This is a genomic window from Myroides sp. A21 (assembly GCF_000807225.1).
In the GTDB taxonomy this organism is placed as follows: domain Bacteria; phylum Bacteroidota; class Bacteroidia; order Flavobacteriales; family Flavobacteriaceae; genus Flavobacterium; species Flavobacterium odoratimimum.
Genome location: NZ_CP010327.1, coordinates 2,841,000 through 3,763,745 on the forward strand (window position 1 = coordinate 2,841,000; position 922,746 = coordinate 3,763,745).

Below are 922,746 nucleotides of genomic sequence, written 5' to 3' on the forward strand. Positions count from 1 at the left end.
TCAAAAAGATAGTTTGCTCTTCTTCTTTGATACAGGAGCAGGAGCTCTACTTTTAGATACACAGAAGGCAAAAGAATTTGGTCTAAAAGCAGATTACAAAAGAGATATAACTGGAGCAGGAGGTAAAAAAACCTATGAGTCAATCAGGAATTATAAGGTTTATTTAGATAAAAATAATTATGTGGACAGTACTTCAGTAGTGTTAGAAGATATGTCTAGGCTGTATGCTATGACTGAAAAGAAGTTTGACGGTATTATAGGAGCTACGATTTTAAAAAATTATATAACAAAGCTAGACTTTAATACACAAATGATGAGTCTATATAATTTTGGAACAAAGGTAGATTATAGTGGTTATGAGAAGATTCCTTTTAAATTCTATAATGGTGCTTTAATTCAATTGCCTATTACGATGACATTGAATAATAATGAGCAATTCTCAGGAGATATCTTGTTTGATAGTGGTGCTAGCGCTACTGTGATAATAAATACACCCTATAAAGAAAAGCATGATTTGTTAAGTAAAATAGATAAAAAGATAACCTATTCTAGTGATAATTTGAGTAATAGTACAAGTTATGAAAAAGGATTAATTAAGAGTTTGAGGTTAGGTAGTTATGAGATTCAGAGTAGTGAATTATCAATTTCGTTTTCTTCAGATACAGAAGGTGTAAGTGCTGTAAAAGGACTGATGGGAATTTTAGGAAGTGAGATTATACATCGTTTTGACTTGATATTAGATTACAGAGATCAGTTTGTATATATTAAACCTAATGATTTGTTTGAAAAGGTATTTCATCCTTTTGTAAAACCTTTGTCTCTAATGTATAATGATAAAAGAGATCAGATTTTAATCTCAAGTGTAATTCATAATACAGAAGCTGCGGTTAAAGGGTTGAAAAAGGGGCAAAGGATTATATCTGTCAATGGTATTAGTACTAATGATATAGATAAATATGAAAGGATACTGAAAGAAGAAAATAAAAAAGTCATCATAGAATATATGAATAAGGCAGGAGATATTAAGACTGTAGAAATTAATTTAGTAAGGTTATTATAGAAATCTATTCTGCTTTTCTTTTTAATAAGAAAACGTTCGGTATTACAAAGCGCTTTAAGGTTCATAATTTAATTTAATTATTATTTCTTAAATAAACAGTTATGTATAAAGACTAGAGTATCTAAAAAATATTAATGTTTATTTAAGAATAAAGTGTACTAAAATTAGTAATTTGGTTTCAATATAATTAAAACTCAATATTTATGAAAAAATCCGTTTTAGCTTTAGCTTTAATTGGAGCACTAGCAATCTCTTGTGGAGAGAAAAAAGATACAAATGCAGTAGAAGAAACTACTGAGACAACAACTGAACAAGTAGAGGCACCAGCGCAGAAGGAATTATCTTATTCTATGGAGTGGACTGCTTTTAAAACGCCTGAGAAAGTAGGAGTAAAAGGAACATTTTCTGATATTAAATTAAATGAAGTAAAAGCAGATGCTGCTACATTAGAAGAAGCATTAAAAGGTGCTAACTTCGTAGTAGTAACTTCTTCTGTAAGCACAAATGATGCTGGTAGAGATGAGAAATTAAAAGGTGAGTTCTTTGCTAAAATGGTAGGGAATATCAATGGATTCTTTGGAGAGTTTAAAGATGGTAAAGTAATCGTAAACTTAACAATGAATGGAATTTCTAAAGAGAAAGAGTTTACTTATACAGTAGAAGGGGATGCTCTTAAACTAAATGGTTCAATAGATATCATCGCTGATTTTACGGCTCAGTCTGCATTTGATAGCTTACATGCAGCTTGTAAAGATTTACACGAAGGGAAAACTTGGTCTGACGTAGAGATTTCTGCTGAGATTAAAAAATAATTAGTTACTTTTGTAACGTAATTGAAGAGGAGTATGCTAAAATATTCCTCTTTTTTTGTACCTTTGCAAACCAAATAAATTATCTATTTTAGGATATGTTAGATAGACTACAAATTATTAAGCAACGTTTTGACGAAGTTTCTGACTTAATTATTCAGCCAGATGTAATCGCTGATCAAAAACGTTACGTACAATTAAATAAAGAGTATAAAGATTTAAAACAGTTAGTCGAAAAACGAGCTGAGTATATAAATCTTAAAGGTAATATGGAAGAAGCTAATGAAATATTAGCTGATGGAAGTGATGCTGAAATGGTAGAAATGGCTAAGATGCAATTAGATGAGGCAAAAGGTCGTTTACCAGAATTAGAGGAAGAAATCAAATTCTTATTAATACCTAAGGATCCTGAGGATGCTAAGAACGTAATGGTAGAGGTACGTGCTGGTACAGGAGGTGATGAGGCGAGTATCTTTGCTGGGGATTTATTTAGAATGTACACTAAATACTGTGAATCTAAAGGATGGAGAACATCTGTAGTAGATGTGAATGAAGGAACTTCTGGAGGATATAAAGAGGTAATCTTTGAAGTAACAGGAGAAGATGTATATGGTACATTGAAATTTGAAGCTGGAGTACACCGTGTACAACGTGTTCCTCAAACGGAAACTCAAGGACGTGTACATACATCAGCTGCTACTGTAATGGTATTACCAGAAGCAGAAGAGTTTGATGTACATATCGATATGAATGATGTACGTATTGACTTATTCTGTTCGTCAGGACCTGGAGGGCAGTCTGTAAATACAACTAAATCAGCCGTACGTATGACTCACATTCCTACAGGCCTTGTGGCTCAATGTCAGGACGAGAAATCTCAACACAAGAATAAGGATAAAGCTTTATCTGTATTGCGTTCTCGTTTGTATGAAATGGAGTTAGCGAAGAAACAGGCAGAAGATGCTACTAAACGTTCATCTCAAGTAAGTAGTGGAGATAGATCTGCAAAGATTAGAACTTATAACTATCCACAAGGACGTGTTACTGATCACCGTATTGGACTTACTCTTTATGATTTGGATGGTGTTATGAATGGTAATATTCAGAAGATTATTGATGAGTTACAATTGGTAAGTAATACTGAGAAATTAAAAGAAGGAGACGTTTTTTAATCGTCTTTTATAAATATAATAAACCACACTTGCTTTTGTATAGTGTGGTTTTTTTTAAACTATAACTACGAAACATGACTACACAACAATTAATCGAACAAATCAAGCAAAAGAAATCATTTCTATGTGTTGGCTTAGATGTTGATTTAGATAAGATTCCAACTTTTTTATTAAAAGAAGAAGATCCTATTTTTAGTTTTAATAAAGCAATTATTGATGCAACTCACCAATATGCAGTAGCTTATAAACCGAATATTGCCTTTTATGAAGCTTATGGTATAAAAGGATGGATGTCTCTGAAGAAGACAATAGAATACTTAAATACTAACTATCCTGAGGTATATACCATAGCAGATGCTAAACGTGGAGATATAGGTAATACAGCATCTATGTATGCTAAAGCTTTCTTTGAAGATATGTCATTTGATAGTGTTACTGTTGCGCCTTATATGGGTAAAGATTCTGTAGAACCTTTTTTAGCTTTTGAAAATAAACATACTATTCTTTTAGCATTGACTTCAAATCAAGGAGCATTTGATTTCCAAACAAAAGAAGTGAATGGAAAGCCATTGTATCAAGAAGTATTAGAAACTTCTCAAACGTATAAAAATGCAGCAAATTTAATGTATGTAGTGGGAGCTACTAAGGCAGAGTATTTTGAAGAGATTAGAAAAATAGTTCCAGAAAGTTTTTTATTAGTTCCAGGAGTAGGAGCTCAAGGTGGTAATTTACAGGATGTATGTAAATATGGATTAAGTAAAAATGTAGGATTGCTAATCAATTCGTCAAGAGGTATTATCTTTGCATCTAAGGAAGAAGATTTCGCAGAGAAAGCGGGATTAGAAGCTAAAGCCATTCAACAAGAAATGGAGGAGATATTAAAAAAAATGGTATGATTGTATTAAAAGATCAAATAGGGCAAGAGCATCGCTTTGAACAAGCACCAAAGAGAATTATTTCTTTAGTTCCATCTCAAACAGAAACGTTATGTGATTTGGGACTTGAAGACGAGATTAAAGGAATAACTAAATTCTGTGTACATCCTTATCATTTAGGTGTTGTCAAAATAAAAGTAGGTGGAACTAAAAAGGTACACGTAGAAAAGATTAAAGCGCTTAACCCTGATATTATTATTGCTAATAAGGAAGAGAATACTCTAGAGATTGTAGAAAGTCTGAAAGATATTTGTCCTGTTTGGGTTACTGATGTTGTTACATTAGACGATAATAAACAAATGATAGAAGATTTCGGTGTGTTGTTTAACAAACGTACAGAAGCAAAGAAATGGAATGATAAGATTGATTTTGCTATCAAGGATTTTATGTCTTTTGTAAGTACTAGAGAAGCACAAAAAGCGGCTTATTTTATCTGGAGAGAACCTTATATGGCAGCAGGTAATAATACGTTTATCAATACCCTTTTGACTTTGAATAAATTTACAAATGTGTATGCTAATCGCGAAGAGCGTTACCCTGAAGTAGAGATAAGAAAGATTAGAATTCAAGGAGATCCAGAGTTGGTATTCTTATCATCAGAGCCATATCCATTTAAGGAAGAACATGCATTTGAATTAGGAAGACATACACATCATGGGAAAACTGTCTTTGTGGATGGAGAAATGTTCTCATGGCATGGAACACATTTGTTTAATGCTTTTGAGTATTTTAAGCAAATTCATAAGAGAATAGAATAATATATTGATTGTCAGGTGAAATTAGTCTGGAAGAGAGTATAAAAAGAAAAAGCCGAGTAAGAAATTACTCGGCTTTTTTTAACTAACCCTAACTATTATGAAATCAATCATTATTGATGATACAAATATCAAAAAAATATTTAGAAAGGTCAGTTAATCGAATGTTATAATAATGTTATATTTATTTTTTTGTTTAAAAATATAGATATTATTCAATATAATTGGCTAGTTACTTTTTATTTTTAAAAAGTTTCTCGATAGAATTACTTGATGTGTTTTTTTTAGTTGAGTTTGTTAGATTATCTTGAATTGCGAATACTTCTTTTAATAGTTTAGAATCTCTAGAACCTGTGATATTTTCTCTAATATTTCCTTCTTCAACTGCGATCATTTTGAATACACCGTCCATTGTTTGGTTAGTAATATAATCTGTTAAGTCTGTTGTAACAGGAGATACTAGAGGAAGTGCATTGTAAGTAGTAGTCATTTTTTCCCAGATTACATCAGCTCCTACTGATGCTATGGAAGAATTAATCACTGGACTGAATTTAGTATATAAACTTTTAGATGTGCTTTTCTTTAAGTAATCAGTTGCAGCTGATTTGCCTCCAACTAGAATATCTTTAGCGTCTGTGAATGTCATATTCTTAACTGCGTCTACAAAGATTGGTGTAGCTTCTTTCACAGCACTTTCTGCAGCTCTGTTTATTAGTGTTAATCCTTGATCCGCTAATTTGTCCATACCTATTCTTCTTAAAGCTCTATCTACTTTTTGAAATTCTTCAGGCATTACAATTTTAACTAATTCATTTTTTAAGAAACCATCTGGTTGTGATAGTTTACTTACTTGATCAGCAATTCCTTTATCAAGAGCTTCTTTTAATCCTTTGGCAACTTTATCTTGTGTAAGAGAATTGATAAGATTGTTTTTTTTAGTGGTTTGTGCATTGATGATTGGGGAATAGGCTAATGTACTCATGGTTAGTACAGCAGCAATCATTGTCTTTTTCATAGTGTTTTATTTATCTGTTATTGTATTTACTTCTAGTTTTATTGCTTTTCTAGCAATTTCTAACTTTTCTTTTATTATAATATTTTTTGCAATTAAAGCCTGTCTAAGGTGACTAGCATCGATAATGTTAGGGTTATTGCTTATTTGATGTATTAATTCTATAATACTATTCTTTGATTGGACTATAATTTGCCAAAGTTCTTCACTAATGTAGATTTGTTGGGCTACGTTATAATCAAATTCTTGTTCGATATGATTAATTAAATTGATTTGATATAGCACTTTATCATCTGTAGTAGGCGTTATTCTTAAAACTAATTTTTTTAAATCTATACGTTCAATTAGTATAATAAAACGTTCAAAAGCTTGTAGTTTTAAAGCTTGTAAGTCTATTGTATTTTGGGTTTTGAGTTTTTCTAATAGGACTAAATCTTTTTTTGTTTGATTTCTCAAAATACGGTTAAAGAATGTATATGCTAAAGCTGCTGAAATTAAGGCAGGTAGAGTATAGGCTAATAGCTGTAAAACAAATTCTGTGCTCATTGCGATCTTTTTAAGCAAAAATAGGGAATATTATGTTTGCTGTGATAATTTTTATGGTCGCAAAAAACTTGTTATAAAGGTATAGTAATTGTAATTTTGACATTTTCGAGTAAATTAGATATGCAAAATTATATAGATCAGTTAAATGAGGCTCAAAGAGCGCCTGTACTTCAGAAGGATGGACCAATGATAGTAATCGCAGGGGCTGGGTCGGGGAAGACGAGAGTGTTGACTTTACGTATTGCTTATTTAATGCATCAAGGGGTTGATGCTTTTAATATTCTAGCGTTAACGTTTACCAATAAGGCAGCTCGTGAAATGAAAGTAAGGATTGCTCAAATTGTTGGGAGTTCGGAAGCTAAAAATCTATGGATGGGAACATTCCACTCTGTATTTGCTAAGATACTTAGAGCGGAGGCAGATAAGTTGGGGTATCCGAGTAACTTTACTATCTATGATTCTCAAGATAGTCAACGTCTTATAGGGCAGATTATAAAAGAGATGCAATTAGATAAAGATATCTATAAACCAAAAGAGATATTAAGTAGAATATCATCCTATAAAAATAGCTTAGTAACTGTAAAAGCTTATTACAATAACCCTGAGTTACAAGAGGCTGATGCAATGAGTAAAAGACCTCGTATAGGGGAAATTTACAATAATTATGTAGAGCGTTGTTTTAAATCAGGAGCAATGGATTTCGATGATTTATTGTTAAAGACAAATGAGCTTTTGACTCGTTTTCCTGATGTGCTTTCTAAATATCAGAATAGATTCAAGTATATATTAGTGGATGAGTATCAGGATACTAACCATTCACAATATCTTATTGTTCGTGCATTATCAGATCGCTTTCAGAATATTTGTGTAGTTGGGGATGATGCTCAAAGTATCTACGCCTTTAGAGGAGCGAATATTAATAATATTTTGAACTTTCAGAAAGATTATGAAGGTGTGCAGACTTATCGATTAGAACAGAATTATCGTTCGTCACGAAATATTGTAGAAGCGGCTAACTCTGTTATTGATAATAATAAAGTTAAGCTAGAAAAGGTAGTATGGACGGCGAATGACTTTGGACCAAAGATAAAAGTACATAGATCATTAACAGATGGAGAGGAAGGACGTTTTGTAGCTTCTACTATTTTTGAAGAAAAGATGCAAAATCAAAAGAACAACAGTGATTTTGCTATTTTATATCGAACGAATGCACAGTCTCGTGCTATGGAGGATGCTTTGCGTAAAAAGGATATACCTTATCGTATTTATGGTGGTCTATCGTTTTATCAAAGGAAAGAGATTAAGGATGTATTGAGTTATCTAAGACTGGTAATTAACCCTAAAGATGAGGAAGCATTAGTACGTGTAATTAACTATCCAGCAAGAGGTATAGGAAATACTACTTTGGACAAATTAACAATTGCTGCTAATCACTATAAGCGTTCTATATTTGAAGTAGTTGAACATATTGATAAAATTGACTTAAAGATTACTGCTGGTACACGAAATAAATTGAGTGATTTTAGCAATATGATTAAGGCTTTTCAAGCCTTGGAAGAGACAATGGATGCTTATCAATTGACAGAGCATATTGTTAAGAAAACTGGGCTTGTTCAAGAGATGCGTAAGGATACTACTCCAGAGGGTATTACACGTATGGAGAATATTGAGGAATTACTTAATGGTATTAAAGATTTTATTGATGGGCAACGAGAGGTAGATGGAGCAAGAGGAGCTTTAAGTGAGTTTATGGAAGATGTAGCTTTAGCTACAGATTTAGATAAAGATACGGGTGATGATGATAGGGTGGCCTTGATGACAATCCACTTAGCAAAAGGACTGGAATTTCCTACTGTGTTCTGTGTAGGAATGGAAGAAGATCTGTTTCCAAGTGCAATGAGTATGAATACTAGAAGTGAGTTAGAGGAGGAAAGAAGATTGTTCTATGTTGCTTTAACACGTGCAGAGCATCAGGCTTATTTAACTTATGCTCAATCAAGATATAGATGGGGTAAATTAGTAGATAGTGATCCTTCTCGATTTATAGAGGAGATTAAGGATGAATATTTAGAGTATTTGACTCCAATAGAAACGAACTATAGATATAAGCCAACAATTAATGCTGATATTTTTGGTGATGTAGATAAGAGTAAGTTGAGATTGAAAAAACCTGTTGCGGGTACTCCTCCTGCTTATGTAACCGATAATGAAGAACCAAAAGAGAATAGGAATATAAGGAAATTAAAGCCTGTAGATGCTTCACCAACTAAGACTACTAGTCTTACAAATGGTAATCAACTGTTAGAAGTAGGCCAGGTAGTTATGCATGAACGTTTTGGTAAAGGGGTTATTATTAATCTTGAAGGTGTTGGTGCAGATAAGAAAGCAGAGATTCGATTTGATGTTGGAGGAATAAAAAAACTGCTGTTAAGATTTGCTAAGCTTCAAGTTTTATAGTAAATTGTATAGAGTATAAAAAATATAAGTATGTCACAGTTTATAAAGATTTATCCAGAGAATCCTAATGAAAAGGAAATTGATAAAGTGGTTAAGGTATTAAGAGAGGGAGGTCTAGTTATCTACCCTACTGATACTGTGTATGGGTTAGGATGTGATATATCAAATTCTAAGGCATTAGAAAGAATTGCTAAGATTAAAGGAATAAAACTAGATAAGGCTAACTTTTCTTTTGTTTGTTATGATCTAAGTAATATTTCTAACTATGTGAAGCAGATAGATACTTCTACATTTAAAATATTAAAGAAAGCATTACCTGGTCCTTATACTTTTATTCTTCCTGGAAATAATGAACTTCCTAAAGAGTTTAAGAAGAAAAAAACAGTAGGGATTCGTGTGCCTGATAATAATATTGCAAGAGAAATTGTTAGAAAACTTGGTAACCCAATAGTATCTACTTCTATTTATGATGAAGATGAGATATTAGAGTATACTACTGATCCAGAATTGATATTTGAAAAATGGCAAAATATAGTTGATATTGTTATTGATGGAGGGTATGGAAATAATGAAGCATCAACAGTAATTGACTTGTCAGGAGAAGAACCTGAAATTATAAGAGCAGGTAAGGGAGATACTGATATCTTCTAAAAGAATCAAATAAGTATAAAAACGAATTAATAAACAAGGTTAATTTACAGTTACAAGCTATATAAGCTTAATTAAATTAGGGTTTTTCAAACTGAATTGTTATTTTTGTAACTGTTTATATTAAAAGCTAAACGTATCACACTATGAATTTACATGAATTTCAAGGTAAAGAAATATTAGCTAGCTACGGTGTAAGAGTACAACGTGGATTAGTAGCTAACAACGCAGAAGAAGCAGTTGAAAAAGCAAAACAACTTACAGAAGAAACTGGTACAAGTTGGTATGTAATTAAAGCTCAGATCCATGCAGGAGGAAGAGGTAAAGGAGGAGGAGTTAAGTTGGCTAAAAACTTAGACGAAGTAAAAGAAATCGCTGGTAAGATTATCGGTATGGATTTAATTACTCCACAAACTCCACCAGAAGGAAAAAGAGTTAACCGTGTTTTAGTAGCAGAGGATGTTTACTATCCTGGAGAAAGCGAAACTAATGAGTTTTACATGTCTGTATTACTTGATAGAGCTAAAGGACGTAACATGATTATGTATTCTACTGAAGGAGGTATGGATATCGAAGAAGTTGCTGAGAAAACTCCACACTTAATCTTCAAAGAAGAAATCGATCCAGCAGTTGGATTACAAGGATTCCAAGCTAGAAGAATTGCTTTTAACTTAGGATTATCTGGAAATGCTTTCAAAGAAATGGTTAAGTTCGTAGATGCTTTATATAGAGCATACATTGGAAGTGATTCTTCAATGTTCGAGATTAACCCTGTATTAAAAACTTCTGATGATAAAATTTTAGCTGTTGATGCTAAAGTGACTTTAGATGATAATGCATTATACAGACAAAAAACTTATGCTGAGTACAGAGACGTTACTGAAGAAAGACCTATCGAAGTAGAAGCTAAAGAAGCAGGATTAAACTATGTGGATTTAGATGGTACTGTAGGATGTATGGTTAACGGTGCTGGATTAGCAATGGCTACTATGGACTTAATTAAGTATGCTGGTTTCGAACCTGCTAACTTCTTAGACGTAGGAGGAACTGCTGATGCTAAACGTGTTGAAATCGCTTTCCGTATTATCTTAAAAGATCCTAACGTAAAAGCTATTTTAATTAACATCTTTGGAGGTATCGTTCGTTGTGACCGTGTTGCTCAAGGTGTTGTTGATGCATACAAGAACATGGGTGACGATATTAAAGTGCCAATCATCGTTCGTTTACAAGGAACTAATGCTGAATTAGCAAAAGAAATTATCGATCAATCAGGTATGCCTATTTTATCTGCTATTGCTTTCCAGGAAGCTGCAGACCAAGTAAAAGTGGCTTTATCATAATTTAGATAAAAGAATATAAAAAAGGCTAGCTCATTTGAGCTGGCCTTTTTTATTATGTGTTTTTATAGGAGAGATAAAAAAATAAAGCTATTCTTTTAAAGAATAGCTTTATTTTTATTTTTTTCCATTTTTGAATTTGATTCCTGCTAATGGTGATTTAGGAGTAGTCTTTTTATTAGAAGTAGTCTTCTTTTTGAAATCTACGTTTTTACCTGAGTTTCCTTCTTTTTTAGGCGCTGGTTTAGTTTTCTTGTCCGTTGTCTGTTGTTTAAATGGTTTTATTTCAGACTTATTGGAAGCTAATACTTCTAATGGATTCTTAGGGGCTTCTTTTGTTCCTCTTAAGTGAATTACTAAACCATTTAGAAAGTTTCTTAGAATTTGATCTCCACATTCTATGTATTTAGGATGGTCAGCATTTCTAAAAAAGTTACCAATTTCACCTTTTGAAATTCTAAAATCAACTAATTCTAAAATTTCTACTATTTGATCGTCGCGTAATTGTAAAGCAACTCTCAGTTTCTTTAATATGTCGTTATTATTCATTCTATCTATTTTTGCAAAGGTAATTAAATTATCTACAGTTTATCTTTTAAAGCTTTTATTTCGTCTCTTAAACGAGCTGCATTGATAAAATCTAAGTCTTTAGCAGCTTTTTCCATTTCTTTTCTCTTCTCTCTTATTATTTTTTCTATATCAGCTTTGGATTTGTATTTAAGAGTTTCTTCTGCTGCTTGAAGAATAGTTTCTTTTTGGATGTCTTCATAAGAAGCTTTGACTAATTCACTAGATATTTTTTTGTTAATAGCAGTAGGAGTGATGTTGTGCTTCTTGTTGAAATTCATCTGCTTTTCTCGTCTATAGTTTGTTTCATCTATAGTTTTTTGCATGCTATCTGTAATTTTATCTGCATACATAATTGCTTTTCCATTTACGTTTCTAGCGGCTCTTCCAACAGTTTGTGTAAGTGATCTATGACTTCTAAGAAAACCTTCTTTATCAGCGTCTAAAATAGCTACTAGAGAAACTTCGGGTAAGTCTAGTCCTTCTCTTAATAAGTTTACTCCAATTAATACATCAAATAATCCTTTTCGTAAATCTTGCATAATTTCAACACGCTCTAACGTGTCAACATCTGAATGAATATATCTACATCTTATTCCTACACGAGTGAAATATTTAGCTAGTTCTTCAGCCATTCTTTTGGTTAGAGTAGTGACTAATACTCTTTCATCTTTTTCAACTCTTGAATGGATTTCTTCGATTAAATTATCTATTTGATTTTCTGTCGGTCTAATTTCGATTATGGGGTCAAGTAATCCAGTAGGACGGATTAATTGCTCTACATAAATACCTTCTGATTTTTGTAATTCATAATCAGCTGGGGTTGCAGAAACATATACTACTTGATTTTGCATTGCTTCAAATTCCTCGAATTTAAGAGGTCTGTTGTCTAGTGCGGCAGGTAGTCTGAATCCATATTCTACTAGATTTTCTTTACGAGATCTATCACCTCCATACATGGCATGTACTTGTGATACAGTAACGTGACTCTCATCGATAACCATTAGATAATCATCTGGGAAATAATCTAGTAAACAGAATGGGCGTGTTCCTTGTTCTCTGCCATCTAGGTATCTTGAATAGTTTTCAATACCAGAACAATAGCCGAGCTCTCTGATCATTTCTAAATCAAAGTTAGTACGTTCTTCTAGACGTTTAGCTTCTAAGTGTTTTCCTATTTCTTTGAAGTAATCAACTTGTTTAACAAGGTCTTGTTGTATTTCCCATATAGCTTTTTGTAGTACATCTGGCGATGTTACAAACATATTAGCTGGATAAATATTAAGGTTGGTGTATTTCTCTATTACAGCAGAAGTTGAGGGATTGAATACTTCAATATCTTCAATTTCATCTCCAAAAAAATGTATTCTAAATGGATTGTCTGCATAACTAGGGAATACTTCTACTGTATCTCCTTTTATTCTAAAAGTTCCTGGGGTGAATTCGGCTTCAGTTCTAGCATATAAACTTTGTACTAATCTATGCAATAGTTTTGTTCTGCTTATTTGTTGATCTAATTCAAGAGTGATTACGTTTTTTTGGAACTCAATAGGGTTACCTATACCGTATAAACAAGAAACAGATGCTACTACAATAATATCTCTTCTTCCTGAAAGTAGGGCAGAAGTAGTGCTTAATCGCATTTTTTCTAGTTCTTCATTGATAGATAGATCTTTTTCTATATAGGTACCTGTAACAGGTAAGAATGCTTCAGGTTGGTAGTAGTCATAGTATGAGACAAAATACTCTACTGAGTTATTAGGGAAAAAACTTTTGAATTCTGTGTATAGTTGTGCTGCTAATGTTTTGTTGTGAGCAAGTATTAGTGTAGGTCTGTTTACTTCGTTAATAACATTTGCAACAGTAAATGTTTTTCCAGAACCAGTAACTCCAACTAATGTTTGGTATTTTTCATCTGCATTGATTCCCTGAGCAAGTTTTTTTATTGCTTCAGGTTGATCCCCTGTTGGTTTATACTCTGAATTTAATTTGAATTTCATAGTTGATTTAATAAGTATACAAAGTTACTTATTAAAAATAAAAAAAGCGCAAGAATAATCTTGCGCTTTAATATGATTAGATTGAATTCTAAATTTAGTTAATTTTGAATACAACTTTTCTTGCAATTCTACGAGCTGCAGCTGAATCTTTAGACACTGCGTCATCGATTCCGTTTCCTTTAGCAGAAACTTTAGAAGCACTAACTCCAGATTTAACTAAGATATCTTTAACTGCGTTAGCACGTCTTTCAGATAACTTATTGTTGTAAGATTTGTTTCCTACTGCATCAGCATAACCCATAACTTCAACAGAAGCATTTGGATTAGCTTTTAAGTAGTTAACGATGAAATTGATTCCGTCAACGTTTGTTGGTTGAGTTTTATCAAAGTCAAAATAAGCAGCAACATATCCTTTGTTGATTAATTCTTTAATCATGTTAGAATCGTTACCTGCAACAGCTTGCTCTGGTTGGTTACCATATTTCTCAGCGATGAAAGCTTCGATGTTATCAGCGATACCGTTGTTGTTTTTATCGATATTTCTACCTCTAGAATCAACTAAAGCACCAGCTGGTGTATTAGGCTCTAGATCTAAGTAATCTGGCACACCGTCTCCATCAGAGTCAACTAACATGCTTTCTACTTTAGATACTCTTCCGTCTAATTCAGCTAATAAAGCATTTTCTTGTTCTGCTTCAGTATACCAATCAGCGTGTTGAGCATTTTTACCTAAATAGATAGAAACTCCAACAGAAGCGTTAAACATAGTTCCTTGAGCGATAGAACGGTTAGTTGTACCTACACCATTCCAGTTTTTGTTTTGCTCTAAGTTTTGAATAACTGTAAAGTCTGCGTTTAATGCAACACGTGGGTGAACTTTAATTTGACCAGTTAATCCAGCCATTAAGTGTCCCATATTGTCTGTTCCAGAGAATGCATCTCCGTTCATCCAAGAGTAACCTCCCCCAGCGTGAGCTTGTACGTTTAATACTTTAGTCCAAGTTTCGAAGTTTAAAAGTCTTCCAACGTTAACAACCCCTTCTAAGCTTGTTCTGTAGTGGTTAGTGTTTAAATCAGCATCATTAGTCCAGTTGTCTAATTTATCATAGCCAAAAGAAGCTTTAATACCAAATTTGTTGTTTAAGCTATAACGTACACCTCCATCTAAGTGTAAGTTTTTGAATGTTTCAGCAGATTGACCTGCTCTAGCTGGTTTAGCAAATCCTCCATTTAAGTCAATAGACCATTTGTTGTAAGGACTTTGAGCATGAACAGCACCAAAAGCTAATACAGAAGCCAATAACGGTAATGTTAATTTTTTCATAGTTGTCTTTTTAATTTCCATTAAACATGATTAAAATAATCAGTTTTTTTACTAATCGCTTATGGAGCAAATATAAGGCAAAGATTTGTAATAGAAAGATAAAATGTTGTTTTTTTGTAAAAAAGGATAGTTTTAGTACTTTTGTTTCATAAAAATTGTATAATATGGGATATGTTTCGAAGATATTCGTTACTGTAGATGTAGTATTGTTTAAAAAATATTTAAATATTTCACAGATATTATTAATAAAGCGCAAAAATGAACCGTTTCGTGATTATTGGGCTTTACCTGGTGGTTTTGTAGACGAAAATGAAGATTTAGAGATTGCAGCAAAGCGTGAATTACGTGAAGAAACGTCAATCGACCTGAATCAACTTACTCAAATTAAAGCATATGGGAAACCTTTTAGAGATCCAAGATCGCACATGGTGACTGTAGCTTTTTGGGCAGAAGTAGGAGAGGGGGTTATTGGTGAAGCTGCTGATGACGCTAAAGAATTGAAATGGTTTAATATAGATGATTTACCACAGTTAGCTTTTGATCATTTAGATATTATAACTGATGCGGTAGATATATATAAAAAAAAATAAGTCTGTACAGACTTATTTTTTTATGCTTTACTTTCAAGAAGTTTTTTTTCCATGATAAAAGTACCAAATGGAACAATTGAAGCTAGACAGATAAGGCCATACTTTTTCATACTCCATTTTTCATCACTTTTAAGTACTGTAGCCATTACTATATATAGTATAAACAATACTCCATGTGCCATTCCGACTTTACTTACCATTTCTGGTTTGTGTAGAAAGTATTTTAAGGGCATAGCGATAAACAAAAGTGCTAGTAGAGATAAACCTTCAAGCAGCGCAACAATTTTAAATGTCTTTAGCATCTTAATTAAATTAGAAGTTTTAAGTATGCTAATATAGTTTTAAAATAGAAACAAAAAAAGCCTAACAGGAGTTCTGATAGGCTTTTATATTTAGATTAACATTTTAATTAGAAATCTAATAAACGATTGTTGTAATCTTTTAAGTCTTCTAAGTTATGTTTGTTATTAATGTCTTTGTATAAAGATAATAAGTACTGTAAACTTTCTAAGTCATTCTTAGATTCTTTCTCAACTGCAGTTGCCCCTTCTTCTCCTTCTTCTTCGATCGGCTCATCAGATGGTATTGCAATTAAAAAAGCTTTGTTGTTTTGAATGTGCTCATAAGCTAAACGAATAGATTTAACTAACACTGGTTTTTCTTCAAGTAGAGCAAACTCTCTAAGTTTTTGTAAATCTGCTACAATGTTTTCTACAACAAGACCATCAGAAATTAAATCTGATTGAATCTTTTTAATCAATTTTAAAGCATTTGCGTTTTCCACAGTAAATATCTTTTAAGTATAAAAAAATTATGGTGCAAAAGTAAACTTTTTAGATGATTATAGTGAAACAAAAGATGAAATATTTTGAACAAATTTTTGCAAAGTGCTGATTTTTCGTTTTTTATTTATGAATTGTTTCTTTTTTAAGATGATAGAAAGGTTTCTTATTTGTGTTATAAAATAAAAAACCGCCCTTTTCATAAGAAAAGTAGCGGTTTTTTTCAAACAAACTAAACCAAATCGTTTGTATTCGTACTAGAATACATATTCGTTTGACTCTACCAATTTCGTTGCAATAGTTTCTCTAAGTGCATTTACATTTGGTAAGTTTACATATTTTGTAAATCTGCGTAGTCCCATTAGCATTACACGTTGTTCATCACCTTCAGCAAAAGAAGCGATACCTTCTTTTCCTTTTGCTCCGATGATATCTACAGCGTGGTATAAGTATAATTGAGCCATAGCGATTTGTTCTTTGATATTCTCTTCTCCTTTTAACTTCGCTAATTTCTCAGTTCTAAGGATAGCACTTTCTGCCATATAAATTTCAATCATCATATCAGAAGCAGCCATTAATAATGCTTGGTGTTTATCTAGGTCTGGACCATATTTTTGAACAGCACTACCAGCTACCATTAAGAAAGCTTGTTTCAGTTTGCTGATCATTTCTTTCTCTTCTGCAAATAATTCAGAATAATCAGGTACATCAAAGCTTGGTATACTCATTAATTCATCAGCTACTTTCATAGCAGGACCTAATAAATCTACATGTCCTTTCATTGCTTTTTTGATTAACATTCCAACTGCTAGCATACGGTTAATCTCGTTTGTTCCTTCATAGATACGAGATATACGAGCATCTCTCCATGCACTTTCCATAGGTGTGTCTTCTGAGAATCCCATTCCTCCGAAGATTTGGATTCCTTCATCAGCACATGATTGAACATCTTCTGACACTGCTACTTTAAGGATAGAACACTCAATAGCGAATTCTTCTACTCCTTTTAATTCAGCCTCTTGATGTGAATTTCCTTCAGCAACACGTTGGTTAATTCTTTCTTCAATAGAAGCAGCAGCTCTATATGAAGCAGCTTCACCTACATAAGCATTTGTAGCCATCTCTGCTAGTTTAGTGCGAATAGCACCAAAAGTAGAAATTGGTGTTTTAAATTGGATACGCTCATTAGCATATTTTACTGATTGCGTGATTAAACGGCGTTGAGAATCTAAACAAGCAGCAGCTAATTTAATACGTCCTACGTTTAATGCATTCATTGCAATCTTGAAACCGTTTCCTCTTTCTGAAAGCATATTTTCCACAGGAACTTTTGTTTCACTGAAGAATACCTGACGAGTAGAAGATGCTCTAATACCTAATTTGTGTTCTTCTTCTCCTAAAGTAATTCCATTGCTAGGATCGTTTTCTACGATAAATCCTGTGATATTTTTATCATCTTCTATACGTGCAAATACGATAAATACATTACAAAAACCAGCATTAGAGATCCACATTTTTTGTCCTGTGATAGAGTAGTGTTTCCCATCAGCTGATAAGACAGCTTTTGTTTTACCTGAGTTAGCATCAGATCCAGCATCTGGTTCTGTTAAACAGTAAGCACCAAACCATTCTCCTGAAGCTAATTTTGGAACGTATTTTTTCTTTTGTTCTTCGTTACCATATAATGTAATTGGCATTGTACCAATTCCTGTATGAGCACCAAAGGCAGTTGAGAAAGAACCTGTTGCTCCTGAAATATAATCACATACCAGCATTGTAGAAATGAACCCCATTTCTAATCCTCCATAAGCTTCTGGTACAGCAACACCTAATAATCCTAATTCTCCAGCTTTACGCATAGAAGCTTCTGTGAAAGCGTAATCTTTTTTCTCAAACTTTTCTTTGTTTGGCCATATTTCTTTATCAATGAATTCTTTTACAGAATCACGCATCATGATTTGTTCTTCTGTGAAGTCTTCAGGAGTAAATACGTCTTGGTATTTAGTTTCTTTAATTAAAAATTGTCCTCCTCTTGTGATATCTTTACTCATAATATATTTCGTTTATTGGGTTAATAGCTTTTATAATAGTTCATAGATTCCTGCAGCACCTTGTCCTGTACCGACACACATCGTTACCATTCCGTATTTAGATCCACGACGTTTCATTTCATCAAATAGTTGTACTGATAGTTTAGCACCTGTACATCCTAGAGGGTGTCCTAACGCAATAGCACCACCGTTTACATTGACGATATCAGGGTTGATACCTAGTTCTCTAATTACAGCTAATGACTGAGAGGCAAAAGCTTCATTTAATTCGAATAGGTCTATATCTTTTAGTTGTAACCCAGCTTGTTTTAAAGCTTTTGGAATAGCTTTTACTGGACCAATACCCATGATGCGTGGTTCTACACCAGCTGCAGCATAATTAACCATACGAGCGATAGGCTCAATGTTTAATTCTTTAACCATTTCTTCTGACATCACCATAACGAATGCAGCACCATCACTCATTTGAGAAGAGTTACCTGCTGTTACAGATCCATCAGCAGCAAATACAGGTCTTAGTTTTGCTAAAGCCTCAATAGAAGTTCCTGCTCTAGGGCCTTCATCTTTAGTGATTGTATATGATTTGCTATCTTTTTTACCTTTTTCGTTAATGAATACTTCATTAATGTTGATTGGAACAATTTGATCATCAAATTTTCCATCTGCTTGTGCTTTTAAAGCTTTCATATGAGAGTTAAAAGCAAACTCATCTTGATCTTCACGAGAAACTTTAAATTGATGGGCTACCGCTTCAGCTGTTAATCCCATTCCCCAGTAGTAATCTTCGTGTCCTTCTTTTGCTACACCATAATCAGGAGTTGGTTTGTATCCTCCCATAGGGATATAACTCATACTTTCTGCTCCACCAGCGATAATACAATCAGCCATACCAGCTTGGATTTTAGCAACAGCCATTCCAATAGTTTCTATACCAGATGCACAGTATCTATTTACTGTAACTCCAGGTACATCATCTATTTTTAATCCCATAAGAGAGATTAGACGTCCCATGTTTAATCCTTGTTCAGCCTCAGGCATAGCGTTACCTACCATAACATCATCAATACGTGATTTGTCAAATTCAGGTAGTTTACTCATTAAATATTCAATAGTTTCAGCAGCAAGTTCATCAGGTCTTTTAAATCTGAATACTCCTTTAGGAGCTTTACCTACAGCTGTTCTATATCCTTGTACTATATATGCAGTTTTCATATTCTTTGTCGTTTTTAATTGGTTAAAGATTAGTTTCTTAATGGTTTACCATTTTTCAACATATACTGGATTCTTTCTAGAGTTTTGCGCTCTCCACATAGTGATAAGAATGCTTCTCTTTCTAGATCTAGTAAGTATTGTTCAGTCACTAAAGTAGCTTCTGATAAATCTCCTCCAGCCATAACATATGCTAATTTGTTAGCTATTTTACGATCGTGTTCAGAGATGTATTTACCAGCCATCATACTGTCAGTTCCTACTAAGAACATACCTAAAGCCTGACGACCTAGTACTTTAATATCTTTGCGTTTAGCAGGCTGAGTGTACCCAGCTTGAGCTAATACTAAAGCCTCACGTTTCGCTTGTGCTAATTGTAAGTCTTTATTTACAACTACTACATCTTTACCTTTTTGTAATATATTTAAGTCAAAAGCTTCTTGAGCAGAGGTAGCTACTTTCGCCATACCGATTGTTAAGAAGTGCTCTTGTAGTGTATTTAATTCCACATCGTTTTTGCGGTATAGATCAGACGCTCTTACTGTCATCTCTTTAGAACCACCTCCACCAGGAATAAGTCCTACACCGAATTCAACCAGTCCGATATAGGTTTCAGCAGCAGCGACTACCTTATCAGCGTGTAAGCTTAACTCACATCCACCACCGAATGTCATACCATGAGGAGCAGCAACCACTGGAATACCAGAGTAACGCATTTTCATCATCGTATCTTGGAACGTTTTGATAGCGATATTTAATTCATCCCAATCTTGCTCTGCAGCCATCATGAAAATCATCATTAAGTTAGCACCTACTGAGAAGTTACTACCTTGGTTTCCTACTACTAGTCCTTGGAAGTCTTTTTCTGCAATTTCAATAGCTTTGTTTAATCCGGCTAAAACACCACCACCGATGGTATTCATTTTTGAGTGGAATTCTAAGTTCACGATACCATCACCTAAGTCAATAAGTGATGCTTCACTATTACCCCACACTTTATTAGCTGTTCTAATATTGTCTAAGATAATGAATGCATCTTGTCCAGGGATTGGTTCAAATGTTTTAGTGTTTTGATTGTAGAATAACTTTTTACCATTCTCTACTTTATAGAAACTCTTTGCTCCAGATGCAGCTAATTCTTTAACCCAATCAGCTACTGTATAGCCTTCTTTTTCAATTAAAGCAATACCTTTTTCAAGACCTACTAAGTCCCAAGTTTGGAACGGTCCATACTTCCATGCATATCCTGTACGCATCGCGTCATCGATAGGGAATAGGGTATCTGTAATTTCTGGAACACGTTGAGAAACGTAAGCGAATAATGAAGCAAAGTGTTTTCTGATTAATTCACCTGCTTTTGTCTGATCTGCTAATAGTAAAGCTAATTTAGCTTTAGTACCTCCAGCTTGTTTTGCTGTTTCTAGTACAGCAATCTTAGCACGTTCTAATGGACGATATTCTAATTTTTCTAGGTCAAGAGCGAAGCGATTTGTTTTTCCCTCTTTGTCTACTTCTTTATAATAGAATCCTTTTCTTGACTTATCACCTAAGAATTTGTTTTCTAATAGGAAGTTTAAAGGTTTACTGTCTTTCACCTCTTGGATCATAGCGTCATGAGGACAGTTTTGTTTTAAGCCATTTGTTACGTTAATAGCAGTATCAAGACCTACTAAATCACCTAGTTTAAATGTACCAGTCTTAGGACGACCTAGGATAGAACCTGTTAATGTATCAGCTTCTTCAATAGTCAACCCAATCTCTTGTGCCAACTGCATTACCATCGCCATAGAGTATACACCGATACGGTTACCGATAAAGCCAGGAGTATCTTTACATAATACAGGTGTTTTACCTAAGTATAAGCTACTATATTTTTGGAAGAATTCGATAACTTCTGGAGCTGTATGAGGACCAGGAATGATTTCGAATAATTGTAAATATCTAGGTGGGTTAAAGAAGTGTGTTCCACAGAAGTGTTTTTGGAAATCTTCTGAACGGCCTTCTACCATTAATTTCATTGGGATACCAGATGTATTAGATGTAATTAATGAACCTGGTTTTCTGTATTTCTCGATTTGCTCGAATACAGATTTCTTAATGTCTAATCTTTCGATTACCACTTCGATTACCCAGTCGCAATCTTTTATTTTTACTAAATCATCTTCTATATTTCCTGTAGCGATGCGTGAAGCAAAAGCTTGAGAATAAATAGGAGCAGGTTTAGATTTTAGTGCATTAGCTAAGTGAGTACTTGCTATTTTATTTCTAACAATCTTACTTTCTAGGGTAAGACCTTTCTTTTCCTCTTCAGGAGTTAATTCTCTAGGTACAATGTCAAGAAGCAATACTTCTAATCCGATATTTGCAAAATGACAAGCAATAGCTGATCCCATTACACCAGATCCTACTACGGCTACCTTTTTAATTATTCTTTTCATATTTATTGTTCTTTGGTTTTTAATACTATTATTTAACTCTCTTAAGGTACAAAAATTATTTGTCTTCAAATATACTTTTGTCGTTGATTAACTGATTGATAACTTCAGTTACTTCCATAAAGTGCTGAATTTTCTCCTCTGATATTTGAGTTCGAATTTTTTCGTTAAAGCGTTTCACTTTTGCTTTAGATAATTCTCTTTTCTCTAAGCCTAGAGGAGTTAATTTTATAATCACACCACGGCCATCATTAGGGTTCTTTTCACGTGTGATTAATTTATTTTCTTCTAATTTTTTTAGAGTACGAGTAAGACTCGTAGCTTCCATACCCATATTTGGTCCTAGTAGAGTAGAAGGAGTACCTTCTTTATCTATACTTAGTAGTGCAAATGCAAGTGACATTGTCGCATCGTATTTAGCAGCTTCTTCATTATACATTCTAGCCACTGCCTGCCATGTTGCTCTAAGTATATAATCGATTGTTGTGTTCTTCATACCATTTAGAATAATTCAAATATAAAAAAAAATAGTATGCACGCATACTATTTTTGAAATATTTCTTGATTAAGTGATTTTTTGTGTCATTAACTTCTGTAAATCTTGTCGTATAAGTCTTTATGTTTCTCAAGAATAATACGTCTACGAAGTTTTAGAGTAGGGGTTAAGTGCTCACTGTCAATGCTCCACACATCAGGAGTAAGTTCGAACTTCTTCACTTGTTCCCATTTACCGAATTTTTTATTTACAGCTTCTACTTCTTCTGCAACGCGGTCGATAACTTTTTGATTCGTTGCTATTTCTTCGTTAGTAGTACCGATATCATATCTTTTTCGACGTGCCCATTCTTTAACGAAGTCAAAATCTATCTGAATAAAAGCAGCAGGCATCTTTTCTCCTTCACCGATAACCATGATTTGTTCGATAAAGCGAGACTGTTTCATCATATTTTCAATCATCTGAGGAGCTACATATTTACCTCCAGATGTTTTGAACATTTCTTTTTTACGGTCAGTGATGTGTAAGAAACCATCTTCGTCTATTTTACCAATGTCCTCTGTATGGAAATACCCATCTTTAATAACACTATTTGTTTTCTCTTCGTCTTTAAAGTACCCCATCATCACGTTAGGAGCTTTACATAAGATCTCTCCGTCTTCTGCTATTTTTACCTCCACATTACTTAAAGGGCGACCTACTGTACCAAATCTCAATCCTCCATTACGAGCATCGTTTACTGATATAACAGGAGAAGTCTCAGTAAGACCATATCCTTCCATTACAGGAATACCAGCAGCATTGAATACTTTAGATAGGCGAGCCTGAAGTGGAGCACTACCAGAAACAATGATTTTCATTTGACCTCCTAGTCCTTCTTGCCATTTACTAAATACTAGTTTTCTAGCTATTTTTAGTTGGAAGTTATAGAAGGCGCTTCTATTATATGGTTTATATTGGAATCCTAGTTCAAGAGCCCAGAAGAAAATACGTTTTTTAATACCAGTAAGAGAAGATCCTTTAGCAAAGATTTTATCATATACTTTTTCTAATAAACGCGGTACTACTGTCATGACATTAGGACTAACTTCTTTTAAGTTATCTCCCATTTTATCAATAGATTCCGCATAGTAAATAGAAGTACCTGAGAATTGGTAAAGATAAATCAGCATTCTTTCGAATACGTGGCACAGTGGTAAGAAACTAAGTGCTTTATAGTGATCTTCACGTCCAAAAGGAACTCTATCCCAGCTACCTATTACATTAGATAAGATGTTATTATGAGACAGCATCACACCTTTAGGTCTACCCGTAGTACCAGAGGTGTAGATTAGCGTAGCTAAGTGATCTGGTGTGATAGAATCTTTAATGCGATCCACTTCTTCTTGATTAGAAGTATCTCTTCCTAATTCAAGAATCTCATCAAAAGTTTTGCATCCTTCTATATGTTCAAAAGAACAAATACCTTGTAGAAGTGGTAGTTGATCTTTAACACTTATTAATTTGTTATAAATTTCTTGATCTGATACTACACAGTATTTTGCTTCTGCATGACTAAGAATGTACTGATAGTCTTCAGCTGCAATGGTAGGATAGATAGGCACATTCTGAGCGCCAATTTGTAAAATACCAATATCTAAAAGATTCCATTTAGTTTGGTTATTAGTAGAGATGACAGCTATTTTATCATTTGCTTCTATGCCTAGACGTAGTAAGGCACGCGAAACCATATTAGCCTTATCTATATACTCCTGTGAGGATGTTTTTTCCCATACTCCGTTCACCTTAGTAACTAAAGCTGCAGCCAGAGGAAAGTGTTCATTCTGCAAATAAGGAATATCAAAAAGTCTTGTAGGATTTACCATATTATCATTAATTAGCTAACGCAAAGTACAAAAAAAATATAAGATTTCTCGTATTTAGTATGTACTTAGCAATTTTTATCTGGTTTATTTGCAATTCTCGTAGTTGATTTTCTACTAAACTACATTATTCATTTTCTATATTGTGCTTGATGATGATTGTACTTAGAGCTTAAGTCATTGTAAATCAACTTTTATAAATATAGTAAAAAAATAAGTAGACACTTCATTATATTTTGATATAATCACTGAAAACTATTATTGAATATTAGTGTCCTTAAGAGATTGGGTATGCTGTATCGCCCTATTATCACTATATAATTATAGTAGGTAAGTCCGTAGTGAGTCCGTTATGAGTCCGTAGTGAGTCCGTTATTTATTGAGATATATCGGAGTGATATCTTACTAATCGCGTTGTTAGTAGGGAGATGTATGTAGGAAGACAGAATGTTTTGTAAAAGAATGTTCTATCTTTAGATAAAGATTATAGAGGATTGTTGTTAGTACGAAAGGTATAATTTTTCTTAAATTTTCTTTAGTTTGGATATAAAATGCTTCTAAATGCTAATAGAAGTCCGAATAGAAATGATTAAGTTTGTGTTTTTAAAAAAATAACAATATGATTTCTAATCGATATCGATTGAATGAAGTATTAGTACTGGGGTATAGGTTATTCTTAGCTTTCTTCTTTTACTTTATTGCTCGTACACTATTTTACTTTTATAATAGTGATTTATTAAATGTAGACTCTTTTGGTCAGTTTTTAGAATTAGCGTATCACGGTATCACGTTTGATAGGATGGCTATTTTTTATGTAAATATATTATTTATATTATTATCTATTCTGCCTTTATTTATCAATACAAAAAAAGGGTATCAGAAGGTCGTGTTTTACGCCTATATCATTCCTAACTTGATAGCGTATTCTACTAATTTTATTGATTTTATTTACTATAGATTTATTTATGCTCGTACTACTATAGCTGTTTTCGACAGTTTAGAACACGAGTCAAATAAGGGACAATTGTTTTTTAACTTCTTGGTTAATTATTGGCATGTTTTTCTTATTTGTATTGTACTATGTGTGCTATGGGTGTACTTGTATACCAAGGTGAAGTTTACTCGATTTTTGAAAGTTGAGGATAAGAAGTCTTATTGGTTATCTACTGTCTTGATTATTATTGTGACAGGAGTGGGCTTTGTGGCAGGAGTAAGAGGGGATCTGAAGAAAGCAACTAGACCATTGAATATTATAGACGCAAATCGACATGTAGAGAAACCAGAACATGCAGATATTGTATTAAATACTCCATTCGCTATCTTGAGAACAATCGGTAAGACTAGTTTTAAGAAAGTAGAATATATGGATGAAGCTACACTTAACCAAAATATAAGTGGGGTGAAGCAGTATCATACTAATGAACCTAGCACTCCTAATATAGTATTGTTTATCACAGAAAGTTATGGACGTGAGTATATAGGAGCTTTTAATAAAGATATGAATATTAAAAACTATAAGAGTTATACTCCTTTTATAGATTCGCTTTCTCAGCATAGTTTAATATTCCCTAATGCATTCGCTAATGGCTATAAGTCTATTCACGGTGTGTCATCTGTCATCGCGGGTATTCCTTCGTTTAAAGATGCATTTACATCATCGCCTTATCCGAAGCAGAAGATCGAATCACTAGTGTCTACACTGAAGTCTAAAGGATATGATACATCTTTCTTCCATGGTGCTCCTAACGGGTCTATGGGGTTCTTAGGATTCGGTAATATCTTAGGGTATGATCACTACTATGGAAAGACAGAGTATAATAATGATGATGACTTCGATGGTACTTGGGGGATTTGGGACGAACCTTTCTTCCAATATATGCGCACTACATTAAATGAAAAGAAAGGACCTTTCTTTGCTACTATTTTTACCGTGTCTTCTCATGAGCCATTTAATATTCCTGCTCAGTATGAAGGGAAATTCCCTATAGGAGATGTGCCTATCCATAAGACAGTGGGATATACGGATTATGCTTTTAAGAAATTCTTTGAAGAGAGCAGTAAAGAACCATGGTTTAAGAATACAATTTTTATCATCACTGCGGATCATACTAATCAGATCGCCTATGATGAATATAAAGAGCTTGTTAATCGTACTGCAGTGCCTATACTTATCTATACACCAGATGAGAGATTAAAAGGAGTAGATAAGAGATTAGCTCAGCAGATAGATATTTATCCTACTGTACTAGATCTAATAGGGTATGATAAACCTTTTAGAAGCTGGGGAAGAAGTCTAGTTAATGATACAATAACGACTCCATATACGATTAATTATGGAGGTAATGAATACACTTACCAAGAAGGAAATTATATCGTAAGGTTTAATGGGAAAGAGGTGACAGGGTTCTTTGATATTAAAGATAAGGGATTAAAGAAAAATTTAATCGGTCAAAAGAATAAGGAAATGGAAAGACTCGAAATAAAGTGTAAAGCCTTTATTCAAGACTATTTTGAACGTATTATAGATAAGCGATTAGATAGATAAGTATTATAAATAGCACCTTAATCAAGGTGCTATTTTCTTTTTAAGAAACTTTTTTTATTAAAAGTTTTTAGGAGTAATTCTTTGTTTATGAAGTTATTTGATTGTTTTATCTAAAAATTTTGAAATTAAAAGAAGTATTAATCTTGTGTTAGTAATATTAATGTTGAGTTTAATACAAAACGTTATTGTAGCTAGTATTATTAAAAAATAATGCTGTTAGTCTATATGTGTTTATTTGGGTGAAATGATAGTGTTTAATTAGGTGTTTTTGTACAGGATGATGAATAAATTTATTAATTTAAATTAAAAGTGTAAGTTATTGGTATTGTGTGTTTATGTGAAAATTGTATTAAAAAAAAATGTAAATCTTAAACTTGCTTTAGATTAACTTTTTAGCGCTGAGTTTTGGTTAAATTTGCCCAACTTTTTTTAAATATAAACCTTACAATTCTATGACTTCTAATAAATTTAGAGCCTATGAAGTAAAAGTGATGTTGTATAGATTATTTCTTGCTTTTGTTTTTTACTTTATTGCTCGATTGTTATTTTATTTTTATAACGCAGATTTATTAAGCATTGATTCCGTTGGACAATTTTTATCACTATCTTTTTACGCCTTATCATTTGATAGTGCATCTATATTCTATATGAGTATTTTGTTCATCTTATTATCAATAGCTCCTGTTTTTATAAATACCAAACCTAATTATCAGAAAGTTGTTTTCTTTGCTTATTTCATTCCTAATTTACTAGCTTATGCTACTAACTTTGTAGACCTTATTTACTATAGATTTATCCAGTCTAGAACCACCGTAGCTGTGATGGATAGTTTAGAACATGAGTCTAATAAAGCAACGTTATTGTTTAACTTTCTATTTAGTTATTGGCATGCTTTAGTTTTGTTTCTTATATGTTCTGCTTTGTGGATTTATTTATATACTAGAGTTAAAATAAAACCTGTCAAAAGAGAAGAATCTACTAGTCGCTATTATATATCTACTGCTTTTATAGTAGTAATTTCAGTAGTTGGTGTAGTCTCTGGTATAAGAGGAGGTGTGACTAAGAAAACTAGACCAATAAATATAGTAGATGCCAATCGACATACTACTAAGCCAGAGCATGGGGATGTAGTCTTAAATACTCCGTTCACAATCTTAAGAACGATAGGGAAGAGTAGTTATAAGGAAGTGAACTATATGGATAAAAAGACATTAGAAAAATACATTAATGATGTAAAACAATATAATGTCAATGAACCAAGTACTCCTAATATCGTATTATTCATAACGGAGAGTTTTGGACGTGAGTATATTGGAGCCTTTAATGAAGGGACAGATATTCCAAACTATAAGAGCTACACTCCTTTTATAGATTCTTTGGCTAAGCATAGTTTGATATATCCTAATGCCTTTGCTAATGGGTATAAATCGATTCATGCTATTCCTTCTATTCTAGCAGGTATTCCTTCTTTTAAGGATGCTTTTACTTCTTCTCCATTCCCTAACCAGAAGATAGAATCTGTAGTGTCTATATTGAATAGTCAGGGGTATGATACTTCTTTCTTTCATGGTGCGGTGAATGGTTCAATGGGATTTTTAGGATTTGGAAATATATTAGGGTATGATCATTACTACGGAATGACTGAGTATGATAATGATGATGATTTTGATGGTACATGGGGGATCTGGGACGAACCTTTCTTTCAGTTTATGAGTAAAACATTAAACGAGAAGAAAGAACCTTTTTTCGCAACATTGTTTTCAGTATCTTCACATGAGCCTTTTAGAATACCAGAACAGCATATAGGGAAATTTCCCAAAGGTAATCTTGAGATACATGGACCTATAGGTTATACTGATTATGCGTTTAAGCGTTTTTTTGAAGAGAGTAGTAAAGAACCATGGTTTAAGAATACTATTTTTATTATCACAGCGGACCATACTAATCAGATTTATTATGATAAGTATAAGGAATTAGTAAATAGAACTGCTATTCCTATTATGATTTATACGCCTGATGAGAGGTTAAAAGGGGTAGATAATCGATTGGCACAACAAATGGATATATATCCTACTATTTTAGACTTAATCGGTTATGATCAACCTTTTAGAAGTTGGGGGAGTAGTTTACTTAACGATACTACAAGCGATCGTTTTACAGTAAGTTATGGAGCTAACGAAATAACTTATCAAACAGGTAATTATATTGTCCGATTTAATGGAATTAAAGTAACGGGCTTTTATGATATAAAAGATAAAGGGCTTACTAAAAACTTGATTAAGGAGAAGAATAAAGAAATGGAAGAGGCAGAAATGAAGTGTAAGGCTTTCGTCCAAGATTATTTTGATCATATTATCAATAGAAAGTTATCTGATATATAGAGGTGTTTTCTCTAAAGAGTAAAGGTTCACAGTTAAATCTGTGAACCTTTTTTATTTTACTCTGTAAAGTCGTTTTCGATTAATAACTTTTTAGCCTTATCTAAGTCTTCTTCATCGACTAAGATATGTACTGCTCTGTCAAGCGTTCCTGCTCCAATTCCGATAGCTGATTGTATATCATCTCTAATTATGTAGGGAATATTATTTTCATCTAAGAGATTTCTTACTGCGAGAACGATAATCTCACTGCCAGCAAATAATTTTTTGTGACTCATAACCTTCTGTATTTGTTCTTTTCTAAATTATGACTTTTTTAATTAAGAGAGTAAAAAAGATAAGTTAAAATCAAAATGAATTAGCCTATAAGTTTTTTTATTACTCTAAAAAGGAGTATCTTAATAAAAGAATTATAAAACAAAAAATATCTTATAAATGATAAATTATAAGTAAAAGAGAAGAGGTTTCATTAAACTGAATGATTATGAAAATAGAGGAGACAAAGGCATTTAGTCAATTGAGTAGTATAGCGCAATCAATTGTCAACAAGAGTACTTCCAAAAAACAGATTTCAGATGCTGTGATGATTGTGAAGAATATAGGTTTCGAAAAATGGAGTAGTATTACAGACCTACCTATTATGTGGCATCAGATAGTAAAGGAACTGGCTGTATAAATAATAGAATAGATGAAGTAGAAAAGATCTTATCCTATCAGGATGAAGATCTTTTTTCATTTATACAACAATAATAACTTCGAAATATAATTGTAATTTTATTTCAAATTTAAAATAGAGTATGAATATTGTTTATTTGGTTTTTGGTAATAAGATGAGTTATTATCAACAAGTTTTTTTCTCTATATATACCGTATTGGCTTATAAAGGAGCAAGTGATAATATTATTGTATTGACTGAAGAACCTTCTCTGTTTAATCAATTAAAGGGAAGAATAACGGTAGAATCTTTAGATAAGGATCTTGTTAAAGATTGGTTAGGGAAGTACCAATATATGTTTAGAGTAAAAATAAAGGCATTAGAGTATATCGCTCAGCAGTATCCAGAGAAAGATTTATTGTACCTAGATGTAGATACTTTTGTTTATAATTCATTAACACCTCTAAGAGATAAACTAGAACAAGGAACAAGTATTATGCATATAGATGAAGGGCAGCTCAATAAATTTACTACGAAAACAGGAAAGAGATTTTGGAAAGAATTGAAAGGTAATACTTATGGAGGAATTCTTATTACAGAAGATACCTGTATGTGGAATGCTGGTGTTCTAGGAGTGTCAAAAAGTAACTTTTCAAGTATTTCACTAGCTTTAGATATAACAGATCAGATGTGTCAAGCAGGTATTAAAGCATTTACAAAAGAGCAACTTGCTTTTTCTTTAGCTTTTAATTCTACTGGAGATATGACACCTGCAGATCATATTATTGGTCATTATTGGGGAAATAAAGAACAATGGGATGATTTTATATCTGATTGGTTAAAAAAAGCGTTTATGCATAATTATACAGTAGATGAAGTGATCGCTAATGTTAGAAGTATTCCTCTGGATCAAATACCTTACTACCTTAAACACTCTAATACTTTAAAGCGTCTATCTAGAAAGTTACAAAATATCTTTCAACCTAAAAATCCACAATTTATAAAGAAGTAAAATTTTTTATAATCACTTGATTTTGTAATAAAAGTATTTGTTTATTTAAACTTATATCGACTTGTTATTGTTAATAAATTGATTTGTTTAAATGAATAAGGTTAATTATTATAGAGTGTTAGGAGTTAATCCTACCGTATCAGAGGAAGAGCTTAAGCGTGCTTTTCAGTCTTTATATGAGCGTTATAGTCCAGATAAGAATCCGAGTAGTTTATTCTATAAGACGATGTTCGAACAACTGAATGAAGCTTATGCTACATTAGGAGATAGAGAAAAGAGAGAAAAGTATAATATAGCGAATGGCTATGAGGTACCTGTCTATTCTAGACCTGAGGATAAACAAGAAATCTCTAAAGAGAAAGAAAAGATGGTAGATACAGGAAGTAATAATGCCTATATTTTCTTATTTGTGGTTATTGGTATTATCGTTGTTTTAGGAGGGTATTTAGTTTACTATACATTTAATGAGAGTGAAGATACAGAGATTAAAGAAACAGTGATTGTTGAGCAAGAATTGCCAAAACCTAAAGCGACTATAAAGAAAGTAGAAGTGAAGCCTGTAGAGGTAAGAAGAGAGGTTTATACTGCCGAAAAAAAAGAAAAGGAGCATCAACATACAGAAAGTGTGAAAGAAATACCTGTAACTGATAAGGCAAAAGAAGTAAAAAAGGAAATCTCTGTAGAAAAGAAGGTAGAGGCAACTAAAGTAAGTAAAGAAGAAAAGCTTACTAAACCAAGTTCTAAAACAGATAATCTGAATGATGAGTTTCAAACAAAGAAAGCGTTTAAAATAGGAGCGAGTAAGAATGATGTATGGGCTGTACAAGGAGATCCTACAGATATAAAAGAACAAGGTGATATCGAGACATGGTATTACGGTAAGAGTAAGATTAGATTTAAAAATGGAAAGGTTATAGATAGTACAAGTTTTTAATTGGTACTTAAAACCCTATTTACTACCTTTTATTTTTAAACAAAAGGTACTCAATAAAGGTGTTTAGAATGTTTTTTTATATAAGTTGTTGTTTTTGTTGGTATTAGTAGATGTTATAAAGTATTGTTTTTCGTGTTAAAATTCAACGGTTTTAGTTTTTTAACTAGTAAGGTTTATAAATTTATGTAATTAAATTACAATCAAAATTTATAATTATGACAATAAAACAGACCTATTTTTATCACCCAACTAGTTATGAAACAAATGAGTGTGTAATAGCTTCTTTTGAACAAAGAAATATTCCAATGCAAAGAATTCAACAGAGTCTTGGAAGGAAAAAAAGATTTATTCTAGATCGAAATTCTACAGAAACAACACTTACTATGGCTACCAAAGCTGCAAAAGGAGCATTAAAAGAATGTGGTTTGCATATTGAAGATATTGATGTTATTGCTTTAGTTTCTGCTACACCAGAGCTTTTAGTACCATCAGCTTCTATCAAGTTGCATCAAATGTTGAATGCAAAGAAGAAAACTATGTGTTTTGATTTAAATGCCAATTGCATTGGAGCATTTATAGCGTTAGATCAGTTGACTAAATATTTGCAATGTACTCCTAACATGCAGAGAGCATTAATTGTATGTGCAGAGAATCTATGTCGTATAGTAGATAATAATAATCCAATTACAGCATTTTGTTTTTCTGATTCTGCTTTTGCTTTTATTCTTGATAAGGATGGAGAAAGTATAGGACTTAAGGATGTAATGTATCATACAGATAGTGATATTGCTGATACAGTGTCTTATCCGCCAGCTGGCTTTTCTCAGTTTAAGAATGAAGATGTATTAGTATGGGATCGCTCCTTTGACGGAATGGGAAGTGTGGACTTCATAAAGAAAGAACTATTATTATTTTTAGAGAGAAATAAAATGAGTGTAGAAGATATAGATTTGTTTATGTTTTCTCAGTTTTCTTATAAAAATGTACAATTAATCAAAGAGTATTTTAATTTAGGTGATGATAAAGTGCCTTTTTATTCTCATGAATTAGGATATACTGGTTCGTCAAGTCCTTTTTTAGCATTAGATCAATATCAGCGAAGAGTAAGGAAGATTAAACAAGGAGAGCAGATTTTGTTTTGGACACTAGGTGCTGGTTATGAAGCAGGATTAATGCTTTGGGAATACTAATTAAAAGTATACGCAATAAAAAACACCCTAAGTCATCTAGACTTAGGGTATTTTCATTTTATAACTATTCACTAACTAATCCGAAATGTTATTGTTGGTTTCTAAAAACCAGTTCGTTGTTAAACGAGTCTAATAAAATCATGCTGTCTGCTTTTACATTACCAGATAAGATCTCTTTAGACAAGCGGTTCAACACTTCTTTTTGTACAACACGTTTTACAGGACGTGCACCGAACTCAGGGTCAAAGCCTTTAGTAGCTAAGAACTCTTTAGCTTCCGCAGTAGCTTCCATATGTATGTTTTGTTGAGCAAGCATCTTGAATACACTTTGTAGTTGTATGTCTACAATCTGTAAGATATTGTTTTTGCTCAATGGAGTAAACATCACTACTTCATCTATACGGTTTAAGAACTCTGGTCGAACTTGTTGTTTTAACTCGTTTAATACTTCCACTTTAGCATCTTCAGAAGCCTGTTCTATATTTGTAGCATTCTCAAACTTCTCTTGGATAATATGACTACCCATATTAGAAGTCATGATGATGATTGTGTTTTTAAAGTCAGCCAAACGTCCTTTATTATCTGTTAGACGTCCTTCATCTAATACTTGCAACAAAATGTTGAATGTATCAGGGTGTGCTTTCTCAATTTCATCTAATAACACTACTGAGTAAGGTTTTCTACGTACAGCTTCTGTTAATTGACCACCTTCATCATATCCTACGTATCCTGGAGGCGCTCCTACTAATCTACTTACACTGTGTCTTTCACCATATTCACTCATATCAATACGAGTCATAGCATTTTCATCGTCAAATAGATATTCAGCTAACGCTTTTGCCAACTCTGTTTTACCAACCCCAGTAGTACCTAAGAATAGGAATGAACCAATTGGTTTTTTAGGGTCTTGTAATCCAGCACGACTTCTACGTACTGCATCACTAATTGCTTCAATTGCTTCTTCTTGACCTACCACGCGTTTGTGTAACTCATCTTCTAAGTGAAGTAGTTTCTCTCTTTCACTTTGAAGCATTTTAGTTACAGGTACACCAGTCCATTTTGCTACTACTTCAGCGATATCATCACTTGTTACTTCCTCTTTAATTAGCGATTGACCATTTTGGTTCTCGTCTAATTGTTTTTGTGCTTTCTCAAGTTCTTCTTGAGCGTCTTTTATTTTACCATATCTAAGCTCAGCTACCTTACCATAGTCACCATCGCGTTCTGCTTTTTCAGCTTCAAGCTTATAGGTTTCTATTTCTTGTTTGATAGCTTGTACCTTATCTACAACCTCTTTTTCAGATTGCCATTTAGTATAGATATCGTTTCTTTCTTCTTTTAAGTTAGCAACTTCTAAACCAAGAGATTTAAGTTTATCTTCATCATTCTCACGTTTAATTGCTTCAATCTCAATTTCTAACTGCATAATCTTACGATCTAATACGTCTAGTTCTTCTGGTTTAGAGTTGATCTCCATTCTCAGTTTAGCCGCAGCTTCATCCATAAGGTCAATTGCCTTGTCTGGTAAGAAACGGTTAGTGATATAACGCTCAGATAGATTAACAGCAGCTATAATAGCCTCGTCTTTTATACGTACTTTGTGGTGAGCTTCATACTTCTCTTTAATACCACGTAAGATAGAGATCGCACTTTCAGTATCAGGTTCATCTACCATTACTTTTTGAAAACGACGCTCTAAAGCTTTGTCTTTCTCAAAGTACTTTTGATACTCATCTAATGTTGTTGCCCCAATAGAACGCAATTCTCCACGTGCTAACGCAGGTTTTAAGATATTAGCTGCATCCATAGCTCCATCACCACCACCTGCACCTACAAGTGTGTGAATCTCATCAATGAATAAGATGATGTTTCCTTCAGCAGAAGTTACTTCTTTTACTACTGATTTTAGACGCTCTTCAAATTCACCTTTGTACTTTGCACCAGCAATTAATGCTCCCATATCTAAAGAGAAGATTTGCTTGTCTTTTAGATTTTCAGGTACATCTTGTTGTACGATACGGTGTGCTAATCCCTCTGCAATAGCTGTTTTACCAACCCCTGGTTCACCGATAAGCATTGGGTTGTTTTTGGTACGACGACTCAAAATCTGTAACACACGTCTGATCTCTTCGTCACGACCAATTACAGGATCCAGCTTACCTTCGTTAGCTAATTGCGTTAAGTTATTCGCATACTTATTTAAAGAGTTGTAAGTTTCTTCAGCAGAGGCAGAAGTTACTCTTGCTCCATTTCTGATTTCGTTAATTGCAGCTTCAAGTTGTTTTTCTGTAACCCCTTGATCTTTTAAGATTTGAGCTACTTTACTTTTCGACTTGAAAATCGCTAAGATTAAATGCTCAATAGATACATACTCATCTTTCATCTTTGTAGCGATAGCTTGAGCTTCAGTGATAGCAGTACCTGCCTCTCTAGATAAGCCTAATTGTCCTCCAGCTACTTTCGGAAAGTTAGCTATCGTAGCATCTAATACAGATTTAAAAGTATCTACATTGATGTTTAGTTTCTTTAAGATAAATGGTGTCACATTTTCATCTACTTCCATAATAGCTTTAAAGATGTGCTCATTTTCTATTTGTTGTTGCCCTAAGCCTTGCACGATTACCTGTGCTTGTTGTAAGGCTTCTTGAGATTTTATTGTAAAATTATTTAAGTTCATATACTAAATCGTTTATTTGTTTGGATATATCGTAATAGACAAAAGGTGTTCCAATATTAAAATTAAGACTTTTTGGCAATATTTGAATTATTCGTATTAGTAAAAGATGTCAAAAAGTCATAAATTCGCTTAAGTAATGTAAACCACACTAACATTTTGTCTTATGAAATGGATCAATATAACAGAAAGTAGTCAAGTAAAAGACCTGATTGCTAATTCAAATGATAAAGCAGTAATTATATTTAAACACAGCCCTCGATGCCATATTAGTAAATTTGCATTAAGAAATTTTGAAGCAAGCTTTACTAATCCTACAGATGCAGATTGTTATCTAGTAGATGTAGTTAATAATAGACTTCAGTCTATGGAGGTAAAAGAAGAGCTAGAAGTACATCACGAGTCTCCACAACTAATCATTGTTTCTAAGGGAAAAGCGGTCTTTAATACTTCACATGAGAGTATAGATGGTGTTGATACAGAGAAATTACTGTTGAGACTATAGGATGAGTAGAACATTAGTTTATAGAACTGCTACTCTACAAGGGGTAAAGACACCTGGGATTATCCATAATGGAGGCTACCATTTTACACATTTTGATGTCTATGAAGATGGAAGGATAGCGGATTGGAACTTTGAAGATTTCGAACATTTTATTAAAGATGTACAGAAAGGATGGGTTGTCACTAATATACCTGACGGAGAGGAAATCTCCTGTTTTAATCTAGGATCTTGGAAAATAGATAAAGGGCAGTGGTACTATACACCTAATACGTATCTTGAGTTTATAAAAAGTTTGGTATTAGAACTTAATCCTAATTGGACGAATATATATACTTATCAAGAGCGAAAAGTCAATGGCGTCACAGTAGGGGAGTCAGGAACAGGGACATTGTATAAAATAGATACTGTAAATGTGGATCACTTCTTTCCAACTAAAATAAAAGGAGAGAATCGCAGTCTATTTTATGTTTCAGAAGGGAAGTATTATTTAATACAATTATTACTTTTTAAAGATAAAACGATCTTAATTCACGGTTGTGGAGAAGAAAAGGTTTTAGACTTTGAACGTTTAAGGACTTTGATAGATGAAGGTATTGTTTGTAGTACCATTCCTAATGGAGCTAAAGTGATAATAGAAAACCTTGGAGAGTTTAGTGTAGTCGAAGAATTCTATAGCAATGATATCGAAGAGATATTCGTAGAATTAGAAGATGACTATCGACAGTTAAATGGAGAGAAATCTTTACTTCAGTTGTGTAGAGAGGCTTTAGAAGCTTATCAAGAGAATCCTAAAGATGAATTAAAAGAAGCATTAAAAATAGCTTATGAACGTATCCCTGAACATATGCAGATGTATTTGGGAGATATGGACAGTAAAGATGGAGAGTATATAGATATTATATATGGACCTGAATATTGGGATCAATGGAATACAGATGAGGTAAAATAAAAAAGAGGCTTTCGGCCTCTTTTGTCATAAATACAGGGGGGACTTTCTTAATTAAATAGAAAGTGTATTGTAGTTGTTTTCATTTAACTGAAACATGTATTTATGCGCATTAGGTGTTCCGATAAAGTACAAAGGCAAGTCTTTCAATGTTACACCGTAAACGTTTAATGCAAATTCACATACTACTAATTTAATACCTGCTTTATTTGCAGCATCTAACTCAGCACGTAGTTCTTTATTGTTTAACTCTTGTACCATTTGCCCCATGATTACGATTTGGAAATCAGCTTTAGGATTAGCTTGTTTGATTTCACTTCCTGTCATTATAGAAGAGCGTAGGTTTTTTATAGATTGTACTAGAATAGCATATTTATCTCCTTTAGTATCTTGTTCATAAGCAACAATAGATGTTTCATTGTTTACTGTATTGTAGGCTACTGCTTGAGCACTTACGATAGAACATAAAGCGATGGCTAAAACTAATTTTCTCATTGTTTACTATATTATGGTTTATATATCAGCGAAAGTAGCAGATAGTGTAGACAGATGAAGTAACAATTGTTACACAACGATTAAATAATGAAAAAGTTATTCTTTCTTCTTTGTCAATTCATGTAGTATTCATATTAATGAGGCTTTCCAGTAAGAGCTCCCCATATATTGGACACAAATTCCTGAAGAAGTTAGTGTCGTCATCTTAAAATAGAGAGTCTGTAACTTATGTAACAATAGGTAAGATTATCGTTACCTATCTTTGAAGTATTAAATGATATAAGATGATTATTGCATATTTTAAGAAATGGACAGTGATGAGGTGGATTCGTCTAGGTCTAGGAGTATTACTTTTATTTCAAGCTTTAGATGCAGAATTGTGGATTTTGATGATTCCAGTTTTGTATTTGTTTTTACAAGCTTTCTTTAATTTTGGATGTAAAAATGACTCTTGTACTTGGAGATAAATGTGATTTTAGATATAACTTTTTGATTTTTAATTATTTATTGTCTGTGAGTTAGGAGTTGTAGGAAGCAAGAATATTTTTATTTTAGCAAGGTTTTAAAACTCGCAAATTATGAAGAAAAGACTGATGTCTATATTCGTATTTACGGCTATAGTTAGTTTAACTACAGCTTGTAAAGACAAACAAGAAGAATTTTCTACAACAGAAACTCCTATAGAGGAAACAACAACTTCTGTTAATGAAGGAGAAGAGGAGCCTACAGCTATAGTAGATGAGGCTGTAGTAGAAGGAGAGGAAGATTATTATGACCCTACAGTTTATCCAACTTCTTTTAAGTTTAAGCATGATTTAATTATGACAGGTGATTATCATGAGGGAGAAATAGTAGATAATGTAAGTAGTAAGTCTTGGGTAGGATTAATAAAGGAAACAGATGGTACATATAGCGTACATAAAGTAAATCCTACTACTAAACTAATACATGATGTAGTATTAGATGAGGCAGGACAAATGACAGGGGTAAAAGTCTCTGCTAAGAGTGTGGGTGAAGTGGTGTTCATGACGAATGAAGGGGTATTAACTCAAGGTAGTAACCTAGAAACAGTCAATTTGCCTAAGACTATTTATCCAGGCGAGAGCAAAGATTTTATATTTAAGGGAAAAACCTATACTCTCTTCGCTAAAGGAGAAAAAGGAGCAGCCTATACTTACCAAAATGAAGAAGGAGAAGAGGTACAAGAGTATGAGATTAAAAAATACAGTTTATTCTTAAAAGTTAAGGGACAAGATAAGGTAATCACTTTATTAGATTTATTAAGTTTAGAAGAAGCTACTCCAACAATCGACTTTGTAGGAGATTTAAATGGAGATGGAAATATTGATTTTCTAATTAATACTACTTATAACTATAATATGAGTAGATATACGTTGTATCTATCAGAAGGTAAATCAGGAGCAGTAACAGTAAAACCTGTTGCGGCTTTAGTGAATTTAGGATGTTAGTAAACAACCAATACAAATAAAAGAGGCTGTCCATGGACAGCCTCTTTTATTTGTATTTAGAATATTCTCTTTTAGTATGTACAATAGCGAGAATGATAATTTTCATTTTATCTTCCTCTACAATATAATGTATGTGATAAGGGAATTGTTTTAACTTATGTAGACGTACATTATTATAGACTATATCATTACTGAAAGGGTATAATATTATGTTCTCTTTTGCTTTTTGTAATTGTTGTATAAATTCTTTTGCAAGTTTGTGTGATATACTTTTGTAGTAATCAAAGGCAAATCTAATATCTTGTTCAACTAAAGAATTGTTTACCAATATATACACTATAGCTCTTTTTCAAATTTATTTAATAATTCTCCAAAGTCCATTAAGTCATCTGGATTGTTATGATAGTGTTCTAATCTAGAATCTATAAAATTTTTATGTTCTTGTAATATAGTATTACTTATGATTTCTGTGCTAATACTTTTATTGCAGAGAGTAACACAAGATCCGTTTTTGTTTTGATTTTCTGTGTGTTTAGTTTTCATAAGTATTGTGATTTTAATATCTTTTACAAAGGTATAAATAAAATACAGGTTTAGATTTTTTTTATTTTAAAGTTTTCAGGAAAAAGATGTATCGGCTGAATACTAAGCTTTTATAAAGAATATCAAAAAAGTCAGGTTACGATTTGGTAACGGTGCTTATTGCTTTGCTTTTCAATACGTTTCCGTTCGCTCATAGCAAATATACGTCTTTAATTTATAACTTAATTAAAGAAATTAAAAACTAATCAGCGGTATGCTTTTTCTTGAACTCTTCAATTTTCTCTCTTGCTATTTTATTTTGAACATTTGCAATTTCGGTAAGTAATTCTTTATGTAAACCGTTCTCTATTTGTGTGCGTTCTTTGGTTTGCTCTTGTTCTGCTTCGTATTCAATATCTCGAAGTGTTTTTTGTTGTTTTAGATATTCAGATGTTCTTTCTTCCAATTCGAGTTCTAAGTCCTTCTCTTTTCTGTAAATAGCTCTGTCATAAGCACCAATAGGCGTGGCTATTTTAGCAATGGTTGGTAAAATCTCAATTGTAAAAAAGAGTATTCTAATTAACCATAACAACATAAAAATTGTAGCTCCTTCTGGAATTTCAGGATTATTTGGTGTTGCCAAATTTTCTAAAACCATAAAACGCAAGACAAATCCTTTTTTATCTTTGATTTTATTTTGAAATTCATTTTTTGCAGTGTCGGCTGTAGCAAGCCCTTTGTTTATAGAAGTGCTTGTTTGTACGATGTTCTCATTTAGTCTTCTTTGTTCTCCTTTGAGATTAGCAATCCAATTATCAATGTATTTTTGTCTTTGTTTTTTTAAATCATCTAATCCCTTTCTGTCAAATTTGTTTAGATTGTCTTGTGCTTGTCTTCTTTGTGCGAGTTTGTTCTCGTAAGTTCTCCATTGTTGCGAGTTTCTGTTTTTTACATAACTTTCACTACTATAATCATAATATGTTGGGACATTATTGTAAGCACTATTTGCTTCTGTTCGAGCTGTGTTTAATCTTCTGCTAAGAGCATCAAAATCATTTTGTTTAGTTTGAATTTCAGATTTCAGTCTGTCATATTCGGGGTCGCCTTTTGGTTCGCCTTGTGAAAGTTGCGTTTCAACTTTTCCCAATACAAGACTGTCATTACTCAAAATGCGTTGTTTGTCGGATATTGCTTCATTTCTTTTAGATGCTTGTTGAACAGAATAAACTTGGTCAAGTTTATATTTGTCCATATGCAAATCAATATTTTCCTTAAAAATCAACAACTCCAAAGGAATAGAGATAATAAACGCAATTAAAATTGCCAAAACACCTCTTGATAAAAAGGCTGTCCAAAAATTCTGTTTTTCTTTAGTTGGGTCTTTCTTTAATGTAACCACCATACTTCGGTCGATACTGAAAATTAAAGAAGCCCAAATAATCCCGAATATGACAGCGGATAAATAACTTTCTCCAAAATAATAACCTGCATAACTTCCCGAAAGGAAAGCTAATAAAGTGGTCATAAAAATGGTAAATCCTATTCCTGCTTGTCTGTTATAATCTGTCGGACAATCTTTTAAAATACTGATTTCTGCTCCTGATAATAGCCAAAAGAAATACTGAATCTTTGAATATTTATATTTTTTAGTAGAAGTTTTGCTCATAATTCTGTTTAACTAAAGTGTAATTAGATTTTCTGTTTTTAAAAATTAAAAAATAGGGTGTAATGAAAACAAATGCTATCATTATCAATATGGCTATGCAGATGAATAAAACTACTTTTCCTTCTGTTTCTACAAACCAACTTTTATATAATCCCAAAGGCATTAACCATAATTGTTCAAAATTCCCAAGTGTCATTTTTCCTGTTTTTAAATAAAGTTGAAATAGGATTTGATGTTCAAAAAGGAATAAGCAAAAAGGAATAGCAAGTATCAATGCAAAGATTAAATTGATAAATATTTGCGTTACGAATATTCCTATTTTTGGATTGGTATGATGAACTTCGTTCAAAAGCTTCATCCATTTATAAAAAATGAAAGTTACCAATGTAGTCACGAGATAACCCAAAATTAAATAGTTTGAAATAAATATTTTGTAACTCGTAATAACCGAAGCAAAAACAATCAGTATTTGAAACAAGAAAAATATTCCTATTCCTGCTATTTTATTGTGCAAGACAGGACAATATTCCATTAAAAAGCAATCATAATTTGCCAGTTTCCAAAGTTTTTGTTGAATTTTCGTACTCATCTATTTCAGTATTTTTTGCAATGAGTTTAGAATATTGAATCTTTTTGTCGGTTTCATTGCAGTTTGAAAACCGATTTGAGATTCATTTAGAATTGTTTCTGATAATTCTTTAAAATCCAATTCAAAACTTGGGATTAAATCCTTTCCAGAAGGTAATCTTGGGATAATACTCGGATTGAATGTCGGAATATTTTGTACCTCAATTTTTATTTGTGAACTGGTTACAGAAAACAGTTCGTTATTAGCTTTCAGATAAAAAACAGCTGTTCTTTTAGGTAAAATTTCAATTTCGCTTTTTCCTGTTACATCAATATCAGCCTGCATATTTGATGATAATATGATACTCGAAGCGTTATCAATTTCCCAGCTCAATTTTACGGGTAAAGTTTCAACCACAAATTCTAAATCTGAAACAAACGATTTGATTTCAACTCTTTTGACAACCTGAACCGTAATTTCTTTTTCTTCTTTTGTAATTCCGTCTAATGCTGTAACAATTACTTTGTAATTGGTGTGTTCCGTAGGCGAAATGGATTTCTCTCCTCTATTTGGAACAACCTCCATATTTCCTAACCAATGCAATTCAACTTTTTCCGCATTTTCAATATCCCAAACTAATTGTGTTTCTTTTCCGTGTTCTATTTTTTGTTGTTTGGAACGAAATTCTTTGATTTTTGGAAGAGGAAGAACCGTTATGGTCAGTTCATTTTCTGTTTTATCAAAGGCGTTTTCTGCAAGTAACTTGTATGTAGTCGTATTGGTTGGTGAAACAGAAATAGAATGTTTGCCTGTTACATTTCCGACACCATTGTTTATTGAAATTTTATCAAAATTCTCAATATTCCACGATAATTCAATGGCTTTTCCTTTTAGAATTTCCTTTTCATTCGTGCCAAAATTGATTATTTTCGGTGCTGTTAAATAATGTTCAAAAGATGTAAGGTTTAGATAATTCTTTTCCGATAAATAACTGTTCAAAATTCTCGTCAGACTTTTGATAGAATTAGACAGCTTTTGTAAATCCTTATAGATTTCAGAGTTTTCAAAATCTTCAAAGTCGGTTTCAGTAAACAATAAATACTGTGTGTCTTTTACTTGATATTTGTTCCATAAATTTGAGTTTTTAGAAAGGGAAAGTATTGAAAGATAGATTACTAATTCCGAAAAATAATCCGCTTTTAAAGATGCTTTTCCTCCTTTAAAACGTGATGGATGTTGATAACCTTTTAAACCTGTAACTAATTCTTTTTGTCCCTTAATTTCAGGAATACAAATAGAATCATAATCTACAAGTTTGATGCTTCCTTTTCTGTCAATCAAAATATTTCCTTCCTGTAAATCTCCGTGAGAAATTTTATTTTCTCGTAGCGTTTTGCACATTTCCAGAAAGTCATTAGCAAGTTTAGTTAATTTGCTTTTATTGTTTAAATTTTCTTCAAGATATTCTTTTAGCAATTTTCCTTCAAGCCATTCCATTCGGATGGTATCAATCAAAGTTCCATTAACTAAAATTCCTTTTTCATCATAGATGAAATCAGCAAAATAGGGTAGTTTTTTTTCAGAAAGATATTTTGATATTTTTCGGTAACGGTTTGTATGTTTTCCCATAGGAACGTGCCAAACTCGCAAAGCCCATTTCTTATTTTGATGTTCCAATTGAAACACCATATTGAAGCCACCAACAAAGGCAAAAGGGCTGCCATTCTTGTTTAGTCTTGGCTTTGCTCCTTGCAATTCAGGTACTTTTAAAAAAGTATCCGAATTTTTAATGGCTGTGATTATATCTTGTTTGCTTACCGACATTCTTAAAATTTATCGAAAATTGATTTTACGTTGTTTATTCTTGTTTGTGGCTTTATTTCTTTTGGTTTGTCCCATTTTGCCATTATTTTTTCAATCGGCAAAAGTTGTATTTCATTTCCTTTAATTGCAAAACCATATTGAGGTTTTATGCTTTCAAACTTGTCATTGAATTGAGAAATAACAGTTGGCTGATTTTTAATAACGATGATATTTTCATCATTTAATCTTGCTTTAAACGTCCAATTATATGAACCTGTTATTACTGCAAAATCATCAACGATGCAAAATTTATTGTGCATTAGTTTGTCTTTAGCACCATCATTGATATTTCCGATATATCCGACATATCCGTTATTTTGCAACAATTCTTTAAAATCAACTCGTGAATTTTTGTTGAACTCGTGATTTGCTACAATGATATAAACCTGAACACCTCTGTTTTGAGCCTGAATAATGCTTTGGTATATTTCAACATCTGTAAACCACGCAACACAAATTTTCAGACTTTTATTTGAAGCAGAAATTTGATTGATGATTTGATTGTGTATGTCTTCAAAGTAAACTTCCGTCATTATTTAAAACTTATTCGTTATGTCATTTACATTAGGAAGTTTTACTTCTTTTTTACTTGGTGGATTGGGTTGTTTATCAAATTTGTCAAAAATACTGTCTTTGATAACTTCCATTCTGTCAATGAGTAAATTTTCTAACGGCTCTAATTGTTGAATATCACTTTTCGCTAACTGTTCTATCATTTTATTGGTCAAATCAACAATTGTTTGATTATTGGATTGCAATAAACTATTGATTAAAGCCGAATGATTTGCATTAGCAAAATCATCTTTTGAAAAAAGCAAGTCTTCGGTTTCATAATATTTCTCCCATAAACTTGGTTGATTTTCAAATACAAGCAAGGATAAATAAATTGTTAATTCCGAAAAGTAATCCAATTTAGGATTTACAAACCTGTTTGCAGACCGCGACGGATGTTGATAGCCGGGTAAACCTTTAATTGAATCAGTCATTCCTTCAAGCGGTTTGATGTACATTGAATCGTAATCAATAATTGTTAAACTGCAATCGGGATTAACCAAAATATTTCCGTGTTGCAAATCTCCGTGAGCGATATTTTGCTGATGAAAATAAGCAACCATTTCTTTAAAATTCTCTCGTACTTTTGAAATTGAAGAAGGATTTGAATGTATATTATCGTTGATAAAATCTTTCAAAGTTTTTCCTTCAACCCAATCCATTAAAACGATAGGATAGATTTTACCATTGATAAGAAGTGCTTCTTCCAAATATTTAAAATCACAGAAATAAGAATTGTTCAGATTTGCTAAATAAGTTGATATTTCCTGACTTCTTCTCTTGGCATCTCCAATGTCGGCAATCCAACAACGTACAGCTACTTTTTGGGAATTGCTTGTATGAAACGGAAAAACTGTTGTATAACCACCTGAATATTGAATAACACGAGAACCTTTTTGGATAATTGAGCCACCAACCAATTCGCTTGCTTTAAAGCTAACTTGCGGATTTCGCATTGCTGTAACAATATCAGTTCTTGAAGGATAAATATTTGCCATACGTTAGAATTTATCAAAAATTGATTTAGCTTTTGGATTGTCGGAAACTATATTCTGAATTGGTTCAGATGATTTTTCTTCTTTCTGATTTTGTTCTGAAAGATTATTATTTTCGACAAGCGAATTATCCTCTGCTGTGTTGCCTTTTACATTTTCATCAAGCGGTTTTTTCTCCTCTATTTTCTTCTCCGAGTTTTCAATTTCCTCATCTTTAATCTCCGTTGATTGCTCAACTTGTTTAATTTCCTCTTTTTCAGAATTTTCTTCTTCATTTACACTTAAAGAATCTTGAGAAGAAACTTCTTTTTTTTTATCTTCTTCAAGTTTCTCCGCTTCTTCTCTAACAAACTTTGACAAAAAAGTTACTTCGATATTAGAATAGGAAAATTCTTTTATGCCATCGTCAAAAAGTTCAAGTATCAAAACTGCAGAATCATCGTCATTTAATCGGTTTGCATTTCTTTCATTTGCAATTGTTTCAAGATATTGTTCTTGGGTTTTGATGTTGTCAAGTGTCTGTTTGGCTTGTTCTGTATTTAATAAAAACCATTCAGCAAGGGCATCGGTCATTAAATAAAAAGTTCCTTCCTTTATTTTTTCTCCTTTAATTGGCTTTTTTTCTCCTTTATGAGAACCTCCAATACTTGATAAATAATCAGGGAAGTTGTCAAATACAATAGGTTCGGGTTTAGTGGATAATTTAATTTCAATCTCTGTTGAACCCTTTGGAATAAAAAACAAAAAACTATCTCCTAATGCTTGTGCAATCCATTTTTGGTCAGATTCTAAAAATTGAAGTCCGACAAATGTTGCCAATGCAGGATCTTTTCTATTGTATTGAGATTTTGTAAACCATTTGGTTTCTGGTTGATTTACAATTTCATCAATTTTGGATTGCCATTCTTTTTGACTTTCAACAATAAATTCATTGTTATCTTTCCAATCTTTTTGATTGACATATTTATTTACCAATATATCCGACCAAATTTTTGGGAAGAAAGACTTTGAAACCCCATCAGAAATAGAGAATTTATTATGCTCAATGTTTACAGCATAATTATCCGCACAATCTGAATATAATTCTGATTTCTTACTCGTTATAAATCCTTTTATATTGATTTTCATTTCTTAAATAATTCTGTCTGTTCCTCCAGATGAACCAAAATTGATAAACTTAATAAGAGTTTCGGGACCAGCATTTGAAACAAAACCTCTTGAATCTACGTTTGTTACAAATTCGTGTTTTCTTGCAGCTTCACGATATGTTTCAGGTACTTTACTTGAGATTTTGAAAAGTATTTTTCCTTCTTCGTCTGAAACTTCAGTTTCAGTTGAGGAAAACTTTGTTTCGTTGAATGGTGGTTGTCCTAAATGAACATTGAAAATTAGAGGATTTCCATCTCCAGTATTGATATTCATAATACTGTTTGCGGTTGATATTGTTTTTTCAATATCGTCTATTGGATTACTTCCTGTATATGGCATTCCGTCCGAAACATTTATAATTACAGGTGCAGGATTGTCAGGTTTTTTAGTTATCCAGCCTTCAATTAGTTGCTTTGCAAAATCAAGAGCTTCTGCCATTGGTGTCAATCCGTTTCGAGGGCAAGTAGGTTCTACATACATCGCCATTTCTTCCTCAATTTCCACTAAACCTCCAGCTCCGTCCGATACTTTCTTTTTTATTTTCTCAATTCTTAAAGGACTATCAGCAAAGGCACTTAAATAGTCGGAACGAATATCATCCACTGAATTTCCACCTTTTCCACCATAGCCAATAAGAGATAAAAACACTCTGTCTTTAATTTTGTCACCTGCACTATTTGTAAAAATTAAATCGTTAATTGTTCTGTTGATTACGAGAGAGGTAAACTCGGCTTTGTTTTTTCCTCCTGTATAATCTTCTCCCATAGAACCTGATTGGTCAATTAAGAAAATGATGTAACCAGGATTTGCTGAACTCCATTGTTTTGAATTGTTACTCATAATTTATTCTGTTTTATAGTTAAATTTCAAATTTATCAAAATATATTTTCTAATGATTACGGAAACCCATAATCAGGTAAAAAAATAACGTGAGCTAATTCCCCTTGCTCGTATCTGCGGTGGTCGAATACCGATAGCACAAAGCAAAAAGGAACGCCCACGCTTTACCGTAGGTGTTTCCACTCTTATTTTCCTGTGCTATTTGAAATTTTCGACCTTTCAGATACAGGAATTTATAAAGCGAAACGCTGTATTTATATATCTATTTTTCTTTTATCTAATTCATTAAAACTTTTTTTGTTCTTCTGCAAATATATGAAAAATACGTTACGGATTTTATCTGTAAGGTACTTCAAAGGTTATTCCTACAATCTCTTCCCTTTCTGCTTTTTCTTCTTCATCCGATTAGCAAACTGTTCTTCCTCATAATCCTCGCCCTGTGCTTGGGGCAACAGGCTGAACAATCCCAAATCGGAGCTGTGCGAATGTTCATGCGAGATAAACTCGAAAAGGTCTTTTGTCGGTTGGTGGTCTAATGTTTCCGTATTGGAAACAGGGCTTTCCTGTGTTTTCAGTTCGGGTTTGTTTCCATTGTTCCACCAATCATTGAATACGTTTGCCGAGAGATTTCTGTCCAATTGCGAACCGCTCCAAACGCTACGGCTTTCGTGGTCGATAAACGTGATACCGTAAATCCGCCCGCTGTTGTTCCTGCGGACAACCGTATTAATGCCTTGCTCGACAAGTTGCTTTCTAAAATCTGTTTCGTTGCTTGTGGTATGTATGGCAAGTTCAACCGTGTTTTTCAGAATAGACCATGCAGGATTGGTTTTCATTTTTTCTTTGGATTGTTCAAAATGTTTTTGAAGCTGTGTTACTCCTGCATCTTTTCCGAAAAGTGACGCTTTGAACGGATTACTTACCTTGTTTCCGTTCTTGTCTAATGCCACATATACCAATCCGTTTACAGGTTGTCCGTTCCGCTCTCCTTTGACTTCTTCTGCTGTGATGTTGAATAGAGAAAGCAAAGCATTGTAACTACCCATAGTAGAATAGCTATAATACTTTGGTAGATGCCGTACTACCGAAGCAATCTGACTTTTGATGTCTCCATTTTTATGATTTACAGGCTTAAAAACTTTGTTGACTTGTTTCTGCTCCTGCTCGATGGCTTTGTTCAGGTTATATTTAGTTTCTAAATCCCAACAAATAGCCATTGAGCAAGGATGGTCGTAATCATCGGGGATTTTCTTGCCGTCAATTCCCACGCAGGTCGAAACAATATGGATATGCGTGCGGTCAATGTCTGTATGTTTGAAAACGATATAGGGCTGATTGCCGTAGCCCATACGCTCCATATATTCCTGAGCCATATCCGCAAACTGTTCATCGCTGACCTTATCCGCAGGATCTGGGTTCAGCGATATATGCCGAACAGTCTTTTCTGTTTTGATATTGGCAGACAGATACGGTTCAAAACATTTATTGAAATATTGTGTAGAATACCTACCGTCTATTGTGTCGGGTATTTTATTGGTCGCAGACTGTAGTTAAAACAAAGGGGCTGTCTCATTGCAAAAAGAGACAGCCCTCTTTGTTCTGATATTTTAGATATTGTTTTAGGGGATTTTTTTTGAAATATTGCAACCTTAGAGGATTGAAAAAAACATTTCGGAAAAAAAAGGGTAAAAAGAGTCTTTTTAGGCAGCTCTCTTTCTGATATTTTGTGCAATTGCCAATAATCCCCATTCTATTGCGACTTTTTCCTTACCACGAAGCATAAATCGGCGGAACCCATGGTTCTGTTTAATATTTCCGAAAACTGTTTCTACATCGTGACACCTTTGTTTACGCTTGTCAATACCTTCTTTTGTAGTGAGTAATTTACTTGCTTGTTTTCGGTGTCGTTGTAATTCAAAGTTTATCTCTATAGTCCGATTGCCTTTTGCTTTATGACACACACCATTTAAAGGACAACCTTGACAATTTTTAGCTTGATATTGCCTTAATGTTTGGATAAAGCCTGTAGTTGTAGTTTTTGTTGTATCTCCAATATAGTGCATTTCTTGTCCCATAGGACATACAAAATAATCACCTTTGTGTTGGTAAAACAATTTATCTGTTGTAAAAGGCTTTGTACTTTGCTTAGCATTCTTTCTTGGTTTTTTTTCTACTTGTTCCTGCTCTTGATCAAAAGTGTTATACTTCACAAAAGCTTTAATTTCTTCCCCCTCTAAATAGGTGTAATTTTCTTGACTACCATACCCTGCATCTGCTATAACAGACTTTGGATATACTCCATAATTCTCTTTGAATTTTTCTAAGTGAGGTATTAATGTAGTTGTATCAGTTGGGTTTGAATGTATACTATAGGCTAGGATATATTGATTGTTGGTTGATATTTGAACATTGTAGCCTGCTTTTAGAAAACCACTATTCATATGATCTTCCTTCATACGCATAAAAGTAGCATCCTTATCTGTTTTAGAATAAGAATTACGATCTTCTAATATAGCTTCATGCTCTTGGTACTCTTGAATTTTTGTAGGATACTCTTTAGTAATATACTTCAGTTTATTCTTTACTTTCTGATCAACATCTGGATTGTCTTTTAGCGCTGCATTTAATGTATCAATGGCTTGAGTGATAGCTTCTGTATCTATTTTCTTAAAATCTGGAGGAGGTGGAAGTTCACTTTCTTGTCTAGCAATAGAGTCTGCATAACCCCATATCTCTAAGATTTGTTGAACCATCTTTTCTTTATAATTGGAAATAGCTTTCTTCCATACAAAGCTGAATTTATTAGCATTGGCTTCTATTTTAGTTCCATCGATATAAGCCTCTTCAATACTGATAAAACCTTCGGCTATAAATAATTCAACAATCTGAGTAAAGATCTGCTCTATATAACCCTTAAGTTTTGAAGAGCGAAAACGATTAATTGTATTGTGGTCTGGGTAAGACATACCACTCAGCCACATATAATGAACATTCTCTAAGCAAGCCTACTCAAGCTTGCGACTACTGTATACATTGTTTAGGTAACCATAGATTAAAACTTTTAGCAACATCTTAGGATGATAACTGATACCACCACATTTAGAGTAGCTATCATATAAGCTTTCTAAGTCTAACTTATCTATTACTGTATTAATAATACGTACAGGATGTAATTTAGGAATAAAATCATCTAAGGAATGAGGAATCAAGCTCATTTGATTCTGAGCGTAGTATTTAAATCTAGGGGATTGTTTTGCCATAAACACATTGATTTAAGATTTAAAAGTGCTGATAATCAACGAAATAAACAAATTTTAAAAGTATAGATATACCAAATATTGAATAAAAAAGAGGCTGTCTTTATGAGACAGTCCCATTTAGCTTTCAGCTTCTAAAAATGTTTACCTTTGATATATGGAATATCAACGAACCGGAGGACATAGTGTATCACGTTTAACCGCCCATATAGTATGAGTGACTAAATATCGTTATCCAGTATTGGAAGGAGATATTCAGATACGTTGTCGTAGTCTGATCATTCAGATTTGTGAAGCAGAAGATATTCAAATTTTAAAAGGTGTAGTATCAAAGGATCATGTTCATCTTCATATAGAATATCGACCATCTCAAAACATAAGCAATATTGTCAAACTCTTCAAGGGTAGTACCTCAAGGAAACTCCAAATAGAATTTCCTGAGTTGAAGCACAGATATTGGGGACGTCACTTTTGGGCAATAGGCTTTGGTTGTTGGAGTACAGGAAATATTACTGATGAAATGCTAAATCAATATCTTGAACACCATCGTAAACCAAATGATAACGGAGGTAACTTTATACTTGAGTAAGTAGCTCCATCCAGGCAGACTTTAGTCTGCTTTAACAAACTATGGACTTTCAGTCCATAGTGGTTTATTTACAATCGTTTTTCCTGTTATTAATCTTTGATGTATTTTTACTGAAAATTTATTTTATATTTTTAAGACATTCAGTGTGTTATGGCTTTGTTGATATTTGTTTTACTACATATTTATATCCTTCATCGCAGGCATATTGATTTCTTTTACACAAGATGCATTAGATGTTGAGATGATAAAGCGGATGGCCTGTAATACATCTTGTAATGGAATAAGTTCCCCATTAGATTTCTCGATAATAGACTCTACAGTTTCTTCACATCCATATTCTGTAGCTAGATATCCTAAGTTAAGAATAGATACTCCTATATTATCTTCTCTTAGGTTTTCTCTTAAAGAGTGAATAACTCCTCTTAATGCAAACTTGGTCGCTGAGAAGGCAACTTCTTTTCCATTGTGATTATCTAATCCCCAAGTAGATCCTATTAAGATAATCTTAGCATTCTCTGATAACTTTAGGTTTTCTATAAAGGCTTGAATCATTAGAATACAAGAAGAGATGTTGGTGTTAATCATATTGATGATTTCTTCTTGCGTATTATCATGGAAGCTATAAGTATCTGAGAAAGCATTGTGTTCCCATATCCCTACATTATAGATTAAATAATCTATTTTTTGGTTACCTATTGCTTGTTTTAAGTCATTAGTAGCTTGACTTGGATGAGATAAATCTCCTGCTATCCAATGCTTGTTCTGATCGTGTTTATCTAAATAATCAGGTTTAGTACGAGAGATACCGTAGACGATATCTTGTTCATTAGGAATATATTGCGTGATGGCTTTTCCTAAGCCTTTGCTTACTCCAAATATTAAGTATGTTTTTGCATTCATGATGTATTGCATTTATGTGGTGTAAAAGATGAAGATTATTTTTACTGTTCATCTTGTTTTTAAGAATCAGCAATTTACAAAAAGAAGAGGTATAGTAAACTTGTTGGGAAGCTTTTTAAGAGTTTTGACATTAAGTAGCAGTACGGTATTGTTTTTTAATGATGCAATTATCTGTTTATTAGTTTATTACGAGTAGTGTTAAAATGTGGTTTTTATAGTTGGGATATCAGAAGAACATATACTTTTGCACCACCTTAAAAATACGAAATAACGATGAAAAGAAAATCACTAATTGCAGTGATAGTTTTGACAATTGGACTAGCTATGAACAGTTGTAAAAACAAAGAAGTAGAAGAAGTATCTACTGAGGGTGATCGGAATATTGGTTACGCTAACCTAAAACCTGAAGAAATAGTCATCAGCAACTTAGGAACAGATGACGATGGTTTTGAACACTATAGTATAGTGTCTGGAACCGAAAATATTAAGGATTATCCAAAACATTTTTCATTTGACAATACGCTTCTTACACCTGGGGCATTTCATGCAGATGAAGTTCCTGAAAGAATAGAGTCAAAAGAATGGTTAGGATTAATATCTGATAGTACTAATACGTATAAGTTAGTGGCTATGGCGCCTCTGGTATCTAAGATTCTTGCAGATACTAGTGAAGAGGAAGACGAAGTGAGTGGAGTAGCTATTTCTAATAGTGGAAAACAAGCTTGTCTAATGTTTATAGAGAAGAAAAATAGTAGTCTGAAAGAGGCTGTTGTAGAGACGGCAAATATTCCTTCATATATCTATCCTGGCGAGAAAGTACAAATTTCATTTAAAGGTAGGGAGTATACTTTATATGCTACGGGTACAAGAAAACTTAATGGAGTAAGCGAAGAAGACTTCTTAAACTCTGTAGAGCAAGGCTATGATATGCCTAAGTATTATGTGAAGAATTATACTCTACGTATGGAGATAGAAGATGGAGAACAAGTCAGCGAAATGATGCTATTATCTCAGAAGTACTTTGAAGAAGGGCAGGTGCCTAAAGTGATTTTTAGTGGAGATCTTAATGGTGATAATATAATAGATATATTGATCAATACTTCTACGGAGTACAATATTTCTAGACCGACATTGTATCTGTCAGATACAACCAATAATAATGTTTCTATACAGCCCGTAGCGGCGCACGAAAGTATAGGATGTTAATTACGATTTACTTTCAGAGTAAATAATGTACTTTTTTTTAAGCCTCTTAGTGATCATACTAAGGGGCTTTTTTATTTAGGAACCTCAATTGGACTAAAGAGGTTTTATCCATTAGTGTATCATGGTATTAATATAGAATGACACTCATATTTAGGAATAGAACAAGAACACTTGGCTTGCACTTCTTAGGGGATTGCTAGGAGATTTCTAGGGGTTTTCTAGCCTAGAAGGTAGTTTTGTCGAAGAAAGGTGCAAGAAAGGTGCAAGAAAACCTCAAGCAATCTCCTAGTAGGTCAAAATAAAACTACCTTTAACTTGTAAATAAAGACTGATATAAAATCATGGTTGTCCGATAAAAAAATTAAAAAAGAAGTTAGCTTGCATGTTTATCAGGAAAATCATAGGATACCAATTAGATTATATTTCTCTTCCTGATTACATGGCAAAACTACAATCGAAAAAACAAGTTTTTAGAATAGCTTCCACTTTCTTCCATTCTCTTCCAAAAACTTCTCTTTATTTCCCAAAAGTTCCACTTTATTCCTATTTTGGTATTGTAATTGGTTGATTTACAGTAATAAGAAATGTTGTCGCTATGCGTTTCTTCGGAACCTCTTCGGAATAATTCAGTGTTTCTTCGGAAGGAAGACTAGTTTTCCGAAGAACTCCAAAAGACTCTCTAATCAACGCCCGAAGAAAACCTTGTTTAATGTTAGTGCTAATCAGTTTCTTTTGTACAGGTAGTTTTGCAATATACGCAAGAGTTTTGATAGTCCTTATGGGCTTTAACTACATTAAGCTATTGCATTTCTTAGAAAACCCTAAACAAGATTAAAAGATAAAATAAGTCTCTTTGTTTTGACAGCCTTTTTAAGCTTAGTATGAAATAAAAAAGTATAAAACTTATTATATAAAATAGATTTCACGCACTTATCTTTAAGTATGAAGATAAAATGCGTTGTTGACCAGTTATTTATAGTGTTGTTTTGTTTTTACGTTTTATGTAATTGTAAAAAACTAATAGTAATCGAACTCAGGTTAGGAAGGGAAAGATAGACGAGTGTATAATCTCTACTTTACGATAACTTAATTATTTCGTAATATTTATGATAGCCTATACCAACATTATTATAAGTAGTTTCGACTAAAATTTAATTATGAATACACATCGCGATTTAGAGGTTTGGAAGTACAGTGTAGAGTTTGTTTCTACTGTTTATGATATTACAAAAGACTTCCCAAAAGAGGAAATATATGGACTGAGCAGTCAGCTAAGACAGAGTGCTGTAGCTATTCCTTCTAATATAGCTGAGGGGAGTGCTAGAAAAGGGAATAAGGAGTATAAACAGTTTCTATACATAGCTCTAGGAAATTTAGCAGAGTTAGAAACTCAATTAGTGATAGCACATGATCTGAATTATTTAGAGAATATAGCTCAATACGATTCTACTATTACAGAGATTAGAAGTATGCTGTACACTTTAATTAAATCGTTGAAAAAGAAAAAGGAATAAGACGTTAACTTACCATGTACAGACTATGGCTAAAAAGACTATTAGCCTATTAAAAAAAGCGTGATACGCACGGGGCGTTTCACGCTTCTTTATTTCAATTATCTATACTGAGTTTTATTCAAATTCAGCAATAGTATTATCTAACCAAAGCTCATACCAGTCTAAAAAAGACAGACTAGCTTCGTTCTCTAGCTCAATACTTGGGTATAATCCGCCGTCATTAACTCTATCATCAGTCCACATAATTCCTTTTTGTTCTCCCGTAATTACTAAGAATAATGTGATACCACATCCATAGTCACATAAGTTAAGTCTTCCATAATCGTGCTCTTCGCCACCGATTATTTCTAATCTCTCTTCGTATAGTTCTTCTTCTAATTCTTCGTTTCCTTCTTCAGCAGCTTTTTCTATCTTATTATCTATTTCACCCAGTGCCTCAATAGGATTCCAAGGTTGCGTATGAGGGAAAGCTTTTTGTAAAAGAGAAGAAGTGTCTTCTCCTGTGATCATCATTAATTCTTCATTTACACTAGCTTCCATTAGTGTTTGTAATCCATAAAACGGCCCTACACCACCATTTCCTACTTGTGTAATAAAAGCTACGTAGTCTTTTGGTAAACTGATTTGATGCTCTTTTTCAAATTGTGTTACTTCGTTGTCGCTTAATACAGGGTTTAATATATATTCATGTGTATCAGCACCGAATACTTCCAAGTCTTGGTCTAATTTGTCAAGTTGACTTATTTTTTCTTTGATGCGTTTGATTTGTTCTGTGTACATAGTCATAGTATTGAAGGCTCAAATGTACTTAATAATTAGAAAAGAGTATAGGTTTACTCAAAAAGAAAGGGGCTGTCTCATTGCAAAAAGAGACAGCCCTCTTTGTTCTGATATTTTAGATATTGTTTTAGGGGATTTTTTTTGAAATATTGCAACCTTAGAGGATTGAAAAAAACATTTCGGAAAAAAAAGGGTAAAAAGAGTCTTTTTAGGCAGCTCTCTTTCTGATATTTTGTGCAATTGCCAATAATCCCCATTCTATTGCGACTTTTTCCTTACCACGAAGCATAAATCGGCGGAACCCATGGTTCTGTTTAATATTTCCGAAAACTGTTTCTACATCGTGACACCTTTGTTTACGCTTGTCAATACCTTCTTTTGTAGTGAGTAATTTACTTGCTTGTTTTCGGTGTCGTTGTAATTCAAAGTTTATCTCTATAGTCCGATTGCCTTTTGCTTTATGACACACACCATTTAAAGGACAACCTTGACAATTTTTAGCTTGATACTGCCTTAATGTTTGGATAAAGCCTGTAGTTGTAGTTTTTGTTGTATCTCCAATATAGTGCATTTTTTGTCCCATAGGACATACAAAATAATCACCTTTGTGTTGGTAAAACAATTTATCTGTTGTAAAAGGCTTTGTACTTTGCTTAGCATTCTTTCTTGGTTTTTTTTCTACTTGTTCCTGCTCTTGATCAAAAGTGTTATACTTCACAAAAGCTTTAATTTCTTCCCCCTCTAAATAGGTGTAATTTTCTTGACTACCATACCCTGCATCTGCTATAACAGACTTTGGATATACTCCATAATTCTCTTTGAATTTTTCTAAGTGAGGTATTAATGTAGTTGTATCAGTTGGGTTTGAATGTATACTATAGGCTAGGATATATTGATTGTTGGTTGATATTTGAACATTGTAGCCTGCTTTTAGAAAACCACTATTCATATGATCTTCCTTCATACGCATAAAAGTAGCATCCTTATCTGTTTTAGAATAAGAATTACGATCTTCTAATATAGCTTCATGCTCTTGGTACTCTTGAATTTTTGTAGGATACTCTTTAGTAATATACTTCAGTTTATTCTTTACTTTCTGATCAACATCTGGATTGTCTTTTAGCGCTGCATTTAATGTATCAATGGCTTGAGAGATAGCTTCTGTATCTATTTTCTTAAAATCTGGAGGAGGTGGAAGTTCACTTTCTTGTCTAGCAATAGAGTCTGCATACCCCCATATCTCTAGGATTTGTTGAACCATCTTTTCTTTATAATTTGAAATAGCTTTCTTCCAAACAAAGGTGAATTTATTAGCATTGGCTTCGATTTTAGTTCCATCAATATAAGCCTCTTCAATACTGATAAAACCTTCGGCTATAAATAATTCAACAATCTGAGTAAAGATCTGCTCTATATAACCCTTAAGTTTTGAAGAGCGAAAACGATTAATTGTATTGTGGTCTGGGTAAGACATACCACTCAGCCACATATAATGAACATTCTCTAAGCAAGCCTGCTCAAGCTTGCGACTACTGTATACATTGTTTAGGTAACCATAGATTAAAACTTTTAGCAACATCTTAGGATGATAACTGATACCACCACATTTAGAGTAGCTATCATATAAGCTTTCTAAGTCTAACTTATCTATTACTGTATTAATAATACGTACAGGATGTAATTTAGGAATAAAATCATCTAAGGAATGAGGAATCAAGCTCATTTGATTCTGAGCGTAGTATTTAAATCTAGGGGATTGTTTTGCCATAAACACATTGATTTAAGATTTAAAAATACTGATAATCAACGAAATAAACAAATTTTAAAAGTATAGATATACCAAATATTGAATAAAAAAGAGGCTGTCTTTATGAGACAGCCCCTTTTGTATGTCATTTATACTTGATCAGTATAGTGTTTTAAAACTTGATTGTAGCAGGAAGTAAAGTACTTCTTACTTCTCCAAAACCAATTCTTACTTCATCATTTTTACAGTATCCTTTCATGGTTACAGTATCATAGTCGTGTAAGAATGTTCTAGTACTACCATCAGGCATGGTGATAGGTTTACTACCAGCCCAAGTTAACTCTAACATAGAACCATAACTGTCAGGTGTAGGACCAGATATAGTACCAGAGCCCATTAAGTCTCCTGAGTTTACTTTACATCCATTTACAGTGTGATGAGCTAATTGCTGACTCATTGTCCAGTACATATATTTAAAGTTAGATTCAGCTACTAGTTTATCTTCACTATTCTCTGGTTGTATGTAAACTTCTAGCTTGATGTCAAAAGCTTTATCTCCAGTTTGTTGTAGATAAGGAAGAGGAGTAGGGTCTTGTTTTGGGCTTGCTACTCTAAAAGGCTCAAGAGCATCTAAAGTGATGATCCAAGGAGAAATAGAAGAAGCAAAGTTCTTAGCCAAGAATGGCCCTAGTGGTACATATTCCCAAGTCTGAACGTCTCGTGCACTCCAGTCATTTAGAAGCACCATACCGAAGATGTACTCTTCAGCATCATCTACAGGTACACTATCTCCTATTAGGTTAGCATCTGTAGTAATAAAAGCAGTTTCTAGCTCAAAGTCTACACGTTGTGACGCTCCGAAGATAGGCGTGGTAGCTCCTTTTGGAAGAGTCTGTCCTACAGGACGTTTTACATTTACTCCTGAAGGAACAATAGTAGAACTTCTACCATGGTACCCTATCGGGATATGAAGCCAGTTAGGGAATAAAGCATTATCAGGATCTCTAAACATGGTTCCAACATTGGTAGCGTGCTCTTTACTTGAGTAGAAGTCAGTATAGTCTCCTATATACACAGGTAATTGCATTTCTACATCTTCTATTTTGAAGATGACAACATCTCTATGTTTAGTATTGTTTTTTAATTCATCGTTGTTTTGGTCAAATATCTCAGCGATTCTATTTCTTACCGCTCGCCATGTTTTTTTGCCGTTAGAGATAAAGTCATTAAGTGTGTCTTGTAAAAAAACATCATCTGTCAGCTCTATACCTTTAAAATATCCAAGCATTTGTAAGGCACTCAAATCAATGGCATAATCTCCGATACGAGTTCCTATAGTTATAATATCATCTTTGGTGATAAAAACACCGAAAGGAATATTCTGAATTGGAAAGTCAGAATCACTCTCTACTGGTAACCATGTTTTCCTCATCGGATCATTTGCACTAATCATCATAATTGTTTTTTTGTTTAAGTTAATAGTATATTCAAATATATAATTAAGACTGAATATAACAAACGTTTTTTGTACATTTGGAAGCAAATTAACGAAACACACAAACTAAATGAGAAGAGATTCAGAAATTTTCGACCTGATCGTAGAAGAGCAAGATAGACAAATTCATGGTATTGAATTAATTGCTTCTGAAAACTTTGTAAGTGAAGAAACTATGGAAGCAGCAGGTTCTTGTTTGACTAACAAGTATGCTGAGGGATACCCTAATAAACGTTACTACGGAGGATGTGAAGTAGTAGACGTAGTAGAGCAAATCGCGATAGACCGTGCTAAAGCTTTATTCGGTGCTGAGTATGTTAACGTACAACCTCACTCTGGATCACAAGCTAATACAGCTGTATTCTTTGCATGTCTTAAACCAGGTGACAAAATCTTAGGTTTTGATTTATCTCATGGAGGACACTTAACTCATGGATCACCAGTTAACTTCTCAGGAAAGTTATACAATCCTGTATTCTACGGAGTAGATCAAGAGACAGGATTATTAAATTATGATAAAATACAAGAGGTGGCTACTAAAGAGCAACCAAAAATAATCATCGCTGGAGCGTCTGCATATTCTCGTGATATGGACTTTAAACGCTTTAGAGAGATTGCTGATAGTGTAGGAGCTTTATTAATGGCTGATATTGCACACCCAGCGGGATTAATCGCTAAGGGATTAATGAATGACCCTGTACCTCATTGTCATATTATCACTACGACTACTCACAAGACATTGAGAGGACCACGTGGAGGTATGATTATGATGGGGAAAGACTTCCCTAATCCATTCGGATTAACTACTCCTAAAGGTGAAGTACGTATGATGTCTGCTTTATTAGACAGTGCTGTATTCCCTGGAAACCAAGGAGGACCTTTAATGCACATTATCGCTGCTAAAGCTGTTGCTTTTGGTGAAGCATTAACTGATGAGTACTTCCAATATATGATGCAAGTGCAGAAGAATGCTAAAGCTATGGCTGCTGCTTTCGTGAAGAGAGGTTATAACATTATCTCTGGAGGAACTGATAACCACATGATGCTTATCGATCTTAGAAATAAGAATATCTCTGGTAAAGAAGCTGAACAAGCATTAGTGAAAGCTGAAATCACTGTGAACAAAAATATGGTTCCATTTGATGACAAATCTCCATTTGTAACTTCAGGTATCCGTATTGGTACTCCAGCTATTACTACAAGAGGTTTAGTAGAAGCTGATATGGAAACTATTGTAGACCTTATCGATAGAGTATTGATGAATCATACTGATGAGGCTGTTTTAGAGGAAGTAGCAGACGAAGTAAATGAAATGATGGAAGAAAGACCAATGTTCGTTTGGTAATCGACTAAAATATAAGATTTTAATAAGGAAGGGGCTCAGAGATGAGTCCCTTTTTTTTATCTGTAATATTGTGTGAAGGGACTTTGTTAAAACTCTTGCTATTGTTAATCAGTAATATTTGTTTTTGAAAATAATGACGGTGAAAAAAATATATACTTAGTTTAAAATAAAATCTATAACTTTATGATATGTAGGTAATTATTTTTTGAACGATTACTTTTGGTGGATTATATAGAGTTATAGAAACAGGAGTTTAGAAGGCAATTAGAACTGTTCCTTGCAGATGAGACTGTTCATGATTTGTATATAACACAAAGCAAGGTCTGTTAAATAAGAACTTTGAAAATATTGTTGTAGCGAAAGAGGGTAGTTTAATCATAGAAAGGCATCATCGATATATAGACTAGAAGGTAAGGATATTATTATCAAGGTAGGAGTGAAAAATCACTGTGATTAACCGCCTTTTAAGAAGTTAAGAGGTATTGGTGATAGATTATGATGGGTATTGGGATAGATGGTGCCTGATTAGGAGCGTATATTGTGTAATAGATTTTTAATATGAAAGTGTTTCTAGATATTGACGGTGTAATGGTTCACGGTAATCCTAATAAGAAAGTTGAGATTGCTGAGGATGGTTTTTATGTTTTTTTAGATCAAGCGATAGCTGTTTTTAATTCTATTCCTGTAGAAGAGATTATTCTTTCGACTTCTCATAAGAATAGGTTTACTTTGATCCAATGGGAGGAAATACTTCGAAATAGGGGATTAAGATTTGATAAATTGTCTAAGATAGAAAGTGAATCTCTTATGAGATCAAGAAGAGTTGAGATAGAATGGTGGTTAGCAGAAAAGAAATACGATATAAATGAGGTAATCATCCTAGATGATGATAAAACATTAAATGGCTTAGTGTCTAATCTTAAGGATAGAGTAGTTCTAACAAGCTCTTATATAGGGTTATGTGAGGATGATCTGTCAGTTATTCAGTCGATTCTTAACAAATCTAATACTTATCAGTTATTGAATGTTAGTAATAAGGTAGCTGAGGATACTGACTTTTATGAAAGTAATATATCCTAATTTGCCTTAGAGATTTGTTGATAATAAATTATTGAGATACAAAAAACGAGACTATAAGTCTCGTTTTTTGTATTATTCCATCATATCTGTAAAATGAATATCTTTGATAGGATAACTATTACGCTATGGACACTATACTCTCAATATTCAATGCTCAAAAGGACTTCTTTAATAGCAATCAAACGAAGGATATTAGCTTTCGTATTACACAATTAAAGAAACTAAAACAATTGCTTAAAGCCAATGAAGACAGATTGGCTGAAGCGATATATCTAGATTTTGGGAAGTCTTCTTTTGAGACCTATATGACAGAGTTGTCTATTGTTTATCTAGAGATTGATTACTTTATCAAGAATATTAAGAAACTTAGTAAGCCTAAACGAGTTTCTACAGGGATTATCAATTTTCCTGGGAGGGGGTATATAATGCCAGAACCATTAGGATTGTGTTTAGTCATTGGTGCGTGGAATTATCCTTATCAATTATCTCTTTTGCCTGCTTTGACAGCTATAGCAGCAGGAAATACAGTAATGATTAAGCCTAGTGAATTACCAATGAATACATCCAATGTATTAGCAGAGTTGCTCAATAGTATTTTTCCTAAAGAGCTTTTATATGTGGTAGAGGGGGGAGTAGAAGAAACTACACAGTTATTAAGCCTACAGTTTGACAAGATATTTTTCACAGGAAGTACTGTTGTTGGAAAGATAGTATATCAGGCAGCAGCGAAGAATTTAGTTCCTGTTACACTAGAATTGGGAGGAAAGAGTCCTGTGTTTATTTTAAAAGATTGTGACTTAGAGATAACGGCTAAACGTCTTGTTTGGGCGAAGTTATTGAATGCGGGACAGACTTGTGTAGCTCCTGATTATCTATTAGTAGAAAGAGAAATCAAAGAGAAGTTGATTAAACAACTTCAGAAAGAAATGAGTAATTACCCATTGGATAGTAAAGAATTACCTTCTCACTATTTACAGATTATTAATACACACCACTTTGATCGATTGGTTAGTTTAATTAATCTTGAGAAGGTATGTTTTGGTGGCTATATAGATAGAGAAAAACGATTTATAAGCCCTACAATCCTTGATAATGTGGTTTGGGAAGATAGTGTTATGCAAGAAGAGATATTTGGCCCTATATTGCCTATTATAGCTTTTGAGTCATTAGATGAGGTAATTGAGAAAGTAAAAGAAAAACCTAAACCTCTTTCATGTTATATTTATTCCAAGGATCAGAGCCTTATAAAGAAGATTTTAAGAGAAGTCTCTTTTGGAGGAGGTGCAGTCAATGATAGTTTAATGCATTTGACTACAAGTACCTTGCCTTTTGGAGGTGTTGGTGCTAGTGGGATGGGGAGTTATCATGGACGATATGGTTTCGAAGCGTTTACTCATTTTAAAAGTATACTACACAAGCCATTCTGGTTTGAGTCTAATATGAAATATCCTCCTTATACAAAAAGGAAGGAGAATTGGTTGAGAAGATTATTTAAGTAAAAGAATAAGAGGTAAGTATAATGCTTGCCTCTTTTGTTTTTAATGTAAAAATATTGATTAAAGATAATTGTTTTAACTCTTATTAACTATTTTTGAATTAAAAATAAGTAAAATGAAATGGATTAAACTAATGACAGCCCTTATAGGTTGTACTTTCTTAGTATCTTGTTCATCAGTTATTAAAAGTTCAAGAGTGACTGTTTTGCAAGAGAACTATTGTGCGCCTACCATTGTGTATACAGATGATACCACTGAAGAGCAAAGGGCGTTTGAAGATTTAGGAGTTAAACAGAAATTGTCTCCTCATGATTATAGACTAGCGTCTCATCTGGGATTAGTGCCTCAGTTGGCTAAGTTTTTAAATAGTACAGATCCTATAGAGAGATTAGAAGCGAAGCAACAGATTATTATTAGAGTCCAATTGTTTCAGATAGAGATAGATGCTTTGGCAGCAGAACTAGATTGTAATGGGGAGCGATATGATCAACTAGCAAGGGTATTGGATGCTAAAAACGGAACTACCAATACTCAACTAACAGTTGCTTCTATCGCGATCGGTGCAGCAGTTACATTATCTACAGCCTTGATTACAAATGATAATACGAATAAAGGATTAAATATCGCAGGTGGGGTAGTAGGTACAGGACTAGGATTTTTGTTATTAAATCCGAAAGGCAAAAAAGTAGAACTAAAAACGAATAGAAGTTTACTTAGTAATATTTGGTTTGAACAGAATGATAATCTTGCATTTCCTCCTGCAGTATGGAGAGTGATGAATGATAAATCTTTTAGTAATGAAGGTAAATTATCCCTAATACAGACATTAAAGAATAGATGGCTGTTTTTTGCTTTTAATGAGGAGATTAGTAAAAAGGATGAGGAACTCTATTTTGGCAAAGGTGGATTTTTTAAATCAGAGGGAATTCATTTAATGGCAGATATGAATAATGAGCTTCAAGCAACAGTAAAAACAATCCAACAAGATCTTAGAAGCTTAATTTACAATGTGAGTTTATTGAAATAAGAAATCTAACAGTTAAAAGCTTTTAATATTTGAATAGTTTAATTGTTAAAAAGTAATTACCTTGTGGTGATTTTAATTAAAAAAGATGAAAAAGATACTGTTTTTTATTTCTTGTGTAGCACTTTCTGCTCAGGTACAAGCACAAGAATCTGTTGTTTTATCACTTGACTTACAACCGGGTAGCTCTTATGAGATAATTTCGAATGATAAGTTTAGTACGATTACTAACCTTGTAGGAAATAAAGAAATCATTGAGATGATTAATAAAGAGGGGCAGAATTCTTATCCTACTTATGAGACCGAAGAATCTAATGCAAGTTATACACTACATTGGACAACTAAAAAGAAGAATTCTCTGAACTTTGATTTGGACCTAGAGAAGAGAGTTGCTAGAGTTTTTGAAGGAAAATCAGTTGTAAATACTGAGACTGAAGGGCCTATAAAAGGATATAGTAGAGGTAGTGTAGATGCCAAAAAAGGGTTAAAATTGTCTAAATCATTAGGTGAAAAACACAAGACTTTAGAAGGAGATTTGCTTGTGATGTTAGATGACTTATTTAATGGAAATGGACTTAGTAGTGATCCTATAAAAGTGAATCAAGAATTTGAGTCTACTAATACTCAAAAGATGAGATTATCTGATGAAAGTGAAGTGGAGGTAACAACCAAAGAAGTAAATAAAATAGCCAAAATAGCTAATAATAAAGCCTATTTAGTTATTGAGACAACGATCACCTCTAAGAGTACTTCTACTAAGTTTGCAGAGATGAAAGGAGGAGGTACTAAAGAAGTTATTTATGATATGGAGAAGAAATACTTTGAATCTATAGATGGTAAGTTAGATGTTACGGTTAATATAGAATCAGATGAAGGAGTTAATATCACGATGGTTAATACAACTTCTCAAAATGTAAAAGTGAAGAAAAAGTAATCATAATTGATACGATACATAAATAAGGGTTAGAAGCTAAAACTTCTAACCCTTATTTATTTACTATCGCATACAACACATGGTCAAGGTATTCACCATCCTTTAATGTATAGGCTTTCAATACCCCTTCTTGTTGCATTCCTATCTTTTGCATGATTTTTCCTGATGCTTCATTATGCGTAAAGTGAGAAGCAAATATTCTTTTTAGATGCAATGTCTCAAAGCCAAAATGAACTAGAGCTTGTGCTGCTTCAGTAATATATCCTTTATTCCAGTACTGATCATCTAACCAATAGCCCATCTCAGCTTTATTGTTTGCCTTGTCTATTCCTAAGCCGACTCCACCGATGATCGTAGAGCTACTTTTTAATCGAATAGCAAAGATGTATTTATCTCCAATCTCTAATCCTTCTAAAGCTAAGTTTACCCAAAAAGTAGCACTTGCCTCTGTATAAGGATAAGGGATATTGGTTGTGTTCTGACTGTATACAGGGTTTTTCATAATCTCTAATAGGCGAGGAATATCCTGTAGATTAGGTTGATTTAGAAGAAGGCGTTCTGTGGTTAATTCTATTGTTTTCATAAGAGTTGTTTTTATAAAAATAGTAAATACTTCCATGTATTCAGTGAATTTATTGTTTGAAATTAATAGTATTTTAGCCCAAAATAAAAAAGATGATAGACTTTGATTTTACATCAAAAGGATTTGAGATAAATGGGCAACTGTATAGCTTTCCGATAGCAAAAGAAGAACTGTTTACACTATTTGGAGAGCCAGAGGTATTCTCAGGAGAGCATAATGATGTTTATATTTGGCATACAGTAGGATTACGAGCTTTCGCTAAGGATAGGATAAATATTAATACCATAGAAGTAACTTATAGAGTAGAAGATTACGCTACAGCTGTGAAATCTGCATTTATAGGTCAATTAAAACTAAATGGGGAATCAGATGTAATGAAGTATTATAACGAACATAAGCAAGAGCGTATAAAACTTTGGGATACAGATGATACTGGTGCTTTTAGATTTAATGATGTGACGGTGTGGTATAATATCAGAAGGGAAGAGTTGTATTCTCTTTCTTTACAAGCTTATGAAGAGGTTGAAGAAGAAGAAGAAGCATTATTACCTATTGATGAAAACTTTGAATATTTAGAGGCGGTATGGTATGAATGGAAAAAAACAATAGAACATAGAGTTGGTGCTGATAATAAGTACTATAATCCGACACATGGTATTACTCAAGAACAATTAGATATTGTTGTAGAGCAATTAGACGAAGTAGAATTACCTGCCATTTTAGTTAATTTTTATAAGATAGCGAATGTGAAGTGGAATGCTGTTACTTCAGCACTAAGTTTGCATGCCAACGGATGGGATTATGACTTATTGCCTTTTGAGAAGATAGCAGATGAGTGGGAAGGTATCAATGAGTTGTTCGATGATGATGAGGTAGATGAAGATATAATAACTGATTATGATACCCGACTTAAGTGTACAGGATATGCTAACCCTAAGTGGATTCCTTTTGCAGAAGGGAAGAATGGAGATTATCTACTGATAGATACTGATCCAAGTGATATAGGGACGTATGGACAAATTATAGAACTACAAAATGAGTCTTGGAGTAGAACAGTAATTGCTTTCTGCCTAGAGGAGTTGATTTATAGAGAAATAGAATCTTTAGAAGGAGCAATAACAGAACATCAACAATTTATAATAGATAACGGAACATTCTAATGAAATATATATGTGCAGATTGTGGGCAAGAACACGAGGATTGGCCTGCATTAGTATTTAAAGCTCCTGATCCTTACTTAGCACTGTCTGAGGAAGAAAGAGAACACGCAGACTTAACGAGCGAAATATGTAGTATAGATGAAGAAGATGAGACACATTGGTATCTGAGAGGGGTGTTGACTCAGTATGTCTATGATGCCTGCCAATACTTGGATTACGGGGTTTGGGTTAGTCTTAGTGAGGCGAGTATGAAAGACTATTATGAGCACTATGAGGATAAAGAGTACAAGACTACTTACTTTGGTTGGTTAGTGACTAATTTACCTAATTATCCTCCTAATACTTCTTTTGCTTTACCTACCAATGTTGAGGTAGATAATAGTAAAGGGATTCCAACTATTTTACCTCATAAAAAAGGAGATTCAGTATTTATAAAGGACTTTTATGATGGAATTTCGACAGAAGAAGCTTTGAAGAGAATCGAGGCTTTAGTAAAATAGATGTGGGATTTAAGTATGTCATAATTCAAGATTAGTTTTGCTGTATGATGCTAGCAGATTCCTTGAGGTATTCTTGCACTATTCTTCGACAAAAAGGTGCTCTGGGCAAGGAAAGTCCTAGGAAAGTGCAAGCAATGTGCGCCAAAGTGCAAGGAATACAGCGATTAGACTTTGTACAAAAGGTATAAAGTACCTCTCAATAAGGCAAACTAGAATAAATAGGATAGAGATAGAAAAGAATGAGTAGTAAAGGACAACAATTAGCAATAGATTATAAACAGACAGAATGGAAGACACCTGATGTTTATAATCAATTAAGGGGATTAATGAAGGATGAAGCAGAAATATATGCTTTCTGCTTAGAGTTTCTGATGAATATAGAGAAGGATTCAACGCTTTTTCACAGTGCACTAAGTTATGTTAATGAGAAAGACTTTTGCCAATTAGTTAAAATAGCAATTGATATTTTAAAAGAAAAAGAGAGTGCCGTAGCAGAGAGTGTTATAGAGTATGCAAGTATTCAGTTACCGCATATATTACATCCTTATCTCGATGATTTATTAGTCTTAAATCCTAATGGGGATAGCTATTTTGCAGACTATCATTGGAGAAATTGTACTTCTGCTCAATTACAACCTTATTTAGCTCAATTCTTAGCATCAAGTACCGATTTAGAAACTAAGATTAAGTTGTTTAATTGTTTAGTCGAATCTAGAGATATCGTTACTATAGAAAGCCTTATTTCACATGCGTTAGAATTAGAATTGAGCACTTATGTGAGTTCAGCAGATTACATCGATGGGTATTTAGAGGGTGTGGGATTGTGTCGAGAATACGGAAAGGTAAAAAGATACTGTTCAGATCAAACGTATCATATTTTATTTGAACCAAAGTATTTAAACAAGCCAAGTGCAGTACATTTAAACCGTACAGATCATCCAACGTGGAATGGTGCACCATTAGCAGATAAGTATAAAGTAGGTGGGTATTTAGCGGAAGATGAGAATAACCCCTTTATGCATATCATTACATTAAATCCTATTCCTGAAGGATTGCCAATACGTTTATCTCAACTAGTGTTGGGATGTCATTTACGTGAATTAAATGAAAATGGTGTTGTCTTTTATCAACACGATGAACAAGGAAATCCTCATAAGATAGGAGAGCCCATGACAATAGAATGGGTAGAAGAGCATGCGATGGTTCCTACAGAAGTAAGCATCGTACTTACGGATTCTCGTTGGGCATTTCAGTCTTGGGCAAGCGCTAATAGTAGAGAGAATTTATTTAGAATAGGAGGAGAACCTTCTTGGATACAGAGTGGAGAGGTTTTGACGTGTCCTATTAGCGGAGAGAAGATGCAGTTTATTATGCAGTTAGACTCAGAAGTTCCCGATGTACAGGGAGGAGAAGTGTATTACGGTAGTGGTGGATTGTGTTATATCTTCTGGTGTGATAAGACTAGAGTAAGTGGATACATTATGCAACATACCTAAATATCAGTAACTCATATTGACGTTTCAGAAGCGAATTTGTATGTTTTGATTAACTATTATCCTTCTTGTGTCTTTTTTATAGGTAATCTTGTGTAAATATTTAAAAATACATGACATTATTATTAGTTTATTTGTTTCTGGCTTTAGCTGTATCTTTTATCTGTTCTATCGCAGAAGCAAGCTTACTTTCTTTATCCCCTTCTTTTTTAAAGTCAAAAGCAGAAGCAGGAGATAAGAAAGCCTTAAAAATGATAAACCTAAAAGAGGATATTGACAGGCCGTTATCGGCTATTTTATCCTTAAATACAGTTGCGCATACAGTAGGAGCTGCAGGAGTAGGAGCACAAGCAACAGTGGTTTTTGGAGAGGCATATTTCGGAGTAGTCTCTGCTGTGTTGACTTTGTTAATCTTAGTCTTAACAGAGATTATACCGAAGACTTTAGGAGCGAATTATGCTAAGGATATCTATGGATCTATGGCAAGTGTTATTTCTGCTATGGTTGTTGTAAGTTATCCATTAGTGATTATGTCATCTTTCTTGACAAAGAGGTTGAGCAAGAAGAATGCAGAGTCTTCTACCAGTAGAGAAGAGATTGCAACTCTAGCAAGTATTGGAGAGCAAGAAGGTATCTTAGGTGTTAAAGAGAACAAGATTATTCAAAACGTATTCAAGTTAAACGAAGTACGTATAGACGAAATTCACACACCGCGTATTATGTTGGTTAGTGCAGATGAAGAAATGACTTTAAGAGAGTTCCTGAAGAATAAAGAATTTCTACATTTCTCTAGAATCCCTGTGTATAGTGATACGAAAGACAATATTACAGGTTACGTGCTAAGAGAAGTTGCGTTCGAGTATTTAGCAGAAGATAGATTTGATATTCAATTAAAGGAAATAAAGAGAGATATTCTATTTGTGTCTGAAAAACTGAATGTAATTACGACTTGGAATAAGATGAAGGAGAAGCATGAGCATATCGCTATTGTAGTGAATGAGTATGGTGAAGTAGATGGTTTAGTCACTATGGAAGATATTATCGAGACCCTACTTGGTTTTGAGATTATTGATGAGAAAGATAAGATCGTGGACTTGAGACAATATGCAGAAGAAAGATGGCAAAATAGACAAAAGAAATATGCTTATTTGGCTGATGAAGATGTCATAAAATAAGTTTACAAAGTTTAAAAAACAAAGAACTCCATCGCTAAAAGCGATGGAGTTCTTTGTTTTTTGCGTAAACAGGAGTGTTTTTAAAAATATTTTTAATATTGACTATCTCTTGTATTTGTTGGGGTTAAGAGTGCTTTAATGAAGGCGTTTGAAATAAATATTTGAATTTCTTTAACTTTTTATTGGTTTGTTTTAAAATGGTTTTGGTATCTTAGCCGTATCAATGAACGCGAATTTTAGAACATATAATCCTGTTTTAAACACTACTATCTTAAGTGGTGCAACTTCTCGTGTTTCTAACGTTACTACTTCTACAGTAACTACTATTACGTTGACATCTTCGTCATCGTCATCTATCTCAACCCTGTAAAGGGGGAATTTATTACATATAACCATCGTCTGTGGTCGTTTATTTATTAACGGCTGTATTTTATATTATCCAAAGCGATTAATATCAATTAGTTACTTGCTTTGGGAGAAAACCAAATCAATGAAATTTTATGAAAGTAATAAAGTTTGGCGGGTCATCAGTGGCTAATGCCGTGAATATAAAGAGATGTATAGATATCATCAATAAGATAGAAGAGCCTGTTATCGTAGTGGTATCTGCGCTGAGTGGAGTGACTGATCTACTACAGCTTGCGGCAGTACAAGCGGCTGCACATAACGAAGAATATATAGATCAATTTAAAGATATTAGTCATTGTCATTTAGAAGTTGTCAGAGCATTAATACCTGTGAATGATCAAGCAGGAATATTGAGTAGTGTTATACGTGAACTAAATGAATTGGAAGTATTGTTACAAGGGTGCTTCTTACTAAGAGAGCTTTCTCCTCGTATAAAGGATTTAATTATGTCTTATGGTGAACGCCTTTCTTCTTATGTTATCGCTGAGGTTATGAAGGCACAGGGGCAAGATTGCCGTCATGGATATAGTGGTGATTTTATCAAGACAAATGACAAGTTTGGTAAAGCTGCTGTAAACTTTGAAGTAACTGATCAGTTGATCGTTGATTACTTTGAGAAACATAAATGTGCAGTAACTATCGTACCAGGATTTATAGCAGAGTCAGAAGCAAATGAAGTGACAACATTAGGACGCGGAGGATCTGACTATACTGCGGCTATTATCGCAGCTGCTCTTAACTTAAAAGAACTAGAGATCTGGACTGATGTAAGTGGTATATATACAGCTAACCCAAGAGTGGTAAAACAAGCAAAAATAGTAAAACACATCAACTTCCAAGAAGCGATGGAGCTTTCTCACTTCGGAGCGAAAGTATTGTATCCATCTGCTTTGGCGCCTATTTTACCTAAAGGAATCTCATTGATTGTCAAAAATACTTTTGAGCCAGATGCTGAGGGAAGTTTAGTCAGTGCTGTAGGAAGTACAGATCCTAATCCTGTACGTGGAATTACAAATATTGACAATCTAGCACTACTGACATTAGAAGGCCCTGGGATGGTAGGTGTAGCAGGAATTTCTAAACGACTGTTTGAAGTATTGTCTTTAGAGGATATCAATGTGATATTCATTACTCAAGCTTCTTCAGAGCACTCTATCTGTTTCGCAATTATTGCTTCAGATGCAGAAAGAGCAGAGCAAGTGATTAATAGTGCTTTTGAGTTTGAAATACAAAACAAAAAAGTAAAACCAGTTCGCGTAGAATTAGGGATGTCTATTATTGCAGCAGTAGGAGATTATATCAAAGGGCATCAAGGAGTCAGTGGTAAAATGTTTAGTGCGTTAGGTCGTAACAATATTAATATCTGTGCTATCGCTCAGGGTGCATCAGAGCGTAATATCTCTGCTGTTATTCTAGAAAAAGATGTCAAGAAAGCATTGAATGTACTACATGAAGCTTTCTTTGAAGAGGTGGTGGTTCAGTTGAACTTATTTGTTATGGGAATAGGAAATGTAGGAGGGAAGTTCTTAGAGCAAATCGTACAACAACACAATTATTTAAGAGAACATCTGAAAGTAAATGTTAGAGTGGTAGGGATAGCTAATTCTAAATTGATGTGTTTTAATGTAGAAGGTTTTGATTTGGTTGAGGTAAAAGATTTGTCTAATTGTGGAGTTCCTATGACTCAAAAAGGGTTTTTAGATAAGATCAAAGAACTGAATTTGCGCAACAGCATATTCGTAGATAATACCGCTACTGCTGATGTGGCCATGACTTATGCATCATATTTAAAGAATAGTATTGCTGTAGTGACTTGTAATAAGATAGCTTGTTCTTCTACAATGGAATATTATAAAGAGTTAAAAGGCCTATCTAAGAAGTACAATGCTCCTTTCTTATACGAAACAAACGTAGGTGCAGGTCTGCCTATTATTGATACAATTAAGAACCTTGTTGCCTCAGGAGATCAAGTAAAAGAGATACAAGCAGTATTAAGTGGTAGTTTGAACTTTATTTTTAATCAGTATAACGGAGATAAACCTTTTGCAGAGATAGTAGCTTTAGCTAAGAAAGAAGGGTATACAGAGCCTCATCCCTTGATAGATTTGAGCGGTGTAGATGTGAAGAGAAAACTGATGATTCTGATGAGAGAGTGTAATTATTGGGTAGAAGAGGAAGATGTACAGGTGGATAGTTTCTTACCGATGTCTTGTATGGAGGCAAAGGATGCCGATACTTTTATAGCTGTTTTAGCCAAAGAAGAAGCTCATTTTAAAGCTCTATATGAAGGGGCAAAAGCTAAAGGAGCTTGTCTAAAAGTAGTAGCAACGCTTAAAGATGGTAAGGCTAGTGTAGGTCTGCAAGAGATAATGTCTAATCACCCATTCTATCACTTAGAGGGGAAAGATAATATCGTAATGTTCTATACAAATCGCTATCAAGAACAACCGTTATTGATAAAAGGAGCGGGTGCAGGAGCAGAAGTGACAGCATCAGGAATATTTGCAGATGTAATAAGAATAGGAAGTAAATTGTTATAAAATGAAAGAAATAAAGATATTTTGCCCAGCTACAATCGCTAATCTATCATGTGGTTTTGATGTTTTGGGGGTGTGTTTAGATAATGTAGGTGATGAAATGATTATCACTAAAACAGCAGAAAAAGGAGTACGTATCAAAGAGATTATTGGAGCTGATTTACCACTTGAAGTGGAGAAGAATGTGGCAGGCGTTGCCGCTTTAGCTTTAATAGAAAAACTACAACCTGACTTTGGTTTTGAGATTGTGATTCACAAGAATATCAAGGCAGGTAGCGGTATTGGTAGTAGTGCTGCAAGTTCGGCAGGTGCTGTCTATGGTGTCAATGCGTTATGTGGATACCCACTGACAAATAAAGAGTTGATCTATTATGCTATGCAAGGAGAAGCTTTAGCGAGTGGGGCACCTCATGCGGATAATGTAGCTCCAGCGTTATTAGGAGGGTTTGCATTTATTCATAGTTATGAACCGCTTAATATAGTTCATATAGATTCTCCAAAAGAGCTATATGCTACTGTGATTCACCCTCAGATAGAGTTGAAAACAAAGGATGCTCGTTCGGTTTTAAAGCAAACAGTTACTTTAAAACAAGCGATTAAACAATGTGGTAATCTTGGCGGATTGATATGTGGACTTTATACTTCTGATTACGATTTGATTGGTAATTCATTACACGATGAATTTGTAGAGCCTAAACGTTCACTATTGATACCAAACTATGCAGAGTTAAAACAAGCAGCTTGTGAGCATGGAGCATTAGGAGGAGGAATATCAGGAGCAGGACCTTCTGTGTTTGCATTGAGCAAAGGCAAGGAGAATGCAGAGCGCGTAGCAGAAGCAATGCGTCAAGTAGTAAAGGATGCAGGGTATGAGTTTGATATTCATGTATCGCCTATTAATTCACAAGGTATAAAAGTATTGTAATGAAGTATTATAGTTTAAATAACCCTCAGCGTGTAGCCTCATTTAAAGAAGCTGCAATACAAGGTATTGCCGAGGATAAAGGATTGTATTTTCCACAAGAAATACCTCAGTTAGCTCTTTCGTTTTTTGAAGGTATTCAAGCGATGAGTAAGGAAGAGATAGCATACCAGGTTATCGCTCCTTTTGTAGGGAAAGAGATAGCAGAAGAAGAGCTAAGAACGATTGTAAGAGAAACGTTAGCATTTGATTTTCCTGTAGTGTCGATTGATCAAGATGTTTATACATTAGAGTTATTTCATGGACCTACATTAGCTTTTAAAGATGTAGGAGCGGGATTTATGTCTAGATGTTTGAGAAGCTTTGTCAAAGGGGAAAAAGAGAAAATTACTATTCTAGTGGCAACTTCAGGAGATACAGGAGGTGCTGTAGCTCACGGATTCTATGATGTGGAAGGAATAGAAGTTGTTATCTTATATCCCAAAGGGAAAGTGAGTAGCATCCAGGAGAAGCAATTAACTGCGCTAGGTAAGAATATTAGAGCAATAGAAGTAGAAGGAAGTTTTGATGATTGTCAGGCGATGGTAAAGAGGGCTTTTTTAGATGAAGAGTTGAAATCTTGTCGTTTGACATCAGCGAATTCAATTAATGTAGCTCGTTGGTTACCTCAGATGTTCTATTATTTCTTGATGTATAAAGAATTACAACATTTAAACAAACCATTGGTTGTATCTGTACCTAGTGGAAACTTTGGAAATATATGTGCAGGGATGCTAGCTCAAAAGATGGGATTGCCTATTGCTCATTTTATTGCAGCTACTAATGCAAATGATACAATACCAAGATTCTTTTCTTCTAAAGCCTATACGCCGAAACAAACAGTAGAGACAATTTCTAATGCGATGGATGTAAGTGACCCGAGCAATTTCGTGCGTATATTAGAATTGTTTGCTAAAGATGCGAAGGAGTTGAGCAAAGATCTGTCAGCCTATTCTTTTACAGATAAGGCTACATTAGCATTAATAGAAGAACAATATGAGAAGAGTGGCTATCTACTAGATCCTCACGCTTCAGTGGGATATCTAGGGATCAAGGAGTACGCTAAGGCACATCATGATTTTACAGGGGTATTCTTAGGAACAGCACATCCAGTTAAGTTTCCAGAGTGTATAGAACAATTATTAGAAATAGAGATTCCTATACCTGATAGATTGGAAGAGATTATGAAAGGAGAAAAGAAAAGTACTGTTCTCACTTCTTATGAGGATTTGAAAGAAGAACTTTTAAAATAATAGGAAGGATTGTTCTGATTGTGATTAGAACAATCCTTTTTCTTTATTTCTATTTATCTTTGTAATTCAAAACTCACAAAACAATGATTAAAGTAGTATCCTTAAAAGAAGGTGATTTTTATGAAGATGAGGTAAAGAACTTTTTACCTATAGGAGATAAGGTATTGACCACAGAAATACAATTAGCAGTACAACCTTTTTTGATCATAACAGATAATCATAAAACATTATTAGATGTAGGTTTAGGATATCAAGAGAATGGTGTTTACAAAATAGACGAATTATTAGCCAAAGAAGGCTTAACTCCTTTAGATATTGACAGGGTGTTGATGTCACATTTGCACAAAGATCATATCAACGGTTTGGTTGAAGAAACAGAAGAAGGATATATAGGACGCTATCCCAACGCTCAAATATACATTCAACGTAGAGAAGTTGCTTTTGCAGAGTTGTCTATGGATGATATTTCATTTGATTACGATATACTAGAAGAGGCCTTGGCATTACCTAATATCATATGGATGAATGATGATCAGGGTAGTATAGATGAACAGATTACTTATCAAGTGGTGGGAGGGCATACGCCGTATATGCAGGTATTTTGGATTAAAGACAAAGAACAAACCATCTTTTATGGTGCAGATAATCTACCAAAGCATAGTTACCTAGAATTTAATATGGCTTTTAAGAGTGATTATGACGGTAAGCTAGCGATGAAGTGGCGTACAGAATGGAAGATACAGGCTGAGGCAGAGCATTGGACAGTTCTGTTCTATCACGATATGGAACGAGCGGTGTATAGTTGTGAGTAAACAAAAAGATATACACTAATTAGTTGTATATTAGATACTCTCAATCTTTAATATGAGTGTCTATGAGTAAAAGAGATTTGTTTACAGCATTAGTGAAGTTATTAGGGTTTTACTTATTTCTTACCTATTTTTTGTCTCTATTAAGTAGTTTGTACTATTTGATTACTGTAAAGGAAAATACCTTTGGTGATTTACTGTCAGATATAAGTCAACATATCTTTTTGTTGGTAGTATTTACTCTGTTAATGTTATATGGAGATAAGATAGTTAGCCTTTTCCGCTTAAGTAAAGGTTATGAGACTGATAAAATAGTAGTCGATAATCTGACTGCTATTGATATTGTTAAGGTGGGAGTGTTTATTATTGGAGGAATACTCATTGTGAATAATCTACCTTATATGATTACATGGATTATACAACGATTTACTGTAGCTATCAGAAATGAAAATATGTCTATCTATGATGAATATGGGGCTTTTAGAACTTTTGCTAATTTAGTATTAGGATTCTTAATGATAACCAATTTTGGTAGAATAGCTAAGTGGTTTGTCAAATGGAATAAAGAGGAATAAATTATAATAAAAAACCTTCTGATCTTAATAAGATTAGAAGGTTTTTTTATGTAACCTAAAGTGAGTATTATAACTTTAACTATTCTATTTTTTATTTAGTATATCAAAGGATTTTTTGAATTATATAATTTCTTTATCCATAGATTTTATTTTTAATTATTCTTTATTGTGTGTTTTTTATATTTAGTTTAAGCTTATTTTAATCGGTTATTTAGAATTATTCTTGTTAGTGAGATAAATAAGTCTACATTTGCTATTATTTAAAATAATTATAAATAACAAGTGAGTAGGCTTAGTAAAGTAACCTTATTGATGGCTCTTGCCAGTACCTCATTAGCTTTGGGGCAAATAAAGAAGAGTATCGTTATTACCAATAACAATAATCAGTTGGTAAAGAATGCTGTCGTAATAGTAAATGATCAACAATTGATAACAGATGGGGAGGGTCAGGTTCAGTTTGACTTAAAACCAGCATCTTCTTATGTTATTCAGGTATTTGCTGAACGTTATCAAAGTGTGAGTCAGACATTCGATACTGTGGATTTGATACGCAATTCATTTGTTTTAGAAGAAGATCACACGATCTTATCGGATATTATTGTTCAAACTAAAGATGAACAGCAAAATAGTAATCGAGATATTATTAGAGCACTCACTATAGATACTAAAAGTGAGATTCTTCGGCCTACTTCTTTAAATGATTTGATGAACAAGACTACTGGAGTGCGTATTCGACAAGGAGGAGGCTTAGGTTCAGAGGCTAATATTAATCTGAATGGTTTTCAAGGTAATGCAATACGTTTTTTTAAGGATGGTATTCCTTTAAACTATTTGGGACAAGGATATAATATTTCTAATGTACCATTAGATGTGTTGGATAAAGTGGAGGTATATAAAGGAATTATCCCTGTGCACTTAGCAAGTGATGCTTTAGGAGGAGCAGTTAATTTAGTTTCTTCTTCTATACAAAGTAATCAATTAAGAGCTTCTGTAGAATATGGTTCATTTAATACAATTCGCTCTGCTGTAAGAGGGCATTATAACTTAAATGACAATCTATATGCAGGAGGAGAGGTGTTTTATAATTACTCTGATAATGATTATAAAATTAATACTCCTGATCTTGAATTAGCTCAAACTCATTCTAAGGTAAAGTTGTTTCACAATCGATATAAGCACTTCTTTGCTAATGCTTATTTAGGAGCTCATAATCTTTCTTGGGCAGATAAAATTGAACTAGGTATAAGTTATTATAATATCGATAAACAACTTCAAAATAGTCCTACTTCAATGGTTGTACCTTATGGAGGAATTGAAGATAAGCAACACAGTGTTATTCCAACATTAAGGTATAAAAAAGCCGTATTCAATGATAAATTATCTATAGATCAATTTCTATCTTATAATGTAGTGAAGTCACAAGCTATTGATACTTTAAAAGGAAGGTATAACTGGCTAGGAGAGTTCACCCCACGTGGGTATAGAGGGGAAGGAGATATGCCTATGGATGCTGATATAGATATGACATTCTTTACTTCAAGAACATTGATAGGCTATGCGATTAATCCTTCACAACAAATCTGGTTAAACAATACTTACAATTATACTAAAAGAGAGGGTAAAGATCCTTATGGAAGAGTAATTCAGGATTTGAACCAAACAGTGATAGAACTTCCTACTCGTTATAAAAAGAATGTGTTAGCTATAGGATTGACGAGTCAGTGGTGGGATAAGAAATTGGAGACAAATGCAATTTTGAAGTTGTATAATTATTCAAGCAGAGGGCTTAATACAGCTAGTAATGTAGACTTATCCGCTAGAGATATTCATGATGTATCAGATAATGCAGTTGGTTGGGCTTTAGGAGCTAAATATAGATTAACAGAACAAACTAATCTTCGCTTTTCTGTAGAAGATGCAAGAAGATTACCAGGATATACAGAGTTATTTGGTGACTATATTTTTATAGCATCGAACTTTAATTTAAAGCCAGAACAGAGTATCAATTTAAATTTAGGAATAGAGAAGGAGGTGGGTAACTTCCAATATAGTTTTAATAGTTTTTACAGACACACAAAAGATATCATTGTACTTGTGTCAGGTAATCCACCTCTCTCTGTTTTTATCAATAAAGAAAAGGCTAATGGGTATGGCTTTGAAGGAGATCTAAGCCTGAAAGTAAAAAAGAACTATAAGTTTTATGGGAACTTTACTTGGCAAAGTATTCGTTATGGAGAGTTTAAACAAGCCGCAGATAAATGGTTAAAAGGTAATAGAGTTCCAAATATTCCATTCTTTTTTGCCAACATTGGAGCAGAAGCTAAGTTTACTGATGTTTTCAAGAAGCAAGATCGATTAACAGCTTATGCTAATCTTAATTTCGTTCGTGAGTTTTACATTCAACCTATTGATAAATCTATGGAACCAAATGGATTCCTAGGATTGTTTGGAAAGAGTAAAGGAGATGTGAAAAACATTGTTCCAGATCAGACTTCTCTTACTCTAGGTACTTTATATGAATTAAATGATAAAGGAGTGTCTATCGGAGTTGAGGTACGCAATTTATTAAATCAAGATTTATACGATTATTTTAAAATACAAAAAGCAGGTAGAAGTATCTACTTAAAACTTAACTATAAACTTAATTAACATGAGACTTATAAAACCATTATTATCAATGTCATTTGCTTTTGCATTAACATTAGCATCATGCTCTTCTTCAGATGACAATAATCCTGTAACACCAGTAGACCCAGAAGTAAAACAGAGCCAATATTTTCTGATGACTTTATCAGAAGGAAAAGGACCTGTTAAAAACGGTTTCTTAAAAGCCTATTCTTCTTTACCAAAAGGAATGATAGACAATGCTACAGGTAATACAACAACCACAGGAGGAATGGGAGGGTATCGTCAATATGGTAATAGAGTGTATAGAATGTTTGATGACAATAATTCTCGTGCATTAGGTCAATTCATTTTTGATGATAAAGGCTTTTACACTACTAAAAGTATTGCTGTAGAACCAAAAATAGCAGGTTCAGGAAACTTTACATTAACGAATGATCATACAACAGGATATTATTTTGAAGGAGCTCAACCTACACAAATACAGATTTTTGATCCTATAGGAATGGCAAAAAAAGGAATGTTAGATGATTATGCAGAACAGATCAATGCGTTAGAGAAAAAGTTAAATCTACAAGGAGTAAACTTTAAAGCAATAGGTCAACATTTATTAGCAATTAATGGTAATAAACTATATGCTGATATCACTTTTGGAAAGAACCAAGGGGCACAGGGAGGTATGTTTGATGGTGTATCAACTGATGTACACCTTGCTGTTATTGATTTGACTAATGGAAAATGGATAGGAGATACTCAGGTAAAGAATACAGGTAATATTGCTTTCGTTGATGAGAACCCGTTGTATTATTTTGACGAGAATAAAGATTTGTATTTCGTGTGTCAAGGTATTAAAACAGGAGGTTTAGGAGATCAATCTAAAATAGCACGTATTAAGAATGGATCAAATGAAGTAGACCAATCATGGGAATTAGATTTCAATACGATGTTTAACAGTGTAACACCTGGTAAATTCTCAACAATCTATGTAGAGAAAGGAAAAATAGTAACGTTGGTAAATGATGTACCATTAGCAAATCCACAAACAATTAATTTAACTCCTATTTGGAAGTATGTAGTGATTGATATTAAGAGTAAGGCAGTAACACCTATTCAGATAGAGGGAGTAACATTAGTCGAAACACCAGCCGCTTCATTAGGAGTATCTAAAATAGAGAATAAGAAATTTATTCGTGTGGTAAATGATACAAAATTAGGATACTATGAATTATCAGAAGATATGCTAAAAGCAACTCCATCTATTGAGATTCAAAAAGGAGGAAAGCCTCAAGGATTGTTTAAAGTAAACAAGTTATAAAAAGTAATTAATGAAAAAGTATGTGTTTATTGTTTTAATGGTAGTTATGAATTTGCAAGCACAGAACAGTTTTAAAGTTAGAGTAGAAGTTACAGTGGAAGACTTTGCTCACACAGAAGAGCCTATTTATTTGACAGGTAATTTTAATCAATGGAATCCTAAAGATGAACGTTACCTAATGCGTAATATCTCAGGGACATCTAATCAATATTTAGTAGAAGTTAAAAATATTCCATCAGGAGTTTTAGAATATAAATTCACACGAGGTACTTGGCAGAGTTTAGAGTCATCTAAGAAAGGTAGATTGATTAATTTACACGATGTAGAAGTTAAAGAAGATATGGTATTAAAGAATACTATTGCTGCATGGAGAGATCAGTTTGAAGCGTCTACAGCTCCAGATCATCTAGTGATACTGAAGAACTTCTATATCCCTGAGTTAAATAGAGTAAGAGATATTAGAATTTATTTACCTAAAGATTATGACCATAGTCAAGAATCGTATCCTGTGTGGTATATGCACGATGGACAAGATTTGTTCGACGAGGCTACTTCAGAAGGTAGACTAGGCCCAGTAGAATGGGAAGTAGATGAGACTATAGCCAAATATGGAGATCAATATATTATCGTAGGGATAGATCATGATTATCAAAAGAATCTAAGAGAAAAAGAATATTCTTTTTTTCCTACACAGAAGAACCCTGTCGTAGAAGGACAAGCTTATATTTCTTTTATAGTTAAAACATTAAAGCCTTATATAGACTCGACTTATAGAACCCTGTCAGATGTTCATCATACTGGTATCGCTGGAGGTTCTTTAGGAGGATTGATTTCTTTATATGCAGGGTTGACTTATCCAGATACATTTGGAAAGATTGGCGTGTTTTCTCCTTCTATTTGGCAAGATGATCACAATCTAGATACTTATGTCAATGTCTTATCTACTAGTCAAATAGATAAAATAAGACAACAAACTTATTTTATCTATGGAGGAGGACGTGAGAATCGCAAGAAAGGAGATGGTAACGTGGTAAGAATGGATGAAGATATCCTTCGTTTTTTAGAAACAAATAAACAGGTATTAAACCTGAATTATGAGTTGAATATTAATCCCAAAGGAAAGCATGGTGCTTGGTATTGGCAACAAGCTTTTAATTGGATGATAGGTAGCTTATCTAAAGTAGAAAGTACTAATTTTTAATAATAACAATATGAAATACATTAAATCATTAACGTTTTTGAGTGCTACAGTATTAGCAGCAATGGGAACAACTGCTACAGCACAATCAATAGATCAAAATAAACAAGTAGGAAAAGGGTTATATGAAGTTGCTTACAATAGTGTAGACAATGGAGTATATGTTGCTTCTGTAATCGATTTTAAAACTAAAGAGGGAATCGTTTATAAATTAAATGGAAATGACTTATCTGTAGAAAAAGAGTATAGTGTGAATGGAAACCCTGTCTTTGGTATTGCAGTAAATGAAAAGACTCAAAAGATCTATGGAACGAATACAACTACTAATGCAGTGACTGTAATCGATCTAAAAACAGGAGCTACTAAAGTAATTCCGGGAACGAATGAGAGCGGTCACAATAGAGAAATTGCTATTGATGAGAAAACAAATACTATTTACGCATCAGACACACAACAAGATGGTAAAGTGTGGATCATTGATGGAGATAAAGATGTATTAAAAGGATATATAGACAATACAGGTATTTTTACAGCAGGACTTACTTTTGATACTAAAACGAAGAAGTTATACGCTGCTAATATGGGGACAAATGAAGTAGCTATTATTGATCCAACGACTAAGAAAGTGATTAAGAAGTTTGCTTCAGGTGGAGAAAGCCCAATAAATGTTTCTATTGATGAATCAGGAAGAAGATTGTTTGTGACAAATTCTTCTACTGGGTTAACAGTATTAAATGCTGACAGTGGAGAGTTACTAAAAGTAGTAAAGTTTAAAGGAGGATCTTTAGGAGTAAACTATTTACCAAAACAAGATAAAATTGTTTTAGCAAATAGAGAAAGTGGTAAAACTGTTATTGTTGATGGTAAAACCTATGAGGTAGTTACAGAATTAGAGACAGGAAGTCATCCTAATACTGTAGCAGTAAATAAAAATACAGGAGTAGCTTATATTACAAATAAAACAAAGAGAATGCCTAAAGTAGAAGGGCAAGAAGCTCAAGTAGACACGAATGGCGATACTGTGAGTAAAGTACAATTATAAAATCAAAGCTCATCTATTATAATTAGGAAGTGGCTACTCTGTAATGGAGTAGCCATTTTTTTTAGGTATATATTAATGTTGTTTGTTATGAATATTATTTAGTTGTGTGAAGTTTTATGAAAGTTGTTTGATTATGGGTGATATGTTGATTATAATCGTACTTTTAACATAAAATAGAGTGCAGTGAGAAACGAGGAACTTAGATTAAAGAAAGAAGATTTCTATCCACCATTATTGTTGGTAGGAGTGATGTGGTTTATATTTGGTCTACAACAATTGGGTATATTCCACGATTGTTATGGAGTAATTCCTTGGCGTATAGAAGGCATTAAAGGAATTTTCTTAAGTCCTCTGTTTCATGGTGGGATAGACCATATCATTAGTAATACTTTACCTTTATTTATACTTAGTGTAGTATTGTTTTTGTTTTATAAAAAGCAAGCCTATACAGTACTTATTATGGGGTGGATTACCTCAGGTTTAGCCTTGTGGCTATTACCTGATTTTGGTTACTTTCAGACAAGTATGATGAGTTGTCATATAGGAGCAAGTGGATTAATTTATATGCTCTTTTTCTTTCTATTTTTTAGTGGAATATTTATTCGCAAGTTAGTTTTAATCTTAGTATCTATTATCATTGGGATACTATATGGAGGGTTAGTTTATGGAGTACTACCTAGCTATGTCGCAGAAGGTGTTTCTTGGCAAGGGCATTTAGTAGGAGCGTTAGTGGGTTTAGTATTTGCATATCAGATGAATAGGAAGAAAAGCAAAAGAAAGTATAGAAGGAAATAAGCTACATTAAGTGTGGTTTTTACATTAAAACCTTGTTGAAATGTGATGTTGTTTAGTGGAAAAACTACTTTTTATAGTAAAATTAACAAGTCTAATATTGTTATATTTCAGAAAAAAAATATTTTTGTGATATGAAATATGTATCACTAATTGTATTATTATTCTTTGTAAACTTTATCGCTACGCCGACTATTGCGGTGCTAGCTGGCATTGAATTAGAGATACCTTCTGTGACCATTTCTGAAGAAAATAAAAAGCCAATCACTAATGCAGAAGAAGAGCACAAAGGACATTTGTGGGATTTATCTGCTTCTAATCATCTTAATCTAGTAGATGCAGGAGAAGGATTGGAATTAAACTTCTCTCATTTGAAACTTGTGTATGAATCACAAGAGTTCGATATCTTATTACCCCCTCCTGAACGTTTAGTTTAATATTACTTCTATTAGTAAACACTAGTAGAGGATTTAGCAAAAGACATTTTATAGGTTATTTGTCTATCTATTTTTATAGATATGGATGGTTATAGAGTTCATTCTAAAACTAACAATAGATAGATCAACGAACAGTAATTACGCAATGCAAATCGGAATTAGTACTATAATCGTACGATAGTATAATGATAGCGCTATAGAAAGAGCTATGACGTAGAATCACTTTGTAGTATTTAACTAATACTGTCTCTAGGTTTATGTAATGTAGAGCATGTATTATGTTTCATTTAACCCATATTCCACGATAGACATATAAACGAAAAGTAATTATACAAAATAACTCTGAATTAGTGATACAAGCATACTATAGTATGGTTTTAGAGCTAATGAAAGAACTATGAAGTAGAATTGCTTTGCAGTATTTGGCTAATGCGGAATGTGGGTTTAATTACCTATGATGTCTTTTGTTGTAACGAAAGTCTTCTTTTGCAAAACGGTTAATTGTTAGCAATGAAGAAGCTTTTAGTTCGTTAATCATTTCTTTTTTAGCTTTTAAGTATTGAATAAGTCAATATTTACCTTCTTGATTTTTTGGACAACAATGAATCGACAGATCTTCTATTGCCTTTATCTGTGGCTAAAAAAGAAAAACTAAACGTAAAATAACAATGACAAAAAATATGAGTATGGCAGCACTTAAGAAGAGTGTTGCTCCAGGCCTTGTGGTCTTTTTAGTCGCACTTCCACTGTGTTTAGGAATTGCGTTAGCTTCTGGTGCACCCCCTATTGCAGGTATTATTTCAGGTGTGGTAGGAGGAGTAATAGTTGGATTACTGAGTAATTCAAATATTAGTGTAAGTGGTCCAGCAGCAGGTTTAGCGGCTATTATATTAGGAGCTATAACGGAGCTAGGATCATTCGAATTATTACTTACAGCAGGTATTATTGCAGGAGTTTTGCAAGTGATATTAGGATTGTTAAGATCAGGTACTATTGCCAACTACTTTCCATCAAGTGTAATAGAGGGAATGTTAGCAGGTATTGGATTAGTGATTTTAATTAAGCAATTGCCATTGGTTTTTGGAGTAGATGCTTTAGGTGATATTACTTCTTTTGCATCTGTCCAATTAGGTACAGTAATTATTACTGCTATTTCATTAGCCATATTATTACTGTGGAATAAGATGAAGTGGACTAAGAAAGTTTCTTTTTTACCAGCAGCTTTAATTGTAGTGGTAGTCGGTATTCTAGTTAACCAGTTTTGGATTGCTACAGGTAGCTCTTTAGCTATCGAACCATCGAGATTAGTGTCGATCCCTATGTTTGATAGTTTATCAGATATCAGTTCCATATTTGTTTTTCCAGATTGGACAGGATTTGCTAATCCTGCTGTATGGATGATTGGAGGGACTATTGCTATTGTAGCTTCTATTGAAACTTTATTGTGTATTGAGGCGACAGATCGCTTAGATCCATTAAAGAGACATACAGATACTAATAGAGAATTAAAAGTACAAGGAATAGGGAATATTCTAAGCTCTTTGATAGGAGGACTTCCGATGACTTCTGTAGTAGTACGTTCTTCTGCTAATGTGAATGCAGGAGGATTGTATAAAGCATCTGCAGTCATTCATGGTATTTTCTTATTAATAGCTGTTATCTCCCTGCCTTTAGTATTAAATATGATTCCTTTAGCATCCTTAGCAGCAGTATTAATCTTAGTAGGGTATAACTTAGCTCGTCCAGCTATTCTTATGCACTTTTGGCATAAAGGATACACACAGTTTATTCCTTTTATCATCACATTTATTATGGTAGTAGTAACAGATTTACTCGTTGGTGTCCTTGTAGGTATGGGAGTGAGTGTATTATTCTTATTAATCGGAAATGTAAGAAAAGCATTCTCTATGCATCGTCAGATAAAGCAAGAGCAAGTAGTATATACCTTGACTTTAGCAGAGGAAGTATCGTTCTTGAACAAGACAGCGATTAAAAATAGACTTTATCAATTGCCAGATAATTGTCACTTGGCTATAGACGCAAAGCGTATGGGGTATATCCATGTGGATGTCTTAGAGCTTATAGAGACGTTTATAAATGAAAAGGCAAAAGAAAAAAACATACTGATTACTACAACAGGTTTTCACAAAGAAGTGAAAGTATCAGGAGACCAACAAAACATTATTTTATCACACAGAAAAACCATTTAATTATGAATTCATTTACAAAAGAAATATTAGCAAATACAACGCCAGCACAAAGCTTAGAATTATTATTAGAAGGAAATAACCGCTTTGTAAATAACTTGAAGTTTAACCGAAACTTCTTACACCAACTACAAGAGACTAAAGATGGTCAACATCCACATGCCGTTATTTTGAGTTGTATGGATAGTCGTGCTCCACTAGAGCATGTATTAGATCAAGGGATAGGAGATATCTTTAGTTTAAGAATAGCAGGTAATGTATTGACAGATGAAGTAATCGGAAGTATGGAATATGCCTGTAATGTGGTTGGTAGTAAATTAATCATGGTATTAGGACACAGTAGATGTGGTGCTGTGACAGGAGCATGTAATCATACGACTTTAGGTAAACTAGACACTATATTAGAACGCATCCATCCAGTAGTAGATAAAGTTCGCCAAAAACACAGTAATGAAGATTTGTCAGCATCAGAATTAGTAGAGTTAGTGACGATGGAGAATGTAAGAACGATAGTAGCACAGTTGCAAGAAGTGAGTCCTTCGTTGACTAAATTGATTGCTGAAGAAAAAATAGGTGTTGTAGGAGCTTATTACGATGTAGTAAGTGGGAAAGTTGAATTAATCTGTTAAGATTATTATTGATTAGAGGAGAAAGGGGTGTCATTCGTGATACCCTTTTTTTATACAGGATACTTATCACTGTTCTGAGAAGTATTAAAAACAGCTACAATATGTATCATTTGTTTATAAGGATCTACTCTAAAAAAAATGACATACGGAAATTTCTTAATAGAAATAGCTCGTATGTCATTGTATCTTATCTGAAAGAAAGGATTATTCTTTAATACTTTCAATGTTTTATCAAATTCTTTTTTAAAGGAATTTAGAATACGTTTAGATATCAAAAAATAATACTCAAATATAGCATCTAAGTCATGTATAGCACTTGGGAGTATAACTATATTATAAGTCATATTTTTTGTATAGTTCATTAAGTGCCTTATCAAGAGAAATATAACTCTCGCTAGGTTCTGCAAGCCTTTGTTCTAAGATGCCTTGTTGTTCTAGAGTTAGGTTAAGGTCATTAATCTGTTCACTATAATCAGCACCAATTATCTCAAGAAACTCTTGAAATACTGCTTTTTTATCATTTGGTATTATGACGTGATAGTTTATCATAGCGTATGTGTTAAGGTGTTGATAATTAATTGTGTACTCTCCTACAAAGGTATTTATTTTTATTTGATAATTATTTATAAATTCAAATATTTACTAATTTGTGTAATCTAGCTAAATAAGGTTGACTGTTTATGATAAGTGTACACTTATAGTAGTTTGAGACAGCTTTAGCTTTGAATGAGTCCGTAGTGAGTCCGTTATGAGTCCGTACTTACTCCGTTATTTGATAGAAAATAACGGAGTTATTACACTATCATAATAGAGATAGTAGAGAAAGATGGCAAATTTACTCAGAATGAAAGTAAAGGATAGCCCTTCTTTTGTCTTTTCAGTATATAAAAATGTTGATTCACACTTGTTTGTTTATCTTATATGCTGACTTTTTTTAATTTGCAGGAACCTAAATATACTCAATATTATATTTAGTTCACTTAGAATGACACAGAATGAGAGAATTTATATTTGACCATATTGAAACTTCCCGTTTTAAATTACGAATACTAGAAGCTGAAGCTTATCAAAACTTTTTAAGATTAGCTACTGCAGAAGAACTTTTGCATTATATAGGTATTCCTGAAGAGGAAGTAGAAAAAGAAAAAGTAAAAGCAGCCTATGGCTTCCGTACTTATAATAAATCATATTTGATGTTTTTAATCATTGATAAAGAAACAGAGGATATATTAGGGTACTGTGGATATCATACTTGGTATTTAGAACACGATAGAGCTGAGGTAGGATATGGACTGTATCATGATAACTCGAAAGGAAGAGGTGTGATGAGTGAAGTCTTAAATACGGTCTTACATTATGGATTTGAAACTATGCAATTGAGACGAGTAGAGGCCTTCATTAGCCCAGATAATATGGCTTCCTTAAATACAGTGAACAAGTTTGGATTTACTAGAGAAGGACAATTGAGAAGTCATTATGTAAAAGGAGAACAGATAGAAGACTCTGTTGTTTTTAGTTTGTTACGAGGTGAATATAATAAATTAAAGTAAAAAGGAGATATGAAAATTAGAAGTCTTAGAGAAGTAAGTGTACGCGAGCTTACAGAAGTATTTAATGATTCATTTTCAGATTATATACTTCCCTTTCATTTGACAGAAGATAGCTTGGCATTTAAACTAAATAGTGAATTGGTTGACTTAGATTATTCTATCGGAGCATTTGATAAGGGGGAGTTAGTTGCTTTTATGCTAACAGGAGTGAAGAAAGAAGGTGAGCAAGTCTATTATTATAATGCTGGTACGGGAGTGAGACCTGCATATAGGGGACAGCGTTTAGTCGCTCAGATGTATAGTTATGCTATTCCTGTTTGGAAAGAAACGGGGATTAGTGTAAATCTATCCCTTGAGGTAATAAAAGGAAACGATAAAGCTATTCGTGCTTATAAAGCTCAAGGATATAATATAAGTAGATATCTACTGTGCTTCAAAGGACAACCACGTGAGGTGCACTATAAGACAGCTAATGTTGTAATAGAAGATGTAGAGCAAGTATGTTGGAAAACAGTTCTTCCTTTTTGGGATATCCAACCAAGTTGGCAAAATTCAATAGCTGTATTAGAAAAAGCTAAGGAAGACATTCGGTATAAAGTAGCTAAAGTGAGAGGCAATATCGTAGGATATGTAGCCTATCATAAAAGCAGTGGTAAAATATATCAACTAGCGGTAGATAAAGCTTACCGAAATAAAGGAATAGCAAAAATTCTCGTGAATGATGTGGTTAATATTTTAGAAACTCCAATTCTGATTACCAATGTAGATGATAAAGGAGTGGACTTCATCTCGTTTTTAAAGAGAATAGGCTTAGAGCATTATATTACTCAACATGAGATGATCATGAAACTATAGGTAAGGAGATTATAAGTATATGAGGACAAGATTAATAAAACCAAAGAAATTAAAAGCAGGAGATACAGTTGCGACAATTTCTTTGTCATGGGGTGGGGCAGGTGAGTTACCACATCGTTATCAAGTAGGAAAAGCTCGACTGGAAAACATATTTGGACTTAAAGTTATAGAGACCCCTCATGCTTTAGAATCAGCGGAGTGGATTTATAATCATCCAGAGGCAAGAGCTAAGGATCTAATGGATGCATTTAAGAACCCGAAAGTAAAAGCTATTATTACCAATATAGGGGGAGACGAGAGTATTCGATTATTAAAGTATATTGACTATGATGTAATTAGAAATAATCCAAAGATATTTCTAGGATTTTCAGATAGTACAGTAACGCATTTTATGTGCCTAAAAGCAGGGTTGAGCTCTTTCTATGGTACTTCGTTATTAGTGGGATTTGCAGAGAATGGGGAAATGCATGATTATCAGATACAAGATATCAAACGAACATTGTTTGAGATAGAACCAGTAGAACCAGTGTCTCCAAATACAGAAGGTTGGACTACAGAGTATTTAGATTGGTTTGATGTGAGCATACAAAACACTAAACGCAAGCTGAATCCATGTGAAGGGTGGCGCTATGTGAGAGGAGAAAAAAGCGTACAGGGTACTTTAATTGGAGGATGCATGGAAGTATTAGAAATAATAAAAGGAACGGAGCTTTGGCCAGAATTAGATGTGTGGAAGGGAAGTATATTGTTTTTAGAAACTTCTGAAGAAAAGACAGCTCCTCTTTATATAGAGCGTTGGTTAAGAGGGTATGCAGCAATGGGTATTTTAGATGTAGTAAATGGAATTATATTAGGAAGACCTTATGACAATATGTACGCTGAAGAATATGAGCAAATATTGCTTAAAATACTTGATGAAGAAGGTCTAAGTACTCTCCCTGTGATAACACAGATGGACTTTGGTCATACGTGCCCAACGTTCACTTTGCCATATGGATGTGTAGCAGAGATAGATAGTATTAATAAGCGTTTCTCTATTCTAGAGAGTGCGGTAATAGATAGATAAAATATGTTTTATATCAGTGAAGTATCATTAGAACGGCCATCGCGATATCTTTCTAAATTACAAGAACAGACTTATGATATATTGTCTAAGCTTTCTATGGATTGGCAAAGAGTTGAAACAGAGGAGGCAATTACAATGGAAGATTGTTTGTTGATTAATGAGAGGCTAGATATGAATATGGTCAAAACACTTTTTTTGTGCAATAGACAGAGAACAGTGTTTTACCTATTCGTTACATTAGGAGACAAACCTTTTAGTAGTAAAGAGTTTAGTGAAGCTTTAAGCATCTCTAGGGTTTCGTTTGCACCAGCAGAGATGCTATACGAAAAGATGGAGACCAAGGTAGGAGCAGCATCTATATTTGGATTATTAAGAGAATCAGCTAGTGATATTCAATTAGTATTTGATCAAGATGTTTTGGATCAGCCTTTTTATGGTTGTAGTGATGGAACTACTACTCATTATTTGAAATTGTATACAACAGATATAATTAATAAGTTAGTTCCTTTTTTAAATAGAGATTTACTAACGATTAAACTATAATTATGGAAGATCAATTATATCAAAATGTAGATTTGGTTCAGTTTTACGACTATGATAACTTATGGGAGAATGAAGAGAGATATGTACAACTAGCAGAAAAAGTAAAGTCAGTTTTAGATTTAGGATGTGGAACAGGGCGGTTAGCTAGTGCTTTAGCTGAAAAAGGAAAAGATGTAGTAGGAGTGGAGTATGCTCAAGCGATGCTAGAAAGGGCAAAGAAAAGAAGTTCAGAAGTAAAATGGGTACAAGGAGATGCAAGAACTATTCGTTTAGAACAAAAGTTTGATTTGATTATTTTATCAGGACATGTCTTTCAGGTTTTCTTGACGAAAGAGGATCGTTTGGCCGTTCTAGAAACAATCAAAGTACACTTAAATGAAGGAGGTAGGTATATCTTTGATAGTCGGAATCCGTTAGTGAAAGATTGGTTAACGTGGACAAAAGAGGAGTCTATACGTCAATTTAAACATCCTTTGCATGGGCAAGTCACCGCATGGAATACGTATGAAGGAGATGCAAGAGCATTGACTTATACGACTTATTATAGTATTGATAATACACAAGAGAATTTTAGTTCACAATCTACTATTGCTTTTCCTAGTTTTAATGAGATAGGACTATTAGTAGCTGATGCTGGACTAGGAATAGCAGAAGTATTTGGTGATTGGGAATTGAATAGATATAATGAGTATAGTGAGGAAATAATATGGTATGGATATGCCTAACAAAATGAATTAAATGGAAGCAAAGGAATTAAAGCAAATAGCCCATAAATATGCAAAATCAGTTGAATTAAATGATTTTGTTGCGTATGGAAGTGTTGCCGCTGCTATTGAGACTATAGACGGAAATGTATATACAGGTATTAGTATTGATACTGCTTGTTCTATGGGGTTCTGTGCAGAGCATGGGGCTATAGCAGATATGCTAAAGCATGGAGAAAATAGAATAAGACGGGTAGTAGCTATAACTGAGAAGGGAGAAGCTGTGCCTCCTTGCGGAAGATGTAGAGAGTTTATGACTCAATTAGCACAAGAAAATGAAAACGCGATCGTAGAAGTAGAAGATGATCACTATGTAACTTTAGGTTCTCTTATGCCTTATGATTGGAAAAAAGGAATGAATAGAAAATGGTAAGTGGATAGCTTACTATTCGATTATAAAAGACTTTAGTATGTACTAGAGTCTTTTTTTATGTCTTACTAGTACTTTGTTTGCGTTGAGGTAAGTTGTGTTTATTTCTATATTGTCTGTTTTATTATACGAATTGTAGATTGAATGTTTTTATATTCTAATAATTCGATATTAAAGTAAGTTTATTTGGTGTAAAAATTACAATGTGTGATTTTTTAACAAATACACGAAATTGAAATTGTTAAATGTTAGTTATAAAACCTGTTTATTCACGTATTGTGAATTTATTTTGAGTTTTTATTTTGGATAATTCACAGATGTCGATATATATTTGTCAAAAATATAAATGTATTAATAGTCGAAATGAAAAAACAAACTCTATTTAGTCTCCTATTTTTAGGAATGTCTGCAGTTAGCCTTACTGCTTGTTCTTCTAGTGATGATATACAAATTACTGAAGAAGCACAAAATAATTCTAAAATGTTTGGTAAATGGGAACTTGTAGAAAAAGCAGAGTTAGATGTAGATGGTAGAATAGTAAAGGAGACTTTGGCAAGTGATTTAAATGTACCTGCTCAGACAGTAGATTATTATAAAGGAGGCATTACTATTCAAACAGATTATTCAAATCAAAAAGATAGTCAAGGGAATTATTACAATGAAAGGTCTCCTAGACAATGGATGTTAAGCGGAAACAAATTGTACTTAGGTATCAGTAAATCATTAGAGCAAAATGCTGAACAGATTTATGATATTCGAGTATTAAGTCAGGATCGATTAATTATTGAACGAAAGATAGATGTAAAAGATGGTAATCGTTATACTTCTAATGTAAGCAGTATTAAAATTATCTATAAAAAAGTAAACTAGTCTTTTATTACTCTTAAGCATTAGCACCTTACCGTAATTATTATAATGTGGGTAGTAAAAAGATTCTGTAAATAATAAGTAATATAACTTTAAAAAACAGTTGTCAAAACGAGAGTGGAGATAGCTGTTTTTTTTTGTTTTTTAGGTTATACAAGAAGAAGAAAGAAAAAAAGAACGTTTTGAGGCTATAGAATAAGTGATTTTTAAATACTGTATATATACTTTAAAGGTATATGTCTATTTTATTTATTACTGTTGATAGATGTGATATATCTAAACTAAATATGTTGTTTTATCTTAATTTAAGAAGTAAATAAATACTGTGTTTTTTAAAATAGAAATTTGTAATAACTATTTTTATTTTTTCTTTATTTAGTAAAATATTTGGTTTTTTGCGTAAATCTATGTTATTTTTTTAGCCTAAAGGAGGCTAAACCTTCTCAAGGTTTACTTTTTTTGGTTTATTATTTTTTATTCTTCTTAATAAATTGTTACAATTCATTGTTAATTATATATTCGATTTATTGTAGGGACTTTTGTCTTGCTTTTTGAATGTGTTGACCTTATAAATTTGCCAAAATTTACAAAGCAAACGATTATGCAACAAAAATTACTTTTATTATTTATTTCAATCACATTGTGTTTTAATTTTATTTCTTGTTCTAGTGATGATGTGCAGATTAGCCATCAAGGTAAAAATAAAGCACTATTAATAGGTAAGTGGAAATTAGAAAGTAAAAAATATTATGATAGATGGGGAGGCGCCATTGCAGGAGAAGTAGATAGTACTTGTTGTCCTCCACAGACACTAGAGTTTCATAGACATGAAATTATGATTCAAACTGATTTTTACAAAGAAAGTGAAGACACTGATATCATATGTGATGAGCGCTCTCCTTTTCAGTGGTTTATGATAGAGGATAAATTGTATTTAGGAGTAGGAAAAGAGGTGAATACAGATGATTATCAGGATTATGATATTCGTGTGTTGACAGATGAAATATTAGTATTGGAAAGAAGTATAAATGAATATGACAAAGAGCCATTCTACTCAAATGCTAAATTTGTTAGAATCACTTATAATAAAATACATAGCTATTAAGGTAGAATATTGACGTATATCTTTGGGGATTTTGTAGTATGGCATACTTTAGTAGTAAATTTAAGATTTGATAATTTATAATAAATGGATAGATTGATTGATGTACAGACTGTCTGTCATGGTCGGTATCAAATTTGGACTGCTTTAGTAGAAATGAGAATGTCACATTGGGTAAATACTTTTGTTATTAGAGATGCAATAACTCATGAAGCTGTATTAGATACTGGATCAAATACTTGGGATTTAGAAAACTATAGAGAAGAAAACAATCAGTTGATTTTGATTTTTAGGATATATCCAGAAGGAAATGTGTCCTACACCTTGACTGTTGATTTTGATCTCCAAAAAATTATTTATGAAGGACAATTATATGATTTTAATTCTTTAAATACTATTATAAGGAAAAGAAAGAATAAATAGTTTTTAAATAAAATGGAACTTATTATAATTAACAGCTGTTTCACAATTAGGCAAGTGTATTTAGATAAGAAAATAGTATCTTTCAAGCTGTAAATAGAGGGTTAAACAATATATGGGACTACAGATAGGAGGTATAGTAATAGATAAAAATTATCAATCTGATTTGGAAGGGTTAGAAGTAATACTAAAAAGTAAGTTAGTACATGAAGAAGAAGTTACTTTTAAGAAGGCTACTGTTAGTGATAAGGAATCAGATATATTAGATATTTGTTTTTTAGAGGATGCTACTTTAGTTTTGGTATCGATAGGTATGGCTTCGCTAGTGTATAAAGCTTCTAAGCAGAAGGTGATGTCTTTCGTTATAGATGAGGAGATGATGTCGTTTAACCTTCATTATACAGAGAATGGTTTTTTGATTAGAACAGTGCTAGAAGTAGAAGGAGAGGTTGTAGAAAGTCTAGGTGAACCATTGGAATATGAAGAGGTAGAAGAAAGTAAAATAGAACTAATATATCATCTAATAGAGGATATAATAGGTGAATATTTGTGGGATATAGAACCTCAGGAAAGATGTATGCGTTTTGGGTTAAAAGAAGATAAGGTAGAAGACGAAATATTTGTTACGAGCTCTTCTATACCTACTTTTGAATTCGAAGATCTAGGGGATGAAGAATATTCTTGTGATGAAAACAAAGTGGTCAATATGAATGAAGAAATCACTAAAGTTAAAAGGCAAAAGAAGTCGTCAATTATAAAGCAAGTTATAAAAGGATTAGGATTAAAGAATTAATCCTAATTTGATTTAAATATAAAAGGGAATCTACACGGTAGATTCCCTTTTATATTTATTCTTTTTTCTCAACTGGTTTGTTCTTGTTGATTTCATCTTGAAGTTGACGGCGTATTCTTTGTTCGCGTTCAAGAGAAGATTTTCTTAATTCTTCAAGTTCTTCTTCTGTCTCAGATAATTTTCTGTTTACTTCTCTGATTTCAGAAAAGCTTCTTTTAAAGCGATAGTATATTATTCCTAAAACAATAATTAGTATACCTATAATAGCCCATATAATCGTCAAGAAAGTTGATTTCTCTGAAGATATTCCTAAAACTTCAATATTCTTTGTAGTAGTTAATGAAGTTGAAAGAGAATCTCTAGTTATTTGTAACTGCGATGTTAAGCTTTCAACAGATTCTTTATGTTCTAAAGAAGCATCTTTATTATTAGCAATAGTTAGATGTAACTTAGTAAGAGAGTCATTTACATTTTTTTGTAATTGGTGCAATTTTTCTACCTCGACAATTTTAGACTTTTGCCAGTTTGTTGATTCGTTTAGTAAAGTATTAAATTGATTATCTATTGTATTTGTTCTTTCTTGTGCAAAGCTCGCCAAACTAATTGCAATTAAAGCAACAGTAAATGTGAATTTATTTCTCATCTATATTTTTTATTCTCGTATCTTCAGAGTGACACTTGTTAATATAATTTATTTAGCCCTTTCTTGTAAAATCTTCATTGTAGAAAATATCAAAACTAAAAAAGTGAATAGTACAATAACTTTTTACTCTTTGAATACTTTTAAAAATTATAGAAAGAATAAAGAACTATTATTTTATTTAAGACCTTTTTGGTTTTGTTTACATGTGCAATATATAAAATGTTTAGTATTATCTAAAATTGTTTTAAAATTCTAATAAAATTGAATGTAAATACTTCTAATGTTAGATATCAATATGCTTATTTGTATAAAAGTTGTGTTATATTGAATAAAATTGAAGATATTTAAAATATTTAAATTTTATTGTAGTAGCAATTTTTGAATTTTAGAGGGAATAAAAGTTAAAAAGTGCCATATAATTATGTAGTACAAAAATAAAAGTTAATCTTCTTTCTTTTTAAAGAAGCTTTAGAATCATTGTATTTGTTCCTATTTAGACTTTTAAATGGTTTTAATTTTAGCAATGCTATAGAGCTATTTAGTACCATTTTTTAGAACTTTGATGAATATTTATTTTTGTAATATTTATAAGAAAGGTTTAGTATTATTACTAATAATAAAAAAGTCGCTGTTAAAAACAGCGACTTTAAGTGTCCTAAATAGGATAGAATTATTTTTTATCTGTAACAATAGTTCCGAAAGGTAATGTCGGTTTTATGAATGTCCTATCTGTGTTACTTGCTTTTATGAATGTTAGGTTTCTTAGTGAGATCTCATGTAGTAATTTTGGTTCAGATCCATCTACAGGTTCAGTCCATCTAGATTTGATAACTATTTGCCCTTTAGGTGCAACCCAATATTCTTCTAATTTATTTGGGTTGTTAGTATTTGATCCAGGTATGTCTCCTTCGTACTCACATACTTGATTTAGATTAATACCTGTACGACTATATTGTTTTATACTAAGTAGTCTTTTATCGTTTAGTTCTATAATACTTTCAGCCGTAGCTTCTGTTGGAAGATCATCTTCAGTGATATTCAAGATAAGAGCTTCTTTGTCTTTTAAGTTATATAATGAGTTGTTACAATTAAAATTGTTTAGACCATTACCATTGTTATTATCAAACTTAAAAGCTAAAGTTCTATTTGCATAAGTTGTAGATCCAAAAGTCATCTGATCATATTTAATACTAGTGTCTCCTTGATTAAAATGTATATTTAATAAAGAAAACGTGTACTGATAAATTAGGTTGACGCTATTATCAGTTGCTGTTGTATTATTATTAACCTGTACTGTTCTATCTATGATGACTGTTCCACCTGGAGATGCAGGTATACTCTGAATGACAGAAGGAGTAGCTGGAGGAGGAAGGTTACATATAGATGTGCCTTCTACTTTATCAGTATACTTTCTATAATCTAAGCTAGTATCTGTTCCACTAATCTCTACTCTAGCTCTATTGATAGTTTCATCTCTCATGATGTTATCAGCATCAATAACAAGTATTAGTGCTTCATCATTCTGAAGTTTGTAGAAAATCTTATCAGCTCCTGGTGTAGTACATCTCTGTACAGCAGTTACGTTGTTAAAATCAATGTCTTTATAAACTAGATTACCATCATCACAAGAGGTAAGTAAAAACATAAAAGATATACCTGTAAGGGTAAAAAACTTTTTCATCAGTCGTGAATATATTATTGTATACAGCAAAAATAGTTTTTTTATTGCTATAAAATAGTTTGCATGGGTATATTATAATTTTTTATTATTATTTCTGGGTCATTTTTTACATTTTAGATGGTGTATTCAATGCTTATTAGGGATATAAAAGGAGTCAATAAAAAAAATGACTGTCTTTTTTATGCACAAATAGTATTTGTCTATATTTGAAAATGTTAATGTAATCGTAATAAACTCTTGTTATCACATGAATAATTCGACAGTAAAAACTAATTATCCTGCACTATATACTTTAGTTACGGTATTCTTCTTTTGGGGATTTTTTGGAGCAGGTAATAGTATTTTTATTCCATTTTGTAAAGCTTATTTCCACTTAGATCAATTTCAATCTCAATTAATTGATTTTGCTTTTTATACAGCATATTATTCAGGAGCTTTGATTTTGTTTATTTTAAGTACTATTAAGGGGAAGGATCTCGTAACAAGTTATGGTTATAAGAAATCAATTGTATTTGGTCTGCTGTTTTCAGCAATAGGGGCAGGATTAATGATTTGGGCAGTGAATGTAAATATTTACACTGCTTTGTTGATTGGGTTATTTGTAGTAGCTCTCGGTTTTTCGTTACAACAGATAGCGGCTAATCCTCTAGTGATTTCTGTAGGAGATCCTAAGACAGGGACGAGTAGAGTGAGCTTAGGGGGAGCGGTTAATTCACTGGGAGGAACTATAGGGCCATTGTTAATGGCGTTTGCTTTATTTGGAAGTACAGTCGCACTAACTGATGATCAAATACAACATCTGAGTCTGTCGAGTATGACAATGTTATATGCGGGAGTAGGAGCTCTTTTTGTAATTGCGGCAATGTTGTTTAGATTCTCAAAAAAAATACCTGATGGAGTGCGTATTGAGCCTATGGAACCAGCAAAGAAAGCAATAGGAACTTTAGTTACGATGACACTACTATTAATAATGATATATATTCCTGTATTTAATACCTATAGTCAATCAGCTAATGAACCAGTAGAATTATTGGTTAAAGAAAAGGAAGTTTTGAGCAATAAAGAAGTAGAGGCTTCTCAGTTAGTTGAAAAAGAGAAAGCAATCACTTTTTTAGATACTCAAATTGTTGAAATTAAAGAAGGGTTAGATAATAAACGAATTATGTTACTTTCGGCAGCTTTAGTGGTGATAGGAGGAAGTATTGGCTTTGCTTATCGAAGCAGTAGGAGAAATCAACAAGGTTGGGGAGCGATGCAATATCCACAGTTGCTTTTAGGGATGTTTGGTATTTTTGCATATGTTGGGGTAGAAGTAAGTATCGGAAGTAATTTAGGAGAGTTACTTAAGCTAGAAGAGTTTGGTAATCTCCAATCTTCTCAGATAACTCCTTATATATCGATGTATTGGGGAAGTTTGATGATTGGGAGATGGGCTGGTGCTGTGAGTGTATTTAATTTGTCTAAAGGGAAGCAATTATTAGCAATGATTGTTGTTCCATTTTTAGCTTATTTTGCTGTTCTTGGGGCTAATTATTTGGCAGGTAATGATGTAACACCTTTGTATTACTATTCTGTTTGTGTGGTTTTACAAATTGTATTAACGTATTGGGCAAAGAATAAATCAGCGAGAACATTAATGCTGTTTAGTCTTTTTGGATTATTAGCAATGTTAGTCGGGTTGTTCAGTACTGGTATGATTGCTATTTATGCTTTTTTAGCTGGAGGTTTGGCTTGTAGTGTATTATGGCCAGCTATCTTTAATATTGCTATTATTGGCTTAGGTAAATATACAGCTCAAGGGTCTTCTCTGTTAATCATGATGATATTGGGTGGGGGTATTATTCCTCCGATTCAAGGAAAAGTTGCTGATATACTAGGTATTCACCAATCATACATAGTTAGTTTATTGTGTTTTGCATATTTGTTAGCTTTTGGTATAGTGGCAAAAAAGGTGCTTTCTAAGCAAAATATACAGATAGATGATATTAATTAGATTGACTTTAGTAAGAGTTGTAATTACTAATACTTTTCACATATAGCGTGAAAAGATGTTAATTCTATTGTAGTAATAATATCAGTTTTTACTACATTTGCGATTACGTGACAATAAAAGACAAGACAAAACAACTCTTTTTTAGAAAGAGCATAACAATAACTTACCAACAAAAAGAAAATGAAACACGTTTATCTTGATAATGCTGCGACTACATCCGTACGTCCAGAAGTAATCGAAGAGATGGTTAATGTACTTAGAAATGATTATGGTAATCCATCTTCAACATATGCTATCGGTAGACACGCTAAAGCTTTAGTGGAGAATGCTAGAAAAGTAATTGCAAAGCAATTTAATGCAACTTCTTCTGAGATTATCTTTACATCTTGTGGAACTGAAGGTAATAACTGGATTTTGCGTTCTGCAATTCGTGATTTAGGAGTTAAAAGAATTATCACTTCTAAATTAGAGCACCACGCTGTATTAAATACTGTAAAACAATTAAGTGCTGAGTTCGGTACAGAATTAGTTTTCTTAGATATCCAACCTTCTAGTGAAATTGATTATAATCAATTAGAAGAATTATTAAAAGATGAATCTAAACTTACATTAGTAAGTTTAATGCACGTTAATAATGAAGTAGGGACAGAATTAGATTTAAAAAGAGTAGCTACGTTATGCGAAGCTCATCATGCATTATTTCACTGTGATACTGTGCAGTCTATTGGTAAAGCTAAAATTGATTTAGCAGAGACACCGATAGACTTTATTGTAGCTAGTGCTCATAAATTTCACGGACCAAAGGGGATTGGATTTGCTTTTATCCGCAAGAAGAATGTTTTAAAACCTGTGATGTTTGGTGGAGAACAAGAGAAAGGGTTAAGAGCAGGTACTGAAGGAGTACATCAAGTAGTAGGTATGGCTAAAGCTTTGGAAATGGCTTATGATTTATTAGAAGAAGAAAGAGCTCATATCACTAGTATCAAAGAATATTGTAAAGAAAGATTAGTAGAGGTATTTCCAGAAGTATGTTTTAATGGAAATAATGTAGGGTTTTACAATATCTTAAATGTATTATTACCTCTATCTGAGGAGAAAGCAGCTATGATGTTGTTCCAGTTAGACATGAAAGGAATTGCAGTATCTAGAGGAAGTGCATGTCAATCAGGAAGTCAAAAGCCTTCTCATGTATTGTCACAATTCTTATGTTCGGAAGACTTAAAGAAACCAAGTTTAAGACTTTCATTTGGGCATGAAAACACAAAAGAAGATATTGATGTTTTAATCGAAGTATTAAAAACAATCTAATCAGATTGTTGATCAAATAGAATTTAAATCCACTCTCAGAGAGTGGATTTTTTGTTTTAAAAACTCACAGGCAGTAATCTTAACTAAAAAAAGAGAAAAGTTCACCAAAAATAAGATTGCTTTACATTAACATTAGCGCTAAATTTGCAGAAACAACACAACATTTATGAGTTCAAATAATAGATACGCACTACGCGGAGTTTCTGCTGAGAAAGAAGACGTTCATAATGCAATTAAGAACATTGATAAAGGATTATTTCCAAAGGCATTTTGTAAGATTATCCCAGATCATTTAACTGGGGATGAGGATTACTGTTTAATTATGCATGCTGATGGAGCGGGTACGAAGTCTTCTTTAGCTTATATGTATTGGAAAGAAACTGGAGATATTTCTGTATGGAAAGGAATTGCTCAAGATGCATTAATCATGAATATTGATGATTTATTGTGCGTAGGAGCGACAGATAATATTATGCTTTCTAGCACTATAGGGCGTAATAAAAATCTAGTTCCGGGAGAAGTTATTTCTGCTATTATCAATGGAACAGAGGAATTAATTAATGAATTGAAATCTTTTGGAGTAACAATTCACTCTACAGGAGGAGAGACTGCAGATGTAGGAGATTTAGTTCGTACGATTATTGTAGATTCTACTGTGACTGCACGTATGAAGAGAAGTGATGTTATTGATAATGCTAATATTCAAGCAGGTGATGTTATCGTAGGTTTAGAATCATTTGGACAAGCTACCTATGAAAAAGGGTATAATGGAGGTATGGGAAGTAATGGATTAACATCAGCTAGACATGATGTTTTTGATCATTCTTTAGCAGCAAAATATCCAGAGAGTTATGATTCATCTGTGCCTGAAGAATTAGTCTATTCAGGAAAAGTACATCTTACTGATGTAGTAGAGGGATCTCCTATAGACGCTGGTAAATTAGTATTGTCACCTACTCGTACTTATGCACCTATTATTAAGTCAATATTAAATAAATATAAATCAGATGATATTCATGGGATGATTCACTGTAGTGGAGGAGCACAGACAAAGATTCTTCACTTCGTGGATAAATTACATATCATCAAAGATAATATGTTTCCTGTTCCACCATTATTTAAGCTAATTCAAGAGCAATCTAACACAGATTGGAGAGAGATGTATCAAGTGTTTAACTCAGGTCATCGTATGGAATTATACGTAAGACCAGAAGTGGCAGCTGATATTATTGCTATCTCAGAATCTTTTAATGTAAAAGCTCAGATAGTTGGTAGAGTGGAAGCTTCAGAAGAGAAGAAACTAACAATCACTTCTGAATACGGAACATTTAAATACTAAAAAAAACATACAATATAAAATGGCAAGATTGCTTTCTATCGATTTCGGTAAAAAACGTACAGGTATAGCTGTAAGTGATGAACTTCAAATTATAGCCTCTGGATTAACTACAGTTGATACAGAGCAACTATTGCCATTTCTAAAAGATTATTTTTCTAAAGAGAAAGTGGAGAAGGTGATTATTGGAGAACCAAAACGCCTAAATAATGAACCTTCTGAAGTAGTACCTTTGTTGAATAGTTTTATTGAAAAGTTTAAGACGTCTTTTCCTGATATGCCAGTTGAGAGAATAGACGAGAGATTTACTTCTAAGATGGCTTTTCAAACAATGATAGATAGTGGTCTTAAAAAGAAACAAAGACAGAATAAAGCGTTGATCGATGAGATAGCAGCGACTATAATTCTACAAGACTACATGAGAAGATAAATGTTTTTTAATTTTATGATTATTTAAGATTAGTTGTAGATAATTTCTCTTAAATAAAGATTAGTTTTGCATATAAATAAATCCGATATAATGTCAAGTATACAAAAATCAGAGGCTGATGTTGTTTTGGTAGGGGCAGGTATTATGAGTGCTACTCTTGGGGTCCTACTGAAAGAGCTGAAACCAAACTTAAAAATTGAGGTTATTGAGCGTCTCGACAGTGCGGCTGCCGAAAGTTCTGATGCAATGAATAATGCCGGAACTGGACACTCTGCGTTTTGTGAATTAAATTATACGCCTGAAAAAGCAGACGGTACAATAGATGCTTCTAAGGCAATCAATATTGTAGAGCAATTCGAAGTTTCTCGTCAATTTTGGTCTTATTTGGTAAATAAGGGTGTCCTTAAAAATCCAAGTAATTTTATCCATACTGTACCTCATATGAGCTTTGTGTGGGGAGAAGATAACGTAAACTATTTAAGAAAACGTTATAATGAACTTCAAAAATATCCATTATTCCAAGGAATGGAATTCTCTGATAATAAAGAGAAAATAAAAGAATGGGCTCCATTAATTATAGAGAACAGAAAAGAAAATGAAGTATGTGCTGCTACACATATGAATCTTGGAACAGATGTTAACTTTGGTGATCTTACTCGTCAGTTATTTGACCATCTAAAGAGTGAAGATGGAGTTAATATGACTTTTAATTGTGAGGTTAAAGATATCACAAAGACTGGTTCTGAATGGACTGTATCTGCAACAGATAGTAAAGGACAAAAAAAGGTAATCAAATCTAAATTTGTATTTGTTGGAGCAGGAGGTGGAGCGATTCTACTATTGCAAAAAGCAGATATTGCAGAAAGCAAAGGTTATGGAGGATTCCCTGTAGGAGGAGAATGGTTAGTATGTCGTAATCCTGAAGTTGTGAAAAAACACATGGCTAAGGTATATGGTAAAGCATCTGTAGGAGCGCCACCGATGTCTGTACCTCACTTAGATACTAGGTTTATTGATGGAAAGCATTCATTACTTTTTGGACCTTACGCTGGTTTCTCTACTAAATTCTTAAAAAGAGGATCATATTGGGACTTAATTAAATCACTTGAATTTAATAATATTGGTCCAATGTTAGGAGCAGGTCTTCGCAATATGGATTTGACCAAATATTTGATAGAACAAGTATTACAGTCTTCAAAATCTCGTTATGCAGCATTAAGAGAATATTATCCAGATGCTAAAGAGGAAGATTGGAAATTAGAAAAAGCAGGACAACGTGTACAAGTTATCAAAAAAGATAAAGATGGAAAGGGAATCTTGCAGTTTGGTACTGAAGTAGTAAGTGCTGCTGATGGATCAATAGCAGCTTTATTAGGAGCTTCGCCAGGAGCATCTACCGCAACTCCAATTATGTTAAAGCTTTTATCACAATGTTTTAAAGAAGAGTTTAAGTCTGCTGAATGGCAAGCTAAATTTAAGGAAATGATTCCTACTTTTGGATTAAAGCTAAATGAACATCCTGAACTAGTAGCAAGTACTAGGGATAATACAAGTAAGACTTTGAAAATATATCCATATAATTAATAAAAAAGCACTCTATATAGAGTGCTTTTTTATTAATTATATGTTAGTATTATTTGTTTAGAGAAATAATATTTTAGTTATAAAGGCAAAGAATGTATATAACTATTATATTTACATACTTTGTCCTTTTAGTTATATAATTATTATTATCTGAATAAATGTTTAATATGCAGATGCTTAAAAATGACTTCTAAATCTCTTTACCTAATTCTTCCTTTCTGGGTATTAGTATTTGCTATATATGGTTGTGATAATTCAAAAAGGAATGATATTATAAATCATTCTATAAAGGAGTTTCTAAAAAACTATAATACTGATGCGGTAAATGACTTAATGCTAAAACAAGCTGATTCTATAGGAAAACTTGTTTTGTTATTGCCTAATTCCCGTGGTAATAGAGAGATAATAAAGGATTATATAAACAAAACTAAAGCTGATAAAAAGTATTGTGATCGGTTATATGACTATGCAGTTGAAGATCGTGATAGTATAGATATAGCAAATGCTTATTTATTGACAGGTCAGTATTATTTGAGTAATCTTGTATTTGATAGTGCTTACTATTATTATAATCAAGCTGAAAAGCTATATCTCATAAAAAAGGACTCCTTAAATATTAGTTACACTTATTATATAAAGGCCTATGTACTTAATAAAAATGGTGTCTATTCAGAGGCAGAAAAACAAATTCTAAAATCTATTCGCTATAATACCAAAGAAATATCTATTCGAAGACGTCATCAACAGTATTTTACAATTGGAGATGTTTTTAGTGGATTAGGTATGTATGAGGATGCTTTACACTATTATAACCAAGCGTTCGAATTACTTTCAGATAAAACAATATTATCAGAGGAATCAGAAGCGTATATTAATCTTAGCAAAACTTATTTAGTTGATAATGTAGCAAAGGTGTATGTAAAACAAGAAAAGTACCTCAAGGCTAAAGAACTACTATTAGAAGGTATAGCTAAGTATATAAATTTTAATGATGTAACTAGTGAAAGATACTACGCATATTTAGCTATTAGTTTAGCTTCTGCTAAATTAAAAACAAATGATTACAAAGGGATACATGCTTTATTAAGCGAGATAATAGAAATAGGAAAAAGGAATAAGAACCGAATAATTATCCATAAAGCTGAATTAGTTTTGGCAGAATATTATTTTGTAACAGGGCAACTGAATTTAGGCTTCCCTTTAGTTGAAAGAATATTAGAAGAAGTCCGTAGTGTGGGAGATTTTGAAAATCAATTGAAAGCATTAGAATTATTAATATCCTATGATTCTGATAGATCAGACCAGTTTTTTATTGAATATGTTGAAATAAGTAAGAGATTTAAAGGAGAAGGAAATTTAATTCAAAATAGCTTTATAAGAATAAAACAAGAGGCAGACTCTTTGAATGAATTGAATAAAACATTACTAGAGCGAAATAGATTATTAAGTACAATTACTATTAGCTTATTTGTGATTGTTACTATTATTTTATTAGCTTATATATATCATTTAAAGATAAAAAAAATAGGGTTAATCAAGATGTTTCAACAAGATACTGAACAGTATTATAATTCAATTATAAACGTTCAGAAGTATTTGGCTGTAGCAAAAGATAGAGAACGTAAAATAATTGCGAAAGAATTAAACGATGGGGTAGTTAATAGGTTATTTGCAACTCGATTTACATTAATGCAATTAAAGAAAGAAGAAATTGATAATCATAAGGATGTTTTGGTAAATGAAGTTGTTGAAGTAGAGGATTATATAAGGAATATATCTCATAGTCTTGTTAATGAAGAAGGAGGGAAGGTACAGGGATTTCAACAGCTATTACAAGAACTTGTCTTGGTACAGAAAAGACAGTCAAATATTGATTTTAGTATACAAATAGATCCCAAATTGAATCTAGAATGTCTAGATCATAGAAAAAGAATAAATATTTATCGTTCGATACAAGAGGTTTTGTTAAATGTAGCTTTACATTCTAATGCGAGTAAGTGTGTCGTTGATATTAAGCTTAAAACTCCTGTAAGTTTTGAAATAGCGATTACGGATAATGGGACTGGTTTTGATACTAGGTCTATAAAAGGTGGATATGGACTACCGAATGTTAAGGAACGAATAGAGATTATAGAGGGGAAATTATTTGTGATTAGTAAGAAAGGTAGTGGAACGAAAATTCTCTTCATAATTTATTTCTAGAAATACAGAGAAATTAAATAAAGTATGTGTATTTCGTTGTAAATAGTATTATGTATTCGGTAATTAATAGTTAATTATATACTTTTTACTTTTACTAGATTACATATTAATAGTTCTCTATCTTTGTATGCTTTTTTTAATAAGTTATAGTGTCTTGTATTTAAAATGTTTAAACTAAGAGTCTTATATTTTGCAGTCTTGTGTATTTCTATGTCGATGATTCATTGTACACAGACTGAAACCAATAAAGAAGACTTAAAGTTAGAAGAAATAAACGCATTTATAAAGAGTTATAACAGATTTAATCCTACTGATAATGATAAGGCTGCTGCAGACTCTTTAGGTAATGTTATATTAAACCTAAGGAATACTGAGCAGAGCAGAAATGCTTTGCGAAAATATATATTACTAACTAATGCAGATAAGCAGTATATAGAAGAACTCTTTAAGAGGTCTAGAAAAGCAGATGACAAGAAAAATGAAGCGCAAGCTTATTTCTTACGTGGTAAACGTTATGCTCAGAATTTTCAAATAGATAGTACTTATTATAATTACACTAAAGCTGAGTTTTTGTTTAAGTCTATTCAGGATTCTGTAAACTTGCAAGAAGTGTATTCTCATAAAGCTATTATTCTTTTAAATAATAAAATCTTTACTGAAGGACAATCACAGATTCTTAAAGCGATGAATGTTAATAAAGAGCATAAAGATGCTCGTATTAAATATTCAGAATCTATTATAATGGCTAATGCTTTAGTAGGTTTAGAACAATTGCCAGAAGCTTTAAAGCAATTAGAATTATCTTTAAAACTTTTAGATAACCCTGAAATTGTAAAGTTTTTTTTACCTGATGCAATTAGGTTGAACAAAATTACGATTTACTATAATATAGCAGAGGTTTATATTAAGCAAGGCGAGTATAAAAAAGCCCAAAATTTAATACATAATGTTATTGATAAATATATCAATGAAAGTACTATATATGATGAGATGATGTTGGCACATTTGTTATATAACTTAACTCAAGCCGATATTAAGAGTAAACACTATGATGATGTAGAAAAGAATCTTGTTAGAGCAATCGATATACAATTGAAAAACAAGAATCTTCAGGATTATAATTCGTATAAAATTCTTTTAGCAGAGTATTTCTATCTAATTAAAAAAGAAGAACAAGGAAATCAACTTGTAAACGAGGTATTAGAATATGCTCATCAAAATAATAATCTAGGATTAGAAAAAGAAACTCTTACTGTTTTATTAAAATACAAAAAAGAGCAATATAATACCAATTTTGTGAGATACGAGGAGTTGAATAAACTTATACTCGATGAGAATAATGTGATCAAGAATACTTTTGCAAGACTTAGTTTTGAAGCGGATTCTCTAGAAAGAGCAAATGAGCAATTACAAAATCAGAAGAATGTTATTACGATGGTTTCTAGTGCTTTACTTGTACTTGCTATAACTATTTTCTTTGTTATTTTGTTTAGGCAAAAAGCAAAAGAAGTTTCTTTAGTCAAGTTGTTTCAGAAAGACACAGAGAAGTACTATGACTCGATTATCAATGTACAAAATGAATTAGCCGAAGCCCGTAATATAGAGCGTAAAGAAATAGCAAAAGAACTACATGACGGTGTTTTAAATAAGCTATTTGTTACTCGTTTTTTATTAATGCAGGTAAGTAAAGAGTCTGTAGAGACACATAAAGATTCCCTTATTAATGAAGTAAAAGAGGTAGAACAATATATAAGAGATGTTTCTCATGTATTAGGACATGAAGAGGATTTTAAAAATAAAGAGTTTAATGAACTAATTAGGGATCTAGTAGGGATTCAGAATAGAAATCAAGTAACTAAGTTTATATTATTTATGTCTAATGATATTCGCTTTAGTAGGTTAAGTATTAAGTTTAAAGTTCATATTTATAGAATTATACAAGAGTGTTTACAGAATGTACAGAAACATGCTAAGGCAACAGAATGTCAAGTATCTATACTGTTAAGAGAAGAAACGAGATTTGAGGTAATTATTAAAGATAATGGAGTAGGTTTTGATACAGATATAGTAAAGAGAGGGCTTGGATTTACTAATATAAAAGTAAGAACCCAATTGATGAATAGTAAGATTAATATTTCAAGTACAGAAGGTAAAGGAACTAGTATTTCTTTTACTATTGATTTAAACGAGTCAGTAGAGTGCTAGAATCTTGGTATTAGATAAATGAGAGAGGTCGCTATTAAGCGACCTCTCTCATTTATTATTCTTCACTAGTGAAGTTTATTCTTTTAGAAAAGTACATTAGTATGGCGATGATGGTGAATAATCCAATACTACCGACAATAAGTGCAGCTTCTTTTAATTGTAATAGGAAGAATAGAAATGCATATAACACAAATAATAATCCAAATATAGTTGCTGCAATACGCTTGTTTTTGCTCAATCCAAAGATAAATGATGTAATCAAAATTATAGTCGCTGATGCTGAAATAATATAAGCATAACTAAAGCCTATATATTCTGCAAAGGATAGGAGTAAGACGAAATTGATACATAAAGCTAACCCCACTAATGTGTAGTGTAAGATATTGATACTTAGGTTTTTTATATTCTCCATAAAAAAGAAGGTAGCGAAGGTTAAGCCTATAAATAGTAAAGCATATTTAGTAGCTCGGTTTACTTTGCTATAAAAGTCATTCATTTGTAGAAATTTCATTCCAAAACTATAATCTGTCAACTGGGTAATTGTATTTAGATCAGAGCTGATTGGTATAGATTGAAAAATTGTCCATTTTGAATGCTCGTTTACGCTTTGTTTTTCATCGTTATCAGGTAGATAGTTTCCAATATATTTGATATCCTTATAGTCAGAAGTGACATTGACATTAGTCTGTTTAGCAGTTGCTAGAAAGTTAATCTCTGTAGAACCCTTTAACTGAATAGGAAAATTAATATTACTCAAATCTATATCCTCTTTATTGATATCGTAACTTAAGAAAGCAATACTAGAATTGATCCTTAGAGATCTATCCTGCTCAAAGTATTGTTGAGGGTTTTTATTGATAAGAATCTCTTGAGTGAAACCTTTACTATCTGATACAGAGAAGACAATCTTCGCATTTGTAAATGCTTCCTTATCTGCTAGATTTAACGTAGAGGCTAATTCATCTAGCGTAGGGAAGCTAGCTTTTACATTTAAGTTAGTGTTATAAAGTGCTACTTCATATAAGCTTCTTTTTTTAATTTGTGTTTTTATATCACCTGTAAAATCTTGTTTGATAGGAGTTTGTAAATAACTGTTTAATTGTTTCATTACTTTTCCATCCTCAGTAAGATGATTAGTATAGTATTCTACAAGGACAAAAGGACCGTATATGGTTTGTTTTTGTCCCCATTTAGAGGTTACTTCAGTCGTTACTTCACTCTGAAAGCTTTCACGTTCGGAGATTAGACTACTGATAAAAGGTAGTGTGATAAGTAACATAAGAGATAATACACTGATTATAACTCCTTTGATCATTGGTTTGTAATTTTCTTTTTTCATTTTATTAGAATTAAAAGTACTTTGTTTTTCAAAGTTGATGGGTAAAAAAATTATTTAAGCTTTTTAATTAAATTTTCTAAATAGGCTAGGTGTTGTTTAAAGGCAAGCTTACCTTCTTCAGTCACTGTATAAGTAGTATTTGTTTTTCTTCCAACAAACCCTTTTGTAACCGTTATATAATTACTTTCTTCTAGGTTCTTTAAATGAGAGGCAAGGTTTCCATCTGTTAGGTCCAGATATTCTTTTAGATCTTTAAACGATAGGAAATCATTGACCATTAATCCACTCATAATACCTACGCGGATACGATTGTCAAAGACTTTGTTTAATTTTTCTAAATCGAATTTCATATTTGTGTTATAATTTATTTATCGTACTTATTCCATAAAATAATCCCGTAAAGCAAATGTACTAAACCGAACCCTATTGCCCATAGTAAAAGTGTGTAATCTAAGAAATAGAACGCTAGTAAACCTAAGACTATTTCTAGTGCAGCGATTGCTTTTACTTCTTTGACAGTGTCTTCTTGAACGCTAAATAGTGCTAACCCATAGAATAATAGTGTAGTAGGTAAAGCAAATTGTAGTAAATGATACTTATGTAATATTAAGCATAGAATTCCGGCTATTATTAGCGGAATAGAGAAGCGTACTAATAAACGCTTAGTGACTTGATTTAAAAATGATTTACCTTGTTTGCGTGTTTTGCGTATTGTGAAGTAAAATCCACCTACCACAGCAATGACAAAAGTAGTGATAGCTAGCACTAATAGCATTTCTGCAGTATAAGCAGTTTGGTATGAATCCTCTAGTGTTAGATTTTCATAAGAGTACGTAGAGCTTGTCTGCCAATAGTATAAAACAGTTGCAGCAATAAGCCCACATAGACCTACCCATATACCGCTCCAACCACTAAGGCTTAAAAACTTAGTAGAGCGTTCCATTATCGACTTGATTTGATTTAAATCTTCAATAGCTTTATTTGTCATAGTAAAAGTACTTTGAAATACAAAGTTAATAAAATAATGATATGTGAAACAAAAAAGTAAATATTTATTTTAAAGACTATAAATCTATACTAACGTTCTCCATTATAATCTTAAACGAGTACTTATAGCTAATTCAAAAATTATTTAAATACTATGTAAATTTGCTTGTTTTGATAAGTAAATTAGGTGTAATAAATAGCTTTAACTCAAAAAATCAAAGCAATGAAGATAAATCTAATTTTTAAAAAATAGGCAGTGTTCGCATAGTTATCGCATAGTGATGGCATACTGCTCGCATATTTTTGATGGTTTTTTATGCGACCGCTATGCGATAAAATTGTAATCCATATGCTATTACTGTACTAATGTTTCTAAAAGCAGTGGTATTGATGCTTTTTAGAAGTTGTTCTTTATCTAGGTAGGCGTTTGAGCTGTATTTTATGTCAGTTTACGTTTAAATGAAAGAATCATAAAGCGTAAATTTGTTACTTGCAGTCAATTAAATAATGAATTATGACACAGATTACTTCCTATACTTTCTCCACAGCTAAAGCTTTGACAGCAGAGCAGAGCATAGACTATAATCATCAAGTAGATCAGTTTAATGTTTGGCCTGCTTATGTATTAGCAGATACAGTGAATCTAACATATTGGGATAGTATATATGAGTTGTTCGCTGATTATCAGTTTTATCTTTTAGAAGGAAATGTAGTTGTTGGTAATGGAAATTGTATTCCACTTCATCTTACTGCAGAGGAGTTAGCTGACTTACCTGAGGGAGGATGGGATTGGGCTTTGGAAAAGGCTGTTAAAGATCATGAGAAAGGATTAATCCCAAATACACTTTGCGCATTGCAGATTGGGCTCAATAAGAATTATCAAGGTAAAGGCATTAGTCATCAGCTAATTCAATATATGAAAAGCATTGCTTTGTCTACAGAAATGAATGCTTTTATACTGCCTATTAGACCTAACTTAAAGACGAATTTTCCTTTGATTTCAATGGATGATTATATCCAATGGAAGAATAATGATGGTTTGCCTTATGATGCATGGATACGTACACATATAAAAGGAGGTGCTCATGTCGTAAAGATTTGTCAGCGTTCTATGGTTGTTGAAGGAAGTATCGCCGAGTGGGAGCAATGGGCTAATATGAAGTTCAGAAGCTCTGGTCAATACATCTTACCTGTATTGCTTAATCCTATTCAGATAGATTTAGAAATGGATAAAGGTGAATATATAGAAGCTAATGTATGGATGAGATATGAATTAGGTTAACGCTATAGGATTGTATAACGGGATATAGGGGAGAACTATGTGTTGTTGATTTAAGCATAAGTAACTCAAATCTTTTGAGGGGGGTAGTGAAATTAGCGAATATTTATTATATTGGCATTCTACAAAAACTAAAAAATTATGCAACAAAATACACCCTATACGCCTACTAACAAGGTGCGTATAGTTACTGCGGCGGCTTTATTTGATGGCCATGATGCGGCGATTAATATTATGCGTCGTATCATTCAATCGACGGGATGTGAGGTTATTCACTTAGGACATGATAAGAGCGTTGAAGAGGTAGTGAATACAGCTATCCAAGAAGATGCTAATGCGATTGCAATGACTTCATATCAAGGAGGTCATAACGAGTATTTTAAATATATGTACGACCTGCTACAAGAAAAAGGAGCAGGACATATCCGAATCGTTGGAGGAGGAGGAGGAGTAATTCTTCCTAGTGAGATAAAGGAGTTAATGGATTATGGTATCACACGCTTATATTCTCCAGATGATGGACGAGCGATGGGATTACAAGGGATGATTAACGATATGGTAGGGAAGGCTGACTATCCTACAATGGACTTGCAATTACCAGAGGGAAAAGATGTATATCAATCTTTGGCAGATAAAGATGTTACTACGATTGCTCGTTTAATTTCGTTAGCTGAAAATAGAGAAGAAGATTTCCTTAAAGTATTCCAATACGACGAAAAGAAACATAAGAATACACCTATATTAGGTATTACAGGAACGGGAGGAGCAGGTAAGTCATCTATGGTAGATGAGTTAGTTCGCCGTTTCTTGATTGACTTCCCTGAAAAAACAGTTGCACTAGTATCTGTTGACCCTTCTAAGCGTAAGACAGGAGGAGCTTTATTAGGAGATCGTATTCGTATGAACTCGATTAATAATCCTCGTGTGTTTATGCGTTCTCTGGCTACTCGTCAGTCTAACTTAGCGTTATCTCGTTATGTTGAAGAAACACTTCAAGTACTTCAGGTTGCCAATTATGATTTAATTATTCTTGAAACATCGGGAATTGGTCAGTCAGACACGGAGATTTTAGATCACTCAGATGCTTCTTTATACATTATGACTCCAGAGTTCGGAGCGGCTACGCAGTTAGAAAAGATTGATATGCTTGACTTCGCTGATATCGTTGCAATCAATAAGTTTGATAAGCGTGGGGCATTAGATGCTATTAGAGATGTAAAGAAACAATACCAACGCAACCATAACTTATGGGATGTAAACCCAGACGAAATGCCTGTATTTGGTACGATTGCTTCTCAGTTTAACGATCCTGGTACCAATGCTTTGTATAAAGCGATTATGGATAAAGTGGTAGAGAAGACAGGAGCAGACTTAAAGTCTAGTTTCGAAATCACTAAGGAGATGAGTGAGAAGGTATTTGTGATACCTCCTAACCGTACACGTTACTTATCTGAGATAGCGGAGAACAACCGTAAATATGATGAGACGGTATTAACTCAAAAAGAGGTAGCTCAGAAGCTATACGGTATTTTTAAAACAGTAGAAACAGTAGCTGGTAAATTGCCAGAAATAGACAAGTCAGGAATCGTAGAAGAAACAATAGTTTCTAAAGATGCTGATACACAATTGTTCATCAACCTTCTGTTAAAGGAGTTTGATAAGGTGAAGATGAACTTAGACCCTTATAACTGGGAAGTGATTTTGACATGGGATCAGAAGGTGAACAAGTATAAAAACCCTGTGTACTCATTCAAAGTACGTGATAAGGAAATCAAGATAGCTACGCATTCAGAAAGTTTATCACATTTACAGATTCCTAAGATTGCACTGCCTAAGTATGAAGCTTGGGGAGATATCTTGCGTTGGTCATTACAAGAGAATGTACCAGGAGAATTTCCGTTTACTTCAGGACTTTATCCGTTTAAGCGTGAAGGAGAAGATCCTACACGTATGTTTGCGGGAGAAGGAGGGCCAGAGCGTACCAATAGACGTTTTCACTATGTGTCATTAGGTATGCCTGCTAAACGTCTATCTACTGCATTTGACTCTGTGACTTTATATGGTAATGATCCAGGACATCGCCCTGATATTTATGGTAAGATTGGTAATGCTGGGGTTTCTATCTGTTGTTTGGATGATGCGAAGAAGTTGTATTCAGGGTTTAACCTAGCACATGCTTTGACATCAGTATCGATGACTATTAACGGGCCAGCACCAATGTTATTAGGATTCTTTATGAATGCTGCTATTGATCAACAGTGTGAAATCTATATCAAAGACAATGACTTAGTAGCGGAAGTTGAAGCAAAGATTGAAGCTATTTATAAAGTAAAAGGTGTAGAGAGACCTCGTTATAATGGTGAATTACCAGAAGGAAATGATGGTTTAGGACTGATGCTTTTAGGAGTAACAGGAGATCAAGTATTGCCAAAAGAGGTGTATGCTGAGATTAAAAAGAATACTTTATCACAAGTTCGTGGTACAGTACAAGCAGATATCTTAAAAGAAGATCAGGCTCAGAACACTTGTATCTTCTCTACGGAGTTTGCACTTCGTTTAATGGGAGATGTGCAAGAGTACTTCATTGAGAAAAACGTGCGTAACTTCTACTCTGTGTCTATCTCAGGATACCACATTGCAGAAGCTGGAGCTAACCCTATTACCCAGTTGGCATTTACATTAGCGAACGGATTTACTTATGTAGAATATTATTTAAGTAGAGGAATGGATATTAATGACTTCGGGCCAAACTTATCGTTCTTCTTCTCGAATGGTATTGATCCTGAGTATGCAGTAATTGGTCGTGTAGCGCGTCGTATTTGGGCAAAAGCACTGAAAAATAAGTATGGTGCTAATGAACGTGCACAGATGCTTAAATATCATATTCAGACTTCAGGGCGTTCATTACACGCACAAGAGATTGACTTTAATGATATCCGTACTACACTTCAAGCGTTGTATGCTATCTATGACAACTGTAATTCACTTCACACTAACGCGTATGACGAGGCTATTACGACTCCTACGGAAGAATCTGTGCGTAGAGCTATGGCAATACAGTTAATCATAAATAAAGAGCTAGGATTGGCTAAAAACGAGAATCCAATACAAGGGTCATTTATTATTGAAGAATTAACGGATTTAGTAGAAGCTGCTGTATTAGCAGAATTTGATAGAATTACAGAAAGAGGAGGAGTGTTAGGAGCAATGGAGACCATGTACCAACGTTCTAAGATTCAAGAAGAGTCATTGTACTATGAAACATTAAAACACAATGGGACTTTCCCTATTATTGGAGTGAATACTTTCTTGAGTTCAAAAGGATCTCCGACAGTGGTTCCTGCTGAAGTTATCCGTGCAACAGAGGAGGAGAAACTATTCCAAATCAAAACAAAAGAGAATTTGAATAAGGCTAATGAAGCTTTAGTAAAAGAAGAATTAGAGCGTATTCAAGAAGTAGCTATTCAAAATGGCAATATATTCGAAGCGCTAATGGATGCTTCTAAAGTCTGTTCGTTAGGTCAGATAACTTCAGCATTATTTGAAGTAGGAGGACAATATAGACGTAATATGTAAGATTAATTTCTCGCTTATTTATATAAAGCCTGTGGACTGAATGTTCACAGGCTTTTTTTTGGTTTTCGGTGACTAGTATAGACGCAGTACTTTGCGTGTCACACAAGTTAAGAACAAATCTAAAAGCTGTATTATGTGACACGGAAGATATTCCGTCTCTACCTTATGTAGATTGTATTTTGACCTAGTGCTAATGGAGTGATACGACATATATTATGTGACACGGAAGATATTCCGTCTCTACTTTATGTAGATTGTAGTTTGACCTAGTGCTATATTACTTACAATGGAGTGATACGACATATATTATGTGACACGGAAGATATTCCGTCTCTACTTTATGTAGATTGTATTTTGACCTAGTGCTAATGGAGTGATACGATATATATTATGTGATACGGAAGATATTCCGTCTCTACTTTATGTAGATTGTATTTTGACCTAGTGCTAATGGAGTGATACGACATATATTATGTGACACAGAAGATATTCCGTCTCTACTTTATGTAGATTGTATTTTGACCTAGTGCTAATGGAGTGATACGACATATATTATGTGACACAGAAGATATTCTGTCTCTACCTTATGTAGATTGTATTTTGACCTAGTGCTATATTACTTACAATGAAGTGATACGACATATATTATGTGACACGGAAGATATTCCGTCTCTACCTTATGTAGATTGTATTTTGACCTAGTGCTATATTACTTACAATGGAGTGATATGACATATATTATGTGACACGGAAGATATTCCGTCTCTACCTTATGTAGATTGTATTTTGACCTAGTGCTATATTGCTTACAATGGAATGATATGACATATATTATGCGACACAGAAGATATTCCGTCTCTACTTTATGTAGATTGTAGTTTGACCTAGTGCTATATTACTTACAATGGAGTGATATGACATATATTATGCGATACGGAAGATATTCCGTCTCTACTTTATGTAGATTGTATTTTGACCTAGTGCTATATTACTTACAATGAGGTGATACGGACATATATTATGTGACACGGAAGATATTCCGTCTCTACTTTATGTAGATTGTAATTTGACCTAGTGCTATATTACTTACAATGAAGTGATACGATATATATTATGTGACACGGAAGATATTCCATCTCTACCTTATGTAGATTGTATTTTGACCTAGTGCTATATTACTTACAATGAAGTGATACGATATATGTTATGTGACACGGAAGATATTCCGTCTCTACTTTATCCAGATTCTAGGTGTACATATTTGGATATCCTTTACAGAATAGGGTACACAAAAAAACGCCCTGCTAAAGATCTAGTAGGGCGTTTTTAAATATATACTATAAACGATTAGTATTATCTCAATTGAGCTTGTAAAACATTTTCTAATTGGTATTTTACTTTACCCATGATTTTGTCTACTTGACTATCAGTAAGTGTTTTTGTAACATCTTCCATGATAATAGAGATAGCGTATGATTTCTTACCATCTTCGATTTTCTCTCCTTGGTAAACGTCAAATAAAGTTACGTCTTTGATGACTGCTTTATCTACTTGTTTTACTAGGTTATAGATCTCTTCGAAAGTTACCGCTTCGTTGATTAATAAAGCATAATCACGTTTAACTGAAGGGAATTTATTGATTTCAGCAATTTTGATTTTAGCAGAAACTACTTTTAATACATTATCCCAGTTAAATTCAGCGTAACAAACTTCTTGTTTGATATCAAAGTGTTTGGTTACTGATTTCTTCAGAATACCGAACTCTACGATTAATTCTTTTCCTATATAGTAAGCAATACCTTCTGAGAATAAATCTGATTCTATAGGTTGAGTACTTATCTTAGCTAAGCCTAAACGAGTGATAATACCATTGATATACCCTTTGAAGTCAAAGAAGCTAATTGTTTTTTGTTCAGAGTTCCAGCTTGCTTTCGTGATATTACCTGTAGCAAATACTGAAAAACGTTTGTACTCTTCGAAGTTGTTAAGCATCTTGTGGTATGTTTTACCAAACTCGAAGAATTTTAAATCACCACGTTTTCTATTTACGTTGTAAGAGATAGACTCTAATCCACCGAATAATAACGACTGTCTCATTACTGATAAGTCATGACTTAGTGGGTTAAGGATATCTACTTGGTAATTAGATTTAATATTTTCGCTTAACTCTGTGTAATCAGGGGTAGTCAATGAGTTATTCATAATCTCATTAAACCCTTGTGCTACCAACTGCTGAGCCACAATATTTGTTACTCTATGATCTTCTGTTCTAGAACTATTAGCGATAGTTGCATTTAATTTAGAAGAGAAAGTAATATTGTTAAATCCATATACTCTCAAGATTTCTTCTATAACGTCGATCTCTCTAGTTACATCAGCACGATAAGCAGGAACAGTAATACCTATACCTACATCAGACATACTGTGAACTTTAATATCTAGTGATACTAAGATTTTCTTGATTGTTTCTTTAGAAATTTCTTCTCCTAATAATCTATTGATATTATTGAAGTTTAAGAATACAGAATGTTCTTCTACTTTCTTAGGGTATAAGTCGATAATATCAGAAGTGATTTCTCCTCCAGCTACTTGTTGGATTAATAAAGCGGCATGTTTAAGAGCATATTCAGTAATAGCAGGGTCAACACCTCTCTCAAAACGGAAAGATGAGTCTGTATTAAGACCATGTCTTTTTGCTGCTTTTCTTACCGTAACAGGATTAAAATAAGCACTTTCTAAGAAAATATTTGATGTGCTTTCAGAAACAGCAGATTTGCTACCTCCGAATACACCTGCCATACACATTGGTCCATTCTCATCACAGATCATTAAGTCATCTTCGTGAAGAGTTCTTTCTACTCCGTCTAGAGTTACGAACTTAGTGCCTGCAGCGACAGTTTTTACGATTACTTTACCACCTTTTATTTTAGCAGCATCAAAAGCATGTAATGGTTGTCCTAAATCATGTAAAACGTAATTGGTAACGTCTACGATATTGTTTTTAGGAGTAATACCGATTGCTTTCAATCTATTTTGTAACCAGTCTGGAGAAGGTTTTACTTCTATACCAGAGATTGTTACACCACAGTAACGAGGTGCCTTTTTATAGTCTTCAACACTAACATCAATCTTAAGTGTTCTTCTTTCAACTTTAAATTTGCTAACAGAAGGAGTGATTAATTCTTTGTGTTGAGTTTCTTCTTTAGAATTTTGTAGTAGACCAGCTCTTAAGTCACGTGCTACTCCCCAGTGGCTCATAGCATCAGAGCGGTTAGGAGTAAGACCGATTTCAAAAACTTCGTCTGTCGCGATATTAAATAAAGTAGCAGCTGGTGTTCCAGGCTCCCATTTATCTTCTAAAACTAAAATACCGCTTCCATCTGTACCTAAACCAAGTTCTACTTCAGAGCAAATCATACCAAAGCTTTCTTCTCCACGAATCTTGCCTTTTTTGATTTGGAATGCATTTCCTTCTGCATCGAACAATTCTGTACCAATAGTAGCAACCGGTACTTTTTGCCCTGCAGCAACGTTCGGCGCACCACATACGATTTGTACTGGCTCACCTGTTCCTAAATCAACTTTTGTTACGTTTAATTTGTCTGCATTTGGATGTTTTGTACAAGATAATACGTGTCCAACAACAACTCCTCTTAGACCACCTTTAAGACTCTCATATGTAGTGATTCCTTCTACCTCAAGACCTAAGTCTGTTAAGATTTCTGAAGTTTCTTCTGGTGTTATGTCTAATTTAATGAATTGTTTTAACCAATTGTATGAAATATGCATTCGAGAATATTTTTTTATAAGTACGCAAATATACGCATTGCCAAAGTTTAAGTAAAATTATTTGTGATGAAAAAATCACAAATTAGCGTTAAGTGAAGAAATTATAGAAATTTCTGTTTAATATCCTCACTTGGTATCATACAGCTTTCTTTTTTTCCATACCATTTGTATCTGTTTTTAGCGATATATTCATATAGAGCATCTGTGATACCTGTTGGTAAGAATGAGAATATGCCGATCAGGGAGTACTTGCCCCCTAGAGCAGAAGCAATTTCAAAGGCTGCTTTTGATTTGATAAAATAGGCTACACCTGGTTCATAAAGAACGATGCTGTCTATCTTATTGCGATCAATACCGATATAGTTTAGAATCTCTTTCCCTTTTTCTGAATCTAAGGCTACGAATCTAAATTGATCTTGGTGATCTGCTTTAATAACCTTATTGACGGTGCTGTCACATAAGTTGCAAACACCGTCAAATAAGATGATTTTTTTATTGCGAGGTATATCTAACATTATTTTTTGCGTTCTACCATTTCTAGTTGATCAAGGCTTACTTTAGAAGTAAAGATACCATAATTAACTGTTGCTTTATTTTTTTCGATTACATCGATTGTTCCCACTGAACGACCATCTATCATACGAACGCGGTCTCCCACTTTAAGAGGGAAGTTGGTTTTCTTCTGTGCATCTTGTAGTTGCTTTTTCGCCTTCTCTTCTTTCTTCTCTTTGCGAATCACTTCTACTTTTTGTTCCACTTCCTTAATTAGCTCTTTTTGTTGAGCTTCTTTTTCTTTTTTCTCTTTTATGGTAACCTTCTTACGTTTAGAATTTTCAATTTCTACTACTTTTAGAACTTCTCCAAAAAGAGTTTTCTTACTTTTATTATTAAAGTATTTTTCAGACAAATCATCTAAGCGTTGACCTAGTGCTACTAAACGTTGATTAGAATCAAATAATTCCTGATAACGCTCTAGTTTCTCTTGAATCTTAGCATTGATGGTCTCCATTTTCTTACTCTCATCTCTTGCCTTAGTCTCTTCCTCTTTTAAGTTCTGAGAAGTACGTTCTAGTTTATGTCTTTCTTTCTGTAGATTAGCGATAGTCTTGTCAAATCGAACTTTATCTCCTTCTACTTTTTTCTTGGCTCTATTAATTAAGCTAAACGGAATACCATTTTTCTGTGCAACTTCGAAGGTAAACGAGCTACCTGCTTGTCCAACGTTTAGTTTATACATTGGTTCTAATGATTTCTCATCAAATAGCATATTGGCATTCGTAGCATTCGGTAATTCATCTGCTAGTATTTTTAGATTGGTATAGTGAGTCGTAATAATACCATAAGCCTCTCTATCATAGAATTCTTCTAAGAACACTTCTGCTAATGCACCTCCTAGTTCTGGATCAGATCCTGTACCAAACTCATCAATTAAGAATAGCGTATTATCGTTACATTTCTTTAAGAAATAATTCATGTTCTTAAGTCTATAACTGTAAGTACTTAGGTGATTCTCTATAGATTGATTGTCTCCAATATCTGTTAGTATTCTATCGAATAAGAATGTTTTACTTCTTTCGTGTACCGGAATAAGTAATCCAGACTGTAACATTAGCTGTAATAACCCTACTGTTTTTAGCGTGATACTCTTACCACCAGCATTTGGTCCAGAGATAACGATTATTCTACTGTTTTGCTCTAGATTAATTGTTTGTGGATAGGTAGGTTTATTCTTCGCTCTATTGTTTAACAATAAAATAGGGTGATAAGCTTCTCTAAAGTACATTTCTCTTTCTTTGCTAATCTCAGGTAGTAGACCGTTGATTTTATTGGCATACTTCGCTTTTCCAGCAGTAACATCGATATAGGTTAAGAAGCTTTGATACTCTAAAAGTAGATCTCTAAAAGGGCGAATAGCATCTGTTAGGTTTTTTAGAATACGTACGATTTCTTCGCGTTCTTCATATTCTAGGTTGTTTAACTCTCTAGAGAATCTCAAAGTAGCTTCAGGTTCGATATAGACAATACTTCCCGTTTTAGACGTTCCTAATACACTTCCTTTTACTTTGCGTCTATGCATAGCGATTACCGCTAGTACACGTCTGTTTTCTACCACAGTTTCTCTGATATCATCTAGATATCCAGAACTGTTGTATTGTGTAAGTGCTGCGCCAAAACTTTGGTTTATTTTACCACGAACTATATTGATGTTTTTGCGGATATTCAATAAATCTAACGAAGCATTGTCTTTGATTTCACCATATTTATCCAGGACATTATCTATCTCTTTAAGAATAGATTTCTCTAAAGGCGTTTGTTCAGCCTCATGGTATAAATTAGGATAGTACTCCTCGAATTTTTTTAAATAAGAGATTAGGGTAATTGTGGTGTCTGTTAGGGTTTGTATCTTTTTAAAGCTACTTACTTCTAAGAAACTATTTTCAATTCCTAAAAACTTTAATTCGTAGTCTATACTGTCAAAGTAGTGATTCGGGATAATATTATTATTGGTAAATGAAGAAACGTATTCTGAAGTCTGCTTTAATGCTCTCATTGTTCCTGCTTCTGTTTTAAGCGGGCATATCTCCATAGCAGCTTCTTTACCAGCCTCTGTAGTACAAAGAGCTGATACTGTTTCTAATACCGTATTGAATTCTAAATCTTGTAATGTTTTTTTGTTTATTGATGTCATTTTATTAAAATGAGAATATGTACAAAAATAACATTATTTGAGTGAATTAAAGATTTTTAATTCATTACAGACACAATTTTATACGAATGGTGTAGTAATAGGTGCTAAAATAAATTATAATTCTGTAGGCTATCTTAGAACAGTCAAAATGACAATTTAAGTAAACGTCTTTGTTATGAGCCTGTTATTCGAGGTGATTTAATGGAGCCATTATGAAAAGGATTATTTGCTTATGAAGTATTCATTAGAAATAAGATAGAAGATAAAGGGGTAGAAGAGTAAAATGGTCGTTTTTAGGAGTTCAAAAACAGAATATACTTGTTTTGATTTATAGAAGGATATTTTACATTTGATAAGTCATTAATACACGTAGAAGAAAATGCAAAGTAACCATTTTGTCGATAGATTATTAGAGGATTTACAGGATAGCGTAATTTATAGAACGCTAACAAAAGGGGAAGAAATTCTTCAATTGGGGGAAATTTGTGATTATGTTGGAATTGTCCGCAAAGGAAGCTTGAGGATGTATTATATAAATGCAGAAGGGGATGATGTATCTTTTGCATTTTATCTGTCTAATCATATATTTACTAACTATGAAGGTGTGTTGACTAGTGTACCATCCCAATTAACCATTGTAGCTACAGAGGAGACAGATGTAGAGCTAATCCGTAAGTCAGATCTCTTTGCGTATTATGAAACATCTATAGAAGCACAATTACTAGGTAGAAGAATGGCAGAGTTGATTTTCTTAGAAGCAAAGAAAAGAATAGATTTTCTCTTGTTCTTAAACCCAGAACAACGCTATTTACAGTTGATAGAGAGTACTCCTGAGGTGTTTAAATGTATTCCACAAAAGTATATCGCAAGCTATATAGGAGTGAAGCCTCAGTCTCTATCTCGCATTCGAAAAAGAATAAACGAAAAGGGATATTAACTTAAGTGAATGTTTTAAAGAAAGGGAAGGATGAACTTTGCAATCATAATATTTAATAGATGATAATGAGTTTAGAAATAACGATTAAGATAGTGAATACCCTTATTTTTTCATTCCTATCAGGTATACATATTTATTGGGCGTTCGGTGGAAAATGGGGATCAGTGGGAGTACTTCCTACTAAAGATGGAGAGCGAAAACTTAATCCTTCACCTGTAGGTACTTTATTAGTGGCGAGTGGCTTAGCTGTGTTTGCAGGAGTTAGTCTAGGTGATGTATCAGCCTATAAATGGGTTTATTTGGTTATGGGAGTTCTATTTGGATTGAGAGTAATAGGAGATTTTAATTATGTAGGGGTATTTAAAAAAGTGAAAAACAGTGTATTTGCTAAAAAAGATACGACAATCTTCATTCCTCTTTGTTTTTATTTGTCACTTAGTAATATATTTTTATATATGTCCTAAAAATCAGTGAATACAAGTGTTAACTGATATAAATCAGTTGATTTCTGATTTAAAAATACGTATTTTGGAAATGTTTTCTAAATAGAAGAAACACCTTAGATGTTTAATTATTTTCAAGCATTTTTAATATGAAATATGTATCAGCTTCAGAAGCCGCTAAAGTCGTAAAATCAGGAGACCGAATTTATGTACATGCCGCTGCTGCAACTCCTAATATATTAACCAAAGCAATTAGTGATAGAGCAGAAGAACTGCGCAATGTAGAGTTCTGTCATATTCATACAGAAGGAGCAGCTCCTTATGCTGATCCTGCCTTGTCAGAGAGCTTTCACGTGAATTCTTTCTTTATTGGTAAGAACGTTCGTCATACTATTGCCGCTGGTAATGGTTCTTATACTCCTGTTTTTCTTAGTGAAGTACCTAATCTGTTTCGCAAAGGTGCTTTAAAAGTAGATGTAGTTCTTATTCAGGTATCACCACCAGACGAACACGGTTTTTGCTCATTGGGAACATCAGTAGAAGCTACTGTTGCCGCTATGGAGTGTGCAAAAGTAGTAATCGCTCAAGTGAATAAATATATGCCGCGTACTTTCGGGGATAGTGTATTGCACATATCTAAGATAGATATGGCGGTAGAACATCACACTGCTATCTATGCACAGAAACAGGCTGTTATTACGGATACGGAAGCGCTAATAGGAGATCATGTAGCTGCTCTGATAGAAGATGAGAGTACATTGCAGATGGGGATAGGTTCTATTCCTAATGCAGTGTTGTCTAGACTTACTAATCACAAGAATTTAGGATTGCACACAGAGATGTTTTCTGATGGTGTAATTGATTTAATAGAGAGTGGTGTAATTGACTGTTCTAAGAAAACAATAGCGAAAGGAAGAGCTCTAGCGACTTTTTTAATAGGATCAGAACGTTTATATAAATTTGTGGATAACAACCCGTTTATCGTAATGAAGGAGTCTAGTTATGTAAATGATACTGCTATTATTCGTCAGAATCCAAAAGTAGTTGCGATTAACTCCGCATTAGAGGTAGACTTAACAGGGCAGATTTGTGCTGATTCTCTAGGAGTACATATGTATTCTGGAGTAGGAGGACAGATGGACTTCGTGAGAGGAGCTTCTTTGAGTAAAGGTGGAAAGGCAATTATAGCCTTATCATCTACTAGTAATAAAGGGCATAATCGTATCGTACCTTTCTTAAAACAAGGAGCGGGCGTGGTGACTACTCGTGCCCATGCACAGTATATCGTTACAGAATATGGAGTAGCAGACTTATATGGTAAAACGTTGAAACAACGTGTTACTGCAATGGTGGAGATTGCTCACCCTGATTTTAGAGAAGAAATTCTCAAAACTTATCACGACAGTATCAAATAGTTTTTATAATTGATTACAAAAGAAAATCAGCGTCATAATTGGTTTTCTGACCTAGAGCGTTATCGCTATTAAGGGTATTTCCTATAGTTAACAATTATTTGATTTGTGAGAATAAATAGGAATGAAAAAGCCATTACAAGTGTAATGGCTTTTTTATATTTACTTTCTTTTATATCCGAATAATTCTTTTTCTTGGATGATTTTAGAAATACCTTCTGGTAATTTGTCTTCCCATCCATTTTGATTTTGTTGTAGCAACTTCAGAACATCTCTTGAGAAGATAGATAAGTGATCTTTTTCATAATCTTCGATATCGATGATTTGGTTGTTCTTTTTGAAGAATTTATACAACTCTTTAATATGTAAGTCTACTTTTAGATTAGTAGAGTCTACTATTTGTTCTTCGTTACCTATCATTGGGTATAGGTAGATCTTCATTGTATTTCTAAATAGCTTTCCTAGACCTTCTAATATACCTCCTGTAAGATGAGTGTAGTATTTCTCTTCAAAAATATTTAATAAGCTACTAACTCCCATTGCTAATGCAATCTTCTGATCAGTATATTTAGAGAAGTATTCTGTAAGTTTATAATATTCTTGGAAATTAGAGATCATTACAGTTTGTCCAAGAGAACATAATAAGTCTGCTCTATCTAAGAAGTCTATTTCGTCTAATGAACCTTCTGCTAAAAGGTTAGACAAGGTAATTTCAAAAACAACTTTAGTGTTTTCTTTAGCTAAGTTGTTTTGTGTCATGAATTTGTCTAAAGACTTCTGATACATATCCATATTAACGATAGTAACAGGTCTAAAACTACCTCTAAGTGCTAGTATGTTTTGTTTGTACAAAATGTTAGCTGCTAGTTCACTACGTCCACTAGGACTGAACATTACAGCGTCAGTCATTCCATTTTTAACTAACTGTAAGCTCATTAATCGATTATCTACTGTCTCAAAGATAGGACCAGAGAAGTTAATACTATCGATTTCGATTTGATCTTTATCTAAGTGGTCATAAAGACTGTGAATTAGTTTTTTAGCGTCATGGTGTTGGTAGAATGCACCATAAATTAGGTTCACACCTAAGATACCTAAAGTCTCTTGTTGTAGTTTAGAATCTGTCTCTTTGAACTGTATGTGTAGTACTATCTTGTTATACGCTTGGTTAGAAGCTGTTTGAAACATAATACCTACCCATCCATGCCCTTTGTTTTTCTTAGCGTAGTCAATTGTTGCTACTGTATTGGCATAACTAAAGAAAGTCTTGTTAGGATTCTCTTCGCGTATTAATCTTTCTTCAATTTTTCTTGTCTCATAATCAAGCATTTTGATTAGGCGACTTTCTGTAACATAACGTCCATCTTCTTCTACAGAATAGATAGCGTCACTAAATACTTTATCATAAGCGGACATCGCTTTGGCTACTGTTCTAGAAGAACCACCAGCTCTAAAGAAGTGACGGACTGTCTCTTGTCCTGCACCAATTTCTGCAAATGTTCCGTAAATATCGTTGTTAAGGTTGATTTTTAGTGCTTTATCTGAAATGGCAGGGTGATGTTCTATTACTCTATCCCCATTTAGTACTAAATCTTCAGCAAAGTTTTTCATGAATTAGCTATTTTAAACAAACCTAACAAATATCGTACAACAAAAAAAGATAAACCGTACTTTTGTGGAAAATTTATGTCATTTTGGAAGTATATTTTTTAGGTACGGGTACTTCACAGGGTATTCCGATAATAGGTATAGATCATCCAGTAGCTCACAGTATAGATCCGAGGGATAAAAGGTTGAGAACATCTGTATTGGTTAAGTGGGATGAACACACTATTTTGATTGACTGTGGGCCTGATTTTAGACAACAAATGTTGACTGCTGGGTGTAGTAAATTAGATGCAATATTCTTTACTCACGAACATGCTGATCACATCGCAGGATTAGACGAAATAAGACCATTAACTATCTTGCATGGCTCGTTGCCAATCTACGCTCAAGAAAGAGTAATAAAAGCCTTAGAGAGAAGATATGATTATATTTTTACCAAAGAAGATAGATATCCTGGGGCTCCTAGTGTAGAAGAGCATAGTATTACTTCACAAGATACCATTATGATAGGGAAGAAGACTATTATTCCTATTGATGTAATGCATGGGCCTTTGCCTATATTGGGGTATAGATTGGGAGATTTAGTCTATATCACAGATGCTAAGTACATCACAGACGAAGAGGTTGAAAAGATCAAAGGATGTAAGGTTTTAATTGTAAATGCTTTGCGTATTAAGGATCACCCTACTCATTTTAGTTTAGAGGAGTCGCTTGCTTTTATTGATAAAATAAAACCAGAGAAAGCTTATTTAACTCATATAGCACAAGACTTAGGTTTTCATAAAGATGTAGAAAATATACTTCCAAAAGATGTATATTTGGCGTACGACAATTTAAAAATCACTATATAATTTATTATCACATTATGAAACATAAAGCTTTCTTTTACCTATTCCTTTTTTCACTTGTAATTCTTGTTCTTCTATATGCCAATAATAAGAATATGTATAAGATGGAGGGGAAGAAGATAGAAATAGCTCATAAACGCATTGATATTGTTCGAGATTCATTAAAAGAAGTTACTAAGGATTTTAATGAGGCAAATTATTTTTCTATCGAATACAATGAAGATGCACAGGAGTATTTTAATTACAAAACAATAGATCAATCTCTAACTTCTATAAAAGAAGAGGTATTAGCTTTAAACCATCAAGATAATGGTAATCCATTAGTTCCTTATGGAGTGATTAATGGAGAGAAATGTGTGATTAATAAAGTTAAAGTTCTAAATCATAGATGGATAATTGCAGATTTTTATGCAGGAGCTGTTCATGGAGAAGTTTTAATTAAGTATTTTTACACAGAGGGTAAACCTACGGAGTTTAAGACCATAGATACTGTTATGTATGCTACTAAGTAGTGTCGTCTAATATAAAAATAGAGTAGTATGAAAAAGTCAATAAGTTTGTTTGTTATATTGTTGCTTACCATGACGTCCTGTGATTTCATCTTGAAAGATAATAAAGATGATAATGAAAAAGGAATGGTCATAACAGACGGAAGTACTGAGATCGTAACGCTGGATGAAGATGATGAAGTATTGGGGTGTGCTTATTCAGCTGGATATCGTTGGAGTGAGTTAGAGAATAACTGTATTCGTATATTCGAGATAGGTTTTAGACTTAATCCAATAGGGTTAGAAGAGGATACAACAGAGGATAATGCTTTAGAGGATAATAGCGTTAGCTGTTTTGTTACTTATGCTAAGGATAAGAAGAAAGCAGAAATATTCTTACCAAATCATAAAAAGGGGATTGTTCTAGAACTTACTAAAGATAAGAGTGCTTATATCAACGATGGTTGGGAATTATCTAATGAAGGGATGGTTTTAAAGCACAAAGGAGAGACTGCCTTTACAGCGGCAAAGACTATAGAATTAAAAATCATTAACTCTGACCAACCAGTAGAGGAAGATGTTCATGAAGAATAAAACATAATCAAGTTATGTATAAAAAAGTAAGGCTAGTGTATAACACTAGCCTTACTTTTTTTTATTGCTCTTCTAAAAGGAATTCTTTGAAATCTCTGAAGTTTAGTGGATGTACTCCATGTCCTACAGGGTATTCTTTATAAGTGTGCTTGACAGCTAAACTTGTAAGAATCGTAGGTGTTCTTCTTGCCCAATCAATAGGTATAACCTGGTCAACTGTTCCATGAGAGGCAAATAACCTCAATTTACTTAAGTTGTTTTCTTTATAGTTTTTTGCAATGATATTTTCATTGAAGTAACCACTTAAAGCAACTACTTTATTTACCTTTTCAGGATAAGATAAAGCGATAGCATAGCTAAGTATAGCTCCTTGGCTAAACCCGACTAAGTTAACATTGTTTGCATCGATAGGGTATTTTGCTACAAGCTCGTCAATAAAACGTACAATTAAATCTCTAGATTCAATCGCTTGGTTATCATCTGAGAATTTGTTAGCATCTGCATCAAAGGTAATAGCGTACCAAGCATATCCGTAAGGAGGTACTGTGTATGGTGCGCGTGCAGATATTACATAGTAGTCATCTGGTAATTCAGGAGCGAAAGAGAATAAGTCTTCTTCATTGCTACCATATCCATGTAATAAGATAATTACTGGGTTTTTGTCCTTTATTACTTTAGGCTCTTGAATTAAGTATGAAATTGAAAGTGATGTATCCATAATTAAGCTGATAATTTGTCAAACCATTTTTGGAAATATACGCCAATTTTTGGTAATGGCTTAATTTCACCTGTTACAGCACCAATAAAGCTATATGTCCAAAGAGAAATAAAACAAAAATAGAAAGGAGCAGAAATAAGCCAAGTATCAAAGTTACTTGCCATTGAACCTAGGGCAAGAAAGAATAAGGTTAGACCAAATGCTTGCTTAATATAAAAACCAGAGAATCTATTCTTTGGTTCAAGGTTCATAAATATTGCGATTAAAGTTCCTAAGATAAAAATATGGGCAATAGCTGCCATTGTTCTACCTGTTTCAATTTCCTTTTCGTTAAAAGTCTTCAGCATTATGTATATTGATTAATTTATTTTAGAGTTTTTTTGTCTCCGTTTACTACTCCGTATACTTCACCATTCATTGGATGGTTTAAGAAAGCAGAGTTTTTAGATTTTGACAAGATGTTTTCTTTTGTAAAACTGTATTCTTTTGAAGGATTAAATAAAGTGATATTTACTTTATTACCTTCTTTGATAGATGGTGTGTCTATTTTGAAGATAGTTCTAGCACTAGTCAGCTTATCTACTATAACTTCTAAAGGTAGTACTGTATTCAGTGCAGCAAATGCTGATTCTAAACCAATAGTTCCATTAGAAGCACTGTTGAATTCTAGTTTTTTGTGTTCAATGTCTAGCGGGTTGTGCTCTGAAGTGATACAGTCAATAGTTCCATCTAGTACTCCATTGATCAAAGCTTGTCTAGTAGCTTCGTCTCTTAGTGGAGGATATACTTTAAAACGAGTATCGAAGTCCGCTAGTTTTTCATCTGTCATAGTTAATAAATGAACAGCAGTACTACAAGTAACGTTTAACCCTTTTGATTTTGCTTCTTTGATTAACTCTACAGATTTTGCAGTTGATATTGTAGGGAAGTGTACTTTTCCTCCAGTATATTCTAATAAAAATAGATTACGTGCTATTTGTAACTCTTCTGCCAGTGTAGGGATTCCTTTTAAGCCTAGTTTAGTGCTTTCTACGCCTTCATTAGCTACTCCTTTACCTTTTATGCTATTATCTTGTGAAAAGGCGATAATTAGCCCGTCAAAGTCTTGCACATATTGCAGAGCAATTTTTAGTACATTGGCGTTTTGAATAGGTTTTTTGTAATCACCAAAAGCAATAGCTCCTGCATTTTTCATGTCAAATAACTCTGCTAGGTCTGTTCCTTCTGATTTTACTGTAAGTGCTCCAATAGGAAATACCTCTGTGGTCTGTCCAAAAGCTTTTTGTTTAATAAAACTTACTATACTTTGTGAATCAGTGATAGGGTGGGTGTTAGGTTCAACTGCAATCTGTGTAAATCCACTTTTAGCAGCTACTTCTAAACCGTGAGCGATATTCTCTCTTTCTTCGAATCCTGGCTCTCCTAAACAAACAGAACTGTCAAACCAACCTTGAGAAACGTGTAGGTTATCATACTTGATTTGTTCGAATTGGTCATTTTCTATTTGATTAGCGATTTTAGTAATAAGGCCATTTTCGACTTGAATGTCAACTGTCTGGTTGTGAAATGGGCTAGTAGGATCGATTACTTTTGCAGCTTTTAAAATGATATTCATTTTCTGTGAAGTAGTTTTTAATTAGTGATGTGTTGTTATTTGTACAAAAATAGGTTTTATTTCTATTTTATCATATTTACAATTCGTGAAAAAAGAGCAAAAAAAATACATCCCTTAATTGGATGCATTTTTCTTTTTTGAAGCTAATAGCTTAGAATTGTCATAGCAATCATTTAATGCTTGATAAATCTGGAAGTCTGTAGCGGTATAGATAAATTTATCAGTGTAATTACAGTTTTGAAGAGACTTTACGATATCCTCTCTTGTGATTTCTAATAAGCCACAAACAATCTCTCTGTCATATCTGGTCTGCATTAAAGCAATCATGTTCTGATCTTCTTTAATAGCTTCGATTTTCTTAAGTTTTTTATCTTTTCCTTTAAATAGGTTGTACACAGCATCAACAGGGCTAAAGAAAGTACCCATAGCCGTACCATAATAAGGAGTTTTATTTTGTCTATAGAAGTCAAACTGCATTTTTTCGTTTAATTCAATTAGTTTGGTATCCACTTCTAAGTACCCAGTTAAGTCAAATTTCTTAATAAGAATTTCGTCTAGTTCTATTGTGTTTTCTGTAAAGTAAATCTTTAGATTCTCGTTGTTTAACCAATCGTTGGTTACTTTAAGTTTAATAGGGATATAGCCAGGGTAGGATAGGTGTATAGAATCATTAAGATTGGCTTCTACTGTGAAAGAACCATCTCTCTTACTGATTGTACCTTTGACTTGGCTAATATTGATGACATTCACATCATCTACTGGCAAAAATGATTTGTCATTTAAAATAGTTCCTTTAACACTAGTGCGATCTTGAGCCGCTACAGTTAAAACAGAAAGTATTATAAATAAAAAAACTGTAAAATTTCTCATACTTTTTAAGATTGCCTAAAAGTAAAAGATATTTTACAGTTTTGTATGCTATTTTAAAAAAATTAACAAATTAGTTTCTTCTAGTTCTTCTAGATGAATCTCCTTCGCTACTTCTTCTAGATCCGCGTTCGTTACGAGGAGCTCTTTCTGATGATCTGTCTGATCTTCTTTCTCCACGTCCTTCAGATGATGATCTATCCGATCTTCTCTCTCCACCTCTGAATCCTCCTTCAGATGATCTATTAGATGATCTTCTTTCACCACCTCTAAATCCACCTTCAGATCTTCTTTCTCCACCTCTGAATCCACCTTTACGGTTGTTATGGTCACGGCGTCCACCGTTTCTACCACCATCATTGTTAGAGATTTCAACATTCACACGGCGTCCTTGGTATTCAAGACCGTTTAATGTTTCCATTACTTTTTCAGCGTGTTCAGCTTCAGTATTGAAGAATGAGAAACCATCTTTTACATCAACTTTGAATAAGTCATCACGACCTAACTCTAAAGTATCACGTAAGAAATCTTTTAACGTCATCCAGTCTAGGTTATCTTTAGCACCTAAGTTAACGAAGAAACGTACTGCTCCATCTGTAGGAACTTCTTTAGAATTGTTTCTTCCAGCAGATACACTAGATAAGCTGTTAGAAGCTTTTTGGTAGTATTCTAAGAATCTATTAAACTCAACAGAAACTACTTTTTTAATGATTTCTTCTTTGTCGAAGTCTTTTAATAACTCAGTAATTGCAGGTAAATAAGCTTCAATTTCTGTGTTAACTTCTACTTCTTTAATTCTATTGGCTAAGTGGAATAATTGAATTTCACAAATCTCAATTCCAGATGGAACTGGTTTCTCTTCAAATTTAGTTTTGATGATTCTTTCGATTTGTTGAATTTTTCTTAATTCACTTTTCGTTACGATAACCATAGAAGTACCAGATTTACCAGCACGTCCTGTACGTCCACTACGGTGAGTATACGTTTCGATTTCGTCAGGTAATTGGTAGTTTACTACGTGAGTAATGTCATCTACGTCGATACCACGAGCAGCAACGTCAGTAGCTACAAGCATTTGTATCTGTTTACCACGGAATGATTTCATTACTGCGTCACGTTGAGCTTGAGATAAGTCTCCGTGTAATGCAGCAGCGTTGTATCCATCCTCGATAAGTTTTTCAGCAATAGATTGCGTATCTCTCTTCGTTCTACAGAACACTACAGAGAAAATATCTGGATTGGCATCTGCTAAACGTTTAAGCGCTGGGTAGCGATCTCTAGCAGATACTAAATAAAATTCATGACTTACATTAGTGTTACCTTGGTTTTTATGACCTACAGTAATTTCTTCTGGAGTTTTCATGAATTCTCTTGCGATGCGCGCAACCTCTTGCGGCATAGTAGCAGAGAATAACCATGTGTTTTTTTCTTTTGGAGTATCCGCTAAAATAGACGTGATATCCTCATAGAATCCCATGTTAAGCATTTCATCTGCTTCATCTAGGATACAGTAATTAATGTTTTTAATGTTAACCATACCACGGTTAATCATGTCTTGCATTCTACCAGGAGTAGCGACGATAATTTGTGCTCCACGTTTTACGTCTTTAGCCTGTTCTGTAATGCTAGCCCCTCCATAAACAGCTACTGAATGAAGTCCTTTTACATACTTCGAGTATTGTTTGATTTCGTTTGCGATTTGCAAACATAACTCTCTAGTCGGCGATAAGATAAGACCTTGTGTATTCTTATTAGAAACGTCTATCTTCTGAATCAAAGGAAAACCAAAAGCTGCGGTTTTCCCAGTCCCCGTTTGGGCTAACGCAACAATGTCGGTATCTTTCTCTAATAGTAATGGAATCGCCTTTTGCTGGATCTCTGATGGATTTTCAAATCCCATATCCTTGATCGCAGATAAAAGAGATTCATTTAATCCTAATTGTTCGAAATTGTTCATATAAATATTAAAATAGCCGCAAATATACTACTATTCAAATTATAATTGTAGTTATTGCAGGTTTATTATTCGAAAATAATTTAAACGCTTGTTTTGAGCGTTTTTTTTAAAGATAATGTAATGAAGTATCTTCCTTATTATAGTTTTTATTTTGCTTAAAAGTGTCTATATCATGAGTGTTGTATCAAGATAGTTTCTTTTTACTCTCTTTGTATATCTTTCTTTTATTTAACAAATAGCAAGAGTGGACTTATTCTAGCTTTATGGTATTTAATTCACTTTATTCTTAATAAGTCATTCAGACATAGCGAAAAGTATGCCGAAAAGTTCAAGATATGCAAAAAAGTGGGGAGTAGTAGATAAGAAAAGTAAGTATTTATGTTTTGAGAAATAAGAGAAATATCAAAGATTCTAATGAAGGATAGGGGAGTAACTAAAAATATGCTCTGAAATGGTGTATAAACCATAAAGAGCATATTTAGATAAATTTTATTGGTCGCAGACGGTAGTTAAAACTATGCACTTTAGTGCATTTAGCTTTCAGCTTCTAAAAACCTTTCACAATATTGGTTGTTGTTATTTGTGAATTGGTTATCTAGTGCATTCTGAAATTACGATATTTTAAAAGTTAGTTTTAAGTAAAACTACTAAGTTCTGTATTTCCACACAGGCAGACTTTAGTCTGCTTTAACAAACTATGGACTTTCAGTCCATAGTGGTTTATTCTCCTGCTGCTATGATTTTTTTGATAAAAAGTCGACTAATTGGCGTACAGCTTTTCCTCTATGGCTAATAGCGTTTTTTGCATTGATATCGATTTCAGCAAAAGATTGGTTCATTCCATCTGCTACGAAGATTGGATCATAACCGAATCCTTCTGTACCTTGTCTCTCTCTTAATAGCTGACCATCTATAATACCAGTAAAGTAATACGTTTCTGTATGTAGGTTTAGGCAAATTACTGTTTTAAAGTTAGCTTTTCTGTTATCTTCTTTTTGAAGTACCTCAAGCAATTTATCTATATTGTCATTGTCATTTTTTTGTTCTCCTGCATAACGAGCTGAGTATACTCCTGGTGCACCGTTTAAAGCATCTACTTCTAATCCTGAATCATCAGCAAAACAGTCATATCCATAATGTCTTTTGACAAAATCAGCTTTTAGTTTAGCGTTGCCTTCTATAGTATCAGCTGTCTCAGGAATGTCGATATTACATCCAATATCTTCTAAACTTAAGATTTCAATTGTATCAGGTAATTGATTTCTAATTTCTTTAATCTTGTTTTTGTTGTTTGATGCGAAAACTAATTTCATAAGTGTTGTGTGTTTTAGCTTATATAGTTCCAGATAGTGGTTTTACTATTTAGAATGTTTAATTTATTTTTGATTCTTTGGTTTTCAGGTTCTTCTAGTGTAGGGTCTTCTTTTAACAGCTGTACAGCATGATGTCTTGCATAAAGCATAATCTCTTGATCCTTGACAATATCAGCTATTTTTAAAGGAAGGGTACCACTCTGTTGAGTTCCCATAATATCACCTGGGCCACGCAATTTTAAATCTACTTCTGAGATTTCGAAACCATCATTAGTACGACACATCGTTTCCATTCTGATCTTAGAGTCATTACTTAGCTTATCTCCTGTCATTAGGATACAATAACTCTGTTCTGCTCCACGACCTACACGTCCTCTAAGCTGATGTAGTTGTGATAATCCAAAGCGCTCTGCACTTTCGATAATCATAACGGATGCATTAGGCACATTCACTCCAACCTCAATCACAGTAGTGGCTACCATAATATTTGTCTCTCCTTTAATGAATCTGTCCATCTCTCTATCCTTTTCTGCAGGAGTCATCTGTCCATGAACAATGCTGACACTGTATTCTGGTAAAGGGAAGTCTCGTGATATGGCTTCATATCCTTCCATTAGGTTTTTATAGTCTAATGTTTCGCTTTCATCTATTAAGGGATAGACGATATAAACTTGCCTTCCTTTGGCAATTTCTGTTTTTAAGAAGTGCCATACAGCTAAGCGTTTACCTTCGAAGTAATGATTAGTTTGTATTGGTTTACGCCCTGGTGGAAGTTCATCAATAACAGAAATATCTAAGTCTCCATATAAACTCATAGCTAATGTACGAGGTATCGGTGTAGCAGTCATGACCAACACGTGGGGAGGTAATTCATTTTTGTGCCATAGTTTAGATCGCTGTTCTACTCCAAATCGGTGTTGTTCATCAATGATAGCTAAACCTAGATTTTTAAAGATAACTTTATCTTCAAATAAGGCGTGTGTACCGATAAGTATATGTAGCTCTCCAGAAGCTAATTCTTCGTGCAATACACGTCTCTCAGCCGTTTTAGTAGATCCTGTAAGTAATTTTATCTTTAGCCCTAAAGGTTCTCCTAGTTCTTTAATCCCGACATAATGTTGGGTTGCTAAAATTTCTGTAGGAGCTACGATACACGCTTGGAATCCGTTGTCTAATGCTAGAAGACAACTCATAAAAGCAACTATTGTTTTTCCAGATCCCACATCTCCTTGTAAGAGGCGATTCATTTGCGCTGGAGCACCTACATCATTCCTGATTTCTTTCAAAACTCGTTTTTGAGCTCCAGTAAGAGGGAAGGGGAGGTGTTCGCTATAAAAAGTATTAAAGTAATCGCCTACTTTCTCAAAAGGGTATCCTTTAATTTTGTCTTTTCGTGCTATGTTTTTAATCAATAACTGTAATTGAACATAGAATAATTCTTCAAACTTTAGTCTAAATTGAGCCTTATTCAACATATCCATATTTTTAGGAAAGTGGATATTAATTAAGGCTTCTTGCATCGAAATCAAGTTGAGCTTTCTCTTGAATTCATCAGATAAGGTATCTATAAAGAGAGGATGTGTCTCTTTGACAAGTTGCATCATCATCTTGATGATAGACTTATTAGATATTCTTGCTCCGAATTTTTCAGTAGAAGGATAGACAGCTTGCATTGCGTTAGCAATGTTTTTCTGATGTTCTTCTAATAAATCTAGTTCAGGGTGCGGCATAGAGAAGGTATTGTTAAAGCTATTAAGCTTTCCAAATGCCACATAAGGAGTATTTAGTTTTAAATTTTCTTGTATCCATTTGTATCCTTGAAACCAAACTAATTCTATTTGTCCTGTACCATCTGTAAAGGTTGCGACAAGGCGCTTTCCTCGTTTTTGTTCTACAGTTTTGATATGGATAATTTTACCGACTATCTGAACTTCACTATTGTTATTATAAAGTTCATTTATTTTATAATACTGTGTTCTGTCGATATATCTGTTTGGGTATAGGTGTAGTAAATCTCTATAGGTGAATATACCTAGTTCGCGTTTAAATAAGTCAGCGCGCTGTGGACCAACTCCTTTAAGGTATTCTATAGGTGTATCAAGTAGATTCTTAGACATATTATTCAAAATAAATACACGGCTAAGATACGAATTAGAAGCCCTTCGGACAATTAAGAGTAAATATTTAAGGGGAATTGCTATAGATTTTAGCGGAAGCTAAGATTGTACTTAGGTTAAAAGAATAAAAAAGCGAGCCTAAGCTCGCTAGATATTATTTTTTAGTTTTAGAAATTTCTTTTACTAGAATGTATTTGATAGAAGATGCATCAGCTGGTGGGTTTTCTACTTTTTCACGTTTTACTTCGATTACATATTCATATCCTTCTTCATAGTTAAATCCTTCGATTCCTCCATACATATTTAACCATTCGTCAGAACCTTCTTCTTTGTACTGCATACATTTCATTGGTGCTACACCTGTACAATCTACTAGTTTAGAAGCAATCGTATAAGTTACGTTACCTAATTCTTCTTTAGGTGTTGCTTCGGTAGACTCAATAGGAGTTGTAGTTTGTTCTGTTGGCTCTACTGCAGGAGCTGTAGTTCCTGATTCTCCATCTTTTTTGCAAGAGGTAAATGATAAACCTACAACAGCAGCTAATAATAAAATCTTTTTCATGATAAATGCTTTTTATTTATATCAAATGTACAAAAAATATTTTTTTTGAAGTAAAGTACTCAGAATAATTAAGTTTTAACGATAGTTCGATTAAAAGATTCTAAACATTATTGTGTGATGGAACTGTATTAGAGCAATATCAATATGTGCGAGTAGATTAAAGTAGCAACAGGAGTTAAAATTTTTAAATGAATGTATGAGTTTTGCTTTTGCCACTTATGAATAAAAGAAGAGCGCTTAGCTTGCAGTTCCTTGCGGATTCCTTGGAGATTCCTTGAGGTTTTCTTGCCTAGAGAGCCTTTTTGTCGAAGAAAGGTGCAAGAAACCCTCAAGCAATCCCCTAGAAGGTCAGAACAAAACGACTCTTGGTTTATGAATAGACGCTGTGGAGAAATAGATTTTTTGCGTACTTAGTTTAGAAAGATGTATCTTAGAATGTAATATAAAGAGTAGGAGATGGTATAAAAAAAGCCTCACTAAAAGTGAAGCTTATAAAGTGGGCGATGAGGGATTCGAACCCCCGACCCCCTCGGTGTAAACGAGGTGCTCTGAACCAACTGAGCTAATCGCCCGAAATAGGATTGCAAATATAAAGATGTTTTTAAATAATGCAATGCCTAATGTGAAATATTTTTACATTTTTTCAATATCGTAAAGTACAATCTTATCTGTGTAGTTTATGACTTTGATTAATATGTTTTCATTTTGTTCATTTCTGCCTATAATGACATAAAGTTTACCTTTCTCAAAGTCAATATTACTTTCTGAAAAGTTCACATCTCCATATTGTAGAGATTTACGGATGTCATCGTTAGATACCCAACCTTCTTTAAACTTAGCTTCTACTGTCTTTGAATAAGTAACTGGTTTACTTCTCAAATCTTTTAAAACCCTACAATTAGGTAAATAACAAAATTCTGTTTTCTTCTCACCGAAGAAATAAAATAAGAACATTCCTCCTATAAGTAACCCAAATAAATAGTATGCTAAACGCTGTGTAAACTTCATTTCTTAAAAAATTTACACAAAAGTAGCAATTCAATACAGTAAAACTAAAGATTTATAAAATATTTAAAAGGTGAAAAGGTGAATGTCTTTATAATCAAGGTTAAACCATTCCGCAACATTTCGATTGGTAACTAATCCTTTATAACTATATATACCAGATTTAATGACGCTTTCACAGTTCACAGTACCGTCTAAATCACCACAATCTGTGTATTCTAATAATAAAGGTGTGATAATATTGCTAAGAGCCATGGATGCTGTTCTACTATATCTAGAAGTGATATTTGGTACTCCATAGTGTATTACACCACTTTTTATAATGGTAGGATGATCATGGGTAGTTAATTCGGATGTCTCGAAACACCCTCCTGTATCAATAGATACATCTATAATTACAGCACCATTTTTCATATTATCTACCATAGACTCACTTACTACTATAGGTGCTCGATTTTTACCTCGTATTGCACCGATAGCAACATCACATCTCATAAGAGCTTTGTGTAATATTTTTTCTTGGATCGTAGAAGTAGAAATTCGTTGCGATAGGTTGTTCTGAAGCCTGCGCAGCTTCTGTATAGAATTGTCAAATACTCTTACATTTGCTCCCATTCCTATAGCAGTGCGAGCGGCGTTTTCGGCTACTAGTCCTGCTCCGAGTATAACTACCTCAGTGGGAACTACCCCAGCGATATTCCCAAATAATAATCCTTTACCATTATTAGTTGTGGTCATCAGTTCAGAAGCTATCAGGATAGATGCGGTACCAGCTATTTCACTTAAAGCACTAACAGCAGGATAGGTTCCATTCTCATCGTGAATAAAATCAAAGCCAATAGCAGATATCTTTTTTTTAGAAAGGGTCTCGAAATACTGTCTAGTTAGTGTTTTTAATTGGATAGTAGACCATACAACTGTGTATGGTGCCATTAGTTTTACTTCTTCTAGAGTAGGTGGAGCAACTTTAACAATGACAGGACAACTAAAAATTTTCTTTGTATCACTAGTAAGTTCGGCTCCTGCTTTGCTATAATCTAAATCAGAATAGTTAGCGGCTTCTCCTGCTCCCTTTTCAATAAGCACACGATGCCCATAGGTACTTAAAGTCTGTACTGCTTCTGGAGTGATACAGATTCTTTTCTCTATCAGGGTATTTTCTTTAGGAACTCCTATAAAAAGTTCACTTTTCTTGCGCTCTACCATCAGACATTCCTCTTGCGGAATTAAGTCTTTCATTGAAAAAGGAGTTAAGGTTGCCATTCTGTTTCTGTTTATTAATTATTATTCAAAATCAGTTTTCTATCACCATTTTCTAAAATAGAAATTTCTATTGTAGCATGTTCGTCAGGAATAATATGAGGAGTCTTTTCAGGCCATTCGATAAAGCACCAATGATTAGAATCTAAATATTCGTCCATTCCCATATCATAAGCTTCTTCTTCTGAGTTTAAACGATATAAGTCAAAGTGATATACTCTGTCTTTAGAAGTTGTAGAATGATACTCATTCACAATAGAAAAAGTAGGACTACTCGTCATGTCTTCTACACCTAGCTGTTTACTTATTTCTTTAATAAGTGTGGTTTTTCCTGCCCCCATTTGTGCATCAAATAATACGATGCGATGTTTTAACTTACTTAATATATCAGTAGCTACTTCTTGAATTTGATTTAAAGAAAAAACTATCTCAGTCATTGTTATACTTTTGGATTTAATACTATAAATGGAACGATCATTTCTTCTAAAGAAATACCTCCATGCTGGTAAGTGTTTCTAAAATAAGCTGCATAATAATTGAAATTATTCTGATATGCTAAGAAGAAATCATTCTTTGCAAAAATAAATGAACTACTTACATTAATGTTAGGTAATTGAACTTTTTTTGGATCTTTAACATGATAGACATCTTTAGCCTCAAAGGTCAAGCTCTTACCTGTTTTATATCTAAGGTTTAAACTAGTGTTTTTGTCTCCAATAACTTTAGAAGGATTTTTACAGTTAATTGTACCATGATCTGTTGTAATGATTAACTTATATCCAAGTGCCTGTGCTTGTTGAATTATTTCAAACAAAGGAGAGTTTCTGAACCAACTAACAGTAAGTGAACGGTATGCTTTATCGTTAGAAGCTAATTCTTTAATTACTTCCATTTCAGTTTTAGCATGAGATAGCATGTCCACAAAATTGTATACTATTGTGATTAGTTTATTGTCTTTTAAAGCCTTGAAATTATCAGCTAATTTTCTTCCTTCTTTTAGATTGGTGATTTTGTGGTATTCATTCTTAATATTTAATCTCAATCTTTGTAATTGATGTTGTAGGAATTCATTCTCAAACAAATTCTTTCCTCCTTCATCCGTATCATTCTTCCAATATTGTGGAAGTTGTTCAGACATTTCTAGAGGTGTCATTCCTGAAAATATAGCATTTCTAGCATACTGTGTAGCAGTAGGTAAAATAGAGAAGAAGCTGTTCTCGCTCTCTACTTTATAGTGATTTGTTACGATTGCTTCGAATGCTCTCCATTGATCATACCTTAAGTTGTCAATAACAATAAAAAGTAATTTAGAATCTTCTTTCTTTAATTCAGGAGCAACCCATTTTCTGAATATTTGATGAGAGAAAACAGGACTGTCTTCAGGATCATTAATCCAGCTCTCATAATTTTTTTCTACGAATTTGCCAAACAAACTATTAGCTTCAGTTTTCTGAGAGTCTAGTATATTGAATAGGTTTTGATCTTCAATGTTTTCTAACTTCTGTTCCCAATAAAGCAATTTTCTATAAATAGAGATCCAATCTTCATAATCTCTAGCTTGCATTAGATCCATTGATATGTTTCTAAATTCTTTTTGGTAACTAAGAGAAGATTTCTCGGAGATTAGACGAGAGTCATCTAGGTTTTTCTTTAGTGAAAGTAGGATTTGGTTAGGATTAACAGGTTTGATTAAGTAATCAGATATTTTAGCACCAATTGCTTCTTCCATGATATACTCTTCTTCACTTTTAGTAATCATGATAATCGGAGTATTGCTTTTGATGGTTTTAATTTCATTTAAAGTCTCAAGACCAGAAAGTCCAGGCATATTCTCATCTAAGAAAACAATGTCGTATTGGTTCTCTTTAAATAAATCTATAGCATCTTGTCCATTAGTACAAGTAGTTACGATATAGTCTTTTTTTTCTAAAAATAGGATATGAGGTTTTAATAAATCCACTTCATCATCCACCCATAATATATGAATTTTGTTCATTGTAGTTGTTTTAGTATCTCTAAAAATATTATTAATTATAATAAAAAGAGATTTTAGATTAAAATAGTATTGATAAATATAGGAATGAATTTCCGTATTACAATAGTTAACGATATTTTTGTGATTGTATTATAAAAAATTATAAATGTATTTTTCGTTCATTATTCCTGTTTACAATCGACCAGACGAGGTGGATGAGTTATTGGAGAGTTTGACAAAGCAAACATATAAGGAGGCTTTTGAAGTGGTAATTGTAGAGGATGGGTCTAAAGAAGATTCGCGTGCTGTTGTTAGTAAGTATGAGGATAGACTAGAGATATCTTATTATTATAAAGCGAATTCTGGGCCAGGGGCTTCGCGCAATTATGGCATGGAACGAGCAAAGGGAGAGTACTTTATTGTATTAGACTCCGATTGTATTATTCCACAAGAGTATTTAACTACAGTGGATCAGTATCTCAAGGAAGAGTATGTGGACTGTTTTGGAGGACCCGATGCGGCGTTAGCGAGTTTTAGCGATGTACAGAAAGCAATAAATTATTCTATGACCTCTGTTCTAACTACAGGTGGAATAAGAGGAGCTAGTGAACGTATAGGAAAGTTTCAGCCAAGAAGTTTTAATATGGGAATTTCAAAAAAAGCTTTTTTAGCTAGTGGTGGTTTTGGTAAAATACACCCTGGAGAAGACCCTGATTTGACAATTAGGTTATGGAAGTTAGGATTCGATACTCAGTTGTTTAGTAAGGCCTATGTTTATCACAAAAGGAGAATTGATTGGAATAAATTTTTTATTCAGGTCAATAAGTTTGGAAAGGCACGTCCGATATTAAATCAACGTTATCCTGAAACGTCAAAGATAACATATTGGTTTCCAGCTTTATTTATGGCAGGCTTATTGTTAAGTATTATAATGACATATTATACATTTGTTTTTATTTTATGTTATATCTTTTATTTTATGTTTGTTTTTTTAGGTTGTTTAATAAAAGAGAAGAATTTTAAGATAAGTTTATTAGCACTTGTGGCAATTTTTATACAATTTTACGGCTACGGTATAGGCTTTGTGAAATCTAGTTATATTTTATTTGTAAAAAGACAAGAAGCAGAAGTCGGAATGCCAGAAATGTTTTTTAAATAATATATAAGGTATGGCACTTATAGTTGGACTAACTGGAGGAATAGGCAGTGGAAAGACCACTGTAGCTAATATGTTTGCAGAAGAGGGGATTCCTATTTATATAGCAGATGAAAGAGCTAAACAGATTATGGATCGGGCTGATGTAGTGGAAGCAGTACAATCTATCTTTAAAGAAAACGTTAAGATAGGAGAGGTGTTAGATCGCAAAAAAATAAGAGAAATTGTTTTTGATAATAAAGAATTACTAAATCAATTAAATCAAATTGTACACCCAGAGGTTAAGAAGGATTTTGAGCGTTGGAAGGAGGAAAATGACGCTTTTCCGTTTGTAATTAAGGAGAGTGCAGTTCTTTTTGAAAATAATTTGAATAAACAATGTGATTTAGTTATCTTAGTTACAGCTCCTGAGGAAGTACGCTTAGCCCGTGTAATGGCAAGGGATGGAGTATCTTTAGATAACGTTGAAAGTATTATGAGGAACCAATTGAAAGATTCTGACAAAATACCCTTTAGTGATTATGTTATTACTAATATTAATAAAGATTTGGTAAAAAAAGAGGTGAAAATGATAATTAATGATATAATAATCAAAATTTAAACAATTACCATTGTTAATTTTATGTTAATCGCCGTGTAGAGTATTTTTTTTAATGTTAATTTTGAAAAAATAATGAGTAAGGTCAAATTTCGACTTTTAGTAGGGATAATGAGTTTTTCTCTTATAGGAATAATCATTGTTCAAATGTATTGGATAGTTAGCTCTTATAGAAATAATGAAGAGCAGTTTAAGTATCATGTACAACAAGTATTAGGAAATGTAGGTAGTGGACTACAACAAAATGAAGCTACGGAGTTTTATAGAATGTATAATCAACTTAAAGATAGTATAGGAACGCCACCTAAACAAAGTGAGTTGAAACAATATTACATAGTAGAACGAAATCCTACTACTAATGAACAAATAGTATACTCGAATATTTTAGTCTTAGAAGATTATAATATAAAGAGTTCGTTCTTTGATAAGAAAGCAGATAGTTTAAAAGTCAAGAATTTCGTTTCAAAACGAAAAACAGAGATTTATAAAGGAGATGATTTAGATAGGAGTAGTCTTAAGCAAAATTATCCTGACGAGGTTATAGAACAATCTGGTAATCTAGATATTTTAGATAAAGCACAATTTGATATTTACTTTAAGGATATTGTTGCTCTAAGAAGTATAGATGAAAGGATTTCTAAAGCTAAATTGAGAGAGCTCTTAGAGAAAGAGCTTAAACAATATGGGGTTAATGCTAAGTTTGAATTTGGTATTTATAACAAAGGGTTATCAACCAAGATTAAGTCAGAAGATTTTATTTATGAAGAAGGTTCTACTTATGGAGTGCCAATCTTCACAGATAATGAGAATAGAAGTAAATACCAACTGTATATTACTTTCCCAGAAAAGAGTAAGTATTTATTCTCTTCGTTAATAGGGATAACACTATTGTCAATTTTGTTTACGATGGTTATTATCGCAGCATATTTGAATGCGATTAATCAATTGATTAAACAAAAGCAAATATCTGAGATTAAGACAGATTTCATTAACAATATGACTCATGAGTTTAAAACGCCTATAGCTACAATTAATTTAGCTTTAGATGCAATTAAAAACCCAAAGGTTATAAATGATCCAGAAAAAGTTGATCGTTATTTGAAAATGATTCGAGACGAGAATAAAAGAATGCATGCGCAAGTTGAAAATGTTCTTCAAATCTCAAAATTAGAACGACGTGAGTTTAATGTAGACAAAGAAGCAATGGATGTCCATGAAGTGATAGAAAATGCTGTAGATCACGTAGGATTAATTATTCAGGATAGAGGAGGAGAAATAAACTTGAACTTAGATGCTCGTAGAAGTGATGTGTTAGGAAATGATTTTCACTTTACTAGTGTGATAGTAAATATTTTAGATAATGCTATCAAGTACTCTAAGGATGTGCCAATTATAGATGTGTATACTGAAAATGTAAAAGATTTTATCTTAATCAAAATTCAGGATCACGGTGTAGGAATGAGTAAACAGGCTCAGAAGAGAATCTTCGACAAGTTTTACAGAGAGCACACAGGTGATTTACACAACGTAAAAGGTCATGGTCTAGGACTAGCATATGTTCAACAAATTGTAGAGGTACACAATTCTCAAGTTTATGTTGAGAGTGAAAAAGGAAAAGGAAGTACCTTTATTATAAAAATGCCATTAATAAATTAAATATAACATGGAAACAACAAACAACAAAAAGATTTTATTAGTAGAAGATGATCCGAATTTCGGTGCAATCTTAAAAGATTATTTAGCCATCAATGATTTCGAAGTTACTTTAGCTAAGAATGGAATGGAAGGATTCGAAAAATTCAAAAGAGATACTTTTGATTTATGTATCCTAGATGTTATGATGCCTTATAAAGATGGATTTACTCTAGCCAAGGAGATCCTTGATAAAAATAAAGAGGTGCCTATCATTTTCCTTACAGCGAAGTCAATGAAAGAAGATGTATTGAAAGGTTATAAAGTAGGAGCTGATGACTACCTAAACAAGCCATTCGATTCTGAAGTATTATTAATGAAAATCAAAGCGATTATTCATAGAAAATCGTCTGAAGTTAAAACAGATAATACGAAGTTCGAATTCCAAATTGGTAAATTCCATTTAAATTCTAAGTTGAGATTCTTAACTTTTGAAAATGATGAGCCAATTAAATTATCTCCAAAAGAGAATGAATTGTTAAAGATGTTAGCAATTTATGAAAATGATTTAATGCCACGTGAAGTAGCGTTAACTAAGATTTGGAGAGATGACAACTATTTCACTTCTCGTAGTATGGACGTATACATCGCTAAATTAAGAAAGTATCTTAAATTAGACGAAACAGTAGAAATCTTAAACATTCACGGAGAAGGATTTAGACTTGTAGTGAAAGAAAAAGAAGAAAATAATTAATTAAGCCACAAAAAAGGGAAGCATTTGCTTCCCTTTTTTATTTTATATAAGTTAAAGTTATTGATTCTTTTTCAGACTAATAATTTTAACGTCTTGAAATGCTATTGCTCCTCTTATAATACTTAAAATAACCTCATATAAAGCATTAATAATTTGAAGCTTTAATTCGTTGTCTGTATAGATTAAACTAATCTCTCTAGCAGGCTTTGGATCAGCAAACTGTATTAAGTTATTTTTGTCATCTTGATTTAAAGAAAGTGTGTGTAGGTATGGTAATAGTGTGTAACCTAGACCTTCTTTAGATAGATTTATTAAAGTTTCAAAACTTCCGCTTTGTAATTTAAAGTTTTTGCTTTCTGCAGTAGATTTGCTGTTACAGATATTGATTATACCATCTCTAAAACAATGTCCATCTTGTAGTAAAAGTAACTTTCTTAGATCTAGGTCTCCTTGATGAAGTTCTGCTCCCATTTCTTGTCTAAAATTTGCAGGAACATATCCTACAAATGGTTCGTAGAATAGAACTCTTTCTTTAATGTCAGACTCTTCTAAGGGAGTAGCAACTATAGCAGCATCCAGATATCCATTGCGAAGTTTCTGAATAATCTCTTCAGTTGTATATTCTTCTATAATTAGGTTGACCTTATTGTACTTATTTAGAAATGTTTTTAGGAACATAGGAAGTAGAGTAGGGGCTATAGTAGGTATCATTCCTAGTTTAAACTCTCCCCCAATAAATCCTTTTTCTAGATCAATAAGATCTTTAATTCGATCTGATTCATTGACAATTTTCTTTGCCTGTTGAATAATAACTTGACCGATAGCCGTAGGCTGAATAGGTTTTGTACTTCGGTCAAATATTTGTACCTCGAGTTCTTCCTCTAACTTTTGGATTTGCATACTTAATGTAGGCTGTGTAACAAAAGTTTTTTCTGCAGCAAGCGTGAAGTTTTTATGTTCTGCTACTGCTAATACATATATTAATTGTGTTATCGTCATTCTTTAAAACCAATATTTTGTCTAAGTTATGCAAAATAAAGGAAAATGTTTTTATTCATAATCTATTTTCTCTAGTTCCGTATAGTTTTTCATTAATCGTTTGATTAATAAACCATAGATTAGACGGTAGTATAACCATAGTAATCCTAAAAATACACCACATATAATAATAACAATCACTGCGCTAATTAAAGCCGTAGGTAAGGTCAACTTATCATCATGTGTCAGTATATCAATCAATATAATAATGAAAGCTATAAAGAAGATAATTAGGTTAGTATAGATATAATAGTTAACTGTCTTTTTTGTCTTTAGAATAGATTCCATTAATAATTTAGTGGAATCAGCTACAGATATTTTTTTATAATTTAAATAGAAAATAGTAATAAATATCACTGATATTCCTAATGATAACCAATCTAAGTTATTGATCATAAAAGCATAGATAGGGCCAATATCATTTCTATTTACGTCTGATCCGAATAAATAACTAAAACCATTTAATACAATAAATTCGATTATACTAATGATAAATATCCACATGACGATAGAAGACGATTTCTTATGTATCATCTTTTGTATCTCTTCAGTAGAGATCTTAGGGAATTTTTGGTCGCTATTCCAGTGTTTTTTTAATAAATCTAACTCCTTCATATTCTATTGCCTCTAGGGATTTAATATCTTTTTAAGTTTGCTTTTTATTCTATTCATTTTTACCCTAGCATTGACTTCACTAATACCTAAAGTTTCTGCTATTTCTTCATAATTCTTATCTTCTAAATACATGAATACTAATGCTTTTTCGATATCATTTAGCTGTTGAAGAGCTTTATACATTAGTTTTAATTGCTCTTCTTCTTGATAATTGTATTCAGAATATTCAAATTTGCAAAATGTACTATCGTAAGGTATGGTGCTTAGTTCTCTTGTTTTTTTACGATATAACGAGATGGCTGTATTTAATGCTACTCTATAAGCCCATGTAGAGAACTTAGAATCTCCTCTAAACTTTGGGTAAGCGTGCCATAGTTGAATAGAAATTTCTTGGAACAAGTCTTTATGAGCTGCTTCATCGACTGTATATAGTCGACAGACTTTGTGGATAAGGTTTTGATTCTTATCCAAAAGAGCAACGAATTCTTGTTCCAAATGTTTGTTCATGCCTATAAGTAGTCTAATGTTACGATTTGTTACAATATTTTTAAAAAATATATTTTTAGTTATAGAGTAATCAGTTTAGGATAATTATTAGAACATGAGCGCAGATATTATTTTCCTAAATATTTAGTAAGTAATTGGTCAAAGTCTACTTCTAAGTGGTTAATATCTATTACAGTTCCATTCTCGTCTAAAACAAATACTGTTGGAATATTTTTAACTCCATATTGTAGTTGAATTTCATAAAGATTATAGATATGAAGCCAATTAAGACCTTCTTTTTGTATGCTTTCTATCCATTCCTCTTTATTATCATCTAAGGCAATACTAAAGATGTTCAAGCCTTTATCATGATACTTTTCATAAATAGATTTTATGGTAGGCAGTGTTTCGTGACATGCAGGACACCACGGAGCCCAGAAGTGAATAATGGTTACTTTACCAAGATTATCGTATAGTGAAATCACTTCTCCATTAGGATCTTTACCTGAGATGTCTAACGCTTTATCTCCAATTTTTACTAAAGTATTGGCAGCAGAATTGTCTAATAGGTTTTTAATAGCTATACCTATATTAGATTGCTTAATATTATCAGCTAGTTGATTATAATATAATTTAGCCTCATTAGTATCTATATTTTTATTGTCTATTCGCTGAAATAAAATTACAGAAGACGTGAATGAATTGCTATGTTGAGTTAGTTGATTTGTGATAATGTCATTAATGTCTTTTACATAGACTTTAAATTCATTTGATAACCTTTCAAGAACTTCTCTGTTATTATCTTTTATAGCTTGAGTTAAAAGGTCTTGATTAGCATCTCTATAAGCATTAGCTTTTTTCTGAACTCTCTTTATATTATTGTGAAAAGCATTTAATTCATTATTGTTTTTTGTACCAATAGCAGAGGTGCTTAGATCATCATTATAGTCATATTGAAAATTAATAATACCATTTTCTAAAACTACTAATTCCGTAACGTTTTCAGATAACTCTAATAGTGCATAAGTAGGGTAAGTTGTGTTACCTTTAAATTCGAATGAGTTGTTTTTTAAACGAACAGAATCTATTGCGTCAAAATTATTAGTTTCAGGATTTAAAACTTTTAAATAGATCATTTCTCCCTCAGGAATGTTTTTTGCTATTCCCTTTATTAGAAAACCTTTATCTTTTATAGTAAAACTCATTAATAGAAAGGCTATAATTACTAAAGGTAGTGTTCTCATTGGATGTATTTTTAATATAATTTGTAAAGATTAAATATAATAAAATATTACTGATTATAACGGAGATATTAGAGTATTAAAAAAGGGTTATAGAAACTTCTATAACCCTTTTATTTTCTATATCTTAAGTAGATATTTATTTGTCTAAGATTTCTTGAACTTTAGCTCTAAGTTTTTTACCTCTTAAGTTTTTAGCGATTACAACACCATTTTCATCAAGTAGATAAGTCGCTGGAATGGCACGTACCTCATAATTTTGAGCGATTGGCTCTTCCCAGAACTTTAAGTTAGAGATTTGATTCCAAGTTAATTTATCTTTAGCAATTGCTTCGATCCATTTTGCTTTATCCTTATCTAAAGAAACACCAATGATGTTTAATCCTTTAGGGTGGTATTCTTCATATAGAGCTACTACATTAGGATTCTCTGTTCTACAAGGACCACACCATGATGCCCAGAAATCAATAATAGTTAATTTACCTAAACTTTCTTTTAAAGAAATTTCTTTTCCTTCTGGAGATGGAGCACTGAAATCAGGAGCTTTGTCACCAATTTTTACTTTAGCATCAGGAATAGCGTCTAATGCTGTTTTAAAAGCTTTTGCTACAGTAGTGTTCTTTAATGTTTCATCAAATTTATTGAATTTTTCAACTAATTCTTCTTTGATGTATTGTCCTGAACCAACTGTTTTTGATAAATAGACTAAAGTAGTTAATGAATTAGCGTTATTATCAATGTAATCTTCTACATACTCATCATACTTTTCTGCTAATGCCATATAACCATTGATAATAGCATCTTTTTTAGCTTGGTCTTGAGCTTCGTTAGCTTGTTTAAAAGCCTCTTGGTTATCACCTTGGTATTGGACTATAGCTCGCTCTAATTCGTCAACTTTTTTAGTGAATGCTGTATATTCATCATTGTTTTTAGTACCTGTTACGCTACTGTTTTCTGCTTTTTCATTATCGTATTGAACAACGATTTTACCATTTTCTAAAACGAAAGGTAATTTTCCTGGTTCTTTACCAAATGAAAAGAAGTTTTGGTCTAGACTTTCAGCAGCTCCTTTGAAGGTGAATGCATTGTCTTTAATTTCAGTAGAGTCAATAGCTACTGTACTACCAGTTGCAATATCAATTTTCTCAATATATACTTTAGTTCCATCTGTTAGACCTTTAGTTTCACCATTGATTGTATAACCAGTAGCTTCTTTGTTACATGAAGCTAGTACAGCTACAGCTCCAAGTACTGTTAAAATTTTTTTCATCGATTTTGTTTTTTAGTATTAGAAATACAAGTTATAATTGCATTATATGAACAAATATACTTAAAAAACTAGATTAAGCTAAAATCAGCCTAAAAAAGTCTATAAAAGTTTTATGAATTGAATTAACAGCATTATCCAACCAATTACTAAACACACTCCTCCTAAAGGAGTTATAGGGCCAAGTATTTTTATTTTCTTCTTAAATGTAGCACTTAAGGTTAATCCATAAATACTGAAAGAGAACAAGAATACACCAATGATGATGATATTAACTGCTCTTGTAATATGAATATGTGCAGGCATTAATCCTAAGATTAGTAATAGGATAGCGTGGTACATTTGATATTTTACGCCTACTTCAAAGCTTTCTAAACGTTCAGCTGTCATGTGTTTTTTTAGAGCATGTGCTCCAAAGGCACCAAATATAATAGCTAGTGCGCCATATATTGAGCCTGCTATGAGGGGTGTTGTATTAACTAATTCCATATATTTATTTAATTAAAAGTGAGTTGTCCTAATATTTCTTCTGACATAAACGGTCCGCCAGGGTATCTAGCGGTGTAATCCATGTTTAACCATATTTGACCACGTTCGTCTATGTGATAATGTATCTCTTTACCTTTACTTTCTTCTTTAAAAAGAACTTCTTTAATAAGGTAGATTACCTGTTCTAGATCTCCTTTATTTGGGATTAGTAGTTCAGGATACATATGTTCTTTAGTATGTATCAATCTTGGGGTTGCGCCTATAGCTCTGAGAAGTCCTGCCATTAATACAGAATAGTCATCACAATCTCCTGAGAAATGCTGTAATGATTCTGATGCCGTAGCGATATATTCTCTACCCTTAGGGTCATTTACATAATTCCACTTCGTACGTACCTCTTTAAAAATGGCTAAAGATTGTACTATTTGTCTGTAATGTTGAGTATTTGGAATATTGCTAAAGTGTTTACGTGTAGTTGCTAAAGCATAATTCCTTACTATAGGTTTATCATATTCTATCGCTGGTATTATTTTACTCTTATTAGGAAAAGGGAGTAGCTTAGAAATGATAAGATCTTGCGGTTTAGGATCTTCTGCCATCGCATAGATCATAACTTTATAGTCTTCAAAAACAGCATTATAACCATAACCTCCAAAGAAAGAATTTACAATAAGAACAATCAAATAAATGATAATCAGCATATTCAAGACCAATTTCATCTTTTGAAGTAAGAACTGCAGTATACCTACAATAGATAAAAATAGAATGATACGATCTAGTTGGTATGGCCAGTTCGGGTCATCTATATTTTGATGAATAATAATAAAAATAGGAATAGTGATCAGTACGTTAAGTATAAGTATGATGATATTGTCCCAAGGTTTTGGGACTCTCAAGTACTTAAGCCAACTTTTTTCAGAAACTTTATCCGGTAATTCTGTATTATTACTCATCGTAGTCTATGGTCAAAACTATATTATAAAACGGTTTCGCTGTATTTAATAGTATTAGTGATTATATTTAAATCTACTAATTGTTCTTGTGTTTTATTAAAGTGTTTTTCTGACAGTTGTCTTTGAGACCATTTAGTCATACTTAGCCATTCTTTAACATCATCTATATTGATATTATATTTACTAGATAATGTACGGTCAATAGAAGGAATCATTTTGAACTCTTCTGTAGTAGCATTAATACATTCCAGTAGATTGTCAATTAATCCTTTGTTTTTATTTAGGAATTCATTGTTCGCAACTAATACAAAAGAAGGCCAAGGAGTAGGACAGTCGCCTAATCTTCTAAATATCCCTTGGTCAACTATTGGTTTAGTCATAAAATGCTCCCACATAAAATAGTCTGCTTCACCTTTAGTTAGAGCTTCTATAGCATTGTCTAAGGTATTAACAATTACGAACTCAAGATTAGCAATGTTCCAGTTCATTTTTTTTGCATGAACGATTGCCATAAGATGTGAGCCAGATCCATATCTACTGATGGCAATTCGTTTACCTTCTAGGTCTTCTATTTTTTGATATGGAGAATTATGAGCTACATGTATTCCCCATTGTAGAGGAGAGGCTACATATTCTTGTATGATAGTGGTTGGATTTCCTTCAGATATATCTTTGATAATTCCTTCAGTAAGTATAACGGCTAGGTCTGTTTCTTTATCTCTTAGCATCTGACACATTTTACCTGTGCCTTCAGGTACATCTGTCCATTTTAAATTAATGCCAAGTTCTTCGAATTCACCATTTTCTATACATAATTGCCACGGTAGGTTGAAGTGCTCAGGCACTCCGATAATATTTACATTTGCCATTTTAAATCGTACTACATTTTTATGCTAAGATAGTAAAATAGGGCATTTTTTAGATAATATTTTAAGAGTAAAACAAAAAAAACTCTACTAAAAAGAGAGTAGAGTTTTTATTTATTATTAAGGTTTCATTGAACCTTTTTCTTGGAAGCGAATGTGGAATTTGAAAGCTTCTTCTAATACATGTGGAGTATGTCCTCCTCTTTCTTTTGCTCTTTCAAAGTAATCTCTTAATTCTGCTTTGTATTCTGGATGTACACAGTTCTCTATGATGACTTCTGCACGCTCTCTAGGGGATAGACCTCTTAAGTCTGCTAGACCTTGGTCTGTAACTAGGATGTCTACATCATGCTCAGTATGGTCTACGTGAGATACCATAGGAAGTACGTGAGAAATATTGTTTTCTTTAGATGCTGCCTGTGTAACGAAAATACTTAAATAAGCATTTCTAGCGAAGTCTCCAGATCCACCGATACCATTCATCATTTTACTACCTCCGATATGAGTAGAGTTAACGTTTCCGTAGATGTCAAACTCGATAGCAGTATTGATAGCGATAATACCTAATCTACGAATAACCTCAGGAGCATTACTAATGTTCTGCGGGCGTAGTACTAGTTTATCTTTATATTGTCCGAAGTTGTTAATGATTTTTCCATAGCACTCTTCAGTTACAGTAATAGATGATCCTGATGCAAAAGTCATTTTTCCAGAGTCAATTAAATCAAAAGTACTGTCTTGTAATACCTCAGAATACATCGTTAAGTCGTGGAATGGGCCATCAATAAAACCAGTTAATACAGCATTAGCTACTTTTCCGATTCCTGCTTGTAATGGTAAAAGAGAGTGAGTTAATTTACCTTTTCTAACTTCTTCTTCGAAAAATTTAAGTAAGTGACCAGAGATAGCAGAAGTTTTAACGTCTGGTTCTGGTAATTGAGCAGGAGTGTCTTCTATACTAGAGTAAACAACTGCAATCACGTCATCTGGGTTTAGACGAATAAAGTTTTCTCCTATTCTATCTTTTACTGTATGAATAGGGATGATTTCTCTACGTGGTTGTTTGATAGGTACACTATTATCGTGTACTCCTTCTATTTCTAAAGGAATAGCTGTATTTACTTCAATGATTATTTTTCTAGCTACACTAGCGAAGTAAGCAGAGTTACCAATAGATGTGGTAGGAATGATAAATCCTTCTTCGTTAATATAAGTAGCCTCAATGATAGCGATATCTACTTGAGGAATATGTTTCTCTTGAAGTTGTTCGATCGTTTCACTTAAGTGTTGATCGATATATTTTACTTGCCCGCTGTTTATAGACTTTCTTAATACTGAATCTGCTTGGAAAGGCATTCTTCGGATTAAGGCATTGTTAGTTGCTAAGTCAGCGTCAGTAGTTTGTCCTAATGAGGCACCAGTTATTAAGGTAATTGCAACATTTTCTTGTGCTGCACGTAGTGCAAATGCAGGTAATACAGATTTACTATCTCCAGCTTTAGTGAAGCCACTAGCTCCTACTACAGCTTGGTCATGTATTAAGAGAGCAGCATCTTCTGCTGACACAATACGCTCTCTATACGGTGCGTATTTTATCCTCTCTAGTTTCGAGTCTTCTTTCGTCATTTCAAATAAAAATTTTAAGCACCTTAAATTAAGTGCATTTATTTGAAAGAGTCAAATAAAATAAACGTATATATTAATTATATTGATTAATATAATTTATTTATTAAAAAAATACGATAATGTTTAAAAATTTAAGATATAAAAATGATACTGTCATGTGAGGGCTTTTTTGTTAATTTTTTGCTATTATTTTATAAGTACTAAACTTGGTAATAAGGCTTTTTGTAACTTAGTTTATTGAATTAATCTTGAGAAAGACAATGAAAGAGGGTTTTTTAGTAGTAATACTTCTTTAGTTTTTGTGATTTATTGATCTTGTATTTTGAATTAGGAGAAGTTCTTTAGAAGAGTTTTTTTTGAACTATCGAGATTTGTTTTTCTAGAGGAAGGAATAGGATAATAAATATTCAATATTACGAAGAGAGGAATAGTTGTACAGCGATTGCAGGTCGAGACATATTTTGTTTTGAATGAGTCCGTAGTGAGTCCGATATGAGTCCGTAGTAAGTCCGTTATTTTACCTAAAATAACGGTGTCATAATACTAGCACATAGTACTTAAAGTTAAATCAACTGCAATATAAACGCTCTTAGCGTGCTATTCTAGTAGTATAAGAGGTAGTGAGTAGGGGGATTAGGTATAAAAAAAGCTACCTGATAGAGGTAGCTTTTTTAGAAAAAGTAATCTTATTATTATATTGCGCTAAGTTTGTCTAACGTATATACAATTAGTTTGTCAACAGCTGCATAAGGATCTTCTGAGAATGTTCCGTTAGCTCTATTTGCAATAATTGTATTAAGAGATACTGCATGATGTCCTAATAAGTTACATAAACCATAGATTGCAGACGTTTCCATTTCGAAGTTTGTAATACGGTATTCACCGAATTTAAAGTTGTCGATTTTATGGTTTAGTTCTGGATCTTGGATTTGTAGACGAAGTACACGTCCTTGTGGACCGTAGAATCCACCTGCTGTACCTGTAATCCCTTTGAATGTTAAGTCGCTTTCTAATTTAGCTTCTAACTCTGCACTGTTCTTAATGAAGTATGGGCGTCCTTTTTTAAGATCCCAATTTGTGTGTTGAATAAAAGCGTCTTCTAAAGCTACATCTGTAACTCCGTCAATAAGGTAAGAGCGCATCAAATTGTCTAGTCCTAAACCATATTGAGATAGTACAAAGCTATTCACCGGGATATCTGCTTGTAAAGAACCTGATGTACCTATTCTTACAATATTTACAGAAGTAAGTTCTTTTTTAATTTCTCTTGTTTCTAAATCGATATTAAATAGAGCATCGATTTCATTAACAGCAATATCGATGTTGTCAGGTCCGATACCTGTAGAGATTACAGTTAGACGTTTTCCTTTATACGTACCTGTAGTTGTTTTAAACTCTCTTTTTTGTGTTGAAAATTCAATAGCATCGAAGTGCTTAGTGATTCTGTCTACACGGTTTTGGTCACCTACGAATATGATGTCTTTAGCAACATGTTCAGGTCTTAAGTTTAGATGGTACACACTACCATCAGGGTTTAGAATTAATTCAGATGATTTAATCTTCATAATATTAAATTTTTAATTAGCCGCCTACACGTTTTACTTTGTAGCCTTCTTTTATTAAATAATCCATTATTTTATCGCGAAAATTACCTTGTATAATTATTTCGCCATCTTTTGTACTTCCGCCAACACCACATAGTGTTTTTAGTTTTTTAGCTAAATCTTTAAGGTCGTCTTCATTTCCTTCAAAACCTTTAATAAGGGTAGCTACTTTACCACCTCTATTCTTTTTGTCTATATGTGCTTCTAATCTTTGAAGATTAGGGGCAAGAGTTTCTGTGGATTCTTCTTGTTCGAATTCAAAATCTTTATTAGTAGAAAAAACAAAGCCTCCTAAGGCATCTAAGCTATTTAACTTTTTACTCATTTAGTTATGTAATATGGTGCTTATAAAAATGATTAATCTAAAAGCGTATTCTAGTCTTTCTACAGGAGAATGATTAGAATGCTATGTATATAAGTAAAGATACGAAATATGTTAAAATCAATCAATATAAATAGGATAAAAAAAATGACCTTTTACGAAGTATATCGCATGAAATAAAAAAGAGGGAGTAATGGGCTCCCTCTTTTAAGAATATGTTTTTATTAGGATAGATTATTTAATCAAGCCTAATTCAACTAGTCTTTGGTGTAAGAACTCTCCTGAAGTAATATCTTCGTATAATTTAGGATTATTCTCATCGATACAATTCTCTAAACAGTTTAGTGGCATTGTGCTCACTGGGTGCATAAAGAATGGAATAGAGTATCTAGAAGTTCCCCATAGTTCACGAGGAGGGTTAACTACTTGGTGGATAGTTGATTTTAATCTATTGTTAGAGTGACGAGATAACATGTCACCAACATTGATTACTAACTCATCATCAGCTGCGATAGCATCGATCCACTGTCCATCGTGGTTTTGTACTTGTAGTCCTTTACCTTGAGCTCCCATTAACAGAGTGATTAAGTTAATGTCACCATGTGCAGCTGCTCTCACAGCATTTTTAGGTTCGTTCTGGATAGGAGGGTAGTGGATAGGACGTAAGATACTGTTTCCGTTTTTAACGAATTTGTCAAAGTAGAACTCATCTAAACCTAAGAATAAAGCAAGCGCACGCAATACGTATACACCTGTTTTTTCTAACATTTGGTAAGTTTCTTTTCCAACAGCGTTAAATTGAGGTAATTCTTTTACTTCTACGTTAGCAGGATAAGATGCTTCTAAAGCAGGATCATTTTCAACGTATTGTCCAAAATGCCAGAACTCTTTTAAGTCACCTTCTGTTCTTCCTTTAGCATGCTCTTTACCAAAAGAAACATATCCTCTCTGACCACCAATACCTGGTACTTCATAAGAATTTTTAGTCTCTAATGGAAGATTAAAGAAATTACGAACTTCTTTATATAGATTATCAACTAATTGATCATCTAAAAAGTGTCCTTTTAATGCTACGAATCCAATTTCTTCGTAGGCTTGGCCGATTTCATTTACAAACTTTTGTTTACGTACCGGGTCATCCGATAGGAAATCACGTAAGTCAACACTAGGAATGTTTTGCATTTTCTAAGTTGTTATATATGCTTACTTGAGTTATTTGACACAAATGTATATTATTTTTCCACAAAATAGTGTTGATAACTACAATTTATATTTTTTTTAGGTCTGAATTATTCAAGATATGTGATTGTGTGTGTTGAGAATTTCGAAAGAATAATATGTTTATAGGATTGTGATTTTTTTAATGAATGTAAAAAATTAATGAATTTTTTTATAAATTGCCGTAATAACCATTAAAATAAAAAAACTATGAAATTACCTATTGAATTAAAATCGAATGAATTTGTTGTATTAGTAGCGGTGGACATTGATCCTAAATACAAGGTGTCTAACGCTGATGAGTTTTATAATACATTACCAAAGAGCTTTAAGCCAATTTTTAAGAAAGTAGTAGGGTCGAATATGAATATATATTGCGTATGTAATAATCAAGACGATTTTATGTTTTGTCTAAGACAAACAGGGTATAAGACGACTTTATTGTAAAAAATAGTAATTTTGCTCCTGATAAAATTAAGATAGTAGAATGAGTAAAAAGGTAGCAAAGACTAATGCTTTACGTATATTAGATAGTAAGAAGACAAGTTATGAGATGTATGAGTATGATATTTCTGACGAACTAATAGATGGTAAATCTGTCTGTGAAAAGTTAGGAATATCTGAACTAGAGTCGTTAAAGACTTTGGTGGCTCATGGTAAGGGGAATGCGATATATGTTTTTGTGGTTTCTATTAATAGTGAGTTAGATTTAAAAAAGGCAGCTAATATCTGTGGAGAGAAAAAGATAGAAATGTTAGCTGTAAAGGATTTGTTAGGAATAACAGGATATATTAGAGGAGGATGTTCTCCTATAGGGATGAAGAAGTTATATCCTACATTTATAGATATAGAAGTAAAAGATTTAGAGACTATCTATGTAAGTGGTGGACGTAAAGGACTGAGCATTGGTATTAGTCCTGGTGATTTAGCGAATATTGTGAATGGTAAGTTCGGTGATATTGTTAAAAAAGAGTAATCCTAAAATGAAATGTGTGTATAAATTGCGTGATTAGTACAAAACAAATGATTTAATATACATGTATTTATTAATGTTTTGTTATAATTATGACAATAGGTGTCAAATGGAAATGCAGTTTAATTATTGTTGTTGTATCTTTGCAAGGACAAATAAGATGAAAGTTTAAAGAATGTAGTCATTCAGAGTTAAATTAATACTAAAAGAGAGTGAATAATTCTTTTTAGAAGATAGTAGGATTTATCTTTGCATACTGTAAAATTGAAAATATGATATTGGCGTTAACTGTTTCGTTGTTTCCTTCTTGTGGGGTAGATCAATCTAAAGAAAAAAGCTTTAAAGAAGCTAGTAATAAACAAATTGACCTATTGAGCAAGAATGATTTAGATGGTACTTTTTTTAAAGCAGTAGCTCAAGATTTACCACAGGTTGTATCAATTGGGAAAAAAGGAATTGTTTATTCAAGTACAAAACCTAATCAGAAGATAATTTTTCCATTTGTAGAACCATTAGTGGATGGAGAATCTAGAATATATAAGTCTTATACGAAGCATGAGGAGATAGAGATCGTGATTTATGAAGATGAGACTGCGAAGGACTTTGCAGATGGTAGATTTGATCACTCTGTTGCAGTGCGTTTAATTAAGAAACACGATGGTGTGGAAGATGATGTAATTGATTTTGCTTGTTTTGGACACTATTTATATACAGATAAATTATCTGGTAACTGGATTTTTCAGTCTTATGAAGATAAGAGAGTAGAAGAATTAGGTATTAATCAGATTCCTATGATTTGTATTGATATTAATACACGTAGTTTCTCTGGAAGTGGAGGGAATCACATGATTTATGGAGATGTTAGATGTGAAGGGGATTCAATCTTCTTTAAAGTTGTACTTTCTCCAGAATATGTGACTGAGATGTATCAGAAAGAGAAGGAGCTATTAGCAGTATTAGATAGTTGTGATCGCTTTGAGCTTAAAGATGATTACTTGTATCTATATGAAGAAGGAAAGCAAAAGCTTATGTTCTTAAGAGATACATACAATATGTAGAATAATTGTATTGAAATAAATAATAAAAAATGGAAGGTTAACTAGTTAACCTTCCATTTTTTTTAGTTCTTCTATAGACATCTTATCAGGTCTTTCTTCAATAGTCTTATAAGCATCTACGATTTTCTTTACTAATCTGTGTCGTACGATATCTTTATCATCTAAATATAGCATTCCTATTCCATCTACGTCTCTTAGGATATAAAGAGCTTCTTTTAATCCAGAAGATACTTTACGAGGTAAGTCTATCTGACCAGGGTCTCCTGTGATGATGAATTTAGCATTTTTACCCATACGTGTCAGAAACATCTTCATTTGAGAATGGGTCGTATTCTGAGCTTCATCTAGGATAACAAAGGCATTATCTAATGTACGTCCACGCATAAAAGCTAATGGCGCTATCTGTATAACCCCTTTAAGGATATAGTCATCTAATGTCTGTGGAGGGAGCATATCTCTAAGTGCATCATATAATGGTTGCATATAAGGATCTAGCTTCTCCTTCATATCTCCAGGAAGGAAGCCAAGGTTCTCTCCAGCTTCAACAGCAGGTCTAGTAAGTATGATTCTCTTTACCTCCTTGTTCTTTAAAGCTCTTACAGCTAGTGCTACCCCTGTATAAGTTTTACCAGTACCAGCAGGTCCTATTGCAAAAACCATATCGTTCTTTTCAACGAACTTGACTAGTTTTTGTTGATTAGGGGTGATTGCTTTGATAAGTTTTCCAGATACTCCATGTACGAGAATGTCGTCTGTAGGAAGAGAAGGAGGTGCGCTATCAAGGACTAATCTTTCGATAATGTTTTCGTCGATGCGATTATATCTGATAAAATATTTGACTAGTCGGTCAAAACTCTTCTCAAATTCATCTAAAATTTCTGGATCTCCATAAATCTTTAGGACTGATCCTCTTGTCACAATTTTAACTTTTGGATATAATTTTTTAAGTATATCTAAATGAGTGTCTTGTGGGCCCCAAAAATCTTTAGGGCTAAAATCTGTTAATTCTATTATCCTTTCGTTCAATACCTGTAGAGTTAATTAAAAAAAATAATCTAATTTTGTATATTCAAATCTACTATAAAAAAATCATTTTTCTTAAAAATATATTGAAAAATAATAATGCAGAGAATAATTACACTAACAACAGATTTTGGATATCGGGACCACTATGTAGGAGCTTTGAAAGGGAAGATCTATTCGAATATCATTGGCTGTAATTTAGTTGATATCTCACACGAAATAAGTAAATATAATACCGAGGACGCTGGATTCGTTATCGGGGCAGCATATAGCCAATTTCCGAAAGGTACTATTCACATTATAGCAGTTGATGCTTCTGTGACCGACTATACAAAGGCAATTTGTGTAGAATTTGATGGACATTATTTTATTACAGCAGATAATGGAATAGTTAGTATTATTTTAGGAGATGAGGATTTCGATAAAGCAATAGAAATTAATCATGATGGTATGATGAAATCAAATGATATATTTGTCTATTGTGCATATCAACTAAATGAAGGTCGTCAATTAGAAGAAATAGGAGTGATGTTAGAATCTATCTATAGTCCTAGTAGACTGGCTACAAATGTCGTTTTAAATAGAAATAAAATAACAGGTAAGGTGATCTATGAGGATTCTTATGGTAACCTTGTGACTAATATCCATAGAAGTGACTACGAAGTAGTCTCAGAGGGGAGAGAATTCGCTATTAGAGTTAAGAATTATAGAATCAATCGAATAAATGACTATTTTGCAGACTTCAAGCTTAATGATAGAGCTACCTTAAAAGAAAGGGCAGGCGAACTAGTTGCTATATTTAATGATATAGACCTATTGACGATTGCATTGTTCTATTCTAAACCTGACACACCAGGAGGAACTCCGCGAAAATTAATGAATCTTCAGTTAAATGATACTATTGTCATTGAATTTGATTCTGAAACACAATATTAAAATAAAAAGTATGTTTATAAGAATTGTAAAGCTAACCTTGCTTGAAGATAAGGTACATGATTTTTTAGAGCATTTTGATACGATTAAGGATAAGGTTAGACATTATCCTGGTTGTCAATTCTTAGAAGTATATCGTGATAAGGATCAATCTAATATTTTCTTTACTTATAGTTATTGGGAAGATGAAAGTAATCTAGAATCATATAAAAAATCAGAACTTTTCGGGGAGATATGGCCTTACACAAAGACTTTATTCAAAGAGAAAGCGGAGGCGTGGAGTGTGGATAAAGTGGTTACTCTTAAATAGATATTTTTATGAAGGCAATTAGTCTTAGAGAAATTAGAGCTTTCTTTAGCTCATTGACAGGTTATCTTGTTATCGTCCTATTTTTAGTGATAAATGGAGCTCTGCTATGGTTTATAGATGGAGAATATAATGTGTTGCAAAGTGGTTTTGCTGATTTATCTCCATTCTTTTATTTAGCCCCTTGGGTATTGATATTTTTGATTCCCGCTGTTAGTATGAAGAGCTTTTCAGAAGAGATTAAAAATGGAACGATAGAGTTGCTGTTGACTAAGCCTTTATCTGTTTGGCAGATTGTACTAGGAAAATATCTAGGAGTATTCACATTGATATTTATGGCTATTGTGCCTACTGTAGTTTACGTTTTTGTGCTGAATAATATTGTATTAGAAGGACAGGTAATTGATTATAGCAGTATAATAGGTTCATTTATAGGATTGTTATTTTTAGTGAGCTGTTATGTTTCGATGGGGGTGTTAGCTTCTTCATTGACAGAAAGTCAAATAGTTGCGTTTATAGTAGGTGTTGTTTTGTGCCTGTTTTTTTCATTAGGAATAGATATGTTAGCAGGGCTATTTGGAGAGTGGTTTGAAAAAATAGGAATTCTATATCACTTTAGGAGTATTTCGAAAGGGGTATTAGACACTAGAGATTTGATTTATTTCGGATCTATGACTGTTTTATGTCTAGGGGTAACTGTCTTTAAAATTAAAACACTACGCAAATAATGAAAAAGTTTCAAAAAAGAGATGTAAAGCTACTGGTTCGATTATTAGTTGTTTTGGTTATTGTTAACGTTATCAGTGCTCTAACTTATACACGTTTTGACTTTACGCAAGATCAGAGATATACTTTGTCTAAAAGCACAGTTGGGATAGTAGATAATGTTCAGGATCTGTTAATCGTAGATGTGTTTTTAAAAGGGAACTTCCCATTAGAGTTTAGAAGGTTACAGAACGAGACAAAGCAATTACTAGAGGAAATACAATCTAGAAATGAAAATATTAAGTTTAGATTTATAGATCCAAATGAAGAAGGAGCTAATAAGGCAGAAACTTTAGAACAATTATACGAGTATGGATTAAAGCCTGTAACCATTACAGTAACGGATAAAGGGGCTCAAAGTCAACAATTAGTTTTTCCTTGGGCATTAGTTAGTCAAGGGGAGAAAGTTGCTAGAGTACAGTTATTAAAGAATATGATGGGGGCGAATACAGAAGAAAAAGTGATTTCGTCTGTACAACATTTAGAATATGCGCTAGCTGAGGCTATCAGTAAAGTAACAACAGATAAGAATAAGAAAATAGCTATTCTTAAAGGGAATGGAGAGTTAGATGATGCTTATATAGCAGACTTTCTGATGACTTTACGTGAGACTTATCACTTAGCACCATTTACATTAGAAAGTGTGTCTAATGAGCCTCAAAAAACCTTAGATCAGTTAAAAGAGTTCGACTTAGCAATCATTGCAAAACCAACAAAAGCTTTTTCTGAAGAGCAGGTAGGTGTGTTGGATCAGTTTGTTATGAATGGAGGTAAAACAATGTGGTTGTTAGATCAAGTTCAAGCAGATTTTGATAGCTTGCGCTCGAATGGGACTATGTTGGTGTATAATAAGGATCAAAGCTTAGGAGAATTGCTTTTTAGATATGGTATACGCATCAATCCTGTGCTTGTAAAGGATGAAATTAGTACAAAAATAAAATTAGCATCAGGTAGACAAGGGAGCGAAACTGTGTATACAGATTTCTTATGGAAGTTTGCACCATTTGTTTATCCTGATACAGACCATCCTATTGTAAAGAATATAGAAGGAGTGAAGTATGATTTTACTTCTCCTATCGACACTCTAAAAAATGGAGTTAAAAAGACTATTTTAGCTAAATCCTCAAAGTACTCTAGTTTAGTAGGAGTTCCAGGTGAAATTAGCTTTAATGTTTTAAAGGAAGAAGTTACTCCTGAGTTTTATGAAGGTAAAGGAAGTTATATTTTAGGCGTTCTATTAGAGGGGGAATTTCCTTCTGTTTTTAAGAATAGAGTATTGCCTTTTACAATAGATAAACCACTTTCAGAAAGTAAACAAACACAAATGATTGTAATTTCTGATGGAGATATTATTAGAAATCAGCTAGACGATAAAGGAATGCCATTAGAGTTAGGTTATGATAAATGGACTAATATGCTTTATGGAAATAAGGAGTTATTAGTAAATTCTGTAAATTATCTTTTAGACGATACGGGACTTATTAATTTGAGAACCAAAGAGGTTAAGATTCCGATGCTAGATAAAGTTAGTGTAGAACGTGAATATACTTCTATCCAAATGAAAGTATTAGTGATACCTATAGCGCTAGTTGTAGTTTTCGGAACTATATTTATTCTTATAAGAAAACGTAAATTCAATAAAAAGTAAAGCAATAATCCTTTTATTATTGGTAATAATCGGATATATTTGTAACTGTAAAAGTATTTTTACATATAAAACAATTATAGTATGAAGTTTATAGTATCGAGTTCCTACTTGTTAAAGCAATTACAAGTTCTAGGTAGTGTAATAAACAGTAGTAATACCTTACATATCTTAGATAACTTCTTATTTGAGTTAGATAATAATGTATTAAAGGTATCTGCTTCAGATTTAGAAACTACAATGTCTGCTACTTTAGAAATTGAATCTACAAGTCAAGGAAGTATAGCTGTTCCTGCAAAGTTATTGTTGGAGACATTAAAGACATTTCCTGAGCAGCCATTGACTTTTTCAGTTAAGGAAAACAATACAATTGAAATTAGTTCAGACGTAGGTAAATACGTTTTAGCATATGCGCAAGGAGATGAGTTTCCTAAAGCAGAATCATTAGAGGATCCTTCTAGAACAGAAGTTCCTGCAGGAGTTTTAGCAACAGCTATTAGCAAAACTATATTTGCTGCTGGAAATGATGATTTACGTCCTGTGATGTCAGGAGTATTTTTTCAATTCTCTCCTTCAGGATTAATCTTTGTGGCAACAGATGCACATAAGTTAGTAAAGTATTCTCGTACAGATATCGTTTCTTCGAACGAGGCTAGTTTTATTATGCCTAAAAAACCACTTAATATTCTTAAGAGTATTTTAATGGCTTTAGGAGCAGATGTCGTTATAGAGTTTAATGAATCTAATGCACAATTCTCTTTTGAGAACTATACTTTGACTTGTCGCTTGATTGATGGAAAATATCCAAATTATGAGGCAGTTATTCCTAAAGAGAATCCTAATAAGCTTTTAATCAATAGAACACAGTTTTTGAGTTCTGTAAGACGTGTTTCTATTTATGCTAATAAAACAACACATCAAATAAGATTAAAAGTTGCTGGTACAGAATTAAATATATCTGCTGAAGATATTGATTATTCTAATAAAGCAGATGAGCGTCTTACTTGTGATTATCAAGGAGATGATATGCAAATCGGGTTTAACTCTAGATTCTTATTAGAGATGTTAAATAACTTACAGTCTGATGATATTTTATTAGAGATGTCATTACCTAATAGAGCTGGAATCTTGACACCTGTAGATGGGTTAGAAGATGGTGAAACAGTTACGATGTTAGTAATGCCTGTAATGCTTAATAGTTAAGAAATAAACTATATAATATATAAGCCTCTCTTCAATTAGAAGGGAGGTTTTTTTGTTTCTACTAGTCAAAGATATCTGATAAGTGTATTTGAATACATAGCAATACGATAAGTTTTAAATTGCTTGAAAATGCACTAGGTAATTCGTTTAGTGATATGCTGTACTATACCCCAAATAAAGTAAGTGAATGTCAGTAATGTAATAATAGAAGAAATCACAGTGATACCAAGTGCTATACCAAAGATGTGATCTAGATCTGTATGTATATATTGAATCAAGTAATCTATTGCTAGACTATTAAAGTAGATGGAGACAGATAGAGTGATTATCTGAATGATAAAAATTGACGGTTTCATAATAATAGATGTTTATCTAGAAGACCGCTAAGACTATACCAAGATTAAGTGAATGTTTCAATAGAAACATTATAATGTTGTATACTTTGAATAGTATATTAAATAATCTGAATACAGTAAAAAGTATTTGTTGTTTTTGTTGTTGTTTGTGAGTTTGGCTATTACTGCTAGATTACTACTTCCGTCATTGAGTTAGTATATAGATTAGTATCTAAAGTCATATTTAGCTCTGGAGTAGGTATCCCTAATAATCTCTTTAGGCTATTTAGGTTCTTCATGATATCTAATCCGTTGTTTTTACATTTGTTTTCTAGAGTAGAAATCTGTTGTGTTATAATGTCTTGAATTTCATACGTTTTATAGCTTAGAAGCTCTTGTTCGTTGATTTGGAATAGGATTTTTAGTTTGTTTAGATCCTGTAAATGGTCTTCTGTTAAGTATCCTATAGCATCTAGTATTTCTAGTTTAATATCTACGAATAAGTTGATTAAAGTCTTTTTAATACTTAAGATATTTTCTATTTGGTTATTCTCCAGCATGCCATAAAAACCAATTGGCGTAATGGTGTTTTGTGTCAAATAAGAAAGTATGTAATTAGTGGTGTTTTTACTTTCCTTTTTAGCATTTAGATTTGACAAGTGATTTTGTAAATCAGATTTGAATACTATCATATTTATGGTGTTTTTATTTGATTTATTACATATGCTAAGGTAATTATTATTGTTAAAATAATGGTTTATTTTTATTATTTTCGTTTATTTTTGGAATTCAATAGTAGAATGCGTTTAAATTGATTAATAATAGTTTGATATGCGTGTTTTTTGTGTTTTTTAAATAAAAGTTTAGTTTTATGTAATAATTATATATTGCAACTTTTAGTCAGTATGCTGTTTTAGTGTTTCTTAAGTATTAAAAAAATGTTTATTTATCTGTATTAGTCTTGAAATAGCCAAATTGTATCTATAAATTATGATATTATGAAATCGATTTATTTCTTTAGTTTTGTTTTAAAATAAAGGTAGATGAAAGCTTTTTTAGTTATAGTAATTTTTTTATTGATAGTAGCTATTGTATGTTTAGTGTACTTAATTGTACAGAATAATAAAAAGCGTTTAGAATTAGAAAAGGAAAAATATCTCTTTGATTCTAAGATGCGTTATTTACAATTAGAAAATCTTGAGTCAAGATTAGATCCTCACTTGTTTAAGAATATTCTAAATTCTATTCAGTCTCATGCTTATCAGACCTACTATGCATTAGATAAAATGGCAGGTGTATTAGATTATATTTTATATGATAGCCAGAGAAAAATGGTCTCTCTAAAAGAAGAACACGAATTTGCTTTGCGACTTATCGATATCAATAAGATTAAGCTTAATCCTCTTTTTAGGCTTGATATACGATCTAATATAGGTGAAGGGGAGGTGTTTTATACAGAAGAGTTAATCGCTCCTCTTATATGTGTAGAATTGATTGAGAATGCTTTTAAGCATGCAGACCTGGCAAGTACAGATGCTTTTATCTCTATTTTGTTTAAACTGAAAAATGGGCATTTCGATTTGTTAGTTTCTAATAAAAAATCCCGTATGAAGACCCTACATAAAGAAAAAGGAGGTTATGGCCTTACAGCTTTGAATAAGCGACTCGAACTGATATATGGGAATGCTTATAAATTAGAAAAGAACGAGGATGATCATATTTACTCTACGCACTTAAAAATTAATTTACATGATTTCAAAACTAAAATGCATACTACTAGATGATGAACTTTTAGGGTTAAAGTATTTAAAAATGCTATGTGAGCAAATAGAGGAAATAGAAATCGTAAAAGCTTATAACGATCCGGCAGTTTTTTTAGAGGAAGCACCGCATCAAGACTTTGATGTGGTCATATTAGATATCAATATGCCTGGATTAGATGGTCTAAGTGTAGCGCAACTGCTCCCTAATAAAGGCGTTATCTTTGTGACAGCTTATAAAGAATATGCTTTAGAGGCTTTTGAAATAGAAGCAATAGACTATATAGCTAAACCAATTAAAAAAGAGAGACTTCACAAAGCAGTATTGAAAGCAATGCGACAGTATAAACCAGTCGATGAAGCTACTTTTATTACTATTAATTCTAACAAAGGAAAAGCATTGCTATACTTCTCTGATATTCTTTATATCACAACTAATGAAATGGATAGTAGAGATAAAGATGTGTATTTAGAAAATAACCAAGTAGTGATAGCGAAGAATATGTCACTAGATAAGTTTGTTTCAGCTTTGCCTAGTTCTAAGTTCTGTCGTATCAATAAAGGGGAATTAATTGCTCTAAGAATAGTTCGTTTTTTTAGTCATGATGAGATAACGACTACACTTAAAGGAGTAGACGGGAAACCCCTAGAATTAACACTTGGGATGACTTATAAAACTGACTTCTTAGAAAAGATATAAAATTCATTACAGAAAAACATACTTTCATTACAACTTGGTGGTCTTTGGATTCATTCTTGCTATTTACAAATATTATTATAGAGATGTTTGTATCGTTAAAAAGTAAGTAGTATGTCAAAGTTTAAAAATTCTCTTTTATATTTCTTTATTATAGGAGGGTGCTCCGCCTTAATGTATTGGGTAGTTTCTAAAGGAGTTAAATTAGAATCGAATGTCGTTAAAGTAGTGTCTGATAAAAGTATTTTTGAAAACTTCTTAGATACTATACAAGATAACCTAAATTTCCCATTGGCTTTATTATTAGCTCAGATTGTTACGATTGTTTTAGTGGCTAGAGTATTCGGATGGATTTGTAAGAAGATAGGACAGCCTTCTGTAATTGGAGAAATCATTGCAGGTATTGCCTTAGGTCCTTCTTTTGTTGGAGCTTATTTTCCAGAATTCTCAGAAGCGTTATTTCCTGTACATTCATTAGGAAACTTAAGCTTCTTAAGTCAGATAGGATTAATCCTATTCATGTTTGTCATCGGAATGGAACTAGATTTAAAAGTGTTGAAGAATAAAGCACATGATGCTGTTCTGATTAGCCACGCTAGTATTATCATTCCCTTTGCTTTAGGGATGACACTTGCTTATTATATATTTACATCTTTTGCACCTGAGGGAGTCGAGTTCTTATCTTTTGGGCTATTCTTAGGGATTTCTATGAGTATTACAGCCTTTCCTGTATTGGCACGTATTGTTCAGGAGAGAGGTTTACAAAAGACACGTTTAGGAACCATTGTGATTACCTGTGCAGCGGCAGATGATATCACGGCTTGGTGTCTATTAGCAGCTGTAATTGCGATCGTACAAGCAGGAAGTTTTGCTAGTTCACTTTACATCATGGCTCTAGCTATTATTTATGTAATCGTGATGCTAAAATTAGTCAAGCCATTCTTGGCGCGTATTGCTAAGTATCAGCCAACGAGTAATATGTTCTCTAAAGGAACAGTAGCTATATTTTTATTGACATTAATTATTTCTTCTTATTGTACAGAGGTAATTGGTATCCATGCTTTATTTGGAGCTTTTATGACAGGAGCTGTAATGCCTGATAATATGAAGATCAGAAATATCTTTATTGAGAAGGTGGAAGATGTAGCAGTAGTTTTATTCTTACCTCTATTCTTTGTTTATACAGGGTTACGTACAGAAATAGGTCTTTTAAATGAACCTTATCTATGGAAGGTGACAGGAGTAATTATCTTAGTAGCAACGATAGGAAAGTTTGTCGGTAGTGCTTTAACGGCCAAGATAGTTGGTATATCTTGGAAAGATAGCTTAACGATAGGAGCACTGATGAACACTAGAGGGCTAATGGAGCTGATTGTATTGAATATTGGTTTTGATCTAGGTGTGTTGACAGGAGAAGTGTTTGCTATGATGGTGATTATGGCCTTAGCAACGACCTTTATGACAGGCCCAGTATTAGATTTAATTGCAAAGATATTCGGCCCATTAGGAGATGATGAAGTAAAAACAGTAACTCCGAATTTAGGAAAATATCAAGTATCTCTTTTCTTTGAAGACAAAACAAGCTTGGCTCCTCTGATGAGACTGGCTAGTAGCTTTGTAGGTAAAAATAATGCAGATACAGGTATTACAGCGATGCACTTAGTGGATAGTATTGAAGTAAATGCTTTTACCTCTACAGAGTATGAGAATGAAATATTTGAAGCAGTACAAGAAGAGGCAACAGCCTTAGATCAAGAAGTACAAACCTATTATAAGGTATCCAATGATATCGAAAGTGATGTGGTCAATGTAGTTAATGAGCAAATCAGTGATTTATTGTTAATTGAGGTAGGATATTCTATCTATAGAGGGTCTTTATTAGGGAATATTTTAGGCTTTACCACTCGTATTATCAATCCAGATGTGCTGTTAAACAAGGTAACAGGAAAAGAAAAATTCTTTGAAAACTCGTGGTTTAATGCTAGAACTCAACAAATACTTAATAGATCTAAAGTACCTGTGGGAATTTTTATCAATAAAGACTTCGATAAGGTAGAACAAATCTTTTTACCTGTGTTCTCTAAACAAGATTTGAAGTTGTTAAGTTATGCACAGAAGTGGATTCGCAATAGTGAAGCACAGATTACGGTGTTAGACGCAACAGGGCAATTAGAAAGTTATCCCGAGTTTAAAGAACAGATTAGATTGATTGAACAATTTAAACCTAACCATATCCGCATTGTAAACGCAAAAGAAGTTAATAATGAGTTTATAAAGGATTTTAATCTAATGTTGGTCAGTTTAGAAAGTTGGAAAACATTAGTGGAAGAACGAAAAACATGGCTAAACAGTGCACCATCTATGTTGTTAATTCAACTTTAGTAATTGTTGTGTGTTTTATATTAATTTGTGGTACTGCTCTCCGTCCAGGGAGCAGTTTTTTGTTTAGAATACAGAGATTACTGGATAGTATTGTATTGTTGTTTGCTTTGAAATATGTGATTAACCTCAGAATTATTTAATATCTTCACATAGATATTCCAGGTTTAAAGTATGATAGACATAGAAACAAGTATTCATGATGCTTACTCGATAGAGGTAAAGGTTGGTTTTAAGACAAAAAAGATAGGTCAGACAGCTGAGTTTGATATTAATACCTGGTTTTTTATTCCTAATAGCCTAGACATTAATGCATCTACATATACTAAAGATCAGTTCTATTCAGATGTTAAGTCTAAAGTTAGATTTATTACTCCTATTTACCTTCTAAAAGAGATTGTTGATAACGGAGCAGTTCCATTGAATAATTTGCGTTCAGCCTTAAATGATGTGTTGCAATCAGAAGAAGATTCATCTGAGTTATTAATGGAGTATGAGTTTCAGCTGAAGATGTTCATGGCTATATTTAGAAGTGCCATCCGAAATCATTTGACAGAGATTAAAAAATGTTATCAGACTGATGATTTAGAAATAAGATGCCTTGAGTTTGCTTCTGCAGTAGAGAATATCTCTATTCAATTTAGAGGTTTGAGAGAATTGTTGGTAGGAGTAGAAGAGGGAAGTGAGACGAGAAACTATTATGATTTTGCAGATGAATATTTATCTTATGCTATAGTACATCAAGTTTTTGGTTTCTTAGAGCTATTAGAGGGAGAACAGTACAATTTGTCAGAGAAAGTGCGTCAACATCTAATCGGATTGATAACACGAGAAAAAGAGTATATGAAAATACACAACTATCTAGATATTAAGAAAGGGGATAGAGAGAATAACCAGAAGGTGGTGTATAGACATACGATGTTAGATAAGTATATAGAATCTGATTTAGCTCTAATTTCGAATAAACGAAAAGACGAAGATGGTGTGATTGCACAACAGATTTATTATAGTTTAGCAGCAGGTTTATCTATGATTTTTGCTACTATTATTGCTTTCTCTTTTCAACAGAAATATGGCAACTTTACGATGCCTTTATTTGTAGCATTAGTTATTAGTTATATGTTGAAAGATAGAATTAAGGAGCTAATGCGTTATTACTTTATTGGAAAGTTAGGAGGGAAGTATTTTGATAATAAAACGAATATTAGTGTAAAGGATCAGAAGATAGGATGGATAAAGGAATCTGTAGACTTTATAGCAGAAGAAAAAGTGCCTGAAGAAGTGCTTAATTTGCGTGATCGTTCAGCCTTATTAGAAATAGAGAATAAGATTCACAACGAGAAGATTATGTTGTACAGAAAGAAAGTACACTTAGATAATAAAAAAGTGATTAAAGAAAGTACATATGCTTTTGACGGAATTAACGACATCATTCATTTTAATCTAACTCGACTTACCCAAAGAATGAATAACCCTTATGTGACAGTGTATACTTTAGATCAAAATGATTTAATAGGGGAGCCAGAAAGAATATTAGCAGATAAGATCTATTATCTTAACTTCATAGCACAAATAAAGTATGAAAATATAGTAGATTATAAGCGATTTAGAATTGTATGTAAACGAACTGGTATTGAGACAATAGAAGAACTTTCTTTGAGTTAATTTTAGAACCCAAAGAAAGTCTTTATAAGATTAAGACTAGTGTACCTCCTACAATAAGACATCCACCAATAATAGTTTTTAGATCCATAGGCTCTTTTAAGAAGATAAAAGAGATAATCATCACAAATACAATACTCAGCTTATCTATTGGAGCTACTTTAGATACAGGACCTGACTCTAGAGCTTTGAAATAGAATATCCAAGATAGTCCGGTTGCAATCCCTGAAGCAATTAAGAAGATAAGATTAGATTTACTCAATTCTTTCATTCCTTTAAAATCGCTATTTGCAATCACTATTCCCCAAGCTAATACTAGGACTACACTGGTACGTATAGCTGTCGCTAGATTGCCATTAATTCCTTTTACCCCTACTTTAGACAATATTGCAGTTAAAGCTGCAAAGACAGCAGATAGTAAAGCATAGTATTTCCACATAATTCTTTATTATAAATAATCATCTAGAGGACACTGTATAGGTACAGGGATATCTCTTTTTATTTGTTCTTTAAATTTGCTCAAATCTACACTTTTAGAAGTAAAGATGTTTATAATTTCCATATTACTTCCATTTGGACGAATACTAAGTTTAGAATTTATAGATCCATCACTATGCTCTATGGTTTCTATACACATATATTTGACCTCTGCTAGAGGTATTATATGAGCATAGCGATCATCAGAGAAGCCTATTTCATCGTTATTATCATCTATCCAAATAAAGGGCTTATTTTGAGAGATTTCTTGTATAAATGTTGGTACTCTATAGATGTGTGCTGTTTCTTTATAGGTTTGTATATCCAGTGTTATATCGCCTGATAGTGTTGTACAATTAACTATAGATAGTTTAAGGATATACTCTGGGTAAATTACAGTATTTAAGTATTCTTTTAAATTAGTAATTAGGAAAAACACTTTGTTATTAGCGGCATCTAGCTCCACAGGATAAGCATTAGAGAAATAAAACTCTAGTTGCTCTGTTTTACTTTTGTGCTAAATATTACAGTTTTATCTTCTTCTGTATCAATAGAAGCATTAGTAAGACTTTTGTTTTCTAACAAAGCATTTTTTAAGAAAGCATAAGGCTTATTAATAGCCTGTTTGTACTCGCAGTAAGAAAAGTAGTTACTTACTGGAATATTTTTTCGATGACAATCATAGAAACTAAAATCGTTTAAAACAAGGTTGCCTATTCTTACAGGAACTTTAAATGTATATTTAATTAAATCATCTTCATTAGAAGGTTGGGTGACTAAAACTTCGTCTAAAGCAATTACATCTTCATAAGGAGTTTCCCATGACACAAAGGTTTTTGCTTGATTCTGTAATTCATATCCTTGTAGGATGGTATCAGCATATTTACCTTGTTCTAGTACTTTACAGTTACTAGGGTTCTTTCTTGCCCATACAAACATATTTCTGTCACAGCTAAAAGTTTCCTCAAATATTGTTAGTAGAACAGGGTTAAAACCTAGTTTTTCTGCAAGATGTAGAAAAGTAGGAAGAAAGTTTACTGATGATGTAGGGATATGACTATTGTGCTTTCCTGCTATAAACAGCAAAGGTTTATTGTTGATGCAAGTAAAATATAATACCTGTATGTCATCGATATTCTGGTTACAATTGTAATAAGATATTTTGTTTTTGCTTATTAAGTGATTATCAAGTATAAAAACAGCATTATCACAATTTTGTAAAGTCAAAAAATCTAATGACGTATTGTCTATTTCTTTGTTGTTTCTTCTTTTTAGAAAAAGTTTTAAATAGTTAATCATAGATTCGGAGAGAGAGAATTTGACGTTATTTTACAAAGACGAGTTGCTTAGAGTCCAACTTGTCTTCTCCACTATATCTGTAGCATACAAGTATTCCATCTCCTTTAGCAACGCTAAAATCAACACAACATACATTATCCTTAATTATACTAGGTCTAGTGCCTGTCTTGTGCTTCATCCAATAATGGCCAAAGAACACTGGTTTTTCTATAATTTGATAGAAGTTTTCACTCTCAAATTCGAATGGAGTATGAGGAAGTTCTTGTATAGGATGTACGCTGATAGAGTTATAAGTCATTTCTTTAGGGTCTTCCCACCATTTAGTTCTAAACTCAGTGCGTAGTATACGATCTTTATCAATAAAAGTTATGCCTTCAGGCATCTTCGCTTCTTTTCCTTTTAATGTTGTTTCTATAGCATTATATAATTCTGTTCCTTCTGTATTCGCTTCTTCTAACAGGTCATTCGTAATACAGTCGTTGACTAATCGGTTTCTTAAATAATTGATATGTTGATCATCCCAGCATGCGTGAACAGCTCTAAACGAATCATTCTCATAAAATAAAGGAAGTGATTTAAACCACTCTATATACATTTTGTACATATTAGGCACTTGCATAAACGCAGCCATGGTCACAGCATGTTGATTAAAGTTTTTAGGTGTATGCTCTCTAAGGTACTCTCCATTAGTAGAGAGTGTATTATAACAGATTGCATTGTACTCATGATTTCCCATCAACGCAATAGCTTCTCCATTGTCCACCATCTTTTTTACGATATCTAATACCTCTATGATATTAATACCTCTGTCTATATAATCTCCTACGAATAGTACTTTTCGCTCCGGATGTTGGTAGTAACCTTTTTTGTTAGAATAACCTAAAGCAGATAATAGTTGCTTTAAATCATTGCTATGTCCATGTATATCTCCTATTATATCAAAGTCTACAAAATTTTTGTCAATTGCTTTCATTATACAAGTTGTTGGTGTTATTAAATGTACGATAATTTGCGAATAAATTATCAAAAAAATAAAATTAAAATGAGAATATAGGATATATACAATAAAATTAGTTTATGATAAAAGTATTATATGAAATAAAAATGAAAAGAGCATGATGATGAGAATAGAGTAATGTTTTAGGAGTTAGTTTTGATATTTAGCAAAATACTGGATGAATGGATTGTAGCAGTTTACTGGAGTTTTTTTGGGAAATATTAACTGTTATTAGGATATGGCGATACCTTGTTGATTAAAAACATAGTATTGTTCATTTGTAGGTAATAGGAGTCTATTAAAAAAGTTTATGTTTTCTAAAAAAATAAGAGTCAAATTGCCAATATAATAATTCTTAGAGATGACCTATTCTTCTGTTTATAAGTCGGATATATTATAATGTTAGCGGTTTTTTAATAAATATTTAATAGCTAATCTAGTTTGTTTTCAGTAACTTTAACCTTTATAAACTAACAATTATGACAAAGTATAAAATTGCATCACTAAAAGAGTTACAAGACAAGGGTAACAATATCGAAAGATTGCCGTTTTCGATAAGAATTTTATTGGAGAATGTTTTGCGTAATCACGATGGTTATGTGATAACAGATGAGCATTTAGACACTCTAGTTAACTGGGACCCAAAGGGAACTGACAAAGATATCCCTTTTAAGCCAGCACGTGTTTTAATGCAAGACTTCACAGGGGTACCAGCCGTTGTAGATATTGCGTCTCTGAGAGATGAGTTCATCAGACAGGGAAAAGACGGGAATAAGATTAACCCAGCAATTCCTGTAGATTTGGTTATTGACCACTCTGTTCAGGTAGATTATTATGGAACAGATTACTCTTATAAGGGAAATGTAGAAAAAGAGTATGAGCGTAATTCTGAACGCTATGAGTTGTTAAAATGGGCTCAGCAGGAGCTAAATAACTTCACGGTAGTTCCTCCAGGAATGGGGATTTGTCACCAAGTAAATTTAGAGTATTTAGCTAAAGGTGTTATCGAAAGAGATGGCTGGGCTTTCCCAGATACTCTAGTAGGTACAGATTCACATACACCGATGGTGAATGGGATTGGAGTTATTGCATGGGGAGTAGGAGGTATTGAAGCTGAAGCGGCTATGCTTGGCCAACCAATTTACTTTACCTGCCCTGAGGTAATCGGATTAAAATTAACGGGTAAAATACCACAAGGTGCTACTGCTACTGATATGGTATTATCTATTACAAAGATATTGCGTCAAGTAGGAGTAGTAGGTAAATTCGTAGAAGTATTTGGCGATGGTTTAGATAATCTATCTGTTACAGATAGAGCGACTATATCTAATATGTCACCAGAGTTCGGATGTACAGTTACTTATTTCCCTATTGATAACCGTACCTTAGATTATATGCGTGCTACGAATAGAAGCGAAGAGCAGATAAAACTAGTAGAAGACTATTGTAAAAACAATATGCTATGGAGAACAGGGAAGGAGAGCATTGAGTATACTACAGTGATCGAGTTAGATCTAAATACATTAGAGCCTACAGTATCTGGACCTAAACGTCCACAAGACAAAATATTAGTAAAAGATTTAGCGACATCATTCTCTACTTTATTAGAACAAGAGTATAATCGTACCTATACAGATACTAAAGAGCGTAGAGAACACGCTTGGCTATCAGAAGGAGGTTCTGGAACTGAGTTTGCTTACGAAGAGAATAAAGCTGCTAATCCTACTACAGAAGTTGTTAAAGATAGCCTTCGTACAGTTCGTATTAAACAGAAGAACAAAGAGTATGTAATAGGAGATGGAAGTATCGTTATTGCGGCTATCACGAGTTGTACGAATACGTCTAATCCAGAAGTGATGATTGGAGCAGGACTAGTAGCTCGTAAAGCTATTGAGAAAGGTCTGAGAACGAAGTCATGGGTTAAAACAAGTTTAGCACCAGGGTCTAAGGTTGTGACTCAGTATTTACAGCGCTCAGGTTTATTAGAAGATCTAGAGGCACTTCGCTTCCATACAGTAGGATACGGATGTACTTCATGTATTGGTAACAGTGGACCTCTTCCATTACCTGTGGCAGAGGCAGTGACTAAAGGCGATTTAGTTGTAGCATCTGTATTGTCGGGGAATAGAAACTTCGAGGCTAGGGTACACCCACAAGTAAAAATGAACTTCCTAATGTCTCCGATGTTAGTTGTTGCTTATGCACTTGTAGGTAGAGTAGATATTGATTTAATTAATGATCCTTTAGACTATGATCCTAATGGACAGCCAGTGTATCTAAAAGATATATGGCCTACGCATGAAGAGATTAGAGCAGTAATTAATGAATCATTGAAACAAGAAGATTTTGAACAAGTATACAGTGTGATTTTTGAAGGTGAGCAAGACTGGAAGAACTTACAAGCGCCAACAGGTCAGAAGTTTGAATGGGATCAACCCTCTACTTATATCAGACAAGCGCCATTCTTCGAAAACTTACCAGCTCAACCTAAGCCAATTGCGGATGTACACAATGCAAGAGTATTGTTGTATTTAGGAGATTCAGTGACTACAGACCATATTTCGCCTGCAGGAGCGTTTAATGAGAGTTCAGCAGCAGGTAAATATTTGTTGTCACAAGGAGTAGAGCCAAAAGATTTTAACTCATATGGATCTAGACGTGGTAACCATGAAGTGATGATGAGAGGTACCTTTGCCAATGTGCGTATTAAGAATAAAGTAGCACAACGCGAAGGAGGATATAGTACTTATTTACCTACGAATGAATCTCTTTCTGTATTTGATACAGCGATGAAGTATCAAGAAGACAAGACTCCTTTAATAATCTTGGCTGGTAAAGAATACGGAAGTGGATCTTCTCGTGACTGGGCAGCAAAAGGAACTTATTTATTAGGAGTAAAAGCTGTTATTGCAGAAAGTTTTGAGCGTATTCATAGAAGTAACTTAATTGGTATGGGAATAGCTCCATTACAATTCTTAGAAGGCCAAACCGCTGAATCTTTAGGTTTAACTGGAAAAGAGACATTCACTATCACAGGAATCGAACAAGATTTAGTACCACACAAAATACTAGAGGTAAAGGCTGTAAAAGAGAATGGAGAAACTCTTTCTTTCCAGGCCAAAGCTCGTTTTGATTCTTTAATTGAAATAGAGTATTATAAAAATGATGGTATTCTACAATATGTATTGAGAGACTATCTTAAATAGGTTTTTTGTTTTTTGTGAAAGTGTGAAATCGTTTTAGATGATTATATCAATACATAGTGTATCATATCATCTAAGTACATTATGCCCGCAGGGCAATGTCGTAAACTGATTACTGTAAACCGAAAACCAATTTAAATTCGTAATTAAAAAAGGGCTGTCTTATTTAAAAGACAGCCCTTTTCTTTATTTTAATAACTAAAATTATTTAGTCATACTTTTCATTTCTTTCTCGATCATATCGTAGAATTGATCAATCTTAGGAAGTAAAACGATTCTAGTTCTTCTGTTTCTAGCTTTGTTCTCAGGAGTATCGTTTTCTACTAATGGCACATACTCTCCACGTCCTGAAGCAACTAATTGAGAAGGGTTTAATTGGAAGTCATTTTGTAAAACTTGAACGATAGATACCGCACGTTTAACACTTAGATCCCAGTTGTCTCTCATCATTGCGTTTTTGATAGATACGTTATCTGTATGTCCTTCTACCATTACTTCAAAGTCTGGTTTGCTCTTAGCGATAGCAGCTACTTTAGCTAATACACGTTTAGCCTCAGAACTTACTTCATAACCAGCTGTTTTGAATAATAATTTGTCAGCGATAGAGATGTATACTACACCTTTTTCTACGTTAACTTGGATATCTGGATCATCGAAACCAACTTCTTTCTTCACACTTCTTACTAAAGCTAAAGTAACAGAGTCTTTCTTCGTGATTGCATCTTGAAGACGAGTGATCTTAAGATCTTTCTCTTTCATGCTCTCCAAAGTTTTCTCTAAGTTTTCAGCACCTTTAGAAGTTAACATAGTCATGTTACCCATATTGCTTAATAAGTCAGAGTTGTTCTTTTTCAAATGCTCGATCTCGTTAGAGAAAGCATTTCTCTCAGCTAAAGCAGAGTTTAGTTTTATAGTACATGTATTTAATAAATCTTGTACTTCTTTGTTTTTAGCTTCTAAGTCTGCAATTTTCTGTTTTGTACCACAAGAACCTAATGTCAAGGCTAAAACAGATAATCCTAAAACTACTTTTTTCATAATTAAAAAATGATTGAATTGTTTTGTCAAATATAGCAAATAGATGGCAATATAGAAAGAAAAGCCTAAACTATTTTAATTAGAATATTCTAATATAAGTCTTACGTTTTTGAATATAATATAATTTAACAATTGATTTAGTTCGATAATACTCTTTTACAGGAGATTTTGATACCTTTTTTTTGAAGATAGGAATACGTTTGTAAAATGCAAAGTGAGAACGAACAATTGCAAAACAATGTTTAGGTTGTAACATAAGCATATACCTTACCCCTGCGATGCCATCTAAGCACAATCTCAAAAAGATAGTAGAAAACTTGCCTTTAGAAGGTAGATTTTTATACAAAGTAAGTAGAGAGTTCCTAAAGTTAAGATAAGTCTTCTTTGGACTCTGATACTTTAAAGTTGCTCCACCAACGTGATACACAGTAGAATACCCCGTGTATTTAATCTTATGTCCTAGATGATGTGCTCGCCAGCATAAGTCTATTTCTTCTTGATGAGCAAAGTAGTCTTCATCGAGCCCACCTAGTTTTTGGTAAACTTCATTACGGATAAAAAAGCAAGCACCAGATGCCCAGAATATATCTATAATATCGTTGTATTGTCCTTTATCTTCTTCTATGGTATCGAAGATGCGCCCTCTACAGAATGGGAATCCGTACGAATCTATAAAGCCACCTGCAGCACCTGCATACTCAAAGTGCGTTTTTCGTTTATAGTCAAGAATTTTAGGCTGTACAATAGCCACTCGAGGTTGTTTATCAAATATTTCTTCTACCGAGTCTAACCAATTTTCGGTTACTTCGATATCTGAATTCAACAGTACTAAGTAAGGCTCTTGTATATCTTTTAACCCTTCATTATATCCTTGAGCAAAACCATAGTTTTGCTTATTTTGAATAATATGAACAGAAGGAAACTCTTGTTCAAGAACAGTTATAGACTGATCAGTAGAAGCATTGTCGATAACGTATATATTAGCTTTGTCCGAATACTTCAGTACAGAAGGAAGAAACTGTCTTAACAGCTGTTCTCCATTCCAATTTAAAATAGCTACGGCAAACTTTTTATTCATTTTGTTTTTCTTTTGTGTGAAATCGTTTTTTTGTGATGTCGTTTAGTATATGTTATCTGTTAGCACGGATTTGATTAATCCGTGCTTGTTGCTCGCTGCGCAAAGTCTCCCGACTTTGAGCTATTATAGCTTTGTAAGACTGTTACCCGTTCACTGTCAAGTAATCAGTGAAATCGTGATGTTGTGTGGTATATGTTATCAATATATAGTGTATCACATCATCTAAGTACATTATGCCCGTAGGGCAATGCTGTAAACCGTTCACTGTCAACCGTTCACTGTCAACCGTTCACTGTAAACTAATTCTTCATTCCTAATTCCTCATTATAATTCGGCAATTCTCTTAAGAACACATATTTACTATTCTCATAATCCATTTGACAGTAGTAATGATTTAGTCCATTGGTGACATACAGATAGGTTGATCTTAATTGAAAATTATAACGAGCAATCTGATCAAATGTTGTTTGGGTAATTTTTATCTCAGGCGCTTTACACTCTATGAGTATAAAGATTTCACCATTAGGTCTAAAAATCACCACATCATATCGTTTGGTCATTCCATTAATTCTCACTACTTTCTCTACACTGATGAGAGAAAGAGGATAACCTTTAGTATAGATCAAATCATGTACTACATGCTGTCTTACCCATTCCTCAGGAGTAAGCTGAATAAACTTTTTACGGATAACATCAAAAATAGATAGCTTATTTTCACTATTTTTGAAACGAAAATCAAACGGTGGGAAATTCAGTCTTTGCATAAAGCAAAGATATTTTTTTTCTACTGGTATTGAGCAATATTTAAAACTAATATTTTGGATCAAGTAAAGGACATAATAAAGAATATAAAGGCAGGGAATGCTGCTCCTATATATTTTTTGATGGGGGAAGAACCGTATTATATTGATAAAATCTCTGAGTATATTGAAGATAATCTATTGACAGAAGAAGAGAAGGGGTTTAATCAAATGGTATTATATGGGCGAGATGTCACTGTTCAAGACATTGTTTCTAATGCAAAGCGATTCCCTTTAATGGCAGAAAAGCAAGTTGTCATTGTTAAAGAAGCTCAAGAGTTAGCACGTTCTATAGACCAATTAGAATCTTATGCTGCACAAGTACAACCTTCTACCGTATTAGTATTCTGCTATAAGTACAAAACATTAGACAAAAGAAAGAAGATTTACAAGGCGATAGAGAAGTCTGGTATCATATTTGAAAGTAAGAAGTTAAAAGAGTATCAGATAGAAGCTTGGCTTAAGAAATTACTTACTGCAAAAGGGTATAGTATAGATCCTAAAGCTTCTGCAATGCTAGTAGAGTTCTTAGGAACAGATTTGTCTAAAATAGCGAATGAGATAGATAAATTGGCTTTAATTGTACCAAAAGGAGTACAAATCACAGCAGAAGTAGTAGAAAAGAACATCGGAATAAGTAAAGATTTTAATAATTTTGAATTGATTAAAGCTATTGTAGACCGCAATCAACTCAAAGCGTATAAAATTGCAAATTACTTTGCACAGAATCCAAAGAATAACCCAATCGTATTGACAATGGGGCTTGTTTATTCTTATTTTTCTAAGCTTTTGTTATATCACGGGTTGAAAGATAAGTCACCATCTAATGTGATGAAACAATTAAAAGTGAGTCAATACGCAATAAAAGACTATGAAACGGGTTTTAGAATCTATAAGATGAAGCAAGTCAGTAGTATCATTGCACATCTAAAGGATGTAGACCTTAAAAGTAAGGGAGTAGGAGCTCAGGCGATGCCACAAGGAGAACTGCTTAAGGAGATGTTAATCAAAATATTTAATTAAAATAAATAAATAATGCCGAACAATTTAAACAAGAATAAGATTCTAGGATATGCTACGTTGATTATGATTATGATGGGTATCTTATTAATCTGTCTAGGAGCATTTAAATATTCCGAAATCGCAGGGTGGGGATTCACAGCTGTAGGAATCGGTTTCTTTGCAATAGCATGGGTTTTTAACGCCTTAAAAGGAAGAGTATAAGTTTAAAAAAGAAGAGGAGAGCATTGCTCTCCTCTTCTTTTTTAAACAATTAAGAATTAGGAATTAAAAATTAAGAATGTTTGGCTTCGCCATGAGGTATGTATATACGTCCTATCGGTATACATATCATGCAATCGCTACGTTCGTGTTATCGCGGATTTAAGGTTTTAATCCGTGAGATATAACGATTTAATATGTCTTCTTGAGTGTAACGAAAGATCCCATCTCCCTTAGGGAATTACGAATTTCCTTTAGATTTGCTAACTGAGAATATGATAATATTGTAGAGAATAAATAAAACAACCTAATCAACAAAGTGAACCAGACGAATTACAAGGATAACGCCCTAAAATTCGAGTAGGACTTTATTGATTTTACTAAAGAGTATCAGACTAGTAATTAAGACGTCGAGGTCTAGTATTAAGGTTTAGATGATATTTTAGTAACAGGTTGCCTTAAATAATTATCATATGGACAAATTTACACAATTTATCGGAATAGATATTTCCAAAGATTATTTTGATGTAGCTATTTATGTAGATGCTAATTCTTGTAAACACAATCAGTTTGAAAACACTAAAACGGGAGTTGATCAATTTATGAAGTGGATGAAAAGCGAAGGATGTTGTGTAGAGGAAACATTGATATGTATGGAGCATACAGGTATTTATAAAAATATTTTAGTAGATATTTTGCTTTCAAAGAATTGTAATCTATGGGTAGAAATGGCTTATAGAATTATAAGAAGTAGTGGAATACAAAGAGGAAAGAATGACAAGATAGATTCTAAAAGGATAGCATTGTATGCTAAGAAAAATCAAGAAGAAGCGAAGCTCTTTAAAGCATCAAAGGCTGTATTGAATAAGATTCAGGCTCTATTGGGACAGCGAGAGATGAGTATAGCTCATAAGACAGCTATAGAAGTAAGAACCAACGAATTTAAGGGGTTTAATGATGAACTGTACAAGGTTTTGTCTAAAAATGATAAGGCTATTATCAAGGCTTTAGAGAACGCTATAAAGGTGATTGAAGAACAGTTAAATACTCTTATTAGAGAAAATCAAGAGGTATCTGAGATATTTGATTGTGTGATTTCTGTAAGAGGTGTTGGAGATATTACAGCGATGTTTTTAATATGTTATACCAATGCGTTTACATCATTTGAAGACTCTCGACAATTAGCATCTTATTGTGGTGTTGTCCCTTTTGAATATACTTCAGGTAAAAGTGTAAGAGGCAAAGCTAAAGTACACTTTATGGCTAATAAAAAGCTTAAAAAACTTTTACATCTCTGTGCTTTATCAGCTGTTAGATGGGACCCAGAGATAAGGGCTTATTACGAGAGGAAAGTTGGAGAAGGTAAGCATAAGATGCTTGTTTTAAACAATGTTAGAAACAAGCTTGTACAGCGTATATGTTCTTGTGTTAGGAATAAAAAAGCTTATGAGGTACGACAAGTAGCATAAACATCATACATTGAATTAGAAACAAAAATAGAGGATAATACGGATATAATCCTCAGGTTAGATATGCCTTGTTTTATTGAGTTATTCTCAAAAATAAGGTGTAAAATATATTAATAATGATTTGCTTTTATCATAGTAATCAAATTAATAATTATGAATCTTAGCCCTTCGGGCTTTAGGTGCGTACATTACGTCTCGTTATCGCGGATTTTTAATCCGTGATATATAACCGTCCAGTATATCTATTCAACTTCAATTAAAAAATTGATCAACTTTTATCAAAAAAAACACTTTCTTTTTTTCAAAAAAGCACCTATTTATCATCAAAAAATCTTATTTCTCCCTTAAAATTCCCTTCTTTTTACCGCATTTTCTTCTTATTTCAGTGAAATAAGGCTTGAAAAGCAAAAAAATGTATACTTTTTTTTAGTTTATTTTTTATATAACTAACTAATATTCAGTTGTTTGTTATGAATTGGTCTATTGTAGTACTCAACGTTATATAGCTTTTAACCCTAGTAAAATCAGGGCTTCTTCTTGGATCCTTGGACAGTTGTAGGACAATGCTAGGACTTTAGTGGGCTAAATAAGGCTTTTGTCGAAGGATGTTCCTTTTATACTCTGGGTATTCTTCTTGTATGTAGTGTGAAGGTGTGTTGGTGGTGAATATAGCTATCAAAATAAGGATATAAGGGAGTAGCTTGTGATGAATTATTCTCCTTAAAAGGACATATTATAAGAGTTGTAAAAAATGTCTTTGTAATTAAGGATAAAATGCCAATGCTGCAGCAGATAATAAATACCCCAATTAAGATTAATAAATTAGTAACGAGTTTAGATATACACCCTTCAATATTATACAGAGTTCATTTATATTGTTATGTGAAGAGTCAATAGAGCTGATATTTGAATGAATAGATGTGATGCGTCATGTGTACTACGTTCGTCACATCAGTAGAGACGGAATACTTCCGTCTAACACACAGCTAGACCCCAATGGATAGAAAGTCCTTATTCAAGGAGTTAATGCTTAAACTTGCCATACAATGTATAATATGCTGTGTTCTGTGTTTAAAGCCGTCCACTGAATCCACAATACATATCATGCTGACGATAGGAGGTATCTCATTCCATTCTCACTCACGTCCTCTATGTCATCTCAATAAAGGAGGGATCTTATCCTATTGGTGTGTAGATATTTATGAGATACTGTTGTTTACTCAAATATTCTAGGTGTTTACGGAAAACCGTATAATATATTCTCATAAAGAGGGTAAGTTTACTATTTAAACATAAACAACAAACATAAATTATGAATTTTCAAGTTTATAGATATCATTTATCTCCATTATCTACAGAAGAAATTAGCATTACTATTGATGGAAAATCAAAAGTATTTACAGAAGAAGATTTAAAAAACAAGAAAAATTACTTCTTTGAAAAAGCTTTAGAAGCAGTAGATTACTATAAGAATAGTAGTAATATATTAAAGTTAGAGTTTCAAGATAGTGGAATTTTTGTAATGAAAATAGCAAATAGTAAGACTACGGAAATTGTTGAGGACTTTGAGAAAAGAATGGTAGAAACTTATCCATATGAGTATATATTGATAAATAATGATGATACTGTACAAAGAATAGCGATAAGTACTGATAATAAAGCCTTTTCTTCAGCAAATGTAGTTAAGAATATTATGCTTAAATTACTAGATAAAGAATTAAGTAAGTATGGATTAAGTGTTAAGATTGAAGCTGAATTTGATGAAGTTGCAATTTGGAAAACAATAACTATACATAGAGAAGAATTGAAATCAATTCAAATAAAGTATATTAAACCTAATTTGGCTAATATTTCGAAATCTCTTGACCAAGCGTTTAAAGATTTTTCTAATGGGTTGAATAGTCAAGAAAGTACGTTAGAGTTTAAAGCACCTTCAGAAGGAACGTTAGAAAATATTAATGAGAATAATACGACGTTGAAAGGAATGGTTCAATATGCTGCTCAAGGGGGAGGAAGTGTAAAAATTGCAATTAAAGGTTACACAAAAAAAATATCTTCTAAACAAAATCCAATAGAAATTGAAATAGATGAAGTAACTTTAGAAGGCCCTAATGGTAAAGAAGTAATAGACGCTGTCAAAAATATATTAAAGTAGTTTTTAAGATGAAAATTAAAGAGTTTTTTGGTTTTATTAAAGTATTTGCAATTTGCTTTGCTATCTCTATTTTTTTAGAGATAGTAGCAAATGCTATAGAATCAAATCTATTAATTGAATTTTTAAAAAGTAATATATTAACCCTACTTTTGGCGTTACTAGCTATAAATGCTGCTACGTTAGGAGTTACTGTATCTAAGATACAAGAGATTGTTGCAAAATATGAAGGGATTAATTTTAAAGAAAGTATTCAAGAAATGCTTTTTTCTTTAAAAGAACAAATAGCCCTTATTGTAATTACGACTATTATTCTTGTTATAGAAGGATCGAAGGTTTTAGTTTTTCAATATAAAGATTTAGTTTGCCATTCTATTATTTATGCTGTTTTCTTTCATTCTATCCATATTCTATGGGATACAGCTAAATCAGTGTTTGTCATTATAGAAATTAGTGATAAGCTAAAGAATTTAAAAAAATAGTCAAAGCTATCTCTTTATTATCTTCTCCTCTTTTACGGTTTTCCGTACAATATTATTATGAAGTCACCTTATCTTTAAACACTTGTAGCATTAGGCTAAAAGCAGTGTGATATGTATATTTACACTGAAAAAATATAAGAATCAAGATGGCAATAAAGAAGTCAGAGTTATATAGCTCATTATGGGCAAGTTGTGATGAATTAAGAGGAGGAATGGATGCATCTCAGTACAAGGATTATGTATTGACGATGTTATTCGTGAAGTATATATCAGATAAATATAAAGACAAACCATTCGGTGCAATTAAAGTACCTGTGGGTTCTACTTTTGAAGATATGGTAGGGCTTATCGGAAATACAGAAATAGGGGATAAGATGAATAAGCAAATCTTAGAACCTATTAGAGATGCGAATAAGTTAAATGAGTTCCCAAACTTTAATGATGAAAGCAAGTTAGGTAAGGGAAAAGACTTAGTAGATACAGTATCTAACTTAGTGCGTATCTTTAATGACCCGAGCCTTGACTTCTCAGGTAATACTGCTGAGGGAGATGATATCTTAGGAGATGCGTATGAATATCTAATGCGTCACTTCGCTACAGAATCAGGTAAGTCTAAAGGGCAGTTTTATACACCAGCAGAGGTATCTCGTATCTTAGCGAAGGTCATTGGTATCACACCTGAGAACTCCACTACACAGACTAAAGCGTATGACCCTACTTGTGGTTCGGGATCGTTATTATTAAAAGTAGCATTAGAAGCAGGTAAGCTGATTGAACTATATGGACAAGAAAAAGAAACAGCTACAGCCAATTTGGCGCGTATGAATATGATCTTGCACAACTGTCCGACTGCGGATATTGTGGCTGATAATACATTATCTCGTCCCGCGTTTATTACTCCAGGAGCAGAAAAGGATGAGCTGCAAACTTTTGATTATATCGTAGCTAATCCACCGTTCTCCTTAAAGAACTGGAGTAATGGAGTTCAAATAGGGAAAGATGATGAATACAATCGTTTTGAGTTAGGCACTCCACCTGAGAAGAATGGAGATTACGCCTTCTTATTACACATTATCAAATCTCTAAAAACGACAGGAAAGGCAGCAGTGGTATTGCCACATGGGGTACTATTTAGAGGTAATGCAGAAGGAGAGATACGCAAGAATATTCTAAAGAGAGGATTGATAAAGGGAATCATCGGATTGCCTGCTAATCTGTTTTACGGTACTGGTATTCCTGCGTGTATTATTATCTTAGATAAAGAAGGGGCTAAAGATCGCAAGGAAATCTTTATGATCGATGCAAGTAAAGGTTTTGAGAAAGATGGAAATAAGAATAGACTTCGCGAGCAAGATATCCGCAAGATAACGGATGTGTTTACAACAAAGCAAGAATTGCCTAAATATAGTAAGAGTATAAAAATAAGTGATATAGCAGATGCTAAGAACGACTATAATCTAAATATACCACGCTATATCGATACACAAGAGATAGAAGATATACAGAATATAGAGGCACACTTAGTAGGTGGTATTCCGTCTGTTGATATAGAGGCATTAAAGAAATACTGGGAAGCTTTTCCAAATTTAAAAGAGGATTTGTTCCATGCGTTGCGTCCAGGTTTTATGACTTTAAAGGTTGAAGATACTGTATTAAAATCAATGATATTAGAGCATAAAGAATTTGTAGGATTTAATCAGATTACCACAGATGCTTACTTGGCTCAATTGACAGCATTTGAGACATCGTGGAAACAGTTAGCCCAAGGTGATCATCCTTTAATGGTGATTCAAGAAGCGAGTAGAACGATATTGTCTTTATTTAGACAATACCCACTAATCGATGAATATGATATGTATCAACACCTAATGAGTTATTGGGGAGAGGTGATGCAAGATGATGTGTACTCTGTGGTGATGGATGGCTGGAAAGCAGGGAATGAGTATAAGCGTTTGATCATTAAAGGCAAAAAAGGCAAAGATGGCAAAACAGCAAAAGACAAAGAAGTAGCAGGATTAGCAGGTATCGAAGGACGAATGATTTCACCTGACTTATTAATTGAAATGTACTTTTCAGAGTTGCAAGATCAGATCATTGAGCAAGAAGGAATCGTTGAAACTGCTCAAGCTCGTATGACAGAGTTAGAGGAAGAGCACAGTGGAGAAGATGGGGTATTCGCTGACTTAGAGAAGGTAAATGCTACAGAGGTAAAGAAAGTGCTGAAAGAGCGAAAAGGTACTTTGACTAAAGAAGAAATAGCTGTGCTAAAAGACTATATCGCTCAGACAGATGCGGTGAAGAAAGCAAATGACTTAATCAAGGTATTAAAGATTGACTTAGAGAAAGAGGTAATCGGGAAGTACCCTATGCTTAGCGTAGAAGAAATCAAGACATTAGTAGTGAAAAATAAATGGATACTACACTTGACTAGTACATTAGTACAAGAACAAGAACGCATCAGCCAGAACCTTACGCAACGTATTAAAGAATTAGCTGATCGATATGCTACTCCATTGCCTACTTTAGAAACGGAAGTAGCAGATGCAGCAGCTAAGGTAAAAGCTCACTTACAAAAAATGGGATTACAATGGTAAGAGAAGGATATAAACAGACAGAGATAGGTGTGATCCCTGTGGAATGGGAGGTTAAGGAGTTTAAAGAAATAGTTCATAGAATAGGTGATGGTATTCATTCAACTCCTAATTATTCTGACAATGAAGAATATTATTTTATAAATGGAAATAATTTTAGTGATGGAGTAATTAAAATAAATACGGAGACTAAGACTGTCTCTAAAGATGAGTTTAAGTTGCATAAAAGAGATTTAGGAAATAATACAATTCTTTTATCTATTAATGGGACTATAGGAAATCTAGCTCTATACAAAAATGAAAAAGTAGTCTTAGGTAAAAGTGCGTGTTATATTAATGTGAAAAATGAAAACAGTAAGTATTATGTATATTATTGTTTACAATCTAATAACGTTAAGACGTATTTTGAAGATAATCTAACAGGAACAACTATAAAAAACTTAGGATTAAAGACTATTGGTAGTACAAGTATTTTGTTACCTCCCTTAAAAGAACAAGAAGCAATAGCAGAGGCATTAAGTGATACAGATGAATGGATAAACAGCTTAGAAGAGTTAATCGCTAAGAAACGATTAATTAAACAAGGGGCTATGCAGGAGCTACTGACACCTAAGGAAGGGTGGGAAGTGAAGAAATTGGGGGATGTCTGCGATGTTAGAGGTGGCGGAACTCCAAGTACATTTACTTCTGAATATTGGAATGGAAATATTATCTGGTTTACGCCAACTGAAGTTGGAATAGATAAGTATTTGTATAATAGTAATAGGAAAATTACAGAATTAGGATTAAAAAATTGTTCTGCAAATATATTGCCTGTGAATAGTATTTTGTTGACTACAAGGGCAGGTATTGGGGATGTGGGGATTTTAAAAATAGAAGCTTGTACAAATCAAGGTTTTCAATCTTTAGTTTGTAAGGAAAATGTTTATTACGAATTTGTTTATTATATGATGCAAACAAAGAAAAGTGAACTTTTGAATAATGCAAGTGGAAGTACTTTTTTAGAAATCAGCCCTAATAAGATTAAAGCAATATCATTTAATATTCCATCCCTTCCTGAACAAGAGCGTATAGCAACTATCTTATCAGATATGGATAGAGAGATAGCGCTGTTAGAAGAGCAGTTAGCGAAGGCAAAGCAGATTAAGCAAGGGATGATGCAGGAGCTACTGACAGGTAGGGTGAGGTTAGTCCCTACGAACTAATAAAGAATTAACAATCAAAAAACTATAATTATGGCAACAACGATTCATCAGGGGAATTCAACGAGTTCAACGAAAATAATCTACACTTTTGATGGCAAGCGTATCTACTCAGGTAATTCAACAAGTTCGACTAAGGTACTTTATACATTTGATGGTAAGCATATCTATTCAGGAGATTCAACAAGTTCGACCAAGGTACTTTATACTTTTGATGGTAAGCGTATCTATTCAGGAGATTCAACAAGTTCGACTAAGGTACTTTATACATTTGATGGTAAGCATATCTATTCAGGAGATTCTACAAGTTCAACTAAGATAATTTACACTTTCGATGGTAAGTATATCTATTCAGGTAATTCAACAAGTTCGACTAAAGTAATCAGTACAGTACAAGGAGCAATACCAGGAGCGTTGATTTTTTTGTTTGTGTAGGGGTATTAAAAATCTAAAGAAGGAAAATATGAAAATAGATAAGAATGAGGTCTTTATGTTTTGGCTTGTAGACAATAATATCACTTCGGTAGAAAGTGCAGAAAGTTATGACTCTTATGTTCGCAATGCATTTCTGTGTATGAATGTCAATGTGTCACGAGTTAAAGATATAAATATAGTTGCTGAGGTAATTGATGTGTTATCCGAAAAAGGCATTGGACAAAAAATGAATAAATCACCAAAAACTATACAAAACTATTTATCAGGATTACGTGCTTATGGGGAGTTTTTAAATGATACTAATGAATTAAATACAGATGTTGTTAATTTAGCAACTGAGAAAATATTAGAGCAAATTACCAATAGCCCACAACAAGTATATACCACTGATGAGTTGCATAAAAACTTCATGTTTCGATTGATAACACAAGATCGATTTTACGAGGATATTTATTTTCCGATCAGTTTAATAAAACAGTTTTTTGATAAAACTAATAATAAATCAACATTTGATGCTATTATAAAAGATATGATTGATGGAATAAAGATACACCATTCAGAAAAGGAGGTTATTTTATTTAAGGATATTAGCGAATTAAAAATCAAAAACGATAGCGTTTCAATAGTAAGCGGAAATAAAAATGTAGTTATATATACACCAACAAACTCTGAAGAATTTGAACCATTTTGCAGCGATAAATTAAGTGAGATTTCTATAGATCATATAGTTTCGCAACATACTATAATCCAGGAATTAAAACACAAAATACCAGAATTTATTAAGTTGACGGATATTTTGAAAAAAGCACCTAAAAAAGTTGTGAGTAGACCAACATTAGCAGCTTATAAAAAGGAATTTGGTTTAGAGCAATTACTTCAATCAGTAGATTTAGTTCAACTTGAAAAAGAATTTAGATTAATTGTAAGTAAAACAGAATTGCAACTTATGGATAGAAAATTAAATACAAGTAAAGGGAAGAAGTAGTATAGAGTGAGGAGTATTTGTATGATATTTATAGATAATGTATTACTTTGATATAGTGCTTAATTCATTGATATAAACTATAATATAGAGAGGGATTTAGAAGAAGTAAACAAGTTTAAATTATTAGTAAAAGGAAAATAACTCTATGGAAAAACCTAATTATTATAATGTTTTTGACATTCATGGAAATATCAAGGCCGTTAAATTACCTCCAATACAAAGAGGATTTGTTTGGAAAACAGATCAAATGTGTTATTTATGGGATTCTTTGCTAAGAGGATATCCAATAGGATCATTTTTAGCATCAAAAAATGGAGATATAGTAGAATTGTTAGATGGTCAGCAAAGAATGACAACAATACTTACTGGTTTTTATAATCCATTTACTGATGAAAATAGAAATGTTTTGTCATTAAATAAACTACCTGTTTTATGGATAGATCTACAACCTACAAGTAAGCCCAGTGATAATGTTTATTCTATTTTGATATGCAACACTTCTCATCCTTGGGGATATAAAGCGAATAATCCCAGAGAAAGAATATCAACAAGTAAGATAAGAGAATTTCTTATGCGATTTGAGATAGAATCAAATAATTACTATCAACTAAAAGAAACACAATATTTTCCTATAGAAGCAAATTTTCCTATTCCCTTGTCTTTTTTGTTAGAAAGCTATTCAAGTGAAGATACTAATGAACAAAGAATAGAATATTTAAAGCAACTATTGTTAAACTTAGAGTATACTAAAATAGACTATGAAGAGATAATAGATCTTGACTTAATCCTCGGTAAATTGATGGATGCCTGTAGTTTAGCAAATAATGTTTTTATACCAGAATTACATATAGATTTACAGAAAGTAAAGTTAACAGATGAGGAGATGATTGACGAAGATTCTAGGGATCCTACATTATTTGTTCGTTTAAATCAGAATGGAACAACAATAGATGGAGATGAATTAATATATTCGTACTATAAATCATTTTTTCCAAAGGCTAAGGTTTTAATAGAATCATTTAGTAATGGATTTATTTATCCTAAAATGGTATTAAATGTGTTTTCAAGATTAGCTTATTATTTATCAGATGTTGAAAATGCATCATATCGTAGCCCATTTACATTAGAAGGTTTTAAAAATGCTTTTACAAAGAATATTGATTTTAAATCTAAATTACTAGATCTGCTTCCAGAAGAAGAAAGTGATTATTCAGCAGCTAAAAGGCTGAATAAACTGATTAATATGTTCAAAGATTTTGAAGAAGATAATGAGAAAAGAATACCCAATTCACTAATTAAATCTTTTTTAAAAGATGCTAACCTAGTCTATATTTTCTTATGTTTTATAGATAAGGTACAAACGGTTTCAACAGATAATAGAGATGAATGTTTTAAAAAATCAGTAAGTCTTTTCATTTATGTTCACTTGTTTTCAATAAAAAAAGCAAAAATATATAAACCTTTATACGAACATTTAGTTACTAAATATAATGGAGAAGATGTTAATGGGCATATAGATCAAGTATTTAATGAACTTCAATATTGTTATGTTGATGAACATTCGGGCAGAAACTATGAAAGTAAATTGTTTAGAATAACAAATATTGAAGAGGTTTTTAATAAGATTATAAAAACAAAATTTTCAATTTATCATGTTGAGTTTTTTACTAAACTATGTGATGAAGATGATGAGTTTAGAAAGTGTTTTTATATTAATGGAGAACAAAATGATATTTTTATCAAATTTATTGACCGTTTAAAGGGGAATCGTGAAATTTTGCTTTTAGCTCAACGTCAATATATAAATAAGAAGTTTAAAGCATTTGAATCTATTGATGTTCTAGAAGATACTAATAGACCTTGGGATTATGATCATATCTATCCTAAAAATTGGGTTTATACAAATGATGGGGATGGGAGAGCCATAAATAACATTCATTGGCTTGTTAAGGAATGGATCAATAGTAACGGTAATTATAGGGCTTTAGATTTTTCTACTAACAGAAGTGATCGTGATATGGTATCTCCAAAGAAAAGACTTATGGCTGAAACTGATCAAATAGATAGTTTTGTAGTAAAAGATGATTACGATAACTATTGGTTAAATTTTGATAAGAAACATTTAATAAAAGATAAGGATGATCTTTATTTAGATTATTTTCTTAAGGCTATTTTATCAAGAACTGCTAAGATTTACAATGAACTTAATATTACCTATTTTAAACTAAAACACTATGATTAACCAAGCAGAACGCATCACGCAGAATCGTGTAATCAAGCTATTCACAGAACAATTAGGGTATGTGTATTATGGGAATTGGGAGAGTAGAGTCGGAAATAGCAATATAGAAGAAGATATATTACGTACTAATTTAAAGAAAAGAGGTATAGCAGATAGACTTATCAATTCGAGTATTAAAGAGTTATGTGATGTGGCGAGATCATCTACTGGGAGTTTATATGAACGCAATAAAGCGGTATATGTTAAGCTTCGTTATGGGGTAAAAGTACGCCCTGAAGTAGGTGAGCATCATGAAACAGTCTTTCCTATTGATTGGAAGAATATAGAGAATAATGAATTTGGGATAGCAGAAGAGGTTACTTTAGGTCAAGGCGAGCATACAAGACGCCCTGATCTGGTATTATACATTAATGGTATTGCCATAGGAGTGATAGAATTGAAGAGAGGGACAGTCGATATAAGTGAGAGTATTAGACAGTTGATATCTAATCAGAAGGGAGCATTTAATGAGTGGTTCTATTCTACTATACAGCTTTTATTGGCAGGGAATAATACACAAGGTCTTAAGTATGGAACGACGGATACAGATGAGAAGTTTTACTTACCTTGGAAGGAAGATGAGAACGACAATATAGAATATAAAATAGATAAGTATTTAAAGAAAATGTGTGATAAGGAGCGTCTTATCGACATGATTTACAATACGGTTATTTATGATGCAGGAGTGAAGAAATTACCTCGTCCTCATCAGTATTTTGGGTTAAAAGCAGCACAAGAGTTTGTTCAACGCAGAGAGGGTGGGATTATCTGGCATACACAAGGATCGGGTAAATCGTTAATGATGGTGATGCTGGCGAAGTGGATCTTCGAGAATATTGCTAACTCTCGTATTGTGGTATTAACAGATCGTACAGAGCTTGATGATCAGATCGAGCGCGTATTTATGGATGTTGGAGAGAGTGATATCGCTAAGACAACATCTGGTAAAGAGCTGATGAGTTATTTGACAGCTACTATGCCTCGCTTAATTAGTTCGTTAATACACAAGTTTGGGAATAACTCTGACAATGAGTATGAGGTGTTCTTAAAAGAGCTTCAGGACAATCCTGTAAAGACACAAGGTGAGATATTTGTATTTATAGATGAGTGTCACCGTACGCAAGGTGGGAAATTAAATGAAGTAATGAAAACGGTACTTAAAGGTGCTGTATTTATTGGATTTACAGGTACTCCATTGTTAAAGGTAGATAAGAAAACAACGATGGATGTGTTTGGTAGATATATTCACACGTATAAATTTAATGAAGCAGTAGAGGACGGTGTGATTAAAGATCTTATGTATGAGGGGCGTGATATAGAACAGTATATTACCTCACAAGCTAAGATAGATCAATGGTTCGAAGCGAAAACAAGAGGACTTAACGATTTTCAACGAAAAGAGTTGAAGAAGAAGTGGGGGACGATGCAGCATGTGTTGAGTTCTAAGAGTAGAATGGCTATGATAGTGGCAGATATTATTCATGATTTTAATACTAAGGCTAGACTAAATCAACAAAGGGGAAATGCAATATTGGTAGCTTCAAGTATCTATGAGGCATGTAAGTATTATACGTTATTTTTAGAGACGGAGCTAAAGAGTAAATGTGCTATAGTTACTTCTTATAATCCGAATGCAAAAGATGTCTCTAAGGAGGATACAGGAGCAGATAGTGAAACAGATAAACAGTTTATTTATAACACTTATAAAGAGTTATTAAAAGATGTAAGCGCTACAGGGAATCAGTCAAAAACAGAAGTGTATGAGGATCATGCGAAAACAATGTTTAGAAAACAACCAGCTAATATGAAGCTGTTAATCGTTGTTTCTAAGCTCTTGACAGGTTTTGATGCTCCACCTTGTTCTTATATTTATATTGATAAGAGAATGCAAGACCACACCTTGTTTCAGGCTATCTGTAGAGTAAATAGATTAGATGATGATACAAAGGATTATGGGTATATCGTGGATTATATGGAGCTTTTTGGCAAAGTGACAGATGCTATTAATGTTTATACTTCTGAGTTAGATAGTGAAGGATTTACAGTAGAAGAAGTGGGTATTCAGTTAAAGGATCGTTTAAAAATAGCGAAGGATCGTTTATTAACTGCTTATGAAACTGTAGAAGCAATCTGTGAAGCAGTAGAATATCCAAGAACAGACTTTAATTATATCCGTTACTTCTGTGGTAACACAGAAAATAAGGAAGAATTAAAAGGGAATGAATATAAGCGTATGGCATTGTATAAGGCTATCGTTGAATATATCCGTGCTTTTGCAAATATCAAAGCAGATCTTGAGCTTGCAGGTTTTACAGAAAACGAGATTAAGAAGTACTCAGATAAGTTAGATGATTATCTTGCTATAAGAGAATTAATACGTATTGCATCTGGAGAAACATTAGATTTAAAAGTATATGAAGCAGATATGCGTTTTTTAATTGACACGTATATTCGAGCAGAAGATTCGGAACGTATATCTCCATTTGATGATATTTCATTATTAGATTTGATGGGAGAAGATATAGGAAAAGCTATTGAGCAATTGCCTAAAGGAGTAAAATCTAATAAAGAAGCAATGGCTGAAGCAATGGAAAATAATGTAAGAAGTAAAATAGTAGAAGAGCATTTAAATGACCCTAAGTACTTTGAGCAGATGTCTGTTCTATTGCAAGAACTAATTGAAAGAAGAAAGGCTGAGACAATTGCATATCAGGAATATTTAGAAGAGATGGCTGCTTTAGCAAAAGATGTGAAAAGGGGTAAGGATAGCGAAACTCCAAGTACTTTAAATACCAAGGGAAAGTTAGCTATCTACCATATAGTTAATGATGAACATATAGCATTAGAATGTGATAGTGCTATACAATCTGCTAAACAAGAAGGATTTAGAGAAAATCCTCAAAAGCAGAATGTTGTAAAAGGGGCAATTTACAGTATAGTAAATAAAGTTAATGTGACAAGTACAAATGATGCTATTCAAACAGTGGAAGAGATTTATAAGGTAGTAGATGCTAATAAAGAGGATTATTAAGAATGGTAAAGGAAAGTTTAAAAGTAGGAGAAATAGACGTTGAGGTAACTTTCAAGGACATTAAGAATCTTCACTTAAGTGTGCACCCTCCATATGGAAAAGTTACTGTTTCTTCACCTTTATTCTATGATATGGATAAAGTGAAGATTTATGTGGCAACTAAGTTGAACTGGATAAAGAAAGAACAGAGTAAGTTTATAAATCAATTAAGAGAGCAACCTCGAGAGTTTATAAACCAAGAGACTCATTATTTTTTAGGAGCTAAATATCTGTTGTTAATTAAAGAAGGGAATAGGAATAAAGTAGTTACTGATGGTAATAAACTTGTTGTCCATACAAGAGATATTACGAATAAAGTTCAAAAAGAAAAACAGGTTTACCAGTTTTATAGAAAGGAATTGCGTTATCATTTACAGCGTTATATTTCTATTTATAGTCAAAGAATGGGAATTGAGTTGCCAGATTTTAAAATACGTGTGATGCGCACAAAGTGGGGATCATGTGCTACAACAACTAAGTGCCTATGGTTTAATATAGAGTTGGCAAAAAAACCTTTGGATTGTATAGAGTATATTGTTGTACATGAAATGGTTCATTTGTTTGAACGTCATCACAACAAACAGTTTGTATTGTTGATGGATGAATATTTACCTAATTGGCGTACCCAAAAGAAGATATTAAATGAGTTGGCGTTGCCGGTATATGATGTTAAGTAAAGGGTAAGTTATATGGTTTTGATTATTAAAGATTAATTAGTAATAATAAAATATTAGCTTACAAGATTAAAAATAATATAAGGTTAAATAATAAAAAATGATTGAATTAATTATTGCATTAATAGTATTTACTATCGCATATTCATTTGGATATGTGTTTTTTAGGAGATTTAGAAAGAATCAAATAAATGATCCTTCTAAGAAAGGTTTTTTTAATAATAAATATATTTTTGAAACGATTCCATCAACTTTTCCTACTCTTGGTATTTTTTGTACTGCATTAGGAATTACTATGGGGATATGGAACTTTAATACAGATGATATCCAAAATAGTATGCCTGAGTTGTTAAATGGTTTGAAACTTGCCTTTTTAGCGACTATGTTAGGTATAGTTGGAATGATTATTTTTCAGAAAGTAGCAGCTGTTATTCAGCGTGAAATAGATGATGTTAATCAGAATGTAGTAAATGAATCTAACGAATTAGGAGCTTTAAATGTTATTATTAAAAAACTAAATGAGTCAACTGAAAGAAATGATATTAATACCAAGCTTCTAGTTGATGCAATAAGAGGAATGAATGAAACGATAGGAAGTAACTCTAGTAATTTAGAAAATATACTAAAAAATGAATTGACCAAAGTTTGTGAAGTAGTAACTTCAATGTCAGTAGATATTAAAGATAGTATAGAACGAAACTATAATGTAGAATTACTATCTATAGGGAAAAGCGATGAGATAATAGCGTCTTTAAAAGACAATCAGACAGAAATGAGTAAGAAATTTGATACTTTTTCTGTATTGTTAGCTAAAAATAATACTGAGGCTCTAGTGGAAGTGATGAAAAATGTAACTGAAACGTTTAGTCAACAGATGAATCAAATTATCGAAAAGCTAGTCAAAGAAAATTTTGATGCATTAAATAATAGTGTTTTAAATATGGTTAGCTGGCAAGAGGAAAACAAAACTCAAATACAGACGTTAAGTGATGGGTACACCTCGTTGACTTCTAATTTTGAAAAGAATGCTGTGTTGCTAACAGATATTACAAATAGTGTCAACGGTTTAGTAGGGGATAGTTCCAAATTGAATGAGTTAGTTTTAATAATGAGTGAGGCGTTAATGGATGATAATAATTTTACCCAAACGACTAAAAAACTTGTGCATACAATAGAGATGATTGAGAAAAGTACTGAGGACTTCTCAAATACAACAGATAAACTTAATGAATGGGTTAATAAGGAAAAGAATTTTAATGATTCAGTGGAGTTATTAATTGATAAATTAGAAGAGTTTAGAGATTTAAATAGTGATGTGTGGAGTAGATATAGAAATGAAATGGATTCAGCTGTAGGTATTATAGAAAAGACATCTTTAACTATTAGTAAAGAGTTATCAGCTATTGACGATGAGTTTTATAATAGATTACACACAACACTCGAGAATTTAGATATGTGTATTCAACGTGCAATAGTAAAATACGAAAAATAATGAGTAAGAAAGAATCGTTTTGGTTACCATATGCTGATTTGATGACTGTGTTAATGATTGTCTTTTTATTTATTTCAGTTGGATATATGGCCATATTACAGAAAAAGGAAAAAGAACGGACTAATATTATTGATACCTATATTGTTTTAAAGGAAGATCTCTATAATGATCTTAAACATGAGTTTAAAGATGATTTTAAAAAATGGGATTTAGAATTAGATCGTGATTTATCTATCAAGTTTACAAATCCTGAAATCCTTTTTCAATCAGGGAAGGCAGAGTTAACTACTAAGTTTGAAGATATATTGAATGAGTTTGTACCTAATTATTTAAATATAGTTTTGGATAAAAAGTATAAAGGTAGAATTGCAGAAGTGAGAATAGAAGGACATACAGATGATGTTAAGTATTTGTATACAAAAGATAGTTATATTAGAAATGTAGAGCTGTCACAAGAAAGATCACGAAATGTATTAGCTTATATAAGATCTTTAGAATATTATAAAGAATTGTCAAGTGAGGAAGAATCTTTATTACAATTTTTATTGACAGCTAATGGGTTATCATATGGAAGAACTTTAGATAAAAATAAAGAACTTACTTTTACTACTAAAAAAGAGATAGATAGAGTTAATTCAAGACGGGTAGAGTTTAAGATTGTGATTGCATCAGATGATATTTTAAACGAAGTCATTAATAAAAAATAAATTGATGGAGAAAAATAGATTATATGATTTTTCTGAATTAATTAAATTTTTAGATAAAAAAGGCTTTCCTAATGTAGAGAAGCCTACTTTAGAAATTATTCGAGAAGATCTTACGCAAAAGCAAAAGGAAGGAAAGGTAGAGTTTAAAGAGGATGGTATATATTTATTACATAATAATATTTGGCATAAAGGGTATATGTACATTAAGAATGCAGATGTTAATCAATATGGTTTACCTAAGTATCATATATTAGAATGCAAAACTATTAAAGATCAAAAAAGTAGAGATAAGTTTGATAATCATTATTATTGGAGTAATGAATCCCATGTTGATGTAAGACAACGTAATTCTAATCAAGAATATAAAGAGGAGGTCTTGGATTTATGTAAAAATTGTGCAAAAGAAGCAAAAGAAATTTATTATAACACTACAGAGCTCTTTCATAACTCTTTAAATTTAGATGTTAATTATTCTAAAAAGGTCATTAAGATTGATATTAATGGTTATGATGTAGATTGGCATAATATAAAGAGAAAACATCAAGAAGAGAAGAATTTTTTATGTGAAGAATGTGGCATTGATTTGCAAAATGATAAAAGGTTTATAGAAGTTATTCATAAAGACGATGATAAAACAAATAATATGTTATCTAATTTAAGGTGTCTATGTTTAGGGTGTTTAGCAAATAGTGTTTCAAAAAGTAAATTAAGTAAAGCAAAATTGGAACAAGTAAAAGCTTTTAAGAACAAATATGATGGTTTTTATAAAAGTAAAAATATTTTTACTAGAACAAAAATGTAGGGGTATTTTAATTCTTTTTGTCTTCATTTTTTAAGTAGAAGTTTATCTAATGAAAGCTGTATTTTAGATCATAACATCCCCCATATATTTGTAATTCTCTTTAAATTTGTTATATTATAGTTTGAGGAGGAGTAATTTATAAGTTTATGTTATCACACAGAGGTAAGGAGAGAAGTTTTATGCAGAATCTGCGTTTAGCAGTGTTATTGTCATTTGTAGGAGGCGTGGTGAATGTAAGTGGTTTTTTGGCTTTAAAACTGATGACAACCAATGTGACTGGGTATTTATCTAATTTTGCTCAGGAGGTACTTACCTTTAATAAACAAGCTATTTTGAAGTCAGTGTTGTTATTGGTTTCGTTTTTCTTAGGATCTTTCACTTCTCACGTGATCTTACAGTTGCAAAAGTTGATTTGGAATAAGGTGTATTTTACAGTGCCCTTGATACTAGAGGCTATCTTATTAGGGGGAGTGGCTTATCTCGAGGGGGATATATTGTTTCAATATCCGATGAAGATAGCCTATGTACTGCTATTTGCGATGGGATTACAGAATTCTCTTGTTACTTTTATTTCTAAGGCGGTAGTGAGAACTACGCATATTACGGGGATAGTCACCGATCTGGGAATAGAGACAGCGAGGTTATTGTTTAATCTAACGAGAGCCAACCTTCGCAATCTTTTGCTTTCTCATATAGGACTTAAACTTGCCATTGTCTTTTCGTTTGGGATAGGAGGGATTACCGCAGCATTTTGCTTTGAGTACCTTCATTTGCGCACCTTATACATTGGTGTGGTGGTTATTCTATTTACTACCGTTTATGATTATTTAGTGGTTAAAATGATGAGGGTATTAGAGGAAGGAAAACAGATAGTGGACTGGAGTAAGAAAGTAGTGACTAAGGACTATAAAGTTTACCATATCTTAAGAAGGAAGAAGTAGGCTACGTGGTTTTAAATATAACAATCACTTTAAAATAGAGATAAAACATCTCGTCCTTCGGACACCACTCCAAAGTAAGGGAATAAAAAAAATCTTGTAATTAAATCTCTCACATTAGAGTTAATTACAAGATTCTGTTGACCTTAGATTCCGATATGCAGTTCGTATTCATCGTCTGTCTTCTCTTCGAAATCATAAATAGAATTTGCTGGTGAAATTGCGTTGCATGTTGAGCAAACGTAAGCATCTATTGATGGGTCATAGTAGTGATTTTCGTGATTGTTTTCACAAGTTTCACTTTTTGCAAAAAGTAAATTTTCTGTCATATATGTGAGTTTTTTAAAGTTGTCTCTAAGATAGTATTTAAAAGTATAGAAAACAAATAATTATTGGCTTAGGTGTGTGTTTTTGTTGTTAATATTTTCTAAACATTGTGTTTTTGTGTGTAGTTTAGGTTTAATCGATGTGAAATGATGAATTTTTTAGAGATAAGAGGTTTTATAGAAATATTCTTCTATAAGATTCTGTAGTGTAAAAAGGTCTTATGTGGTAAATAGAAATTCAGGTAGAGACCATAATGATATAAGATCAAATAGCCATCAAGACAAAATCAAAAAAATGTAGAACACATTTCCTAATCTCCTTAATTAATACTATTTTTGGCTAATATGCTATAGAACGCTTATAGCTTAGTAATCAATAAATTCAATATATTTTACTTTATGTCAGACGATAAAAAGGTAATTTTTTCGATGTCAAAAGTGAGTAAAACTTACTCATCGACAAATAAGACTGTATTAAAAGATATTTATTTAAGCTTTTTCTACGGGGCTAAAATTGGTATTTTAGGTCTAAATGGTTCTGGTAAATCTTCTTTATTAAAGATTATTGCTGGGGTTGATAAAAACTATCAAGGTGATGTGGTGTTTGCACCAGGATACACTGTAGGGTATTTAGAACAAGAACCTCAATTAGATGAAACAAAGACTGTTATCGAAATCGTTAAAGAAGGAGCTGCTGAAACGGTAGCAATCTTAGATGAATTCAATCAGATAAATGATATGTTTGGTTTGCCAGAAGTGTATGAAGATGCAGATAAAATGCAGAAACTGATGGATAGACAAGCTGAGCTACAAGATAAAATAGATGCTGTAGGAGGATGGGAGCTAGATACAAAACTAGCTATCGCTATGGATGCTTTGCGTACGCCAGAGCCTGATACTCCTATCAATATTCTTTCTGGAGGAGAGCGTCGTAGAGTTGCTTTATGTCGTCTATTATTACAAAACCCAGATGTATTATTATTAGATGAGCCTACTAACCACTTAGACGCGGAGTCTGTACACTGGTTAGAGCAACACTTACAACAATATTCAGGAACAGTAATTGCTGTAACGCACGACCGTTATTTCTTAGATAACGTAGCAGGATGGATTCTAGAATTAGATAGAGGAGAAGGTATTCCATGGAAAGGGAACTATTCTTCTTGGTTAGATCAAAAGTCTACAAGATTAGCTCAAGAGGAGAAGGTTGCTTCTAAACGTCGTAAGAACTTAGAGCGTGAGTTAGATTGGGTACGTCAAGGTGCTAAAGGTCGTCAAACAAAACAAAAAGCAAGGTTACAGAACTACGATAAGTTATTAAACGAGGATCAAAAAGTTCTAGAAGAGAAATTAGAGATTTATATCCCTAATGGACCACGTCTTGGAACAAATGTGATTGAAGCAAAAGGTGTAGCGAAGGCTTTCGGAGATAAATTGTTATATGATGATTTAAACTTTACTTTGCCACAAGCTGGGATTGTAGGTATTATCGGGCCTAATGGTGCTGGTAAGTCTACTATCTTCCGTATGATCATGGGAGAACAACAGCCTGATGCGGGTACATTCGCTATCGGAGATACGGTTAAGATCGCTTATGTGGATCAAGCGCACTCTAATATAGACCCAGAGAAATCAATTTGGGAGAACTTCTGTGATGGTCAAGAGTTGATCATGATGGGTGGTCGTCAAGTGAATTCTCGTGCTTATTTGAGTAGATTTAACTTCGGTGGTTCTGAGCAAAATAAAAAGGTATCAACGCTTTCTGGAGGAGAACGTAACCGTCTTCACCTAGCAATGACATTGAGAGAAGAAGGTAACGTATTGCTACTGGATGAGCCTACGAATGACTTGGACGTAAATACACTACGTGCATTAGAGGAAGGTCTTGAGAACTTCGCTGGATGTGCAGTGGTTATTTCCCATGACCGTTGGTTCTTAGACCGTATCTGTACGCATATTTTAGCTTTTGAAGGTGATTCTCAAGTGTATTTCTTTGAAGGATCATTCTCTGACTATGAAGAGAATCGTAAGAAACGTTTAGGGGATGTAGCTCCAACTCGTTTGAAATATAAAAAATTAGTTCGCTAATTAAAATAGTAAAGGCCTAATTAGTTTTCTAGTTAGGCTTTTTTTGTGATGTCGTGCGCTCCGTTTCACTTCGCTTACTAGGGAGGCGCTGCGCTAGGGAGGCGTGCACTCCGCTTCACTTCGTTTACTAGGGAGGCGCTGCGCTAGGAAATAGGGAACAGGGTTACTCAAAGTCGGGAGACTTTGCGCAGCGAGGTTTTCTAGTTAGGCTTTTTTTGTGATGTCGTGCGCTCCGTTTCACTTCGCTTACTAGGGAAGCGCTGCGCTAGGGAACAGGGAACAGGCGAGACATCACAGTTTCACGATTTCACAAACAAACAAAAAGACGATTTCACAAAAAAAAACAATGAATATAGAGATATTACATATAAATGCTCAATCTGCAGAGGGACAGCCAACTGTTTTTAATCCTGTAGTAGTTGGATTTGCAGACGGAACTTCTTATTTAATAGATTGTGGTTTTACTTATAATTTTCAAGAGTTTAAACAAGAGTTAATGCATCTAGGACTAATGGTAGCTGACTTGAAAGGAATTATTATTTCTCATGATGATATTGATCATTTAGAAGGATTGCATAAATTTAAAGAGGAATATGTTTCTTTAGAGGTTATCAGTTGTGCTATAGAGTCTGACTCTGTTTCTGGTCGAGTAGAGTCTGAACGTCTTATACAAGTTAAAGAGAGTCTTACTCATATCCCTGAGGAGATGAAAGGAGGGGTAAATGACTTCATTAAACAGCTTGAGGGTATCAAACGTTTTGAGGTTACTCAAACTTTAGAGGATGGACAGTTCTTTAAAGATACATTACAGGTTATAGCTACGCCAGGGCATACGAAAGGACATATTTCATTCTTTGATACAGAGAGTAAGACATTAATTGCGGCAGATGCGATAGTGGTAGAGGAGGGTGAGTTTAATATCGCTAATCCTCAGTTTACTCTGGATATGGAGGCTGCTTTAGCTTCTGTTGAGAAGATTAAGAACCTAAAACCTAATCGTGTAATTTGCTATCACGGTGGTGTGGTTGAAGAGGGGATAGAGGAAAAATTAGATCGATTAATCAAGAGGTATTGTTAGTTTACAGTTTATAAATCCGCGACAACTTTAGGGACGTATTACCATATGCCCACGATTACAAATTCGTGTGAAAGGTTTGATTACCAAATAATATCAACAGAAAAGGCTACTTAAATCTAGTTTAAGTAGCCTTTTTTTATATGTAATTTTGTGTCTCGTTTTCTATAAAAATGTAACAAATACATTTAAGATTAATGCATTCAGGATGTCTATGAAGAATGCTCCTACCATAGGAATAATAAGGAATGCTTTAGGTGATGGGCCAAAACGGCTTGTTACAGCTTGGATATTTGCTACAGCTGTTGCTGTTGCTCCTAATCCAAATCCACAGTGCCCTGCACTTAATACGATAGCATCGTAATCTTTGCCCATAGCTCTGTAGGTAATAAAGTAAGCAAATACGAGCATTAAACATACTTGTACTACTAAGATAAGTAAGATAGGCAAAGCAAGTTCTGTAATCGTCCACATCTTTAAAGACATTAGTGCACAAGCTAAGAAAATAGAAAGACCAGCATTACCTAGTATTTCAATAGATTCATCATGCATTTTTACTTTAAATAGGTGTGGTAGTACATTTCTGATGATTACTCCGATAAATAAACACCATACGAAAGTAGGTAGTTTAAATGTGTACTGTGCATTCCAATCTGATAAGTATTGTCCTAAAACTAAACAGATAGATAGAAGAGTGATTGTAAGCATAATACTCTTATAGTTTACTTTCTTATCCGTTACTACTGAAGGAACAGATATTTCGTGTGTTTCTTCGTGTTCTTGAATTTTTTCAGGGGGTAACTCTTTGTAATTATTCTTGCGCAATAGTTTGTAGGCTAGTGGACCTCCTATTGTTCCTCCAAGGATTAAGCCGAAAGTAGCACAAGCCATACCAATGTCTTTAGCTCCTATTAGAGGATTGTTGCTTGTCATAAAGGTGTCAGCCCATCCACCAGCTGTACCATGACCTCCCGTAAGTGTGATAGAACCGGCTATTAATCCAAATCTAGTGTCAAGATCTAATAAATATGCTAAAGATACTCCTAGAGAGTTCTGACATATAATGAATGTAGCTGCTATAAGTAAGAATATGATTAATCCTTTTCCTCCTTTTATAAGTGTTCTAAAATCTGCATTTAGTCCAATAGAAGAAAAGAAGATAAACATCATTCCTTGTTGAATACTTTCGTCAATAGTAAATTCCTTGCCAGTAACAGAATAGGCAATCCAAGAAAACATAGCAACAATAAAACCACCTACAACAGGTTCGGGGATATTAAATTTTTGAAAAAAGTTTACTTTTTGAACTACAAAGTGTCCTAGTAATAACACAAAGCAGGCAAGCATTAATGTTTCATAAATTCCAAAATCCATATAAGTTTGTTCTATTAAAGGTGAAAAAATAATGGTCTAAAGGCAGACCTTCGTTCGCAAATATAAATAAACTAGGGTGGAGTAACCTAAAAAACTTCTTTTTATTCTTGTTTAAATGATGTTTTTAATTGTTAACTAGTTTGTTTTGTACTGGTTACTGGGCTTGGGTGTAGAGGTAAATAAGAAATAGAAAGAAATTCTAAAAACTTTTTTGAGATACGTAGAATATAACTATTTTTGCGCATGCAACACAATGTACTTATTTTAGATTTTGGATCGCAATACACACAGTTGATTGCGAGAAGGGTTCGCGAGTTAAATATATTCTGCGAAATCTTACCTTATAATGATATGCCTAAGGATTTGACAGAATATAAAGCTGTTATTTTATCAGGTAGTCCTTATTCAGTTCGCTCAGAAGAAGCGTTACACCCAGATTTGTCGAATATCAAAGGAAAAATGCCTCTATTAGCAGTATGCTACGGTGCTCAGTACTTAGCTCATTTCTTCGGAGGAGAAGTAGCACCATCTGATACACGTGAGTATGGTAGAGCGAATTTAGACTTTATAGCAGAGGATGCTTTCTTTAAAGATATTCCTCATAATAGTCAAGTTTGGATGAGTCACAGTGATACTATTAAACAATTACCTACTAATGGGGTGTTGTTAGCTAGTACTAAAGATGTGAAAAACGCTGCTTATAAAGTAGAAGGAGAACAAACTTATGCTATCCAGTTTCACCCAGAGGTTTACCATTCTACAGATGGAGCACAGCTGTTGAAAAACTTCTTAGTAGATATCGCTGGTGTTAGTCAAGATTTTACTCCAAATGCTTTTGTTGAAGAGACAATAACAGATTTAAGAAATAAAATTGGATCAGAGAAAGTTGTTTTGGCTTTATCTGGAGGGGTAGATTCTACAGTAGCTGCTGTGTTATTACACAAAGCAATTGGAGAGAATTTACACTGTATCTTTGTAAATAATGGGTTATTACGTAAAAACGAATTCCAAAATGTATTAAACCAATACAATGGAATGGGGTTAAACGTAAAAGGAGTAGATGCTACTGATCGTTTTATGGAAGCTCTAGCAGGTCTAGAAGATCCAGAGCAAAAACGTAAAGCTATTGGTAAGTCTTTTATCGATGTATTTGATGATGAATCTAAATTAATCGAAGATGCTACTTTCTTAGGTCAAGGTACTATATATCCTGACGTAATCGAGTCTATCTCTGTAAAAGGGCCATCAGCTACTATTAAATCGCACCATAACGTAGGAGGTTTACCTGACTTTATGAAATTAAAAGTAGTAGAGCCTTTGCGTATGTTGTTTAAAGATGAGGTACGTAGAGTAGGAGCTTCTTTAGGTATAGACCCTGAGTTATTAGGAAGACACCCTTTCCCAGGACCAGGTCTTGCTATTAGAATCTTAGGAGATATCACTCAAGAGAAAGTAAGATTATTACAAGAAGTAGATGCTATCTTTATAGAAGGACTTAGAGAACATGGTCTTTATAACTCTGTATGGCAAGCAGGAGCAATCCTTCTTCCAGTAAACAGTGTAGGTGTAATGGGGGATGAGCGTACTTACGAAAAAGTAGTAGCACTAAGAGCAGTTGCTTCTACAGATGGTATGACTGCAGACTGGGTACACTTACCTTATGAGTTCTTAATGGAGATTTCAAATAAAATAATTAACCGCGTAAAAGGTGTAAACAGAGTGGTTTACGATATTAGTTCTAAACCGCCTGCAACAATTGAGTGGGAATAATTTAAATAATTCAATAAGTCGCTGTAACTTTGTTATAGCGACTTATCGTTTTTTATAAATTGTATTGCTAATGAAAAAGAAGATATTTATAGCCTTAACGGCATTTGTTTTTACATCGTCTGTTCTAGCTCAGTCGGGTTCGTTTATTCAGTATAGAGTGAATAAAGGAGATACTGTAAGTAAGATCTCTAGAGATTATGATATACCTGTGAGTGAAATACTGAAGTATAATCCTGATGCAAAGAATGGAATCAATGAGAATAGTTTTTTATTAATTCCTACGAAGGACTTTGTAGAGAAAGAAAAGAATAAAGGGGCTAATCCTTTATTGAAAAATGATGAGAAGACAAAGAATACTTCTACTTCTAAAGGAACGCATACTGTGCAACCTAAGGAGACAATGTATAGTATTAGTAAAAAATACAATGTATCTATCAATGATCTACATACATGGAATCCTTCTTTAAAAGAAACGGGGTTATTAGCAGATAGTGAGATTATTGTTGCTCCTAATACTAAGAAATCATCTTCAATGGATGTGACTCAGTATGAACAGGATAAGCCAAAGAAGATACCAGCTACATTACCATCGTCTACAGCAGATACAATTAAGGATATTAATAATATCTATTACAGAAATATAGATGTAGAACCTAAGGCAACGCTTTATAGTCTAGCTGTAACGTACAATACTTCGGTACAGAGATTACTAGAGCTGAATCCAGAACTAAAGAATGGTCTTAAAAGTGGGCAAACGATAAAAGTACCTGCTTATGGTTTTCAGGCAAAGGCAAAGGTAGTGGAGGTAACTCCAGAGACTCCTAAAGAGAATAAATTTATTCGCTTAATAGTAGAACCACAACAAACACTATATAGTATAAGTCGTAAGTATGATGTGCCTATTAAGGAGATTATTAAGCTTAACCCAGATCTTCAACAAGGATTAAAGAGCGGTATGGAGTTAATATTGCCTTATAAAGAAGGTCTAGATATTGCTGTAGAAGAAAATATGCCTAAAGAGGAGAATGAAGGTTATTTGACAGTTGATACAACAGGAGGTTATGTTGATTTGAGTAATTCTATTAGTCGATTAGATCATAAGGAGTTAGCGTTATTGTTGCCTTTTAATATCGATAAGTTAGGAGATAATGTAGATGCGAAATTGAGTTCTGATGGGTTCTTGAATATGACTTTAGACTTCTACTCAGGAGCTAAGATGGCTGTAGAGTATGCAGAGAGTCTTAACCTACCTTTAACCGTAAATGTCTATGATTCTAGTGAGAGCAAGAATAGTAGTGGTGTGAAGAGCTTATTTAACTCTAAAGACTTTAGTAATACAGATGTGATTATTGGGCCATTTTATCAGAGCAATGTAGATGCTGCTGTAAAGGCTTTGCCTAATGACAAAGTAATACTAGTGTCTCCATTGTCAAATGAGAAAGCTACTGCGTCTAATAGACTTGTACAGACTATGCCTTATAGTAATGTACTTAAAAATCAGCTACTAGAGTACTTTAAGAAGTCTGGAGCTAAGATTACCGTAATTGTAGATGATAAAAAACAATCGACAAAGCAGTTTATGAATCAGTACTTTCCAGATATTAAAATGATTAGTACTAGTCAAATAGGAGAGATAGATAAAACGCTAGTAAAAGATAAGAAAAATGTCTTTGTACTAGATTCTAATAGTATCGCATCGGCATTATTATTCACGGATAAGTTAAAGAATAAAACAAAGGATTATGATATTCAGATTGCTTCTTTTGACAAGTCAGATGTCTTTGATTACAGTGAGATTAGAATAGAGACTTTAGTTGATTTAAAATACACTTTCCCTTCAGTAACGAGAGATTCAAGAGAGTCTAGATCTGAATCTTTATTTGGACAAGAGTATAAAAACAGATATAATGTGTATCCTAATCGTTTTGCTACAAGAGGATTTGATGTGACATTAGATGTGATTTTCAGAATGTTCCAGAAAGAAGGGTTTATACCAACTATTGGTAAAAAATCTCAAGAAATAGAGAATAGATTTAGTTATAGTAGAAATCCAGAAGGAACACTTAGAAATAGTGGAGTATACTTACTACAGTATGATACAGACTTAAATGTAAAGGTGCTTAACTAATGATAGATAATGAAAAGTACTTAGTAGAACTCGCTCATACTAAAATGCCTTATGGCAAATATGAAGGAAGGTATTTGATTGATTTACCAGAACATTATATCGTTTGGTATCATAATAAAGGCTTCCCAAAGGGTAAACTAGGAGTACAATTAGGTCTAATCTATGAGTTAAAATTAAATGGATTAGAACCCTTAATACGAAATATTAGAAATAATTTTAAATAATCATTGATTATTACATAGAGAAAAGGCAAGTTGTGAATAACAGCTTGCCTTTTTTCATAATCGTATACTAAGTAAAATTATAAAGTTCAGGTATTTGTCAAAAACTTATGAAAATTATTAAAATAATGTAATTGTTAGTTTTTTAGCATTAGAAGTAAAAGTTCTATAATTAGCGTAACTCAAATTATCAAATCAATAAAAATAGGGCTTTAAATCTTCTTTTGTCTTAAATTAGAACATAGATTAAGCGAAATTTAGAAAACTGAAATTTTTATCAATGCGAATTAATTATTGTAAATTTGCATTGTAAAAATCGAGTGATTATGATGAATATTCCTACTTCAAAGCGCCCACGTGTTGTTATTATTGGTGGAGGTTTTGGGGGTTTAGCACTTGCTAAAAAACTAAAGAACAAAAATTTTCAAGTTGTGCTTTTAGATAAGCATAATTATCATACGTTTCAACCACTGTTGTATCAAGTAGCAACAGGAGGATTGGAGTCAGGATCTATTGCATATCCTATTCGTAAAGTTGTACAAAATTATGAAGAGATTTACTTTAGATTAGCTAATGTTCAACGTATAGATACTGAAAATAAGAAGGTAGTTGCTGATATTGGTACGATTTTTTATGACTATGTTGTAATTGCTACAGGATCTAAGACAAATTTCTTTGGTAATGAAAACATTACTAAGAATAGTATGGCAATGAAGACTATCCCTGAATCATTAGATATCCGTAGTTTAGTATTAGAGAACTTTGAAGAGGCTTTACAGACTACAGATGATCAAGAGCAGAAAGCATTAATGAACTTTGTGATCGTTGGAGCAGGACCTACTGGGGTTGAACTTGCAGGCGCTTTAGCAGAAATGAAGAAGCATGTATTGCCTAAGGATTATCCGGACTTAGACTTTAATAAGATGGAAATCAACGTGATTCAAGGAGCTAATAAAGTACTTGATGCAATGAGTGAGAAATCATCTAGAAAAGCACAGGAATTCTTAGAGAACCTAGGTGTGAAAGTATACTTAGGTGAAATAGTAACAGATTATAAAGGTAAGAAAGTATATACAAAATCAGGTAAAGAGTTCACAGCAGAAACGGTGATTTGGACAGCAGGAGTAATGGGAGCTACTGTAGATGGTTTTGATGCCACTGTTATTCAAAGAGGAAATAGAATAAAAGTAAATGAATACAATCAAGTGGAAGGCTTTACAGATATCTTTGCTATCGGTGATGTCGCTACTATGATGACAGATAAGACTCCTATGGGACACCCTATGATGGCTCAGCCTGCTATACAGCAAGGAGAATTATTAGCGAATAACTTGATTAGATTAAGAGATGGTCAACCTTTAAAATCATTCGTATATAATGATAAAGGATCTATGGCAACTATCGGACGTAATAAAGCAGTAGTGGACTTACCTAAGTTCCAATTTAGCGGTTTCTTTGCTTGGTTTGTATGGATGTTTGTTCACTTGATGTCTCTAATCGGATTTAGAAACAAATTAGTTGTATTCTGGAACTGGATGTATAACTATATGATGTTTGACAGACAAGCTCGTTTAATCATTCGACCATTTAAAAACAAAGTGGATGAAAGAGAATAAAGTCTTATAGAATAGGATTTTTTAAATCATAATTTATCAGAAGGTCTACAAACTTATTATAAGATTGTAGGCCTTCTTTTTGATTATTAAGTTTTAAGAAGCCATTATAAAATACCTTAAAGAAAGAATCCGTGATATTCTTATACTCACTCCAGAATATAATATTCTCGTTTAGGTTATCTTTCACTCCTGGGTGTATTGTTTCAAATAAAGCTTTAACTTCTACTGATTCTTTGTCATTGATATTGGATACACAGTATCTTAGGGCATAGATAATAGCTGCATATTGATAAGCAGTATCTTTTTGATTATATGCTGCCATAAAGCCTATAAAGTTAGCGTCACTTTCTTTTGCAAATCCTAACTGATGAGACATTTCATGAGATGCTGTGACAATCATGGTAAGGGTAGGTATTTTATTGTTTACCTGTGCTTCTAGTGTAAAAGGATTAATGTATCCAGAGAATCCCATATAAGTCAAAGGAAGGCTAAATAAAGACTCTTTGATAGTTAGTGATTGTGTATTATCTATCTGGTGTAAGAAAGTTATTTGTTCAATTCCTTTTTTAGCATCTACTAATATTGTATTGATATCTTGTTTTAGTTGTACAGCTGTTATACTATCATTAGTAATAGCTAGTTGTAATAAATTAGCTCTTTGTATTAATCTGGTCGTTAGATTTATTAATTTCTCCTGATCATAGCCACGTTCTATTCCTAATTGGCTTTCTAGAGTTGGTCTGAAGTTATTTAATCCCCAACCTATATTAAATAGAATATAAAAGATCACAACACATTTAAAAGTTAATGCCACACAAGCCATTGCGATTTTCTTCCATCCTTTGTATTTTTTAAAAACTAGGTAAAACTTATAGATAAGAAATAACCCTATAATCGTATATAATACATCTCCTACAGAAAAAGGGAATAGACTGGTTATCGTATTGAAAACATTACATAAATAGAAATAAAAACCATTTGTATAAAAGGTTTCAATAGCATCAGGAAAACGTGTAACAATATTAAAAGTAAGAATAGAACAAACAAATAATATCAACCAATATCTTAATTTCATAAAAGTGTGCTAAATTTTATTTAGTTAATTTAGAATAGATAAAAATAAATATATTTGTATCAAATTCTAAAACTATGAGTAAAGTTAAGAAAGGTGAGAGAACTATCTTCGTTTGTGATGGAAAAAAATGCTGTAGATATAATGAAGAGACTAAAAGCTGTTTTAAAGCTTTATTAGAAGAGAGTGGGCTTTCTAACGATTACTCTTTGTGTAAGATGAAATGTCAAGGAATGTGTAAGAGCGCCCCTGTAGTATATATCTCCTCTCATGACAAGTACAAAAAAGAAGTAGGAGTAAAGAAAGCAAAGAAGATTTTTCAAGAATATATAATCGCTTAGATCTAGACACTATTGCTATTTATTTTATTACCGTAATATAAAACGTGTCAGATCCAAACAAGAACAAGGCTATTTAGTATACTAAGTAGCCTTGTTTTTTTATATGCTTGATAGTAAATTGAATTTAAAATGTCTATGTTTGGAGCCAACTAATTAATTTATATTTATGAAGCGTGTTTTATTTACCCTTGTGATTTGTCTAATGACTATTACTTCTTTTGCACAGAAGACTATAGATAATCCTAAGAAATTCTTAGCGTCTCTCGCTGCTCACTGTGGAAAAGCATATGCAGGTCAAATCGTGTCTCCTAATGTACCTGCTGACTTTAAAGATAAAGAGTTATTGATGAAGGTAATTTCTTGTAAAGAGGAGGAGGTGAAGATCTCATTCTTTGTAGGTGAAGATTTATCTCGTACTTGGGTATTTACACTAGAGAATGGACTAGTAAAGCTAAAGCACGATCATAGACATCAAGATGGAACACCAGATGATATCACGATGTATGGAGGTACTGCTACCAATACAGGATTTGCTGATATGCAATTTTTTCCATCAGATCAAGAGACAGTAGATATGATGAGCACAATAGCAGGGAATGTATGGTGGGTGACAATTAAGGATAATACATATACTTATAATCTAAAGAGAGTAGATAGTACAGGCTATTTCAGTGCTTCTTTTGACCTGTCTAACGAGGTAAAAACAGATAAAATGCCATGGTAATACCACTGTGAATATCTTCTGTACTAATTGCTGATTTTCTTACTCGATTTTCTATCTTGCAGGCTCAATAAGGCTTTGAGGGAATCAAAGTAACAAGATAAGCATAGATGAAAATAAATAGAATAGCAAAAAGAGGATTATTTGAATATCAAAAAGACCGCAACGAAGAAGGGTTAATGTTATATGACTTTCTAGAAGAGCGAGTTATTCGCTTTGCAGATTATAAAGAATGGCGTATTAATGCCATTTCTCCAGACGGAAAGTATATCGCTATAAATAAAATATCAGAGACGACTAGAGCGTTTAAAACAGATTTTGCTATCCTACGTGTAGATACACAAGAACAAGTGTTTTTTACGAATACTTATTTTATATATGATGCAGAGTTCAGTTTAGACTCTGATAAAGTACTAATTGTTGCTCATAATAAAAAACCTTTTTGTTTAGACTTAGTAACCAAAGAGATTATAGCAGAAATGCCTAAAAATATCCGTACTTATCAAGGGAGTTTTAATAAAGAGAAGAATCAATTCATTGCTCCTTCAGAGACTTTTAAGGATACACTTTATCTATTTGACTTTGCCTCAGGCGAAACAGAGAAGATAAAAACTAGCCTAAAAGAAAAGATAGGTAAGGTAGAGTATACTAATGATAGTCAACATTTAATTGCGTTGACAGAAAGTAGTATTGTTTATTGCCTTGATTTATCATATAAGGTGATTTGGTCTGTTGATTTTAATACGTTACTAGAATCACCTGTACGTATTAATTCGTCAAGTATGTTACTGTCAGAAGATAATCAATATCTAATGTTAGAAGCATCCTCTACTGAGACCAATAATTGGGGAGCAGAGTTTGTTCTAGAAGTAAATACAGGAACATTAGTAAATACTATAGAGGGATATCAATATCGAGGTAGAATACAAGATGCACTCTTTGGTAATGAAGTACTATTATATACTTATCATACCTTAGATATGCTGACAGGAGAGGTAAAGGAACTAGAATTAAAGAGATAAAATAAAAAAAGCCTCATTAGACATTCGTCTTTTGAGGCTTTTTTCTCATAGCAATTTAATTTATTTTCAATTGTGGGGCAATATATATTCAATTTAGGATAGATCTTTATTACCAACTTGTGTTTCGAACAAAGAAAATAAAGCTTTTTTATCGTTAAAAGCAGTGCAAATGTATGTGTATCTCATAATATATGCAATCCAATAGGAGCGGTATTAACATAAAGTATACCTTTAGTATACTAGTGAAAGTCAGTATACTAACAATATTAAAGATGTAATATTGTATTTTAGAGGATATAAGTGTCTTGTATTTAATTAGATAGTTGTTTTAAAGAAATATTGCAAGCTTGTTGTTGTGTAAATCGTATATTTGATTGTGTTTTTTATAAATGTTAAAATTTATTATTATGTTAAGGGTTACTTGTGCCATCATTGAGTTTAATCAGAAGGTTTTGATAGCTCAGCGAAATCAGAATATGCTATTACCTTATAAATGGGAGTTTCCTGGAGGTAAGGTTGAAAGAGGGGAGCAAGATGAAGTATGTATTGTAAGGGAGGTAAAAGAAGAACTCAATCTAAATATCGAAGTACAATCAAGGCTAACACCTGTAACTCATCACTATGATACATTTTCTCTAGAATTGTTTCCTTTTATTTGTAGTACAACTTCAAGAGAGTTTGAATTAAAAGAACACGCTCAAGTTTTATGGGTTGATTCTCAGGATTTATTAAACTACGATTGGGCTGAAGCTGATATTCCTATTGTGAAAGAATATTTGGAATTAAAGTTAGAGGAATAGGAAGTATATAAACGATAAGAGGCTGCCTAATAAGACAGCCTCTCCGAGGTCAACTACGATATGCATTATATAAGAATAGTGAAGAAGTTGAAAATAATACATACCTCATTGACCTATTGAAACATAATTATTTGATGGTCTATTTAATAATCTTGACAGGAGAATGTCCTTTGTTTATCGTTGTTTCCTCTTGTGGAACATCTCCTTTTTTGTTCTTTCCACCGAAATTATAAGTTATTCCTAGTTTGAACACTCTCATATCATTCTTTACAGTGAAGTTGGTCAGTTGATCAGGATGTTCTAAAATTGTAGTTCTAATACCTCCTGTTTTGAACAGATCACTTACTGCAAGTGTAGTTGTAAATTTCTCATTTAAGAATTTCTTACTGACTCCCAAGTTTACTTCTCCTAATGAACGATATCTAAAGTTAGACTCTATTCCTCCGTTTTGGTACCAAGCAGTAAGCTCGATATTCATATTATAAGGCAACTTAAAGTTGTTATAGGTAAATACCCCAACACTATTTTTATTCTCATTGATTAAGTTATTGTCAAATCGAGTATTAAAAAAGTAAACCCCATGGTAGTTTTCCCACCAGTTGATACCTGGTATAGGAGCAGATAACGAAGCATACCATTCACTTCTACTTTTGCCATTAATACTTGTGAAATAGGACTTGTTTATTCCTTCGTTGAAATAGCTGTATAGCATAGGGTCTGTAATGCGACTATATCCGATAGATAAATCTATGAAACCTAAGAACTGCTGATCTAATTCTATATTATTAGAATATTCAGGCTGTAGATTAGGATTACCCATTGATGTTGTTGTACTATTTAGATAACGAATAGCAGGGTTTAATTTATCGAACTCAGGTCTTTCTATTCTTCTAGAATAAGAAGCCATTACAGAATAGTAATCACTAGCTGTATAAGTTAATTGCACAGTAGGGAATAATGAGAAATAATCTTGTTTTACTAACTTTTTATGAGCTAAGGTATCTCCATTGATATGTGTGTATTCTCCTCTTAAACCTGCTGTTATAGCCCATTTATTGAATGTCATATCTACTGATCCATAGAAAGCATGTACGCCTGTTTTATACTCAAATTGACTTTTGTGCAAAGCATTAATGTCGTTTCCATTGGAGATGAATGTATATAAACGTTCATCTGTTTTCAGAATAGAATAATTACTCTTTACGCCAAACTCTACTTTTGCAGTTGTATTTTCTTCATCCCACAGTTGTTTCTGATAATCAGATTTAAAATTGAACTCTTTTCTATCTGTAGGATATTTATTCTGCTGTTTGGTCAGTAAGGCGTGTGGTAGTAATAGTTGTCCATTATTACCATAGATTACATCATTGATATCTGATTTGACATACATGGTACCAATGGAAGTAGTCCAACTTTCCTTTTCTGCTATTTTCATTTTATAGATTACATCAGCTTTAAAACTAGTCAATTTACTCTTGCTTTCATTTTTCTGTACACTGTGAAAGAGATCGTTATTGTTTCCTAACGCTGTGTTGGTATGTACTGTACTAGGAGTATCGTTATAATCCATAGACGTTTTTAAGCTTAGTACATGACCATTCTGGAATGTTCTATCTATATCTAGTTTGATTAAGTGAGATTTACTATTAAGAACCGAGAACTGAGACTGATTTGACCATGTATGATCTAATGAAGCCAGATCTTTTTTATCATATCTCTCTCTTAATCTATCAGGAGAATAGCTAAATGAATACAAAAAGTTATAGTTCCAGTTATCATTGCCATACCCTAAGTTTAAGGAGTGATCTGTGCTTACTTTATTACTAATACCGACTGTTGAATTAACTGTTCCATAAAAGCTCTGAACTAGCTTTTTCTTAGAGATAATATTAATTACTCCACCTGTACCAGAAGCATCTATATTAGCAGGTGGTATATTCATAATTTCTATAGACTCTAAAGTAGAGCCAGGAGACCCTTTAAGTATGGTCTTTAATTGTTCTGCAGATAGCTGAGTAGGCTGTCCGTCCATTAATACCGTGACACCTGATTTGCCTTTTATTTTTAACTCTCCGTTTTGACTAATAGTAACCCCAGGGAGTGTCTTTAGTACATCGTAGGCAGACTGTGTTTGTGCTAAGTTACTCTGCTCTATATTTAATGTAGCTTTGCCAGGAGTTACTTTAAGAGCCTTTCTATGGCTGGTGATCATTACCTCATCTAAGATGTTTTCGTCACTTTGTATGATTAGATTGATCGGTGTTGTATGATCATTTATAGTGATAGTAGAGACTGTATCTTTATACCCTATAAAGCTAGCAGTTAGTTTAAAACTTCCTTTTGATTTTATATCTGTGAAAACAAAAGTTCCATCTTCCTCACTTGTGATAAAGTATTCCTCTTTTGGATTGTCCTTTGCTTGTAAGACTACAGTTGCCCATCCGATAGGATTGGCTTGTGTGTCTTTTATTACCCCTTTTAATTGAGATTGAGCCCATGATGGTAAACTAATTACCCCTAATAGAATTAATAATAGTTGCTTCATAATTAAAACGATCTTAGCATTTATTTCTGAGGCAAATGTATTAGGATGTTTTATGGCTTATTGGAACTTTTACATTAACTAACTCATTTCTATACTAAAGCCACCGAAACGATGATTATAGTGCAATTAAGCTTAAACCCACATTACGCATTAGCCAAATACTACAAAGCAATTCTACTTCATAGTTCTTTCATTAGCTCTAAAACCATACTATAGTATGCTTTTATCACTAATTCAGACCTATTTTGTATAATTACTTTTCGTTTATATGTCTATTGCATAATCTGGGTTAAATAGAAGTGAATAGGCTATTCAAGAGCAAAAAATGTCAATTGATGTATCTATACCCTATGGGAGCTGAATACCCCTGTATTTTTGTGTAAGAATAATTAGAGAAGATGAGAATAAATAGATATTTGGGCAGGGGATATCGCAGTACTGCGGCTCATGTTTTGCAACAGGCTTTTAATGAAAAACTAAAAGGAATACTAGGGACAGAGGAAGAAATACATCAAGTTATTTTAGCATCTCTAGATGCTAAGCATATTATCGTGGCACGTTCTAGTGAAGGAGAATTAATAGGTGTAGCAGCTTATCAACACAGTGGTCAATGTACTTTGAATATTTCTCTGAGTATTATGATTAAGGTGTATGGGCTGATAAGAGGACTTTATAAGATGCTACAGCTCATCATGTACTTTCCATCTAAGAGAGATAAGGATGTAGTGTATGTAGATGCTATCGCAGTAGATGAGAATTTTAGAGGATTAGGAGTCGGAAAAATGCTATTAGATGAAGTAGAAAAGTTAGCTTTAGAACATCATGCAAGATATGTAAGTTTAGATGTAATTAAAGAGAACCCTCGTGCAAAAAAGTTATATGAGCAAATAGGTTTTGTAGAAGTGAAATACAACGAATTAGACGAACGAACAAGTGATAAACTTGGCTTTTCAGGGTATTATTATATGATGAAAGTAATAGGTTAAATGCTATTCTGGTATTGTAATTGAGAGCTATTTCTTAACTTAAGACTAAGGAAGACAAGTTCAGTTATAAAAAATGTAAAACGAGCTTTGTTTTTTGTTACTTTAGGTATATAATCGAAAAAATCAGGAAAGAATAGCATAATTTTAATCTGTAATGAAAACACAAAAGCAAAAGAGGAGTAAGAAAGAATGGAGGTATAGAGTAGCTTTAACGCTCTTAGTAGCGTTGTTTTTTATTTTTTCGTTGTACATTATTAGTACTGCAGATCAGTATCAGATAGTTTCTTTTGAGAGTGGATATACCTTTACGGCAGATGTGATTTGGTTTATAGCTATCAGTTGGATTGTGACTACCCTAGGTATTTATCTGTCAGACCGATTGCCGATAAAGACGTATTCTATAAAAGAAGTAATTCGGTTTGGAGTATTGCATGTGATTATTTGTGTTGTAGTCTTCTTATTTTTAGTTATTGTGACAGATTATTATTTAATAGATCAAGATCATACAGCACGAGAAGACTGGTTAGGCGCTAGACAGATGTTTTTTATAGGCTTATGCCTTACTGTCTTTGTTATCGTTGTACACAATGGAAGAAAGCTAGTAAAGATGTGGAAAGAGTCTGTTTATGAAAATGCACAGATGAAAGAAATAGTATTACAGAGCCAACTAGCATCTTTAAAAGCTCAATTAGACCCACACTTTATGTTTAATAATTACAGTGTACTAAGAAGCCTAATCCAAGAAGATAAAGAGAAAGCAAGTGAATTCTTAGAGCGATTGTCTGATGTGCAACGCTATCTATTGGTAAACCTAGAGCATGACTTAGTCAGTCTAGCCAAGGAGATACAGTTCTTGATTGATTATTTATACTTGATTAAGATTCGCTTTGGCGAAAGTATACAAGTAGAGATCAATGTCAGACCAGAGCTGTTAGGAATGAAGATTCCACCCATGACTTTACAATTGTTATTAGAAAACGCAATAAAACACAATAAAGCAACCAAAAAAAGTCCCCTCTTTGTGAATATTTATGGGGAAGAAGAATATTTAATTATTGAGAATAACCTCCAATTATTGAACACTCTTCCTCATTCTTCTAAGTTAGGGCTGATGAATATAAAGAAGAGATACTTACTGATCGAAGACAGAGAGGTCGTAATAGAGCAGACCGTATCCGTTTTTAGAGTTAAAATCCCATTGTTATAAGCTATGATAAAAGTATTGATAGTAGAAGACGAACAGTATAATGCACAGCATCTGAATACCTTACTTCAGGATATAAAAGAAGATATTCAGATCGTGCAGGTTATAGAAGGTGTAGAGGACTGTATAGAATGGCTAGAGCAGCATGATGATATTGACCTAATCTTTATGGATATAAGATTAGGAGATGGAGTATGCTTCGAAATATTTGATGCTATAGAAGTAAATGTGCCGATTGTCTTTACGACGGCTTATGATCAGTATGCCTTACAAGTATTTCAGGTTAACAGTATAGATTATTTACTAAAACCAATCAAAAAATCAGCCTTAGAACAAAGCATAGCGAAGTATAAGAAACTACATCAATTACAGGTCTTAGATAAAGAAATCTTAAGTAATCTAACCGAGGTTATACACGGAAAGAAACAGAGTTATAGAACACGTTTTTTACTGAGTAATAACGATAGGTATAAAGTTGTACAGACAAGTGATATTGCCTATATCTATACGGAATTTCGTCTGTCTAAAGCGGTTATGTTTGATAAATCTGTTCACGTATTACCATTCACTATGGAAGAACTAGAATCAGAATTAGATCCTAATCGATTCTTTAGAATATCTAGACAATATCTAATAAGCTACGAGAGTATCAATGCTATTCAGAATAATCTAAACAGTAAGGTAAGTGTAGTATTACAGGGCGATGTAGAGGTGGATCTAAGTAGAGAAAGAACACGAGCGATAAAGCAATGGCTTGACACATAGTCCTTAGGAAGTTAACGGTTCACAGTAATTAGTTTACAGTCTTGCCCTAGGGGCTTAATACACTTTACTTTAATATTATAGACTAAATGATTTTACTAGTTGTTGATATAGTGTAAGTTAAAAAAAGGGAACCTTATATTGAGGTTCCCTTTTTTAACATATATGATTACTCTTTTAGCTATATTGCTAATAAGGCTTTACTACTTGTGCTGTCGCAGATATTTAATTCGTGGCGTGTATGAACTCCTATAATGTACTTAGAGGGTGTGATATACTATACATGGACAGCATAGACCAATCGATTTCACACCATCGCGATTTTATAAAAAAACGACATCACAAAAATACAAACCCTTACTCTTTTAATTGGATAGCTAAGATTTCACCCATAGCACAGATTACTCCATTAGCCTCTAGGGTTAGATCTACCCATACCTTTCTGCCCTCTATGCTTCTTAGTTTACCCTTTAGCACTAGTTCTTCTCCCATAGGAGTAGAGGCTTTAAAATCAACTTTAAGAGAAGCTGTTACACATCTTACAGGTATAGTGCCTTCTAGTGGGATATTATTGTGCTTACACAAAAATGCCGCTGCTGACCCTGTGCCATGACAGTCTAGTAGAGAAGCGATTAATCCACCATATACGCTTCCTGGTATAGCAGTGTATTTAGTATCTGGAGTAAAACGAGCGATTGTTTCTTCTCCGTCAAGATATGTTTTTAGTTGATGTCCATTAGGATTGTTTTTTCCACAGCCATAGCAGTGCGCTAAGCTCTCAGGATATAGATCTTGGATTGCTTGTGTCATAATATTTGTTTTGGTTGTTATTCGATAGAGGAATCCCTCTATTACAAATAAAGTTATTTTTATTGAAGTACAAAAATTTAACCTGATTAGAGTATGGATTATAACTGCTAAAAATGTAAAACATTTTTTATCATTTGATAAAAAAAACCTTTTTCTATATCCTAATCTTTGTATCCCAAAAATAGCGTGATAAGGCTATATCATTATTAAATAATAATTTAATCAATACAAGTAAAATGGAAAATAGAGGACCTATTTCTCAATTTATGGCGCATAATTATCGCCACTTTAACTCAGCAACTGTAGTAGATGCTGCTCAAGGGTATGAAAAGTTTTTAGATGAAGGAGGGAAGATGCTTATTTCTCTTGCTGGTGCGATGAGTACTGCTGAGCTAGGAATCTCATTAGCAGAGATGATTAGACAGGACAAAGTAGCTATTATCTCATGTACAGGGGCTAACTTAGAGGAGGATATTATGAACTTAGTAGCGCATTCTCATTATAAAAGAATTCCTAACTATAGAGACTTAACTCCTGAGGATGAGTTGGCTCTGTTAGAGAATAAATATAACCGTGTTACGGATACGTGTATCCCTGAAGAAGAAGCATTTAGAAGAATACAAGGGCATATCGAGAAAATATGGAAAGACAGTGAAGCAGCAGGTGAGAGTTATTTTCCACATGAGTATATGTATAAGTTACTATTAAGCGGTGTATTAGAAGAGCATTATGAGATAGATCCTAAAAACTCATGGATGCTAGCTGCTGCAGAAAAAAACTTACCAATCGTAGTACCAGGATGGGAAGACTCTACGATGGGGAATATCTTCGCTTCTTATGTAATCAAGGGGGAATTGAAGTCTAGAACAGTGAACAGTGGAATAGACTATATGGTGTGGTTAGCAGATTGGTATAAAAAGAATGCTGTAGATCAGGGAGTTGGTTTCTTCCAGATAGGAGGAGGTATTGCTGGAGATTTCGCTATGTGTGTAGCTCCTATGTGGGCACAGGATTTAGAGGATGATTCAGTATTGAGATGGAGATATTACTGTCAGATTACAGATTCTACTACTTCTTTTGGATCTTACTCAGGATGTATTCCAAACGAGAAGATTACTTGGGGTAAACTAGACGTAGATACACCGAGTTATGTAATCGAATCAGATGCTACTATTGTAGCCCCATTGATTTTCTCATGGGTATTGAAACAATAAATTAGAAAGAGCCTTCGGGCTCTTTTTTTTGTCTTAGAATAAAGGACTAAAAGTTGAGTTCCATTTCTTAGGAATGAAATGAAAGAATGGGATAATCAGAGTCTTACTATAAGCTTATTGACTGTTTTTTACTCTATTATAGAAATGCTAAAGCTTATAAAAGTTCTAAATATGAGAATATTTTAACCAATCTAAATTCAAAAAACAGGACAAATCACAGCTGTTAAAAATATTAACATTTAAGTGTTTTTTAGTGATTTACAGCACGCGATAAAGCCAGTGATATCAAGGCTTTTGGGAAGGTTGTTTGAGCGTTGTTCGGGAGTTCTTTGCAAAATGTTTGGAAAAAGGGGGTGTTTTCCGAACACCTTCCGAACAAATAGCAACTGAGACCGCATGAATACTCGATTTATGGCGAATTCATAATGTTAAAAAACTTGTTAAAATTTTAAAATTGAGATTTTGAAAGCTGTGGTTTGTGCTTTCTTTTTGGTGAGACGTACCAGACTTTGAATAGAAGAATATTCTCAATAATAACCATTGAGTCAAAGCCTTTACTGTAGGCAAAGGTAATAAAAAAATAGATAGGAGAAAAGAGGGTGTAGGAAGTAGGGTAGGAAAATTAATTGAGTATTGTAGAGAATTAAGCAATGGGAATTGTTTTATATAACTGTTTGAATTGTTGTATTTTGGTTTTATTATTTTGATTAATTTTATTCAAAGTGTGAGGAAATACTATTCATGTATTAATCCCCTTATAGTAGCGAATGATTTACCTAAATTTAAAAAAGTACTGCTTTATCCAGAACGATAATGTAGTTGTATAGTATAATGTAGATGTAATAATTAGATGAAACAATGAAGTTAGTGGACTTAGTGAAATATTTCAGAAAAGGAGGGACTTATCAGGACTTTTGTAAGTTGTATTCCCTAAATGTTGATTCAGAGGTTATCGAAATATACATGGAGACACCTTTTCAAATAGATAACGAACTTTTTTTTTTGAAATAGAACAGACAGAAGGAGTGTTAGAGTTTGAAGTTAATAATATAGTGTTGTCAAGTTTATTTGACTTCTATGTTTTTCTTGACATGATTGAAGACTCGAATCAAGAAAACTATGAGAATGTAAGCGATCTAGATATTGCTAAAAGGCTTTTTAGTTATGGTTTAAATAATGCTTGAGGAAAGCAATACTTAATAGATGTTATTTTTATGAGACAGGATATATGGGGAATATTTGTGATAAAAGGAAGATTAAGATGAATAAATAAAATGAGAGAAATTAGTGAAGAACAATTGTATAGCTATTTTTTAGAAACTCTTAATTGTTGTGGTACTTTTCTTCTAGATCGTAATGATGATGAAATAGAATATTTGATTTTTGAAGTATTCGATATTAATGTTCGTACATTTTTTTATTGTGATACGCTTATAAAGTTACTTACTAAAAAAAGAATATCAATAGAAATGTATGAAAAAGCAGAGAGGGTTAGATGCCTATATTTGAGTACTGAGGGGATGGACTTATGGAGTATTAAAGGTATAAGAGAAAGTGATATATGGAAAGAGATTTTTAATCTATGTGATGATATGAGAAGAAATGTAATTATAAAGGAATGAATAAGATACCGTTATTTGGGAATCCCAGTAAGGATATATTGTCAAGAGATGTGTTATCTGTATAGTATTAAAACATTTTTTCTAACATATAGGTAACTATAATTTAACTTGGGCTTATAGACTAAATATTTCAATACCTTTATTTTTACGCATTTTATAAGCTATAATAGTGCCGATGCGTTGGTTTTTTATATTTTTTCTGTTTTCTTGCCTTTCTTGGGGGCAAAGTGTCCACTTTAAAACAATCACTACAAAAGAAGGACTTTCTAATAATTCTATTAATTGTATAGCAAATCACCCTGATGGGGCAGTCTGGATAGGAACATGGGATGGGCTAAACCTATTCGATGGCAAACAAGTAAAGGTCTATAAACACGACCCTAAGAATCCTAATTCTATTGGAGGTAATGATATTTATGCATTACTAAGGGATAGAGAAGATCGCTTGTGGATCTTATCTGATGGGAAACAGATAAGTTTATGGATAAAGGATGATGTTTTTCAGAATTATAGTTTTTCTAGTGAACCTCGTGTACTGAGTTTAGATGAACAAGGCAATATTCTCGTACAGCTAGAATCAAAAAAGTGGTTCACTTTTAGAGGAGGTCAGTTTGTATCTGTAGATGCTCGTTATATTGGTGATATGGCAGACCACTTAGTAGAGGATGCTAGAAAGAAGTCTCCTCAGTATTATGTGCAAGCTAGTTTACTAGAGAATATACGAGAGCAATTTCCGGAGTTCATTATCAATGCTATTGCAACAGAGACTAATGGGAATACATGGATCGGTACTAAAAGCCAAGGTGTTTTTCTATTAAGAGCAATAGAGGGGGAATATAAGATTATCGAAAACCATAAAGTAGATCCACAGCATCCTTATAGCTTACTCAGTAATGAGGTGATGGTACTGCATATAGATAAGTTTGACAATATATGGGTAGGGACTAAAGATGGTGGAGTCTCTATTCTACCGACGAATAAGGCAAGTCTTGATTATGTGTTTTCTCATTCAGAGAGACAACCTCATCTACCACATGAGACCATTCGCGCTATTGCGGTAGATAAGCTAGGAGGTAGATGGATAGGATATTATACACAAGGGGTTTTTTATCAAAAGAAGCGTAATGAACCTTTTGTACCAGTTGTTATAGAAAAATACAAAGAGAATAAGGATTGGAACAGAATACGCAGTTTATACTCGGACTCTCATGGTAATATCTGGATAGGAACCTATGCAGGAGTAGTAAAGATAGAAGAGGGTAAACAAGAGTTTTTTCAAGAGGGAATTACCAAGCATTTTATCAGTAATAGAACGTATGCCTTTGCAGAAGATATCAATCATTATCTATGGATGGGTAGCTGGGGAGGTGTGAGCAAGTATAATGCACTGACTAAAAAGTTTGAACCTTTTATCAATCAAGATAAATTAAAGCAATACCATATTCGTCATATTTCTATTCAAGATAATTTATTGATTTTAGCTACTGAAGAACATGGGGTGGTATTCTACGATTGTCGATCTGGGGAGATTAATATCATTAATCAAGAAAAAGGATTGCTAGGCAATAGTGTATTCTCTACTTATGCAGATGCTTTTACAGGTGATCTATGGGTGGCTACTTTAGGAGGGATATCAGTATTTGATACTGACTATGAACTTAAGAAGCAAATTAGAGAAGAAGATGGTCTTCCTAGTCATTTGGTGTATAGTCTTACTCCTTCTCAGGATGATGTTTGGATTAGTACTACTAAAGGAATAGCTTCAATAGATAAACATACTTATAACGTCTTAAACTTTAGTAATTATATTGGTTGGCAAGGACTAGAATTTTCTGAAGGAGCATATAGTCAGAGTAAAAAAGGCTTTTTGCTTTATGGAGGAAATAAAGGCTTAAATATCATAGATCCAGGACATCTCAGAAATGATCAAAAAGCCCCAGAATTTAGAGTCTTACTCAATGAACGTATAGCAGAAGAGGGAAAGGTTAGTTTTTTTGAACCAGATGAGAATAAATTGCGTCTTACTTTATATCCTATAGGTTTTAATCAATATCCGATTAATCAATTTGAATATAGAATAGTAGGTCTTTTTGATGACTGGAGGGTTCTTCCTCAAAAAGAAGTTAATTTAGATGATTTAGACCATAAACGCTATCAGATAGAGATACGTGATACAGTACAAAAAGACAAGCGTATAGTATATATGATTGCTTTTGAAATCGAAAAGCCTTTTTTCTTACAGCCTTACTTTGTTATTTTATTTGTCATCGCTGGAGGGGTAATTGTTTTATGGCGTGTACGTATCAAGCAAAGAAAGATGAGAAAGAGAGAGATCGAGCTTAAAAAACAGGTAAGAGATCGAACAAAGGAAGTGGAAGCACAAAAGAGACATCTCGCTAATAAAAATGAACAACTTAGTATTTTAAATCAAGAAATAGAACAACAGAAAGGAGAATTACTGAATCTACATAGCAAATTAAAGAATGACGATATAGAGATGGAGAATTTCAGAATCTTCTTGTTATCTCGAATTAAGAAACCTATTGTTAATACATTGGGAATACTAGAAGAATTAAATGTTGAAGCAGCACAAAAAGAGGAACTAATTAAAGTTTATGATATGGTTCGGGAGTGGAACTATATAGAGCAAGTTAAGGATTTTGACACTATAGAATTAGTAAGTGTAGAGATGACTTCTTTTATAGAGCACCTAAAAGAGGAGTGGGGAGCGATAAAAGAGAAGTATGGCGTAGAGATAGTAGTGTGTAATGAAGTAGATGCTCAGTGGGTAGAAGTAGATTTATTGCGTTTTAAACTGTGTTTGCGTTATCTGCTATACGAATGTTATAAATACTTAGAAGATAATCAGCAGATAACGGTTCGCTTCTATATGAAGAACAATGTTTTACATATTGATTTAGACTCAGAGAGTCATACTTTATTTGCGTTTTGGAATGACAACAGAAATTTTAGTCCTTACTACAGAGCTTTTGAGACTTTATTACAGAATCTAAATGGTATACTGATCATTAATAGTGAGTCAGTGTTCTCTCTTGGCATATCTATTCCTCTAGTCCCATTAGAAGAAAATAGGAGAGTAGAGAAGGGGAATTGGGATGAATTCTTAGAAGAGCTACAAGTGCTCCCAAAGGATAAAACCAATATTCTAGTGTATGCTAAAGAAGAGGATAAAGCAATTGTCAAACAGTTATTAGCAGGACAAGAAGATACTAATTTGGTCTATAATCACAGTGTGAGTAGAGTGGTAGGGAATATAGAGCATTATAAGTATGATGCTTTAGTACTTTATAATATTGAGATGTCTGATCGCACCTTATCTCTATTTGCACAGATTAAAAAACTGGCTCAGAAACAAAGGTTACTTATCTTTTATATCGCAGAGACAGTAGATTATTTTGTACAAGAGCAATTGAGTCAATTGGGGGTTAGTGATTTTATTCACTTACCAGTTGGTAAAACTACATTAGATAATATGGTTTTTAAGCGTATTCGCTATGATAAAGAAAACAAGGAAAGCAATACACTCCTTTGGAAAACGAATCTAACAGAGGATGTTATAGTGAATCTCTCACCTAATGAGCGCTTGTTTAGAAAGGGAATGGAAATGATGAATGCAAGATTTAGTGATGCCTCTTTTGGTGTAGATCAATTGACAGTAGAATTAGGTATTTCTAAGATGAAGTGCTATCGTTTATTTAAAGAGTTTGTAGAGCAATCTCCTTTAGAAATATTAATTGAAATGCGCTTACAAAAAGCAAAAGTATTGATCGAGAAAGGTGACCTAACGATTTCAGAAGTCTGTTTTGAATGTGGTTTTAACGATCCAAAGTACTTCAGTAAATCTTTTAAAAAACGCTTTGAACACAGTCCTTCACACTTTAAAAATGACTAGAAGAACGTGTAGAATAGATTATCCTAGTGTTAACTAAAGGTTATTGTCCAAATAGTACACTACTCTGATATAGAATTAGCCTTTTACTGAAAGATTATTACACTTGACTGAAAGAAAATTACCCCTGTATTATACAAAGCAGAAGTACTTTCGAAAGTGAAATATCAATGTAATCAATCTTATGAAAAGACATTTCTTAGTATGGCTGTTATGTATAGGAGGTAGTACTTTCTTACATGCACAAGTGATAGTAAAAGGAAAGGTAGCAGGCAAAAGTGATGGCCTACCTGTTTCTTTTGCTACAGTAATCGCTAATAAGGATAATTCTACTTGGGTAACTACGGATGCCGATGGGAATTTTACGCTAGAATTAGCCAAAGAAGCGGGTACTCTTTCTGTGGAGTATTTAGGATACAAAACGAAAACGATCAACTATCAAGGCGCTCAATTAGTAAGTATCCTTTTAGAACAAGACAGCAATATCTTAGATGAGGTTGTTCTAATTGGATATGGAGCTTCAAAGAAAAAAGATATTACCACTTCGATTGCAACAGTGGACAATATTAAACAAGTTGCTTCTAGACCAGTGTCTAATTTAAGTGATTTCTTACAAGGACAAGTTGCTGGGGTAACTGTAACGCAGCAAGGAGGAGATCCTTCTGAGAGCAGTAAGATGGTTATTCGTGGTTCAGGTTCATTAGCTAATGAGGCTCCACTTACTGTAGTAGACGGTGTGCCTTATTACGGACCAGCAATTAGCCCAAATGATATTGAATCTGTATCTATCTTAAAAGATGCGGCTGCAGCTGCAATCTACGGAGCTCAAGCTGCTTCAGGAGTAATTGTAATTACAACTAAAAAAGGAGTAAAGGGAGATCCTAGTGTTTCTTTAAATGTGTATACAGGTTTTTCAAAAGCTACAAATCTACCAACACCATTAGATGCACAAGGGCAAGCTTCTGTATATAATATGGCAGCAGATAATGCAGGAGTTCCTAGACAGTCTGCGCATGATGCTCTACTTAATCCGTGGGGACAAGTGAATAGAACAAATTGGATGGATGAAATCTTTAGAACAGCAGCTATGCACAATGTAGATGCTAGTATCTCTGGAGCTTCTGACCATACGAATTATTTTGCTTCTCTTGGGTATAATAAAAAAGAAGGAACTTTAATAGGAACATTTTCTGAACGTTATAACTTTAGATTAAAGGCAGATACTAAGCTGACTGATAAAGTTACTATTGGAGAGAATGTATACTACTCAAATACAAATGCTATTGGTACTAATACTACAAGTTCTTATTCAGGAAGTGTTATCAGTGCTTTATATATGCCTTCTGCAGCGCCTGTATACGATGCTGATGGTAAATTTGGAGGAGTAGTCCCTCATGATTTAGCACAGTTTGCTGGAGCGTATGGAGATGTATATAACCCAGTAGCATTACTGCTAAGACCTACAACATCTAATCCAACGAATTTCTTAAATGCCAATGTGTATTTAAACTATGATATCGTTGATGGGTTATCCTTCAAGACTTCTTATAGTTATGATTATACAAGTAATAAGTATAAGAAATTTACGCCTAAGGCACCAGAGTTAGGAAGAACAAACTTAAATAACTACCTATTAGAAAATAACTACGAAAAAACCCATTGGATATGGGATAACCAGTTGACTTATCACAAGACATTTGGTAAGCATGATGTTAATTTAACAGCTATTCATTCAGCGCAAAAAACAAATTACGACTATATTTCTGTACAAGGAGAAGGTTTTGGAAGTGAAGAATCATTTAACCAATATATGGGTAATGCTTCTATCATCAGAAAGCCAGTTACAGAGGTGTATGAAGATGCCTTAACTTCTTTGATAGGACGTGTGATGTATAACTTCGATGATCGATATTTCGTATCGGGAAGTTTGCGTAAGGACACTACTTCACGTCTAGCTAAGAATAACCAATCAGAAGTATTCCCTTCTGCGTCTGTGGGATGGAGAATATCACAAGAGAACTTCTTTAATGTAAATGCAATAAGTGAATTAAAATTAAGAGCTTCTTGGGGGCAAATAGGAAACATTAATTCTGTAGGCTATTATTCTTTTGATGTACCACTTAGCAATAGTGATATTATTATGGGAGAGGATGGTATGCTTACAGGTAAAGGGACTTATGTAAACCGTCAGTCTAACCCTAACTTAAAATGGGAAACATCAGAATCTTTTGATATTGGGCTAGATGCTGCTTTCTTTAATGGACGTTTAAACGTAGTGGCTGATTACTTTAGTAAGCGTACTAAAGGGATGATCATTCCAGGATTAGAAGATGCTCACCATGGTACAGCAGCAGCAGATGTAAATGGTGGTGAAGTACTGAATAAAGGTATCGAATTGTCATTGAGTTACAATGATCATATAGGAGACTTAAACTATAAGATCTTTGGGAATGCAAGTTTCTTAGAAAATGAACTAGTAAACTTAAATGGATATAACCAAAGTGGAATAGATTATATCGCTCATGGAGATAATGTTCGTGGGGTGCTTTCTCCATATAGATCTGTAGTGGGTAGACCGCTTTATTCTACTTATTTAGTTCCTTATTTAGGAATCTTCCAGTCGCAATCAGAGATTGATGCGCACCGTTCTAATGAGGGTAAATTAATACAACCTAATGCTAAACCTGGTGACTTTAAGTTTGAAGATAGCAATGGAGATGGTAAGATAGATAATAATGATAAGCAGTTTATGAACGCTTACTTACCTAAGATTACTTATAGTTTTGGTTTAAACTTAGAATATAAAAACTTTGACCTAAGTATGTTCTTCCAAGGAGTAGGTGATGTGAAAGTATTCAACGGATATAAGTTCACAGCTTACAATGCTTCTTTACAAGGATATAATTTAGATAGTCGTGTGATGGGAGCATGGACTCCTGATAACCCGAATGCTAGTCTTCCTAGATTATCTACTAAGGATGATAATCAAAACTACGGAACGACTTCTAGTTGGTACTTAGAAGATGCTTCTTATTTACGATTAAAGAACTTAACAATCGGATATACTATGCCTAAGAGTGTAATGAATAGTCTATCCCCTAAATCTAGCTTAAGAATATTCATGTCTGGAGATAATTTATTTACGATTACTGGATATGATGGTATAGATCCAGAAGTAGGAGGTGTAGGAATGGACGTAGCAAGATATCCTGTGTCAAGAACAATATCAGGAGGTTTCTTATTTACTTTTTAATCACTTATAATTATGAAAAAATATAGTTTATCTAAATATAGCTTAGTATTAGGTTTATCAGCAATCTTATCACTAGGAGCTTGTAGTTCTGATTTTACAGAGTTAGATCCAAAAGGAAATACATCTTATGAGAACTTCTGGAAAACAGAACAGGATGCTACAGAGGCGGCTAATAGCTTGTATCAGATGATGATGGAAGATGAAATGTTCGGGAGAGGGTTCTTTTGGTATATTAATGCTTCTGACGATATGGTAACAGGACGTCTTAATGCAACAGCAGATAACATTAAAAACTTTAACCTAAATGGGGATGAGGGCTATATCAATGGTATTTATCAAAATGCTTATAAAGTAATCCGAAGAGCTAATGATATCATTGTTAATGTTCCTGGAATGAAAATCAGTGAATCATTAAAGAAGAGAGTACTAGGAGAGGCTTATTTTATGCGTGGTTTCTTCTATTTCTGGCTAGCGCATACGTATGGAGATAATGGAAATAATGGTGGTGTGCCTATTATTACAGAGGCTAATATGTCTCAACCAGCAGGAAGTTATACAAGACCAAAAAGCGTGATTGAGAACTATGACCATATCGTTCAGGATTTGACAAAAGCATCAGAGTTATTACCTCTTTTTACTTCTTATTCAGCTGATAATTATGGTAGAGCACATAAAGATGCTGCTTTAGCCTATATCGCAAAGACTTATTTATATTGGGCACAATATGACTCTTCTAAGTTTAATGAAGTAATTAAGTATGCAGACGCAGTTACAAATTCTGGATCAGGAAGAGCACTTGTCAATACAGGTAATCCTTCTAAAGATTACAGAGAATTACACAGTGCTTTAAACAACTGGAAGAGTGAGTATATCTGGTCTGTAAACTCTGGAATAGAAGGAGGAAGTATTCTTCCGGGCTGTATGTTAGAGAACAAAGGATGGGGAGCTTATAACGGATGGGGGTATTTTACACCTACTGAGGGGTTATACCAAGAGTTCGAAAAAGGGGATGCACGTAGAGCAGTAACGCTATTAGTCTTTGGAGATGAGTTCAGCTACTTTGGACAGACCAAAAGATACTCTTCAGAGAACTCGATGTCTGGACTTCAGTTTAACAAGTATATGTATGAGTATAGTACAGAAGATGCTTTAGGGAAGTTTATCAATATGAATGGAGATAAACCTACAACGAATTACAATGTTCCTCTAATGCGCTATGCTGAGATTTTACTAATGAAGGCAGAAGCTCAAATCATGCTTGGGCAGAATGGTGATCAGGCATTAAATCAGGTGCGTAAGCGCGCTGGATTAGCACCTAAGAATGGGGCGACAATGGCAGACTTAAAACATGAGAGAAGAGTAGAGTTAGCTGGAGAATTTGCCAATAGACATTTTGACTTAGTAAGATGGGGAGATGCAAAAGAGGCTTATGGAAAACCTCTTTATGGAAGAATTCATGAAGATCGTTCTAACCCTGATTCTCCTTATAAGGTATCAGAGGTATGGAAAGCTAGAAACTTTGATTCAAGTTATATGCATGTATGGCCAATACCAAATAGGGCTGTACAATCATCAGGAATACAACAAAACGTAGGATGGTAATTTAATTTCAAAACCAATTGAGGGCTACCTTTTTGGGGCTAGCCCTCTTTTTATGCAACACAATGAAACGACTTTTTTTATCTATAGCCTTTATTTCGAGTGTTTTAATGGCTAATGCTCAATCAAAAAATTATAAAATACACTCTCATAATGATTATCATCAATCTACTCCTTTCTGGACGGCTTACTCTAATGGAGCAGAGTCCATAGAGATAGATTTAGTCATAGAACAAGGCAAGTTATATGTAGCACACGAAGTAAGTTCTGTACAAGTAAATAGAACGATAGAAAGCTTGTATTTGGAATCATTAGAAAAAGCTATTCAATTAGGTATCGGTAAGGCAAAGGGACTTAGTTTTTTAATTGATTTAAAATCAAATGCAAATCAGTCTATGGAGCTATTATTACCAGTACTGAAGAAGTATGAACGATTAATTAAAGAACAAGATATCACTTTTGTTATTTCTGGGAATAAGCCAGATACAAAAGTTTTTGAACAATATCCAACCTATGTAAAATTAGATCACCAGAGTTTAACTCCTTTAAAAAATGCAACGCTATGGGAACGAGTAGCTATGGTAAGTCTTAATTTTAAAGATTACTCTGTCTGGAATGGTAAGGGGCGCATGGTAGAAGAAGAAAGACAAAAACTTCAAGAAGTAATAGACTTAGTTCACAAGCAAGGTAAACAAGTTCGCTTTTGGGGAACTCCTGATGGAAAAACAGCATTTAAGGCGTTTTATGATATGGGCATTGATGTTATCAATACTGATAATCCTTATCTAGCACAGACATACTTAAAAAACTTAGATCGTGCTGTATATCATAATAAAACAGTATCTGAGATCTATAAGCCAACATTTGCAAATGACGATAAGGATTTACCCATTAAGAATGTTATTCTCTTAATTGGGGATGGAAATGGCTTGACACAGATATCTTCTGCTGCTTTAGCCAACGGGGGTGACTTAAGTTTACTTCAGTTGAAGAGTGTAGGCTTGATCAAAACGCAAGCAGGAGATGATTTTACAACAGACTCTGCAGCAGCAGGAACTGCTTTAGCAACAGGTCAGAAAACCTATAATCGCTCTATTGGGATGGGAATGGATAGAATGCCTTTAAAGAATATGACAGAGTACTTAGCGCCGTTTAATTATAAAACAGGAGTAATTACCACAGATGAGTTAACAGGAGCTACGCCTTCTGCTTTTTATGCACATCAAAAAGATAGAGATGATAGCTCACTAATAGCTCAAGATTTATTAAAAAGTCAACTTTCTCTCTTTGTAGGTGGAGGAAAGAAGTCTTTTAACAATGTGAATCTAAAGCAAGAGTTTACTTTACTAGAGCAAGTAGAACAGCTTAGTACTAGTAAGGATGCTCGTGTTGGTTATTTCTTAGGAGAAGGAGGATTAAAAGGCGTAATAGAAGGAAGAACAGACGTTTTAGCCCAATCTACTAAACACAGTTTAGACTTTTTGTCAAAAGGAGATCAACCTTTCTTTTTAATGGTAGAAGGAGCTAAAATAGATTCTTATGGTCATTTTAATAATACAGGGGGGATTGTAACAGAGGGAATTGACTTCGATAAAGCGATAACAGAAGCTTTAAAATTTGCAGATAAAGACGGACAAACCTTAGTTATTATAACAGCAGATCACGAGACAGGTGGTTTTGCAATTCCACAAGGAGATGTAAAACAAGGCATTATTGAAGGAGATTTCATCTCGCATGATCATACAGGAACTATGGTACCTATTTTTGCTTACGGGCCTAAATCGGGTGAGTTTAGAGGTGCTTATGAGAATAATGAAGTGTACCATAAGATTATAAAACTCTTAAATCTAGATAACTAATGAAGCGCTTATTAGTAGGTATAAGTCTTATTATAACGAGTGGAGCTTGGGCACAACAGACACAAGTAAAAGGTAGAGTTTTTGAAGATAGCAATCAAAATAGGCAATACGATAAAGGAGAACCTCTGTTGAAAGATGTTTTGATCAGTAATGGCAAGGATTTAGTTGTGACTAATGCTAAAGGTGAATATAAGATCAACAGTTTAGAGCAAGGTCAAATCTTTTTAATCAAGCCTTCAGGATATCAGTCTCCTTTGTCAAAGTCTAATAAAGTTGAGTTCTATATTCCCTTTGGAGAAGAACATAAGAGCTATGATTTCCCTGTGTATAAGCAAGAGGAAGATAAACCTCTAAAAGCTGTTTTATTGGGAGATTTGCAGTCGGATGTAATGGATGATATTCATCACGTAGAAAAACTCGTGGTAAGCGAATTAGCTACCACACCTCCAGATTTAATCTTTCCGCTTGGAGATTTAGCTTTTGATCGTTTAGAAGTATTTGAACCTTTATCACAGGCATTAGGCGTAATCGGTAGTCCTATATATTATGTGGTTGGAAATCACGATTTAAACTTTGGATCAGGTCTAACACTTCAAGATAGAGATAGTAGTTATAAGAAAGCTTTTGGCCCTTCTTATTATGCATTAGAATATGGAGAGGAACTTATTTTAGTACTTAATAATATACTTCCTGTAAATGACAAAGAATATATAGGAACAATAGATGAGGTACAAAAAGCTTTTATACAAAATGTACTGGTGCGATATGCTCTAAAGTATGATAAAGTAAAAGTGATGATGCATATTCCTATTGAGTTTATGGAAGATAAGCAGGAGTTTCTAGACTTGTTTAAGGACTATAAAGAAGTCTTTGTAGCTGTAGGACATACACATACACAGTATCATCAGTACTTTGAAAGAGATAATAAAAAACCTGTACATCAATTAGTAGCTGGAGCTGTTTGTGGTGCGTGGTGGCAAGGGCCTCATGATATCGAAGGTATCCCTTTTGCTATGATGTATGATGGTACTTGGAAGGGATACTGGACACTAGAGACACAAAAAGGAGATTATAACTTATCCTATAAAGTATCTGGTAGAGCTGAGGATAAACAGATTCAGATTTGGACTCCAGAAGTACAAGAGTGGGATAAGAGTTTAGAACACTTAAACGATGGATATGTTTATGCAAATGTATTTGCGGCAGATCTAAATACAGATGTTGAAATAAGCTTCGATGGTGTAAGTTGGCAAAAGATGGAGTACTATGAAGGAGTAGACCCTCATTATACCCGTTTAATAGAGCTACAGAATCAAGGGCGATATAAAAATATGAAAACCTCTCCTTTAGTAGACGCTAAAAGGAAGAGTAAACATTTATGGCGTATGCCAATACCTATGGGCTTAAAAGAAGGACCTCAGTTAATTAAAGTAAAAGCTATTGATCCTAGATACGGTCTTAATCATGTGGAGAATCGTGTCTTGTGGACCCCAAAATAGTTTTGTTGTAAGAAGTTGTTGTTTCAACTTTTTAGATTAGTAGTGTTTGTATTGGAAGGTGGCCTGGCGAGGTCACCTTTCTTTTTTTGAACCCTATTTAAAAGCACAAAGTAGGTTGTTTTAAAAAAGATTGTTTTTTTAACTTTTATAAAATAATAAAATTGATAATTAGCTGTTATAATATACATACTAGTAAAAGTTGCGTAGGTATATGCTTAACTTTATCTTTGTATGCTTAGGAAATAAAGAGATTTGCATAAATTGCTTTTGGAATAATGTTTTAAAATGCTATAAATTCTTTATTTTAGATAATTTAATTGAGAACAGGAATGATAAAAAAAGGTTTATTATTAATTGCCTTATTATTGAGTAGTTCTTTTGTATTAGGACAGAAGAAATATTCGGAGTTGACGAAAGAAGATTATTTAAATGATTTTGATATACTTATTAATATTATAAAAAAGCAACATCCTAATCCATTTCGAACTATTAGTGAAAAGGACTTGGATGCAAAAGTTGCAGAAATAAGAAAAAAACTAGAAGAGAATCCTTCTTATGCTAATTTCTTGTTATCTAATCCGATTCCTCTAATTCACGATGCTCATTCCTCTTTGAGTACAGATAGTACCGTTTTTGAGGATTTTACAAAGGAAACTTCTTTTTTCCCAATTAATACCATTGTTTATGATGGAAAGGTGTTTGTGAATCAACACAACCCTACTATACCTGTAGGAAGTATTATTACAAAAGTAAATGATGTAAAATCAGAAGATTACTTAAAGCGTATTAATGTAACAACGGATGGAAGTATAGAGGCTGATGATGCTAAAGACTTTTCGTTCTATGTGTCTTTAATGAGTCCTGAGCAAGAGTATAAAATCACTTATCTTGATAGTCTAAATGCTGTAGAGAGTAAAGAAGCTACACTGAAGGCAGTTAACTATGCACGAAATTATTACAACGTACAGAAAGCAATATTGCCAGTAGATATCATTAGTTATTCTTATGGAATCTATGGACAGAAGGTCAATGACGATACATACTGCTTAACTATTAAGACTTTTGCTTTTTCAGAAGAGTTTGCCTACCAGAAATTAAGTTCTTTCTTTGAGAAGATTAATGAAGAAGGAGTGAAGAATTTAATTATTGATATCAGAGGTAATGGAGGAGGATATCTAAGTAATATTCCTTTATTTTACTCTTTTATATCACAAGAAAAAGTGTTTAAGAACAATTATCGATATGCAACTAAGGTAATAGACATCAATGTACGTGAGAACCTGATAGATGCTAGTGGTAGACAGTATTCTGATATGGATATTAAGAATATGAACAACTTTATGTTCCAGCGATATGATAAGAGTGAGGTAGAAGGAGATGAGTACTATTATGGTAATAATCGATTAGATGAGTCTTATGTAGAGAACTATCCTCGTGATCGTTATTTCTTTGAAGGGAATACGATGTTATTAATAGATAATAATACAGTGTCTGCAGCAGCGTATTTTGCTTCTTTATTTAAGGAGAATAAAAGAGGGATTATCATAGGACAAGAGACACGTACATGTAGTAACTTCACTACTGCATTATGGTTTATTAATTATAAACTGCCTAATACGCAGACAGTGGTAGATTTGCCTCGATCAGAAGTGTTCTTTAATAATTCTATCAGTACAGAGAAGGGGTGTAGAGGAGTACTACCAGACTATACTGTAGATGAAAAAGGTTTTTATAGAAGTATCTTAAACGAAGAAGACCCTGAACTTACATTTGCTTTAGATCTACTAAAGAGACAAGCTCAGAATGAAGAACAGTAATTAAGAATACTCTAAATAAATATAGATATAAGATGTAGAAGGATGACTCAAGCAGTCATCCTTTTTATTATATGTTTTTTGTAAGTTTGATTATTAATAATATAAATGGAGAACCATGTTAGATCTAGTGATCGGAATGTCTATTACACAACTAATCCTTTTTAGTATAGTATTGAATATACTGTTCTATGGTGTATCTATTGGTTTGTATTTGACTCTAAACAGATGTAAGAAGGGAGAGTATATCCAAGAAATAAAACAAGAGATTACTAGAAGAGATCTAATATTATCATTTGTTGTTTTGCTGTGTAATGCAGCCGTTTTTGTATTAGGAGTAGGGCTGCATAAATATGGATATATTCATGTTCTAGAAGGGAGCTCTATAGTTATTATAGCTCTACAAACACTTGGTTTAGTAATAGGTATGGACTTTCTGATGTATGTATTTCACAGATTAGCTCATATTCCTGTTTTTTATCCTTTAGCACATCTGAGACATCATGAGCACAACAGTGTTAATGCGATAAGTTTATTTGTATTACATCCACTAGAGGCTATTGGTTTTGGGCTATTGTTTATCTTGTTGTTGTGTCTATATCCTTTTGACACTTTTTCGATAGGACTTTATTTACTTATTAATCTTATTTGGGGAACTATAGGTCATATAGACAAGGATGTGTTTAAGAATACTTACTTTGAGCGTTGGACACGAGATATACTGTGTCTTACCTTGTTTCACAATATTCATCATCAAGATCCGAACTGTAATTATGGTTTTTACACATTATTATGGGACAAACTTTTTAAAACGTATCGAAAAGTATAGTATATGCCTTGTAAACGTTTGAATATTAGTAGGGTACTAATTTTTTTGCTATCATTATAATGATGTGATTTACTTGTTTCTATTTGTAAGGTGTTGATATATAATGGTGTCTATATCTATATAGTGGTTTATAACTATCTATTTAATTGTTTTTGGAAACGTAATTTTATTTTTTTGTCATTTGAAATTTGTAAATTTGATATTCATGGTTTTAGACAAGGAGTTTAGGATTATGCATACTATGTTATTTAAAAAGAAAAATATGAAAAAGGGTATTGTATTATTGGCACTAAGTATAGGAGGAGTACTATATGCGCAAGATCATACTACAGTGACAGATTCTATACATAGAGATACTCTTAAGCTAAAAGATATCAATTATCTAGTAGAAACTTCTACTGTTAATGATAGTTTGAAAGTTGTAGAGAAGACAGCATCATATCCGAATACATTATCTATGTTAACGGATCGATTAAAGTTTATTTCACTTTATGATCAGCAAGCTAAGGCATATATAGAGGTAGAGAATAAACAAGATACAATACAAGTAAACGCTATATATCAAGAAGGAAAGATATATAAAGGACTATTAGTAGAAGAAAATGTCTCTAATGATCTTGATATCGTTTATTATGAAGATGCTATTCCGAGATATCGTTATACTACAGATCATGATTATCATTACTACACACTATTATCTAGTGAGTTAGATAAGAACGATTCTATACGTGGGCAGTTCTATGATTTACATGAAGGGAGTCTATTACCTTTAAAGCAAGACTATGTAGATGGACAATGGATTACATCATGGGATAAAGACTTAAAAAAAGAAGAAGTAGCTTTAAATGGATTAGCTACTCCTGCTACCTTGTACTCTTCATTAGATGATAAAAAAGAGCGCATGGTATGGAAAATCGAAAATGAAAATAAGGAGTTACATTATATATTCTTACAAAGAGAGGGAAATATGATTCTAATCTATGAACAAGCTTGCCCTGTAGTAGAAGGAGAAGAGGTGTATCTAAATGTTGCCTCAATGATAAACGTTGGTTTTGACAAAAAAAGGGTAACTGCTAGGACCAATAATAAGGAATCTATCTCAGATGTTTACTTTGAAAACTTTGGTAAGCGCGATTGGAAAAAGCCTAATCAGTATGTTTTTGATTATTATAGGAGATCTGATAAGAAGCTTGTACGAGCACGTGCTGTACTAGATCCAACAGTTATGAGTAATAAGGTGTTTTCAGACTTTATAATCGCTTTAGTGAACAATCCAGAGTTGTTTAGAAGAGATGTTCATTTAAAAGACTTTACTTTTGAAGATGTATTAAGTAAACAAATACTAAGGTTAAATTCTACGATTAAGCCAACTCACATTTTAGACGAACAGAAATAAAATAAGAGAAGCCAACTAAATGTTGGCTTTTTTTGTGTTTAATAGTTTAAAAATTAAGCTACTATCTACAGAAGTAAAAACTATTCTAATTTAACAGATTTATCTTTTTGTAGTACTCGTCATTTTGTACCTTTAGCTTGAAAAATTTATTATCGTAATGACATATTTAGAAAAATTATCGAAGATACGTTCACTGATGAAGGAGAGAGGAATTGATGGATACATTATCCCTTCTTCAGATCCACATATCAGTGAATATTTACCAGATTATTATAAGTGTATAGTTTGGACATCTGGTTTTAGTGGTTCAGCAGGAACATTAGTGATTACACAAGATTTTGCTGGATTATGGACTGACTCTCGTTATTTTGTACAAGGACCAGCACAGTTAAAAGGATCTGGTTTTGAGTTAGTAAAATTAAAAGTTCAACATGCACCTGAGTATGTGTCATGGTTAGGAGATAAATTACAAGCCGGTAATACAGTTGCCTTTGATGGTAATTTAGCTTCATTAGCAGTAGCGAATGCTGTAAATACTATATTAGGACCTTTAAATATCAAGGTAGATGGTCATGTAGACTTATTAGATGTAATATGGAATGATAGACCAGCATTGCCAACAGAGCCAGCTTATACATTACCTATTTCTATTACAGGACAATCTACTCCAGATAAGATAGCAGCTGTACGCAAAGTCTTAAAACAAAAAAGAGCGACATGTCACCTAATTTCATCTTTAGATGATTTAGCTTGGGTATTGAATATAAGAGGTACAGATGTAAAATGTAATCCTGTTACACTAGGGTTTGTATTTATCAGTCAAGAAAAATCAATCTTATTCATTGATTCTAAGAAATTAGATAAAGGTACAGCTGAGGAGTTACAAGGGTATGGTATCTTAATCAAACCTTATGAGGAAGTAAGAAATTACTTAAAATCACTAGGAACAAGCGAAACTATCTTATTAGATCCTAAGCGTACTTGTTTTGCTACTTATGATTCTGTTCCTGAGGGAGTGACTATCTTAGAGGATATGAATCCGTCTACTATGCTAAAAGCAGTGAAGAATGAAGTAGAGTTAAATCATGAACGACATGCCATGATTAATGATGGTGTAGCACTGACGAAGTTCTTTAAATGGATAGAAGAAAATGTAGCTTCAGGCGAATTATCTGAGATGAGTATTGCAGATCATTTAAAAGGATTACGTGCAGAACAGCCAGGTTTTAAAGATATTAGTTTTGATACTATTGCTGGATATAAAGATCACGGAGCTTTACCACACTATAAGGCAGAAGTGGATAGCAACTATAAATTAGAGGCTAAAGGATTGCTTTTAGTAGATTCTGGTGGACAATACGAGACAGGAACTACAGATATCACCCGTGTAATATCTTTAGGGCAGTTGACTCAAGAAGAAAAAGAAGATTATACTATTGTTTTAAAAGGAACGATAGAAGGATCTATGGCTATCTTCACTAAAGGTACTAGAGGATATCAAATCGATGCTATAACACGTCGTCCTATCTGGGCTACTATGCGTAACTATGGACATGGTACAGGTCATGGAGTAGGATTCTTCTTGAACGTACATGAAGGACCTCATACGTTCAATGGTGCTGCAGTAGATATTGCGATAGAGCCAGGAATGATCAGCTCTATAGAACCAGGATTATACAGAGAAGGTAAGCACGGTATTCGTATCGAAAACTTAGTAGTATCTAAGGATTTAGCTTCTAATCAATTCGGTGATTTTATGGATTTCGAAACAATCACCATCTGTTATATCGCAACAGATTTAGTAGAGAAGTCACTATTAGATCAAGTACATATTGATTGGTTAAATAACTATAATCAATGGGTGTATGAATCTTTAGAATCAAAATTATCAGCAGAAGAAGCTGCTTGGTTAAAAGAAAAGACAAAAGCAATTTAAGTTACATATAAAAGGTTGATTCATTTGAATCAACCTTTTTTACTTTTATTACGCTTGTAATATGTTTGAGTAGCGAATAATAGGATTATATCCGTTACTTTCAAATTTTTTGTACTTTGTGATCAATGACTCAGTAGAGTTAAAACCACATACATCAGCAATCTCCTCGAATGAATTCTTTGTAAAGAATACAAGTTCTAAACTCTGTAAGTACTTTCTCTTATCATAAAAGGTAAGGTACCCTTCTCCAAAGAAATAGATAAAATCATTATTAAAGTCTACACTAGAGATATTCTTTTTATCTAGTACTTCTTTTAGAGCCTGTGGTGTGGTTACTTTACTTAATGCTAATTCTCTATACAGCTTTATATATTTAGCCTTGTCTTTCATATAGAAATCTACTTCTAATAAAGAATCAATACGTTCATTACGAATGTTTAAGTAGAATAAGTTTAGAATGAGTTCTCCTGTTTTAGAGTCTTTAAACAAAGTTCCTCCTAGGCCACATAATCTATTTTCTCTATTTAGACAGTTAAATCTAATGTAGTGATAAGTGTCTTCGCTTAACCCTTTATTTAAAAAAGGAAGATCACCTAGTACTACTTTTAAAATCTGCTGTTGAACTTTAGGTTCAAACTTGTCAAAGTTAATATCTCTTAGTGGTTTAAAATTTTTATCCAATACTAATGAGAAAGCTTCTGCATATTGAACATTGTCTTTCTCTTGTTGTATAGTCGCATAGTTTAAGTGAACTAATGACTTATACAGCGTAGTTGTCATTGAATCAAAATAGTTGTAGTGGAATCGTTGCCAAGCTAGAGAATGCTTGTTTGCTTTAATGTTGAGGTTAGTAAATTTCTCTACGAATACCCCCAGAACATCTGAGAGTTCTTCAAATAATTCAAGTGTCATAATAAGTTGTTTGATTAGTTAGGTTTTGTTAAGGACAATTTATATAATTTTTCTATAAAAACAAACAATAATATTTTAATTTAAGCGTTTATTCTTGTGTTAAAATTATAAATAGCTAAATGTTTATGGTATACTATTGCATTATAGTTAATAGTGTGATATCGCTTAATGTCTGTATAACCGTGGTGTTTAGAAGATTTTAGTATGGAAATATAAAGTAAGAAAAACAGGTTATGAGGAATCTATATAAATTGACTTTAAATACTTAAATGGCTTAAAAAGAACTGTTTTTTCTTCTTTGAAAACTATATTTATCTATAAAAGCAGTGTTTTGTACTGCTATGAATGTATTCATCTTGCTTAAAGATGTCTTTTAAGTTTAATAAAATGTGATTTCTGTACAGAAAATAACCTTTGTCTGCAGTAGTAAAGATGAAAATTAGAATCGAGCTGATCCCTGTTATCTATAAACTCAATTTTGACTGTAGGTAAGATTGCTTATAGGAGAGTAATTGTAAAAGAATAGAAGCAATATTATAAGACTGTACAGTACTAAGTAGGATTGTGAACTATAGTTGTACAGTTATAGAAGGACTAGACATTCGAGTCCTTAGTGAGTCCGTTAAAACAAATATTATAACGGAGTCACTAAGGAAATAATCTGTTGCAAATTTAGATCGACTAGCAACTTTGTCACTAGAAAATAGAAATATATATAATAGCTATCGTAAGTGGTTACTTTTTAGTATAGTCCATTTGTTTACTAAACCATTGTTCTCCATTTGGTAGATCAAAACTTCTCATAGGAACATCAGCAAAGGTAAAGCCTATTTTTTCATAACATTTAATAGCTCCAATATTCCAATCAAATACATTAAGGATAACAGAATCACTTTGGATATCATTTAGACAATAATCTACAAAGGCTTGCATCATCTTTTGTCCATAACCTTTTCCTCTATTATTTCGATCACCTACCACTATACGAGCTAGTTTAGTAGCATTATTCTCCATCAAAATAATTTCGCCAACTCCAATTACGGTGTCATTATCAGTGTCAATTGCTTTAAAGAATAAAGAGTTTTCTACTTTCATGAAAGCCAAGACTTGATCCTCTGTAAGAGGATGTGTAAATGCAGTTCCTCCAAACTGTAGTAGTTCTTCTTCTGTAAAATTCCAATCTATAATTATTGGGGCATCCGTTTTGGTAAATGGTTTTAGTATAATCATTTGTTTTATTTTGAATTACAAATATATCGATATCTGCTTAAAAAAGGAAGTGGTTAGGGAATATAGAAGGACTTTGGGAGTAAATAAGGTAAGGTCTAGAAAGTAACTTTGTCAAAAAATATCTAGAATAACAAGGTGCAAAACTTAGAAAAGTGGTAAACTTGTATAAAATACATGAATATGGCAGGTAATACTTATGGCAATAGATTTAGAGTAACTACTTTCGGTGAATCTCATGGAGTAGCGATCGGTGGTATTATAGATGGTTGTCCAGCAGGAATAGAGTTAGATTTAGAACAAATTCAGTTGGAATTAGACAGACGTAAACCAGGTCAATCTAAGATAGTTACACAGCGAAAAGAAGCGGATGAAGTAAAGTTTCTTTCAGGAATATTTGAAGGGAAGACAACAGGTACTCCTATAGGTTTTGTAATTGAAAATACAAATTCAAAATCAAAGGATTATGATCATATCAAAGATATTTATCGTCCAAGCCATGCAGATTATGTATACGATGAAAAATATGGACATCGTGACCACAGAGGAGGTGGGCGTAGTTCTGCTCGTGAGACTGCCAGTAGAGTAGTAGCAGGAGCAATAGCAAAGCAAGTATTAAAAGAAATAAAAATAACAGCTTATGTGTCTTCAGTAGGAGATATTGCTGTAGAGAAAAAATACAGTGAATTAGATTTTAACGAGATAGAGAACAATCCTGTTCGTTGTGCTGATCCTATTAAAGCAGTAGAAATGGAGACTTTAATTAAGGAAGTAAAAAAAGATGGGGATTCTATAGGAGGAACTATTATATGCGTAGTACAGAACGTGCCTGTAGGATTAGGTGAACCTGTATTTGACCGACTTGATGCTGATTTGGCTAAAGCTATGCTTGGGATCAATGCTGTTAAAGGAGTAGAGTTTGGTCGTGGTTTTGAAGGGACAAAGATGAGAGGTAGTCAGCATAATGATTCTATCCTTCCTGATGGCTCTACAACAACCAATAATGCAGGAGGAATAGTAGGCGGTATAAGTAATGGAATGGATATTTACTTTAAAGTTGCTTTTAAACCAACTGCTACCTTAATGAAAGACCAGCAGTCTATCAATACCGCACATGAGGTGGTGACTGTACAAGGGAAAGGTAGACACGATGCTTGTGTATTACCACGTGCAGTGCCTATTGTGGAAGCTATGACCGCAATCACGCTTCTAGATTTTTATATCGAACAGTTTGGTTTCAAAAGAAAATAAACTTTAAAATGTTAAAGTAATAATTGTCCCTTGTTCTAACTGAGAAATAATGTCGAATTTAATGTGATGTTGTTCAAAGATGATAGTAGCAAGGGACAGTCCTATACCACTTCCTTTAATATCTCCGACATTTTTACCTCTGTAGAATGTTTGTTTTATAAAAGTAAGTTCTTCTTCAGAGATACCTTTTCCATGGTCTTTTACCTCTAGTTGTAGCCTATTGTTATGTAGAGACAGCTCTACTGAAACAGGTTTGCTATTAGAGTATTTTACAGCATTTTCGACAATATTGTATAATGCTAGATGGATTAGCGTTTCATTACCTTTATACTCTAGTTTAGTGAAGTCATCTACATTGATATTTATCTCTAAGGTAGTCTGTAGCTCTGCTAATTTATCTTGTAATGCTTCATATATAGTCCAGATTATCTCGTCTATTCTAAATAGACTAGCGTCTTTCTCTGTGTTTTTTAATCCTGATAATAAAAGAAGGTTACTTAAGATGTTCTCTATTTTGTACACATTTTTTAAAGCTTCTTTGACTACTTGATTATATTCTTCTGGAGAACGTTCTTTCTGAGCAAAAACTTCTAGGTTACCACTGATAGCAGTAAGGGGAGTTTTAAATTCATGAGAGACATAGTTAATAAAGTTCTTTTGAATTAAGAATGTTTCTGATAGTCTGATTAGTAGGTTGTTATAAGTCGAGATTAATTCTTCTAATTCATCATTTGTTTTCGGTACTTCTATCCCGTTTTCTAGATTAGAGTAGTTTACCTCATTTACCTGCTGCACAATATTCTTAAGGGGCTTATAGGCGATATTAGAGATGTACTTACTTAAAAAATAAATAGCTAGTAAACCTCCTACAAGTACAATGCATAGGATAAGAATAAGGCTTTTCATCTGATTCATAAAGTCAGCTGTAGACTCTCTCGTATATACTACGAAGTCCCCTTGGTTATCAGGGTAGTATATTCCGTAATAAAAAAAGTCATTTGCTTTAAATCGATGTGATTTATCTGTTCTTGTTTTGTTTAAAATAGCATTTGTCAGTACAGGGTCATTAACTAGAGCTCCATAGGATAACTGATTACTAAAGTTATATACAGCTACATTTTTAGACTGAATAGTGGCTCTAAATTCTTCTTTTACAACAGAATGCTCTGTATGAGATAGCTCGTCTTGTTCTAAGTAATATATTGCAGATAGGAGGGTAGTATTCTTCAGATTGTTAAACACAGACTCTTGTGTCTTAGAGAAGTAAGCTAAGAATATAATAAGTGATGCAATAAAAAATACTATACCGAATACTATAGTACTGTAGGTGGTAAGACGAGTGCGTAAATTCATATCATTCTTGTAGCATATAGCCAGTTCCTTTTATGGTGTGTATTATTTTTCCTTTAGAATCATCTATTTTACTTCTTAGATAAGAAATATAGACATCTACTACATTGGTATTGGTATCAAATTGTATTCCCCATACTCGTTCTAGAATCTGCATCCTAGAGACTACGCGATCTTTATTTTCTAATAAGAAAAGTAATAATTTGTATTCTCTAGGTGACAGATCTATTGTTTTATCTCCTTGTGTGACTAGATGTTTTTCAGGGTCTAGTTTTAAATCACCACAGATATAGATATGGTCTTTTTTTTCGTAATTAAATTTAGTTCGTCTTGTTAAGGCATTAATTCTCGATAGTAATTCACTAAAGTGAAAAGGCTTTGTTAAGTAGTCATCAGCACCACTGTCTAGAGCAGATATCTTATCAGTGGTTTCGCTTAGAGCGCTTAACATCAGTATAGGGGTATAGTTCTTTTTAAAACGAATCATTTTGGTTAACTGAATACCATCTATACCTGGAAGCATTATATCCATTAAGATAAGATCCCAATCAGCACTGAGAATAAGATCTCTAGCTTCTTCTCCAGAAGCAGCAAGTTGTACTTGCATACCATTTTCCTTTAAACCTTTGACGATAAAGTCACTGATGCGAGAATCGTCTTCTACAAGTAATATATTCAAGACTAAATTTTTTCTGTATTTGATTTGATAAAATCTGTTACTAAATAAGTGATTAACTTTCCTACAAGATGACTGTTCTGTTCGAAATCTAAAGAAGGAGCCCCTTCACAGATGTGAATATATCCAACATTCTTAGATTTAGCAAAGTAGTGTATGAACTGTCTCAACCTCTCAGCAGAGAACCCTGTAGGTGTGATAGCACTACTAGCTACTAGTGGTACAGCATCTAAGTCTATTTCGATACCATAAGTATTGTTTTCAATATGTCGTTGAGCAGTTAGTAATTCGGTGTCAAAAGATTTCTCTTTGCGAATGCGTATTTGCTCATAAGTATTATACTTAACGCGGTCTGCATGAAGTTTTATATCCCCAAAAACAGTCTTAGAGGTATAGTTCTCATGAAGACCGAAGATAAAATAGTTCTTTAAAAAACCTTCTTCGAATGCATAAGAAAACCCGTTACCGCTATGTCTTCCTTCTAGTGGTCTAAAATCTGTATGCGCATCAAAGTTGATTACATTAATGGCTTTGCCCTTGGCTAAGGCAAGTCCTTTAATATTACCATAAGCATTATTATGTCCACCACCTATAACAATAGGTATTTTGCCTGCCTTTACAATTTTAGCGATGGTATGTGATACTTCTTTATCTATACGAGACACTAATTCGAAGAGTCTTTTGCGATCTTCTCTATTATTGGGGTCTAGTTGTTCTGCTTCTTTTTGTTCTTCACTGAAATCTAAATGGCCAATTAACGTAGTCCAGCTTCCTTTACAGAATCTGTTGTGTTGAATATTTAAAAGGCTGTTTAAGAAATTTTGCCAAGCAGAAGAAGTACCTGTACGGCCTAGATTAGCTTTTACACCTATATCTTCAGGAATACCAATAATAGCATATTTAGCGTCTGTAGCGGCTAATTCATTATGCCAATTCTCTTCTGATTCTAAAGTGTGAACTCTTTCACCAAATTTGATTTCCCCACTTCTGAATTTGGTCAAGGCAACCAAATCAGTTTTCTTAAATAACACTAGTTTTTGTTTGTTCATAGCGATGTTGTTGTGATGCAATTGATACTAGGGTATCTTTTATTTTTGTATTTGTCCATTTAGAATTACCTGATCTATAAGGTTAGAACCAAAAGCATAAGGTAATTCATAAAATGAATTTAGTGGTTTTGTGATAATTAAACTAGCTTTTTTACCTTTTGTTATACTACCGTACTCTTGTTGTAGTCCCATTGCATAAGCTCCATTTATTGTAGCTGCATTAATCGCTTCTTCAGGAGTCATTTTCATTTTGATACATGCTGTAGCTACGACAAAGTTCATATTCCCAGATGGTGTAGTACCAGGGTTAGAATCAGAAGCTAAAGCTAGTGGTAGACCTGCTTCTAACATCTTTCTAGCAGGAGTATAAGGAATAGAAATAAAGAAAGAACATGTAGGTAAGGCTACAGGCATCGTTTTACTTCCTTTTAGGATTTCGATATCTTCGTCTGTTACTATTTCTAGGTGATCTACTGATAGCGCACCATTTTTCACACAAGTTTCGATTCCTCCAATAGCAGTAAACTGGTTAACATGTACTTTAGCAATAAGCCCGTGTTCTTGTCCTGCTTTAATGATACGCTCTGTCTCTTCACAAGAGAAATAACCTGTCTCTAAGAAAGCATCTACATACTCAGCTAAGTTTTCTTTAGCAATAGCTGGAATCATTTCATTGACTATAAGGTCGATATATCCCTGGTGGTTATCTTTATATTCAGTAGGGAAGGCGTGAGCACCTAAGAAAGTAGCTTTAATAGCTATAGGGTAGTTTTCTTTTAGTTTTTTAATCACGCGTAGCATCTTAAGCTCAGCTTCTACTGTTAATCCGTATCCTGATTTTATTTCGACTGCTCCAGTACCTTGACTGATTACTTCTTCTAAACGTTTGCGAGACTGTTCATATAAATCTTCTTCTGAAGTTTCTTGTAGTTTTTTTGCAGAGTTTAGGATTCCACCTCCTCTGTTGAAAATTTCTTCATAACTAAGCCCATTGATGCGGTCTACAAACTCTAATTCTCTATTACCAGCATAGACTAAGTGTGTATGACTATCTACCCATGTAGGTAAGATGGTTTTCCCAGTAGCATCTATTACTTGACCCATTTCACTTTCATTAGGACAAGTGTCCATCGTACCATAATCCGCTATCAAGTCGTGTTCTATAATTAGATATGCATTGTCTAGCTTAGGTAAAGTTGCCATATCAGCTCCAGATACTTTCTCTATAGCTTCATTTCTAACTTGTAGTATTTCTTTTATATTCTTAATTAGTGTTTTCATATTTGTTTGAGTTGTTTTTTTAGGCTTATAAATGAGATAAAAGTCTAAAAACTTTTATCTTTAAGCAAATTTACAAAATGTGAGACGAGTTAAATATAAGAAAACTAGAAAACTTCAGCCAAATTCTCTAGAATACGCAGGTTCTTTTCCAGAGGTACCTATTTCTATGCAATTGTTTATCTACGATGAGAATACATTCGAGGAGTACAATGATTTAAGTTTGAAGGAAATAGAAGAGATATTATTAGCAGCATCTCCTCATGCTATAAAGTGGTTTAATCTACATGGACTACATGATATAGATTTATTAAAAGAAGTTGGAAGTTTTTTTCATATAGAATCTTATATCATGGCAGAGATTCTAAATTTCTCTAGAAGAACAAGAGTAGAGGAGTTAGATAATACACTGTTCTTTAGCGTTAAGGCCATTTTGCCGTCTTCTAATGAAGATATTCTAGTAGGGATAGAACAGATAAGCTTTATCCTCCAAGAGAATGTACTGTTGTCATTTCAAGAGAAAAGAGGAGCGTTCTTTAATTTGATCAGAGAGCGTATTAGAACCAAAACAGGACAAATAAGAAGAAAAGATTCAGGATATCTATTGTATGGCTTATTAGATTCTTTAATGGAGAGTTATTTTGTAACCTTAGACTTGATAGAAGATAATGTAGAACAGATTCTTTTAGAGGCTAGAACTAAATATCACAAGCAAATTCTGGTAAGTATAGAAGAATATACTCAACAACTACAAGAGGTAAAACGAGCTATTATACCGCTAAGAGAAGTGCTATACAACCTAAAAACACAGCATGATAAAAAGAATGTAGAGAGTCAAATCAGCAGAAATAGTATTGTTTTCTTTGACCGATTACAGTATAAAAGCTATGAAATGCTCGATCAGATAGATTATAATCTAAACAAACTAGATAGTGCTACCAACTATTATTTCTCTTCTCAGAGCAATCGAATGAATGAGATCATGAAGGTATTGACTATTGTCTCTGTAGTCTTTATTCCGCTAACATTTATTGTTGGAGTCTATGGAATGAACTTTGAGAATATGCCAGAATTAAAAACAGAGAATGGTTATTTCTATACTTTATGGGTAATGTTAGGACTGGTTGTTCTCATGATAAGTTATTTTAAATGGAGAAAATGGTTCTAATAAACTTCTTGTTATATTATATTGACTGTAAAAGTCGAGAAGGAAAGTTTAACCCAGATTAAGCATTAGCCAAAGACTGCAAAGCAATTCTACTTCATATCTTTTTCATTTCTTCTAAAACCATACTACAGTATGCTTTTTTCTTAAATTCAGAGCTATTTTGTATAATTACTTTTCGTTTCTATGTCTATCGCTTAATCTGGGTTTAAAAACAATATCTTTGTTTTATGATAGATAGCAAAGAAATATTAAACTAATCTTGATAGAGTATTTGGTAGAGCTTTCAATATTTTAAGAGTTGAAGAATGAAATAGTTGTTTAGCTATTTCTTTCGAAGAAAAAGTGCTTACTTCCACTTTTTTCCATTTTCTTCCATTCTTTTCCAAATATTTCTCAATATTTCCAAAAAAGTCTATTTATTTCCACTTTTTAAATCATAAGTGTTTTATTATCAGTATTTATGAGTTTTTGATACACCCATTTATTCGGAAGCTCTTCGGAAGAGTTCAGTATTTGTTCGGACTGAGGGGCAGTTTTCCGAAGAGCACCCAAAGACTGCCCAATAAACTCCCGAAGAACATGCACTTAGTTTTCTAATTTTTAATGATCTTTAAGGATATATTACTTATTGATAATCAAAGTAATTTTGCTGTTTTAGTAACGTTTAAAAATTACTATAGGATACAATAAAAAAAAGCTCTATCAACAACAATAGAGCTTTCATAATAGGAAACAACATTATAACTTAAATAGAACGTTATGTTCTATGATAGTTCTTTTTTAGCACTCAGTCTCTTTGTTAAGTATTAAAATACTGAATGATAGTGTCTTACTCAGATAAGACGTAAGATTTACTTGTAATAAGTAAGGAGTATTAAATAATCTAGTATTTATACTTCTATTCTTCTTTATTATTAATCTTGTAGGACAAAAGTATAAAAAAAGCACAGTATAATTTCCTAATTTGACGCTAAAACTTACTAAAAGTGTCCTTTTTGCGAATAAAACTTTTTGATTGTTAATCTATATCTCTTACAACTTCAAATTATACTAAAAGAGATTAAGTTCTTTAATTAAATATAGAAAACTGTAATACTTTTATGTTTGAACAAGCTGTTTTTTTAACTTAAAATGCCTTTTTGGTCATTTTCTTTGAATAATATTAAGCTTTTATACAGGGCTAGAGCATTATTGACAATATCTGGCTGTGCATATCTTAATATAGATTAAGTATAATCCATATTAATAGGAGTAATTTTATAGTATAATAAAAAATGATAAAGATGGAAATAGGAATTAGCATGTTTGGGGATTTAAAATTCGACAAACAAAACAATAGTTATCAGTCAAGTACACAACGTATAAATGAGATTATAGAGGAAGTTAAGTTAATGGATGAAGTAGGATTGGATGTTTTCGGTATAGGAGAACATCACCGTAAAGATTACGCAGTCTCTACTCCAGATATTATATTAGCTGGTGCAGCTACAGTAACTAAGAATATCAAGTTGACGAGTGCTGTTACTGTATTGAGCTCTAATGACCCTGTACGTGTATATCAATCATTCTCTACTATAGACGCTATGTCTAATGGTAGAGCAGAGATTACAGTAGGACGTGGAAGTTTTATAGAGTCATTCCCTTTGTTTGGATACGATCTTAATGATTACAATGAGTTGTTTACAGAAAAACTTAATTTATTGTTGAATATCAATGCAATAGATGGTCCATTGACTTGGACAGGAAAACACAGAGCTTCTCTAAAAGAACAGCAGGTTTTCCCAAGAAGTGAACAGCCAATGGATGTATGGATTGCAGCAGGAGGAACACCGGAGTCTGTATTAAGAGCAGCTAAATTAGGATTGCCACTTGTGTTCGCTATTATTGGTGGAATGCCAGAACAGTATAAACCATTCTTTGACTACTATAAACAAGAGTATATTAATGCAGGTCATGATATTAGTAAAATGCAGATCGCTACGCACTCACATGGATTAGTAGGAGTAGACGGAAATGCTTTAGCTAAAGATTATTTCCCTGTATATAAAGAACAGATGGATAGAATAGGGGCATCACGTGGATGGCAACCTTACACTTATGAGCAGTATGAAGGAGGAAGAAGTAGAGACGGTGCTTTATTCATAGGAGATGTGGATCAAGTAGTAGATAAGATTTTATATCATCAAGAGATGTTTGGGTTAACACGTTGGTTAATGCACAGTGATTTAGGAGCGCCTGATCACTTAACACAGATGAAAAACATAGAGCTATTAGGTACTAAAATTGCTCCTGCAGTTAAAAAAGCATTGCGTAAATAATACCAATGATTATAACAAAAATAAATTCCTTTAGTAAAGTCTTTACTAAAGGAATTTATTTTTGTTATAAATGTCTTTTTAAGCATAGTATAGCTTCTTCTATTTGTCGTTCTGACAATGATCCAAAACTAAACCGTATTCCTTGTAATTTATCACTATAGGAGAACCTTTCAGGCCCCATAAAAGCAATTTTATCTAGGTCTAGTTTCTTTTTGAGTTTGTCCCAATCTGTTTCTTTTTTAGGAACTAACCATATTGCTAACCCTCCATCAGCGATTGTATAATTTACTTGTTCTTTAAGGTTTTTATCTAGTAAATCGGCAGTTATATCTCTCTTGCTTTTATAGTAGTTATGTGCTTTTTTTAAATGTTTTCTTATGGTCCCGTCATCCATTAATTGTAAGATAGCTTGTTCCATGATATTGTCACCTTGTACATCGATGATACTTCTTAGTTCACCTATTTTTTGAATCAGATCATTGTTAGTCGCTATATAACCGATACGTAGAGAAGGAGCTACGACTTTACTTAATGTTCCTATATATACGTAGTTTAGTACATTCGGAAGACTACTAATCGGCATAACGGGTCTATGTCCGTAATGAAATTCATAGTCGTAATCATCTTCTATAATAGTAAAGTTATACAAGTTAGAGAGCTCTATCAGCTTATATCTCCTCTGTAAACTAAGGGTTGCTGTAGTTGGATATTGGTGATGAGGAGTAATATAAATAGCTTTAATTCTTTTGTTTTCTTTTAAAAGGCTTTCGACTTGATTGATATCAATTCCTTGATCATCTACATTAGCATATAACAATTTTGCTCCAGCATGCTCAAATGTGTGCCAGGCTTTTCTATATCCAGGATGTTCTACTATAACATAGTCATCTTTCTTTAGTAGTACTTGAGCGATAAGGTACATTGCCATTTGACTTCCTCTAGAAATACATATTTCTTCGGCAGTTACTTGCATACCTCGCCAATGATTTAGCATTTTACTAATATGTTCTCTAAATTCAAATAACCCTAGAGGAGATGAGTATCCCATCATCTGCCACTTTCCTTTTCGCTTAAATATTTGGCGATAAGCTCTTGCTAATTCTTCAACAGGAGCAATAGAAGTATCCGGGTTTCCATCATCAACAGTGATATTGTATTGAATAGTTGATTTACTTTCTTTTTTTATAGGAGTTTTATTGAGAGGAGTTATATTTATGTCAGCAAGTTTAGAGACGTAAGTTCCACTACGCGATTTGGACATAATCCAACCTTCACTTAATAAGACATCATAGGCTTCTATAACTGTATTTCTGTTTACTCCTAAGATTTCTGCTAACTTTCTACTTCCTGGTAGGGCTTCTTCCTCTTTTAGTTGACCTGTTTTTATAGCTTCTATAATAGCATCAGCTATTTGGAGATAGATAGCTTTTTTTTCAGTATTAATAATTTGAATTTGTAAGGGCCAAGGTCTAAGCATATTAATAAAGTGTGTGAAATAAGTAAATGAGTTTAAATCAATCTAAGGCTATTTAATACAAAATAGAGATTAGATATAAAATCAAATCAAAGGTACAATGAAAAAGAGAATTTTGTTTCTTTATTTATAAAAGTGAATGTAGTCCTTTAATGACTTTTAATTTTTCTTGTTTATTAATTTTATACAATAGGGTTGTTTTTCTACACAAGAGGTTCCGTCTGGAGAAGGATAGCAGTTAGGGGTATTATTAGGTATAATACAGTTATTACTACCGTATATAAGATACTCACCTTCTACACGGGGTATAGAAACGAAATGAGCAAGAGAAATAAGAGTATAATCTTTATTTTTGGAAATAAAATAGTATACATTATTAAACTTCGAGATTGTTAGTGTAGGAGAAGTAATTTTAGATACATGAGGGGAAAAGTACTCTTCTATCTCAGCTTTAAGAGCTTTAGGTTTGATTAAGAACTGATAAGATTCATTGCCTATGGAATCTCTTATAATTCGAACAATATTCTTTTCTTGTAGGGTTTTCTTTTGATAGGCAGTGATTGTAGTCTTTTTATTCTGACCCAAACAGTAAAAAGAATATAGAAAAAAAATAAGTAAAAGTCTCATTATTAAAAATTGTATGTGTTTAATAATGACTGCACAAACACTATTCCAGTTTTAAGATAAGGTATGTGTAAAAGGTTAGTAAGGTGTGAAAATCTGTGACCTATAAAACAAGTTAAAACTGGATTAAAAAATATTTTATTCTCCTCTTTTTAAAGAGGAAGTAATTGTACCTATATTTATATATAGGAATGATGACAAAGCCTTTTTCTTTTAGTTTTTTCGATATAGAAGTCGGTAAATTCTTTATAATACATGAGTTCTTTCCTTTTATAGCAGATTCTTTTAGTTGATTTATTATTTTTTTGTATTGATCATTAAGAGCATTTTCTGCAATAATATTTAGTTCTTCCGCTGTCATTAGATTCTTAATTAAATATATTGTATCGCTGTAAAATTATACAAATGATTAAAATAATTCGCAAAAGGTGTTTTTTTTATATTATTTTCATTGATTGTAAGGGATTTTTTATTGAATTCATTATTTAGAAGTATAACTACTAATAATGTTTCTTTTTTGAAAGCGAAATCGATAACAATGACTTTGTAAATTAACAATAAGTGACAACTATGGTGTAATATTTGAGTTTTTTAATTTAAATTAGAATAAATAATGAAATTGTGTTTCGTATATTTATTTATTGTTAGGTAAAAAGCAAAAACAAAACATATTACTCTAAATAAAACAACTATAATGTTAAAAATTATAAAATAAAGTGTAGTTTTGTGTAAGGAGAATAATAATGTTTATTAGTCTATACTAGAATGATATGAAAAAATTACAATTAATAACTTTAGGACTTTCTTTATTTAGTTTTATTTCTGTATCTGCTCAGAAAATAGAGGGTAAGGTATTTGATAAAAAAACAAATAACCCGATAGGAGAAGGAGAAGTAACATTCTTTAATTCATCAGGAGATAGAATAGCTACAGTATATACTTCTGCAGATGGAGCTTATGTTTTCGAACCTAAAAGGATGACAGATATTCATAAGGTATCTACAGCTGCAAAGAATTATAGTAAAGCAGAGGTTCTTTTGAATCAAATGGATAATGGTGTAGTTGCTAATTTTGGATTAACAAGTGTAGTAAGTGAATCTCAAAATAGAGGTAATACAATAGCAAGTGGCGATTATAATACAACTAAAACTTCTAACGTAAACTATGATAGCTCTACATTGCCATCCTTTTATTACGATTTTAATAGTTCTTATTTGAATACAGATAATAAAGCATCAGTGGATGAGATAGTAGCTTATATGTATAATAATCCAGAGGCTAGAGTGAGAGTTCACGTTTATTTCGATACGAGAGGTAATGCTAAATATGATGAGTGGTTAGCTGATAGACGAGCAGATAGAGTTATTAATTATATGGTCATGAAAGGAATTTCTCCTTCGAGATTATTAAAATTAGTTGAAACTGTGTATCAGAATGTGCCTCCAAAAGAAGGTAGTTATAGAAGTGGAGGATCAGAAAGTAGAAGATGTGATTTCGACCTTATTTAAGGGATAAGTATAAATATAAAAGCTGGAAGTAATGAATACTTCCAGCTTTTTTTATGCTGTTTAGTTTTAGACATAGCTGCTATAAATAAAGTTTCTGAAAAATCGTTGGAGTTGGGACATTTGTCTTATTTTTGAACTTTAATAACAACACTAACACACAATGACATTAAAGTATCAAGGAAAGACTAAAGATGTATATAGTCTATCAAACAATCAAGTTCTTTTAAAGTTTAAAGATGATGTAACAGGAGAAGATGGTGTATTCGATCCAGGTGCAAATACAGTAGGTTTAACTATTGATGGAGCAGGTAAGAGTGGATTAAAAATGACAAAACACTTCTTCGAAGTTTTAGCACAAAAGAACGTCCCTACACATTATGTTTCGGCTGATATAGAGGATGTATCGATGGTTGTAAAAGAAGCGATACCATTTGGTAAAGGATTAGAAGTAATCTGTCGTTACAGAGCAGTAGGAAGTTTCTTTAGAAGATATGGGGCTTATTGTACAGAAGGACAACAACTAGATAGCTTCGTAGAAGTAACCATTAAAGATGATGAAAGAGCTGATCCAACTATTTCTGACGATGCATTAGAAATGTTAGGTATATTGTCAAAAGAAGAATATGCAATTTTAAAATCTCGTACTAAAGAGATTTGTCAAATTATAAAGGATGAGTTGGCTACTAAGAATTTAGAGTTATATGATATCAAATTAGAGTTTGGAAGAGATAAAGCTACTAATGATATTATCTTAATAGACGAGATTTCTGGTGGTAATATGAGAGTGTATAAGGACAATGTCTACATCGCTCCATTAGATTTAGAAAAAGAGTTTTTAAAATAAGAGAAAATAAAAGAGGGATATTATTATAATATCCCTCTTTCTGCTTAAAACCTTTATTTAATAGGTTCATTTGTCGATTCAACATTGCTTTTTTGCTCTTGAATATTTTCATTTGCAATAGCATTAGTTGTATTTGTTTCTCTTGTAGCTTGTTTGAATTCTTTAATTCCTGTTCCAAGTCCCTTCATTAATTCTGGAATTTTCTTTCCACCAAAAAGTAATAAAGCTATTGCAACAACAACTATTAATTCAGAAGGAGCTACTCCGCCTAATGGGATAATTGTTGAAACCATATTGTAAATATGTTTTGATTGAGGAAAACAAATGTAATTAAGAGAAATCTTAATTAATTTTTTTTAACATGATTTTAATTTGCGAATAAAGGAATTACTCTCTACCAATTACTCTTTTATCAACATAATTAGAATTCATAATTCTAAGAATCCCCATATAGCTCATATGAAATGAGATCGTGTCACCCACTTTTAAGTTTTCTGGGTTATCTCCTAGATCCATAACCATCATATCAGAACTAGATCCAACGAATTGTTGTTTAGCATTGATAGGTGTAATGTGGTCTTCTTCTATATCTAATAACCCTAAGTCTATAATGGCTCTATAATTCACACTATTTTCCCATTCTGGTGCTAACTCTACTTTCTCTCCTGTCATTTTCAATCCAATCTCTCCCTCAGGCATCATCGGCTTTTCATATAGCTCAATAATTTCTGCATGAAGCATAAAGATATTCTGTTCGAAATCAGGATAAGCTACATTGTCATAGGCATTGGTTCCCATAAATAAGGTTTCTCCAATTCTAAAGTGATTAATAGCTGTAGGGATAGTGTCATTTAATATTAAAGGAAGCGTTACAGATGCACCACCAGATAGATAGGGGATTCTCTTTTTAAATTTGAGTTCCAGTAAGTCTCTAAATAGCGTTAATTGGATTAACTTATCATTATTAGGTAATACGCCATACATGCAGGTAAGATTAGTGCCTAGTCCAATAATATCAATGTTAGGTAGTTCAAAGACTTGGCTGTAGAAGTCTATCAGTTCTTCTCTTAGAACACCTTCTCTTAGTTCGCCAAGTTCTACCATAATAACAATTTTATGTACAATGTTTTGACGCTTCGCTTCTTCAGAAAGAAGTTTGATCGTCTCTAGTTCTGTATTAAAACTGATATCTGCGTACTCAATAATTTCTTCAATACTACCATTAGGGGCAGGTTTAATATAAATGGTTTCAACTGTAGGATCAATTTGTTTGATCATTCTTAAGTTAGAAACTCTAGAGTCACATATTTGTTGAGGGTTTAATGCTAAAACCTCTCTGAGGAAGGTCTCATCACCACAAAGTAATTTTCCTACAACAGCCCAGTGTATTCCTTTCTCCTGAAATAGAGCATCTAGCTTGTTGTAATTATGTTTTAATTTACTTTGATTTAATGTTATATAAGCCATCTTCCTATTTTGTTAATCTCATTTCTATGTATTTTTTCTCAAAGCCTTTTCGTTCATATAAGTTTTGAGCAGGATTATCTTTATCTACATGTAGTGCAATAGAACCGTGGGCCTCTTGTTTTAATCTATCTATTAATTGTCCTCCTAGACCTTGACCACGTACACTAGAGTCTATCGCGATATAAACAAGAATATGTTCAGGGATAAATCCTCCCATTAAGGTGTCTAGTAAGACTGTAATACCAACAATCTCTTGTTTTGGATTTTTGGCAACTAATACAAATCCACCTGGTTTGTTGTCATAAGAAAGAGCGTAGTGAATTGCTTTTTCTATATCTTGTTTCTCGTCTCCATATTGTTCTAAATGAAGGTATAGAAAATCAACATATTCTTTGATTTGTGATTCGTTTGTAGAGGTGTGTTTGTCTATTTTATGAATTGAAAGCATAAAAAAATGTTTATATGCTTATTTAGGCTTTACAGAAAAGATGAAGACAAAATAGAAAAGGTAAAAACCTTTGATTTGAAAGTAAAAAAATAGAAACGAATATTGTGTTTCTACGGAATATCTCTTTTAATAAAATAGCTAAATAAGCTTGATTAAATAAATTTGATTTTTGTAAAAATACAAAAAATATGATATTTTGACAAGTTTAAATGATATTTGATGAGAAAAAGTAATTTTTATTGATTGTGGTTGCGCTTTGTTTTTATAAATAAAAGTAGGGGCAATACCTTTATTATAAAGGGTTTAGTAATGGTGTAGTAAGAGAGATAAAAAGACAAAACTAAAGTATACTTACTATTAACCCAAATGCGATTAATAAGTAACTTTATCACAATTATCTAAGAAGTAAAACAAACAGCAATATAAATAATGGTATGATAAAATATTCAAATATCGGATTTAAAAATGCTGTTTTTTATTCGTATTTAGTGATAAACTAAAGGTGGTTTTGTTCTGACTTCTTAGAGGATTGCTTGCGGGTTTCTTGCACCTTTCTTCGAGAAAAACACCTTCTGGGCAAGGAAAGCCCAAGAAAACTCCTAGGAATCCCCTAAGAAGTGCAAGCAAAACGCTATTATCTTATTCATTAATACCGAAATTACAGCATTGTGTACTCATACTTCTATTTTTGATTTACCAAATAAGGATCATCTCAAAATAAAGTGTAAAGCCTTTTAATCCGGGTTTAACCCAAAATACGGATTAAAAAAAGGCTAATAGTGAGTTCTATTAACCTTGTATATTTATTGAATATCTAGTCGATATGTTTTGCGTTCTTTGTGAATCTCTGGATCTAGCTGTTTCCAGAGTTGTTGAATTTTATTGTTTTCAACCAATAGAGGATTAGTCTCGACAAATGTGATATTGTGTTTTGAAAAACACTTGTATATCTCTTCAAAAATTATTGCAGTTACTCCTTTATTTCTATATTCAGGATCTACACCAATTAAATAGAACTCTGCATGACTGTTTTTCTTAATTGCTTGTAGTAAATGCCAAAAACCAAAAGGGAAGAGTTTTCCATTAGCCTTTTGGAACGCTCTTGAGAATGAGGGCATTGTAATGGCAAAAGCAATCATTTTATTATTTTCATCCATAATACAAGAGATGTAGTCTGGATGAATAAACTGTAGGTATTTCTTTTTATAGTGCTCTACTTGAAAAGGCTCTATAGGAACAAAGCTTTGTAAGTCTGCATAAGTCTTGTTTAATAGAGCAAACATCTCATCAACATAAGGCATTAGTTCTTTAATCGTTTTGAACTCTAGTACTTTTACATTGTATCTCGTTTTTACAAGAGAAGACATTTTGTCTATTTTCGGTTTGTCAAATTTAGAGATATCGAGTTTGTATTCAATCCATTCAGCCTCAGGTTTAAAACCAAGTTGTTGCATATGTTGTGGATAATACTCGAAGTTGTATAATCCTATCATGGTTGCTATATAATCAAACCCTTTAGTAAGCATTCCTGCTTTATCCATATTAGAGAATCCCATAGGACCTTCTATATATTCCATCTTTTGGCTTTTACCGAATGCGATAACAGTGTTTATTAAAGCTTTTGTCACTTCAATATCATCAATCATTTCTAACCATCCGAAGCGCACTTTAGGCTTGTGTAAGTCTTTTACTTCTGTCCAATTGATACAGCAAGCAACTCTTCCTACAATTTCATTGTTTTTATAAGCTAGGTAAAAGTGAACATCTACAGTTTTGAAGATATCATTGTTTCTATCAAAACTTTTGATTTCTTCTTTAATCATAGAAGGAACCCAGTACTTATTGTCTTTATATAGTTTAAAAGGGAACTTAACGAATTCTTTAATTTCTTGATTCGTTTTAGCTTCTCTAATTTCAATCATTTTGTTTCGTTTTTTAAACTCAGGATTACAAAGATACTTATTTGTAATATTAGAAAAACAAGGTTTGTCTAATTAAAAGTACAGTTGTTATAGTAGTTTCTTGATAGTAAGGAGTTCGTTATACTTTTGTTGTTTAGGATAAGACCGAATAGAATAGTTTTCTTTAGGAAATAAAGTGTAAAAATGCTCATTACGAGTCTCATCTTCTTTTGTCAGTACTATGGTATTGAATAATATGAAACCTTTTGGGTTTAGTAATTCTTGTAGCCTCTCAACAAAATAACGTTCAAATAAGAAGTCGGGCATTCTTGCATCTTGGAAGATATCTATGATGATTAGATCATACTGTTCTTTAGAACGCAAGACAAATTCAAAAGCATCTATGTTGTGAATAACGTGGTTAGTGTTGTACTTTTCGATATCAAAGTACTTTTTACCAATAAATAGAATAGCTTCATCTAGCTCAACACTATCAATAGCACTCTGGTATTTTACTTCATCTCTTAATGTCTTTAGAACTCCACCTGCTCCAAGACCAAGGATAAGCACCTTGTTCATTTTTTTGATTTTCTCAAAACCTATAAAGCTTAGACCGTTCTTTAGTACTTTTTCTAGATTACCGTAAGAGTAGTTGGTGTGTTTAGTATCTACTACTAGATGTCCATCAATCCAAGTTACTTCTAATTGTTGACTAACTTTTGAGGGAATTTTCTTTTCTATAACTGGGGTAAAATAACTTAGGATTTTCTTTATCATTTTTTTCTAGCTCAACTTTCCTTCAAAGATAAATCAAATATTAGATACCTAAAACGGCAATTTTTACTAGGTGATATGGATTAGAATTATCGCGGTTTAAATTGACTAAATGTTCCATCTTTATAAAAAATAATCACCTGTTCAATCTCTCCTTTATTAGATCCTAAAGCAAAATGAGGGAGAATATTTTCAGTACTATTTTCTTCTTTTTGGTCGTGAATAGAGGTGGTTTTTTCCGTTGTTATTTCTTCTTTTTTCTCTACAAAACTTGGAGCTAATTCTTCTTCTTTTTCAGCCGAAAAAAGATCAGTTGAGTAAGGAGTGGTCATTGGAGTAGAAGGAGGAGTTTGGATAATTTTAGTGATAGTAGTGGTATTGTCTTTCTCTAAATAGTTACCCGTTCCTTTGATTAACCATTCCAAACTTAGCTCAGGAAAAGCTTCGTTTACTTTTAAAATAAAGTCTAAACTAGGTTTATTTCTACCTGACAAAAGGTGAGATAAACTAGACCTTTGAACACCAACTTTGTCTGCAAAAGAAGAGGCAGAGTAGTCATAGTTGTGAAGTATAAATTCAAGTCTGTTTACAAAGTTATCCATAGCATTTTGTTTATAGAAGTAAATAGTTATAGTGTTTACAAATGTAATATTGTTTATAATATTACAAATGTATACATATTTAGAATTGTAAACAACACTAAAGTTTATGTTTAAGTAATAATATATAAAGTACTGATAAATAATTAAGTAGCTAGCATTGTTTAATTTTGTAAACTTCTAAAGTGTTGCTGATGGTAGTTATGGTTTAAGTATGTTACTTTTGTAAACAAAGAGTTACTTTAAATTGTTTACAGATGTAAAAGATAAGTTATTTACATTTGTAACATCATATAATAATAGAGGGATGAACTATAACTTTTTAGTAGATAACTATACCAATAAATGTGTGTCAGGTAGATATGTGACAGCTGACATGATTGTTGATTTTTTAAATGACTTAAACCTAAACTTCAAGGTTGAGGAGAAAGGAAAATCAGTAGAAGGAAGATTGATAAAAACGATAACATGGGGTGTTGGTAGCACGCGTATTTTTATGTGGTCTCAGATGCACGGAAATGAATCTACAACAACAAAAGCAGTATTAGATTTTCTTCTTTTACTCCATCAAGAAAAAGAGAGTTTCATTAAAGAATGGTATGCTAAATTTACCTTTTATATAGTGCCTATTCTGAACCCTGATGGAGCACATTATTATACTCGAGTAAATGCAAATCAGGTAGACCTTAATAGAGACTCTATTGACCTTAGTCAACCAGAAAGTAAATTGCTTAGAACTTTATTAGAAGAGTATAAACCAGACTATGCATTTAACCTACATGATCAGCGAACAATATTTGGGGTAGGAGAGACTGGGAAACCTGCTACAGTTTCTTTTTTAGCTCCTTCTTATAATATGGAAAGAGAGATTAACGATAATCGCTTAAAAGCAATTAAATTAATCGTGTCAATGAACAAAGAACTTCAAAAGGTAATTCCAGGACAAGTAGGAAGGTTTGATGATGGGTTTAATATAAATTGTATTGGAGATTATTGTCAATCACTAGGTATACCAACCATATTATTTGAAGCAGGACATTATCCTGAGGATTATATAAGAGAAGAAAGCAGAAAGATTATATTTAGAAGCTTACTAGTGGTAGTTTCTGAGATATTTTCTTCAAATTATGAGAATAATACAGTAGATTCCTATTTTAGTATTCCAGAAAACAGTAAAAACTTCAATGATATAGCTATTGAATTTGTCAAACTTAAAGAAACTGACGAGGATTATATTGTGAAAATCCAATATTTAGAGCAATTAGAAGAAGATAATGTTAAACTTTATCCTATAATTGTTGATATTATTAAAAAAGAGAGTAAATTTGTCCATCATCGTATAAAAGAAAATCTCTTTTTTAAAGAAAGTATTGAAAATATTGATGAAGTACTAGATAAAAGATTAACTGAGGTTATTGATTTAAAGGCTGAAGAGGTTAATTATTTATTAAAAAAATAATAAAATTTATTTTTTTTTCAGAAAATCCAAATTTTATTTAGTATTATTGTACAGAATTATAGATTATAATAAGATAAATAATTGATTTATGAGTAAATTTCGTTTAGATGAAATCGATCACCAAATCCTAGATATGTTGATTGACAATACGAGAGTTCCTTTTACAGATATAGCAAAAAAACTATTAATCTCTGCAGGTACTGTTCACGTTCGTGTTAAGAAAATGGAAGATGCAGGAATTATCCAAGGTTCTTCTTTAACATTAGATTATGAAAAATTAGGATATGCTTTCATCGCATATATTGGAATCTTCTTACATAACACGTCACAAACTAAGTTTGTATTAGAGCGTATTAATGAAATTCCTTTCGTAACTGTAGCGCACGTAACTACAGGTAAGTTTAACGTGTTCTGCAAAATTAGAGCGAAAAACACACGTCATGCAAAAGAAGTTATTTACATGATTGATGATATCGAAGGAGTTTACAGAACTGAATCAATGATTTCTCTAGAAGAAAGCATCAATGATAAAAAACGTTTAATGCATACAATCTTTAAAGAACTTTAAGATTAGAATGTATATCACATATAAAAGAGAGTATCTACTAGATACTCTCTTTTTTTGTATTTATATGGGATAGAGAGTATAAAAATGTCAAGCTGTGATTAGGTTTATAGGGTATCTTTTCTTTTTATTTGTATTTTTGAAAAAAAACCATGGACTCATTAACACAAATCATACTAGGTGGTGCGGTTGGAAATGCTATTGTAGGTCGTAAGATAGGCAATAGGGCAATTCTTTATGGAGCAATAGCAGGTACTATACCTGATTTAGATATTTTGTCTGTTTTTTTTACTGATCCTATCACAGCTGTAGAAGTACATCGTGGGTTCACACATTCTATTCTATTTGCTTTTTTGGGAGCTATTTTGTTCGGTTATTTACTCTATTTTATAGAGAAAAAGAATAAAGTAACTTACGAAGAGGGGTTTTGGCTTTTCTTTTGGGGGTTCTTTACACATGCTCTCTTAGATATGTTTACCACATGGGGCACTAGGCTGTTTTGGCCTCTTGATTACTCTTTTGCATTCAAGTCTATCTTTGTGATAGATCCTTTATACACTTTACCGTTTGCATACTTTTTGGTGCGTTCAATGCGAGAGAAGTCAAATTTAGACAAAAGAATGTTTTATAATAGAATGGGGTTCTATGTAAGTTCATTCTATCTATTTATTACATTAATGCTTAAGGCATTCGCTTTTTACAGTTTTACCGACGCATTAGATCGCCAAGGAATTAAGTACACAGAAATGTCTGTAAAACCTACAGTGATGAATACTATCCTTTGGAATGCTATTGTAGAAACAAAAGATTCTTTTTTAATAGGAGAGTACTCTTTCTTTGATAAGTCTCCTATTACCTTTCAGGAGTTTCCTAAAAACCACACTCTTATAAAGTCTTTAGAGAGTCACCCACTAATTGTACGCTTAGTAAAGATTAGTGAAGGATATTATACTTTTTCTGAAAAGAAAGATGAAGTCTATTTCAATGATTTGCGCTTTGGTCTGTTGAAAAATGAAGGAGAAGAAGTGCAGTTTGCTTTTAGTTATAGATTCTACTTAGATGATAAAGGAGAGCTACAAGTAGAAGAAGTGAAAAAAGAGAGAAAAGATGGTTTTAAATTATTGAAAAAGCTATGGTTTAGACTCCAAGGAGTATAACTAAATGATAAAAACTTATTATTCTTTTACCTATGTCAGCTTATCAAAAACATTTTATTCATATTATTTCAGAACAACTGCCGGAGGGAATAAAGCTAGTTGATTTTATCTCTGAGCTAATTCATTTAGGTAAGGAAGCTTGTTATAGAAGAATCAGAGGAGAAGTGGAGTTTACCTTGACAGAGGTAGTTACGATAGCAAAAGCAATGAACATTAATCTTACTTCTTTAATTATTAGAGAAGGAGGAGATAAGATTACTTGTAACTTAAGAGTATTAAAGGAGGATACTTTAGAACAAGTTTACATCAGGATGATAGAGGCTGAATTAAACGTTTTAGAGGGGTTTGAACAAAAAAGTAGACATACACTTCACATGGTGTGTAAAGAGCTTCCAGAGCTTCTGTATTTAGCTTCAGATAACCTGATGAAGTTGCGTTTAATGAAAATAGAATTAAACCAAGGGGTTTTAATACCGACAGCGTTTAAAAAAATTGAGATAACCTCAGCTATCAAAAGAATTCAACAACGATATTGGCAAGCTTTACATGACTTTAAACTCACTGTGTACTTAGGTCCTGATATATTAAATACATTGGTATACGATATCTTGTATTTTTATAAGATCAATACACTAACAGAAGAGGATAAAACACTAATACAAAATGAACTTAATGAAGTAATAGATCTACTTAGCTTGATAGGAAGCACAGGGAAGTATAAGAATAAAGAGATAGAGCTTTATCTGTCTTATTTAGGATTAGATATTTCTCATAACTATTTAAAATCTGATGGATTAGAAGCAAGTGTAGTACATCTAAGTAGTCCAAATAGTATTTTATCATTTGATCCTGCATTTAATAACGCACAAGAACATCGCATTAACATGATAAAACGGACTTCTACTTTGATTAGTTTGTCAGGAGAACCCGAGAAAGTAGCTTATCTAAACAAGCAGAGAGAGGTTTTAAAAAATATAAAGAGCAAGTAATTGCTCTTTTTTTGTGGGAATAGACATAGATGTTATTCTTTGTTTCGCTATTAGACACAGATTGAAAAGTTCCTTTTCATTTATAGTTGTTATTTGCAGCTAATAAAAATGATGGATCAATGGCAAATAAAGATTTTAAACCAGGCATAGAACAAGCGAAAGCACTTGATAAGGCAGATGTATTATATAGATTTAGAGAAAGATTCTTCCCTTTAGCAGATAATAAGATCTATATGGATGGTAATTCTCTAGGGTTAGCGTCTAAGGATGCAGAGCAAGCTTTGTTACAAGTGATGGAGGTATGGAAAAGTGAAGGTATTCTAATTTGGAATGTAGAGAGTGGACATTACTTTAACTATGGTAAGAATCTAGGAAATAGAGTAGGTCGTTTGATTAATGCACAGGAGAATGAGGTAATGATTACAGCTAATACAACGCTTAATATACACCAGGTTATAGCGACATTCTGGAAACCTACTAAGCAGCGTTATAAGATACTTGTAGATGATTTAAACTTCCCGACAGATAGATATGCTGTAGATAGTCAGATAGCATTAAAGGGGATGAAGGTAGAAGAAGTTTTAAAAGTAGTAGAGAGTAGTGATGGAGTGTTCATTGATGAGGATGCGGTGATAGAGGCGATGACCCCAGATGTAGCAGTGATTTTATTGCCTTCTGTATTGTACAGAAGTGCTCAACTCCTAGATATGCAACGCCTAACGAATGAAGCGCATAAACGCGGTATATACATTGGTTTTGACTTATGTCACTCTATTGGAGCAGTAGCACATGATTTTGACTTAATTAATCCAGATTTTGCTATCTGGTGCAATTATAAGTATCTATCAGCAGGTCCTGGTTCTACAGCAGGTCTTTATATCAATAAAAAACATTTTAATAAATCAGTGGGACTTGCAGGTTGGTTTGGAAATAAAGACGAAACACAGTTCCAACTAAAGCATGAGTTCGAACAAGCTTCTGATATAACAGCCTTTCAGACAGGTACACCGAATATCTTCTCGATGGCTCCTCTGGAAGGAGTATTAAATATATATGAAGAAGCGGGAATGGAGCATATTAGAGCAAAGTCATTAAACTTGACAGCTTATATGATGTATCTCATCGATACCCGACTAAGACTGTATGGATATTCGTATAACAATGAAACAGAGGATTATAAGCGTGGAGGACATGTGGCATTAGTCCATGATGAAGCTTATAGAATTTGTTTAGCCTTAAAACATCATAATATTATTCCTGATTATAGAGAGCCTAATGTTATTCGTCTTGCTCCTATAGCATTGTATAATTCTTATCAGGAAGTCTATAAGTTAATCGAAGTATTAGAAGTAATTGGTCAAGAACAGCAATGGAATAATTTTAGCAATCAAAGAGCAATAGTTATTTAATTTAATATAAAGAAAGACGTTTCAATAGTATTTGGAGCGTCTTTTCTTTTTACTTTTACAATAGAATTAGAAATTGTTTACTGAATGATTATTGATATTAATCAACATAAAATCTCTATTGGGAGTCATTATGACATATTTATTGATGGAGAAAAGATGTATTATGGAAAGCAAAAGCTTTTTAAGTTGTTTGCAGAAGTGAATTTGTTTGCAGAAACAACCAATGAACAAGCCTTTAAGGTCAAAAAGAAGTTCTTTCTGTTGTATCCTACCTATGTATTAACTGATAGTCAAGGAAAAGAAGCTACATTAGAGATGAAGTCCTATTGGAAGACTCATTATCAATGTACTTACCAACATAAAGTATATGATATCTATGCACATCGAGGGCGCAAGTGTTCTGTTTTTATAAATGGAAAGCAAGTAGCATGGTGGGATAAGCAGGCAGTGTCTTGGTTTGATGGAGATAATTATCAAATTATAGCGGATGATGATGTGAATGCAGAAGTGCTGATTGCTTGTTGTTTAGCTTATGATAACTATACTTATAAATCTCAAGATAAAGGTGTGTTTAATTATGATCTAGGTAACTTAATCTTTCAAAACAGAAGTTTTGATAAACAGTGGAAACCTAACAATAAAAATAAATAAAGCATTTTAGGATAAAAAGGCTCTTTAACACTAGTGTTGAGAGCCTTTTTATCTTTAGTTTTATAGAGTCAAACACAAAGATGAATAATGGTTATAGAAGTAGATCAATTGATAGATTACCATTTGATTAAGTACAAAGGGTTTATCAATAAAGAGAAAAGGTTTTATGCAGAACAGAATGCAGATAGCGATTTTGTAGATATTAATTTGTTTTCGACGAGTAGTGATATTCCTGTTTTTAATATTAGAAGAGGAGAAGGTACAGGTCTATTTAAGCCTGCAAAATATGTTTTAACAGATCAGTATGGGAATACAGCAAGGTTAGAAATGCTTTCTTTTTGGAAAACTCACTATCAATGTCATTATAACTATAAGGTATATGATATTTATGCTCATCGTGGACTAAAGTGCTCTATTTTTGAAAACAGGAAACAAATCGCTTGGTGGGATAAGGAAAGAATAAGTATTAGTTATGCTGATAATTATTTTATGATTGCCAATAATGATGTTAATCAAGAATTACTTATTGCTTTTTGTCTAGCGTATGATGATTATCATTTTGAACCAGCAGAATATAGAAGGCATTTCATAAGAGATAAAATAAAACTAAGTATAGGAAATATCTTTTTTGAGAAAAGAAAATTTGATAAAAACTGGAAGGCAAATAAATATTGAGTAAAATAAAATCCAATAGATAATATTATCTAAATTTATAAAGAGAACAAGAACCTTAAAAATATACAGAAATGAGTATTCTAAAAGCAACACAACAAGAACAAGATAACTTCTTTTGGAAGATTATAGATGAATCTAATGATGTAAAAGATTTTGATTGGGAGGAATATGATCAAGATCAACACATTGATCAAATGATTGATTTATTAAGTAAAACAGACAAAGATCATTTAATCGTTTTCGAGAAAGTAATGCAACAACAATTACATAGATTGTACACTGCGGAGATAGCAGAGCTGTACATCGTCTTGAATAATGATTTTGATGTAGAAGACGATGTGATAGACTTTGATGATACGATTTCTGATGATGCATTTATCTATTTCAGATGTTGGTTATTACTTAAAGGTAAAGATTTTGTAGAAGAAATTAGTAGTGATATTCAGAACTTTGTAAATGGAGAATATAGTTTTGATATCGGAGAGTGTGATGCAGAAGAGTTATTGTATGTAGCAGACTTAGCTAATGAAGAGATGACGGGTATCGAAGAGTCAGAAGAAATAAGAGATGCTATTTATGAGTCTTTTCCAGACGTAGTGAACTATGATGATGTAGATGTGAAGATGAATAGAGAGGTAAAAGGAGGAACAGCGCTACAAAAGGCTTACCCAGAATTGGTAGAAGAAATATGTGATGTACGCTCTGACGTAGAAGAATAAGATAAAAAGAAGTTTAAAGCATCTATGCTCTAAACTTCTTTTTTTAATCCAGATTACGATAGACATCTAAACGAAAAGTAATTATATAAAAATAGGCCTGAGTAAGTGAGTATAGCATACTATAGTATGGTTTTAGAGCTAATGAAAGAGCTACGAAGTAGAATTGCTTTGTAGTATTTGGCTAATGCGGAATCTGGGTTTAAATACTAAAAGGTAAATATGAAAGGAAAGACATTGTTTAGGAGTTTGTTGATAGCAGGTTTGTTATTTGTAGCTACAGAAGCACAAGCTCAAAAAATAGAGAAAAATTATAGAGAAGATTGGACTTACTCACATAATAGATATGATGCTCAGTTAGAAAAATCCTTCTTTGGAGGTTTAGATTTCTCAGATAATAATAGAAATAAATTAGAATTTTCAAAAGAGTACCTAAACTTAGAATATAGCGGGATTCTGGAGGATGACGAGTTGCAGCAGTTGTTCTTAATGGACTTAGTTAAGAAGTATAAGTATACTAATCGTTATACAGCAACTTATGAGGTGGATATGTTTGGAAAAGTGACGATAAAAGATAACCAAGGAAACAGGATTGAGTACGGTACAGATTTGTTTGGGAATAAAATTTATGAAGACAAGAAAAGAGGGATTAAGTATTCTATTGGAAAAGATTTAATGGGAGACTATAACTATAAGTCTGGTAGAGAAAGCGCTAGTTTAAAGAAAGATATCTTTGACAGATGGAAGTATACAGATAGTTTTGGTAATAAATTAGAGATAGGACAAGAGACTTGGGGACGCTGGATTACACAGTTTAGAGACGAAGAGGGAGTATTATTTTATTTGATAACCGTATTCTTTAGACCAAATGACAACATTATGTATAGATAAGAAGGAAGATATCATCATTCCTTTTATTAGAATAGGTGATCCTTTATGGGAAGATAAGACTAGGCTGATCATTGAGTCCTTAGCTGATAATTGGTCAAATGATTTAGCTGATCCCAAATCAGAAGAGGAAATACGACTATTAGAAGCAAGAATAGCAACAAGTTTACCAAATTCTTTAAAGGAATTCTATAAAGTGTTTGGGGTAGCTGATATAGGCGAACAGTTAATCAGCTTTGATGAAATAGATTATCTTGGTAAAATATGGGAACCTCACCCAGAATACGGTCCTAGCTTCACACAAGAGGACTTATCAGTGTTACCTTACTTAATTACTTTTAGTGATTATCTAGGTAATGGTAATATGTTCTGTTTTCATAAAGAGACTAAAGAAATCTATTATTTTGACCACGATAGTCAGCCTTATTTGACGAAGATGTTTAGTCATTTTGATGATTATTTAAAAGGGTGTTTGGTTTTTGCACAAGCAGATTTGTTTGGAGAGGTAGGCCAGGATCAAGTTGATCAATGGACAGAACAAATAGTTGATGAGCTGATAGGAGAAGACCTAGTTCGTAAATGGAGATATTAAAATAAAACAATTGGAATGATAGAAATAGCTAATTGGAAAACTTTCGAAAAACAGTATAACTTCGAAGAGTCTGTATATAATTATGTAAGAAAATCACTTGAACTAATCAGCCAATCTACTTTAAAAGAAGAAGTGTTTTGTTCTTTTGCTTTTAACTGTAGTGCATATAATGGATATGTATTATTGAGTTTAGACACCGATATGCTGAATAGAGAGAGAAAGTATTACCCACCAGATTGGACTTATGAAGTTGTAGAAGATTATGTTTTAGAACTTAGAAGCCTTGGTAGTCGCCTTTATGAACCTATAGAAGATGCATATCACAATATTGTAAAGGATTTAGAAGATCAGTATAAGTTCGATGATTTTACTAATGGCTTTTTGACTAGTTTGAGAAGAGTAATGGTAAGGATAGAAAGAGAGAATCTACTATCACAGTATTTAAAAGTAACACCTGAGCTATGGACATTGGTTACTGAAATAGATGCCGATGAAGAGGAAGAAGAAAGCTTGTTACAAGAAGAGCGTACTCGCAGTATGGAAGTATAAAACTAAACAAGGGAAGTAAGTTACTTCCCTTGTTTAGTTTTATAAAGTTCGTTTGCGTACTAACTTATTAACTCTACTCATTAAGATAATACTAATAGTAGATACAACAACAAGTACATAAGCTACGATATTGTAATTAACAAGTGGGCTGTTATCATGCTCTTGGTAGACAATTAGTCCCGCGATAGCAGCAGCAATACCTCCTGATATCTGTTGAAGTGAAGAAGTAATACTCATATAAGCTCCTCTGTCAGCTGTATCAGGCACAGCACTGTTTAAGGCTGATGAAGGAACCATACGACTCATGATACCGATCATCATTAAGATATTTGTTCCAACTACTAGAGCAAAAGGGATTTGAGAAAAATTAGTATAGACCACACTAACTATCATTAACCAAATAGATGCAATGGTAAATAATTTGTATTTACTCACTCTATCACTTAAACGACCTATAAAAGGCATTAATGTTAATGAGGTAACTCCAGATATCATAAATAGGATAGGTAACTGATCTGGATGAACACCTAAGTTATTCACAGCAAAGATAGTTCCGAATGGCATCATCATAAATCCTCCTACAGATAGCATGGTGATAGACATAAATCCTATTCTATAATCCTTGTTTTTCACAGTATTCCACAGATGCGTAAGTACCTTTTTTTGAGGTTGTAGACTTAAGTGATCTCTGACAGGTTTTAAATAGAACCCAATAGCAATAGCGATAAGTATTGACAATCCTACAATCATAAAGAAAGGAGCTTCCCAAAACCATTTGTTAGCAATATATAAGCCTATAGGAATACCAAGTACCTGGCTTGCTCCAAATCCCATTTGTATAAACCCCATTACTCTTCCTCGTTGTTTTAGTGAAAAGATATCTGTGATAATAGCCATAGAGATAGATCCTATAACCCCTCCAAATAGTCCTGTAAAGATGCGAGCAAATACGAGTGTCTCATAAGAGTTTGCTAAACCACAGAATAGGGTTCCAATGATAAAGCCAATGTAGAAGAACAATAATAGTTTCTTTCTATCAAACTTATCCGCAAAGCCTGCTGTGAGTAATCCTGCAGCTCCTGCGCTAAATGCATAAGCAGATACAGCTATGCCAAAATCCTGTGTAGACATAGACAAGCTTTTTAGTAAGAGATCTCCTAGTGGAGCCATAACCATAAAGTCTAAGATAACAGTGAATTGTGTGATGGCTAATATGAAAATAACGAATTTCTCGTATTTGGTAAACTTTTGATCTAGCGTCTGTGTCATAGTAATATATAGAGATATCTCTTTAATTTACATCTAAATAAATTGAAAAGAGTGAAATGCAAATATAAGTCATTATTCTTTTCTTTATCTTTAGCTAGTGAGTACTAAAATAATTAACTTTATTAGTTAGATATTTACTGTATATAGTATCTACTATATTACTTGTTTATAGTGTTTTTAATTCTCTACGATGAATAAGAATAGTTTTAGTATCTAAGTTTTATCAAGTAGTACAAATAGAGAACTTTAGTGACTTAATCGTGAAAGAGGTGTCCTAAGTGAATGTTCTTGTGGAGCATATATAAAAGTATATAATATATAAAAGAGGATAGACGTAATTAAAAAGGTGATGAGTATAAGTTTATATAAAAAAAAGTACAATGAACTTTCTAAAATGTTTAGAGAGAGTTATAGCATTAAGGACTTAGCGTCTGATTTATTTGATTTATTGTATGCATTGCAAGCAGATGAACAAACGAGTGAGAATTTATTGTTGCAGAGTCATATTTATGCATTATTAGAGTATTGGGAGACTGCATATAGATTGTTACTTGAAGTAGAAAGTAGTAAAACTCATAAAATCCAAGATAAGCTTTTTGTTTTTTCAGAGAAAGCAAAGACTCATAAAGATATTTTTGGTGTAAAAGATCTTCGAAAGTTAAGAGAAAGAAAGACAATAGACCTTCTGTTTCCAGAAGATATCACCCTCGTAGAGGGGACTAATAATCAATATGGTATAAAAGAGAAGAGAGTAGTTATTTTTAATAAGTACTGTCCACTTGATCGGTTTTTGATTATTAGCCATATTCCTTTTGATAGCAGAGCACAGTCTAAGGTGATAGATTATCTATATTGGCTTACAGACTTGCGTGAAGAGCTAATAGGATTCTATAATAGTGAGAATAACGCTTTCCTTCCTTTCTTAGACGGAAAAGCAGATGATGATTGGTATGATACCTTAGATGTATATAGTGTTACAATCTGTTTACATAATTTAGCACATATTACAGCGTCTATTGCAATAGGGGATGAGCTTATCGCTGATCATATTATAGATATAGAAATTTCTAATAAAGAATGTATCGAAATGAGTATAGATGGATAATAGAATATCTTGACTCTTTCTATGTATATGAAGCCTGTATGAGTTAGAAGTGTGTTCTAATAAATACAGGCTTCTTGTTTATAGATGATGAAGTGGTCTAACGTCAGATAGTTGTTTATATTCTTCTACTAACTTATCTAAGAATGTATATAAGGCTTGATTCATTGTAGTATAGTCGTATTTCATTAGTTGTTGAGCAGACTGTACAAAGCGATGATTAGCATATCTCACTAAGCTTTCTTGGTCATTAGCAATAATTAATTCTATTACTTCTGGTGTAAATTCCATATGACACTGCAATCCATACACTAGATTAGAATATTCTATTATTTGTCTAGGACATCCTTCGCTAGTAGCTAGTACTATAGCATCTGGTGTAAGTCCTGGCATATCATTGTGCCAGTGGCCTACTGGAAGTTCATTTTCTATATGTTTAAACTTTGGATGGGTCTTTCCTTCATCAGTAAGGTGAATAGGCCATACACCAAACTCTTTTTCTGGGCTGTGACTATAAGCGTTACACAGAGCTTCTCCTATTAGTTGTGCCCCTAGACAAACACCAATAACCGCTTTATGAGCAAGTATACACTTTAGTATCAATTCTTTTTCTTTTTGTGCATCAAAATAAGGGCATTCATCTGTTGTCGTAATAGGATCTTGAGGTCCTCCTAATACGATTAGTAAATCAATGTGTTCTGCTGAGGTAGGCAAAATATTGTTTTCATATAGTTTAGTCATACTTACACTATAATTATGATCTTTTACCCAATCTAAAAAGGCACCAGGCCCTTCATACTCCTCGTGAATTACAAAATGTATATGCATTATATCTATTGTTTGATTGGCAACAAAGGTAAATGCCTAGATAATGAAGGGTATAGTCCAGAATAAACAAAAGCTTCCTAGTCCAAGTAAATAAGGCGAAATTAGAAAGTATGGGGTATATGGTTGCTTATATTTTATTAAAATATACTAAATAGTTATAGTTTGTTTATTTTTGTTGTTTTTAAAATAATTTTTAATATATAAATAGTTGTAAAGTAGTTGTTATGTGGTATTATTGTAGGCGTAACCTCTGTTTTGTTGTGTTTTTGACAATACTTAATGTAGTTTTGTATTAGGTGATTAACCCCACATTCCCAATCTAACGTATGAGAAAACAATTACTAAAAACAGGTTTATTAAGTATTGCTTTATTTGCGCTAAGTACTAGTGTACAAGCTCAGCGTGTAGCTGAGAAGAAAGCTGATAAAGAGTATGAAAAACTAGCTTATATAGATGCTATAAAAATCTATGAACGCATGGCTAAAAAAGGATATATTAATGGAGATATATTAATGAAATTAGCTGATTCATATTATTTTAATGGGAAGCTACTTGATGCTAATAAATGGTATACAGAGCTGTTTAATGGAGAGTATGATGATAAGGATACAGTGAAGATTCCTTCAGAGTACTACTATCGCTATGCACAAACCTTAAAAGCTGCTGAACAATATGATGCTTCTAAGAAGGTAATGGAGCAGTTCGTTGTATTAGAAAAGGAAGACTCTAGGGCAAAATTATACCTAGCGAATAAGGACTATTTAAAAACAATAGAGGAAGGTACAGCTCGTTATGAATTGACACATACATCTATTAATACTCCTTATTCTGATTATGGAGCAGCAGTGATAGGAGATCAACTTATTTTTACTTCTGCACGTCCTTCTAGTGAATTATCAAGTAAGAAATTACACGAGTGGACGAATGAGAGTTTTACTACACTATACAGTAGTACGATCTTAGCAGATGGTAAGTTAGGAGAGCCTGTTGTTTACGCTCCTGAGTTGAGTTCTAAGGTTAATGATGCTACTGCTGTATTTACGAAGGATGGAAAGACCATGTTCTTTACTCGTAATAATTCTAATTTAAAAGGAAAGCGTAAAAACAATAAGAAAAACTCGTCTCTATTAAAGATATTTAGTGCTACTAAACAAGCTAATGGTACTTGGGGAGATATAAAAGAATTACCAATCAACTCAGATAACTTTAATACTGCGCACCCAGCGTTGACACCAGATAATGAATGGTTATATTTCTCTTCTGATAGAGAGGGAAGCGAAGGGCAGTCAGATATTTTTAGAGTAGCTTTATATCCTAATGATGTGTATGGAGGTGTAGAGAATATCGGGAAGAAAGTAAATACAGCAGGGCGTGAGACATTCCCATTTATTTCTTCTGATAATTATTTATTCTTTGCCTCTGATGGTCATCCAGGTTTAGGAGGATTAGATATCTTTTCGGCTAAGTTAGAGAAAAATGGGGTGATAGGAGAAGTAGTTAATTTAGGAGCGCCTATTAATAGTCCGTTTGATGATTTTTCTATTTATATCAATAGAGACACAAATGCAGGATATGTGAGTTCAAACCGACCAGAAGGGTTAGGAGGAGATGATATCTATTCTTTTATTCAGAAAGCATGTCTACAGCATATAATAGGTACTGTATATGATATTAAAACAAAGAAAGGTATTCCTAATGCAACTGTTGTGATATCAGATGGATTATATGAAAAGTCTAAAACCATTCAGACAGATGAGCAAGGTAAGTATAGTTCTGAGACATTAGATTGTAGTGAGAAGTATCGTATTAAGGCAGAAGCACCAGAGTATAGTACAGTAGAGTTAGTATTTGCTGCAGCTGATGTGGCAGGTGATAAAGAAGTGAATATCGGTTTAGATAAGGCATATGAGACAGTAGGTATAAACGATGATTTATTTAAGAAGCTAAAATTACAACCAATCTATTTTGACTTTGATCAATCATTTATCCGTAGAGATGCAGCGATAGAGCTGATGAAAGTAGTTGAGGTAATGAGAGAGTACCCAGCTATGATCATAGATGTGCGTTCACATACAGATAGTAGAGGAAATGACAATTATAATTTAGCCTTATCAGATAGACGTGTGAAAGCAACTATTAAATGGATGATTTCGCAAGGTATAGAACCAAGTCGTCTAACAGGTAGAGGATATGGAGAAAGTCAACTACAGAACAGATGTTCTAATGGAGTACCATGTAGTGAAGCTGATCATCAGCTAAACAGAAGAAGTGAATTTATCATTATAAAAATGTAACAAAAAAGAGGCGAGAGCCTCTTTTTTTAATTAGGAATTAGGAGTTAAGAATTAGGAATTAGGAATTATCTGCCTTGCGGGCAATATGCACACACAGAGTATCAATGTAGAGATGCAATATTTTGCGTGTCACACAATACATACATATACATACATACCATTTTCGTCTCCACACAGTAGTCATAAGTCATCTCCATAATCGTAGGGACTATTTCATACATCTGTACATCGTAACCACAAACTTTGTCTAGTTATAGAAATAGTCTTTTAATGTTTGAATACTATATATTTATCTAAATTATAAGTTTTAAAATTGTTATGCTGATTTTAAATATATTAAGATGAAAAAGATAGTACTTTTTATGAGTCTATTACTTATAATAGCTTGTAGTAGTGACGATGAATTTAGTCCAACAGTTGTTGATACTAATTATAGCATCATGTTAAAGGATATTAAAGGACATAATCTATTAGACCCTACGTATGAGGGATCCTTTTCTCATCAAAAAATAGTATTATATGAAGCAGATACAAATGGTCAAAACACATCTATTATTTATAGAAAAGGATCAGAAATAATAAAGTCTGTATCTATTGAAGGAAAGACGGAATATTATCTAGAAATACAAGGAGGTTCTTATATTGCACCTGATAGATATATTGTGTATTTATCTTTGCCAAATGGGGATTTAGATAAACTGGAAATGAAGTTTAAGAAGAAAGGTCATAGTACATTGAAATATGAAGTGTACTATAACTCTAAATTAATATGGCGTGAGGGAGATATTGATTTAGGGTTTGTTATCATTAAATAGATAAATATAAATAGTTGATAATTCTATCTTTTAGAATACCAACTATTTATATTATCGGTTTATAATTTCTCTATTTTCTGTGTTTTAAAGACGTATTTATCTCCCTACAGTAATCATAAGTATGTCATCATAAGATGAAATACTTCTCACACACTCTGCTTTTACTGACTTTCTTAGGAGGACATAGTATGAGTAAGTCCATTGTTTAATGTAGAGACGTCAATATTTTGCGTGTCACACCATACATACACAATATGTGTAGATGTGTAGTGTGGTTACGGTGTGTAGACAGAAGATGTTCCGTCTTTACCTTATATTCGTTGTGTTCTTATTGCAAAGACTTATCACATAATTATCCCCTAATGCCTGAAAGACAACAATTCTAAATTCCTAATTAAATTATAGTATTTCTCTTCTCAGATCTTCTGCAGACTTAGGAGATAGTGCACCTAGAGGAATATCATATACAGTCACAGCACCAGTTTCTCCCTTTTGAGCTAATTTATATACAGCACGCGAGAAGGCTACTAATACACTAGCAGTGAACTCAGGGTTACTCTCAAGTGTTAGTCCAAATTCTATATTTTGTTTAGTGTCTGTACCTGTGATACCAGATCTAAACACTTTACCACCGTGAGGCATAGCAGAGTGATTTGCTTTAAGTTCTTCCTCAGATATAAAGTGTACCGTAGTGTGATAATCAGCGAAGTAGTTAGGCATTGTTTTGATAGTGTGTTCTATGATAGAAGTATCAGCTCTATCTTCTGCTACTACATAGCAGATACGCTCATGCTTCTCAGCTGTAGTTAATACAGGGTTTTCTCCTTGACGTACTCTATCTAAAGCACTTTCTATAGGGATAGTATATTGTACTCCACCTTTAACCCCAGAGATACGTCTAATCGCATCAGAGTGTCCTTGGCTTAATCCTTTCCCCCAGAATGTATATGTTTCTCCTTGAGGTAAGATACTTTCCCCTAATAATCTAAGCATAGAGAACAGTCCTGGATCCCATCCCGTAGAGATAAGGCTCAACTTATTGTGATCTTTAGCTGCTTTGTTTACCGTATTGAAGAATTCAGGAATCTTAGCATGAGTGTCAAAGCTATCAACTGTATTAAACCACTGTGCGATATAAGGCACTTGCTCAGGCAGGTCAGTAGAAGACCCACCACAGATAATCATTACATCGATGATATCTCTATAATCTGTGATTTGATCGATGTGTATTGCTTGAGCCTGAGTAGGGATGCTTTGAGGATCTCTTCTTGTGAAGACAGCTACTAACTCTAAATCAGTATTTTGACGAATAGCAAGTTCTACACCTTTTCCTAAGTTTCCATAACCTACAATACCTATTTTGATAGGCTGATTAGAAGTATTCATATTTTTATTTTAAAAGTCTGTACAGTCCCTTTAGTTGTAGGGAGTTTCGTTTATAAGGGAGCTAATTTAGCTAAAACTTTAGACTTACTGTGCACTAAATAGATTATCATTAGTTGTCCCCACGCATCTTTCCTTGGTTCACTATGAATAAAATAAGCTCTTTAAGTCATTTCCTTATTAGCTAGAAGGGATTTGATATGTAATCTCAAAAGGAGTTAAAGTTTTTTTTGTATATTTGCAGAGTATTTTGCTTTAAATCAGAACCTTGTCTGAATACTTTTTAACTTGAAAGTATATAAATCAAAGCAAAAATACTTCTTCGTTTAGCTTTAAAAAGTACTATATTTTTTAAGGCTAAAAACTCTCATTTAGTACTATCGGTTTAAAATTACTAAAAAACACTTGTCCCTTTTTTCGAGTGTTTATGCGGTGTTCGTCGGTGCTTCTTCGGAAAAGGCCCCCATTTTGCAATACTTTTCCGAACAACTTCCAAACCACTCCCGAACAAAGTGCTTTTTTTAGCTATGAAACCCTTGGTGTTATTGGGATTGGACGTAGTTCGATAACTTCAGAACTAACATTTTGAGAATAAGTGTAGGTGCATTATGAGAACGGTAAAAAGTACTATTTGTGTTTTGATTGAGTATAATGCGTTAGGTTATTGTTATATAAATCAAATAATTTTTAAGAGAGGTCAATTACTTGTGTTCAACAACATGTTTTATAGACTCAATAAAATATAAATTTCCTAATTTTAGCCTTGAAAAATAAAAATAGTATGGAAGAGGCACAAGTGGTAATAGATCGTATATATAGTTATCTAGACAGGTATGGTTTAAAAACGAATACAGATACTGTAGAGGATTTGATTGCTTTTATAGAGGAGCAATGGAGCTTAGCTGATGAAAGTAAGTATTGTATATATGATGCCTCTATCATTATAGGACGTATGACTACTGAATATATAAGATTAAGAGAGTTTGAGAAGATGATGTTTTGGCTTGATGAAGGTGATAAGCATAGTAATAAAGATAGAAATCCTGAGTATGTACGCAATTATTATAAAGGAGAGTGTTGTTTAGAGTGTGGAAATGAAGAAGCTGCTCTGCATTATTTAAATTTGTGTTATGCTGTAGAGCCAGAGTATATCTTTACAAGAGCTCCTTTTTGCTATGAGTTTTTTAATCAACATTTAGAAAATCCTGTACAGTTGTCAGAGCCTATAGAAGAGGATGAGGTAGAAATAGAGATGGAGTTAGAACTACCTTTGTGGAAAGCCTTTTTTAAGATGGAAGAAGCTATCCGATGTGAAGTATTACTAGATTATATAGAAGATGAGGTAGATGAGAAGGAAGCAACAGAATTAATGAATCGAATAGTAAAGGACGTTCAAGAGAATGAACAGACTATTCTAGAAGAGTTATTGAGTAAGCTAGTTTCTAAATACGAGAAGTGGCAAGTGCAGTATGGATATGAAGCAGAGGATAAAGAAACTTTTATGCCTGATATTGTAGATAAGAATCAGTTCGGAATGTTGATTACACCGATGACTATCTATATTATACCAGAATCATGGACAGAACCTCCTCATATAGGATATCTCTTTGATTGTTCATGGGATAGAGAACATGCATTAGGATTCATGACTTATGACCATAAGGTAGAGCATATTGGTGGAGCAGATAGTGCTTTTTGTTTGTAGAGGAGTTGAATTATGTAAATTAATACACACCCTTCAAGGTATATACCTTGAAGGTTTTTTTGTTGTTAATCTATATTTATCCAAAAGGATTAGGTTCTATCATTGTGAAAAGTTAATAAACAAAACAGATTATTAGTCATAGCTTATTTTTTGTTTGATTTTTTAATTAATTATTAACATTTTGGTAATTGATGCGTAATGTTAAGGTTAACTAGTGAAGGTAGCTTTGCCTCAACAAAAAATGATAAACTAATGAAAATTAACTACAAATTACCAACTTGGATTTTAGGTCTAGTTATGACTGCGTCTGTAGTAGGGTGCCATGATGATAATAATTCAGGTAGTGGCGAAGGGGAAAACAATGGCGACAAAATTGTTTTAAAGAATCATTCAAAAACACCAGCTTTTGTTTACGCGATGCCTGGTTTTGAAAAGTTAGAGATTTTTTCTCTTATTTCGAGTGAAGATAAATTAAGTGAATCTCCTGATTTCGTGTTTGGAGGACAACCTGATGGGGCTGGTTTTATGAAAGATCCTAAAGGAGATGGATATTTGATGATTACAAATCATGAGATTATGAAATCTGTTTCTCGTGTTTATTTAGATAAAACATTTAAACCTGTTAAAGGAGAGTATATTGTAGATGGAATAGGAGGGATTACAAGGCTTTGTTCTGCTACTTTAGCAAAACCAGAGATACATGGTTTTGGACCTGTATTCTTGACAGCTGGAGAGTCGGGAGAAGAAAGTATGGTACACGCTATTGATCCTATGGGATCTACTGATCTTAAATCTAATCGAGATAGAGTATTGCCAGCGTTGGGTAAAGCAAGTATGGAGAATGCAGTTCCGCTTCCTTTGGATGTTTCTAATGGGAAAACGATTGTTTTAATTGGGGAAGATCAAGGGTATTCTTCTAATCATCAAAGTGCAGGGCAATTAATCATGTATGTTGGAAATAAAGGTGATCTTCAAGGAGGAAAATTATATGCATTAAAACGTAAGTCAGGAGGATATACTGAGATGGATATGAAAAAAGGAATGGAGTATGATGTAGAGTTTGTAGAGATACCAGGCGCTAAAGATATGACTGGAGCTCAGATTAATCAAAAGAATATGGAGCTAGGAGTTATTCGCTTTTCTCGAGTAGAAGATGTTGATTATAGAAAAGGTGCAGGAAAAGGAAATGAAATTTACTTTACTGCAACAGGGCAAGCAAGCGGAGGTAATCCTGTAAATGGTTTTACGATGTGGGGAAGAGTATATAAACTAGTATTAGATAAAAACGGTATGATGACAGGTAAATTATCTGTTGCTGCAGAGGGAGATAGTGATCCTGGTAAGAACCTAATCAATCCTGATAACCTATGTGTGACTGAGAATTATGTATATATTCAAGAAGATGGAGATTCTTATTATGCCGATGCAAAACATGATTCTTACATCTGGCAATATAAAATAGCTGATGGTTCTTATAAACCATGGTTGAATATGAAGCACAATAGAGAAGATGCGGAGTGGCAAAAGAATTATAATCAATCTGGAAATCTTCAGAAATTTGGTTCTTGGGAGTTTGGAGCAATGGAAGATATCTCTGAGTTGATAGGTGTTCCAAATACTTTTTCTGTTAATATTCACTCGCATACTTGGCAAAAAAATGAATTTGTTGATGCAGATAAAGCGGGTGTGAACAAGAATAAAGAAGGAGGTCAGGTAGTGATTATTCGCAACGTAGAAAAATAGTTTAAGTTCTAATGTTTTGTAACCTCTAGTAGTATCTTATTTACTACTAGAGGTCTTTTTTTAGATTTTATGAAAACAATTAAATACACTTTTTTGATTGTTTTGGTTTGTTGTTTATTTAGTTGTTCTAACAAAACCAAAATATATGAAAATATTACTTATAATAACTATTTATTGACTCAAGTAGATAGTTTAGAAACGACAATAAATAATTTAGTAGATGCAGTAGAACAAGGTAAAGATAGTACTGTTGTTAGAAATGCGTTCGTAGAGAGTAGAAAGGCTTATAAAAAAATAGAGTGGGCAGTTGCCTATTTTTTACCTCATACAAGTAAATCAATTAATGGACCTGCACTAGATCAACTAGATTTAGATGAGAATAAATATGTACCTGCAGAAGGGTATCAGGTTGTAGAAGAATATCTATATCCTGTCTATGATCTAGAAAATTATGGCGAACTACTTATTGATACAAAGAGGTTAAAAAACTTTGTACTGAGTATACGCAAGAATTTTGAAGTAATTACCATTTCGGAAGATGTAGTTTTAGAGGCATTAAAGATGGAGTTGTTTCAGATTACAGCTTTAGGGATTACAGGTTTTGATACTCCAGCAAGTAAATTGTTATTTGTGGAAGCTGCCGCTAGTCTATCAGGAGTTAAACAAGTATTGGAGTTATCGAAGAATTGGCAGAATACAGCTTCTTATCCAGAAGTGAAATTATTATTAGATAAAGCTATAACTATCTGTCAAAAAAATCCTAACAAGGACAGTTTTGATTATCTAGATTTTATTACTTCGTATTTAGATCCTATAGCAAAAGGAATTGTAGGGATACAAAGGGACTTAGAGATTCCTTTTAAGGATGGTAATCAAGTGGTAAAAGGTAGTGTGAACTCACTTTTTGATAAGGATTTGATTAATTTAAATGCTTTTTTACCAGATTCTACTTACTATTTAACGCCAGCAAAGGTTGCTCTAGGTAAAGAATTGTTTTTTGATAAAAAGCTTTCTAAAGATAGTTTTAGAAGTTGTGCTGATTGTCATCATCCAGATAAGGCGTTTAGTGAGCCTTTTAAAACAGCATTAGACCTAAAAGGTCAACCACTTCTGCGCAATACGCCTTCTCTGAATTACTCAGCATATTATCACGGGCAGTTTTGGGATATGCGAAGTGTTACTTTAGAGAGTCAGTCTTCTGATGTAATCACAAATAAAGATGAGATGCATGGAGATTTAAAACAAATAGTAGCTCATCTTAACGAAGAAGAAAAATACAAAAAACAGTTTAAAACAGTATACCAAACGGAAAAGGAAATAGAAGTATGGCAATTAGAAAATGTGTTAGCTTCTTATATTCGTTCTCTTTCTGTTTTTAACTCTCGTTTTGATCAGTATATGAGAGGTAATAAACAAGCTTTAACTTCTCGTGAAAAGAAAGGGTTCAATTTATTTGTAGGTAAAGCACAATGTGCAACTTGTCATTTTATGCCGGTGTTTAATGGGACAGTTCCTCCGTTTTTTGTGAATTCGGAACAAGAAGTATTAGGAGTACCAGCAGATAAACAAGGTAAGGTCTTAGATGGTGATTTAGGGAGATATGTATTTAATACAGATCTACCACAATTAAAACATTCGTTTAAGACACCTACTGTTAGGAATATAGGAGAAAGCGGTCCTTATATGCATAATGGTGTGTATGAGACTTTAGAAGAAGTAATGGATTTTTACAATAAAGGAGGAGGATTAGGTATGGGACTAGAAGTAGAAAGCCAAACCTTACCAGAAGACCCTTTACAGTTAACAGAGAGTGAAATTTCTGATATAGTATTATTTATGAAGGCATTAAGTGACCAATAATAAAAGTTAAATTCGTTTTAAAGCTCATGGTGTAGAACAATACATTGTGAGCTTTTTTAGTTATAGAAGTAGAGTAGAAGAGTTTCTTGTGATTTATTGAAAAAAGAGTACTTTTAGCACTCAAGTTTAAAAGAAATGTTATGGGGTTTTTTGATAAATTATTTGGGAAAGGCGTTAAGGAGGCAAATACTGTTGAATTAGAGACACAATATCAACAATTTTGGGATTGGTTTATTGCTAATGAGTCAAAATTCTATAAGACAATAGAAAATCATGAACGTGTAGTGGAGGATTTTATTGACATTGTCAGTCCTAAGTTAAAGGATATTAATCCAGACTTTAATATGCTAACAGGGATGGGAAAAGATGGGATAGGAGAACTAATTATTTCTCCTGATGGTAGACTAAAGTCATTGCCTTTTGTAGATGATTTTATTGAAGCAGCTCCAGAGCATGAAAGATGGCGTTTTATCAGTTGTAAACCGAGTGTAAAAGGGATAGGGTTAAATATGAATGGTTTTTTACTAGATGAAGAGACAGTTTCATTTGTACCTATTCATGATGATGAGTACCCTGATTATATCCATTTACGTTTTATAATTAAAGAATGTACTCCTGAGAATGAAGAAGAAATAGGGAATGCTCTTTATATGTTTTTAGACAATTACCTAGGTGAGATTAAGACAATGACTATGATAGATTACTTAGAGGTAAAAGGAGAGGAAGGTGTTGAGGGAGAGTTGATTCCAGTGTCTAAGTTAAGCGATTATTTAAGTTATAGGGAAACGGAGTTTGTGGAGAAGTATGATAGCGTGATTCGCAATAGTGAGGAGGATACTTATTCTATCTTAGAGAGTAATACTGATCATGAGCCCTTAATAGTGGTAGTGAATACTAGTTTTTTAAACTGGGACCAGAAGATGTCTTACCCATGGGTAGTGAAGGTTTCTATGGCTTATAATGGACGTGAGGATGGGTTACCTAATAAACAAGATGTCACGACTATGGATGAGATAGAAGATCTAATTCTCGAATCAGGAATCTTGCATAGCGTGGCCAGAGAGACAGGTTCTGGAGAACGCACTTTATTCTTTGCGACAAAAGATTATAAAAGCGCTTCTAGGGAAGTATTTAAGACAATAGGTTTATTTACAGATCGATTTGATATTGACTATACGATTTATAGAGATAAGTATTGGATGGGGGTAGAAGTGTATACTAGAGCGATTAATAATGGCTAGTGAATACAATATGATTTAGGTGATAGTTTTAATTTTTATTTAAAACATTTTAGTTATTATCTATTTAGTAATGAGAATAGTTAGTACGGATATTGAGATTTATGTAGTTGGTAAAGCTGTCAGAAAAAGTGTTAAAACAAGGATAAAACCTAAAAACACAAGGGTAGCAAATATGAAAATCTAAATAGTTATCCTATATTTGGGATGCTAAAAAAAAGAAATCATGAAAATTTTAATATCACCTGCTAAGAGTTTAGATTATACAACAGCGGTACCTGTAGAAAAAGCTACAAAAGCTTCATTCATCAAAGAATCAAAAGTAATCAATGAAGTTTTACAATCTAAAACTCCTATGGACTTAGAGGCTCTAATGAAGATATCTAACAATCTAGCAGAACTAAATTGGAAGAGAAATCAAGAGAGAGCTTTTGTGAAGAAAGCTGGAAGGGAAAAAGATTTTAGACAAGCAGTTTTTGCTTTTAATGGAGATGTATACGCTGGTTTAGACCCTTATAGTCTAACAGCAGAGAAAATAGAGATATTACAAGATAAATTAAGAATATTATCAGGTCTTTATGGCTTGTTAAAACCTTTAGATGAAATAGAACCGTATCGCTTAGAAATGGGAACTAAAATGGCTGTAGGAGCAAATGCAAACTTATATGAGTTTTGGAAACCAATTTTAGCAGAAGCTTTAAATAAAGAAATGAAACAAGGTGAGTTACTAATTAACTTAGCTAGTAATGAATATTTTAGTGCTATTGATAAAAAAGCGATTAAAGGAACTCTTGTTACTCCAGATTTTAAAGAATTGAGAGAGGGAAAACTGAAGACAATCAGTTTCTATGCTAAAAAAGCAAGAGGAATGATGGTGCGTTATATCATAGATAATAATGTCAATGATATAGAGGGTTTAAAAAAGTTTAATGTAGATGGGTATGCATGGAGTGAAGCTGATTCTAAGGGTAATAATTTAGTGTTTACAAGATAAAATTTTATATACCACCAATATACAAATATGGAATTAGTACATTATATTACTTCAGATGTATTTACAATCGAGAAGTTAAATGAGATTTTAACTCAAGGTCAAAAAATACAGCTTTCTGAAGAGGCAAGAGCGAATATTGTGAATTGTCGTATGTATTTAGACGATAAAATGGCTAAACAAGCAGATCCTATTTATGGGATTAATACAGGGTTTGGTTCATTGTGTAACGTCAAAATAGACAATGATAACTTATCTCAATTGCAAGAAAACTTAATGATGTCTCACGCTTGTGGAACAGGAGAGATTGTTCCTGAAGAGATCGTTAAGATTATGTTGTTGTTAAAAGTGAAGTCTCTTAGTTACGGTAACTCAGGGGTTCAGTTAGAAACAGTAGAGAGATTAATTGATTTCTTTAATAATGATATTCTTCCTGTAGTTTATAACCAAGGGTCTTTAGGGGCTTCAGGGGATTTATCTCCACTAGCGCACTTGACATTGCCATTAATCGGTGAAGGAGAAGTGTTCTGTGATGGATTTAGACAACCGGCCAATAAAGTGCTAGCTAATCACAATTGGCAGCCTATAAAATTAAAATCAAAAGAAGGATTAGCCTTGTTGAATGGAACTCAGTTTATGAGTGCTTATGGGTGCTATATTCTTTTGAAATCAAAGAAATTATCTTATTTAGCTGATGTTATAGGGGCTATTTCTTTAGAAGGATTTGATGGTAGAATAGAGCCGTTTAATGAGTTAATTCACTATGTAAGACCTCATAAAGGGCAGATAGAGACAGCACAGTTTTTTAATGAAATTTTAGAAGGGTCTGAATTGATTAGTCGTCCTAAAGAGCACGTTCAAGATCCATACTCATTCAGATGTATTCCACAGGTACATGGAGCATCAAAAGACGCTATCGATTATGTGAATCGCGTGTTTAAAACAGAGATTAACTCTGTGACAGATAACCCAAATGTGTTTTATAAAGACGATATTATTGTTTCTGGAGGTAATTTCCATGGACAGCCATTGGCATTAGCGTTAGATTTCTTAGGAATTGCTTTAGCTGAATTGGGAAGTATTTCTGAGCGTAGAACTTATCAATTGATTTCAGGGCTAAGAGGCTTACCAGCGTTCTTGGTTTCTAATCCAGGTTTAAACTCAGGGTTTATGATTCCTCAATATACAGCTGCGAGTATTGTAAGTCAGAACAAACAATTAGCAACTCCTGCGAGTGTGGATAGTATCGTGTCAAGTAATGGACAAGAGGATCACGTAAGTATGGGGGCTAATGGGGCTACGAAGACGCTACGCATAGTAGATAATTTAGAGCGCATTCTAGCTATAGAATTGATGAATGCAGCACAAGCATTAGAGTTCAGAAGACCTGCGAAATCAAGTGAGTTCATTGAATCTTTCTTGAAAATTTATAGAGAAGAGGTTTCTTTTGTAGATGTTGATCGCATTTTACATTATGATATAGAAAAGTCAATAGCATTCTTAAATTCATTTCAAATAGATTTAGAAGCTTAAGACTTATAAAATTATAGAAATATTAGGATTAACCGCATCTTTCTTTCTAAAAGGGGTGCGGTTTTTTTAATATATATGCTATATTTGTATACGTTTATAAAAATGATTCTCATTGGCCAACATTAATAAACTTAAAATCCTAAATGATCCTATTTATGGATTCATTTCTATACCAAACTCTTTGGTATATGACTTAATTGAACACCCTTATTTTCAACGATTGAGAAGAATCTCTCAAATGGGAGTATCTTATCTAGTATACCCTGGTGCTCATCACACTCGTTTTCATCATGCTTTAGGCTGTATGCATTTAATGCAAAAAGCGGTACAAGTTTTGCGTTTTAAGAATGTAGAGATTTCTGAAGAAGAAGAAAATGCTTTGTATGTAGCTATTTTACTTCATGATATAGGGCATGGACCTTTCTCTCATGCGATGGAAGAAAGTATTGTAGAGGGAGTTCATCACGAAGAGATTTCAATCTTGTTTATGAATCGTTTAAATAAAGAGTTTGAAGGGAAGTTAGACTTAGCAATCAAGATATTTAAAGGTGAATATCACCGTAAGTTTATGTTACAATTGATCTCAGGTCAGTTAGACATGGATCGTATGGATTATCTAAAGAGAGATAGTTTCTATAGTGGAGTAGCAGAAGGTAATATTAACTCAGAGCGATTAATTCAGATGTTGAATGTAGTGAATGATGAGTTAGTCGTGGAAAAGAAGGGGATTTACTCTGTAGAGATGTTTTTGATCGCACGTAGATTAATGTATTGGCAAGCATATCTACACAAGACAAGTGTATGTGCAGAATTAATTTTAGTGCGTGTATTAAAACGAGCAAAAGAATTAACTCATAAAGGAGTAGAGTTATGGTGTAGTGAGTCTTTACAATTCTTTCTAAAGAATCAGATAGAAGAAGGAGATTTCGATCAAGTAGGGTTAGAGAAGTTCGCTCTACTAGACGACTCAGATATTCTAGGAGCTCTTAAATCATGGCAATTCCACAATGACTTTATTTTGTCAGAATTGAGTAAAATGATTATTAATCGCGAGCTATTACGCATTGAATTTGTCTCAGATAAAGAGGAAACAAAGTTAAAGTTAAATAATATGCTTGATAAAGTATCTAAGAAATATTCTATTTCTAATGAGGCTTCAAAATACTTTGTATTTAAAGGTAAAATGGAGAATCAAGCGTATAGTAAAGATAAAGAGCCTATTATGATACTTAAAAAAGATGGGACAACAAAAGATGTGTTATCAGTATCAGATGAATTAAACCTTAAATCATTGACGAAAGTGGTGGCAAAGTATTTTGTTTGTTATCCAAAAAACGTTTTTGAAAGTTAAATTTCAATTATATTTTATATTTTTGCCTCGATGAAAATAGCAGCAGAACAAATAGCGTCAGTATTAGAAGGAGAAATTGTAGGGAATCCTATGATAGAAGTAAGTACATTGGCTAAGATAGAGGAAGGAACAGCAGGTTCGATTTCTTTTTTAGCGAATCCTAAATACGTACACCATATATATACAACAAATGCCTCTGTGGTTATCGTAAATAAAACTTTCGAACCAGAGCATCCAATAACAGCAACTTTAATTAAAGTAGATGATGCGTATAAAGCATTCTCTAAATTATTAGAGTATTACAATCAAGTGAAATTAATGAAGTCAGGAATCGAACAACCTTCAGTTATATCAGAAGGGGTAGAGTACGGCGATGACTTATATTTAGGTAGTTTTGCCTATATTGGTAAAAATGTTAAAATAGGAAATAACGTAAAAATATACCCTAATACATTCGTAGGAGACAATGTACGTATTGGGGATAATACAGTTTTATTTGCAGGAGTTCGTATTTACTCAGAATCTGTAATAGGAGCTAATTGTACTTTTCATGCAGGAGTAATTATTGGATCTGATGGATTTGGTTTTGCACCTAATCCTGATGGGACATTTAATAAAGTTCCTCAGATAGGTAATGTTATCATTGAGGATAATGTAGAAATAGGTGCAGCGTCTACTATAGATAGAGCTACCTTAGGATCTACAATTATTCGCAAAGGAGTAAAGTTAGATAATCAAATTCAGATAGCTCACAATGTGGAGATAGGAGAGAATACAGTAATCGCTTCTCAAACAGGAGTGGCGGGATCTACAAAGATTGGAAAAAACTGTATGATAGGAGGGCAAGTAGGTATAGTAGGACATTTGACAATAGGTGATAATGTTCGTATTCAGGCTCAGTCAGGAGTAACTAAGAATTTAGAGAATGGTGCGGCAGTACAAGGTAGTCCAGCATTACCTCATAGTGATTTTTTAAAGTCATATAGTTACTTTAAAAACTTTTCTAAGATTGTTAGTGACATAGAGTCAATTAAAAAGAATATAAAATAAGAGCCTTTCAAAATATTTAAAGAGATTTAATTATGGTTAAACAAAAAACCATCCAAAGCGAAGTAACACTTAGTGGTGTAGGTTTACATACAGGTCAATTGGTGACAATGACTTTAAAACCTGCTCCAATCAATAATGGTTTTACTTTTGTACGTATGGATTTAGAGGGACATCCAATTATAGAAGCGGATGCTAATTATGTTGTAAATACACAACGTGGTACAAACCTTGAAAAAAAGGGAGTAAAAATACAAACAACAGAGCATGTATTAGCAGCTTTTGTAGGATGTGATTTAGATAATGTTATCATTGAGTTAAACGCATCTGAGCCTCCTATTATGGATGGGTCTTCTAAATACTTTGTTGAAGCAGTTGAAAAAGCAGGTATCGTAGAACAAGACGCTGAACGTGAGGAGTACATCGTGAAAGAAGTTATTTCTTTTGTAGATGAACAAACGGGAAGTGAAATAATCGTTATGCCTTCTGATAGTTACCAAGTGACTGCAATGGTTGATTTTGGTACTAAAGTATTAGGTACGCAGAACGCTACATTGAAATCAATGTCTGACTTTAAAGAAGAGATATCTGAAGCACGTACTTTTAGTTTCTTACACGAGCTAGAAGCATTACTTGCGAATGGATTGATTAAAGGAGGAGATTTAAATAACGCTATTGTTTATGTAGATAAGGATATATCTCCAGAAACAATGGAACACCTTAAAAAAGCATTTGGCAAAGAAGAGATTGCTGTTAAGCCAAATGGAGTTTTAGATAACTTAACATTACATTATCCTAATGAAGCTGCACGTCACAAATTACTTGATGTGATCGGAGATTTAGCTTTAATAGGAACAAGAATAAGAGGTAAAGTTATTGCAAATAAACCAGGACATTCAGTGAATACTAATTTTGCTAAGAAAATGTCTAAGATTATTCGCAATGAAAAGCGTAACCAAGTTCCATCTTATGATTTACATGCAGAACCATTAATGGATGTAAATAAAATTATGGCTTTATTACCTCACAGACCTCCATTCTTATTAGTAGATAAGATTTTAGAGATGTCTGATAAGCACGTAGTAGGACTTAAGAATGTAACGATGAATGAACCATTCTTCGTTGGACACTTCCCTGGTGCACCAGTTATGCCAGGAGTTCTTATCTGTGAAGCAATGGCTCAATCAGGAGGAATTCTTATCTTGAGTACTGTACCAGATCCAGAAAACTATCTTACTTATTTTATGAAAATGGATAATGTGAAGTTTAAAAACAAAGTACACCCTGGTGATACTTTAGTTTTTAAATTAGAGCTTATTACACCAATAAGAAGAGGGATATGTCATATGCAGGGATATGCGTATGCCAATGGAAAATTAGTAGCTGAGGCTGAATTAATGGCTCAGATTTCAAAAATAACAAATAACTAAGAATATGAATCAGCCTTTAGCATATGTACATCCTGGAGCTAAAATAGCTAGAAATGTTGTCATAGAACCTTTTACAACCATTCATAATAATGTTGAAATAGGGGAAGGAACATGGATAGGATCAAATGTTACTATCATGGAAGGAGCTCGCATCGGAAAGAATTGTAAGATTTTTCCTGGAGCAGTTATTTCAGCAGAACCACAAGATTTAAAATTCGAAGGAGAAGTTACAACAGTAGAGATAGGGGATAATACAACTATTAGAGAATGTGTAACAATCAATAGAGGAACAAAAGATAGATATAAAACTGTTATCGGTGATAACTGTTTAATTCAGGCGTATAGTCATATTGCACACGATTGTATCGTTGGTAATAACTGTATTTTTTCTAACTCTAGTACTTTAGCTGGACACGTTACTATAGGAGATTATGTTGTATTAGCAGGATTAGTTGCTGTACATCAATTCTGTACTATCGGATCACATTCATTTGTGACTGGAGGTACATTAGTACGTAAAGACGTTCCTCCTTATATTAAGGCAGCACGTGAACCTATTTCTTATGCTGGTATTAACTCAGTAGGATTGAGAAGAAGAGGATATTCTCCAGAAAAAATCAGAGAGATTCAAGAGATCTATCGTATTTTATATCAAAAGAACTATAATACAAGTCAAGCACTTGAAATTATAGAGGCAGATATGGAAGCAACTCCAGAAAGAGATGAAGTTTTAATGTTTATCCGTAATTCATCAAGAGGAATTATGAGAGGATATTCAGGAATATATTAGTAATACTAAATAAAATAAAAGAATGGCAACAACAGCTGATATTAGAAATGGTTTATGTATCCAATACAACAATGATATTTATAAAATTGTTGAGTTTTTACACGTTAAACCTGGAAAAGGGCCTGCATTTGTTAGAACTAAAATGAGAAGCGTTACTAATGGAAGAGTATTAGAGAATACTTTTTCTGCTGGTCACAAAATCGATACTGTAAGAGTAGAAACACATAAATTCCAATATTTATACCCAGAGGGAGATCAGTTCCACTTTATGAATGTTGAGACTTATGAGCAAATTACGCTTTTAAAAGACGTATTAGATGCTCCAGGCTTATTAAAAGAAGGAGAAACTGTAATGGTTCAAATTAATTCAGAGACTGAATTACCGTTAGCAGTAGATATGCCTGCTTCTGTAATTCTAGAAGTAACTTATACTGAGCCAGGAGTAAAAGGAAATACAGCTACAAATGCTACAAAACCTGCTACTGTTGAAACAGGTGCTATTGTCAATGTACCTTTATTCATCAACGAAGGTGATAAAATCAAGATTGATACATCAAACAGCGCTTATATGGAGCGTATCAAGGAGTAATCACTTTTTAGAAGAAGAGAGATGCGTTTTGCAAAAGTTCAAGATTTACAGACTATAGCAGAGATTATTGGATGTAAGTTTGTAGGTGATGCTAATTTTCCAGTTTATGGAATGAACGAAATTCACGTTGTACAAGAAGGTGAAATCGTTTTTGTGGATCATCCTAAATATTATGATAAAGCGTTAAACTCTAATGCGACAATCATTTTAATTAATAAAGATGTAGAGTGCCCAGAGGGTAAGGCTTTATTAATATCTGATGATCCGTTTAGAGATTTTAATAAATTATCTAAGTTCTTTAACCCGTTTAAACCAGCAACTGAGGTACAAGCTAAAGATGCTATTATCGGGGAAGGAACAATCATTCAACCTAATGTATTCATTGGTCATAATGTAGTGATTGGTAAAAATTGTGTTATTCACCCTAATGTAGTTTTATATGATGGAACTATTATAGGGGATAATGTAGTTATTCATGCTGGAGCTATACTAGGTGCTGATGCGTTCTACTATAAAAAGAGACCAGAAGGATTTGATCCATTAGTATCTTGTGGTAGAGTAGTTATCGAAGATAACGTAGGTATCGGTGCTGCATGTACTATAGATAGAGGTGTGACAGGAGATACTACTATTAAAGAGGGAGCTAAAATAGATAATCAAGTTCATATCGGACATGATACTGTGGTAGGTGTACGTTCTTTAATTGCGGCTCAATGTGGTATAGCTGGTTGTGTGGTCATAGAAGATGAAGTAACGCTATGGGGACAAGTAGGTACTACAAGTGGTATTACTATTGGAACTAAAGCTGTTGTTTTAGCTCAATCTGGAGTATCTAAATCGTTAGTTGGAGGTAAAGTTTATTTTGGGTATCCTGCAGAGGAATCAAGAGATAAATTAAAGCAATTAGCTAGTATTAAGAGAATACCAGAATTAGTAGAGAAAACTAAGCATTTATAGTATTTGACATTCGTGTCTGACATAAATCAGGTTTCTTGAGATTGAAAACAAAGAATGTTATTAATTAATCAATTAATCTTACTTATAAGGGGGTAAAAAGTTTTAATAGTAATTAGAATTGTTTATTTTTGTGTAAGTAAGTTTAAATAAATAAAAACAAGATCATGAGTGTTTTAGTAAATAAAGATTCAAAAATAATCGTTCAGGGGTTTACTGGAAGTGAAGGTACATTCCACGCTTCACAAATGATTGAGTACGGAACAAACGTAGTAGGTGGTGTAACTCCAGGAAAAGGGGGAACTACTCACTTAGATCGTCCAGTATTCAACACAGTTTCAGAAGCTGTAGAAAAAGCAGGTGCTGATACATCTATTATTTTCGTACCACCAGCATTTGCTGCTGACGCTATAATGGAAGCTGCTGATGCAGGTATCAAAGTTATTATTTGTATTACAGAAGGTATTCCAGTAGCTGAAATGATCAAAGCTTACGACTACATCAAAGGTAGAGATTGTAGATTAGTTGGACCTAACTGTCCAGGAGTAATCACTCCAGGTGAAGCTAAAGTTGGTATTATGCCAGGTTTCGTTTTCAAAAAAGGAACAGTTGGAATCGTTTCTAAATCAGGAACTTTAACTTATGAGGCTGCTGATCAAGTTGTAAAACAAGGTTTAGGTATTACAACAGCTATCGGAATTGGTGGAGACCCAATCATTGGAACAACTACTAAAGAAGCTGTACAATTATTAATGGCTGATCCAGAAACTGAAGCAATCATTATGATTGGTGAGATTGGTGGTCAATTAGAAGCTGATGCTGCTCGTTGGATTAAAGAAAATGGTAATAAAAAACCTGTTATCGGATTCATCGCTGGAGAGACTGCTCCTAAAGGAAGAACAATGGGACACGCTGGTGCTATCGTAGGTGGAGCTGATGATACAGCTGCTGCTAAGAAACGTATCATGAGCGAATGTGGAATCCATGTTGTTGATTCTCCTGCTGAGATCGGTAAAAAAGTAAAAGAAGTTTTAGGATAATTCTATTCTAAAATAAAACAAATAAGGAAGGCCTATACATCATGTATAGGCCTTTTTGTTTAAAAATATTTTTGTTGTATTTTCAATATTCTTGATTACTCATCAGCTTTTTTTAAATATCGCTTTTATAAGAGATCTTCTGTTTAGTATATTTAGGTTTGATATCATAATTTATACTTAATTGAAGGTTAAAAATTAAGTATGTTCTTAATGAATAATTTATTAGCTTGTGTTTAATAATGGAAATTAACAGAATAAAAAAATAATCCATTTTAATGATAGGAGTATTTGTGCTAATAAAAATCTTATGTATATTGTAATGCACTTACAAAATAAGTAATAGTTATGTCTTTTTACTAGTAAGTATTGATTTAGAACCCTAACCAAACTATAACTATAGCAATTGAAAAATTGTTTTATTTCAAAAAGAGACTCTTTATTAAGAGTCTCTTTTTTTATTCTTTATCTAATAAGTATAAGTAAGCAGGAGGTAAGTGGTGTGACATTATATTTTCAGGTTTATGAAACTTGATTTGATATTCTGTATCCTTGAGTCCATCTAATATAATTGGGTTACTACATCTCGCATAGTTACTATTTAGAACATATTTAGGCTCTACTAATTCTGGTAATTGTTTTTGAATTAGGTTAAAGACAAAGGAACCTAGATATTTGTTATATTTCTTGACACTTTTTTCGGTAGGCTTTTTTATACCATTAAAAATACTAGTAGCAACCATTCTCTTAGGCCAAGTTACTTTTTTTAATGCTTTTTTTACCTCGTGATCTGCTAAAGGGCTAATTTCGTTAAAGTCTCTAAAAGTCTGTGTTGTTGGTGGAAGTTCAGGAACCCAGTCTTGGGTATTAATAACAGAGTAACTCCAACTTTTAGCTAGTTTCTCATATTGATAACTAAAGTAAAGATTTCCAGGTTTAGGAGGAGCAATTGCATAAGTCTTAAACTGTAAATCTTTAGGTAATTTTCCTTCTAGTTGTTGATTCATTAGATTAGCTGTTATTAGATAAGCTATAGCAGCACCTTGACTATGTCCAGAGATAATAAAATCTTTATGATTTTTCTGGACTAGACTATCCAACTTAGGTTTAATATCTTCCATTAAATATAGAGATGCTATAGTCCATCCTGCATGAACAGTTGCTCGTTCATCTTGAGATAGTTTGTAACTAACTTTTTTAGTATTATCTAATTGTATTTCTCCTGATGAAGGAATCATAGCTGCATAGTAATTAGCTAACCAACTAGCTCCCTTGTTTACAGATCCTCTAATAACTATTTCTACAGTATTTGTTTTATCATTGTGGTATAATGCCCACATATTGGTTAACCCCATTTCTGGTGATCTATACGTATTCTTATAACCAGTAAGATTATAAAGTGAATCTGTGGGGAAAGCTTTGTGTATATCAGTAGCTAGTTGTAAGCTATTGTATATTTCTTGTTTATCAGCTATAGGCTTTAAGTTTTGTGCAAAACTGATAGAAGTAGAACAAAGTAAAAGGAGATAAATTCTTTTTATCATAGAAAAGGACTTTACTAGTGTTATTTAGTTAAATATTTACACGATTCAAATCAAAGTTACACTTTTAAATTTTTGAATGCCGTTAAAAATGTATAAATTAGATGTAAACTTTAAAAAAAGAGATATGGCTAATTCATTTGTAAAAACTGTAAAAGATCGAATTAAGAACTGGTATATACCTGTAATCATTGGTATACTTTTTATAATAGGAGGAATATATATGTTTAGTACTCCTATTACAGCATATGCTTCACTAACTATTATCTTTAGTTGTATGTTTTTAATTGCTGGTATTTCAGAGATTATCTTTGCTTTTTCTAATCATGATCAACTTGATGGTTGGGGATGGTTGCTTTTTTCAGGAATTATAGATGTGGTATTAGGTGTTATTTTAATTGGAACGCCTACGTTATCGGCAGTAGTTCTTCCTATTTATGTTGGTTTTGGATTAATGTTTAGATCTATTAGAGGAATGGGAACAGCTTTTGACCTTAAAAACTACGGTGTAAAATCATGGACTAGCTTATTTGTTTTTGCTTTACTTGGGTTAGTATTTTCATTCTGTATGTTATGGAATCTTGAGTTTGGTGCATTTACCATTGTATATTGGACAGCATTCTCATTCATATTATTAGGAGTTTACAGTTTATTGTTTGGTTTCTTCTTGAGAAGGATAAAAAAATATTCAGGAAAGGTTGATCAAGAGCTGTTAGAGCAATATGAAAGGATTCAAGAAGAAGTTCGAAAGAGATTACACGATAAATAAGTATAATTATTTGATAAAGTTTATTGGGTGTTGTAAAAAATGCATATTTTGCAAGTAATAAATAAAAGAGATTATGAAAAAAATTGCAATGCTATTTGCCTTTGTAGCTACATCACTATTAGTTGGGTGTGAAGGGTCTACTGGACCACAAGGGCCTCCAGGACCAACTATGTATCCTTATGTAGAAGAAATTAAATTAAGTTTTACAAAAGACTTGACTAGTACTATTCAAGGACAACTTATTAAACATCCAAACGGATTTGTAGATGGTGACTTGGTGTTCGTGTTTATAGCTGATAAATTTAGTAATGATGGTAAGCCTCTTTTTTCACCTTTACCTACCAGATACTTTGTAGATGTAGATAAAGTAGAAAAAGAACTTGAATATAGTTATAATTATTCTCCATATGATACAGAAATCGTTGCAAGAGCTAATGCTCCTCTAGGTTTTTTTAATGGAGATGGAGATAAACATGAAGGCTTTATAAAGAATATGATTTTTAGAATAGTATACATTCCTGGAAGTACACCTGTAATAGGTACTAAGTCTGATAATAGTAAAGAAAGTGAGAAGACTAGTTTATCATACGAAGAAGTTGTACGCAAGTATAACTTAGAAGATGTAAAAGTAGTTAAGAAGTACTAGATAATAATATTTAAAAGGTAGAGGCGCTAAGTTTCTACCTTTTTTTGTTTCTATAGGTAAAAATATAAGGGGGGAGTGCTCTTGAATATACTTTTTTAAAAAATATTACAAAAATATAGGGGGTGTGTGTTGTTTTTAATGACTTTTATTTAAATTTGTACTCATAAAACAGGGGGTGTCCCTTCAAAAACTATTAATTATGTCAACATTTCGTTTTCGAGCAATTGAAAAAGCAGCATCTAGAGAAGCTGTAAAGGTAGAAGAACTGGGTAGAAAATCATTGATCTTTGGTGATCACGTATTTAATGACAAGTCAATGCGACAATTTTTAACTCCAGAAGCTTATCAGGCTGTTAAGAATGCACAACTAGGAATTAAAATAGATCGTCGATTAGCTGAGTACATTGCATTGGGAATGAAAGAATGGGCGCTATCGAAAGGAGTAAGTCACTATACGCACTGGTTTCAACCACTGACAGGAACGACAGCAGAGAAGCATGATGCTTTCTTTGAGACGTCTTTTGATGGTGATCCTGTTGAAAAATTTAATGGTAGTCAATTAGTACAACAAGAGTCAGATGCATCTAGTTTCCCTAACGGAGGAATTAGAAATACATTTGAAGCAAGAGGGTACACAGCTTGGGATCCTACATCTCCTGCCTTTATCTTTGGTTCTACATTATGTATTCCTACTGTATTTATCTCTTATACTGGTGAGGCTTTAGATAATAAAACTCCTTTATTAAAAGCGCTTAATGCAATAGATGATGCTGCAACTGAAGTAGCTAAATTCTTTGATAAAAATGTAAAGAAAGTAACGACTACTTTAGGGTGGGAGCAAGAGTACTTTTTAGTAGATAGTGCTTTAGCTGCTTCTAGACCTGATATTCTTACTACAGGAAGAACATTATTAGGGCATACAGCTGCTAAAGGACAACAATTAGATGACCACTATTTCGGTTCTATTCCAACTAGAGTACTGAATTATATGCATGATTTAGAGAATCACTGTATCTTATTAGGTATTCCTGTTAAGACTAGACATAATGAAGTAGCTCCTAATCAGTTTGAATTAGCACCTATATTTGAGGAAGCTAATTTAGCAGTGGATCACAACTCTTTATTAATGGATGTAATGAAAAAGGTAGCTGAGAAGCATCACTTTAAAGTATTATTCCATGAGAAACCATTTAAAGGAGTTAATGGTTCTGGTAAACACAATAACTGGTCATTGGCTACTGATACTGGTGTGAACTTGTTGAGTCCTAGTAAAACACCTAAGAGTAATTTACAGTTCTTAACTTTCTTTATCAATACGATTAAAGCTGTAAATGATAATGAAGAGCTTTTAAGATCAGCTATTGCTTCTGCAAGTAATGATCACCGTCTTGGAGCGAATGAAGCACCACCGGCAATTATGTCTGTATTTATTGGACAACAATTGACTAAGGTTCTTAATGAATTGAAAGAGGTAACAGATGGAAAGTTGTCACCAGAAGAAAAAACAGATCTTAAATTAAATGTAGTTGGAAAAATTCCAGATGTATTATTAGATAATACAGATAGAAATAGAACTTCTCCATTCGCTTTTACAGGTAATAAATGGGAATTTAGAGCAGTAGGATCTACAGCTAACTGTGCTGGACCGATGACTGTATTAAATACAATAGTAGCTAAACAGCTTAGAGACTTTAAAAATGAAGTGGATGCACTAGTAGAAAAAGACGGATTAAAAAGAGATGAGGCAATCTTCAATGTATTAAGAGAATATATTAAAGATAGCGAGAGAATTCTTTTTGAAGGTGATGGATACGGTGATGAATGGGAAAAAGAAGCAGTAAAAAGAGGATTGAGTAATAATAAGACAACTCCTTCTGCTTTAAGAATTAAGAAAGACCCTAAAGTGATTTCAATCTTTGAAGAGATGGGAGTGATGACTAGTATAGAGATGCATGCTAGATATGAGATCGAGCTAGAAGAATATGTAAAACGTATTCAGATAGAAGGACGTGTGTTAGGAGATATCGCAAGAAATCATGTAATACCAACGGCTATCAAGTATCAAAACTTAGTAATTGATAATGTGAAAGGTCTTAAAGAGATATTCGGTGCTGAAGATTTCGGAACGATTGCAGCAGAGCAATTACAAATGATTAAAAAGATATCTCATCATATAGAGCAAATTAATGCTAAGGTTACTGAGATGACAAATGAGCGTAAAAAAGCGAATCTAATAGAGGATGTTGAACAACAAGCTCATGCATACTGTGATGTTGTAAAACCTTATTTTGATATTATCCGTTACCACAGTGATAAATTAGAATTAATGGTAGATAATGAGCTTTGGACATTAACGAAGTACAGAGAATTGTTATTTACGAACTAAAAATAGTGATAAATTGAAAAAAAGACGACTTATGCTTCTTAGCTAAGTCGTCTTTTTGTTGGTATATATAAAGAGTTTTATGGTATTATGTATAGTATTACCGCTATTTGAGGATGGTGTTTATTGTATTTTTTGTGATTAAAGTATATTTTATTTATTTTGTTAATTAGTATGTAAAAATATATTACTTTAGAAAATTCTTAAGAATTACGAAATTGACAGTTGTTGTGAAAAAGTAGAGTAGGAATGCTCTATTTTGGAAGACATAATTGTGACACTATGGAACAAAATACATCAATAAAATTATCAGTACAGAAGTATAGTTACTTCAATTATACTTTTTGTATTCAGAAATATCACTTTATACAACGTATCCTAATAGATAATCTAGAAGAAAGTTATGAAGGGGTTAAAGTTCACATCTCATCGCAACTAGGTTTTTTTGAGGATAATGTTGTGCCTATTGAACGCTTAGAGTCTAATACGGCTTATACCATAACGAAGTTTGATTTTAAATATAATCTACATTTTATACGTAATGTAGTAGAGAAAGATATTGATACGGTTCAGATAGCTTTAAAGTTAGATGACGAAGTATTAGCAGAGACTTTCTTCCAAATAGAGGTGTTACCTATAGATTACTTTGGAGGAGTGGAGCTTTTTCCACAATTACTAGCGTCGTATATCTTACCTAATCATGATGCTATTTACCCTATTAAGTCTAATGCTGTTAGAATATTAGAGAAGAATAAACTAGTTCCTTCCTTCGAAGGATATCAGTCAGGTAGTCGTGAACGCGTATTACAGATGGTATCTGCTATTTATCGATCTATACAAAGTATGGATTTAGTATATAGTGCTTTGCCACCAAGTTATGAGCGAACAGGCCAGCGTATTCGATTATTAGATCAAGTGATAGAGACCAAGTTTGGTAACTGTATGGATATAACATTGCTCTTTGCAGCATGTTTAGAAGCAATAGATTTAAATCCTATTCTTATTCTGACACGAGGGCATATATTTGTCGGTGTTTGGTTAGTAGATGATAGATTTGATTCTATGGTTAATTATGACCAGACAGCGATTACTAAACGTGCAGCAACGAGTATCAGCGAACTTATCGTTATAGAATCTACCATGGTCTGTAAGGGGGCTACTTTTACACTTAAAGAAGCAATGGCATCTGCAGAAACTCAGCTGTTACAAGCTTCTGATTTTATCTTGTCTATTGACGTTAAGACTGCTCGTATCAATAATGTATTACCTTTACCAGTATATAGAAAGAGTAGTGGAGAGTTTATTGAGAACCACGATTTTGAAATTAGTAGAAAAAAAGATAGTATAGATAAGCGATTTGCTCAGTCTAATGCTTTTAGTGATTTAGAACTAGGAGAAGGAACTGTTTTATCTAAACAACGTATTTGGGAGAGGAAGCTATTAGATTTATCCCTTAGAAACAATCTTTTAAACACTCGATTTACTAAGAGTATTCTACAGTTAATCGATGTAAATGTAAGTGATTTAGAAGATTCTTTAGCGGAAGGTAAAGCGTATACTATACAAGGAAGTAGCCAGCAAGAGATATTAAATAAGTACAATCTATATTATCCACCATTACATTCATCAGAAGAGCTATTCGAAGTAGTAAATTCAGAGTTTAAGAATAATAGACTATATAGTTACTACAATGAGTATGACTTAGATAATATCTTAGTTAATCTATATCGAAATTCTAAACTAGCTGAAGAAGAAAATGGTAAGAGTACCCTATATCTAGGGATAGGATTGCTTAAGTGGTATGAACCCAAATCTGAGAAAACAGTAAGATATGCCCCTATATTATTAGTGCCTGTGGAGCTTAATAGGAGGTCTATTAACTCTAAGTTTGTACTAAGAGGGAGAGACGAGGAGACGATGATTAATATCACGTTGTTAGAGTATTTACGTCAAGAGTTTAAACTTGATATGACTGCCCTAGAAGATTTGCCGATGGATGATTTAGGTGTCGATGTACCTAAGGTTCTTGCCTTAGTTAGAAAGACGATAATAGATTTAAAAGGTTGGGATGTATTAGATCAGATTATCTTAGGGACTTTTTCGTTTAATAAATTGATTTTATGGCAAGATATTTCTAAGTATGCAGATGAGATTCAAAAGAGCTCTATTGTTAATAGTTTATTGAATGGTAGCTTGTCAGAATCAATAGAAGTACTCGATAGTAATGATGATGAGTTAGAACAATTGACATCATCAGAATTGACATTACCTATCTCTACTGATAATTCTCAATTAGAAGCAGTTAGAAATGCACATGCTAATAAAAGTTTTGTTTTACACGGGCCTCCAGGTACTGGTAAGTCTCAGACGATCACTAATATCATTGCAGATGCATTAGCAAATGGTAAAAAGGTCTTATTTGTAGCAGCTAAAAAAGCTGCACTAGATGTAGTACACCATCGATTAGAAAAGATAGGACTAGGACCATTCTGTTTGGAATTGCATTCTAATAAAACACGTAAATCTGATGTATTAGCGCAGTTCGAAGCTACATTAGAAGTGCCAAAATATAAGGGAAACTATGACTTCAAGGAAGCTTCGAATAGAATAGATCAACGCAAAGCAGAGTTGAGAAAGTATATAACTCAGCTACATCAACGTTTTAGTATTGGATGGAGTTTATATGATACCATAGCCTATTTAGAGCTTAACCATGTGGCTGTTAATAGCGATTTACTTGTAGATATTGATTTAAATGAGATTACACAGTCTACTTATACAAGTTGGAAGGATTGGATAGTACAATTTGCCTCTATATGTCAGCGCATAGAGAGCCCTTTGTCACATCCTTTGCGTTCTTTAACGATAAAAGAACATAAATACGATATCCAGAGTACGGTTAAGACCGTACTGTCTGATTATAAATATACAGCTCGTGAATATGAGCAAATCAGTGCAGAGTTTAACTTTAAACTTCTATCTGATAAAAGGATCGATGCTAATAGTTTACAGACGATGTTTGAATTATTAGCTAAGAGCAATTTGTCTTATGAATTAATCGATTTATACTTTGATGCTAATCAATTCTCTCTGTTACACAAGTGGATGGAGTTACATCAGAAATGCATACGTATAGAGGATTCAATTACTCAACAATTTAATAAGAAAATACTTGAAGTAGATCTATCACTTCAAGAACAAGAGTGGAATAAATCTAAACATCTTTGGTTCTTGCCTAAATGGCTTAAGCAGAGAAAAGTAAAGTCTTTCTTGAATGGATATTCTAAAGCAAAGATCAAATCAGAGCATGATGTTAATCTTCTGTTTAATCAATTAGATGACTTCAAGAGGTTAAAACTAAGCTGTGAGGACTCTAATTACAGGGATATTAATAGACTGTCTAAAATCTACTATACTAATGATAGATTAGACTTTGAAGCTATTTATACAGAAATAGAGAACCTAAGCGGACTTTCTAAACTGGCTCAACAGCATGGTTATTATGGAATAGATAAATGGTTATTAGATTTTTATAGAAACCAAAATGTAAGAAGAGGAATCTCCGAGATTACGACATTCTTAAAGACATTTATGGTAAAATACCACGATGTTCAGGCATTCTCTTCGACAACACCTTTAAGTGATGAAGTTGACGGTATCTTAGCTAACCTTGATAAGTTAAGTGATTGGATTAACTATAATGTCTATAGAGAAGAGGGAACTAAGCTTGAACTAGATTGGTTTATTGACTTATTAGAACAAGGTAGAATAGAAAAAGACAATCTAGAAGTAGAGCTAGAGCGAATATTGCACATCAATTTATTTATTAAAACAGTAAGTAACTCTTTTGCACTTAGTGGTTTTGATGCTAAGATATATGAGACTCTAATCAAACAGTATCACGATATTCACAATGAGTATACCGAATTAAATAAGAGTCAATTAGTATTAAAATTAAGTAGTCGTATTCCGAGATCATTCTTTGACTCTATTCAGAGTTCCGAATTAGGAATGCTAAAACGTGCTATTCGCAGTAGAGGACGAGGGTTGAGTTTGAGAAAACTATTCGATCAGATGCCTAATTTACTTTCTCGCTTAAAGCCGTGTATGCTGATGAGTCCTATTTCGGTAGCACAGTACTTTGATGTTAGTACAGAGCATTTCGACTTGGTTATTTTTGATGAGGCTTCTCAGTTACCTACAGCCGAGGCTATTAGTGCCTTAGCTAGAGCTAAGCAGGCTATTATCGTAGGAGATCCTAAGCAGATGCCTCCGACTAGTTTCTTTGCTTCTAATAAGGTAGATGAAGATAATTTAGAATTAGAAGATTTAGAAAGTATTCTAGATGATTGTTTGGCTCTGTCATTGCCGTCTAAGTATTTGTTAAGACACTATAGAAGTAAGCACGAGAGTTTGATATCGTTTAGTAATGCTAATTTCTATGACAATAAGTTATTGACTTTCCCGTCTAAGGATGACTTGGATAAGAAAGTAACTTTTGAATTTATAGAAGGGGGGATGTATGAGAAAGGAAAGTCTCGTACAAATAAAAAAGAAGCTATAGCTATCGTCGAATATATAAAACAGCACTATAGTCAAATAAAACCTAAGTCTCTAGGTGTAGTGACTTTTAGTCAAACTCAACAGACCTTGATAGAAGATATGTTGTCGGATATGCTGATAAAGAATCCTGCTGTAGAGGAGAAAATGCTAGGAGCTTCAGAATCGCTTTTTATCAAAAACTTAGAGAATGTACAAGGAGATGAGCGTGATATTATATTGTTTTCTATAGGGTATGGCCCTGATGAAGAAGGTAAGGTATCAATGAATTTCGGACCGTTAAATAGAGATGGAGGATGGAGACGTCTTAATGTAGCTGTGACTAGAGCGAGGTATGAGATGAAGATATTCTCTTCGCTTAGAGGGGATCAGATAGATCTTAGACGTACTAATGCAGAAGGAGTGAAGGGATTGAAGAATTTCTTAGACTTTGCAGAAAAAGGATATGTAAATATTGCTGAGAGTGAATCTGTTAAACAAAGTGATAAATTGATTCAATCCATTGCTACTTATCTTAAAGAGAATGGATTTGATGTTAAAACGAATATTGGTACTTCTAGTTATCGATTAGATATAGGTGTCGTTGATAAGAATAATCCGAATGAGTATGTAATGGGAATCCTAGTAGATGGATTAAATTACTACAACGCAAAAACAACCAATGATAGAGAATTATTAATTCCTGGTGTATTAAAAGGACTTGGATGGAATATATACCGCATATGGACGATTGATTGGTTTAAGAATAAGGAGTTAATTCTACAAGATTTACAAGCTAAGATAGATGAGACCTATCAGAAGGCTGAAGAAGTGGAGATGGAGACAGGATCAAGTGATTTTATTAGCAAACATTTAATCGAAGTGACTGATAAGGCGGCTGTATCTAGACAAAGGCCTTATGAATCTGCTAACTTTAATGCTATAGCGGATGGTAACTCTGAGACAATATACCTTCAAAACAATAGAAATCTAGTACAGAATCAATTGTATCAAATTATTCAGACGGAAGGACCTATTAGTCAGAACTACTTGTTAAAAAAAATGATGACTATATGGAATATTTCTCGTACTGGTACGAAGTTGCAGGCATATTTAGTCGAATTGATTAATGAGATTCCTAATTGTACTAGTGTGCTCTCTTATCAAGAGTTTTATTGGAATGAAGATCTTTATAAAAGAGGGTTGACTCATTATAGAGAAAATACTATAGAAAAGAGAAATATAGAAGACATCTGTCCTGAGGAGATAGAGGTAGCGATAATAGAGTTACTAGAAACTAACTTTAGTGTGCCACATGAAGATTTAACTAAAGCTATCGGAAGAGTTTTTGATTTTACTAAATTAGGAAGTCAGATGGATCAAGTGATTCAACATGTGATTCAGAAGATGATGGTAGAGGACAAAATTATTAATCAATTTGGCAAAATAATATTAAAAGAATAATCACATGATAGAGAGAGTTTATAGGATATGCCTTGATAGTTCTTATAAATTCTCCTATTTTTACGTAATCAATTAAATTAGGAAGAAGATGAAGACATTAGAAGTAGGGCAAAAAGCTCCAGTGTTTAAAGCATTAGACCAATCAGGAAAAGTACATCAGTTAAGTGATTATAAAGGAAAGAAATTAGTAGTATTCTTCTACCCAAAAGCAAGTACACCAGGATGTACTTGGGAAGCTTGTAACTTGCGTGACAATTACGCAGAGTTAAAAGCAAAGGGATTTGAATTACTAGGTGTTAGTGCTGACTCAGCTGCTAAACAACAGAAATTTATTGAGAAGAATAACTTGCCATTTCCATTACTGGCTGATGAAGAGAAAGAAGTATTAAATGCTTTCGGTGTATGGGGACCTAAGAAATTTATGGGACGCACGTATGACGGTATTCATAGAATGACGTTTGTGATTAATGAAGAGGGAGTTATATCTGATGTGATTAGTAAAGTGAAAACTAAAGATCACGCTGCTCAGATTCTAGAGACAGTATAAGTTTTTAAAAGAAATTATAAAAAAGACAGTATCTAATCGGTTAGATACTGTCTTTTTTTCGTTTTCGACTTAGAATACCATGTGATAGTATCTCCCTTTTTTCAGCTAATCTATGAGCAATCTAGGGTGTATTCTAAGGTGAAGTAATACAACTTTCAATAAATTGTATTACGTTTGAGAAAATAAAAAAGAAGCATGAAAGAAAAGATTGATAAGGGAGATTTATATCTTCTAAAAGAGCATAGCTCACTCTCAGATTCTCAGTTAGGAGAATTGTTAGAGCAGAAGAGTTATGCTAATATCACAGATTGGCAGAAGTTTGTCAAGTATTTGACACTAGCCTTAGGAGCAGGGTTTTTACTGTCAGGTATAGTATTTTTCTTTGCATACAATTGGGCAGATCTACATAAAAACATCAAGTTTTTACTTGTATTCATTCTTTTAACTATCAGTGTTATAGGAGCCGTGTACCCTAAATTGAATACTGTGGTAAGACAAGTTAGTTTGTTAAGTGCGAGTATATTAGTGGGGGTGTTATTCGCTGTATATGGTCAAGTGTATCAGACAGGAGCTAATGCTTACGATCTCTTCTTTATGTGGGTATTAGCTATTACACTATGGACAGTATTGAGCAGATTCTCTCCTCAGTGGTTATTTTATGCTGTACTAGCTAACACAACTTTGATTCTTTATTTCTTACAAGTAACGAGTGATGATCTATTGTTCTATAGTGGATTATTTCTTTTACTATTGAATGTAGTATTATATTTAACACCTATATATTTAGCCAAAAAAACGAATTATAAATTGGATAGATATTATACGGGACTACTTTCTTTAGCCTGTTTTTCAGTTGCAACTAGTGGTATTATTACTTTTATTTTTGTAAGTACAGACCGCTATATTAAAGCTGATTTAAGAGGGTTATATATGCTAGTAATAGCTTCTATCGCTTGGTTTATTGGAAGTTTCTTATGGAGTAGAAAAGCTAAGGATTTATTGTTGTATAGTTATTTTTTACTTTCTGTATTTGCTATTGTATTTGCTTTAATTATCAAGATTGCTGATATCAATGAGGCTTCGTTATTATTATATGCATTATACTGTATAGGAGGAACTTTTGGAATTGTGAAGTTGATTATAAACCAGAAAAAAGTGTGGAGCAATGAACAGTAATCAATTTAAAGATATAGTTACTTCTTTAATCCAAAAAGGAGTAGAAGTAGAGCAAGATGCCCTACAAGTGGCACAAAGCAAATTAGCGCTTAAGTCAATTATAATTAGAGTAATATCAGTAATAGGAAGTCTTATAGGTTTAGGACTATTTATGGGGTTTATTGCTTTGATATCGAGTGATTTGTTTTCTAATAATACCTTTTTAAGTATTATGGGATTACTGTTTTTAGTAGGCTCATTTGCATTGAATAGAAGTAAAGACAGCGCTGTAACAGATAGTATTGCTGTTTCTTTATTTATTATAGGATATGCTTTTTTAGTCTTTGGACTAGCAGAAGCTACAGATTTAGCAGGTCTGATTATGTTAATTACTGGCGGAATCACATTGCTACTTTATAATAATCAGATTATAGCATTTTTGAGTAGCTTATGTGTATTAGTCTCTATTCACGTAATATTATTTCAATTAGAAATAGAAACTTTCTATCATATTTATTTAGCTATTGTACTATTGTTCACTGTTTATTTATTTTGGCAAGAACAAGGATTAAGAACAATAAATAAACTGATAAGAGATAGATATTTAGCTGTTTTTACTGCTTCTTTTTGCTATACACTTGTAATGGGGATTATTGCTTCTACTATGAAGTATGGTTATTATTATTTTAGTGAATATAGAGGAGTTCACCTTTTTTTAGTTATTACCATATTAGCCCTAGTAGTAGCAACGGTTTATTTAGTACTAAATAAAATGAAAGTAACTCAAGTCAGCATTAAAGTGATGGCTTATGGCTTAGTCCTTATCTTTAATGTACTAGTAGCATTTAATTATCCAGCATTTGGTATTGCATTTTTATTGATGCTTTGGAGCTTTAAAAGGCAATATAAAGTAGGTTTTGCTTTAAGTATTGCAACTCTAATTTGGGCAATGGGCATGTTTTATTATGACTTAGGCATCTCTTTATTAGAGAAATCTCTATCTATGATGGGCATAGGAGTGTTATTCTTAGGTATCTATTATTTAATTCAAAAAGGTGAGGGACAGACAAATGAAAAATAAGAAGAACATAATTATCCTAGTTGTATTTGTACTTATTGGTATCTTCTTTGTAAAAGCAGTATTACAAAAGGAAAAGACAATAAAAGAGGGGCAATTCGTATTGCTAGAATTAGCTCCTGTAGATCCTAGATCCTTAATGCAAGGAGATTATATGAGTCTTAACTATGCGATATCAACTAGAACAAGTACTTTTGATCAAAGTATTCTAGATTCAATAACACCTGTTAGTGAGAATGAGATTCTTACAACTACAGAAGAAGAACTATCAGCTAGAGCTGTGAACGATATTGAGGAGGCTGTAGAAAAGAGCAAATTGAATAAGCGTGGATATGTCTTACTGTCTTTAGATAAGGATAATGTAGGGAGTCTGGTGAAGATGGTCAATGAATTGGGAGAGAAGAAAGCTAATCAAGTTTACATCAAATACTTTAACTATGAAGGCTGGAGATTTAATATTGGGGCAGAGAGTTTCTTCTTTCAAGAGGGGGATGCAGAGAAGTATGAACAAGCTAAATATGGTGGACTACGCGTAGATGAAGACGGGAATAGCGTTTTGGTAGGGATGTACGATAAAGACCGCAAATTAATTGGGAATTAGGAATTTAAAATTAAGAATTATTTGCCTACGGCATTTAGTATAAACAAACAGGGAGTTTATCCTGATGATAACCTCCCTGTTTGTTTTACCTATTTCGCTTCGAAAGTTAGCGTATGTGTTTCTTCTGAAATTTCTTCTAAATAATTGTAATTACTACTGATGGTAATCTCAGTAAAACCAACAGCTCTTAAGGCTAGTTTAAATTCTTTTACTCCCCAAAAGCGAAGGGAGAACAAATCTATTTCAGAGTTAACTAATCCTTTCTCATTATCCCAATGCTCATACCTCAATTGAGATATAGTAGTCTGCTTAAGATAAGATGTTTCTACTCTAGATTCTGTTAGTGTAAGCATTCCATTTTCTACATTCCACTGTCTAGCTAGCATAGGAGCTTCTGCTAATGCAGATAAAGGAGATAAGTCTATTATTAATCGGCCACCTTCTTTTAGAGCTGATTTAAAGCGTCTTAATACCTCAATAGCTTCATCAGTATCCGTTATAAGCTGAAATGACCCTGCAGGGATTATAATTGCTTCATAAGAGGTAGTAGAGGTGAAGGTATTAAACATTTCTTGTCTAAAGATACCATTGAGACCTCTTTGTTTACATTCTTGCTCACAGTAAGAAAGCATTGCTGCAGAAGCGTCAAACCCTTCTATTTTTAATCCTTTTTCTAATAGAGGGATTAGTATTCTTCCATTTCCAGATGCAGGTTCTAGGATTACTCCTTCTGTGTTTTTTAATCTTTCACTATAGTATTCTACATCTCCAAAGGATCTTCCAATAGGTTTATCGATATGATACACCCATGAAGCTAGTGATCCATATCTATTTGTTAATTCTTTATTACTCATATTTTTTGATTATAGGACTGTAAACATAGAATAAAAAAAACTTTTAATCTGATTTTGATTAAAGAAAAGACAGTTTTGTTCTGACCTGCTAGAGGATTGCTTGAGGGGTTTTTGCACCTTTCTTCGAGAAAACCACCTTCTAGGCAAGCAAAGTGCTAGAAAACTGCAAGGAATCCCCTAGAAAGTGCAAGCTACGTACAGGTACTTACATCATTCTAAAACAACATTATTATACAATTAGGTATAAGACCTTTTTAGTCAAACAGCCTTTTTTAATAAAAATATCGTTCAAATAATTGTTTAAAACTAAAAGTAGATATACATTTGCATCAGTATTAACGAATAATAGTCTAAATGTACACAACTAAGTAAAGATTGGTTATATATAACCAATAGATAAAAGGACAAACTTCAGTCCGACGAGTGGTTATCATCTTTATAAATTGACAACAGTCTTGTGTTGTCATAATACTTAGTATCGTGTAAATACATATTTTTTGACCGTGAGGAGTGGTGTACGGGCCACGTATGGATTATTCACAGCAGTAAACCAAGAATCAGCCTCAGCCAAATACTATAAAGCAGTTCTACTTCATAGCTCTTTCATTAGTTCTAAAACCATACTACAGTATGATTGTATCGCTAATTCAGACCTATTTTGTATACTTACTTTTCGTTTATTGGTCTATTACTTATTCTGGGTTAAATTTTAAAAGACTATGAGCATAGTTATATCAAATTTATCTTATTATCACGCAGATAAGACACCTTTATTTACAAATATTAGTTTATCTATTAATGCAGGAGAGAAGGTTAGTATCATCGGTCAAAATGGTACTGGCAAAACAACATTACTTAAACTAATCGCTAGAGAATTAGAGTTAGCGGAACCTGCTATTCATATTAATGGGACAGTATTCTACTTGCCACAAAATAAACAATTAGTTGAATCTCAAACTATTTATGAAGCAGTAGGGGTAGTTGATAAGGTTAGGGCACTCCGTGCTATACTAGCGGGTTCTGTAGAAGAACAGGACTACGAAGTACTTAATGATCAATGGGACATAGAAGAACAGATCGCTAAGGTATTAGCGTATTGGGGATTAGAGACGATATCACCAGATACTACGATGGATTGTCTGAGTGGAGGACAGCAGACGAAGGTTTTATTTGCGAAGATGATGCTAAGTCAGGCAGACACACTGTTATTAGACGAACCTACTAATCACTTAGACTTAGAAACCAAGGAATTATTCTATAAGTATATACAAGAGTTTAAAGGTACTATCGTTATTGTCAGCCATGATAGGGTATTACTTGAGTTAATGCCTATTACTTTTGAGCTAACACCTAATGGAGTGTTTAAGTATGGAGGGAATTACAGCCTATACAAAGAACAAAAAGAACTGCGTCTACAAGGTATCCAGAGTAAAGTAGATCATCTGTCTAAAGAAATGAAAGATGCTAAAAAAGCGGATATTAAACGTACAGAGCAAATAAGTAAAGATAAGGCTCAGAACAAAAAAGCAGAGAAAAAAGCAGGTCTTCCAAAGATTGTTATTAATGCGATGCGCAATAAAACAGAGAACAGCGTAGCTAAGCTACAGGATGTTCACCAACAAAAGAAAGAGGGAATACAATCTGAATTATTAGAATTAAGAACCCAATTAGAACGAGATAAACTGTTTGCTATTCGTTTTCCCCAATCTACTTTGCATAAAGGGAAGTTGTTATGGGAAGCTAAAGAAATGAACTATCGTTATTCTCCTGCATTTGCTCCAATATTTAAGACGAATCTTGACTTTAAAATCATGAGCGGAGATAGAATCTTGCTCAAAGGAAAGAATGGTTCTGGTAAGTCTACGCTGTTTAAATTGTTACAAGGAATTTATCTACCTACTACAGGAGAATTATACCGTGCAGATGCTAAGGTGGTCTATTTGGATCAATTTTACTCTTTACTAGATCATAGTTTAACGCCTATAGATCAGTTAGAACTGGCTAATAAAGGGAAACACTCTCTGGCGGATCTTCGCAATCTATTATTTCAGTACGGAATAGGGGTAGGCTTATGGACAAATAAGATAAGTACATTTAGTGGAGGAGAGAAACTGAAGCTCGTGTTGTGTTATCTGACTATTTTAGCTTCAGAGATAGATGTGTTACTATTAGATGAACCTACGAATAACTTAGATATTATTAGTATTGAGAGTTTAACTAAAGCTTTAAGTGAGTTTAATGGAACCTTAGTAGTTGTTAGCCATGATGAGAGTTTTATTAAGGAATTGGGAATAGTAGACGTGATAAATTTAAATTAAGTCAAAAGTAAAGCTTGTTTTTGACTTAATTCTAACAAATATTAATTTTAGATTTCACTAAAAAAGATTTAAATTGCGAGAACAAAAACAATACAAAAACAATTATAATGTCGAACAAAATGACTTCAGCTCATGCTATTGAGCTAGAAAATAAATACGGAGCACATAATTACCACCCACTACCAGTAGTATTATCTAAAGGAGAAGGAGTATATGTATGGGACGTAGAAGGTAAGAAATATTATGATTTTTTATCAGCATATTCTGCTGTAAACCAAGGACACTGCCACCCAGCTATCGTTAAAGCGATCGCTGATCAAGCGGGTACACTAGCATTGACTTCTAGAGCATTCTACAATGATAAATTAGGATTATACGAAGAGAAAATCACTAAGCTTTTTGGTTTTGATAAAGTTCTTCCGATGAACTCTGGGGCAGAAGCTGTAGAGACTGCTTTAAAAATCTGTAGAAAATGGGCTTATGAAGTAAAAGGTATTGCTGAGAATCAAGCGAAAATCATCGTATGTGAGAACAACTTCCACGGAAGAACGACTACGATTATTTCTTTCTCTAACGATCCTGATGCTCGTAAAAACTACGGACCTTATACAGACGGATTTATCCGTGTAGCTTATAATGATGTAGAAGCTTTAAAAGCAGCTTTAGAAGCTAACAAAGGAACTATTGCAGGTTTCTTAGTTGAGCCTATTCAAGGTGAGGCTGGAGTTTATGTACCAGACGCAGGTTATTTAACTGCTGCTAAAGCGTTATGTGAGGAGCACAATGCTTTATTCATTGCAGATGAAGTACAAACAGGTATCGCTCGTACAGGTAAAATGTTAGCTATCGACCACGAAAATATCAAAGCTGATATCATCGTATTAGGTAAAGCATTATCAGGAGGAGCATATCCTATCTCTGCTGTGTTAGCAAATGATGAGATTATGAATGTAATCAAACCTGGACAACACGGTTCTACTTTTGGAGGTAACCCTACTGCTGCTGCTGTAGCTATGGCTGCTCTAGATGTAGTATTAGACGAGAAATTAGCGGATAACGCTGAGAAACTTGGACAATTATTCAGAGCGGAGCTTAACAAGTATATTGCTACTAGTAATATCTGTACTTTAGTACGTGGTAAAGGTTTATTAAACGCTATTATCATCAACGATACTGAAGAAAGTGATACAGCTTGGAACATCTGTCTTAAATTAAGAGACAACGGATTATTAGCAAAACCAACGCATGGTAACATCATCCGTTTCGCTCCGCCATTAGTAATGAACGAAGAGCAGTTATTAGACTGTGTAAGTATTATTACTAAAACATTAAAAGAATTCGAGAAATAGTATATCTCTTTATAAATATAAAAGCTCACGTTAATTCGTGGGCTTTTTTTAGTTTAGGAAGGTTGTAAATAGATTGAGACAATTTGTGATTTATTTATAAGAATAAGGCTATTTTTGTTGTTGAGAACAATAGATTCTCCGATGTGATTTTTAAGAAAGTAAGTATGAAAAGAGTTTTGTGTATTTTATTTATTTCAGTTTTATTCATAAACTGTGCTAAAAAAGAAGTTCATATCAATGATCTTCAAGAGCGTAATGGCTTGATGTATGAAGTGAATTCAAAAGAGGTATTTACAGGAAGTGCAAAGAGCTATTATGCCAATGGAGAAGTAGATTTAGAAGAAAACTATACGCAAGGAAAGTTAGATGGGATAACTAAACGCTATTATGAGGATGGACGCGTAAAAGCGGAGGCAAACTATAAGAATGGAGTATTGGATGGCAGTTTTAAGGAATATTATAAAAGTGGAAAGCTAGAGCTAGAGAAAACGTATAAGGATGGAAAGCTAGAGGGAAGTAAGAGAAGCTATTTTGAGGATGGACAAGCTGCAATTGAAATGACGTATAAGCATGGGAAGCTGGAGGGAATGACTAAGAAGTATTATGAAGATGGGCAACTAGAGATAGAAATGACGTATAAGAATGGGGTAGAACACGGTATTACCAAAGGATACTATGAGCATGGTCAAGTAAAAGTAGAAGCGAGTTATAAGAATGGAGAATTGGATGGAGTGAGTAAGGAGTATTATAAAAACGGACAATTACAAGGCGAAACAAGCTATAAGGATGGTGTCTTAGACGGAGCGATGAAAGGATATTATGAGGATGGAAGATTAAAAGGAGAGGTAAATTATAAAAATGGAGTAATAGACGGAGAAATAAAGAGGTATTAATCAAGAGGGGTATCTTAAATCTTCTTTATTTGAAGTTATTTAATACTGAGACTATCTTCTAGATATTTATTCTATACTAGAAGAAGAGTTCATGACTTTTTAGAGTTAAGATATTATAAAAAATAAAACATGTTAAAAGACACTGCTACATTAGAAGCAAAGTATAAGAGATTTCTAAAGAGAATCTGTGAGACCGAAATAATCTATGCTTTAAAAGAACCTCGTGGTTTTGCTTTCTTATATTCTAATGATTTTGAAGACGAAGAGGGGGAAGAGGCTTTATTATTATGCTTTTGGTCGGCGAATGCTTATGCAAATGCATGTAGACAAGAAGGATGGGCTAATCATGAAATAGTCGAAATACCATTAGATTTATTCTTAAAGAATTGGGCGATAGGTATGAAAAGAGACTCTAATTATGCAGGAATAGAATGCGATAGTAACCTATTTTGTATTGAGAAAGATCCTATTCGGTTAGCCCTAGATATCTTAGATGAATTGGTTAACCAAGAGAAACTAGAAGGATTTGTTGAATATACCAAAATGTATAATGAATACTTATCTTAAAGATTAGGATAAAATAAAATGTCTGCCGATATCGGCAGACATTTTATTTTATTCAATACAGAGGTCAGACTCTTATTCTTAGTTCGATGAAGTTTCTTGACTTTGAGGTATTCGAAGTGCTTAATGAAAAAGCCCGTCTGTGAAGATGGGCTTTTTCTTGTTTTTGAGGGTAGTAAGAAAAGTGGTATATTTAAAATCAATGTATTAGGTGATTTAGGTAACAACTATGTGGCTATGAATAACTATAAGATGAATAACTATCAACAAAGGGGATCTATACGCTTAAAAGGGTATGATTATGCATCTGAGGGATTATACTTTATCACGCTATGTGTACAGGATAGGGAGAATATCTTCGGATCTATCCAAGACGGGGTGTTAACATTGAATGAGATAGGTGAGATTGCAAGGGATGAATGGCTGAATACAGCAAATGTGAGAGATAATGTGATTTTGCATGAGTTTATCATTATGCCTAATCATATGCATGCGATAATCGAGATTGCGAAGAATAAAACAAAGGCAGGTGATAATAAAGGGTTTAAATCTCCGTCTCAAACGATCGGGGCTATCGTCAGAGGTTATAAAATAGCCACAATAAAAAGAATAAAGGCAGCGACGAATTGTAATTCGTTTTGTGTGGGCGAATTGCAATTCGCCCCAACGCCCCCAACCGCCCGTACCATCTGGCAGAGAAATTACTATGAGCATATTATAAGAGACGAGAGAAGTTATCAGTATATATCGAATTATATCATTACCAATCCTGAACGATGGCACGATGATAAATTTCACAGGTAGGGGCGAATTGCAATTCGCCCGTTTATAATTGGAAAAATAATATACCATATAATGTTTGGGACAAACAATTCACGATGTGGGTATTCGTTGTGTGGGCGAATTGCAATTCGCCCCTACGACGCACAATTGGTAATACGTTGTGTCTGTAAATTACCTGATATTGGGGTGGGCATTCACGCTGTGGGCGAATTGCAATTCGTTTTGTGTGGTTTTTTCTGTTTTACTTAATTATTCGTAGCCTTTATGGTTTTCCTCTTGTATGGTCAAGGGGGAGGTGGTATATTTACAGTTACTTACCAAATTTAGTATGAATAAAAAAGCTTTATCAGAAAGAAAAGGAGATATTAGATGTTGTCTCTAAGAAAGAGAATAAAAACTTCGTTATGGCTATAAATAACTTGTTACAGATCTATAGTTTGCCTTTCATTAATAAGGAGACTGATAAAATAGAGTTGTTTAATACTGTATTGAAGATTTATGCAGACTTAAAAACAACTAATGTTGATTTTGTGTATCAAGCAATGAAAGATTGGAAGATTAAGCAAGCTGGTTTTAAGTCAAAAACAGAGAAGTTTAGCAAGGAAGATACAGAGAAGATGATAGAATTATTACTTAATAAAGGAGTGATAAAATAGATAATAGCAAAGCCCACTCATCGAGTGGGCTTTTTCATTTATAATTCTAGATATAGGAAATTTCTCATATCTGGTGAAATCTGCTAAGGAGCAGACATTTTTACCTCAACACAAAGATTAGAAAGAAGTTAATCACTAAACATTTTAAGGATAGGAAGGTAAAGGATTGTATTGAGAACTTTCTATTAATCATGGTTGCTACTACTAAGACTGGTAGGATAAATAAGGCATATAGCATCGGGGTATATGCTTCTTCATAGATCCATTGGAAGGTCTCAGAAGTATTCGTCCTGATAACGTATAAGCCACGCATGATCCATAGAATCAGATTAATGGTGCACAATAGAAATAAACTTATATCTATAGTTTTGATCCAAATCATTTTCATATCTAAAAGAGATTTAGCGTTATATTTAGTCTAAACGAGGTTTGTGCTCTGCATTTAGAATAGTCCACGCTGTAGCAAAAGCTAATTGTGTACGCTTTTTCATTAATTCAAACTCTATTTTGTCATAGGTATCCGTAGGTTGATGATAGTCAGCATGTGTTCCATTAAAGTAGAACATAGCAGGAATATTGTGCTTTGCGAAACTGTAATGGTCAGAACGATAGTAAATTTGTTCAGGATGATTGACATCATTATAAGTATAATCAAGATCGATATTGACTGAGTTTGCATTTGATTGCTCAGACATTTGATGTAATTCTTTACTTAACCTATCAGCGCCTACTACATAAATATAGTCCCCATCTTTCTTATATTTATCACTTGTACGCCCGATCATATCAATATTAATATTCGCTACGATATTTTCTAATGGTATAATAGGGTTTTGAACATAGTACTCAGATCCAAATAGTCCAAATTCTTCTCCTGTTACATGTAAGAAAAGAATAGATCTTTTAGGTTTTATTCCTTTGCTTTCAAGGTCTTTAAATACACGAGCTAACTCCATTACAGCTACTGTGCCAGAGCCATTGTCATCAGCACCATAGTAGATTTTGTCAAGCAATATTCCCATATGGTCAAAGTGAGCTGAGATGACTAGTACTTCTTCAGGTTTTTCACTTCCTTCTATAAAAGCCATAATATTCTCGCTATCCTTTAATCTCATCATGCTATTTCTCATAAAAGCACTAGGAACAGGTTGTAGGTAGCCATCTGCTTGTTTAGGATACGCTATATTTCTCTTCTTATAGAAGTTGGTAATATATTCAGTCGCTTTTTTTTGTCCAGGTTCTCCCGTTCTTCTTCCTTCAAATTCTTCTGAGGCTAATACTTTTAGGTTTATAGCCATAGAGTCAGCAGATATTTCTTGCCAATAAGTAGAAGAAACTGTATGGTTGTTAGAAATAGAACTAGTTGTTTTACAGCTAGTCATTGACATACTAAGTGCTAATAGGCTAGCAGCTAATATAATTTTATTCATGAGTGAGTCTTAATGTGTTTGGGGTAAAGATAAGAAGAATTAGTATGTTTTGCTTGGTTGACGGTTTATAGGGAACAGGGAACAGGGAACGGGGAACGGGGAACAGGGAACGGGGAACGGGGAACGGGGAACGGGGAACGGGGAACAGGAAACGGGGAACAGGAAACGGGGAACAGGAAACGGGGAACAGGGAACAGGGAACAGGAACAGGGAACAGGGAACAGGGAACAGGGAACAGGGAACAGGGAACAGGAGGTGTGGTGGTTCTTGGGAAAATAGAAAAAGAAAACAACAAAGTGACAGTAAGCATTCTTCATTGAATATTTTTATCTTTGTTCTAAATCAAGAAATACAATGAGTAAAATCGTTTTTATTACAGGAGGATCTTCTGGTATAGGTAGGAGTGTAGGAGAATATTTGACACAGCATGGGTGTAAAGTATATGGAACAAGTAGAAATCCTGAGAGAGTAGTAGATTCAACAATTCCTTTAGTACGCTTAGATGTACGCGATACGGCTAGTATTCAATCTGCTATAGAAGAAGTCATTGCGATAGAAGGAAAAATAGATGTATTAATCAATAATGCTGGTGTAGGAATCACGGGACCAATTGAAGAAATCCCTGCTGATCAAATCTTAAATAACTTCCAAACGAATGTATTCGGACCGATTGAAGTTATGAAGGCTGTATTACCTCATATGCGTGCTAGAAAAGAAGGTTTAATCATTAATGTTACTTCGATAGCAGGATATATGGGATTGCCCTTTAGAGGGATCTATTCTTCTTCTAAAGGTGCTCTTGAGTTAATTACAGAAGCTATGCGAATGGAGTTAAAGCCCTTTAATGTAGAAGTGACTAATGTAGCACCAGGTGATTTTGCAACCAATATTGCGGCAGGGCGCTATCATGCTCCTGTATTAGACCATTCGGCTTATAAAGAAGTTTACCAAATGTCATTAGACATGATGGATGAGCATGTAGACAGTGGTGGAGATCCAATAGAGATGGCTAAAGCTATTCACAAAGTGATCAATACATCTAAGCCAAAAGTGAGGTATAAAGTAGGGGAGCCTTTGCAGAAGTTCTCATTAATCCTCAAAAAAATACTACCTGGGAAGGTGTATGAGAAGATGCTGATGAATCACTACAAGATTAAAGGCTAATAAAGGGGAAAAATCATTACTATTTGGGACTCAGTGAATAGGGATTAGAGGTGTAAGTATTGTTATAAAAACTCTCTAAGAATCGCTCTAGTGATGAATATATATCGTACTTTTGGGTTACAACATAACATAATATAATAATATAGATTATGAAGTTTTTTATTGACACAGCTAATTTGGATCAAATTAGAGAAGCTGAGGCACTGGGGGTATTAGATGGTGTTACCACTAACCCTTCTTTAATGGCTAAAGAAGGAATCACAGGAGCTGAAAACATTTTAAATCACTACAAAGCTATCTGTGAGATAGTAGAAGGTGATGTAAGTGCAGAGGTTATTTCTGTAGATTACGAAGGGATGATTAAAGAAGGTGAGCAACTAGCTGCACTTAATCCTCAGATCGTAGTAAAATTACCAATGACTAAAGAAGGAGTAAAAGCATGTAAGTACTTTTCTTCTAAAGGAATCAAAACTAATGTAACATTAGTATTCTCTGCAGGGCAAGCTTTATTAGCGGCTAAAGCAGGTGCTACTTATGTATCTCCATTCATTGGAAGATTAGATGATATCTCTACTGATGGTCTAACATTAATCGAAGATATCCGTCTTATCTATGATAACTACGGATTTGAAACACAAATCTTAGCTGCGTCTGTACGCCATACTATGCACATCGTAAACTGTGCTAAGTTAGGTGCGGATGTAATGACAGGACCTTTAAGTGCTATCACAGGTCTTTTAAAACACCCATTAACTGATAATGGATTAGCTCAGTTCTTAGCTGACTACGCTAAAGGAAATAAATAAGAAGAAAATTCTTATACACATATTACAAACTACAAACAAAGAAAAAGGTTACCGTAAGGTAGCCTTTTTTGATTCAATCAAGTAAGTCTTCTTCTATTCTAGTAAATATAAAACAATAGTTATGCTATAGGAATTGAAAAACATCCCCACTAATAGGGATTGTCTCCTTTTGCTTATCTCTTTAATATTGTTGCTTATCCAATACAAAAATGAAAAGTATGAAAGTAGCTGTATTAAGTACCCTTTTGATATTGATATCTATCATAACTTATGCTCAATTGAGAAAAGACAAATCCTCTTTAAATATACCTCAAGTAGAACCTACTCAACTTATTCCGTTTTTAACTAAACAGAATGATTTTATCTATGTAAATAAGGATAATTTAAAGCCTTTTAACGGGATAAAGTATAACAGCGCATCTGCTTATACTTCGACAGGTTATGCGATGGTTATAAATAATAAAGGAGCTTCTGTTGTTATAGATACCACTGGAAAAGAAGTACTTGAAGTAGGAGAGAGTGAGATAGAGATAGAAGTGGTGAATGGACTGACATTCTATAAGAAACAGAGGGAATATGAGAGAAAGATGCCTATCTGGAATTGGGAGTGGAATATCTTAGGTGGAGCTATTAAAAAAGAACAAACCTATCATAGTATAGAGATTGGGGTAATTGAAACCAAACAGATCTTACTGCACAAAGAAGTCCCTTATTTAGAAGATAGTTACACTCTAAATCCTGAAGCAGTAGATGGTGAGCATATTTATTGGAATGAGACACTTTATGCAATTAAGAATCAATATTTAAAGAAAAAGGAGTCTGATATCATTACAACTTTAGTTGATAAGCGATTTATAAAAGGTTCTAATAACTCTTTTTCTATTTATGATGTACAGCAGAAGAAAGCAATACATCAAGGCTTAAAAGGTATTAATACGCTTACTATAAAGTGTGGTAATGAAGACCTTGTACTTGATCAATTGATGCAAGAACGATTTGAACCAATCGTTTCTAAGTTATTAAAAGATAGAAATACAGGAAGTGTCTACTCGTATCCGCAATATGATAAAGCCTTTCCAAAAGAAATTACAAAGGCTACAAAAAAACAAATAGCCTTTATAAAGAACGCCACCCTTGTATATTCTATTCATAATTCTCCTTATTTTTTAATAGGTGTTTTTAATTATGATCACGATATTTGGGCTTATGATTGGCTGTATCTAGATATAAACGGGCAAGTGCTAGAACAGCTTGATTTGGATAGTTTTAAGGTGTCAGATCAAATAGAGAGGCTTGTATGGCCTGCTAAAGAAATGGTTATACCTCATCAGAAGGTCGCTTCAGTAAAGTACTATACCGGTAGTGATGAACTATATCTTGTCAATATAGAAGACAAAGGAGGTGATAACATGTATGGGGTATGGGATAAAAACGCTCAACTATGGAGTATAGCACCCGAGTACACTTCTATACTTGCTTTGGATATTGCTAAAGGTATCTATGCCTTGCAGAAAGAGAAGGATGAGAATTATACACTTTACAATCAGATAAAGAAGGAGAATATAGGTGTGAAGGCTTATAAATACATCTATTCAGACGGTTTAGTTCAAGTAAAACTTGAAGGTGAAACAGTAAGTTATTATATAGATATTTATACGGGTAGAGCGTATTTAGAAGAATGAAGAAAATAGTCAGTTGGTTAGTGTCACTAACCAACTGAAATGAATGTTGCAGATGGTAAAAAGTATAAAACAGATATGTTTGCTTATCAAGGAATAATTGATTCAGATAAAACTTTTCCAGGGACTAAAGCTAATCGTTTTATATACATAAGACCTCTTTATCACGAATAAAGAGGTCTTGTTACTTAATACACATAGTAGTAAAATAAGAAAACCACTATTATCAGTGAGATTATTATAGGGTAAGAAGTATTACTTTTAACCAGTGAATATGTTTAAAAATGCAGTAATGAAATACCTTATGATTTTAGCATCTATATTTAGCTTATTTGGTTGTCAGACTAAGGCTCAAACATTGCAAGTCTCAACGATATATACTGCACCTAAACAAGTGACAAGAGAAGTGCCTGAAACAGGTAAACAACATACTTATACCACTTATCAGGAGGTTACAGAGAGATTTGTACCTGCTGTTTCTTTAGTCTCTAAAGAAGATAAAGTGTTGCGATTTAGGATACAAGGGAATATTAACTCTAGAGGATTACAGATTCGCAAAGTTTCTAAGATACGCTTTGAACAAGGAGAGCAGTTTGGCAATGGTATAACGCTTAAGTACTATGTAAATATTAAGCATATAGCTGGTAAAGAAGGAGCTTCTATAGCTGGGTATAACTACAGTCAAGAAAAGGAGTATAGGATACCTACTCATGTGAAAGTAGTCTATATAGAAGTATATGAAGAACATCCAAATCAAGAACCTAAGTTAATAGCAGAGAAAAAGTTTGACTTCTTTGCTAAAATATAAGCTTAAAAAACAATAAATGAACTTAGAACAATTAAAAGAGAAAGCTCAGACTTTGATTAGAGAATCACACCTTTTTGTAAAAGCAATACCAGGAGATGAGCAAGTCGCTTATGTCAATGAAGAAGAAAGTATCAGCTTTATAATCAAATACCTAAATCAATGGATGGCTTTAATAGAGAAGGATGAAATATTCTCGTTTGAACCCATTGATATCCAATCAATCGATTTAAAGAGATACACAGCTCTAACAACTAAAACTCAACAAGTATACCCAAACTTCGAGCATTTGATGCATTTTGGTGATGTTGAAGTTCAACAGTGGGTTAAAGATAATGACTGTAATAGTGATGATCTATCTGATTTACAATCTATTTATAATGATGATTATATAGACTTATGGATGCAGAGCCATCCGATGTATCATAATGAGGGAATATATGGATATGCAGGAGGCTGGGCTATGATTTGGCCAGAAGAAGATATTCCGATGCAATGGGATGAAAGCTTAGAGTTTAAATATCAAATAGGATTACAATATGAGCCTTTTACAGATATTTATTTCAATAAGAAACAGAATAAATATCTTTGTATTGAGCGTAATACCTAATATCTTGTATTTTTTGAAGAAATCTTTATATACCTTATCGCATTTAAAGTTGGGCATGAAGAGAGTTTCTCTTTTGACACTTGTGTTATTGGCTACTGCCATAGAGCCTGTGCTTGCTCAATCTTTAGAAAGTTGGGAACAAAAGTATAAAGCAGAAGTAAGTACTGGTACTGTTCAGAATACTGTGGTAGTGTCTTATATATCTGCTCTTTATGCGAATAAACAATATGATAAAGCTGAGCAGGTATTCACCCAGAACCTCAATACCGCCTTAAAAAAAGGAGATTATAATAGTGTAAGTATATTATATTGTATAGAGGCAGTCAATAGGCGTATTAGAGAGAATAATTCGGGTGCAATAAAAAGCCTTGAATTAGCCAAACAGTATAGCCTAAAGCTAAACGATACCGAGACTAAGGGGTATGTAGCTTATTGTGAGGGGTGGTTATACAGTAGAGATGGTAAGCAGGATAAGGCTGTACACAGCATTATATCTGCTATTAAGCTTTATGAAGCTGCCAGTAGTTCGCCTACATTGAATAAGAGAAAGGCATTTGCTAATAGTGAGTTAGGTGTTATTTATGGTCAGTTAGGAGAGAAGGAGCTACATGAAAAGTATACTAAAACGGCACTCAAATATGCCTTATCACAGTCAGATCCGCAAGTAAAGTTTACCACCTTTATGCAAATGGGGAATCTGTATAATCGTCTATATGAGAGTCATTCTTCAGATATTAATTATAGAGATTTAGCGGAGCGATATTTTGTGCAATCGATAGACATCTTTAATCAGAATAAGGACGTAATGTATAACTTATCCGATTTATCTTTTGCCAATAATAATTTAGCGAGTTTATACCTATATTCTTTCCCAGATAGTTATCGTACGAAAGCTTTAGAATATGCTAAAAAAGCTAATCAGATTGCTCTGAAAATAGACCAAGCAGATCACATAGCTTCCTCGTATGGTATTATTTCTACCATTCATTTAGCTAATGGTGATAGTGATGCGGCTATATTATACTTATTAGAAGCACAACAGGCTATCCAAAAGTCAAGTATTGTTGATCACAATATAGAATTGAATATTTACGAATCCTTAGTTGAGATTTATGTAGAACAAGGGAATTATAGAGAAGCTTTTTACTATCAACAAGAGTATTTGGCTTTGTTCAAAAAGCTTTACAACCAAGATAAACTACAAATTGTAAAGAAATTAGAAGCTGAGTTTGATAAAGAACGACAACAACAGAAGCTAATCAAACTTCAGTTTCAATCGGATCAAAATACACAAAAGATTCAACTGATGAGTGCTTTAGCTCAGCAAAGAGAACAACTGTTGAGTAATCTAAAATTGACAGAAGAGAATCAACGTAGCAGATTAAAGTTCTCCGAGCTTGAAGCACAGAAGAATGCACAGCAACTACGTCTATCACAGTTAGAAACAGAACAGAAGAATAAGGACTTATTGACTTATAAGAGTATTGTAGCTTATAAGGATAAGCTCAACACCTTCTACGTTGCTTCTATGATATTTTTCATCTTAGTCGTGTTTCTATTGTTATATGCCTATAGACAACGTCTAAAGACGATGAAGCAGAGAGATACGCTACATAATTTAGCTATCGAACAAGAAAAACAAAATTCTAAAATATCAACTTTAACAGCTCTATTAGAAGGACAAGAGCAGGAGAGAGGGCGTTTGGCTCGTGATTTACATGATGGTTTAGGTGGTCTGTTATCAGGTACCAAATTACACCTTACGCAGTTAAATGATAAAGTAGAAGGTCAGGCTAAGCAGGGATTAGATAAATCCATTAATCAGATAGATGCGGCAGTCACAGAACTTCGTAAGGTAGCACATAATTTAATGCCTGATTTATTGGTTAACTATGGTTTAAAAGAAGCTTTAGACGAGTTTGGAATTCGTATGTCTAATGATACTTTAGATATTCATATCGAATTTTTGAGCTATACGAATTCTCTATCTCAAGATCAACAATTGTTAGTCTATCGCATTATACAGGAGTTAGTAAACAACGCTATAAAGCACGCTGCTGCCTTTCAGATTATTATTCAGTTGGTAGAAGAAGAACACGAGATTATTGTCACAGTAGAAGATGATGGAAGAGGTTTTGATATTAATAAATTAGACTTAAAGAAGTCAGCAGGTTTTCACAACATACAATCGCGTATACAGTTTATGAAAGGTACATTAGCTGTACACTCAGAAGAAAATATAGGAACAAGTGTGGAATTTAAATTTCCTAAAAAGTAATTATGATAAAAGTTGCCATTACAGACGATCATCCTTTGTTATTAGAAGGATTAAAAAATATATTAGGGTATCAATCAGAAATAGAAGTAGTCGCTTGTTTTTCGGATAAAGAAAGCATGATGCAAGGGCTCTTAACTACAGACACGGATATTATACTATTAGATATCAATTTAGCAGATATCAATACATTGGAGTTAATTAAACCACTTAAACAGAAATTTCCTCAGTTAGAGATTATCATGTTGAGTGTGCACAATGAATATGCTGTTATTAATAGTAGCTTAGCAGAAGGAGCGAAGGGATATATTCAGAAGAATGCTTCGGTAGAAGAGATTATCTCAGGAATTAAAACTGTATTTGCAGGAGAAAAATACCTTTGTTCACAGTCTAAAATAGTCTTAGACAAAAAAGAAGAAGTAGGCTTAAAGCAAATCCCAAAGCTGACTCGCCGTGAGAAAGAAATCTTAATAGAAGCCGCGTCAGGTCTAACCACAAACCAGATAGCAGAGAAACTGTTTATCAGCCATCATACTGTAGAGAGTCACCGCAAAAACTTAATCGAGAAGTTCCAAACTTCTAATCTGAGTACTGCTATTAAAATGGCAATAGAGTATAATCTGATACAGAAATAGAGATTAATATATTCTAATCGATGTATGATTAATACAATTCCGCTCAGTAGTTAAGTTTGTTTTTGTTTAGTTATATTTATGCTGCATAGCTTATTCTTTACATACCTATTTATAATCGAGTTGTTTGTGATTCTTTTATATAAATCGTTAGAATATGCTTGGGGAGTGCTAGAGGTATGCTTGCACCTTTCTTCGACAAAACGGCCTTCTAGGCTAGAAAACCCCTAGCAAACTCCTAGAAACAGCAAGCGGAGCATGGAGTCAATATGAATTTATTATCAAGAGTGGGATACATTGAATAAATAAAGTATATTGTATTGGTTTACAAAGCAATGTATTATACTGTATTCATATCGCTATTTTTGGGAGTTATTTATTACTCTGTTATTCTTTAGTTAAGTATAAAAGGGGGGATTCACAGAAATAAAATGTTTTAATTTTTAGTTATGAGATTAACAATTCTTTCTTTTTTCTTCATTTTTTCTACGATGGCCTTTGGTCAGAATAAGATTGCTGAGTCCGTTCACAGAGAGTATGATGCAGGGCATTTTAATGGTTCTATACTCTATATTGATGAAAATGATTCTATTAAGATAAATAAAGGGTACGCGAATTTTCAGTTTCAGGTAAAAATAAATAATGATACACGATTTCCTATAGCTTCAATGACGAAGTTGTTTACTACTGTATGTATATTACAATTACAGGAAAAAGGATTAATTCATTTAGAAGATAAAGTAGGAAAGTATATACAAGAACTTCCTGTGGACTGTAAGGATATCTCAATTAAAGAATTGCTTCTTAACCAATCAGGTTTGGAAAATGAACCTATAAAAGCAGTAGTAAACCCTTATACGTTAGATGAATATATAAGTAACTTTGTGAAAATAGCAGATAAGGATAGGAGCGAATTTAATTATAATAATGTAGATTATGTACTCTTGTCTAAAGTTATCGAAAACAGTACAAAGAAACCTTTTTCAGTAGCTATAGAAGATTTGATTTTAAAACCCTTAAGTTTAGTAAATTCTGGATTTGTAAAAGAAGAAGAAGTGATATTAGACCTTGCTTATGGTTATCATAATTACTCATTTGGAGAAGGGAAGAAAGAAATGCCTTTGTACAATGATAGGAGATTTATCTCCAACTACTATGGTGCAGGAGGTATGTATTCTACTATAGATGATTTGTATAAGTTTGTTATTGCATTAAGAGATAATAAACTCATTAATCAAGCATCTACATCAAAGTATTTACTCACTGCTCAAACGAATAATAATATTGATTGGCTTCTAGGTAAACCTACCTATGGTTTCTTCTTTAATGAAGCCAAAGGGTTTTATAGAAGAGGAGGAAGTATTGATGGGTTTAACACAGAAATGATTATTGATAAAAACTTTAATAAGATCATGATCATTCTATGTAATACTGATACTGCAGATCTACCTCTATTAGCAACTAAGCTTTATCTTTTAACTACTAATAATGATAAGTAACATGAGGCATCTATTTAATAATAGCTACAGTACAATTATTAGAATAGCAGTCCTCATAATTGTTCTTTTTAATACGGTATTTATTTACGGTAAACAGATAAATGATGGAGATGGACCAAAATCAAAGTTAACTGTTACAAGTAAGATAGTTGTAGTAAATAAGGGAACTATTCGTTCAATACATAAAGGAACACATAGTTTAAGTGAAGTATGTATTAAAGAGAATCAAATCTTAGAAATAGGTGATGACATAGCAACAGTGATGGTTCTAAAATATGGTAGTGAAGAGGAGCGTGCTGTTTATTTAAATGAAAACAGACGTTTATTGTTACTGCTTGAAGATCAATTAGAAGCATTTAAAAATACTAATAGCTCATCTAATGAAGCTCAGATGAAACATATACATCAGAGCTTGGACTCCCTAAAGAATAAATATGAGAAACTACAAGAATATCTAATAAAACATAGAGGAAAGCCTGCAATAGTAACGAATATTCTTATGAAAAAGGGAGATAGAATTAAGCAAGGAGATATTATAGCTGAGATAATAGATATTGGAGTTATATTGCCTAAAGGAACTATAGATGAAGAGTATTATAGAAATAAGTTAGATGACTATGATGTGATAGCTTCAATCAGGGGAAATAATATAGTTGAACAAGAAATTAGTATTTCTGATTTATTGTACAAAAGAGATACTTCTAATGTATGGGCTTCTCATGGTAAGCCTTCAGTAGGGGAGTTTGTCATTAATTTAGATAAGGTAGATATTTCATTCTTAGATCAAATAGTAGAAATACAGCTATTGTTAAAAAAGAAATAGTTGTATTCTTTTATAAAGGACAAGATAGAAATCTGTATAAAAAATAAAGGGGCTGTCTCATTGCAAAAAGAGACAGCCCTCTTTGTTCTGATATTTTAGATATTGTTTTAGGGGATTTTTTTTGAAATATTGCAACCTTAGAGGATTGAAAAAAACATTTCGGAAAAAAAAGGGTAAAAAGAGTCTTTTTAGGCAGCTCTCTTTCTGATATTTTGTGCAATTGCCAATAATCCCCATTCTATTGCGACTTTTTCCTTACCACGAAGCATAAATCGGCGGAACCCATGGTTCTGTTTAATATTTCCGAAAACTGTTTCTACATCGTGACACCTTTGTTTACGCTTGTCAATACCTTCTTTTGTAGTGAGTAATTTACTTGCTTGTTTTCGGTGTCGTTGTAATTCAAAGTTTATCTCTATAGTCCGATTGCCTTTTGCTTTATGACACACACCATTTAAAGGACAACCTTGACAATTTTTAGCTTGATACTGCCTTAATGTTTGGATAAAGCCTGTAGTTGTAGTTTTTGTTGTATCTCCAATATAGTGCATTTTTTGTCCCATAGGACATACAAAATAATCACCTTTGTGTTGGTAAAACAATTTATCTGTTGTAAAAGGCTTTGTACTTTGCTTAGCATTCTTTCTTGGTTTTTTTTCTACTTGTTCCTGCTCTTGATCAAAAGTGTTATACTTCACAAAAGCTTTAATTTCTTCCCCCTCTAAATAGGTGTAATTTTCTTGACTACCATACCCTGCATCTGCTATAACAGACTTTGGATATACTCCATAATTCTCTTTGAATTTTTCTAAGTGAGGTATTAATGTAGTTGTATCAGTTGGGTTTGAATGTATACTATAGGCTAGGATATATTGATTGTTGGTTGATATTTGAACATTGTAGCCTGCTTTTAGAAAACCACTATTCATATGATCTTCCTTCATACGCATAAAAGTAGCATCCTTATCTGTTTTAGAATAAGAATTACGATCTTCTAATATAGCTTCATGCTCTTGGTACTCTTGAATTTTTGTAGGATACTCTTTAGTAATATACTTCAGTTTATTCTTTACTTTCTGATCAACATCTGGATTGTCTTTTAGCGCTGCATTTAATGTATCAATGGCTTGAGAGATAGCTTCTGTATCTATTTTCTTAAAATCTGGAGGAGGTGGAAGTTCACTTTCTTGTCTAGCAATAGAGTCTGCATACCCCCATATCTCTAGGATTTGTTGAACCATCTTTTCTTTATAATTTGAAATAGCTTTCTTCCAAACAAAGGTGAATTTATTAGCATTGGCTTCGATTTTAGTTCCATCAATATAAGCCTCTTCAATACTGATAAAACCTTCGGCTATAAATAATTCAACAATCTGAGTAAAGATCTGCTCTATATAACCCTTAAGTTTTGAAGAGCGAAAACGATTAATTGTATTGTGGTCTGGGTAAGACATACCACTCAGCCACATATAATGAACATTCTCTAAGCAAGCCTGCTCAAGCTTGCGACTACTGTATACATTGTTTAGGTAACCATAGATTAAAACTTTTAGCAACATCTTAGGATGATAACTGATACCACCACATTTAGAGTAGCTATCATATAAGCTTTCTAAGTCTAACTTATCTATTACTGTATTAATAATACGTACAGGATGTAATTTAGGAATAAAATCATCTAAGGAATGAGGAATCAAGCTCATTTGATTCTGAGCGTAGTATTTAAATCTAGGGGATTGTTTTGCCATAAACACATTGATTTAAGATTTAAAAATACTGATAATCAACGAAATAAACAAATTTTAAAAGTATAGATATACCAAATATTGAATCGAGTAGGAGGCTGTCTTTATGAGACAGCCCCTTTACTGTTTATGATAATACTATTTTGTATTTGGTTTCTCTAGGTAATCGAAGAAATACTGTGCTATCTTGTCATTTAAGTGAACTCTATCTACTCCCATAACATTGTGTTCATGAGAAGGGTATAAGAAGTAATCTACTTGTTTATTTGCTTTAATAGCAGCTTCTATAAACTCCATAGAATGCTGCTGAACCACTACAGGGTCTTGAGCTCCATGAATAATTAAAAGCTTGTTGTTTATTTTATCTGCTTTGTTAAGTAAGCTTGTTTTTTTGTATCCATCAGGGTTTTCGCTTGGCATATCCATATAGCGTTCTCCATACATGATTTCGTACATTTTCCAATCCATTACAGGGCCACCTGCTACACCTACTTTAAATACTTCTGGGTGGTTAACAGATAAAGTTGTAGTCATAAACCCTCCAAAACTCCATCCATATACACCTATTTTATCTTGGTTTACATAAGGAAGAGATTTTAAGTAATCTACCCCTTTCATTTGATCTGCCATCTCAGCTTGACCTAATTGTCTGTGGATTACTTGTTCGAAGTCACGTCCTCTATTAAAACTACCTCTACTATCTACCGTAAATACGATGTAGCCATGCTGTGCCATATAGTTAAAGAATAGGTTCGCTCCACCTAACCATGTGTTGGTTACTAACTGTGCATGAGGCCCTCCATATACGTATACCATTACAGGGTATTGTTTGTTCACGTCGAAGTTAGTAGGGTAGATGATACGTGCATTTAAAGGAGTTTTTCCATCTGCAGCTGTAATCGTCTTAATCTCTGTCTTAGGCATCGTCACAACCCCATCAAAAGGATTTTTAGACTCTAATACTTGTTGCTCTTTTTTAGAATCAGCATTGACAATAGTAACTTTGTTAGGGGTCTCTAAGTTGTTAAACTGATCTAAGAACAATGACTTACTCTTGTTTAAGACTACACTATGTGTTCCTGATAACGTAGTAATCTGTTCTGTTTTACCTTTTTTAAGGTTTGTTTTGAATAACTGTCTATCTAATCCTTGATTGGTAACTCCTATATAGTAAAGGTTTTTAGCGTCTTCGTCGAAACCTAAGAACTCGTTTACTATCACGTTTTCATGCCCTAATTTCTTGATTAGCTTGCCATTTGTGTCGTATAAGAATAGTTGTCTATATCCATCTACTTCAGAGAAGTATAAGAATTGATCAGGTGCACCAGGTACAAATACTAGACTATTAGAAGGCTCTGTATACGTTTTAGATTTCTCTTCGAATAACGTTTTTTCAAAGGCACCTGTAGCAGCGTTGTATTGATTTACTTTTAAATGATTTTGTTCTCTATTAAGAACTCCTACATAAACATAGTTTCCTGAAGGATCCCAAGTAACCATGGTTAGGAATTGGTCTGCTTCACCAGTTTGTAGAGTTACCTTTTTACCAGTATATACGTCATAGATTACTAATGATACTTGCTCATTAGCCATACCAGCCATTGGGTATTTGATGTTTTTTACTTCTGCCACGCGCTCACTCCATTGAATGATAGGGTATGAAGTCACCATACTTTGGTCTTTTCTATAGTATAGAAGTTGGTCTTGTTTTGGACTCCACCACATTCCTTTTTTTATACCAAACTCATTGCGGTGAGTATCACTACTTCCGTTGATGATATCTAGAGCAGGATCATCAGTTACTTTAATATCACCACCTTTATTAGTAGTCACTACGATATTATTATCTTGTAACCAAGCGATGTGATCTCCATTGCGAGAGATGATTTGTTGGTCACCATTAAGATCAAATTTAAATGAGTTGACTACCTTTTTATCAGTAAGGTTAACCTTGAAGTAATACTTTGATTTAAAAGTAGAATCAGGAGTATAAAACTCTATTTCATTGTCATTTAACCAAGTTAGGTTAGTCGGGATGATTCTAAGGTTAAATGTAGTCCCTTTAACTGTATTATTGATTACTTCTTCTAATTGTTTAGCAGTAAGAGCTGTTTGTGACTCCCATTTGTTAGCTTGACTTTTTATTAAAAGGCTATCTCTATTTTTAGTTACAAAACTCAGGGTATTGTCATTCTTCCAAGATGGTTGAAGTATTCTTTCTGTAGCAAACTGTCTACCTTGTCCTAGTGTAGCCTCTGTCATATCAAAGTTGCGTTGTGCAAACATGATGTTTCCAGCTAGCAAAAAGAATAATACTGATTTGTTCTTCATAATTACTATAGTTGTTTTTATCGTCGCTAATTTAAATCCAAATATGTCACTAGCCAAATTAGAGTATAAAAAAAAACAATGTATGAGCCTTTATGACAAGAGAGAATAGTTCTTTTTTTATATCTTTATTCTTTAAATAATCCATAAAGAATAGTATATGCAAAAAGTAGTGTACATCACAGGAGGTACTAAAGGTATAGGAAAGGGAATTGCTCAAGCTCTTTTAGAACAAGGATATAAAGTAGCAATATCAGGTAGGAATATAGATACAGTTAACGAAGCTATTGCTGAATTAAAGCATACAGATAATATATTAGCAATTCAATCTGATGTAAGGAAGTATGAAGATGAAGAGAAGGCAGTGGAACTAATCGTAGAGAAATTCGGAAAATTAGATATTGTGATTGCCAATGCGGGAGTGGGTATCTTCTCCTCTGTAGAAGAAATGAGTTTAGAGGATTGGAATACAATGATAGATACGAATCTAACTGGGGTATTTCACACTTTAAAGGCGTCTGTAAAGCAATTAAAGCAGCACAAAGGGTATTATATCAGTATTGCCAGTCTAGCAGGGATAAACTTTTTCGCTAATGGAAGTGGTTATAACGCTAGTAAGTTTGGTGTAGTAGGTTTTACTCAAGCAGCTATGTTAGACCTTAGAAATGCAGATGTAAAGGTGACAACAATATTGCCTGGTTCTGTGACTTCTAATTTTAATAACCACCAGCCTTCTGATGCTGACCACTGGAAAATACAACCAGAAGATATGGGACAGTTGGTAGTAGATATCTTAGCGATGAATCCTCGTGTGCTTCCTAGTAAAATAGAAATAAGACCAACTAAAACTAGCTAATATATCTCAAAGTCACAAGACTTTAAGGAGACTTAAGAAAGATCAATTAACACAAGGTATTATTTCGGTTTTTTGTATTACAAAATCACGAAATAACAGAATTACAAAAAAACAGTAGTATATGAATGCAGATTTTGGAAAATTCCTATTGAGATTAGGTGTTGGAGGGCTAATGATCTTCCACGGGATCCATAAATTAATACATGGACATGATTTTATTATTAACCAGTTAAAAGCACATAATCTACCAGAGTTGCTTTGGATAGGAGTGCCTATCGGTGAGATAGTAGCACCTATATTTTTACTAGTGGGGTTTGCTACACGTATTTCTGCTTCTATTATAGCATTTACGATGTTTATGTCTCTATTCTTAGTAAAGGGAATGGGAAGCTTTGGCTTAGATCCTAATACAGGAGGGGTAAATGCTGAGCTGAACTTATTATATCTATTAGCTGTCTTAGCTATAGCCTTTATAGGCCCTGGAACTATTCGTTTTTATAAAGGGAAAAAAGGGATGTGGGTCTAGTTATGTTTATGTGATGTTGTTTTCTTGTAAAACAAAATATCTCCTTAAAAGAGTAAAATCACAAAACAATATCACGACATCACAGCATCACAAAAAAACAATAAAATGAGAGTATCATTTGATTTTGATGGAACATTGACAGAAGCAGAAGTAGCTCAATATGCAAAAGAGTTAACTAATAAAGGAATAGACGTTTTTATCGTAACGGGGAGGTATAATGAATTGCTTTGTGCTATGAATGGAGGGGGAAGTAATGATGATTTATTCTTACTAGCAGATAAAATAGGTATCACGCATAAGCATATTATATTTACCAATAGAGCAGATAAAAGCTACACTATAGGTGGTAGTGGTCTTATTTGGCATTTAGACGACGATTTAAACGCTCTAAATGATATTAACAGATATTCTGATGTGAAAGGGATTTGGATAGGAGAGGACAACTGGAAAGAGCAATGTGATAAATTAATAAAAGAGGCTAGTATCTAATACATAGCCTCTTATTTTTTTCGTAAGACAACTAATCTCTCGGTAAGCGTCTCGATTTGATAATCAAAATGCTCTGCTATATATTCAATAGTTTTGAAGGTATAAATAAAAACATGGGTTTGATCTTTTCTATAATACCAGTTTTTGAAATCTACTTGATTTGTGTATAAATGTGTTTTAATAATCAGTAAACCATCTTGTTTTAGTATTCCAGATAATTTCTCTAATTCTTGTTTAGGATTGTAAAAATGCTCAAATACTTCACAACTAAAGATATAATCATATACCCTATCTAGATAAGCAAGGTCTGGAAGAAAGAAAGGATCATAAAGATCTACAGTATAGCCTTGTTCTACTAATTGTTTTGTAATTACAGGGCCTTTACCACATCCATAATCTAGACCTAGCATAGCTGGTGTACAGTGTGCTAATATAGTATTCGTTACAGGAGCTGTAAAATGTTGATAACCGATATCATTCACATCATTATTATGACATTCATAGTGGCTTTTTTCTTTGTCTTGATCAAAGTAATGTACCTCATCTTTTAGGTATGCATTACACTTAGAGCAGATATAATACTCGTCATCTACCTTAGTGCTTAAAGGTGTATTACATAGTGTACAGTTCATGTTTAGATTTTAATAAGACTACAAAAGTAAGTATTTTAAGTCCAATGCCTCTCTAAATGATTAAATGGATATTGAGACATCGTTTTTTGTAATTTCATTCTTAAAAAAAGTAAGCTGGTGTATTGTTTATGCTGTTTGGTGTTTTCTTATAACAACAGACTAAAAGAGAATACTCGTTTGTTATACATTTACTCCTTACTAATTATACTCTTAAATAAAGGAGTTATATAAATAATTATGGTTAAACCCAGAATCCGCATTCGCCCGATACTACGAATAAATTCTACTTTACATCTCTTTCATTTCTTCTAAAACCATACTATAGTATGCTTTTTTCATAAATTCAGAGCTGTTTTGTATAATTCATTCTCGTTAATAGGTCTATCGCGTATTCCGGGTTAAAAATAACAACACACAATGGATTCCATACCCAACAGTATTAGAAGGAACAACAGTGGATCTTATTCCTTTAGAAAAAGAACATTTGGAAGAATTATATCAAGCTAGTGCAGATAAAGAACTTTGGCGATTAGTACCTACAGATTGTTCTGATAGAGATACTTTTTATGACAACTATCAAAATGCGTTAATAGCTAGAGAAAAAGGATTACAGTATCCCTTTGTTATTATTGATAAAAGAACACAGAAGATCATTGGTTCTACGCGATTCTTTGAGATGTATGAAGCAGATAAGAAGTTAGAAATAGGATGGACGTGGATTACGCAAGAGTATTGGGGAAGTGTAGTAAATCTAGAATGTAAATTACTACTCTTGACTTATTGTTTTGAAGTACTGAAAATAAATCGAGTACAACTGAAAACGAAAGACACTAATATTCGTTCAAGGAAAGCTATTGAGAAGATAGGAGGAGTCTTTGAAGGTATTCTGAGAAAGGATAAAATACAGAATGATGGTACTACTCGTAATGCGGCTTATTATAGTATATTAGATGATGAATGGGGAATTTCTAAAGAAAAGATACAAGGGTTGATTAAAAATATAATTTAGGGTTATCGTGGCACTGTTAAGTTTGGTTTATTTTTAACATATAATTAATTTGTATGAGTTAATTATATGACAATAGTCATATACTATTGATTATTCTCCTTTTGAACTGTTTTATTAACAATTTAATCTCTTGTTTTGGCATATAATGTGCTATCTTTAATATAGACCAATAATTTATCATTATGATGAATATGAGATTGTTAAAAAAATATGGAGCTGAGACAGTTGTTTATGAAAAAGATGATTTCATTTTTGAAGAAGGCATGTGGCCAGAGTATTTTTACTATATCGTAAGTGGAGAAGTTAAATTAAACATTTATGATGAGGATGATAGTAGAGAGTTTATATTTAGCTTCTATTCTAGAGGACATAACTTCGGAGAAGGAACTATATTTTTAGAGACAACCTATATCTGTAATGCCATTGCTGTTGAACAAACAGAAGTATTAAAATTAGACAAAGCAAGTTTTCTAATCCTGATCAAGGAGAATCATGATTTCTCTTTACTGATAAACTATAACCTATCTAAAAAATTGTATTTTCAAGGTGTAATGGCACCTAAAATTTCTGCTCAGGATGCAGAATTGCGCGTACTAACGTTATTAAATTATTTAAAGACTAATTGGCAACATCCTTTGATTCAACAGGATTTGTATATTGTGGATTTAACTCGACAAGAAATAGCTGACATGACGGGGCTAAGAGTAGAAACGGTGATCAGGAGTATTAAAAGATTGAGAGAGGACAATAAGTTAAGAATTATAAAAGGAAGAATTGTATTATAGAAAAGCCTCTATTTTTTAGAGGCTTTTTATTTTAGTTCTTGTTCTAATCTTTTTGCTAACATATTTAAATGTTCTTTCCATTCTTCAAAACAGTTTGAGTCTCTCCATAACTCAACAGATTCTCTTTCTCCATCTTCATCAGGTATTTCATTTATCATATCTTGCATATATCGCAGTAAGAATCCTAGGGCTAATTTATCTCCTTTAAATTCGGTTAGACGTAGCTTAAGCCCTTCTTGAATCTCATTACCATTACCGTAATGAAGATATCCATCATCTTTAAAAATAAAGAATAGCTCTACTAAAGCCATAGCAGTATTGTCATAGTAAAAATCAATATCGTCAAAGCTCTTACCTAGAGCTCCTATGTCTTGTAGTCTTTGGATTAACTTCCCTAAATCTAATTGAAACTTATCAGATGAAGAATAATTATCCTCTATATAGTCTTCGATATAATTAATTGTGTCAAATCCATCATCGCTTTCTAATGCTTTATATCTCCATGCTCCCATAGTTGTTTAAGTTCGCAGTATTTTTTCCATTGTTTTTCCTTTTGCTAGCTCATCAATTAATTTGTCTAGGTAGCGTATTTTCTGCATAAGTGGATGTTTAATATCCTCTACGCGGTAACCACAGATAACTCCTTTTATAAGCTTAATATTAGGATTAATGAGAGGGGCATTAGCAAAGAAATCTTCAAAGTTTACTTTCGTTTCTATTATTTGTTTCAAATCATTCTGATTATACCCTGTAAGCCATCTGATGATAGTATCTACTTCTTCTTTTGTTCTACCTTTTTTCTCTGCTTTAGCAATATAATGTGGGTATACACTCGCAAATGAGGTACTGTATATTCTATGATTCTCCATGTTTTTACTTACCATATTTCAATTTCTTTCGTAAATGTCTGGTCACCGTCTACTTCTATAATAACCTTAGATGGGATAAAACTATTGCCTTTATACTCCGGAAAAGCTTTGTATTGTACTTTATAGCCTTGTTGAAGTAAATCTACGATATAATTATCTATCTCTCTTTTTTGGAGAGCAGCTTCAGGTGAAACATATAAAATATTAAAAGGTGAGTCATCTCCACCAAAAGCTAAACCAATAAGATGTAGCTTATCTAGATGTCCTGCATCATAATATTGTTCTGCGGTGTCATTACTACAGATATCCGCGTAGCTACAGGGTCTAGTAGGATCTATGGAGCTGCGCTTGCTCTTAAAAAAATTGAATAATTTCATAATGATAATTGTTTGGGTTAGTTAATGGTAGTGTAAATATAATTAAGCTTGATACAATTACAACAGTTTATGCTACTCAATTTCTTGTTATTCAAGTTAATATTGATTTATCATTCAAGGAATTAAAAGGATGAGGTTTTTTAGAATTGATAATATAGATAGCCTTGGACCTTAAAAAGGCAAGAGATATTATAGAAAACCTATGCCTCACAATGAATTATAGTTTTTTTAATTTTAAGGAATATCCCATTTTATTCAAAAGTGAAGCTAAAAAGAGACATAAAAAATAGAAGCTTAAATGCATATTGTTCGGGAATTTATTGGGCAGTCTTTGGATGTTCTTCGGTAAACTGCCCCTCAGTCCGAACAAATACTGAACTCTTCCGAAGAGCTTCCGAAGAAATAGGTATGTTTAAAAATAATAATTGCTGATATTCAGTGGTTTAAGGTTTTATAAATGGAAATAAATAGACTTTTTTGGAAATATTTGGAAGTATTCGGAAAAGAATGGAAAAAAGTGGAAAAAAGTGGAAGTAAGTAGGATTTGTACTTTTAAGTCTTTATAAATTTGTAATCTATGAAAGTAGGAGTAATGATTATATTAAAATAGCTCTCTAGGCTTAAAAGTTACATCTTTTAATTCTAGAGAGCTATAGGTTAGAATTAGTTATAGTAAACTAATAAAGTGGGGACTATAGTTTTCCTTTTTTAGATAGAAAGACAATACCTAGTGCTAAGAAACTCCACAACAGCATTTGGGTTAGAGAACCTAGCCATCCATTGATACTCCAGCTAATCAACCCAAAGAAAGTTCCTATACCAGCTCCTATGAAATAAGCTGTCATATAGACTGTGTTTAATCTACTGTGTGCTTCTTCACTAAGAGCGTAGATACGAGTAAAATTAGTGATTTGTGTTGCTTGAACTCCAATGTCTAATAAGAATATAGCAATAATCAAGATTATAATAGAGTTGGGGAAAATAAGCATTCCTACAAGACTAATAATTACTAACGAAATCGTAAGGAACAAGTTTTGAAAGACTTGTCCTTTATCTGCTAATTTGCCAAAATATGGGGCTACTAAGGCTCCTCCGATAGCGACTATCGCAAACATACCTATCATAGAAGGGGTATAGTTAAAGGGAGCTCCACTTAAGTGAAAAGTAAGTGTAGTCCAAAAAGAACAGAATATTCCGAAGGTTAAAGAGCCTAATAAGGCGGCTTGTCGCAGTGTTTTGTGTTCTTTGACTAAGCGTAGTGTAGATTGCAATAACTGAATATAACTACCCTTAAATTTAATAGGCGCATTAGGTAGAAATTGCCACATCAAAACGATGCTAATGGAAATCATAATGGCAGAAAAGGTAAAAACACTCTGCCATTCCCATAAATCTGTTAACCATCCACTAACTAGACGTGAGCCAAGAATACCACATAATATTCCACTAAAAACAATACCTACGCTTTTCCCTCTATTCTCTTTGTTTAGTAGAGCTGCCATAGGTAAGATAATTTGGGCTGGAGTAGAGCATACCCCAGCTAAAAAACTCAAGATTAGCAAGAAGTTTAAATGAGTGGTATTAGCAATACACATTAATACAAATATTTGTATAATAGATATCATAATGATTAATCGCTTTCTATTAATTTTATCTCCTAAAGGAAGTAGAAAGAACATACCTATACCATAACCTATCTGAGCTAGCATAGATACTTTGCCTACTGCAGCTTCAGGTTCTCCTAGTGTTTCAGCAATGTTTTTTAGAATGGGTTGGCTATAGTAGACATTAGCTACAATAGTCCCCGCAGTAAATGCCATAATAGGGATAGCATATTTTTCTTTGTTTTTGATTGACATATTGTTTAGTTCGTTAAGTTGGCAAATGTAGTAGAGTTATCAAATACACTTTTGTATATTCTGTTATATTAATAGTATATTTCGCTATGTTTGTAAGATGAAGTTAGTACAGTTCGAACCTTTGTTTTTAAGGCATTTTCGCACAGAAGAGTGGCCATTTACTTACCATAATCACAATCATTATGAATTAATGCTGATCAGTGAGGGGAGTGGTATACACGATTTAAATAAAGAACAATCTATCTATCGAGGAGATACTGTTTTCTTTCTCTCTCCAGAAGATAGTCATCATTTCTATATAGAAGAAAAAACAAGGTTTAGAGTCATTAAGTTTTTGCCTAGTGCACTTAAAGATGGAGTTAATTCTAGTATAACAGATTATTGGGATAACCTACTAATTAACTTAGGTAGGAGGTGGGAGGTTAGTAAAGAAAATGGTATTGATATAGAGTTGGTTAATAAGATTATTTCAATTGTTGATTTAATGATTATAGAATGGGAACAGAATGGTCATAAAACGACAGAGTTGCATATTAACTTATTGAGAAGTGTGCTAATCCTGATGGATCAATATACCTCTCAATCGACAGTATTAGCAGAACAATATAGTACTTCTAAGATAGAGCGAATACAGAATTATATTCATGCTTATATTCATTTACCAGATCGTTTAGGAGTAAAGCATTTAAGTCATGAATTTGGTCTTTCAGAATCAGGATTTAGAAACTATTTCTCAACCAATATGGGGATGAGTCTGACACAATATATAAATGGTTTAAAAATAGAAATGATCAAAAAGAGAATTAAGCATAGTGATCATAATTTATCAGCAATAGCATTAGAGTTTGGTTTTACTGATGCTAGTCATTTTACGAAGTATTTTATGAAGCACACTGCCCTAACTCCATTACAGTTTAAAAGAGATAATAAAGTATAAAAAAGGGACACTCCATCTTTAGGATAAAGTGTCCCCAAAAAAATATATATGAAAAAATCTACTTCTTATTTCTATAAGCCCAATAGAATACTTGTGGTAAGATAGTAAAGGATAAAATCATACAGATAATTAGTCCTCCTACGATCATAATTGCTAATGGTTTCTGTATTTCAGATCCCATTCCATTTGATAAGGCTGCTGGAAGTAATCCCATAGACCCCATCAATGCAATCATTACTACTGGTCTTATTCGGCTTTTTACTCCTTCTTTTATTGCTTCTTTTAATGGCATACGATGTTGTAAGTTTTCTCTCATAACTCCAATAAGTACAATACCATCAATAGTAGCTACTCCAAAAAGAATAATAAATCCTATCCCTGCTGATATACCAAATATCGTGCCAGTTGCCCAAAGTGATACAAAACCACCGATAAAAGCGAAAGGAATAGTTAAGGCTGCGATAGCAGTATCTTTTACATTACCAAAGTTGAAGTACAACAACACAAGTATTAGAATCAAAGAAACAGGAACAACAAGCATTAATTGATTTGCAGCACGTTCTTTACTTTCAAATTCTCCTGCCCATTCCATTTTATTGATAGCAGGCAGTTTTACTTCTTTCTCTACTTTAGCTCTTGCTTCAGTGATAGTACTTCCTAAATCTCTTCCTTCAATACTAAACCCTATACCGATATATCTACTACCACCTTCTCTATAGATAAAGGCAGGTCCTGTGTGATAATCTATCGTAGCAATCTCTTTTAGTGGGACTTGTTTACCATCTAATGAAGGAATTAAAATATCCCCGATTTTATCAGCAGAATCTCTATATTCTTTGTTGAAACGAAGTACAACGTCAAACATTCTTTCATTCTCATATAGTGTAGTAGCTGCCTGTCCACCAATAGTCATAGCTATAACAGCCTGAGCATCTGCTGTAGTTACAGCATATTTAGCCATTTTGTGATCATGCAGCTTAATTCTCAATTCTGGTTGCCCAATATTCTTAAATACATTTAAGTCTGTAATACCTTCAACATCTTTGATACTTTTTGCTACTTGATTTGCATACTTTTCTAACTCAAATAAATCATCTCCAAATATCTTAATTACAAGAGAACTCTTTACTCCAGCTACATATTCTTCTACGTTATCTTGTATGGGTTGACTGAATCCAAAATTAACACCAGGGTAGTTCTCTAATTTCAGACGAATCTCTTCTAGAAGTTTGTCTTTTGTAATCTTACGCGTCCATTCACTTTCTGGTTTTAGTTCAGTGTGAAATTCAATATTAAAGAATCCTGTAGGGTCAGTACCATCATTCGGTCTACCTGTCTGAGTAAGTACAAAATCTACTTCTTCAAATGCTCTAATCTTAGCTTTCATCTCTTTAGCTAAGCGAACGGATTCATCTAAGTTAATACTACTAGGTAATGTAGCTCTAATATATAATGCTCCCTCGTTTAACTTAGGTAAAAATTCTGATCCATAATAATGAAATCTAACTCCACAGATTAGTAATAATCCTATAAACATAGAAATAGTCAATTTCTTATGTGTAAAACTCCAGTTAAACATTTTATAGATATTGTTCTTAAAGAATCTAGAAATAACATTTTCACGTTCTTTGATATCTTTAGTCAATAAAAGTTTACACATGGCTGGTACATAAGTCAAACTCAATATTAGGGATCCTAATAAAGCATAACCTAATGTAAAGGCTAGGGGAGAGAACATCTTTCCTTCTACTTTTTGGAAAGAGAAAATAGGCATTAAGGCTACGATTAGAATTAATAGTGCAAAGAAAATATAGCTCGCTACACTACTTGCACTTTTCTTAATAGTCCCAAGTTTTGACATTCTATTAAACCTTGTCATTCCCACTTGTTCAGCTCGTTTTTCTAGACCTACAAAGACATGTTCTACAATAACTAAAGTTCCTTCTAGTAACAATCCAAAGTCTAATGCTCCCATTGAAATTAGGTTGGCAGGTAACCCTTGTATCTTCAGCATGATGATAGCAAATAAGAAAGCCAGTGGAATAACAGAAGCAACGATAAATGTAGTACGCCAATTATATAAGAAAATAAATACAATAATGGATACTAAAATAACTCCTTCTACTAAGTTCTTAGATACGGTGTGTACTGTTGTATTTACAAGGTTCGTTCTATCTACTACTGTTTCTATTTGAACATTTTTAGGTAAAATACGCTCGTTTAAGTCTGTTATTTTATCTTTTAGCCCTTCGATAACAGCACTTGGGTTTTCACCTCTAAGCATTACTACGATTCCTTGTACGACATCATCGTCATCTTGAAAAGCAACTTGTCCTAAGCGTGGTTTGGCTGATACCACGACATTAGCTACGTGTTTTACTAGAATGGGAGTACTTCCTTTTACCTCGATAAGGATATTCTCGATATCTTCAACATTGTCTAATAATCCTACACCTCTTACTACATAAGCTTGATCACCACGTTGGATAACATCACCACCAACATTAATATTACTCTTTTCTACAGCTTCGTATACATCTAAAGGAGATAAGTCGTAATTGATTAATTCAGTAGGATTTATCTGTATTTCAAATATCTTTTCTTCACCACCGAAGCTTACTACATCAGCCACTCCAGGTACAGATAGTAATTCTCGTTCTATTACCCAGTCTTGAATAGCAGTAACTTCTTTGATAGGAAGATCGCTCTTAATGATATATCTAAAGATTTCTCCTGTTGCTCCAGAAGGCGGCTCTATTTCAAAATCAGCTCCTTCAGGCAGATTTACATTTCCCATTCTGTTAGAAGCATATTGTTGAGCGAAGAAGTCATCTACTTCATCATTAAACAATACTGTTACAACAGATAGCCCAAATAGAGAGATAGATCTTACCTCTGCTTTATTAGGAATGGTGTTAACCTCCTTTGAAATAGGAAGGGTAATAAACTTTTCTACTTCTTCTGCACTACGACCAGGCCACTGTGTGATAATACGTGCACGAGTATTAGTCACATCAGGGAAAGCTTCAATAGGCGTGTGTATATAACTATAAATCCCTCCAAACAATAATAACAATACACCGAAGATGACGATGAATGTGTTTTTAAGTGAAAAGGATACTATGTTTTTGACGAATTTTTGCATAAATAAAGGCTTTTACGAATTACAATTTATTAGTTAGCTGCTCATAAATAAGTAATTCATTAGTAGTTACAACCATCTCATTCTCTTTTACGCCATCTGCTATATAGGTATAAATATTGTTTTTAGAGACAGGGGTGATCTTTCTAACTTCTTGTTCACAATCATTTTTATAGACTACCACATAATTTTGGTTGTTATCAAATATGATAGCGGTATTAGGGATGGCAAGAGATTTACCCTCGTTTGTTTCTAACTGAATAATAATATCAGCAGACATTCCCGGCTTTAATTTCATCTCTTTATTTTCCATTGAAATACGAGCTTTTAAGACTCTTTCTTCTGTATCGAATACTTGAGATACTTTAGTTACTTTTCCTGCAAAGTATTCATCAGGATAAGCTAGGGTAGATACTTTTACCTCTTGATTTGGTTGTACATGACGCATATTAGCGGCATATACATTAGCCATAATCCATACATCAGATAAATCAGCTACTGTAAATAGGGGTTCATCACCTGCATTTACAGTCATTCCTGTACTTACATTTTTTGTAACGATATAACCAGACTGAGGAGCTACTACATTTACTACTCCAGATTCGCCACGACTATTGAATATCGCTAGACTACTTCTTACTGCAGCTACTTTACTATTAAGTGTTTTGACTTCTTCTTGAGCTTCGATTAACTCTTTTTGAGAAGCAATCCCATCTTTATACATTGATTCTACTGATTCTAACTCGCGCTTAGCTACTTTTAATTCAGCTTCACTACTTTTTAACTCACTGTATATCTCATTGGTATCTGTACTTTTTATTTCAGCTAATAATTGTCCCTTATTTACATAGTCTCCTAACGAAAAGTAAGTATTCGTAACTAGTCCATCTACTAGACTATTATAAGGAACTGTCTTATCTTGGTTATAGTCAATATATCCATTTAGAGTTAGGCTTCGTTCTATAGGTCGAAGGGTTACCTTCTCCATATTGAGTGTACTTTTCATTACCTCAGATAAGCATTCTTGTTCTTTAGCTATCTCTTCATTATTTTGGTCTCCCTTATTACAGCTCATCAGAACCATATTTAGTAAGGCTAGTGTTAGTATAGAATATTTTGTCATTGTCTAATTAGTTTAGTTTTTATAAATCTTGTCCTACTGCATATTGTAGTTTTTCAAAGTGATCATTTAGATCTTTCTTAGTTTCTAATAGAATTGTTTTGTTCTCTATATAAGCTTCTACAAAGTCTAAATATTCTATAAGGCTTACATTTTTCTTTTTAAAATTCTTGTGATATGCATCTAGTAATTGATCTAGTTGGCTTTCGTATTCGCTATCTATATCTTTGTATAACTGTTCAGCATGATAATAATTTCTAAAAGCTTCCACTATATCATTAGCAATCTCATTTAGTTTGCTTTGTGTATCAAGTTTAGCTAATTCTATATCTATTTTAGCTTCTTTAATACCTCCTTTATTTCTATCAAAAATGGGTAAGTCAAACGAAATCCCAAAACCAACAAAATCACGCATAATATTACCACCTCTGTCATAATCTACTCCTAGTGTAATATCTGGAACTCGCTGTGCTTTCTCAATCTCTAATCGCTTTTCTGATTGCTTTTCTAGAGTTTTGCTTTTTAAGGCATCTGGACGTTGTTCCTGAGCAGTGATAATCCAATTTTCTAATTCTAATTCAGACACCTCTTTCTCAGGAGCTACTAGTTTATCAGTAATAACGACCAGGGTGCTATTCCCAATATTGATAAAGTTTTTAAAGTCTTTTATAGCTTCTTCAAGTTCTTTATTGATATTAACCAATTCTTTTTTAAACTGAAGTTCAGCTGCTTTTAAGCGGATGTATTGTGCTTGACTTATATTCCCTTGATCTAATTGGTTCTTGTATGCACTAATTAGGGACTTAGTACTTTCTATTTGTTTTTCGTATATCTTTTGTTGCTCTTGAAGTATTTGTAAGTTAGATAGATTACCTCTTAGTTCTAACTTAAGCTCACGAATAATACTTTCGAACTCCTGTTGTTTCTCTTCTATAGTTAATTTCTGAAGGTCAATTGTCTTTCTACGTTTACCGCCTGTTTGAATCAATTGTTCTACTCTAAAAGCATATTGTTGTGCTTCACCCCAGTTACCTATAAGTTTAGGTTGTTCTTCTATATCTGTAGTCTTCCAGAAGTTGATTTCAGAAACTTCGAAAGTAGGGTTAGGCCATAATTTTGCTTGTAACAATTGTGCTTCTGCTTGTGAGATTTCTAAATTCTTTGCAATAAGTTCTAAGTTCTGCTCTAAGAAAAGTGCTTCAGCTTCTTCTTTAGATAATGTCAGTGCTTTAACTGAGCTATCTTGTGCATAAGTACTTAGTACAAAGGTGCATAGAATGGTTAATAAAGTGTTTTTAAACATTGTTTTTTATTTTAAGGTCAAAATTATTGTTTAGGACTTATAGAGAACTTTGAGTTCCATTAGAGAGAGATTAAAACAACATTAGAAAATGATTAGAAAGCTAATTACTACTCCTCTTTATAGTCGCAATTTTCAATCTATTTAACTTGATTTTGTTTTCTACTTTTTCGTTGAGTTGTCATTATTCTATTTAATCTAAAAGTTTAACAAGAACTCTCTTTAATCCAAACCCCTTATTCTTTATAGAATGACTATTACAAAAAAGAAGCCAAAAAGGGTTTTGATCCTAAAAAATATACAATTGTTCAGTATTATTTTTTAAATGGCTTTACGTTTTGTGATGTTTAAATGTGTCAATCAGCTTTGTAATCAATGCTTTATTGTGAATAGTTGACAAAATGTAGTCTCTTAAAAATTAAGAAATGTTGGCAATATTATTGTAAAAGGTCTTTATAGGTAGATTATTGCGAATTATTACACATTTAATACTTTGTATTGTTTGAATATTATGATTTATTAGTATTTATATTTTGTAATTTGTACTATATAAGTAGTAATAAACTAAAGATTTAATTCTTTGTTTGAAAATCAATAATAGCCTTAGGTAAGCCTTATAACGAGGTTTTGGAGTAGATAAATAATAGGGCAGTTTATGCTACTATACTATAATTAGTGTACAAATAGTCACTCATTAAAATATTTGATTATTATCATTTATGGCTTATAAAGTGCCTTAATCACATGAGAAAAGTAAAAAAAATTAAAACAAACACTAAAAAATTAAAGCTATGCAAAATGCAACAGGAGTAATTAAGAAACTAAAGAGAATGCTAGGGATTAAAACAGATTTACAGTTAGCAGATATTCTTGATGTTAAACCTAATACTATCTCTTCATGGAAAAAGAGAGATAGCTTACAGTATGAAGGCTTAATAGCGTTGTGTAAAGAACACAAAATTGATTTAAATGAATTGTTCTTCTCAGATTCTACAGCTGTATACAACAGTAGTTATCACAAGAGAAAAGTAAAAATGATTTCTATTGATCACCACTTTGAATATTTTTTGGATCCAGAGAAGACATTAGCTACAGCTCCAAGTTATGTTTTTCCAACGGTAGAGGAAGTAGATACAGCTTTTCAAGTATCTGTAGATAATATGTATCCAACTATTAAAATGACTTCTTATGTGATTACTAAGCATATTAGTGTAGAGGACTTACAGTTATGGCATGTTTATCTATTTGTACTTAAAGGAAAAGGGATTGTTATTTACAGATTTAAAAGAAAAGTAGATGATAATACACTGTTATTGATCAGTGATAATCCTGCATTTGAAAATATCCAGGTAAAAATAGACGATATAAAAGAACTCTTCTGTATTCGAGGCGCTTTTTTACCACAGATGAAAGGTATATCTGAGATATAATCAATGAGAGATACTAAAAGAAAAGAGTAGACAAATAATAGTGATTAGCTACTCTTTTCTTTTAGTATTTCACTCTAAATCTTGTTTAATATTTTAGTTGAAAGCTTATATTTGAAGAAAAAAAGAATGAAACTAAAAGCAAAAGGTTGGAATAAGCATTTAGCAACTGAAATGGCATCTCCATATTTTAAAACACTAATAGAGAATATTAATTGTTTATATGAAACTACTATGGTCTATCCTCCTAAAGAGGAGGTTTATAAAGCATTTGAGCTAGTAGATTTTGACGATGTGAAGGTAGTCATCATTGGTCAAGACCCTTATCATGGGGCATTTCAGGCAAATGGTCTTTCTTTTAGCGTAAGTAAAGGTGTAAAGTTACCTCCGAGTTTACAAAATATCTATAAAGAACTAGAAGATGATTTAGACATTAAGAATATAAATGGAGATCTGACCAAATGGGCAGAACAAGGCGTATTCTTATTAAATGCAACATTAACTGTACAGGAGAAAAAAGCAGGTTCTCATCAGAAGTTAGGTTGGGAGAAGTTTACTGATGCAGTAATAAAACAATTAAGTGAACACAGAGAGAATATTGTATTTATTCTATGGGGGAGTTATGCTCAAAAGAAAGGAAAGAATATTGATCGTTCCAAACATCTCGTGATAGAGACAGTACATCCGTCTCCTTTATCTGTTTATAGAGGATTTTATGGGAGTAAGCCTTTTTCTCAAACAAATGCGTACTTGGAGTCTAAAGGAATTAAAACAATTGACTGGAAGATTTAATTAAGAATTAGGAATTAGGAATTAGGAATTTTTTAACCTATAGCACTCTTCTCTTATGTGGGACTGTATATAAGATAATATTGTTTAGTAACACGAAGTCGGGAGACTTCGCGTGGCAGTATATTCCATCTTTTAAGTAAAGAATGTAATTAACTTAGTTATTTTGATATGTTTAAAATAAAAGACCAAGAATTTGACGTAAAGTATGCTTACTTAGATGCTTTTATGGATAGTTCAATAAAACAGTTAGTCTTCGGATTACAAATAAAGGCTGAAGACACTAAGGGTAGATTAAATAGAAGGGGCCTGTATTTTAATTCAGAGCTATTATTATTTATCAATCCTAATGAACTGAATCAATGGCAAGATATTGCAGGATATGATATAGAATGGGAAGATTATCAAGAAGAGGAGGGGAAGCCTAGAGCTCTTTTTTATGTTTATGAACATACAGGAGTGTATAATGCAAAAATCAACTTTAGAAAAGTTGATAGCAAAATAATAGTGAAGGTGTCTGCTACTATTGACATTTATGCAGATGAAGATTTTGATGAACAATTATCCCTTGAAATAGAAACAGAGGTTCAATTTTTTGGTATACTCTGCGGAAAGAGAAGTGCAGAAGAATGCGCTGAATTAATTGGCAATTATTTAAATATTGACCATTTAAAGTATGTCCAGAACCAATACAACGTTTCACTACTAGTTCCTAAAGATACAGATATGGAAACAAACTTATTAGTACTAGGTGATTAATAGAGGGTATGTATGAATATTAACCCAGATACTACAAAAGCAATTCTACTTTATATATTAGTATTATAGCCACCTCTACTGTTATGTGTACTTAGTATCGTGAAGAGAGAAGAAATTAGAGTAAGCTTTTTGAAGAAGCAGGATTTTAATCAATATCATAAAAAAACGGAAGCTATATAGCTTCCGTTTTTTTATGATGAACTACCCTAGACGGGTAATTGTATTTCTAAATCCGTAATTAATTACAGTTTTCTTCTTTTCAGTTCAGTTTCGATAAGATCTAACTCTCTATTTGTTTGACCAGCAACAGAAGTATTTTCTTCTGCACGTCTGATTAAGTAAGGAATTACATCACGTACAGGTCCGAATGGTAAGTATTTAGCTACATTAAACTTCTCTTTCGCTAAGTTAAAGCTAATATTATCACTCATTCCGTACAGCTGTCCGAAGTATAATCTACGGTCTGTATGGGAGATATTGTGTTTCTCCATTAAGTCCATGATTAAGTAAGAACTTTTCTCGTTATGAGTACCAGCGAAGATAGCCATAGAGTCAATGTTCTCTAACATATAAGTAACTCCAGCATCATAGTTTACATCAGTAGCAGCTTTGTCTACACAGATAGGAGATTTATATCCTCTCTCTGTAGCTCTTTCGCGCTCTACCTCCATATAAGCACCACGTACTACCTTCATACCTACATGGAATCCTTCTGCTTTAGCGATAGCGTGTAGATCTTTTAAATACTGTAATCTATCCCAACGATACATCTGAGCAGTATTATAGATTAATGCTTTCTCTTTGTTATACTTTCTCATCATGTCTAATACGATATCATCAGCAGCATCTTGCATCCAGCTGTGTTCAGCATCGATTAATAAAAGTACATCATTGTCATAAGCAAACTTACAAGCCATGTTAAAACGGTAAACGATGCGTTCCCATTCTTTTTCTTCTTCAGCAGTGAAAGCTACTTTCTCGCCTTTTTTCACAAACATATCAAATCTACCAAATCCAGTAGGTTTAAATACAGCAAAAGGAATAGAGTCTGGACGTTGTTTAGCATACTCGATTGTCTTAATCGTCATGTTTAGAGCAGCGTCAAATTGCTTTTCAGTTTCTTTACCTTCTACAGAATAATCTAAAACTGATGCCACACCACCTTTAGCGTACATATTATCTACTACAGTTAAGCAGTCATCTTCACTAATACCACCACAGAAGTGATCGAATACAGTAGAACGGATTAAACCAGTAACAGGCAAATGAGTTTTAATTGCAAAATTTGCAAGGGAAGAACCAAGTTTTACTAAAGTTGGTTTGCTAATCATTTTAAATAAAAAATGTGCTCTTTTTAATTCTTTATTATTTTTAAGAGCAAAAGCTACTTCAGTATTATTAAATAAATTTTTCATTATAAAAAGTAAATTCGTTAGGCAAATATAATTACTCTTTTAGTAATAATTTAATAGTTTTTGGTATTTATCTTCTTATTTAAAATATGTGATATTTTTTAATCGCTTAGTGATTATAAAGTGTTAAATACTTTTAATCCTTATCGAACAAGAACTAAACTCTTAAATTCTTTGATATATCTAATTATAGCCTCTTTTAAAAGTTATAAAAAAATAGAGATACTCCATTGTTTAGTCTTGTTTAGAGGGTTAAGGACTATTTATATCATCAAAATTCTCAGAAAATATCATTGACTTTATAAAGAATGCTCTGATAAGAAGAAAAGACCTTTTTAAAACTAAAAAATAGTTGAATACAATTAGAGTATGACAGCTATTCTAGCTTATCCTTAAAAGCATAAATCTGTGCTCTAGAATTAATGTTTAGTTTAAAATAGATTTTACTAATGTGATATTTACAGGTATTAATAGAGATAAATAACTCATCAGCTATCTCTTTATTCGTAGCACCTTCCCAGAGTAGACTTAGAACCTCCAACTCACGTTCTGTAAGATTGTATTTATTTTTTAATTGATATAGAGGCTGATCTTGTATGGTTGTTTTTTCTTGCTCTACTTTTGTCGTTTTATCTGCATTAAGGCTTTTCTCATATTCTAACTGTTTATGGTAGTCTTTTACCATATACATATACTGGTATAAATATCGTTTATAGATAGAGTTTCGCTCGTGTATTTTCTTTACTTCTAATAGGGTAATACAACTAGAACAAATAAGAATAGGGATTCCTATTAAACGCAATGTAGGCCATACGATGAATAACTCGTAAAGCGTATCATTAATAGAAGGAGCGAGAATAATGGTACTAGCGGTAATACAGATAATTAAGAAAGAAATATAATTTTTATAATTATACGTATGATTCAGAATGAAGAATAAGTACAATGCTAGTATCGTTAGTATCGTCGTTATAGGGTGAATAAAGCTATTCCCATGACTAGGAACGATAAATAAATTAGATAATAACTCTATAGCAACTAAAGCAAACAGTACAACAATCCCTGTTTTATAGAATTGTTGTTTGTGTTTAAATCTTAAAAAAGGGTAGGGGAGTAGTATTAGTAGCACTAGTGATGTGCCGATATTCCAAGCTAATAAATAACCGATAGTAGCATGGTGGTCAGGCATATAAAAGTAAATAATGTCCTTGACTAAGAAACTAGAGAATATACTTAATTGTAAGAAAAAACTAAAGCTAAGTTTCTTATACTTGAAAATAATATAAAGTGCAAGAAGTATAACTAGAGAGAGAAATGATATCCCATAGTATAGCCCGATAATGATATATTTAGGTGTATCTGTTGCAAAAAAAGGAAATTGATTAAATAACGGTAATGAAATCATATAAGGTTTATAATGCTCTACATTATATGTTAATATAGAGTGATAATAAATGTTTAATTAGACCTATTTTTTAGAGAACCTCTCTGCTGATCAAGATGTAAAATTAACTAAAATATCAGTGCAGTACTTTCTTAAATCTGTGTAGTGAAATGTTAAAAAAGTATAGTGTTGTCTATTTGCCATATTCACAGTATTGATATACAGGGTGTTGGTTTGCTTGTAAGAAGGTTATTTTAATGGTGTATATTTTGAAAATAACCGTACTTTAGCGCTATAACTATTAAAAAGGATAGTTAATTTTCTAGTAAAAGATGCTATTTTTGATTTGTCTTTATTGCTAAAAAACTATCCTTTTTTAGTTTACTCTTTTTATGTATTGACAAAAAGAGTAAATATCCAAAGTCCCCACTAGTTATAAAGACCTTAGGCAAAACTAGCGTAAAAGATACATTTCGTTTGTCTATTTTGAGCACCTAATCATGTATTGATTGGGTGCTTTTTTTATTTAGTCTAAGTGATAAAAATTACAATTGTGGATATGAGTAAAAAAGAAAATCCAGCTTGTCTGCTGACAGCTGGATTTCTTCTTATTTAGTTTAGGAGCTCTTTTTCTACTTGAAGTAAATCTTTAAGTATATTTTCTCGCTCTTGTATAAAGTAAGTATTGTCTTCTTTAAAGAGGTTTTTATAGTACGTGATTCCCTCTAGTAAGTTCTCTTTTGTCTTCATTAGCTTTTTCAGTTTTGGCGCTGATTGTTCTAATTCTAAAGCTGACTTTTCTTGTCTATAATGATCCAGATACATTCTTAATTCTTTAATAAAGAAATGAGGACGCTCTTTAGTGTCGATTACATTATCTCGTCCATAGATATGATTGACCATTTTCTTAAGAGATACTTCCTTAGTGAAGTAAGCAATATTAGGCCCAGGGCAGATAGCTACCCCTTGTGCTTCCCCTTTGATAGGTAAATTAAGCTCCATATAAGACGCATTGGCTAAGCCTATACATAGACATGCTTTCTCTGTTATCTGTTGATACTTCTTATTGTATTCTTCTTGGCTAATATTATCTTTACCCTGTTCTAGCTTTTCTATTTCGATAGTTTGATACTTTCTAGAAGCAGTACACAGTCCTTCATTCGAATAATTCTTATTCAAGGCTAGGTATTTTCTAGGACAAGAACTACCTGCTTTGTTCTTATTGATTCTCTCTGACTTAAAGAAGTCGTTAGAAGTTCCTTTAATACTATTAAACGGCACACCTAAAGGAGAGATATTACTCAAGTATAGATCTTCTTCTTTTGCCTTAGCTAGTAATTCTCTAGTGGTCTGATCTACAGAAGTAGCCTCAGGTACTAATAAGAATGGTGAGCCCCAACCTACAGAGTCTACTTCGTAATGCTCTAGTAAGAACTGATGCTCGGCTGCTGTACCTACACCGCCCTGAGCTGTAACCTTTAAATCAAGAGGAGTAGAAGGAACAAATCTATTCTTCTGTTCTAGGGCTTTCACTAGTAAGTCATGGGTAGAACTTATTAATTCTGTTTTTCTAGCTTTAAACTCTTCTAAGATTACTCCCATTAGATAACCATCTGTAGCGAAGGCATGCCCACCACAGTTAAGTCCAGACTCTATGCGATACTCAGATACCCATAATCCCTTTTTGGCTAGGAAATTCCCTTGTATTAAGGCAGATCTAAAATCACTTACTTTTAAGATGATCTTCTTCTGTAAAGTATTGTCAGCAGTTGGATAAAAAGCGTCAAACTCCTCAAAATAGCTAAACAATCTTGGATTCATACCTGCAGATAGGACTACGGATGAGTTTAAAGTACTGTTCACAAAGCCTCTTAGGGCAGCATGTGCATCATTGTATTCTACAGGTAAGGCTTCTTTTTTATTGAAGTTTTCTCTATCTACCTTAGTCATGATATTGACATCTATATCACCAGGGGTAAGGTAGTGCTCTAGAACTCCCTTCAGGTGGTCTATAGATAGCTTATCATCTAAGTGCTGCTGTAGATTCTTTCTGATCTCTGATACAGATGGCAACATATCGATATAATCCTCAACCTCTTTTTTGCTTTCTAAGAAAGAAGCTTTTAGGTTTTCGAATTTCCCTTTTACGATGGTATCTAATGTATTTAGATAAGCTGTAATACGCTTGGCTCTAAAGTCCTCTATCTTCTTCGTTATCTCTTGATAAGGCAGTTCGAATTTCTCACAATAGAACTTGTTCATGCGTTCTATTAATTCATCATCCATCACAGAGATAGTAGAGGAGAAACCATACTGAGCCACTCTCACTGGACTATCAATCGTATAGGCCAATCCCATCACTGGAATGTGAAATGAATGTATTGGTTTTAATTTCATTTTGGTTTGTTTGTTATATTTTATAAGGGAGGGAAATTCTTCAAATATTCTGAGTAATTAAGTGACAAATATCATGTTAGGCGATTATCTCATATTAAATTTATGTAAAGACCTAGGGAAGAAGGGAGTGATAAGTAGGTATAAATAATAGGTTGTTTTATATGTAAGTGTCTAATTATAATATCTATACATTTAATTAAATCTCATCATTAAAGTGAAAATCTGTTGAGTAGTATAAAAAAAAACAGTAAAGGAATATTTCATCCTTTACTGCATACTTAGAAAAATAACACTTTATGATTTTTTTTAGTAATTATTTCTATTACCAAAACCATAGTGACGTCTAGATCTACGTTGTTGATTATGATTAGAATTGTTTCTAGAAGAATTCATTCCGTAGTAATCAGTATTGTTTAATCTATCTGAAGAGTGTTGTTCATCATTATCCATCCATATTTGCGGACGTCGATAATCTCTCTGTTGTCGATAATCTTGAGATTGTCTATTATTAAAAGAGCGCCCCATATTTCTATTTTGTGAATGATTTCTTGTATCAAAAGAATCTTCGTCATAGCCATAATGACTTTGTTCATTATAACCTGGGTAATGTTCATGATATCCATCTGAATCCATATTATAGTCATCTCTAGGGTATTCTAAATTTTGATCATAACTATCCATGTAATTATTATTATGGTTGTAGTTATCATTATAGTAATTGTCTCGATTAGTACCACTTTGATACTCATCATTATAATAATCTTGATTATTATTGTAGTTGTGTCCACTCATATCGTATTGAGAATCATCATAACGGTTATCGCCAAAATAATTGTTATCTCCATAACTATCAAAACGATTAGAGTATTGGTTTGATCGATCTTTTGATGAATTAAAATTATCTCTTGTTCTTGATCTATTGTAAGCTCTAGAGCTATTATTACGGTTATTCATAATATTGAAGTTTTTTAATTAATAAAAAATTAGTGACAGCTAGTATTTTATCATTTTATTCTTCAATAGTTAGAAAGCAAAAGCTATGCTTAAAATAAAACAATATTGCATTTTATGTATTATAACATAGCTTTTATTTTAATCTTAAAATAAAATATAACTACTACCGTAATAATAAAATCAACTATATAACATAATATTTAATTATTAAGTTACATAATAACAAATAGTTGTGTTTTATTTTTATGTAAATAATCTTTTTTAATATTCAGAAAAACTAAGCTTAATCAGAAGATGATTTTTTAATTAAAGAGAATTTTTGTGTAATTAATCTACAATGTGTGTGTTTTTTACTCATATTTACTTTCTATTGAATATTTATTTCTTGACATAAGTAAGTCTTGTAGCTTGTTGTTCTATCTGATTTGGTAACTAGCATAGATTTTGTCTTTTAATAGGTTGTATTAACCTTAAAAATTAAATTATGGAATATTCAGAAACCAAACAAATTCCTCCAGGAAATGAATTAGATATGAAAAACAGACCTAATCATGGAGAATTTTCTTATAAAGGGAAAGGATTGTTTAAAGATAAGACAGTACTTATTACAGGAGGAGATTCTGGTATAGGTAAAGCTACTGCCATAGCTTTTGCTAGAGAAGGAGCTAATGTTGCAATAGTGTATTTGTCCTCATTAGAAAGAGAAGATGCACAAGATACTTTAAATTGGATCAAACATGCAAAAGCAGAGGGAATAGCTTTTGAATTAGATCTTCAGAAAGCCGAAAATTGTAAAAAGATTGTTGAAGATACTGTCAAGAAATTTGGTAAAATAGATGTACTAATTAATAATGCCGCTTTTCAAAGGGAGCATAAAACTTTTGAAGAAATTACTATAGAGGATTGGAAGCAAACATATCAGACTAATTTAGATGCATTATTTTTTATGATAAAGTATAGTCTTAAATTTATTCCTAAAGGAGGTAGTATTATCAATACAACATCAGTCAATGTATATAATCCTAATCCCAGTCTTTTAGCCTATGCTTCTACCAAAACTGCTATTCAAAATATAACAGCTAGTATGAGTAAAATGTTTTTGGAACAAGGAAAGGAAATAAGAGTCAATGCTGTGGCCCCTGGACCTATATGGACTCCATTAATTCCAACAACTATTTCTGATGTTGATAATTTTGGAAAGAATACTCCTATGGGAAGACCTGGGCAACCTTGTGAAATCGCTCCTATATATGTTTTTTTAGCAAGTGATCAAGCCTCTTATATTTCAGGAGCTATTATTGCGGCTACTGGTGGTCGTATAACCTTATAGGTTAGAAACAAAAAAATGTAAAATTGTTTTAAATAAGTAACCCCTGCTTTTAAGTGGGGGTTAATTTTTTAGTATAAATTAGATTGATTTTAATGTATATTGTTGTAATGTCAAAAAATATAAATATACTTTGATACTATTTTAGTAATATTTAAATTTGAACAACAACCTTATAAACGATTGATTTTAATAAAGTACAAATAACCTTCTGTTGATGGTTAAATTATCGTTATTATCTCTTTTTTTAAAAGTAGTAAAAACATTTTATTAGAGCCTATGTCTTATTTAAAGTGTATTTAATTCTTGTAAGTATCTAAAATTAATTGTTGTTAGGTAAAGATAAATGCTGATGAGATTATTGTAACACTTACCTTAAATTAAAATTAGATGTCTATAAAAATCAATAAAGAAAGATTTCAAGCCTTTTTAGAAGCTCTAGATGATTTAGCTAAAGGGAATTATACTAAACGCCTTAGTTCTAATATTGAGAATGACTGTTTTTCAAATGCAGAAACAGTATTTAATATTTTAGCAGAAGAGTATGAAAATAAGTTTAAGTATTTCATTACTCTTCAGCCGACTCTTGGTTATGAGTATATCACATCTTGTATTATTAAAATTAGTCCTGAAGGTAGGATATTAGATATGTCCTTAATTAAAGCTAAAGACAATATCTTAGATAAAATAGATTTTATAGATAATTACCTTTTAGACTTAGTCTCTGAACAAGATCAGGAAAAATGGCTTAAGAATTTTCTGATTTTTCTTCAAACCCCAACCAAAAGAACTTCTTTTTCATTAGAACTATTAATTAAAGGAGAATCGATAAAAGGCTATTGTGGTTTCCATTATATGGGGCAGTCTAGAGAGATTTGGATGAGCTTTGCTATTGTTAATCCAATCTTTGAGACAGAAAAAATAGAAGAGAACACCCCTGATTACACTAAAATTCGAGAGATTAAATTCAGTGACAAACAAAAAATACAACAAATTCATGCTATTCTCTGTAATAAAGAATATGATCGTATTTATACTATTGATGAATTAATTGAGCAATTTCAGATTAATAAAAATGTATTTCAGAAAGGGTTTAAAGCAATGTATAATCAAACATTCTATTCTTTTTACTTAGAGCAACGCATTAAGTACGCTAAGCAATTATTGATTTATTCTAATTTATCAATTAATAATATAGCACATAAATGTGGATTTACAGATTATTCTAATTTTTTTAGAAATTTTCAAAAAGCTACAAACCATAACCCCGCTGAGTTTAGAAAAAAATATAGTAAAGGCTTAAATACAGAATAATGTTATTATAAAAACCGCCATAGAGTATATGGCGGTAAAAAAAAAAGTAAAAAAGCATAATATATGTATTACAGCTATTTATTTATAATATTATTTTTAATGTAGTTTGCAGATTCAAGATGAGATCTTACTTCTTGTAGCGTATTGTTCAGTTCGTTTTTAATATTGATATGATCTGTTTTATCAATTCCTTTAATTAAAATATCTACTGCCTTGTTATGAGCAGAAATCACTTCATCAATCCATTTTTTGTCAAATTTTTTACTATTTGTTGATTCTATATCTTGAATATCTTTCCATTGTGAATCGGATAAGTTTCTTGGAATAGCATAATTGAATTGCCCTGCTAAAGCATTTAATTGTTGCAATCTTTTAGTATGATGCTTCTCAAGCTCTGTTGCGAATTCACGTACTCTAAGACTATTTGCTCTAGTTTTTCCAGTTTTTGCTAACTCTATTTCATATAGTTGATCACTTATTACGTCAACTATTATATCAGCATATTTTTTATCATTGTGATTGTTTTGATTCATACCTTGTTTGGAATCCTCTCGATGGTAGTTACCTTGAGAATAATTAGTATGATCAAGATTAGCTTTATTTTGATCTTTAGCCATTTTTTCTGGGTCTTTAGCTGTAGGTCTTTCTTTACATGCGATAGCGGCGAGGGCTATTATTAATGCTAAAAAAATCATTTTTATGTATGTTTTCATAATTTAAATATTGGTTATACATTATCTAATAGATTGGTTGCTTCATCTATACGTATTTCAGTTTCTTGTATTAGTTTCTCATAGAATACTTGTAGGTCAGTATTAAGAGTATTATTTTTAATTTGCCATAAGACTTCTCTGATACTGAATTGTAGTTTGATAGTTTCTTCTAAGAAAAGGGACTCATAGTCCTTTGAATAGCTGTTTTCTAGTTTATGAAGAACAAGCCTCTTGTCACTCAGGTTGATAATACTATCTTGGGTTGTAGATTGAACAAGGATGCTCATTTCTTTTAAAATGTTTTGATATTCAATTATTATAGTATTAGCAAAGTCAACTATTCTTTTATCTCTGCTTTTCTCTTTTGCAGCTTCTGTATAATAAAACTGTGTTTTTACAAGCGTACTAAAGTGTTTTGCTAAAGAATCATTATAAGCTTTACTATTTTTATGATCTTGAATAGGAGAAGAGTTTGTATCTACAACTTCATTTGTTTTAGACCTATAAGTTGATCTGTAATGATTTGGATCTCTTCTACAAGAAGTAAAGAACACAGTAATTAAGATAATTATAGTGAATAGCAAAAGAAAGAATTTATAATTTAGAGTGATATACATGATTGTTTTTTTAATGAAAGTGGCTTACTTTCGGGTTATTATGAAAGATTTTATACTATGGAGATATGACCTAGGTAAGCCACTTCATTTTCTAGTTCTAGCAATTTTTAGAAAAGAATATTGAATTGAGTAAATCTATTTTACTTTATCCTTGGGCTGGCTACTCTTTTTGGTTTGATTCGCTGAACTAGATTTACTTGTAGATTCTTTTACATCTTCATCTTCTACATTCTGATCACTGGCTTCTATATTGATGTGGCATTCTCCTATATGAGTCAATTCACAATCAGCCTGCTCTTCCTCATCTAAAGTTTGTTCTAATAAATCAGCAATATCATATTCCTCAATAGCAAGGGCAAATTGGATTAGTCCGCCATAAGTTGCTATTTCATAATGTTCTATTTGTTGAGCAATAACAATGAGTCCAGCATCTCTTACCATACTTCCGTCTTTTGTTATTTTTACTATTTTCTGAGTTACTTCATCAAAGGTCTTCATCACTAGGCAAGATTCCTTTTCGCTTGTAATTCCAAGAGTTCTAAAAATTTTTTCTAATCGAATGATTTGTCTTTGTGTGACAATCTCATGATCTTTTAGTGTATCTTTTAACTCATGGGTTGTAGCCTTTTCTATCATAGTAGGTAAGGAATCTAAAATGCCATGTTCTGTATTATAGATACCTTTTAATAAGTGGATAAAAAGATCTTTAAACTCAGATGCTCCCTTCGAAATATTATTTGATTTTTTCATGTGTTTTAGGTTTTAAAGAAGAAGGAGAGAAACTCTCCTTCTATCTAAATTACTATCTAGAAGAATATGCTCCCCTTGAACTACTGTTAGAGCGTCCACCACCATGTGATGCACGTCCCCCCATTCTTGCAATTTCAGTTCTTTTTGCTTTGCTCATTGCTGCAAAACCGCGACGTGAACTTCCATTGTTAGTTCTTCTAGATGAATTTGAACCAGTTCTGTTATCTGCACTATTATAATAACTTCTTTGGTCGTTATGATTAGAGTTTGATCTCCTTGATGATTGACGTTGTCCTCTTGAATTTTGAGATCTGTTACCATATGATTGAGAATTAGAAGACCTGTTGCTATATGTTGAGTTATTTGATCTTCTTCTTTGTCCTTTTGGAATAAATCGCCCTTGTGAATCTCTCGGGTGATCATCTTCATTGAAGTTGTTGTCATAAGACGAGTCCTGATCGTAGAAATCATCTTCATCGAAGAATTGTTCAATTTCTTCTTGCTCAATATCATCATCATAAGTTTGATCATCAGCTCCATCGTCATAACCATGTTCATAACCTAATTGATAAATTTCTTCTGCCATTTGATAAAAATCAGATTGTCGACTACTTTGTGACCCTCTGTTTCTAGAATTGTGGTGGTTCATAATTTTTTGTTTAAAAGTTAATATTACTGTGATACTAGCTGTCATAAATGTCACAGTTACTTTTAGTTAGTTCAATATCCATGCTTGAAAAATAAAATAGAACAAAATAGAGTAGGAGGTGATATCAACTGTTAAAAAATCTTTGAACAACAGGAGCTACAAGGGATTAAGGTTGTTTGTTATTATTATATTTTTTTAAGAAATAAAAAAATATAATATAATAATATTGTTAATTTATATGAATGAATGTCTTGATGTATTGAAAAATATTCATTTATGTATCATATAATAAGTTAATTGTAAGTAATAGTATTACAATTAATAAAATAATTTATATAAATAACTATAAATGAGTTGTTTGTGTTTTTTTAAATTATTTCTTTTAACAAATATAGTAGGCAAGCATAATATAAAATATGTAGAATAAATGTTTACTTTTTATACATACCGTGTATTTAATACTCATTTTTCTACGTATTGTTTGGGATTTACAGGCTATTTTTTTTAAATCAACAATGTTTGTTTTTTGTATTTGCAATATTATCTGTTCTTCTTGTATAAGAAAGACATTTGAAAGTATGTTACTTATTTTTTTTGATTCTATAAGTAGAATAAATTAATTATTCTATATGTAACTTTCTATATTAATATTGATAGAAATTACTATAAAATATTTACTAGCTTTTATAATCACACAAATAGATAGTGATTACAGATCTCGATTTACCTTTTATTTTGGTTTTTTTTGAGTAGAAATTACTCAAATTGAGATTTTTTTACTCATTTATTCCTCGATATTTTAATTATTAAAGAGTTTTTATAAAACATTAGCAAGGTGCCTATGGTTTTTATGCTAGCTTTAGTACTGACACTATATACCGCGCTATTGAAAAGAAGATTATTCTCTTTATTATTGATAAAAATATTATAGTAGTACACTATTTGTATTTATTTAGTTATAAATAGCTTTTTTATATGTATAAAATATAAAAATACATAGGTATTACTTTAATATAGGGATTAAAGAATAAAACATTTAGATCAAGCGTCAAGACTACCAAAAGTAATACTAATCAACAAATCTATCAAGCAGTAAAAACTAATCTTAAAACTTAACATATGAGAAATGTATTTTGGTTAATTATCGTAATTCTTTTAATAGGATGGGCAGTAGGTTTTTTTGCTTTTGGACAAGTGCTCGGTTGGGCAGTACATATCTTGTTAATACTTGTCTTACTAATGCTTATATCACGAGTTATAAAGGGACCTAAAAGTGAGCTCTAGTTTAGATATCATAGAATAATAAACAAGAGACTAGAATATAATTTACTAATCTTAAAAACAAAATTATGGAAAAAGAAAAAATGTATCAATTAGGAAAAATCTTTTGCTGTGCGGCTATAGGAGTAGTTGTATTAGCAGTAGTAGTGAAGAAAAAATTCATGAAAGAGGTTAAGGATATCGAAGACTGTATATCAGATTAACTATTAGTATGAATTAAAAAGTAATTGTACTTAACAAAGTGTAGTTATTTGGTAAACAGAGTAAAACAGTTGAAAAAAAATAGAGTATTAATTTAATAAATCACTAATTATGAATAATTTAGAATTAGAAGGAAAATGGAAACGTATTAAAGGAGCTGTTAAACAAAAATATGGACAATGGTTCGATGATGATAAGGTTTTCGCTGAAGGAAAATTTGACGAAGTTGTTGGAAAGCTTCAAGAAAAAAGTGGAAAGACACGTGAAGAGATTGAAGAAGTTATCAAAAATTGGAAAGAAGAATAAATGATTTCAATCTTATTAAGTTTATTTATATTATCTAATATAATATGTAAAAAAGAGCATTTCTTTATATTTATAAAGAGATGCTCTTTTTTTAAGCAGATATCTCACAATGAGAATAGTTTAACCACTATTAAATCTAAAAACAGGACAAATCACAGCTGTTAAAAATATTAACATTTAGGTGTTTTTTAAGAATTTGAAGCATGCGATAAAGCCAGTGACAGCAAGGCTTTCGGGAAGGTTGTTTGGGCGTTGTTCGGAAGTTCTTTGCAAAGTGTTCGGAAAAAGGGGGTGTTTTCCGAACATCTTCCGAACAAACCACAACGGAGACCGCATGAATACTCGATTTATGGCGAATCTATAGTGTTAAAAAACTTGTTAAAATTTTGAAAATTTGAATTTTGAAAGCTGTGATTTGTGCTTTCTTTTTGGTGAGATGTACCAGACTTTGAATAGAAGAATATTCTCAATAATAGCCATTGAGTCAAAGCCTTTACTGTAGGCAAAGGTAGTGAAAAAATAGATAGGAGAAAAGAGGGTGTAGGAAGGAGATTTGTTTTATAGGTTTCTTCATATTAGGTAGTCTTTATTTATTTTTTAAAAAAATAGGAAGTGCCAATAGTAGAGTGAAAATTAAACTTTTAAATAGAAGTGTTTTTTTGAATTTTATAATTAACTAGTAATTTGCCTAGCTGAACAAACAAAGGGGATTTTAGTACCGCCTTTGTTTATTGATTTAGTATCTTGTAAAAAATTCAGTATAAGAGCGAAAAATGAAGACAAAACAAGTTTCATTAAAGAATATTGCAGGACAAGCACATGATGGAATTTTCTTTCAAGAAGTCACAGCTAAGTCACTGTCTGATATTATGGGGGCGCTTAAAGACTCTCATCGTCATGATTATCATGTTTTTTTGTTTTTAATGAAAGGGGAGTTGAAGGTAGAAATTGATTTTACTAATTATGAGCTAAGTGGTGTTAGTTTATTATACACTAGTCCTGGGCAAGTACATAAGAATATTGAATTTAAAGAGGTTCTGTATTATGTACTTGCGATTAAGTCAGAGTATATTGCACCTGAGTATAAGTCGTCGATTCAATCTATGTTTTTACAAACGCGTTTTGTGCAACTTTCTAAAGAAAATACTTCTCTATTAAAAAACACAGCTCAATTATGTATAGATATCTATAAAAAATCAGAACTAACTTTTTATACTGCAACTTTAAAAAATAGTGTGAATGTTTATATTTCGCTTTTTTTAGATCAATACTTAAATCAAGGTTTTTCGGCTATACCGTCTAATCGTTTTGAAAAGATTACTCTAAGCTTTATCAAGGAATTAGATATTTATTTCGTGCACCACAAACGCCCAAGTTATTATGCCGAACTACTTCATATCTCTACTACTTATCTTAATGAATGCATTACACATACATTAGGGATAGCTGTTTCTAAAGTGATTCAAGAGCGCGTAATTTTAGAGGCTAAAAGAATGTTGTTCTATACAGATTTATCTGTTAAAGAAATAGCTTCTGCTTTAGGATATGAAGATTATTCTTACTTCTCTCGTTTATTTATGAAAAATGAAGGATGTACTCCTATTGTTTTTAGAGGTAAAAACCGTGATTAGTCCTAGTTATACAGATATAACTCTCTTGTCTTTTTTTACAACCAGTCTTTACTTTGCCTTGACAATTTATACGGTTAAGATTCTATTTTTAAACACGATGTAATCAGAGATTATTACTGTTTATTATAGTTTTATGTAGCTGTGTAATTTGTTTTTAAAGGTATAATATAAGACGAATTACAAAATGAAAAGAATAAAATTAAAGTTGTTTTGTCTGATGTTTTTACAAGCAATGCTAAGTAAAACAATAGCACAAAATCAACCTCCTGTATCGTTGACTTTACAAGAAGTTATTCAAGCAACATTACAGCATCATCCTCAATTAAAACAAGGTGAAGAAGAAGTAAAACTTCGTTATAGTGAATTAGAAAGCAGTAAAATAGAGCGATTGCCACAAGCAAATATTCAAATGACAATGGGGTATCAAGGAAATACAACTCTTTTTGATAAAAAGTTGAACCAAGAAGGAACCCTAAAAAATCTTCATTTCAATCAAGGAATTCACCTTGAGATAAATCAAACTATTTTTAATGGACATCGCATTACTAAAACAATACAAGGGCATGAATTAGCCTTATTTTTATCCCAATTAGATTTGGCTCAACAGCGATTAGATTTAGAATTAATGGTGAGTAAATACTATTTAAATTTATATAGAGTAGAGTTGCTCCAGTCTATTTATATTAAGAATAAAGCATTAGCTCAGGACAGATTAACGCTTGTTCAGCAGTACCTAGAACAGGGAATGGTAACGAAAGAAGAAGTTTTATTAGCAGAACTACAGATATCTGATATTGAATTAAAACAAGAAAGTAATAGAACAGATTTAGGAATTTTGCAAAGTGAGCTTCAGTTAGCCATGGGGGCTGATAGTATTAAAATAAAGACAAATGCTTCTTCTATTCCCTTTCTACAAGATTTTCTTAAACAAGAGAACTATTATGTAGAAGAAGCGCATAAAAAGTCTTTGATTTTAAAAAAAGAAGAACAAGCAGTAGAACTTCAAAAACTACATTTAGAAAAAGAAAAGAGTAAGCGCTGGCCTGCATTGTATGGTTTTATGCAGTCTGCTACTGATCGACCTATAAGAAGTACTGCTCCTCAGCTGGACTTATATGCGAATACATGGCAAGTAGGTGTTGGGATAAAGTATGATTTAATGACTTTATATACGGCAAAAAAAAGAGAGAAAACCTATCAGATACAATTAAATATTGCAGAAGAGCAACAAAACTATGTAATAAAGAAACTGAATAAAGATATCTCACAAGGATACTTGCAAGTAAGATTACACTTAAGTCAGCAAAAACAACTACAAAAAGCTTTAGAACAAGCAAAAGAGAATTACCGTATTATACAAAATAAGTATAAAGCTCAATTAGCCTTATACTTAGATGTCTTTAATGCCAGTAATATTCTGTTAGAAACAGAGCTAAAGCTAGCCCATACTCAGGCAGAACTACTTTATTCAACACTCTATTTATCTTACTTGATAGGAGATTTAAATTTATTAAACTAAACAATTATGACATCTAGAAAACGCAATTATATTTTATTTAATACACTTACAGTAGTAGGTGTACTGGTTTTAGTATCTATAGCTATTATTGAATTCTTTCATTTAAATGATAATAGCTACACTAATTCAGCTCAGATTGAAGGCCATGTTATCCCTATTCATTCTAAAGTAAATGCTTATGTGGAGAAAGTAAACTTTAAAGAACATCAAGATGTAAAAAAAGGAGACACCTTGTTTATATTAAACGATTCAGAACTGAGAATTCAATACCAAAAAGCACAGTCAGACTTGGCTAATGCTCAAGCAGCATATAACCAGCGACTAGTAGCTATTAAAGGACTCGAAAACAATGTAGGGGTAGTAGGTTCTACGATTAAGGAATCAACTGTAAAAGTAAAATACCATCAAGGCAATTATACGCGCTATACCACATTATTAAAAGAGCAAGCTGTGACTCATCAACAGTATGAGCAGATTGAATCACAGTATTTAAGTGAGCGAGCTAATCTTGAAAAATTAATAAAACAAAAAAGAACTACTGAGCTTTTAGTACAAGAAAATAAAGAAGCACTTGCTCTAGACTTGGCGCAAATAGAAATGGCTAAATCGGCGATAGCTTTAGCTAAGCTTTACTTAAGTTATACAGTAATTATAGCTCCACATGATGGAGTGATAGGCAGGAGGTATTACAATGAAGGGCAATTGGCGCAAGTTAATCAACAACTTACGTCTTTAGTAGAGTCTAAAGGTAAATGGGTAACAGCAAATTATTTAGAGAAACAAGTAAAAAACTTATCGATAGGACAACGTGTCTCTATTTCTGTAGATGCATTAGGAGGAAGAGAGTTTATAGGAACTATTACGGCTATATCTGGTGCGACTGGCTCTAAGTACGCAGGTATTCCTATAGATAATGCTGTAGGAAATTTTGTTAAAATACAACAGCGCATACCTGTACGAATAGAATTTACAACGGATAATATAGATTTAGATCAGTTGATTGCAGGAATGAATGTTGTTGTACGCCTAAAAAAATAAGAACTATGTATAATAAAGGACTTTTTAAAGCTTATGTTTCTGAGCCATTACAGTTTATTATCATGTTTGTTTTTGGCTTTGTATTGGTTAATGTCTATGCTGTATATCCTGGTAACGCCGCCGAGATATACAGTACACAAGGTTGGTCTTCGGGAGTTATTAGTAGTGCAAATAACACGATGATAATTGGAATGGCATTGACCTTTCCAATTATTATACGTGTTAAGATGGTTTTAAAAGCACAAACTAAATTGTTTTGGGGATGTTTACTTTTAGCCGCATTATCATTTGTGTCAATTTATAATACGAGCTACTTGATGCTATTAGTTATTAGTTTTAGTATGGGAGTAATTAAAATGAATTGTCTTTCTGAATTTACTTTGCTCTTTATTACTGTAGTAACACAAAAAACGGGGGTAAAAGTGAAGTCCTATGCTTATTTTTACGCTATACTATACGCTATAGTAGCTATGGGAACCTTTCTAGCAATTTATTTAGCTTATGGGTATAGTTGGGAAAGAACCTCTGTTGTTTTTGCTATTTTACTTATATTTTGTGCTATCCTGAGTCTTTTTACAGTGCATACTGCTGCTTTTTCAAGATATTATCCTTTGTACTATATTGATTGGTTTAGTGTAGTTTGTTTAAGTGTCGGGTTTGCACTATGGAGTCATTTATTTGCTTTTTTACAAGAATACAATTGGTTTTATGGCGATTATAGAGGCTTTCTATATTTGAGTAGTGGATTGATACTGATTGTACTAGGGATTTTTAGGCAGCGTTATTTAAAGCGACAATTTTGGCAATTGTTTAGTTTTAGAAAAAAGAATGTCAAAATTGCAGCTGTTTTTATTTTTATATTAGGAATATATCAAGGTGCAAGTGGATTTGATACAACACTTATGTCAACAATTCTTCATTATGATAACCTGACGTTGGCAAAGGTAAATTTAGCTATGTTACCAGGTTCTTTACTTGCGGGGGCAATAGGGTTAATATTACTTAAAAACAATAATAAGGGATTGAAGACTTTTATCTTGTTAGGTTTTGGTATTTTTATTTTGCAGTATCTCGTTTCCTATTTTTATATAAATCCATATCTGACAATTACATATTTCTATTTCACCTATTTTATGCGTGCATTAGCTATTGGTATATTATATATAGGATTATGGCATTACCTAACTATGGGGTTAGCTTTAGATGATTCGTTATCTATCATGTCCTTAATGTTGATCGTAAGAACTTTTTTGGCTCTAGCTGTTTTTTCTGCGATCTATAGCTATTTAAGCTATTATTTACAAAAAGAAATTCTAGGAAATCACGCTTTATTTATTAATTATAGCTTTGTGGAAAACTCTTCTAACTTATCTATTTCTTTTGTGCAACAACAAGCGCTAATAGCATCTTTTAAAACTATTTATGGTATGATCTTATTGCTTTCTATACCTGTTGTTTTAGCTGTTAGTTTACATGGTTTTGGGTTATCTAAGAAGGTAAAGACTGTACAAATGCGTAGATTATGGATAAGGTTGAACGCTAAAAATTCGGTGTAGTTTGTAGAACTTATCTCTTACATAGAACTGAGTCTAGTAAAAACGCTGTAGGTCTTTAAAATAAAAAGCCAATAATAGTCTTCTATCATTGGCTTTTAAAGTAATAAGCGATTTTCTTTTTTAATTAAATCTTAATTCTGCTGTATATAGAATAATGACTTCTGTTAGATTATAGTCCTCATCATAAATAGGGGAGTAAAAATACACATATACAGAATCTTTAAATTTCGTTAAGGGAATTGTCTCATAGCTAGACAAATTATTAAGTACTTTTATTGTTCTATTTCCAACCCAGTGTTCTGCATTTCCTTTTGGATTTTTATCAAATCGATGGTCTTTAGCGTTCGTATAATACCAATAAGTAGGTACTTCATCCGAAATAATCAGTTCTTTATTAGGATTAAAAACTTCATCTGCGATAGCAGTGCTGTTAAACCATTCTACTTCTAAATCAGCTTCGCCTATAGCAGAGCGATAGATATCGTTATCAAAAGTAGCTCCTATTAGAAAACCATCTACATTATTTGAAGTAACTTCGAATACAAATTCATTGCTTTTAAGTGTGACAACTCCATCCTGCATAGCAACGATAGCACCATTTTGTTTCACTTCTACTTGTACAGTTCCTTCTTGTGCCCAGCTGCTTATTTGTACAGTTATGAATAGTAATAAGCTAAGACCGATTTTTTTCATCTTTAATTTCTATTTTTTGATCGTTTATGAAGCAAAGGTAAGCTATATATACTGTACTAATATTCGCTGTAAATGGGGATATTTACGAAATGAGAATAGTATGATCTTTGAAATAATATAAAAGAGTGTAATAAAGATGTATATAGGTACAACACCCCCTGGACGTAAAGAAAGATTCATTATAGTAGAAAAAGGAGATTCTGCTCAATCTCTCATAATCTTTAGTCAAGAAGAACGAATAACTAATTTAATTATATCAGGACAAGAAAGCGGCTTAGAAATATTATTAGACGAATCCTTTGCTCCTTTGTTTAAAACGATACAGATTCTTCACTTAAAAGATATCAATATTGATAAGAATTGGTTATATCAGTTTGTAAACTTAAAGCGCTTAGAGATTAAAGGTTGTCAGTATAAAGGGAAAGCCCCATTAGATTGGTTGAAGTTTACAGTTTTGGAAGAATTGTTTACTCCCTATTCTAAGCTATTTGAGAATTTGTTTGTACATCCTACTCTAAGAACAGTCTTTATAGAAAACTTTGATAAGGAAGGTTTTGTTTTTCCTTTAAACACTGTAATAGAATCTTTGTCAATAGAAAAGAGTAAAGAGTGTAAATGGGGTAGTTTAGTTAACTTAAGTGCCTTAAAAGCACTTTATTTGGTAAAAATACCTACGCTGATAGATGTTAATTGGTTAAGTACACTTACGCACTTAGAAGATATAGAGTTGAGTGCTTGCAAAAAGATAAATAATGTGATAACGTCTATTGCAGAAGTAAGTACTTTAAAGACTGTTTATTTATCAGCTATGGGAGATATTGAATCATTAAAACCATTTGAGAAGCTTCAAAATTTAAAAGAGTTAACCATCGAAGAAGGAGGAAGGCTTATCGATAAGAAAAGTAGTACCATTCTAAACAAACTAAATAATCTTGAATATAGTATAGAGATGAAAAATTATGTAGATAGTAGTGAAGAGTAGAACTAGATACTAATAAAGCAAAGGGGAATGTACATAACATCCCCCTTTGTTTTATGGTATAATCTTCTTTCTAAGTGAACTTAGCATAGATACTTCAGATTCTTCTTGTTTTTTTAATGCGGCAATGCTAGCTGTAATCTTGAATATCTTTTCTGAAAGTGAGGATAACCACATCAGTTGCTCAATAACCAATACAGACTCTTCCATCAGGCTCTGTATTTGTTTATCATCAGAGTAAGTTTTCTTTAATTCGTATTCACGGATACCTTTTAGATATGACATACTGAGATTAAAGTTCTCACTGCGTTCTATGATGGTTATCTCACCATTATTATAATCTTCTAATAGAGCGATAGTTTGTTTTAAATTACCTATTGTATAGTCCATAACTACATTAAATGCTTCAGAAGCTTTGGTAGTTGTATGTGACTGTACGTATATTCCTATAGAAGCAGCTGTCGAAAGGAAGGTATGATTAAGTACGGCTAATTCGTAGAGCTCTGTTCTATACTTCTGTTTAGACTTAGGCTCTTGGATCATACGTTGAAAAGAAGCCATAAGGTTACCTATCTCAATAAAAGCATATTTTCTAGCTAATTTATAAGGTAGGGTTACTTCTCCTTTTTCGTTGTAGTAAAGCGTAATTTCCTTTACGTACTCTTTATTCGCTTCTATCGATTTTTTTAGATGTGTATTTAGGTTTAAGAATTCCCATGAAGGCCATAGTAGATAGTTCGCTCCGAAGGCTAATAGTGCTCCTATGATAGTATCAATAACTCTATAGATCATAACATCCATAAAATCTGGTGTAAGTAATCCGTATATCAGTACTACATACATCGTGATAAAGGTAACTCCAACTTTATAGTCTGTATGAGAGAACCAATACCCTATAATCATGGTTAGTACTGTAATATAAGCAATGACTGTGGCACTAGGAATAATATATAACAATCCTATAGCTACTAAACCTCCAATAACAGTACCTATTACACGCTCAAAAGATCGCTGCTTAGTCAATCCAAAACCAGGACGCATAATAACAACGATAGTTAGTAATATCCAATACCCGTTTAATACACCTGATATTTTACTAACGATAAGTCCTGCTAATATGGTCAAGGTAAGTCTTAGAGCATGTCTAAATATGGTAGAGGTAAAGTTTAAGTTCTCTTTTAGAGTTTCTAAACGATAATGCACAGGAGTTAAGAATTTTTCTAAATCCTTAAAGCGCTCTTCTACATCTGCACTAAATGCTTTCTCTGTTAGAGCTTTTTCTAAATCATGAATTTTGTTTACCTGATTTTCCGCATAATGGATAACATTCGAGAACATGACTACAGCTTCTACCATATTAGTAGACTCTCCATTCTTAACAAAATCGTTAAGCATGGCCTGAATCTCTGCTAATTCTTTAGATAGGTCATATTTAGATCTATACTTAGTCCCTAAGTTTATAGAGTAGGCAATATCGTCAATTGTCTCCGCAAAGTGATAAGCTAATTTCTGATAACATTCTATAATTTCAGGTCTTTTGCTAAATAAATCATGTAATTTATTGTGTTCAAAAGAAGTAGACACAGCCACTTCTAGTATTTCTACTAGAGTAGAGAAGGCTACTAGCAATCTACGGTTATTAGAAGAGTTACCAGTATTAGCTTTATTTCGAACTAAATATTCTCTCAGGTTTTCATGTACCTCATTGAGGCTTACTTGTATATTTAATTGTTCTTCTGTGATCTTTTCTACATTCGCATTTTTATCCCACAGTTGTCCTCTGTGTTTTAGATAATCTGCTGTAAGCTCCATACACTCAGATGTCTGTAATACAGCATATCGCTTAGGTCTAAGGAGATTAAAAGTAACGGATACCAATAAGTAAAGTAATCCTCCTAATAGAAGCATTAAACAGTGCATGAATAGGGCATGACCTTCATAACTATGTGCTAATCCTAGACTGGCTGCTAATAATCCTGTAAACGACAGCATATTTGCACGATGTCCATATACAGATATCATGCTTAAAGAGAAAAATACAAAGACAAAAATCGGGTAGAAATACCAGTTGCCATCAGTAATGGATAGGGTGAAAGTAACAGCTGGTACAGTAAATGCGCCTACTAAAAGCCCTATTATTTTATCTTTTTTATTACTAGGAATATCAACAGGAGCTGTTAACATGGCACCAATAGCTGCAGCAAAAGCCCAATCAAAAGCTTCATAGGGCATTAGTATTAAAAAAGGGACAACAGCTGATATAGTAATTTTTAACGAATCTGCAAGATGCGTATTATCTGTGAATTTTCTAGCTTTTCCTAGCATAGGTTACTTAATCTTTGGCTTTAATTAGAGAATAGTACTTTTTATCAAGCAAGATAAAACAAATAAGACATCAAAAATAATTTGTAGTATTATTTATTCATTTATTTTTGAGTATTTTTGCACCTTTAGAATAAAATAAAAAGACATGATATTATCAATAGTTGGGTATGGTGACGCTGTTCTACGTAAAGTGGGAGAAGATATCACTAAAGACTATCCAAACTTACAAGAGCTAATAGCTAATATGTACGATACAATGTATGGAGCACATGGAGTAGGATTGGCGGCACCTCAGGTAGGATTACCTATTAGATTATTCGTTGTAGATACAGCCCCTTTTGCTGAAATGGATGGGAATACTGAAGAAGAGATTGCTTTTTTGACTACTTTTAAAAGAACGTTTATAAATGCTAAGATTTTAAAAGAAGAAGGAGAAGAGTGGTCTTTTAATGAAGGATGTTTGAGTATTCCAGATGTTCACGAACCAGTTAAAAGAAAATCTAAGATACAAATAGAATATTTTGACGAAAACTTCGTTAAACATGTAGAAGAATTTGATGGTCTTGCGGCACGAGTTATTCAACATGAGTACGATCACATTGAAGGTGTGCTGTTTACAGATAAAATATCTATCTTAAAAAAGAAGTTAATTTCTAAAAAGTTAAATAATATCCTTGAAGGAAAAATATTTACAGATTATAAAATGAAATTAACTAAGAAAAAAGGTAGATAAATAACTTGATTATTAATAACAATTTAAGATATTTGCGACTCTTAAAGTAAAATTTAGACAAAAATGAGTTTAGAAAAAGTTTTAGCTATTTCGGGAAAACCAGGTTTATATGAGTTACTAGTACAAACTCGTACAGGATTTATCGCTGAATCATTGGCTGATGGGAAAAAAAGTACAGTAGGATTAAGAAATAACGTTAGTTTACTATCAGAAATTTCTATCTATACTTACAATGAAGAAGTAAAGTTATTTGAAGTTTTCAGAAACATTGCTGCAAAAGAAAACAATGGTGAAGCTATTTCTCACAAAGAAGACAATCCTACATTAGTGGCTTACTTCAGAGAAGTATTACCAGAATTTGATGAAGAAAGAGTATATGTTTCTGATATCAAAAAAGTATTGAATTGGTATAATATCATTCAAAGAAGAGGATTAATTGCAGAAGCTTTTAGTGCAGCTGCAACAGAAACTGAAGCAAAATAATTTATAAGAATTATATGTAGAAAGCCCGTTTTGTAAAAAGCGGGCTTTTTTTTATTTTAGACCAAAAGAATCAAGATGCATACAAGACAAGAGCAATTAGAGGCTATAGATCGCTTACTAACTATACTAGACGAGCTTAGAGTAAAATGTCCATGGGATAAAAAACAAACATTCGATAGCTTAAAAAACCTTACTGTAGAAGAAATGTACGAATTAGTAGATGCTATTACAGAAGGGGATACGGATGAAATGAAAAAAGAACTGGGGGATTTATTAATGCATATTGTTTTTTATGCTAAGATAGGTAGTGAACAGTCTTTGTTTGATATTAAAGATGTTGCTGATAGTATCTCAGATAAACTTATTTTTAGACATCCTCATATTTATGGTGATGTAAAAGTAGATTCTGAAAAGGATGTATTGGCAAATTGGGAAAAACTAAAATTAAAAGAGGGAAACAGATCAGTCTTAGCGGGTGTGCCTAGAGGATTACCAGCATTAATAAAAGCTTATCGCATTCAAGAAAAAGCAAGTGGAGTAGGGTTTGATTGGGATGAAGCCAGTGATGTTTGGCAAAAAGTAGAGGAAGAGATAGAAGAGCTTAAGGTAGAAGTGAAGGCCGATAATCAAGACCTAATGGAAGAAGAATTTGGAGATATCTTGTTCACACTAGTTAATTATGCTCGTCATAAGGGGATTGACCCTGAAAAGGCATTGGCAAGATCTAACAGTAAGTTTATTTCTCGATTTAATATAGTAGAAGAATTAGTTAATAAAGAAAAAGGTGGTTTTGAAGATGTAACTCTTCAAGAATTAGATCAATATTGGAATAAAGCAAAAGAACAAAAAAGCCCCAATTAAGGTAGTAGTGGTCGGAAGAAATTCTGACCACTACTAGGAAGAATACTACTTTTTATCTACTGATAAACCACAAGAACTAACTACAGAAGATATTGTTATGAAATATAATGATAAAACAGTAGTATATACTCAAGAAATTTACATCTACAACCCTAATGAAAAAGATTTAAACACTAAAAAATCAATAAGGAATAATGATGAATTAGTAACAGGTAATATTAGAGAAGATCAAGGACCTAATTGGACTATAAAAGAAAATAACGGAAATTCTGGTGGTTCAGGTAGCTATTTAGACCTTGATGCAATGTACGAGTTAGATAGTTGGAGTAGACCTGGAGGAGGGAGTTCAAATGGAGGAGGGGGTACTGGTACGGCAGTAGTAACATCACCTGCTCCAGAATATAAAATAATCATTGATAAAACATTTGCTGACAACAACTGCATAATGGCTATTTATAACAAACTAGGAGGGGTCGATATGGCTAAAAGGTATCTTAAAGCTTTTGATAATCAATTCAAAGCCCCAGATTTAACATGGAAATTAGAATCTATTGATTCAAAAAGTAATACAATTGTACATGGTCAGACAGATCCATTAGGCTTTTATAATTATGAAAATACAATTAATAAAAATCATATAGATTATCCCCTTGAAGTAGCTGGTACAATGTTACATGAATTAATTCATGCTACACTAATGAGATGGATTGATTCTGTAGGAAGAGAATTAACAACCAAAAATTTCCCAGGGCTTTTCGATTATTATTCAAGATACAATAAAGAAGAAGCTCAACATAATTTAATGGCTAATTCATATGTTGATTTAATGGTAAAAACCCTTAAACAATATGATAGTTCATATGACAACAAATATTATGAAGCTATTGCTTGGGGTGGATTAGAAGGCACTACTGATTACAATAATCTATCTTCTAAAAAGAAAAAAGAATTAAAAGACAACTTAAAAGAATATAGAAATGATAAAAACAAAATCAATTGTAAATAAACACTACATAATATATATATTATTAATATTAAGTACTTTAAAACCTGTATATAGTCAAAAAACAACAGTAAAAGAGGTTATTATTTTAGATACAAATAAAGAATTACTAAACAATACTACTGAGTGGTTTTCTTTCAATAAATCTAAAAAAAAGTGGCAATATAAAAATAACTCCGATAATTTCTATTTTGACTTAATCAAAGAAGTTGTTATAGATGATATTCCAAAAAATCATAAAGTAATATCTTTAAATGAGTTTAATAACGATATTGAAGAAAAATATGCCAAAATATATGAAGAAAAATATAAAGAAAAGTATGGGGCACCTCCAAAAAAAGGAATTTTATATATTGATTTAATATATAAAAAAGAATTCAAATATGAAAATTTATATTTAATGCTTTATAAAGAAGATTCAGTAAAGTATTATAAAGTAAATTTTGATTATCACTGGACATCTCATTAGAAGACTATAATTAAGTATAAAAAGCCTGGCGAAATGCTCAGGCTTTTATATAACACACTAACATTAAAACAGAGATAACCTATTTTCAATAAATTCATTTTAATTATCAACAAAATAATGGTTCTACAGTCATCTCTATTCAAAATTTGTTTAGTATAATGAGTTAAACTAAAAATAGAAGTCCATATGCCGTAATGTGCATAAGGGCTTGAGGGTGTCCCGTGAACTGTGTCATTAAAATAATTGTATAATAAAATATGTACATTAGTAAAATGAGCACAGAAAAGAAAGAATTTGATTTCGAGAGTTTTAAAGAACAGGCAATGGCTGATATTTATCAAGGAAAGAAAATGGGAGGTCCAGATGGTGTTTTTGGTCCCCTTTTAAAACATTTCCTTGAGACTATGTTAGAAAGTGAACTAGAGAATCATTTGGAAGAAGAAAAGGCTAAAGGGATTGCAAATCGTCGCAACGGCAAGACAACTAAAACTGTTCGAAGTATGCAGTCGGGTTCTATTGAATTAGAATCTAATCGCGATCGCAATGGAACCTTTGAACCAAAGGTGTTACCTAAACGTCAACTTATTATCACAGATCAATTAGAGGATAATGTAATTAGCCTATATGCTAAAGGCAGTAGTACTCGTGATATTGCGGGTTATATCATGGAAATGTATGGTATGGATATTTCAGCCACAGAAATATCGCGTATAACTGATAAAGTCATACCTGCAATGAAAGAGTGGCGTGATCGCCCTTTAGAAGCTATATACCCCTTTGTTTTCTTAGATTGTATGTTTTATAAAGTAAAAGAACAAGGTAGTGTTACATCTAAAGCAGTGTATAATATATTAGGGGTTAATCAAGAAGGAAAGAAAGAATTAATAGGAGTTTATCTTGGAGATACTGAAGGATCTAAGTTTTGGCTTTCAGTATTAACTAATCTTAAGGCGCGTGGTGTCCAAGATATCATTGTAGCTTGTGTGGATGGTTTAAAAGGCTTTCCTGAAGCTATACAAGCTGTATTTCCTAAGACACAAGTACAACTTTGTATTGTTCATCAAATAAGAACCAGTCTGCGTTTTGTTCCTCATAAAGATAAGAAAGCAGTTGCTGCTGATCTTAAACCTATATATACTGCTGTAAGTGAAGAACAAGGCTATGAAAGGTTATTGCAGTTTGAAGAAAAATGGGCAAAGAATTATCCATTAGCCGCTAAAGGGTGGTTGGACAATTGGGAACATTTGTCAACTTATTTTGATTTTGACCCTCATATCAGAAAAGCAATATATACCACTAATGCTATTGAAGCTATGCATCGACAGGTAAGAAAAGTAACCAAGACTAAGGGAGCCTTTACTACTGAACAATCTCTTTTGAAATTAATGTTTTTAGCTATTACAGAGGTCTCTAAAAAATGGACTATGCCTATTCATAATTGGGGGTTGACAATGTCACAATTGTATATTAAATTTGGGGATAGATTACAACCGTAAAAAAAAACTCCATTTCCTAGCTTTTGGGCTTAAGCCCCAAAGCTAGGAAATGGAGACTGACACAGTTTGTGTTACACTCCCAAGGGCTTCTATTTTTATCAGCGTAAAGCTTCTTTATGGAAGCTGTAAGTTATTATTTGCTAATCTGTTCTTTGTTTGTTTCTTTAGAATCATCAGACTTCTCTTTTGTTTTTGCTTCTTCGTGCTCACGCAGTAAATTAATAAACATATCTTGCTGAGCTTTCATGTCCTCTTGCATACCTTTCATCAATTGCATAAAATCTTGAGCAAAGAACTCTTCAAACTCATCATTTGCTTGCTCAGAATATAAGGCTCTTCCTGCTTGTGGATCATTTGCAATATTTAATATAGGATTAGTTCGATTGCCTAACTCTAAATAACGTTCACCTGATTCGTTTTGATGTATTTTAACTGTGAAATCCGCTATCCCATTAGAGTTGTACTCCGACTTTTGTTGAGAAGATCCTCTTTGATCTTTAAAACTTGTTTTTAGAGAAATTAGTTCTCCTTTCTTATTTCTCTTTATATTAGAGAAAGTAAGATTGGCTATCTTTTCGTTATTAACTTCTTTTTTAATCTCATCTAATTCACTATCTTTAGTATTCTTATTAATATGATATTCTACTGTAGTACTCTTAATATTTAAACCCTCTTTGTCTTGTGCGTTTATTGTACTACTAGAAAAGAATAGAGCAGTGGCTAAAACAGGAACTAGTAAAGTTTTAGTCGAAATAATTAACTTTTTAAATACATTCATAATAATAGATTTTAAGTAATAAAATGTTTTAAGGTTAAAGACGAATTTAAGTCTTTAAGTTTTAAACTTTTTTTAAAGTTAATAGTATGAATGTTAAAAAACAAAAAATGATATGATTAAAGACTTAATAAAAGAAGAAGTATTGATAGAAGGAACTGTTCGTCCTTTCCTTTCTGACAGTAGTTATCTGAGAGGAGTAAGCTCTTTGCCTTTAGTAATATTCTGTCATGGATATAAAGGTTTTAAGGATTGGGGGGCTTGGGATAAAGTCATGGATTATATTGCGCATACAGGGTGTTATGTAGTTAAGTTTAACTTCTCTTTAAATGGTACAACAATAGATAATCCTAAAGAGTTTGGTGATTTAGAAGCTTTTGGGCAAAACACATACTCTCAAGAACAACGCGATCTTACAAGTGTCATTGATTATTATAAAGAAAGACCAGAAGTAGATAAAGAAAATATTTATCTAATAGGACATAGTAGAGGAGGAGGAACTGTAATCTTACAAGGGTATTACAACGCAGATGTAAAAGGTATTATTACCTGGGCAGGAGTGTCTGATTATAGAAAACGTTTTCCAAAAGGAGACCGATTTGAAGAGTGGAAAGCAAAAGGAGTATTCTATAGTGAAAATGGTAGGACAAAACAGCAGATGCCACACTACTTTACTTTTTGGGAAGATTATGAAGAGAATGAGACAATTTTAAACGTACAGAAAGCGGCTCAAAACTTAAAGAAACCAACTCTAATAGTACAAGGCACTAATGATCCAGCAGTACCACTAAAAGAAGCTCAATTATTACATCAATGGATATCTAATTCTCTTTTGGATGTAGTAGATGAGGCAGATCATGTGTTTGGTTCTAGACACCCGTATACAGAAGAAACACTGCCTAAACATTTAGAGCATGTCGCTAAAGTTACGAGTCAATTTATTCACTCAACGAAATAACAGTAATATTTTACAAAAAAAGGAGAGGTAATTGATTAATATCAATTACCTCTCCTTTTTTATTATTTACCTGTTTTTCTCTTAGTCTAGATTACTTTTACCACAGTGATAACATCTTCTTGCTTCTAGAATTAATTGGAATTGAACTCCAAAAAGGATAGAAGCTAATACTAGGTGAGCTGCTTGAGTTCCGAATGGAAAATGAACGTAATACATCATAATACCAGTGAATATCTCTAGAATTAATAATACCATTACCCACTTCATTTTATCAAAGCCTAAGTTAGATCTTCTATTGATGTAGAACAGATACATATTCAAAAACATAACTATGAAAGAGAAACTACGGTGGATATAGAATTCTACTGTAGGGTTATTTAACCATAAATACTCATTTCCTATACCTGCTTGCACTTGTTCGTCTATAAACTCACGTACTTGTGTTCCTAACACTACTTGTGCAAGAGTGAAGATAAGAGAGACTACTAATAGAATTCTAAAAGTACCATTGTACTTCTTAATCTCGGTTTCTTTTTTAGCGCTTTTAATGATTCCTATTATAATGGCAACAATAACTAAAGCCATGACCATGTGCACTGTAATCTTAATAGGATTTAATACTGAATATACTACAGTAGCTCCTAACCAAGCTTGGAATCCCATTAAGAAAACTACTAACCATGATGCTAATACTAATCCTTTGCGGTCTCTCCAGAAAGAAAACGAAGCTATCGCCATTGCTAAACAAGCTAATCCAGCTAATGCTCCACAAAGTCTATTTACATACTCTGTCCAAGTATGACTAGTGTTGAATTGAGCGTAGCTGTGTTTAGTGTATTTCTCCCAGTGACTCTCATTATAAGTGTCTGTAGTTGTAAAGGTTTCTTTTGCTTTCCACAGGCTTTGATCGTGTATGATCATTTGCCCTTTTTCGTATTCTCTATTCGGTTCCCACGTGATCGTTTGTTCATCCGTAGGAGGGATGTAATATCCAAAACACTTTGGCCAATCTGGACACCCCATTCCTGAGCCTGTCATTCTTACTGCTGCACCTGCAAAGATTACTAGATAAACTAGTATAAGAGATGCTTTAGCTAATGGCAAAAAATAGTTTCTCATTATTCTTGTTTTTTATTTACAATTTCAAGTCCCATCTTAGATGCTTTTGCTTTCATAAATTCAAAAGCCGCATCGTATTCATTAGGGATAATACCTTCTAGAATAGCTTCTTTAATAGCTTCTTTGATCATACCGATCTCTCGACAAGGATTAAGATCATAAAGCTCCATAATCTCTTCTCCTGTAATAGGAGGCTGAAAATTACGCACGTGATCGCGTTCTTCTACTTCGACTATTTTATCTCTAACTATTTTAAAGTTGTTGTGATATTTCTTAAACTTAGAAGGGTTTTTAGTCGTGATGTCAGCTTCACAAAGCGTCATTAAATCTTCTACATTTTCTCCTGCATCAAATACCAATCTTCTTACCGCTGAGTCAGTTACTTCTTTTTGAGCAAGAACAATAGGTCTTGAACTCATAATAACCATTTTTTGGACAAATTTCATCTTTTGATTTAATGGCATATGCAATCTCATAAAGATCTTCTTTACCATTTTTCCTCCAAGGAATTCGTGTCCATGAAATGTCCATCCTTGTTTTTTAGAAAAGCGTTTAGTAGGTGCCTTTCCAATATCGTGAAGTAAGGCAGACCATCTTAGCCATAAGTCATCTGTATTAGGACAGATATTATCTACCACTTCTAAAGAGTGATAAAAGTTGTTTTTATGGGTATGTCCTTCTATCTCTTCTACTTGATTAAGAGCTGTAAGCTCAGGTAAGATCAAATCAAGTAGCCCTGTTTTATATAGCAATAAGAACCCTTTAGAAGGCTTCTTAGACATTAATATCTTATTTAGCTCATCTACGATACGTTCTCCAGAGATAATCTCTAATCTCTGATGATTAGCAGTGATAGAATCAAGAGAGTTCTGCTCTATCATAAAGTCTAATTGAGTAGCGAAGCGAATTGCTCTCATCATACGCAATGGATCATCAGAATAGGTAATATCTGGATCGAGAGGAGTACGAATGATTTTATTAGCTAAATCAGCAACTCCATTAAAAGGATCTACTAACTCTCCATACGTTTCTTTCTTAAGAGATATCGCTAAGGCATTGATGGTAAAGTCACGTCTATTCTGATCATCTTCTAATGTGCCATCTTCTACAACAGGCTTTCTGCTGTCAAAGTGATAGGACTCTTTTCTCGCTCCAACAAACTCAATGTCAATGTCATCATAACGCAACATAGCTGTTCCGTAATTTTTAAACACTTGTACCTTAGGTTTGTTAGGAAGTAATTCAGATACTTTTAAAGCTAATTCGATACCACTACCTACAGCAACGATATCAATATCTTTTTTAGAATCTCTTTTTAATAAAAAATCTCTTACAAATCCGCCAATTACATAGCTATCTACATTTAGACTTTCTGCTGCTTTAGAGATATAGTCAAATATAGGATGTGTAATGGCTTCTTTATATATAGGGGTCTCATTCATAATATATTCAATAGGAGGTACTATTTTCTAATGATAGTAACTTGGCTATTATCTTTTAATTTAATAATTGTAGAAGGCTTTGCAGGCTTTGTGTCTTTTTGACGTAGGTTTACTACATAATCAACTCCTTCGATAATCTCTTTGCTAATTTCGCTAAAGTTAGCAGGAGAAGGTTCTCCACTAATATTGGCAGAAGTAGAAACCAAAGGTGATTTCATTTTTTCAATCAACCTAAAGCAAAAAGGTTCTTCTACAATACGAACACCTAAAGAGTTATCCGCTGATACTACTTCTTTAGCTACATACTTAGGGTTGTCTAAGATTAAGGTAGTAGGTTTTTCGCTACAGTCTAAGATATCCCATGTCACAGCTGGTGGAGCATTGAATACTCTGTGGAATATTCTCTCATTTACTAAGACAATCATACTTTTTGATTCTGCACGCTTTTTAAGTGCATATATTTTTTTGATAGCTTCAGGGTTATTGGCATCACATCCTATTCCCCATACAGTATCAGTAGGGTATAAGATAATCCCGCCATTTTTAATGACTTCGTATGCATTGAAAACTTCTTGTTGGATATCTTCCATTATTTTGTTGTAAATAGTATCGTTATAATCAAGGAGGTAAAATTACTAAAAAAATAGGATAGAACTAACTGATAGAAGTCATTAAAAATGCGGACTAAGCCAAATTCAAAACAATTATAATATTTTTAAGAATTCAAGAGTTATTTTCCTTTAATTTTAAAGCCTCTATAAGAGTCTAATCAGATATATAATAGGAGAGATAACTGTAATTTCAGTAGTTTTAGTTATTATTCTGTAAATATGATTAGTATATTTAAACAGCGATTTTTTTAGCTCAATTCTTCTAGTTAAACTATCGCTCAATCTATGTTTTAAAACTTCTAACAAACAATGAGCAAAAAGAATATGAAAGATTTTAATAAAGATGAATTATTAGCAATGTATGCCAAAGTGTGTAAGAATACACTTATGGAGACACTCGAAATAGAATATATAGACGCTGGACCTGACTTTTTAGTAGCTAAAATGCCTGTCAATCCAAGAGTACACCAACCTATGGGGCTCTTACATGGAGGAGCATCTGTGGCATTAGCAGAAAGTCTAGGAAGTGGAGCTTCTCTAATGCTAATAGATCCTGCTAAGCAGGAAATAAGAGGTATTGAGATTTCTGCTAATCACGTAAAGAGTAAGCGATCTGGTTATGTAATCGGAACAGCTAGATTGTTACACAGAGGACGCACACTGCACTTATGGGAAATAAGAATAACAGATGAGAATGATGTATTAGTATCTATTTGTAAAATTACAAATATCGTTATCGATAAATAATTAAAGTGATTTTGTTATTTTGGTCTTTTGTGATGAGGATGATGTAAATTTAAGAGTGTAATTCGTGGAGCAAAAACAAAGTAACAAAAGCACAGAAAAACAAATCAACATAAAAGATGTATTTATTTAAATGCTTAGCGAAGCAGTATGCTGATCAAAAGCCTTTTGCAGTCTATCGCAAACCAAATTCTAAAACAATAGTAGGGTTATTTCAAAAAACGTATGCTCTTCATAAGGTGGAGACATTTGAAGAACAGGGTTTTGTATTTGCACCTTTTGCAGAAGGGACACGTTTTTATATTCCATTAGCAGAGTCTGCTATTATCAAAGAAGCACAAGGAGATCTTGCTTTAGACCTTCATGAGGTTATCCTTAATTATGATGATAAGAAAGCTAAGGAAGACTTTGAAGACTTAGTAAGACGTTGTGTAAGTGCTATTAAAGATAAACAATTTGGAAAGGTAGTTCCTTCTAGAAAAGAAAATGTTCCTTATCAAGTAGAGGATTTAGGACAGTTATTTAATAAATTGTGTAATACTTATCCAACGGCATTTTGTTCTTTAGTATATCATCCAGAAATAGGACTGTGGATGGGAGCAACACCAGAAACATTATTATCTATAAAGAACAATACTTTAAAAACAATGGCACTTGCAGGTACACAAGTAAATCATGGACAAGAAGTAGTAGAGTGGGGGATTAAGGAACAAGAAGAACAATTATTTGTAACGGATTTTATTACAGAAACTTTAAAGCCTTTTGTCCAAGATATTACAACTTCAGAACCCTATTCTAAGCGTGCAGCTAAAGTGATGCATATTTGTACAGATATTACTGCTACATTAAGCAACAACAGCCTTAAACCAATAGTTGAAGCACTTCATCCTACTCCTGCTGTTTGTGGGATGCCAAAGGATGTAGCACGCGATTTTTTGGTTAGAGAAGAAGGATATTATAGAGGGTATTATGCTGGTTATTTAGGAGAATTAAATTGCAATGTAGAACAAGAAAATACAGATGAAACGAATCTATTTGTAAATTTGCGTTGTATGAATATAGAAGAGGATAGTGTTAACCTCTATATTGGCTGTGGGGTAACTATAGATAGTGATCCATCAAGCGAATTTATAGAAACAGTGAATAAGTCTTCTACCATGAAACAGGTATTCATTTAAGAATTGTGAATTACAGAATAATAAAAAACAACAAATGAAATTAGATATATTAGCGTTTGGAGCTCATCCAGACGATGTAGAATTAGGATGTGGAGCAACTATTGCGAAGGAAGTTTCTCTAGGGAAAAAGGTAGGGATTATTGATCTTACCCAAGGAGAATTAGGTACTAGAGGTTCTGCGGAGATTAGAAAAATAGAAGCAACTAACGCTGCTGCTATATTAGGAGTGTCTGCAAGAGAGAATTTAAAGTTTAGAGATGGATTCTTTATTAATGATGAAAAGCATCAGTTAGAAGTTATTAAAATGATTCGTAAGTATCGTCCAGAGATAGTATTGTGTAATGCTATTGACGATAGACATATCGATCATGGAAAAGGGAGTAAATTAGTGTCTGATGCTTGTTTCCTTTCAGGATTGAGAAAGATAGAAACTAGCTTAGATGGAGAAGAACAAGAAGCATGGAGACCTAAGGTAGTATATCATTATATACAATGGAAAAACATAGAGCCAGACTTCGTTGTAGATGTAACTGGCTTCATGGATCAGAAAGTTGATTCTGTTATGGCATATAGCACGCAATTCTTTGATCAAAATTCTAAAGAACCGAGTACTCCAATCACGTCAAAAAACTTCTTAGACAGCATAACTTATCGTGCGCAGGACCTAGGAAGACTAATAAATAAAGATTTTGCTGAAGGTTTTACAGTTGAAAGGTATTTAGCAGTCAATACATTAGAAGATTTGATATAAAATTAGTGTAAAAAATAAGCGAAAAAGCTTGCGAAGTATAGAATAATCGCTAAATTTGCACTCGTTAAACAGAAACATGGTAGCTATAGCTCAGCTGGTTAGAGCGTCGGATTGTGGTTCCGAAGGTCGTGGGTTCGAACCCCATTAGTTACCCTAGTATTTTAATACTGTTTAACATGGTAGCTATAGCTCAGCTGGTTAGAGCGCCGGATTGTGGTTCCGGAGGTCGTGGGTTCGAACCCCATTAGTTACCCTAAGTACTTATATATCATTAAATGGTGACTATAGCTCAGTTGGTTAGAGCGCCGGATTGTGGTTCCGGAGGTCGTGGGTTCGAGACCCATTAGTCACCCTAAGTACTTTACATTATTAAATGGTAGCTATAGCTCAGCTGGTTAGAGCGTCGGATTGTGGTTCCGAAGGTCGTGGGTTCGAAACCCATTAGTTACCCTAAAAAAAAGGCATTCAATTTATTGAATGCCTTTTTTAGTTTTTAAATACTCAAGATTGTTTCTTTATTTAATTCAATAAAATTACCTTTTGTATTCACTTCTATTTTTACTTTATCTGCCTTAAATGCATTGCGTTGTACTTCTTTAAGTTCCTCTTTAGACATAGCGCTTATCTCTCTATCATTTACTGATAATATTTTATCGTCTATTTTTAGGTTATTCTTTCTAATAGCTGGACTGTCCCAAACAAAAGAAATAACTAGTTCATTATTCTTTAGTTTAGTTTTAATCCCTATATGCTCATAAGTTAGAGAAAAGCTTTTATTGTAAGGTTTAAAGTAAAAGTGATTCTTATATAAGATGGTGCGATAATATTGGAGCCATTTAGATCCTAAGTTACTAGTATCATCTACATCTACAGCAGTGATAAATACAGGAATTTCATAATTACCTATTTTCATCTCTAAAGGAGCAATGTATGTTTTACCTATACTTGGACCAAAAGCACTATAACTAATCACCCCCTCACCAGTAAGTGCTTTAGAAAATACTTTTTTATCATTCAAAGTATTAAACATATCTTCACTTAGGTAAAAGAAATCATTATAACCTGTATCAAAGAAAATATTCTTTTCTTTTAGACCATTAAAATAAGACATTGTTAGGGTAGGAGTACCTGTATCCTCTTTTTTTACTTTAACTTTGTTAAATAAGCCTATTTCTTTTTTATCTAAAGTATTAGAGAGTGTTATCCTATTGTTTTCAAGGTCAAAATCCCAACAACTTTTACTTATCATATTGCCACCTATCAGACCATCTACACCTAATGATTTAAATGCATCCATATCACTTTGAACAGCAGTAAAGTTTTTATATTCTAAGTTTCCGATTTTAATGCTTGGAATACTTACATACTTAACTTTAGATACATTGTTAGAAGCATCATGTAGTTCGTCTTCATATATAAACTTAAAATCTCCTTTTACATTAAAAGTAATTGATGTCGGTGCACCAGTATCTACAATGAATTTATAGATCTTATTTTCAATAATTACATCCACATAGATATGGTCCTCTTTTAGTGTATAATTTAAAATTTCATTATAAATACTAGGGGTTATAATTCCTTTTTTAAAAATTCCTTTTTGTGCAAATAAGTTAAAAGAGAACAATAAGACTAATACAGTTGTTATGTTTGTTTTGTTGTTAAAAAACATATTTTATTATGTGTTGAGAGTTAATTTTATTTGATTACAAATATAAAGTTATTAAATAAAACAAATATATCTGTTTAGTATACTTTTTACTAATAGAAAGGAAGACTAAGTAATATGTATAATCACTATCTCTAATGCTACTCTTTTAGTATTTTTGTTCTAGAACACATATATTTATAAATCTCGATATGAAAGCATTATTAGTAGTAGACTTACAATATGATTTTTTGCCAGGGGGTAGCTTAGCTGTAGAAGATGGTGATAAGATTATCCCTGTTATTAATACAATCCAAAAGCAATTTGATTTAATCATAGCAACTCAAGATTGGCACCCAGATAATCACAAGAGCTTTGCTAGTCAACATCCTGGTCATAATCTATTTGATCTAATAAATCTCAATGGAATCCCACAAGTACTATGGCCAGAGCACTGTATACAAGGAACTAGAGGAGCGGAGTTTACCACTGAATGGGACACAACTAAAGTAGCCGCTATTTTTAGAAAAGGAATGAATGTAGAAGTTGACTCCTATAGTGGTTTTTACGACAATGATCACCAGCATAGCACGGGACTATTAGGTTTTTTAAAAGACAAAGAAGTAAAAGAACTATATGTATGTGGCTTAGCGGCAGAATTCTGTGTTTATTTTAGTGCAAAAGATGCCCAAGAAGCTGGAATCAAGACGTTCTTTTTGGATTTTGCTACTAAACCTATTACAGCAGAAGGTTTAGTGAACGCAAAAAAAGAAATGGAAACCTTAGGTATTACTATCCTAAAAAATCAAGAAGAGTTAGATTAAACAATGAAAAAATACAGTAGATTCAACTTTTTTAAACACACCTATTGCGAATGGCAAGAAATACCTATGTCATTTATCGAAGGGAGAAAACCTGATTACAAAAGCAAGACGGGGAGTATGTATTATTATGATGAGAAAGGGGTGGCGAGGTATGCAAACCACTGGGGTAGAGCAGCTAACTGTAGATGGAAGATCACATCTGATGAGTATAAGAATAGTGTATATACATTAGCCTATGCTACCTGGGATAGCTTCTTTCCTAACAATGAACAAGAACCTTTATACGCGATAATCATAGATGAAGAAAAAAAATATGTGACTTTTAAACATAAAGGTTGTCTTAATGATACAAACCATGTGTTGAGAAGTGCTTCTGAGACTGCAAAGAGGATTACGAAGATCAAAGAGATACTAGAAACAGATGGATGGTATAAGTATCTAGACTTTATTAATATTGAAGAAGCTAGAACATTCTTGATAAATGGTTTAGTGAATTCAAATATTGAATTCCTTAAACTAAAACAAGAATTATTGAAAAAACAGTAATAAATACGTTTAAATTTATTAATTTAGCTTTTATTAAAACAAATACTAATTAGTCTAGTAAAAGGATTACAAATTAAACAGTAAAAATTATGAAAAAGATTACTTTATTGGTAGCATTATTAGTAGCTGGAATTACAACTGCTAATGCTCAAATCAACGTAGAAACTCCAAAATTATCAGAAAAAGTAGGTACTACACCTATTAAAAAAGGAAACTGGATGGTAGGAGCTTCTGTAGGATCAACAGGCTATAGCTTTGAAGACAAAAGTTTTAATCTTAATATTAATCCAAGTGCAGGATATTTTATTTCTGATGGATTTGCAGTTGGTTTAGAAGTTGGAGCTGGTGTAACAACACATAAGAAACCAGTAAAAGATGACTGGAATTATAAAGTTATGCCATTTGCGCGTTACTACTTCCCAGAAGGAGCAAGCGCTACAGGTAGATTCTTTGGACAAGGAGCAATTGGTATATCAGGTACAGAAAATGCAACAAGTAAAACATCTTTTGCTTTTGATATAAAAGGAGGTTATTCTCACTTCGTATCTCGTAATGTCGCTTTAGAGGCTACTGTAGGATACAACTATAGTAAATCTAATGTTGCTGATTCAAAAGCACAAAATGGTATTGGTTTAGCAGTAGGATTCCAAATTTTCTTAGGAAAAAACTAATCATTTAAGGTGATTAAAATGAATAAAGAAAGCCTGAGCATTGCTCTGGCTTTTTTGTATATACTATTTCCATCGTTTATGAGACCACAGCCATAAAGTAGGGTTTTTCTGAATACTTCTCTCTAATTCTTTAGTAAAATGAGTTGAAATAAAACCTTGTTCTGTCTGTGTAGCTTCTTTGCAAATAGTACTTATAGATAATTGCCATTTCTTATTGCCAAAAGGTGTTATTTCTCCATATAATACATAGGCATTGAGCTTTCTAGCTATTTGTTCTGCACCTGTATAGATATTAGTCTGTTGGTTTAGGAATGAGAGTTTTATTCCCTTGTTTTTACCAGGAAACTGATCCGCAATAAATACAGTCATAGTATTAGTATCTTTCTCTTTAAGTAATATGCGTAGAGCATGTTGTGAAGGAATAAGACGGATACCATATTTTTGTCTACGATTTTTGATTCTATTATTCCAAAATTTGTTCTTTAAAGGCTTATATAGCGCTTGTACTTGTATGTTAGTAGAGAGTGGGAGTTGCTTTATTAATTCCCAATTTCCATAATGACCAAGTATTAATATTATATTTTTATTTTCTTTTTTAATCTCTTCTAAATTGTCTTTTGTTCCTTGTGTTAGATATAGTAATTGTCTCTTAAAAAATAGCGTTTCAACTAGTACACGACTAAGGTTTCTATAAAATTGTTTATGATAGTGTGCCACCTCTTGATAAGAAGCATTTGGGAAAGCCCTTGTTATATTTTGAAGGGATACGCTGACTCTGTAATGAAACACCTTGCTTAAGAAAAACCCAATAGAATTATAAATATACTGCATAACTTTTTTTTGAAGAGCAAATATAATTGCTCTCTTTTATGCCATTAAAAGTCTTTGACCATCGGTGATACTGATGTGATTAATGGTTATTATTCCATCGTACTTCTTTAAGTATAAAAGTAGTAAAGGTTAATTCTGATTGCTATATAAAGAAATTCAAATCCAAAGACCATCATATAAGTATACTATTTTATTGTTGTTGCCTAATGTAATTCACTTCGTAAAGTATCTATTGAAACACTTGGTTTATCAGGAAAAATCAAAGGATTCCAATTAAATCATATTTCTTTTACTGATTACATGGCAAAACTACGATCGAAAAGAACAAGTTTTTAGAATAGCTTCCACTTCTTTCCAAAAACTTCTCTTTATTTCCAAAAAGTTCGGCCAGTTTTCCGAAGAACTCCAAAAGACTCTCTAATCAACGCCCGAAGAAAACCCTGTTTAATGTTTAGTTTTAGTAGTGCTAATCAGTTTCTTTTGTACAAATATTAAAAGATAAAACAAGTCTCTCTGTTTTGACAGCCTTTTAGGTTTAGTATGAAATAAAAAAGTATTATCGGACACTAATGATATTTTTTATACTAACTCTAAATACAATACTACATTTTTTTTAACCAAAATATAATGTTAATTTCGGTATCCTTTATTAAAAATCCTTACTACACATTATTAGAATATTAATTAAAAATCAGATTAAAAATGAAAAAAATTAGTGTAATCATCATGATGATAGCATTATCTATTTCTTCTTGTAGTAGTGATAATGGAAGTGTAGAAGCAGATCCTGGAGAAACAGATACTATAGAAGAAGTCCCTAGTTCTAAAAACTCTTATGGTTCTTTCTCTGTAAATATGAGAATAGATAATAAGAACGTAACTTATAAATATTGGAATTACTTACCTCGTCATAGAGAAGGCAAGAGTTATAATGATACTTTTATAACAATGACTGATACTGACTTTTTTCCATCAAAAGATGATGCTAAGTATGGCGATTTTCCAGGAGGTCTTTTGACGATTAATATTAATAAACCTGAGCCAGGACTATATACAGTAGTAAGGTCTAGAACTTTTGTTTTAGCTAATGGTAAATTTCCTATTGGTCATGATAGATTAGCTACCGTAGCAATTAGAATAGGAGCTAATAAGAAAAACTATCAAGATGCTAAATATGAGTACATCGGTGATGATTATCTTGTAGACGCTGTAGAAGTAACCCAAGATGAAAAAGGAGTGTTACATTATACAATTAAAAAAGCTATTCCTGTTTCATTTATAGGAGGTGAGCACGGTGAAGGAAATATCGCTGCTCCAAAAGTAGTGACTATCACAGTTGATAATGGGCATTATAAAAAATAAATAGTTTAGTTATACAAAAGGATATTAGATAATATCCTTTTGTATTTTATATAAATATTTCTTAGCAAATCAGATAATTTGATATATTCGTTTCTAAACACCTTTAACTAGAAATATGAAACGAAAACTAATTGCGTTCTCTCTTTTTTTACTTAGCCAAAGTATCTTCAGTCAGAATGAACAGCGTATGTTAGAGCAAGCGAATGTTTGTTTTGATGAATTTAAGCATGCAGCAGAACAGCACAAATCTCTATGGAATATTGATTTATATGGACCCATACTATTAATAGATTCTGAGACAAGAACTATTTATGCTAATGAGGAGGATAAAGAAAATAAATTAAAACCTGAAGGAGGAGTATATATTGGTACCTTACCTAAAAATATTAATATAGCTAATACAGCTATTGAATGGGAAGGCAAGCGATGGGCTATGATTATGTTACCCCTATCTGATAATGTGCAAAATAGAATTAACCTATTGGGTCATGAGTCTTTTCATCGTGTTCAACCAACATTAGGTTTTAAATTAAATAACACAGATAACAACCATTTAGATCAAAAGGAGGGGAGAGTATATCTTCGTTTAGAATTAGAGGCTTTAAAACAAGCTATTCAGGCTAATTCAATAAAAGAAATAAACCAACATCTTACAGCTGCTCTTTCGTTTAGAAAATATAGACAGAACATTTATAGTGAAGCAAGTACTACAGAAAATAGTTTGGAGTTAAACGAAGGAATTGCAGAGTTTACAGGCTTAATAGTTAGTAATCGTACAAAAAAAGAAACAGTAGACTATGTCTCAAAAGGGATAGATGATTTCTTTAAAAATTCTACCTATATAAGATCATTCGCCTATCACACTATTCCTGTCTATGGCTATCTGCTTTCACAACAGGATAAAGAGTGGAATAAGAAGATTAATACAACTACTAATCTTACTGACTACTTTATCAAGGTTTGGAATATCCAAATTTCCAACAATCTAGAAAGCACTGTTAATCAATTAAAAAGTAAATATAATGGAACTCTCATTATAGAACAAGAAGTAGAAAGAGAGAATAAGGTTAAAAAGATAATAGCGGCGTATAAAGCTCAATTCGTCGAAAACCCACATTTTGAAATCAAATTTGAAAAGATGAATATTTCTTTTAATCCCTCTAATCTTGTAGCGTTAGAAGATAAGGGAACAGTGTATCCAACTATGAGAATAAGTGATAAATGGGGTATTCTTACTGTAGAAAAAGGAGCTCTGATGAGTCCTAATTGGGATCGACTATCTATCACTAACCCTACTAAGGTAGAAGAGAATAAAGTATTCGGAGATGGATGGATATTGGAATTAACTGAACACTATAAGGTAGAACAGAATAAAGATGATTTAAATTATAGATTAGTAAAAAAATAATACATAAAAAGCTCCTTTATAGGAGCTTTTAGTAAACCATATTATATAACTAGAGTGAATTTAAAAAGGCTAGTAAGTCCTCTCTATCTTTCTTATTTAACTGTTTAAATTTATCTTTAGAAGATTGTGCTTCACCACCATGCCAAAGTATTGCTTCTGTAAGGTTTTGAGCTCTGCCATCGTGTAGAAATTGGGTGTGGCCATTTACTAAATACTGAAAACCAATTCCCCATAAAGGTCTTGTTTTCCATTCTTGACCATTAGCTAAGAAGTCTGGACGTCCATCTGCTAGGCCTTCTCCCATATCGTGTAAAAGCATATCTGTGTAGGGATAAAAAGTTTGATTAGCTAATGCTTTAATAGGGCTATTACCAGTCTTTTGTTTTGGTTTATGGCATTTTGCACAGTCAATAGTTTCGAAAATTTGAGCTCCTTTTCGAACTTCTGGATTATCGTGAAAGCGAGAGGCAGGAACGGCTAAGGTTTGAGTATAAAAAGTAACTGCATCAGCCACATCATTAGATATCTCTAGACCGCTATTTAGGCCATCACTACCATTGCTTTGCCCGAAACCTGTTTCTTGTGGGAATATATAATTAGTTATTCCCATATCATTATTAAAAGCCGCTGTACATTGTTCTAGCAATGAAGCTGTATTCGCTTTCCATCCAAAGCGCCCAAGTTTTCGTTGTTTAGTTACTGCATCGAATACATAATTAGCTTTTCCAAATATCCCATCTTTATTACTATCATTGATATCTACATCCGCTAAAATATCTTGCTCAGGTATCGCTTCTAATAATCCCAATCCAAAAACAGGAGAACCAATACGAGGTGAGATCAATATATTACTAGGTACAGGAATGTAGGAATCTTTTAAGCTATAATGTGGTTTGCGCAGTATTACTTTGGTTCCATCAGCTAATACTTCAGTAATATCAGAATAAGTAACATTAAACTTAGCTTCTGGTTTTACGCCAAAGACTGCTTGATTTTGCACTTGCAAACCAAAACCAGGGACAGGGACAGGACCTCCATTCTCTGCTATGCCAGGCAAACTTATACGAAAAAAGAAACCACTTCGTTCATTTAAATCAGATGGAAAGGGAGCTCTTCCATCCTTAGGATGACAAGAGATACACGATGAGTTATTAAATATAGGACCTAAGCCTCCATTGATAGGATTAGGAGGAGTGACATATACAAATTCGAAAATCTGATCTCCTGTAAGATGTAGTGCTAGGTCTGGAGCAGATAAGTTAGGAGCAGGAGTACCATACGCATTACTTGTATTGATAAAAACGGTAGTTTCTCCACCTGCTAATCTTCGCTCATTTAATAGAGGAAGTTCTTCATAGTCCGAGGAATCATTACTAGAACAGGAGGTGAATAGTACTATGAGCAAAAGTGGGAGAGAAGAATATTTCATAACTAGATATTTTAATGAGGTAAGAGCCTATTTATATATAAAATAGACTCTTACCTTACGTTTTTTTGATATAATCTATAATGAATTTATAAAGGGTTTAAGTTTAGATTTTAATAACTTAGTAAGTTCATTAACACTGTTCTGAGCTTTGATTACCTGAGGTCTATTTTTATAAATAGCTTGTGTGAAGGTACCAGGTATAGCCTCTATATCTTTAATAGCTGTTGTAATTGCAGCTTTCACTTCATTATCTAAAGCTTTATTTTTTTCTGCTACTAGAGTTGATAATCCTTTTACTTGTTTATTATACTTTCCTAAGTAAACATTTTCAATTCCTTTAATATTATCAATAAAATCTTGTTTAGAATTATTACTGAAGCGAGATTCTTCTTTTTCAGGGAAAGGAGAACTTCCTTCAGGGTTTAAGGGGTCTTCTATTTTACCAGTTGCTACTTCATCTGATATAGTGATTAGTCCTTCTACTATTTCTTCTAATGCTGCTATTCTTGACGGGTATTTTTTAGATCCCATTCCTGCAGTATTAAAGACAGCGGCATAGTTTCCACCATCTGATTTCCATTCATTATATAGAAACTTAGTATTGTTCTGTAAATCTTCAGAGGCAGCTTTAAGATATTCTTTTTGTCTAGCTGTAATTTGTTCAGCTTTTTTAGCACCATCTTCTCCCCATAATAAAAACTCTATTAGGTGAAAACCTCTTGCTTCATTATTAGAACTAATCAAAGATGGAGTTATTTTTTGATTACTTTTTAGAATATTATTCATCGCTTCTACATCTACAGGCCAAGTATCCATAGCAGGATCAATACCATTAGTTTCAACAGGTCCATAAAGAAAACCTTCAGATAATTCCCATGGTATACGAGTGTCTACCCATGCTTTTTTTGCAAGTTCTAAGTTTTGTTGAGTTGATGTTGTGTTAAAGGTACTAATTGCTTTATCTAACGCTATAGCTTTATTATTTAACTCTTTATATGTCTCGATAATTATATTACCCGTAAGGTCAGTAATGACAGCTGTATGTAATTTATCTTTGCTATCATCTATAGTGGGACTATCATCATTGTTACTACAGTTAGTCATCATAAATGACATCGTGATAAGTCCTAATGTTAAAATTTTGTGTTTCATTTTCATTGTGTTATTTGAGTTAATTAAATTAAAAAGTAAATCCTATTCCAGCAGTAAAAGTGTTTTCTCGCTGTTTTTCACCTGTGTTTAATGAAGTAATAGGGTCAAAGTGATCAGAACCTAATCTTCTAGAAGAGTAATGCGCTTTTAGAACTACCTGAGGATGTACAAACCAGTTGATACCTCCAGTTATAACACTTCTTTCCCATCTAGGTTTACGTACTACTGCACCTTCTGTTTTATACATTGTATCGTAGTACTCATAGCGCATAAAAGGATATAATTGTTGCTTTGTTTTGAAGTTTAGGAAGTGTAAAACTTCATATCCAATATCACCAGAGAAACCAATCATTGACTTCCCGACAGGGGTTCTTTTAACACCTAGATTATTAGATAGATTAGCATTTTTTCTACTTACAATATTTGAGTTTTCAATATTTCCATATAAGAATACAGAACTAAACTTTAGGTAGTTTTCATCATAACTCACATGCCCTTCAAAGATGGTCACATAAGCAGAAACATCCATATCTTTTTTAGGTCTATTAGCCGCGGCATCATTGACATAAGCAGCAACTCCAGCAAAGGTATTTTTGTTTTTTCCAAATTTATAGTCTAGACGAGCTGTATAAGCTAAACTATTACCCACAGCCATTTCAAAACGAGTTTGATGTCCTCTTTTTACCCAGTTACGAGAACTAAATCCTGTAGCGTCTAGTCCATTTGTAATTGATACTTCATAACGAAGACGATCCTTGAGAAAAGTACCATAGAACTGAATACCATTTTCATACCAACCTAATGGCAGTATTTCGTTTTCCATTTCTTGGCGATGAGCTGTAAAGTAGTTAGTGGGTCTGTCTAGATTCTGAGCTAAGTTGAAGTGAAGTTTCATTCGACCTACACGAACATTAAAATAGGGACGAACTTTAAAGTCTATAAATATTTGTTCTAACTTAACTTCTCCACCTGACTCAATTTCTTTTTCATATTCTCCAAATTCTTCTTGAGTATCTAGTTCAATAGTAGAACCTGTACCACCATGTTCAAATTCAATTTCTGTCTTTAAGCTAATCCAATCATTAAAATGATAACCTAAATACAGATTTAATCTTTCAGCATCAAATTTGTTTTTAATTTGAGGATCTGTATCATATTTACCGTAGTTATAATAGTTAATAGCACCATAGCCACTAAGTGTAAAATTATCCCAACTTAGCAATCTTTTTTTATCTTCTTTTAATTCTTTAATAATCTCTTTTTTTAATTCATCCTTTAAGATTTGCCTCTGGATAGAATCATTTTCTTGAGCGTAGGTAAGGGAGCTAGTAAATAGCAGGCAAGCAAGTAGTTTTGTCTTCATTTTATATCTTATAAAGTGAATATTCGTGTTTATTTTTCTTCAAATATATACTTATTTAGATTTATTAAATATTATATATTAATATTTGTTAACGTAATTTTAAAAGTTTTTAGTAATAATTATCTATTTTATCCTATTAATGGTATTAATCAATTATTAAAGTAATAATGTCTTAAATAATTAACCACACTATTTTGAATTATTCTTTTTACTTCTAAAAAAAGAAAGGTACTTATGGAAGAGAATTGAATAAAAAAAGCCTCATAGTGAATAAACACTATGAGGCTTTTTCCTAATTAAGGTATTTAAGAAGGATTACTTTATCTTCTCTATAAATTGATTGACCATATTCTCATCTGTAGCCCATGAAGTGATTAGTCTAATAGCAGCATATTCTTGATCTATTGCTTTCCATATATAGAAATCATAATCTTTGTTCAACTCTTCTATCAGTGCTAAAGGAAGAATAGGGAATAACTGATTCGTAGTAGAATCTCCTAAGAAATGATATCCTTTTGCTTTAAATGCTTCTGTTAGTTTGGTAGCCATTCTATTAGCGTGGCTGGCTAAGTCAAAATATAGATTATCTGTAAATAAAGTTTCAAATTGTAACCCTAATAATCTTCCCTTCGCCAGTAAGGCTCCTTTTTGTTTTAGATTATAATCAAAATAAGTAGCTAATTCAGTATTATTAAACACAATAGCCTCACCTAATAATCCGCCATTTTTAGTTGCTCCTATATAGAATACATCAGTTAGATCAGCGATATCTTTTAAGGTAAGGTCGTTATTATCAGCTGTCAATGCGTGTCCTAATCTAGCTCCATCTATAAAAAGGTATAACCCTAATTGTTTACAAATAGAAGAGATGGCAGTTAGTTCTTCCTTAGTATAGATAGTCCCCAGCTCTGTAGAGTTAGAAATATACACCATTTTAGGTTCTACCACATGAGGTCTTAATCCATATTCTCCTGCTGTGCGTTCTATGTCTTGAGCAGTTAGTTTACCATTAGTAGTCGCTACAGGGATTACTTTATGTCCTGTCGCTTCTATGGCTCCTGTCTCATTTGCAAAGATATGTCCTGTCTGAGGCGCAATGACTGCTTGGTGTGTACGTAGGATAGAAGAAATAACTAATAAATTCGCTTGAGTTCCTCCAGATACGAAGTAGATCTGTGCTTGAGGATTCTCTATTTTAGCATGGATTAATTCTTTTGCTCTTAACGTATAGTCATCATCACCGTATCCAGCTTGTTGGATTAGATTAGTCTCTATTATTCTATTTAGTATATTAGGATGCATGCCTTCTGCATAATCATTTTTAAAACTGTACATAATCACTTCGTATTAATTGATACACAAAAATACAGTAGAAATAAATAAAATAATAGAATGTTCTAAACCTAATAGAATACACTTAACCTCTGTGTTGATTTTTAAACACAGCAGGAGTCACACCATATTTTAATTTAAAGATGCGTATAAAATGACTCTCATCAGAGAAGCCACATTGATAAGCTACTTCAGCTTGACTAATAGGGTGGTATAACAATAAATCAATTGCTTTCTTTAATTTTTGCTCTCTTACGTATTCTCCAAAACTCATTTTAAAATAAACAGGAAACTTCCTCGATAAATAAACAGGATGCAATTGTAATTCGGTAGCAAGGTAATTTAAGCTTAATACTTCCCAACGCTCTTCATTGACTAGTTCTATCAATTTATTAACCCATAGCGGTTTATGAATATCTAGGTCCTGAGCTTGAAGACGTGTAATCTGACCAAAAGTCTGTAATAATAAACCATCTATAGCAAGATTAGTAGCCTGATCAGCTAATTGAGATTCTATATGTATTTTATGAAATAGCGTTTGAAGACTAGGATCTTTTAAGAGTAAGTCTCCTTCTATAAGATTAGGAGACAAATCGTATTTTAAAAACCAAGCTGAAGGTAATTCTACATGTAAGAAATCAAACTCTTTCTGGATATCTTTATTGTAATGAGGTTCTTGACTATGGTGGTATAAGAGTGTATTAGGCTGTAATTCTAAAGTACCCTTTTTAGTTACCTCATTTAAATAGCCATTTATATTGTATAAGAAATAAGCATGCTTGTGATAATGCCATGGAATATGATCAGTAGGAGAAGCATTTGCCTTGCTTAGAATAACATCTTTCACAACAAGTTGTTGTTTCTTTTCTCCAAAGTGTTCTCCTTCTTTTAAATAGTCCATATTTATGTACTTAAGATCTTAAACAAAGATAATAATACTTCTTAAACCTAGATTATATCATAGGCATATAAACGAAAAGTAATTAAGTATCACTAATCATGACATTCCATCATCAAAAGATTCCCATTTAGATAATCGATTGTCACTAGTCCATCTTCAGCTACTGTATTGCTACTTCCTGTGCGCTCACCTAGTACGAGAGATTCGTTTTGAAGAGGGTAGAGGAGATTCGTTGTTGTAATATTACTTACTTCACCTACTGGGATAAGAGAAATAATTGTATCCTTTTCGTACCACTTTTTGAAGTGATTAGGTAGAGGGTATATACGTGAGTAGTCATCATACATCGTTATCTTCAGTCTATCTTTGTATTTACAGATATTCGTAATATTTGTGATGGTATGATCTGCTCGTTTACCAGTAGCCCAGATTACATTCGCAGCTGGTATACCACGATTTATAAGGTAGTCAAATGCCTTTTCTAAGTCAGTTGAGTTCTGATCAGCGATATGTACAATCTCTATAGGATACTGTTTTTCTCTATACGCATCTGCATCGAAGTCCCTATCAAAATCACCAAGTAACACATCTACTTTCACACCTAAATCAATTACTCTCTCAATAGCTGAGTCTAGTACAACAACTAGGGGAGACCATTCAAGTAATTGTCCCATAAGTTCTTGGCTACAGGCAGCACCATTAGCAATGATTAAAGCAGGCTCTTGGTCATCTCTGACGATATGATGTGAAGACATATTAGTGAGTTTTAATAAGGCAAATTAAGGTATAATGTAGGATATAGACTCAATTTATTTTAAATTTTTCAAGAAAAGATTGTAGATTTATTTTAACGAATTGTATTCAAAGGCATTCTAATTAAAATAAGTTCATTACTGAATACATAAAAGAGTATCGTTTTATCAAAGTAATAGGATAGGATAAAAATCAAAACTAGATCACAATTTTTTTGATTAACCTAGAGATAATTTTAAAGTTTAAAACCTTCTTTTCTCTTCTTCTATACCTGTATTTCTTATATCATTATCTACTTCTTTTCCCTTTGAGAAATTATAAGAAACGGATACAGAGAATGACCTTGAATTAAATTTATTATAATTGTAATTATATATACCGTTAAAATCATATTCAGTACTAGATCTAAGAGAATTAAATACATCATTAACTCCTGCATGTAAATTGAATGAACGAGATATAGGATAAGATATATTTAGATTTAAAGAATTAATATTCTTATTTTTAGTGTATAGCATTCTGTAAGCCGATGTATAAGAGTAATAAGCGTTTAATTCTATATCTAAAGGTAAATAAAAAGTATTGTTTATACTAAAATCAGCATATAGTGAACTAAACTTTTGAGTTGGTAGCTTGAGCTCTAAGTAAGCACCTGTCAATTTTGTATTGGTTTCCCACCAATCACTGATTTTATAAGGGAAAGAAACAAAGGCATATAGGTCATTTCTATACCCTATATTAGTAGGGCTAGTAATTAAGATTCCATTGGTATTTCGAGGAATTGTCAAAATATTATTTTCTAAATAACGATATCTTAAATCTAATCGTAAATTATTCTTTAAACTATATCCTGTTTGTAAACTGTATATATCTATGGGTTTTAAGTTCTCATTCCCCATATAGGCACTTAAGGGACTACTTTTAATATAAGTGGGATTAAATAGTGAGTAACTCGGTCTTGATACTCGTTGTGAAGCTGAAATATAAAGTTTATTATCCCATACTTTAGTAGAGTAGGAGATATTAGGCAATAGCCTTAAGTTATTATTATTTCCTTCTACAGAGCCATTTGTATAATCATTATAGTTATATTCAGCTCTTAGACCTAAAGATAGTTTAGATTTCTCTTTTATAGGCATAGAGAAAATAGAATAGACAGATAGAATGTACTCCTTTAGAAAAAAATCATTTGAAAAATCTGTATTGGTTATCCATTGTTCATTTTTTAAATCTAAAAAGTGAAAGCCATCCTTATTATCTACTAAAGAAGCTCTGGCTCCTAATGAAAATTCTTTATTATCTTGATACTTCTTTTTCCTTGAAATATTAAAAGCATATATGTCATTATTGGATTTAGAGTTTTGTTGATTTTCTTCTTTTATCAGATTATAATCATTTTGAAAAGAATTCAATTGATAAAAAGGGTTAGTATAATATTTTTTAGCAATATCAATACTTGTATTGAATTTAGAACCTAAACTATCTAAAACATTAGTAAATGATAATGAGAAAGAATGCATCTTATTTATTTGATTAAAATAGGCTTTGGACAGGACTAGAGAGTCAGACTCTATAAGATGTCCAGTAATTTGAGAAGATACTTCACGTTGGTGGTCATGGTCTTGGTCATCTTCAAAGAGATAGAGAAAACTTATACTGCTATTATCGTTGAAGTCATAGTCAGCCCCCAATGTAACATAGTCACTTTTTCTATTTAATTTACTATTTTCTGTATTTGTATAATAAAGTTGACTATTACTTCTTATCTGAGATTCATGTCCTTTTGAACTTGTTTTGTGTCTTGAGTGATAGTAATTTCCAAATACCCTAAGTTGTTCTCTTTTATAGAATAAACTTGCATCAGTAGAATAGCCACCTTTGTCATTATATAGAAGACCTTGTCTTATATTGCCGCTCCAGCCCTCTTTTTGGATAGTCGTAATCTTGATGAGGCTTGTTTTATTGCTTTGAACGCTTCCATCTACTCGATCTATAACTTCGATATTCTCTATTGTTTTAGGATTTATTGTTTCTAAAAAAGTGGAGATTCTACTTTTATCTATTTGAATATCTTTTCCATTTAATTGTATCAGAATATTATCATCTCCCAATACTTTAAGACCATTATTCGTTGATATAGTAGGAGCGTAATTTAAAATTGATATCAAATCAGGCTGATTTTGTAATCGTGTGCCTGACACATTAAGAATAACTCCTGTATCAGTTTGTTTAACAGGTTTTCTTTGACTTGTAATAATAAGTTCATCTAACTCTAGTATTTTTTCAGAAAGGGAAATAATACCTAACGAAATATCACTAGCTACATGGATAGATACTTTATAGTCATTGTAATGAATAGGGACTAGCTCTAGGCTATATAGTCCCTCTTGAATATTTTCAATTGCAAAGTTGCCACTTTCATCAGAAAGTACACTTCTGATTATTGTATCTTGTTTCTTTAGCTTAATAGCACAATTGAAGACAACTTCATTATTATTATTATTATCTTTTAATTGCCCTGTAATGCGATATTGTGCCTTACAAGTAAATGCAAAAAACAGAAAAAAGATAAATAAGTTATACTTCATACAAAAATATTTAATGATCAATTGTAATAGGCTAATTGTTATCTATAATACATTATATAATAGCAGATTTTTATATAAAATACTAAGTTTAAATTTAGGTAGTCTATTTTATTAATTTAACAAAAATAACATATATAATATTAAATATCAATAACTTAAACTTCTATAAATCCTCTTTCTAAAAGACAATATTTGATAATGGTAAGAAAAGATAGAAATAGACATTATTTAAATAAAATCTAGCCATGAAATATGTTCTTTCTGTTATTGTCTATATAAGATTAGTTGTATCAAGATTATTATTTATAAATCTTTTATTTCTTTTTACTCTTTGTCTTCTATCCAATGAATTTATTTTAAAAAAATTTCATTTGAAATAGAATAACTTTATATTTGACCCAATTACTAAAAGAACAAACAATGACAAATTTATCACAAGAACAATGGTGGGAAAAAGCGCAAGCTGATTCTAATGCTATTATACTAGACGTACGTACAGAAGAAGAAGTAGAAGAGAAGGCTATCCCAGGTTCTATCAATATAGATATCTATAAAGGACAAGGTTTTTTAGATGAAATAGCTAATCTAGACAAAACTAAAGCTTACTATATCTATTGTAAATCAGGTGGAAGAAGTAGCCAAGCATGTCATGTAATGGAGTCTTTAGGTTTCGAAGAGACACATAACCTTTTAGGAGGTATTACAGAATGGGAAGGTCCTATTAAATAAAGTATATTAAAGCCAATTCTTTAGAGTTGGCTTTTTTTGCATCTATACGGTTATTTTACCTTATCTCTAATCTATTTATAGATGAATATACTTGCACTATGCTAGGGGTATTTTTGCACATTCCTTCGCGAAAGAGGTGCTCTGGGCAAGGAAACTGCAAGAAAACCGCAAGCAATCCCCTAGAATCAGCAAGCGAGACGCTATATCTATGATGTACAGTATGCCTATAAAAAGATACGCTAACCTAAATTTTAAGGATATCATAAGTATTATGCGATATCATTATTAGAATAGCTTTGTATATTTGTATTCACATAGCGTACATACTGTACGAGCTATGATATATTCAAATCTTATTATGAAAAAAATCTTTTTTATCGTTAATCCAATTTCTGGAAAAGGAAAGCACAATATTACTGCAGATTATATTAAAACATTCTTTGATGAAAAAGCATTTGATATACATGTACTATATTCTACTTATAAAAGACATGCTATTGAATTAACACAGCAGGCACTATCAGCAGGTGCAGATGTTATCGTAGCTTGTGGAGGGGATGGAACCATTCATGAAGTAGCTACACAAGTAGTGGGTAAGGATGTTATATTTGGAGTAGTACCTGTAGGCTCAGGTAATGGATTAGCTTCTAATCTATCTATTCCTAAAGATATAGAGCAGGCGATAATACGTGTACGCGATGGAAAAGTAATGAATATGGATGTCGGTAGTATTAATGGAGAATATTTCTTTAGTAATATGGGATTCGGTATAGATGCTACTATTATAGATAACTATGAGAAATCAGGTAAGCGCAAATTAGGTGCTTATATCAAAGCGGCATTAAACTCTGCTCAACAGTATAAAGCGAAGCGAATGCTGGTTACGTATAAAGGGCAAACCAAAGAAGTAAATCCGCTACTATTATTTATCTCTAACTCTAATGAGATGGGATATAATATGTCTCTAACTCCAAAAGCAAGTCTGACAGATGGACTATTAGATTATCTAATGGTGCCAAAAATTAATTTATTGAAGCAATTGACTTTTGGACTCTATGTGATCTTAAAGAAAACAGAGAAATTCAGAAAGACAGATTATGTTCAGTCTGATCATATTACAGTAGAGATCATAGGACAAGAAAGAAATGGTTTTCAGATGGATGGAGAATATTATGAGTACGATACTAATCAGTTTGAGATCCGAGTTATTAAAGGAGGGCTAAGAGTATTGTGCTAGTAGTGATTATTATTGATAAAATTAAGAAACTTTAAAGTTCTCTTTTTAGACTAAATTATATAAAAAGTGTAACTTTGTAAGATATATAAAAACAACAAATAAGATAATATATTATGAATTCATTTGACGTAGTTGTAATTGGTTCAGGACCTGGAGGATATGTAGCAGCAATTCGTTGTGCTCAATTAGGATTTAAAACTGCTATAGTAGAGAAATACTCTAACTTAGGAGGAACTTGTCTTAATGTAGGGTGTATTCCTTCTAAGGCATTGTTAGCATCATCTCATCACATGGAAGAGATTGCTCATTTTGCTGATCACGGAATAGAAATCACTGGAGAAGTAAAGTTCGATTTATCAAAAATGATCGAAAGAAAACAAGCAGTAGTTGATCAAACATCTTCAGGTGTTAAATATCTAATGGACAAGAACAAGATTACTGTTTTTGAAGGAGTTGGATCATTTGAGAACGCAACTACTATCAATGTAACTAAAGCAGACGGAAGTGTAGAAACATTCGAAGCTAAACATAGTATTATTGCTACAGGATCTAAACCATCTACTTTACCATTTATTACTTTAGATAAAGAAAGAGTAATTACTTCAACAGAAGCTTTAAAACTTCCTGAAGTACCTAAACACTTAATCGTAATCGGTGGTGGTGTAATCGGTCTTGAGTTAGGTCAAGTATACATGAGATTAGGATCTAAAGTATCTGTAGTAGAGTATGCTGATAGAGTATTACCTACAATGGATAGTGCTGTATCTAAAGAATTAACTAAAGTGCTTAAAAAAGCAGGTATGAAGTTCTATACTTCTCACAAAGTACAAGGAGTAGTGCGTGAAGGAGATGTAGTAACAGTAACTGCAGAAGATAAAAAAGGAGAATTAGTAACTCTAGAAGGAGATTACACTTTAGTAGCTGTAGGTCGTCGTCCATATACTGATGGATTAAACGCTGACAAAGCTGGAGTTAAATTAACAGAAAGAGGACAAGTAGAGGTAAATGATCATTTACAAACTTCTGCTTCTAATATCTACGCTATCGGTGACGTAGTACGTGGTGCTATGTTAGCTCATAAAGCTGAAGAAGAAGGAGTAATGGTAGCTGAGTTCTTAGCAGGCCAAAGACCTCATATAGATTATAACTTAATCCCTGGTGTAGTTTACACTTGGCCAGAAGTTGCAGCTGTTGGAAAAACAGAAGAGCAATTAAAAGCAGAAGGAATTGAGTACAAAGCTGGTAGCTTCCCATTCAAAGCTTTAGGACGTGCAAGAGCAAGTGCTGAAACAGATGGATTAGTTAAAATATTAGCTGATAAAAATACTGACGAAGTATTAGGAATACACATGGTAGGAGCTCGTGCTGCAGACTTAATCGCTGAAGCAGTAGTAGCTATGGAGTACAGAGCATCTGCAGAGGATATCTCTAGAATGTCTCACGCTCACCCAACTTTTGCAGAAGCTATTAAAGAAGCTGCGTTAGCTGCAACTGATAACAGAGCATTACACGTATAAGCTGATTATACTGAAATACATAGAAAAGCCTAGATATATTCTAGGCTTTTTTTATTTATAATTACCAGCTTAAGACCATAGAATAATATTTGTTTCTATTGTTAATTTAATTATGTTTGCATTAACTATACGTTAACAATTAAACATGAAAAAATACTTAATTCTTTGTTTTGCTGCATTAGCTTTATCTTGTAGTAAAAGTGATGATAATACTCCTAAAGGAGATCCTATATTTGATGCCCCTTATAGTGGCTTAAAAAGTCTAGACGAATTGCCTGTAGGTACTTTAAAATATGCAGGTAATAAGATAGGAAGTCAACCAGTAGGATTAATAGGAAAAGATAATAAAACCTGTAAACAATCTGATTATCTGCTTCTAGACATGAAAAGAGAAGTATTGACGTATCACTTATTCGAAAAGAAAGTAGGAAATATTTGCGCTTTATTTTGGGATTTCCCAGAAGAGATTATTCTTAGTGAGTTAAAAGAAACAGGAAAATTACCCGTTCAGATTTATACCAAAATAAAAAGGGCTCCTACTAAAGAAGAATTAGAAATAAATCCAGATAAAACTTATTATATTGAAACAAAACTAAAATATAATGGTGAATTAGAAGTTGGTTTTCAAGCAGGATATTTAAGAATAGAAGATAAGCTATCTAATGTTTCTGAAGGGAGTCTAAATAAAGGAAAAAGCTATTTGTATTTCCATATTAAATAATAGTATAAGGGGGATTAAGTTCGTTTAATACCCCTTTATTATTATCTGTAATACTAACATTATATTAGCTTTTAGATTTATTTTTTATTAGTAGATTTGTTACTATAAATACTTGAAATAAATGATCAAATTCAATAAAGAAACTAAAAAGCTCGAAATAACAGATAATCAAAAAGGACGATTAACATCTTCTAGGATTATGTCTTCTGCTATCCTAATCTTAGGAGCGGCTAGGCTCTATACTGCTAACTGGCAACAACCTAAAGAGATGGACTATGTATTCTGTATTATTGTAGCTACCTTCTTATATATTACAGTAAAGAACTTCTTAATACAAACTGCTGTTGACTCTATAGACAAATATGATATTAAGTATGTGAAGATGCCAAAAGCATTAGGTACTAAAGCGGTGATAAAACTGAATAATAGAAAGACTAGAGATGTGTTTGGACTTAAAACTCCTGATGCTAAGAATGCATTCAGAAAGGTCTTAAACGATGCTAAAATAAAAGTGATTAATTAATGGCTGTTGTTAAAAAGCATTATTGTGATTTCTGTAATGAGCTACCTTTAGATTCTGACAATCCTAATAAGTACTATCACGATTATGAATATGGCTTCGAATTAACGGATGACAATGCGCTGTTTGAACGATTTGTTTTAGAAATAAACCAAGCAGGGCTGAGCTGGAATACTATTCTTCAAAAAAGGAAAAGCTTCCAAAAAGCTTATGTAGGGTTTGATATAGACAAGGTGGCTAATTTTACGCAGGTTGATATTGATCGATTATTACAAGATAGCGGGATTATTCGCAATAAACTAAAGGTTAATGCTGCCATCTATAATGCTAATCAAATCATCGTGTTACAAAAAGAATTCGGAAGCTTTAAGAATTGGTTAGACCTACATAAAGAGCATACACTAGAAGAATGGCTAAAGTTGTTTAAAAAACACTTTAAGTTCGTAGGAGGAGAGATCGTAAATGAGTTTTTAATGAGTACAGCTTATTTGCCAGGATCACATCGAGTAGACTGTCCTATCCATAAAAATACAAGATTTTACTTAGACAAGTAAAATAGAGATACAATCACTGGAATGCAGTAGTTTAAAATTTAACTCTCAAAGTAAGTTACTTTGGGGGTTTTTTGGTTAATATTGCATGATCATTTCATTATAAAATAGCCAAATGGAGAATCAATTGGGGTTAAGAACAGTTACTGTTACTAGGTATATTATGCCACTGCGAGAAGGAGGTTCACTTCCTGCACTTGCAGATGCTGATGACGACTTTAAATATGTATTAAAATTTAGAGGAGCTGGTCATGGTATCAAAGCATTAATTGCTGAATTATTAGGTGGTTTAATCGCTAAGAAATTAGGATTGAATGTACCTGAATTAGTCTTTGCTGAGCTAGATGAGGCTTTTGGTAGAACAGAAGCAGATGAAGAAATACAAGATCTACTACAGTTTAGTAAAGGTTTAAATCTAGGTCTTCACTTCTTATCTGGAGCTTTGACTTACGACCCTTCTGCTTTAGAGATAGAAAGTAAATTAGCTTCTCAAATCGTGTGGCTAGATGCTTTTATCACCAATGTAGACCGCACATTTAGAAATACGAATATGCTAATCTGGCATAAAGAGTTGTGGTTAATAGATCATGGCGCTTCTTTTTACTTCCATCATTCCTTTACGAATTGGGAAAAAAGTGCGTTGACTCCTTTCTCATTTATAAAGGATCACGTATTACTACCTGTGGCAAAAGAGCTAGATATAGTGGATAAAGAGTTTAAAGCATTACTTCAAGAAGAAGATCTTAAATGTATTACAGATCAGATACCTACTGATTGGTTAGAATGGGAAGAGAGCGATTTGACTCCTGAAGAGATAAGAAGTGTTTATTTCTCTTTTTTAAAGAACAGATTAGCGAATTCTGATCTATTTGTTAACGAAGCAAAAAAACATCAAGATGCAGGTATATGAGTATGCAATAATAAGGTACACTCCTAAAGTAGAACGAGAAGAGTTTATCAATATTGGGGTATTAGTATTCTGTAAGGCTAAGCGAATGTTGATCTCTTCATTTCATTTAGACAAGAAGAAGATTGAATGCTTCGAAAGCGAGTTAGACTTTGACACTTTAAAAGACCACGTAGATGCTTTTGAGCGCATTGCAAAGGGACAGTGTAAAATATCACCTATAGGAACTTTAGATGCGGCAGAACGCTTTAGATGGCTAACCGCTGTAAAGAGCTCTTGTATACAATCTTCTCGTCCACATCCTGGTATGTCTGAAGATATGGAGGAAGTGTTAACTAGACTTTTTAAAGAATTAGTATTATAAGATGCCACTGTACTACCTTAAAGATAAAATAATAAAGCAAACTACGTTCATCCTTAAAAGATTGCCTTTTTGGGTTAGTTTCATAGCGTTGTTTTTAATGATATACGATTTAGGTTTTAATACACTTAACGATTATCATTACCACTTAAATGTTTTTTACAATATTTGTTTGAGCATCGGGATGCTTGCTATCGTTAGACGTTATTTTAATAAAGATAACCACGAGACTTTAGGAGTGAAGATATTTGACTGTTTTAGTATTGTATTGTTTTTAATCTTGATTATAGCCAGATGGCAGCCTGAGCATACTATAAGGTTCTTTGACAGCAATGCTGTTATTTCGTTTGGTTTATTCCTAATGTTAGTAAGGGAGTTTTCTGTCTTACAGTTAAACTTAAAACAGACTAGAATGAACCCTGCTCAGCTATTTGTTGTCAGTTTTCTATTAATCATTTTTATAGGAGCATTCATGCTTTCTTTCCCTAAAGCTACGAATACACCAGGTAGTATGCGTTATATAGATGCTCTATTTACGGCTACGAGCGCTGTGTGTGTAACGGGTTTATCTACAGTAGATATCGGTGCGCAGTTCACTATATTTGGAAAGACTGTGATGATCTTTTTAATGGAATGTGGAGGACTTGGAATCATGACCTTAGCGAGCTACTTTAGTTTTTTCTTTAGAGGAAAAGCCTCTTATGGAAATCAATTAGTACTTAAGGATATGTCTTATATCGATAAACTAGGAGACGTATTCGCTACGCTGAAACGAATTATTATTATATCTGGTATTATACAGTTTATAGGGATGATCGCGATATTTATCAGTATACGTCATCAGCATTTTGAATCTTTGTTTGACAGAGTGTTTTTCTCTATTTTTCATGCTGTATCAGCCTTCTGTAATGCTGGATTCTCTACTTTACCTGAGAACCTATACACTTTTGAATACCGCTTTAATTACCCATTGCATTTAATTATAGCAGGGTTATTCATTATGGGAGGATTAGGGTTCCCGATTGTATTCAATGTATATAAGTATGTAAAGCACTTGATTATCAATAAGCTTCTTCCTTTTAGCATGAAGGAAGCGAAGATTCATATTCCTCGTGTTATTAATTTAAGTACTCGTATTATCTTAATCACTACAGCTGTATTAATCGTAGGAGGTACTGCAGTAGTCTATATCTCAGAATATAATAATACGCTAGCAGAGCACAGTGGCTTCGGAAAGTTAGTCACAGCATTCTTTACAGCTACTTCACCACGTACTGCGGGTTTTGCGACAGTAGATAATAATCTATTTACTACTTCTACATTCTTAGTCGTGATTCTCTTAATGTGGATCGGGGCATCACCAGTATCAACAGGAGGGGGTATTAAAACAAGTACTTTTGCTATTGCTGTCTTAAATATCTGGGCGTTAATGAAAGGTAGATCTAGAATAGAAGTATACAGAAGAGAGGTGGATCAACTGTCTGTACAACGTGCTTTTGCGATTATATTCTTATCTTTATTTGTGATAGGAATAGCTATTTTTGCGCTCTCGTTTTTTGAGCCCAAGACAGATTTATTAAGATTAGCATATGAGGCATTCTCTGCTTATAGTACATCAGGATTAAGTACAGGGATTACAGCTCAGCTGACAGACCCTAGTAAAGTAACTCTGATTATGCTTATGTTTATTGGACGAGTGAGTATGCTTACCATTCTAATAGCAATAAGCAAAAAAGAAAAATTAACGAATTATAGATATCCAACAGAAGAGATTCTGATTAACTAATATAGGACATGAAATATATTATTATTGGTTTAGGAAATTTTGGTGCATCATTAGCACAAAAACTTACAGAACAAGGAAATGAAGTAATAGGTGTAGACAAAAGTATGGCTAGGGTAGATGCTTATAAGGATATGATATCTCATACTATCTGTCTAGACTCTACTGATCAATATATGATGTCTGGACTACCTCTAGCGAATACAGATATCGTTATCGTAGCAATAGGTGAAGATCAAGGAGCTAATATTATGACTACTGCTGTTCTAAAAAACCTAAATGTAAAAAGGCTTATCAGTAGAGCTATTAGTCCTGTGCATGAGAATGTCTTACAAGCCATAGGAGTAGATGAAATCGTACATCCTGAAGAAGAAACAGCAGAGAGATGGGCGAAGAAATTATGTATAAAAGGGGTAGTAGATTCTTATGAGATTAACGGACGATACAGTATCGTAGAAATCACTGTGTCTGACCGTTTTGCAGGTAGAACATTAGGAGAGATCGGTTTTAGAACTAATTATAACTTAGTCGTTCTTACAACACTGAAGATAAAAGAAGAAAAGAGCTTTATCGGGATGCATAAGAAAATACACGAAGTACAAGGTATTGCCTCTTATGAAACAGTATTGAATAAAGGGGATATCATGGTTATCTATGGTGATAACAGAGATATTAAAAAAATATTAGCAGAATAATCTAAAACTATAAAGAAATGGGAGAGCAAGTTTTAAACGATCTGTTTTGGTTAAAAGATAGAGCAGAGGAGATGCCTGTACTATTTGTGGGGCATGGCTCTCCTATGAATGCTATAAAGGACAATGAGTTCTCTCAATATTGGAAGAACTTAGGGAGACAACTGCCTAAGCCAGAAGCCATCTTAGTAGTCTCTGCCCATTGGTTAACAAAGGGAACACTAGTTACTGCGAACTCTACCTTAGAAACAATTCACGATTTTAGAGGTTTTCCAAAAGTGTTATTTGATGTTGAATACAATGTAAAAGGAAATCCTATTCTGGCAAATGAGATAACTCTTCTAAGCGAACATCAAGATATACACGAAGATTTAACTTGGGGATTAGATCATGGGGCATGGTCTATACTGTGTCATTTATTTCCTGAGGCAAATATTCCTGTATTGCAATTAAGCATAGATTATTACAAAGGTCCTGAATATCATCTAGAAATAGGAAAACAATTAAAAGCCCTTAGAAAAAAAGGAGTATTAATAATAGGTAGTGGAAATATCGTACACAATCTATCTGCTCTAGACTGGCATAATATGAATAAAGACAATTATGCATTTGATTGGGCAATAGAGAGTAATGAATTAGTAAAACAGGCAATCCTCGATAGATCTTTTACAGACCTATTAGATTATAAAAATAAAGGTGTAAGTATGCAATATGCAGTACCTACACCTGATCATTATTATCCGTTATTATATATTCTAGGTCTGACAAATAGTAGTGATAACATCCACATCTTTAATGATAAATATGTAGGTGGATCCTTAAGTATGACTTCTTACTTGTTTGGGTAAGTTTAGTATAAGTACATTTCCATTTCTACCTGTTCTAGATAAGGTTCTCCACCTATAGATTTAAAGAAAGAATGAATACCAAAGTTTTGTCCATCTATATTTGTGATATAGAAGTTTCTATCATTGCCAATTAATTCTTTGATAAGATATGACGCGATTCCTTTACGTCTATATCCTTCTTTTACCCAAATTTGAAGGATTTTATTACTGCGTTGGTCATATATTAAATATCCTAATGTGGTAGTGCCATTAAGTGTTGCTTTGCGCATCGTGAGGCTAGTCTCAAAGTTATTCACACAGAACTCATTATTCTCCCATGTAGGGATAATATCTTTTTCTGCAAAATAGATAAGGTACTCATAATATGGCAAATTATTAATTTGCAAACCTTCTATTTCTTCAAACTTAGCACTTTTTACATTCGTTACCCCTTTAACTGAATTAACCACTCTCCACTTCTTAAAGCCTATTTTACGATAGGACTTACAAGCAGTTTCGTTAGAACTGATTACTTCTAAGTTAATTTTACGCATATTAAAACTCTTAAATAAAGGGATAGCATAATCATACATCTTAGTAGTAAGATTATTACCTCTAAAAGAAGGCAATACTCCTGTACCAGCATTATATAGATAGTCATTATTCTTACCGTGAAGAATAAATCCTACTAATTCTTTATTACAAAAAGCCCCTACAGAAATTGTTAAATCGATTCCCTCAGCTTTAATTTTGTCTTTTAATTGTTCCAATGTTAATCTCATAGGGACAGTATAATCTGAAAAAGACTTGTTAAAAACAGATAAAAGCTCCTCTAAGTTTATATTCTTTAAAAAACGATATTGAAAACTATAAGTCATACACTTCCTTAATCAATTTATTTATAATATTTGATGATGAGTCTCTTCTGGCATAATGGGAATTAGTTCCGCACCAAAGAGAATTAAAATTATGAAATTTTTTTTGTTTTGCAAAACTTCTTAATTTTTGTGTTAAAATATTTTGAATAGGATACAAAGGTATGTTTTTATTATTAAAATCTATCATTTTCACAAATTTATTAAGAATACCTCTAGCAAATTTACCAGAAAAAGACTTGGTTAAAACAGTTTCAACTGCCTCTCCTTTGTGTAAAAGATCTTTTTGATAATCCATAGCAGTGCTTTCATCCGCTGTAATAAATAAAGAACCGTAACATACCATAGCGGCACCTTTATCTAGATAATCACGGCCTATAGTACCATTGTATAAGCCGCCTGCCACAAACAAAGGTTTCTGTACGATAGGTAATACGCTATTAAACAATTCTTCTAATGGGAGGTTATCTTCTAAAGAATCTTTCAGAAAAGTACCTCTATGACCTCCTGCTTCGATACCTTGAAGAATAATAGCATCGATACCCTTGTTATCTAAATAAATAGCTTCTTCTACTGTAGTGGCTGTACCTATTAAATATATATCTAGGTCGTGTAGTTCTTTTATCTCTTGATCTGTAAAACAGCCAAAAGTAAAAGCAAGATAGGGAAGGCCTAGTTCTTTTACTACTTCTAGATTACCTTGATACGTCTCTTGATCAAAGTCGGTAATTGTAGTATGAGAATATCCTATTTCCTTGCCTATCTCACTTAATGTATGTTGCATATCATCAATCTCTCTTTGATCAATATCAACTATAGGATTAAGAAACATATTAACGATAAAAGGCTTGTCTGTTAAAGACTGCGTTTTTTTGATTAACTCTCTGCTTAAGCCAGGAGGGAAGCCACCTAATGGAAGTGTACCTATACAACCTGAGTTACTTACTGCTGCTACCATCTCTGGCGTAGCTACTCCTAACATAGGAGCTTGGCAAATAGCATAATCTGTACCGAAAATAATGTTCGCTTTTTTCATAATCTATATTTTTAGAGTTCCATATCTCCTACGGGGTAATCTCCAAAATGATGAGATAAATGAATAGTCTTATAGGTCAATGTAGAATATTTATTAGAGAACAAGATGATACATACATTATCTTTAGCTAGTCTTATATATGAAGAAGTATTTCCTCTCCACCAGCCATTGTGATACGTATACATATCGCCATTGTCCATCTCTAATAATCTTATTCCTAACCCATAATTTCTATTTCCTTTTTTCTCAAAGCTATATCCTTTAAACATTTCTTGTTTAAGATCAGCACTTAGGAAATTATCAGAATATAAAGCAGTATCAAACTTCAGAAAATCTCTAGGAGTGGTATAGATGTTTTTATCTCCATAAGTTCCATCCATATAGTCCCATCTCATTAGTTTTTTCCCTCCAGAGAAAGATTGTGTTACTTCATTTTTTCTCGTTAGATCATCAAATACAAAACTGTGGTTCATCTCTAACGGATCAAAGATTAACTCTCTTACAGCTTCTCTAAATGTCTTCTGAGTGATTCTCTCTACAATAGACGCTAATAATACATAGTTAGTATTACTATACGTAAATCGAGTATTAGGAGTGAAGTCTAGTGATACTCTCTTTTTATTAATTACTTTTATTACATCTTCATTTGTAACAGTGGTTTTATTATCCCAGATATTCTTATAATATCCATAATACCCCAAACCACTTCTGTGACTTAACAAGGTTCTTACCGTTATCTCAGGATAAGGAAATCCTTCTATAATCTCAGATACGCTCTGGTTAAGGTCTAATCTACCACTGTCTACTAATCTTAGAATAGTAACGGCTGTGATAACCTTACCAACAGAAGCAACATGCATAGAGGTCTCGCTTCCTATAGAGTCGTTACCACTTCTATCTGATACTCCAGAATAGTTCTCATAAATAACCTGACCATTCTTAGCCACTAGGAAACTACCTGTATATCCGTTTTTATTAATATTATCGTTATAAAAATTCTCTATAATATGAGCCTTCTCTAAAATATAATCTGTAGTAACTTCTGGAAACTCCACTTTATAAGGGTTATCCACACGTACATTATGTTCTTTTATGATAGGAATATTTGTAGCTAATTCTTTATTCTCTTGGCATGCATATAGAGATAATGCCGCCATTATTGTTATTGCAAAATATCTTTTATTAATCATTCGTTCTTCTAAGTAAAAGACCAGTTAGAGTGATTTTATAACTGGTCTTATTTTAATATCTTATAACTACTGTATTCTCAATTGTTCTTTCGTTTTTTTAAGTAATCCATCTTTGTGTAAAAGCACTGAAATAGACTTTAATTTCATGTATGGAATACTCATGTAAATATAACCATCATTTCCTACACGATCACTATTTGGCCCCCATGAATTTTTTACTTTATAGTAAATATTTCCTTTTTGATCCTTTACTTTACCTACGATGTGCATGAGGTGATCATCTTGGGTATTAAAGTTATAAAACTCTTGTAATCTGTAATCAGCAGTAATGTCTTTCTCTTTAATAATCTCCGTTAAACCTTTTTCTGTATCAGCATTGTCATTGGGAATAAAAGCAATTCCATATTTACCAGAAAAAGTCTTCTCAGATACATCACAATCTAAAGAAAGTGTATAACCATTATCTAAAGCGTAATCAATATTAGCAATATACTCATCTAGTGGAAGATTATACATACTACCATTAGAGAAATTATCTGGAATATTAAGAATAAACGAAGAATAATTCTTTTTATTTTGGAAAGAAGAAATTGTTACATAATCATCAGGATTAAGGGTAGTCATTTTCAAGAAACTCTCAGGAGTATATTTTTTGCCTTGATAAGTAAACTCTTTAATATTACTTCCCATATACATATCTAATACGTGCTCAGTTAGTTCTTTCCAATTACTAGAAATAGGAGCGTCACTCTTAGCAAAAGCATCTATTAGACTCTTTAATACCTTAAACAGTTCTTTATGATCATAGGTTTCTTGTCCTACTAGCCCAGAATACGCTTCTACAGGAACTAATCCATAATCTCTCATACTGTTAATCACATCGTGAGCTAAACCACCTTCACCGAATTGAGTTTTACCTTGTCTTAGAATGTAGTTTTCTATTTTTTTAGGGTATGTATTTCTAACGTTATACATCTCAGAAAGATCAATGTGTTTGTTCGTTTTTCTAATTATTTCAGATTCTAAGAATGAAGAAGTACTAAAGCTCCAGCAAGTTCCTGTTTTTCCTTGACTGATAACAGGTGTACCTTGAATATCTACAATGTTTTGAAAATCATACTTTTGGGCATGTACTCCTAATCCTAAAAATAGGACAGATAGGGATAATAGTGTTTTTTTCATGGATTATAATGTTTTGGAATGGCAATATAATGCAAAAAATAGGTTATTTTTACCCTAAATTAAAAAACATTATGAGTAAGATTCAATGGGAAACAGCTATCGAGTTTGAGGATATTACATACAAAAAGTGTGATGGAGTAGCTCGTATTGCTTTTAATAGACCGGAGGTTCGCAATGCTTTTAGACCAAAAACAACTAGTGAACTATATCGTGCATTCTATGATGCACAAGAAGATACATCTATCGGAGTAGTATTATTATCTGCAGAAGGGCCATCACTTAAAGATGGAGTTTATTCGTTCTGTAGTGGAGGAGATCAAAAGGCTAGAGGGCATCAAGGATATGTAGGAGATGATGGTATGCATCGTCTAAATATCTTAGAAGTACAACGTCTTATCAGATTTATGCCTAAGGTAGTAATCGCTGTAGTTCCAGGATGGGCTGTAGGAGGAGGGCATAGCTTACATGTAGTATGTGATATGACTCTAGCGAGTAAAGAACACGCTATCTTTAAACAAACTGATGCTGATGTAACAAGTTTTGATGGTGGATATGGTTCTGCATATTTAGCTAAAATGGTGGGTCAGAAAAAAGCAAGAGAGATCTTCTTCTTAGGTAGAAACTATTCTGCTCAAGAAGCTTTCGAAATGGGAATGGTAAATGCTGTCATTCCTCATGCAGAATTAGAAGATACTGCTTATGAATGGGCACAAGAGGTATTGGCTAAATCACCTACTTCTATCAAGATGCTTAAGTTCGCGATGAACTTAACAGACGATGGAATGGTAGGTCAACAGGTATTCGCAGGTGAGGCAACTCGTCTAGCTTATATGACTGATGAAGCTATAGAAGGAAGAAATGCATTCTTAGAAAAGAGAAAGCCTAACTTCCCTAAAAAATGGATTCCATAGTAGTTTATATCTAATAAACTCTAGAGATATAGAAGCCATCCAAATATTGGATGGCTTTTTTATACCATATAACTTAAGAGAAACGTATACTAAAATTTAAACAAGGATGAAGTCTAGATGGAATATTTTAGCATTTTTTTCCTAAAAAGTCCAAAAACTTCCACTTTTTTCCTAAAAAGGACATTTTAAAAAATACAACTAATTGATTTTTAGTAATATAATGTATTTCAATATCCTCTTTGTTCGGAAGGTATTCGGTAAAGTTCAGTGTTTGTTCGGAACAGAGGCCTTTTTTCCGAAGAACATCCAAAGAGTGCCCAATGACTCTCCGAAGAAACTGTTCTACACATATCATTAAATAGATGTCTATAAGTATTAATTTACTTATCAAAAACCTATTTCTTTTTTCTAAAGAACCTCATTCTTATTAAAAAAAAGAAGTGTTTATCAGCTAATTCTACTCTCTTATCTTATTCAAATCCTCTATATTAGCAATCCTATAAACTAGATTCAAGGCTTCATATTTACTTAAATTATTACTTTACATAATATGTAATATGTGCTGAAAATAAATAAGTTACAAATACTAATAAATACTTATAACTTATTGTTATAGGGTCAAATATAAGAATTTAAAAGAAAATAAATAGGGTAGAACACTACTCTAAAAAGTTTTTAAATAACTTCTGACTTTATACCCTTAATTCTTGAATAACTTTTTAACTTTACTACAAACCAGGAGACAGTAGAAAATGGCAAAATTAATATTAAGAAGAAAAAAAGCATTTGTAGAGCGATTTAGAAATTATACTATTTTCTTAGATGGAGAGAAAATAGGGTCTATAGCTAATGGAACAGAAATGACTTTTGATATCTCAGAAGGAAAACATATTCTTAGTACCAAAATAGACTGGAATACATCTAATGCTATTATTTTTGAAATAGCAGAAGATCAAACTTTGACTTTCTCTGTAAAAGGAGCTAATCCACTTTATGCTTTATATTATACCTTCGCCAAACCACATAAATATCTCAAGCTAAAACTTATTGGTTAAGCTATCGTATAAATATTAGTAGATAGACTCATAGAAACGTTATCGTATCTCATAAATTCTATTTAATTTTGGCTTCTAATACCTTTCTAAATGCAATAAGCTTTTAGTATTACTTAAATATATAGATGATAAAAATTAAAGCATGGGTAGGTGCTGCAAGATTGCGTACTTTACCTCTCTCTGTTTCTGGAATAATCGTTGGTAGTGCATGTGCATATCCTTATTTTTCTACAAATACTTCTTTTCTAAGTATCTTTTCTTTTGCAATATTGACTACTTTGTTACTTCAGATTCTTTCAAATTTTGCAAATGATTATGGAGATGGAGTAAAAGGGACAGATAATGAAACTCGTATAGGTCCACAGAGAGCTTTACAGAGTGGTTTAATTACTCCTAAGGAAATGAAGCAAGGAGTAATCATTACTTCGTTATTATCGCTCATTTCTGCTTTGGTTCTAATTTATATTTCCTTTGGTAAGGATAATTTTTTCACTTCTATATTCTTCTTTGTTTTAGGAGTAGCCTGTGTAGCAGCAGCTATTAAATATACAGTAGGATCAGGAGCATACGGATATAAAGGATTAGGAGATTTATTTGTGTTTATCTTCTTTGGTTTAGTGAGTGTGTTGGGATCTTTCTATCTATACGGCCAAGTATTTGATTATTGGGTAATCTTACCAGCTATAGCAGTAGGAAATCTAAGTATCGCGGTATTAAATATTAATAATATGCGAGATTTAGAGTCTGACAAATTAGTTGGTAAAAACACATTAGCTGTAAAACTTGGTAGAGAAGGCGCTAAACAGTATCATTATTTTATTGTTCTATTTGCTTTAATAGCTTTCATCGTTTATGGAATACATGCTAATTTTTCAATAGTAAAATATTTCTTTGTAATCGCTTATATTCCTTTATTAAAACACTTGATTTTTGTAAAGAAAAACAGAGAACCTAGAGAATTAGATTCACAAATGAAAATAGTAGCATTAAGTACTTTTTTACTTTCTGTATTATTTTCAATAGCTTTAATACTTTAAAAATTAGAATTATGGAAATTACGTATTATGGACATGCTTGTTTAGGTATTAAAATAGAAGATATTAATATCATAGTGGATCCTTTTATATCAGGAAACCCACTACCTGCCGCTAAAGGAATAGATGTAGATGCTATAAAAGTAGACTATATTCTTATCACTCATGCTCATGGAGATCATATAGCTGATGTAGAGCGTATAGCTAAGAATAATCCAGAGGCAGTTATAGTATCTAATGCAGAAATAGCAGGACATTATGAAGCAAAAGGTTTTCAGGCTCACCCTATGAACCATGGTGGGTCATGGATGTTTGACTTTGGAAAATTAAAATATACTCCAGCTATCCACTCAAGTTCTTTTCCTGATGGAAGTTATGGAGGACAACCTGGTGGGTTCGTAATAGAAAGTAAAAATAAGAATATCTATATAGCTGGTGATACATCTCTTACTATGGATATGAAGTTAATACCTATGTTTACGAATCTAGACTTGGCTATTTTGCCAATAGGAAGTAACTTCACTATGGATATAGATGAGGCTGTTATCGCTTCAGACTTTGTTAAATGTGATAAAGTCTTAGGATATCACTTTGATACATTTGGTTATATAGAGATAGATCATGAAGAAGCTAAACGTAAGTTCTTTGAGAAAGGAAAAGACCTAATGCTTTTAAATATTGGAGAAAGCTTGACTTTATAGTTATGATTGCTAGATATAAAAGACATAATTTAATATTCAAGAGACCTTCTGGTACCTCTAGAGGAATTCTTACAGAGAAAGAAACTTGGTATATTATATTAGAAGATAATAATAAGATAGGAATAGGAGAGTGCGGTATACTGCGCTCTCTTAGTTTTGATGATAGACCTGATTATGAAGAAAAGCTACAGTGGACAGTAAAAAACATTCACTTAGGTAAGGAGAAACTTTGGGAAGAACTAAGAGACTGGCCGTCTATACAGTTTGGTGTAGAACAAGCTTTTCTTTCTTTAGAAAGTAAGAATCCTTTTATCTTATTTCCTTCTGATTTTACAGAGCATAAAGATGCTATAGCCATTAATGGTTTAGTATGGATGGGAGAGGAGGCCTTCATGAAAGAACAGATAGATGAAAAACTAAAAGAAGGCTTTAATTGTGTTAAGTTAAAGATTGGCGCTATTGATTTTGATAAAGAGCTTGGTTTACTTCAGTATATAAGAAAACATTTCTCTGCAGAACAAATAGAGTTAAGAGTAGATGCTAATGGAGGCTTTCATCCTGAAGAGGCTCTATTTAAACTAGAACAGTTAAGTACATTAAATCTTCACAGTATAGAGCAACCTATAAAACAACATCAACAATATCAAATGGCTGAATTATGTAAAATAACACCTTTGCCAATTGCTTTAGATGAAGAATTAATAGGTGTTACTAACTATACTGATAAGGCAGCTCTTTTAGATAAAATTATACCTCAATATATTATCTTAAAGCCAAGTCTAGTAGGAGGATTTAAAGGCAGTCTTGAATGGATAAAATTAGCTAAAGAAAGAAATATTGGTTGGTGGATAACTTCTGCATTGGAAAGTAATATCGGTCTTAATGCTATAGCTCAATGGACTTATACACTTGAGTCAAATATGCCTCAAGGACTAGGAACAGGATCACTTTATATAAATAATATAAACGCTCCACTAGTAGTTAAAAATGGGGCATTATGGTATGATGATCAAATTCAATGGGATCATTCAATCTTAGATAATTAAAAAACAAAAAAATAGCAACAAATATATTTGTTGCTATTTTTTTGTTCATTTTTAAGCTATTATGATTTTCTATATTCATCAGGTGATACTCCTACATATTTTTTGAAAAATCTTGAGAAATAGGAATTGTCTTTAAAACTTAGTTTATATGCTATTTCTCCAGCAGATAGGTTAGTATTAACTAATAGTCTTTTACTTTCTATAAAATACGACTTCTTATAATTTCGCCTGCAGACTGCCCTTTAATCTTTTGACATATCGCATTTAGATAGTTAGGAGTAACGTATAATAGCTTAGCATATTCTTTAGGGAACCTGAGTTCATAGAAGTTTTTCTCAACTAAGTGTTCAAATTGTTTTATAAGGTTAGTAGGCTGTAACTGTGTATATGAAAAATTGTATTCTTCGTTTACTTGCTTCTTTATTAGAAGCAATAATTCAAGGATGTATATGCGAATTAGATTAAGATCTATACTTTCTTTTATTTGAAATTCAAAAGTTATTTTGTCAAATATGTTAACTATAGTTGAGTATTGTTTTAAGATATTAAGCTTAGTATGCTCAGAGTTATACTCAAAAAAAGGTAATAACTGAATAAAGTCTTTATTTAATAGAAAGGATGAAAAGAAGTCTGCTGTAAAATTAATAATAAACCCTTGAGTTGTTTCATTAAAATCCCATCTGTGAACTTGCCCTGGAGCCAAAAAGAAAATATCACCTTTAGTTACAGAATAAGTTCGATTATCTATATGATGAATTCCTGTACCATTGGTTATAAGTAGTATTTGATAAAAAGCATGTTGGTGTGCAATTGAAACAACATTATTCCTCATTTGAATAATTCGATGCAAGTCAAAAATCACACAATCTTTTAAAACATTATTTTGGTCTAATAGATCACAACTATTATATCTAGGTATCTTTTTCATATTACTTATAAAAGTTATCAAAACTTAAAATATTAAATATACTATAATATTTTGTACAAAATTAATAAATTTTAAACAATATAAGAACAATTAGATATACTTAGCTATTAGTTATATCTATATTAGATACTGTATTTGTATAATACATATTATGTAAAATAGATTATTTTAATGTTAATTCTACTTCCTATTCTAAGTTATTATAAAGTATATTTGTATCAATTATAAATTACATCTAATGCTCTATCTTATACTTAGTATTTTAAGTAGTATTTCTGTTGGAGTTCTGTTTAAGCTTTTAAAAAAAGAAAAAACTAATATATTTCAGATAATTATCTTAAACTATATTACTACAGTACTTCTATCATTCTTCATTTTTAAACCTTCAGCTGTATCTATTACAGATTTTCCATTATTTCTAATTATTGGTTTAGGTCTTTTATTACCTAGTATATTTTTAATTCAATACCTAAGTATTAAAAATACAGGAATTATAAAAACTGATATAGCTCAAAGAATGTCTTTGTTTATTCCAATATTAGCATCAGTCTTTATTTTTAAAGAAAATATTTCTAATTTAAAATATCTTGCCTTGTTAATAGGTTTTGTCTCTATAGGTTTGATCTTAAATAAAAACGATAATAATGAAGTAAAGAGCAAAAACAATTATTTGTATTTACTTTTTGTTTTTATTGGTTTTGGAGTAATTGACGTATGTTTTAAGCAAGTAGCGTTACATAGTTCAATCCCCTACACTTCTACTCTATTTTACATATTTTCTTGTTCTCTAATTCTTTCTTTAATTTCTTATAGTGCTTACTTACTTATTAAAAGAATTAATTTTAAAGTTAATACAAAGACTTTAGTCTTCGGAGGTTTAGTTGGTTTATTAAACTTTATGAATATCTACTTCTATTTAAATGCGCATAAAGCTTTTTCTGATAATCCTACAGTAGTTTTTGCAGGAATGAATTATGGAGTTATTCTTTTAGGTACGCTTATAGGATATTTTGCTTTTAAAGAAAAGTTATCTAAGCTTAATATTATTGGGCTATCATTAGCTGTTGTTTCAATAGCATTACTGATTTATAGTCAGCTCAACTAAAAAAGGAGGAAAACAGTTAACTGTTTTCCTCCTTTTTTATAACCATTCAATAAGGGAAATCCCTAATCCTATATTGGTTTGTTTCCAATTATAATCTATCATTGTTTCTCCATATCCTCTATTAACAACTAAAAAGGCTTTTAGATTATTCTTTATTGGATATGCCCAAGTAAACTCAGCAAAGCTCTTATAATGATTATTAAACTTTAAATTATTTCTAAGCATTAAAGTAAAAAGCTGTCCATTCTTTTCTCTATAACCTATAGTGAACTCAGCTCTTCCTATATAATCAGATATTCTTGGATTATCATCTGATTTTCTTTTTTCTGGTAATCTAATCCATGGTTTAGCAAGAAAGGTCCAATTCTTATATTCAGCAGCTACATGCATCGTGATTCTATTCCAACTTCTAGAATAAGGCAAACTCTTACCATTAGATTGATGATTAAACCCTACACCTACCATTTTAAACTTAAACTCGTTAATAGCGTAATTTAAAGGATAGTTAAATATAATCTCAGGTTCGTAATTTAACTCTCTAAAAGGTCTCGATTCTTTATCATTATAAGCTTGCCAATTAGCTGTTTGGGTAAAACCTAACCAAATATCTCCCTTTCCTAAAATTAAACCAGTAGCGATTTTGGTCTTAAAGCTGATCTGAAATCTTATCTCTGTTTTGTTATAATCTATTGGCTCTGTAGCTGAATTATTACTATTAAAACTAGTAGGCATTTCATTAGGACGACTAGACCATCTAGCAGGTAATAAATACATCTGCTTATAAGGAGTGATGGTAAATGTTTTATTTTTAGTCTCGGGGTCTAACTCCCATCTCTCACTAATCCCTTTAACTCTTCTATCTTTTTCAAATAAAAGATCATCTCCTTCTTGAGCAAACCCTATCTGTAAGAAGCATAAACTAGCAATAATAACTTTATAATTCATAAGAAAATTATTTAAAAAAGTAATGTTTGTTGTCCATCATCATCTACTTCAGTATTTGGACCTTCTCCCAAAATAATTTCCTCTTCCTCCTCCTCTTCTTCCTCCTCTTCAATATAAGGTAAAGACTCTAGAATATTAACTTGTTTTATTTTATCTATAGAAACTTGATTACCTAAAGCTTTAATTCCTTTAATAGTTATAAATTGCTCTACATCAATTGTTTGGTTTTCTTTTTGTATTCCTTTTATTTTAGAGAATACAACTTCAAACACAGGTCTAAAATCAGTTGATATTATTTCTAATCTTGAATTAGGGTGCTCTGTAATAAATAACTCTTCTCTATTTTCGTTTTCAATAATAAAGCGTTTTAAGTAGTAACGAGCTTTTTCCCCATCAAAATATAAAGCAGAAATAGGTTTGTTTTCTTTCCATTTTTCAAGAACTATCATATCTTCCTCAAAGTGAGTTGTTAGTTCAGGAACAATAGTTTTTACTTTACCACTCTGATTTATAATCAATAAACGGTCTTCAGGCTTAAATTCACCTAGTAACTCTCCTCTACCATCTACATTTAATCTTTTAACAGTTTCATCAAACCATATTTTGCGAGGACGTAACGTAGAAATACCTTTTTCTTTTAATTCTATCTTTTTAATTGCATATTTAGTAACCACGTTACCTTTTGCAGCTCTTCCTTTAATTAATAATTCTGCGAAGTCCAAGTCAAACTTCAGTTTCTTAACATTAGTCAACTGTCTTAATAAGATAGTAACTACTTCTGCTTCTCCATTGGGATTTGCAGAGAAATAAAGTACTTGTGAACCAGGTTTATCTTGTGTCAGAGGATACATCTTGTCACGAGTTACTCCTGTTACATTAAAACGTTTGATATAAGAAGATCCTGACTTACCATCTCTATAAATCAAATTATAGATAGTACGCTTATCGTTTTTATCCCAAACAGCAATGTGTATAATATCCTTTCCGACGAATTTCTTCTCGTCTACGCGAGATACCATCATAGATCCATCTCTTAAGAATACAATAACATCATCTATATCAGAACAGTCACATACATACTCATCTTTTCGAAGACCAGTACCAAAGAAACCTTCCTCTCTATTTACATAAAGTTTAGTATTTCTAAGAACTACCTTAGTTGCCTCAATGGTATCAAAGCTTCTTAATTCTGTAAGACGCTCTTTACCTTTACCATATTTCTCTTTAAGAGTAGTAAAGTATTTTATAGCGAAATCTATTAAGTGTTCTAAATTGTATTTTACAGCTTCTATTTCACCTTCAAGAGCTTCGATATTTTGATTTGCTTTATCAATATCAAAACGAGAAATACGCTTAATACGTATCTCTGTTAATCTAATGATATCTTCTTGAGTGATAGCACGTTTTAGGTTAACAACAAAAGGCTTTAATCCTTCATCAATAGCTGTTAATACTCCTTCCCAAGTTTCTTCTTCCTCAATCGCACGGTAAATACGATTCTCAATAAAGATTCTTTCAAGAGAAAGGAAGTGCCACTTCTCTTCTAATTCATTAAGCTCTATTTCTAATTCTCTTCTTAATAATTCTACTGTCTGGTGAGTAGAATTCTTAAGCATCTCCGAAACTCCTGTAAACAGAGGTTTATTATTCTGGATAACACAACCTAATGGTGCTATAGATGTCTCACATGCTGTAAAAGCATATAATGCATCTATTGTTTTATCTGGAGAAGTTCCTGCAGGTAAGTGAATTAATATTTCAACTTGTGCTGCAGTATTATCTTCTATTTTCTTAATCTTAATTTTACCCTTCTCATTCGCTTTTAAAATACTATCTATTAAGCTGGTAGTAGTAGTAGAAAAAGGAATCTCCGTAATAATTAAAGTATTCTTATCTAGTGGAGCAATTTTTGCACGTACACGAACACGCCCTCCACGAGCCCCATCATTATAATTAGACACATCAGCAATTCCTTCTGTTGGGAAGTCTGGGTAAATAGTAAAAGGTTTTCCTTTTAAGATTTTAATAGATGCATCTATTAACTCATTAAAGTTGTGTGGTAATATTTTTGTAGATAGACCTACTGCAATACCTTCACCTCCTTGAGCCAATAATAAAGGGAATTTTACAGGTAGATTAATAGGTTCATTCTTTCTACCATCATATGATGCCTGCCAGCTTGTTATTTTAGGAGAATATAATACTTCTAAAGCGAACTTGCTCAAACGTGCCTCAATATAACGAGAAGCTGCCGCACCATCCCCTGTTAGGATATTACCCCAGTTACCTTGCATATCAATAAGAAGATCCTTCTGTCCTATTTGAACCAAAGCATCACCAATACTTGCGTCACCGTGAGGGTGATACTGCATAGTATGTCCTACGATATTAGCAACCTTGTTATAACGACCATCATCCAACTCTTTCATAGAGTGCATAATACGTCGCTGAACAGGTTTAAAACCGTCTTCTATAGCAGGTACAGCACGTTCTAAGATAACATAAGAAGCATAGTCAAGGAACCAGTCCTTGTACATACCAGTTACCTTAGTGATAGTCTCCGTTACTTCTTCTTGAACATCAGAAAAATCTTCTATAGGATGTTCATTATTTATATTGTTTAACTCTTGATCTAAATTCTCTTCTTGGCTCATAATATTATTCTACAACATCAAGTTCTACTTTAAGATTATCTATGATAAATTCTTGTCTATCTGGAGTATTTTTACCCATATAGAACTCTAACATTTTATCTATAGACATTGACTTATCTAACATTACAGGATCTAATCGTATATCTTCCCCTATAAAATACTGGAATTCATCAGGAGAAATCTCTCCTAACCCTTTGAATCGAGTAATCTCTGGTTTAGGTTTTAATTTCTCAATAGCGTTTATACGTTCTTCTTCACTATAACAGTAAATAGTTTCTTTCTTATTTCTCACCCTAAATAAAGGTGTCTGCAAGATGTATAAATGCCCTTCTTTAATTAATTCTGGGAAGAACTGTAAAAAGAAAGTAATTAATAACAATCGAATATGCATACCATCCACATCGGCATCAGTAGCTATCACGATATTGTTATATCTTAAGTTCTCAAAGTCATCTTCTATATCTAATGCTGCCTGTAGTAAGTTAAACTCTTCATTCTCATACACGATTTTCTTCGTCATTCCATAAGAGTTCAGAGGCTTACCTCTTAAACTAAATACAGCCTGTGTATTAACATTTCTTGATTTGGTAATAGAACCAGAAGCAGAGTCTCCCTCTGTAATAAACAAAGTACTGTCTAAATACAATGGATTCTTTATATCTGTTAAGTGAACTCTACAGTCTCTTAGTTTTCTATTGTGTAAACTAGCTTTTTTAGCGCGCTCTTTAGCTATCTTTCTAATTCCAGATAACTCTTTGCGCTCTTTTTCTGCTTGTAGTATTTTCTTTAATAGTGCATCTGCTATCTCTGGATTTTTGTGTAAATAGTTGTCTAACTGTGTTTTTACAAAATCATTGACAAAAGTACGTACCGTAGGTAGATCTGGTCCCATATCAGTAGATCCTAGCTTTGTCTTCGTTTGAGATTCAAATACTGGCTCTTCTACTTTTACAGCTACTGCAGCTACGATAGACTTTCTAATATCAGAAGCATCGAAGTTTTTATTATAAAACTCTTTAAGTGTTCTTACTAACGCCTCTCTAAATGCAGCTAAGTGAGTACCTCCTTGAGTAGTATTCTGCCCGTTTACGAAAGAGTAATATTCCTCAGAATATTGACTTCTACTATGTGTTAATGCTACCTCGATATCATCACCTGATAAGTGAATAATCGGATATACTTGATCTTCTTCAGTAATATTTTCTAAAAGAAGGTCTTTAAGCCCATTTTCAGAAAAGAATTTTTCGCCATTAAACATTACTGTCAATCCTTTATTAAGATAACAGTAGTTCTTTAGCATACGCTCTATGTACTCTTTACGGTATTTATAGTTCTTAAAGATGGCTTCATCAGCTATGAAAGAAACTTTAGTTCCTTTACGTCTCGTAGTTTCTACTAATTCCTCTTCTGTTACTAAATCTCCAGCAGAGAATTCAGCCCCTTTTAATTGTCCATCACGTACAGACTCTACGCGGAAGTAGTTAGATAAAGCATTTACTGCTTTGGTACCCACCCCGTTTAGACCTACTGATTTCTTGAATGCCTTAGAATCGTATTTACCCCCAGTGTTCATTTTAGATACTACATCTACTACTTTACCTAAGGGAATACCACGTCCGTAATCACGTACAGTGACAAGCTTATCTTTGAGTGTAACCTCAATAGTCTTACCTGTCCCCATCACGAATTCATCTATACTGTTGTCTATAACCTCTTTAATTAGAATGTAGATACCATCGTCAGGAGAAGAACCATCTCCTAATTTTCCGATATACATACCAGGACGCATACGAATATGTTCCTTCCAGTCTAACGAACGAATATTATCTTCGGTATATTGATTTTGATCTTGCATAAAAACGTAGGAATTTGCGCTAATTTACTACTAATTAGCTTAAAATAAAAATTGTGAAATAACAGTTTTTTAGGATTTAATCCTCTGATGACTTTTTGATAACATTCTTCTCTATCTCAATGGAATAAGGCCCTGGTACTATTTTTCTGCCATATAAGATAGCATAATTTTTTGTAAACTCAGCACCGAAATAGAGGATCATCGCCGAATAGTATACCCATATCAACATAACTGTCACAGAACCAGCTGCTCCATAAAGTGATGATGAGGCCGTATTACCTAAATACCAACCTATTCCGAACTTCCCTATCATAAATAATACAGCTGTAAAACCTGCTCCTATAAAGGCATCTTTCCATCTCAACTTACCATTAGGTAAAGTCATGAAGATAAGCACAAATAGAATAGTTATTATTAAAAAGACCACCGCATTATTAAGTAATTTTACTAAACTAAGTGTCTCTTCGCCAAAGAAATTACCTAAATAACTATACAGAAGACTTACAATTGAATTGATCATTAGACTCACTAATAAGACAAATCCAACAGATCCTATCATAGCGAAAGAAAGCAACCTGTTTTTAACCAATCTAGCGATACTTTTGTCAGGTTTGGCTGCTAAGCCCCAGATATAGTTTATAGAGCTCTGTATCTCTGCAAAAACCCCTGAAGCACTAAATAATAAAATACCTACACCAATAATAGTAGTGATATAACCACTTTTTCTATTTAGCTGAACATTACTCATTGCATTCTGTATCTCAGTTGTTGTATTGGGACCTACTAGATCTCTTAATTGATCATAAAAGAAGTTAGCTACCTCTTGTTCCTCAAAAATAAATCCACTAGCAGATATAATCAATAACATTAAGGGAGGTAAAGCAAAAATGGTATAATAAGACAATGCTGCACTAAACTTCATAGCATTATCATCTAAGAAGTCAAATACGGATTGTTTAAACAATAAGATTACTTTTTTAAAACCACTATTCTGCATAGTTAGACTATTATTAATAGATTAAGATACTAATATTTTTTAAACTTAAAGACTATTTAACTTCTAAACCACTGATTTTAAAGTCAAATGTAACAATAAGACTAATTACCTTATTGCTACTACAAAATTCTATAAAATTTTAACAATTCCTAATTTACTTTTACTAAAAATAGTAGCAAAAAAAAGAGAAGCTAATTAGCTTCTCTTTTTTCTTTCCTATTTGATAGATTACACGTTAAAACGGAAGTGCATTACATCACCATCTTTTACGATATATTCTTTTCCTTCTACTCTTAGTTTTCCAGCTTCTTTTACTTTAGCCTCAGAACCATAAGTTACATAATCATCGTATCCTATTACTTCTGCACGGATAAATCCTTTTTCGAAGTCACTGTGGATTACTCCAGCTGCTTTAGGAGCAGTATCTCCAACTTTAATAGTCCAAGCTCTTACTTCTTTTACTCCAGCTGTGAAGTATGTTTGTAAGTTTAATAATTTATATGCTGAACGAATTAATTTAGATACACCTGGCTCGTCTAATCCTAAGTCTTCTAAGAACATTTGTCTTTCTTCGAAAGTCTCTAGTTCCATAATGTCAGCCTCAGTTCCTACAGCTAATACGATTACTTCAGCATTTTCGTCTTTTACTAGCTCTTTTACTTTTACCACATAATCATTTCCTGATACAGCAGCTCCCTCATCTACGTTACACACGTATAATACAGGTTTTGTAGTGATTAATTGGAAGTCTTCTAATAACTCTTCCTCATCTGCATTTTTAGGCTCTACTACACGAGCAGATTTACCTTCTAATAGCGTTACTCTAATTCTTTCTAATAAATCAGCTTCTACTTGAGCTTCTTTATTTCCAGTCTTAGCTGCTTTTTTTACTTTCTCTAATCTCTTCTCTACAGTCTCAAGGTCTTTTAACTGTAATTCGATATCGATAGTTTCTTTATCTCTGATAGGATTTACATTCCCATCTACGTGAATGATATTATCATTGTCAAAACAACGTAAAACGTGAATAATAGCATTACACTCTCTAATATTTCCTAAGAATTGGTTTCCTAAACCTTCTCCTTTACTTGCTCCTTTTACTAACCCAGCAATATCTACAATCTCAACAGTAGCAGGTAATACACGTTCTGGTACTACTAACTCTTCTAATTTAGACAACCTTGGATCTGGTACATTCACAACCCCAATATTCGGTTCTATTGTACAAAATGGGAAGTTAGCACTCTGCGCCTTTGCATTAGATAAACAATTGAATAATGTTGATTTACCTACATTTGGCAATCCTACTATACCTGCTTTCATATTTTAAAATATATTGTGAATTTTTAATCGTTTGCAAAGATATTGAAAATTATAGAAGTTCATAGTCTTTAGGGAAGTTTACATAAAATTAAAACCCAAATACAACATATTTAGAATAATAAAAGTTATAAGAATAGAAAGCTTTAGATAATCATAAACAAAAACATCTTTTAGATCATAGATTATTGATGTTTTTAAACTAAATTGAAAAGTGGATATAGTACAATAAAAAAGCCACTCGCTAGGAGTGGCTTTTCTATATTTAGATTATTTTGTTAATCTTCATCGTCAGCAATTTCTAAGTCTTTTAGTGCATCTAATGAATCTTCTGGAGCTTCTACGAAATCCTCTTCATCCTCATCGAAGTTTTCAATTCTATCTGCTAACTTAGTACTTACTTTTACCAGGTATATAGTATCCTCAGTTCTAACTTCCACTGCTTCTACAGTTTCGTTCTTTACGTTTTTAAAACGTATAATGTCTGCATCATCATACCCGTCAGGAAATTTTTCAACCAATAATGTCAAAATTTCGTTCGTTAACTTTGCGTAATCAACAATTACTCTTTTCATTCTTTGTTCTTGCTTTATTTCAGTTTCAAATGTAATAGCTAAATTGTAAACTACAAATAAAATATCACATTTATTTACTGCGAAAAATTAAAAATTAATTACCAAGAATATATGCAAAAATTAATGGCGCAACAATCGTAGCATCTGACTCAACAATGAACTTAGGTGTGTCGATATCTAATTTACCCCATGTAATTTTTTCGTTAGGAACTGCTCCTGAATATGATCCGTAAGATGTAGTAGAATCAGAGATTTGGCAGAAGTATGACCAGAAAGGTACATCTTCCCACTCTAAGTCTTGGTACATCATTGGAACTACACAGATAGGGAAATCTCCAGAGATACCTCCTCCGATTTGGAAGAATCCTACTCCGTGTCCTCCTGAGTTAGCTCTATACCACTCTGTTAAGTAGATCATGTACTCGATACCTGTTTTTACAGTGTGTACATTTAATTTTCCTTTGATTACGTTTGAAGTAAAGATGTTACCACAAGTTGAATCTTCCCATCCTGGACATACGATTGGAATATTCTTCTCTGCTGCTGCAACAATCCAAGAATCTTTAGGATCAATCTCGTAGTATTGCTCTAATACACCTGAGTTAACGATTTGGTATAAGAATTCGTGTGGGAAATAACGTTTTCCTTCAGCTTCAGCTGCATGCCATACGTCTTCTAAGTGTTTTTGTAGACGACGGAATGCTTCCTCTTCTGGAATACAAGTGTCAGTTACACGGTTATAGTGGTTATCTAATAACTCTCTCTCTTGCTCTGGAGTCAAATCTCTATAATTTGGTACTCTTTTGTAGTGAGAGTGAGCAACCAAGTTCATCACGTCCTCTTCTAAGTTAGCTCCTGTACAAGAAATGATTTGTACTTTATCTTGACGAATCATCTCTGCTAAAGAAATTCCTAACTCAGCAGTACTCATCGCACCACCCATAGAGATTAACATTTTTCCTCCAGCGTCTAAGTGTGCTTCATATCCTTTTGCAGCATCCACTAACGCAGCAGCGTTAAAGTGTCTATAGTTATGCTCAATAAACTGACTAATTGGTCCTTTACTCATTTTATTTTTACTTTTTATATTAATAATTTCTTTTAATTCTTATTTGTTATATCCTAAGATATCTAATACTTGCTCTGCAGTCTGTTGTTCAGAGAATAACTCTGTAGCAATAATTCCATTCTCATCCTTATCGATTAAGATATGTTTTGGTTGTGGAATTAAGCAGTGGTGAATACCTCCAAATCCTCCGATCTGATCTTGATAAGCACCTGTATTAAAGAACCCAATATACAAAGGTTTTTCTTTATTAAACTTAGGCAAATAGATTGCGTTTAAGTTTTGCTCTGAGTTATAGTAATCATCACTATCACAAGTCAATCCCCCTAACAATATACGCTCATAAGTATCATTCCATCTATTGATAGGCAACATGATAAAACGTTTATTGATAGCCCAAGAATCTGGTAGAGTAGTAATGAATGATGAGTCGATCATATTCCATTTCTCTCTATCATTTTGTTGCTTTTGGTATAAGATTTCATAGATAGCTCCTCCACTCTCACCTACAGTATATGAACCGAATTCTGTAAAGATATTAGGTACATCCACTTCAGCTTCCTCACATACTATCTTGATTTGATTGATGATTTCGTCTACCATATATTGGTAATCAAATTCAAAAGCTAATGAATCTTTAATAGGGAATCCTCCTCCGATATTTAAACTATCTAATGTAGGACATTCTTTCTTTAAAGTGATATAAACTTTCAAACATTTTACTAATTCATTCCAGTAATACGCAGTATCTCTAATACCTGTATTGATGAAAAAGTGAAGCATCTTAAGTTCTACCTTAGGATTTTCAGCAATTTGTTTTCTGTAGAATGGTAAGATACTCTTGTACCCTATTCCTAAACGTGAAGTATAGAATTCAAACTTTGGAGATTCTTCAGAAGCAATACGAATACCGATTTTAAACTTCTTGTTGATTTGTTCTTGTAATAGATCAAGCTCCTCATAGTTATCAATAATAGGAATAGTATTCTCGTGTTTATTATTGATTAGATTTGCGATATTATCAATGTATTGCGCACGTTTAAATCCGTTACATAATACGAATGTATCTTTGTTGATCTTACCTGTCTCTAATAAATTCTCTACAATGTTTACGTCAAAAGCAGAAGATGTCTCTACGTGGATATCATTCTTGAATGCTTCATTAAGTACATAAGAGAAGTGAGAACTTTTAGTACAGTAGCAGTAGTAATAGTTTGCTTTGTACTTATTCTTTTCCATCGCTTTTCTAAAGATAGTCTTTACATTGCTAATGTTCTCAGAGATTTTAGGTAAGTAAGTGAATTTTAATGGTGTTCCGTATTTTTCAACTAACCCCATTAAATCAATATTGTGAAATTGAAGATTATCTTTGTTTAATTTGAATTCTTCTTGAGGAAAATAAAAAGTTTGGTTGATTAAGTCAACATATTTTGTGTTCATGTCTTTTTCTTTTAATAATGGTTAAAAAAATTCTTTCTCAATTAACTTGATTGTCTTGCATCTAAATTAGTCAATTATTATCGGACTAGATAGTTATGCCTTCATAAAAACAATCAAAATTAAACTACATTGATTTTCAAACTCGAATATTGGCAAATACTATTGGCAACTTATCTCTGAATCTAAACGAATTAAGAGCCTCCTTAGAATACTTGATAATGCCATATACATAATTGGCCTTTTGTCTGATGACAAAACGCCTTACTTTGTGTCTTGCAGACACACAGAATCTAATATATAAAACATCTATTTTCACGACCGCAAATGTAACAAAATATTGGAATGAAAAAGGAAAAAGTAATTGTTTTTGAACCTTAATTCAAATAAGCCTCTAACCCCTTTACTACTAACTCTTTGCTCACTTCTATATCATAGATAGCAGAGCCTATTTTATCTAATAATACACAACGTATATTACCACCGTAGTTCTTTTTATCAAACTTCAACCATTCTAAGGAATTTTCGATGTCTTCACTTGACAGTTCTACAACGCCGTATATTGTGTGTATTGTTTCTTTTATATCTAAATACTCTACCTCTGTTAAATAGCCCAATTCTTTAGAAATATAAGCCTCCGCTACCATACCTAGTGCAACAGCTTCTCCATGAAGTAACGTCTCTTTCTCTTCATTCATTAAGTAATAACTCTCTACGGCATGACCTACCGTATGTCCAAAGTTTAAAATCTTGCGAAGACCATGTTCCTTTGGATCCTGTGTCACCACAGTATTCTTAATAGTTACTGAATGATGAATAAGCGTTTCTAAATCATTAAAATCAACATTCGCGATATCCTTAAGATACGCATAATATTTGGCATCAAATATCAAGCCGTGCTTTAACATTTCAGCATATCCAGCCTTAATTTGTCTAGCTTCTAAAGTTTCTAAGTAATTTACATCGATGATCAGCATCTTAGGCATAGCGAATGCACCTATACAGTTCTTGATACCATTTAAGTCCACTCCAGTCTTTCCTCCCACAGAAGCATCTACCATGGCTAATAATGAAGTAGGAATGTTGATAAAGTCTATTCCACGCATAAATATAGAAGCGATAAAACCTCCCATATCTGTAATCACCCCACCTCCTACAGTGATAATGATACTCTTGCGATCTCCTCCTAGTTCTAACATAGTCTGAATCACACCAGCACAAGTATCTAATACTTTATTCTCCTCACCTGCTTCTACTTCTATAATTTCGAAAGGCACATCTGTAGGCAAGTTACTTAAGAAATAAGGCAAACAGTGTTCATAACAATTAGAATCCGTCAAGATAAAAAGCTTACTATAGCCATTATTATTTAAATATGAACCTAAATGTTCGTATGCTTCTTGTCCGAATAAAATATCGTAATGCTCTGTTGTTATGTTTTCCATTTTATATTATTTATGCTATACAAAATAAAGTATAAATATTTGAAATATGCGTGCTAATATGTTTTTTTAACGATTTAATAGTAGAGCAAGAAAATGCTTGTGTTTTAAAGCTATTATAAATACTATTTTTTTTTAAATCACTTAAAATGTATAGTATTTATTTCTAGATATTAATAAGGATAGAGGCAAATGATAAATTAGTTTTTTTACAGCCAAATTTGTAATTTTGTCTGTATATTTAATATTATAAATTTGATTTTTCACTACAAAAATAGTTGAGCCAAAATTAAAGATCCGTTATTGACTTTTCTTCTTAAAAGAATTCACATAAATAACTAATAGTACAATTTTTAAAACATTAAGCCATGATAACTAATGATGTATATATCGTAGAGCCTTCTACACCTGAAGAAGCTAAAGCTCTTAAGGCTTTTGCTAAGGCTTTAAAAATAAAAATTACAAGACAAAATACTGAGGACACAGATTCAAAAGAAGATATTAAAACAAATTTAAAACAAGCTGTAACAGAACTTAATTTAATAAAAGAGGGAAAACTTAAAGGGATTTCTGCAAAAGATTTATTGGATGAGTTATAATATTATAGCAACTCCTAAGTTTCTAAAAGAAGCTAAAAAGCTTGGAAAGAAATACCATTCATTGAAAGAAGGTCTTTCTCTTTTAATTGAAGAATTACAACAAAATCCCATGCTCGGAACTGCAATAGCTAATAATTGTTATAAAGTACGCATAGCTATAAAATCTAAAGGTAAAGGTAAAAGTGGCGGAGCTAGAGTTATTACACATCTTGTAATCGAAAATGATAATATCTATTTGCTTTCTATTTATGACAAAAGTGAATACGACTCAATAAGTGATAGTGAGATTAAAGAGTTACTTAGACTAATAAAATAACAGCCCCCTTTCTTAAAGAGATGCTTCTATAATATCTCTTACATTCTCAATAAACTCTTTAGTATAAATACCTAAAGGATCCAAGTCTGGATCAAGTATCGCAATCTCCAATCCTACACATCTCTTATCTTTAACTAAAGGTATAAGTATTTCTTTTAACTCCCTATAGCTCAAGCCATCTTCTTGTCTACAGTCTACCGCAGGCATTATCTTATCGTTTAGGACATCTACATCTAAATGAATAAAGTATCCCTCTAAATCATACTCTTCAGCGCGCATCAAAAAATCTGATACAACTCTCTTTATTCCATAACTTCTTAATTTAGACAAAGGGTAGTAAACAGCCTTAGACTCTTTTATAGGCCTCTCATATTCTTCATCATACTCTCTATTCCCTACACAAAACACGTATTCTTCTTCAATATAAGGCTTGTTGTTTTGAATATTAGTAAGTCGTTCATGACCAGTATAATACCAATTCTACCTCCTACACCCTCTTTTGTCCTATCTGTTTTTTTACTACCTTTGCCTACAGTAAAGGCTTTGACTCAATGGCTATTATTGAGAATATTCTTCTATTCAAAGTCTGGTACATCTCACTAAAAAGAAAGCACAAATCACAGCTTTCAAAATCTCAACTTTAAAATTTTAACAAGTTTTTTAACATCGTAAATTCACTGCGAATCGAGTATTCATGCGGTCTCCGTTGTGGTTTGTTCGGAAGGTGTTCGGAAAACACCCCCTCTTTCCGAACACTTTGCAAAGAACTTCCGAACAACGTCCAAACAACCTTCCCGAAAGCCTTGCTGTCACTAGCTTTACCACGTGCTTAGATACGCTAAAAAAAGCTTAAATGTTAATATTTTTAACAACTGTGATTTGTCCTGTTTTTAGAATTTATAGTGGTTGCAATATTCTCACAATGAGATAATTATGGCCTATTAATTTTACTAGGCATACCTAATTAAAACTAATATGTAGGCTTCCTTGGATCTTTATTGATAAATATGTTTGATTTTTTAGAGATTCTCTTCACAGATATACTAACAAAAACATGTTCTATTTCATGTCCTAAAGTTTATTTCCTAATTCTTTAGATGTATATTATTTTTCCTTAATCATTATAACCATAATATACACTTGATGTATTTTAATTTTTTGATAATAGTTTATTAAATAAAAAAGCTCCCTTCACAGGGAGCTTCTTAGGCTAATACTGTTGTTTTAGATCCAACAGTGGGGATCGGTCGAAAAAAAAAATTGATTTGTTGTTTTATTAAACTACGTATTCAAAAATTGATATTTTAAAAAGTCTAGAGTTCGATAATTATAAACTCGCTACGTCTATTTAACTGATGTTCCTCTACAGAACATGGCACTCCATTGCTACACTTATTCTGTAGCTGTGTCTCTCCATATCCTTCTCCTGTAATTCTACTTCTCTCAATGCCTTGATTCACCATCCACTCTACTGTAGACTTAGCTCTGCGATCTGATAACTTAAGGTTGTAGTCATCATTTCCTCTACTGTCAGTATGTGAGCGAACATCTATCTTCATCGTTGGGTATTCTTTTAATACCTCTACTACTTTGATTAGCTCTGCCGCTGCATCTGGGCGAATATTAGATTTGTCAAAGTCGAAGTAAATAGGATTTAGCTTAAGCTTCTTAAATAAGTCATCGTTTACTGTCACTGGTTCTAAAGTCTTCTCTAGTCCGATATCTACTCGTTTTACTCCTTGTTGACGTTCTACGATAAATACAACTTCAACTGTATTATACTCCTCTTTCTCAGCTTTAATACGGTATTTCCCTCCACAATCTAATAAATTAGACAGATAATATCCTTTTGCATCTGTGATTATCGTATCTGTCTGCTGATAAAGAGCATCTGATAAAATCACTCTAGCATTAACTAATGGCTCTTTAGTCACCTTGTCATACACTATTCCTTCAAGGGCTTGCTTACAAGGTTTTTCTTTAAAGAAATAGATATCATCTCCTCCACTAGCCCCTGGTCTATTAGAACTTATAAATCCCTTGTGAGATTTGCTGTCTATATACAAACCGAAATCGTCAGATGGACTGTTAATTGGCGTTCCCATATTAGCAACTTGACCAATGCTTCCATCTACATTAATCTTAGCTACAAACATATCTAATCCTCCTAATCCAGGATGACCATCTGATGCAAAAAACAAGAAGTAGTCTTCTGATATAAATGGAAAAGTTTCTCTACCTGCTGTATTTACTTTAGCACCGATATTCTCTACATTGCCATACTCCCCTGTAGGATAAATAGCTACTCTAAAGATATCTGATTGCCCCAATGTTCCTTTTCTGTCTGAAGAAAAATAAAGCCACTTACCATCCGGTGTCAAACTAGGATGGGCTGTATTGAAATAATCCGAGTTAAACGGAAGTTCCAATACTTGTCCCCACAAGCCATCCGCGCCTTTAGTGGCTTTATATATTTTTAATAAAGATGATTTGTCCTTATTGTTTCTTCTCTTTCCCTTTTCACTAGAGTTATTTCTAGTAAAGTACATCGTATTACCATCCTTTGTAAAGACAGCTGTTGCATCATTTACTCTAGAACTTATCTCTTTAGCGAACTGCTTAGGCTCTGAGAAAGTCCCATCAACGTTAATCGTACTACTGTACAAGGCTGTAAAACTCTCATTAGTCCACTCATGAATAGCCTTATCTACTTCTTGATTACGAGCTGATGTAAAAATTAATTCATTGCCTAATATAGCAGCTCCATAATCCGAAAACTCTGTATTAATACTCAAAGCCTTTATATTATACAAATCTTGTTTGTCTTCTATCTTTTGCAAGTAATCCTTATTCTCTTGAAAAAGTTGTGCTCTAGAATCGTTTGCCTCTAATTTAGAGAATTCCTCCATTTTTTGCTTAGACTTGTCATAACTCTCAACAGATTTAAGCGTCTGTGCATAACGATAGTAATATTCTGATGGAATTGGCTCTTTTCCTTTATCGCCATACTCTCCATCAAATAGTGTTTCATACCACTTATTAGCCTCAGGTAACTTTCCATTAAAATAATAAGCATCGGCTAACTTCTTTAGCATATCTGCATTAGTATATCCCTTGTTTGCGATGCGCTCATAAATCTTAATTGCATCTACATAAGCCTGAGTTTGATATTCCTTATTCGCTTTCTTCTCTGCTACTTTCTGTCCATAAGTACTAATACCTACGAAAAGCAACATTGTCAATAAGCTTATTTTTAATAGCTGTTTTTTCATAGTTTCTCTTTCTTTATAGCTAATTTTCCTTAGAAGAATCGCGGTGCATTAATTGTACTACGACGATTAAATAGTTCAAATCTTAAGAAGATTTCGTGTGATCCTGAGTTATAACGTTGAAGAGCAGTAGTCTCAAAGTCATAAGAATATCCTACAAATAGATTTTCATTGACTTGGAATCCTGCCAAGGCGCTCACTGAAGCATCCCAACGATAAGCTCCTCCTAAAGTAAATTTATCATAGAATAAAAAGTTAGCTGTTAAATCAACCTGTAATGGTGCTCCACTTACTGCCTTAACTAAAGCTGCTGGCTTAATTAACAAGTTCTCACTCACATCGAATACATATCCTCCCATTAAGTAGAAGTGCATCTTCTGACGCATCGTCGTGATGTCGTTATCATCATAGCGATCCGTAGTTAAGAAGTTCGGAACTGATAACCCTACATAAGCTTTATCAGAGTATAAATAAACCCCTGCTCCAATATTAGGATTAAACTTATTATTAATATTCTCTTGACTTACAGGATCAGTAGGATTATGTATGTTAAGCTTTGTATAATCAACACTTAATAGATTAGCAGTCGCTTTTAACCCGAATGCTAATTTATAATCAGCGTTTAAGTCAATAGCATAAGCTAAATCTACAGAGATATTATTCTCATCCATCGCTCCTAGACGATCATTGGTAAAGTTCACTCCTAGTCCTAATCCACTTTCTCCAAGAGGTGTAGACACAGACACATTTGCTGTCTTAGGTGCTCCATCTAGCCCTACCCACTGTGTTCTATACATCCCAAACACGTTTAATGTCCCACGACTTCCTGCATAAGCTGGGTTGATCATATTAGTATTATACATATATTGGGTATACTGTGGATCTTGCTGAGCTTGCATAGTTTGGAAGCAGCCTATTAGCAATAGACTGATTCCAAATTTCTTTATATTTTGTTGAATACTCATAACTCTTTTTACTTATTACTTTCTAAATGTAGATAACCCGATTTCTTAATCATACGAGAGCCACTAGCGTCTTTATACTCATAACTTACGATGTAGAAATAAGTACCTGTAGGTAATTTCTCCCCTTTATTTACAGTAACACGTCCATCAGAGTATCCTCTAAACACATTACCTGCACTGTCATAACTCTTCGTATCATATACCTTAACTCCCCAACGGTTGTAAATCTCTACTGTATTATTAGGGAATCTGTTAATATTATCTATAATAAAGTAATCATTCTTACCGTCTCCATCAGGAGAAACAAGGTTATAAATAACGATATCTCCGTCTAAGATTAGATCTGTATTCACAGTAGCTAATGTAAAGAATCCGTACCCTTTAACACTAGTAGGTGTAGTGATCTCTTTTTTCTCTAGATCCACTACTCCTCCTTCGTCTACCCAAAGCTGTTGCTTAGCATCCCATCGTACGATGTGTAATTCTTTCTCTGGGTTCACTAATAACTCTTTTGGTGTAGTACGCTCATCCCAACTTAACGTCAGCATGATATCTCCTTTGCTGTTATCACTTCCTTTATCTACTGTCCAGTACTCGCGCTCATCTAATAAATTAATCACTCCTGACTTTGCACTACGCGCTCTAAAGAAGTTCTTATCGTCTAAATTATACTTCCCTTCATACGCATCCTTTACATGCTCAGGAGCAGTGATTCTAGCATAACGGTATAGTCCTTTATCTCCTTTAGGGTATTGGAATTCCTCATTACCTATCTTCTCTACATAGCCTTCTGCATGGCTTTTATCTGTTGGATGAAGTGCTTTTGCTCCTTGGTGGAAGGTTAGCATCCCTGCTAGTGAATCTACCTTAATAATACCATCTTTAAAGTCTACACTACCTCTTACGTTAGCCTCGTTCTTTAGGTCAAAGGCCATGTCTTTAGTTGAATTGTCTAGTACTACATTAAAGAAATTAGAAGGTTGGCTTCCTGTGATATGTTGAGCTCCTTTTGCTTCTTCAAAAGGAGTGAACACAGCTTTAGAACCTTTGGCGTTAGTGCTGTGATCATATATATTGTCATTGTTAAAGTTGCTGTAGTAATAAACCGTTCCATCATTCTTTACATACCCTTCTTTTGTATTGTCAAAATCATAGATAGTAGACATCACTCCTCCTTCGGCTATCGAAATCTTTCCTTGGTTTACCATTACTTGGTCTTTCTTAGCTTGCTGGGCTACTACTGTAGCTGGCAATGCTAAACCTAATAAAGCAACTGATTTATATAATTTTCTTGATTTCATAGTTTTTATTTTATAATTAATTAGCTACTGCTTGATTTAACAACATCGGATTAGTAACAGCAGAACAATCATTTACTTTGATCTCAAACTCATTTGATGTGTCTGAACATTGATTGTTAGTTACATTTAATCGAATGCGTAAACCATTTAATTCTTTACTAGCATGACTAACTTTAATTGTTTTTCCCTCAAGAATAATTCTATTTGAAAAAGTAGTATTATCTAATTCTTTCCAATTTGTTGTTCCAGTTGTAGTGTATTCCCATTTATAATTTGAAACATTTGTAGTTATAGATACTTTAGCAGAGTCAAAGTTTTCACAAATCACAATATTGTCAATATCCTTACTTACCTCTGGCAAGGCATTAATCACAATAGTAAATTCTTTTTTAGGACCTATACATCCATCTTTTCCCTCTGCTACAAAATATTTATAAGTACCTACAGCAGTTGGACTAGGAACATCTGATAATTCAACTTGATTACTATCAAAATAAACCAATTCATAACCTTTATCTTTTCCTGTAGCAGATAACTCATTTTCTAATACTAAAGGCTCTCCAAAACATAACTCTGTATTCTTAGCAATAGGTGAAGTAGTTACTTTTTCAATACTGATTTCTAACCTAGCATAACAACCATCCTCCATATCTGGTACCATCACATAATACATTTTTCTACTGCCATCACTGTTAACTGAAAAATCTCCAGTTACTAAACCATCATTAGATGTATAACTTGTCGGTACTTTACTATAAAACTTAGCTCCAGGAGGATATATATTTATAATTTCACTTCTATCAAATCCTGTTGTTGGTACAGAACAAAAAGCCTTAAATTGCATAATTCCATCTTCTACAGGAGGGTTACAGTTTTGCAAGAAGTCTGTTGTAACACTTATCTTAGAAATAAAATCATCATAAACAGGACCTGCACAAACTCCGTTTCCATAATCTCTCACTAAGTCTGAGTTTACCTTTGATTTTGATGTAGCTCCTTCTCCTGATATTTTACCATTGATCTTTACATCTAATCCACACACATTGGTAGATAACAATACACAATTATCAGATACTCTAAATCTATATTTTAATTGCGCTAACAGCTTTTCTTTTGTTGTATCTAAAGGTAAATTTCCAATATCCCAAACAATTTTACCCCCTGCTGTAACACTTGGATCATTTGTACCTCCAGTAGGGGGTACCCAAGTAACACTTCCTGATGCATCTAGATCTGGCACTATCTCCGCATCTAAGAAATGTAGATTAAAAGGTACAGGTATTTCAATTTTAGAATTATTAACTGCTTCTGTTCCTTTGTTATAAACATCTAGCTCAAATTCAAACTCTTGCCCAGGAGTGATTGTTCCATTATTTAATGGTTTTACACCTCCATAATTAGTTGCTTTATTCTCTCCTACTACATCAGGAACATAAGCATCTACAGCAAACACTATATTAAATATGATGTATGTATCTTGATTTGATCCATATGAAAATGAAGTTGATGACTGATTATTTCCTATGATTTGATTACTAGTATTATTTAACTCAAACATAGAAATATCCATTCCTGTATTATTGATTAAGTTTGGATTTCTTGGGTTTCCTCCTGTATGAATTGAAGAATTAAAAAAGTTATTAGTAGAGTTACCTCCATGGCTTAAGTCTTGATAGCTATTAGAATTTCTTTTTTGAATCTTAAAATAGTCCCCAGAGATATCCTCATCTCCTTCACCCGCCATCATTCCAATTTTTACATTTACATCTCCATTTTGGGTAGCTCTAAAACCACTCACTGGTAAAATAGCTGCACCTGTTCTTTTAACCATATAACCATAACCATCAAAAACAGTAATATCTCTCCACTTCATCGAAGTGTTTTTATAAATAACAACCATTCCCCATCCTCCATAGAATCCAGTTCCTCCTCCTTTCCCTTCTTTTAAGGCAATGTCAGCCACAAAATAATTTGAAGCCCCATGTTCACGAACATAATCAGTTACATCAGCATAAGCCGCATACATAGCTCCTTCTGATGTAGAGGGGTAATATATATCAGTATCTTTTGCTGTTATTTGTATATATGATTGGTTTTTAGCTTTTAACTTAACTTTACGTTTATCCAATCCGTCGAAAGTCAATGGACTATTTGTATTCCTAACATCTATATCATGAGCACGTCCCGTCCAATATAAGCCTGCATATACAATTTCAGTACATTCACCACCTGGTAGAATTAGTTCTGCAGAAGATGAATTTATCGTATTTCGATCATTGTCAATGTCTACATAGATCATCTCATTATTATTTCCCCCTTGCTTTCCACTATTTGCATAATTTTTTAAAGTAAGGTTAGTATTACCAATCATGGTAAAATCTCCTTGCAGATTATAATTCTTTACATTAGTATAAGGCATTGGAGCCTTCGGTGACTCACGTGGTTTAAAATCTTTTACAACTTGTGCATACCCCAAGTTACTTCCTAGTACTAAAAAACTTAATAATAAGAGAGTTGATAGATAAGCACTTATTTTTTTTGAATATTTTTTCATAGCTTTTCCATTAACTTGGTTGATCCATTGTTGAATACAGAATTTCAACATCTTGTTTTTCGTTTAACTTTTGTAATAAATCAATAAACTCTGTTTTAATTAACTCTTTATCTAATTCTCGATATGATCTAATGTAGATGTATTTAAGACTTTCTAATTGAATAATTAAATCTTTGGGAACAACAATTTGCTGCTTTCCATCCCATTTAATATTTATTAAAATAACCTCTTTTAATTTATCTTTATAAACATTGCTTAAACCAATAAAGTCACTAGTGTCTTCAATAGACATTTCAACTATCTCTTTAGAGTTTCCTTGGTGAATTTTAGCTTGCTTATCAAATGCTATAAACATAGAGGTTGGTGCACCATTAGCTAGGTAATTAAGATCATTAGCTTGTGAATCAGTTAATTTAATAAGTTTCTGATTGTATTCGAAAATAGCACTTTGTGCTTGTGCTTTGATTCCAAAGCACAAGCCAAAAGCTATTATTATATATAAAATATTATTTTTCATAATTAATTATCTTCATTAACAGAGAATACAATGTTTATAAAGCTTCCTATATTTACATTAGCGGTATCATTTACTTTATATGTCATTAATCCTTCTGCATTAATACTTACAATAGTAAATACTCCTTCTGTTGCATAAGTCACATGAAAACCTAGCTCTGATGCAGGTAAAACTGGTAAAGCTGATGCTCCAGTACTACTCATTACAGGGCTTCCAAATTGTTTCTTATAAATAGCATACATATCTATTGTACCTGTACGAGTTGTATTATTATATGTAACGCCTTCTTGTTGGGCTTGACTCTCTGCTGTAGGAACCATTACTGAAGGCATATAGAAGAACTTAGGCATCGCTGCTTTTAAAGCTTTTATAACGTCTCCGTTTTTATCTACTGCTAATAAATGCTGAGTAACCCCTTCACTTTCATTAACTGCTTGCGTTTTTTTCTTATCAAGCCCCGTTAAAGCAAGCGTATTATCAGTAGTAGTATTAATAGCTGTTTTTTTAGTTAATAAACCTCCTAATTGGATATTAGTATCTGCTTTAGTAAGTCCATTATTAGCTGTAACTATCTCCCCTACATCAGTCTGGTTTTTCCAAGTAGGAACTCCTGTATTATCTGTAACCAATACTTGATTATTACCTGCATTAGCTATGTCTTCTGGTTTTATCGTTCCGTTTTGGATATGATCTGTTGTAATTTTATTATTAGCAATATTTAGTTTGACATCAGTTAATAATGATTTAGTAGCTGTTGTTGCTATTGCATTACTATCAGTACCTATAACAATTACACCATCTGTTGTTAATGTTTTAGCATCAACTACCTTATCAACTGTTACATCTGGTGTGCCTGGAATCCAAGCTTGTGTTGTTTGGTCATAAATTAAGGTTTGTGCATTAGAAGGTTTAGTATCACTAACTGGCGTACCTTGGATAGCTTGTACTACTGTTTTACCTTCTTTTAGTACAGCATCTCCTTCTAAAATTAACTCTGCCTCTTCTCCATTAACAGAACTTACTATAGCTGTTTCCCTAGTTACAAGGGTATTAGAAGTAGCAGACTTTTTATTAACCCACTTAGTTGTAGCTGTATCTCCTGTTCCTTCTGTTACTAAAATTTGTCCATCTGTTCCTGGTTTAATTTTGTCAGTCGTAATTCCTTTATCTGCAATTTGGATACCGGCATCAGCTAATAACTTATCAGTTCCATTTGCTCCTGTTACAAACTCAAGTCCTCCTGCTAACGATAAATCACCTTTTGTATTATCTACTGTAGTTTTTAACTCTTCTAATGCCTCTTGTACATTTGTTGATGTAAAACCGTTATTACTGTTATCAAAGACAATAGCCTTAGCATTGGTATCAATACTTGTGATTGTATCTCCTTTAGCATTTTTAAAAGTATACACTCCGTCTAATACTTCTACTTTTGTTGTATTAGCATCAATGACAACAACATCTCCTGCTACTGTAGTATGCGTATAGGTACCGTCGTTATTGTTTACTAATGTATCACTTGTCCCGTCTAACTTAGTTTTTAACTCTTCTAATGCCTCTTGTACATTTGTTGATGTAAAACCATTAGTGCTGTTATCAAAGGCAATAGCCTTAGCATTGGTGTCAAACGTTACTGGTGTGCCATCGCCATTGTCATAAGTATAAGTACCATCGTTATTATTGGTTAAGCTTCCTTTAGAAACTGTTCCTAATACTGTATTGTCATCCGATTTTAAAGTAATAGTTCCATCATTATTATCAACTAATGTTACACCTGCACCTGATCCTACTTTACTTAATAACTTATCAATTGCATCTTGTACATTATCTGCTCCTAACTTAGATTTACTATCATCAAAGGCAATAGCTTTTGCATTGGTATCAATAGAAGTGATTGTATCTCCTTTTCCATCTTTGAAAGTATACACTCCGTCTAATACTTCTACTTTTGTTGTATTAGCATCAATGATAACAACATCTCCTGCTACTGTAGTATGCGTATAGGTACCGTCGTTATTGTTTACTAATGTATCACTTGTCCCGTCTAACTTAGTTTTTAACTCTTCTAATGCTTCTTGTACATTTGTTGATGTAAAACCGTTATTACTGTTATCAAAGACAATAGCCTTAGCATTGGTGTCAATACTTGTGATTGTATCTCCTTTAGCATTTTTAAAAGTATACACTCCGTCTAATACTTCTACTTTTGTTGTATTAGCATCAATGACAACAACATCTCCCGCTACTGTAGTATGCGTATAGGTACCATCGTTATTGTTTACTAATGTATCACTTGTCCCGTCTAACTTAGTTTTTAACTCTTCTAATGCCTCTTGTACATTTGTTGATGTAAAACCGTTATTACTGTTGTCAAAAGCAATAGCCTTAGCATTGGTGTCAAACGTTACTGGTGTACCATCGCCATTGTCATAAGTATAAGTACCATCGTTATTATTGGTTAAGCTTCCTTTAGAAACTGTTCCTAATACTGTATTGTCATCTGATTTTAAGGTAATAGTTCCATCATTATTATCAACTAATGTTACACCTGCACCTGATCCTACTTTACTTAATAGATTATCAATTGCATCTTGTACATTATCTGCTCCTAACTTAGATTTACTATCGTCAAAAGCAATTGCTTTTGCATTGGTATCAATACTTGTGATTGTATCTCCTTTAGCATTTTTAAAAGTATACACTCCGTCTAATACTTCTACTTTTGTTGTATTAGCATCAATGATAACAACATCTCCTGCTACTGTAGTATGCGTATAGGTACCGTCGTTATTGTTTACTAATGTATCACTTGTCCCGTCTAACTTAGTTTTTAACTCTTCTAATGCCTCTTGTACATTTGTTGATGTAAAACCATTAGTACTGTTATCAAAGGCAATAGCCTTAGCATTGGTGTCAAACGTTACTGGTGTACCATCGCCATTGTCATAAGTATAAGTACCATCGTTATTATTGGTCAAACTTCCTTTAGAAACAGTTCCTAATACTGTATTGTCATCTGATTTTAAGGTAATAGTTCCATCATTATTATCAACTAATGTTACACCTGCACCTGATCCTACTTTACTTAATAGATTATCAATTGCATCTTGTACATTATCTGCTCCTAACTTAGATTTACTATCGTCAAAAGCAATAGCTTTTGCATTGGTATCAATAGAAGTGATTGTATCTCCTTTTCCATTTTTAAAAGTATACACTCCGTCTAATACTTCTACTTTTGTTGTATTAGCATCAATGATAACAACATCTCCTGCTACTGTAGTATGGGTATAGGTACCGTCGTTATTGTTTACTAATGTATCACTTGTCCCGTCTAACTTAGTTTTTAACTCTTCTAATGCCTCTTGTACATTTGTTGATGTAAAACCATTAGTACTGTTATCAAAGGCAATAGCCTTAGCATTGGTGTCAAACGTTACTGGTGTACCATCGCCATTGTCATAAGTATAAGTACCATCGTTATTATTGGTCAAACTTCCTTTAGAAACAGTTCCTAATACTGTATTGTCATCTGATTTTAAGGTAATAGTTCCATCATTATTATCAACTAATGTTACACCTGCACCTGATCCTACTTTACTTAATAGATTATCAATTGCATCTTGTACATTATCTGCTCCTAACTTAGATTTACTATCGTCAAAAGCAATAGCTTTTGCATTGGTATCAATAGAAGTGATTGTATCTCCTTTTCCATTTTTAAAAGTATACACTCCGTCTAATACTTCTACTTTTGTTGTATTAGCATCAATGATAACAACATCTCCTGCTACTGTAGTATGGGTATAGGTACCGTCGTTATTGTTTACTAATGTATCACTTGTCCCGTCTAACTTAGTTTTTAACTCTTCTAATGCCTCTTGTACATTTGTTGATGTAAAACCATTAGTACTGTTATCAAAGGCAATAGCCTTAGCATTGGTGTCAAACGTTACTGGTGTACCATCGCCATTGTCATAAGTATAAGTACCATCGTTATTATTGGTCAAACTTCCTTTAGAAACAGTTCCTAATACTGTATTGTCATCTGATTTTAAGGTAATAGTTCCATCATTATTATCAACTAATGTTACACCTGCACCTGATCCTACTTTACTTAATAGATTATCAATTGCATCTTGTACATTATCTGCTCCTAACTTAGATTTACTATCGTCAAAAGCAATTGCTTTTGCATTGGTATCAATACTTGTGATTGTATCTCCTTTAGCATTTTTAAAAGTATACACTCCGTCTAATACTTCTACTTTTGTTGTATTAGCATCAATGACAACAACATCTCCCGCTACTGTAGTATGCGTATAGGTACCATCGTTATTGTTTACTAATGTATCACTTGTCCCGTCTAACTTAGTTTTTAACTCTTCTAATGCCTCTTGTACATTTGTTGATGTAAAACCGTTATTACTGTTGTCAAAAGCAATAGCCTTAGCATTGGTGTCAAACGTTACTGGTGTACCATCGCCATTGTCATAAGTATAAGTACCATCGTTATTATTGGTTAAGCTTCCTTTAGAAACTGTTCCTAATACTGTATTGTCATCTGATTTTAAGGTAATAGTTCCATCATTATTATCAACTAATGTTACACCTGCACCTGATCCTACTTTACTTAATAGATTATCAATTGCATCTTGTACATTATCTGCTCCTAACTTAGATTTACTATCGTCAAAAGCAATTGCTTTTGCATTGGTATCAATACTTGTGATTGTATCTCCTTTAGCATTTTTAAAAGTATACACTCCGTCTAATACTTCTACTTTTGTTGTATTAGCATCAATGACAACAACATCTCCTGCTACTGTAGTATGCGTATAGGTACCGTCGTTATTGTTTACTAATGTATCACTTGTCCCGTCTAACTTAGTTTTTAACTCTTCTAATGCCTCTTGTACATTTGTTGATGTAAAACCATTAGTGCTGTTATCAAAGGCAATAGCCTTAGCATTGGTGTCAATTTCTCCTATGACATCTCCTTGTGAGTTTTTAAACTCATATTTATTTGTAGTTGTATTTAAAGATACAGATACTTCTTTTGGATCAATTGTTACTCCTGTCTCTCCTAATTTTGGTTGACCATCAGCACCGATTTGACTCTCATTATAATAAGTAAAGGTCCCATTCGTATTTGGAATCAATAGAGTTACAGTCTCATTACCTTTTACTACTTCATCTAATGTTTTATAAATAACATTCCCTTGATCATCTGCTACACCTACACGATTATTTTCTCCTGTACCTGCATTTAATTTATCTGATGTAACTGCTTTATTACCTAATTTTTCATTAGTTATTCCTTCGTCTGCTACTTGAATAGTAACATCAGCTAATAATGCCTTAATCCCAGTGGTTTTAGCCAAAAATTCTAAACCACCAGACACTACCAAATCTCCTGTGGTACCAGCTACTTCTGTAATTTTATCTAATAATTTCTCTATAGCTTCTTGAACATTTGTTACTCCAAGATTTGTAGTATTATCATTATAAACAATTGCATTTGCATTTGCATCAATCTCTCCTATAACATCTCCTTGTGAGTTTTTAAACTCATATTTATTTGTAGTTGTATTTAAGGATACAGATACTTCTTTTGGATCAATTGTTACTCCTGTCTCTCCTAATTTTGGTTGACCATCAGCACCGATTTGACTCTCGTTATAATAAGTAAAGGTTCCATTGGTATTTGGAACTAATAAAGTTATAGTCTCATTCCCCTTAACAATAGTACTGAACTTTGAATTATCAACATTCTCAAACTTCTGAGTTACTTTATTCCACTCTTGGAAAATAACATCACCTGTTGTTTGGTCATAAACAATCTTAGTAAACCCTCCTTTACTCTCTGTGACATACTTGATATAATCATTGATTGTATTAAAGGTACGACCATCTACTTCTACTGGTTGTTTTACAATTGTTTCAAATTGATTTACAACACTTGATGGAATATCTACAAGTGTAGTGGTTCCGTCTTCACTTGTGTAGGTGTAAGTTCCATCTTGATTGTCCACTAAAGTAGTTATAGTCTCATTCCCCTTAACAATAGTACTGAACTTTGAATTATCAACATTCTCAAACTTCTGAGTTACTTCATTCCACTCTTGGAAAATAACATCACCTGTTGTTTGGTCATAAACAATCTTAGTAAACCCTCCTTTACTCTCTGTGACATACTTGATATAATCATTGATTGTATTAAAGGTACGACCATCTACTTCTACTGGTTGTTTTACAATTGTTTCAAATTGATTTACAACACTTGATGGAATATCTACAAGTGTAGTGGTTCCGTCTTCACTTGTGTAGGTGTAAGTTCCATCTTGATTGTCCACTAAAGTAGTTATAGTCTCATTTCCCTTAACAATAGTGCTGAACTTTGAATTATCAACATTCTCAAACTTCTGAGTTACTTCATTCCACTCTTGGAAAATAACATCACCTGTTGTTTGATCATAAACAATCTTAGTAAACCCTCCTTTACTCTCTGTGACATACTTGATATAATCATTGATTGTATTAAAGGTACGACCATCTACTTCTACTGGTTGTTTTACAATTGTTTCAAATTGATTTACAACACTTGATGGAATATCTACAAGTGTAGTGGTTCCGTCTTCACTTGTGTAGGTGTAAGTTCCATCTTGATTGTCCACTAAAGTAGTTATAGTCTCATTTCCCTTAACAATAGTGCTGAACTTTGAATTATCAACATTCTCAAACTTCTGAGTTACTTCATTCCACTCTTGGAAAATAACATCACCTGTTGTTTGATCATAAACAATCTTAGTAAACCCTCCTTTACTCTCTGTGATATACTTGATATAATCATTGATTGTATTAAAGGTACGACCATCTACTGTAATAGGTCCTTTAGTAATTATCTCTTCAAAATTATTAATTACGCCCCCAACAACATCAATAGCATAAATTCCTTTAGATAAATTTAAAGGATCAACATTAGAAGGAATAATATCATTATTAGCAATCAAGTATTCTTCTGAAACATAATACTGCTTATTAGCTACAGTAATAATCGCAGTTTTACTCTCATTTGCAGTAATTACTTCTTTAATAGAAACTTCTTTCCTTTCTCCTTCTTTAGTTATATATGTAAGTTTATCACCATCATAATAAACATTTCCTCCTACATACGTTCCATCTAAATAATTTGTGATATGTTCTTGAACAGTTTTATTATTAATAATATCACCAAACTTATTAATAACTGTTTCTTTTATTTTTATACGAACTCCTTCTCCAATAATATTTCCATTGCGATCTACTGAATTTTCATTATAATAAATATAGTCTCCAGTTTTTTCGTCATGTACTATTGTAGTTAATTTCTCTTTGATTTCTTGTTTGATAATTTTGTCTCCATCTTTTACATAGGTATAAAACTTATCTCCTTCATAAATAACATTACCTTCAGTGTTTTTTACAATATTTTTGATGATATTTTTTACCTTATCACCATCCATATTTACAATTTCTTCAAAATTGTTTACTACAATTTGTGGAATATCTTTATCAGCTGTTAAGCGTGACCATTTATCTATATCCCAATAGTAGTAACCTGGAGTAATATCGCCTTGTTTTTTTGTCGCATAGACTAATAAACTTTGTACATTGCCATTTCTAATTGTAACCTTATCCTTTGTGCTTTCCAATGCAACATTAGGAATTAATAAACCACGGTCTTTTGATTCAATTAATAATTCTGCAGATTTATTAGGAGTTGCTGTACCAATTCCTACTTGGGCATTAGTAGCAAAAGTTCCCAATAAAAGTGCAACAGGGAGTAATCTCTTTTTCATATATTTTAATATTGATTATAGATACTTTATGAAATATCCTTTTAAAAAAAACATAGTCAAAACTACTATTACTCAACGTTAAATACGGTATATAATAATCGCAATACGTGACTAACAAAGAGTTGTATCGCATATTTAACACACCTGTTTTTTTATGATACTTTATTAATATTATAAAATTAATTAGTTGAAATCAGATAAAATAGGGCTTAGAGTATATCAAGATATGTAAGTAAAACAAAATCGATAGCACAAAATACCTAAGTAAAAAAGGACATAATAGGTATTATTAAATCGATATAAAATAATTATTATTTAATAATATTTCATTTTGAAACAATTTTATTAGAATTTGAAACAAAATTCAAGTACTATTTTATCAAAAAAACAAAGATTAAACTTCAAACTATTCTAAATTGTAGTTTATTTCTTCAATAACTCTGAAGGAGGAAAACCATAAACATTTACAAAAGACCTATAAAATGTTACTCTTGAGTTAAAACCTGATAGCAAAGCCCATTTCTCTATACTCAATTCCTCATGATTATAATCATGTAAAGTAATAACAGCATATTCAATCCTAATACGATTTATATACTGATTAAAATTAGAGGCCTCACTACTTTTAAAAAAAGAAGATAGTCTAGTCTTAGGGATATTAGTGACCTTAGATAGCCTATTTAAACTTAAATTAGGATCTAAAAATAAACGATTTTCAATCAGTTTTTCATTTAATACTAAACTTATATATTGAAAATCATCTTCTTTATTCTCTTCAGTCACATCTTCCTCTTTTACAGTTTCTACAATTCCCTCTTTTTCCTCATCTATATCAACACATTCATATTCTACTTCCACTACACTAATCTTTAAGTCTATAGTAGAAGGCTGTAAGCTTAGTAGTTTATTAGTATTCTTTACTTTTATATTTAATAGTTTACCTATTAAATAGATACAACTAGAAATAATAAGAATTAAAGTACAACCTAGATAAATAAACAAAGGGTTTACATCAAAACCTCTTTCTTTAAAATCTGGTAACATCATAATAGATTCAAAAAAGAAAACTATGAGAAAAACAACTATAATACTCTCATTTCTTATAAGTACAGAAGTCTGCACAAGAAGATAGTAACATACTAAAACATATAAAACTCCAAGAATAACACTAACAATAGCACTGTAATAATTAAATATCTTTATCTGTTCTATCTCTTCACTTATATAATAGGAATAGCCAATAATATAGATAAATGATAATAAGCTGACAATGTATTGTAAATAAAACAAGTACTTTGATCGATCAAATAGTACATAGAAAAAAATAGGTCCATTAAATAAATTTAATAAAATGGATATACAAAAGAATTCAGCTGTAGAAAGATAATTGTAAAGTAGCCCAACCAAAAAGTTAATAGACAATAAAATGCTAACTTCTACTAATCTTTTTTCATATTGGACAAAGAGTTTAATTCTCTTTATCAAAACAATATAAACAACAGCTATAACAAGGAATATAAAATAAAACATATAATAAATTATTGTAACTAATCTTATTTTTTAATAGATAACCTACATTAAAATACTCTTGTTGAATTATTTTCTTTTTTATACGAAATAAAATAGATTAAAATGCTAATAATAAATACTGTAAAAGCTATAATCTCAATTAAAATTGATGATTTAGCAGCAAATACTTCTAAGTCTTCAATATAATATTTAAGTATAAAGACTTGAGAAACTAAAAAAATTACTTTAAGAGTAAACAAGAAGAAAACAACATTTAATAACTCTCTAAAACCAATAAAAAGATTGAGAATATTAGCTTTATTAATCAAAACAAATAAACTAAAGATTACTGTATAAAATATAAAAACAGTAAATTCTAACCATGGTTGAAAGTTTAAAAAAAAAGTAAAACAAACAAGTGCATTTAATATTAAGAGCATTTTAACTTCATGTCCAAACACATTCTTATTTTTCTTAGCATAAACATTTAGTATAATGAAAAGAGAAATAAAAGGTAAGAAACTAAACTTGCTGTCTTGTTTTATAAGTTTAAATAAACCAATAGATAAAGCAGCTAGTGAATAAACTAAATTTATAAAAATCAAACTAAATCTAGTCTTAAAAAATATAAGTTCGTTTTTCATAAAATCTCTTTTTAATAGCACTACAAAGTATGTGAATTTTACACAAAAAACATTAAGAATAATCGCATTTAATGAATTAAATATTTTATATACACATATTTTTCCTTATAAATATCTTAAAAAAGTAGATTAAAAAAAACATTATATATTTAATAGAATAAATCCTTAAAATAAAACCACATTGAAATAAGGAAAAAACTATAAAAGTGTAAATAATGTTAATTTAATTTTTTAACATATCTCTATCTACTTGTAACTACACAATCAGATGATCCTAATAAATTGAAACGTTATAGAATGTACTAAAAGTGACTATATACAACATCTATTAACTAAAAATAATCCATATCAGAAAAAGATCATGTATCAAGTATGATAGTTGTAAAAAATATAATTCATAATAATGATACAAACTTAACTTGAACATTAAATCATACATACTTTTTAATGAGCTTAAATTATACTAACTCTGTAAGAAAAAATAAGTTCAATCTAATTTCTGATCTTATAAAATAGTATTGTATAATCTTTAGGTACTAGTTTAAACAATTCATCATTCTATATCCGAAACTCTTTAAGTTTATAAGTAATTCAAATATGATATCTTTTAATAAAATTGGTTAAACATTTAAAATAAATCTAATATCTAAAATGGATCAACGTTAAAAGTTGGGGAGGAAAGTGTAAAATAATATCTTTGTGCTATGATGGATAGCCAAGAAATACTAAAACTAATCTTACCTACTTACTTAGTAGAACACTTCAATATTACTAAAGTAGAAGAATTAGAGACCAAACTACATATCTACTTTGAAGAGAAGAATGATTACGGAAATCAATGTGCTGAAAGACAGCTTATTTCTAAAGGTTTCCATAGTATGATTACTATTGAAGACTTCCCGTTACGAGGTAAATCAGTTAAACTACACGTACAACGTCGTCGTTGGACAGATAAACAAACAGGAGAAATTATATCACGTGATTGGAATATCATCGCAGAAGGAACACGAATGACTACAGAGTTTTCGGAGTTCTTAAAAAAAATTGGCCGATACTAAAGTACTTAGCTGTAAGGCTATTGGTGAATTATTTGGGGTTAAAGGAGAGAAGTTTCAACGCCAATACAAACATAAAACTAGTGGTTTCAAACAATGGGATCAACAAGAACATGCACAAGACTGGCTACTCTACCCAGAAAATATAACTAATCAGTTGTCCATAGACGAAGTATGTTTATCTATGGGAGAATTGTACACTATACTGACTTCTAAAGCAGGTAAAGGTCAGAAAAAGACCATTGTAGCGATAGTTAAAGGAACAAAATCAGATACTGTAATAAAGCATCTATCTAAACTACCTAAAAAACTTAGAGATAAAGTTACCGAGATTACTTTAGATATGGCAGGGGCTATGAAACAGATAGCTAAGAAGTGCTTCCCTAAAGCTGTGCAAGTAATTGATCGTTTTCATGTACAAAAGCTTGTAAGTGAAGCTGTACAAGATATTAGAATAAAATATAGATGGGCTGAGCTTGACGCTGAGAACACTGCTGTTTTAAAGGCTAAGGAAGAAGGCATTATATATAATCCTGAAATACTTAGTAATGGAGATACTAAGAAACAACTTTTAGTTCGCTCACGTTCTCTACTTTATAAAAACCAAATTAATTGGACATCTGACCAACAAGAAAGAGCTAAGGTACTATTTGAATTATACCCAGAGATCAAACAAGCCTATCTACTTGCTAATAACCTTAGACAGATATATAATCTACAAATAGATAAAGAAATAGCTATGACTAAGCTAGCTCATTGGTTTAATGATATTGAAAAAGCTTCACTCAAACACTTTAGTACTGTTTTAAAGACTTTTAATGTACACTATAACGAAATCATCAATTACTTTATTAATAGAAGTACAAATGCTTCTGCGGAATCATTTAATGCCAAAATTAAATACTTCCGTATGATGTATAGAGGTGTTAGGGATAAGAAGTTTTTCCTTTTTAGATTAACTAGACTTTTTGCCTAGTCCCCAACTTTTGTCACTGATCCTCTAAAATACAGTTTTTAGTATCTATTGAATACAAAAAAAGCCTAACTATTTAAAAGTAAATAGTTAGGCTTTTTTCTGTGGAGTCGCCGAGAATCGAACTCGGGTCCAAACAAGCAATCAGGAAGCTTTCTACACGCTTAGTTTTTTATTAGATTTTCGACCGTTGGCTTGGCAAAAAACAGCCACCAAAAGCTTAGTTCCTAAGATTTCGAAATGCTAGCGAAACAATAGACATCTCTAGGTTTACTTTACGGTTCCCCTTAACAAAGCGCCATAAACCAAGGCTCTTTAGGAGAATTCAGCTCTTCCACCTGGTGGAAACTAAAGGCAATCTTACTATAATTCAGATTAAGCAGCTAAAGCGTAGTTATTTTCGCCGTTTAAAAAGTTCGTTAGATGATATTTACGAGCAATCTAACAACGCTCGACGTGCTTACTAACTAATTCCACTCGCTGTCAATACCGATCGACCCCAATGATTGCCTTAGTTAGCAATGAAATGCAAAAGTACAATTTATTTTTAAAAAATCAAACAAATACTATTTCTTCCTCTTAGAATATTCACATACTGTATTTTATTCGTCAATACTTATTAAAAACTGTATATAATTCTAAAATTATGATTCAAAATAGTTGTGTGAGTCCGAAATAATTCTATATTTGAAAAACCAACCAAAAAACAAACAAACAAATTATGAAATTAGGAATTATTAAGGAGCGTAAATCGCCTCCTGATAGGAGAGTTGTGCTTTGTCCTAAGCAGGTAAAAAAAGCTTTAGACAAATATAACGAGCTGTCTATTAAGATAGAACATTCAGACATTAGAATTTTTAAAGATGAAAACTATGCTTCTGAAGGATTAGAACTATCAAGTGATATGACAGACTGTGATCTTCTCCTTGGGGTAAAAGAAATTCCTGTTGATTACCTTATACCAAATAAAACTTATGTCTTTTTTTCGCACACAATAAAAAAACAAGAACATAATCGCAAGCTCTTACAAGCTTGTTTAGAAAAGAACATTACATTAATGGATCACGAGACATTTGTAGACGGAAAAAACACTAGAATTATTGGCTTTGGTAGATATGCAGGTATAGTAGGTGCATACAATACGCTAAGAGGCTTTGGGTTAAAATATGAATTATTCGAATTAGCCAAGGCTGAAACCTTACTTCACAAAGAAGATTTAATCTATCGATTAAAAAAACAGTACTTCCCTCCTATTAAGATAGTTGTAACTGGAACTGGAAAGGTAGCACATGGTATTATGGAAATACTAGACGGGATGAAAATGAAGAAGGTTTCTAAAGAACACTTCTTAACCCAAAAGTATGATAGACCTGTATACACACAGATAGGTGTTGAAGACTATTACAAAAGAATAGATGGGACTGAAGGAAACAAACAAGATTTTTATGACCATCCTGAACTATACACTAGTGACTTCGATAGATTTACTCGTGTAGCAGATATCCTGATGACTGGGCACTTCTTTAAAAAAGGAGCTCCTGTTATCTTGACAAAAGAGATGCTAAATTCTCCTTTTAATCAAATTAAAGTAATTGGTGATATCTCATGCGATGTAGATCATGGCCCTATAGCCTCTACATTGAAAGCATCTACTATAGCAGAGCCATTCTATGGATATCATCCAGGGAAAGGTACAGAAGTAGAATTTGACCATCCTGCAGCAATAACAGTGATGGCTATTGATAATTTGCCTTGTGAATTACCAAAAGATGCTAGTGAAGGATTTGGTGAAGTATTTGTAGAACAAGTATTACCTGCCTTCTTTAATGGAGATAAAGATAAAATACTAGAAAGAGCTACTATTACTAAAGGTGGTAAACTAACAGATAGATTTAGTTATTTACAAGACTTCGTAGATAATAAAGAACTTAGATTCAACAAATAAATGCAACAGCATTTAAAAGAACAGCGGGGAACATTTGCCCCATGGGGCAAATGTTCCCCGCTGTTGGCGAAAAAAAACATCTACTTTTGAAGTTCCTACACAATCAAAAAGATGTCACATTTAACGTTAGAACAAAGATACAAAATAGAAGCATATAAAAATTTAGGTAGATCACTTAGTGAAATAGGTGATTATATAGGCAAAGACAGATCAGTTGTTAGCAGAGAGCTTAAACGTAATTCAGATGGTAGAAACGGTGTTTATAAAGCCGATCTTGCTCAAAAAAAGACAACACTTCGTCATAAAGAAAAACCTAAGCATAAACGCTTAAATAAAAGTGTCAAAGCAACCATTTTGTCGCTGCTCAATAAAGATTATAGCCCTGAACAAATAGTAGGAAGATGTAAAATAGAGAAGATAGAAATGGTTTCAGTAGAATGTATTTATCAGTTTATTTGGAAGGATAAAAAGCAAGGAGGAAAGCTTTATAAGCATCTACGAAATAAAGGGAAAAAATATCGTAAAAGAGGAAGCAATAAAGATAGTAGAGGGGTAATATCGAACAGATTAGATATAGATGAAAGACCTGGTATTGTTGACAAAAAAGAAAGAATAGGAGACTTAGAAATTGATTTGATAATAGGAAAAAATCATAATGGAGCCTTATTAACTATTAACGATAGAGCCACAGGGATTTTACTAATGGGGAAGGTTGAATCTAAACAAGCTCATGCGATAGAGGCTAAAACAATAGAGCTATTAAAGGATTACAAACCTCTTCTACATACAATCACTTCTGATAATGGAAAAGAGTTTGCAAACCATCAAAATATAGCTAATGCGTTACAGATTGCCTATTATTTTGCAAAACCTTATCACAGTTGGGAAAGAGGCGCTAATGAAAATTTAAATGGTTTAGTCAGACAATATTTCCCGAAAATGAGTAACTTCGATTTAATTACACAACAACAAATAGATAGAGTTGTAAATATTTTAAACAATAGACCAAGAAAGAGATTTGGTTTTAAATCGCCTAATGAAGTTTTTGCAGATAAATTAGACAAAATAGCAACTGTTGCATTTATAACTTGAATTCACGGAATAAATAGGAAAGGCTATCAGAATAATGATAGCCTTTTTTAGTAAAGAATACTTTTTATTTAAGTAATTGTATTTTAATTAGCATTTCTTGTGCATTCTTATTCTCAGCATCTAGCTCTAGTGATTTCTTATAACTTAATAAAGACATTTTATAATCCTTCATTAGAAAGTAAGCTTCTCCTAAGCTATCGTATAAATTAGCATTATTAGTATCATACTGAATCGCTAATTCAAATACCTTTATTGCCTTATCAATCTCTTTTCTCTTCAGAAAGTTATATCCTAAATTATTTAAATAGAATGACCCTGAGAGATAATGTTCTTTATCTGCTTTTAACGTTTTATACTTCTCTAAAGCTAAACTAAAGTTATTTTTAAACTCTTTTTCTAGCAGGGATACTAGGTTTATCTTAGGATAAGTAATTAATGCTGTTTCTATTTTATTATACAATTCTAACCAATCATCTTGTGCAGCATCCGAAGTATTATTCATCATTATTATCATTCCATAACGTGAATCTGGACAAACAAGAATACCACTTTGTACCCCTATTGACGTTCCTGTCTTTCCATAATAAGCACCTTCCTTCAGACCGTATCCCACATCCCAGAAATATCCTTTATCATCACCGTCTTCTTCTTCTTTAAATAATAATCGAGAGGCTTCCTTTATAAAAGGTTGATTGCTTTGTAACTGAAACTTCATAAACTTAGTTAAGTCAGGTAAACTACTTATCATACCATATGATCCACCTAATAGAGGATTTCTTAGTAAAGGAGCTACTTCCCCATTTTCGTTATAACTTATGGCTAATTGTTTCTTATACCTATCATACTCATTTAAAGAAGTCTGCTTCAAGTTAAGCTCATCCAGCAACTCCTGTAATAGCTCTTTATAAGGCTTGTGATATACCTGCTCTAAAATATAAGTAACTAATTCTGGTCCTACTGAGTTATAGTCGTAGAATGTACCTGGTTTCTTATCTAATTTGACTGTTTTTAATTCTTCTAATAGATCAGACATCGTATAACTAAATGGTCTATTTTCATAATATCCCTCTCTCGTCTTCTTATATATTTCATCTAACTCTTTAGGAGCTCTATCTTGAAGCCCCAAAGTATGTGTTACTAAATTCTGAATGGTAATAGGAGTTCCTTCAAACTGCAAATTTGGATAATCTCCTTTTAAATAAGTTCTGATATCATCATTTAGTGTAATCTTTTGCTCTAGAACCGCTTTAGCGACTAAAGAGCCTGCAAAAACTTTAGAAATAGAAGCAATCTCATAGAGTGTATTATCACTAGGTCGTTGTTTGGACTCTTTATCTAATTCTCCATAATACTGCTGATAAACCTCTCCATCTCTATAAATGGCAATCGCTAATGAGTTGACATTACCTTTCTGAAGAGTGCTCTCAGCATATTGATTTATGATCAGACATAGTTCTTTAAAAGATTTATCTACTCCCTTTTCTTGTGATAATTGTTGAATATTATAGTATTTCCCATTTCTATCTTTATATACATCATTTGCCATTCCTGTAAAAGAAATAAACAAAAACGATAATGGAATAATTAATTTATAGTTCATATTAAGAAGGATTAGGTACTTATATTTTAAAGCACTATAATACGATTTATTTTTTATTAACTAACAAATAATCACTCCTTTCCCCTTCATATAGAACGAACAAAGCCTATAAACACACTCTGTGCCTATAGGCTTTGTTTAACCCAGATTAAGCGATAGACATATAAACGAAAAGTAATTATACAAAATAGCTCTGAATTTAAGAAAAAAGCATACAGTAGTATGGTTTTAGAACAAATGAAAGAGATATGAAGTAGAATTGCTTTGCAGTATTTGGCTAATGCTTAATCTGGGTTTAAAATACTTGATTCGTTTTGATATTAAACTACATAGTCAGGCCATTCATTAGGCACTTCACCACTGAATCCCATTTTAGGTAAATTATTTATTTGATCCATATCTTGATCACTTAACTCAAAATCAAAAATATTCATATTATCAATAATTCTTTCTAGAGTATTAGACTTCGGTATTGCTATTGTATTATGTTGTAAACACCATCTTAAACATACCTGAGAGATTGACTTATTATGTTTCTTTGCAATACTGATTAACACCTCATTATTAAACACTTTACCTCTAGCTAATGGTGACCAGGCTTCTATGACAATATTTTTCTTTTCGCAATATGCTTTTAATTCTGGCTGCCAATACCCTGGATGAAATTCTAACTGATTAATAGCAGGGATAACTTTAGCCGTTTCTAATAAAGCCTCTAAGTGCTCTTCCCAAAAGTTACTTACTCCTATTGATTTTATTTTACCTGCAGCTTGTAATTCTTCCATAGCACGCCAAGTATCTGCATTCACTTTTTTCCAATCATCACCGAAGTTTTTATAATTAGCTGGCCAGTGAATTAAATAAAGATCGATATAATCAAGACCTAGTTTCTCTAACGAAATATCAAGTGCCTTTTTAGTCTCTTCATATCCCATATTCTCTCTCCATACTTTTGTAGTCACAAAGATATCTTCTCTAGGAACACCACTCTCTTTTATACCTTGCCCTACTTCTTCTTCATTCTGATATATAGCAGCTGTATCTAGTAAGCGATATCCTTTATCTAAAGCATTTTTTACTGCTAAAACCCCTTCTGTTTTAGTTGCTTTGTAAGTTCCAAATCCGATTGACGGAATTAGATTCCCATCATTAAGTTTTATTTTATTCATCATGTTTTCTTTTAAATAAATTATTCCAAGTGAACTCCTCTAAAGATAATATAAAAAGTCTTTTTTCGGAAAAACAGAAATTAACTTTAGAAGTAAGATAGGTATATCTTTATAGGTCAATTATAAGGTGCCATTCTTATAAATGACGCTGTGAATATTCACTATAAATTACTTCAATTTATATCTCTAGGTAGTTTTAAAAATTGGAATTATGTAAAAGTAAAGGACTGTATTTTTAACCAATTATAAAATGGATATTAAACAGAATTTAATGGATTATTATAAGATACTCCTCCATATCTAATACTTAGACGAATACAAGTTTATTCCTCTGATTTAAATAGAGGGAAGTTAATCAATTGTTCATCAGAGGATTTTATAAATTCCTTTGGGCTAACCCCTGTAAACTCTTTAAACTCCCTTATATAATGAGATTGATCATAATAATCACTCTGATAAGAAAGTGTCGTTAAGTTCTTAAACTTACTCTCTCTTAACAAATCAAGGCTAGACTGAAATCGCATAATTCTTGAAAACAACTTAGGAGACATTCCTATATATTGTTTTACAAGCCGTTCTAATGTTTTCTCAGAAATATTTATTTCATCTTGTATTTCTTTTAATGATTTTCCCTTTTGTAATAATAGAGAGATATAATCTATCTTTTTATTCTCAAATCTATTATACTGAATCTGCTCTAGAAGAAAAGAAGATAATAAACCTATTTTCTCCTCAATAGTATCCGTGTGTACTAGTTGTTCTAAAAGCGTATTAGGGACAATGTCTTCTAAGGCTATATTTTTATTACTAAATTCAATAGCATCATATTTAAATAACGCCTTTAAAGCTGTAGGTTCTAGATATGCTCCGATTATCCTAAAACTCCCCTCTACACTCTGATCTGTAAACTGACTAAACTGTCCATAGACATAGAGTTGTGGAGCTACTTGATGATATTGATCTAAAAATAAGTTAGGCCTATCTTGATAGATTAAAGTGGGTATACCATCAGGAAGTATCTTAAAAGTTTGTTTTTCTGCCTTATCATTTGAGTTTTCTAATACCCAAAAATAACGGACATAATCTCGTAAGGGCAATATTGGGAGGATCTCTCGATAATGCATAACTAAATCTTATTATTACATCAAAGATACTATATTTTTAGACCTTTAATTTCTTCTTTTATATCAAAGTAATTTATAAGAATTTTTCACTCTCCGTCAACTCAGGAATATAGATTAAAAAATCATTCCCTTTTACAATTCTTAGTAAAGTCTGATCTCCTATTTTTAGTTTGCCTTGAGAAATTGCTTTTTGCAAAGGCTTAAGATCAAAACAATACCAATCATTAGTAGTCACAACACCTAAGAAAGAACTGTATAATTTAAGATCATCCATAGTTTCAGCTGCAGTCTTTCCTATCAGTATTATGTGTAGAGATGTTCTAAAGTTAGCGTCTTCTATATTAAATACTAGATTACCTATATCATATATCTCCATTAAACTTTCTCCTTTAGGGGTATGAACTGCTCCAAACTTAAAAAGGTTTTTCTTACTTGACCAATGTGGAAGTTCTTCTAGTAATTGATGCTTCATTACTTGTATTCTTAAGTGATGTTTACCTCCTAAATAAATCTCTCTACTTAACTTTATTGCTTCTAGGTGCTCTTGCTCCTTTGAAGATAGTTTAGTATTAAGTAATAGATTACTCTTTTCTATAAAATCTTCTGAAAATAGATAGGTATCCTCTTCTAAAGCTAATTTATTTGATGTATCTAACATGTGAGAAAGAACTTTAGCAGTCTCTTTATTCTTTGTCTGCTCTTTTAAATAAGAGATAATCAACCTATCAGCATCTAAATAAACTTGTTCTAAACCATATGTTCTTATCCCTTTTTCAACAATTTTTTTATAGAGATAGAAGTCCTTTTTTCTCTCTAAAAATGAAAAAGTAGAACTGTACTCCTTAATAAATTGCTCAAGTTTCTTTTGAGATAATGTCTTAATCTTATTTTCGATAATACCATTTGAATAAGGATCTATCTCCTGAAAGTAGATATCAAATTTAACTGCATCAATTACAGCATTGACAAAATAAGGTACCTCATTTGTAAAGTGAGTTTCCCCAATCAATACAGAATTAGCTTTGCTCATTTCCGTTACTAAAGCATGCCAACCTTGTCCTTTAAAAGACTCTTTCTCAGCTTCTATATTAAAAGTTGAATAGTTCTTTAATATAATACTATCCATTAATTGTTCTTGGCTAAAAATAGCATTAGTCAAAAAAAAGCAGACTACTATAAATAAATACTTTTTCATTTATATTCTTATATACTCATAAAGAAAACGTTTTCCTCTTAAACTAACAATAAAAAAACAAAAATATTATTCTAAATTGCTTGGCTTAAATTGACAAGAATATGATAACGATACAACCTTATGATCCTAAATACTTTGATGAACTAACTTCTTATGAATTAGACGAGCAACAAGCTACGTTTGCTCTTGTGCCAAAGTATATGCTGACTAATCCTGATATTATGGAGAATACAATGCGTACTCAATATTGTATCTTATCTGATGATACCCCAGTAGGCCTATTCTCTTTAGACCTATCTGATGATCGTTTGATATATACAGAGAATAAAGATTCTATTTTACTACGCGCATTATCTATCATGCCTAATCAACAGGGCAAAGGAATAGCTAAAGTTACTATGCTTCTATTACCTGACTTAGTAAGAGAATATTATCCTACTGTAAATGAAATAGTCTTTGGGGTTAACTATGAGAACGCTCTCGCTTATAATCTATACTTAAAAACGGGTTATGAAGATTCTGGAAGAACGTATCAAGGCATTAAAGGCCCTCAACACTGTATGACTAAAAGTATATAGCCTTTTAAAAACTATACAGTTCTAGTAGGTCGAGACAACTTTTCATAGCAGTGAGTCCGTAGTGAGTCCGTTATGAGTCCGTACTCACTCCGTTAAATATGCTATTTTAACGGAGTCATTACAGACTTAATGCTGACAGAGTATAAACCTATTTACAATTAGATCCAATCAGAAGTACATAAGCTATAGGATAACTAAAAAAGAGCTAACTTGTTTAATTAATAAGCTAGCCATTATCCCTTTATTGAATACTAAAAAGTAAATTATTTCTTTTAAATTTAATTTAGAACACTAGTCGCCTTAAAAAGTAATTTATAGTTTATTTCTTTCTTTTAAAGGTGATTTTTATTGTCTATTTAGCTAAAAAAAGAAGAGCAATACTCTTCTTTTCTTCTTAATTTTGCTTTCAAACTAAAAGAGAACACATGAAAGTTAAAGACAAAGTAGTCGATATAGAAACCAATGAAGAGTACATTATCAAAGATATTATAGAGAAAAATAAGTTTATACCTGAGGACTTATACAAGCTTATTTCTGTAACTACGAAGAAAGAAATTCAAGTTTTTAAAAGTACTTTTGAAACTAGTTTTAAATAACCTTTTAAAGGTTATTGTCACTTTTATAAACCAAAAAATCCTACAAACGCTATTGTCTGTAGGATTTTTTATGGACTATAAAAACAACCTCAAGTGACTTATTAGATATTAAATCTAATGGTTACTTATTTACTATTAGTAATTTTTCATTTGCTAATACTAATGCCTCTTCTGCAGTAGAGACTACAAAAAGTTCATGCCCCCAATACTTAAAGAAAATCTCTTTAAAGTCTATTGCTACTTGGCGTTTTTCTTCATTAGGTTCTACTTGTATCATGGCTAATACATTATTGCGTAGTTGCTCTCTATTCTTTTTCATCCACAGGTTCATTTTCTTCATGTGATCCTTGTTACTCTTAGTATCCTTTACATCAGGTGCGCTCACCTCATTAATCATAACAAATTTTTTACCTGTTTTTAGTAATGCTTCATAGTCATTAAAATACTGATCTTGATCATGTCCTTCATTGACAGATTGAATAATTACTTTTACTATAGGGAATTGCTTTGCATCTAATTGACTCATAAATTTTATTGGTCGCAGACGGTAGTTAAAACTATGCACTTTAGTGCATTTAGCTTTCAGCTTCTAAAAACCTTTCACAATATTGGTTGTTGTTATTTGTGAATTGGTTATCTAGTGCATTCTGAAATTACGATATTTTAAAAGTTAGTTTTAAGTAAAACTACTAAGTTCTGTATTTCCACACAGGCAGACTTTAGTCTGCTTTAACAAACTATGGACTTTCAGTCCATAGTGGTTTATTTTTTGTAAAGGACTCCTTTTATGGTCAAATGAAAAATGGACATTCAAAAGAAATAGATGGATTATTCGAAGCACTTTATCTATTTCTTCTAATAGATTAGACCTTAGCTGCCCAAATCTCGATCTCCAAATCAATCTCAGGAAGTCCTAAAGCTGAGATATAAGCTACAGTCATAGAAGGATTTCCAGTTTTAAAGAACTCCCTCCATACGCTATCAAAATAATCCCAATCAATCTCTTTAGTTGCCCAAATATTAACTTTTATAATATCAACCTCTGTTAGGTTTTGGCTTTCTAACAAGGCAGCAATATTGCTAAACGTATTGTCTACTTGTTGATTAAAGTCAATTGGTATCACACCATTACCGTCAGTACCTATCTGTCCAGAGAAAGTATAAATAGTTGCATTTTTAGGCACAATAGTGATATGTGAATAATTCCCTACTGGTCTTGATAACGTTGTTGGAGTAGTTCTAACTACTTTTTGAATGTCTTGCATGGTTTTATTATTAAATATTCTAGTGCAAAACTAGACTAGGAGTTACAAGTAAAATTGTATAAAACCGACAAGTCTATTGTTCTTTCTTACTCATCCTATATAAACTTAATGACTATTCTTAAACTAGCTACAAAAACCAATAATCCTACACAGATATAAGAGATGCGTTTAGGCATTCTACCAGCTAGCCTTGCTGCTAAAGGAGCTGCAAATACCCCTCCTAAAGCTAAGCCTAAGAAGATATACCAATAACCGAATCCCAACTTCGAAAAGAAAACCATAGAAGCAGCAAAAGTTACAAAGAACTCCGCTAAGGATACTGTCCCTACGACATATCTAGTAGGTCTTCCTTTAGTTAGAAGCGTAGAAGTAACTATAGGCCCCCAGCCTCCTCCTCCAAAAGCATCAAAGAAACCTCCTGAAAAGCCTAGAAAACCAACGTATTTGACTTTCTTTCTGATTACTGAGTTTCTTAACGCTAAACTAATTAACCTAATAGCAATAATCATTAAGTATAATGCTACAAATGGATAAGCGATATACTCATACTCACTACCAATATAGATCACAAACAACGACCCTAAAATAGCCCCTACTACTCCAGGAATACTCAGCCAGAGCAGTAGTTTCTTATTTACATTTTTAAACTTGTAGTGTGTGTATCCAGATACTGCACTAGAAAACATCTCTGCAGTATGAATGCTCCCTGATATAGTGGGAAGACTTAGCCCCATAGCCATCATAGCTGAGGCTGAAGTCATTCCATATCCCAATCCTAATGCACCATCAACTATCTGTGCTAAAAATCCAATAATGAAAACATAGTAAAACTCTGAAGGCATACTCGCTAAGCCAGCTTGAATATCATGAAACGTAATAACATTAGATAAAGCATATCCCAATACAAAAACTAACACAAGAGTAGTGAGTCTAAAGATTTTAGAAAAAAGTTGTTTTCTCTCATAATTACGATTGGTCATAACGGATGTTACTCGATTTAAACTATTGAGCTTTTCTCTTAGATTTCCTTTGTGACGTGCTCTATACTGATTTAAATGTTCTATACTATCGCTTACATTATCAGGCACTTCTTCTTCTAAATACTCTCTCATTCTACGAGCCAATACAGGTGATTGACCATTAGTAGATATGGCTATCTTTAGTTGTCCTTTGGTTACGATAGACCCAAGATAAAAATCACATAAGTCTGGCTGATCAGCTGCATTGACTAATAATCCCTTACTATTGGCTAAAGCTTTTATTTCTTGATTTAAGCCAGTATTATTCGTCGCTATTACTACTAAGTCCATTTGATACAAATCTTCTATTAGAAAGCTTCTATGCTTCAATATTAGATTAGCATGGGTGGTTTTTAATTCAAAGAATTCAGGTTTAAAATCAATAGAAACAACCGTAATATGAGTTAGTTCATTTTGTTTTAGCAATGTTTTTGTTTTCTCTAAACCAACATTACCTCCTCCTACAATTAAAAAATTGGAATGAGTCGTTTTTAGAAATATTGGGAATAATGTGTTTTTCATAATCTATTATATTACAACCCTTTAACTATAAAATCATATACTTAAAGAATAAAAAAAGAGATATAAGTCCCTCAGGACCAATCTGGCAGATTGATCTACAATTTGTTTTACAATGTTTAATAGTGATTAAACTACTCTGAGATAAAGTAGCTCTTATAGTTCCTTAGAACAGGAAAGAAGTAATAAAAATGCAACAGACTTTCATTGAATAATTGTTTTGTGGTGGTAGTTTTAGTTTATTTTTTAAGCAAAGAATTTTCTATAGGTAAAGTCCCCAAAAGTTTCTTTAGCTAAAGCTTCTTCTTTGTATTGGCCAAATAAATTATCTAAATGCGATAAGATCTCTTCTTCTTTTATCTTTTTCTTATATAGTTGATTTAATCGAGTACCATATCGGTCTCCTCCTAGCATAAGATTATACTCTTGTGAACCAGTACCTACAAAGCCTATCTCAGCTAAATATGAACGACCACAACCATTAGGACATCCTGTCATTCGAATACTAATCTCTTCTTCACCTAGATTATGTTTAGCTAGTAATGGTTCAACTTTAGAAATTAGCTCTGGTAAATAACGCTGTGCCTCAGCTAAAGCTAATGGACAAGTTGGTAATGCCACACATGACATAGAACTCTCTCTTAGTTTTGAATTTCTCAATTCTATTGCGTGTTCTACCAATAACTTCTCTACTAACCATTTGTCTTCTTCTTCAATTTCTCCAAGTATTAAATTCTGATTACAAGTAAATTTAAAATCGGAAACGGCTAGTTTAGATAAATTATATAAGAACTCTTTTTGATAAGTTTGTACTACACCATTCTCAACAAATAAAGTATAATACCATTTACCATCATGAGCTTGCTGCCATCCATATCTATCATTACGCTCTGTAAATTCATACGCTCTAGCTGGTTGAAGCTGTACTCCTGCTCTATGTTCTAGTTCCTTGACAAAGTTCTCTACTCCTAATCTGTCAAGAGTATATTTTAGACGAGCAAGCTTTCTGTCTGAACGATTTCCATAATCTCGTTGTATAGTCAATACTTCATAAATCAACTTCATCGTATCTTCTTCATTGTCAGAAAAGCCTATAACAGTAGCTAATCTTGAATAGGTTTGCTCATTGCCATGTGTTGTAGATAATCCACCTCCTATAGCAATGTTAAACCCAATCAATCTATCGTCTTCAACGATAGCAATAAGCCCAATATCATTAGCAAATACATCTACATCATTCGTTGGTGGAATTGCAATGGCTATTTTAAATTTCCTTGGAAGGTACTTGTCCTGATATAAAGGATCAGCTTCAATAGATCGATCATAAATCTTTTCGTTATCTATCCATACTTCATAATAAGACTGTGTCTTAGGCAAGAGCATTTTAGATATCTTATCTGCATAATGATGAATTTGCTCAAAAACAGGTGAAACTTGTGGATGAGAACTACAGATTACATTTCTATTGACATCACCACATGCAGCAATAGCATCTAGTTTAGCAAGAAGAAAACCTTGTATTGTATCACTTAATTGGTGCTTTAATAATCCATGTAACTGTATAGTTTGTCTAGTTGTTATCTTTAATACACCTGTACCATATAGTTCTGATATTTCATGTATAGCCAGCCATTGCTTCGCAGAGATTACTCCTCCTGGTATGCGAAGTCTAATCATGAAAGAATACAGCTTATCTAGTTTCTTTTCTGCTCTCTCTTGTCGTCTATCTCTATCGTCTTGGACATACATTCCATGAAACTTAATTAAAGCTTCATCATCAGGCCTTACATTCCCTGTATAATTATCTTTTAAGCTCTGTGCTAACGTACCTCGTAAGCCGTCGCTTTTTTCTTTTATCCCTTCTATAGGAGATAGTTTATCTTGATTCATTTCGTCTTTTTTTAATACACATCTTTTCTATATTGTCCACTTAAAAACATTTCTTCTAAATACTCTTCAGCCGCTTTAAAAGAAGTGTTTTGTTGCTCCATAATGATTTCAACAAGTACACGTTCAACATCTTCACTCATAGGAGACTTCTGCCCACAAACATAAATTATAGCACCTGATTCTATCCAGTCCCACACTTCAATAGCTCTTTCTCTTAGCCTATCCTGAACATATATTTTATGCTTTTGATCTCTAGAGAAAGCAGTATCTAGGTTTGTTAAAACACCACTTTCTAACCATTGTTGTATTTCTGTCTGATAGTAAAAATCACATACAAAGTGCTGTTCTCCAAAGAATAACCAATTGCGTCCTTCTGCTCCACTTGTATCTCTATGTTCAATAAAACCTCTGAATGGTGCAATACCAGTTCCTGGTCCTATCATAATAATATCCTTATTAGAATCAGGTAAATAAAACTCACTATTTCTATGAATATAGAATGAGAGTTCTTGTCCAACCTCTAATTCAGAAAAATAAGAAGAACACAACCCTTGTTTCTTTTCTGCTCCTACCAAGAACTGATCTAAAGCTATAGTTAAGTGTACTTCATCCTCATGAGCTAAATTAGAAGACGAAATAGAATAAAGCCTTGGTACAATCGGCTGTAGAATCGCTTTTATCCCATCTAGTTCTATTGACTTTCTATTAGTATAGATTTCTAAAAGGTCCAATAAGTCAATCCTATCTTCAATAATATCTACTCCTAAATAAGTTGATAACTTATTTATTACCCCTTTTGTAAGCCCTGTAATGCTCACCCCCTCTAACTCTTCATATCTACTCTCTTCGCCCAATAACTTAGCTATACTTATCATTGTACCTAGCTTATTGGGAGGGTAAACCCCTATGGCATCTCCTGGCTGATAGTCTATAGTGATATCACTGCGAATTTCTAGGTGATAGGTTTGTTTATTAGACTCTCTATCGTTCAATAATACATTGTGACTAACTACCCCTTGATACTCCTTTTTTACATTAGGTTTTTCTACTGTAATCTGTGCATTAATGTCTTTATGATTTCCTTCTTTTACAATACTCCCTCTAGATTTCTCTATAGTATCTAAGACTGTTTTAAACCACGTAGCAGTATATTCTTTATAATCTACATCTAACTTTTTTAGAGGTAAAATAGATTGCGCTCCTTGTTGAAGTAATAATTTATCTAGATCTTCTCCTGCTTTACAGAAAAGAGGATAAGAAGAATCTCCTAACGCTAATAAACAATACCTTACGTTACTCAATTCAAGTTTTACTTTAGATAAGGAATCAAAGAATTTCTGAGCAGAAAGAGGTGGTTCTCCTTCCCCTTGTGTACTACAAATAAGAATGATAAAATCTTCTTTACTCAAATCTTCAACTTTATATGTAGCTAAGTCTAAACTCTTAGCTTGTAACTTATTCTGTTTGCAAAGCTTTAGAAGTTCTAGTGCTACTTTCTTACTATTTCCTGTTTCACTTCCATAAAGAATAAGAGGCTTCACTGATACTTTTGAACTTTGATTAACAGCAATTGGATTACTTGGCTGTATCTCATTTTGGGCTAACAAGCCTGAGAGGTAACCATTAAACCAGATTAGTTCTTCTCGCGAATAGTTTTCAACCTGCTTCTGTAAACTTGTTATTTTTTGATCAAATTGCATATTGAAACTCTTTTATATGATTATCAAAATAAGAATAGTATTCTCCTTCTTTTATTTCTTCTTTCCAAGCAAATTGCTCATGTAATTCAACTACTTTACCCACAATAAATAAAGTTGGTACATACTCAAAGGCAATCAGCTCTTTTTCCATAATATCTCTAAAAGAATATACAGTTGTCTTCTGATAGATAGTACTTGCCTGTTGAATAATAGCAATTCCTTTCTCTGACGCTATCCCTTGTGATAGCAAGGCTTGTACTAAATACTTCAGCTTTTGCCCACTCATATAGAATACTAGTGTATCCTCTGTCTTTGCCCAATCTCTCCAAGTATCTTGTTCTATACTAATCGTATCAAATAAAGTCAAGAAACGAACTGCACGACTATATCCTCTACTAGTCAAAGGAATAGCACTATAAGCTGCTGCACCTAATGCTGCAGAAATGCCTGGGATAATCTCATATTTTATTCTATTTTCTTTTAATACTCGCAATTCATCAAGAATATTAGAAAATATAGAAACATCTCCTCCCTTTAATCTAAGTACAGTCATTCCTAATTTAGCATACGAAACCATTAACTCATTAATCTCTTGCTGTGGTGTATGTATCCCTTTAGAACACTGTTTACCTACGTAAATAACCTTTGTCGTCTTATTGACATACAGTTCGATAAGCTCAGGCGAGACTAAACGATCTATCAGAATTATATCTGCCGTTTTTAAATACCGAAGTGCCTTCAGACTTATTAACTCAGGATCTCCTGGACCAGCACCTGCTAGTATAACTTTTCCACTATTCATCACAATCAAGAATTAAAATAGCCCCTCTACTGATAAGTAGCGTTCTCCATTATCATAGTTAAATGTCAATATCTTAGCACCATCTTCTATAGAAGGCAATAATTTTGTAATAGCTGCCAATGATGCTCCTGTAGAGATTCCTACTAGTAAACCTTCTTTTTTAGCAACTTCTTTTACTACTTCAAATGCTTCTTCTTTTGAAATCTTTACAACCTTATCTATTAAATTAAAATCTAATATTTCTGGAATAAAGCCTGCCCCAATCCCCTGTATAGTATGTGGTCCAGAAGGTTCTCCACTTAATACAGCAGAAGTATCAGGTTCTACAGCAATCACTTTCAGATTGGGATATTTCTCTTTTAATACTTTAGATACCCCCGTAATATGCCCTCCTGTTCCGACTCCTGTCACTAAATAATCTAATCCTTCAGGAAAATCTTGAATAATTTCTAATGCAGTTGTTCTACTGTGAATATCTACGTTCACAGGGTTATTAAATTGTCTTGGTGACCATGCATTAGGAATTTCTTGAACTAATTCGGTTGCTTTTTCAATAGCTCCTTTCATTCCTTTTTCTCGTGGAGTTAATTCAAATTTAGCTCCATATATCTCCATCAATTTTCTTCGCTCTACACTCATTGACTCGGGCATAACTAAAATAACATCATATCCCTTAACAGCTCCTACCAGAGCAAGTCCTATTCCTGTATTTCCAGATGTTGGTTCTATAATAACACTTCCTGGTTTTAACAAACCTTGCTTCTCAGCATCTTCTATCATTGCCAAGGCAATACGATCTTTAATACTTCCTCCTGGATTTGTTTTTTCAAGCTTTATCCAAGTTTGTTTTGATCCTGGAAAGAATCTATTTAATCCTATAATTGGAGTATTTCCAATTGTTCCTAAAATACTTTCTACTTTCATTTTATATTCTCTTTGGTTTTTAATTTGGTTACTTTATTATTATTTCATTTATTCTTATGCGATATTGACTATCTAATTCTACATTGGAATTAGCTTCAATAGAGCTTGGTATATGAAGATTTGGTCCTATCCTTGATCCTTTACCAATCGTTATGGCTTTTCCTGTAATAGAAACTCTTTCTCGTATTACAACATTATCTTCAATCACAATAGATTCCTTTAAACACAAATCTAATATCTGTCTATGTTCTCCTAAGATTACTCCTTGGTGTATTCTTACATTATTTCCTATAACTACTGTACTCCCTATCACAACTCCTAAACCATTGATAAGTATTAATTGTTTACCTATTTTTGCAAATGGACTAATATCTATTCCCGTAAGACGGTATCCATATCGATTAGCTATCTGAGGCAAAACAGTTATCCCTAGATCAATAAATACCTGTGAGACCCTATAGAGATACATCGCTAAAAAACCTGAGTTAAAAGCTATTATTTCTGATTTAGACTGAACAGACTTATCATAACTCATATATCCCTCTAAATCAGACTCTAATAATTTATACAACGTTTCTACTTGATTAAAAAACAGTTGTGCTTTAAGACCTGCTTTATCTTTAGTAATAACTCTTTGTAATACCACTTCCAGTTCAAGACACAAAGTCTGTTCTTCAGCTAAAAAACAAGCAAACGATTCATAGTTATAATTGGTAAACAACCAATTATAGAATCGATCTAACCAAGTTTCAAATAGCTCTTTATTAGGTACTCTATTCTTTATTGTCTTGTTATATATGTAGTCCCTCATACTTGTAAAAAGTAGTTTACAAGAACATTAAAGCCCCTACAGTATTATAAGAGGTCTCGTCTACTAGAATAGCATTCCCTGTTTTAGAATTTTCTACAAAAGGATCATAGTTTAATGCTTGATTGGTTTGTAGGCTAACTTGTGCGATATCGTTTAAGCTCACCTCTTCACCTATGTTAAACTCAAGAGTATTTATATCCCACTTTCTATCTATCGATTTGATTTTAACTCGAACACTGTGAAAACGATGTTGTAAAATATACGTTTTACCTAATTGCAGATCTTCTGTATCTAACCAACTTATCCAAGAAGTAAGCTTATTCGTTGCTAAAGGTGCTTTTTGTTCTTCTAAATAAATTGTATCTCCCCTGCTAATATCCAGATCTGCATCAAAATGCATTACAACATTATCACCTGCTATAACATTAGATACATCTCTAAGATTCTTCTCTAACTTTGTGATAGTTGTAGAAATATTACTTGGAAGTATTCTTACCCTATCTCCTACTTTATATTGACCACTTAATACTAAGCCTGCATACCCTCTATAATCTAAATACTCCTTCGTCTGAGGTCTAATAATAAATTGTACTTGAAAACGAGCTTCATTTCTCAATTGGCTTTCTATATGAATGGTCTCTAAGACCTCTAACAAGGTTTTACCCGTATACCAAGGAGTTAGTGATGAAGACTTTACAATATTATCTCCTTGTAGAGCACTAATAGGGATATAAACAACTTCTGTAAAGGTTAATTGACTTCTTAATACTTCAAAGTCTGACTTAATCTCCTCATAAATACCTTCGTTATAGTCTACTAAATCAATTTTATTGATTGCTACAACGACTTTTTTAATTCCCATCAGAGAAGCGATTGAAGCATGACGTTTGGTCTGTTCTGTAATTCCTTTTCTGATATCAATTAATAGGATAATCAAATCGGATACAGATGCCGCAGTAATCATATTTTTAGTATACTGCTGATGTCCAGGAGAATCTGCTATAATAAACTTTCTATTAACTGTAGAAAAGTATTTATATGCTACATCTATTGTAATACCTTGTTCACGTTCTGCTCTTAATCCATCAGTAATTAAAGCTAGGTCAATCGTTTCTTCTCCTATATCTGATTTACTTGCTAAAACGCCTAAATGATCTGTTGAGATACTATTAGAATCATACAGTAATCTACCAATTAAAGTACTTTTCCCATCATCTACATTCCCTGCTGTTATAAATTTTAATGTTTCCATTTTACTTTATTTACTACAATTAAAAATATCCTTTCTTCTTTCTGTCTTCCATAGCTGATTCAGATAATAAATCATCTAATCTAGTCTGTCCTCTCTCGCTTATTCTTGAGTTTTTTATATCCTCAATAATATCGTCTACTGTTATAGCATTAGAAGCTATTGCTGCTGTACAAGTCATATCTCCTACAGTGCGATAACGCACAGATGATTTGACTACTTTTTCTCCTTCAACAGCTGGAGTAAAACTAGAAAGAGCTATTAATTTATCATTGTACTCAATACATTCACGTTCATGAGCAAAGTACAATCCTGGCAATTCAATATCATTTGCTTTAATATAATTCCAGATATCTAGCTCTGTCCAATTACTAATAGGAAATACTCTGGTATTATGCCCTGTCTGCATATTCCCATTGACAATATCCCAAAGCTCAGGTCTTTGGAGCTTAGGATCCCATTGACCAAAATCGTCTCTTAGAGAAAATATCCTTTCTTTTGCCCTAGCTTTTTCCTCATCTCTTCTTGCCCCACCTATGCATGCATCAAATTCATGCTCTTGAATAGTATCTAATAAAGTATAAGCTTGTAGTGAGTTTCTAGAAGGAAAACGACCTTGTGTTTCCTTTAATTTGTACTTTCTAATACTATCTTCTACACTTCCTACTATTAGTTTTTCTCCTATTTGGTCCACTAACTTATCCCTAAATGCAATAGCCTCAGGAAAATTATGTCCTGTATCAATATGGACTAATGGAAAAGGAAATTTACCTGGTCTAAATGCTTTTAGTGCCAGGTGAACCAAGACAATAGAGTCTTTTCCTCCAGAGAACAACAAGGCTGGTTTCTCAAATTGAGCAGCTGTTTCTCTCAAAATATAAATTGCCTCTTGTTCTAAAGTTTCTAAATAATTGTTTTCTATCATATCTGTTAATACTATTTATTCTATTGTTTTAAGTGTAATCCACATTCTTTTTTTGAAGCATCTTCCCACCACCATCTTCCTGCCCTAAAATCTTCTCCTTCTCTTATCGCTCTTGTACATGGGCTACAACCAATACTGATATAACCTTGCTTATGTAGTGGATTATAGGGAATCTGATTTTGCTCTATAAACGCTGTTACTTCCTCTGTAGACCAAGATAGCAGAGGATGAAACTTGATAATTTGATTGTGTTCATCCCATTCAAAAGGAGTCAAGCTTTGTCTATTAGGAGAATGTTCTGCTCTTAAACCTGTAATCCATATTTCTTGATTCTTTAAGGCTTTCTGCAGAGGTAATACCTTTCGAATAGTACAACACTCTTTTCTCAATTCTACAGATTTGTAGAAACTATCTGGTCCATTCTTATTGACAAACTCTGCTATAAGACTACTCTCTGGAAAATAGGCTGTAATATTAATTTTATACTTTGCTAAAGTGAGACTCCATGTATCGTAAGTCTGATCGAAGAGTCTCCCTGTATCTAGTGTAAAAAAAGAAACCTCTTTTTCATCTTTTAAAAGATGGGTGATAACTTGGTCTTCATAACTGAAACTTGTTGAAAACGTTATTGATTCAAAATGTTCTTTTAAATACTTCATCTGTTCTTTAAAGGACAAGGCTTCTAACCCACCCTCAAGCAGTTTTTCATATTGATTTTTTAAACTCATATTATTCTTTTTTTCAATAAACTATAATCTCTATCATTTTAGTAGTCTTTAGGTGTAAATTTTTTTAATCTCCGTCTATAAAGCGTTGAAGCGTAGCTTCTGACATGCTCTTTCTTGTCTTATCTCTAATCTCCATAAACTGTTTTCTCAGATAACAACTTACTTCATCTTCACAGTCATCACATGGTTCATAGTAGTTTATAGATACACATGGTGTCAATGCAATAGGCCCATCAAATATTCTATACAAATCAGCTACTGATACCTCCTTAGGATCTTTAATTAAATAATACCCTCCAGCTAGTCCTTTTTTACTATTTACTAACTTTACTCTCTTAAGCTCTAGTAATATTTGCTCTAGAAACTTCTTCGGTATATTTTCTTTTTCTGCTATAGTAGCTATAGTTAAGTGCCCATTTTGATATACTCTTGCTAGACACACCATTGCTTTTAAGGCATACTTACATCGTTTTGATAACATAGTATAAATGCATAAAAAAAGCCCCTTATCGTTAAATAAGGAGCTTCTATATATTGATTTAATTTAAATACAACGTACGAATAGACTACTCCTCTTTTGAAAAGCATTTACACATACACATTACCATATTTAAATTATTTATTCTCATTTTTTGATTTTTTATTCTTGTACAAATGAAAGGATTATATTTTAATGCGCAAACATTTTTTTATAATTTTTTAAATAATAGCTGAATAATATCTCTCTTTGATTTGAATAAAAACTTCAAACATAAGACCTAACAGACTAAGTACCAACATTTATAACTTAAAATAATAAAATTGTAATAATTATAAATACTAATTATGATTATTGATGATAACCTTTAATTTTCTTGTTTAGAGCAATACTAAACAAGCTACAAAATGTGAATAAATAGAAATAATCATCAAATTTATAACTTGCACTCTTTTAAATTAGATAATAAATAAAGCAAAAATCCCAATTATTACAATTGGGATTTTCTAGAAGACTAATAACTGATATCACGAAGACATCTTACTTTAATCAGGAAAAGTTAGAATAATAACATTGTTACAAAGCCTCCAAAACTATTTTCATTTACTTTTAAAGGACCATAGAAATCTATATTAGCAGCAGCTCCAAAACTAAACTCTTTATAGCTCAGACCTACTCGCCCTTGGATATAACTTCGAGAATGTCCTTTCCACTCTGTTGCATATCCATATAATCCCTGTGCTCTTGTATAAAGTTTAAAAGTATCATTAAGCTTAGGAGTATATTCTACTAAGGCCATTCCTTCATAAGCAGGCTTTGACATAATATCTACTCTTCCATTAAGAACAATAGCCCAATCCTTTTTAACCCAACTATATAATAATCCAGCTGCAGGTTTAACTCCAAACTCTGGATCATAGTGAAACCCAGCAGTTATATCTAATCCTTTCATTACGGTATAGGTTAACTGTCCTTGAATCATCCTATCCTTTACATCTGGCTCTCCCCACTCTCCTACATAATTTACGACACTAAAGAAACCTACTTTAGGTAAACTCTGAAACTTCTTGTTAAGGAGCATATTAAAGGTAACTCCTCTACTTCCTATTAATGTCTCTACATTAATAGGCGGGTTAACTACTACACTGTCTTTATTAACCACTTCATCTTGTTGTTGAGCAACAATTGAAACACTGTAAAACAAACTACTTAAGATAAGCAACATCTTACAAATAGATCGGAATCTCATGTTTTTGATTTAAAATTTAGTTGTAAACCTAAGCTCAATACTTTACTTTTGCAAGTAGTAACACTTTTGTATAGTAATACCATAAATTACTGTATTACTCATAGCCAATCACTTATGACGAAAAATAAAATAGAAAAAGTTGAACACAAATGTACCCTACACGATGTTTTAGAAATAGTTGGGGGAAAATGGTCTATTCCTATCATATTTACACTCTTTGATGGGACTAAACGATTTAGTGAATTAGAAAGAGAAATTCCCAATATTAATACACGAATGTTAGTCAAGGAACTAAAAAAATTACAACAGACAAATATCATCACTAGAGATGCTCTCCCTACTGTTCCTCCTACGGTAAATTATACCTTGACACATAAGGGACAAATGCTAGAACCTATTCTACGAGCATTCTTAAAATGGGGAGAAGAGTTTATTGATAAATAAGCACAAAATAACCTCCTTAATAACATCAATATAGAATCAATTATCTTTGTTTAAAATATACGATATATGCAAGTATCAAAAGACCCATTACACGGAAAGAAACTAGTCGATATTCTAGAAGAATTAGTAGAATACTATAACGGATTCGAGGAATTAGGCAATCAGATTAATATCAGATGCTTCACTCATGACCCTAGCATTAACTCTTCTTTAAAATTCTTACGAAAAACACCTTGGGCAAGAGATAAAGTCGAAAGCCTTTACTTATATGTTCTACGTCAAAAAGCAAAACAACAAAAATCTGAAGAATAAATCCTATTTTATTTCTGTTTTTCAATATAGTTTAATTAAATACCAAAGGTTAGCTTGTAAGAGCTAACCTTTGATATTTAAAAGTATCTAAAAACTAATTACGTAGTATTTTTTTCTCTTTTTACGCAGAAGATAATCGTATTGATATTTAACATAAGGCTTTATTTTATAACCTTCTTCTATTAATCGACTCTGAACAGTATCAGAAAGATTATCTATCAGCAATGATTTCTGACCTTTACTAGCGCTATGGTGCAATTTCTCAATAATATCATTGTATTGTTCTAATGTAACATTAAAAGCAATTTCTTTTAGTGTTTCTGGGGTAATTGGTTTATTCATATTTTAAATTGTGAGGATAAGGTGAAATGAGATAAGAGATTTTTTTATAAATCTCTTATATTATAGACTAAATGAATATCTTAACTTAATACCGATATAATAGTCTTTTAAGTTTATGTCTTTATACTTTTCTTGTGTCCATATACTGTGATATTCTAGTGGATTATCATAATTGCTTACATGGCTAATTGGTGTATCTATTCTCTTATTATCTTTAACTAAATTAGTTAATCCTAAATCTAGAAAGACACCTACATATAAGTTTTGTTTATTTCCTAGTTCTTGCTTCACTCCTGTTTCTAACAGCCACGAATACCTTGTAGAAAGGTCTAAATTTCTCTTTTGAGTCTGATTCCCAAATGCTCCAAACCCCATATAATGTGGTCCGTGAAGTTCTGCATCCCAATCTTTATAATACCCTGATGTATGCAAATCATTCATTGTTATTTTACTCTTACTATCCCCTGTTATAATACCTATACTTACTCCAGAACGTATATACCACTTCACTATCCCTTTAGTTTCATATTGTATGGTTAATGGGATTTGAAAGGTATTAAAAGACACGCTTTCTTTTCTATATTTACTATTGTATCTAAATTCATAATCATGATTTTCTATATCTATAACAGACCAATTCTCTTTAACGTTTCGCTGTATAAAATCAAGTTTACTATACTTATAGTTTATTTCTGCTCCCAAGCTCCACTGTGAATTTAAATAATAGCGATACCCTACTCCTATTTGATACCCTAATGATGTATTTGTATCATAATCGTTGTCTGTTTTTAAACTATTTGTAAAGTATCCTCCTATAGAAAAGTCTACCTCTTGTGCAAAGCTTGTTGTACAACTTAGTACAACAAGCATAAATCCATATATATTTTTTCTTTTCACTTTACTTTTAATTAAGGTTTAACCATAAATCTGAATACTTTATTCTGTCCTTCTATCTTAATAATCATAAGATAAACACCTTCTACCAAAGTATTTGGTAATATCACTTCTGAAATCTTATTTTCAAGTGATACTTTGAATAAAAACTGTCCTGTCAAACTATATACAGAACCTATAATATTTTTCAAACTTGACTCTGGATAATCTAGTGCTATTTCCATTACCCCATTTTTCACTACAGGGTTTGGATAGAGTTTAATACTATTAGTATGTGTGTATTTTATCATAGCTGGACAGCTGTGTATTATCTCTCCCTTATCAGTAGTCAACTCTAGACTGTATAAAGCATCTATATCTAATAAATCATCTCTATGATTTCCTACTGAGTACACTTGTTCTGTACCTATCAACTTGCCATTTTTAAACCATTTATACCCCATAAAACGATACCCACCATTAGTCAATGGATTGTTGTTTACTAATAAAGTATTATCGAATTTCTGTATAACTATATCCTCAAAATTAAAAGGTCTTTCTATAGATAAAATGTATCTATTCGTTATTGTTCCACTATGAGACTTTACAACTATCTCTCTGTTATAAATACCTGCTTTAGGGGTATCAATAAAGAAATGATTTCCGATATTCACTGAAGCGCCCTCACTAGTAACCAACTCTACTTCTACTTGTTTATCTATCTCGTCACAATGAAGCATAAATAATTTATTAGAAGATAATTCACCTATTTCTCTACCGTTAATAATCAAGCTATTTATCTCAGCTTTATCACTTTTAATTATTAAGATTTGGCTCACACTCTGAGCAGGTTCATAATTATTATTCCCATCTTGATGAGCAGTTATAACAACGCTACCTGGATGCAATACTTTGACTAAACCAGTGGAAGTCACTGTCGCTACTACAGTAGTTCCAACATTCATATAGGTATAATTTATTGGCAAGTCTACACTACTGTTTGCTATCAATTGAAGCTGTAATAAATTATCATATAACACAGGTGATAAAGCATTAAACTCTATATGTTGGGGAGCCTTATTGATAATTAGTTTTGTTTTTAGAAGTAATGGTATATAATTATCACCTTCTATTAAAGCAGTTACTTCGTATTCACCTGCCTCTGTTTGCTTATTATTCTTATAGGTTACTTTCGTCCCAATAGGTAGCGTACTACTAAGTAAAACTGATTTCTCTTTAGTGTCATAAACATAAGTACCTCCTTTTAATACCATTCCTATGATAGGTGCTTTTTCAATAGTCAAATTAGCTCCTATAAAATCAACTGTATAATTACCATTCGCTTTTAAATCACCTTGAGCTATAGCATAAGTACCAACATCTTCTCCTACTGCACGAGATAAACTGCCTGATAATACAGCAGTCTCTTTATCATTATTTACTAATCCTGATACGGTATAACTTAGACTAGGATCAACTGCTCCATATACCTTAGACTGAGGATTAACTGTTACTGTCAAGACAACAGGAATAATATTCAAATCAGCCCCTGTAAAACTTAAAGCATAATTACCATTCGCTTTTAAATCACCTTGAGTAATAGCATAAGTACCAACATCTTCTCCTACTGCACGAGATAAACTGCCTGATAATACAGCAGTCTCTTTATCATTATTTACTAATCCTGATACGGTATAACTTAGACTAGGATCAACTGCTCCATATACCTTAGACTGAGGATTAACTGTTACTGTCAAGACAACAGGAATAATATTCAAATCAGCCCCTGTAAAACTTAAAGAGTAATTACTATTAGCTATTAGCGTTCCTTGAGTAATAGCATAAGTACCAACATCTTCTCCTACTGCGCGAGATATACTACCTGATAAGACATCAATCTCTTTATCGTTATTTACTAATCCTGATACTGTATAATCAAGCGCAGGATCAACATCTCCATATACTTTAGACTGAGCAGTAGCACTTACAGTTAATAGTGCTGGAGTAATAACCAAATCAGCCCCTGTAAAACTTAAAACATAATTACTATTAGCTATTAACGTTCCTTGAGTTATAGCATAAGTGCCAACATCCTCTCCTGCTATACGATTTAAGCTACCAGATAATACAGCAGTCTCTTTATCTATAAACTGTAATCCTGATACCGCATAATCAAGCGCAGGATCAGCTACTCCATATACTTTAGACTGAGCAGTAGCACTTACAGTTAATAGTGCTGGAGTAATAACCAAATCAGCCCCTGTAAAACTTAAAACATAATTACTATTAGCTATTAACGTTCCTTGAGTTATAGCATAAGTGCCAACATCCTCTCCTGCTATACGATTTAAGCTACCAGATAATACAGCAGTCTCTTTATCTATAAACTGTAATCCTGATACCGCATAATCAAGTTTAGGATCAACTGCTCCATATATCTTAGACTGAGCAGTAGCACTTACAATTAATACAGCTGGAGTAATAACCAAATCAGCTCCTGTAAAACTTAAAGCGTAATTACCATTCGCTTTTAAATCACCTTGAGCTATAGCATAAGTACCAACATCTTCTCCTACTGCACGAGATAAACTACCTGATAATACAGCAGTCTCTTTATCTATAAACTGTAATCCTGATACTGTATAATCAAACTTAGGATCAACTGAACCATATACTTTAGACTGAGGATTAGCTGTTACTGTTAATGGGGCTTTTCCAATTGTCAAATCAGCTCCTTTAAAGACTAATGTATAATTACCATTCGCTTTTAAGTCACCCTGAGTTATAGCATAATTACCAACGTTCTCTCCTACCTCACGAGATAAACTACCTGATAATACATCAGTCTCTTTATCATTATTTACTAATCCTGATATTGTGTAATCAAGCTTAGGATCAACTGCTCCATATACTTTAGACTGAGGAGTAGCTGTTACTGTTAAGACAGCAGGAGTAATTGTTAAAGTTGCAGTATGAAGTACACTTTGATCACATTCACTAATTGCACGTACTGTATAAATACCAGCATTGATAGCATCAGATACTACATTATTTGAAGAATCTACTATTTCATAAGTACCTCTAAAACTATGAGGTAACTCTAATTCTAGTTTATGTGCCTTCCCATCATACACTACACTTTTATCTTTTAAAATATATTCACTACCTAATTTAATATCTCCATTTATCTTCCATCCTTTTTCTTTTATTAACTTATCTCGTTCAGTATTCGCTGTACAGTATTTTAATCCAGTAGCTCCTAAAATCATATTACTATTTATTGTAGATAAATTAGCCCATCCTTTTAATGTAGCATCATAATTATATACAGACATGCCTGAATATTCCAACATACTCAACATACCATACGGACCTATAACCCTAGAAACGTTCCATTTACTCAAATCCCTATTAAAGGAACTCGCTCCTAAAAACATCGACTGCATATCTGTCACATTAGAGACATTCCATCTACTCAAATCTCTATTAAAACTCATTGCGTAAGCAAATACTTGAATCATATTAGTAGCACTAGATACATTCCACTGACTCAAATCACCATCAAAAGCAACTGCGGCATGAAACATACTCTGCATATTTTTTAAACTAGATACATTCCATTTGCTTAGATCACCATTAAAAGAACTTGCTCCGGAAAATATATACTGCATGTCAGTCACCTTCGATACATCCCATTTACTCAAATCTCCATTAAAAGAGATTGCAAAATCAAACATCCTTGACATATCTGTCACCTGAGTAAGATTAGGAATATCTTTACCTATATGAATAAGATTAGAAGCAGACTGAAAAGTTTTATGCATACTTTTCCAAAGTTGCGTCCCCCATTGCTCTACAGTAAGTAACTGCTTTGCATTTGGATCTTCGAAATCCTTAGCTACGTTAAAATATGGAAAATCACCTGTTATCATTACCCTATATTTCCCTTTAGGTAGATTAGATATGACACAATCACCTTTGAAGTTAGGTAGAGGTTTACTTTTCTTATCGGAGTCATCTATATTCTCCCAACTCACATTATAATTATACTTATACTTATTAGTATCTGTATAGAGTTTAATACTACCGTTATCATTAGGCACTTCCCAAGTAGTGATAAATGATTGAGAGTCTGTAGTAACTATATTAGAATCCTTCACCCACGTAAATGCATCAAGGCCTAGATAGTAATAATTACCTCCTAAAGTTAGTTGTAACTCATCAATGACTATATTACTATAGTTCTGACCATTCAGATTAGTCAAATCTATTAATGTATAGCCATTAGTACTTCCTAATGAAGTAACAAAATTATTGGTCTTAGTTTGAGTAAATTTAGTTGCACCACTTAACTTACCAGTGATAGTCAATGATCCTGTTGCATTTAGATTAGTAAACTTATCCGCTACATATACCCAAAAGCGATTTACTTTAAATAAATTAGATGTGGTCTTTATAGAAAAAGAAGGGCTACTAGGACCTACACTATTTGAATTGTCTATGTACTGATTATCATTAACTGTTCCACTCCAGCCTGTCGCCGGATAGTTAACTATATTAAAAGTACTAGTATGTGAAATAATATTAAAAGTTACCCCATTATCAGTAAAACTAGTGGAACCAGCTGACTCTGTTTCAAAAGCTTCGGTACTCGTCTGCGCGAAGAGCATCGGGCTAAAAATTAGAAAGAATAAGAGTAGAAATTTCTTCATAATGTGGTGTGTTAGAATTATACGATATTCCAACCACACTTAGCAATAACAAATTGAAGACAAATACAATTTATTAAGGCGACTAGAGAAATTAAAATCTCTACAATATGCTATTCGTTGAGTGTGGTGAAATTCAGAAATTAGCTTCAGTAGGTAAAAGTATTATAAGTAGGTAAATTCTAGTGTTTAAAGGGGGTGGACAATAGGGTGGACAAAAAATAACCATCCTTAAAATGAAGCCTTTAACACATAAAAAAAAAGCATTACCTATACAGATAATGCTTTTAAAAATTGTATTTTATTTACTTCGGTTAGACTACTCTTTACTAAATAAAGCAGAGTAATCATCTTCATATTTTTTCTTTAATCGCTGTTTTGCTTTTTTAACTGCATCAATAGTTACACCTAAAATATTTGCAGTTTCTTGATTAGTCAATTCCATTTTTTGCAACAACACAATGCGTAGATTAGACTCGGTCAAGTCAGGAAACTGAGTAATAATTTCATTAAAATAGACTGCTTGTTCTTCTCTAAAGGTTTCTTTAAATAAAACCCAATTCTCCTCTGTCATCAGATGAGAACGAAGTAATTCTTCTATAGCAGGACGCTTTTCCTTGAAGATCTCCTTAGAAGAGTGAGAAGCCTTATTTAACTCATGTTCTAATTTTGCTATTTGTGCGGTTTTTTCACTTAGATATACTTGATAAGATGCTAATGATGCTTTCGTCTCTTTTAACTTATTCTCTGAATTTATTTTAGATAACTGAAAATCCAATAGCTTCCCTTCATAAGCATATTTTTGAAGCTTTAGAATTCGTTTAGAAAAGAAGTACACCATACACAAGATAAGCGTCAGAAGAACAGTAGTACTCAGCAAGAGTAGTCGTTGATATCTCACTCTTTCTGAGAAGCTTTTTTCCGCCTCTAGCTCCCAGTTTACTCTCTCAAGATTAGTATTCCAATTAATTTTATTAATGACCTCTTCACCTTCCCTAGCTTCTATCACACTGTCTATTTGATCTAACTCCCTTCTATAAAAGAGCTCTTCTGTGTCTATCCTACGAGCCTTAGCGATATCGAGTAAATAAGATATAATTTCTCTTTCAAAGCCTGCTAAGTAGCTTTTAGTTTTAGTAATCTCATAAGAGTTTTTTAAAACTTCTTCTGCAAGATCATATTGCTTGCGATCTATGTATAATTTCCCCAATTGTATCTGACTATACATTAGATTCCTCTCCTCACCTAATTGTTGGCTAATTGCTATATCCTCTTTCAGGTATAACTCTGCTTTCTCTATATCTCCTTGTTTTTGATAAACTGATGCTATACCTCCTAAACTTTTGGCGTATCTAAGGGTGTCCTTATACGATAAGGACGTTTCTTTTGCCAATTCATAGTAATGCATGGATTGCTCTAGACTATCTACTTTAGCATATACTGCTCCTAAGCCCCATAAAATAGCACTGTTATTTAGCTGCTCCTTTTCCCCTTCTTCCAAAGCTTTTCTGTAATAAATGATAGCGCTCTCATTCATATTCATGGTCTCAAAGAAATAAGCTGTACGCAACAAAATATTTTTTGCTTGTACATCTAATACAACACCTTTATTCTCTAAAGTTTTAGCAATCTTGATAAAATAGGGAGAAGCTTCGTAATAATAGTTATAAGAATAATAATAGAACCCAACCTCACTATACACCCATTCCTTCAATGCTACATTAGAAGACTTTTCTACCATAGATACACTTTCTAAAAAAAGTGAAGTAGTAATATCATTAATACTATCAGTTACCTCTAAATGGGATAATCCCTTAAGAATATTTCCAATCACCTTGCGCTCTGCAATATTTCCAATATCGTCTACCTCAACAGTACCTGTCTTATAGTACTCATTGATTAAAATGTCGTATTGCTGATTATCTAAATGCTTAGTGTCTGTACAAGCAACTATAAATAGAAATAGAAAGAAAGTAAATAGTTTGGTGGTCATTACATCTCATTTTGTACAAAAATAATCCTATTTATCACAATACAAATCAATTCATTAAGATATAGTGCAAACAAATACTTTATTAATTCAAATATTTTCATTTCCTTTGTATCGTAAATTCTCGATATATAGAAATGACTGAACTATTTAAAGCTTTATCAAACGAACACAGAGTACAAATCCTAAAATGGCTTAAGACTCCACACGATTTCTTTGAACTAGAAGACATCGAACCTGAAGTACACGAGTTTGGGGTATGCATGAGTGTTATCCAAAAAAAAGCAGGTCTTTCTCAATCTACCACCTCAGCTTATTTAACGAATATGGTAAATATTGGACTACTTACTTCTACTAGAAATGGACAATGGACTTACTATAAACGCAATGAAGATAAAATTGCTGAGTTAGCCAATTATATTCAAAACACTCTATAACAATACTATACAATTCAATCATTAAAGTATTATATTACAACATATCTATAATTCTAGATATCTAAATACCTATAACAATGAATAATATTTTTAAAAACCACAAGACTTTCAATAAGGTCTTCACACCAGGAAAACTATCCTTGGGTATATTTTTACCTTTACAGGTATATAATAATAATATCGCCATTTTTAATCAACACCTAAAGTATATACAGCAGATAGACACTAGCGGTTTCGCAGCTTTATGGGTTAGAGACATACCTGTGTATGACCCCAGTTTTAGAGATGTAGGACAAGTATATGATCCTCTTTCTTATCTAGCATATATAGTAGGTCAGACTACAAATATTGCCCTTGGTACAGCGAGTATAGTATTGCCCTTACACCACCCTATTTCATTGGCAAAGACGACAGCATCTATAGATCAGTTTTCTAATGGTCGCTTATTGCTAGGTGTTGGATCTGGTGATCGCTATGCTGAGTTTCCTGCTTTTAATAAATCTTTTGAAAGAAGAGGAGAATTATTCCGAGAAGTTCTTCAGGATATGCAAACCTTACATACTACAGACTCTCCTAAAATAAACTCTAGTATTACGCAAATGCAAAACCTAGACTTAGTCCCTAAACCTCTGCATAAGCATATTCCTACATTAGTAACAGGTGCTAGTCAACAGTCATTAGATTGGATTGCTACTCATGCTGATGGTTGGATTACTTATCCAGGACCTACTACTACGAATGAGGATACCTTACACTTAGAACAAAAAATAAAAGCTTTTAGAGATTTAATTCCTAATGGAACATTTAAACCGCATATGACAAATGAATGGATAGAGTTAGATGAAGATCCTCACTATCCTAGAACCCCATTAAGAGGAGGTTTTGTTCTTAAAACAGGTAGATTAGGACTTATAGAGCTTTTACATAAATGGCAAGAAATAGGTGTAAATCATGCTGCTATAGGTATACAGTTTGGAAAACGAGATATAGGAGAAACTCTTGATGAATTGGCTAAGGAAGTACTACCTTATTTTAACTACTAGTATCGTAATTAACACCATTTACCTTTTATAATGTGTACTAAGCATAGAAATTATAAAGTAGCTACCTTCTCGTAACTACTTTATAATTCGATCTATTTCATAAATAATAAGATCGTTTTATATAAATTATTTATCTTCTTCTAGCCTATTTACTATAACCATTTCTTTCAATAAATTACTTTAACGAATCGGTTTGAGTCCGTAGTGAGTCCGTTATGAGTCCGTAGTGAGTCCGTTTTTTTGCACAAAATAACGGACTGATTATGAACTTACCCTTTAGTAAACAAACATTCATCTGCAATGAGTAGTAAAGTATTTTCAAAATTTGATAGATACTAACTAATATAGCATACAAGCTTTATAAGAAGCCACACCTATATCATCATAGCAAAAAAAGAAGTACCCTTACACTCTAAAAACACTTCACTTTTAACCCAAATTCCGCGATAGACATATAGACGAAAAGTAATTATACAAAATAGCTCTGAATTAGTGAGTAAAGCATACTACAGTATGGTTTTAGAACTAATGAAAGAGATGTGAAGTAGAATTGCTTTGTAGTATTTGGCTAATGCGGAATCTGGGTTTAACATATCAACTACTTTTTTTTATCAAATGATAAATTATTAAATTTATAGAGATGGTAATTTTGACCTGTTAAAAAACGAGATTGATTATGACACAAGACAATGTAAACAAAGGGTTATCCTTTGCGAGTATTTTTCCAACGAAAACAAGAATTCGATTAGCTGTGGTATGGTTGATTGTCATCTTATTTATGTTATTCGGAAGTTCTATTACTGGAGATAGTCTATCCCCTCTATTAGCTACTAGTATTTTCTTGATCTTACTATTTACGATAGTAGGAGCTGCTTTTGGTGTAGTAAAAGAAGCGGATGAACTCGCTCATAAATTAGGTGAACCTTTCGGAACATTGATTCTTACTCTTTCGATTGTATCAATAGAGGTAATTTTAATTTCTGCCGTAATGTTAGGCCCTGGAGAAAACCCAACTATTGGAAAGGATTCGATCTTCTCTGTAATGATGATCATTATGAATCTAGTAATAGGGCTGTGTATTCTATTAGGTGGACTAAAGTATGGTGAACAAGAATATAATGCACAGGGAACAATGTCTTACTTAGCAATGATCATTATGCTAGGAGGTATCGGGTTAATGTTACCTAACTTCATTCAAGGTGCTGGTGGAGGGATGTTTAGTGATACACAGGCTATTGTCTTGGCTGTATTTATTATTATTCTCTATGCTGTATTCTTGTTCTTTCAGATGAAAGGATATAGACATCTCTATGTACAACCTCAAAAAGGGTCAATGGAAATTCCATATAAAGATAGAGGCATTGCAGATATTCAATCTACAGATGAGCACCAAACTTCTGCAGGGAATAAAGGAGAGATATGGATACGTTCTATTATCCTAATCGGGATGATATTACCTATCGTGCTTCTTTCTCATAATATGGCTGTAGTAGTAGACTACGGGATTAAAGCCGCTAACCTCCCTACTCTATTAGGAGGTGTGTTAGTTGCCATCATCGTGTTCACCCCAGAGTCAATGACGGCAGTAAAAGCAGCATTAAACAATGAGTTTCAACGCGCTATCAACCTGTGCCATGGTGCCTTCGTTTCTACAGTAGGATTAACTGTGCCTTCTGTACTAATCATTGGGTTAATTACAGGCAAAACAGTATTGTTTGGGATGAATAGTACAGAAACTATTCTATTCGTGATCACCCTATTATTAAGCCTAATGACTTTCTTAGGCAAACGTACTACTCCTATCATGGGTATTATGCACTTAGTATTATTTGCTGTATTTACACTGCTTATTTTCTATCCATAATAACGTATTTCTTGTCAAAAATCATTGGTGGAAAGACTAATCTAGATCCTACAGTAGCTTACTCTACAAGGAGATTCTATATAATCACTTCTGCATTAGTTCACAGACAATACTCTAGTATGTTTTTATCACTAATTCAGACCTATTGTGTATACTTACTTTTTGCTGATAAGTTTACTTACAGATTCTGGACTAAATTAAGGAAGCTAAGCTAATTGGTTCGAGCAAAGTTATTACTTATTTAAGCAACCTTAATTTAATAAAAAAACACTCCTTATGCTTATAAGGAGTGTTTTTGTTTGTGACTATACTAAAGTACTTTATAAGGTAATATCACTAATCATTAAATTATGATCTGATAATGCATTCATCTGATAAGTATCTTGACGAATGATTTTTATTGTACTATTAATTGATCTAATCATAAAATCTATTTTCTTATCGCTTTTATAAGCTGGAATAGTCATCTGATTCATAAATCGGGTCTCTAAATCAAAAGTCGTTTTAAGTTGTTCTACTGATTTAGAATTTATTTCTGCATTAAGATCCCCTGTCAGAAAATCAAAAGCAGACTCTCTTTGTAATTCTGCTATGCGTTTCGTTTGTAATACACGACTTTGTTCATTAGAGCTAGACAGATGAGTTGTTCCTATATTTATCATTTGTGCCTCACCTACATCTATTTTACATACTAATAAACTTCGTTTTTCTTCCTTGTTATCCACAAAAGGTAACTTATAGAAATGTTGTTCTACAATAGGAAATTTAGACAGGATAGCAATGCCGTAATCGCCCCCTTCATAATCTATTGTCTTACCAAAAGCATAAAACATTCCTGTTTTTTCTGCTAAAACTTTTACTTGATTTAAATATTGACCTGAGCGCATAGTATGTACATCTACTTCTTGTAAAGTAACGATATCTACTTCGTCTCTTAAGATTACAGCAGCTAATGAATTAAGATCTATCTTATGATAGCTATCATAAGCTGCTGCAAAATGATGTACATTGTAATTAAGAACTCTTACTTCACTTTTTTTTTTGATGCTTTGGTAGTTGATTCTACCCATCTAAACTCTGTGAAGACTGGATAATGGTCAGAGGCAAATAAAGGTCCTCGCTGAATATCTAGCTCTCTATACTTAATAGGAGCTAAGTCAAACCCTCTCAAGAAAATATAATCAATTCTACTTGATTTAGGAGCTTCTATTTTCCAAGCATTATGCGTATAACCTAATTCTGAACGATACATTGCTGCATCTCTAGTATCGACAAACTTTGATTCTATTATCTTCTGATAAGGTAAGTCTGTTGGAGGTAAATTAAAATCACCTGTGAATACCACTGTTTCTCCTTTAGTGATTTTAGCTAATTCCTGATTAATAACTTCAACACTTCGTTGACGAGCCTCTTTACCCCTATGATCAAAATGGGTGTTTAGATGGATAAATGTTTTTCCTGACTTTTTATCTTCAAAACGAGCCCATGTAGCTATACGAGGTAAAGAAGAATCCCAAGACTTAACTCCCTTTTCATAAGGTGTTTCTGATAACCAAAATGTTCCACTTTCTAAAACTTTAAACCTATCCTTTAGGTAAAAGATAGGACTGTACTCTCCTTTCGTTTCCCCTTCTCTTCCTTCTCCTACATAGTCATATTGTGGAAGTAAATTTTCTAAATCGACTAACTGGTTATGAAGTACTTCTTGCATACCAACAATATCCACATCATTAAAAAAGACAACTTCTGCAACCCATTCTTTTCGATTGCTCCATTGATTTATACCATCATTAGGAGTATCCATCCTAATGTTAAAAGTCATTGCCTTTAAAGTCTGAGGCTCTTTCTCTTGAGCAAAAATACTAGTCCCTATAAATAGGACGCTTAGTAATATAGATCTTACCATCCTGGATTTTGTTTTAAATTCGTATTTAACTGAAGTTCTTGTATAGGTAGAGGGTATAAATAGTCTTTATTCTCATTCCATGTTCTATTCTTATTATTAGGAAATGGATCTATACTATTATTTTGATTTAAATGAATATCAGATCCTAGTTTAGCATAATAGACTCCTTGTACGTTTTCTGTTGGTCTAGAGCCTTCGTATAGGTAAATATCTGTCTTACCATTGTTGTCCAAATCATATTTACCTGGGCCATTAAAATACATTCCTTCAATATTCTGAACTAACTTTTGTCCTTCTTTCCAACGTACAATATCATCCCATCTATGATCTTCCATAAATAACTCTATACGTCTCTCTCGTCTTAATTCTAATAGTAATCCTTTATTAGCTCCGTTTACATTTACATATTGTTTAGCTAAATAAGCATCCGGTTTTGCATTTGCTTCTGCCATTACCATATCAGGCATTCCGACACGCTTTCTAAGCATATTTATAGATAGATCTAAATCACTCTGATCAATAATTCCTAATTCTGCTTTTGCTTCCGCATATACTAATAAAACCTCTGCAAATCTAAATAGTGGCAAATCAACAATAGATGCATTATTCGTATCGTACTGTGCTTCTGCGACATATTTAATTAACTGATAACCTGTAGTAGCTGCAGAAAAATCAGGTGTTAGCTGAATAGTGCTTCCAATTCTGGTATAACCAGGAGTACGTATAGTCTGACTCAATCTCAAGTCTCTATCTTTTACTTCTTCTTGGAATAACATCTTATTATAATCTGAACGATCTGTAAAACGGCTACCATCTTTCATTAAGTAACTATTAATCAAATCTTTTGGCATAGATGGTCTACCATACGAAGCTGCTACTGTATAGTAATTCACATTATGACGAACATTCAGTTCTGTAGAAAACTCTCTAGCAAGAATAATCTCATCACCAATAGCCTTATGAGAAGCAAATAAATTCTGATAATCTTTATCTGGATTTCCTGTAGAGAAAACTTTATAACCAGATTCTTTTATTGGTCGCAGACGGTAGTTAAAACTATGCACTTTAGTGCATTTAGCTTTCAGCTTCTAAAAACCTTTCACAATATTGGTTGTTGTTATTTGTGAATTGGTTATCTAGTGCATTCTGAAATTACGATATTTTAAAAGTTAGTTTTAAGTAAAACTACTAAGTTCTGTATTTCCACACAGGCAGACTTTAGTCTGCTTTAACAAACTATGGACTTTCAGTCCATAGTGGTTTATTAATACTTCTGCTGCTTGATAAGCTTGTTCTAAATAAGTCTCATATCCAGGTAAGCCTCTATACTTCATATAGGTTCCTTCATATAAGCCTATACGCGCTTTTAAGGCAAGAGCAGTCCATTTAGATACTCTATATACATCTTTAGTAGAACGCATATTCTCGATTGCGTAATCCAAATCTTTCAACATATTATCTACCACTAGCTTACGTGGATCACGTGGCTTTTGTAAAGCGGCCTCATCCTCTGCCGTTAATAAATAATCATACCATGGCACATCTCCAAAACGCGTCACTTTTTCGAAGTAAAAATAAGCTCTAAAGAATCTCGCTACTCCTCCATAATGTTTAATAAGAGCCTCGTCTCCTACCTTTTCAAAATTGACTAGGAAATAGTTAATATCTCTCAAATTATTCCATGACCATCCGCCTCCAGATGGAGGTACGACTCTCCCTCCTCTCATTTCATCAGATAAAATATTTTGAATAATATTATCGGTTCTATAATCACCATTATATATAGAGGTAGTTGGAAACATTCTGTAAAAAGAATTAGTAAAAAGAATTAAGTCACTTTCTTTTTTAAAGAAGTTCTCACTTGTCACAGACGATATCGGATCTCTCTCTAAGAAATCTTCACTACAAGAACCCAAAAATCCTGCTGCCAAGAGTATGGCAAGTATTTTATATCTTTTCATATTAATTGTTTAGAAATTAAGTTGTACCCCAAAAGAGATAATTTTGGAGAATGGAAAACTTTGTGCATTAGTGCGCTTACGAGCAGAGTTTGGACTATTAAAGTCAAAAGAATTACTAGCTGCTTCAGGATCGATATAATCCGTTAAATTAGTAAATGTAAACAGGTTCTCTCCACTCACATAAATTCTTACTTTATCCATCTTTACTCTCTTTACTAGATCCTGTGGAAGAGAATATCCTAATGTAATATTCTTTAGACGTAAATAAGAAATATCTTGTAAGTAACGATCATTCTGTACACCTAACTGTCTATTACTTCCTAATGATGTATATCCTACTAGACGTGGAAAATAGGCATCTGTATTCTCTGGAGTCCAAATATCATTCGCTAAATCTTGACGAATAAATGAATTATAAGGTCTGTTATAAGGTCCCCAGAACATTCTACTATCCGTATCAGGATACCAATCTTGTTTTCCTACTCCTTGGAAGAATGCAGAAAAATCAATTCCTTTCCAATCAAATGCTAAACGGAAATTATACTGATACCTAGGAGCTGTATTTCCGATCTTACGCATATCTCCATGATTTTCTAAAGTATTTGCTCCTTCACTTACTATACCATCTCCATTTAAATCCTTAAACATAACATCTCCAGGTTGTAGTCCTCCATTAGCTATGATATGAGCAGATACACGAGATTGATCTGCATGATTAGCGATTTGCTCTGGACTAGAGAACAATCCTTCTACTGAATATCCCCAAATCTCTCCTAATTCCATACCTACATAATAATCTGTCAGTAACCCTGTAGGGTTATCAAAGCGCGTAATCTTGGTCTTAGAATCAGATAAACCTGCTGATACAGAATAATTAAAATCACTACCTGCTAATTTAAACGAATCATTATATCCCAAAGAGACTTCAAATCCTTTAGTTCTTAGATCAGCGGCATTTTCGCGTGGAGATTCTGTTCCTAATACACCTGGTAGTGTTCTACCTTTGGTTAACATCCCATCTATGTCCTTTTGAAAATAATCAAAACTAACATTCAGTTTATTTTGGAAAAAACCTAGATCAAAACCGATATCTGAAGTAGCTACTGTCTCCCAAGTAATGTCTCTCGGGTTTAAAGAAGGTGCTTGCATATACTCTAACAATGCTCCATCTAATGCATACCCCTTATCAATAGCTTTATTCAATGTTGGAATATAAGCATAAGCACCTATAGCTTGGTTACCTAACTCTCCATAAGAAGCACGTATCTTAAATTGGTTCCAAAAACCGAATGTGCGTTTAAAGAAAGGTTCATTCGCAACATTCCATCCCAAAGAAACAGAGGGAAAGAATTGCCATCTCTGTTCACTAGGGAATTTAGACGTCGCATCATATCGACCATTAAGCTCTAAAAGATACTTCCCTGCATAATCATAAGAGAATCGATAAAAATACCCTCTTAAAGCCCATTCATAAGCACTACCAACTACAGTAGGATTAGAAGATCCTAAACCTAGATTATCTAAATCATCAGAGATTAGGTTCTGAATACTCATGATTCTATTATCATTTTTAAAATATTCTTGGTTATATCCTGCCATGAAATCAAAATTATGATCTCCAAAGTCTAAACGATATTGTCCATAAATATTTAGAGCATTGTAATCCTCTATGGTCTCATTTACATTCAATTTATTCTCTCCAAAGTATTGAATCTGATTCGGAAGAATAGAATATGGAATTAAAGTAGAACGTTCGTTAATATCTCTAGTATTTTTCTTGTAAGCATAACTAGCGTGAACGTCTAAGTTTTTGAGTGGTTTAAAATGAAATGCATTAATCGTCGAAAACTCATCTCTTACAGCAGTTCTATTTGATTTACCATGTAGTAAAGACGCAAAATATCCATCTCCGATAGTGTAATTATTTAACTCAGTACGCCATAGCGCTCCTCCATCAGGATTCACTGGAACATAAGAAGGTAAAGCGTGTACCAACATTTCACTTGTCCATGGATCTCTCCATCCATACTGTGTTCCACCATGTACTAAGTCAGAAGATTTAAAATACTGATTGTTCGTACTAAAACTAATCCAATCATTAATTTTAATATCAAATTTAGCTCTTAAGTTATTTTTCTTATACTTATCATCCTGTACTTTCAATAATCCATCCGCAGAATAGTTTCTATACGAAAAATAACCTTTGACCTTTTCGCTTCCTCCAGAAATACTGATATCATTGATATAAGAATATCTCGTATCCTTCCAGAAGTAATTCCACCAATCTGTACTACCATAATGTACATATTGATCACGGCCATTTCTATTTTGGATTTCAACACGAGCTAATGCAGGATTCTCTGAGACTGCTTTTAATTGTTCATAATCGTATTCGTTATACCCTGTATAACTTCGCCCACTACCTGTAATAAAAGCTTGGTCAACAATCTTAGCCGCTAAATAAGGATCAGTTACAAAGTCCGTATTTTGCGTTTGAGAAAGTATATTCATCGTAGAGTTAACACTTACCTTTATTTCTCCTACACCTGGGTTCTTTGTTTTAACAAGCACTACCCCAAAGGCACCTCTAGCACCATATACTGCAGCGGCACCAGCATCCTTTAATACACTTATGCTTTCGATATCATCTGGATTAATATTAGAAAGGCTTCCTTCTACTCCATCAATTAATACTAACGGTCCACCTCCATTAACAGAGTTAAATCCCCTAATATTAATATTCGCTTCAGCATCTTCTTTACCACTTGAATTGGTAATGTTTAAACCTGGAGTAGTTCCTTGTAAAGCAGACACAGCGTTAGAAAGAGGCCTGTTTTTTAAAGCTCTAGTATCTACTTCTGTTACAGAGGTAGTAATATTCTGCTTCTTTTTGTCTCCATAACCAATAGCCACAAGAGTGATGTCTTCTAAATGTGTGTTGAATTGGTCATTCTTTACTGTAATTACCCCATTGGCATAATTCACTGTATACCCCGTCTGCATAGCGATTACTTCTAGTATATCCTGAAGTCTAGCAGCCTTGCCTTCATAGGCGATTAAAGGAGTCTCTTTTAAAGTAGAATCCTCAATGTTCACCTTAGCAGCAACTTTGCTCGCTAATTCTGTTACTACTTTTCCTAAAGTCTCATCCTGTTCTATGACAATAGAAATAAGAGGAGAACTTACTGGTGGTTTACTTTCTTGAGCGACAAGAAAACCTGAATAAAATAGGAATGCTATGTAGCAACAGACCTTAAATTTCTTCATAATTACAAATGTTTAGTTTTTATGTTCTAAACGTACTGCCAATCATTCTTTAGCTTGCATTGTAAAGAATTAAATAAACCACTATGGACTGAAAGTCCATAGTTTGTTAAAGCAGACTAAAGTCTGCCTGTGTGGAAATACAGAACTTAGTAGTTTTACTTAAAACTAACTTTTAAAATATCGTAATTTCAGAATGCACTAGATAACCAATTCACAAATAACAACAACCAATATTGTGAAAGGTTTTTAGAAGCTGAAAGCTAAATGCACTAAAGTGCATAGTTTTAACTACCGTCTGCGACCAATAAACATTAAGTAATTACTACAAAACAACAATCCCTTAATCTATTTAAAACAATAAGATAACAATAGTAAAATGCCTATAAACTTAAATAAATCAAATATCACCTTAGGATTATTTCTTTTAAACTCTTTAAAAACATAACATTCAAATAGAGCATTATACTTTAACAAATAGTTGTATTTTCACTAATTAAATCAGTGTATTTATAAAGTAAATTATTGTGTTAAAGATGGTTCTCATTTTAAGTAAATAGATAAACCTTATGTCATGAAAGAGAATTAGAACTTTACTTCTATTTTATTGAAGATGCTTTCTTAAGTAATAGTGTAGGATTTGTAAAGGAATAAAGTGGGATTCTATTTACCTATGTTTAACCTTCCTTAAATATTAACCTTATAGTAACATTAAAAAGTTTAATCAATACTGCAATTTCATTGCGCAAAATGAGAAAGTCCCTAAAAAATTATTAACTTTCAATATTTACCCCTATCATTAATAAGAGATAACTGATTTTTTGTCACATCTGTTATATTATTAATAAATAACCCTCCTTAACCCTTTGATAACATACCAGTAACCTATAGGTCACAATCACAGAGGTACTTTGTCTCAATGAAAAAACACTATTTATCTATGAGAAAAAGTCTAGTTATTTTTTCTTCTTTATTATTACTTTCCTGTGGAGACAAGGATCATTCTATCAAGATGAAAGGTTCTGACACAGAGGTAAATTTAGCAGTAAACCTAGCAGAGAAATACACTCTAATAGATTCTGACTTTAGTATTGCTATTTCTGGTGGTGGTTCTGGTATTGGTATTACCTCTTTACTAAATGGTCAAGCTGACATCGCTAATTCTTCTCGCCCTTTATCAGACAAAGAGATTGCACAGTTCGAAAACAAGAATATAAAGCTTCGTACTGTCATATTTGCTGAAGATGCTACTGCCTTTGTAGTACATAAGGATCTACCTATAGAAGAAATAGATCTTGAAACTTTAGCTAAAATAATGAAAGGAGAAATCACCAATTGGAAAGAACTTACTTCTGTAGACTTACCTATTAATATCTATGGACGTCAGAGTAGCTCAGGTACACACTCCTTTATTAAGAAGAAGCTAAAGATAGAGTTTTCTAATGCAGCTAAAGAAATGACAGGAAATGCTCAAATCTTAGAAGGTATTAAAACGGACAAATCTGGGATAGGCTATGTAGGTGCAGGTTATATCTCTCACGAGACAGCTACTAATCCTACTGTAAAGATATTGAGTATTAAAGAAACTCCTACTTCACAAGCTTATTCTCCTATAGACTCCAATGCAATCAATAACAGTCTATACTTCTTCCAGAGACCACTGTATCAGTTCATCTTAGAAGATTCGTGGGAAAAGGTAAAACCATTCATTGACTTTGAAAACGGTGAGATCGGAAAACAACTGATCAAAGAACACGGTTATTATATAATAGAACGACCATAATATGAAATATAACGTTAGAATAGGATTAGATGTTACTTTTAAATACATCTTTAAAGCGACTGGTCTTTTAGTGCTTTGTTTATTAGGAGGAATATTAGCCATGTTAATATACAATTCTATTTCCTTCTTTATGGATGTAAAGCCCCTTGATTTTATCACAGGGATGGAATGGAATCCTACAGCAAAGAACCCTGTATATGGAATGCTCCCTCTTATACTAAGTACTACCATAGTAACCTTAGGAGCGATGCTTATCGCTATTCCTCTAGGAATTGGTACAGCTGCATTTATATCTGAATACGCTGGTACACGACTAAAGAATATTTTAAAACCAGCTATAGAAATGTTAGCTGCAGTTCCTTCAGTAGTTATTGGTTTCTTAGGAATTGTAGTGGTAAGCCCTGGCTTAGCTGATATGGCAGGTTTACCTAATGGTCTTAATGCCCTAAATGGAGCTATCTTACTAGCGATAATGGCACTACCTACTATTATTACGATTGCAGAAGATGCTATACATGCAGTACCAAAAACATATAAAGAAGCAAGCTATGGTGTAGGCGCTACTAAATGGCAGACTCTTCGCAAAGTAATCCTTCCCGCAGCAGCTCCAGGTATTATCTCGGCAGTCATGTTAGGAGTAGGTAGAGCCATCGGAGAGACCATGACTGTACTAATGGCAACAGGTAATGCGGCGTTAATACCTACTGGATTCTTTGATTCTGTAAAAACAATGACGGCGACTATCGCTATCGAAATGGGAGAAGTTCCTTATCAAACTACACACTACTATGGGTTATACGCTCTAGCGACAGTCTTGTTCTTCATGACACTTATCGCAAACCTAGTAGGAGAATATTTTATAAATAGATTAAGAAAATACCATGCAGCATAATAAACTAAAACTATCCTCTATCGTAGAATGGGGAACATTAGTAGGAACTACTCTTATCGTGTGCTTTTTCCTTGTTGTAATCATCCTAGAGATTGTGACAAAGGGAATAGGAAGTTTGTCTTGGGAGTTTATCTCTACTATTCCTAAAGAAGGAATGACTAAAGGAGGTATTCTTACACCGATTATAGGTACAGTGCTTATTACCCTTATCACGGCTTTATTCAGTATTCCATTCGGTGTATTCTGTGCGATCTACTTAAATGAATATGCAGAAAACAACTGGCTGACTAGAACGATTAGAGCAGCTATACGTAATTTATCAGGTGTTCCTTCTATTATCTATGGACTATTCGGATTAGCCTTATTTGTTCAAACATTATCTCTAGGAACTTCTTTACTAGCTGCTGGATTAACATTAGGACTATTATCACTTCCATATATTATCACAACTACAGAAGAGGCATTAATGCAAATACCAAATAGTACAAGAGAAGCAGCACTAGCAGTCGGAGCTACTAAATTTGAGACTATTAAAGATGTAGTGATTCCTTCTGCAGTACCAGGTATTCTAACAGGTGTAGTATTAACCCTATCAAGAGCAGCAGGAGAGACAGCTCCCATCTTATTCACAGGAGCTGCGTTTTATATCAGTGATACGAATGGATACCTAAACCAGGAGTTTATGGCTCTGCCTTATCACTTATATATGCTATCGACGCAACATCAGTCAATAGAAGAAGTAAGACCTATCGCTTATGGAACAGCATTAGTGTTGATTATCGTAGTGTTCCTATTAAACTTAAGCGCATTTTATATCCGTTATAAATTCAGAAAAAATGAAAACTAAATTATCTGCTGAGAACTTAAATATTAGCTTTGGAAGCAAACAAGTTTTAAAAAATGTAAGTGTAGAATTCGAAGAAAATAAAATAACTGCCCTTATCGGACCTTCTGGTTGTGGTAAGAGTACTTTACTAAGAAGCTTTAACCGTATGCACGACTTAGTTCCATATGCTAAAATAAATGGAACTATCAAGTTAGAAGATATGGATATCTATTCTAAGACTATACCTGTAACAGAGATTAGAAAGCGCATCGGGATGGTATTCCAAAAAGCGAATCCCTTTCCGAAAAGCATCTATGACAATATTGCTTATGGTCTAAAGATTAATAATCTACCTCATGATAAAAGTGTAATCGAAAAAGCATTAACGGAAGCCTTCTTATGGGATGAAGTAAAAGATGATTTAAAGATGCCAGCTCATCGCTTATCAGGAGGACAACAACAACGTCTGTGTATAGCAAGAGCTGTAGCACTTCGTCCGGAAGTAATCTTAATGGATGAACCGTGTTCTGCACTTGACCCTGTAAGTACAATTAAAATAGAGGAACTTATTCTTCATTTAAAAGAGAAATATACAATCGCTATTGTAACACATAATATGCAACAAGCACAGCGTATCGCTGATCAAACTTACTTTATGTATCTAGGTGAAGTAAAAGAAAGCGGTTTGACACAAGATATCTTTGAGAATCCTAAACACGAAATGACTAAGAATTATATCAACGGTGTTTTCGGATAAAAAATAAAAATGCCAAGTAGACCACTTACCTACTTCGTCATCAATAAGTCTGACTTATTAGAGTAAAAACGGATACCTTATAAGGGTATCCGTTTTTTTTATTTACAAGACTTCTGGATTAGCAATATAAAGTGGTGTACCCTTAATATAACTGACCACATTCTCGAAAGCTGTTCCGAAATATAATTCATAACTAGACTCTTCCACATACCCTATATGAGGTGTGCATACAACATTATCAAAATGTAGTAACTCATAATTAGTATCATAGATAGGCTCTTGCTCATAGACATCTACTCCGACTAATAGCTTCTGCCTACTCTGAAGCACATTAAACAATGCTCCGCGTTCGATTAATTTTGCTCCATTAGAATATCTTAACGTTGTGTCTTATTCTACTTATTCCTATATTGTCACCTCTATTCTAACTGACTTAAGTATGCTATTTACCCCTATAACGACTTCTTTAAAGAACAATAAACAAGTAACTATTCGCCTTGCAAGCTCAAATGATGCTAGTGCATTATTAGATCTTATCAAACAATACTTAGACACCTCAGAGTATATTCCTATTACTAGTAGTGATTTTAATAAGACTGTAGCAGAAATAGAAGCTTGGATTGAGAAACTAAATAGTACTGATAATTCTATAATGTTAGTGGCAGAACACAATGGGCAACTAATAGGAAATTTAGATCTTACAGGGCAGCATAGAAAGACACTACAGCATACGGCTGTATTAGGAATGGGAATATTACTAGAATGGAGAAACACAGGATTAGGAACAGCATTATTAAGTAGTGCTGTAGAATGGGCTAAAAGAAATAATACACTTGAGATACTCACATTAGAGGTATATACGGAGAATATGGCAGGAATAGCATTATACCGAAAACAAGGGTTTAAAGAATTAAGTATTATACCTAACTTTATTAAGGACAATGATAGGTACTATGATAATATGAGTATGTGGATAGCGTTGAGGTAGATACTATAGACCTCCATTTTCAATATACTTAAGGTTATACTCTTCTTTCATTGGAGTATTACCAAGCACGTCATATAAATCCGCTAACTCTTTATAAATATAGCAAGAGGACACTCCTATCTCCTCGCTAATCTTAAAAGCTTCTATAGCTTCATGAATACATTGTTCATCTCGATAAATATATCCTAAATCTTCAGCAATAGCTCCATAATTATCAGATTGCTTAAGACCTTCTTCTAATACCTCTATTCCTATTTTTGGATTTGATCTAACATAATACAACTCATAATCTCCATAGCACTCACTAGCTACCGAAGGAAGATACTGACTACTACTCGTCTCAATACATTCTAATACTGTCAATTGACCTAATACATTATTTTTAAGGGCTATTTCACTTATTCGTTCAGGAAGTATCATTCCTACATATACTTCAGCTATACCACTATTCGAAATCTCTAATCCTTTGACAAAAAAATTCCCTTCTTCATCTGGTAATACAGCATATTGAGTAGCTTCAACCTCCCACTCAAGCACATCTTCATTGTCTTTATTAACTACAACAAATACTTTTACTTCTGAATCAATATGTAACTCTCTTACTTTCATAATAAGTAGTTTTTATTCTATTATGGTCTATAAGGAATTTCATTAGGATTATCTTTAAAGTATTCCATAATAATTAGAAACTCTTTATCCGTCAGTAACAACGTTGATAAGTCGTGTCCTCCTGATATCAAGTAAAATCTCTCTTTTATAAAGTTAAACTTTAGTATAGCATTTACTTCCTTAAAGAAATTTCTTACTGAAGTATCCCAGATCAAGTCATTATCTAAATCATACTGTGTATATAAGTTAATTCTTTTATCGTTAATAATAATATCATGAGTATATTCATAATCATCTGCTACTTTTACCTCTAGTTCAAAAGCCCTTTTTCCAAGTATTGCATTTAATTGAGGAAGAAAGAAATCAAAGTTAAACTCTGCCATTTCCTCTGCATCAATATGAGCGAACTTATAGGTCTCATCATCGTGAATATAGAATGACTCGATAATATCTAACTCCAAGGAATTGATTAACTCAGGATTTGCATATTGAAGAAAACCATTCTCTATTAACTCGATTCCAAAGGGAGAAGGTTTAATGGATGGGGCTACTACCTTATTAGAGGTCCTACTTATCGTTCTAATCACGACACTTATAACCAACCATACTACTACACCATATAAAAGATAAGTATAATTCATTTTGAACCTATTTATTGTATAATATTTTATACGATTTGTCCATTCATCGTTAATTGATCATTAGTACTATATTGTCCAAAGCTATCTATACTACTAAATAATAGACAGAAAAATAAAAAACAAACTCTCATATTAAAAAACACTATACAATTCTTTCTTTTACATTACTTTACAGAAAAAACTATCTCTATCTTAGTAAAGATAATGAAAAACACTACTAACTAAACAATTATTATGAAGATACAGAATAAACTTATCTATCCGATTCTATTATATTTTTTATTATATACTGTTATTACAGCTACCTATTTGTCTTTAAGCTTTATTGACAATACAGAGTATCAATCAGTACTAGCCTCTGTTCCTTTAATTATTCTAAGTATCCTTTTTATCAAGAAACATACATTACCTATTCGCGTTTCTTTAAAACTAAACATAGACAGCAAGTCTAAGAAAAACCTAATCAAATACACTAGTCTGTTTGCTGTTATTTTTTTAGTAGTTAATAGTCTACAGATATTCTTATCAGATTCATCAGATATACATCATGAATACTTAGATCAGATTTGGTTCTTTATCCTGATATGTTTTCCAATAAAAGCTTTAGGAGAAGAGGTTTTATACAGAGGGCTAATCCAAAACTACATTGATAAATACATCAAACCTTCTACTAAAAGTATCAGTCCAGGTAACATCATCACGGCTGTACTAATGACTATTGCACACTTAGGCTTCTTTTATATTATGCTGTTACCTAATGCCATACTAGCTTTTGTACAAGTATTCGTTGTGTCCCTTTTCTTTGGGTATATCTCTAAGATTACTAATCGTAACATCTTATATTGTACTATAATCCATATATTCTTGAACTATATCCATGTAGCTGTACAGTGCTTTTATATCTCCTTTATTCTTTAACCTTACTACCCCACTTCTCAGATGCTGAAATAACACTAAACCTAAGAGTCGTAAACTCATAATGAAAGTCCTTTCGCTCTCTTTCTTTCATCGCATCTATATGACGGTTAGGTTCATCTACTTTGCCATGTCCCTTGACCATGTCTAACATATCTTTCTGTGTATTCCATAGAGAGAAAGTAGAGACTGTATGTGGAAAACCAATAGATGCTGTAGCAAATAGTACTCCTGGGTGATCCCGTACCAACATCTCTACTGGTCTTCCCCATTTAATAAACCTTGGTATTTGTAAGAACTTCATCCTAGCCACTGTAACTGCTACAACTGAAGCAGATTGGTCTTCACTAATACTCTCTAGCTCCTCTGGTACAAACCCTGAGACATTGCCCCATTGTCTAATTAATTTTAACTTGAAATACTCTCCTTTTGCAAGTGTTCTACCAACCTTATTATGGATTAAAAAATAATCTAATACACACTCATCTTCCCATTGGGCAAATATAACTACATGCCTAAATTTTAATCTGGATAGGGAAAAAATAGGAGAACCTAACACCATGCTAGACATTACTTCTATGTGTAATAAACCCTTTTGTCTCTTTAATCTATGTGAATTAAATAGCAATTTTAGTCTCATCCATAAAGATACTTTCACTAAGTGATAACTATATATAGTCATAGATTTAAACGTTTTATTACATTATCATTTGTACCCTACTTGTAATATAACGATATATATTTAAAAAAACATATCCTACAGTAAATAATGGTTAGATAATCACAACTGTGTTAATAATAAACGTAACTTACATATTCCTAAGCTATATCTATAAAGTCTCTTTAGAGAATACTCTTCTTATTATTTTAAATAGGGATTATTGTTCTTATCATGCTCTACCCATATAAGCTTGCTAGTATCATATCCAACTTCTTTAGCAATTTCTAAATACTTTACTTTCACATCTTCAGGCAAAGTTTTTTCTCTAGATAGAATCCATAAATAATCAAGATTCTTCCCTGCTATTAAAGCATATCGATAATCTTCATCTAAAGCAATGACATTATAACCAGAATAGAAAGGCCCAAAGAAACTAACTTTTAAAGCTGCTGTTCCTTTATCTTTTCTAAACTTTGCTACTCCTTTTGCTACAGACCACTCCTTCCCTACGTAATTATATCCACTATTAAGAACCTCTACATTCCCATCTTTATCTAGACTGTACTGAGCTGAAGTATTATTCAAATCTTTTTCAAATCGAAAGTCAAAACGCGCTATCTCATACCACGTTCCCAAATAACGGTCAACATCAAAATTAGTAACTGGCATAGCTTTCTCTGGAATATCACTATTATTACACGATATTAAGAAGGTTGCACAAAAGAATAATAAACTGAAACGGATAAAGTAATTCATAATTAGTACATTTTGAGTTTTATCAAAAATAAAAAAACTACTTTTAATACAACTATATTATTTAGAATTATTTTAAACAATATTTATTATTGAATAAAAAGGTCTATCTATATTAAGTTTTCATTCCTTTTTAAAATTTAATATCCTATCTATCATTTTTTTACCGATTTTTGAATTGTCAAAAAACAACAATAATCGAATCAAAAGCTCAGATCATGAAAAAAACCACACTTTTATTAGCAATGGCATTAATCGTTATGTCTTGTAACCAAAAGAACAAAGAAGAAAATAACCCCGAAATAACAACTGAACAAACCTCAACAAATGTTGAAGAAATAGACACACCTAAAGCTGGATTTAATATTGAAGATATAGCTTATAGCAAAGCAGATATAGGTACTTTCCCATTCTTTACCTTACCTAAAGGATTAAAAGAAATGAACAAACCATTTCAGAAAAACTTTGATGTATGTTACTTCCCTATTGATGGAGTAATGATTCCTATTGAAGGAAAACTGTATAAAACTAATGTAACTGCTGTAGCAGGGGAAGAGTTTTCTCAACGCTACTTTGAAAAAAGCTTAGAGGATTATTTAAATTCTATAGGAGCAGTAAAAGTTTTTGAAGGAGAAATCACAGGGGAAGAATATGAACGTTATAATAAACAAGATCCGAATAAAGGAGATGAAGGAGATATCGGATATACTGGAGAATTAATTAAACTTTATATTATCCGTACACATAATCAAGGAAACGTTTATATCCAATACACTGCTAATAATGCAGGTGGTAAGCTTAATATCTTACAAGAAGAAGCCCTACAGCAGACAATTACTAAAATTACAGCAGACGAAATAGTAAAAGACCTAACAGAGAAAGGTAAATCTATCTTATATATCAACTTTGATATCGATAAGTCTACACTTACTCAAGATGGAGAAAAAACAGTTGATGAAATAGCAGTTGCCTTAAAGAAAGATCCTTCTTTAAAGATTTCAATTGAAGGACATACAGACAATACAGGAGAAGCATCTCACAACAAAAAACTATCTACCGATAGAGCTAATGCAGTAATGAATGCTTTAATAAAACAAGGCATCGCTAAAGAGAAACTATCCGCTAAAGGTTTGGGTGCAGAGAATCCATTAGTTGCTAATGACTCGGACAGCAATAAGGCTAAGAACAGAAGAGTCGAATTAATTCGAGTAAAATAAGACTATATCAATAGTGCCCTCCTTTAAACATGCTCCAATAAGTTAGACACTTTTGGGGCATGTCTTAATGCATATGCTGCAGGTCGTTCTATCTGAATATCGTATTAAAATCATATTATATATTTGTATCATGTGTCCTAACAGAATATAATATGTAATTACCTATTTCTAATACATTAAAATATTCCCTTAAACGTAGGAGGACTAAACTTAATTCGCTTTCCTTCCCATTCTGTTATATTACCAGAACTATCCATAAAGGCAAACTCTATTTCATAATCATTATCTCTTTTAAAACTAAAAGCCCCTGAACACATACCATGCCCTACACTAATAGTATCTTTATAAGCAACTAAATAATAAGTAGTTTCTTCTTTTGTCTTTACATTTTTCATTGTAGTCTTTACTAAGAACTCTGAATCATCTTTGGCAGGATTAGAAAATATCACATTAGAAGAAGGACCACATCCATACATAACGTTTTCTTTCTTTTCTATCTTAGGCTTAGAAGCAACCACAGGTTTATCAGTATCTACAGTAGGCAATACCTTATACTTTATGGCTTCATATTCACCCGACTCTGTATTACGTCTTTCTAATTTGTCATGTTGAGGTAGATTATCAATTACTAAGGTATATTCAAGGCCTGCCTCTAACTCGTTCTCAGGCTTTAAGATAGCTTGTGTCAAATTAAAACTACCTACGTAAGTCTCTGTCACAATTAAAGGCACTATCTTATCCCCACTTTTAAGATATATGGGATATTCCTTATTAAGCGCTTTAATGATTGATTGACTGTCAGCATAGCCCTCTATCATAAAGATAGCGTTCTGATTAATGGTCGATCCATTAGGGAAAGTACTTAAGCCAAACGATCCATATTTTGCATAAACAGACATCATGCTAAACAAAGCGATAAGTAAGGTTAAAACTTGTTTCATATTATTACTCTTTATTAATACCTTATCTAAGATAATCTATTCTTATAAAAATTATAGCTAGTAAGCATAAAAAAGCCTATATCAATAGTAATCCCTTTGATATAGGCTTTATATTTTATGTCCAAAAACTACTTCTTATTAGCCATTTGGTTCACTATTTCTTTTAGAAGTGTTTTTCGCTTAACAGCTGCTTCCTGTTCTTTCTTCTTCTTTTTGTCTATTTTATCCTTGACAGCCTTTCTATTGGCAGGTGTATTTCTTCCCATTGTTATCTGTATTACTATATACTTTAGTGCAAAGTTATCATACTCCTATCAATCAGCATTACTTCCATCAGTAATAAATATGATTTAATTAAAAATCTTTTTCTATAGGATTACTACTTAAGATCAGTTTCTGTTTCATCCCTGCTGGATATTGATCTATATTTTTTGCATTTCCAGGATTTAACTCTATCAGTAAATCTACAGCTGTTTTATTATAAAAAACCTTATCTGCTTTCTTAGCTTGTTTTTTAGACACCTCTTCATAATTAGCTAATCCATCTAAAGCATCCTTAGCTAATTTTATATTTTGGCTGTTGGTAAATTCAAAAGCGTACTCTCCTGCCGCATCCCATGCCTTAACTACAAACCCCGGTAGATTATTAAACTTATAAGGGCCATTTAAGGCAGGAATGTCTGTTGTAAATAAAGCATACCACACACGTCCACCGTAGCTTGTTGTAGCCTCTTGTACCTTATATCCCTCCCATTGAGTTACTTCAGGAGCAATTGTCCATTTGATACTATTTTTATCCTCTTTATAATAATACTTTTGTCTATTTTGTTCAAGATAAAACTTATTTTCATCAGCATTACTATATATAGACCAAGCAAAACCAGATTTAAACTGCCTTAGTTTATTCATTATATCCATTCTAGACAATGATTTATCTGTCTTCGAGATTGTCATAAACTCACTTCGCTGTAGGCTTCCATAATCAGTAAAACGAGAGTTACTTTGATTAATATCTAGAATAGCTACCCCTTCCGTTATCTGATCTGTTTTTTGAGGATCCTTTAAGATTTTTGTGCTATAAAAGAATCTACTGACAGCAATAGAATCATTAGACTCTTGTGCAAAAGTGTTACCTACCAATGCTAAGGTTAAAATAAGACAAAGTTTTTTCATGATAAATATTTAGTTTTTTTAAGTGTTTGTTACTAGACTAGTAAACATATAAAAAAACTTCTAATTACCTCCTAAATATTTAATATTGATTTTATTGCCTTGATAACAATCTAGAACTAATCTCCATCTGTCATTAAGAAATAGACTGTTAATAATCAGTAAACTCCCCCTAAAATACAAAAGAGGATAAGCTTTACTTATCCTCTTTTGAGTTATATTATTCTATCCCAAACTGTCCCTTAGAATAAACTCTTGCTTTACCAGCTACGATTACCCTTTCGGCTTTATTTTCACAGTATAACTCACCACCTCTTTCTGATATTTGCTTTGCAAAAAGTATATGCTTGCCTAATCGTGATGACCAGAATGGAATAAGAGAACAATGTGCTGATCCAGTTACGGGATCCTCAAGAATAGTAGACTGAGGTGTGAAATATCTAGAAACAAAATCACTCTCTACCCCTGTTGATGTTACCACCACACCCCCTGGGTCTAGGTTGATTAAATCTAATACAGATTGATTCACTTTAATATTCTTTATCTCTTCCTCTGACTCATAGACTAAGATATAATCTCTAGATTTAAAAACTTCTTTAGGCTGTATATTAAGTGATTTAGCAATAACATCAGGTAATGATGAAGCCTCTGGCATTCTTGAAGGAAAATCCATATAGTACATTCCGTCCTTAACCTCTACGATTAGCTCACCACTTTTGGTGTCAAATACAATTCTGTCCTTTGGATAGTTTAATATACTAGATAGACAGTGTGCTGTAGCCAATGTAGCATGACCACATAAGTCCATTTCTATCTCAGGAGTAAACCATCTCAAATGAATACTATCTCCGTTATCAATAAAGAATGCTGTCTCTGCAACCGCATTCTCTCTTGTTATTTTAAATAATACCTCGTCAGGTAACCAACTTTTTAAGGGTACAACACAAGCTGGGTTTCCATGAAAAATATGTTCTGTAAAGGCATCTATTTGATATAATTCTAATGTCATTATCTACTTTTTAAAATATTATATTGTTTCTATAAATTGTACGTAAGGAATTACACTGTTTTTGATGGTTTCTACTGAGCTATCCTGCTCTATACCATAGTATGCATAGAATCCTTGATAGTCAGCCTTAATGTAATTAAAGGTTACTTCAAAAGGGGCTAACAGTTGTTCTAGAGTATATTTATACTTTCCATCTGCACTATATTCCTGCTCATCAATCCCAGCTGTTATAGCTAATCCTATTTTCTTATTACTCATCTTATAACCACTCTGACTACCATAAGCCCAACCATAAGTCAGTACTTCATCTAACCACGTTTTAAACAAAGGAGGACAATTAAACCAGTAAAAGGGAAATTGAAATACAATATGATCATAGGATTCTATCAATTCCTGTTCTTTTTGAATATCAAGTATTCCGTCAGGATATTCACTGTGTAAATTATGAATAAAGTATCGTTCAGGAGATTGTTCTAACTCCTTTAACCATAACTTATTTACAATAGATTCTCCAAAATTAGGATGGATTAAGATCACTAATGTACGCATCATTTCTTAGCATTAATCGTTATTACTACTGCAAAAATAGGGAGTTCAAACAGCTTTTTGTACCTTAGCGCCCAATTGTTAGATACTATCAAAAAAGTAAGTATGACCAAAATTAAGGAGACTTCTACTCACTTCGAAAACAAAAAAGCCCTTGAAAATGAATGTAATGAGGTATATGCCACAAGTATAATTGGAGGGCAATGGACGATGGCTATTTGTTGTTATTTACTTGAAGGGAAGATGCGTTTTGGAGAGATTAAAAAGGTATTACCAAATATTACAGAAAGAGTGCTTACTCTTCAACTACGCAAATTAGAAGAGAATAAGGTTATTATCCGCACTATATATCCAGAAGTTCCGCCACGAGTAGAATACGAACTTACACCTATAGGTCTAAAACTAGCTCCCATTATTAAAGCTCTAGGCAAATGGGGAGCTGAGCATAAAAACCTTGAAGAAGAAACTAAATAAACATAGCAAGTTATTTCTCTTGTCTAGATTCTATCTCTTTTCTAATATTTTTAGCAGTAGTGAATAAGTTTATCACAATTGGCAAAAGTGCAAAAGGAACAGCTATTAAAGCATTGAAGCCTTTTGTCAAAGCTCTATATCCCAAGAACACCAAGAGAACAAGAAGCATCCCTACCAATAAACCAGCTAATACTTTTGACTGTTTTTCTTTTTGTTTTAATTCTTCAGTAGTGTAATTTGTGTAATCTGCCTTATTCATCTTTTTTAGTATTTAATATCTTATCTAGCTAATAAGTAGTTCAATATAATAATTTGTTACACTCTTTTTAAAGTATTCAATTAAAATAACTATCTATAAAAGAATATCCTAACTACAAACAAACACTTTACATAACAACCAATAAAACACACTATATCAATAACTAACACATTACTTACCAATAAACTTAGAATCACTTAAAGTAGACATAAAAGCAATTAAAGCTTCTTTCTCTGCTTCACTAAGTGCGATACGATTGTTTGCCTCTTTGAAAATAGGGTCTAAGTTATCTGCATCTAATACTCCTCTATCAAAGTAATCCAACACCTCTTTTAAAGAGCTAAACTGCCCAAAGCTTCCATAAGGTGCAGTATATTCAATATTTCGAAGAGAAGGTACCCTAAAGCTCATATAGTCTTTTAAATCACCCGTTACCCTAGCTCTCCCTGCTTCATTACTATCGAGATTGATAGGAAAACCAATATTTCTAAAACTTTGATCTGTAAAAAGTGCTCCACTATGGCAGCTACTGCACTTCTGAGTAAACACCTTGTACCCATAAGCCTCTTGACTAGTAAATTTCTCTTGTCCTAACTGAACACGATCGTACTTACTATCAGCAGAGATCAGCGTATACTCATACTGAGCGATACTCTTATATATTCTCTCTGGAGTCATAGACTCATCTCCATAAGCTTTTTTAAACAGCTTTTTATACTCTATATCAGTTCCTATTTTATCTAGTACTTCTACGATAGAAGAGTTCATTTCTTCATGTGTAATAATAGGCACGATAGGTTGATTCTCTAATTGAAGTTTACTACCATCCCAATTGTAATATTTCATAAAGAGTAAGTTCTGAATAGGAGGCGCATTGCGAAGCCCTACCCTTCCTTCTATACCTATCGCTTGAGCGTGATGATCTGCATAAGCAGATTCTTGTATATGACAGCTAGAACAGGAGATTGTATTATCCTTGCTCAACCTTGGATCTGTAAACAGTTTTTCTCCTAATTCAACTCCATACTTTGTAGGTTTATTTTTTAAAGCAGCGGAGTTCCACTCTGGAAAACTAGTAGGAATTCCTAACTCTATCTCTGGATTGTCAATCACAATATCTTCATACTCATCCTTATTACAAGAGATTAAGCACAGTAGAAGTAATAGTACACTTATTTTTGTTGTTGTTTTCATTTGTAATAGCAATTATATAAAACCCTTTAGAAGACAAAGAGCTGTTATGTAGATAACAGCTCTTCTATACTTGTACTTCTTATTTTACACTGATAATAGAGAACATTCCAGTAACATCACTCGTTCCATTTCCTCCTAAATTATCTACAAACTTCACCATCTGTACTGCTGTATGAATATTAGGTGTAGCATTATCATTTGGCCCTTTACCTGTACTTAATTTAATTGTATTCGATTTCCCTGTTAATAGTTTATCAAAGTCAGCTTTAATCTTAATCGTTGGCGCAGAACTTCCCACCACTGCATGCGTTGGTAAGTTTAAGACTACCTCTCTATACGCATCTACACCTTGTATTAGTTCACCATTATCTCCATCATCTAGAGTACTTCCTGTGTGTATAGACATCTGCTTTTTATCAGCATCATAGAATCCTTCTATCTTAGTAAAACGATATCCTGTTCCCCATTCCCACATCATCTCAGTATCATTAGCTCCAGCGTTAGCATAAAAAACAGGAAACTTAATTTGATCAAGAACATTTAGATCACTGCGTACACCTAGACCAAATTTGATTTGTTTATACTCTCCTCTAGGGATATTAGTTAATAAGTAATTTAATGTCTCTGTCTTCGCTTGGTTAACAACAGTTGCTCCTTTATCTAAATCATTCACATGATAAGGAATCTCTTTTCCATCATTTTTAATTAGACGAATATTACTAATCACATATTTTAATTCAGAAAATTGATGTTCTTGCCCCTCTGCAGATTTATTAACAGTAGCAGAAGAAGAACTAGCATCACCTAGAACAATTACTTTATCCTTGAATGTATTTGTAAACTCTAAAGTCACATTATTAGCAACAGCGTTACTATCATCATTAGAACAAGAAACAACAGCTAATGAAGCTGCAAATAGTAAAAAGCTCTTTGTTAAATTTTTCATTTGTCTTATTTATTAGGTTTTATTTTTAAAAGTTTATTTTTAGAGACGTGAATACATTACGTCCCATCCTAGGGATATTACCCCAATCTGCATAAGTACTATAGTACTCATTAAGTAAATTCTCTGCTCCTACTTGAAACACTGTTTTAAAGTTTTTGATATAAAAAGTGTAATCAACTGAAGCATTCCAAATCGTGTATGATGGAGTCAAACTCTCTCCGTATTCTGGACTAAAATCTCGTTGTTTCGCATCACCATTGATAGAAGTCTGTATACTAAAATCTCTGAATAGATAGTGTAAAGACGTCTGATAACTAAATGGTCTAATGAAAGGCAAGTTTCCCTTCTCGTTATCTTGACCTCTAGCATACGTCACACCACCTTTCCAATGCAAATCATCCATGATGTGATAGTCTGCATTAAGAGCGAAGTTAAATAGCGTAGCGTAGTCTAAAGAGGTATATCCTTTTACACCAACTGACTGATAATTCATCGGACTACCTAAGCTCAATATTCTTCCGATAACATAATTCTTGATATAGAAGTAATTCACCTTAGCTTGTAGTGAAAATTTATCTCCTTTATACCCAACACTTGCATTTAACTCATTAGAAATCTCATTTTTTAAATTAGGATTTCCGATGTAGTCATAGCGATCATAACTATTGTAGATATAATATCCATAAGCTTCCGACACAGAAGGCGCTCTATGCCCATATCCTACACCAACAGAGAAATTAAATCGATTAATATCCATTTCATAGCTAGTGTGTAGACTTGGTAAGAACCTTGTCTTCTCTTGTGGGCTACCTGGATGAAAAATCCAGTTAAACTCTATATACTTTGAGTAATTATAGTTTATTCCTGCTGACCCTCCGAAATTCAGTCTATGATCATCAGAGAACTCTATCGTATTATTCAATGATACCCCTGCATAAGTCGTCGTTACCCATGGCCAACTATACGCAAACATTGTTTGTTTAGAGCGATCCTGTGGGTACATACGCATTTCTGCAATCGAGAGATTATTATAAGCGTTCAATTGTAATTCAGAAGAATACTTTCCACTTTTAAAGTTTGCTTTAGACAGTAACCCGTAAGTAGTACTCCAGCCTGGCATATCCATATGCACCAAATTCTCTGGACGTGTAGTATCATCCATATAATGCTCTATCGCATTAAAATAAGCCTTGGTATCCCAAACACGTATAAATTTGTCCTCAAATAGCTGTTTATAGGATACAGAAGTAATCAATGCACGAGAAAGCCATAAGTCCATTGGTAAAGCAGGGAAACCAACATCTTTAGCAACGTCAAAAATAACATCTGCTCGCAATGAAGATAAACCACCTGTCTTATAAGCCAATCCTAAAGCTGTATTAAATTTTTTGTACTGTGAGTGCTTTACCTCATCGTTATTTCCATCTTTATAATTACTAGCTTCCCGATAAGCAATACTAGCGTCACCAGCTAGTTTTTCACTTGAGAACGAAACATTACCAAGATTAAAGAACTGTTTATTATTAAACTCGAACCCACTTTGATAGGCTCCAGTCCATACCTGCCCTATCCCAAAGGCTGTAGTTTTTCGTTTAAGATCAATACTCCCAGCCACAGTAGCTCCATGCATTCCTCCTTCTTGCCCAGATTTAATATCTATAGTAGATAGATTATTACTCTCTACATAAGAAGTAACAGGGTCCATCTTATCTGTACATGCACCAAAAATATGCATCCCATCAATAGTCAAGGTAGAGCGTTCTGTACTCATATTATTCAGCATAGGCTCCCATGCATAAGCCCCTCTTTTGATAAAACTTATTTGTTCTGAAGAAGCCAAAAACTCATCGACAGACACAGCCATTTTCATCTCTGTCTCTATTCTCTTCTTCGCTTGAACTAGCATAGAGATTTCGTCTAATACAGTTGGTATACTATCTTGTAGGCCTTTATTATCTTGTGCTACACTCGCTGTTGTAACCCCTAAGATTAATATGGTAATAAAAGGTTTCATAATAATTAAAATAAAGTATCTATATGTAGTTCACTTTTCTTTCCTTCTACACCTGGTGTAAAGTCACTAGGTACAGTAGTTCCCTTTAGAATACGACCATGTTGGTTTAGCATAATAAAATTCAATGTCCAGTTACCTGTCATTGTATAGTTCACTACACCATAATAGAACTTATCCTCACGTTGTACTAGATCTTTATTATTAGGAGAAGAGTGATTCCCCATCGAAGGTTCAGGCATTCTAGGATCTAGTAATAAGGTATAATTATCAACTACCGTATAAGCATCTTTTAAACTACTGTTTCCAGCATTAAGTTTATATATTCCGGCTACAAGTTCGTTTTCTGCTACCTTTGGTTTTATAGGTGCTACTAATGCTATAATATAATCCTCCTTGTCAATCCCTCTAAAAGAAGTCATATTAAGATTCTTATTGTTTTGCTTTTCAACGAAAACAAGCTGACTCGCTTTTATACTTTGATTTTTGTCCTTAAATGCAATCTCCACTTTCCAGTCACCTTGAGTATTCTCTTGCGTAAAAACAGAAAAACCTTTATAGACTTTCTCTCCTTTATCATACACCAGATCATATAGATTAGGGCATGACTCTATCTTCCCTTCTGCAGTAGTATAGATAGGTAAGAATGTCACTTTTGCATTCTCTACGACTTGCTTTGTAGTTGCATCAGTGATTTTTAATCTTACTTCATTATACCCTTTGTACAGATGTCCATTAAGGGCTTCTAGGCTTATTGTATAGTTGTCTTTTTGGATTGAGACTACTTCCTTAAATTCATTATGCTCAGGATTCGTAATATTACTTTCTGATTCATAATCTGTTTTATCAATAGTACAAGCTGTAGTAAACAGAAACAGTACTACTATCCACGTTAAGATTCTCATTGTTACATAAAAGTGTGTACATGACTAGGCGAATCTGTATGATTCTTTTTTATAGATCAAATCATACACCTGATCTTTTAACCCAAAATCAGTGTACAGCATTAAGGACATCATCAAGTATATTGACAATATCATCGGTTAAACTATTTTACTTATTTTACCCCAAAAGCATACAGTAGATGCTTGCCATCATAGAGATATAGACATCGTATTTCTAAGTAGATATAGAAACTCTCCTATAAAATCACTTAGCACCATGCAGTACATACTACAAAAGATACAACTGATTATACTGGCGTATACAGATCAATGTACTATACCAATATATGATCCACTATACATGAAACGGGATATGATTACTTACTATCTAGACCAACAATCACGTTAGATATAGAAACAAATAATCTACTAAAAGTCAATAGTTTATTAGACAGGAGGTCTAAAAAGGAAATCGTTGAAAGTATAAGTATATACACTATCAAGGCTAAAGAACGCCTTAAACGTATAATTCTTAAATAAATGAATAGATGTGTTATTTACAATATCTTGAAAATAAACCAGCTGTATTTCTGCCGAAGCAAAATTGCTTTTACTTTTATCTTTACCTGTATCAGAAGCATTAGCCATCTCTTTAGATAGATGACACATTCCATTACATTCTAGCTCTGGCTTATCTCTGTTCACACAAAGTTCATCCTTGATATAATCATATAGCACCACATATTCAACAACCGGAAGTACTGGTTTGAATAACATGAATAGGGATAATATGACGATTGCAAATTTCACGAGTACAAAATTCTGACTATTTTTTCAATCTACAAAATCTAGGATTGTTTATATAAATCAATAGCCTAAAAATGTAAATAGAAGTCCCCTGTTTTCGGAGGAATAAGGTATGATCCTATTTCACCTACTCGATAGATATTCAAAATATAAATGAACTGAATACCACCTCTATTCTAATTAAAAAAGAATATAATTAGATATATTTGAAGTTAAATAGGTTCTTGTGATAATTTAGTCTACTATAGCTATAGGAGGTTAATAATCTATTTTCCTTGCACTTTCTAGGAGTTTGCTTGCAGTTTCCTTGGGGTTTCCTTGCCTAGAAGGCTGTTTTGTCGAAGAAACCTGCAAGAATACCCCTAGCAATCCTCAAGCAAAGCAATAGAAAACCTTTTAATATTAGTACTAACTTATCACTAAACTATATTACCTTATTTAATACATTATAAATATGATAGACACACCATTTAGCATAAAAGTCTCTAACCTTCATTGGTTAAACAATATAGATGATGAGTCTGATCTATGTGCACATGGAGATGTATTCCTTAAGATTGGAGATGAAGTAATATCTAACGACCTTACCCAAGGGGTTACTGTCTCTGCTACTGCTCTTTATCTATTAAGAAGTCTAACCGAAGACCTAAATGAGTCTAATCATGATAGCCAGCTGATACCATGCTGTGGTTTTTTAATGTATTTTGATGAACAGGAACGCCTTGTTATAGGGGGATGTCCTACTGGAATAGATTGGACTATAGAACATCTACCACATCATAAAGTAAGGCATATATCTGAAAATGGAACGGAAGCTATAATAGATAAAAATGAATACCAAAAGATAGTCTATACTTTCGTAGATGAAATCGAAAACTTCTATAAAAACAGTAGTCCTAAAAAGCTTCCAACTAATGATCTAGAAAAAGATACTTACTTAGCATTATGGAAAGAATGGCGAAAATTAAGAGATAATATATAAAACCACATTACACTAAACAGACACCCCTCCATTGATAGAAATCTATGGAGGGGTGTCTATAATAACTTATGGAGGTATATATTGTCCCTTATTTCTTTTCTTTCTCTCCTTTATGATTATAAGTACCGTCACTTAAGCCCATCGTTCTCTTTCCAAAATTACTTGATGAAGAGTAACTTCTATTCACAAACTTAGATACTTTCTCATTTTTTAAATTAATTAAACCTAAAGCATCATTTAAATATACAGGCGCTATCCCATAAGAAAAAGGTCCTTTAACGTCATCATACATAAATGGAATAACAGTCTTATTATGTATATCTACAAAGCCCCACTTCTCATTCTGCTTGACAGCAAATAATAAATCGCTTGGCAATAAATCAGTCATATCGTCAAAAGCCTTTACATCATCATACTGAATAGGTACAACAATCTTTCCTTCTGTATTCATAAAGCCAAATTTATTATTCTTCTCTACAACGAAATATCCTTTTTCAGCAGTTCGAACTTTATCTACATTAGCGATTTTCTGTGGTGCTAGGGTGTTCTTATTTAGTAGATAATATGAAGCATTCGATTCGATTAAAGTGAAATTATACTTATTATTCATCTCATAGTTATCTACCTTCATGATTTTTTTATTCGTTGGATCTACTAATTCCCATGGAGATTCATCATCCTCTTTTATGACTATAAAATTATTGACTAGATTATCCACTTTATAATAAGTAAGGGGTTGCATCTCTAATTTATCATTCAAATAAAAGTATTGTCTGTTTGTTCTAAAATAACAATCATTAATAAAAGTATAAGTGCCTGCAAACTCTTTTACTAATTTTAGATCTTTATTGTATATCAATGTTTTATCATCTTTATAGTCAATAAAGCGAGTACTAGGCATACTATTACTCAATGTCATGGTTATATCTCTTTGATAAGTTTCACTCCCCTTATAAAGAACTATTTTATCTATAGGCTCTCCAAACTCATAATATAGATAAGTAACCTGCTCCGATTTTTTATAATCAGTTGATAATTGCTTCTCTAATGCGTCCATTTTAGCTCCTATATCCTTTTTGAATTGAGAATGTTCCATATTGATATTCTCTTCAGAAAGTGCTAGAATCTCTCCAATTTTCTTTATACAAAGCTGTAAAAAAAGATCAAACTGATCTGGATGTATACCAGATCGTTGAAATCTATAGCTCTTTACACGTCTTTTATCTTTTAAGATTGCTTGAATATCATCAAACTCTAATTGATTAGAGGAAGTCTTAAGCAGTACACTTTTATCTGATACTTCCACTACCTCTATATCTACTCCATCATATTTCACTTTTTGATGAACTGTAGCAGGAAGTACGATACTATCTAGTTTTTTCATGGTAGAAAAAGGAATCCTAATATCTATCTTATCTACAGCCTTAGTAAGTCCTAGCTCAGTAGTGAAATGTGTATTCACATCCTTCTTCACCTCCATATTCTGTGTTGTACCATCGTAATAATACACCTTTTCTACATAGACAGGAGCCTTAATATCATCTAGAGACTTATAGATGGCAGGGTCTTTTATAAGTTGTATTGTCACAGCGTCTCCTGCTATAAAATCTATAAACTGAATATTAGCTTGGATTAATAGATCGATATTAGCATCATACTCCTGTTGATTAAAAGCTAGTTTTAAGGGAGCGACTACAGTAGGTTTACTTGGTTTATCATTGCTTTTGCTAAATAATCTTACAAACCGATTAAGGTCTTCTAAATCACTTTTAAGTAAATCAATATACTCTTGATTGGTAGCAGTAGCCTTATACTTTTTTATATCAACTTGTGCTGTTGCTACCTGCGTGATTAAAAAAAGTATACATATATTTAGGTATGTTTTCATCGGATAATTTTTAATTCGTCTGTATTCTGATCTATGTAAAACATAAAGGATATATTCTCTATATAACTTAGACCAACTGCTTTTAAATATGAAGTTTTATCTAGCGCTTCTAAGTAAGCTAATTTTCCATCATTACTGATATGCAGTTTGGTTTGTTGTGCGGTTACAACCTTCAAAGATTGTTCTAGCATATATTCCATATTGTCATAGTCATGATATGATTTTTGTTCAGTACTATTATAGTTATACGTATATTTTTCTAAGAACGAATCATATAGTAGTTGGGTAATCTGATTAAGATTTTTATCTAATATCAGGGCTGCGTACTCTGCATAGAACTGTTTGATTCGCTTTTCGAGATTCTTTTCTTTGCGAAGGTTTTTTCCCTTAGACCATCCTGTAACTTTATAATCTACTAAAGGTTTTAGTTGATGATTAAATCTAATATCTTTCTTTGTATAATCATTTGTACCATAATAATGATGGTATTGTATTTGGCGATTTTCTACAATGGTATCTATTAGATAAACTTGATTGTTAAACAGATCTATAGTTTCTATAATATCACCTTTTCTATTGACATATTCGATAGCTACACTAGCATTTGATTTTTTAGGAATATGCGTCATGATATTACCTTTATCATCAATACCAGGTGTGAAGGCAAAGGACAAGTCAATAGGTGTCTCTGGATTTAGGATATATGGGTTAAGTACAATAGTTTCATAACACGAATACTTATCTTTCTCGTTTTTTGACAATATAGGGATACCATTTACTAAAACACTAGGTACAACATTATTACAGTTTACATACAACTGACAAATAAGCCCCTCTTTATTTATCATTAATTCATCTGATAAATTAGCAATAGGGTTATCAACTACTCTTGAGAAAGTGATTTGCATTCTTCCCTTGGTATCCTCCGTTATTTCTTCTTTCGTTTTTGCTTTTACTGTAAGCTCAATAGTAAAGTTACGAGTAGCAACCTTATAAATAAGCTCATAATACATTTCCTCAACTGTTAAGTTATTTGGATATACTTTTTCTAAATAGTCAATTAATTTAGTAGTTGTATTTTTAACTGAAGTATCAATAGAACACATAAAGTAATCTTTATAAAAATATACCTCCTTAATAGGTATATTATTCCACTGCCCTTTATCATTAGACTTAAAGTAACTGTTATTATGATCAAAAGTATTCGTTTCATACAGTTTCTTATAACTATCCAATGTTGTAATCTTATCTAGTATAACGGGTGACTGAGCCATTATAGAAGAAGGAAGTAACAAGATGAATATTAAGACTATTGAATTAATAGTCTTAATAAATATATGAAAAATATTCATTTATAAAATATGTTAATAAAGATGCTAATTTAAGAATAAAATTAACATTACTACTATAATTATTAATACTTTCGCATCGATTATAGTACCTTATAATAGGTGCTTTATTAAATTAAAGACTTAATGAAACAATTTCTTCAAAGAAAAGATATACAGATTTCAAGCAAACGATACTTTATCGATGCTATGGGGGCTATGGCCTACGGGTTATTCGCTACTCTACTAGTAGGAACTATTCTAAAGACGATAGGAGAAGAATTTGGTATTTCGTTTTTAAAGGAGGTCGTTTGGCCATTTGCGAACCAGGCGACAGGCCCTGTAATCGCATTAGCCATTGCCTATAGCTTAAGAGCGCCACAACTAGTGTTATTCTCATCTGCAGTGGTAGGTGTAGCAGCGTATCAATTAGGTGGTCCATTAGGTGTGTTTATCGCAACTATTATTGCTGTAGAAATCGGGAAAGCCGTAGCAGGTGAAACAAGGATAGATATAGTGATAACTCCAATAGTCACGGTTTTAGTAGGAGTAGCTTTAGCACAATGGATTGGCCCTAGTGTTAATCAGTTGATGCAATGGATTGGACAGGTTATCATCTTTTCTACAGAGGCTAATCCTCTAATCATGGGTATGGTTATCGCTGTGGTAGTGGGTATGGTTCTAACCTTACCGATCTCTTCAGCAGCTTTATGCCTGATGTTACAACTAGATGGGCTGGCAGCAGGAGCAGCGACCATAGGTTGCTGTACTCAAATGATAGGTTTTGCGACTATCAGTTATAAAGATAATGGGCTAAAGGGAGTACTAGCACAGGGTATCGGTACTAGTATGTTACAAGTCCCTAATATTTATAAGAATTGGAAGATATGGATTCCACCAACCTTAGCCTCTGCTATTTTAGGTCCAATAGCTATTTTGTTCTTTGATATGCAAAATACGGCATTAGAATCAGGTATGGGAAGCTGTGGATTAGTCGGTCAGATAGGAACCTTTAATGCCATGAAAGAGGCCTACTCTACTTCCTACATTATATTGGCTATACTAGGTTTACAGATTATATTACCTATGATTTTGTCATACCTAATCTACTATATCATGAAAAAGAAACAGTGGATAAAAGATGGTGATATGAAAATATTTTAATCTAAGAATAATGTACTATACACAAGGAGAATACCATCTACCTCTACTCTATTTTGTGTAGGAAAGTAAATATATAAAGAAGCTGCTTCAATAGATCTATTGAAGCAGCTTCTTTCGTATAAATATCATATTATCTCAAGTCTCAATATAAATTAATCAATACCTAGACTATCTTCTATTATTAATTTAATCGTTCATTTTGTTCTTTTGAAATTACATTCTTTATTCTCTTATTTCCTAATGTATATCTCATACTTATAAAATAGCTCTTAAAATATTCTTGCTTTTTATTAAAGCTATAAGCAGAATTACTAAACCTCATATTAGTATCTGGCTTCAATAAGTCATACGCTCCGATACTTACGTAAAAATCATTAAACGATCTTCCTAAATCAAGGTTAAGAGAGTGTTGAGCATTCACTTTACCGAATATATCCTCGAAGCCATTGTCATAACCGTAAGTTAAGGTTAAAACAGTGTTCTTTTTCTTGTCAAAAAACAGGTTGTTTTTAATGTTGAAATAAAAGTTTGTATTGTCAATTTTTACTGGAATATTATTATACTCTCCTCTAACTTTATACATCTCTAAAGACATACTAAACGAAAAACTCCAATGGTTCTGTAGGCTTCCCCATTTTAGGACACCTCTAAATTCGATAAATAATTCTTATTATGTTCAGATTTGATGAAGAATTTAAATTCTTCATCAAATCTGGGCTTATATTCTTTAGGAGATTTATTTCCTAATGCTTTATGAGGATGGTTAAAATTGTAATCCTCTCTCCATTTATCAGCCAATCTTTGTAACTGGTAGATATCATTGAAGTAAAAAGCATCTAATATATCCTCTCTAAAAAATCGATTAAAACGTTCTATATATCCATTCTGCATTGGTTTGCCAGGCTGGGTATATTTAATTTCTATAAAATTCTTCTCACACCAATTTACAAAGGTTTTAGAGATAAATTCAGGACCGTTATCACATCTAATGTACTTTGGAGTACCTATTTCTTGTTTTAGGTTTTCTAATGTTTCTATTACTGCTCTTGCAGGATAGCTTAATCCAGCTTCAATAGCTATTGCTTCTCTATTACAGTCGTCTAATACATTAAAAACTCTTACTTTTCTGCCATCTGTAAGTAAGTCACTCATAAAGTCCATACTCCAACACTCATTGAGCACTTTTGGCGTTTCTAAAGGCTGTTTAACTCTTGTTATTAAACGTTTCTTATGTTTTCTTCTTAGACTTAGTTTCATTAAGCGATAAACGCGTAGAACTCTTTTTCTGTTCCATATAAGTCCTTCTCTGCGTATCTTATGATAGTACTCATCAAAGCCACGAGTAGGGTATTGTTCTGCTAATTCACTTAGTTTATCAATGACTTCTGTATCATCTTTTTTACTTTGGTAATACCACATTGATCGGCATAGTCCAACTAATGAACAAATACGAACAATGGATAACTTATATTGCTCTAACAGATACTTTACCCTTTCTATTTTATCTGCTGAGCTTAGAACTTTTTTGACAGAATATCTTTGAGCATTTTATTGTCTAAACTAACATCAGCATACATCTGTTTGAGCTTGCGATTCTCTTCTTCAAGTTCTTTTAAACGTTTCAGCTCTTGTTTTTCCATTCCACCATACTTCTTTCTCCAATAGTAAAACGTGCTCTTGTCAATTCCTAATTCTCGAGAAATTTCACTTACTGATCTTCCTTGTTCATTTTCTTTGAGAGCTTTAATTATTTGACTCTCACTAAAATTACTTGTTTTCATATTTGACAGTTTTGTTTAAAGTTAATAATTTCGAATTAACAACTGTCCGATTTTTAGGGAAGCCTACAGTTCTTAAAGAGATTCTTATTAAAATAGAAATTACCTCCATACCCGTCTCCGTTTCCAAAATTATCTATCGTATTCACAATGACATTATCAATTACAGCATCAAAATTATTAAATAGATTATGGGTCTTCGCATAACCTAATTCTAAATTATAATCATCAAAAAAGGTATAAGTCAAGCCTACAAATGATTTTTTAGTATTTTTAAGGTAAGGGTTATTCACCCTAATTGAATTCGGTGAGTTTATATATATAAACGGATTAAGATTGCTATAAGGAGTACGAGTTATAGAACTAGCAAAATTTAGAGTCAATTGGTGCTCGTCATTTATTCCATACAAAAGGGCTAAAGATGGAAACAAGTTTGAATTACTTATTTTTACAGTTTCAGAATCTGATTTTAAAGTACCTTTTGCTGATAAATATTCATAACGCAAACCAATAAGCAAACCAAAAGATTCTGAAAACAACTTACGGTAATTCGCGAATAAAGCAAAGTAGTCTTCTTTATATTTAAACACATTAGTTTGCCTATCATCAGATACATATTCAACACCATTGTAATTCCCAAAAAAATTGTCACTTTGAATATTACTCTTAGAATAATTAATCCCCGTAGTCAGCTTACTACTATCTTTGAAGTTTTTCTCATAATCTGTCTTAAACTCTATTAACTCAGTAGTATTGTCAGGATTTTGTAGAAACCTCTTTTCTATGTCATTCGCGTAAGAGAACGTATTAAACATATCTCTATTATTCCTAGAATTATAATAGTTAAAATCTGAACTTATATTACTATCTAAAGTATCTAATACAATCTTATGATTCAAATTATAATATACTACATGGTAATTACTTATTTTATCTTTATTTTTTGCAATATTCAAGGAATCTAATTGGTTGTTTGTTACATTGTAATAAGAACTAACAATGTCTCTATTGGTTTCGTTATTACTGAACCTAGAGCTAAAACTCATACCTATAGTCTGATTTTTGCTAAGAGTGTAATCAATATTTACATAAGGAGTATAATTTGTTCCTTTTGTAATAGCATTATTTTCTATTTGAGTTTCGTCATTACTTTTAAAGTCAATATAAGAATCATATCTATATGCTTTATTTTTAGAATTTTCTAATTTGACTCCAGAAGTGACTGCCCATTTATCTTTAGAGAAAGCAAGGTATGCTGAACCGTCTTGTGTATTATAGAATGATTGTGTAGACTTAGCATTTAAAACTACTTTAAAAGGCTGTTCCTTTGTTTTGTTTACAATCACATTGATGATTCCATTATCACCAGCCCTATAACTACTCCCAGGATTCTCTATCACTTCAATTTTCTTTATATCTACTGCAGGGATAGACTGTAACATACTCAATGCAACATCATTCCCTCCTACATTTCTACCATTGATCAGAATCGATACACTCTTGCTATTTTTAATCTTAACCGATTTACCATCTGGAGCAACATTTACAATAGGAACAGTATTTAGAAACTCTAGTGTTGATTTATTTTTGGCTAATATTGAATTGGAAATATTAGTCACTTCATATTTATCGAAGTTCTTTTTCATTTTAAGCTTCGACTCTATCATTATTTCTTTCAATTCAGTTCCATAGTCGATTCTAATCACTCCTAAATCAACATTCTCTTTTATGTTAATTTCTTTTTCAAAAAGTTCATTTCCTAAATAGGCTATTTTAAATAGGTATTCCCCTTGTTCTTCTTCTATTTGAAAGAATCCATTCTCATCAGAAATATCGGATTTTAATAGCTTCCCCTCTTTAGTTAGTAATAATACTGTTGCAAATTCAATAGAATTACTGTCTGTAGTAAGAACTTGTCCTTTTATTTTAGTTTGTGAAAACAAAAAGAAAGGTGATAAAAAAAGAAAGAACAATAATGTGCTTTTCAAAATCATTTTACGACCTCTCATATCAGAGTAGATTTTTTGAACCATATTTACTTCTTCAATCCTATACCTATAGGATTCTGAAAAGTTTCTTTCTTGTCTAATATTTCGTTTTTCTTCTAAACCTAGCTTATTCATTAGTTCTTTTTTTCTAATCACCCACTCTTTTTTATTGCACCTATTTTTAAATACAAAATTCTTATAAAATAAGAAATAAACACACTTATTTAATCAAATAAATATAAAACATTTAAACATCAAATATATACAACTTTTTTTATTAGCATAATTTTATCATTATTAAAATAACTATCCTCTCGTTATTATATTCTTGTATACAATCAAAAGAGATTTTATCTAACAAAAAGTAATTCTTCTCTCTTATATACTTAGGAATAGTTATCACTGAAATAATCCGAGGAATTTATCCAATAGTTATTACTACTGACCACTTAAATTATTCAACAAAAAACACTTCAAAAAGTCTCCTTTTATGCTTTTTTTGTATATTCGACGAATGCAAAAGAATTGTCAAAAAGATTTTTTACCACTATACTCTAAGGATAATGTACTACTTACTTGGATCTTCAATATTTCTGGAGGTGCGCTGCTAGTGAGCTTATTTATCTTACTGGCTTTGTTGCCCTTATTGGTATCAACGCAGATCAAGACATTGGTCATTATAGGTCTATTCTACTATCCTATATGGGCTATAGTATTATATCGCTTTTATCGTTATATAAAAAGTAAAATGGCTGTAGCCATAAGAAATATAAAAATAGATGATCAAGGTATCCACTTTTCTAAAAAAGATGGAAGTACTGCTGAAATTCTTTATGATCAATTAGGGCATTCTTACCGTTCAGAGTACTATGACGTATACTTAGTACCTGTAAATAAGACATGGAGGCTAGCTGTAGGAATAGACGGCGTTCAAACTGAAGTTGTATTTGACGGCGCAGATGTTGGGAGCGTATATCAAATCAAAAATGCAAGAGCGTTAAGAGCAAAGTTTATAGAAGGTATTGTTCGCTTTAGACCTGATTTAAAAATAGACCCTTCTATATTTAAAGAGTTTAGTATTCATCCTCAAGACTTCACCTTTGATGGAAAAAGATATATGAAGCATATAGGACAAGGAGTACTTATCATAAGTGGCATCCTCGTAGTCAGTGTATTGCTTGGGCTGCTTATTATTAAATTGTCTTAAAATCATGATTACTATCTAAAATATTTTTCACAATACCCCACGCTTATTTTTTAAAACTATAATAGATAAACACTGCACTGATAAACATCAATAGCGACGCTAATAAAAATGGAGCTCCTGAAAACTCAAAAGGTGCACTCTCGTGAGTGAAATAATAGAATAAGTTAGTCATAACAGGTGGACCTATTATAGAAGTAACACTCACTAAACTTGTTAAGGCTCCTTGTAACTCACCTTGTTGATCAGAAGGTACACTTTTACTAATTAAGGCTTGAAGAGAAGGGCCACAAATTCCCCCTAAAGAATACGGTATTAAAAAGACTAACATCATCCATCCTTGATTTGCAAAAGCAAACAATAATAGTCCTAATGCATAAAATAAAAGCCCTAAATAGATACTTTTTTGCTCTCCTAATTTAGGCGCACTCCATCTAATCAATACTCCTTGTACCAATCCAATTAACAATCCTAATATCCCTAATGAGATACCCACTAGCCTTTCTGTCCAACTAAACTTATACATCGTAAAGAAATGCCAATTACTCTGAACTGCATGTAGTCCAATATAGACGAACACTAAAGCAAATACTAGATTGGAGATTTTAGGATGTTTAAATAAAAACTGAAAAGAACCAATCGGATTAGCACGTTTCCACTCAAATGACCTTCTCTTACTCTTATCTAGACTCTCAGGAAGCATAAAATACCCGTAAAGGAAATTCAGAAGACATAATACAGCTGCTACATAAAAAGGCACTCGCGCTCCATAATGTCCTAATAAACCTCCTAAAACAGGCCCTATTATAAACCCTAAACCAAAAGCAGCTCCTATTACCCCGAAGTTCTTTGTTCTGTTCTCATCAGTAGATATATCAGCAATGTATGCACTTGCTGTAGAAATACTAGCTCCTGTCAGTCCTGCTATAATACGACCTACAAATAACCATCCTATAGAAGGTGCGAGAGCTAATAAGATATAATCTATCGAAAAGCCAAAAAGAGAAATCAGTAAAATAGGTCGTCTACCATACTTATCACTAAGATTACCTACTAAGGGAGAAAACACAAACTGTGTAAATGCATAGGCGAAACCAAGCCATCCACCGTACTTAGCGGCTTCACTAATATCACCTTGAATAAATTCACCAATCAGTTTCGGAACGACAGGAAGTATGATACCCCATCCTGTTATATCTAGCAATAGGGTAATAAATATAAACCCTACTGCTGCTTTTTTATCTGTTTTTTTCATGTGGTAAAAGTAAACAGAGTGACAAAACAGGGTATTGACGATTTAAGAGGTTTTAGGTACTATTTCTAAGCCTCTTGATATTACTCTTCCTCTCGATATAACTTAGGAGACATTCCTGTATTTCGTTTAAAGTATCTACAGAACACGCTAGTGTCTGTGAACTCTAATTCATTGCTAATCTCTTTTATTGATAAACTTGATGATTTAAGCAATGTTTTAGCATGCAATACTAATACATGATCAATCCATTTCAAAGTAGATTTACCCGTATTCTGTTTTAGAAACGACGAGAGGTACTGTGTACTTAAATGTAGTTTATCTGCATAAAACTGTACATTTCGTTGCTTGTGAGCATATGTAGATACCAAAGAGTAAAAGTTATCGATGATTTCGTGTGTTCGATTCTTCGTTTGGTTTTTAGTATTAGGCACATCTTGATATTTTTCGATAATCAAATTAATCAATGCCATAACAAGATGTTTGAGCATTTCTATTTTATTAGAACTTTGCTTCTTATTGTATACTTTTTCAATAAGCCTGATTAACTCCTGTTGTAAGAGAAGCTCTTCGGGATCTAATCTTATAATCGGTTGCCAACGAATCTGATCATTCATTACAAATTCTCTTAATATGGGAAAGGTTGAAATAAAATCCAATGAAAGACCAATAGTTACTATTTCTGCATCTTCACTTAAAGACTTTGTCTCTATCATAACCTGTGGAGGTATAACAGCGACATCTCCCTCTTTGACTTCATACTCAGAAAAGTGTATCTGAGCTTTCATTGATCCTTTTAATACAACACCTAACAACAGTCCTTCAAATAGACGACTATGTTTCTTATAGTTTTGATTTGTCTTACTGTATTGATGAAAAACAACAATACCATCTATCTTCCTTGCCGCATCAAGATCATATAGTTTATAAACATTATCAAGGGTTATAAATACAGCCATATTCACACATATTTTTAAATCTTCAAAAAAGAAGTACCTCCCTCCTTTTGATGACAAGTACCTTTATCCTTCACTATTTAATGTATCGTTAATCACATTACTTACACTATTTATCTTTAATTTTATCTCTATGCTTTTGGCCAAACTCTATTAAAGATTCTAAGACAGGATAACTCTCTAGAGCGTGCTCAGTAAGACTATAAGATACTGTGATTGGTTTGGTTGAGTTAACCGTTCTAGTAATTAGTAAATTATCCTCCAACTCCTGCAGTTCTTTAGACAATACCTTAGGAGAAATTCCCTTTGCGTGTTCTTGCAAGTCTTTAAATCGCATTACTCCATTAGTACGTAGATGATTAAGAATACAAAATTTCCACTTGCCACTAAGTAATTCAATAGCATCTCTTAGTGCTAAAATTGTTTGTTTAGATACTGTATCGTTTTTTCTTGTTGCCATTGTTTTAGTTACTATCCTTGAGGTAAGTCATAGCAAATATAAAGGAAGCACATCTTAGATTTGTTGAAATTCTAAAAAACAATCAAATGAAAGTATCCTTAATCGCAAATATTTCTATCAATGGAAGAATATTTCTATCAGACAACCCTGCTTACCAATTGACACCAGAGGCCTTAAGTTTCTACCTTGAACTTGCACATCAGATTGGGAACTTAGTTATTGGCATGAAGACTTTTCAAAACTTTCAAAAGTCACCTCAAAAGGTTAAAGATCTTTTTAAGGGGATAGAAATAATTGTACTCTCTAATAATACACATCCCCTTATAGAAGGTTACACCTTTATTAATAGCCCTGAAGAAGCGATAACCTATATGGCTACAAAAGGAATTACAGAACTAGCTATTGGTGGTGGAACGGGTACTTACAACGCCTTTATAGAGAAAGAACTCGTAACTGATATTTACTTTAATATCAACCCAATCATTATAGGGAATGGTGATCTTTTAGGATTGTATGATAAACTAAACACTAAATTTGATATTGTAACTCATAAAGTAAGAAGTGGTTTTCTTCAATTACATCTAACTAAGTCCAAAAGCTAAAATTACATTAGACACTAATTGATATAAAAATAATAAGTTGTCTTATTGGCCAACATTAGAGTTGAATAATCGGTAAGAAAAAGACATTTTTTCCCTTACCGATTATTCAACAAAAACAACAATTCTTTCTCGTTATTTACTCTATATTTATGTATCCGTTATAAATCAACTTATAGTTCATATGTACCCAATAGAACATATCATTCGTATCGATAAAAAAAGTAAAATGCCTATCTATAGACAAATTGCTATATCAATTATCAATGCAATAAAAAATGGATACCTAAAAGCAGGAGATCAACTCCCAGGAAGTAGAGATTTAGCAAATTCTTTAAACCTTCACAGAAAAACTATAATTGCAGCTTACGAAGAACTGTATACACAAGACTGGATTTCTATGTCACCTCGAAAAAGAGCAACTATATCAGAGTCCATTCCTAATCTCAAAGCATCAAAGTGGGAAGAATTCTCTAGTATAAACTCCTATGATATTGACTTTAATTTACCATTTAATCAATACCATGATGTAGATCACTCTGTAGAAGAAAACACAGTTATTCCAGATATTATTATCGATGACGGTTTTCCAGATATTAGGCTTTCACCAATAAGTGCATTATTAAAGACCTATCGCTCTTATGTTACAAGAACCTATTCAATTAAAAATGCTAATCTTGAAAACCCACAGGGAACCCTCGCCCTAAGAGAACAACTTGTCAATTACCTATCCGAAACTAGAGGGCTTATTTTCTCTAAAGAGAATATTCTTATTACTCATGGAGCCCAAATGAGTATTTATCTATCAGCACAATTATTACTCAATAAAAAGGCAAAAATTGTTGTAGCTAAACCTAATTACCCAAAAGCTAGTCAAACATTCAGCAATACTGGAGCGAAAGTGTTAGAAATAGGAATAGATGAAAAAGGACTAAAAACAGACGAACTGGAGTCACTTTGTAAAACAACAACAATAACAGCTGTTTATGTTATTTCTCATCATCACTACCCTACTACTGTCACTTTAAGTGTTGACAGACGTGTGCACCTCTTAGAACTTTCTAAGCAATATCACTTCGCTATCATAGAAGATGATTATGACTTTGATTATCACTATACAACTCCTCCATACCTTCCATTAGCTAGTGGCGGGCATAATGGTAATGTTATTTACATCGGTTCATTTTCTAAAATATTAGGACCATCCATTCGTATAGGTTTTATGGTCGCTCCAAAAAACTTCATTCAACAATGTGTTGAACTAAGAAAAACAATTGATGTAGGAAATGATGCCTATATGCAAAACTCTTTAGCTAGCTTGATTAAAGAAGGAGAATTTACAAGGTATTTTAAAAAAGCTAAAAAGTTTTATCAGGAAAGACTAGAGTTATTAGATCAACTATTAAAAAAGGAACTGAACAAGTATATTTCTTACACTTTGCCTACAGGAGGGATGGCAGTATGGATAAAAGTAGATAAACAATATCCAATATCAGCAATACAAAACCTATCCAAATTAAGGATTAAACATATTAGTAAAGAAGAGAATGCTTTTAGATTTGGATTTGCTTCTTTAAACGAGAAAGAAATCCTTCAAGCTATTCATATTCTGAAAGATCATTTTATCAAACATCAATAAATGCAATACCTCGTGAGAAGTTGCACACGAGGTATTCCATTTATAGCATAGTTAAAGTTAAATATAGAGACTACATTTTCTACTCACAACACACGGTCTCTAGAATTAGTGATTCTATATTTAGAAACAATTACTGCTATTATATCTAAGATTACCTAGAAAACATAGGATAATCTTTCATCATATTTTGAATTTCTTGCTTTATCTGTTTGTGTTTCGTAGCATTATCTTTATATATTAATACTTCATCAATAAAGTGCACTATTTTTTTCATATCTGCTTCTTTTAACCCTCTGGTTGTTACTGCCGCAGCTCCTACCCTAATACCAGAAGTAATGAAGTTCGATTTATCATCATAAGGAACCATATTCTTATTCACTGTAATCCCAGCGTGTTCTAAAATACTTTCAGCCTCCTTACCAGATATATCTTTATTTCTTAAATCAATTAATACTAAATGGTTATCCGTTCCTCCAGAGACAATATTATATCCGCGCAACAAAAAAGCATCTGCCATTACTTTCATGTTTTTTTGAATCTGATTAGCATATACCTTAAAATCATCTGTCAATACTTCATTAAAAGCCACCGCTTTGGCTGCAATAGTATGCATTAGTGGACCACCTTGATTACCAGGAAATACAGATGCATCTAGAAGACTAGACATCATTCTTAGCTCTCCTTTTAAGGTCTTATATCCAAAGGGATTTTCAAAATCTTTTCCCATTAAAATAACTCCTCCTCGTGGACCTCGCAATGTTTTATGTGTTGTTGTTGTAACAATGTGACAATGCGGTATAGGATTACTTAATAATCCTTTGGCTATTAACCCTGCAGGATGTGCCATATCTGCTAATAATATAGCTCCTACCTTATCTGCTATTTCCCTAAAACGACTATAATTAATATCTCTAGAATATGCACTTCCACCAGCTATAATCATCTTAGGCTTTTCTTTGATAGCTATCTCTTCAATTTTATCATAATTAAGTACCCCTGTTTCTTGATCTACTCCATAGAATGAAGGAACATATAATCTGCCTGAAAAATTCACAGAAGAACCATGAGTCAAGTGCCCTCCATGCGTTAGGTCAAATCCTAATATTTTATCTCCAGGTTTTAAGCAAACTGAAAAAACAGCAACATTAGCTTGTGATCCAGAATGTGGTTGAACATTAGCATATTCTGCACCATAAATCTCTTTTAAAGATGCAATAGCCATATTCTCTACAAAGTCAACATATTCACACCCTCCATAATATCGTTTATCAGGATATCCTTCTGCATACTTATTAGTTAATATAGATCCATTGGCTCTTAAAACATCCTCGCTAACAAAGTTCTCTGAAGCAATTAATTCTAAGCCCTCCCTTTGTCTTCTTTCTTCTCGTTTGATTAATTCAAATAAAATGTTGTTGTTGTTGTGCATAGTTGTATAAATTAGTTTAGCTATGATTACTAGTTTATAATCTAGATTAAAAAGCCTATAAACTAGTGTCTTATTATATATAAAAAGCAAAAGTAGCAGTTAGTAGCGTAGTAAGTTGGGGACAGATTTTTTATTCTTAGGCATCCAGATTGATCCTTTTAACAATTAAAGAGTTTAATATTTTTTATTCCTAAAAACAGTGCCATTACTTAGTTATGTTTTTTTATCTCAAATCATTTTAAGTACATTTAACCTTATTAAACTAAATAGACATGAAACAGTTTTCATATAAAAAAATAGGGATAATATTCTTATTACTATTTCAATTATCTTTAATTGAAGTATTTGCACAAACACCTTCAAAAATAGAACTAGAATATTTTACAATTGAAAATACCCCTCTTTATATTATCAATACTAATGATATTGATTTAGCTATACGCTATAAAAAAGGGCAAGGTATACCTATTGTATTTATACACGGTTCATGGGATGATCATAATTCTTGGTTACCAGTGGCAGAAGAGTTAATTAAAACTACTACTAATCCCATCATTTTATATGATAGAAGAGGACATAGTGCTTCTTCTCCAGATAAAGAACAAGGTACAATATCAATGGATGTCCAAGATGCCGTTTCCCTACTCGATGCTTTACAGATTAAGAAAGCTCATTTTATAGGACATTCTTATGGAGCAAATATCACAATTGAACTAGCCAATAATCACGCTGATAGAGTTGAGAGTATTGTTTTATATGAACCTCCTATTTTTGGGATGCTTAAAGGACAAACTGAATACAAACAAATTCTATCAGAGGTACAGAATGAAATGCAAAAAAGTAAAACTTTACTTGAACAAGGACACATTGAACAGGGAACCTTTAATTTTATTGAAAAAGTAGCCTTTGGAAAAGGTAGTTGGTATTCTGTTTTTGATCAAAGAGCCAGAAATACAATGACAGCTAGTTACACTACTTGGCTTGATCAAGCTAATGATCCTGAAAGGTTAAATATAAAACCAGAAAACCTTAATCAATTTAATGGTAAAATAACACTTATTACAGGATCAGATTCTATCTTAGTATATACAGCTGTTGCAAAAACAATAAAACAGAAAGTTAATTCAATAGAATTACAGACTATTCAAGGCGCAGGTCATGGAGGACTTATTTCTCACCCCAAACAAACTGCTCATATGATTACTACACACTTAAATCAATTGTAATAATATAATCAGAGTTCTCTAGCTTAAAGCTGTTTTTACAACTCTTTATAAAGTTTAATTTACTACATTTGGAGTATTGCATTTTATAAGAGTTAACTATATCAAGTAATCCAGATGAAGAGATTATGGAAATTAGAAATTAGATTAGAGAATACATCTAATAAGGCTTTGTATTTACAAATAGCTGACGCCATCATTGATGACATCAAGAAAGGAAGGCTAAAAAAAGGAGATTTACTACCTAGTACGCGTACACTCTCTACTCTACTAAATGTCAATAGAAACACCGTAGTACGCGCACTGACTATCTTAATTACCGAACAATGGCTGGTATCAGTAGAAAGAAAAGGAATTTTTGTAGCACATACTATTTCGCAAGATAGTCCTGTAAAAACATTGGAGCCTTTATTAGAAAGACAAGAAACAGACCTATTACTGAACAATAATATTGTCTTTGACAATGGCTATCCTGATAGTAAAATAGTTCCAATAGCAGAACTGGCACGCGCTTATAGACAAATTTTTAATAGAAGTGCTAAATGGCAAATGATGGGATATGGAAGCGAACTAGGCGATTCTAAATTCATTACTCATATTGCTAATATGCTCAATCATCAAAGAGGGATGAATGTAGCCGAAAAAAATATTTGTATTACACGTGGAGGGCAGATGGCTATCTTTATGATCGCTCATTCCCTATTAACTAAAGGAGACTATATACTAGTCGAAAACCCTGGGTACAATTCTGCTTGGGAAGCTTTTAAACATGCTGGGGCTAATCTTATTCCTATTCATGTAGATGACCAAGGAATAGTGACTAGTGAGATTATAGAACAGCTAAAAACGAATAAAAGAATTAAAGCAATTTACCTAACCCCTCATCATCAATTTCCAACAACAGTCACCCTTAGTCTTAAAAGAAGATTAGAAATAATCGAACTTTCTAACCAATACGGTTTTACTGTCATTGAAGATGACTATGATAATGAATTTCATTATAATACAAGACCCATTTTACCCCTTTGTAGCCATATTAACCTAGAAAATTATATATACATAGGAACTTTAAGTAAGGTAGTCGCTCCTTCTCTTAGAATAGGTTACTTAGTGACTAGTAAGACCTCTTTAATAAAGAAAGTAAGTAAACTAAGAAAGATAATTGATATTCAAGGTGATAGAATAATGGAGCTAGCTATACTAGAGTTAATCAAAGAAGGAATTATTAAAAAACATATCAAAAAAGCAACAATTCATTACAAAGAGAAAAGAGATTACACCTATAGCTTATTAAAGCATTATTTAGACCAATCCACCCATTTCACCTTGCCAGAAGGAGGTCTTGCTTTTTGGATTAAACTCAATAGGACTATAGATTTTAAGAATTTCTGTGCTCTATTAACCAGTAAAGGCGTTGATATAGTAAACCCTAATGAGTATTATCTAGACCACTCTAGTAACGGATTAAGAATTAGCTTCGGTAGATTAACTAAAGAAGATTTAGAAAAAGGAATAAAAATCATTGCAGAATGTTTAACCCAGATTAAGCATTAGCCAAATACTGCAAAGCAATTCTACTTCATATCTCTTTCATTTCTTCTAAAACCATACTACAGTATGCTTTTTTCTTGAATTCAGAGCTATTTTGTATAATTACTTTTCGTTTATATGTCTATCGCTTAATCTGGGTTAAAATCAAGAGCTACATTCCTAACTCTATTGTGTTTTTCTAATTCAGCATTTTTATTCCTTCTTTTAATATTGTCTCTACCTATGATAGGTGATCCAGTTCCTAATGACGCTTATTGTGGCTTACACTTTATAAATAACGCACAAGATAATACATCCCCCAAGCAAAAATCACAATAATAGTTGTCCATACCCAAAAGGGAATACTCTGAGGAGTTTCGCTACCTACAACTAAAAAAGTCTTTTGATCACCTTTTCCATAAGCATTAATGCGTATAGACAATAAACCATCTACCACAGCCTTTTCCTTTATTCCTTCTATATCTATAGCCGGGCCATTCTTTACTGTAAACGGAATAATTCTAATCCCCTCTTTTCCCGTATGATCTTTACTTACAATTTTTAAGGTATGATCCCCATCCACTAATTTATGCGTATCGAGTTCGAAATTTACAGGTGTTTCGAGCTCTGCAATAGGTTGATGTTCATCATCAATAAAAATGAATACTCTACTTCTTTGCTCCATCTAATAGGTCGTTTAATACAGTTCTTTTAATGTGTTCTCTAGATTCTTCTCCTGGTTTTACTAACCATTTAATAGAGAAGATTAACGTAGCTAAAACCAGAATAGCAATCACCACTATAATAGTGTAATCCCATTTACTATCAGGTCCTACACCATGTACAACTCCTTTTAGTAATTTAGGTTGATTGCGTTCACAAACAGGACAAGCATAAATTACATTGGCAAGTAATAGTCCTATTATAGTAAGAATCCTTTTACAATTTACTTTCATTATTTATCCTTTATTTGGTTGATATAATCCATGATCTGTTTTACTTCTTCTACTGTTACCAAGGGAGCTTTATTTCCCCAATTATTGCGCTCGTAGTTAACTATTGCAGTAACTTCTTCCTCCGTCCAATTCGCATTAGTACCTACCGCAGGCATTACCCCATACTCCTCTCTAGCATCATATCCATTCATTATAATATCGACAAATAGTTGGAGGTTATCTCCAGTAACAATAGCACTGTTTTTTAAAGGAGGAAACGCACCAGAGAGTCCTTCTCCATTGGCCTGATGACAGGCTGCACAATTATTCATATAAAGGTTTTTACCATCCAAAGCCGTTTTAGTCTGCCCTGTAGTTACTCCTTGTGTAACATCTTGTTCTTTAGGATATAAAAACTCAGGAGTCATAATCGTTCCAGGCAATGGAGTCTGCTTTAAAGCTTGCAGATATGCAACTAAATCTAAAGCATCTTGAGTAGCTACAATCTTTAATTCTTTATCCCTTAAGAATGTTTCAGGTACACTGACTACAACATCCTCTTTATCAGGAGACTCTTTAGATGTAAACAGAAAAGAATACGAAGGCATAATGGATTCTTTAACGACAATACGAGGATTATAAAGATGAACTAAATGCCAGTCTAAACTAGGTTGACGTGTACCTATATCTATAAGATCAGGACCTGTTCTTTCTGTTCCCATCAGCGTAGCAGTATTCGTCCAAAAATCAACTCTTTTATTACCCGCATAATCTGCAGATATAGAAGGTCTACTCCCCCATTTTCTATCCATTTCTACATTTCTAACTTGCTGACTATGACAAGCTACACATCCATTAGCTATAAATATATCTTTTCCTCTTTTCTCTGATTGTGTTAGAGGGATCGCATCAGGTAAAGGATGTATTTTAGACTGATTATCTAGGGCTGGCAGAATAGCTACAAATAATGTTAGAATCAAAAATAAAATAGTTGCTATTACATAAAGTTTTTTATGGTTGCTAAATATATCCATATCTACTAATTATTAAATATTTTGTCATTATCTACGCTATCTTCAGCTAGTTTCTCAAAGGTTAAGTCTACCCTATCTAAAGAAACGGATTCGTCTTTTTGAATCATCTTATAAAAATTATAGACAAAGAATAGATGAGATAACCACATTAGACTTCCTCCAATAGCTCTCCATAGCCAATAAGGCATCATAAACTTAACACTCTCTATAAAGGCAGAGTCTTCCATCCACATTAAGCCTCTTAATGTTCCTCCGTACATTAAAGGGATTGAATAAAACAACAATCCTATTAAGGCTAACCAAAAATGAGCTCCGATTGTAATCTGTGGGGCTTCTTTACCCGTTATTTGTGGTACTAATGCATATATAGAACCCCATAAAAGAAAAGTGATAATTCCATACATCGTCAAATGAGAGTGAGCCACTGTAAAGTCTGTAAAGTGCCAAAGCAGATTTGTAAATCGAAAGGATTCTGCTGTACCTTGCAAAGAACCCGTAAAATAGAACATAATACCTATTACAAAAAACGGAATGGTGTAACTATCCTTGATTTTATACCAGACTCCTTTAAAGGTTAAGAAAAAATTAGTTGTACCCGCTACTACAGGAATAACCATTCCAACACTAGCTACAATAGCAACAGTCTGTAACCACCATGGTATAGCACTAAAAACAAAGTGATGGGTTCCAATTAATGTATAAAACAATATCTGGCTCCAAAAAGCTAATATTCCTAAACTGTATGAATATATTGGTTTATTAAGTTGTTGTGGCAGAAAGTAATATACTATCCCTAGAGTAAAAAGCATAAACCACATCCCTACTGCTTGATGCATATAATACCCCTGCACGATTGTCTCTCCTAGACCATCTTGCCAAAAAGGTAAATATCCAACAACAGCTACTATAGTAATAAAGATAACGGCAGCAACGATATACCAATTAGAAATATAAATATCCTTATCCGTTCTATTGGCTATAGTCTTTAAATAGCATCTAAGCGTAAAGTACAACCCTAAAGCAAACAATAACATAATAGGCCATATATACTCTCTATACTCTCCTCCTCCATTGTTTACACCAGCCATTAAACTAATAGACCCGATAAAAACGGAAGCATTAATTAAAACAAGTGAATACCATCCCCATTTAATATTGACCAATTTTGTATTACTAACTCTAGGTACGATATAATACCCCAATCCAATCATCCCTAAAGAAGCCCACCCCCAGAATACAGCATTAGTATGCACCGGTCTTAGTCTTCCAAAGCTAAGCCAACTACTATGATCTATATCTGGTGCTATAAATTTAATCCCTAAATACTCCCCAATAGTGGTACCTACAATTAACCAAAAGCTAGCTGTTCCTAAAAACCATAAAATAAGTTTAGCCAACCCCGGATCTATATCTACCTTGACAGAGTTTCTTTTCTTATTAGCAACTACGGGTGCTAGTTCAGTCTTTGACAACGAAATCAATCCCTTTTGATCTTGAATTAAACTTTCTCCTGAGAGTTCTTTATTGGACAATGAAAACCCTAGGGCAATCTCTCGTTTTTTTAAAGAGTCTGACTCCTCTTCAGACAAATGCTCTAAATACTCTTTAAATTGTTTTGTATGCTGATCCTCTAGCTTATTTTTTTGCACACTAATAATATTGGAAATTTTAATAAGCATAATTACTACGCCCAATAGAATAGGAATTGCGATTAGAATCAAAATAATGATAATCCCTGGCTCTGTTAAAAGAGATGGTTCTGTTGTTTTGATATTACTCTGTGCAAAAAGACTTGATGCAGAAATAAAGAAAATAAACCCAATCAGGTATTTTAACTTTGTACTTTTTAATAAAACACGGATTTGACGTTTTGTAAGGCTTGTGATAGATATCTTTACTAAATTTGAATCTAATTCTTTGTTTAAATTGTACAACTTATCAAGATAAGATGCCTTTAAATATAATGATCTAAAAAAAGCACTCAATAGCACTATTAGAATCAAAACGATAACAACAAAGATATCTTGGTTATTAACCCTAAATTTTAAAGGCTCCATATTGTTAGCCCAAATCGCTGTTGGATGCATAAAAAGTAGAAAACTTATAAAAATAGACCACGGAGCAAAAGACAGTATTTTCATTATGAGTATTATTAAGTAAGTAAACCATACACCTTGTTTATAGATAATCGTGTTGGCAAACCATGTGTTTAGTATTTATTATCTAAAGCCAAAGGTATTGTGCTCCCTCATGAAAGAGATGGTACAGATTAGAGATAATAACATAGACCAAGTAAAGAGGTTGGGCATAAAAACAACTACTCTACTTGTGCTACAAATGAAATAATCCTTTATGCGTATTTTTAAAAGGATAAGGTTACACCAGCACATAAAAAAAGCCCGATAACGAATGTTATCGGGCTTTTCTGCGGAGAAAGAGGGTTAGCCTCTTTATACTAGTATGCTTTATAAATAAGGGTACTCACTTTTTTGAAATTGTTGTGAACACCTTATTACGAAAGTTTTTAAACTATGATTGGAATCGTTTGATTCTGATATAAAGATCAATAACTGATCAGTATTTTAATAATACTAAATTCATAGTCTACTATTTTTTATAACCTAGTGAGTAAATAACCTATTCTGTTTCAAAACCTAAGTCTTTTATTTTCGCTAAGTATTTATTATTAGTTTTCTTAGGAATTGCCCAGATAAGTAAGTGCTTAGGTCTAGAGCTAGCTACATATGCAAATCTTACAAATTCTTTCTCATTAGGATCTTCGCTTAACCAATGTTCATAATGTCCACCTTTACTTTTTTTATCTTTAGATGAGACAACTAAAACAGCATCAAGAGTTTCACCTTTAACATCATGGAAGGTTGTCATTCGTATTTTTTCTGAATATGTATTTTCTAATGCTTTTAAAGTTTCAGAAACAAGTTTGTCTGTCATTCCACTAGCAGATTTTATTTTTCCTTTTACAGAATCCCAGTCATTAATTGGGAAGCGAAGCTGATTCCAATAATTCTCTAAAAATTGTTTAAGTTTTTTTATCCATTCTTTCCATGTTACATTTGTAAAAGGGTAAATACTTGTAGAATTATTGGTCATTTGATTTATTAAATCACTAAGTTGATTTCTCCATTCAATTTGGTTGTAAACATCTGGGCAATATTGATGTTGATGATTTCCTTTGCCATTATAAGCAAGTATTGAAATAGCTTTACCAATTTGTTGTAAAGCATTTTGTATATCTTTACTTGTTCTTGGATTATTAGACCAGCAGTTTAAAGCATTTGCAATTAGCTCAATTTTGTTTAAATTAGATGATAGATGTGATCTAAAATTAGAAAGAGTATTATGTCCTCTTGCAAGTATACCACTTTTATTAATTAGAATATGTAAGTCAGGATGTTGTGATGTGGAGTTTATTAGGTTTATATAATCAATAAATTTTTGCGGAAGTTTACACAAATCTTCGTCAGTGTATTCCCAAACAATACAACTTTTAGAGACTCTTTCTATTTCACTGCCTATAATTTGATTTGGAGTGATACCAGTATTATATTTTTCAAGTCCGAGTGAGACATTGACTATTTTTTGATTACTTCTAAAATTTTTAGATAATGATTTTTCTTTAAATTTATGATATTTTATAAAACCATTGATTTTTTGAATATCAACTCTTCTAAATTCATATATAGATTGATTCATATCACCAATAAGAAGAATTGAAACACCTTTTTCAATTAAAAGATGAAATGTTCTTAGTTGATTCTGAGATAAATCTTGACATTCATCAATAATAATATAAGGAAACCTTTTTGCTAAACTTTCTAAAATATTTTGATTGTTTTTTAAAGTTAGATAACACAAATGTTCTGCATCTTGGTAGGTACAGAATCCATCTTTATTAAGATTATTTTTTATCCTTATTAAATCCGTTAGATCAATATTTTTGTGAAAAGATTTGTTTTCAGTATTTGGGATAGGAATTCCATTATGTCTGAGATGAAATTCTGTCGCATAAAATGGAACCAACTTTGTTTTAGGCTTACCATTTCCATCCCTTATTTCATATTCGTATTTAATATGATACTTATTATTAGCAAGAAAACCTAAGTCGGTAGAATTCTCTAACAAAGAGTAACTTTTATTTCCTTCTCTACCTTTAAATCCACTTATTTTATGGACATATGGATGTAAGATATAACCATGTAACCAAGAATCAATAGTGCCAATGAAATGAGGATGTTTTGTTGCATTATTCCCATTGTACTTATTTATTCTATCTGTAATTTCTTTTGCTGCATTTTTAGTAAAACTTAAAACAGCAAGGCCTGTAAATTTATCTTTCCAATCTGAAATTTCATATGCTGCTTTGATACCAACTACTTCAGTTTTACCACTTCCAGGACAAGCCTTTAAATAGCAAGCTTTATTAATTGGATGTAAAATGAAGTCAAGTTGTTCTTCACTTAAATTACGATCTAAAGTATTAAGCCTTTTTTTAACTTTATCTAATTTTTCATCTATTGATAAATTATACATCTACAGCTTTTTTTTCATTGTTAATAACCCATAAGATTGCATCTTCAATATATTTAGGAACTGAAAATTCAATATTAGTTTCTGAAGATAATTTATATGCTAATTTTTGAGCAAATTGACCTTTACCTAAAACTTGTTTATTTTTATTTTTAGTATTTTCAATATAATTAAGAAGTTTATATGCAATTTCTGCTTTTTCAATTTCAGTCTGTTTATCCCATTTTAAACTTTTCCATTCTGTTAGTTGTATCTTAGTTTCACCGTCTGTATCCAACCATTCATCAAATATTTGGATTAAAACTTTTAAATTATTATCAAGTAATCCTAAGTCATATTCAAATGTTTTAAGATTTGAATATAATCTACAATTTTTCGAATTCATTTCAAACTCCTCTTTTAAGTAATATTGAGGATTGTTACAATCACATTTTTTTGAATTTGTTGGTTTACTTATAGTCTTTGGATCACAATCTGTAATACCTGCACATCTAATAGGAATGGATACAATACCATCAATTAGATCACCATTTTTATCAAATTTATATCCTTGAAATAATTGCATAAAATGTCTAAAGTATATACCGTTTAAATTGATTATTGAAACTCCAAAATCATCTAGATTTTCAGGAAATCCTTTCTCTTTTTCAACATGTCTTTTGATCACTTTTTTAGCAAGTTCTTTTATAACTAATGCTTCTGCAATTCCTTCAACAAATAAAATTCCTTTCGCAAAAAACAAAGTAGATTTTGTTATATCTAACCAACGTTCAAGAAAATACAAATTTTCTTTTTCTAGATTGACATCAGCTATTAAGGTTGAAGTAGGATTATTATTTTCTATAATTGTTAAAACATTAAGAGATTCTAAACCACAAGAAGCTGTAATTGTTGAAGAATGTGTAGTAACAATAATCTGAATATTATTTTCTTCTGCTTGTTTTTGTAAATACTGTAAAAGTTTTATTTGTAATTGAGGATGTAAATGAGCTTCAGGTTCTTCTATTAATAGAATCTTATGTTTAGTTACATCTGTTTCTAGACCATCTAACTCTGCCAATACTGTAGCTAAATACAGAATATTATTATAGCCCAAGCTGTTTTCTGATATTTCTCTAAAAAATTCCGGTTTTGTAAAAGAGCTTATATTAGGATAAAATAATAATCTTAACCTCTCTATAATCCTATCGAAATTAACTTCAGCAAATTGTATTGAAGCATCTTGCCCTAAAATAGTTCCTAAACTCTCTTTTAAATATTTTCTTATCGATTCATTTACTTTTTTTATCGATTGATCTTTAAGTATTTCTGAATTTAGAGTTTCAAATTTCTCTTCAATACTATGTTTAGGTTCTCCTTTTTTAGGTTTCTCTTTTCTAAAAAGTCTTGAGAGTCTAGAACCGCGAAAAGCTTCTAATTTACTTTCCGCATCTCTTAATGGTGGTAAATAGATACAACTTATAGCATTAATAAGCTCCCATTCAAAGATACTTGATAGAGATTCACCACCCCAAGTTGTATAATCATATCTGCCTCTTGGATTGGGTTTATTATCAATTCTTTTATTTAAATATGCTTTACTGTTATCAGTTGCATCAAGCCATGGAAGATAGGCGATTTGTTCATCCCCATTAAGCCCAGAAAAACTCCCATTTACTTCAATGCTGTCTGAGCCAGCTTCTCTAGCCGGTTTATCAAGAGATTTATGGAAATGTGATTCTGTAATACCTGTAGGCTTCCCCATTTTAGGACACCTCTAAATTCGATAAATAATTCTTATTATGTTCAGATTTGATGAAGAATTTAAATTCTTCATCAAATCTGGGCTTATATTCTTTAGGAGATTTATTTCCTAATGCTTTATGAGGATGGTTAAAATTGTAATCCTCTCTCCATTTATCAGCCAATCTTTGTAACTGGTAGATATCATTGAAGTAAAAAGCATCTAATATATCCTCTCTAAAAAATCGATTAAAACGTTCTATATATCCATTCTGCATTGGTTTGCCAGGCTGGGTATATTTAATTTCTATAAAATTCTTCTCACACCAATTTACAAAGGTTTTAGAGATAAATTCAGGACCGTTATCACATCTAATGTACTTTGGAGTACCTATTTCTTGTTTTAGGTTTTCTAATGTTTCTATTACTGCTCTTGCAGGATAGCTTAATCCAGCTTCAATAGCTATTGCTTCTCTATTACAGTCGTCTAATACATTAAAAACTCTTACTTTTCTGCCATCTGTAAGTAAGTCACTCATAAAGTCCATACTCCAACACTCATTGAGCACTTTTGGCGTTTCTAAAGGCTGTTTAACTCTTGTTATTAAACGTTTCTTATGTTTTCTTCTTAGACTTAGTTTCATTAAGCGATAAACGCGTAGAACTCTTTTTCTGTTCCATATAAGTCCTTCTCTGCGTATCTTATGATAGTACTCATCAAAGCCACGAGTAGGGTATTGTTCTGCTAATTCACTTAGTTTATCAATGACTTCTGTATCATCTTTTTTACTTTGGTAATACCACATTGATCGGCATAGTCCAACTAATGAACAAATACGAACAATGGATAACTTATATTGCTCTAACAGATACTTTACCCTTTCTATTTTATCTGCTGAGCTTAGAACTTTTTTGACAGAATATCTTTGAGCATTTTATTGTCTAAACTAACATCAGCATACATCTGTTTGAGCTTGCGATTCTCTTCTTCAAGTTCTTTTAAACGTTTCAGCTCTTGTTTTTCCATTCCACCATACTTCTTTCTCCAATAGTAAAACGTGCTCTTGTCAATTCCTAATTCTCGAGAAATTTCACTTACTGATCTTCCTTGTTCATTTTCTTTGAGAGCTTTAATTATTTGACTCTCACTAAAATTACTTGTTTTCATATTTGACAGTTTTGTTTAAAGTTAATAATTTCGAATTAACAACTGTCCGATTTTTAGGGAAGCCTACATACCAATTCTACCAAATTCATCCTCATTTAAAAGAAGTCTAATAGCGTCAATTACGGTTGTTTTCCCACATCCATTTTCCCCTATTAAAACAGTTAAACCTTTATTGAATTTAATATTGAATTCAGAATTGAAAACCTTATATCCCTTTATTTTAAGTTGTGATAAATACATTATTTCAAATTTATAGCTCTTAGAAGAAGGATGTGGCTTTCATCACGACTGTTGGGTAATATGTAAAGTCACCTTTCTAAGGTCTTTCTCTAGTTAATTTATATGTTTCTTTTTTAAGCTTGCAGGTAACGTGCCTGAGTTTACCGCAGTAGCTAGGAATTAAAAGCAAAATTTTCAATCTTTTAAAAAAAATCAACTATTTTACAAAACGTATATTGTGTGCTTCTTTAGTCTATTGTTACTTCTTGAGCGTGAACTCTTATTCTGTCAATGTAACTTAAAATATCTTTCGAACTATAGAAATCTTCTAATTCTTTGAAATTTAACCAACGTGAACCTAACATATTTTCAACGTATAATTCATCAAATATTTTAAAACTTATTGCTTTTCCTTTTGAATTTTTTGCTGTTAAGGATTTTTCATTTTCCTTAATTTTTAATACTTGACATATCGGAACATGAATCCCAGTACTTACAAGTTTACTATCTTCTGACGCAATATATGAAGTCGGCCTTAAAAAAGCAGAGCAAAATGGAAGTCTATACCCCGAAGATTTTTCTTCTCCTTCATAATTTGAACAGAAGCCAGATTTACACAAGTTTTTGTCTAATTTTTCAAATTGATTTGCAATATTTCCACTCGAAAGATTTAAGTTATTCGAATTCCACGTTTTATATTGTAAAACTAAAAATCTAACTTGTTTAGTTTTTAAATTAAATTGTTCATAAATCAAATCAGCACCAATAATATGTTCTGGTTTATCTGGATGTAATAGTCTTAAACGCAAAACTTTGTTATCATCTAATTTATAATCTACAAATTCATCATCTTTATATAACGTTTCTGAAAATTTAAATGAAGGTCTTTCAGCCAAATAAAAATCTCTATTCAATATTTTATGTTCTGAAATTTTTCGAGGTTGAAAATATGTTAAAGCATTTTTTAAATCAAAAATTCGCTTATTTAAAAATCTTTTGGACTTATCTTTTTTAATAATTTCTTCAAGCTCTTCTAACTCTTCATTTATTAAGTCGATAGGATCAATTATAACTTTATCTGTTGATTTGTTTTCTGCTTTTTCTTTAAAAAATTTAACAACATCACTTTCATTTTTTCTTGCAAGTAAAGTTGTAACTTCATAATATAATTGAGGATTTAAATCTTCGATAATATCAAGTGTCTGTTCATAAGTTACAGGTTGGTTTGCTCTTTTAGCCAAACTCACTGCTTCACGAACTGCATTAACCGCTTGAAATGCATTATTTCTTCTGTCTTCTTCGTTATATTCCTTATCACTAAAGTAACTCATAGATTTTTAGATTAGTTTTTCTACAGATTTTTGGAAAAATAGCACCTTATATCTTTTTTAACGAACAATACAACTATACGTTTTGCGAAAAACGTTTGTAGTGACATTTCGTAAAATGACTATGCTAAACTATTTAATTTAAAATAAGCTACTTAAAAAGAATATTTCTGTTTATAACAAAGTAATCCAATCCTAGACTAATTTGTATAAAAAAGGTTTGCGATATAATTTCATAAATCCTAACTTGTTATAAGTACAACTTCACGTCATTCAAAATATTCAACTAGTATCTTATCAAAGTCAAACATATCAAAACTTTCTTTAATCTCATTACGGAAATCCGTAAACCCCTCAATATTTTGAGTCTATCTAATATTTCAACAAAAAACAATTACTTCGGAGTAGTTTTCCAGCCCTCTGCAAGAGCAAGTAATTTTGATGGCACGAATATAATTTCGAATGCCTAAAAACCCGTACATTTTTATCGCTATAAAGCATCACTTTAATCTATTGATTATCAAACCCTATCAGCACTGGTCGCATAATTATCGCATAGTGATCACATACTGGTCGCATAATTTTGCGTCTTTTTAATGCGAACAGTATGCTATCAAACTACTATCCTTGTTCCATCATTGCATTTCACTATATTGACAGGCTGCTTTTTGTCTGTCTTTATCACTCTTCCTTATGTTTATGAAGAAAATTGCCGATACTTTGGTAAATGTCTTTGGAAAATAGACTGAATGAGGGGTTGTAGAAGTTTGGAGTTGTAGATGGCTTTTATATAATAAACGAACTGACAAGAACGCGAGCCAGTAACAAGAGCTTTACAAAGTAGCGAGGGTTCTTCTAAATTCAAAGCTTATACTTCGTTTATCTATTTATAAAGTTGTAATGAGCTTGTTGTATCTAAAGCTATTTCAATGGTGTGCTGCATACAGCTTAGAAAGTGCTCTTCTAGTTTTCCTATACCTACGAAAAATAATAATATACTAAAAACCACTTCTGTATGGAGTATTATTCATTTCTTTTAAAAGAGAAGAAAAGCAGTAATAAAGATAATAAACTAACTACTAAACTAAGCATTTTCAGATTCCCTATATTATCTATTGTAAAGAAAGCAGGTGAATAAAATGATGTAATATTAAAAACTATGTGCCACAAAACACATAAACTTATGTTTTGAGTTTTATTATATATCCAGAATAAAAATATACTTGAGATAAATGGTATAATTAAAGGTATTTCACCAAAAATATGTGTTAAACTAAACACAAGAGAAATGAGAATAATAGAAACAACTCTCTTATGTTTCTCTGTCAAAAATCTAAACCAATATTTTCTATACAAAAGTTCTTCAATAACGGGGCTTAGTACAAATAAACCAAACAAACTAAATGGAGAATATTCATAACGTTGTTGCATTACATAATTAAATTCATCTCCTCTAGCATAAATAGCATTACCTAAAAAAGCCAAAGAGATTGCCGTTACTATAAGTAAAGTACAATTCAATAAAGAGCACCTTATTTTTAAAAAGCTATTATAATCCTTATACTTAAATATAAATAGAGTAAGAATACTAATTGTAAAAACATCTATAACTTTAAAAACAAAACCTGCCCCATAAATAGCTATAACAAAAAACAAAATAGTATAGATTATCAATAATAGTATACGGTTATACTTAGTTTCAAATTTCATATTCATATTTAAAGGTTTTTATAATGATATTTTATAAGTCCTACTACCACTTCTGCAGAATAACTATACTCAGATATAATCTGTCACGGTAAAGCTTTTCAGCACCATAAGAGAATGGAAATCTATTAATAGAATTCATAATTCCATTGATTACAACTCCAACACTTATACCAATTAAAACAGAAATAACCTCTCCATTTGGACCTGCATAAAGTAACGGATTATTTAATACATATCCATATCTATGTGTTAGTATTGTCTTGCACAAAGTTATCAGGTAACCTATTTATAAAAGGTGCACTTTCGGTGCACAAGGGCATAAAAAAAGCCCGATAACGAGTGTTATCGGGCTTTTCAGCGGAGAAAGAGGGATTCGAACCCCCGGACCTGTTACAGTCAACGGTTTTCAAGACCGCCGCATTCGACCACTCTGCCATTTCTCCAGTGGTCTACATTACTTCCGTATTGCGAGTGCAAATGTAGCACAAATATCCAAACCTCCAAACTTTCGAGATAAAATAATTGAAAGTTTTTTCAGTGAAGCTCCTACTTCATAGCATAGCTGTAGAATAAAAAACTAAATATCAGTCTTATACTCCCCTAACCGATTCGCTGTCTTCTAAAAACAAAAAAAACTCCTATTAAGGAGTTTTTAGTATTATTTATCTTCAAAAAGCTTAACGACTAATTTATAACTTAAAGAATCTAATCCATTAAGAGCTCCTTCAGAAGAGCTATTAGAAAGAACGATTAGACCTTTCTTTCTTACTGGGTCAAAAGCGACATAGTTAGAATATCCAGCGTCTATACCTCTTGTGAAGTAAAGAGGCTCTCCAGAACCAAAAGGATACCCTATCTTCCATCCTAAACTAACCCAGTAATTAGGACTTACTATAAGAGTAGGCTTCTGTGTTAGCTGTAGGACCTTGTCCTCACTATTAAATTGCGCTTGAATGAACTTCGTCAAATCTGCAGCTGTAGAGATCCCCCCACTAGATGGTAATAAAGCACCTACTTTGACTGGATATACTTCCTTTAGATTGACATTAATCCCTTTTACTACCTCACGCTTCTTTTTAGGCATGTATACGGTAGAGTTATGCATACCATATCTTGCGAATACTTTCTCTTCGATTAATTGATTAAAAGGCTTGTTATACACCTTACTCAAGGTATTACCAAGTATAGCATATCCTAAGAAAGAAAAACTCTGTCTCTTCTCTGGACTTATCGTATCTGTCTCTAGATTATGTTGCAAATAGTCTTCTAGCTGTGCACTAGTCAGATTAGTCAAATAATCATCTTCTACCTTTGGATCATTAGACTTTATCTCAGGTAGCATAGGTACTAACGAAGAATGATTAGCTAAAGCGATGAAGGGAAGCTTAATATTCTTATTAAAGCTAAAATCATAATACTTATTTACATCCGTAGTCATATCCAGACCTTGCTCTAGTACAGCATCCGCTAATACAGTAGAAGTAAATATCGTCATTACATTAGCCATAGAAAACTTACTATCTGTATTGTTCTCTACTTTCACTCCATCCCCTACTTTCTTAAAGCCGTGATATTCTACCTTATCATCATCAATGATAGCGATAGCATACTGTCCTTTATCAGGTAGGTTAACCGTTTCGTTTGCGATAATTTCTTCTACACTAAACTTCTTAAATGAATCATCTACAGGCTTAGGCATGTCTAATAATCTAAATCCTACTACCTCCCCAGTATCATTCATCGCTAGATTAAGTAAAGCAACTTCATTATTCTCAAACTCAGTTTTAAACAACGCTAATTGATTATTATCTAAGCCATAGAACTCCATACTCTTAATATTACCAAGTTTCTCTTTCATCTCTACAAAGAATAACTTAGCCTTAGCACTAGGCAACTCTTCTTTTAAAGATGGTGCGAAGTGACTGTAAATATCATCGTAATCATTGGTGTTGTAATCCTTTACAAAAGTATCTATTAAGGGTTTAAACTCTTTCTCTTGAGCGAAAGAACCAAAACTCATCAATAAACACATCGCTATGGAAATACTTAATCTCTTCATTTCTTAATTTTATTTTGCAAGGATAAATATATCAGTTATTATCCGATAAATATCTCCCTTTAACAAGAATAAAAGAAAAATAAAGAATTTCTTACTTCTTTTAAGTATAAGATAACAACCTCAATATAAAGCATCAAATCACAGCCCTCCTTCAAAAAATACAATACCCCTAATTACCTATTCTCAGATAAAGAAACTCTATCTGAATAGAAAATAGCCTATCTTTTTTTTAAGTATATTCGCCCTAAATAAAAACAGAAAGACTATGACCAAAAGTGAAAAAGTAAAATTCGCTATGGAGACCTTAGACGCTCTTTATCCAGAAGTTCCTATTCCATTAGATCATAAAGACCCATATACTCTACTGATCGCTGTACTTCTATCAGCACAGTGTACAGACGAACGCGTAAATAAGATTACTCCTCTACTATTTGCTAAGGCTGATAATCCGTATGATATGGTCAAAATGACAGTAGAAGAAATACAAGATATCATCAGGCCTTGTGGATTATCTCCTATGAAGTCTAAAGGTATTTATGGACTATCACATATCTTAATTGATAAGTATAATGGTAAAGTTCCTCAAGATATGGCTGCATTAGAAGAATTGCCTGCTGTCGGCCATAAGACGGCTAGTGTTGTCATGTCTCAGGCATTTGGAGTACCTGCTTTTCCAGTAGATACCCATATTCATAGATTAATGTATCGTTGGAATTTCTCTAATGGAAAAAGTGTAGAACAGACAGAAAGAGATGCTAAACGTTTATTTCCAGAGGACAAATGGAATCTACTTCATTTACAACTCGTATGGTATGGTAGACAGTACTCTCCTGCACGTGGCTGGAATCTAGAACTAGATATTATAACGAGTGTGATAGGTAGAAAAACGGTTATCAATGAATACTATAAAAAGAAAGAAAAAAAAGAAAAGAAATAACACTTCTAATCCTAGCACATCAGTGTAAGATAGTATAGAGAGGTATCAAAAAGCAAAAAAAGAGGTTAAGTATAATGACTTAACCTCTTTTTTTTAATTCTCTTTCGAGTAAAGCGATAGATTATTGATTAACCCGTTTAGCCTAACTAGGCTCAATCCTTTAGAGTAACTCAAAAGGAATTTAATGGTTTCTTCTTTGGGTAAACTAAATGAACTAGTTTTCGTTGTGTAATTTTTCTTCATATGTGGCGCGTTTTGTTGTTTATACAATAATAACGACAAAACGCTTTACATATTATATCTCTGTCAAAATAATATTTTTTTCGTCAATTAATTTTCTTAAATTAAGCAGTGCATATCGCATTCTTCCCAGAGCAGTATTAATACTTACATCTGTCAACTCTGCTATCTCCTTGAAGCTCAAGTCTTGATACATACGCATCGTGATCACTTGACGTTGATCTTCTGGTAATTCTTTTAACAATAAATGTAGATCTGACTCTATCTGTTGTTGGATGATATCTCCTTCTACTGTATTAGAATCATCTTTTAGAAATGAAAAGATAGGCAATTCCTCAGAATCATATTGAAACTGTACACGCTTCTCTCTTCGGTAATGATCCATTACTAAATTATGAGCAATACGGATAACCCAAGGTAGAAACTTACCTTCTTCATTATATCGACCCGATTTAAGGGTATTAATTACTTTTATGAATGTATCTTGGAAAATGTCATTTGCTAACTCAGCATCTGATACTTTAGAAAAGATAAAACCATAGATCTTAGACTGGTGTCTTTTGATCAAAACCTCTAACGCCTCTTCACCACCTGCAATATATAATGTTACAAGGGTTGCATCAGGCATATTTATATATACCATACCAAATTTCTTTTTTAAAACTGTAAATAGATTTTTATAAAGTAATTTTGTATTATAGGCTTTGATTTTTATCGTTTAACGAGACAAATATATAAAATTATATTTGTTAAAATAAATAAAAAATAAAAGTTTTTTTTAGAACCTCAATCAACAAACGTTATCATATCTCATCATTTAGCCGGAAAACAATAAAATTCACATCTCTTAAATTTATCTAAATGAAATAATCACAATATTAGGCTGGAATAGATGTAGAAAACACAATTATATTTATGTACCGAACCTTTACATTTTTATAATACGGCCTCCCTTTTGCTCCCATGTGGTAATTCATCCTTATTCCTGTCAGCTCTTAATCTCGTTTGTGTCGTGTTCCCAAGAGATACCCTAGAAGCGACTTTTTGGGAACAACTCGAAAACAAAATAGGATAACCACAGCGTCCAAACAAGAGGCACGTTAGATCAACACTAGCTTTCTCTTTAAAACAACTACTCCCTTCTACCCCCATTTACTCCTATTTACTCCACTTTTTGACTTTCTATTATATCCTCTTTCCTGTTCTTTCTATATTTAGACCTCTGATCGTTCTTCCATCCTACTCTTTATACAAGGTGATAATGCGAAATATTATAGCATATTCAGCATTTTGCACAAGATTATACCTTGCAGAGTTTTAGTGGAATTAAAGAAAGCATTATCTTTGTTTATTAAACCTTTATAGGCTACATGAAAAAAATAGATTTCTCCAATATAGATCCAAAAAAGAATATTATCATCAAGGGCGCTCAGCTACACAATCTAAAAGATTTAGACGTTGTCATCCCTCGTAATAATCTTGTTGTTATAACAGGATTGTCTGGTTCTGGTAAGTCCAGTTTAGCTTTTGACACCTTATATGCAGAAGGACAAAGACGTTATGTAGAGAGCTTATCTTCTTATGCTAGACAATTCTTAGGACGTATTAACAAACCTAAAGTAGAATACATAAAAGGGATTGCTCCTGCGATTGCGATTGAACAAAAAGTAAACACTAGCAATGCTCGTTCTACAGTAGGTACCTCTACTGAGATATATGACTACATCAAATTACTTTACGCACGTATCGGAAAGACTTTTTCCCCTATCTCAGGAGAAGAAGTAAAGAAGGATACTGTAAGTGATGTATTAGACTATGTTAAGAGCTTAGCTATTGGAGCCAAATTATTATTGCTAGCCCCTATTGATTTAGGAGAAGACAGAGAGCTTTATGAGCACCTTAATGTCCTTCTTCAGCAGGGATATGCTAGAATATTAGTGCATGGAGAGACTTTGCGTTTAGATCAATACATTAGTGATAATACAGAAGATATCGTTAATCAAGTAGATGCCACTCAGGTTTATCTAGTTGTAGACCGTATCGTAGTCAGTGATGATGAAGATTTCTTTAACCGCCTAGGAGACTCTGTAGAAACAGCTTTCTTCGAAGGAAAAGGATACTGCTATATAGAGGATCTTAAAGATAAAAAACGCAAAGAATTCAGCAACAACTTTGCCTTAGATGGGGAAGTTTTTCTTGAACCTAATGTACACTTATTTAGCTTTAACAATCCTTATGGAGCTTGTCCATCCTGTGATGGATATGGTAATATCATCGGTATTGACGAAGAACTAGTCATTCCTAATACAGGGCTTTCTATATATGAGAATGCGGTCTTCCCTTGGAGAGGAGAGTCGATGAGCTGGTATAGAGATCAACTGGTTAACAATGCTTATAAATTTGACTTCCCTATTCACAAACCTTACTTTGAGCTAACAGAAGAGCAAAAAGCATTGGTATGGGAAGGAAACTCGTTCTTTACAGGACTAAATGACTTCTTTAAAGAATTAGAAGAAAAAAACTATAAAATCCAGAATCGCGTCCTTTTATCTCGTTATAGAGGAAAAACAAAATGTCCTACATGTAAAGGAAAAAGACTGCGCAAAGAAGCGAGCTATGTAAAAGTAGGTAACAGAACAGTAAGCGAGCTGGTAGATCTACCGATCAAGCATTTGATTACCTTCTTTAAAGATTTAAAACTAAATGAATACGAAGCCAAAGTAGCACAACGCTTATTAATCGAAATCAACAACAGACTTGGCTTTCTAAGTAATGTAGGGCTTGACTACCTAACATTAAATAGAAACTCTGCTACGCTATCTGGTGGAGAATCTCAGCGTATTAACTTAGCTACTTCATTAGGAAGTAGCTTAGTAGGGTCTATGTATATCTTAGACGAACCTAGTATAGGATTACACCCTAAGGATACAGAAAAGTTAATCGATGTACTGAATAACCTTAAACAACTAGGGAATACAGTTATCGTGGTAGAACACGATGAAGACATCATGAAATCAGCTGATCAAATCATAGACATCGGTCCTGAAGCTGGTAGCTATGGAGGACAACTGGTAGCTCAAGGTGATTACGATACTATTTTAAAAGCAAACTCTCTAACAGGAAAATACCTTAGTGGTGCTCTTGAAATAGCTGTTCCTAAAAAACGCAGAGGGTACAAACACTTTATCGAAATAGTAGGCGCTAGAGAAAACAATCTAAAAAATATAGACGTTACATTCCCACTAGACTGTCTAACAGTAATCACAGGAGTATCTGGTAGTGGTAAGAGTACCTTAGTCAAAAAAATATTATTCCCTGCACTACAGAAAAAACTAACAGGACTTAGTGATAAACCTGGTCAGTTTACAGAGATGAAAGGGGAATTTGGTGGTATTAAATCAATAGAATATGTAGATCAGAATCCGATCGGAAGAAGTTCTAGATCTAACCCTGTGACCTATATCAAAGCCTACGATGATATTAGAGATTTATACTCCAAACAACAGTTATCAAAGCTAAGAGGTTATCAACCTAAGCATTTCTCGTTTAACGTAGATGGTGGGAGATGTGAAACTTGTAAAGGAGAAGGAACTGTAACAGTAGAAATGCAGTTTATGGCAGACGTTCACTTAGAATGCGAAACTTGTCATGGCAAGCGCTTTAAAAAAGAAATACTGGAAGTAAATTTTGAAGGAAAGAATATCGATGACTTACTGACCATGACGATAGATGATGCCTTAATGTTCTTCCAACAACATAAGCAAACTAAGATTGCACAAAAACTACAACCCCTACACGATGTAGGACTAGGCTATGTGCAGTTAGGGCAGTCTTCTTCTACTCTATCAGGTGGAGAAGCACAGCGAATCAAGCTTGCTTCTTTCTTATTAGCCGGTACAACTAGAGATAAGGTATTATTTGTTTTTGATGAACCTACAACAGGATTGCACTTCCACGATATTCAAAAGCTATTAAAGTCATTTGAAGCTTTAATTGAAAAAGGACATTCTATTATTGTGATTGAGCACAACCTTGATTTAATCAAATGTGCTGATTACATCATAGATATCGGACCTGAAGGAGGAGAAAATGGAGGACAATTAGTTGCTTTTGGAACACCTGAAGAAATTGTAAAAAACAAAGCTTCACTAACAGGAAAGTACCTAAAAGAAAAACTTAAGTAATCCATTGGATAATTACGAATTACGACTATATACCTCATAAGGAAAAGGCTGTATCATTATTTGATACAGCCTTTTTTAATTGTTTCAGCTCAGGTTTCGCTAACAAAGTGCAATAAAAAAGGTAATCTTGAGTTTCAAGATTACCTTTGTCATAATTATAATATCATGTGATATAAGCCCCTCATATTGAAGGTTAATCACTCCTATTTTTTAATTCTTAATTACTTTAACTAGTTTCTCAGTCAATCTTTTTCTACTGAAATACTGCAGTCCCATAGCGAATACTTTTAATTGATTCTGTTGATATTGTTCGAAGTATTCTAATAGAATATCTCTCACCTTATCTTTTTCAGAATACAACACTACTTTTCCAGTATTCGTTTCTTTGATAATATCGAAGAAATCAGAATCCTCAGGCCCTATCCCTAATATTGGGCGTTCTGACGCCATATACTCAAATAACTTACCAGGAATAATCGCTTTAGTATCTTCTGAATCTATTTCTACTAATAACAGTACTTGTGAAGCACGCATTTGTCTCAATGCCTCTACATTATCTACATAACCGTGATTAACAACACAATCCTCTAGTCTAAACTCTTTTATGGTATCTAATACTTCACTACTTACCTTTCCTACTAGTTTTAATTGAAATGCATCTTTAAATGCCTTGTTCTCTTTTCGCAATTCTGAAATAGCCTTCCATAAAATTCTAGGATTTCTATCAGATAAAAACGAGCCAATATGTGCTAAAGTAAATTTCTCATCTAGAGGTACTTTTCCTAGGTTCGTAATATCATAACCATTTGTAATCACTGTTATAGGTTTATCCGTTTTAGTCTGGAACTCCTTTTTAGTTGTTTTACTAGTGACGATAATTTGATCTGCTTTATTTAGAACTTCTTTCTCTAATTCTAAATGCTTAGCTGCACTAGACTGATTTAGTTTTAATTCTTTATGATACCCTATAGTCGTCCATGGATCTCTAAAATCAGCTATCCATTGGATGTTTAATTGCTCTTTAAGAGCCATTCCTATCAAATGCATACTATGAGGAGGCCCTGTCGTAATAATGGTCTCTATATCCTTGTTTTCCTTTAAATACTTAGACAAATAAGCCACAGAAGGTTTCACCCAGCTCACTCTAGCATCAGGAATAAAAAAGTTCCCTCTCACCCAAAGCAATAGTTTATCCGTGAACGATTGTTTCTTCTTATCTGGAATAATTCCCGCACTTAAAGTATCTGTATTCTTACCACTTACTAATTTAGCCTTGCTATAAGGTTCACTAATAGGCTGTCTAAGAATCGTTATTTCAGAGCTTACCTCCTGCTCATTACTAGAATCTAATAATGGATAACTTGGATTCTCAGGTATATATACTATAGGTTCAATATCAAAGCTTGGTAAATATTTGACAAACTTTAACCAACGTTGTACTCCTGGTCCTCCTGCTGGAGGCCAATAATAACTTATGATTAAAACTTTTTTCTTTGGCATATTCATACTACATTTTGTTTTTTTGAAATCGTTTTTCTGTGAAATCGTGAAGGTGTAAAGTCGTTTAGTCTACTTTATCTATTGTTAGTCTATCTCGTCTACTAAGTACATTATGACCATAGATCAAGGTTGTCAACTGTAAACCGTCAACTGTAAACCGTAAACTGTAAACCGTAAACCGTAAACTGTAAACCGTAAACTGTAAACCGTAAACTGTAAACCGTAAACTGTAAACTGTAAACCTACTCCTTCTTCTTAACTAAAAGATATACTCCTCCTACTGTAATCAAGAAAATAAGAATACTCGATCCTAGGGCTATTCTACTACCTGTTTTGATTACTTGTGGTTCAAAAGTAAATTCGATAGTGTGTTTCCCCTTTGATAACTCTATTCCTCTTAATACATAATCTACTGCAAAGATGGGCACCTCTACATTATCCACTTTGGCAATCCAACCTTGTGGGTAATAGATTTCAGAGAACACTGCTACACCATCAGCACTGTTAGTTGACTCGTAAACTATCTTATTCGGAGCATAACTTTTTAACTCAATACGAGCTAAAGAATCCACAGCATATGTATCTTTTAACTGTACATCTTTAAACATCGTTGTATTCAATACAGCCTGATTTTTTGTTTTCAACTTATCCAATGCTTTCATTTCTTCATTTGCATCTTGCACTTTTTGAATACTAGATACAAACCACGCATTCCCATTCGCATTATCATTTAATAGTGGAACATCACGACCCTCTTCATCCTTCTGAATGATATACTTCACATTCATCATATTCAATACTTCCATATTAGAATGTTGATTCAATTGATAATCTGCTAGCTCTTGCATTCTACGAGGTTTCGCTGCATGATATCCACCTAAAGAATGATGGAAGAATGAACTTCTCGCACTATTAAAGCCTCCATTTAACTCATATACTCTAAAATGCTCTGTATCATTCAGTATTACCTTATCAGCTGGTGTTGCCTGGAAAGGTTGAGACATTTGAGAAGCTAGTACAAAGTTTGAGTCATTTACATACTTACGATCCACTAATACTAAATCTCCTACCATCAATACACCAATAATAATTACCGCAACAAATGGCTTAATCTTTTCTTTAGTTGACAAGAACAAAGCTCCTGCAGCTAAAGCAATTAGAATAAAACTTCTAATAAGGTCTGCTGTATACATTGCTTTTCTATCTTCTATTAAAGCACTGATAAATCCTGGCCCTATCTCACCATACGCTCCTCTATAATAACCGTCATTTAAGCCTGTAAAACTTAAAGACCCTTTTACTAAAAACAACAATATTAGGATAGATCCAGCTACGATACCTGATTTCTTTAAAACAGACAACTGCTCTTCTTTTGCTAACTTACTATAAGCATATAGCCCAATAATAGCTAAGGCAGGTACACATAATTCAAGTATTACTTGAATAGAAGACACTGCTCTAAACTTATTATACAATGGGAAATAGTTAATAAAGAAGTCTGTCAGAATAGAGAAGTTCTTACCCCATGATAACAATAAAGAAAAGACTGCTCCTATTATGAAAACATACTTAATACTTCTCTTCTCTGCAAAAATTCCGATTAAGAACAAGAAGAATACAACAGCTCCTATATAAGCTGGTGCTGCAACAATAGGTTGATCTCCCCAATAAGTAGGTGAACTACTTGCCATTTCTTTTGCTTGTTGATCACTAGCACCTACTGACTTAAATAATTTATATACATTAGAATCTGTGTCTAAATGCTCATTATTCGCCCCCCCTGTCAAACGAGGTGCTATCAAGTTTAAACTTTCAAAAATACCATAGCTATACTCCGTGATATAATCATAGCTCATCGCATTAGACGATTCCTTTACAGAACCATCAGGTTGATACGTTAGCTCACTATTACTACGCGTACTAAACTTAGTATATTCTGAAGTAGCCATCAGATTAGTAGCATTCGCTCCTATACTTAGAATAGCGGCTCCTACTAATACAGCTATTGATGTACCTATCGCTTTATAATCTTTTTCTCTTATATATTTGACCATATAAAATACTCCCACTACGATAAGTAATAATAGTAAATAATAGGTCATCTGGAAGTGGTTTGCACTAATTTCTAAAGCGGCTGCAAATAGAGTTAGTAATCCCCCTTTTATATAATGTTTCCTAAACACTAAAAGCACTCCTGCCAATACCATCGGCATATAAGCAATAGCGTGAGCTTTAGCATTATGCCCTACTCCTAAAATAATAATCAGATAGGTAGAAAAACCAAAAGCTAGTGCTCCTATAAATGATCTCAAAGGCTTCATTCCTAGAGAAGCCAATAGAATATAGAATCCAATAAAATAGATAAATAGATAATCTGCAGGTCTAGGTAAAAAACGAATTATACTATCTAAATCTTTTACATAGTTGTGTGGAAACTTAGCTCCTAATTGATAGGTAGGCATTCCTCCAAAAGCGCTATTTGTCCAATAAGGCTCTTCTTTAACTTGTTCTCTAAAATCTATTTGCTCTTTTGCCATTCCAGTATATTGCACAATATCGGATTGGTAAATTACCTTATTAGATAAAACAGGTGAAAAATAAAGTAGTGCTACTACTATAAAACCTAAAACCACTAATAGATGTGGATAAATTCTTTTAAACGTATTCGTTGTTTCTGATGACATTTATACTACTATTTAAGTATGCTAAAATAAGTAAATTTCAAATGGCTTTAAAGGGAAGCCTATAGTTTTATTATATATATAAAAAAGCCCTCAAGAGGCACTGCTCTTGAGGGCTTTATACTATATCTATGAATTACTTCGAATCTACTTCTTCGAAGTCTACATACTCTCCAACAACTTTTGTCGAACGTGGCACTTTATTATGCTGGCTTGCAGTATTAGTATACGTTTCTGTTTCTTGATTGTTGTTATATGGATTGTACTGTTGTTGTCTTTGTTGAAAATTCTGTTCTGCTTTTTTTGCAGCCTTGTATATTAATACAGGAAACAAATAACGCATCGCTATTTTAAATGCGTAGTATATCAGAACAATAATAATAAGTGTTTTAATAAATCCCATAATTTCCTTCTTTTTACCAAAAATAGTAATTATAACCGCATAATAGCAATGATGATTCTTAAATTATTGATAAATATCCTTACTCCTTCCTTTATTTTATTTGTAACCCTACTTTATTGATTTCATTATAAACAAGTAAATCAAGGACTTCATCTGCTTATATTGATCTCCCTATTATAGAGGTAATCTGTATTATTTCTTTACTTCTTCCCACTTAGTATATCCTCCGTCTAACTCGTATACCGTTTTAAAACCTTGTTCTAAAAGAATATTTCTAGCCTTCTCACTTCTCTTTCCTGATTTACAGAAAATATATACTGGTTCTTCTTTAGATAGCGTTTTAGTTTTATCAATAAAGTCCTCCTCTAGCACATTGATATTTTTTGCATACTCTATAGTTCCTTCGCTGAACTCTTTATCCGTTCTAACGTCAAGTAACTGAACTTCTGTCGCTTCAATTGCTTTTTTAAAGTTCTCATTGTTCAATAAATGGGCTGCCTTTTCTTGGCTATAACCACTTACTGTAATTAAAATAGTAGCAATAAAAGAAAGCCAAAAAGCGTTATATTTTTTCATAATATAGGTTAGTTTATAGTTTAACAAAAATGACAAATATCATAGTATGCGATTTAACATTACTATACATTTGTTACAAATATAAAATAAATATGTCAGTTTCTCTTATACAAAAGTATAATGTACCTGGTCCTAGATACACTAGTTATCCCACTGTTCCTTACTGGGATGAGACCTCTTTTTCTGCAGATAAATGGATTGATTCTTTAAAGAGATCATTCATTGAGTCCAATCAAAAAGAAGGAATAAGTATCTATATCCATCTGCCATTTTGCGAAAGCTTATGTACGTTTTGTGGCTGCCACAAGAGAATTACAAAAAGACATGAAGTAGAAAGTCCATATATAGATGCTCTTCTTAAGGAATGGGATTTATATTGTGCATTATTTGATGAGAAACCAATCATCAAAGAAATCCACTTAGGGGGAGGTACTCCTACATTCTTTTCGCCACAACATTTGACTAAGCTAATTGAAGGTATTAAAGCGAAAGCTAATATTGCTAAAGAATATGAATTTAGTTTTGAAGGACATCCAAATAATACAACTAAAGAACACTTATCTACTCTATACAATCTAGGTTTTAGAAGAGTGAGTTTTGGTGTACAAGATTACAATCCTGAAGTTCAGAAAGCAATTCATAGAGAACAAAGCTTTCACAATGTTGCAAAAGTAACACTATGGGCTAAGGAGCTTGGTTATACTTCTATTTCACATGATATTATTTATGGACTTCCTTTCCAAAAATTAGAGCATGTGATCGACACTATTGAGAAGACAAAGTCTCTTTCTCCAGATCGTTTAGCATTTTATAGTTATGCACATGTGCCATGGATAAAAGGAAATGGTCAACGTGGATTTAATGATGAAGATGTGCCTAAGGATACTGAGAAGCGTCAACTGTATGAAAAAGGAAAAGAGCTTCTTCTTAAAAACGGGTATGTTGAAATAGGAATGGATCACTTTTCTTTAAAATCAGATTCTCTTTATAAATCTATGAATACAGGGCATATCCATAGAAACTTTATGGGGTACACCTCTTCTAAAACTCAAGTAATGATAGGCTTAGGTGTATCTTCTATCAGTGACAGCTGGTATGCTTTTGCTCAAAATGAAAAAGACATTAATACTTATTATCAACTATTAGATCAACATATTATTCCTGTTACAAAAGGGCATATATTAAACAAAGAAGATTTGATTATTAGAAAACATATCTTAAATTTAATGTGTTCTTTAAATACAGATCTAACTATGGATATTGATAGCATTGATTTCAATCCTATATTAGAAGAACTTAAGGAACTAGAAAGAGATGAATTAATTGAAATTAAAGGATATAACATTAAGATAACAACTAAAGGGCGTGCATTTGTTAGAAATGTATGTATGGCTTTTGATTTAAGATTACAAAAGAATAAACCTCAAAGGCAGTTGTTCTCAATGACTATCTAATAAAATAAGTAAAATGAATAAAAATATTGAGAAGATAATTACCTTCCTGGTATTACTAGGATTAGTTTCTGGAATATATAATCTAGATATGGATAACTTATGGTCTATCCAACACAACTGGCTGTCTTATATAGGTTTTATTATTTTTATAGCTTATTTAGTTTACTCTGTAAAAAAGGCAGCTAAAATACAGGATCAAAAGAACCTGTAACCATCATTCGAATTGTCATTTGTTTATTGTTTACTCTCAGGTAAACGATAGTATAAGAAAAGTCCTTAATCTTACGATTAAGGACTTTTTATTATTTATAGGCTTTGATTACTCAACTTTATTGTTCATAATCACTTCTATCACCTCTGGGTTAATAAGTGTTGATACATCACCGAACTCTTTGGTTTCACCATTAGAGATAGAACGAAGTATTCTTCTCATAATTTTACCAGATCTAGTCTTAGGAAGGCTATCCACAAACTGAATCTTATCCAACTTAGCGATTGGCCCAATATGACTTGATATATACTGGTTAATCTCGCGTTTAAGATTTTCTCTATCACGAGTCTCCCCTTCCACTTTCAAGGTAATAAATCCATATAAAGCGTTTCCTTTGATATCGTGCTTATATCCTACTACAGCACTTTCTGCTACAGCTGGATGCTCATTAATCGCATCTTCTATAGGAGCAGTTCCTAGATTATGTCCAGAGACAATAACAACATCATCTGCACGTCCTGTAATTCTATAATATCCTACTTCATCTCTTAAAGCTCCATCTCCTGTAAAGTATTTACCTGGAAACTGACCAAAGTAAGTCTCTTTATAACGCTCATGATCTCCCCAAATAGTACGAGCCATGGAAGGCCAAGGGAATTTAATACACAATGATCCGTCTACCTGATTATCTTCTATCTCATTTCTCTTCTCATCCATTAATACGGCTTGTATACCAGGTAATGGTAAAGTCGCATAAGTAGGCTTAGTAGGTGTAATAAATGGCAGTGGAGAAACTAAGATACTTCCTGTTTCTGTCTGCCACCAAGTATCCACTATAGGACATCTCTTCTTTCCTACATGGTCATTATACCAGTGCCAAGCTTCCTCATTAATAGGCTCTCCTACCGAACCAATAACTCTTAAACTAGACAAATCATGTGAATTCACATAACTGTAATCTTCTGTCATCAACGAACGAATAGCTGTAGGAGCTGTATAGAATTGAGTTACTTTATACTTATCAATGATATCCCAGAATCTACTAGGCGTTGGATAAGATGGTACTCCTTCAAACATCACTGTAGTCGCACCATTTAATAGAGGTCCATAAATAATATATGAATGCCCCGTAATCCAACCACAATCAGCAGTACACCAGAAGATATCCTCTTCTTTATAGTCAAAAATGTTTTTAAAAGAATAAGCCGTTTGCACCATATACCCTGCTGTAGTATGCACCATTCCTTTTGGAGCACCTGTAGAACCAGAAGTATACAAAATAAATAAAGGATCTTCTGCATCCATTACTTGAGCTACATGATTATTAGACGCTTCTTCTAATAAAGGTGCTAACCACATATCTCTTCCTTCTTTAAAAGCGACTTCAGCACCTGTTCTCTTCACTACAAGTACTTTCTCTACGCCAGGACAAGAGTCTAATGCTTCATCGATAATTGGTTTTAATGGAATAGTCTTATTTCCTCTAAAGCTCCCATCGGATGTTATAACAAATTTACATTCAGAATCATTAATACGCTTCGTCACAGCAGATGAAGAAAAACCAGCGAATATAACACTGTGTATCGCTCCTAATCTAGCACATGCCAACATACTAACCGCTAACTCAGGTATCATAGGGAGGTAGATACATACTCGATCTCCTTTTTTAACCCCTTGCTCTTTTAGCACATTAGCCATCTTACACACTCTATTGTATAAGTCATTATAGGTAATAGTTTCTGCTTGCTCTTCTGGATTATTAGGTTCAAATATAATAGCTGCTTTCTCTCCTCTTTTTGCAAGATGACGATCAATACAGTTCTTTACGATATTCAATTTAGCATTAACAAACCACTGGAATTTAGATTCCTCCATATCAAACTCGAATACTTTATCCCACACTTGATACCAAACGAAGTTTTCCTCTGCTATCTTTCCCCAGAACTTACGAGGCTCTCTAACGGATTTTTTATAGTGTTTAAAGTATTGTTCTAGATTTTCTATTTTATAATAACTCATATTTTAGTTGTGATTTTTTTTATGTAATATTTTTTTTAGCTCTTAAATATATGATTTTAGTAATAAATAGCAAAAAGTCATACAATATTTTTAAGATTAAAAAATATTGTATGACTTTCGTTATTTAAATAAATCCTATAACTGAGCTATATCTCTCTTTGCTTGATCAAACTCTGCAATGATATTTTTAATAATATCTCCTACTGGTTCTATTTTATGTATCAGACCTGATATTTGCCCTACTTCTAGTTCACCTTCTACTAAATCTCCTTCAAACATTCCTTTTTTAGCTCGAGCCCTACCCAAATATTCTTTTAATTCTTCTACTGATGGATTCTTAGCATACAAGGCTTGAAGTCCTGTGTAAAACTCATTCTTAATTAAACGTACGGGCGCAAGTTCTTTTAAAGTAAGAACAGTATCCCCTTCTTGTACATCTAATAGAAGATTCTTAAAGTTATCATGAGCAGAACTCTCTTTAGAAGCGATAAATCGCGTTCCCATTTGTACTCCATCTGCACCAAGTACCATAGCCGCAAGCATTCCTCTTCCTGTAGCGATACCTCCAGCCGCAATTAAAGGAACCGTGATCTTCTCACGAACCATAGGAATCAAAGTAAGCGTAGTAGTTTCTTCTCTTCCATTATGTCCTCCAGCTTCAAACCCTTCTGCTACTATCGCATCAACACCTGCTTCTTCGGCTTTTAATGCAAATTTAGAAGAACTAACTACATGCACTACTGTTATCCCATGTTGTTTTAAAAATGGAGTCCATGTTTTAGGATTACCTGCAGAAGTAAAGACAATTTTCACTCCTTCTTCTACAATGATATTCATGATCTCCTCTATATTAGGATATAACATAGGGACATTTACTCCAAATGGTTTGTCAGTTGCTTTCTTACACTTCTGGATATGTTCTCTTAGTACCTCAGGATACATTGAACCAGCCCCAATAAGCCCTAATCCACCAGCATTACTCACTGCACTAGCTAACTTATAACCACTGTTCCAAATCATTCCTCCTTGTACGATAGGATACTGAATTTTAAAAAGATCTACTAACTTATTTTTCATTGTATTTTGGTTGTTTATAGTTTCGAAATAACACCCGAACCAATTAGTTCGTCTTCGATATGCCAAGATACAAATTGTCCTTCTGTGATAGCGGATTGCGGTTCGTCAAAACGAACGTACATACCTTCTTTCATCTTGTGTAAAGTAGCTTTTTGCAAAGGTTGGCGATATCTTATACGTGCTAATATAGACATTGTTTCTCCTTCTTGCAATGCTAAATCTTCTCTAATCCAATGAATTTCTGATTCTTTTACAAATAATGCTTTGTGAAACAATCCTGGGTGATCACTTCCTTGACCTGTGTAAATAATATTCTCCTTTACATCAGTACCTATAATAAACAATGGCTCAGCAGTACCTCCCACATTTAGTCCCTTGCGTTGACCAATAGTAAAGAAGTGTGCTCCAAAGTGCTCACCTACCTTTTTACCCATTTCAGGTGTATATACAATTGATTTAGCTTCACTGTATAAAGCATCCTCTAATGTAGAGAATGTCTCTTCCTCTTTCGTATAGATAGACGAATCTTTTGGTATTTCGTAGATAAGCCCATCTTTTCTTTTCAACTGCTGTTGTAAGAATTCTGGCAATCTCACCTTACCAATAAAACACAATCCTTGAGAATCTTTTTTGTCTGCTGTGATTAAGTTCATCTTAGCTGCTATCTCACGTACTTGTGGTTTCAACAACTCTCCAACTGGAAATAGTGCCTTCGCTAATTGCTCTTGAGATAACTGACATAAGAAGTAAGACTGATCTTTATTAGGATCTACACCAGCCAACAGTCTATATACTGTCTCCTGTGTTCCATCTTCTTTGGTAATGACCTCTTCATCTTTGCGACAATAATGCCCTGTAGCGACATAATCTGCTCCTAAAGTCAATGCTATTTTCATAAATACATCAAACTTAATCTCGCGATTACACAATACGTCTGGATTAGGGGTACGACCATTCTCATACTCCTTAAACATATAGTCTACAATCTTCTCTTTATATTGTTCACTTAAGTCAACTGTTTGGAATGGAATCCCAAGCTTCTCAGCGACCATTAAAGCATCGTTGCTATCTTCTAGCCATGGACATTCATTAGAAATTGTCACAGAATCATCGTGCCAGTTTTTCATGAAGAGTCCAATAACTTCATACCCTTGTTCTTTCAGTAAATAAGCTGCGACACTTGAGTCTACACCTCCCGAAAGACCTACTACTACTCTTTTCTTCATAATAAAAAATATTGTGGCAAATTTACGAGAAATGCCGCAATACAAAAAGCTTTTGAATTTATCTTATCTTTTAATTATGACTTTAGCATAGATAAAAACTATACTATCTGAGGTAATGCTTTAGAATTTAATACTCTAATTCTTCTTAATACTATCCCTTTCTAAAGTACCTTCCTCTACACTAGATTAAACAAATAACACAAAAACACATTATATGTAAAAAAATTAAGTTAATTCATATTTAATAACACTACATTATTGGTATTTTTTATGTAATTTGAATCACATAAAATAAATTTATTATAAAGACACAGTAATATTCAATTATCATGCAAAACAAAACTTTAGCTAAATCACTTGTCTTAGGCTCTTCTCTATTATTGAGCTTTACTTTATTAGGCCTTTTTATTTTCAAAGGGTTAAAAACATTTAGTGATAAAGATCGTATAGTCACTGTAAAAGGATTAGCAGAAATGAATGTGATGGCAACCTCTGCTACCATTATTATTGATTTTTCTATTTCTGGTGATGATTTACAACAAATAATGAAACAAACAGAACAGAAAAAAGAGGCAATTATTACTCATCTAACTAATCTTGGTTATCAAAAAGAAAATATTAAAATCGATAATATAGAAGTAAATGATAAAGAAAAATATTACGAATTCCGTCGGGAAAATGGACGACAAGTGTCAGTAAAAATAGATAGATATTCTATTACGCAGCAACTAAACCTTGAAATGACTGATATAAAAGAGACAGAAAACAAAGCTTCACAAATTAAGTTAGATTTAATTAGTAAAGATTTGACTTCAAATATAAATTCTATTTATTCTTTCCCTGAATTAAATTCGATTAAACCACAACTAATAGCTGAAAGCACAAAGAATGCACGCATCGCTGGTGAGCAGTTTGCTAACGATTCACAAGCAAAATTAGGCAAAATAAAAACAGCCTCACAAGGACAAATCACTATTGCTGGAAGATATTATTTTGATGAAGAAGAAATGAATAATGCAAATAAAGAACCTTATACTCAAAAAGCGAGAGTAGTAAGCACTATTGTTTTCTTTCTAGAATAACAACTATTCTAAAAAGAACTTACTTTTTCCTTACCTAAAAAAGCCTCTATGTTTAAATATATTTAAACATAGAGGCTTTTTTTATTCAGAAACCAAAATATTATCTATAATCTAACTCAATAGCATCCTACCCTAATTTCTTACCCAGTAACTCAGATTGGGCTTTTGCTCTATGAATTCCTTCCACTAATTTTTGTAATACTTCTTCTTCATTGAAATACTTAATCGCTTGCTCAGTAGTACCACCCTTAGAAGAAACTTTCGCTATCCAATCTTGTGTAGATAACGAATTAGCTTCGTATAGGCCAAGAGCACCTGATATGGTTTGCTTCACTAACAATTCTGCTTGTGACGGTTCAAAGCCATAAGATATTGCTGCCTGTATCATGGCTTCCATAAAATAAAACACATAAGCAGGTCCACTACCTGATACCGCAGTAGCTGCATCTATTTTATTCTCTTCAGACACATATACAGACTTACCTGTGGTATTAATTAAGTTCTGAATAATGAACAACTCTTTTCGATCTAATTCTTCTGAAGCAGTAAAAACAGTCATACCTCTACCTATCTGAGTAGGCAGATTAGGCATGGAACGAACTATTTTTTCGATTCCTAAATCTTCTTTTAAACGATCTATAGAGATACCTGCCATCACAGAAACGACTATCTGATCTTTATTTACATATTTCTTTAGATCTGCAACTAGTATAGAAAAGTCCTGGGGTTTCACTGCAACGATAACAATGTCACATGATCCTATATCACCATCCAATTGATAGCGATAAGACAACTGATGAATATTACGACTATCTTCTGTAGCCTTCTGTGAACGCGTGTATATCAATACATCTGATGGGTTAATAAACCTAGAGTTAATAAACCCATTGGCAAACGTGCTCCCCATGTTTCCCATTCCTATAATTGCAATCTTCATAAAAAAAAAACACCTCTGAATTTGATCAGAGGTGTTAAATATAAAAGAATTATTTATTTTTCTTCTTTCTTTCTTCTTGTAATTTTTGTTGCTCTTGTGCTTGTTGCATCATTTCTTGCATTTTACGTTGGAACTTACCTTTAGGACGTTCTTTCGTTTTATTGTCTTCAATGATAGCTTTAATCTTATCTTCTTTTACAATATGGTTTTTAATAACATACATAATACCAATTGTAATCAAGTTAGAAATAAAGTAGTACAAACTCAATCCTGATGCGTAGTTATTAAAGAAAAATAACATCATCAATGGAGAGATATAGATCATCACCTTCATGATTTTACTCATATCAGGCATTCCTTCTTGAGCTGGTGCCGCCATTTGTTGGTCTCCTGTAGTCATCTTCATATATATAAAGATTGCAACAGAAGCTAAAATAGGGAATAAACTCACGTGGTTACCATAGAATGGAATACGGAAAGGCAATTCTAAAATCTGGTCATAAGATGATAAGTCATCTGCCCATAAGAATGATTTTTGTCTCAAATCAAATGCTGATGGGAAGAATTGGAACAATGAATAGAAGATAGGAATCTGTAACAATGCTGGAATACATCCTGCCATTGGGTTAACTCCTGCTTTAGAGTACAAATTCATTGTCTCTTGTTGCTTCTTCATTGGATCATTCTTATATTTTTCGTTCAACTCATTCACTTCTGGACGAATTGCTTTCATTTTTGCTTGAGAAACATAAGACTTATAAGTCAATGGAGAAATTAATAATCTCACAAGTACAGTTAATGCAATAATAGCAATACCATAAGGTAAGAATGAACTCAATACTCCGAATACTGGAATAAATAAGAAACGGTTTAACCATCCAAAGATCCCCCATCCTAAAGGAACAATCTTATCTAGTCCTTGATCATAAGACTTTAATAATTTATAATCAGCTGGTCCGAAGAACCACTTCATATCATAGTTTAACTCTCCACCTGTATAAGCTAAAGGCATTTTTGCATTAAACTGTTTAGTGTAAACAGTATCTACTGCCTCATCATGAACCAAGTTAGCTGATTTTAAACTAGCTGTATCAAAAGCTTTATCTGTAATTAAAACAGAAGCGAAGAAGTGTTGTTTAAATGCAACGAAACTTACATTTTTAGCTTCAGTACTGTCATCTTTACTTGTATTACTTAGACTGTTATCTTTTCCTCCTTCATACTCATAGTATACACGAGTATATTGGTTCTCATAAGTAATACTCTTCTCATTACTATATGCTTTTAAGCTCCAGTCTAATGCTGGTGTCTCTGCTGTATTAATAACTCTACTTAATCCTTGTGTACGAATAGTAAAGTCTAACATATAGTCATCTGGCTTTAATACATATCTATACTCTAAAAACTCAGTAGCTGATACTTTTAAACGCATAGATAACACTTGATTCTCCCCTTCTTTTGTTAATTCAGGTTCAAAGAACAAGTCTCTTGTATTAAACTTTTTGTTGTCCTTCGTATATAACTCTAAACTAAACTCAGCGTTATTATCTTTAATTAACTCTACTAGTTCTTTAGAGTTTTTATTAAAACGAGCATTGTTATTGATTACAACATTTGATAAACTACCTCCTTTATTTTCAACAACTAAAGTCAGTAATTCATTCTTAAGTTCTGTTTTACCTCCTTGAGCAGATGGTAATGTTGCACTATAAGCAAATGGGCCTAAAGCAGCTTGTAAAGCAGTATTCTGAACAGAATCCACCTCTACATGATTACTTATAGCACTTGAAATTTTCTCAGACTCAGCTTCTTTAACTATCTCTTTTTTGGCTACCTCTTTGTCCTGAGCGATAGCTTCTTTTTCTTTGTTGATATTATTCAACATCATCCAAATTAGCAACCCGGCTATAATAACAAAGCCGACAATACTGTTACGATCTAATTTTTTTCCTTCCATTACTTAATTTGTAGTTTATCAAATTTTTCGCTGTAATAATACTTGCTTATTACCTTTAGAACTTATTTTGTTCTATTATCAATTGCTGCCTTAACCAAGCTTACAAAAAGTGGATGTGGTTTTGCCACTGTACTTTTATATTCAGGGTGGAACTGCACAGCTACGAAGAATGGATGAGTATCTAACTCTACCACTTCTACTAGTCCTGTATCAGGATTCCATCCAGAAGCTATTAAACCAGCTTTTTCAAAATCTTCTAAATATTGATTATTAAATTCATATCTATGACGGTGACGCTCATTGATTAGACTTTCTCCATAAATTTCAAAAGCTTTAGAACCTTCTTTTAATTTACAATCCCATCCACCTAGACGCATTGTACCTCCTTTATCTGTAATATTCTTTTGATCTTCCATAAAAGTAATTACAGGATATTGAGTACTTTCATTCACCTCAGTAGTATTAGCAGAAGCATACCCCAATACATTTCTTGCGTATTCGATTACAGCCATCTGCATACCTAAACAAATACCTAAGAATGGTATCTTGTTCTCTCTTACATATTTTACAGTCTCTATTTTTCCTTCAATACCACGAGAGCCAAAACCTGGTGCTACTAACACAGCATCTAAGTTCTTTAATTTCTCTGCTACATTATTAGCATTGATATTATCAGATTGAATAGAAACGATATTTACTTTTATTTGATTTTCAGCACCACCGTGTACTAATGCTTCTAAAATAGATTTATAAGAATCTTGTAATTCTACATATTTACCTACTAGCCCTACATTTACTACATGCAATGGATTTTTAAGTTTATGGATAAACTCATTCCATTTCACTAAATCTGGAGATGTCTTCTCTGGTAAATCTAATTTCTTAAGAGCTACTCTATCTAAACCTTCTTGTAGCATTAAGTTTGGCACATCATAGATAGTATCAGCATCGATAGACTGAATAACAGCTTCTGGTTTTACATTACAGAACTGTGCTAACTTCTGACGTATCTCAGTACTTAAGTTATGCTCTGTACGACAAACCAAAATATCTGCCTTAATACCGCTCTCCATTAAAGTTTTCACAGAGTGTTGAGTTGGCTTAGTTTTAAGCTCTCCTGCTGCTGCTAGATAAGGTACTAAAGTCAAGTGGACTACGATAGCGTTATTATCTCCTAACTCCCATAATAACTGACGTACAGACTCAATATAAGGTAAAGACTCAATATCCCCTACTGTACCACCTATCTCAGTAATCACGATGTCATAGTCACCTGATTTACCTAGAAGCTGCATACGTTCTTTAATCTCATTCGTGATATGAGGAACTACCTGTACCGTCTTTCCTAAAAACTCTCCTCTTCTCTCTTTCTCTATTACAGAAAGATAAACGCGTCCTGTAGTAACATTATTCGCTTGAGAAGTAGGTACATTTAAGAATCTCTCATAGTGACCTAAATCAAGATCAGTCTCTGCGCCATCATTTGTTACAAAACACTCCCCGTGTTCATAAGGGTTAAGTGTTCCTGGATCCACATTAATATACGGATCAAATTTCTGGATAGTGGCTGAATATCCGCGCGCTTGTAATAGCTTAGCCAAAGAAGCTGCTATGATTCCTTTTCCTAAAGAAGATGTAACTCCTCCTGTAACGAAAATATACTTAGTTTGTTTCATTTAGTGTGTGTATTAGCTGTGTTGTTAACAATAAAACTTGGCAAAAATACAACATTCCGAGCTATTCTTCTAATTTTAGATTAGCTAAAAAAATATCAACAACTAACTTATCCTCTCCAAATCATCAATATTATACTTCTAACAAGATTATTCACAACTGCATAAAAAAATCATGCATTATATCTCATTAGTATATACTTTTGTATATTAATTGCTTATAAATACAACATTGCCTATTCTAATGACAGAAGACTCAATTGTTAAATTTTAAAACAGATTATTTCATCACCATTGTATTATAAGAATTTTAACACTTATGCATTCCTAAAAAGGAAGTAATACAACAAAAAACGATATAGTAAATATTTTTTTGAGATAAACTCAAAAACAATAGAAAACAATAAATCAAGCTAAATGATCATAGAACAAATTATCGATAATATATATCCTCTTTCAAAATCTGCTAAAGAGAAATTAACTGCTGTTTTTACAGAAATCTCTTTCCCTAAAAATTACCTATTATCTGAATATGAAAAACATGAAAACTATTTCTATTTTATCAAAAATGGATTAGTTAGAGCTTATGCTATTCAAGAAGATAGAGAATTGACCTTTTGGTTTGGAAAAGATGGAGATCCAGCCCTATCGATGTATAATTATATTCTAAACAAACCTAGTTATGAAACGATTGACTTAATAGAAGATAGTACATTCTATTTCACTAAAATAAGTCAATTAGAACAGCTCTACTCAACAGATATTGAGATTGCGAACTGGGGAAGAAAGTTTGCTGAGATAGAACTTCTAAAGACAGAAGAACGTTATATTCTGAGACAAATTAAATCAGCTAAAGAACGTTATATTGACCTTTTAGAACGAGATGCTTCACTCTTAAATAGAGTTCCGCTGAAGTATATTGCTTCATTTTTAGGAGTAACTCAAGTAAGTTTGAGTAGAATTCGCAGTGAATTCTTAAAAAAATAACCCTTTTTTATCAATCTAATAATATTCGAAGCAATCCCTTTTTCATAGAATAATATTTGCTCGCCTTTGTTTTGACATAAATTATATTCTGATTATTACATTTTATTTAGCTTAAAATTATATTTAAGACACAATATTTCGCTTATTTTATTATCTTTAATTCAAATTAATAAGCAATTTCATTAGAATTAACCTAATGTGTTTTATACTTTTGCAACAAATAGTAACAATGGAAAATCAAAATAAAAATCAAGAAGTAGTTCGTGGATTAAAGGCTAGACACCTTTCCATGATTGCAATTGGAGGATGTATCGGAACAGGTTTATTTATGGCAAGTGGAGAAGCCATACATCAGGCAGGTCCAGGTGGTGCTCTATTAGCCTATGCCATGATTGGTCTTATGGTGTATTTCTTAATGACCTCATTAGGAGAGATGGCTACTTACTTACCCGTATCAGGTTCGTTTAGTACTTATGCCGCTAGATTTGTTGATCCTTCACTAGGTTTTGCTTTAGGTTGGAACTATTGGTTTAATTGGGTTATTACAGTAGCAGTAGATGTCTCTATTGCAGCAGTGGTTATTTCGTATTGGGAGCCTCTAGGATTCTTACCTACTTGGGGTTGGAGCCTGCTCTTCTTCTTAGTCATCTTTGGATTAAATATGTTATCTGTTAAAGCTTATGGAGAATCAGAATATTGGTTTGCTATTATTAAAGTAGTGACTGTTGTTTTATTCTTAGGAATTGGATTATTGACTATTTTCGGAATACTAGGTGGTGAATACATCGGGTTCAAAAACTTTACGTTAGGTGATGCTCCTATTTTAGGAGGCGGATTCTCAGGTAAATTCTTAAGTGTATTAGGCGTATTCCTAATTGCAGGTTTCTCATTTCAAGGAACTGAGTTAATCGGTATTACTGCAGGTGAATCAGAAAACCCTGAAAAGAATATACCTAAAGCCATTAAACAAGTATTCTGGAGAATCTTAGTATTCTATATCTTAGCCATATTCGTTATTGGATTAATCATCCCTTATACAAGTCCTTCTCTATTAGGAGCAGATATTTCTGAGATTGCAAAATCACCTTTCACATTAGTATTCGAAAAAGCACATTTAGCCTTTGCAGCAGCTGTGATGAATGCTGTTATTCTTACTTCTATTCTATCAGCAGGTAATTCTGGCCTTTATGCCTCTACTCGTATGCTATATGCGATGGGGAAAGATGGAATGGCACACAAGGCTTTTGGTGGAACGAACAAACACGGTGTACCGATGATCGCCCTAATTGCTACTGGAGTTGTAGTACTATTAATATTCGCAGTACAATCTACACATCCTAATGCTGTAGACTTTATTCTAGCTGCATCAGGACTGACAGGTTTTATAGCTTGGTTAGGAATAGCGATTAGTCATTATAGATTTAGAAGAGCATTCCACGCTCAAAACAAAAGTCTAGACCAACTAGTCTATAAAGCAAAATGGTTCCCTTTTGGTCCATTATTTGCCTTATTCTTATGTATATTAGTAATCATAGGACAAGATTCTAAACTAATTATGGAGGGAATATTTGACTGGAGAGGAATGCTAATCACTTATATGGGGATTCCATTCTTCTTAGCCTTCTACTTATACCATAAGCTAAAATTCAAAACAAAGCTTATTCCTCTTAAAGAAGTGGATTTAGATAGATAATATTTACTGAAAACGAATAACAGGAAACAACAATCAAAATAAAAAAGCGTGAGTTATTATCTAACTCACGCTTTTTTTAGTAATTATAAAGTAATGCATTAACTCTTAATTTTAATACTTATTATTCCGAAGCTTGTAGCAAAAGTTCCATTGATAAAATCTTTCCCAGGAACCTTTTTGTATTCAAAACTCTCTATCTTATCTACAGCTATACCTTTAAAATCAGAAGATTTTTTTAGTTCATTATTCCCTTCAGAATCTACTAATACAACAGCATATTCACCTTTTTCTACTAATGGTAATGCCCCTTGATTAAAGAACTTTGTAGAGCTCAAATAAACACTTTCGATATACTCCTGTAAGTCAATTGCATTCTCTTTATTTAACATTGTCGCATCTTCCACGTCTAATTTTATAGATACTCTTTCTTTTCTTCCTTTTTCTTGTGCATAGATATTACTTGCTAAACACAAAATTAACAATACCCCAATTTTTCTCATACCCTCTCTTAATTTATAACCTAACTCTAGTACTTATTTTATCTTACTATTTAGTTTCCTATTCCTACATATTTCTCTCCAGAGTGCACTACTAGATAGTTACACATCTTCTTATACATTGGGGTCTCCACTCCCTGTGCAACACCTTGCTTCACCATATAACCTCCCATTATACCAAGTTCATTGTGCTCTTTAAAAGCAGCAAAATCACTGTGCATAGATGTTGTTGACTCATACGGAATTGCCTTTAAACGCTCTATAATAACCTCAACTACATCTTCACCAAGAGCAACTCCTTTCTTCTTACCGATAGCAGAAGCCTCTGTGATTAATTGTCTCATTTCTTCTGGATGATGCTCCATCACACCACCAAAACTACTATCATAATAAGCAGTAGCCATAGCAGAAGAAGAGACTAAAATATACTTCTCCCACACCTCCTTAGATATAGAAGAAGTCGCTTCAGCATGTACACCAGCAGTTTTTAGAATTGTTTCCAAGTCTTTCATCTCTTGAGATATTTGACCATCTAGGCCAAACAGAATGCGTTGTCTACCACTCGGATTATCAATTACCCCTGCTTCTTTTAGACGAGAAACCATATACGTACACCCTTGCCATACTCTAGAAGCGCCAAATACAGCTCTCAGTTGCTCATAAGCCTCTACTCCATTTAACAACGGAATAATCACAGTATGTTCACCTACTGCTGATTTCATATCCTCTATCGTTTGAGACAAATCATATCCCTTAGTCGCAAGGATAATATAATCTGTATGCTCAATATCACTCCACTGAGAAGTAGCGATACTAGGGTACCCCACCACTTCACTATCTTTTGACAAAATAGTTAATCCCTTTTCCTTTATTACTTCAAGGTGCTTCCCTCTTGCGATAAAGCATATCTCTACATCTGTACTATCTTGATATTGATGAGCTAATAATCCTCCATAAAACCCTCCTACACCACCAAGTCCTACTATTGTTATTCTCTTTTTATCTTTCATTATTTTGTTTTTTGTTTTTTTGTGAAATCGTTTTTTTGTGATGTCGTGAAATCGTGATCTAGTTAAGTTTATCATACCAACTATTAGCCTATTCTGTCATCTAAGTACATTATGCCCGTAGGGCAATACTGTAAACTGTTCACCGCAAACCGTAAACAGATATGTTATGCTGTAATTCTATTTACTTGTAAAAGATAGTTCTCTTAAACGAAAAAACAGAAAAACAACATCACAAAAAAACTTATTTTGTCACCACATCCAACACAATCTTTACTAAGAAAAGTATCGATAATACATAGACAGTTGGCGTAATATCCTTGTGCTCTTTTGCTCCTATTTTTAGTATGGTATAACTCAACATACCGAATACAATCCCTTCAGCAATACTGTAAGTAAAAGGCATAAAAACGATCGTTAAGAATGCAGGCAATCCGTCTGATAGTTTCTCAAAGTTGATTCTAGTCACAGACGAAATCATGAATAACCCCACTATGATTAAAGCCGGAGCTGTTGCAGCAGCTGGAATAATCAAAAAGATAGGCCCTAAGAATAAAGCTAACGCAAACATAACAGCCACACTTACTGCAGTTAATCCTGTACGCCCACCAGAAGCTACTCCTGATGCACTCTCTACATAAGAAGTAACAGAACTCGTTCCTAAGATAGATCCTACTGTAGTCCCCATCGCATCAGTAAATAAGGCTTTTTTCATCTGCGGAAAGTTACCATTCTTATCGGCCAAATTAGTCTTAGAAATAACTCCGATTAACGTCCCTACAGTATCGAATAGATTTACGAATAAGAATGTAAACACCACTACCACCATATCAATAGACAGTATCTGATTCCATCCCTCTGCTGTAAACATAGGTTTAATCGCCTCTCCAAAGATAGGCTCTATAGAAGGTGGCAACGCGACAATACTAGTCGGCAATGCTACATCCCCTAATATCAACCCAAAAACAGTAGCACTCAAAATACCAAATAGAATAGCTCCATTCACATTTCGGATTAATAAAATACTCGTCACGATAAGTCCAATGAAAGTCATCCATACAGTATGCTGACCAAAATCTCCTAATCTCACTAAGGTATTAGGATCAGATACAACTACACCTGCGCTCTTCAGTCCTATAAGAGTAATGAATAACCCAATACCTGCGGGTATTGCTTCTTTTAAAACTTTCGGTATACTTCTAACAATAAGTTCTCGTACATTAAAAAACGTCAATAACAAGAAAATAATTCCTTCTATAAATACAGCCGTTAAAGCGAACTGCCAAGTATATCCCAAGGTCAAAACTACTGAATAAGCAAAGAAACTATTCAGTCCCATTCCTGGTGCCTGCGCTATGGGTAACTTTGCATAAAAACCCATTAATAAGGTTGCTACGATTGTAGCTAAGGCAGTTGTGGTAAATAACGCTTCTCTATCCATCCCTGCATCTGCTAAGATATTTGGATTCACGACCAAGATATAAGACATGGTCAGAAACGTGATGATACCTGCTATAAACTCTCGTTTAATAGTAGTACCATTGCTACTCAACTGAAAGTAGCGCTCAAGAAAATTCTTCATTGTGTTGTGTTGTTGCTTTTTAAAGCATACAAAAATAAGAAGATTTAACCAATTCTAATTAAAATAAAGAATTATATCGGCCTTTATATCTAATAATCGCGTTCTATAGGATTTATATAATTTGCCTTCTTTACATTTAAACTCTCTTGCCCTTTTTCACCTATAGTTATACCAGTTCCCTCTAAATCACTTAAAAAGGTCTTATTAGCATTGATACTCATGGCCTTCTTTGTCTTCTCTTTAGAAGATTCTGTATAAGTCCCTATTTCATTTACATCCCAAATCACTTTAATCTTTTGACTATTTAAAAATTCAAAAGAATACTGTCCTTCGGTATCCCAAGCCTTTACTACGAATCCTGGTAAATTATTGAACTTATAAGGACCTACTTGCCCTGCAATACCTTGTGTAAACCATACTGTCCACTCCCTTCCTCCATACGTAGCAGTTGCCTCTTGCACGTCATAATCATACCACTTTAGTTTACTTGCTTTGATATCCCACTTGATTTCATTTCTATCTTCTTTATAGTAGTTATGTAATCGCCCTATCTTATCATAAAAGGTATTGGTATCCTTATCTGTCATTACAAACCAATTAAAAACAGGTACATAAGACACTACTTTTTGCATAATCTCTTCTTTAGAAGTATTCTCTGATTTGGTTAGTCGCCATCTCTCTCTCTCATAAGATGCATAATCCATAAATCGAGATTGATCCTCTAGCACATCAACAACAGCTGTCCCATCCTTAATTTTACCTACAGATTTATCAGTTAAGACCTTGCTTTCATAATAATATCTCATCACTTCTACTTCCTTAAACTCTTGAGCAGATAGAATACAACTAGAAAACAGTAATAAATACAAATACTTCATATCAATTATCATTAAAGATTATCTCTTATACTTCACTTCACCTAATTTTATTGGATTGCTATTCTTAAGTACCCAATTATTCGCCGATTCACATAGATAATTAAGCTCTCTCGTTTCACCATCACCACTTTTTCGAATTTCCTTTACTAACGCAGTGATGTCTTCTAGCTCCTTTTGAGACAATGCATTCGAAGAAGATACATACACTAAGAAAGCATCTAACATCTTTTTAAAATCAGCATCCCAATTGCCCCCTCCATTTCTATAAATTTCATCGCGAACCTTCCCTGCTATACGCACTACTTCTCCTTGCACAGTCTTGGCTTTACCCTTAGAAGGAATTAAGTAGTCCCAAAGTTCCTCAAACTGTTCTTCCCACGTAGTACCTGCTACTTCTATTTTAGATACTCCATCGTGCATAATACGTCTTTTAACAGGCGTGACATCGAATAGTTCATATAAAGCAGTCAAAGCTTTATCGCTATCTACTACAAACTCTTTATTAAAATTTTCTCTATGAAATTCAAAGCGTTCTCCTATACGAGTAACATCATCTTTTAATCCTAACGTAATCTCTTTTGTAAATGGTAAAAGTAACTTAGTGATTTCTACTAAAGCAGGTAAGTCAATATTACTAGCACGTCTCAATGCGCATTTTAAAGGTGTTTCTTTATAAGAGTCTAAAACATGAATATTAGCTCCTACTTCTATCAATCTCTTTACAGCGTCCTTATTAAGTCCATACCCTGCAGCAAAGTGTAATGGCGTAGTGCCATAGGTATCCACAGCATGTATATTAGCTCCTAATTCTAAGAAAACAGCTATACTTCCATTGCGTCTACTAGCGTGTTCATGTAGCGCTGTTCGCTTATATGTATCTACAGCTTCCAGATCAGCTCCATTCTCCACCATCCAACGGACAAACTCATCCTTGACATGATAAAAACTCAAGGCAGTATGCTTACTATAACCACCGCGTGCATCTATCTCACAAGTGTCAAATACTTTCTTTAACGCTTTCATATCCTTAGCATCTACTAATTCTTGAAAGTCCTTGGGTAGGGTTTTCTTCTTCTTTGCCATTTACAACTTTTCTTTTTCTTTTTTCAACCCGAATATACAAAGAATAATGCAATATAATTTAAACTATAAATAATATTTATTAAAACTAAGCACCAAAATCAAAACTATCTGCAATGCTTCTTCAAATCAAAAGGTATTGTATATAAACCATAAGAACTCTTTATCCTAAACATATCTAATAAAAAATAGCTTCTTTCTTTAACTAGTTTGCGATAAACATATCCCCTTTTTCCATCACCATTATCCTCTTCTTCTAATACCAATTCTTCTACATTATCTTCGCTAATTACTTCTTCCTCTTCAACTATAGCTTCTACTTTTTCGTAGCTAACTTTTTCGTAGCTAACTTCTTCTACATTTAGTGGCTCTCTCCCTCTATCAAAACCCCAAATAAACACAATAAAAAAATGGTTAAATATCAACCAGTTACAAATTAAAGCATACCAAGCTATAAGACATGAAGTCAAGATGGCTTCATTAAGAAAACATCTAAGATTTTACCTCCTAAAGACTAAAGTCACAAAAAAACCGAGACTCTACAGACTCGGTTTAGTTTTTATTTAGACGTTTCTCTATTAATATACAAAACAATTATATTAGTTAATAAGAAACCAATACTTACAAAATTGGTTCAGTCATAAAGGTGACCTTCATAGAAGAGTGAGCCATAATCGGAGCCCAATCAAAATCTCCTACCCTAGGTTCAAAGTAGAGCCATTTATCATCATTATTCAGAGTATAATGATATTGTTTACCAGGATAATTCGTCTCCGTAGCTTTCGTTCGAATCTTATATGTTTTGCCTTTTTTAACCTCTATACTAAAATTAGAAATACCTACACTAGAGTTAAATCCCGAATCTGTAACTAATAATGGTGAGTGCACAGTATTACCCGTAAAAACAACAGTTCCAGTATTATCAGTAACTTCAGTTGTACATATTATATTTGCAGCTGCTCTCTCACTACTACTCATATCACCATAAATAACGAACTCTAAAAATAACAATCCATCTCTATCTGCTACATAGTCATAATCAAATTCTGTCATATTCACTACTGTAGGAGTGGTAGTTTTACTTTGTAAATCATATTGCTTATTAGTCAGTTTAAAAGTTACAAATTGCATATCTCTACTAGGTGAGGTTTTTACATACATACGCATCCATCTATTCTCACTTGTCCAGTAGTGAAACCCCTCTCTTAAATCTCCTGTATCAACTGTATTATAAACTATCATCCCAGCCTCCATATGTGCAGGATCTAATGGTGCAGCAGAGGTCATACTTACTAGCTTCACTCTATTTATTAATAATCCTTTATTGTCAGACTCTAAGGTCAGATCCGCCTCTTTAATAGGTAGTACAGCATTACCCAACCCTACTTGTGCATTAGTCATACAAACATTGAATAATGTAATCATTACTGTTAGGACATGACAAATCCTTTTTACTATTTCCTTTTTCATAATTTTAATTCGTAAGTTCTGACAAAAACGTAACCTTTAAAGACGATTGATAATTACTATTTGGACCAACAAGGTTACCTACCATATTCTTAAATTTATTAGCATTTGGTCCAGCATAAACATTACTAGCAAAAGTATTAACCGTATATTTCTCCCCTCTCTTTACATTAACATAATATATACCTACGGCAGTCACAGCTTTGTTTCCATCACCAGGCACAACCATATAAGGAGAAATAGCACAATACTCTCTAGAAATCTCTTTTTTAGTAGAGTCAGTGATTATAGTCTCGAAGAGTGCATCTGTAGCCCCTTGTAAAGTAGCATTACCTGGTTGATAAGTAACATAGGCTACCATTAAATATTCTAAAAACAAAACTCCATCTTCTAAAGCAGTATATTCAAAATCTAGATCCTTCATTTGCACACTTTGCTGATATGGAACTTCTATACTTGATTTTGTCCTAAAGTATCCTACTAAGTTAGTAAGACGTGTAGGTGTCTTTTTAGAATAAATTTTAGTCCACTTTTTTTCACTAGACCAAAAATAAACCCCTTCTGTAAGATCACCTGTCACATTAGTATTATACACCGTTACACCTACATCTAGACTAGTATCTGATAACGGTTTAGGCGAATTCAAACTAACTAGTTTCACTCGATTAAACAACATCCCTTTATCTGTAGAGCCTAAAGTTAACTCCGCATTAGGGTTAGGTAAAGTAGTGTTTATCCCCTGCTGTGCAAAGAGAGAAACACTTATAAAACAATAAAACAATATATATTTATACAATCTCATATCAATTCTCTTTTTATATTATAAACTTAATTCTGATAAGAAAGTAACCTTCATAGATGAATATACTTTTTTACCTCCAATACTAAGTGTGCCTAACGTAGGTTTTGCAACATTGTAAAAATTCCCAGCCCAATACTCTTCGCCTATATGACTTATATTATATGTTTTTCCTTTCACTACAGGGATAGAAAAGTTAGAAATCCCTACAGTTATTTTGCCTGGTTCATTTACAGTAGCAACAAAAGGAGACATTGTAGTAACACCGTTAAAGACCTCAGCCCCTGTCTCATCTACTATATTAGTAAACAAATAGGTATTACCCGCAATAACTACAGATCCTCCTGCCATAGTACTATATATACTTAGATCTAAAAAAAGTGTACCATTCTCTTCAGCCTTATATACATAATTCAACTCGTCTATTGGTACCTTAATCTCGTAATCTGGTAAGAGATATTCCTTAGTTGTTTTCTTAAACGCAAGGAAGTTCATATCTCGCGTAGGAACATACTTAATGTATAAACGAGACCAGCCGTTACTAGAGTGCCAAAAATAGTATCCCTCTACTAGGTTTTTAGTTGGGTCTACAGTAGTGTTATACACTAATGTACCTGCAACCATGTTTTCCTTTTTTAGAGGAGCCGCAGATAATACATCTTGTAATTGCACCCTATTAGGAAGCATCCCCTTATTCTCTGACCCTAATGTTAAATCTGTATTTTTATTAGGTAATTTAACACCTATACTCGATTGACTGAATACAGATGTGCTGATTAATAAAAAAGTAATTAATAATATTCTCATAGCAGTACTTTGTAATTATGTTAAAAAACAAATATTAAATACAAATTTAACAAAAAAACAAACACAAAACACGTCAAATAAACATATAGAGAAATAAATTTTAAAAAACACAATATCTTAGACCAATCAACACTATTTTAACAAAAAAAAAGATTTTATATAAACATAATTGCTTCTAAACATCTTTTTAATCAAATACTAAATTAACTATTAATGAAAATTACATCAACTGATTTCCTAATTAAACTAAGTTCTACAGCACCTCTAAGTATTTTGCGATTAAAGCACAGCGATTATTCACTATATACTTAATTAGTCGTTATCACAATAAATGGACTAGGCAATATACTAGGAAAAAAGAGCATAAATAAGTAGTTAAAGGTACCTTTAATCTATTACTAGCATTCACTTTTTTAAAAAGCAAAAATTGTATACACTGAAATGATTTATTTTGGCAATTGCTCTAACTTCTGTAATAATGCTCTAGACAGTAAAATAAAACTGTATTACTCTTTCACCAAAGATAAAATCTCTTCTCTAAGCACATCACTATTAGGATATGCAGCTTTAGAATTCACTAATTTCCCTTCCTTATTATATAGGATATAACGTGGTATTTCTGTCAAATTTAATTCTTCATAGAAAGAATGTTCAGGGTAGTTCATAGCCAAAACATTATGCCTACCAATAGGTAATCCTATTTTATTATAAGCAGTAGTCCAAGCTCTCTTATCACTATCAATCGAAATGTAAACAAATACTACTGGTTCTTGTTCTAAAACCTCTTTTAAAGCTTTGGAATAGGGCATCATCTGAAGACAAGGACCACACCACGAAGCCCAAAAATCAATTACAATAACTTGACCCTTATTATCTTTTACTATGTCTGTTAATGAAATTGTATTGTTATTAGAATCCAGCAGCAGAACACTTTTATCGTCCGATACACTATTTAACCTACTTCCATACTTCTGCTGTATTACAGACAATGCTTTGTCATTTTTTACATTAACCTTCAGCTTCTCATATAGAAGTCCTAATTCTTTCTTTAAAATTCCATTATTTACTATTTGTTCGAAACAATACAGAAGTAGATACTCCTTGACCACTTCGCTAAACTCAGTACTTATTATTATTTTATTAAAAGCATCTTCGTAATCAATTACAAAAGGAACTTGAGGATCAGGAACTTTTATACCAAAATAATGCTGTACATAGTTCTCTAAGAAAAAGCGGTAAGCTCCTGACACTAATAAATCATCACGCCTCAAGTCCTCTGTACCTATGCTATTAAAATCATAGGTATCTTTATAAGTATTGATTCTATAATAGTAATTACTATAAAATAGTACATCATACATTCGTTGTGATAACTGATTTACTTGTTTAAGAGAATCTAGAGTTGAATATACATCATGATAATAGTTATCTTCTTCTACTAGATATCTCTTTTCTTCCTCAGTAGAGCGATTCCTGCCATATCTATTTCTAAACAAGATTTGTTCTAAAGGTTGTTTACTATATAAGTATTGCTGAATATTTATCTCCTCAAGATTTTCTTTTCTATGTCGAATATCAACTAAAGGTAGATTATCAACATATCTGACATCTATAGTATCCCCTCGTTGAAAATTATAAAATAAATTCTGTTTAATACCCTTACCATTAGATAGGTAATAGTTAAAATACACTTCTTGATCCTTAACAGTAATCACAATCGTATCTCCTTTTAAATAGTTGTTTACCGCATAGTTCTTTACTTGCAAGCTATCTTTATCAAAATATATAATTGCATTACTCTTTAAACGATTACTACTCCAGTCTATCTCTTGAGGCTCAAATACAAACACAATTTGTTTGGCTTCTGCAACAGAAGATTTAATATTCCTGTTCTTATCTAAACAGCCTGTCATAATCCCTCCAATAAGCACTAGGGTTACTAAAAATAAGTACTGCACAATGTTTGTCTTCATAATCAACTAAGTAAAAACTAAATTTAATAAAAAAAGCAGCATCCATCTCTGAATACTGCTTAATATAGAAAAGTCTAAACAATTTACTGAACTCTAATCGTAACAGGTAGTGTGAACTGAGAACGAACTGCCTTTCCTTTATTTAGGGCAGGTTTCCATTTTGGCATTCTCTTTAAGACCCTAATAGCCTCTTGCCCTACTCCATATCCAGGATCTCTCATCACCTTGATATCTGTTAGACTACCATCTTTCTCTACTATAAAAGACATAATAACTTTTACCTCCTTCACACTAGCATCTAAATCTGGTGTTCTAAATGAACCTACAAATCGGCTGCTAAATTTAGCCATTGTCTCATAAGGTTCTGCTTTAGTAGATACTCCTATATACACTGTCGTATCTTCTAGCGCTTCTCCTGTTGTAGCATCATTAGAATCCACCACTTCAGCTGGATTATCTGTTCTAGCTTCATCAATAGCAATTACGCCATCTGGATTAGCATCTAGATTATGTGCGCCCGGATTAGCATCTATAAACTCATCTACTTTAGGGGCTACTGTAGTAACCTCATTCGCATCTGCTGCCTCGAACTCGTGAAACTCTACTTCTTTAGTCTTGCTTAATACTGTTTCTACCTTGTTGGCAGGAAGTTCTACGATTGGCTCCTCCTTAGGCGTAAAGATTTCTTCTTCTACTGCTGTAGGTTTAATAACTTCATCAATAATCACTATAACCGAACCTGGATCATTACTTGCAAATAAATTAGAGATCACTGTAGGAACAATAAATACGGCACTAAAGAGAAACATTCCTGCTACTAAGGATAAAACGGTGGTACGCGAACTGTTTTTGCGCAAATTATACGCTCCATACGCCTTATTGCGGTGCTCAAAGACGATATCCAACCAATCTTTTCTAAACAAATCATTCTTTGCCATAATTATTTATTTTAAATGTTAAACAATAGGCTGTTGGATTATTCAAATACCAACAGCTAAATCAATCTACAGTTACTCTCATACTGTATTAAAAAATTAATATTAAACTAAAGTATATGACTAATATACAAATTATAAACGAAAATAATACACATTTATTATTTTAAGGATTTATTTTTCTTAAATAAATCCTAACACAAGTTATTTCTAGCCTAGTTCATAGTTCGTATTGCTATTCTTTCAGACAATACTTTTATACTTGAGAAGTAAGTCCCTACTCCCTCCGTTATTTTGTGCTAATTAACGGACTTACTACGGACTCATAACGGACTCACTACGGACTCATTCAAAAGAAAAAGTGTCTCGTCCTGCTATAACTGTACAATTATAACTAATCATACTAACGAGTGAAAACACAAAAAAAGAGCTACTTCGGATAAAGTAGCTCTTTAAATTTTCAGGTCTTATATATCAAATAGTAATCACCAATCTAGTACCCGAAGGGACTTGCTTATTCCATACATGCTCGATATCTTCTATCGCATGTGCTTCGGTCTGAATGTGCAGTTTATTATTCGATGCTAATAAGAACATCTCTGGTAGTATAACTTTATTAAATACAATGAGCTCTTCTGGTGAAAGACTTCCAAAGCCAGAACCTAAAATCTCAATAGCTGAGCTTCTAAGTATGGCTGATGATAACGTAATTTCTTTACCTGCCATATCACCTGCAGTAACAATCTTAGTAGTATGGGCAAGGTGAGTCACAGACTCTCCCTTTAATACCTCCATGATAAGCGAAATAGGTTTGCCCCATAAATAGTCAATTACAATATCGATAGGAGTCTCTTTGTGAATCGCACTTAATTGTTGCTTTATATTTTCGTCCGTATCTTTTAAATTGATGGTATGACTAGCTCCATAAGATTTTAATTCGTCTAGGAGTTTTTCATTTCTCCCTGTGACTATGATATGTTTAGCGCCATAGTGTTTTGCTATCTGTACCGCTACTTGTCCTGTGAATCCCGTAGCTCCATTAAACAAGACTGTCTGACCTGCTTCTAACTTCGCTCTAATCAGCAGTGGCATAGCTGATCCTAGTACGGCATTAGGTAATGCTGCAGCTGTCACATTATCTAATGTATGAGGAATAGGGGTATAATTATCTCCTATTATGGCTTGCTCCGCTAACATCCCTGTGATACCAAATCCATATACTCTAGTCCCATCTTCTAATTCTCCTACTCCATCTGTCCCCACTACAGTAGGGAACTCTTTATAACTTGCATAGTGTTTTCCACTTACTCTAGATTTATCTAGATTCTTTACCGCAGAAGCTTTGACCTTAATGATCCTATGCCCCTCTTCCACAGTGAGTGTGGAGTCTATCTCTCCACATTTGGGTGTGCTACCCGATTTATATAATATTGCCGCTTTCATTGTTGTGTGTTATAATTTAGCTCTAAAAGTACTTATTTTTTTTGTCTTTTTTTGTGAAGGTGTTTTTTTGTGAAGATGTGAAGGTGTTATTTGTGAAGGTGTGGAGGTGTTTTTTTGTGAAAGTGTTATTTTGTGGAGGTGCTTTTTTGTGAAGGTGAGAGAAAGCAAAATTACAAAACAACAAACTCACAAAATAACAAAATAATAAACTCACAAAACAACAAACTCACAGAATAACAAAATAATAAACTCGCAAAATCACAAACTCACAAAACAACAAACTCACAGAATAACAAAATAATAAACTCGCAAAATCACAAACTCACAAAATAACAAACTCGCAAAATCACAAACTCACAAAACAACAAACTCACAAAACAACGAAATAACAATTTCATAATAAACAATCCATGATCATGGAATATTTATTGATTAATCATTTATTGAACACAAAAAAGACATTCATGTTTATATACTACTTTGAACGCTTAGAAGTATGGAAGAACGCCAGAAGTTTAAGCAAGGACATACATATTCTTACTAATAGATTTCCAAAAGAAGAATTATTTGGTTTAGTATCTCAATTAAGACGTGCAACTTATAGTATACCAGCTAATATAGCAGAAGGAATGTCAAGAAACAGCAATAAAGAAAAGTTAAGGTTCTTAAATATAGCCTATTCTTCCGCTATGGAAGTTATTAATTTCTTAATACTTAGTTTAGATCTTGAGTTCTTAACTATAGAGGAATATAACTACACACGCGAGAAAATAGGACTTATTACTAATCAGATATATGCTTTAAGCAAAAAAATTGGTGAATCGTGAAGGTGCTATTTTGTGGAGGTGCTATTTTGTGGAGGTGCTATTTGTGAAGAGGTGAAGGTGTGAAGGTGTTTTTTTGTGAAGATGCTATTTGTGAAGAGGTAAGAAAGCAAAATTACAAAACAACAAAATCACAAACTTACAAACTCACAAAATAACAAACTCACAAAACAACGAAATAAAAAATTGCTAATCTCTATCGCAGAATGACAGATGTCCTTCTCATTGGTGAGATAAAATTGTATATTTGTTCCTTTGCCAAAAAATATGTCTAAAACAGAAGAAACAATAGAAGTACTAGGAGCTAGAGTTCACAATCTTAAAAATATAGATGTGTCTATCCCTCGCGAAAAACTGGTGGTTATCACAGGTTTATCCGGTTCGGGAAAATCATCTCTAGCCTTTGATACTATTTATGCAGAAGGCCAACGCCGATATATAGAGACTTTCTCTGCTTATGCTAGACAATTCTTAGGAGGACTAGAAAGACCTGATGTGGATAAGATAGACGGTCTGTCTCCTGTGATTGCTATCGAGCAGAAGACAACCAATAAAAGCCCAAGATCTACTGTAGGTACGATCACTGAGATATATGACTTTATGCGTTTGCTATACGCTAGAGCGGGTGAAGCGTATAGTTATAATACGGGCGAAAAAATGGTGAGTTACTCTGACGAGCAGATTCTAGACCTGATCATCAGTGAATATCAAGGTAAACGCATCAATATACTAGCCCCTGTAGTACGCGCTAGAAAGGGACATTATAGAGAGCTATTTGAACAGATAGCGAAACAAGGATTCTTAAAAGTGCGCATAGATGGAGAGATTAAAGACATCACTTCAGGTATGCGTGTGGATAGATATAAGACGCATGATATCGAAACAGTAATCGATAGAATAGCTATAGACGATACAGAACAGACTAAGCAACGCCTTACAGAAAGTATCAAAGTAGCCATGCACTATGGAGATGATATCATCATGGTATTAGAGCATGAAGGAGAGACAGCTCGTTTCTTTAGTCGTCACCTAATGTGTCCTACCACAGGTATCTCTTATTCTAAACCAGAACCTAATAATTTCTCTTTTAACTCTCCTAAGGGAGCGTGCCCATGCTGTAACGGGTTAGGTACGATCAACGAGATAAATCAACTCAAGATTATCCCAGACCCTAAGATTTCTATCAAAGGTGGAGGTCTTATTCCTCTAGGAACAGAGAAGAAATCTTGGATGTTCAAACAATTAGAGATTATCGCTGATAAATATAACTTCTCTCTGAATGATCCTATAGAAAAGATTCCAGCAGAAGCCATGGATATTATTCTAAATGGTGGACAAGAGAGTTTCGCTGTAGTATCTAAAGTAGCGGGTATCACAAAGAACTATAAGATAGACTTCGAAGGTATTGTCAATTTCATCAAAAACCAATTTGAAGAAAGTGATAGTGCAACTATTAAAAGATGGGCGAAAGAGTTTATGGATGAAATCGACTGTCCTGAATGTAATGGTACTCGTCTTAAAAAAGAAGCACTCTATTTCAAAATAGGCGATCAGAATATCGGTGAGCTTATACAGATGGATGTAGAGACACTAATCAATTGGTTTAAAGAATTACCAAGCAAATTATCAGAGAAACAAAAGAGTATTGGGTCTGAAGTATTAAAAGAAATCACTACTCGTCTATCTTTCTTGCAAGATGTTGGATTAACTTACTTATCTTTGAATAGAAGCTCTCGTACTTTATCAGGTGGGGAAGCTCAGCGAATCAGATTAGCGACTCAGATAGGTTCTCAGTTAGTAGGTGTATTATACATCTTAGATGAACCGAGTATCGGATTACATCAACGAGACAATGAAAGGTTAATCAAATCGCTAGAGTCACTAAGAGACATCGGTAACTCTGTCCTCGTAGTAGAACATGATAAGGATATGATCGAACGTGCAGATTACGTTATCGACATCGGTCCTAAAGCAGGTAAGAATGGAGGAAAGATAATAAGTGAAGGTACACCTGCTCAATTATTAAAAGAAGATACATTAACAGCGAATTACCTAAATGGTAAGCTTAAAATAGAAGTTCCTAAAAAACGCAGAAAAGGAAATGGTAAAACATTGAAGTTAGAAGGCGCAACAGGAAATAATTTAAAGGATGTGACCATAGAGATTCCTCTAGGGACACTTACTTGTGTGACAGGAGTGTCAGGGTCTGGTAAATCTACGTTAATCAACGGTACATTATACCCAATCTTAAACACGCACTTCTTCCACGCAGTAGCGAAGCCACAACCTTATAAAAAAATAGTAGGTCTAGAACATATTGACAAGGTGATTTCTATCGATCAAAGTCCGATAGGACGTACACCTAGATCTAACCCTGCTACTTATACAGATGTATTCTCTGATATAAGAAACTTATTTGCACAAGTACCAGAAGCGGCTATACGAGGGTATAAACCTGGTCGTTTTAGCTTTAATGTAAAAGGGGGACGATGTGATACCTGTGAAGGATCTGGAGTGCGTACCATAGAGATGGGGTTCTTACCTGATGTCTATGTAGAATGTGAAACATGTCAAGGAAAACGATTCAATAGAGAAACACTAGAGATTCGCTATAAAGGAAAGTCTATATCAGATATACTAGATATGACTGTAGCAGAAGCTGTAGGATTCTTTGAGAATATTCCGAAGATATATAGAAAGATTAAAACGATAAACGAAGTAGGACTTGGATATATCACCCTAGGTCAACAGAGTACTACTCTATCTGGAGGAGAGGCTCAACGTATCAAACTAGCGAGTGAGTTATCTAAGAAAGACACAGGTAATACGTTTTATATCTTAGACGAACCTACAACAGGTCTGCACTTCGAAGATATACGAGTGCTGATGGAGGTAATCAATAGATTAGTGGATAAAGGGAATTCTATCTTAATTATCGAACACAATCTAGATGTTATCAAAACAGCAGATTATATCATCGATGTGGGATATGAGGGAGGTAGTCAAGGTGGTCAGATAGTTGCTAAAGGAACACCTGAAGAAATATGTAAAAATGAGAAAAGCTATACAGCTAAGTTTTTAAAAATGGAATTAAAAAATTAAGAATATGAAAGAAGCATTTGAAAGCGAAGAGGCTAAGATCCAAGACAAGTTCAAACAAAGATCTTGGAATGAGATTAAGACTAATGATTCATGGGGAATCTTTAAAATCATGTCTGAATTCGTTAATGGGTATGAGAAAATAGGTCGTATCGGGCCATGTGTGTCTATCTTTGGTTCTGCTAGAACGAAGACAGATGATCCTTACTATAAATTAGCAGAAGAAATTGCTTTTAAAGTAAGTAAAGCAGGTTACGGTATTATTACTGGTGGTGGTCCTGGTATCATGGAAGCTGGTAATAAAGGAGCTCACTTAGGTAAGGGAGTATCTGTAGGTCTAAACATAGAGCTACCTTTCGAGCAACACTTCAACCCATATATTGATAGCGATAAGAACTTACAGTTCGATTATTTCTTCGTACGTAAGGTAATGTTCGTTAAATATTCTCAAGGGTTTGTAGTTATGCCTGGAGGATTCGGTACGCTAGATGAATTATTCGAAGCGATCACATTGATCCAAACAAAAAAGATTGCTAAATTCCCTATTGTATTAGTAGGTAGCGCTTTCTGGGGTGGATTAATTGATTGGGTAAAAGATGTTCTTTTAGATAAATACCACAATATCTCTCCTGAAGATATGAACTTAATCAAGATCGTTGATTCAGCTGACGAAGTTGTAGAAGTAATTGATGCTTTCTACAAAAAATACAATTTGAAACCAAATTTCTAAAAAGTGTTTTAGATCCTGATAGAAAAGACTGTTATAGTGATATAACGGTCTTTTTTTGTATGTAATATACGCACCTACTGCCGTAGGCAAACATTCGTAATTACTAAATTGAAATTCGTGATTAAACGAAGAAACCACCCCGCCCTGTGGGCACCCCTCCTAAGGAGGGGAATAGTAGTACCGCATAAACATACAGTATGTCATCCTGACGACAGGAAGGATCCCACACGTGACTCATAGGATGAGATCCTTCGTTACACTCAGGATGACATACTGAGCGTGATATACGTTATCAGGCGTATGTGATAACCGTACGGGTTGCCGCGCGAACTAGTTGGACGCGATATACGTACCTAATGCCTGAAGGGCAAACATTCCTAATTCGTAATTTTTAATTCGTAATTCCCCGAAGGAACCACCCCGCCCTACGGGCACCCCTCCTAAGGAGGGGAATAGTAGTACTGCATAAACATACAGTATGTCATCCTGACGACAGGAAGGATCCCACACGTGACTCATAGGATGAGACAAACACACTGCTTACCACGCATCGCATTCCCCTCCTGTGGAGGGGTGCCTGAAAGGCGGGCTGGTTATCCTACTGCCGTAGGCAAACATTCCTAATTCGATTACTATGATAAAAGCAAATCATTATTAATATATTTTACACCTTATTTTTGAGAATAACTCAATAAAACAAGGCATATCTAACCTGAGGATTATATCCGTATTATCCTCTATTTTTGTTTCTAATTCAATGTATGATGTTTATGCTACTTGTCGTACCTCATAAGCTTTTTTATTCCTAACACAAGAACATATACGCTGTACAAGCTTGTTTCTAACATTGTTTAAAACAAGCATCTTATGCTTACCTTCTCCAACTTTCCTCTCGTAATAAGCCCTTATCTCTGGGTCCCATCTAACAGCTGATAAAGCACAGAGATGTAAAAGTTTTTTAAGCTTTTTATTAGCCATAAAGTGTACTTTAGCTTTGCCTCTTACACTTTTACCTGAAGTATATTCAAAAGGGACAACACCACAATAAGATGCTAATTGTCGAGAGTCTTCAAATGATGTAAACGCATTGGTATAACATATTAAAAACATCGCTGTAATATCTCCAACACCTCTTACAGAAATCACACAATCAAATATCTCAGATACCTCTTGATTTTCTCTAATAAGAGTATTTAACTGTTCTTCAATCACCTTTATAGCGTTCTCTAAAGCCTTGATAATAGCCTTATCATTTTTAGACAAAACCTTGTACAGTTCATCATTAAACCCCTTAAATTCGTTGGTTCTTACTTCTATAGCTGTCTTATGAGCTATACTCATCTCTCGCTGTCCCAATAGAGCCTGAATCTTATTCAATACAGCCTTTGATGCTTTAAAGAGCTTCGCTTCTTCTTGATTTTTCTTAGCATACAATGCTATCCTTTTAGAATCTATCTTGTCATTCTTTCCTCTTTGTATTCCACTACTTCTTATAATTCTATAAGCCATTTCTACCCATAGATTACAATTCTTTGAAAGCAAAATATCTACTAAAATATTTTTATAAATACCTGTATGCTCCATACATATCAATGTTTCCTCTACACAACATCCTTCGCTTTTCATCCACTTCATAAATTGATCAACTCCCGTTTTAGTGTTTTCAAACTGATTGTGTTTACAAGAATTAGCATCTACATAAATAGCTACATCAAAATAATCTTTGGAAATATCTATTCCGATAAATTGTGTAAATTTGTCCATATGATAATTATTTAAGGCAACCTGTTACTAAAATATCATCTAAACCTTAATACTAGACCTCGACGTCTTAATTACTAGTCTGATACTCTTTAGTAAAATCAATAAAGTCCTACTCGAATTTTAGGGCGTTATCCTTGTAATTCGTCTGGTTCACTTTGTTGATTAGGTTGTTTTATTTATTCTCTACAATATTATCATATTCTCAGTTAGCAAATCTAAAGGTAATTTTTAATTCGTAATTCCCCGAAGGGCAGCAATTTTTAATTCACAAAAAGGGCTGTTACGACATTGTCATAACAGCCCTTTTTGTATATTGTAAATGAAGATTATTTAGCTAATAATTCTTCTACTTTTTTACTTAGCTCCTCACCTCTTAAGTTCATCGCAAGGATAGTTCCGTTACCATCTACAAGGTAGTTAGCAGGGATCCCTTCGATACCATAATCTGCAACGATAGGATCTTCCCAGAACTTTAAGTTAGACACTTGAGTCCAAGTTAATTTATCTGTTGCAATCGCTTTCTTCCATGCAGCGTCTTCTTTATCGATAGAGTATCCGATAATATCAAATCCTTTTGCATGGTAAGCTTCATAAGCTTTTACAACATTAGGATTCTCTTGACGGCAAGGACCACACCACGCTGCCCAAACATCTACTAACACTAACTTCTTTCCTTGTAAAAAAGAGGATAGAGTTAGTTCTTTTCCTTCTGGAGTAAGTGCTTTAAACTCTGGTAATTTTTCTCCTACTGATAATCCTTCTGCTTCTTCACCTTCGTCTACTAATTGACTTAAACGCTCAGCCACTCTCTTACCTATCTTAGATTCTTTTAATCCTTTAGAATATTTATCGTACTCTGCTTTAAATTCTGCTGGCGTTTTTTCTCCCGCAGGAATCATTTGATTTAGTAAAAACATTCCGAAAGCATTCCCCTCATTCTCTTTAGCGTATTTGTCTAAAATAGTTTTAGGAGCTACTAACAATTCTTCGTACTGAGCTTGTAATTTTTTAAACTCTTCAGAATCTGTTTGACCACTCTGAGCCATCATCATCATTTGCATTCCATTCTCATCAGAGAACTTCATAATCTTCTCTGCATAAGGATTGATTTCATTTTGAAACTTCTGAAGTTTCTCATTGTTCTCAGTTCCACCAACAACAGTCTTCTCTGGTGTTTCTTTATCAATCTTGATTGTAATCGTTCCTGGTTCACCTAAGAAAAAGGCATTAAACCCTTGCTCTCCTTCACTTTTAATACTTAAAAAAGCTTCGTCTAACTCTGTAAACTTATGTTCGATAGATACCTTCCCACCTACGATAGTTCCTTTAGCTACCTCTGTAGGCACATCTTTACCTACCTCTACAGCTAATATTTCTACTTCAGTATTATCAGGGAAGTTACTAGCAGTCACTTCAATAACACTTTTTTTCTCACACGATGCAAATACTAATGCGGCGATAAGAAAAACTCCTAATTTTTTCATTTAAATATGTTTTTTATTTTAATCCTTAAAAATAGACATTATTTTAAACGAACCCCCTTATTTTTACATACTTTTTAAAATGATTAACTAAATACTATTATGCTTACCCTATAAATGCCTTATACAGTTCTATAATTGTAATAAAAAAAGCTAGCATGAACATACTCATGATAGCTTTATATTTTTCTAATTACTTAGCTAAGATTTCTTCTATCTTCTTACTAAGTTCTTCTCCTCTAAAGTTCATTGCTAGAATAGTACCATTCCCATCTATTAAGTAACTTGCAGGAATTCCTTCTATACCATAAATCGGCACAATAGGATCATCCCAATACATCAAATTAGAAACCTGAGTCCAAGTTAACTTATCCACTTGAATTGCTTTTTTCCAAGCTACCTCTTCTTTATCTAATGAATATCCTATAATATCAAAACCTCTATCGTGATAAGCTTCATAAGCTTTCACTAAATTAGGATTTTCTTGACGACATGGCCCACACCACGAAGCCCATAGATCTACTAATACTAACTTTTTATCTTTTAAGAAATCAGTTAAGGTTAATTCTTCGCCTTCTGGTGTCAGTCCCTTAAAGTCAGGTAACTTACCCCCAATAGCTAAGTCCCCTTCTGCTCCTGTTAATAGCGACTGCACCTTCTTACCTAATTTTGTCTTTTTTAACTGTGCAGGGTATTTACTAAACTCTTCTTTTAATGCTTCTAACGATTTCTCTTTCGAACCTATCTTTTGAGAAATCATTAATAGCCCTAAAGCAGTTCTATTGTTCTCTATCTCAAATTTATCTACTAATCTAGAAGTCTCTTCTGTCAATACATTATATTGTTGTTTCAGTTTTTCTATGACTGCGGGATCGTTATCACCAGATGCATTATTAAGTACCGCCCCATTCTCAGTTAGAAACTGTGTCAGTTTATCAGAATAAGGCTTCATCTCATTTAAGAACTGTTGTAACTTTATATTATTCTCAGTTCCACCAATGATAGGGCGATCAGGGTGATGTTGGTCATATTCAATGGTAATTTTACCAGGTTCTCCCATAAAGAAAATGCTATGCCCTACCTGTCCCTCCTCTTGGATAGAAAGAAAAGCTTCATCTATTTCTGTAAACGGATTCTTAAGGCTCACCTTACCATCCACAATAACTCCTTCTGCTACCGCAAACGGCGTATCTTGACCAATCTCTTTAGACAGTATTTCTACTTTTGCATTATCTGGAATATTCTTCGTCGTAATTTCAATTACATTTTTATCTTGGCACGATACAAATACCAATGCGCCAAAAAGCAATATACTTAACTTCTTCATTTAGATATTTTTTATTTACAGGTTAAAAATAGATATTATAAAGGAGTAATCCCCATACTTTTGTTGACTTTTAATCACAATTAACCTTTCGCATCAGTATATTAACAAATTTGGCTAAAAACTTGTATTATTCTACTAAAAACTTGAATCACAACAAATCTATTCCACCTTCTACCTTAGCAATAAGTGTCTAAAACCCGAATTATGCAATAGACATATAAACGAAAAGTAATTAAACAAAATAGGTCTGAATTAGTGATTAAAGCATACTATAGTATGGTTTTAGAGCTAATGAAAGAACTATGAAGTAGAATTGCTTTGTAGTATTTGGCTAATGCGTAATTTGGGTTAAAGAGCATATTCTAGTTTCAAAAAAAACTGCTATAACCTAAAGTCATAGCAGTTCTAAAATATATTAATGTGTAAATTACTTTACTAATAATTCTTTTACTTTTTCTCCTAATTCATTTCCTCTCAAATCCATTGCTACAATAACACCATTACCATCAATTAAGTAATTCGCAGGAATCCCTTGTATACCATAATCTGCAACAATCGGGTCTTTCCAGAACTGTAGATTAGAAACTTGTGCCCAAGTTAGCTTATCTGCTGCAATAGCCTTAACCCAAGCTACCTTATCCTTATCTAAAGAATATCCTATAATGTCAAAACCAAGCTTATGATAGTCTTCATACGTTTTGACAACATTTGGGTTCTCTTGACGACAAGGACCACACCATGAAGCCCAGACATCTACCAGTACTAGTTTCTTCCCTTCTAAAAAAGAGGATAGCGTTAATTCTTTATCCTCAGGAGTAAATCCTTTAAACTCTGGTAATTTATCCCCTATTTTAAATGTAATAACCTCTTTCCCTTCATTTTCTACTAAATCATTGATACGTGCTTCTACTCGCTTACCGAATTTAGATGTTCTCAATGCTTCTGGATATTTGTCAAAATCAGCTTTATACTCCACTAATGATTTCTCTTGCATATTCATCACTTCTACAAACATGATCAATCCAAATACGTTATCTCTATTTGCTGCTTCATACTTCTTGATTGTTGAATCGAACTCATTTGCAAAACCGGAGTACTCTTCTTTTAACTTTTTAAGTTCTTCTTGACCATCATCACTTGTTGTTGAATCAGCTAATTCTTGCATTCTTGCCATATTCTTTTCGACGAAAACATTCAGCTTTTCTGATATAGGGCGCGTATCTTCCATAAACTGCTGTACTTTCTTATTATTAGCCGTTCCTTCAACAGTACTTTTATCAGGATTATCCTTATCGAATCGAATGGTAATTGCTCCTGGTTCACCAATAAAAAGAACGATATGATTCACATCTTCTGACTCTTTTATCGAAAGATAAGCCCATTCTCCCTCTGTAAATGGATTATCTAATACTACCTTACCTCCTACTATATCTCCAGTAGCTACAACTTCTGGTTCATTAAAATCTAAGCTTCTTATATAGACTTCTACTTTAGTGTTATCTGGTAGATTCTCTGTTATTATCTCGATTGTATTCTTCTTCTGGCAAGAGACCATCAATAAAACCAACGCGAACAAAACACTTAACTTCTTCATAATTAATTTTTTAATTAAAACTAAAGTAATAATTATTATATTATATCTACTAATTATAATTTGATTATTATTAGTCTTCTTTGTTTTTTAAAAGTTACTCTTACTTCTCAATCCATTTTTTGAAATCATTTACCTTCTCTCTACTCACGATTAACTCTTCTGATTCTAGATTAATAAGATTTAGCTTTAACCTAGAATTAGAATAGGCATAGATATCTTTAATACTGTTAATAGATACAATAAACTTCCTATTCATTCTAAAGAAATCTGTCGGGTCTACCATCTTTTCTAATTCCTCAAGGCTGTAATCGATAATATAATTACGTCCTTCTATAGTCTGTACATAAGAGGCTTTATTCTCACTATAGAAACAGACAACCTCAGAGCGCATCACTATTTTTATCTGTGTTCCAACTTTTACAACAAAGCGCTCTTTATACTCCACTGTATTACTAGAATTCATAAATTGCTTAAAGAGATCTAACTGTTGATTAAACCCAAAGAATACAGATCGATTATTCTCAAACTTCTCTATGGCTTGTTTTAATTCTTTCTCTTCAATAGGTTTAAGTAAATAATCTATACTATTCAACTTAAATGCCCTTAAAGCATACTCATCATAGGCTGTTGTAAAAATAATAGAACTATTAATCTTTACTTGTTCGAAGATCTCGAAAGACAGACCATCAGACAACTGAATATCTAAAAAGATGAGGTCTGGCTCTTTATTAGAACCAAACCACAATACTGCCTCCTCGACACTAGAAAGGTTTATCATAGAACTATAACCTAACTTATCTAACTTCCTCTCTAGCGAGCGCGCTGCAGGCTTTTCATCTTCAATAATAACTATACTAATCATGATGATTTAATCTTACTTGGTATTGATATGTTTTTTTTAATCTTTCGAATTCTCTCTTCTCCATTCTCTCTTGCAGCTTAGATAACACAGGTATCTTATCTAGGTATAGAATAATAACTCTGACCAATGCGCATAGAATTAATAGAGAAAAAAGTAAATATGCATTCATTGGGTTATCATTCCCTACTTGTATTCGTACACGTCTAAAATGATAATAATTAGCAAAGAATACAAAGGCAATAATTGCCATATAAACAATAATCTCTATTCCAATATAAACTAAACTGTTATAACGCTTTCTCTGAAGTCTTTGATAGCTCCTTAAAGCTTCTGGTGATATGGTTGACTCTTTCATATACTGTTAGTTCCATTTTTGTGTACCTCCATTATTATGCTTATCCATATACTCCCTAATCTTCTTATCCTCCCAATCTCTACCTAAAAACAGACTGTAATTAAATGTTCTCATCGCATCAGCAGCTAAGCCTATTCCCCATCCAAATAAAGGAATCAATGCCCATGGAAAAGTTGGATTGGTAATCATATTGATCACGATTAAAAAAACATTAACCATGATGAATGTAGTTAAATGAGCATAAAACTTCTTTATTTTTTCTACATTTTTCTTAGCTTCTACTAAGATTTCTTGTTCGTTCTCAGGTACATCTATGATTCTCATCTGTTCTATAATTTTAGTTAGTATTGGTATTCTTACTGTAAAATATTCTTCTGACTCTTCTATAAATACTGGTTTAGAAGTTAATAGCGCATATCGACTTGCTATATTCTCTAATCCGATTCCTTTTCTATTCTCTAAAGCCTGTTTTTTATTCAATGTATTCTGGATTATTAGATATCCGTCAGGACTTTCTTTGATTAGAATATGTATTGGCCTTTGTGAAGAAGATTTATTGTGTTTAATCACGTTTTCTAATAACAACTGTAAAGACAACGGAACTACCTTAGCTCCTTCTTGCTTTACCTTTTCTGGCAATTCAAATATTAGACTATCTTCAAATCGCATCTGTAACAGCTCGATATAAGTCTTCGCAAAGGCTAGCTCTTCTTCTAGAGGAACTAATTCTTTATTCTTCTGATCTAAGATATAGCGATAAGTCTTAGATAGGGAATGGTTAAACTCTACTGCTTTCTCCTGATCCTCTTCTATTAATGCCCCTAATACATTTAAACTATTAAACAAAAAGTGAGGGTCTAACTGGTTCTTAAGACTTTCAAATTGAGCAGATACATTACCCGTTATTACTTTCTGTTCTTCTATTTGTTGATCTTTAACTAAAGAAGAAAAAGTAATATGAAAATAGATCGCTAATAGAATAGAATAAAACACAGTGAAGTTTAAAACAGACCTAAAGCCCCCATGCATAAACACAGTAGCGATATGCCCTCCCTCTACAAAGAAACTATTAATCATCTTTAGAAGAATAGCAACACAGAGTATTACTACAAAGTTGATAGCCGTAGTGATCGCTGTAGCCCATCCGATGTTTCGTTCATTCTCTCTTAGATACATATTCAGTCTACCAAAATAGCTCTTCTTTAAATAATAATTAACTCCCAGTACCGCCGAAACAAGTATACTGAAGTAGAATATAAATAAATAGATATCCAAGTAATGGAGATTAAGTACCCTTCTAAACATTAAAAATGTTATCAGTAATACAGCTCCTATCTTTACAATATTATTTTTTTGTCTCATCCTTTAAAACAAGATTAGTCTTTACATTTATTAACTGTTGTTTTTCTTGAAAAACAGTTCGTGAATTTTCTCCTTTGTTTATTCCAAACATAGATAAGAAGAATGTTATCAAAAATAAGGTAATGGCAATAATAATTTTCATATCTCTGGTGTTTTTTGTTGAAGCAAAGATGTAATAGAACTGTCAACGAAAAAAAAGAAGACTACCGAATTGTCAAGTTTAAGGGATGAACTGTAAAAAGCCTGGTTTTACAGTAAAAAACTGGCTCTCAACTAGGTGTAGCTATTTCGTTAAAATGTAGGTAAAAAGACTGGGTTTTATTCCTCAATAATGAATAATAAGTTTAAATTTGCGTTTCTAATCCACAAAAAAGTTATGGTTTATAAGTTCAGAGTAATCCTTGATACTGAGGAAGATATATTTAGAGACATTGCTATTTTAGAAGATGACTCATTAGAAGATTTACACAATGCTATCGTTAATGCTTTTGGTTTTGATGGAATGGAGGCAGCTTCTTTTTATGCGTGTGATGATCAATGGACTCAACTAGAAGAGGAAATTTCGTTGTTCGATATGGGAGACACTCCTGGAGAACACAAAACAATGAGCTCTACTACTATCGGTTCTATCTTAGATGAAGAAAACACAAAAATCATATATGTATATGACTTTTTAAATATGTGGACTTTCTTCGTTGAATTAGGAGCTATCGAAGAAGAAGAACCTGGTGCAGCTTACCCAGAATTACTTTTCTCTCATGGTATCTTACCAGATAGTATGCCGGGCAAATCATTCACAGCTAACCCTGTATCGAATGAAGATATTTATGGAGAATTTGACGATGACTTCGATGACGAAGACTATGATATGTTCGACGGAGATGATAGTTTTGAAGACTTCGGATACGAAGACACTTGGAACTAATAACTATTAATTTCATTTTTTAATTTATAATTTAAGTGGTATACTACTGCTTAATATATTATTGCCATTATGATCAACTTATTTAATACGCACATTGAAACTCTATCTATCCATAGAGTTGGGAATAAGAGTAGAAATGAAGCTATCTTCTTATCTGCAGAACCTTATAATTTAAACGATGAAATAGCTCCTTTATTAAAAGAGTATTTCTTTAAACCGTTCCGCGAAAAAGAAGAAAGTTATTACCAATTCGCTCATGATGTTGATTTAGAATTCAACGAAATGTACAACTTTGCCAATGAGATTTTCAATGCTCCTTCAGCAGATAATGTACAAGAAGTTTCTAAAAAAATCACACGTCACTTATATGAGCAATCTAACCATCCACACATTAAGAATGGTGAGGTTTATGTTACTTACTTAACGAACTTATCTATTGATAACAATGTTGTAGATGCTATCGGTATCTTTAAAAGTGAGCTTAAAACTGATTTCTTACAATTACAAGAAAAAGATTCTAATCTAGAAATGCTTCTTCTACAAGGAATCAACTTAAACAAATTAGATAAAGGATGTATTATCTTCAACTATAAAAAAGAAGAAGGATATAAAATCTTAACAATAGACAGTAACAAGTATGATGCACGCTATTGGTTAGAACATTTCTTAAATGTAGATATCTTTCAAGATGAAGCATTTATGACGAAGAAATACCTTAAGTTCTGTCAAGACTTCGCTAAGGATGTAGTTCTTCCTGCTGAGGATAAAAAAGAAGAGGTGATGTTCATGAACCGCTCTGTGAATTACTTTGCTAAAAATGACGAATTTGAAGAAACGAATTTCTTAAACGAAGTAATAGACAATCCTGATTTAGCTGCTGAGTTTAAAAACTACAAAGTGGACAAAGGAGAAAAATACAGTATAGAGGATACGACATCTTTCCCTATTGCAAATAATGCAGTGTCTGATGCTAGAAAGAAACTGAAGAATGTAATCAACCTTGATACTAACATCCAGATTAAACTTGATTTTATCAACCCTGATAGCGCTGATAAATTCGTAGAAAAAGGATGGGACGAGGAGAAACAAATGTATTACTACCTAGTTTACTTTAACAAAGAACAAAAATCTTAATTAAAGACATATCAAGCGATTCCACACTGATTTGGAATCGCTTTTTTTATACCTAATACCTTATAATATGAGAGAATTCAACTATATCTTAATATCAGAGAACACATTTAGCAGTGAGAATCCGTTAGATATTATCAACTCTAATATCTCTGTAGTAAATTATCTACGTAACTCCGAAGTAGGTGATGATGAATTACATCCTGATGCTTTCGCTAGTTACTGTGTAGATTATTATCTAAACATATTAGAGACAGAAGGACTAGCTGCTTTTATTTGGAAAAGTAAATGGGATCTAGACCTAGTAGAGATTATCCATGCTGGACTTACAGCTATGGAAGCAAAAGAACACTTAGATTACTTCGAAAAACAAATGCGTAGAGTAAAAGCATTTAGTAATATCAAACTAAAGAAATTCTTCGAACTAGATTTAGGCAAAGAAAAAGAAACGACTTCTCTACTAGAAGACAACTCGTTTAAAGAAATTACAGAAGATTTAAGAGCACTTAACTCTTCGTGGCTAAAAACACACCCTGATCTAAAAGTTGTAAGCTTAGAAGAAATGCAAAGCATTATTACAGACTTTCTAGACTCAGATTCAGAATAGTACGCATAAAAAAAGCTCCTCAATGTAAGGAGCTTTCTTTTTGTATTATTTACTGAATTCGAACTTTGAAATCTTAAGATCATTACCTTCTTGACTTAGGTAAATCTTCTCTGTAATTGTTTCTGGTTCATTTTCATATTTTACTTTGTACTCAAAATAGAAATCTTTAGTCTTCGCTTTTTTATCTCTATCAGTCATCTCCCATTTATCCATTGTAAAGCTATCTAACTTTCCAAATTTCTCTTTTTTAGCTTTTAAGTCTTCTACAAGTTTTGCTTTTTGGTCGCTATTGAAGAAGTCATCATCTACTAAGTTGGGGATAGAATCGTATAACCCTTGTTTAACGTTGTAATAATACCATCCTATAATCTTCTCACCAGCTTGTTGATCCCCCAATTCTCTACTTTTTTTTGCATTGGTACAAGACATAAAAACTAACGCTGCGAATAATAGTGTAAAAACTTTTCTCATAAGAAATACTTTTAATTAATTGTTAAATTCTAAAACTCTCCTGATCTTTTTATTTTACATAAATTTAATAAATAATAATGATTTACACAAATTACCTGCAAAGAATTAACTATTCTTGTTTTTTACCAAAATATGTATAAAACCAAGTTATAGTATATGTGGGTATAAAATCAAGTCCAGGAGACAGCTCTTCGATGAAGTTAACCACAGCTGCTACCTTACCTACTTTACCAGGATACATCTTAGCTAGAATGTAGGCTGACACTGGTGCCCACACCACATCAGCTATCTCTCCTATTCCAGGTATAGCATAGGATAAGTACCCTATAAGGTCCATAAATATCCCTATAAAAAGCTGTCTATATTTAATTTTATTATTCGTAATCATTTATATTATTTAAGCTTCGTATTGTACTTTGCTTTAAACTTGTCTAATTTAGGCTTTACCACTAACTGACAATAAGGGTTCTTATCTCCACTCTTCTCAAAATAATTCTTGTGATAATCTTCTGCCACATAGAATTTCGTCGCTTCTGATATTTTAGTTACGATAGGATCATCATATACTTTTTCACTACTCAAGATATCTAAATACTCTTTAGCGGCAGCTTTCTGAGCTTCTGTCGTGTAGAATATCTCACTTCTATACTGTGTCCCTACATCTTCTCCTTGTCTATTTAAAGTAGTTGGATTATGACTCGTAAAGAACACCTCTAATAATTCGTTATAATTAATCGCTGCGGGATTATACACTAGCTTTACTACCTCTGCATGGCCAGTTTCTCCTGTACACACTTCTTCATAGGTAGGGTTTTCTTTTTTTCCTCCGATATATCCTGGAAGCACCTCTTCTACCCCTTTTAAGCTTTTATAGATAGCTTCAATACACCAAAAACATCCTGCTCCGAATATTGCCGTTTCTAATTTATTATTTTCCATTGTCTTACTTTCTATTTTCTATTCGTTAATTGTTTTATCTAGCTAGTCATAAGTCATATTAGACTTATATACATCGTCTGTATAAAGATACTTTTTTATTTTAAAAATATATTACTCGTCTTTTAATCATTTTTAGGTTTTTAAAATAGGTAAAAAGCGTTACTTTGTATTTCTAAAATTAAGTAAATGATCAGAGCGACTAATATTCATAAATACTACGATAAACTTGAGGTTTTAAAAGGAGTAGATCTACATATAAAAAAAGGAGAGATTGTTTCTATTGTAGGAGCATCTGGAGCTGGTAAGACAACCTTACTTCAGATACTAGGAACATTAGACAAGCCCTCTATAGAAAGTCAAACCACTCTTTCTATAAACGGTCAAGATATTCTAGGTCTTAAAGACAAAGAAATATCTAAATTTAGAAACTTACACCTTGGCTTTATCTTTCAGTTTCACCAGTTACTACCTGAGTTTACGGCTTTAGAGAATGTGTGTATCCCAGCTTTTATTGCTAATAAAAACAAACAGGAGACAGAGAAGGAAGCTATTCGTTTATTAGAATACTTAGGACTATCTCACCGTATACATCACTTCCCATCTGAACTATCAGGAGGAGAACAGCAACGTGTAGCTGTAGCTAGAGCGCTAATCAATAAACCTCTTGTTATCTTTGCTGATGAGCCATCAGGTAACCTAGACACACACTCGGCAGAAAACTTACATAAGTTATTCTTTAAACTAAGAGATGAATTAGGACAGACATTCGTCATTGTTACGCATAATGAAGAACTAGCGAATATGGCTGATCGCAAATTAACCATGGTAGATGGTCAAATTAAACAAAAACAAAACTTACATGACTAAAGCAGAACTTAAGGAGTTCCTTGATGAAAAGGTGATTCTTTATAACAACCCTACTTTTATTCAGGACGATCCTATACAAATCCCTCATCTATATACACTAAAAGAAGATATAGAAATAGCAGGGTTCTTAAGTGCTACTATTGCATGGGGAAATAGAAAAATGATTATTAAGAATGCACATCGCATGATGGAGCTCATGGGAAATTCTCCTTATGACTTCGTGATGGAGCATCATGATGACCACTTAGAGAGTTTAGACAGCTTTGTGCACAGAACTTTCAATGGTGTAGATTTTGCAACTTTTATAAAAGGGCTTAAACATATTTATACCAACCACAATGGACTAGAAAATGTCTTTGCAAATCAACAAATGAATATGCAAGAGAGAATTTCTAACTTCAAAAAATTATTCTTCGAGATAGAACATCAGTCGCGTACACAGAAGCATATCTCTGACCCGCTCAAAGGATCTGCTGCGAAACGAATCAATATGTACCTGCGCTGGATGGTCAGGGATGATCATAAAGGAGTAGATCTAGGAATATGGAAACAAATCAGTACAGCTGATTTATCTTGTCCATTAGACGTACACTCTGGTAATATGGCTAGAAAGCTAGGTATCCTAAAGCGAAAACAAAATGACGCAAAGGCACTAGCTGAACTAGATGCGGCTTTGCGTCGTTTCGATCCTATAGACCCTGTCAAATATGACTTTGCCCTATTTGGTCTAGGAGCTATTGAGAAATTTTAATACTCTATGACTTGATAATCAAGTTTTACTTTATTGTAATAAAGTGCTTTTACGATACCATCTGACACCCCTATTTTAGGAACATATATGTATTTAGCACCACTCCATTTCATGGCGTTATTATAGATGTTTATAGCAGGTATAATAACGTCAGCACGATCTGGGTTCAATCCTAACAAAGAGATTCTATCGTCATAAGACATCTTACTTAGTCGTAGTAATTGCTTGTGTAGATAGAAATAAGTAAGGGGCTTATCTTGTGTCTTACCAGACATTTTAAAGATCTTATTGATATTCCCACCACTACCGATGACGATTAAGTCTTTTAACTCCTTAGTCTCTTCCTTGATCCACTGCTCTATATCTGTCCATACCTGAGGCTCTACCATATTATTTAATAGACGTACAGTACCGTTTTTAAACGATCTAGAGTTCAATTGTTTACCATTAGAGAACAGCGTAAACTCTGTACTTCCACCTCCCACATCTATATACAGAATACTATTGCTACTATTGATAAAGTGCTTTAAATCTGAAGAAGCAATGATCATAGCCTCTTTTTTACCATCTATGATACTGATCTTTATTCCAGATTCTTTATACACTCTATCTACGATAGTCTTGGCATTAGTAGCTTCTCGCATGGCACTAGTAGCACATGCCATAAATCGATCTACCTTATTTACCTTCATTAATAAAAAGAAAGCCTTCATAGCATCCACCATACGATCTTCCGCCTCAGGAGATACCTTTCCAGTAGTGAAAACATCTTGTCCTAATCGAATAGGTACACGTATTAATGAACTCTTACTAAATATAGTCTCTCTTCCTTCCTCTTCGATGATATTCATAATCAACAGTCTCATGGCATTCGAACCTATATCTATAGCGGCATACTTCTTTATTTTTAGCATATATAATTTCTTCTTTTACTTTAGTTTATTTTGATAATACTTATACATTTCTTGCTGAGCATGAAACATATTTTCAGCTGTATACCCTCTATACTTATTAGACAAGTCTGCTGTCTGATATCTCGTCTTATAATTTCCTTTCCACCCGATATCGAATGTATCGATCAACTCTTGTTTTACTAAATCATCATAGATAGGACAAGTCACCTCTACCCTTTCGTCTAAATTTCGAGTCATAAAGTCCGCTGAAGAGATGAACACTTCAGGATTGTCATTATTCCCAAAAATATAAACTCTAGAATGCTCTAAGAAACGGTCTACAATACTGATTGCTTCTATATTCTCACTCATACCAGGTACTCCAGGTATTAGCGAACAGATTCCTCTAATGATCAACTGTATCTTAACTCCTGCATTACTCGCTTCATATAGTTTATCAATCATCTTCAGATCTGATAAGCTATTCATCTTTAATCGAATATAAGCAGGCAATCCATTCTTAGCATTCTTAATCTCTCTTTCTATCAGCTTATAAAACCCTTTACGCGTATAATGTGGAGATACTAATAAATGTTTATAACGATGTACGCGATAGTTCACTTGAAGGAACTCAAATACCTTAGACACATCCTTCATTAGTGAATTATGACTAGTAAACACCGTTACATCGGTATATACTTTAGCTGTACTCTCATTAAAGTTACCTGTTGAGACAAATCCGTAGCGCTTTACTTTTTTATTTTCCAGACGTTCTACTACACAGATTTTACTGTGTACTTTCAATCCTTTCACTCCGAAGATTAGCTGAACTCCTTCTGCCTGCATTAATTCAGAGTAATAAATATTACTAGCTTCATCGAAACGCGCTTGCAATTCCACTTGAGCGATCACCTTCTTACCATTCTTTACAGCATTGATAAGTGAGCTAATAATCTGCGAATTTTTAGCTAGTCGATACAGTGTTATCTTAATAGACAATACTTGTGGATCTAAAGCCGCTTCACGCAAGAACTTTACTAGATATGAATAAGACTGATAAGGAGTATAGATCATATAATCACGCTTCTGTATCTGCTGAATAATACTATCCTCAAGGCTCAGCCCCTTCACAGCTACTGGTATCTGTTTTGGATAGGTAAGATCCACTCTCCCCGTAGTTGGGAATCCCATATAATCACGTCTATTATGGTATCTTCCAGAAGGAATAATACTGTCGTTAAGCTCGATCTCTACGTTCTCTAATAAGAAATCTAACAGCTCATCATCCATCTCCTGATCGTAAACGAAACGCACAATAGCCCCTTGTTTTCTATCGCGTACTCCACTAGAAATCTTCTCAACAAAAGATTTGTGTAAATCTGTATCGAAGTCTAGCTCAGCATCACGTGTTACTTTAATCATATAAGCAGATTCTGCTTTTAGATCAAAGATATTAAAGATAGAATCTAGGTTATATCTAATGATATCGTCTAACATCATGATATACTTCTTCCCTGGATCCTCAGAAGGAACTTCTACGAATCGATTAATAATATTCGGAATCTCGATAATAGCATAGCGAACAGAGCTATTATCACGTCTTTGTTTATTAGTACAGTGCTTCTCTACCAGCTTTTCGTCTACTTCTAACTTCACAACTAAATACCCATGCGTATCCCTTAGAAGAGGGAACTCAGCCAAATCACTTAGGATAATAGTCACTAAGTCAGGAGATACTTGATGTAAGAAAAAGTCTTTGACAAAGGCTTGTTGTTTCTCACTGATCTCTTTCTCATTGACCATAAAGATTCCTTCATCTTCTAGTTTGCGCTCTACCTCATGTAAGATACGTACACTTTCTTTTTGAAGTTGAATAACTCTCTCTGTAATTTGAGCCAATAGATCTTTGACGATAACTCCACTTCCCAGTCTTCGATTACTCTCCCCTGTCAGTGTCATTCTACGTATAGTAGCATAACGAACTCTGAAAAACTCATCCAAATTATTTGAGAATATACCGATGAATCTCAGCCTTTCTAACAAAGGGACTGTTTCATCACCTGCTTCTTGAAGTACTCTCTCATTAAATGACAACCAGCTTTTCTCGCGGTCGATATACTTGTATTTTGTTGTGTTATTATTATTCATTATTTCTTTAAGTCTCTTGGGAAAATAGTTAATTCAGTCGTCCCCTTTTCTATATCCCCCCAATCATTCGTATCAAAGTTAATGATTACAACGCCTGATGTTGGCACATTCTCATAGGTTTCGCTACCAAATTTATTAACAAATTTTGTTATTGCCTCATTATGCCCAAAAAGAATTAGAGTGTCATGCTCATTTTTACACTTTTTTATCGCTTTTGTTAATCCTGACCGTTCAAAAGTGTATACTTCTGGATTTAGAATGATACAATCTAAGTTAATCTCCATATTCTGACAGAATATTTTAGCGGTCTCACTAGCTCTTTTTGCAGGGCTACTCCATACAATAACTTTAGCAGGTAAATGTCCCATTAAAGTATGCGAAACTAAGTGAGCGTCATTAACTCCTCTGGTCGATATTGGGCGTGACAAATCATCGGTTATAGCATTCCAGCATGATTTTGCATGTCTAATAAGGATTAGTTTTTTCATAATAGTTTTATTTACGGGTGGTTTATTGTATTTTTTTAATTTATGCATCACAATCCTTGCCAAGAATTATATAAACATATCTAAATCTAATAAAAAATATCAATATAAAATATATTTTAAGCTATAAAATAAAAACTTTACTTTTGAGCTATTAATTATAAAATAGAATAATGAGAAATTTCTCTATAGAATTTAAATGGGCTTCTTATGCTACTTTAGCAGCTTTAGTTTGGATGTTTATTGTCAAATCTCTTGGATTTCACGACTTAGAAAAGATTAGATATGAGGTCGGCTTTGAACTACTTTTTAATCTAGTATTGATTATCTTTTATTGGTTGGGGATGAGACAGAAGAAACGCGAATTCTATAACGGTGTTGTTTCTTGGCAACGTGCTTTCTTATCAGGATTAGTAATCTGTATTATGATTACATTCTTCTTCCCGATTATACAGTACATTACGTTTAACCAAGTTAGTCCTAACTTTATGGCTACCTTACAGGAGGCACTAGCGACACAGACTAGTATGTCTTTAGAAGAAGCAACTAAGAATGCTACTTTCGATATTTTCTTAAGAAATGGTGTAACAAATAATCTGTCTTTTGGAGTTGTATTTATCGCGATTATTTCGTACTTTATACAGTCTAAAAACATAGCAGAACCTGTGGTAACAGAGAATAGAAATAATAAACAAAAGAAGAACAACAAACGAAAAAATAATAAATAATCGAATTTTATGAATTTAAATAATATCCCCCTAATTAAGAACCTTGAGGCTGATAACTTCTTTTTATTAGCTGGGCCTTGTGCTATCGAAGGTGAAGAAATGGCTATGCGTATCGCAGAGCATATCGTAACAGTAACTGACAAACTAAAGATTCCTTATGTATTTAAAGGTTCTTTTAAGAAGGCAAACAGATCACGTATAGATAGCTTCACAGGTATCGGTGATGAGAAAGCACTTAAAATCTTACAAAAAGTAGGAAAAGAGTTTGGCGTACCTACTGTAACAGATATTCATGAGAACTCTGACGCTGCTATGGCTGCTGAGTACGTAGACATCTTACAAATCCCAGCTTTCTTAGTAAGACAGACAGACCTAGTAGTAGCTGCAGCGAATACAGGTAAGGTAGTAAATCTAAAGAAAGGACAGTTTATGAGTCCTGAGAGTATGAAGCACGCTGTACAGAAAGTATTAGACTGTAATAACGAAAGCGTAATGGTGACAGATAGAGGTACGATGTTCGGGTACCAGGATATGATCGTAGATTATAGAGGAATCCCTACTATGCAACAGTATGCTACTACAGTATTAGACATCACACACTCGCTACAAAAGCCAAACCAATCGTCTGGAGTGACAGGAGGACGTCCTGATCTAATCGGAACTATTGCTAAAGCAGGTATCGCTGTAGGTGTAGATGGACTATTCTTAGAGACACACTTCGATCCAGCAAATGCAAAAAGTGATGGAGCGAACATGCTACACTTAGACTACTTTGAAGATTTAATGAAAAAATTAGTTGATATTAGACAAACAATCAATAAATTTTAAAAAATATTTTTAACACTACTTTTTTTATAACCAATCAGTTAGATAATTTCGGTAAAAAAAAGAAGAAAAAAAAGCCTTGCAAGTCTTGCAGATTAAGAAAACAGCCCTATATTTGCACCGTTCTAAACAAACAAGATAAGCAACAGCTTAGGGGAGATACTCAAGCGGCCAACGAGGACGGACTGTAAATCCGTTGGGAAACCTTCGCAGGTTCGAATCCTGCTCTCCCCACCAAACGTTCATTAACAAGAAAATATTACCTAGATAAACAAACCTTTTAGGAGGGGAGATACTCAAGCGGCCAACGAGGACGGACTGTAAATCCGTTGGGAAACCTTCGCAGGTTCGAATCCTGCTCTCCCCACAAAAAGTCTTATCTATTGTATAAAAATATAGTCTAACAAACCTTTTAGGAGGGGAGATACTCAAGCGGCCAACGAGGACGGACTGTAAATCCGTTGGGAAACCTTCGCAGGTTCGAATCCTGCTCTCCCCACGAAGACTTTTTATACAATACATTATCTAGGTTACCTCTTAGGAGGGGAGATACTCAAGCGGCCAACGAGGACGGACTGTAAATCCGTTGGGAAACCTTCGCAGGTTCGAATCCTGCTCTCCCCACTAGTTAAAAAAGCGACCAATAGGTCGCTTTTTTTGTTTATATACCTTCCCTACTCTATTTATCCCTTTATCGTGTACCTTGCTGATTCTTGCAGATTACTTGCACTTTGCTTGGAGTTTCCTAGCCTAGAAAGGTGTTTTCTCGAAGGAATGTGCTAGAACACCCCTAGCATTCCTCTAGCATCTTACTTATACACTCCATAATTAAATAGGAGACACCCATTACACTTTCTATATTCTCTAATCTATAGGCATAAAAAAAGCGATAATAGAGACATAACCTATTATCGCTTTTGTTTATACTATAATTACCTATAAAGTAATCTTCTTACCTTCTCTCATTACTTCTAACTTCGGTTGCCCTTTGTGCTGTTGAAGATACTTTCTATAGTGACATAACTTCTCCATAGGAATACCATCTATCGATAGCACTACGTCTCCTAATCGCACTACATTCTCACGCTCATGAATAGCAGCCACCATATATTGCCCATCTATATAAGCAATACCGTATCCTATCTTCTCTAAATTAGAGACTACATTACTTTCCTTTACCTTTTTAAGATAAACTAGATTTAAAGAAGGTAAATAGTACAGGTGAAACTGTTTTATAAACTCCACTCCCATCTGATAGGTATTGTCATTCATATTAAATGTAACCTCTTCATTATTTAAGACTATTTTTCCCAATTTAATCTTAGCTTCTTGCGTGATCAGTGTACGATTCACCATTTCATTCATACCGAAGGCTCCTATACTCCCTACACTGATGTACGAATTAAACTTTAAGGTTCTCAAGTAAGCGATCACACCTCTATCTGCTGTCATAGTTAGGTATCCATTATCTCCTGTATCCAATAAGAACAGTCTTTTCACACCACCACCCATTTCTACAGGAACCATAATTCTACTTTTTTGCTCCGTAGGATAAGTATCGACAGGGGTAAAATTATTAGTCAATATAGTATTCACTAGCTCTGGTGAAAAATCGTGTAATACAATTTCCTTTTTAACAGGATCTATCTCTAATATCTTATCCTTATAGATAACATTCCCTAGGATACCATCGATTTTATAACAACTAAAGATAGGATCATTAATCATCGGAAAGCTCTCAAAGTCTGTAAATGGCAAATGGCGAAAAGTATGATTTCCTACCTTTAGACTATCTACATATATGGTCTGAACTGCTTGTACAACATTATTAGCATCGACTGCTGCTACATGTTCTCCATGATAGAATTCTGAAAGCAAACTGCTTCTAATAGACAATCCATCCCACCCTGTGTCAAATAAGAACTTCATCGGCTTATCATTAACCTTTAAATCTACGAGCATCCATCCAGACTCATCGTCATAAGGCAAACGAATAGTCTGTGCATAGCCCACTATAGACACTAAAAAGAAGAAGAAAATCAGTTTTAAAGCTTTCATATAATATAAATTGATTAATACTCTAAGTTAGATATTTTATCTATCTCTTTTCTATAATTATGATTAACATACCTACTTTTTAACAAACAGAGCAAGGTAGAGATAGCCACAGATCACAAAAACTTTCTATTTGTCAAGACTACTCTTTACTTATATGTATGAGTGTCTTTAATATCACAATTTTTAGAGCACACACATCCAACTACTAATCAAACACTTAAATAACAAAAACGCCTTATATAAACTCATTATGAATAAGCATTAAGTATACTTATCAAATGAAATTAAACTTATTTTTGCGGCATGAGTAGAAAAAGAACAGAAAGAATCGTATTCGAAAACGTAGAAGTCCTTGATGCAGGTGCAAAAGGCGTTTCGGTAGCTAAAGCTCCAGATGGGAAAGTAATCTTTATTCCTAACGTAGTTCCGGGAGATGTGGTAGATGTGCAGACTTTCAAAAAACGCAAAGCGTATTATGAAGGGAAAGCTGTGAAATTCCACAAATTTTCTGAACATAGAATAGAGCCAGTATGTGAACACTTCGGAGCTTGTGGTGGATGTAAATGGCAAAACATGAACTATGCACAACAGTTATTCTACAAGAACCAAGAGGTTTTTAATAACTTAAAGCGCATAGGTAAAATTGAATTACCTGAATTCGAACCTATCTTAGGGTCTGAAGAAACATTGTTCTACAGAAACAAGATGGAGTTCTCTTTCTCTAATGCTCGCTGGTTAACACCAGAAGAAGTAGCAAGTGGAGAAGAAATGGGTAAAGAAAATGCATTAGGATTCCACATCCCTAAAATGTGGGACAAGATCTTAGACATCAAAAAATGTCACTTACAACAAGATCCTTCTAATGAAATCAGAAATGAAATCAGAAGATTCGCTAACGAGCATAATTTAGCTTTCTTTAATCCACGTGAGCAAGAAGGTTTATTGCGTACCTTGATGATCAGAACTGCTTCTACAGGTGAAGTAATGGTGATGATTCAATTCTTCTATGACAACAAAGAAGAACGCGAGCTATTATTAGACTTCTTAGCAGAGCGCTTCCCTATGATTACATCATTACAGTATGTAGTCAATGGTAAAGCGAATGATACTATCTATGATCAAGATGTAGTGCTTTATAAAGGACGTGATTATATCTTAGAAGAAATGGAAGGACTTAAATTTAGCATCAATGCTAAGTCGTTCTACCAAACTAATTCTGAGCAAGCATACGAACTATACAAAATCACAAGAGACTATGCTGGTCTTACAGGTAACGAATTAGTATATGACTTATACACAGGTACAGGTACTATCGCTCAGTTCGTTTCTAAAAAGGCAGGTAAAGTAGTCGGTGTTGAAGCTGTACCAGAGGCAATAGAAGATGCTAAACTGAATGCTGAACGCAATAATATTACGAACTGTGACTTCTTTGTAGGAGATATGAAGAATGTATTTAACGATGAGTTCATAGCGACACATGGACATCCAGACGTTATCATTACTGACCCTCCTCGTGATGGAATGCATAAAGATGTAGTAGAAATGCTATTAAAAGTAGGTGCAAAACGCATCGTATACGTAAGCTGTAACTCTGCTACACAAGCACGTGACTTAGCTCTTATGGATCACAAATATAAAGTGATCAAAGTACGTCCTGTGGATATGTTCCCTCAGACGCATCACGTAGAAAACGTAGTTCTATTAGAACTGAGATAACAAATAATAAACTAACAACAAAAGGCAATCATCTTGGTTGCCTTTTATCTTATAAAATAATAACGATGAACCAAGATAATAATATTCCTGCTGAAGCTTTAAAGAATCTTGTAGGAGATATCGGCTTCTGCCTAGTGTCAGCTAAAATCATGATCGAAGGCGAGAAAGTAGACTATATGTACAGAGAAGAACCAAACTCTGATACTGATAGTGGATGGAGATTCTTAAGTAATACAGAAGACGAAGCATACTTAGATAATCCTGACAACACAGATATCTATAGTGTGAATGCCGTAGCTCATAATGACAAGGCTATTATTCCTTACCTAAATGCTCCTGTAGGAAGTGAACTAGGTCGTGTGGAAGGAACGGATGAGTTCGAAATGTTAGATTAATTAATTCGATAAATGATATATGAAGCTCTCTTTTGAAGAGCTTTTTATATTTTAACTATAGATTATATCTTAATCCAACTCTAATCAATGCTAAGAATAAAGATAAATTAATTATACTGAATTGATCTTACTAGATTACTAATATGTAATACTTACTTCACTTTAAACACGAACCAAATACTCGCTAAATTAAATAAATGCAAGGTTAAAAGTTAACATTGTCGAAATTTGTCTTAATTTTTTATTAATTATAAGTTACTTTTACTTCAATATAAAAACAACCAAAAGATGAAAAAAATTCTAACTGCACTTTTACTACCTATGCTAACCTTAATTTCGTGTAGTAGTGATGATAATGATTATAAACCAGCAGATGTTCTAACATTACACATAGAAGCACAAGAGACAGAAGGATTTGTAAACAAACCTATTTATTTTTCACTAAAAGATAATAAAGACAGATATGGTATTACAGATGCAAACATATTTAACCTTGCAAATAAAGAAATTCTAGTTCGTAATACATTTATACCAACTGTAGCAGGGACATATCAATTTCAAGCTAAGGGTAATAATTCAGGTATTTTATATAAAGAAAGTGAAATAGTCACTATTACTATAACTGAACCTACTAAAAAAGAAATCACTGTAAAGAACATTTCTTATCAAGCAAATAGTGCAACTTTAGAGATTAATAGAACTAATAGTAAAGATGTAAATGACAATACTATTATAATTGACAAATTAGTAAAACTTAATAATACATATTACAATGAGTATACCTTAAAGGTAAATAATATGGGACAATATTTTATAGATAATAGTATTGAAATAACATTCTTAGTAGCTAATAAATCTGTTGAGCATAATAATGGAGTGATTACAAATTATGGACAACGTGCTTATCCAACTGCACTTACCCAATTTATTCTTACAGAGGTCATCTCATATAGTACCCCTAGTTTTCGTATAACAAACTTCGACCAGGTTAGAGAGTCTAATTTATTAATGTTTTACAAAATAGGCACGCCTAAAGACAATTCAACTTCACAAGTAATATCTAATAGTTATTTTGAATTCAGTCTTAATGATATGGGTATAGACTATGCGGGAGATTTAGAATTTATAGAATAATAAGACAAAAAAAAGAGAAGCAAAGCTTCTCTTTTTTTGAATATTTTCTTATTTCTAACTTCCTAAATACACGATTACTCCTGCAATAAGGATATATAGCAATGCAAAACCAACAGCTTTTTTAAGGATAATACCTTCTTTACCTTGTTCTCCACAAGCTGTTGTAGCTACAGCAATACTCTGTGGAGAAATAATCTTTCCTCCTGTAGCACCTGTTGTATTCGCTGCAGCTAACCAACCTTTATCTGCCCCAATCTTATCTGCAACTGTAGCTTGTAACTTCCCAAATAAAATATTAGAGGATGTATCACTACCTGTTAAGAATGTTCCTAAGGCTCCTATCGCTGGAGCAAAGAAAGGATAGAACGTCCCTGTAGTCGTCGCTAAGGCTAATCCTAGAACTGTAATCATACCTGAGAAGTCCATTAACGTAGACAAAGCAATTAAGCAACATACTGTAATAACCGTCTTTTTTAATTGTACTGCAGTTTTACCTAATAAAGCAAACAATCCACTTAAAGAAACTCCTTGAATCAATCCTCCTACCAATGAACTTATAAAAATTAACACGCCTGTATCTGTCAACCAATATATTCCTACACTGCGGATACCTCCTGCGATAGAAAAGGTAAAATTCGTTTGAAATATCTCCCAATTAGACTTCATCATACTAGCAAAAGGAAATAAAGGACTCGTTAATAAAACAAGCAATAGTATTAAGCCATACACGCTCCAGGCTTGAAAAATTTGTTTACGACTAAAGTTCAATTGTTCTTGTTTATCTTCTTTTCTTGCAGTAACCTTTCCGAATATGATAATTGTAATCACTGATGCTATACTTCCTAATATAGCAGGTGTTTCTGCTCCTATATATACCGCAGCGTAATACTGAACAGCTAAGGTCACTCCTCCTACTAATAAGCTCAGTATAATATTTTTAGGGATTGCTTTTACAGATCGATCTGTTAACATGACAATTAGAAATGGCACTAAGAACATCAACAAGGCTAATTGCCATACTGTATAAGCACTAATAGTCGTAATCTGCTCAGCCATCTCTACTTCTCTAGCTAAGACAATTACAGGGATACCAACAGCCCCAAAAGCAGTAGGAACACTATTAGCAATCAAGCTTACCACAGCCGAAAACATGGGCTTAAAACCTAAACTAATCAAAATAGCTGCAGGAATAGCGACTGCTGTACCAAAACCTGCCATTCCTTCTAACAATCCCCCAAATCCCCAAGTCAGTAGTAATACTTGAATAGATTTATCTGTTGAAATAGCCGAGAACTGCTGTTTGATGATTTCTATTTTTTGGGATTCTACTTGTACATTATAACTATAGATGGCCATCAGAATAATTATCAAAATGGGAAACACAGCCTTAAGCACACCAAAAATCAGAGATAGCCCCACATCTTCAGCTTTTAAAGAAAATCCGAAATAAGCAATTACTAATGTGACTAGAAGAGTGATTAGAGCACTTTTTTCTCCTGCCAGTTTTAAAAATCCCAACAAGACTATTAATAATACTACTGGTGTTGCAGCTAATAAAATCTGCAAAGTAGAGATTGATTCTAACATTTTATTATTTTTTCTATACTTTCTCCCTTAAAGATAAGAGGTATATTTTTTTAATCATACTAATTTGCGTTATAATTCCTATTTTATGTTAGCTATTTATAATTTTTAAAAAGAACTAAAGCTATTTAGTCGACTATCTTCTAAAATAAGTATTCTATATTATACTCTTCTAGTGTACAACTTTTTTAAAGAGTTCTGAATTACTTTTAGTATTTTTGACAACTTATATACAGAGATAAAAAATCTATATGAAAAAACTAATATTGGCAGCAGTATTTCTAAGCTTAGGAAGTTTTATTTTTAGCGCTTGTGAGAAAGATGATATTTGTGGTGCGGATGAACCTACTACGCCTAACTTTCTAATTGAATTCTACAATTTTGAGGATCAAGGAATCGCTAAGAATGACTTAGTTGAAGCTTTTGTTGCGGGTAGAGAAAAAGATGTTATCAAAAGCAAAGCAAACAAATTACTAATACCGCTTCGCTTAGATAATCAAGAATCTGAATGGATACTTAAATCAATAAGAAGAACTCAGAATCAGACAGACACACTTTATGATACATTGACTTTTAAATATAAAATCAATACCAAGTATCTTAATAAAGCCTGCGGATATGTATCTACATTTTCCTTAAATCAAGATGGTACTTCTCCTATGTTAAACGGAGAATCTAAACAAACGAGTGGTAACTGGATTAAATATTATACAACAGAAACAAATGAAATTCAAGATAGCAAACAAGCACACTTCAAGATTTATTATTAATTGTGGTTTACTACTATTAGCTTTCTCTTCATTTGCACAAGAGAATAATCCTACAGAACTAAAGGCTCCTGCTCCACTTACTGATGCTACAGAAGAATCACCTCATTACTACCCACAGAGATATGGGCTACGTGTAGGGGTTGATTTATTTAGAATCACGCGTTCATTCTATGACAATACTTATCAAGGTTTTGAAGTAGTTGGGGATTATCGCCTTACTAAAAATTGGTATGCAGCAGCAGAGATAGGTCATGATAAAATGGATAGAGACGAAAGTAGTTATGGCTTTACAACCAATGGTAACTACATTCGCATAGGAGGTAACTATAACCTATACGAAAACTGGCTAGATAGAGAAGATATGATTTATGTAGGTTTTAGATATGGTTTTGCGACCTTCTCTCAAACTCTTAATTGGTACCAATCTTATACTACAGATCCATATTTCCCTAAAGAAAGAATAGAGATAGATAAAAAACAGAGTGGTCTAAGTGCTCATTGGGTAGAATTTGTAGCAGGTATTAAGACTCGTGTATTCAGTAATGTCTTTATGGGATTCACCATGAGACTAAACGGACTTGTATCACAGACACAACCTGATGATTTTGAGAACCTATATATTCCTGGATATAACAAAAAACACAGTGGTAGTATCGGTGTAGGATTTAATTATACCATCTCTTATTTATTCCCACTGTATAAATCTAAAAAGGATAAGTTTGTTGTCCCTACTGAAGAGGAAGCTAAGTTTGACTTAGAAGGGAATGCAATAGAACAAGCTGAAGACTTAAAAATGATTGAAAACAATAAAAAGAAGAAGAAATAAGCTTCTTTTGAAACGTATATAAAAAAAGCCCCGATCTTCGTCGGGGCTTTGTATTTTTTATAGTCTGTTGAATAACTTTGGATAATTAGTCACTAAGCCATCTGCACCTACTTCTATCGTAGACTCGAAATCACTCCACAAATTTTTATAGTGATAAGTGGTCTCAGATAGTCTCTCATAGCGCTGTACTACTCTAGTAAAACGCTCCTCTATAGGGTTAATATACAGCACTGCAATCTCCTTAGACTCTCCTATCGCTAAGTTAAGTCTATTAATAGGCAATGCATTAGTAAAAGGTGTCACAGAAATATCTATATCTAAACAATCGTGTAACTCTGGATGCTCTTGTTCATCTATAATCCACTGATTATTTAACTTATATCCATGTATAGTATAGTGCTTATGCCCTACCTTACAAGTGATATCAAAGAATCTAGTCTCCCATCTCTGATCTACTACTACTTGATATTCGGCACCATACACCTGATTATTCTTATTCCCTACTAACTCACCTTTACTGTGAATGGTCTCTCCTTTATCAATCAGGACACATTTTTCAATCGATAAATTATCGATACCTGTCCAGACTATATTTCTCTCCATACTATTGAAGTTTAATTGCTACTGTACCTATAAAAGTTGGTAAATAATGATCTACTACAAAGCGAGGATGTGGCTGAAATGCCTCTTCATATTCTTTAATTAAAAAACCTGCTTGTAGCTGTCCTCCTATCAAATCTTGAAGACTATGTCCAAAGACGAAAGCCTCCTCTTTATTTCTTTTTTCTTCTACCTGATCCGGAGTCATATCTGTCAAGTCTGCATAAGGAATCTTATACATAGGCTTCACAACTCCTTCTGCTGCATACTTAGGATCTCTATCGTGTATAAATATCACTGGATTATAGAAGCTACTTATTAGTCTTCCTCCCTTGTCCAACACGCGATAACACTCTCTCCAGATCTTCGTCACATCACTTACATAATGATTCGATATCGGATGTACAATAATGTCAAAACTATTGTCTGCGAACATCTCTAGATTCGTCATATCCCCTTCTACAGTAGTTAGGTCAAGACCGTCTCTTAGCGCCACTTGCTTATCTTTATTAAGTTGCTCAGTAGATAGGTCTAACACAGTCACCTTACCTCCTATAGCCGCTAAAATAGGTGCTTGTTGCCCTCCAGCAGATGCTAGACATAACACACGTTTTCCTTTTACCTCTCCTAACCAATTCTTATCTATTGGAGTTGGTAATACATATAGTTCCCACTCTCCTTCTTTAGCTTTTGCTACTGTCTCTGCACTTACAGGCATAGACCATTGCTGATTAGCTAAAGCCTGTTTATCCCAAGACTTTTTATTGTGTTCTAAATACTCTTTACTCTTCGTCATAATTTGCTATTATTAAATTAGACCTCCTTGCTTTAAATATTGATCAAACAATATTCCGCATACTTTAGCATCACTAAGAGCATCGTGGTGATTTAATGCAAGATTATACTTCTCAGCCAAAGAAGCCAACCCTTTTTTATACAATCTATAAGTACAATGCTTCTCGTATTCAGGCACAGCCAAGTTATAATACTCTAATGTCTTCTCTAAGACTGGGAAGTCAAAGCCAAAGCCATTATGTGCTACTACATTCTGAAATTGTATAAAGGGTAATATCTTATGCCAAACTTCTTCGAATGTAGGCGCATACTGTGTATCTTCTGGTGTGATACCGTGTACGTCAATAAATTTGCTCCAATAGACATTCTGAGGAGGTTGTACAAGAATGTTTAAGGAATCTACTATTAGTCCGTTCTCAAACACAACTAAACCAACTTGGCAAATACTATTGCGTTGTGGTTGAGCTGTTTCGAAATCTATAGCTGTAAATTTATTCATCGAAGTATTGTAATCATAATAGCTAAGGTAGTCTTTTTTGATGATAAACCATTAGTATACTTACAAAAAACATCACTTTGCTAATTTTTTTAGCTAATCTTTTGGAGTTAATCTATTCAATTATAGTTCACATATAGGCATAAAAAACGACTATAATGCATATAGTCGTTCTCTATCAAAATATTTATTGTATCTTACTCTTATTAAATCACTTACTATCATGAATAAACACTTTATTACCTATGCAATTCTATTTAGTATCATTGGTCTAAGTATTTTTTCTATTTACAAAAAGACTCAGAATCAAACATTTATTAATCAGTTTATTTCCACACATAGTGCGTCTATAAAAGAGATTAATTATTTTGACTTAGGGCTATACACCTCTCTTAAACTAAGAGATCATCATGGCAACCAAGTAGACTTCTCTTGCTGTTTTGCTGATTTTGAAAAGCTTACACATGCAGCAACAGCACATTTACTTAAAGAATAACTTGAATCACTTTATCTTTTTCTGAATAACCTCTAACCACGTTTTTCTATCATTGACCACAAACACACATCGGTCTGTGGCAGTCTGTACTTCTATTCCATTATTAAGCAACCACATCACTCTACAAGGCTTGATCGTCTTAATATCTTCAAAGGGAATACGCACCGTACTCTTCTGTATATTAAACTTATGAGAGTGAAACACCAAAGTGTCTTCTGTCAAGCCTAACTTACCTCCTAAGGCTTCTTTAACTAAAAACATATTAGCTACTCCGTATACTTCTAGCTCTTCTCCTTCTGCTAATGGTATTTGTAGCTTTAGTTCCACTCTTTTGGTCAAGGTCTTAATAGCGTAATACATCAATACAGAAAGTACAATACTATACACCAACCCTTTTAAAAGATAGTTTTCCCAACTTTTAATAGCTCCATCGAATAACCAATCGAAAAGAAGCATAATCAACACATATACTGTAAAGAAAAAAACTAGTATTGTTATCTTATCACTGTTACTTATACCTATTGTATCATTTCCTATTTTCATAACTTATTTATTGTACTATAAAGATACTGAATATCCCTTTACCAACGTTCAATACCTAAAAATCGTCGTGGTATAACACCTAACTTCTTAAGTATACTGCGGGTATTTTTATGTTGCTTACCTATACTAAACAGTAACTCTCTATTCTCATTATAACCATAATACACATAGATAGATAAGATTGTATTTAGATTTACTGGTTCTTCTAAATAAGGTTCTAATAGATTTAACTGATCAGGAGAGATTATCTGAGTGATAAGTCTTAATATATCATTCTTTTCCTCTACATCAATACTAGACTCTAGTCTTTTCAGTAAGTTTAATGTACATTTCTTGTCTTCTTGTATTTCTATTTCAGTCCTTACTCTAGAAGGATAATCATACAGCCTTTGCATACTATTCATAAAAGCTGTCTGTGGGGCAAATAAATCAGTCAATTCGCCATTCTTAACAGCTTCATAAAAACTAGCTATACTTCTATGAGTAGGTGTTAATGTTAGGTCATCATGTGATAATACAAATACTTTTTCCTTTAATATCCCTGTAACATAAACTCCAGCAAAGTTACTCTCCTCATCCATCCATACCACATAAGCTTCATCTAATAATCTAGGGTAATGAACTTCGTACTCCTTTATTATCTCCTGTCCTTCAGTATCAATTATCTTAATATTCTTTTCCCCTACTATCGTACCCCAATCATCTATAAACCATCTATCCTCTATACTTAAAGGACCTTTTGAGAAATAATCATCCATAAGTCTTTAATATCTATAGTAAATATACAATATAAACAAGATTTGTATCCCTACTAAGGCATAAAACATCCATAGTCCAGGAAGTAACGCTAAAGGATTAAAACGAAGTGTTGTCAATTGTTGTAACAAGGTAGAAGGCCCATTACCTAATTTAGCATTTGAAAGGACGTAGTTTGTCGTTTTTCGTTGTACCATACCCGCTACATGATTATCTTCATTAAGCGCTATTAGCTCTCTCTGTATCGCTTCTTTATCAGGTTGGCTTCCAAACAGTGTAGGTTTTTTCTGATGTAGATATTCCATCAACTGAGCCACATAATTGGTAATAAATACACTTCCTTGCTTCTCCCATAATAAGGATATCGCTTTCTGAATAGCATATTTATTAGCTACATAGAAATAGGCGATAATCATCACGACTTGTAAGAGAAAGATGACAATCACAGAATAGTTTATATCACTAAAAAAAGCTGTGAAGTTATCCCAAAAACCTTGTGCCTCACTTCCTTTTCTCAACTGATAAATCTTGCTCATTGAATAGAAAAAAATCCAAAGAGACAAAAATACACCTACCGCCATCATGCCTAGCCATCGAATCAAACATATAAACACGATTCTAAATGACTTAAGGCCTTGTTTTCCTACTGCTACTCCTTTATCTAATACCTTCTTCATTTTTTTATTTAAAAGTACTGAGTATTCCCTAAAAGACAAAAAATAATTAGTGCCGAAACTAAAAAGACTATCTGATTACACAGATAGCCTTTATATATAATGTTATTTGAATAACTCGGCATGAGAACCTATCCGAACTAATATAATTTCTTTATTTAGTTCATCTTGTTGCCAAATTAAAAGTAAGTCAGGTAATATATGACATTCCCAGTGATCTTTATAATTACCTATCAGAAGATGAGGTCTCATCTTCTTTGGTACTAAAGAAACACCTCCTTCTAAAAGGTATTTAAATACCATTGTCGTTTTTTCAAGTGCTTTAGCATTGTTTTGAATCTTCTTAAAGTCTTTTTTAAACTTACTGGAATATGTCAATTGATAAGCACTCATTACTAACTAAATTAATCTCTCATTAAATCATTTAACAAATCATGAGTATTGTCAAAACGTTTTGATGACATTTTTTCTTTCTGTGCATCCTCTATAGCTTGAATCGTTTCTTCATTAAGTTCATGAAAATGTGTAGCTTCGGCTAATGTTTTCTCTATAAAGTTATTAATGCTTCTATTTTCTTTTTTAGCTAACATTTCAATATAATTGTATAAATCATTATCAAGGCGTAAAGAAGTTGCTTTTTTAAAATTCAATGTATTCATACTACTATCTATTTACATACAAAAGTAATCATTAATACTTTATAAACAGCAGTATTTTAACACATTAACCATTCCTGCTAAAAAATAACAGAACTCCGATAGCCTATACTCTTAACTAAAAAAGGCTACCTGATTACTCAGATAGCCCTTATATATTGTTTATTTTATTTAGTTGGTTGTTACGTTACAAGTATTAGAATGTTGCTGCACCCTTTGTATAGTTTTGTATACTTCGATCTACCTTAGTCTGTTTTCCCAGTGAGAAATCATAGCTTATCCCTGCAATAAACATATTTTTATTATTCCAAATCTGCGTATGGCTTCTTTTTTGTATTAGGCTCTCTGGGAGTGATTTACTCTTATACTCTGAAGGCATCCCTATAAACAATAGCCCCGCAGTGAAAGACCAATTACTTAATTTATAACGTGCAAATAAATTACTCGCATTCTCATTCTTGCTAAGCCATTCACCCGATAGAGAATAAACAGGCAGATTAAATGAGTAAGACAAAAACAAGTTCTTATACGAAGAAGAGATTGTAAAACTATTTCCTATATAGTTATTCGTCAACTTCTCTCCTTCTATAGTCTTAATACTCTCCCATGTCGGATATAGATTAACTTTAAACACTAGTACTTGTGACCCAAAAGGCTTAATAGAACCATACACCCTTAATGCATACTCCTGCATATTTGCCTCGTTTACATAAGTAAGAGCGTACCTATTCTCTTGTAATAGATAACGGCTATTTACAAAATCATTTAAGTAATCATAAGAAAATGAAGCATTCAAATCAACATACTTGGAGTTAAACGAATAGTTCAATGAGTTAATAAATGAACGCTGAACCTTTAGATATGGATTTCCTGTCTGTACAATATTGGGTTGCAATTGAATCACATTCGTACTAATCTGATCACTTGTCAGTGCCCTAGGTCTATATGTGCTCGATAGTCGAATGCTCTGATTGTTATTAATCTCGTATCCCACCACTACCCTGGGAGTGAACACCCAAGTGTCTTGAGTGTGCTCTGGATTAGAGTTGCGCAAATTGTTTAAACTCGCTCCTAGACGATACATCCAACTGTTCTTCTTACCGACTAACTCTGTATAGAAATACTGTTGAGTAAACGTTGTAGTATAATTAGAATACCCTTCTAGATTAGTCAAATCATATTCAACTTGATCAAAACTAAAACGATACCCAGAGTTTAATTTAGAAGCTCCAAAATTGTGACTATGCCCTATCTCACCTACAAAGCCACTTTGTTTATTATCTAAAACAGTCTCGTTATTATATACATCCTGTGTTGTATTAGTTATCCACTCTTTATCTAACTTAAAGGATTCTGTTGTATAGTAGGTTCCTACTGCATTAAATATTAGTTCATCCTTCTCTGTTATTTTCTGAGAATAATATAAATCCAAAGAAGGCATAGTGTATTTTGCATTACTATGTCTATAGATCTTATGATTTTCTTTATCTTGATTCTTAGAAAACACACTCTTTCCATCTGTATAGTTAAACTGATCCATTAAGGCAATATCTACTTTAGCTTGAAAGGTATATTTATCAGTATCTACATTAGTGTATCGAAGGGCAATGTTCTGATCTGTATATCCAAACTTATCCTTGCGCAATTCTTCTGAACGATAATCTATTCCATTAAGGGTATAAGCAGTAGAGTTCGTATTCTCTCGGTTATTATAATCGCGCAAACTAATCGAGTAATCTACTGCAAAGTTATTCTTACCTCTAGTAATACTAGAATAAGCTGATCCATTAATAAACCCCGTATCTACTGCAGTAAGTGCTTCTGCTCCATATACATATCCATTATCAGGATTACGAGTAATGATATTCACTACTTGATTAGCTCTATTCGCCCATCTAGTAGGGGGCATATCATAGTATTCTACACGGACTACGCTCTTAGGTTCGATAGTACGCATCTGATTATCACTAACCTCTATTCCGTTAATTAAAAACAATGTTTTTCCACCTTTTATACTTTGAACAGTATTCGTGACTGGATCTAAAGTCAATGTAGGAAGTGTCGTTAAAAGATCTTTAGCATATCTAGCTTTGTCTAAAGCATCTTGATCAAATGTATAAACTGATTTGTCTACATACTGTTTCTTGTGTAGACTCTGGATAAGTACTTCTTGTAATTCTATATTTGCATCTAAAGTATCTTGAACTACTTCTTGTATCTGAGCTTGAGCAATTAAACAACTGAAGTACATCACCAATAAACTAATGTATTTCTTATTCATATCTTTATAATGTAATTTTATTTGCAAGTATCTAAACACTCTAATACTAATTACATACCAAATAACCTATTATTCATAAACACCAGTATCACAACTATTTACAAAAAAAGTTATATTACATATGTTCATTATCGGACAGTTATTTTATGAAAACGAACAGTCACCCTCCCTTTATGCAAACATGTAAATGCTTAGTTTATAATTCATTTGGTATAATAAATAAGTAATTGAGACATCAATCCATATTCACTCCGTTATTTTATACCATTTAACGGACTCAAAACGGACTCATATCGGACTCAAAACGGACTCATTCAAAAGCAAGCTCCTAAAACACTGCTGTAAAACTCTTCACAAACTAAAAAAGGCTACCTGATTACTCAGATAGCCTTTATATATGGTTATGTGTTCACTCTTAAGTAAGCATTCCACCATCTACATTAATCACTTGACCAGTGATATAAGCAGACATATCAGAACCTAAGAATACACAAGTATTTGCGATATCTTCTGGAGTACCTCCACGCTTTAATGGAATAGCATCTCTCCATCCTTTTACTACATCTTCAGGAAGTTTACCAGTCATCTCTGTTTCGATAAATCCAGGAGCAACAACGTTACAACGGATATTACGAGAACCTAACTCTAATGCGATAGATTTAGAGAATCCGATAACTCCAGCTTTAGAAGCAGCATAGTTCGCTTGTCCAGCGTTTCCTTTTACTCCTACTACAGAACTCATATTGATAATAGACCCTTTTCTGTTTTTAAGCATTGTGCGTTGAACAGCTTTCGTCATATTAAATACAGACTTCAAGTTCACTTCAATTACAGCATCAAAATCTGCTTCAGACATTCTCATTAATAAGTTATCTTTAGTAATACCAGCATTATTAACTAAAATATCAATGTTTCCGAATTCTTTTAAAATCTCTTCTACCAATTGTTCTGCTGCTGTATATTCAGCTGCATTTGATTGATATCCTTTTGCTTTAACACCTAAAGCTGTTAATTCTTGCTCTAATTCTACAGCTGCCTGAGCAGAAGAACTATATGTGAATGCAACACTTGCTCCTTGTTGAGCATATGCTAAAGCTACTCCTCTACCGATTCCTCTTGTAGCACCAGTGATAATAGCGATTTTACCTTCTAATAATTTCATGTGTAAATCCAATTTTTGTATTTGAACCGAGGACAAATATAAACAATTTGTATTTTCTCACGCCCCTTTTATGCTGTTTGTGTACTTTTTCTCAAAAAAATCATATAAGTTAGCGTGATAATCAACAGAGCAACAAAGTAATACGAATATTTCATCAAATCTAGATAATCTATCTGCCCATTAGTAAAACTTAGTAAGATCAATATCTGTGCTCCATAAGGTAAGATTCCTTGAATAATACAAGCAAAAATATCTAATATAGAAGCAACACGTGGTCTGTCTAATTCATACTCTGTAGCAATATCCCTAGCTAGATTACCTGCTACCAAGATAGAAACTGTATTATTAGCTAAACACACTCCTATCGATGACACTAATCCTGCGATACCGAACTCAGCTCCTTTAGGAGATTTCATCAGCTTCTTCATTTGCTTTAACAGCCATTGAATCCCACCCTGATCTTCTACCATCTTCGCCAATCCTCCTGTCAACATAGACAATAAGAATATCTCATTCATAGAAACAAAGCCTTCATACGTCAAATTAGCAAAGCCTAATACATCAAAATCTGCTTGAACAAGTCCAATAATTCCTGCTACCAAAATACTGATAAACAAAGCTACGAATACTTGTACCCCTACTAAGGCTAATACAATAATCAAGATATAAGGAATAATCACCCAGAAATTACTTGTATCACCTAGCTCTAAAGCTACATCTGTAGCCCCTCCACTCATAAAGAATAAGCCTACTATCGTAATTAAAGCCGCAGGTAATGCTAATTTAAAGTTAGCTCTAAACTTATCTTTCATTTCACACCCCACCGTTTGTGTAGCTGTAATCGTTGTATCTGATATAATAGAAAGGTTATCCCCAAACATCGCCCCTCCTAATAGAGTACCACATAACAGCCCCATAGAAGTCCCTGATTTCTCAGCTAATCCTACTACAATAGGTCCTAAGGCTACAATAGTTCCAACAGAGGTACCAATCGCTAAAGAAAGGAAACAAGCAATTACAAAGATTCCAATGGCTAGATATTCTATTGGCACTACACTAAGTCCCATATTCACCATCGTATCTACTCCTCCTATTGCTTTAGTCACTGTAGCAAAGGCTCCTGCTAATAAATAGATGATACACATCGTGATAATCTTACTATCTCCACATCCATGGATAAGAGAAATAACCTTCTCTTGCATTGGTGTTTTATAAAATAGTAAAAATGCAGATACCACTCCGACAGATATTGCTATAGGAGATGGCATTTTATAAAAATCACCTAATAGTATACCTGAGCCTAAAAAGATGGCAATAAAAATAAAAAAAGGAATAAAAGTGTAAAACTTGTTATCTGACATAGCTTTCATTTAATAATAATGTTATTACAAATAATTTGCCAGATTGGTAGAAATAAAACTTACTAAGGAAGTAAACAACATTTTTTCCATTTCTGGCTTATCGATTGCAGCACCTTGCTTGTTGTTGCAGGTTGCTATTTTTCAAAAAGGATACTCTCGAAAAATTCTTGATAATTAAGGCACAAAGATAATCGTTTTTTGAAGAATTGCAAATTAGATAAGTATACTCGACTCTAAAAGCAGCTATTACAGACTCAATCATCTTATCAATTATAATAATATTCATTTAAAATTACAGCCTTTAAAAATTAAATATTTGATTCATATAAACTGAGTCTATTAAATATTTTGCACTACAAATGGATAAAAAAAATACATCCATAAAAAAACAAAAAGATTATTCGCAAATATCACACATAAACCTCTTAGCTATTCAATATTTTACAAAAAACTATTTATATTAATTCTAAACAACACTATATATATACCTTTACATTCTAATTAATACATAAAAAAATGAATGTAAAAAAAATTACACTACTCACTCTACTTCTAACCGGTTCTACAATACTAGCGCAAGAACAAGAAACAAAAAAAAGCGATGAGCAGCTAGAAGAAATTATCGTATCTACAACAAGATTACCAGAGATAAAACGCAATAGCTCAAGTTCTGTTATTGTCATTACTCAAAAAGAAATAGAAAGTTATGCTCAATTAAATCCTGATATGTCAGTTATACTAGGTCTTGCCGTGCCTTCTATAGGATTGAGCTCTAATACTACTAGTAATAGAAGTCAAACTATCCGTGGTAGACAGATACTAGTCTTAATAGATGGTGTACCACAGAGTACTCCACTGCGCAACACAGACAGAGATCTTCGTACTATAAGCCCTTATGCGATCGAACGCATTGAGGTAATAGAAGGAGCCACTTCTCTTTATGGCAATGGAGGTGCTGGAGGTATTGTGAACTTCATCACAAAAAAAGCGAATCAAAACAAAACTTTTAGCGGAAGCACTTCTATAGCCTTATCTGATGCTACTTCTACTAAAAACAACAATACACATGGGTATCAATTAAACCAACAGTTCTCTGGTAGACTAAAACAAATCGATTACTTAGTCAATGGTAACATCATTAAATCTGGACGAGCGATAGATGGTGAAGGAGATTATATCTCTCCTCGCTATGGATTAGGAGAAGTAACAACACAAAATCTATTAGCTAAGATAGGTTATGACTTTAATGATAACAATCGATTAGAAGCAATGTATAACTACTACAGTGCATTACAGAACACAGATCTAATCGCAAAGGGAGGAAAATATCTCGTATCTCCACAACAAGGGGTTATCGGTACTAAAAACCCATTAGCAGAAAATGAAGGTACTAAGTACAATCACAATGGATATCTAAAGTTCTCAAGCAAAAATATCTTGGAGAATGTTGATTTAGAGGCTTCGGTATTTGGGCAAAAACTATATACTTTATTTGACTACAGAGAACATAATCCTAAATCTCCACGATGGGAAGAAACAGGTGGGCAAGCAACTATTAAAGCAGAGAAAATAGGGGCTAGATTAAGTATTGTCTCTAAACTAAACTTCACTGATAATATCAGAACAAACTATATTATAGGGGGAGATTTCTTAATTGACAAAACTAGCCAGCCCCTTGTCGATGGGAGATTATGGGTTCCTGAATTAAAGGCATATAACAGTGCCGGATATTTACAAACTCGTACTGTATTTTATGAAAACCTAACTCTTAAAGCTGGGGTGAGATATGATAATATTCACGTAAAGGTACCTGACTATAAAACAATTCCTTTAAGAAAAGGGCAACAGTGGCTAGCGATAAAAGGAGGAAACTTAGATTATGATAAAGCACTATTTAATGCTGCATTACAATACAAAGTAATAGAAGAATTCACTCCTTATGTTTCATTTTCTCAAGGATTATCAATTTATGATTTAGGTCGTATACTTAGAGATGCTAAAAGTGATGTTGTCTCTAAAATAGAAACAGATCCTGTAGTAACGAATAACTATGAAGTAGGATTCACTTCACAGATAGCAAATAATTGGAACTTTAGAATAGCTTATTTCTGGTCTATCGCTAAACTAGGTAGTGATCTTCAGGCAGGTGAAGGAGGATTCTGGGAAGTAGTAAGAAGTCCACAAAGAATCAATGGTATTGAGATTGCTCTAGATGGTAAACCTATCAGCTGGGCAACTATAGGAGGAAGTTTTTCGAGTTATGAAGGAAAAATGAAATCTAACAACAGTAGTAGTTATGATACTTATATGAGTGGTCTAAATATTGCTGCGCCTAAACTGAGCTTATTTACAACAGTCACTCCTATTGATCATTTATGGTTAAACTTATACTATACACATACCTCTAAACGAGATAGATTCGAACCTCAACCTAATAAGTTAGGAGTATTAGTTTATAATGAAGGAAAAGGTAAAGTATCTCCTATTGACCTTTTTAACTTCAATGCTACCTATCAATACAACAAATCTATACAGTTAACATTAGGAGTAGAAAACCTATTTGACAAATCGTATTATACATCCTCTTCTATGATAGTAGCTAGAGATGCAGAATATGCAAGAGGGAATGGTAGATACTACACACTAGGATTATCATTTAGATACTAAATTCTAAAAAGGCCATACAACTATATACTTAGTACAATAAGAACAGCTCCTAAAAGGAGCTGTTCTTATTGTATATTCATCAAATGATATGGTCTTAAAACTTAATATTCTTCTGAATATCAGCATTCTTATTCAGTGCATTTTTATATTCTGCTTTTAACTGACTAACAAGGTCTTTAACGCTGAGTACTCTATCAATACCCGCTGTACCATGCCCAGCAGACCAAATATCTTTCCATGCCTTCGCGTGCTCTCCTGTTAATTTAGAAAAATCCTCTTCTTTCTTCTCAGATAGATCTATTCCAGCCTTTTCTATACTAGGTTTTAAAAAGTTAGCATTCACACCAGATACTCCATCTGTATACATAATATCATCTATTCCAGAGTCAACGATCATCTGTTTATATTCGTCTACAGCTAAACATTCATTAGTTGCTATAAAACGAGTTCCCATATAGGCCATATCAGCTCCCATAGTTTGCGCTGCTAATACATCACTTCCTGTGTCTATACTTCCTGCTAATAATACAGCTCCTTTAAAGAAGCTCTTTACCTCAGCTAATAAGGCAAAAGGGCTCGCAGTACCCGCATGACCTCCAGCTCCAGCGGCAACACATATTAATCCATCTACACCCGCTTCTGCTGCTTTCTCAGCATGTCTTTTCTTCACAATATCATGGAATACTAATCCCCCATAACTATGTACTGCATCTACAAGATCCTTCACTGCACCCAGTGATGTAATCACTAAAGGCACTTTATACTTAACACACAATTGTAAATCAGGCATCACTCTTGGGTTGGTCTTATTCACGATTAAGTTCACCCCAAATGGAGCAGGTTTAATACCTGTTTCTTTCTCAAAGGCTGCTAATTCTGTTGTTACCTCAACTAACATCTTTTCAAAATCCTCTGAACTCCTTCCATTCAAAGCAGGGAATGTACCTACAATACCATTTTTACAACATTCAATTACTAGTTTCGTTCCAGAAACGATAAACATAGGAGATACTACAATCGGTAATGTTAGGCTATTTTTAAATTCTTGTATAGTCATATAATAATATATTTAGTTAGATAATAGACACTATAAAGTACTAACGTAAGATAAGTCAAATAATTGATTGTAGAAAAGTAATTTTGCTCTCCCTATAGAATAGCAGCAATTTTAAAACTTGTCACATTTTTTTACAATATTTTACAAATTAGGACTTAATCCTCTCATAATTCTACTACAATCTGTTAAGTCTACATTTTTTTATTTCTTTTTTAAAAACAACTAACTTATTCTTATTAAACATTTAAGCCTTCCGAACAGCTGTCTTTAGTGTCATAACAAGGCACTCCTGCTTATTTAGTTTGAATTCACACACATTTTGTACTACTTTTGAAATGCAAAAAAACAAAACATTACAATGAAAAAATTATTGCTTTCAGCTGCTCTTGTTGTAGCGGTAGCTTTTACTGCTCAAGCACAAAAAGGACCAAAAAACGCATTAGGTTTGCGTTTTGGAGGAAACCACGGTTTAGGTACAGAGATCTCTTACCAGAGAGACCTATCTAAAAACAACCGTTTAGAATTAGATCTTGGTTGGAGAAACAACAACGATTTTGATGCTGTAAAACTTACAGGTATTTACCAATGGGTTTGGAATATTGAAGGAAACTTTGATTGGTATGCTGGTGTAGGTGCTGCAGTAGGTACATGGAACTCTAGCTACTACGAAGGAAAAAGAAAACACTCTGACAGTGGAGCATTCGGACTAATCACAGGTACTGTAGGGGTAGAATACACTTTCCCTGAATTTCCAATACAAGTAGCTTTAGACTTACGCCCAGAAATCTACTTAAATGACAGTTACCGCGATGGTATCTATGCAGACTTCGGTATTGCAGTACGTTACAAATTCTAATTACTTTTTTTGCACCTGAAAACGATTTAAAATACAAAGCCACCCATGAGGTGGCTTTACTTTTCTTATTGAATAGCTTGGAGAGCTTTAATCATTTGCTCTAACTTCACTATCTTTTTTGAATTCATCTTTTTATTCCAATACATATTCACTCCAGCCCAAATCCCTAATACAGCATAATATCCTGCTAATACAATATAATATCCTGTCGATATTGCAGTATCTACCATGTCTATAAATGGATAAGAATATATCGCTATCCCAACTATAAAAAGTAAAATATATACATTCATCCATACTTTAGACAATTGTAATTGTTGTTTCTTTTCTTTTGCCAACAACACAATATAATCACTTGTTGTCTGTGTCAATATAGAGCTTGGTATTAAACCATTTAAGCGATAATAACTCGTCATAAACATTGTGATTGCTATAACACAAATTACACTTCCTAATACCACCCAAATAGATCCATAGAACACTGTTCCTTTTAATAGTACATTAATCCCGATAATCCATCCTATAGTAAACACTCCTATTATAGCCAGAGCCCAATTCATCTTTACTTTCTTTAAACGATAGACATCTATAGACTGATAAACTTCCTTAATATCGCTTTGTTCTACTCTTGGAATAGCCCAAAGCTGTTCTAAATTTACTTGATTACTTTCCATAGTTATTGAGTTTTTGATATAATTCTTCTTTAATACGATGTACTCTAGTACGCACATTAGCATGTGTAAGTCCTGTCACATCCGCAATCTGTTTTTGATCCACCCCCTCTAGAGTCAGCGAAATAATAATCCTGTTAATTTCTGTGAGTTCACTAATCGCTTGATAGAGTTTTTGAGTATTGGTTTCTTTGTACTCCTCCTCTACACTTTTGCTCTGCCTTATCTTGTTTTCATCAGGCATGACTTTTTTACTCCGTTCTATTTGCCTTAAACAGATATTTACAGCGATCCGGTATATCCACGTACCATAGCCTGAATCAGCTCTAAACTTGGGCAACTGATTCCACACATTAACGAAAGTCTCTTGTGCTATATCTTTAGCCCAATCCACATCGTTAACATACCCTAGAGCCAATCGATAAATTCGTTGCCAATATTGTTCATAGAGCGACTCAAATATTTCTTTATACTTACTCATGTGTTTTGATTGGTTTTATAGTTTAGATACGTTACATGGGAATATGTTACAAGAGGATTAAGTATTAATCATTTTATAATTGGTTCTTAACAAAGAAATCTTCTATTGTATAAATTTAATTCAGATATACAACGGTAACAAAAAAAGTGTAAATTTGAAGTACCACACTAATTAACAACAAGTTAACCAAATACAAACTGACAAAATGGGCAATAATAACAAATCAGAAAGGCTAAAGAGAGTTAACTATAAACTTGAGAATTTACCTGAGAACTTACTTAGAGAAGTTGACTTGTTTATTGATTATCTAACAGAAGAAGAATCATCTAACATCCCTCAATGGCGACAAAGCATTGTACTTGATCGCATAGAGAATTCAACAGAATTCGTAGATGCCTTCGAAATGTTAGCTCAGTTAAACCCAGATTCCGCATTCGCCCAATACTACGAATAAATTCTACTTTACATCTCTTTCATTTCTTCTAAAACCATACTATAGTATGCTTTTTTCATAAATTCAGAGCTGTTTTGTATAATTTACTCTCGTTAATAGGTCTATCGCGTATTCTGGGTTAAAGAATGAATAAAAAAGCATAGATTACTTACAACCTATGCTTAAAATATTTTAAATCTGATTTCTTCACTTCTAATGAATATACTTTATCTCTAAGTATATTTAATTGTCTCAAATATTCTGATTCGCTAGTTTGTTCTATATATCGAATCAAGTGATCAATTAGGGTTAGCGCTTTACTTCGCCATTTTACTACTTCTCCTACAGGATGATATACCTGACTCTTTAAATATAGCTCTAGATTAAACTTGACCATTTCCTCCTTGGTAATATTAGGAAAGTCTTCTTCTGCCCTTATTAGCGTACTCAATACATCCTTCACTCTGAAACGAATACCCCGCTCACATAATACCTTAAGCGCTAAAAGTTCTTCTTGCTGTACAAAGTATAATGCTAGAGGTTCATTAAACTCCTCATAACTATACCAGCCTCCATGAGCACAAGAGATAAGCTCCTTATATCGCTTAGCCTCTTTCCACTGCGCGATTATAGTATCACGCACCTCATTATACCTCGTTAATCTTTTATGCTCTTCTTCTAGCGTAATCTCTAAAGCATTATAATGATATTGGAGACCAAGTTGTTTATAATGCCTCTCTATCTCTTTAGTTAATTTTGTGTAACTCATTATTAATAAAATAGACTATCCTGTAATTCTATACACAAAAATAAGTTTTAGAATTTATAATTCTAGTTTTATGATATATTTTATCTCTATACAAACTACTCCTCTCTCCTCAGCTCTCCTATTTCTTTCACTAATGCAGGATAGTGTGTTTGTAACGCTGTACCTGTATAAGGTGGTCGAGTCCATTGTGTGTCTATAACATCATAATGTTCTATATCCTGATACAATTCATTTACAGCATCTGTTACAAAACTAGAATCCTCTGTCCCATACTTAGCATCATAGGCTAAATCACTCACATACAATAAGCCTTCGCCCCATGTATCTCCTATATCAAAAGAATACTTGCCGCTAATAAAAGCATTAATATCCTTTATGATATCGTAGAAAAACTCTTTTCCTCGTAAAATAAGCCAACACCTAAAGTAGATAAATCCGTCTGTAGAGATATGATCATCAAAGTTATAAATCCCATCTTCTTCTTGAAAACTGTTTTCTAAAATAATGCCTAACTCTCCTATCTCTACCTTATCTAGTTCATTGATTTTTTTCTCAATGTCATTTCAAAGAGAATCATCTCATCTGAAGACAACTCTGTTAAGAGAGCAGTTAGTTCATCTATATGTTCATCTATATCATAAGTCTGCCAACTATCACTAGTATTAGACTGTTCTATTAACTCCCAAAAGAACTGTTCGTTTAAATCTATATTCATTGCTTTATATGCTTATGTCAGTATTACTAAGATACAGCTTATTCATCTTATATTGCTTAAATCAATGAAATAAAAAACCCTCTCAACAGCACACACTGTCAAGAGGGTTAAAAGCCAAAATATTCGTTAGCCACATACTACAAAGTAATTCTACTTTATATCTCTTTCATTAGCTCTAAAACCACACTACAGTATACTTGTATCGCTAATTCAGACCTATTTTGTATAATTACTTTTCGTTTATATGTCTATCACCTATTTTGGGTTAAAATAAATAATCCGACTTATTTAGATTTTATTCTACTCAGCGTTTCCTGAGATATATTTAAGTAAGAAGCAACTATCTTATTGGGTAGTCGCTGTACGATAAGGGGATTTAATTTGAGTAGCTCATTATATCGCTCTGCCGCATCCATGGTGACCATAGCGTGTAATCTATTGGTATTATTGATATAAGCGAATTCTAAATACTGCCTGTAGAACTTCTCCCACTTCGGGACTAACTCTAATAAATTGTAAAAATCAGCGTGCGTAATAGAATATACTTCGCTTATCTCTAGTGCTTGTAAATATTCGGATGATGTAGAACTATTGATAAAGCTCACTAAGGCTGTAGCAAACTGATTTTCAAAAGCAAAGAATCTCGTAGCATCTTGCCCTGCCTCATTGATATAAAATATACGCAAACACCCTTTACACACAAAATAAAGCTTCTGCGCACTCGCCCCTGCTGATGTAAGCTGTTCTCCCTTTTTTAGTTTCTCATAGTGAAAGAAAGAAAGTATCACATCTAGCTCCTGATCATTTAAGTCAACTCTATCTTGTATATAATCTATTAGTTGCTTCATTACTTATTATTTTTCTGTGACAAAAGTACGGTAATATACTAAGTCTGCTATACTTAACACCATCATTTTGTGCTCTTTTGCAAACTCCACTACCTCTGGTAATCTTGCCATTGTACCATCGTCATTCATTAATTCACATAATACTGCTTGAGGAGGTAGACCAGCTAACTTCATTAAGTCAATCGCTCCTTCAGTATGTCCATTACGCTCTAATACTCCTCCATTTTTTGCTCTTAATGGAAATATATGTCCTGGACGTGCTAGATCAGCTGGTTTAGCATTCTTATCACTTGCTGCTCTTACGGTAGTTAATCGGTCTGCAGCAGATAATCCTGTAGTTACCCCTTCTGCAGCTTCTATAGTTACCGTGAAAGGGGTTTGAAATCTGGAACTATTCTCTGTCACCATATAAGGAAGCTCTAATTCGTCTGCTTTATCATTTGTTAGACATAAACACACCACCCCACTACAGTAACGAATCATCATCGCCATATCCTGTTCTGACATTAAATGTGCTGAGAAGATGATATCTCCTTCATTCTCTCTATCTTGATCGTCTAATAAAAGAACACCTTTACCGCTCTTTAAAAAACTCAACGCTTGATTAACTCTTTCTTGACTATCCCAACCAAATTGGTTAAGGGCATTTTCTAATGTATTCATATTTTACTCTTTTATTAGTCTCTCTGCATATTTGCGCGCTCGAGGAATAATTAGAAAGGCTGAGGCATAAGCCACTGGCAACATTACACTCCATGCTTTTAAAAACATAAAGAACCACCCATCTCCAAAACCATAATTTCTAATCAACCCTACAAAGGCCATAATAAGGGTCATCGGAATAACCACAAATAGCGTATTTACATACTTATAATACTTCGTTTTCATTCTTTTATTTTTTATTTATTGATGAGACAAAGTTCTTCTTCCTAACCTCGAAAAACATTGACGTAAGTCAAAAAACCTTAGTACACACTCAAAAAACCTTAGTGCACACTCAAAAAATAAAGCCACCGCCTAAGCAGTGGCTTTATTACACAACCTATACTTGTGAGAGTCTAAATCACATAATATGTATAATCTTATATCAGGTTGGCGGTATCTTTTTTGAACTATAATTATTAGCTTTTCCGACTTTATCTCTTGAGAGACACTAATAATTTTTGATCTTTTGGTTCAGCAAATATCAACTGTCTACAACCCTAAAACATTGACATAAGTCAATAAAATCATTAAAAACAAACAACCCCACTCGTTATGAATGGGGTTGAAATATTTCAATATTACTAACTAATTGAAATATTATGGACTAATTTTTAAAATACAACTTTTATAAAGTTGTATTTACCAACTAATCAATGTTTATCTATAAGCTTGATTCTGTTCTATTTTACTCACATTAATTTCTGATAGAGGAATTGGAAAGGCTGTTAATGCATTACCATATTTTAATACTCCTCCAGTTAAATTAGTATTAGATGTAGTTCTAGGATTTCTAACTTCACCTTCCCATCTCATTAAATCCTCATAACCTAATCCTTCAAACATAAGTTCTCTAGTACGCTCTTTTTTAACTGATTCAAAATCTAATGCAGTATATTTTTTAGGTGTTCCAGGGTCATTCTCTATAGTAGGGTCTATTAATAAAACACGGTTTTCTACTATTTCATTCAAATATCCTAATGCAGTAGCAGTATTTGCTTTAGAAGCCCCCTTAACAGCTGATTCAATGTAATTAAACATCATCTCTTCTATTCTCATCATTTTAATATTTGATTCATTCTTCGTATACTTTCCTGTATTACGCATTACACCTCCTACTTCATCTATTATATTACGACGAATATCACTTACGTTAAATGTAGACTCTGTTTCTGGAAAGAATGAAGCAATAGGAGATAAGGCATTCCATCTTACATCTCCATAACCAACCCCATTAGCTGTATTATAAATATATCTCAAACTATTCGTTCCTCTATTATCTGTACCTGACTGTGCCAATTCGAAGATAGAGTTACTTCCGATTCCTTCTGTTGTATAAGCATCTAAAAAACCTGTTCTTGAAGCCACCACAACATTCATTTTTTCAGCTTCTTTTATAGCTAACTCTGCATTCTCAGCTACATCATCGTATAAAGAAGAATTGTAATGTGCAAAGAAAAGAGCTACCCTAGATTTATAACCATAGGCTGCTGCTAAGTTGATTTTAACTTTAGAAACCTTAGCACTTGCGTTACTCTGAGCTTTTTTCATTAAATCAATTCCTTTGTCTAAATCATCAAAAATAGATTTCATATTTATAGCTACTGTTGGTCTTTCAACATTAGCTGATGTTTTTCCAAATTCTGTTATATAAGGAATTCCCAAAGCTGTTAATCCACTATTATCCACATATTGCTCTCCGAAAAGACGTAAAAGATCATAGTGAGCTAATGCTCTTATTATATACCCTTGTCCTTTAAAATAATCTATTACTCCTTCGTCACCCCCTATTTCTGCCTCTAATACTCTATTCGTATTGGAAATCACTCTATAAATTTGTCTCCATGTATCTGCGGGATAAGCGTGATTTACCTGTAAGGCAAATCCTGATACATTATGAAACCTTCCTGAGTTTCCTTCTGAGTAACAATAAGGAGTTCTACTTTCAGAAAAAATAATAATATCACGACCATAATATGTTTCACTAGTCATTCTAGTATAAGAACCTATAATACCTGCCTCTAATTCTTCAAAAGTACGTATTGGATTCTTTTCATTATCTACTCGACTACTTTGTTCTGTATCTAAAGAGCAAGACGTAATGCCTAATCCTACTATTAATATTGATACTGATAACAATATTTTTCTAATATTTCTTTTCATCTTCTACTTAAAATTTAACGTTTAACGAAAACACTACAGACTTAATAGGAGGTGATGCCATCTCTATATAACCTGTTGCATCTACTTCAGGATCTCCCTTTAATCTACTATCTTTCACCCAAGTGAATGGATTAATTGCTGATACTGATAAATTCACGCCATCTAATTTCATTGCTTGTGCAAAGCGCTTATCTAAATTATATCCCAATGTGATTTGTCTTAAACGAATATGATCCCCATCATATAAAAACCTTGTACTTGGAGAAGTATAAGTATCACCTCCAGAAGTAGTCAGTTTAGGTACATCTGTTATGTCACCAGGATTTTGCCATCTTTCTAATAGCTCAGTGGTTCCATTATACGTATTTAAAGATGTTCCATTAACCGTGTTCGTATATCCAGCCCAACTATCATAAACTTTATATCCTGTAGCAAAAGTGAATAAAGCATCTAGATAAAATCCTTTATAATCAAGATGAGTATTAATACCTCCAGTAACTTTCGGCAAAGCATTAGCATTTTGAAATCTTTGTTCTGCCTCATTAATCTATCTGCCCATTAGTAAAACTTAGTAAGATCAATATCTGTGCTCCATAAGGTAAGATTCCTTGAATAATACAAGCAAAAATATCTAATATAGAAGCAACACGTGGTCTGTCTAATTCATACTCTGTAGCAATATCCCTAGCTAGATTACCTGCTACCAAGATAGAAACTGTATTATTAGCTAAACACACTCCTATCGATGACACTAATCCTGCGATACCGAACTCAGCTCCTTTAGGAGATTTCATCAGCTTCTTCATTTGCTTTAACAGCCATTGAATCCCACCCTGATCTTCTACCATCTTCGCCAATCCTCCTGTCAACATAGACAATAAGAATATCTCATTCATAGAAACAAAGCCTTCATACGTCAAATTAGCAAAGCCTAATACATCAAAATCTGCTTGAACAAGTCCAATAATTCCTGCTACCAAAATACTGATAAACAAAGCTACGAATACTTGTACCCCTACTAAGGCTAATACAATAATCAAGATATAAGGAATAATCACCCAGAAATTACTTGTATCACCTAGCTCTAAAGCTACATCTGTAGCCCCTCCACTCATAAAGAATAAGCCTACTATCGTAATTAAAGCCGCAGGTAATGCTAATTTAAAGTTAGCTCTAAACTTATCTTTCATTTCACACCCCACCGTTTGTGTAGCTGTAATCGTTGTATCTGATATAATAGAAAGGTTATCCCCAAACATCGCCCCTCCTAATAGAGTACCACATAACAGCCCCATAGAAGTCCCTGATTTCTCAGCTAATCCTACTACAATAGGTCCTAAGGCTACAATAGTTCCAACAGAGGTACCAATCGCTAAAGAAAGGAAACAAGCAATTACAAAGATTCCAATGGCTAGATATTCTATTGGCACTACACTAAGTCCCATATTCACCATCGTATCTACTCCTCCTATTGCTTTAGTCACTGTAGCAAAGGCTCCTGCTAATAAATAGATGATACACATCGTGATAATCTTACTATCTCCACATCCATGGATAAGAGAAATAACCTTCTCTTGCATTGGTGTTTTATAAAATAGTAAAAATGCAGATACCACTCCGACAGATATTGCTATAGGAGATGGCATTTTATAAAAATCACCTAATAGTATACCTGAGCCTAAAAAGATGGCAATAAAAATAAAAAAAGGAATAAAAGTGTAAAACTTGTTATCTGACATAGCTTTCATTTAATAATAATGTTATTACAAATAATTTGCCAGATTGGTAGAAATAAAACTTACTAAGGAAGTAAACAACATTTTTTCCATTTCTGGCTTATCGATTGCAGCACCTTGCTTGTTGTTGCAGGTTGCTATTTTTCAAAAAGGATACTCTCGAAAAATTCTTGATAATTAAGGCACAAAGATAATCGTTTTTTGAAGAATTGCAAATTAGATAAGTATACTCGACTCTAAAAGCAGCTATTACAGACTCAATCATCTTATCAATTATAATAATATTCATTTAAAATTACAGCCTTTAAAAATTAAATATTTGATTCATATAAACTGAGTCTATTAAATATTTTGCACTACAAATGGATAAAAAAAATACATCCATAAAAAAACAAAAAGATTATTCGCAAATATCACACATAAACCTCTTAGCTATTCAATATTTTACAAAAAACTATTTATATTAATTCTAAACAACACTATATATATACCTTTACATTCTAATTAATACATAAAAAAATGAATGTAAAAAAAATTACACTACTCACTCTACTTCTAACCGGTTCTACAATACTAGCGCAAGAACAAGAAACAAAAAAAAGCGATGAGCAGCTAGAAGAAATTATCGTATCTACAACAAGATTACCAGAGATAAAACGCAATAGCTCAAGTTCTGTTATTGTCATTACTCAAAAAGAAATAGAAAGTTATGCTCAATTAAATCCTGATATGTCAGTTATACTAGGTCTTGCCGTGCCTTCTATAGGATTGAGCTCTAATACTACTAGTAATAGAAGTCAAACTATCCGTGGTAGACAGATACTAGTCTTAATAGATGGTGTACCACAGAGTACTCCACTGCGCAACACAGACAGAGATCTTCGTACTATAAGCCCTTATGCGATCGAACGCATTGAGGTAATAGAAGGAGCCACTTCTCTTTATGGCAATGGAGGTGCTGGAGGTATTGTGAACTTCATCACAAAAAAAGCGAATCAAAACAAAACTTTTAGCGGAAGCACTTCTATAGCCTTATCTGATGCTACTTCTACTAAAAACAACAATACACATGGGTATCAATTAAACCAACAGTTCTCTGGTAGACTAAAACAAATCGATTACTTAGTCAATGGTAACATCATTAAATCTGGACGAGCGATAGATGGTGAAGGAGATTATATCTCTCCTCGCTATGGATTAGGAGAAGTAACAACACAAAATCTATTAGCTAAGATAGGTTATGACTTTAATGATAACAATCGATTAGAAGCAATGTATAACTACTACAGTGCATTACAGAACACAGATCTAATCGCAAAGGGAGGAAAATATCTCGTATCTCCACAACAAGGGGTTATCGGTACTAAAAACCCATTAGCAGAAAATGAAGGTACTAAGTACAATCACAATGGATATCTAAAGTTCTCAAGCAAAAATATCTTGGAGAATGTTGATTTAGAGGCTTCGGTATTTGGGCAAAAACTATATACTTTATTTGACTACAGAGAACATAATCCTAAATCTCCACGATGGGAAGAAACAGGTGGGCAAGCAACTATTAAAGCAGAGAAAATAGGGGCTAGATTAAGTATTGTCTCTAAACTAAACTTCACTGATAATATCAGAACAAACTATATTATAGGGGGAGATTTCTTAATTGACAAAACTAGCCAGCCCCTTGTCGATGGGAGATTATGGGTTCCTGAATTAAAGGCATATAACAGTGCCGGATATTTACAAACTCGTACTGTATTTTATGAAAACCTAACTCTTAAAGCTGGGGTGAGATATGATAATATTCACGTAAAGGTACCTGACTATAAAACAATTCCTTTAAGAAAAGGGCAACAGTGGCTAGCGATAAAAGGAGGAAACTTAGATTATGATAAAGCACTATTTAATGCTGCATTACAATACAAAGTAATAGAAGAATTCACTCCTTATGTTTCATTTTCTCAAGGATTATCAATTTATGATTTAGGTCGTATACTTAGAGATGCTAAAAGTGATGTTGTCTCTAAAATAGAAACAGATCCTGTAGTAACGAATAACTATGAAGTAGGATTCACTTCACAGATAGCAAATAATTGGAACTTTAGAATAGCTTATTTCTGGTCTATCGCTAAACTAGGTAGTGATCTTCAGGCAGGTGAAGGAGGATTCTGGGAAGTAGTAAGAAGTCCACAAAGAATCAATGGTATTGAGATTGCTCTAGATGGTAAACCTATCAGCTGGGCAACTATAGGAGGAAGTTTTTCGAGTTATGAAGGAAAAATGAAATCTAACAACAGTAGTAGTTATGATACTTATATGAGTGGTCTAAATATTGCTGCGCCTAAACTGAGCTTATTTACAACAGTCACTCCTATTGATCATTTATGGTTAAACTTATACTATACACATACCTCTAAACGAGATAGATTCGAACCTCAACCTAATAAGTTAGGAGTATTAGTTTATAATGAAGGAAAAGGTAAAGTATCTCCTATTGACCTTTTTAACTTCAATGCTACCTATCAATACAACAAATCTATACAGTTAACATTAGGAGTAGAAAACCTATTTGACAAATCGTATTATACATCCTCTTCTATGATAGTAGCTAGAGATGCAGAATATGCAAGAGGGAATGGTAGATACTACACACTAGGATTATCATTTAGATACTAAATTCTAAAAAGGCCATACAACTATATACTTAGTACAATAAGAACAGCTCCTAAAAGGAGCTGTTCTTATTGTATATTCATCAAATGATATGGTCTTAAAACTTAATATTCTTCTGAATATCAGCATTCTTATTCAGTGCATTTTTATATTCTGCTTTTAACTGACTAACAAGGTCTTTAACGCTGAGTACTCTATCAATACCCGCTGTACCATGCCCAGCAGACCAAATATCTTTCCATGCCTTCGCGTGCTCTCCTGTTAATTTAGAAAAATCCTCTTCTTTCTTCTCAGATAGATCTATTCCAGCCTTTTCTATACTAGGTTTTAAAAAGTTAGCATTCACACCAGATACTCCATCTGTATACATAATATCATCTATTCCAGAGTCAACGATCATCTGTTTATATTCGTCTACAGCTAAACATTCATTAGTTGCTATAAAACGAGTTCCCATATAGGCCATATCAGCTCCCATAGTTTGCGCTGCTAATACATCACTTCCTGTGTCTATACTTCCTGCTAATAATACAGCTCCTTTAAAGAAGCTCTTTACCTCAGCTAATAAGGCAAAAGGGCTCGCAGTACCCGCATGACCTCCAGCTCCAGCGGCAACACATATTAATCCATCTACACCCGCTTCTGCTGCTTTCTCAGCATGTCTTTTCTTCACAATATCATGGAATACTAATCCCCCATAACTATGTACTGCATCTACAAGATCCTTCACTGCACCCAGTGATGTAATCACTAAAGGCACTTTATACTTAACACACAATTGTAAATCAGGCATCACTCTTGGGTTGGTCTTATTCACGATTAAGTTCACCCCAAATGGAGCAGGTTTAATACCTGTTTCTTTCTCAAAGGCTGCTAATTCTGTTGTTACCTCAACTAACATCTTTTCAAAATCCTCTGAACTCCTTCCATTCAAAGCAGGGAATGTACCTACAATACCATTTTTACAACATTCAATTACTAGTTTCGTTCCAGAAACGATAAACATAGGAGATACTACAATCGGTAATGTTAGGCTATTTTTAAATTCTTGTATAGTCATATAATAATATATTTAGTTAGATAATAGACACTATAAAGTACTAACGTAAGATAAGTCAAATAATTGATTGTAGAAAAGTAATTTTGCTCTCCCTATAGAATAGCAGCAATTTTAAAACTTGTCACATTTTTTTACAATATTTTACAAATTAGGACTTAATCCTCTCATAATTCTACTACAATCTGTTAAGTCTACATTTTTTTATTTCTTTTTTAAAAACAACTAACTTATTCTTATTAAACATTTAAGCCTTCCGAACAGCTGTCTTTAGTGTCATAACAAGGCACTCCTGCTTATTTAGTTTGAATTCACACACATTTTGTACTACTTTTGAAATGCAAAAAAACAAAACATTACAATGAAAAAATTATTGCTTTCAGCTGCTCTTGTTGTAGCGGTAGCTTTTACTGCTCAAGCACAAAAAGGACCAAAAAACGCATTAGGTTTGCGTTTTGGAGGAAACCACGGTTTAGGTACAGAGATCTCTTACCAGAGAGACCTATCTAAAAACAACCGTTTAGAATTAGATCTTGGTTGGAGAAACAACAACGATTTTGATGCTGTAAAACTTACAGGTATTTACCAATGGGTTTGGAATATTGAAGGAAACTTTGATTGGTATGCTGGTGTAGGTGCTGCAGTAGGTACATGGAACTCTAGCTACTACGAAGGAAAAAGAAAACACTCTGACAGTGGAGCATTCGGACTAATCACAGGTACTGTAGGGGTAGAATACACTTTCCCTGAATTTCCAATACAAGTAGCTTTAGACTTACGCCCAGAAATCTACTTAAATGACAGTTACCGCGATGGTATCTATGCAGACTTCGGTATTGCAGTACGTTACAAATTCTAATTACTTTTTTTGCACCTGAAAACGATTTAAAATACAAAGCCACCCATGAGGTGGCTTTACTTTTCTTATTGAATAGCTTGGAGAGCTTTAATCATTTGCTCTAACTTCACTATCTTTTTTGAATTCATCTTTTTATTCCAATACATATTCACTCCAGCCCAAATCCCTAATACAGCATAATATCCTGCTAATACAATATAATATCCTGTCGATATTGCAGTATCTACCATGTCTATAAATGGATAAGAATATATCGCTATCCCAACTATAAAAAGTAAAATATATACATTCATCCATACTTTAGACAATTGTAATTGTTGTTTCTTTTCTTTTGCCAACAACACAATATAATCACTTGTTGTCTGTGTCAATATAGAGCTTGGTATTAAACCATTTAAGCGATAATAACTCGTCATAAACATTGTGATTGCTATAACACAAATTACACTTCCTAATACCACCCAAATAGATCCATAGAACACTGTTCCTTTTAATAGTACATTAATCCCGATAATCCATCCTATAGTAAACACTCCTATTATAGCCAGAGCCCAATTCATCTTTACTTTCTTTAAACGATAGACATCTATAGACTGATAAACTTCCTTAATATCGCTTTGTTCTACTCTTGGAATAGCCCAAAGCTGTTCTAAATTTACTTGATTACTTTCCATAGTTATTGAGTTTTTGATATAATTCTTCTTTAATACGATGTACTCTAGTACGCACATTAGCATGTGTAAGTCCTGTCACATCCGCAATCTGTTTTTGATCCACCCCCTCTAGAGTCAGCGAAATAATAATCCTGTTAATTTCTGTGAGTTCACTAATCGCTTGATAGAGTTTTTGAGTATTGGTTTCTTTGTACTCCTCCTCTACACTTTTGCTCTGCCTTATCTTGTTTTCATCAGGCATGACTTTTTTACTCCGTTCTATTTGCCTTAAACAGATATTTACAGCGATCCGGTATATCCACGTACCATAGCCTGAATCAGCTCTAAACTTGGGCAACTGATTCCACACATTAACGAAAGTCTCTTGTGCTATATCTTTAGCCCAATCCACATCGTTAACATACCCTAGAGCCAATCGATAAATTCGTTGCCAATATTGTTCATAGAGCGACTCAAATATTTCTTTATACTTACTCATGTGTTTTGATTGGTTTTATAGTTTAGATACGTTACATGGGAATATGTTACAAGAGGATTAAGTATTAATCATTTTATAATTGGTTCTTAACAAAGAAATCTTCTATTGTATAAATTTAATTCAGATATACAACGGTAACAAAAAAAGTGTAAATTTGAAGTACCACACTAATTAACAACAAGTTAACCAAATACAAACTGACAAAATGGGCAATAATAACAAATCAGAAAGGCTAAAGAGAGTTAACTATAAACTTGAGAATTTACCTGAGAACTTACTTAGAGAAGTTGACTTGTTTATTGATTATCTAACAGAAGAAGAATCATCTAACATCCCTCAATGGCGACAAAGCATTGTACTTGATCGCATAGAGAATTCAACAGAATTCGTAGATGCCTTCGAAATGTTAGCTCAGTTAAACCCAGATTCCGCATTCGCCCAATACTACGAATAAATTCTACTTTACATCTCTTTCATTTCTTCTAAAACCATACTATAGTATGCTTTTTTCATAAATTCAGAGCTGTTTTGTATAATTTACTCTCGTTAATAGGTCTATCGCGTATTCTGGGTTAAAGAATGAATAAAAAAGCATAGATTACTTACAACCTATGCTTAAAATATTTTAAATCTGATTTCTTCACTTCTAATGAATATACTTTATCTCTAAGTATATTTAATTGTCTCAAATATTCTGATTCGCTAGTTTGTTCTATATATCGAATCAAGTGATCAATTAGGGTTAGCGCTTTACTTCGCCATTTTACTACTTCTCCTACAGGATGATATACCTGACTCTTTAAATATAGCTCTAGATTAAACTTGACCATTTCCTCCTTGGTAATATTAGGAAAGTCTTCTTCTGCCCTTATTAGCGTACTCAATACATCCTTCACTCTGAAACGAATACCCCGCTCACATAATACCTTAAGCGCTAAAAGTTCTTCTTGCTGTACAAAGTATAATGCTAGAGGTTCATTAAACTCCTCATAACTATACCAGCCTCCATGAGCACAAGAGATAAGCTCCTTATATCGCTTAGCCTCTTTCCACTGCGCGATTATAGTATCACGCACCTCATTATACCTCGTTAATCTTTTATGCTCTTCTTCTAGCGTAATCTCTAAAGCATTATAATGATATTGGAGACCAAGTTGTTTATAATGCCTCTCTATCTCTTTAGTTAATTTTGTGTAACTCATTATTAATAAAATAGACTATCCTGTAATTCTATACACAAAAATAAGTTTTAGAATTTATAATTCTAGTTTTATGATATATTTTATCTCTATACAAACTACTCCTCTCTCCTCAGCTCTCCTATTTCTTTCACTAATGCAGGATAGTGTGTTTGTAACGCTGTACCTGTATAAGGTGGTCGAGTCCATTGTGTGTCTATAACATCATAATGTTCTATATCCTGATACAATTCATTTACAGCATCTGTTACAAAACTAGAATCCTCTGTCCCATACTTAGCATCATAGGCTAAATCACTCACATACAATAAGCCTTCGCCCCATGTATCTCCTATATCAAAAGAATACTTGCCGCTAATAAAAGCATTAATATCCTTTATGATATCGTAGAAAAACTCTTTTCCTCGTAAAATAAGCCAACACCTAAAGTAGATAAATCCGTCTGTAGAGATATGATCATCAAAGTTATAAATCCCATCTTCTTCTTGAAAACTGTTTTCTAAAATAATGCCTAACTCTCCTATCTCTACCTTATCTAGTTCATTGATTTTTTTTCTCAATGTCATTTCAAAGAGAATCATCTCATCTGAAGACAACTCTGTTAAGAGAGCAGTTAGTTCATCTATATGTTCATCTATATCATAAGTCTGCCAACTATCACTAGTATTAGACTGTTCTATTAACTCCCAAAAGAACTGTTCGTTTAAATCTATATTCATTGCTTTATATGCTTATGTCAGTATTACTAAGATACAGCTTATTCATCTTATATTGCTTAAATCAATGAAATAAAAAACCCTCTCAACAGCACACACTGTCAAGAGGGTTAAAAGCCAAAATATTCGTTAGCCACATACTACAAAGTAATTCTACTTTATATCTCTTTCATTAGCTCTAAAACCACACTACAGTATACTTGTATCGCTAATTCAGACCTATTTTGTATAATTACTTTTCGTTTATATGTCTATCACCTATTTTGGGTTAAAATAAATAATCCGACTTATTTAGATTTTATTCTACTCAGCGTTTCCTGAGATATATTTAAGTAAGAAGCAACTATCTTATTGGGTAGTCGCTGTACGATAAGGGGATTTAATTTGAGTAGCTCATTATATCGCTCTGCCGCATCCATGGTGACCATAGCGTGTAATCTATTGGTATTATTGATATAAGCGAATTCTAAATACTGCCTGTAGAACTTCTCCCACTTCGGGACTAACTCTAATAAATTGTAAAAATCAGCGTGCGTAATAGAATATACTTCGCTTATCTCTAGTGCTTGTAAATATTCGGATGATGTAGAACTATTGATAAAGCTCACTAAGGCTGTAGCAAACTGATTTTCAAAAGCAAAGAATCTCGTAGCATCTTGCCCTGCCTCATTGATATAAAATATACGCAAACACCCTTTACACACAAAATAAAGCTTCTGCGCACTCGCCCCTGCTGATGTAAGCTGTTCTCCCTTTTTTAGTTTCTCATAGTGAAAGAAAGAAAGTATCACATCTAGCTCCTGATCATTTAAGTCAACTCTATCTTGTATATAATCTATTAGTTGCTTCATTACTTATTATTTTTCTGTGACAAAAGTACGGTAATATACTAAGTCTGCTATACTTAACACCATCATTTTGTGCTCTTTTGCAAACTCCACTACCTCTGGTAATCTTGCCATTGTACCATCGTCATTCATTAATTCACATAATACTGCTTGAGGAGGTAGACCAGCTAACTTCATTAAGTCAATCGCTCCTTCAGTATGTCCATTACGCTCTAATACTCCTCCATTTTTTGCTCTTAATGGAAATATATGTCCTGGACGTGCTAGATCAGCTGGTTTAGCATTCTTATCACTTGCTGCTCTTACGGTAGTTAATCGGTCTGCAGCAGATAATCCTGTAGTTACCCCTTCTGCAGCTTCTATAGTTACCGTGAAAGGGGTTTGAAATCTGGAACTATTCTCTGTCACCATATAAGGAAGCTCTAATTCGTCTGCTTTATCATTTGTTAGACATAAACACACCACCCCACTACAGTAACGAATCATCATCGCCATATCCTGTTCTGACATTAAATGTGCTGAGAAGATGATATCTCCTTCATTCTCTCTATCTTGATCGTCTAATAAAAGAACACCTTTACCGCTCTTTAAAAAACTCAACGCTTGATTAACTCTTTCTTGACTATCCCAACCAAATTGGTTAAGGGCATTTTCTAATGTATTCATATTTTACTCTTTTATTAGTCTCTCTGCATATTTGCGCGCTCGAGGAATAATTAGAAAGGCTGAGGCATAAGCCACTGGCAACATTACACTCCATGCTTTTAAAAACATAAAGAACCACCCATCTCCAAAACCATAATTTCTAATCAACCCTACAAAGGCCATAATAAGGGTCATCGGAATAACCACAAATAGCGTATTTACATACTTATAATACTTCGTTTTCATTCTTTTATTTTTTATTTATTGATGAGACAAAGTTCTTCTTCCTAACCTCGAAAAACATTGACGTAAGTCAAAAAACCTTAGTACACACTCAAAAAACCTTAGTGCACACTCAAAAAATAAAGCCACCGCCTAAGCAGTGGCTTTATTACACAACCTATACTTGTGAGAGTCTAAATCACATAATATGTATAATCTTATATCAGGTTGGCGGTATCTTTTTTGAACTATAATTATTAGCTTTTCCGACTTTATCTCTTGAGAGACACTAATAATTTTTGATCTTTTGGTTCAGCAAATATCAACTGTCTACAACCCTAAAACATTGACATAAGTCAATAAAATCATTAAAAACAAACAACCCCACTCGTTATGAATGGGGTTGAAATATTTCAATATTACTAACTAATTGAAATATTATGGACTAATTTTTAAAATACAACTTTTATAAAGTTGTATTTACCAACTAATCAATGTTTATCTATAAGCTTGATTCTGTTCTATTTTACTCACATTAATTTCTGATAGAGGAATTGGAAAGGCTGTTAATGCATTACCATATTTTAATACTCCTCCAGTTAAATTAGTATTAGATGTAGTTCTAGGATTTCTAACTTCACCTTCCCATCTCATTAAATCCTCATAACCTAATCCTTCAAACATAAGTTCTCTAGTACGCTCTTTTTTAACTGATTCAAAATCTAATGCAGTATATTTTTTAGGTGTTCCAGGGTCATTCTCTATAGTAGGGTCTATTAATAAAACACGGTTTTCTACTATTTCATTCAAATATCCTAATGCAGTAGCAGTATTTGCTTTAGAAGCCCCCTTAACAGCTGATTCAATGTAATTAAACATCATCTCTTCTATTCTCATCATTTTAATATTTGATTCATTCTTCGTATACTTTCCTGTATTACGCATTACACCTCCTACTTCATCTATTATATTACGACGAATATCACTTACGTTAAATGTAGACTCTGTTTCTGGAAAGAATGAAGCAATAGGAGATAAGGCATTCCATCTTACATCTCCATAACCAACCCCATTAGCTGTATTATAAATATATCTCAAACTATTCGTTCCTCTATTATCTGTACCTGACTGTGCCAATTCGAAGATAGAGTTACTTCCGATTCCTTCTGTTGTATAAGCATCTAAAAAACCTGTTCTTGAAGCCACCACAACATTCATTTTTTCAGCTTCTTTTATAGCTAACTCTGCATTCTCAGCTACATCATCGTATAAAGAAGAATTGTAATGTGCAAAGAAAAGAGCTACCCTAGATTTATAACCATAGGCTGCTGCTAAGTTGATTTTAACTTTAGAAACCTTAGCACTTGCGTTACTCTGAGCTTTTTTCATTAAATCAATTCCTTTGTCTAAATCATCAAAAATAGATTTCATATTTATAGCTACTGTTGGTCTTTCAACATTAGCTGATGTTTTTCCAAATTCTGTTATATAAGGAATTCCCAAAGCTGTTAATCCACTATTATCCACATATTGCTCTCCGAAAAGACGTAAAAGATCATAGTGAGCTAATGCTCTTATTATATACCCTTGTCCTTTAAAATAATCTATTACTCCTTCGTCACCCCCTATTTCTGCCTCTAATACTCTATTCGTATTGGAAATCACTCTATAAATTTGTCTCCATGTATCTGCGGGATAAGCGTGATTTACCTGTAAGGCAAATCCTGATACATTATGAAACCTTCCTGAGTTTCCTTCTGAGTAACAATAAGGAGTTCTACTTTCAGAAAAAATAATAATATCACGACCATAATATGTTTCACTAGTCATTCTAGTATAAGAACCTATAATACCTGCCTCTAATTCTTCAAAAGTACGTATTGGATTCTTTTCATTATCTACTCGACTACTTTGTTCTGTATCTAAAGAGCAAGACGTAATGCCTAATCCTACTATTAATATTGATACTGATAACAATATTTTTCTAATATTTCTTTTCATCTTCTACTTAAAATTTAACGTTTAACGAAAACACTACAGACTTAATAGGAGGTGATGCCATCTCTATATAACCTGTTGCATCTACTTCAGGATCTCCCTTTAATCTACTATCTTTCACCCAAGTGAATGGATTAATTGCTGATACTGATAAATTCACGCCATCTAATTTCATTGCTTGTGCAAAGCGCTTATCTAAATTATATCCCAATGTGATTTGTCTTAAACGAATATGATCCCCATCATATAAAAACCTTGTACTTGGAGAAGTATAAGTATCACCTCCAGAAGTAGTCAGTTTAGGTACATCTGTTATGTCACCAGGATTTTGCCATCTTTCTAATAGCTCAGTGGTTCCATTATACGTATTTAAAGATGTTCCATTAACCGTGTTCGTATATCCAGCCCAACTATCATAAACTTTATATCCTGTAGCAAAAGTGAATAAAGCATCTAGATAAAATCCTTTATAATCAAGATGAGTATTAATACCTCCAGTAACTTTCGGCAAAGCATTAGCATTTTGAAATCTTTGTTCTGCCTCATTATAATTTGTTGTTTTACTGCCATCAGCCATATACCATTGAGCTAATCCATTTTCTGGATTTACTCCTGCATATTCTTTTAATCGCCATGTATTTACTGCTTTCCCCTCTACTAAAGCGGTGTAGCTACCTAATACTTCTAATGGCTTACCATCTACAACAGGCATTTTAGTTACTTCGTTCTTAACGGTTCCTAGATTTCCTCCTATTGACCAATTTAAGTCCTGGCTTCTAATGATATCAAAATTTAACTCTACTTCAATACCTGTATTTTTTAAATCCCCTAGATTAGTCCATTGGCTTGAGAAACCAGTTGTTCCAGACAGTGGAAGAGAATACAGCAAATCTCTTGTGGTACTTTTAAAATAGGCTACTCCTCCTGATATTCTATCTTCAAATAATCCGAATTCAAGTCCAAAGTCTAACTTTCTTTGCTTTTCCCATCCTAATGGTCCCCCTATTTGACTAATGTATAATCCTGCCTCTCCATTATATGTCCCAGCACTGACCATTTGTTGATAACTATTCAGTGTCACACCAGCATTTCCAGTCGTTCCAAAAGAACCTCTAAGGCGCAACATACTCAGAACATCTATATCCTTCATAAAATCTTCTGAAGTGATATTCCACGCTGCCCCTATAGCATAAAATGTTCCCCATCTTTCATCTTTAGAGAATCGAGAAGATCCCTCTCTCCTAAGAGTAAAATCTAATAAATAACGATTGTCATAAGCATAATTCAACATTCCTAAATAGCTAATCTGTGACCACTCTTCGTGTAGTGAACTAGCACTAAAGTTAGCAGCAGTACTACCTACACTTGTTAATCCTGGAGGTAATACCTGTCCTCCTCCTGCTAAATAATCATATTTATTCTTCTGAAACTCCATTAAGGCTTTTGCATTAAATTTATGCAAGTCACCTAGATAGAAACTATAGTCTAAAGAATTTTGCCATACATAGTTAAATACTTTTCGGTCTGCTTCAGAAGCTCTTCCTCTTACGCCTCTACCATCCCCATGTATAGGATTATAATATTGAGAATAATTAGATAAAGTATAGTCTAAATTAATAGTAGACTCAAACTTAAGGTTATCTAATATCTTATATCCTAGCGAATTATTAGAGATTACTCTAGTTATATCATTTTGATATTTATTTTCGTCTATCACATATAAGATGTTTGGTAAGCCACTATAAGATTGTGATAAATTATAACTACCGTCCTTGTTATAAATGTCAAACCATGGACTCATAAAACTACGAGTCAAGTTAGGATTAGAAAAGAATGCCCCACCTTCTAGTACTCCGTTCTGTTTTATATTAGAAACCATAGCTCCGATATTAATATCAAATTTATCAGACAGTTTTCTTGTAAAGCGGAAGTTTCCATTTACCTTTCTAAAGTCGGTTCCAATTACTGTACCATCATATTTTTCGTGATTCACTGATCCGAAATATGTTCCTTTTTCATCTCCTCCACTAACAGAAAAATCAATAATAGACATATTAGCGTCTTTTATCCGAACCGCCTCTTTCCAATTATTATCTGCCGAACCACCATTAACCCAACCTACTAATTCTGGATTTACTCTTATGCTTCTATTATCTGGTCCTATATACCAGTCCCATGCCCCATCCTTAGTAAATCCATTGCTACTTCCATAAGTATTGAAAATAGCTTCCATCCATAAATCTTTCTTCTGTTCTCCAGATAGATATTTTGGACCTTTACGTGCTGGGTTTTGAATCCCTATACTTGTTTTAAAATTAAACTGAGGTTTTCCTTGTCTACCTTGTTTGGTAGTGATTAGAATAACACCATTTGACCCTCTTGCACCATAAGCAGAAGTTGCGGCAGCATCTTTTAAAACAGTCATTGATTCAATATCATTTGAACTGATAGATGATAAAGCAGACAAAGATGTTCCATCTGTATTACCAGAGATATTGGTATTTACCATAGGAATACCATCTATCACATACAGTGGTTCGTTTGATGCAGAAATAGAGTTTCGACCACGAATACGAATATTTTGCATAGATCCTGGAGAACCAGAGGTTGCAGCCATCTGTAGTCCTGCTACTCTACCTTGCAAGGCTTGATCTATTGAAACTACAGGCGTATTGGCTATTACATCTCCCTTTACTGCAACAACATTACCTGTGATCTCATTTCTCTTTTTTGCCTGACCATACGCTAGTACAATCAGGTTTTCTAATTCATGAGTTGTTTGGCTCATAGATAGATTATATACGATAGCTTCTCCTACTGTATACACCCTATCATCCATACCGATAAAACTAAAAACTAGTTTATCACCAGGTTGTACACTAATAGAATATTTCCCGTCTAAATCTGTCTGAGTTCCCTTTTGAGTTCCCTGTATGATTACAGAAACCCCTGGTAATGGTATTCCCTCCTCATTTACTACACCTGTTAATGTTTTACCTTGTGCAAAACCCATCTGTGCAGTCAATGCAAAGCAACCTACCATTAACCAATTAAGTTTTGATTTTTTCATAAAAAAAATTGATTAGTTAGTGATTCAAACATATAGATCTCTATAATCAATTCAAAATCAGAATAACTAATAAATCATAAAATCACCAAAAGTGATTAATTTTTAATCATAAAAAAAGTTAATTACATAAAATAATTTAACAAAAATACATTTATACAAACAATATAACACAACCTATTAACCTAATAGTAGAGCAGAGTCTTATAAAAATCAAATTATGTTAAATTTACCTAAAATCACATTGGGTGACTCTTAAAATTGTGTTTCAACAGAAAAAACACACATATTTACCAGAAAAAACATAGCCACTGCACATGTAGTGTACTCTATATATCATTCTATATATTAGAAAGATTCTGAATCAAATACAGAATATTAGTAACTAATTCCACGAACATAGTTTAATAAAAACGCTTTATAAAAAATAAAGCCACCGCATACGCAGTGGCTCTATTACACAACCTAATTTATAAATGTTTATTCTTAATCTTGATGTAACGTTTGTGATATTTTCTCTAGGTTCAAGCTATTTGCCATAGCAGAGAAGATCTCATAATAGGTATTCTTATTCTCATACAGCTCCTCATGCTTACCATTCTCCACTACTCTTCCTTTTTCCATCACTACGATATCATGAGCATCTATAATCTGAGAGATACTATGCGAAACAATAATAACTGTTCTATTCTCCTTAATCGCATCAAGACTCTTCTTGATCTGCTCCGTAGCGATAGCATCTAAACTAGCTGTAGGCTCATCTAAGAAAATAATAGCAGGATCTTTTAAGAACAACCTCGCTATAGCAATACGCTGTTGTTGTCCCCCTGATAGCAGGCGAGCATCAGACTCATAGCCTTGAGGAAGATCTATGATCTGCTCGTGTATGTATGCCTTTTTAGCTGCCAACTCTACTTCCTCTATAGTTGCATCAGGATTACCATAACGTATATTCTCTGCTATACTACCTTGGAATATGTGATTCTTCTGAAGTACAAGGCCTATGTGCTTACGAAGTTCTTTAGTATCGTATTCTCTTAGATCTACACCATCTAATAGTATTTGTCCAGAAGTAGGAGCATAGAACTTATCTAATAAATTAATCACTGTACTCTTACCTGCTCCACTCAGCCCTACAAGAGCAGTAGTTTGATTAGGTTCTATCGTCATAGACACTTCTTTTAAAGCGCTTGTCCCATTAGGATAATCAAAAGAAACATTCTTAATCTCTATCCTCCCTTTAATTTCGGTAGGAACATAAGTACCTGTTGTTTCTACTTCGTGATCAGCATTAATGATCTCAAAGAAAGTCTCTGAGTATATCATCGCATCATTTACATCATCATAGATACGGTGAAGCTGTCTAATAGGAGCCGTAACATTATTAAATAATAAGACGTGAAACATAATAGCTCCTACCGTCATCTCTCCTTTGAGAACAAAGTAAGCTGTCATCAGAATAATCACTACAAGCCCAAACTGCTCAATAAATCCTTTTACAGCATCAAAGACAAAACTCATACGTCTAGTTTGCAACTGATTCTCTGTCATATCATATTGAATCTCTTCATGCTTCTCCGCTTCTAAAGGCTCTCTCACAAAAGACTTAATCACAGTAATAGAATTAATCAGAGAGATAATACCATTGTTTTTATTCTCTCTATAGCTACGCATTTTTCTTCTAAAACCTTTTAATTTGCTAGCCTGAAGCTGACTCACATAGAAGTATAAAGGAATCATCGCTGTACTAACTATACCTACATACACATTAGCTGTATAAATAAACACTAAAGCTACTATAGCATTAGCAAACAAAGGCAAGATATCGATAAAAAAGTTCTGAATCAATCTAGTAATACTCCCTACTCCTTGATCTATACGAGTCTGTAGCTTACCACTATCATTCTCATCAGAGGTATAGAAAGCCATACGATAGGTTAATATCTTCGTAACCACTAACTGTGAAATATCTCTAGAAACATAAATACGCAGTTTCTCTCCAAAAAACTTCTGTCCAAACTGTATAAAGGCATTTAAAATTTCTTTTACAATAAGAACAACAGTACTAAAAACAAGCATCTTATACCCCCAAGCCAAATCCTTCACTCCACTTACCACATCATTTAACGTATCCACCATGGAGCGAATAATAAGTGCATTTACCTGCACTGCGAAGGACCCAACGGCTGTCAATACCAATGTCCCTATGATTAACCTTTTATAGGGCATTACAAAAGGCTTTATCTGTTTAAGTATTTTTATCAAACTCATGTTGCAAAGATAGAATTGTTCTAAATAAAAAGCTTTGATTTAAGTCAATAAATTCGCTCGTTTTCAATCTATTACACAATCACCTATTCTCATTTTGTCATATAACCACTTCACAACCCTTGTTTTTATGAAAAATTCGCACTAGTTTTACGTTAAATTTAACAATACATTAAAAATATGAGAAAAATTACTTTATCATTAATTGCAGCCCTAGCAATAGGTTTTTCTGCAAATGCACAGACTCCAGATGTAAAAATCGGAGCAAAAGGAGGTTTGAGTATTTCTAACATTAGTAATCTCGACGAATCTTCATCACGTCCAGCTTTTCACATTGGAGCCGTTGCAGAAATTTTTATCAATGAAAAGTTCTCTATTCAACCAGAATTACTATATTCAGCACAAGGAGCTAGATATGATTATACTGAAACTATAGAAGGTTATAACTTTTACTCTTCTAAAACTAAAACAGAAACATTAAAACTAGATTATATTACAATACCAATAATTGCCAAATACTATATCGTAAAAGGGCTTAATGTACAGGCAGGTCCTCAATTTGCATTCAATGTAACTGCAAAAAACCATATGGAAGATATTAAAGAGAATGTTAAGTCTTTTGAGTTTGGATTAGGGCTTGGAGCTGGATACGAATTATCTAACGGAATATTCTTTGATACTAGATATAATGTAGGTCTTAGTAAAGTTAACAAAGAAGGAGATGCTTCAAGAAATGGGGTACTTCAATTATCTGTAGGATATAAATTCTAATACAGATACATTATATAACTAGAGAGGCTCTTATTGGATGATAAGAGCCTCTTATTTTTTATAAGTCTTAACTATACTGCCTCTTGATCTTCCCCTCAGGATCAGTACAAAACAGGTATAAACATACCAAAAACAACCATTCTAAAGGCTTCATTAAGATATATATTGCATTAGCACGCCTAGCTGAAGTAATCTTCTTACATAGATCATATCCATACTTATCATAGTTCATACGGATGATGCGATGAAGTCTAGGAGAGATATCTTGGACAAGTTCTTCAAAGGCATTCGCTATTAAAAGTTGTCTATTGACCATGATTACATAACCATGTCTATTACCTTCTCTTAAAGGTTTAACGATACTTGGCGTTCCACTAGCTGCTACAGTACATAGATAATGTCCTTGATGGTCTTTAGGTGCTGGAGGTAGATGCTGTGAGAAAGTCCATGTAGCCGTTTCTGTAAATGCCTTGCTAAGCGAATCATAATCCTGCCCAAAAATCTTAAGTATAATCGTAATCAATACAATTAAGGGAGCACAAATCACGAGACTTTCTACGAAGACTAGGTTATTGCCTAACCAATTATTACAGATATTCAAAAACCTATGCTTAAACACTTTATCTTTAGCCTCTTTATGCTCTAGCTTCAGGATATTCACTAATATACTCGCACCTAATATCAATGCTAAAAAGGGGAAAAACATAAACAAGAAAGGTATCCTTGCTTTCAAATTACTATATGGAATAAGGCTGAGATCATGACCTACTAACTGGATTAGAATAAAAATATTTAAAACAATACCAATCAACAAAATAGACAGTCCAATGCTTAACTGTAAAGGAGGTAATTTGTTACTTTTTCTCCAAAACATTAATATGGCTATATGATATAATATGAAATAGACAAAATATGTAAATATGTGATTCTCTCCTAAGAACTCATAGTCACCACCATCTATCAAATCCAATTGCTCATTATACCTCGTATTATAACCAAACACCATTAACATGACAAACACAATAAAAGTAATAAAGTAAAAACTCGCAACAGTGTATTCCCACTTAGGTGCATTAGGCTTTATTGTTTTAAATGTATGATGAACAAAAAATATAAAACCTATAAAAAGTACGAGAGCAGCAAAGAAGTATAATATCATATCATCCTAATGATTAACTATGAATATATAACGTTTATACACTTTGAATATTTTATCATACACACGTTGCACAAAGTCTCCTGACTTTGAGCTTTACACACGATGTGCAAAGTCTTCCGACTTTGAGCTATACACACGCTGCGCAAAGTCTCCCGACTTTGAGCTTTACACACGCTACGCAAAGTCTCCTGACTTTGAGCTTTACACACACGTTGCACAAAGTCTCCCGGCTTTGAGTTTAATCATCATATGCATTATATTTCCAAAATTGATTTGGTTTGGTCACATCCACGATTGGATTATCAACTAATACTATATTTAATAAACCTCTATTTTCAACATAATTACTAGCTGAAGAATAAATATAATGATGACTTTTCTCTACTATACCTGCTCTAACAGGATTTAGATGAATATAATTCAATTTATCCCATAAAAATTCTAATGAGTTTACTTCCTCTGCATGATTACCATATTGCCATAACTGATAATTCTTATTTCGACAGTGACTTTCTATTGCTTCCTTAAACAATTTCAACATCCATTCTTTTCTACTTTCAGGTTCATTTAATATCGCTTCTAAAATATTTTTTGATGTAAACTTCTTGAAATCTCTTATCAAATCTGACAACTTACTATTACTAGATTGAATAATAAGGTGTATGTGATTACTCATAATTACATATCCATATAGGAGCATTCCTTTTTCCTTTATACAATACTCTAATGATGAAATTATTATATCCCTATATCTTTTTCTAGTAAAAACATCTATCCAGCCTACAATAGTACAAGTGATAAAATGAATTTTTTCCTGATCCCTTATGATATAACCTTCTTTCATTTTCTTAAAAAAATTGAGAATTTGACTAGCATAATTTATATATCTAAAATAAACATAATAACTAAAATATGGTTATTTGTAAAGTTTATTTCACTCAAAATTAAGAAACTCTACATAATGCATATAACTCAAAGTCAGGAGACTTTGCGTAGCGTGAGAACTACATAATACATACAACTCAAAGTCAGGAGACTTTGCGTAGCGTGTATAAATTCTAATACAGATACCTAATATAACTATGGAGGCTCTTATCTTCCAATAAGAACCTCTTATTTTTTATAGATAACTGAAGTTTCGCACCCAAAACTGGGGCTTATAGAAGTGAAAAAATAGCATGTAAACCAAGGTAATCCCTTGGTTTTATTGTATCTTTAAGTTACTACACACAAAGTACACAACATGCTACAATACGAAGATATTACTAAAGTTCAAGAAATAAAAGGAAAGTTCAAAAAGGTTTGGTTGAGTTCTGAATATTTAAATTCACATTTAAACATATTAGGCTTTAATAAGATAACAAAACAGTTTGATTGGTGTAAAAAATCGGGTTATACATTTAAGGACTTAATTTCCATACTTTTAATACTTCCCATTATCGGTATTAGTTCTGTGTTTTCTTTATCTAAGAATAAAGACGCTGATATAAATAATTGTGGTAAAGATTCTTACTACCGTCTATTGTCGAATCAAAACATTGACTGGAGATCATTCTTATTTCAGTTTGTCATGCAATATTTACTTAAAGAAGAACTTTTTACACCTGAAAAAGATGCTACAAAATGCTTGATTTTTGATGATTCTGACCTGGCTAAAACAGGTAAAACAATTGAAGGTGTTTCAAAAATATACAATCATGTATCAAAGAGTTTCTACTTGGGATACAAGATTTTAGTAGCAGGATATTGGAATGGTAGCGTATTTATTCCAGTAGATTTTAGTTTACACCGTGAAAGCAAAAAGTCAAAACTGAAATATGGTTTAACTGCAAAACAACGTCAAGCTCAAAAAAAGACTCCTCGATGCTCGAAAACCGTTGCTGCAAAAAGATATTTAGAACTCAACAAAAAGAAGACAGATGTATTAGTACAAATGTTTTCAAGAGTGATAAAGCGCAAAATAACAGTGGATTATATTTTGACAGACACTTGGTTTACAAGTATAAGTCTACTCAAAAAACTACGTAGTATCTGTGGGAAAACTCATATTATTGGTATGTATAAATACAATAGCAAGATTGAAGTTCAGTCGAGGATTAAAACGATTTCACAGCTTAAAAAACAAGACAAAAAACCAAAAAGATGCCGTAAATTTAACTATTACTATCACTCTTATGTAACTAATATTGAGGGACTTGGTGTTGAAGTATTTATTTCAAGACGTGGCATTAATGGCAAATGGCATACATTAATAACTACAGATACATCATTAAAATTCGTCAAAGTAATAGAAATATATAGTATCCGATGGTCGATAGAAGTATTCTTCAAAGAAGCTAAACAGCTCTTTGGACTTGGTAAAGCTCAATCGACAAACTTTGATATTCAGATAGCGCAAACAACTATTGTGTTTATACAGTATTTACTCATAAGTATCCGTTATAGAATGGAAGCTTATGAAACTATTGGAGGTCTATTTAAAGACCTCCAGCAAGATTATATTGAAAACAAATTGAACGTTAGATTATTAGCTGTAGTAGCCTTAATACTTGATGTTTTGGAAAAACTGGTAGAGTCTATTGATATTCATGATATTACAACTAAAATAATTGATAATATTGAATCTTTTGGACTTTTATCCAATAATTACCACTTTAAATATCAGGCTACTACGTGAAAGTAAATTGGTGCGAAACTTGAGTAGATAATAAAAAAAAAGACCTAAACAATGTTTAGGTCTTACTTATCTTATGATAGAATATTGAATACCATTAGTACCCCTGGTACTTGTACTTCTTCTTTCTTATATTCTTCTAAGCTGAAGTACTTCACTGCTCCTATTTCATTAGTAGCTTCTATAGTTTCTCCATTTAGACTATAACTATAACAGTCTTGTTGCATCATGATATTAAGCTTCTCTCCATAGGCAGGAGCAGTGATATGATGTAAGAAAGCCAACCTATCTACCTCTAATACTAGGTTTAGCTCCTCTTTTATCTCTCGAATCAGAGCAGTTCTACTCCCCTCTCCTTCGTCTATCTTTCCTCCAGGTAGATACCAAGCCTTCTTATTATTGCTATAGGCCAGCAGTAGTTTACCATCCTTTACTACAACTAGCCCTGCGGTATGTAGATCTATCCACTTTTCTTCTACGACAGGTAGGTGATAAATCTTCATCATACGACCAGGTACACTAGTCAAAACCTGACGCACGCACACACCTCCCATTTTTTCATAAAAGATATTTGCATTAGGCTCTGCATACACCTCTAGATACTTATAGCCTCTAGACTTAGCTATCGCTTTGATATGAGACATGATCATTCGTCCATATCCCTTATTAATATACTTAGGCAATAACCAGAAATGGTCTATACATAAGTAAGGGCCTTTATCTTCTAATTCAAAAAAGCCAATATATTCACCTGCATAAAAACATTTGGTAAGTTCTCCTTTTCTAAAATTAATATCTGTGATCGTTAGGTTATCTGTCCACATCGACATATACTCCTCTCTATACCCCCAATATTTTTTAGAAATTAATGCCGTCTCTGTTAGTAATTCACAATCTGCTACTGTAGCATTTTGGTATGAAATAGTCATTTTTATAGTAATTGTTACAATATAATCAAATGTAATATTTATGACTTAAAAATTCCGTTTATTCTGGTTTATTTACTATAAAAACCTTTATTGATCCAATACTATCAACTAGTAACCAAGTCCTTATCACAGGATAAAAAAAGAAGCTTTGATTTAAGAAATATCCATAAGACTAATCTTGTCGTCTAAGCTCTCTATTCAAGTTAACCAAAGATAAACGATACTTAAAAAACAGTAAATCAGCAAGTCTATTAATAACCCTAACCAAATACAATCTCATAATATTAGCTATAAACTGAAAATTTGATTTCTATACAAAAACAACACAACCGTTTATCATAAAAATACAGCCCTTTGTGTATATATTATGTAAATCCGTCAATATCTACAAAGAAAACATTTTAAATAATTAACTTTTTATTTAATTTTGTCTTTCAATATAAAAAAAATGACAATGAAAAAAATCATGCAATCACTTACTTGTGCTCTTATGTTAGTTGGAGCAACTGCATTTGCACAAACACCTTCTCCAATTCACTTTGGTATTAAAGCTGGTGCTAACTTCACAAATATTTCTACTGACTTAAAAGATTACAGTAGTAAAGCATCTACAGGATTTGGTATTGGAGCAATGACTAGAATCGATATCAAAAAAACATATATCCAAGCAGAATTATTATATGCTGAGAAAAAGTCTAAATTTGAAAATAACTTAGGAGAAAGTACTACTAGCACTTCTAAACAACTTGAAATACCAGTAGTTATCGGTCACAAATTCTTAAAACTACCAATGGTAAGCCTTAGAGGATTTGCAGGTGGTGTGTACACAAATACTATCGATGACAAATTATCTGGAAGCAAAATCAACGATGCAGTACAATTCAAAAACTTTGACAAAAACAATATCGGATACCGTTTAGGTGTTGGTGTTGATGTATTGACATTCACTGTTGACGTTTCTTATGACGGAAGCTTCAGCAAAACAAACAAAGAAATCGGAGCAAGACCTAATACTTGGATGGTATCATTAGGATACTTCTTCCTATAGTAGGTCTATAAAACATACTATTTAAGAGCTATCTCTAGAGGTAGCTCTTTTTTTATATCATAAAAGTAGAAACACTTTAAAAATTTGTTATTTTTGTCCCATGCAAAAGACAATAAACATTTTAAACAAAAGGGCTAAGTTCGAATACGAAATACTAGATAAGTATACAGCTGGTATTGTATTAACTGGAACTGAAATCAAGTCTATACGTTTAGGTAAAGCAAATATCGCTGAAAGCTTTTGTGAGTTTCAAGGACACGAATTATTCGTTATCAATAGTCAGATAGAAGAATACGCATATAGTAAGCACTTTAATCACAAAGCAAAAACAGAGAGAAAACTTCTTTTAAACAAAAAAGAATTAAAATCTCTACTAAAAGATGTTCAGAATAAAGGTCTGACTATCATCCCGCTTAGACTATTCTTAAACGATAAAGGTAGAGCCAAACTTGATATCGCTCTAGCTCGTGGTAAAAAGAACTATGACAAGAGAGAAACAATTAAAGATCGCGATAATAAGCGCGACCTAGATAGACTTAAAAAATCGTATTAAGACATACACTTATAAAAGCATCCTTTTATCGGATGCTTTTTTTATTTATATTCTTCTTTTTATCCTCCACAAAGTATCCCTACTTTTGATTACTTGATAAAGTTTAAGTGACATGCAAAATATTGCATCTCTACCTTAATAGATTATATATATGTTATGAGAATATGTCCTGACAAAACATCTCCACAATACCACGTCATTAATAATGTTTATCTAAAAACAACTTAAAGTTTTTTTTCTGTATATTTGCATATATCAATCATATAAGTTCTGTGAGTATCTTCTTAAAACACACAAATTGAACCAATATCCAATGTTGTACTCTTCAGCATTATTACAGTAAAAAAGTCAATCTGTAAAATTCTTATTTTAAATTTTAACATTAATCTTAACATATACTTTTTCATCTAAACCCTCTATTCATACGGTCTTAGACTAGATTTGTTCGGAACCTGTTCGGAAAAAAAACCATTTTTCCGAACAATCCCCGAACAAGGCTAACAAAAAAACTGTAAACACTTGAAAATACAGGGATTGGATATCATTTAGCACTGTAAAAAACATCATAAATGTTAAAAATTTAACTATGAGTAAATAATCCTAATCAACATTAGTTTTAAGTCTAAAATAATCTCTAATTGAGATTATTAAAAGAAAGTGTTTTTTGTCTTGGTTATATACAAACGATCTTTACATACATTAATTTCTATTAAAAAAAGCTGTTATCTAAAGACAACAGCTTTTATCTAATTTTAATTATAATTCCCCAGGTCCTGTAAGACACATCATTGCTTCATGCTCCTTCATATATTTTCCTCCTACAATTGTACCACCACGTTGTTGAGCAAATTCTACTGCACATTCATAACCTTGTACATATACTTCCCAACCATCAGCAAGTCTAACTAAATAAGCATAAACAAGCCCTGCATTAGGATCTTGATCTAACGATAAATGGGTACTAGACTTTATCGTAAATAAAGTATTAACATCTAAGGCTAATGCGCTTCCTGAAAATGTAGCAAAGGCAATTGCTACGAAAAATAGTTTCTTCATAATTTATTATGTTTTAATTGGTTATATAAACATAATAAAAAAATACGATAATTAAACTACCATAATAAAAGATATAGTTAGTATCCTAAAATCAATCTAAATTCCTAATTCTTATTCTCCAGCATGGGTACGAACTTAAAGTCTCCGTGTTCGTATTTTTCAAACTGTTTTTCGTTGATACGGATCAACTCTGTCATGATTTGTTTCTCCTCACCAATGGGAATGATAAGCCTACCTCCTACTTTTATTTGTCCTAATAAAGCTTGCGGGATAAAAGGAGCACCTGCTGTAACAATAATAGAATCAAAAGGAGCATAATTAGGTAATCCCTTATACCCATCACCAAAAGTAGTAAGCTTAGGTCTGATTCCTAACTTTGGCAATAAAGCTGAAGTCTTTTTATACAATTCGTTTTGTCTCTCGATACTGTACACTCTAGCTCCCATAGCTACTAGTACAGCAGTCTGATATCCACTACCCGTACCGATTTCTAAGATTTTATCTTCTTTTTTGACTTGAAGTAACTGAGATTGAAAAGCTACAGTATAAGGTTGCGAAATAGTCTGGCCTGCTCCGATAGGAAAAGCCTTATCTTGGTATGCAAAATCCTCGAAACTTGAATCTAAGAATAAATGACGTGGTACCCTCTTGATAGCATCTAAAACATTGGTATCAACAATTCCTTTTTGCTTAAGTACTTCAACCAACTGGTTTCTAAGACCTTGATGTTTTGCAGAATCTTTCACTATTAAATTATTATTTCCCACAAAATAACTAATATTTTCTAACAAAAGCAATCTGTATAAGCCCTGAGAATATAATTGAACAAAACTTTAAGCAGGTTTATTGAAAGTTTAGATAAATAAATTATATTTTTGTTTTCAAAATATAGTTTTATGCTTAAAGTTGGAGTATTGGGAGCAGGCCACCTAGGTAAAATTCACCTACGCTTGCTTAACCAATCTGAAAAATATGAACTAGTAGGATTTTATGATCCTTTTAAAGAGAATGCTGAAAAAGTAGCAGCAGAATTTGGCTATAGAAAATTCGACACTATAGAGGAATTAATTCAGGCAGTAGATGTAGTAGATATCGTTACTCCTACCCTTTCTCACTTTGACTGTGCTAAACAAGCTATCGAAGCTGGTAAGCATGTGTTCTTAGAAAAACCGATTACAACGACTATTGAAGAAGCTGAAGCAATCATCGCATTAGCTGCTAAATATAATGTACTAGGACAAGTAGGTCACGTAGAGCGTTTTAACCCAGCGTTTATCGCAGTACGTCCGAAAATAGAAAACCCTATGTTTATCGAGACTCACCGCCTAGCTGAGTTTAATCCTAGAGGAACAGATGTACCTGTAGTATTAGACTTAATGATCCACGATCTAGATGCTATCTTAAGTGTGGTTAAATCTCCTGTGAAGCATGTAAGTGCTAGTGGCGTAGCTGTACTAAGCGAATCTCCAGATATTTCTAACGCTCGTGTAGAGTTTGAAAACGGATGTGTGGCTAATATCACTGCTAGCCGTATCTCTATGAAGAATATGCGTAAGTCGCGCTTCTTCCAACGCGATGCTTATATCTCTGTGGATTACTTAGAGAAGACGTGTGAAGTAGTGAAGATGAAAGAAGCTCCTGAAGTACCAGGTGACTTTGACCTAATCCTTCAAAATGCTGAAGGAGTTAAAAAACAAATTTATTACGACAATCCTGAAGTATTAGCGAATAATGCTATCTTAGACGAGTTAGAGACATTCCATGACGCGATAGTGAATAAAACTACGCCTATCGTGACGCTAGATGATGGTACTAAAGCATTGCGCTTAGCTTACCAAATCATCGAGGCAATGGAGAAAAAATAAATTAACATCAAAAAATATAAATTAACCATTATGAAAAAAATTGCTGTTATCGGAGCTGGAACGATGGGAAATGGTATTGCACATACATTTGCTCAAAAAGGTTTTACAGTTCTTTTAATTGATATATCAGAAGCTGCTATCGAAAGAGGAATGACTACGATTATTAAGAATTTAGATCGTATGATCGCGAAAGGAAGCATCACTGAAGCGGACAAAAAAGCAACTATCGAAAACATCGTTACCTATACTGATATTAAAGATGGTGTAGCGAATGCTGATTTAGTAGTAGAAGCTGCTACTGAGAATGTAGAGTTAAAACTAAATATCTTTAAACAACTGAGCGAAGTATGTGATGAGAATGTAATCTTAGCATCGAATACTTCTTCTATCTCTATTACAAAAATCGCTTCTGTGGTGAAAAACCCTGAGCGCGTAATCGGTATGCACTTTATGAACCCTGTGCCTATCATGAAGTTAGTAGAAATCATCAGAGGATACAACACGAGTGATGAAGTGACTAAAGCAATCATGGATATGTCTAAAACATTAGATAAAGTTCCTACAGAGGTAAATGACTACCCTGGATTCGTAGCGAACCGTATCTTAATGCCGATGATTAATGAAGCTATCGAGACATTATACAACGGTGTAGCTGGTGTAGAAGAAATCGATACTGTGATGAAGTTAGGTATGGCTCACCCTATGGGACCATTACAACTAGCTGACTTTATCGGATTAGATGTATGTCTTTCTATCCTTAACGTAATGTATGACGGATTTAAAAACCCTAAATATGCTCCATGCCCACTATTAGTAAATATGGTAATGGCTGGTAAATTAGGAGTTAAATCTGGAGAAGGATTCTACGACTATAGCGAAAGCAAAAAAGCTGAGAAAGTAGCGAAAATGTTCGCTTAACCCTCCACTGTTATTGTAAACTAGTAAATACTAATAAAAGACAACCAAACTAAACTTTGGTTGTCTTTGATATTTTTGAAACCATACTTATAATGGCTAAAATAATTCCTTTTAAAGGCTTGCGCCCTACCCGAGATAAAGTAAGCTTAGTAAGCTGTAGATCATTCGAAGACTACAATGCTGTTGAGATTGCTTATCTTTTAGACTACAACCCCTTCTCTTTTTTGCACGTATTAAATCCTGCTTATGTAAACCCTTCAAAAGTAACGTATGATAAACGTTATAAGATGGTCGCAGCGAAGTTAAACGACTTTAAGAAAGAAGGTATTCTGATTACAGAAGATAAACCGATTTATTATCTGTATCAGATCAGTACAAAAAGTTGGAGTTTTACAGGGATAGTGGCAGGAACTTCTATAGATGACTACCAGAGTAATGTGATCAAAAAACATGAAGACACCTTAGAGTTTCGCGTAAGATTATTTAAGGAATACTTATATCACAGTAAGTTCAATACTGAACCTGTACTGATGATGTATCCTGATCAGGAGGATATAGAAAAGTGGATTATCACGAAGAAGCATGAGAAACCCCTGTATGACTTTAGTACTGTAACTAGAGAAAGACATACGATCTGGAAGATAGATGAGGATACCGATATCGAATGGTTAACAGAACAATTTGCAGATATTAAAGAACTGTATATCGCAGATGGACATCACCGTTTTGCTTCTGCAGAACTGTTACAAGCAGAACATTCTAACGGAACTCCTGCTCATAACAATACAGTGATGACGTATTTAATCGCTGAAAACAATATTAAAATCTATGAGTTTAATCGTATTATACACGATTTAAACAATCATACTAAAGAAGAGTTCCTAAACCTTCTAAAAGAGAAGTTTCACGTTGTCAATAAAGAACAACAACTTTGGAAACCTACTAAGAAGATGGAATTCGGAATGTACTTAGACGGTGACTTCTATGCCTTAACGCTAAAAGACATCAAACAAACAGACTGCATCTTACAACAGTTAGATGCGCAAATACTATACGATGAAGTACTACATCCTATATTAGGATTAGATGACTTGAGAAATGATGCTCGTATAGACTATGTTCCTGGTAATGAGTCTATCGTTACGATCAAAGAACTAGTAGATGATGGTGAATACGAAGTAGGATTTATGCTTTATCCTACAAATGTAAGTGAGATCAAACAAGTGGCAGATAACGACCTTATCATGCCTCCAAAAAGCACATATATAGAGCCTAAGTTTATGAATGGTCTCTTTATATACGAAATTTAAAAAAAGATAAAAATTATGTCTATTACAGAGAATTTAAAACACGTTAAGAACACATTACCTGCTCATGTTACCCTTGTTGCTGTTTCTAAAACGAAACCCAATGAGGATATTCTAGAAGCATATGAAGCAGGACAACGTGTATTCGGTGAGAATAAGATTCAGGAAATGACTGATAAATATGAAGCTCTTCCTAAAGATATTAAGTGGCACATGATTGGACATGTACAGCGCAATAAAGTGAAGTATATGGCTCCCTTTGTATCACTTATCCATGGAGTGGATAGCTTCAGACTCTTACAAGAGATCGATAAACAAGCGAAGCGTAATAACCGTGTTATAGAATGCTTATTGCAAATGTTCATCGCAGAAGAAGACACAAAGTTCGGCTTAGATGAGACAGAATTGTTAGAAATTCTTTCGAGTGAGGAATTTGCTGGACTTAAGAATATTAAAGTAGTTGGACTAATGGGTATGGCTACTTTTACAGATAATCAAACGCAAGTAAAGAAAGAATTTACACAACTAAGTAATATATTTGCAATGTGTAAAGAGAAATACGGCACGAAGGATAACCTTGACCTAAACATTGTCTCTATGGGGATGAGTAATGATTATCCACTAGCGATAGAATGTGGAAGTACGATGGTTAGAATAGGTAGTAATATCTTCGGTAGTCGTAATTATTAATTTATTAAAAGGACAAGTTGTACGCAGTTTTAGATATAGAAACAACTGGTGGGCAGTTTAATGAAGAAGGAATCACCGAAATTGCTATATATCGATTTGATGGTAATCAGATCGTAGATCAGTTTATTAGTTTAGTTAATCCAGAGATGGAGATACAACCTTTCGTAGTGAAACTTACGGGAATCAATAATGCTATGCTACGGCTAGCTCCGAAGTTCTACGAGATAGCTAAGCGCATCATAGAAATAACGGACAACTGTGTCATCGTAGCTCATAATGCTGAATTTGATTATCGAGTACTGCGCAATGAGTTTAAACGACTAGGTTATGAATACAGTCGCAATACACTGTGTACAGTAGAACTATCACAGAAGTTACTGCCTGATATGCCTTCTTATAGCTTAGGTAAACTAGTGCGATCACTTGGTATTCCTATCGCAGATAGACATCGCGCTAATGGAGATGCTATGGCTACAGAAAAGCTATTCGAATTACTTCTATCAAAAGATAAAGAGAAGACTATCTTAACCTCTATGATTAAGTCAGATATCAAGACTGGGATTAGCCCTAAGTTTTTGGATATCGTAGACACTTTGCCTTCTACTGTAGGTATTTATTATATCTTGGACAAAGAAGGTAATATTATCTTCATCGGTAAGAGTAAGAATATTAGAAAGAAAGTCTTACAGCACTTTACAAGTAATTCGCCTATATTCAAAAAAATACAACAAGAAACCTATACTGTCACTTTCGAAAAAACAGGTACTGAACTCATCGCGCTTCTAAAAGAGGCTGAAGAGATCAATACCAATAAACCAAAGTACAATAAGGTCAGTAAGAAAAGTGTATTCCCCTACTCTATTTATTTAAAAACTAATCTAGAGGGATACTTATACCTATCTATCGAAAAGACAGATGGTAGAAAGAGAAATCTAATGGCGTTTACATCGCCTAATGAAGCTAGAAAATTCTTACATAAGATATTCCAAGGTCAACAAGAGTTACCTTATGTAGAGTTTATATATGAGAAAAAATCAACTAAAATAACAGCTGATAACTTCTTCACCAACTTTACCTCGACAAGAGAAGAGTTCAATGCTAATATACTTGAACTATTTAAGCCTTATGATATAGACAAAGACCATGTTCTAATCTTAGACAAAGGCCGTAAAGTAGATGAGAAAAGTGCTGTCGCTTTAGAAAAAGGGAAGCTAAACGGATATTGCTTCTATAACTTAAACCACCAAATCAACGCCCCAGAACGAATAGCAGCCAATTTAACGCCAATTTTGTTTAATAGAAACAACAGAAATATCATTCTTAATTATCTAAATAAGAAGATCGGTTACAAATTAATTCACTACTAAAAACAGTTTTTGTGAGACGCAGATTAAAAAACAAATGGGATATCCTACAGCAGAAGATTTACATCATTATTTATGGTTCAAATACTTTTGCAGGTAAATTATTTGATATTGCACTACTAGCGGTTATTCTGATGAGTGTACTTCTAGTGATGCTTGAATCGATAGAGAGCTATGATATGAAGCACCACACAGGTCTAGTAGTCTGTGAGTGGATTATCACTGTTTTTTTTACCATAGAGTATATCCTTAGGATTCTTTGTAATAAAAAACCGCTTAAGTACATCTTTAGTTTTTATGGAATAGTAGATCTTATCTCTATCCTACCGATGTATTTATCGTTCTTTATTCCTGGTTCTAGAGCACTTACTGTTGTAAGAGCACTGCGTTTACTACGTTTATTTGGTATCTTAAACCTTGTTCCATACATTGGACAACAGTCACACTTAAAGCTAGCTCTTAAGTCTAGTAGAACGAAAATTATTGTATTCGTATACTTTGTGCTTGTGATGTCGATCTTATTAGGTGCGCTAATGTATGTAATCGAGAGTAAAGAAAGTGGCTTTACGAGTATACCTAGAAGTATCTATTGGTGTATCGTAACGCTTACTACAGTGGGATATGGAGATATCGCTCCACAGACCCCACTAGGTCAGATGATAGCATCTTTTATCATGATTATGGGTTACGGTATTATCGCCGTTCCTACAGGTATCGTGACAGCAGAGTTCTCTAATATTAAACGCAACAGATTAGATGCGAAGAGAAGAAGAAACTGCTCTACATGTACTACTACAATCTATGATGATGATGCAAATTACTGCTATAATTGCGGTCAAAAATTAGGAGATGTCTACGAAAAATAACAATTATCTTATTGTTGTCATTGGGCCTACAGCGATTGGAAAAACAGCTTTAGGAATCAAACTTGCACAACATTTTAATACCAATATAATATCATGTGATAGTCGCCAATTCTATAAGGAAATGGCGATAGGAACAGCTGTACCTTCTAAGGAAGAACTAGCTGCTGCTTCGCATCACTTTATTCAGAATATCAGCATTCACGATACTTACTCTGTAGGAGATTTTGAAAGAGAGGCACTGGCTAAGCTAGATAAGCTCTTTACAGATAACCCTGTACAAGTTATGGTAGGTGGATCGGGGCTCTTTGTCAATGCAATCCTAAACGGGCTTGATGATTTCCCTGATGTAGATCCAAGTGTCAGAGAACAATTAAATCAAGACTTAGCAGAAAAAGGCCTTCCTTATTTGCAAAATATGCTAAAGGAATTGGATCCTATTCACTATGAAAAAGTAGCGATAGACAATCCTCAAAGAGTAACTCGAGCATTAGAGATCTGTATAGGTACTGGTAAGCCCTACTCTAGTTTCTTAAATATAAAACAACACACTCGCAACTTCACTCCTATCGTAATAGGACTTGAAGCTGATAGAGAGAAGATGTATGAGCGCATTAATAAACGTGTGGATATCATGCTAGATAATGGTCTTCTAAAGGAAGCTCAAGAATTATATCCGTATCGCGATAACAATGCGTTACAAACCGTTGGCTATCGAGAATTATTTGCGTACTTTGACAACGAATTCACATTAGAGTTTGCTATTGAGGAAATCAAAAAGAATACACGCCGCTTTGCTAAGCGTCAGATTACTTGGTTTAAACGTACTCCTGATGTTATGTGGTTTGACTACCTTACGAATGCTGATAAGATTACTCAGGCTATAGAGAATGTTATAGCTGAATAAGAGACAGAAAACTGGAAACAGGGAACGGGGAACTGAAAACAGAGAACGGGGAACTGGAAACAGAGAACGGGGAACTGAAAATAGAGAACTGGAAACAGGAAACAGAGAACTGGAAACAGGAAACAGAGAACGAGGAACTGGAAACAGAGAACGGGGAACTGGAAACAGAGAACGGGGAACTGAAAACAGAGAACGGGGAACTGAAACAGAGAACGGGGAACTGGAAATAGAGAACTGGAAACAGGAAACAGAGAACGGGGAACTGAAAACAGAGAACGAGGAACTGGAAACAGAGAACGGGGAACTGGAAACAGAGAACGGGGAACTGAAAACAGAGAACAGGGAACGGGAAACTGAAAACAAGAAACAACGATTTCACGGTTTCACAAATTCACAGTTTCACAAAAAAACAACAGCACAAAAAACAAAAAAACCATGCCTATATCACCCAACTTTACATCTATATTTACACAGAGCTTCGATGTTGATTACTTTGACTGCGATATCAATGCACAGTTAAAAACAGTAGATCTATGTAAGATGATACAGATGGCTTCTTCTAATCATGCAGTCTTAGGAGGAATAAGCTTTTGGGATCTGCAAGAAGCAAATCAGTCATGGGTAGTTTATAAGTTTAGAGTTGAGATAGACAAAATGCCTAAGTGGCAAGACCGCATTGAGGTATCTACTTGGATAGAGACACTAGATGGTATTCGCTCTGTGCGCAACTTTGAGGTACACTGTAACGGAGAACTTGTCGCAAGTGCTAGCTCGATGTGGGTGATTATGAATACAGTAAGACGTCGTCCTGAGATGATGGCTATCCCTCATGACCACTTTACTAAACATGGAGACAAAAAAAGTATTAAAGGAGAGTTCACTACTTTTCAGAAGAAACCTGAAACGACTCATTTAATCACAGATAAGGTAAAATACTCTGATTTAGACATGGTAAATCATGTGACTAACATCAAATACCTAGAATGGGTTATTAATGCCTTAAAAGCATCTGAAACAGCCCCTAATGACATCTCAGTAGTTGATATGCACTTTAATAAAGAACTTCGTTTTAATCAGGAGTATTCTATAGAACAATGTGTTGCTAATAACAACCACTTTGTAATCAAATCTAATGAAGGAGACCTCAACTTCCAATGTGTACTAGAGTAGTTAGAAGGGAACAGACTTATTATCAAAAATAACAAAGGCTAATATATCGAGATGTATTAGCCTTTGTTTTATTATTTAGTTCTTAATAATATTATCGCAAAATCAGTTCAGAGAATTTAGATGCTCCTGTTCTAAGAATATCAGCAGTTACTTCTTCTAGTTGATTTGAATTAATCAATCGATATAGTTCATTTTCTTGGTTACTTAATGTATCATATAATTCTAGATACTTCTCATCAATACCTTTATACTGATCTATAACTAGATAATACTTATTCTGTTCAGGATATTCTACTAATTGCTTAGAAAAATCATTTAATCTAAAGTTTAAGCTTTCTAATTCAGATATATCTTTCTGAATAGTATCTATTGTTCTATTCGAATTAATATCAATACACTTTACACTATAAATAGATCCATTTCCTCCTATCCCATTTAATTTATAATCAAAAAACAAGGAAGGAATTACCTTCTTTTCAATCTTATAATCAATATCTATGATGTCTTCTAGAGGTTCTCTAAAGTGACTATTAATACGATTATAAAACACCTCATCTTTTTTGTTACTCTTAGTACTTGTCCTCAAGTCACCTATATATTTCTCATAGAATTTACTAAAGAAAGCTGCATCTATATTCATATTTAATTCAACTGGTTTGTCAAATTGAATTATTCCGTTATTATAAACTGCTAAACGATCTAAGTACTTCTTTAAAATATTAGTATTCTCTTCAATAAATAAATCTTCCTTAGCATTTAGTTCCAAAACTTCACTAATCTTCTTTATATTGAAATTTAATAATTTACTCTTATTGTCATAGAATCTAGTAATAAAACTAATCTTTGATTCAGAAAACTTATAAAACACATTATTGGTTGAAGAAACCGCTATTAGTCCAATAACAATATTCTCCCTAGACAAGGAGTTATTAAAGTATCTAATTAAACTGTAATACGATTTCATTTTAATAGTTTATTTAATATGTTGGAAATTCTAGTATTTCGTTCTTGATTACTAAGTATCTCTATTATTTTAAGCTTACCCGCCTTACTCAGTCCTACTTTTGACGGAAGGCTATCTAACACCTCTGGCAAGACCACTAGTGTTGTGTTAATTTTTTCAATAATTCTACTATTGAATTTTGAAAGTACTTCATTCTCAGCAAAATTACAAATCTTTTTGGTGAATTTTGAAGCAATTAACATATTTACAAGACTGACATCCATTACATTAATTTTCAACCCTTTATAGTTAGTTTGATTACCAAAAAGTTGTGTATGATCAATAGCAACAAAGTCTATTTTTCCTTGATCCTCAACTAACAAAAGGTTCGGATTATTGATTCTACGATCTCTATTAGCTAACCATACATCACAAAAGGCTATATCCAAAAATTTATAGGGATCTAAGTATTGATTAAAATCATTCTTATTAGATAGAACTAAGTTGTGGTAATCTAGTTCTGTCTGACTATTAATCTCTTTAGAACCTATAACAAACAACTCTTCGATATCAAACTGACTATATTTAGATATCATATTATTGGTGATCAAATATTCTTGAAGTAACCTATTCTCAATTTTTATTATCTTTATTTCTGGTACTTTTATACCCCAAATCTTATAAACCTGATTCCCTATCAATTCATTAATAATATCTTCTAATGGAGGATGAATCTTAAAAATAGTTTTTGCATAATAGATATCAGCATCAGTGCCTAATATTTTAATAGGAATACTATTCGTTTCTAATATCTCGAGAATCTGTATAGCGCCAATTACCTCCATATCAATTCAGTATTTATTTCGTTTTATTAGCCTTATTTATACCACTTAATACACCGCTTATATGTAAATTTAACCTATAAAACAGATACTTACCAAAAAAATAGATGTAATATATTATATTTTTAAAAGAATGCCTCTTTACAATCAACTGTTTATACAATATAAACACATTCTTAAAACACTTTTAAATTACAACTAGGCAAAATAAACTACCTTTACCCCCTAATTAATCTACAATGTCTAAACAGCAGATTGTAAAAGCACAGCAATTTGACCAGAATGTACCCATTGAGTTCTTTATGATCCAGGATAATATCGAGCTCTTTAACTTTGATTATCACTATCAATGTAACTTCTATCAAATCTATTGGTTTACACAAGCTGATAATGCTTCACAGCAAGTGGACTTTGAGTCTTATGACATTACTGCGGATCAGATATGGGTGATCTACCCTGGACAGATGCACAAAATCAATCCTAGTGGTATTAAGGGGTACTTCGTCTCTGTCAATAAAGATTATTTCAATAGAATAATCGCACAAGAGTTTAAAGAGCAAAAGTTCCGATTAACTCCTCCTTTGTGGTTTGAGCTTACGAAGGATAAGAAAGTCGTATTTACAGCTCTAATGACTTTATTTAAAGAAGAATGGAATACCCAAAAGCGCACACTAGTCTTAGAGAAGTACCTCAACCTATACATCACCCATGTTCAATGTTTAAAAGAACAATCTAGTGATAACCAGCTTATGGATACTCGTGTACTTAAAGTACTCGAACTAATAGAAGAGCATTACACACAGCACTACCCTAATTCGTTCTATGCAGATAAGATAGCACTATCTGTCAAACGCATGAATGAATTAGTAGTTAGATCTACAGAGCACACACTTAATCAGCACATTCACAACAGATTACTACTAGAAGCCAAAAGGTTAATTGGATATTCTGAGTTAAATATCCAACAAATAGCAGAGGAGCTTGGCTTCTCTGAAGTGAACTACTTCAACCGTTTCTTTAAAAAGAACAGTGGAGTAACTCCTCTTGAGTTTAGAAAAAAGGTGAAAAAAGTCCAATAATAAACGCTCTTTTGATAAGGTGTGATAGTAGAGACTAGACTACTTTTGCTTCATCAAAATATAAAAATGAACAAGTTAACAAAAGCGCAGTTTATCGTATTGATTATTTTATCATTACTATCTGCTATCGAACCTTTTAGTATAGATCTGTACTTACCTGGTTTTTTAAAAATCTCACAGACCTTTAATACAGATCTAAAAAATGTACAGTTGTCCCTTTCTTTCTTTTTAGGAGGATTTGCTGCAGGACAGCTATTTTGGGGAATTATCTCTGATCGCTATGGTCGTAAACTACCAACTATTGCCTCTTTAATCATCTTTATTCTAGCATCAGTAGCTTGTATCTATGCAGAGACCATAGAACAGTTCTGGGCAGCTCGATTCTTTCAAGCTTTTGCAGGATGTGCAGGAGTAGTTATCGCACGTGCTGTGGTGAACGAGTACTACTCTGCTGACCAAAGTATGAATGTGTTCTCACTATTAGCTATTATTGCTGGTGTGGCTCCTATTGTAGGCCCTATCGCTGGTAACTTTCTTATCAGTCACTTTGTATGGCAGTCTACTTTTGTAACACTAGTGGTACTAGGACTTATCTGCTTATTAGCTGTTATATTCTTCTTGCCTGAAACGCGTATTGTCACAGAGAAAAAAGATGTTAATCTAATGACTGACTTCAAAGAGATTGTCAAGAATAACGTCTTTGTCAAATATACACTAATTGGAAGTTTAACCTATAGTATCTTAATGATCTACCTAGCTAATGCTCCTTACCTTATTATGGAGTATGGAGGAATGTCTTCAGATATGTTTAGTGGTATATTTGCTTTTAATGCCATCGGTTTAATCCTTGGGGCATGGCTGGCAAACTCTGTATTGTCTCGCTGGTGGACTGTAGAACAAATCGTAAAATACACCGTGTATTTTGGTATTGCTTGGACAGTAGCCTTCTTAGTTATGTGTGTATTAAAAGAACCTATTGAGGCCTTATTAGTTCCGCTATTTTTCATTGTACTAACTCTTGGAGTACTATTCCCTACAACTACTAAATTAGCCTTAGCACCATTCACTACTAATAGTGGATCTGCATCAGCTCTATTAGGTACTTTACAGTTGTTGCTAACCTTTATTATATCAGCAGTAACGAATCTAATTCCTGCAGATATCATAACACTAACAGCCTATTCATTACTTGCCTGTCATGTATTGTATTTAGGGTGTTATCTGATTAAAGAGAAACAAGCTGAATAATATAATTTCAATCGAGTAGGAGGCTGAAGATTATTTCTTCAGCCAACCTCTCACACCACCTGGCATACGGATCCGTACCAAGGCGGTTCTTAATTTACGATACTTTTAGGAGTATGTCATATAGAAATGTATATCCTGCTTTCCTTAAATTTTGAATGTTTAAAGAAGCTTGTAGGATTGGGCTAAGTGCTGTGCGACAATAACTCTTGCGAGTGTTTGCCCATTGATATGCTTGATTATCTCTTACACCGATGCGCTTAAGATTAACATATCTCGTCTTATTCTGTTTCCAACTCTTCCAAATTAACATCCGTATCCTAAAGCGAAGCCACTCATCTATACACTTAATCTTGGATAACATATCAGATTGCTTGAAGTATGACACCCAGCCTTGGATATAATATCGCAAGGATTCTTTGAGTTTATCGTACCCTTTACCTCTACTACGTTTTGTAAGTTCCTTTAGCTTATCTTTGAGTGTACTGTAACTTTTCGGGTGTACGCAAAAACTCCATTTCCCTTTGCTTTTTACATAAAAACTGTGCCCTAGAAATTTCTTCCCTTTGGCATAACCAGTGGTAGTCTTCTCCTTGTTTACTCGTAAGTATAAGACTTCTTCAACGAACCTAGTGATACTTTCCTGCACACGAAGACACGCTCTTTTACTTTTGCAGAAGATTAGACAGTCATCTGCATAACGCACAAAACGAAGGCCTCGTCTTTCTAGTTCTTTATCTAACTCATTAAGCATTATGTTACTCAGAAGGGGACTTAAGGGGCCGCCTTGAGGTACTCCCAATCTACTCTCTTCAAATTTACCTCCAATAACAACACCTGCATTTAGATATTTATGGATTAAGGATATCACCCGAGGGTCTTCTACTCTCTTTGACAATATTTCAACCAATCTACTGTGGTTAACTGTGTCAAAGAATTTTTCTAAGTCTAAGTCCACTACATAATGATATCGGTCATTTAGATGGCTTACCACTTCTTTCAAGGCTGTATGACAACCTTTGTTGGATCTAAAGCCGTGACTACTTGGGTGAAATTCTTGTTCGTAGATAGGAGATAATACTTGGGCTATACTTTGTTGAACGAGACGGTCTACTACCGTAGGGATACCAAGTTGGCGTGTTTTACCTCCCTCTTTGGGGATTTCTACTCTTCGAACTGCTTGGGGGTTATACTTTCCGTTTTCTAGCGATGAAACCAATGAATCTCTATTATGTAAGAGCCATGGCAATAATTCTTCAGTGGACAACTTGTCTATTCCATAGCTCCCTTTATTTGCCTTAACCTTTTGATAGGCTAGGTTTAAATTATTAGGACTAAGGATTAGTTCTAGTAAACTCCCCTGTCCTAATCGTACTTCCATGAGGTTGTTTTCAGTTATCCCTATGTAAGTCTGCACTCCTTGGTAGCTGTCAGGTTCCGCCCTATCCTTTACAAGGTAGTTATCTCTGTTTATAGATATTTTCTGCATTCTTTCCTACATTAGGTAACATTCATTTACTACTCACTTAATTAAGTTCTGTCCTTCTGCATTTTGTAAGACTTCTTGGTATTGCCAAGCTTGTATCTGTGCATACTATGACTTCTGCTGACTTCTTATAGCAATTGTTATCCATAGTTCTGTAAAAAAAAACTCCCTATGTCTATAAGACCTCCCCAGGTAAGAACGATAACTTTCATCTCATATACCTGCTATATTTACTATGATGTCTCTGTACAGCTTAGGACTTCAGTTTGATATGCAACCTTATCCGACATTTCTAGCCTTATATATAGTTTCTGTTCGTCAGGTCAAGACTTTACCTAAAGCTTCCTTCAGATTCCAACTCACGATGGACCCCCTTGCTGTCGGTTAACACTTCCTGCTGTAATGGCGTGTTCGGGACTTACACCCTAGAGTTATCACCCATGCTGGGCACACATACAAAAAGCCTTGTAACTTAAAGTATACAAGGCTTTTAAAAAACAATAACTATATTAATTACTTTTTTTATAATTCACTGGGTTTATCCTAACCTGCTTATGATTGTCTGGTAACTCTACAAAGTATCCAGATTGGTAGGGATTGTAGTCTCTAGAGAAGAAGTCTGTTGATATAACTTGAGCACCACTAGAAAAAGCAGCTTTGGCACGAGTATGATCATTGACTTTCGCTTCATAGGTATCTATATCTGATCTAGTTCTCACAAGATAACCTTTAGTCACGTATTCTTTTATATCCTCTTGGCGTACAATAGCATTATCTAAGAGTAAAAACACACCATAAGTATCCGTTGGTTTAGACTGTACAAACATAACTCTCCCTTCTAAATTTGGACGATTGTGGACATAAGCTGATTCACCTTGATTTACCCCTCCTGTAGAAGGTAATAACATAAATAACAATTTCCCTTTAGACTGAGATACAAGTGGCCAGTTATGATTCGCCACAGCCTCTTTAAGCGTTTTATAATTTCCTCTTAAATCATCAGGTGTAATCAACTTCTCTCTACCTATAATATCAACAATCTCTTGATCTAATAGGTCAAATGCATACTCATCATATTTCAATACTTCTGTTGGATTCTTAAACAAAGGCCAATTTGAATCTTTTGCTTCAATCATGATAAATAAAGGGATATGATCTACATGCTGATCAGACCATTTTTTTATACTTTGTAATGCTAATTTTAACGTTGGGTATTTAGACCTAAAATCTACATCCGCCATATGTAAAACTTTAAATCCAGGCTTGTCTAAATCCGTAGTATTATGCTTTGCTAACTTTTTCGTTCCTATTGATTTTAGATATTCATAGCCTGCAGGCTTCGTATATCTATTGCCTGTTGAATCATAATACACATCTAGTTCCAAACTTCTCAATCCACTGTCTAACTGAATCTCAAAGCTTGGGTGCTCATAAAACAAACTCTCCTTAAAACTAATTTCATTAGGGTGATACTCTTTAAAAAAGTCTAACTGCTCTTTACTCATTCCCTCTAATAACTTCCCTTTTGACTGATCTACAATTTTAGATACATAATCAAGGAGATTAAGGTCTACTGGTTCTGCATAACTATTATGTGTACCTAGAACTTGAATCTGATTAATTCGTAAATCACTAGGTAAATTTATTTCTTGTTTTGTGTTTATTTGTCCATACATCACTATAGGTAATAGCATAATACCTAACAGAATACTACTTAACTTTATATTTCTATTCATCTTTTTTTATATTTGAAATCCACAATGGCTCTGACGGCCATTGTTTATTAGGTTCATCACTTGTTTTGAATATGATTTTTGATGCCTTCAAAAATTCTTTATAAGTAATATAGTTCCTTTGATAATCCTTATTATTATACGCTACCTCTTGTATATAAGAGCTTCTTTCTTTATTACTAATTACCAAATTATTGCGTATGATTGTTTTTTTAAAAATAGGAGCATTGAGATAAAAAGTATCCGACCCCACATTAGCAGCGCTGAATCCTAAACTCCTTAAAACAAACCATGCTGACATTGTCCCTAAATCATCATCCATAGTTCGTAAAAAAGCTTGAGGTGCATTCTTATAAATCCTTCCGATATAAGGATCAATTCCTTTACTGTTATCATTAAAGTAGAACTGAATACTCTCTCCTAATAGTAAATCATGGATCACTTTCTGACTCTTATAAGCACTTCTAGTAGCATTGTACAAACTAGACACCTGAAGATCTGGCTGATTGGCGTGATTATAATAATGACCTTCAAAAAAAGTATCTAATTGGTTTTCAAATTCTTTTTCAGAACCTATAAGACTAATTAAGCCTTTTATATCATAAGGTACTAACCATCTATATTGCCAGATAGTTCCTTGATATAATCCTCTTGCTTGCATTTTATCCACATCGTGAATCTGAATATCCTTAAAATCCTTTAGCCAATATTTCTTATACTCTTTTGCTTTTTCTAAATAATAGTTTGCAGATACAGTATCTTGAACACTGTTAAATATTTCACTCAATGCCCAATAATCATAAGATGATTCTAATGCCTTATCAGGAGAAGAAAAATCAAGTTGCTCAGCTTCCTTAACAAGGTACTCCTTAATGGAATCTATAGATAACTGATATCCTTTATTCACTGCATCAGCCAAAACAACTAAAGCGTGCTCTGTCCTCACTGTAGGACCAGGTTCATTGAGTGTAGAGAAGTCTTTTTTGCCGTATGGATACATATTAGCAATAGAGTGAACTACATCTTTATACACTTCAGGATATAATATAGAATACATAGGAATAACTTCTCTATAATTATCCCATAGCGCCCAACCATGATATACATTAAAATCAGCTTTTTTCACCTCACCACTAATGGTTCTATAAGTCCCATCTGCTTCAGATATCAGATAAGGCGCCTGAAGAGTCCTGTAAAGCAAAGAATAAAAAAGCTTTACCCTCTCATCATCCTTATCACGAACCTCAACAACAGATAATAATTCATTCCATCGCTCTGTAACTAGAGTTCTTGTTAAATCAAAACTTTGCCCCATTGCTATTCTGCTCTTTGCATAGTGTTCTGAAACAGATGAAAAACCAATCTGTAATTCGACTTTAGAAGAGGGAAAATCAACGATAAATTGATATTCTCCTACCTTTCTTAAGATGGCTCCATTTCCTAAATCTATACTAAAATAAAAATGATATATCCCAGCAGAGCATGTTGTTTTAGAACTAATCTTTCCCTGAATAACCTGATTAGATACTTCATATTCAGCACTGACAAAAGCACCACCTGTAGCACTAGATAAATCCACGAATAATTGCCCATTATTAGGGAAGGAATATCGGTGTATTCCATAATTATGTCCTACAGTAAAGTCAGCCTTAATGTTGTTTATAAATTCCACCTTGTAGTAACCAGGCATTCCCTTTTCTCTCTCTTTGATTAACTCCGTTCCAATATTACTTCCTATAATTGGTTTGATCAGAATATTACCTCCACTTCCCTTACATCCCACTCCCTGAAGTCTAGTATGAGTCACGCCTTTAAATTGTTTTGCTCTATTATCATATCCTGTATGATTATAAGGATATGTCTCGGGAGAAATACATAGCATACTAAATGGAAAAGAAGCTCCAGGAGATAACTGTCCATAATCCCCTGAAGTTCCTAAAAAAACATTCACTTTATCACTTAATTTACTTTTTTGTCCATAACCACATTGAGTTGCTATAAGCAATAAAATAAGAAACTTTCTCATCTTATGGATCTAACGGCTCTAAAGGATTTATTTGTAATAGTAATTCAGATGGATAAAAGTCTAATAACTCTCCTTTTTTCTGCTTAACTATTTTTCCTGGTAAATAACCTAATTCACGCATAAAACGTTCTAAAAACTTCTTATCTGCTATTGACTTTGTATGTAACTCATAAGAGACAATCATACTTTTTTGTTTAATATCAAAACCGTATTCAATCATTAAACGAGTAGCATTTCTAAGATTAGTAGTCGTATGTCTAGCATAAGGTTCTACAATAATTACCTCTTCCGGGATATTATATAACCCTATTAATTCTTTTTTCATTTCTATAGCTTCACAAGTCTCTGTACGATTTGGGTGTACGTGTCCACCTGAAACAATAATAAAAGGCGCCTTACCCTGTCTATACTGTTCTACTGCTAATTTTAGATTCAATTTTCCTAACGCCCCCAAAGGATCTCTATAATTCTCTGGTCCATCCCCTAAGACGATTAATGCATTGTATTCATACTTTTTAAAATCAATGCGTTTAACATATTCTATAGCGCTCTTATTATACAATGCAACTAGAGGCTCATATCTAATACCTTCATCCCTGTGGTTCATATACATCAAATACAGTCCATAATCCAACATTGGTTCAAAGAAGCTCGCCTTAGAATAATCTGATTCATTTGCTAAATGCTTTGCCCAAAATAAAATAGCACTTTTAAAATAGCGTGAATTCTTATCATAAGATACTGAATCAATGTTTGGATAAAAAGGCTTCTCTCCTAATCCATATACTTTTAAAGTATGATTTAATCCACTAAAGTTTAACTTCACTACATTAGAGATAAAATCTTTCTGATTCATCTCATTGTAATTAATGTATTTTTTAGACTGCTTTAATTCTTCAAAAAAAGTTTCTACTTTCTTCTCCTTATTATTTAAAGCAACTAACTCATCAGAGATACTTTTTATCTGATCGTCTGTAAAAATATAAGAATGAACCAATTCTTCGCTCTTAGGAAAAGTTTCACCATTTACTAACTTACTTATTAGATCTAATCTATTATGTTTTATTTCTGTAAAAGTCTTATTATCATTGAGCAACTTAACAAGACTAGGTTGTTTAGAAAGCTGATCTAAAAAATAAAAATTACTATTTCTTAACAATGTTACACTTTTATTATCACCACGTTGTCCGAAAGAAAAAGTACATACAGCGAGTAAAAAACCTACTACTATTTTTTTCATTTGTTTTATATTACTTAATATTAATAATTAGGATTTTGTTCAACTTTAGAAGTAGCCCCATCTACATATCTTTGTGGAATAGGAAAATATTCATTCTTTCCTTTAGTAAAATGAGCATTTGTCAAAAATGAACGTTTATGTTTCTCTGCTTCTAGATACTCTTGATTAATGACCTTATCTGCTATCCCCCAACGCACTAAATTAAAGAATCGTTCTCCTTCCATTGCTAGCTCTAATCTACTCTCTAATTGTACAGCCTCTCTAGCCTTATTTACATCACTCCAGCTATCATTATACAAGCCTATTTTATAATTAGCAGCATATGACTTACCATCTAAAGCCATCACATACTTTGACTCTTTTGCTCTATTTCTAATCGCATTTACGATACTTCGAGCTTCTTCTAATTTACCTAACTCTACAGCTGCTTCTGCCTTCCATAACATTACTTCTGCATAACGAATAATATAATAATTCAACGCAGAAACATAAGGCCAAGTTGCGCCATAATACGGTGATTTAGCAGAAACTATACGTTTCTTTGGTGCATATACTCCATAAGTAGCTACATCTCTTGCCCAAGATGCATCATATGTCACTCCTAAATCTTTATATGTTATACCTGGTCTACCTATGGTGTAATCTAATCTTGGATCTACGAAATCTTGACTGTTTACATCTACATTATCTTTTACAGGTAATCCGTTAGCATCTGTCTTAAAAGCATTAACTAGATTTTGAGAAGGTCTATGAAAACCATACTGAGGATAAAAAGGGCCTCCTGGAGCTGTAAGACGATCTCCTATACTTCCATTATAGTTATTAGGATCACCATCATTAATAGAATGTTGTACTGCAAATATTACTTCTAAGCTATTGTCATTTTCTGGTAAAAACACATCTTCAAAATTAGACAGAAGTTTATATTGACTAGACATCACCTCTTCTGAGATTGCATAAGCCTCTTGCCATTTCTTTTGATATATCATTGTCTTCATCAGATAAGCTTTAGCAGCAATGCTAGTAGGTCTTCCTATTTGTGCTTGCTTAGAAGACAATACTTTTGATGCATTATCAAAATCTGTTGCTATTTTTTGCCATAACTCCTCAGAAGTAAACTCTACATTTGATCGATTATAATCCTCTACGTTAACAACTTTTTCATCTATATAAGGAATTCTATTGTAAATCTTCTTTAATTCAAAGTAGTAATGTCCTCTAAGAAAGAATAATTCTCCCTGTCTCTGCTTCTTTAGTTCAGGGTCAAATGCTACTGATTGATTTAATAATCGTAGAGCGTCATTTACCCTTTTAATACCTTCATATAATGCACTCCATTTTCTTTCTATATCTATTACAGTAGGATCTGTCTGGTATAACTCCATTCTGTGAATTTGCCCTTGATCACCAGTACCTCCACCTCCTTTATATGCATCATCAGAAGTCACATCTCCAAAACTCCAATTAGACGCTGGAGAATTCATTGCATTTGAAGCATTATCCATCTGTCCATTCAGCATCTTATAAGCCCCTATAATTACTCTTTCCACATTCTTAGGATCTGTCATCTTATCTGGTGATACTTCTCCATAAGTAGTTTCGTCTAAAAAGTCTTTAGAACATGAACTCATTACACCTGCCATAATAGTTGTGACAAATAGTATCTTATATGTTTTATTTGAAATATATCTTTTCATTACTTGTATTTTAATAATTAATACTTAATCCCATAGAGAAAGTACGTGCAGGTGGATAAAGCCCACGATCAATACCTATATCTAAATTTTTATTACTCTTAGAATAACTTTGTAGTCCCACTTCTGGAGTTAATCCACTATAGTTAGTAATCGTAAATACATTTGTTGCTTGTAGATAAACTCTCATTTTTAGTTGCTTATGAAGTTTTTCTCCAAAAGAGTAACCTAGTTGTAAATTATTTAACTTGAAATATGAGCCATCCTCCACATAATAAGATGAAGGGCGTATATTGTTATTTGTATCATCTAAGGATAATCTTGGTATAGAAGCATTCGGATTGTCAGGTGTCCATGCCCCTAATACATCAGAAGACTTATTATAAGCTGATTGATTAAAGAAATGAGAGTTATATTTTGTTAAGTTATAAATCTTATTGCCAAAACTTCCATTAAAAAACATACTTAAATCAAACCCTTTATATTTTAAATCTACATTAAAGCCAAGAATAAAATCAGGGTGAGGAGAACCTATAAATGTTCTATCATTGTCATCTATTACACCATCATTATTTACATCTCTAAAGATTAAATCACCTGGTTTTGCATTAGGTTGTAATTTATACTGATCGATCTGCTGTTGACTTTTAAATATCCCATCATTAACATAACCAAAGAATGAGCCTATTGGTTGACCTATAGCAGATCTAGAGATTTCTTGCCCAAAATTTACACTGTGTAAAGATGAAGAAGGAATACCTAGATAATTAACAGAGTTTAATGCTGTCAACTGATTTTTATAAGTTGTAAAATTGAAATTAATATTATAGTGAAGATCCTTTATATTATCTTGATAAGATAGATTTAATTCTAAACCTCTATTTGTCATCTCTCCATCATTTACCCACTGTCCATCATTAGTACCTCCGTAGGTCAAAGGCAACGATTTATAGACCAAAATATCTTTTGTTTTCTTGTTATAGATATCTGCTGTTACACTTAGTTTATCGTTAAAAAAGCCTAAATCAACTCCTAAAGAACTCTGTGTAGTAGTTTCCCATTTTAATTCTGGATTAGGTACTCTAGATTGAATCAAACCTGTCTCAACAGATGACTGTCCTCCATTAATATCATAATTTGAATTGTAACTATTACTAGAATAACTTTTTATAGTAGAATAAGAGGGTACCTGCTGATTTCCTGTAACTCCCCAGCCACCACGAAGTAAAAATGAAGTAAAAGTATCTCCTAAATCAAAAAACTCTTCTTTATCTATCCTCCAACCAAGTGAAACAGCAGGAAAAGTATCCCATTTATGATTAGCTAATCGCGAAGTTCCATCTCTACGCATTGTAGCAGACACAATATACTTTCCATCATAATTATAATGAACTTTACCAAAGAAGGAATTTAATGACCACCCATTAGCGTTACCTCCATTTAGTTGATTGGCTGTACCATAATCTAAAAACCAATAATTAGGATCTTCGTACATAAAATTCTGCCTTGAAGCAGAGAACCCTTCATAGTAATACTCAACTGCTTCTTGTCCTAATAAGACATCAAAATTATGATTGCCTAATTGTTTTTTATAACTCAGTGTATTAGTAAAAGTAAATTGATAATTAAACGAATTTCTAGTAGATAGTGAATTAACTGGATTAATAACTAATATTTCATTAAACTTTGGTGAGAAGTTCCTTCCATTAATATTTACATAATCTAGCCCTATAGATGACCTAAAAGTAAAATCACTTAGCTTTAACTCTCCGAATAAATTACCTAGTAATCTCAGCTCTTTTGTCTTATTATTTTTATTTCGATCTAAACGCCCTCTAGGATTTTGAATATCATTTAATGGATTACCCGAAAACTCTCCTAACTCACTATAAACAGGCACTATAGAAGGATACATAAATGCATTATATACTATTGACCCTAATGCTGCATTAGTACCGATACCAACATTTTCTGTATATGAGGCATTAAGATTCTCCCCTATTGTCAAGATCCCATCAAAGAATCTATACTCTGAATTAAAACGTCCTGAAAATCTTTTAAAATAAGTATCTTTTATTATTCCTTGTTGATCAAAGTACCCTAACGAAAAAAGTTGACTAGAGTATTCCCCTCCTTTTGCTAATGATATATTGTGAGATTGAATCGTAGCAGGATTAAATATTTCTTTAACCCAATCTACATTACCACTTTTAATAGTTTTATCTTTATTTAAATAAAGAGGTATAGTCGCCCCAGTAGGATTATTTCCATAAATATCATGTTTAGGAGCAACACCATCATTTTTATAAGCTTGCCATAACATATCTCCGTACTGCTGAGCATCAAGCATCTTAGGTAGGTTAAAAGCACTTTGAACACCTGTAAAACTACTTACATCTATAGATATCTTTTCACTTCTACCTCCTGACTTTGTTGTAATTAAAATCACTCCATTAGCCGCTCTAGAACCATAGATAGAGGATGAAGCAGCATCTTTTAATACTTGCATTGAAGCTATATCATTACTATTAATCGAATTCAACCCATTAGCTACAGGTACTCCATCTACAATTACTAATGGCTCATTATTATTAATAGTACTGAATCCCCTTATTCGAATAGAGTTCCCCCCACCTGGACTATTATCACTCATAACTTGTACCCCTGAAGCTCTACCTTGTAACATCTCGGCTACATCTGCCTTAGGTACATCCTTAATACCATCTACATTAATAGTCGAAATAGCAGCTGTAATATTTCGCTTGCTCTCTGTTGTATAACCAGTGATTACAATTTCTTCTAAACTACGAGCATCTTCTTCTAAGATTATAGAAGTATATTCAAGATTGTCTACCTTAATTTCTTTAGTATCATATCCTATATACTCTATTACTAATACGATCGGTTTATTCTGGGCTACTTCTAACATAAAACTACCATCTAGATCAGTAGCTACAGCCTCTTTAGAATCTTTTATTTTTACAGTCGCTCCAGGAAGTGCTAGTCCATGAATGTCTTTAACTACCCCTTTTAAAACAGTCTTATTATTTTGCTGACCTGTATTAACCTTCTCTGCTTTAGGAATAACATATTGTGATTTAAAAGTGATGAATTTATCTGATATATTATATGTAGATCCTGTTCTTAAGGCAATATCTTCTAACAACTTCTCTAGTTCACGTTCTTTACTAGTAAATCTAAGAGCAATAGAGGTATCTAATCTAGAGGGAGAATAGACTACTTTATAAGTTGTTTGTAGTTCTATTTTTTCAAATAAACTCTTCACTGTTTCTGAAGAATTACTTACATAGACATGTACACTTGTCTTATCAGAAACTGTCTGATTAGTAGCATAAAGGCCTGTACTGAATAAAGAAAGACAAAAAAGATATGTCTCTACTCTTAACCGGCAATAGTAATTTAATCTCATTTCTTGGTGTTATTAATAATTATAGTTTTATTTTCGTATTTATAATCAAAGTCATACATATAACTGACACTCTGAACGATATCTGCTAGAGTAGAGTTTCTAAAGTCTGCTTGAATAAATTCTTTTGTTGAAATAATATCTTCTAGGAAGTGTATCTGGATATCAAACTCTTTTTCTATTATTTGTTTCCACTGTGTAAGAGTCATATTATTCATCATAAGATAAGATGAAGTGGAGGAAATACAAGAAAACACATCTAGCGTGTTTTTATATAATCTATGGTCTTTTAGCAAAACCTTTTGCTCAGCAGTTAAAATAACATAGTTTTCCCTATCTAACGAATTACTAACTTTTACTCGCCCTGTAGAGACTTCTACTATATTTCGTTTCACCCAAAAAGAAGTTCCTAAAACTTGTGTCTCAAAATTATCTGACGAAATAATAAAAGGTTTTGAGGCATCTTTAGCAACTTTAAAATAAGCCTCACCTAGTAATTTAATCTCTCTGTTTGATTGATTAAACTCATTTGACACGATTAATGTAGAGTTACTACTTAGCGTTACAGCAGTACCATCTGGTAGAATAATATGTTTAGCTAACTCATTAGAAGTAGAATATGTTAATTCTTGATTATTAACAGAAATATTCTTTTGATAAATTGTTAAACCTACCACTAATAAGAGTGAAAAACCTATTGATAATAATCTATAATTCTTTCTTCGCTTTCTTTCTCTAGTTTTATACTTTATACTATTGTATATAGAGCTTCTCAGTTTACTATTCTCTTGGATTGTCTTTAATTCTATTAATGGTCTTTTCTGTAAATTATCAGAAAAGTCTTCCACAACTTTTTTTTCTGTAGAGTTAGCTGTACCTAGTAAATATTTATTTAAAAAATGTTTAAACTTATTTTGCATAATTTAAGATTGTCTTACATAAGTAAGAGTCCTCTATTATTATAACTCCCTATGCAAAAACAAACGCTTAACTTATTCTTAATATCAGTAACACTTAGATAACATTGCTTTTCAACTCAGAACAAAGTATAAACTGATAAACGAAAACAATTATAAAAAACACACCTAAATAAATACCCCCTACATACTCTAGTATAGTTTTAGAACTAAGAGAAAAGCTATGAAGCAAAATAACTTTGCTATATTTAATTAGTACTAATTCTGGGTTACCCAATCAAATAACCTATCACAATAATATAGTCTACCAAATAAGGTAAAGAACTCTTAATACTTTTTAAAGCTTTACTAATTTGATTATCTACAGTACTTTCTGATATCCCAAGTTTTAATGCGATTTCTTTATAACTCAATTTATTACTATATCGAAGAACAAATATTTGATAACACTTCTCTGGTAGTACTTCTTGAGCCTTACTATATATCATATTAACTAATTGTTCCTTGAACATTATTTCTTCTTCTTTACTTAATATTTCATTATCTACTAATACATTATATACCTCTTCTAACTGAACAGTATTAAAATTAGTTGTACTAATAGCTTTTAAACTTCGTGAATTCAAGTTATAAATGCAACAGTTGCTATTTTGTCTAATTTATCTGCAAAAACTTCATTAGGCGATTTAAAACCAAATCTCTTTCTTGGTCTATTGTTTAAAATATTTACAACTCTATCTATTTGTTGTTGTGTAATTAAATCGAAGTTACTCATTTTCGGGAAATATTGTCTGACTAAACCATTTAAATTTTCATTAGCGCCTCTTTCCCAACTGTGATAAGGTTTTGCAAAATAATAGGCAATCTGTAACGCATTAGCTATATTTTGATGGTTTGCAAACTCTTTTCCATTATCAGAAGTGATTGTATGTAGAAGAGGTTTGTAATCCTTTAATAGCTCTATTGTTTTAGCCTCTATCGCATGAGCTTGTTTAGATTCAACCTTCCCCATTAGTAAAATCCCTGTGGCTCTATCGTTAATAGTTAATAAGGCTCCATTATGATTTTTTCCTATTATCAAATCAATTTCTAAGTCTCCTATTCTTTCTTTTTTGTCAACAATACCAGGTCTTTCATCTATATCTAATCTGTTCGATATTACCCCTCTACTATCTTTATTGCTTCCTCTTTTACGATATTTTTTCCCTTTATTTCGTAGATGCTTATAAAGCTTTCCTCCTTGCTTTTTATCCTTCCAAATAAACTGATAAATACATTCTACTGAAACCATTTCTATCTTCTCTATTTTACATCTTCCTACTATTTGTTCAGGGCTATAATCTTTATTGAGCAGCGACAAAATGGTTGCTTTGACACTTTTATTTAAGCGTTTATGCTTAGGTTTTTCTTTATGACGAAGTGTTGTCTTTTTTTGAGCAAGATCGGCTTTATAAACACCGTTTCTACCATCTGAATTACGTTTAAGCTCTCTGCTAACAACTGATCTGTCTTTGCCTATATAATCACCTATTTCACTAAGTGATCTACCTAAATTTTTATATGCTTCTATTTTGTATCTTTGTTCTAACGTTAAATGTGACATCTTTTTGATTGTGTAGGAACTTCAAAAGTAGATGTTTTTTTTCGCCAACAGCGGGGAACATTTGCCCCATGGGGCAAATGTTCCCCGCTGTTCTTTTAAATGCTGTTGCATTTATTTGTTGAATCTAAGCTTTTATTACGAACAGATTGTATTAAATAAGCTCTAGAATTATCAATTATCAAATTGCTGTAATTATTCCATATATTCACAAAAACATCTTGAACTATATCAGCTGATAGATCCTTATCTCTTGTAATATTACAAGAGAGATAATACAATATATCCCAATACTTATAGTAGTTAATATCAACCCATTGATCTCTTGATAGTGCCATCTTATGTCTGATTAATCGATGCTAAAGTATAGCTTGCACAACTAATAAGAATTAAATAATCATTAACAAAAAATTATATTATATAGATACTAAATTGAAAACTTCCCCCTACCTCTATAACTCCGTATCCCTAAAATATTTCTAATCAGATCGCTTCTTTCAGCGAGTATTCTACTTACATATAAAGAGCCTATACTCCCTATTTTTTCCCTACCTTGCACCTATAAAACCATCCTTATGCTTCAAGGAAATATACAGACAGCCAATTCTTCATTTATACATGTACAGATATACGATCAACAAAACATCTTTGATCATGCCAACTTTGGGCATCCCTATAGACCCACTCGTTCTTCCTTTCTATTTGTTAAAAAAGGAAGACTAAGAATAAGAGAACAGATTAATGAATTCGAAATCATAGAGAACTCTATCTTTTTGATTGATGTCAAATACGTATACGAAATCTTAGAGATAAGCCCAGATGCAGAACTGAGACTACTTAGCTATGATCGAAATTTCTTAGAAACTGCTTCTTTTAAGCTTCACCGATTAAAAGTATATAGAGATTTAAAAACACAGTTACAACGCAATTTTCACATCAGCAAACAAGAACTAGAGATGTTCTGGACCAATGTAGAGTCACTGGGTTATTACCTGGAGCACTTCAAGGAGATTGAGTATGGTCAATACATTATAGAAAATTATTTTAATATCATCCTCTACCACCTAGTAAGCGTAGCCACGCCTAGAAGTGAAGATTCTATTAATCAGATGACCTCACAGCAAAAGATCACGTATAAATTCGTGATGCTAGTCTCTGATTATTACCTAGAGACTAAGTCTGTTCAGTTCTATGCAGATAAACTACAACTCTCTATTAGACACCTAAGTACAGTCGTTAAAGAAACTTCTGGAAAAACACCTTTAGAAATCATTAATGAGTTTATATTTAACGAAGCTAAAGCACAGTTATCCACTACTACTTTGCCTATCAAACAATTAGCCACTAAACTTCAATTTAGTGATCAGTATGCTTTCGCTCACTTCTTTAAAAAACATCAAGGTACCAGCCCAACTCAGTATAGAAAGATGTTTAAGTTATAGAATAATACTTTTAAACATCTTTTTTGATATTCTCAATCATTTTATACCATGTACTACTGAGGTAACTTTGTCGGCATAAAGTACAAATAAAATGAAAAGAAATATTCACAAATACTTTTGTGGATTAGGCTTACTACTACTCTCATATACTTCAATATATAGCCAAGTAAGCGACCAAACACTTAGTATAGAACAAGCGGTGAACTTAGCGATGGAAAATCATCAACAACTTAAAGTCTCTGCTTTAAACAAAAACATTAGCGAACAACAAACTCAATTACTTAAACAACAGCGCTTACCTAATCTTGCATTCACTGCTAATGCCTCTTATATAGGAGATGCGCTTATATTAGACCGAGATTTCAGTAAGGTCATGACTAAAGATATGCCTCACTTTGGCAACAGCTATGCAATACAGGCATCTGAACTACTATTTAAAGGAGGAGCGATTAATAAGAATATAGAACTCGCTGAAATAGGTGAACAGCTTGCCTCTCTAGACCTTGTACAAGATCAACAAGCCATTAAGTTCTTAGTTATTTCTAACTACCTAGATGTATATAAGCTTATTCATCAAGAGCAAGTTTATCAAAACAATAAAAGATTAGCCCAAATCCGCCTTGAGAATGTCAATAGATATTATAAAGAAGGGATGATGACACGTAATGAAGTAATCAGAGGTGAATTAGTCCTTCAGAATATGGACCAAGCCCTGTTAAGTGTAGATAATACTCTATCGATTCTAAACTATAATTTGGCGATTGCACTAGGACTGCCGACCTCAAGTAAAATAACGCCTAATGAAGCTCTTGTACACAGACCACTAGAAGGGAATTATAACTATTATCTAGATCTAGCCTATGCGCAACATCCGATGATACAAAGAGTAGAAAAAGGAGTCGAAGCGGCACAAAAAAAGATAGAGATTGCCAATACAGATAAGTATCCTACTCTAGCTGCAGTAGGTGGGTATAATATGACTAGACCTATCACCACATCTAACCCTGTGATGGATATGTATTCTAACGCTTGGCAAGTAGGAGTATCTCTGAGTTATAATATTGACAATTTATATAAAACACCCAAAAAGGTCAAACTAGAGAAACTTCAAAAAGACAAAGCTGAAGAAACATTCACCCTTGTACAACAACAATTAGAAATGGGAGTCAATGCGGCTTATACCAAATACGATGAGGCTATACAAAACGCTAATCTATTAAAGAAAAGTCAACAACTCGCACAGGAGAATTACAAAATCATAGAGGCTAAATACCTAAACCAATTAGCTATTCAAGCAGAGATGACTGACGCAACTAATGCTAAACTAGAAGCCGAACTTCAGTACGCCAATGCGGAAATAAACGTATTATACCAATACTACAATTTATTAAAGTCAACAGGGACACTGTAACGCCCTGCGGGCAATTAAGAATTAGTGCCTACGCTGGTAAGGAATCAGGAAACGGAAAAAAAGGGAATAGAAAAACGATTTCACACCTTCGCGATTTCACAAAAAAACAAAATAAGCAATGGAAAATAAAGAAAATACAACTACTGAACAACCAGTTCAAGCTCCAGTAGAGCAAGTTGTAGAGGATAAAGCTAAAAAAGAAAAAAAGAAGAAAACAAAGATACTCTTAGTCAACACCCTAACATTTGCGGTAATAGGAATCGCATTTTTCTGGTTATTGACTAAATACTTTCACATCAACGATAGAGATTACACAGAATCAGCACAGGTAGAAGAGTTCATTAACCCTATCAATACCCGTGTATCTGCTTATATTAAAGAGATCAAATTCATCGAACATCAGCAAGTCAAAAAAGGAGATACACTAGTTATCCTTGACAATAGAGAAATCTTAACGCAAGTAGAACAAGCTGAAGCAGCTTATTTAAGCGCATTAGCTGCTAAGAAAGTAACTAACTCCTCTATTCATACAGCATCAAATAATATCGGGGTATTTAGCTCTAATATTGAAGGGGCAAAAGCAAGATTGTGGAACGCAGAACAAAACAACAAAAGATACGAGAATTTATTACAAGCTGAGGCTGTTACCCAACAACAATATGATCAAGTAAAAACGGAGTACCAAGCTGCTAAATCTGCTTATGAAAGTTTAATAAAACAACAAAACACAACCAAACTTTCAGTATCAGAGATAGAAACACGTCTTGCCCTGAATGAAGCAGATATCAAACGTACAAAAGCAATGTTAGATATGGCTAAACTAAACCTGTCATACACAGTGATTACAGCTCCTTATGATGGGGTGATGGGACGAAGACTAATCAGTGAAGGACAACTACTCTCGCCTAGCCAGCAAATTACTACTATCGTAAAAGATAATGAGAAATGGGTAACAGCCAACTTTTTAGAATCTCAAATGAACAATATCCAAATAGGTAGTATTATCGACATGACAGCTGATGCTGTAAAAGGAATACGCTTTCAAGGAAAAGTAACGGCTATCTCTGCTGCTACAGGTTCTAGATATTCTAGTATGCCTACGGATAACTCTACGGGGAACTTCGTCAAGGTACAACAGCGTATCCCAGTGCGTATCGAATTTACAGATACGAATGATATAGAAAACATCGCTAACCTTAAAGCGGGGATGAATATGAATATACAACTGGCTAATTAAGAGTTAACGGTGGACAGTTGACAGTTAACAGTCTTTACTCAACTTTAATAGTGAAATTGTCTTTCAAACAACATCACAAAAAAAACGATTTCACGATTTCACAAAAAACAAACATGTATAACAAAGGATTATTTCACTCTTGGGTACCAAAACCAGTCATGCTATTACTCATTGTAATCATAGCTGCTGTGTTCTGTAGTATTAGTGGAATATATACCACTAATATCACCAATATCGTGGGTAGTACAGGCTCGATGACAGAGTACTACCTATGGGCTAACTATGCCTATGCCATAGGTCTAGGTACAGTCATGCCTCTTATTGTTAGGATCAAAGCGCGATTCAGAACAAAAGAACTTCTTGTAACCTCACTAACCATGTGTGGTTTATTATATTTGGTACAATCCACTACACATCAACCCTATATTATTATAGCCTGTTCTTATCTAATAGGAGTATTTAAAATGATGGGAATGATGGAGGTAGTATTACCCCTTATGATGCTTTTAAGCGTAGGTGGTAACAGAGGAATATTCTACAGTATCTACTACTCTGCCCTACTAGTTATCACCCAATTATCAGGTTACTTTGTAGCGAAAGTAAGTTTTATATTCAGCTGGCAGATTAGCTATATGAACCTAGCTATTATGTGCTTTGGAGCTGCATTGATTTGTATTGTATTTCAGCACAATCAACGCTTTATGCGCAAGGTTCCTTTTATTTACATTGACTGGATTAGCATCCTTTTATTCAATGTAACCTTCATGACCTTAGCCTATATCCTAGCCTTTGGTAAACAACAAGCTTGGTTTGACTCAGAGATCATAAGATATGCCTTATTATTATTTGGTATCCTCTTATTTATTTTTGTCATTCGCCAGCAGTTAATTAGAAGACCATTCCTGCCCCTAAATGCCTTTAAGAAGAACAATGTAAGACACGGAACGATTATGTTATTGTGTTTAGGAATGTACCTTGCCACAGCTACGATACAAAATATCTTTGCCGTAGGTATATTAGGATATAATCCCATGACCAATGCCTCTCTAAATCTCTTATTAATTCCGGGGCTTATTACTGCGGCAGTTGTCTGTTATTATTGGTATAAAAACGAAATCCCTATACGCATGCTCGTCTTCTCAGGATTCTCAGCATTTCTTATGTACAGTATGGGGATGTACCTTGCTATGGCTACAGAATTCAGCTATTCGATGTGGTATCTACCCATGTTCTTTAAAGGATACGGAATGGGAGTTATCTTTGTTACCACTTGGTATTACACCTTAGATAAGTTAGACTTGGCTAGTATGTTAGGACTAATCGGGTTTGCTATTCTATGGCGTACATTTATCGCTGTAGGGATCTTTAGTGCATTATACAGCTGGACACAATACCAGTTCCAAATCCAAAGTCTAAACAACTTAGCCGTATACCTAGACGATGCCATGCTATTAAGATCAGGATCGGGTATTAATCTATCCCTTGTCCAACTAAACGGGGTACTCGCTGCCACCAAGACAGTATATGGATATATAAATATTGCTGGTATAGGTGTATTGTTATATGTATTATTCCACCACTACGGTAGAATACGCATACTGAAAACTCGTGTGTATATCAATAAACTAGGTAATCTTATGATGAGCAAAAAAGATAAAGAGAGTATCGAGAATCAACTCCCTAACAATATATAGATTTGTACTTTTGAATCTCTAGTACACTGCTTCTTTTAAAGAACAAAGAACTAGAGATTCTTTTAATTTAAACCAAGGGGCAAACAATTTCTAACTCCTAATTTTTAATTCTTTCTATGGGTTACACCTTCTTGATTAAAGAAATCTTTCAAACGATGCTCTCCATAACAAGGAGCAATATTATCCTCTTTCATAGTTGTTAGGAAGAATTCATAAGGTCCATAAGTCTTAGAAGAGGTAAATAGGCGCAATAGCTTAATAATACATACTCGTATACAATCAGGAATATAGATAATCTTTTCTTTCTTACCCCATGCATTTAAAGCTAGTAAGGCCAATTCTCTATGACTTACTATATCAGGACCTCCTACGCTAGACTCTCTTTGAGTCCCTTGCATCTTGTCAATGCAGACCTTAGCCAGATCACGTCCATCAATAGGGTTGAGCTTCTTATCCCCTTTACCAAATAAGTAAACTCTACCTGACTTAGCCATCTCTAAGAAATCGCGCATATCTGAAAAAAAACCATTAGGCCGAATTACTCTATAGTCTAGACCTGATTCTTTAAGTTTATCCACAAAACCTTCTTTTGCCTGGAATATCTTTAAATGACGTAGTTTATCTCCATTGATAGCAGACACGTATAAAAAGCGCTCTACATCAGTGATACACGCCTCGTGTAATAGATTTAAATTTCCTTGATAATCGACATCCATATATGTCATTCCCTCTTTCTGACGGGTGATTCCTAGGGTAGAAAACACATAGTCTATTGTATGTGTAGCTCCTTTTATGCTTTGAGGTATTGTTATTTCTCCGATAAATACCTCATCAGCTAGGGCGACTTTATCGCGTTGTGAAGAGTTGCGGATTAAAGCTCTTACCCAATATCCTCTTGCTTTTAGTTCCTTCACTAATTCACCGCCTAAATATCCTGTTGCTCCTGCTACTAAAGCTCTTTTGGTCATCTTACTTTGCTGTTTTTATTTCTCTACACAAAGTTGCATAACTAAACCCAAAAAAGCTCTTGACTATCGTCAAGAAAAGAAATTACTTTAACCCCAGATTAAGCATTAGCCAAATACTTCAAAACATTTTGCCTTCATATCTGTTTCATTAACTCTAAAAAACATACTACAGTATACTTATATCACTAATTCAAACCTATTTTGTATAATTACTTTTCGTTTATATCTCTATCACTTAATCTGGGTTAAAACTCTAGCTTTGATTCTACTCAACGTCTCTGGTGATACCCCTAAAAAGGTAGCGATATACTGCTGGGGTACACGTAAGAAAAGTTCTCCCTGATGAGCTAAGAGTTCTTTATAACGCTCTTCGGCAGATTGGGTAACAAAAGAGCGAATAATACGCTGTGCTGTTAATAATTCATTCTCTACTGCAATACGAGCGATAATCTCAAATACAGGAGCTAACTTCAATAGAGATTCTATATTATCTCTAGTTAATACACATAACTCTGTGTCTTCTAATACTTGATAATTCTCACTAGCCTCTACTTTATAGGTAAAACTCTCGCCAGCACAGATAAACTGTCCTTCGGTGTAGAAGAACCCCGTCTTATCTATTTCATCAACCTTATAATACAGCCTAACACAACCTTTAGTCACAAAATAGATTTCGTTAGATACATTTCCTTCTTGAAATAAGATCTCTTGCTTAGCATAACTTATATAAACAATATGGGATATCAGATATTCCTGTTCTTGAAAAGTAAGTGGTGTATAGGTCTTGATATAATCTATAAGTTTGTTTTGCATCTCTATATACTTCTAAAATACAAGCAAGGTACAGAACCTAATTTTATTTTTAGAGCAATAAATCACTTATCTACTCCATTAAGGATAATTTATTATCCCTTTTTCTTAAACAGAAAAGCTATCCTAATCTTTACGGTAGCTTTTACTAATATCGACGACTTGATTAAGACTGCGCCTCTATAAGTTGAAAAGAAAAAAATTAAAGTGCAAGAACTACGTTTTACTCACTGGCTAAAAAGAATAAAGCAAATATATTTTCTCTTAGTACACGACAAAATTATTAATTAGTTGATTTTAAGATAAATAAAGGACGGGATAATTTGTAAAAAAGACTGACATTCAGTATATTAAAGGTTTAATTCTGACATAATGCCTTTAAAAACGAACAACAGCCTAGAGTACAAAAATACAGAACTTCTAACAACTTTAAAAGCTAATTTTAAAGGGAAACTGGGGTTAGCTAGGATCCGACTTATTTGTTTGTTTATCATCTCTCTATGCAAAGTAAAGTCTGTGAATTTTTCAAAAGTATCAACTGGATTTGACAACTGTGCCGAAACTAGTAGTAACTATAGACGTATTTTAGCGCTTTATATCTTCAGCTGATTTGAAATTGGAATGGGTATCTCGACTAATATTTGCACTTATTTCTACTGAGGAATCTTATGTTCTTGTGATGGATCGCACCAATTGGAAGTTTGGAAAACAAGACATAAACATCTTAATGCTAGGTATTAGTTATAAGAATATGTGTTTTCCAATACTATTTAAAATGTTAGATAAGCGTGGTAACTCAAATACAAATGAGCGAAAAGAACTTATCAATACTTTTATTGATTGGTTTGGTAAAGATTGTATTAATTGTGTATTAGCAGATAGAGAGTTTGTTGGAGAGGATTGGATTAGCTATCTAAATGATAAGCAAATGAATATAGTTACACATTAAACGATGATATATTCTAAAAACAAATTCAGATATACCTACACTGTTCTAATAATACTTCTCAATTTGTTCTAAAACTCTTTATTTATACCTAAAATAAATAAGACCATTTTTACTCTATATTCACCAATTTTCACCCCTTATAGTAACGATTCGATCCTATTTTATCTATACTTAGAATTTGAGCTTCTAAAAAAAGATGTTTTTGTCCTTTTATTTCTCACTTTGTGATTCGAATCATAAATTATGATGCGAAAACCATATAATTTTGGTCACATAACATTTAAAAATTAATTGTAATGATTTCAAAATCCTTTTCATTATTCCTATTAGCTACTAGTTGTATTACAATAGTATCTTGTAATAATAAATCAACAAATAATACAGAAGAAAATATTATAACTAATGAAAGAAAGATAGAAACAACTGAAGAACAATCAACAAAGACAACTGCTTCAAATGATAGTAATTTACCAGCTTCAGAACGTGTTGAATTAAACAATAAAGGTGTTGGTCCAATCAAAGAAGTAAAATTAGGTGATATAGATCAAGCCATGGCAAGTAAAGGACAGGAAATCTACAAAAATATGTGTACTGCTTGCCACAAACTTGATAAGAAATTTATTGGTCCTGCACCAAAAGGAATTCTTGAAAGACGCTCTCCTGAATGGGTCATGAATATGATTCTTAAACCAGAAGAGATGTTAGAGAAGGATCCTTTAGCAAAAGACCTTTTAAAAGAATTTAACGGAGCTCCAATGGCAAATCAGAACCTGTCAGAAGAAGATGCACGAGCGGTTCTTGAATACTTCAGAACACTTTAGAAATATATAAAAAGTATCAATTATGAAAAAAAACCTTAATATATTATTAACGAGTTGTTTTCTTTCTTTATTTTTAATTGGTTGTAACAATTCAAAACAAAGTAACAAGGGAGCAATATCTTCTAATGCTGCTGAAAAAGTATATGTAGCACCCGGCGAATATGATGAATACTATGGTTTCTTTTCTGGTGGTTTTAGTGGACAATTATCTGTCTATGGCCTACCATCAGGAAGGCTTTTTAAAGTAATTCCTGTATTCTCACAAGATCCGGAAAAAGGATATGGATATAGTGAAGAGACTAAACCAATGTTAATGACTTCTCATGGCTTCGTACCTTGGGATGACTCTCACCATCCTGATATCTCTCAAACAAATGGAGAGCTTGACGGAAGATGGATATTTATCAATGGTAATAATACTCCGCGTATTGCTAGAATTGACTTAGAAGATTTCAGTACAGCAGAAATTATAGAAATTCCGAATAGTGCTGGTAACCACAGTTCTTCTTTTGTAACAGAAAACACAGAATACGTAGTAGCAGGTACTAGATTCTCTGTACCTATTCCACAAAGAGATATGCCTATTAAAGATTATAAAGGTAACTTTAAAGGGTCATTATCTTTTATCAAAGTTGATCAAGATTCAGGAGATATGGACTTAGCCTTCCAAATTCAAATGCCTGGTTTTAACTATGATTTAGCACACCCTGGTAGAGGTAAATCTCATGGATGGTTCTTCTTTACTACTTATAATACAGAAGAAGCGCATAGCTTACTAGAGGTCAATTCATCACAAAATGACAAAGACTTTATAGCTGCTGTAAACTGGAAAAAAGCAGAAGAATATATCAAAGCAGGGAAAGGTAAAAAAATGCCTGCAAAATATGCTCATAACAAGTTTGACAATAATACTCACACTGCTACAAGTACAATGAAAGAAGAAGTTCTTGTCTTAGATGCTAGTGAGCTCCCTGGATTAGTTTACCTACTTCCTACTCCTAAATCACCTCACGGTTGTGACGTTGATCCTTCAGGAGAATACATTATCGGAAATGGAAAATTATCTGCTAACCTAACCGTTCACTCTTTTACTAAAATGTTAGATGCAATCGAAAAGAAAAAGTTTGATGGTGAAGCTTATGGATTGCCTATTCTAAAATTTGACGATGTACTTGCAGGAGTAGTAGAACAACCTGGATTAGGACCTCTTCACACTGAATTTGATGGAAAAGGAAATGCTTATACTACTTTCTTTATTTCTTCAGAAGTAGTTAAATGGAAATTAGGAACTTGGGAGATTATTGATAGAAAACCTACTTATTACTCAGTAGGTCACTTAATGATCCCTGGTGGTAACTCTAGAAAACCTGATGGCAAATACATGGTAGCAATGAATAAGATAACTAAGGATAGATATTTACCTGTAGGACCTGATCTTAACCACTCAGCTCAATTGTATGATATCTCAGGGGATAAAATGGAGTTAATCCTCGATTTCCCAACTATTGGAGAACCACACTACGCTGCTGCTATTAAAGCAGATAAAATTAAAAACAAATCTAGACAAATCTACAAACTGGATGAAAATAAACACCCTGCAGTAGCTAAGTCACCTAAAGACACTAAAGTTATTAGAAAAGGGAATGAAGTACATGTATACATGACTATGATTAGAAGTCACTTTACTCCTGATAATATTGAAGGTGTTAAAGTTGGAGATAAAGTATTCTTCCATATTACAAACCTAGAACAAGATTTTGACGTTCCTCACGGTTTTGCAATGTTAGGAGCTAATACAACTGAGTTACTTATAACTCCTGGTAAAACAGAAACTATTGTATGGGAACCAAAACAAGTCGGAGTCTGGCCGTTCTACTGTACAGATTTCTGCTCTGCATTACACCAAGAAATGCAAGGTTATGTTAGAGTATCACCTGCCGATTCTAAAATTGAATTGTCATGGTCGTTAGATGATGAATAAGTAGCCATCCTCTAAATTATACGTATTATTTTATTTAATTCTTTAAAGGACAAAGCTTATAAGCTTTGTCCTTTATTAAAAAATGTAAAATGAGAAATTCATCCATATTAATGATAATAGGTTCATCTTTACTATTATCGTTATTCTACTTCCCCTTGTGGAATATAGAACTAGGAGCCCCTCAATATCCCATCCCTTTAGGTATGGACATATATATAGATGGGATTAAAGGTGTTCAAGAATTTGATCTTCAAAACATAGATGGTCTTAATCACTATATTGGAATGAAAACAATTCCTAAACCTGAACAAATGTGGGAATTCACAGTCTTTCCTATTGTAATCGCTTCAATGGCTGTCTTAGGTATTGCTATTGGTATAGCTGGATTATTTAATAAAGTAAAACCCAGTTTATTCTTAGGTTGGTTGATTTTAATGGCTGTATTAGGAATAGCAGGCATGTATGACTTCAATCTTTGGTTAATAGAATATGGAAGTGATTTAGATCCACATGCCATTATGAAAATGGTAGATTCAGCTGGTAATCCACTTACCTATGAACCTCCCCTATTTGGTCATCGAAAAATCTTAAACTTTGATGCATATTCTTATCCTCATACAGGGGCATATTTAATGGCATTCGGTATGTTATTAACTTTTATTGCTTACTTAATAGGCCGAAAAATAAAAAACAATTAATATGAAAACTTATTACTTAATTGGTATTATACTTCTTTTTTGTTCATGTACAGCTAAAATCTCTCCTATCGAATATGGAGTAGACAATTGTGATTTCTGTAAAATGGGGATAGTAGATAACAAGCATGCCTCACAGGTAGTCACAGATAAAGGAAAGAACTATAAGTTTGACGCAATTGAATGCATGATTTCTTATACAGCGGAAAACGAACAAAATCAAGGACCTTATTTACATATACTTGTTTCTGATCTTACAAATCCAGGTACTTTAATCCCTGCTAAAGAAGCTACTTTTATTATTTCTAAGAACATCCCAAGCCCAATGGGGGCATTCTTATCTGCAACCAAGACAAATCAAGAAGCACAAAAACTTATAGAACAAAACTCTGGCAAAATATACACCTATACAGATATTGTTAAACAAATAAAAAGACATTAAAAATCGTCACCTATTCAAACAAAATCTCACATACTTATGAATCTAATATTTAAAAATTTTCTGTTTTTATTGTTACTTACACAAGGGTTTTGTGGGGTTGCTAAGACTATCACTGTCAGTAGAAATTCAACTATTACATCCATTAAGAAAGCTATTGAACTTGCCGAAGACAACGATGTAATAAATGTTGAGTCAGACACATATAAGGAAACAGATATTTTAATAAATAAACCTCTAACCATAAAAGGAAACAACGCAACTATAGATGGTGATAACAAAGGAGAAATTTTTATAGTAAAGGCTAATGATGTGACAATACAAGACTTCAAAATCATTAATGTGGGTACTAGCTATATTAAAGATTATGCCGCAATTAGAGTACGAGAAAGTCAAAACTTTGTAATTAAAAATAACATCATTGAAGACTTATTCTTTGGTATTTACTTAGAAAAATCTAAAAATGGAAAAGTCTTAAATAACAAGATCTATGGAAAAGCTAAGAGCGAGTTTAATTCTGGAAATGGCATACAACTCTGGTATAGCAACTATATAGAAATAAAGAATAATTATGTAGAGAAAGTTAGGGACGGTATCTATCTAGAATTCTCAAGTTACTGTACAATAGATAATAACATTAGTAAACAAAATGTTAGATATGGACTCCACTTTATGTTTTCTAATAATGATACAGTCTCTAACTGCTCTTTTACAAAGAATGGTGCTGGCGTTGCTATTATGTTTTCTAAATTTATGAAGATGTATCATAATACCTTTAGTGATAATTGGGGATCTGCTGCATACGGAGTACTGTTAAAAGAAGTTAATGATACGAGTATTTCTTACAATCTATTTAAAAATAATACAACAGCAATAAATATTGAAGGATCTAATAGAGTGGAATATCTTCACAATGACTTTGTCAACAACGGATGGGCTATCAATTCTAAGGGAGCTAATTATCAAAATAAAGTCAACAACAACAACTTCCTAAATAACTCTTTTGATTTACTATATCAAGGTCAATTGAATCAGAATAGTTTTGAAGGAAACTACTGGAGTAACTATTCAGGTTATGATCTTGATAAAGATGGTATAGGCGATGTCCCGTATAGACCTATTCGACTATTTTCTTATGTGGTAAATAAAACACCTGAATCTATAATCTTTTTACGCAGTCTATTTGTAGATATTATTGATTTCTCTGAAAAAGTAGCACCTGTATTCACACCTGACAATCTAATTGATTCTAAACCTTTTATAAAACAAATTAAACATGATAGCAATAAATGATTTACATAAAAAATTTGGAGAAATACAAGTTTTAAAAGGTATTGACTTAAGCATAGAAGAAGGAGTCATAGCAATCTTGGGTCCTAATGGAAGTGGTAAAACAACTCTGAATAAATGCATACTGGGTATGGTGTTCCCTGATAAAGGGACAATATGTATCAATGACCAAGAAATATCAAAAAATTGGAACTATAGAAAAGATATTGACTACTTACCTCAGATAGCAAACTTTCCGAATAATATCACGGTATTAGAGTTAATCAAAATGATTAAAGATCTTAGAAATGAAAAATCTATTGACGAAAGCTATTACATTGATATTTTTAAGCTTTCTCCTTTCTTAAACAAAAAACTAAACAAACTCTCTGGTGGTACAAAACAAAAGGTAAACCTCCTACTTACATTCTTATTTGACAATCCTATACTAATACTTGATGAACCTACTACAGGTTTAGACCCAGCTGCATTAATTATCTTAAAAGAACTTATAATTAGAGAGAAGAAAAAAGGTAAAATAATACTTGTTACTTCACATATTATGAGCTTTGTAGAGGAGGTCTCTGATAAAATTGTTTTTATACTTGAAGGAAAGATTTACTTTAATGGTACTATTCAAGAACTCAAAAATTTAACTAAACAAGATAATTTTGAACATGCCATTGCTAATATTTTAACTGACAATTAATTATGCTTAAAATTCTTAAATATAGTTTCTACGATCTGATCAGAAGTAGATGGAGTTATATCTACTTACTATTCTATCTAGCATTAGGATTTGTTCTACTATTCCTAAATAATGACATAGGGAAAGCAATTATTACACTTATGAATATAATTATTGTGCTAGTCCCTCTGATAAGTACAATATTTGGAATTATGTACTATTATGATTCTAAGGAATTCACTGAGTTATTACTAGCATTACCCATTAAAAGATCATCTATTTTTATAGGCCAATATCTAGGAGTTGCTTTATCCTTATCTATGAGTTTACTTATTGGATTAGGTATTCCATTTATATGTTACGGATTATTCGCCTCAGATATCATTACTCATTTTATCCTACTGCTCACTACAGGTACCTTTCTGACATTTATCTTTAGTGCTTTAGCCTATAATATTGGATTAAAAAATGAGAATAAGATAAAAGGTTTTGGATTCTCTATTTTATTATGGCTTTTTTTAGCTGTTATATACGATGGTATATTTTTGAGTATATTAATGATCTTCGGAGATTACCCTTTAGAAAATATATCACTAATAGGTACTATTCTAAATCCTATAGATTTATCTCGTATTTTAATCATATTAAAACTTGATATATCAGCACTTCTAGGGTATACCGGTGCAGTTTTCAAGAAATTCTTTGGAGACAATTTGGGTAGTACTATATCGTTTTTTATTCTTTTATTATGGGCAGCTATTCCAGTTTTTTCTATTTATTTAACTTCTAAAAAGAAAAACTTTTAGTGTTATTTTTTTTATTTTTGAGTATGTTGGATCAACAGAGCCATAGGCTCTGTTGATCTTTTTTTAGATAAATAATTTACCTCTCTCTATACGAAGCAAGTGCTTTTTCTCAAGTTCTTTAATTGCTCGGATAACAGTTTCAACTCTTAATCCTGTCATATCAGCTATTTGTTGGCGTGTTAACTCTATACGTAATTCACCTTTTCCTCTTTGTCTATTTTTTACAAATCCAAGTAATGTTAATACCCTTTTTTCTGAATCATTACATGATATCTTAGGTGCCATAATAGACTTATAATACAACCTATAACATAAAAATTGCAATAACTCATAACAACATTCCTTCTCTTTCTTTAATAATCTAAAGAAATCTTCTTTTGCAATTAAAATTATACTACTATGAGTCAGAGCAATTGCACTAGTTGGGTAATTAATTCCTATAAACAAAGGCGGTTCACCAAAACTTTCTCCATCTGAAAATATTCCCTGAATAAATTCTTTACCTTCATCGTTTAAATTACTCATCTTTACTTTGCCCTCTACTATTTGGTGATAATACTTTGCTTCTTCACCTTGAACAACAATAACATCTGACTTATTAAATTCCCTAATAAATCCATTGTAACGTAGTAAAATTTCAGCATCAATCATAAAAATAAGTTTTAATATTATATGTCCTAAATTTACAACATATTCTCCCTAAAACATATTAATAATACGAATAAAACTCTTCAAAATATCAATAAATACATATAAATTATATCAAAAAAATATTTCTACAATAAAACAAATTTATCCGATTTTATTCTCAATTATAACTTATAATATTATAAATACAATAACCTTTGTTATTACTAAAATTTAGTTAGTTTTTGAACTCTACCCTTTATTTTAATCGTATAGTTAAAAAAGCTAAACTTAATATTATTGGAATTTTAATTCACTCTATTTTTTAGAAGATTAGAGAATAGAAACTTATTTAATAGATTTTGACTAAGTACAAATACCACAAAAAGGATTTGACATTAGAATAAACCAAAAAGAACTACTTTAACTAAAAAAACTTAATAACCTATTGGGGTAAAATTTTAGAAATTTCATTTAATGAAGAACTAATATCATTACATATTTGATCTAACAACAAATCACTTTTTCTATCTTTAAAAGGTTCAGCTATTTCAGCAACCACAGCATCTAAACTAATAAACGTATATGATATAAAAAAAACAAAAAAAGGCATAAACCAAGACATTGAGCCTAATAAGCCAAAAGGTAAGAGAAAGCAGAAAATATAAATAGTCCTATGCAATAATACAAAATATACGAAGGGAATTTTTGTATCTACAATACGTTCACATGCACCTAACACTTTTGATAATTCTTCAATATTATGATTCATTCTAGCACGTATAATAAAATCAATTCGCCCATTAATAAACTGTTCATTTGTCCAATTTGTTAATTCATTCAAAAGATAAGCTGACTTAAATTCTTTTTGACGCAAATTATTATATATATCTTCTGCGATCAACGGAGTTAAATCATTCCAATTATTCTTATTTTTTAACTCTATATTAAGTGTATAACAAAAAGCAACAATGATATTAACTCCATTTCTTTTATCTTGAATTGTAAAATTAGAATCTTCCTTTATTAAATTAAGAATTTGAAAAGTTAAAGATCTACTATGTGACATTAAATTAGCTAATTGTTTATTACCTTCTTTAAAACGATCATATGCAGCATTATTACAAAAACCTAAGAAAATAGCTAAAGATATACCTACAAAAGAAAAAATTTCAACATTCAATGGCAATACTACTTTAGGAAAAAAATATCCCATAAAATATACTAACCACGACAAACTAAAAATAATTAAAAGTATTGGAATCGTTTTTCTTAAAACCAAATCTTTTTTATCACATAATATCATAATTTTTTTTTTCTTTTTGATCCATAATAAATATATTGTACTAATCTAAATTTCACGATATAACTAACCTTCCCTATTATAAACTCTCTCAACTTTAATAAAGAACTTATAAAGAGAATAAACATAAAAATTAGCTCATTAAAACTAATAAAGTTACTACGTATTTTTCTTATTTTTGTAACCAAAACTACATACTTATGTAGTTGATATATTAACAAATTATAAACTACAACACTATATCAATCAATATTATACAATGTATAAAAGAAAAAAAATAACGAATCACAACCTTTTCAAATTAATCTTAGTTTCCGGTTTTATCAGTATATGTAGTTTAGTTTTAGTTTTTATGACTCAAAAATTAACAGAACATGTAGAGGAATTCCTTTTTGAGACTATATCAAACACACAAAAAGCATTATTTATAATATTCCCTTCGATAGGTATAACTTCAATTTACTTCTTACGTAAACTACTTTTCAAAGGTCGTAAAAATAAAGGAATTACAGAAATATATAAAACACTTGATCAACGAAAAAATCACTTACCTATATTTAAGATTCCCTCGCATTTAATCAATGGTTTTTTAACCGTATCTACTGGAGGTTCAACTGGTATAGAAGTATCATCAGTAGTAGCAACAGCTACAGTTGGCAACGTAATACACAACAGACACTTTTCTGCAAATATCTATAAAAAAGAACTAATTTGCTCAGGAGTAACTGCGGCAGTAGCTCTATTATTTGCAAGTCCATTAGCTGGATTTTTGTTTGCAATAGAAGTAATTGCACGAAAAAAAAGTAAAACCTTATTTTTAAGTTGCGGAACATCTGCAATATTATCTTGGATATTTTTACTATTATTTAATTATAAACCTTTAATCCCATTACACATAGAAAAGTGGAATGTTTATGCAATTCCATTATTTTTATTGTTAAGTTTAATAGCTGCACTTTTATCTATTTATTTTACATTACTTGTTACACGAATTAAAAAAATATTTGGTAATATTAATAATAATTTTGTACGAGTAAATCTTGGTGCTATTTCTGTTGGTTTATTTATTTTTATACTTCCAACATTATATGGAGATAGTTATCACGGATTAAAGAGTATATTAAATAACCTTGATTCAATACCAATATATACCTTAGCTATCTTAATATTAATAAAACCTTTGGCTGCATCCTTAACACTAGGAGCTGGTGGAGATGGTGGAGTATTTGCACCAAGTATAGTTGCTGGCGCATTTTTAGGTCTTTTGTTTGCTCAAATTTGTAACACCTACTTTGATTTACAGTTAATTTTATTAAATTTTGCATTAGTTGGAGCAGCTGCTACCTTATCTGCATCAATTTATGCTCCATTAACAGCTATAATTTTAGTATGTAATTTAGTACCTAATGGGTACTTATTATTTTTACCATTATTCTTGTGTAGTTTTACTGCAAATTATTTTTCAAAATTAATCTTACCCTATAATGTATATACCTACGATTTTTACTTAGAACACGCCCCAATAATTAAAAAAGATAGAGATTAATCGAGGGCACTGAAAAAGTGAGCTATTTCTGATTTTTTCGTTTTCAAAGGCACAAAAAAGACGCTTTAAAAGAGTTTTAATAGAACCTTTCTTTAAAGCGTTTTTTTATTTAATTAAATTGAGTTAAATATCTTGGAGCTTATTTAAGCATAAATAGGCTTTTTTATACATGATAATAGATCCTATAGAATCACCTTATAGTAATTTCAGTATTCTTTTTAGGTTTACAGTAAAAATAGCCAGGGCACCTTGCATTTGCATAGAGGTTAAGCCATAAGAAATCGCTGTATCATATCCATGTACATTCTTTAGTTCGGCATTTTTAGCTTCAATTTTGTAGCGATGTTTCGATTGTTCTTTAAACTCTTGTGTTTGTTCAAAAGCTATTTGATCTAAATGTGTTTGACTTGATATAGAAACAGAATATGATTTAGTTTTTGCCCCTGGTTTATAACACCCCTCTCTTAAAGGGCATTGTTTACATTTCTCTACATCAAAATAATATGTTTTGACTTGATTAACGTTATCTCTTTTTTGCCTTGAGTGGCCTTTCTAATAGCTAAATGACCAGCAGGACAGACAAACATATCAGCATCTTTGTTAAAATCAAATTGGTCTTCTTTTTTCTTGCTCCTTGACTAATAACTGGGTTTACTTTAGAAATGACCTTAATTTTATTCTCTTTTGCATATACTAAATTGTCTTTTCCAGAGTATGCCCGATCTCCTATGACAGATTTAACAGTCATTCCATTTTTAATAGACTCTTCTATTAATGTAGGTAATACTGGACCATCTCCTTTTTCACCCGAAGTTACTATTGCAGCAGTGATAATACGTTCTTTACTCATAGCTATATGAGTTTTGTATCCCAAGAAAGATTCTTCTTTAGATTTATAACCTATTCGATCGTCTTGATCTTTAGATAGATCGCGTTGCTCTTGCACATCTTGTCTTCTAAAGCTTCTTTTAAAACATTGATTTTCTCACTTACTTTCGGTAAACTACTAATAGTTTGTCTTTCCTCTAAGCAATCAAGTAGTTCTTTACAATAAGTCATTTCATTTTCCACAATGTCATCTGTATTTTTAGCGGGTAATTGATCTTTCAGATTAACATCTGTCTCATAAACAACTTTACGTAAGTTCTTTGATCGATATCTTAGGAACTCTATCGATGATGTTGAATTTGATCTACTCTGAGTATGAGTTGCATCAACTATTATAGAACCTGATTTGATTATTCCTTTTGCTACTGCTAAGGCTACAGATTTACTAATCAATAATTCTAAAAGGGCAGTATCTTCAAGGCGTAATTTTCTAAACTTAGTCAAGGTGCTTGCATCTATGACAGGTTCTTCAATTGTCATATCTAAGAAATATTTAAATGACAAGCCATAACGTGAGCGTTCTACTACATCTACATCGGATATATCAAATATGGTCTTTAATAATAGATATTTAAAAATGTTTTGACCCCTATAAACCTAGATATTTTTAAATTTTTAAAGTATAATGTTTTAGGCTACTTTTTCTCTGCTACAAATCAAGTGTTTGTCCTTTTCCCATTTCTCCATTGGAGTGATTTTTCCAAGCAAACCATGTAGTCTTTTGTTATTATAAAATACTACGTACTTCTTTAATATTTGTTCTATTTGTCCAAAAGTAAAGTATTCAAATTTAGTAAAAACCTCTCTTTTTAAAGTACCGTGATAGGCTTCTATGTGGGCATTTCCCTCTGGTGTTGCTACGTGTGTAAATTCTTGTGATACACCTACTAAGGAAAGGTATTCTCTTACATTCTTGGCAATAAATTGACTACCATTATCTGATCTAATAACCACATTTTCAGGGTAATCTAACTCTTCAAAAAGCCCTGACAATAATTCTATTACCTGCTTCTGCTTAATATTAAAGCTGAAGTAGTCTTTTAATATTCTACGGCTGTGTACATCAATTACAGAAAGTAAATAAGCATTTTTAACTTTTTGTGGTATCCATACCATCTTAATGTCCATTTCAATACACTCTAAGGGTCTTGTAGTCTTTACTTTACGATGCTTAACGTGCTTCTTATTCGAATGATCTCTAGTTATACGAGTTTGTAAAAGTTTGGCGCTTTTCATGATACGAAATACTTTTTTATGGTTAATGGTGTACCCTTCGCGTTTAAGATACTCGCTCATCATACGGTAACCACAATCCATAAAATCACCCTTTAAAAGCTCTTTAATTGACTCTACAACAGTTCGTTCGTTAACCCAACCTTGGGTTTTATGATAGGTTAATAAAGTAGCTTTATTACCTTTTGACTTGCCAGAACCCTTGAAGTAGTACGTGCTTTCACTTAAGCCAATCCAATGTATTAGTTTAGCTTTACTTTTTTGATATTTACTATAAAAGTAATCTACCAGATCTTTTTTGGATCGGATGTCCCAAACTTTTTTTTTAGCAGTTCACGTTGAACTTCTAATTCTATTTCTTTATCACTTAGCAGTTTACGAAGAATCTTATTCTCTTGCTCTGCTTTTTTAAGTTCTTTTGATTTGTCAGAAACAGCAGGTCTTAATCCTGATTCTCCTTGAGAATCGAATTTCTTCTTCCATGAGTAGAAAGTACCTGTACTTAAACTGTGTTTACGACAAGTTTCTATTACCCCATTTTCTTCTGCTTCTTGTAAAATTGATAGCTTCTCAGATAAGCTCCATTTCTTGTATTTCATAAGTCCAAAGTTATGTAATTAATTTACTAATTTCACTCCAGCTTATTTAGGGGCTAGGCTAATATAAAAAAGGCGTATAGGGGAATAAGCCATTCGGCCTTTAGTAGAGCTATATTTACTTGATAATTCCTCATAGATAAAACTGAAGTCAACTAAATCATTTATCTTTCGTAAAGTGTTGTTTTTAGGAACCAACATGTCATATAACTCTGAATATTTACTAAAAGATATTGTTTCTTGATGACCGATCATAATATTATATGTATCTCCGTTTTTAGTCATAAACAGTAATATTGGCAATAATAAGCCTATCAAAGAGCTTATCACCAAAGTACCTTCTATTAAGTTTATAAACGAATTCATCTAAGTACGCTTGAAGATATTTTCGTTTAATTTTATGGTAATTTCCTAGTAGATTTCTTTTGGCATTACTGATAGCTATATGTACCCATTTAAGAGTTTCTTTTGTTGTTTGTTCTGATGATTTTTCAGTGATATGTATCTGAACAAAATCTGAAATATCTACATAAGAAGTACTCTTGTCAGTTAAGACAATACTACTTTCTTGAATATTTTTCTTAATCATTTCATTAACACCTTCAGCTTTATGATCTTCTAAAACAACAGCTTTAAAAAAGCGTACATGATTTTGTTTTTCACCTGTTTTTATGTCCTTTAAAAACTGTACTCTCTGCCATAATTGCAACATTTTGGACACCTGTAGAGCCACGACCACTTTTTGTTTTAGACTTCTCTATTTCAGATGTTTCTACTTTAAAATACCCCTGATCCATCTCTAACATTCCTTCTAAAGTATATTTGCTATCTCTATTGCCCATTGCCTTGCGAAGTTTATGTACCATTGCCCATACTGGCTCATATCTTTTTAGTCCTAATTGCTTCTGAATTTCTAAAGTAGAAAAGCCTTTCTTGGTCGCTGTCATTAAGAACATTGTTTTATACCATATTAGAAAAGATAACTTAGAATATTCCATTATTGTTCCACTTTTTAAAGTCATACGAGAACGACATTTCTTACATTTATAACTCCATCTACTTTGAATCCAATAGTGGGCGTCATGACCACATCTTTGACAAGTGACTCCTAATTTGTCGCGTTGTTCTTTAAAGTGCAAACGGCATGCTTCTTCACTTGTAAATTCGGCTGAAAAGGTAAATAGATTGGCCATATGATTTCTCTCTTTTAGAATGCAAATATACCATTATGTCATTAAACGGAGATACATTTAATATTATCTATTTATGGGGCAAATCTAAAAAAACAAAGGGTTAAAATAAGAATCATTTAGATTCTTATTTTAACCCTCATACTATTTTAGGACTTTTTCAGTGCCCTCGATTAATCTTTATCTTTTTTAATTATTGGGATCAACATTCCATAAATAAAGTATGAAATTATACTAACTTCATTCGGTAAAGAATAAAACTAAAAACTTTTTCCTTGTTCTTTTTTACCGAATTTTTCTTCTCCTTACCTTATAAATTTTAATATAAGATTTTACAGGATATTGTCGTTTATGTGGAATATTATTAAAAATAATTGCCACTATAAACAAAATACTAACACCCGTAATTATGGGAGAAAATACATATTCATAACCTAAACTGGTTATACTATTCCCCCCTGTAACAGCAATTAAAGCTGTAGCTCCTCCTGGTGGATGAAGTGATTTAGCCATTTGCATACCTATAATAGATAGAGAAACTGCCAAAGGAGCTGCTACCCATACATATTGTCCAAATAACTTATATACAGTAACACCAATTATTGCAGAAATAATGTGACCAAAAAATAAATTTTTAGGTTGAGCAAGTGGACTACCTATAGCTCCATAAATTAACACACAGCTTGCTCCAAAAGATCCCACCAAGAATGTAAGGTCTTGCTTAGAAAACTCCTTAAAATGCAAAAAACTAATAATACCTAAACCTATAAATGAACCTATAAAGGCCCAAAAATGCTCACTAAAGTCTACCAGTGTTTCTTTATAAAGCAGATAACGAGTTCTGCGATACATTTTATTCTTTTTTATTGACATTTGCTCAAATTATACGTACTTACAAATATATTATATCGCAACATTAAAAAATTATTTTATATAATATAATTCTTAGTACACGACAAAAGTATTAAATAGTTGATTTTAAGATAAATAAAGGACGGGATAATTTGTAAAAAAGGCTAAAATTCAGTATATTAAAGGTTTACTTCTGACATAATGCCTTTAAAAACGAACAACAGCCTAGAGTACAAGGGTACAGAACTTCAAACAACTTTAAAAGCTAATTTTAAAGGTAAATTAGGGTTAGCTAGGATCCGACTTATTTGTTTGTTTATCGTCTCTCTATGCAAAGTAAAGTCTGTGAATTTTTCTAAAGTATCAACTGGATTTGACAACTGTGCCGAAACTAGTAGTAACTATAGACGTATTTTAGCGTTTTATATCTTCAGCTGATTTGAAATTGGAATGGATATCTCGACTAATATTTGCACTTATTTCTACTGAGGAATCTTATGTTCTTGTGATGGATCGCACCAATTGGAAGTTTGGCAAACAAGACATAAACATCTTAATGCTAGGTATTAGTTATAAGAACATGTGTTTTCCAATACTATTTAAAATGTTAGATAAACGCGGTAATTCAAATACAAATGAGCGAAAAGAACTTATCAATACTTTTATTGATTGGGTTTGGTAAAGATTGTATTAATTGTGTGTGAGTATTTAATTCACGCAATAATAAAAGTGAGTTCTTAATAATTATTTCTATTCTAAATTAATGAAACCAATAAGACACTAAACGAACTTATAAAATGAAAACACCATATTCTAGTAGATAGAATATATTAATTGAGAAGAGTTACACTAGAAAACCTCGTTATAAAACTTTTTTTTAAGGATACTACACCAGTAAGCCTCTCTTATTCATAAAAAAGCCCCAAAAAGTGTTTAACTTTTTGGAGCATATATTTATTTGAAAAAGGTTAACTATTTAGAATTTAAATAATTAATTGCTTCATTTAAAACTCTATCTACAAAGTTAGGCGAAGCCATTTGTTCTACTTCACTATCTGTTAGTGGAGATACTTGAATATTTGGTTTGATACCAACACCCTCTACTATCACTCCCTCAGCATCTTTCATAGCTAATAATGGCATATAGAATTTTAATTTACCTCCCGCAATCTCGTCTCTAGTACCTCCATTAAAATCATCTACAGCACCTAATCCTGCTGTTGCTCCAGCACTATAGTCACCTATACTTACTACATGATTTCCTTGTGACTTCAGCATTAATGTAGTGATTTCAGACATACTTGCACTACCTTTATCTGTTAAAACAGCAATAGGAATATTAGCTGGAATTCCAAAATTATGCGGTTTAGTCTTAGCCTCTACCCATGGAGTATAATTGAATCTACCATTTCCTTCTCTTGTTCTTTGGTAAGCAAATACAGCATTTTTAGTAATAAAACGATCTGAAATGAAACGTGCATCTACAACGGCTCCACCACCATTAGAACGTAGATCTATTATTATTTTCTTAATTTCCCCAGTATGTAATGGGTTTAAGAACTTCTGATAAAACTCTCCTCTAGTTAAAACTTGAGTTAAAGCACCTGTTAATTCTGGAAATCTATAACCAAAATTAACATGATTATCCATAAGACCTATAAACTCACCTACATAGAATTGTGTCGCTTCATTATATAAGCTTCCGTATGGTGCAATCGTATTATATTTAGGCAATGCATTATAGGCTATTAGAGCATTTTGGGCAGCAAGCATTAGTTCATTACTAACCACTTCAGTTTGGTTAAACTTCGCTGCTTCTTCTATAAATTCTTTATACGCTTTTGAATTAGAATATTCATTGTATTCTTCTAGTATATTAAAGGTTACCTCTTTAATAGCATTACGCATATTCACATCTTCAATAGCCTTTAATTTATCAGAGGTCTCTAAAATATTTTTAGTCAATAATAGTGCATTGCCTTTTCCTGGATTTAAATAATTATTCGCTAATGTTATTTTTAAATTATTAGTTACTGCAAATTGACTAAAAGAAAAATAATAGATATCTGGATTAGTATTTAGATTACCTGCAAGGATACCAAAACTACCTACAATAGATTTAAAAGCATCACTATTCACTCTATCTTTCATATAATTATACTTCTGAGCAAATGGATACACATAAGGTCTTACCGTATCAAGCACTCCTCCATAGAGTCTTTCAGTTCTAATAATATTCTTATTAGTTGCAGGAAACTGAATATCAACATAAAAATGGCGATCTACTATTGGATGTGTGATCTCTTTGAAGTAGCGAAAAGCAGTTAAATAATCTTCATGTATTTGACCATCGTCCTCATTAGGTCTACCATAAGTTTGTAGAGCGGCGAATTTAGGGTAATATGTCTTATATACATTATCCCAGTCTAAACCTTCTTGATCTTTCTGCTCATAAAAGTAATTATACTGCTGATCCATTGTCTTCCAAAAAGCTTCAAATAAATCGGCATAAGATTTTACATCCCCTGCAGTAAATCTTCTAGGATCAGTAATTGTGATATCATCAGCAGAACAAGAGTTCAAAACTGTTAGTGAAGATAGTGATAATATAGATAAACCAAATATTGTTATTTTATGTTTTACTCTTTTCATCTTGTGTAATTTTATTAAAATTTATAAGCAGCTCCTATAGAAATCATGTGTGAATCTCTAGTGTTCTTTTTATTTCCTGGACTATCGTATTTATAAGTCTCTGTAAGACCATAAAGATAATTATAGCCTAGGTAGACATCTATTTTATCTATAGCATAACCAACTTGAACCTGTCCTTGTAATCCCATAGATAATCTGCGTAACTGATTTTCATTCTTCTTAAAATCATAGTTTTCAGAAACTGTCGTATAATTAAACGAACCATCAGGCTGTAACTCAGAAAAAACAGGGTACTGTCCTTTAGTTTTCATTTTTGCCCAATATTCAGTGTAGATACCTCCTGCTGCTTTAACCCAAACTCCATTAGTATTATATGGATTGTTAATTAAGTATCCACCAACTAATAATGGTACAGATATAAAATCATTACTATACTTAGAATACCACCCCTCGCGAGACCCTGTTCTTTCAAATTCGTAATTTCTTTGTAAATATGAAACTCCTGTAGAAACGAATAAAGAATTCCAGACATTCATTTCTGCAGAAACATTAACCCCAAAACCTCCACGAGAATTATACTTAGAATCTACTAGATTCGAAATATTAGCATTTAATGAGGTATTAGTATACCCTAAATCAACCCCTACTTTGAATCGGTTTTCTTTTTGTTCAGTTTGCGCATGAAGACTCATGCTAAACATTGAGAGAAAGATAGCTGTTAAGCTACCAAATTTTGTTGAAATCATAATTTATTATTTATTTAGTCAATCTAAAGTAGTTAAAAATAAGTTATATTTAAAACAAAATTAACTAAAATTTTATACACACATAACTTAAAAATATTTTTTTTCTTTACAATCAACCGATTAACATGTATTTTAAATAATTTATTAAACATAACAATTAATTATAATAATTATAACTCAACATGTCATATTAATTATTTATTACATAATCAATAATTTGTAGGTTCTTTAAAAAACATACGTTTTGAGATAATTGACTTTATTAAAAATGAGAATACTACGAATTGGTAGAGTATTTTTAAAAGCAAACTAAAAAGAAACAAACAATTAAAAAATGCCCAATAAATATTAATCTCTTTAAGACATTTGTAATTGTCTAGACATTCAATCAATGACACCTTAAAATAAGACTACTTTAACTTTTTAGTATTCCAGAATTTCTTTAATCCTATGATAATAAAAGCATTATTTCTTTCAGTAGCATACCTTTCTTTGTATAGTTGTTCTTCAAAATAATCATCTTCATTATCTTGTCCATTTTCCATTTCGTTTTGGACAGATACTAGCTATTTAGATTTTACCTTTATCAGTCAATATTTTTCTAAGCTTCTGTGAATCAAAACCTGAATCGGCATTAATAAACAATTCTGATAGAGATATTTTTGCTTATACATAAGCCCTAAATAAAGCCTTAACAGGTAAATAACTCCACTTAAATACCTATTTTAGTTTAGATAGTAGAGCATTAACTATCTCATACAGTCGGTTTTTAATTTAAAGCCTCTTTCGGTTAGGGATAAGCATAGTACTATATCTAATTCTATATTATTTTTATGAAGTACTGGATACACAGGGTTGTAGTTTTTGTTTGTTTTGGTACTCAAATTTTTATACCTCTTCTTTATTTTTCAAAAGTCAAGACGACTTCGATATAAAAAAACATTAAATATAAAAAGCTACCTTAAAATAACTAAGGTAGCCTTTTACTAATACAGACGACTTGGTTAAGAGTGTGTCTCTTTAGGTTGAAAAGAAAAAAAATTGTGTATTATAGTTACATTTTACTAATTGGCTAAAAAAAATAAAAACCATCTTTTTCTCATACAACGCAAGCTTGTTGTTCTACTCTTTAAAAGTACATTTTTTTAAATAAAAAAAATATTTTTTTACACCTAAAATTACTTTTTAACATTATTAAGCAATTTTAATCAACAAAAGAATTAAAAACAAACAGCAACCTAATTAATTAACAAATATTCAAAATAAAAACAAATACAACTACATAGTACTAAAAAGAAACCAAGCTTACTAATGGTACTTTTTACTGCATATAATTAATTTAGATGCTTTAAAAGCCTAAAAGTTATATAACTAAGCTTGTTTTTTTTAAAATTTAACTCCGCAACTGTAAAACGTTTTCAAGTTGAATTATATTAAAATCAATACATTAAAAAATCCTTTGACTATAATTTATTATTGTGTTGAAATTAGCTCTTGATAACAATTAGGTATCAATTCCTTTTATCCTAAACTAGTTTAGATAGTATTTTAAATATTTGGTAAACACTCCACAAACAAATTGTTGTTAATTCATCTCTTTATTCCATTATGAATTGAGCAAACATATTGGACTATGATATATTTTGTTTTCTATACGTTGCTTAATAGACGACTTTTCAATGAATTATGTCATTAAACGGAGATACATTTAACTAAACATGAAATCCCAATATATAAACAGGATTTCTTAATTTCTTTCTTCTAAAAGATACTTATAAATCACCCCTCCTACGATAGCTCCTAATATAGGTGCTGTGATAAATAACCAAAGTTGAGGGATATACTCACCTCCTGCAAAAAGTGCTTGCGAAATAGAACGAGCAGGATTCACAGAAGTATTGGTAATAGGAATAGAGATTAAATGAATTAAAGTTAACGCTAGTCCAATGGCTATCCCAGCGAATTTACCACTTGCTTTCTTATCTGTAGCACCTAGAATAATTAGAATAAAGAAAGCTGTTAATACAAACTCTGTAACAAAAGCAGATAGTAGATTAAAACCACTAGGTGATAAATGCCCATATCCATTGGCAGCAAATGCTCCTGGTAACGTATTATCAATACAACAAACTGAACTCCCCATATAGATTAGGTATAATACAACTGCAGCACATATTGCCCCTGCTAGCTGGGAACCGATATAAGGTAGAATTTCTTTTCCTGAAAATCTTCCCCCTATATACATTCCTATAGATACAGCAGGATTAAAATGACCTCCTGAAATAGGCCCTACCGCATAAGCCATAGTCAAAACCGTCAGTCCAAAAGCCAAAGACACCCCTACAAATCCGATTCCTACATCAGGTACCCCTGCAGCAAATAAAGCACTACCACACCCTCCTAATACTAACCAAAAAGTTCCGAAGAACTCAGCAAAATAATTTTTCATAGCAATTTAAATTATGTTTACTATTAGGACTGTCTAAAATAATAATAGTCACATAGTGCGAATATGGTTTAACACTATAAATAAGAATAAATCAAATATATTAACACACCATTAAAAACAAAAAAAATAAGAGTAAAAAGCTTCAATAAAATAATCTAACTAAGTCTAGCATCAAAAACTCATTATTGAGTTTTTAAAATTTTAACCCTAATAGAGATACTATTGACAAGTGTCTAAAAGAAGTAAAACCAATAATAGACAAGAATTATACAACAAATAACAATAATTGTATAAGTGTAAAAATAAAAGTGCTTTTACGTCTGTAAAAATCATTCAAAACCTATCTATATATTTAAAAAACAAGTATCTTTGTCTCCTTGTTTTGAACTATTCAGACATTAAATGAAGAAATACTTATCCATATTATTCCTATTCTTATCCTTTTTAGTGACGGCTAGCCCTGTTATAGAGTGGTCTTGCACGGAAGAGGTAATGACTTGTGGTATGGAGATGAGTACTAAGGGTGGTATGTCTTGTTGTGGTGGAAATATGGAGCAAAGCTCTCACAGCATGGATATGAATATGCCATGTTGTACAGTTGCTTCACGAGTACTAGTTACCATAGCAGAGTTAAAAGTACAAACACCTAAAGTTGTTCAAGACACAAAGGTTAAAACAGCTAATATTAAATTGAAATGGTTTAACTCTAACTACTTAGAGGACTTAAAATCTATTGATTTAGTATCTGTTTCTCCCCTTTCTGTTTCTGTTTCTGGATTTAAGTATAAAGATATAGACCCTTTGTCTTATATCTGTATTTACCGTATATGATACTCTACACAAGGTAACTACCTTATGCCCTATACTCTGGGCAAACCCTTAGGATAGTTACTTCATCCACACCTTTAACTCTATTACTAGATAAAAAAGTATTATTTAAAGTACTTACCTTACTATGTACACATAGTAAGTATACAGCAACGTAAATACTTAGATATCCCTACTTAAGAAGTAATAGTACCTACTTGTGGATCAAATGATAATTATCTTTTAGTTATCATCGCTAATCTATTTTTATCGGCTTTTAAGTTTATAAGTAATGCCTAAGCATATGGCATACCCATTGCTACATAAAATATTGGATTAGCAGATGTCATTTTTTAATACAGAAATACATATCTTATGCTTAATAAAATCATTAAGTACTTCTTACACAATAGAGTAATTACTCTATTACTACTGGTAGTAGTTATTGTATGGGGATTAATAACAGCTCCATTTAACTGGCACCAAAATATGTTGCCAAGTGATCCTGTGCCAGTAGATGCTATCCCTGATATTGGTGAAAACCAACAGATTGTAGCAACAGAGTGGATGGGGCGCTCTCCTAAAGATATTCAGGAGCAAATCACTTATCCACTAACAACTTCTTTACTGGGTATTCCTGGTGTAAAAACAGTGCGTAGTAGCTCTATGTTTGGGATGTCGTTTATCTATATCATTTTTGAAGAAAATGTAGAATTCTATTGGAGCCGCTCGCGTATTTTAGAAAAATTAAACTCACTTCCTGCCGGTACATTACCTAAGGGAGTAATCCCTTCATTAGGCCCAGATGCTACTGCACTTGGACAAGTATATTGGTACACCCTAGAGGGACGTAATCCTCAGACAGGAGAACCTACAGGTGGATGGGATCCAGACGAGCTACGTACAGTACAAGATTTCTACACTAAATATAACTTATCTGCTGCAGAAGGAGTTTCTGAAGTTGCCTCTATCGGAGGATATGTAAAAGAGTATCAAGTAGAGGTAAATCCTGATGCGATGCGCGCTTATAACGTATCTGTAATGGATGTGATGTCTGCGATTCAGAAAAGTAACCTAGATATCGGAGCAGAGACCATCGAAATTAATAAAGCAGAGTACTTAGTACGCGGTCTTGGATACATTAAAAATGTCAAGGATCTAGAAGACGCTGTAGTGACAGTACGAAACAATGTTCCTGTAAAAATCAAAGATGTAGCCTTCGTTAACTTAGGACCAGCTACACGTCGTGGTGGTCTAGATAAAGAAGGTATTGAAGCTGTAGGAGGTGTTGTGGTAGCTCGTTATGGAGCTAACCCTATGCATGTAATTAACAATGTAAAAGCTAAAATAAAAGAGATGGAAGCTGGACTTCCTCAAAAGACACTGGCCGATGGTACCATATCTAAAGTAACTGTAGTTCCGTTCTATGACCGATCAGGGTTAATACAAGAAACAATAGGCACATTAGAAACAGCCTTAGCACACGAGATATTAATCTGTATCATCGTAGTTATTGTACTTGTTATAAACTTGCGCGCCTCGGTGATTATCTCTAGTATTCTACCCATAGGTGTACTAGCGACTTTCATCATTATGAAATATATGGGGATAGAAGCCAATATCGTTGCCCTATCGGGTATTGCTATTGCTATTGGAGTTATGGTGGATGTTGGCGTTGTATTTGTCGAGAGTATCATCAGGTACATGGAAGAAGAAAAAGCCCAAGGAATACAAAGTAAGGGAATGGCCTTTGTTAGTCTTATTACAAAAGCAGTATCAGAAGTATCAGGGGCATTGTCAACAGCTATGCTAACCACAATTATCAGCTTCTTACCAGTATTTGCAATGGAAGCCCAAGAAGGAAAGCTATTTAAACCCTTAGCTTATACCAAGACCTTCGCTCTATTATCAGCATTTATCTTAGGGATCATCGTGCTTCCTACGATAGCATACTATGTATATTCTATTAAAATAGACAAACAAAAACTGCGCAAAATAGCCAATTATATCTTAGCTATAACAGGTATAGGACTGTGGATCTACACAGGTGAGTTTATCGCTGTGACACTAACATTAGTGGCTATTAATAATCTGTTTACACCAGGCTGGAAAACAGATACAATAGCCAATTATATCAATGTAGCCCTTACCCTATTTGTGGCTTTATACTACCTTACAGTAGAATGGTTACCACTAGGCACGCAGCAGAGTACAGGGCTAAACTTTGTCTTTGTGTTTTTAGCTATCGGATCTATATTAGGTGTATTGTGGCTATTAGTGATCTACTATGAGAAAGTCTTAAGATGGGCACTTACCCACCGCTGGAAATTTATGAGTATTCCTATTCTAACATTAGTATTCGGAATGCTAGTATGGTTAGGTACAGACAAAAGCTTTGGTTTTCTAGCCAAAGGTTTTGAGACTGTAGGATGGAAATCATTTAGAGAAACTGCTTTTTGGCAAAAATCAACACAGACCTTCCCTGGTATTGGACAGGAGTTTATGCCTAGTCTTAATGAAGGTTCATTCTTGCTGATGCCAACAAGTATGCCTCATACAGGTATTGAACAGAATCTTCAGTTTATCGGTACATTAGATAGACGTATTTCCAATATTCCTGAAGTAGAATTAACAGTAGGTAAATGGGGACGTGTAAACTCTGCTCTAGACCCTGCTCCTACTCAGATGTTTGAAAATACGATTAACTATAGGTCAGAGTATATCCTAGATGACAATGGACATAGACAGCGATTTAAAGTTAATAAAAAAGGAGAGTTCGAGCTCATCAATGGAACGACTTATAATGTAGAAGATGGTTTTAGACTTATCCCTAGAGATAGTTTAATTATAGACAAAGATGGTAAGTTCTTGCGTCAATGGCGCCCTGAGATTAAAAAGGCAGATGATATCTGGCAAGAGATAGTAAATGTATCTCACTTGCCTGGGCTAACCTCTGCTCCTAAACTTCAGCCTATCGAGGCTAGACTTGTAATGCTATCAACAGGTATGCGTGCGCCAATGGGATTAAAAGTATCTGGACCTGATTTAGAATCTATAGAAGCTGGTGGAAAAGCATTAGAAGCGGCGCTTAAAGACATCCCTTCTATTATGCCTTCTACTGTATTTTATGACCGTGCGGTAGGTGCTCCTTATGTAGAGATCCACCTAAACAGACATAATATGGCTAGATACGGAATTACTGTATCTGACCTGCAAGATGTAATCGGTGCTGCTATCGGAGGAATGGCTCTAACCACTACTGTAGAAGGACGTGAGCGATTCCCTGTAAGACTTCGTTATCCTCGAGAATTAAGAGATAACCCAGAAGAGCTAGCCAAAATGCTAATCCCTACTGCCACAGGAGCTCAAGTTCCTTTAAGCGAGGTAGCCGATATAGAGTATGCTAAAGGCTCACAAATGATTCAAAGTGAGAATACCTTCTTACTTGGTTATGTCATCTTTGATAAAATAGAAACAAAAGCAGAAGTTGATGTAGTACACGAGGCAGATAAGCTATTACAGGCTAAGCTAGCCTCTGGTGAACTTACCCTGCCAAAGGGAGTAACCTATAAGTTCGCTGGTAATTATGAGCAACAAGAAAGAGCTTCTCAGCGATTACTATACATTGTACCACTTAGTTTATTAGCGATTCTTTTGATTCTGTACTTCCAGTTTAAAACCATTGCAGCATCGCTTATCCACTTCTCAGGAGTGTTTGTTGCCTTTGCAGGAGGTTTTATCTTACTTTGGTTATATGGACAACCTTGGTTTATGAACTTCTCTATCGGAGATATGAATATGAGAGACTTATTCCAAATGCACAATATCAATCTGAGTATAGCAGTCTGGGTAGGTTTTATCGCCTTATTCGGATTAGCTACCAATGATGGAGTACTAATGGGAACGTATATACATGATACCTTCGAGGCAAGAGATCCTAAGACTAAAGAAGAAATTCGAGAAGCGGTAGTATATGCAGGGCTAAAACGTGTAAGACCAGCAGCGATGACTACTGCTACTGCTCTAATCGCACTTCTTCCTGTGATGACCTCTACGGGTAAAGGAGCAGAGATTATGGTACCCATGGCTATTCCTACATTCGGAGGAATGTTAATACAGTCCATGACCATGTTTGTAGTACCCGTATTCCAATGTTGGTGGAGAGAATGGGCGGTGAAAAGAATTAAGAATTAGGAATTATAAATTAAGAATGGTTGCCCTACGGGCATTATATACACACTGTCGGCACACAATACACTAAGGTAGAGACGCATTTAGCCAACACGCCACCTGTCCCATTCACTAAAAATGTCTACTAGACATTTCTCGCTGCGCAAAGTCTCCCGACTTTGAGCAACTTAAACGAAATATGATGGTGTGGATTTCCAATCTGTGACTATACTCGCTGCGCAAAGTCTCCCGACTTTGGGCAACTTAAACGAAGTATGATGGTGTGGATTTCCAATCCGTGACGACATAAACTGTGAACTGTAAACCGTAAACTAAAAAAAAATGAACAAAAATAAAACGTATATATATTTAGCTTCGGCCTTCTTAGCAGTGACTAGCTTCACTGCTACGGCTGTAGCGCAGCAGCAGCCTAAAGACTCTCTATCGAGCTACCTCAATGTAGCCATAGAGAATAACCCAGGGATCAAAGCACAGAAATTTGCTCATGAAGCCTTTTTACAAAAGATTCCACAAGCAGGTGCTTTTCAGGATCCTGAGTTATCCATGGACTTCTACACAGAGCCTATGGATATTGTCGGTGGACGCTCTATTGGTAATGTAAGTATCATGCAGATGCTTCCTTGGTTTGGTACCCGTAAGAGTGCCCGCATAGAAGCTGGTCACATGGCTAATATGCAAAATGAGCAGTACAAAGAAGTAGTTGATAATATTACTTTACAAGTACATACCCAATGGTATGCCATGCAAAAGTTAAACGAGCAATTAAGAAATAATGAAGAGAATAAAAAACTCTTACAACAATTAGAACAATTAGCTCTTAGAAAGTTCTCTGCTCCTTCAAATACAGCAAAACCAAGTGCAACCCCACAAGTAAGCACTAAGACTGCTTCTACTCCATCTGCTTCTGCATCAGGAGGTATGGGAGGAATGAGTATGGGTGGTGGTCCTACTGCTAGTAGCACACCAGCAATGTCTTCTTCTATGGGATCTGGTGGAGGTATGAGCGAAATGGGCGGCAGTAGCGCTTCAGGGATGTCTGATGTATTGCGTATCGGATTAGAGCTTATAGAGATCGAGAATAATATCGAAAGCTTACACTCTCAATTAAAAGCAGAGAAAGCAAAATTCAATGCTCTTTTAAACAGAGAGGCAAACCATGAGGTAGTATTAGGTGAAATAGAAAAAACTTCTTTTATCTATGGAGAGCAAGATGCTCTTCTTGCCATAGAAGCTAATAATCCTATGCTTTCAATGATCACAGAAGAAGGTCTTGCCTATAAAGCAAAAGCAGAAATGGACAAGAAAATGAGCTACCCTATGATAGGGCTTGGATTGCAGTATATGGTTATCGGAAAGACTAATGATAAAATGCTGGCTATGGGAGATATGAATGGGAAAGATATGATTATGCCGATGGTAACTGTTAGCCTTCCTATCTTCCGCAAAAAGTATAAAGCTCAACAAGAAGAAGGTAAACTATGGTGGAAGTCTAGTGATCAAAAATTCGAAGACACTTATAATACTTTAAAAAGTGAGTATTATGGATACAAAAGTCAATTAGATGATGCCGAACGAATTGTCACCTTGTATGAGAAGCAAACTACATTAGCTGAGACGACCTATAACCTTATTATCAAAGAATTTGTAACAGGTAAGAGTGATTTAACCAATGTAATACAAGTACAACGTCAATTATTAGATTACCAATTAAAAAAAGCAGAAGCAATTGCTAACTACAATACCATGGTAGCTTCTATCAAAAAATTATTAGCAATACGTGACAACACACAAAATATTTAGGCAATGGACAAAATAAGAAATATATTCAAAAACAATATTGTGCGTTATAGTGCAATATTACTTGTAGGTTTATTATTAGGATGGATGGTCTTTGGTGGTGCAGGATCGCATGAACACAATGGAGAACCAGCTACTACAGAAGAGGGAAATACGGTATGGACTTGTTCTATGCACCCGCAAATCAAAATGGATAAACCAGGAAAATGTCCTTTATGTGCTATGGACTTAATTCCGCTTAAATCTTCTGATGGTGGTGATGATGCAATAGACGATCAGGCAATCCAGATGTCTAAAGAAGCAGTAGCACTAGCTAATATACAGACTACTGTGGTAGGACATCAAGATGCTGTAAAAGACATTCAACTCTATGGAACCATACAAGTAGATGAGCGATTACAACAATCTCAAACTTCACATGTCAATGGTCGTATTGAGAAGTTGTATGTTAACTTTACAGGAGAAGCTGTAAAACAAGGACAACTAATCGCTACTATCTATTCTCCTGATCTACTAACAGCTCAACAAGAGTTATTAGAAGCAGCTAAGTTAAAAGACTTACAACCCTTATTATTAGACGCAGCTAAAGAGAAATTGCGCATTTGGAAGATGTCTGAAGCTCAAATAAGCAAAGTCTTGAGCACAGGGAATGTTTCTCCTTATGTATCTGTACATGCGAATACAAGTGGTATTGTCGTGGCAAAAAATGTTAATCAAGGTGATTATATCAGTCAAGGAACTGTGCTGTATAATATTTCTAATTTATCTAAACTGTGGGCTGTATTTGATGCCTATGAGAATGATCTTCCATTTATCAAAGAAGGAGATGTATTAGAATATACATTGCAGAGTTTGCCAGGAGAAGTATTTAAAGGAAAAATTGCTTTTATCAACCCTATTATAGATGCTACTTCTAGAACAGCAAAAGTAAGAGTAGAAACAGATAATAGAAATAATAACCTTAAACCTGAGATGTACGCGAGTGCAAAAATATCAGCTCCTTTAAAACAGTACAATAAAGAAATGGTCATTCCTAAATCTTCTGTACTATGGACTGGTAAACGCTCTGTAATCTATGTAAAACAACCGAATACTGCTACTCCTGCCTTTAAGCTAAGAGAAATCGTATTAGGTCCTTCCCTAGGAGAAAACTACGTAGTGATGTCAGGATTAGAAAACGGAGAAGAAATCGTAACTAATGGAGTATTTACCGTTGATGCTAGTGCGCAGTTAGAAGGAAAACGCAGTATGATGAACAATGATAATGCTCCTGCTGCTACAGGACATGAAGGTCATGCTAATCACGGAACTACGGCAAGTGCTAATCTAGAACATGCTATGCTTAAAGTAAAAGGAAACTGTGACCTGTGTAAAGAGAGAATAGAAACCGCTGCGAAGAAAGTAAAAGGGGTATCTACTGCTTCTTGGGATGTAAAAGAAAAGGTACTACACCTTAACTTTGATAAAAAACTAACTTCTAAAGCAGCCATATCTAAGGCTGTAGCTAAGGTAGGACATGATACAGAACTAGACAAAGCAACAGATGCAGATTATAAAGCCTTACACAGCTGTTGTCAATTCGAAAGGTAGTTTCTTTTTTGTGAGACCGTGAATTTGTGAAATCGTTTTTTTGTGATGTTGCGATGGTGTGATGCTGTTTTTTCGTGAAACCGTTTAGGCTATAACATCAGAGTATAGTTAATTACATCATCTAAGTACATTATGCCCGTAGGGCAAGACTGTAAACCGTAAACTGTTAACTTTAAACCAAACTCTACCTTCTTTTTTCTAACTTTACTTTATTGAAAATGGTAACAGTTAACAGGGAACGGGTAACAGGGAACGGGTAACAGGTAACAGGTAACAGGTAACAGGTAACAGAGGGCCGAGCGTTAATAAAGTGTCCTGTGGACAGTTTTAGCGATGGAGCCAGGAGGCGCGAGGACAACAAAAGAACAAAAATACAAATAAGCGATTTCACGATTTCACACCTTCACGATTTCACAATTTAGACAAAAAACAAAAAAATAGTAATACAAATAACAATCAAATGAAAAAAGTAATCTTAAGTTTTGCAGTATTAGCTTTCACACTTACTGCATGTAATGACAAAAAACAAGAAACAACAGCTCCTACAACAGAAGAGCACACAGGGCATGATCACGATGATCACACTACAGCTAGCGCTGCAGAGAAAGTAACAACAGTAAACGAATCTAATGTATTACAATCTACTCTTGATGCTTATTTCTTAGTTAAAAAAGCACTTCAAGAAGACAATCAAGCAGAAGCTGCTACGGCTAGTAAAACATTAGTAACTAATCTTAATGCAGTAGTAACAGAAGATGCTACAGCAAAAGAACTAGTGAAAGAATTAGTAGAAACAGCTACTAAGATTGATGCAACAGACATCAAAGTACAAAGAGAAGAATTCGAAGACCTAACAGAAGACTTAGTAAAACTAATCAATACGGTAGGAACAGACAGAGTAGTATTTGAACAATACTGCCCAATGTACAACAACGGTGAAGGTGGTCAATGGCTAAGCGATGTAGAAGACCTGTCTAACCCATTATACGGCTCTTCAATGCTTAAATGTGGTGCTAATCAAAACAAAATCACATTTGAAACTAAATAGTTTATAACTAAAAAATTAAAGGCTGTCCGATTGGACAGCCTTTCTGTTTTTATTGGAATATTATTCATAGACTTTAAATAAGGTACCTTTTACATTTCCCATTGTATATCTAACCTCACTATTACTTTTTTCAGTAAATATAAATTCTGTTGTAGTATTATTAAGGTAAATAGATAGACGATAATACCCTTCCCTATACCCTTGTTGTAATCCTTCTTTATATTCTTGCTCTACTTTGACTGCATCAGGATTCGTTCGATAAGCCTGATTAATAATCTCTTGAAAACATTCTGTTGTTAGAGAAATGAAACATAACTCATTCGAAGAAATACTAAAACCAGGAACAAATGGTGAAGTACCTCCTCCGCTAATCCTCCAATTTCCTTGAAGCCATTTTGGTGTTTGAATCTTAGTTGAGGTAGAAATTCCATCAACTATTTCACTCTCATTTACCTCATTATTATCAGAAGAGCAAGAAAGAGATACAATCACAACCACAAATAACACCATTAATTTCCTCATAGCTACACTGTTAATAACCTTTAGACTAGAACAAATATAGCTTTATTCTACTCATTACACAAAATTGTCCCCTTATCTAAGAGATAAGATTACAATCAGCACTACACATTCACATTGCTGTAAACAAAATTTTATAACTACAACTCCGTCACAATAAACTCACTACGTCTATTTAACTGATGTTCTTCGTCTGAACAGTTCACTCCATTACTACAATGATTTAGTAATTGTGTCTCACCATATCCCTTGCCTGTTACTTGTTTTTGATCTACTCCTTGAGCTGTAATCCACTCTACAGTAGCTTTAGCACGTCTATCAGATAATTTTAGATTATACTCATCATTTCCTCTACTATCAGTATGCGAACGAACATCTATCTTCATGGTAGGATATAATTTTAGAACTTCAACAACTTTCATAATCTCAATTGCTGCATCAGGTCGAATAAATGCTTTATCGTAATCAAAATAGATTGGCTGTAGATTTAGTATCTTAAATAAGTCATCATCCTTACTAAGAGGTTTCTCTATCTTCTCTAATGCGATATCTGTGTCTACCACCAGATGAGGTATTTCTGTCAGATGTATAATCTTCTCCTCTGTATTATAGTCTAGTACTTCTGTTTTTAAGCGATATTTCTCACCACACAATAGATTATCTATTCTATAATTTCCCTTTTGATCTGTTATAACTTCTTGTATCTCTTTATAAGCATGATCATATAGCGTTATCTTAGCATGAGCTAATGCCTCATTTGTATCTATATCCAGTACTTTTCCTTTTACTACTTGATAGCACAGTTTTTCTGTAAAGAAATATACATCATCTCCTCCTACTCCCTTAGCTCTATTAGAACTTACATATCCTTGATTTTTCTCTGTATCGATATAAATACCAAAGTCATCTGCACTACTATTAATAGGAGCTCCCATATTCTTGATCTCTCCTAGACTACCATCAGCATCAATCTGAACAGCGAATACATCTAACCCTCCTAAACCAGGATGCCCATCAGAACTAAAGAACAAAACCCAATCTTTTGAGATAAACGGAAAAGTCTCTCGTCCTTCCGTATTTATTTTAGCCCCTAGATTCTCTACCTGCCCATAATGTCCATACTCATTTATAGCCACTCTGAAGATATCAGACTGTCCTACGGTTCCCTCTCGATCAGAGGAGAAATACAACCATTTTTCATCTGGAGAAAGAGCAGGGTTAGCAGTACTAAAATTATCTGAATTAAAAGGTAGGTCTACGATATTCTCCCATTGATTATCTTCAGAGAGTGTAGCCTTATAAATCTTTAAAAGTGCTGTTCTATTCTTATTAAGCTTTCTTTTTCCGTTTGCTGTTGTATTATTACGAGTAAAATACATTGTCTTACCATCTTCTGTAAATATTGCTGTAGCCTCATTTACTCTAGCATCCATACCTGGTAATAATCGATGTGATTCTTCATAAGTACCATCCGGATTCATTCTAGAGCGAAATAAAGCTGTGTAGCTTTCATTGGTCCACTCGTGTAGCTCTCTGCCTGTTTTGTACTCTGTTTCTCTAGCAGAAGTATACACAAACTGATTTCTCCAAATCGCAGCACCAAAATCAGAATAAGGTGAATTCACACTCAAGTTAGTTAGCTCAAAGCCGTTAGAATTCTTCTCTATATCTTCTAGATAACTGTCTTTTGTAGAAGTAAATAATCTCGCTCTAGAATCCTGTTTCTCTAAGACAGAGAACACCTCCATCATTTGATTAGACTTTTCATAGTCCTGTATAGATCTTAGCGTTTGTGCATAGCGATAATAGTACTCTGATGCGATGATCTCTTTTCCTTTATCCTCATATTCACCTTCAAAAAGTTCACCATACCAACGATTAGCCTCTACCAGCTTTCCATTAAAATAATATGAATTTCCTAGCTTGCGCAGCATATCAGCATTCATATATCCTTTACTAGCTAATTTTTCATATATTTTTATAGCATTGACATAAGCTTGTACCTCATATATCTTATCTGCCTTTTTTTCTATTACCTTCTGTCCATATACTCCCAGCCCCATTAAAAGGAATATACTCCATAATATCTCTTTTCTCATAATCACTTTTTTTTATCTCCTTACGATTAGAAGAATCTTGGAGCATTTAACTTACTATGTTTACTAAAAAGCTCAAATCTTAAAAAAATCTCATGCGATCCTGAACTATAATTATTCAGCTTACTTGTATCAGCATCATAACTATATCCCACGAAGAGCCCTTCATTAATCTGAAAACCAGCTAGTGCGCTCACAGAGGCATCCCATCGATACGCAGCCCCTATAGTAAATTTATCTACGATAAGGAAATTAGCTGTTAAATCTACTTGCAAAGGAGCTCCACTTACTGCTTTAATTAAAGTAGCTGGTTTAAACTTAAGACTTGGATTGAGTTCAAACACATACCTCCCATTAAATAAAAATGAGCTTTTTGACGCATTACTGTCACTTCATTATCATCATACCTGTCTGTAGTAAGAAAGTTAGGTACAGATACCCCAACATAAGCTTTATCAGAGAACAGATAAGCTCCCGCTCCAATATTGGGGTTAAACTTATTATTGATATTGGTTAGTGTAGTAGGATCCGTTGGATCAAATATTGTCAATTTAGTATAATCTACACTTAAGATATTAGCAGTTGTTTTTAGTCCGAATGCTAATTTATAGTCGTGATTTAAATCAATTGTATAAGATAAGTCAATCGAAATATTATTCTCATCCATAGCCCCTATACGATCATTAGCAAAGTTTACTCCCAGCCCTAAGCCATTATCTCCAAGAGGAGTTGAAGCAGACACAACCGCCGTTTTAGGAGCTCCATCCATTCCTACCCATTGTGTTCTATACATCCCGAAGATGCTAAGATTCTCCTTACTCCCTACATAAGCTGGGTTGATCATATTAGCATTGTACATGTACTGAGTATATTGTGGATCTTGCTGAGCTTGAGCGATAGAGAAACAACTCAAGGCGATGACGCTGAATCCTATCTTTTTGATGTTTTGTTGAATATTCATGTGATACCTTACTTGTTACAAGCAAATACAAAATAGAAGAACATCTCAGAGCTTATTTCTAGTATGACTACTAATAGATAACTAAAGGCAGAGCATGGCTAGCTTTTACTTATTAAACAATTGGCTCTAAAAAAAGCCCATAGACTTATTTCTTAGCAGTATACCCTCACTGAATTACTTCTAAATTATACTTGTTTTTTGTTCTACTTTTTACTTTTTCATTAACACAACAAAAGTACAAACAACAACACAATACTTAATAATAACAAATAATTATTAACAATAAATCAAAAAACAAACCATTTAAATAAACAATATAACTAATATTTAAAAATACTTAAAATATTTACAAAACAATAAAAAACATAATATTCACAATCAATCACACTATTACCTACTATATTCACATGCAAAAGAATATAAATATAGAACCCTCCTCAGCAAAGGCTCTTCTTCACACTATGAGTACAAATAAACAAATAGGCTATTTTGAGGTATTCACAACACCATTTTTCATTTTATTAGCCCAAGAATGTAAAAAAACATATAAAAAACTTTATAAAACGCCAATAATTACATTATAGCACCTATCATCAAACAGAAATAAGCGAATAATTTCATACCATAAAAAAAGTCCGCTCTAAACAAGCAGACTCTTTTATCTCTAATCACAATCATCATGTTTATGCTTGTGCTTATATTTTTTATTGTGTTTATTTTTATACTTATTACTCTTTTTATAGTGATGGTCTCTTTTGTGATCATAAGGGTGATAATGTCTATAATGATAATCACCTGTATTCCATTTCTCACGTTGTTCTACAGTTAAGATATCGCCTATTTCTATTCTGATTTCTTTATACAATTGTTCTCTTTTGCGGTCTAATTCATATTCCTTATAATGTTTAGAACTAGCCCAATGATTATATCTTCTCTCATAATCACTCTGATACTCCCTGATCTTTCTCCACTGACTATCTTTTAATCCCAGAGTAGACACATCATCATACACTAGAGATACTAATCCCCCCAGATCAATACCGATACTAGTACTGCTCACTTTAGTCTGAGCACTAGCGAAAGAGGCCATAAGTATAAAAGCCCCTAAAATTACTTTCTTTTTCATATTGCTAACTGTTTTACTTTCAAACTATTATTTTGTTAGTAAGGCAAAATACCACTTGAAAACAAGGCAATATTCAAACTATATCCTCTATTTATAAAAAGTACACAACAAATGAAACAAAATACCGCAATATTTCAAAAACTATTCACTAAATATTAACTATTCTATCATACTCTATTTTATTGTTTATAGAGCTGAATTATCTCTAAAAAATACTGCCTTTAAAAAAGAAAAGTTCCTTTAAAACACAATTCAATCTAAATAAAATACAAAAACTCACATTATTAACTATAAAACATTTAATTATAAATATTTTTTAACACAAATACACGCTAAAAAACTAAATTTACATCAAATGATATTCTAATCATTAAAACTAATTTTCATAATTGTTCTTACACTCTTTACTTTACCTATCATAAAGCGTTAGAATATTGAAATAAAGATGGAATGAATGCCTTTAATAATTTTGATAACACTCAACCTAATTGAGTTTCCATACGATTTTTCTAATCATAATTACCAAAAGGCAGGCATCCATTGCTTTTAAAAAAGTACTTCTTTAACCTACTACTAATACTTGTTTTTACGATAAGTGAAGTAAAAACAAAAAAGCACGAAGGTTCGCCTTCGTGCTTTTACTATATATTACTATCTTCTTATCTTTTAGCGATGCGAACAGTCTTAGAGAGATTGTCTGCTTTTACCTCTACCACATAGATATTAGAATTAAGACTTGCCATATTGATGCTCACTTTTTCTTGTTGTACAGTCTCAGAACTACTTAGTACTAAACGTCCATTCATATCGTACACCTTCATATCGACCACCTTGCCATTGTATGTTTCATCTAAAGACACATATAGATGATCCACCACAGGATTAGGCCATAACCTCACCACTTGCTTTGTCTCTACTTTACTTTCTTGTAAGTCGTCAAACTCCCCTACAGTACTGATTAGTGAATATTCTTGTTTACCTGCATCTAATTTTCCTTTATGAGTGACCTCGATTACATACGTTCCAGGCTCCACATCGTATAATTCTATCTTTTCAATATTATCTACATCATTGACTCCTTGGATTGCTCTAAGGTCATTAAAATCCTTATTTAGCTTCCACGGATAATAGGTATCCTTCCCTTTTCTAACCACTACATCTAGATCATTGACAAGGTCACCATTATTTCTTTTATAGTTCTCATCTGAGTTTTGATACGTTACAACACCAGGAGCATCTGTCCAAGCCAAGGTTACCACCAACTTACTCATCTTTTCACTTACTTGGATTTCGTGTGTATATTTTTGTTGCTCTCTAAGTTCATTCTCCAAGATATAAGTACTGCGCTTATCTTTTGCCCCTAGCATGACATCCACACCAGCCTTAGCATTAATCACTCCCCAACCAAACAAATGATCAGGTCCCGCAGCACGACCTGCCTCATCAGCCGTATGTGCCATTAAGGCGCGCAAAGTAGCCGATTTAAAAGGCATATTTGTACTAGAAGCGTGAATAGCCCATTCTTGCCATAGGGTAAACACTCCACTGACAGCAGGAGCAGCCATTGATGTACCATCACTATAAGCATATAGACTCGTCTCAGGCACCCCATATAAAGGACTTGGATTGCGATAAGCAGCTGATAATACATCTACCCCTTTAGCCGAGATATCAGGCTTTATCCTAAAGTCATTAGTAGGCCCTTGACTACTAAAGCTGGCTAGTATCACATCAGAAGGCCCAGTATATTGAGCGACCTCTTCTACAGCAGCTACTACCACAGCATTTTTAGATACAGAAGAATCATTTAGTAAATCACAATTACAGTTTTCCTTTTGACTCCCACCATAGACATTATAGTGAAACTCCCCATCATTCCCCGCTGCTATTACAGGTTGATAATAAGGAAATAAATAAGCCACTCGATCAAATTCTCTACTGTGCTCAGAATAAGCCCCAAAATTCTTCACCAAACTAGGCTCATTTAAATATCCATAATCATCGAAGTAGTTATACCCATAAGAATGATTAGTCACTAACATCCCTCCAGAGGCCATTTGCCCCATCTTGCGATAATCGTTATTCCATGAATAACTCACTAGTTTTGCCTTAGGAGCGATTCCTTGAGCTTTGTTATTATATCCTAGCCCCACCATCGTTCCTCCTACATGAGTAGCGTGAAAACGACTCTTTTGATGCCCTTTAGCATTATATGTAGTCAGAGTAGGTACAGACTCTCCTAAGGTTACTCTCGAGGTTGTATTAGAAGTAGTTGTATAAAACTCTTGATGCGTATCTAATAGAGGAAGTCCGTCGATGATCCCAACTGTCATTCCTTCTCCTTCTAGGTCTTGATTAACGCCAACCTCCTTTTGGATACCATTCACCCTAGCTGTTAGTCTAGAGCCATAATTCAGAGTGGACTTATAAAGTAGAATCCCATTAGCATCTATCCCACTTAGCTCAAAATAATTTCCTCTGGCATTCACCCCACTTGTTGGTACATTCCTTTTCTCAGCCTCCAGAAAAGCCTCCTGTTTATTTTTAGCTGCTTTGGTAGTATATGCATTGATTTCTCTAGTCGCTTTATCTAAATCATAAGTAGCCCTCACCGCATTACGCGTAGAGATTGCCTGCCCATAGTGATCATAAACCCCTAAACACAATAATGCAAAACCTGTTACTATTATTTTTCTCATAGTTTCTATACCTAATACGGGCTAAAATTAACAATTTATTCTTATCTAGCAGGCTGATTTATGTATTTTATTTATATTTATTCTAAACTAATAAAAGAATTCAAATATTTATCAAAGGACACCTCCTTAGTTATATTGTAAAAAATAAAAACCTCTCTTATAAAAGAAAGGTTTTTTATTACGGTAAGGTAAAAGGTTATTTATTTTTTGGGAAAAAATATAAATAAGAGTGATTAATAAAGATAGTTCCTCTATACCTTACTCTTGACAAAAGTAACAATAGAAAACATTCATCCTTTACGGAAAACCGTAAAAACCTATTTTTTATTATCGTGGGTTTATAATTTATACTTATATACTCCGCACGCATTGCAACCTTAAATCTGCGCGAACTCGTTCTATAAGAAATAAAAAAAACACTGATGTAAAAGAAAAAATCCTCTTTTAATCAGTGCTTCACTAGTATATTGCGCTATGTACTATGTCTATTTTACAATTTTGTTATCGTTATACTATAAGGTCTTGCTCCATAATTAACTCCTATCCCTATCTTAGTCACATCATCCCCTGCAGGAGTTAGCACTCCACCAGAAGAAATCATTGTTCTATTAAATGCTAATGAAAGCTTGTCCCCTTTGGTTAATTTTAAAGTAACTGTTGGCAAAGTAATAATATCAGATTGATTCACTAATATATTATTTAAAATAGGTCTTGCCCCAGCTATAGATGTTGAATTCCGTCTTAACTTGGCATAGATAAATATCATTCTATAAGCCTCGGGGATTTCTATAGTTTGAGTCGCTGGTGTAGGTTTACCCGTTGTTGTAGATACAGTGGGAAAGTTTACTGTTATCTTCTTATTCACATTTGCAGAACTAATAATCATATTCAGATACGCGTTAATCTGATAAGTACCATCCTCTTGTATTAATATAGCATGATCTTCTATTTTTAATCCCAAATTATTAGGTGCTAAATCAGCTGTTGTTATAGGAACAATAAGATCTGTATTTCCTTGATTAAAAATGGCCGCATTCGCTGCATTACTAGGCATTAACTCAGCATCAACACCTGTAAGTACAGAAATAGGCGCTGTAGGAGTAGATGGAGCAACAGTACCTACTAATCCCGTTTCTTTATCTATGTACAATGCCTTTATGTACCCATCATTTTCAATATTATCAGTATTTCTAATCGTCAACTTCCCGTTTATATCTAAAGTTGTACGAGGCAGATAAGTATTAATACCAACAGCCTGTCCAGCTGTATTACTTGGCAGCTCTTGCCCATAATTAAAAGTCGTTACAAAACAACTCATCCATAAAAGAAAATTAGAATACTTCATAGTGTGGTGATTACTTAAATTACCAAAATTAACAAAAATAAATCACAAAACACCACATTAATTAACATTATAAACATAATCACACTTCTATTTGAGACAAAATAAATATTTTAAGTCAAAAAACACTCATTTTTCAACTTAGTTATTTGACTTTACTATACTCCGCACGGATTACAACCTTAAATCCGTGCGAACTGGTACTGGTGAACGTGATATACACATCCTATGCCCACTGGGCTATCATTCGATTACTATGATAAAAGCAAATCATTATTAATATATTTTACACCTTATTTTTGAGAATAACTCAATAAAACAAGGCATATCTAACCTGAGGATTATATCCGTATTATCCTCTATTTTTGTTTCTAATTCAATGTATGATGTTTATGCTACTTGTCGTACCTCATAAGCTTTTTTATTCCTAACACAAGAACATATACGCTGTACAAGCTTGTTTCTAACATTGTTTAAAACAAGCATCTTATGCTTACCTTCTCCAACTTTCCTCTCGTAATAAGCCCTTATCTCTGGGTCCCATCTAACAGCTGATAAAGCACAGAGATGTAAAAGTTTTTTAAGCTTTTTATTAGCCATAAAGTGTACTTTAGCTTTGCCTCTTACACTTTTACCTGAAGTATATTCAAAAGGGACAACACCACAATAAGATGCTAATTGTCGAGAGTCTTCAAATGATGTAAACGCATTGGTATAACATATTAAAAACATCGCTGTAATATCTCCAACACCTCTTACAGAAATCACACAATCAAATATCTCAGATACCTCTTGATTTTCTCTAATAAGAGTATTTAACTGTTCTTCAATCACCTTTATAGCGTTCTCTAAAGCCTTGATAATAGCCTTATCATTTTTAGACAAAACCTTGTACAGTTCATCATTAAACCCCTTAAATTCGTTGGTTCTTACTTCTATAGCTGTCTTATGAGCTATACTCATCTCTCGCTGTCCCAATAGAGCCTGAATCTTATTCAATACAGCCTTTGATGCTTTAAAGAGCTTCGCTTCTTCTTGATTTTTCTTAGCATACAATGCTATCCTTTTAGAATCTATCTTGTCATTCTTTCCTCTTTGTATTCCACTACTTCTTATAATTCTATAAGCCATTTCTACCCATAGATTACAATTCTTTGAAAGCAAAATATCTACTAAAATATTTTTATAAATACCTGTATGCTCCATACATATCAATGTTTCCTCTACACAACATCCTTCGCTTTTCATCCACTTCATAAATTGATCAACTCCCGTTTTAGTGTTTTCAAACTGATTGTGTTTACAAGAATTAGCATCTACATAAATAGCTACATCAAAATAATCTTTGGAAATATCTATTCCGATAAATTGTGTAAATTTGTCCATATGATAATTATTTAAGGCAACCTGTTACTAAAATATCATCTAAACCTTAATACTAGACCTCGACGTCTTAATTACTAGTCTGATACTCTTTAGTAAAATCAATAAAGTCCTACTCGAATTTTAGGGCGTTATCCTTGTAATTCGTCTGGTTCACTTTGTTGATTAGGTTGTTTTATTTATTCTCTACAATATTATCATATTCTCAGTTAGCAAATCTAAAGGTAATTCGTAATTTTTAATTCGTAATTCCCCGAAGGGCAAACTCGTTAACGATTGCGCACCTTCTGTTCCCATTTCCAAGCACTGTCTAGCATATCATCTAGCCCTTTCGTTGGTTTCCATCCCAGAACTTCCCTCGCTTTGGTATTATTAGCCCAAGCCTTATCTACATCACCTGGTCGACGTTCTACTATTTTATAATTAAGCTTTATACCACTTACTCTTTCAAAAGAATGAACCAATTCCAATACAGAATATCCTTCTCCATTTCCGATATTAAAAGCTTCTACTTGCTCTTTGTTTTCTTTATTCAACAGACGTTTTAAAGCACGTACATGAGCATCTGCCAAATCCACTACATGGATATAGTCTCTTACACAAGTACCATCAGGCGTGTCATAATCATCTCCATAAATAGACAAATACTCTCGTACCCCTACCGCTGTCTGCGTAATATAAGGGATTAAATTATAAGGTACCCCTAGTGGTGATTCTCCTATCAATACTGATTCATGCGCCCCGATAGGGTTAAAATAACGCAATAGTATAGCATTTAGTGGATACACCTTAGCTAAATCTATAATGATCTCCTCTCCTACTTGTTTTGTATTTCCATAAGGCGATAAAGCCGACTTAATCGATTCGGTCTCCGTGATAGGCATTACCTCTCCTTGTCCATAAACGGTGCACGATGAACTAAAAATAATCTTATCTAATCCAAATGCTTCCATAGCAGACAACACATTGATTAAAGAAAAGAAATTGTTTTCATAATACATCATTGGTCGTTGCATACTTTCCCCCACTGCTTTAGAAGCCGCAAAGTGAATAATCCCTTCAATGTCCTTATGTTGTTCAAAAAAAGAAAAAACACCTCCCTTATCTCTCAAATCTAATTGAACAAACGCAGGACGTATTTGGGTAATCCCTTCGATACCATCTAGTACCTCGATAGAAGCATTAGACAAATCATCTATGATAACAACCTCATACCCTTGTTGCTGTAGCTCTACTACTGTATGAGATCCTATAAAACCCAATCCTCCAGTAACTAATATTTTCACTTTTTTTACAGTTTATTTCTTTCTTTAACCATCAAAGATAGTCTTTTTACCTTTTTTAACAATATCAAAATGTCGAAACTATCTTTTTTTTGAGTCAACACCTCTTTTGAGAGAAAAGAAATCTTTAATTAGGAATGCTTTCCCTTCGGGGAATTATTAAAAATTAAGAATTAAGAATTAGGAATTAAGAATGGTTGCCCAACGGGCATAAGGTACGTACATCACGTCCATTCGGCACACAATCCACCACACCGATTATCCACACAGTTGACACACAATCTTAGGGACGTATCACATACGTCCACCACATAGAAACAAAAAAGCCATTGTCCTAAGACAACAGCTTTTTTAAGGGAACTGGGAACAGAAAATCAGGAAACTGATATTGGCTCCACCATTCTTCTTTATTTATGCCCCATTCCATTATAATAAATTATACAGCTTATTCTTTTAGCTCCTTTTTAACTTCAAAAGATTCTCGATAACGGATAAGCCCATGTAGGATTCTATGTACTTCATCTATTTTTTGAATTAATTCTAATGCTTCTTTTTCTAAAACATAGCCAATTCGTTTACATAGTAGCATTTGTGTATCAATCTCAGAACAACTTCCCAAAGCAATATATAAAAAATGAATGTACTCTTTGTTTGAGCTTCTTGTCGCTCCTTCTGCAATATTAGAAGGAATAGAAACACTAGCTCTACGTAATTGACTTACAATTCCGAATCTTTCATCTCTTGGGAAACACTTAGTAATATCATAAATATCAATAACTAGATCCATTGCTTTCTTCCATGCATCCAATCTCTGATGAGCTTTAATAAATTCCATAAGACAATTATTTTGATTTACTAAAACAATAACGAATAACATACCAAAGGCTAAAACCCCATGTTATCAAAATGTTAACTTTCAAGAAACAAAAAGCCATTGTTATTTTGAGGGAACAGTTATGAGGGAACGGGGAACAGTTATGAGGAAACAGGGAACGGGGAACAGTTATGAGGAAACAAGAAACAGTTATGAGGGAACAGGGAACGGGGAACAGTTATGAGGGAACTGAGAACTAGAAACTAGGAATAAGGAAACCCAATATTGGCTTCGCCATAGAGAATGGAGAATCTCTAATTAAGAATTAAATATAGATGTTTACTACATAGAAATGAAAAAGCCATTGTCATTTTGAGGAAACAGGGAACGGGAAACAGTTATGAGGGAACTGAGAACTAGAAACTAGGAATAAGGAAACCCAATATTGGCTTCACTATGGCGAAGCCAAACCTGTTCCCCGTTTCCCATTATCTGTTCCCTCAAATCTTACTTTTCATTTCTAGACAACAGCGATGCTGCTTCATTATCCAAGATATACTCTACATGAGACAATCTTTGTAAAAAAGTAGCAGGTATATCAGCAGATATTTCTCCTTCTAATGCCTTTTTTATAATCTCCGCTTTGCGTTGGCTTAGTGCCATTAAGATCACCTCCTTCGCCTGCGTGATCGTCTGTACTCCCATTGTGATTGCTTGTGTAGGTACTTTATCCTTCCCTCCGAAGTCGTCCTTCGCATCCTCACGTGTGATGTCATTCAGTGTCACTAAACGTGTTCTAGACTCCAGTATAGCACCAGGTTCATTGAATCCGATATGACCTGTACGTCCGATACCTAACAACTGCAAGTCAAGCCCTCCAAAGTCCATAATCTTCTTTTCATATAGATCACAGTACGCCTGTATGCCCTCTAGTGATAAAGTCCCATCAGGGATATGTACATGCTTTGGGTCAATATCGATATGATTAAACAGATTGCTCTTCATAAACGACACATAACTCTGGTCATCTATCGGCAAGATTGGATAATACTCATCCAGGTTAAACGTAGTCACATTTCTAAAGCTCAATCCCTCATCCTTGTGTAAGCGTATTAACTCTTTATACACCCCTTTTGGAGTAGATCCCGTTGCCAATCCGATAATCGCACGGTCTCCTTTATTTTGTTTTTCTTTTATAATTCTCGCGATGCGTTCCGCTACATAAGCCGAAGCAATATCTTTATCCTCATATACTTTTATAGCCTCCCCTCTGCTATATGTAATTTCTTGCGTTTTAAATAATTCGCTCATCTATCTTTTTCCTTAACAACAATAAACAATTTTTTATTACCCTATTAGCTATATTTATTTTCCTAAACTATAGCAACAACAAAAACACCTATACTAAGGTGTTTCCGTCTTATTGGAGTAATTTGATTCTGTAAATATAATCATTTATCCCTTGCGATGTTCATCACAATGGGTGAATATCTTGCTTTTTTGAGTAAAACAACGATACACGAGGTATGTCCTAATAAATTGAAACAGGAAGTATCACTATCGGGAATTACGAATTAAAAATTAAGAATTAAGAATCTTTTGCCTTTAAAGAGAAATATAAGTAATTAAACAAAAGAACCACCCCACCCTACGGGCACCCCTCCTAAGGAGGGGAATACTAGTACCGCATAGACATACAGTATGTCCTCCTGACGACAGGAAGGATCCCACACGTAACGCAATGTAGAATATTGGTACATATGCCCATTGGGCAAACAGTTGTAATTCGTAATTTTTAATTCTTAATTCCCGTAGGGATGAGATCCTTCGTTTCACTCAGGATGACATACTGAGCGTGGTATGCGATGTGGATATACAGTATTAGACGTATGTGATAACCCGCACAGATTACCGCGCGAACTAGTGATTCGTAATTCCCGAAAAGCAACAATAATTTTGAATGTAGTATAGCGAAATGAAAAAAGCCATTATCCGAAGACAACAGCTTTACTTATATTTAAATTCTTCTAATATAAAGTGAACTCTATACTTATCTTTTGTTATAGTATATTTCAATTCCTTTTTCAATACAAAACCCCTTCGCAGTAAATTCCTTTCCTTTGTATTCCTCCCCTATAATACGTACATCTATCTTATATGAACGCATAATATCCTCTAGATCCTGTTCTGTAATATAAGGCACTATTTCATCTACATATTTGCACCCTTTTAGTTGTACATAACGCTCCACTAAAGTCTGAGGAGCTAATCCCTTGTAATTTTTATCTGTATGCGGATTAGTTTGAAGTCCTACGATTAAATAATCGCATTGATTTTTTGCCTCTTCTAACATCTTTACATATCCACTGTGTAAATGATCAAAAGGGCTAAAGGTAATTCCTACTTTCATTGTTTAATTTTTTTGCTGGCACAAAAGTAACTTTCTTTTACTCCTTTACAAACTATATTTAGTGAACAATAGATAATCTATAGGGAACACTTTTAAGAGAACTGAGAACAGGAAACCGAAAACAGGTATTCAGTAAAAACGTCAATACTTTGCGTCTACCACAACGAAACCAAAAAAGCTGTTATCTAAGACAACAGCTTTTATATATTTTATTACAGCTTCTACTCTTGTTACCGCAGATTTACAATCCGTGATATACATGTCATAGGCAAACGTAATTCCCCGAAGGGCGCGCATCTATGTCATCTTGACGTTAGGAAAGGTCTCACACGTAACTCTACAATGTGAATCACATAATCCTAATCATCCAATGCCGAAGGCAATAATTCTTAATTCCTAATTCTTAATTTGAGCCAAAGGCGAAGAACGCTTTCACAGCTACAGCGATACGCTCTCTTTCTTCCTCTGTTAGATTACTTCCAGAAGGTAAACACAATCCACAATCAAATAAATGCTCTGCTACTTTCCCTCCATAATATGGAGCATTTTCGAAGATAGGTTGCATATGCATAGGTTTCCACAATGGACGAGTCTCGATATTCTCTTCTAATAACGCTAAACGCAATTGCTCTCTATTCTTACCTGCTACAGCCTCATCGATCGTGATACAGCTTAGCCAATGGTTAGAGAAGAAATCAGCCGTAGGCTCTACAAATACAGTAACTCCTGCAATATCTTTAAACAACTCTTGATAGAATTGATTATTCGCGCGACGAGCAGCGATGCGGTCATTCAATACCTCCATCTGTCCACGTCCAATTCCCGCTACGATATTACTCATACGGTAGTTATATCCGATATGTGAGTGTTGGTAGTGAGGTGCATTATCACGAGCTTGAGTAGATAAGAACACCGTGTGCTCTTTGTGTTCTTTGGTTTGACATACTAAAGCTCCCCCGCCTGAAGTGGTGATAATCTTGTTTCCATTAAAACTTAAAATAGACATTATTCCAAAGGTACCACACTGACGACCTTTATACACACTTCCCAATCCCTCAGCAGCATCTTCAACAACAGGAATCTCATATTTATTAGCCACAACCATAATCTCATCCATCTTAGCAGGCATTCCGTATAAATGTACCGGAACGATTGCCTTTGGTTTTTTACCTGTTGCTATTGTACGTGCCTTAATCGCTTCTTCTAGTGCTACCGGACACATATTCCATGTATCTGCCTCACTATCTACGAATACGGGTTTTGCACCTAAGTATGCGATTGGATTTGCCGATGCAGAGAACGTCATCGTTTGACAGATTACTTCGTCTCCTGCCTCTACTCCTAGATTGATTAATCCCATGTGTAAAGCTGCTGTACCAGCACTTAATGCCGCTACTTGTACTCCTTCACCTAAGAAAGACTCTAAATCCTCTTCGAATCCGTTTACATTAGGCCCTAGTGGAGCCACCCAGTTCGTATCAAAAGCCTCGTGTATATATTTCAGCTCTTGTCCCCCCATATGAGGAGAAGATAACCAAATTTTTGATTTCATTATATCGTAGTTTTTTATTCTGTTTTGAATGGTTAAAGGTACTAATTTATCGAAGTCCTTCGCTTTTAAATGTAGACATTTTTACATATCTATAACTATCAAATGGATTAGGTAATTTATCTACTACTTTTACATTCTTTCCTATCCCCCCTCCTATGATATTAATTACTTTTGTATCTGCAGTAATCTCTACTTTATATTTAGATCTTTTCCAAAAGACATCGCGTACTTCTGTTTCTATGTCATACTCTCCATAGTCTAATCTCAAAATAAAGAATTCTCCCAATTGTGTAGTTGGAGCAGACTTACCGTTTAATTTTAAATTAACCATTGTAGCCAGCATAGGAGTATAATCTGGAATAAAATAACCTCCATTATAGAATAGCACCCTACCATTTCCAAGCTCCGACTCTACTATCCCTTTTGATCTTTCGTAGAATATCTCATATTCGCTTGCTATTGGCTTAACCCCTACACAGGAAGTAAATACTCCACTTAACAAGCTTAAGAGAATTATATTCCTTTTAATCATAGTTCTGTTCTTATTCATGAGAATTCTAATACTTAATAGTACTACCCTTAGCTAGTAATACGGCTGGTTAAAAGTAAACATTTATAAAATATAACAGTGACTTAAATTAGGGAGACTATTCTTTTCTTTAGGGAATAAAAAAACCACTCTCAAGGAGTGGCCTCATTGTATTTTATAATCTTTCCAGGGTTTCCAACTACTACAGCACAGTCAGGCACATCTCTGATAATGACAGCACCTGCACCTAACAAGCTATTAGCTCCTATTTCTTTTACCCCAGTCATTATTGTAACTCCTATACCACTATAAGCATTTTCTTTAATATTTATTGAAGCTCCAACATTATTTCCCTGAGAATAGAAACTACCTTTTCCTAAGACTGTATGATGTGCAACATTAACCCCCATACTAATCATTACAAAATCCTCTATTACAGACAAAGGCATAAAGTTACACGCTGGTAATACATATACAGCTTTACCAACTTTTACAGAATTATGCATATTAACACTTGGATGAATATAACTTGGTATATTAAATCCTTGTTGTTCTAATTTAGTAAGTAAAGAAACTCTTACTATATTATTACCTATAGGTACAAATATATTAACCTTACGATTACACTTACTAAATAACCAATTAACATTACCTAATACTCTGTAACCATTAACTCGCATATCTTTCAATTCAATATTATCATCTACAAAGCCGAGTATTTCATAATTTTTTTTCAAATATTCTGCATAGACTTGACCGTAAGTCCCTGCGCCAATAATTATAGCTTGTTCTTGCATTTTCTAATTTTTCCCATTAAACGCTTCAGTAGTCACATGTCCTTCTTTAGAAATTCCCTCTCTTACAAATACTTTTTTAATCGTTAAAAAAAAGATTTTAATATCTAATATAAAACTACTATGTTTAACATAGTACACATCTAATTCAAATTTTTTTGTCCATGAAATTGCATTTCGCCCATTAACTTGTGCCCAACCAGTAATACCTGGCCTAACTTCATGTCTCCTTTTTTGTTCCTCACTATATAATGGTAAATAATACGTTCGTAATGGCCTAGGTCCTATTAAACTCATATCTCCTTTTAGAACATTAATTAACTGCGGTATTTCATCTAAGGATGTTTTTCGAACAAAAGCTCCTATAGGTGTTAAACGCTTAGCATCAGGTAACAACTTCCCATTACTATCTTTCTTATCGTTCATCGACTTGAATTTGATAATCTTAAAAACACGTTCACCTTTTCCTGGCCTTTCTTGAAAGAAAAAAGGTTTACCTTCATTAGCTATAAATAAACCAATAACAACAACTATAAATATTGGGCTTAACAACAAGAGACCAAATAATGCACCTAAGAAATCGAATACTCTTTTTAAAAAATGTTTATACATTATTAACTTTTTTTATAATTAAATCATATGAATACTTAACCAAATATTCATTGTCTAAAAGTTCTTTTCCATTTTCTCCCATGTTTGCTAAATCAGCTTCATCAACAAGATAATTAATTAATTTTAACATCGATTCTATATCTCCAGAGATCACCTTCTTTCCACAATTATTTTTTTCTAAAATATCACCAACATCAGTATTCTCATCTGTTGCACTTAAAATAGGAATTCCCATTTCTAAATAAGATAATAAACGTGATGGGAAGTTAGGAATTAAAAAGTTAGGATGTAAAAATATTAAACCTATATCACATGAAGCTAGTAATAAATCATAATCTTTTTTAGGTAATCTTTTTAAGAGTTTAGCATTAGAAGGTTTATTACCATTAAACCATTGTTCTAATTTATTATACTCTGTCCCATCTCCAACTATTAAAAAATAAGCATCTTCACGCTCACACTTATCTATTGTTTCTAATAGGAATTCTAATCCTTGTGGTTTCCCTAAATTACCTCCATAAACAAATATTTTATTTTCTAAAGGTAAATTATACTTAACTCTAATATTATTTTTCTCTTCTTCAGTAAATTCTAAATACAATGGTTCTATTGTATTAGGATTGACTTCAACTTTTTCAGAATCCAAATAAGTATTATTATTCAATAAAAAAGAAATATTTGCAGGAGACATACAGCCAATAGTATCACTGATTGAATAGAGTTCTCTTTCTTTCTTTTCGAAGAACCTATGTAAAATCCCTCCTTTTTTCAGCATTCCCATATCTACTGCATTTTGAGGAAAAATATCTTTCAATAAAAGATAACTATATCCATTATCTCTATTTTTAATATAAGAAATTACTTTCGAAAAAGTAATAGGAGGAGTCGAATATAATACTAAATCAAACTTAATATCTCGATAATACTTCTTAATGGCTGATAAATATTGGTACTCTATTGCTAGAGTACCAATACCTTTTTCTACTATATTACTTTTAGTAATATTAAGTGTCTTCACCTGAAGCAAGTTAATACCTTCTTTTTTTTGCACATTAGATTGAATACCTAATCTTCTCTCTACTGGACACACAATATGTACATCATGTCCTTCATTCCTAAATTCACGAAGTAAATCTTGATACAGTCCTCTATCTTGGATTGATTTAATACCAACGAGTGTTAAAAAAAGTATATTCATATTCTCTATATTTCTTCACTCCACACTGTTCTCTTTACATAATCAGTATAAGAAAGAATGATTCTTACCATTTTTTCAGATACATTAGGCATAGAATAATCCCCTACAGGGCGGAAATTACGAGCTTCTCCTACTTCTTGTCTTAACACTTGTACTAAACCTTGCATCACACGTTCTGGTGATAATCCTACCATCATTACTGATGCTTCTTCCATCGCTTCTGGACGCTCATGTGCCTGGCGGATATTTAAAGCTCTAAAGTTTAAAATAGAAGATTCCTCTGATATCGTACCCGAATCAGATAATACTGCATACGAATGCATCTGTAAAGCATTGTAATCATGAAATCCTAAAGGTTTTAAGAACTGTACCTCAGGTCTTACCTCTAGTTGCATCTTATCAATCATATTACGCGTACGTGGGTGCGTAGATACAATAATCGGATAACCATATTTCTCTGCTATTGCATTTAATGATGCTATTAACCCTCTAAAGTTCTTCTCTGAGTTAATATTCTCTTCTCTATGAGCAGATACCACAAAGAACTTTCCTTTCTCTAATCCCAATTTACCTAATACATCTGATGCTTTAATTTGAGGTAAATAATGATTTAATACTTCATACATTGGAGATCCTGTCTTGATAATACGATCAGCAGGCAATCCTTCTCTTAACAAATACTCTCTTGCGATATCTGAGTATGTCAAATTAATATCTGAAGTATGGTCAACTATTTTTCTATTTGTTTCCTCTGGTACACGTTGATCAAAACATCTGTTCCCTGCCTCCATATGGAAGATTGGTATATGACGCTTCTTCGCTGGTATAGCACATAGACATGAGTTTGTATCTCCTAATACTAAGAACGCATCAGGTTGTAACTCTTCTAAAAGCGGATCTATCTTAATCAAGATATTACCTACAGTCTCTGTTGCTGTTTTTCCCGCAGCCTCTAAGAAATAATCTGGTTTTCTCAATCCTAAATCCTCAAAGAAGATTTGGTTTAATTCATAGTCATAATTCTGACCTGTGTGAACAATGATATGATCTACTGCCTCTGATAAATCTAAAGCAGCTAATACTCTTGATAATCTAATAATCTCTGGTCTTGTACCTACTACAGTAACAACTTTTAGTTTTTTCATATTTAATAAGCTTTCAGCGACTAGCTGTCAGCTGTCAGCGCTTGGCGTCCAGCTTTCAACACTTCACTTTAATGTTTTATTCAATTTCGTAATAAAGCCAGAAAGTAATTTCTTTACTTCAACCAACTCATTATTATATTTTATATAATCCTCTTCTTTATAATATCCTAACTCATGTGTTAGTAATAATAAATATTCTGTTTCACTAGCAGATCCAAAAGCTATCTGCAAGAATCGCTTAAAGTCAGCATCACTCCCTCGTCCACACCCTTCAGCTATATTAGTTGGTATAGATGAACTAGCTCTGCGTAACTGCGAAGTTAATCCAAATATCTCTTCTTTTGGAAACTCTTTTGTAATAGTATAAATTGCTTTTACTAGGGTATGAGCTTTGTTCCAAACAATTAACTGTCTAAAATCTTTCATAATATTTTTTTGCTCAAAACATCACAAAAAGTAAACCGCTTTTTATTAGCGTTCAGCTCAAAGCTATCGGCTTTCAAACTCACTTAAAACCCAATGCCATAGGCAAATCTGACCGCTGAAAGCTAACAGCTAATAGCTGACTGCCAAAAACTATACCTCCACAAAATAAGTATCCGCATCCTCTGGGTTATACAACTCATTAATCCAGAATATCGTATATAGCTCTTCATCACCTGTATTCTTGATATTATGTGTATACCAAATTGGCATATCAACATATGCAGGTTCAGTGCCATCTAATTCAAAGTTCAAGACTTCTTCTGAGTCTATCTTGCGCAATTGAATTAAAGCTTTTCCTTTAATAACCGCAAAGCGCTCAATCTTACGAGTATGGTAGTGATTACCCCTAGTAATACCTGGTACAGTTGTAGAGAAAGATACCTGACCACCTATTCCTAAACGGATTACTTCTACGAAAGCTCCTCTAGGATCTGTATGTTGCGTAAACTTTACTGGAAAGAAAGACTTATGATCAATAAATGAACGGTATGTATTAAATAAATTGACTTCAAAGGCAGTGTTTAACGCTGGCATTTCTCCTCTGTCAAAGTATTTTTCTTTATAATCTTCTAATAGCGCAAGTACTTCTGTTACTTTCTTTGTAATTGTATGAGGAATTACTAATTCTGGTTTAGATACTCCTTCTTTTATCTCACTGATAATTGCCTCTACTAATTCTTGTACATAGATTAGATTCACCTCTCCATCATTCGCTACAGTAGGAGTTTCTCCATGTGTTAACTGATGACAGAATGTAGCTACAAAAGAATTATAAAATGGTTTACCAAAAGCACCGAATACATTTGGAATAATCATTCCTGTAACTTTTCCTCCTACTTCATTAGCCCATTGTACTAAATTTTCTCTTGCTATCTTTTTAGACTTTCCGTATAAATTATCTTTTTCTTCTTGTGACGAAGAAGATATCAATACATGAGCTTTACTCTCTGTACGTTTTAAAGAAGCGATTAAGCTATCTGTTAGAGCAATATTAGTATTGTATATCATTTGTTGATCTTCATGTCTATTCATGGCAGCTAAATGCACAATCACATCACATTGACTTACGAATTGATCTAACTGCGCGTTATCCTGAAAATAAAAACCTTCAAAAGCTATTCTCTCATATTGTTCTGGGTATAACCCTAAAGTATTGTATAAATGACTTCCAACGAAACCATTCTGTCCAGTAATTCCTACTCTAATCATTTTATTTTTTTGTTGTGTTGAATACTATATTCTTAAAATAGTCTATCGAAAAACGCACTTCATCATTAATCTCTCCTACTCCATAATCTGCTAATACCAATAATTTACTATTTTCTTCTAAAGCTTGTATAGCAGTAATACATCCAGATGTTACATGCAGATAACTTAACTCCTCTGAAGTCAAAACACACTTCTCTCCTACTAAATCTTCACTTGGACTAGTGAAGTCATCTACTTGAATAACCGTAATCTCAAAGCTCCCCATCATTGCAGCAAACCATCTTTGCTCTATCTGATGTCCTTGCCATCCTCGTACAAAATCTGTAGTTGCATTCTCAATTGTATAAATGCGTTTGATAACCGAAGCATCAAACGCATTATTATAAGTTAATGAACCACGTACATCACTGTATTTATCTCCTTTTAAAAACATATTACTAGCTGTTAGCTGTCAGCAATAAGCATTCAGTACATAACTGACCACTTAAAGCTGTATTAGTAAATTATTTTTTTTTAGCTGTTAGCAAATAGCCGTCAACTTGTAGCATTCAGCATTTAGTACTTAACTGACCGCTAACCTCTAGAAGCTTATTACTTCCTCCTGATCGCCGAAAGCTCACTTTGTACACACCTAAAAGCTGACAGCTGACTGCCGAAAGCTATTGCGCATACTGCTGCACATCTTCTCCGAAAACTTCTTTACGAATAAGAGGTAACTTGCTAATTAATTTCTTTAATCCTTCTACACCTTGCTGTTCTGTATTGTGAGAATGGTAATCTTCTACGATAGATACATCTTCACTTCCTTCAGAGAAATACTTAGCATAGTTCAAGTCACGATTATCAGCAGGTACTCTATAGAAATCTCCCATATCTTCTGCCTTCATCATCTCTTCACGTGTACAAAGCGTTTCGTATAATTTCTCACCGTGACGTGTACCAATGATTTTAACAGGTACTTCCTTACCTGTTAAGTCAATCAATGCCTTAGCAAGATCTCCGATACTTCCTGCTGGTGCTTTATTTACAAATAAATCACCAGGATTAGCATGTTCAAAAGCAAATAGAACCAAATCTACAGCATCCTCTAAAGACATAAAGAAGCGAGACATATGTGGATCAGTGATTGTAATAGGTTCTCCTTTTTGAATCTGATTTAAAAACAATGGAATAACAGAACCACGTGAAGCCATCACATTTCCATAACGTGTTAAACACACTACTGTATCTGTTAAGTTACGAGCTTCTGCTACTGCTACCTTCTCCATCATGGCTTTAGAGATACCCATCGCATTAATAGGATAAGCTGCTTTATCTGTCGATAAACAAATTACCTTCTTCACACCATTAGCAGCAGCAGCACGGATTACATTCTGCGTTCCTTCTACATTGGTCTTCACTGCCTGCATTGGAAAGAACTCACATGAAGGAACTTGTTTTAAAGCTGCAGCATGGAAGATATAATCTACTCCTCTAGTAGCAGGCTCTACACTACTAAAATCACGTACATCACCGATATAGTACTTAATTTTAGAGTTTCTATACAGATTACGCATATCGTCTTGTTTCTTCTCATCACGAGAGAATATACGAATTTCTTTAAAATGATCTGTTTCTAAAAAACGGTGTAGTACCGCAGTTCCAAATGAACCAGTTCCTCCTGTTATCAATAGGACTTTATCTTTAATTTGCATATCTTATTTTTTTAATAACCAAATCAATTGATCTATTTCATTAAATATTCTTTGTTTCGTTTCTTTTTCCTCTTTCTTAATAGCTTTACCAAAAGCATCCACAATACTTTCTACATCAAAAGGATTAAATATAATTGAAGGGTCACAAACTTGATACATATAAGGCAAATCTGCTCCAATTACTTTACAGCCACATTCAATTGCTTCTACAATACCTAATCCAAAACTCTCTTCTAAAGAAGGAAAAACCAAATACTCAGCTTTATGGTAATTACTTATTAATTCTTCACGCCCAACAAAACCAATATTTCTAATCGGATAACCGTTTTTCTTTTTCTCACTAATAGTAATAGTAATATCTTGGTGTTCTTTACCTACAGTAAGAATTAATTCTCCTTCTTTATACTTATCAAAAAAATCACAAAAAGCATTTATTAACCTTGCATGATTTTTATGAGGTGCTCCACCACTTACATAAATAAATGTATTTTTAATTTGTGCCTCAGTGTTCTTTACTAAATCTTCATTAGGATAAAAAGCTTTAATCAAAACATTCTTTAAGTCTAAACCATATCTCTTGCTCAATGCCTCCTTCATACCATTATTTTGGACCAGCCAATAATCTGTATTCTGTTTACATAAATTTAAAAACGTTTGTTTAGCCTTAAATAAAGAACGTTGTTTTATACCAAATTCTTTAGGTATATTTAAATACATAGGTTGATGAAAATAAGTATAAACCTCACAATTTAAACCCCTTAATGGAGGTAAATTTCCAAAACATAATACTTTAGTAAAAGTATTCCTATTTTTAGAATAAAATTTATATCTCATGCCTGTTGAAGCCTTCATATAGTGCTTTTTTTCATTAGGAATATCGCTATAATCATTCTTACATCGTATATCGAAAAGATAATAAACAGATTCTTGTTGTTGCTCTAAGACATTCACTAAATAATTCAATAAAATCTTTCCTCCACCATTATTTATATATAAGGCATCTATTAATATCATAATAACAAGTCTTTTAAATTCTTTCTAAAATTTACATCTAACTCAATTAATTTGTCTTGAGAATTATTTTTAAGCAAGTCTATATGTAAAATAGCTTCCGCTAGGTTATAAGCATTTAATTCTTCTACAAAAGAAACTATATCTTTAACTTCTGAATTAACTATACAATCTATTTTTGTAGTAATTGTATGTAATGAATGTCCTAAATAAACTAATACTTTAGAAGGAAATGTATAATCTGACAAATTATTATCTAACCTTCTTGGACATAAACCAATGTCACAACTTAACAAATATTCACTATACTTCTCTCCTTTTAAAAGTCCATCATAAATTACATTCCTAAAGTTTTTTATATAAAGTTTAAACTTTTCTAAATCATAATCACTACCATAACCAACAATTTTTAAAATATAATTAGATGCTAAATATTGCATAGCATCCACTGCTACATAAACATCTGACATTTCATTACCAATCACACCAGCATAAACTATCTCAACAATATTTTTCTTTTGATTTGAGTTATTCTTTGAAATACATTTATAACTGCCATAACAAACAGTATACGGTTTAATAATATTCATTTTAACTGGTAAAATATCATTAACTAGTATATATTTATCAGCAAACTTTAAACTATCTAACTCCTTTTTTATACTCGTTTCATCTTTCCCCCATGCAGCAGCATATATTTCTTCTACTTCATAAATAACTTCTACCTTTTTTATTTTTTTTATTAAATTAAACAAAAAAGGTAAATACGTTGAATGATAAACAATAATCTTACCATTTCTAGGTACTTTAAGTAAACCTAATAATAAAATTTGGTAAACTAAAAACACTTTTGATAAAACTTTCAAAATACCTTTATTAGGTAATGTACCAACATATGTCACCTCCTTTTTATCTGAATATTTAATAGTTTTTTGAGTATGCCATGACACACTTTGCCCCAATGAAAAAATAGAAATATTAAACTCTAATTCTTCTAATTTTTCTATTATATACTGCATCTTACTATTGCAAGAAGGAAATTCTAATACACCATTAGGATTTCCATACTGAGTATTATATCCTATATAGTAAACTCTTTTATTTTGATCCATATTGATTATATGATTTTAAAATACCCCAAAACAAAAAAAACAATAAGAAACTCAAAAACATTCCTTCTATAACTGGTTCCATAAAAAAAAGTAAATAGAGATTTAAAAATACTATAATTAACAAATAATAAATTTCTTTATAATTTTTATTATAATTAACAAGAAAAGCTAAATCTCTTATATTCAAAAAAGTAACAAACAAAAAAGCTATAAAGGAAAAAAAACCAGCAACTCTTCCAATATCTAACCATATGTTATGAGCATATCCCGTTAAAGATAAAGACCAACCAAAAGGATATTCAAAAATATATTCAAATGAGTTCATCCATTTAACCATACGCCCTCCTGCACTAAAGACTCCTGTATTAGAAGAATCCATTCTATCTTGATAGAAATAAAAAAAATCATTTGTAATGTTTATAAACTTAGAGCCTATAACGGTTAAAATAAAAATAACAAATACTTTTCGATAAAATTTTTTTCTATTTACTCTATTATTATTTTTCATACTAAAGTATGAAAGTACAATAAAAGTAAAAACAAATGTAACTAACTGTGTTCTATTACCTAAACGTATAATACATATTAAACTTAAAACTGAAAATATAAATATTAGATACTTTAAAACTCTAGACAACTTTATAGAACTATTATCTATAAGTAATAAACTAGACATACCTATTGTAAATATCATAAAATTACCTAGAACAGTAGCTGAAAGTAGATAACTTCTACTCCAAATCAAATACATACTTCGTTCCCCATCAACAAAAGTAAATTTATTTATTTGCTCTAATACAGATATAATTGGGACAAGACTAAACAAACACAACATTATTACTAAATACTTAAACAATAAATTAATTTTATTATTTTGCATATAATATCGACACAATACTTTCCCTAATAAATAAAACAAGACCGGCAAAAAAACAAAGAAAATATTAAATGTCCACGATTCAGTATAATATGGTGAAACTCCTTCGAAAAAATAATATAAAAGTGAAAACGTAAAAATAGCAATAGAATTAAAATCAATCGATTTTATTACTACACTTGGTAATAATAAAAACAATAAAAATAACCCTAAAATAGCTAATCTATGTCCTGCTGCAAAAGGATTAAAAAACACCATTAACAAGAAACAAATTAAAATAAAATATCTATTAATTCTTAACGGCATAATTCGTTTTATTAAATTTTTTAACATTTATAAAAGCAGAGGCATTATTTTCTAAATCATCAAAATCCCAGTTCCACCATTTTATTTTTAATAGCATATCTACGTCATTTTCATCAAATCTTTTTCTAATAACTTTAGCTGGAATACCACCTACAATACTATAAGGTTCAACTGACTTTGTTACAATTGAACCTGCAGCAATAATAGAGCCATCTCCTATCTCAACACCTCCTATTATTTTAACTCCTTCACCAATCCAAACATCATTCCCTATTTTAACATAAAAACCATCATTACACCTAAGAACTTCATCAAAAAGCTGTTCCTTTACAAATGTCCTTTTACTTTGTTTTCTTAAAGAGAAGAAAACTGGATGTGTAGACACAAAATCAGTTGTAGGATGAGTATATGGTAAAACCTTGACATTTGATGCTATAGAACAATAAGCTCCTATTGAACAGTTATTTAGATCACTATCAAAGTCAATATAAGAAAAGTCTCCAATAACAGAATTACTAATATTTGTTCTTTTATGAATTACGTTATATTTACCAAATTTAGTTTTTTTAGATATAATTACACTACTTTTAATATAAACAGACCTATTTTTCAATACAAACTGAGCGTATAAAAATGTAATACAAATTCTTAATATCTTTCTAATTAAACTCATTTTATTTTATTTTCGATTATTTCTCTAAATTTATCTTTAGTTATACATAATACTTTCTTGAAAGAAATATCTCCAAAATAGTAATTCAATAAATTATATTGTGAGAAATCAGTTTTATTTTTTTGGTGTATTAATCTATCATATAAAAAAACAACATTACCATTTACATTAAATATAATATTATTTTCATGAGGCTTTAATTCTAAATCATAAGACTTCAATATCTTATAGTCCTTTTTTTTAGTAGATAGTAAAAATCTTGTATTTACTTCGTCTCTATTACCATATAAATCTATAGTAATATCTTCAAAATCTTTAAACAATTGTTTGAGACCAATATTCTCAAACCACACATCATATTTACTATATAGATTATCTTCTACGTTAGAAAAAGAAAATTCATTCTTTGAGCTAGAACTGATAGGAACTTGAAAATTTGTTGACTTTCTTGCAGCATGGGTTCCTATTTCAGTAAAATTAGTACATAAAGATTTATATGGATATACAAAAAATAAATTCTTTTCATATAAATATTTCATATGATATTTTAACCAAGAACTTTCTGGCCAAGAACTAATATGTTTAGGAAAATTTAAATCAACTAACGATTTTGATTTATTTAACTCATACCATTCATAGAAATCATTCCATATTTCTTCATACCAAATCTGTCCCCATGATTGGGCTTGTTGCATAAAAAAAGTATCTTTACCATTATCAATTGGATCAAACTTTAAACCTGCAAGATAATTATATTTATGACTATAAATTGAAATTCCTCCAACTATTGGATTATTTCTATAGTAATAATAAGATTGTTTAGCATAGCTATAAAAACTAGGGCTAACAAAAATATCATCTTCAAATACACAAATGGCCTGATATAGCTTAGTAAATTGACCACATTTAAGAATATGCCTCTTTAATCCTAAGTTTTCTTGATGATTAATAATTTTCTTTTCTCCAAATTTCCAGTCAAAATCTTCACTAACTTCTAATACTTTATTCTCGCCACTATAATCTATACTAATTATCAGATCAACTAAATCTTCACCATAATATGCCTTACTCAAAGATTCCAATAATCGTGACAAAGATTTTTCTCGATTATAGGTAACAACCACTATTGCAAAAATACCTTTCTTATTCATAAATATACTCTAAAGCTTCCAAAGAAAATGTTGGTAAAACCCCCATAGCAGGTGTGAATGTTAACTCACTAAAAACAACACCTCTTTTACTATAATACAAATCTACCCTAACAAATTTAAATTCCTCACTTAAACACTCTGCTACACTTAGCATTTCTTCTAAACAAACAGGTTTACTAATTTGAGGATCCTTTTTCGAAACACGCAAATAATTACCTATATAATTCCAATCTATATCATAAGTATATGAATCTGCTACACCATTTCCTAAATTTCTATCAATACAAACCAATATTGCTTTTACCTTACCATCATAACACATAAATTTATAATCTATAGGTGCTGGGTTATCATAAAAATCTTCAACAAATTCTTCACAGATAATTTTAGGTGAAATATAATTATAATGTTGTTCATACTTCATATCTGTATGTTTATTCCATTTTAAAAATTTTTCTCTTATAAGAGATTTATTCAAATTTTCTTTATTTAAACACACATAATTCATTCCGCATCCATTATTCATCTTCATAACAAATCTATTTGGCAAGACACCAAATTCAATTTTATCAAAATCCTCAACTACAAAATAAAGTTTCGGTAAAATTTCTTTTAAACCTTTTTTTTCTATAAAATCTCTTACAGTATACTTATCAGCATAACAAGCGTATTCATTTAATTCATTATTAAGTAATTTACTCAATAAATATTCGCTTAAATTACTAGGTTTGTGATAATTAGGCAAATTACCTCTCAAAACATAGTACAAATAATCAAACGTTCTTTTTTTACTAAAAAAACGTGTAAATCTAAGCCAGAAATAATAAATATCTCTCTTTACTATCATATCCTAGTTTTTATATAATTAAATATTACAATACGTTCTTCCTTACTAATCCCAAACAACAACAACATAATTAAGAATAATACTAAACAAATTATTATTTGAAATACTAAGATCAAATGCTCTCTTAAAAAGCAAAATCTAAAAAAAACAATAAGAATAATTCCAGTTAAAACCATTAACTGATATTTGTAATTACGTTCAAATAACGTTTTAAACGTTAAGTTGAAATATTTATTAGCAAATCTTATTTTAGAATAATTCACAAATAAAGTCATTATAACTGTTGTAACAATCGCATAATACATTGGAAAGTCTAAATAGAAAAACAATATAGTTAATGGTATAGAAAACAAACCTAATACATTTGTCTGTATTTGATAATTTCTTACATTCCCTCTTGCAAATATCATATTACTAATACCATTATTAGTCATACTTAAAATTAAATCTATTACCATTAATATTAATAAAATATTTGTATATGGAGGAACTTCTTTAAGCCATAGATTTAGAATTTCATCTCCAAAAACAATAAAAGGAAAACCTAAAAAAACAGCTATAAGAAACAAATACCTAGAACTCATTAATCCTAATTCTACTTGTTCCCCCTTAGCATTAGACCTACCAAAACTTTTAAATATTTTGGGTAAGAAAACTTTATTTAGCGATAATACTAAATTATTAACTTGATTATACACTTGATATGCTAAGGCAAAAGACGAATTATAAGCAGGTCCAAAAAAATAGTTTATAATAACCGCATTCCCTTGATTTTTAAACATATAAGAAAAAGCTCCTATTGACATCCATCCTGAATAAGAAAACATTTCTTTAATTTTTTTTTGATTAAAGTTTATTTTCAATCTTACTTCTTTATACTTCTTAAATGTATTTCTCATATTTAAAGTATAAGTCATACAATAAATAAACATAACCATTAAAGAATACATAACAACAGATAACTTTAAATATTCAATTAAAAAAGCTATTAGTAGTAAAAGTACCCCCTGTAATAATGTTATATTAGATTGGTATTTAAAGTCTTCTTTAGCTGTCATTAATGCCAAAAAAGGAACACTTAATATATTAAACATTAAAATTACTAAAGACGTATTAAATATTATATGTATCTGATTATTAGATAAACTAGTTGTATTATTCAAATAATTTTCTATCCAAAAATAACCAATTACTTTACCTATTACCAAGACAATAGCAATAATACATAAATGCAAAGTAAGACTAATACTAAAAACCTCTTGTGCTTCATCTGTATAATCCTCTCCTTTACCAATTGCTATTGCAATAAACCTATTACTCGCTGTTAACATTATAGTATTTATAATTCCAATAGCTGCCACAATACCAGTCACTACACTATATAGCCCAAAATTTTCTATTCCAAGACCTTTTAATAAAACTCTAGAAGTAAATATACTTATTAATATAGATAATATAAGTCGAGAATAGATTATATATGCATTAAAAGCTAATCCCTTGGATGCAATCCTTGTCATTTAATAACCTTTTACTTCCCTCTACCTATTGTATAAACTTCAAATCCTATTGCTTCTAACGCTTGACGGTCTAAGATATTACGTCCATCAAACACAAAAGCAGGCTTCTGCATATTGTCATAGATACGTTGCCAATCGTACGTCTTGAATTCATCCCACTCTGTCAATACTGCGATACCATGCGCTCCTTCTAGAGCAGTATAAGGATCTTGGTGAACTGTCAAATGTTTTTTATTCAACTCCGCCTCACGGGTCGCTAAGTAATCTAAATCAGACAACATCTGTTGTTCCGTTACTTTAGGATCGTATACGTGGATTTGTGCCTCTTCTTCGATTAGATCATTCGCTACATAGATAGCCGCTGATTCTCTTGTATCATTGGTATCTTTCTTAAATGCCCATCCTAAGAAAGCTATTTTTTTATCGTTAACGGTATTGAATAAAGTCGTTATAATATTTTCTGCAAAACGACGCTTCTGATAATCATTCATAATGATTACTTGCTCCCAATAGTCTGCTACTGCATCTAATCCATAAGACTTAGCGATATACACTAAGTTTAAGATATCTTTTTGAAAACATGAACCTCCGAATCCTACAGATGCTTTTAAGAACTTATTCCCAATACGGCTATCCGTTCCTATTGCTCTGGCTACTTCACTAACGTCTGCTCCTGATACTTCACATAATTCTGAAATAGCATTAACAGAAGATACACGTTGTGCTAAGAAGGCATTAGCTGTCAATTTAGAAAGCTCTGATGACCATACATTTGTACGCAGAATACGCTCCTGAGGTACCCATGCTCCATAGATAGAAGCTAAAGCCTCAATGGCTTCTTTTCCTTCTTTTGTTTCTGCACCACCAATCAATACACGATCTGGATTCATTAAATCCTGAACGGCTGTTCCTTCTGCTAAGAACTCAGGATTAGACAAGATTTGGAATTCTACTCCATTACCTGTTTGATCAAGGATTCGCTTAATTGCTTGTGCAGTTCGCACAGGTAATGTAGACTTCTCTACTACGATTTTATCTGTCTTGGCTACTCGTGCAATCTGACGAGCACATAGCTCAATATACTTTAAATCAGCTGCCATTCCCTTTCCTTTCCCATACGTCTTGGTTGGCGTATTTACAGAAATAAAGATCATGTCTGCTTCATCAATGGCTTTATCTACATTGGTATCAAAAAATAAATTGCGTCCTCTTGCTTCACCAACCACCACATCTAAACCTGGCTCATAAATAGGTAACTTACTCAAATCTTCATCATTCCACGCTTGGATACGTGCTTCATTTAAATCTACTACGGTAATCTGGATATGAGGATTTTTCTGTGCAATAACTGCCATAGTAGGGCCACCTACATAACCTGCTCCTACACAACAAATTTTTTGAATACTTTTCATTTTATGCTTTTATATATTTCAATATTATTACAATCTACTATCTATTATTTCTCTATTTAATGTTGCTTTCGCATCATAAATAACTGCTGGCGAAGATACCATATTCTCCACATTAAGCTTACGGAAATCCTCATGTGCTGTTGTTAAAACCACACCACTATACTTCGTATTGAGAAGCGTTGATTCACTAATCACCTCTATTCCATATTCTTCTCTTACCTCTGCAGGACTTACCCATGGATCATATACATCTACCTCGATACCATAAGAAACTAATTCCTCATAGATCTTCGCTACCTTCGTATTACGGGTATCAGGACAGTTCTCTTTAAACGCAAAGCCCAATAGCAATACTCTAGAACGACTCACGTCGATTCCCTTTTGTATCATCAGCTTCACTACTTTGCTCGCAATAAATACCGGAATCTCATCATTCACACGACGACCTGATAGAATCACGTCAGGGTAATACCCTACTTGAATCGCTTTATGTGCTAAGTAATACGGGTCTACTGATATACAGTGCCCTCCTACTAGTCCTGGTTTATATTTAAGGAAGTTAAACTTGGTACCTGCTGCTTCTAATACATCTTGGGTATCGATTCCTAATCTGTCGAAGATTAGCGCTAACTCATTCACAAAAGAAATATTGACATCGCGCTGTGCATTCTCTATTACTTTAGCAGCTTCAGCTACCTTTAGTGATGGTGCTTTATGGGTACCCGCTTTGATAATCGTGCGGTATAACTGATCTATCTCTTCTGCTACTGCTGGTGTACTACCCGAAGTAACTTTGATAATGGTCTCTAAGGTATTGACTTTATCCCCAGGGTTAATACGCTCTGGTGAATACCCTACATAAAAATCACGGTTGAATACTAATTTGGAAGTTTCTTCTAAAACAGGAATACACTCTTCTTCTGTACATCCTGGATATACTGTAGATTCATAGATCACAATATCTCCTTGCTTTAGTACAGTTCCCACTAATTTTGATGACGATTTCAGCGGAGTTAGATCCGGTGCATTGAATTGATTAATCGGCGTCGGTACCGTAATGATATACACATTAGCCTCTGCAATATCACTGATATTCGTACTCGGTTTATACCCTTTAATCCCTCCTGAATTTTGATAAGTAAAGATAGACACCTTGAGCTGGCTTTCGTCCACCTCTTTTGTAAGGTCGATACCTTGCTGTAATTCACTTACACGGCTTTCTTTAATATCGAATCCCACTACTGGGAAATGTTGTGCAAAAGCCAATGCTAGAGGCAATCCTACATAGCCTTGTCCTATTACAGCGATCTTAACTTCTTTTTCCATATTTTTTTCATTATTGTTACTGTCTAAAGATACTTTTTCGTCAGTAAGTGTCAATGTTTTTTAACAATAAGTTACAAATGTACACTTTTAAAATATTGGTACTAGCAAAAATGTGATTTTTTGTGTGGAAGGGTGTTTTTTGTTAGTTAAGACTCTCCCCCTTCTTTTTTTAAATAATTATAACACTTTAATAGGTAATATCACACTTAATATCTTAAGTCTCTACATGCTTTAATTTACCTACTACGCTCTCCTTCTCTCCTACAAAGACAAACTTCTATTTCCTTTTTTAAATTAATCATAAAAAAGCAGTCTTTTAAGGACAAACAAAACCTATAATAACCAGTAAGATATAAGAAAAACAATAACCTATATTTTTAATATTCTAATTTTTAAAAATATAAAACTATGCAATGCGAAGATGATTTAAGAGCCCTATCAAAGATCTTATCTTTTTTAAGGGCAGTTAGTATTATCATACTACTTATGCACATATACTGGTTTTGCTATCCCTTATTTATAAAACTAGATATAACTCATCCTGTTGCTAATAAAATTCTTTTAGGATTTAACACCAAAGCAAATTTATTTACCCATCCACTCTATACTAAAATATTTTCTATTTCACTTCTAGGACTGAGCCTTTGGGGAAACAAGGGAGTTAAACATCAAAAAATAACCTATAAGAAAATAATAATTTTATTTTTTATTGGAACAGGACTTTTCTTTTTAAACTTTTTCCTTTTAAAAATAAACTTACTTATTGCAAATATCCTATACATCACAACTTTATCAATCGGGTATATATTACTTCTTGTCTGTGGAGCGTATTTAAGTAGGCTTATAAATAACGAGCTTTTACAAGATGTTTTTAATATCGAAAATGAAAGCTTTTATCAAGAGACTCGCCTTTTAGAAAACCCGTATTCGGTTAATCTTCCTACTAAATTTTACTATCATAAAAAATGGCATAGTGGATGGATTAATGTAGTTAACCCTTTTAGAGCAACAATTGTTCTAGGGACTCCTGGATCGGGTAAGACCTATGCGGTTATAAATAATTTTATCAAGCAGCAAATAGAAAAAGGCTTTGCCATGTATATATATGATTTTAAACACGATGATCTTTCAACTATTGCTTATAACCATCTTCTTTTACATGCCAATAAATACAAAGTCACGCCTAAGTTTTATGTTATAAACTTTGATAACCCAAGAAAAAGCCACAGGTGTAACCCACTAAATCCTAGGTTTATAACAGACATATCCGATGCCTATGAATCTTCCTATACCATTATGCTTAATCTTAACCGATCTTGGATACAAAAACAAGGTGATTTTTTCGTAGAATCACCAATTATCCTTCTAGCGGCTATTATATGGTTTTTAAAGATTTACAAAAACGGTAAACACTGCACCTTTCCACATGCTATTGAGCTACTTAACAAACCCTACAAAGATGTTTTTACTATTTTAACCTCGTACGACTCTTTAGAGAACTATCTATCTCCTTTTATGGACGCCTGGGAAGGAGGAGCTCAAGATCAGCTTCAAGGACAGATCGCATCGGCAAAAATTCCGCTATCTCGTATGATTTCTCCCTCGCTGTACTGGGTTATGAGTGGAGATGATTTCTCCCTTGATATTAACAATCCCAGTGAGCCCAAGATTCTTTGTGTTGGTAATGATCCTAATCGTCAAAGCATATACTCAGCAGCACTTGGTCTTTACAACTCCCGCATTGTAAAGTTAATAAACAAAAAAGATCAACTAAAAAGTAGCGTTATAATAGATGAGCTTCCCACTATTTATTTCAGAGGTCTTGATAATTTAATAGCAACAGCTAGAAGCAATAAAGTAGCGGTGTGTTTAGGCTTTCAAGACTTTTCTCAACTAGTGAGAGACTATGGAGACAAAGAAAGTAAGGTTATTCAAAACACAGTAGGAAACATCTTCTCGGGTCAAGTAGTTGGAGATACAGCTAAGGTCTTATCTGAGCGTTTTGGAAAAATACTTCAAAAACGACAAAGCATATCTATTAATCGTCAAGATAGATCCACCTCTTTTTCCACTCAGCTTGATATGCTTATTCCTGCTTCTAAAATATCCTCTTTAAGTCAAGGGATGTTTGTTGGTGCTGTATCTGATGATTTTTCCCAGAAAATAAAGCAGAAGTTTTTCCACGCACAAATACAAATAGACTCTAATAGGATAAAAAGCCAAGAAATGAATTATAAGAAAATACCGACTCTTACCTCTTTTATAGATTACAAAGGTAATGATCACCTAGATAGAGCCATTACAGATAATTACAATCAAATAAAAAAAGACGTTGAGCTGTTGGTTAAAAAGGAAATTAAACGCATTGAAAACGATCCAGATTTAGTACACCTACTTAATAACAACAAATAAATTAAACAAAGATAGAGATAGGCGTTTTAAAGCAAAAACTATCTCTATCTTCTAACTGAACTGTTATTCTACAGTATCAAAGTTAAGCTTTGCATTTTTATCTAAAAACAAATACGCCTTAAAACAAATGTTCTTTCTCGTTGTAAAGACAAATACTTTATTTATTTTTTTTAGCCCTAGTAATTCTTCAAGCTCTTTCTTAGATAGGTCTACTCCAAAGACTAATCTAGGTATGGTCCAATTACAAGTTTTATTTAAACAAACAAGCCTTTGATAGCTAAGTTCAAATTTACTACCTAAACACATAGGACAAGATCCTTTTAAAGGCTCTTTTGACTCTTTTAAAAAAGAGATGCTTTGGTTTAACTCCTTAAGCTTTTCACAACTGATTTTATAAAACATTTCCTTGTTTATATCTGCTTGATTTGCCTTGAAAAATAAAACCTCAAAATCAAACAAATAAACAAAACTAGAAACAGGTAAATCTTTTGTTTTAAAATAATAATCAAGAGCCTTGTTTGTACAAACAAGCTTTTTATTATCTATATATAAATATTCTTGTTTTATTAACTGATCAAGGGTTAAACTAAGACCAAGAAAAAGATCTGTAAAAAAACAATAATGCATTTTCTCAATACCGTTTTCGTGTAAGATTTTAATAAAATTTTTTTTTAGTTTTTTAAATAAACTTTCTATACTAAACAAAGGATACTGTTTTTTTGTTTGTGTTACAACACTTACTGACTCTACTTTAAAGGTTTGAATATTATTAATTAGCTCTAATGTCTCTAGTGTATTTGTTTTACTACCTTTTAAAAGTCCACCGTTGTAAATCTCTAAAGGTAAATCAAGGCCTGCATCATCTATAAAGAGATTAAAACTAGCTTTTTTTATATCTTCTTTAGGGGTAAAACAATCTATTGTTCTTCTTACTATCATCTGATAGATTACTTTTTCACATGTATTTAAACAAGTTGGAATTTTTAAAGTTGGTATAATACCATGGGTTTTTAAATCACTATCTATTATCACATCTTTATAATTAAGTCTAGCTAATTTTAAAGTTAACAGTTCTTGTTTAAACAAGGGATAATCTCTTAAGGCGTTTAATAATCTTGGTATACTTGATTTATACCAACTAGGCAGATAATTATTTAAAGTAAGAGAATAGCTAATAAATCTTTGTCTGTAAAGACTAAGTAAGGCTTGCTTTGATTTACTAAAAGAAAACCCATATAATTTATTAACACTTATAATAAGACTTATAAAATCATACAGGAGTAACTGCTTTTGCCTTAGAGTTTGTATCTTTTTTTCACTTATCTCTACCCTTGAATCTTTATTAAGTAAATCAGCTAAATCTTCAGCTTGTTTTATTTTTTTATATTTTTTTTCAAAAAAGCAACAAAATAGTTTCCCCTTAAAACTAAGCTCGACACTTACTCTATAGCGAGTTTTAGTTTTACTAGCTTCACTCTTTAGGTGTTTCTTAGATAACAAAGCTATAAGAGCAGTTTTAATAAGACCTAGTTTAATTTTTGTTCCTGTTTGATTGTAATAATACCCACTTAACCTATTTTGAACAATCTTAAAGATAAAATCCCTGTTGTAATAAGTCTTAAAACAAGAGGTGGTGTTATCTAAATATAAGTGATTTTTTAAAAAGGATTTCTCTAAACTATAAAGCCATAGGGTTTTACAAGGCAAAGTTATATTAAAGAATTCTTTGAAATACTCAAATTTTCTTCTTTGGGTCTGACTTGGCTCTGAGGCTATAACTATAGATTTAGATTTAAGGATGAGCCGCTTTATTAACTGCACTTTTTTACTTTGGGCTACACAAGGAATGTTTTTATTAGTCCTTTTTACAAGCTTTAATTTATACTCAAAGAAGTTTTTAGCTCCAAAAGAGTCATTATCTTGTTTAAAATTTAAAGGCTTTAAATCTACCATGCAATCATCTATCCATACAACCAAATGAGTCTGTGAGCTATAATAATCAAAATGCCTATTGTTTGCATTAAAAAACGTGGCTAGAATTCTAGCCACGCTTGCTGATTGTGTTATAATAAGTTCCATATTAAATTTTTAAGCCTTTTTTTCTGTTTTGAGTTTCTTTATTATTCTGCGTTTGACTCTCTATGGTCTTAGGGTTACTTGGATCAGTGAAAGAAAAATTAGTTCTATTGTTTATTTTATCATAGTTTATAAAACCCTTATAAGGCTTGCCTCTTTTATCAATAAGTCCATCAATAGCCACAGTCTTACCTTCTAAGAGTTCTTTATACTGATTATCATCCAAGGCCTTTCCTCTAAAGATCTTTAAGTCTTCAGGATTTGAAATTTTCTTATTTTTATTTGTGTTATCAAACAAAAACTCAATGTGCTCTTTAGAGGCATTGTACTGAATATGAGCATCAAAAGGGTTTCCTTTACTTGAGCTCATATCCTTAACCAGAACCGCTTTTCCTTGTCTAAGCTCATTTAATTGATTATCAGAAAGATCAACTCCTTTTATATGTGTTGGAATTTGCATTTTCTCAACACTAGTAACCATTATATTATTGGTTAATCTATCCACACTTACAACCGATGGGATATAAGAATTAGTCTCAGGATCTAAAAGCTCCACTACCCTTCCCATATTACCTGTCTTTAAAAGATTGTGTTTATCTTGCCTAGTAAACTCATGTCCTTGAAAAGGTACATTTAGGTTTGGGTATTTTTTTACTCCCTCAAGAGTCATTACAACCTCTCCGTTAGGGGCATGTTTAAGTCCAAGACGCGCATCTAATGAAAACTCAGCAGACCCCAGATTAAGATTAACCTGAACTAAATCTTTTGTTTTATATCCTTTTAATAAAGGTTCTAAAAGATCCATCTCTTCGAGTTTCTCTTTTGAAAGCCCTATCTGACTAAGAGATTCCCAGTTTATATGATCAATATTGTATTTATATGGATTATACTCTTTACTTGAGGTTATATCCTTATTGGTACTATTGTCAATACTTTGAATCATTTTCTGTGGATCTACTTGATGAGATAAATAAAGCTGATGATTTAAAGTATTTTTTAAGTCTAACTCACCTTGCATTTGCTTTGATAGACCAATGGCTAAATTCTCCGGAACCCTAAAAAAACTAAACCTAGTGGGCTCTTTTAATTGAGAAAAGAAATTGGTAAAAAAATTAGAAAAGAAATCTCCATTTTTATCTAATCTTAAAAATGAGTTTAAATTATTCTTATTAATTGGTGCACTTTTAAGATTACCGTTTTCACTTAAGCCCTGTACGGCTTTAATTTTGTTATCCTTTGAATCACTAACAAGTAAAATATCATGTTTTGATTCACTGCTTTTTTTTACTTCCATAATTAATAGGTTAATTGATTAATACCTAAAAGTATTTCCTACACCGCTTTGTATTTATTTTTGGCACAAAAAAGTATGTGTTTGACCTTTAGAGTCGTTTTTATTACTCTCTTACCGGAACAGCAAAGCTGTCTCGTATGAACTGCTGCACATCAGAGAGCTTATAGTATATCTTACCTTTTAATCTGTAATAAGGAAGCTTTTTATCAGATCTATATCTTTGAAGCGAGCGAGAACTAATCTTTAAAATCTGTAAAACATCTTGATTATCTAAAAGCTCTTCTCCATCGATATTTAAAGTTTGGAGCTGAACCTTGGCAATATGCTCACTTAAAGCATCAAGTTTTACAGAGAGTCGTTCCATCCAAGAGATGAATTCTAAACGAGTAACATTCATGATTTAAATTTTTAATGGTTAATAGTCTTGTTAGCTAACCATACAAAATTCAAAAGCTTAAAAAAGGTGTAAAGCCAATTGGCATCAAAAAAACAGAAAATCTTATAAAACTGATAAGAATTTTAAAACTAACTAGCCACAAGACTTGATACAATAAGACTTTAAAGGATAAAAATAAAAAGACAGAAAATGTTTCTTGTATACAAATTTTTTCTGAGTTACAAAGCCAATTGACATCTGATTTACAGATAATTAAAAAACGAACTGTTTATTTCTATACTTTTTAAAAATAAGTTAGTATATGTCTTTCAAAGTTATAAAAAGAGCAAAAAAAAATGAAAAAGTATTAATCTTCAAGTAATTCTAGCTAAATCAAAAAACAATTACACTAAAAACAAAATATAAATACTATTCAAATATAAAAAACAATTAATAAACAATAATTTCAACAATATTTAATACCTATTAATTGTTAATTTAAAATAAAAAAACAACTTTGTATAACACAAAATACATATTTTCAATAAAATATGCAAAAGAAAAGTAAAATGAAGAAAAAACTACGCTTTATAAGTTATTTGCTTATAACTGTATCACTGTTTATATTAATTAATCTAGTGTATTGTTATAATAATAGAACTGATAACTTTGATGAATTAAACAAAGAAATATTTATCAGTTTACTTAATCTAATTATTGGATTTATCTTTTTTTTCAAATCAAAAAAATCACAAGACGAGAAATAAAAAAAACAAGAAATAATTGGGTATTAAAACAATACCCTTATTATTTTTTGTTTCAAACAAGACCTTGCTACAAAACAGATCATAACTATTTAAGTCTTTTTGCTATTTCTTTAAAAGAGTCATCATGTTTTTTATCTAGTAAATCCGTTAGGCTCTCTGAGGACCTTCTAGTTTTATTTAGCTTTTTGTAATTTATTTTAGTTGAGCTTTTACCAATAATATCAGTAGTTAATACAGTATTATTGTCTTTAGACTTACCGTCTAAAAGAAAAGAAACAAAACTTTTAATTGAAAAGTAAACAAAAAAATAAAGACCTAAGAACATACTTATCATACCTTTTAATTTTAAATAAACACTCCTATTTTTTAAATACTTCCCTTACATATATCTATTATGCCCATATAAAGTATTTCACTCTTTTAAAGAGTATGTCTTTTCTTTTTGCGTTTTTTCTTTTTAAGATTCATAAACTGTTTCTGATCTAAATCATCCACTGGGCCAGTAAATAGAAAATTAAAAAAACTAACAAACTCTGCTTTATTATAAGAGTTGTAATAATTATCCACAAACTCAAAACAAGGATGAACCTTTAAGCTATCAAACTCTTTATTTAACTCAATAAATCTATGTTTTACAAGTCTCTGAATAGGATCTTGTTTCTTTTTAGAGTTGTTTAAAAGGGTATTAAAAAAAGGATCGTTATCTAATTTATTAGACAGCTGAATATCAATATGAGAAAAAGAAAAAACTCGCCTATATTTATGACTAACAAAATAGAACTTGCTTTTATCTTTATTATCAGCAACTAGATTAATTCCTTGGTTAGTGAGTAGTTTTTTAAAGTGCTTGTAATCTTTACTTTGAGAAAGATATAATCTTATTTGATCACTAACCTTGTTATCAATATTTAAGTCCTTAGCTTTAATAGACTTTTTAAAGTGTTTTTCTAAAAAGGCTATATCTACTTTTAAAGAAAGTTTACTTGAGCTTACTAGATTACTAATTTCTTTATTTTGATGATCAAGAGCAAAATACATTATAGAATTAAACTCTTTATTGTTTCCTAATCTAGCCTTGATTTTAAAGAGCTGTAAAATAGCGTTATAACTATCAAAATCTTCAAAACTATAATACTTAGGTAAACTACTAACAACACTATCTATTTGCTGAATGATGTTTGGTTTTCTATAATCAACAATAGCTAGGTCTAAATTATTTTTATATCTTTTTTGATAACCTGTTAGATTATATTGTTTTGTAAGGTCTAAACAAACCTTTTTTGCTAAAGCAAAATCAAACTCTTTTTCTATTTTATATCCTTGTAAATCTATTGCAACCGATACAATATGAAGATGTATGCGTTGAAGGTCAAAATGTTTATAAATAATATAAGGTTGGTTTTTATATCCCATTTTTTCCATATAGCTTTTTGCTATATCTAAAAGAGTTACATCATTTATTTTATCCACAGGATTGGGATTAAGTGATATATGTCTGGCAGGAGTAACTGTTTTTACATTATTAAGTAAATAAGGTTCAAAATAACTATAAAAATACCTGCTTGCATTCTGAATTTCACCTATAGGAAGTGCAATTTTATTAACTCCTAGTATACAAGCTGATTGATTATCTACCTTATTTTGATTGTATCTTAAAGCATTTATAATGCTATCGCTATTATTAATTTGCGCAATCATAGATCTGAATTTTTACAAATAATCATTTTTTCAAAATCAAGTATAAGATCAATAATCACTCTACATAATTTTGAAAGCTCTAAAGTTGTCTTTTCAATATCTTTTAAAATCTGTTGTGAATCTGGATCTAAAGATAAGTCAGATCTATTAACAAGAATATTATAACTTACCCCTAAAGCTTTAAAATGATTAATCAAACCTGTAAGACTTGCATGAAACTCAAGAGCTACTTGATCTATTACAACAACCTTAATCTTTTGATTTAAAACACACGAGACCGCAAATCTAGATATGTTCTTGATTTGATACTTTATTAGAATCTTATTAAAGTCTAATTGCTCCTTTTCTGTTAGTTTAAAAGTATATCGATATCTCTTGGGAGGTAATTTTTTTGTTTGTTTAGTTTTTTTGTTTACACTGTTTTCCATGACCATAAATATTAGATACAAGAAAACTAATAATAAGAAATAATGGTTAAGACATTATGGTATTTATGGGCGTAATTAGGCTTAGATTGACGATTTACTTGTATTTTAAGTCACTAGTGAATTTTTTAAAGTTAAGCATCAGTATCCACCCGAGCAAGTACATCTTGTAGTGTATGAAAATTATCCTATAAGGTCTTTGTAATTATGAGGATATAGGTCTGTAATGTTCTTGTGGTTGATGGATTGAATATTTTCAAGAACATATTTTAACCATTGGTATGGATTAACGTCGTGCTTTTTACAGTTAGCAAAAAACGTATAGGCCATAGCAGCTCTTTGTGCAGCATCATGAGAACCAGCAAAGAGATAGTTTTTACGCCCAAGTGCTACAGGTCTGATTGCGTTTTCTACAAGGTTGTTATCTATCTGTAAGTTCCCATTGTATAAATATGCACTTAGGTTATCCCATCTAGTTTGTGAGTAAGCAAAAGCTTTACCTATTTGACTTTTAGGTAAAGTTAATTTCATCTGAGTAAACATATATTTACCAAGTTCATTGATGATTGGTAAACTCTCTTTCAGACGAAGCTCTTTGATTTGATCAGGAGTTAAGTTTTGTTCTTTAACCTGTCGTTCCACAGCATATAGCTTCTGTATTTCTACAAGTACATGTTGAGCTCTTGTTTTATCATTGTCTAAAGCTCTTTCAAATTCACGACGAGCGTGTGCCCAACAGCCAAGATGTGTGACACCTGACTTATTCCCATAGGCTTTATATCCCGCGTAACCATCGGTTTGCAGATATCCTTTGAAGTTTTCTAATATAGGTAATGCAGCACTACTGGCACGAGTAGGACTGTAATTAAACATCACGAGTTTGGATATAGGTGCGTGATATACCCAGTAATAGCCTAAATGAGATTTGTCTTTCTTTTTCTCATCTAAGACTTTGATGGTGGTTTCATCAACTTGAAGATAACCTTCATTTTTGATGTCCATCACAAGCTTTTCATATAGTGGTTTTAAAGCATCCATACATTGAGCTGCCCAGCCATCTATAGTAGAAGAAGCTATATCGATATTTTCTCTTGAAAAGCGTTGCTTCTGACGGTGTAGTGGAAGATGATCTACATACTTGTCAACAAGTATTGTAGATAATAATCCTTCAGAAGGTATTCCTTTATCTATAATTCGCTCTGGAAGCAGTGCAATACTGATTTGCGTATTGTCTTTGTCTTTCGTGGCGTATTTATATCGGATGTAACGTTTTATTTTAAAGTAACCTGGAACATAATCTAAGACATCTGTAGTTTCTTTGCCAATACAAATCTTATCAGAAAAATCTCCCTCTGGGTAGATTTCTATTTCTTCTACAGGTAAATGATCGGGTAGTTTAGCTCTTCCTGGATGTTTTTTCTTCTGGCGAGAATAAGTGATCTCTTGTTTGATTACCTCTTCTTGTTCTTGCATAACTTCTGGCTCAACATCTAAAGGTAATTGAGTCTGATTAGGATCTTCAAAGCGCTCTCTGCTTTGACCAAACTTCATGCGTTGAAGTTGTTTGAACAAATATTCATACTTAGTAGCTTTTTCCTCTAACTTAATGTTCTCTTGTTCTTGTTTAGAAATAGTTTTTGACTGCTGTTTTATAAGCGTCAAAAGTTCTTGTTTTGATAAGTTTTCAAGGTCTATTTCCATGAAGTAAATATACGACAAAAGCCACATTTACACAAGGATTCAAGAGTATTTACTTCATAGAAAACCGTCTTTTTTGACTACTTTTTATTACTTGGATTCCTTCAATCATAAGCACCAAATCACTCCAACTTATTTGTGACTTGTTATGAGAAGGAAAGGCAAAAGTTCCTTGTTCTAATCGCTTGTGATATAACACAAATCTGCCTGTTTCCCAATGCAAAAGCTTCATCTGGTTACAGCGACGATTGATAAAGACATAGACACTTCCATTGTGAGCTACTTGATTCAATTCGTTTTGAACAAGACCACAAAGACTATCGAAACTCTTGCGCATATCGCATGCTGATTTATATAAATAGAATTGGTGGCTACTACTCAGACTAAACATTACACAAGGTTTACTAATGAATAAAGATCACTTAAGTCTTTCGTTTTTACACGAAGCTTCACTCCATTAGGATACACGATTTCGTATTCTGTACCTTCTGTTTTCGATGTTTTACCTATTGCTATAAAGTTACTTGCTCCATCTTCAACTGTCTTATTCTTATATTTTACTACCCAATAGCTAAATGTCGCCAGGTTAATTCCTGCACTTTCACAATACTTTGATTGTGTTAATCCACTTGCTTTCCAATCCTCTACATGAGAGTACATAATTTCTTGTTTGCTCATCTCTTTATTATTTCAAGCAAACTTACTATCTTACATCATGTTATGAAACATGTAGTTGCTCGGGCGGATACAAGCATCATACATATAAAAAAATAGGACTAAGACTATTATTTAAAAATCTTGTACAATTACAAAGCACTAGGTTAGTAAAAAAACAAAAACACAGTAGTATTTAACCTTCTGTGTTTTTTGTTTTTATTATAGATACTCTAAAGCTATTTTAACTCCTTGGCCATTACATTAAAATAATCACAATTACCCCATAGGTTTTTATTACCAATTACATAAAACCTTTTCTTTGCTCTAGTTAAGGCTACATTTAGCATATTGGGTTTCTGACTAACCCAGTTTCTTGCTCCTTGTGATCTAGGATCACTACCCAAAACTAAAAATACAACATCGGCCTCCTTTCCTTGGAATCTGTGTATGGTTCCACATTCTATCTTTTTGTCATATAAAAATTCATTGTGACAATAACGAGCTATTGATTTAAAGGGAGAGATTACATAAATCTGCTTATTAAACCCTGAGCTTCTTAATTGAAAAATCTTTTCTTTTAATAGTCTTACCTCATCAATAACAACATGTCTGTCTTGAAGTATTACTTGATCACTGACATTATACCACTGCGATACTGCTAATGATTCCTCCTCAAAGGTTAGATTAGTGGCCTTAACCATTTGTCCGTTATAGACAATATCATTGGCAATTCTAAACATTGGATCATCACAACGTCTGTGTGTTCGAAGCGGAAAACCAGTCCATATTTTCTTATCAGTTCCACTTACATCCATGTAAGTTCCATATTTTGAGATTCTATCTGCTAATTGTTGTACTGATGTTTTAGAATAAGACCACGCAATATCAACCCTATATTCCTGTCTTAGTCTTTTTACAAGCTCGACAGGCATTGTAACTACAGGTTCTACCTGTAATGGATCTCCAACTACTACGCATCTTTTAGATCTTTGAATCAACCCTACAACGGATTGAGCTGTAGCTTGACCTGCCTCATCAAGTAACAGCCAGCCTATTTGCTGTTTACTATAACTAGAGAATAACCTACCCACAGAGGCTAGTGTGGTTGATACAACAGGAACACAGAAAAAAAATGTATCCCAAAGATTCTGATAGATTTTATCATCTGTTTTTATCGTGTTTTGTATTAGCTGAAAATATGCATTTAGATTATTTCTAATTTTTTTTGCATTAACTAAAATCGCATTTTCATGTAATTTTAAAGCTGTTAAAAATATCTCACTTCTTAAATGTGCTATCTTCTTTGAGTGATATGGGTTTAAAAGATGTATCTGCTTGATTGATTTATCTAAAAATTTAAAATCACAAATATCATTAGTATCAATGCCGTATTTGTGGTTTAATTCTTTTTTAATATCATTATAATAGATAAAAAACTCATCGAGTTTTTCAATCTCAAGACCTAGTGCTTTTTTTTCTAATTGATAATCCTTTATGTTTTTTAAACAGCTGTCTATCTGATTTTTCAAATCAGATATTTGTTTGTTTATTTTATTAAACTCTTGTAGTATTTCACTAGCCTGAGCATCCCAACTTTTAAAATCACTGGTTTTAAAAAGTTTATGAAAAAACAAAAAAGAAGGTTTCCTAAGTGATAAAACCCCTAAAGTAGATTCTATTTTGCTAAAATCATTTTCTAACTCCTGTTTTTGATTTAAAAGTATCTTTTCTCTATCTACACAATCCTTAATTTTTTTATCAATTAATATTATCTCAGATAAGTGTTTATCTTTTTGATTCTGATTTTCAATACACTGCGGGAGTAAATCATGAAATTTACTAGAAAGACTCTGAAACTGAGTAAACTCGCTTGTCAAGGATTTGAATTTTTGGTTTTGCTTTTCAAACTCTCTAGCGTAAAGATCAGTATTATCTGTCTTTTTATAAACACTATAAAGCAAAGCTTCAAAACCAAAATGGTTTTCTTTTTCATTAGATTCCCAAAAGGCCTGTTTAAAAAGTGCTCTATTTTCACTATTTCCAAGAGCTGCTGCTAAAACTCCCCAACTAGGCTGATGTATAAGCCTTTGGGAATAGTTTGAAAAATAACTAGCCTTTGAAAATGTTTCATTATCTATTTTTGATTTAGCAGGTAACTCTTTAGTTATATTCTCAACTGCTGCATTGTTATTACTTGCCACAACAATTCCAAAATCTCTTTGAAGTTTTGTATTAAGAGGATAGGTATATAAATCAAAGCCATTTTCTTTAGGTATAACATTATGTCCTTGATCAAAAATATGATCACAACCTAAATCTGATATAACAAGTGCTCTTTTAACAATTACCTCAGCAATAACATCTAACAATAGTGTAGTTTTACCAGTACCAGGAGGCCCGTTTACACCTTGAATCCCTTCAGAGTCCTTAAGGTCTTTAAAGATTGTGTTTACCGCCGCGCTTTGAGCCGAGTAAAGTCCATATTCAATTTTAGAAGGCCATCTTCCCATTGTAAGATAGCAAGGATTAAGAGCCTCAAATAAATGCTGTTTGTCTTTTATTAAGTCTCTTCTTTTATCAATACTGGGTTTAAGGGTAAGATATTGTTTTAAACTAGGGCTGAATTCACTTGTTTTTATACTAGTTAAATAGTTAAGATCATCAAGGAAAAAACTATTTAAAAAGCTAATTACAGCCTCACTATCCTTATAAACTTGCTCTTTTAAAACAAACACTTTAATATCAGAATTAAGCCAAGGAGCTAGCCAAGACAGATAAGCAATCTCATTTTGGATTTGTGTTAAGCAAAAAGGCTTATCACTTTGCTGATGTGAGTTACTAGAGTTATCAAGTATATTATGTCTTTCTAGAAAATCTTCCTTAACCTTTTCTAGTTCTTCAGATATAGTAGATAAGTCTTTACCGCTTTTAAGAGCGTTAATTCCTAGTATATAACTAGCCAGTATGTAACTATCTTGTTCTATAGATCCGTTTTCATTAAGTATTAAGGCGGATAAACAGCTAAAACCAGTTACAAGTTCTTGCCAATCTTGAATCTGTTCTGATTTAAGTAATGTATTTAAATAGCTAATAATATTGCTATTGCCAATTTTACCAAAAAAAAGTGTGTACCTCCACTTATAATTATCTTTAGTCTTTGTCTGGTCAAGCATCCAAGGCAGGATCTGATTTAAATCTAATAAAACAGCGTTTTTATTAAAACCAGGTAGATTAAATACCTCAATGTCTCTCCAATACTTTAGTATGTTGTGTTGTTGTGTCAATTTTCTTTTTCTTTAATTACTATAATAAACCACATCAAAAAACACTTTAAATAAGCTACCATATACAAATAGGAAGCTATGGGGATGATTTGGCTTATTATGGCTTTTGAGATAGTAACTATCCTTTAATATGTTTTTTCTCCAACTCTTTAAGGGCTTCTATAATTTTGGGATTGTATACTTTATCGTTCTTTTTTGTTTCATCATTGAATTCAATAATTTCATAAGGTAGTTTTTTTACTTTAGTTAAATATAAATACTCCTCTTCAAGTAGCTTACCTAATCCTGTATACTTCGGACTCCCCTCAGTTATAATCAAATCATTATAATCAACTTCCAATAAATCTAGTAATTTACCAACATTAACATTACTAGGTTGATAACGATTACTCATCCAATGACTTACAGTCGTATAATGAACATTGAGAAGCATAGCTATTAATTTATTACTAACCCCTCTAAAATCGGCTACTTCTTTAAGCCTATTCTTGATTTTAAAATTACTCATATATGTTTTATTTTAAAAAGTTTGAGTTTTACACAAACTTTTATTATATTTGAATAAATATTTTCGACAGCGAAAACATGAAACACAGCATTTTGTGTTTCATACTAGATGTCTCTCATGAAAGAAAATCGCAAATAATCCACATGAGGACACTTGAGTTCGCCACTATATCTATTAGATTTTACTATTTTTGTAAATCTAGTAGGGCGAACTTCATGTAAGTCTTTTGTGGAAACATGACTTTGTCATGAGGCTTTGCGATGCCGCTTTCTAAAGCAATGGAGTTCACCTATTAGTATAAAATACTCCATTAATACTTGAGAAACATCGTTCATATAATCTATGTGAGCGATTTTTTGTTTTAACCACTCTCTGTTGTGATTCTTAAAAAGAAAAACACAGTATAAGGTTCAAACTCTAAATTGTTCTCATACAAATAGTGTGATAAAAAAAGGCCGTGATTCCTTGATTTATTTACACTACATCTTTACTTAAAAACACTAGTGTTTTAAGCAAGATTGGTTTTTCTTTAAATGATTCGCACTCTAAAAGTAAACCCTTTCTTAATGTTTTCCAAAAAGAAAACTTACTCTAACTAGTATTTTTTTAACAAAAGATGACAAAATGCGATAGTCTAACATCTAGGTGTTAGACTATCCAAGAGAATTAAGGTATTAGAAACAAGTGTTCTATACCTCAACATACCGCATAAACCTTTAATTTTTAGCCGTCTCCCAATTAGGCTATAAAGGTTTAAACAAGCAAGGTAGATTTGTAAGTATAATTTTTATAGTACTTACAATACCTTATCCTTAATGGACTTATCGAATGATTCAATTCGAAATTTTTTCAATTATTTATTACAACAAACAACAATTAGTAGTAACCAAATTCACATTTAGCCTATGATTAGATTCTTGTGTAACCACCCTTAGAGTTATGTTTTTTTAAGACTTTGATTTCATAAACAACTTAGCCCTAACTCTAAGGGATTCACATATAGTTTACCAAGTAAAATTACATTTTACGCTAGATCCAAGAACAGTTCTTGGATGCGTACAGGACCTCTATTGCCTATTAGTTATCACATCTTTTTAAACCTAATAGGCAGTAAATAATTTAGTTAGTAAGGATAAAAATGCTATGAAACAATACGATCCGCTGTACTATTTATTAACCAAATAAAACACTATCACATTATGGAAAAAAAACGTCTACAGGCTACTGCTTAATTAGTTGGGTTTGTTTGAAATTAACTAGTAAGAAGGTTTTAAAAGTAGCTAAGTCTGTAGGCACAAAACACAAACAACACATTGTATGGCTTAAAGGGATTTTAAGTCATACTAAAAGTCCATGACTATTCTCCCTGAGCTCTTGTTACACATTTTGGGAGACATGTTAAAGAGCAAAGGGAGATAGTTCTATTAAAACAATATATAAAAACCAATTAACTAACCTTTGATACAAAGGCCTATTTAAGTACTACGGCAATAAAAATCTTAAGGATTTAAAGTCTTCTTGTATCATTTTCAACTATAACAATTATGAAAACTCAATTTTTAACCAATACCAGTTATGGGATTGTACTGCTTTTAACCAGCCTTACCTTTACCTGTGGCTATGCCGTAGCTAAAGATAGTCTATTTAATGTAGATTATCAAAAAAAGACTATTCACGGAGTAGTAAAAGATAACTCAACAGTGCTTATAGGAGCTATTGTACAGATAAAAGGAACAGATGTGGCTATAAGCACAGATCTTCAGGGAAGATACTCTTTACAGGTCTTAGCTGGAGATACTCTACTTGTTTCTTATATCGGATACAAACCTAAAGAAATCACAATAACTAGTGAGTCTGTTTATAACATTACTCTTTTACAAGATCAAGACATGCTTGATGAAGTAGTTATAAACGCAGGTTATTACACCGTTAAAGACCGCGAGCGTACAGGAAGTATCGCTCGAGTTACTGCCAAGGATTTAGAATTACAACCTGTTATTAACCCACTTCAAGCTATTCAGGGAAGAATGGCAGGGGTTAACATTACTCAAAACACAGGTGTACCTGGTGGAGGGTTTGATATACAAATACGCGGTAGAAATAGTCTTAGAGGCCATAGAATTAGCAGTATAAATGCAAATTCCCCTTTATATGTAATTGATGGAGTGGTAATTCCAACTAGTAATCTTGCGAATTCTTCTCTTGCACGAACTATACTACCTTATAATGAAACTAATATCTTAAATTCTATTAATCCCTCAGATATAGAAAGCATTGAAATTTTAAAAGACGCTGATGCAACGGCTATCTACGGTTCTCGCGGAGCTAATGGTGTAGTGCTTATAACAACAAAGAAAAACAAATCAGATAAACTCTCTTTCTCTCTTTCCACTTCAACTTCCTTTAGCAAGGTAGCCAGCAAAATGAAATTATTAAATACCCAGCAGTTTAATAAAATGCGAGACCAAGCTTTTATAAATGATGGGATCACAACCTTTCCTTCTGATGCATTAGATATAAATGGAACTTGGGATAGAAACAGATATACCGATTGGCAAAAAGAACTAATAGGTGGAACAGCTAAAAATCAAAGCATACAATTTGGAGTAAATGGAGGAAGTGAAACTACTCATTTTAACGCCTCAGCCAATTACAACAACCAAACAACGGTATTCCCAACAGATAAAGGCTACAAGAGAAATACGTTTTTAATTAATGTTAATCACAACAGTAAAGATGGAAGATTTCAGTTAAACTCATCAACTAACTACTCTTTACAAAAAAACAATCTAATTGCAACTGATTTAACGCCTCAAGCTCTTACTCTATCTCCTAACGCACCAAGTCTTTATAATGCTGATGGAAGTTTAAATTGGGGGTTTGTAGGGGATACAAATCCTATTTCTTCTATGCAAGAGACCTATCACAATGATAATAACAATCTTGTATTAAACCTTGATCTTAGTTATGAACTTTTAAAAAACATGTATTTAAAATTAAATACAGGATATAATAGATCTAACACAGAAGAAAAAAAACTAACGCCTCATACTATTCATAATCCTGCTAAAGGCTATACCTCAGAACAATCCAAAGCAGAGAACACTATTAGAGATAATAAATCCTATATTTTAGAGCCACAGCTAAACTATGTTTTTAACCTGGAAAAACTCTCTGTAAACTCTCTTGTTGGGTTAACTTACCAAGAAAGTAATACAGGAGCTTTATACATAGTAGGCTCTAACTTTCAAACAAATGATTTTATATCTAATATTTCCGCAGCAAAGACTAAAACAATAATGCAATCTGCTAATCTACAGTATAAATACGTTGCAGTCTTTGGAAGGTTAAATATGAATTATGATAGTAAATATATACTAAACCTTACTGCTAGACGTGACGGTTCTTCTCGTTTTGGAGATAGTCATAAATTTGGAAACTTCGCAGCAATTGGTGCTGCTTGGGTATTTTCAAAAGAACACTTTTTAAAAAACTCCTCATGGCTTAGTTTTGGAAAACTTAGAGCTAGTTATGGAACTTCGGGTAATGATAATATTGGAGACTACCAGTATTTAGATACATACACCCTTAACCCCAATAACTATAATGATATAACAGGCCTTGTTCCCTCAAGACTTTACAATCCTGATTTTAGTTGGGAAAAAACTAAAAAGTTAGAAGCGGCTCTTGAAGTTGCCTTATTTAATGATAGATTACAGTTTGAACTTGCTTACTATCGAAATAGGTCTTCTAATCAACTTGTAGGAATACCGCTTCCAGCCACAACTGGTTTTGCCTCTATACAAGATAATTTACCAGCTACAGTTGAAAATAAAGGGTGGGAATTTAGTTTTAATTCAGAGAATATTAAAACTAAAGACTTTAGCTGGACCACGAGTTTTAATATTTCCTTTCCAAAAAACACACTACTTTCCTTCCCTAATCTAGAAGCTTCTACCTATGCTGATCAGTTTATTGTAGGAAAGAGTACCTCTGTAAGAAAACTATACAACTTTGAAGGCATAGATCCATTAACAGGTCAATACACTTTTACAGATTACAATAATGATGGTAAAATAACGTCAGGATTTGATAAACATAACATACAGGAGATTAAAACTCAGTATCACGGAGGAATTCAAAACACACTTTCTTATAAGAATTTTAGTCTTGATTTTCTATTTCAATTTGTTAAACAAACCAATTATAATTTCAATTATGATATAACTGTTCCAGGTTCAATTTATAATCAGCCAATAGAGATATTAAATAGTTGGTCACCTACAAATCCAAATAGCCAATATGGATATTTCTCTAGTGGATACAATTCTGTTATGCTCAATAATATAAATCTTTTTAAAAGTAGTAATATGACTGTTGGAGATGCCTCTTACATAAGATTAAAAAATGTATCTATTTCCTATATACTTAAACTCCCTCAGAGTAAACTAGACTCTGTTCGTTTTTACTTTCAAGGACAGAACCTCTGGACTATCACAAACTACTACGGTTTAGACCCTGAATATGCTCTAACACGTTATTTACCTCCACTTAAAACATACGCTTTTGGTGTTCAATTAACTTTTTAAATCTACTAATTATGAAAAATATATTCAACTCAAGTCTATTACTTTTAACTATACTACTGTTTCAATCCTGTGAAGACACAATTGAGATTGATCTTCCAACAGATCAAATAAATACTGTTAATGTTTTTAAAGACAAACAAAGTGCTACTTCAGCTTTAGCTAACCTTTATATAAGCCTTAGAGAGGTCTCTATATTCACTGGAAATAGTCAAGGTATTGGTTCAGTTCTAGGCTTATACACTGACGAATTAACCCCTACTTACCTTCCTCCTACATCAGATACTTTTTTTCTTTTTAACAACTCGCTAGATCCTACTCGATTCGTAATCTCAACTTTGTGGAACACTTCCTATTCCAATATCTATGCAATTAATTCTTTTATTAGTGGTGTTAATAATTCTAATGGAATTACTAGTGAAGAAAAAGAGCAATTCTTAGCCCAAGCTTATGTGTTAAGAGCAATGTATTATCAAACCCTCAATCAAATTTATGGAGATATTCCCTATACAATCACAACTAACTATAAGGTTAATACCAAAATTATAAAAACACCAGCTCTAGAAGTTTTAAAACTAATTGAGCAGGACCTATTAAAAGCATTAGAAACTCTTACTTATAGTGATAGTTCTTCTAATAAATATTATCCAAACAAAGCAGTAGCTGAGCTTATTCTAGCCAAGAATTATCTTCTTCAAAAAAGATATGAAAAAGCAGAGTTCTATTCTAAACTAGTTACGAATAATCCTTTATATAGCATAGAAACAGACCTATCTATGGTCTTTAAAAAATCATCTAAAAGCACACTCTGGCAAATGGCTAATAGTGCAACTGTTGCTCCTACTTATGAAGCACAAACATTTGTTCTTTTCACTAGTAACTCTGGTAGTATCTTAAGTAATACTCTACTTAGCAGTTTTGACAATAATGATCTTAGAAAGCAACTTTGGACTAAAGAATTTCAAAACACTGGTAAAATTCATGCTTATAAATACAAAAACAGACGTGATAATACTGATGAGTGTTCTATCCTTTTTAGAATAGAAGAAGCTTATTTTATCTTATCTGAGGCCCTTATCTATCAAAACAGAGAAAAAGAGGCTATCCCCTACTTAAATACAATAAGACAAAGAGCAAACCTTGTTGCCTTACCTAATACACTAGATAAAGAACAAACCCTTGATGCCATGCTTAAAGAGAGTCAAAAAGAGTTTTTCATAGAACACGGTAGACGCTTTTTTGACCTTAAAAGAAACAATAAACTTTCTCTTTTAAAACCATCAAAGCCTAACTGGCAAGACAAACATGCCCTATTTCCTTATCCAGATAAAGAAATACTTATTAACCCTAATTTAAATCCACAAAATGACTACTAGAACACTAAATTTTATCTACAGCCTTATACTTATTTTTTTAGGCAGTCTTACTTGTTATAGCCAAATTATAAAAGACAGTGCAAATTATAGTAGACTCAACAACACACTACTTTCTTCAAGTGGGAAGTTCTCTGTTGTTAATAAACACTTCTTATTTAATTCTAAAAAAGATAGCGTCTTTATTTTTAACCACAATGGAAAGCTCTTATTAGCAAAGCCAAAAAATAATAGATTTGAATTTCTTAAAAATGATATGCTAATAGAGATTAATTCTTCTGAAACAGAAATAGTTCTTTTTGACCCCAATACTAGTAAATCTGAATCAATCTTAAATGTATCAGAATTACAAGTAATAAATAATCTTAACCTTATTTTCTATCTTGATACAAAAACTAATCTATATAAACTAATTAAAGTGCTTCCCTCTAAAACTAAAGAGATTTGGAGTGAATCTAAATCTACAATCAACTTCATAGGTATAAGTGATAATAGACAAAACTTACTTATTCAGTATAGTGATTTTACTAAAGGAATTGAATTAATTAATTTAGAAAGTCTAAAAAAGACTATAAACACAAGTATTAATGATTCCATTAAAAGTGTTATCTGGGATAAAAAACTACCTGTGGTATTTTTAAGCCCTAATAAAAAGCATGATAACAAGTTTCCATACTTAACTTTTTTTAACTACAAAACTAACCTAGTTAAAAAACAAGAGTTAGATTCTACTATTTCTTACATTAATCCTGAAGCAATCAATGAATATAGTTTTAAAATAGTCCAACATTATAATTTAATAAAAAAGCCATATGACACTGAAAAAATACAACTCTGGACTACAAATGATACACACTTGGCAATGACTATCGCTTATCCTAGAATAAAGAATTTGACAGTTGATGCTCATATTGTTTTTAATTACAAAGACAATAAAGTTTATCAACCAGATACTTTAAATTATTACATGTCAATTCCTTTAAGAGAGAATGCACTTTTAGTTTATAATCCAAATCAATATATAGATTATGTAAATTCAGATCGTACAAGATCAAGAGACATTAGTATCTATGATATTAAAAAAGATAAGCTTACATTAATTACTAAAGCCCATCCAAATTCTTTTAATACAACTAGTTTATCTTCAAAAGCAAACTATTTTGTTTATATTAAAAAAGGAATTATGCATTTTTATAATATAGAGCTAAGGACTCTAGAAAACACCTTTGATTTAAAAGAGGATACAACAAGAGCAAGAGCTTATACAAGCAGATTAAGATATTGGTCTAAAGATGAAAAGTTTTTTTATTTTGTATCGGGTAATAACTTTATGCAATATGATACTAAAAATAAAACTTTTAAGATATTAATAGATGGTGGTAATACAAATTATCATTACAAAATCCTAAATTCTCAAGCCCAAAAATTTCATAACCAAAGTGATCAAATTCCCTCAAATACTATATTAGATAATAGTAAACTTTTAATTGAAAAGTACAATATCAAAGAGGATACTACTTCTATTCTATTACTTGAAGGGAATAAAATAATTTCTATAATAAATAATACAAGTGATAAGATAACTAATGTAAAATACAGTGATGATTTTAAAACAGTGACATACTCATTAGAAAACTTCAATAAACCTGGAACTCTATATGTTTATCATAATGGAAAAAACAAACTTCTTTTAGAAAACTCTATGCCTAAAAAACTCTATGCTTGGAAAAAACAAAAGATAGTATCATATAAAGATAAGTATAACAATGATTTAAAAGGAGTACTATTTTACCCAAAAGAATTCGACTCAAGTAAAAAGTATCCAATGCTTACTCATACCTATGAAATTCAAAACTCTGTAGCCAAGAATTTTACCTATCCTACCTATTTTGATCATGTCGGTTTTAGTATGGAACTTTATCTAGAAAAAGGTTACTTTGTATTCTTCCCCGATATCTTAACAAATAAACAAGGTCCAGGACTATCTGCTCTAAACTGCATAGAGGAAAGTATAAAAAAAGTATTACAAGAAGAAAAAGCTATTAATAAAGACAAACTAGGCCTTATGGGACATTCCTTTGGTGGTTATACCACTAACTTTATTATTAGCCAAACTAATTTATTTAAAGCAGCTGTTAGTGGATCCGGAGTTACTGATTTTACAAGCCACTATTTTTCATACAATTACAATTACAGATCACCTAGTTACTTCCAGTTTGAAACAGGACAGCATAATATGCCAAAACCTTTTAAAGAAGATAAAGAGTTATATTTTTCAAATTCTCCTATTTTCTATGCAGAAAACATTAACACTCCTCTGCTGTCCTTTACAGGAAAAGAAGATAATGTTATAAATTCCAGACATCAAGAAGCGCTTTTTATGGCTATGCTTAGATATAAAAAAACTTTTATATCACTAATGTATGAAGAAGAAGGACATCACTTTACGCAACCTTCAAATCAACTAGACCTTACCAAACGACTACTAAATTGGTTTGATTACTATTTAAAAGATGTAGATAATAAAGAAACTCGTTGGATAAAATACTATACAAGAATTGAAAAAGAGAGACTGATTAATAACTAAACAAAAGACGCCCCTGAAATTGGGGCGTCCATTTTTAAATTATTGAATAATTTGATACAGAGGTTTTGTACATACTGTTCCTACATTTGGAACTGTATGTTTTCCATATAGTGTATGGGTAGTTGTCCCGTCATTCCATGTACAAACGGGGCCTTCAACTGTACTACACGTTATCACCGGATCAAAACATTCAAATCCATCTTCATCAATCTTCTGATAACCTAATTCTATAGCCAATGGGCTTTTCATTGCGTTTGTTGCAAACGCACTTCCGATAGCAAGAGCAAATACACCGATTGGCAATCCTGCTGATTTTAGAAATTTTTTCATAATTAATAAAATATTACTGGTTAGTAGCTTGTTTTAAAGGTCAAGCTAAACTTTAATCAAACTTATCTGTCAGGGATTTGGCCAGTCTATAACGAATAAGTTTTTGATCAAATAGACCATACAAATAATGGTCTGTCACAATTAAATCTTTAAGCTTCTCTTTCCCTAGGTGATAGATATAAAAGCTTGCGATATAACTGTCTTTTTTAAAGTCGTAGATATCCACAATACTAGCTTGCTTCCAGATTGCCTTGGAATCGTTTTGTCCAAGAGAGTTTGATACAATAAACAGAAGATTGTTTTTAACTACTACTTTTTTGTTTATAGCGCTTACTGGAGTTATCATCTTACGCTCTCCAGAGGCTAATTCTGTGGCTGTTATAAGGGCGGTTTTTGTTGTATCAATTGTGTTTTGTCTTTTTAATAAAACAAGGTTTTTATCGGTTATAAAGTATTTGTTTTTATAGTAGTAACTGTAGATTAGATTCTCTTTTGACTGGCTATAACTAAAAGCTCCATCAGAGTCAAACACACCATCAGAATCGCTTTGTAATAACTCTGGGAAGATAGAAACACTTGGGCTGTTTTTTGAGTTTATAACACCTAACACATTTTTATAGTCTTGACTGCTTTGGCCTTTTATAGCCACAGAGGTAGAATCAATTGGGATAAAGTCATTAAAATACGCCTGTTGAAAACTAAAAACTTCTGTTTGTTTTGTTTTTTGCGTTGTGTTTAATTGCCCTTTATAAACTATTGGAATTGATCCATCTGCTAAATAAAAATAGGGATAAGCAGTTTTAAATCGCAAATAGGTGTATTTAAACTGGGTAGAATCAATTTTTATTAAGTGGTCTTCTCTTTGCAAAAGAGAATCCACACTGATAAATCTAAGTGGAGATCTAGTATTACCTAAGTAAACCTTGTCTTTATAATATCCTGAGAAATAAAACGTATTTACATTTAAATCTAAGGTATCCTTTTCTGCTACTCCATGAGGCAAGTATCTTCTTATAAAAGGATTCTGTTTTTTTATAATGTGTTCAGAAGACACAAAAAGAAGTATAACTATTAAAACGCTTATAAGAGTTAACAAAACAGAGAAAAAATAAAAGCTCTTTGCTTTTGTATCTAAAAAATAGATAGCCAGTAAAGTAAATATACATACTGTTATATTAAACCATAGATGCTCACTCCATCCTAATTTTTCCAGAACTCCTCCACATGAGCAAGGAATAAAATCGCTGTAGTTTAAAATAAGATAGATATAGATAGAAAATGCAACCATTAAACCATAGCTTAAATAAAGTGCCAATAGTTTTGTCTTTTCTAAAACAAGTAGCAAAGAGATACCAAGCTCTATTAGTAAAACCATATAGGCTATACTACCTGCATAAGCACTTAGTAGTGGGGACTGAGTAAGTTGTACTTTAAACTCATCAAAGACAACAAGTTTACTAACTGCTGCATAGACAAAAAGTAAAACAAGAAAATAACGGACAAATAAAATAAACTTAGTTTTCATAATGATTGCATTTTGGGAGAGTCAAAACTACAAATCACTATATTTCAACACAATACGTATTTATACGTAGTGTGTCCTACTTTGAGACAGAATGTCTATATAAGTGGTTTTGTTTTATTGAAGTATTCGCATTACACCTTGAGCTTGAGCTTATCTAAAATAAACATCTTTCACTAAAACGTTTTAAAAACTCTAAATTCCGCAATAAAGTCAGAAATCATTAAAAACAGATTATTTTTTTAATTTTTAAGTTGGATATTCCGGTTTGATTTGTGCCAGTTTTCGGTTTGATTTGTGCCACCTAGAGTAACGTATGTAGTTATTTCGGTTCAAACCGTGCCACTTTGGAAAGTTTAATGCCATTATCTTGTTGTTTTCAAAACGATCAGTTAACTACACAGCATTGACAAAACATTTAGTTACAATATTTTTCATAGAATTTGGCATGTCAAGTGTAACTTCTTTAACCTTAACTCTTGTTCTAGAGGATATGAAAGCGCACCTTCTACTCTGTATTGAAAACTTACAAAAAGTTATTAAAAAAGTAGATTATCCTCTTGAAGGTATTGCTAGATTAAATATCTATACAACTTCTACTGCTGAACTGATGCAGCATTTTCCTGTTTTACAAAAGTAGTTTGTTAAACGCAAAATTCAGCAAGCAACAACAGTACTTGAGCTAAAAGGACTCTTTTAGAGTCAAACTGTAGAACTTGAAGCTACAGTTCTAAAATAGATTTTGTAAACAGATACTATGACTTTATAGCGTCTGTTTTATTTTAGTACTAAGTCTTGTTTAGTAGTTAATTTTAAGGCTTAGTTAACCTCGGAATCTTGATATGAAGAACGTATAGAAAATAAATTATAGCGTACTTATAGAAAATAATATTTTACTACTTACTAAAAAATAAACCTATTTATTAGTAAAGCTTAAAGTCATTTATCACTTATTTTAAGCTTTAAAAAATCCTATTACTTACTAGAAATTTTTAACTAAAATTTTTACTTTTTTAATCACAATTCCTTTTTGTCAAAACATGTCATTTTAACATATATAAAATATGTTACAATTTTAAAAATAAAAAACTATAATTAAGTTAATAAAACAATCAATGACATTATATAGCATTTTAAAAAATAAATTATACTCAATAAATTACCCACTAAAAATAAAAACATAAATAAAATTACTTAATTAATCATTAATTAAATAATTAATCAAAGTATAAAAAACCACCTAAAAAAAGATAGATTTATTAACTAATCTTGTAGCATTCACTTTAATATAAAACTTATGAAAGAAATTATGTTTCCAGAACTATCTGAGAAAAAACAACAAAGTATTTATAGGGCATGGGCAGGCTCACGTTCAGATCCAAATTATAGAGAGAATATACCTAACTATGATATGGATAATATTTTAATAATTAGTAATGGAAGCCGAGATACTGTACCTAATGAATGGTTAAATGAAATTGTAATTACTTCTGATGGTGGTTACACTAATAGTAATTCTGGAGGTAGCTCGGATAGCAATTGGAGTAATGGTGATTTCGCAGAAAGACCTTCTTCGGGTGATAGCCATTACAATATTAGTAATGATTCCTTTATAGATTTTGCATCTGGAGAAGGATCTGATGCTACTAATAATGAAATTGCTGAAAAAATACGTGCTACTGCTGGTTTAGCAGTAGGAGCAGCAGGCACAATGTTAGAAGGCTTTGATAAGACAATTCAAAAAATTGGATTTACTCCTACTAAACTTGCTTCTGTTGGTAAAGGTTTAGGTGTAGCAAGCAGAGTTATTGCGGTAGCAGAAATATCTTCTGGACAAAGAGATTGGAATGATTCAAATCGTTTTAATGCAATAGCAACTGGTTTAGGAATAGCAGCTGTTATTATTGCAGGCCCTCCATCAATTATACTTGGTGGATTATCTATAATGGTAGGATTAGTAGCAGCGGCATATCCTAGTCAAAGTTATTCAATGAATTATGATTATCAATTTATAAGATGTTAGAAGAAGCATACAAAATACTATTTGAGAAATATTTAAATTACTATTTCTATAATGTACACAAAAACAACGAAAGTCAATCCAGAAAAGCAGCAACATCTATTATTAAGACTATATCATGTATCTTCATATTAATTATATTTAATTTAGCACTAATTTCTTTAGTTAATTTAATATTTGGGGTAAAAATTAGGTTCAACAATATAACTGTAAGACTTTTTTTCCTAATCCTTAATGGGATACTATATATAATTTACACTAAGTGGTATAATATAAAAACTTTTAAATGGAGTGAAAGTATAAATATTAATAGAGAAATAAAGAAAAACTATATAATGTTATACTCTATTTTTTTTTCTATTTCACTATTTTTATCACTAATAGTAATTGCTGTACTTTTCCCAAATCTTTTTGTTTAAAATAAGAGGTCTAAGTACACGATAAAAGTATTAATTAATTGATTTTAAAATAAATAAAGGACAGACTATTTTGTAAAAAAGACTGATATTCATAATGTTGAATAATTATTTCTCACATATTATGTTTAAAAATAAACAACAGCCTAGAGTACAAAAATACAGAACTTATAACAACTATAGAAGGCAAGTTTTAAAGAGAAGCTTCAGGGACTATAAATCTAGGGATGTAATAAAGGAGAATAGGTGACTATTTATTCAACAAAATAACATACAACGACTTTTTATAAACATTGTATATTAGTTAGTTATGTTTTCTAAAGAGCTACAGTTTTCCCACTAAATCAGTAGTATGACACTAAACGGAGATACATTTTATATTTTAATCGATACTTGGTTTACAAGTATAAGTTTACTTAAAAAACTACGTAGTATCTGTGGGAAAACTCATATTATTGGCATGTATAAATACAATAGCAAGATTGAAGCTCAGTCGGAGATTAAAACGATTTCACAGCTTAAAAAACAAGACAAAAAACCTAAAAGATGTCGTAAATTCAACTATTATTATCACTCTTATATAGCTAGTATTGAGGGGCTTGATGTGGCTGTATTTGTTTCAAAACGTGGCGTTAATGGTAAATGGCATACATTAATAACTACAGATACATCATTAAAATTCGTCAAAGCAATAGAAATATATAGCATCCGATGGTCGATAGAGGTATTCTTCAAAGAAGCTAAACAGCTTTTTGGACTTGGTAAAGCTCAATCGACAAACTTTAATATTCAGATAGCGCAAACAACTATTGTGTTTGTACAGTATTTACTCATAAGTATCCGCTATAGAATGGAGGCTTATGAAACTATTGGAGGTCTATTTAAAGACCTTAAACAAGATTATATTGAAAACAAATTGAACGTTAGATTATTAGCTGTAGTAGCCTTAATACTTGATGTTTTGGAAAAATTGGTAGAGTCTATTGATATTCATGATATTACAACTAAAATAATTGATAATATTGAATCTTTTGGACTTTTATCCAATAATTACCACTTTAAATATCAACCTACTACGTGAAAGTAAATTGGTGCGAAACTTGAGTTAAGTATTAATAAAACTCGTATTATTGTACAAGATTCACCTGAATATATAGAACTAATAACAGAACAATTGAATATCAATAATATGAGAAACTATATTTTATCAATTATCATATGTCTTATTGCTAATATTTCATTAGCCCAAGTTAATATTACTGATACAATTGTTGTAAGCATAACTAAAGACAAAAGCTACAGACTAGTAGAAGAAAAAAATAAAATCTCAAGTATTTTTTTGCCTTCAAATGATGGGGGAGCTCGTTTAGACACTTATGAATTTACATTTCTTGAAGAAGTACCTACTTATGCTTTTACAAAAGAATACTCTATAAATGATCTTGATAAGTTTATGTTAGACTACTACTATAATAATATCTATAATAAAAAATTCTTAGATCTTGGCAGAATGTATTTTGGTAATTATAATTTTACAAATCTTTTTGTTAGAGTAAAATCAGATAACGCAGAGAAACTATATAAGGTTAGGTTTAACTATATATCCGTTTCATATTAATATAACCCTAATTTTATAGACTTATCTCTTATAATACAGTTTTGGAATCCTAAACTACTGTAAATCTTTTACTTGATTTAAAAAAGCATTAGAATACAACTTAAAAGAATATAAAAATGCAAAAAACAAAACCACTTGTAAATAAACACTACTTTAAATTTATACTACTGCTATTAATACTAATTGCTTTCAAACCTTTATTTGGCCAAAAAATAACAGTAAAACAGGTTCTTGTTTTAGATACTGATAAAGAGTTACTAAATAGTTCTACCGAGTGGTTTTCTTTCAATAAATCTAAAGAAAAATGGCAATATAAAAATAGTTCAGATAATTTCTATTTTGACTTAATCCAAGAAGTTAACTTAGATGAAATACCGAAAAATCATAAAGTAATATCTTTAAATCAGTTTTATCTTGATATTGAAGAACAATATAGACAAATTCATAAAGAAAACTACCAAGAAGAACTTTGGAAAAATATGTTTTCTTATAAAAGAAATTTCAGATATAGTAACCTATATATAAAATTGAATAAAGAAAACTCAATAAAGTATTACAAAGTAAATTTTGATTATCAGTGGACATCTCATTAGAAGTGTGTACTAAGCATAAAAAGGTTGAGTCAGGCTTTTTTTATTTTATCACTTTAACATTGATTTACTGTAATAAGTAGTGTACTTTCACCAGAATATACATGTAGTATCCAAACAGCTTTTTTTTACGTAGACTAGTTAGTTTTTTTTTATGATTTATTTTTTTTTAGAGGTTTTATAACTGTTTATAAAATCCTGTTTTTTAATATAATGCATTGAAATTGCATATAAAACAACGCCTGTAAAATTATAAGAACCTGTTTTTTCAAGTAAACCTTCTTTGTGTTTTTCAACTGTCCTACAACTAATATGTAAGATATCAGCTATTTCAGAGGAGCTAAGCTGTCTAGCGCTAAGAGTTATAATTTCTAATTCTCTTTGGGAGAAAACACATGTGGTGTTTTCTATATCAAAGCTAAGTTTTATTAGAGTCTTTCTAACCCTTTTACCAAAATACTCTAACGATTTGTTAACTGTTAAAATAGCTTTTTCAATATCCTTTGATTTTGCTTTTTTACTTAAGTATCCTGAGATATTAAACTTAAGCATTCTAGCGATACTATGATGATCATAAAAGCTAGAAAGTATAATTACCTTTAAAGAAGGATAGATTTTATTTAACTCTGCCACTGTTTGATAGCCATCCATTTTAGGCATCTGAATATCTAAAAATACAATATCAACCTCTACTGTCTTTAAGCCTTGTAATAATTTTAGCCCATTAGAACTTTTTAAGACCACCTCTACAGAGCTAATCCTAGATATGATCAATTCAAAACCATCTCGAAAGACTGTGTGATCATCTACTATTGCTACTTTTATTATTTTGCTTTGCATAATAAATACCTATTGCATTTGAATTCTCTTCTCTTATATGCCTAAAATCAGCATTAATTTGTTTTAATCTAGCATGTATATTACTAAGACCTATACCCTTTTTGGCGTTATCACTTTTTATATCAGAATCATATCCTATTCCATTATCACTAATTAATAAGATAAATTTACCCTTATCCCAAAGAAGTCTTAAACTTACCTTACTAGCCCCACTGTGCTTTATGATGTTTTGTATCAACTCTTGAACTACTCTATAAAAAGTTAGTTTTACATTTTGATCTAACTCAAAACTAACTGGCTCATAGTGATAACTAAACTCAATACTACTTGCCTTGTTAATTCGGCCTATATAATCAGATAAAATACTCTCTAAAGGATTATCCTCAATATAAGGTGGAGATAAATGATAACTCAGCTCTTGAAGCTGATTATAAGTGTTTAAAGTTATTTTCTTTATCTGTTTTAAGGCATCTTTTTTTGTCTTTTTATCTTGATAGAGTTTTATTATCTGTAGAGAACTTAACACACATGCCAACTCGTTACATACCCCATCGTGAAGCTCCCTGGCTATGCGCGCTCTTTCTTTGTGCTCTGCTTCCAAAATAATACTAAGGCGCTGTTTTAAAAGAGTAATTTGATACTCTTTAAGTCTTTTTTGATACAATATCACCACAGCTATAACCACACAGCACAGGACTGTAGCTAAGATTGTGCCTAACCAAAACATAATAGTTATTTTATTTTCCATATTCCAATAGATATTACAATTCTAAGGGCTAAACTCGCTAGAATATTAATTAACCAATAATCTAAAAAATACAATTTGTTATCCGCTCTATAACTACACAACACAAACAAAGGTATAGTCACACTATAATAAACAAAAAGGCCTATTACCATATAAAAATCAGCCCTTTTAAAGAGTCTTAGGCTTGTTTTTTGAATAAAATTCTGATTAATGACAATAAAACTAGAAACAATCACAAAAATCATTACAAAGACCTTATTTATGGTTTTTGACACTAGAAAAAATTCATTAGTTAAAAAGCGAAATGACAACAGATAAACAATCATAAAAATACCCAAGAACACATAAAAGTAAACCTTGGGTCTATAATTTAACAGGTTTATAAATAAATAAAACAGAGCTATAAACTCCAATAGAGAATAAACTTGAAACCAAACAATAACATTTACCTTTAAAATAAGACTTGCTATTGTTTCATATAAAGAGGCTATAAAAAATAATAAAACAATGCCTATATAAGCCTTATTACATTTAATACCCTTTTGCCTTTTATACAAGTAAAGACAAAAGGGTATAATGCCAAAGAATAAAGTCACTACTATTATTGCCATAGATATATTAACTACTTCTTATCCTAAAGTATTATTATCCGGACAAGCAGGAGGACAAGTGATTAATTCCTCTAGGATAATTCCATCACTGATATCCTGCCCTATTTGATTTACTCCTACTAAAACCATATTGATTAAAGAGGTTTGTTTATTGAGCCCTGGATAGATACGCATACCTATACAATTGTTTTGACCCAAAAGAGCTTGTAGTTTATCTATTCCTACATAATAGCTATTTATAGCATTTGGATTCTGAGCTTTAAACTCAGAAATATACTCAATAGCTTTTTGCTTTGTGATTACTTGACCACTTTGATTTGAAATTTTCATAAAAATACATATTTATAATTAATCCATAAAGTTCTTTATATTAAATTACAAAGTCAATACGTATTTATACGCAATTATACGTATAAATACGTATTGATTAGATTAAATGATTTTATTTATTTAGCACAGTTATCTAAAAATTAACATTTATGATAAACATAAAAAACAAAACCAACCTTAATAAAAAATACAACTCATGAATCAAACAACAACAAAAAATGTTCTTACCAAGATCACCCAAAAAGAGACTGACTTAGGATTGTTAGAGTCTTTTTCTATGTCAAAGGCATTAGAAATGGTTGATTATCTAAAATCTGTTTTAATACAAATTAAAAAACAAGTTCTTCTCTATGGCTTTGCTAGTGAAGAACAAGAAATTGATTTTTTTAAAAACACTAAACCTTTAATTCTTGGTAAACTTATATTCTACAATAAACTCTACTTTTTTAAGAGTGAATCTCCAAGTGATATAGTATCAACTAAGCTATACTACCAAGAAAAACTAAATGAACTACATCTTGAGTACAAAAAACATCTTCTTTATAGTGATCTATATAAGTATTATAAAACAAATTCTACCCATAGAGATATAGAGTACTTTACAACAGGTAAAATAAACAAAACAAATCTAGTTAGTACCTATAGCTTTGAAATAGATCCTCGTTTCTCAACCCTATATGATTATAAACTAGCACGCATTATAGCCTATGAACTACTAAGTGAATATTTAAACCAAAAAACAATAACTCATAATAACTTAAGTAGTACAGCTACAAAAAACAGTATAACCTGGTCAGAATCAAACAGTGCTTTAATAGAATTAATATACGCCTTGTATGTAACAAAATCAATAAACCATGGTAAGGTTAAAATAAAAAAACTATCAAAAGCTTTAGGACAAGTTTTCCAAATTAATATCTCAGATAATATTCATCATACCTTTCACCGGATGAAAACAAGAAATTACTCAAGGACAATGTTTTTAGATAAATTAAAAAAATCCCTTGAGGACTATATGGATAAGGACTACTAGCATAGGAATTAAAACTATCTCGTATCAATATATTATATCTTATCGTTTTGAAAACAACAAGATAATGATATTAAACTTTCCAAAGTGGCAGGGTTTGAACCGAAATAACTACAAAAACACAGAGCGTCTGACTACAAATGATAAAAGGTCTGTTTTCAAAACAAAAACAGACCTTTTATATGTTTAATCCAAGAATATCTAGTACTTTTTCATGCTCTTAAACAATCCATATACTTGAGAGTATTCTGGCTCTTTAATCACTTTTACTTCTGCAACACCTTCTAATCTAGCAGATGTAATATAACGACACAACAATAGATAAATCTCTTTCGCTTCTTGATCTACATTTATCTCTAACTGCATTGGTCTATCATCTGCAGTCTCTTGATCAGTTAAACTTGCTCAATCATTGTTATTAAACATATTTATAATATGCATATCATCAGGTCCAAATGGCTCTGTTCCACGCTCAGGATGAGCAAACTTAACCATTCCTCCCATAGAGGTAATTTTTCCACCACTTTTTTTACTATAAATTTCAGTTCCTCCTAAGTAGGTATAACCTGCAGCAAATAATACACCTACGATGGCTGTACCAAGTACTAACCATCCCTCCATAATAATACCTGGGAAAATGATTAAAACAAGAAAACCTAAGGTAAAGATACCTCCTATTACTTTCTTTGTTACGTTTGTTCTTTCTTCAAAATGTTCTGGTTGAGATTTAAAAAACTCAAACAATTGATCTGGATACTTCTGTTTCATAATTTTACAATTTATTATTTATATTTCACTTAAATTCATCATACTACGCGATAAACACACATTATTATAGAAGTTATTCACGCTGTTGCCTTTTGCTATTTTAGTATTGTCAAGCCCTAATAATCCTTCTGGAATATTAATTGCTGCATAGAAGTGATTAAAAGCATATGAAATCATTATATCTTTATCATATCTCTTTTTAAGTTCTACCATTTTTCTCATTCTACTAGGCGTTAATATATAACGGGCTAAAGTATCATCACTACTATAAACAGTAAAGGCATGCTCAAACTCTACATCTTCCATTTTGATTAACTCAATTCCATCTCTATTTTTAAGTTTTTGAATATTATCTGCTAGGTAATCCATATGTTTCTCTAATTTATCAGGTACTATAATTACAATACCTCCTATATTTTTCTTTAAAGACACTGTACTAAACATTCCTCTAAAATCTAGGGTTATATCTTCCATTCTCTTTGAGAATATCCCTCTAAACATATAGATAACAACTGTGATAAATGTTCCTACTGAAGACTTAGAAAGCCAATACATCAATGTACTCTTTTTAAGTCCTATATCATTAATTGTTATTGTGCTACCTTTGATAATTAAAACAAATAGAGGTATGATTATATAAAGTATTGTACTGTTATCTATTTGATCAAACCATTGACTATGAGTATAAATTAGAATATTAAATAAACCACTATGGACTGAAAGTCCATAGTGGTTTATTTAGGACGCTATTGGTAATATATTGATTTATATTTAATTAAGTTGTTTTTAAGGGGGCGACTAATTAACAATAAGATGAGTTGTTTTTAAGGGCTGACTAATTAAACACCTCTGGTTTGTTTTTTTCTTTATCAGCCTCCTGGCCTTTACAGCTACTAATACAAGCAACAGCAAGAATCAAAAACAATCTACTTATCACACTTTTCATTTCTTTTTTGCTTACAAGTTACTAAATCTAATAACCAAATAAAAAGAGTGAATTTGACTATATCGTCATAGGTAGACCAAAAAAAATAGGTAGCCATTACGACTACCTATCTTTTACTTAAAAAATTTCTATTCTATTACTTATTGGCTAATCTACTTATTAACTCAATAAATAAGTTAGCTGTAAATGGTGCGTTATCTGTACTTGCACTAGTTCTATTAAAATCATCTTTATATACTTCTCCTGTAGCAGCATCTATATAAGCTCCATTGACAAACATTCCATCATACCAGCTTGAACCTATTGGTGCCCAAATTAAGTTTTCATACTTTTTATGAACAAACACTGTTCCTCGTTTTTCATTTCCTCTGTCTGTTATTAAAGGTCTATACTCAGTATTTGTAGCATCAAAAGCAGGTTTATATCCATCATCAACTTCACTTCTATAATACCAGTGAACATTTTTATATACCTTATTAATTGTGTGGTATTTATAACCACTCTTTTCACTTGTCAGAGGTTCTGATATATTGTGGACATAAGTTTTAAAACCACGATCATATGCATAGCTTTGCACTTCTAAACTTTGGTCTTTATTAAATCGTTTGATTAATTCTAAACCATAAGGTTCATTAATTTCTCCTATGTATTGCCCTTTAATTTCTTCACCTATAATTTTAATATAGTCCCCTTTTAAGTTCTTATTCTCATGTAAATAAGTTGTATACATAAAAAATATTCCTTCATCATTAATCGTATAATTATAGATTGCATCAGCAATATCCTTATCTAATGCTCCGATACCATATTGCCCTGAGATCATAATAAAGTTGTACTTCTTCGCTTTAATATCTTTTAAAATTTGAACTCTATTCATCTCATTATTATCTCTATACGTATCGTAAGTTGTTACTTTTACTTCACCTGTTTCTACAAAGACACCATCTTCACCAAATCTTGCTTTTCCATTTCTATTTTTCCCAGTAAAGAACAATGCTTCATTAGAATCTCCATTACGAGCATTCTTAAGTATTAAAACATTTATATCTCCGTATCCCACTTTTACTTTTATTCCAGAACAGCTACTATTAGACATATCATTAGCTACCAAGTTCACTGAGTATTCTCCTCTTTGAGTAGGTATAACAGTCTTATCTACTGGATGTAATATTACCTCTTGTATTCCAGTATTAGTAAATACTTGTTTTACCCCATCTTTAGATGTGCTAAACAATATTCCATCTACAGGAGCGCTAGTATTTATCTCATACTCTCCAGGTACTGTTACATTTACCTTAGCTATAATATAATAACTATCTCCAATTACTTTATTATATGGAATAGCTCCTCTGTTTGACTTTACAGAGCTACAATCAATTGTATAGGCTACTGGTTTTTTCTCTAGTGGAAGATTATACTCAGTACCATCTACAATATTAAAGCGCTTTCCATCCCCTTTTAAAGTTAGGTTTACAAACTCAGACTTAGGTAAAATCCCACCTTTTACAGCAGTGAATTTCACTATCTGAGTTTTAGCATTCTCACTAGGCATAGCCAGCATTACCCTTTCGGATTTAAATAAAATCCCTTGACCATTGCTTAAACTCAAAGTAGCATATCCTGAATTAATTACCTCAATTGGCAATTCTAGAGTATGTTTCTCATTTAGGTTCTCTCCTTGATAATATGGCTCTTTTCCTAGATTAATATCAGTAAACAAGGCCTTTAATTCTGTCTCCTCTACTTTTAGTTGAGCCTTGCTACCATTAATTGTAGTAATAGGATTTTTAGTATTTACCTCAAAGATAAACTCATATGGATCTATATCGTTTTCTACAGGAATATTCTCTCCCTCTACAGGTTCTAATATTAATATTTTATCTGCTGGAGTAACTTTTTTAGAAGCTATAAACTTCATTCCCAATCTTTTATTAGTTGCTACTACTGTTGCTAAACCACCTGATTTTACTTCAATATCAATTTCTATCTTATGCCCTGACTTTAAACTTGTAGGAATACCAACATTATACTTTTTAGTTGCGAAATAAACTTTACTACCAATTTTAAAGTCAAGCTCAGCTGGTTCTACCCTTAATTCTGTATTAGTACACACTTTTGAATCTATACCATTAACAGTAAACTGTAATTTATCTCCTCTTATACTACCTGTTTGATCATATCCTTTAATAGGTGTTCCCATTGCTTTAAGCACTACTTCGTAAGTCCCTATTGCCTGAAACTGTCCTTCACCAGAGAAGAAATAACCATTATTACCACTAGCTGAGATGGTAAAAGTTCCTACTTGATTCACCTTTAGCTTAACGATCATAAACTGTTTTGTTGGATCTAAAGCAACACCTTGTTGTAACAAAGGCTTTTCATCAACTATATTAAACCCTGTAAAACTAATACTTTCACAGCTGTCCTCTGCTAGATCTAATTTAGCTGGTGGTAGTGTTCCACATAAGCTCATCCATTTACTTGCTCTCTCACTCCAATACTCCACACAGTCATTATCTATATTATAGACAGCTAGACCGTTGTCTTTTCCCATTTCTTTTTTGATAGCATCTCTTTGTATGGTAGTCATACGAGGCAAAAAGAATCCCTTAGAGGTACTCTCTAAATCTAATATAGCATTAGTTCTAACTTCCTTATCCGTTATCACATCTGTAATACGGGTCCCCATAGTCTTGTTTACTTGCCCATACATTGTGATATGGCTCAAACACAGTATTGCTACTACGACTATATATCTTATTACTTTATTTAAAAAACTCATAACTTCCTTTGTTTTTTCACCCTATTTGTTTTGTTTTACATATTCCAGTAGCTCTTTGAATTGATCTTTTAGCTCATTGATTTCACTTTTTTGAAGATCAATCACTTTTTGCTGTTCTATGGTATGTAGATATAACTCCTCTACCTTCTCTAAGAGCTGAACACTTAATTCTGATACATTAATTAAGTATCCTTGCTCAAGAGATTTATCAAGTTCTTTTATAGGAGTAATACCTGGAAGGTGATAGTGATTCTTAATATAAGACTCTACAGTGCTTAAGTCTTTAAAACTATACTCTAGGTTTAAATCAGAAGCTTCATTAGTATAATAATTCTCAAATACATAATCTGCATAGTAACTATTACGAGCATAGATACTACCGTTAATGCGTAGTTTCTCATCTTGCTTAGGCTTCGCAATTGCGCTTTTTGCTTCCTCTGGGCTAAGTCCTATTCCTACCCATCCACTAGTGAATATGTTATCTTTTATACTCTGGGCCTCCGTGTTATCCTCTGGTTTATGCCAAGGTTCTCTAACCACACCTCGCATACTTACTTGTTGTACATTTCCTCTTTCATTGATAAAGACAAGATTGTCGTTCTGATCAATATTAAGGCTAGTAACTGTTTCACTGCGTTTCACTGCATCAATAAGACTTAACGTATTGCTTATTCCCTTATCATTCGTGTAGATTAATCCTGTGCCAGATCCATCTATTTTTAAACCAGTAATAGCAGGTACACTATCATTATCAGCCCCTAAAAGGTCCTTAATAGCATATCTTATTGTATCTTTATTCTCATCTGTATAGGCTAACTCTAATTCTTTAGTAGTCCTTTCATAGCGTACTCCTTTTTCAAGCTCTTCCTCTAAAGTTAACTTCTTTCTATAAGCCTGTTTATCCGAATAATGATACAATTCGAATTGCTCTAAACCAAAACTAGTAAGTGTTTGATTTTGCTGTACTAAATGTGGTATATCAAGTACTAATCTACCTGGAGCATTAGTATCATTGGCCTGGTTCTTATCAGGGGTATAGATAAAAACACCTGTACCTTTTCCATCTTTTATTTCTTCGATAAACGATTCTTGTATCTGACCATCTAATATTGTTTGATGATCATCACTAGTTAGTACTCTTACCCATTTACCAGAGGAAGTCTCTTGGTTAATAGTCCAGTAGTAATATCCTTTTTCTACTGTTTTAGTACCTTTATTAAACACTAGTAAACTCTCTTTTATATTCGTTTTTATTGGTGCCTTATCTGTTATATTATTGATTTGTACATTAGGAATAAGCACCCCGTGCTGATCTGATTCTATGTGTAGTAATGCACTTGGATCAGGGGCCGAAACTCCTATTGAAAAACTTTTACCACTCTGGGCATATGTAAAACTACCTATGCATAAACAAGCGATTATGAGTATCTTTTGTTTCATTTCTTCTAATTTTTTTAGAGTCACTATTCTGTAACTCTGTAGTAGGTTAAAATAGCTTTTAGTTAGAACTAAATATACTAAAAAAAGGTAATATTTATTCTTGTCTTAATATTATATCTTCTTAGTACTTATTAGCTCTACTATCATTCCATATTGCCCTTGTGGAAGGGTTAAATAAAAATTAGGCGTTCCTAGACTAAACTTTAAAACTCCCTCTTGACTAACCTCAATATCTGTAACACTAATGTCTATAAGCTTATAATTACTATCTAATAACATAATCTTAAAGACTTCGCCTTTACTTAACAGCTCTAAAACGCTCTTATTAAGACTTACTCCCTTAGCCTCAGCATTATCACTCTCTAAACTAGTAGTTGTATAAAAACTATATATATAGTTTCCTTTAATAGATTTTCCTATATAAGATACCTTCTCTGAAATATTATACCCAAGTTTATCTTTAAGCTCAAAAACAACTTCTTCTGATGCATTAGTAATATTGTCTATTAATCCTGGTAATAAGTTTAGCTCTTCTATTATTTCTTTTCCATTCTCGTCTTTACTCTTCACATAAAGAACCTGTTCTTTCCCTGCCCCTATTTTACCATAATAGACATTACCACCTATTTGTTTTTCCTCTATTACATTTAGAATTTCCTGTTTATCCACAAAAGATGTCCAGTTAGTTCCTGTCCAATAGTAATACCCACTTACTAAGTCTTTGGTAGGGTTAGTTGTTTGATTAAAAATAACTAATCCTATATGACGTGGGTCATTCTTATCTCCATTTATAGGAGCAAATACATTCTTGTCTGTCAAGGCTACTTTAGGTAATAATACCCCTTTGTTGCCATCCGGACTGTGAACCTCTAGCATAGATGCTGAAGTAGGTTTCTGTACACCTATTCCTACTTGGGCATATCCTGTGACAGATATACCCATTAAGAATAACATTAAACTAAACTTTCTCATACTTCTTCTTTATTTTATTTAGAAGCAGTGTATTCAAAAACTACTTCATAATCTCCATTTTCTAATGTCATATACATTCCATTTTGACCAAAACTGAATGTAAATTCATTTCCACTTACCACAACATCAGTAACTGTAGATACCACTACTTGCTTTGTTTTAGGATTAATTACTTTTGCAGAAAGTAATGTCTCCATTTTCTCACCTGTTGGTTCATAAGTAACTGTTAAGTTTCCATTTTCCATTTTCTCAACTTTCTTAGAAGGTACTACTTTAATTGTACCTACAAATGTTACATCATATTCATCATCATGCTTAACCTCTACAGTACGTTTACCTTTATAAACCTTACTATTATCAATAGATGCATTAATAGATACATCGTGCTGATCTTTTAAGATATTAACTTGTGTCTGTTCTAATATCTTCTCAACAATAGAGTTGTTAACTGTATTCTCAATTACTTTTAAAATGTCTTGTGAGATATCAATCTGTGTCTTATTACCATCTTTATCCATTGTATAAAGTACATCTCCATTTACTCCTGTAACCTCTCCGAAGTAGACATTCCCTCCTGTTGTAGAATGATAATTATTTACTGTTTTAAAGATTTCTTTTTTAAGGGTTTCATTATGCTCAATTGAGTTAATAATATCACTAGTCATATTAATATAATGAACCTTTCCACCCTCAGCGTTGTAAGCGTAATAGATATCTCCGCTCTCTAATTTTGCTACATCTAAAGAATCCGTTTTACTCTCTACTCCTTCTTTACCATTTTCTGTAACTGAGTATTTGAAAATAGAGGTTTGTGTTTCTTGAGGTGTTAGATCTACTTCAATAATATTATCATTCTCATCCTTATAAACTAAATACTTAATCCCTCCTTTTTCCTGAATCCAAACGTTATTAGGAGCATCTTTAATGATATTATTAATAATCTCAGTGTTGTTAGTGTTCTCGAGGATTTCTTTGAAGTTATTGTTAACTACTCCTAATACATCGATTGGTGTCCCTAATGAATCTTCCATTTCTGTGTTAGGAAGTTTATTTGCGTTTCCAGGAAGTTTTAACCAATCTGTGATTTGTTTCTCAGAAAAGTAAATATATTTAGAAACTACTTCTTTTCCCTCCACTGTAGTTGTTACTTCTCTAACAAATGTGTTCGTTTCAGTATCTTTAATAGCCTCGTTAAAGTCTATTTTCATCTGATCATATCCACCACCTTGTTTTGGTAATAGGTAAGTAAACACATGCGAGTCTGGGTTATATGAAACTAAATAACTAATATCAGTATCTCCTTTTCCTCCATCAATATTGGTAATATTTTTAATTTCATTATTGATTTGAGTAATCTGCTCCTGAACTTGACTATCTGCAGATACTTTTTCCCACTTGGTAGTATCCCAGTAGTAAAAACCTGTCTGAAGAGTTTTTCCTATATTATAAACGATTACTCCTTCTGGATTCTTACCGCCATTTAAAAGGTGTGTCTCACTTGATAAAGCTATTCTTGGGATAAGAACCCCTTTATTAGTTGCTTGAATATCAAGCATAGCTGCTTTATCAATTCTTTTTGTTCCAATACCGAAACCTGATTTATCTTGTGCTACTGTTATAGTAGTTAATGCTAATGCTAATAGAATAAATATATTTTTTTTCATCTTTGTCTTTTTAAAATTTCTAATTAATCTCTTGTGTTAATACTACTTAGTTGCTACATAATCAATAATAACTTGGTAATCTCCTGATAGTAATGTTGCATGTAGATTACCCATTCCAAATTTGAAGGTTAATGCTCCGTTTTCGTACTTCACATCAGTAACCGAGTTCTGTACTAATTGTTTGTTTTTTAAAATCTTAACGCTCAATAATGTCTCGAAATCAGCTATAGCAAACCCAGCATTAAACTGTGTATTATATAAAGCTCCTGCGTCTTCATCATAATTATCTACATGAGCCTCATACTTACCTTTATACACTGGTAAAGTGTCATGTGTTTCGTTAAGCTTTACTGATGATCCTATAACAACCTTAATTGCTGTCTGTTCTAATATCTTCTCAACAATAGAGTTGTTAACTGTATTCTCAATTACTTTTAAAATGTCTTGTGAGATATCAATCTGTGTCTTATTACCATCTTTATCCATTGTATAAAGTACATCTCCATTTACTCCTGTAACCTCTCCGAAGTAGACATTCCCTCCTGTTGTAGAATGATAATTATTTACTGTTTTAAAGATTTCTTTTTTAAGGGTTTCATTATGCTCAATTGAGTTAATAATATCACTAGTCATATTAATATAATGAACCTTTCCACCCTCAGCGTTGTAAGCGTAATAGATATCTCCGCTCTCTAATTTTGCTACATCTAAAGAATCCGTTTTACTCTCTACTCCTTCTTTACCATTTTCTGTAACTGAGTATTTGAAAATAGAGGTTTGTGTTTCTTGAGGTGTTAGATCTACTTCAATAATATTATCATTCTCATCCTTATAAACTAAATACTTAATCCCTCCTTTTTCCTGAATCCAAACGTTATTAGGAGCATCTTTAATGATATTATTAATAATCTCAGTGTTGTTAGTGTTCTCGAGGATTTCTTTGAAGTTATTGTTAACTACTCCTAATACATCGATTGGTGTCCCTAATGAATCTTCCATTTCTGTGTTAGGAAGTTTATTTGCGTTTCCAGGAAGTTTTAACCAATCTGTGATTTGTTTCTCAGAAAAGTAAATATATTTAGAAACTACTTCTTTTCCCTCCACTGTAGTTGTTACTTCTCTAACAAATGTGTTCGTTTCAGTATCTTTAATAGCCTCGTTAAAGTCTATTTTCATCTGATCATATCCACCACCTTGTTTTGGTAATAGGTAAGTAAACACATGCGAGTCTGGGTTATATGAAACTAAATAACTAATATCAGTATCTCCTTTTCCTCCATCAATATTGGTAATATTTTTAATTTCATTATTGATTTGAGTAATCTGCTCCTGAACTTGACTATCTGCAGATACTTTTTCCCACCTGGTAGTATCCCAGTAGTAAAAACCTGTCTGAAGAGTTTTTCCTATATTATAAACGATTACTCCTTCTGGATTCTTACCACCATTTAAAAGGTGTGTCTCACTTGATAAAGCTATTCTTGGGATAAGAACCCCTTTATTAGTTGCATCAACATCTAATACTGCTGCTGGACTAGGAACGTGTCCACCTATACTAAACCCTAAATCTTGTGCCTGTGCGCTTATTAAACCAAAACCTATTAAACAAACCGCTAAAAGTACTTTTCTTTTCATAAAATTTAATTAAAATTTCCACTTCTTATTTTACTATCACAAACATAACACAAATATACATTTACAACATAATTTTATTTTTTTTTACATAAACAAAAAAATATTAACACAGTAAAACTATTTAAATCACAAAAAACACATAATAAACAAAAAAAACAACAATTACTCTAAAAGGCGTAAAAACCACAAATAATAAATCCTTAAAAAGTATAAAATCCCCATTGGTGATTTTTATCAAATTGTAAAACATCATAATTTGTCAAACTCATAATTTGTGATGTGTATATACATGTTAAAAACAAATAGTAAATTGAATATTTTGCTAATTATACTTGATTGGTTCTGTAATTCACTTTAGATCTTTCCACTTCTTAAAATCACAACAACCTTCAAGTCAAATAATTATCACTTAACCTATATTACGATTACTGTATTATATTTTGACAATAATCTACTAAACAATAACTGTGCCAAAAAAGAAAGAAATCTCAAAAACAATATATAACACCAATACAAAACACTAATAATGAGACTTTTAGAAGTAAAACTATTTATATATATTTAATTTGTAACTTCTTGATTTTGATAGTTATTTTTCGCTTTAATAGTTCTAAATAGAGATATTTTACTTTTTTAAAGAGATTTGAAACTTATAAAACTTAGCTTTCGGCAACAAAAGAAGAGAAAAGATGTAATCTGTTAAAAAAATAAGAGTCGAAATTGACCTAATATTTACATTTTTTAACCTACCTGAGGGGTTCGTTAAAAACATACGATGCTTTATTTATAACTTAGTTAAGAAGATTTGTATTTATTCACATTTGGTGTGCTTAATAAAACTAGATAAAATAGCTATTAAATCTATACTCTGCTTATCTAGAGCCTCAGAAAAGTTAGTATTTAAAACAATACCTATATACAAGCTATTAAAGGTATAATAAGCGATAGACTAAACTATGGTAATATAAAAGTTACAGTATGCAGTATGCTATCAAATTGATACTATATCCCCCCTAAAATTCTCCTATTATTCAGATATATCGGAGATAGAACACTTCCTAATATATAACTGAACCATAGCTGGAGAAAATGACCTTATAATCTAGTATACATAGCTTATTGTCCTGAGGTTGTCCTATGATCGAAATAGTGGGCAGTGTTGGCAAGGGATTGAGGAAAATATCTATGGCATAAATTCTATACAGAGATACTTTTCACATACTTATATTTCGATATTTGGATTCTTAATGAGAATGTACTAAAAAACAAAAAAGCTATTCCATAAATACAGAATAACTCTTTTTGCTTTTATACAGACGGCATAGTTAGGGTTGACGTCTTTATAAATGAAAAGAAAAAAAAATTGTTTAGGCTATTTGATATTCTTACTACTATAAAATAGTAAAACTCTAAATACTTATAGAAATGAAAACGAACTATAATGTATTGCTTATCACACCACCTTTAAACTTGATTAAAAATAATATTAATTAACACAATTCATTGTAATATATTCGCTTATCATTTGTTTTTTTTAATTTAATCTTACACAAAACACCTCAATAAACCAAATAAACGTATAACATTATCCTTTCATTAACAATTAAGCAATAATCAAGGTACTTTATTATTGCTTTTAATTTCTCATATTGTCACTTAGTAGCACTTTTTACCAGTATCTATTAAAAAGCAACTACAGCAATGACAACTATTGTCTTTTTCTTTTAATTAATCTATAATATTCCTTTATAAAACTGTAAATCTTCCTATATACTATAATAAAATAAAAGAGGGTGACCTTCTCAAGCCGCCCTCTTTGTAACTTTAATTATTCTTAAGTGAAGCCATATCAATTACAAAACGGTATTTTACATCCCCTTTTAACAAGCGATCATATGCTTTATTAATATCCTGCATTTGAATAAGTTCAATATCTGAAGTAATATTGTGCTTACCACAGAAGTCTAACATTTCTTGTGTTTCCTTAATACCTCCGATTAAAGATCCTGAAAAGCTAATTCTATTTAATATCAAACTAAAAGCAGATACAGGAAGTGGATGTTCGGGAGCTCCTACTAGAGTTAAACCTCCATCTCTTTTAATCAGTGATAAATATGCGTTAATATCATGCTGAGCAGATACACAGTCTAGGATAAAATCAAGGGTTCTAGCATTGTTTTTCATTTGATTTGCATCTGTTGATAGAACTACATCATCAGCACCAAGACGTTTTGCATCTTCTACTTTCGATTGTGAAGTTGTAATAACAACTACATAAGCTCCCATAGCTTTAGCAATCTTTACTGCCATATGTCCTAAACCACCTATTCCTACAATACCTACTTTTTTACCTGGCCCTACATTAGCATGTCTAAGTGGTGAAAAAGTAGTTATACCTGCACATAAAAGTGGAGCTGTTGCAGCTAAATCTAAATTACTAGGTACACTTAAAACAAAATCCTCACCTACAACCACGCTCTCTGAGTATCGTATCCCCCAAATGTTTGCATATTTAAGTGCTTATCATGGCTAATGAACTACCTCGAGGTATCGCGTTACTCAAAAGATAATAGTAACTGATTTTTGTTGAACGACTTATATACAGTATTTTCTTCTCCTTGATTTTGAATGTATTTCTTAATTACATCCTCATTACCATATTGACCAACTGTATTTACATAATATCCACTTGTCCAAAAATTACCTCCCCATAACTGGTTTTTCACTTCTGGATGCAATCGAAAAATCTCTTTGGCAGTGATACTTTTCACTGTCCTTACAATTATCTCTACAGAAATCTTTGGCACACTTTGAATCAAAAAATGTACTTGATTCTCATCTGCTCCGATTTCAACAAAATGTATTTCATAACGTTCTGAAATCTTGCTACAAACTTCAACCAAACTAATTTCAACGTCCTCTGATAAAACATTTCTTTGATATTTTATAGGACAAACCAAATGGTAAAGTAGTAAGCTTTTATTATGTCGTTTCAAAATATGTTCGCTCATCAAACAAATATACTAATCTTTACTCTTCTGCCCCGAGGCAGAGCCTCGAGGAAATCTTTTGATTATATCAACCAAGGAACTGTACTTTACAGTATCTCTAACCTATCTAAACTATGGGCTGTATTTGATGCTTATGAGAATGACCTTCCGTTTATTAAAGAAAGAGATGTATTAGAATACACACTTCAGAGTTTACCTGGTGAAGTATTTAAAGGAAAGATTGCTTTTATCAACCCGATTATAGATGCTACTTCAAGAACAGCTAAAGTAAGGATTGAAACAGATAATAGAAAGAACAACTTAAAACCTGAGATGTACGCAAGTGCTAAGATCTCTGCTCCCTTAAAACAATACAACAAAGAGATGGTTATTCCTAAATCTACTGTATTATGGACAGGTAAGCGTTCTATCATCTATGTAAAACAACCTAATACCTCTACTCCTGCTTTTAAACTAAGAGAGATTGTTTTAGGACCTTCTTTAGGAGAGAACTATGTCGTGATGTCTGGACTAGAGAACGGAGAGGAAATCGTAACTAACGGGGTATTTACAGTAGATGCAAGTGCTCAGTTAGAAGGTAAACGCAGTATGATGAATAATGATGGAGCACCTGCCGCAACAGGACATGCTAACCACGGTGGCGACCATACCACTGCAGCGAATGCTAACTTAGAACACGCTATGCTTAAGGTAAAAGGAAACTGTGACTTGTGTAAAGAACGCATAGAAACAGCTGCCAAAAAAGTAAAAGGAGTATCTTCTGCTACTTGGGATGTAAAAGATAAGGTATTACACCTTAACTTTGATAAAAAGCTAACGTCTAAATCAGCGATCTCTAAAGCCGTAGCTAAAGTAGGTCACGATACAGAACTTGACAAGGCTACAGATGCTGATTACAAAGCGTTACACAGCTGTTACCAATTCGAGAGATAGGATTTTAGTTGACAGTGAACGGCTCACTGTTGAAGGTGGTAGGAACAAGACAGAATGAATAATATCTTGTGGACATTAAAATGATGGGCCAAAAGATGTAGTAGACATTCGCCCACACAAACAAAAAACGATAACGCGGATTTGCAATCCGTACTTTTAAGACGAAAAAACAAATACAAAAATAACAATCAAATGAAAAAAGTAATTTTAAGCTTTGCAGTATTAGCTCTTACACTTACTGCATGTAATGACAAAAAACAAGATACACAAGCTCCAGCAGTAACAGAAGAACACGCTGGACATGATCACGGTGATCATACTACTGCAGTAGCTGCAGAGAAAGTAACCACAGTAAAAGAATCTAATTTATTACAATCAAGTTTAGATGCTTACTTCTTAGTAAAGAAAGCGCTTCAAGAAGACAACTCAACTGAAGCTACTACAGCTGGTAAAACATTAGTAACTAACTTAAAAGCTGTAGTAACAGAAGACGCAGCTGCTAAAGAATTAGTAAAAGAGTTAATCGAAACAGCTACTAAATTAGAATCAACAGATATCAAAGTACAAAGAAGCGAATTCGAAGACCTTACTGAAGACTTAGTAAAACTAATCAGCATCGTAGGTACAGACAGAGTAGTATTTGAGCAATACTGTCCTATGTTTGACAATGGTGAAGGTGGTAAATGGTTAAGCGATGTAGAAGATCTATCTAACCCATTATATGGTTCTTCAATGCTTAAATGTGGAGCAAACCAAAACAAGATAGCTTTCGAAGCAAAGTAATTAGTATTTAAAAGCTAAAAATAACTAAACAGGGCATAAAACAATTAAGTTTTATGCCCTGTTTTTATTTATTTTCTTGTTTTGTAAAATATCAAAGTTCTAAATATTTCTGTAATCTTATTCCACTAATAAACACAGTGGAAGATATATACATTTTATAACAAGCAAATTTTCAATAACAATAATTACAATTCTAATATAATAAATTCACTTCTTCTATTGAACTGATGCTCTATATCACTACAATCTACTCCATTTTCACAGTGGTTTAGTAGTTGAGTCTCTCCATAACCTTCTCCTTTGACTTGACTTGGATCTATTCCCTGTGCCATAATCCAGTTTACAGTTGCCTTAGCACGTCTATCAGATAATTTTAGGTTATAAGCATCATTACCACGACTATCAGTATGAGAACGCACATCTATCTTCATAGATGGATAAAGCTTTAAGACCTCCACTACCTTCATAATTTCCATAGCAGCAACACTTGTTATTTCCGCTTTATCAAAGTCAAAATAAATAGGTCTTAGATTAAGGATCTTAAACAAGTCATCATTCTTCTCTAGAGGTTTCTCTGTTTTTTCTAAAGTGATATCTTTTCGTGTCACATATCCATTCACATCTGTAAGAGGGATAATTATCTCATCTGTATTATAGTCAGTTTGTTCTATTCTTAGGCGATATTTTTCATTACAACTAAGATTTTCTAACTTAAAGAATCCTTTACTATCAGTAGTATGTTCTTGTATGGTTTCAAAATTGCTATCAAATACAGTAATCTTAGTTGATGATAAGAAGTCTTTTGTATCCATGTCTAACACAAGACCTTCGATAGTCTGAAAACATTTCTTTTCTACAAAACTATAGATATCATCTCCTCCTTTACCTTGTGTTCTATTAGAACTAACAAAACCTGCGTTAGTTTCTGTGTCTATACTAATAGCAAAGTCATCTGCACTACTATTGATTGGAGCCCCCATATTAATAACCTCTCCTGCACTACCATCCTTATTAAGCTTAATTGCAAATACATCTAACCCTCCTAAACCAGGATGACCATCAGAACTGAAAAACAGTATCCAATCTTTCGATATAAAAGGAAAAGTTTCTCTACCTTCTGTATTTACTTTATTCCCTAAATTCTCTACCTCTCCGAAGCCTCCATTATCAAACACAGCTACTCTAAAAATATCTGATTGTCCTAATGTTCCCTCTCTATCAGAAGAAAAATAAAGCCACTTTCCATCAGGAGTTAACGCAGGATTGGCACTACTAAAATTATCCGAGTTAAAAGGCAAATCTTCTATATTAACCCAGTGGTTATTATCAGATAATATTGCTCTGTATATTTTTAATAGAGCTACCCTATCCTTATTTAGCTTTCTTTTTCCACTAGAAGTAGTATTATTACGAGTAAAATACATCGTCTTACCATCTTCTGTAAACACAGCAGTCGCTTCATTAACTCTACTATCACTACCAGACATTAATCGCTGTGGCTCCTCATAAGTTCCATCAGGATTCATTCTAGAGCGAAACAGTGCAGTATAACTCTCATTAGTCCACTCGTGTAATTCTTTACCAGTTTTATTTTCTGTTTCCCTTGCTGAGGTAAATACAAACTGATTCTTCCATATCGCTGCTCCAAAATCAGAATAAGGAGAATTCACACTTAAATTAAATAATTCAAAATGATCTGATTTTCTCGCTATATCCTCTAGATAACTATCCTTAGAAGATTTGAACAATCTAGCTCTAGAATCCTCTTTTTCTAACATAGCAAATACCTCCATCATTTGATCTGCCTTTTGATAATTCTCAACAGACTTTAACGTTTGAGCATATCGATAGTAATACTCTGAAGGGATAATCTCTACTCCTTTATCCTCATACTTCCCTTCAAATAATTCAGTGTACCATTTATTAGCATTAATTAACTTACCATTATAATAATACGAATTACCTAACTTCCTTAGCATTTCAGCATTGCTAAATCCCTTACTTACTAGTTTTTCATATATCTTAATAGCATTGACATAGGCTTGTTCTTCATATACTTTAGCACCTTGTTTAATCGTTGATTTTTGACCATAGCCCATACTCAAAAAACCAAAGAAAACACTAAACAATAATGCCCTAGACCATATCTTTCTCATAATATACTAGAAGAAACGAGCTGTAGCTACTCTGTTGTATTTGTTAAAAATATCGAATCTCATAAAGATCTCATGTGATCCTGAGTTATATCTAGCTAGTTTAGTCGTATCAGCATCATATGAATACCCTATAAAAAGTCCTTCATTTACTTGGAACCCAGCTAATGCACTAACTGACGCATCCCAACGATAAGCCGCTCCGATAGTAAACTTATCTACAATTAAGAAGTTAGCCGTTAAGTCCACTTGCACAGGTGCTCCAGAGACTGTCTTGACTAAGAAAGCAGGCTTAAACTTCAAACTTGGATTAAGCTCAAATACATGCCCTCCCATTAAATAGAAGTGCATCTTTTGACGCATTAATTTTGTACCATCATGCTCTGATCTATCAGTTGTCATAAAATTAGGAACAGACACTCCTAAATAAGATTTCTCTGAATACAAATACAATCCTGCCCCTACATTAGGGTTAAACTTATTATTTACATTTTCCCCAAAAGTTGGATCAGAAGGATCATATATATCAAGTTTTGTATAATCAACATTCAATAAATTAGCTGTAGCTTTTAAACCAAACGACAGTTTATACTCATCGTTTAAGTCTACGGCATAAGCAAGGTTTACTGAGAAGTTATTCTCAGACATAGCTCCTATACGATCATTAGTATAGTTAATCCCCCCAGATAATCCATTATTTCCCAGTGGAGTACCTATAGATATATTAGCTGTTTGAGGTGCTCCATCAAGCCCTACCCACTGTGCTCTATACATACCAAAAACATTAAGCATCCCACGCGTACCAGAATAAGCAGGGTTAATATTAGTGGTATTATACATATAATTTGTGAATTGAGGATCTTGTTGAGCGTGCATAGTTGTAAAACATCCTAAAGTCAATAAACTCACTCCTATCTTTTTAATATCTACTTTAATTTTCATAACCTTTTCTGTTTTTTTATTAGTTGTACATACGGATAAACAAATAATATACCCAATCTTTATTTTAAAATGTTAAAAATACAGAATGAGATACTATTATTCTTATTTATCGTCCCTACTTTTTTCTAAAACAAAATAACAACAAGCCTATAAAACAAACAATTAACTCAACATTATTCAATAAAAAACTCTTAAATAACTCAAAAGAAGAAAACCTTAAAAAAAATTATAAAAATCTCAAAATAATCGCTAATTGACCATTTTTTCAATTAATCACTAAATATCACAAACACCAAAATACTTAATCACACTAAAAGATATTTACATTAAAACTCCCCACTTAAAAAAGCTAATATCACAATCTGGAGACATTCACTTTATGTATAGATTTTAAAGTATTCTCATCTAAAATTTACTAAATAATATAATTACTCCTACTAAAACAAAAGGAGGTACGTCGTATTTTGATTTTATCAACTCTATTTATTAAGAAATAACACCTAATCCGATGAAAGACTAAGACATAAAAAAGAGAAGCTTAAGATTCCCTAATATTAGGTTGGTTATTGTATAAAACGCTTCTGTAAAAAAGAGCCAAAAAGATGATTTACATTCGTTGATCCTGTTTTAAAGCGTGAATTCAACTTTAAAATCAGGTTCATTTATCGCCAATACTTCCTCTCTATATTCTTGTTCTGGATCAAAGAACAACAATACAGGCGTGGTGATTTCTTTAAACTTATTACGTATTTTATCTATAATCATTTCATTTCTTTTATTAATTCACGATCTATTTGATGTGCCAATGCTGTGTCAACTTGATACATCTGCGCATAATGATTCCAGTTTTTTACTAAATCAAGTGCTTGATCTATGATTTTATTAGGATTGCGAATAGAATTTTGTTCGGCGATGGTTACTAAATCTTTGCGTTCAAAACCTTTGCGTTTTCCGTTGATACTCAAGTTGTGCTGGCTCACCCACATACTATCTGGACGATAGGCAAAACAAATATCATAGGCGGGGGCTAATTTCCATTTTCCTTGAGTATCCATTAAGAATGCAAAATTCTTAGTGTGATCATCACAATTACATGCTACTACATTAAACACCATACGTTTAAACATTTGTTCTGCCTCTGCATACGTTAAGCGCAATAAACGCATGGTTTGAAATACTTGTTCGTAGCTATATGATGTGATATTTGCAAAATCGTAATGTTGCAAGGCACATAAGGTTTGTGTATGTACTTTTTGATTTCCACCCACACGGTCAAAACGTTTGGTCATAAAATGCACGCGATTGTTTTCTTCAATCAAACGTGATTCTGTCATTTCAACCCCAAAATCTGTCGCCATTTTATAATAAGCCATTTCTACACGACCGTAACCTTTTGAAACACCAAATTGGACATCGCTGATTTCATCAAACTTGATTAACCAATGTTCGAAACCATCTTCGGCCAATGTTTGCCCGGATTTTACTTTTCCTGTTACTTCATTGTATGCTATAATTGCTTTAGGGCGAGCCCCTCCTGCAGAAGTTCCCATTTTAAGCACATCTAACATCACATCTTCGATGTTGTGTTGGGTACTAATATGTAATTCTTCTTTTTTTTCTAATAACGCTTTAGTGGTTTCTATTAAATCCGATAACTCTAAGTCGTAAGACGTAGATTCTTTTCCTATAACCGGCTCAAATTCTAAGGCGCCCATTCCTCTTTTTCCGATGAAACATAATAACTCTACCGGATTTAAACTGTTGTCTGGTCGACCTTGACGTGCTAACCAAGCATTGATTAATTCCTTACCGTAGCGATCGGGTAATGCATCGGCTAATAAACCCGGCATTCCTTTGAAGGTATCATTATCACTAAATTCGGGAAAATTATAAATACGGTTTTTGTTGGGCATTTTAATGGGAGCAATAGGCAGCTCCTCCAACTTGAATTGAGGATCATACTCAAAGCTTGCCAACCCTCTGTTCGGATCCCAAGCTACCGCACCCAAACGTTTGCCATATATGTTAATAAATGCGGTTGTTACCATCCTAAATCTGAATTGTCTTGTTGTTGGTTAGGTGCTTTTGATGCTCTTTGTCGTTTTTGCTTTTCGCTTTTAGCTAATTCTATTGGGCTGAGTTCTTCTAGCACATCAAAACTATTTAAAACATACAAAGCATTTAAAATACGTAAGATTTTGATGAGATTAATCAACGAAATATTTTCACCACGCTCTAGCAAACTCAAGGTAGTACGACTAATAGCCGCTTGTTGGGCTAAGTCTTCTTGCGTCAGATTTTCTTTGATTCGCGTTTGCTGAATAAAAAATCCTAGTTTTTGTAAAATAGCTTTATCTGATAAAGCAGTAATGTCTATTATATTTTTCATAAAGTGCAAATAATTCTATTAATGAATTATATTCTATACAATGAGAAATGTTACTTTCAATCTATATCTAATGTACAAAAAAAAACGCATAAACCAAACAAAACTCAGTTTATGCATTAAATATTGTGCAATAAATAGCATCCTAAACGTTTAAAAAGGTATCCACCTAAGCAAGTACATCTTGTGCAGTCTAAAAATCATTCTACTGAGTCTGTAATTAACTTCTTATAATTATGCGGATATAGGTCTGTAATATTCTTGTGGTTGATGGATTGAATATTTTCAAGAACATATTTAAGCCATTGATAAGGGTTAACATCATGCTTTTTACTTCAATGATATATACCAATTCTAAGTACACGATAAAAAACTAAAGCAATTGATATTTAAAGGGTTGTGTCCATTTTTAGAGAGTAATAATCTTGATAAGTAGTCAAGTCCAAGTTTAAATACACTAATAAGCCTATTGCCATGATTCTTGATTGTGATAGGTTTTATAGTGTCAATATAGTCCCCAATCTTATAGCCCCATACAAAAGCAATCATCACTAACATGACTAGTTTTTCAAGCCTATCGATTTTTTGTAAGTGTGTATCTTCTATATTAAATCCGCTAGACTTGAAGGCTTTAAATAGTGTTTCTATTTGCCATCTTATTTTGTAAGTCTCTAAAGCTTTTTCTGGTTTATTAAACCCAATGACAATACAATAATCTATCTTATTACCTGTGATCACTTTAGTTCCAGAGATATAACATAGTTGATTATGAATTTTTACAATCTTGTGATACTGTCTTGTTTGACCAGGTTTTAAGTTATTAAATAGATGAGAAGCTGTTATTTCTTTCTGTTTATTAGGCAGGTAAACCTTAAAGTTATTTCGAATACGAATGTAATATTTAATTTGCTTATCATTTAGATAGCTAATCCAATCCTCTCCAACAAACTCTCTATCTGCTAATACACAATTAATACAATCTTTACCAAACCAATCAATAAACCACTATGGACTTTCAGTCCATAGTGGTTTATTTACTTATCGCTTTTCAAGGCTCAATTAACTCCCGATGGCTCAGATTTACAATCCGTAACAACAAAAAAAGATAAAATAGCACTCACATAGTGCATTTATTTAAAATAAATGCACTATGTGAGTGCATTTATACTTATATTTGTAATAAAATAAACAGTATGGAACGGTTATTTGAGTATTCAAACAAGTTAATCAATGAGGCTAACACAGATTTCTTTCGCTACATATATAATCAAATCAATTGGGAAAATCGAATGATAGGTCTAATTGGTCCCCGTGGTGTAGGTAAGACTACTCTTGTCCTGCAATATATCAAACAGAATTTAAGTCCTACAGAAACACTTTACATTACCGCAGAGGACTTTTATTTTGTGGATAATAAAATCATTGAGTTAGTTGATACCTTTGTCAAGTTTGGAGGCAAGTATTTATTTATTGATGAAATTCATAAATACCCTGATTGGGCAAAAGACCTCAAACTGATTTATGATTACCATAAAAATTTAAAAGTTGTATTTACGGGCTCATCTGTACTTGATATTAAAAAGGGAGCTTCTGATTTAAGTCGTAGAGCTATTATCTATAATATGCAAGGTTTGTCTTTTCGAGAGTATCTGAAACTATTTCATAACATTTCTGCTAAAACATACACATTACAAGAAGTACTACAGCATAAGGTTAATATTCCAGAGATAGAAAGGCCTTTATTATACTATACTGATTACTTAAAGAAAGGTTATTATCCTTTTGCCTTAGAACAAGACTTTGATATTCGTTTGGCTCAGATAATTAATCAGACTTTAGAGAATGATATTCCAATGTATGCTAATATGAATGTGGCTACAGGTAGAAAATTAAAACAATTATTAGCTATCGTTTCTCAAAGTGCTCCTTTTAAACCTAATATGAGTAAAATAGCTGAAATGCTATCTGTAAGTAGAAATAATATTGCTGACTATTGTCTGTACATTGAAGAAGCTGGGCTAATCACTCAACTACGTGACAATACTGGGGGAATTAGAGGATTAGGCAAGGTAGATAAAATCTATCTAGACAATACCAATTTGATCTACAACCTAGCAAGTGATTCTTCAAATATTGGAAATATTCGTGAAACATTCTTCTTAAATCAGACACGAGTAAAACATAATGTTATATCTTCTGCTGACTCAGATTTCTTAATTGAGAATATAACCTTTGAAATAGGAGGCAAAAACAAAAGCCAAAAACAAATTAAAAATATTGAGAACAGTTATGTTGTAAAAGATGATATAGAAACTGGCTTTCTGAATGTTATTCCTTTATGGCAATTTGGATTATTGTATTAATTTTTTTGTGCTTTTGTTGTTTACGGATGTGATCAGCACACAATCATATGGGCGTAATACCTTACGCCTATACTACTGTGGATGTTATCTGTGTGACACGGTTGATAAATCGTCTCTACATTGACGTACTGTGTGCTTAATTTCATATAAATTCGGTTCTACTCCCAACTCAGTTAATTGATGTATTAACTCTTCTCTAAATTCATTAATAATAAATCCTCCAGAAGCTTTTCTAAGTTTTTTAATTTGTGTTTTAGAATCAAGCTTACCAAACCCCAGCAAACGCTGGTCAATAATCAAATCAATATCTTCTGAAAATCGCTGTATTAAATTATAAGCCCTTACTCAGAGAAGTTCCTCTTTTAAATATAATAGAATCTGCATACTTAGATTGAAATATTGCTTTTAAAAGAATACAAACCCACCAATCTTTCTCTATTACAAAAGCTGGTAGTCCATAAATAACTTCAGCTTTTTTTAGTACAGCAACTCTTTGTTATTCAGACAAATTAATCCACATACTCCTGTTTATAATAAAGTTTTTTAATTTCTTTTTGAATCCAAACCGGAGCAAATTTCAATTGAGATTCTACCACTTGTTGATCTATTTTATCAATAGCTAATTTAATCGCATTTAAAAAAGAATCCGTAATTTCTTTTTGCCCCTTCTCTTTAAAAGCCTGTACTACTAAATGTAACAGATCATCTTTTATCATAAGGTTTTTAGGGACAGTTCTCTTAAAATTAATCTTCCTATTTCCAACCTTAATTTCTCTTTGAGATCCTTCAGTCAAATAAACAGTCTTTAAGGGGATCTGGGTTGTTAATCCTAATAGATACAACGCTAATACACCAGTTGGCGCTATACGCACCTTATCTCTTTTTGCAATCTCATTTGCAATTTCCTCTATACTAGGATAAATTGTTCCTAATAAAGAATCTTGCTTTGGTTTTATATAAATACCATGGGTTAATCATTCAATAAGGTTTTCTTTTTCTAAACGAGAGAGTATTTGTCAAATATTGTCAGCTGTACCATATTTAACAAAATCATTAGCGAAAAAAATTTCTCCACGCTTAGATTTAGAAATCTTATCTACTATCTGATTACTAATAGATTCATTCATAAAAAAAGATTTACATTTGTCACAAATTTAATCAAATCCTTCCGCAGGTCAATCACCCTTCTAATAAGCCTTTCCAAACAGTAAAGCCTTTGTTGTTATTTGAATAATCGTGGACAATTCCTAAAAAAGTAATAGGATTAGTATCTAAATAGACCATTTGAAGGAAAAAACGCTTTATTTAATTCATAAAATACCACCTATCGGGTATAAAATATTGAATCTCACACAAACTATACCCGAAGGGGTATTATTCCATTTTTTATGTATATTTATACCTGAAAAGGTATAGATATGGATTCAATACAAGTATTTGTAAAGCAAAAGCGAAAAGAATTAAAGCTTACGCAAGAAGATTTAGCCCTAAATGCTGGTGTAGGCTTGCGTTTTGTACGTGATTTAGAACAAGGTAAAAAAACACTCCGTTTAGACAAAGTAAACGATGTGTTAGCTTTATTTGGTAAAGAAGTTGGTGTAATTGATCAAACTAGAGAATAATGGCACGACAAGCTAAAATATACTTTCAAGATCAGTTAGCTGGTTATCTTCTGGAAGGAGATGATGGATATTCCTTTTACTATAATCAAGATTATCTAAGAACACCTCATCCGCATCCAATTAGCCTAACGCTCCCCCTATCTGAAGAAACCTATCATAGCAATGTACTCTTTCCTTTTTTCGATGGGTTAATTCCTGAAGGATGGCTATTAGATATCGGAGAAAAACATTGGAAGCTCAATCCCCGAGATCGATTTGAATTATTAATCAACTTATGTAGAGACACTATTGGAGCGGTCTCAATTTATCCGATGGAGGCGGCAAATCATGAATAACTGTTTATTTTGTTATAAGCCTGTTGAAACAGGCGAATATCATACTACTTGTTCGAAGAAGTTCTTTGGCACTACAAAAGTTCCTATATTAGAATTAGATAAAGAAAAATTAGATAAGTTAGCACAAATAACGGTAAACGAACGATTAGCGTTAACAGGGGTACAACCTAAGATATCCTTAAGTTTAAACAGTGAAAACGGTAGTAAACGATTAACCTTAGTCGGTTTATGGGGGGATTATATCCTCAAGCCTCAATCTCCTAATTTTGCTTTTATGCTACAAGTAGAAGACTTGACCATGCACCTAGCTAAGCTATTTAAAATTGAAACCGCACAACATGCTTTGATTCGCACCTCTACCGGTGAGCTGGCTTATATTACCAAGCGTTTTGATCGAGTGAAAAACAAAAAAATTCATGTAGAAGATTTATGTCAGTTATCAGAATTGTTAACGGAACAAAAATACAAAAGCTCCTATGAGCGTGTAGGGAAGATCATTAAACGATACGCTACCAATTCGGGCTTAGATACAATCAAATACTTTAGACTTGTCTTGTTTAGCTTTATAACAGGTAATAACGACATGCACCTAAAGAACTTCTCTTTAATGCACACAGATAAGGGTATCTTATTTTCTCCAGCGTATGACCTTTTAAATGTAAATTTAGTCTTTCCTGATGATAAAGAAGATTTAGCACTAACCCTAAGTGGTCGTAAGAAAAAGATTAAACAAGTAAACTTTGATGAACTTGCAATGAGTTTAGGTATTACAGCAATTGTAAGGAATAATATCTATAAAGATTTCTCTAAGCAAGCTAATAAAGTATATGACTTAATAGATCGAAGCTTTTTAACTGATGAGTACAAAGAAGAATATAAAACAATCTTTACTAAAAAGTTGAAACAGATTGGATTGTAGAGAAAAGGTTAATCAGGAAGAAAATACTAGAAAATAAATATACAACACTCATTTATCTCAGGACAAAAAAAGTATTCTTGTGGCAATTGAAATCGAAAATAACCTGTCCAAATCGAAAAATTCACTTCCGTTTTTACTGTGAATTATTCAACCAAAACAACAATATTTTCTCATTCATCTGTTAAAACCCATCCGTTGATTTTCCTTTAAAATACTTTAAAAAAGTGTTGTGCAAAAACACAAAAAACAAGGTTAAACCCCTATGAATGCTAGGATATTGATACTATTAAGCCTATCAAAATCAAGAATCATGGCAATAGGTTTATGAGTGTATTTAAACTTGGACTTGACTACTTATCAAGATTATTACTGTCTAAAAATAAGCACAATCCTCTAAATATCAATTGCTTTAGTTTTTTGTCGTGTACTTAGATTATATTCTTAAGGTAAACTAAAATAATCAGTTGAAGATCAGGAATAAGAATCATCCATACAAAGTTAAAAAAAACAAAGTGGGACTAGTCTTTATAAGATAGCCCCACTTTAAATTCTCTTAAGATCTAATAAAATATTATATTATACTATGTATAAAACTATATTCTTAACAATTCAATCTGTTTACTGCTTAATACATTATGTTTTAGCACTCTTATTTTTTGATTTCTCACTCCATTCTTCTCATTAATTTCAATTAAAAGCATTTGTTTATCTGATAGGGTAAACTGATCTAACATAAATACATTGTCTTGTTTACTTTGAATATTGATAGTTTGAGCATCACTATAGCTTCTAATGGGCTTTAAACTCATTTCTTGAATAGTGGTTCGTTTAGAGGTCCTTCTGTCTTTGATTCTAAAACTAATATAGTCAACTTCATAGGGTAGATTGCTTTTATTGTTAATAGAAAGATGAAAGTAGAGTTTACCATCTTGAGTGTAGATACTTTTCAGCCTTGCTTCTACCCCGTAGCTTTTGCTTTTAATATTTAGCTCTTTCTTGTTTCTTTTGATGATTGCTTTCATAAAAAGATCTGCTAGAGTTGGACTGGTGTCCCCTAAGTCTTTAAATAGAACTTCGCTTTGCTGTTTACTGTTTTGATTTTCAAACTTGGTTAAGTCATAGCTCAGTTGTGTTGGCTCTTCATTGTAAGTAGCACAAAAACTATAGTATTTACCATCGTTTGTAATTACAGTAAAGTTTGTAGGTGAAATATATTCTGTAATCGTTTTTAAACGAAGTACATTAGAAGTAACCTCTACTTTACTAGCTATAATTTCACTACTTCCTAAATCTACGTATTCAATGCTGCTTGGAAACAAGATATGAGTAGTTTTGTTTTGGGTTAGTTCTACCTCATAAGGAGTTACCTCAGCATTTGATAAATTGATAGACTTGGTATAATTTTGGGAAGTTACTGTGTTTACTGCTAATAAGCATAGTAACATATATTTAATGATTGTTTTCATAATGATTTGTTTTACTTGGTTATTAAATGTTATTCTTTCGGTACAAGAAACAGTTCTTGTCCTTGTTTTAGGGTTACTCTTTGGGCTTTTACTTTCTTTGAAAAGTAACCAGATACTCCTTGAATAAGTCCTTTAGTTAGATCTGAAGCAATTTGGTCGGAAGCAGATCTACTCATAGATATACTCGTTCCTGCTGTTTGTCCCATATTGGCAATGATTTCTTTTGAGGCGCTTATTTCTTGAAGGTCTAATACCTCTAAGCCTCTTTGCCCATAATTATCATAACCGATAAGCTCTGTATCAATGATACTATCCTCGATCTTAATAGAGTTTACACTAAGCTCTAATCGAGCGTTACTAATCTTTACCTTAGCAATCAGTGTACTTGATTCAGGTAACAGAGCCCCATTTATTACGATGCTTTCTAAGAGTCTTAGTTTGATGTATCCTTCGTTTATAATGACCTGATTTTCTTTAATACTTACCCTTATACTGTTTTTATGGTTCTGTGTTTTACGTTCTCCTTCTGCTGTATAAAAGGTTTGATTTGATTTAGGATTAATAGGTAAAAAATCCAGTAAACTTGTTGGTTTTACAAGTAAAGATACAATCTCTTTACTTGTTTTATCAAGCACTGTTATGGCCTGTTTTTTACTTGAAATTGTTTTAGCGTTTTTAGTCTTATTTGAAGACGGTAATTCAGTTTGATTTTGACCTCCTGGCAAATACTTTGCTGCCATCTGAAAAGACTTTTCCATAAGTTCTAATTGATTATCCATAGTAATAGGTGTTGGAGTGTCTTTTTCTTGTAATTGTTTCTCTAGCTCTTGTATTTGCTTTTTAAGATTTTCGGTTTCAGAATTTCCAATACTACTACTGTAAAAACTACCAAGTACATCTTGGCTTTGTTTGTAGTTCTCGTAAGACCGCTCATAGGGCGTGTATGTAGGCTCCTCGTTGTAATTTTTATGATTATAACTGCTAGTTGGCTCCTCTTGCGAATCATTCCAATAGTCTGCTAAGGAGTGAATCTGATTTTCATTTTCTTGCTTTTTCTGTTCCCATAGCTCTTTCTCATAAGCTTTTACTTTATCTGTTGGCATCCCCTTGGTTATCGCCTCAGGAACAGAATCATTATGAGAGATTAACTCCTTTTCTTCGGGTTTAAACAAAAGGTACATTACCCCTAAAAAGACAATGCCCATTAAAGCAAAGACTATGTGCTTTTTGTGTTTTTCTATAAGATTTTGAATTGCCTTTTTTTCTTTGGGTACTTTCTCTATCTGGTGGGTTTTATTTGACAACTGATCTTGATTCATAATATTTTAGTTTAATAATTGAGTGTGATTCTATCTTTTGCCTTTTAAGCAAATACTTAACTGGTTTTATATTACTCTGATCCTCCCTACTTATTGCCTGCTTTATTTTAGAGCTAAAACTTGTCTTTACAATAAAAAGACAAACTACCCCGTAAAGAGTAAAAGCGGTAAGTAATAAAACTCGTTGTCTTTTTATAGAGAGGTTATTCCAGTAAGCTTGTAGTTTACTTAAATAACTATGTCTTAAAAGTTGTAGCTTCTTCATAATCTTGTTTTTTTAACGTTTAACAACTTCTAAGTCTTTGTTCTCTACAACTGTAAACTTTTCGATAATAAATCCTTGCGGGTTATTATCAGACCGTACAGCTGAAATAAGCTGACTACTTGTAACAAGATTTCTTTTAGTTAGGTTACTAGATCGTATGATATACTGCGTTGCATAGGTTAGCGTCTTATAGGGATAGGTGTTAAAATCTATTTTAATACTATCCACCTCAATTCGTTGCTGAATATTTCCTGAAATGACTCTGCTGTAATATCCTTTTTCAAGTAAGTCTTTATAATAGTCAAAGGCGGTTTTATCAGATAGATTAAACGCTCTTTGCATATTACCCTCAATGGCTGATTTTTCAGGTGAGAGAGTAAAGAACAGCTCGTGAAAGCGTCTTACGTGCTCTCTTGCCTCTACTGGCCTATTTATACTTGCGTCTTGAGACAGAGCAAGCATAAGGGATTTACCTTTGTCAAGCACATAGATCTTCTCTCGTTGCTCTTTAGCAAAATCATAGCTTTTGTAAATAGCGAATCCTACTACTATAAGGCAAACAACTGCAAATACAATAGCGTATAGTCTTATCTGTTTAAAGCTGTTTTCTATATTTCGAAGTGATTTAAATTCCATATTTAAAGTGTTTAAATTATTTAATTAGTCTACCTGTTATATTTCCCGAGGTAGCCCCAACTGCCGCCGAGCTAATATTACCTGTTTTAAGCGCAGATTGATTTACATTACGAAGAAAGCCCGAGCCTCCACTGGCTTGAATAATCCAACTTGTCACTGTAGGAATTGTAAAGTATCCCACAATGCCAATGATCATAAAAATCACATATATCGTGTTTGAGGTATCAGGGATAAAACTTGGATCTGAAAGCAACAGCATATCCCTTTCAAGAATTAAGGATTGTATTCTAGCTAACATTGCGCTAAATAAATCCGCTACAGGAAGCCAGAGATACACACTGATATACCGCGTGAGCCACTGTAAAAGCGTAGATTCAAAACCACTCCAAATAGAGATTGCAAATGCAATAGGCCCTAGTATAGAAAGCACAATTAAAAAGAAGGTTCGAATCGTGTCAATAATTAGAGCAGAAGCCTGAAAAAGCATCTCTAGTATTTCTCTAAAAGCATCTCTTAGATTCTTTTGAAAGTCATATTGCCATTTCTCTAAATACATTCCTGTCATAGTGGCTAGATCCGAGGGAGACCAGCCAAGCTCGTTAAGTTTTTTATCAAAGGCCTCATCTGAAATTAAATAAGCAGCCTCAGGATTTCTTAGCATCGCTTCTTTTTCTAAAATATCTTTCTGTTTTTGTAAAGAAATTAGATCTATAACCTGGGTTTCTAATATCTGATGCGTTCCCTTTACAACTGGACTTAAGACCGTGTTTAAAGTTCCTAGAACAAGTGTGGGAAAAAACATAATACAAATCCCCAACGCAAATGGCCTTAGCATCGGATACACATCAATAGGTTCTGCTCTTGCCAGGGCTTGCCATACTTTAATGCCAATGAAAAAAAGCGCTCCAAGACCTGCTAAACTCTTAGCCACAGATACCATCTGACTTGTAAGTGGCATCATATCATAGTAGAGGTTTTGTAAAACCTCATGAAGATTACTCTCACCCATAACTACCAGTATTTTTGATTAGAAGTACCGTATAAATCAAGTACCCTTTGGCTATTGTTTTTCTTTTTAGCCCTTAAAATGCTGATACCAATATTCTTTCTAGTATAATAACTAACAAGGCTGTGATAGTCTTTTACCTCTTTGTAAACTCTATCTATAACATCCATGCGTTCTTTATCATTTAAAGAAAGACTCGAGGCGCTTATAATCTGCTTGAGCTCTTTGATAAGCTCTGTGCTTTCTTGAAGAAGCACGGAATACCCATTGGCAATAGCTACAAGCTCCTCAGGCGAGAAGTTTGGATCATTAAGCATCTTGCCAAAGTTTTTGACATATAGCTCTGAAACGTCCCCTACTAAAAGCACTGTCTGCTGAACTTTCCTTGCGTCTTTAACTAGGTTATTAACCGATTGAAGCTTGTCATAATACTCCTTACCCTGTTTATAGACCTTTTCTACTTCCTTGAAGTTTTTAATAACATTACTCACTGTAGCAGAAGTTTGTCTTATTTCATTAGCACTATTTATAATACCTTGGGCTAAATTTCCAGGATCATATACTGTCCACTGGGCATAATTCTTTATTGGTAGAACCAGTAGCATCGCTACCACAACTACCTGCAATAATTTTTTCATTGTAATATATTTTTAATTGATTGTTTACTCTTTTGTCCTTAAAGAAGTTGGGGTAGAGTATAGTCTATTTTTGTTGTTTTTCTTGTACAAGGCGTTTTATAGCCATCTCTAGATTACCATCAAGCTCTTTAGATAGGTTCATTACCTTAAGTTTTTCAGTTTCCTCTGTTGTATAAGCCAGGTATTCTGAGTAGCTCACCTCTGTTGCATATACCCCTGATTGCATACCGCCAAGGCCAATCCATACTTCTTTGTAAAGGCGATTTGGATTATTGTTTAGGTTTATTGATAAAATCTGAGCTTTTTCTTTATCTGTAAGTCCAAGCATAGCTTGTATATCATCAAACTTGTTGATGTACTTTCGCTGATCAAGTAAGATCTTACAGTCAGAATTATTGATAATACTCTCCTTTACAATCGGGGATTGAATGATATCATCTACCTCTTGTGTTACTACTATTGCCTCACCAAAGAACTTTCTAACGGTTTTAAAAAGGTAGCGTAAATAATCTGCCATCCCATCTTTGGCTATAGCCTTCCAAGCCTCTTCAATTAAAATTAGCTTGCGCTGACCTTTAAGACGCCTCATCTTATTTATAAACACTTCCATGATGATAATAGTTACTATGGGGAAAAGGATTTTGTGATCTTTGATTAAATCTATCTCAAAGACGATAAAGCGTTTATTAAGTAAATCAAGCTCACTTTCTGAATTTAACAAATAGTCATACTCCCCGCCTTTGTAGTAAGGCTCTAGTACATTTAAAAAGTTATAAAGGTCAAAGTCCTTTTCTCTAACCTGTTTGTCTTCCAACTCTTTTTTGTAACCAGTTTTGATATACTCATAAAATGTGTTGAAGCTAGGTTTTATATCGCTATTTTGAAGACACTCAATATAGCCACTAACGGCGTTTGAAAGCGCTACTTCTTCCGATCTTGAGGGTGGCTGGTCATCACGCTTCCAAAGCGTTAAGATAAGAGTTTTAATACTCTCTCTTTTTTCAATATCAAACACCCCATCCTCGGTATAAAAAGGATTAAAAGCAATTGGTTTTTCTTCTGTATAGGTGAAGTATACTCCATCCTCCCCTTTTGTCTTTGCTTTAATCAGTTCGCATAATCCTTGGTAAGAGTTCCCTGTATCAACAAGCAAGACATGCGCGCCTTGCTCATAGTACTGTCTTACCATATGATTGGTAAAAAAACTCTTACCACTTCCCGAAGGTCCCAAGATAAACTTGTTGCGATTGGTGATAATTCCCTTTTTCATGGGTAGGTCGGAGATATCTAAATGAATTGGTTTACCAGTTAGTCTATCTGCCATTTTTATTCCAAAAGGAGATAATGAGTTTTGATAATTTGTCTCCCCAGAGAAAAAGCATAAAGCAGGTTCTATAAACGTATAAAAGCTCTCTTCACTTGGAAAATCTCCGCTATTGCCTGGCATCCCGGCCCAATAAAGTGTGGGTGCATCCACTGTGTTGTGTCTTGGTACACATTCCATAGAAGCGATAGCACTCCCACAGTCATTTTTAAGCTGTTTAAGCTCACTATGATTATCTGACCATGCCATTACATTAAAGTGAGCTTTAATAGAGGTAAGCCCTTTGCTGTGAGCTTCATTTAAGTATTCCTCAATCCACTGCTTATTAATTTGATTAGCTCTGCTGTATCTAGCAAGTGAGTGCATATTCTTAGCTGATTTTTCAAATTGTTTTAGATTGTAATCACTGTCCTCTAAAAACAAGTACTGATTATAGATGTGATTGCAATTAAGTAAGAGTCCAACTGGCGAGGCAAACGACAAGGCCATACTGCTTTTATCGGTTGATAGTTTTTCATAATAAGATAAATACGATACCTCAGTAGGTAAATCATCTGTACTTGAAAGAGTGTGTAAAGAGAGTCTGTTATCTCCTACTCTAACCTTATCGCTACTTATAGCTATATCCTGAAGGCTTCCTCTTTTATTTGGACTTAGGGTTAAATACTGCTCTAATAGTCCGCTTTTATCCTTTGAGCCAATGATATCTTCTTCCGTAAGTTTAGTTAAATGAATTAGTCCACTATCATTGACAATTTTCTCAAGTTGAGTTGTAGCTTCTAAAAAGCTTAAAACCGAGTCCTTATCTCTAATTTCTTTAGGGATGAGTTCTCCTCTTGTAAGGGATGAAAAATTGCTCTGACTTTTGATTCGCTCTTTAGTGGTCTTAGTGATAAACAGATAACAACTGTGATTAAGATAGGGACGCTCATTAAAATGCCGTTCAAAGCTTCTACTCAAATAGCTCTGCTGTTCGTCTTTAAAATCCGCCTGATAGCTTTCTTTTATAAACCAATCTTGCTTGTGAATCACAGTAAACTCAGGGAGGGTTTTTATAGCCTTATGCCACACACTATGAATAGTCTCATACTCCTTATCTGAGATGGTAAATATCTCAGGTAAGATTACCTTATAACAAACCGTAATATCTGCTTGCTTAGAGACAATACAGTTATTCTCAACCGCCAAAATCGGAAACATCCTTTCTAAGGTACTTGTCTTAGCTGTATTTCTCATAGTGTCTTAGTTTTAAGTTTCTACTTAAATACCCTCTAAGATCTTTTCTTGAGATGATATACCTTGGAAAGTATTTTCTAGCTTGAAGCTTCATAAGGCCATACTGACCGTATTTCTTATTAAGAGAAAACACTTTGTAAACAAGATAACCCGATAGACCAAGACCAAAGCTCAAACAAACTTTGTTGTTTACCCCAGCCATATACATAACCATTATCACAATAAGGTCTACCAAGAGTCCACCTGCAAAATAAAACAGGTACTGAGCCTTGAGTCCTTTAAACTCTGCGCTTGCTCCAATGCCTTTATTGATACTATACTTTTTCATATAAGTATCTTTTAGAGGAAGAATGATCTTAGAATTGTAGCCGCTACAATTAAGAAGATACAAGCTCCAAACCAGCTTGCGGCTGTCTTGCTTGTATCGGGATCACCGCTTGAGAATTTGTTATACACCTTTACCCCTCCAATAAGACCAACCACAGCTCCAATAGCGTAGATAAGTTTAGTGGCTGGATCAAAATAAGAAGTAACCATCTGGGTAGCTTCTGTGATACCTGCTATTCCGTTTCCTTGAGCAAAAAGATTGCTTGATAAAAGTAATGTTAGACCTAACAATACTAATTTTTGAAATGTTTTTGTTTTCATAAAATTTGACATTTATAAGTTATTTATTAAGCTGTTTGCTTAATATCTTAGCTCAAATGTCCCAGGAAAACTATCTATTAATAAAACTTGGTATGCTCAGTCTTTAATTGACTTTAAATAGCCTTTTAAAAGTTTTATTATGGATTGATAAAAATAAAAAAAGAGGATATAATCCTCTTGTGTGGTATATTTAATACCCTTTAAATTATTTATGTAATAAAACGCTAAATAAAAAATTCAAAATTATTGTCTTATTTTTTATCAACTACCGGGTGTTCTTACTTTTTAAGAAAACAATTATTTTTTATAAGGAATCTAAAAATACCTTCACTCCTAGCCCTATGCTTAAACTGTTTGAATGAACTTCATTTAATTGGGCGGTATGAGTTGTTCCATTTGCCTTAAATAACTTATCGGTTCCCTTATTTATTTTTGTATGGGTATAGTGAACAGAGAAAAAAGGTTGTATGCGCTGTGTGAGCTGATAGCCGATATGTAATCCTGTCCTCCACCCCACTCCCTTAGATTTGTGCTTAAAACTGGTGGGCTGTCTAAGTTCTTCTCGGAGGTTCCAAGTTGCCTTAGCAGTGTAAGAGGGTAGATATATAGCGCTAATATCAAAATCTACATTCCAATTCTGATGAATAAAATTCGTTTCTAATCCCATGATGACTCCATGAGATTGAGGTTTATAGGTGCTATTTAATTTTTTGCCTTCTATAAGAGGGACATCTCCATCTAACATATAAAGAGTCTGATAGGCACCATAATACCCAATATGGGTATTAAAATAAAAGTGATGATTAGACCATAGCAAATAGGATAATTCAATACGTGTGTAAAAAGAATGACCTTTATCTGCTTGTAAATCAAGTTCAGAGGTTTTTAGGAATCTATTGTCTCCTGCATAATCTGTATCTTTCACAGTTCCTCTTGTTATCTCCTTGTAATTTAGGTCTGTTTTTAAGCGAAATTTCGATGAAAGAGAGATAACAGATTCAACACCTACAGAAGGTCCGCGAAGATCGCGCCAATCTAATTCTGATAATACATTAGGGTATTGTCCTTGTTCATTGCCTGCTATATTCCAATTCAAGTTTTCTTCACTCCAATTTACATAAGGTGAGATAGAAGAGGGTTGTCTTTTGGCTTGAGCTTGTATTAAAAAAGGAAGAATACAAAAAAGTAATAGAAAGTAACTTTTATTCATTGTCATAAATAGATAAAGTCTACCTCACACTAGGGTAAGGTAGACTATTATTAAAACTAACCTAATGTATATACTTTAGTTTCTTGGATAAACTGTTGCAATAAACTGTTTATCTGTTGCTGATAAAACAGAGTTATTTCCTACACTAAATCCATTTGTAGTAAGAGCACTGCTTATGCTGTAATGCATAATCGACTGCGTGTCATAAGCACTATACTGAGTTTGCGTAGTTGAATAGGTTGCAAAAAGATTGTTATCCACATCATTTTTACTCCAATAGTTCGGATAACCAGCGTAATAAGCGTACACTTTATTTTTATCCCATGGAATATTCGTTAAAGGATGTTGATGCTCGTGTATCATTCCTAGCGCATGACCGAACTCATGGATAACTGTTCTACTGAACTCTGCATCGCTAGTCGAATTATCAAACCAACCAAAGTTCATTGTTTCTTCATTAGATGGAATACTAAGGGCTTGTGTTCCTAAATAAGAATACGATCCTGCTCCTTGGGTAAAAGTAACTCGAATCTGAGGAGTTCCAGTTTCCACAAAATTAAAAGTGATATTGGCATAATTAGACCACTCCTGCGCGTATTGCTTAACCTTACTGCGAACATAAGGAGTACCTCCATATAGTCCTACAGTAATAACACTTCCATTAGGCCACTTTGTACTTCTAACAACAGCTCCTCTTGGATCTGTTCCTTTAGGATAAACATCTTTACAGACTTTCGCTCCTTCAAATCCTGAAACAATATCCGCTTTAGGTACTGCTCTTAATTCTTTTAATCCACTAGTACTATCATTTACTGCTGTATCATTGTCATTAGTATTACATGATACCAGTGCTACTGAGATGAATGACCCTAATAGGATCTTGTGGTGTAATTTCATATTATCAATATTGTTTTGGTTTATAATAACATAAATTTAACAACATCAAATCAATATAAAAAACTGACAACAAGACAATTAACTAAAACGGAAGTCAACCTACAGCAAGTGTTAAAAAAACAAGCATTTCCACCCCTTTAAAGTCTAAATATTAGTTATAAATAAAAATATACCAATAAAATCACTTTTTATCCTTAAATTCAAGTAATATATTATAAATCAATATATTTAAAATACTATAGCAATTGGTTGTGTTTTATTATTTGAATTAATTCCTGATAATCCGTTACATTAAACTCATGTAGCATTTTACTTATTCGCTTTTGTATAGCACTTGTACTTAAAAATACAAAGCTCTCTAACTGCGTAATTTTATATCCATGAGATAAATACATTAAAATCTCTCTGTTCTTAGGGTCTAGAAGTGTATTTTTAGCGATTACCTTTTTGATAGACTCCTTGGCAATAGGGCTGTAAAAAAGTTCCGGTCCTTTATCATTAAGAATCAAATCCTGTAAAGTCTTGGCTGAAAAATCAGATTTTACAATCAAGGCATCTATTGTTTTATTTCGGTAAATGCTATAAAGAATAAGTGCTTCCTCATGGGCTGTAATTAGAATAATATTACACTTAGGAAAGCGCTCTTTAATCAAGGTTGTACAGTCTAAACCTGAGGATATATTTTGCTCCTTATATATAGGCATATCATAATCTATAATAGCTACATCAAGCTGTTCTAAGCCAAGAATCTGTTTATAGAGTTCCTCACAGTTTTGGGCTTTTATATACGTATTAGATTCATTATTTAAAATAGAAATATACCCCTCTAAAGTCATAAAATGATCGTCGGCTAGTAATATGGTCATATAGGCGTTTTATAAAAATTACAAAGCAATTTAGGAATAAAAAAGAACTACACAATCTTAAATTTATAAAAATTACAACAAAATAAAACTATACTTCCTTTTCACTATAGGGAATTTCTAAACTAATCGTTGTCATCTGATTAAGGGTAGAGATAGTCATTTTTCCTTGTAGAGATTGTAGTCGATGCCTTATATTTTTAAAACCCAATCCTTTATTTATTTTCTTGGTATCAATACCAATACCATTATCATGAATTTTAACTACAATATGCTGTTCACTTAAAAGAATAATAACTAAACACTTACTCGCATGAGCATGTTTATTTACATTTTGAAGCAATACTTGTACAATAAGGTATAACTGTGCTTTTTGATACCAGGTGTAAAAATCCCAATTAATAAGTCTATCAATAGAACACTCAAAAACAGTTTGAAATGGATTTTTCTGACTTAATATTAAATTCTCAAGTACTAAGCTAAAGTCTTGCTCTTGATTAAACAAGGTCTTATGCATATTGTGAGATAAGGCTCTGGTCTGCGCTTCGATTTGTGTTAATTGATCGATTAACTTTTCTTTCTCTTTAGTTTGATCAGTTGACAATTGTCCGAGATTGATACGCACCGTAAACACTCTATTAATAATAGAGTCATGTAGGTCTTTGGCTATTTGTTTTCTTTGTTTATTTTTTGCCTTATAGGTTATGCTTTGTTGTTGTAAAAGCAAAGCTTGAATCTGGTGTATAGCCTGTTGATCTTTTTGCTGATATAAGAGTTTTTTGTTTTTCATTTGCAAACTAAGCACAATAAAAAACACAATAGACAGTAAGACGACAAGCAAAATGACTCCTCCTAAATATGTATTTCTTTGCTTTAAAAGATCATTTCTCTTTTCTATTTCTCCTGTTTCATATTCAATACGGGCAAATTTATTTCTAGTCTGACGCTCTAGAGTTCTTATGCTATCTTGGGTTCTGAGATAAATAGTGGTATAAAACTCTTTGTCATTTACATCGTATTCGGATAAAAACTTTAGACTTTCGATTAACTCATAAAGATTCCTATCCTCTGCCGCCATAGCATAAGCGTCTTTCATGAGAATTAAAGCCGCTATGGTATCTTTTTTTAGAAGACTTAGCTCTGCTATTCTTATTTTACTAGCGACAATGCCTTGTTTATGATTAATCTGGGTACGAATCTCCAAAGCAGATTCTAGTGTAGATTGGATCACCTTAGTATCCTCACAAAGGAGCATCTGATTATATCCATAGTTATTTAAAACCATCGCTTTTAATCGTGGAAAACTATCAACATACTGGTTTCTAAGCGCAATCTGAAAGTAATTTTTGGCTTCTTGTAAATTACCTACTTCTTGATAATAGCCTCCTAGATTATTATAATACGATAGCCAGGAGCGTTGTAAATTATATCTATCATATCCTTCTTCTTCTAACCTATTTAGCAATTCTGGTATTTTTACATAATACTCTAGAGCTACTCTGTACTCTTTCAGTTCTTTTAGTACCGAAGCCATTTGGAAGTTGGCTTCATAGATAAGTCTTGTGTTTTTTTGTTTGGATAACACTTGTAGAACTTGGGCTATCGTGGTCTCGCTCTCTGTATAAATCCCTGTATCGTGTAAAACACCTGCTTTATAAGAAAGCATTTTAGCCCAGTTGATACTATCTTGTTGTAAAGCATAAAGTTTCTCCGCTTTGAGATAATAAAAGTAAGCGCTATCTAAAATTTGTTTCCTATCGTAATAATCTCCTAAATACCAATAGGTCTTGGCTATATGTGCTGTATCTCCTTGTTGTTTTGAGTAAGTATACAGTTTTTCTAGATTTTTCTTAACCTTTCTATCCCGCTTTATCCATTCGTAACGGTTAGCTAATCTTAAGAGTGCTTCTCTAGTCAAAGAGTCATTAGGTCTTTTTATGATCAAAGTAGCAATACTGTCTAGATAAACTTCTTTATCAATAGCCTCAGCATAACCTTCAAAATAGTTTGTCTCTTTCGTTTTTTTCTCTACTACCCCATTACAAGATAGACAACAAAATAAAAACAATAATAAACTAAAACGCATAACGATTCTTTTATAACCAAAATAATAAAGCGATCCAAGATGAATCGCTTTACTATACTGCAAAATCTATAACCTTAAAAAAGGTAAACACTTATTACTTTCCTTTTCCTTTTCCGTTTCCTTCTCTCTTTGTTTTATCCTTATCTAAATCAAAATCCCCACGATCATTCATCTCTTCAGTAGAGAAGCTTTTCGTTTCAACTTCCGTTTCATCTTTTATTGTAAGTACTCCTTGCGCCTTTGCTTGTTTCTCTCTTTGCTTTACTTCTATATCTTGTTGTAAATTATCATCGTTAGAGCAAGATACCACCATGGTTGAAAGAGTTACTAACCCCATCATAAAATAGATTTTTTTCATACTGTATAGATTTAATAACTAACTATAATAACTACTCCATAGTTAGTTATGGTTATTAATAAACAATAATTTAAGATGTAAAAACATATTCACTCTAAGTAGAATTTAATTTCTGCTGTAAAACGCTTTTATATTATTCTATTTCTATAATACGTTCTTCGATAGTCTATCGTCACTTTTATCAAAGAAGGACTGCTTTACTTATAATAATTACAACAAAGAGTTTTCTAAATCACTTAGTATAAGTTTTATATCATAAAATAGATACATCTAAATTTCATTTATAAACTTAAAGCAATAATTACACTTACTGTTGTAGTTTAAACTCATAAAATGTTAAATTTTTATCTCATTGATGTGGTAGACGCAATGTATTGTGTAGCCATATGTGATTGTCCTTCTGTTGTATAAATGCATTATGTATTGCACAGAATGAAACCTAAAATCCTTGATATACTTACCAAAGTCAAGAACAATAGAATAAAAAAACGACAATACAGCCTAACCATATTGTCGTTGTATTTTATATCAAGAGCCTATTAAAAAAGAACTATTTCTTAATTAAAAAGCCTTTGGGATCGGTATTCCAGTAACTACGTTGACTTCTTTTCTACATTTGATGGCTACGCCTTTATACATTAAGGTAAACTCGGCGTATGGTTTATAGACTTTGTTTAACTTAATAGTATAAATCTGTTGTAGTGTATAGGTTTTAGAATCTCTAAAGATCACTCGATTATATCCGTCATAGAGAATAAAGTCTTGTATAGAAATACCATCTCTCCTAGAACTAAACAGCTGATACTGTAATTCGCCTGTATGGGTTCCGTCATTTTTAATCTCGTCAAAGATTTGTGAGCTGACCAAAACATCATTTATAAAACTGATCACTTCTACTCTCATTATGATCGATACATGAGGATTTTGTTTACTTCGAAGGGTTACATTTGTCACGCCTAGTTGACCAAAGAATGTTTTGATATATCCGTTAATATCAATTTTGATAATTGGATTATCCATAGTCACTTCGAAGTCCTCAAAAGTTTCACCTAAAGGCAGTAGAACTAGATAAAATTGTTCTTCTTGTTCTTCGACAATTTTTATATTGGTGCCATAAGGTGTTTTAATTTCAAGAATCCCTTTAGAGACCACTCTTACCTCTATTGATTTCCTTTTGCCATTAGGCAATATAACGGTTAGTGTACTACTATCCAATCTATCAGAGTAGAGTGTTTCGTTATCAAATAAACTAATGCCTCCTGGTGAAATCTCCCATTTGACTCCAGCAGTACTGGCTCCCTTTGGTAGGGTACGATAAGGGATCTTATTTTGTTGCATCCCCGTAATTTCAATAATATCTTCATCAAAAATAATGTCTTGGAGTTCATTGTTTTCAACGATAACTGTAATAATAGCTTTAGACTTTCCAAACTCTACAGTGATTTTAACTTTACCTTGTTGATAAGTAGTAATCTGTCCTTTATTTATAGTTAAAATATTAGAGTTTTCTACAGTCCATTTTAGTTGATCTAACTCAATATTTTTAATTTCTAATAGATCGTTTAGATTGAAAGTCTTATTTGTAACTAAAGATAATTCTTTTTGTTTAAATTGTAAAATCTGTTCTTGTACACTAATTTTCATACTCGTCTGAACATTAGTATTCTTTACTTTGGCTGTAATTTGGATTTCTCCTTCTGAAAGCGCTTTACCTATGCTTCCATTTAAACGAACAACACTTGGGTTTTCACTGAGCCAGACAACTTGTTCTTTAGTTGCATTCTCAATCTTGAGTTCATTCATCAAGTCAAAACTATCGTTTATCAATACTTGTTTTTCTTTATTGATAAAAGTGATAGTCACTTTTTTTTCTCTAATGCCTTCATCTTCTGAAGAGCACCCTAATACTACTAATGAGAAAAGAGTTAGTAGTACAAATTTTGCTTTCATAATGTTTTTTATTAAAGAAGATTTTCCTTTATCCTCTATTAAATTTACGATTTATACAGCTTTATTTTCTTTAAAAACCAATAATAACTATACCTTAAAATACTAAAAATCAATATTTAACACCTTTAAAAATACCCAGCTTTTTAGAGGCAAAAAAACATTAAATACAATTTACATGTTAATTTTTGCAAAATTAACATACACTCCATACATAAAACAATAATATATGTTTTTTAAACTCTATTTTTTTATCATTACACCTTGCTTTAGCCTATATACGTAATTTATTTTATGCTCTTTTAAGAGGTTAACCCTAGATTTCACATGAGGTAAATCTAATATACAAGGTCAAGTTCACACCTCTTTCTGTAACTCTACAAGTATACCCTAATCTAAATTAAAGCCTAGAATATTTTATTGATTTTCGTTTATATGTCTATCGTGTAATCTTGATTTAAAAAATCATTAACTTTATCCCTTTATTATTTTAAGATGAAAGGAATTATTCTCGCTGGGGGATCTGGAACTCGATTACACCCACTAACATTAGCTGTAAGTAAACAACTCATGCCTGTCTATGACAAGCCAATGATTTACTACCCTTTATCCACGTTAATGCTAGCGGGAATCAATGAAATTCTGATTATTTCTACCCCTACTGACCTTCCTAACTTTAAAAAGCTATTAGGAGATGGAAGTCAAATAGGCTGTTCTTTTACCTATGCTATACAAGAGGAACCTAATGGATTAGCACAGGCTTTTATAATCGGAGAGAAATTTATCGGTAAAGATCCTGTAGCGCTTATCTTAGGAGATAATATCTTCTATGGTAGTGGCATGTCCAAACTATTACAAGCTTGTGTAAAAAGTGCAGAACCAACGATATTCGCTTATTCTGTCACAGACCCTCAACGCTATGGTGTAGTAGAATTCGATCAAGATAAAAATGTACTATCCATAGAGGAGAAACCACTAGAGCCTAAATCTAATTTTGTGGTTCCTGGTTTGTACTTTTATGACAATGATGTGGTGAATATCGCCAAGACTATTCAGCCTTCTAAAAGAGGAGAATACGAGATAACAGACATCAATAAAGAATATTTGAGACAAGGTAAGCTGAAAGTAGGCATATTAGACAGAGGAACGGCTTGGTTAGACACAGGTACGTTTGCTTCTCTGATGAAAGCTGGTCAATTCGTTCAAGTCATCGAAGAGCGCCAAGGGCTAAAAATAGGAGCCATTGAAGAAGTTGCTTATCGAATGGGATATATCACAAAAGAACAACTACATCATATCGCTCAACCCCTATGTAAAAGTGGGTATGGAGAATATCTAATGGCAATAGAGTAATAATGTATTAAACCCAAAATCTGCGTTAGCCACATACTACAAAGTAATTCTACTTCATATCTCTTTCATTAGTTCTGTAACCATACTAAAGTATGCTTGTATCGCTAATTCAGACCTATTTTGTATAATTACTTTTCGCTTATATGTCTATCGCTTGTTTTGGGTTGAAAAGGCCTTGTACCATCTCAGAGTACAAGGCCTTTTCTATTTACTTTATATACTGTTTTTGATAATATTCTTGGTAAGCTCCACTTGTTACATTCATTAACCAGTCTTGATTATTCATATACCAGTCAATGGTCTTCGCTAATCCTTCTTCAAAAGTCACTGATGGGCTCCACCCTAACTCTCTATTAATCTTAGTTGCATCTATAGCATATCTTAAATCATGTCCTGGTCTATCTTTTACAAAAGTGATTAACTGTTCACTCTCTGCTACTTGGCGCCCCAAGACTGTATCCATCTGTTGACACAATTCTTTGACTAAATCAATATTTTGCCATTCATTAAAACCTCCGATATTATAAGTCTCTGCATTACCTCCTTTGTGAAATACATCATCAATCGCTCTGGCGTGATCTAAGACATAGAGCCAATCACGAGTATACTTCCCATTTCCATAAATAGGCAAGGGTTTCTTATGGATGATATTGTAAATACACAATGGAATTAACTTCTCTGGGAAGTGATTTGGCCCATAATTATTAGAACAATTGCTCACTACATAAGGCATTCCATAAGTCTCACCATAAGCTCTTACAAAGTGATCTGAGCTAGCTTTAGAGGCAGAATAAGGGGAATTAGGATCATAAGCGGTCGTTTCGGTAAACAAACCTACCTCTCCTAATGTTCCATATACTTCATCTGTGCTGACATGGTAAAAACGCTTTCCTTCCCAGTTGTCTTGCCATAAGGCTTTAAATGCTTGTAGTAAATTCACTGTTCCTATTACATTTGTTTTCACAAAAGCCAACGGATTAGTAATGGAACGATCTACATGCGACTCTGCAGCTAAGTGAATCACAGCATCAAACTGCTCTTTCTTAAATAGTTCCTGAATAAATTGCTCATCTGTGATATCTCCCTTAATAAAGGTGTAATTAGGGGCAGACTGTATATCTATTAGATTCTCTAGGTTTCCTGCATAAGTCAGAGCATCTAAGTTATAGATGTGGTATGCAGGGTACTTATTTACAAAATGTCTAATGACGTGTGAACCTATAAAGCCTGCACCGCCAGTAACAACAATCTTCTTCATTCTACTTACTTTTATTATTTCTTTATTCCACAAAAATCTAAAACTACTTTTCCACTTGGAATTTCTACTGTTTTAAATTCATTATGTGCTACTAAGAATACAATAATATCTGCTTTTTCTATAGCTTCTTTGTAGTTCGTTAACTTGAACACTTTGTGGTCATGTACATTTGGTTCTACAATATACATATCAGCATCTCCTGAATCTTGCAAAATACGTTCCGTAATATAGATAGCTGGCGATTCACGCAAGTCATCTATATTCGGCTTGAAAGCCAATCCCATTACTGCAATAGCAGGTTGACGTCCCTGTTTTAATTCAAACTCTAAACGAGCTGATTTTACTTTTTCTGCACACCAAAATGACTTATAATTATTCACTTCTCTAGCATGAGCAATAATTCTAGATTCCATAGGGAATTCTGATACAATAAAGTAAGGATCCACTGCAATACAATGCCCTCCTACTCCACATCCTGGTTGCAAGATATTTACGCGTGGGTGTTTATTTGCTAATTCGATTAATTCCCAAACATTAATCCCTGCTTTATCACAAATAAGTGATAACTCATTAGCAAATGCAATTTGCACATCTCTAGAAGAGTTCTCTGTCAGTTTACACATCTCTGCTGTACGCGCATTTGTTTTGTGTAAAGTTCCCTTTACAAATTGGCTATAGAATGCTACTGCTTTTTCTGTAGAGGCTTCATTTACCCCTCCAATAACACGATCATTGTGAACTAATTCATACATCACATTTCCTGGTAATACGCGCTCTGGACAATAAGCTAAATAAATCTTACCTTCAAGCTCTGGGCGTTCTGTAAAGATGTATTCCATCATCTTCTCTGTTGTTCCTACTGGAGAGGTAGATTCAATGATATATAAATCACCTTCTTTCAATAATGGAAGTATAGCCGTAGTTGCTGCCTTTACATACGAAATATCTGGTTCATGATTTCCTTTAAATGGAGTCGGTACAACTACTAAATATGTATTAGCTACAATAGGAGTAGTTGCTGCTTTTAAATATCCAGCTTGTACAGCTTCGGCTACTGCCTTGTCTAAATCTGGTTCTACAATATGAATTTTACCTGCATTAATCGTATCTACCACATGCTGAGAAATATCCACTCCATGTACACTTATTTTATTTTGTGCAATTAATGCTGATGTTGGTAATCCTATATATCCTAATCCTATTGTTACTACTTGTGTATTCATTTATATATCTTTTTATTAGACGTAGATATTACGTCTCTACTGTATTCCTTTTATTAGACGTAAGGTATTACGTCTCTACTGTAATTTACTGATAAATTCCACTATACGTGCACATGCTTTTCCATCTCCATAAGGATTGTGTAAAGCTGACATCTTCTCATAGCGAATTATATCTGTCAATAAGCTATTTGCCTCATTTACAATTTTATCTTTATCTGTACCTACTAAGATCACTGTTCCTGCAGCTACAGCCTCAGGGCGCTCTGTCGTATCTCGCATCACTAAGACAGGTTTTCCTAAGCTTGGTGCTTCTTCTTGTACTCCTCCACTATCTGTTACAATCATATAACTCTTATTCATCAACCACACAAAAGATGGATAAGCCAATGGGTCAATTAATTTGATATTATTAATTCCTGATAAAATTTCGTAAACAGGACCTTTTACATTTGGATTTAAGTGTACAGGATAAATAATCTGTACATCAGAATGTGTTAAAGCAATTTCTTTTAGTGCTTCACAAATACGAATAAACCCATCTCCGTGGTTCTCACGTCTATGACCTGTTACTAGAATAAGCTTTTTAGCAGGATCGACAATTTGCTTTAATTGTGTGATTTCTTCATTTTGCAAGTCTTCTACACGCTCTACACTTTCTAACAAAGCATCAATAACTGTATTTCCTGTAATAAGGATATCTTTAGTAGCAATATTCTCTCTTAATAAGTTTTCTTGAGAAGCTGCGGTTGGTGCGAAGTGATAATCTGTCACACGACCAGTGATCTGTCGATTTATTTCCTCAGGAAAAGGTGCTCGTTTATTATGTGTTCTAAGGCCTGCTTCTACGTGACACACCTTGGCTCCACTGTAAAAAGCTGCAATACTTGCTGACATCGTTGTAGTAGTATCTCCATGTACATATACATAATCAGGCTTGAACTCCTCTAAAACAGGCTTTAATCCTGTGATAATATCCCCTGTTAAAGAATACAAATTTTGATTGGGTTTCATCAAATTCAAATCATACTCTGGTATAATATCAAAAAATTCTAAAACCTGGTCAAGCATCTCTCTGTGTTGCGCGGTTACACATACACGTGTATCAAATTGATCATTGTGCTTCTTAAACTCTTTTATTAAAGGAGCCATTTTGATAGCTTCTGGTCTTGTACCAAATACAATCAAATTCTTTTTCATAGTTAAATAATGTGTGTTAATGTCTGTTTTTATTTTTTAAAAAAACAGTTAATATCATCAATTTAATAGTCTCTTCTTATATTACATTTGTAATAAAATTCATCTAAATATAAGAGATACTCTAAAGAATATAAATCCTAATATTTTATATCCTTGCATTTTTATTGCTTAATTTACGTGTTAAAGTTTATTTTCCTCTACCTATTGTATAAACTTCAAATCCTATATCTTCTAACGCTTGACGATCTAATATATTACGACCATCGAATATAAAGGCTGGCTTCTGCATCTTATCGTAGATACGTTGCCAATCATACGTCTTAAACTCATCCCACTCTGTCAATACTGCAATACCATGTGCTCCTTCTAGAGCAGTATAAGGATCTTGGTGCACTGTCAAATGTTTTTTATTCAACTCCGCCTCACGAGTCGCTAAGTAATCTAAATCAGACAACATCTGTTGTTCCATTACTTTAGGATCATATACGTGGATCTGTGCTTCTTCCTCAATTAACTCATTGGCTACATAGATAGCCGCTGATTCTCTTGTATCATTGGTATCTTTCTTAAATGCCCATCCTAAGAAAGCTATTTTTTTATCGTTAACTGTATTGAATAAAGTCGTTACAATATTTTCTGCAAAACGACGTTTCTGATGATCATTCATAATGATTACTTGCTCCCAATAGTCTGCTACTGCATCTAGTCCATAAGACTTAGCGATATACACTAAGTTCAAGATATCTTTTTGGAAACACGACCCTCCAAATCCTACAGATGCTTTTAAGAACTTGTTCCCAATACGGCTATCTGTACCAATAGCTCTAGATACTTCAGCTACATCTGCCCCTGATACTTCACATAGTTCTGAAATCGCATTGATAGAAGATACACGTTGTGCTAAGAAGGCATTGGCTGTCAGTTTAGAAAGTTCTGACGACCATACATTGGTACGCAAAATACGCTCCTCAGGCACCCATGCTTCATAAATAGATGCTAACGCTTCAATAGCTTCTCTTCCTCTCGGAGTTTCTGCTCCTCCAATCAATACACGATCAGGATTCATCAAGTCTTGAATAGCTGTACCTTCTGCTAAAAACTCAGGATTAGAGAGTATTTCAAACTCTACTGCATTGCCTGTTTGATCAAGAATTCGTTTAATTGCTTGTGCAGTTCGCACAGGAAGTGTAGATTTCTCTACTACGATTTTATCTGTCTTGGCAACTCGTGCAATCTGACGAGCACATAGCTCAATATATTTTAAATCTGCAGCCATTCCCTTTCCTTTTCCATACGTCTTGGTTGGCGTATTTACTGAAATAAAGATCATATCTGCTTCATCAATAGCTTTATCTACATTGGTATCAAAAAATAAATTGCGCCCTCTTGCCTCACCAACCACCACATCTAAACCTGGCTCATAAATAGGTAATTTACTCAAATCCTTATCATTCCACGCTTTGATACGCGCTTCATTTAAGTCTACTACTGTTATTTGAATATGTGGGTTTTTCTGTGCAATAACTGCCATAGTAGGCCCACCTACATAACCTGCTCCTATGCAACATATTTTTTGTATATTCTTCATATAATCTCCAAAAGTATAATTCTTATCTAGAGTCTATTAACTCTTATAGTCTTAACCCCTCTTATCAGGGGCTATAAACAATAGGTGTAAAGTTAATTATTTACCTACTATAAGCAATAGGTGTTTTTATTTATAAATTCTATGTGTGACATGTATTTAATGCAAGGTGTTGCCTCTACTGTTAAACGGATATACGTTGTCAGGCGTATGAAAACCGCACGGATTACAACCTTAAATCCGCACGAACAGGAACCATTCTTAATTTTTAATTCCCCGAAGGAAGGAAGTCGTTTTCTTCTTCTAATATCACTTTATAGATTAAATAGGCTTCTTGGTATTGATTTCTACGGGTTAGGAATTTAGCTTCTTCTAATAGTTTTTCTCTTTCTGCATGTACTCTTGAGCGATAAGACGTTGCTTTTTGACCAATAGTTTTATCCTGTACATAAAAACCCGCTACATTCACTGTCAATTCCTCTCTCACATAGATATATTCAAATTCGTTTAGATACGTTGTCGCTAAAGAATACTTTTTTTCTTCAAGGTAACCATTGACCTTGTCTAATAAAACATAGGGATATGATGCGTGATAAGCTGTTGCTAAATCATATGGTCTATAGACATTGTTATATTTTTCTGTTCTAAAGATAAGGTGATTGGGAAATAGGTCTTCTCTTTGGGTATATACTTTGGTCAAATAGTTCGCGAACTTTTTGGCTAATTCTTTTGGTAAATCTGACAACCTTTTTTGTAATCTACCCTTGCTATAAGGGAGTGAACAAGTTCCTAATATATCCGATTGGCAGAAGTAATCGAAGTGATACATATAGCGTTTTCCGTTATAAATAACGATATAAGTAAGGGGCATTTGACTACCAAAATAGGGTCTACAGTAAAAAACTGGAATAAAAACCGCCTGAATATCTTCGTGTTCTTCAAACCAAATTCCCTCGTCATAAAACATCAACATTTGGTTATCTGGAAGGCGTTCTCCATAGTTTATACTTACTTTATTCTCTTCGTTAATCAACTCTATAGAGATAATGGATTCGTATCCACCCTTAGCAAAGATTCCCTTGCTATCATAGTTATTACAGGTCGCTCCTACTTTTATATATAGGCTATTCTCACCATTAAGGTCACGCCAAAGCTTCACTACACTCACTTGATCTTCATCTACTTGCTGCCCCCATACTAGAGAGCTCATCAATACACAACAACAAATAAACCATCGTCTTACTAAGTCGTCATGCTGCTGTACTATTGTTAACCAAGATTTTGTTTTCATTCAAGTGATTTCTACTGATTCTTTATGTTCTTCCAAATTTACTATTCTTCCTCAATATTGCTAACGCCTTTTTGCTAAAAAGCGTATTTTCTTTCTTAAACAAACATCTTATTTGAATTGTTATCTCTCTAATTCAAAATAAATACTTCATTATTCGATTATTAATTATACCTTTGTGCCTGTATTATTAGTTAATAGATTTCTGCCTTAGTTATTCTAAAATTAAATAGTTTTAAAAAACCTCGTTTAATTTTACTTCCTTGGTCTTTACTTTATTTAACTCTTGATTCTTTTACAATTTCAATAGAAAGTAAAAGATGTTTCCCTGCTTATGCTCTTAGAGCTTTATTGCAAAAACAAAAGACCACTTACCTACGAAATATGAGTTTCTGATGCATAATAGAAAAACAAGTTCACTAGGATAAATAATACCAAAAGACTTTAAGACCTAATAGTTTTAAAGCATATAAAGATAAAAGAATAAGTACAGGCAATAATAAATGAACTTTAAAGATTTAGCATTAACACAAGAGATACAAACAGCATTAACTAAAATAGGTTATTCTACAGCTACTGAAATACAACAAAAAGCAATCCCTCCTATTCTGGAAGGAAAAGATGTAATCGGTACTGCTCAAACAGGTACAGGTAAAACTGCTGCTTTTGCTATTCCTATTTTACAAAAACTGCACTCTACTCCTAAATCGACAAAAGGTATAAGAGCCTTAATTTTAGTTCCTACAAGAGAATTAGCAATACAGGTAAAAGATAGTTTTTTAGACTATAGTACTGAGCTTCCTCTGAAAACAGTAACTTTATTCGGTGGTGTACCTCTTCCACCTCAAGTAAGAGCGTTAAAACAACATCCCGAAATTATCGTGGCTACTCCTGGTCGACTATTGGATCTAATCAATCAAAAAATAGTAAAGCTTTCTAATCTAGAGATATTAGTACTAGATGAGGCTGATCAGATGTTAGATATGGGATTCATACACGATCTTAAAAAAATTCTTAAATTTGTTCCTACTAAAAGACAATCTCTGTTCTTCTCAGCTACAATGCCTAAAGAAATAGAGCAATTCGCTAGAACAATCGTCTACAAACCTGTAAAAATAGAAGTAGCTGCTGAAGTAATCACAGCGACAACTATCGAACAGCAAGTATACTATACAGAGAAGAAAGATAAGAAAACGTTATTACACACTATCTTAAAGGAGAATACGGAGTCTACATTAGTATTTACAAGAACGAAATACGAGGCTAATAACCTAGTTAAATACCTTCAAAAGGTCAATATGGTGGCGATGGCTATCCATGGAAATAAATCTCAAAGTGCTCGTGTTAAAGCATTAGATGATTTTAAAAATAAGAAAATCAATATCCTTATCGCAACAGATATTGCTGCAAGAGGAATAGATATAAGCAAACTTCCCTTTGTGATCAACTATGATATACCAGACAAACCAGAGACTTACGTTCATCGTATCGGTCGTACTGGACGAGCTGGAGTACAAGGGGTTGCCATGTGTTTTTGCACACCTGAACAACGAAAAGAGCTGAAGGATATTCAGCGATTTACAGGTATCAAAATGCAGGTAAAACAAGAAATTTAATATTAACTTAAAAACGCAATAAATATGGCTGATTCTTTTTCGAAAAAAGAGAAAAATAAAAAGAAAGCACAGAAAAGACAAGAGAAAGCATTAAAGAGAGAGGATCGTAAAGTAAACAACAACAAGGGTAAAGATCTTGAAGATATGTTGGTTTATGTAGACTACAATGGTAATCTAACAGACGTTCCGCCAGAAGAGCAAGACATCGAAGCAGCTAAAAGGGAACTTGAAGAGCGCTTAGCGGCAGCTTCTGCTCCAGATACTGAATGCACTGGAGTAGTGACTTATTTTAGCAGTAAAGGTTTCGGGTTTATAACTGAAGATGATTCAAAAGAAAACATCTTTGTACACAGTAGTCAGTCTAATCAGCCATTACAGCAAGGTGATAAAGTTACCTTCAAAAAAGAAAGAACTCCAAGAGGCCTAAGTGCCGTTGAAGTAAATAAAATTTAAATACTTAATATTATGCAAGAAGGAACAGTAAAATTCTTCAACGAAACTAAAGGTTTCGGTTTCATTACTCCAAATGATGGAGGACAAGACATTTTCGTACACACAACTGGTTTAAACGAGAGAATTCGTGAAAACGATGCAGTAGTTTATGAAGTTGAAAAAGGTAAAAAAGGATTAAACGCTGTTAACGTAAGAAGAGCTTAATTCTTTTTTAATAGGTACGAATATTTTAATGTTCCTACTTATTAGATAAACTAAAAAAAGGCTAAACAAAATATTTTGTTTAGCCTTTTTTGTTTATATATCTAACAGATTCCAAATCCGTACGAACCAGTATACGTGGTCGACGTATGTGATTGCCCCTACCATTATGTATTGAATGGAGGTGATGTAGACTTTCATTATCGCGGATTTCAACCTTAAATCCACGCAAATTGGTATATATGCCGTAGGCAAACGTAATTCTTAATTTTAAATTCTAAATTAAGCAAATCGTCTATGTGTATTCTAAACAAATAACCGCTTTTTTCAGTTCTTTACTATAAAACAGGTATACACTATCCGCTCCATATTGCTGAAATAGATAACCTGTAAAACGTCCTATATAAGTAAAAATATTCCCTTCTTCATCATATGGTAAATTTGTAAGATTAGTAGAGTCTTCAAATTGCATCGCTTCCTCAAAAGTAATCTCACATTCCTTTAAACAATCTTTATCCTCCTTGCTCTGAAACTGAATATCGTCTAATATACCAGCTATCTCAGGGTATTGAATGTATTCTAGGTTATCCTCTACTCCTTTTTCTAGACTTTCCATCGTTTCGATTTTAGTCGAGTAGTTACCTATTGTCATCGGATAGATCTTACCATGCTTCTGATAATACTGCTTAGCAAGCTCATAAGTCTTCGTATTTAGCTTATACGCTCCTATAACGCTATCATGATCCGATTCACTAGCTTCCTTTTCAAAACGATCTAAAAGACTCTCCACAAGCCCTTGATCTGAGTCTGGTGTTATAAAAAATGTATGTTTGCTCTTTAGCTTATTTCTAAAATCAGAAGATGTGGTTGATTCAAACTGTATTAACCAAGCCTCTAAATCTTCTACTGTCTCAATATTAGCTCTATTGATTCTGTATTTTGCTACCATTTCTTGATTTTGAGGAGTAATCCCCTCTTTAACCATCTTTTCGTAGATAAAATACCCCCAATCACCTGCAAAACGATACTTATCTCCAACTACATCAAAGCCTAACATATCTTCCTTACAATACCCTAAATGATACATCTTTGTTTCTTGTCCTACGCATCCATCATAAATCTCTTTTACGGAGACAAAGTGTAACCATTGGTCTTGATCTGGGTAAATACATTTTAAATTAATAGAACAAATCGGTAAAAAATGTGTGCTATACTGTGAAAGATCTCCTTCAAATACTTGATCGTACTCAGGAAAACACTTTATAAATTGAGGCTCTATTATCATGGTGAGCTATCTATGTTTTAGTTTGTTTTATTTTAAAAATTACTTCTGTACCTATATTTATTTTAGAAAACACATGTAGTTGTGAGCCTAATTCTACTGCTCTTTCTTTCATATTCTGAATACCTATTCCTCCTCTAGGAGCCTTCATATCAAAACCGATTCCATTGTCCTTTATTCGAACAGTTATTCCTTCTTTATCCCCTATAAAGCTTATGGTACAAAGTGAAGCTTTTGAATATTTATTAACATTGTGAATAGCCTCTCTAATAGTAAAAAACCACCATTAAAAATGGTGGCTTTGTTTTTCAGATTAGCCCCAAAGGGGCATTACGATTGATTATCATTATGTTCTTGATACTTGACATATCGTTTTATCATATCTTCGTCCAATCCTACTGTACTAACAAAATATCCACGAGACCAAAAATGATTACCCCAATATGGCTTCTGTTTTAATGTTGGATATGTTTTGAAGAGTTTTATAGCTAATTTAGCTTTAAGAATTCCCATAAATTCACTGATAGATACTTTGGGGGGAATCGAACATACTAAATGAATATGATCTTTCTGAATATTCATTTCTTGTATTTGAACACCTTTCCAACTACTAATCAATTGAATATCATATTCAATCAAACTTTTTACCATTCCTTCCAAAATTTGGAAGCGATACTTGGGTGTAAAAACTATGTGATAATCACATTTGTAATACACATGCGTTAATTTTCTATATTTACTCACTGTTTTAAATGTTTTATAGTACAAACCTATAAAAGGCATAGCCTATAAAACATCACCACCGCCAAAGGCGGTGGTTTTCTATACTTAAATAAAATAAGTATGGACTTTCTCTATAGCGGTTAGCTCTTCTAAATAGTCAGAATCACTACATTCTAAATTAAATATAGTATCCCATTTATTTTTTTGAAGTGATGCTAGATCTTCTATCAAACTTATAAATTTAGTTTCGCTAAACAATTCATTATTTATCAACGAGTGTGACAGCCCTCTGGTTGATTTCTCTAAATGTTCTAATTCAGTAATCAAAGTATTCTTTAGACTCTCATTTTCTGTTTGCAATTGTTGAAGATTAAAACGAATTGTAAAAATACAATTAACTATTCCATCGTGAATATCTTTAGCAATTCTATTTGTAACTGATTGCTTCACTTCAGTAACGATTGTACTTTTCTCTAAGATCAATTGATAAATACTTTCATTCGCTTCTTTTTGTTCTGTTATGAAGTTTAATTCTCTATTTTTACTTCTCAGTCTATAAATAAATACTCCTGCAGAAAGTCCTAAAATAATAATTAGACTAGTCACTAAAACCAACAAAACCGCACTTCTAAGTTCATGATTTTCGGTTACCACCTTCTCTGTTTCATACGCTATTCTAGCGAAACGGTTACGAGTTGTATAATCTTGTTCTTCTAAAGCCTTATTAAGCTCAATAATTTGCTTTACTTGATTTTTGTTCTCGTATTCTTAATGTAATAGCAAAAACTCTAATGCTGTACGCTGAGCAACCTTAATGTCTCTATCCTTTGAAAGTTGATATGATTTTTCTGCCCATTCAAAGGCTTTAACACTATCTCAAATAGCAATATACAATCCTGCCGCATTCATAGCCTATTCATTTGCAGCGAAATAATTACTAATTTCTAATGAGCGAGCATAGGTATCCTCTATCTTAGTTATCAAACTTCTTTCTTTAGCTCCGATTTCCTTGTTGTGTGTTACCGCAAGCATCAAATCAGATTTAGCCATATTAGCCTCTAAAAAATCTAATAATATTGGAGTTGTTTCTGCCCACTTATAAACCAATCCTGCTGCTGCATAATCATATGCTTCCTTATAATCTTTTCTAAAATAAGCCACTTCAGAAAGATTATAATACAACATCATTAAAGCATCTGACAGTTCACGACGATCTAGTATTTTATTCTTATTAAACTCCTTTTTCATCAAGGTCAATGCTGTAAGTAAATAACTCTTAGCCGATACAAAATCTTGACGTTCAAGCAAACACAATGCCATCATCTGATTCGCTTCAAAAGGTATTGGGTTAAGAGGATATCTCTCTAAAATACGCAAAGCATTAGCTACCTTAACCTCGCTCTCCATAACCAATCCCTTTTCAAATAACAATCGAGCCTGATAGAACTCCATTTCACCTATTTTCATCGAATCACCTAATTCTTTATAGACATTCTCCGCTTTGATGTAATAGTAATAAGTACTATCCATAATACCTAAGTCGTGATAGTACATTCCAACGTCATTATAGATATTAACAAGCATATACTCATCCGATTTGGCTTCTGCAAAACGAATAGCTTTTCTAGTCAGTTTTAAAAATGAAATAGAATCACGTGTCCATCTAAGTTCACTTAACACACTATCTATGATAATTCTATTATCAGCAGTATTCTTTAAGCTAAGTGCCCTATCTACTGCTGGTTTAAGCACCTGTGCTAAGCTATCTTTATAATCGTTGTCATACCATACTGCATATAGTTGATCATAATCAGTCTTACCCATAATTTTAGACCGACTACAATTCACTAATAACAATGCAAATACAACAAATAGAAAATTAATTTGGCGAAGTTTTTTCATATCAGTTTGTATCAATACATCACAAATGTAAACAATGAAATTTGAAATCATATCATTGTTTACACAATGCAAACTTATTTTTTATAAAATTCACCAATTACAGATATCATATTATAACACTAATTCTTAGAAAGTTGCGCTCTAGCACACTCCAAGGCTATCTAACTGATTAGATTCTATTTTTAGAAAATGTGATAAACCTTAGAAAACAAGAATACTTACAATGAAGTATATATAAAAAAATACTCCCTAATCAGAATTGGAAGCCTGACTAGGGAGCGAGTCATCAAATAACAGATTTTGATAACGGTGCAATATTACTACCTTTTGAGTAAATATGCAATATTTTTTATGCTGTTTTTTACAAAAATTGACACAAAACAGCTAATAAATCAATAATAAACTCATTGACAAACACTTATATTATAATATACACAAATCAAGATGGGATGTATACAAAAAAATGCTCCCTAATCAGAATTGGAAGCCTGACTAGGGAGCGAGTCATCAAATAACAGATTTTGATAACAGTACAATATTACTACTTTTTGAGTAAATAAAAGCAATTGAGCACATTTTTTTCAAAAAAAAACAACGCTTATATAAAGCACTTATAATAAATGTTTTAAAAACAAAAAGAGCTTTAACCCAAAGGCTAAAGCTCTTTTTTATGTAATAGGATTCCCTTTTCACTATTTATTTAAGTTTAAACACATCCTTATTATGATGTAAATCCTAGCCGAATTAAGCTATCTTGTTGTACTAATTCTCCGTTGCTTTTATAAACACTAGTTGTATCTGTAGCCTTGTCTAATACTTCATAAAAATCAAGTTTACCTTCTTTGTAAAAATAAAAGTATTCATCCTCTTCTCCGATACAGGTCTTGTCAGTTAATACACCATCTTGATAAGTTAAAGAACATCTATACCCTTTCTCTATAAAGAACTCTTCTGTTAAAATACCTCTGTTATCGAAGAACTGTGTACGCTCATTTAAGATATCTTTTATCTTCTGTATATGTCCATTTCGATAGTAAACTTTATGAGCTTGGTTAATATTATCTTCTATACTCTCGATAGATTCATCCTCGTAATAACTATAAAAAACAGTATTTTTATCTATCTCTAAGTCAAAATGGATAACTTGTTTACTTACTAATCTCCCCAATTCAAATCCTTCTACAGTAAAAACTCTGTTCTCTAAAGAAAATCTTGAAGTAACGATTTCTTGTTCCTTTACACATCCTTTCACTGCTACTCCTTTGATAAAGGTCAAATCGAATATACTCTCATTTACTTTACTTTTCAATCTGCATTCCCCATCTAACAAACCTAAGTCCCCAACACAAAACTCTCCATGAAAAAAACTATTATCGATAATGTATCCTCCTTTATCTAAAACTACCTGCTCTGTCTGGATTGCTTTATCATAATACTCACACAGTTCTTGTTGAGTATAATTTTTACACTCTTCTGAATGGAGTTTTTGGTAGAGATCATAATTAACTAAACGTTGAACTATAATTTCTGCCCCACAGTACACTTCATCTATATCGAAGAAGTATGACTGATCTAAAGTTATATATCGTTGTATATTTTTATTCATAATGATAATAAAACAAAAAATTTAACAAATTGTTTTATGCCGTCATTTTTTGATTTTCTCACCTTTACTTCCATATTCTCTATCTATTCACAGTTAAAAAGACAGAACAAAGACGACTAACATATTAACAAAACTAAAACATTTTATTCAATAAATAACATTTAAAAATGATAATTATCAAAAAATATAATTATTTTTTATCCTTAGCCTACTTATTTTTGCTCTATTCAAATACTTATTCCTGATTTTTAACAGAATATATTACATCTTTTTATAGATTATCCCTCTTTATTTAAGCAAGTTTTCTAGTTCTTTTTACCTCCGTTTACTTTCTTATCTAACCTGTTCCAAATAGCAAAAAGAAGAACTACTAAAATAGCATAACTCACTAGCCAGGAAAGGACAGGAGTGTGAAGAAAAAAATAAAACAAAACTCCAATCAAAAATACTAAAGGATATAGCATCACAAATACACAGAATGATTTAGATACAATATTATTCCAATAATACATTCCTTTTAATTCTTTTGGCCTTGGTGAAGCCAACGACATCAAAGAGGGAACAAACATCACTAGACTCCCTAAAAATACAAGACTGACTATACACCACAATACTATTTCCATACAAATACTTCTTTTATGACACAAACTTACAAGAACAAGACCGATGTTGCCCCATCACTTAGGTGATTTTTTACAATACTACTTAAACTAAAAACCACCTAAACTAAAAAAGCTCCCTTTTCAGGGAGCTTCTTAGGCTAATACTGTTGTTTTAGATCCAACAGTGAGGATCGGTCGAAAAAAAAATGTTTTGTTGTTGAACATTATTATTAATAATAGTTATCACAGACAAGAGCTAACTTAAAGCTCTATAACGATAAACTCGCTACGTCTGTTTAACTGATGTTCCTCTACGCTGCATGGTACTCCATTGCTACACTTATTCTGTAACTGAGTTTCTCCATATCCTTCTCCTGTAATTCTACTTCTCTCAATGCCTTGATTCACCATCCACTCTACTGTAGACTTCGCTCTGCGATCAGACAATCTTAAGTTATAATCATCGTTTCCTCTACTATCAGTATGTGAGCGAACATCTATCTTCATAGTAGGGTACTCTTTTAATACTTCTACTACTTTGATTAGCTCTGCTGCTGCATCTGGGCGAATATTAGATTTGTCAAAGTCGAAGTAAATAGGATTTAGCTTAAGCTTTTTAAATAAGTCATCGTTCACTGTCACTGGTTCTAAAGTCTTCTCTAGTCCGATATCTACTCGTTTTACTCCTTGCTCACGTTCTACGATAAATACAACTTCAACTGTATTATACTCCTCTTTCTCAGCTTTAATACGATATTTCCCTCCACAATCTAATAAATTAGACAGATAATATCCTTTTGCATCTGTGATTATTGTATCTGTCTGCTGATAAAGAGCATCTGATAAAATTACTCTAGCATTAACTAATGGCTCTTTAGTCACCTTGTCATACACTATTCCTTCAAGGGCTTGCTTACAAGGTTTTTCTTTAAAGAAATAGATATCATCTCCTCCACTAGCCCCTGGTCTATTAGAACTTACAAATCCTTTATGCGATTTGCTGTCTATATACAAACCGAAATCATCAGATGGACTGTTAATTGGCGTTCCCATATTAGCAACTTGACCAATGCTTCCATCTACATTAATCTTAGCTACAAACATATCTAATCCTCCTAATCCAGGATGACCATCTGATGCAAAAAACAAGAAGTTGTCTTCTGATATAAATGGAAAGGTTTCTCTACCTGCTGTATTTACTTTAGCACCGATACTCTCTACATTGCCATATTCTCCTGTAGGATAAATAGCTACTCTAAAGATATCTGATTGCCCTAATGTTCCTTTTCTGTCTGAAGAAAAATAAAGCCACTTACCATCTGGTGTCAAACTAGGATGGGCTGTATTGAAATAATCCGAGTTAAACGGAAGTTCCAATACTTGTCCCCACAAGCCATCCGCGCCTTTAGTGGCTTTATATATTTTTAATAAAGATGATTTGTCCTTATTGTTTCTTCTCTTTCCTTTTTCACTAGAGTTATTTCTAGTAAAGTACATCGTATTACCATCCTTTGTAAAGACAGCTGTTGCATCATTTACTCTAGAGCTTATCTCTTTAGCAAACTGCTTAGGCTCTGAGAAAGTCCCATCAACGTTAATCGTACTACTGTACAAGGCTGTAAAACTCTCATTAGTCCACTCATGGATAGCCTTATCTACTTCTTGATTACGAGCTGATGTAAAAATTAACTCATTACCTAAAATTGTAGCTCCATAATCTGAAAAAGTAGTATTAATATCTAAAGCTTTAAGATCATATACATCCTTCTTATCTTCTATCTTTTGCAAATAGTCTTTATTTTCTTGAAAAAGTTGTGCTCTAGAATCGTTTGCCTCTAATTTAGAAAACTCTTCCATCTTTTGCTTAGACTTGTCATAACTCTCAACAGATTTAAGCGTCTGTGCATAACGATAGTAATATTCTGATGGAATTGGCTCTTTTCCTTTATCGTCATACTCTCCATCAAATAGTGTTTCATACCACTTATTAGCCTCAGGTAACTTTCCATTAAAATAATAAGCATCGGCTAGCTTCTTTAGCATATCTGCGTTAGTATATCCCTTGTTTGCGATGCGTTCATAAATCTTGATTGCATCTACATAAGCCTGAGTTTGATATTCCTTATTCGCTTTCTTCTCTGCCACTTTCTGTCCATAAGTACTAATACCTACGAAAAGCAACATTGTCAATAAGCTTATTTTTAATAGCTGTTTTTTCATAGTTTCTCTTTCTTTATAGCTAATTTTCCTTAGAAGAATCGCGGTGCATTAATTGTACTACGACGATTAAATAGTTCAAATCTTAAGAAGATCTCGTGTGAACCTGAGTTATAACGTTGAAGCGCAGTAGTCTCAAAGTCATAAGAATACCCTACAAATAGATTTTCATTTACTTGGAATCCTGCCAAAGCGCTCACTGATGCATCCCATCGATAAGCTGCTCCTAAAGTAAATTTATCATAGAATAAAAAGTTAGCTGTTAAATCAACCTGTAATGGTGCTCCGCTTACTGCCTTAACTAAAGCTGCTGGTTTAAATAAAATATCTTGACTTAAATCAAATACATATCCTCCCATTAAATAGAAGTGCATCTTTTGACGCATCGTCGTGATATCATTATCATCATAGCGATCCGTAGTTAAGAAGTTCGGAACTGATAACCCAACATAAGCTTTATCAGAATACATATAAAGTCCTGCTCCAATATTTGGATTAAACTTGTTGTTTAGATTCTCTTGACTCACGGGATCTGTTGGGTTGTGGATATTAAGCTTTGAATAATCAACACTTAATAGATTAGCAGTCGCTTTTAACCCGAATGCTAATTTGTAATTCTCATTTAAGTCAATAGCATAAGCTAAATCTACAGAGATATTATTCTCGTCCATTGCTCCAATGCGATCATTGGTAAAGTTCACTCCTAGTCCTAATCCACTTTCTCCAAGAGGGGTAGACACAGACACATTCGCTGTCTTAGGTGCTCCATCTAGTCCTACCCACTGTGTTCTGTACATACCAAACACATTAAGTGTTCCACGACTCCCTGCATAAGCTGGGTTAATCATATTAGTATTATACATATACTGGGTATACTGTGGATCTTGCTGAGCTTGCATAGTTTGGAAGCAGCCTATTAGCAATAGACTGATTCCAATTTTCTTTATATTTTTCTGAATACTCATAACTCTTCTTACTTATTACTTTCTAACTGTAGATAACCCGATTTCTTAATCATACGAGAGCCATGCTTATCTTTATACTCATAAGTAACAATATAAAAGTATGCTCCTGTTGGTAGTTTCTCATTTTTACTAATGGTCACTCGTCCATCAGAGTATCCTCTAAACACATTACCTGCACTGTCATAATTATGTGTATCAAACACTTTCACTCCCCAACGGTTGTAAATCTCTACTGTATTATTAGGGAATCTGTTGATATTATCTATAATAAAGTAATCATTCTTACCGTCTTCATCAGGCGTCACAAGATTGTAAATAACGATATCTCCATCTAAAATTAAGTCTGTCTTAACAGTCGCTAACGTAAAGAATCCGTAGCCCTTCACACTAGTAGGTGTTGTGATCTCTTTTTTCTCCACATCCACTACTCCTCCTTCGTCTACCCAAAGTTGCTGTTTAGCATCCCATCGTACGATGTGTAATTCTTTCTCTGGATTCACTAATAACTCTTTAGGAGTAGTACGCTCATCCCAACTCAGCGTCAACATGATGTCTCCTTTGCTGTTATCTCTTCCTTTATCTACTGTCCAGTACTCGCGTTCATCTATAAGTTCTATGACTCCTGTCTTCGCTGAACGTGATCTAAAGAAGTTCTTATCATCTAAGTTATACTTTCCTTGATAAGCATCCTTTACATTATTTGGCGCAGTGATTCTAGCATATCGGTAAAGTCCCTTATCTCCTTTAGGATATTGAAACTCCTCATTACCTATTTTCTCTACATAGCCTTCGGCATGACTTTTATCACTAGGGTGTAAAGCCTTGGCTCCTTGATGAAACGTCAGCATTCCTTTTAAAGAATCTACTTTGATAATCCCGTCTTTAAAATCTACTGATCCGCGTACATTCGCTTCGTTTTTAAGGTCAAAAGCTACAACTGGCTCTGCATTATCTAAGACTACATTATAAAAGTCAGTAGGTTTACTTCCCGATATAAGCTGTTGCCCTTTTTGATCTTCATATTTTGTGAAGACAGCTACAGATTTTGTAGCATTATCTTTGTGATAATATAGGTTTTCATTTTTAAAGTTGTTGTAGTAATAGGCTGAACCGTTATTCTCTACTATTCCTTTTTCTGTATTAGTAAAGTCATAAATAGTAGATAATAATCCTCCCTCTGCAATAGAGAATTTTCCTTGGTTAACTAAAACCTGATCTTTCTTCTCTTTTTGAGCGATACTAGGTAAGCTTATCAAAAGCCCACCTAGTATTATTATTTTCTTTTTCATACTACTTTTTTCTTTTTATTGTTTTACTAGTAGTGGTTGGATTAGTTATAATCAAAGGTTTTTTACAGTTATCTTGATCAGTAATTACATCTACTGTACTAGCTGATATACAGTCCCCTGTTGTTATCGTCCATGTAAACTTATATATTCCTGTTACATCTAATCCTGCTACAATAGTTCTAGGATTAGTATCATCACTAAATGTTGGTACCATACCTGCTGGTGCTGACTCCACAGTCCATTTACCTTGCCCTGCACCTGGGTCATTTCCTACTAATACTGTTCTAGCTCTACAGAAAAGATCTTCTTGATTACTACCAGCATTTGCCCCCACTTGTGCAGATACTATAACTTTAAAAGTAGTTTCTCTTGAAGCCCCTGAACATGCATAATCCTCAGCCAACAACCAATCTACAGATTCAATATATCCTTCTGCTTTAACCTTAAAAACATACTCACCTGGCATATTTAAATTATGAATAGTTGTTTGAGTACTTTTTAATGATCGGGTAGTATTATAAGAATCATAGGTAGGTGTATTTGCCCCTACAGGTTTAGAAACTACAGAAATCTCATACTTGCCAGAATATCCCATCATATATGTTGGGTCTATTATTTCTTGAAAAACAGCGGGTAAGGAAACAACAGCATCCACTACCCCTGAACCAGGATAACACACAACCACATCATTTATTTTAAGATCTATCCTATTCCCATCAGATACATGAATATAATAAGTTGTACTTTTTCCACATGAACCATCTTTATTATAGGTTATTGATATAGGATATGTTCCTACTCTCCATCCCCCTAAAGGTGGAGTAACTTTAAAATATCTTTTCGCTAATCCATCCCCAAATGTTTCAATAGTAGGTACTAATCCTGCTGGAACATACTTACTATTAACTCTTGCAGTAGCATTTATTGTTGTAGGGTCATCACCTTCTCCTAAAGAGTAATTAATATTAATAGGGGTAGATTTTCCAACCATGCCACATAAAACTTCTCCTCCAGAATCTCCCCCTGCATAGGCCATATGTTGCTCTGGATAAGCGGGGTCTATAAAACTAATCACGTTAGCCTCTACACCAGTTATATTAATTGTATTCTGCGTGGTAAAGGTTCCTTGCGAATTACTTACTGTAATTGTATACGTATACAATCCAACTGCATTAGTTATAAAATGTATGTCATCAGTTTCAAAATAAAGAAGGGTAAGGTTTCCTCCAACTGGCTGACTTATCACATTTAAAGTAATAGTTGTCCCTAAACCATCATACCCTGTAGTTCCATTATTAGTTCCATTATAATAACTTGCTAAGCGAGGAGAACTATCTTGATATCTAACATAAACATGATTGTTCGTTAACGTTGTTGCACAAGATTCATAACTTTTAAAACTAATCTGTGGATTAGGAATAAACCTAACTGTAATAGTCTTTTCATACGAACAATTAGGATTATAAGTAGATGTAATCTTTAAAGTTAAAGTATACGCAGGATCAGCATCATGATTTGCTTTCTTTATTAAGCTAAATGTTGGATTTGCAATATTTGTAGCACTAAACGTAGCATTATTTGAATTCTTACGCCCAAATCTAATCCATTCATAAATATTCTCAGCCGACCATACTCCTGTAAAACCTTCAGGTATTACACCATTCAAATTAACTGTCCCAACAGATGCTGGAATAGTTAAAATATCACTCCCTGCACTAAATGATGATACATCCCCCGAAGAGGTAATAGTAACATGTGAAACAGCTTTAGTACCAACCTTCGTTAATTTAAAAACATAAGGTCCAGGTTTATTCATTCCAGTAACAGTAGGAGTTAAAATACTTGGATTACTAATTATTGGATCTGTCGCCCCTGGCGGTTTACTTTCTATAGACCAAGTTATCCCGTTAGTATCTCCCGCATCTGTACTACCTTGCAAAGTATACTCTGTACCACAAATAGTTCTATTTCCTCCTGCATTTACAGATTGTGCATACCCTACCACCGTACTAACTAATGTAAATACTAGGATACATAGGTATTTATTTATATTTCTTATATAATTCATAAACTTTTCATTATTAATTAAGTAACTCTTCGTTACAATTACTTAGCTATATACCTAGACTTGCCTAATAAAAGACAAGCCTAGATAAAATAGTTTATTAATTATCGTTTCTTACAGCGAATACAATATTCATAAATGTACCTACTGTTACGTCTGCACCTGGTTGTAATTCGTAGTTTAATATTCCACTATCACTTACTGTTACAACTTTAAATACTGAAGTATCATACCATGTTATATAGTAATCCAACTCAGACGCTGGCAATACTGGTAAAGTTGTATTCTTACCTATATTAGACGTTTTTGGAGTTCCAAACTGCATCGTATAACGTCCATATAAATCAATCTTACCAAGTAAAGTAGTATCACTAAAAGTATCACTTGCTAAATGACCTGATCCAGGAGCATTTAATTGCTCTTGACTAGTAGGAATAACAATAGAAGGCATATAGAAGAACTTCGGCATGGCTGCTTTTAATCCTTTAATAATATCTCCATTATTATCAACAGCCATTAGATGTTGAGTTTGTTCATTCTGAACATTTTTCTTATCTAATCCTGTTAATGCTAAAGTATTTGCGCTTGTTGTTACAATCTCAGTAGCCTTTAATAGAGTACCTCCTAACTGTACATTACTTCCTGTTTTAGTCAATCCATTATCTGCTGTTACACCTAAAGTAGATTTATCTTCCCATTTTGGTTTTCCAGTAGCATCAGTTACTAATACCTGATTATTTCCACCATCAGCCATATCAATAGGTTGAATCGTTCCGTCTTTAATCTTACCAGATGTAATTGACTCATCTTTTACTCTAAGACTTGTCTCTACTAGTACAGCTTTTGTACCTCCTGTCACAACTTCTATCGTTGGATTAGTATCAGCTGCTTTAAGATCTTTAGCATTTGATACATTCGTTACATCTATACTAGGTGTTCCTGCTATCCATTCTGTTCCATTATACACTAACGCCTGACCATTAGCTGTAGGTGGAGTTTGATTAACTGGTTTTCCTTTTAATGTAGTTAACTTATTCGCATTAGCTGGTCCTGTTACATCCCCTACTAAGATTAGTTTAGATTCATCTGCATTTACTACATATGGGCTACCTTCTGTTCCTGCTCCAGTAATTGTAATAGCATGACCTTGTATAGTTTTTCCACCAATACCGTCTTTTCCATCTTTACCTGTGATTGATGCGATGAAGTCTGCCCCATCTTTTCCATCATTTCCAGGTAAACTTTGCCAGATCTCTAATGCTGATTTTCCTTCATCTCCTTTGTCTCCTTTAGGTCCTAAGATATTTGTCCATGTATTTGTTGTTGGATCATATACCCATACTCCTGAATCATTGTGTACAATAGTTACGCCTTCGCCTGGTCCTCCTGCTTCACCTGGTTTCCCTGGTTCTCCTGTCTGACCTGGTTGTGATTCTGATTTAAAGCCTGTATCTCCTTTGTCTCCTTTAGGTCCTAAGATATTTGTCCATGTATTTGTTGTTGGATCATATACCCATACTCCTGAATCATTGTGTACAATAGTTACGCCCTCACCTGGTCCTCCTGCTTCACCTGGTTTCCCTGGTTCTCCTGTCTGACCTGGTTGTGACTCTGATTTAAAGCCTGTATCTCCTTTGTCTCCCTTGTCTCCTTTAGGTCCTAAGATATTTGTCCATGTATTTGTTGTTGGATCATATACCCATACTCCTGAATCATTGTGTACAATAGTTACGCCCTCACCTGGTCCTCCTGCTTCACCTGGTTTCCCTGGTTCTCCTGTCTGACCTGGTTGTGACTCTGATTTAAAGCCTGTATCTCCTTTGTCTCCTTTAGGTCCTAAGATATTTGTCCATGTATTTGTTGTTGGATCATATACCCATACTCCTGAATCATTGTGTACAATAGTTACGCCCTCACCTGGTCCTCCTGCTTCACCTGGTTTCCCTGGTTCTCCTGTCTGACCTGGTTGTGACTCTGATTTAAAGCCTGTATCTCCTTTGTCTCCTTTAGGTCCTAAGATATTTGTCCATGTATTTGTTGTTGGATCATATACCCATACTCCTGAATCATTGTGTACAATAGTTACGCCCTCACCTGGTCCTCCTGCTTCACCTGGTTTCCCTGGTTCTCCTGTCTGACCTGGTTGTGACTCTGATTTAAAGCCTGTATCTCCTTTGTCTCCCTTGTCTCCTTTAGGTCCTAAGATATTTGTCCATGTATTTGTTGTTGGATCATAAACCCATACTCCTGAATCATTGTGTACAATAGTTACGCCCTCACCTGGTCCTCCTGCTTCACCTGGTTTCCCTGGTTCTCCTGTCTGACCTGGTTGTGACTCTGATTTAAAGCCTGTATCTCCTTTGTCTCCTTTAGGTCCTAAGATATTTGTCCATGTATTTGTTGTTGGATCATATACCCATACTCCTGAATCATTGTGTACAATAGTTACGCCCTCACCTGGTCCTCCTGCTTCACCTGGTTTCCCTGGTTCTCCTGTCTGACCTGGTTGTGACTCTGATTTAAAGCCTGTATCTCCTTTGTCTCCTTTAGGTCCTAAGATATTTGTCCATGTATTTGTTGTTGGATCATATACCCATACTCCTGAATCATTGTGTACAATAGTTACGCCCTCACCTGGTCCTCCTGCTTCACCTGGTTTCCCTGGTTCTCCTGTCTGACCTGGTTGTGACTCTGATTTAAAGCCTGTATCTCCTTTGTCTCCCTTGTCTCCTTTAGGTCCTAAGATATTTGTCCATGTATTTGTTGTTGGATCATATACCCATACTCCTGAATCATTGTGTACAATAGTTACGCCCTCACCTGGTCCTCCTGCTTCACCTGGTTTCCCTGGTTCTCCTGTCTGACCTGGTTGTGACTCTGATTTAAAGCCTGTATCTCCTTTGTCTCCCTTGTCTCCTTTAGGTCCTAAGATATTTGTCCATGTATTTGTTGTTGGATCATATACCCATACTCCTGAATCATTGTGTACAATAGTTACGCCCTCACCTGGTCCTCCTGCTTCACCTGGTTTCCCTGGTTCTCCTGTCTGACCTGGTTGTGATTCTGATTTAAAGCCTGTATCTCCTTTGTCTCCTTTAGGTCCTAAGATATTTGTCCATGTATTTGTTGTTGGATCATATACCCATACTCCTGAATCATTGTGTACAATAGTTACGCCCTCGCCTGGTCCTCCTGCTTCACCTGGTTTCCCTGGTTCTCCTGTCTGACCTGGTTGTGACTCTGATTTAAAGCCTGTATCTCCTTTGTCTCCCTTGTCTCCTTTAGGTCCTAAGATATTTGTCCATGTATTTGTTGTTGGATCATATACCCATACTCCTGAATCATTGTGTACAATAGTTACGCCCTCACCTGGTCCTCCTGCTTCACCTGGTTTCCCTGGTTCTCCTGTCTGACCTGGTTGTGACTCTGATTTAAAGCCTGTATCTCCTTTGTCTCCCTTGTCTCCTTTAGGTCCTAAGATATTTGTCCATGTATTTGTTGTTGGATCATAAACCCATACTCCTGAATCATTGTGTACAATAGTTACGCCCTCACCTGGTCCTCCTGCTTCACCTGGTTTCCCTGGTTCTCCTGTCTGACCTGGTTGTGACTCTGATTTAAAGCCTGTATCTCCTTTGTCTCCTTTAGGTCCTAAGATATTTGTCCATGTATTTGTTGTTGGATCATAAACCCATACTCCTGAATCATTGTGTACAATAGTTACGCCCTCACCTGGTCCTCCTGCTTCACCTGGTTTCCCTGGTTCTCCTGTCTGACCTGGTTGTGACTCTGATTTAAAGCCTGTATCTCCTTTGTCTCCCTTGTCTCCTTTAGGTCCTAAGATATTTGTCCATGTATTTGTTGTTGGATCATAAACCCATACTCCTGAATCATTGTGTACAATAGTTACGCCTTCGCCTGGTCCTCCTGCTTCACCTGGTTTCCCTGGTTCTCCTGTCTGACCTGGTTGTGACTCTGATTTAAAGCCTGTATCTCCTTTGTCTCCTTTAGGTCCTAAGATATTTGTCCATGTATTTGTTGTTGGATCATATACCCATACTCCTGAATCATTGTGTACAATAGTTACGCCCTCACCTGGTCCTCCTGCTTCACCTGGTTTCCCTGGTTCTCCTGTCTGACCTGGTTGTGATTCTGATTTAAAGCCTGTATCTCCTTTGTCTCCTTTAGGTCCTAAGATATTTGTCCATGTATTTGTTGTTGGATCATATACCCATACTCCTGAATCATTGTGTACAATAGTTACGCCTTCGCCTGGTCCTCCTGCTTCACCTGGTTTCCCTGGTTCTCCTGTCTGACCTGGTTGTGACTCTGATTTAAAGCCTGTATCTCCTTTGTCTCCTTTAGGTCCTAAGATATTTGTCCATGTATTTGTTGTTGGATCATATACCCATACTCCTGAATCATTGTGTACAATAGTTACGCCCTCACCTGGTCCTCCTGCTTCACCTGGTTTCCCTGGTTCTCCTGTCTGACCTGGTTGTGACTCTGATTTAAAGCCTGTATCTCCTTTGTCTCCTTTAGGTCCTAAGATATTTGTCCATGTATTTGTTGTTGGATCATATACCCATACTCCTGAATCATTGTGTACAATAGTTACGCCCTCACCTGGTCCTCCTGCTTCACCTGGTTTCCCTGGTTCTCCTGTCTGACCTGGTTGTGACTCTGATTTAAAGCCTGTATCTCCTTTGTCTCCCTTGTCTCCTTTAGGTCCTAAGATATTTGTCCATGTATTTGTTGTTGGATCATATACCCATACTCCTGAATCATTGTGTACAATAGTTACGCCCTCACCTGGTCCTCCTGCTTCACCTGGTTTCCCTGGTTCTCCTGTCTGACCTGGTTGTGACTCTGATTTAAAGCCTGTATCTCCTTTGTCTCCCTTGTCTCCTTTAGGTCCTAAGATATTTGTCCATGTATTTGTTGTTGGATCATAAACCCATACTCCTGAATCATTGTGTACAATAGTTACGCCCTCACCTGGTCCTCCTGCTTCACCTGGTTTCCCTGGTTCTCCTGTCTGACCTGGTTGTGACTCTGATTTAAAGCCTGTATCTCCTTTGTCTCCTTTAGGTCCTAAGATATTTGTCCATGTATTTGTTGTTGGATCATATACCCATACTCCTGAATCATTGTGTACAATAGTTACGCCTTCGCCTGGTCCTCCTGCTTCACCTGGTTTCCCTGGTTCTCCTGTCTGACCTGGTTGTGACTCTGATTTAAAGCCTGTATCTCCTTTGTCTCCTTTAGGTCCTAAGATATTTGTCCATGTATTTGTTGTTGGATCATATACCCATACTCCTGAATCATTGTGTACAATAGTTACGCCTTCGCCTGGTCCTCCTGCTTCACCTGGTTTCCCTGGTTCTCCTGTCTGACCTGGTTGTGACTCTGATTTAAAGCCTGTATCTCCTTTGTCTCCCTTGTCTCCTTTTATAGCAGTTATAAAAGCTTCTCCATCCTTTCCATCATTACCAGGTAAACTTTGCCAAATTTCTAAAGCAGACTTCCCATCTGCTCCTTTATCTCCTTTAGGTCCCTTTGTTAAATCAATAGTAACAGCATCTCCGTTTTCATTTGTATATGTAAATGTTCCATTACCATTGTCTACCAATGTAGTAACCGTTTCATTTCCTTTAACGATATCGTTAAACGTGATATTCTTTATGTCTCCTTCTTTGGTTACATAAGTAAATGAGTTTCCATCATAATAAACATTACCTCCTACATAGCTGTTGTTAATTACTTCATACAATTCTTTCTTAACTATTTCATTGTTAATAATCTCCTTGAAGTTTTTAATTACACTCTTAGGAAGTTTAATTCTATACCCTTTGTTTAGAATAGGATTTCCTTTTCTGTCAATTGCATCCTCGTTATAAAAAATATAATCTCCAGAAGTTTCATCATACTCTATCTTAGTAACTTTCTCTTTTATTTCTACTTTTTCACCATTATCGCTTATGTAGTATAATTTATCACCTTCATAAACAACATTACCTTTAGTTGTATTAACAATATTAGTAATCTCTTCAACAATATTTTTATTATTGAAAATCTCTTGGTAATTATTAATTACAGCATCAGGAATATCCTTAACAGTAGTTAATCGATTCCACTTATCGATATACCAATAATAATATCCTGGTTTCAAATCATTCTTAACAGTAGCAGTATTGTACACAAGCATGCTATTAATTCCATTTTTAGGAAATTCGCTAATTGTGACAACATCTTTACTGTCCTTTAATGCAATACGTGGAATCAACAACCCCCTATTGGTTGATTCAATAGTTAACTCTGCCGATTTGTTTGGAGTTAAAGTTCCAATCCCTACTTGTGCATTAGCAGCAAAACTACTTACTAATAAAGCAGCTACAGATAGTACTCTTTTTTTCATATATTTCTCTACAATTTATTTTAACCTAACAATACTTGATTTATAATACTACATCCTATTCCGTAAACAGTACTAAAGAATAGAAATACAATTAACTCCCTGTTCAGAAATTATTGACAAGCAAATATATTTGCACCAATTGTTAATAATTGTATCAGAAATCGAATAAAATGATTAAATGAAACGTATTGATACGTAGTTTAACGAATGAAACAAAAACACAACATATTACAAATCAACAAAGTAAATACAAAACTAGTTTTAAAATATTAGGTCAGCTCTATTTAACCACTACTCCTCTTTTACCTTTTAATTTTGCATGAAAATGGCACTCTTTTACTTAATTAATAAAGCTGATTAGTACAAAAACAGAGGCTAACAATAGGATAGGGATAATCAAAAAAGTTTGCTTTTACTTGTAAAAAAGACAGTTCCAATATTTGGTGATAATATTATTTTCTCAAAATAAAAGACAAGGATAATAGGTCACATATTTCTCTATTCTATTAAATAATTCTTCCTACTAAGACAAAAGCTTAGTTATAAAAAAGCTAGAAACTTTCTGATAAAAAAAGTTTTGTTCGGGGCTTGTTCGGAAACTCTTCGGAAAACACCCTGTTTTTCCGAACAAATACCCTTTTTTCCCGAACAAATCTTTTTAGCACGAGTCAATTCATTAGTTTTTTTTTGTGTTATTCCAATGTGAAAATAGATTATACAAAAAAACGGCTACCAATTAAAAATTGATAGCCGTTTGTCACTTATACAATTAAGATCTACTTTTAAAACAAGGATAAATCTCCCCTAAACTAAACTTACAGAGTTACTTTATAACTAAGCTATATGGAGATATGTAATTATGCTCTAGCATTACCAGAAAAAAAAATCATCTAAAAACCAACCATTCTATATTCATTAGGTGTTATTCCAACACAATCAACAAAATGCTTTTTAAAAGTATTTACAGATTTAAAACCACAACTATTTGCTACTACATCTAGTGTCCAATTTTCCTTTCTCTCTAATAATCTAAGGGCATGGTTAACCCTATATTTACCTACTAATTTATAAAATGTTGTATTTAAACAGTCATTAATTACCCTACTAACCGTACTTCTATTATCCTCAATTATCAATTCGCATAATCTGCTCAAAGAAAAATCATTTTCTAAATAGGATAAGTCTTGTTCAAAAAAAATAGCAATCTTTTTTGCAATTAATACTTCCTCCTCTGTAAATGTCACTATTGGTTGGCTAGTAATTATTTGATCTTTTACTTCTTCTACAGCTAGATCCGTTTTACTCGATATTTTATAACTAAATAACTCTTTTTTCAATATTAGTTTATTAATTATTAAAGTAAACAGAGTAATACAAGAAATAAACAGAATAACAATATCTATTCCTATATCTATATACTTTATATGTAAGGCTATAGTCTCACTGAATAGCAAACCTAATAAAGAATCTACATTAAAAAGTATGAAATCAAACAACAAAAAGAAATTAATAAAATGAATATATCCTCGATGTACTTTATCTTCAATTTTAACTCTACTAATGCGAGTAAAATAAAACAAGAGATACATAATGCTAAAAAAGTTAAACAATGAATCTTCTAACCAAATCTGTAAATGAAAAAATGTATGTATAATAATAACAGCTATTCCCAACATTAAAATACTGTATAGCTCTGACAATACCATTCTATTATTGGCTATAGGAATAAGAGAAATTAAGATAATACTACCCACCCAAGGAAAAATATTAAACTCCATGCATCCTACCGTACTTGTACAGAATACTAAACAGAAAGTAATAAAAACCAGTAATAGTACATAAAGTATGTACTCTGATAAACATTTCTTAACTATTTTATTTACAAACATAAGTCGCATTACGTATATATTTTTTAATATAATAATTCACATTAAATAAACACTTGTACAACTTAAGACTTAAAATTATCAAAAAGTCACTTTACGCGAACAGTCATTCAGCACAAATCAAAAACAAAGAACAAATAAAAAAGTTAATAAATAACATATAAATATATTTATAAACAAAAAAAAGGATATTACTTAACTATTAAACTAAAAAATTAATATTAAAAACACATATGTTAATCTTTTATTTTAACATATATTATCTTTTAAAATCCAAAGCTATTTAGTATTTCAGAAGCTGTACTTCTAAAAAAAACTGTCTAGGATCTTTATTACTTACTCAATAAAGCAGAAGGAGGAAAACCATACACCTGTACAAATGCACGATAGAAAGACAATCTGGTATTAAATCCACAAAAACTAGTTAACTCCTCTACTGTCACATCCTTATTTTTTTCTTTAATTAATCCCACTGCATACTCTACCCTTAGCCGGTTTATATATTGTCTAAAGCTTATAGAATTAGATTCTCTAAAATATTCTGACAATTCCTTCTTATCTATTTCTATTACTTCAGAAAGCTTTTGCAAGGTTAAATCTACATTCAGATAAAGCTTACTTTCAATTAGTTGTTCAAACAATTTCTGACGAATAACCATCATGCGCTGTTCTTTCTCCAAAGTTAATTGCAGTTGCTTTGTATCCAAACAAACCTCCACTACCTCTTTTCCCTTACATTCTATAACCACTTCCGACTCGTCAAGCTCTGGTTGGCTTGCTAAGTTTGATTCTTCTGACTCTCCTATTAATAGCTGTATTGCTTCACTTTTTATCTTTAATCTTCCTTTGCAATGCTTAATTACATAACTATTTATCGCATCTAAAAAAGCAACAATAATAAAAAGAAGACAATAGAAGATATAAATATAATCAACATCAAAAACTCCTATAGGCTTAAATGTCAACACGCCGTAGAAGAAAGAGCAACTTAAAACTAATAAAATATAACTCACAACCACGCTATTCTTTTTAAACTCTAACTCATGTTTTATCATGTATAAATAGCCATAACTTCCATATAACAAACAACTTCCTGCTATCAGCACATAAAGTATTCTATCTAAGGAAAGTAAATATTCGGAGTTAGGTAAAAATAACTTCGACAACAAATAAAATATTGGAAAAACTAGAAAAGGTAATAAATGCCATAATATCTTAATAGAGAAATTATATAATAGCAAAAACAACAAAGGACCTATCGTTAAAGCAAAATAAGCACTTAAGTGAAAGTCAAAAACACCTTTATCTCTCTTTATCAGATACACTAGAAAAGAAGATAGAACTAAAATACAACATAGAAAAAAAATCTTCTTATCTATATTGCGTTTTGATTTATTAAAACTAAAAAGTACAACATAACTAACAAAAAAAAGGAGAATCAAAAATAATAGAACCATAATAAATTGTAAATAGGGAAACAATTAAACTCTGTACATAAAATCTTTTTAAAAGAAAAAACCCTCATTTTTTTGATCACTTTGATAGACACAATAAAAAATTTGTAATATTTTTATTAGTCCAAAAGCTATCCAAAAGAGTAACACATACTACATTTAACAAAAATGGATAGTTAAATAAATAGGATTTGAAGAGTGCTTATATACTTAAACTTGAAAAACAAAACTAGAAGCCTTATGTTAATTCTATGTATCAAAACAGGCTCTCTCTCCTCATCTAAAGCCTAATGGTACATACTTTAAGAATATCAAACGTTAAAAAAGTACAGCATCCGTTTATATAGTTTACTTTTTTAACAACTAAACACATTATTATTTAACTTTCTGTATAATAGAACAAGTCTAAAGGTAGATATTGGTAAATTAAAGTATGGTTTACTACTTTTCTTTCAAAACCTCTAAATACACCTCTAAAAAAGAAAAGCGGTACTTTATAGGAAATACCGCTGTAGTTACAAAAAACTGACTATTTTTATTTATCTAATAAAGCTGAAGGAGGAAAACCATACCACTGAACAAAGGCTCTATAAAAAGATAATCGAGTATTAAACCCACAATAAAATGCCAGTTCTTCTACCGTGATATCCTTATTTTTTTCTTGAATCAAACTAACTGCATATTCTACTTTTAATCGATTAATATACTGTCTAAAATTAGCTGAATGCCCATTTTTAAAATACAATACCAATTCTTTTTTACTTATACGAATGACAGTCGCTACTTGATCGATGGTTAGATTAGGCTCTAAATAAAGTTTGGATTCTATCAGGTCTTCAGACAGCTTCTGACGAATAATGTCTATTTGTTCTTGCTTCTCTATGTACTCTACTTCTTTTTTATTCTCTCTATACTCATCGGGTAACTCCTGTAAGAATTCTGACCAGACTACTTGCTTCCCCTCCCCTTTTATAAGATACTCCGCTTGATCTAAGACACTAGAATCTGTTTTTTGTTTTCTACAGCTTAGAGCAACGTTGAGTTCTGTCAACAAAGCTACTCCTATCAAAAAGAAACAATATATCATATACACATAATCTGTATCTAATGCTTTAGGAGATTTAAAGAAGAGTAATCCAAAAAAGAAAGCACAACTAAAGACTAATACGATATAAGAAACAACAATGCTATTATGTTCAAAACTGAGTTCTTCTTGAACTGCGTAGAGATAGCCATAACTTCCATAGATTATACAGCTTAGTGCTACTGTTGCAAAGAGAATATCATCTACAAATGGCAAATACCACAAATAAAAAGAAGGCACAAAAAAGAAACTCAAAATATCTATTGCTGAAAAGATAATAAGAGGAAGAAAATGGTAATAAATCTTACTCTCCTTATCCTTTAATAACAACAGTAATAATGGACCTATAGTCAAACCTAAAAAAGCTCCTAAAGAGAAGTCTAAAGCAATTTTATCTCGCTTAATAAAGTCAACTAAAAATGCTAATACTACAAGAATACAAGAGAGATAAAACACCTTTTTATCGCCAATCTCTTTAGACATATTATGACTAAATACAAGGACATAACTAACAAAAAGTAATACTATTAAGAATAATAAAATCATAATTTAAACGCTTGGGGGAGCTTATATCATTTATGTATAGTTCAACTAGATATTAAACCTAATGGTTATCTTCTAAAATTTGTCTTTCTCGTTCCATTATGAATTGAAACACAACTATTTTTATTTAGCTTATGATCTACATATATGACATCTGTTTATTTAAAATTCAGATACTCTTTTAATTGTATCACAGAATACTTTTTATTCTTCACTATTACAGTTACCAGATATGCACACAAAGTAAGCATACTAATAAATAAGATAATCAACTTAATACCTATATTAAAGTACATAATTTGCTCGGCATGTATACTGTGATAGAATTTATCAAAAACGATTCCAACGTTCAGAAGTACAACATAAAATATGAGAAAATAATTAATAAAGCACGTATATCCTTTTTGAAATCTATTCTTTATCGTAATTTTTTTAGCATAACAATAAAAGAACAAAATATACATCACACAATAAAGGTTGAACAAGGATATCTCTAATAAATTAAAGCTGTGCTCTACTAGATTTACAATCAGAAAAACAATCCCTACGACGATTAGTTTATACGCTTCTCTTTTTATCAAAGAATAGGAGAAGAAAGGCAATAAAGAAAGTAAAACAATATTAGCTACTAAAGGAAAAAAGTTAAACGATACTTCTAAAAGCATCTCCTTGTAAAAAGGAATGCACAAAAGAAGAAAGACAGTTAGAAGAAAGAAAAACAGCTTTACAGGACTATTTTTGTTGACTCTTTTTTTGAATTCCCCCTGTCTCATATAGCTATTGTTGTTAAAAAAGACATTTTTAAAAACCTTATAATTTATCATATCGTGAGGAGAAGGTACAAAAAAGTCACATACACCAATAGTTCACACACTGCAACAATCCGTGATATACTCTATCTTTTCAGAGAATATTATAAAGAATATGTATAAAGAGGAGTAAATAGAAAACTATTATTCAAAATAAAAACAACTAAGCACCAAAGCGTACAGAAATGTTAAAATATTTTTTTAACATATGTGATAATAAATATTCGCAATATGTACCAACTTTAAAGGCGTTTTTCTAGGTTTGACAAGGGATCAGAGGGATTAAGGAACTATAAAAACAACTGTTTTAAGCCTTCCTATTGGTGAACCTACTCTCTTAATTTCTAATCCAACTTACTCCAAATAGAAAATAAAACAAAAGAGACCAAAACATAGCAAGATAACCAAGGAAGAACTTCTAAAAAGAAAAAAAGAGCACACAGTACTGCTATTAAAAATAAAAGAGGATAAAACAATACTGAGGTAAAAAGCTTTCGACAAATCCATAAAACAATATTCATACTTCACTAGCTTTCTTGTATCTACTAGAACCCGATAAATAAACTAACCTTTTAACTTGTCCTTATCATATCACTAATACAGAAATAGCCCCTCATTTAAAACCTTTTTAAATACCGCCCCTATCCTTAACCTATTGCTAAAAATTTTAAATATCTTTATAAAACAAACTTAGTTTAATCTTTAAAATAAAAGACAAATGAGTCAGAAAGCACAAAATGTGACAGATTATCCAAATAACAATACTATTTTTTCAGTTTGGAAGTTTAAAGAAGGAGCTGAAATAAAACAAGCTTTTGAGGCTTTATGTGGTCTAGTCAATAACCTAAACAATTCATTTAAAGTTAGAGTAAACGCTGGTCCTACTAGTTGTATCTTAGGAGTAAGCCACAACGCTTGGTCAAAGTTAGACTTACCTACTCCTCTACCAAAAGAATTAAAAGTTTTTGAAGAAATCAAAGGAGATAAACATACTGCTGTATCTACAGATGCAGACTTACACCTACAATTGAGCGCTATTAATCCTGCTATCTGCTATGATATGGCCATGGCGATATCTAAAGTCCTACTGCCTGTAGCAGACTGTATAGATGAAGTACAAGGGTTTAAATATTGGGATGGTCGTGCAATCATAGGTTTTGTAGATGGTACTGAAAACCCTATCGGAGAAGACAGAGATTACTTCGGAATCGTAGGAAACGAAGATCCTCAATACAAAGGAGGTAGTTACTTATTCGTCCAAAAGTATATTCACTTTATGAAAGATTGGGACAATTTATCTACAGAAGAACAAGAGAAAGTCATCGGTAGATATAAAGCTACAGATATAGAGATGGAAGAAGATAAAAAACCTGCCAACTCACATACTGCCCTTACAGCCATAGAAGATGAAGACGGTAATGAACTAAAGATCATTAGAGCGAATATGCCTTATGCTAATCCTTCTAAAGGACAAGCAGGAACTTATTTTATCTCTTATGCCTCTACCTTCAGCACCACAGAAAAAATGCTTAAAAATATGTTTATTGGAGAACCAGCAGGTAACTACGATAGAATATTAGACTTTAGTAAAGCCATATCAGGAACGTTATTCTTCGTGCCTTCTTTAGACATTTTAGATGATTATTCTGCAGAATAACACTACTTTATAAAATCAAAAGCACCTCAGTATAACTATTAAGGTGCTTTTTTATATACTATACTTCTAAAAACTCTTTTATATCGTGATAGCCATACACCACTACTTCTGGATACTGACTTATAAACTCCTTTATACGCTCTAATGACTCTAATCGCAGTCTATTGTTATCTGCTCTCGCCTCTGTCAATTGGTGTACAGGATGATTAGAATTACTGAGTTCTTCTCTTAAATAATAAGCATCCCCTATATAAAAATACCACTTCTCCTCTACTTGATAAATAATACCACAATGTCCTAAAGTATGTCCAAACAATGGAGTCAAATACAATTCTACACCTTCTATCTGTACTCTTCTTACTTCTAATCCTCTCCATTGTTCTACTGTAGTCCTATACTGTATTATAATAGGTTGATGGAGTAAGAGCGTCTTTACATATCGAGGATTGTCAGATTGGTAATTATGATACTCTTCAGAGCCAACATGTATAGAAGCGTTCGGAAAATCTACAATACCCGAGATGTGATCACAGTCTAGATGAGATACTACCACATCTGTTACCTTTCTAGGGTCTAGACCTCGTTGTTTTAACTGCTCATATATGGCCATAGAAGGATCTAATCGAAGCCCAACAGCTGTTACTAATTCGGGTGAGAATCTAGATTGCACAGGATCGTTGTCCTGCATGCCTATTCCTGCATCTATTAAAACTAATTTATTTTCTATTTCTAAAACTGTACAGTGCCCAATGGCTCTATCTCCTGTTGGAGCATTAATCTCTACAGCGTTCAAGTGATATACGTTGATCATACTATTTTTCTAAATTTAATTGAACAAAATTCAACTTATTTCAAGTCAAAAAATAGAATGATAACGCCAATTTATTCTAAGCCAATTATTCTAAAGGGTATAGAAATATCTATCTGTGGAGTATCCATAAAATAACTATTTTGAAGAAATGCTTTAGGTGAATCTCCTACAAATACCCGAAACTCTCTCCCGAAGTGAGATTGATCCGCATAGCCTACCTTATACGCTACCTGAGTTAATGAGGTAGCCTCACTATTTTGCATAAAGTGTAATGCTTTTTGAAATCGCATGATTCTACTATAAGTATAAGCATCTATACCTACTACTTCTTTGAACTTTCTCTGAAAACTTCTCCTAGACATATTCACTTCTTCTGCTAGGCTCGTTGTATTAGCTAATTCACAAATCTTATTTAGCTTTTGTATGCTGTACTCTATCTCTTGATTAGAAGATGTTATAGCATATCTTAAGAAGTGATTTTCTAATATTTTAATTGCCTCTTGGGTAGATGTACTTTCATAAAGTTGTCTACACACTTCACTTGGTAAGAGATCTTCTGCATCTGCTAGCGTATTTGTCAATTCTGTAGCATGCAGACCGAATATTTTTTTAAAAGCAGTAGGATGCAAGTCTACTCCTAGTACAGTAGCTTTATGAGCAAAGTAATTAAGACAAGGACTATCACTCTTCTGTCCATAGATAAAAGACTTAGGCAAAGCCTTTTGATTTTCCTTATTGTACAATACTGATTGATTCTGAAACAGCTGTATAATAATCCCTGTATTACCAGAAGCGATTATGCGATACAGCCCTTTCCCTTCTTTTAAATCTACTTCTCCATGCCAGAATCTACTTACGATACTTCTTAGCTCTTTTTGAGGCAAACAGTACTTTACATTCATATCTTATAAATCCTATTCAATCAATTAAACTACTAAAAATAATATTAATCTGGCGTTTCTACAATCAAAAAACGCCCTTTTTCAAACAACAAGGGGCTGTCTCATTGCAAAAAGAGACAGCCCTCTTTGTTCTGATATTTTAGATATTGTTTTAGGGGATTTTTTTTGAAATATTGCAACCTTAGAGGATTGAAAAAAACATTTCGGAAAAAAAAGGGTAAAAAGAGTCTTTTTAGGCAGCTCTCTTTCTGATATTTTGTGCAATTGCCAATAATCCCCATTCTATTGCGACTTTTTCCTTACCACGAAGCATAAATCGGCGGAACCCATGGTTCTGTTTAATATTTCCGAAAACTGTTTCTACATCGTGACACCTTTGTTTACGCTTGTCAATACCTTCTTTTGTAGTGAGTAATTTACTTGCTTGTTTTCGGTGTCGTTGTAATTCAAAGTTTATCTCTATAGTCCGATTGCCTTTTGCTTTATGACACACACCATTTAAAGGACAACCTTGACAATTTTTAGCTTGATACTGCCTTAATGTTTGGATAAAGCCTGTAGTTGTAGTTTTTGTTGTATCTCCAATATAGTGCATTTTTTGTCCCATAGGACATACAAAATAATCACCTTTGTGTTGGTAAAACAATTTATCTGTTGTAAAAGGCTTTGTACTTTGCTTAGCATTCTTTCTTGGTTTTTTTTCTACTTGTTCCTGCTCTTGATCAAAAGTGTTATACTTCACAAAAGCTTTAATTTCTTCCCCCTCTAAATAGGTGTAATTTTCTTGACTACCATACCCTGCATCTGCTATAACAGACTTTGGATATACTCCATAATTCTCTTTGAATTTTTCTAAGTGAGGTATTAATGTAGTTGTATCAGTTGGGTTTGAATGTATACTATAGGCTAGGATATATTGATTGTTGGTTGATATTTGAACATTGTAGCCTGCTTTTAGAAAACCACTATTCATATGATCTTCCTTCATACGCATAAAAGTAGCATCCTTATCTGTTTTAGAATAAGAATTACGATCTTCTAATATAGCTTCATGCTCTTGGTACTCTTGAATTTTTGTAGGATACTCTTTAGTAATATACTTCAGTTTATTCTTTACTTTCTGATCAACATCTGGATTGTCTTTTAGCGCTGCATTTAATGTATCAATGGCTTGAGAGATAGCTTCTGTATCTATTTTCTTAAAATCTGGAGGAGGTGGAAGTTCACTTTCTTGTCTAGCAATAGAGTCTGCATACCCCCATATCTCTAGGATTTGTTGAACCATCTTTTCTTTATAATTTGAAATAGCTTTCTTCCAAACAAAGGTGAATTTATTAGCATTGGCTTCGATTTTAGTTCCATCAATATAAGCCTCTTCAATACTGATAAAACCTTCGGCTATAAATAATTCAACAATCTGAGTAAAGATCTGCTCTATATAACCCTTAAGTTTTGAAGAGCGAAAACGATTAATTGTATTGTGGTCTGGGTAAGACATACCACTCAGCCACATATAATGAACATTCTCTAAGCAAGCCTGCTCAAGCTTGCGACTACTGTATACATTGTTTAGGTAACCATAGATTAAAACTTTTAGCAACATCTTAGGATGATAACTGATACCACCACATTTAGAGTAGCTATCATATAAGCTTTCTAAGTCTAACTTATCTATTACTGTATTAATAATACGTACAGGATGTAATTTAGGAATAAAATCATCTAAGGAATGAGGAATCAAGCTCATTTGATTCTGAGCGTAGTATTTAAATCTAGGGGATTGTTTTGCCATAAACACATTGATTTAAGATTTAAAAATACTGATAATCAACGAAATAAACAAATTTTAAAAGTATAGATATACCAAATATTGAATAAAAAAGAGGCTGTCTTTATGAGACAGCCCCTTGTTTAATTATATTATTCCTTATGTTGACTTTTATAGATAAGATAGGCACCTAATATCACTCCTAATAGAGCTAATAGAACCAAATATTCTTCAGGTGTATTGCCATTGAGTCCACCAATACACATCCCTAAAAAGAGAACCGCTATCGCGATAATACCCCTTCCTATGATCTTCATCTTCTTTTCTTAAATATGATTCATAATTTGCTTACACTATAAATAAGTCTTATTATACTGTTTTACTAAAAGTGTCTATCCCAATTATTCTCTAGGATTACTCTATTAGCATAATAAACGCAGTGTTTTTCTTGTATAGCTCTCATCTCTCCACATTCAGGACAAGTTGCCTGAGCCGTATCCTCATTCACGCGATTCTGCAATTCTTCACTATCATCATAACACTCTGCTCCTAACCCTCCTAGAGTGATAGTATATCTATAGCCTCTCTCACTCATAAATGAGCACTGCCCATCTGTAATGTTTTGAGTAGAGAAGTTCACATCATCTAGCCATCCTTCACTAGGCCAGTTAATATGTACTAAGTTTCCATCCTTCACCTCTACACTTACCTGATAAGTACTACTACTGTTTGTATAAGGGTTTTCATACATCACCTCAGCACAATACACTCCATCTTTATAATAGTCACTCTCACCATAAATGGTAAAACCGTGTGACCCGGCACTTTTTTTACAAGCAAATAACAGTAATGTCATACTTGCAAACAACAGAATTATTTGTTTCATTATCCTATTTAAAATACCTCAAACTATGTAAGACCTTGCCCTAGCCATGTACTACGTACTAAAAATGCATCTACTTACAAACTCCACAGCTATTTCCTTTCTGAGCGCAGTGCTTACAGTATTTACAATTTTTACACGCTTTACAATTTGAATATCCTATACAGGTAGCATAAGTTACAGAACTATAATTTCCTGCAAACACTAACATACTTAATACAGATACACTGATCAATAAACTACTCTTTATCATGTCCTGCTATTTTAGGTTTAGGTACTCGATAAAACAACAATAATGCCAAGCAATTTACTTCTCTTTTTCCTCGTGCTAAAAGCGGTGCAAATGTATCAAAGGAACTGTGAAAAAAAACTTAAATTTACAAGCTTTTTTTACTCTTTTTAGAGAGACCTATTTCTTCTGTTTTGACACCTAATACAGAACAGTTATATCATCTCTAAAGCCTCTAATATACAGCCATATATATACGATAGATCTTCGTCAGTTGTACAGTATGGAGGCACTAGATAGATGATATTACCTAAAGGTCTCATCAGTACTCCTCTCTCTAAGAAGAAAGGATATAACATATCATGCATATCACTAAAATAAGAAGTACATTCTGTTGTCTTCCTCTCCATCGCAAAAATAGTTCCGCATTGACGTGCATCTTGTACTTTAGGATGCTGTTTTAATTGTTGTATAAACCCTTTGTGCTTCTCTACAATACGATTAATATGATCCTGTGTATCTTTAGATAGCAACAGATCCATACTTGCTAAAGCTGCTGTACAGGCTAAAGGACTTGCTGTAAAAGAATGTCCGTGAAACAGTGCTTTAGTCTTATCATCTGCATAAAATGCCTGATACAGTTCTTCTGTACAAGTAGTAATTCCTAATGGTAAAGTACCACCTGTAAGTCCTTTTGAAAAACACATAATATCAGGCGACTCACTAAGGTGATTAGCAGCAAAAAGCTTTCCTGTTCGCCCAAACCCCACAAATATCTCATCTTGGATTAAGAGTATTTCTCTTTCTTTACAATGGCTCATTAATGCAGATAGGTGTTCTGCCTTGTGCATTAACATTCCCCCTGCCCCTTGTACTAAGGGTTCATAGATAAAACAGATTGTCTCTTCAGCATATGTATCAATGGTCTTTTTTATACTCTCTAGATTCTCTGCCGTGGGCACCTCTATAAACAAAACCTCAAACAACATATCGCCAAAAGGATCTGTCCATATTCCTCTACCACTCACAGACATTGCCCCAAAAGTATCTCCGTGATACCCATTTTTAAAAGCAAAGACTTTATTCTTCTTACCTCCTTTATTATAATTAGCCTGAATAGCCATTTTTAAAGCGACTTCTATCGCTGTCGAGCCATTATCTGTATAAAATACCTTAGTCTGGCTAGATGGTAATAAGCCTAATAATCGCTCTGATAACTCTATAGCAGGCTGATGAGTAAACCCAGCAAAGATTACTTGCTCTAGAGTAGTTAATTGTTCTGTCAATTTCTGAGCAATATAAGGGTGCGAATGTCCATGTAAGGTTACCCACCAGGATGATACTGCATCTATATATCTCTTGCCATTCGCATCGTATAGATAACTTCCCTCTCCTTTTGTGATAGGAATTATATTCTGAGCTGTTTTCATCTGAGTATAAGGATGCCAATTCACAGCATAATCGCGTTCTATTAAATTATCTTGTCTATTTTTCATTTTTTATTTTTGTGATGAATCACTTGCTAATTCAAGTGCTGTTAACATAACTGCTTCTTTAGTGATCTCTGCTAATGTGGGTATCTGTATTAATTGTGTATCTCTGTCTATAAAGTTCTTTATCGCCTTTAATGAGTAAGGGTTAAACTCTCCATTTAGCACAAGGTAATCGATAGGAATATTCCTTGTCCTCAAAGCTTCTATCGATAACATTGTATGGTTAATACACCCCAAATAGTTTTTAGTCACTAATGCGACAGGAAGTTTTAAATATTGAATCAGATCAATCATATAAGTAGAAGAATTAATCGGAACAAACAATCCTCCTGCTCCCTCTACAATAAGATTATTCGCAGTATCAGGGAGCGTAAAATCACTTAGTTGAATATCTACATTTTCTTTAACTGCAGATTCATGAGGTGAAGCGGGTAACTGCAGCCTAAATCTTTCTCTATAAATAGTCACATTCTCATTCCACTGTTGTATTTTCATACTGTCTGATTCATGTAGGTCTCCAGACTGAATAGGCTTCCAATAATCAGCCTTAAAATAATGTGTTAGAATAGCAGAAGTAACTGTTTTACCAATTCCTGTATCGATACCAGTTACAAATAGTTTAAGGGGTTGTGTCATTTCTTTTTATAATTTCAAATAATAAATTCATTTCTTCTCTTGTGTTGAAAACATGTAGACAGATTCTTATACGTTCTGTACCTTTAGCCACTGTAGGAGCCTTAACGATATAAGTATTAAGGTTGTGTTGTCGTAAGTCTGATTGAAAGCTTGGAATATCTCTAATTCCCTTAAGACTAATCACTTGTATAGGACTTGGAGTGAGTACAATGCCTTTAGGAGCAACTTCTGCGTAAGTCTTGATAACACTTTCTAATTGTAGTGATAGCATAGGATACTTCTCTATAAAAAGATACGCAAGCTTAATACTCACAGCCATCAAAGCATTAGGGGCTGTACTATAAATAAAAGAAGAAGCAAAATTTATAAGAGAATCTATCAACATCTTACTTCCCAGCACAGCAGCTCCATGTACTCCCATCGCCTTACCGTATGTCACAAGAGTTGCCCATACACCAGTCTGTAATCCTAAAGAGTGTATTCTACCTAGTCCGTATACTCCTATAGCGTGAGCCTCATCTACTATTAAGTAAGCGCCATAACGCTGTGACAACTCTATTAGCTCCTCTAAGGGAGCTAAATCTCCATCCATAGAATATAGACTCTCTACGGCTATATAAATATCTCCTGTTGCTTTATTGAGTAAGCGCTCTAAGTCATCTAAATCATTGTGCCTGAACTTCCACTTTCTTACTCTTGACAATAGACATCCATCGTGTACAGACCGATGTATTAGTTCATCCACGATCACAGTGTCTCTCGATGTAGGTAGATTACCTAATAGAGCTAAATTAGCCTGATAACCAGAATTAAAAAGAAGTGCTCTCTCTACGCTATGCCTAGTTGCTATATACTCTTCTACTTCTTCTACCTCCTTTATATTCCCACTGATTAATCTAGATCCTGTACTTCCACTTAACAAAGCTGGATTATCTACTACCATATCTAATAAACCTTGCTGAAAAACACTATTTCTACTCAATCCTAAATAGTCATTCGATAGGAAGTCTATTGCTTCTATATCCCTAAGCTGTAAGCTTCTATAATTCTGGTCATAAAGCCGCTCTGAGAGTCTTCGCTGTAGATTATAAGGCAGTGTATTCATGCTTTAATTAATCGCTTTAGCAATAGCCTTCATCCACTCTTGACAAAGTAATTCTTCATACTCTACAATGATATCAGCATAGTATTGCCAATCAGGTGAAAAAACTTCTAATTGAGCAATAATTTCTTCTAGATGTCCTTGTTCTTCTGCTATAATTGATTTGACCATCACCTTAGAACCAGATCGATCTAAAACACCTTGGTAAATAGGATATAGTTTGTCTGCACGTACCTCTATGGCGTACGTAACCAATAGATAAGCAGCGAATTTTAAAGGTGCTTCATCAAGTCCAAGTGATTCTTTTAGATATCGAACGCAAAATACATCTAATCGTTGTAGATACTGTTGAGTCTGAACAGGTGCTAATAAACTAGTGGTATCATACTGCTCAGGAAAACAAACTTGTAGTTTCTTAATTTGTTTTTTTAAGTAATAGGCATGCCTATGTTCTTCTGCTGCATGCTTTAATTGTAAAAAGGTAACTTGATACGGATTTTCACAAGCGGATATCTTCCTCGCTCCTGTGTTCTCCATAAAGGATAAGGCATTTAACCATTTGCTGTGTAGCTCATCGCTCGCTACGATTACTTCTAATAGTTGTTCCATTTTGTGTTTGTTTAAGCCACAAAACTAGAAGGACTAACTGGATCACCACAAGACCACTTTTAAGATAAATACTAGTCCGGATACTATCATACACTCTACCGAGAAGATAATACCTCTTCTATCTCCGTGATATATCAGCGCCCTATACGAGCCTATCCCTTGCTAAAAAAAGTCTTTTAACTAGTATATATCAGCTATTCTATGAATAACTAGTTCCCTAAAAGACTATCTGCTTTAAACTACTTCATTTATAAATCAATTGTTTAGTATATCTATAAGCGAATTATTCGTCTGCAGGCTGAGTTGCTACCTTAGTAGATAAGTATGTTCTATAAATATAAACAGCGCCAAATGAAAATGTTGCTACAACAAAAGTAGCGATAGGCAAACTCATCACCTTTTCTACAGGAAACACATAAACCAAGAATGGAAACGCATATACCGCAGGCACTCGCATCTGAAATAGTTGAGACAAACCATACATCATAATCAACAATAGAAATGCGAGTAACAACCAGTTCTCAATATACTGATATAATACTACTCCTATGCTAATAGCTAATGTGAGAATAGCGATTTGCTTAACCATGATCTTCAGTGAATACGTCTTCATATTTAAAGATTCATACAGTACTACAGCTATAGGAGGGATAATAGCCATCTGTTGGTTGGCTGAGTAATACGCCACTATCATCCACAACAAATTAATAGCAATATAGGGATACATCATTTTTGTATTGACCTTCCCTTTTGAGTCAATCCCTTTATTTAAAGCTAGCGCATAGACCACAACCATCAAGACAAAAGTAGTTACCAATATGGCATAGATAAATGACCACGCATGAGCATTAGTCACAATAGGAAGAAAACCTGTAGCTAATGCAGGAGGCAAACAATAATTAATTACTTTCATCAGCACTAACATCAGTAGCAGTACAATCAACAACTTAGAAATATAAGGAATAGCTAACATATTTAGCCCGAACCCTATTAACGCTGTTAGTGAAGGAAGAATAAATATTTTATCAGGCTGTCTCAGCCATGCTTTCTCTTGGAATACCCATAGCCCCACAGCTAGTGCTGCTATCTCTGGCAAGACAATCTCTGGATCCTGAAAATACACTGCTCCACATACCATCAGTAATATGAATACAAATGCTAAAATATAGTGATATACAGTTGGTTTATTTACTAAGTTCATCATCTTCATTACTTATTTGAAGCAAAATTAATTGAACTCAAGTATAAAGTACTTCTTAGTACACGACAAAAGTACTAATTAGTTGATTTTAAGAGAAATAAAGGGAAGGATTATTTGTAAAAAAGGCTGATATTCAGTATATTAAAAGTTTACTTCTGACATAATGCCTTTAAAAACGAACAACAGCCTAGAGTACAAAAATACAGAACCTCTAACAACTTTAAAAGCTAATTTTAAAGGGAAACTGGGGTTAGCTAGGGTTCGACTTATTTGTTTATTTATCGTCTCTCTATGCAAAGTAAAGTCTGTGAATTTTTCTAAAGTATCAACTGGATTTGACAACTGTGCCGAGACTAGTAGTAATTATAGACGTATTTTAGCGTTTTATATCCTCAGTTGATTTGAAATTGGAATGGGTTTCAAGACTTATTTTCGCACTTATACCTACTGAAGAATCTTATGTTCTTGTGATGGATCGCACCAATTGGAAGTTTGGCTAACAAGATATAAATATCTTAATGCTAGGTATTAGTTATAAGAACATGTGTTTTCCAATACTATTTAAAATGTTAGATAAACGCGGTAATTCAAATACAAATGAGCGAAAAGAACTCATTAATACTTTTATTGATTGGTTTGGCAAAGATCGTACCCATTGTGTATTAGCTGATAGAGAATTTGTTGGAGAAGATTGGATTAGCTATCTAAATGATAAACAGATTAAATATTACATCCGTATTAGAAATAACTTTAAAGTTTACCTGCCTAGCAAACAGAAAGAAATAACAGCTTCTCATCTATTTAATAACTTAAAACCTGGTCAAACAAGACAGTATCACAAGATTGTTAGAATTCATAATCAGCTATGTTATATCTCTGGAACTAAAGTGATCACAGGTAATAAGATAGATTATTGTATTGTCATTGGGTTTAATAAACCAGAAAAAGCTTTAGAGACTTACAAAATAAGATGGCAGATAGAAACACTATTTAAAGCATTCAAATCTAGTGGCTTTAATATCGAAGATACACACTTACAAAAAATTGATAGACTTGAAAAACTACTCATGTTAGTGATGATCTCTTTTGTATGGTGCTATAAGATTGGAGACTATATTGACGCTATTAAACCTATCACAATCAAGAATCATGGCAATAGGCTTATTAGTGTATTTAAACTTGGACTTTACTATCTATCAAGATTATTTCTTTCTAAAAATAGCCATAATCCTTTAAATATCAATTGCTTTAGTTTTTTGTCGTGTACTTAGGTCATTCTTATATCCCTAAATCTTATTTGTATAGAGTGGAATATCCATATAGATTTTGAAAAATGTAATAGTTAAACATAATCTAATACTATAACAACTCTAAAGGCTGTCTTAAATAGACAGCCTTGTTTAATAATATACTTTGATTTTAAGAAGAAGTATAGATTGAATTAGAATTTATACTGAATGTATTTGTTTTAATTAAAAAATCTTTAATTATTGAACTAAGTTCTTTGATTAATTCATTTGAGATTCCCATACTTAGTTGATTGGTATGAATAACTAGTTTTTTGGGTTGATTAATATCATCATAATGAATATTAATGAAATTAGATTTACCAATAGGAATTACTCCTGTTTCGGAATCGTATTTTACATTGAATATTTTTTCAATATCAATTTGATGATTACGAACATAATGACCAGCTGCTACTATGACAATAGGGAAGTTTTGATAAAATTCATGGGTTAAAAATTCCTGTCTTAGAGTTAGACTGAGTTGTCTATCATGTTTGTCTACATCTTTACTGTATTTGGCGGATGCTTCACTTAACTCGGTCAGAAATGCCTTCTCATGAAAATTAATATATTCACTTTTAACATGATCAAAAAAAACTGCATCAATTATTTTTTGATAGTAAAACCAAGTAGAACTTGTACCTCCTTTGCCTCTGATGATATTTCCTAAATTATCTCTAGATTCAATTTTATTTAATTGTCCTTTATACGGGTACAAAGGATTGTAGTTTTGAGTTAAATATAATGGAGCCCAATTTTGGATGTCTTTTAGTGTTACTTGTTCCTCTATATTTTGAATCCATTGAATATTATTTTTTTTAATATCTCGGATATAAGCTTCTTGATTAGTTTGTTGATCAATAGCAGCCTCTTTTCCTATAAATAAGATAGTACCATTTGGATTTCCTTTACCAATGTAAAGATTAGAAAGATTTTTATTAGTTAGTTTTTTTAAAATACTATAGTCCATAATTTAAATATAATTGTTTTGCTAATTCTTCAATATTTTTTTTTCTTTTTAACGGCTCTATCCAGTGTAAGGGAATACTCTTGAATCCATATAAAATCCCAGCCAAAGCTCCTGTAATTGCTCCATTTGTATCAGTGTCTTTACCTAATGACATAACTTTTAAAATAGCTTCTTCATAATTATTTGTAGTAAGTAAAGTTTGAAGAGCAATTTCTAAGCTTCCCACTACAAATCCTCTATTATTAAATTCACTTGGGGCAATTTCCTTAAATTTAGGAGAGAAGATACGATTAAAGTATTCATTTTCCTGATAAATAGAAGCCAAGTCATGTATAATATTTTCATATGCCAATTGTGCATCTTTGGTTAAAACAAGATGTTTGGCATAAATAAGATAGATATAACAGCTATCTATAGCTATTTTATGTGCATGAGTTAAACTACTAAAGTTACTAATATAGCTGTAAGTATCTGTAATACTCTTATCATATAAGAGTGGAAAGAGCAGAGGAGATATACGCATTAAAGATCCATTTCCATTATCACGTTCTGTACTTAGTCCTGCTGTTCTCCAATTATAGTCATTTGCAAAATTTTCAATAGCAAATAATGTTGTTCTTCCAATATCGAAAGTATCTCCATCGGCAGTCCAATAACCTTCTTTCATCCAATCTTTAAAACGATCCATCAAATCATTTAAATCAGTCTCTTTAGAGGCTAAATACTCTGCTGTACAAAAAGTAAGAGAAGAATCATCACTAAAGGTTCCAACAGGTTTATGCCAAGAGCCAAACCCAGTTAATCTATTAGGTTCGTTTTGATAATTAGTTTTAACAGATTCTAGATTTATTTCATTTGGAAACTTAAATTCGATAGGAACTCCTAGTGCATCAGCTACTGCTACACCGAATAGAATATCTTGTGCTAAGTTGGACATTTTATACTTGTTTTTAAAGATTGCTTCTCAAAATTAAATCATATAAATGGCAACCCAAACTTTTAAGAAAAGATTCTTTGTTATTTATTTCTAACCTTAGTAGATAGTTACTAAGGCTAGATCTTAGTACACGACAAAATTATTAAACAGTTGATTTTAAGATAAATAAAGGACGAGATGATTTGTAAAAAAGGCTGATATTCAGTATATTAAAGAATTATTTCTCACGTAATGCCTTTAAAAACGAACAACAGCCTAGAGTACAAAAATACAGAACTTCTAACAACTATAAAAGCCAATTTAAAGGTAAATTAGGGTTAGTTAGGATCCGACTTATTTGTTTGTTTATCGTCTCTCTATGCAAAGTAAAGTCTGTGAATTTTTCTAAAGTATCAACTGGATTTGACAACTGTGCCGAAACTAGTAGTAACTATAGACGTATTTTAGCGTTTTATATCCTCAGTTGATTTGAAATTGGAATGGGTTTCAAGACTTATTTTTGCACTTATACCTAATGAAGAATCTTATGTTCTTGTGATGGATCGCACCAATTGGAAGTTTGGCAAACAAGACATAAACATCTTAATGCTAGGTATTAGTTATAAGAATATGTGTTTTCCAATACTATTTAAAATGTTAGATAAGCGTGGTAACTCAAATACAAATGAGCGAAAAGAACTCATTAATACTTTTATTGATTGGTTTGGTAAAGATTGTATTAATTGTGTTTTAGCAGATAGAGAATTTGTTGGAGAAGATTGGATTAGCTATCTAAATGATAAACAGATTAAATATTACATTCGTATTAGAAATAACTTTAAAGTTTACCTGCCTAGCAAACAGAAAGAAATAACAGCTTCTCATCTATTTAATAACTTAAAACCTGGTCAAACAAGACAGTATCACAAGATTGTTAGAATTCATAATCAGCTATGTTATATCTCTGGAACTAAAGTGATAACAGATGGTAAAATAGACTTCTGTATAATCATAGGTTTTAATAAACCAGAGAAAGCTTTAGATACTTATAAAATAAGATGGCAGATAGAAACACTATTTAAAGCCTTCAAGTCTAGCGGATTTAATATAGAAGATACACACTTGAAAAAAATAGATAGAATTGAAAAACTACTCATGTTAGTGATGATTGCTTTTGTATGGTGCTATAAGATTGGAGACTATATTGATACTATAAAACCTATCACAATCAAGAACCATGGCAATAGGCTTATTAGTGTATTTAAACTTGGACTTGACTACTTATCAAGATTATTACTCTCTAAAAATGGACACAACCCTTTAAATATCAATTGCTTTAGTTTTTGTCGTGTACTTAGGTTTTTGTTATATGGAACGTGATATTGTTTAGACTATTGCATTAACATAAGTATATCTCATCATCTAAATACATTATAACGAAGTCAAACATTCTTAATTCATAATTTTTAATTCTTAATTAAAATACCTTGCTGCGCAAACTCTCCCGACTTTGAGCCACTCCTTTAATGATTGTGATGTTATTTATACTATCACATCAATGTATAATATATCAAGCTATACAAGTACATCATGGCAAAGCCAAACATTCCTAATTCTTAATTTTAAATTCCTAATTAAAATCACACTTCATCTAACAACAATCTCTTCATCTCTGTCTCTTGAATCATTGGTAGTTCCCAATGTTCAATGAAAGCCTCCATCATCTTACGTCCTCTAGCTTCAATATTTTCCTTAGTCCATGTAGGGTATTCTAAAAGGTCTAACTCTAACTTACTTACTCGATACTCATACTTTACAGCATTCTGTACCTTGTGTTGTATCTTGTCAAAAGGGTTCGCTTCATAGCGGTTATATGCTAAAAACATATTACCTATCGAATGGCTATAACGGTCACGATTGACCTTTTGCATAGTATTAATATCCTTATACGTACTTCTTACCTCATAATCATCTTCTTCTGGATAGACTAAGTACACTTTAGGCTCGGTCTGTTCTAATAAACCTCCCATACTCTCCTCTATTCCTTTTAAGAAATAGTCTAATCCTACCCAAGTCTTAAATCGTCCTCCCTTATGAATATGACGAATCACCTCTTTCCATCGGAAGTGCTCTACTCTACTCTCCATCAACACATTGAATAAGTACTCATTATTATGGGCACGTCCACGTAGATAGTAAAAATTAATATCCCTGAAAGTATCCTCTACATTTAGCGTAGAGTTGTTTCCTTGAAGCAAGAAGCACATGATATTATGGCGTTCCATCGCAAAGAACAAACGCTCTATACTAGCCAAGCGTTCTTGTAGTTCAAAGTCTGATAGCCCATGATCTTCCTTCACAGGCAAATCTCTCATCAATACAGCCAATACAAGGTTAAGCATATACTTACCGTATCCTCTAGGGAAATTAGACAGTCTTAGTAATGACTTCTGTATCGCAGAAGTAGTCATATACACAAAGTCTTCATCTGTATCTACAGCATAAGGATTATTAATAAAATACCACAGCGCTACTGCCTTGCGCATACTTTCTAGCCATTGGGTAAGTTCACTATAATCAGCGTAATTTATACTTCCCATCTCTTGTTGATCTAGCTGAAAGTCGATGGTAAACAAATGCTTCTGATAAGACTTAAAATCTGTAGATACCATCTTAGAATGAGAGAAGTACAACAACCAAAACGCTTTCAAAAAAGCATCGTCATCCATAGCTTGTGTAGGGTTTCGCCCCAGCCATTTATACACTTCTAACCAACTCTGATTAACTTTCTTACGACTGCGATCTATCGTACTAGCTACTGTCAATTGCTTAGAGACGATATAAAGCACTCTATTTTTCAGTCGCTCTGTATGCACCCCAGCAAGTGCATGTTTCATAATATAATGTAAGGAAGTAAGTTTGCTTTAAATAATAAAGAGATGAGCAAACAAGAAATTATGTACTCTCATGTAGAGGATTGGCAAGCAAGTGGATTAACACAATCAAAGTATTGTGAAAGTGTTGGAATTAAGCTGGCGACATTTAGTTATTGGGTAGTAAAGTTTAAGAGTGAAACAGAGCAAGAAGGCTCAAGTAACTTTATAGCAATAGGTGAAACATCTAAAACCGACAGTAAAGAATACGAAATCGTGTATCCTAATGGAGTGAAGTTACGTTTAGAAACGAAAGATTTGGGTGAACTCTATTCATTAGTAAACCTTGTGTAATGTTTAGTCTGAGTAGTAGCCATCAATTCTACTTGTATAAATCAGCTTGTGATATGCGCAAGAGTTTCGATAGTCTATGTGGTCTTGTTCAAAACGAGCTTAATCAAGTCGCTCATAATGGAAGTGTCTACGTCTTTATCAATCGTCGATGTAATCAGATTAAACTCTTACACTGGGAAACAGGTGGTTTTGTGTTATATCACAAGCGATTAGAACAAGGTACTTTTGCTTTTCCTATTCATAATCGGACTCAAATCAGTTGGAGTGATTTGGTACTTATGATTGAAGGAATACAAGTGATAAAAAGTAGTCAAAAAAGGCGGTTTTCCATGAGATAAAACAGCCTTAATCCTTGTATAAATAAGGCTTTTGACGTATATTTACTTCATGGAAATAGACTTAGAAAACTTATCGAAACAAGAACTTTTGGCACTTTTAACCAAAGCCCAAAAGACTATTTCCAAACAAGAAAAAGTAAATACTAAGTTAGAGAAGAAAACTACTAGCTTAGAAGAAAAGACCTCTAAACTAGAAGAAAAAAATACAGAACTGGAATATCGTGTAAAGCTACTTGAGCGCATGAAGTTCGGTCAAAGCCGAGAACGTTTTGAGGATCCCAATCAAACTCAATTACCTTTAGATGTTGAACAAGCAGTCTTAGAGGAACAAGAAGAAGTAATCAAACAAGAGATTACCTACTCTCGTGAGAAAAAGAAACATCCAGGACGAGCTAAACTACCAGATCATTTACCCGTAGAAGAAATAGAAATACATCCTGAGGGAGATTTATCTGATATGATTTGCATTGGTAAAGAAACTACAGATGTGTTAGATTATGTTCCAGGTTACTTTAAAATCAAGCGTTACATCCGATATAAATACGCTACTAAAGATAAAGACAATACTAAAATTAGTATTGGCGATCTTCCAGAGCGAATTATAGATAAAGGAATCCCTTCAGAGGGATTATTATCCACAATACTTGTAGATAAATATGTTGACCACCTTCCTCTTTATAGACAAAAGCAACGCTTTTCAAGAGAAAATATCGATATAGCTTCTTCTACAATAGATGGTTGGGCTGCTCAAAGTATGGATGCTTTAAAACCACTATACCAAAAGCTGGTGATGGACATCAAAAATGAAGGTTATCTCCAAGTTGATGAAACCACCATCAAAGTCTTAGATGAGAAAAAGAAAGACAAAACTCATCTTGGCTACTATTGGGTGTATCATGCACCTATATCCAAGCTTGTAATGTTTAATTACAGTCCTACTCGTAGCGGTAGTGCTGCACTACCTATATTAAAAAACTTCAAAGGATATCTGCAAACTGATGGATTTAGCGGCTACCAAGCCTATGGAAATAAGTCAGATGTAACGCATCTTGCTTGTTGGGCACATGCTCGACGTGAATTTGAAAAAGCTTTAGATAACGATAGAAAAAGGGCGCAGCATGTACTAGTAGAAATACAGAAGTTATATGCTATAGAGAGAAAAGCTAAAGAACAAAACTTAGCTCCTGACCAAATCAAAGAACTTCGTCTAGATGAAAGTTTACCAATCATCAACAAGCTTGGTAAATATATGATTGCTCAGATGAATCTTACCTTACCTCAAAGTAGAATAGGTAAAGCTTTTGCGTACTCTCAAAAAAGATGGAGTAATCTAAGTGATTACTTACACAATGGAAACTTGCAGATAGACAATAATCTTGTTGAAAATGTAATCAGACCTGTAGCAATTGGTCGTAAAAACTATCTCTTTGCCGGTTCTCATGATGCAGCACAAAGAGCAGCTATGGCCTATACGTTTTTTGCTAACTGCAAAAAGCATGACATTAATCCATATCAATGGCTAAAGTATGTTCTTGAAAATATTCAATCCATCAACCACAAGAATATCGCTGACTTATATCCTCATAATTACAAGAAACTTATCCTGGATAATGTAGAAGAATAATTAGATCTCACAAGATGTACTTGCTCGGGTGCATACGTCGCTCTAGACTTGATAATTGTTTCCCTCTAAAGTTTAGCGTCTCAAATACCATGGACACATCTAATGGGCACTCCTTTGACTCATTTAAGTTTAATATAGAAAACAATAGGTGCTTAGTGAGCTTCTCTATCCAAAAGACTAATTCAACTTGTGTAAAGTCTTTAATTCGCTCACTAAAGAATGCTTTTGCGAAAGATAAATTATGCGTGTATAAAGTTTCTGTCTCTTCTGCCTCATAACCAGTATCATTAAATATCTCTCTGATTAAATAATTATGAGAAGGCACATCTACGTGGTACCCAAAAATATAGCGATAACCACCTGTCTCTTTAACTTTAAAGTAATGTTCTGTAAGTCGTTGTTTGAGTGGGCTATCCTCTAGTTTCATCACCAATTCTGATAACAATATTAATACCATAGTCAGACGTTGCTGCCCATCTACAATATTATATCCCTTATAGTCACTTCCTTCTATCACTAACTTTCCTACTCTTACCACAAACCCTTCTCGTCTGATACATTCTATATCAAACTTACTAAAGTCAGTCACAGTAAGAATACCCGTAAAGTGAAAAGCATTTCGGTTGTGATGGGTATTATTCAAATCGCCCCACAACTCTTCTAACTCCTTCTTCGTCCACGAGTAACCTCGCTGATAATCAGGAATACGAAAGACTTTACCTCTAAATACTTCTTCGAAAGTGATAATGTTCATGCTATACGTGCTTACCTATTTTTAAGGGTTGCAAAAATAGACAATATCACATAGATGGGCTAATGAATTATAATTAAGGATAGTAGTTTAACAAAAGTAACAACAAAGAAGTAACTCTTTTATACCTTCTAAGGAATGAATAAGGATAAGACGTATGATAAATCCATACTGTCTCACTACGGACTCATTCGCATTTAAACAAAAAAAGCTACCTCATAATCAGTAGCTCTTCTCATTTACTCTTTAAGCATTAGCTTATATTCTCGTTTATTACTCATAGGGTTAATATCTATAAACTCATACTGATCAATATTACTCAATACTTGTTCAAATCGCTTTTTTGCTTCTTCTAAAGTCCAAGTGGTAGGAAAATAAAAACCGTCAAACTTGCTCTCTGTAATATCTGCTTTAAACTCGTGGATATAATCATAAAAACCACCATAGGCTAGGGCTATCACCCCTGACCACTGTATAGCATAATGCTTATTCGCCAATGGTGTAAAGCTAATGGTATGATTAGCCGAAAGGTCATGGCCTAATAGATAGATACCAAAAGCCAATTCAGACTCTAACATATCATCTGGTAGAGGAAGCGGATTAAGTACAAACTCTTTATTATCTAATAAATCAAAACTAAAAGGAGTGGTCCCATCAGAAAGAAGAAGTCCCCCTTCATCTGACCAATAGGTAGAAGACAAAGTACACTGGTGATAGTTATCCCACACGATTCTAGATTGCCACTCGCTCATACTGGTATATTCGGCATCATCGTCGAAGTCCTCTTCCTCATCTTCTATATACTCTTCTCCTTCGCTTAGATAGTAGTATTTTGACTTTAGGTGTAGGTCAAACCATAGTTTGCCTGATTCGTCTAAACGACCTGCCCAAACAAACTCTTCTAACAGATGGGGTTTAGGATAGGCACTGTCGATAAATGTAATTGTACTCATGTATATGCTGCTTAACAAAATTGTGATACGGCCAAAGCTACAAATATCTAAAGTAGTAATACAAGCTTTTTCTTTTAAAAACAGAGGTGAAATTCTATGTTTATCACGGGCTCTATTTTTAGGTAAATCGATAGTGTAACAGCCTATAGTAGTTCGCTGTTCTACTTTCGAACAACTGTTTTTCCTACAAAATCGAAAATGATATTCTTTAAATCTAACAAGGATACGATATCTTCATTGATTAAAAATCCTAACTGCCCACAGAGCATAATCTGTTTTTCTAAAGTCATACAGCAGTGAGAGATATCGTCTAAGTAACAAACAAAATCTTCTTGTATCTGACTCTTTAACCCCAAACCAATATACAAAGAGATCATCCCACTAATCTCTCTCATCTTAGCGATCGCTCCTAGATGATCCTCTTTAAAGTTCTCTAAGGTTAGTTTATAGATTGTTAACTTTAGTTCTAATGATTTAATCAACATCGCATCTCGCTGACATATACTCACAAAGCTCATAACAAATAGTTTATAGATTAACTATACTCCCACCATTACAATACCAAAGAAAGCATTTCTATATGAAGAAATTGTTATGTTTCGAGTTAATATAGGCTATGATTTCAAGTAGTCTACTACTTCTCTGATGTTCTTTAACTGTCTATAGTTTTCATAAACTAGCTCTTCCTCTACGACTTCGTGTGCCCAGGTCACATGAAAAGGAACGTGTAGTGCCGACCCTCCAAGTTCTAAAACTGGGATAATATCAGACTTAACTGAATTTCCTACCATCATAAACTCTTGAGGTTGGCAAGATAACTTACTTACTAAATTTCCATAATCTAGTATCTGCTTATCACTCATCACCTCTACATGGTCAAAATACTTAGATAGGGAAGAATTCTTTAGTTTTCGCTCTTGATCTAATAAGTCACCTTTAGTCGCTAAGACTAACTTATAGTTACCATTTAGTTGATCTAGTGTTTCCTCTACTCCATCTAAAAGAGTGATCGGTTTATCTATCAGTTCATGACCTAACCCCAAGATGCGGTGCATTAATACATCTGTCATTTGAGCTCCTGTAATCTGAGCTCCCGTTTCTAATAAACTCAATAAAAAACTCTTCGCTCCAAAGCCATATCGATCTAGATTTCGCATCTCTGTCTCAAAAAGGACTTTAGATACTTCTTCTGCTGGTAAATAATCTTTTAGAAGCTCACAAAAAGCATGTTCTGTCTCTTGGTAGTATATTTCATTATTCCAAAGTGTATCATCTGCATCAAATGCTATAATCTGTATATCTTTACTCATATTCTATTTCTTTATAACCTTGTCAAATATAAAGGTTGACTAGCGATTCTAAAAAGACTTTTGTCTTTCTTCATTTATTCTACTGATGTTCATCATCTAATACAAATCCTTTTATCAAATACTCCATTAGCCCACTTTCTGAATTGTGTTGCCCGTACAGAATTAACCCTATACCCCACAGATAGTATCATATCTAAATTATAGAAGTTAGTCTTATAATTTTTACCATCAGAGGCAGTATGTGCAAAATTTGCACATACTGAATCCTCTTCTAATTCACCGTCTTTTAATACATTAGCAATATGCTTTGTGATAACACTTCTATTTACACCGAATATCTCACTCATTGTCTTTTGTGACGCCCAAATAGTCTCTTGATTACTATCAACTATAACTTGAACACTTGTTTTACCTTCTTTATTCTGATAAAACAGAAAATTCGAAACGTTGCTTTCTTCTTTCATAGTATATATTTGTAAGTAGTACTTAATCAATTCTTTGCAATCTACTCTATTTTATACACTTACTCTTTAAATACATTGCTCTAAATAATAGCAAAAGCCCATCACGTGATGGGCTTTGATTGTTGATACTTACATAATTAATTAGCTAATCTCTTCTAAATGCTGAATACCTAATTCTATCATTTTAGTATTATTCGCAAATAACTTTCGTGTACGTGAATTCCAATTCATTAAGTAATTAGAAATATCTTCTAATGAGTCTACTTTCTTCTCTTGTTTAATAAAATCAATAGTTGACAATAACTCTAATGCAAAATTGGAATAATATCCAGATAAAAAATCTTGTGTTTTATGTACTATATCCAAATACTTTTTATTACTCTCTGTATTTAAATAATCTAACACTGTTTTTTCGTCTTTTAAATTAACTCCTAATACTTCGAAAGGTTTCTTATCCTTAGTAACATATCCAGTGATATAACTATTATTCAAGTAGTACAGTACATGCCTTACTTTGCCAGAATAAGGGCCGTAATGTTGAGCATTAAACTGAAGCTTGAACTCTTCTCTTGCTCCAAACTTCTGTAAGAAATAAGCTATTTTTTCTGCAGAGAATTCTGACACAAACTCACCTTGTTTAACCAAATCGTACAAGACGGCTAATAACATTGCTCGTGCTGGTGTCAGACTTACTTTATCCTTATTAGTTTTCTCTTGAATCACACTGGTTGGCTGATAAACCGATATATCACAATGAACATCTTTAAGATAGTACTCTATTCTCTTCTGTACTTCTCCCCAATCTAAACCACCATTTCCTGCTCCTAAAGCTGGAATGGCAATAGATGTGATATTATATTGAGCTATAATTTGTTTTAAGTCAACCAATCCAGCTTCTATATAACTATATTCTGAAGGTTTACGCCAAGTGGTTTTTGTAGGAAAATTGACAATTATCTTCTGACCTCCTAACAATGTCTCTTCTTTAAAAACAAATGATTTACCTATAGCTATCTCATTATTGTCACAAGCCTTTTTATAAGCTTTAAAATTCTCAGGAAATTGATTTTTAAATTGTAAAGCAATCCCCTTCCCCATCACTCCATCGAGATTCACTGTATTGACTAAAGCCTCTGCTTTACTCTCCAATAAATTTCCTTCTATATACTCTATCATCACTTAAAAATAATATCCTCGTTTTATCACAATCTTACTTTCTTCTACCCCACTATTGATTAACTTCGTTCTAGCTTCCTCATTATAACATACATACCCTATTATAAACTCCTTAGTTAAATCACCATCCAATAGCAACTCAGCCTCCTTTCTTCTCTTTTTGTCTACATCTTCTTCATCAAACCAATATTTAGATGCAACTGCATTAAAGTCAACCAATTCATTTACTTCTCCTATTCTGTCATTTTCATAATATGAAGTCAATGCACTGTTTGCTTGACCATCTGTAAATAAAAACGCTTTTTGACAATCTAAGATCTTTTGAATAGATGTCACACAATATACAATATCAATAGGGTTTACTTTTTTTACTCCCATGTATCCCTTTTGAATTACATATAACATAGGAGTACAGAATCCAAAATAAAAAGGTAGATAACTTCCTATATGTCTACCATTATTTAATAATCTATTAGCACGAACAGTGATAATTTCTTTATTTCCAATAGGAATGTAATTTGGATTACTATTCTCTGAATCTACATGTGTCAATCCATTCATTGCAATATGACTCACATTATCTATATGTGTCATTCTATACACCCATAGTTTACTAAAGTTAATCATCGTAATTCTTGCAAATTTATATATTTCTTATCTGCAATTTAATGATTATAACGACAAAATACAATTAGACATACTAATTAAACATAACCTAATCAAATACAACAGTATTATTCTCTTACTCTGTCATCATCACCAATCTTTTTCCACTGCTAAGAGACATATCCCATACCTCACTTATCTCTTGCCACGGATAACTTACGGTATCAAGGCGTAACTTCCCTGCTACTGCAAGGTCAAAAGCTTCTGGTAACAATACTTTAAAGAAACGAACCATCTCGTCATCTGTCCAACTGCCTATTCCTGATCCTAATAACATAATGTCCGTTCCCCTCAGTATAGAAGAAGACAACTCCATCATATCACCAGACATCGCTCCTACATTGACAAAACGAGTTCTATGCTGGTACTTGCCTTTACCTTTTAATGCGGTCAATATAGCCGAAGCGCTATCTCCCCATAAGTAATCAATCACCACATCGATAGGCGTTTCTTGATGTACTTGACTAAATGCTGTTACTAGAGTTTCTTTATCCTGATACAGACTGATCGCTTCATCTGCTCCTAGTTCCTTTAGCGAGGATAAGGCTTCTTCATTGCGCCCTGTCACGATTACTTTACTCGCTCCATAATGTTTAGCCATTTGTACAGCTACTTGCCCTGTGACACCAGTAGCTCCATTGATCAGTACCACTTCTCCCTTTTGTAACCTGGCTCTGACTACCATAGCAATCACAGATCCCATAAGGGCATTAGGCATAGCAGATGCCATTGCTAAATCAATTCCTTTAGGTAAGGGTACTAATTGATTCTTATCTACAATAGCATACTCACTTAACATCCCCTGCACTCCAAATCCATAAGCCATGGTTCCGTCTGGAAGCTCCCCTACTCCGTCTGTTCCGATAACAAAAGGAGCAAAAGGTTTAGTGCTCACCGAATAATGCTTGCCACTGGCGATAGCTCTATCGAGATTCTTAATCGAAACTGCCTTAATCTTCATCAACACTTCTTCTGAAGAACTTACTTCAACAGGCTTAAAGTTGGTAGTATATACTGGATTCTGTCCTTTTTCTTTTACAATAACTGCTTTCATATCTCTTTATTTTATATAGACAAAAGTATTGGATAGCAACCGTGTATATCGATAACAAATGTTATCAAATTAGGACTTTAGTAGCTTGCTTTTGATACGGCTTAAGTGAACCTTAGATACTCCAATATAAGAAGCGATATAGTGCTGAGGGATACGCTGTATCAACTCTGGTCTACTCTCATAAAGTTTGAGATAACGCTCTTCTGGGGTTGATTGAACAAAAGATAGGCTGTGATTTACATAGTCGAATGTTCGCTGAAAAATCACATCTATAAACATATCTCTATACTCTGATATAGCTAAAGATTCTTCTAACAGAGGCCTTATATCTTCTTTATCTACTACCCATACTACTGTGGGTTCTATTGTTTCAAGGGTAAATTTACTAGGCATCCCTCTCCAAAAACTCTCAATAGATGAGACCATACTGTTCTCTAAAAAGAATTGAAAAGTCACCTCATGTCCGTCTTTATTAATCCAAACACGCAGACATCCCTTACTGACCCAAAATACTTTATTCGCTATCGCTCCCTCCTCTAACAATACTGTTTTAGCAGGATACACTTCCTCTCTAAAATAAGGTTTATACTTATTGATAAACTCTTGACTAAGTAAAGAATCTTTATCTACTTTTTCGAACATGACTTACAATGTTTGATAACTTGTATTTATACATTACTAAAGTAATGATTTTACCCCTTCAGGCAAATTATAAAATCAAGCCCATCATACGATGGGCTTATTTATTTATATCCTTAGAAGTAATTTATCCCACTCATTTTCTTCCTCTTCGATAAGACTACTAACAATCGCATTAACAGCATCAATTCTTTCTATTAAAGTGTCTATGATCTCTGCTTCTAATACACCTAGGGCCTTAGTCAACATTAAACAGGTATGCAATAGAGCACATTCCCTTCTCGTGCTCTCAAGTTGATCACTTAATATACAGTTTTCAAAGGTGGATAATTCTATACTCAAAGGAATCTTTAACACCCGCTCTCGGATATAAGCAATTAAATCTGCATGATTAGAACTCTGATCTACTACAGACTCCTTATACAGGTAAGTAACTAGGTCCATTGCCTTCTCCCAAGCTTCTAAGGCCTTTTCTGGTTTCTTTTTTAACCCGGATTACGAGATAGACATATAAACGAAAAGTAATTATACAAAATAGCTCTGAATTAGTGAGTAAAGCATACTATAGTATGGTTTTAGAACTAATGAAAGAGATATGAAGTAGAATTACTTTGTAGTATATGGCTAATGCGGAATCAGGGTTTAACATAATGAAAAAATTTTTAGTTCATTATATTACATCTAAAACAATACCAACTAAAGATAATTAAGATGAACAAATCGTTAGGAGAATATTATGATTGATTACTAAGCGCTTAATAATTAATAACAATAATCCGATTAATCACGAAGTCAAAAAAGGGAATAAACAGGTGTAAATAGAAGTAAAACGGAGTTCGATATTTATATCTAAACACAATGGGTATAATGACTTACAAAGTTTATGTGCTATAAATTTGCTCTCTTCTTTCCGAGTTGTTCCCAAAAAGTACGGTTTTAGGGAGGTCTTGAAAGCATTTCGGAAACAAGACTAAGCCATGACAGCAATCTGAAAACATTTAAAACAAGTTTTCACAAAACAAAATCATCCCAAATTATCTATGAAAATACCACTGATAAAAATCGGTATTAAAAGTATCAATCTTACAGTTCGGAATAATCTGTTTTAGCACTCCTTCTTGATGCTGTTTACGCAAGAAGCGGTTAAAGAGTACTGGATGAGGAAAGCGTTCTTTTAAAGTCTTATTTTTACGTATTTCATCGTATAAGTCGGTAGAACGCAACTCTACTTTAGTAGGTTGATCTGCAAAGTATTGATTCAATTGATCTCGGATAGTCACTAACAATTTAATATCACTAGGCATTCTAGTAAATACTGTTGGACGAGTATGACTTTGACTCTCTTCTGTTTCTTCCTCCTCGTCTTCGTGCTCATCCTCTATCTCATCTAAAGACTCATATACAGGCTCATAAACAATCTCTTCTTCGGGTTCCTCTATCGTATCTAATACCACCTCTATCTCTGCTACACGATGCTCATCTATCAAATCGTGTAACTTGTACTGTAACTCCTCTAGATAAGCTCTATACACCTCATCTATCAGTAAGTTGGGTTGTAATAGTATAGCAGCGCCTACATCTCTACACTCTACTAGTTGAGGATACTTTTTATAATTAGACACATAGTTAAAGGTTAATTTATGTCTCTCCATCTGAACTGCAAAGCGCATCCATAGATCAACATTCAATGGAGGCTCTCCATCTGCTTTTAACCAATCATTGTATTTCCAATTTAACACCCACCCTTTCTCAAAGGTATTCATCACATACTTAGAAGTTGCATAAATAGTCACCTCTGCTCCTTCTTTAATCTGCTCCAATCCCTTCACAATAGCCATAAGCGAAATACGAGATTGAGAGTTTTCTATAAACCCTTCTGCAAATGTTTTGCATTGATCACCTATACACAACATATTAGCATACGCCTTAGCGTCACTAGAGGTATCTATCTTTACGCGAGTATATAGGTCTATTTTATATTTCATATCTATTAAGGGTATTTGAGTACTTAAAGATAAGGACTTCTGAGTAAATCACAATAGAAAACCTCTTAGGAATTAAGAATATTCCCCCTTACATATTTATAACTTAAAAAGTGTTTTTCATATCAATATCTCAAAATGACAAAACAAAACTCTCATTTTCAAAACACAATACGCTAGGCTATAGCTATAAGGATAAAACATAAAACTGCTCTCTAAATAAATATAAAGTTGTTAATTTACAGTATGGTTTTGGTGGTATATAAAGTACTTATAAACTTAAAAAAAATGTTATGGCAGAGCATGGAAGTATCCTTATTTATCAGACAGAAGATGGCCTCGCTAAGATAGAGACCTGTTTAGAGAACGAAACAGTATGGCTAACTCAAGCCCAAATGGCAGAATTATTTCAAAAAGACAGAACTGTCATTACCAAACACATAAAAAATGTATTTGAAGAAGGAGAACTAGTAGAACAAACCAATGTGCAAAATTTGTACATTGCAAATTCAGACAAACCTGTCAAGTTTTAAAATCTAGATTTAATCATACCTGTAGGTTATAGGGTAAAAAGCATTCAAGAAACTAAGTTTAGACAATGGGCAACTAGATGACATCTCCAGAGTAGAAGAAGATTTTATAGAGTATATCTTAAAAACAGCGAAGACATTAGCCAATAATATGTAAATAAAACACCCAAAGCTTTTTGACTTTGGGTGTTTTGTTTATGTTATACTTAGATTTCTTCTTTGTTTTCTGAACTAATTGAGGCATTACTCTTCACATGTTGTAATAACCAATTATATACCTCCATGTGTCGATATAGATCTTCTACACTACCATGCGTACCTCCTTTGACTACTTGTAGTTCTACAGGCGCTTTTTTATCACACTTTTGGATTGCAGTCATTATCTTCTTAGACTCTTTTAGTGGTACGATAAAGTCTTTATCACCATGAATAAGCTTAATAGGGATATTAGTCACAGCACAGGCATCTCTTTCTTCTCCTCCTCCGCAGATAGCGATAGCAGCTGCTATACGATTAGGATATTTACCAGCATATTTCATCGTACCATATCCTCCTAAACTCATTCCAGTTACATAAATGCGACTCTCATCGATATTGTAATTTGCAATCATATAACTTACGATTTCGTCAACCTTATCCGCATTCCATGGCCCAGAAGGCAATTGAGGAGCTACTAAATAAGCGGGGATATCTAATCCCTTCTCTATTCCTTTTAACGCACCATATCTCTTTACCCTATCTATATTAGTTCCCGAAAGACTTCTCCCATGTAAAAAGATAATAAGAGGATTCTTTTCTTCTACGACTTTAGGTTCATTTAACCAAAATTGATAAGTCGTTTTATCCAAAATAGCTTTGGGTTGAGCAAAGGTCGTCAATGAGACCAGACAGATTAATACCGTAAGAAATTTCATAGTTTTTTTTGAAAGTAAATATACTTTTAATCTGTTAAATTCAAAACAAAAAAATCACTGTAAGCATTGAATTTACTGAGTTTCACCTTATGTAAAGTTAGATAACTAACATCTAAACACTTAGTATTTCCACAACATTAAACCAGCCTGATACCCTGCCCCTAATGTCCACATTAAAAAATAATCGCCTTCTTTTAGAGGTGTTCCTTCTTTCTGGTATTGATGTAAAGCTAAAAAAGGACTAGAAGCTCCTGAATAACCAAACTCTTTTGAATAAAAAGGTACTTTTTCTTCTGGTAAGTGATAATGTGATTTAATAATCTTAATGTTTTTTAGCGATAACTGAGAGAATAAGAATAAACTGATATCTTCTATTTTTAGATTGTTCTTTGCTAAAAAGACCTCTATTTTATCTAAAGCAAACTCCACACTTCCACTTCCATCAAATGATGTATCCCACATTGTTAATTCATCAGATAAAGAACAAGAATGTCCTTGGGGTGGATACAGAACAGTATCACAAAAACTACTATCTGTATGATACATGACGTCTATTAATCCAGATGTAGTAGTCTCTTTCTCTACTATAAATGCAAAAGCAGAATCTGAAAAACAAAAAGCTGTTACAGGGTTTTGGCTATCTAAAATACGAGATAACTGATCAGAACAAACTACTAAAGCATTTTTAGCTCTACTACTGCTATTGAGATAATGCGTCACTTGATCTAATGCTACAAAAGCCCCAATACAATTAGCGTTAATATCATAACACATTGTATTATTCTTTCCTTGCAAAGCTTGGTGTATAAAAATAGAGTCACAAGGTATCTGATGCTCTGGAGTACAAGTCACAAAGACAATAATATCTATTTCTTCTATTGAGATACCACTTTGTTTTAAAACTCCTTTTGCCGCCTAAATTCCCATAGAAACCGTAGTTTCATTTGACTCTTTAGCGACTACAAATCGATTATGTCTACCAAGTGCTTCTTGTATCTTTTTCATAGAGACACCTTGGCTTTCGAATTGTTTAATTACTTCCTCATTACATTCAATATTAGAGGGATGATAAAAATACGTGTGTTGCAATTTCATATTAAAATGTTTTTTGATTATTACTTTTTTTAACCATTTATAAAAGTATTACTTTTTATAAATAAAAAATAATAAATATGCAAAAAAACAACCATAAAGCACATTTAAATTGCAATAATTACAAATAATAAAAACATTAAATAGCAATAATATAAAATGTTTTAACTCATATTAATTAATTCTTTTTAACTAGTACACACATTTCGGTTATTAAAAATAATAGTATACTTTCAAAAATTATTATCTCCTCTAAGAATAAAAGCTTAATACTAGATAAGTACTAAGCTTTTATTTTTACTTTATTTTATATTCTAATTCTATTAATCACTTATAAAGCAAATTACGTGCTGAATCACCAGCGATCACTAATCCTCCTGCCATCATGATAATGTCCTTTAAGACTAGCCTTCCAGCACCTGATAAATAAGGAAATCCATAGTTAGGTGTAGGAAAATCACCTCCTAAATTAGGCACATATACTTCTGGGGTAGTAATTAGAAATGATAGTGTGACCAAAGACATTCCTAATGTTAATACCCCTCCTAAAAAACCGAGTCTAGGATACCATATCCCTAATAATACGAGTATCCCTATACTTACAATCACTGTACCTAGAATATACGAAAACACATAAGTACCATTCTGTTTATGCCAATCAATGTTCTTCTGCACTACTTTGCCCTCGGGATTTTTATGTTGAGTATATTCATATACTTCTTTGCCAGATTCATCTAATACTGTTTTTGTTGAATTCTGATAAAAAAAGCTCATAAAAGGACTATTCGTTACAAAAGGTACAATACCATCCGCTTCATATTGAAAAGCTTTTAGCCCTCCTATCCAAACCATGACAATACAGATAGATAAACGAAGAAAATGAATCGATTTCTCTTGTAAGCTACTAAATAATACTAAAATTTTTTTCATTGGTTTTATTTTATTTTTCAACAAAACTAGAAGGTTTAGCAGAGAGATAACATGGACTATTCCTTCTATTCCATAGACTTTTTTGCCACTACTGATATTCCTACTTGTTCTCTGAATATCTTAGGAGATACACCTACTTCTTTCTTAAAATAACGACTAAAATAAAACTCATCCTCAAATCCTAATATCTTAGCTATCTCTTTTACACTCTTATAAGTCAGATGAAGTTGTTTTTTTGCTTCCAAAATAAGGCGTTCCTGGATTAATTTAGAAGGTGTTTTTCCATAATGCTTTCTAACCTTTTTACTAAACACATCAACAGATAAATGATACTGCTCTGCATAAAATGCTACTGCTCTAGACTCCATAAAATGCTCTTCTAGCATCTCTTGAAAGCTAACTATATCTTCTAAGAACAGTCCTGAAGTCTTTTGTTTCTTATTGATCAACTGTTTCTCCTTACTACTCAGGGCTAATACCAATTGTAAATACGTCTTGAGAATCGGAATATCATAAGCAGACTGTTGGTGTTCTAATTGCTCTATTTTATCAAAAAGCTGAGTCAATTCTAGAAATAAAGATGACTGAATAGGAACATAAGGAGCGTCAAATAATGCGTTAAACAAGACCCCATTACATGCTACCTCCTCTTTGTGATATTCTATACAATAGAAGTCTCCATGAAACTGTATAGTCTTCATTGACTTAATTTCTACTTTTTCCCATGTCAACAACTGATAAGGAGATAAAAATAAAATATACTGTCCAGAGCAAGAGTATCTATTAAAATCTAAAGAAAAAGTAGCTTCACCATCTATAAGAATAGCAAAATAATAAGGCTTATTTATAGGAGATAACGCTCCTTCTAACTGCTGCGTGTTTACTTTTATAGAATAATGCATAATACTAAGCTTTCGTTAGTTCTAAATTAGTCATATTCATTTTTCATTTTATATGTCTAGTAAAGATAATAGGAAGAAAACGCTCTGAAAACATTTTATGATTCTTCTAAGAATAGATATAGCAGAAGACCTTCTTATAACTCCCCTACACAAACAGAAAAAGCCCAATATCTAACGATACTGAGCCCTTTCAACACACTTAATTTAAATCCTGATTCAATTATAAGCGAGCTCGCTATAATGATGAAGAATCTAAACCTTATAAAAAACTATACTATTTACTTTTCTCGATTTTGTATGTCTTTTGTGCGATATGCTCTCTACCAAACATATCTGTCACCTTCACTTCTACTTTATGCTCTCCTACCCCAATATTAAAAGGTAACTTAGCACTCCATAAATGAGATGATTTAATCGGGTGAGAAGGTTTCTTTCCAGTTAATAATTTTTCTGTCAAATCATACTTTTGAACTGCTGCATAGAAGCTTGGATCAAAACTCTCTTCTTTCTTCATCTCTTTCCACTCTCCTCCATCTATTCTATACTGTACTAGGTCTTTCTCTGTTCCCATAAAGACATTCGTATATACCTGATAGTTATTCGATTTCTTATCCGCAATAACCTTAGGCATAAACAATTCCATTTTATAATCATCTGATTCCCCAGACACTTTATAGTCTAACTCATACTGATTCCCCTTAACTATTAAAGTAGCATATCCTCTCGGGGTTCCATCTCTCATAGTAGAAGCAGGCACACCTAACTCGTTAAACTCGCCTGAGTACCAGTCGCCTGAAGTTGTCCCAACATTATACTCATGTAATGGTTTTATACCTGACCATCCTTGTTCTTTCGTATAGAACTGATGCATCTGATAGTGAGTATGTGCAGACAATAGTAAGATATTCTCATGCTCTTTAAGCAAATCCAATAACTGCTGTCTTGACTCTTGATCGAAGTGTTTTTCGTTTCCAACAAATAATGGAATATGAAAAGAAATTACCACTAACTTATCTTTAGGAACGAACTTCAGATTGTTCTTCACAAAGTCTAATTGATCTTGTCTAAAACCACCTAGGTACCCTTTCTTTTTAATTGGGTGAGGATATAGAATATCATCTAATACGATAAAGTGAGCATCCCCATAATTAAATGCATAATTAGCAGGTCCGAAGTTCTTCTCAAAGGTCTCATCAGAGTAGATATCCTCAGTTGCCTCATAGTTCATATCGTGATTTCCCATCACATTATACCATGGTAGCCCCACTTCTTTCATCACCTCTTTATAAGGCGTATGCAAGTCTAATTTATCTCCTACTAAATCACCTAGACTGATACCAAAAGAGATTCCTTCTGTCTTATTCTTTACCTCATCTACTACTGCTTTTTTAAAGTAATCTAGTTCCTCCAGACTATATGGCTGAGGGTCTCCAAAGATAAAAGCCTTAAAATCTGCTGACTCCTCTTGTGCAATCAATCCAAAGTTTACTTCTTTTGGCAATTTCCCTGTAGGAGCTACACCTTCATACTTGGTTCCTATTGGCGATCCTTTAGGTTTATGCGTTACATAAGAGGCAGGTAGATTATATTGGTCTAACACAGTAGCGTATTGACTTGGTTTAATCACAAAGATTTGATTATCCCCTGTTAAAGGCAGTTCATACAGTCCTTTATCATCAGTCTGTACGACCTCCACTCCATTAGATACCGCTACCCCAGCTAATACCTTTTCACTTCTGTCTTTTTTTCCGTTCTTATTAGCATCCTCGAATACATAGCCACGAACACTAGTCTGCCCAATGGCTAATGCTGCCGTAAATAAGAAGGCAACAGTAAAGAATCTTTTTTTCATTATATATGGTTTATGTTGTTACAAATAGAGCGTATTAAAGTATTTCGTTACGAAAAAGAATATTTAATGATTTGATAATATCCCCTTACTGTTCAGAATGTCACTTTTTTTCAATGCCCAAAATTAGTGATGTCTTCCTACACTAATCTTATGCTATTGTTAAGCTTATGTAACTTAATTAATTTAAAAATTACAATCTTCCGAATTTGACTACTATTATTTTAAAGAGTAGCCTTCTTTATAACATTAATTCTATCTTTAGATACTTAGTAGTTGTTGTTTTAACTCTTTTGAAAGAAATTTAAAATCCAGTTCCAATAATTCACTAATAAAGGGGCAAATATCTATCAAAGCCATTTGTTCGATCACCACTCCTTGTTTTATTCCTTTTCCAAAAGCAACAAATCCAGTTTGCATACTTTTATCGCTATTCAAAAATCCGTGTGCTCCACCTTCTTTATTTAACTTACTCAATACTTCTCCTTTAAGGCCTCCACCAAATGTTGTGTGATCTAAACCTGTTAAGGCTAACTCTGCCTCTGGATCTGCACCAAGCTTTTGTAGCTCTTCTTTTGATATCATGCGATAGCGGTTTCTAATTTCTTGTGGTTGTTTTTCTAATAAAGTTTTAACCTTTTCGATTGTTTTTACTTTATTCTTTCCTTGCACTCTCAAGAAAGCAGAACCTCCTTGGGTATGAAACATTGCTTTCCAGTCCATTGTTTTTGCGTCGTCTAACAGTCCTGCATCCTTTAACCAAATATTAGGTTGTAAACGGTGTGTGATTTTATCAAACCCATGATCTCCTGTAATAATTATTACATAGTTATCTTTCAGTTTTGAACGATCTAATGCCTCAATAATTGTTTTGATTGCACGATCAGCTCCAGCAACACTGGCACGTACCAAAGGACTATCCAAACCATCTTGGTGCTCATAGTGATCTGTACATGGAAAGTGAAGGGTTAATAGATTCGGTTGATACTGCTGAATCATATAACTTCCCATACGTGCAATATTCTCATCCATAATCAGCTCTTCTTCTGTCATTGCCCAATCTTTAGCTCTTAATGTTCCTGTTGCTTCATTTTGTATCTCGCGCCACAAACTATAAGGTGTAGTATATAAAGCTGTAATACTTCTTCTATCGTATCCGTTAGTAAGATCCCATATATCAGGAACATTATAATCGATAGGCGCATTGACTGTTACAGGCCAAATTACATTAGCAGAAGTCAGTTTTTTTTGCTTCACCACATCATATAGTGTTGGTATTTTAATTGCACTATAATCCCAATACCACTTTTGAGAGCCTGTAGCAGGGTCAAAAATATTGTTATATACTATTCCATGTTGAGCAGGAAGTTCTCCTGTAATAATGGTTGTGTGATCTGGATAAGTAACAGAAGGGAAGATAGGAGTAACTGCCTTAGCAGCTACTCCATTTTTCATTAACTCTCGTACTGTATGCATTCCCCATTGCTCTTCTAAATAGAAATCTGGTCTAAAACCATCGATTGTAATTAATACAATATGAGGTGTTTTTTCTTGAGCTATAGCGGTTGTATTTAAACCACAAAAAAGCCCTATCGCAATTAGTATTTTTTTCATATTAATCTATCGTAAAAGTTGCCATAACAGGCCAATGATCTGAAGGCCATATTGCGCCAAAACTTGTTCGTATTACTTTTCCTTCTATTAATTTGAAAGGAGAAGAATAAAAGATATAATCTAAAGTAGTTGAACCTGTTGGCCCCCATTTGTGAAATGTTTTTAATGATTCGTCTACAGCATTCAACAATTTTGGTTGCGTTGTTGTTTTTAAAACATTAATTTCTGTAGTATGAGGTTGTCCATTAAAATCTCCTATACAAATTACAGGGCGATTCTGGTAATTTTGTTCGATAATATTAACGACATCTTTAGCCATTTTTGTTCTATCTTCTGAAGAAACAGTTGTCCAATGACTATTCGTTACAAAATATTCTTTTTGCTTTTGCTTGTCAAATAACACCACCCATGCACCACTTCTATTCTCAGTATATTTCATTTGATAAGTAGCACTCCCTCTCAAATCAAAACGATCTTTTTTATAGAAGATCACTTTAGGTGATCCGTATGAATTAGCTTCGTCCATATAATACCCATAACCTTTGGCTGCCATCTGTTGTTGCATCCATGTTTCAAACCAATTATCAGAAAACTCTTGCAACCCAACAATGTCTGGCATTTCGTCTATAATCACTTGTAAGATATACTCCTTTCTACTCTCTAATGAATAGGGATCTGTAGCATCGTGATGACGAATATTAAAAGACATGACACTTACATTTCCTTTTGAAGGCTCAGGTACTTCTGGTGTTGTATTTCCTTCTGCAAATACTGTTACTCCATTGGCTCTCTCGATGTCTGTTAAAGAAGATTCTCCTGCACAATAACTTAGCTGTACAATAGTAGAATTTCTCAGTACCTTCCATTCCTTTCTATCTGTAGAACCACCTAACTTGATAAAATCTCCTACATCCGAACCTGGTTGACTAAACAAATGTACATTGGAACCTTGTCCAAAAAACGGTTGTGCTTTACCTTCTTTATTTTTTGTTGCATAACGGTCATTTTGTTCTGGCACACGATATCCCCAATTGTTAACCGAATCATATACTCCGTCTAATGAGGTACCATAAAAAACAGCGTCTAAAGGAATTGATTCTCCTGTAACTGTTGTTCCTTTGAACACTGCAACACCATCTGCTACATTCTGACCATCTTTCCCTAAATTCCCTAAGATTCCTCCATTAGGATCTCCAAAACCGTCTCCTGCTTCTAATTTATAGTCTTTTGTAGCAATCCAATTAGACGTACTGATATCTGTACTTTTTCCACAACTGCCATAACCTGAAAGTACCTTTGACTTTCCTCCTACATAAAAGAAGGTTCCCTTTTTTGCCTTTCCTGATACTAAATCAAACTTATAGGTTACATTTCCTCCTTGTGCCCATCCTCTATCTCCAACAATACCATTGTTTGCCATAACTACACTATAAGGTGTACGCTCAAAATCAATATCCTCTAAAGCCATTAACTGTACATACTCGTACCCTCCAATATGATTTACAACTACTTTACCTCCATCATAAGTAGAGGATGTGCCATTAGCTGCTGCATCTGTCCCTCGTGGATCGGCCTGTATTCCAGTAATTACAATAGGAGAATTTTGAAGAACAACATCCTTTGGAACAATATCTAATTTGATCTTGACTTCTTTGTCTTCATTCTTTATTTCTACCACTACTTCGTTGACTTGATTTTCGTAACTACTCTTTAACCTATAGCTTCCAGCAACCAAATCGCTAAACACAGCTGCTCCTGTTGTTGAAGATTCCTGTTTTTTTATCTCTTTCTGCTTTTCGTCATATAAAGTTACTTCTGCCTTAGCTAAAGGAGACTCTATCTTATTTACCACCAAGGCTGTTAGAGTAAACAACTTTGTAGGATCCTTCTTTGGGTTTTTATTTGTATAATCATCTTCATAATTACAAGAGATACAACAAAGTAATAAAACCACTACTTGAATTATTCTTATTATTTGACTTTTCATTTCTATTACAATTAAATTACCAACCTTGATTCTGACTTAATTTACTATTTAATACAATTGCGCTATATGGAATTGGGAATACATACTGATGGTTTTCATAGATACGTTTTAGATTGTCCATAATTATAAGTGTCCCAG

800 protein-coding genes, 10 tRNA genes, 1 other RNA gene, 14 pseudogenes and 2 riboswitches (2 of these 827 running past the window's edge) are annotated in these 922,746 nt (G+C 32.9%); of the genes and pseudogenes, 360 read left to right on the top strand and 465 right to left on the bottom strand.

All coding sequences use genetic code 11. The annotated features are described in order from the left end of the window. From MYRA21_RS12745 to MYRA21_RS12765, 5 genes are all read left to right on the top strand, one after another. Nucleotides 1–1,060, top strand: the 3' portion of a protein-coding gene (locus MYRA21_RS12745) for an aspartyl protease family protein (protein ID WP_039329277.1). The gene continues 125 nt to the left of window position 1, outside the view; the window shows 1,060 of its 1,185 coding nt (coding positions 126–1,185); its start codon lies off the left edge, out of view; its stop codon occupies nucleotides 1,058–1,060. Nucleotides 1,061–1,263: 203 nt separating this feature from the next. Next, complete coding sequence (locus tag MYRA21_RS12750) at nucleotides 1,264–1,872, top strand: YceI family protein (RefSeq protein ID WP_006259169.1); 609 nt, start codon at nucleotides 1,264–1,266, stop codon at nucleotides 1,870–1,872. Nucleotides 1,873–1,967: 95 nt separating this feature from the next. Further along, nucleotides 1,968–3,041 carry a peptide chain release factor 1 gene (prfA, locus tag MYRA21_RS12755; protein ID WP_006259168.1) on the top strand — a complete coding sequence of 358 codons (1,074 nt, stop codon included), beginning with the start codon at nucleotides 1,968–1,970 and terminating at the stop codon, nucleotides 3,039–3,041. A gap of 74 nt (nucleotides 3,042–3,115) precedes the next feature. After that, entirely contained in the window at nucleotides 3,116–3,937 is an 822-nt protein-coding gene (pyrF, locus tag MYRA21_RS12760) for an orotidine-5'-phosphate decarboxylase (protein WP_006259167.1), read from the top strand. Further along, entirely contained in the window at nucleotides 3,934–4,734 is an 801-nt protein-coding gene (locus MYRA21_RS12765; RefSeq protein WP_006265129.1) for an ABC transporter substrate-binding protein, read from the top strand. The genes pyrF and MYRA21_RS12765 overlap by 4 nt, the downstream gene beginning before the upstream one ends. 229 nt (nucleotides 4,735–4,963) lie before the next feature. On the opposite strand, the gene MYRA21_RS12770 is transcribed toward MYRA21_RS12765, so the two are convergent. Then, nucleotides 4,964–5,746 carry a DUF4197 domain-containing protein gene (locus tag MYRA21_RS12770; RefSeq protein ID WP_006259165.1) on the bottom strand — a complete coding sequence of 261 codons (783 nt, stop codon included), beginning with the start codon at nucleotides 5,744–5,746 and terminating at the stop codon, nucleotides 4,964–4,966. Between the two features lie 6 nt (nucleotides 5,747–5,752). Next, nucleotides 5,753–6,289, bottom strand: coding sequence for a hypothetical protein (locus MYRA21_RS12775; RefSeq protein ID WP_039329280.1), 537 nt, complete (start codon nucleotides 6,287–6,289; stop codon nucleotides 5,753–5,755). 120 nt (nucleotides 6,290–6,409) lie between these two features. Here MYRA21_RS12775 and MYRA21_RS12780 point away from each other — a divergent pair, with 120 nt between their 5' ends. The 3 genes from MYRA21_RS12780 (at nucleotide 6,410) to sucC (ending at nucleotide 10,734) form a co-directional block, all read left to right on the top strand. Beyond that, nucleotides 6,410–8,746, top strand: a complete 2,337-nt coding sequence (locus tag MYRA21_RS12780; RefSeq protein WP_039329283.1) for an ATP-dependent helicase — start codon at nucleotides 6,410–6,412, stop codon at nucleotides 8,744–8,746. 30 nt (nucleotides 8,747–8,776) lie between these two features. Then, nucleotides 8,777–9,397 (top strand): L-threonylcarbamoyladenylate synthase, encoded by a 621-nt coding sequence (locus MYRA21_RS12785; protein WP_006263406.1) that lies wholly within the window; start codon nucleotides 8,777–8,779, stop codon nucleotides 9,395–9,397. A 143-nt stretch (nucleotides 9,398–9,540) separates the two neighbouring features. Then, on the top strand, nucleotides 9,541–10,734 hold the full coding sequence (gene sucC / locus MYRA21_RS12790; RefSeq protein WP_006259161.1) for an ADP-forming succinate--CoA ligase subunit beta: 1,194 nt from the start codon (nucleotides 9,541–9,543) through the stop codon (nucleotides 10,732–10,734). Between the two features lie 114 nt (nucleotides 10,735–10,848). On the opposite strand, the gene MYRA21_RS12795 is transcribed toward sucC, so the two are convergent. The 3 genes from MYRA21_RS12795 to MYRA21_RS12805 all read right to left on the bottom strand — a co-directional run bounded on the left by MYRA21_RS12795 (nucleotide 10,849) and on the right by MYRA21_RS12805 (nucleotide 14,622). After that, nucleotides 10,849–11,280 carry a DUF1456 family protein gene (locus MYRA21_RS12795; protein WP_006259160.1) on the bottom strand — a complete coding sequence of 144 codons (432 nt, stop codon included), beginning with the start codon at nucleotides 11,278–11,280 and terminating at the stop codon, nucleotides 10,849–10,851. 32 nt (nucleotides 11,281–11,312) lie between these two features. After that, complete coding sequence (gene uvrB, locus MYRA21_RS12800; protein WP_006259159.1) at nucleotides 11,313–13,298, bottom strand: excinuclease ABC subunit UvrB; 1,986 nt, start codon at nucleotides 13,296–13,298, stop codon at nucleotides 11,313–11,315. A 94-nt stretch (nucleotides 13,299–13,392) separates the two neighbouring features. Next, nucleotides 13,393–14,622 carry an OmpA family protein gene (locus MYRA21_RS12805; RefSeq protein ID WP_006259158.1) on the bottom strand — a complete coding sequence of 410 codons (1,230 nt, stop codon included), beginning with the start codon at nucleotides 14,620–14,622 and terminating at the stop codon, nucleotides 13,393–13,395. Nucleotides 14,623–14,786: 164 nt separating this feature from the next. Between MYRA21_RS12805 and MYRA21_RS12810 the strand changes: the two genes are divergently transcribed. Then, the gene (locus tag MYRA21_RS12810; RefSeq protein WP_006259157.1) at nucleotides 14,787–15,212 is read left to right on the top strand and encodes an NUDIX hydrolase; all 426 of its coding nucleotides are present in this window, start codon (nucleotides 14,787–14,789) and stop codon (nucleotides 15,210–15,212) included. A 20-nt stretch (nucleotides 15,213–15,232) separates the two neighbouring features. On the opposite strand, the gene MYRA21_RS12815 is transcribed toward MYRA21_RS12810, so the two are convergent. The 7 genes from MYRA21_RS12815 to MYRA21_RS12845 all read right to left on the bottom strand — a co-directional run bounded on the left by MYRA21_RS12815 (nucleotide 15,233) and on the right by MYRA21_RS12845 (nucleotide 24,050). Further along, entirely contained in the window at nucleotides 15,233–15,514 is a 282-nt protein-coding gene (locus MYRA21_RS12815; RefSeq protein WP_006259156.1) for a DUF3817 domain-containing protein, read from the bottom strand. Nucleotides 15,515–15,621: 107 nt separating this feature from the next. After that, nucleotides 15,622–15,996, bottom strand: a complete 375-nt coding sequence (locus MYRA21_RS12820; RefSeq protein WP_006259155.1) for a hypothetical protein — start codon at nucleotides 15,994–15,996, stop codon at nucleotides 15,622–15,624. 255 nt (nucleotides 15,997–16,251) lie between these two features. Further along, nucleotides 16,252–18,045, bottom strand: a complete 1,794-nt coding sequence (locus tag MYRA21_RS12825) for an acyl-CoA dehydrogenase family protein (RefSeq protein ID WP_006259154.1) — start codon at nucleotides 18,043–18,045, stop codon at nucleotides 16,252–16,254. A gap of 30 nt (nucleotides 18,046–18,075) precedes the next feature. After that, nucleotides 18,076–19,257 carry an acetyl-CoA C-acyltransferase gene (locus MYRA21_RS12830; protein WP_006259153.1) on the bottom strand — a complete coding sequence of 394 codons (1,182 nt, stop codon included), beginning with the start codon at nucleotides 19,255–19,257 and terminating at the stop codon, nucleotides 18,076–18,078. Between the two features lie 29 nt (nucleotides 19,258–19,286). Beyond that, nucleotides 19,287–21,692 carry a 3-hydroxyacyl-CoA dehydrogenase/enoyl-CoA hydratase family protein gene (locus MYRA21_RS12835; protein WP_039329286.1) on the bottom strand — a complete coding sequence of 802 codons (2,406 nt, stop codon included), beginning with the start codon at nucleotides 21,690–21,692 and terminating at the stop codon, nucleotides 19,287–19,289. 55 nt (nucleotides 21,693–21,747) lie between these two features. Next, nucleotides 21,748–22,185 (bottom strand): MarR family winged helix-turn-helix transcriptional regulator, encoded by a 438-nt coding sequence (locus MYRA21_RS12840; protein ID WP_006259151.1) that lies wholly within the window; start codon nucleotides 22,183–22,185, stop codon nucleotides 21,748–21,750. A gap of 89 nt (nucleotides 22,186–22,274) precedes the next feature. Then, entirely contained in the window at nucleotides 22,275–24,050 is a 1,776-nt protein-coding gene (locus MYRA21_RS12845; RefSeq protein WP_006263413.1) for a long-chain fatty acid--CoA ligase, read from the bottom strand. Between the two features lie 616 nt (nucleotides 24,051–24,666). On the opposite strand from MYRA21_RS12845, the gene MYRA21_RS12850 reads away from it, so the two are divergent. Both MYRA21_RS12850 and MYRA21_RS12855 read left to right on the top strand, forming a co-directional pair. Then, nucleotides 24,667–26,592 carry an LTA synthase family protein gene (locus tag MYRA21_RS12850; protein WP_006259149.1) on the top strand — a complete coding sequence of 642 codons (1,926 nt, stop codon included), beginning with the start codon at nucleotides 24,667–24,669 and terminating at the stop codon, nucleotides 26,590–26,592. 452 nt (nucleotides 26,593–27,044) lie between these two features. Further along, nucleotides 27,045–28,973, top strand: coding sequence for an LTA synthase family protein (locus MYRA21_RS12855; RefSeq protein WP_006261009.1), 1,929 nt, complete (start codon nucleotides 27,045–27,047; stop codon nucleotides 28,971–28,973). A gap of 56 nt (nucleotides 28,974–29,029) precedes the next feature. On the opposite strand, the gene MYRA21_RS12860 is transcribed toward MYRA21_RS12855, so the two are convergent. Then, nucleotides 29,030–29,248, bottom strand: coding sequence for a DUF2007 domain-containing protein (locus tag MYRA21_RS12860; protein ID WP_039329288.1), 219 nt, complete (start codon nucleotides 29,246–29,248; stop codon nucleotides 29,030–29,032). Nucleotides 29,249–29,454: 206 nt separating this feature from the next. Here MYRA21_RS12860 and MYRA21_RS12865 point away from each other — a divergent pair, with 206 nt between their 5' ends. The 4 genes from MYRA21_RS12865 to MYRA21_RS12880 all read left to right on the top strand — a co-directional run bounded on the left by MYRA21_RS12865 (nucleotide 29,455) and on the right by MYRA21_RS12880 (nucleotide 32,761). Then, complete coding sequence (locus tag MYRA21_RS12865; RefSeq protein WP_006259146.1) at nucleotides 29,455–29,646, top strand: hypothetical protein; 192 nt, start codon at nucleotides 29,455–29,457, stop codon at nucleotides 29,644–29,646. Nucleotides 29,647–29,767: 121 nt separating this feature from the next. Then, entirely contained in the window at nucleotides 29,768–30,637 is an 870-nt protein-coding gene (locus tag MYRA21_RS12870; protein ID WP_006259145.1) for a hypothetical protein, read from the top strand. A 91-nt stretch (nucleotides 30,638–30,728) separates the two neighbouring features. Beyond that, entirely contained in the window at nucleotides 30,729–31,571 is an 843-nt protein-coding gene (locus tag MYRA21_RS12875; RefSeq protein ID WP_006261010.1) for a J domain-containing protein, read from the top strand. Nucleotides 31,572–31,786: 215 nt separating this feature from the next. Then, on the top strand, nucleotides 31,787–32,761 hold the full coding sequence (locus MYRA21_RS12880; RefSeq protein ID WP_006259143.1) for a 3-oxoacyl-ACP synthase III family protein: 975 nt from the start codon (nucleotides 31,787–31,789) through the stop codon (nucleotides 32,759–32,761). 88 nt (nucleotides 32,762–32,849) lie between these two features. On the opposite strand, the gene clpB is transcribed toward MYRA21_RS12880, so the two are convergent. Further along, nucleotides 32,850–35,438, bottom strand: a complete 2,589-nt coding sequence (gene clpB, locus MYRA21_RS12885; RefSeq protein ID WP_039329290.1) for an ATP-dependent chaperone ClpB — start codon at nucleotides 35,436–35,438, stop codon at nucleotides 32,850–32,852. Nucleotides 35,439–35,601: 163 nt separating this feature from the next. On the opposite strand from clpB, the gene ytxJ reads away from it, so the two are divergent. Then, nucleotides 35,602–35,940, top strand: coding sequence for a bacillithiol system redox-active protein YtxJ (gene ytxJ / locus MYRA21_RS12890; protein WP_006263417.1), 339 nt, complete (start codon nucleotides 35,602–35,604; stop codon nucleotides 35,938–35,940). A 1-nt stretch (nucleotide 35,941) separates the two neighbouring features. Continuing rightward, a complete protein-coding gene (locus MYRA21_RS12895; RefSeq protein WP_039329292.1) occupies nucleotides 35,942–36,889 on the top strand; it encodes a hypothetical protein in 948 nt (315 codons plus the stop codon). A 51-nt stretch (nucleotides 36,890–36,940) separates the two neighbouring features. Here the strand turns inward: MYRA21_RS12895 and MYRA21_RS12900 are convergent, their stop codons facing one another. Continuing rightward, a complete protein-coding gene (locus MYRA21_RS12900) occupies nucleotides 36,941–37,381 on the bottom strand; it encodes a hypothetical protein (RefSeq protein ID WP_006259139.1) in 441 nt (146 codons plus the stop codon). Between the two features lie 284 nt (nucleotides 37,382–37,665). Here MYRA21_RS12900 and MYRA21_RS12905 point away from each other — a divergent pair, with 284 nt between their 5' ends. Both MYRA21_RS12905 and MYRA21_RS12910 read left to right on the top strand, forming a co-directional pair. Continuing rightward, the gene (locus tag MYRA21_RS12905; protein ID WP_006259138.1) at nucleotides 37,666–37,848 is read left to right on the top strand and encodes a hypothetical protein; all 183 of its coding nucleotides are present in this window, start codon (nucleotides 37,666–37,668) and stop codon (nucleotides 37,846–37,848) included. A 111-nt stretch (nucleotides 37,849–37,959) separates the two neighbouring features. Beyond that, nucleotides 37,960–38,850 (top strand): hypothetical protein, encoded by an 891-nt coding sequence (locus MYRA21_RS12910; RefSeq protein WP_039329294.1) that lies wholly within the window; start codon nucleotides 37,960–37,962, stop codon nucleotides 38,848–38,850. A gap of 46 nt (nucleotides 38,851–38,896) precedes the next feature. Here MYRA21_RS12910 and MYRA21_RS12915 read toward each other — a convergent pair whose 3' ends face one another. The 11 genes and pseudogenes from MYRA21_RS12915 to MYRA21_RS12965 form a co-directional block, all read right to left on the bottom strand. Next, nucleotides 38,897–39,187: a type II toxin-antitoxin system RelE/ParE family toxin gene (locus MYRA21_RS12915; protein WP_006261015.1), complete on the bottom strand. Its 291-nt coding sequence runs from the start codon at nucleotides 39,185–39,187 to the stop codon at nucleotides 38,897–38,899. Further along, entirely contained in the window at nucleotides 39,187–39,393 is a 207-nt protein-coding gene (locus MYRA21_RS12920) for a hypothetical protein (protein WP_039329297.1), read from the bottom strand. The genes MYRA21_RS12915 and MYRA21_RS12920 overlap by 1 nt, the downstream gene beginning before the upstream one ends. A 241-nt stretch (nucleotides 39,394–39,634) precedes the next feature. Then, on the bottom strand, nucleotides 39,635–41,038 hold the full coding sequence (locus MYRA21_RS12925) for a DUF4407 domain-containing protein (RefSeq protein ID WP_039329298.1): 1,404 nt from the start codon (nucleotides 41,036–41,038) through the stop codon (nucleotides 39,635–39,637). Further along, a complete protein-coding gene (locus tag MYRA21_RS12930; RefSeq protein ID WP_039329299.1) occupies nucleotides 41,019–41,627 on the bottom strand; it encodes a hypothetical protein in 609 nt (202 codons plus the stop codon). The genes MYRA21_RS12925 and MYRA21_RS12930 overlap by 20 nt, the downstream gene beginning before the upstream one ends. After that, nucleotides 41,628–43,430 carry an AarF/UbiB family protein gene (locus MYRA21_RS18665; protein WP_052237540.1) on the bottom strand — a complete coding sequence of 601 codons (1,803 nt, stop codon included), beginning with the start codon at nucleotides 43,428–43,430 and terminating at the stop codon, nucleotides 41,628–41,630. Between the two features lie 2 nt (nucleotides 43,431–43,432). Continuing rightward, nucleotides 43,433–44,002, bottom strand: a complete 570-nt coding sequence (locus MYRA21_RS12940) for a phospholipase D-like domain-containing protein (RefSeq protein WP_039329300.1) — start codon at nucleotides 44,000–44,002, stop codon at nucleotides 43,433–43,435. Nucleotides 44,003–44,005: 3 nt separating this feature from the next. Beyond that, the gene (locus MYRA21_RS12945; RefSeq protein ID WP_052237541.1) at nucleotides 44,006–45,019 is read right to left on the bottom strand and encodes a protein kinase family protein; all 1,014 of its coding nucleotides are present in this window, start codon (nucleotides 45,017–45,019) and stop codon (nucleotides 44,006–44,008) included. A 3-nt stretch (nucleotides 45,020–45,022) separates the two neighbouring features. Beyond that, nucleotides 45,023–46,144, bottom strand: coding sequence for a hypothetical protein (locus MYRA21_RS12950; protein ID WP_039329301.1), 1,122 nt, complete (start codon nucleotides 46,142–46,144; stop codon nucleotides 45,023–45,025). 3 nt (nucleotides 46,145–46,147) lie between these two features. Then, complete coding sequence (locus MYRA21_RS12955) at nucleotides 46,148–47,005, bottom strand: VWA domain-containing protein (protein ID WP_039329302.1); 858 nt, start codon at nucleotides 47,003–47,005, stop codon at nucleotides 46,148–46,150. A 365-nt stretch (nucleotides 47,006–47,370) separates the two neighbouring features. Further along, the gene (gene mobB / locus MYRA21_RS12960; RefSeq protein ID WP_082013833.1) at nucleotides 47,371–48,534 is read right to left on the bottom strand and encodes a conjugal transfer protein MobB; all 1,164 of its coding nucleotides are present in this window, start codon (nucleotides 48,532–48,534) and stop codon (nucleotides 47,371–47,373) included. A 171-nt stretch (nucleotides 48,535–48,705) separates the two neighbouring features. Further along, a pseudogene (locus MYRA21_RS12965) lies at nucleotides 48,706–50,265 on the bottom strand (IS1182 family transposase). 214 nt (nucleotides 50,266–50,479) lie between these two features. Between MYRA21_RS12965 and tnpA (MYRA21_RS12970) the strand changes: the two are divergent. Next, on the top strand, nucleotides 50,480–50,851 hold the full coding sequence (gene tnpA, locus MYRA21_RS12970; RefSeq protein ID WP_235279918.1) for an IS200/IS605 family transposase: 372 nt from the start codon (nucleotides 50,480–50,482) through the stop codon (nucleotides 50,849–50,851). 174 nt (nucleotides 50,852–51,025) lie between these two features. Here tnpA (MYRA21_RS12970) and MYRA21_RS12975 read toward each other — a convergent pair whose 3' ends face one another. Continuing rightward, nucleotides 51,026–51,751 (bottom strand): SDR family oxidoreductase, encoded by a 726-nt coding sequence (locus MYRA21_RS12975; protein ID WP_039329303.1) that lies wholly within the window; start codon nucleotides 51,749–51,751, stop codon nucleotides 51,026–51,028. Nucleotides 51,752–52,024: 273 nt separating this feature from the next. Here MYRA21_RS12975 and MYRA21_RS12980 point away from each other — a divergent pair, with 273 nt between their 5' ends. Further along, nucleotides 52,025–52,957: a hypothetical protein gene (locus MYRA21_RS12980; protein WP_039329304.1), complete on the top strand. Its 933-nt coding sequence runs from the start codon at nucleotides 52,025–52,027 to the stop codon at nucleotides 52,955–52,957. 1,157 nt (nucleotides 52,958–54,114) lie between these two features. Next, complete coding sequence (locus MYRA21_RS12985; RefSeq protein ID WP_006259132.1) at nucleotides 54,115–54,471, top strand: four helix bundle protein; 357 nt, start codon at nucleotides 54,115–54,117, stop codon at nucleotides 54,469–54,471. A gap of 114 nt (nucleotides 54,472–54,585) precedes the next feature. On the opposite strand, the gene MYRA21_RS12990 is transcribed toward MYRA21_RS12985, so the two are convergent. The 3 genes from MYRA21_RS12990 to fahA form a co-directional block, all read right to left on the bottom strand. Next, complete coding sequence (locus MYRA21_RS12990; RefSeq protein ID WP_235279921.1) at nucleotides 54,586–55,251, bottom strand: SMI1/KNR4 family protein; 666 nt, start codon at nucleotides 55,249–55,251, stop codon at nucleotides 54,586–54,588. 208 nt (nucleotides 55,252–55,459) lie between these two features. Continuing rightward, the gene (locus tag MYRA21_RS12995) at nucleotides 55,460–57,019 is read right to left on the bottom strand and encodes an IS1182 family transposase (RefSeq protein ID WP_006261699.1); all 1,560 of its coding nucleotides are present in this window, start codon (nucleotides 57,017–57,019) and stop codon (nucleotides 55,460–55,462) included. A 151-nt stretch (nucleotides 57,020–57,170) separates the two neighbouring features. After that, nucleotides 57,171–58,454, bottom strand: a complete 1,284-nt coding sequence (fahA, locus tag MYRA21_RS13000; RefSeq protein ID WP_039329307.1) for a fumarylacetoacetase — start codon at nucleotides 58,452–58,454, stop codon at nucleotides 57,171–57,173. A 109-nt stretch (nucleotides 58,455–58,563) separates the two neighbouring features. Between fahA and glyA (MYRA21_RS13005) the strand changes: the two genes are divergently transcribed. The 5 genes from glyA (MYRA21_RS13005) to MYRA21_RS13025 all read left to right on the top strand — a co-directional run bounded on the left by glyA (MYRA21_RS13005) (nucleotide 58,564) and on the right by MYRA21_RS13025 (nucleotide 64,372). Then, a complete protein-coding gene (glyA, locus tag MYRA21_RS13005) occupies nucleotides 58,564–59,838 on the top strand; it encodes a serine hydroxymethyltransferase (protein WP_039329309.1) in 1,275 nt (424 codons plus the stop codon). A 558-nt stretch (nucleotides 59,839–60,396) separates the two neighbouring features. After that, nucleotides 60,397–60,918, top strand: coding sequence for an HAD domain-containing protein (locus MYRA21_RS13010; RefSeq protein ID WP_158437112.1), 522 nt, complete (start codon nucleotides 60,397–60,399; stop codon nucleotides 60,916–60,918). A 125-nt stretch (nucleotides 60,919–61,043) separates the two neighbouring features. Then, the gene (locus MYRA21_RS13015) at nucleotides 61,044–62,417 is read left to right on the top strand and encodes an aldehyde dehydrogenase (protein ID WP_039329311.1); all 1,374 of its coding nucleotides are present in this window, start codon (nucleotides 61,044–61,046) and stop codon (nucleotides 62,415–62,417) included. A 112-nt stretch (nucleotides 62,418–62,529) separates the two neighbouring features. Next, a complete protein-coding gene (locus MYRA21_RS13020; protein ID WP_039329313.1) occupies nucleotides 62,530–63,441 on the top strand; it encodes a hypothetical protein in 912 nt (303 codons plus the stop codon). Nucleotides 63,442–63,526: 85 nt separating this feature from the next. Continuing rightward, the gene (locus MYRA21_RS13025) at nucleotides 63,527–64,372 is read left to right on the top strand and encodes a hypothetical protein (RefSeq protein WP_039329316.1); all 846 of its coding nucleotides are present in this window, start codon (nucleotides 63,527–63,529) and stop codon (nucleotides 64,370–64,372) included. A 52-nt stretch (nucleotides 64,373–64,424) separates the two neighbouring features. Here the strand turns inward: MYRA21_RS13025 and MYRA21_RS13030 are convergent, their stop codons facing one another. Continuing rightward, nucleotides 64,425–64,991: a GNAT family N-acetyltransferase gene (locus MYRA21_RS13030; protein WP_006259124.1), complete on the bottom strand. Its 567-nt coding sequence runs from the start codon at nucleotides 64,989–64,991 to the stop codon at nucleotides 64,425–64,427. Nucleotides 64,992–65,047: 56 nt separating this feature from the next. Here MYRA21_RS13030 and MYRA21_RS13035 point away from each other — a divergent pair, with 56 nt between their 5' ends. From MYRA21_RS13035 to MYRA21_RS13120, 18 genes are all read left to right on the top strand, one after another. Beyond that, nucleotides 65,048–66,115 carry an SMI1/KNR4 family protein gene (locus MYRA21_RS13035; protein WP_039329318.1) on the top strand — a complete coding sequence of 356 codons (1,068 nt, stop codon included), beginning with the start codon at nucleotides 65,048–65,050 and terminating at the stop codon, nucleotides 66,113–66,115. Beyond that, on the top strand, nucleotides 66,115–66,615 hold the full coding sequence (locus MYRA21_RS13040) for a DUF2199 domain-containing protein (protein WP_006261026.1): 501 nt from the start codon (nucleotides 66,115–66,117) through the stop codon (nucleotides 66,613–66,615). The genes MYRA21_RS13035 and MYRA21_RS13040 overlap by 1 nt, the downstream gene beginning before the upstream one ends. 239 nt (nucleotides 66,616–66,854) lie before the next feature. Then, nucleotides 66,855–68,111: a hypothetical protein gene (locus MYRA21_RS13045; protein ID WP_039329321.1), complete on the top strand. Its 1,257-nt coding sequence runs from the start codon at nucleotides 66,855–66,857 to the stop codon at nucleotides 68,109–68,111. Between the two features lie 110 nt (nucleotides 68,112–68,221). Next, nucleotides 68,222–69,283 carry a CNNM domain-containing protein gene (locus tag MYRA21_RS13050; RefSeq protein WP_006259119.1) on the top strand — a complete coding sequence of 354 codons (1,062 nt, stop codon included), beginning with the start codon at nucleotides 68,222–68,224 and terminating at the stop codon, nucleotides 69,281–69,283. 223 nt (nucleotides 69,284–69,506) lie between these two features. Next, complete coding sequence (locus MYRA21_RS19180) at nucleotides 69,507–69,653, top strand: hypothetical protein (protein ID WP_172461559.1); 147 nt, start codon at nucleotides 69,507–69,509, stop codon at nucleotides 69,651–69,653. Between the two features lie 130 nt (nucleotides 69,654–69,783). Beyond that, nucleotides 69,784–72,231, top strand: coding sequence for a bifunctional aspartate kinase/homoserine dehydrogenase I (gene thrA, locus MYRA21_RS13060; RefSeq protein ID WP_039329323.1), 2,448 nt, complete (start codon nucleotides 69,784–69,786; stop codon nucleotides 72,229–72,231). A gap of 1 nt (nucleotide 72,232) precedes the next feature. Continuing rightward, a complete protein-coding gene (locus MYRA21_RS13065) occupies nucleotides 72,233–73,153 on the top strand; it encodes a homoserine kinase (protein ID WP_039329324.1) in 921 nt (306 codons plus the stop codon). Further along, nucleotides 73,153–74,442, top strand: a complete 1,290-nt coding sequence (thrC, locus tag MYRA21_RS13070) for a threonine synthase (protein ID WP_039329326.1) — start codon at nucleotides 73,153–73,155, stop codon at nucleotides 74,440–74,442. Before MYRA21_RS13065 ends, thrC begins: the two co-directional genes overlap by 1 nt. An 83-nt stretch (nucleotides 74,443–74,525) precedes the next feature. Continuing rightward, nucleotides 74,526–75,254, top strand: coding sequence for an MBL fold metallo-hydrolase (locus MYRA21_RS13075; RefSeq protein ID WP_039329328.1), 729 nt, complete (start codon nucleotides 74,526–74,528; stop codon nucleotides 75,252–75,254). Between the two features lie 62 nt (nucleotides 75,255–75,316). Next, entirely contained in the window at nucleotides 75,317–75,826 is a 510-nt protein-coding gene (locus MYRA21_RS13080; RefSeq protein ID WP_039329330.1) for a hypothetical protein, read from the top strand. Between the two features lie 312 nt (nucleotides 75,827–76,138). After that, nucleotides 76,139–78,475: a TonB-dependent receptor domain-containing protein gene (locus tag MYRA21_RS13085; protein ID WP_039329332.1), complete on the top strand. Its 2,337-nt coding sequence runs from the start codon at nucleotides 76,139–76,141 to the stop codon at nucleotides 78,473–78,475. A gap of 1 nt (nucleotide 78,476) precedes the next feature. Further along, nucleotides 78,477–79,766, top strand: a complete 1,290-nt coding sequence (locus MYRA21_RS13090; protein WP_039329334.1) for a hypothetical protein — start codon at nucleotides 78,477–78,479, stop codon at nucleotides 79,764–79,766. Nucleotides 79,767–79,776: 10 nt separating this feature from the next. Further along, on the top strand, nucleotides 79,777–80,967 hold the full coding sequence (locus tag MYRA21_RS13095) for an alpha/beta hydrolase (protein WP_039329335.1): 1,191 nt from the start codon (nucleotides 79,777–79,779) through the stop codon (nucleotides 80,965–80,967). Between the two features lie 10 nt (nucleotides 80,968–80,977). Further along, nucleotides 80,978–82,006, top strand: coding sequence for a YncE family protein (locus tag MYRA21_RS13100; protein ID WP_039329336.1), 1,029 nt, complete (start codon nucleotides 80,978–80,980; stop codon nucleotides 82,004–82,006). A gap of 183 nt (nucleotides 82,007–82,189) precedes the next feature. Beyond that, nucleotides 82,190–82,801: a rhomboid family intramembrane serine protease gene (locus MYRA21_RS13105; RefSeq protein ID WP_006259108.1), complete on the top strand. Its 612-nt coding sequence runs from the start codon at nucleotides 82,190–82,192 to the stop codon at nucleotides 82,799–82,801. Between the two features lie 131 nt (nucleotides 82,802–82,932). After that, nucleotides 82,933–83,235 carry a hypothetical protein gene (locus MYRA21_RS13110; protein WP_006259107.1) on the top strand — a complete coding sequence of 101 codons (303 nt, stop codon included), beginning with the start codon at nucleotides 82,933–82,935 and terminating at the stop codon, nucleotides 83,233–83,235. Nucleotides 83,236–83,903: 668 nt separating this feature from the next. Then, nucleotides 83,904–85,445, top strand: a complete 1,542-nt coding sequence (locus tag MYRA21_RS13115; protein WP_006263432.1) for a SulP family inorganic anion transporter — start codon at nucleotides 83,904–83,906, stop codon at nucleotides 85,443–85,445. Nucleotides 85,446–85,447: 2 nt separating this feature from the next. Then, on the top strand, nucleotides 85,448–86,071 hold the full coding sequence (locus tag MYRA21_RS13120; RefSeq protein WP_006259105.1) for a carbonic anhydrase: 624 nt from the start codon (nucleotides 85,448–85,450) through the stop codon (nucleotides 86,069–86,071). Nucleotides 86,072–86,121: 50 nt separating this feature from the next. On the opposite strand, the gene MYRA21_RS13125 is transcribed toward MYRA21_RS13120, so the two are convergent. Together MYRA21_RS13125 and MYRA21_RS13130 are read right to left on the bottom strand one after the other, a co-directional pair. Further along, nucleotides 86,122–86,415: a type II toxin-antitoxin system RelE/ParE family toxin gene (locus MYRA21_RS13125; RefSeq protein WP_006265163.1), complete on the bottom strand. Its 294-nt coding sequence runs from the start codon at nucleotides 86,413–86,415 to the stop codon at nucleotides 86,122–86,124. Further along, complete coding sequence (locus MYRA21_RS13130; protein WP_006259102.1) at nucleotides 86,405–86,620, bottom strand: hypothetical protein; 216 nt, start codon at nucleotides 86,618–86,620, stop codon at nucleotides 86,405–86,407. Before MYRA21_RS13130 ends, MYRA21_RS13125 begins: the two co-directional genes overlap by 11 nt. A gap of 446 nt (nucleotides 86,621–87,066) precedes the next feature. Here MYRA21_RS13130 and MYRA21_RS13135 point away from each other — a divergent pair, with 446 nt between their 5' ends. From MYRA21_RS13135 to MYRA21_RS13180, 10 genes are all read left to right on the top strand, one after another. Further along, complete coding sequence (locus MYRA21_RS13135; protein WP_006263434.1) at nucleotides 87,067–87,621, top strand: GNAT family N-acetyltransferase; 555 nt, start codon at nucleotides 87,067–87,069, stop codon at nucleotides 87,619–87,621. Nucleotides 87,622–87,630: 9 nt separating this feature from the next. After that, on the top strand, nucleotides 87,631–88,476 hold the full coding sequence (locus MYRA21_RS13140) for a GNAT family N-acetyltransferase (RefSeq protein ID WP_039329337.1): 846 nt from the start codon (nucleotides 87,631–87,633) through the stop codon (nucleotides 88,474–88,476). Between the two features lie 19 nt (nucleotides 88,477–88,495). Then, nucleotides 88,496–89,542 (top strand): S66 peptidase family protein, encoded by a 1,047-nt coding sequence (locus MYRA21_RS13145; RefSeq protein WP_006263436.1) that lies wholly within the window; start codon nucleotides 88,496–88,498, stop codon nucleotides 89,540–89,542. A gap of 3 nt (nucleotides 89,543–89,545) precedes the next feature. After that, the gene (locus MYRA21_RS13150) at nucleotides 89,546–90,085 is read left to right on the top strand and encodes a YbaK/EbsC family protein (RefSeq protein WP_006259098.1); all 540 of its coding nucleotides are present in this window, start codon (nucleotides 89,546–89,548) and stop codon (nucleotides 90,083–90,085) included. Between the two features lie 2 nt (nucleotides 90,086–90,087). Beyond that, nucleotides 90,088–90,810 (top strand): trans-aconitate 2-methyltransferase, encoded by a 723-nt coding sequence (locus tag MYRA21_RS13155; protein ID WP_006263437.1) that lies wholly within the window; start codon nucleotides 90,088–90,090, stop codon nucleotides 90,808–90,810. A 13-nt stretch (nucleotides 90,811–90,823) separates the two neighbouring features. Then, nucleotides 90,824–91,222, top strand: a complete 399-nt coding sequence (locus MYRA21_RS13160; RefSeq protein ID WP_006259096.1) for a cytidine deaminase — start codon at nucleotides 90,824–90,826, stop codon at nucleotides 91,220–91,222. Between the two features lie 360 nt (nucleotides 91,223–91,582). Continuing rightward, the gene (locus MYRA21_RS13165) at nucleotides 91,583–92,089 is read left to right on the top strand and encodes a hypothetical protein (protein WP_006261039.1); all 507 of its coding nucleotides are present in this window, start codon (nucleotides 91,583–91,585) and stop codon (nucleotides 92,087–92,089) included. Between the two features lie 598 nt (nucleotides 92,090–92,687). Further along, complete coding sequence (locus tag MYRA21_RS13170) at nucleotides 92,688–93,191, top strand: hypothetical protein (RefSeq protein ID WP_006261040.1); 504 nt, start codon at nucleotides 92,688–92,690, stop codon at nucleotides 93,189–93,191. An 84-nt stretch (nucleotides 93,192–93,275) separates the two neighbouring features. Beyond that, the gene (locus tag MYRA21_RS13175; RefSeq protein WP_039329340.1) at nucleotides 93,276–93,611 is read left to right on the top strand and encodes a hypothetical protein; all 336 of its coding nucleotides are present in this window, start codon (nucleotides 93,276–93,278) and stop codon (nucleotides 93,609–93,611) included. A gap of 112 nt (nucleotides 93,612–93,723) precedes the next feature. Beyond that, complete coding sequence (locus MYRA21_RS13180) at nucleotides 93,724–94,401, top strand: hypothetical protein (protein WP_006265167.1); 678 nt, start codon at nucleotides 93,724–93,726, stop codon at nucleotides 94,399–94,401. A gap of 55 nt (nucleotides 94,402–94,456) precedes the next feature. On the opposite strand, the gene MYRA21_RS13185 is transcribed toward MYRA21_RS13180, so the two are convergent. Further along, a complete protein-coding gene (locus MYRA21_RS13185; protein ID WP_006259091.1) occupies nucleotides 94,457–95,044 on the bottom strand; it encodes a hypothetical protein in 588 nt (195 codons plus the stop codon). A 670-nt stretch (nucleotides 95,045–95,714) separates the two neighbouring features. After that, nucleotides 95,715–96,725: a hypothetical protein gene (locus tag MYRA21_RS13190; RefSeq protein ID WP_039329343.1), complete on the bottom strand. Its 1,011-nt coding sequence runs from the start codon at nucleotides 96,723–96,725 to the stop codon at nucleotides 95,715–95,717. 247 nt (nucleotides 96,726–96,972) lie between these two features. Here MYRA21_RS13190 and MYRA21_RS13195 point away from each other — a divergent pair, with 247 nt between their 5' ends. The 7 genes from MYRA21_RS13195 (at nucleotide 96,973) to MYRA21_RS13225 (ending at nucleotide 107,783) form a co-directional block, all read left to right on the top strand. Beyond that, the gene (locus tag MYRA21_RS13195) at nucleotides 96,973–98,718 is read left to right on the top strand and encodes an MFS transporter (protein WP_039329345.1); all 1,746 of its coding nucleotides are present in this window, start codon (nucleotides 96,973–96,975) and stop codon (nucleotides 98,716–98,718) included. Between the two features lie 180 nt (nucleotides 98,719–98,898). Then, complete coding sequence (locus MYRA21_RS13200) at nucleotides 98,899–100,026, top strand: cysteine desulfurase family protein (RefSeq protein WP_039329347.1); 1,128 nt, start codon at nucleotides 98,899–98,901, stop codon at nucleotides 100,024–100,026. A gap of 166 nt (nucleotides 100,027–100,192) precedes the next feature. Next, a complete protein-coding gene (locus MYRA21_RS13205) occupies nucleotides 100,193–101,365 on the top strand; it encodes an AIR synthase related protein (protein ID WP_006259084.1) in 1,173 nt (390 codons plus the stop codon). A gap of 19 nt (nucleotides 101,366–101,384) precedes the next feature. Continuing rightward, the gene (gene ruvX / locus MYRA21_RS13210) at nucleotides 101,385–101,792 is read left to right on the top strand and encodes a Holliday junction resolvase RuvX (protein ID WP_006259083.1); all 408 of its coding nucleotides are present in this window, start codon (nucleotides 101,385–101,387) and stop codon (nucleotides 101,790–101,792) included. Between the two features lie 87 nt (nucleotides 101,793–101,879). Next, complete coding sequence (locus MYRA21_RS13215) at nucleotides 101,880–103,376, top strand: malate:quinone oxidoreductase (RefSeq protein WP_255420020.1); 1,497 nt, start codon at nucleotides 101,880–101,882, stop codon at nucleotides 103,374–103,376. Between the two features lie 183 nt (nucleotides 103,377–103,559). Next, the gene (locus MYRA21_RS13220; RefSeq protein ID WP_039329350.1) at nucleotides 103,560–105,578 is read left to right on the top strand and encodes an ATP-binding protein; all 2,019 of its coding nucleotides are present in this window, start codon (nucleotides 103,560–103,562) and stop codon (nucleotides 105,576–105,578) included. Nucleotides 105,579–105,794: 216 nt separating this feature from the next. Continuing rightward, entirely contained in the window at nucleotides 105,795–107,783 is a 1,989-nt protein-coding gene (locus tag MYRA21_RS13225) for an ATP-binding protein (protein ID WP_235279923.1), read from the top strand. Between the two features lie 55 nt (nucleotides 107,784–107,838). On the opposite strand, the gene creD is transcribed toward MYRA21_RS13225, so the two are convergent. The 3 genes from creD to MYRA21_RS13240 are packed head-to-tail and all read right to left on the bottom strand — an operon-like array spanning nucleotide 107,839 to nucleotide 110,110. Then, nucleotides 107,839–109,122, bottom strand: a complete 1,284-nt coding sequence (gene creD / locus MYRA21_RS13230; protein ID WP_006259079.1) for a cell envelope integrity protein CreD — start codon at nucleotides 109,120–109,122, stop codon at nucleotides 107,839–107,841. A 50-nt stretch (nucleotides 109,123–109,172) separates the two neighbouring features. After that, nucleotides 109,173–109,472: a transcriptional regulator gene (locus MYRA21_RS13235; protein ID WP_016649523.1), complete on the bottom strand. Its 300-nt coding sequence runs from the start codon at nucleotides 109,470–109,472 to the stop codon at nucleotides 109,173–109,175. Between the two features lie 14 nt (nucleotides 109,473–109,486). Beyond that, entirely contained in the window at nucleotides 109,487–110,110 is a 624-nt protein-coding gene (locus MYRA21_RS13240) for a hypothetical protein (protein WP_016649522.1), read from the bottom strand. A 513-nt stretch (nucleotides 110,111–110,623) separates the two neighbouring features. On the opposite strand from MYRA21_RS13240, the gene MYRA21_RS13245 reads away from it, so the two are divergent. Next, nucleotides 110,624–111,391: a hypothetical protein gene (locus MYRA21_RS13245; RefSeq protein WP_016649521.1), complete on the top strand. Its 768-nt coding sequence runs from the start codon at nucleotides 110,624–110,626 to the stop codon at nucleotides 111,389–111,391. 138 nt (nucleotides 111,392–111,529) lie between these two features. Beyond that, nucleotides 111,530–114,964, top strand: a complete 3,435-nt coding sequence (locus MYRA21_RS13250; RefSeq protein ID WP_039329357.1) for a methylmalonyl-CoA mutase family protein — start codon at nucleotides 111,530–111,532, stop codon at nucleotides 114,962–114,964. 1,353 nt (nucleotides 114,965–116,317) lie between these two features. Here MYRA21_RS13250 and pheT read toward each other — a convergent pair. From pheT to MYRA21_RS13265, 3 genes are all read right to left on the bottom strand, one after another. After that, complete coding sequence (gene pheT, locus MYRA21_RS13255) at nucleotides 116,318–118,753, bottom strand: phenylalanine--tRNA ligase subunit beta (RefSeq protein ID WP_039329359.1); 2,436 nt, start codon at nucleotides 118,751–118,753, stop codon at nucleotides 116,318–116,320. Nucleotides 118,754–118,854: 101 nt separating this feature from the next. Further along, nucleotides 118,855–119,268: a thiol-disulfide oxidoreductase DCC family protein gene (locus MYRA21_RS13260; RefSeq protein WP_016649519.1), complete on the bottom strand. Its 414-nt coding sequence runs from the start codon at nucleotides 119,266–119,268 to the stop codon at nucleotides 118,855–118,857. After that, on the bottom strand, nucleotides 119,268–121,442 hold the full coding sequence (locus MYRA21_RS13265) for a DNA mismatch repair protein MutS (RefSeq protein ID WP_025124189.1): 2,175 nt from the start codon (nucleotides 121,440–121,442) through the stop codon (nucleotides 119,268–119,270). Before MYRA21_RS13265 ends, MYRA21_RS13260 begins: the two co-directional genes overlap by 1 nt. A 379-nt stretch (nucleotides 121,443–121,821) precedes the next feature. Between MYRA21_RS13265 and MYRA21_RS13270 the strand changes: the two genes are divergently transcribed. The 3 genes from MYRA21_RS13270 (at nucleotide 121,822) to MYRA21_RS13280 (ending at nucleotide 124,237) form a co-directional block, all read left to right on the top strand. Then, nucleotides 121,822–122,379: a Crp/Fnr family transcriptional regulator gene (locus MYRA21_RS13270; RefSeq protein WP_039329360.1), complete on the top strand. Its 558-nt coding sequence runs from the start codon at nucleotides 121,822–121,824 to the stop codon at nucleotides 122,377–122,379. Nucleotides 122,380–122,444: 65 nt separating this feature from the next. Then, nucleotides 122,445–122,843, top strand: a complete 399-nt coding sequence (locus MYRA21_RS13275; RefSeq protein ID WP_039329362.1) for a DUF3995 domain-containing protein — start codon at nucleotides 122,445–122,447, stop codon at nucleotides 122,841–122,843. 128 nt (nucleotides 122,844–122,971) lie between these two features. Beyond that, nucleotides 122,972–124,237: an acetyl-CoA hydrolase/transferase family protein gene (locus MYRA21_RS13280; RefSeq protein WP_006263451.1), complete on the top strand. Its 1,266-nt coding sequence runs from the start codon at nucleotides 122,972–122,974 to the stop codon at nucleotides 124,235–124,237. Nucleotides 124,238–124,396: 159 nt separating this feature from the next. Here MYRA21_RS13280 and MYRA21_RS13285 read toward each other — a convergent pair whose 3' ends face one another. After that, nucleotides 124,397–125,845, bottom strand: coding sequence for a hypothetical protein (locus MYRA21_RS13285; protein WP_006259068.1), 1,449 nt, complete (start codon nucleotides 125,843–125,845; stop codon nucleotides 124,397–124,399). 62 nt (nucleotides 125,846–125,907) lie between these two features. Here MYRA21_RS13285 and MYRA21_RS13290 point away from each other — a divergent pair, with 62 nt between their 5' ends. From MYRA21_RS13290 to MYRA21_RS13300, 3 genes are read left to right on the top strand one after another with little or no spacing between them, the layout of a single operon-like run. Then, nucleotides 125,908–126,693: an MBL fold metallo-hydrolase gene (locus MYRA21_RS13290; RefSeq protein ID WP_006259067.1), complete on the top strand. Its 786-nt coding sequence runs from the start codon at nucleotides 125,908–125,910 to the stop codon at nucleotides 126,691–126,693. Nucleotides 126,694–126,707: 14 nt separating this feature from the next. After that, the gene (locus MYRA21_RS13295) at nucleotides 126,708–127,202 is read left to right on the top strand and encodes a hypothetical protein (protein WP_006261055.1); all 495 of its coding nucleotides are present in this window, start codon (nucleotides 126,708–126,710) and stop codon (nucleotides 127,200–127,202) included. 27 nt (nucleotides 127,203–127,229) lie between these two features. Continuing rightward, nucleotides 127,230–127,772: a hypothetical protein gene (locus MYRA21_RS13300; protein WP_006259065.1), complete on the top strand. Its 543-nt coding sequence runs from the start codon at nucleotides 127,230–127,232 to the stop codon at nucleotides 127,770–127,772. 61 nt (nucleotides 127,773–127,833) lie between these two features. Here the strand turns inward: MYRA21_RS13300 and MYRA21_RS13305 are convergent, their stop codons facing one another. The 13 genes from MYRA21_RS13305 to MYRA21_RS13365 form a co-directional block, all read right to left on the bottom strand. Further along, the gene (locus MYRA21_RS13305) at nucleotides 127,834–128,490 is read right to left on the bottom strand and encodes an alpha/beta hydrolase (protein ID WP_039329367.1); all 657 of its coding nucleotides are present in this window, start codon (nucleotides 128,488–128,490) and stop codon (nucleotides 127,834–127,836) included. Between the two features lie 2 nt (nucleotides 128,491–128,492). Next, on the bottom strand, nucleotides 128,493–128,837 hold the full coding sequence (locus tag MYRA21_RS13310) for a hypothetical protein (protein WP_006259063.1): 345 nt from the start codon (nucleotides 128,835–128,837) through the stop codon (nucleotides 128,493–128,495). 17 nt (nucleotides 128,838–128,854) lie between these two features. Further along, on the bottom strand, nucleotides 128,855–130,105 hold the full coding sequence (locus MYRA21_RS13315) for a dihydroorotase family protein (protein ID WP_006263454.1): 1,251 nt from the start codon (nucleotides 130,103–130,105) through the stop codon (nucleotides 128,855–128,857). A gap of 114 nt (nucleotides 130,106–130,219) precedes the next feature. Then, entirely contained in the window at nucleotides 130,220–130,975 is a 756-nt protein-coding gene (locus MYRA21_RS13320; protein WP_006259061.1) for a carboxypeptidase-like regulatory domain-containing protein, read from the bottom strand. Nucleotides 130,976–131,045: 70 nt separating this feature from the next. Next, on the bottom strand, nucleotides 131,046–132,929 hold the full coding sequence (locus MYRA21_RS13325) for a DEAD/DEAH box helicase (RefSeq protein ID WP_006259059.1): 1,884 nt from the start codon (nucleotides 132,927–132,929) through the stop codon (nucleotides 131,046–131,048). A gap of 734 nt (nucleotides 132,930–133,663) precedes the next feature. Then, entirely contained in the window at nucleotides 133,664–134,242 is a 579-nt protein-coding gene (locus tag MYRA21_RS13330) for a non-canonical purine NTP diphosphatase (RefSeq protein WP_039329370.1), read from the bottom strand. Between the two features lie 14 nt (nucleotides 134,243–134,256). Further along, on the bottom strand, nucleotides 134,257–136,359 hold the full coding sequence (recG, locus tag MYRA21_RS13335; RefSeq protein ID WP_006259057.1) for an ATP-dependent DNA helicase RecG: 2,103 nt from the start codon (nucleotides 136,357–136,359) through the stop codon (nucleotides 134,257–134,259). 154 nt (nucleotides 136,360–136,513) lie between these two features. Further along, complete coding sequence (locus MYRA21_RS13340) at nucleotides 136,514–136,921, bottom strand: DUF4377 domain-containing protein (protein ID WP_006259056.1); 408 nt, start codon at nucleotides 136,919–136,921, stop codon at nucleotides 136,514–136,516. Nucleotides 136,922–137,418: 497 nt separating this feature from the next. After that, nucleotides 137,419–137,493: transfer RNA gene (locus MYRA21_RS13345), tRNA-Val, on the bottom strand. Nucleotides 137,494–137,554: 61 nt separating this feature from the next. After that, nucleotides 137,555–137,929, bottom strand: a complete 375-nt coding sequence (locus MYRA21_RS13350; protein ID WP_006259055.1) for a DUF4258 domain-containing protein — start codon at nucleotides 137,927–137,929, stop codon at nucleotides 137,555–137,557. 63 nt (nucleotides 137,930–137,992) lie between these two features. Continuing rightward, nucleotides 137,993–139,189 (bottom strand): alanine dehydrogenase, encoded by a 1,197-nt coding sequence (locus MYRA21_RS13355; RefSeq protein WP_006259054.1) that lies wholly within the window; start codon nucleotides 139,187–139,189, stop codon nucleotides 137,993–137,995. A 14-nt stretch (nucleotides 139,190–139,203) separates the two neighbouring features. Next, on the bottom strand, nucleotides 139,204–139,623 hold the full coding sequence (tsaE, locus tag MYRA21_RS13360; RefSeq protein WP_006259052.1) for a tRNA (adenosine(37)-N6)-threonylcarbamoyltransferase complex ATPase subunit type 1 TsaE: 420 nt from the start codon (nucleotides 139,621–139,623) through the stop codon (nucleotides 139,204–139,206). Between the two features lie 2 nt (nucleotides 139,624–139,625). Continuing rightward, nucleotides 139,626–141,182 carry a PglZ domain-containing protein gene (locus MYRA21_RS13365; RefSeq protein ID WP_006259051.1) on the bottom strand — a complete coding sequence of 519 codons (1,557 nt, stop codon included), beginning with the start codon at nucleotides 141,180–141,182 and terminating at the stop codon, nucleotides 139,626–139,628. A gap of 145 nt (nucleotides 141,183–141,327) precedes the next feature. On the opposite strand from MYRA21_RS13365, the gene MYRA21_RS13370 reads away from it, so the two are divergent. The 4 genes from MYRA21_RS13370 (at nucleotide 141,328) to MYRA21_RS13385 (ending at nucleotide 145,301) form a co-directional block, all read left to right on the top strand. After that, nucleotides 141,328–142,320, top strand: a complete 993-nt coding sequence (locus tag MYRA21_RS13370; RefSeq protein ID WP_006259050.1) for a glycosyltransferase family 2 protein — start codon at nucleotides 141,328–141,330, stop codon at nucleotides 142,318–142,320. Between the two features lie 10 nt (nucleotides 142,321–142,330). After that, a complete protein-coding gene (gene coaE, locus MYRA21_RS13375) occupies nucleotides 142,331–142,918 on the top strand; it encodes a dephospho-CoA kinase (RefSeq protein WP_006259049.1) in 588 nt (195 codons plus the stop codon). Between the two features lie 144 nt (nucleotides 142,919–143,062). Continuing rightward, nucleotides 143,063–144,571: a sensor histidine kinase KdpD gene (locus tag MYRA21_RS13380; protein WP_006259048.1), complete on the top strand. Its 1,509-nt coding sequence runs from the start codon at nucleotides 143,063–143,065 to the stop codon at nucleotides 144,569–144,571. Between the two features lie 7 nt (nucleotides 144,572–144,578). Beyond that, nucleotides 144,579–145,301: a response regulator transcription factor gene (locus MYRA21_RS13385; RefSeq protein ID WP_039329376.1), complete on the top strand. Its 723-nt coding sequence runs from the start codon at nucleotides 144,579–144,581 to the stop codon at nucleotides 145,299–145,301. Between the two features lie 57 nt (nucleotides 145,302–145,358). Here MYRA21_RS13385 and MYRA21_RS13390 read toward each other — a convergent pair whose 3' ends face one another. The 12 genes from MYRA21_RS13390 to MYRA21_RS13445 form a co-directional block, all read right to left on the bottom strand. Continuing rightward, nucleotides 145,359–146,300 carry a LysR family transcriptional regulator gene (locus tag MYRA21_RS13390; RefSeq protein WP_039329377.1) on the bottom strand — a complete coding sequence of 314 codons (942 nt, stop codon included), beginning with the start codon at nucleotides 146,298–146,300 and terminating at the stop codon, nucleotides 145,359–145,361. Nucleotides 146,301–146,351: 51 nt separating this feature from the next. Then, nucleotides 146,352–146,954 (bottom strand): hypothetical protein, encoded by a 603-nt coding sequence (locus MYRA21_RS13395; RefSeq protein WP_006259045.1) that lies wholly within the window; start codon nucleotides 146,952–146,954, stop codon nucleotides 146,352–146,354. Between the two features lie 12 nt (nucleotides 146,955–146,966). Then, nucleotides 146,967–147,461: an RNA polymerase sigma factor gene (locus MYRA21_RS13400; protein ID WP_006259044.1), complete on the bottom strand. Its 495-nt coding sequence runs from the start codon at nucleotides 147,459–147,461 to the stop codon at nucleotides 146,967–146,969. A gap of 107 nt (nucleotides 147,462–147,568) precedes the next feature. Next, nucleotides 147,569–148,684: a TlpA disulfide reductase family protein gene (locus tag MYRA21_RS13405; protein ID WP_006259043.1), complete on the bottom strand. Its 1,116-nt coding sequence runs from the start codon at nucleotides 148,682–148,684 to the stop codon at nucleotides 147,569–147,571. A 136-nt stretch (nucleotides 148,685–148,820) separates the two neighbouring features. Further along, on the bottom strand, nucleotides 148,821–149,951 hold the full coding sequence (locus tag MYRA21_RS13410) for a redoxin domain-containing protein (protein WP_006259042.1): 1,131 nt from the start codon (nucleotides 149,949–149,951) through the stop codon (nucleotides 148,821–148,823). A gap of 99 nt (nucleotides 149,952–150,050) precedes the next feature. Further along, nucleotides 150,051–150,437 (bottom strand): DUF423 domain-containing protein, encoded by a 387-nt coding sequence (locus tag MYRA21_RS13415; protein ID WP_006259041.1) that lies wholly within the window; start codon nucleotides 150,435–150,437, stop codon nucleotides 150,051–150,053. Between the two features lie 8 nt (nucleotides 150,438–150,445). Continuing rightward, nucleotides 150,446–151,390, bottom strand: coding sequence for a transglutaminase-like domain-containing protein (locus MYRA21_RS13420; protein WP_006259040.1), 945 nt, complete (start codon nucleotides 151,388–151,390; stop codon nucleotides 150,446–150,448). A 23-nt stretch (nucleotides 151,391–151,413) separates the two neighbouring features. Further along, complete coding sequence (locus MYRA21_RS13425) at nucleotides 151,414–152,259, bottom strand: substrate-binding domain-containing protein (protein WP_006259039.1); 846 nt, start codon at nucleotides 152,257–152,259, stop codon at nucleotides 151,414–151,416. A gap of 117 nt (nucleotides 152,260–152,376) precedes the next feature. After that, nucleotides 152,377–153,882: a succinate CoA transferase gene (locus MYRA21_RS13430; protein WP_006263460.1), complete on the bottom strand. Its 1,506-nt coding sequence runs from the start codon at nucleotides 153,880–153,882 to the stop codon at nucleotides 152,377–152,379. 692 nt (nucleotides 153,883–154,574) lie between these two features. Then, nucleotides 154,575–155,447, bottom strand: a complete 873-nt coding sequence (locus tag MYRA21_RS13435) for a nucleoside phosphorylase (RefSeq protein ID WP_039329380.1) — start codon at nucleotides 155,445–155,447, stop codon at nucleotides 154,575–154,577. 16 nt (nucleotides 155,448–155,463) lie between these two features. Beyond that, complete coding sequence (locus MYRA21_RS13440; protein ID WP_006259036.1) at nucleotides 155,464–155,811, bottom strand: translation initiation factor; 348 nt, start codon at nucleotides 155,809–155,811, stop codon at nucleotides 155,464–155,466. A 231-nt stretch (nucleotides 155,812–156,042) separates the two neighbouring features. Further along, nucleotides 156,043–156,990, bottom strand: coding sequence for an isopenicillin N synthase family oxygenase (locus MYRA21_RS13445; protein WP_006261068.1), 948 nt, complete (start codon nucleotides 156,988–156,990; stop codon nucleotides 156,043–156,045). Nucleotides 156,991–157,236: 246 nt separating this feature from the next. Between MYRA21_RS13445 and MYRA21_RS13450 the strand changes: the two genes are divergently transcribed. The 3 genes from MYRA21_RS13450 (at nucleotide 157,237) to MYRA21_RS13460 (ending at nucleotide 159,057) form a co-directional block, all read left to right on the top strand. Beyond that, nucleotides 157,237–157,473 carry a hypothetical protein gene (locus tag MYRA21_RS13450; protein WP_006259033.1) on the top strand — a complete coding sequence of 79 codons (237 nt, stop codon included), beginning with the start codon at nucleotides 157,237–157,239 and terminating at the stop codon, nucleotides 157,471–157,473. Nucleotides 157,474–157,513: 40 nt separating this feature from the next. After that, nucleotides 157,514–158,002 carry a Cys-tRNA(Pro) deacylase gene (gene ybaK / locus MYRA21_RS13455; protein WP_006261069.1) on the top strand — a complete coding sequence of 163 codons (489 nt, stop codon included), beginning with the start codon at nucleotides 157,514–157,516 and terminating at the stop codon, nucleotides 158,000–158,002. Between the two features lie 269 nt (nucleotides 158,003–158,271). After that, nucleotides 158,272–159,057, top strand: coding sequence for a hypothetical protein (locus MYRA21_RS13460; protein WP_006259031.1), 786 nt, complete (start codon nucleotides 158,272–158,274; stop codon nucleotides 159,055–159,057). A 45-nt stretch (nucleotides 159,058–159,102) separates the two neighbouring features. Here the strand turns inward: MYRA21_RS13460 and MYRA21_RS13465 are convergent, their stop codons facing one another. Beyond that, entirely contained in the window at nucleotides 159,103–160,083 is a 981-nt protein-coding gene (locus tag MYRA21_RS13465; RefSeq protein ID WP_006259030.1) for a PhoH family protein, read from the bottom strand. Nucleotides 160,084–160,179: 96 nt separating this feature from the next. Here MYRA21_RS13465 and MYRA21_RS13470 point away from each other — a divergent pair, with 96 nt between their 5' ends. From MYRA21_RS13470 to dnaN, 5 genes are all read left to right on the top strand, one after another. Beyond that, entirely contained in the window at nucleotides 160,180–161,016 is an 837-nt protein-coding gene (locus MYRA21_RS13470) for an S-adenosyl-l-methionine hydroxide adenosyltransferase family protein (protein ID WP_006259029.1), read from the top strand. 10 nt (nucleotides 161,017–161,026) lie between these two features. Further along, nucleotides 161,027–161,323 (top strand): putative quinol monooxygenase, encoded by a 297-nt coding sequence (locus MYRA21_RS13475; RefSeq protein WP_006261070.1) that lies wholly within the window; start codon nucleotides 161,027–161,029, stop codon nucleotides 161,321–161,323. Nucleotides 161,324–161,331: 8 nt separating this feature from the next. Then, a complete protein-coding gene (locus tag MYRA21_RS13480; protein WP_006261071.1) occupies nucleotides 161,332–162,048 on the top strand; it encodes an ABC transporter permease subunit in 717 nt (238 codons plus the stop codon). Continuing rightward, the gene (gene gldG, locus MYRA21_RS13485) at nucleotides 162,048–163,733 is read left to right on the top strand and encodes a gliding motility-associated ABC transporter substrate-binding protein GldG (protein ID WP_039329383.1); all 1,686 of its coding nucleotides are present in this window, start codon (nucleotides 162,048–162,050) and stop codon (nucleotides 163,731–163,733) included. The genes MYRA21_RS13480 and gldG overlap by 1 nt, the downstream gene beginning before the upstream one ends. An 81-nt stretch (nucleotides 163,734–163,814) precedes the next feature. Further along, nucleotides 163,815–164,933, top strand: coding sequence for a DNA polymerase III subunit beta (dnaN, locus tag MYRA21_RS13490; RefSeq protein WP_006259025.1), 1,119 nt, complete (start codon nucleotides 163,815–163,817; stop codon nucleotides 164,931–164,933). Nucleotides 164,934–165,067: 134 nt separating this feature from the next. Here the strand turns inward: dnaN and MYRA21_RS18785 are convergent, their stop codons facing one another. Together MYRA21_RS18785 and MYRA21_RS13495 are read right to left on the bottom strand one after the other, a co-directional pair. Further along, nucleotides 165,068–165,289, bottom strand: coding sequence for a hypothetical protein (locus tag MYRA21_RS18785; protein WP_006259024.1), 222 nt, complete (start codon nucleotides 165,287–165,289; stop codon nucleotides 165,068–165,070). 167 nt (nucleotides 165,290–165,456) lie between these two features. Continuing rightward, nucleotides 165,457–165,960 carry a hypothetical protein gene (locus MYRA21_RS13495; RefSeq protein ID WP_039329385.1) on the bottom strand — a complete coding sequence of 168 codons (504 nt, stop codon included), beginning with the start codon at nucleotides 165,958–165,960 and terminating at the stop codon, nucleotides 165,457–165,459. A 351-nt stretch (nucleotides 165,961–166,311) separates the two neighbouring features. On the opposite strand from MYRA21_RS13495, the gene MYRA21_RS13500 reads away from it, so the two are divergent. The 4 genes from MYRA21_RS13500 (at nucleotide 166,312) to MYRA21_RS13515 (ending at nucleotide 171,769) form a co-directional block, all read left to right on the top strand. After that, a complete protein-coding gene (locus tag MYRA21_RS13500; RefSeq protein WP_006261074.1) occupies nucleotides 166,312–167,052 on the top strand; it encodes a sensor histidine kinase in 741 nt (246 codons plus the stop codon). Continuing rightward, nucleotides 167,018–167,728 (top strand): LytTR family DNA-binding domain-containing protein, encoded by a 711-nt coding sequence (locus MYRA21_RS13505; RefSeq protein WP_006259020.1) that lies wholly within the window; start codon nucleotides 167,018–167,020, stop codon nucleotides 167,726–167,728. Before MYRA21_RS13500 ends, MYRA21_RS13505 begins: the two co-directional genes overlap by 35 nt. Before the next feature lie 111 nt (nucleotides 167,729–167,839). Then, nucleotides 167,840–170,107, top strand: a complete 2,268-nt coding sequence (locus MYRA21_RS13510; RefSeq protein ID WP_039329386.1) for a cation:proton antiporter — start codon at nucleotides 167,840–167,842, stop codon at nucleotides 170,105–170,107. Nucleotides 170,108–170,278: 171 nt separating this feature from the next. Continuing rightward, nucleotides 170,279–171,769, top strand: a complete 1,491-nt coding sequence (locus tag MYRA21_RS13515; protein ID WP_039329388.1) for a hypothetical protein — start codon at nucleotides 170,279–170,281, stop codon at nucleotides 171,767–171,769. 22 nt (nucleotides 171,770–171,791) lie between these two features. Here MYRA21_RS13515 and MYRA21_RS13520 read toward each other — a convergent pair whose 3' ends face one another. From MYRA21_RS13520 to MYRA21_RS13530, 4 genes are read right to left on the bottom strand one after another with little or no spacing between them, the layout of a single operon-like run. Then, nucleotides 171,792–172,205 (bottom strand): EamA family transporter, encoded by a 414-nt coding sequence (locus MYRA21_RS13520; protein ID WP_006259017.1) that lies wholly within the window; start codon nucleotides 172,203–172,205, stop codon nucleotides 171,792–171,794. A 9-nt stretch (nucleotides 172,206–172,214) separates the two neighbouring features. Then, nucleotides 172,215–172,682: a hypothetical protein gene (locus MYRA21_RS19355; RefSeq protein WP_235279926.1), complete on the bottom strand. Its 468-nt coding sequence runs from the start codon at nucleotides 172,680–172,682 to the stop codon at nucleotides 172,215–172,217. Between the two features lie 53 nt (nucleotides 172,683–172,735). Then, entirely contained in the window at nucleotides 172,736–173,542 is an 807-nt protein-coding gene (locus MYRA21_RS19360; RefSeq protein WP_235279929.1) for a hypothetical protein, read from the bottom strand. Between the two features lie 25 nt (nucleotides 173,543–173,567). Continuing rightward, nucleotides 173,568–174,515: a metallophosphoesterase gene (locus tag MYRA21_RS13530; RefSeq protein WP_039329390.1), complete on the bottom strand. Its 948-nt coding sequence runs from the start codon at nucleotides 174,513–174,515 to the stop codon at nucleotides 173,568–173,570. Between the two features lie 503 nt (nucleotides 174,516–175,018). Here MYRA21_RS13530 and acnA point away from each other — a divergent pair. Then, complete coding sequence (gene acnA, locus MYRA21_RS13535; protein WP_039329392.1) at nucleotides 175,019–177,745, top strand: aconitate hydratase AcnA; 2,727 nt, start codon at nucleotides 175,019–175,021, stop codon at nucleotides 177,743–177,745. Nucleotides 177,746–177,946: 201 nt separating this feature from the next. On the opposite strand, the gene MYRA21_RS13540 is transcribed toward acnA, so the two are convergent. The 3 genes from MYRA21_RS13540 to MYRA21_RS13550 all read right to left on the bottom strand — a co-directional run bounded on the left by MYRA21_RS13540 (nucleotide 177,947) and on the right by MYRA21_RS13550 (nucleotide 180,622). Further along, nucleotides 177,947–178,780: an OmpA family protein gene (locus MYRA21_RS13540; RefSeq protein WP_006263472.1), complete on the bottom strand. Its 834-nt coding sequence runs from the start codon at nucleotides 178,778–178,780 to the stop codon at nucleotides 177,947–177,949. Between the two features lie 79 nt (nucleotides 178,781–178,859). Beyond that, complete coding sequence (locus MYRA21_RS13545) at nucleotides 178,860–179,858, bottom strand: glycosyltransferase family 2 protein (protein ID WP_006259012.1); 999 nt, start codon at nucleotides 179,856–179,858, stop codon at nucleotides 178,860–178,862. A 299-nt stretch (nucleotides 179,859–180,157) separates the two neighbouring features. Then, complete coding sequence (locus MYRA21_RS13550; protein ID WP_039329394.1) at nucleotides 180,158–180,622, bottom strand: type I restriction enzyme HsdR N-terminal domain-containing protein; 465 nt, start codon at nucleotides 180,620–180,622, stop codon at nucleotides 180,158–180,160. A 54-nt stretch (nucleotides 180,623–180,676) separates the two neighbouring features. Here MYRA21_RS13550 and holA point away from each other — a divergent pair, with 54 nt between their 5' ends. The 16 genes from holA to MYRA21_RS13630 all read left to right on the top strand — a co-directional run bounded on the left by holA (nucleotide 180,677) and on the right by MYRA21_RS13630 (nucleotide 201,162). Then, complete coding sequence (holA, locus tag MYRA21_RS13555; RefSeq protein WP_006261083.1) at nucleotides 180,677–181,681, top strand: DNA polymerase III subunit delta; 1,005 nt, start codon at nucleotides 180,677–180,679, stop codon at nucleotides 181,679–181,681. A gap of 12 nt (nucleotides 181,682–181,693) precedes the next feature. Beyond that, nucleotides 181,694–181,882 carry a CAL67264 family membrane protein gene (locus MYRA21_RS13560; protein WP_006259008.1) on the top strand — a complete coding sequence of 63 codons (189 nt, stop codon included), beginning with the start codon at nucleotides 181,694–181,696 and terminating at the stop codon, nucleotides 181,880–181,882. A 470-nt stretch (nucleotides 181,883–182,352) separates the two neighbouring features. Continuing rightward, nucleotides 182,353–183,348 carry an IS110 family transposase gene (locus MYRA21_RS13565; protein ID WP_006258619.1) on the top strand — a complete coding sequence of 332 codons (996 nt, stop codon included), beginning with the start codon at nucleotides 182,353–182,355 and terminating at the stop codon, nucleotides 183,346–183,348. Between the two features lie 1,312 nt (nucleotides 183,349–184,660). Further along, nucleotides 184,661–185,503, top strand: a complete 843-nt coding sequence (locus MYRA21_RS13570) for a hypothetical protein (protein WP_039329397.1) — start codon at nucleotides 184,661–184,663, stop codon at nucleotides 185,501–185,503. Between the two features lie 8 nt (nucleotides 185,504–185,511). Then, nucleotides 185,512–185,982: a hypothetical protein gene (locus MYRA21_RS13575; protein WP_052237542.1), complete on the top strand. Its 471-nt coding sequence runs from the start codon at nucleotides 185,512–185,514 to the stop codon at nucleotides 185,980–185,982. A 146-nt stretch (nucleotides 185,983–186,128) separates the two neighbouring features. Next, entirely contained in the window at nucleotides 186,129–188,576 is a 2,448-nt protein-coding gene (locus tag MYRA21_RS13580) for a type I restriction-modification system subunit M (RefSeq protein ID WP_039329399.1), read from the top strand. Next, on the top strand, nucleotides 188,570–189,778 hold the full coding sequence (locus tag MYRA21_RS18670) for a restriction endonuclease subunit S (RefSeq protein ID WP_052237543.1): 1,209 nt from the start codon (nucleotides 188,570–188,572) through the stop codon (nucleotides 189,776–189,778). The genes MYRA21_RS13580 and MYRA21_RS18670 overlap by 7 nt, the downstream gene beginning before the upstream one ends. A gap of 30 nt (nucleotides 189,779–189,808) precedes the next feature. Continuing rightward, complete coding sequence (locus MYRA21_RS13590; protein WP_039329401.1) at nucleotides 189,809–190,210, top strand: hypothetical protein; 402 nt, start codon at nucleotides 189,809–189,811, stop codon at nucleotides 190,208–190,210. A 28-nt stretch (nucleotides 190,211–190,238) separates the two neighbouring features. Beyond that, complete coding sequence (locus MYRA21_RS13595; RefSeq protein WP_144246098.1) at nucleotides 190,239–191,195, top strand: hypothetical protein; 957 nt, start codon at nucleotides 190,239–190,241, stop codon at nucleotides 191,193–191,195. Between the two features lie 145 nt (nucleotides 191,196–191,340). Continuing rightward, a complete protein-coding gene (locus MYRA21_RS13600; RefSeq protein ID WP_039329404.1) occupies nucleotides 191,341–193,437 on the top strand; it encodes a DUF262 domain-containing protein in 2,097 nt (698 codons plus the stop codon). Further along, nucleotides 193,430–196,507, top strand: coding sequence for a type I restriction endonuclease subunit R (locus MYRA21_RS13605; RefSeq protein WP_039329406.1), 3,078 nt, complete (start codon nucleotides 193,430–193,432; stop codon nucleotides 196,505–196,507). The genes MYRA21_RS13600 and MYRA21_RS13605 overlap by 8 nt, the downstream gene beginning before the upstream one ends. Before the next feature lie 2 nt (nucleotides 196,508–196,509). Then, nucleotides 196,510–197,223, top strand: a complete 714-nt coding sequence (locus tag MYRA21_RS13610; RefSeq protein WP_039329408.1) for a M48 family metallopeptidase — start codon at nucleotides 196,510–196,512, stop codon at nucleotides 197,221–197,223. Between the two features lie 97 nt (nucleotides 197,224–197,320). Continuing rightward, nucleotides 197,321–198,712 carry a MotA/TolQ/ExbB proton channel family protein gene (locus MYRA21_RS13615; RefSeq protein ID WP_039329410.1) on the top strand — a complete coding sequence of 464 codons (1,392 nt, stop codon included), beginning with the start codon at nucleotides 197,321–197,323 and terminating at the stop codon, nucleotides 198,710–198,712. Next, on the top strand, nucleotides 198,712–199,419 hold the full coding sequence (locus MYRA21_RS13620) for an OmpA family protein (RefSeq protein WP_039329412.1): 708 nt from the start codon (nucleotides 198,712–198,714) through the stop codon (nucleotides 199,417–199,419). The genes MYRA21_RS13615 and MYRA21_RS13620 overlap by 1 nt, the downstream gene beginning before the upstream one ends. A gap of 4 nt (nucleotides 199,420–199,423) precedes the next feature. After that, nucleotides 199,424–200,221, top strand: a complete 798-nt coding sequence (locus MYRA21_RS13625; RefSeq protein WP_039329414.1) for an HNH endonuclease — start codon at nucleotides 199,424–199,426, stop codon at nucleotides 200,219–200,221. Between the two features lie 146 nt (nucleotides 200,222–200,367). Next, a complete protein-coding gene (locus tag MYRA21_RS13630; protein WP_016649498.1) occupies nucleotides 200,368–201,162 on the top strand; it encodes a YoaK family protein in 795 nt (264 codons plus the stop codon). A 143-nt stretch (nucleotides 201,163–201,305) separates the two neighbouring features. Here the strand turns inward: MYRA21_RS13630 and MYRA21_RS18790 are convergent, their stop codons facing one another. Further along, nucleotides 201,306–201,488, bottom strand: coding sequence for a hypothetical protein (locus tag MYRA21_RS18790; protein ID WP_006259006.1), 183 nt, complete (start codon nucleotides 201,486–201,488; stop codon nucleotides 201,306–201,308). 396 nt (nucleotides 201,489–201,884) lie between these two features. Here MYRA21_RS18790 and ettA point away from each other — a divergent pair, with 396 nt between their 5' ends. Further along, entirely contained in the window at nucleotides 201,885–203,573 is a 1,689-nt protein-coding gene (gene ettA / locus MYRA21_RS13635) for an energy-dependent translational throttle protein EttA (RefSeq protein ID WP_006261105.1), read from the top strand. Between the two features lie 346 nt (nucleotides 203,574–203,919). Continuing rightward, nucleotides 203,920–204,651, top strand: coding sequence for an MBL fold metallo-hydrolase (locus tag MYRA21_RS13640; protein ID WP_039329416.1), 732 nt, complete (start codon nucleotides 203,920–203,922; stop codon nucleotides 204,649–204,651). A 162-nt stretch (nucleotides 204,652–204,813) separates the two neighbouring features. Here the strand turns inward: MYRA21_RS13640 and gltS are convergent, their stop codons facing one another. After that, nucleotides 204,814–206,022, bottom strand: a complete 1,209-nt coding sequence (gene gltS / locus MYRA21_RS13645; RefSeq protein ID WP_039329418.1) for a sodium/glutamate symporter — start codon at nucleotides 206,020–206,022, stop codon at nucleotides 204,814–204,816. Between the two features lie 243 nt (nucleotides 206,023–206,265). On the opposite strand from gltS, the gene guaA reads away from it, so the two are divergent. From guaA to MYRA21_RS13665, 4 genes are all read left to right on the top strand, one after another. Continuing rightward, nucleotides 206,266–207,792 carry a glutamine-hydrolyzing GMP synthase gene (gene guaA / locus MYRA21_RS13650; RefSeq protein ID WP_006261108.1) on the top strand — a complete coding sequence of 509 codons (1,527 nt, stop codon included), beginning with the start codon at nucleotides 206,266–206,268 and terminating at the stop codon, nucleotides 207,790–207,792. Nucleotides 207,793–207,862: 70 nt separating this feature from the next. Continuing rightward, the gene (locus tag MYRA21_RS13655) at nucleotides 207,863–209,920 is read left to right on the top strand and encodes a LysM peptidoglycan-binding domain-containing protein (protein WP_039329420.1); all 2,058 of its coding nucleotides are present in this window, start codon (nucleotides 207,863–207,865) and stop codon (nucleotides 209,918–209,920) included. After that, on the top strand, nucleotides 209,920–210,144 hold the full coding sequence (locus MYRA21_RS13660) for a DUF3820 family protein (protein ID WP_039329422.1): 225 nt from the start codon (nucleotides 209,920–209,922) through the stop codon (nucleotides 210,142–210,144). The genes MYRA21_RS13655 and MYRA21_RS13660 overlap by 1 nt, the downstream gene beginning before the upstream one ends. Nucleotides 210,145–210,467: 323 nt before the next feature. Further along, nucleotides 210,468–211,757, top strand: coding sequence for an NAD(P)/FAD-dependent oxidoreductase (locus MYRA21_RS13665; protein WP_006258999.1), 1,290 nt, complete (start codon nucleotides 210,468–210,470; stop codon nucleotides 211,755–211,757). A gap of 4 nt (nucleotides 211,758–211,761) precedes the next feature. Here MYRA21_RS13665 and MYRA21_RS13670 read toward each other — a convergent pair whose 3' ends face one another. Continuing rightward, nucleotides 211,762–212,832, bottom strand: coding sequence for a DUF3810 domain-containing protein (locus MYRA21_RS13670; RefSeq protein WP_039329425.1), 1,071 nt, complete (start codon nucleotides 212,830–212,832; stop codon nucleotides 211,762–211,764). Between the two features lie 74 nt (nucleotides 212,833–212,906). On the opposite strand from MYRA21_RS13670, the gene MYRA21_RS13675 reads away from it, so the two are divergent. The 4 genes from MYRA21_RS13675 to MYRA21_RS13690 all read left to right on the top strand — a co-directional run bounded on the left by MYRA21_RS13675 (nucleotide 212,907) and on the right by MYRA21_RS13690 (nucleotide 215,713). Next, entirely contained in the window at nucleotides 212,907–213,170 is a 264-nt protein-coding gene (locus tag MYRA21_RS13675; RefSeq protein WP_006258997.1) for a (2Fe-2S) ferredoxin domain-containing protein, read from the top strand. A gap of 166 nt (nucleotides 213,171–213,336) precedes the next feature. Next, entirely contained in the window at nucleotides 213,337–213,894 is a 558-nt protein-coding gene (locus MYRA21_RS13680) for a hypothetical protein (RefSeq protein ID WP_006258996.1), read from the top strand. Between the two features lie 107 nt (nucleotides 213,895–214,001). Beyond that, nucleotides 214,002–214,913 (top strand): hypothetical protein, encoded by a 912-nt coding sequence (locus tag MYRA21_RS13685; protein WP_039329427.1) that lies wholly within the window; start codon nucleotides 214,002–214,004, stop codon nucleotides 214,911–214,913. Nucleotides 214,914–215,320: 407 nt separating this feature from the next. Next, nucleotides 215,321–215,713: a (deoxy)nucleoside triphosphate pyrophosphohydrolase gene (locus MYRA21_RS13690; RefSeq protein WP_006258993.1), complete on the top strand. Its 393-nt coding sequence runs from the start codon at nucleotides 215,321–215,323 to the stop codon at nucleotides 215,711–215,713. Nucleotides 215,714–215,852: 139 nt separating this feature from the next. Here the strand turns inward: MYRA21_RS13690 and MYRA21_RS13695 are convergent, their stop codons facing one another. Then, the gene (locus tag MYRA21_RS13695) at nucleotides 215,853–218,258 is read right to left on the bottom strand and encodes a TonB-dependent receptor domain-containing protein (RefSeq protein WP_039329429.1); all 2,406 of its coding nucleotides are present in this window, start codon (nucleotides 218,256–218,258) and stop codon (nucleotides 215,853–215,855) included. A gap of 398 nt (nucleotides 218,259–218,656) precedes the next feature. Here MYRA21_RS13695 and MYRA21_RS13700 point away from each other — a divergent pair, with 398 nt between their 5' ends. From MYRA21_RS13700 to MYRA21_RS13710, 3 genes are all read left to right on the top strand, one after another. After that, complete coding sequence (locus tag MYRA21_RS13700; RefSeq protein WP_230493100.1) at nucleotides 218,657–219,244, top strand: GNAT family N-acetyltransferase; 588 nt, start codon at nucleotides 218,657–218,659, stop codon at nucleotides 219,242–219,244. A gap of 154 nt (nucleotides 219,245–219,398) precedes the next feature. Further along, nucleotides 219,399–220,451: a sensor histidine kinase gene (locus MYRA21_RS13705; protein WP_039329431.1), complete on the top strand. Its 1,053-nt coding sequence runs from the start codon at nucleotides 219,399–219,401 to the stop codon at nucleotides 220,449–220,451. A gap of 3 nt (nucleotides 220,452–220,454) precedes the next feature. Further along, nucleotides 220,455–221,213 carry a LytTR family DNA-binding domain-containing protein gene (locus tag MYRA21_RS13710; protein ID WP_039329433.1) on the top strand — a complete coding sequence of 253 codons (759 nt, stop codon included), beginning with the start codon at nucleotides 220,455–220,457 and terminating at the stop codon, nucleotides 221,211–221,213. Between the two features lie 354 nt (nucleotides 221,214–221,567). Here the strand turns inward: MYRA21_RS13710 and MYRA21_RS13715 are convergent, their stop codons facing one another. Continuing rightward, on the bottom strand, nucleotides 221,568–222,020 hold the full coding sequence (locus tag MYRA21_RS13715) for a PaaI family thioesterase (protein WP_006261118.1): 453 nt from the start codon (nucleotides 222,018–222,020) through the stop codon (nucleotides 221,568–221,570). 236 nt (nucleotides 222,021–222,256) lie between these two features. Between MYRA21_RS13715 and MYRA21_RS13720 the strand changes: the two genes are divergently transcribed. The 11 genes from MYRA21_RS13720 (at nucleotide 222,257) to MYRA21_RS13775 (ending at nucleotide 242,951) form a co-directional block, all read left to right on the top strand. Continuing rightward, on the top strand, nucleotides 222,257–223,234 hold the full coding sequence (locus tag MYRA21_RS13720) for a deoxyhypusine synthase family protein (RefSeq protein ID WP_006258986.1): 978 nt from the start codon (nucleotides 222,257–222,259) through the stop codon (nucleotides 223,232–223,234). Nucleotides 223,235–224,508: 1,274 nt separating this feature from the next. Then, nucleotides 224,509–224,856 (top strand): hypothetical protein, encoded by a 348-nt coding sequence (locus MYRA21_RS13730; protein ID WP_006258983.1) that lies wholly within the window; start codon nucleotides 224,509–224,511, stop codon nucleotides 224,854–224,856. A 175-nt stretch (nucleotides 224,857–225,031) separates the two neighbouring features. Further along, complete coding sequence (locus tag MYRA21_RS13735; protein WP_006258982.1) at nucleotides 225,032–228,769, top strand: AraC family transcriptional regulator; 3,738 nt, start codon at nucleotides 225,032–225,034, stop codon at nucleotides 228,767–228,769. Between the two features lie 181 nt (nucleotides 228,770–228,950). After that, nucleotides 228,951–232,019 carry a TonB-dependent receptor gene (locus MYRA21_RS13740; RefSeq protein ID WP_006258981.1) on the top strand — a complete coding sequence of 1,023 codons (3,069 nt, stop codon included), beginning with the start codon at nucleotides 228,951–228,953 and terminating at the stop codon, nucleotides 232,017–232,019. Nucleotides 232,020–232,031: 12 nt separating this feature from the next. Beyond that, a complete protein-coding gene (locus MYRA21_RS13745; RefSeq protein ID WP_039329436.1) occupies nucleotides 232,032–233,621 on the top strand; it encodes a RagB/SusD family nutrient uptake outer membrane protein in 1,590 nt (529 codons plus the stop codon). 62 nt (nucleotides 233,622–233,683) lie between these two features. Beyond that, a complete protein-coding gene (locus tag MYRA21_RS13750) occupies nucleotides 233,684–235,477 on the top strand; it encodes an alkaline phosphatase (RefSeq protein WP_235279931.1) in 1,794 nt (597 codons plus the stop codon). Continuing rightward, nucleotides 235,477–236,976: a calcineurin-like phosphoesterase C-terminal domain-containing protein gene (locus MYRA21_RS13755; protein WP_039329440.1), complete on the top strand. Its 1,500-nt coding sequence runs from the start codon at nucleotides 235,477–235,479 to the stop codon at nucleotides 236,974–236,976. The genes MYRA21_RS13750 and MYRA21_RS13755 overlap by 1 nt, the downstream gene beginning before the upstream one ends. A 329-nt stretch (nucleotides 236,977–237,305) precedes the next feature. After that, the gene (locus MYRA21_RS13760; RefSeq protein WP_039329442.1) at nucleotides 237,306–238,793 is read left to right on the top strand and encodes a S41 family peptidase; all 1,488 of its coding nucleotides are present in this window, start codon (nucleotides 237,306–237,308) and stop codon (nucleotides 238,791–238,793) included. Nucleotides 238,794–238,908: 115 nt separating this feature from the next. After that, nucleotides 238,909–239,619 (top strand): sterol desaturase family protein, encoded by a 711-nt coding sequence (locus MYRA21_RS13765; protein ID WP_039329444.1) that lies wholly within the window; start codon nucleotides 238,909–238,911, stop codon nucleotides 239,617–239,619. Nucleotides 239,620–239,881: 262 nt separating this feature from the next. After that, nucleotides 239,882–241,015: a hypothetical protein gene (locus MYRA21_RS13770; RefSeq protein ID WP_235279933.1), complete on the top strand. Its 1,134-nt coding sequence runs from the start codon at nucleotides 239,882–239,884 to the stop codon at nucleotides 241,013–241,015. Between the two features lie 157 nt (nucleotides 241,016–241,172). Beyond that, nucleotides 241,173–242,951: an aminopeptidase P family protein gene (locus MYRA21_RS13775; protein WP_039329447.1), complete on the top strand. Its 1,779-nt coding sequence runs from the start codon at nucleotides 241,173–241,175 to the stop codon at nucleotides 242,949–242,951. 48 nt (nucleotides 242,952–242,999) lie between these two features. Here the strand turns inward: MYRA21_RS13775 and MYRA21_RS13780 are convergent, their stop codons facing one another. Both MYRA21_RS13780 and MYRA21_RS13785 read right to left on the bottom strand, forming a co-directional pair. Then, entirely contained in the window at nucleotides 243,000–243,863 is an 864-nt protein-coding gene (locus MYRA21_RS13780) for a hypothetical protein (RefSeq protein ID WP_039329449.1), read from the bottom strand. 735 nt (nucleotides 243,864–244,598) lie between these two features. Continuing rightward, entirely contained in the window at nucleotides 244,599–245,093 is a 495-nt protein-coding gene (locus MYRA21_RS13785; protein ID WP_006258971.1) for a GNAT family N-acetyltransferase, read from the bottom strand. Between the two features lie 180 nt (nucleotides 245,094–245,273). On the opposite strand from MYRA21_RS13785, the gene aroC reads away from it, so the two are divergent. After that, nucleotides 245,274–246,341, top strand: a complete 1,068-nt coding sequence (gene aroC / locus MYRA21_RS13790; RefSeq protein WP_006258970.1) for a chorismate synthase — start codon at nucleotides 245,274–245,276, stop codon at nucleotides 246,339–246,341. Between the two features lie 3 nt (nucleotides 246,342–246,344). On the opposite strand, the gene MYRA21_RS13795 is transcribed toward aroC, so the two are convergent. Genes MYRA21_RS13795 through hutI form a run of 4 tightly spaced genes read right to left on the bottom strand, consistent with a single transcriptional unit; the run spans nucleotide 246,345 to nucleotide 250,697 of the window. Further along, nucleotides 246,345–247,694: a HAMP domain-containing sensor histidine kinase gene (locus MYRA21_RS13795; RefSeq protein ID WP_039329451.1), complete on the bottom strand. Its 1,350-nt coding sequence runs from the start codon at nucleotides 247,692–247,694 to the stop codon at nucleotides 246,345–246,347. A 1-nt stretch (nucleotide 247,695) separates the two neighbouring features. Continuing rightward, complete coding sequence (locus MYRA21_RS13800; protein WP_006265222.1) at nucleotides 247,696–248,370, bottom strand: response regulator transcription factor; 675 nt, start codon at nucleotides 248,368–248,370, stop codon at nucleotides 247,696–247,698. 2 nt (nucleotides 248,371–248,372) lie between these two features. Next, entirely contained in the window at nucleotides 248,373–249,416 is a 1,044-nt protein-coding gene (locus MYRA21_RS13805) for a formimidoylglutamase (RefSeq protein ID WP_006261131.1), read from the bottom strand. Between the two features lie 39 nt (nucleotides 249,417–249,455). Continuing rightward, nucleotides 249,456–250,697, bottom strand: coding sequence for an imidazolonepropionase (hutI, locus tag MYRA21_RS13810; protein WP_039329454.1), 1,242 nt, complete (start codon nucleotides 250,695–250,697; stop codon nucleotides 249,456–249,458). Between the two features lie 79 nt (nucleotides 250,698–250,776). On the opposite strand from hutI, the gene corA reads away from it, so the two are divergent. Beyond that, nucleotides 250,777–251,862 (top strand): magnesium/cobalt transporter CorA, encoded by a 1,086-nt coding sequence (gene corA / locus MYRA21_RS13815; protein WP_039329456.1) that lies wholly within the window; start codon nucleotides 250,777–250,779, stop codon nucleotides 251,860–251,862. Nucleotides 251,863–253,145: 1,283 nt separating this feature from the next. Then, nucleotides 253,146–254,180, top strand: coding sequence for an LLM class flavin-dependent oxidoreductase (locus MYRA21_RS13820; RefSeq protein WP_039329459.1), 1,035 nt, complete (start codon nucleotides 253,146–253,148; stop codon nucleotides 254,178–254,180). A 64-nt stretch (nucleotides 254,181–254,244) separates the two neighbouring features. On the opposite strand, the gene MYRA21_RS13825 is transcribed toward MYRA21_RS13820, so the two are convergent. The 3 genes from MYRA21_RS13825 to MYRA21_RS13835 all read right to left on the bottom strand — a co-directional run bounded on the left by MYRA21_RS13825 (nucleotide 254,245) and on the right by MYRA21_RS13835 (nucleotide 256,639). Continuing rightward, a complete protein-coding gene (locus MYRA21_RS13825; RefSeq protein ID WP_006258962.1) occupies nucleotides 254,245–255,657 on the bottom strand; it encodes a PLP-dependent aminotransferase family protein in 1,413 nt (470 codons plus the stop codon). Nucleotides 255,658–255,813: 156 nt separating this feature from the next. Beyond that, entirely contained in the window at nucleotides 255,814–256,239 is a 426-nt protein-coding gene (locus tag MYRA21_RS13830) for a hypothetical protein (RefSeq protein WP_230486156.1), read from the bottom strand. Nucleotides 256,240–256,393: 154 nt separating this feature from the next. Beyond that, nucleotides 256,394–256,639, bottom strand: coding sequence for a hypothetical protein (locus MYRA21_RS13835; RefSeq protein ID WP_006258960.1), 246 nt, complete (start codon nucleotides 256,637–256,639; stop codon nucleotides 256,394–256,396). A 409-nt stretch (nucleotides 256,640–257,048) separates the two neighbouring features. On the opposite strand from MYRA21_RS13835, the gene MYRA21_RS13840 reads away from it, so the two are divergent. Further along, nucleotides 257,049–257,786 carry an OmpA family protein gene (locus MYRA21_RS13840; protein ID WP_006261139.1) on the top strand — a complete coding sequence of 246 codons (738 nt, stop codon included), beginning with the start codon at nucleotides 257,049–257,051 and terminating at the stop codon, nucleotides 257,784–257,786. Between the two features lie 160 nt (nucleotides 257,787–257,946). Then, nucleotides 257,947–258,630: a phosphoribosylaminoimidazolesuccinocarboxamide synthase gene (locus MYRA21_RS13845; protein ID WP_016649476.1), complete on the top strand. Its 684-nt coding sequence runs from the start codon at nucleotides 257,947–257,949 to the stop codon at nucleotides 258,628–258,630. Between the two features lie 53 nt (nucleotides 258,631–258,683). Here MYRA21_RS13845 and MYRA21_RS13850 read toward each other — a convergent pair whose 3' ends face one another. The 6 genes from MYRA21_RS13850 to MYRA21_RS13875 all read right to left on the bottom strand — a co-directional run bounded on the left by MYRA21_RS13850 (nucleotide 258,684) and on the right by MYRA21_RS13875 (nucleotide 263,822). Beyond that, a complete protein-coding gene (locus MYRA21_RS13850) occupies nucleotides 258,684–258,923 on the bottom strand; it encodes a twin-arginine translocase TatA/TatE family subunit (protein WP_006261141.1) in 240 nt (79 codons plus the stop codon). Nucleotides 258,924–259,017: 94 nt separating this feature from the next. After that, nucleotides 259,018–260,097, bottom strand: coding sequence for an alanine racemase (locus tag MYRA21_RS13855; protein ID WP_016649475.1), 1,080 nt, complete (start codon nucleotides 260,095–260,097; stop codon nucleotides 259,018–259,020). 4 nt (nucleotides 260,098–260,101) lie between these two features. After that, nucleotides 260,102–260,545, bottom strand: coding sequence for a GNAT family N-acetyltransferase (locus tag MYRA21_RS13860; RefSeq protein ID WP_006263519.1), 444 nt, complete (start codon nucleotides 260,543–260,545; stop codon nucleotides 260,102–260,104). A gap of 803 nt (nucleotides 260,546–261,348) precedes the next feature. Next, on the bottom strand, nucleotides 261,349–262,467 hold the full coding sequence (locus tag MYRA21_RS13865; protein WP_006261142.1) for a GNAT family N-acetyltransferase: 1,119 nt from the start codon (nucleotides 262,465–262,467) through the stop codon (nucleotides 261,349–261,351). An 87-nt stretch (nucleotides 262,468–262,554) separates the two neighbouring features. Then, entirely contained in the window at nucleotides 262,555–263,223 is a 669-nt protein-coding gene (locus MYRA21_RS13870; RefSeq protein WP_006261143.1) for a spermidine synthase, read from the bottom strand. A gap of 86 nt (nucleotides 263,224–263,309) precedes the next feature. Then, on the bottom strand, nucleotides 263,310–263,822 hold the full coding sequence (locus tag MYRA21_RS13875) for a helix-turn-helix domain-containing protein (RefSeq protein ID WP_039329463.1): 513 nt from the start codon (nucleotides 263,820–263,822) through the stop codon (nucleotides 263,310–263,312). A 244-nt stretch (nucleotides 263,823–264,066) separates the two neighbouring features. Between MYRA21_RS13875 and MYRA21_RS13880 the strand changes: the two genes are divergently transcribed. The 11 genes from MYRA21_RS13880 to MYRA21_RS13930 all read left to right on the top strand — a co-directional run bounded on the left by MYRA21_RS13880 (nucleotide 264,067) and on the right by MYRA21_RS13930 (nucleotide 273,469). Continuing rightward, on the top strand, nucleotides 264,067–265,278 hold the full coding sequence (locus MYRA21_RS13880) for a M14 metallopeptidase family protein (RefSeq protein WP_039329465.1): 1,212 nt from the start codon (nucleotides 264,067–264,069) through the stop codon (nucleotides 265,276–265,278). A gap of 88 nt (nucleotides 265,279–265,366) precedes the next feature. Continuing rightward, the gene (locus MYRA21_RS13885) at nucleotides 265,367–265,846 is read left to right on the top strand and encodes an Lrp/AsnC family transcriptional regulator (RefSeq protein ID WP_006258948.1); all 480 of its coding nucleotides are present in this window, start codon (nucleotides 265,367–265,369) and stop codon (nucleotides 265,844–265,846) included. 149 nt (nucleotides 265,847–265,995) lie between these two features. Further along, entirely contained in the window at nucleotides 265,996–267,000 is a 1,005-nt protein-coding gene (locus tag MYRA21_RS13890; protein WP_006258947.1) for a metal-dependent hydrolase, read from the top strand. A gap of 32 nt (nucleotides 267,001–267,032) precedes the next feature. Further along, nucleotides 267,033–267,989 carry a hypothetical protein gene (locus tag MYRA21_RS13895; protein WP_039329467.1) on the top strand — a complete coding sequence of 319 codons (957 nt, stop codon included), beginning with the start codon at nucleotides 267,033–267,035 and terminating at the stop codon, nucleotides 267,987–267,989. A 119-nt stretch (nucleotides 267,990–268,108) separates the two neighbouring features. Beyond that, a complete protein-coding gene (gene kynU / locus MYRA21_RS13900) occupies nucleotides 268,109–269,398 on the top strand; it encodes a kynureninase (protein WP_039329470.1) in 1,290 nt (429 codons plus the stop codon). A gap of 84 nt (nucleotides 269,399–269,482) precedes the next feature. Beyond that, nucleotides 269,483–270,049 (top strand): hypothetical protein, encoded by a 567-nt coding sequence (locus MYRA21_RS13905; RefSeq protein ID WP_039329472.1) that lies wholly within the window; start codon nucleotides 269,483–269,485, stop codon nucleotides 270,047–270,049. Between the two features lie 87 nt (nucleotides 270,050–270,136). Next, complete coding sequence (locus MYRA21_RS13910) at nucleotides 270,137–270,724, top strand: hypothetical protein (protein ID WP_016649471.1); 588 nt, start codon at nucleotides 270,137–270,139, stop codon at nucleotides 270,722–270,724. 71 nt (nucleotides 270,725–270,795) lie between these two features. Then, nucleotides 270,796–271,443, top strand: a complete 648-nt coding sequence (locus tag MYRA21_RS13915; protein ID WP_006258941.1) for a DUF4240 domain-containing protein — start codon at nucleotides 270,796–270,798, stop codon at nucleotides 271,441–271,443. Between the two features lie 219 nt (nucleotides 271,444–271,662). Further along, complete coding sequence (locus MYRA21_RS13920; RefSeq protein WP_006263526.1) at nucleotides 271,663–272,331, top strand: hypothetical protein; 669 nt, start codon at nucleotides 271,663–271,665, stop codon at nucleotides 272,329–272,331. Further along, complete coding sequence (locus MYRA21_RS13925) at nucleotides 272,309–272,920, top strand: SMI1/KNR4 family protein (RefSeq protein ID WP_006258939.1); 612 nt, start codon at nucleotides 272,309–272,311, stop codon at nucleotides 272,918–272,920. Before MYRA21_RS13920 ends, MYRA21_RS13925 begins: the two co-directional genes overlap by 23 nt. Nucleotides 272,921–272,935: 15 nt before the next feature. Beyond that, complete coding sequence (locus MYRA21_RS13930; RefSeq protein ID WP_016649470.1) at nucleotides 272,936–273,469, top strand: hypothetical protein; 534 nt, start codon at nucleotides 272,936–272,938, stop codon at nucleotides 273,467–273,469. Between the two features lie 39 nt (nucleotides 273,470–273,508). On the opposite strand, the gene MYRA21_RS13935 is transcribed toward MYRA21_RS13930, so the two are convergent. Continuing rightward, nucleotides 273,509–274,738 carry an MFS transporter gene (locus tag MYRA21_RS13935; protein ID WP_016649469.1) on the bottom strand — a complete coding sequence of 410 codons (1,230 nt, stop codon included), beginning with the start codon at nucleotides 274,736–274,738 and terminating at the stop codon, nucleotides 273,509–273,511. 349 nt (nucleotides 274,739–275,087) lie between these two features. Here MYRA21_RS13935 and MYRA21_RS13940 point away from each other — a divergent pair, with 349 nt between their 5' ends. Then, nucleotides 275,088–275,843, top strand: a complete 756-nt coding sequence (locus MYRA21_RS13940) for a hypothetical protein (RefSeq protein ID WP_006258936.1) — start codon at nucleotides 275,088–275,090, stop codon at nucleotides 275,841–275,843. Between the two features lie 78 nt (nucleotides 275,844–275,921). On the opposite strand, the gene MYRA21_RS13945 is transcribed toward MYRA21_RS13940, so the two are convergent. Beyond that, nucleotides 275,922–276,668, bottom strand: a complete 747-nt coding sequence (locus MYRA21_RS13945; protein WP_006263530.1) for a hypothetical protein — start codon at nucleotides 276,666–276,668, stop codon at nucleotides 275,922–275,924. A gap of 326 nt (nucleotides 276,669–276,994) precedes the next feature. Here MYRA21_RS13945 and MYRA21_RS13950 point away from each other — a divergent pair, with 326 nt between their 5' ends. Both MYRA21_RS13950 and MYRA21_RS13955 read left to right on the top strand, forming a co-directional pair. Next, entirely contained in the window at nucleotides 276,995–278,962 is a 1,968-nt protein-coding gene (locus tag MYRA21_RS13950; protein WP_039329475.1) for an OmpA family protein, read from the top strand. Nucleotides 278,963–279,303: 341 nt separating this feature from the next. Beyond that, complete coding sequence (locus MYRA21_RS13955) at nucleotides 279,304–279,777, top strand: hypothetical protein (RefSeq protein ID WP_006258933.1); 474 nt, start codon at nucleotides 279,304–279,306, stop codon at nucleotides 279,775–279,777. Nucleotides 279,778–280,176: 399 nt separating this feature from the next. On the opposite strand, the gene MYRA21_RS13960 is transcribed toward MYRA21_RS13955, so the two are convergent. Further along, nucleotides 280,177–281,163 (bottom strand): diaminopimelate dehydrogenase, encoded by a 987-nt coding sequence (locus MYRA21_RS13960; RefSeq protein ID WP_039329477.1) that lies wholly within the window; start codon nucleotides 281,161–281,163, stop codon nucleotides 280,177–280,179. Nucleotides 281,164–281,941: 778 nt separating this feature from the next. Between MYRA21_RS13960 and MYRA21_RS13965 the strand changes: the two genes are divergently transcribed. From MYRA21_RS13965 to sucD, 13 genes are all read left to right on the top strand, one after another. Next, complete coding sequence (locus MYRA21_RS13965; protein WP_039329479.1) at nucleotides 281,942–282,865, top strand: hypothetical protein; 924 nt, start codon at nucleotides 281,942–281,944, stop codon at nucleotides 282,863–282,865. A gap of 198 nt (nucleotides 282,866–283,063) precedes the next feature. Continuing rightward, nucleotides 283,064–284,608: a hypothetical protein gene (locus MYRA21_RS13970; RefSeq protein ID WP_006261156.1), complete on the top strand. Its 1,545-nt coding sequence runs from the start codon at nucleotides 283,064–283,066 to the stop codon at nucleotides 284,606–284,608. Nucleotides 284,609–284,677: 69 nt separating this feature from the next. Beyond that, on the top strand, nucleotides 284,678–286,468 hold the full coding sequence (locus MYRA21_RS13975; protein ID WP_016649467.1) for a cytochrome c peroxidase: 1,791 nt from the start codon (nucleotides 284,678–284,680) through the stop codon (nucleotides 286,466–286,468). Between the two features lie 140 nt (nucleotides 286,469–286,608). Beyond that, nucleotides 286,609–287,709 carry a DUF695 domain-containing protein gene (locus MYRA21_RS13980; RefSeq protein WP_039329481.1) on the top strand — a complete coding sequence of 367 codons (1,101 nt, stop codon included), beginning with the start codon at nucleotides 286,609–286,611 and terminating at the stop codon, nucleotides 287,707–287,709. Between the two features lie 223 nt (nucleotides 287,710–287,932). Further along, complete coding sequence (yaaA, locus tag MYRA21_RS13985) at nucleotides 287,933–288,700, top strand: peroxide stress protein YaaA (protein ID WP_006258926.1); 768 nt, start codon at nucleotides 287,933–287,935, stop codon at nucleotides 288,698–288,700. 27 nt (nucleotides 288,701–288,727) lie between these two features. Continuing rightward, nucleotides 288,728–290,230, top strand: coding sequence for a histidine ammonia-lyase (gene hutH / locus MYRA21_RS13990; RefSeq protein ID WP_039329484.1), 1,503 nt, complete (start codon nucleotides 288,728–288,730; stop codon nucleotides 290,228–290,230). Nucleotides 290,231–290,342: 112 nt separating this feature from the next. Further along, a complete protein-coding gene (locus tag MYRA21_RS13995) occupies nucleotides 290,343–291,581 on the top strand; it encodes an HD domain-containing protein (RefSeq protein ID WP_006261160.1) in 1,239 nt (412 codons plus the stop codon). Between the two features lie 30 nt (nucleotides 291,582–291,611). Then, nucleotides 291,612–292,631, top strand: coding sequence for a UDP-3-O-(3-hydroxymyristoyl)glucosamine N-acyltransferase (lpxD, locus tag MYRA21_RS14000; protein WP_006258923.1), 1,020 nt, complete (start codon nucleotides 291,612–291,614; stop codon nucleotides 292,629–292,631). Nucleotides 292,632–292,663: 32 nt separating this feature from the next. Continuing rightward, the gene (locus tag MYRA21_RS14005) at nucleotides 292,664–294,058 is read left to right on the top strand and encodes a bifunctional UDP-3-O-[3-hydroxymyristoyl] N-acetylglucosamine deacetylase/3-hydroxyacyl-ACP dehydratase (protein ID WP_006258922.1); all 1,395 of its coding nucleotides are present in this window, start codon (nucleotides 292,664–292,666) and stop codon (nucleotides 294,056–294,058) included. Between the two features lie 4 nt (nucleotides 294,059–294,062). Continuing rightward, the gene (gene lpxA / locus MYRA21_RS14010; RefSeq protein ID WP_006258921.1) at nucleotides 294,063–294,848 is read left to right on the top strand and encodes an acyl-ACP--UDP-N-acetylglucosamine O-acyltransferase; all 786 of its coding nucleotides are present in this window, start codon (nucleotides 294,063–294,065) and stop codon (nucleotides 294,846–294,848) included. 22 nt (nucleotides 294,849–294,870) lie between these two features. Continuing rightward, nucleotides 294,871–295,437: an elongation factor P gene (gene efp / locus MYRA21_RS14015; RefSeq protein WP_006258920.1), complete on the top strand. Its 567-nt coding sequence runs from the start codon at nucleotides 294,871–294,873 to the stop codon at nucleotides 295,435–295,437. A 21-nt stretch (nucleotides 295,438–295,458) separates the two neighbouring features. Next, the gene (locus MYRA21_RS14020) at nucleotides 295,459–296,394 is read left to right on the top strand and encodes a UDP-3-O-(3-hydroxymyristoyl)glucosamine N-acyltransferase (protein ID WP_006258919.1); all 936 of its coding nucleotides are present in this window, start codon (nucleotides 295,459–295,461) and stop codon (nucleotides 296,392–296,394) included. Between the two features lie 164 nt (nucleotides 296,395–296,558). Further along, complete coding sequence (sucD, locus tag MYRA21_RS14025; RefSeq protein ID WP_006258918.1) at nucleotides 296,559–297,431, top strand: succinate--CoA ligase subunit alpha; 873 nt, start codon at nucleotides 296,559–296,561, stop codon at nucleotides 297,429–297,431. 455 nt (nucleotides 297,432–297,886) lie between these two features. On the opposite strand, the gene MYRA21_RS14030 is transcribed toward sucD, so the two are convergent. Continuing rightward, on the bottom strand, nucleotides 297,887–298,972 hold the full coding sequence (locus tag MYRA21_RS14030; protein WP_006258917.1) for a lipase family protein: 1,086 nt from the start codon (nucleotides 298,970–298,972) through the stop codon (nucleotides 297,887–297,889). Between the two features lie 124 nt (nucleotides 298,973–299,096). Between MYRA21_RS14030 and MYRA21_RS14035 the strand changes: the two genes are divergently transcribed. The 8 genes from MYRA21_RS14035 (at nucleotide 299,097) to MYRA21_RS14070 (ending at nucleotide 312,151) form a co-directional block, all read left to right on the top strand. Then, nucleotides 299,097–299,738, top strand: coding sequence for an HdeD family acid-resistance protein (locus MYRA21_RS14035; protein WP_225581548.1), 642 nt, complete (start codon nucleotides 299,097–299,099; stop codon nucleotides 299,736–299,738). 73 nt (nucleotides 299,739–299,811) lie between these two features. Continuing rightward, nucleotides 299,812–300,384, top strand: coding sequence for a hypothetical protein (locus tag MYRA21_RS14040; protein WP_006258915.1), 573 nt, complete (start codon nucleotides 299,812–299,814; stop codon nucleotides 300,382–300,384). A 199-nt stretch (nucleotides 300,385–300,583) separates the two neighbouring features. Then, complete coding sequence (locus tag MYRA21_RS14045) at nucleotides 300,584–302,770, top strand: glutamine synthetase III (protein WP_006258914.1); 2,187 nt, start codon at nucleotides 300,584–300,586, stop codon at nucleotides 302,768–302,770. 279 nt (nucleotides 302,771–303,049) lie between these two features. Continuing rightward, a complete protein-coding gene (locus tag MYRA21_RS14050) occupies nucleotides 303,050–308,770 on the top strand; it encodes a DUF3320 domain-containing protein (RefSeq protein WP_230486157.1) in 5,721 nt (1,906 codons plus the stop codon). 88 nt (nucleotides 308,771–308,858) lie between these two features. Beyond that, nucleotides 308,859–309,317 (top strand): thioredoxin-dependent thiol peroxidase, encoded by a 459-nt coding sequence (bcp, locus tag MYRA21_RS14055; RefSeq protein WP_006258912.1) that lies wholly within the window; start codon nucleotides 308,859–308,861, stop codon nucleotides 309,315–309,317. Between the two features lie 195 nt (nucleotides 309,318–309,512). Next, nucleotides 309,513–310,493, top strand: a complete 981-nt coding sequence (locus MYRA21_RS14060; RefSeq protein WP_006265249.1) for a DUF2157 domain-containing protein — start codon at nucleotides 309,513–309,515, stop codon at nucleotides 310,491–310,493. Next, nucleotides 310,483–311,553, top strand: coding sequence for a DUF4401 domain-containing protein (locus tag MYRA21_RS14065; protein WP_006258910.1), 1,071 nt, complete (start codon nucleotides 310,483–310,485; stop codon nucleotides 311,551–311,553). The genes MYRA21_RS14060 and MYRA21_RS14065 overlap by 11 nt, the downstream gene beginning before the upstream one ends. Beyond that, a complete protein-coding gene (locus tag MYRA21_RS14070; RefSeq protein ID WP_039329488.1) occupies nucleotides 311,543–312,151 on the top strand; it encodes a GDYXXLXY domain-containing protein in 609 nt (202 codons plus the stop codon). Before MYRA21_RS14065 ends, MYRA21_RS14070 begins: the two co-directional genes overlap by 11 nt. A gap of 89 nt (nucleotides 312,152–312,240) precedes the next feature. Here the strand turns inward: MYRA21_RS14070 and MYRA21_RS14075 are convergent, their stop codons facing one another. Further along, nucleotides 312,241–313,005, bottom strand: a complete 765-nt coding sequence (locus MYRA21_RS14075) for a class I SAM-dependent methyltransferase (protein ID WP_039329490.1) — start codon at nucleotides 313,003–313,005, stop codon at nucleotides 312,241–312,243. 719 nt (nucleotides 313,006–313,724) lie between these two features. On the opposite strand from MYRA21_RS14075, the gene MYRA21_RS14080 reads away from it, so the two are divergent. From MYRA21_RS14080 to MYRA21_RS14105, 6 genes are all read left to right on the top strand, one after another. Next, nucleotides 313,725–315,323, top strand: a complete 1,599-nt coding sequence (locus tag MYRA21_RS14080; protein WP_016649457.1) for an ABC-F family ATP-binding cassette domain-containing protein — start codon at nucleotides 313,725–313,727, stop codon at nucleotides 315,321–315,323. Between the two features lie 107 nt (nucleotides 315,324–315,430). Next, a complete protein-coding gene (rocD, locus tag MYRA21_RS14085) occupies nucleotides 315,431–316,672 on the top strand; it encodes an ornithine--oxo-acid transaminase (RefSeq protein WP_006258906.1) in 1,242 nt (413 codons plus the stop codon). A gap of 164 nt (nucleotides 316,673–316,836) precedes the next feature. Continuing rightward, a complete protein-coding gene (locus MYRA21_RS14090; RefSeq protein ID WP_225600748.1) occupies nucleotides 316,837–317,565 on the top strand; it encodes a toxin-antitoxin system YwqK family antitoxin in 729 nt (242 codons plus the stop codon). Nucleotides 317,566–317,694: 129 nt separating this feature from the next. Then, the gene (locus MYRA21_RS14095; RefSeq protein WP_006265256.1) at nucleotides 317,695–318,132 is read left to right on the top strand and encodes a DUF2750 domain-containing protein; all 438 of its coding nucleotides are present in this window, start codon (nucleotides 317,695–317,697) and stop codon (nucleotides 318,130–318,132) included. 123 nt (nucleotides 318,133–318,255) lie between these two features. Further along, complete coding sequence (locus MYRA21_RS14100; protein WP_006263541.1) at nucleotides 318,256–318,933, top strand: transposase; 678 nt, start codon at nucleotides 318,256–318,258, stop codon at nucleotides 318,931–318,933. A 383-nt stretch (nucleotides 318,934–319,316) separates the two neighbouring features. Next, nucleotides 319,317–319,568 (top strand): hypothetical protein, encoded by a 252-nt coding sequence (locus tag MYRA21_RS14105; RefSeq protein WP_039329494.1) that lies wholly within the window; start codon nucleotides 319,317–319,319, stop codon nucleotides 319,566–319,568. Nucleotides 319,569–319,668: 100 nt separating this feature from the next. Here the strand turns inward: MYRA21_RS14105 and MYRA21_RS18795 are convergent, their stop codons facing one another. Continuing rightward, nucleotides 319,669–319,956, bottom strand: coding sequence for a hypothetical protein (locus MYRA21_RS18795; protein WP_081316880.1), 288 nt, complete (start codon nucleotides 319,954–319,956; stop codon nucleotides 319,669–319,671). A gap of 25 nt (nucleotides 319,957–319,981) precedes the next feature. After that, nucleotides 319,982–320,998 carry a M28 family metallopeptidase gene (locus MYRA21_RS14110; RefSeq protein WP_039329496.1) on the bottom strand — a complete coding sequence of 339 codons (1,017 nt, stop codon included), beginning with the start codon at nucleotides 320,996–320,998 and terminating at the stop codon, nucleotides 319,982–319,984. A gap of 354 nt (nucleotides 320,999–321,352) precedes the next feature. Between MYRA21_RS14110 and MYRA21_RS14120 the strand changes: the two genes are divergently transcribed. From MYRA21_RS14120 to MYRA21_RS14160, 10 genes are all read left to right on the top strand, one after another. Then, complete coding sequence (locus MYRA21_RS14120; protein ID WP_039329500.1) at nucleotides 321,353–322,162, top strand: SDR family oxidoreductase; 810 nt, start codon at nucleotides 321,353–321,355, stop codon at nucleotides 322,160–322,162. Between the two features lie 149 nt (nucleotides 322,163–322,311). Continuing rightward, entirely contained in the window at nucleotides 322,312–322,968 is a 657-nt protein-coding gene (gene fsa / locus MYRA21_RS14125) for a fructose-6-phosphate aldolase (RefSeq protein ID WP_006258898.1), read from the top strand. 218 nt (nucleotides 322,969–323,186) lie between these two features. Further along, entirely contained in the window at nucleotides 323,187–324,650 is a 1,464-nt protein-coding gene (locus tag MYRA21_RS14130) for a hypothetical protein (protein WP_039330444.1), read from the top strand. A gap of 39 nt (nucleotides 324,651–324,689) precedes the next feature. Continuing rightward, the gene (locus MYRA21_RS19470) at nucleotides 324,690–324,821 is read left to right on the top strand and encodes a hypothetical protein (protein WP_006258896.1); all 132 of its coding nucleotides are present in this window, start codon (nucleotides 324,690–324,692) and stop codon (nucleotides 324,819–324,821) included. 118 nt (nucleotides 324,822–324,939) lie between these two features. After that, on the top strand, nucleotides 324,940–325,455 hold the full coding sequence (locus MYRA21_RS14135; RefSeq protein WP_172461560.1) for a hypothetical protein: 516 nt from the start codon (nucleotides 324,940–324,942) through the stop codon (nucleotides 325,453–325,455). A 16-nt stretch (nucleotides 325,456–325,471) separates the two neighbouring features. Next, a complete protein-coding gene (locus MYRA21_RS14140; protein WP_039329504.1) occupies nucleotides 325,472–326,062 on the top strand; it encodes a hypothetical protein in 591 nt (196 codons plus the stop codon). Next, nucleotides 326,046–328,340 carry an ATP-binding protein gene (locus MYRA21_RS14145; RefSeq protein ID WP_039329506.1) on the top strand — a complete coding sequence of 765 codons (2,295 nt, stop codon included), beginning with the start codon at nucleotides 326,046–326,048 and terminating at the stop codon, nucleotides 328,338–328,340. The genes MYRA21_RS14140 and MYRA21_RS14145 overlap by 17 nt, the downstream gene beginning before the upstream one ends. 2 nt (nucleotides 328,341–328,342) lie before the next feature. Then, on the top strand, nucleotides 328,343–328,972 hold the full coding sequence (locus MYRA21_RS14150) for a response regulator transcription factor (RefSeq protein ID WP_006258892.1): 630 nt from the start codon (nucleotides 328,343–328,345) through the stop codon (nucleotides 328,970–328,972). Nucleotides 328,973–329,418: 446 nt separating this feature from the next. Next, complete coding sequence (locus MYRA21_RS14155; RefSeq protein WP_082013834.1) at nucleotides 329,419–330,468, top strand: serine hydrolase; 1,050 nt, start codon at nucleotides 329,419–329,421, stop codon at nucleotides 330,466–330,468. 1 nt (nucleotide 330,469) lies between these two features. Further along, entirely contained in the window at nucleotides 330,470–331,291 is an 822-nt protein-coding gene (locus tag MYRA21_RS14160) for a hypothetical protein (RefSeq protein WP_006258890.1), read from the top strand. A gap of 188 nt (nucleotides 331,292–331,479) precedes the next feature. On the opposite strand, the gene MYRA21_RS14165 is transcribed toward MYRA21_RS14160, so the two are convergent. Both MYRA21_RS14165 and MYRA21_RS14170 read right to left on the bottom strand, forming a co-directional pair. Next, nucleotides 331,480–333,039: an IS1182 family transposase gene (locus MYRA21_RS14165; protein ID WP_006261699.1), complete on the bottom strand. Its 1,560-nt coding sequence runs from the start codon at nucleotides 333,037–333,039 to the stop codon at nucleotides 331,480–331,482. Nucleotides 333,040–333,174: 135 nt separating this feature from the next. Continuing rightward, entirely contained in the window at nucleotides 333,175–335,367 is a 2,193-nt protein-coding gene (locus MYRA21_RS14170) for a DPP IV N-terminal domain-containing protein (RefSeq protein ID WP_039329512.1), read from the bottom strand. Nucleotides 335,368–335,524: 157 nt separating this feature from the next. On the opposite strand from MYRA21_RS14170, the gene MYRA21_RS14175 reads away from it, so the two are divergent. The 3 genes from MYRA21_RS14175 to MYRA21_RS14185 all read left to right on the top strand — a co-directional run bounded on the left by MYRA21_RS14175 (nucleotide 335,525) and on the right by MYRA21_RS14185 (nucleotide 337,235). Beyond that, on the top strand, nucleotides 335,525–336,220 hold the full coding sequence (locus tag MYRA21_RS14175) for an SDR family oxidoreductase (protein ID WP_006265269.1): 696 nt from the start codon (nucleotides 335,525–335,527) through the stop codon (nucleotides 336,218–336,220). Nucleotides 336,221–336,341: 121 nt separating this feature from the next. Beyond that, nucleotides 336,342–336,746 carry a DoxX family protein gene (locus tag MYRA21_RS14180; protein WP_039329514.1) on the top strand — a complete coding sequence of 135 codons (405 nt, stop codon included), beginning with the start codon at nucleotides 336,342–336,344 and terminating at the stop codon, nucleotides 336,744–336,746. 105 nt (nucleotides 336,747–336,851) lie between these two features. After that, complete coding sequence (locus tag MYRA21_RS14185; RefSeq protein ID WP_006265270.1) at nucleotides 336,852–337,235, top strand: hypothetical protein; 384 nt, start codon at nucleotides 336,852–336,854, stop codon at nucleotides 337,233–337,235. An 11-nt stretch (nucleotides 337,236–337,246) separates the two neighbouring features. Here MYRA21_RS14185 and MYRA21_RS14190 read toward each other — a convergent pair whose 3' ends face one another. Then, nucleotides 337,247–337,867 carry a class I SAM-dependent methyltransferase gene (locus MYRA21_RS14190; protein WP_039329516.1) on the bottom strand — a complete coding sequence of 207 codons (621 nt, stop codon included), beginning with the start codon at nucleotides 337,865–337,867 and terminating at the stop codon, nucleotides 337,247–337,249. A 421-nt stretch (nucleotides 337,868–338,288) separates the two neighbouring features. Here MYRA21_RS14190 and MYRA21_RS14195 point away from each other — a divergent pair, with 421 nt between their 5' ends. Next, the gene (locus MYRA21_RS14195) at nucleotides 338,289–338,876 is read left to right on the top strand and encodes a GNAT family N-acetyltransferase (RefSeq protein ID WP_039329518.1); all 588 of its coding nucleotides are present in this window, start codon (nucleotides 338,289–338,291) and stop codon (nucleotides 338,874–338,876) included. 191 nt (nucleotides 338,877–339,067) lie between these two features. After that, nucleotides 339,068–339,661: a Crp/Fnr family transcriptional regulator gene (locus MYRA21_RS14200; protein WP_235279941.1), complete on the top strand. Its 594-nt coding sequence runs from the start codon at nucleotides 339,068–339,070 to the stop codon at nucleotides 339,659–339,661. A gap of 26 nt (nucleotides 339,662–339,687) precedes the next feature. On the opposite strand, the gene MYRA21_RS14205 is transcribed toward MYRA21_RS14200, so the two are convergent. From MYRA21_RS14205 to MYRA21_RS14220, 4 genes are all read right to left on the bottom strand, one after another. Next, on the bottom strand, nucleotides 339,688–340,173 hold the full coding sequence (locus tag MYRA21_RS14205; protein ID WP_039329522.1) for a DUF4259 domain-containing protein: 486 nt from the start codon (nucleotides 340,171–340,173) through the stop codon (nucleotides 339,688–339,690). Nucleotides 340,174–340,179: 6 nt separating this feature from the next. Further along, nucleotides 340,180–340,545 carry a DUF2200 domain-containing protein gene (locus MYRA21_RS14210; RefSeq protein ID WP_039329524.1) on the bottom strand — a complete coding sequence of 122 codons (366 nt, stop codon included), beginning with the start codon at nucleotides 340,543–340,545 and terminating at the stop codon, nucleotides 340,180–340,182. Continuing rightward, nucleotides 340,539–340,907 (bottom strand): hypothetical protein, encoded by a 369-nt coding sequence (locus MYRA21_RS14215; protein ID WP_006258880.1) that lies wholly within the window; start codon nucleotides 340,905–340,907, stop codon nucleotides 340,539–340,541. The genes MYRA21_RS14210 and MYRA21_RS14215 overlap by 7 nt, the downstream gene beginning before the upstream one ends. Nucleotides 340,908–341,599: 692 nt before the next feature. Next, the gene (locus MYRA21_RS14220) at nucleotides 341,600–342,766 is read right to left on the bottom strand and encodes an MFS transporter (RefSeq protein ID WP_039329527.1); all 1,167 of its coding nucleotides are present in this window, start codon (nucleotides 342,764–342,766) and stop codon (nucleotides 341,600–341,602) included. A gap of 97 nt (nucleotides 342,767–342,863) precedes the next feature. Here MYRA21_RS14220 and MYRA21_RS14225 point away from each other — a divergent pair, with 97 nt between their 5' ends. Then, on the top strand, nucleotides 342,864–343,703 hold the full coding sequence (locus MYRA21_RS14225) for an AraC family transcriptional regulator (protein ID WP_039329529.1): 840 nt from the start codon (nucleotides 342,864–342,866) through the stop codon (nucleotides 343,701–343,703). A 58-nt stretch (nucleotides 343,704–343,761) separates the two neighbouring features. Here MYRA21_RS14225 and MYRA21_RS14230 read toward each other — a convergent pair whose 3' ends face one another. From MYRA21_RS14230 to MYRA21_RS14240, 3 genes are read right to left on the bottom strand one after another with little or no spacing between them, the layout of a single operon-like run. Next, on the bottom strand, nucleotides 343,762–346,848 hold the full coding sequence (locus MYRA21_RS14230; protein ID WP_039329531.1) for an efflux RND transporter permease subunit: 3,087 nt from the start codon (nucleotides 346,846–346,848) through the stop codon (nucleotides 343,762–343,764). Nucleotides 346,849–346,867: 19 nt separating this feature from the next. Then, nucleotides 346,868–347,968, bottom strand: coding sequence for an efflux RND transporter periplasmic adaptor subunit (locus tag MYRA21_RS14235; RefSeq protein ID WP_039329533.1), 1,101 nt, complete (start codon nucleotides 347,966–347,968; stop codon nucleotides 346,868–346,870). A gap of 19 nt (nucleotides 347,969–347,987) precedes the next feature. Further along, entirely contained in the window at nucleotides 347,988–349,268 is a 1,281-nt protein-coding gene (locus MYRA21_RS14240) for a TolC family protein (RefSeq protein WP_039329535.1), read from the bottom strand. Between the two features lie 788 nt (nucleotides 349,269–350,056). Here MYRA21_RS14240 and MYRA21_RS14245 point away from each other — a divergent pair. The 3 genes from MYRA21_RS14245 to MYRA21_RS14255 all read left to right on the top strand — a co-directional run bounded on the left by MYRA21_RS14245 (nucleotide 350,057) and on the right by MYRA21_RS14255 (nucleotide 352,240). Further along, on the top strand, nucleotides 350,057–350,695 hold the full coding sequence (locus MYRA21_RS14245) for a helix-turn-helix domain-containing protein (protein WP_039329537.1): 639 nt from the start codon (nucleotides 350,057–350,059) through the stop codon (nucleotides 350,693–350,695). Nucleotides 350,696–350,821: 126 nt separating this feature from the next. Beyond that, a complete protein-coding gene (gene ung / locus MYRA21_RS14250) occupies nucleotides 350,822–351,484 on the top strand; it encodes a uracil-DNA glycosylase (protein ID WP_006261197.1) in 663 nt (220 codons plus the stop codon). A gap of 168 nt (nucleotides 351,485–351,652) precedes the next feature. Then, nucleotides 351,653–352,240 (top strand): hypothetical protein, encoded by a 588-nt coding sequence (locus MYRA21_RS14255; RefSeq protein ID WP_006261198.1) that lies wholly within the window; start codon nucleotides 351,653–351,655, stop codon nucleotides 352,238–352,240. A gap of 242 nt (nucleotides 352,241–352,482) precedes the next feature. Here MYRA21_RS14255 and MYRA21_RS14260 read toward each other — a convergent pair whose 3' ends face one another. The 4 genes from MYRA21_RS14260 to MYRA21_RS14275 all read right to left on the bottom strand — a co-directional run bounded on the left by MYRA21_RS14260 (nucleotide 352,483) and on the right by MYRA21_RS14275 (nucleotide 358,387). After that, nucleotides 352,483–353,655: a proline dehydrogenase family protein gene (locus tag MYRA21_RS14260; protein ID WP_006261199.1), complete on the bottom strand. Its 1,173-nt coding sequence runs from the start codon at nucleotides 353,653–353,655 to the stop codon at nucleotides 352,483–352,485. Between the two features lie 373 nt (nucleotides 353,656–354,028). After that, nucleotides 354,029–355,057: a response regulator transcription factor gene (locus MYRA21_RS14265; protein ID WP_039329540.1), complete on the bottom strand. Its 1,029-nt coding sequence runs from the start codon at nucleotides 355,055–355,057 to the stop codon at nucleotides 354,029–354,031. A gap of 591 nt (nucleotides 355,058–355,648) precedes the next feature. Next, the gene (locus MYRA21_RS14270) at nucleotides 355,649–357,433 is read right to left on the bottom strand and encodes a hypothetical protein (protein WP_039329542.1); all 1,785 of its coding nucleotides are present in this window, start codon (nucleotides 357,431–357,433) and stop codon (nucleotides 355,649–355,651) included. Nucleotides 357,434–357,739: 306 nt separating this feature from the next. Continuing rightward, the gene (locus tag MYRA21_RS14275) at nucleotides 357,740–358,387 is read right to left on the bottom strand and encodes a hypothetical protein (RefSeq protein ID WP_039329543.1); all 648 of its coding nucleotides are present in this window, start codon (nucleotides 358,385–358,387) and stop codon (nucleotides 357,740–357,742) included. Nucleotides 358,388–358,871: 484 nt separating this feature from the next. Between MYRA21_RS14275 and MYRA21_RS14280 the strand changes: the two genes are divergently transcribed. Beyond that, nucleotides 358,872–359,717 carry an SDR family oxidoreductase gene (locus tag MYRA21_RS14280; protein WP_039329545.1) on the top strand — a complete coding sequence of 282 codons (846 nt, stop codon included), beginning with the start codon at nucleotides 358,872–358,874 and terminating at the stop codon, nucleotides 359,715–359,717. A gap of 387 nt (nucleotides 359,718–360,104) precedes the next feature. Continuing rightward, on the top strand, nucleotides 360,105–361,028 hold the full coding sequence (locus tag MYRA21_RS14285; RefSeq protein ID WP_006263574.1) for an AraC family transcriptional regulator: 924 nt from the start codon (nucleotides 360,105–360,107) through the stop codon (nucleotides 361,026–361,028). A 74-nt stretch (nucleotides 361,029–361,102) separates the two neighbouring features. On the opposite strand, the gene MYRA21_RS14290 is transcribed toward MYRA21_RS14285, so the two are convergent. The 4 genes from MYRA21_RS14290 to MYRA21_RS14305 all read right to left on the bottom strand — a co-directional run bounded on the left by MYRA21_RS14290 (nucleotide 361,103) and on the right by MYRA21_RS14305 (nucleotide 363,802). Beyond that, nucleotides 361,103–361,741: a DUF4142 domain-containing protein gene (locus tag MYRA21_RS14290; RefSeq protein ID WP_232234278.1), complete on the bottom strand. Its 639-nt coding sequence runs from the start codon at nucleotides 361,739–361,741 to the stop codon at nucleotides 361,103–361,105. A 14-nt stretch (nucleotides 361,742–361,755) separates the two neighbouring features. Continuing rightward, nucleotides 361,756–362,325 (bottom strand): hypothetical protein, encoded by a 570-nt coding sequence (locus MYRA21_RS14295; protein WP_232279306.1) that lies wholly within the window; start codon nucleotides 362,323–362,325, stop codon nucleotides 361,756–361,758. Nucleotides 362,326–362,493: 168 nt separating this feature from the next. Then, the gene (locus MYRA21_RS14300; protein ID WP_006263577.1) at nucleotides 362,494–363,108 is read right to left on the bottom strand and encodes a DUF892 family protein; all 615 of its coding nucleotides are present in this window, start codon (nucleotides 363,106–363,108) and stop codon (nucleotides 362,494–362,496) included. A gap of 52 nt (nucleotides 363,109–363,160) precedes the next feature. Then, complete coding sequence (locus MYRA21_RS14305; RefSeq protein WP_052237544.1) at nucleotides 363,161–363,802, bottom strand: KGG domain-containing protein; 642 nt, start codon at nucleotides 363,800–363,802, stop codon at nucleotides 363,161–363,163. A gap of 1,074 nt (nucleotides 363,803–364,876) precedes the next feature. On the opposite strand from MYRA21_RS14305, the gene MYRA21_RS18970 reads away from it, so the two are divergent. The 7 genes from MYRA21_RS18970 (at nucleotide 364,877) to MYRA21_RS14335 (ending at nucleotide 371,289) form a co-directional block, all read left to right on the top strand. Continuing rightward, the gene (locus tag MYRA21_RS18970) at nucleotides 364,877–365,041 is read left to right on the top strand and encodes a lmo0937 family membrane protein (protein WP_006263579.1); all 165 of its coding nucleotides are present in this window, start codon (nucleotides 364,877–364,879) and stop codon (nucleotides 365,039–365,041) included. Between the two features lie 65 nt (nucleotides 365,042–365,106). Then, complete coding sequence (locus MYRA21_RS19475; RefSeq protein ID WP_006263580.1) at nucleotides 365,107–365,241, top strand: hypothetical protein; 135 nt, start codon at nucleotides 365,107–365,109, stop codon at nucleotides 365,239–365,241. 109 nt (nucleotides 365,242–365,350) lie between these two features. After that, nucleotides 365,351–365,545: a CsbD family protein gene (locus MYRA21_RS14315; protein ID WP_006263581.1), complete on the top strand. Its 195-nt coding sequence runs from the start codon at nucleotides 365,351–365,353 to the stop codon at nucleotides 365,543–365,545. A gap of 773 nt (nucleotides 365,546–366,318) precedes the next feature. After that, a complete protein-coding gene (locus tag MYRA21_RS14320) occupies nucleotides 366,319–367,176 on the top strand; it encodes a helix-turn-helix transcriptional regulator (RefSeq protein ID WP_006263582.1) in 858 nt (285 codons plus the stop codon). A gap of 184 nt (nucleotides 367,177–367,360) precedes the next feature. Next, a complete protein-coding gene (locus MYRA21_RS14325) occupies nucleotides 367,361–368,695 on the top strand; it encodes a TolC family protein (RefSeq protein WP_235279943.1) in 1,335 nt (444 codons plus the stop codon). Nucleotides 368,696–368,701: 6 nt separating this feature from the next. After that, entirely contained in the window at nucleotides 368,702–369,733 is a 1,032-nt protein-coding gene (locus MYRA21_RS14330; RefSeq protein ID WP_006263584.1) for an HlyD family secretion protein, read from the top strand. A gap of 5 nt (nucleotides 369,734–369,738) precedes the next feature. Further along, on the top strand, nucleotides 369,739–371,289 hold the full coding sequence (locus MYRA21_RS14335) for a hypothetical protein (RefSeq protein WP_006263585.1): 1,551 nt from the start codon (nucleotides 369,739–369,741) through the stop codon (nucleotides 371,287–371,289). Nucleotides 371,290–371,409: 120 nt separating this feature from the next. Here the strand turns inward: MYRA21_RS14335 and MYRA21_RS14340 are convergent, their stop codons facing one another. Then, nucleotides 371,410–371,982, bottom strand: a complete 573-nt coding sequence (locus tag MYRA21_RS14340; RefSeq protein WP_039329551.1) for a hypothetical protein — start codon at nucleotides 371,980–371,982, stop codon at nucleotides 371,410–371,412. 136 nt (nucleotides 371,983–372,118) lie between these two features. Between MYRA21_RS14340 and MYRA21_RS14345 the strand changes: the two genes are divergently transcribed. Next, nucleotides 372,119–372,964: a hypothetical protein gene (locus MYRA21_RS14345; RefSeq protein ID WP_039329554.1), complete on the top strand. Its 846-nt coding sequence runs from the start codon at nucleotides 372,119–372,121 to the stop codon at nucleotides 372,962–372,964. 51 nt (nucleotides 372,965–373,015) lie between these two features. Here the strand turns inward: MYRA21_RS14345 and MYRA21_RS14350 are convergent, their stop codons facing one another. Continuing rightward, nucleotides 373,016–375,286 carry an FUSC family membrane protein gene (locus MYRA21_RS14350; protein ID WP_039329556.1) on the bottom strand — a complete coding sequence of 757 codons (2,271 nt, stop codon included), beginning with the start codon at nucleotides 375,284–375,286 and terminating at the stop codon, nucleotides 373,016–373,018. Between the two features lie 145 nt (nucleotides 375,287–375,431). On the opposite strand from MYRA21_RS14350, the gene def reads away from it, so the two are divergent. From def to MYRA21_RS14380, 6 genes are all read left to right on the top strand, one after another. Further along, nucleotides 375,432–376,019, top strand: coding sequence for a peptide deformylase (gene def / locus MYRA21_RS14355; protein ID WP_006258863.1), 588 nt, complete (start codon nucleotides 375,432–375,434; stop codon nucleotides 376,017–376,019). A gap of 63 nt (nucleotides 376,020–376,082) precedes the next feature. Further along, nucleotides 376,083–376,502, top strand: coding sequence for a DUF5606 domain-containing protein (locus MYRA21_RS14360; protein ID WP_006258862.1), 420 nt, complete (start codon nucleotides 376,083–376,085; stop codon nucleotides 376,500–376,502). 75 nt (nucleotides 376,503–376,577) lie between these two features. After that, entirely contained in the window at nucleotides 376,578–377,363 is a 786-nt protein-coding gene (gene mazG, locus MYRA21_RS14365) for a nucleoside triphosphate pyrophosphohydrolase (RefSeq protein WP_039329558.1), read from the top strand. 97 nt (nucleotides 377,364–377,460) lie between these two features. Next, complete coding sequence (locus tag MYRA21_RS14370) at nucleotides 377,461–378,369, top strand: hypothetical protein (RefSeq protein WP_082013835.1); 909 nt, start codon at nucleotides 377,461–377,463, stop codon at nucleotides 378,367–378,369. Continuing rightward, the gene (locus MYRA21_RS14375) at nucleotides 378,341–378,835 is read left to right on the top strand and encodes a hypothetical protein (protein WP_006265301.1); all 495 of its coding nucleotides are present in this window, start codon (nucleotides 378,341–378,343) and stop codon (nucleotides 378,833–378,835) included. Before MYRA21_RS14370 ends, MYRA21_RS14375 begins: the two co-directional genes overlap by 29 nt. A gap of 272 nt (nucleotides 378,836–379,107) precedes the next feature. Then, nucleotides 379,108–380,331, top strand: a complete 1,224-nt coding sequence (locus tag MYRA21_RS14380; protein WP_039329560.1) for an IS256 family transposase — start codon at nucleotides 379,108–379,110, stop codon at nucleotides 380,329–380,331. Between the two features lie 133 nt (nucleotides 380,332–380,464). On the opposite strand, the gene MYRA21_RS14385 is transcribed toward MYRA21_RS14380, so the two are convergent. Continuing rightward, entirely contained in the window at nucleotides 380,465–381,109 is a 645-nt protein-coding gene (locus MYRA21_RS14385; protein ID WP_006265302.1) for a hypothetical protein, read from the bottom strand. A 112-nt stretch (nucleotides 381,110–381,221) separates the two neighbouring features. Between MYRA21_RS14385 and MYRA21_RS14390 the strand changes: the two genes are divergently transcribed. Then, nucleotides 381,222–382,064, top strand: coding sequence for a S9 family peptidase (locus MYRA21_RS14390; RefSeq protein ID WP_039329562.1), 843 nt, complete (start codon nucleotides 381,222–381,224; stop codon nucleotides 382,062–382,064). An 81-nt stretch (nucleotides 382,065–382,145) separates the two neighbouring features. Here the strand turns inward: MYRA21_RS14390 and MYRA21_RS14395 are convergent, their stop codons facing one another. From MYRA21_RS14395 to MYRA21_RS14405, 3 genes are read right to left on the bottom strand one after another with little or no spacing between them, the layout of a single operon-like run. Then, complete coding sequence (locus MYRA21_RS14395) at nucleotides 382,146–383,183, bottom strand: heme A synthase (RefSeq protein WP_039329565.1); 1,038 nt, start codon at nucleotides 383,181–383,183, stop codon at nucleotides 382,146–382,148. Beyond that, nucleotides 383,183–384,625 carry a CCA tRNA nucleotidyltransferase gene (locus MYRA21_RS14400; protein WP_039329566.1) on the bottom strand — a complete coding sequence of 481 codons (1,443 nt, stop codon included), beginning with the start codon at nucleotides 384,623–384,625 and terminating at the stop codon, nucleotides 383,183–383,185. Before MYRA21_RS14400 ends, MYRA21_RS14395 begins: the two co-directional genes overlap by 1 nt. A gap of 20 nt (nucleotides 384,626–384,645) precedes the next feature. After that, a complete protein-coding gene (locus tag MYRA21_RS14405) occupies nucleotides 384,646–385,215 on the bottom strand; it encodes an L-threonylcarbamoyladenylate synthase (RefSeq protein WP_006265308.1) in 570 nt (189 codons plus the stop codon). A 345-nt stretch (nucleotides 385,216–385,560) separates the two neighbouring features. Here MYRA21_RS14405 and MYRA21_RS14410 point away from each other — a divergent pair, with 345 nt between their 5' ends. From MYRA21_RS14410 to MYRA21_RS14440, 7 genes are all read left to right on the top strand, one after another. Further along, nucleotides 385,561–385,983, top strand: coding sequence for a PaaI family thioesterase (locus tag MYRA21_RS14410; RefSeq protein WP_082013847.1), 423 nt, complete (start codon nucleotides 385,561–385,563; stop codon nucleotides 385,981–385,983). Nucleotides 385,984–386,099: 116 nt separating this feature from the next. After that, a complete protein-coding gene (locus tag MYRA21_RS14415; protein ID WP_039329570.1) occupies nucleotides 386,100–387,158 on the top strand; it encodes a chorismate-binding protein in 1,059 nt (352 codons plus the stop codon). Between the two features lie 34 nt (nucleotides 387,159–387,192). Beyond that, nucleotides 387,193–387,909: a bacillithiol biosynthesis deacetylase BshB1 gene (bshB1, locus tag MYRA21_RS14420; protein WP_006258853.1), complete on the top strand. Its 717-nt coding sequence runs from the start codon at nucleotides 387,193–387,195 to the stop codon at nucleotides 387,907–387,909. A 79-nt stretch (nucleotides 387,910–387,988) separates the two neighbouring features. Then, nucleotides 387,989–388,062, top strand: a tRNA-His gene (locus MYRA21_RS14425). Nucleotides 388,063–388,088: 26 nt separating this feature from the next. Beyond that, nucleotides 388,089–388,162: transfer RNA gene (locus MYRA21_RS14430), tRNA-His, on the top strand. Nucleotides 388,163–388,187: 25 nt separating this feature from the next. After that, nucleotides 388,188–388,261: transfer RNA gene (locus MYRA21_RS14435), tRNA-His, on the top strand. A gap of 24 nt (nucleotides 388,262–388,285) precedes the next feature. Continuing rightward, nucleotides 388,286–388,359 (top strand) — tRNA-His (locus MYRA21_RS14440). 43 nt (nucleotides 388,360–388,402) lie between these two features. On the opposite strand, the gene MYRA21_RS14445 is transcribed toward MYRA21_RS14440, so the two are convergent. Further along, nucleotides 388,403–389,578 (bottom strand): aspartyl protease family protein, encoded by a 1,176-nt coding sequence (locus MYRA21_RS14445; RefSeq protein ID WP_006263596.1) that lies wholly within the window; start codon nucleotides 389,576–389,578, stop codon nucleotides 388,403–388,405. Between the two features lie 188 nt (nucleotides 389,579–389,766). Between MYRA21_RS14445 and pncA the strand changes: the two genes are divergently transcribed. The 3 genes from pncA to MYRA21_RS14460 all read left to right on the top strand — a co-directional run bounded on the left by pncA (nucleotide 389,767) and on the right by MYRA21_RS14460 (nucleotide 391,595). Further along, a complete protein-coding gene (gene pncA, locus MYRA21_RS14450) occupies nucleotides 389,767–390,378 on the top strand; it encodes a bifunctional nicotinamidase/pyrazinamidase (RefSeq protein WP_006263597.1) in 612 nt (203 codons plus the stop codon). 3 nt (nucleotides 390,379–390,381) lie between these two features. After that, the gene (locus tag MYRA21_RS14455; RefSeq protein WP_006263598.1) at nucleotides 390,382–390,924 is read left to right on the top strand and encodes a hypothetical protein; all 543 of its coding nucleotides are present in this window, start codon (nucleotides 390,382–390,384) and stop codon (nucleotides 390,922–390,924) included. Between the two features lie 89 nt (nucleotides 390,925–391,013). Then, nucleotides 391,014–391,595: an outer membrane beta-barrel protein gene (locus MYRA21_RS14460; RefSeq protein ID WP_006261216.1), complete on the top strand. Its 582-nt coding sequence runs from the start codon at nucleotides 391,014–391,016 to the stop codon at nucleotides 391,593–391,595. A 63-nt stretch (nucleotides 391,596–391,658) separates the two neighbouring features. Here MYRA21_RS14460 and MYRA21_RS14465 read toward each other — a convergent pair whose 3' ends face one another. Beyond that, a complete protein-coding gene (locus MYRA21_RS14465) occupies nucleotides 391,659–392,453 on the bottom strand; it encodes a lysophospholipid acyltransferase family protein (protein ID WP_316928210.1) in 795 nt (264 codons plus the stop codon). A 675-nt stretch (nucleotides 392,454–393,128) separates the two neighbouring features. Here MYRA21_RS14465 and MYRA21_RS14470 point away from each other — a divergent pair. Both MYRA21_RS14470 and MYRA21_RS14475 read left to right on the top strand, forming a co-directional pair. After that, the gene (locus MYRA21_RS14470) at nucleotides 393,129–393,788 is read left to right on the top strand and encodes a hypothetical protein (protein ID WP_039329573.1); all 660 of its coding nucleotides are present in this window, start codon (nucleotides 393,129–393,131) and stop codon (nucleotides 393,786–393,788) included. A 115-nt stretch (nucleotides 393,789–393,903) separates the two neighbouring features. Next, nucleotides 393,904–395,196, top strand: a complete 1,293-nt coding sequence (locus MYRA21_RS14475; protein ID WP_006263599.1) for a hypothetical protein — start codon at nucleotides 393,904–393,906, stop codon at nucleotides 395,194–395,196. 49 nt (nucleotides 395,197–395,245) lie between these two features. Here MYRA21_RS14475 and MYRA21_RS14480 read toward each other — a convergent pair whose 3' ends face one another. The 7 genes from MYRA21_RS14480 to MYRA21_RS14510 all read right to left on the bottom strand — a co-directional run bounded on the left by MYRA21_RS14480 (nucleotide 395,246) and on the right by MYRA21_RS14510 (nucleotide 404,714). Then, nucleotides 395,246–396,625, bottom strand: a complete 1,380-nt coding sequence (locus tag MYRA21_RS14480; RefSeq protein ID WP_006263600.1) for a di-heme oxidoredictase family protein — start codon at nucleotides 396,623–396,625, stop codon at nucleotides 395,246–395,248. A gap of 75 nt (nucleotides 396,626–396,700) precedes the next feature. Continuing rightward, nucleotides 396,701–397,783 (bottom strand): imelysin family protein, encoded by a 1,083-nt coding sequence (locus tag MYRA21_RS14485; protein WP_006263601.1) that lies wholly within the window; start codon nucleotides 397,781–397,783, stop codon nucleotides 396,701–396,703. A 22-nt stretch (nucleotides 397,784–397,805) separates the two neighbouring features. Continuing rightward, on the bottom strand, nucleotides 397,806–399,140 hold the full coding sequence (locus MYRA21_RS14490; RefSeq protein WP_006263602.1) for a hypothetical protein: 1,335 nt from the start codon (nucleotides 399,138–399,140) through the stop codon (nucleotides 397,806–397,808). Nucleotides 399,141–399,455: 315 nt separating this feature from the next. Beyond that, nucleotides 399,456–400,475 (bottom strand): low specificity L-threonine aldolase, encoded by a 1,020-nt coding sequence (locus tag MYRA21_RS14495; protein ID WP_006263603.1) that lies wholly within the window; start codon nucleotides 400,473–400,475, stop codon nucleotides 399,456–399,458. Nucleotides 400,476–400,557: 82 nt separating this feature from the next. Further along, on the bottom strand, nucleotides 400,558–401,373 hold the full coding sequence (locus MYRA21_RS14500; RefSeq protein ID WP_006263604.1) for an AraC family transcriptional regulator: 816 nt from the start codon (nucleotides 401,371–401,373) through the stop codon (nucleotides 400,558–400,560). A 92-nt stretch (nucleotides 401,374–401,465) separates the two neighbouring features. After that, on the bottom strand, nucleotides 401,466–402,128 hold the full coding sequence (locus MYRA21_RS14505; protein ID WP_006258842.1) for a thiamine diphosphokinase: 663 nt from the start codon (nucleotides 402,126–402,128) through the stop codon (nucleotides 401,466–401,468). A gap of 240 nt (nucleotides 402,129–402,368) precedes the next feature. After that, nucleotides 402,369–404,714 carry an outer membrane beta-barrel family protein gene (locus tag MYRA21_RS14510; RefSeq protein WP_039329575.1) on the bottom strand — a complete coding sequence of 782 codons (2,346 nt, stop codon included), beginning with the start codon at nucleotides 404,712–404,714 and terminating at the stop codon, nucleotides 402,369–402,371. Between the two features lie 420 nt (nucleotides 404,715–405,134). Between MYRA21_RS14510 and MYRA21_RS14515 the strand changes: the two genes are divergently transcribed. The 11 genes from MYRA21_RS14515 to ygiD all read left to right on the top strand — a co-directional run bounded on the left by MYRA21_RS14515 (nucleotide 405,135) and on the right by ygiD (nucleotide 414,580). Continuing rightward, the gene (locus MYRA21_RS14515) at nucleotides 405,135–405,443 is read left to right on the top strand and encodes a rhodanese-like domain-containing protein (RefSeq protein ID WP_006261228.1); all 309 of its coding nucleotides are present in this window, start codon (nucleotides 405,135–405,137) and stop codon (nucleotides 405,441–405,443) included. Between the two features lie 358 nt (nucleotides 405,444–405,801). Then, nucleotides 405,802–406,680 (top strand): diacylglycerol kinase family protein, encoded by an 879-nt coding sequence (locus MYRA21_RS14520; protein WP_006261229.1) that lies wholly within the window; start codon nucleotides 405,802–405,804, stop codon nucleotides 406,678–406,680. A gap of 113 nt (nucleotides 406,681–406,793) precedes the next feature. After that, entirely contained in the window at nucleotides 406,794–408,197 is a 1,404-nt protein-coding gene (gene lpdA / locus MYRA21_RS14525) for a dihydrolipoyl dehydrogenase (protein WP_006258839.1), read from the top strand. 145 nt (nucleotides 408,198–408,342) lie between these two features. Continuing rightward, nucleotides 408,343–408,918 carry a hypothetical protein gene (locus MYRA21_RS14530; RefSeq protein ID WP_006258838.1) on the top strand — a complete coding sequence of 192 codons (576 nt, stop codon included), beginning with the start codon at nucleotides 408,343–408,345 and terminating at the stop codon, nucleotides 408,916–408,918. Nucleotides 408,919–409,039: 121 nt separating this feature from the next. Then, complete coding sequence (locus MYRA21_RS14535; protein ID WP_006265320.1) at nucleotides 409,040–409,441, top strand: hypothetical protein; 402 nt, start codon at nucleotides 409,040–409,042, stop codon at nucleotides 409,439–409,441. Then, nucleotides 409,441–409,992, top strand: coding sequence for a DNA-3-methyladenine glycosylase I (locus MYRA21_RS14540; RefSeq protein ID WP_006265322.1), 552 nt, complete (start codon nucleotides 409,441–409,443; stop codon nucleotides 409,990–409,992). The genes MYRA21_RS14535 and MYRA21_RS14540 overlap by 1 nt, the downstream gene beginning before the upstream one ends. A gap of 112 nt (nucleotides 409,993–410,104) precedes the next feature. Further along, entirely contained in the window at nucleotides 410,105–410,899 is a 795-nt protein-coding gene (locus tag MYRA21_RS14545; protein ID WP_006265323.1) for a HipA family kinase, read from the top strand. Then, nucleotides 410,886–411,260: a DUF3037 domain-containing protein gene (locus MYRA21_RS14550; protein WP_006258834.1), complete on the top strand. Its 375-nt coding sequence runs from the start codon at nucleotides 410,886–410,888 to the stop codon at nucleotides 411,258–411,260. The genes MYRA21_RS14545 and MYRA21_RS14550 overlap by 14 nt, the downstream gene beginning before the upstream one ends. Before the next feature lies 1 nt (nucleotide 411,261). After that, a complete protein-coding gene (locus MYRA21_RS14555) occupies nucleotides 411,262–413,043 on the top strand; it encodes a TrkH family potassium uptake protein (RefSeq protein ID WP_006261233.1) in 1,782 nt (593 codons plus the stop codon). Nucleotides 413,044–413,051: 8 nt separating this feature from the next. Beyond that, nucleotides 413,052–413,735 carry a TrkA family potassium uptake protein gene (locus MYRA21_RS14560; protein ID WP_006261234.1) on the top strand — a complete coding sequence of 228 codons (684 nt, stop codon included), beginning with the start codon at nucleotides 413,052–413,054 and terminating at the stop codon, nucleotides 413,733–413,735. A gap of 17 nt (nucleotides 413,736–413,752) precedes the next feature. Then, nucleotides 413,753–414,580: a 4,5-DOPA dioxygenase extradiol gene (gene ygiD, locus MYRA21_RS14565; protein ID WP_039329579.1), complete on the top strand. Its 828-nt coding sequence runs from the start codon at nucleotides 413,753–413,755 to the stop codon at nucleotides 414,578–414,580. Between the two features lie 2 nt (nucleotides 414,581–414,582). Here ygiD and MYRA21_RS14570 read toward each other — a convergent pair whose 3' ends face one another. The 4 genes from MYRA21_RS14570 to MYRA21_RS14585 all read right to left on the bottom strand — a co-directional run bounded on the left by MYRA21_RS14570 (nucleotide 414,583) and on the right by MYRA21_RS14585 (nucleotide 418,842). Then, nucleotides 414,583–415,341, bottom strand: coding sequence for a GNAT family N-acetyltransferase (locus MYRA21_RS14570; RefSeq protein ID WP_225581960.1), 759 nt, complete (start codon nucleotides 415,339–415,341; stop codon nucleotides 414,583–414,585). Nucleotides 415,342–415,426: 85 nt separating this feature from the next. Beyond that, nucleotides 415,427–416,470, bottom strand: a complete 1,044-nt coding sequence (locus MYRA21_RS14575) for a nitronate monooxygenase family protein (protein WP_006265325.1) — start codon at nucleotides 416,468–416,470, stop codon at nucleotides 415,427–415,429. 11 nt (nucleotides 416,471–416,481) lie between these two features. After that, complete coding sequence (locus MYRA21_RS14580; protein WP_006258828.1) at nucleotides 416,482–417,627, bottom strand: serine hydrolase; 1,146 nt, start codon at nucleotides 417,625–417,627, stop codon at nucleotides 416,482–416,484. Nucleotides 417,628–417,726: 99 nt separating this feature from the next. Next, the gene (locus MYRA21_RS14585; protein ID WP_039329583.1) at nucleotides 417,727–418,842 is read right to left on the bottom strand and encodes a C1 family peptidase; all 1,116 of its coding nucleotides are present in this window, start codon (nucleotides 418,840–418,842) and stop codon (nucleotides 417,727–417,729) included. Nucleotides 418,843–418,913: 71 nt separating this feature from the next. Here MYRA21_RS14585 and MYRA21_RS14590 point away from each other — a divergent pair, with 71 nt between their 5' ends. The 5 genes from MYRA21_RS14590 to MYRA21_RS14615 all read left to right on the top strand — a co-directional run bounded on the left by MYRA21_RS14590 (nucleotide 418,914) and on the right by MYRA21_RS14615 (nucleotide 423,589). Next, complete coding sequence (locus tag MYRA21_RS14590; RefSeq protein ID WP_039330452.1) at nucleotides 418,914–419,753, top strand: 1,4-dihydroxy-2-naphthoyl-CoA synthase; 840 nt, start codon at nucleotides 418,914–418,916, stop codon at nucleotides 419,751–419,753. A 752-nt stretch (nucleotides 419,754–420,505) separates the two neighbouring features. After that, complete coding sequence (locus MYRA21_RS14600) at nucleotides 420,506–420,808, top strand: hypothetical protein (protein WP_006258824.1); 303 nt, start codon at nucleotides 420,506–420,508, stop codon at nucleotides 420,806–420,808. Between the two features lie 125 nt (nucleotides 420,809–420,933). Beyond that, nucleotides 420,934–421,845, top strand: coding sequence for a 1,4-dihydroxy-2-naphthoate octaprenyltransferase (menA, locus tag MYRA21_RS14605; protein WP_039329588.1), 912 nt, complete (start codon nucleotides 420,934–420,936; stop codon nucleotides 421,843–421,845). 11 nt (nucleotides 421,846–421,856) lie between these two features. Then, entirely contained in the window at nucleotides 421,857–422,543 is a 687-nt protein-coding gene (locus tag MYRA21_RS14610) for a metal-dependent hydrolase (RefSeq protein WP_006263612.1), read from the top strand. Nucleotides 422,544–422,545: 2 nt separating this feature from the next. Next, nucleotides 422,546–423,589 carry an o-succinylbenzoate synthase gene (locus MYRA21_RS14615; RefSeq protein WP_039329591.1) on the top strand — a complete coding sequence of 348 codons (1,044 nt, stop codon included), beginning with the start codon at nucleotides 422,546–422,548 and terminating at the stop codon, nucleotides 423,587–423,589. Between the two features lie 59 nt (nucleotides 423,590–423,648). On the opposite strand, the gene MYRA21_RS19365 is transcribed toward MYRA21_RS14615, so the two are convergent. Both MYRA21_RS19365 and MYRA21_RS14620 read right to left on the bottom strand, forming a co-directional pair. Then, on the bottom strand, nucleotides 423,649–423,792 hold the full coding sequence (locus tag MYRA21_RS19365) for a helix-turn-helix domain-containing protein (RefSeq protein WP_369813273.1): 144 nt from the start codon (nucleotides 423,790–423,792) through the stop codon (nucleotides 423,649–423,651). Further along, nucleotides 423,789–424,517 carry an AraC family ligand binding domain-containing protein gene (locus MYRA21_RS14620; RefSeq protein WP_235279945.1) on the bottom strand — a complete coding sequence of 243 codons (729 nt, stop codon included), beginning with the start codon at nucleotides 424,515–424,517 and terminating at the stop codon, nucleotides 423,789–423,791. The genes MYRA21_RS19365 and MYRA21_RS14620 overlap by 4 nt, the downstream gene beginning before the upstream one ends. Nucleotides 424,518–424,755: 238 nt before the next feature. On the opposite strand from MYRA21_RS14620, the gene MYRA21_RS14625 reads away from it, so the two are divergent. Continuing rightward, complete coding sequence (locus MYRA21_RS14625) at nucleotides 424,756–425,622, top strand: hypothetical protein (protein WP_006258817.1); 867 nt, start codon at nucleotides 424,756–424,758, stop codon at nucleotides 425,620–425,622. A gap of 36 nt (nucleotides 425,623–425,658) precedes the next feature. On the opposite strand, the gene MYRA21_RS14630 is transcribed toward MYRA21_RS14625, so the two are convergent. The 9 genes and pseudogenes from MYRA21_RS14630 to aroB all read right to left on the bottom strand — a co-directional run bounded on the left by MYRA21_RS14630 (nucleotide 425,659) and on the right by aroB (nucleotide 437,916). Further along, on the bottom strand, nucleotides 425,659–426,567 hold the full coding sequence (locus MYRA21_RS14630; protein WP_006258816.1) for a phospholipase A: 909 nt from the start codon (nucleotides 426,565–426,567) through the stop codon (nucleotides 425,659–425,661). 11 nt (nucleotides 426,568–426,578) lie between these two features. Further along, nucleotides 426,579–429,221 (bottom strand): DNA gyrase/topoisomerase IV subunit A, encoded by a 2,643-nt coding sequence (locus MYRA21_RS14635; RefSeq protein ID WP_006258814.1) that lies wholly within the window; start codon nucleotides 429,219–429,221, stop codon nucleotides 426,579–426,581. A gap of 4 nt (nucleotides 429,222–429,225) precedes the next feature. Then, nucleotides 429,226–431,076 carry a DNA topoisomerase IV subunit B gene (locus MYRA21_RS14640; protein ID WP_006258812.1) on the bottom strand — a complete coding sequence of 617 codons (1,851 nt, stop codon included), beginning with the start codon at nucleotides 431,074–431,076 and terminating at the stop codon, nucleotides 429,226–429,228. A gap of 76 nt (nucleotides 431,077–431,152) precedes the next feature. Continuing rightward, nucleotides 431,153–432,073, bottom strand: a complete 921-nt coding sequence (locus tag MYRA21_RS14645; RefSeq protein ID WP_006265333.1) for a YihY/virulence factor BrkB family protein — start codon at nucleotides 432,071–432,073, stop codon at nucleotides 431,153–431,155. Nucleotides 432,074–432,301: 228 nt separating this feature from the next. Further along, the gene (gene ychF / locus MYRA21_RS14650; RefSeq protein WP_006258810.1) at nucleotides 432,302–433,396 is read right to left on the bottom strand and encodes a redox-regulated ATPase YchF; all 1,095 of its coding nucleotides are present in this window, start codon (nucleotides 433,394–433,396) and stop codon (nucleotides 432,302–432,304) included. Nucleotides 433,397–433,674: 278 nt separating this feature from the next. After that, nucleotides 433,675–433,968: pseudogene (locus tag MYRA21_RS14655) on the bottom strand (hypothetical protein); the annotation flags it as partial. 94 nt (nucleotides 433,969–434,062) lie between these two features. After that, the gene (locus MYRA21_RS14660; protein WP_006258808.1) at nucleotides 434,063–435,037 is read right to left on the bottom strand and encodes a deoxyhypusine synthase family protein; all 975 of its coding nucleotides are present in this window, start codon (nucleotides 435,035–435,037) and stop codon (nucleotides 434,063–434,065) included. Nucleotides 435,038–435,076: 39 nt separating this feature from the next. Next, a complete protein-coding gene (locus MYRA21_RS14665) occupies nucleotides 435,077–436,474 on the bottom strand; it encodes a decarboxylase (RefSeq protein ID WP_006258807.1) in 1,398 nt (465 codons plus the stop codon). A 374-nt stretch (nucleotides 436,475–436,848) separates the two neighbouring features. Then, nucleotides 436,849–437,916 carry a 3-dehydroquinate synthase gene (aroB, locus tag MYRA21_RS14670; protein ID WP_016649371.1) on the bottom strand — a complete coding sequence of 356 codons (1,068 nt, stop codon included), beginning with the start codon at nucleotides 437,914–437,916 and terminating at the stop codon, nucleotides 436,849–436,851. Nucleotides 437,917–438,281: 365 nt separating this feature from the next. Here aroB and MYRA21_RS14675 point away from each other — a divergent pair, with 365 nt between their 5' ends. Next, complete coding sequence (locus MYRA21_RS14675) at nucleotides 438,282–438,512, top strand: hypothetical protein (protein ID WP_006263616.1); 231 nt, start codon at nucleotides 438,282–438,284, stop codon at nucleotides 438,510–438,512. Next, complete coding sequence (locus MYRA21_RS14680; RefSeq protein ID WP_039329593.1) at nucleotides 438,502–438,828, top strand: type II toxin-antitoxin system RelE/ParE family toxin; 327 nt, start codon at nucleotides 438,502–438,504, stop codon at nucleotides 438,826–438,828. The genes MYRA21_RS14675 and MYRA21_RS14680 overlap by 11 nt, the downstream gene beginning before the upstream one ends. 12 nt (nucleotides 438,829–438,840) lie before the next feature. On the opposite strand, the gene MYRA21_RS14685 is transcribed toward MYRA21_RS14680, so the two are convergent. The 9 genes from MYRA21_RS14685 to MYRA21_RS14725 form a co-directional block, all read right to left on the bottom strand. Beyond that, entirely contained in the window at nucleotides 438,841–439,272 is a 432-nt protein-coding gene (locus MYRA21_RS14685; RefSeq protein WP_316928211.1) for an arginase family protein, read from the bottom strand. An 869-nt stretch (nucleotides 439,273–440,141) separates the two neighbouring features. After that, nucleotides 440,142–442,100, bottom strand: coding sequence for an OmpA family protein (locus MYRA21_RS14690; protein ID WP_006258802.1), 1,959 nt, complete (start codon nucleotides 442,098–442,100; stop codon nucleotides 440,142–440,144). A 29-nt stretch (nucleotides 442,101–442,129) separates the two neighbouring features. Next, nucleotides 442,130–443,062 carry a type IX secretion system membrane protein PorP/SprF gene (locus MYRA21_RS14695; protein ID WP_006258801.1) on the bottom strand — a complete coding sequence of 311 codons (933 nt, stop codon included), beginning with the start codon at nucleotides 443,060–443,062 and terminating at the stop codon, nucleotides 442,130–442,132. A gap of 8 nt (nucleotides 443,063–443,070) precedes the next feature. Next, a complete protein-coding gene (locus tag MYRA21_RS14700) occupies nucleotides 443,071–444,363 on the bottom strand; it encodes a gliding motility-associated C-terminal domain-containing protein (protein ID WP_016361646.1) in 1,293 nt (430 codons plus the stop codon). A gap of 16 nt (nucleotides 444,364–444,379) precedes the next feature. Continuing rightward, on the bottom strand, nucleotides 444,380–446,917 hold the full coding sequence (locus tag MYRA21_RS14705; RefSeq protein ID WP_225582016.1) for a hypothetical protein: 2,538 nt from the start codon (nucleotides 446,915–446,917) through the stop codon (nucleotides 444,380–444,382). 10 nt (nucleotides 446,918–446,927) lie between these two features. Continuing rightward, nucleotides 446,928–447,434: a hypothetical protein gene (locus MYRA21_RS14710; protein ID WP_006260399.1), complete on the bottom strand. Its 507-nt coding sequence runs from the start codon at nucleotides 447,432–447,434 to the stop codon at nucleotides 446,928–446,930. A 2-nt stretch (nucleotides 447,435–447,436) separates the two neighbouring features. Continuing rightward, nucleotides 447,437–455,275: a hypothetical protein gene (locus tag MYRA21_RS18800; protein WP_039329594.1), complete on the bottom strand. Its 7,839-nt coding sequence runs from the start codon at nucleotides 455,273–455,275 to the stop codon at nucleotides 447,437–447,439. 423 nt (nucleotides 455,276–455,698) lie between these two features. Next, nucleotides 455,699–456,805 carry an AraC family transcriptional regulator gene (locus MYRA21_RS14720; RefSeq protein WP_006261264.1) on the bottom strand — a complete coding sequence of 369 codons (1,107 nt, stop codon included), beginning with the start codon at nucleotides 456,803–456,805 and terminating at the stop codon, nucleotides 455,699–455,701. A 47-nt stretch (nucleotides 456,806–456,852) separates the two neighbouring features. After that, nucleotides 456,853–457,428 (bottom strand): hypothetical protein, encoded by a 576-nt coding sequence (locus MYRA21_RS14725; RefSeq protein WP_006260367.1) that lies wholly within the window; start codon nucleotides 457,426–457,428, stop codon nucleotides 456,853–456,855. A gap of 704 nt (nucleotides 457,429–458,132) precedes the next feature. On the opposite strand from MYRA21_RS14725, the gene MYRA21_RS14730 reads away from it, so the two are divergent. Then, nucleotides 458,133–458,486 (top strand): hypothetical protein, encoded by a 354-nt coding sequence (locus MYRA21_RS14730; RefSeq protein ID WP_006260368.1) that lies wholly within the window; start codon nucleotides 458,133–458,135, stop codon nucleotides 458,484–458,486. Continuing rightward, nucleotides 458,473–459,459 (top strand): transposase, encoded by a 987-nt coding sequence (locus tag MYRA21_RS14735; RefSeq protein ID WP_006260369.1) that lies wholly within the window; start codon nucleotides 458,473–458,475, stop codon nucleotides 459,457–459,459. Before MYRA21_RS14730 ends, MYRA21_RS14735 begins: the two co-directional genes overlap by 14 nt. 99 nt (nucleotides 459,460–459,558) lie before the next feature. Here MYRA21_RS14735 and ssrA read toward each other — a convergent pair. Then, nucleotides 459,559–459,957, bottom strand: a transfer-messenger RNA (tmRNA) gene (gene ssrA, locus MYRA21_RS18805). 220 nt (nucleotides 459,958–460,177) lie between these two features. Between ssrA and MYRA21_RS14740 the strand changes: the two genes are divergently transcribed. Next, nucleotides 460,178–461,401 carry an NAD(P)-dependent oxidoreductase gene (locus MYRA21_RS14740; RefSeq protein WP_039329595.1) on the top strand — a complete coding sequence of 408 codons (1,224 nt, stop codon included), beginning with the start codon at nucleotides 460,178–460,180 and terminating at the stop codon, nucleotides 461,399–461,401. Nucleotides 461,402–461,512: 111 nt separating this feature from the next. Further along, nucleotides 461,513–462,493: an IS30 family transposase gene (locus MYRA21_RS14745; protein ID WP_039328002.1), complete on the top strand. Its 981-nt coding sequence runs from the start codon at nucleotides 461,513–461,515 to the stop codon at nucleotides 462,491–462,493. 64 nt (nucleotides 462,494–462,557) lie between these two features. Here the strand turns inward: MYRA21_RS14745 and MYRA21_RS14750 are convergent, their stop codons facing one another. From MYRA21_RS14750 to MYRA21_RS14765, 4 genes are all read right to left on the bottom strand, one after another. Then, entirely contained in the window at nucleotides 462,558–464,093 is a 1,536-nt protein-coding gene (locus MYRA21_RS14750) for a serine hydrolase domain-containing protein (protein WP_006260371.1), read from the bottom strand. A gap of 320 nt (nucleotides 464,094–464,413) precedes the next feature. Continuing rightward, nucleotides 464,414–465,262, bottom strand: a complete 849-nt coding sequence (locus tag MYRA21_RS14755) for an aldo/keto reductase (RefSeq protein WP_006263629.1) — start codon at nucleotides 465,260–465,262, stop codon at nucleotides 464,414–464,416. Between the two features lie 323 nt (nucleotides 465,263–465,585). Next, on the bottom strand, nucleotides 465,586–466,386 hold the full coding sequence (locus MYRA21_RS14760) for a helix-turn-helix domain-containing protein (protein WP_006260373.1): 801 nt from the start codon (nucleotides 466,384–466,386) through the stop codon (nucleotides 465,586–465,588). A 73-nt stretch (nucleotides 466,387–466,459) separates the two neighbouring features. Continuing rightward, nucleotides 466,460–467,581, bottom strand: a complete 1,122-nt coding sequence (locus tag MYRA21_RS14765; protein ID WP_006260374.1) for a hypothetical protein — start codon at nucleotides 467,579–467,581, stop codon at nucleotides 466,460–466,462. 101 nt (nucleotides 467,582–467,682) lie between these two features. Between MYRA21_RS14765 and MYRA21_RS14770 the strand changes: the two genes are divergently transcribed. Both MYRA21_RS14770 and MYRA21_RS19185 read left to right on the top strand, forming a co-directional pair. Further along, the gene (locus MYRA21_RS14770; RefSeq protein WP_006260375.1) at nucleotides 467,683–468,159 is read left to right on the top strand and encodes a GNAT family N-acetyltransferase; all 477 of its coding nucleotides are present in this window, start codon (nucleotides 467,683–467,685) and stop codon (nucleotides 468,157–468,159) included. Nucleotides 468,160–468,584: 425 nt separating this feature from the next. Then, complete coding sequence (locus tag MYRA21_RS19185; protein WP_006260376.1) at nucleotides 468,585–468,755, top strand: hypothetical protein; 171 nt, start codon at nucleotides 468,585–468,587, stop codon at nucleotides 468,753–468,755. A 121-nt stretch (nucleotides 468,756–468,876) separates the two neighbouring features. Here the strand turns inward: MYRA21_RS19185 and MYRA21_RS14775 are convergent, their stop codons facing one another. From MYRA21_RS14775 to MYRA21_RS14835, 13 genes are all read right to left on the bottom strand, one after another. Next, nucleotides 468,877–469,281 (bottom strand): hypothetical protein, encoded by a 405-nt coding sequence (locus MYRA21_RS14775; protein ID WP_006260377.1) that lies wholly within the window; start codon nucleotides 469,279–469,281, stop codon nucleotides 468,877–468,879. A gap of 337 nt (nucleotides 469,282–469,618) precedes the next feature. Next, nucleotides 469,619–470,020 carry a RidA family protein gene (locus MYRA21_RS14780; protein ID WP_006260378.1) on the bottom strand — a complete coding sequence of 134 codons (402 nt, stop codon included), beginning with the start codon at nucleotides 470,018–470,020 and terminating at the stop codon, nucleotides 469,619–469,621. Nucleotides 470,021–470,115: 95 nt separating this feature from the next. Then, nucleotides 470,116–471,561 carry a TSUP family transporter gene (locus tag MYRA21_RS14785; protein ID WP_006260379.1) on the bottom strand — a complete coding sequence of 482 codons (1,446 nt, stop codon included), beginning with the start codon at nucleotides 471,559–471,561 and terminating at the stop codon, nucleotides 470,116–470,118. Between the two features lie 243 nt (nucleotides 471,562–471,804). Then, complete coding sequence (locus MYRA21_RS14790) at nucleotides 471,805–473,448, bottom strand: NADPH-dependent assimilatory sulfite reductase hemoprotein subunit (protein ID WP_006260380.1); 1,644 nt, start codon at nucleotides 473,446–473,448, stop codon at nucleotides 471,805–471,807. 11 nt (nucleotides 473,449–473,459) lie between these two features. Then, the gene (locus MYRA21_RS14795) at nucleotides 473,460–475,148 is read right to left on the bottom strand and encodes a sulfite reductase flavoprotein subunit alpha (protein ID WP_039329596.1); all 1,689 of its coding nucleotides are present in this window, start codon (nucleotides 475,146–475,148) and stop codon (nucleotides 473,460–473,462) included. Then, nucleotides 475,138–475,950 (bottom strand): uroporphyrinogen-III C-methyltransferase, encoded by an 813-nt coding sequence (cobA, locus tag MYRA21_RS14800; RefSeq protein ID WP_006260382.1) that lies wholly within the window; start codon nucleotides 475,948–475,950, stop codon nucleotides 475,138–475,140. The genes MYRA21_RS14795 and cobA overlap by 11 nt, the downstream gene beginning before the upstream one ends. A gap of 12 nt (nucleotides 475,951–475,962) precedes the next feature. After that, complete coding sequence (gene cysK / locus MYRA21_RS14805; RefSeq protein ID WP_006260383.1) at nucleotides 475,963–476,874, bottom strand: cysteine synthase A; 912 nt, start codon at nucleotides 476,872–476,874, stop codon at nucleotides 475,963–475,965. A 28-nt stretch (nucleotides 476,875–476,902) separates the two neighbouring features. Then, complete coding sequence (locus MYRA21_RS14810; RefSeq protein ID WP_006260384.1) at nucleotides 476,903–477,685, bottom strand: serine O-acetyltransferase; 783 nt, start codon at nucleotides 477,683–477,685, stop codon at nucleotides 476,903–476,905. A gap of 16 nt (nucleotides 477,686–477,701) precedes the next feature. After that, nucleotides 477,702–478,937: a sulfate adenylyltransferase subunit 1 gene (locus tag MYRA21_RS14815; RefSeq protein WP_006260385.1), complete on the bottom strand. Its 1,236-nt coding sequence runs from the start codon at nucleotides 478,935–478,937 to the stop codon at nucleotides 477,702–477,704. A gap of 19 nt (nucleotides 478,938–478,956) precedes the next feature. Beyond that, nucleotides 478,957–479,859 carry a sulfate adenylyltransferase subunit CysD gene (gene cysD, locus MYRA21_RS14820; protein ID WP_006260386.1) on the bottom strand — a complete coding sequence of 301 codons (903 nt, stop codon included), beginning with the start codon at nucleotides 479,857–479,859 and terminating at the stop codon, nucleotides 478,957–478,959. A gap of 20 nt (nucleotides 479,860–479,879) precedes the next feature. Beyond that, nucleotides 479,880–480,587, bottom strand: a complete 708-nt coding sequence (locus tag MYRA21_RS14825; RefSeq protein ID WP_006260387.1) for a phosphoadenylyl-sulfate reductase — start codon at nucleotides 480,585–480,587, stop codon at nucleotides 479,880–479,882. Nucleotides 480,588–480,651: 64 nt separating this feature from the next. Continuing rightward, complete coding sequence (locus MYRA21_RS14830; RefSeq protein ID WP_073144814.1) at nucleotides 480,652–481,068, bottom strand: Rrf2 family transcriptional regulator; 417 nt, start codon at nucleotides 481,066–481,068, stop codon at nucleotides 480,652–480,654. Between the two features lie 556 nt (nucleotides 481,069–481,624). Continuing rightward, complete coding sequence (locus MYRA21_RS14835; RefSeq protein ID WP_006260389.1) at nucleotides 481,625–482,314, bottom strand: hypothetical protein; 690 nt, start codon at nucleotides 482,312–482,314, stop codon at nucleotides 481,625–481,627. Between the two features lie 114 nt (nucleotides 482,315–482,428). Here MYRA21_RS14835 and MYRA21_RS14840 point away from each other — a divergent pair, with 114 nt between their 5' ends. Both MYRA21_RS14840 and MYRA21_RS14845 read left to right on the top strand, forming a co-directional pair. After that, nucleotides 482,429–482,758, top strand: a complete 330-nt coding sequence (locus tag MYRA21_RS14840) for a helix-turn-helix domain-containing protein (protein WP_006260390.1) — start codon at nucleotides 482,429–482,431, stop codon at nucleotides 482,756–482,758. A 66-nt stretch (nucleotides 482,759–482,824) separates the two neighbouring features. Next, complete coding sequence (locus MYRA21_RS14845) at nucleotides 482,825–483,070, top strand: VF530 family DNA-binding protein (RefSeq protein ID WP_006260391.1); 246 nt, start codon at nucleotides 482,825–482,827, stop codon at nucleotides 483,068–483,070. An 87-nt stretch (nucleotides 483,071–483,157) separates the two neighbouring features. Here the strand turns inward: MYRA21_RS14845 and MYRA21_RS14850 are convergent, their stop codons facing one another. The 4 genes from MYRA21_RS14850 to MYRA21_RS14865 all read right to left on the bottom strand — a co-directional run bounded on the left by MYRA21_RS14850 (nucleotide 483,158) and on the right by MYRA21_RS14865 (nucleotide 490,987). Then, complete coding sequence (locus tag MYRA21_RS14850) at nucleotides 483,158–483,412, bottom strand: hypothetical protein (protein WP_006260392.1); 255 nt, start codon at nucleotides 483,410–483,412, stop codon at nucleotides 483,158–483,160. Nucleotides 483,413–483,472: 60 nt separating this feature from the next. Continuing rightward, a complete protein-coding gene (locus MYRA21_RS14855) occupies nucleotides 483,473–484,309 on the bottom strand; it encodes a porin family protein (RefSeq protein ID WP_230486190.1) in 837 nt (278 codons plus the stop codon). An 11-nt stretch (nucleotides 484,310–484,320) separates the two neighbouring features. Further along, the gene (locus tag MYRA21_RS14860) at nucleotides 484,321–488,997 is read right to left on the bottom strand and encodes an MBG domain-containing protein (protein WP_144246099.1); all 4,677 of its coding nucleotides are present in this window, start codon (nucleotides 488,995–488,997) and stop codon (nucleotides 484,321–484,323) included. Between the two features lie 316 nt (nucleotides 488,998–489,313). Further along, nucleotides 489,314–490,987, bottom strand: coding sequence for a tetratricopeptide repeat protein (locus tag MYRA21_RS14865; protein WP_006263641.1), 1,674 nt, complete (start codon nucleotides 490,985–490,987; stop codon nucleotides 489,314–489,316). A 134-nt stretch (nucleotides 490,988–491,121) separates the two neighbouring features. Here MYRA21_RS14865 and MYRA21_RS14870 point away from each other — a divergent pair, with 134 nt between their 5' ends. From MYRA21_RS14870 to MYRA21_RS14880, 3 genes are all read left to right on the top strand, one after another. Further along, on the top strand, nucleotides 491,122–491,421 hold the full coding sequence (locus MYRA21_RS14870; protein WP_006260167.1) for a helix-turn-helix transcriptional regulator: 300 nt from the start codon (nucleotides 491,122–491,124) through the stop codon (nucleotides 491,419–491,421). 77 nt (nucleotides 491,422–491,498) lie between these two features. Next, nucleotides 491,499–492,464, top strand: a complete 966-nt coding sequence (locus MYRA21_RS14875; RefSeq protein WP_039329597.1) for an LLM class oxidoreductase — start codon at nucleotides 491,499–491,501, stop codon at nucleotides 492,462–492,464. Nucleotides 492,465–493,140: 676 nt separating this feature from the next. Next, nucleotides 493,141–494,328, top strand: a complete 1,188-nt coding sequence (locus MYRA21_RS14880; RefSeq protein WP_006260165.1) for a calcium:proton antiporter — start codon at nucleotides 493,141–493,143, stop codon at nucleotides 494,326–494,328. A gap of 320 nt (nucleotides 494,329–494,648) precedes the next feature. On the opposite strand, the gene MYRA21_RS14885 is transcribed toward MYRA21_RS14880, so the two are convergent. The 4 genes and pseudogenes from MYRA21_RS14885 to MYRA21_RS14905 all read right to left on the bottom strand — a co-directional run bounded on the left by MYRA21_RS14885 (nucleotide 494,649) and on the right by MYRA21_RS14905 (nucleotide 501,462). Beyond that, nucleotides 494,649–495,398, bottom strand: coding sequence for an endonuclease/exonuclease/phosphatase family protein (locus MYRA21_RS14885; protein ID WP_006260164.1), 750 nt, complete (start codon nucleotides 495,396–495,398; stop codon nucleotides 494,649–494,651). After that, complete coding sequence (locus MYRA21_RS14890) at nucleotides 495,353–496,234, bottom strand: endonuclease/exonuclease/phosphatase family protein (RefSeq protein ID WP_006260163.1); 882 nt, start codon at nucleotides 496,232–496,234, stop codon at nucleotides 495,353–495,355. Before MYRA21_RS14890 ends, MYRA21_RS14885 begins: the two co-directional genes overlap by 46 nt. Continuing rightward, a pseudogene (locus MYRA21_RS19500) lies at nucleotides 496,228–498,195 on the bottom strand (RagB/SusD family nutrient uptake outer membrane protein). Before MYRA21_RS19500 ends, MYRA21_RS14890 begins: the two are co-directional and overlap by 7 nt. A gap of 9 nt (nucleotides 498,196–498,204) precedes the next feature. After that, a complete protein-coding gene (locus MYRA21_RS14905) occupies nucleotides 498,205–501,462 on the bottom strand; it encodes a TonB-dependent receptor (protein ID WP_006260161.1) in 3,258 nt (1,085 codons plus the stop codon). Between the two features lie 937 nt (nucleotides 501,463–502,399). Between MYRA21_RS14905 and MYRA21_RS14910 the strand changes: the two genes are divergently transcribed. The 4 genes from MYRA21_RS14910 to pstB are packed head-to-tail and all read left to right on the top strand — an operon-like array spanning nucleotide 502,400 to nucleotide 505,717. Beyond that, entirely contained in the window at nucleotides 502,400–503,242 is an 843-nt protein-coding gene (locus MYRA21_RS14910; protein WP_006260160.1) for a substrate-binding domain-containing protein, read from the top strand. A gap of 1 nt (nucleotide 503,243) precedes the next feature. After that, a complete protein-coding gene (gene pstC, locus MYRA21_RS14915) occupies nucleotides 503,244–504,134 on the top strand; it encodes a phosphate ABC transporter permease subunit PstC (protein ID WP_006260159.1) in 891 nt (296 codons plus the stop codon). Continuing rightward, nucleotides 504,124–504,981 (top strand): phosphate ABC transporter permease PstA, encoded by an 858-nt coding sequence (gene pstA / locus MYRA21_RS14920; RefSeq protein WP_006265368.1) that lies wholly within the window; start codon nucleotides 504,124–504,126, stop codon nucleotides 504,979–504,981. The genes pstC and pstA overlap by 11 nt, the downstream gene beginning before the upstream one ends. Further along, complete coding sequence (gene pstB / locus MYRA21_RS14925) at nucleotides 504,971–505,717, top strand: phosphate ABC transporter ATP-binding protein PstB (protein ID WP_006260157.1); 747 nt, start codon at nucleotides 504,971–504,973, stop codon at nucleotides 505,715–505,717. The genes pstA and pstB overlap by 11 nt, the downstream gene beginning before the upstream one ends. A 102-nt stretch (nucleotides 505,718–505,819) precedes the next feature. On the opposite strand, the gene MYRA21_RS14930 is transcribed toward pstB, so the two are convergent. After that, nucleotides 505,820–506,071, bottom strand: a complete 252-nt coding sequence (locus tag MYRA21_RS14930; protein ID WP_073144796.1) for an NAD(P)-dependent oxidoreductase — start codon at nucleotides 506,069–506,071, stop codon at nucleotides 505,820–505,822. Between the two features lie 85 nt (nucleotides 506,072–506,156). Here MYRA21_RS14930 and MYRA21_RS14935 point away from each other — a divergent pair, with 85 nt between their 5' ends. Next, on the top strand, nucleotides 506,157–506,705 hold the full coding sequence (locus tag MYRA21_RS14935) for a GNAT family N-acetyltransferase (protein ID WP_006260155.1): 549 nt from the start codon (nucleotides 506,157–506,159) through the stop codon (nucleotides 506,703–506,705). Nucleotides 506,706–506,708: 3 nt separating this feature from the next. Here the strand turns inward: MYRA21_RS14935 and MYRA21_RS14940 are convergent, their stop codons facing one another. Both MYRA21_RS14940 and MYRA21_RS14945 read right to left on the bottom strand, forming a co-directional pair. Beyond that, nucleotides 506,709–507,314, bottom strand: a complete 606-nt coding sequence (locus MYRA21_RS14940; protein WP_039329599.1) for a hypothetical protein — start codon at nucleotides 507,312–507,314, stop codon at nucleotides 506,709–506,711. Between the two features lie 20 nt (nucleotides 507,315–507,334). Next, a complete protein-coding gene (locus MYRA21_RS14945; protein WP_039329600.1) occupies nucleotides 507,335–507,955 on the bottom strand; it encodes a hypothetical protein in 621 nt (206 codons plus the stop codon). Between the two features lie 234 nt (nucleotides 507,956–508,189). Between MYRA21_RS14945 and MYRA21_RS14950 the strand changes: the two genes are divergently transcribed. Then, nucleotides 508,190–508,873, top strand: coding sequence for a CPBP family intramembrane glutamic endopeptidase (locus tag MYRA21_RS14950; protein WP_039329602.1), 684 nt, complete (start codon nucleotides 508,190–508,192; stop codon nucleotides 508,871–508,873). Here the strand turns inward: MYRA21_RS14950 and MYRA21_RS14955 are convergent. Both MYRA21_RS14955 and MYRA21_RS14960 read right to left on the bottom strand, forming a co-directional pair. After that, on the bottom strand, nucleotides 508,863–509,552 hold the full coding sequence (locus MYRA21_RS14955) for a hypothetical protein (RefSeq protein ID WP_039329604.1): 690 nt from the start codon (nucleotides 509,550–509,552) through the stop codon (nucleotides 508,863–508,865). The genes MYRA21_RS14950 and MYRA21_RS14955 overlap by 11 nt on opposite strands. A gap of 180 nt (nucleotides 509,553–509,732) precedes the next feature. Continuing rightward, nucleotides 509,733–510,287: a lipocalin family protein gene (locus MYRA21_RS14960; RefSeq protein ID WP_039329606.1), complete on the bottom strand. Its 555-nt coding sequence runs from the start codon at nucleotides 510,285–510,287 to the stop codon at nucleotides 509,733–509,735. Between the two features lie 215 nt (nucleotides 510,288–510,502). Here MYRA21_RS14960 and MYRA21_RS14965 point away from each other — a divergent pair, with 215 nt between their 5' ends. Further along, on the top strand, nucleotides 510,503–511,501 hold the full coding sequence (locus tag MYRA21_RS14965) for an OmpA family protein (protein WP_006265374.1): 999 nt from the start codon (nucleotides 510,503–510,505) through the stop codon (nucleotides 511,499–511,501). A gap of 176 nt (nucleotides 511,502–511,677) precedes the next feature. On the opposite strand, the gene MYRA21_RS14970 is transcribed toward MYRA21_RS14965, so the two are convergent. From MYRA21_RS14970 to MYRA21_RS14985, 5 genes are all read right to left on the bottom strand, one after another. Then, on the bottom strand, nucleotides 511,678–512,442 hold the full coding sequence (locus MYRA21_RS14970; RefSeq protein WP_039329608.1) for a hypothetical protein: 765 nt from the start codon (nucleotides 512,440–512,442) through the stop codon (nucleotides 511,678–511,680). 128 nt (nucleotides 512,443–512,570) lie between these two features. After that, complete coding sequence (locus tag MYRA21_RS19190) at nucleotides 512,571–512,708, bottom strand: hypothetical protein (RefSeq protein WP_006263660.1); 138 nt, start codon at nucleotides 512,706–512,708, stop codon at nucleotides 512,571–512,573. A gap of 88 nt (nucleotides 512,709–512,796) precedes the next feature. Then, nucleotides 512,797–513,615, bottom strand: coding sequence for a GLPGLI family protein (locus tag MYRA21_RS14975; protein ID WP_006260145.1), 819 nt, complete (start codon nucleotides 513,613–513,615; stop codon nucleotides 512,797–512,799). Between the two features lie 217 nt (nucleotides 513,616–513,832). Continuing rightward, a complete protein-coding gene (locus tag MYRA21_RS14980) occupies nucleotides 513,833–514,621 on the bottom strand; it encodes a PhzF family phenazine biosynthesis protein (protein ID WP_006261303.1) in 789 nt (262 codons plus the stop codon). A gap of 18 nt (nucleotides 514,622–514,639) precedes the next feature. After that, nucleotides 514,640–515,170, bottom strand: coding sequence for an NAD(P)H-dependent oxidoreductase (locus tag MYRA21_RS14985; protein ID WP_006265376.1), 531 nt, complete (start codon nucleotides 515,168–515,170; stop codon nucleotides 514,640–514,642). Nucleotides 515,171–515,272: 102 nt separating this feature from the next. Here MYRA21_RS14985 and MYRA21_RS14990 point away from each other — a divergent pair, with 102 nt between their 5' ends. Continuing rightward, a complete protein-coding gene (locus tag MYRA21_RS14990; RefSeq protein ID WP_006260142.1) occupies nucleotides 515,273–515,641 on the top strand; it encodes a helix-turn-helix domain-containing protein in 369 nt (122 codons plus the stop codon). A gap of 10 nt (nucleotides 515,642–515,651) precedes the next feature. Here MYRA21_RS14990 and MYRA21_RS14995 read toward each other — a convergent pair whose 3' ends face one another. The 6 genes from MYRA21_RS14995 to MYRA21_RS15020 form a co-directional block, all read right to left on the bottom strand. After that, nucleotides 515,652–515,900 carry a hypothetical protein gene (locus MYRA21_RS14995; protein ID WP_006263662.1) on the bottom strand — a complete coding sequence of 83 codons (249 nt, stop codon included), beginning with the start codon at nucleotides 515,898–515,900 and terminating at the stop codon, nucleotides 515,652–515,654. Between the two features lie 171 nt (nucleotides 515,901–516,071). Further along, nucleotides 516,072–517,094, bottom strand: coding sequence for a cytochrome-c peroxidase (locus MYRA21_RS15000; protein ID WP_006263663.1), 1,023 nt, complete (start codon nucleotides 517,092–517,094; stop codon nucleotides 516,072–516,074). Between the two features lie 79 nt (nucleotides 517,095–517,173). Next, nucleotides 517,174–518,040 carry an MbnP family protein gene (locus tag MYRA21_RS15005; protein WP_006260139.1) on the bottom strand — a complete coding sequence of 289 codons (867 nt, stop codon included), beginning with the start codon at nucleotides 518,038–518,040 and terminating at the stop codon, nucleotides 517,174–517,176. Between the two features lie 25 nt (nucleotides 518,041–518,065). Continuing rightward, nucleotides 518,066–520,054 (bottom strand): TonB-dependent receptor domain-containing protein, encoded by a 1,989-nt coding sequence (locus MYRA21_RS15010; protein ID WP_006261307.1) that lies wholly within the window; start codon nucleotides 520,052–520,054, stop codon nucleotides 518,066–518,068. 5 nt (nucleotides 520,055–520,059) lie between these two features. After that, nucleotides 520,060–520,956, bottom strand: coding sequence for a hypothetical protein (locus MYRA21_RS15015; RefSeq protein ID WP_006265377.1), 897 nt, complete (start codon nucleotides 520,954–520,956; stop codon nucleotides 520,060–520,062). A 426-nt stretch (nucleotides 520,957–521,382) separates the two neighbouring features. After that, nucleotides 521,383–521,745, bottom strand: a complete 363-nt coding sequence (locus MYRA21_RS15020; protein WP_225581577.1) for a hypothetical protein — start codon at nucleotides 521,743–521,745, stop codon at nucleotides 521,383–521,385. Between the two features lie 451 nt (nucleotides 521,746–522,196). On the opposite strand from MYRA21_RS15020, the gene MYRA21_RS15025 reads away from it, so the two are divergent. Beyond that, nucleotides 522,197–522,724, top strand: coding sequence for a hypothetical protein (locus tag MYRA21_RS15025; RefSeq protein ID WP_039329611.1), 528 nt, complete (start codon nucleotides 522,197–522,199; stop codon nucleotides 522,722–522,724). 88 nt (nucleotides 522,725–522,812) lie between these two features. Here the strand turns inward: MYRA21_RS15025 and MYRA21_RS15030 are convergent, their stop codons facing one another. After that, nucleotides 522,813–524,612 (bottom strand): WG repeat-containing protein, encoded by a 1,800-nt coding sequence (locus MYRA21_RS15030; RefSeq protein ID WP_039329613.1) that lies wholly within the window; start codon nucleotides 524,610–524,612, stop codon nucleotides 522,813–522,815. After that, on the bottom strand, nucleotides 524,609–525,964 hold the full coding sequence (locus MYRA21_RS15035) for a hypothetical protein (protein ID WP_039329615.1): 1,356 nt from the start codon (nucleotides 525,962–525,964) through the stop codon (nucleotides 524,609–524,611). Before MYRA21_RS15035 ends, MYRA21_RS15030 begins: the two co-directional genes overlap by 4 nt. A gap of 123 nt (nucleotides 525,965–526,087) precedes the next feature. On the opposite strand from MYRA21_RS15035, the gene MYRA21_RS15040 reads away from it, so the two are divergent. After that, nucleotides 526,088–527,104 (top strand): PTS transporter subunit IIC, encoded by a 1,017-nt coding sequence (locus tag MYRA21_RS15040; protein ID WP_039329617.1) that lies wholly within the window; start codon nucleotides 526,088–526,090, stop codon nucleotides 527,102–527,104. Nucleotides 527,105–527,285: 181 nt separating this feature from the next. Here MYRA21_RS15040 and MYRA21_RS15045 read toward each other — a convergent pair whose 3' ends face one another. The 4 genes from MYRA21_RS15045 to MYRA21_RS15060 are packed head-to-tail and all read right to left on the bottom strand — an operon-like array spanning nucleotide 527,286 to nucleotide 531,005. Next, complete coding sequence (locus MYRA21_RS15045; protein WP_369813274.1) at nucleotides 527,286–527,762, bottom strand: outer membrane beta-barrel protein; 477 nt, start codon at nucleotides 527,760–527,762, stop codon at nucleotides 527,286–527,288. Next, nucleotides 527,741–528,604, bottom strand: coding sequence for an IS3 family transposase (locus MYRA21_RS18980; protein WP_200888303.1), 864 nt, complete (start codon nucleotides 528,602–528,604; stop codon nucleotides 527,741–527,743). The genes MYRA21_RS15045 and MYRA21_RS18980 overlap by 22 nt, the downstream gene beginning before the upstream one ends. Before the next feature lie 14 nt (nucleotides 528,605–528,618). Continuing rightward, nucleotides 528,619–528,885: a transposase gene (locus MYRA21_RS19195; RefSeq protein ID WP_006261795.1), complete on the bottom strand. Its 267-nt coding sequence runs from the start codon at nucleotides 528,883–528,885 to the stop codon at nucleotides 528,619–528,621. A gap of 53 nt (nucleotides 528,886–528,938) precedes the next feature. After that, nucleotides 528,939–531,005: an outer membrane beta-barrel family protein gene (locus MYRA21_RS15060; RefSeq protein WP_235279952.1), complete on the bottom strand. Its 2,067-nt coding sequence runs from the start codon at nucleotides 531,003–531,005 to the stop codon at nucleotides 528,939–528,941. Between the two features lie 355 nt (nucleotides 531,006–531,360). Between MYRA21_RS15060 and MYRA21_RS15065 the strand changes: the two genes are divergently transcribed. Beyond that, nucleotides 531,361–532,077: a hypothetical protein gene (locus MYRA21_RS15065; protein ID WP_039329621.1), complete on the top strand. Its 717-nt coding sequence runs from the start codon at nucleotides 531,361–531,363 to the stop codon at nucleotides 532,075–532,077. 43 nt (nucleotides 532,078–532,120) lie between these two features. On the opposite strand, the gene MYRA21_RS15070 is transcribed toward MYRA21_RS15065, so the two are convergent. The 3 genes from MYRA21_RS15070 to MYRA21_RS15080 form a co-directional block, all read right to left on the bottom strand. After that, nucleotides 532,121–533,329 carry a tetracycline resistance MFS efflux pump gene (locus tag MYRA21_RS15070; RefSeq protein ID WP_039329623.1) on the bottom strand — a complete coding sequence of 403 codons (1,209 nt, stop codon included), beginning with the start codon at nucleotides 533,327–533,329 and terminating at the stop codon, nucleotides 532,121–532,123. An 80-nt stretch (nucleotides 533,330–533,409) separates the two neighbouring features. Continuing rightward, nucleotides 533,410–534,285: a helix-turn-helix domain-containing protein gene (locus MYRA21_RS15075; protein WP_039329625.1), complete on the bottom strand. Its 876-nt coding sequence runs from the start codon at nucleotides 534,283–534,285 to the stop codon at nucleotides 533,410–533,412. Nucleotides 534,286–534,391: 106 nt separating this feature from the next. Continuing rightward, a complete protein-coding gene (locus MYRA21_RS15080) occupies nucleotides 534,392–534,742 on the bottom strand; it encodes a helix-turn-helix domain-containing protein (protein WP_006260122.1) in 351 nt (116 codons plus the stop codon). A gap of 86 nt (nucleotides 534,743–534,828) precedes the next feature. Between MYRA21_RS15080 and MYRA21_RS15085 the strand changes: the two genes are divergently transcribed. Next, complete coding sequence (locus tag MYRA21_RS15085; RefSeq protein WP_039329627.1) at nucleotides 534,829–535,344, top strand: dihydrofolate reductase family protein; 516 nt, start codon at nucleotides 534,829–534,831, stop codon at nucleotides 535,342–535,344. 181 nt (nucleotides 535,345–535,525) lie between these two features. Then, nucleotides 535,526–536,980, top strand: a complete 1,455-nt coding sequence (locus MYRA21_RS15090; RefSeq protein WP_200888296.1) for a PLP-dependent aminotransferase family protein — start codon at nucleotides 535,526–535,528, stop codon at nucleotides 536,978–536,980. A gap of 151 nt (nucleotides 536,981–537,131) precedes the next feature. On the opposite strand, the gene glyA (MYRA21_RS15095) is transcribed toward MYRA21_RS15090, so the two are convergent. After that, nucleotides 537,132–538,409: a serine hydroxymethyltransferase gene (glyA, locus tag MYRA21_RS15095; RefSeq protein ID WP_039329629.1), complete on the bottom strand. Its 1,278-nt coding sequence runs from the start codon at nucleotides 538,407–538,409 to the stop codon at nucleotides 537,132–537,134. A gap of 272 nt (nucleotides 538,410–538,681) precedes the next feature. On the opposite strand from glyA (MYRA21_RS15095), the gene MYRA21_RS15100 reads away from it, so the two are divergent. After that, nucleotides 538,682–539,635 (top strand): alpha/beta fold hydrolase, encoded by a 954-nt coding sequence (locus MYRA21_RS15100; RefSeq protein WP_039329630.1) that lies wholly within the window; start codon nucleotides 538,682–538,684, stop codon nucleotides 539,633–539,635. 114 nt (nucleotides 539,636–539,749) lie between these two features. Further along, a complete protein-coding gene (locus tag MYRA21_RS15105) occupies nucleotides 539,750–541,186 on the top strand; it encodes a PLP-dependent aminotransferase family protein (RefSeq protein ID WP_039329632.1) in 1,437 nt (478 codons plus the stop codon). A gap of 265 nt (nucleotides 541,187–541,451) precedes the next feature. On the opposite strand, the gene MYRA21_RS15110 is transcribed toward MYRA21_RS15105, so the two are convergent. The 14 genes from MYRA21_RS15110 to MYRA21_RS15165 form a co-directional block, all read right to left on the bottom strand. Then, nucleotides 541,452–541,847 (bottom strand): hypothetical protein, encoded by a 396-nt coding sequence (locus MYRA21_RS15110; protein ID WP_006260115.1) that lies wholly within the window; start codon nucleotides 541,845–541,847, stop codon nucleotides 541,452–541,454. Further along, nucleotides 541,831–542,118 (bottom strand): hypothetical protein, encoded by a 288-nt coding sequence (locus MYRA21_RS15115; RefSeq protein ID WP_039329634.1) that lies wholly within the window; start codon nucleotides 542,116–542,118, stop codon nucleotides 541,831–541,833. Before MYRA21_RS15115 ends, MYRA21_RS15110 begins: the two co-directional genes overlap by 17 nt. Then, the gene (locus MYRA21_RS15120) at nucleotides 542,118–543,131 is read right to left on the bottom strand and encodes a cbb3-type cytochrome c oxidase subunit II (RefSeq protein ID WP_006263681.1); all 1,014 of its coding nucleotides are present in this window, start codon (nucleotides 543,129–543,131) and stop codon (nucleotides 542,118–542,120) included. The genes MYRA21_RS15115 and MYRA21_RS15120 overlap by 1 nt, the downstream gene beginning before the upstream one ends. A gap of 5 nt (nucleotides 543,132–543,136) precedes the next feature. Beyond that, on the bottom strand, nucleotides 543,137–545,272 hold the full coding sequence (locus MYRA21_RS15125) for a cbb3-type cytochrome c oxidase subunit I (RefSeq protein ID WP_039329636.1): 2,136 nt from the start codon (nucleotides 545,270–545,272) through the stop codon (nucleotides 543,137–543,139). Nucleotides 545,273–545,768: 496 nt separating this feature from the next. Continuing rightward, on the bottom strand, nucleotides 545,769–547,682 hold the full coding sequence (locus tag MYRA21_RS15130; protein WP_039329638.1) for a UvrD-helicase domain-containing protein: 1,914 nt from the start codon (nucleotides 547,680–547,682) through the stop codon (nucleotides 545,769–545,771). Continuing rightward, nucleotides 547,675–549,423 carry an ATP-dependent endonuclease gene (locus tag MYRA21_RS15135; RefSeq protein ID WP_052237546.1) on the bottom strand — a complete coding sequence of 583 codons (1,749 nt, stop codon included), beginning with the start codon at nucleotides 549,421–549,423 and terminating at the stop codon, nucleotides 547,675–547,677. The genes MYRA21_RS15130 and MYRA21_RS15135 overlap by 8 nt, the downstream gene beginning before the upstream one ends. Nucleotide 549,424: 1 nt before the next feature. Next, nucleotides 549,425–550,288 carry an IS3 family transposase gene (locus tag MYRA21_RS18985; protein WP_200888303.1) on the bottom strand — a complete coding sequence of 288 codons (864 nt, stop codon included), beginning with the start codon at nucleotides 550,286–550,288 and terminating at the stop codon, nucleotides 549,425–549,427. A 14-nt stretch (nucleotides 550,289–550,302) separates the two neighbouring features. Then, on the bottom strand, nucleotides 550,303–550,569 hold the full coding sequence (locus MYRA21_RS19200) for a transposase (protein ID WP_006261795.1): 267 nt from the start codon (nucleotides 550,567–550,569) through the stop codon (nucleotides 550,303–550,305). 63 nt (nucleotides 550,570–550,632) lie between these two features. Beyond that, nucleotides 550,633–550,809, bottom strand: coding sequence for an AAA family ATPase (locus tag MYRA21_RS19505; protein ID WP_082013837.1), 177 nt, complete (start codon nucleotides 550,807–550,809; stop codon nucleotides 550,633–550,635). Nucleotides 550,810–551,036: 227 nt separating this feature from the next. Beyond that, complete coding sequence (locus tag MYRA21_RS15150; protein WP_039329641.1) at nucleotides 551,037–552,119, bottom strand: hypothetical protein; 1,083 nt, start codon at nucleotides 552,117–552,119, stop codon at nucleotides 551,037–551,039. 1,020 nt (nucleotides 552,120–553,139) lie between these two features. Beyond that, entirely contained in the window at nucleotides 553,140–553,832 is a 693-nt protein-coding gene (locus MYRA21_RS15155) for a CPBP family intramembrane glutamic endopeptidase (RefSeq protein WP_039329643.1), read from the bottom strand. A 37-nt stretch (nucleotides 553,833–553,869) separates the two neighbouring features. After that, nucleotides 553,870–554,094, bottom strand: coding sequence for a hypothetical protein (locus MYRA21_RS18990; RefSeq protein WP_144246100.1), 225 nt, complete (start codon nucleotides 554,092–554,094; stop codon nucleotides 553,870–553,872). A 90-nt stretch (nucleotides 554,095–554,184) separates the two neighbouring features. Further along, nucleotides 554,185–554,269 (bottom strand) — tRNA-Ser (locus tag MYRA21_RS15160). A 215-nt stretch (nucleotides 554,270–554,484) separates the two neighbouring features. After that, a complete protein-coding gene (locus tag MYRA21_RS15165) occupies nucleotides 554,485–555,885 on the bottom strand; it encodes a serine hydrolase (RefSeq protein WP_039329645.1) in 1,401 nt (466 codons plus the stop codon). Between the two features lie 265 nt (nucleotides 555,886–556,150). Here MYRA21_RS15165 and nth point away from each other — a divergent pair, with 265 nt between their 5' ends. Then, complete coding sequence (gene nth / locus MYRA21_RS15170) at nucleotides 556,151–556,822, top strand: endonuclease III (protein WP_039329647.1); 672 nt, start codon at nucleotides 556,151–556,153, stop codon at nucleotides 556,820–556,822. Between the two features lie 295 nt (nucleotides 556,823–557,117). Here nth and MYRA21_RS15175 read toward each other — a convergent pair whose 3' ends face one another. Continuing rightward, nucleotides 557,118–557,705, bottom strand: coding sequence for a sigma-70 family RNA polymerase sigma factor (locus MYRA21_RS15175; RefSeq protein WP_006260071.1), 588 nt, complete (start codon nucleotides 557,703–557,705; stop codon nucleotides 557,118–557,120). Between the two features lie 727 nt (nucleotides 557,706–558,432). Between MYRA21_RS15175 and uvrA (MYRA21_RS15180) the strand changes: the two genes are divergently transcribed. Next, the gene (uvrA, locus tag MYRA21_RS15180; protein ID WP_039329649.1) at nucleotides 558,433–561,246 is read left to right on the top strand and encodes an excinuclease ABC subunit UvrA; all 2,814 of its coding nucleotides are present in this window, start codon (nucleotides 558,433–558,435) and stop codon (nucleotides 561,244–561,246) included. 210 nt (nucleotides 561,247–561,456) lie between these two features. Here the strand turns inward: uvrA (MYRA21_RS15180) and MYRA21_RS15185 are convergent, their stop codons facing one another. The 4 genes from MYRA21_RS15185 to MYRA21_RS15200 all read right to left on the bottom strand — a co-directional run bounded on the left by MYRA21_RS15185 (nucleotide 561,457) and on the right by MYRA21_RS15200 (nucleotide 566,406). Next, the gene (locus MYRA21_RS15185) at nucleotides 561,457–562,752 is read right to left on the bottom strand and encodes a glycosyltransferase family 4 protein (protein WP_006265440.1); all 1,296 of its coding nucleotides are present in this window, start codon (nucleotides 562,750–562,752) and stop codon (nucleotides 561,457–561,459) included. Between the two features lie 236 nt (nucleotides 562,753–562,988). Beyond that, nucleotides 562,989–565,430 (bottom strand): YfhO family protein, encoded by a 2,442-nt coding sequence (locus MYRA21_RS15190; protein ID WP_039329651.1) that lies wholly within the window; start codon nucleotides 565,428–565,430, stop codon nucleotides 562,989–562,991. Between the two features lie 133 nt (nucleotides 565,431–565,563). After that, nucleotides 565,564–565,830, bottom strand: coding sequence for a DUF4834 family protein (locus tag MYRA21_RS15195; protein ID WP_006260067.1), 267 nt, complete (start codon nucleotides 565,828–565,830; stop codon nucleotides 565,564–565,566). A 192-nt stretch (nucleotides 565,831–566,022) separates the two neighbouring features. Continuing rightward, nucleotides 566,023–566,406: a rhodanese-like domain-containing protein gene (locus MYRA21_RS15200; protein ID WP_039329654.1), complete on the bottom strand. Its 384-nt coding sequence runs from the start codon at nucleotides 566,404–566,406 to the stop codon at nucleotides 566,023–566,025. Between the two features lie 92 nt (nucleotides 566,407–566,498). On the opposite strand from MYRA21_RS15200, the gene hemN reads away from it, so the two are divergent. Together hemN and MYRA21_RS15210 are read left to right on the top strand one after the other, a co-directional pair. Next, complete coding sequence (gene hemN, locus MYRA21_RS15205; RefSeq protein ID WP_006263692.1) at nucleotides 566,499–567,860, top strand: oxygen-independent coproporphyrinogen III oxidase; 1,362 nt, start codon at nucleotides 566,499–566,501, stop codon at nucleotides 567,858–567,860. Between the two features lie 13 nt (nucleotides 567,861–567,873). Further along, nucleotides 567,874–568,071, top strand: a complete 198-nt coding sequence (locus MYRA21_RS15210) for a hypothetical protein (RefSeq protein ID WP_006263693.1) — start codon at nucleotides 567,874–567,876, stop codon at nucleotides 568,069–568,071. A gap of 108 nt (nucleotides 568,072–568,179) precedes the next feature. Here MYRA21_RS15210 and acs read toward each other — a convergent pair whose 3' ends face one another. The 3 genes from acs to mnmA form a co-directional block, all read right to left on the bottom strand. Further along, nucleotides 568,180–570,090 (bottom strand): acetate--CoA ligase, encoded by a 1,911-nt coding sequence (gene acs, locus MYRA21_RS15215; protein ID WP_006261323.1) that lies wholly within the window; start codon nucleotides 570,088–570,090, stop codon nucleotides 568,180–568,182. Between the two features lie 135 nt (nucleotides 570,091–570,225). Continuing rightward, nucleotides 570,226–571,167 carry a nitronate monooxygenase family protein gene (locus MYRA21_RS15220; protein WP_016649315.1) on the bottom strand — a complete coding sequence of 314 codons (942 nt, stop codon included), beginning with the start codon at nucleotides 571,165–571,167 and terminating at the stop codon, nucleotides 570,226–570,228. Between the two features lie 14 nt (nucleotides 571,168–571,181). Further along, entirely contained in the window at nucleotides 571,182–572,393 is a 1,212-nt protein-coding gene (gene mnmA / locus MYRA21_RS15225; RefSeq protein ID WP_036474025.1) for a tRNA 2-thiouridine(34) synthase MnmA, read from the bottom strand. A gap of 329 nt (nucleotides 572,394–572,722) precedes the next feature. Here mnmA and MYRA21_RS15230 point away from each other — a divergent pair, with 329 nt between their 5' ends. Continuing rightward, nucleotides 572,723–573,475, top strand: coding sequence for an SIMPL domain-containing protein (locus MYRA21_RS15230; RefSeq protein WP_016649313.1), 753 nt, complete (start codon nucleotides 572,723–572,725; stop codon nucleotides 573,473–573,475). A gap of 127 nt (nucleotides 573,476–573,602) precedes the next feature. On the opposite strand, the gene proC is transcribed toward MYRA21_RS15230, so the two are convergent. The 3 genes from proC to MYRA21_RS15245 all read right to left on the bottom strand — a co-directional run bounded on the left by proC (nucleotide 573,603) and on the right by MYRA21_RS15245 (nucleotide 578,045). Beyond that, the gene (gene proC, locus MYRA21_RS15235; RefSeq protein WP_016649312.1) at nucleotides 573,603–574,412 is read right to left on the bottom strand and encodes a pyrroline-5-carboxylate reductase; all 810 of its coding nucleotides are present in this window, start codon (nucleotides 574,410–574,412) and stop codon (nucleotides 573,603–573,605) included. Nucleotides 574,413–574,461: 49 nt separating this feature from the next. After that, complete coding sequence (gene yidC, locus MYRA21_RS15240) at nucleotides 574,462–576,369, bottom strand: membrane protein insertase YidC (RefSeq protein ID WP_039329655.1); 1,908 nt, start codon at nucleotides 576,367–576,369, stop codon at nucleotides 574,462–574,464. 62 nt (nucleotides 576,370–576,431) lie between these two features. Beyond that, nucleotides 576,432–578,045 (bottom strand): CTP synthase, encoded by a 1,614-nt coding sequence (locus MYRA21_RS15245; protein WP_006260057.1) that lies wholly within the window; start codon nucleotides 578,043–578,045, stop codon nucleotides 576,432–576,434. Between the two features lie 414 nt (nucleotides 578,046–578,459). Between MYRA21_RS15245 and MYRA21_RS15250 the strand changes: the two genes are divergently transcribed. Then, complete coding sequence (locus MYRA21_RS15250) at nucleotides 578,460–579,029, top strand: Crp/Fnr family transcriptional regulator (RefSeq protein WP_039329657.1); 570 nt, start codon at nucleotides 578,460–578,462, stop codon at nucleotides 579,027–579,029. Between the two features lie 196 nt (nucleotides 579,030–579,225). Then, nucleotides 579,226–580,722 carry an amino acid permease gene (locus MYRA21_RS15255; protein WP_006260055.1) on the top strand — a complete coding sequence of 499 codons (1,497 nt, stop codon included), beginning with the start codon at nucleotides 579,226–579,228 and terminating at the stop codon, nucleotides 580,720–580,722. Nucleotides 580,723–580,820: 98 nt separating this feature from the next. Here MYRA21_RS15255 and MYRA21_RS15260 read toward each other — a convergent pair whose 3' ends face one another. From MYRA21_RS15260 to MYRA21_RS15315, 12 genes are all read right to left on the bottom strand, one after another. Continuing rightward, nucleotides 580,821–581,222, bottom strand: a complete 402-nt coding sequence (locus MYRA21_RS15260) for a hypothetical protein (RefSeq protein WP_006260054.1) — start codon at nucleotides 581,220–581,222, stop codon at nucleotides 580,821–580,823. Nucleotides 581,223–581,272: 50 nt separating this feature from the next. Continuing rightward, nucleotides 581,273–582,229 carry a ketopantoate reductase family protein gene (locus MYRA21_RS15265; RefSeq protein WP_006260053.1) on the bottom strand — a complete coding sequence of 319 codons (957 nt, stop codon included), beginning with the start codon at nucleotides 582,227–582,229 and terminating at the stop codon, nucleotides 581,273–581,275. A gap of 241 nt (nucleotides 582,230–582,470) precedes the next feature. Further along, complete coding sequence (locus MYRA21_RS15270) at nucleotides 582,471–583,808, bottom strand: NCS2 family permease (protein ID WP_006261330.1); 1,338 nt, start codon at nucleotides 583,806–583,808, stop codon at nucleotides 582,471–582,473. Nucleotides 583,809–583,897: 89 nt separating this feature from the next. Then, nucleotides 583,898–584,686, bottom strand: a complete 789-nt coding sequence (locus tag MYRA21_RS15275) for a GLPGLI family protein (RefSeq protein WP_006261331.1) — start codon at nucleotides 584,684–584,686, stop codon at nucleotides 583,898–583,900. An 18-nt stretch (nucleotides 584,687–584,704) separates the two neighbouring features. Continuing rightward, nucleotides 584,705–585,769, bottom strand: a complete 1,065-nt coding sequence (locus MYRA21_RS15280; RefSeq protein WP_006261332.1) for an ankyrin repeat domain-containing protein — start codon at nucleotides 585,767–585,769, stop codon at nucleotides 584,705–584,707. A gap of 104 nt (nucleotides 585,770–585,873) precedes the next feature. Then, on the bottom strand, nucleotides 585,874–586,167 hold the full coding sequence (locus MYRA21_RS15285) for a hypothetical protein (protein WP_006261333.1): 294 nt from the start codon (nucleotides 586,165–586,167) through the stop codon (nucleotides 585,874–585,876). 220 nt (nucleotides 586,168–586,387) lie between these two features. After that, nucleotides 586,388–587,236, bottom strand: a complete 849-nt coding sequence (locus MYRA21_RS15290) for a hypothetical protein (protein WP_006261334.1) — start codon at nucleotides 587,234–587,236, stop codon at nucleotides 586,388–586,390. Nucleotides 587,237–587,240: 4 nt separating this feature from the next. Then, nucleotides 587,241–588,035, bottom strand: a complete 795-nt coding sequence (locus MYRA21_RS15295) for a hypothetical protein (RefSeq protein ID WP_039329660.1) — start codon at nucleotides 588,033–588,035, stop codon at nucleotides 587,241–587,243. Between the two features lie 18 nt (nucleotides 588,036–588,053). Then, nucleotides 588,054–588,839 carry a hypothetical protein gene (locus tag MYRA21_RS15300; RefSeq protein ID WP_006263700.1) on the bottom strand — a complete coding sequence of 262 codons (786 nt, stop codon included), beginning with the start codon at nucleotides 588,837–588,839 and terminating at the stop codon, nucleotides 588,054–588,056. 506 nt (nucleotides 588,840–589,345) lie between these two features. Next, nucleotides 589,346–590,812 carry a TlpA disulfide reductase family protein gene (locus MYRA21_RS15305; RefSeq protein ID WP_039329662.1) on the bottom strand — a complete coding sequence of 489 codons (1,467 nt, stop codon included), beginning with the start codon at nucleotides 590,810–590,812 and terminating at the stop codon, nucleotides 589,346–589,348. Nucleotides 590,813–590,895: 83 nt separating this feature from the next. Beyond that, nucleotides 590,896–591,750: an energy transducer TonB gene (locus MYRA21_RS15310; RefSeq protein ID WP_039329664.1), complete on the bottom strand. Its 855-nt coding sequence runs from the start codon at nucleotides 591,748–591,750 to the stop codon at nucleotides 590,896–590,898. A 471-nt stretch (nucleotides 591,751–592,221) separates the two neighbouring features. Continuing rightward, complete coding sequence (locus MYRA21_RS15315; protein WP_039329666.1) at nucleotides 592,222–593,190, bottom strand: zinc-binding alcohol dehydrogenase family protein; 969 nt, start codon at nucleotides 593,188–593,190, stop codon at nucleotides 592,222–592,224. Between the two features lie 416 nt (nucleotides 593,191–593,606). Between MYRA21_RS15315 and MYRA21_RS15320 the strand changes: the two genes are divergently transcribed. The 3 genes from MYRA21_RS15320 (at nucleotide 593,607) to MYRA21_RS15330 (ending at nucleotide 597,843) form a co-directional block, all read left to right on the top strand. Further along, complete coding sequence (locus tag MYRA21_RS15320; RefSeq protein WP_082013838.1) at nucleotides 593,607–594,017, top strand: four helix bundle protein; 411 nt, start codon at nucleotides 593,607–593,609, stop codon at nucleotides 594,015–594,017. A 264-nt stretch (nucleotides 594,018–594,281) separates the two neighbouring features. After that, entirely contained in the window at nucleotides 594,282–597,116 is a 2,835-nt protein-coding gene (uvrA, locus tag MYRA21_RS15325; protein ID WP_039329670.1) for an excinuclease ABC subunit UvrA, read from the top strand. Between the two features lie 4 nt (nucleotides 597,117–597,120). Further along, nucleotides 597,121–597,843: a TIGR00730 family Rossman fold protein gene (locus MYRA21_RS15330; protein ID WP_006260044.1), complete on the top strand. Its 723-nt coding sequence runs from the start codon at nucleotides 597,121–597,123 to the stop codon at nucleotides 597,841–597,843. A gap of 768 nt (nucleotides 597,844–598,611) precedes the next feature. Here MYRA21_RS15330 and MYRA21_RS15335 read toward each other — a convergent pair. The 8 genes from MYRA21_RS15335 to MYRA21_RS19205 all read right to left on the bottom strand — a co-directional run bounded on the left by MYRA21_RS15335 (nucleotide 598,612) and on the right by MYRA21_RS19205 (nucleotide 606,730). Next, complete coding sequence (locus MYRA21_RS15335) at nucleotides 598,612–599,607, bottom strand: IS110 family transposase (protein ID WP_006258619.1); 996 nt, start codon at nucleotides 599,605–599,607, stop codon at nucleotides 598,612–598,614. Nucleotides 599,608–599,933: 326 nt separating this feature from the next. Next, a complete protein-coding gene (locus tag MYRA21_RS15340; RefSeq protein ID WP_039329672.1) occupies nucleotides 599,934–601,091 on the bottom strand; it encodes a TlpA disulfide reductase family protein in 1,158 nt (385 codons plus the stop codon). Between the two features lie 190 nt (nucleotides 601,092–601,281). Next, nucleotides 601,282–602,415 carry a TlpA disulfide reductase family protein gene (locus MYRA21_RS15345; RefSeq protein ID WP_039329674.1) on the bottom strand — a complete coding sequence of 378 codons (1,134 nt, stop codon included), beginning with the start codon at nucleotides 602,413–602,415 and terminating at the stop codon, nucleotides 601,282–601,284. Nucleotides 602,416–602,842: 427 nt separating this feature from the next. Continuing rightward, a complete protein-coding gene (locus MYRA21_RS15350; RefSeq protein WP_039329676.1) occupies nucleotides 602,843–604,009 on the bottom strand; it encodes a TlpA disulfide reductase family protein in 1,167 nt (388 codons plus the stop codon). 100 nt (nucleotides 604,010–604,109) lie between these two features. Beyond that, nucleotides 604,110–604,871, bottom strand: a complete 762-nt coding sequence (locus MYRA21_RS15355) for a LytTR family DNA-binding domain-containing protein (protein WP_006263708.1) — start codon at nucleotides 604,869–604,871, stop codon at nucleotides 604,110–604,112. Continuing rightward, complete coding sequence (locus MYRA21_RS15360) at nucleotides 604,864–605,226, bottom strand: hypothetical protein (RefSeq protein WP_039329677.1); 363 nt, start codon at nucleotides 605,224–605,226, stop codon at nucleotides 604,864–604,866. The genes MYRA21_RS15355 and MYRA21_RS15360 overlap by 8 nt, the downstream gene beginning before the upstream one ends. Nucleotides 605,227–605,232: 6 nt before the next feature. Continuing rightward, nucleotides 605,233–606,588 (bottom strand): 2TM domain-containing protein, encoded by a 1,356-nt coding sequence (locus MYRA21_RS15365; protein WP_006265466.1) that lies wholly within the window; start codon nucleotides 606,586–606,588, stop codon nucleotides 605,233–605,235. Beyond that, nucleotides 606,572–606,730 carry a hypothetical protein gene (locus MYRA21_RS19205; RefSeq protein WP_006263711.1) on the bottom strand — a complete coding sequence of 53 codons (159 nt, stop codon included), beginning with the start codon at nucleotides 606,728–606,730 and terminating at the stop codon, nucleotides 606,572–606,574. The genes MYRA21_RS15365 and MYRA21_RS19205 overlap by 17 nt, the downstream gene beginning before the upstream one ends. Before the next feature lie 234 nt (nucleotides 606,731–606,964). Between MYRA21_RS19205 and MYRA21_RS15370 the strand changes: the two genes are divergently transcribed. The 3 genes from MYRA21_RS15370 to MYRA21_RS15380 all read left to right on the top strand — a co-directional run bounded on the left by MYRA21_RS15370 (nucleotide 606,965) and on the right by MYRA21_RS15380 (nucleotide 609,251). After that, nucleotides 606,965–607,513 (top strand): hypothetical protein, encoded by a 549-nt coding sequence (locus tag MYRA21_RS15370; protein WP_006263712.1) that lies wholly within the window; start codon nucleotides 606,965–606,967, stop codon nucleotides 607,511–607,513. A gap of 69 nt (nucleotides 607,514–607,582) precedes the next feature. Beyond that, nucleotides 607,583–608,647, top strand: coding sequence for a nucleoid-associated protein (locus MYRA21_RS15375; protein ID WP_039329678.1), 1,065 nt, complete (start codon nucleotides 607,583–607,585; stop codon nucleotides 608,645–608,647). Between the two features lie 67 nt (nucleotides 608,648–608,714). Beyond that, nucleotides 608,715–609,251 carry a hypothetical protein gene (locus tag MYRA21_RS15380; RefSeq protein ID WP_006263713.1) on the top strand — a complete coding sequence of 179 codons (537 nt, stop codon included), beginning with the start codon at nucleotides 608,715–608,717 and terminating at the stop codon, nucleotides 609,249–609,251. A gap of 45 nt (nucleotides 609,252–609,296) precedes the next feature. Here MYRA21_RS15380 and MYRA21_RS15385 read toward each other — a convergent pair whose 3' ends face one another. The 3 genes from MYRA21_RS15385 to msrA all read right to left on the bottom strand — a co-directional run bounded on the left by MYRA21_RS15385 (nucleotide 609,297) and on the right by msrA (nucleotide 610,661). Further along, the gene (locus MYRA21_RS15385; RefSeq protein ID WP_006263714.1) at nucleotides 609,297–609,722 is read right to left on the bottom strand and encodes a hypothetical protein; all 426 of its coding nucleotides are present in this window, start codon (nucleotides 609,720–609,722) and stop codon (nucleotides 609,297–609,299) included. A 109-nt stretch (nucleotides 609,723–609,831) separates the two neighbouring features. Beyond that, nucleotides 609,832–610,110 carry a hypothetical protein gene (locus MYRA21_RS15390; protein ID WP_039329679.1) on the bottom strand — a complete coding sequence of 93 codons (279 nt, stop codon included), beginning with the start codon at nucleotides 610,108–610,110 and terminating at the stop codon, nucleotides 609,832–609,834. 5 nt (nucleotides 610,111–610,115) lie between these two features. After that, nucleotides 610,116–610,661: a peptide-methionine (S)-S-oxide reductase MsrA gene (gene msrA / locus MYRA21_RS15395; protein ID WP_006263715.1), complete on the bottom strand. Its 546-nt coding sequence runs from the start codon at nucleotides 610,659–610,661 to the stop codon at nucleotides 610,116–610,118. Nucleotides 610,662–610,847: 186 nt separating this feature from the next. Between msrA and MYRA21_RS15400 the strand changes: the two genes are divergently transcribed. After that, nucleotides 610,848–611,528, top strand: coding sequence for an ABC transporter ATP-binding protein (locus MYRA21_RS15400; protein WP_006260029.1), 681 nt, complete (start codon nucleotides 610,848–610,850; stop codon nucleotides 611,526–611,528). Then, the gene (locus MYRA21_RS15405) at nucleotides 611,521–612,279 is read left to right on the top strand and encodes a TIGR02757 family protein (protein WP_006260028.1); all 759 of its coding nucleotides are present in this window, start codon (nucleotides 611,521–611,523) and stop codon (nucleotides 612,277–612,279) included. The genes MYRA21_RS15400 and MYRA21_RS15405 overlap by 8 nt, the downstream gene beginning before the upstream one ends. On the opposite strand, the gene MYRA21_RS15410 is transcribed toward MYRA21_RS15405, so the two are convergent. Genes MYRA21_RS15410 through MYRA21_RS15420 form a run of 3 tightly spaced genes read right to left on the bottom strand, consistent with a single transcriptional unit; the run spans nucleotide 612,276 to nucleotide 615,808 of the window. Further along, on the bottom strand, nucleotides 612,276–613,193 hold the full coding sequence (locus tag MYRA21_RS15410) for a Ppx/GppA phosphatase family protein (RefSeq protein WP_039329680.1): 918 nt from the start codon (nucleotides 613,191–613,193) through the stop codon (nucleotides 612,276–612,278). The genes MYRA21_RS15405 and MYRA21_RS15410 overlap by 4 nt on opposite strands. 15 nt (nucleotides 613,194–613,208) lie before the next feature. Continuing rightward, nucleotides 613,209–615,320 (bottom strand): polyphosphate kinase 1, encoded by a 2,112-nt coding sequence (ppk1, locus tag MYRA21_RS15415; protein WP_006263718.1) that lies wholly within the window; start codon nucleotides 615,318–615,320, stop codon nucleotides 613,209–613,211. Then, a complete protein-coding gene (locus tag MYRA21_RS15420) occupies nucleotides 615,320–615,808 on the bottom strand; it encodes a histidine phosphatase family protein (protein ID WP_006263719.1) in 489 nt (162 codons plus the stop codon). The genes ppk1 and MYRA21_RS15420 overlap by 1 nt, the downstream gene beginning before the upstream one ends. A gap of 170 nt (nucleotides 615,809–615,978) precedes the next feature. On the opposite strand from MYRA21_RS15420, the gene MYRA21_RS15425 reads away from it, so the two are divergent. From MYRA21_RS15425 to MYRA21_RS15450, 6 genes are all read left to right on the top strand, one after another. After that, nucleotides 615,979–616,533, top strand: coding sequence for a DUF4199 domain-containing protein (locus tag MYRA21_RS15425; RefSeq protein ID WP_006263720.1), 555 nt, complete (start codon nucleotides 615,979–615,981; stop codon nucleotides 616,531–616,533). Between the two features lie 9 nt (nucleotides 616,534–616,542). Next, nucleotides 616,543–617,361 carry a 3-deoxy-8-phosphooctulonate synthase gene (kdsA, locus tag MYRA21_RS15430; protein WP_039329681.1) on the top strand — a complete coding sequence of 273 codons (819 nt, stop codon included), beginning with the start codon at nucleotides 616,543–616,545 and terminating at the stop codon, nucleotides 617,359–617,361. Nucleotides 617,362–617,511: 150 nt separating this feature from the next. Beyond that, nucleotides 617,512–617,595 (top strand) — tRNA-Tyr (locus MYRA21_RS15435). 49 nt (nucleotides 617,596–617,644) lie between these two features. Then, a tRNA-Tyr gene (locus tag MYRA21_RS15440) sits at nucleotides 617,645–617,725 on the top strand. 51 nt (nucleotides 617,726–617,776) lie between these two features. Further along, nucleotides 617,777–617,857: transfer RNA gene (locus MYRA21_RS15445), tRNA-Tyr, on the top strand. A gap of 44 nt (nucleotides 617,858–617,901) precedes the next feature. Beyond that, nucleotides 617,902–617,982, top strand: a tRNA-Tyr gene (locus MYRA21_RS15450). 312 nt (nucleotides 617,983–618,294) lie between these two features. Here MYRA21_RS15450 and MYRA21_RS15455 read toward each other — a convergent pair. Next, nucleotides 618,295–619,416, bottom strand: coding sequence for an aspartyl protease family protein (locus tag MYRA21_RS15455; RefSeq protein WP_039329682.1), 1,122 nt, complete (start codon nucleotides 619,414–619,416; stop codon nucleotides 618,295–618,297). 303 nt (nucleotides 619,417–619,719) lie between these two features. On the opposite strand from MYRA21_RS15455, the gene rlmD reads away from it, so the two are divergent. From rlmD to MYRA21_RS15470, 3 genes are all read left to right on the top strand, one after another. Beyond that, the gene (rlmD, locus tag MYRA21_RS15460) at nucleotides 619,720–621,132 is read left to right on the top strand and encodes a 23S rRNA (uracil(1939)-C(5))-methyltransferase RlmD (protein WP_006260021.1); all 1,413 of its coding nucleotides are present in this window, start codon (nucleotides 619,720–619,722) and stop codon (nucleotides 621,130–621,132) included. 65 nt (nucleotides 621,133–621,197) lie between these two features. Continuing rightward, complete coding sequence (locus tag MYRA21_RS15465; protein ID WP_039329684.1) at nucleotides 621,198–621,527, top strand: DUF2185 domain-containing protein; 330 nt, start codon at nucleotides 621,198–621,200, stop codon at nucleotides 621,525–621,527. A gap of 288 nt (nucleotides 621,528–621,815) precedes the next feature. Further along, nucleotides 621,816–622,661 (top strand): hypothetical protein, encoded by an 846-nt coding sequence (locus tag MYRA21_RS15470; protein ID WP_039329685.1) that lies wholly within the window; start codon nucleotides 621,816–621,818, stop codon nucleotides 622,659–622,661. Nucleotides 622,662–622,715: 54 nt separating this feature from the next. On the opposite strand, the gene MYRA21_RS15475 is transcribed toward MYRA21_RS15470, so the two are convergent. Next, nucleotides 622,716–624,248, bottom strand: coding sequence for an L-lactate permease (locus tag MYRA21_RS15475; protein ID WP_082013839.1), 1,533 nt, complete (start codon nucleotides 624,246–624,248; stop codon nucleotides 622,716–622,718). Between the two features lie 248 nt (nucleotides 624,249–624,496). On the opposite strand from MYRA21_RS15475, the gene MYRA21_RS15480 reads away from it, so the two are divergent. Further along, entirely contained in the window at nucleotides 624,497–625,015 is a 519-nt protein-coding gene (locus MYRA21_RS15480; protein WP_039329687.1) for a DUF6452 family protein, read from the top strand. Continuing rightward, entirely contained in the window at nucleotides 624,969–625,841 is an 873-nt protein-coding gene (locus tag MYRA21_RS15485; RefSeq protein ID WP_006263728.1) for a DUF6048 family protein, read from the top strand. The genes MYRA21_RS15480 and MYRA21_RS15485 overlap by 47 nt, the downstream gene beginning before the upstream one ends. 57 nt (nucleotides 625,842–625,898) lie before the next feature. On the opposite strand, the gene MYRA21_RS15490 is transcribed toward MYRA21_RS15485, so the two are convergent. The 3 genes from MYRA21_RS15490 to MYRA21_RS15500 are packed head-to-tail and all read right to left on the bottom strand — an operon-like array spanning nucleotide 625,899 to nucleotide 627,735. Next, nucleotides 625,899–626,444, bottom strand: a complete 546-nt coding sequence (locus MYRA21_RS15490) for a putative glycolipid-binding domain-containing protein (protein WP_006265474.1) — start codon at nucleotides 626,442–626,444, stop codon at nucleotides 625,899–625,901. Between the two features lies 1 nt (nucleotide 626,445). Next, on the bottom strand, nucleotides 626,446–627,237 hold the full coding sequence (locus MYRA21_RS15495; RefSeq protein WP_006263730.1) for a class I SAM-dependent methyltransferase: 792 nt from the start codon (nucleotides 627,235–627,237) through the stop codon (nucleotides 626,446–626,448). Nucleotides 627,238–627,249: 12 nt separating this feature from the next. Next, entirely contained in the window at nucleotides 627,250–627,735 is a 486-nt protein-coding gene (locus MYRA21_RS15500) for a 3'-5' exonuclease (protein WP_006263731.1), read from the bottom strand. 220 nt (nucleotides 627,736–627,955) lie between these two features. On the opposite strand from MYRA21_RS15500, the gene MYRA21_RS15505 reads away from it, so the two are divergent. After that, on the top strand, nucleotides 627,956–628,228 hold the full coding sequence (locus tag MYRA21_RS15505) for a hypothetical protein (RefSeq protein WP_006265475.1): 273 nt from the start codon (nucleotides 627,956–627,958) through the stop codon (nucleotides 628,226–628,228). A 6-nt stretch (nucleotides 628,229–628,234) separates the two neighbouring features. Here MYRA21_RS15505 and MYRA21_RS15510 read toward each other — a convergent pair whose 3' ends face one another. From MYRA21_RS15510 to MYRA21_RS15545, 8 genes are all read right to left on the bottom strand, one after another. Further along, a complete protein-coding gene (locus tag MYRA21_RS15510; protein ID WP_039329690.1) occupies nucleotides 628,235–628,771 on the bottom strand; it encodes a GRAM domain-containing protein in 537 nt (178 codons plus the stop codon). A gap of 38 nt (nucleotides 628,772–628,809) precedes the next feature. Continuing rightward, the gene (locus MYRA21_RS15515) at nucleotides 628,810–629,529 is read right to left on the bottom strand and encodes a hypothetical protein (RefSeq protein ID WP_039329692.1); all 720 of its coding nucleotides are present in this window, start codon (nucleotides 629,527–629,529) and stop codon (nucleotides 628,810–628,812) included. Nucleotides 629,530–629,535: 6 nt separating this feature from the next. After that, complete coding sequence (locus tag MYRA21_RS15520) at nucleotides 629,536–630,204, bottom strand: hypothetical protein (protein WP_039329694.1); 669 nt, start codon at nucleotides 630,202–630,204, stop codon at nucleotides 629,536–629,538. A 102-nt stretch (nucleotides 630,205–630,306) separates the two neighbouring features. Continuing rightward, nucleotides 630,307–630,594 (bottom strand): type II toxin-antitoxin system YafQ family toxin, encoded by a 288-nt coding sequence (locus tag MYRA21_RS15525; protein ID WP_039329696.1) that lies wholly within the window; start codon nucleotides 630,592–630,594, stop codon nucleotides 630,307–630,309. 11 nt (nucleotides 630,595–630,605) lie between these two features. Next, a complete protein-coding gene (locus tag MYRA21_RS15530; RefSeq protein ID WP_039329698.1) occupies nucleotides 630,606–630,860 on the bottom strand; it encodes a hypothetical protein in 255 nt (84 codons plus the stop codon). Between the two features lie 193 nt (nucleotides 630,861–631,053). After that, nucleotides 631,054–633,138, bottom strand: coding sequence for an outer membrane beta-barrel protein (locus tag MYRA21_RS15535; RefSeq protein WP_039329700.1), 2,085 nt, complete (start codon nucleotides 633,136–633,138; stop codon nucleotides 631,054–631,056). Nucleotides 633,139–633,553: 415 nt separating this feature from the next. Continuing rightward, the gene (gene fabG, locus MYRA21_RS15540) at nucleotides 633,554–634,300 is read right to left on the bottom strand and encodes a 3-oxoacyl-[acyl-carrier-protein] reductase (protein ID WP_006260004.1); all 747 of its coding nucleotides are present in this window, start codon (nucleotides 634,298–634,300) and stop codon (nucleotides 633,554–633,556) included. A 68-nt stretch (nucleotides 634,301–634,368) separates the two neighbouring features. Further along, nucleotides 634,369–635,670: a Na+/H+ antiporter NhaC family protein gene (locus MYRA21_RS15545; RefSeq protein ID WP_006263737.1), complete on the bottom strand. Its 1,302-nt coding sequence runs from the start codon at nucleotides 635,668–635,670 to the stop codon at nucleotides 634,369–634,371. A 61-nt stretch (nucleotides 635,671–635,731) separates the two neighbouring features. Next, a riboswitch (SAM-I-IV-variant riboswitch) is annotated at nucleotides 635,732–635,840 on the bottom strand. Between the two features lie 337 nt (nucleotides 635,841–636,177). Here MYRA21_RS15545 and MYRA21_RS15550 point away from each other — a divergent pair. Continuing rightward, nucleotides 636,178–638,328: a TonB-dependent receptor gene (locus tag MYRA21_RS15550; RefSeq protein ID WP_039329702.1), complete on the top strand. Its 2,151-nt coding sequence runs from the start codon at nucleotides 636,178–636,180 to the stop codon at nucleotides 638,326–638,328. Between the two features lie 94 nt (nucleotides 638,329–638,422). Here MYRA21_RS15550 and MYRA21_RS15555 read toward each other — a convergent pair whose 3' ends face one another. Next, nucleotides 638,423–639,385, bottom strand: coding sequence for a nitronate monooxygenase family protein (locus MYRA21_RS15555; RefSeq protein ID WP_039329703.1), 963 nt, complete (start codon nucleotides 639,383–639,385; stop codon nucleotides 638,423–638,425). Between the two features lie 358 nt (nucleotides 639,386–639,743). On the opposite strand from MYRA21_RS15555, the gene MYRA21_RS15560 reads away from it, so the two are divergent. Then, entirely contained in the window at nucleotides 639,744–640,241 is a 498-nt protein-coding gene (locus tag MYRA21_RS15560; RefSeq protein ID WP_006263740.1) for a hypothetical protein, read from the top strand. Between the two features lie 65 nt (nucleotides 640,242–640,306). Here MYRA21_RS15560 and MYRA21_RS15565 read toward each other — a convergent pair whose 3' ends face one another. Together MYRA21_RS15565 and MYRA21_RS15570 are read right to left on the bottom strand one after the other, a co-directional pair. Continuing rightward, nucleotides 640,307–640,915 carry a hypothetical protein gene (locus tag MYRA21_RS15565; protein WP_039329705.1) on the bottom strand — a complete coding sequence of 203 codons (609 nt, stop codon included), beginning with the start codon at nucleotides 640,913–640,915 and terminating at the stop codon, nucleotides 640,307–640,309. Then, nucleotides 640,905–641,393: an RNA polymerase sigma factor gene (locus tag MYRA21_RS15570; RefSeq protein WP_006261384.1), complete on the bottom strand. Its 489-nt coding sequence runs from the start codon at nucleotides 641,391–641,393 to the stop codon at nucleotides 640,905–640,907. Before MYRA21_RS15570 ends, MYRA21_RS15565 begins: the two co-directional genes overlap by 11 nt. A gap of 205 nt (nucleotides 641,394–641,598) precedes the next feature. Between MYRA21_RS15570 and MYRA21_RS15575 the strand changes: the two genes are divergently transcribed. Next, nucleotides 641,599–641,847: a hypothetical protein gene (locus MYRA21_RS15575; protein WP_039329707.1), complete on the top strand. Its 249-nt coding sequence runs from the start codon at nucleotides 641,599–641,601 to the stop codon at nucleotides 641,845–641,847. Between the two features lie 148 nt (nucleotides 641,848–641,995). Here MYRA21_RS15575 and MYRA21_RS15580 read toward each other — a convergent pair whose 3' ends face one another. The 10 genes and pseudogenes from MYRA21_RS15580 to MYRA21_RS15615 all read right to left on the bottom strand — a co-directional run bounded on the left by MYRA21_RS15580 (nucleotide 641,996) and on the right by MYRA21_RS15615 (nucleotide 648,771). Next, nucleotides 641,996–642,595 (bottom strand): hypothetical protein, encoded by a 600-nt coding sequence (locus MYRA21_RS15580; RefSeq protein ID WP_006259994.1) that lies wholly within the window; start codon nucleotides 642,593–642,595, stop codon nucleotides 641,996–641,998. A gap of 95 nt (nucleotides 642,596–642,690) precedes the next feature. Then, the gene (locus MYRA21_RS19370; RefSeq protein WP_235279954.1) at nucleotides 642,691–642,894 is read right to left on the bottom strand and encodes a hypothetical protein; all 204 of its coding nucleotides are present in this window, start codon (nucleotides 642,892–642,894) and stop codon (nucleotides 642,691–642,693) included. Nucleotides 642,895–642,933: 39 nt separating this feature from the next. Further along, nucleotides 642,934–643,152 (bottom strand): annotated as a pseudogene (locus MYRA21_RS19510) (DUF4240 domain-containing protein); the annotation flags it as partial. Beyond that, on the bottom strand, nucleotides 643,128–643,310 hold the full coding sequence (locus MYRA21_RS19380) for a DUF4240 domain-containing protein (RefSeq protein WP_235279956.1): 183 nt from the start codon (nucleotides 643,308–643,310) through the stop codon (nucleotides 643,128–643,130). The pseudogene MYRA21_RS19510 and the gene MYRA21_RS19380, both read right to left, overlap by 25 nt. 284 nt (nucleotides 643,311–643,594) lie before the next feature. Then, the gene (locus MYRA21_RS15590; RefSeq protein ID WP_006265484.1) at nucleotides 643,595–644,158 is read right to left on the bottom strand and encodes a Crp/Fnr family transcriptional regulator; all 564 of its coding nucleotides are present in this window, start codon (nucleotides 644,156–644,158) and stop codon (nucleotides 643,595–643,597) included. A gap of 6 nt (nucleotides 644,159–644,164) precedes the next feature. Continuing rightward, nucleotides 644,165–644,821: a 3,4-dihydroxy-2-butanone-4-phosphate synthase gene (gene ribB / locus MYRA21_RS15595; protein ID WP_006263747.1), complete on the bottom strand. Its 657-nt coding sequence runs from the start codon at nucleotides 644,819–644,821 to the stop codon at nucleotides 644,165–644,167. 3 nt (nucleotides 644,822–644,824) lie between these two features. After that, complete coding sequence (locus tag MYRA21_RS15600; protein ID WP_006259990.1) at nucleotides 644,825–645,046, bottom strand: DUF2798 domain-containing protein; 222 nt, start codon at nucleotides 645,044–645,046, stop codon at nucleotides 644,825–644,827. 474 nt (nucleotides 645,047–645,520) lie between these two features. Next, nucleotides 645,521–647,023 carry a RagB/SusD family nutrient uptake outer membrane protein gene (locus tag MYRA21_RS15605; RefSeq protein WP_039329709.1) on the bottom strand — a complete coding sequence of 501 codons (1,503 nt, stop codon included), beginning with the start codon at nucleotides 647,021–647,023 and terminating at the stop codon, nucleotides 645,521–645,523. A gap of 7 nt (nucleotides 647,024–647,030) precedes the next feature. Further along, the gene (locus MYRA21_RS15610; protein ID WP_039329712.1) at nucleotides 647,031–647,531 is read right to left on the bottom strand and encodes a hypothetical protein; all 501 of its coding nucleotides are present in this window, start codon (nucleotides 647,529–647,531) and stop codon (nucleotides 647,031–647,033) included. Nucleotides 647,532–647,565: 34 nt separating this feature from the next. Beyond that, nucleotides 647,566–648,771, bottom strand: a complete 1,206-nt coding sequence (locus tag MYRA21_RS15615) for a Na+/H+ antiporter NhaC family protein (protein ID WP_039330469.1) — start codon at nucleotides 648,769–648,771, stop codon at nucleotides 647,566–647,568. Nucleotides 648,772–648,832: 61 nt separating this feature from the next. Then, nucleotides 648,833–648,941: riboswitch (SAM-I-IV-variant riboswitch) on the bottom strand. Nucleotides 648,942–649,278: 337 nt separating this feature from the next. On the opposite strand from MYRA21_RS15615, the gene MYRA21_RS15620 reads away from it, so the two are divergent. Further along, nucleotides 649,279–651,429 carry a TonB-dependent receptor gene (locus MYRA21_RS15620; RefSeq protein ID WP_039329702.1) on the top strand — a complete coding sequence of 717 codons (2,151 nt, stop codon included), beginning with the start codon at nucleotides 649,279–649,281 and terminating at the stop codon, nucleotides 651,427–651,429. 94 nt (nucleotides 651,430–651,523) lie between these two features. Here MYRA21_RS15620 and MYRA21_RS15625 read toward each other — a convergent pair whose 3' ends face one another. Further along, nucleotides 651,524–652,486 carry a nitronate monooxygenase family protein gene (locus MYRA21_RS15625; RefSeq protein WP_039329703.1) on the bottom strand — a complete coding sequence of 321 codons (963 nt, stop codon included), beginning with the start codon at nucleotides 652,484–652,486 and terminating at the stop codon, nucleotides 651,524–651,526. A 358-nt stretch (nucleotides 652,487–652,844) separates the two neighbouring features. Here MYRA21_RS15625 and MYRA21_RS15630 point away from each other — a divergent pair, with 358 nt between their 5' ends. Then, entirely contained in the window at nucleotides 652,845–653,342 is a 498-nt protein-coding gene (locus MYRA21_RS15630) for a hypothetical protein (RefSeq protein WP_006263740.1), read from the top strand. 65 nt (nucleotides 653,343–653,407) lie between these two features. Here MYRA21_RS15630 and MYRA21_RS15635 read toward each other — a convergent pair whose 3' ends face one another. Both MYRA21_RS15635 and MYRA21_RS15640 read right to left on the bottom strand, forming a co-directional pair. Then, nucleotides 653,408–654,016 carry a hypothetical protein gene (locus MYRA21_RS15635; protein ID WP_039329705.1) on the bottom strand — a complete coding sequence of 203 codons (609 nt, stop codon included), beginning with the start codon at nucleotides 654,014–654,016 and terminating at the stop codon, nucleotides 653,408–653,410. Further along, nucleotides 654,006–654,494: an RNA polymerase sigma factor gene (locus MYRA21_RS15640; RefSeq protein ID WP_006261384.1), complete on the bottom strand. Its 489-nt coding sequence runs from the start codon at nucleotides 654,492–654,494 to the stop codon at nucleotides 654,006–654,008. The genes MYRA21_RS15635 and MYRA21_RS15640 overlap by 11 nt, the downstream gene beginning before the upstream one ends. A 205-nt stretch (nucleotides 654,495–654,699) precedes the next feature. Here MYRA21_RS15640 and MYRA21_RS15645 point away from each other — a divergent pair, with 205 nt between their 5' ends. Further along, on the top strand, nucleotides 654,700–654,948 hold the full coding sequence (locus tag MYRA21_RS15645; protein WP_039329707.1) for a hypothetical protein: 249 nt from the start codon (nucleotides 654,700–654,702) through the stop codon (nucleotides 654,946–654,948). Nucleotides 654,949–655,096: 148 nt separating this feature from the next. Here the strand turns inward: MYRA21_RS15645 and MYRA21_RS15650 are convergent, their stop codons facing one another. The 8 genes from MYRA21_RS15650 to MYRA21_RS15685 all read right to left on the bottom strand — a co-directional run bounded on the left by MYRA21_RS15650 (nucleotide 655,097) and on the right by MYRA21_RS15685 (nucleotide 665,460). Further along, nucleotides 655,097–655,696, bottom strand: a complete 600-nt coding sequence (locus tag MYRA21_RS15650; RefSeq protein WP_006259994.1) for a hypothetical protein — start codon at nucleotides 655,694–655,696, stop codon at nucleotides 655,097–655,099. 95 nt (nucleotides 655,697–655,791) lie between these two features. Further along, nucleotides 655,792–656,412 (bottom strand): DUF4240 domain-containing protein, encoded by a 621-nt coding sequence (locus tag MYRA21_RS15655; protein ID WP_039329714.1) that lies wholly within the window; start codon nucleotides 656,410–656,412, stop codon nucleotides 655,792–655,794. A gap of 284 nt (nucleotides 656,413–656,696) precedes the next feature. Continuing rightward, on the bottom strand, nucleotides 656,697–657,260 hold the full coding sequence (locus MYRA21_RS15660; protein WP_006265484.1) for a Crp/Fnr family transcriptional regulator: 564 nt from the start codon (nucleotides 657,258–657,260) through the stop codon (nucleotides 656,697–656,699). A gap of 6 nt (nucleotides 657,261–657,266) precedes the next feature. Beyond that, nucleotides 657,267–657,923: a 3,4-dihydroxy-2-butanone-4-phosphate synthase gene (gene ribB, locus MYRA21_RS15665; RefSeq protein WP_006263747.1), complete on the bottom strand. Its 657-nt coding sequence runs from the start codon at nucleotides 657,921–657,923 to the stop codon at nucleotides 657,267–657,269. Between the two features lie 3 nt (nucleotides 657,924–657,926). Beyond that, nucleotides 657,927–658,148: a DUF2798 domain-containing protein gene (locus tag MYRA21_RS15670; protein WP_006259990.1), complete on the bottom strand. Its 222-nt coding sequence runs from the start codon at nucleotides 658,146–658,148 to the stop codon at nucleotides 657,927–657,929. Nucleotides 658,149–658,622: 474 nt separating this feature from the next. Continuing rightward, nucleotides 658,623–660,125, bottom strand: coding sequence for a RagB/SusD family nutrient uptake outer membrane protein (locus MYRA21_RS15675; protein WP_039329709.1), 1,503 nt, complete (start codon nucleotides 660,123–660,125; stop codon nucleotides 658,623–658,625). Nucleotides 660,126–660,132: 7 nt separating this feature from the next. Further along, nucleotides 660,133–663,192, bottom strand: coding sequence for a SusC/RagA family TonB-linked outer membrane protein (locus MYRA21_RS15680; RefSeq protein ID WP_039329716.1), 3,060 nt, complete (start codon nucleotides 663,190–663,192; stop codon nucleotides 660,133–660,135). A gap of 483 nt (nucleotides 663,193–663,675) precedes the next feature. Continuing rightward, nucleotides 663,676–665,460 (bottom strand): ABC transporter ATP-binding protein, encoded by a 1,785-nt coding sequence (locus tag MYRA21_RS15685; RefSeq protein ID WP_039329718.1) that lies wholly within the window; start codon nucleotides 665,458–665,460, stop codon nucleotides 663,676–663,678. Nucleotides 665,461–665,637: 177 nt separating this feature from the next. Here MYRA21_RS15685 and MYRA21_RS15690 point away from each other — a divergent pair, with 177 nt between their 5' ends. Continuing rightward, nucleotides 665,638–666,228 (top strand): porin family protein, encoded by a 591-nt coding sequence (locus MYRA21_RS15690; protein WP_039329720.1) that lies wholly within the window; start codon nucleotides 665,638–665,640, stop codon nucleotides 666,226–666,228. A gap of 67 nt (nucleotides 666,229–666,295) precedes the next feature. On the opposite strand, the gene MYRA21_RS15695 is transcribed toward MYRA21_RS15690, so the two are convergent. Together MYRA21_RS15695 and MYRA21_RS15700 are read right to left on the bottom strand one after the other, a co-directional pair. Beyond that, nucleotides 666,296–667,387, bottom strand: a complete 1,092-nt coding sequence (locus MYRA21_RS15695; RefSeq protein WP_052237548.1) for a DUF6688 family protein — start codon at nucleotides 667,385–667,387, stop codon at nucleotides 666,296–666,298. A gap of 238 nt (nucleotides 667,388–667,625) precedes the next feature. After that, nucleotides 667,626–668,231 carry a transposase gene (locus MYRA21_RS15700; RefSeq protein WP_039329722.1) on the bottom strand — a complete coding sequence of 202 codons (606 nt, stop codon included), beginning with the start codon at nucleotides 668,229–668,231 and terminating at the stop codon, nucleotides 667,626–667,628. A 399-nt stretch (nucleotides 668,232–668,630) separates the two neighbouring features. On the opposite strand from MYRA21_RS15700, the gene MYRA21_RS15705 reads away from it, so the two are divergent. After that, nucleotides 668,631–670,064 (top strand): transposase, encoded by a 1,434-nt coding sequence (locus tag MYRA21_RS15705; protein ID WP_039328952.1) that lies wholly within the window; start codon nucleotides 668,631–668,633, stop codon nucleotides 670,062–670,064. Between the two features lie 71 nt (nucleotides 670,065–670,135). Here MYRA21_RS15705 and MYRA21_RS15710 read toward each other — a convergent pair whose 3' ends face one another. Further along, entirely contained in the window at nucleotides 670,136–670,990 is an 855-nt protein-coding gene (locus MYRA21_RS15710) for a GNAT family N-acetyltransferase (protein WP_039329724.1), read from the bottom strand. Between the two features lie 454 nt (nucleotides 670,991–671,444). Here MYRA21_RS15710 and MYRA21_RS15715 point away from each other — a divergent pair, with 454 nt between their 5' ends. Together MYRA21_RS15715 and smpB are read left to right on the top strand one after the other, a co-directional pair. Then, nucleotides 671,445–672,038, top strand: coding sequence for a porin family protein (locus MYRA21_RS15715; RefSeq protein ID WP_006259986.1), 594 nt, complete (start codon nucleotides 671,445–671,447; stop codon nucleotides 672,036–672,038). A 100-nt stretch (nucleotides 672,039–672,138) separates the two neighbouring features. Beyond that, entirely contained in the window at nucleotides 672,139–672,591 is a 453-nt protein-coding gene (smpB, locus tag MYRA21_RS15720; protein WP_006259985.1) for an SsrA-binding protein SmpB, read from the top strand. A 756-nt stretch (nucleotides 672,592–673,347) separates the two neighbouring features. Here smpB and MYRA21_RS15725 read toward each other — a convergent pair. Both MYRA21_RS15725 and MYRA21_RS15730 read right to left on the bottom strand, forming a co-directional pair. After that, the gene (locus MYRA21_RS15725) at nucleotides 673,348–673,647 is read right to left on the bottom strand and encodes a hypothetical protein (protein ID WP_039329726.1); all 300 of its coding nucleotides are present in this window, start codon (nucleotides 673,645–673,647) and stop codon (nucleotides 673,348–673,350) included. A gap of 104 nt (nucleotides 673,648–673,751) precedes the next feature. Then, a complete protein-coding gene (locus MYRA21_RS15730; RefSeq protein ID WP_025124812.1) occupies nucleotides 673,752–674,393 on the bottom strand; it encodes a protein-L-isoaspartate(D-aspartate) O-methyltransferase in 642 nt (213 codons plus the stop codon). Nucleotides 674,394–674,543: 150 nt separating this feature from the next. Here MYRA21_RS15730 and MYRA21_RS15735 point away from each other — a divergent pair, with 150 nt between their 5' ends. The 8 genes from MYRA21_RS15735 (at nucleotide 674,544) to MYRA21_RS15770 (ending at nucleotide 682,731) form a co-directional block, all read left to right on the top strand. Beyond that, nucleotides 674,544–675,512, top strand: coding sequence for a Gfo/Idh/MocA family protein (locus MYRA21_RS15735; RefSeq protein ID WP_006259982.1), 969 nt, complete (start codon nucleotides 674,544–674,546; stop codon nucleotides 675,510–675,512). Between the two features lie 30 nt (nucleotides 675,513–675,542). Beyond that, the gene (locus MYRA21_RS15740) at nucleotides 675,543–676,430 is read left to right on the top strand and encodes a 3-hydroxyacyl-CoA dehydrogenase family protein (protein WP_006263756.1); all 888 of its coding nucleotides are present in this window, start codon (nucleotides 675,543–675,545) and stop codon (nucleotides 676,428–676,430) included. A 92-nt stretch (nucleotides 676,431–676,522) separates the two neighbouring features. Then, entirely contained in the window at nucleotides 676,523–677,740 is a 1,218-nt protein-coding gene (locus MYRA21_RS15745) for a DUF1015 domain-containing protein (RefSeq protein WP_039329728.1), read from the top strand. A gap of 15 nt (nucleotides 677,741–677,755) precedes the next feature. Then, nucleotides 677,756–678,427: a YggS family pyridoxal phosphate-dependent enzyme gene (locus tag MYRA21_RS15750; protein WP_039329730.1), complete on the top strand. Its 672-nt coding sequence runs from the start codon at nucleotides 677,756–677,758 to the stop codon at nucleotides 678,425–678,427. 17 nt (nucleotides 678,428–678,444) lie between these two features. Further along, nucleotides 678,445–679,794: an exonuclease domain-containing protein gene (locus MYRA21_RS15755; RefSeq protein ID WP_006261395.1), complete on the top strand. Its 1,350-nt coding sequence runs from the start codon at nucleotides 678,445–678,447 to the stop codon at nucleotides 679,792–679,794. 11 nt (nucleotides 679,795–679,805) lie between these two features. After that, entirely contained in the window at nucleotides 679,806–680,657 is an 852-nt protein-coding gene (locus tag MYRA21_RS15760) for an ion transporter (protein ID WP_006259977.1), read from the top strand. Next, a complete protein-coding gene (gene miaA, locus MYRA21_RS15765; protein WP_039329731.1) occupies nucleotides 680,641–681,561 on the top strand; it encodes a tRNA (adenosine(37)-N6)-dimethylallyltransferase MiaA in 921 nt (306 codons plus the stop codon). Before MYRA21_RS15760 ends, miaA begins: the two co-directional genes overlap by 17 nt. Before the next feature lie 435 nt (nucleotides 681,562–681,996). Beyond that, nucleotides 681,997–682,731, top strand: a complete 735-nt coding sequence (locus MYRA21_RS15770) for an acyl-[acyl-carrier-protein] thioesterase (protein WP_006259974.1) — start codon at nucleotides 681,997–681,999, stop codon at nucleotides 682,729–682,731. A 91-nt stretch (nucleotides 682,732–682,822) separates the two neighbouring features. Here MYRA21_RS15770 and MYRA21_RS15775 read toward each other — a convergent pair whose 3' ends face one another. Both MYRA21_RS15775 and MYRA21_RS15780 read right to left on the bottom strand, forming a co-directional pair. Then, complete coding sequence (locus MYRA21_RS15775) at nucleotides 682,823–683,695, bottom strand: hypothetical protein (RefSeq protein ID WP_006259973.1); 873 nt, start codon at nucleotides 683,693–683,695, stop codon at nucleotides 682,823–682,825. Then, a complete protein-coding gene (locus MYRA21_RS15780) occupies nucleotides 683,692–684,519 on the bottom strand; it encodes a HipA family kinase (protein WP_039329733.1) in 828 nt (275 codons plus the stop codon). The genes MYRA21_RS15775 and MYRA21_RS15780 overlap by 4 nt, the downstream gene beginning before the upstream one ends. A gap of 236 nt (nucleotides 684,520–684,755) precedes the next feature. Here MYRA21_RS15780 and MYRA21_RS15785 point away from each other — a divergent pair, with 236 nt between their 5' ends. Together MYRA21_RS15785 and MYRA21_RS15790 are read left to right on the top strand one after the other, a co-directional pair. After that, nucleotides 684,756–685,595, top strand: a complete 840-nt coding sequence (locus MYRA21_RS15785; protein ID WP_039329735.1) for a helix-turn-helix domain-containing protein — start codon at nucleotides 684,756–684,758, stop codon at nucleotides 685,593–685,595. A gap of 66 nt (nucleotides 685,596–685,661) precedes the next feature. Then, nucleotides 685,662–686,843, top strand: a complete 1,182-nt coding sequence (locus tag MYRA21_RS15790; RefSeq protein ID WP_039329737.1) for a multidrug effflux MFS transporter — start codon at nucleotides 685,662–685,664, stop codon at nucleotides 686,841–686,843. Between the two features lie 94 nt (nucleotides 686,844–686,937). Here the strand turns inward: MYRA21_RS15790 and ltrA are convergent, their stop codons facing one another. The 10 genes from ltrA to MYRA21_RS18820 all read right to left on the bottom strand — a co-directional run bounded on the left by ltrA (nucleotide 686,938) and on the right by MYRA21_RS18820 (nucleotide 701,301). Next, complete coding sequence (gene ltrA / locus MYRA21_RS15795) at nucleotides 686,938–688,329, bottom strand: group II intron reverse transcriptase/maturase (protein ID WP_039329740.1); 1,392 nt, start codon at nucleotides 688,327–688,329, stop codon at nucleotides 686,938–686,940. Nucleotides 688,330–688,835: 506 nt separating this feature from the next. Then, nucleotides 688,836–690,062, bottom strand: a complete 1,227-nt coding sequence (locus MYRA21_RS15800; protein ID WP_039329742.1) for a Ca2+-dependent phosphoinositide-specific phospholipase C — start codon at nucleotides 690,060–690,062, stop codon at nucleotides 688,836–688,838. After that, a complete protein-coding gene (locus MYRA21_RS15805) occupies nucleotides 690,055–692,085 on the bottom strand; it encodes a glycoside hydrolase domain-containing protein (RefSeq protein ID WP_039329743.1) in 2,031 nt (676 codons plus the stop codon). Before MYRA21_RS15805 ends, MYRA21_RS15800 begins: the two co-directional genes overlap by 8 nt. 1 nt (nucleotide 692,086) lies before the next feature. After that, nucleotides 692,087–693,325 (bottom strand): YdcF family protein, encoded by a 1,239-nt coding sequence (locus MYRA21_RS15810; protein WP_039329745.1) that lies wholly within the window; start codon nucleotides 693,323–693,325, stop codon nucleotides 692,087–692,089. Nucleotides 693,326–693,345: 20 nt separating this feature from the next. Next, the gene (locus MYRA21_RS15815) at nucleotides 693,346–695,022 is read right to left on the bottom strand and encodes a RagB/SusD family nutrient uptake outer membrane protein (RefSeq protein ID WP_039329748.1); all 1,677 of its coding nucleotides are present in this window, start codon (nucleotides 695,020–695,022) and stop codon (nucleotides 693,346–693,348) included. Between the two features lie 10 nt (nucleotides 695,023–695,032). Beyond that, nucleotides 695,033–698,449 (bottom strand): TonB-dependent receptor, encoded by a 3,417-nt coding sequence (locus MYRA21_RS15820; protein WP_039329749.1) that lies wholly within the window; start codon nucleotides 698,447–698,449, stop codon nucleotides 695,033–695,035. Then, nucleotides 698,446–699,366: a FecR family protein gene (locus MYRA21_RS15825; protein WP_039329751.1), complete on the bottom strand. Its 921-nt coding sequence runs from the start codon at nucleotides 699,364–699,366 to the stop codon at nucleotides 698,446–698,448. The genes MYRA21_RS15820 and MYRA21_RS15825 overlap by 4 nt, the downstream gene beginning before the upstream one ends. 266 nt (nucleotides 699,367–699,632) lie before the next feature. Beyond that, a complete protein-coding gene (locus MYRA21_RS15830) occupies nucleotides 699,633–699,989 on the bottom strand; it encodes a sigma-70 family RNA polymerase sigma factor (RefSeq protein ID WP_235279960.1) in 357 nt (118 codons plus the stop codon). After that, nucleotides 699,986–700,966, bottom strand: coding sequence for an IS30 family transposase (locus MYRA21_RS15835; protein WP_039328002.1), 981 nt, complete (start codon nucleotides 700,964–700,966; stop codon nucleotides 699,986–699,988). The genes MYRA21_RS15830 and MYRA21_RS15835 overlap by 4 nt, the downstream gene beginning before the upstream one ends. A 95-nt stretch (nucleotides 700,967–701,061) precedes the next feature. Next, nucleotides 701,062–701,301, bottom strand: coding sequence for a sigma factor (locus tag MYRA21_RS18820; RefSeq protein ID WP_235279962.1), 240 nt, complete (start codon nucleotides 701,299–701,301; stop codon nucleotides 701,062–701,064). 237 nt (nucleotides 701,302–701,538) lie between these two features. On the opposite strand from MYRA21_RS18820, the gene MYRA21_RS15840 reads away from it, so the two are divergent. From MYRA21_RS15840 to MYRA21_RS15855, 4 genes are all read left to right on the top strand, one after another. Next, on the top strand, nucleotides 701,539–702,405 hold the full coding sequence (locus tag MYRA21_RS15840; protein ID WP_039329755.1) for an AraC family transcriptional regulator: 867 nt from the start codon (nucleotides 701,539–701,541) through the stop codon (nucleotides 702,403–702,405). 91 nt (nucleotides 702,406–702,496) lie between these two features. Continuing rightward, the gene (locus MYRA21_RS15845) at nucleotides 702,497–703,816 is read left to right on the top strand and encodes a TolC family protein (RefSeq protein WP_039329757.1); all 1,320 of its coding nucleotides are present in this window, start codon (nucleotides 702,497–702,499) and stop codon (nucleotides 703,814–703,816) included. Nucleotides 703,817–703,934: 118 nt separating this feature from the next. Further along, nucleotides 703,935–705,053 (top strand): HlyD family secretion protein, encoded by a 1,119-nt coding sequence (locus tag MYRA21_RS15850; RefSeq protein ID WP_016649284.1) that lies wholly within the window; start codon nucleotides 703,935–703,937, stop codon nucleotides 705,051–705,053. A 113-nt stretch (nucleotides 705,054–705,166) separates the two neighbouring features. Beyond that, nucleotides 705,167–706,747 (top strand): hypothetical protein, encoded by a 1,581-nt coding sequence (locus tag MYRA21_RS15855; RefSeq protein ID WP_039329759.1) that lies wholly within the window; start codon nucleotides 705,167–705,169, stop codon nucleotides 706,745–706,747. Nucleotides 706,748–706,851: 104 nt separating this feature from the next. On the opposite strand, the gene MYRA21_RS15860 is transcribed toward MYRA21_RS15855, so the two are convergent. Then, nucleotides 706,852–707,715: an SDR family oxidoreductase gene (locus MYRA21_RS15860; protein ID WP_016649282.1), complete on the bottom strand. Its 864-nt coding sequence runs from the start codon at nucleotides 707,713–707,715 to the stop codon at nucleotides 706,852–706,854. A gap of 231 nt (nucleotides 707,716–707,946) precedes the next feature. Beyond that, nucleotides 707,947–708,528, bottom strand: a complete 582-nt coding sequence (locus tag MYRA21_RS15865) for a Crp/Fnr family transcriptional regulator (protein ID WP_039329761.1) — start codon at nucleotides 708,526–708,528, stop codon at nucleotides 707,947–707,949. Nucleotides 708,529–709,135: 607 nt separating this feature from the next. Here MYRA21_RS15865 and MYRA21_RS18680 point away from each other — a divergent pair. The 8 genes from MYRA21_RS18680 (at nucleotide 709,136) to MYRA21_RS15905 (ending at nucleotide 716,173) form a co-directional block, all read left to right on the top strand. Next, the gene (locus MYRA21_RS18680) at nucleotides 709,136–709,474 is read left to right on the top strand and encodes a hypothetical protein (RefSeq protein WP_144246101.1); all 339 of its coding nucleotides are present in this window, start codon (nucleotides 709,136–709,138) and stop codon (nucleotides 709,472–709,474) included. 296 nt (nucleotides 709,475–709,770) lie between these two features. Further along, on the top strand, nucleotides 709,771–710,295 hold the full coding sequence (locus MYRA21_RS15875) for a c-type cytochrome (RefSeq protein ID WP_016649278.1): 525 nt from the start codon (nucleotides 709,771–709,773) through the stop codon (nucleotides 710,293–710,295). Nucleotides 710,296–710,317: 22 nt separating this feature from the next. Next, entirely contained in the window at nucleotides 710,318–712,276 is a 1,959-nt protein-coding gene (gene nosZ / locus MYRA21_RS15880; RefSeq protein WP_006263785.1) for a Sec-dependent nitrous-oxide reductase, read from the top strand. An 89-nt stretch (nucleotides 712,277–712,365) separates the two neighbouring features. Continuing rightward, nucleotides 712,366–712,974 (top strand): hypothetical protein, encoded by a 609-nt coding sequence (locus MYRA21_RS15885; RefSeq protein WP_006263786.1) that lies wholly within the window; start codon nucleotides 712,366–712,368, stop codon nucleotides 712,972–712,974. 1 nt (nucleotide 712,975) lies between these two features. After that, nucleotides 712,976–713,413, top strand: coding sequence for a nitrous oxide reductase accessory protein NosL (locus MYRA21_RS15890; protein WP_016649277.1), 438 nt, complete (start codon nucleotides 712,976–712,978; stop codon nucleotides 713,411–713,413). A gap of 36 nt (nucleotides 713,414–713,449) precedes the next feature. Next, the gene (nosD, locus tag MYRA21_RS15895) at nucleotides 713,450–714,703 is read left to right on the top strand and encodes a nitrous oxide reductase family maturation protein NosD (protein WP_016649276.1); all 1,254 of its coding nucleotides are present in this window, start codon (nucleotides 713,450–713,452) and stop codon (nucleotides 714,701–714,703) included. Beyond that, nucleotides 714,687–715,388, top strand: coding sequence for an ABC transporter ATP-binding protein (locus tag MYRA21_RS15900; RefSeq protein WP_006263789.1), 702 nt, complete (start codon nucleotides 714,687–714,689; stop codon nucleotides 715,386–715,388). The genes nosD and MYRA21_RS15900 overlap by 17 nt, the downstream gene beginning before the upstream one ends. Before the next feature lie 2 nt (nucleotides 715,389–715,390). Beyond that, entirely contained in the window at nucleotides 715,391–716,173 is a 783-nt protein-coding gene (locus MYRA21_RS15905; RefSeq protein ID WP_006263790.1) for an ABC transporter permease, read from the top strand. Nucleotides 716,174–716,236: 63 nt separating this feature from the next. Here the strand turns inward: MYRA21_RS15905 and MYRA21_RS15910 are convergent, their stop codons facing one another. Together MYRA21_RS15910 and MYRA21_RS15915 are read right to left on the bottom strand one after the other, a co-directional pair. Next, complete coding sequence (locus MYRA21_RS15910; protein ID WP_006263791.1) at nucleotides 716,237–716,824, bottom strand: Crp/Fnr family transcriptional regulator; 588 nt, start codon at nucleotides 716,822–716,824, stop codon at nucleotides 716,237–716,239. Between the two features lie 421 nt (nucleotides 716,825–717,245). Continuing rightward, nucleotides 717,246–718,106 (bottom strand): bestrophin family protein, encoded by an 861-nt coding sequence (locus MYRA21_RS15915; protein ID WP_006263792.1) that lies wholly within the window; start codon nucleotides 718,104–718,106, stop codon nucleotides 717,246–717,248. Between the two features lie 256 nt (nucleotides 718,107–718,362). On the opposite strand from MYRA21_RS15915, the gene MYRA21_RS15920 reads away from it, so the two are divergent. Continuing rightward, nucleotides 718,363–719,649, top strand: coding sequence for a chloride channel protein (locus tag MYRA21_RS15920; protein WP_006263793.1), 1,287 nt, complete (start codon nucleotides 718,363–718,365; stop codon nucleotides 719,647–719,649). A 195-nt stretch (nucleotides 719,650–719,844) separates the two neighbouring features. Here MYRA21_RS15920 and MYRA21_RS18830 read toward each other — a convergent pair. From MYRA21_RS18830 to MYRA21_RS15950, 6 genes and pseudogenes are all read right to left on the bottom strand, one after another. After that, nucleotides 719,845–721,116, bottom strand: a pseudogene (locus MYRA21_RS18830) (IS1182 family transposase); the annotation flags it as partial. Between the two features lie 51 nt (nucleotides 721,117–721,167). Further along, nucleotides 721,168–722,079 carry an IS3 family transposase gene (locus tag MYRA21_RS15930; RefSeq protein WP_369813275.1) on the bottom strand — a complete coding sequence of 304 codons (912 nt, stop codon included), beginning with the start codon at nucleotides 722,077–722,079 and terminating at the stop codon, nucleotides 721,168–721,170. Further along, nucleotides 722,055–722,369 carry a transposase gene (locus MYRA21_RS15935; protein ID WP_039329766.1) on the bottom strand — a complete coding sequence of 105 codons (315 nt, stop codon included), beginning with the start codon at nucleotides 722,367–722,369 and terminating at the stop codon, nucleotides 722,055–722,057. Before MYRA21_RS15935 ends, MYRA21_RS15930 begins: the two co-directional genes overlap by 25 nt. 66 nt (nucleotides 722,370–722,435) lie before the next feature. Continuing rightward, a pseudogene (locus tag MYRA21_RS15940) lies at nucleotides 722,436–722,621 on the bottom strand (IS5/IS1182 family transposase); the annotation flags it as partial. Nucleotides 722,622–722,643: 22 nt separating this feature from the next. Then, nucleotides 722,644–723,559: pseudogene (locus MYRA21_RS19515) on the bottom strand (IS1595-like element ISMod1 family transposase). A 282-nt stretch (nucleotides 723,560–723,841) separates the two neighbouring features. After that, complete coding sequence (locus MYRA21_RS15950) at nucleotides 723,842–724,408, bottom strand: HPP family protein (protein ID WP_006263798.1); 567 nt, start codon at nucleotides 724,406–724,408, stop codon at nucleotides 723,842–723,844. Nucleotides 724,409–724,847: 439 nt separating this feature from the next. On the opposite strand from MYRA21_RS15950, the gene MYRA21_RS15960 reads away from it, so the two are divergent. Beyond that, complete coding sequence (locus MYRA21_RS15960) at nucleotides 724,848–725,090, top strand: hypothetical protein (protein WP_039329772.1); 243 nt, start codon at nucleotides 724,848–724,850, stop codon at nucleotides 725,088–725,090. Nucleotides 725,091–725,380: 290 nt separating this feature from the next. On the opposite strand, the gene MYRA21_RS15965 is transcribed toward MYRA21_RS15960, so the two are convergent. The 4 genes from MYRA21_RS15965 to aqpZ form a co-directional block, all read right to left on the bottom strand. Beyond that, on the bottom strand, nucleotides 725,381–727,060 hold the full coding sequence (locus MYRA21_RS15965) for a S41 family peptidase (RefSeq protein ID WP_039329774.1): 1,680 nt from the start codon (nucleotides 727,058–727,060) through the stop codon (nucleotides 725,381–725,383). Between the two features lie 14 nt (nucleotides 727,061–727,074). Continuing rightward, nucleotides 727,075–727,806 carry an outer membrane beta-barrel protein gene (locus tag MYRA21_RS15970; protein ID WP_039329777.1) on the bottom strand — a complete coding sequence of 244 codons (732 nt, stop codon included), beginning with the start codon at nucleotides 727,804–727,806 and terminating at the stop codon, nucleotides 727,075–727,077. Nucleotides 727,807–728,216: 410 nt separating this feature from the next. Continuing rightward, complete coding sequence (locus tag MYRA21_RS19480; RefSeq protein WP_255419971.1) at nucleotides 728,217–728,351, bottom strand: hypothetical protein; 135 nt, start codon at nucleotides 728,349–728,351, stop codon at nucleotides 728,217–728,219. Nucleotides 728,352–729,553: 1,202 nt separating this feature from the next. Further along, nucleotides 729,554–730,255 (bottom strand): aquaporin Z, encoded by a 702-nt coding sequence (gene aqpZ / locus MYRA21_RS15975; RefSeq protein WP_006263803.1) that lies wholly within the window; start codon nucleotides 730,253–730,255, stop codon nucleotides 729,554–729,556. Between the two features lie 402 nt (nucleotides 730,256–730,657). Between aqpZ and MYRA21_RS15980 the strand changes: the two genes are divergently transcribed. The 5 genes from MYRA21_RS15980 (at nucleotide 730,658) to MYRA21_RS16000 (ending at nucleotide 739,688) form a co-directional block, all read left to right on the top strand. Next, nucleotides 730,658–731,086: a hypothetical protein gene (locus MYRA21_RS15980; protein ID WP_039329779.1), complete on the top strand. Its 429-nt coding sequence runs from the start codon at nucleotides 730,658–730,660 to the stop codon at nucleotides 731,084–731,086. Nucleotides 731,087–731,437: 351 nt separating this feature from the next. Next, nucleotides 731,438–735,256 (top strand): efflux RND transporter permease subunit, encoded by a 3,819-nt coding sequence (locus MYRA21_RS15985; protein WP_039329781.1) that lies wholly within the window; start codon nucleotides 731,438–731,440, stop codon nucleotides 735,254–735,256. A gap of 318 nt (nucleotides 735,257–735,574) precedes the next feature. Beyond that, complete coding sequence (locus MYRA21_RS15990; protein ID WP_039329782.1) at nucleotides 735,575–737,053, top strand: TolC family protein; 1,479 nt, start codon at nucleotides 735,575–735,577, stop codon at nucleotides 737,051–737,053. 3 nt (nucleotides 737,054–737,056) lie between these two features. Next, on the top strand, nucleotides 737,057–738,640 hold the full coding sequence (locus tag MYRA21_RS15995; protein WP_039329784.1) for an efflux RND transporter periplasmic adaptor subunit: 1,584 nt from the start codon (nucleotides 737,057–737,059) through the stop codon (nucleotides 738,638–738,640). 460 nt (nucleotides 738,641–739,100) lie between these two features. Beyond that, the gene (locus tag MYRA21_RS16000) at nucleotides 739,101–739,688 is read left to right on the top strand and encodes a DUF3347 domain-containing protein (RefSeq protein WP_039329786.1); all 588 of its coding nucleotides are present in this window, start codon (nucleotides 739,101–739,103) and stop codon (nucleotides 739,686–739,688) included. Between the two features lie 60 nt (nucleotides 739,689–739,748). On the opposite strand, the gene MYRA21_RS16005 is transcribed toward MYRA21_RS16000, so the two are convergent. From MYRA21_RS16005 to MYRA21_RS16150, 30 genes and pseudogenes are all read right to left on the bottom strand, one after another. After that, complete coding sequence (locus tag MYRA21_RS16005) at nucleotides 739,749–740,210, bottom strand: hypothetical protein (protein ID WP_039329788.1); 462 nt, start codon at nucleotides 740,208–740,210, stop codon at nucleotides 739,749–739,751. Between the two features lie 137 nt (nucleotides 740,211–740,347). Continuing rightward, a complete protein-coding gene (locus tag MYRA21_RS16010; RefSeq protein ID WP_039329790.1) occupies nucleotides 740,348–742,306 on the bottom strand; it encodes an OmpA family protein in 1,959 nt (652 codons plus the stop codon). A 26-nt stretch (nucleotides 742,307–742,332) separates the two neighbouring features. Further along, nucleotides 742,333–743,264, bottom strand: a pseudogene (locus tag MYRA21_RS16015) (type IX secretion system membrane protein PorP/SprF). 664 nt (nucleotides 743,265–743,928) lie between these two features. Then, complete coding sequence (locus MYRA21_RS16020) at nucleotides 743,929–744,390, bottom strand: hypothetical protein (protein WP_039329791.1); 462 nt, start codon at nucleotides 744,388–744,390, stop codon at nucleotides 743,929–743,931. Nucleotides 744,391–745,049: 659 nt separating this feature from the next. After that, on the bottom strand, nucleotides 745,050–747,089 hold the full coding sequence (locus tag MYRA21_RS16025) for a S8 family serine peptidase (RefSeq protein ID WP_039329793.1): 2,040 nt from the start codon (nucleotides 747,087–747,089) through the stop codon (nucleotides 745,050–745,052). Nucleotides 747,090–747,579: 490 nt separating this feature from the next. Further along, nucleotides 747,580–748,434, bottom strand: a complete 855-nt coding sequence (locus MYRA21_RS16030) for a hypothetical protein (protein WP_039329795.1) — start codon at nucleotides 748,432–748,434, stop codon at nucleotides 747,580–747,582. A 387-nt stretch (nucleotides 748,435–748,821) separates the two neighbouring features. Further along, on the bottom strand, nucleotides 748,822–749,817 hold the full coding sequence (locus tag MYRA21_RS16035; protein WP_006258619.1) for an IS110 family transposase: 996 nt from the start codon (nucleotides 749,815–749,817) through the stop codon (nucleotides 748,822–748,824). Nucleotides 749,818–750,083: 266 nt separating this feature from the next. Further along, entirely contained in the window at nucleotides 750,084–751,100 is a 1,017-nt protein-coding gene (galE, locus tag MYRA21_RS16040; protein ID WP_039329797.1) for a UDP-glucose 4-epimerase GalE, read from the bottom strand. A gap of 442 nt (nucleotides 751,101–751,542) precedes the next feature. Next, on the bottom strand, nucleotides 751,543–751,932 hold the full coding sequence (locus MYRA21_RS16045) for a four helix bundle protein (protein WP_039329799.1): 390 nt from the start codon (nucleotides 751,930–751,932) through the stop codon (nucleotides 751,543–751,545). 486 nt (nucleotides 751,933–752,418) lie between these two features. Beyond that, a complete protein-coding gene (gene nagB, locus MYRA21_RS16050) occupies nucleotides 752,419–753,222 on the bottom strand; it encodes a glucosamine-6-phosphate deaminase (RefSeq protein ID WP_039329801.1) in 804 nt (267 codons plus the stop codon). Nucleotides 753,223–753,961: 739 nt separating this feature from the next. Then, on the bottom strand, nucleotides 753,962–754,321 hold the full coding sequence (locus MYRA21_RS16055; protein WP_039329803.1) for an adenylyltransferase/cytidyltransferase family protein: 360 nt from the start codon (nucleotides 754,319–754,321) through the stop codon (nucleotides 753,962–753,964). 403 nt (nucleotides 754,322–754,724) lie between these two features. After that, entirely contained in the window at nucleotides 754,725–755,873 is a 1,149-nt protein-coding gene (locus MYRA21_RS16060; protein ID WP_039329805.1) for a DegT/DnrJ/EryC1/StrS aminotransferase family protein, read from the bottom strand. Nucleotides 755,874–755,919: 46 nt separating this feature from the next. After that, nucleotides 755,920–756,423, bottom strand: coding sequence for a hypothetical protein (locus MYRA21_RS16065; RefSeq protein WP_039329807.1), 504 nt, complete (start codon nucleotides 756,421–756,423; stop codon nucleotides 755,920–755,922). A gap of 131 nt (nucleotides 756,424–756,554) precedes the next feature. Then, nucleotides 756,555–757,199 carry a hypothetical protein gene (locus MYRA21_RS16070; RefSeq protein WP_039329809.1) on the bottom strand — a complete coding sequence of 215 codons (645 nt, stop codon included), beginning with the start codon at nucleotides 757,197–757,199 and terminating at the stop codon, nucleotides 756,555–756,557. A 3-nt stretch (nucleotides 757,200–757,202) separates the two neighbouring features. Further along, nucleotides 757,203–757,808 (bottom strand): sugar transferase, encoded by a 606-nt coding sequence (locus MYRA21_RS16075; RefSeq protein ID WP_039329810.1) that lies wholly within the window; start codon nucleotides 757,806–757,808, stop codon nucleotides 757,203–757,205. After that, nucleotides 757,801–759,006: a glycosyltransferase family 4 protein gene (locus MYRA21_RS16080; protein ID WP_039329813.1), complete on the bottom strand. Its 1,206-nt coding sequence runs from the start codon at nucleotides 759,004–759,006 to the stop codon at nucleotides 757,801–757,803. Before MYRA21_RS16080 ends, MYRA21_RS16075 begins: the two co-directional genes overlap by 8 nt. A 5-nt stretch (nucleotides 759,007–759,011) precedes the next feature. Beyond that, entirely contained in the window at nucleotides 759,012–760,151 is a 1,140-nt protein-coding gene (gene wecB, locus MYRA21_RS16085; RefSeq protein ID WP_039329815.1) for a non-hydrolyzing UDP-N-acetylglucosamine 2-epimerase, read from the bottom strand. A gap of 63 nt (nucleotides 760,152–760,214) precedes the next feature. After that, the gene (locus MYRA21_RS16090; RefSeq protein ID WP_039329817.1) at nucleotides 760,215–760,577 is read right to left on the bottom strand and encodes a four helix bundle protein; all 363 of its coding nucleotides are present in this window, start codon (nucleotides 760,575–760,577) and stop codon (nucleotides 760,215–760,217) included. 150 nt (nucleotides 760,578–760,727) lie between these two features. After that, on the bottom strand, nucleotides 760,728–761,846 hold the full coding sequence (locus MYRA21_RS16095) for an NAD-dependent epimerase/dehydratase family protein (RefSeq protein WP_039329819.1): 1,119 nt from the start codon (nucleotides 761,844–761,846) through the stop codon (nucleotides 760,728–760,730). Nucleotide 761,847: 1 nt separating this feature from the next. Beyond that, complete coding sequence (locus MYRA21_RS16100; protein WP_039329822.1) at nucleotides 761,848–762,279, bottom strand: WxcM-like domain-containing protein; 432 nt, start codon at nucleotides 762,277–762,279, stop codon at nucleotides 761,848–761,850. Between the two features lie 226 nt (nucleotides 762,280–762,505). Next, nucleotides 762,506–763,540 carry a polysaccharide biosynthesis protein gene (locus MYRA21_RS16105; RefSeq protein WP_039329824.1) on the bottom strand — a complete coding sequence of 345 codons (1,035 nt, stop codon included), beginning with the start codon at nucleotides 763,538–763,540 and terminating at the stop codon, nucleotides 762,506–762,508. Nucleotides 763,541–763,543: 3 nt separating this feature from the next. After that, the gene (locus MYRA21_RS16110) at nucleotides 763,544–764,554 is read right to left on the bottom strand and encodes a glycosyltransferase (RefSeq protein ID WP_039329826.1); all 1,011 of its coding nucleotides are present in this window, start codon (nucleotides 764,552–764,554) and stop codon (nucleotides 763,544–763,546) included. Beyond that, a complete protein-coding gene (locus MYRA21_RS16115) occupies nucleotides 764,551–765,663 on the bottom strand; it encodes a hypothetical protein (RefSeq protein WP_039329827.1) in 1,113 nt (370 codons plus the stop codon). Before MYRA21_RS16115 ends, MYRA21_RS16110 begins: the two co-directional genes overlap by 4 nt. Then, nucleotides 765,650–766,846 (bottom strand): O-antigen ligase, encoded by a 1,197-nt coding sequence (locus MYRA21_RS16120; RefSeq protein ID WP_144246103.1) that lies wholly within the window; start codon nucleotides 766,844–766,846, stop codon nucleotides 765,650–765,652. The genes MYRA21_RS16115 and MYRA21_RS16120 overlap by 14 nt, the downstream gene beginning before the upstream one ends. Beyond that, nucleotides 766,830–767,519 carry a CatB-related O-acetyltransferase gene (locus MYRA21_RS16125; RefSeq protein WP_052237550.1) on the bottom strand — a complete coding sequence of 230 codons (690 nt, stop codon included), beginning with the start codon at nucleotides 767,517–767,519 and terminating at the stop codon, nucleotides 766,830–766,832. Before MYRA21_RS16125 ends, MYRA21_RS16120 begins: the two co-directional genes overlap by 17 nt. Continuing rightward, nucleotides 767,516–768,670 (bottom strand): glycosyltransferase, encoded by a 1,155-nt coding sequence (locus tag MYRA21_RS16130; protein ID WP_039329831.1) that lies wholly within the window; start codon nucleotides 768,668–768,670, stop codon nucleotides 767,516–767,518. Before MYRA21_RS16130 ends, MYRA21_RS16125 begins: the two co-directional genes overlap by 4 nt. Then, nucleotides 768,663–769,517 carry an ATP-grasp fold amidoligase family protein gene (locus tag MYRA21_RS16135; RefSeq protein ID WP_052237551.1) on the bottom strand — a complete coding sequence of 285 codons (855 nt, stop codon included), beginning with the start codon at nucleotides 769,515–769,517 and terminating at the stop codon, nucleotides 768,663–768,665. The genes MYRA21_RS16130 and MYRA21_RS16135 overlap by 8 nt, the downstream gene beginning before the upstream one ends. Beyond that, entirely contained in the window at nucleotides 769,514–771,034 is a 1,521-nt protein-coding gene (locus MYRA21_RS16140) for an oligosaccharide flippase family protein (protein ID WP_039329833.1), read from the bottom strand. Before MYRA21_RS16140 ends, MYRA21_RS16135 begins: the two co-directional genes overlap by 4 nt. A gap of 11 nt (nucleotides 771,035–771,045) precedes the next feature. Then, on the bottom strand, nucleotides 771,046–772,446 hold the full coding sequence (locus MYRA21_RS16145) for a UDP-glucose 6-dehydrogenase (RefSeq protein WP_039329835.1): 1,401 nt from the start codon (nucleotides 772,444–772,446) through the stop codon (nucleotides 771,046–771,048). A 27-nt stretch (nucleotides 772,447–772,473) separates the two neighbouring features. Further along, nucleotides 772,474–773,772, bottom strand: a complete 1,299-nt coding sequence (locus tag MYRA21_RS16150; RefSeq protein ID WP_039330476.1) for a nucleotide sugar dehydrogenase — start codon at nucleotides 773,770–773,772, stop codon at nucleotides 772,474–772,476. Between the two features lie 408 nt (nucleotides 773,773–774,180). Here MYRA21_RS16150 and mobC point away from each other — a divergent pair, with 408 nt between their 5' ends. After that, on the top strand, nucleotides 774,181–776,184 hold the full coding sequence (gene mobC, locus MYRA21_RS16155) for a conjugal transfer protein MobC (protein ID WP_039329838.1): 2,004 nt from the start codon (nucleotides 774,181–774,183) through the stop codon (nucleotides 776,182–776,184). A 63-nt stretch (nucleotides 776,185–776,247) separates the two neighbouring features. On the opposite strand, the gene MYRA21_RS16160 is transcribed toward mobC, so the two are convergent. The 11 genes from MYRA21_RS16160 to MYRA21_RS16215 form a co-directional block, all read right to left on the bottom strand. After that, complete coding sequence (locus tag MYRA21_RS16160; protein WP_039329840.1) at nucleotides 776,248–778,263, bottom strand: DNA topoisomerase; 2,016 nt, start codon at nucleotides 778,261–778,263, stop codon at nucleotides 776,248–776,250. Nucleotide 778,264: 1 nt separating this feature from the next. Then, the gene (locus MYRA21_RS16165) at nucleotides 778,265–779,554 is read right to left on the bottom strand and encodes a DUF4099 domain-containing protein (protein WP_039329842.1); all 1,290 of its coding nucleotides are present in this window, start codon (nucleotides 779,552–779,554) and stop codon (nucleotides 778,265–778,267) included. Nucleotides 779,555–779,657: 103 nt separating this feature from the next. After that, on the bottom strand, nucleotides 779,658–779,951 hold the full coding sequence (locus MYRA21_RS16170; RefSeq protein ID WP_039329845.1) for a helix-turn-helix domain-containing protein: 294 nt from the start codon (nucleotides 779,949–779,951) through the stop codon (nucleotides 779,658–779,660). Nucleotides 779,952–780,782: 831 nt separating this feature from the next. Next, complete coding sequence (locus MYRA21_RS16180) at nucleotides 780,783–781,031, bottom strand: hypothetical protein (RefSeq protein WP_039329848.1); 249 nt, start codon at nucleotides 781,029–781,031, stop codon at nucleotides 780,783–780,785. 86 nt (nucleotides 781,032–781,117) lie between these two features. Further along, complete coding sequence (locus MYRA21_RS16185; RefSeq protein WP_039329850.1) at nucleotides 781,118–782,395, bottom strand: relaxase/mobilization nuclease domain-containing protein; 1,278 nt, start codon at nucleotides 782,393–782,395, stop codon at nucleotides 781,118–781,120. After that, entirely contained in the window at nucleotides 782,392–782,823 is a 432-nt protein-coding gene (locus MYRA21_RS16190) for a hypothetical protein (RefSeq protein ID WP_006263856.1), read from the bottom strand. The genes MYRA21_RS16185 and MYRA21_RS16190 overlap by 4 nt, the downstream gene beginning before the upstream one ends. A 180-nt stretch (nucleotides 782,824–783,003) precedes the next feature. Beyond that, complete coding sequence (locus MYRA21_RS16195) at nucleotides 783,004–784,521, bottom strand: IS66 family transposase (RefSeq protein ID WP_039328444.1); 1,518 nt, start codon at nucleotides 784,519–784,521, stop codon at nucleotides 783,004–783,006. Between the two features lie 49 nt (nucleotides 784,522–784,570). Further along, nucleotides 784,571–784,909, bottom strand: coding sequence for an IS66 family insertion sequence element accessory protein TnpB (gene tnpB / locus MYRA21_RS16200; protein WP_082013829.1), 339 nt, complete (start codon nucleotides 784,907–784,909; stop codon nucleotides 784,571–784,573). After that, nucleotides 784,909–785,196 carry a hypothetical protein gene (locus tag MYRA21_RS16205; RefSeq protein ID WP_039328445.1) on the bottom strand — a complete coding sequence of 96 codons (288 nt, stop codon included), beginning with the start codon at nucleotides 785,194–785,196 and terminating at the stop codon, nucleotides 784,909–784,911. The genes tnpB (MYRA21_RS16200) and MYRA21_RS16205 overlap by 1 nt, the downstream gene beginning before the upstream one ends. Nucleotides 785,197–785,411: 215 nt before the next feature. Next, nucleotides 785,412–788,459 (bottom strand): DEAD/DEAH box helicase, encoded by a 3,048-nt coding sequence (locus MYRA21_RS16210; protein ID WP_039329852.1) that lies wholly within the window; start codon nucleotides 788,457–788,459, stop codon nucleotides 785,412–785,414. Between the two features lie 118 nt (nucleotides 788,460–788,577). Then, nucleotides 788,578–788,967, bottom strand: coding sequence for a helix-turn-helix transcriptional regulator (locus MYRA21_RS16215; protein WP_006263858.1), 390 nt, complete (start codon nucleotides 788,965–788,967; stop codon nucleotides 788,578–788,580). A 1,544-nt stretch (nucleotides 788,968–790,511) separates the two neighbouring features. Here MYRA21_RS16215 and MYRA21_RS16220 point away from each other — a divergent pair. From MYRA21_RS16220 to MYRA21_RS16230, 3 genes are read left to right on the top strand one after another with little or no spacing between them, the layout of a single operon-like run. Further along, nucleotides 790,512–793,556 carry a SusC/RagA family TonB-linked outer membrane protein gene (locus tag MYRA21_RS16220; protein ID WP_039329853.1) on the top strand — a complete coding sequence of 1,015 codons (3,045 nt, stop codon included), beginning with the start codon at nucleotides 790,512–790,514 and terminating at the stop codon, nucleotides 793,554–793,556. An 11-nt stretch (nucleotides 793,557–793,567) separates the two neighbouring features. Next, nucleotides 793,568–794,929: a RagB/SusD family nutrient uptake outer membrane protein gene (locus MYRA21_RS16225; protein ID WP_006263860.1), complete on the top strand. Its 1,362-nt coding sequence runs from the start codon at nucleotides 793,568–793,570 to the stop codon at nucleotides 794,927–794,929. Next, the gene (locus MYRA21_RS16230) at nucleotides 794,919–797,513 is read left to right on the top strand and encodes a S9 family peptidase (RefSeq protein WP_006263861.1); all 2,595 of its coding nucleotides are present in this window, start codon (nucleotides 794,919–794,921) and stop codon (nucleotides 797,511–797,513) included. Before MYRA21_RS16225 ends, MYRA21_RS16230 begins: the two co-directional genes overlap by 11 nt. A 39-nt stretch (nucleotides 797,514–797,552) precedes the next feature. Here MYRA21_RS16230 and MYRA21_RS16235 read toward each other — a convergent pair whose 3' ends face one another. Together MYRA21_RS16235 and MYRA21_RS16240 are read right to left on the bottom strand one after the other, a co-directional pair. After that, on the bottom strand, nucleotides 797,553–797,843 hold the full coding sequence (locus MYRA21_RS16235) for a DUF6520 family protein (RefSeq protein ID WP_006263862.1): 291 nt from the start codon (nucleotides 797,841–797,843) through the stop codon (nucleotides 797,553–797,555). Nucleotides 797,844–797,895: 52 nt separating this feature from the next. After that, complete coding sequence (locus MYRA21_RS16240) at nucleotides 797,896–799,368, bottom strand: MauE/DoxX family redox-associated membrane protein (protein ID WP_039329854.1); 1,473 nt, start codon at nucleotides 799,366–799,368, stop codon at nucleotides 797,896–797,898. 445 nt (nucleotides 799,369–799,813) lie between these two features. Here MYRA21_RS16240 and MYRA21_RS16245 point away from each other — a divergent pair, with 445 nt between their 5' ends. The 5 genes and pseudogenes from MYRA21_RS16245 to MYRA21_RS16270 all read left to right on the top strand — a co-directional run bounded on the left by MYRA21_RS16245 (nucleotide 799,814) and on the right by MYRA21_RS16270 (nucleotide 804,012). After that, on the top strand, nucleotides 799,814–800,005 hold the full coding sequence (locus tag MYRA21_RS16245; RefSeq protein ID WP_235279968.1) for a hypothetical protein: 192 nt from the start codon (nucleotides 799,814–799,816) through the stop codon (nucleotides 800,003–800,005). Nucleotides 800,006–800,674: 669 nt separating this feature from the next. Beyond that, nucleotides 800,675–801,388 carry a hypothetical protein gene (locus MYRA21_RS16250; RefSeq protein WP_235279970.1) on the top strand — a complete coding sequence of 238 codons (714 nt, stop codon included), beginning with the start codon at nucleotides 800,675–800,677 and terminating at the stop codon, nucleotides 801,386–801,388. 789 nt (nucleotides 801,389–802,177) lie between these two features. Beyond that, a pseudogene (locus tag MYRA21_RS16260) lies at nucleotides 802,178–802,882 on the top strand (transposase); the annotation flags it as partial. Nucleotides 802,883–802,990: 108 nt separating this feature from the next. Then, entirely contained in the window at nucleotides 802,991–803,419 is a 429-nt protein-coding gene (locus MYRA21_RS16265) for a hypothetical protein (protein WP_039329861.1), read from the top strand. Nucleotides 803,420–803,535: 116 nt separating this feature from the next. Further along, nucleotides 803,536–804,012: a hypothetical protein gene (locus MYRA21_RS16270; RefSeq protein ID WP_039329863.1), complete on the top strand. Its 477-nt coding sequence runs from the start codon at nucleotides 803,536–803,538 to the stop codon at nucleotides 804,010–804,012. Between the two features lie 156 nt (nucleotides 804,013–804,168). Here MYRA21_RS16270 and MYRA21_RS16275 read toward each other — a convergent pair whose 3' ends face one another. From MYRA21_RS16275 to MYRA21_RS16290, 3 genes are all read right to left on the bottom strand, one after another. Continuing rightward, nucleotides 804,169–804,849 (bottom strand): response regulator transcription factor, encoded by a 681-nt coding sequence (locus MYRA21_RS16275; protein ID WP_039329864.1) that lies wholly within the window; start codon nucleotides 804,847–804,849, stop codon nucleotides 804,169–804,171. After that, nucleotides 804,812–805,597 carry a sensor histidine kinase gene (locus MYRA21_RS16280; protein ID WP_039329866.1) on the bottom strand — a complete coding sequence of 262 codons (786 nt, stop codon included), beginning with the start codon at nucleotides 805,595–805,597 and terminating at the stop codon, nucleotides 804,812–804,814. Before MYRA21_RS16280 ends, MYRA21_RS16275 begins: the two co-directional genes overlap by 38 nt. Nucleotides 805,598–806,226: 629 nt before the next feature. Continuing rightward, on the bottom strand, nucleotides 806,227–806,538 hold the full coding sequence (locus MYRA21_RS16290) for a hypothetical protein (protein WP_039329868.1): 312 nt from the start codon (nucleotides 806,536–806,538) through the stop codon (nucleotides 806,227–806,229). Nucleotides 806,539–806,734: 196 nt separating this feature from the next. On the opposite strand from MYRA21_RS16290, the gene MYRA21_RS16295 reads away from it, so the two are divergent. After that, nucleotides 806,735–807,571, top strand: coding sequence for an RteC domain-containing protein (locus MYRA21_RS16295; protein WP_039329869.1), 837 nt, complete (start codon nucleotides 806,735–806,737; stop codon nucleotides 807,569–807,571). 198 nt (nucleotides 807,572–807,769) lie between these two features. Here the strand turns inward: MYRA21_RS16295 and MYRA21_RS19095 are convergent, their stop codons facing one another. The 10 genes and pseudogenes from MYRA21_RS19095 to tnpA (MYRA21_RS16340) all read right to left on the bottom strand — a co-directional run bounded on the left by MYRA21_RS19095 (nucleotide 807,770) and on the right by tnpA (MYRA21_RS16340) (nucleotide 820,786). Continuing rightward, nucleotides 807,770–807,934 carry a hypothetical protein gene (locus tag MYRA21_RS19095; protein WP_158437116.1) on the bottom strand — a complete coding sequence of 55 codons (165 nt, stop codon included), beginning with the start codon at nucleotides 807,932–807,934 and terminating at the stop codon, nucleotides 807,770–807,772. A 39-nt stretch (nucleotides 807,935–807,973) separates the two neighbouring features. Continuing rightward, the gene (locus MYRA21_RS16300) at nucleotides 807,974–808,336 is read right to left on the bottom strand and encodes a hypothetical protein (RefSeq protein WP_039329870.1); all 363 of its coding nucleotides are present in this window, start codon (nucleotides 808,334–808,336) and stop codon (nucleotides 807,974–807,976) included. An 18-nt stretch (nucleotides 808,337–808,354) separates the two neighbouring features. Then, nucleotides 808,355–808,891: a DUF3137 domain-containing protein gene (locus MYRA21_RS16305; RefSeq protein ID WP_052237552.1), complete on the bottom strand. Its 537-nt coding sequence runs from the start codon at nucleotides 808,889–808,891 to the stop codon at nucleotides 808,355–808,357. Between the two features lie 527 nt (nucleotides 808,892–809,418). Continuing rightward, complete coding sequence (locus MYRA21_RS16310) at nucleotides 809,419–812,064, bottom strand: hypothetical protein (protein ID WP_235279972.1); 2,646 nt, start codon at nucleotides 812,062–812,064, stop codon at nucleotides 809,419–809,421. A 21-nt stretch (nucleotides 812,065–812,085) separates the two neighbouring features. Continuing rightward, a complete protein-coding gene (locus tag MYRA21_RS16315) occupies nucleotides 812,086–813,504 on the bottom strand; it encodes a hypothetical protein (protein WP_039330485.1) in 1,419 nt (472 codons plus the stop codon). A 111-nt stretch (nucleotides 813,505–813,615) separates the two neighbouring features. Beyond that, nucleotides 813,616–814,476 carry a hypothetical protein gene (locus tag MYRA21_RS16320; RefSeq protein ID WP_039329872.1) on the bottom strand — a complete coding sequence of 287 codons (861 nt, stop codon included), beginning with the start codon at nucleotides 814,474–814,476 and terminating at the stop codon, nucleotides 813,616–813,618. 14 nt (nucleotides 814,477–814,490) lie between these two features. Further along, on the bottom strand, nucleotides 814,491–816,140 hold the full coding sequence (locus tag MYRA21_RS16325) for a hypothetical protein (protein WP_039329873.1): 1,650 nt from the start codon (nucleotides 816,138–816,140) through the stop codon (nucleotides 814,491–814,493). Nucleotides 816,141–816,182: 42 nt separating this feature from the next. Further along, nucleotides 816,183–817,775 carry a hypothetical protein gene (locus MYRA21_RS16330; RefSeq protein WP_039329874.1) on the bottom strand — a complete coding sequence of 531 codons (1,593 nt, stop codon included), beginning with the start codon at nucleotides 817,773–817,775 and terminating at the stop codon, nucleotides 816,183–816,185. Between the two features lie 1,824 nt (nucleotides 817,776–819,599). After that, nucleotides 819,600–820,306 (bottom strand): annotated as a pseudogene (locus tag MYRA21_RS16335) (NAD(P)-dependent alcohol dehydrogenase); the annotation flags it as partial. Between the two features lie 24 nt (nucleotides 820,307–820,330). Continuing rightward, nucleotides 820,331–820,786: an IS200/IS605 family transposase gene (gene tnpA, locus MYRA21_RS16340; protein ID WP_039329875.1), complete on the bottom strand. Its 456-nt coding sequence runs from the start codon at nucleotides 820,784–820,786 to the stop codon at nucleotides 820,331–820,333. Here tnpA (MYRA21_RS16340) and MYRA21_RS16345 point away from each other — a divergent pair. Beyond that, nucleotides 820,760–821,719: an efflux RND transporter periplasmic adaptor subunit gene (locus tag MYRA21_RS16345; protein WP_235279974.1), complete on the top strand. Its 960-nt coding sequence runs from the start codon at nucleotides 820,760–820,762 to the stop codon at nucleotides 821,717–821,719. The two genes, tnpA (MYRA21_RS16340) and MYRA21_RS16345, sit on opposite strands and share 27 nt — an antisense overlap. A 192-nt stretch (nucleotides 821,720–821,911) precedes the next feature. Continuing rightward, the gene (locus MYRA21_RS16350; protein ID WP_039329877.1) at nucleotides 821,912–822,502 is read left to right on the top strand and encodes a DUF3347 domain-containing protein; all 591 of its coding nucleotides are present in this window, start codon (nucleotides 821,912–821,914) and stop codon (nucleotides 822,500–822,502) included. Between the two features lie 185 nt (nucleotides 822,503–822,687). On the opposite strand, the gene MYRA21_RS16355 is transcribed toward MYRA21_RS16350, so the two are convergent. The 7 genes and pseudogenes from MYRA21_RS16355 to MYRA21_RS16375 form a co-directional block, all read right to left on the bottom strand. Beyond that, nucleotides 822,688–824,658 carry an OmpA family protein gene (locus MYRA21_RS16355; protein WP_039329878.1) on the bottom strand — a complete coding sequence of 657 codons (1,971 nt, stop codon included), beginning with the start codon at nucleotides 824,656–824,658 and terminating at the stop codon, nucleotides 822,688–822,690. A 6-nt stretch (nucleotides 824,659–824,664) separates the two neighbouring features. Further along, complete coding sequence (locus tag MYRA21_RS16360; RefSeq protein WP_039329880.1) at nucleotides 824,665–825,597, bottom strand: type IX secretion system membrane protein PorP/SprF; 933 nt, start codon at nucleotides 825,595–825,597, stop codon at nucleotides 824,665–824,667. 627 nt (nucleotides 825,598–826,224) lie between these two features. Then, a complete protein-coding gene (locus MYRA21_RS19215) occupies nucleotides 826,225–826,362 on the bottom strand; it encodes a hypothetical protein (protein ID WP_200888297.1) in 138 nt (45 codons plus the stop codon). After that, complete coding sequence (locus MYRA21_RS16365) at nucleotides 826,359–827,645, bottom strand: type II toxin-antitoxin system HipA family toxin (protein WP_039329882.1); 1,287 nt, start codon at nucleotides 827,643–827,645, stop codon at nucleotides 826,359–826,361. Before MYRA21_RS16365 ends, MYRA21_RS19215 begins: the two co-directional genes overlap by 4 nt. Then, nucleotides 827,639–827,986, bottom strand: a complete 348-nt coding sequence (locus tag MYRA21_RS16370) for a helix-turn-helix transcriptional regulator (protein WP_039329884.1) — start codon at nucleotides 827,984–827,986, stop codon at nucleotides 827,639–827,641. The genes MYRA21_RS16365 and MYRA21_RS16370 overlap by 7 nt, the downstream gene beginning before the upstream one ends. Nucleotides 827,987–828,183: 197 nt before the next feature. Next, nucleotides 828,184–828,315, bottom strand: a pseudogene (locus MYRA21_RS19520) (transposase domain-containing protein); the annotation flags it as partial. A gap of 22 nt (nucleotides 828,316–828,337) precedes the next feature. Continuing rightward, nucleotides 828,338–828,982: a transposase gene (locus MYRA21_RS16375; protein ID WP_369813276.1), complete on the bottom strand. Its 645-nt coding sequence runs from the start codon at nucleotides 828,980–828,982 to the stop codon at nucleotides 828,338–828,340. Nucleotides 828,983–829,176: 194 nt separating this feature from the next. Between MYRA21_RS16375 and MYRA21_RS16380 the strand changes: the two genes are divergently transcribed. Next, nucleotides 829,177–830,346, top strand: coding sequence for an ATP-binding protein (locus tag MYRA21_RS16380; protein WP_039329886.1), 1,170 nt, complete (start codon nucleotides 829,177–829,179; stop codon nucleotides 830,344–830,346). An 84-nt stretch (nucleotides 830,347–830,430) separates the two neighbouring features. Here the strand turns inward: MYRA21_RS16380 and MYRA21_RS19395 are convergent, their stop codons facing one another. Both MYRA21_RS19395 and MYRA21_RS19220 read right to left on the bottom strand, forming a co-directional pair. After that, nucleotides 830,431–830,646: a hypothetical protein gene (locus MYRA21_RS19395; RefSeq protein ID WP_232279325.1), complete on the bottom strand. Its 216-nt coding sequence runs from the start codon at nucleotides 830,644–830,646 to the stop codon at nucleotides 830,431–830,433. Nucleotides 830,647–830,855: 209 nt separating this feature from the next. After that, entirely contained in the window at nucleotides 830,856–831,308 is a 453-nt protein-coding gene (locus MYRA21_RS19220) for a DUF6088 family protein (protein ID WP_304443143.1), read from the bottom strand. Between the two features lie 456 nt (nucleotides 831,309–831,764). On the opposite strand from MYRA21_RS19220, the gene MYRA21_RS16395 reads away from it, so the two are divergent. From MYRA21_RS16395 to MYRA21_RS16405, 3 genes are read left to right on the top strand one after another with little or no spacing between them, the layout of a single operon-like run. Beyond that, complete coding sequence (locus MYRA21_RS16395; RefSeq protein WP_002992043.1) at nucleotides 831,765–831,968, top strand: type II toxin-antitoxin system Y4mF family antitoxin; 204 nt, start codon at nucleotides 831,765–831,767, stop codon at nucleotides 831,966–831,968. Then, nucleotides 831,968–832,303, top strand: coding sequence for a HipA N-terminal domain-containing protein (locus MYRA21_RS16400; RefSeq protein ID WP_006258117.1), 336 nt, complete (start codon nucleotides 831,968–831,970; stop codon nucleotides 832,301–832,303). Before MYRA21_RS16395 ends, MYRA21_RS16400 begins: the two co-directional genes overlap by 1 nt. After that, the gene (locus MYRA21_RS16405) at nucleotides 832,296–833,222 is read left to right on the top strand and encodes a HipA domain-containing protein (RefSeq protein WP_039329894.1); all 927 of its coding nucleotides are present in this window, start codon (nucleotides 832,296–832,298) and stop codon (nucleotides 833,220–833,222) included. The genes MYRA21_RS16400 and MYRA21_RS16405 overlap by 8 nt, the downstream gene beginning before the upstream one ends. Before the next feature lie 593 nt (nucleotides 833,223–833,815). Here the strand turns inward: MYRA21_RS16405 and traN are convergent. From traN to MYRA21_RS16480, 15 genes are all read right to left on the bottom strand, one after another. After that, on the bottom strand, nucleotides 833,816–834,688 hold the full coding sequence (gene traN / locus MYRA21_RS16410; RefSeq protein ID WP_039329896.1) for a conjugative transposon protein TraN: 873 nt from the start codon (nucleotides 834,686–834,688) through the stop codon (nucleotides 833,816–833,818). A 29-nt stretch (nucleotides 834,689–834,717) separates the two neighbouring features. After that, complete coding sequence (traM, locus tag MYRA21_RS16415; protein WP_039329898.1) at nucleotides 834,718–836,007, bottom strand: conjugative transposon protein TraM; 1,290 nt, start codon at nucleotides 836,005–836,007, stop codon at nucleotides 834,718–834,720. After that, nucleotides 835,982–836,272 (bottom strand): hypothetical protein, encoded by a 291-nt coding sequence (locus MYRA21_RS16420; RefSeq protein ID WP_039329900.1) that lies wholly within the window; start codon nucleotides 836,270–836,272, stop codon nucleotides 835,982–835,984. Before MYRA21_RS16420 ends, traM begins: the two co-directional genes overlap by 26 nt. A gap of 12 nt (nucleotides 836,273–836,284) precedes the next feature. Next, nucleotides 836,285–836,908 (bottom strand): conjugative transposon protein TraK, encoded by a 624-nt coding sequence (gene traK, locus MYRA21_RS16425; protein ID WP_039329902.1) that lies wholly within the window; start codon nucleotides 836,906–836,908, stop codon nucleotides 836,285–836,287. A gap of 16 nt (nucleotides 836,909–836,924) precedes the next feature. Continuing rightward, nucleotides 836,925–837,917 carry a conjugative transposon protein TraJ gene (gene traJ, locus MYRA21_RS16430; protein WP_039329904.1) on the bottom strand — a complete coding sequence of 331 codons (993 nt, stop codon included), beginning with the start codon at nucleotides 837,915–837,917 and terminating at the stop codon, nucleotides 836,925–836,927. Between the two features lie 2 nt (nucleotides 837,918–837,919). Next, a complete protein-coding gene (locus MYRA21_RS16435; protein ID WP_039329906.1) occupies nucleotides 837,920–838,552 on the bottom strand; it encodes a DUF4141 domain-containing protein in 633 nt (210 codons plus the stop codon). 64 nt (nucleotides 838,553–838,616) lie between these two features. Beyond that, complete coding sequence (locus MYRA21_RS16440; protein WP_039329910.1) at nucleotides 838,617–841,112, bottom strand: TraG family conjugative transposon ATPase; 2,496 nt, start codon at nucleotides 841,110–841,112, stop codon at nucleotides 838,617–838,619. Continuing rightward, nucleotides 841,096–841,440 (bottom strand): DUF4133 domain-containing protein, encoded by a 345-nt coding sequence (locus tag MYRA21_RS16445; protein ID WP_039329912.1) that lies wholly within the window; start codon nucleotides 841,438–841,440, stop codon nucleotides 841,096–841,098. Before MYRA21_RS16445 ends, MYRA21_RS16440 begins: the two co-directional genes overlap by 17 nt. Before the next feature lie 11 nt (nucleotides 841,441–841,451). Continuing rightward, nucleotides 841,452–841,760, bottom strand: coding sequence for a DUF4134 domain-containing protein (locus MYRA21_RS16450; RefSeq protein WP_036496719.1), 309 nt, complete (start codon nucleotides 841,758–841,760; stop codon nucleotides 841,452–841,454). A gap of 304 nt (nucleotides 841,761–842,064) precedes the next feature. Next, entirely contained in the window at nucleotides 842,065–842,970 is a 906-nt protein-coding gene (locus tag MYRA21_RS16455; RefSeq protein ID WP_225581821.1) for a hypothetical protein, read from the bottom strand. 75 nt (nucleotides 842,971–843,045) lie between these two features. Next, the gene (locus MYRA21_RS16460; protein WP_006258129.1) at nucleotides 843,046–843,867 is read right to left on the bottom strand and encodes a M12 family metallopeptidase; all 822 of its coding nucleotides are present in this window, start codon (nucleotides 843,865–843,867) and stop codon (nucleotides 843,046–843,048) included. Between the two features lie 236 nt (nucleotides 843,868–844,103). Beyond that, nucleotides 844,104–844,733, bottom strand: coding sequence for a response regulator (locus MYRA21_RS16465; protein ID WP_006258130.1), 630 nt, complete (start codon nucleotides 844,731–844,733; stop codon nucleotides 844,104–844,106). A gap of 88 nt (nucleotides 844,734–844,821) precedes the next feature. Then, nucleotides 844,822–846,816 carry a sensor histidine kinase gene (locus MYRA21_RS16470; RefSeq protein ID WP_006258131.1) on the bottom strand — a complete coding sequence of 665 codons (1,995 nt, stop codon included), beginning with the start codon at nucleotides 846,814–846,816 and terminating at the stop codon, nucleotides 844,822–844,824. A gap of 94 nt (nucleotides 846,817–846,910) precedes the next feature. Beyond that, on the bottom strand, nucleotides 846,911–847,174 hold the full coding sequence (locus MYRA21_RS16475) for a hypothetical protein (protein ID WP_006258132.1): 264 nt from the start codon (nucleotides 847,172–847,174) through the stop codon (nucleotides 846,911–846,913). Nucleotides 847,175–847,735: 561 nt separating this feature from the next. Next, nucleotides 847,736–849,124: an Ig-like domain-containing protein gene (locus MYRA21_RS16480; protein ID WP_006258133.1), complete on the bottom strand. Its 1,389-nt coding sequence runs from the start codon at nucleotides 849,122–849,124 to the stop codon at nucleotides 847,736–847,738. A gap of 492 nt (nucleotides 849,125–849,616) precedes the next feature. On the opposite strand from MYRA21_RS16480, the gene rfbA reads away from it, so the two are divergent. Next, nucleotides 849,617–850,474, top strand: a complete 858-nt coding sequence (gene rfbA, locus MYRA21_RS16485; protein ID WP_006258134.1) for a glucose-1-phosphate thymidylyltransferase RfbA — start codon at nucleotides 849,617–849,619, stop codon at nucleotides 850,472–850,474. 208 nt (nucleotides 850,475–850,682) lie between these two features. Here rfbA and rfbB read toward each other — a convergent pair whose 3' ends face one another. The 5 genes from rfbB to MYRA21_RS16510 form a co-directional block, all read right to left on the bottom strand. Beyond that, complete coding sequence (gene rfbB / locus MYRA21_RS16490; protein ID WP_006258135.1) at nucleotides 850,683–851,732, bottom strand: dTDP-glucose 4,6-dehydratase; 1,050 nt, start codon at nucleotides 851,730–851,732, stop codon at nucleotides 850,683–850,685. Between the two features lie 14 nt (nucleotides 851,733–851,746). Continuing rightward, the gene (wecC, locus tag MYRA21_RS16495; protein ID WP_006258136.1) at nucleotides 851,747–852,955 is read right to left on the bottom strand and encodes a UDP-N-acetyl-D-mannosamine dehydrogenase; all 1,209 of its coding nucleotides are present in this window, start codon (nucleotides 852,953–852,955) and stop codon (nucleotides 851,747–851,749) included. 75 nt (nucleotides 852,956–853,030) lie between these two features. Continuing rightward, entirely contained in the window at nucleotides 853,031–854,152 is a 1,122-nt protein-coding gene (wecB, locus tag MYRA21_RS16500) for a non-hydrolyzing UDP-N-acetylglucosamine 2-epimerase (RefSeq protein ID WP_006258137.1), read from the bottom strand. Nucleotides 854,153–854,339: 187 nt separating this feature from the next. Next, complete coding sequence (locus tag MYRA21_RS16505) at nucleotides 854,340–855,740, bottom strand: UDP-glucose 6-dehydrogenase (protein WP_006258138.1); 1,401 nt, start codon at nucleotides 855,738–855,740, stop codon at nucleotides 854,340–854,342. Between the two features lie 265 nt (nucleotides 855,741–856,005). Further along, nucleotides 856,006–857,028, bottom strand: coding sequence for a hypothetical protein (locus tag MYRA21_RS16510; RefSeq protein WP_039329916.1), 1,023 nt, complete (start codon nucleotides 857,026–857,028; stop codon nucleotides 856,006–856,008). A 500-nt stretch (nucleotides 857,029–857,528) separates the two neighbouring features. Here MYRA21_RS16510 and MYRA21_RS16515 point away from each other — a divergent pair, with 500 nt between their 5' ends. From MYRA21_RS16515 to MYRA21_RS16525, 3 genes are read left to right on the top strand one after another with little or no spacing between them, the layout of a single operon-like run. Then, nucleotides 857,529–858,641 (top strand): DEAD/DEAH box helicase, encoded by a 1,113-nt coding sequence (locus MYRA21_RS16515; protein ID WP_006258140.1) that lies wholly within the window; start codon nucleotides 857,529–857,531, stop codon nucleotides 858,639–858,641. A 24-nt stretch (nucleotides 858,642–858,665) separates the two neighbouring features. Continuing rightward, nucleotides 858,666–859,094 carry a cold-shock protein gene (locus tag MYRA21_RS16520; RefSeq protein WP_006258141.1) on the top strand — a complete coding sequence of 143 codons (429 nt, stop codon included), beginning with the start codon at nucleotides 858,666–858,668 and terminating at the stop codon, nucleotides 859,092–859,094. Nucleotides 859,095–859,106: 12 nt separating this feature from the next. Next, nucleotides 859,107–859,298: a cold-shock protein gene (locus MYRA21_RS16525; protein WP_039329918.1), complete on the top strand. Its 192-nt coding sequence runs from the start codon at nucleotides 859,107–859,109 to the stop codon at nucleotides 859,296–859,298. Nucleotides 859,299–859,590: 292 nt separating this feature from the next. Here MYRA21_RS16525 and MYRA21_RS16530 read toward each other — a convergent pair whose 3' ends face one another. The 16 genes from MYRA21_RS16530 to MYRA21_RS16595 form a co-directional block, all read right to left on the bottom strand. Next, a complete protein-coding gene (locus MYRA21_RS16530) occupies nucleotides 859,591–860,580 on the bottom strand; it encodes a hypothetical protein (protein WP_039329920.1) in 990 nt (329 codons plus the stop codon). Between the two features lie 10 nt (nucleotides 860,581–860,590). After that, complete coding sequence (locus tag MYRA21_RS19525; RefSeq protein ID WP_082013841.1) at nucleotides 860,591–860,848, bottom strand: ATP-binding protein; 258 nt, start codon at nucleotides 860,846–860,848, stop codon at nucleotides 860,591–860,593. Between the two features lie 59 nt (nucleotides 860,849–860,907). Next, a complete protein-coding gene (gene tnpA, locus MYRA21_RS16535; RefSeq protein ID WP_039330489.1) occupies nucleotides 860,908–861,321 on the bottom strand; it encodes an IS200/IS605 family transposase in 414 nt (137 codons plus the stop codon). 84 nt (nucleotides 861,322–861,405) lie between these two features. Further along, entirely contained in the window at nucleotides 861,406–861,954 is a 549-nt protein-coding gene (locus tag MYRA21_RS19405; protein ID WP_235279978.1) for a hypothetical protein, read from the bottom strand. Nucleotides 861,955–862,212: 258 nt separating this feature from the next. Then, nucleotides 862,213–863,202: a hypothetical protein gene (locus tag MYRA21_RS19410; RefSeq protein ID WP_235279980.1), complete on the bottom strand. Its 990-nt coding sequence runs from the start codon at nucleotides 863,200–863,202 to the stop codon at nucleotides 862,213–862,215. Nucleotides 863,203–863,923: 721 nt separating this feature from the next. Next, nucleotides 863,924–864,808, bottom strand: a complete 885-nt coding sequence (locus tag MYRA21_RS16545; protein ID WP_039329922.1) for a hypothetical protein — start codon at nucleotides 864,806–864,808, stop codon at nucleotides 863,924–863,926. A gap of 305 nt (nucleotides 864,809–865,113) precedes the next feature. Further along, entirely contained in the window at nucleotides 865,114–865,431 is a 318-nt protein-coding gene (locus MYRA21_RS16550) for a hypothetical protein (RefSeq protein WP_039329924.1), read from the bottom strand. A 240-nt stretch (nucleotides 865,432–865,671) separates the two neighbouring features. After that, nucleotides 865,672–867,630 carry an OmpA family protein gene (locus MYRA21_RS16555; RefSeq protein ID WP_039329926.1) on the bottom strand — a complete coding sequence of 653 codons (1,959 nt, stop codon included), beginning with the start codon at nucleotides 867,628–867,630 and terminating at the stop codon, nucleotides 865,672–865,674. Between the two features lie 29 nt (nucleotides 867,631–867,659). Further along, nucleotides 867,660–868,592 carry a type IX secretion system membrane protein PorP/SprF gene (locus MYRA21_RS16560; RefSeq protein WP_039329928.1) on the bottom strand — a complete coding sequence of 311 codons (933 nt, stop codon included), beginning with the start codon at nucleotides 868,590–868,592 and terminating at the stop codon, nucleotides 867,660–867,662. A gap of 8 nt (nucleotides 868,593–868,600) precedes the next feature. Further along, nucleotides 868,601–869,881 (bottom strand): gliding motility-associated C-terminal domain-containing protein, encoded by a 1,281-nt coding sequence (locus MYRA21_RS16565; protein WP_039329931.1) that lies wholly within the window; start codon nucleotides 869,879–869,881, stop codon nucleotides 868,601–868,603. A 1-nt stretch (nucleotide 869,882) separates the two neighbouring features. Beyond that, on the bottom strand, nucleotides 869,883–871,949 hold the full coding sequence (locus MYRA21_RS16570; RefSeq protein ID WP_039329933.1) for a hypothetical protein: 2,067 nt from the start codon (nucleotides 871,947–871,949) through the stop codon (nucleotides 869,883–869,885). 97 nt (nucleotides 871,950–872,046) lie between these two features. Next, entirely contained in the window at nucleotides 872,047–878,364 is a 6,318-nt protein-coding gene (locus tag MYRA21_RS16575) for a hypothetical protein (protein WP_039329934.1), read from the bottom strand. 890 nt (nucleotides 878,365–879,254) lie between these two features. After that, nucleotides 879,255–880,142 carry a helix-turn-helix domain-containing protein gene (locus MYRA21_RS16580; protein WP_235279982.1) on the bottom strand — a complete coding sequence of 296 codons (888 nt, stop codon included), beginning with the start codon at nucleotides 880,140–880,142 and terminating at the stop codon, nucleotides 879,255–879,257. A gap of 440 nt (nucleotides 880,143–880,582) precedes the next feature. Beyond that, nucleotides 880,583–881,416, bottom strand: a complete 834-nt coding sequence (locus MYRA21_RS16585; protein WP_235279984.1) for an AraC family transcriptional regulator — start codon at nucleotides 881,414–881,416, stop codon at nucleotides 880,583–880,585. Nucleotides 881,417–882,239: 823 nt separating this feature from the next. After that, nucleotides 882,240–883,334 (bottom strand): AraC family transcriptional regulator, encoded by a 1,095-nt coding sequence (locus MYRA21_RS16590; RefSeq protein ID WP_039329940.1) that lies wholly within the window; start codon nucleotides 883,332–883,334, stop codon nucleotides 882,240–882,242. A 155-nt stretch (nucleotides 883,335–883,489) separates the two neighbouring features. After that, nucleotides 883,490–883,996 (bottom strand): hypothetical protein, encoded by a 507-nt coding sequence (locus MYRA21_RS16595; protein WP_235279986.1) that lies wholly within the window; start codon nucleotides 883,994–883,996, stop codon nucleotides 883,490–883,492. An 862-nt stretch (nucleotides 883,997–884,858) separates the two neighbouring features. On the opposite strand from MYRA21_RS16595, the gene MYRA21_RS16600 reads away from it, so the two are divergent. Next, nucleotides 884,859–885,797, top strand: a complete 939-nt coding sequence (locus tag MYRA21_RS16600) for a Dyp-type peroxidase (protein WP_039329942.1) — start codon at nucleotides 884,859–884,861, stop codon at nucleotides 885,795–885,797. A gap of 58 nt (nucleotides 885,798–885,855) precedes the next feature. Here MYRA21_RS16600 and MYRA21_RS16605 read toward each other — a convergent pair whose 3' ends face one another. The 10 genes from MYRA21_RS16605 to MYRA21_RS16645 form a co-directional block, all read right to left on the bottom strand. Beyond that, on the bottom strand, nucleotides 885,856–886,608 hold the full coding sequence (locus MYRA21_RS16605) for an MBL fold metallo-hydrolase (RefSeq protein WP_006263970.1): 753 nt from the start codon (nucleotides 886,606–886,608) through the stop codon (nucleotides 885,856–885,858). A gap of 71 nt (nucleotides 886,609–886,679) precedes the next feature. Further along, nucleotides 886,680–887,510, bottom strand: coding sequence for a helix-turn-helix domain-containing protein (locus tag MYRA21_RS16610; protein ID WP_039329944.1), 831 nt, complete (start codon nucleotides 887,508–887,510; stop codon nucleotides 886,680–886,682). A gap of 232 nt (nucleotides 887,511–887,742) precedes the next feature. Further along, complete coding sequence (locus MYRA21_RS16615; protein WP_006261699.1) at nucleotides 887,743–889,302, bottom strand: IS1182 family transposase; 1,560 nt, start codon at nucleotides 889,300–889,302, stop codon at nucleotides 887,743–887,745. Between the two features lie 128 nt (nucleotides 889,303–889,430). Beyond that, a complete protein-coding gene (locus tag MYRA21_RS19230) occupies nucleotides 889,431–889,595 on the bottom strand; it encodes a hypothetical protein (protein WP_200888298.1) in 165 nt (54 codons plus the stop codon). Nucleotides 889,596–889,660: 65 nt separating this feature from the next. Further along, nucleotides 889,661–890,164 (bottom strand): hypothetical protein, encoded by a 504-nt coding sequence (locus tag MYRA21_RS16620; RefSeq protein ID WP_039329946.1) that lies wholly within the window; start codon nucleotides 890,162–890,164, stop codon nucleotides 889,661–889,663. Nucleotides 890,165–890,605: 441 nt separating this feature from the next. Next, entirely contained in the window at nucleotides 890,606–891,886 is a 1,281-nt protein-coding gene (bioA, locus tag MYRA21_RS16625) for an adenosylmethionine--8-amino-7-oxononanoate transaminase (protein WP_039329948.1), read from the bottom strand. 3 nt (nucleotides 891,887–891,889) lie between these two features. Continuing rightward, nucleotides 891,890–892,519: a dethiobiotin synthase gene (gene bioD, locus MYRA21_RS16630; protein ID WP_039329949.1), complete on the bottom strand. Its 630-nt coding sequence runs from the start codon at nucleotides 892,517–892,519 to the stop codon at nucleotides 891,890–891,892. Continuing rightward, nucleotides 892,503–893,624: a pyridoxal phosphate-dependent aminotransferase family protein gene (locus MYRA21_RS16635; RefSeq protein ID WP_039329950.1), complete on the bottom strand. Its 1,122-nt coding sequence runs from the start codon at nucleotides 893,622–893,624 to the stop codon at nucleotides 892,503–892,505. The genes bioD and MYRA21_RS16635 overlap by 17 nt, the downstream gene beginning before the upstream one ends. Nucleotides 893,625–893,627: 3 nt before the next feature. After that, nucleotides 893,628–894,230 (bottom strand): hypothetical protein, encoded by a 603-nt coding sequence (locus MYRA21_RS16640; RefSeq protein WP_006261464.1) that lies wholly within the window; start codon nucleotides 894,228–894,230, stop codon nucleotides 893,628–893,630. 283 nt (nucleotides 894,231–894,513) lie between these two features. Next, nucleotides 894,514–895,434 carry an HPP family protein gene (locus tag MYRA21_RS16645; protein WP_039330493.1) on the bottom strand — a complete coding sequence of 307 codons (921 nt, stop codon included), beginning with the start codon at nucleotides 895,432–895,434 and terminating at the stop codon, nucleotides 894,514–894,516. Between the two features lie 539 nt (nucleotides 895,435–895,973). Between MYRA21_RS16645 and MYRA21_RS16650 the strand changes: the two genes are divergently transcribed. Further along, nucleotides 895,974–896,702, top strand: coding sequence for an IS4 family transposase (locus MYRA21_RS16650; protein WP_235280067.1), 729 nt, complete (start codon nucleotides 895,974–895,976; stop codon nucleotides 896,700–896,702). A 148-nt stretch (nucleotides 896,703–896,850) separates the two neighbouring features. Here MYRA21_RS16650 and MYRA21_RS16655 read toward each other — a convergent pair whose 3' ends face one another. Together MYRA21_RS16655 and MYRA21_RS16660 are read right to left on the bottom strand one after the other, a co-directional pair. Continuing rightward, complete coding sequence (locus MYRA21_RS16655) at nucleotides 896,851–897,690, bottom strand: hypothetical protein (protein WP_052237553.1); 840 nt, start codon at nucleotides 897,688–897,690, stop codon at nucleotides 896,851–896,853. After that, nucleotides 897,680–898,627, bottom strand: coding sequence for an ADP-ribosylglycohydrolase family protein (locus MYRA21_RS16660; RefSeq protein WP_039329952.1), 948 nt, complete (start codon nucleotides 898,625–898,627; stop codon nucleotides 897,680–897,682). Before MYRA21_RS16660 ends, MYRA21_RS16655 begins: the two co-directional genes overlap by 11 nt. 468 nt (nucleotides 898,628–899,095) lie before the next feature. On the opposite strand from MYRA21_RS16660, the gene MYRA21_RS16665 reads away from it, so the two are divergent. Beyond that, complete coding sequence (locus MYRA21_RS16665; RefSeq protein ID WP_158437118.1) at nucleotides 899,096–899,986, top strand: IS4 family transposase; 891 nt, start codon at nucleotides 899,096–899,098, stop codon at nucleotides 899,984–899,986. A 260-nt stretch (nucleotides 899,987–900,246) separates the two neighbouring features. Here MYRA21_RS16665 and MYRA21_RS16670 read toward each other — a convergent pair whose 3' ends face one another. Continuing rightward, on the bottom strand, nucleotides 900,247–901,503 hold the full coding sequence (locus MYRA21_RS16670; RefSeq protein WP_235279988.1) for a DUF1524 domain-containing protein: 1,257 nt from the start codon (nucleotides 901,501–901,503) through the stop codon (nucleotides 900,247–900,249). Between the two features lie 42 nt (nucleotides 901,504–901,545). Between MYRA21_RS16670 and MYRA21_RS16675 the strand changes: the two genes are divergently transcribed. From MYRA21_RS16675 to MYRA21_RS16685, 3 genes are read left to right on the top strand one after another with little or no spacing between them, the layout of a single operon-like run. Next, nucleotides 901,546–901,833 carry a hypothetical protein gene (locus MYRA21_RS16675; protein WP_006258245.1) on the top strand — a complete coding sequence of 96 codons (288 nt, stop codon included), beginning with the start codon at nucleotides 901,546–901,548 and terminating at the stop codon, nucleotides 901,831–901,833. Then, nucleotides 901,833–902,171 (top strand): IS66 family insertion sequence element accessory protein TnpB, encoded by a 339-nt coding sequence (gene tnpB, locus MYRA21_RS16680; RefSeq protein ID WP_081316899.1) that lies wholly within the window; start codon nucleotides 901,833–901,835, stop codon nucleotides 902,169–902,171. Before MYRA21_RS16675 ends, tnpB (MYRA21_RS16680) begins: the two co-directional genes overlap by 1 nt. 49 nt (nucleotides 902,172–902,220) lie before the next feature. Continuing rightward, nucleotides 902,221–903,795: an IS66 family transposase gene (locus tag MYRA21_RS16685; RefSeq protein WP_039329170.1), complete on the top strand. Its 1,575-nt coding sequence runs from the start codon at nucleotides 902,221–902,223 to the stop codon at nucleotides 903,793–903,795. A 7-nt stretch (nucleotides 903,796–903,802) separates the two neighbouring features. Here MYRA21_RS16685 and MYRA21_RS16690 read toward each other — a convergent pair whose 3' ends face one another. The 11 genes and pseudogenes from MYRA21_RS16690 to MYRA21_RS16740 all read right to left on the bottom strand — a co-directional run bounded on the left by MYRA21_RS16690 (nucleotide 903,803) and on the right by MYRA21_RS16740 (nucleotide 912,793). Further along, the gene (locus MYRA21_RS16690; protein ID WP_039330500.1) at nucleotides 903,803–904,549 is read right to left on the bottom strand and encodes a DUF262 domain-containing protein; all 747 of its coding nucleotides are present in this window, start codon (nucleotides 904,547–904,549) and stop codon (nucleotides 903,803–903,805) included. Between the two features lie 236 nt (nucleotides 904,550–904,785). After that, nucleotides 904,786–905,499 (bottom strand): hypothetical protein, encoded by a 714-nt coding sequence (locus MYRA21_RS16695; RefSeq protein ID WP_039329955.1) that lies wholly within the window; start codon nucleotides 905,497–905,499, stop codon nucleotides 904,786–904,788. A gap of 161 nt (nucleotides 905,500–905,660) precedes the next feature. Next, complete coding sequence (locus MYRA21_RS16700; RefSeq protein WP_006261468.1) at nucleotides 905,661–906,017, bottom strand: four helix bundle protein; 357 nt, start codon at nucleotides 906,015–906,017, stop codon at nucleotides 905,661–905,663. Between the two features lie 96 nt (nucleotides 906,018–906,113). Beyond that, nucleotides 906,114–906,809 (bottom strand): HAD family hydrolase, encoded by a 696-nt coding sequence (locus MYRA21_RS16705; RefSeq protein WP_039329956.1) that lies wholly within the window; start codon nucleotides 906,807–906,809, stop codon nucleotides 906,114–906,116. A gap of 92 nt (nucleotides 906,810–906,901) precedes the next feature. After that, nucleotides 906,902–907,273, bottom strand: coding sequence for a virulence RhuM family protein (locus MYRA21_RS16710; RefSeq protein WP_082013843.1), 372 nt, complete (start codon nucleotides 907,271–907,273; stop codon nucleotides 906,902–906,904). A 141-nt stretch (nucleotides 907,274–907,414) separates the two neighbouring features. Continuing rightward, nucleotides 907,415–908,449, bottom strand: coding sequence for a macro domain-containing protein (locus tag MYRA21_RS16715; RefSeq protein ID WP_039329957.1), 1,035 nt, complete (start codon nucleotides 908,447–908,449; stop codon nucleotides 907,415–907,417). Between the two features lie 3 nt (nucleotides 908,450–908,452). Then, nucleotides 908,453–909,076, bottom strand: a complete 624-nt coding sequence (locus MYRA21_RS16720; protein WP_006261472.1) for a DUF4433 domain-containing protein — start codon at nucleotides 909,074–909,076, stop codon at nucleotides 908,453–908,455. Nucleotides 909,077–909,191: 115 nt separating this feature from the next. Next, the gene (locus MYRA21_RS16725; protein WP_039329959.1) at nucleotides 909,192–910,169 is read right to left on the bottom strand and encodes a zinc-binding alcohol dehydrogenase family protein; all 978 of its coding nucleotides are present in this window, start codon (nucleotides 910,167–910,169) and stop codon (nucleotides 909,192–909,194) included. Nucleotides 910,170–910,238: 69 nt separating this feature from the next. Beyond that, nucleotides 910,239–910,811 (bottom strand): Crp/Fnr family transcriptional regulator, encoded by a 573-nt coding sequence (locus MYRA21_RS16730; protein WP_039329961.1) that lies wholly within the window; start codon nucleotides 910,809–910,811, stop codon nucleotides 910,239–910,241. A gap of 105 nt (nucleotides 910,812–910,916) precedes the next feature. Next, nucleotides 910,917–911,264: pseudogene (locus tag MYRA21_RS16735) on the bottom strand (hypothetical protein); the annotation flags it as partial. A gap of 578 nt (nucleotides 911,265–911,842) precedes the next feature. Beyond that, nucleotides 911,843–912,793 carry an RNase H family protein gene (locus MYRA21_RS16740; protein WP_006263985.1) on the bottom strand — a complete coding sequence of 317 codons (951 nt, stop codon included), beginning with the start codon at nucleotides 912,791–912,793 and terminating at the stop codon, nucleotides 911,843–911,845. Nucleotides 912,794–913,083: 290 nt separating this feature from the next. On the opposite strand from MYRA21_RS16740, the gene MYRA21_RS16745 reads away from it, so the two are divergent. Beyond that, entirely contained in the window at nucleotides 913,084–913,323 is a 240-nt protein-coding gene (locus MYRA21_RS16745) for a death-on-curing protein (RefSeq protein ID WP_039329965.1), read from the top strand. Nucleotides 913,324–913,332: 9 nt separating this feature from the next. Next, nucleotides 913,333–913,404 (top strand): annotated as a pseudogene (locus MYRA21_RS19490) (virulence protein); the annotation flags it as partial. A 122-nt stretch (nucleotides 913,405–913,526) separates the two neighbouring features. On the opposite strand, the gene MYRA21_RS16750 reads toward MYRA21_RS19490, so the two are convergent. The 8 genes and pseudogenes from MYRA21_RS16750 to MYRA21_RS16785 all read right to left on the bottom strand — a co-directional run. Continuing rightward, nucleotides 913,527–914,234, bottom strand: coding sequence for a prolyl oligopeptidase family serine peptidase (locus MYRA21_RS16750; protein WP_006263987.1), 708 nt, complete (start codon nucleotides 914,232–914,234; stop codon nucleotides 913,527–913,529). Between the two features lie 120 nt (nucleotides 914,235–914,354). Then, nucleotides 914,355–915,329, bottom strand: a pseudogene (locus MYRA21_RS16755) (3-oxoacyl-[acyl-carrier-protein] synthase III C-terminal domain-containing protein). 324 nt (nucleotides 915,330–915,653) lie between these two features. Further along, entirely contained in the window at nucleotides 915,654–916,256 is a 603-nt protein-coding gene (gene rclC, locus MYRA21_RS16760) for a reactive chlorine resistance membrane protein RclC (protein WP_039329967.1), read from the bottom strand. A gap of 65 nt (nucleotides 916,257–916,321) precedes the next feature. Next, on the bottom strand, nucleotides 916,322–917,158 hold the full coding sequence (locus tag MYRA21_RS16765) for an AraC family transcriptional regulator (RefSeq protein WP_006261486.1): 837 nt from the start codon (nucleotides 917,156–917,158) through the stop codon (nucleotides 916,322–916,324). Between the two features lie 274 nt (nucleotides 917,159–917,432). Then, nucleotides 917,433–919,010 carry a calcineurin-like phosphoesterase family protein gene (locus MYRA21_RS16770; protein WP_039329969.1) on the bottom strand — a complete coding sequence of 526 codons (1,578 nt, stop codon included), beginning with the start codon at nucleotides 919,008–919,010 and terminating at the stop codon, nucleotides 917,433–917,435. Between the two features lie 258 nt (nucleotides 919,011–919,268). Then, nucleotides 919,269–920,621, bottom strand: coding sequence for an alkaline phosphatase family protein (locus MYRA21_RS16775; protein WP_039329971.1), 1,353 nt, complete (start codon nucleotides 920,619–920,621; stop codon nucleotides 919,269–919,271). A 1-nt stretch (nucleotide 920,622) separates the two neighbouring features. Then, on the bottom strand, nucleotides 920,623–922,608 hold the full coding sequence (locus MYRA21_RS16780) for an endonuclease/exonuclease/phosphatase family protein (protein ID WP_039329973.1): 1,986 nt from the start codon (nucleotides 922,606–922,608) through the stop codon (nucleotides 920,623–920,625). Nucleotides 922,609–922,624: 16 nt separating this feature from the next. Continuing rightward, nucleotides 922,625–922,746, bottom strand: partial view of a RagB/SusD family nutrient uptake outer membrane protein gene (locus MYRA21_RS16785; RefSeq protein ID WP_006263994.1) — the 3' portion only. Its footprint extends 1,615 nt past the window's final position; the window shows 122 of its 1,737 coding nt (coding positions 1,616–1,737); the start codon falls outside the window, past its right edge; its stop codon occupies nucleotides 922,625–922,627.

Bases quoted from the DNA above. Each gene is read 5' to 3' on its own strand.
- MYRA21_RS15030 (WP_039329613.1), bottom strand. From the start codon at position 524,612: ATGAAAACATACCTAAATATATGTATACTTTTTTTAATCACGCAGGTA.
- MYRA21_RS15655 (WP_039329714.1), bottom strand. From the start codon at position 656,412: ATGAATATAGATTTAAACGAACAGTTCTTTTGGGAGTTAATAGAACAG.
- MYRA21_RS14120 (WP_039329500.1), top strand. From the start codon at position 321,353: ATGAGTAAAATCGTTTTTATTACAGGAGGATCTTCTGGTATAGGTAGG.
- MYRA21_RS15825 (WP_039329751.1), bottom strand. From the start codon at position 699,366: ATGCAAAATAAGTTTAAACATTTTTTAAATAAATATTTACTAGGTACA.
- MYRA21_RS15900 (WP_006263789.1), top strand. From the start codon at position 714,687: ATGATAGCAATAAATGATTTACATAAAAAATTTGGAGAAATACAAGTT.
- MYRA21_RS19195 (WP_006261795.1), bottom strand. From the start codon at position 528,885: ATGAAAACAAGTAATTTTAGTGAGAGTCAAATAATTAAAGCTCTCAAA.
- MYRA21_RS14340 (WP_039329551.1), bottom strand. From the start codon at position 371,982: ATGAAAAAAATCGGTCTTAGCTTATTACTATTCATAACTGTACAAATA.
- MYRA21_RS15965 (WP_039329774.1), bottom strand. From the start codon at position 727,060: ATGAAAAGAGTAAAACATAAAATAACAATATTTGGTTTATCTATATTA.
- MYRA21_RS14790 (WP_006260380.1), bottom strand. From the start codon at position 473,448: ATGAATCAAGATAAACTATCTCCTATAGAAGGGATAAAAGAAAAAAGC.
- aroC (WP_006258970.1), top strand. From the start codon at position 245,274: ATGGCAGGTAATACTTATGGCAATAGATTTAGAGTAACTACTTTCGGT.
- rfbB (WP_006258135.1), bottom strand. From the start codon at position 851,732: ATGAAGAAGATTGTTGTTACTGGCGGTGCAGGCTTTATAGGTTCACAC.
- MYRA21_RS13690 (WP_006258993.1), top strand. From the start codon at position 215,321: ATGTTAAGGGTTACTTGTGCCATCATTGAGTTTAATCAGAAGGTTTTG.
- MYRA21_RS19200 (WP_006261795.1), bottom strand. From the start codon at position 550,569: ATGAAAACAAGTAATTTTAGTGAGAGTCAAATAATTAAAGCTCTCAAA.
- MYRA21_RS16510 (WP_039329916.1), bottom strand. From the start codon at position 857,028: ATGAAAACAAAATCTTGGTTAACAATAGTACAGCAGCATGACGACTTA.
- MYRA21_RS16190 (WP_006263856.1), bottom strand. From the start codon at position 782,823: ATGGAAAACAGTGTAAACAAAAAAACTAAACAAACAAAAAAATTACCT.
- MYRA21_RS15475 (WP_082013839.1), bottom strand. From the start codon at position 624,248: ATGTTAGAATCAATCTCTACTTTGCAGATTTTATTAGCTGCAACACCA.
- MYRA21_RS15985 (WP_039329781.1), top strand. From the start codon at position 731,438: ATGCTTAATAAAATCATTAAGTACTTCTTACACAATAGAGTAATTACT.
- MYRA21_RS16745 (WP_039329965.1), top strand. From the start codon at position 913,084: ATGGCAGAGCATGGAAGTATCCTTATTTATCAGACAGAAGATGGCCTC.
- MYRA21_RS14280 (WP_039329545.1), top strand. From the start codon at position 358,872: ATGGAATATTCAGAAACCAAACAAATTCCTCCAGGAAATGAATTAGAT.
- MYRA21_RS14215 (WP_006258880.1), bottom strand. From the start codon at position 340,907: ATGAAATTATTCAATTTTTTTAAGAGCAAGCGCAGCTCCATAGATCCT.
- MYRA21_RS16185 (WP_039329850.1), bottom strand. From the start codon at position 782,395: ATGATTGCGCAAATTAATAATAGCGATAGCATTATAAATGCTTTAAGA.
- MYRA21_RS16110 (WP_039329826.1), bottom strand. From the start codon at position 764,554: ATGATATTAATAGATGCCTTATATATAAATAATGGTGGAGGAAAGATT.
- MYRA21_RS13075 (WP_039329328.1), top strand. From the start codon at position 74,526: ATGATTAAAGTAGTATCCTTAAAAGAAGGTGATTTTTATGAAGATGAG.
- MYRA21_RS13750 (WP_235279931.1), top strand. From the start codon at position 233,684: ATGAAACGACTTTTTTTATCTATAGCCTTTATTTCGAGTGTTTTAATG.
- MYRA21_RS16130 (WP_039329831.1), bottom strand. From the start codon at position 768,670: ATGAATAAGAAAGGTATTTTTGCAATAGTGGTTGTTACCTATAATCGA.
- MYRA21_RS15280 (WP_006261332.1), bottom strand. From the start codon at position 585,769: ATGGCAAAGAAGAAGAAAACCCTACCCAAGGACTTTCAAGAATTAGTA.
- MYRA21_RS13570 (WP_039329397.1), top strand. From the start codon at position 184,661: ATGAATTTTCAAGTTTATAGATATCATTTATCTCCATTATCTACAGAA.
- MYRA21_RS14470 (WP_039329573.1), top strand. From the start codon at position 393,129: ATGAAAAAAATTAGTGTAATCATCATGATGATAGCATTATCTATTTCT.
- MYRA21_RS15265 (WP_006260053.1), bottom strand. From the start codon at position 582,229: ATGAAAGATAAAAAGAGAATAACAATAGTAGGACTTGGTGGTGTAGGA.
- MYRA21_RS14185 (WP_006265270.1), top strand. From the start codon at position 336,852: ATGAGAGTATCATTTGATTTTGATGGAACATTGACAGAAGCAGAAGTA.
- MYRA21_RS14785 (WP_006260379.1), bottom strand. From the start codon at position 471,561: ATGAAAAACACATTATTCCCAATATTTCTAAAAACGACTCATTCCAAT.
- MYRA21_RS14665 (WP_006258807.1), bottom strand. From the start codon at position 436,474: ATGAACACAAAATATGTTGACTTAATCAACCAAACTTTTTATTTTCCT.
- MYRA21_RS18785 (WP_006259024.1), bottom strand. From the start codon at position 165,289: ATGAAACCGTCAATTTTTATCATTCAGATAATCACTCTATCTGTCTCC.
- MYRA21_RS14680 (WP_039329593.1), top strand. From the start codon at position 438,502: ATGAGTTATAATATTATAGCAACTCCTAAGTTTCTAAAAGAAGCTAAA.
- MYRA21_RS15990 (WP_039329782.1), top strand. From the start codon at position 735,575: ATGAACAAAAATAAAACGTATATATATTTAGCTTCGGCCTTCTTAGCA.
- MYRA21_RS16225 (WP_006263860.1), top strand. From the start codon at position 793,568: ATGAAAAATATATTCAACTCAAGTCTATTACTTTTAACTATACTACTG.
- MYRA21_RS15075 (WP_039329625.1), bottom strand. From the start codon at position 534,285: ATGGCTGTATTTATAACCCTTGATAATGTTTATAAACTATATGATCTT.
- MYRA21_RS13515 (WP_039329388.1), top strand. From the start codon at position 170,279: ATGATAGACATAGAAACAAGTATTCATGATGCTTACTCGATAGAGGTA.
- fsa (WP_006258898.1), top strand. From the start codon at position 322,312: ATGAAGTTTTTTATTGACACAGCTAATTTGGATCAAATTAGAGAAGCT.
- sucC (WP_006259161.1), top strand. From the start codon at position 9,541: ATGAATTTACATGAATTTCAAGGTAAAGAAATATTAGCTAGCTACGGT.
- MYRA21_RS16135 (WP_052237551.1), bottom strand. From the start codon at position 769,517: ATGATAGTAAAGAGAGATATTTATTATTTCTGGCTTAGATTTACACGT.
- MYRA21_RS13780 (WP_039329449.1), bottom strand. From the start codon at position 243,863: ATGACACTTGAATTATTTGAAGAACTCTCAGATGTTCTGGGGGTATTC.
- MYRA21_RS13260 (WP_016649519.1), bottom strand. From the start codon at position 119,268: ATGTTAGATATACCTCGCAATAAAAAAATCATCTTATTTGACGGTGTT.
- MYRA21_RS16670 (WP_235279988.1), bottom strand. From the start codon at position 901,503: ATGAAACATGCACTTGCTGGGGTGCATACAGAGCGACTGAAAAATAGA.
- MYRA21_RS13025 (WP_039329316.1), top strand. From the start codon at position 63,527: ATGAAAAAGATACTGTTTTTTATTTCTTGTGTAGCACTTTCTGCTCAG.
- MYRA21_RS12855 (WP_006261009.1), top strand. From the start codon at position 27,045: ATGACTTCTAATAAATTTAGAGCCTATGAAGTAAAAGTGATGTTGTAT.
- MYRA21_RS16235 (WP_006263862.1), bottom strand. From the start codon at position 797,843: ATGAAAAAATTTCTAAAATCAGCAGGATTGCCAATCGGTGTATTTGCT.
- MYRA21_RS14960 (WP_039329606.1), bottom strand. From the start codon at position 510,287: ATGAATTACTTTATCCGTTTCAGTTTATTATTCTTTTGTGCAACCTTC.
- MYRA21_RS15070 (WP_039329623.1), bottom strand. From the start codon at position 533,329: ATGAAAAAAACAGATAAAAAAGCAGCAGTAGGGTTTATATTTATTACC.
- ybaK (WP_006261069.1), top strand. From the start codon at position 157,514: ATGAGTAAAAAGGTAGCAAAGACTAATGCTTTACGTATATTAGATAGT.
- MYRA21_RS16420 (WP_039329900.1), bottom strand. From the start codon at position 836,272: ATGAAGAAGCTACAACTTTTAAGACATAGTTATTTAAGTAAACTACAA.
- MYRA21_RS18790 (WP_006259006.1), bottom strand. From the start codon at position 201,488: ATGACAGAAAATTTACTTTTTGCAAAAAGTGAAACTTGTGAAAACAAT.
- cysK (WP_006260383.1), bottom strand. From the start codon at position 476,874: ATGAAAGTAGAAAGTATTTTAGGAACAATTGGAAATACTCCAATTATA.
- MYRA21_RS14005 (WP_006258922.1), top strand. From the start codon at position 292,664: ATGGTTAAACAAAAAACCATCCAAAGCGAAGTAACACTTAGTGGTGTA.
- MYRA21_RS15335 (WP_006258619.1), bottom strand. From the start codon at position 599,607: ATGGACAAATTTACACAATTTATCGGAATAGATATTTCCAAAGATTAT.
- MYRA21_RS16515 (WP_006258140.1), top strand. From the start codon at position 857,529: ATGAACTTTAAAGATTTAGCATTAACACAAGAGATACAAACAGCATTA.
- MYRA21_RS14080 (WP_016649457.1), top strand. From the start codon at position 313,725: ATGAGCATAGTTATATCAAATTTATCTTATTATCACGCAGATAAGACA.
- MYRA21_RS13975 (WP_016649467.1), top strand. From the start codon at position 284,678: ATGAAAACAATTAAATACACTTTTTTGATTGTTTTGGTTTGTTGTTTA.
- MYRA21_RS12750 (WP_006259169.1), top strand. From the start codon at position 1,264: ATGAAAAAATCCGTTTTAGCTTTAGCTTTAATTGGAGCACTAGCAATC.
- MYRA21_RS14940 (WP_039329599.1), bottom strand. From the start codon at position 507,314: ATGAAAGTAAGAGAGTTACATATTGATTCAGAAGTAAAAGTATTTGTT.
- tnpB (WP_081316899.1), top strand. From the start codon at position 901,833: ATGTTTAGTCTGAGTAGTAGCCATCAATTCTACTTGTATAAATCAGCT.
- MYRA21_RS13495 (WP_039329385.1), bottom strand. From the start codon at position 165,960: ATGATAGTATTCAAATCTGATTTACAAAATCACTTGTCAAATCTAAAT.
- MYRA21_RS15290 (WP_006261334.1), bottom strand. From the start codon at position 587,236: ATGAAAAAGGAAATAGTAAAAAGGATTTGTCATGTCCTAACAGTAATG.
- MYRA21_RS13675 (WP_006258997.1), top strand. From the start codon at position 212,907: ATGAGTAAAGTTAAGAAAGGTGAGAGAACTATCTTCGTTTGTGATGGA.
- MYRA21_RS13300 (WP_006259065.1), top strand. From the start codon at position 127,230: ATGAAAAAGTCAATAAGTTTGTTTGTTATATTGTTGCTTACCATGACG.
- MYRA21_RS12925 (WP_039329298.1), bottom strand. From the start codon at position 41,038: ATGAGCAAAACTTCTACTAAAAAATATAAATATTCAAAGATTCAGTAT.
- MYRA21_RS14980 (WP_006261303.1), bottom strand. From the start codon at position 514,621: ATGACATTAGAATTATATCAAATAGATGCCTTTACAGAACATATTTTT.
- MYRA21_RS13120 (WP_006259105.1), top strand. From the start codon at position 85,448: ATGAATTCATTTACAAAAGAAATATTAGCAAATACAACGCCAGCACAA.
- MYRA21_RS14585 (WP_039329583.1), bottom strand. From the start codon at position 418,842: ATGAAAAAAACACTATTATCCCTATCTGTCCTATTTTTAGGATTAGGA.
- MYRA21_RS16550 (WP_039329924.1), bottom strand. From the start codon at position 865,431: ATGGAAATAGTATTGTGGTGTATAGTCAGTCTTGTATTTTTAGGGAGT.
- MYRA21_RS14485 (WP_006263601.1), bottom strand. From the start codon at position 397,783: ATGAAAATGAAACACAAAATTTTAACATTAGGACTTATCACGATGTCA.
- MYRA21_RS15910 (WP_006263791.1), bottom strand. From the start codon at position 716,824: ATGATTGATGCTGAAATTTTACTACGTTACAATGGATTTATTAGGGAA.
- MYRA21_RS16600 (WP_039329942.1), top strand. From the start codon at position 884,859: ATGAGTCAGAAAGCACAAAATGTGACAGATTATCCAAATAACAATACT.
- MYRA21_RS14610 (WP_006263612.1), top strand. From the start codon at position 421,857: ATGGAAATTACGTATTATGGACATGCTTGTTTAGGTATTAAAATAGAA.
- MYRA21_RS12875 (WP_006261010.1), top strand. From the start codon at position 30,729: ATGAATAAGGTTAATTATTATAGAGTGTTAGGAGTTAATCCTACCGTA.
- uvrB (WP_006259159.1), bottom strand. From the start codon at position 13,298: ATGAAATTCAAATTAAATTCAGAGTATAAACCAACAGGGGATCAACCT.
- MYRA21_RS13710 (WP_039329433.1), top strand. From the start codon at position 220,455: ATGATAAAAGTATTGATAGTAGAAGACGAACAGTATAATGCACAGCAT.
- MYRA21_RS15615 (WP_039330469.1), bottom strand. From the start codon at position 648,771: ATGAAAGCTATGTCAGATAACAAGTTTTACACTTTTATTCCTTTTTTT.
- MYRA21_RS16660 (WP_039329952.1), bottom strand. From the start codon at position 898,627: ATGTCCAACTTAGCACAAGATATTCTATTCGGTGTAGCAGTAGCTGAT.
- MYRA21_RS13045 (WP_039329321.1), top strand. From the start codon at position 66,855: ATGAGTAGTAAAGGACAACAATTAGCAATAGATTATAAACAGACAGAA.
- MYRA21_RS16070 (WP_039329809.1), bottom strand. From the start codon at position 757,199: ATGCAAGAACAAGCTATAATTATTGGCGCAGGGACTTACGGTCAAGTC.
- MYRA21_RS14225 (WP_039329529.1), top strand. From the start codon at position 342,864: ATGAAGTTAGTACAGTTCGAACCTTTGTTTTTAAGGCATTTTCGCACA.
- MYRA21_RS16545 (WP_039329922.1), bottom strand. From the start codon at position 864,808: ATGAATAAAAATATACAACGATATATAACTTTAGATCAGTCATACTTC.
- MYRA21_RS14175 (WP_006265269.1), top strand. From the start codon at position 335,525: ATGCAAAAAGTAGTGTACATCACAGGAGGTACTAAAGGTATAGGAAAG.
- MYRA21_RS14905 (WP_006260161.1), bottom strand. From the start codon at position 501,462: ATGAAGAAATTTAAGGTCTGTTGCTACATAGCATTCCTATTTTATTCA.
- MYRA21_RS12845 (WP_006263413.1), bottom strand. From the start codon at position 24,050: ATGGTAAATCCTACAAGACTTTTTGATATTCCTTATTTGCAGAATGAA.
- MYRA21_RS15625 (WP_039329703.1), bottom strand. From the start codon at position 652,486: ATGACTATACAAGAATTTAAAAATAGCCTAACATTACCGATTGTAGTA.
- MYRA21_RS14635 (WP_006258814.1), bottom strand. From the start codon at position 429,221: ATGAGCCAAGAAGAGAATTTAGATCAAGAGTTAAACAATATAAATAAT.
- MYRA21_RS14265 (WP_039329540.1), bottom strand. From the start codon at position 355,057: ATGATTTCATTACCGTTATTTAATCAATTTCCTTTTTTTGCAACAGAT.
- MYRA21_RS12865 (WP_006259146.1), top strand. From the start codon at position 29,455: ATGAAAATAGAGGAGACAAAGGCATTTAGTCAATTGAGTAGTATAGCG.
- MYRA21_RS15360 (WP_039329677.1), bottom strand. From the start codon at position 605,226: ATGAAAGAGTCAACCATATCACCAGAAGCTTTAAGGAGCTATCAAAGA.
- MYRA21_RS13960 (WP_039329477.1), bottom strand. From the start codon at position 281,163: ATGAATACTTCTAATCAGCCTATCAAAATAGGTATTGTAGGTTATGGA.
- MYRA21_RS14560 (WP_006261234.1), top strand. From the start codon at position 413,052: ATGAAATATATTATTATTGGTTTAGGAAATTTTGGTGCATCATTAGCA.
- MYRA21_RS14530 (WP_006258838.1), top strand. From the start codon at position 408,343: ATGAAAAAATACTTAATTCTTTGTTTTGCTGCATTAGCTTTATCTTGT.
- bcp (WP_006258912.1), top strand. From the start codon at position 308,859: ATGAAGACATTAGAAGTAGGGCAAAAAGCTCCAGTGTTTAAAGCATTA.
- MYRA21_RS14765 (WP_006260374.1), bottom strand. From the start codon at position 467,581: ATGAAAAAGTATTTATTTATAGTAGTCTGCTTTTTTTTGACTAATGCT.
- MYRA21_RS15555 (WP_039329703.1), bottom strand. From the start codon at position 639,385: ATGACTATACAAGAATTTAAAAATAGCCTAACATTACCGATTGTAGTA.
- MYRA21_RS14455 (WP_006263598.1), top strand. From the start codon at position 390,382: ATGAAAAAATACAGTAGATTCAACTTTTTTAAACACACCTATTGCGAA.
- MYRA21_RS14040 (WP_006258915.1), top strand. From the start codon at position 299,812: ATGAAAAAAATTGCAATGCTATTTGCCTTTGTAGCTACATCACTATTA.
- MYRA21_RS12850 (WP_006259149.1), top strand. From the start codon at position 24,667: ATGATTTCTAATCGATATCGATTGAATGAAGTATTAGTACTGGGGTAT.
- MYRA21_RS13165 (WP_006261039.1), top strand. From the start codon at position 91,583: ATGAAAAAACAAACTCTATTTAGTCTCCTATTTTTAGGAATGTCTGCA.
- MYRA21_RS13460 (WP_006259031.1), top strand. From the start codon at position 158,272: ATGATATTGGCGTTAACTGTTTCGTTGTTTCCTTCTTGTGGGGTAGAT.
- MYRA21_RS13080 (WP_039329330.1), top strand. From the start codon at position 75,317: ATGAGTAAAAGAGATTTGTTTACAGCATTAGTGAAGTTATTAGGGTTT.
- MYRA21_RS15400 (WP_006260029.1), top strand. From the start codon at position 610,848: ATGATCAGAGCGACTAATATTCATAAATACTACGATAAACTTGAGGTT.
- MYRA21_RS14060 (WP_006265249.1), top strand. From the start codon at position 309,513: ATGAAAGAAAAGATTGATAAGGGAGATTTATATCTTCTAAAAGAGCAT.
- MYRA21_RS15545 (WP_006263737.1), bottom strand. From the start codon at position 635,670: ATGAAAGCTATGTCAGATAACAAGTTTTACACTTTTATTCCTTTTTTT.
- MYRA21_RS15025 (WP_039329611.1), top strand. From the start codon at position 522,197: ATGATAGACACACCATTTAGCATAAAAGTCTCTAACCTTCATTGGTTA.
- MYRA21_RS14500 (WP_006263604.1), bottom strand. From the start codon at position 401,373: ATGGACTATTTAAAAGAAGGAGAACACTTTGGAGAAAAGAAACAACAA.
- MYRA21_RS13860 (WP_006263519.1), bottom strand. From the start codon at position 260,545: ATGCTTTCAATTCATAAAATAGACAAACACACCTCTACAAACGAATCA.
- glyA (WP_039329629.1), bottom strand. From the start codon at position 538,409: ATGCACAACAACAACAACATTTTATTTGAATTAATCAAACGAGAAGAA.
- MYRA21_RS14335 (WP_006263585.1), top strand. From the start codon at position 369,739: ATGTATAATAAAGGACTTTTTAAAGCTTATGTTTCTGAGCCATTACAG.
- MYRA21_RS16445 (WP_039329912.1), bottom strand. From the start codon at position 841,440: ATGAAAAAGTATAGTATCAATAAAGGCATTGGAGCAAGCGCAGAGTTT.
- MYRA21_RS16655 (WP_052237553.1), bottom strand. From the start codon at position 897,690: ATGGACTATAGTATTTTAAAAAAACTAACTAATAAAAATCTTTCTAAT.
- MYRA21_RS15680 (WP_039329716.1), bottom strand. From the start codon at position 663,192: ATGAAAAAATCAAAACTTAATTGGTTAATGGTAGGTTGCTTTGCATTG.
- MYRA21_RS15565 (WP_039329705.1), bottom strand. From the start codon at position 640,915: ATGGAAAGTAATCAAGTAAATTTAGAACAGCTTTGGGCTATTCCAAGA.
- MYRA21_RS14510 (WP_039329575.1), bottom strand. From the start codon at position 404,714: ATGAAGTATAACTTATTTATCTTTTTTCTGTTTTTTGCATTTACTTGT.
- MYRA21_RS14475 (WP_006263599.1), top strand. From the start codon at position 393,904: ATGAAACGAAAACTAATTGCGTTCTCTCTTTTTTTACTTAGCCAAAGT.
- MYRA21_RS13895 (WP_039329467.1), top strand. From the start codon at position 267,033: ATGTCAGCTTATCAAAAACATTTTATTCATATTATTTCAGAACAACTG.
- traM (WP_039329898.1), bottom strand. From the start codon at position 836,007: ATGAATCAAGATCAGTTGTCAAATAAAACCCACCAGATAGAGAAAGTA.
- MYRA21_RS16165 (WP_039329842.1), bottom strand. From the start codon at position 779,554: ATGGAAGTAAAAAAAAGCAGTGAATCAAAACATGATATTTTACTTGTT.
- MYRA21_RS15385 (WP_006263714.1), bottom strand. From the start codon at position 609,722: ATGAGAAAAGTTTTTACACTATTATTCGCAGCGTTAGTTTTTATGTCT.
- MYRA21_RS14285 (WP_006263574.1), top strand. From the start codon at position 360,105: ATGTCTATAAAAATCAATAAAGAAAGATTTCAAGCCTTTTTAGAAGCT.
- uvrA (WP_039329670.1), top strand. From the start codon at position 594,282: ATGTCTAAAACAGAAGAAACAATAGAAGTACTAGGAGCTAGAGTTCAC.
- MYRA21_RS16195 (WP_039328444.1), bottom strand. From the start codon at position 784,521: ATGGAAATAGACCTTGAAAACTTATCAAAACAAGAACTTTTGACGCTT.
- MYRA21_RS13755 (WP_039329440.1), top strand. From the start codon at position 235,477: ATGAAGCGCTTATTAGTAGGTATAAGTCTTATTATAACGAGTGGAGCT.
- MYRA21_RS13250 (WP_039329357.1), top strand. From the start codon at position 111,530: ATGCAACAAAATACACCCTATACGCCTACTAACAAGGTGCGTATAGTT.
- MYRA21_RS18670 (WP_052237543.1), top strand. From the start codon at position 188,570: ATGGTAAGAGAAGGATATAAACAGACAGAGATAGGTGTGATCCCTGTG.
- MYRA21_RS16780 (WP_039329973.1), bottom strand. From the start codon at position 922,608: ATGAAAAGTCAAATAATAAGAATAATTCAAGTAGTGGTTTTATTACTT.
- prfA (WP_006259168.1), top strand. From the start codon at position 1,968: ATGTTAGATAGACTACAAATTATTAAGCAACGTTTTGACGAAGTTTCT.
- MYRA21_RS16620 (WP_039329946.1), bottom strand. From the start codon at position 890,164: ATGAAACAAATAATTCTGTTGTTTGCAAGTATGACATTACTGTTATTT.
- MYRA21_RS14725 (WP_006260367.1), bottom strand. From the start codon at position 457,428: ATGAAAAACGAACTTATATTTTTTAAGACTAGATTTAGTTTGATTTTT.
- MYRA21_RS13680 (WP_006258996.1), top strand. From the start codon at position 213,337: ATGAAGCGTGTTTTATTTACCCTTGTGATTTGTCTAATGACTATTACT.
- MYRA21_RS13930 (WP_016649470.1), top strand. From the start codon at position 272,936: ATGATAGAAATAGCTAATTGGAAAACTTTCGAAAAACAGTATAACTTC.
- ytxJ (WP_006263417.1), top strand. From the start codon at position 35,602: ATGAAATGGATCAATATAACAGAAAGTAGTCAAGTAAAAGACCTGATT.
- MYRA21_RS19480 (WP_255419971.1), bottom strand. From the start codon at position 728,351: ATGGAAAATGGACAAGATAATGAAGATGATTATTTTGAAGAACAACTA.
- MYRA21_RS16090 (WP_039329817.1), bottom strand. From the start codon at position 760,577: ATGAAAGATTTTAGACAGTTAATTGTTTGGAACAAAGCTCATACCCTA.
- MYRA21_RS15550 (WP_039329702.1), top strand. From the start codon at position 636,178: ATGAATGTAAAAAAAATTACACTACTCACTCTACTTCTAACCGGTTCT.
- MYRA21_RS14030 (WP_006258917.1), bottom strand. From the start codon at position 298,972: ATGATAAAAAGAATTTATCTCCTTTTACTTTGTTCTACTTCTATCAGT.
- MYRA21_RS14275 (WP_039329543.1), bottom strand. From the start codon at position 358,387: ATGAATAACCGTAATAATAGCTCTAGAGCTTACAATAGATCAAGAACA.
- MYRA21_RS14540 (WP_006265322.1), top strand. From the start codon at position 409,441: ATGGCTGTTGTTAAAAAGCATTATTGTGATTTCTGTAATGAGCTACCT.
- MYRA21_RS16305 (WP_052237552.1), bottom strand. From the start codon at position 808,891: ATGTATTGGCTTTCTAAGTCTTCAGTAGGAACATTTATCACAGTTGTT.
- MYRA21_RS13295 (WP_006261055.1), top strand. From the start codon at position 126,708: ATGAAACATAAAGCTTTCTTTTACCTATTCCTTTTTTCACTTGTAATT.
- MYRA21_RS14630 (WP_006258816.1), bottom strand. From the start codon at position 426,567: ATGAATTATAAAGTTATTATTGCTAGTTTATGCTTCTTACAGATAGGG.
- wecC (WP_006258136.1), bottom strand. From the start codon at position 852,955: ATGAATACACAAGTAGTAACAATAGGATTAGGATATATAGGATTACCA.
- ruvX (WP_006259083.1), top strand. From the start codon at position 101,385: ATGGCAAGATTGCTTTCTATCGATTTCGGTAAAAAACGTACAGGTATA.
- MYRA21_RS13740 (WP_006258981.1), top strand. From the start codon at position 228,951: ATGAAAAGACATTTCTTAGTATGGCTGTTATGTATAGGAGGTAGTACT.
- MYRA21_RS13115 (WP_006263432.1), top strand. From the start codon at position 83,904: ATGACAAAAAATATGAGTATGGCAGCACTTAAGAAGAGTGTTGCTCCA.
- MYRA21_RS15035 (WP_039329615.1), bottom strand. From the start codon at position 525,964: ATGAATATTTTTCATATATTTATTAAGACTATTAATTCAATAGTCTTA.
- MYRA21_RS15405 (WP_006260028.1), top strand. From the start codon at position 611,521: ATGACTAAAGCAGAACTTAAGGAGTTCCTTGATGAAAAGGTGATTCTT.
- MYRA21_RS14100 (WP_006263541.1), top strand. From the start codon at position 318,256: ATGAAAAAGCCCGTCTGTGAAGATGGGCTTTTTCTTGTTTTTGAGGGT.
- MYRA21_RS19380 (WP_235279956.1), bottom strand. From the start codon at position 643,310: ATGAATATAGATTTAAACGAACAGTTCTTTTGGGAGTTAATAGAACAG.
- MYRA21_RS13875 (WP_039329463.1), bottom strand. From the start codon at position 263,822: ATGGATAACTTTGTAAACAGACTTGAATTTATACTTCACAACTATGAC.
- MYRA21_RS15060 (WP_235279952.1), bottom strand. From the start codon at position 531,005: ATGAATAAGCTAGGTTTAGAAGAAAAACGAAATATTAGACAAGAAAGA.
- MYRA21_RS16065 (WP_039329807.1), bottom strand. From the start codon at position 756,423: ATGAATAAGAACAGAACTATGATTAAAAGGAATATAATTCTCTTAAGC.
- MYRA21_RS15505 (WP_006265475.1), top strand. From the start codon at position 627,956: ATGAATAAACACTTTATTACCTATGCAATTCTATTTAGTATCATTGGT.
- MYRA21_RS19470 (WP_006258896.1), top strand. From the start codon at position 324,690: ATGAATGTTGCAGATGGTAAAAAGTATAAAACAGATATGTTTGCTTAT.
- MYRA21_RS13500 (WP_006261074.1), top strand. From the start codon at position 166,312: ATGAAAGCTTTTTTAGTTATAGTAATTTTTTTATTGATAGTAGCTATT.
- MYRA21_RS15165 (WP_039329645.1), bottom strand. From the start codon at position 555,885: ATGAAGAGATTAAGTATTTCCATAGCGATGTGTTTATTGATGAGTTTT.
- MYRA21_RS14380 (WP_039329560.1), top strand. From the start codon at position 379,108: ATGAGCACAGAAAAGAAAGAATTTGATTTCGAGAGTTTTAAAGAACAG.
- MYRA21_RS16105 (WP_039329824.1), bottom strand. From the start codon at position 763,540: ATGCAAATTAAAGATAAAGTCCTATTGATAACAGGAGGAACTGGTTCA.
- MYRA21_RS13905 (WP_039329472.1), top strand. From the start codon at position 269,483: ATGATTATTGATATTAATCAACATAAAATCTCTATTGGGAGTCATTAT.
- pyrF (WP_006259167.1), top strand. From the start codon at position 3,116: ATGACTACACAACAATTAATCGAACAAATCAAGCAAAAGAAATCATTT.
- MYRA21_RS13965 (WP_039329479.1), top strand. From the start codon at position 281,942: ATGGAAGAGGCACAAGTGGTAATAGATCGTATATATAGTTATCTAGAC.
- MYRA21_RS13420 (WP_006259040.1), bottom strand. From the start codon at position 151,390: ATGAGTAATAATACAGAATTACCGGATAAAGTTTCTGAAAAAAGTTGG.
- MYRA21_RS15375 (WP_039329678.1), top strand. From the start codon at position 607,583: ATGATCAACTTATTTAATACGCACATTGAAACTCTATCTATCCATAGA.
- pheT (WP_039329359.1), bottom strand. From the start codon at position 118,753: ATGCATATTTCATACAATTGGTTAAAACAATTCATTAAATTAGACATA.
- MYRA21_RS14460 (WP_006261216.1), top strand. From the start codon at position 391,014: ATGAAAAAGATTACTTTATTGGTAGCATTATTAGTAGCTGGAATTACA.
- MYRA21_RS16440 (WP_039329910.1), bottom strand. From the start codon at position 841,112: ATGAGAAATACAGCTAAGACAAGTACCTTAGAAAGGATGTTTCCGATT.
- MYRA21_RS12825 (WP_006259154.1), bottom strand. From the start codon at position 18,045: ATGAGTAAAGATATCACAAGAGGAGGACAATTTTTAATTAAAGAAACT.
- MYRA21_RS13240 (WP_016649522.1), bottom strand. From the start codon at position 110,110: ATGACAAATAAAGCTATTGAAGATTTAAATCAAATCAAGTCGATAATG.
- MYRA21_RS15155 (WP_039329643.1), bottom strand. From the start codon at position 553,832: ATGAATATGAAATTTGAAACTAAGTATAACCGTATACTATTATTGATA.
- rclC (WP_039329967.1), bottom strand. From the start codon at position 916,256: ATGAAAAAAATTTTAGTATTATTTAGTAGCTTACAAGAGAAATCGATT.
- MYRA21_RS13135 (WP_006263434.1), top strand. From the start codon at position 87,067: ATGAGAGAATTTATATTTGACCATATTGAAACTTCCCGTTTTAAATTA.
- wecB (WP_006258137.1), bottom strand. From the start codon at position 854,152: ATGAAAAAGAATTTGATTGTATTTGGTACAAGACCAGAAGCTATCAAA.
- MYRA21_RS13605 (WP_039329406.1), top strand. From the start codon at position 193,430: ATGATTAACCAAGCAGAACGCATCACGCAGAATCGTGTAATCAAGCTA.
- MYRA21_RS13310 (WP_006259063.1), bottom strand. From the start codon at position 128,837: ATGCTGAAGACTTTTAACGAAAAGGAAATTGAAACAGGTAGAACAATG.
- MYRA21_RS13820 (WP_039329459.1), top strand. From the start codon at position 253,146: ATGGAAATAGGAATTAGCATGTTTGGGGATTTAAAATTCGACAAACAA.
- MYRA21_RS15920 (WP_006263793.1), top strand. From the start codon at position 718,363: ATGTATAAAAGAAAAAAAATAACGAATCACAACCTTTTCAAATTAATC.
- MYRA21_RS15770 (WP_006259974.1), top strand. From the start codon at position 681,997: ATGCCTATATCACCCAACTTTACATCTATATTTACACAGAGCTTCGAT.
- MYRA21_RS13640 (WP_039329416.1), top strand. From the start codon at position 203,920: ATGAATATAGAGATATTACATATAAATGCTCAATCTGCAGAGGGACAG.
- MYRA21_RS14090 (WP_225600748.1), top strand. From the start codon at position 316,837: ATGAAAAGAGTTTTGTGTATTTTATTTATTTCAGTTTTATTCATAAAC.
- MYRA21_RS12770 (WP_006259165.1), bottom strand. From the start codon at position 5,746: ATGAAAAAGACAATGATTGCTGCTGTACTAACCATGAGTACATTAGCC.
- proC (WP_016649312.1), bottom strand. From the start codon at position 574,412: ATGAAGATTGCAATTATAGGAATGGGAAACATGGGGAGCACGTTTGCC.
- MYRA21_RS16170 (WP_039329845.1), bottom strand. From the start codon at position 779,951: ATGAATGTTACTCGTTTAGAATTCATCTCTTGGATGGAACGACTCTCT.
- ribB (WP_006263747.1), bottom strand. From the start codon at position 657,923: ATGAATACATTAGAAAATGCCCTTAACCAATTTGGTTGGGATAGTCAA.
- MYRA21_RS14935 (WP_006260155.1), top strand. From the start codon at position 506,157: ATGCTATTTACCCCTATAACGACTTCTTTAAAGAACAATAAACAAGTA.
- MYRA21_RS15250 (WP_039329657.1), top strand. From the start codon at position 578,460: ATGATCATAGAACAAATTATCGATAATATATATCCTCTTTCAAAATCT.
- MYRA21_RS15390 (WP_039329679.1), bottom strand. From the start codon at position 610,110: ATGATTACGAATAATAAAATTAAATATAGACAGCTTTTTATAGGGATA.
- MYRA21_RS15865 (WP_039329761.1), bottom strand. From the start codon at position 708,528: ATGCAAAACAAACTTATAGATTATATCAAGACCTATACACCACTTACT.
- MYRA21_RS14305 (WP_052237544.1), bottom strand. From the start codon at position 363,802: ATGACAGCTAGTATCACAGTAATATTAACTTTTAAACAAAAAATTATG.
- MYRA21_RS15635 (WP_039329705.1), bottom strand. From the start codon at position 654,016: ATGGAAAGTAATCAAGTAAATTTAGAACAGCTTTGGGCTATTCCAAGA.
- MYRA21_RS14130 (WP_039330444.1), top strand. From the start codon at position 323,187: ATGAAAGTAGCTGTATTAAGTACCCTTTTGATATTGATATCTATCATA.
- MYRA21_RS15260 (WP_006260054.1), bottom strand. From the start codon at position 581,222: ATGAGAAAAATTGGGGTATTGTTAATTTTGTGTTTAGCAAGTAATATC.
- MYRA21_RS18820 (WP_235279962.1), bottom strand. From the start codon at position 701,301: ATGGCACTATCAAGAGATCAATGGGTTGATATTAACTACTATAAGTAT.
- MYRA21_RS16220 (WP_039329853.1), top strand. From the start codon at position 790,512: ATGAAAACTCAATTTTTAACCAATACCAGTTATGGGATTGTACTGCTT.
- MYRA21_RS16100 (WP_039329822.1), bottom strand. From the start codon at position 762,279: ATGTTTTTAAAAGGAGATAAATACAGTGATGTACGTGGTTCATTAACT.
- MYRA21_RS13220 (WP_039329350.1), top strand. From the start codon at position 103,560: ATGACTTCTAAATCTCTTTACCTAATTCTTCCTTTCTGGGTATTAGTA.
- aqpZ (WP_006263803.1), bottom strand. From the start codon at position 730,255: ATGAAAAATTATTTTGCTGAGTTCTTCGGAACTTTTTGGTTAGTATTA.
- MYRA21_RS14515 (WP_006261228.1), top strand. From the start codon at position 405,135: ATGACAAATTTATCACAAGAACAATGGTGGGAAAAAGCGCAAGCTGAT.
- MYRA21_RS14410 (WP_082013847.1), top strand. From the start codon at position 385,561: ATGAAAGATTTTAATAAAGATGAATTATTAGCAATGTATGCCAAAGTG.
- MYRA21_RS12810 (WP_006259157.1), top strand. From the start codon at position 14,787: ATGGGATATGTTTCGAAGATATTCGTTACTGTAGATGTAGTATTGTTT.
- MYRA21_RS13010 (WP_158437112.1), top strand. From the start codon at position 60,397: ATGAAAGTGTTTCTAGATATTGACGGTGTAATGGTTCACGGTAATCCT.
- MYRA21_RS15005 (WP_006260139.1), bottom strand. From the start codon at position 518,040: ATGAAAAATTTAACAAAGAGCTTTTTACTATTTGCAGCTTCATTAGCT.
- MYRA21_RS15015 (WP_006265377.1), bottom strand. From the start codon at position 520,956: ATGAGAATCTTAACGTGGATAGTAGTACTGTTTCTGTTTACTACAGCT.
- MYRA21_RS12765 (WP_006265129.1), top strand. From the start codon at position 3,934: ATGATTGTATTAAAAGATCAAATAGGGCAAGAGCATCGCTTTGAACAA.
- MYRA21_RS15860 (WP_016649282.1), bottom strand. From the start codon at position 707,715: ATGACCAAAAGAGCTTTAGTAGCAGGAGCAACAGGATATTTAGGCGGT.
- MYRA21_RS16395 (WP_002992043.1), top strand. From the start codon at position 831,765: ATGGATTCAATACAAGTATTTGTAAAGCAAAAGCGAAAAGAATTAAAG.
- MYRA21_RS15515 (WP_039329692.1), bottom strand. From the start codon at position 629,529: ATGGATGATTATTTCTCAAAAGGTCCTTTAAGTATAGAGGATAGATGG.
- MYRA21_RS14660 (WP_006258808.1), bottom strand. From the start codon at position 435,037: ATGAGTAAAGGACCAATTAGTCAGTTTATTGAGCATAACTATAGACAC.
- MYRA21_RS16035 (WP_006258619.1), bottom strand. From the start codon at position 749,817: ATGGACAAATTTACACAATTTATCGGAATAGATATTTCCAAAGATTAT.
- MYRA21_RS15125 (WP_039329636.1), bottom strand. From the start codon at position 545,272: ATGAAAATACTGTCTTTTGCTCCGTGGTCTATTTTTATAAGTTTTCTA.
- MYRA21_RS13505 (WP_006259020.1), top strand. From the start codon at position 167,018: ATGATTTCAAAACTAAAATGCATACTACTAGATGATGAACTTTTAGGG.
- MYRA21_RS15245 (WP_006260057.1), bottom strand. From the start codon at position 578,045: ATGAAACAAACTAAGTATATTTTCGTTACAGGAGGAGTTACATCTTCT.
- MYRA21_RS15630 (WP_006263740.1), top strand. From the start codon at position 652,845: ATGAAAAAATTATTGCTTTCAGCTGCTCTTGTTGTAGCGGTAGCTTTT.
- MYRA21_RS15255 (WP_006260055.1), top strand. From the start codon at position 579,226: ATGTGTTTTATACTTTTGCAACAAATAGTAACAATGGAAAATCAAAAT.
- traK (WP_039329902.1), bottom strand. From the start codon at position 836,908: ATGGAATTTAAATCACTTCGAAATATAGAAAACAGCTTTAAACAGATA.
- MYRA21_RS16715 (WP_039329957.1), bottom strand. From the start codon at position 908,449: ATGATAGAGTATATAGAAGGAAATTTATTGGAGAGTAAAGCAGAGGCT.
- MYRA21_RS19190 (WP_006263660.1), bottom strand. From the start codon at position 512,708: ATGGGAAGAAATACACCTGCCAATAGAAAGGCTGTCAAGGATAAAATA.
- MYRA21_RS15675 (WP_039329709.1), bottom strand. From the start codon at position 660,125: ATGAAAAGAAATATTAGAAAAATATTGTTATCAGTATCAATATTAATA.
- MYRA21_RS12955 (WP_039329302.1), bottom strand. From the start codon at position 47,005: ATGAGTAACAATTCAAAACAATGGAGTTCAGCAAATCCTGGTTACATC.
- ribB (WP_006263747.1), bottom strand. From the start codon at position 644,821: ATGAATACATTAGAAAATGCCCTTAACCAATTTGGTTGGGATAGTCAA.
- MYRA21_RS13925 (WP_006258939.1), top strand. From the start codon at position 272,309: ATGACAACATTATGTATAGATAAGAAGGAAGATATCATCATTCCTTTT.
- MYRA21_RS15200 (WP_039329654.1), bottom strand. From the start codon at position 566,406: ATGAAAAAATATAACGCTTTTTGGCTTTCTTTTATTGCTACTATTTTA.
- MYRA21_RS14850 (WP_006260392.1), bottom strand. From the start codon at position 483,412: ATGAATAAACCAATTACCCCAGAAACACTAAAAGAAATTGCTTTTAAT.
- MYRA21_RS13630 (WP_016649498.1), top strand. From the start codon at position 200,368: ATGTTATCACACAGAGGTAAGGAGAGAAGTTTTATGCAGAATCTGCGT.
- MYRA21_RS14950 (WP_039329602.1), top strand. From the start codon at position 508,190: ATGAAGATACAGAATAAACTTATCTATCCGATTCTATTATATTTTTTA.
- MYRA21_RS15105 (WP_039329632.1), top strand. From the start codon at position 539,750: ATGAAGAGATTATGGAAATTAGAAATTAGATTAGAGAATACATCTAAT.
- MYRA21_RS16770 (WP_039329969.1), bottom strand. From the start codon at position 919,010: ATGAAAAAAAGATTCTTTACTGTTGCCTTCTTATTTACGGCAGCATTA.
- MYRA21_RS12910 (WP_039329294.1), top strand. From the start codon at position 37,960: ATGAAGAAAAGACTGATGTCTATATTCGTATTTACGGCTATAGTTAGT.
- MYRA21_RS13720 (WP_006258986.1), top strand. From the start codon at position 222,257: ATGGAAAATAGAGGACCTATTTCTCAATTTATGGCGCATAATTATCGC.
- MYRA21_RS16290 (WP_039329868.1), bottom strand. From the start codon at position 806,538: ATGAAAATTTCAAATCAAAGTGGTCAAGTAATCACAAAGCAAAAAGCT.
- MYRA21_RS13355 (WP_006259054.1), bottom strand. From the start codon at position 139,189: ATGGCAACCTTAACTCCTTTTTCAATGAAAGACTTAATTCCGCAAGAG.
- MYRA21_RS16230 (WP_006263861.1), top strand. From the start codon at position 794,919: ATGACTACTAGAACACTAAATTTTATCTACAGCCTTATACTTATTTTT.
- MYRA21_RS16465 (WP_006258130.1), bottom strand. From the start codon at position 844,733: ATGACCATATTACTAGCCGACGATCATTTTATGACTTTAGAGGGGTAT.
- MYRA21_RS13715 (WP_006261118.1), bottom strand. From the start codon at position 222,020: ATGACACAAGCAATCCAAGATCTATATCCTGAGAGCTTAGCGCACTGC.
- MYRA21_RS13580 (WP_039329399.1), top strand. From the start codon at position 186,129: ATGGCAATAAAGAAGTCAGAGTTATATAGCTCATTATGGGCAAGTTGT.
- MYRA21_RS14645 (WP_006265333.1), bottom strand. From the start codon at position 432,073: ATGCAGAATAGTGGTTTTAAAAAAGTAATCTTATTGTTTAAACAATCC.
- MYRA21_RS16205 (WP_039328445.1), bottom strand. From the start codon at position 785,196: ATGAGCAAACAAGAAATTATGTACTCTCATGTAGAGGATTGGAAAGCA.
- MYRA21_RS13590 (WP_039329401.1), top strand. From the start codon at position 189,809: ATGGCAACAACGATTCATCAGGGGAATTCAACGAGTTCAACGAAAATA.
- MYRA21_RS18665 (WP_052237540.1), bottom strand. From the start codon at position 43,430: ATGTCGGTAAGCAAACAAGATATAATCACAGCCATTAAAAATTCGGAT.
- MYRA21_RS13200 (WP_039329347.1), top strand. From the start codon at position 98,899: ATGAAACACGTTTATCTTGATAATGCTGCGACTACATCCGTACGTCCA.
- MYRA21_RS15950 (WP_006263798.1), bottom strand. From the start codon at position 724,408: ATGTATCGCAGAACTCGTTATCTGCTTTATAAAGAAACACTGGTAGAC.
- MYRA21_RS15970 (WP_039329777.1), bottom strand. From the start codon at position 727,806: ATGATTTCAACAAAATTTGGTAGCTTAACAGCTATCTTTCTCTCAATG.
- MYRA21_RS13835 (WP_006258960.1), bottom strand. From the start codon at position 256,639: ATGACAGCGGAAGAACTAAATATTATTGCAGAAAATGCTCTTAATGAT.
- smpB (WP_006259985.1), top strand. From the start codon at position 672,139: ATGCAAAAGACAATAAACATTTTAAACAAAAGGGCTAAGTTCGAATAC.
- MYRA21_RS14965 (WP_006265374.1), top strand. From the start codon at position 510,503: ATGAAAAAAACCACACTTTTATTAGCAATGGCATTAATCGTTATGTCT.
- MYRA21_RS15590 (WP_006265484.1), bottom strand. From the start codon at position 644,158: ATGAAGCAACTAATAGATTATATACAAGATAGAGTTGACTTAAATGAT.
- MYRA21_RS14200 (WP_235279941.1), top strand. From the start codon at position 339,068: ATGAGATTGTTAAAAAAATATGGAGCTGAGACAGTTGTTTATGAAAAA.
- MYRA21_RS15085 (WP_039329627.1), top strand. From the start codon at position 534,829: ATGAAAGTATCCTTAATCGCAAATATTTCTATCAATGGAAGAATATTT.
- MYRA21_RS14975 (WP_006260145.1), bottom strand. From the start codon at position 513,615: ATGAAAAAACTTTGTCTTATTTTAACCTTAGCATTGGTAGGTAACACT.
- MYRA21_RS13915 (WP_006258941.1), top strand. From the start codon at position 270,796: ATGAGTATTCTAAAAGCAACACAACAAGAACAAGATAACTTCTTTTGG.
- MYRA21_RS16640 (WP_006261464.1), bottom strand. From the start codon at position 894,230: ATGGAACAACTATTAGAAGTAATCGTAGCGAGCGATGAGCTACACAGC.
- MYRA21_RS16025 (WP_039329793.1), bottom strand. From the start codon at position 747,089: ATGAGAAAAATAATAGTAACAGGTTTTGCATTATTGTGTTTAGGGGTT.
- MYRA21_RS12785 (WP_006263406.1), top strand. From the start codon at position 8,777: ATGTCACAGTTTATAAAGATTTATCCAGAGAATCCTAATGAAAAGGAA.
- MYRA21_RS13885 (WP_006258948.1), top strand. From the start codon at position 265,367: ATGAGTAAATTTCGTTTAGATGAAATCGATCACCAAATCCTAGATATG.
- MYRA21_RS13890 (WP_006258947.1), top strand. From the start codon at position 265,996: ATGGACTCATTAACACAAATCATACTAGGTGGTGCGGTTGGAAATGCT.
- MYRA21_RS19410 (WP_235279980.1), bottom strand. From the start codon at position 863,202: ATGAAAAAACTTCGCCAAATTAATTTTCTATTTGTTGTATTTGCATTG.
- MYRA21_RS16470 (WP_006258131.1), bottom strand. From the start codon at position 846,816: ATGCGTTTTAGTTTATTATTGTTTTTATTTTGTTGTCTATCTTGTAAT.
- MYRA21_RS15650 (WP_006259994.1), bottom strand. From the start codon at position 655,696: ATGAGTTACACAAAATTAACTAAAGAGATAGAGAGGCATTATAAACAA.
- traJ (WP_039329904.1), bottom strand. From the start codon at position 837,917: ATGGGTGAGAGTAATCTTCATGAGGTTTTACAAAACCTCTACTATGAT.
- MYRA21_RS15745 (WP_039329728.1), top strand. From the start codon at position 676,523: ATGGCTAAAATAATTCCTTTTAAAGGCTTGCGCCCTACCCGAGATAAA.
- MYRA21_RS13445 (WP_006261068.1), bottom strand. From the start codon at position 156,990: ATGCAAAACATTCCTAGTGTTGACTTACGTGATTTCCTATCGGATGAC.
- MYRA21_RS16685 (WP_039329170.1), top strand. From the start codon at position 902,221: ATGGAAATAGACTTAGAAAACTTATCGAAACAAGAACTTTTGGCACTT.
- MYRA21_RS13205 (WP_006259084.1), top strand. From the start codon at position 100,193: ATGAGTTCAAATAATAGATACGCACTACGCGGAGTTTCTGCTGAGAAA.
- MYRA21_RS13745 (WP_039329436.1), top strand. From the start codon at position 232,032: ATGAAAAAATATAGTTTATCTAAATATAGCTTAGTATTAGGTTTATCA.
- MYRA21_RS13955 (WP_006258933.1), top strand. From the start codon at position 279,304: ATGAAAAAGATAGTACTTTTTATGAGTCTATTACTTATAATAGCTTGT.
- MYRA21_RS14615 (WP_039329591.1), top strand. From the start codon at position 422,546: ATGATTGCTAGATATAAAAGACATAATTTAATATTCAAGAGACCTTCT.
- MYRA21_RS16460 (WP_006258129.1), bottom strand. From the start codon at position 843,867: ATGAAATTACACCACAAGATCCTATTAGGGTCATTCATCTCAGTAGCA.
- MYRA21_RS14845 (WP_006260391.1), top strand. From the start codon at position 482,825: ATGCAAGTATCAAAAGACCCATTACACGGAAAGAAACTAGTCGATATT.
- rocD (WP_006258906.1), top strand. From the start codon at position 315,431: ATGTCGAACAAAATGACTTCAGCTCATGCTATTGAGCTAGAAAATAAA.
- MYRA21_RS14360 (WP_006258862.1), top strand. From the start codon at position 376,083: ATGAGTTTAGAAAAAGTTTTAGCTATTTCGGGAAAACCAGGTTTATAT.
- coaE (WP_006259049.1), top strand. From the start codon at position 142,331: ATGGCACTTATAGTTGGACTAACTGGAGGAATAGGCAGTGGAAAGACC.
- MYRA21_RS16475 (WP_006258132.1), bottom strand. From the start codon at position 847,174: ATGAAAAAAATCTATTTTATGATGGGGTTAGTAACTCTTTCAACCATG.
- MYRA21_RS15210 (WP_006263693.1), top strand. From the start codon at position 567,874: ATGAATAAAAATATTGAGAAGATAATTACCTTCCTGGTATTACTAGGA.
- MYRA21_RS15815 (WP_039329748.1), bottom strand. From the start codon at position 695,022: ATGAAAAGATATATTTCAAATAAAACATATAAGATACTATTTGTCACA.
- MYRA21_RS19180 (WP_172461559.1), top strand. From the start codon at position 69,507: ATGAACGCGAATTTTAGAACATATAATCCTGTTTTAAACACTACTATC.
- MYRA21_RS13320 (WP_006259061.1), bottom strand. From the start codon at position 130,975: ATGAGAAATTTTACAGTTTTTTTATTTATAATACTTTCTGTTTTAACT.
- MYRA21_RS14555 (WP_006261233.1), top strand. From the start codon at position 411,262: ATGCCACTGTACTACCTTAAAGATAAAATAATAAAGCAAACTACGTTC.
- nosD (WP_016649276.1), top strand. From the start codon at position 713,450: ATGAATCTAATATTTAAAAATTTTCTGTTTTTATTGTTACTTACACAA.
- MYRA21_RS16775 (WP_039329971.1), bottom strand. From the start codon at position 920,621: ATGAAAAAAATACTAATTGCGATAGGGCTTTTTTGTGGTTTAAATACA.
- MYRA21_RS14810 (WP_006260384.1), bottom strand. From the start codon at position 477,685: ATGAGGGACTACATATATAACAAGACAATAAAGAATAGAGTACCTAAT.
- MYRA21_RS15480 (WP_039329687.1), top strand. From the start codon at position 624,497: ATGAAAAAACTAATATTGGCAGCAGTATTTCTAAGCTTAGGAAGTTTT.
- MYRA21_RS16635 (WP_039329950.1), bottom strand. From the start codon at position 893,624: ATGAATACACTGCCTTATAATCTACAGCGAAGACTCTCAGAGCGGCTT.
- pncA (WP_006263597.1), top strand. From the start codon at position 389,767: ATGAAAGCATTATTAGTAGTAGACTTACAATATGATTTTTTGCCAGGG.
- MYRA21_RS13020 (WP_039329313.1), top strand. From the start codon at position 62,530: ATGAAATGGATTAAACTAATGACAGCCCTTATAGGTTGTACTTTCTTA.
- nagB (WP_039329801.1), bottom strand. From the start codon at position 753,222: ATGAGCGAATTATTTAAAACGCAAGAAATTACATATAGCAGAGGGGAG.
- MYRA21_RS13665 (WP_006258999.1), top strand. From the start codon at position 210,468: ATGATGAATATTCCTACTTCAAAGCGCCCACGTGTTGTTATTATTGGT.
- MYRA21_RS16560 (WP_039329928.1), bottom strand. From the start codon at position 868,592: ATGAGTATTCAGAAAAATATAAAGAAAATTGGAATCAGTCTATTGCTA.
- MYRA21_RS16380 (WP_039329886.1), top strand. From the start codon at position 829,177: ATGGAACGGTTATTTGAGTATTCAAACAAGTTAATCAATGAGGCTAAC.
- MYRA21_RS15980 (WP_039329779.1), top strand. From the start codon at position 730,658: ATGAAGAAATACTTATCCATATTATTCCTATTCTTATCCTTTTTAGTG.
- MYRA21_RS13540 (WP_006263472.1), bottom strand. From the start codon at position 178,780: ATGAAAAAAGTAGTTTTAGGATTATCTGTTTTAGCCTTGACATTAGGT.
- MYRA21_RS14910 (WP_006260160.1), top strand. From the start codon at position 502,400: ATGAGAAAAAGTCTAGTTATTTTTTCTTCTTTATTATTACTTTCCTGT.
- MYRA21_RS14445 (WP_006263596.1), bottom strand. From the start codon at position 389,578: ATGTTTTTTAACAACAAAACAAACATAACAACTGTATTAGTCTTATTG.
- MYRA21_RS13410 (WP_006259042.1), bottom strand. From the start codon at position 149,951: ATGAAAAAAATTTTAACAGTACTTGGAGCTGTAGCTGTACTAGCTTCA.
- MYRA21_RS15845 (WP_039329757.1), top strand. From the start codon at position 702,497: ATGAAAAGAAATATTCACAAATACTTTTGTGGATTAGGCTTACTACTA.
- MYRA21_RS15000 (WP_006263663.1), bottom strand. From the start codon at position 517,094: ATGAAAACAACAACAAAAATAAGTGTACTATTACTTCTACTGTGCTTA.
- MYRA21_RS14245 (WP_039329537.1), top strand. From the start codon at position 350,057: ATGCAAAATGCAACAGGAGTAATTAAGAAACTAAAGAGAATGCTAGGG.
- MYRA21_RS14830 (WP_073144814.1), bottom strand. From the start codon at position 481,068: ATGTTATCAAAACGATGTAAGTATGCCTTAAAAGCAATGGTGTGTCTA.
- bioD (WP_039329949.1), bottom strand. From the start codon at position 892,519: ATGACACAACCCCTTAAACTATTTGTAACTGGTATCGATACAGGAATT.
- MYRA21_RS16530 (WP_039329920.1), bottom strand. From the start codon at position 860,580: ATGATAATAGAGCCTCAATTTATAAAGTGTTTTCCTGAGTACGATCAA.
- hutH (WP_039329484.1), top strand. From the start codon at position 288,728: ATGGAATTAGTACATTATATTACTTCAGATGTATTTACAATCGAGAAG.
- MYRA21_RS13670 (WP_039329425.1), bottom strand. From the start codon at position 212,832: ATGAAATTAAGATATTGGTTGATATTATTTGTTTGTTCTATTCTTACT.
- MYRA21_RS13550 (WP_039329394.1), bottom strand. From the start codon at position 180,622: ATGCAAAGACTGAATTTCCCACCGTTTGATTTTCGTTTCAAAAATAGT.
- MYRA21_RS15465 (WP_039329684.1), top strand. From the start codon at position 621,198: ATGAACCAAGATAATAATATTCCTGCTGAAGCTTTAAAGAATCTTGTA.
- MYRA21_RS16345 (WP_235279974.1), top strand. From the start codon at position 820,760: ATGTCGTTTCAAAATATGTTCGCTCATCAAACAAATATACTAATCTTT.
- MYRA21_RS19095 (WP_158437116.1), bottom strand. From the start codon at position 807,934: ATGCAGTTAGAGATAAATGTAGATCAAGAAGCGAAAGAGATTTATCTA.
- MYRA21_RS13970 (WP_006261156.1), top strand. From the start codon at position 283,064: ATGTTAAGGTTAACTAGTGAAGGTAGCTTTGCCTCAACAAAAAATGAT.
- MYRA21_RS15535 (WP_039329700.1), bottom strand. From the start codon at position 633,138: ATGAATAAGAAATACATTAGTTTATTGGTGATGTACTTCAGTTGTTTA.
- MYRA21_RS15580 (WP_006259994.1), bottom strand. From the start codon at position 642,595: ATGAGTTACACAAAATTAACTAAAGAGATAGAGAGGCATTATAAACAA.
- MYRA21_RS15570 (WP_006261384.1), bottom strand. From the start codon at position 641,393: ATGAGTAAGTATAAAGAAATATTTGAGTCGCTCTATGAACAATATTGG.
- MYRA21_RS13430 (WP_006263460.1), bottom strand. From the start codon at position 153,882: ATGACGAAAGAAGACTCGAAACTAGAGAGGATAAAATACGCACCGTAT.
- MYRA21_RS15350 (WP_039329676.1), bottom strand. From the start codon at position 604,009: ATGAAGAAGTTAAGTGTTTTGTTCGCGTTGGTTTTATTGATGGTCTCT.
- clpB (WP_039329290.1), bottom strand. From the start codon at position 35,438: ATGAACTTAAATAATTTTACAATAAAATCTCAAGAAGCCTTACAACAA.
- MYRA21_RS14945 (WP_039329600.1), bottom strand. From the start codon at position 507,955: ATGAATTATACTTATCTTTTATATGGTGTAGTAGTATGGTTGGTTATA.
- MYRA21_RS14505 (WP_006258842.1), bottom strand. From the start codon at position 402,128: ATGTCTTCACATCATATCGTCAGAGATGACCAAGAGCCTGCTTTAATC.
- MYRA21_RS15800 (WP_039329742.1), bottom strand. From the start codon at position 690,062: ATGAATAGAAATATAAAGTTAAGTAGTATTCTGTTAGGTATTATGCTA.
- kynU (WP_039329470.1), top strand. From the start codon at position 268,109: ATGGCAAATAAAGATTTTAAACCAGGCATAGAACAAGCGAAAGCACTT.
- MYRA21_RS16720 (WP_006261472.1), bottom strand. From the start codon at position 909,076: ATGATTAACTTTAGTAAACTATGGGTGTATAGAATGACACATATAGAT.
- MYRA21_RS13270 (WP_039329360.1), top strand. From the start codon at position 121,822: ATGCAAAGTAACCATTTTGTCGATAGATTATTAGAGGATTTACAGGAT.
- MYRA21_RS18800 (WP_039329594.1), bottom strand. From the start codon at position 455,275: ATGAAAAAGAGATTACTCCCTGTTGCACTTTTATTGGGAACTTTTGCT.
- MYRA21_RS14885 (WP_006260164.1), bottom strand. From the start codon at position 495,398: ATGGGTAGAATCAACTACCAAAGCATCAAAAAAAAAAGTGAAGTAAGA.
- MYRA21_RS15190 (WP_039329651.1), bottom strand. From the start codon at position 565,430: ATGTCATCAGAAACAACGAATACGTTTAAAAGAATTTATCCACATCTA.
- MYRA21_RS16215 (WP_006263858.1), bottom strand. From the start codon at position 788,967: ATGAGTAATTTTAAAATCAAGAATAGGCTTAAAGAAGTAGCCGATTTT.
- MYRA21_RS12995 (WP_006261699.1), bottom strand. From the start codon at position 57,019: ATGGCAAAACAATCCCCTAGATTTAAATACTACGCTCAGAATCAAATG.
- tsaE (WP_006259052.1), bottom strand. From the start codon at position 139,623: ATGACTGAGATAGTTTTTTCTTTAAATCAAATTCAAGAAGTAGCTACT.
- MYRA21_RS14705 (WP_225582016.1), bottom strand. From the start codon at position 446,917: ATGAAAAAATATTCAAAAAAAATAAGTGCTTATCTATCAACTCTCTTA.
- MYRA21_RS13365 (WP_006259051.1), bottom strand. From the start codon at position 141,182: ATGAACAAAATTCATATATTATGGGTGGATGATGAAGTGGATTTATTA.
- MYRA21_RS14495 (WP_006263603.1), bottom strand. From the start codon at position 400,475: ATGTACAGTTTTAAAAATGATTATGCAGAAGGCATGCATCCTAATATA.
- MYRA21_RS13575 (WP_052237542.1), top strand. From the start codon at position 185,512: ATGAAAATTAAAGAGTTTTTTGGTTTTATTAAAGTATTTGCAATTTGC.
- MYRA21_RS15995 (WP_039329784.1), top strand. From the start codon at position 737,057: ATGGACAAAATAAGAAATATATTCAAAAACAATATTGTGCGTTATAGT.
- creD (WP_006259079.1), bottom strand. From the start codon at position 109,122: ATGAAAAAAGAAAATTACAAACCAATGATCAAAGGAGTTATAATCAGT.
- MYRA21_RS14045 (WP_006258914.1), top strand. From the start codon at position 300,584: ATGTCAACATTTCGTTTTCGAGCAATTGAAAAAGCAGCATCTAGAGAA.
- MYRA21_RS13450 (WP_006259033.1), top strand. From the start codon at position 157,237: ATGAAATTACCTATTGAATTAAAATCGAATGAATTTGTTGTATTAGTA.
- MYRA21_RS16435 (WP_039329906.1), bottom strand. From the start codon at position 838,552: ATGAAAAAATTATTGCAGGTAGTTGTGGTAGCGATGCTACTGGTTCTA.
- thrA (WP_039329323.1), top strand. From the start codon at position 69,784: ATGAAAGTAATAAAGTTTGGCGGGTCATCAGTGGCTAATGCCGTGAAT.
- MYRA21_RS15040 (WP_039329617.1), top strand. From the start codon at position 526,088: ATGAAACAATTTCTTCAAAGAAAAGATATACAGATTTCAAGCAAACGA.
- MYRA21_RS12840 (WP_006259151.1), bottom strand. From the start codon at position 22,185: ATGAAGAACACAACAATCGATTATATACTTAGAGCAACATGGCAGGCA.
- ettA (WP_006261105.1), top strand. From the start codon at position 201,885: ATGTCAGACGATAAAAAGGTAATTTTTTCGATGTCAAAAGTGAGTAAA.
- MYRA21_RS16590 (WP_039329940.1), bottom strand. From the start codon at position 883,334: ATGATTTTATTATTCTTAATAGTATTACTTTTTGTTAGTTATGTCCTT.
- MYRA21_RS13110 (WP_006259107.1), top strand. From the start codon at position 82,933: ATGAAATATGTATCACTAATTGTATTATTATTCTTTGTAAACTTTATC.
- MYRA21_RS14720 (WP_006261264.1), bottom strand. From the start codon at position 456,805: ATGTTTTATTTTATATTCCTTGTTATAGCTGTTGTTTATATTGTTTTG.
- MYRA21_RS13130 (WP_006259102.1), bottom strand. From the start codon at position 86,620: ATGATAAACTATCACGTCATAATACCAAATGATAAAAAAGCAGTATTT.
- MYRA21_RS12795 (WP_006259160.1), bottom strand. From the start codon at position 11,280: ATGAATAATAACGACATATTAAAGAAACTGAGAGTTGCTTTACAATTA.
- acs (WP_006261323.1), bottom strand. From the start codon at position 570,090: ATGAGTTATTATAAAATAGAAAATCTAGAACAATACTTTAAACACTAT.
- MYRA21_RS14480 (WP_006263600.1), bottom strand. From the start codon at position 396,625: ATGAAATATTCTTCTCTCCCACTTTTGCTCATAGTACTATTCACCTCC.
- MYRA21_RS14035 (WP_225581548.1), top strand. From the start codon at position 299,097: ATGGCTAATTCATTTGTAAAAACTGTAAAAGATCGAATTAAGAACTGG.
- MYRA21_RS12895 (WP_039329292.1), top strand. From the start codon at position 35,942: ATGAGTAGAACATTAGTTTATAGAACTGCTACTCTACAAGGGGTAAAG.
- fabG (WP_006260004.1), bottom strand. From the start codon at position 634,300: ATGAAATTATTAGAAGGTAAAATCGCTATTATCACTGGTGCTACAAGA.
- MYRA21_RS13415 (WP_006259041.1), bottom strand. From the start codon at position 150,437: ATGGAATTAGTTAATACAACACCCCTCATAGCAGGCTCAATATATGGC.
- MYRA21_RS14870 (WP_006260167.1), top strand. From the start codon at position 491,122: ATGACTGAACTATTTAAAGCTTTATCAAACGAACACAGAGTACAAATC.
- MYRA21_RS14880 (WP_006260165.1), top strand. From the start codon at position 493,141: ATGACACAAGACAATGTAAACAAAGGGTTATCCTTTGCGAGTATTTTT.
- fahA (WP_039329307.1), bottom strand. From the start codon at position 58,454: ATGATGATTAGTGCAAATGATCCGATGAGGAAAACATGGTTACCAGTA.
- MYRA21_RS16115 (WP_039329827.1), bottom strand. From the start codon at position 765,663: ATGGATCAAAATAAAAGAGTTTACTATATAGGATATAATACTCAGTAT.
- MYRA21_RS13435 (WP_039329380.1), bottom strand. From the start codon at position 155,447: ATGAAGATTAAATCATCTGAATTAATTCTAAACCCTGATGGTAGTGTG.
- hutI (WP_039329454.1), bottom strand. From the start codon at position 250,697: ATGAAAACACTAATTAAGAATATAAAAGAAATACTACAAGTTAGAAAT.
- MYRA21_RS12870 (WP_006259145.1), top strand. From the start codon at position 29,768: ATGAATATTGTTTATTTGGTTTTTGGTAATAAGATGAGTTATTATCAA.
- bshB1 (WP_006258853.1), top strand. From the start codon at position 387,193: ATGAAATTAGATATATTAGCGTTTGGAGCTCATCCAGACGATGTAGAA.
- MYRA21_RS16320 (WP_039329872.1), bottom strand. From the start codon at position 814,476: ATGAGAAAGTTTAGTTTAATGTTATTCTTAATGGGTATATCTGTCACA.
- MYRA21_RS13920 (WP_006263526.1), top strand. From the start codon at position 271,663: ATGAAAGGAAAGACATTGTTTAGGAGTTTGTTGATAGCAGGTTTGTTA.
- thrC (WP_039329326.1), top strand. From the start codon at position 73,153: ATGAAGTATTATAGTTTAAATAACCCTCAGCGTGTAGCCTCATTTAAA.
- MYRA21_RS15660 (WP_006265484.1), bottom strand. From the start codon at position 657,260: ATGAAGCAACTAATAGATTATATACAAGATAGAGTTGACTTAAATGAT.
- MYRA21_RS13775 (WP_039329447.1), top strand. From the start codon at position 241,173: ATGACATATTTAGAAAAATTATCGAAGATACGTTCACTGATGAAGGAG.
- MYRA21_RS15355 (WP_006263708.1), bottom strand. From the start codon at position 604,871: ATGATTAGTATAGTTATTATTGAAGATGAAAAGCCTGCAGCGCGCTCG.
- MYRA21_RS15705 (WP_039328952.1), top strand. From the start codon at position 668,631: ATGCTACAATACGAAGATATTACTAAAGTTCAAGAAATAAAAGGAAAG.
- MYRA21_RS16750 (WP_006263987.1), bottom strand. From the start codon at position 914,234: ATGAAATTTCTTACGGTATTAATCTGTCTGGTCTCATTGACGACCTTT.
- MYRA21_RS15575 (WP_039329707.1), top strand. From the start codon at position 641,599: ATGGGCAATAATAACAAATCAGAAAGGCTAAAGAGAGTTAACTATAAA.
- MYRA21_RS15500 (WP_006263731.1), bottom strand. From the start codon at position 627,735: ATGAATAAATTTACAGCTATAGATTTCGAAACAGCTCAACCACAACGC.
- MYRA21_RS16160 (WP_039329840.1), bottom strand. From the start codon at position 778,263: ATGGAACTTATTATAACACAATCAGCAAGCGTGGCTAGAATTCTAGCC.
- MYRA21_RS13615 (WP_039329410.1), top strand. From the start codon at position 197,321: ATGATTGAATTAATTATTGCATTAATAGTATTTACTATCGCATATTCA.
- MYRA21_RS13950 (WP_039329475.1), top strand. From the start codon at position 276,995: ATGAGAAAACAATTACTAAAAACAGGTTTATTAAGTATTGCTTTATTT.
- MYRA21_RS15330 (WP_006260044.1), top strand. From the start codon at position 597,121: ATGAAAGAAGCATTTGAAAGCGAAGAGGCTAAGATCCAAGACAAGTTC.
- MYRA21_RS16275 (WP_039329864.1), bottom strand. From the start codon at position 804,849: ATGCAAAGCAAAATAATAAAAGTAGCAATAGTAGATGATCACACAGTC.
- MYRA21_RS15790 (WP_039329737.1), top strand. From the start codon at position 685,662: ATGAACAAGTTAACAAAAGCGCAGTTTATCGTATTGATTATTTTATCA.
- MYRA21_RS14075 (WP_039329490.1), bottom strand. From the start codon at position 313,005: ATGAGTAATAAAGAATTAACAAATAGATATGGATCACTAGCTTCATGG.
- MYRA21_RS14690 (WP_006258802.1), bottom strand. From the start codon at position 442,100: ATGAAAAAACAGCTATTAAAAATAAGCTTATTGACAATGTTGCTTTTC.
- MYRA21_RS13285 (WP_006259068.1), bottom strand. From the start codon at position 125,845: ATGAAAAACTTTGCTGAAGATTTAGTACTAAATGGGGATAGAGTAATA.
- MYRA21_RS19475 (WP_006263580.1), top strand. From the start codon at position 365,107: ATGGAAAAAGAAAAAATGTATCAATTAGGAAAAATCTTTTGCTGTGCG.
- MYRA21_RS14180 (WP_039329514.1), top strand. From the start codon at position 336,342: ATGAATGCAGATTTTGGAAAATTCCTATTGAGATTAGGTGTTGGAGGG.
- MYRA21_RS15605 (WP_039329709.1), bottom strand. From the start codon at position 647,023: ATGAAAAGAAATATTAGAAAAATATTGTTATCAGTATCAATATTAATA.
- MYRA21_RS15195 (WP_006260067.1), bottom strand. From the start codon at position 565,830: ATGGGATTTATTAAAACACTTATTATTATTGTTCTGATATACTACGCA.
- MYRA21_RS15080 (WP_006260122.1), bottom strand. From the start codon at position 534,742: ATGGCAACAAGAAAAAACGATACAGTATCTAAACAAACAATTTTAGCA.
- MYRA21_RS16095 (WP_039329819.1), bottom strand. From the start codon at position 761,846: ATGATTAGAGTAGGAATTACTGGACAGAATGGTTTCGTTGGAAGTCAT.
- MYRA21_RS13225 (WP_235279923.1), top strand. From the start codon at position 105,795: ATGATTCATTGTACACAGACTGAAACCAATAAAGAAGACTTAAAGTTA.
- MYRA21_RS15495 (WP_006263730.1), bottom strand. From the start codon at position 627,237: ATGACGAAGAGTAAAGAGTATTTAGAACACAATAAAAAGTCTTGGGAT.
- MYRA21_RS14775 (WP_006260377.1), bottom strand. From the start codon at position 469,281: ATGAGTCAATTAGATGCAAAGCAATTCCCTATAGTAAAAGTAATTATT.
- MYRA21_RS14570 (WP_225581960.1), bottom strand. From the start codon at position 415,341: ATGAGATTAACATTGGAACAATTAAAAGACAAAATTAAAGCTGAGGGA.
- MYRA21_RS16245 (WP_235279968.1), top strand. From the start codon at position 799,814: ATGTCAAGTGTAACTTCTTTAACCTTAACTCTTGTTCTAGAGGATATG.
- MYRA21_RS14860 (WP_144246099.1), bottom strand. From the start codon at position 488,997: ATGAAGAAATTTCTACTCTTATTCTTTCTAATTTTTAGCCCGATGCTC.
- MYRA21_RS13095 (WP_039329335.1), top strand. From the start codon at position 79,777: ATGAAAAAGTATGTGTTTATTGTTTTAATGGTAGTTATGAATTTGCAA.
- MYRA21_RS14095 (WP_006265256.1), top strand. From the start codon at position 317,695: ATGTTAAAAGACACTGCTACATTAGAAGCAAAGTATAAGAGATTTCTA.
- MYRA21_RS14320 (WP_006263582.1), top strand. From the start codon at position 366,319: ATGAAGACAAAACAAGTTTCATTAAAGAATATTGCAGGACAAGCACAT.
- MYRA21_RS13325 (WP_006259059.1), bottom strand. From the start codon at position 132,929: ATGAACAATTTCGAACAATTAGGATTAAATGAATCTCTTTTATCTGCG.
- MYRA21_RS16330 (WP_039329874.1), bottom strand. From the start codon at position 817,775: ATGAAAAGAAAAGTACTTTTAGCGGTTTGTTTAATAGGTTTTGGTTTA.
- MYRA21_RS14315 (WP_006263581.1), top strand. From the start codon at position 365,351: ATGAATAATTTAGAATTAGAAGGAAAATGGAAACGTATTAAAGGAGCT.
- MYRA21_RS13150 (WP_006259098.1), top strand. From the start codon at position 89,546: ATGTTTTATATCAGTGAAGTATCATTAGAACGGCCATCGCGATATCTT.
- MYRA21_RS16125 (WP_052237550.1), bottom strand. From the start codon at position 767,519: ATGAGTTTAATTAGAAAGATATTAAGAATTTGTATTACATTTTTATAC.
- MYRA21_RS13370 (WP_006259050.1), top strand. From the start codon at position 141,328: ATGTATTTTTCGTTCATTATTCCTGTTTACAATCGACCAGACGAGGTG.
- MYRA21_RS14020 (WP_006258919.1), top strand. From the start codon at position 295,459: ATGCGTTTTGCAAAAGTTCAAGATTTACAGACTATAGCAGAGATTATT.
- MYRA21_RS13795 (WP_039329451.1), bottom strand. From the start codon at position 247,694: ATGAATTTACGCACTCGTCTTACCACCTACAGTACTATAGTATTCGGT.
- MYRA21_RS13040 (WP_006261026.1), top strand. From the start codon at position 66,115: ATGAAATATATATGTGCAGATTGTGGGCAAGAACACGAGGATTGGCCT.
- MYRA21_RS15735 (WP_006259982.1), top strand. From the start codon at position 674,544: ATGCTTAAAGTTGGAGTATTGGGAGCAGGCCACCTAGGTAAAATTCAC.
- MYRA21_RS14760 (WP_006260373.1), bottom strand. From the start codon at position 466,386: ATGCATTATCGAGAGATCCTCCCAATATTGCCCTTACGAGATTATGTC.
- MYRA21_RS14155 (WP_082013834.1), top strand. From the start codon at position 329,419: ATGAGATTAACAATTCTTTCTTTTTTCTTCATTTTTTCTACGATGGCC.
- MYRA21_RS16355 (WP_039329878.1), bottom strand. From the start codon at position 824,658: ATGAGAAAGATATGGTCTAGGGCATTATTGTTTAGTGTTTTCTTTGGT.
- MYRA21_RS13390 (WP_039329377.1), bottom strand. From the start codon at position 146,300: ATGACGATAACACAATTAATATATGTATTAGCAGTAGCAGAACATAAA.
- MYRA21_RS14970 (WP_039329608.1), bottom strand. From the start codon at position 512,442: ATGAAACAAGTTTTAACCTTACTTATCGCTTTGTTTAGCATGATGTCT.
- MYRA21_RS14600 (WP_006258824.1), top strand. From the start codon at position 420,506: ATGGCAAAATTAATATTAAGAAGAAAAAAAGCATTTGTAGAGCGATTT.
- MYRA21_RS15525 (WP_039329696.1), bottom strand. From the start codon at position 630,594: ATGAGTGCTTATCAATTGACATATTCCAGTAAGTTTAAAAAAGACTTT.
- yidC (WP_039329655.1), bottom strand. From the start codon at position 576,369: ATGGAAGGAAAAAAATTAGATCGTAACAGTATTGTCGGCTTTGTTATT.
- MYRA21_RS13595 (WP_144246098.1), top strand. From the start codon at position 190,239: ATGAAAATAGATAAGAATGAGGTCTTTATGTTTTGGCTTGTAGACAAT.
- MYRA21_RS13660 (WP_039329422.1), top strand. From the start codon at position 209,920: ATGATAGATAATGAAAAGTACTTAGTAGAACTCGCTCATACTAAAATG.
- MYRA21_RS15305 (WP_039329662.1), bottom strand. From the start codon at position 590,812: ATGAAGACAAACATTGTGCAGTACTTATTTTTAGTAACCCTAGTGCTT.
- MYRA21_RS15485 (WP_006263728.1), top strand. From the start codon at position 624,969: ATGAAATTCAAGATAGCAAACAAGCACACTTCAAGATTTATTATTAAT.
- MYRA21_RS14815 (WP_006260385.1), bottom strand. From the start codon at position 478,937: ATGGAAACATTAAAATTTATAACAGCAGGGAATGTAGATGATGGGAAA.
- aroB (WP_016649371.1), bottom strand. From the start codon at position 437,916: ATGGAAAACATAACAACAGAGCATTACGATATTTTATTCGGACAAGAA.
- MYRA21_RS16525 (WP_039329918.1), top strand. From the start codon at position 859,107: ATGCAAGAAGGAACAGTAAAATTCTTCAACGAAACTAAAGGTTTCGGT.
- MYRA21_RS13185 (WP_006259091.1), bottom strand. From the start codon at position 95,044: ATGAGAAATAAATTCACATTTACTGTTGCTTTAATTGCAATTAGTTTG.
- MYRA21_RS14780 (WP_006260378.1), bottom strand. From the start codon at position 470,020: ATGCAAGACATTCAAAAAGTAGTTAGAACTACTCCAACAACGTTATCA.
- MYRA21_RS15300 (WP_006263700.1), bottom strand. From the start codon at position 588,839: ATGAGAATATTATTAATTACTTTTTTATTAATCAGCACATCTGTATTC.
- MYRA21_RS15785 (WP_039329735.1), top strand. From the start codon at position 684,756: ATGTCTAAACAGCAGATTGTAAAAGCACAGCAATTTGACCAGAATGTA.
- MYRA21_RS15690 (WP_039329720.1), top strand. From the start codon at position 665,638: ATGAGAAAAATTACTTTATCATTAATTGCAGCCCTAGCAATAGGTTTT.
- MYRA21_RS12985 (WP_006259132.1), top strand. From the start codon at position 54,115: ATGAATACACATCGCGATTTAGAGGTTTGGAAGTACAGTGTAGAGTTT.
- MYRA21_RS18795 (WP_081316880.1), bottom strand. From the start codon at position 319,956: ATGAAAATGATTTGGATCAAAACTATAGATATAAGTTTATTTCTATTG.
- MYRA21_RS16740 (WP_006263985.1), bottom strand. From the start codon at position 912,793: ATGAAATATAAAATAGACCTATATACTCGCGTAAAGATAGATACCTCT.
- MYRA21_RS13705 (WP_039329431.1), top strand. From the start codon at position 219,399: ATGAAAACACAAAAGCAAAAGAGGAGTAAGAAAGAATGGAGGTATAGA.
- MYRA21_RS13425 (WP_006259039.1), bottom strand. From the start codon at position 152,259: ATGGCAAATGTAAATATTATCGGAGTGCCTGAGCACTTCAACCTACCG.
- MYRA21_RS16045 (WP_039329799.1), bottom strand. From the start codon at position 751,932: ATGGAATTTATTAAAGCTCATCAGAGATTGGATGCATGGAAGAAAGCA.
- MYRA21_RS13910 (WP_016649471.1), top strand. From the start codon at position 270,137: ATGGTTATAGAAGTAGATCAATTGATAGATTACCATTTGATTAAGTAC.
- MYRA21_RS15410 (WP_039329680.1), bottom strand. From the start codon at position 613,193: ATGCTAAAAATAAAGAAGTATGCCGCTATAGATATAGGTTCGAATGCC.
- MYRA21_RS16000 (WP_039329786.1), top strand. From the start codon at position 739,101: ATGAAAAAAGTAATCTTAAGTTTTGCAGTATTAGCTTTCACACTTACT.
- MYRA21_RS14345 (WP_039329554.1), top strand. From the start codon at position 372,119: ATGTATATAGGTACAACACCCCCTGGACGTAAAGAAAGATTCATTATA.
- MYRA21_RS14170 (WP_039329512.1), bottom strand. From the start codon at position 335,367: ATGAAGAACAAATCAGTATTATTCTTTTTGCTAGCTGGAAACATCATG.
- pstC (WP_006260159.1), top strand. From the start codon at position 503,244: ATGAAATATAACGTTAGAATAGGATTAGATGTTACTTTTAAATACATC.
- MYRA21_RS12920 (WP_039329297.1), bottom strand. From the start codon at position 39,393: ATGAAAACTAAACACACAGAAAATCAAAACAAAAACGGATCTTGTGTT.
- MYRA21_RS13620 (WP_039329412.1), top strand. From the start codon at position 198,712: ATGAGTAAGAAAGAATCGTTTTGGTTACCATATGCTGATTTGATGACT.
- MYRA21_RS15885 (WP_006263786.1), top strand. From the start codon at position 712,366: ATGAGAAATTCATCCATATTAATGATAATAGGTTCATCTTTACTATTA.
- MYRA21_RS14240 (WP_039329535.1), bottom strand. From the start codon at position 349,268: ATGTTTAAAAACACTTTATTAACCATTCTATGCACCTTTGTACTAAGT.
- MYRA21_RS16060 (WP_039329805.1), bottom strand. From the start codon at position 755,873: ATGAAATCAAAAATTTGGTTATCTTCTCCTCATATGGGGGGACAAGAG.
- MYRA21_RS15855 (WP_039329759.1), top strand. From the start codon at position 705,167: ATGTATAACAAAGGATTATTTCACTCTTGGGTACCAAAACCAGTCATG.
- MYRA21_RS13030 (WP_006259124.1), bottom strand. From the start codon at position 64,991: ATGGAAGTATTTACTATTTTTATAAAAACAACTCTTATGAAAACAATA.
- MYRA21_RS16610 (WP_039329944.1), bottom strand. From the start codon at position 887,510: ATGAATGTAAAGTACTGTTTGCCTCAAAAAGAGCTAAGAAGTATCGTA.
- MYRA21_RS15670 (WP_006259990.1), bottom strand. From the start codon at position 658,148: ATGAAAACGAAGTATTATAAGTATGTAAATACGCTATTTGTGGTTATT.
- MYRA21_RS13470 (WP_006259029.1), top strand. From the start codon at position 160,180: ATGCAGAGAATAATTACACTAACAACAGATTTTGGATATCGGGACCAC.
- MYRA21_RS14990 (WP_006260142.1), top strand. From the start codon at position 515,273: ATGACCAAAATTAAGGAGACTTCTACTCACTTCGAAAACAAAAAAGCC.
- MYRA21_RS16270 (WP_039329863.1), top strand. From the start codon at position 803,536: ATGCAAAAAACAAAACCACTTGTAAATAAACACTACTTTAAATTTATA.
- MYRA21_RS15935 (WP_039329766.1), bottom strand. From the start codon at position 722,369: ATGAAATACAAGAAATGGAGCTTATCTGAGAAGCTATCAATTTTACAA.
- MYRA21_RS14550 (WP_006258834.1), top strand. From the start codon at position 410,886: ATGCAGGTATATGAGTATGCAATAATAAGGTACACTCCTAAAGTAGAA.
- rfbA (WP_006258134.1), top strand. From the start codon at position 849,617: ATGAAAGGAATTATTCTCGCTGGGGGATCTGGAACTCGATTACACCCA.
- MYRA21_RS14835 (WP_006260389.1), bottom strand. From the start codon at position 482,314: ATGAGATTCCGATCTATTTGTAAGATGTTGCTTATCTTAAGTAGTTTG.
- MYRA21_RS13510 (WP_039329386.1), top strand. From the start codon at position 167,840: ATGTCAAAGTTTAAAAATTCTCTTTTATATTTCTTTATTATAGGAGGG.
- MYRA21_RS15090 (WP_200888296.1), top strand. From the start codon at position 535,526: ATGTACCCAATAGAACATATCATTCGTATCGATAAAAAAAGTAAAATG.
- MYRA21_RS15295 (WP_039329660.1), bottom strand. From the start codon at position 588,035: ATGAGATTGTATAAATATATATTGTTTTATTGTTTTATAAGTGTTTCT.
- MYRA21_RS13685 (WP_039329427.1), top strand. From the start codon at position 214,002: ATGAAAATAAATAGAATAGCAAAAAGAGGATTATTTGAATATCAAAAA.
- MYRA21_RS15455 (WP_039329682.1), bottom strand. From the start codon at position 619,416: ATGAAAGCTTTAAAACTGATTTTCTTCTTCTTTTTAGTGTCTATAGTG.
- MYRA21_RS15560 (WP_006263740.1), top strand. From the start codon at position 639,744: ATGAAAAAATTATTGCTTTCAGCTGCTCTTGTTGTAGCGGTAGCTTTT.
- MYRA21_RS13870 (WP_006261143.1), bottom strand. From the start codon at position 263,223: ATGATAAAGAAAATCCTAAGTTATTTTACCCCAGTTATAGAAAAGAAA.
- MYRA21_RS14205 (WP_039329522.1), bottom strand. From the start codon at position 340,173: ATGGGAGCATGGAGATATAAAGCATTAGAAAGCGATGATGGATTTGAC.
- MYRA21_RS14575 (WP_006265325.1), bottom strand. From the start codon at position 416,470: ATGAAAAAAGCGAACATTATTTTCGGTACAGATTATGCTATTTGCCAA.
- MYRA21_RS16075 (WP_039329810.1), bottom strand. From the start codon at position 757,808: ATGTATAAACATTTTTTAAAAAGAGTATTCGATTTCTTAGGTGCATTA.
- MYRA21_RS16700 (WP_006261468.1), bottom strand. From the start codon at position 906,017: ATGAGCTTTGTGAGTATATGTCAGCGAGATGCGATGTTGATTAAATCA.
- MYRA21_RS16240 (WP_039329854.1), bottom strand. From the start codon at position 799,368: ATGAAAACTAAGTTTATTTTATTTGTCCGTTATTTTCTTGTTTTACTT.
- MYRA21_RS15835 (WP_039328002.1), bottom strand. From the start codon at position 700,966: ATGTCACATTTAACGTTAGAACAAAGATACAAAATAGAAGCATATAAA.
- MYRA21_RS13175 (WP_039329340.1), top strand. From the start codon at position 93,276: ATGGATAGATTGATTGATGTACAGACTGTCTGTCATGGTCGGTATCAA.
- MYRA21_RS15695 (WP_052237548.1), bottom strand. From the start codon at position 667,387: ATGATATTATACTTCTTTGCTGCTCTCGTACTTTTTATAGGTTTTATA.
- MYRA21_RS15875 (WP_016649278.1), top strand. From the start codon at position 709,771: ATGATTTCAAAATCCTTTTCATTATTCCTATTAGCTACTAGTTGTATT.
- MYRA21_RS13980 (WP_039329481.1), top strand. From the start codon at position 286,609: ATGGGGTTTTTTGATAAATTATTTGGGAAAGGCGTTAAGGAGGCAAAT.
- lpxD (WP_006258923.1), top strand. From the start codon at position 291,612: ATGAAAATAGCAGCAGAACAAATAGCGTCAGTATTAGAAGGAGAAATT.
- MYRA21_RS13015 (WP_039329311.1), top strand. From the start codon at position 61,044: ATGGACACTATACTCTCAATATTCAATGCTCAAAAGGACTTCTTTAAT.
- MYRA21_RS13785 (WP_006258971.1), bottom strand. From the start codon at position 245,093: ATGATTATACTAAAACCATTTACCAAAACGGATGCCCCAATAATTATA.
- MYRA21_RS14770 (WP_006260375.1), top strand. From the start codon at position 467,683: ATGATAACGATACAACCTTATGATCCTAAATACTTTGATGAACTAACT.
- MYRA21_RS15010 (WP_006261307.1), bottom strand. From the start codon at position 520,054: ATGAAACCTTTTATTACCATATTAATCTTAGGGGTTACAACAGCGAGT.
- MYRA21_RS15510 (WP_039329690.1), bottom strand. From the start codon at position 628,771: ATGAAAATAGGAAATGATACAATAGGTATAAGTAACAGTGATAAGATA.
- MYRA21_RS16295 (WP_039329869.1), top strand. From the start codon at position 806,735: ATGAATCAAACAACAACAAAAAATGTTCTTACCAAGATCACCCAAAAA.
- MYRA21_RS19205 (WP_006263711.1), bottom strand. From the start codon at position 606,730: ATGAAAATTATTATTGCCATTACCTTATTTTTGATAACATTCTTCTTA.
- MYRA21_RS12780 (WP_039329283.1), top strand. From the start codon at position 6,410: ATGCAAAATTATATAGATCAGTTAAATGAGGCTCAAAGAGCGCCTGTA.
- MYRA21_RS13385 (WP_039329376.1), top strand. From the start codon at position 144,579: ATGGAAACAACAAACAACAAAAAGATTTTATTAGTAGAAGATGATCCG.
- MYRA21_RS15315 (WP_039329666.1), bottom strand. From the start codon at position 593,190: ATGAAAGCGGCAATATTATATAAATCGGGTAGCACACCCAAATGTGGA.
- MYRA21_RS15915 (WP_006263792.1), bottom strand. From the start codon at position 718,106: ATGATATTATGTGATAAAAAAGATTTGGTTTTAAGAAAAACGATTCCA.
- MYRA21_RS14405 (WP_006265308.1), bottom strand. From the start codon at position 385,215: ATGGAAGATATCCAACAAGAAGTTTTCAATGCATACGAAGTCATTAAA.
- MYRA21_RS13480 (WP_006261071.1), top strand. From the start codon at position 161,332: ATGAAGGCAATTAGTCTTAGAGAAATTAGAGCTTTCTTTAGCTCATTG.
- ychF (WP_006258810.1), bottom strand. From the start codon at position 433,396: ATGAAAGCAGGTATAGTAGGATTGCCAAATGTAGGTAAATCAACATTA.
- MYRA21_RS15710 (WP_039329724.1), bottom strand. From the start codon at position 670,990: ATGACTATTTCATACCAAAATGCTACAGTAGCAGATTGTGAATTACTA.
- MYRA21_RS13565 (WP_006258619.1), top strand. From the start codon at position 182,353: ATGGACAAATTTACACAATTTATCGGAATAGATATTTCCAAAGATTAT.
- MYRA21_RS15850 (WP_016649284.1), top strand. From the start codon at position 703,935: ATGGAAAATAAAGAAAATACAACTACTGAACAACCAGTTCAAGCTCCA.
- MYRA21_RS14255 (WP_006261198.1), top strand. From the start codon at position 351,653: ATGTTTAAAATAAAAGACCAAGAATTTGACGTAAAGTATGCTTACTTA.
- MYRA21_RS16580 (WP_235279982.1), bottom strand. From the start codon at position 880,142: ATGGAGTTTAATATTTTTCCTTGGGTGGGTAGTATTATCTTAATTTCT.
- MYRA21_RS13245 (WP_016649521.1), top strand. From the start codon at position 110,624: ATGACACAGATTACTTCCTATACTTTCTCCACAGCTAAAGCTTTGACA.
- MYRA21_RS15115 (WP_039329634.1), bottom strand. From the start codon at position 542,118: ATGAAAGTAAATTGTAAAAGGATTCTTACTATAATAGGACTATTACTT.
- MYRA21_RS13340 (WP_006259056.1), bottom strand. From the start codon at position 136,921: ATGAAAAAGATTTTATTATTAGCTGCTGTTGTAGGTTTATCATTTACC.
- MYRA21_RS12880 (WP_006259143.1), top strand. From the start codon at position 31,787: ATGACAATAAAACAGACCTATTTTTATCACCCAACTAGTTATGAAACA.
- MYRA21_RS18970 (WP_006263579.1), top strand. From the start codon at position 364,877: ATGAGAAATGTATTTTGGTTAATTATCGTAATTCTTTTAATAGGATGG.
- MYRA21_RS15270 (WP_006261330.1), bottom strand. From the start codon at position 583,808: ATGAAGAATTTTCTTGAGCGCTACTTTCAGTTGAGTAGCAATGGTACT.
- sucD (WP_006258918.1), top strand. From the start codon at position 296,559: ATGAGTGTTTTAGTAAATAAAGATTCAAAAATAATCGTTCAGGGGTTT.
- pstB (WP_006260157.1), top strand. From the start codon at position 504,971: ATGAAAACTAAATTATCTGCTGAGAACTTAAATATTAGCTTTGGAAGC.
- MYRA21_RS14390 (WP_039329562.1), top strand. From the start codon at position 381,222: ATGATTAAAGACTTAATAAAAGAAGAAGTATTGATAGAAGGAACTGTT.
- MYRA21_RS16645 (WP_039330493.1), bottom strand. From the start codon at position 895,434: ATGATGAACTTAGTAAATAAACCAACTGTATATCACTATATTTTAGCA.
- MYRA21_RS13160 (WP_006259096.1), top strand. From the start codon at position 90,824: ATGGAAGCAAAGGAATTAAAGCAAATAGCCCATAAATATGCAAAATCA.
- MYRA21_RS15320 (WP_082013838.1), top strand. From the start codon at position 593,607: ATGGAATATTTATTGATTAATCATTTATTGAACACAAAAAAGACATTC.
- MYRA21_RS13735 (WP_006258982.1), top strand. From the start codon at position 225,032: ATGCGTTGGTTTTTTATATTTTTTCTGTTTTCTTGCCTTTCTTGGGGG.
- MYRA21_RS15230 (WP_016649313.1), top strand. From the start codon at position 572,723: ATGCAAAACAAAACTTTAGCTAAATCACTTGTCTTAGGCTCTTCTCTA.
- MYRA21_RS16280 (WP_039329866.1), bottom strand. From the start codon at position 805,597: ATGGAAAATAAAATAACTATTATGTTTTGGTTAGGCACAATCTTAGCT.
- MYRA21_RS13145 (WP_006263436.1), top strand. From the start codon at position 88,496: ATGAGGACAAGATTAATAAAACCAAAGAAATTAAAAGCAGGAGATACA.
- MYRA21_RS15100 (WP_039329630.1), top strand. From the start codon at position 538,682: ATGAAACAGTTTTCATATAAAAAAATAGGGATAATATTCTTATTACTA.
- MYRA21_RS13695 (WP_039329429.1), bottom strand. From the start codon at position 218,258: ATGAAGCAACTATTATTAATTCTATTAGGGGTAATTAGTTTACCATCA.
- MYRA21_RS13125 (WP_006265163.1), bottom strand. From the start codon at position 86,415: ATGACTTATAATATAGTTATACTCCCAAGTGCTATACATGACTTAGAT.
- MYRA21_RS16730 (WP_039329961.1), bottom strand. From the start codon at position 910,811: ATGTTCGAAAAAGTAGATAAAGATTCTTTACTTAGTCAAGAGTTTATC.
- MYRA21_RS16365 (WP_039329882.1), bottom strand. From the start codon at position 827,645: ATGGTAACAACCGCATTTATTAACATATATGGCAAACGTTTGGGTGCG.
- MYRA21_RS14220 (WP_039329527.1), bottom strand. From the start codon at position 342,766: ATGTCAATCAAAAACAAAGAAAAATATGCTATCCCTATTATGGCATTT.
- MYRA21_RS15120 (WP_006263681.1), bottom strand. From the start codon at position 543,131: ATGGATATATTTAGCAACCATAAAAAACTTTATGTAATAGCAACTATT.
- MYRA21_RS12975 (WP_039329303.1), bottom strand. From the start codon at position 51,751: ATGAATGCAAAAACATACTTAATATTTGGAGTAAGCAAAGGCTTAGGA.
- MYRA21_RS16695 (WP_039329955.1), bottom strand. From the start codon at position 905,499: ATGAGTACAATTACATTTATCGACAGTGCCTATCCTAAACCCCATCTG.
- MYRA21_RS13770 (WP_235279933.1), top strand. From the start codon at position 239,882: ATGAAAAAGGGTATTGTATTATTGGCACTAAGTATAGGAGGAGTACTA.
- MYRA21_RS15530 (WP_039329698.1), bottom strand. From the start codon at position 630,860: ATGAATACATTGAATTTTAAAAAAGCAACTTCTTTACGCCTTGATAAT.
- mobC (WP_039329838.1), top strand. From the start codon at position 774,181: ATGCAATGCGAAGATGATTTAAGAGCCCTATCAAAGATCTTATCTTTT.
- MYRA21_RS13265 (WP_025124189.1), bottom strand. From the start codon at position 121,442: ATGACATCAATAAACAAAAAAACATTACAAGATTTAGAATTCAATACG.
- MYRA21_RS13305 (WP_039329367.1), bottom strand. From the start codon at position 128,490: ATGGATACATCACTTTCAATTTCATACTTAATTCAAGAGCCTAAAGTA.
- gldG (WP_039329383.1), top strand. From the start codon at position 162,048: ATGAAAAAGTTTCAAAAAAGAGATGTAAAGCTACTGGTTCGATTATTA.
- MYRA21_RS16370 (WP_039329884.1), bottom strand. From the start codon at position 827,986: ATGAAAAATATAATAGACATTACTGCTTTATCAGATAAAGCTATTTTA.
- MYRA21_RS13700 (WP_230493100.1), top strand. From the start codon at position 218,657: ATGAGAATAAATAGATATTTGGGCAGGGGATATCGCAGTACTGCGGCT.
- MYRA21_RS14580 (WP_006258828.1), bottom strand. From the start codon at position 417,627: ATGGCGGCATTATCTCTATATGCATGCCAAGAGAATAAAGAATTAGCT.
- MYRA21_RS16605 (WP_006263970.1), bottom strand. From the start codon at position 886,608: ATGATCAACGTATATCACTTGAACGCTGTAGAGATTAATGCTCCAACA.
- MYRA21_RS16400 (WP_006258117.1), top strand. From the start codon at position 831,968: ATGGCACGACAAGCTAAAATATACTTTCAAGATCAGTTAGCTGGTTAT.
- MYRA21_RS19185 (WP_006260376.1), top strand. From the start codon at position 468,585: ATGAAAGTTAAAGACAAAGTAGTCGATATAGAAACCAATGAAGAGTAC.
- MYRA21_RS16120 (WP_144246103.1), bottom strand. From the start codon at position 766,846: ATGCCGTTAAGAATTAATAGATATTTTATTTTAATTTGTTTCTTGTTA.
- MYRA21_RS13935 (WP_016649469.1), bottom strand. From the start codon at position 274,738: ATGACACAGACGCTAGATCAAAAGTTTACCAAATACGAGAAATTCGTT.
- guaA (WP_006261108.1), top strand. From the start codon at position 206,266: ATGCAACACAATGTACTTATTTTAGATTTTGGATCGCAATACACACAG.
- MYRA21_RS13655 (WP_039329420.1), top strand. From the start codon at position 207,863: ATGAAAAAGAAGATATTTATAGCCTTAACGGCATTTGTTTTTACATCG.
- tnpA (WP_039329875.1), bottom strand. From the start codon at position 820,786: ATGAGCGAACATATTTTGAAACGACATAATAAAAGCTTACTACTTTAC.
- MYRA21_RS14065 (WP_006258910.1), top strand. From the start codon at position 310,483: ATGAACAGTAATCAATTTAAAGATATAGTTACTTCTTTAATCCAAAAA.
- MYRA21_RS12775 (WP_039329280.1), bottom strand. From the start codon at position 6,289: ATGAGCACAGAATTTGTTTTACAGCTATTAGCCTATACTCTACCTGCC.
- MYRA21_RS19505 (WP_082013837.1), bottom strand. From the start codon at position 550,809: ATGTATTTATCACAACTTAAAATAAAGGGATATAAGGTTTTCAATTCT.
- MYRA21_RS15275 (WP_006261331.1), bottom strand. From the start codon at position 584,686: ATGAAGTATTTGTATTTATTACTGTTTTCTAGTTGTATTCTATCTGCT.
- MYRA21_RS14545 (WP_006265323.1), top strand. From the start codon at position 410,105: ATGGAGAATCAATTGGGGTTAAGAACAGTTACTGTTACTAGGTATATT.
- MYRA21_RS16250 (WP_235279970.1), top strand. From the start codon at position 800,675: ATGTTTCCAGAACTATCTGAGAAAAAACAACAAAGTATTTATAGGGCA.
- MYRA21_RS14235 (WP_039329533.1), bottom strand. From the start codon at position 347,968: ATGACAAAATATTCTATACTAACACTAGCCTTACTAAATATGGTTCTG.
- MYRA21_RS15370 (WP_006263712.1), top strand. From the start codon at position 606,965: ATGGTTTATAAGTTCAGAGTAATCCTTGATACTGAGGAAGATATATTT.
- MYRA21_RS13065 (WP_039329324.1), top strand. From the start codon at position 72,233: ATGAAAGAAATAAAGATATTTTGCCCAGCTACAATCGCTAATCTATCA.
- msrA (WP_006263715.1), bottom strand. From the start codon at position 610,661: ATGGAAAATAATAAATTAGAAACGGCAATATTCGGAGCAGGATGTTTT.
- ppk1 (WP_006263718.1), bottom strand. From the start codon at position 615,320: ATGAATAATAATAACACAACAAAATACAAGTATATCGACCGCGAGAAA.
- MYRA21_RS14140 (WP_039329504.1), top strand. From the start codon at position 325,472: ATGAACTTAGAACAATTAAAAGAGAAAGCTCAGACTTTGATTAGAGAA.
- MYRA21_RS15150 (WP_039329641.1), bottom strand. From the start codon at position 552,119: ATGAGTTACTTTAGTGATAAGGAATATAACGAAGAAGACAGAAGAAAT.
- MYRA21_RS15110 (WP_006260115.1), bottom strand. From the start codon at position 541,847: ATGGAGCAAAGAAGTAGAGTATTCATTTTTATTGATGATGAACATCAA.
- MYRA21_RS13855 (WP_016649475.1), bottom strand. From the start codon at position 260,097: ATGGCTTATATAACATTAAATCAAAGTAAATTAAAACATAATTACAAC.
- MYRA21_RS14710 (WP_006260399.1), bottom strand. From the start codon at position 447,434: ATGAAAAATAATATTTTATATATAATAATAGCTTTTGGCTTGTGCTTT.
- MYRA21_RS16150 (WP_039330476.1), bottom strand. From the start codon at position 773,772: ATGGAAAAAGAAGTTAAGATCGCTGTAATAGGACAAGGCTATGTAGGA.
- MYRA21_RS15470 (WP_039329685.1), top strand. From the start codon at position 621,816: ATGAAAAAAATTCTAACTGCACTTTTACTACCTATGCTAACCTTAATT.
- MYRA21_RS15820 (WP_039329749.1), bottom strand. From the start codon at position 698,449: ATGAGATTAAATTACTATTGCCGGTTAAGAGTAGAGACATATCTTTTT.
- MYRA21_RS14070 (WP_039329488.1), top strand. From the start codon at position 311,543: ATGAAAAATAAGAAGAACATAATTATCCTAGTTGTATTTGTACTTATT.
- MYRA21_RS12805 (WP_006259158.1), bottom strand. From the start codon at position 14,622: ATGAAAAAATTAACATTACCGTTATTGGCTTCTGTATTAGCTTTTGGT.
- MYRA21_RS15600 (WP_006259990.1), bottom strand. From the start codon at position 645,046: ATGAAAACGAAGTATTATAAGTATGTAAATACGCTATTTGTGGTTATT.
- MYRA21_RS12980 (WP_039329304.1), top strand. From the start codon at position 52,025: ATGAAAAGAAAATCACTAATTGCAGTGATAGTTTTGACAATTGGACTA.
- MYRA21_RS16350 (WP_039329877.1), top strand. From the start codon at position 821,912: ATGAAAAAAGTAATTTTAAGCTTTGCAGTATTAGCTCTTACACTTACT.
- efp (WP_006258920.1), top strand. From the start codon at position 294,871: ATGGCAACAACAGCTGATATTAGAAATGGTTTATGTATCCAATACAAC.
- MYRA21_RS14695 (WP_006258801.1), bottom strand. From the start codon at position 443,062: ATGAGTATTCAACAAAATATAAAGAAATTTGGAATCAGTCTATTGCTA.
- MYRA21_RS19230 (WP_200888298.1), bottom strand. From the start codon at position 889,595: ATGAAGATCATAGGAAGGGGTATTATCGCGATAGCGGTTCTCTTTTTA.
- MYRA21_RS12900 (WP_006259139.1), bottom strand. From the start codon at position 37,381: ATGAGAAAATTAGTTTTAGCCATCGCTTTATGTTCTATCGTAAGTGCT.
- cobA (WP_006260382.1), bottom strand. From the start codon at position 475,950: ATGAATAGTGGAAAAGTTATACTAGCAGGTGCTGGTCCAGGAGATCCT.
- MYRA21_RS14675 (WP_006263616.1), top strand. From the start codon at position 438,282: ATGATAACTAATGATGTATATATCGTAGAGCCTTCTACACCTGAAGAA.
- MYRA21_RS15380 (WP_006263713.1), top strand. From the start codon at position 608,715: ATGAGAGAATTCAACTATATCTTAATATCAGAGAACACATTTAGCAGT.
- MYRA21_RS13090 (WP_039329334.1), top strand. From the start codon at position 78,477: ATGAGACTTATAAAACCATTATTATCAATGTCATTTGCTTTTGCATTA.
- mazG (WP_039329558.1), top strand. From the start codon at position 376,578: ATGCATACAAGACAAGAGCAATTAGAGGCTATAGATCGCTTACTAACT.
- MYRA21_RS13940 (WP_006258936.1), top strand. From the start codon at position 275,088: ATGAGTATAAGTTTATATAAAAAAAAGTACAATGAACTTTCTAAAATG.
- MYRA21_RS12905 (WP_006259138.1), top strand. From the start codon at position 37,666: ATGATTATTGCATATTTTAAGAAATGGACAGTGATGAGGTGGATTCGT.
- MYRA21_RS15340 (WP_039329672.1), bottom strand. From the start codon at position 601,091: ATGAAAAAATTAGGAGTTTTTCTTATCGCCGCATTAGTATTTGCATCG.
- MYRA21_RS13400 (WP_006259044.1), bottom strand. From the start codon at position 147,461: ATGAACAAACATTTGGAACAAGAATTCGTTGCTCTTTTGGATAAGAAT.
- MYRA21_RS13475 (WP_006261070.1), top strand. From the start codon at position 161,027: ATGTTTATAAGAATTGTAAAGCTAACCTTGCTTGAAGATAAGGTACAT.
- MYRA21_RS14955 (WP_039329604.1), bottom strand. From the start codon at position 509,552: ATGACTATATATAGTTATCACTTAGTGAAAGTATCTTTATGGATGAGA.
- MYRA21_RS15685 (WP_039329718.1), bottom strand. From the start codon at position 665,460: ATGAGTTTGATAAAAATACTTAAACAGATAAAGCCTTTTGTAATGCCC.
- MYRA21_RS13560 (WP_006259008.1), top strand. From the start codon at position 181,694: ATGCCGAACAATTTAAACAAGAATAAGATTCTAGGATATGCTACGTTG.
- MYRA21_RS15420 (WP_006263719.1), bottom strand. From the start codon at position 615,808: ATGAAAAAACTAATCCTTATTAGACATGCAAAATCATGCTGGAATGCT.
- MYRA21_RS16520 (WP_006258141.1), top strand. From the start codon at position 858,666: ATGGCTGATTCTTTTTCGAAAAAAGAGAAAAATAAAAAGAAAGCACAG.
- MYRA21_RS14210 (WP_039329524.1), bottom strand. From the start codon at position 340,545: ATGGTAAGTAAAAACATGGAGAATCATAGAATATACAGTACCTCATTT.
- MYRA21_RS13315 (WP_006263454.1), bottom strand. From the start codon at position 130,105: ATGAATATCATTTTAAAAGCTGCAAAAGTAATCGATCCTACTAGCCCA.
- MYRA21_RS14640 (WP_006258812.1), bottom strand. From the start codon at position 431,076: ATGCAAGATCAAAATCAATATACCGAAGATAATATTCGTTCGTTAGAC.
- MYRA21_RS15345 (WP_039329674.1), bottom strand. From the start codon at position 602,415: ATGAAGAAGTTAAGTATATTGCTTTTTGGCGCATTGGTATTTGTATCG.
- MYRA21_RS13170 (WP_006261040.1), top strand. From the start codon at position 92,688: ATGCAACAAAAATTACTTTTATTATTTATTTCAATCACATTGTGTTTT.
- MYRA21_RS14050 (WP_230486157.1), top strand. From the start codon at position 303,050: ATGGAACAAAATACATCAATAAAATTATCAGTACAGAAGTATAGTTAC.
- MYRA21_RS16575 (WP_039329934.1), bottom strand. From the start codon at position 878,364: ATGAAAAAAAGAGTACTATCTGTAGCTGCTTTATTAGTAAGTAGTTTT.
- MYRA21_RS13760 (WP_039329442.1), top strand. From the start codon at position 237,306: ATGATAAAAAAAGGTTTATTATTAATTGCCTTATTATTGAGTAGTTCT.
- MYRA21_RS15365 (WP_006265466.1), bottom strand. From the start codon at position 606,588: ATGAGACAAAAAAATAATATTGTAAAGATAGGAGCTGTATTACTGATA.
- MYRA21_RS13730 (WP_006258983.1), top strand. From the start codon at position 224,509: ATGAGAGAAATTAGTGAAGAACAATTGTATAGCTATTTTTTAGAAACT.
- MYRA21_RS15645 (WP_039329707.1), top strand. From the start codon at position 654,700: ATGGGCAATAATAACAAATCAGAAAGGCTAAAGAGAGTTAACTATAAA.
- MYRA21_RS16710 (WP_082013843.1), bottom strand. From the start codon at position 907,273: ATGAAAGAAGAAAGCAACGTTTCGAATTTTCTGTTTTATCAGAATAAA.
- MYRA21_RS13600 (WP_039329404.1), top strand. From the start codon at position 191,341: ATGGAAAAACCTAATTATTATAATGTTTTTGACATTCATGGAAATATC.
- MYRA21_RS16450 (WP_036496719.1), bottom strand. From the start codon at position 841,760: ATGAAAACAAAAACATTTCAAAAATTAGTATTGTTAGGTCTAACATTA.
- MYRA21_RS13825 (WP_006258962.1), bottom strand. From the start codon at position 255,657: ATGCTTAGACCTTGGCCCTTACAAATTCAAATTATTAATACTGAAAAA.
- hemN (WP_006263692.1), top strand. From the start codon at position 566,499: ATGTCAGTTTCTCTTATACAAAAGTATAATGTACCTGGTCCTAGATAC.
- MYRA21_RS13865 (WP_006261142.1), bottom strand. From the start codon at position 262,467: ATGATTGAAATTAGAGAAGCTAAAACGAATCAAGAAATTAAAGAATTC.
- MYRA21_RS14535 (WP_006265320.1), top strand. From the start codon at position 409,040: ATGATCAAATTCAATAAAGAAACTAAAAAGCTCGAAATAACAGATAAT.
- MYRA21_RS15805 (WP_039329743.1), bottom strand. From the start codon at position 692,085: ATGAGAAAGTTTCTTATTTTATTGCTTATAGCAACTCAATGTGGTTAT.
- MYRA21_RS15220 (WP_016649315.1), bottom strand. From the start codon at position 571,167: ATGAAAAATAAGTTAGTAGATCTTTTTAAAATTCAGTATCCTATCGTA.
- MYRA21_RS16615 (WP_006261699.1), bottom strand. From the start codon at position 889,302: ATGGCAAAACAATCCCCTAGATTTAAATACTACGCTCAGAATCAAATG.
- MYRA21_RS14745 (WP_039328002.1), top strand. From the start codon at position 461,513: ATGTCACATTTAACGTTAGAACAAAGATACAAAATAGAAGCATATAAA.
- lpdA (WP_006258839.1), top strand. From the start codon at position 406,794: ATGAATTCATTTGACGTAGTTGTAATTGGTTCAGGACCTGGAGGATAT.
- MYRA21_RS13235 (WP_016649523.1), bottom strand. From the start codon at position 109,472: ATGAAATTCGATTTAGAAAAATTAAACAAAGTCTTTGACAATCGTATC.
- MYRA21_RS16180 (WP_039329848.1), bottom strand. From the start codon at position 781,031: ATGATAAGTATGTTCTTAGGTCTTTATTTTTTTGTTTACTTTTCAATT.
- MYRA21_RS15725 (WP_039329726.1), bottom strand. From the start codon at position 673,647: ATGAAGAAACTATTTTTCGTAGCAATTGCCTTTGCTACATTTTCAGGA.
- MYRA21_RS13085 (WP_039329332.1), top strand. From the start codon at position 76,139: ATGGCTCTTGCCAGTACCTCATTAGCTTTGGGGCAAATAAAGAAGAGT.
- MYRA21_RS14700 (WP_016361646.1), bottom strand. From the start codon at position 444,363: ATGAAATCAAGAAAATTATATAAATCAGTTGCTTTATTAGGTTTAGCA.
- MYRA21_RS16005 (WP_039329788.1), bottom strand. From the start codon at position 740,210: ATGAGGAAATTAATGGTGTTATTTGTGGTTGTGATTGTATCTCTTTCT.
- nosZ (WP_006263785.1), top strand. From the start codon at position 710,318: ATGAAAAAAAACCTTAATATATTATTAACGAGTTGTTTTCTTTCTTTA.
- MYRA21_RS16690 (WP_039330500.1), bottom strand. From the start codon at position 904,549: ATGAACATTATCACTTTCGAAGAAGTATTTAGAGGTAAAGTCTTTCGT.
- MYRA21_RS14755 (WP_006263629.1), bottom strand. From the start codon at position 465,262: ATGAATAAAATAAAACTTAATGATGGGAATCTAATTCCGTCAATCGGA.
- MYRA21_RS16325 (WP_039329873.1), bottom strand. From the start codon at position 816,140: ATGAAAAAAAATATATTTATTCTATTAGCATTAGCATTAACTACTATA.
- MYRA21_RS15135 (WP_052237546.1), bottom strand. From the start codon at position 549,423: ATGGGGAAGCCTACAGGTATTACAGAATCACATTTCCATAAATCTCTT.
- MYRA21_RS16405 (WP_039329894.1), top strand. From the start codon at position 832,296: ATGAATAACTGTTTATTTTGTTATAAGCCTGTTGAAACAGGCGAATAT.
- MYRA21_RS15175 (WP_006260071.1), bottom strand. From the start codon at position 557,705: ATGGTATATATAAATATGCCTGATGCAACCCTTGTAACATTATATATT.
- MYRA21_RS14325 (WP_235279943.1), top strand. From the start codon at position 367,361: ATGAAAAGAATAAAATTAAAGTTGTTTTGTCTGATGTTTTTACAAGCA.
- MYRA21_RS13945 (WP_006263530.1), bottom strand. From the start codon at position 276,668: ATGCATATACATTTTGTAATTCACGAGGAGTATGAAGGGCCTGGTGCC.
- MYRA21_RS14520 (WP_006261229.1), top strand. From the start codon at position 405,802: ATGAAAAAAATCTTTTTTATCGTTAATCCAATTTCTGGAAAAGGAAAG.
- ygiD (WP_039329579.1), top strand. From the start codon at position 413,753: ATGGGAGAGCAAGTTTTAAACGATCTGTTTTGGTTAAAAGATAGAGCA.
- MYRA21_RS14840 (WP_006260390.1), top strand. From the start codon at position 482,429: ATGACGAAAAATAAAATAGAAAAAGTTGAACACAAATGTACCCTACAC.
- MYRA21_RS19215 (WP_200888297.1), bottom strand. From the start codon at position 826,362: ATGATTATAGATAAAATACGTAATAAGTTTAAAGAAATCACCACGCCT.
- MYRA21_RS14370 (WP_082013835.1), top strand. From the start codon at position 377,461: ATGAAATATAATGATAAAACAGTAGTATATACTCAAGAAATTTACATC.
- MYRA21_RS16020 (WP_039329791.1), bottom strand. From the start codon at position 744,390: ATGAAAAAGAAAGTAATTTTAGGGGCTTTTATACTTATGGCCTCTTTC.
- MYRA21_RS12940 (WP_039329300.1), bottom strand. From the start codon at position 44,002: ATGACGGAAGTTTACTTTGAAGACATACACAATCAAATCATCAATCAA.
- MYRA21_RS14350 (WP_039329556.1), bottom strand. From the start codon at position 375,286: ATGCTAGGAAAAGCTAGAAAATTCACAGATAATACGCATCTTGCAGAT.
- MYRA21_RS13845 (WP_016649476.1), top strand. From the start codon at position 257,947: ATGACATTAAAGTATCAAGGAAAGACTAAAGATGTATATAGTCTATCA.
- MYRA21_RS14385 (WP_006265302.1), bottom strand. From the start codon at position 381,109: ATGAATGTATTTAAAAAGTTAATTATTTCGACTAAAACTTTACTAGTT.
- MYRA21_RS14620 (WP_235279945.1), bottom strand. From the start codon at position 424,517: ATGAAAAAGATACCTAGATATAATAGTTGTGATCTATTAGACCAAAAT.
- MYRA21_RS14590 (WP_039330452.1), top strand. From the start codon at position 418,914: ATGAGTAAGATTCAATGGGAAACAGCTATCGAGTTTGAGGATATTACA.
- pstA (WP_006265368.1), top strand. From the start codon at position 504,124: ATGCAGCATAATAAACTAAAACTATCCTCTATCGTAGAATGGGGAACA.
- MYRA21_RS13405 (WP_006259043.1), bottom strand. From the start codon at position 148,684: ATGAGAACACTACCTTTAGTAATTATAGCCTTTCTATTAATGAGTTTT.
- MYRA21_RS13190 (WP_039329343.1), bottom strand. From the start codon at position 96,725: ATGAAAAAGTTTTTTACCCTTACAGGTATATCTTTTATGTTTTTACTT.
- MYRA21_RS13380 (WP_006259048.1), top strand. From the start codon at position 143,063: ATGTATTGGATAGTTAGCTCTTATAGAAATAATGAAGAGCAGTTTAAG.
- kdsA (WP_039329681.1), top strand. From the start codon at position 616,543: ATGAATTTAAATAATATCCCCCTAATTAAGAACCTTGAGGCTGATAAC.
- MYRA21_RS16705 (WP_039329956.1), bottom strand. From the start codon at position 906,809: ATGAGTAAAGATATACAGATTATAGCATTTGATGCAGATGATACACTT.
- MYRA21_RS15890 (WP_016649277.1), top strand. From the start codon at position 712,976: ATGAAAACTTATTACTTAATTGGTATTATACTTCTTTTTTGTTCATGT.
- MYRA21_RS13180 (WP_006265167.1), top strand. From the start codon at position 93,724: ATGGGACTACAGATAGGAGGTATAGTAATAGATAAAAATTATCAATCT.
- acnA (WP_039329392.1), top strand. From the start codon at position 175,019: ATGACAAAGTATAAAATTGCATCACTAAAAGAGTTACAAGACAAGGGT.
- menA (WP_039329588.1), top strand. From the start codon at position 420,934: ATGATAAAAATTAAAGCATGGGTAGGTGCTGCAAGATTGCGTACTTTA.
- MYRA21_RS14825 (WP_006260387.1), bottom strand. From the start codon at position 480,587: ATGAGTTTAAAAAATCAATATGAAAAACTGCTTGAGGGTGGGTTAGAA.
- MYRA21_RS13625 (WP_039329414.1), top strand. From the start codon at position 199,424: ATGGAGAAAAATAGATTATATGATTTTTCTGAATTAATTAAATTTTTA.
- MYRA21_RS12830 (WP_006259153.1), bottom strand. From the start codon at position 19,257: ATGAAAACTGCATATATAGTACAAGGATATAGAACAGCTGTAGGTAAA.
- MYRA21_RS14375 (WP_006265301.1), top strand. From the start codon at position 378,341: ATGATAAAAACAAAATCAATTGTAAATAAACACTACATAATATATATA.
- uvrA (WP_039329649.1), top strand. From the start codon at position 558,433: ATGAAAAAAATAGATTTCTCCAATATAGATCCAAAAAAGAATATTATC.
- MYRA21_RS14995 (WP_006263662.1), bottom strand. From the start codon at position 515,900: ATGAATAAGGCAGATTACACAAATTACACTACTGAAGAATTAAAACAA.
- MYRA21_RS15520 (WP_039329694.1), bottom strand. From the start codon at position 630,204: ATGAAGAAGGTATTAGATAAAGGAGTAGCAGTAGGAAAACAAGGCCTT.
- MYRA21_RS14750 (WP_006260371.1), bottom strand. From the start codon at position 464,093: ATGAACTATAAATTAATTATTCCATTATCGTTTTTGTTTATTTCTTTT.
- MYRA21_RS14865 (WP_006263641.1), bottom strand. From the start codon at position 490,987: ATGACCACCAAACTATTTACTTTCTTTCTATTTCTATTTATAGTTGCT.
- MYRA21_RS16675 (WP_006258245.1), top strand. From the start codon at position 901,546: ATGAGCAAACAAGAAATTATGTACTCTCATGTAGAGGATTGGCAAGCA.
- MYRA21_RS13350 (WP_006259055.1), bottom strand. From the start codon at position 137,929: ATGAAGTTTACACAGCGTTTAGCATACTATTTATTTGGGTTACTTATA.
- MYRA21_RS15810 (WP_039329745.1), bottom strand. From the start codon at position 693,325: ATGAAAAAAATAGTAGTAGGTTTTTTACTCGCTGTATGTACTTTTTCT.
- MYRA21_RS16595 (WP_235279986.1), bottom strand. From the start codon at position 883,996: ATGCTTTTAGAAGTATCGTTTAACTTTTTTCCTTTAGTAGCTAATATT.
- nth (WP_039329647.1), top strand. From the start codon at position 556,151: ATGACCAAAAGTGAAAAAGTAAAATTCGCTATGGAGACCTTAGACGCT.
- MYRA21_RS16145 (WP_039329835.1), bottom strand. From the start codon at position 772,446: ATGAAAAGTATTCAAAAAATTTGTTGTGTAGGAGCAGGTTATGTAGGT.
- MYRA21_RS16360 (WP_039329880.1), bottom strand. From the start codon at position 825,597: ATGAAAATTAAAGTAGATATTAAAAAGATAGGAGTGAGTTTATTGACT.
- MYRA21_RS16315 (WP_039330485.1), bottom strand. From the start codon at position 813,504: ATGAAACAAAAGATACTCATAATCGCTTGTTTATGCATAGGTAGTTTT.
- glyA (WP_039329309.1), top strand. From the start codon at position 58,564: ATGAGAAGAGATTCAGAAATTTTCGACCTGATCGTAGAAGAGCAAGAT.
- MYRA21_RS15065 (WP_039329621.1), top strand. From the start codon at position 531,361: ATGCTTTTTTTGTATATTCGACGAATGCAAAAGAATTGTCAAAAAGAT.
- ltrA (WP_039329740.1), bottom strand. From the start codon at position 688,329: ATGCAGAAAATATCTATAAACAGAGATAACTACCTTGTAAAGGATAGG.
- MYRA21_RS16480 (WP_006258133.1), bottom strand. From the start codon at position 849,124: ATGAAAGCAAAATTTGTACTACTAACTCTTTTCTCATTAGTAGTATTA.
- MYRA21_RS15185 (WP_006265440.1), bottom strand. From the start codon at position 562,752: ATGAATATGCCAAAGAAAAAAGTTTTAATCATAAGTTATTATTGGCCT.
- MYRA21_RS16300 (WP_039329870.1), bottom strand. From the start codon at position 808,336: ATGAAACAGAAGTATCCAGATCAATTGTTTGAGTTTTTTAAATCTCAA.
- MYRA21_RS12835 (WP_039329286.1), bottom strand. From the start codon at position 21,692: ATGAAAAGAATAATTAAAAAGGTAGCCGTAGTAGGATCTGGTGTAATG.
- MYRA21_RS14230 (WP_039329531.1), bottom strand. From the start codon at position 346,848: ATGCAAAAATTCGTCAAAAACATAGTATCCTTTTCACTTAAAAACACA.
- MYRA21_RS12815 (WP_006259156.1), bottom strand. From the start codon at position 15,514: ATGCTAAAGACATTTAAAATTGTTGCGCTGCTTGAAGGTTTATCTCTA.
- MYRA21_RS13050 (WP_006259119.1), top strand. From the start codon at position 68,222: ATGACATTATTATTAGTTTATTTGTTTCTGGCTTTAGCTGTATCTTTT.
- MYRA21_RS16555 (WP_039329926.1), bottom strand. From the start codon at position 867,630: ATGAAAAAACAGCTATTAAAAATAAGCTTATTGACAATGTTGCTTTTC.
- def (WP_006258863.1), top strand. From the start codon at position 375,432: ATGATATTATCAATAGTTGGGTATGGTGACGCTGTTCTACGTAAAGTG.
- cysD (WP_006260386.1), bottom strand. From the start codon at position 479,859: ATGATAGAAAACAATTATTTAGAAACTTTAGAACAAGAGGCAATTTAT.
- MYRA21_RS16265 (WP_039329861.1), top strand. From the start codon at position 802,991: ATGAGAAACTATATTTTATCAATTATCATATGTCTTATTGCTAATATT.
- MYRA21_RS14890 (WP_006260163.1), bottom strand. From the start codon at position 496,234: ATGGTAAGATCTATATTACTAAGCGTCCTATTTATAGGGACTAGTATT.
- MYRA21_RS15715 (WP_006259986.1), top strand. From the start codon at position 671,445: ATGAAAAAAATCATGCAATCACTTACTTGTGCTCTTATGTTAGTTGGA.
- miaA (WP_039329731.1), top strand. From the start codon at position 680,641: ATGTCTACGAAAAATAACAATTATCTTATTGTTGTCATTGGGCCTACA.
- MYRA21_RS16565 (WP_039329931.1), bottom strand. From the start codon at position 869,881: ATGAAAAAGAAAATAATAATACTAGGTGGGCTTTTGATAAGCTTACCT.
- MYRA21_RS14795 (WP_039329596.1), bottom strand. From the start codon at position 475,148: ATGCAATTTGATCAAAAAATAACAAGTTTACAGAAGCAGGTTGAAAAC.
- MYRA21_RS14150 (WP_006258892.1), top strand. From the start codon at position 328,343: ATGATAAAAGTTGCCATTACAGACGATCATCCTTTGTTATTAGAAGGA.
- MYRA21_RS13280 (WP_006263451.1), top strand. From the start codon at position 122,972: ATGAAATATGTATCAGCTTCAGAAGCCGCTAAAGTCGTAAAATCAGGA.
- MYRA21_RS16140 (WP_039329833.1), bottom strand. From the start codon at position 771,034: ATGACAAGGATTGCATCCAAGGGATTAGCTTTTAATGCATATATAATC.
- traN (WP_039329896.1), bottom strand. From the start codon at position 834,688: ATGAAAACAATCATTAAATATATGTTACTATGCTTATTAGCAGTAAAC.
- MYRA21_RS15640 (WP_006261384.1), bottom strand. From the start codon at position 654,494: ATGAGTAAGTATAAAGAAATATTTGAGTCGCTCTATGAACAATATTGG.
- MYRA21_RS15740 (WP_006263756.1), top strand. From the start codon at position 675,543: ATGAAAAAAATTGCTGTTATCGGAGCTGGAACGATGGGAAATGGTATT.
- MYRA21_RS13805 (WP_006261131.1), bottom strand. From the start codon at position 249,416: ATGAACAAACAAAAACTAGTGTTATTTAAGAAAACTGATTTGGTTGCC.
- MYRA21_RS13545 (WP_006259012.1), bottom strand. From the start codon at position 179,858: ATGAATAAAAAGTTTGCCGTAGCTATTTTAAATTGGAATGGAGAACAG.
- ung (WP_006261197.1), top strand. From the start codon at position 350,822: ATGAAACTAAAAGCAAAAGGTTGGAATAAGCATTTAGCAACTGAAATG.
- MYRA21_RS15310 (WP_039329664.1), bottom strand. From the start codon at position 591,750: ATGGCAAAGAATGATTTGTTTAGAAAAGATTGGTTGGATATCGTCTTT.
- recG (WP_006259057.1), bottom strand. From the start codon at position 136,359: ATGTCTAAGAATCTACTTGATACACCTATAGAATACCTTAAAGGAGTT.
- MYRA21_RS14985 (WP_006265376.1), bottom strand. From the start codon at position 515,170: ATGCGTACATTAGTGATCTTAATCCATCCTAATTTTGGAGAATCTATT.
- MYRA21_RS13275 (WP_039329362.1), top strand. From the start codon at position 122,445: ATGAGTTTAGAAATAACGATTAAGATAGTGAATACCCTTATTTTTTCA.
- MYRA21_RS15490 (WP_006265474.1), bottom strand. From the start codon at position 626,444: ATGGAGAGAAATATAGTCTGGACAGGTATCGATAATTTATCGATTGAA.
- MYRA21_RS13155 (WP_006263437.1), top strand. From the start codon at position 90,088: ATGGAAGATCAATTATATCAAAATGTAGATTTGGTTCAGTTTTACGAC.
- MYRA21_RS19360 (WP_235279929.1), bottom strand. From the start codon at position 173,542: ATGATTAACTATTTAAAACTTTTTCTAAAAAGAAGAAACAACAAAGAA.
- MYRA21_RS16030 (WP_039329795.1), bottom strand. From the start codon at position 748,434: ATGAAGTATTCTAATTTTCTTTTATGGATGAGTTGTTTTGTAACGACT.
- gltS (WP_039329418.1), bottom strand. From the start codon at position 206,022: ATGGATTTTGGAATTTATGAAACATTAATGCTTGCCTGCTTTGTGTTA.
- MYRA21_RS16650 (WP_235280067.1), top strand. From the start codon at position 895,974: ATGTGTTTTCCAATACTATTTAAAATGTTAGATAAACGCGGTAATTCA.
- lpxA (WP_006258921.1), top strand. From the start codon at position 294,063: ATGAATCAGCCTTTAGCATATGTACATCCTGGAGCTAAAATAGCTAGA.
- bioA (WP_039329948.1), bottom strand. From the start codon at position 891,886: ATGAAAAATAGACAAGATAATTTAATAGAACGCGATTATGCTGTGAAT.
- MYRA21_RS13100 (WP_039329336.1), top strand. From the start codon at position 80,978: ATGAAATACATTAAATCATTAACGTTTTTGAGTGCTACAGTATTAGCA.
- MYRA21_RS14270 (WP_039329542.1), bottom strand. From the start codon at position 357,433: ATGAAATTAAAACCAATACATTCATTTCACATTCCAGTGATGGGATTG.
- MYRA21_RS14290 (WP_232234278.1), bottom strand. From the start codon at position 361,741: ATGAAAACATACATAAAAATGATTTTTTTAGCATTAATAATAGCCCTC.
- MYRA21_RS14395 (WP_039329565.1), bottom strand. From the start codon at position 383,183: ATGAGAAACTATTTTTTGCCATTAGCTAAAGCATCTCTTATACTAGTT.
- MYRA21_RS16570 (WP_039329933.1), bottom strand. From the start codon at position 871,949: ATGAATTATATAAGAAATATAAATAAATACCTATGTATCCTAGTATTT.
- MYRA21_RS15750 (WP_039329730.1), top strand. From the start codon at position 677,756: ATGTCTATTACAGAGAATTTAAAACACGTTAAGAACACATTACCTGCT.
- MYRA21_RS14875 (WP_039329597.1), top strand. From the start codon at position 491,499: ATGAATAATATTTTTAAAAACCACAAGACTTTCAATAAGGTCTTCACA.
- MYRA21_RS16010 (WP_039329790.1), bottom strand. From the start codon at position 742,306: ATGAGAAAAGAGATATTATGGAGTATATTCCTTTTAATGGGGCTGGGA.
- MYRA21_RS14135 (WP_172461560.1), top strand. From the start codon at position 324,940: ATGAAATACCTTATGATTTTAGCATCTATATTTAGCTTATTTGGTTGT.
- MYRA21_RS14730 (WP_006260368.1), top strand. From the start codon at position 458,133: ATGATGGATAGCCAAGAAATACTAAAACTAATCTTACCTACTTACTTA.
- MYRA21_RS14415 (WP_039329570.1), top strand. From the start codon at position 386,100: ATGTATTTATTTAAATGCTTAGCGAAGCAGTATGCTGATCAAAAGCCT.
- MYRA21_RS13330 (WP_039329370.1), bottom strand. From the start codon at position 134,242: ATGAAATTAGTTTTCGCATCAAACAACAAAAACAAGATTAAAGAAATT.
- MYRA21_RS14740 (WP_039329595.1), top strand. From the start codon at position 460,178: ATGAAATTAGGAATTATTAAGGAGCGTAAATCGCCTCCTGATAGGAGA.
- MYRA21_RS14300 (WP_006263577.1), bottom strand. From the start codon at position 363,108: ATGAAAAAATCAAATAATATTTCGAAGGGAGCATCTGAGTTTAAAGAT.
- MYRA21_RS12945 (WP_052237541.1), bottom strand. From the start codon at position 45,019: ATGGCAAATATTTATCCTTCAAGAACTGATATTGTTACAGCAATGCGA.
- MYRA21_RS13610 (WP_039329408.1), top strand. From the start codon at position 196,510: ATGGTAAAGGAAAGTTTAAAAGTAGGAGAAATAGACGTTGAGGTAACT.
- MYRA21_RS16310 (WP_235279972.1), bottom strand. From the start codon at position 812,064: ATGAGTTTTTTAAATAAAGTAATAAGATATATAGTCGTAGTAGCAATA.
- MYRA21_RS16505 (WP_006258138.1), bottom strand. From the start codon at position 855,740: ATGAAGAATATACAAAAAATATGTTGCATAGGAGCAGGTTATGTAGGT.
- MYRA21_RS16455 (WP_225581821.1), bottom strand. From the start codon at position 842,970: ATGAATAAAAGTTACTTTCTATTACTTTTTTGTATTCTTCCTTTTTTA.
- wecB (WP_039329815.1), bottom strand. From the start codon at position 760,151: ATGAAAAAACTAAAAGTTGTTACTGTAGTAGGTACAAGACCAGAGATT.
- MYRA21_RS14330 (WP_006263584.1), top strand. From the start codon at position 368,702: ATGACATCTAGAAAACGCAATTATATTTTATTTAATACACTTACAGTA.
- MYRA21_RS15425 (WP_006263720.1), top strand. From the start codon at position 615,979: ATGAGAAATTTCTCTATAGAATTTAAATGGGCTTCTTATGCTACTTTA.
- MYRA21_RS14165 (WP_006261699.1), bottom strand. From the start codon at position 333,039: ATGGCAAAACAATCCCCTAGATTTAAATACTACGCTCAGAATCAAATG.
- MYRA21_RS14105 (WP_039329494.1), top strand. From the start codon at position 319,317: ATGGCTATAAATAACTTGTTACAGATCTATAGTTTGCCTTTCATTAAT.
- MYRA21_RS12930 (WP_039329299.1), bottom strand. From the start codon at position 41,627: ATGAGTACGAAAATTCAACAAAAACTTTGGAAACTGGCAAATTATGAT.
- MYRA21_RS15775 (WP_006259973.1), bottom strand. From the start codon at position 683,695: ATGAAATCGTATTACAGTTTAATTAGATACTTTAATAACTCCTTGTCT.
- MYRA21_RS14625 (WP_006258817.1), top strand. From the start codon at position 424,756: ATGCTCTATCTTATACTTAGTATTTTAAGTAGTATTTCTGTTGGAGTT.
- MYRA21_RS14160 (WP_006258890.1), top strand. From the start codon at position 330,470: ATGAGGCATCTATTTAATAATAGCTACAGTACAATTATTAGAATAGCA.
- MYRA21_RS15905 (WP_006263790.1), top strand. From the start codon at position 715,391: ATGCTTAAAATTCTTAAATATAGTTTCTACGATCTGATCAGAAGTAGA.
- MYRA21_RS13035 (WP_039329318.1), top strand. From the start codon at position 65,048: ATGATAGACTTTGATTTTACATCAAAAGGATTTGAGATAAATGGGCAA.
- MYRA21_RS12860 (WP_039329288.1), bottom strand. From the start codon at position 29,248: ATGAGTCACAAAAAATTATTTGCTGGCAGTGAGATTATCGTTCTCGCA.
- MYRA21_RS12990 (WP_235279921.1), bottom strand. From the start codon at position 55,251: ATGTACACAGAACAAATCAAACGCATCAAAGAAAAAATAAGTCAACTT.
- tnpB (WP_082013829.1), bottom strand. From the start codon at position 784,909: ATGTTTAGTCTGAGTAGTAGCCACCAATTCTATTTATATAAATCAGCA.
- dnaN (WP_006259025.1), top strand. From the start codon at position 163,815: ATGAAGTTTATAGTATCGAGTTCCTACTTGTTAAAGCAATTACAAGTT.
- MYRA21_RS14400 (WP_039329566.1), bottom strand. From the start codon at position 384,625: ATGAATGAGACCCCTATATATAAAGAAGCCATTACACATCCTATATTT.
- MYRA21_RS14260 (WP_006261199.1), bottom strand. From the start codon at position 353,655: ATGAAAAATTTATTTAATAATACTGAAGTAGCTTTTGCTCTTAAAAAT.
- MYRA21_RS14490 (WP_006263602.1), bottom strand. From the start codon at position 399,140: ATGAAGACAAAACTACTTGCTTGCCTGCTATTTACTAGCTCCCTTACC.
- MYRA21_RS16765 (WP_006261486.1), bottom strand. From the start codon at position 917,158: ATGCATTATTCTATAAAAGTAAACACGCAGCAGTTAGAAGGAGCGTTA.
- MYRA21_RS12950 (WP_039329301.1), bottom strand. From the start codon at position 46,144: ATGAAAATCAATATAAAAGGATTTATAACGAGTAAGAAATCAGAATTA.
- MYRA21_RS14110 (WP_039329496.1), bottom strand. From the start codon at position 320,998: ATGAATAAAATTATATTAGCTGCTAGCCTATTAGCACTTAGTATGTCA.
- MYRA21_RS13520 (WP_006259017.1), bottom strand. From the start codon at position 172,205: ATGTGGAAATACTATGCTTTACTATCTGCTGTCTTTGCAGCTTTAACT.
- MYRA21_RS15780 (WP_039329733.1), bottom strand. From the start codon at position 684,519: ATGGAGGTAATTGGCGCTATACAGATTCTCGAGATATTAGAAACGAAT.
- MYRA21_RS16055 (WP_039329803.1), bottom strand. From the start codon at position 754,321: ATGAAAGTAGGAATTACCTTTAGCCCTTTTGATCATTTACACAGTGGA.
- yaaA (WP_006258926.1), top strand. From the start codon at position 287,933: ATGAAAATTTTAATATCACCTGCTAAGAGTTTAGATTATACAACAGCG.
- MYRA21_RS16080 (WP_039329813.1), bottom strand. From the start codon at position 759,006: ATGAATATACTTTTTTTAACACTCGTTGGTATTAAATCAATCCAAGAT.
- MYRA21_RS15700 (WP_039329722.1), bottom strand. From the start codon at position 668,231: ATGAAAGAAGGTTATATCATAAGGGATCAGGAAAAAATTCATTTTATC.
- MYRA21_RS15130 (WP_039329638.1), bottom strand. From the start codon at position 547,682: ATGTATAATTTATCAATAGATGAAAAATTAGATAAAGTTAAAAAAAGG.
- MYRA21_RS13840 (WP_006261139.1), top strand. From the start codon at position 257,049: ATGAAAAAATTACAATTAATAACTTTAGGACTTTCTTTATTTAGTTTT.
- rlmD (WP_006260021.1), top strand. From the start codon at position 619,720: ATGAGTAGAAAAAGAACAGAAAGAATCGTATTCGAAAACGTAGAAGTC.
- MYRA21_RS15620 (WP_039329702.1), top strand. From the start codon at position 649,279: ATGAATGTAAAAAAAATTACACTACTCACTCTACTTCTAACCGGTTCT.
- MYRA21_RS13850 (WP_006261141.1), bottom strand. From the start codon at position 258,923: ATGGTTTCAACAATTATCCCATTAGGCGGAGTAGCTCCTTCTGAATTA.
- MYRA21_RS14190 (WP_039329516.1), bottom strand. From the start codon at position 337,867: ATGAACTGTACACTATGTAATACACCTTTAAGCACTAAGGTAGATGAC.
- MYRA21_RS15840 (WP_039329755.1), top strand. From the start codon at position 701,539: ATGCTTCAAGGAAATATACAGACAGCCAATTCTTCATTTATACATGTA.
- MYRA21_RS13765 (WP_039329444.1), top strand. From the start codon at position 238,909: ATGTTAGATCTAGTGATCGGAATGTCTATTACACAACTAATCCTTTTT.
- MYRA21_RS16725 (WP_039329959.1), bottom strand. From the start codon at position 910,169: ATGAAAGCAGTTATTGTAAAAGAAAAAGGACAGAATCCAGTATATACT.
- MYRA21_RS13140 (WP_039329337.1), top strand. From the start codon at position 87,631: ATGAAAATTAGAAGTCTTAGAGAAGTAAGTGTACGCGAGCTTACAGAA.
- MYRA21_RS13395 (WP_006259045.1), bottom strand. From the start codon at position 146,954: ATGAAGGAGTTAGATTTATTAAAAAAACACTGGAATAGCGACCAAAAA.
- MYRA21_RS13530 (WP_039329390.1), bottom strand. From the start codon at position 174,515: ATGAAAGCAATTGACAAAAATTTTGTAGACTTTGATATAATAGGAGAT.
- MYRA21_RS13440 (WP_006259036.1), bottom strand. From the start codon at position 155,811: ATGAGTAAAAAGTTAAATAGCTTAGATGCCTTAGGAGGCTTTGTTTTT.
- MYRA21_RS13195 (WP_039329345.1), top strand. From the start codon at position 96,973: ATGAATAATTCGACAGTAAAAACTAATTATCCTGCACTATATACTTTA.
- mnmA (WP_036474025.1), bottom strand. From the start codon at position 572,393: ATGAAGAAAAGAGTAGTAGTAGGTCTTTCGGGAGGTGTAGACTCAAGT.